Below are 922746 nucleotides of genomic sequence, written 5' to 3'. Positions count from 1 at the left end.
ATCAACCCGTCCCAATCTCCCCCCCATCCTCCCGCTGAATCACCACCGTAGAAGACCGCGGCCGAACCCGCTTGCCCTCAAAAGCCCCCTCGGTAGCATCTTCCGAAACTGGCCAGTTCCCCGGATGCTGAATATTGATAAACAACGTCCTGTTATCCGGCGTAAACGCAATCCCCGTCACCTCACACCCATTGGGCCCCACGAAAAACCGCCGCACCCCCCCTTGGTTTTCCCCATTCACCGGCACCTGTCGCCCCGCCGCATCCACCAGCAGACCTGGAATCACCGCCAGCAGTTGGTCGTTGGTGTAGTCGGTAAGGGTGCTCTCGCCGTTGTCAGTCTCGAACCACAACACGCCGCGGCTATCGAAACTCATGCCGTCGGGGCTGGCGAACTGGTTCAGTTCGGTCAGGCCGGAACGGTTGATGTCGGCAGCACCAGCGGCGTTTGCGCCGAACACGAAGATGTCCCAGTTGAAGCTCAACTGGTCGTCGCTGTCGTGCCAGCGAATAATGTGGCCGTGGCGGTTCGGGCCGCGTGGGTTGGCCGCATCGACCTTTTCCGGGGTACGTGCACTGTTGTTGGTCAGGGTCAGGTAGACGTCGCCGTTCAGCGGGTTGACCGTCGTCCATTCCGGGCGGTCCATCGGCGTCGCGCCTACGGCATCGCCAGCGCCACGGGTGTTGAGGATGATGCCCGGCAGGTCACCATACAGCGCGCCCAGGGTGCTGCCCCCCGTGGTGGCGGTGGCCACGTCCAGCAGTAGCCATACACCAGTGCCATCGGCGTTGAAGCGGGCCACGTAGAGCTTGCCCTGGTCCAGATACTTGGCGCCGGTAGCGAGGCGGTCGGCCGGGTTGGCATCGGCGGCATCCCACACGGCGGTTGACACCCACTTGTACAGGTACTCGTTGTTCGAGTCGTCACCCATGTACCACACCAGCGGCTTGCCCGCGACCGGCAGGCTTGGGGCGCAGCCCTCGTGGCGGAAGCGGCCCAGCGCGGTGCGTTTGGTGGCCAGGGTGCTGCTGTTGTACGGGTCGATCTCGACGATGTAGCCGTAGGTGCTGGCTTCGTTGCGGTAGTCGTCGGTGGCGCTGGCGCCCTTGATGGTCACGTCGAAACGGGCAAACTCGTCGGCCTCTTCGGTGCTGTCACCGGCTGCGCTTTCCCACTTGTACTGGCCGGTGGAGGTGCCCACGCCAATGCGGCGCTGGTCTTCGGGGCGGGTGCCCTTGTTGACGAAGATGCCCGGCCAGTTCTCTTCACAGGTCAGGTAGGTGCCCCACGGGGTGTAACCGTTGCCGCAGTTGTTGTTGGTACCCCGGCAGTGAGTACCGGCGGTGGAGTACTTGGTCTTGACGTGGTCGGTGCCGCGCAGCGGGCCGGTGATTTCCATGCGCGAAGCCGTGGTGAAGCGGCGGTTCAGCGGGTCGTTGTCGACAACCTGCCAGCGGCCGCTGACTTTTTTCAGGCGCACCACGCCAGCCCCATGGGCGTTGATTTCTTTTCGCACTTCCTCGACCGGGCGCTTGCCGTTGACATCAGTGGTTGGGCCAGCCGGGTGCAAGGCTGCAGGGTCGATGTACTCGAAGTTGATGGCCAGCAAGCCATCATCCGAGCTGCCATTGATGGGGAAGAAATGCATGCCGTCATGGTGCATGCCCATGGCGTTGGCCTGATCGACAGAGGTATTGCTGCCGTCCGGCTTCCAGGGCGCGGCGTTCCGGTTAAGCGGTGTTCCCCATGGGGCCAGCACGCGTGCGCAGTAGCCCTTGGCAAGGGTGCACGCATCGGTGCGTGACCCAGGGATTGAGTCGAAGCCCAGCGCCAGCCCTGACCTGGCAGCGTTGCCGGTGACCGGCTCGCCAGGGCCGGCGGGCCTGCGGATATCAGCACCGCTGAAACAACCGCCCAGGCTGGTGCCGGCGATCAGGGTGACGGCGGCGGCCAGGCCGCCGCGCATCACACTGCGTCGGCTCAGGTAAATGTCCATGACGGTGGCCATGGCCGTGTTGGTGCTGGGGTTGCGGTCCAAATTGTCGCCGGTGTCACGACTCATCACATGTCCTTGCGTTGCAGAGTTCAGACCGCACTCTAGTGGGCGATTGTGACGTTTGGTTTGCAGAACCATGAGCGGACGTTGCAACCCTGTGGCGCATTTGAAGAGGCCCCGAAAAGGGGCGCTCTGCCAAGGTTGCTCAGTCGCGCTTGGCGCCCAGGCTCGATGCCCACTGCTCGTTGCGGTTATGCCCACTGGTGCGGATCAGCCCGAGATCCAGGGCGTTTTCACCCTCTGCAGACCCCTTGCCCTTGGCAATTTCGGCAATGGCGGTGCCCAGGTCCACAGGGGAATTGGACGCATCGATCGAAACAGCCCGCCGGTAGTCGCTGCCGCTCAGGGTTTGCTGCTTGATCGAGTTGGCGTCCAGCTTGACCTCGCCCCTGGCCGATTGCAGGCGGGCGCCGACCAACTGGGCGTTGCCGCCAACCTGCAAGGCGATGCCCTCGCTGCCTTTGAGCGTGGCCTGTTGGGCGACACTGTCGCGTTGCTCGTGGACCACCTCAAGTCGCAGGGTAGGCGAGAAACCCGGATCAGCCTTGCTCAGGGCAGGGCCGGCTTTTTCGCCGACTCTGCCGCCTAGCGGCCCGGCCAGCGATGTAGCAGCGTTGACATAGCCTTGTGGGTTCTTTTCCTGACTGAGCCTGGCATCACCCTTGACGCTGAGGTTATTGACGCGGTCCATCAGGCTGGCCACACGCAGATCGCCCTCTATGGCACCTTCGATCCGCGCGGCGTCCAGGCTGACGCCTTCGAGGCTGGCATCGCCGCCGCTGTGCAGCGCGATGCGCTCGGCACGCAGGTTGCCGGCGTTCCAGGTGAGGTTGTCGCGCTTGTCCATGTCCACCTTCAGACGGCCATGCAGGCCCCGCGTGTCCAGTGCGCCACTGCTGGCGTTGAAACCGGCACCGGCGGTGATGTCGAGGTTATTGCGCAGTTCCTGGTTCGACGAGGCTTCAAGCCGCATGCCGCCGTTCATGGCATCGAGCACGATTTCCTTGGCGCTGGCTTGCAACCCCTGGGCCTGCAAAGCCTGCGCGTCGCGTGCGCTGCTGGTCACGCTGAGGCGACCGTTACTGGCAAACTGCGCGTCGATGGCCTGGCGCGCGTTCTCTTGCTGCTTGCCATTGCCAAAGTGGCCGCCTACGCCGCCGCCTTGCGTGGTGCCGGTCTTGGCGGCCAACTCCAGTCCACCGCCCAGCTTCGCGCCACTGGCCTCTTGTGTGGCGGTTGCCGCCTTGACCTGCAACTGGCCATCGCTGTGCAGCGTGATATCGCCGGTCGGGGCTTCGCGGCTACCGATGCGCGTGCCTTCGAGCGTCAAGTCGCCACGGCTGGTCAACACCACCTGGCCCTTGCTGTCGATCTGCGCCACCTGAGCTGTGCTGGTGGCCTGGTCATTGCGCGCATGATCCAGATAGCCGCGCCCATCGATACCGGTACTGCCGGGGCGGTTGCCGACCTTGACCCAGGCATTGCCGTCCAGCTGGCTGGATTGGCGCGTTTCACGGTCAGTGGCTTGGACCAGTTCCAGCGTACCGTCGCTGTGCATGCGCACGTCGCCTTTGCCTCCATCGATACGTGTGCCTTCATAACGCCCATCGCTGCCCAACTGCACCTTGATACCCTGCTGGCCATACAGGGAGCCCGCCACAGCCGTACTGACAGTGCTCTGGCGATCCAGAGAACCGCCGTTGCCGGCCGCGCGCACGTTCAGGTCCTGACCGGTAGTGGTATCCAGCCGAGCATCTGCACCAACGGTCAGGTGCTGCTCGCGCTTGTGCTCGGTATTGGCCGCAGCCTGCATGTCATGGTGCTGCGCCTGAATGTCGAGTGTGCCCGCATTGGCTCGCCAGGCAGTGCCCTGATCCTTGAGGGTATCGACCTTGACCTGCACGCTGGCACCGGAAAGTTCGCTGACCTGGGCAAAGCCACGGCGCTGGTTTTCCAGGCGCTTGAGGTGCTCGACGGTCATGTCGGCGCCTACGCTGGGCGCCACCATCGCGTCTTCGGGCGAGGCCTGCTGAAAGCGAGCAGCTTCTTCACCTAGCACCAGACGCTCGATGGGCCGGGTGAGATCACGGTATTCCAGGCTCCCGCCGAGGCTGGCAGACCAGTCATCCTGGCGTTGGGTTTGCTCGGAGGTGTTCTGCACCGCACGGTTCTCCATATGGGTGGCGGTAACCTGCAACGTTTCGCCGGCGTTTACCCGCGCAGCCTCGGTCACCAGCTCGTCGCTACGCAACCGTACGTTGCCGCTTGCCTGCAGTTCGGTGCGCTGCATCTTCTGCTCACGGTTGGTCTGTACGCCACGCTGGTGGTGGCCATCGAACTGGATACCTAGCCGGTCGATCCCGCCAGTCACCGTGAGGCCGCCACCACTCTGGGTGGTGGTAGTGGTGGTTTCGTGGGTAGCCTGGGTGGTGCCCAACGTCACTTTGCGGGCATCAATGTCCAGGTCCCCGGCCAGGGCGTTGATGGTGGAGCCGGTGACCTGCACATCGGCATCGGATTTGACACTCACCAAAGCCCCCTTGAGCTGGCTACCCACGTTTTCGGTTTTCTGCTCCTGGCCAGTGCGGGTGACAACGTCATAGCCCACGCTGGCCTTGTACTGGCGAGAACCGGGCTTGTCGCCGTCGGCCTCCTTGGTCTGCCCGGCGCTGGCGGTGAAGGTGCGCTGCTGGTTTCGAACCTCGCGTTGCTCGGTCGCCTGTACGCCAGTGATTGCCACATTGCCCTTGGCTTCGAGGTCAAGATGACCGCCAGCGCTGACATTGGCGCCCTCGATACGCAAATCCTCGGCACTGACCAGGCGCAGGTTGCTCTGCGCCCCCACCTCACTGACCAGCACCGCTTCGTTGCGCTCAGTGCTGCGGCTGTCGCTGGCAATCAGGCCGAACAGCTTGCTGTCGCGTGCATGATCGGTCCGGGTGCTGGTGCCCTTGTCCGCCTCCACGGCCAGCGAGCCTTGCTGGCTGTGCAGCGTCGCATCCTGCAGGCCTATTACCGTGCTGCCTCTGACGGTGAGCTTGTCGGCTGTGACGGTCAGGATGCCATCGCTGGTGAGGGTGCTGCCTGCCAGGTTGCGGCCCTCTTTCTCGTTGCCTTTGTGATCGCCGAAGAACGTACCGGACACCAGGTCACCGCGATAATTACGGCGCGTACTCTGCTCCTGCAACTGCGTCGTGGCGATCATGCCCTCCTTGGCCATGATGGCCAGGTCGCCGCGGCTGTGTAGGGTGCTGCCCTGCACGTTCAGGTTGCCGGCCGTCTGCACCTGCATCTGCCCTGCGGTGAGCATGCTGCCCTGGGCGCGCTCGGTGAAGGTGTCCGTGTCGCTGTCACCGCGCCACAGGTCCTTGCGGTGACGGATCTTTTCCTGGATGGCCTGGCTGTCGATACCCGCCAGGATGTCCAGGTTGCCCCCGCTGTCCAGATTCAGCCCATTGCCCGCTTGCAAGGTGGCGGCGGTCATGCGCATGTCGCCGCCGGAGGTAAGCACGATGCTGTCGTCGGCCTCCAGGCGGGTGCCGTGCTGCTGGGTGTCGGTGGTCGTGGTGTCGCGGTCGTAGGTTTCGCGCGTGACGAACAGGAATTTCTTGCTCCATTGCTCGTTGTCATGCTTGACCCGCTCAAGGGCCTGGGCATCGAGGGTCAGGGCCTGACCCGCCCGGGCTTCGATGCGGGGTGCTTTGGCCTCTACTGTACGCAGTACCAGATCGCCCTGTGCATCGAGCTTCAACGGGCCCTGCCCGCTGTGCAGGACGGTTGGGCTGGCCGCCGTACCCAGCACATCCAGGTTGCCCGCTGACGCCATTTGGATGCCATCCGTGGCACTGACCAGGGGGGCTCGTACCCGCACACCCGCACCTTCGGCAGTGCTCACCACGCGGATGCGCCCCGCCTGCATGGCACCGAACAGGCTGGCGTCGATACTGGCCGGCGTGGCGGTACGGTGCTCGACCACCGCGCCGCTAGCGTGATCGATCCGGTTGCGACCAGCGGTGATGTCCAGGGTGGTCGCGGCCGCCAGCAGGCCTTGGCTGTCGATGCGCGGCGCAATCAACGCGAGGGCGCCGTCGGCATTGCTCTGGCCGCCGTCCAGCACCTGCAGGGTGCCGCTGGCGTCGAGGGTATTGAGGTACTTGAGCTGCTGCTGCTCGAACGCCGGGGTGCCTACCAGAAAGCCTGCGCGCGTGGTGTTGATGAAGCTGCCGCCGTTGAGGATGATGCCGTTGGGGTTGGCCAGGATGTAGTCGGCAGCACGGCCGAATATTTCCTGGGGGCCCTGGATCAGTGAGGCACTGCGGCTGACCACTTCGTTGAGGATGGTCGACGCTGCCTGCCCCTGGAACTGAGGGTTGGCGGCCAGGGCACCGGCCAGCTGCGATTGCCCAGCCTGGGTAGCGTTGTTCAGCACCAGGCCTGCACGGTCGACGTTGTACTGGTTGAACTGGTTGTGCGAGAGGCCGTTGGCATCGGGCGGGACGATCTCGATCACCGGGACACCATGGCCGTTGTTGATGAGCGGGGTGCCACCAGGGCCGTTGGCGGCGTCCAGGCCGCCTTCGGCCAATGCGCTGGTGGAGCCGAGCACGATCAGAAAGATGGCCCAGCGCAAGGTATCGGGCTGGATGCAAAGAGGGGGCAAGGATGTCTTCATGGTTTTTCTCATTGTTGTGGGTGAATCAAAGGGTCATCGACCAGTCCAGCACCCAGAAACCAGGCTCATTGGGCCGGCCTGGGTGGTCGCTGGCGTATAGCGCGCGCTGGTAGTCCAGGCGCAGTCGGCTGCCTGGCAGACTGAATTCCAGGCCGGCTGCCGCACCGGCCAGGCGCTGCGACGGTGAGCCAGCAGCGGTGCGGGTCCAGCCCAGGTCAAGGCCGATGTAGGGGCGCATGTGCAGCGGTGCGCCCCACGTTTGGGGCAGGGGGTAGCTGACTGTGTTTCGCCACACCGCGCTGGTGGCGCCGGAATAGGTCTGCAAGCGGAACCCGCGTACCGCCGAATCGTCGCTGACCAGCATTTGCTCAACGGCCGGCAGTGCATCCTGGCTGTACTGCCCGTTGAGTTCGCTCTGCCAGCGCCACGGCTGGCTGGCCGGGCCTTGGCCGATGTAGAGCAGGCTGGCGCGGTACTTCCTGAAGTCGGGCCGCAGACGCTGTGCGCCCAAGGGTGCGCGGTCGGCGCCGAGCATCGTGACGCCCTGCGTCACACCCAGATAGCCGCTCCACAGGCCATGTTGCAGCCACAGCAGGTTCAGCCCGGCTTCAAGGGAGGTGAGGGTAGGGCTCTGCTGCACGACGACCGCCCCGGCATTGCGATTGACCAACGCCTTGCGGTCGAGCCGCAGTGAGGCGCTGAGCATTCCCCGTTGGCCACGCCACAGCACGCGCTCGGCGCTCAAACCTTGATAACGGCTCCGGCCATCTGCGCTCAACCTGCCGCTGGGCAACGGGGCCTGGTAGCGCAGTTCGCTTGCACTCAGGGCAAAGCTCCAGCGGCCGTAGGGGACGCTGTAGTAGAGCGAAACACCTTGGCTACGGCCCGGGCCACCCAGCACCGTATGCGTCAGTGACAAGCGCAGGTCGTCATTGAGATGCAGCGGGCTGTCCACACCGATGCCTGCCGTCAGCCGGTGGCGCCCGGTAAAATCGCTGCCCCGGTTGTCGAACCGCGTATCGAAATGCCAGCGCCCCTCTGCCCGGCGCGGTTGGACCACGACGCGCGTACCACCCTGCATTTGCCCTGGCAACAGGTCCACACCCATGTCGAAGGCACGCAGGCGGTTGAGCTGATCGAGCCCCTGCTCGACGTCTGGCAGGTACAGCGGGCGCCCCAGCAGGTCTGGAAAAGCACCGGACAAGGACAGGGGCAGCTCGGGGCCAGCCAACTCGATGGATTCGACGAAGCCCTCGACCAGCACGATTTGCAACGGGTGCCCGTCCTGGGGCAGCTGGCGCAGGTAAGGCCGGCTGGTCGGATAGCCGGCTTGCACGTACTGCTCGGTGATGGCCTTGAGCAGCGTGTTGATCTGGGCAACGCCCATGCACGGCATGACGTTCAGGCGCACGGTGGTGGCCAGGGCCGCGTCGTCCAAGTGGCGATTGCCGGCGACCTCGACACCTGCGACCTTCCAGCAGTGCGCCTGAGCGGGTGCGGCGACGGGAGCCTGGGAGGGCGTTGCCGTGTCGGCCTTGTCCTGCCAGCGTTCCAGGCGGCGTTGCTGTTGCTGGTGTTGCAGGTCCAGCTGATGGTCGCGTAATTGCCAGCTGGCAACGTCGGCCCTCGCCTCACCGCAGGCGAGCACCAACAGGATAAAGCAGACAGCCAACAACTGGCGCTTGAGGGGGATAGGACAGTGCACTTGAGCATCCCAGCAATGCGGTACGGACTTCGTACTCGATTGCGTGGATGCTAAAAGCCGTGGCATTTCCCTGGATGCCATCCCGTGCCTAAGACAATGTCAGGCAGGTTCCAGCGAACGGGTGGGCTCTTTCCTACAAAAACAGATGAATTGCGCTAGATCAGGGCCGAATCTCGATCATCGTGCCATCGCGCACCAGGTTCCAGACTTCCTGCATGTCGCGGTTACGCATGGCGATGCAGCCGTCTGTCCAGTCCAGGGTATGGAAGTACCACTCGGGGTATTCGTCGTTGATCGGCGTGCCGTGGATCATGATCATGCTGCCGGCCTTCACGCCTGCCTGGCTGGCCCGGGCCGCATCGCTGACGTTGGGGTAGTCGATGTGCATGGCCAGGTTGAAGCGCTCGCTCTGCTTGCGCCAGTCCAGCCAGTAGAAGCCTTCCGGAGTCTTCTTGTCGCCTTCGCGCTGCTTGGGGCCCTTGGGTTGCTTGCCCAGGGAAATGCGGTAGGTCTTGATCGGCTCGCCGCGGCTGATCAGTTGCAGGCGACGTTCGGACTTGATGACCAGTACCTTGTCGACCTGAGGCTGCACCGCCGGTTGCGCAGGCGAACCCGTCTGCACTGCCGAGACCGGTTTGCGGATGATGGTTTCGGTGTAGGCCGCCTGGGACATCGAGGCAACGCCAAGGCAGAGGAGGGCAAGCAACCAGCGCATGTAGCAATATCCTGAAGGCTCTGTACCGGGTTATGTGAAAGGCACTCGACGATGGTCACCACCGGGCGGCATTTCGTGAACCCTAACGGGGGGTGGTCGATACGTTCATCGGCGGCAGGTATTCATGGCCTATGGGGAACTGCTGCTCGATTCGGTCGCGATAGTAGCATTCTAATGTCCGTGCCACGGTCCGGAAAGCCAGGGCGTCCCAGGGGATCTCATGCTCTTCGAACAGTCGCACTTCCAGGCTCTCGACCCCGACTGCAAACGCAAGGTCCGCCAGCTCGGCGCGGAAGAAGACATGGACCTGGTTGATGTGCGGCAAGTCGAACAGCTGGTACAACGTCATCGAGCCTACACGCGCGCAGGCTTCTTCGACGGTCTCGCGACGGGCGGCCTGGTCGAGCGTCTCGCCGTTTTCCATGAAGCCGGCAGGCAATGTCCAGAAACCACGGCGCGGTTCAATGGCGCGGCGGCACAGCAGCACCTGGCTGCCATGGGTGGGCAGCACGCCGGCTACCACGTTGGGATTCTGGTAGTGGATGGTGTGGCACGCGGGGCAAACGTACCGCAACCGTGTGTCGCCCTGGGGGATCTGCTCGATGACCGGCTGACCGCACGCACTGCAGAAATTCATGGAGGCTTCCTTTTGTCGTGGCCTATCTTGGCGTGGTGGCTCGGCCGCCGCAAGCAGCAGGGGTTGGGTGGCTGACGGCTTTCGTGCATCATGCAGGGCAGGCCTTGGATACGAGTGAGCGCGATGCTGGACGAGCTACTTCGCCGAATGAGCAACCACCAACCTGCAACCCTGGAATCGGATCGGCGGTTCCCGGAAGCGGCGGTACTCTTGCCCATTACCCGCAGCGAAGTGCCTGAGCTTGTGCTGACCTTGCGCGCCAAGGGGCTTTCGACCCATGGTGGCGAAGTCGCCTTCCCAGGTGGGCGGCGCGATCCCGAAGACCCGAACCTGGTCTTCACCGCCCTGCGCGAGGCTGAAGAAGAAATTGGCCTGCCACCAGGGCTGGTAGAGGTTCTTGGCCCGCTCAGCCCCCTAATATCCCTGCATGGCCTGAAGGTCACGCCCTACGTCGGCGTCATTCCCGACTTCGTCGAATACCGCCCCAACGATGCCGAGATCGCGGCGGTATTCACCGTTCCCCTGGAGTTCTTCCGCCAGGACCCTCGCGACCATACCCACCGCATCGATTACCAGGGCCGCAGCTGGTATGTGCCCAGTTACCGCTACGGCGAATACAAGATCTGGGGGCTGTCGGCGATCATGATCGTCGAACTGGTCAACCTGTTGTTCGACGCCGGTATCTCCCTGCACCGTCCCCCTGAGCGTCCTACCGACAAACGAGCAGGGCCCACCCTGCCATCGGCATCCCAGCCTGAGGAGCAACCATGAAATATCGCCTGGGCGACCTGCGGGTCGAGACTCATCCCACCAGTTGGGCTGCACCCAACGCCACGCTCATCGGCAATGTCCGTCTCCAGGCCCATGCCAGCGTCTGGTTTGGCGCTGTGCTGCGTGGTGACAACGAGCTGATCGACATCGGTGAAGGCAGCAACGTGCAGGACGGCACCGTGATGCATACCGACATGGGCTCGCCCCTGACCTTGGGTAAAGGCGTGACCGTTGGGCATAACGCCATGCTTCATGGCTGCACGGTGGGCGACTACAGCCTGATCGGCATCAACGCGGTCGTGCTCAATGGTGCACGTATCGGCAAGCACTGCATCATCGGCGCCAATGCCCTGATCGCCGAGGGCAAGGAGATTCCCGATGGTTCGCTGGTCATGGGCTCGCCCGGCAAGGTCGTGCGCGAGCTGACCGAACAACAGAAGCGCATGCTTGAGGCCAGCGCGGCGCACTATGTCCATAACGCCCAGCGCTACGGCAAGGAGCTGGTGCCCGACGATGAGTGAGGTAAACGAGCGCCCGGTGGCGTCCCCCTGCGTCAACATCTGTGCCCTTGATGAGCAGGATATCTGTACCGGCTGCCAGCGCAGCGTGGCAGAGATAGGCCAATGGGGCCGTATGAGCAATGATGAGCGACGCGGTGTGCTCAGGCGTTGCCATGAGCGCGCTACCGAAGCCGGGCTGGTGCTCTAGCGGTACTGCGGTTGCCTCCCAGGGCGGGCGACGGTAATCTGTGCCGCTTGCCCAAAGACTACCCGCCATGCTCTTTCTGATTGCCTATATCAGCAGTGTCGTGCTGATCAACTACGCCTTCTCCAGCGCCCCGCACCTGGACGTCATCTGGTCCGCCTGGGGTGGCCTGGTCTTCATCCTGCGCGACATGGTGCAGACCCGCTTCGGGCATGGGGCGCTGGTGGCCATGCTGGCGGCTCTGGTGCTGTCCTACGTCACCTCCGAGCCTGCCATCGCCCTGGCCAGCGCCACGGCGTTCTTTGTCTCCGAGCTGATCGACTGGCTGGTCTTCAGCGTCACCCGGCGGCCCCTGCGCGACCGGCTGTGGTTGAGCTCGGCATTAAGCATTCCGGTCGATACGTTCATCTTCTTCGGCATGATCGGTGCGCTCACACCGATGGTGATCGGCACCGCCATGGCGTCGAAGTTCGCCGGTGTCACGGCCGTCTGGCTGGCCATGGCATTTCGCGCCCGACGGGCTGCCGTGGCGGGCTGATGGTGTAGAATAGCGGTCCTTTTTCAGCGGGTGGTGCCGAGCCAGGCGCGGCCCCGGATGCCTTCGAGGACCTGAAATGACCCGTATCGGAACCCCCCTGTCGCCCACCGCGACCCGTGTACTGCTCTGTGGCTGTGGCGAGTTGGGCAAGGAAGTGGTGATCGAGCTCCAGCGCCTGGGCGTGGAAGTGATCGCCGTTGACCGCTACGCCGACGCGCCGGCCATGCAGGTTGCCCACCGCAGCCACGTGGTCAACATGCTCGATGGGGTGGCGCTGCGCGCTGTCATCGAAGCCGAGAAGCCGCACTACATCGTGCCGGAAATCGAAGCCATCGCCACCGCCACGCTGGTGGAGCTGGAAAGCGAAGGTTTCAATGTGGTGCCCACTGCACGCGCTACGCAACTGACCATGAACCGTGAAGGCATTCGTCGTCTGGCTGCCGAAGAATTGGACCTGCCCACCTCGCCCTACCACTTTGCCGACACCTACGAAGACTATGCCGAGGCTGTCGCCGATGTCGGCTACCCTTGCGTGGTCAAGCCGGTGATGAGCTCGTCCGGCAAGGGGCAGAGCCTGCTGCGCAGCGATGCCGACCTGCAGAGCGCGTGGGCCTACGCACAGGAAGGTGGGCGCGCCGGCAAGGGGCGGGTGATTGTCGAAGGTTTCATCGATTTCGATTACGAGATCACCCTGCTGACCGTGCGTCACGTCGGGGGCACCACTTTCCTCGAACCGGTTGGGCACCGTCAGGAAAAAGGCGACTACCAGGAGTCCTGGCAGCCGCAGGCCATGACCCCCAAGGCGCTGGCCGAGTCGCAGCGGGTGGCCAAGGCGGTCACCGATGCCCTGGGCGGGCGTGGGCTGTTCGGTGTGGAGTTGTTCGTCAAGGGCGATCAGGTCTGGTTCAGCGAAGTGTCGCCACGCCCGCACGACACCGGCCTTGTTACCCTGATCTCCCAGGACCTGTCGCAGTTCGCCCTGCATGCCCGCGCCATTCTCGGGTTGCCAATCCCGGTGGTGCGTCAGTTCGGTCCTAGTGCTTCGGCCGTTATCCTGCCGCAGGGGCACTCACAGCAGACCGCCTTCGCCAATCTCGGCGCTGCGCTGAGCGAACCGGATACCGCTATTCGCCTGTTCGGCAAGCCTGAGATCAGCGGCACTCGTCGTATGGGCGTTTGCCTGGCCCGTGACGAATCCATCGAAGCGGCGCGCGCCAAGGCGACCCGTGCGGCCCAGGCCGTGGAAGTAGAGTTCTGATAGACCCGTCGGGGCCGCTCAGGCAGCCCCGACAGTCCTGCTATGAAGTCGCTGAGCGTCCTAAAGCTCGGTATTGCGCGTCTCCTTCAGGCACAGTACGGCGATCAGGCTGATCACGGCCGCCGCCGAGACATATCCGCCCACCCAGCTCAGGCCGCCCATGCTCACCAGCTTCTGAGCGAAGAACGGCGCTGCCGATGCGCCAACAATACCGCCCAGGTTATAGGCTGCCGAAGCGCCGGTATAACGCACATGGGTCGGGAACAGCTCTGGCAGCAAGGCGCCCATTGGCGCGAAGGTCACGCCCATCAGGAACAATTCGATGGCCAGGAACAGTGCCACGCCGGTGGTCGAGCCCGAGGTCAGCAGCGGTTCCATGGTAAAACCTGACGCCACGGCCAGCAGGCCGCCGACGATCAGCACAGGCTTGCGTCCGTAGCGATCGCTGAGCCAGGCCGACAGCGGCGTCGCCAAGGCCATGAACACCACCGCAAAGCACAACAGCCCCAGGAACGTTTCACGGCTGTAGCCCAGCGTGCTTACGCCGTAGCTCAAGGAGAAGACGGTGGAAATGTAGAACAGCGCATAGCACACCACCATGGCTGCGGCACCCAGCAGGGTCGGGCGCCAATGCCTGGCGAACAGGTCCACCACCGGCAGCTTCACGCGCTCCTGGCGGGCCACCGCCTTGGCGAACACCGGGCTTTCCTCAAGCTTCAGGCGCACATACAGCCCCACCAGCACCAGGGCGGCGCTGAGCAGAAACGGTATGCGCCAGCCCCACTGGCGGAACTGTTCGTCGCTGAGCGTCAGTGCCAAGGTAAGGAATAGGCCATTGGCTGCCAGAAACCCGATCGAAGGGCCCAGTTGCGGGAACATGCCGAACCACGCCCGTTTACCGTGGGGCGCATTTTCGGTGGCCAGCAGGGCCGCACCGCCCCATTCGCCGCCCAGTCCCAGCCCTTGGCCAAAGCGCAATAGGCAAAGGATGATCGGTGCCCACACGCCAATGCTGTCATACCCCGGTAAAACGCCGATGGCGGTGGTGGAGACACCCATCAACAGCAGCGAGGCAACCAACGTGGACTTGCGTCCGATGCGGTCGCCGAAGTGACCGAACAGCGCAGAGCCCAGTGGCCTGGCCAGAAAGGCGATGCCAAAGGTCAGGAAGGCCGCCAGCATCTGGGCAGTGCCGGACCCGGACGGGAAGAACACCGGCCCGATGACCAGGGCGGCCGCCGTGGCGTAGACATAGAAATCGTAGAACTCGATGGCGGTGCCGATGAAGCTGGCAGTGGCAACCCGCGCGGGCGAGTTGACCGGCGCGGCAGGTGCGCCGGCGTAGGTGCTGGTTGTCATTGAAGGTCCCTGGCGGTCTGGGGCAACGCCACGGTGCTCTGTCGGCCTGCAACGGACACACCGATTGCAGCCGCCCGAACAATGGTTCCCATGGCGCTGGCGCGATTGTTGTTGTGTTCGCCTGGCTGACGATAGCCCAAGGGGATAGGGGCGGGCGGACACTGCTCAGGGTGGTGAAGCAGGACCGCAGGGCGTTTCAGCGAAGCGGTCTGACCGTGGAGCGCCGAGTGCGGGTAGCAGGCGGGACGGCAGGGCTGGGTAAGCGTTGCCCGAGTATAGCTATCGGGTTGCCGTCCATACCAGTACCTTGCTGGCGCAATTGTCTTCGGTTTCAAGGATTTCCAGGCGATAGCGGCCGATTTTCAGGCACACCGCACTTTCCGGAATGCTTTCCAGTGCCTCGGTCACCAGGCCGTTAAGGGTCTTAGGCCCGCCATCGCACGGCAGATGCCAGCCCAGGCTACGGTTGATCTCCCGCAGCGAGGCTGTGCCATCGATGACATAGGTACCGTCAGGCTGCTTGTGGACATGGGGGTTGCCCAGGCTCTGGTCATCTTCGAACTCGCCGACGATTTCCTCGAGGATGTCCTCCAAGGTGACGATCCCCAGTACTTCACCGTACTCATCTACCACCACGCCCAGGCGCCGCTGCTGCTTGTGGAAATTGAGCAACTGCAGGTTCAAGGGCGTGCTTTCGGGCACGAAATAGGGCTCGTAGCACGCCTGGCGCAGAGCTTCGAGGGTCAGCGCGGCCTGGGGCAACAAGTGGCTGATCAGCTTGGTGTTGAGGATGGCTTCGACCTGGTTGATGTCGCTGTGGTACACCGGCAAGCGGGTGTGACGGCTGACGATCAGTTGCTCGATGATGCGCTCGATCGGCTCGTCGAGGTTGATGCCATCGACCTCGTTGCGCGGCACCAGAATGTCGTTGACGGTGATCTTGTCCAGGGACTGGATGCCGTCGAGCAACCCCCGTCGTGGGGTTTCCGGGTGCTCGTCGTCCTCGAAATCGTCGGCTTGCTCGGGGTGCAGGGCGACTGCGGCAGGCTGCTTGCGCAGTGGGCGTAGTAACAGCTTGGCGCAGCCGTCGAGTATACCGGCCAGCGGTTGCAGCAGTACCAGTGGAGGCTTGAGCAGCGCACCCAGGCTGACGAAGACCTGTGGGTTGCGTCTGGCCAGGCGACGAGGCAGGTACTCGGCGAACACCAAAAGAGCAGCAGCGGCAGCCAGGCCTGCCTGCCACAGGCCAGCGTCACCACCGTGACGCAGCCCGATCAGGCAGGCCAGCGCCAGTACCAGCCATTTGCCCAGGCTGGCGCCCAGGACCAGGGCAGGGCCCGAAAGCTTGGGTTGGCTGTCCTTCTCGCCGCCCGACACCATCGTGTGCAGGCGTGCGGTCTCGATGGCGGTGAGCAGTGCAGACCACAGCAGGGCAATTGCCGAGGTGCCGAGAAGCGGTGCGTACGGCAGGATGTTCATGAAAGGCCGTCAGATGTGCAGAATGAATTCGCGAACCAGCTTGCTGCCGAAATAGGCCAGCATCAGCAGGCAGAAGCCTGCCAAGGTCCAGCGGATGGCCTTGTGGCCCCGCCAACCCAGGCGGGTACGCCCCCACAACAGTACGCTGAACACGACCCAGGCCACGCAAGCCAGCAACGTCTTGTGCACCAGGTGCTGGGCGAACAGGTTGTCGAGGAACAGCCAGCCGGACACCAGCGACAGCGACAGCAGGCACCAGCCTGCCCAGAGGAAACCGAACAGCAGGCTTTCCATGGTTTGCAGTGGCGGGAAGTTTCGAATCAGGCCAGAGGGGTGCTTGTGCTTGAGTTGATGGTCCTGCACCAGCAACAGCAACGACTGGAACACGGCGATGGTGAACAGGCCGTAGGCCAGGATCGACAGAAGGATGTGAGCAAGGATGCCCGGTTCCTCATCGATCAGCGGCACGGTGCCGGGCGGCGCGAATTGGGCCAGCAGCGCGGTGACCGCACCGAGCGGGAACAACAGCACCAGCAGGTTCTCCACAGGGATGCGCAGGCATGCCAGCAAGGTCAGGGCGATGACGGCCACGGCGATCAGGCTGGCGGCACTGAAGAAATCCAGGCTCAGGCCAAGCGGGGTGATCAGCTGAAAGAACAGCGCACCGCCCTGGGCTATAACCGCAATGGTGCCCAACAGACCGGGGAGCCGTTTGTCGATCTTGCGGCCCTTGGCCAGGGATGAACCCTGGTAGATGGCCGCGACGATGTAGAGCGCAGCGGCAATCAGGTTGGGGATGAGGCTGGGAGAGGAGACCATAAGTCCTGGTGGGCGAGCCTTAAAGAGACGGAGTTTGGCATAAACCGCGCCGCTCTAGGAAGACTGACGGGCGCGCAAGGCGGCGGCGGTGCAGGCACCGGGCAAACCCCGTCGCGACCGGCGAGTGCCGCTTGAGGTGTGCGCGGTCGCTTCACTTCGCTATAATCGCCGCCTTGCTGTGCCTGGCGGGTGTGCATTTCCCCGCGGGCGCCTGACAACCTCGGCTTTTACTGGGCCAGAAAGGATCATCATGTTCGAAAACCTGACCGACCGCCTGTCACAGACGCTGCGCCATGTCACCGGCAAGGCCAAGCTGACCGAAGACAACATCAAGGACACGCTGCGCGAAGTGCGCATGGCCCTGCTCGAGGCCGACGTTGCCCTGCCGGTGGTGAAGGATTTCGTCAACAGCGTCAAGGAACGTGCCGTCGGCACCGAAGTGTCGCGCAGCCTCACCCCAGGCCAGGCCTTCGTCAAGATCGTCCAGGCCGAACTCGAAAGCCTCATGGGTGCGGCCAACGAAGATCTGGCGCTCAATGCCGCCCCGCCTGCCGTGGTGCTGATGGCCGGCCTGCAAGGTGCGGGCAAGACCACCACTGCCGGCAAGCTGGCGCGCTTCCTTAAAGAGCGCAAGAAAAAGAGCGTGATGGTGGTGTCTGCCGACGTCTATCGTCCGGCGGCTATCAAGCAGCTCGAGACCCTGGCCAACGACATCGGCGTCACCTTCTTCCCGTCTGACATCAGCCAGAAGCCGGTCGCCATCGCCGAAGCCGCCATCCGCGAAGCCAAGCTCAAGTTCATCGATGTGGTGATCGTCGATACCGCAGGCCGTCTGCACATCGACGCCGACATGATGGATGAGATCAAGGCCCTGCACGCCGCGGTCAAGCCCATCGAAACGCTGTTCGTGGTCGATGCCATGACCGGCCAGGACGCCGCCAACACCGCCAAGGCGTTCGGCGAAGCCCTGCCGTTGACCGGCGTGGTGCTGACCAAGGTCGATGGTGATGCGCGTGGCGGTGCGGCGCTGTCGGTGCGCGCCATCACCGGCAAGCCGATCAAGTTCATCGGCATGGGCGAGAAGAGCGAAGCGCTCGAGCCGTTCCACCCCGACCGGGTGGCCTCGCGCATCCTGGGGATGGGCGACGTGCTCAGCCTGATCGAGCAGGCCGAGCAGACCATCGACAAGGCCAAAGCCGACAAACTCGCCAAGAAGCTGAAGAAAGGCAAGGGCTTCGACCTCGAGGACTTCCGTGACCAGCTTCAGCAGATGAAGAATATGGGTGGCCTGGGCGGGCTGATGGACAAGCTGCCGAGCATTGGCGGCGTTAACCTGTCGCAGATGGGCAATGCCCAGGGCGCCGCCGAGAAGCAGTTCAAGCAGATGGAGGCGATCATCAACTCCATGACCCCGGCCGAGCGCCGCGATCCCGACCTGATCAGCGGCTCGCGCAAACGCCGCATCGCCTTGGGTTCCGGCACTCAGGTGCAGGACATCGGCCGGCTGATCAAGCAGCACAAGCAGATGCAGAAAATGATGAAGAAGTTCTCCAGCAAGGGCGGCATGGCCAAGATGATGCGTGGGCTCGGCGGCATGCTGCCGGGCGGTGGCATGCCCAAGCTGTGAAGTTTTCCGGGGCAGGTCATTTTTGGGCCGGCCCCTCACCCCGCGCAAGCGGGACAACGGTCGCGATTTTCGCGGCTTACGCAGCAAGTCTGGACGGTCGGGCAAGTGCCGACCGAAAAAGTCATTTGCAAATGTCCGTGTATTCCTTGAGAATATGCGGCCTTTTGGGCACCCGTGTGCCTATTTGGCATTCAGATTTGCAGTACCAACTGCAGCACCGACTATAGGAACGATGTTCACATGGTAACCATTCGTCTGGCCCGTGGCGGCTCGAAAAAGCGCCCTTTCTACCACCTGACCGTGACCAACTCGCGTAACGCCCGTGACGGCCGTTTCGTTGAGCGCGTAGGTTTCTTCAACCCGATCGCTGCTGGCGCCGAAGTCAAGCTGTCGGTCAACCAAGAGCGCGTCACCTACTGGCTGAGCCAGGGCGCACAGCCGTCTGAGCGTGTTGCTCAGCTGCTGAAGGACGCTGCCAAGGCTGCCGCCTGAGCAATATGAACGCGACGCCAGAAAAGGCTGACGACCTCATCGTCGTTGGCAAGATTTTTTCGGTTCACGGCGTTCGCGGCGAGGTGAAGGTGTATTCCTTTACCGATCCGATTGAAAACCTGTTGGATTATCCAAGCTGGACGCTTCGGCACGAAGGCAAGGTAAAGCAGGTCGAGCTGGTCAGCGGTCGTGGCTCCCAAAAGGGCCTGGTCGTAAAACTGAAAGGTCTCGAGGATCGTGACGAAGCCCGTCTTCTGAGCGGTTACGAAATCTGCATTGCGCGGAGCCTTTTGCCCAACCTGGCCGCCGATGAGTACTACTGGTACCAGTTGGTAGGTCTGAAGGTCATCAACCAGGACGAACACCTGTTCGGCAAGGTCGATCACCTGTTGGAGACCGGTGCGAACGATGTAATGGTGGTCAAGCCGTGTGCAGGCAGCCTGGATGATCGCGAGCGTTTGTTGCCCTACACGGCGCAATGCGTGCTCGATATCGACCTGGATGCAGGCGTGATGCGGGTTGAGTGGGACGCGGACTTCTAACCGATGGGTAACCTTCGCGTAGACGTCATCACGTTGTTCCCCGAGATGTTTTCGGCCATCACGGAGTACGGCATTACCAGCCGCGCGGTGAAACAGGGGTTGCTCCAGGTAACGTGCTGGAACCCGCGGGACTACACCACAGATCGTCACCATACGGTAGATGATCGGCCGTTTGGCGGTGGTCCTGGCATGGTGATGAAAATCAAGCCTCTGGAAGATGCCCTGGTCAACGCCAGGCAGGCAACCGGAGCTGCGGCGAAGGTGATCTACCTCTCGCCACAAGGCCGCAAGCTGACTCAGCAGGCGGTCAAAGGCCTGGCCGAACAGGAATCATTGATCCTGATCGCCGGTCGTTATGAAGGCATCGACGAGCGTTTCATTGAAGCTCATGTCGATGAGGAGTGGTCGATTGGCGACTATGTGCTTTCCGGTGGCGAGCTACCGGCCATGGTACTGATCGATGCGGTTACACGGCTGCTGCCCGGAGCTTTAGGGCATGTGGACTCGGCGGAGGAAGACTCTTTCACCGATGGTCTGCTTGATTGCCCGCACTACACCCGACCTGAGGTGTATGCGGATCAGCGTGTTCCCGACGTGTTGCTCAGTGGCAACCATGCACACATCCGGCGTTGGAGAATGAAGCAGTCCCTTGGTAGGACCTTCGAACGACGCGCCGATCTTCTGGAAAGTCGCTCGCTTTCTGGAGAAGAGAAGAAGCTGCTCGAGGAATACCTCCGCGAGCGGGACGATAGTTAAACGTATCGATGGTGGATCACGATCCATCTTAGGAGCACAGCATGACCAACAAGATCATCCAGCAGCTCGAAGCCGAGCAGATGAGCAAGGAAATCCCGACCTTCGCACCCGGCGACACCGTTGTCGTCCAGGTTAAAGTGAAGGAAGGTGAGCGTTCCCGTCTGCAGGCGTTCGAAGGCGTCGTTATCGCCAAGCGCAACCGTGGCCTGAACAGCGCCTTCACCGTGCGCAAGATCTCCAGCGGCGTTGGTGTAGAGCGTACCTTCCAGACCTTCAGCCCACAGATCGACAGCCTGGCCGTGAAACGTCGTGGTGACGTGCGTAAAGCCAAGCTGTACTACCTGCGCGATCTGTCCGGCAAAGCCGCTCGCATCAAGGAAAAACTGTCCTGAGTACAGTTTGCCCGGCGGCCCAGGTCGCCTAGCGAGAAAGAAGCAGCCTTCGGGCTGCTTTTTTGCGTTTTGAACTCCGTACAGGTGACAGCCATGACCACCCGAGACCAGGAAATCCAGCGCCGCACCGAGCTTTCGGTCACCCGCGTGACCAAGGCGGTGTTCCCCAATACCACCAACCATCACAACACCTTGTTCGGTGGCACGGCCCTGGCGTGGATGGACGAAGTGTCCTTCATCGCGGCCACGCGTTTCTGCCGCTTGCCGTTGGTGACCGTTTCCACCGATCGCATCGACTTCAAGCACCCGATCCCGGCGGGCTCGATCGTCGAGCTGGTGGGTACGGTAATCAAGGTAGGCAACACCAGCTTGCAGGTACAGGTGGATGTCTTCGTCGAAAACATGTACCTCGATGGCCGAGAGCGGGCGATTCACGGCGTCTTCAGCTTCGTTGCCATCGACGAAGACAAGCGTCCCGTGCCGGTGCTGGAAGCATCGAAACCCCAAAAGTGAACGGATGTCCAACATTTGGGGCGCAGCTCAAAAGCTGGGGCCGCTGCGCGGCCCATCGCGGCACTAGGCCGCTCCTGCACGAAATTCGCTAGCCTTCACGCCGTTGCCGTTGCCGTTGCCGTTGCCGTTGCCGTTGCCGTTGCCGTTGCTTTTGCTTCTAAGCGCGCGGTAGTCCAGGCGCCGCAGATTGCGACTTCAGGAGGCCGAGCGCAGGGCTTGCGGAGGGAGGTGACGGGCATGGATGCCCGTCAAGCGCTGGGCCCCAGGATGGGGCCTGCAGCGCGGTCCTCCCGGGAGCAAGCCCGCAGCGAGGGAACCCCGGAGCGCAGCGCAGGGGCCGGATGATAGGAGCAGGCGGTTTTTGCTCACTTTTTGACAAGACAAAAAGTGAGCCGCCGTAAGGGCGGAAAGGTGACTGTGCGCCACCCTCGCCAACGAATACCAACTTGCCATACGCGCCTACACCCTCGTCCCAGCGTCCCAGCGTCCCAGCGTCCCAGCGTCCCAGCGCCCCAGCGCCCAGGCAATCAGGTGTTCAGCCGATCACAGCGAATGCCTGAACTCACCACCCAGCCCTTCACCGCCGCGGCCCATAAAAACTCACGAGCCTCGATAAGCAACCCAGGGCAGTCCACCCAGCTACAGACAACCCGCCAACCGCTATGAAACACTACCGCCCCTCAAAGCCGCCAACAGTTCCCAGCATGCCCGCCTTGGACCACCCGCTCATCGACCAATTCCTGGACGCCCTGTGGCTCGAAAAGGGATTGTCCGACAATACCCGCACCTCATATCGCAGCGACCTGGCCCTGTTCAACGGCTGGCTCCAAACCCGCTCGGTCAAGCTCCCAGACGCCGGCCGCGAACTGATTCTCGACCACCTGGCCTGGCGCCTGGACCAGGGCTACAAGCCGCGCTCGACCGCGCGATTCCTGTCCGGGCTACGCGGTTTCTTCCGCTACCTGTTGCGCGAAAAGCTCATCGCCATAGACCCGACGCTCCAGGTGGACATGCCCCAACTGGGCAAGCCGCTACCCAAATCGCTGTCCGAGGCCGACGTGGAAGCCTTGCTGCAAGCCCCGGAGCTTGGCGAGGCCATCGGCCAGCGTGACCGCGCCATGCTCGAAGTGCTGTATGCCTGCGGCCTGCGCGTGACCGAGCTGGTCAGCCTGACGCTCGATCAGGTCAATCTGCGCCAAGGCGTACTCAGGGTGATGGGCAAAGGGAGCAAGGAGCGGCTGGTGCCCATGGGCGAGGAGGCGGTGGTGTGGCTGGAGCGCTACCTGCGTAACGGCCGTGCCGAGTTGCTCAACGGCCGCCCCAGTGACGTGCTGTTCCCCAGCCTGCGCGGCGAGCAGATGACGCGGCAGACCTTCTGGCATCGCATCAAGCACCATGCCCAGGTAGCGGGCATCGACAAAGCCTTGTCGCCGCATACCCTGCGACACGCGTTCGCCACGCACCTGCTCAACCACGGTGCGGACCTTCGCGTGGTGCAGCTGTTGCTGGGCCACAGCGACTTGTCGACCACGCAGATCTACACCCACGTGGCAAAAGCACGGTTGCAGCAACTGCACGCCGAGCACCATCCGCGCGGATGAATGTTTTTCATGTTCGGCCAACCGACAGTCTGCGGCGGCTTCAAGCCCGGCGTGATGTGGTAGGCTTGGGCGGTTAGCACCAAGGGCCGCCCAGTCACCTCGTCGTTTTGCTCAGGTGACGCTCTGCGGCCCCTGTCCGCCCTCAGGAGTATCCATGCGCGTGACCCCGTTTTTCGCCGCCGCCGCCTTGGCGCTGGCCAGCACCTTTGCCGTGGCTGCGGCGCCCGATACACCCGTCGGCGCAGAGCAGGCCATTCGCAAGTCATTGCAGAACCTGTCCCTGGAAGTGCCCGTTGAAAGCGTGGCCAGCAGCCCGGTCAGCGGCCTGTACGAAGTCAAGCTGCAAGGCGGGCGCGTGCTGTACGCCAGCGCCGATGGCCAGTTCGTGATGCAGGGTTATCTGTTCCAGATCCAGGGCGGCAAGCCCGTCAACCTGACCGAGAAAGCCGAGCGCCTGGGCATTGCCAAGCTCATCAACGGCATTCCGGCAGGTGAGATGGTGGTGTATCCGGCCAAGGGCGAAACCAAGTCCCACATCACCGTCTTCACCGACACCACGTGCCCGTACTGCCACAAGCTGCATGCCGAAGTACCCGAACTCAACCGCCGCGGTATCGAAGTGCGTTACGTCGCCTTCCCACGCCAAGGCCTGGGCTCGGCCGGCGACCAGCAATTGCAGGCGGTGTGGTGCTCCAGCGACCGCCGCAAGGCCATGGACAAAATGGTCGAGGGTGATGAAATCAAGGCAGCCAAGTGCACCAACCCGGTCAGCAAACAGTTCCAGTTGGGGCAGTCGATCGGCGTCAACGGTACGCCGGCCATCGTGCTCGAAAACGGCCAGGTGATTCCGGGTTACCAGCCTGCACCGCAGGTCGCCAAGCTGGCGCTTGCCAAGTAATACAGTTCAATACGCCGTCGTCATGGGGTGACGGCATGTTTCACGGTCGGCAAAGGTGTCGGCCGTTCAATGGGGAGTTCACAGTGAAACCGGTCAAAGTAGGCATCTGTGGGTTGGGGACCGTCGGTGGCGGAACCTTCAATGTACTTCAGCGCAACGCCGAGGAGATTGCCCGCCGTGCCGGGCGCGGTATTGAAGTGGCCCAGATCGCCATGCGCTCGCAGAACCCGAACTGCCAGATTACCGGTACCCCCATTACCGCTGATGTGTTCGAAGTCGCGAGCAACCCCGAGATCGATATCGTCATCGAGCTCATTGGCGGCTACACCGTAGCCCGCGACCTGGTGCTCAAGGCCATCGAAAACGGCAAGCACGTGGTCACCGCCAACAAGGCGTTGATCGCCGTGCATGGCAACGAAATCTTCGCCAGAGCCCGTGAAAAGGGCGTGATCGTCGCCTTCGAAGCGGCGGTGGCCGGTGGCATTCCGGTGATCAAGGCCATTCGCGAGGGCCTGTCGGCTAACCGTATCAACTGGCTGGCCGGGATCATCAACGGTACTGGCAACTTCATCCTCACCGAAATGCGCGAGGAAGGTCGCGCCTTCCCGGATGTGCTGGCCGAAGCCCAGGCGCTTGGCTACGCCGAGGCCGACCCGACGTTCGACGTCGAGGGCATCGACGCGGCGCACAAGCTGACCATCCTGGCGTCGATCGCGTTCGGCATTCCGCTGCAATTCGACAAAGCCTATACCGAAGGCATCACCCAGCTGACCACGGCCGACGTGAACTACGCCGAAGCCTTGGGCTACCGCATCAAGCACCTGGGCATGGCACGCCGTACCGCCGAAGGTATCGAGTTGCGCGTGCACCCGACGCTGATTCCGGCTGACCGCCTGATCGCCAACGTCAATGGGGTGATGAATGCCGTGATGGTCAACGGCGACGCCGCCGGCTCGACGTTGTACTACGGCGCAGGCGCAGGAATGGAACCGACCGCTTCCTCGGTGGTAGGCGACCTGGTGGATGTGGTCCGTGCCATGACCTCTGACCCGGAAAACCGTGTGCCCCATTTGGCGTTCCAGCCCGATTCGCTGTCGGCGCACCCGATCCTGCCAATCGAAGCCTGCGAGAGCGCTTATTACCTGCGTATCCAGGCCAAGGACCACCCAGGTGTGCTGGCCCAGGTGGCGAGCATTCTGTCCGAGCGCGGCATCAACATCGAATCGATCATGCAAAAGGAAGCCGAAGAGCAAGACGGCCTGGTGCCGATGATCCTGTTGACCCACCGCGTGGTGGAGCAGGGCATCAACGACGCCATCGTCGCCCTCGAGGCCCTGCAGGATGTGGTGGGCCAGGTCGTGCGCATTCGCGTCGAGCAGCTCAACTAGGGTTGGCCTGAACAGCCTTGTGACGAGCGTTCGGCAAGGCTGTTTGCGTACCTGCGTGACCAAGTACCAGGGCTTGTTGCACAGAGCCCCAGCGACACCCTCGACGCTGCAGCTAGATGCAGCGTAGGGGCTTTAGAACACCCTATAGTCACGGCAAGCCAAGGCATGCCGCCCAGGTTCGAGGCCACTGGCCCTTTCCTGCTGCGGGCAAACGAGGCTTGCCGCTCAAACCAAAGGTTTGTCCCATGCGCTATATCAGTACCCGCGGCCAGGCACCGGCCCTGAACTTCGAAGACGTATTGCTCGCCGGCCTGGCTACCGACGGTGGCCTGTACGTCCCGGAAAACCTGCCACGTTTCACCCAGGAAGAAATCGCATCCTGGGCGGGCCTGCCGTACCACGAGCTGGCATTCCGAGTCATGCGCCCGTTCGTCGAGGGCAGCATCGCCGATGCCGACTTCAAGAAGATCCTCGAAGAAACCTACGGCGAATTCGCCCACGCTGCCGTTGCCCCGCTGCGTCAGCTCGACAGTAACGAGTGGGTGCTTGAGCTGTTCCACGGGCCGACCCTGGCATTCAAGGATTTCGCTCTGCAACTGCTTGGTCGCTTGCTCGACCATGTGCTGGTCAAACGCAACGAGCGCGTGGTGATCATCGGTGCCACCAGCGGCGACACCGGCTCCGCCGCCATCGAAGGCTGCCGTCGGTGCGACAACGTAGATATCTTTATCCTGCACCCGCACCAGCGGGTCTCGGAAGTGCAGCGTCGGCAGATGACGACGATCTTCGGCGAGAACATCCACAACATCGCCATCGAAGGCAACTTCGATGACTGCCAGGAAATGGTCAAGGCGAGCTTCGCCGACCAGTCGTTCCTCAAGGGTACCCGCCTGGTGGCCGTCAACTCGATCAACTGGGCGCGGATCATGGCCCAGATCGTCTACTACTTCCATGCCGCCCTGCAGCTGGGTGGCCCGGCCCGTTCGGTGGCCTTCTCGGTGCCAACCGGCAACTTCGGCGATATCTTCGCAGGCTACCTGGCACGCAACATGGGCCTGCCGATCAGCCAACTGGTGGTGGCCACCAACCGCAACGACATCCTGCACCGTTTCATGAGCGGCAACCAGTACGTCAAGGAGCAATTGCACGCCACCCTGTCGCCGTCGATGGACATCATGGTCTCGTCCAACTTCGAGCGTCTGCTGTTCGATCTGCACGGTCGTAACGGTGCATCGATCGCCGAGTTGATGGCCAACTTCCGCCAGGGCGGCGGCTTTAGCGTCGAACAGGACCGCTGGACCGAGGCACGCAAGCTCTTCGATTCGCTGGCCGTCACCGATGAACAGACCTGCCAGACCATCGCCGAGGTGTTTGAGGCGACCGGCGAGGTGCTGGACCCGCACACGGCCATCGGCGTCAAAGCCGGTCGCGAGTGCCGCCGTAGCCTGGATACGCCCATGGTCGTGCTGGGTACCGCACACCCGGTCAAGTTCCCCGAGGCGGTCGAGCAGGCGGGCGTTGGCAAGGCGCTTGAATTGCCCGTGCACATGAGCGACCTGTTTAGCCGCGAAGAGCGTTGCACCGTATTGCCCAATGACCTCAAGGCAGTACAAAGCTTCGTCAGCCAGCACGGCAATCGCGGCAAGCCGCTCTGACCTTGCAGGCTCCGGGTCGGACCGATCCGGAGCCTCAGCGGTTTCGATGGTTTAATTCAGACAAATCCTATTCTGGCCGATCGTCTTCGCGCCTAGATTAGCCGGTCCTCCCAGCAGGAGCGGCTCATGCAACAGCCCCATGTACTGATTCATCACGTGCGCCCGTCCCACCAGATCCTTCTGCACCAGGCCCTCAATGCCCAGGGCGTGTTTCAGGTGCGGATCTGTCAGGACAAGGCCGAGCTCGACGCATGCCTTTCGAGCGCATTCTCCCCGGATTTATTGATCTTCGACCATGCCATGCCCACCCGCACGGGGACTGCGATGCTCAAGCGGTTACCGCCCACCTGCCCGGTGCTGTTCGTAGGCCAGGCAGGCGCCCGGCGGCGTAACCTGGCTGAACAGGCCCGCAGTTTTGGCTTGCACGTCATCGCGGAGTTGCCATGGCCACTGTCTTCCCCAGCCCTGCAAAGGGCGTTGCAAATACTGCCCAGCCCGTCCGAACGTGAAAGGTCGCAGCCCATGGAAGCACTGACGGCGCATTGAACAGCATGGAAGGTTAGAACTTTCCGCTTCGCTTGCAGGTCTGCTCCTTACAACTCATCAAGCAAGCGAGTAATCCGGATGGAACGAATCTGCAGACTGCTCAACCAAGCCCTCACCCCTTACCAGGCGCACTTGGGTCTGGCCGATAGCCACGGTAACCGGCAGTTGACCGTCCACGACCACCTGGCCAGGGTGGTATTGCAACGCACGGTCAGCGAGCGTCAATTGCAGGAGCAACGCCTGCTGGTGGATATGGTCGATGGTCTGCACCGTGATCTGCAGATCGCCGAAGGGCGGCTGCAGCCTTGCGTGATTGCTGCGTTGCAGCAGCGTCAGCAACCTCAGGGAACCTTTGCCTGAGCGAGTCATCAGATTGATCAGTACAGCCGGCCACTGCTTTGCTCCCGCATGGCCACTGCTGTCGCTGGAAGCCCAAGGGCTTTCGCTTGACCCCGGACGTTCTTCCCCAGCGTCCGGGGTTTCTTTTTATCTGGGTTGAGGGTTTGGAAGGTCGATCGACCCAGCGGCGTGGCGCTCGTCCTGTTCAGGGCGTTCGGGGTGTGCCGCCGCGTGGTCGGTGAAGAAGGCTCGGCTGTGTTCGAGGTAGTCCGCCCGCTGGGCGGGGTCGAGCCAATGCGCATATAGTTTTGGTAGCACCGTCTGGCGCAGCTGGGTCAAGACCTGATCGATGCGGGCCATGGCGGCTTGTCCCTGCGGGCTGGCCGAGCAGCCCACATGCAGGAATTGGTAGGGTTTCACACCCTGAACCGGGTGAAATTGGTAGTCAGCCGGCGATCCGCCTTGTTGCTGGATCAGATAGCGAACTTCCGGCCAGTAGCCAAGCACCAGGCGCAGTCGGCCCAAGCGCTGCATCTGCAGCAGGTTGGCGGTGGCCTGGGTGCCGTAGTGCCGGCTGACGGCGGCATCTGGCAGGTTGCTCAGCGTAGCGTCGATCACAGCCCCATAACTGCGCTCTGCCACTACACCGAGGCGTAGCGATGGGTCGCTCAGCAGGCCTTGAAGATCGACCTCATCACCGTCGAGGTGGGGCGCCACCAAGGCGTGGTTCTGCTTGTGCACGACCAGGCCGCTGGTTTGCACGCCCAGCAACGGGATGGAAAAGCGTACATAGCGGGCGCGCTCGGCGGTCCATAGCAGCATCGGGTCACAGGTCAGGCTGCTGCTGTCCTGCAGCATCTGCAAGCCACGCGCACGATTGACCCGCACGATGCTGTGCGCATATTCGGGCATCTGCTGGATCAGCTGCGGTAACAGCTGGTCGATCACCCCATGACCTTTTTCCGGGCCGTCGGATACGCTGAACGGTGGCAGATCACGCACCAGCCACAGCAGCCGCTCCTGAGCGCTTGAGGGCACGCTGAGCAGTGCAGCCAGTACGGCGCCCGTCCATGCCAACCTGGCGGGGCGCAGGCAATGGGATAGCGACAGGCTCAGACAGCGCCCGCCTGGCGCAGGGCAGCGATGGCGGCCGCATCATAGCCCAGCTGGCCCAGCAGCTCGTCGGTGTGTTCGCCCAGTGCCGGCCCGACCCAGTCGGCAGAGCCCGGGGTGCCGGACAGCTTGGGGACGATGCCCGGCATGCGGAACGCCTTGCCATCGGGCAGGCGCGCCTGCAGGAACATCTCGCGCGCCAGGTACTGAGGGTCGCTGAACATGTCTTCAGCCGAGTAGATGCGGCTGGCCGGCACCTGGGCTGCGGTCAGGGCCTGCATCAGCTGTTCCAGCGGCAATCCGTTGGCCCAGCGATCGATGACCCCGTACAGCTCATCGCGGCGCAGGTCTCGCCTGTCATTGGTGGCCAGGCTCGGGTCCTCGGCCAGGTCGCTACGGCCGAGAGCCACCATCAGACGCTTGAAGATCGCATCGCCATTGGCGCCGATCTGCACATGCTTGCCGTCCGCGCTGGTATGGATGGAGGAGGGCGTGATGCCCGGCATGATATTGCCCGTGCGCTCGCGGATGAAACCGAAGACGTCGAACTCCGGCACCATGCTCTCCATCATGGCGAAGATGGCCTCGTACAGCGCCACGTCGACCACCTGGCCAAGCCCCCCGTTGACCTCGCGATGACGCAGGGCCATCAGTGCGCCGATCACCGCCCACAACGCTGCAATGGAGTCGCCGATGGAAATACCGGTGCGCACGGGGGGGCGATCCTCGAACCCCGTGATGTAGCGCAAACCACCCATGGACTCGCCCACTGCGCCGAAGCCCGGCTGCTCCTTCATCGGCCCGGTCTGACCGAAGCCTGATAGACGCACCATGACCAGCCGCGGGTTGAGCGCATGCAGCACGTCCCAGCCAAAGCCAAGCTTTTCGAGCACGCCCGGACGGAAGTTTTCGATCAGGATATCCGCCTCGGCAAGCAGCTTGCGCAGGACCTCGCGCCCGTCGGGGTGCTTGAGATTGAGGGTAAGCGAGCGCTTGTTGCGCGCCTGCACGAACCACCACAGCGAGGTGCCCTCGTAAAGTTTGCGCCACTTGCGCAACGGGTCGCCGCCGTCGGGCGATTCCACCTTGACCACCTCGGCGCCGAATTCGGCGCAGATGCGCGCCGCGAATGGCCCGGCGATCAAGGTGCCGAGCTCGACCACTTTAAGGCCGGCGAGGGGTTTGCTTGACGTCGACATGGGGCATCCGTGGCAGCTGAAGAGCGGTGTTTTTATCACAGCTGCGATGCGGCAGATACTGCCGCGGCGCAACCGGGGACTGGATCGGTTAGACTGTGCGACTTTTCTTCAGGCAAGAAGCACCCCGACCATGGCCCAGCCGTCCACCACCTACAAATTCGAACTGAACCTGACCGACCTCGACCGCAATGTGTACGAGAACGTCAAGCAGACCATCGCGCGGCACCCTTCGGAAACCGAGGAGCGTATGGCGGTTCGTCTGTTGGCCTATGCGCTGTGGTACAACGAAAACCTGACATTCGGTCGGGGCCTGTCGGACGTCGATGAGCCGGCGCTGTGGGAAAAAAGCCTGGACGACCGTGTGCTGCATTGGATCGAAGTAGGCCAGCCAGATGCCGATCGCCTGACCTGGTGCTCGCGCCGTACCGAACGCACCAGCCTGCTGGCCTACGGTAGCCTGCGGGTGTGGGAAGGCAAGGTGGTGAGCGCGGTGAAGAACCTCAAGAACCTCAGCATCGCGGCCGTGCCCCAGGAGGTGCTCGAAACCCTGGCCACCGACATGCCCCGCAGCATCAAATGGGATGTGATGATCAGCGAAGGCACGGTGTTCGTGACCGATGACCGTGGCCAGCACGAAGTGCAATTGCAGTGGCTGCTGGGGGAGCGCGGCTGAACCTTCCCATGCGTATCGAACCCCGCCCGCTGCCCCCGACCCTGCCGTTTCTTGGCAACCTGCCACCCTTGCTGACTCGCCTGTACGCCGCCCGTGGCGTGCAAAGCGAGGCCGAACTGGACAAAAGCCTGGCGCGCCTGCTGCCCTACCAGCAGCTCAAAGGCATCGACGCGGGCGTCGACCTGCTGCTGCAGGCCATCGACCAAGGCCAGCGCATTCTGATCGTCGGTGACTTCGATGCCGATGGCGCCACGGCCAGTACCGTCGGCGTGCTGGGTTTGCGCCTGCTCGGTGCGGCCCACGTGGACTACCTGGTGCCCAACCGCTTCGAGTACGGATACGGCCTCACGCCGGAAATCGTCGAAGTGGCATTGCAGCGCCAACCACAGCTGCTGGTCACGGTAGACAACGGGATCTCCAGCGTCGACGGCGTCGCGGCGGCGAAGGCGGCTGGCCTCAAGGTGCTGGTGACCGACCACCACCTGCCCGGCGAGGCGCTGCCGGACGCCGATGCCATCATCAACCCCAACCAGCCAGGCTGCCCGTTTCCGAGCAAGTCGCTGGCAGGGGTCGGGGTGATTTTCTACGTCCTCATGGCCCTGCGCGCGCGCTTGCGCAGCCTGGGCCGCTACGACACCCAGCCGCAGCCGAACATTGGCGAACTGCTGGACCTGGTTGCCCTGGGCAGTGTTGCCGACGTGGTGCCGCTGGACGCCAACAATCGCATCCTGGTGCATCAGGGTCTGGAGCGCATTCGTGCCGGACGCGCCCGGCCTGGCCTCAAGGCGATTCTGGAGGTGGCCAAGCGCGACCACCGGCGCATCACCTCCACCGACCTGGGTTTCATTCTGGGCCCGCGGTTGAACGCCGCAGGGCGCCTGGACGACATGAGCCTGGGTATCGAGTGCCTGCTCTGCGAGGATCCTGCCCTGGCGTTGGACATGGCCCAGCAATTGGACGGCCTGAACCAGGACCGCAAGTCTATCGAGCAGGGCATGCAGCGCGAGGCGCTGGCCCAGTTGCGGGACTTGCCGGTCGAGTCGATGCCCTATGGGCTGTGCCTGTTCGATGCAGAGTGGCACCAGGGCGTCATTGGCATCCTCGCCTCTCGCCTCAAGGAACGCTATCACCGCCCGACCATCGCCTTCGCCGATGCCGGCGACGGCATGCTCAAGGGCTCTGCGCGCTCAGTGCCGGGGTTTCACATCCGCGATGCGCTCGATGCGGTGGCCGCGCGCCATCCACAGCTAATCAGCAAGTTCGGTGGCCATGCCATGGCGGCAGGGCTGTCCTTGCCCGAAGCCAACTACCCCGCGTTCGCCGAGGCTTTCGACCAGGAGGTGCGCCGCCAGCTGTGCGAGGACGACCTCACCGGGCGGCTGCTGTCCGATGGTAGCCTGGCGGTGGAAGAATTCCACCTGGACCTGGCCAAGGCGCTGCGCCAAGCCGGGCCTTGGGGGCAGCATTTTCCGGAGCCGCTGTTCCACGGCGTGTTCCAGCTGGTCGAACAACGCGTGGTGGGTGAGCGTCATTTGAAAGTCGTGCTCAAGAGTGAGTGCGGCACGGTGCGCCTGGACGGCATCGCCTTCGGTATCGACCGCGAGGTTTGGCCCAACCCGACCGTGCGCTGGGTGGAGCTGGCCTACAAGCTGGATGTGAACGAGTTTCGCGGCAATGAAAGCGTGCAACTGATGATCGCCCACATGGAGCCGCGCTGAGCCAGGAGCTGTGTGAAAAAAATTCGAAAAGAGGTCAGGCTGTATTCAACGCAGCCTCACCGCGTATCAAGGCTTTTTACGCAACGCCCAGGGCATCGCGGCCAAACCCCATGGAACCTTCCCCCTACCTAATCTGGTCTAGTCTGAACACAGACCGGTACCGGGCCAGGGATGCGTGGTTGACTGCCCGGGCCGGATCACTTTGCAGCCATTGGGAGGTGCCCTCATGAGCATGCTGCTCGAGCCTTACACCCTGCGTCAGCTGACCCTGCCGAACCGCATCGCCGTATCACCGATGTGCCAGTATTCCTCGGTCGATGGCCTGGCCAACGACTGGCACCTCGTGCATCTGGGCAGCCGTGCCGTCGGCGGGGCGGGCCTGGTCGTCACCGAGGCCGTGGCAGTCACGGCCGACGGTCGTATCACCGCTGAAGACCTTGGCCTGTGGGACGACGCGCAGATCGCCCCCTTGCAGCGCATCACCCGTTTCATCACCGCCCAAGGGTCAATCCCGGGTATCCAGCTCGCCCATGCCGGGCGCAAGGCCAGTACCTACCGCCCGTGGCTGGGCAAGCATGGCAGCGTCACGTTGGAGGAGGGCGGCTGGCAGCCGGTGGGGCCGTCGAAGATCGCGTTCGATCCTGAGCACACCGTGCCCAGTGAGCTGACCTATGCGCAGATCCAGGAAGTAGTGCAGGCCTTTGTCGCCTCGGCCAAGCGCGCGCTGGAGGCGGGTTTCAAAGTGGTCGAAGTGCACGCGGCCCACGGTTACCTGCTGCACCAGTTCCTGTCGCCGCTTAGCAATCAGCGTCAGGATGAATACGGCAGCTGTTTCGACAACCGCATCCGCCTGACCTTGCAGGTGGTCGAAGCGGTTCGTGCGGTCTGGCCGGCCGAGTTGCCATTGTTCGTGCGGGTGTCGGCCACCGACTGGGTCGAAGATGGTTGGAACCCGGACGAAACCGTCGAGCTGGCCCGACGCCTGCGTATGCTTGGGGTGGACCTGATCGATGTGTCTTCGGGCGGCACGTCCAGCAATGCCGAGATCCCGACCGGCCCTGGCTACCAGACCCGCTTTGCCGAGCGCGTGCGCAAGGAGTCGGAAATGGCCACGGGCACCGTGGGCATGATCACCGAGCCGGCCCAGGCCGAGCACATTCTGCGCACAGGCCAGGCCGACCTGATTTTCCTGGCCCGGGAGCTGCTGCGCGACCCGTACTGGCCGCTGCATGCAGACGACGACCTGGGCGGCCACCAGGCCACCTGGCCGGCGCAATATCAGCGGGCCACCAGCCGGTCGAGCCCCATTCACGAATCGGACCTGCGCGACTAAGCGGCCCTGGATGCCGGCGGCGGGCCTCTAGGCACCGGCAAGCCGCCGCCGGCCTGCGACGATGCAACATCTGGAAGCAAATCCTCTGTGGCGTGATGTGGGGCAAGTCTTACTCTGGCTGCTGACTTCCCTGATGTGGAGATGCGCATGATGAATACCCGGGGTTTGCTTGATCAATTGCTCAAATCCGGCCAGCAGCTGCTAGAGAAGCAGGCGGGCGGGGCCAAGACGGGTACAGGCGCCGGCGGGCTCGGCGGGTTGCTGTCAGGCGCAGGTGGCGGCCTGCTTGGCGGCGGTGCGCTGGGCGTGTTGCTCGGCAGCAAGAAAGCCCGCAAGTTTGGCGGCAAGGCGCTCACCTACGGGGGCCTGGCCGCGCTTGGCGTGCTTGCCTACAAGGCCTATGGCAACTGGCAGGCGCAGCAGGCCAACCAACAGGCCCCTACACCAGAGCCGCAGACGGTGGACCGCGTACCTGCGGCCCAGGTGGAGCAGCACAGCCAGGCGGTGCTGCGCGCACTGGTCGCTGCGGCCAAGGCGGACGGTCATGTGGATGAGCGCGAGCGTGCGCTGATCGAGGGTGAGTTCACCCGCCTGGACGGTGACCGTGAAGTGCAGCAGTGGCTGCATGCGGAGCTCGACAAGCCGCTGGACCCGGCCGAGGTGGCCCGGGCCGCCCAGACGCCGGAAATCGCTGCCGAGATGTACCTGGCCAGCGTGATGATGGTCGACCAGGAAAACTACATGGAGCGTGCTTACCTGGACGAACTGGCGCGCCAGCTGGGGTTGGCCCACGGGTTGCGCGAGGAGCTGGAAAAGCAGGCGCGGCAGGGATAAGCCGCGCGTGCAGCTTGGCCCAATCGGGAGGATCACTGCGGTGGCGGGGCGTTCTGTCAGAATTTGACGCGCAATTCTGTAGGACGCCTGGGCTATACTTCGGCGATTTTTCCTGCTCGTAGTGAATCCCTGAGGGCTGAATGTGAAGAACTGGACGTTGCGCCAACGGATCCTGGCAAGTTTCGCCGTGATCATCGCCATCATGCTGCTGATGATCGTGGCGGCCTATTCACGCCTGGTGACCATCGAATCTGCCGAGCAGGAAGTTGGGGCCGACAGCATTCCGGGGGTCTACTACAGCTCGATGATCCGCAGCGCATGGGTGGACAGTTACGTCACCAGCCAGCAGTTGGTCGGGCTTTCTGACCGGCGCGAGATCAGCTCAGCCGACATCGAACTCTTCAAGAGTTTCGAAGACCGGCTCAAGCAACACATGGCCAGTTACCAGACCACCATTCGCGATGGCGAGGACCAGGCCCGCTTCGACGCCTTCGTGAAGCTCGAACAAGCCTACATGCAGAACGTCAATCAGGTGCTCGATGCGTATCGAGAACGCAATTATGCCGAAGCCCAGCGCTTGATCGCCCAAGTGCTGACCCCCACCTGGGTCGAAGGGCGCAAGCACCTGAACGAGGTGATCGAACAGAATCGCTTGGCCGCCGACGCCGCCACCCGGGAAATCGTCAGCGCGGTGAACACGGCCAAGGGCAGCATGGTCGTGTCGCTGTTGCTGGCCATCGTGGCTGCCGGTATCTGTGGCCTGCTACTGCTGCGCGCCATTACCTCGCCCATGAGCCTCATCGTGACTGCGCTGGACAGGCTTCGCTCGGGTGACCTGAGCATGCGCCTGAACCTGGACCGCCAGGACGAGTTCGGTGCGGTTCAGGGCGGTTTCAATGAAATGGCCGAGGCCCTGGCCAATCTTGTGGCACAGGCGCAGCGCTCGTCGGTGCAGGTCACCACCTCGGTGACAGAAATCGCGGCCACCTCCAAGCAGCAGCAGGCTACCGCCACCGAGACGGCTGCGACCACGACCGAAATCGGTGCCACGTCGCGTGAAATCGCCGCCACGTCCCGCGACCTGGTGCGCACCATGACCGAAGTCACCTCGGCCGCCGATCAGGCGTCGAGCCTGGCCGGCTCCGGCCAGCAGGGGCTGGCGCGCATGGAAGAAACCATGCACCAGGTCATGGGTGCGGCCGACCTGGTCAACGCCAAGCTGGGCATTCTCAACGAGAAGGCCAGCAACATTACCCAGATGGTCGTCACCATCGTCAAGGTGGCCGACCAGACCAACCTGCTGTCGCTCAACGCGGCGATCGAAGCCGAGAAGGCCGGGGAATATGGCCGCGGTTTCGCCGTAGTGGCCACCGAAGTGCGCCGCCTGGCCGACCAGACGGCGGTGGCGACCTATGACATCGAGCAGATGGTGCGTGAGATCCAGTCGGCCGTGTCGGCCGGGGTCATGGGCATGGACAAGTTTTCCGAAGAGGTGCGCCGCGGCATGTTCGAGGTTCAGCAGGTCGGTGAGCAACTGAGCCAGATCATCCATCAGGTCCAGGCACTGGCGCCGCGGGTACTGATGGTCAACGAGGGCATGCAGGCCCAGGCCACCGGTGCCGAGCAGATCAACCAGGCGCTGGCGCAATTGAGCGACGCCAGTACCCAGACTGTGGAGTCGCTGCGCCAGGCCAGTTTTGCCATCGACGAGCTGAGCCAGGTCGCCGCCGGCCTGCGCGGCGGCGTGTCGCGCTTCAAAGTCTGAAGACGATGATCGACATGCAACCGCGCGCCGTGCCGGCAGGCCACGACAACGGCGCGCTGTACCTGCAGTTTCACCTGGGTGACCAGCGTTTTGCCCTGTCCGTGCAGGAGGTAATCAAGGTGCTGCCCCGTCAGCCTCTCAAGCCAGTGCTGCAAGCGCCGCATTGGGTGGCGGGCATTCTTGCCCACCGTGGCCAGTTGGTGCCGGTGGTGGACTTGGCTGCCTTGTGCATAGGGCGGCCGGCGCTGCAACGTACCAGTACCCGCCTGGTGCTGGTGCGCTATCGCAGCGCACTGCAACTGGGCCTGATTCTGGAGCACGCCACCGAAACCCTGCGCTGCCGTGCTGATGAATTCAAACCCTATGGCGTGGACAATGACCCCGCACCTTACCTGGGGCCGGTCCGCCAGGATGCCCAGGGGCTGGTGCAGCGCATCGAGGTCGACCAGGTGCTGCCCGAGGCCGTGCACCGTGTGCTGTACCCTGACGCACAGGGCGGGACCTGCGCATGAACGAGCGGCATTTCTTTCATTTTCTGCGTGAGCGCATAGGTTTGGACGTCGAGTCGGTGGGCGCATCGATGGTCGAGCGTGCCCTGCGTCAGCGCAGCGCGGCGCTGGGTGCCAGCGGTCTGGACGACTACTGGCTGCGCCTGCAGCAATCGCCGGCCGAGCAACAGGCGCTGATCGAAGCGGTCATCGTGCCGGAGACATGGTTCTTCCGCTACCGCGAGTCCTTCACTGCCCTGGCAAGCCTTGCGCACAAACGCCTGGCCGAATTGGCCGCCGCTCGCCCTCTGCGCTTGCTCAGCCTGCCTTGTTCGACAGGGGAAGAGCCCTATTCGCTGGCGATGGCGCTGCTCGATGCCGGCATCGCCCCGGCATCCTTCCTGATCGACGGTATGGACATCAGCCCTGCCTCTGTGGCCAAGGCCAGCCAGGGTCTTTACGGGCGCAACGCGTTTCGTGGCGACGACCTGGGTTTTCGCGAACGGTACTTCGATGCCATCGACGAGGGCCATCGTGTGCATGACCGTGTGCGCCAGCAAGTGACCCTGCACGTCGGCAATGTCCTTGATCCGGCATTGGCCAGCCGGGAGGGCCTCTACGACTTCGTGTTCTGCCGCAACCTGCTGATTTATTTCGATGTACCCACCCAGCAACGGGTGTTCGAAACCCTCAAGCGCCTGCTTCACCCCCAAGGCGTGCTGTTCATCGGGCCCGCCGAAGGCAGCCTGCTGGCTCGCCTTGGTATGCGTCCGGTGGGCATTGCCCAGTCTTTTGCCTATGTGCGCCAAGACGATATGGCTCAGCAACGACCGGCGCCGGCCGTGCCGATTCAACGCGAACCCATCAAGCCGTTGACCGGCTACCGGCCGACCAATGTCCCCCTGCCACGCATGCGCGGGTCTCTTGGGCCTGTGCCTGACCGGCAGGCCGTCGAAGCTACCGGGCTCGGTGCCCGCGAATTGCTGGCAAGCATTGCCGAGCATGCCAATGCCGGCAACAGCCAGCAGGCGCGTGATGCCTGCCAGCGTTACCTGCGCCAGTACCCCCCGTCGGCCCAGGTGTACTATTGGTTGGGTCTGCTCAGCGACACCGAAGGTGATTTACAACAAGCGCAGGTTCACTACCGCAAGGCGCTGTACCTTGAGCCGCAGCACCCCGAAGCGCTCGTTCACCTGGCCGCGCTCTTGCAGGCCCAGGGTGACCAGGCCGGGGCCCAGCGTCTGCAAAGCCGTGCCATGCGTGCGGGTCGGGAGGCCGACCGATGAACGATGAGGCTGTGACCGACCTGCTCGCCGAAACCGATGTGCGCATCGATGACTGCTGGAATCGCATCGGCGTGCATGGCAACAAGCAATGCCCGCTGCTTGAGCGTCATGTCCATTGTCGCAACTGCGAGGTGTACGCCGCCGCGGCCACGCGTCTGCTGGACCGCTACGCACTGGTGCAGGACACCGACGCACAGCCGGACCTGGAAGCGGTCGAGCAGGCCTGTACAGGGCGCTCGATGCTGTTGTTCCGCCTGGGGGAGGAGTGGCTGGCGTTGCCTACGGCATGCCTGACCGAAATCGCGCCCTTGCAGGCCGTGCATTCGCTACCCCATCAGCGCTCGCGCGTGCTGTTGGGCGTTGCCAATGTGCGGGGTGCCCTGGTGCCGTGCCTGTCGTTGCAGGAGCTGCTGGGTACCCCTGGCGGTGCGACTGAACAGCGCAACAATCGGGGCTTGCCACGCATGCTGATCCTGGCAGCCGAGGGTGGCCCGGTGGTCATGGCCGTCGAGGAAATCGATGGTATCCACCGGCTTGATCGGCCCACGGACCTTGCTCACGACGCCATGCGCTTCACGGCAGCGGTGCTGCAATGGCGCGGGCGCAGCGTGCGTGTGCTGGATGAGCAACAGCTGTTGTCTGCCGTACAGCGGAGCCTGCCATGACCCCTGAGCAAATGCGCGACGCCTCGTTGCTCGAACTGTTCAGCCTTGAAGCCGAGGCCCAGACGCAGGTACTCAGCGCCGGGCTTCTGGCCCTGGAGCGCAACCCTACCCAGGCCGACCAGCTGGAAGCCTGCATGCGCGCAGCCCATTCCCTTAAAGGGGCTGCACGCATCGTTGGCGTGGATGCCGGTGTCAGCGTTGCGCACGTGATGGAGGACTGCCTGGTGGCGGCCCAGGAAGGCCGCCTGCGCCTGAGCGCTGAGCACATCGACGCGCTGCTGCAGGGCACCGACCTGTTGATGCGCATTGCAACGCCCAGCGACACAGCCGCCCAGGACGATGTGCCTGGCTTCCTGGTGCTGATGGCCGCCGTATTGGAGCCCGGGAGGCAGGGCGCTGCACCTGCCGCCCCCGCGCAGGCCCGTCCACCGATGGCGCCACCGCCGGTTGCGAGCCAGACACCGACCGCGCCGCCTGCACCGGCGTCTGAGCCGCCCGCCGATGCCGAGCCTGCGCCACGTCGCAAGGCCGGCAAGCGCACGGTCGAAGGGGGCGAGCGGGTACTGCGAGTGACCGCCGACAGGCTCAACAGCCTGCTCGACCTGTCCAGCAAGTCCCTGGTTGAAACCCAGCGTCTCAAACCCTACCTGGCCACCTTGCAGCGCCTCAAGCGCATGCATGGCCAGGGCATGCAGGCGCTCGATGGCCTGCGCCTGCAACTCGAAGACAGTGGCCAGGGTAGCGAGGTACTCGAAGCCTTGGCCCAGACCCAACGCTTGTTGGCCGAGACCCAGCAGATCCTGCGTCAGCAAGCGGCCGATCTGGACGAATTCGGCTGGCAGGCCAGCCAGCGCGCGCAACTGCTCTACGACACCGCCCTGGCCTGCCGCATGCGCCCGTTTGCCGATGTGTTGGCCGGGCAGAGCCGCATGGTGCGCGACCTGGGGCGCGCCTTGGGCAAACCGGTGCGCCTGGTCATCGAAGGCGAGAAAACCCAGGTCGATCGTGACGTGCTGGAAAAGCTCGAGGCTCCGCTGACCCACTTGCTGCGTAACGCGGTCGATCATGGCATCGAACTGCCAGACAGGCGGCTGTTGGCGGGCAAGCCCGAAGAGGGGCTGATCCGCCTGCGCGTCTCGCACCATGCCGGGATGCTGAGCCTTGAGCTGATGGACGACGGTGCCGGTGTGGACCTGGATCGCCTGCGTGCCAGCATTGTCGAGCGTGCCCTGTCTCCAGCCGAAACCGTCGCGCGCATGAGTGACGATGAATTGCTCACGTTCCTCTTCCTGCCAGGCTTCAGCCTGCGGGACACGGTGACCGAAGTGTCCGGGCGGGGTGTAGGGCTTGACGCCGTGCAGCACATGATTCGCGAATTGCGCGGGGCGATCGAACTGACCCAGACGCCCGGGCTGGGGTGCCGCTTCCACCTGCAGGTACCGCAGACCTTGTCGGTCGTGCGCAGCCTGGTCGTGGAAGTCGGCGGGGAAGCCTATGCCTTCCCCCTGGCGCATATCGAACACACCCTGGCGGTGGATGCCAACGACATCGTGCAGATTGAAGGGCGGCAGCATTTCTGGCATGACGGCCAGCACATCGGTCTCGTAGCGGCCAGCCAGTTGCTGCACCGGCCGGCCGGGCAAACCGACCAGGACAGCCTGCGGGTCGTGGTCATCCGCGAGCGCGAGCGCTTGTACGGCGTGGCCGTCGAGCGCCTGATCGGTGAGCGGGTGCTGGTGGTGATGCCGCTCGATCCGCGTCTGGGCAAAGTGCAGGACATTTCTTCAGGGGCGCTGCTGGACGACGGTTCGGTGGTGCTGATCGTCGATGTGGAGGACATTCTGCGCTCGGTCGACAAACTGCTCAGCACCGGCACGCTCGAGCGCGTCGAGCGCGGCGGTGCCGGCGTCTCTGGTCTGGCGCGCAAACGCGTACTGGTCGTCGACGACTCGCTGACGGTGCGCGAGCTGCAGCGCAAGCTGCTGGGCAATCGCGGCTACGACGTCGCAGTGGCGGTCGATGGCATGGATGGCTGGAATGCCCTGCGCGGCGACGATTTCGACTTGCTGATCACCGACATCGACATGCCGCGCATGGACGGCATTGAATTGGTCACCCTGGTGCGCCGTGACCAGCGCCTGCAATCGCTGCCTGTCATGGTGGTTTCCTACAAGGATCGGGAGGAAGACCGACGGCGTGGCCTGGATGCCGGGGCCGACTACTATTTGGCTAAAGCCAGTTTCCACGACGATGCGTTGCTCGATGCTGTAGTCGAACTGATCGGAGGTGCTCACGGATGAAGATCGCCATCGTCAATGACATGCCCTTGGCAGTGGAGGCCTTGCGACGCGCCGTCGCGCTGGAACCTGCCCATGAAGTGGTGTGGGTAGCCAGCAACGGTGCCGAAGCCGTGCAACGCTGCCAGGAACAGCAGCCGGACCTGATCCTGATGGACTTGATCATGCCGGTGATGGATGGCGTGGAAGCGACTCGCCGGATCATGGCCGATACCCCGTGCGCCATCGTCATCGTCACGGTCGATCGCAAGCAGAATGTGCACCGGGTATTCGAAGCCATGGGGCATGGCGCACTGGATGTGGTCGATACACCGACGCTGGGCGCTGGCGACGCCCGTGAAGCCGCCGCGCCATTGCTGCGCAAGATTCTCAACATCAGCTGGCTGATTGGCCAGCAGCGCCCGCCGACGCCTAGGCCGGTTGCCGCACCGCTGCGTGAAGCAAGCCAGCGACGAGGGTTGGTGGCTATCGGTTCATCAGCAGGTGGCCCGGCGGCCCTGGAGGTACTGCTCAAAGGGGTGCCAGCAGGGTTTCCGGCCGCGATCGTGCTGGTTCAGCATGTGGATCAGGTCTTTGCCGCCGGCATGGCCGAATGGCTCAGCAGTGCAGCCGGGCTGCCAGTGCGCCTGGCACGCGAAGGGGAGCCACCGCAACCTGGCCAGGTGCTGTTGGCCGGAACCAACCACCATCTGCGTCTGCTACAGAACGGGCAACTGGCCTACACTGCCGAACCGGTCAATGAAATCTACCGCCCTTCGATCGACGTCTTCTTCGAAAGCGTGGTGCGCTACTGGTCAGGCGAGGCAGTGGGGGTGCTGCTCACCGGCATGGGGCGCGACGGAGCACAGGGGCTCAAGATGATGCGCCAACGGGGTTTTCTGACCATTGCCCAGGACCAGGCCAGCAGTGCTGTCTATGGCATGCCCAAGGCTGCTGCGGCGATCGATGCCGCAGTGGAAATCCGCCCGCTTGAAGGCATAGCCGGGCGTCTGACGGAAGTTTTTGCACAATGACGAAGTGTAACGAATCATGCCGCCTGGCCGGCCGTGTTCAGGTGACCAGCCATGAATGAGCTCCCCATCGAAGGGTTCGCCGCCGCCGATGAAAACTCGGCGATGGTGCTGCTGGTAGACGATCAGGCCATGATCGGCGAAGCCGTGCGGCGGGGCCTGGCCGATGAAGACAACATCGATTTTCATTTTTGCGCCGACCCGCACCAAGCGGTGCAGCAGGCCATGCGCATCAAGCCCACGGTAATTCTGCAGGACCTGATCATGCCTGGGCTCGATGGCCTGACGCTGGTGCGTGAGTACCGCAGCAACCCGGCCACCCAGGACATCCCGATCATCGTGCTGTCGACCAAGGAAGACCCGCTGGTCAAGCGCGCCGCGTTCGCGGCCGGGGCCAACGATTACCTGGTCAAACTGCCCGATACCATCGAGCTGGTGGCGCGCATTCGCTATCACTCGCGCTCCTACCTCACCTTGCTGCAGCGCGACGAGGCTTACCGCGCCCTGCGTGTCAGCCAGCAGCAGTTGCTCGATTCGAACCTGATGCTGCAACGGCTGATGAACTCCGATGGCTTGACGGGGCTGTCCAATCGACGCCATTTCGATGAGTACCTGGAGCTTGAGTGGCGACGGGCGATGCGCGAGCAGCAACAGTTGTCGTTGTTGATGATCGACGTCGATTATTTCAAGGCCTACAACGATACCTTTGGCCACCTGGCCGGAGACGAAGCGCTGCGGCGCGTGGCAGAGGCCATCCGTGGGTCGTGCTCGCGGCCCAGCGACCTTCCGGCCCGCTATGGCGGCGAGGAGTTTGCCCTGGTGTTGCCCAACACCTCCCCAGGTGGCGCCAGGCTGGTCGCCGAGAAACTGCGCCAGAGCGTGCTGGGCCTGGCGATCGAGCACATGGCACCGTCTGCCGGGTCGCACCTGACCGTCAGCGTGGGCTTGGCCACGCAGGTTCCGCCCATCGGCAGCCACTGCCGGCAATTGATCTCGGCGGCGGACAAGGGGCTGTACCAGGCCAAGAACGGTGGCCGCAACCAAGTGGGTGTCGCCTAGCAAGCCGGGGCAGGGGTGCACCTTTCTCGGCTGGCTGCACCCGGCGTCTGGTCGTCGACGACTGTCAGGCGGGTCTGCCGCCACGCGGCCGACTCGGTTATACTCGCAGGCTTTTCACCGAATTCGCACGAGTAGCCTGCCCATGGAAATCCAACCGATCCTGAACACCATCAAGGACCTCTCCGACCGCTCCCAGTCCATTCGGGGGTATCTTTGACTACGATCTCAAGCATGACCGCCTGATCGAAGTCAATCGCGAGCTGGAAGACCCCAACGTCTGGAACAAGCCTGAGTACGCCCAGGCCCTGGGCCGTGAGCGGTCCATGCTGGCGCAGGTCGTCGAGACCCTGGACAAACTGTCCAACGGGTTGGCTGACTGCAAGGACCTGCTGGACATGGCCGTCGAAGAGGGCGACGAAGGCGCTGTCGGCGACGTCGTGACCGAACTGCAAGGCCTGGAAGAACACCTGGCCCAGCTCGAGTTCCGTCGCATGTTCAGCGGCGAGATGGACATGAACAACGCCTACCTCGACATCCAGGCCGGCTCCGGCGGGACCGAGGCGCAGGACTGGGCCAACATCCTGTTGCGCATGTACCTGCGCTGGGCCGACAAGCGTGGCTTCGACGCTACCATCATCGAACTCTCCGAGGGCGAGGTGGCTGGCATCAAGGGCGCCACCGTGCACATCAAGGGCGAGTACGCCTTCGGCTGGCTGCGCACCGAGATCGGCGTGCACCGCCTGGTGCGCAAGAGCCCGTTCGACTCTGGTGCCCGCCGCCACACCTCGTTCTCGGCCGTGTTCGTCTCGCCCGAAATCGACGACAAGGTCGAAATCGAGATCAACCCATCGGACTTGCGCATCGATACCTACCGCTCCTCGGGCGCCGGTGGCCAGCACGTCAACACCACCGACTCGGCAGTGCGTATCACCCACGTGCCGACCAACACCGTGGTGGCGTGCCAGAACGAACGCTCCCAGCATGCCAACAAGGACACCGCCATGAAAATGCTGCGGGCCAAGTTGTACGAGCTGGAGATGCAGAAACGCAATGCGGCCTCGCAGGCGCTGGAAGACAGCAAGTCGGACATTGGCTGGGGCCACCAGATCCGCTCCTACGTGCTGGACGACTCGCGCATCAAGGACCTGCGTACCGGCGTCGAACGCAGCGACTGCCAGAAAGTGCTGGACGGTGACCTTGACCAGTACCTGGAAGCGAGCCTCAAGCAGGGGCTGTAAGCCACACCCTATCGCCGCGCCACCGGCCCCTTGCCGGTAGCGCGCGCCCTGCCCGCCAAGGGCAACGAATACCTGATGGAAACAAAGACGACATGAGCGACCTGAAGACCGAATCGCAAGACCTGCAACAGGAAGAGAACGCCCTGATCGCCCTGCGCAAGGAAAAGCTTGCCGCAGAACGCGCCAAGGGCAATGCCTTCCCCAACGACTTCCGTCGCGACAGCTACTGCAACGACCTGCAGAAACAGTACGCGGACAAGACCAAGGAAGAGCTGGAAGCAGCCGCGATCCCGGTCAAGGTAGCGGGCCGTATCATGCTCAACCGTGGCTCGTTCATGGTCATCCAGGACATGACCGGCCGTATCCAGGTCTATGTCAACCGCAAGACCCTGCCCGAAGAAACCCTGGCTGCGGTCAAGACCTGGGACCTGGGCGACATCATCAGCGCCGAGGGCACCCTGGCCCGCTCGGGCAAGGGTGACCTGTACGTCGAGATGACCCAGGTGCGCCTGCTGACCAAGTCGCTGCGCCCGCTGCCCGACAAGCACCACGGCCTGACCGACACCGAGCAGCGCTACCGCCAGCGCTACGTCGACCTGATGGTCAACGAAGAAACACGCCACACCTTCCGCGTGCGCTCGCAGGTCATCTCGCACATTCGCAAGTTCCTCATCGAACGCGACTTCCTCGAAGTCGAGACGCCGATGTTGCAGACCATCCCGGGCGGCGCAGCGGCCAAGCCGTTCGAAACCCACCACAACGCCCTGGACATGGCCATGTTCCTGCGTATCGCGCCTGAGCTGTACCTCAAGCGTCTGGTCGTCGGTGGCTTCGAGAAGGTCTTCGAAATCAACCGCAACTTCCGCAACGAAGGGGTTTCGACGCGCCACAACCCTGAGTTCACCATGCTTGAGTTCTACCAGGCCTACGCCGACTACCGCGACAACATGGACCTCACCGAGGAACTGTTCCGCGAGCTGGCGCAGCTGGTGCTGGGCTCTACCGATGTGCCGTACGGCGACAAGGTCTTCCACTTCGGCGAGCCGTTCGTGCGCCTGTCGGTGTTCGACTCGATCCTCAAGTACAACCCCGAGCTGACCGCTGCCGACCTGCAGGATGTCGACCGCGCCCGCGACATCGCCCGCAAGGCAGGGGCCAAGGTGCTGGGCCATGAAGGCCTGGGCAAGCTGCAGGTGATGATTTTCGAAGAGCTGGTCGAGCACAAGCTGGAGCAGCCGCACTTCATTACCGAGTACCCGTTCGAGGTTTCGCCGCTGGCCCGTCGCAACGACGAGAACCCTGCGGTGACCGACCGTTTCGAACTGTTCATCGGCGGGCGCGAAATTGCCAACGCCTACTCCGAGCTCAACGATGCCGAAGACCAGGCCGATCGCTTCCTGGCCCAGGTGGCCGAGAAGGATGCCGGTGACGACGAGGCCATGCACTACGACGCCGACTTCGTGCGCGCGCTGGAATATGGCATGCCGCCAACGGCGGGCGAGGGCATCGGCATCGACCGCCTGGTGATGCTGCTGACCAACTCGCCATCGATCCGCGATGTGATCCTGTTCCCGCATATGCGTCCGCAGGCCTGAGTGAAGTCGAAAAAGCCGCCTTTTCAGGCGGCTTTTTCTTGCCCGAAGCTTTATGTTGTCATCACCGGCCCGCTCGCGATTCAATCCCTTGCCAAGTGAATCTACGATTCCAATGCCTGGGGCCAGATCGGACGCGAACGGGCATGCTCCGACCAGACACCGTACATGAGGTACTCCATGACAACCGCCATGGCTCAACAAGGGGCTGCCGGCATCGCCACCGCCGTTGCCGAAAGCGTGCGTTACCAGGGTCGCAAGACGGCCCGGCAAGGCAGCGAACAGCGCCGCCAACTGATTCTGGACGCCGCCATGCGCATCGTGGTGCGCGATGGCGTTCGGGGCGTGCGACACCGTGCCGTCGCCGCAGAGGCAGGGGTACCGCTGTCGGCCACCACCTACTACTTCAAGGATATCGAGGACCTGCTCACCGACACGTTCGCCCAGTACGTCGAGCGCAGCGCCGCCTACATGGCCAAGCTCTGGCTCAACACCGAAGCGGTGCTGCGCCAACTGCTGGCCCAGGGCGACGGCAGTCCCCAGGCACGGGCAAAACTGGCCGATGAAGTGGCGCGCATGATGGCCGATTATGTGCAGCGCCAACTGCTCACCCGCCGCGATTTCATGATGGCCGAGCAGGCGTTTCGCCAGGAAGCGCTGTTGTGCCCGCGCCTGGCCGAGCTGGTGTGTGCCCACGAGCAGATTCTGCTGCACGGTACGCGCCAGCTGCTGCAAGTCGTTGGCTCGCGGCAGCCGGAACAGGATGCACAGATGTTGACGGCGATTATCGAGCAGATGGAATATCAGGGCCTGCTCAAGCACGCCGAGGCGCAGGCCGATGGGCCGATGCTGGCAATGCTTACCCGATACCTGCAGTTGGTGCTGGCGTCGGATTGAGCCCGACCTTTTCGAGGAAGAAAACCTGATGAAAGCCTGGCGTGTGGTGCTGTTGACGCTGTCATTCCTGATGCTGGGCGGTTGTCTGGTGACGTTTTCCGAACCGCTGCCAGGCAAGTCCTCGACACCCAGGGGGCTTGTGGGCAGCTGGATCACCAAGGACGCCTGGGGCGAGCCGCTGAAGCTGGTCATCACGCGTGCCGACGCAGGGGCCTACAAGGCGGTAGCTACACCCAAGGGCAAATCTGCGCAGACCTATGTGTTCAACGTGGCCCAGCAGGGTAATCGCTGGTACCTGTCGGCGCGGGTGCCGGGCGAATTTGGGGGCAACTACGTGATCGGTGGTTTCGATATCGTCGATGGCAAGGAGCTGGTGGTCTATAACCTCGATGTGCAGCAAGTGCAGCAGGCCTTGGGCAGCAAGGAATTGAGCGGGCACAGCACCGAAGTGGCGCAGGACAACGGCGAGGGTGTGCTGGTGGACAGCCCGCCAGAGCGAGTCCTGGCCTACCTCAACGACCCCGCGAATTCGGACCTGTTCGTGGAGGCGGTGCGTTTCAAACGCGCTGGCAAGTGACAGGGCAGGTCTCGGGTGATTCGCGGGTGCGTCAACGGCGCGCGCCCACCCAGGCTGCTCGACACCTGAGTGGCCCGACACGAGCGGACATGGCTTGGCCTGACGGCCGATAAGGATTTCTTTGTGGACGAGTACCAGCAAACCATTCGCGCCCTGTCCGACCGTATCGTGGCCGCGCAAACGCCGATTCGCGTGCTCGATGCAGTCAAGTGGGACGATGGCATCCGCCGCGGCTTCGTCGAGGGCAAGGGCAAGGTGCCGCCTGCCGTGGACCGCGCCTATTATCAGGCGCGCTCACTGGGGTTCGACTCCAGCGCAGTGAAAGCGGAGTTCCAGGCCATCGAGCGTGACATCATCCGCCAGCTTGGCCAGTTCAGCCCCGTGGGGCAGATCATGAAACGCATGTGCCGCGAGTACCGCATGGTAGTGCGCATGCTCGAGGCCAGGGGCACGGAAGATTTCGGTCTGATTTCCCAGGAGCTGTACGGCGCTGCCTCCGACGTTTTCCATGCCGGTGACCCGACCCTGGCCGACCTTGGCCTGATGCTGTCGGACTACCTGAACAACATCGATGGGCGCGGCGACCTCAAGGACGAGCCGAAGAACCTGACGGCCAAGCAAGCGGTGGATATTCTCCAGTGCCGGTTGAACAAGGTGTTCGGCGAAGCCGAAGGGACCATCCGCGTGTTCGAGTCCGACGGCATCGTGGCCGATGCCGCCGCCGGTGCCGACTACATCAAGGTGCGTGCCGATGCCATGTTCAACGCGCGTGATGTACGGGCCTTGGAAGTCCACGAGGGGCTGGTGCATGTGGGCACCACACTCAACGGCCTGAACCAGCCCATCTGTACGTTCCTGGCCAAGGGCCCGCCTTCCTCGACGGTGACCCAGGAAGGCCTGGCCATCCTGATGGAAGTCATCGCTTTCGCCTCCTACCCCAGCCGCCTGCGCAAACTGACCAACCGGACCCGCGCCATACACATGGTCGAGGACGGTGCAGACTTCATGCAGGTGTACCAGTTCTTCCGAGAGCAGGGCTTCGACATGGGGCAGAGCTACAGCAACGCCAGCCGGGTATTCCGTGGGTCGGTGCCCAATGGCTTGCCATTTACCAAGGACTTGTCCTACCTCAAGGGCTTCATCATGGTTTACAACTACATTCAGTTGGCCGTGAAGAAGGGCAAGCTGGAGCAAATACCGCTGCTGTTCTGCGGCAAGACCACCCTCGAAGACATGCGCACCCTGCGCCAGCTCGTCGAGGAGGGCCTGGTGGAGCCGCCCAAGTACCTGCCTGAGCAATTCCGCGACCTGAACGCCTTGTCGGCCTGGATGTGCTTTTCCAACTTCCTCAACCACCTGAGCCTGGACCGTATTGAAACCGACTACGCGAACATCCTTTAACGGGCTGCGCCTGCTGACGGCAGGCATGCTGCTGGTGCTGCTGGGCGGGTGCAGCGGCTTGCTGTTCTACCCCGAGCGAGGCCAGGCGTTCACGCCTGAGCGGGCCAGGCTCGCCTACAGCGATGTCACCCTGGTTGCCGCCGACGGTGTGCGCCTGCACGCTTGGTGGCTGCCGGCCAAGCAAGGTGTGGCGGTCAAGGGCACGGTGCTGCACCTGCACGGCAATGGGGGCAATCTGCCCGGTCACCTGGGCGGCAGCTACTGGTTGCCGGAGCAAGGTTACCAGGTGCTGATGATCGACTACCGAGGCTACGGACTGTCCGAGGGCAAGCCGCGGCTACCTGAGGTCTATCAGGATATCGCTGCCGCCATGGCCTGGCTCGATCAGTCCCCGCAGGTCAAGGGCAAGCCTCTGGTGTTGCTGGGGCAGAGTCTGGGCGGTGCCATGGCCATCCACTACCTGGCGGCCCATCCCGAGCAGCGCGAACGCTTCAGCGCTCTGGTGTTCGACGGCGTTCCTGCCAGCTACCGAGCGGTGGGCCAGTACGCCTTGAGTACATCGTGGATGACCTGGCCACTTCAGGTGCCCTTGTCCTGGCTGGTGCCCGATGCCGATAGCGCCGTCGAGTCCGTCGGGCAGCTGACCAGCCCGCCCAAGCTCTTTTTCCACAGCATCGATGACGACCTGGTGCCGATGAACAATGTCATCCGCCTGTATCAGCAGGCGCCGCCGCCTCGAGTGCTGCAGTTGACCCGAGGTGGGCACGTGCAGACGTTCGCCGACCCCACCTGGCGCGAAGTGATGCTGCGTTTTCTGGATGATCCCAGCCATTTCACCGGCCTGCGGCGGCTTGCCGAAGTGCCCAATGCCTATGACGAGAAGAGCCCGCAATGAGCGAAGAACGCAACGCCATACCGCTGATCCTGACGGGAGTCGGCAGCATCATCGTGACGGTGGGAGCCCTGTGGTACTACGGTTACCTGCACTTCGCCAAGCCTGAGGATGCCTTGTTGCTCCAAGACTTCACCATGCTCAAAACGGTACCGGGCGAAGACTACAAGGTGTCATTGGAGCCGGCAGCGCAGGTGGCCCAATGCGCCGAGGGTGTGCTGGTCCTGTTCGACACCCAGCAAAAAGGCCTCAGTGGAGTGCTGGTCGACAGTCGTAAGCGCGCCGTGCGCTGTGTGGGCGCAGATACGCCGCAGCAGGTGCGATAGGTCTTCGTGGCTAACCGGTAGCAGCAAAAAAGAACCCCGCGCTGGAGGGACGCTCCAGCGCGGGGTTCTTCGTCCTGCCGTGCGGCGTTACTTCATCGAAGAACGCGGTGCAACAGGCTGGTTGTCGTTGGAGATGGTGACTTCCACGCGACGGTTTTGGGCGCGGCCCGAGTTGCTGGAGTTATCCGCTACCGGATACTCCTTGCCGTAGCCTTGGGCAACGATGCGAGCTGGGTCTACACCGGCGCGGACCAGTGCCATGCGCACGCTGCCGGCGCGACGCTCGGACAGGGACTGGTTGTAGCTGGCCGAGCCGACGCTGTCGGTGTAACCCTCGACGATCACCTTGCGCTCAGGGTTTTCCTGAAGGAACTGAGCCAGCTTGGTGATGTTCGGGTAAGCGTTGCTCTTGAGCTCAGCCTTGTTGAAGTCGAACAGCACGTCGCCGAAGGTCACCAGGGTGCCGCGGTCGGTCTGCTTGGCGTTCAGGCTCTGCTGCAGCTTGGCGATCTGGGCGTCACGGGCGTCCAGCTTGGCCTGCGCGCGCAGCGCGGCGGCGTTTTTCAGGTCGCCTTCGGCAGTGCGCAGGGCGATGGTCTGCTTGGCCACTTCAACGCGCTGGTTGGTCAGGTAGGCCAGTTGGTCGACCTTCTGCTCGTCTTCACGGTCCATGTAGGCCTTGTCGGCCTTGTTCAGCCAGTCCTGGGCGTCCTTGGTTTCAAGGGCAGCCACTTTGCTGGCCTGCGGATCGCTCTGCAGGGAGGAGAAGTTGGTACGAGCCGCTTCCAGGTTGGCGTTCGGGTCGTGCGAGCAGGCAGCGAGACCGACGCTCAGGGCCAGGAGGGCGGGAATCATGACGTGTTTGCGCATAGTGTTCATCCTTTGATCGAGTGCGAAGGCTAAGGGAGACAGGGCAGGGCTCACTGAGCGCTGCGCAGGCCTTCCTCACGTACGTCCTGGGCGCCTTGACGGGCGTCCTGTACGGCCTTCTGGGCCTTGGCCGCCTGGGCCTTACGTTCGGCGAGACGCGCGTCCCATTCAGCCTGTTCGGCCAGACGCTTGGCTTCGTCGTACTTCTTGTCATGCATGGCGATTTCGGCCTGCTTGAACTTGTCCTGAGCGGCTTTCATTTCGACAGCAGCGTACTCGGTGCCGCCTGCGCTGACGGCAGAGTTCACGGCGGACTGGGTCACAGCGTACTGTTCGGTAGGCGGGTTGCCTGCACAGCCAGCCAGGACCAGGCTACTGCCCAGGGCCAGCGCGGCCAGCTTGAACCCGCGCACGTAAGTGGATGAAGGTTTGACAGTGCGGGTTTTCATGGTGGTCAGCTCCATTAGATCACTCCTGATAATGACGATGTCCGTAGCAGTCCATCGCTCATCCCCCGGACCGTTTTCATGCGCTTGAGCTCGATGGCGCACAAGTACCGGTGTGCAGGGTTTTAGCGTGATGGCTATTGGCTCCGACTGGAAGAATTTTCGAATAGTTCAGTAAAAAGTCCAGATTACGAGTAACTCTTTCTGACTAATCGGTCAGCTGCAATCCAGCGGAACTTTTGCCTGCCCAAGCGGTTTTGGTCCTGATCGGCACCCGAAATCGTGGCCATGCGAAGATCATTTCTCATCGTTCTCAGCTTCAGTCAGGGCATGCAGATGCTGACGTGAAAGGGCGAGAAAACGAGGTGTGGGCCCTACGTCCTCGTACAGGGGATCGCCTTCCTCATCGGTGGCGATGACCTGATGCCCCTGCACGTAGGGGAAGCTTGCCTCCAGCTCCTCCAGCGCCGCACCGACTAATTCGCCCAGCAGCGCTTCGGCGGTACGCTTGGGGTACATGTCGATGAGCGCCGCAAGGCGCGCTTCGGACTCCAGATCAAGGTGCAACACATGTTCGGTACGGCTGAGGGTGCCGGCCGCGTTCTGTTCCCAGTGCTGGGCGAGTTCACGAATTTTCATGATGACCTCTGTTAGCGCCTGCTAGGGCATGCAAGGCATGAGAGTGGTGACCATCAACATTAGTTTGCTTTGGCTGCGCATGGCTTGCCATCGCCGCCTTGCTCTTGGCACTCTGGCAAAAGGTCGCGGCCTCACAGGCGGCGCGATGAGCCTAACAAGGCATGCCAGGCGCTCGAGTTGCGCCACGGAGAGGGCCAATGACCGATATCGATGTGCGTTTGCGTGAAGATGTCCATGTGCTGGGAGAGTTGCTGGGCGAGACTGTTCGTCACCAATATGGCGATGATTTTTTGCAGAAGATCGAGGACATTCGCCACAGTGCGAAAGCTGATCGACGCAGCGCAGGCGAAGAACTTAGCTCGACCCTGGGTGACCTGGATGATGATGAACTGTTGCCGGTGGCCAGGGCGTTCAACCAGTTCCTCAACCTGGCCAACATGGCCGAGCAATACCAGCTGATACGGCGTCGCGATGCCGATCAGCCCGAGCCTTTCGAGGCGCGCGTGCTGCCTGAGCTGCTGGCCCGCCTCAAGCAGGCCGGCCATGACGATCAGGCCCTGGCGCAGCAGCTGGGTGACCTGGATATCCAGCTGGTGCTCACCGCGCACCCTACCGAAGTCTCGCGACGTACCCTGATCCAGAAGTACGACGCCATCGCCGCCCAGCTGGCCGCCCAGGATCATCGCGACCTGACGCCTGCCGAAACCGCGCAAATCCGCGAGCGCTTGCGCCGTCTGATTGCCGAGGCCTGGCATACCGAAGAGATACGCCGTACGCGCCCAACGCCCGTGGATGAGGCCAAGTGGGGCTTCGCCGTGATCGAGCACTCGTTGTGGCAGGCCATCCCCAACCACCTGCGCAAAGTCGATCATGCCTTGCACGAGGCGACCGGCCAGCGTCTGCCACTGACGGCAGCCCCCATCCGCTTCGCTTCGTGGATGGGCGGTGACCGGGACGGCAATCCCAATGTTACCGCCAAGGTCACCCGAGAAGTCCTGCTGCTGGCGCGCTGGATGGCAGCGGACCTGTTCCTGCGCGACATCGATGCACTGGCGGCAGAACTTTCCATGCAACAGGCCAGTGCTGCCTTGCGCGAGCACGTGGGCGACAGTCCGGAGCCTTACCGTGCGCTGCTCAAGCAACTGCGCGACCGCTTGCGGGCAACACGCAGTTGGGCGCATTCGGCTCTGTCTGCCAGCGTACCGCCTGGGCCTGACGTGCTGGTGGACAACCGCGAGCTGGTTGCACCGTTGCAGTTGTGTCACCAGTCGCTGCATGACTGCGGCATGGGCATCATTGCCGATGGCCCGCTGCTGGACTGCCTGCGCCGGGCCGTGACCTTCGGCCTGTTCCTGGTCAGGCTGGACGTGCGCCAGGATGCCGCGCGCCACCGTGATGCGTTGAGCGAAATCACCGAGTACCTGGGCATGGGCCGGTATGCCGACTGGGATGAGGAACAGCGTATCGGCTTCCTGCAACAGGAGCTGGCCAACCGCAGGCCACTGCTGCCAGTCCACTTCGAGCCTCAGGACGAGACGGCCGAGGTTCTGGCCACCTGCCGGGAAATCGCCGCTGCGCCAGGCGCCTCGCTGGGCTCGTATGTGATTTCAATGGCAGGTGCCGCGTCGGACGTGCTGGCGGTGCAATTGCTGCTCAAGGAGACCGGCCTGGCCCGCCCGATGCGGGTGGTGCCGCTGTTCGAAACCCTGGCCGACCTGGATAACGCGGGCCCTGTGATGCAGCGGCTGTTGGCGCTGCCCAGTTATCGCGCCGGGCTGCACGGCCCTCAGGAGGTTATGATCGGCTACTCCGACTCGGCCAAGGATGCGGGCACCACGGCCGCTGCCTGGGCCCAATACCGCGCGCAGGAAAGCCTGGTGCGCATTTGCGCCGAGCACCAGGTCGAGTTGCTATTGTTCCATGGCCGGGGCGGTACGGTGGGGCGCGGCGGCGGCCCGGCTCACGCCGCCATTTTGTCGCAACCTCCGGGTTCGGTGGCGGGGCGATTCCGCACCACCGAACAAGGGGAGATGATCCGCTTCAAATTCGGCTTGCCCGGCATAGCCGAGCAGAACCTCAACCTCTACCTGGCCGCCGTGCTCGAAGCCACGCTGCTGCCACCGCCGCCCCCGCAGCCGGCGTGGCGCGACCTCATGGACCAGATGGCTGCCGATGGGGTCAAGGCTTACCGCGACGTGGTGCGTGAGCACCCGGATTTCGTCGAGTACTTCCGCCAGTCGACCCCCGAGCAGGAGTTGGGGCGCCTGCCGTTGGGCAGTCGCCCGGCCAAGCGACGTGCCGGCGGTATCGAAAGCCTGCGCGCCATCCCCTGGATCTTCGGCTGGACCCAGACCCGACTGATGCTGCCAGCCTGGCTGGGTTGGGAAACGGCACTGAACAATGCGCTGGCCGCCGGGCAGGGCCCGTTGCTTGCGCAGATGCGCGAGCAGTGGCCGTTTTTCCGCACGCGCATCGACATGCTGGAGATGGTCCTGGCCAAAGCCGATGCACAAATTGCAGAGGCCTACGACCAACGTCTGGTGCAACCGCACCTGCTGCCTTTAGGTGCGCAACTGCGCGACCTATTGTCGCAGTCGTGCCAGGTGGTGCTGAACCTGACTGGGCAGCAGGTGCTACTGGCGCATAGCCCTGAAACGCTGGAATTCATCCGCCTGCGCAACACGTACCTGGACCCGCTGCATCGGCTACAGGCAGAACTGCTGGCCCGTTCGCGTAACCGCCAGGCCGCTCTGGACAGCCCGCTGGAGCAGGCATTGCTGGTGACCATCGCCGGTATTGCCGCAGGGCTGCGCAACACCGGTTGAGGGGAGGGGGCAGGTCTGCTCCAGAACGGCGCAGGGGGGCACCGAACAGCTACGATACGGGGGTTGCGCTGGGCGCAACCACTTGCCCGCTCGACCTGAAGTGGTGCATTCATGCAACTTTGGGACGCTTGTCGGGCTGGCAGGCGCTGTGTATCTTGAGCAGCCTTCTGACCGATTCATGGTCATACCGAATTTCCGGACTTGGCCCTGGTTGCCGAATCCATTGAATTGCATACAAAAATTTGAGGAGCACAAGATGCGCGTAATTCTGCTGGGAGCTCCCGGGGCCGGTAAAGGTACTCAGGCAAAGTTCATCACCGAAAAGTTCGGTATTCCACAGATCTCCACTGGTGACATGCTGCGTGCTGCGGTCAAGGCCGGCACGCCCCTGGGCCTTGAGCTGAAAAAAGTCATGGATGCCGGCCAGCTGGTCTCCGACGAGTTGATCATCAGCTTGGTCAAAGAGCGCATCGCCCAGCCTGATTGCGCCAACGGTTGCCTGTTCGACGGGTTCCCGCGCACCATCCCGCAGGCAGAGGCCATGGTCGCTGCAGGCGTGGATATCGATGCCGTGGTCGAGATCGCCGTGGACGACGAAGAAATCGTTGGCCGCATGGCAGGCCGCCGTGTGCACCTGGCCTCGGGCCGTACCTACCATATCCAGTACAACCCGCCGAAGGTCGATGGCAAGGACGATGCCACCGGCGAAGACCTGATCCAGCGCGATGACGACAAGGAAGAAACCGTTCGCCATCGCCTGTCGGTCTACCACAGCCAGACCAAGCCACTGGTGGACTTCTACCAGAAGCTGTCGGCTGCCAACGGTGGCAAGCCCAAGTACAGCCACATCGAAGGTGTGGGCTCGGTGGAGGCGATTACTGCCAAGGTGCTGGCCGCGCTGAGCTGATCGGCACGTTGTCATTGAACGACGGCCCGCTTGCGGGCCGTCGTCGTTTTTGGCCTCGTGCGATGCTGTGGTATCCCTGGCGGCCCACACGGAGGGGGTTTGGGACACGAAGGCGCCGCTGCTCTATACTCCCGCTTTTTTCCACTCACACCTGGATACCTGTTCGATGACCACCTTGTTGGCCCTGGATACCGCTACCGAAGCCTGTTCCGTTGCACTGCTGCATAACGGCGAGGTAACCAGCCACTACGAGGTGATCCCGCGCATGCATGCCCAGAAGTTGCTGCCGATGATCAAGCAGCTGCTGGCCGAATCCGGCGTCGCCCTGGGCACGGTCGATGCCATTGCGTTCGGCCGTGGCCCGGGTGCGTTCACTGGCGTGCGCATTGCCATCGGCGTGGTACAAGGGCTGGCTTTCGCCCTGGAGCGGCCCGTATTGCCGGTGTCCAACCTCGCCGCGCTGGCCCAGGGCGCATTGCGTCAACAGGGTGCCCAGCAAGTGGCCGCCGCCATCGACGCGCGTATGGACGAGGTGTACTGGGGCTGCTATCAGGCCGTAGCGGGGGAAATGCGCCTGCAAGGCGATGAAGCGGTACTGCCACCTGAACGCGTGGCGTTGCCAGCCGGGGCACAAGGACTTTGGTTTGGGGCAGGCACGGGCTGGGGCTATGCCGAGCGCCTGGCGGTCACTGTTGGCGCAAGCGACCCCTCTGCCTTGCCCAGCGCCCTTGATGTACTGAGCCTGGCCCGCTTTGCCTGGGATCGGGGTGAGGCCATCGCAGCCGAGCAGGCCCAGCCGATCTACCTGCGTGACAACGTGGCCACGCCCAAAAAACAGTGAGGCTGTTCGTCGGGCGCTCTCGATAGTGCTACAACCTTTTGCACAAACTGTGGTCAAGTTCTCAATCGAGCGTTAGCGGCGGGCCATCAATGCTGCTAAATTGCCATCATTGGTCCCGGGTGCTCATGCCATGCGTGTCGACGGTTTCTCATCACAGTCCTTTCCGATCAAGCGTACGCCGCGCAAGGCGGCCGTGCATGATGACGTGGCCGATGATGTCGAACTGGTAGAAGAGGCTGCCATGGCACCTCAGGAGCCTGCTGCTCGTCGCCGTGCCAGCACGCTGCCAGCCCGTCAGCAAGACATGGTGTTCCCCCGCGCCCGTGACCGGCGCACCGCCTCGGCCCTTGCCAGTTACCTGAGCACAGCAGGCTTTACTGACTGGGACATGGAAGTACTGGGGCTCGACCTGTACATTTGACGGATGAGCCTGCCGTCCATCCCCTATTTCATTGGTTGCCCGTCGTGGAGCGAAAACGCCTGGCGAGAGTACCTGTACCCTGCTGACGCCAGCGCCGCGCAGATGCTTGGGCTGTACAGCCAGGTATTCAATGCCGTCGAAGGCAACACAACGTTCTATGCCAGGCCATCACCTGCCACGGTGGCCCGGTGGGCGGCAACGATGCCGGCGCATTTTCGCTTCACGGCCAAGTTCCCCCGCGACATCAGCCACGGTGGCGACCTGCGCGACCATCTCGAACCTGCCTTTGACTTCATTCGCCTGATGGCGCCGCTCGGGGCACGCGTGTCTCCTTACTGGCTGCAGTTGCCCGCTTTGTATGGGCCGGGGCGACTGGAAGAGCTGAGCCAGTTTCTGGAGCAGGTGGGCGTGAGCGTGGCGGTGGAAGTGCGTCACCCGGCGTTCTTCGCCAAAGGTGAGGAAGAACGCGCGCTCAACCGGCTGCTGGCCAAGTTGGGCGTCGAGCGGGTATGTCTCGACCCGAGAGCGTTGTTCAGCTGCACTTCCACGGACCCTGCCATCGTGCACGCCCAGTCCAAGAAACCCAATGTTCCACCACGACCAGCTGCTTTCACTCAGCATCCGCAGGTGCGCTTCATCGGCCATCCGGCGCTTGAATACAACGAACCCTTCCTGACCCCTTGGGTGGACAAGCTGGCCGCATGGATCGAGGAGGGGCGCAGCCCGTACATCTTCTTGCATACGGCTGACAACCGCCTGGCGGCCGCGTTGGCTCAGCGTTTCCACCAGCGGCTCATGCAGCGCCTGCCTGGGCTGGCCGCACTGCCGGAATTGCCGCGAGCGCCGGAGGTCAAACAGCTGGGTCTACTTTGATTTCTTCCCGACTGCCGGAGTGCTTGATCATGGATGTGCAAACCCTGCGAGCCGAAGCCTTCAAGGCCTTGCATCAACGCGATGGCGTCTTCGTCATGCCCAACCCCTGGGACGCAGGTTCAGCCAAGCTGCTGGCCAGCCTGGGTTTCGAGGCCTTGGCCAGCACCAGCGCCGGGCTTGCCTTCAGCCTGGGGCGGCCGGATGCCGAAGGGGCGCTGAGCCTCGATGACGTGCTGGACAACGCAGGCGAAATCGTCGACGCCACCGCGTTGCCGGTCGCTGCGGACCTTGAGAACGGCTTCGGGGATTCGCCCGAGGATTGCGCCCAGGCCATCCTGCGCGCTGCAGAGGCGGGGCTGGTCGGTGGCTCCATCGAGGACGCCAGTGGCCGCGCCGCGACGCCCATCTATGAACGGGGCCTTGCGGTGGAGCGTGTCCGTGCTGCCGTGCAGGCGGCGCGCAGCCTGCCGTTTCCCTTCACTTTGTGCGCGCGCGCGGAAAACCTGCTGCACGGTCGCCAGGACCTGGACGACACCATCGAGCGCCTGCAAGCGTTCGCCGAGGCGGGCGCCGACGTGCTCTACGCCCCTGGCCTGCGTACGGCCGAGGAAGTGCGGGCAGTGGTGCAGGCGCTGGCCCCGCGCCCGGTGAACGTGCTGATGGGCATGGCGGGGGTGCCGTTGTGCGTCAACCAGCTTCAGGACCTGGGTGTACGGCGCATCAGCGTGGGTTCGTCGATGGCGCGTGTGGCCTTTGGCGCCTTGCAGCGTGCAGCGCAGGAAATCCGTGAGCAGGGTACTTTCGGCTACGCCGAAGAGGCCTTGCCGTTCGACCAGCTCAATGACCTGTTCCGTCGCGGATGAAGGTCGTTCTGGCGCTTCTGGGCGTACTGGTGCTGGCGGCCGGCCAGGCGTGGCATCTGGGCTGGCGCCCGCCTGCGCAGTGGAACCCGCTGGCCCCCTTGGACGTCAGCCAGCCGCCCAACTGGCTCACTGGCTTCAAGCTCAAGCGCCTGCGCGACGACCCGGCGCTTTGCCAGCAGGCGCTTCAGAGCAGTCAACTGCGCTACCGGGCGCAGGCTGACAGCCCTGCTTCGGCCAAATGCCCGCTGAGCAATGTCTGGCGTATCGAGGGTGGCCAGGCCCGCCTGAGCAGCAGTTTCCTGGCCAGTTGCCCGCTGGCGGTCGCCTACGCCTTGTTCGAGCGCCATGGCCTGCAGCCGGTGGCTCAGCGCGTGCTGGGCCAGCCGGTGGTGCAGGTCGATCACCTGGGCAGCTTTGCCTGCCGCAACGTCTACAACCGCAAGGCAGGGCGCTTGAGCCAGCATGCCAGCGCCAACGCTCTGGACATTGCCGGGTTTCGTCTGCGCGACGGCCAACGTATCGTTCTGGCGCGCGACTGGCAGGGGAGCGGGGACAAGGCGGTGTTCCTGCGTGAGGTACGTCAGGCAGCGTGCGAGCACTTCAGCACGGTTCTGGGGCCGGAGTACAACGCCGCGCACCGCGATCACTTTCACGTGGACATGGGTCGTTGGCAGGTGTGCCGTTAGCCTCAGGCGTAGGCGCGCACATTGTTCAACACCACTGGGCGCGCCCAGTGCATGTCGAAGGCCAGGTCGTGCTGCTGGCGTGCCAGGGTCGGCTCATCGAACGGTTCGGGGGCCGGGTCCAGCAGGGTGCTGTCGAATTCGGCGATCGGCAGGAACAGCGGCCGTGGCGCAGGGCCGGGACCCGGCTCGGCGACCGGTTGGCCCTGGCGGGCGACCACGGGCCGAACCCAACTGTTGTCGATATCGAGCTGACGCTGCTGCTCGATCATTTCCAGCGCACCGAACGGCTCAGGGGCAGGCGGCAGCAGGTTGGCCTCCAGTTCGGCCTTGGGCAGGAACAACGGCTCGGGCGGCGCGACCACCGTGTCTTGCACCGGGCAGGCGCGTTGTGCGTCGATCAGCGCCAAGGCACGCGCACCGCCAACAGGTTCTCCGCTGTCCTGGTCGTACTGCACGAATGACTGGCTGACGCTGTCGACGGGCGTTTCAGGCTGCTCCGCCATTGCCCGGGCGAAGAAATCCTGCCACAGGTGGCTGACGCCCCCCAGTGCCTGGGTATTGTGCTGACTGTAGTTGTCGACAGGCGACAGGTAGGTCAAGCCGATAGGAAGAATTTCTGACATGGCAGTCGCGCGCGTTGTGCTCTGGCAGAATAGCGGGATATTGCCTGTATCGGCCGTGGCTGCTGATTCATTAAGGCTTGGTTTGATTTTTAGGTGTAGACGATGGAAGAGCAAGGTGCGGGTATCAGGGTCGAGGCGATGTCGGCTGAGTATGCGGAGCAGGCCAAGGGTTGGGCTGAACGCCTAGGCCTGCCGCTACAGGACGAGAGCGCCGGCTTCGCCGTGCAGATCGGCGCTGACGGCTTGCAGATCCAGCAACTGGGCCCACAGGCACCGGGGCCGGTGCGGGTCGACTTCGTCGAAGGCCAGGCCGCGCACCGGCGCCAGTTTGGCGGTGGCAACGGGCAGATGATCGCCAAGGCGGTGGGCATCGCCCAAGGCATACGGCCGCAGGTGCTGGATGCCACGGCGGGGCTGGGCAAGGATGCGTTCGTGCTGGCCAGCCTGGGCTGCCAGATAACCCTGATCGAGCGCCAGCCGCTGATCGCCGCGTTGCTGGAAGATGGCCTGGCGCGCGCCCGTGCGGATGAAGAGGTGGGCCCGATTGTCGGGCGCATGCGCCTGCTGGCCGGCAACGCCATCGAGCGTATGCGCGCCTGGGAAGGCGAGGCACCACAGGTCATCTACCTCGACCCGATGTTCCCGCACCGCGACAAGAGCGCTCTGGTGAAAAAGGAAATGCGCGTGTTCCGGCCCTTGGTGGGTGATGACCTGGATGCCCCGGCCCTGCTTGAAGCTGCCCTGGCGCTGGCCAGCCACCGGGTGGTGGTGAAGCGCCCGCGCAAGGCACCGATCATCGACGGGCCGAAGCCGAGCCATAGCCTGGAGGGCAAGTCGAGCCGGTATGACATTTACCCCAAGAAGGCGTTGAAAGCTTAAAAGGAAATGTATCGGCCAGTGTGATCATTCCCGAAGTCTGCGGAGATCTTCCCGTAGTGCATCCATGATTGCATCCTCGTTTTCCTCATAGAATGCGAGACTAACTTGGGAGTCGACGGAAGGTCGGCGACTTGGACTTGGACTTGAACTTGGACCTGGAGGCGGGGTTTGGGAGTCTGGTACCAGAGCCAGGCTGACGGCCACCTCGTTCCGCGTATATCGCCATTTTGACGAGCGTGTAGCCGAATACATGTCGTATAGCATTTTTTCTTTATCAAGCCTCTCGATAATATGATTTGCGTGCTGGATCTTCTCTGTGCGCCCCCGATCGGTCGCATCACTCAGCATAGTCCTTGCACCTGATAGGCGTTTCTTTAGCGATTTGCCGAGCGCCATGTGTTCGTTAGCGGACAAGCTGGAGTTGGGGGTGTATAGCTTGGGTGAAAGCTTTTGATACGAGTATCCGCCTTTTCGCCACTTGAAGAACGAAGTATATCGGCCACTTGGGTCCGACCGGTTAATCGGGTCATTGCTGCAGTAGGCGTAAGCATTGATTCCCCCTTTTCCAAATGGTGACAAGCTGTCCACACTGTAAAAGCGCATCAGCTCTGGATTGAACAGGCGGTGACCATTACCCAGCAAGTAGCCTATGGCGGCGGGTAACCAACTCTGGCCTGTGAATCGAGATAACAAGGGATTGTCAGGCGGGCTACTGTCATTGCCGTAGGGGCCGTAGTTAATGGTCGTCTGGCTTTCTGAGACAATGTTGACGGTCGACGATTGTGCGTCTGTAGCCAGGAGGCTCGCTTGCGAAGGTAGGCTTGTCGTTTCGCATAGGTTCTGGCTATTGGCGCTGAGCACTGTCTGGTGAGTACTGCCTGTATACAAAGTCGAAAGCTTATTGCCTTTGTAAAAGATCTTCAGTGTTCGCGCTTTCATGGGGGTGTGCTCATAGTCGTAGAGGATACGAGCTTGTTGAAGAGTTTCAGGGTTGACTACTGGCAATAATGCCAGTAGTCATGGGCGTGTTGGTTAAACAGGCTCTGGCCAATTGGCGAGCGTGGTCCGCGCAGGATCGGCCTTGTATCGCGAAAGGGCTGCAAGGCAGCCCGTGATTCCAGCGTTGTCGCGAATATTGCTGGGGCTCTACGGCCTTTTCGCGACACAAGGCCGCACACAAAGGCCCGTTTACGCCTCAGGGTTTGAATGCCCGCAAGAATACCCCCACCACCTCGCGTACATGCACCTCGGCCTCATCCTCCTCCAGCGGCGCTGCGCACCCCAGCAATAACCGGTAATCCGGTGCCCCCTTGACCAGGCAGAAGAAGTGCTCTGCCGCACGCAGCGGGTTGTCTATGCGCAGTAGCCCGCGCTCATGGGCCGTACGCAGCAGCGCTTCCATTCCGGCCAGCACGCGCTTGGGCCCGGCTTCGTAAAAGTATTCGCCAAAGCTCGGGTCCAGGCTGCCCTGGGCCATGATCAGGCGGCTGAGCTTGACCGCTTCGTCACTGCTGATCAGTGCCTGGAAACCACGGGCAATTGTCAGCAGTACCTCTTCTACTGGTACACCTTCGGGGTACTCGAACAACAGGTCAGGCAGCTGGATCTGGCAGGTGGCCATGACCGCCGAGCAGAAAAGCGTCTGCTTGTCGGTGAAGTGGCTGTACACCGTAAGCTTCGATACACCTGCTGCTGCCGCGACCGCATCCATGCTGGTGCTTGCGTAACCCAGGCTCAGAAACAACGACTTGGCCGCTTCGAGAATGGCCTGGCGCTTGGCAAGGTCCTTTGGGCGGCCTGGGCCGCTGGAGACGTCATTGGACATTGGGATCTGCATCTACCTAGAAGGTTGCCTATCTTATACGGCTTGAGCTGGGCTCGCTGTCCTTGACCGCAATACCGTGAAAACGCTCCAAAAAAACTCGGGACGCTCTTCCCGCGCTCTGACGGCTGACTTACTATACCGGCCGGTTCAAATATTCGATCAGCATTTTGCGAAGGGATTCCCGATGTTGCACCGTGCCCTCAGCCTTGCCCTGCCCGTGGTCTTGTTGATGCTCACGGCGTGTAATCAGGAACCCGCCTCACCTGCGGTGGTCCGCCCCGCATTGGTGGTTCAGCCGCAGCCAGCCGAGGCGGTGGCGGATACTTATCCAGGCGAAGTCAGGGCGCGACTGGAACCGGAACTGGCTTTTCGCATCGGTGGCAAGGTCAGCAAGCGGCTTGTGGAAGAAGGGCAACGGGTCAAGCTCAATCAGCCGCTGGCCGAACTGGACCCGCAGGATGTGCGCCTTCAGTTGGAGGCTAACCGCGCGCAATTAGCCGGTGCCGAGGCCAACCTGGCGCTGGTGCGCACCGAGCGTGACCGTTACCAGAAACTGCTCGACAAGCAGATGATCAGCCACTCTCAGTACGACAACGCCGAAAACCTCTACCGCGCTGGAATCGCTCGGCTCAAGCAGGCCAAGGCTGAGTTCGACGTGGCCGGCAACCAGGCAGACTACGCGGTGTTGCGTGCGCCCCAGGCAGGGGTGATAGCCAGGCGCCAGGTCGAGGTCGGTCAAGTCGTCGCTGCAGGGCAGACGGTATTCACCTTGGCAGCTGACGGCGAGCGCGAAGTGGCCATCGCCGTTCCCGAGCAGCAATACGCCCGCTTCGCCGTGGGCCAGCCTGTCACCGTGGAGCTGTGGTCGCACCCGGGGCAGCGCTTCGAAGGGCGGATCCGCGAGCTGTCGCCGGCCGCTGATCCTCGCTCCAGAACCTACGCGGCTCGGGTTGCCTTTACCTCCGCCGACGTGCCGGCAACCCTGGGTCAGAGCGCCAGGGTGTTCATCGCCCATCCAGGTCAGGCGGCGCTGTCGGTTCCCCTGTCGGCCGTCACGGCTGAAGCCGGCCAGGCGTACGTCTGGCGGGTCACTGGCGAGCACCGTGTGCAGCGGGTCACGGTGCAGCTTGGCGCCTACGGTACTGACAGCGTGCCTGTGCTGGCGGGGCTTACGGCTGACGACTGGGTGGTGGCAGCCGGCGGCCATGTACTGCGCGAAGGCCAGCAGGTGCGACCCGTGGACCGCGCCAACCGTGCCGTCGCCCTGACGGGCAAGGAGTAACTCACGATGGGTTTCAACCTCTCTGCCTGGGCGCTGCGCAACCGCCAGATCGTGCTGTTCCTGATGATAGTGCTCGCAGGCGTTGGTGCGCTGTCCTACACCAAGCTGGGTCAGAGCGAAGACCCGCCCTTCACCTTCAAGGCCATGGTCATCCGCACCTTATGGCCCGGGGCCACCGCTGAGGAAGTGTCGCGCCAGGTCACAGAGCGCATCGAGAAAAAGCTCATGGAAACCGGCGAGTACGAAAAGATCGTCTCGTTCTCGCGCCCGGGTGAATCGCAGGTGACCTTCATGGCCCGCGATTCCTTGCACTCAGCCGATATCCCGACATTGTGGTACCAGATACGCAAGAAGGTCGCCGACATCCGCCACACCCTCCCGCCCGAGGTGCGGGGCCCGTTCTTCAACGATGAATTCGGCACCACGTTCGGCAACATCTATGCGCTGACAGGGCCGGGTTTCGACTACGCGGTGCTCAAGGACTATGCAGACCGTATTCAGATCCAGCTGCAGCGGGTCAGGGATGTGGGCAAGGTCGAGCTGATCGGTTTGCAGGACGAAAAGATCTGGATCGAGCTGTCCAACGTCAAGCTGGCCACCCTAGGCATCCCCTTGCAGGCGGTGCAGCAGGCGTTGCAGGAGCAGAATGCGGTAAGCACGGCCGGGTTCTTCGAAACGCCCAGCGAGCGTGTGCAACTGCGGGTCAGTGGGCGGTTCGACAGTGTCGAGCAGATTCGCCAGTTGCCGCTGCGCGTGGGGGAGCGCACGTTTCGCCTGGGCGATGTGGCGCACGTGTACCGGGGCTACAACGATCCGCCTGCGCCACGGATGCGCTTCATGGGCGAAGACGCCATCGGCCTGGCGGTGTCGATGAGGGACGGGGGTGACATCCTGACCCTGGGCAAGGCCCTGGAAACGGAATTCGAACGCCTGGCCCGCGGCTTGCCGGCCGGCATGTCGCTGCACAAGGTGTCTGACCAGCCCGCTGCGGTGAAGGCAGGGGTTGGTGAATTCGTCCAGGTGCTGTGCGAGGCGCTGGTGATCGTCCTGTTGGTCAGTTTCTTTTCGCTGGGCCTGCGCACGGGGTTGGTGGTGGCCCTGGCCATCCCCCTGGTGCTGGCCATGACCTTCGCCGCCATGTACTACTTTGGCATCGGCCTGCACAAGATCTCGCTGGGTGCGCTGGTGCTCGCCCTGGGGTTGCTGGTCGATGACGCCATCATTGCCGTGGAGATGATGGCGATCAAGATGGAACAGGGCTTGGACCGCCTCAAAGCGGCAAGCTATGCCTGGACCAGCACGGCCTTCCCCATGCTGACCGGCACCCTGATCACTGCAGCTGGGTTTCTGCCCATTGCCACGGCTGCCTCCAGCACCGGCGAGTACACACGTTCGATCTTCCAGGTGGTGACCATTGCGTTGCTCACCTCCTGGGTGGCCGCCGTGCTCTTCGTACCCTACCTGGGCGAGCGGTTGCTGCCGGACCTGGCCAAGCGACACGCCGCTCGCCACGGTAACGGCGGCGCTGCACCGGACCCGTATGCCACGCCCTTCTACCAGCGCGTGCGCCGCGTGGTGACATGGTGCGTACGGCGCCGCAAGACCGTCATCGTGCTGACCATTGCCGCGTTCGTGGGCAGCGTGTTCCTGTTTCGCTTCGTGCCGCAGCAGTTCTTCCCGGCCTCTGGGCGTCCTGAGCTGATGGTCGACCTTAAACTTGCCGAAGGCGCATCGCTGGTCAACACGGACGAGAAAGTCCGGCAACTGGAGCAGTTGCTCAAGCAGCAACAGGGCATCGTCAACTATGTCGCCTATGTCGGCTCAGGGTCGCCGCGCTTTTATCTGCCCCTGGATCAGCAACTGCCTGCCGCCAGCTTCGCCCAATTCGTGGTGCTGGCCGACTCCATGCAGGCACGCGAAAACTTGCGCAGTTGGTTGATCAACACGGTCGAGCAGCAGTTCCCTGATCTGCGCGCGCGCATCACTCGGCTGGAGAACGGTCCACCGGTGGGCTACCCCGTGCAGTTTCGGGTGACAGGCGAGCATATCGAACAGGCCCGCGCCCTGGCCCGGGAGGTGGCAGAAAAGGTGCGGGAGAACCCCCATGTGGTCAACGTGCACCTGGACTGGGAAGAACCCAGCAAGGCCGTGTTCGTGGAAATCGATCAGGACCGCGCCCGCGCCCTGGGCGTCAGCACCCGCCAGTTGTCCAGTTTCCTGCAAAGCTCGCTGACGGGCACCGCGGTCAGCCAGTACCGAGAAGACGATGAACTGATCGAAATCCTGCTGCGAGGCACCTCACAGGAACGCAACGACCTCAGCCAGCTTGCAAGCTTGTCGCTGCCCACGGACAACGGGCGTAGCGTGGCTCTGTCACAGGTGGCCACGCTGGCCTACGGCTTCGAGGAAGGCATCATCTGGCACCGCGACCGTTTGCCGACGGTGACCGTGCGCGCCGATATCTATGACAAGGTGCAGCCGGCCACGGTGGTCGGGCAGGTACAGCCTACCTTGCAGGGCATCCGGGCCAAGTTGCCCGATGGTTACCTGCTGGAGGTGGGCGGCACGGTGGAAGATGCCGAGCGGGGGCAGAAATCGGTGAATGCCGGCATGCCGTTGTTCATCGTGGTCGTGTTGAGCCTGCTGATGATTCAGCTGCGCAGTTTCTCGCGCACGATCATGGTCTTTATGACGGCGCCGCTGGGCCTGATTGGCGTGACCCTGTTCCTGCTGGTGTTCAACCAGCCGTTCGGGTTCGTCGCCATGCTGGGGACCATCGCCCTGGCAGGCATGATCATGCGCAATTCGGTCATTCTGGTGGACCAGATCGAGCAGGATATCGCCTCTGGGCTGGTGCGCTGGCAAGCCATTGTCGAAGCCACCGTGCGCCGTTTCCGGCCCATCGTGCTGACCGCCTTGGCGGCTGTGCTGGCCATGATCCCGTTGTCGCGCAGCGTGTTCTACGGGCCAATGGCCGTGGCGATCATGGGCGGGCTGATCGTCGCTACCGCCCTGACCCTGTTGTTTCTCCCGGCGTTGTATGCCGCTTGGTTCAAGGTCAGGGAGAGCGACTAGCGGCTTTGTTGCTTCGATGTAAAAGGGGCGCACTTCACGAAGGAGCCCCTCGCAGGGTGCGATCAGAGTGCGCCAAACACTTTCTTGGCCAGGCTCGTGGCGGCCTGGGCAGGGTTCTGCCGAATGCTCTGCTCCTGTTTGGCGATCATCTCGAACAAACCGTCCATGGCCTTTTCCGTCACGTAGCTTTCGATGTTGGCGTCGTTCTTGATCAGCCCCAGGCCTTTGGCCTGTGCGGCAAAGGCGTTGTACTGCTGGGCCACGCCGACCTGGTCGGTCGCGTGCTTGACGATCGGCAGGAATTTGGCACGGATCTGCTCACGGCTGCTTTTGTTCAGGTACTGGGTCGCCGAATCCTGACCGCCGCCAAGGATGCCCTTGGCATCGGTCACGGTCATGTTTCTCACGGCGTTGACGAGAATGGCCTGGGCCTGCGGCACAGCCGCTTCGGCGGCCTTGTTCATGCCGGCTTCGAGCGCGTCCACCTGCTCGCCTTTGCCGAACATTTTCATGGCCTTGGCCGCCTTGCCCAGGTTGCCGGGCAGCTCGATACGCACGTCCGGGTTGTTGCTGAAGCCGCCCGGCGTGCTTAGCTGCTTGACGGCCAGTTGCGCGCCTTGGGTCAGTGCGTCTTTCAGGCCACCGGTGGCGTCCTTTTGGCTGAGGTCGCCAAGCGACAGGGCAAAGGCGCTTGCCGACAGCAGCAGGCCGGCGCACAGGGTGGTCAGACGCAGGGAGGAGCGGGTCATGGCAGTGTCCTTGTAATCAGAAAAAGGGTCATAGGGTCGCTGTTGCCAGGCCGTCATCCCGGTGCAGGGCAACCTGGCGGATCGACAAGCGCAGCTCGGCCGACAGCACGCGCTTGGCCACGCCTTCGGCCAAACCGCCTAGCTTGTTGCTGTAGCTCAGTTTGCCGTGTGCATTGACGCGCAGCACACCTTGGTCGATCAGCGTCTGGATAAAGTGGCGGAACAGGCTTTTGTCGAAAAATTCCGGTGCGTTCAGACCATGCAAAATAGAAAGGCGCTGGGCCATCGTCACGCACAGCGCTTCGAGCGCTTCGGCGCTCAGGGTACCTTGGCCGCTGTTGAGCAGCAGCGAAGTCGCCATGTAGAAGCGCTGCAGGGTCTGGGTGATGCTGCGCGCCAGTAGGGTCAGCAGCACGAACTGACGAGAACTGGGCGCGGCACGGACAAAGATGTCATTGTCCTGGCGAAGCAAGCCTTGCTCCACCAAGGCGCCCAGCCATTGGTCGATCACCTCGTCGAGCTGCTCAGGTTCCCAGCACAGGAACAGCTCTGCCTGCAAGTAGGGGTACAAGGCATGGACATATTGGCCTAGCAACGCGCGGCTCATGCGTGAGCTGCTGAGGAAGAAGCTTGCCAGCAGGGCCGGCAGGGCAAAGATGTGCAGGACATTGTTGCGGTAATAGGTCATCAGTACCGCGTTGTTTTCATCCAGGTACAGAATGCGCCCGAGCGCGTCTTTCTGCTCTGCCACCAGATCCATCCCGCGCACATGCTCGATCAGGGCCTGACCGTCGCCTTCGGGCAATGTGGTATGGGCGGAGTAGGGCACCTGGCGCATCAACGCCAGGTACAGGTCGAGCACGCGCACCAGCGCACGTTCGTCCAGGGCCAGCTTGCTGGTGGAGAGCAGGGCCAGCGCCACCAGGTTGACCGGGTTGATGGCCGCTGCGCCGTTCAAGTGCCTGGCCACGGTATCGCCCAGGCGCGTCGTGGTTTCGCTGAGCCAAGCCGGGCGGTACTGCGGCCCGTGGTCCTGGTCTCGCCAGCCGGGTTGCTGCTGGTCGAGAAAGTCGGCCAGGCGGATAGGTTCGCCGAAGTTGACGTAGACCTGGCCAAAGCGTTGCTTGAGCGCACCCAGCACTTTGAAAATATCGAAAATGGATTCTTTCTTCTTGCTCGCCCCGCGCAACTCACCCAGGTAGGTGCGCCCTTCGAGGACGCGCTCGTACCCGATGTAGACAGGCACGAACACGATTGGCGTGCGCGAGGAACGCAGGAAGCTGCGCAGGGTGATGGCCAGCATTCCCGTGCGTGGCTGCAGCATGCGCCCGGTACGCGAACGACCACCCTCGACGAAGTACTCCACCGGGAAGCCTTTGGTGTACAGCGTGTGCAGGTATTCGTTGAACACGGCGGTGTAGAGCGGGTTGCCCTTGAACGAGCGGCGCATGAAGAAGGCGCCACCGCGGCGCAGCAGGTTGCCCACCACGGGCATGTTCAGGTTGATGCCGGCCGCCACATGCGGGGGTGTCAGGCCATTCTTGAACAGCAGGTACGACAACAGCAGGTAGTCGATGTGGCTGCGGTGGCAAGGGACGTAGATCACCTCGTGGCCCGGGGCGATGCCCTGCACCTGCTCGATGTGGTTGACCTTGATGCCGTCGTAGATCTTGTGCCAGAACCAGCTGAGCACCACTTCGAGGAAGCGAATGGCCGTGTAGGTGTAGTCCGAGGCGATTTCATTGCCGTAGTGGCGGGCCTGTGCCTCGGCCTTGGCTTGGGGCACGTGCTCGCGCTCGGCGTGCTCGGCGATGGCCTGGCGCACCAACGGCGCATGGATCAAGCCTTTGACCAGGTTGCGTCGGTGGGAGATGTCCGGCCCGATGACCGCTGTCTTGAGGTTGCGCAAGTGCACGCGCATCAGGCGCTGGGCCATGCGCACGGTGCGGGCGTGGCCCTTGTTGTGCTGCACCAGTTCGCGCAGGTGGATCGGGGTGGAGAACTGCACCCGGGTCTTGCGCCCCAGGATCAGTACGCTCAGCAAGCGGCGCAAGCGCCCGGTCACCGCCCAGCTGTCGGCGAACAGCAGCTTCCACGGGCTCGACTCGCTGTCGGGCGACTGTCCCCAGAACACGCTGACTGGAATGATCTGCGCATCTTCCTCGGCGTGCTGGCCGAGCACTTCTACCAGACGCTCCAGGGTAGGCGGGGCGCCGCTTTTGTCATGGCGCCCCAGCCAGTCCGGATCAGGGGTGAGATAGAAGAACGCAGCCGCCTCGTGCAGGGGGCCGACGACCACTGGCAGTACCGGGCGTGGCAGCCCTGCCTTGGTGCATTCGTGGTCGAGCACCGCCAGGTCCGTGAGCGCAGGCGAAGGCAAGGCATAGAAAACAGGGCGACTGCGGTCGAGCTTGAGGGTCAGGGCCGACTGATTGATGGTTTCGGAGCGCACCCACAGGTACAACAATCGGCGCAGAACACCGAATACCAAGCGGTGCAGGGGGGAACGGGTCATGAAGAGAGCCCTGGTTGAGGGTGAAGAGTGCTGGGCACAGCAATCGCTGCGCGGTTAGCCCATACAGGCCAGTCGTTCGTATTGCGCCTAGCTTGCCGTGCACCTCGCCGGTCTTCAAATTTTTTATGCGCCAGCACCGTTCAGGCCTGCCGCTTGCAGGAGATTTACGCACGCGGCGCTGATTCGGGGCGATTGTCTCGTGTCTGCAAGGCGATTTTCACAATAAAAATCCGGAGTAGTGCAGATGTCGTCTCGTGAGACTGGGAACGTGAAGTGGTTCAACGATGCCAAGGGCTATGGCTTCATTCAACGGGAAGGGGGCGCGGATGTCTTCGTCCACTACCGGGCCATCCGGGGTGAGGGGCATCGCAGCCTGGTCGAGGGCCAACAGGTCGAGTATGCCTGCGTGCAGGGCCAGAAAGGCCTGCAGGCCGAGGATGTCGTGGGTCTCTGAGCGGCCAGGCTCAAGCCTGAAGCTGCAAGCCGGCTGTGCTTGCAGCTTCAGGGACGCCCGTCAGGGCGATGTACGCCAGGTGATTTCCTCTTCGCCGTCGGCACTGATACGCACCCAGCGGTCAGCATCCTCCTCGCCGTCTTCCTCTACCCAGCCGCCGGGTGCGCAGCGTACTTCCACACCCAGGGCCGCGTGGGCATCACGCCCACAGGCGATGTCATCGGCCCAGGGCGTCTGGTCGCTTTCCAGGTACAGGCTGTTCCATTTCCCTACAGCCTTGGGTAACCAAGTGACCGGAATGTTACCGGCCTGGCACTTGTAGGTCTGGCCTTTCTGCTTCCATTCGGTGCACGGGCCGATGGCCTGGGTCAGCCAGGCTGCAATCTGCTTGTGGTCGACTTCGGCGTCCTTGAGGTAAATCTCGATATCAGGTTGGCGCATAACACCTCCGGGTGTGCTCATGCTTGGCGCACGAAATAGTCAAAACGCATGGAGACGGTGACCTCGAACGGTTCCGGCTGCTCGACCACTTGCGCCCGACGCTCTGCACTGGCACGCCAGCCGTGCGGGGTCATGGCGAGCAACGCAGCACGGGCTTGAGGTTCGGCCAGGCTCAGGCGAAATTCCAGGACCTCGCCATGGGCGTGGTACATGCCTTGGGGCACCAGGGCCAGATGCTTGTCGTCAGCATAGGGGCGTACCTGGTCGTAGAGTACTTCGCGCAGCTCCATCAGGTGGCCGCTGGTAGGGCCTACGCGTATCAGGCCGCCGCCTGGGCTCAACACCCGGCTGGCTTCGGCCCAATCCAGCGGGCTGAAGACGCTGGCGACGAACTGGCAGCTGGCATCGGCCAACGGCACGCGCGCCATGCTGGCTACCATCCAGGTGACGTCCGGTGCGCGGCGGCAGGCACGCTTGACCGCCTCACGGGAGATGTCCAGGGCGTAGCCATTGGCATCAGGCAGTGCCTGGGCCACTTGCGCGGTGTAGTAGCCTTCGCCGCAACCGATGTCCAGCCACGCGCCGGGCTGGCGCTCGGCCGCCAACTGCGCCAGCCGTCCGGCCACAGGTGCGTAATGGCCGGCGTCCAGAAAATGACGGCGTGCTTCGACCATGGCCTGGTTGTCACCTGGGTCGCGACTGTTCTTGTGCTGCACCGGCAGCAGGTTCAGGTAGCCCTGGCGCGCGCGATCAAAGCGGTGGCCGGCTGGGCACACCACGCCGTTGTCGAGCGGGCTCAGGGCAGCCTGGCAGAGTGGGCAGGTCAGCATCAGGCGAGCAACCGTACCAGGGTCTGGTAATAGATTTCGGTCAGCAGGTCCAGGTCGCTGGCCAGGATGCGCTCGTCGACCTGGTGGATGGTGGCATTGACCGGGCCAAGTTCGACCACTTGGGTGCCCATGGTGGCAATGAAGCGGCCATCGGAGGTGCCGCCGCTGGTGGAGGGTTGGGTCTCGCGGCCGGTGACGCCCTTGATGCTGGCCGAAACCGCATCGAGCAGCTCGCCTGGCTCGGTCAGGAACGGCAGGCCGGACAACGCCCACTCCACCGACCAATCCAGTTCATGCTTGTCCAGGATGGCCGAGACCCGAGCCTTCAGGCCCTCTACGGTGGACTCGGTGGAGAAGCGGAAGTTGAACAGCGCTGTCAGTTCGCCGGGCACCACGTTGGTTGCGCCGGTCCCGGCATTGAGATTGGAAATCTGGAAGCTGGTCGGGGGAAAAAAGGCGTTCCCCTGGTCCCAATGTTCGGCAGCCAGTTCCGCCAGCGCTGGCGCGGCCAGGTGGATCGGGTTGCGCGCCAGGTGCGGGTAGGCAACGTGGCCCTGCTTGCCGCGCACAGTCAGCGTGGCGCCGAGCGAGCCACGACGGCCATTCTTGACCACATCGCCCAGCACGGTGGTGCTGGAGGGCTCGCCGACGATGCACCAGTCAAGGCGCTGGTTGCGCGCCTTGAGGCGTTCGACCACGGCCTTGGTGCCGTGATGGGCCGGGCCTTCCTCGTCACTGGTGATCAGGAAGGCGACCTGGCCCCGGTGCTCGGGGTAGTCACGCACGAAGCGCTCGCTGGCCACCACCATGCACGCCAGGCTGCCCTTCATGTCGGCCGCGCCACGGCCACAGAGCATGCCGTCGGCATCGATCAACGCCTGGAACGGCTCGTGTTGCCACTGCTGGACGGGGCCGGTGGGCACTACATCGGTGTGACCGGCAAAGCACAGCACCGGGCCTGGCTGGGTGCCGTGAGTGGCCCAGAAATTGTCGACGTCCTCGATGCGCATCGGTTCCAGCTCGAAGCCCACGGCGCCCAGGCGCTGCATCATCTGCGCCTGGCAATCGGCGTCGACGGGGGTGACCGAGGGACGACGGATCAGGTCGCAGGCCAGTTGAAGGGTAGGCGAGAGCTCGGCAGGGGCCGTCATGGGGAACTCCGGGGCAAGGCAAGGCGGGAAAACTGAGGGGCGTTATCTTATATCAAATGATGCTGGGCTTCACGGCCCAATCGCCGGCAAGCCGGCCCTCACCGGTCCTGCACGCATCCGAACAAAACACGTTGTGTGCAAGCCGGCTTGCCGGTGATGGCCGGCAGGTCGGCCTGCACGCCCTGAAGCCTAGTGTGTCTCGGCAGCCTTATCTGCGGCCTTCTCTTCAGGCTTGGGCAGTGATGATAGAAGCGCCATCACCAACGCGGCCAGGTAGGGCAGCGACTGCACCAACAGCATGGCGACCCAGAAGCGCATGTCCGAGCTCGGCAAGCCCTGCACCAGATAGATTCCGGCTGCAGCGCCCCACAACAGCAGCATGATGAACAGTTCCTCCCGCGCTTCGGAAATCGCCACCAGCAAGCCATGGCTGTCGGCATGCTTCGGTGTGCGGATGAACGGCATGCTGCTGGTGAAGAACCCGTACAGCACGGCCTTGGCGATGGTGTGCGACAACGCCAGCCCGGCCAGCGCAGCCGCCAAGGCATCCTTGAGGTTGACCCCCACGGCGCGGCGATACAGGAACACGATCTTGCCGACCTTGAAGAAGAACAGCGCCAGTGGCGGGATGGCGAAGATCATCAGCGGCGGGTCCACCCGGTGCGGCACGATGATCATGGCGGCAGACCACAACAAGGCCCCCACCGTGAAGAAGATGTTCATGCCGTCGGCAATCCACGGCAGCCAGCCGGCCAGGAAGTGGTAACGCTGGCCCCGGGTCAATTCGCTGCCTTTGCCGCGCAGCAGGGCCGCGGCGTGGTGCTTGATGATCTGGATGGCGCCATAGGCCCAGCGGAAGCGCTGTTTCTTGAAGTCGATGAAGGTGTCAGGCATCAGGCCCTTGCCATAGCTGTTGTGGGCGTAGGCCGCCGACAGGCCCTTCTCGAACACCCGCAGGCCCAGTTCGGCATCCTCGCAAATGCACCACTCGGCCCAGCCCAGTTCGTCCAGCACGCTGCGCCGGGTCATGGTCATGGTGCCGTGCTGGATGATCGCATCGCGGTCATTGCGGGTGACCATGCCGATGTGGAAGAAGCCCTTGTACTCGCTGTAGCACAGCTTCTTGAAGGCGCTCTCGTGCTGGTCGCGGTAGTCCTGCGGCGACTGCACCACGGCGATCTTCGGATCGGCGAAATGCGGCACCATGTGCTTGAGCCAGTTGCGGTCTACACAGTAGTCCGAGTCGATCACCGCGATCACTTCAGCATCCTTGGCCGTGAGCGGGAGCAGGTAGTTGAGCGCGCCGCCCTTGAAACCAGCCAGGGGGGCGACGTGGAAGAAACGGAAGCGCTCGCCGAGCTGTTCACAATGGGCCTTGAGCGGCTCCCACACCGCCGGGTCCTTGGTGTTGTTGTCGATGACCAGCACTTCGTAATCTGGATAATCCAGCGCAGCCAGGGCATCGAGGGTCTGTTTGACCATTTCCGGCGGTTCGTTGTAGCACGGCACATGCACTGACACTTTCGGTCGGTAGGCACTGTCGCCTTGCACCGGCAGGAATTCGCGCCGCCGCTTGTGAGTCCATACCGCCTCGGCCAGTTCATGAGCCTCGGTCAGCAGCACGATGAACACGCCCAGTGCGCCGAGGGCCAGGAGCACGCCGACCGTAAGGCTGAACCAGGTGCTGTACTGCTGGCTGTAGTCGTAGGCGATCCACACCAGCACCGACCCGCACAGGAAGGTGATGAAGGTCAGGAAGGTGCGTCCACGCTGACGCAGGGCCGAGCCATCGATGAACAGCACCATCAATGCGATCATCGCCAGCACCACCGAGGCCACTGCCAGGGCTCGCCATTGGGGAATGGCGACCACGGGGCCTTCGAAGTTGAATTTCTGCTGGCGTTCGGCGTTGAACACACCCCAGTAGGCCCCGACCGAGCCTTCATCACTGGCTTTCCAGGGTTGGTCGTAAGCTTCGATCACAAAATAGTTGAAGCCACGTCGATTGAGCGTATTGACCAAGGTGCGCAGGTAAATCGCCTGGTCGGCCTGGGTGGCATCGGCACCGCCGCGCATCCGGCCATTGCTTGGCCAGCCCACTTCCGAGAGCAGCAGCGGCTTGCGGGGGAACTGGTGTTTCAACTCGCGGGCACGGTCGAGGACGAACTCGACCGAGTCTTTCATGGGCACGAATTCCCAATAGGGCAGGATGTGGGCGGCGATCAGGTCCACGTGCTTGGCCAGCTGCGGGTTCTGTTTCCAGATGTGCCACTGCTCGCTGGTGGTCACCGGCACTTTCACAGCCGCGCGTACACGGTCCAGGTACCGGATGAGGTTTTCCGTCGTCACTTCCTCGCGGAACAACGCCTCGTTGCCGACCACCACCCGTACCACGCTGCGCGAGGTGTTAGCCAGTTCGATGGCTGTGGCGATCTCGCGCTCGTTGCGCTCCAGGTCCGGGCTGATCCAGATGCCCACCGTGACCCGCAAGCCGAATTCCTCGGCCAGCTTGGGTATGTGCGCCTGAGTGCCTTCGACGGTGTAGATACGGATGCTGTCGGTGAGCTTGCTCATCTGCTCCAGGTCCTGACGCATCTCGTTGTCGTCCGGGTACTGACCCTTCTGCGGGCTTTCACCCAGGCGAAACGGCGAATAGGAAAAGCCGGAGATCTGTTCGGGCCAGGCCGGTGCCGATACCGGGCGATTGATCAGCGCCCAGAAACCGGTGAACAGCGCCGCGATGGCCAGGACCACTACCAGGTTCAGGCCGAATTTACGTGAAGACATTGTCGTCCATAAGTGTCGAAGTGTTACGACATTAAAGCAGGGTTAAGGTGTCTTTCCTAACCGTGCAGGCCATGGCCTGGCTGGCCTATAATGCGCGCCGGTTTTTTGAGGTACTGACATGAGCACAGAAGATCCACGGTTTGCAGGGGTGGCCCGCCTGTATGGCGACCAGGGCTTGCAGCGCCTGCAACAGGCCCATGTTGGCATCGTCGGGATTGGCGGGGTGGGCTCATGGGTGGCCGAAGCCCTGGCCCGCTCGGGGGTGGGTGAGGTCACCTTGTTCGACCTGGACGATGTGTGCGTGAGCAATACCAACCGTCAGGCACACGCGCTGGAAGGGCAGGTGGGCCGGCCCAAGGTCGAGGTAATGGCCGAGCGCCTGCGGGCAATCAACCCGGCGTGCAAGGTGCATGCAGTGGCCGATTTCGTCACCCGCGAGACCATGGCCGAGTACATCACTGAACAGTTCGACTACGTGGTGGACTGCATCGACAGCGTGATGGCCAAGGCAGCCCTGATCGCCTGGTGCCGGCGGCGCAAGATCGGCATCGTCACCACCGGTGGTGCAGGTGGCCAGATCGATCCGACCCAGATCCAGATCGCGGACTTGAACAAGACCTTCAACGACCCGCTGGCCTCACGGGTGCGCTCGACCCTGCGCCGCGACTACAACTTCTCGCGCAATGTCAGCCGTAACTATGGCGTGCCCTGTGTGTTTTCCAGTGAGCAGCTGCGTTATCCCAAGGGGGATGGCAGCGTGTGCCTGCAGAAGAGTTTTGTGGGTGAGGGCGTGCGGCTGGACTGCTCCGGCGGCTTTGGCGCGGTGATGATGGTGACGGCCACCTTCGGCATGGTGGCCGCCAGTAAAGCTGTGGAGAAGCTGGTAGCAGGTGCCAGGCGGCCTTCGGAGCGTGTCCGGCCAGCGTGAGTGCGTGCTGGCATCACCGCCCCGATGCCAGCACCGCCATGCGCTGCACCACGGCATGCAAGCCGTTGCTGCGTGAGGGCGACAACTGGCGCTCAAGGCCCAGTTGCCCGAACCAGTCCTGTACGTCCAGCGCTAGCAGCGCCTCACTGTTCAAGCCCTGCACCCTCACCAGCAGCAGCGCCAGCAGACCGCGCAGCAGGCGTGCATCGCTGCTGGCCTTGAATTGCCAGTGGCCGTCCACGGCATCGGCCACCAGCCAGACCAGGCTTTCGCACCCGTGCACGCGATTGGCCTCGGTTTTCTCGGCTTCGGCCAGCGGTTCCAGCCGTTCCCCCCACTGCATCAACAGCCGCGCACGCTGCTCCCAGCCCTTGCTCTGCGCAAAGGCCTCCAGTGCCTGATGGGCTTGGGCCGGCAAGGTCATCGCAGCAGCTCCAGCGCCTGATCCAGCGCCTCGAAGAAACGTTGCAGGTCGGCCTGATCATTGTAGAGGCCCAGCGACACGCGGATCGCCCCGTCCAGGCCCAACCCCTGGAGCAGTGGCATCGCACAGTGATGGCCTGCCCGCACGGCGATGCCCTGCTCGGTGAGCAGGTGCGCGATGTCGGCGTTGTGCACGCCTTTCACGACAAAGCTGGCCAACGCGCACTGCGGCAGGCCTAGCAGGCGAATGCCTTCGCGTTGCGTGAGGCCCTCGATCAGCCGGGCATGCAAGCCGGCCTCGTGAGCCAGCACCGCCGCCGTGTCCAGGCCCGCGAGGTAATCGAGCGTAGCGCCAAGGCCGATCACCCCGGCGATGGGCGGGGTGCCAGCTTCCAGGCCCAGTGGCGCCGGCCTGAAGCTCGCGCGCTGGTACTCGGCCAGTTGCACCATCTCCCCGCCAAACTGCCAATGGCGCAGCAGGCCCAGCGCCTGATTGCGCCCGTACAGCACGCCCACCCCGTCCGGCCCGTACAGCTTGTGGCTGGAGAACACGTAGAAGTCGCACCCCAGTTGCTGCATGTCCTGGCGCCCATGCACCACACCCTGGGCGCCGTCCACCACCGTCAGAGCACCCTGTGCGCGGGCATGGGCGAGCAGGGCCGGCAGCGGCTGCCAGGTGCCCAGCACGTTGGACAGCTGGCTGACGGCGAGCACACGAGTGCGTGGCCCGATCATCTGCAGCGCTCGCTCCAGGTCGATGAAGCCGCGCGTATCGACCGGCAATATCACCAGGCGCAGGTTGCGCCGGTGTGCCAGTTGCTGCCAGGGCAGCAAGTTGGCATGGTGTTCAAGGGCGCTGATGGCGATCTCGTCGCCGGCCTCGAAGCGAGACTCCAGGCCATAGGCCAGCAGGTTCAGCGCAGCCGTGGCGCCGTGGGTGAACACGATCTGCCCGGTCTGGCCGACATTCAACCAGCGGGCAACCTTGTCGCGGCTGGCTTCGAAGGCCTCGGTCGCCCTTGCGCCAGGCAGGTGCTGGGCACGGTGGACATTGGCCGCGCCGCTGCCATAGTAATGGCCCAGGGCCTCGAGCAGCGCCTGGGGTTTCTGGGCGGTCGCGGCGCTGTCCAGATAGGTCTGGTGCTGGCTTTGCAGGGCGTCGATGGCAGGAAAATCGGCACGCCAGGGGGAGGGCTGGAACATATTCGCGGGGCCTGGAATGAAAATCGGGTCTGGCGTGGAGGCGCCAGACCCGATCTTAACACTTCATACCCGGCGGGGGTTTCAGTTGTGTGCGTGCAAGGCTTCGTTCAGCTCGATGGCTGACTTGTGGGTCTTGCACTCGACGGCGCCATTGAGCGAATTGCGGCGGAACAACAGGTCGGCCTGGCCAGCCAGGTCGCGTGCCTTGACGACCTTGACCAGTTCGTTGTGCTCATCCAGCAGGTTCACCTTGGTCCCGGCGGTGATGTACAGACCCGCTTCAACAGTATTGCGATCACCCAGCGGGATGCCGATACCGGCGTTGGCACCGATCAGGCAGCCTTCGCCCACCTTGATAACGATGTTGCCGCCACCGGACAGGGTTCCCATGGTCGAGCAGCCGCCACCGAGGTCCGAGCCCTTGCCGACGAAGACGCCGGCCGAAACACGCCCTTCGATCATGCCTGGGCCTTCGGTGCCGGCGTTAAAGTTGACGAAGCCTTCGTGCATGATGGTGGTGCCTTCGCCGATGTGGGCGCCCAGGCGTACCCGTGCAGTGTCGGCGATGCGCACGCCGGCCGGGACCACGTAGTCGGTCATCTTCGGGAACTTGTCCACCGAGAACACTTCCAGCAGCTCACCACGCAGGCGCGCTTCGAGTTGCAGCTCGGCGAGCTCGGCCAGGTCCACGGCACCGATGTTGGTCCAAGCCACGTTTGGCAGCAGGGGGAAGATACCGGCCAGGCTCACGCCGTGCGGCTTGACCAGGCGATGGGACAGCAGGTGCAGTTTGAGGTACGCCTCGGGCGTGGAGGCCAGGGTGGCGTCTTCGGCCAGCAGGGTGGCTACCAACGGTTTTTGGCTTTCTGCCAGGCGCGTGAGCAGGGCGGCTTGAGCGGCATCGACGCTTCTGACGGCGTCGGCCAGTTGCGCGGCCTGGGCGTTGCTGAAGGTGATGGCCTGGTTGCCACCTTCATAGCCAAGGATCGGTGCGATGGCAGCGACCAACTCGGGGCTCGGGTCGATCAGGGGCTGTGCGTAGAACACTTCCAGCCAGGCGCCCTGGCGGTTCTGGGAGCCGACACCGAAGGCCAGGCTGAACAGGGAATTGGACATGTAGTTACCTCGTACTAAATGGGGTAGGGACTCAGGCCAGGGCTGCGGCGTACAGGTCGGGCTTGAAACCCACCAGCGTGCGCGTACCCAGGTCGAGTACCGGGCGCTTGATCATCGAAGGCTGGGCCAGCATGAGCTCGACGGCCTTGGCCTGGTCGAGATCGGCTTTGCTGGCGTCGTCCAGCTTGCGGAACGTGGTGCCGGCGCGGTTGAGGATGGTTTCCCAGCCGTGCTCGTCGCACCAGCGGTTCAGGCTGTCACGGTCGATGCCTTGAGTCTTGTAGTCATGGAATTCGTAGGCGATGGCCTGGTCGTCGAGCCAGGTACGAGCCTTTTTCATGGTGTCGCAGGCTTTGATGCCGTAGAGCGTGTAGGTCATTGTGTGCATCGGGGATACGTGTCGCCCCAATCTCTCCATTTCCGAATGTCAGTCGCGCGATTATGCGATAACCCTTCGCACGGCGCCACGGGCGGTTGACCCGAACGGGCGGGGTTGCTGCTGCATACTCCTGCTGCCGCTCTGCCTAGGCAGGAACGTGCGCCCAATTGCACCCAACCACCGGTCATTGCCCAACCCAGGCTGAACCCTTGGGTGTCAGGTGTATCTTCATGTTACACATTAGTTCGCCACCTGCGACCTTGGTGCAGCGGCCAGGCAAGCTTGTCACCCGTTACCATGCTGATCCAGGTTTACGTTTTGTCCTCGTGCACGGGGCCGTTTGAAGAAGGAAGACCCACTGGATGCAGTCCGCCTATACCGTCCTTATCCTGCTGATGCTGGTCAGCGTGTCGAAATTGGTCGGCCGCCTCATTCCCCTGCCTCTGCCGCTGGTACAGATCGCCGCTGGCGCTTTGCTGGCCTGGCCGACCCTCGGGCTGCATGTCGCCCTGAACCCCGAGCTGTTTTTGTTCCTGTTTTTGCCGCCGCTGTTGTTCGCCGATGGCTGGCGCATTCCCAAGCGCGAGTTGTGGCGCATTCGGGGCCCGGTGGTGGCCCTGGCGGTGGGGTTGGTGCTGTTTACCGTGGTCGGTGCGGGCTATTTCATCCACTGGCTGCTGCCGAGCATCCCGTTGCCGGTAGCATTCGCGCTGGCAGCCGTATTGTCGCCGACCGACGCGGTGGCCGTTTCGGCCATTACCCAGGACCGCCTGCCTACGCCATTGATGCACATGCTCCAGGGTGAGGCGTTGATGAACGATGCTTCGGGCCTGGTCACATTCAAGTTCGCCCTGGCTGCCGCCATTACCGGTGTGTTTTCACTGACCGACGCCAGCTTCAGCTTCGCACTGGTAGCGCTTGGCGGCCTGGCTGTGGGGGTGGCGCTGAGTTGGCTGGTCGGCCGCCTGCGTGCCTGGATGATCGGCCGCGGCTGGGACGACCCGGCTACCCATGTGGTGTTCATGCTGCTGCTGCCGTTCGCGGCCTATGTGGTGGCCGAGCGCCTCGGGGTTTCGGGCATCCTCTCGGCAGTGGCGGCTGGCATGATGCAGAGCTGGCTCGACCTGCTGCCACGCCAGACCAGCACCCGCCTGCTCAATCGCAGCGTGTGGTCGCTGCTGGAGTTCGCGTTCAACGGCTTGATTTTCCTGCTGCTGGGCTTGCAACTGCCCGACATCGTCAAGGCGGTGGTCAGCCATGAAACCACGCTGTGGCCGACCCTCGCCTGGCGCTGCCTGGACGTGGTCGCCATCTTCGCGACGCTGATCTTGCTGCGGTTCATCTGGGTGCAGAGCATCTGGCGCCTGGTGGGGGTTCTACGCCGCTGGCGGGGCAGGCCTGCGCTGGTGATGTTGCCCACCGCGCGCTCGTGCTGGCTGCTCACGCTGGGCGGTGTGAGAGGGGCTGTCACCCTGGCAGGTGTGATGTCGATCCCGTTGCTGATTGGGGCGGGCAAGGCGTTTCCAGAACGCGACCTGCTGATCTTCATTGCCGCCGGTGTCATCCTGCTGTCGTTGATCAGCGCCTGTGTCGCGTTGCCGCTTTTGCTGCGCGGGGTGAGCAAAAGCCCTGACGAGCGCATGCAGCAAGAGGTACATGAGGCCTGGCGACGCACCGCTGAGGCTGCGATTCACGCCTTGGAGGCCGAGGAGGTGGTCGATGCCAACGCCCCGCAGGATGCCGCCCAGGCCACACTGGCTACGGAGTTGAAAGCTCGGCTGATGGCCGAGTATCGCGATCAGCTGGACCGGCACAACGACAGCGAAGAGGCCAGGGCCCTGGCCGAGCAGATGGACCTGCTCGAGCGCCGTCTGCGCTTGCGTGCGCTGCGGGCCCAGCGCCTGGAACTGTACAACCTGCACCGCCAGCACCTGCTCGGTGACGAGGTGGTGCGGCATGTGCTGGGCGAGTTGGACATGAGCGAGGCTAACCTGGGCCAGGTCAAGTGAGCTGGCCCCGTCTCGCGTTAAGGCTTCAGCTCGCGTGCATGAACGCGCGAATTCGCTCGGCTGCCTCGATGCATTCGGACAGTGGGGCGACCAGTGCCATGCGCACGCGTCCGGCGCCGGGATTTACCTCATCCACTTCACGGGACAGGTACGAGCCTGGTACCACGGTCACGTGCTCGGCCTCGAACAGATCGCGCGTGAAGTCGACATCGCTACCCGGTACCTTGGCCCACAGGTAGAAACTGCCGTCCGGGCGTTGCACGTCCAGTACCGGTTCAAGGATGGCCAGCACGGCGTCGTACTTGGCGCGGTACTGGTCGCGGTTGGCGCGCACATGTGCCTCGTCCTCCCAGGCGGCGATGCTGGCCAGCTGTGTCTGCACCGGCATGGCGCAGCCATGGTAGGTGCGGTACAGCAGGAACGGCTTGATGATGTCGGCATCGCCGGCGACGAAGCCCGAGCGCAGACCCGGCAGGTTCGAACGCTTGGACAGGCTGTGGAATACCACGCAGCGCTTGAAATCGCGACGTCCCAGCTCCGCGCAGGCCGTCAGCAGCCCCGGGGGCGGTGCATCTTCATCGAAATACAACTCGCTGTAGCATTCGTCGGCGGCGATCACAAAGTCGTGCGCATCGGCCAGCGCGATCAACTTCTTCAAGGTGTCCATCGGCACCAGGGCGCCGGTGGGGTTGCCGGGTGAACACAGGAACAGGACCTGGCAACGGGCCCAGACGTGGTCGGGCACCGCGTCGAAGTCGGGGTTGAAGCCATTGCTTTCCAGGCATGGCAGGTAATGCGGGGTGGCGCCGGCCAGCAGCGCAGCCCCTTCATAGATCTGGTAGAACGGGTTGGGGCTCAACACCAGGCCATCGGCATCACGGTCGACCACCGCCTGGGTAAAAGCGAACAGCGCTTCGCGGGTGCCGTTCACGGGCAGGATATGACGTTCGGCATCCAGCCAGCCAGCCGGCACGCCAAAGCGTCGCTCGCACCACTGCCCGATGGCTTGGCGCAAGGCAGGCAGGCCCAGGGTGCTGGGGTATACCGCCAGCTTGTCGAGGTTGTCTGCCATCGCCTGGGCCACGAAGGGTGGCGAGGCGTGCTTGGGCTCGCCGATCGACAGGGCAATGGCGCGCTTGTCAGCAGCGGGTGTAACGCTACCCAGCAGGGCACGAAGCTTTTCGAAAGGGTAGGGCTGGAGCTGGCTCAAGGCAGGATTCATTGGCGCAAGGTCTCGTCAATCATGTCGTCAAAAGGTCACGCGGGCAGGGCTGGCGCTGGCCTGCCCTGCTTGCAGTTGTTGCACGATGGCTTCCTGCAGGCGGCTGCACAGTTGCGGGTCGGACAGTGGCTGGTTGTCGGCATCGGTGATGAAGAACACGTCCTCCACCCGCTCGCCCAAGGTGGCAATCTTGGCGTTCTGCAACGACAGGTCGAACTCCAGGAAGATGCGCCCCAGCCGCGCCAGCAGGCCCGGCCGGTCGGGCGCGGTGATTTCGAGAATGGTCACCGGGCGCTGGGCGTCGTTGAGGATGGTCACCTGCGGCGGGAAGTCGAAGTGCTTGAGTTGGCGCGGCACCCGACGCTGGATGATCGTGGGGTAGTCCTCGGGGTTGCGCAGGGCCTCGGTCAGGCCGTCGCGAATCTGCCTGACCCGCTGCGGGTTGTCGCCGATCGCACCGCCGTCGTTATCCAGCACGATGTAGGTGTCCAGGGTGAACTGGCTACTGGAGGTGATGATGCGGGCGTCGTGGATGTTCAGGTTCAACTGCGACATGGCCGCCACCGTCACGGCGAAGAAATCGTGCTGGTCAGGGGCATAGATGAAGATCTGGGTCCCGCCTTCGAATTCGCGCTGGGTGGTTTCCTTGATCAACACCAGCGGGCCGCCGTCAGCGGGCTGTTGCAGGATGGCGTCGGTGTGCCAGGCCACGTCGGAGGCGGTGTGCTTGAGGAAGTAATCATCCCCCAGCTGAGACCACAACTGCTCCACGTCATCCGGGTCGGTGCCGTCGCGCACCAGCGTGTCCAGTGCCGAGGACTGGGTCTGGCGGATCTGCTCCTCACGATCCAGCGGGTTTTCAAGCCCACGGCGCAGGGCACGCTTGGTTTCGGTGTACAGCTGGCGCAACAGGCTGGCTCGCCACGAATTCCACAAGGTGGGGTTGGTGGCGTTGATATCCGCCACTGTCAGCACATAGAGGTAGTCCAGCCGCGTTTCGTCCCCTACGTGCAAGGCGAAGTCATTGATCACCTGCGGGTCGGACAAATCCTTGCGCTGGGCGGTGGTGGACATGACCAGGTGGTTCTGCACCAGCCAGGCGATCAACCGGCTGTCCCAGGCAGGGAGTTGGTGGCGCTCGCAGAACTTGAGGGCATCCACCGCGCCGAGCTCGGAATGATCGCCCTGACGGCCCTTGCCAATGTCGTGGTAGAGGCCGGCCAGGTAGATCAGCTCAGGCTTGGGCAAGCGGCCCATGAGCTTGCTGGCCAGCGGGAATTTCTCCGACACCGGCGTGTACTGCAGCTTGCGCAGGTGCTTGATCAGGTTGAGGGTGTGGGCATCGACGGTATAGATGTGGAACAGGTCATGCTGCATCTGCCCGACGATCAGCCCGAACTCCGGCAGGTAGCGCCCGAGGATGCCGTACCGGTTCATGCGCCGCAGGTTGCGATGAATACCGATTTCACACTTGAACAGCTCGATGAACAAACTGGTGTTGCGGATATCGTTGCGGAAGGTGTCGTCGATCAGGTGCCGATGCTCGCGCAGCAGGCGTACCGTATCGGCACGCACGCCCTTGATTTCCGGGTGCTGGGCCATCAGCACGAACATTTCCAGCATGGCGAACGGCGTGCGCTTGAACACGTTCGGGCGCACGGCCTCGATGTAGCCGTCATGCAGGCGGAAGCGTGCATTGAGCGGTTGGGTGGTGCCGCTGTCGTCGTCGGCGAGAATGACTTCCTCAAAATGCTGGATGATCAGGTCGCACAATTGACTGATGCTCATCACCACCCGGTAGTACTGCTGCATGAACTGCTCAATGGCACGCTTGGGGTTTTCGTCGCTGTAGCCCAGCAGGGCGGCGATGCTGCGCTGGTGGTCGAACAGCAGGCGGTCCTCGGCACGGCCGGCGAGCATGTGCAGGGCGTAACGCACCCGCCACAGGAAGTCCTGGGAGGAGGCCAGGAGCGCGTTCTCGCTTTCCAGCAGAAAGCCTTCGCCGGCCAGGGCATGCAGGTTCAGGGTGCCGTACTGGCGGCGCGCCACCCACAGCACGGTCTGGATGTCCCGCAGCCCGCCAGGCGAACCCTTGACGTTGGGCTCGAGGTTGTACTCGGTGTCGTTGTACTTGTGGTGACGCGCCTGCAGCTCGGCGCGCTTGGCCAGGAAGAACTCGCGGCTCGGCCACATGTGCGCCGTGCTGGTGACCTCGAGCATGCGCTGGCGCAGGGCTTCCGGGCCGGCGATGGTGCGGCTCTCCATCATGTTGGTGATGATGGTGAGGTCGGCGCGGGCCTGTTCGGCACACTCGTCGACGGTGCGCACGCTCTGGCCGACCTCCAGGCCGATGTCCCACAGCAGGGTCAGAAAGCGCTCGATGGCGTCGCGATACCGCTCATGCTCGGCATCACCCAGCAGGATGAGCAGGTCGATGTCCGAGTGCGGGTGAAGCTCACCACGCCCGTAGCCGCCGACCGCCACCAGGGAAATGCCGTCCTGCGCGCCCCAGTCGAACTGGTTCCAGGCCTGCTGCAGGACGTTGTCCACCAGCCAGGCCCGGGCCTGGATCAGTGGGCGGATGGCGTGGCCTGCGCGAAAGCGTCTGTCCAGCACCTCGCCCGCCTGGCGAATGGCCTTCTTGAAGGCGGGTATGGGGCTGGCCTTGAGGGCCAGTTCCGCCTGGAACTGACCACGGTCGAACAGTTCGGGGTCGAGCTGGGGCATGGGGTCAGGTTCCTGTCATCGAAGGCTGCTAGGGTGGCTCAGGCCGAAGTGCGGGCGATGGTGTCGTCCTTGCGCAGGGTGAAGATCTCGTACCCGGTCGCCGTGACCACCAGGGTATGCTCCCACTGCGCCGAGAGCTTGCGGTCCTTGGTGATCGCGGTCCAGCCATCGCCCAGCACCTTGGTGTCGGCCTTGCCCTGGTTGATCATCGGCTCGATGGTGAAGGTCATGCCTTCCTTGAGTTCCATGCCAGTGCCGGCGCGGCCGTAATGGAGGATCTGCGGCTCTTCGTGGAACACCTTGCCGATGCCATGACCGCAGAACTCGCGCACCACCGAGAAGCCGTTCTTCTCGGCGTGCTTCTGGATGACTTCGCCGATGTCGCCCAGGCGGCAGCCCGGCTTGACCAGCTCGATGGCCTTGTATAGGCATTCCTGTGTGACCTGGGACAGGCGCTCGGCCCATATCGGCACGGTGCCGACGTGGAACATGCGGCTGGTGTCGCCGTGGTAGCCGTCCTTGATCACCGTGATGTCGATGTTCAGGGTATCGCCATTTTTCAGGGGCTTGTCATTGGGGATACCGTGACAGACCACGTGGTTGATGGACGTGCAGATGGACTTGGGGTAGCCCTTGTAGTTGAGCGGCGCCGGGATGGCCTGCTGGACATTGACAATGTAGTCGTGGCACAGGCGATCGAGCTCTTCGGTGGTGACACCGGGCTTGACATGCTCCTCGATCATTTCCAGCACGTCGGCTGCCAGGCGGCCGGCGATGCGCATCTTCTCGATGTCTTCTGCAGTCTTGATGGTGACGGTCATTACAGGCTCTCTACTCGGCGCCGCAGACGGCGCGTTCAAATCGGGAAAGGCGTCATTCTATCAGAGGTGCGGGCTCGTAGCGGCACGCTGCCCTTGCAAAGGCATCCCTCCAACCGCCCTGGCCGTGCGCTGGCGCCCATGCCCTGCCGTCCGGCGATTGGGGGGTGAGTTTCGTGTTTTGTTTACGCGCAGCCTGTGGTATAACATGCGCCGCTTTCGGAGCCAGCTCCGTCTGCATCCAAACCCACACACGTGTCGACACGATGGCCTGGGTGCCCCGAGCTTCAGGGTTCGCGGGTTGGTCATTGGGATACGTGGAGGCCCAACCCGACTTATCAAGGAACTATCATGTCCCAAGTCAACATGCGCGATATGCTGAAGGCCGGTGTGCACTTCGGCCACCAGACCCGTTACTGGAACCCGAAAATGGGCAAGTACATTTTCGGTGCGCGCAACAAGATCCACATCGTCAACCTGGAAAAAACCCTGCCGATGTTCAACGACGCTCTGTCGTTCGTTGAGCGCCTGGCCCAGGGCAAGAACAAGATCCTGTTCGTCGGCACCAAGCGTTCCGCCGGCAAGATCGTCGCCGAGCAAGCTGCTCGCTGCGGTTCGCCGTACGTTGACCACCGTTGGTTGGGCGGCATGCTGACCAACTACAAGACCATCCGTGCTTCGATCAAGCGTCTGCGCGACCTGGAAACTCAGGCCGAAGATGGCACCTTTGCCAAGCTGACCAAGAAAGAAGCCCTGATGCGCTCCCGCGATCTGGAAAAACTGGACCGCAGCCTGGGCGGCATCAAGGACATGGGCGGTCTGCCTGACGCTCTGTTCGTCATCGACGTTGATCACGAGCGCATCGCGATCACCGAAGCCAACAAACTGGGTATCCCGGTCATTGGTGTTGTCGATACCAACAGCAGCCCGGAAGGTGTTGACTACATCATCCCAGGTAACGATGACGCCATTCGCGCTATCGAGCTGTACATGACTTCCATGGCTGACGCTGTCATCCGTGGCCGCAACAATGTTGCTGGCGGCACCGAAGTCTACGCTGAAGAAGCGGCTGCACCTGCTGCCGAGTAATAGACGCTAGCGTCGACTTGGCACGCGAAAAGGGGGCTATGCCCCCTTTTTGCCACCTTGAAATCCTGCTGTCGACAGCCGTCCCTTCCATGGGCATGCAGGCACAGACAGCGGATTAGCAGAATTGAACGCCCGTCACAAACGGGTGGAATGGTTGAAAAACTTTCCAAGAGGATTTTGAAATGGCAGCAATTACTGCAGCGCTGGTCAAAGAACTGCGCGAGCGTACCGGCGAAGGCATGATGGATTGCAAGAAAGCCCTGGAAAAGGCTGGCGGCGACATCGAAAAAGCCATTGACGACATGCGTGCCTCGGGCGCCATCAAGGCCGCCAAGAAGGCTGGCAACGTGGCTGCCGAAGGCGCGATCGCCGTCAAGACCGACGGCAAGGCCGCCGTACTGCTGGAAGTGAACTCGCAGACCGACTTCCTGGCCCTGCAAGACGACTTCAAGAACTTCGTCGCCGAAAGCCTGGAAGAAGCCTTCGCCCAGAAGCTGACCGACGCCGCTCCGCTGATCGCCTCGCGTGAAGCTGCCCGTGAAGCCCTGGTCGCCAAGTGCGGCGAAAACGTCAACATCCGTCGCCTGGTGCGCGTGGAAGGCGACGTAGTCGGCGCCTACCTGCACGGCAACAAGATCGGTGCTGTCGTTGTCCTGAAAGGCGGTGACGTCGAGCTGGCCAAGAACATCGCCATGCACGTTGCAGCGTCCAACCCCGAGTTCCTGGACTCGTCGGAAATCTCCGCCGAAGCCATCGAGCGCGAGAAGGGTGTCTTCCTGCAGCTGAACGCCGACAAGATCGCCGGCAAGCCGGAAAACATCGTTGAAAACATGATCAACGGCCGCATCACCAAGTTCAAGGCTGAAGCCTCGCTCAAAGAGCAGGCGTTCGTCATGAACCCGGAAGTCAAGGTCGGCGAACTGGCTAAGAAAGCCGGTGCTGAAATCGTTTCCTTCACCTACTTCAAGGTTGGCGAAGGCATCGAGAAGCCAGTCGACGACTTCGCTGCTGAAGTTGCCGCACAGGTTGCTGCTGCCAAGCAGTAAGACAGCCCCGTCTGTCGCCCCAAAGAGGCTGCCCGCTCACGCGCGCAGCCTCTTTGTCAAAGCGGCGAGGCGTTTACACAACGCTGCCGCCGCTGGCGCCGAAACGGTGCCACGCTACAGTTAGCAGGCTGCAAACAGCCCGCACGAATTTTCTACAGTACGCCGCAGGAGAGACTCGCAATGGCTCAGCAGGTGAGTGGTCGCCAACCTCGCTATAAACGCATTTTGCTCAAACTTAGCGGCGAGGCCCTGATGGGCTCCGAAGACTTCGGGATCGACCCGAAGGTGCTCGATCGCATGGCCCTGGAAGTCGGGCAGCTGGTCGGTATCGGTGTGCAGGTCGGCCTGGTCATCGGTGGTGGCAACCTGTTCCGAGGGGCCGCACTGAGCGCCGCCGGCATGGATCGCGTCACCGGCGACCACATGGGGATGCTGGCCACCGTGATGAACGCCCTGGCCATGCGCGATGCGCTGGAGCGCTCGAACATCCCGGCACTGGTCATGTCGGCCATCTCCATGGTGGGCGTCACCGATCACTATGACCGTCGCAAAGCGATTCGCCACCTCAACTCCGGGGATGTGGTAATTTTCTCCGCCGGTACCGGCAACCCGTTCTTTACCACCGACTCGGCAGCCTGCCTGCGGGCCATCGAAATCGATGCCGACGTGGTGCTCAAGGCGACCAAGGTCGATGGTGTGTACACTGCCGATCCATTCAAGGACCCGCATGCCGAGAAGTTCGATCGCCTGACCTATGACGAGGTCCTGGATCGTAAGCTCGGCGTGATGGACTTGACCGCAATCTGCCTGTGCCGTGACCACGGCATGCCATTGCGGGTATTCAACATGAACAAGCCAGGCGCCCTGCTGAACATCGTGGTGGGCGGCGCTGAAGGCACTCTGATCGAGGAAGGCCAAGCATGATCAACGACATCAAGAAAGACGCGCAGGAGCGCATGACCAAGTCCATCGAGGCCCTGGGCCGCAACCTGGCGGCCATCCGCACCGGTCGCGCACACCCAAGCATTCTGGACAGCGTCAAGGTCACTGCCTGGGGTAGCGAGATGCCGCTGAACCAGGTCGCTGCGATCAGCGTCGAGGACGCGCGCACCCTGAAGATCGTCGCTCACGACAAGAACCTGAGCGCTGCTATCGAGAAGGCCATCCTGACCTCCGACCTCGGCCTCAACCCATCGAGCGCCGGCACCACCATCCGTGTGCCGATGCCTGCCCTGACCGAAGAAACCCGCAAGGGCTACACCAAGCAGGCCAGCGGCGTTGCCGAAGACGCCAAGGTCGCCGTGCGCAACGTGCGTCGTGACGCCCTGGCGGACTTGAAGAAGCTGACCAAGGACAAGGCCATCAGCGAAGACGAAGAGCGCCGCGCCGCCGATGACATCCAGAAGCTGACGGACAAGTTCGTCGCCGAGGTGGATGCAGCCTTCAAAGCCAAGGAAAAGGACCTGATGGCCGTCTAAGGCCAGGTTTTTTTTAATGGAAAAGACCAAGCCAGCGGTGCCTCCCTCGGTGCCGCGTCACGTCGCGATCATCATGGACGGCAACAACCGCTGGGCGAAACGACGCTTGTTGCCTGGCGTTGCCGGGCACAAGGCGGGTGTCGATGCCGTGCGTGCAGTCATCGAAGTCTGCGCCGAGGCCGGCGTCGAAGTGCTGACCCTCTTTGCCTTCTCCAGTGAGAACTGGCAGCGCCCTGCCGATGAGGTCGGTGCGTTGATGGAGTTGTTCTTCTCGGCGCTGCGCCGCGAGGCGCGTCGCTTGAACGACAACAACATCAGCCTGCGCATCATCGGTGACCGCTCCCGCTTTCACCCGGAACTGCAGGCTGCCATGCGCGAAGCCGAGGCGCTGACCGCAGGCAATAGCCGTTTCATCCTGCAGATCGCCGCCAACTACGGTGGGCAGTGGGACATCGCCCAGGCCGCGCAGCGGCTGGCGCGTGAAGTCCAGGCTGGCCATCTGCGCCCCGATGACATCACCCCGGGGTTGTTGCAGACGTGCCTTGCGACCGGCGAGCAGCCCTTGCCGGACTTGTGCATCCGTACCGGTGGCGAGCATCGCATCAGCAATTTCCTGTTGTGGCAACTGGCCTACGCCGAGTTGTATTTCTCCGACCTTTACTGGCCGGACTTCAAACACGAAGCCATGCGCAGTGCATTGGCTGATTTCGCTTCGCGCCAGCGCCGCTTTGGTAAGACCAGCGAGCAGGTCGAGGCTGGAGCGCGTGCTTAATGCTTAAACAACGCATCATTACCGCGCTGATCCTGTTGCCGATAGCGCTGGGTGGGTTCTTCCTGCTCGAGGGGGGCAACTTCGCCCTGTTCATCGGCCTGGTGGTAACGCTCGGCGCCTGGGAGTGGGCGCGTTTGGCGGGGTTGATGGCTCAGCCCCTGCGTGTCACCTATGCCCTGGTCGTCGCTGGGGCATTGATGCTGCTGTACATCCTCCCGGAACTGGCCCCCTGGGTGCTTGGGGCGGCCGTCATCTGGTGGGGGCTGGCCACCTGGCTGGTGCTGACCTACCCGCGCACCAGCGAACTGTGGGCCAGTGCCGCCTGCCGGCTGTTGATCGGCCTGCTGGTGTTGCTGCCGGCCTGGCAAGGCCTGGTGCTGCTCAAGCACTGGCCGCTGGGTAACTGGCTGATCCTGTCGGTCATGGCTTTGGTCTGGGCGGCCGACATCGGTGCGTACTTTTCCGGCAGGGCCTTCGGCAAGCGCAAGCTGGCGCCGCAGGTCAGCCCTGGCAAGAGCTGGGAAGGCGTCTACGGCGGGTTGGCGGTCAGCCTGGTGATCACCCTGGTGGTGGGTATCAGTCGTGACTGGAGCTTCGGTCAGCTACTGCTCGGCCTGGCAGGCGCTGCACTGGTGGTGATGGCCTCGGTGATCGGAGACCTGACCGAAAGCATGTTCAAGCGCCGCTCGGGCATCAAGGACAGCAGCAACCTGCTACCCGGCCACGGTGGCGTGCTCGACCGCATCGACAGCCTGACGGCGGCCATTCCATTGTTCGCCGTGCTGTTGTGGGCGGCCGAATGGGGTGTGATGTGAGTCAGGTGCAACGCATTACCGTACTTGGGGCGACCGGCTCCATCGGCCTGAGCACCCTGGACGTGATCGCTCGCCATCCTGAGCGCTATCAGGCCTTCGCCTTGACCGGCTACACGCGCATAGAGGAGCTGTTGACCCTGTGCGTGCGGCATCGCCCGGCCTATGCCGTGGTGCCGAGCGCTGAGGCGGCGGGGCGCCTGCGTGCGGGCCTGACGGCGGCAGGCTGCGCTACCGAAGTGCTGGAAGGCGAGGCCGGGTTGTGCCAGGTAGCCTGTGCCAGTGAAGTGGATGCGGTCATGGCCGCCATCGTCGGCGCGGCAGGCTTGCGGCCAACCCTGGCGGCCGTGCAGGCCGGCAAGAAAGTGCTGCTGGCCAACAAGGAAGCGCTGGTCATGTCCGGCGCCCTGTTCATGGACGCCGTGCGCCAGTCGGGCGCGGTGTTGCTGCCAATTGACAGCGAGCACAACGCCATCTTCCAGTGCATGCCCAGCGACTACGCGCGCGGATTGAGCGCTGTGGGGGTGCGCCGCATTCTGCTGACGGCCTCGGGTGGGCCGTTCCGTCAGACATCGACCGAGGCCTTGCTGGACGTCACGCCTGAACAGGCGTGCGCCCACCCGAACTGGTCGATGGGGCGCAAGATTTCCGTCGACTCGGCGAGCATGATGAACAAGGGCCTGGAGTTGATCGAGGCCTGCTGGCTGTTCGATGCGCCGCCAAGCCTGGTCGAGGTGGTGGTGCACCCGCAAAGCGTGATCCACTCGCTGGTCGATTACGTCGACGGTTCGGTGCTGGCGCAGTTGGGTAATCCGGACATGCGTACCCCCATCGCCAATGCGCTGGCCTGGCCGGAGCGAATCGATTCCGGGGTGGCCCCGCTGGACCTGTTCAGCATTGCTCGCCTGGATTTCGAGGCGCCCGATGAGCAGCGTTTCCCCTGTCTGCGCCTGGCGCGACAGGCGGCGCAGGTGGGCAACAGCGCCCCTGCCGTGCTCAATGCGGCCAACGAAGTGGCGGTGCAGACGTTCCTCCAGGGTCGTATCCGCTTCCCGGAGATCGCGAGTATGATCGAACAGGTACTGGACCAGGAGTCCGTGGTGCCGCTGACTTCGCTGGAGGCAGTGTTTGCCGCCGACCAGCGAGCGCGCGAGCTGGCCTGGGCCTGGCTGCACCGCAACGGCCGCTGAGGCGGGCTGGCCCGGTTATCGACAACAGCATCCCCACTGACCCATTGCTCATCATTCGGAGATGGACATGACAGCGCTCTACACGATCATTGGTACGCTCGTCGCCTTGGGTGTGCTGGTCACCTTCCACGAGTTCGGCCACTTCTGGGTGGCGCGTCGCTGTGGCGTGAAAGTGCTGCGTTTCTCGGTGGGCTTCGGTACGCCGCTGGTGCGCTGGCATGATCGTCAGGGCACCGAGTTCGTCATCGCTGCCATTCCGCTGGGCGGCTACGTGAAGATGCTCGACGAGCGCGAAGGCGATGTGCCCCCTGCGCTGGTGGGCCAATCGTTCAATCGCAAGCCGGTCGGCCAGCGCATTGCGATCGTGGCCGCCGGGCCGGTCGCCAACTTCCTGCTGGCCATCTTCTTCTTCTGGGTATTGGCAATGCTTGGCAGCCAGCAGATCCGGCCGGTCATCGGCACCGTCGAGACGGGTAGCCTGGCGGCGGCTGCAGGGCTGACGGCCGGCCAGGAGATCGTCTCGGTGGACGGCAAGCCGACCAACGGCTGGTCGGCAGTCAATCTGCAGTTGGTGCGCCGCCTGGGTGAGAGTGGCACGCTGAACATCGGTGTGCGCGATGAGGGCGGCAGTGCCGAGCAACAGCGCCAGGTGAAACTCGACCAGTGGTTGAAAGGCGCCGATGAGCCTGATCCGATTCGCTCGCTGGGCCTTGAACCCTGGCGCCCGGCCATCGTGCCGGTGCTAGCCGAGATCGATCCCAAGGGGCCGGCCGCGGCTGCAGGCTTGAAAACCGGTGACCGGTTGCTGGGCGTCGGCGGCCAGTCGGTGAGCGAATGGCAGCAGGTGGTCGATAGCGTGCGCGCGCGGCCCGGCGCCCAGGTGGTAGTGCGTCTGGAGCGTGACGGTGCGCCGCTGGACATACCGGTGACGCTGGGCGCGAAGGGCGAAGGTGAGGCCGCTGCAGGCTACCTGGGAGCGGGCGTCAAGGGCGGTCAATGGCCGGCCTCGATGCTGCGCGAAGTCAGCTATGGGCCGGTGGAGGCGGTGGGTGAAGGCCTGTCGCGCACCTGGAACATGAGCGTGCTCACGCTCCAGTCACTGAAGAAAATGCTGTTCGGTGAGCTCTCGGTAAAAAACTTGAGTGGACCGATAACCATTGCTAAAGTGGCGGGCGCTTCAGCCCAGTCCGGCGTGGGGGATTTCCTGAATTTCCTGGCCTACCTGAGCATAAGCCTGGGGGTTCTTAACCTGCTGCCCATCCCGGTACTGGATGGGGGGCACTTGCTGTTCTACCTGGTTGAATGGGCGCGCGGTCGTCCGTTGTCTGATCGGGTACAAGGTTGGGGGGTCCAGATCGGTATCAGTTTGGTCTTGGGGGTGATGCTGCTCGCCCTGATCAACGATCTGGGTCGACTATAAAAGCTTCGCTCAATTGCGAAACCTGTCGTTCATGACGGCAGGTTGTTTATTGCCAGTTGGAATAAAAGGACTTCATGAAACGTCTGTTGCTAACTGCGGTGCTCTCCGCACTGATGATCGCTGAAGTTCACGCCGAGTCCTTCACCATCTCCGATATCCGCGTCAACGGCCTGCAGCGGGTTTCCGCGGGCAGCGTCTTTGGTGCCTTGCCCCTCAACGTGGGCGACCAGGCCGATGACCGGCGCCTGGTGGAGTCGACCCGCTCGCTGTTCAAGACCGGGTTTTTCCAGGACATCGAGCTGAACCGTGATGGCAACGTGCTGATCATCAATGTGGTCGAGCGCCCGTCGGTATCGAGCATCGAGATCGAAGGCAACAAGGCGATCAGTACCGAAGACCTGATGAAGGGCCTGAAGCAATCGGGCCTGGCCGAAGGCGAGATCTTCCAGCGTGCCACCCTCGAAGGCGTGCGTAACGAGCTGCAGCGCCAGTACGTGGCCCAGGGCCGTTACTCGGCCGAGGTCGACGCCGAGGTGGTGCCGCAGCCGCGCAACCGTGTGGCCCTGAAGATCAAGATCAACGAGGGCACCGTCGCTGCCATCCAGCACATCAACATCGTTGGCAACAACGTGTTCGATGACGACACCCTGGGGCAGCTGTTCGAGCTCAAGACGACTAACTGGTTGTCCTTCTTCAAGAACGACGACAAGTATGCCCGTGAAAAACTGTCCGGTGACCTGGAACGTCTGCGTTCCTACTACCTGGACCGCGGCTACATCAACATGGACATCGCGTCCACCCAGGTGTCCATCACGCCTGACAAGAAGCACGTCTACATCACCGTCAACATCAACGAAGGCGAGAAATACACCGTCCGTGACGTGAAGCTCTCCGGTGACCTCAAGGTGCCGGAAGACCAGGTCAAGTCGCTGCTGCTGGTGCAGCCGGGCCAGGTGTTCTCGCGCAAGGTGATGACCAGCACGTCCGAGCTGATCACCCGTCGCCTGGGTAACGAAGGCTATACCTTCGCCAACGTCAACGGCGTGCCTCAGCCAAACGACCAGGATCACACCGTGGACATCATGTTCGTGGTCGATCCGGGCAAGCGTGCCTACGTCAACCGCATCAACTACCGCGGCAACACCAAGACCGAAGACGAAGTGCTGCGCCGCGAAATGCGTCAGATGGAAGGCGGCTGGGCATCGACCTACCTGATCGACCAATCCAAGACCCGCCTTGAGCGCCTGGGCTTTTTCAAGGACGTGAACGTCGAGACCCCACCGGTACCGGGTACCGACGACCAGGTCGACGTGAACTATAGCGTCGAGGAGCAGGCCTCCGGTTCGATCACCGCCAGCGTCGGCTTTGCCCAGAGCGCGGGCCTGATCCTGGGTGGCTCGATCAGCCAGAGCAACTTCCTGGGTACAGGTAACAAGGTGTCCGTTGGCCTGACCCGGTCCGAGTACCAGTCGCGATACAACTTCGGTTTCGTTGATCCCTACTTCACTGCCGATGGCGTGAGCCTGGGTTACAACGCCTTCTACCGCAGCACCGACTATGACGACCTCGACGTCGACGTGGCGAGCTATGCGGTGGACAGCCTGGGTGCCGGTGTGAGCCTGGGTTACCCGATCAGCGAGACGTCGCGCCTGACCTATGGGTTGAGCGTGCAGCAGGACAAGCTGAAGACGGGTAAGTACACCGTCGGTGAGATCTTTGATTTCATTGACAAGGAAGGCAGTAACTTCACCAACTTCAAAGCATCGATTGGTTGGTCCGAGTCGACCTTGAACAAGGGTGTACTGGCGACGCGGGGCCATTCTCAAAGCTTGAGCCTTGAGACCACGATCCCTGGTAGTGACTTGTCGTTCTACAAGCTCGATTACCGCGGCCAGTTGTTCAAGCCACTCAGCCAGAACTACACCTTGCGTCTGCACACAGAACTCGGCTATGGCGATGGCTTTGGGGGTACCTCTGGCTTGCCGTTCTATGAAAACTATTACGCGGGTGGTTTCAACTCTGTTCGCGGTTTCAAGGACAGTAGCCTCGGTCCCCGCAGTACCCCAAGTAAAGGGGTTGGCGAAGTTGGTCACAGACCAGGCACCATCCGCGACCCCGACCAAGACCCGCTTCCATTCGGTGGCAACGTCCTGGTTCAAGGCGGCGTCGAGTTGCTGTTCCCGCTGCCGTTCGTCAAGGACCAGCGGTCCCTGCGTACCTCGGTCTTCTGGGACGTGGGTAACGTATTCGACACCAACTGCGGTAAAAAACCGGACTGCGCTAAGGTCGGTTTCTCCGACATGGCCAGTTCGGTCGGTCTTGGCGTGACGTGGATCACGGCCTTGGGCCCGTTGAGCTTCAGCCTGGCGATGCCGATCAAGAAGCCGGACGAGGCAGACACCCAGGTGTTCCAATTCTCTCTGGGCCAGACCTTCTAAGGTCGGCCCTTGCTTAACGACAACGGTTTATCCAGGAGTTCATCGTGCGCAAGTTGACCCAAATGGCCGTAGTGGCCGCGGCGCTGGTCGCCACCCCGGCTTTCGCCGAAATGAAGGTTGCCGTTCTGAACTATCAGATGGCCCTGCTCGAGTCCGATGCCGCCAAGAAATACGCCGTGGATGCCGAAAAGAAGTTCGGCCCTCAGCTGACCAAGCTCAAGGGCCTGGAAAGCAGCGCCAAGGGCATCCAGGATCGCCTGATCAAAGGCGGCGACAAGATGCAGCAGCAGGAGCGTGAGCGCCTGGAGCTCGAGTTCAAGCAAAAGGCCCGCGACTTCCAGTTCCAATCCAAGGAGCTGAACGAAGCCAAGGCCGTTGCCGACCGCGACATGCTCAAGCAGCTCAAGCCCAAGCTGGACGGCGCTGTCGAGGAAGTGATCAAGAAGGGCGGTTACGACCTGGTGCTCGAGCGCGGTGCGGTCATTGATGTCAAGCCTCAGTACGACATCACCCGCCAGGTTATCGAGCGTATGAACCAAGCCCGTTGATATGACCGTGACCATGACGCTTGGCCAACTGGCCGAGACCCTCGGGGCCACCCTCAAGGGCCCCGAGACGCTGCAGATCACAGGCCTTGCCACCTTGCAGGAGGCCGGGCCGGGTCAGTTGAGCTTTCTTGCCAACCCGCAGTACCGCAAGTACCTGGACGAGAGCCAGGCGGCTGCCGTGCTGCTCAAGGCGGCCGATGCCGAGGCGTTCGCCGGTCATGCCCTGATCGTTGCCGACCCCTACCTGGCGTATGCCCGCATTTCCCACCTGTTCGACCCCAAACCCAAGGCTGTGGCGGGGATTCACCCCAGCGCCGTGGTGGCCGGGGATGCCCAGGTGGATGCGACGGCCAGTGTCGGGCCTTTCGCGGTCGTTGAAAGCGGTGCGCGTATCGGCGCCCATGTCACCATCGGCGCCCATTGCTTCATCGGTGCCCGCTGCGTGATCGGCGAAGGGGGCTGGCTGGCGCCGCGGGTCACGCTGTATCACGATGTCACCATCGGCAAGCGAGTGGTTATCCAGTCCGGCGCAGTGATCGGTGGTGAAGGCTTTGGCTTTGCCAACGAAAAAGGCGTGTGGCGCAAGATTGCCCAGATTGGCGGTGTGAGCATCGGTGACGATGTGGAAATCGGTGTGAACACGGCCGTGGACCGTGGCGCGCTGTCCGACACCTGTATCGCCGACGGCGTCAAGCTCGACAACCAGATCCAGATTGCCCACAACGTGCAGATCGGGGAGCATACGGCCATGGCTGCGTGCGTGGGCATCTCCGGCAGCACACGTATCGGCAAGCATTGCACCATCGCCGGTGGCGTAGGCATGGTCGGTCATATCGATGTTTGCGACAACGTTTTCGTGTCCGGGATGACCATGGTGACCCGCTCGATCACCGAGCCGGGTGGCTATTCTTCCGGTACTGCCATGCAGCCTCTGGCTGACTGGCGCAAGAGCGCCGCGCGCATCCGCCACCTGGACGACATGGCCAAGCGTCTCCAGCAGCTGGAAAAACGCGTCGATACCGTGACCTCAGGTGGGCAGCCGACATCAGAAGGCTGATACCATTTCCTGAGCAAGAGTGAACAGTCGCTAGCTGGCTCCTCTTTGGATTGCAAAAGGAGCGTGTGGTCAGCACCTGCGCTCCCTATTCTTATACAGGCTTCCCCCCGAAATGATGGACATCAACGAGATTCGCGAATACCTGCCTCACCGTTACCCGTTCCTGCTGGTGGACCGCGTGACGGATCTGGATTACGAGGCCCAGAGCATTCGTGCCTACAAGAATGTCAGCATCAACGAGCCATTCTTCAACGGCCACTTCCCGGCGCACCCCATCATGCCCGGCGTCCTGATCATCGAAGCCATGGCCCAGGCGGCCGGCATTCTCGGTTTCAAGATGCTCGATGCCAAACCTGCCGACGGCACCTTGTACTACTTCGTCGGCTCCGACAAGCTGCGTTTCCGTCAGCCGGTGCTGCCGGGTGACCAGCTGGTGCTGGAAGCGAAGTTCCTGAGCCGCAAGAGCATGATCTGGAAGTTCGAATGCCGTGCCCTGGTCGACGGCAAGGCAGTATGCTCGGCCGAAATCACCTGTGCGGAACGCTCCCTATGAATTCGATTGATCCTCGGGCCATCATCGACCCTTCGGCCAAGCTGGCCGAAGGCGTCGAGGTGGGCCCTTGGTCGATCGTTGGCCCCGATGTCGAAATCGGGGAGGGCACCGTCATCGGCCCACACGTTGTGCTCAAGGGGCCGACCCGGATCGGCAAGCACAACCGTATCTTCCAGTTTTCCTCGATTGGCGAAGACACCCCGGACCTCAAGTACAAGGGTGAGCCGACTCGCCTTGTGATCGGCGATCACAACGTCATCCGTGAAGGCGTCACGATCCATCGTGGTACCGTGCAGGATCGCGCCGAAACCACCGTTGGCGACCATAACCTGATCATGGCCTATGCCCACATTGGCCATGACAGTGTGATCGGCAGCCACTGCATCCTGGTCAACAACACCGCGCTGGCGGGCCATGTGCATGTGGGCGACTGGGCGATCCTATCCGGGTTCACCCTGGTTCACCAGTATTGCCACATCGGTGCCCATGCGTTTTCCGGCATGGGCACGGCCATCGGCAAGGACGTACCCGCGTTCGTCACCGTTTTCGGCAGCCCCGCCGAAGCGCGCAGCATGAACTTTGAAGGCATGCGCCGCCGTGGTTTCAGCGACGAAGTAATCCATGTGCTGCGTCGCTGCTACAAAATCGTCTACCGCCAGGGCCTGACGGTGGAGGATGCATTGCGCGAACTCGAAGCGCCGGCGGCGCAGCATCCGGAGGTCGAGCTGTTCCGCCAGTCGATCGTGAGTTCGGCCCGCGGCATCACTCGCTGACATGGTCCAGCTTTGCGTAGCCCTGGTCGCGGGTGAAGCCAGCGGCGACATTCTCGGTTCCGGCTTGATGCGCGCCTTGAGGGCGCGCCATCCCGATGTGCGCTTCATCGGGGTCGGTGGCCCGCTCATGGAAGCCGAAGGCCTGCAATCCTACTTCCCCATGGAGCGTTTGGCCGTCATGGGGCTGGTCGAGGTGCTTGGTCGCCTGCGTGAATTGCTCAAGCGTCGCAAGCTGCTGGTCCAGACCCTGATCGAGCAGAAGCCGGACGTGTTCATCGGTATCGATGCGCCCGACTTTACCCTGGAGATCGAACTCAAGCTGCGCCAGGCGGGGATCAAGACCGTTCATTACGTCAGCCCATCAGTGTGGGCATGGCGGCAGAAGCGTGTGTTGAAAATCCGTCAGGGATGTGACCTGATGCTGACACTGTTGCCGTTCGAGGCCCGCTTCTATGAAGAACAGGGCGTGCCGGTGCGATTCGTCGGCCACCCCCTGGCCGATACCATTGCCCTGCAGGCGGATCGACCCGCAGCGCGCGCCGCCCTGGGGCTGGGCGAGGGTCCGGTGGTCGCCCTGATGCCCGGCAGCCGCGGGGGTGAAGTCGGGCGCCTGGGTGCGTTGTTCTTGGATGCAGCGCAACGTTTGCAGCAGCGGGTGCCGGGGGTGCGCTTCGTGCTGCCCTGTGCCAACGCCGCCCGCCGCGCCCAACTGGAGCAGATGCTCGAGGGTCGCGACTTGCCGCTGGCCCTGCTCGATGGCCGTTCGCACGAGGCGCTGGCCGCCTGTGACGCCGTCCTGATCGCATCGGGTACAGCCACCCTGGAAGCGCTGCTGTTCAAGCGGCCCATGGTGGTTGCCTACCGCCTGGCGCCGCTGACCTACTGGATACTCAAGCGGCTGGTCAAAAGCCCCTACGTGTCCTTGCCCAACCTGCTGGCGCGCCGTGCGCTGGTGCCTGAGTTGCTGCAAGACGCCGCGACCAGCGAAGCGCTGGTCGATGCGCTGCTGCCTTTGCTGCGCGACGGCACCGGACAAACCGACTCGTTCGACGAGATTCACCGCACCTTGCGCCGGGATGCCTCCAACCAAGCCGCCGACGCTGTGCTGGCCCTGCTGGAGAAACGCTGACATGCAGTTCGGTCTGGATTTCAATCTGGTCGAAGACCTGGTCGCCGGCGTCGACGAAGTGGGCCGCGGCCCCCTGTGTGGTGACGTGGTGACGGCTGCCGTGATCCTCGACCCGGCACGCCCAATCCTTGGGCTTAACGACTCGAAGAAGCTAACCCAGGCGCGCCGCGAAGCCTTGTTCGACGAAATTTGCGACAAGGCCCTGAGCTTTTTCATTGCCCGCGCCGCGGTCGAGGAAATCGATCGCCTCAACATCCTGCATGCCACCATGTTGGCCATGCAGCGCGCGGTGGAAGGTTTGCACATCACCCCGAACATGGCCTTGATCGACGGCAATCGCTGCCCGCAGCTGTCGGTGCCATCGGCGTCGGTGGTGCAGGGGGACGCCAAAGTGCCTGCGATCGCGGCGGCTTCGATCCTGGCCAAGGTGACGCGTGATCGCGAGATGGGCGCCTTCGAGCTGATCTACCCCGGCTACGGCATAGGTGCGCACAAAGGCTACCCGACGCCGGTGCACCTGGAGGCGCTGGCACGGCTCGGGCCCACACCCATTCATCGTCGATCGTTTGCGCCCGTGCGTGCCGCCTGGGGTGTGCGTGAGGCTGTGACCGCCTCGCTGATCTGATACCCGCCATTGCGCACCCAAGGGGCTCAGGCCCTGCGGGGCCGGGCTGGGCGGCTTACCCTGGCACATGCTCAGGTAGCCCTGCCGTCGCGCGGCGGCAACCGGCGCCCAAATACCCTGCCCAATTGAGCTACAATCGCGCCCTTGTCGTTTAGCACTGCTACAGGATCATTCATGTCGGTTTCCTTCGTTCACCTGCGCGTCCACTCCGAATTCTCGCTGGTCGACGGTCTGGTCCGGATCAAACCGCTGGCCAAGGCGCTGGCCGGGATGAACATGCCTGCGGTGGCGATCACTGACCAGAGCAACATGTGCTCACTGGTCAAGTTCTACAAGGCGGCCATGGGGGCGGGCATCAAGCCGATCTGTGGTGCCGACCTGTGGCTGGCCGGCGAAGATGCACAGGCGCCGCTGTCGCGCATCTGCTTCCTGGCCATGAACCCCCAGGGCTACCGTAACCTGACCGAGCTGCTCTCCCGGGGCTGGACCGAGGGCCAGCGCAATGGCCTGGTCATCATCCAGCGCGACTGGATTGCAGCGGCCAGTGAAGGTCTGATCGCGCTGTCGGCGGGCAAGGAAGGCGACATCGGCATGGCGTTGCTGGGGGGGCGCAGCGAGGAGGCGCAAGCGCTGCTGGAGGACTGGATGACCATGTTCCCCGAGCGCTTTTATGTCGAAGTCCAGCGCACCAGTCGCCCCAGGGATGAAGAGTATGTGCATGCCGCCGTGGCCCTGGCCGATCGGCTGGGTGCGCCGCTGGTGGCCACCAACGATGTGCGTTTCATCAAGCAGACCGATTTCGACGCCCACGAGACCCGGGTGTGCATCGGTGAAGGCTGGACACTGGACGATCCGCGTCGCCCGCGCCTGTACAGCGACCAGCAATACCTGAAGTCGGCCGAAGAAATGGCCGAGCTGTTCAGCGACCTGCCGGACGCCCTGGCCAACACCGTCGAAATCGCCAAGCGCTGCAATATCCAGGTGCAACTGGGCAAGTACTTCCTGCCCGACTTCCCGACGCCCAATGGCATGGGGATCGATGATTACCTGCGGCACGTGTCCCACGAAGGGCTGGAAGAACGCCTGGCGGTGCTGTGGCCGAAAGAGACCACGCCCGACTACGAGCAAAAGCGCCAGGTGTACCTGGACCGCCTCAAGTTCGAGCTGGATATCATCATCCAGATGGGTTTCCCCGGCTACTTCCTGATCGTGATGGACTTCATCAAGTGGGCCAAGAACAATGGCGTACCGGTGGGGCCTGGCCGGGGGTCGGGTGCAGGTTCGCTGGTGGCCTATGTGCTCAAGATCACCGACCTCGACCCACTGGCCTACGACCTGCTGTTCGAGCGCTTCCTGAACCCTGAACGGGTGTCCATGCCCGACTTCGACGTCGACTTCTGCATGGACGGTCGGGACCGGGTGATCGACTACGTGGCAGAGGCCTATGGGCGTAATGCCGTGAGCCAGATCATCACCTTCGGCACCATGGCGGCCAAGGCCGTGGTGCGCGACGTGGCGCGCGTGCAAGGCAAGTCCTACGGCCTGGCCGATCGTCTGTCGAAGATGATTCCGTTCGAAGTGGGCATGACCCTGGAGAAGGCCTACGAGCAGGAAGAAGTTCTGCGCGATTTTCTCAAGGGTGACGAAGACGCTCGTGAAATCTGGGACATGGCCCTGAAGCTCGAAGGCGTCACGCGCGGTACCGGCAAACACGCCGGTGGCGTGGTCATCGCGCCGACCAAGCTCACCGATTTCTCGCCCATCGCCTGCGACGAAGAGGGCGGCGGCCTGATCACCCAGTTCGACAAGGACGACGTGGAGGCGGCGGGCCTTGTGAAGTTCGACTTCCTCGGCCTGCGCACCCTGACCATCATCAAGTGGGCGATGGAGATCATCAACCGTGAGCAGGCCAAGAAAGACCTGCCCGACCTGAACATCGACTTCATCCCGCTCGATGATCGCAAGACCTACGAGCTGTTGCAGAAGGCCGAAACCACGGCGGTGTTCCAGCTCGAGTCGCGCGGCATGAAAGAGCTGATCAAGAAGCTCAAGCCCGACTGCCTCGAAGACCTCATCGCCTTGGTGGCATTGTTCCGTCCCGGCCCGCTGCAGTCGGGCATGGTGGACGACTTCATCAACCGCAAGCACGGCCGTGCCGAGCTGGCCTACCCGCATCCGGACTATCAGTACGAAGGCTTGCAGCCGGTGCTGGCGCCGACCTACGGCATCATCCTGTATCAGGAACAGGTGATGCAGATTGCCCAGGTCATGGCCGGGTACACCCTGGGCGGCGCCGACATGCTGCGCCGGGCGATGGGCAAGAAAAAGCCCGAGGAAATGGCCAAGCAGCGCGGCGGCTTCATCGAAGGCTGTGCCAACAATGGAATCGATGAAGATCTTGCAGGTAACATCTTCGACCTGGTAGAGAAGTTCGCAGGCTACGGCTTTAACAAATCTCACTCGGCGGCCTATGGCCTGGTGTCCTATCAGACGGCCTGGCTCAAGACCCACCACCCGGCACCGTTCATGGCGGCGGTGCTGTCGGCGGACATGCACAACACCGACAAGGTGGTGGTGCTGGTCGAGGAAGTGCGCACCATGAAGTTGCGTCTGGATGCGCCAGATGTGAACTTCTCGGACTTCAAGTTCACCGTCAACGACGATGGCCGCATCGTCTATGGCCTTGGCGCGATCAAGGGCGTGGGTGAGGGGCCTGTGGAGGCGATCGTCGAGGCCCGTGCCGAAGGCGGCCCGTTCAAAGACCTGTATGACTTCTGCGAGCGCATCGACCTCAAGCGCGTCAACAAGCGCACCCTCGATGCACTGGTGCGCAGTGGCGCGCTGGACCGGCTCGGCCCGCACTTTCACGACGAGATCAAGGCCTACCACGCCCACATCGACATCAACCGGGCCATCCTGCTGGCCGCACTGGGCGATGCCATCAAGGCGGCCGAACAGACGGCCCGCACGGCCGACAGCGGTCACATCGACCTGTTCGGCGGCATGTTCGACGAACCGGACGCTGACGTGTATGCCAGTTACCGCAAGGCGCGGCCACTGACACTCAAGGAACGGCTCAAGGGCGAGAAGGACACGCTGGGCCTTTACCTCACCGGCCACCCGATCGATGAATACGAGGCTGAAATCCGCCGCTTCGCGCGCCAGCGCATCATTGACCTCAAGCCGTCGCGCGAAACCCAGACCATTGCCGGCATGATCATCGCCCTGCGGGTCATGAAGAACAAAAAGGGCGACAAGATGGGGTTCGTCACCCTGGATGACAGGTCTGGACGTATCGAGGCCTCGCTGTTTGCCGATGCCTACATCACGGCCCAATCACTGCTGCAGAACGATGCGATGGTGGTGGTCGAAGGGGAGGTCAGCAACGACGATTTCTCAGGCGGCCTGCGGCTGCGGGTCAAGCAGGTGATGACCTTGGAGGATGCCCGCACAAAGCTGGCCGAGAGCCTGCGCCTGAAGGTCGCCCACGAGGCGCTCAAGGGCGATCGCCTCAAGTGGCTGGGTGAGCTGATCACCCGTCACCGCGGCGCCTGCCCGATCACGCTGGAATACACCGGCAGCGATGCCAAGGCCATGCTGCAATTTGGCGACCAGTGGGCCATCGATCCCGCAGACGGGCTGATTCAGACCCTGCGTGACCAGTTCGGACGTGAGAACGTCTTTTTGCAATACCGTTGAGCCGCTCAACATTTAATCTCGACCTGAAGGCGCCTGATCCCTTAAGGTATGGCGCCAAACGGATCAACCGGCCGGCCGCCTGGCCGTAGACCCAAGACGGATGACTATGAACCCGAACTTTCTCGACTTCGAACAGCCGATTGCCGACCTGCAAGCCAAGATCGAAGGCCTGCGCCTGGTAGGCAACGACAATTCGCTGAACATCAGCGATGAAATTGCCCGTCTGCAAGACAAGAGCAATACCCTGACCGAAAGCATTTTCGGCAACCTGACCAGCTGGCAGATCGCTCGCCTGGCACGTCACCCGCGTCGTCCCTACACCCTGGACTACCTGCAGCACATCTTCACCGAATTCGAAGAACTGCACGGCGACCGCCACTTCTCCGACGATGCCGCCATCGTTGGCGGTACCGCACGCCTGGACGGCAAGCCAGTCATGGTCATCGGGCACCAGAAGGGCCGCGAAGTGCGGGAAAAGGTTCGCCGCAACTTCGGCATGCCGCGCCCCGAGGGCTACCGCAAGGCGTGCCGCCTGATGGAAATGGCCGAGCGTTTCCGCATGCCGATCCTGACCTTCATCGACACGCCGGGTGCCTATCCAGGCATCGATGCCGAGGAACGTAACCAGAGCGAGGCCATCGCCTGGAACCTGCGCGTGATGGCGCGCCTGAAGACGCCCATCATCGCCACGGTGATCGGTGAAGGCGGGTCGGGCGGCGCGCTGGCCATCGGCGTGTGCGACCAGCTGAACATGCTGCAGTACTCCACCTACTCGGTCATTTCGCCCGAAGGCTGCGCTTCGATCCTGTGGAAGACGGCCGACAAGGCTGCCGATGCCGCCGAGGCCATGGGCATCACGGCTGAGCGCCTCAAGAGCCTGGACATCGTTGACAAGGTCATCCCGGAGCCACTGGGTGGCGCTCACCGTGATCCTGCCGCCATGTCCGAAAGCATCCGCGCCGAGCTGGTGGAGCAGCTGGACATGCTCAGCGGCTTGGACCACGACGCACTGTTGGCGCGCCGCTACGACCGCCTGATGAGCTACGGCGTCTGATCGCCCTTGGGGCCGCCTGTCGGCCCCTCGGGTGAGCCTGTATCCCAGGCTCACTCACATCCGTCACCCAGGTTGATCGAGGCCTCGATGATTGATCTCGCCCCTTGGCTATGCGCCCGTACGTGGTACGTCGCCCTCTCAGGCGGCCTCGATTCCACCGTCCTGCTGCACTGGCTCGCCGCCTACGCCCGTAGCCATCCTGCACCGCCGCTGCGCGCGATTCACATCCATCATGGCCTGCAACCCGCCGCGCAGGCGTGGCCTGCCCATTGCCAGCGTGTGTGCGATGACCTGGGCGTCGAGCTGCAGGTCATCGAGGTCGACGTCGCCCCAGGCCCGAGCCTGGAGCAGGCTGCCCGTCAGGCCCGTTACGCTGCGTTCGAGCGGGTATTGGCGGCAGGTGACATGCTGTTCACCGGCCAGCACCGCGACGATCAGGCTGAAACGCTGCTGTTTCGCCTGCTGCGGGGCGCGGGGTTGCGTGGCCTGGCGGCGATGCCGAGGGAGCGGGCGCTAGGGCAGGGCAGGCTGGTCAGGCCGTTGCTTGGTTGTTCCCGGCAACAGTTGCAAGGCTATGCCCAGGCGCATGCGTTGGGCTGGGTCGAGGACCCTTCGAATGCCGATACACGGTTTGCCCGCAACTATCTGCGCAGGGAGGTCTTGCCATCTCTTGTGCAGCGCTGGCCGCAAGCCGGGCAGAACCTGGCCCGCGCCGCCGAACACCTGGGCGAAGCCCTGAGCCTGCTGGACGAGCTGGCCGAAAACGACCTGGCGCCCGTACGCCAGGGTGCTCCTGCTGCTTGGCCTGGACTCGATTCGCTGGACCTGGCCGGCCTGCTCGCGCTTTCACCTGCCCGCCAGCGCAATGCGTTGCAGTATTGGCTCAGCCACCGAACCCGGTTGCCCGACGCGCGCCACTGGGCCGGCTGGGCGGACCTGCGCAACGCCGCGGTCGATGCCTGTCCCGTGTGGCAACTGGCCGATGGCCAACTGGTCCGCAGCCAGGGGCGCATCTGGTGGCTGAGCGGCGACTGGTTGCAAACGCCCTGTAAGGCCATGGAGTGGGAAAACGCCGATCAGCCGTTGGCCTTACCTGGCAACGGCAGCGTGCGACTTGTTGGCGCAGGCGCGCTGACGGGCCTGCGTATCGGCTACCGTCAGGGCGGGGAGTGGCTGGACATCCCAGGGCGCGGGCGACGTGATCTCAAGCGCTTGCTCAATGAACTGCACGTGCCGCATTTTCTGCGCCTGCGCCTGCCGCTGCTCTACCAAGGCGAGCGGCTGCTGGCGGTGGCCAACCTGCCCGGTCTGGCCCAGGGCGATTACTGCCTGCACTGGCAGTTGCCGACCAGCGCGCAAGGTTTGAGCTAGTGGGTACATTCGGGTAGACTACCCTCCCTTCTTGATACAGCTTCTGTGGGTTCCGCGAAAACACAGGAGTTGCCGATTACCAAGCAGTTTTTTGCTGGGCTGATTCTTAGAAATGACGAGCGAGCGCCCTGCCAGGGTTACCCCTGGTCTGTACACACGCGGCAGTTTTTCGAGATGCACTGTGATTGACGCAGGTGATCGGGGGCGTTTGCCCTCCTTCGCTATCTCCGGCGGCGCTGGCCGCTTTAACGCAGACTTCTAGGGTTTTTCATGACGCGCTACATATTCGTCACGGGCGGTGTTGTTTCTTCATTGGGGAAAGGCATTGCCTCGGCTTCCCTGGCGGCCATCCTGGAGGCGCGGGGCCTGAAGGTCACCATGCTCAAGCTGGATCCGTACATCAACGTCGACCCAGGCACCATGAGCCCGTTCCAGCACGGTGAAGTATTCGTCACCCAGGACGGCGCCGAGACCGACCTGGACCTGGGCCACTATGAGCGGTTCATCCGCACCACCATGACCCAGAACAATAACTTCACCACCGGCCGCGTCTACGAGCACGTGCTGCGCAAGGAACGCCGTGGTGACTACCTGGGCGCGACCATCCAGGTCATCCCGCACATCACCGATGAAATCAAGCGCCGCATCATCAAGGGTGCAGGCGATGCCGACGTGGCCCTGGTCGAGATCGGCGGCACCGTGGGCGACATCGAGTCCCAGCCATTCCTCGAAGCCATTCGCCAGCTGCGCGTGGAAGTAGGCTCCAAGCGCGCGATGCTGATGCACCTGACGCTGGTGCCTTACATCGCCACCGCCGGTGAAACCAAGACCAAGCCGACCCAGCACTCGGTCAAGGAGCTGCGCTCCATCGGCCTGCAGCCTGACGTGCTGATCTGCCGCTCCGATCATCCTGTCGATGCATCCTCGCGCCGCAAGATCGCCTTGTTCACCAACGTTGAAGAGCGCGCGGTGATTTCGCTGGAAGACGTCGACACCATCTACAAGATTCCAGGTGTCTTGCATGCCCAGGGCCTGGACGACTTCGTCGTCGAGCGTTTCGGCCTGCAGTGCACGGGTGCCGACCTGTCCGAGTGGGACAAGGTGGTCGACGCCAAGCTCAACCCGGAGCATGAAGTCACCATCGCCATGGTCGGCAAGTACATGGAGCTGCTCGATGCGTACAAGTCGCTGATCGAAGCGATGAGCCACGCGGGCATTACCAACCGCACCAAGGTCAACCTGCGCTACATCGATTCCGAAGACATCGAGAACCAGGGCACCAGCCTGCTCGAAGGCGCCGATGCCATCCTGGTCCCCGGTGGTTTCGGTCTGCGCGGTGTCGAAGGCAAGATCACGGCGGTGCAATACGCCCGTGAGAACAAGGTGCCGTACCTGGGTATCTGCCTGGGCATGCAAGTGGCCGTCATCGAGTTCGCCCGTAACGTGATGGGCTGGAGTGACGCCAACTCCACCGAGTTTGATCGCGACAGCGGCCACCCGGTCGTCGGCCTGATCACCGAGTGGGCAGACGCCACCGGCGCGGTCGAAACCCGCAGCGAGGCGTCCGACCTGGGCGGCACCATGCGCCTGGGTGCTCAGGACTGCCAGCTGGCTGCAGGTTCCAACGTGCATGCGTGCTATGGCAAGGACATCATCACCGAGCGCCACCGTCACCGCTACGAAGTGAACAACAACCTGCTGCCGCAACTGGTGGACGCGGGCCTGGTGGTTTCCGGTCGTTCCGAAGACGGCGCCCTGGTCGAGGTGGTGGAGTCCAAGGACCACCCCTGGTTTGTCGCCTGCCAGTTCCACCCGGAGTTCACCTCCACCCCACGCGATGGCCACCCGCTGTTCAGTGGCTTCGTCAAGGCGGCGCTCGCCCAGAAGAACAAGGCCTGATCCATGCCCCAGAAGATCATCCGCGTCGGTCACATCGATATCGCCAACGACAAGCCATTCGTCCTGTTCGGTGGCATGAACGTTCTGGAGTCCCGCGACCTGGCCATGAAGGTGTGCGAAGAGTACGTGCGGGTTACCGAAAAGCTCGGTATCCCGTATGTGTTCAAGGCCAGCTTCGACAAGGCCAACCGGTCCTCGGTCACCTCCTACCGCGGCCCTGGTATGGAAGAAGGCCTGAAGATCTTCGAGGAGATCAAGCGTACCTTCAACGTGCCGGTGATCACCGATGTGCACGAGCCTTACCAGGCCGAGCCGGTAGCCAAGGTCTGCGACATCATCCAGTTGCCGGCTTTCCTGTCGCGCCAGACCGACCTGGTGGTGGCGATGGCCAGGACCGGTGCGGTGATCAATATCAAGAAGGCCCAGTTCCTCGCACCCCAGGAGATGAAACACATCCTGACCAAGTGCGAAGAAGCCGGTAATGACCAATTGATCCTGTGCGAGCGTGGTTCGAGCTTCGGTTACAACAACCTGGTCGTGGACATGCTCGGCTTCGGTGTCATGAAGCAGTTCGAATACCCGGTGTTCTTCGACGTGACCCATGCCCTGCAGATGCCGGGTGGACGTGCCGACTCCGCTGGCGGGCGCCGCGCTCAGGTGACCGACCTGGCCAAGGCTGGCATGAGCCAGGGGCTGGCAGGGCTGTTCCTCGAAGCTCACCCCGATCCGGACAACGCCAAGTGCGACGGCCCGTGTGCCCTGCGCCTGGACAAGCTGGAGCCATTCCTGGCTCAGCTCAAGCAACTGGATGACCTGGTGAAAAGTTTTCCGACGGTAGAAACCGCGTAAAGCACTTTTCTCGGGTAAAGTACCGTCCGATTCACCCCTGACCACTCGGTCAGGGGCTCCCTTCGCCGGGCCTGCCACAGCATCCTCGTCCGGTGAACGGCAAGAATTTTCTAAGCTGCGTTGTTTTCGTCAATTCTGGAGTGCTTACAACAATGGCAAAAATCGTCGACATCAAAGGTCGTGAAGTTCTCGATTCGCGTGGCAACCCCACCGTGGAAGCCGATGTACTGCTCGACAACGGCATCATCGGCAGCGCGTGCGCGCCGTCCGGTGCTTCCACCGGCTCGCGCGAAGCGCTGGAGCTGCGTGATGGCGACAAGAGCCGTTACCTGGGCAAGGGTGTGCTGAAGGCTGTCGCCAACATCAATGGCCCGATCCGTGACCTGCTGCTGGGCAAGGACCCTTCCGACCAGAAGGCCCTGGACCACGCCATGATCGAGCTGGACGGTACCGAGAACAAGGCCAAGCTGGGCGCCAACGCGATCCTGGCCGTGTCCCTGGCGGCTGCCAAAGCGGCTGCCCAGGATCAGGACCTGCCCCTGTACGCCCACATTGCCAACCTCAACGGCACTCCAGGCCAGTACTCGATGCCGGTACCGATGATGAATATCATCAACGGTGGCGAGCATGCCGACAACAACGTCGATATTCAGGAGTTCATGGTCCAGCCGGTGGGTGCCAAGACCTTCTCCGACGGCCTGCGCATGGGGACCGAGATCTTCCATCACCTCAAGGCCGTGCTCAAGGCCCGTGGCCTGAACACTGCTGTCGGTGACGAAGGCGGCTTCGCCCCTAACCTGGCCTCCAACGAAGACGCTCTGGGCGCCATCGCTGAGGCCGTCGAGAAAGCCGGCTACAAACTGGGCACCGACGTGACCCTGGCCCTGGACTGCGCCGCCTCCGAGTTCTATGAAGACGGCAAGTACAACCTGTCCGGCGAAGGCAAATCGTTCGACGCCGAAGGCTTTGCCGACTACCTCAAGGGCCTGACCGAGCGCTTCCCGATCATTTCGATCGAAGATGGCCTGGACGAGTCCGACTGGGCTGGCTGGAAAATCCTCACCGACAAGATCGGCGAGAAGGTGCAACTGGTCGGTGACGACCTGTTCGTGACCAACACCAAGATCCTCAAGGAAGGCATCGAGAAGGGCATCGGTAACTCGATCCTCATCAAGTTCAACCAGATCGGTTCGCTGACCGAGACCCTGGAAGCCATCCAGATGGCCAAGGCCGCCGGTTACACGGCCGTGATCTCCCACCGCTCGGGTGAAACCGAAGACTCCACCATCGCCGACCTGGCCGTGGGTACTGCGGCCGGTCAGATCAAGACGGGTTCCCTGTGCCGTTCTGACCGCGTGTCGAAGTACAACCAATTGCTGCGCATCGAAGAGCAACTGGGTGCCAAGGCGGTTTACCGTGGCCGTACCGAGTTTCGCGGCTAAGCAAGAGATGGTAAAAAGACAGCAGCCGGAGCTGTAGGAACGTTCGTACCGTAACTTCCTACGTTCCATCGGGTTTCTGTCTGAGAAGCCTGGCCTAGGCCAGGCTTCGTGCTATCTGAGACCCTGAACCAACAGGGTCTTTCAACCTGGATATCTTGATGCGCAGTCCTTATTGGTTGTTCCTGGTCCTGCTTCTGCTGCTGGGCGGCCTGCAATACCGTTTGTGGGTAGGCAATGGCAGCCTGGCGCAGGTGGCCGAGCTCAAGCAGCAGATTGACGAGCAGCATGCCGAGAACGAGCGGCTGCTGGAGCGTAACCGTGTGCTCGACGCCGAAGTGCTGGAGTTGAAAAAAGGCATGGAAACCGTCGAAGAGCGTGCCCGCCACGAGCTGGGCATGGTCAAGGAAGGCGAAACCCTCTTTCAGTTGCCCCAGAAATGAGTGAACGCTTGCCGGCCTTCTGGGCCGTGATTCCTGCAGCGGGTGTGGGCGCTCGCATGGCTGCCGATCGTCCCAAGCAATACCTGGAGCTGGCAGGGCAGACCATCATCGAGCACAGCCTGGCGTGTTTTCTCGACCACCCCTCCCTCAAGGGGGTCGTGGTCAGCATCGCTGAACACGACCCGTACTGGCCCGGCCTTCGGTGCGCCAGCGACCCGCGCATCCGCCGGGCTGCCGGAGGGCGCGAGCGTGCTGATTCGGTGCTCAATGCCTTGTTGTTGTTGCATGCCCAGGGCGCGGAAGATGATGACTGGGTGTTGGTGCACGACGCGGCGCGGCCCAACCTGGCACGCAGTGACCTGGACAAGCTGCTGGCTGAATTGGCAGATGATCCGGTGGGCGGCCTGTTGGCCGTACCTGCCCGTGACACGCTCAAAAGGGCCGACGGCCACGGGCGCGTCAGCGCCACGGTTGACCGCAGCACCATTTGGCAGGCCTATACACCGCAGATGTTCCGTTTGGGGGCGCTGCATCGGGCACTGGCCGAGTGCCTGGTGTCGGATGTGGTGGTGACCGATGAGGCTTCGGCCATCGAATGGTTCGGTCAATCGCCACGGCTGATCGAGGGCCGCAGTGACAACCTCAAGGTTACGCGCCCTGAAGACCTGGAGTGGCTGCGCCAGCGCTGGAGTGGGAGACGTTGACCTGGGCCGTTCACCTCGCCAGTGATTGAATCAGGCTGCCAGCGCCCGCCATTGTGGCTGAGCGCCGGTCATGCCCGATACTCCGGCAGACCTGCCAGGCCCTCTTTCAGATAGTCCACCAGGCGCCGCACTTTGGGCGACAGGTGCCGCTGCTGCGGGTACAAGGCCCACACCGCCGTATTGGGAGGTTGGTGGGCTTGCAGCAGCGGGACCAAAGCACCGCTGTGCAGGTGTTCGAGCACGTAGTAATCCGGCAGTTGGCACAAGCCGATGCCTTGAAGCGCCGCGTCCAGCACCGCCTGGCCGCTGTTGCACCGCCAGTTGCCCTGAACGCGCTGGCTGATTTCACGCCCCTCCATTTGCAACGCCCACACATCCGAACTGCCTATCAGGCAGTTGTGCCTGGCCAGTTCCGACAGGCTGTGCGGCCTGCCGTAGCGCGCCAGGTAGCCTGGCGAGGCGCACACGTACATGCGCCGGGGTGCCAGGCGCGTCGCGATCAGGCGCGAGTCGGCCAGGCGACCGAGGCGGATGGCCAGGTCCATGCCTTCGTGCAGCAGGTCCAGGGTCTGGTTGCTCAGTTCGACGTCCACCCTCAACTGCGGGTACAACGCCATGAAACGGGTGACCAAGGGCACGATGAAGCGCTCGCCATAGGCCACGGCGCACGTCATGCGCAGCAGCCCCTTGGGCTCGCTGGCCAGATCGCCCATCGCCCGCAGCGCTTCCTCGCGCCCGTCCTGCAAGCGCTGGCAGTGCTGCAGAAACGTCTGGCCGGCCTCGCTGAGCGTGACTTTTCGTGTGCTGCGATACAGTAAGCGCGTCTGTACGCGTTCTTCCAAGCGCGCTATCTGCCGGCTTACATGGGAAGAGGACACGCCCAGCCGTTGCGCTGCCGCCGTGAACTGCCCCAATTCGGCCACGGCAACGAATTCATCGATGCCCTCCCAGCGGTTATTCATGATTATCCCTGCACGGCAATAATGTTTTGTCTTTCACCGGATTATTCAACAATTGCGGGTGAAATACACTGTCTGCCGATTTCATTCACGTATCTGGAGACCCTGCGATGATCAAATCCCGCGCTGCCGTAGCTTTCGAAGCCAAGAAACCCTTGGAAATTGTCGAAGTCGATGTGGCCATGCCCAAGGCGGGCGAGGTGTTGCTGCGCGTGGTCGCCAGCGGCGTGTGCCACACCGATGCCTATACCTTGTCCGGTGCTGACCCGGAAGGCATCTTCCCGTCGATCCTCGGCCACGAAGGCGGCGCCATCGTCGAAGCCGTGGGCGAGGGCGTGACCTCGGTGGCGGTGGGTGACCATGTGATTCCGCTGTATACCCCTGAGTGTGGCAAGTGCAAATTCTGCCTGTCCGGCAAGACCAACCTGTGCCAGGCCATCCGCGCCACCCAGGGCAAGGGCCTGATGCCCGACGGCACCACGCGTTTCTCCTACAAGGGTCAGCAGTTGTTCCACTACATGGGCACCTCGACCTTCTCCGAATACACCGTGTTGCCGGAAATTTCGGTGGCCAAGATCCAGAAAGAGGCGCCGCTGGAGAAGGTCTGCCTGCTGGGCTGCGGCGTGACCACGGGTATTGGCGCAGTGCTGAACACCGCCAAGGTACAACCGGGTGATACTGTCGCCGTCTTCGGGCTGGGCGGCATTGGCCTCTCGGCCATCATCGGTGCGGTCAAGGCCAAGGCCTCGCGCATCATCGCCATCGACATCAACCCGGCCAAGTTCGAAATCGCTCGCCAACTGGGCGCTACCGATTGCATCAACCCCAAGGAGTACGATCGCCCGATCCAGGAAGTGATCGTCGACCTGACCGACGGCGGCGTGGACTTCTCCTTCGAGTGCATCGGCAACGTGCAACTGATGCGTGCCGCCTTGGAGTGCTGCCACAAGGGCTGGGGCGAGTCGGTGATCATCGGTGTCGCCGGCGCCGGTCAGGAAATCGCCACCCGGCCGTTCCAATTGGTCACCGGGCGCGTCTGGCGCGGTTCGGCCTTCGGCGGCGTGCGTGGCCGCAGCGAATTGCCGAGCTACGTGGAAATGTCCGAGAAGGGCGAGATTCCGCTGGATACGTTCATCACCCACACCATGGGCCTGGAGGACATCAACAAGGCCTTCGACCTGATGCACGAAGGCAAGAGCATTCGCAGCGTCATCCACTTCTGAGGCTTGCCATGACCCTGGACAACATCTCCTGCCAGAAGAGCTTCGGCGGCTGGCACAAGCGTTACCGCCACACCTCCAAGGTGCTGGGTTGCGACATGGTCTTCGCCGTCTACCTGCCACCTCAGGCCGAGCAGGGCGAGAAGCTGCCGGTGCTGTACTGGCTTAGCGGCTTGACCTGCAACGACGAAAACTTCATGCAGAAGGCCGGCGCCCAGCGCCTGGCCGCCGAGCTGGGGCTGATCATCGTGGCGCCCGACACCAGCCCTCGCGGCGAGCAGGTACCCGGGGATCCTGACGGTGCCTGGGACTTTGGTCTGGGTGCTGGCTTCTACCTCAACGCCACGCAGCAACCCTGGGCCCAGCACTACCGTATGCATGATTATGTGGTGCAGGAACTGCCAGCCCTGATCGAGGCGCATTTCCCCGCCTCGGGCGAGCGCAGCATCAGTGGGCACTCCATGGGCGGGCACGGCGCCCTGGTCTGCGCATTGCGCAACCCCGGCCGCTATCGCTCGGTGTCGGCGTTTTCGCCGATCTGCAACCCGATGGATTGCCCTTGGGGCGAAAAAGCCTTCAGCCGCTACCTGGGTGAAGAGCGCGCCCGTTGGCGTGAGTGGGATGCCAGCGTGTTGCTGGCCGAAACCCCGTCGGGGCAGTGCCCCCCGTTGCTGGTGGACCAAGGCGATCGCGACGACTTCCTCGAAAAGCAGCTCAAGCCTGAGGCCCTGGAGCAAGCGGCGCGCAAAGGCGGTCATGAGCTGACCCTGCGCCTGCAGCCTGGCTACGATCACAGCTACTACTTCATCGCCAGCTTCATTGAGGAGCACCTGCGCCACCACGCGGTAGCCCTGGGACGGGTGTAGCCGTAGGGCAGCCAGCCGGCGACGTTCGCCGGCTCTGCACCTTGGCGTGGCAAATGCAGGTAGAATCACGCCCTGACTCATTCAGGGCGTTTTCTTATGCGTATTGGCCACGGCTACGATGTGCACCGGTTCTGCGACGGTGATTTCATTACCCTGGGCGGGGTGCGTATCCCCCACAAGTTCGGCCTGCTGGCCCATTCCGATGGTGACGTGCTGCTGCATGCCCTGAGCGATGCATTGCTCGGCGCCGCCGCACTGGGTGATATCGGCAAGCACTTCCCCGACACCGATCCGCAATTCAAGGGCGCCGACAGCCGCGTGCTGCTGCGTCATGTGCTGGATGTCGTTCGGGCCAAGGGCTGGCAAGTGGGCAACGTCGACGCCACCATCATTGCCCAGGCGCCGAAGATGGCACCCCACATCGAGGTCATGCGCCAGCGCATCGCCGACGACCTCGCGGTGGGCCTCGACCAAGTCAACGTCAAGGCCACGACGACCGAGAAGCTGGGCTTCGCCGGGCGTGAGGAGGGGATCGCCGTGCACGCGGTTGCCCTGTTGCTGCCGGCATGACCGAACTGGATCTGTTGGGCCCAAGGGCATCGGGGCAAGCCCTGGGCACGGCTGTGCTCAAGGCCGTTGCCGAAGATTTTCAGGTCGACGAAGTGCTTGATATCCCGCTGTCTGGCCAAGGCGAGCACCTGTGGCTATGGGTGGAAAAGCGTGAGCTCAATACCGAGGAAGCGGCCCGCCGCCTGGCCAGGGCCGCCGGCGTGCCTGCGCGCGCCATCAGCTACGCCGGGCTCAAGGACCGTCAGGCCTTGACCCGCCAGTGGTTCAGCCTGCATTTGCCGGGCAAGGCCGACCCAGACCTGTCGCGGGCCGAGGATGCCAATCTGCGCGTGCTCAAGCAGATGCGCCACCAGCGTAAATTGCAGCGCGGCGCGCATTCGTCCAACGGCTTCACGCTGCGCCTGACCCAACTGGCAGCCGATCATCAGGCTGTCGATGCGCGCCTGGCCCAGCTCAAGGCGAACGGTGTGCCCAATTACTTCGGTACCCAGCGCTTCGGGCATGCCGGCGGCAACGTGCATGACGCCCTGGGTTGGGCCGAGCGCCAGGCCTTGCCTGAGCAACGTAACGTTCGCTCGCGCCTGCTTTCAGCCGGTCGCAGCTACCTGTTCAACCAGGTGCTGGCCGCACGGGTAAACGATGGCAGCTGGACCCGTGCGCAAGTGGGCGATCTGCTGGCGTTCACCAACAGCCGCAGTTTTTTCCCTGCTGCTGAGGCCGAATGCGCCGATCCTCGCCTGGCTGTTCTCGACCTGCACCCTACAGGCCCTCTGTGGGGCGAGGGTGATTCGCCAGCCGGCGGTCGAACCGGGGCGTTGGAGAATTCGATCGGGGCCGCCCAGCCCGCGCTGTGCCAGTGGTTGGCAAAGGCGGGCATGGATCACGAACGGCGTATTCTGCGGCTCCCTATTACTGGCCTTACGTGGCATTATCCCGAGCCTGATATCCTGCAACTGGAATTCGTCCTTCCGGCCGGATGCTTCGCCACCGTCGTGGTGCGCGAGGTGGTGGATCTGGTGTCGGCAGGGCAGACGGACAGCCCATGCGTATTCTGATTTCGAACGACGACGGTGTGACCGCACCAGGCATCGCCGCGCTGCACGCTGCGCTTGCCGATTACGCGCAGTGCACGGTCATTGCACCTGACCAAGACAAGAGCGGCGCCGGCAGCTCACTGACGTTGGATCGGCCGCTGCACCCGCAGACGCTGGCCAACGGCTTCATAAGCCTCAATGGTACGCCGACCGACTGCGTGCACCTGGGGCTGAACGGTCTGTTGCCGTACACCCCGGACATGGTCGTGTCGGGCATCAACCTGGGGGCCAACCTGGGCGATGACGTGCTGTACTCGGGTACGGTGGCCGCAGCGCTGGAGGGGCGCTTCCTGGGCGGTACGTCGCTCGCGTTCTCGCTGCTTTCGCGCCAACCGGACAACCTGCCGGCCGCGGCTCATATCGCCCGTCGTCTGGTCGAGGCCCAGTCGCGCCTGGCGCTGCCGCCGCGTACCGTCCTCAATGTCAACATACCCAACCTGCCGCTCGAGCGCATTCGTGGCATCCAGCTGACGCGACTGGGTCATCGCGCGCGGGCTGCGGCACCCACCAAGGTGGTCAACCCGCGTGGCAAGGAAGGCTACTGGATCGCAGTTGCCGGTGATGCCGAGGACGGCGGGCCGGGTACTGACTTCCATGCGGTGATGCAAGGCTATGTTTCCATCACCCCGTTGCAGCTTGACCGAACCTTCAACGACGCCTTCGAGCAGCTCGATGGCTGGCTGGAGGGCTTGCTTTGATGCGTGAGGACGATATGTTGCGTCGGGGCATCGGCATGACGTCCCAACGCACCCGCGAGCGCCTGATCCAGCGGCTGTGCGAGGAGGGCGTGTCCAGCTCCCAGGTGCTCGATGTGATTCGCCGCACGCCACGCCACCTGTTCGTGGACGAGGCACTGGCCCATCGGGCCTATGAAGATACCGCGCTGCCCATCGGCCACAACCAGACCATTTCGCAACCGTTTATGGTGGCGCACATGAGCGAATTGCTGCTGGAGGCGGGCCCGCTGGATAAGGTGCTGGAGATCGGTACGGGCTCGGGCTACCAGACCGCCGTGCTGGCGCAATTGGTCGAGCGGGTATTCTCGGTCGAGCGCATCAAGGTTCTGCAGGACCGGGCCAAGGAACGCCTGGTGGAGCTGAACCTGCGCAACGTGGTGTTTCGTTGGGGCGATGGTTGTGAAGGGTGGCCGGCACTGGCCCCCTACAATGGCATCATTGTCACCGCCGTTGCGCCGGAAGTGCCCCAGGCGCTGCTCGATCAACTGGCGCCGGGTGGGCGGATGGTGATTCCAGTAGGATCACCTGGTGAGGTGCAGCAGTTGATGCTCATCGTACGAGAAGAACACGGGTTCTCACGCCGCGTACTCGGAGCGGTACGCTTCGTGCCCCTGCTCAATGGGCCGGTGGCCTGATTCATCGGGGCATCGACGGGCTATTTTTGCACCTGCGTCGAATTCTTGCAGGATCGACCTGTCTATCTGGCGGTGCACACACGTTGCGCGAGTGTGTTGCAGCCGCCTGCCAAGACCGGCGAGCTTCGTTATAATTGCAACAATATTGCATTCTTGTCTTGAAACGTTTTCGGCACCATGAGGGGAGCGCGGGTGGGTCACACAGTCTTTCGGCAGCGCAAGGACAGCTCGGGTCTCAGGCTCTTGGTGCTGGTACTGGCCATGGGCACACTGCTGGTGGGGTGTTCGAGCTCTGGCAGCAACAGTGCGCGTGTCGTCGACCGCAACAGCAGCGCGCCCAAACGGCCGACCGTGACCTCCGGTCAGTATGTGGTCAAGCCAGGCGACACGCTGTTCTCCATCGCGTTTCGCTACGGTTGGGACTACAAGGAGCTCGCGGCACGCAACGGTATCGCCCCGCCGTATACCATTCGCCCTGGCCAGCCGATTCGCTTCAGCAGCGGGGCCTCGGGCAGCACCACCGTGGTGGCCAGCCCGTCCTCGTCCAGCCGGACCACGGTAACCCGCCGTCCTGTAGGTGCCACGGCATCTACCCCTGCCACGACCACCAAGACCGTTACCACATCCAGCTCGGCGAGCACGCCAGTGGTCGCTACCGTGCCTGCGGCCGAGCGTGCGGCCGGTGGCTGGACCTGGCCAGCGAACGGGGTTTTGATCGGCAAATTTGCTTCAAACGGTAGTTTGAATAAAGGCATTGATATCGCCGGTGATTTGGGACAGCCTGTTTTTGCTGCGGCCAGTGGATCAGTGGTGTACGCCGGGAGTGGTTTGAGGGGCTACGGCGAGCTGATCATCATCAAGCACAGCGATACCTATGTCAGTGCCTACGGCCACAACCGCAGGCTCTTGGTACGGGAGGGGCAGCAGGTCAAGGCAGGGCAGTCGATTGCTGAAATGGGGTCTACAGGCACAGATCGGGTGAAGTTGCATTTCGAAATTCGCCGCCAGGGCAAACCCGTCGATCCTCTGCAGTTCCTGCCACGCCGTTGATTGTTGTTTCCAGTCTGTTCCGCTGACATGGAGGGGACAGGCTCAAGCGCTGCCAGGGAGACAGGCGCCGCTCGAGTCTGAGTTCGAACTCAGCAAAGGACTATAACAATGGCTCTCAGCAAAGAAGCGCCGGAGTTTGACATCGACGATGACGTTCTACTCATGGAGACGGGCATCGTTTTGGAAACGGATGTGGTGTCAGACGAACCTGCTGTACCTTCGGTTCGGACCAGAGCCAAATCAGGCTCTTCGCTTAAACAACACAAGTACATCGATTACAGCCGGGCGCTTGATGCGACTCAGTTGTACCTCAACGAGATCGGCTTTTCCCCCCTGCTTTCGCCAGAAGAAGAAGTGCACTTTGCGCGCTTGTCGCAAAAGGGCGACCCCGCTGGCCGCAAGCGCATGATCGAAAGCAACCTGCGCCTGGTGGTGAAAATCGCGCGCCGCTACGTGAACCGAGGGTTGTCGTTGCTCGATCTGATCGAGGAAGGCAACCTGGGGCTGATTCGCGCGGTGGAGAAGTTCGACCCTGAGCGGGGCTTTCGTTTCTCGACTTACGCCACCTGGTGGATTCGGCAGACCATCGAGCGGGCGATCATGAACCAGACCCGCACCATTCGCCTGCCCATCCATGTAGTCAAGGAACTCAACGTTTACTTGCGCGCGGCGCGCGAGCTGACCCAGAAGCTGGACCACGAGCCTTCGCCGGAAGAGATCGCCGCCTTGCTCGAGAAGCCGGTTGCCGAGGTCAAGCGCATGCTGGGTCTCAACGAGCGGGTTTCCTCCGTGGACGTGTCCCTGGGCCCTGACTCGGACAAGACGCTGCTCGACACTCTGACGGATGATCGACCCACAGACCCGTTCGAGCTGCTGCAGGACGATGACCTGTCGCAGAGCATCGATCAGTGGTTGGGTGAACTGACCGACAAGCAGCGTGAAGTGGTGGTGCGCCGGTTCGGCTTGCGTGGGCACGAAAGCAGTACGTTGGAGGACGTCGGTCTGGAGATCGGCCTGACCCGCGAGCGGGTGCGGCAGATACAGGTCGAGGGGCTCAAGCGGCTGCGTGAGATTCTGGAAAAGAACGGCCTATCCAGCGAGTCGCTTTTTCGTTAGTCCCAGGTTTTGCGCTGCGTTCAGAAACGCCCCAATAAATAGGGGCGTTTTTGCGTCTGGGGTTTGAAGAATCATGCCATCGACGAGCCTTGCGCGGTCAGAGGCGTTCGTACCGGTTTGCAGTTTCACAGGCGCATTCAGCACTGTGATCACAGTGGTAGTTCGACCTGTAAGCATTTGCTTACTCGTTACGTAAGCTTTTGAAGGGTGTAGCAGTAAACCAATGTCGTTTTCAAAAGCAATAGCTTCTTAACTCATTGAAAATATTGAAGTATTTAGATGTGTGAAAGTTTGTAGGCCGCAACATTCTGTGAGGAGGACTCGTTGCACATCCCGCTCAGGTCGCTAGTATTCGAACTGTGCACAGGGACACGCACAGGCGCTTAGGAAGAGAGCCAAGGACATCGCAAGAAGCGATTTCATCAGGACGATGTACAGGACAAGCAGGGACTACGGAAAAAATGTGGGCGGGTCGAACCGCCCCTTTTTTTGCCTTTTTTTTGGGTTCTGAGGCCTTTGATCCAAGCGCTTACTGCACAGCGCTTGGGAACGGCTGTATCAGAAGCCAGCGTGGCGGCGGTCACATCTGCATCACTGGTCTTTCGCGCTACAGCAAAAAGGCCCTTGCGGGCCTTTTCGTTTGTTCACGCGACGTTAGCGCTGCAAGTCGGCAATCTTGCCTGGCTTGCCGTCCCACTCCTCAGCATCAGGAAGTGCATCCTTGCGCTCGGTGATGTTGGGCCAGATCTCAGCCAGTTCGGCGTTCAACTCGATGAAGTTCTCCATGCCCGATGGCACTTCGTCTTCCGAGAAAATGGCTTGTGCCGGGCACTCTGGTTCGCACAGTGCACAGTCGATGCACTCATCCGGGTGGATGACCAGGAAGTTCGGGCCTTCGTAGAAGCAGTCCACCGGACAGACTTCCACGCAGTCGGTGTATTTGCATTTGATGCAGTTGTCGGTGACGACGAAGGTCATTTCTAGTTCTCTCCTCAGGCGACGGCGGCGGCCCTTCCTCTCAGGCCGCGCGGTTTGCGGGTTTTGGCTGCAGGCCAGGCTAATAACCGTGCAGTACCAGCAAACCGCGGCGGATTCTACCAGCTTGTCATGGCTGCCGTTATAACAGGTTCTTTAGTTGATATAGCATTTCGATAGCTTGGCGCGGTGTCATGTCATCGAGCTGCAGCTTGCCCAGCTTCTCGATCGCCGGGTGGGGCAGGCTGGCGAACAAGTCGCTCTGGTGCGGCACTTGCGGTGCATCCTGCGCTTTCGGGACTTGGGTCGAGTCGTGTGGCAGGCTGGTGGTTTCCAGGCGCGACAGGTGCTCCCGAGCGCGCTGGATGACCACCGCCGGTACACCTGCCAGTTGCGCGACCGCCAGGCCATAACTCTGGCTCGCAGGCCCTGGCAGCACGTGGTGCAGGAATACGATGCGGTCGTTGTGCTCCGTTGCATTGAGGTGCACGTTGGCCACCAGCGGCTCACTGTCGGGCAACACGGTCAGTTCGAAGTAGTGTGTAGCGAACAAGGTGTAGGCCCGCAGGCGCGCCAGGCGTTCGGCTGCTGCCCAGGCCAACGACAGGCCATCGAAGGTGCTGGTGCCGCGGCCTACTTCGTCCATCAGCACCAGGCTGCGGTCGGTTGCGTTGTGCAGGATATTGGCGGTTTCGCTCATTTCCACCATGAAGGTGGAGCGCCCCCCTGCCAGGTCGTCGCTGGAGCCAATGCGGGTGAAGATGCGGTCGACCACCGACAGCTCGCAGCGCGCCGCTGGCACGAAGCTGCCGATATGTGCCATCAGCACGATCAGTGCGGTCTGGCGCATGTACGTGGACTTACCACCCATGTTCGGCCCGGTGATGATCAGCATCCGGGTGCTGTCGTCCAGGCCCAGGTCGTTGGCCACGAACGGCGTGGTGAGCACCTGCTCTACCACGGGGTGACGCCCCTGCTCGATGCGCAGGCACGGTTCTTCAACGAAGCGTGGGCAGTTCAGGTCCAGGTTCAGGGCCCGCTCTGCCAGGTTGCTGAGCACGTCCAGTTCAGCCAGGGCGGCGGCACTGTCCTGCAGTGGCGCCAAGTGGCTGATCAGGGTCTCGAGCAGCGCGTCGTAGAGCATCTTTTCCCGGGCCAGGGCGCGGCTCTTGGCCGACAGCGCCTTGTCCTCGAACGCCTTGAGTTCCGGGGTGATGAAGCGCTCGGCGCCCTTGAGGGTCTGCCGGCGGATATAGTCGACCGGTGCCTGTTCGGCCTGCTTGGAAGGCAGCTCGATGAAATAGCCATGCACACGGTTGTAGCCGACCTTGAGGTTGGCAAGGCCGGTGCGTGCCTTCTCACGTGCCTCGAGGTCGATCAGGAACTGACCGGCGTTCTCGCTGATGGCCAGCAGCTCGTCGAGCTCGTTGTCATAGCCAGCCTTGAGCACGCCACCGTCACGGATTACGGCTGGCGGGTTGTCGACCACCGCACGCTCCAGCAGGCTGGCCAGCTCCGGGTAGGTGCCGGTGATCGCGGCCAGGCGTGCAAGGTGCGGCGCCTCAAGCTCGGTCATGGCATTCTGCAGCTCGGGCAGGGCACCCAGTGCGTCACGCAGGCGCGCCAGGTCGCGTGGGCGGGCATTGCGCAGGCCGATACGGGCCAGGATGCGCTCGATGTCGCCGATTTCCTTGAGCTGGGGCTGCAGCTTTTCGAACCGGTAGCTGTCGAGCAGGCAGCGGATCGAATCTTGGCGGGCCTGTATGACCTTGAGGTCGCGCAGCGGGCGGTTCAGCCAGCGGCTCAACAGGCGGCTGGCCATGGCGGTCTGACAACGATCGACGACTGATTGCAGGGTATTGTCGCGCCCGCCTGCCAGATTGATGTCCAGCTCCAGGTTGCGGCGGCTGGCGCCGTCGAGAATGACTGTGTCGTCCAGGCGCTCGTGACGCAGGCTGCGCAGGTGCGGCAACGCCGTGCGCTGGGTTTCCTTGGCATAGGCCAGCAGGCAGCCAGCGGCGCCGATGGCCAGGGTCAGCTTGTCACAGCCAAAGCCCTTGAGGTCCTTGGTAGCAAATTGTTGGCAGAGCGCCTTGCGCGCCGAGTCGCGGTCAAAGTCCCAAGGCGCTCGGCGACGCGCGCCGGGGCGTTTCTCGGCAGGCAGGTCGCGTGGCCAGTCATCCGGGATGAGCAGCTCGACCGGGTTGAGGCGGTCCAGTTCGGCCAGCAGGGTTTCCCAGCCTTTGATCTCCTGCACGCCAAAGTGACCGCTGGTGATGTCAAGCACGGCCAGGCCAAACAGACGTTCGTCGCCCAGCAGCGCTGCGATCAGGTTGTCGCGGCGTTCATCGAGCAATGCCTCGTCGCTGACGGTCCCTGGCGTGATGATGCGCACCACTTGGCGTTCGACCGGCCCCTTGCTGGTGGCCGGGTCGCCGATCTGCTCGCAGATGACAACCGATTCGCCCAGCTTGACCAGCTTGGCCAGATAACCCTCGAGGGAGTGAAACGGCACCCCGCACATGGGGATGGACTGGCCGGCGGACTGACCGCGCGCGGTCAGGGTGATGTCCAGCAGGCTGGCGGCCTTTTTCGCATCTTCGTAGAAGATCTCGTAGAAGTCGCCCATGCGATAGAACATCAGCTGGTCAGGATGCTGGTTTTTCAGCTTCCAGTACTGCTGCATCATTGGGGTATGTGCGGAGAGATCGGACATGGTCGGCCTACAGCGGGTGATCTGGTTGGCGAGGGTAAACCGGCAATGGTACAGGCTTTTTCGGTGCGATGCAGGCGCCGAACGCCGCGCATGTCCACCCTGGGCGCTGCGGCTGAGGCTTGGAAAACCTGAACGTTTGCCCGGCCAGCCTCTCTATTGGGGTGATAGGGTAGTGGTCAGTCTTCAAGGAGCCCTCGCATGGACCCGATTACCACACTCGCCACTCGCCTAGGTGACCACCTGCAGCGCCTGGGGGCACAGGTGAGCACTGCCGAATCCTGTACCGGCGGCGGCATTGCCGAGGCCATTACCCGGATCGCCGGCAGCTCGGCCTGGTTCGAAGCCGGCTACGTGACTTACTCCAACCGGCAGAAAACGCGTCAGCTCGGGGTGCCCGAGGCGCTGTTCAAGCAAGTGGGCGCGGTAAGCCAGGAGGTGGTCGAGGCCATGGTCGCGGGCGCGCAGCAGGCCAGCGGCGCCCGCTTCGCCGTAGCAGTCAGCGGGGTGGCCGGCCCTGGCGGCGGTTCGGCTGACAAGCCCGTAGGTACCGTGTGGCTGGCTTGGGGCGATGGGCAGCGGGTCGTCAGCGTGCGTCGTCAGTTCGAAGGCGACCGCGAGGGCGTGCGGCACCAAACCGTCGTCGCCGCCTTAGAAGGCTTGTTACAGCTTGGCACCGGTTAAATCGAAATCGGGGGTTTGCTCGGGCGCTCGCCTGTGGAATAATACTGGCTACTTATACAGTTATCCGGCCATCAGGGCCAAGTCGAACACGTGAGGATTTCAATGGACGACAACAAGAAGCGCGCCTTGGCTGCGGCCCTGGGTCAAATCGAACGTCAATTCGGTAAAGGCGCCGTCATGCGCATGGGCGACCATGAGCGCCAGGCCATCCCTTCCATTTCCACCGGCTCCCTGGGGCTGGACATCGCGCTGGGTATTGGCGGTCTGCCGAAAGGCCGTATCGTCGAAATCTACGGCCCGGAATCGTCAGGTAAAACCACGCTTACGCTCTCGGTCATCGCCGAAGCCCAGAAAAGTGGCGCCACCTGTGCGTTCGTCGATGCCGAGCACGCTCTTGACCCCGAGTACGCCGGCAAGCTGGGCGTCAACGTAGACGACCTGCTGGTTTCGCAGCCCGATACGGGTGAGCAGGCGCTGGAAATCACCGACATGCTGGTACGGTCCAACGCCGTCGACGTCATCATTGTCGACTCCGTGGCTGCCCTGGTACCCAAGGCTGAAATCGAAGGCGAAATGGGTGACATGCATGTGGGCCTGCAGGCTCGCCTGATGTCCCAGGCATTGCGCAAGATCACCGGTAACATCAAGAACGCCAACTGCCTGGTCATCTTCATCAACCAGATCCGTATGAAGATCGGCGTGATGTTTGGTAGCCCAGAAACCACCACTGGCGGTAACGCACTGAAGTTCTATGCCTCGGTTCGCCTGGATATCCGTCGCACCGGTGCAGTCAAGGAAGGCGACGAGGTGGTGGGTAGCGAAACCCGCGTCAAGATCGTCAAGAACAAGGTGGCGCCACCGTTCCGTCAAGCAGAATTCCAGATTCTGTACGGCAAAGGTATCTACCGTAACGGTGAGATCATCGACTTGGGCGTCTCTCAGGGCCTGGTCGAGAAGTCGGGTGCCTGGTACAGCTACCAAGGCAACAAGATTGGTCAGGGCAAGGCGAATGCTGCCAAGTACCTGCACGAGAATCCCGCTATCGGTAGCGAGATCGAGAAGCAGATCCGCGACAAACTGCTCAATGCCGGTGCCGTAGCCGCTGCTGCCAAGGCTGCGGCCGCACAGGCCGATGCGGGTGACGTGGCCGAAGCCGAAGCTGGCTATTGATCACGCGACCTTAGCTGAACATGCCTGCCGTACTCGACACCCCCGTCGCCATTCGGCGGGCAGCCATGGACCTGCTTGCGCGACGTGAGCATGGTCGCGTGGAATTGACCCGCAAGTTACTTCAGCGCGGGGCTTTGCAGACGCTGATCGAGCATGAGCTTGATCGGCTGAGCGAAGAAGGTTTGCTGAGTGAAGCTCGCTATCTAGAAAGCTTCATTCGTTATCGATCCAATTCTGGTTATGGCCCTGCCCGAATCCGTGAGGAGCTCGGGCAGCGCGGCTTGGCGCGTGGTGATATCGATGCAGCGCTTCGCGAGAGTCATATCGACTGGGGCGAGCGCCTGTATGAGGTATGGCAGCGCAAATATGCCGGGCAACGCCCTGAGGATCCCAAGGCGCGTGCGCAGCAAATGCGCTTTCTCGCTTATCGTGGTTTCCCCATGGACATGATTGGAAAGCTGCTCAGCGGGCGAGGCTGGGACGATTGAACCCACTGCCTGCGCCTAAGAGAGATCCGGCAAGTGCTGTTCATGGCAGGCTGACGGCGCAACAGCCCAATGTTGCGGCAGATTGATGAAGTCCACCAGCTCTCGCAGTCGGCCTTGATCGCGGCCGGTAAAAGCGAAGCACAGGCGTGTCAGATGCCCAAAATCCCCGGTTTCGTTTTCGACGTTGCTGTCAGGCGTTTGCTCGAAGCTGCCGCTTAGGCAGAGATCGGCAAATTGCTCGTCAATCGCCTGTAACGCTTCGGGTGCGAGTGGCCGGTGCATGCGCAGGACGAACTGGCGTTTCAGCCAGCGGCTGGAGTGGTAGTTTTGGTAGAACCGATTGATTTCCTCAACAGCTTCCTCGGCACTGTGCACCAGGCGCAGCAGCTTAAGGTCGCCTGGCAGGATGTAGCGATTGTCCTGCAGCTGGTGGCGAATGAACGCCAGGCAGTCCTGCCAGAAGGTACCCTGCGGTGAGTCCAGCAGTACCACCGGTACCAGGGGGCTCTTACCCGTCTGGATAAGCGTCAGCACTTCCAGTGCTTCATCGAGCGTACCGAACCCTCCGGGGCACAACACCAGCGCGTCCGCTTCCTTGACGAAGAACAGCTTGCGAATGAAGAAGAAGTGAAACGACAGCAGCTTGTCGGTGCCTTCTATGGTTGGGTTGGCATGTTGTTCGAAGGGCAGGGTGATGTTGAAGCCAAGGCTGTTGTCGGCGCCGGAGCCTTCATGGGCGGCGGCCATGATACCGCCGCCGCCACCGGTGATGACCATCAGGTCCGAGCGGGCCAGCGCAGCACCCAGCTCACGGGCCAGGGCATACATGGGGTGCTCCAGCGGCGTACGCGCCGAGCCGAACACAGTGACCTTACGGCGGTGCTTGTGGCGACGCAGTGCGCGAAAGGACTGGTCGAGTTCGCGCAGCGCTTGCAGGGTGATCTTGGTGCTCCAGCGGTCGGCGTCGTCGTGGGCCATGCGCAGGATCGTCAGCATCATGTCGCGATAGAGGGGCAGGTTGGGGCTATCGGGGGCTACGCGTTCGAGTTGGGCGTCGATGTAGCTCAGGTCGATGTCATGATCGCGGAAGTGGCTGGAAAGCAGTTCATTCGATTGATAGGGCATGCAACTTCTCCTTCTGCTCCTTATCAATCTAGCCCTATAGCACGGGTCACGCCCAGCCCGTATAGGGTGTCGGGCGCATGGAGGGGCGCCCGGACGGGGCTTGAGCGGTATTCGAAGCTTTACTTCTTCTTGTTACCGGCAACGCAGCTAGCGCTGTCGAAGGCCTGATCCATCAACGGCTGATTGGTCTTGTAGACCGTGAAGCGGTACACCATCACTGCGCCTTTGGACATCAGGTTGCGGAACCCGGTGTTGCGGCAAACGCTGTCGCCCAACTGGCTGCGCACCTGCTCAGGGTTGGCCTGCATGCGCGCAGCATGGTCAGCGCGTACGCTGAGGTGGTTGATCAGGGCCTTGCCTTCGACCGTATAGCCTTGGTCGAGAATGTCTTCGTTGATGGCGCGGGGTGTGCCAACGCTGCTTTCCTTGGCAACCTTCTGCAGCATCGTGTTCAGGTCATAGTCCTGCTTGGAAGCCGCCTGGGCTGCAAGTGGCAGTGCGAGCAACAAGCTCAGGGCGGGGGCGATAAGGCGCAGCATGGATCTCTCCTGGTTCGGTGACTGGCGCTTGGACAGGCGTAGGCAGACGGCGTTCCCTCATCGCTGCCGCCCGCGTAGCGCTTGAAATCGCGAGTATAGGGGCGCTCCGGTCGTCTGCACAGCAAATGGCCGGCATTCTGGTAAACTGCCAGCCGTTTTCAATCGAGCCACTGCAGTGACTGCCACCTTTTTTCTGCAATGCGTGCCGGCATGAGCCATGCCGTCGCGCGGCTGCGCGCCGAACGCCTGGCGCGCAGCAACAAACCCTTTATCGCACGCGGCTCCCGGGCCGAGCGTTGCCCAGGTTGCCGGGTCATTGCCACGCATTGCCTGTGTGACTGGAAACCCAACGTCAGTGCCGAGTCGGGCATCTGCCTTTTGATGCACGATACCGAGCCGTTGAAGCCAACCAATACCGGCTGGCTCATCGCTGACCTGATCGAAGACACATCCGCCTTTGGCTGGCTGCGCACCTCGGTGGACGAGGGCTTGTTGGCGTTGCTCGATGATCCGCAATGGCAGCCGTACATCGTGTTCCCGGGTGAATTCGTGGCGCCGGAGCGCGTCGTGACGGACGTGGTGCGCTCGCCTGGCAAGCGGCCATTGTTCATCCTGCTCGACGCCACCTGGACCGAAGCGCGCAAGATGTTTCGCAAAAGCCCCTACCTGGAGCGTTTTCCGGTGCTGAGCCTGCAGCCCGAGCAGATGTCACGCTACCGGCTGCGCCGCTCGCGGCGCGATGACCATTTCTGTACGGCGGAAGTGGCCGCCATGTGCCTGGACCTGGCCGGGGATCACCTCGCCTCACAGGCGCTGGACGCCTACCTGGACGTCTTCAGCTTGCACTACCTCAGTGGCAAACGCCGCCTGCCCCTGGATGAACAGGATGCTGTTCACCAGCGCCTGCATACCTTCCTATAGTCCAAGGGGCAGCCTACCGGCTTTGGTTCATAATGACCGGGATGCCGCCAAGGCGGATTGAGCGACTGGCAGGCTGGCTTGACCTATGCCGTCGCCGCTCGGCATCCTTGGCGCCGATTCCCGCCAGTGCGCCCGTGCCGACGGGCCCCTGGTACAGAACAGGATCCTTAGATCGATGGCCACATACGAAATCCTGATTGCCGATGACCACCCGCTGTTTCGCGGTGCACTGCGCCAGGCCGTCACCCTGGGCATGGGCCCGGACGTGCGTCTGGTGGAAGTGGCAAGTATTGCAGAGCTGGAGAACCGCCTGAGCGAAAAGGCAGACTGGGACCTGGTGCTGCTCGACCTGAACATGCCAGGTGCCTACGGTTTTTCCGGCTTGGTCCTGCTGCGCGGGCAGTACCCGCAGATACCGGTGGTGATGGTCTCGGCGCAGGAGGAGGCTGCGGTCGTGGTCAAGTCCCGCGAGTTCGGCGCCAGCGGGTTCATTCCCAAGTCGAGCACCCTCGAAGTGATTCAGGATGCGGTGCGCAAAGTGCTCGATGGCGAAGTGTGGTGGCCACCACAGGCGTTCGAGAAGGTCGATGTGCCTGCTGAAGCGAGGGCTGCCAGCGAAGGGCTCGCCAGCCTGACGCCGCAGCAGTTCCGGGTACTGACGATGGTCTGCGAGGGCTTGCTGAACAAGCAGATCGCCTACGAGCTGAGTGTGTCCGAAGCCACCATCAAGGCCCATGTGACGGCCATTTTCCGCAAGCTGGGTGTGCGCACGCGCACCCAGGCCGCTTTGTTGCTGCAACAACTTGAATCGGTTGCTAGCACCTGATTACCCAGGCCTTCACGCTTTTTTGACCCTTGCCAGCCTAGTCTGCCGGCCCTTTCGTAGCTAAGCGAACCCCATGACGCCATCACCTTTCAAGGGCCAGACTGGTCTGAAACGAATCCTCAACGCCGCGGGCTATTCCCTGGACGGGCTGCGCGCCGCCTTCAAGGGCGAGGCTGCATTCCGCCAGCTGGTACTGCTCAACATCGTGCTGGTGCCTGTTGCCTTCTGGTTGCCGGTAAGCCGTGCGGAGCGGGCGATCATGATCGCGGTGTGCCTGCTTGGCCTGATTGTCGAGCTGTTCAATTCGGCGGTGGAGGCGGCGATCGATCGCATTTCCCTCGAACGCCACCCTTTGTCCAAGAACGCCAAGGACATGGGCAGCGCTGCCCAGTTGGTGTCGTTGTGCATGGTCGCGATCGTGTGGGGCGTGATCCTTCTGTAGGGCTACAACGCGGGGCGCTGCGCCTGCACGGCTCAGGCTATAGGCGGCAGCACGATCTCGTCGCTGCGCGTGACGCCAGCGGTGAAGTGGCGACAGAGTTCCAGAAACTCGCGCATCGCCGAGGTCTGGTATTTCTGCTTGTGCCAGATGAAGTAGAACTGGCGCATCAAGTCCAGCTCGGGTGTTTCCACTGCCACCAGGCTGCCACGGCGAAAGGCATCGCGCAGGGCCAGGCGTGAGATGCATCCGATGCCCAGGCCCGATTCCACGGCGCGCTTGATGGCCTCGGTGTGCTCCAGTTCCAGGCGGATGTCCAGCTGTGCGCGGTGGTGGCGCATGGCCTGGTCGAACGTCAGGCGCGTGCCCGAGCCTTGCTCGCGCAGGATCCACGCCTCACGGGCCAGCGTGGCGATGTCGGCGCGGCCCTGCTTGGCCAGTGCATGTTGGGGGGCGCAGAACACTACCAGTTCATCCGCCACCCAAGGCTGCACCTCAAGGTCTGGATGATTGCAATCACCTTCGATCAGACCCAGGTCAATTTCGTGGTGTGCCACCTGTTGCACGATATGCACAGTATTTTGTACGTGCAGCTTCACCTGGCTTTCGGGGTGTCGCTGCATGAAGCTGCCGATCAGAAGGGTTGCCAGGTAGTTGCCAATGGTGAGCGTGGCGCCCACCACGAGGGAGCCGAACCCTGATTTGCCGTTGAGCAGGTCCTCGATTTCCTTGGTCTGGTCCAGGAGTGCCACGGCTTGTGGCAGCAACTGATGACCCAAGGCGTTGAGGCTCAGGCGCTTGCCCGCCCGGTCGAACAACTGGCAGCTGCTCTGGCGTTCAAGCTCGGTGATGGAGGTGCTGGCAGCCGATTGCGACAGCGCAAGCACGCTTGCAGCGCGTGAAACGCTCTGGTGCTGGGCGACGGCCACGAAGACCTGAAGTTGACGTAGTGTGAATCGCATATCGATATAACCGATAACACATATCTTGATAATCCAGTTAACAGATATTGTCGCTGCCCCTAAACTATCGCGCAACTCTGCGCCTTTTGCGCGCTGCGACTTTCTTAAGGAGCCCCATTAGATGAGCAACATGAACCACGAACGTGTCCTCAGTGTGCACCACTGGAACGACACGCTGTTCAGCTTCAAGTGCACCCGTGATCCGGGGCTGCGCTTCGAGAACGGTCAGTTCGTGATGATCGGCCTGCAGCAGGACTCCGGCCGTCCGCTCATGCGTGCCTACTCCATCGCTTCGCCGAACTGGGAAGAACACCTGGAGTTCTTCAGCATCAAGGTGCCCGACGGCCCGCTGACCTCGCAGCTGCAGCACCTGAAGGAAGGCGATGAGATCATCATCAGCAAGAAGCCTACCGGTACGCTGGTGCTCGACGACCTCAACCCCGGCAAGCACTTGTACCTGCTCAGCACCGGTACTGGCCTGGCGCCGTTCATGAGTGTGATCCAGGACCCGGAAACCTACGAGCGTTTCGAGAAGGTGATCCTGGTCCACGGCGTGCGCTACGTGAACGAAGTGGCTTACCGCGAGTTCATCACCGAGCACCTGCCGCAGAACGAATTTTTCGGCGAAGCCGTACGCGAAAAGCTGATCTATTACCCGACCGTCACCCGCGAGCCTTTCGAGAACCAGGGCCGCCTGACCGACCTGATGCGCAGCGGCAAGTTGTTCAGCGACATCGGCCTGCCGCCGATCAACCCGCAGGATGACCGCGCGATGATTTGCGGCAGCCCGAGCATGCTCGATGAGACCAGCGAAGTGCTGGACAGCTTCGGCCTGAAAATCTCCCCACGCATGCGCGAGCCGGGCGATTACCTGATCGAGCGGGCGTTCGTCGAGAAATAAAGACGCGCCCAGCATGACCAGACGATCCGTTGACCCCACGTCAACGGATCGTTTTTTTTTGCCTGTTTCGTGACCAAGCCCGCTATTCGACCCGCGTCTGGCCGCTGTAGGCCAGCAGTTGCCTGCAACGTTTGCACAGGTACCGCCGGCCTTGGCCCACCAATGCGTGCCGCTGCGCCGTGAACGCAAACTCACTTTGCGGACAGGGGCAGCGGTAGAGGTAGCGGGTCACCGCGCGGCGCTTGACGGCGTAGTTGTGGCAGCGCGCCGGCGGCAGTTCGTAGACGCCGCGCATGATCAACTGCCACTCCTGGCCGTGGGCCTGGATACCGTCACCAAAGACCTGGTGAGCGACCAGGTGGGCGACCTCGTGCGCTACGGTCTGGCGCAGGAAGTCTTCGTGGTTCTCGCGGTATAGCTGCAGGTTGAAACGCAGCTTGTTTTCGTGCAGGTGGGCCACCCCGGCTTTTTGCCCGCGCAGCTTGAAACTGACCTGCGGGCGGGGGAAGGCGCGATCAAAAAAGCGCTCGGCCTGCTGATAGCAGATTTCGACGCGTTGGATGAGCAGTTCGGGCATGGGGCAATGAATCCTCTGGCGGCCATTATGCCGCAGCGGCCGTGCACTCACCCAGCCATTGGTCACACGATGGGTTATTTGAGCGTGATCGCCCTGAAGTCTTTGTCGGAATGCCTACAGCCCTGCTGCAATTGTGCGTAAAATAGCCGGCTTTTGTCACACCTCGCGGATTCAAGCGCTATGGGCACCCTTTCGGTCAACCAGAACAAATTGCAAAAACGCCTGCGTCGTCTCGCTGGCGAAGCCATCACCGACTACAACATGATCGAGGATGGCGACAAGGTCATGGTCTGCCTGTCCGGCGGCAAGGACAGCTACACCATGCTCGATGTTCTGTTGCACCTGCAGAAGGTGGCGCCGATCTCGTTCCAGATCGTGGCGGTGAACATGGACCAGAAGCAGCCAGGCTTTCCGGAGCACGTGCTGCCGGCCTACCTCAAGGAACTGGGTGTCGAGTACCACATCGTCGAAAAGGACACCTACTCGGTGGTCAAGGAACTGGTCCCGGAAGGCAAGACCACCTGCTCGCTCTGCTCGCGCCTACGCCGCGGCACCTTGTACACCTTCGCTGATGAAATCGGTGCCACCAAGATGGCCCTGGGGCATCACCGTGACGACATCGTCGAAACATTCTTCCTCAACATGTTCTTCAACGGTGCCCTCAAAGGCATGCCGCCAAAACTGCGCGCCGATGACGGCCGTAACGTGGTGATCCGTCCGCTGGCCTACTGCAGCGAGAAGGATATCCAGGCGTACTCGGACATGAAGGCGTTCCCGATCATCCCCTGCAACCTGTGCGGCTCGCAGGAGAACCTGCAGCGTCAGGTGGTCAAGGACATGCTGGTCGAATGGGAGCGCAAGCACCCAGGCCGGACCGAAAGCATTTTCCGCGCTTTGCAGAATGTCGCACCGTCGCAGCTGGCCGACCGCAACCTCTTCGATTTCACCAGCCTGACGATCGATGAAAACGCCACCCCGCGCTTTCTTGACGTGGTGAACATCTGACCCATGCGTGACTATCAGTGGCTGCACGAGTTCTGCCTGAACCGCTTCGGCTCTGCCCGCGCCCTGGAGGCGGCCCTGCCGCAACCTCGCAGCTCGGAGCAGCTACGGGCGACCAGCGCTGATCGCTACTTGTCGACCCTTGCCCTGCGCGTATTTCGCGCCGGGCTCAAGCACAGCCTGGTGGACGCCAAGTGGCCGGCGTTCGAGCAGGTGTTCTTCGGCTTCGACCCGGAAAAGGTCGTGCTGATGAGTGCCGAGCACCTTGAGCGGCTGATGCAGGACACCCGCATCATCCGGCACCTGGGCAAGCTCAAGAGCGTGCCGCGCAACGCCCAGATGGTGCTGGATATCGAAAAGCAGTGGGGCAGCTTCGGGAACTTCATCGCCGATTGGCCAGTAACCGATATCGTGGGTTTATGGAAATACCTGACCAAGCACGGTAATCAGTTGGGCGGTTTGTCCGCGCCGCGTTTCCTGCGCATGGTCGGCAAGGACACCTTCGTGCCGACCGACGATATGGCGGCAGCGCTGATCGCGCAAAAGGTCATCGACAAGAAGCCCACCAGCCAGCGCGACCTGGCCCTGGTGCAGGACGCCTTCAACCAGTGGCACGAGCAAAGTGGCCGGCCGTTGTGCCAGCTGTCGGTCATGCTGGCCCATACCGTCAATCACTGAGCCGGCGGGGGCGGGCCCGCCCCCCCATCAGTTGCCTTCGCCGGCCAGGCGCCTTTGGTACTGGAACTTCCAGCGCACATACAGCAGCGCGGCCGTGAACAGCCCCAGGCTGACCAACAGCTCAAGCCAGCCAAACAGAGCCCGAGCAGGATCGAACGCTGCCACCACCCCCTTGATGAAGTAGATGTTGACCACGAAACAGGCCCAGGCATGAGCGCGGGCGCTGGCGCTGACCATGCCTGGCAGTACCAGCAGCAGTGGCAGCAGTTCGATGGCCAGGATCACGCTCACCCGCGCGCCATGCAGATTGGCGAACCACAGGTTGTTCACCACCAGCAGCGCGATCAAGCCCAGCACGAACGCCAAGCTCAGCGCCCGGGTCACCCGTACCCGAGGTGCTAGCCATGCCTGCGCAGGCAGCGGTTTTCGCGCCTTAGCCACGCGTGGTCTCCAAGGCTTTGGCCGTGGTTGCCAGGCGCTGCCCCAGAGCGCGGCACAAAGCGATTTCGTGCTCATCGAGGTCGCGCTTGCCATCGGCGCCGGCGTGGTGGCTCGCCCCGTAGGGTGTGCCGCCGCCACGGGTCTCGATCAGGGCTGACTCGCTATAGGGCAGGCCCAGTACCAGCATGCCGTGGTGCAGCAGGGGCAGCATCATCGACAGCAGGGTGCTCTCCTGACCACCGTGCAGGCTGGCGGTGGAGGTGAACACACCGGCGGGCTTGCCCACCAGCTCGCCGCCCAGCCACAAGGGGCTGGTACCGTCCAGGAAGTACTTGAGCGCAGCGGCCATGTTGCCGAAGCGGGTAGGGCTGCCCAGGGCCAGCCCCGAGCAGTGGCGCAGGTCGTCGAGGGTGGCGTAGGGCGCGCCACTGGCCGGCACGTCGGGCGCGACCGCCTCGCATTCGCTGGACACGGCCGGTACGGTGCGCAGGCGTGCTTCCATGCCGCCCAGTTCGATGCCACGGGCGATGTGCCGGGCCATCTCGCTGGTCGAGCCATGGCGGCTGTAGTAGAGCACCAGGATATAGGGTTCGCTCACGGCAGGATCTCCAGGATATTTTCGGGTGGGCGGCCGATCACGGCCTTGTCGCCGGCTACCAGGATTGGCCGCTCGATCAGCTTGGGGTGGGTCGCCATGGCGTCGATCAGCTGGGCGTCGCTGAGTGTCGGATCGGCCAGATTGAGTTGAGCGTAGTCGTCCTCGCCCGTACGCAACAGTTGACGGGGCGGGATGCCCAGCTTGTCCAGCAGCACCTTGAGCGTGGCGACATCGGGGGGCGTTTCCAGGTAGCGCACCACGGTAGGCGCCAGGCCGCGGGCCTCGAGCAGTTCCAGCGCGCCGCGGGATTTGGAGCAGCGCGGGTTATGATAGAGCGTCAGGTCAGTCATGTGGGGTCGCATCCAGCAAGGTGTGACCGGTATTCTAACCGCAGCGACTGACCCATTTGCTCTAAAACTCGAGAAGGATTGACCCATGGCAAGGCGTCTGGCAGCAGTAATGGCCATCACCGCGAGCCTGTTGCTCGGTGGTTGCGGTGCCGATTATGGCGTGGACCAGCACGGCAACACGGTAAAGGCCGAACAGGTAGACGGGCACTGGCTGGTGCTCAACTACTGGGCGGAGTGGTGCGGGCCGTGCCGTACCGAAATTCCCGAGCTCAATGCGGCTGCCAAGCAATGGGCCGCTGACGGCATCAAGGTGGTGGGGGTGAATTTCGATGGCCTGCAAGGCGCGGACCTCAAGCAGGCGGCCGATACGTTGGGCATCGATTTCACCGTGCTGGCCCAGGACCCCGCCGAGCGCTATGACCTGCCCCGCAGCGAGGCGCTGCCGGTGACCTACATCATTGATGACAAGGGCAAGGTGCGTGAGCAATTGCTCGGTGAGCAGACGCTCGAAGGCTTGAAGGCCAAGATCAAGGCCCTGAAACAGGGGTGACGCTGGCACGGCCTGAGCGAACGGGGCGCTGACCTGTCAAGCCAGGCCCCGCGGGCAACAGCCCGCCCGCTCAGCCCTCTTCAGGCCACAGGCGCAGCGGCTTGCCGTCGGTGGGCCACAAGCGCAATTGCTGATCCGGCGCCAGGTCCCAGCGGGTGACTTTGCCAAGGGCCTGCAGGAAGCGTTTTTCCTGTTCCATCAAAGCCGGTGCACACAGCTTGCGGGTGCTGCCGACGCTACCAAAACTCAAGCGCTCGCCATCGAGGGTGTAGGCCGCGAACCAGTGATTGCAGCCGGCATTGCCATAGGCGCGCCCGTCGCTGCCCAAGGTCATGCTCAAGTGGCTGTTGTCGATCAGGGGGCGCTCGCCGATCCACTCCAGTACGTAGCTGCGGTCTTGCTGCAGGTCCGAAGGGGCGGTCGCGCAGCCAAGCAGGCCGGTGGCAATCAGTGCGCTGGTAAGCAGGTTTTTCATTGTGCAGGCTCCTGGCAACGGGGGCAGAGGTGCCGGGCGTCCTGGCTTGCCCAGCCCAGTTCGGCGATGCGGGCGCTGGCTGCAGGCTGACGCGCTGCCTTGCCCAGCTTGGCATCGACCGCAAATTCGAAGTCCAGTACCGCATCGCAGCTGTCGCACGCCACTTGCCAGGCCAGGATCTCCAGTTCATGGAAGACTGGCCCGTTGGCCACGGCAACCCACTGTCCGCGCGGGTTGATCAGGTGGCGGACGCTGTCCACGGTCAGGCGCATGGCCAAGTCCTTGCTGCCCTTGAGAGTGACCAGCAGGGTGTCGCCCTTGTGCATCGAGCCACCGTTGCCTGTAACCTGGTAACGGCCGGGCACCAGGGCTCGGCACTCGATCAGCGTGTGCTGCGGGTTGAAGAGGGTGTAGCGAAAATCGTGTTCGACCATGGGTCCTCCCTAAATGCCGCGTATCCTAGCATTAACCGGTCACCAGGTTCTGCGCCCTGCCTGCCGCCCAGCAGGCAATGTTCTCAAGCGTCGTCTGGGCAATGGCCTGCAAGGCCTCATGGGTGAGGAAGGCTTGATGGGCCGTGACGATCACATTCGGGAATGTCAGCAGGCGCGCCAGCACATCGTCCTGCAGGGGCAGGTCCGAACGGTCTTCGAAGAACACTTTGGCTTCTTCTTCGTAAACGTCCAGGCCCAGGTAGCCCAGCTGGCCGCTCTTGAGCGCATCGAGCAGTGCCGGCGTATCGACCAGCGCCCCGCGTCCGGTGTTGATGAGCATGGCGCCAGGTTGCAGGTGGACCAGGCTCTGGGCATTGATCAGGTGCCGGGTGCCTGGCGTCAACGGGCAGTGCAGGCTGATGATGCGTGCCTGGCTCAGCAACGCTGGCAAACTCATGTAGCGCGCGCCCAAGGCCTCGAGCTGCGGGTCGGGGCAGGGGTCGTAGGCCAGCAGTTGGCAGCCGAAGCCGGCCATGATGCGTGCGAAGGCCGCGCCGATCTGGCCGGTGCCGACGACCCCGACGGTCTTGCCATGCAAGTCGAAACCGGTCAGCCCGTGCAAGGTGAAATCGCCTTCACGCGTGCGGTTGTAGGCCCGGTGCAAGCGCCGATTGAGCGCCAGTATCAGCGCCACGGCGTGCTCGGCCACGGCTTGGGGCGAATAGGCCGGTACCCGCACCACATCTATTCCCAGTCGCTGGGCCGCAGCCAGGTCGACATGGTTGTACCCGGCTGAACGCAAGGCCACCAGGCGCGTACCACCGCGCGCCAGGCATTGCAGCACCGCCGCGTCGAGCTCGTCGTTGATGAACGCGCAGACGACCTCGTAGTCCTGGGCCAGCGGCGCGGTATCGGCCGTAAGACGCGCGGACTGAAAATGCAGTGCCACGCCGCCGCCCACGGCGGCCTGGGTGAAACTCTCCTGGTCATAGTGCTGACTGCTGAACAGCAGGGCGCGCATGGTGGCTCCTTGTGCATAGGCACTGGGTCAGTGGAAAGGGCGGCTGCCCTCAAATACTCAGCCTGGCCTCGGCTGCCAGCCGGCTGATCGCGTTGTCCAGTTCATCGAGCGCCTCCCCAGCCAAGGGGCTGTCCTGCTTGAGCAGGGTCTCGCTGCGTTGGCACGCGGCACGCAGCTGAGGCACGCCGCAATAGCGAGAAGCGCCGTTGAGCCGGTGCACCTGCTCGATGAGCGTACGACGGTCATGCGCTTCACGTGCATCCCGAATAGCGGCGCGGTCATCTTCCAGCGAGGCCAGCAACATGCTCAGCATGTCGGCGGCCAGATCGGCTTTGCCTGCCGCCAGGCGCAGGCCTTCGTCATGGTCGAGCACCTTCAACTCGTCAGGCCCAGTGGGCAGGCTCGCCGGCATCTGCGGCGACAAGCCAAGGCTCAGCCCAGTCCACTTCATCACCACCTGTGCCAGTTGCCGCTCGCTGATCGGCTTGGTCAGGTAGTCGTCCATGCCGCCATGGAGCAAGGCGCGTTTTTCATTGGCCATTGCGTGGGCGGTCAGTGCAACGATTGGCAACGGGTTGCCGCTCTGGGTGTTTTCCCAGCGGCGAATTTGCTCGGTGCAGGCGCGTCCGTCCATGCCGGGCATCTGCACGTCCATCAGTACCAGGTCGAACGGTTCGCTCTGCACGGCCTGTACCGCCGCGTAACCATTGTCGACAGCCGTCACCCGGGCGCCCAGGTCCTCCAGCAGAGTCTGCACCAGCAAGAGGTTGGCCGCGTTGTCATCCACGCACAGCACCTTGGGCTGGCGCTGCTGGCCCACCATGGCGCTGACCTCGCCCTGCAACCGGCGGGGCTGGACCATTTCCAGCAGCAGGCGGCGCAGCTTGCGCGTGCACGATGGCTTGGACAGCAGTTGGCCGTGGCCATTGGACAGGTAAGGGTGATAGAGCGCCTGCTCGGTCGTGGGGCACAGCACCACGCACTGGCAATGATGCCGCTCCAGGTGCTGGTAATACTGACCCAGCTGTTCGGGTGCCAGGGAGCCTACGTTGGCGCCCAGCACGGCGAAGTCGAACGGCTGCCCCGCCTGGCTGGCAGCTTGCACCGCCTGCAGCAGTTGCTCGTAGGAGGTAAAGACACAGACGCTCAAACCGCAGTCCTGCAACTGGTGCTCCAGGGCCTGCCGCGCCAGTGCATGGCCATCGACGATGGCGGCGCGACGGCCGAGCAAGGGCTGCAGAGGCAGCTCCTCGGCATCGTCGTGCGCCTTGGGCAGGTTGAGGCTGATCCAGAACTGCGAACCTTCGCCAGGGGTGCTATCGACGCCGATTTCGCCGCCCATCTGCTCGATCAGGCGCTTGGAGATCACCAGCCCCAGGCCGGTGCCGCCTGGCTGGCGGGCCAAGGAGTTGTCAGCCTGGCTGAAAGCCTGGAACAGCGTGCGTACATCTTGAGGCGACAGGCCAATGCCGGTGTCCTGGACACTGATGCGCAACTGGGCGCTGTCCTCGTGCTCGTCTTCGAGCATGGCGCGCACGACGATGGTGCCTTCGCGGGTGAACTTGATCGCGTTGCTGACCAGGTTGGTGAGGATCTGCTTGAGGCGCAGCGGGTCACCGATCAGCGAGGAGGGCGTATCGCGGTAGATCAGGCACAGCAGCTCAAGCTGCTTGGCATGGGCGGCCGGTGCCAGGATGGTCAGGGTGTCCTGGATCAGGTCGCGCAGGTTGAAGGGGATGCTGTCGAGCACCAGCTTGCCTGCTTCTATCTTGGAGAAATCGAGGATCTCGTTGATGATCCCGAGCAAATTGTCGGCTGACTTCTCGATGGTGTTCAGGTAGTCCACCTGGCGGGGCATCAGCTCGCTTTTCTGCAGCAGGTGGGTAAAGCCCAGAATGCCGTTGAGCGGCGTGCGGATTTCATGGCTCATGTTGGCCAAAAATTCCGACTTGATGCGGCTGGCTTCCAGGGCTTCCTTGCGGGCCATGTCCAGCTCGATGTTCTGGATTTCGATGGTTTCCAGGTTCTGCCGGACATCCTCGGTGGCCTGGTCTATGCTGTGCTGCAGCTCTTCGTGGGCACTGTGCAGGGTCTCGGCCATGCGGTTGATGCCGCGGGCCAGTTCGTCCAGCTCGTGACTGCCCATGGCCGGCAGGCGTTCCTCGAGGTGGCCGTCCTTGAGCTGGTTGACCGCATGCTTGATGCGCTCGATCGGCGTGTTGATGGCACGGCTCATGCGCAGGGCCAGCAGCCCACTGACCACCAGGCAGGCCAGGATCAGAAGCAGCGTGGTGAACAGGTTGCGGTAGCCGCGCAGCAAGGTGCCGTCATGGGACAGCTCGATTTCCACCCAGCCCAGCAAGCGTTCGGCTTCGGCAGGCACGGCATCGGTGGCCAGGTCACGGTGGTGGCCGAACACTGGCATCAGGTAACGAGTGGCGTCGTTGCCACTGCGTTGCAGCAACTGGGTACCGCTGCCGCCGCTGGGCGGTTGGTTGAGCATGCTCGGGCCGGCATGGGCCAGCCGACTACGGTCCGGTGTCAGGAAGGCGACGGCGCGTACATCGGCCTGTTCGAGGGTTTGCGCGGCAATGCGTTCCAGTTGTGCAGGCGCCTTGCGGGCCATGGCCGGGGCTGCCAGCGGCGCTAGCTGCTCGGCCAGCATCTTGCCCCGTTGCAGCAATTGCGTGCGCAGGTCGCTCTGTTGCAGCCAGGTGAAGTAGCTGCCCAGCACCACTGCCATCAACCCGGCTGGCAGCAGCGCCAGCAACAGCACGCGGCTGCGAATTCCCAAACGATCGAGCACACTCGCCTCCTGTCAATGTGCCTGGATGCCGCCCTGCAAGGCGGCCAAGCGGGGACGTTACTCCCCCTCGCCAGCCATTGCACGCGTTAAGTCCGTACGCAGGTGCAGCACCGGCGGTGGCATGTGGCGCCGTGCATGGGCAAGGCACTGCACGGGCTTTATAGCCTGTAGCTATATGCACCACAGATTGCGTGATATGGCGAAGCGGGGTTTGCCGGTATGATGGGCGCCCCCGCCGTCCGGATTGTGAAAGACACCATGACCTTGCAGTATCCAACCATCGCCGATTGCGTCGGCAATACGCCCCTGGTTCGCCTGCAGCGCCTGGCTGGCCAGACCAGCAATACCTTGCTGCTCAAGCTCGAGGGCAACAATCCTGCCGGCTCGGTCAAGGACCGTCCCGCGCTGTCGATGATCGCCCGTGCCGAATCGCGCGGCCAGATCAAGCCTGGCGATACGCTGATCGAAGCAACCTCCGGCAACACCGGCATCGCGTTGGCCATGGCAGCGGCAATCAAGGGTTACAAGATGATCCTGATCATGCCCGACAACTCCACGGCCGAACGCAAGGCGGCGATGGCAGCCTACGGCGCCGAGCTGATCCTGGTGACCAAGGAAGAGGGCATGGAAGGGGCACGCGATCTGGCTCAGCAGCTGGAAGCCGATGGCCGTGGCGTGGTGCTCGACCAATTCGCCAACGGTGACAACCCGATGGCGCACTACACCAGCACCGGCCCGGAAATCTGGCAGCAGACCCAGGGGCGCGTTACCCACTTCATCAGTTCCATGGGCACCACCGGGACCATCATGGGGTGCTCGCAGTACCTCAAGGAGCAGAATCCGGCGGTGCAGATCGTCGGCTTGCAGCCGATGGAAGGCGCGGCCATTCCGGGTATTCGCCGCTGGCCCCAGCAATACCTGCCAAAAATTTTCGACGCAGCCCGGGTCGATCGCATTGTCGACATGTCCCAGGACGAGGCCGAACAGACCATGCGCAGGCTTGCCCGTGAAGAGGGCATTTTCTGCGGCGTGTCTTCCGGTGGTGCAGTCGCCGCCATGCTGCGCCTGTCCCAGGAAGTGGAAAATGCCACCTTGGTGGCCATCATCTGCGATCGCGGCGACCGTTACCTGTCCACTGGCCTGTTCGATCCGAGCTAAATGTCCAAGAAGAAAACCAACAGCGGCCTGCGCTTTCAGCCAGCCGGTGGCAATCGTAGCCCCCAGGTTCCCGTGGGCAAGAAGCAACGCCTGGTCATCGAGCGCCTGTCAGGGGACGGTCGCGGCATTGCGTTTCATGAAGGGCGCACCTGGTTCGTCACTGGCGCCCTGGCAGGCGAAGAGGTCGAGTCGAGGGTGCTCAATGCCCGTGGCAAAGTCGTCGAAGCGCGGCTTGAACGGGTGCTCCAGGCCAGTCCCGAGCGCCGCGAAGCCCCTTGCAAATACTACGGCCAGTGCGGGGGGTGCAACCTTCAACACCTGCCCCATGAGGCTCAGCTAGCGCTCAAGCAGCGCACCCTGGCCGAGCAACTGCAACGGGTGGCCGGTGTGCAGCCCGAGCAATGGGCCGCGCCCTTGACCGGGGCCGCTTTCGGCTACCGTCGCCGCGCCCGTGTGGCCGTGCGCTGGGACCCCAAGACCCGCCAGTTGGCAGTCGGTTTCAGGGCGCAGGCCAGTCAGGACATCGTTGCCATCGATGATTGCCTGGTGCTGGTACAGCCCTTGCAGTCAATCCTGCGTCACTTGCCCACGGTGCTGCGCTCGTTGGCCAAGCCCCAAGCCCTGGGCCATGTGGAGCTGTTCAGCGGCACGGCCGAGGCAGTGCTGGTGCGTCATGTCGCGCCGTTGCCGGCCGAAGATGTTGCACGCTTGCAGGCGTTCTGCGCCGAGGCCAGCGCGCAGTTGTGGCTGCAGGGTGAAGGCGAGCCGCAGCCGGTGGATGCCACCGGGCCGCTGGGTTTCGACCTGGCGCCCTGGCAGCTGCAACTGGCCTGGCGCCCCGGCGACTTCGTGCAGGTCAACGCCCAGGTCAATACCGCCATGATCGAGCAGGCCTTGGCCTGGCTCGCTCCGCAGCCTGAAGAGCGGGTACTGGACCTGTTCTGCGGCCTGGGCAATTTTGCCTTGCCGCTGGCACGGCATGCCCGTGAGGTGGTGGCGGTAGAAGGCGTACAGGCCATGGTCGATCGTGCGGCGGCCAATGCCCGCAGCAACGATGTGCATAACGCGCAGTTTTTTCAGGCCGATTTATCGCAGCCGTTGACGGGCATGGAATGGGCCGCCGAGGGCTTTTCTGCGGTACTCTTGGACCCACCGCGCGACGGTGCATGGGAGGTGGTGCAGGGCATCGCCCGTCTTGGGGCCAAGCGGCTGGTCTATGTATCGTGCAACCCGGCCACGCTGGCGCGAGACGCCCAGGTGCTGGTCGGGCAGGGGTACCGGTTAACAAGGGCCGGGATTCTCGACATGTTTCCTCAAACGGCGCATGTCGAAGCCATGGCGTTATTCGAAGTGGGCTAGCCAGCTGGCCCCTTGGTGCGGCTTCCAGGGAATGGCAGCCGTGCGGTGATTGCCAGTGCACCCGCAGGGTGCGCTGTATGGAAAGGTAAAACAAAGATGGTACAGGTGAGAGTGCACCAGCCGGTCAATACCGACGGCAGTATCAATCTCGAAGCGTGGTTGGACCATGTGGTCAGCGTCGATTCGGCGCTCGACCGCGCAGCGCTCAAAGAGGCCTGCGAGTTTGCCCAGGAAGTCGAGAAGAAGGGCAACCCGGCCAAGCATTCCTGGGCCGATGGTACGTCGAGCTATCAGGCAGGTCTTGAGATTGCCGAGATTCTCGCGGACCTCAAGCTCGACCAGGATTCCCTGGTAGCGGCGGTCATCTACCGCGCTGTGCGAGAAGGCAAGGTCACCCTGGCCGAAGTCAGCCAGCGCTTCGGGCCGGTCGTGTCCAAGCTGATCGATGGCGTGCTGCGCATGGCTGCGATCAGTGCCAGTCTCAGCCCCCGTCAGTCGCTGGTGCTCGGCTCTCAGGCGCAGGTCGAGAACCTGCGCAAGATGCTGGTGGCGATGGTCGACGACGTTCGCGTGGCGTTGATCAAGCTGGCCGAACGCACCTGTGCCATTCGAGCGGTCAAGGCCGCTGATGACGAGAAACGCCTGCGGGTGGCGCGGGAAGTGTTCGACATCTACGCCCCCCTGGCCCACCGTCTGGGTATCGGGCATATCAAGTGGGAACTGGAAGACCTTTCGTTCCGCTACCTCGAGCCCGAACAGTACAAGCAGATCGCCAAGCTGTTGCACGAGCGTCGCCTGGACCGTGAACGCTTTATCAGCGATGTCATGAACCAGTTGCAGAACGAACTGCTGGCCACCGGGGTGAAGGCGGACATCAGTGGCCGCGCCAAACACATCTACTCGATCTGGCGCAAGATGCAGCGCAAGGGCCTGGAATTCAGCCAGATCTACGACGTGCGCGCCGTGCGGGTGCTGGTCCCCGAGATACGCGACTGCTACACCGCCCTGGGTATCGTGCACACCTTGTGGCGTCACATCCCCAAGGAATTCGACGACTACATCGCCAACCCCAAGGAAAACGGCTACCGCTCCCTGCATACGGCGGTAATCGGCCCGGAGGGCAAGGTGCTGGAAGTGCAAATCCGCACCCACGGCATGCACGAGGAAGCGGAGCTTGGCGTCTGCGCCCACTGGCGATACAAGGGCACCGACGTCAAGCCCAGCTCGAACCACTACGAAGAAAAGATTTCCTGGCTGCGCCAGGTGCTGGAGTGGCATGAAGAGCTGGGCGACATCGGGGGCCTGGCCGAGCAACTGCGGGTCGACATCGAGCCCGACCGGGTGTACGTGTTCACCCCGGACGGTCACGCCATCGACCTGCCAAAAGGGGCGACGCCCCTGGACTTCGCCTATCGGGTGCACACCGAGATCGGCCACAACTGCCGGGGCGCCAAGATCAACGGGCGCATCGTGCCGCTCAACTACAGCCTGCAGACCGGCGAGCAGGTCGAAATCATCACCAGCAAGCACGGTAACCCGAGCCGTGACTGGCTGAACTCGAACCTAGGCTATGTCACCACTTCGCGCGCGCGGGCCAAGATCGTGCACTGGTTCAAGCTGCAGGCGCGCGACCAGAACGTTGCCGCCGGCAAGACGCTGCTCGAACGTGAGCTCAGCCGGCTGGGCCTGCCGCAGGTCGACTTCGAGCGCCTGGCCGAGAAGACCAACGTCAAGACGGCCGAGGACATGTTTGCGTCCCTGGGCGCTGGGGACCTGCGCCTGGCGCATCTGGTCAATGCGGCGCAACAGCTGCTCGAGCCTGAGCGCATCGAGCAGATCGAGCTGGTGCCGCGCAAGCCCAGCGGGCCGCGTGGGGGCAAGCGTGGCGACATTCAGATCCAGGGCGTGGGCAACCTGCTGACGCAGATGGCCGGTTGCTGCCAGCCGTTGCCTGGCGATGCCATCGTCGGCTACATCACCCAGGGTCGCGGTGTGAGCATCCACCGCCAGGATTGCGCCTCGGTGTTGCAGCTGGCCGGCAAAGAGCCGGAGCGCATGATCCAGGTCAGCTGGGGGCCGATTCCGGTACAGACTTACCCGGTCGATATCATCATCCGTGCCTATGATCGCCCCGGTTTGCTGCGCGATGTGTCGCAGGTGCTGCTCAACGAGAAGATCAACGTGCTGGCGGTCAATACCCGCTCGAACAAGGAAGACAACACGGCGCTGATGTCGCTGACCATCGAGATCCCCGGTTTGGATGCCCTTGGGCGCTTGCTGGGGCGTATCTCGCAGTTGCCGAACATCATCGAGACACGGCGTAATCGTACGCCCTGAATCCCGCGTGCACGATTCGCGGGCATCCCGCCCCTTAGGGGCCGGTTTGCCCGCCAAGCCCGACCGTCAAGGACTTGCCTGAATGACCTACACCCTCCAGGACCTGCTCCACCTCATGGCCCGCTTGCGCGACCCGCAATACGGCTGCCCTTGGGACCTGAAGCAGGACTATGCCAGCATCGTCCCACACACCCTCGAAGAAGCCTACGAGGTGGCGGACACCATCGAGCGCGGCGATTTCGAGGACTTGCAAGGCGAGCTGGGCGATCTGCTGTTCCAGGTGGTCTACTACAGCCAACTTGCCCGGGAGGAGGGCCGTTTCGCGTTCGACGGCGTGGTGGACGGCATCACCCGCAAGCTCATTCGTCGACACCCCCATGTCTTTCCAACCGGGGACCTGTATGCGCCGCTGGAGACACCCAGCCTGAGCGATGCGCAGGTCAAGTCACGCTGGGAAGAAATCAAGGCGCAGGAGCGGGCGCAGAAAAGCCGTCCAGAACAGCTGTCATTGCTCGACGATGTGCCAACGGCATTGCCTGCCTTGTCCCGGGCGGCCAAACTGCAAAAGCGTGCGGCCACCGTCGGGTTCGACTGGCCCGAGGCCTTGCCGGTTGTGGACAAGGTGCGTGAGGAACTCGACGAAGTGTTGCAGGCCATGGCCGACGGGGACAGCGATGCGCTGGAAGATGAAGTCGGTGACTTGCTGTTCGCGGTAGTCAACCTGGCGCGTCACTTGAAGCATGACCCCGAAAACGCCTTGCGCCGAGCCAATCGTAAGTTCGAGCGACGTTTTCGCTTTATCGAGCAGGCGTTGCGTGACAGCGGCACTGCCATTGAAGACTGTAACCTTGATGCGCTGGACACCCTTTGGGGTGAAGCCAAGCGTCAGGAAAAGAACCTGCCCAGCTGCGGCTGAGCTGTTGCATAAGTGAGTGAACATTCATGAGCCTTTCCCTTCGCGACCAATTGCTCAAAGCCGGGCTGGTCAACCAGAAACAGGTTTCTCAGGCCAACAAGGCTGAAAAGAAACAGAAGCGCCTGGAGCACAAAGGCCAGGTCGAGGTGGACGATACCCAGCAGCGGCTGGCCAAGGAAGCCATGGCCGAAAAGGCCAAGCGTGACCAGGCGCTCAACCGTGAACAGCAGGAAAAAGCCGAGAAGAAGGCACGCGCCGCGCAGATCAAGCAACTGATCGAAGCGACCCGCCTGCCCAAGCTCACGACCGAGGATTACTACAACTTCGTCGACGACAAAAAGGTCAAGCGTATCGCGGTCAATGCCCTGATGCGCAGCAAATTGAGCCATGGTGCGCTGGCGGTGGTGTCCTACGGGGGCGGCTATGAGGTCATTCCCCGCGAGGCGGCCGTCAAGATCCAGGAACGCGACCCGGGCCGGGTATTGCTGCTCAATACCCATGTCGAGGAAGCCGACGACGACGATCCGTATGCGGCGTACAAGATCCCTGACGATCTGATGTGGTAATGCTGCAAGGCCCTGTCTGAACGTCCACCGGGTGGTCAGGGCCGCATTGTGCGGCGATGGGCCGCAAGGCGGCCCCTGGCGCCATAACGGGTATTCACGTCACGGTTTTCTGAAGATCGCTGTCACTGTGTGGTGCGCTGCTTTTCCAGGTCTTCCAGTTCGACACGGTACTGTTGCGCCTCATGTTCGTTGTGGAACATCCCGACCAACTGGCCCTGCTGGTGCACATCCCAGATCCGCACGCCTGCGGCCAGGCCTTCGTGGGACATTTTCGATTCGTCGCGTTCGGTCACTTGAACTGTCATCGTTAAACTCCACTTTTTCTGGTTGGGTGCGACAGTCTGTCGCACGCCTTATTTATAGAGTTTGTTAGCAGCCTAAGTAAATAAAACGGCCATGAAACAAGTTTCATGTAGCCATGGTATGCCTAGGCCCGACTGCTTTATGCCCGCCCAAATAAAAGCCCCGCACGGGGCGGGGCTTGGTGTTGCGTTATGGCTCAACGCCGACAAGCTTGAGTGTCAGTTACCTTTAACCGGCTTGCCATCGACCGTGCCGTCCTGCAGGACGATCACGTATTCCTTGCCATCGGTTTCCACTTGGCGCAATTGCACGAGCAAGTAGTCCCAGTTCTTGGCAAACCACAGCTCGGTGATGCGCTTGCTCTGGCTTGGATCACGCACACGTTCGACCTTGACGGCATCCACCTGGCCGGTCTTGGTGGTTACTTTCTCAGTACCCAGTACGCGGAAGTCATAGGTGTCGATCTCGTCACCATCGACCACCTGGTAGGTCATGCTCTTCTTGCCAGCGGCAACATCGTGCTGCAGCGCCAGCTGATAGGACGACTTGTCGAGCACCCCACGGTTGAGCGGCAGGGTGATGGCATCGCCACGATCGCTGCCGGTCACTTTCTTGGCAGCCCAGTCGAAGCTCAGGTCGACCTTTTTGGCCTTGCCAAGACCGCCGCGCTCGAAGTGGTAACGCTGGGGCAGCAAGGTGTCGTTATCCAGGCGCAGCGAGCTTTGCTCGGTCAGGCTGGCGATCATCATCGACGCTTTGAAGTTCAGGTCCCAGGTACCATCGGCATTCTTGACCAGGCTACGTTCGGCGGTACCGCTCATGGGCAGTTGCTTCCAGTCGGCGGTGTAGCTGGCCGAGAACGGCTTCAGGTCTGCTGCCTGGAGGGGCAGGGCAAGCACGGCAAGAGCCAAGAGCAGGGCACGACGCATAGTATCTCCTAGGATCGAATCAAATGACCGCTGGCCGACAGGGGCTGGCCATCCAGTAATGCACCTTGTTCGCCAAGACGCAAGCGGCCGTTGGCGAACCAGTGAACAGCCATTGGGTAGATGACGTGTTCCTGTGTGTGAACCCGCTGAGCCAGGCTTTGGACCGTGTCATCGGGTGCCACCGGCACGACAGCCTGTACGACCAACGGGCCCCCATCGAGTTCCTCGGTGACAAAGTGGACACTGCACCCGTGCTCGACATCCCCTGCTTCCAGGGCGCGTCTATGGGTGTGCAACCCTTTGTAGCGAGGCAGCAGCGAAGGGTGGATGTTGAGCAGGCGACCTTGGTAGTGGCGCACGAAGTCGCCACTGAGGATACGCATGAAACCCGCCAGCACCACCAGGTCCGGAGCGAACCCATCGATACAGGCCACCAGGGCCGCATCGAAGGCTTCGCGGCCCTGGAAGCCGGTATGGTCAAGGACCGCGGTGTCAATACCGGCAGCGGCTGCACGCTGCAGCCCGTAGGCATCGGCACGGTTGGAGATGACCGCGCCAATGCGCACGGCGCTGTCCGGGACGGCGCAGCTGTCGATCAGCGCTTGCAGGTTGCTGCCGGAACCCGACAGCAATACCACCACATTGCAGGACTTGCTCGGCATCAGTGTGCCTTGAGGTTCTGCAGCTCGACCTGGGCAGCGCCCTCTGCGGCCTCGGTGATGTGGCCGATGACCCAAGGCTGTTCACCGGCGTTGCGCAGTTCGCTCAGGGCGGTTTCGACCTGGTCCTGGCCTACGCAGATCACCATGCCCACGCCGCAGTTGAGCACGCGGTGCATTTCATGCTCGTCGACGTTGCCCTTTTCCTGCAGGAAATCGAAGACGGCTGGGCGCTTCCAGCTGGCCACGTCGATGACCGCCTGGGCATTGGCCGGCAGTACGCGCGGGATATTGTCCAGCAGCCCGCCACCGGTGATGTGGGCCATGGCCTTGACCGCGCCGGTGTTCTTGATCAGTTGCAGCAGCGGCTTGACGTAGATGCGCGTTGGCGCCATCAGCAGTTCGGTCAGCGGCTGGCCGTCGAGCTGGGTGCTTTCGACGTCTGTGCCCGAGACTTCGAGGATCTTGCGGATCAGCGAGTAACCGTTGGAGTGCGGGCCCGAGGATGGCAGGGCGATGAGCGCATCGCCGGTGGCCACGCGCGAGCCGTCGATGATTTCGGCCTTCTCCACCACGCCTACGCAGAAGCCTGCCAGGTCGTAGTCTTCACCTTCGTACATGCCCGGCATCTCGGCCGTTTCGCCGCCGACCAGCGAACAGCCTGCCAGTTCGCAACCTGCGCCGATACCGGTGACCACGGTAGCCGCCACGTCCACGTTGAGCTTGCCGGTGGCATAGTAGTCCAGGAAGAACAGCGGCTCGGCACCGCAGACCACCAGGTCGTTCACGCACATGGCGACCAGGTCCTGGCCGATGCTGTCGTGCTTGTTCAGGTTCAGCGCCAGGCGCAGCTTGGTGCCCACGCCGTCGGTGCCGGAGACCAGCACCGGCTGCTTGTAGCCAGCCGGGATCTCGCAAAGGGCGCCGAAGCCGCCCAGGCCACCCATGACTTCAGGGCGTGCGGTGCGTTTTGCCACGCCCTTGATGCGTTCGACCAGTGCTTCGCCGGCGTCGATGTCTACACCGGCGTCCTTGTAGCTCAGGGAGGGTTGCTTGCTCATTGATCCAGGCCTTTAGGAGGGAGGGATTCGTAAAAACGACCCTGACGGCAAGGGCCGGCAGCCATGCAGCGGCTAACCGTGACATCAGTGGTCTGTGAAGGCGCGCGATTTTATCAGGGTTGCCGTGCAGCGGCCATCCTCCGGCCGACGGGCAGGTGAATTTAGGGCTCTCGCCGGTGCAAGATCGCCAGAAGCCTGGCCTTGCCGGTGCTACCTTTAACCGTGCCGCTTGAGGTATGAGTGCTGAAGCTTGAAACTCGCCGTTCCAGAGCACAAGGACACAACGATGCGCTTGTTCACTACTTGGGTCATGGGATGTCTGTGGTTGATCGCAGGGGCGGCCCAGGCCGAGAACGTCTCCGGCCTTTATCAGGTGCGCGAGCCGGTGGCCGGGCAGGGCGCCGAGGCGCGTGCGGCGGCGACCAGCCAGGCCTTCGACACCCTGGTGCTGCGCCTGACCGGCGACCCCAAGGCCGTGCAGAACCCGGCGCTGGCGGCATTGCGCAAGGATCCGCAACCGATCGTCAACCAGGTGGGCAGCGACGCTGGCCCGCCCGAAACCGTCCGGGTCGAGTTCGACCCCGGCAGCACCGAGCGTGCCCTGCGCAAGGCGGGCCTCAGTCTGTGGGGCAGCAATCGCCCGTCGATTCTGGGTTGGTGGCTCGTCGAGAGTGTTGACGGCACTAGCCTGGTAGGGGACGGCCAGCCTAGCGCCCAGCCGTTGCGGCGCGCGGCCCGTCACCGGGGCTTGCCGCTGCGTCTGCCGCTGGCCGATCTGCAGGAGCAACTGGTGGCCGACGCCAAGCATATCGAAGCCAAGGATCCCGGGCCGCTGCGTGAGGTCTCCCAGCGCTACGGCGCCGATGCCGTGTTGGCCGTGCACGCCCAGGAGATCGACGGCAAATGGCAAGGCAAATGGCAATTGTGGCTGGGCGAGGGGCGCGAGCAGGGCAGTGCCGAAGGAGCGGACCCGGCAGCGCTGGCCGACGCCGTGATGCTTGCCGTGAGCACGCGGCTGGCACCGCGCTACGTAACGCGTCCCGGGGCCAGTGGTCAGGTGCAGATGCAGGTCCAGGGCATGAACCTGCCGCGCTACGCTGAGCTGGCCCGGGTGCTGGAGTCCTACGGCGCGCAGTTGAAGCGGGTCGACGGCGACGTGCTGACCTATTCGGTCACCGCCAGCCGCGAACAACTCCGGGCTCAGCTGGCATTGGCCAAGCTCAGGGAAGTCCCAGCCGAGCAGGCACCTGCGCCGCAGGTGATCCTTGGGTCAGTGGGTACGTCCACAAACGAGCCACCGGTGTCGCCTGCTGCCGCCACCGAACCGTTCGATGGCTTGCGCTTTAGTTGGTAAGAGGGTCGTTCATGACTGACATGCGTCGTTGGATCTGGCTGGGCGTGGCATTGATCGCTATCGCCCTGCTCTATAGCCTGCACAATATTCTCACGCCGTTTCTGGTCGGCATTCTGCTGGCGTACCTGGCCGACCCGCTGGTCGATCGCCTGGAGCGCCTGGGTTTGTCGCGGACCTGGGGCGTAGTGGTGGTGTTCGGGCTGTTCACGCTGCTGATGCTTGCACTGTTGCTCGTGCTCATCCCCATGTTGGCCAAGCAGTTGGTGCGCCTGTACGCGCTGGCGCCGCAGATGCTTGACTGGCTCGAACATGTCGCCTTGCCATGGGTGCAGGGGCGTCTGGGCCTTGCCGACGGGTTCTGGAAATTCGACAAGATCAAAGCGGCCATCGGCGCGCACATGGGGCAAACCACCGATATCGTCAGCATGCTCTTGTCCCAGGCAACGGCCTCCAGCCTGGCGTTAATGGCCTGGGTGGCCAACATGGTGCTGATCCCCGTGGTCGGGTTCTACCTGTTGCGTGACTGGGACTTGATGATGGCCAAGTTGCGCAGCTTGTTGCCGCGCCAGAGGGAGCCACAAATCGTTGGGCTGGCCAGCGAGTGCCATGAGGTGCTGGGTGCGTTCGTGCGTGGGCAACTGCTGGTGATGGTCGCGTTGGGCATCATCTATTCGGCAGGCTTGATGCTGGTGGGTCTTGAACTGGGGTTGTTGATCGGCATGCTGGCAGGCCTGGCGGCCATCGTCCCGTACATGGGCTTCATCATTGGCATCGGTGCGGCGCTGGTGGCAGGGCTGTTCCAGTTCGGTGGCGATCTGTATCCCATGCTCGGCATCGTCGCGGTCTTCATGGTCGGTCAGGCACTGGAGGGCATGGTGCTGACACCTCTGTTGGTAGGCGACCGGATCGGTTTGCACCCTGTGGCGGTGATCTTCGCCATCCTGGCCGGCGGAGAGCTGTTCGGTTTCACAGGCGTGCTGCTCGCGCTTCCGGTGGCGGCGGTCATCATGGTGCTGCTGCGCCACGTGCACGGCTTGTACAAGGAGTCGGACATGTATGCAGGGGATGCGCCGGCTCCCGTCCACCTCGATCCCCCTGCACCCGACCAGCCGTGACAGGCCGGCAGGTGAGCCTCGGTTGCTGCGGCGATAGTGCAACCCATTGATTTTGCTTGGACTCTGCAGCGGCGTCATTGTGCACCCCGCTTGGCAGGTATAGACTTTGCCGATTGTCCACAAAAGGCCCCCAGCGGTCCTGTCGACCGCCCGCGAGCATGAAACCACCGATCCAGTTGCCCCTGGGTGTGCGCCTGCGCGACGACGCCACCTTCATCAACTACTATCCGGGCGCCAATGCCGCTGCGTTGGGGTATGTCGAGCGGCTTTGCGAAGCCGACGCCGGCTGGACCGAGAGCCTCATCTATCTGTGGGGCAAACAAGGCGTGGGCCGCACGCACCTGCTGCAAGCGGCCACCCATCGCTTCCAGCAGCGGGGCGAGCCTGCCGTCTACCTGCCGTTGGCGCAGCTGCTCGAGCGCGGTACCGGTCTTCTGGACTACCTGGCCCAGTACGAGCTGGTGTGCATCGATGACCTGCACGTCATTGCCGGCAAGCCGGACTGGGAGGAGGCCATGTTCCACCTGTTCAACCGCCTGCGCGACAGCGGCCGTCGACTGCTACTGGCAGCCTCCGCTTCCCCGCGGGAATTGCCGGTCAAGCTGCCTGACCTGAAATCCCGTCTCACCCTTGCCCTGGTGTTCCAGATGCGCGGCCTGTCTGACGAAGACAAGCTACGTGCCTTGCAATTGCGGGCATCCAGGCGCGGCCTGCACCTGACCGACGAAGTGGGTCACTTCATCCTCACCCGCGGCGCGCGCAGCATGAGTGCGCTGTTCGATCTGCTGGAACGGCTCGATCAGGCTTCCCTGCAAGCCCAGCGCAAACTCACCATTCCTTTCCTGAAGGAAACCCTCGGCTGGTAAGCCCCTGGAAACACGGGGCCAGAGCCATCCCACGGAAAAGTCACATCTTTTTCGATAAAATTTGCAAATGGAACTTATAGTGGGCATAGTTCCACCCCACTAAAGGATTACAGACACGGTTGTGCCCATGCTCAAGCGCTTCGCACCCCTCGTGCCACTCGCACTCGTGACCCTGCTTTTTGGCTGTGCGGCCCAAGGCCCGGTATCCCAGCCCCAGGATCACACCCCGGTCGCCGTACAGCCGGCGATCAAGGCCAAGGCCTCGTCTTCGCCAGTGTTTGGCGAACCCCAGGAAGTGGCTACCGACGATGAACTGGAGGTCTTCTCCAGCAGCAAGCCCTATCAGTTGCCAGTGCTGGCCGACAGCATTCTGGAGCGCGGCATGTCGTTGATCGGCACCCGCTATCGCTTTGGCGGTACCTCGGAACAATCCGGCTTCGATTGCAGCGGCTTCATCGGCTACCTGTTCCGCGAGGAGGCAGGCATGACGTTGCCGCGTTCTACTCGCGAGATGATCAACGTCGATGCGCCGAAGGTGGCGCGCAACAAACTCAAGCCAGGCGACCTGCTGTTCTTCAGTACCAACGGCCGTGGCCGTGTCAGCCATGCCGGGATTTACCTGGGCGACAACCAGTTCATCCACTCCAGCAGCCGTCGTAGCGGTGGTGTGCGCATCGATAGCCTCGGTGACCGTTACTGGAGCAAGACCTTCCTTGAGGCCAAACGTGCCTTGGCCATGGCGCCGACTCATATCGCGCGCAACTAATGGCAATCTGATGTGTCCTAACCACGGCGTCGCTGCTTTGCAAAAAAGCTCGACGCCGTGCGTATTTACAGAAAGCGTCTAATCTAATTTCTCAACTCTATCCCGCTGCGGCCCAGCGTTCCCATACAGGATGTTTTGGCCATGACAACGATGGCGCGCTTCGCTTTCATTTCCCTGGCAGCCTTACTGGCGGCCTGCTCGAGCCAACCCCAGGCACCTGCCCCTACACGGGTCGTGCAGCCTCAGGTTACCTATAGCCAACCCAGCTTCTCGCCCACTGCCGATGACGTACTGATTCGCGCCATTGGTCTGGTTGGCACGCCCTACCGCTGGGGCGGCAATACGCCCGATTCGGGTTTCGACTGCAGTGGTCTGATCAAGTACGTCTACCGCGATGCCGCCGGCATCAGCCTGCCGCGCTCCACGCGGGAGATGATCGGCATGCGTGCGCCTACTGTGGATGTGAAGTCCTTGCAGTCCGGTGACCTGGTGTTCTTCGCGACCAGTGGCGGTTCGCAGGTAAGCCATGCTGGTATTTATGTAGGGGACGGGCGCTTCGTGCATGCGCCCCGCACCGGCGGTACGGTGCGGTTGGACTATCTGTCAAACAGCTACTGGGCCAAGGCCTACCTGCAGGCCAAGCGGGTCATCCCACAAGGGCACCTGGCCCAGAACCCCTGAGCCCGATCACCGAGCTTTGCTGACGCGCCAGATGGTATTGCCCACATCGTCAGCTACCAGCACGGCCCCGTGGCCATCCAGGGCAACCCCCACGGGGCGGCCCATGGCTTGGCCGCTTTCATTCAGGAACCCATCGAGCACGTCCATGGGCTTGCCCGACGGCTTTCCCGAGGCGTCGAAGGGTACGAATATCACCTTGTAGCCGCTGTGGGGCTTGCGGTTCCAGGACCCATGCTGGCCAATCAATGCACCTGCCCCAAAACGCGCCGGCAACACACCCGGCCCGGCGAAGGCCAACCCCAGTGAAGCGGTATGCGGCCCCACGGCGTAGTCGGGTACCTGTGCCTGGGCGACCTTGGCAGGGTCCTGGGGCTGCACGCGCTCATCCACGTGCTGGCCATAGTAGCTATAGGGCCAACCATAGAATCCACCTGCTTGTACCGAAGTGATGTAATCCGGTACCAGGTCGCTGCCGATTTCGTCACGTTCGTTGACTGCGGTCCAGAGCGCGCCACTGTGAGGCTCCCAGGCAAGCCCGTTGGGGTTGCGCAGGCCGGTGGCGAACAGGCGGTGCTTTCCGGTGCTGGGGTCGATCTCCCAGATCGCGGCGCGCCCCTGCTCCTGATCGAGGCCGTTTTCACCCACGTTGCTGTTCGAGCCCACGGTGACATAGAGGCGCCGTCCATCGGGGCTTGCGATGACATTCTTGGTCCAGTGGTGATTCAACGGGCCGGCTGGCAGTGAGGTGACCACCTCTGCCGGACCGGTTACTTGGCGTGCACCGGGCTGGTAGTGAAAACGCAGCAGTTTATCCGTATCGGCCACGTAAAAATCGGTGCCTACCAGCGCCATGCCAAAGGGTGAGTTCAGCCCGTCGGCAAAGGTATGGCGGATTTCCGCAACGCCGTCCTGGTCCGCGTCGCGCAACAGGGTAATGTGATCAGGGCTGGGCACGGCGGCCCCCGCGCGTGCCATGACCCGCTTCATGGCCCATCCGCGGATACCCTTGGCGTCTTCGGGTTTGGCAGGTGCGTTGGTTTCTGCCACCAGCACGTCGCCATTGGGCAGCACATAGAGCCAGCGCGGATGGTCGAGGTCACCGGCAAAGCGCGACACCTGCAACCCGGGTGCAGCCTGGGGCATGCGTCCGGCGGGCCAGCCGACGGCTGGCGCGATGTTCACGGTGGGTAGCAGGGTTTTGGCAGGGGAGGGCAGCTGCGGTGTGGGGCCGCTGCCGTCGGCCACCGTATAACGCGCCCTTTCGCCGCAGCCACTCAAACCCAGGCTTACAACAAGTACAACAGGCAGTGCCACGCGGTTCATGGTCGGCGTCCTCGGCAGGTTCTATTGATTCAGAGGGTAGGGAATGCCGCGGGTTCATTCGCACAGGCGGCAGGGGCTGCATCGGCGGCTCGGCGATCGCTGCTGTGCCGCCAGGCGAGCCGCGTCGATTGACGCTCCGGGTGCAACCCTCTAACCTTCGCGCGTGTTTCAGGTGCCCCGCCAGCCACGTCTGGCCAGGGTGAAACTGGGAAGTCGGTGAGCGCCCGCAGGGTGCGATTCCGGCGCTGCCCCCGCAACGGTAGGTGAGAGACGGCCGCGCAGGGCCACTGGGTACGATCCCCGGGAAGGCGCGCAGGTCAGGGCCAGTGGCCCGCTCATGAGCCCGGAGACCGGCCTGATACTGCCAACGGCATCACGGAGGGTGATGCGCGGTGCACTCTGGCTTTGGCCAATGCCCCTGCGCGCGCTCCGTTTGCCTGCCCATTCCCTGACACGGCGCTCGATCGTGGTGTCAGCCAGCGGAGAACTTCCCATGAGCGACGCCACCGAGCGCGACGAACGCCATCTGGCACGGATGCAGCGCAAGAAAGCGGTCATTGACGAGCGCATTGCCAACTCCCCTAACGAATGCGGCCTGCTGCTGGTGCTCACCGGCAATGGCAAGGGCAAGAGCAGCTCGGCCTTCGGCATGCTGGCCCGGGCCCTGGGCCACGGCATGCAGTGCGGCGTGGTGCAGTTCATCAAGGGCCGCAACAGCACCGGCGAAGAGCTGTTCTTCAGGCGCTTTCCCGAACAGGTGCGCTACCACGTGATGGGCGAGGGCTTCACGTGGGAGACGCAGGACCGCCAGCGTGACATTGCGGCGGCAGAAGCGGCGTGGGCCGTCTCCCGGCAACTGCTGCAGGATCCTGCGGTGCAGTTCGTGGTGCTCGACGAGCTCAACATCGCGCTCAAGCACGGCTACCTTGATCTGGACCAGGTGCTGTCGGACATCCAGGCCCGCCCTCCCATGCAGCACGTCATCGTCACCGGTCGCGCGGCCAAGCCTGAAATGGTCGAGCTGGCCGACACCGTGACCGAAATGGGTATGCTCAAGCACGCGTTCCAGGCCGGTATCCGTGCCCAGAAGGGCGTCGAGCTGTGAGCCAGGCCCGCCATTGCCCCGCCGTTCTGATTGCCGCACCGGCCTCTGGCCAAGGCAAGACCACGGTCACTGCCGCGCTGGCGCGCCTGCACCGGAATCTGGGCCGCAAGGTGCGGGTGTTCAAATGCGGGCCTGACTTTCTTGACCCCATGATTCTCGAACGTGCCAGCGGTGCACCCGTTCGCCAGCTCGACCTGTGGATGATCGGTGCCGAGGAGAGCCGCCGGCTGCTCTGGGAGGCGGCAGGTGAAGCCGACCTGATCCTCATCGAAGGGGTGATGGGGCTGTTCGACGGCACCCCTTCGAGTGCCGACCTGGCGCGTCACTTCGGTGTGCCGGTGCTGGCGGTGATTGATGGTACGGCCATGGCCCAGACCTTTGGCGCGCTGGCCCTGGGCCTGGCGCGTTATCAGCCGGACCTGCCGTTTGCCGGAGTGTTGGCCAACCGGGTGGGCAGCCTGCGTCATGCGCAACTGCTCGAAGGCAGCCTGACGGAGGGCCTGCGTTGGTATGGCGGCTTGTCCCGCGAGCGCGGCATCGAACTGCCCAGCCGTCACCTGGGGTTGGTGCAGGCCAGCGAGTTGAACGACCTGGACGCACGTCTGGACGCTGCTGCCCAAGCATTGGGCGCCAGCTGCGATGCCGCGTTGCCACCGGCCGTCACCTTCGAGCCGGCCGATCCGCTATCCGCCCAGGCTACCTTGGCGGGTGTACGTATCGGTGTAGCCCGCGACGAAGCCTTTGCCTTTCTCTATGGCGCCAACCTGGACCTGTTGCGCCGTCTAGGCGCACAGGTGCAGTTTTTCTCCCCCCTGCATGATGCGCAGCTGCCCGAAGTGGACAGCCTGTACCTGCCCGGCGGTTACCCCGAGTTGCACCACCATGCCCTGGCGCGCAATACCTCAATGTGCCAGGCCATCCGCGCCCATCACGCCCAAGGCAAGCCACTGCTGGCCGAATGCGGCGGCATGCTGTATCTGCTCGACGCGCTGACCGACGTGGCCGGGGACAGGGTCGAGTTGCTCGGGTTGCTGCCAGGTGAAGCGACCATGCAAAAGCGCCTGGCGGCCCTGGCCCTGCAAGCGGTCGAGCTGCCCGAGGGCACACTGCGCGGCCATACCTACCACCACTCCCTGACCAGCACTGCGCTCAAGCCGCTGGCACGTGGGTTGAGCCCCAACGGCGGGCGCGGCAACGAAGCCGTGTATCGGCTGGGCCGCTTGACCGCGTCCTACGTGCACTTCTACTTCCCCTCCAACCCGGAGGCGGCCGCAGCGCTGCTTTGCCCATGAGCGAGCATGCGTTCAGCGACCAGGAGCGTGCCGCGGTCTATCGCGCCATCGGCGAGCGGCGCGACATGCGCCATTTCGTTCAAGGCGAGGTGGCGCCGCAGGTCATGACACGGTTACTCAGCGCAGCCCACCAGGCACCGAGCGTGGGCTTGATGCAGCCATGGCGGTTCATCCGCATCACCGAGCGGGCCTTGCGTGGGCGCATCCAGGCACTGGTGGAGGCCGAGCGGGCGTTGACTGCACAGGCGCTGGGCGAGCGCTCGGACGAATTCATGAAGCTCAAGGTAGAGGGCATCAACGATTGCGCCGAACTGTGGGTCGCCGCCTTGATGGACAACCGTGAGCCCCACATTTTCGGGCGCCGCACGCTGCCTGAGATGGACTTGGCCTCGCTCGCCTGCGCCATCCAGAACCTCTGGCTGGCCGCCCGTGCCGAAGGGCTGGGCATGGGCTGGGTATCGCTGTTCGATCCCAAGGCGCTGGCAGCGTTGCTTGGCATGCCCAGCGGCGCCAAACCCGTGGCCGTGCTGTGCCTGGGGCCGGTGGCGGCATTCTACCCTGCACCCATGCTGGTCATGCAGAACTGGGCCGAAGAACGGCCGTTGCACCAGATGCTGTTTGAAAACCGTTGGGGAGAAGGCGCATGAGCGTGGCGTTGCTGACCGTGGCCGGTGTGGCCCTGGATGCATTGTTCGGCGAGCCCCGGCGGCGCCATCCGCTGGTTGCGTTCGGCAACATGGCCAGCAGCCTTGAGCGGCGCTTCAATGCCGGCGGGCGTGGTTGGCGCAGTCATGGTGTGAGCGCCTGGTTCCTGGCGGTGGTGCCCCTGACCTTGCTGGCCCTCATGCTCTCCTGGCTGCCTGTGATCGGCTGGCTGGTCGATGTGCTGGCGTTGTACTGCGCCCTGGGGCTGCGCAGCCTGGGCGAACATGTGCTGCCGGTGGCCACGGCCCTGCGCCAGGGGGATCTGGAAGAAGCACGGCGGCGGGTGGGGTATCTGGTCAGCCGTGAAACCCGTGAGCTGGACGAGACGGCGGTAGCGCGGGCAGCCACTGAGTCGGTGCTGGAAAACGGCAGCGATGCCGTATTCGCCGCCTTGTTCTGGTTTGCTGTGGCCGGGGCGCCAGGGGTGGTGCTTTATCGACTGAGCAACACCCTCGATGCCATGTGGGGCTATCGCAACGAGCGCTTCGAGCGCTTCGGCTGGTGCGCGGCGCGCATCGATGACCTACTCAACTACGTGCCGGCGCGCCTGGTCGCGCTTACTTATGCGGTGCTGGGCAAAACCCGTCTGGCGCTGGCCTGCTGGCGGCGCCAGGGGCCACTGTGGGACAGCCCCAACGCCGGCCCGGTCATGGCGGCCGGGGCAGGGGCCCTGGGTGTTGAATTGGGTGGGCCGGCGGTGTACCACGGCCAGCTGCACGACCGCCCGCGCCTGGGCGACGGCCCACCGGCCAGCCCCGATGCCATCGAGGGCGGTTGGACGCTGGTGCAGCGTGGGGTATGGCTGTGGCTGTTGGTGTTCTGTCTGGGAGCTTATCTGAATGCTTGAACATGGAGGCCGGCTGCTGCGCGCGGTTCGGCAGTACGGCATCGCCCGCGAGCAGTGGCTGGACCTGTCCAGCGGCATTGCGCCCTGGTCCTTCCCGATACCGCCGATCCCACTCGAAGCCTGGGCACGGCTACCGGAAACAGACGATGGCCTCGAACAGGCGGCGTGTAGCTACTACGGCGCCACGCGACTGCTACCCGTAGCGGGCTCACAGGCTGCCATCCAGGCCCTGCCGCTGTTGCGCAGCCCGAGCCGGGTCGGGGTGCTGACGCCCTGTTATGCCGAGCATCCCTATGCCTGGCAGCGCGTTGGACACGCGTTGCTCGAGCTCGATGAGCATCAGGTCGACGACGCGCTCGACGACCTCGACGTCCTGGTCTTGGTCAACCCGAACAACCCCACCGGCCGTGTCGTGCCTGCGCCCACGCTGCTGGGATGGCATCAGCGCCTGGCAGCGCGCGGTGGTTGGCTGGTGGTCGATGAAGCCTTCATGGACAACAGCCCCGGAAACAGCGTGATGGAAAGTGCCGAGCGCCCCGGTTTGATCGTGCTGCGCTCGTTCGGCAAGTTCTTCGGCCTGGCCGGTGTGCGCCTGGGCTTCGTGGCCGCAGAGCATAGCTTGCTGCTGCGCCTGACCGAACTGCTCGGCCCGTGGACGATCAATGGTCCCAGCCGGGTGCTGGCCCAGGCCAGCCTGACCGACCTGGCCATGCAGCAGCTGCAGCGCCAGCGCTGTGCAGATGCCAGCGAACGCTTGGCGGCTTTGCTCACCCATGCAGGGCTGGCGCCCGCCGGCGGGTGTGACCTGTTCCAGTACGTGCGGTGCGAGCATGCCGCGCGATTGCACGATCACCTTGCCCGACACGGGGTGCTGGTGCGCCTGTTCGAGCGCCCGGCGGCCTTGCGTTTCGGCTTGCCGCCAAGCCAGGCAGACGAACGACGATTGGCCCAGGCCCTGAGTGCCTACCCCAAGGACCTTACATGACGACCCTGATGGTGCAAGGCACCACCTCCGATGCCGGCAAAAGCACCCTGGTGACTGCCCTGTGCCGCTGGCTGCTGCGCCAGGGCATCGGCGTGGTGCCATTCAAGCCGCAGAACATGGCCCTCAACAGCGCCGTGACCGCCGACGGTGGCGAGATTGGCCGGGCCCAGGCGGTGCAGGCCCAGGCCTGTCGCCTGGCGCCGCACACCGACATGAACCCGGTGCTGCTCAAACCCAACAGCGATACAGGCGCCCAGGTGATCATCCATGGCCGTGCGGTGACCAGCATGAACGCGGTTGCCTACCACGATTACAAGGCCATCGCCATGCAGGCCGTGCTGGCCTCGCACCAGCGCCTGAGCCAGGGCTGGCCAGTGGTCATGGTCGAGGGCGCAGGGTCGCCGGCGGAGATCAACCTGCGGGCCGGCGACATTGCCAACATGGGGTTCGCCGAAGCCGTGGACTGCCCGGTGATCCTGGTCGCCGACATCAACCGCGGGGGCGTGTTCGCCCACCTGGTCGGTACCCTCGAACTGCTGTCGCCCAGCGAGCAGGCGCGGATCAAAGGGTTTGTCATCAACCGTTTCAGGGGCGACATCGCTTTGTTGCAACCTGGGCTCGACTGGCTGGAGCAGCGCACCGGCAAACCCATGCTAGGCGTGCTGCCGTACGTCACCGACCTGCACCTTGAAGCCGAGGACGGCATCGACCGGCGCCAGAGCGAAAAGCAGCAGCGCGTGCTCAAGGTGATCGTGCCGGTGCTGCCACGCATCAGCAACCACACTGACTTCGACCCGCTGCGCCTGCACCCGCAGGTCGACCTGCAGTTCATTGGCCCTGGTCAGCCGGTGCCGCCAGCGGACCTGATCATCCTGCCGGGTTCCAAGAGCGTGCGTGGCGACCTTGCGCAATTGCGCGCGCGTGGCTGGGACAGGGCCATCGAACGCCATCTGCGCTATGGCGGCAAGGTAATCGGTATCTGCGGCGGCCTGCAGATGCTTGGGCGCGAGGTGCACGATCCGCTGGGCCTGGAGGGCGCTGCAGGCTCCAGCCCCGGCCTCGGCCTGCTGGACTACGCCACGGTGCTGGAAGCCGACAAGCAGTTGCGCAATGTCTCCGGAACCTTGCACCTGGACGCATCGCCCGTGACCGGTTACGAGATCCATGCCGGTGTCACCACTGGCCCTGCGCTGGCGCACCCGGCGGTACGCCTGGCCGACGGCCGCTGCGAGGGTGCCATCAGCACGGACGGCCAGGTGTTGGCCACTTACCTGCACGGGTTGTTCGAGGGCAGCGCCTCCTGCGCGGCCCTGCTGCGCTGGGCTGGGCTTGAAGACGTGCAACTGATCGACTACGAGGCGTTGCGCGAGCGCGACATCGAACGCCTGGCTGACCTGGTGGACAAGCACCTGGACACCCAGCGCCTGCGCCAATTGTGTGGAGTACCCTGACGTGCGTACGTTCGTGATCGGCGGAGCCCGGTCTGGCAAGAGCCGCCTGGCCGAGCAGCGGGCAGCCGACTGCGGCTTGCCTGTGACCTATATCGCCACCAGTCAGCCGCTGGACGGCGAACTCGATGAGCGGGTGCAGCTGCACCGCCAGCGCCGGCCCGTGGAGTGGGGGTTGATCGAAGAACCCTTGGCCCTGGCTGCTGTACTAAAGGCCGAAGCTGCTGCTGACCGCTGCCTGCTGGTGGACTGCCTGACGCTGTGGCTGACCAACCTGCTGATGCTGGATGACCCGCGCCGGTTGGCCGAGGAACGTGATGCCCTGTTGGGCTGCCTTGAGCACCTGCCCGGCCACATCATCCTGGTCAGTAACGAGACTGGCCTGGGTGTGGTGCCCATGGGCGAGTTGACGCGACGTTACGTCGATTTGGCCGGTGTCGTGCACCAGGCGGTGGCCGAACGTTGCCAGCAGGTGATCCTCACGGTCGCTGGCCTCCCACTCACGCTCAAAGGACCTGCATCATGAACCCTGTCTGGTGGCAGATGCCCTGCCAGCCCATCGACGGTGCGGCCATGGCCGCAGCACGCGAGCGGCAGCAACAATTGACCAAGCCTGCCGGTTCGCTCGGCCAGCTCGAAACGCTCGCCATTCAGCTGGCAGGCCTGCAGGGCTGCGAACGGCCGGTGCTCGAGCACGTTGCGATCAGCCTGTTCGCCGGCGACCACGGCGTGGTCGAGGAGGGCGTCTCGGCGTATCCTCAGGCCGTGACAGGCCAGATGTTGCGCAATTTCGTCGGCGGGGGTGCCGCCATCAGTGTGCTGGCACGCCAACTGCACGCCACCTTGGAGGTGGTCGACCTCGGCACGGTCGACCCGACGCTCGCACTGCCGGGCGTTCGCCACGTGCACCTTGGCCCCGGCACGGCCAATTTCGCCCGAGAGCCCGCCCTGAGCGAGGCACAATTGCAGGCCGCCTTGCAGGCAGGTCGTGACAGCGCGCTGCGGGCGGCGGCCCACGGCGCACAGCTGTTCATCGGCGGTGAAATGGGTATCGGCAACACCACCGCAGCGGCGGCGCTGGCCAGCGTACTGCTCGCCTGTCCGCCAGCCGCGCTGAGCGGGCCAGGCACTGGGTTGGACAGTGCCGGCGTGCAGCACAAAGCGCACGTCATCGAGCGGGCTCTGGCCTTGCACCGCCTGGCGGCCGATGAACCGCTGCGTGCACTGGGCTGCGTGGGGGGCTTCGAGCTGGCGGCGCTGGCCGGCGCTTATCTGGCGTGTGCCCAGGCGGGTGTGGCGGTGCTGGTGGACGGGTTCATCTGCACGGTGGCGGCCTTGGTGGCCGTGCGCCTCAACCCCCAGTGCCGCGCTTGGCTGTTGTTCGCCCACCAGGGTGCGGAGCCCGGCCACCAGACGGTGCTGAGCGCCTTGCAGGCCGAGCCGTTGCTGGCTCTGGGGCTGCGCCTGGGTGAGGGCAGTGGTGCCGCGCTGGCCGTGCCGTTGCTGCGGCTGGCCTGCGCGCTACACGGGCAAATGGCGACCTTTGCCGAGGCTGCCGTGGCGGACCGTCCGGCATGAGGCTCGACTTGCTGCGCCACGGGGAAACCGAGCAAGGTGGTCTGCGTGGCAGCCTCGATGACGCCCTGACCGAAAAGGGCTGGGCTCAAATGCGCGCCGCCGTGGCCGACGCAGGGCCTTGGCAGGCATTGGTCAGTTCGCCATTGCAGCGCTGTGGCCGATTTGCCGATGAGCTGGGCGCCAGGCTGGGCCTGCCCGTGCAGCGCGAGCCTGCATTGCAAGAACTGCATTTCGGCGATTGGGAAGGGCGCACGGCGTTGCAGATCATGGAACACGACGCCCAGGCGCTTGGGCAGTTCTGGGCTGATCCCTACGGCTATACGCCGCCCAATGGCGAGCCGGTCCAGGCGTTTGCGCAGCGCGTCCTGACGGCCATCGAGGGGTTGTACCGCCAGCATGCTGGCAAGCGCGTACTGCTGGTCACCCATGGTGGTGTCATGCGGCTGCTGTTGGCCCGCGCCCGTGGCCTGCCCAGGGCGCAGCTGTTGCAAGTGGAAGTCGGCCATGGCGCATTGGTGCGCTTGCAAGTCGGCGAGGATGGCCAGCTGGTTGAGGGGGGTTAGCATGCTGCCATTCTGGATTGCCCTGCAGTTTCTAAGCAGCCTGCCTGTCACCTTGCCCGGCATGCCAACGCCACGCCAGGTAGGCCGCTCGTTGTTGTACTACCCCTTGGTCGGGCTGCTGTTCGGTCTCCTGCTATGGCTGGCCAGCCATTGGCTCGCAGGCGTTGCGGCGCCGCTGCATGCCGCCTTGCTGCTGAGCCTCTGGGTGCTGCTCAGTGGCGCGCTGCACCTGGACGGCCTGGCAGATAGCGCAGACGCCTGGCTAGGCGGGTTTGGTGATCGCGAACGCACGCTGCAGATCATGAAAGACCCGCGCAGCGGGCCGGCAGCGGTGGTGACGCTGGTGTTGGTGCTGCTGCTCAAGTTCTGCGCCTTGTGGGCACTGATCGAGCAGGGAGCTGGCCTGCAACTGATGCTGGCACCGGTCATCGGTCGAGCAGCGCTGCTGGGGCTGTTCCTGTGTACCCCCTATGTGCGGCCTGGCGGGTTGGGCCAGGCGCTGGCCGAGCACATGCCCCGCCGCGCAGCAGGGTGGGTACTGTTGATCTGTGCCGGCGTGGGCCTGACATTGGCTGGCTGGGCAATGGTGCTGACGGCGGTCGTGTTCGTCGCCTTGCGCAGGCTGATGTGCAATCGCCTGGGCGGTACCACGGGCGATACCGCAGGTGCACTGCTGGAACTGCTTGAGCTCACCGTTCTGCTGGGCCTTGTCATGATCCCGTAAGCCAATCGGGGCAGCGCGGGCTGGGATTTATCCAATTATGTAGGACGACTCTGAAGGCGCCTTCTGCAAAGATCATCTGAAAAAAGCCGGCAAACTAATCCTGTAAAACGCCTTCACCGGATGCACTACCCTCAGGCGCTTGTTTCCAAAAGGCGTGTGTGATGCATTATTGGCTGCTCTTCCTGGCCCTGCTGGGCTTCACTCCACCTGCCGCCCAGGCAGCCGACCTCATGGCGTTCTGGGACCAACCCCGGCATGGGGGCAACAGCTTCAATCGATTGCCCCCTGACCAGGCCTACTTTGATGCCCTTCGGGCTTATGGCGCGACCTGGGTTCGGGTGTCCTATGACAAATGGCGACCTGCGGACAGGGACTTTCTATTGGGCAATGCCGATGGCTACCACGGCTTGCCCGCCAGCGACCTGGCTACCCTGCGGTCGGTGTTGGATCGGGCCCATCGAGCCGGCCTCAAAGTGGTGATCGCACCGCTATCATTGCCGGGCATGCGCTGGTCGCAGAACAATAAAGGCACCTTCGACGACCGACTGTGGCAGGACAAGACCTACTGGGCGCAGGCCGCAGCCTTTTGGCGCGACGTCGCCCGTGCGTTGAAGGATCATCCTGCGGTCGCTGCGTACAACCTGGTGAACGAGCCCGCACCGGAAAAGTGCAGCGATCTGCCCGAACATGCCAGCCCGGAGCGCATGCAACGCTGGTATGCGCGCGAGCAAGGCGGTGCGCGTGATTTGCCGGCGCTGTACCGGCAGTTGACGGCGGCCATACGCGAGGAGGATGCGGTAACGCCGATCATGGTGGATTCGGGCTGGTATGCCGCCGCCGATGCCTTCACCTATTGGCCCGCGCCGCTGCCCGATGACAGGGTGCTCTACAGCGTGCACATGTACGAACCCTATGCAGCGACCAGTGCGCCCAACATGGCCCGCCGACAGCCGCTGGCCTATCCAGGGGCGGTGCCCTTCGCCGGCCAGCTTCAGCAATGGGACGGCCAGCGCGTGGCGCAGTACCTGCAAGCCCCGCTGAACTGGGCCGATACCATGAACGTGCCCCGTTCCCGCCTGGTGGTGGGCGAATTTGGCTGCATGCGCCGCCTGTCAGGCTGCCGCCAGTACCTGGAGGACGTACTGGGCGTGCTCGATCAGCACCGCTTGCACTGGGCGTTCTACAGTTTCCGCGAAGACAGCTGGGACGGGATGGACTACGAATTGGGCACCGCCAAAGTGCCCTGGCGCTACTGGCAGGCGATCGACCAGGGGTTGGCCGACCCGCTGCCGCGGCAAGCGACCCCCGCGTTCGAACCCATCCGCAAGCGACTGGCGACAGATCAATGACGACCTGCGCTGACGTCCTGCTTGCTGTCAGTCAGCTTCAGCGTTCATGCTGTAACCAAATGCTTCCTTGATGACTCGGCGTACGTGGCGGTGGATGGCCTTGCAGTGCCAGGTTTCATCAACGGCAGCACCTGACGACCTTGCGATGGGCTGGAGACAATAACAATGACGTCTGTATGGCGAACCAGTGGATGGGTGTTGACTGGGGCGGCGCTGATCCTTGCGCTGTCACTTGGCGTCAGGCACGGCTTTGGCTTGTTCCTGGCACCGATGAGCGCTGATTTTGGCTGGGGTCGCGGCGTCTTTGCCTTCGCCATCGCCTTGCAGAACCTGATCTGGGGCCTGGCCCAGCCCTTTGCCGGGGCGTTGGCCGATCGCCTTGGCGCCTCGCGGGTGGTGATGGTTGGCGGCGTGCTGTATGCGGTGGGCCTGGCGATGATGGGCATGGCCGACTCTGCCTGGTCGTTGTCATTGAGCGCCGGCCTGTTGATCGGCATTGGCCTGTCGGGAACGTCCTTTTCGGTCATTCTGGGCGTCGTCGGCCGGGCCGTGCCGCCTGAAAAGCGCAGCATGGCCATGGGCATTGCCAGCGCCGCCGGTTCGTTCGGTCAGTTCGCCATGCTGCCCGGCACCCTCGGCCTGATCCAATGGCTCGGCTGGTCGGCGGCTTTGCTGGTGCTGGGCCTGCTGGTGGCCTTCATCGTGCCGTTGGTAGGCCTGTTGCGCGACCGTCCCTTGCCCTCTTACGGCAACGAGCAGACGCTGGGCGAGGCGCTGCGTGAGGCGTGTGGGCACGCCGGTTTCTGGCTGCTGGCGCTGGGCTTTTTCGTGTGCGGCTTTCAGGTGGTGTTCATCGGGGTGCACCTGCCGGCGTACCTGGTGGACCAGCATCTGCCAGCCACCACGGGCACCACGGTGCTGGCCCTGGTGGGGCTGTTCAATATCGTGGGCACGTTCACGGCTGGTTGGCTGGGCGGGCGCCTGTCCAAGCCACGCTTGCTGACTGGGCTCTACCTGCTGCGTGCGGTCGTCATCGTGCTGTTTCTCTGGGCGCCGGTGAGTGCATTCAGCGCGTACCTGTTCGGTATAGCGATGGGCCTGTTGTGGCTGTCCACGGTGCCGCTCACCAACGGCACCGTCGCCACGGTCTTCGGCGTGCGTAACTTGTCGATGCTTGGCGGTATCGTGTTCCTGTTCCACCAGCTCGGGGCGTTTCTGGGCGGTTGGCTGGGTGGCGTCGTGTATGACCGCACTGGCAGCTATGACCTGGTCTGGCAGATCGCGATCCTGCTGAGTGTCTTGGCTGCGGCGCTCAACTGGCCGGTCCGTGAACGGCCTGTGGCACGCTTGCAGGTAACGGCGGCATGAACCCAGTATTGACCCGTATGGTTCTCGCGCTGGTGGCGCTTTTGGTGCTGATGCTGGCCTGTTGGGGGTGGCACGAGGGCGGCATGGCGCTCATGCAATTGGGCATGGGCGTCTGTTAGCCGCTACGCTGCCAGTTCAAGGTTGATCGAGCAGGAGCGAGATGTCATGAGCGTGAAGTGGATGGTGGTGCCGGTATTGGCGTTGATGGCCAGCGCGTCCAGCTGGGCGACCGAATGCCCGGCCGTGTTGCAGGGTACGTTGCCGGAATTGCGGGGCAAGGGTGAGGTCGCGTTGTGCGAGCGGTTTGCCGGTAAGCCGTTGGTGGTGATCAACACGGCCAGTTATTGCGGGTTTGCGCCGCAGTTCGAGGGGCTTGAGGCGGTGTACAAACAGTACCATGGCCGTGGGTTGGAGATGCTTGGCGTGCCTTCGAACGACTTCAAGCAGGAGGATGCGGACAGCGAGAAGACGGCGAAGGTGTGTTATGCGAATTATGGCGTGACGTTCACCATGACCAAGGAACAGGCGGTGCGGGGCAAGGATGCGATTCCGATGTTTGCGGAGTTGGCCAGGCAGAGCAGTGCGCCCAAGTGGAATTTCTACAAGTATGTGATTGATCGTCAGGGCAAGGTGATTGGTAGTTTTTCGAGTTTGACGAAACCGGATGATGCTGAGTTTAAGGCAGCGATTGAGAAAGCTATCGCTTCGCAGCCTTGATCTTTTGGTGCGCTCAAGTATTGATCTCAGTTCAATTGCGGTGGTTTCGAGTCATTGAACTGTAGTGATCTGTGGCTGATGAATATATGAAAGGTCATAAGGGTTCTTAGCCAATTGCCTGCAATCGATTGGAGCGTCCTTGTGCCGCGATGGGCCGCGCCTGCAGGGGTTGTGTGTGGCTTTAAAGTTTGGAATCTGCTCGAATATCAGTTCTAGAGTAATGCGCTGTTTCGCTCTTGCTCTTGCTCTTGCTCTTGCTCTTGCTCTTGCTCTTGCTCTTGATTCTAAGCGCGCGGTAGTTCAGGCGCCGCAGATCGCGACTTCAGGAGGCCGAGCGCAGGGCTTGCGGAGGGAGGTGACAGGCATGGATGCCTGTCAAGCGCTGGGCCCCAGGATGGGGCCTGCAGCGCGGTCCTCCCGGGAGCAAGCCCGGAGCGAGGGAACCCCGGAGCGTAGCGTAGGGGCCGGATGATAGGAGCAGGCGGTTTTTGCTTACTTTTTGACAAGACAAAAAGTGAGCCGCCGTAAGGGCGGAAAGGTGACTGTGCGCCACCCTCGCCAATGAATACCAACTTGCTGTATGCGCCCACGCTCTGAAGTTTGAAGTTTGAAGTTTGAAGTTTGAAGTTTGAAGTTTGAAGTTTGATTGCGTTGGTGTGGGTGTTGAAAGAGAGCATAGTCCATTTGCGATGGCGACGCTTAGTCACCTTTTCGCCCTTACGGCGAGTCACTTTTTGTCAAACGCCCTCCATGTCAGGATAGTTGTCGCCCCGTGCAATAGATGGAGGGCGAGGACTGTCTCATGAAGCAACGACGTTACACCGCTGAGGAAAAAGCCTGGGCGCTGGAGCAAATGTCGGCCCCGATCAGCCGTACGGTCGTAGAGCTGGCCAAGCAAACGGGCATCACTGCTGTCACACTCAGGACTTGGCGTAACGAAGCCAAGACCCAGGGAGCACAGATGGCAGGAACAGGTAAGCGCAACGGGCGCTGGAGCAGCGCTGACAAGTTCAGGGCAGTGCTCCAGACAGCCGCAATGAGCGAGGCAGAGATTTCGGCATACTGCCGTACCGCAGGCATTGTGCCGGCGGACTTGGTGTTGTGGCGTGCAGCGTGTGAGCAAGCCAATACGCCTACCCAGCAGGAACCCGCCAAAGATATTGCTTCGGTCAAGCGTATCGAGCAATTGGAGCGTGAGCTGCGGCGCAAAGAAAAGGCTTTGGCAGAAACGGCAGCGTTGTTGGTGCTGCGAAAAAAGGCCAATGCGATCTGGGGCAAGGGCGAGGACGAATGACCAGCGCCGCAGATCGCACCACTGCCCTTGAGTTGATCGATGCGGCTATCGAGTCAGGCGCTCGTCAGCGTGCAGCCTGCACAGAGCTGGGCATCACCGAGCGCACCTTGCAGCGGTGGCGCAACCAACCTAAAGACCGGCGGCCTGAAACGAGTCGCCCAACGCCGGCCAACAAACTGAGCGAGCAGGAGCGGCTGGCGGTTCTGGCAGCAGCCAATCGTCCTGACTGTGCAGGCCTCACTCCACATGAAATCGTGCCGAAGTTGGCAGATGAAGGCCTTTACTTGGCCTCAGAATCCACCTTTTATCGAGTGCTCAAGTCAGCAGGCCAGGCACATCGGCGTGGACGCGGCAGAAAGCCCCAAGCCAGGCCGCTCACCACGCACAGGGCAGACGGCCCGAACCAGGTTTGGTGCTGGGATATCACCTGGCTGCCCAGCACAGTCAAAGGCCGTTACTTCTACTGGTACATGGTCAAAGATATCTACAGCCGCAAGCTGGTCATGAATGAGGTGCATGAGGCAGAGAGCGCTGAACATGCCAGCGTCTTGCTGGAACGTGCCTGTCTGCGTGAAGCAATCCGCCCGGAAACATTGGTGCTTCATTCAGACAATGGCAGCGCCATGAAAGGCGCGACAATGCTGGCCGCTCTGCGTGATCTGGGTGTGCTGCCATCGTTTAGCCGCCCGCGGGTCAGCAACGATAACGCCTATGCCGAAGCCTTGTTCCGTACGGCCAAGTACTGCTCGCGATGGCCAGGCCTGCCGTTTGAATCACTGGACGAGGCTCGGGTATGGGTCATGGAGTTTGCTGCCTGGTACAACAATGAACACCGCCATAGCGCGCTTAAATACGTCACTCCTGCGCAGCGACATGGGAGGCAGGATGCTGCTGCGCTGAAGCAGCGTGAACAGGTCTACACGGTGGCTCAGCGTGGGAGTCCAGAGCGCTGGGCTCGAGGAATCCGCAGCTGGAAGCTGCCTGACCATGTGTATCTGAATCGTGAGCGAGACGCCCAGCAGCAAGTCGGTTAGGCAAGACACGACAACTACCTTGACACATACCGAACGCGACAAAAAGTAACCAAAAAACGCTGCGCTCCATTCATACGGCCCCTACGCTGCGCTTCGGGGTTCCCTCACTCCGGTCTTGCTCCCGGGAGGACCGCGCTGTAGGCCCCATCCTGGGGCCCAGCGCTTGACAGGCATCCATGCCTGTCACCTCCCTCCGCAAGACCTGCGTTCGGCCTTCTGAAGTCGCGAAGATCAAAAGCAAGATCAAAAGCAAGATCAAAAGCCAAAGCCAAAGCCAAAGCCAAAGCCAAAGCCAAAGCAAGATCAAGATCAAGATCAAGATCAAGATCAAGATCAAGATCAAGAGCAAGAGCAAGAGCAAGAGCAAGAGCAAGAGCAAGAGCAAGAGCAAGAGCAAGAGCAATTGGCGTTAGTTATTGCGGGGGTTTATTGGCTAGAGTGCCCTGGGTAGTAATTGTTGATGATCTATCTATCCACAATGGCAGCTGCATCACGATTCAACCCGCATACACGGTCATCGCAACCAGCCTTCCCACAATCGGTCTTACAATCAACACGCAAACAAAGGCTACCGGCATCGCCAATCGATAGGCTTTCAGCACGTTGCTTATATAATCCTGATCAATTCCGGCGTTAGCTGCTGTAATCACGAAACACATCAGCAACGCCATGATGGCCGACATGTAAAAGGCAAACACATACGGCGTGGCATTCACATGCAGTCTGCGGCGACGGCTTTGAGTGGCATCAGTCATGCGACCTCCTGGAGTCCGATTGAGGCGTTACCCTATCAACCCACGGCGCTCCCCCAGTAGACCGCTGCGCCTTAGTCCTTTATAAAGCAAAACTTACGAATCCCAAGGGCATAGCATGGACCTGCTCAACGCCATCCGCAGCTTCATCAAGGTCGTCGAAGCGGGAAGTATTGCTGCGGGCGCCCGCAGCCTGGGCATCAGCCCAGCCGCCGTGAGCCAGAACCTGGCGCGTCTTGAAGGACACCTGCAGGTCCGCCTGCTGACCCGCACAACGCGGCGCATGACCCTGACTCCCGCCGGCACCCAGTACTACAAGCATGTCAGGCTGATAGAGCGTGACCTGGCGCGCGCTGAGCAAGCGGTGATGACGCCTGAAACCGAGCCCCAAGGTCGGCTGTGCATCGCTTCGACCTCCGCGTTCGGTCGTCACGTCCTGGCGCCACTGATACCTGCGTTCAGCGAGCTGTACCCGCGTATCTCGATCGAGCTGGTCATGAGCGACAGAAAGGTTGACCACGCACGTGAAGGTATCGATGTCAGCCTGCGCATCACGCCCCAGCTGGACGAGCACCTGGTCGCCAAGCACATCGCCCGCATTCCTTTCGTCTGCTGTGCAGCGCCAGGGTATCTGGCCAGTGCCGGTGTACCGCAAACGCCAGAGGCCCTGCGCAACCACCGTTGTCTGGTGTTTCGCTACCCGGTCGATGGCCGTCTGTTGCGTTGGGGGTTCATGCGTGATGGGCAGCGCCTGGAGCCCGAATTCGGCGACGTGCTCATCTGCGACGACATCGATGCGCTCACGCAGATGGCGGTGCATGACGGCGGCATCACTCGCCTGGCAGCGTTCATTGCACGTCCGCACCTGGCTTGCGGTGCCCTGGTGCCGCTGTTCGAATACAGCCCTGACGGACAGGCGTATGCGCAGACAGAACCCATGGACGTTTATCTCTGCGTGGCCGATCGCTTCGCACTCACGAGCAAGGTAAACGCCTTCATGCATTACCTGCGCGACCGTCTTGGCGAAGATTGGCAAGTGCCAACATGAAAAAACCGCCACGAGGGCGGTTTTCCAGTAGCGGGAATGATCAGAAGCGGTAAGTGAGGGACGCCCCTACACCGTGCGCGCTGTTCTCGTACTTGGCACGGTAGGCGCCCTTGGTGGCGCTGACCTGATTGACCTTGGTGTCTTCTTCCCACAGGTAGGAATACGCCACGTCGATGGTCATGTCCTCGCTCGGGCTCCAGCCGGCGCCCAGGCTGAAGATCTTGCGATCGCCTGTGGGGATGCGCGGCGAGCGATCCTGGTTGTTGGTCGGCGACTGGTCGACGGTGAAGCCGGTGCGCAGCACCCACTCCTTGTTGACCTTGTACGACGCACCCACGGCGTGGGCCCAGGTGTCATGCCAGTTCTGTTCTTCCGAAATGGTCTGGAAGGCTGAGCCGATCAATGGGCGCGGGACATCGTTCTGAACAGTGATGTCCTTCAGACGGCTCCAGCGCGTCCAAGTGCTGCCGGCGTACAGCGTCCACTGATCGTCGAGCTCATGAGTGACCGAAAGGTCCACCGACTCCGGCGTCTTGATCTTGAGCGAGGCATCGAACTTGCTGCCGCTGAAAGGTCCGATCAGCGGGGTGTTGACCTTGGTCTTGCCCTCGAGCTTGTAGTCGACCATGGAGTGATAGGTCAGGCCGATGCGCGTGCGGTCGGTGGCTTGCACCATCAGGCCGATGTTATAGCCGACCGCCGTGTCGTCGCCCTTGATCTTGACTTCACCGTCGTTGCGCCCGGGAGTGACCGGGTTGATCAGGTTGGAACCCAGTTCGCCCTTGATCCGGTTGAAGGTCGGGCCGAAGCCGATCGACACCTTGTCATTGAAGGCGTAGCTGACGGTAGGCTGGAATGTCACCACTTCCACGTGGCTTTTCTTGCCCCAAAAACGCGCGGCGTCGTCACTGCCGTAGTCGGTGACCAGACCGAATGGCACGTAGACACCGAAGCCGACGGTCCAGTGGTCGTCGATGGGCTTGACGTAGTAACCCATGGGCACGCCGACGACCGGTACCATGTCACCGTCAGTTTCCCCCCCAAGGTTGCTGCCAGGCCCCGAGATATCGGTTTTGGCGATGACCGCTGCGCCACCGACGGTGACCTGCTGGCGCTTGAGGCGGGACATGCCGGCCGGGTTGCCGTATACGGTGCTGGCATCCTCGGCAGAAGAGGAACGTCCCGCGAAACCTGTCCCCATGCTGCTGACGCTTTGTTCGTTCAACGCGAAGCCGCTGGCGAACAGTTGGCTCGAAGCGAGCGCAACAGCAACGCCAAGGGAGGTTTTGAGCATTACTTTTTTCATTATTAGAACTCCTTGGGATCTCCGAGGCGAAAAGCTACCAACAAATCACGCGCCGCGCTATAGGCGCAATCGCAGGAGATAGAGCGGTTTTGTAGGACAATCCGACTAAAATTCCCTTTCTCAGTTGAGTCTGTAAGAACCGTCTCAAGAAGCCACTGGCAGTTTCTGATCCACGCAGGCTTGCCAGGCTTCTGTGAAGTCTCGCAAGCGACCCTGGGGGTTGAAAATCTGACGCCAGATGCGCGCCTGGCCTATCCGGTCGTCCACTGCAGGCAAGGTCACAGCCTGAGCTTCGACAAGTAGCCAGGCAATGGCGGTGGCGTAGCGCAGGTTCACGGTAAGTTCCAGGTCGGGTCCGCCCAGGAAGGCATGCTGGCTGGCCAGGCCGCGTACACGGCTGGCCAAGTCGGGATCGCGTGCCAGGTAATCGTCCCAAAGCGTCCGATGACGCTGGTCATCTATGCGAAACAGACCATGCCCACGTCGACCGTGCAGCGCCGATCCCAATGCCGACTGGCAGGCAGCAATGCCGAGCAACAACATTTCGGCGCTCACGCAGTGGCGGTCAAGGTAGATCAGTGTGGGCCTGATGACATGCTGACGTAATTCTTTGGCCGCAATACCCATGGTGCCCCCGAGCAGTAAGAGACCGACGGGCGCAGGCGCTTGGCAGCTGGATGAACGGTCAGGCCCGCCGGAAGCGGCGTGCACCGCTCGAGTTGAAGTGTAGTGTGATAAGGATGATGTAAAGGGCTGTTTTTAAATCGATTGCTGCCTGACAACCCGAGCGATATACCCGAAGGCAATTACGCTGGATTTGTACAGGCAAGCGGGGAGGGGGTGTATTTGACGGGTGAATGCCGCAGCATTCACCGCTCACGCGGTGAGTGACTGGCGGGTACGGGCGATAACGGCCTGCAGCGGTTCGCTGCGGCTGTACTGCTCGTGGTACAGACGTTCGGTGTGGCAGGCGATACCGTGTTCGTCCACCAGCGTGAAGCTGAAGCTGCCCTTGCGTGGTGCAACGAGCAAGCATTTCAGCGGCGAGAACGCTTGGGAAAGGGTACCGATTGCAGCCTGGATTTGATGTTGAGTTTGCATATTATTGGAGGTTCCTGCATTAAACACGGGGAGTAGATCCGTGCATCATAGAAACGTTCCAGTGACGTCTTTATTAAGGGACGAGAGAACCTGCTGGAACAAAGCAGCCAGAAGGAGCGCAATCAAAAGTGGGCGCTTGGGCTGACTGGTAGGTACTTCAGAGGACAGGCAGCACACGGGGCCAAGGTTCTGGGCCTTCGTGCGGGATCCTGATCAATTAGTCTCGTGATGGATGTCGCGGCAGCATATCGGCTGCGGGCGAGTCATCGAAAGGGCCGGTCCTGGTTTCAGCAGCGCGCTGTTGGGAAAGCGAATCTGCAAGGACATTGTTGGCCAGAATTGACTTTCAGCTTGGTACTAACGAGGCGCATCCTACCTGAACCTTTCAATGAAGGCAAGCCCTGGAAGCGCTTGGGTAGCCGAGCAGTATGGCCCTTAATTTTGCCGGTGGGAAGGGGGTAGAGCACGCTTAGAGGATGCCTAGAACGCCTGCCTGACACACGAACGGATGCCCGGCTGGGGCTTGTTCACACCGAAAGGATGATTTGTATCAAACGCGTCCTACCTTCCGCTCCGGTCGCCAATGACTTGACTGGCCAGTTAAGTCAATGAAAAAAAACACTATTTTTTGTTGGTGAAAAAATCGTCAGTTTGACAGCAGCCCCCGTAATTCGGGGCTTGGCGGGGGGGAATAGGGTGTTGTCCACCGACTTATCCACAGGAACTGTGGATTGTCGTCGCCGCTTGCTCTAGTGCGGGGTTGGCGCCAAATTGTCTCGGGTCTTGCCAAAAATCAGACCAGCTCGCATGACCATCCATCGTCTTGCAAACGTCAAGAAACAATCACATGAAATTTTTATAAAAAAAGTCCTCGGCATTAGGCCGGCACGTCAAAAACCGGTAGAGTGGCGCGCTTTTCGATTTGCCTGACCTGCCGCTCATGAAGTCTCGCAGCAAACAACTCGCCAGCCCCATGCCCTCGTCTGCACAGCGCCCTGGACGGTTCACGCTCAAAGTTGCCCTGTGGCTACTCGACAGTTCGCGTTTGGGCGACAAACCACAGGTCAAGCACCTGGCTGGGCGGTTACTCAAGCGCCCAGCGCGCGAGGGTGTGGTGGTGGCTCAAAGCCGCCTGGGACAGATGCTTTGCCGCGACTGCGGCAGCGCCCGTGATCGGCGTATCGGCCATGACCTGCTCCGTCAGGCCGCACGCGCAGGCGATTGTCGCGCCCAGGTGGAGTATGCCCGAGCGTGCCGGGCGTCTGCGCCCGAGCAGGCTCGCAGCTGGCTGGAGTTGGCGGCCGGGAAGGGATCCCAGGAGGCCCGCCGTTTGCTGCGTCAGTGGTTCGGGCACTGATTACCCCTGCATGTGACAGCGCCGCGGGCAACCTGCCGGTCAGGCTGTTAAGCTTCAGCGAATTTGCCAGACAGTGACCGGGGTAGGCATGACAGTGGATCTGGCCAGCATTCTGCTGGGCTTGGTGGCGGGCGCGGTGCCGTGCCTGGTGTGGGTCATGCAGCTGCAGCGTCGGCATGCGGCACGGCATGGCGAGCGTGCCTTGCTTGAAGAGCGTCTGAACGCAGCGCAGCTGGCCCAGGCCGGTTTGCAGGCGCAACTCGATGCCAGTCGTGATGAAGTCAGTGACCTCAGCGAAGCCAATACCCTCAAGCAGACGCAGCTTGCAGCCCAGGGCCGAGAGCTGGAGCTGCTGCAGATCGAGCGGGACAATGCCCGCGACGCCGCCCATGCCTGGAACCTGGAGCGCGCTACCCGCGAGGCAGAGCAGCGCCGCCTGGAGTCTCAGGCCGCACGCCTGGAAGCCGAGCTGCGAGAGCAGCAGGAAAGCCACCAGCAGCGTCTCGAGGACCTGCAGGAGGCCCGCGATACCCTGCGTGCCCAGTTTGCCGACATGGCCACCAAGATCTTCGATGAGCGCGAACAGCGCTTTGCCCAGACCAGCCAGCAGCACCTTGGCCAACTGCTCGACCCATTGAAGGAGCGCATCCAGGCGTTCGAAAAACGTGTCGAGGAAAGCTACCAGCAGGAAGCCCGCGAGCGCTTTTCGCTGGGCAAGGAGCTCGAGCGCCTGCAGCAACTGAACCTGCGCCTGTCCGATGAAGCGACCAACCTCACCCAGGCGCTCAAGGGGCAGAAAACCCAGGGTAACTGGGGCGAGCTGATCCTGGAGCGCGTGCTCGAACACGCAGGGCTCGAAAAGGGCAGGGAGTACCAGACGCAGGTCAGCCTCAAGAGCGCTGACGGTGAGCGCTTCCAGCCCGATGTGCTGATCATGTTGCCGGGCAACAAACAGGTGGTGGTCGATGCCAAGGTAAGCCTAACGGCCTACCAGCAGTTCGTGTCAGGCAACGACGAGGCGGCGCTCAAGCAGCACGTCCAGTCCCTGCGCAGTCACGTCAAGGGCCTGTCAAGCAAGGACTACAGCCGTCTCGAAGGCCTGCACAGCCTGGATTTCGTGCTGCTGTTCGTGCCCATCGAGGCCGCGTTCTCGGCGGCGTTGCAGGCCGAGCCCAACCTGTTCCAGGAAGCCTTCGACCGGCAAATCGTCATCGTCAGCCCCACCACCTTACTGGCCACGTTGCGGGTGATAGACAGTTTGTGGAAGCAGGAACGCCAAGGCCAGAACGCCCGGGAAATCGCCGAACGTGCCGGGTGGCTGTACGACAAGTTCGTGCTGTTTATCCAGGACCTGGATGAACTGGGCAGCCGCCTGCAACAGGTGGACAAGGCCTACGCGGCAGCCCGTAACAAACTGTGCGAAGGGCGCGGCAACCTGGTCAGTCGCAGCGAGCAGCTCAAGCTGCTCGGCGCCCGGGCCAGCAAAAGCCTGGCGCCCGACTTGCTCGAACGCGCCTTCGCCGATGAAGCGCCCGACCAGGCGCTTACTGCACCAGGCTCAGATGACGGTTGAGCAGGGCCCGCAAGGCAGCGGGCTTCACCGGCTTGGGCAGATAGTCCAGGCCTGCGGCATGCACCAGTGCGACGGTTTCCTTGCTGCCGTCGGCGCTGATGACCACCCCAGGCACCGGTTCGCCCAACCGAGTGCGTAGCCAGCCCATCAAGCGCGTGCCGGTGTCGCCTTCATCCAGGTGGTAGTCCACCAAGGCCAGGTGCGGACGCATGCCCTCGGCCAGCAGCGCCTCGCACTCGCTGCGGCTGCGTGCGGTCCACACCTGGCAGCCCCAGCGGCTGAGCAGGCTGTTCATGCCAATCAGGATGCTGTCTTCGTTGTCGACGCACAGCACCTGCAGCCCGGCCAGCGGCTCGCTGCGCTGCTCTACCGCCGAAGTGACGAGGGCTGGTTGTTGAGAGATCGGTACGCTTACGCGGAACACTGTCCCCTTGCCTGGCCAGGAACGTACCTCCAGTGTGTGGCCCAGGACCCGGCACAGTCCGTCAGCGATCGCCAGGCCCAGGCCCAGGCCTTTTTCGGCGCGGGTCTGATGGCTGTCCAGGCGTTTGAACTCCTGGAAGATCACGTGCAGCTTGTCGTCGGCGATGCCGGGCCCCCTGTCCCAGACTTCCAGCCACAGGCGCTCGCCCTGGCGGCGAGCCCCCAGCAGGATCGGGCTCTTGCCATAGCGCAGGGCGTTGGTGAGGAAGTTCTGCAGCACACGGCGCAGCAGTTTGATGTCACTGTTGACCCGCAGGCGGCTACCGCGCAGGCGAAACGCCAGGCCTTTCTCGGCAGCCAACACCTTGAATTCCGCCCCAAGGGTGTCGAACAGCTCGTTCAGGGCAAACGGCTTGGCGTCGGGGGTGATCTTGCCGTTTTCCAGGCGCGAGATGTCCAGCAGGTCGCTGATCAGCTCCTCGGCCGAACGCAGTGAACTGTCCATGTGCTGGACCAGTTGCCGGGCTTCTTCGGTCATGCCTTCGGCTTGCTGCGACAACGCCGCAGAAAACAGCCTGGCGGCGTTGAGCGGCTGCATCAGGTCGTGGCTGACCGCAGCCAGGAAGCGGGTCTTGGACTGGCTGACCGCTTCGGCATGGCTCTTGGCTTCGGTCAGCGCCTGGTTCAGTTGCGACAGCTCGTAGGTGCGCTCTGCCACGCGTTGCTCAAGGCTTTCGTTGGCGTGGCGCAGCGCTTGCTCGGCTTCGCGAAACGGCGTGATGTCGGTAAAGCTCATGACGAAACCGCCACCTGGCATCGGGTTGCCGATCAACTCGATCACGCGCCCATTGGGGAACAGCCGCTCGGACGAGTGAGCCCGGCCCTGGCGCATCCAGTGCAGACGCCGGGCCACGTGCACCTGGGCTTCCCCTGGGCCGCACAGGCCGCGCTCAGCGTTATAGCGAATGATGTCGGCAATGGGCCGTCCCACGCTGATCAGCCCGTCCGGGTAATTGAACAGCTCAAGGTAACGCCGGTTCCAGGCCACCAGGTGCAGGTTCTGGTCGACCACACTGATGCCCTGGTTGATGTTCTCGATGGCGCCCTGCAGCAACGCCCGGTTGAACTGCAGCACCTCGCTCGCTTCATCGGCAATGCGCACCACGTCTTCGAGCTGCATGTCGCGGCCCTCGATGGCTGCCTTGACTACTGCACGGGTAGACGAACTGCCCAAGACACCGGCCAACAACCGCTCGGTGTGTTCGATCCAGTCACCGTCGGCGTTCTGGTTGGGGTTGAAGCCCTTGCCCTGGCGATAGGCGAACCGAATGAAGCTCTGCCGCGCGCGCTCCTCACCCACGAAACGCGATGCCAAGGTCAGCAGGTCGTCGATCTGCACCGCCAGCAGCGGCTTGCTGCTGGGGCGGGCGCTGGTCTGCTGGCCAATGAAGCGGCCCGCTTGCCAGTGCTCGGACACGCGGGTACGCGACAGCAGCGAGACCCAGGCAAACAGGGTGAAGTTGCCGGCAAGCGATAGCACCACGCCTTGGGTCAGCGGGCTGATCGGCAGATTCAACGGGTTGCCATGCAACCACGCCAACCCTGGAAACACCTGCAGCGACCAGCCCAGACTGTGGGCGGCGATGGGCAGCACCAGGGTGTAGAACCACAGGAAAATACCCGCCGCCAGGCCTGCAAAAACGCCCCGGCGGTTAGCCTGCTTCCAGTACAGCGCGCCGAGCATGGCGGGCGTCAATTGGGTCACGGCGGCGAACGCGATCTGGCCGATGGTCGCCAGGCTGGCCGTGGAGCCCAGCAGGCGGTAACTGACGTACGCCAGCAGCAGGATGACCACGATGGTGACCCGCCGAACCGAAAGCATCCAGTGCCGGAACACCTCGAATGGTCGCTCGGCGTTGTTGCGACGCAGCAACCAGGGCAGCAGCATGTCGTTGGACACCATGGTCGACAGCGCTACCGCCTCGACGATGACCATGCCGGTAGCAGCTGACGCGCCACCGATGAATGCCAGCAGCGCCAGGCTGGGGTGTGCCTCGGCCAGGGGCAGGCTGATCACGAATGAGTCCGATATCACCGTACCCGGCAGCAGCATCTGCCCCGCCAGGGCGATGGGCACCACGAACAGGGCGGCCAGGGCCAGGTAAATCGGGAACACCCAGCGTGCCAGGCGCATGTCCTGCGGCTCGATGTTTTCCACAACGGTCACATGAAACTGCCGTGGCAGGCAGATGATGGCCATCATGGCAACGGCCGTCTGGACCACCATCGACGGCCAGTTGATGGTCTCCGTCCAGTAATCGTGCAGTTCGATGGACTGGCGCGCCTGGGTGAACAGGTCATCGAACCCATCGTAGAGGTTAAAGACGACGAAGATCCCCACGGCCAGAAACGCCAGCAGCTTGATCAACGACTCGAACGCGATCGCCAGCACCATGCCCCGGTGGTGCTCGGTGACATCCAGGCTGCGCGTGCCGAATACGATGGCGAACAACGCCAGCACCAGCGACACCACTAGCGCTGTGTCCTGTACGCGTGTGCCGGTGGCGTCTGCACTGGCGCCGATCAACAGGTTGACGCCCAGTACGATGCCCTTGAGCTGCAAGGCGATGTAGGGCAGCACCCCCACCAGGCAGATCAGGGCCACCACCACGGCCAGCGTCTGGGACTTGCCGTAGCGGGCGGCGATGAAGTCGGCGATGGAAGTGATGTTCTGCTGTTTGCTGATCAGCACCATCTTCTGCACCACCCAGGGTGCGAAGACCAGGAGCAATACCGGCCCCAGGTAGATCGGCAGGAATGCCCACAGCTGCTCGGCCGCTTGTCCGACCGCGCCGAAGAACGTCCAGCTGGTGCAATACACCGCCAGCGACAGGCTGTACACCCAGGCACGCAATTTGGGCGGCAATGGGGTGCTGCGCCGGTCGCCATAGAAGGCGATGGCGAACATGACGGCCATATAGGCCAGGGCGACCGCGGCGATCAGCCCGCTGGACAACGACATGGTGACTCCGACGCTTAATGGATAACGAGGCCCGGTCAACCAGTCTGGCACGACAGGTGGCGCGCCGTCAGCGCAGACGATGGTCGCAGTGGCAGGTGGTCGCAGCATGACGCCCCCAATTGCAGGCTCGGGCGAAGCCAGTTGACCGATGGAGGATTGACAGATGATGCCGCGAAGCAAATACTCCCGAAAAATTCATATAGATGTATATATAACAAGACGAGAACACGCCCATGCTTCCACTCGCCAGCGACACACGACTGCCACGCTACCAACAGCTACGCGACCATCTGTTAGCCCAGATTGCCAACAATCGCTGGCACCCCGGTGAAGCGATTCCCACCGAGGCTGCGCTGGCGACCGAATTCGACCTGTCGGTAGGCACCGTGCGCAAGGCCATCGATGCGCTGGTGGCCGAAGGCGTGCTTGAGCGTCAGCAGGGGCGAGGCACCTTCATCCGCCGTCCACAGTTCCAATCCTCGCTGTTTCGCTTCTTCCGCTTTGAGGCGGTCAACGGCGAGCGTGTCGTGCCGATGAGTCGCATCCTGGGAATGAACGTCGTGGCGGCCCCGTCTGCCGTGGCCCAGGCCTTGGGGCTGGCCCCCGCAGCCGATGTGATCCACTTGCAGCGCCTTCGTCTGCTCGACGCCCAGCCCGTGCTGGCCGAGGACATCTGGCTGCCCCGCCAGCCGTTTAAGTTGCTGCTGGAGACCGATCTGGATAGCAAGGGCCCGTTGCTTTACCCGATCTACGAACAGGTGTGTGGGCAAGTGGTCGCTGCTGCCGAAGAGACCCTGACTGCCGAGGCCGTGGATCAAGTACACGGGCGCCTTCTGCAGGTACCGGCTGGCAGCCCGATCGTGGTGATCGAGCGGCTGGCCCGTGACTACGCCGGTAAGCCCCTGGAGTGGCGCCGGTCGCGAGGGCACGCGCAGCACTTCCGTTACCGCATCGATATTCGCTGACCGCGCCGTTTCAACCTTTTTTTACCTGCCTGCGCCCCGTCACCCGGGCGCAGTGGCTTCGCCTGCTCGGTTGCCTGCGCTGCATGCAACCCAGCGTACCCCTCACCATTAAAAGGATAAAAATCATGTTCAGCTGGTACCGCCAAATAACATCGCGCGAACGCAAGACCTTCTGGGCCTGTTTTGGGGGCTGGTCGCTCGATGCGCTGGAAGTGCAGATGTTCGGCCTGGCCATTCCCGCGCTGATCGCGGCTTTCTCGCTGTCCAAAGGCGATGCGGGCCTGATCAGCGGCCTGACCCTGGTGACCTCCGCGATCGGCGGTTGGCTTGGCGGAACCCTGTCGGATCGGTACGGCCGTGTGCGCACGTTGCAATGGATGATCCTGTGGTTCTCCTGCTTCACGTTCCTCTCGGCTTTCGTGACAGGGTTCTATCCACTGCTGTTCGTCAAGGCCATGCAAGGCTTTGGCATTGGTGGGGAGTGGGCGGCCGGGGCCGTGCTGATGGCCGAGACCATCAACCCCAAGTACCGCGGCAAGGTCATGGGCACGGTGCAAAGCGCCTGGGCGGTAGGCTGGGGCCTGGCGGTGGCGTTGTTCACCTTGATCTATTCGCTGGTGCCGCAGGAATTCGCCTGGCGTGTGATGTTCTTCGTTGGCCTGTTGCCGTCGTTGCTGATCATCTGGGTGCGTCGCAACGTGCCAGAACCGGACAGCTTTCAACGCCTGCAGAAACAGAACGCCATTCCCCAGGGCTTCTTCGCCTCGATGGCCGGGATCTTTCGCCCTGAACTGCTGCGTGTCACGCTGCTGGGCGGCTTGCTGGGCCTCGGGGCGCATGGTGGCTACCATGCGGTGATGACCTGGCTGCCGACCTTCCTCAAGACCGAACGCAACCTGTCGGTGCTCAATTCCGGTGGCTACCTGGCGGTGATCATCTTCGCGTTCTGGTGTGGCTGTGTCGTCAGCGGGCTGCTGATCGATCGCATCGGCAGGCGTCGCAACATCCTGCTGTTTGCGCTGTGCTGCGTGCTGACGGTTCAGGCCTATGTCTTCTTCCCGTTGAGCAACACCCAGATGCTGTTCCTGGGTTTCCCGTTGGGCTTCTTCGCAGCCGGTATTCCGGCAAGCCTCGGCGCCTTCTTCAACGAGCTGTACCCTGCCGACGTGCGCGGAGCAGGGGTGGGCTTCTGCTACAACTTCGGCCGTGTGCTCTCGGCTGTCTTCCCATTCCTGGTCGGACACATGAGCGAATCCATGTCGCTGGGTACCGCCATCGGCATCGATGCCGGCATCGCCTACGGCGTGGCGGTGATCGCCGCGCTGTGCCTGCCAGAAACACGCGGCCGCAACCTCGAACCTGCCCCGCAAGCACCCGGTGTGGCCGCCCAGTAACCTGACCTATAGATCAAAGACATGCCTCACGACCCTACTTGCTCCGTTATTGCCATCGACAGCCATGCCCACGTGTTCAGCCAAGGGCTGACACTGGCGCGCGAGCGCCGTTATGCCCCCGCGTACGATGCGCCGTTGGCTGACTATCTCAGCCAGTTGCAGGCGCACGGTTTCAGTCATGGCGTTCTGGTACAGCCCAGTTTCCTGGGTGCCGACAATGGCTATCTGCTGGGCGCTCTGCAGGCCGCTCAGGGGCGCCTGCGGGGGGTGGTGATGCTTGAGCCGGACGCTGCCCGCCAAACCCTCATCCGGATGGACCAGCTAGGGGTCAGAGGCGTGCGCCTGAACCTCATGGGGCAACCGCTACCGGACCTTGCGGCCCCGCAGTGGCGCCATCGCTTCGAATGCATGGCCGAGCTGGGCTGGCACGTCGAGCTGCATCGACACCTGGCGGACATTCCCACCCTGGTGCGGGCGCTGCAACCGTATGGGCTGGATATCGTCATCGACCACCTGGGAAGGCCCGATGCGCGCAACGGGCTGGGGCAAGCGGGTTTCGCCGAGCTGCTGACCCTGGGCGGGCAGGGTAATGTCTGGGTGAAGGTTTCCGGTATCTACCGTCTGGAAGGCTCGCCCGAGCAGAACGTGCTGTTCGCCCGCCAGGCGCTGGGCGCGCTGGAAGCGCATTATGGGGCCGAGCGCCTGATGTGGGGCAGCGACTGGCCGCATACGCAGCATGAAAGAGCGATGAGTTTTGGCCAGGCCCTTGAGCAATTCGAGGCACTGGGGTGCTCGGCTCAGTTGCGTCAGGCACTGCTTGTCGATACGGCCAGAACGCTGTTTGGCTTCGCTTGAGCCAAGCAAGGCATCATCGACCAGCGCCCTTGGCAAACAGCCCGGCGACGGGGTGTTGAGGCGCTGAGGCTCCAAGGGCGCCTTGCCTGCTCGTCACAGTCCTTGCTTGCCTGCGTGTACCGAGGCAGGCTACCGCTGTCGGCGCGGGCCTAACCCTAGTCATCCGCTGACTGCCATCACGGCTGAACCTCAATCCAGGACCAAGGACGATGAGTCATTCCTCGCAATTCACCTTGCTCGGCAAGCGGCGCTTCCTGCCTTTTTTCATTACCCAGTCGCTCGGTGCGTTCAACGACAACCTGTTCAAGCAGTCGCTGATCCTGGCCATCCTGTTCAAGCTGAGCCTTGGGGACGGTGACCGGTCCATCTGGGTCAATCTGTGTGCCTTGCTGTTCATCCTGCCGTTCTTTCTTTTCTCGGCGCTGGGTGGGCAGTTCGGGGAGAAGTTTCCCAAGGACGCGCTCATTCGGGTGATCAAGCTGGCGGAGATCGGCATCATGTCGGTCGGCGCGCTGGGGTTTGCGACCAATCACCTGGCCCTCATGCTGGTGGCCTTGTTCGGCATGGGTACCCATTCGGCGCTGTTCGGGCCGGTGAAGTACTCGATCCTGCCCCAGGCGCTGCGCGAGCAAGAGCTGGTCGGCGGCAATGGGCTAGTAGAGACGGGCACCTTCCTGGCCATCCTCGCCGGCACCATCGGCGCCGGGGTAATGATGTCAGCCGAAAACTACGCCACGGTGGTAGCCGGGGGCGTAGTGGGCACTGCTGTACTGGGCTACCTGGCCAGCCGCTGGATTCCCCGCGCCGCTGCTGCCTCACCGCACATGAAGCTGGACTGGAACATCTTCAGGCAGTCGTGGACCATCCTGCGCATGGGCCTTGCCCAGCCGCCTGCGGTATCGCGCTCGATCGTCGGCAACTCCTGGTTCTGGTTCGTCGGTGCTATTTACCTGACCCAGATCCCGGCCTACGCCAAAGACTGGCTGCACGGCGATGGCACCGTGGTCACCTTGGTGCTGACGCTGTTCTCGGTGGGCATCGCCCTGGGTTCCTTGTTGTGTGAGCGCCTGAGCGGGCGCAAGGTGGAAATCGGCCTGGTGCCGTTCGGCTCCTTCGGCCTGACCGTGTTCGGCCTGCTGTGGTGGTGGCATTCCGGGGATGTGCCGAGCGCCGCCAGCGCCCATGACTGGCTCGACCTGCTGGGCCTGCACCAAGCGTGGTGGATTCTGCTGTCCATCGTCGGGCTCGGGGTGTTCGGCGGGTTCTATATCGTGCCGCTGTACGCGTTGATTCAGTCACGCACGGCCGTGGACGAGCGCGCGCGGGTGATCGCTGCCAACAACATCCTCAATGCATTGTTCATGGTGGTGTCGGCCCTGTTGACCATGGTTTTGCTGGGCGTGGCTGGGCTGGACATTCCCCAGCTGTTTTTGGTCGTCTCGCTGCTGAACATCGCCGTCAACGCCTACATATTCAGCATCGTGCCCGAATTCACCATGCGGTTTCTCATCTGGCTGCTCAGTCACTCGATGTACCGCGTCAAGCACCAGGGGTTGCAGCACATTCCCGATGAAGGCGCGGCATTGCTGGTGTGCAACCACGTGTCGTTCGTCGATGCCCTGTTGCTCGCTGGCGCCATACGCCGTCCTATTCGTTTCGTCATGTACTACAAGATCTACAACCTGCCCGTGTTGAACTTCGTGTTTCGCACCGCGGGCGCCATACCCATTGCCGGGCGTAGCGAGGACCTGGCGACATACGAGCGCGCCTTCACCCGCATTGCCCGTTACCTGGCTGACGGCGAGCTTGTGTGCATCTTTCCCGAGGGCAAATTGACAGGGGACGGTGAGATCGACGTGTTCAAGGGCGGCCTGAGCCATATTCTTGAACAGACGCCCGTGCCAGTGATTCCCCTGGCGCTGCAAGGGCTATGGGGCAGTTTCTTCAGTCGCGACCCGGCCAAAGGGTTTTTCAGAAGAATGTGGTCCCGGGTGACTGTCGTGGCAGGCAGCGCCATCCCTGCACAGGAGGCGCTACCGGAGCGGCTGCGCGAGCAGGTCATTGGCCTGCGCGCAGGCAACCGCTGAGCGCGCCTGGCCAGCTGACCGGTATCAGCTGGCGCTGACCTTGAGACCAACCAGGCCGCACACGATCAGCGCCACGCTGACCAGTCGAACCAGCGCCATGGACTCACCGAACAGGATGATGCCGGCGATCACGGTGCCCACGGCGCCGACGCCGGTCCAGATGGCATAGGCCGTGCCCAGCGGCAGCTCTTTCATCGCCAGGCCCAACAGACCGAGGCTGACGGCCATGGCGGCAACCGTGAGCGCGGTGGGCAGTGGCTTGCTGAAGCCGTCAGTATATTTGAGGCCAACGGCCCAGCCGACCTCGAACAGGCCGGCGAAGAACAGGATGATCCAGGACATGATGCGTCTCCATCGTTGCAAGTGATGGGGCCGTCCCCTGGGTGATCACGCTGGGCGTCGTGAGGTCGTCCTCACCGTAGGCCCATGGTGCACATCTAGGGTCTTGCGGGCAAGCCTGCTAGCCAATCGCCTGTCAGTGTCTGACGCGTTTTGCGTCCTCGCCGTCGGAAGGGGTGTCCTCCAGACGTCGGAACCAGGTGGAAAGCAGCGCCCCGGAAATATTGTGCCAAACGCTGAACAATGCGCTGGGCACGGCGGCCAGGGGCGAAAAATGCGCAGCGGCAAGGGCTGCCCCCAACCCGGAGTTTTGCATGCCCACCTCCAGCGCCAGCGACTTGCGCTGGGCCAAGGGCAGTTTGCACAGCTTGCCGGTGATGTACCCCAGCAAATAACCGAAGCTGTTGTGCAAGATGACAACCGCCATGATCAGGAGCCCCGACTCGGCGATCTTCGCCTGGCTGGCGGCCACCACGGCGCACACGATCAGCACGATGCTCACCACCGACACCAGTGGCAGGATCTGAACCGCAGCCTGCACACGCTCACCCAGCAGGCGCTGGGCCAGCACGCCGAGCACGATCGGGAGCATGACCAGTTGCAGGATCGACCAGAACATGTCCATGAAGGACACCGGAAGCCAGGCCGAGGCCAGGAACCAGATCAGCGCAGGCGTCAGCAGTGGCGCCAGCAGCGTGGTGACGCCAGCGATGGCCACGGCCAGCGCCAGGTCGCCGCGCGACAGCCACACCATCACGTTCGAAGCCGTGCCGCTCGGGCAGCAACCGACCAGGATCACGCCCACGGCAATTTGCGGTGGTAGCTGGAACAACTGGCACAGCAGCCAGGCCATGCCCGGCATGATCACGAAATGCGCGACCACCCCCAGCATGACCCGCCAGGGTTGGCGGGCGAGGGCGGCGAAGTCGTCGAGCTTGAGCGTAAGGCCCATCCCGAACATCACCAGCCCCAGCAAGGGCACGATGGCCACCTTCAACCCAATGAACCATTGCGGTTGCAGGAAGGCCAGCACGGCGAACACCAATACCCACAATGCAAAGGTGTTGCCGACGAATCGACTCAAGGTGGCGAGGGCGCGCATGGGGTGATCTCCAGTTCGACTGCATGCCCGGGCATTTGCGCTGCAGGCAGGGGATGAGGTGCGGCAACGGTGCCGCCCTCACGCATCATGGGTACTGCCAACCCTCAGCGGGCTCACACCCCTTGCGGGATCTCTTCGCCGCCCAGGGCTTCGAAGAGCACGGGCAAGAACTCTGCAAATGTCATCATCATCAGCTGGAAGCTGGCGTCGAACTGCTGCGCGGCCTCGTCACCGCCATCCTGCTCGGCCTGCTCCTGCAGCAGTTCCTCGAATTTCAGGCGCTTGATGACCATCTTGTCGTCCAGTACGAACGACAGCTTGTCCTGCCAGGCCAGGGCGAGCTGGGTCACCACCTTGCCGGTGCTCAGGTGCAGCTGGATTTCCTCGCCGGTCAGGTCCTGGCGCTTGCAGCGCACGATGCCGCCATCTTCGGCCGTGTCGCGCAGCTCGCATTCGTCCAGCACGTAGAAGCCTTCGGCGGCCTTCTGGGACTTGACCCAGTCGGTCATGGTGGCCACCGGGGCGATCTTGACGGTGGCCGGCCGCACGGGCAGCGAGCCCATCACTTCACGCAGGGTGGACAGCAGGTCTTCGGCGCGCTTGGCGCTGGCCGAGTTGACCAGAATCACCCCAAGGCGCGGGGCAATGGCAGCAAAGATCATGGAGCGGCGAATGAAGGCGCGGGGCAGGAAGGCCTGAATGATCTCGTCCTTGATCTGGTCACGCTCCTTCTTGTAGACCTTGCGCATCTGTTCGGTCTCGATCTCCTCGACCTTTTCCTTGACCGCGTCATTGACCACGCTGCTGGGCAGAATACGTTCTTCCTTGCGGGCGGCGATCAGCAGGTAATCACCGCTGACATGGACCAGCGGCGCATCTTCGCCCTTGCCGAACGGGGCGACGAAACCGTAGGTGGTCAGCTCCTGGCTGGCGCACGGACGGGCTGGCTTGCTGGCCAGGGCAGCCTCCAGGGCTTCAGGCTCGAAGGGGACGTCCTGGGTCAGGCGGTAGGTCAGCAGGTTCTTGAACCACATCGGGGGAGTCTCTCATTAATGCATAAGGCGGGCATTATTCTCCTACCAGCCCCGGAAGGCCAACCCTGTCAGAGGGCCAGCAGTGCACAAACCGAACGAAATCGGGCCGCTGCGCTAGGTTGTTGAAAGATCTGTACTTTTTTCGAAATAAAGTGAAAGAAAGTGCTTGCCAGGGGGCAGGACCGTCCGTAGAATGCGCCCCACACCGAGACGAAGGGTGATTAGCTCAGCCGGGAGAGCATCTGCCTTACAAGCAGAGGGTCGGCGGTTCGATCCCGTCATCACCCACCACTCGATGTATAGCGCAGCGGTAGTTCAGTCGGTTAGAATACCGGCCTGTCACGCCGGGGGTCGCGGGTTCGAGTCCCGTCCGCTGCGCCATATTCAGCTTCAAGGGCCTACTGAACACCCTGAAGCAACGAGAAAGCGACCTTAGGGTCGCTTTTTTTATGCCTTGAATTCGGCGCGAACTGCAGGGCATAAAAAAAGCGATAAGTGCTTGCCAGCATTGAAAGTTGTCCGTAGAATGCGCGCCACACCGAGAGACATGGGTGATTAGCTCAGCCGGGAGAGCATCTGCCTTACAAGCAGAGGGTCGGCGGTTCGATCCCGTCATCACCCACCACTCGATGTATAGCGCAGCGGTAGTTCAGTCGGTTAGAATACCGGCCTGTCACGCCGGGGGTCGCGGGTTCGAGTCCCGTCCGCTGCGCCATATTCAGCTTCAAGGGCCCACTGAACACCCTGAAGCAACAAGAAAAGCGACCTTAGGGTCGCTTTTTTTATGCCTGCAGTTCAGTCTCTGTAGACGCTGTTCAGGCTCGCGCAGCCTGGCCATTCAAGCCTTGGCGCTCTTCGGCCCGCAGGGTCAGTACCTCGAAACCTTCGTCCGTCACGGCCACCGTGTGCTCCCATTGTGCTGACAGGCTGCCGTCACGGGTCACCACGCTCCAGCCATCCTTGAGCGTGCGGGTGCCACGCCCGCCCTGGTTGATCATGGGCTCGATGGTGAACACCATGCCTGGCTTGAGCCTCATGCCCATGCCGCGCTGACCCACATGCAGCACCTCCGGCGCTTCATGCATCTGCTGGCCAATGCCATGGCCACAATACTCACGGACCACGCTGTAACCTGCGGCCTCGGCATGAGCCTGTACGGCGTGGCCAATGTCACCCAGGGTCGCGCCGGGTCGCACTTGCTCGATGCCTTTCCACAGCGCCGCGTAGGTGGTGTCGACCAGGCGCCGGGCTTCATCATCGATCTGCCCAATGGCATACATCTTCGAAGAGTCAGCGATGTAACCGCCTTGCTCCAGCGTGATGTCGACGTTGACGATCGAACCTTCTTCAAGGACTTCATGGGCGTCTGGCATGCCATGGCACACGACATGATCGACCGAGGTGTTGAGCGCAAAGGGGAAGCCGTACTGACCTTTGCTTGCCGGCCTGGCCCTCAAGGTCTGGACGATGAAGTCTTCGGCGTGGTCATTGATCTGCAGGGTGGTGACGCCTGGACGTATGAACCTGTCGAGTTCGGCGAACACCTGTGCAAGCAGTTGGCCTGCGCGGCGCATCAGGTCGAGCTCGGCGGGGGATTTGATGATGACCTTGGACATAAACGCGAACAATCACTCCAGCTAGAATGCCTCAGAGCATAGACCCACGGCATATCCACATGCCACCTTCGAGCACGGGTGCGACACTTGATCGTGGATGATTTCCCTGTCGCTGCCTGCTGTTTTCGACACGACACGAGGCGCACGAAAGGGAAATCTTCCAGGTCATTGAACATGGCCGTTACCTGGTTGATGAATAACGATTCACTTGCTGAACTTACTTACTCAAACCCGCTCCTATGCCGGTAGCCATTGGTGAGGGCCGCCTGCTAAGCTCGCGGCCTCTACCCTGATTGCCCTTATGGCGCATGAACAAGGAATTAGCATGAAACAGCATCGTTTGGCGGCTGCGGTTGCCCTGGTAGGCCTGGTACTGGCTGGTTGTGATCAGCAGGCCAGCAGCCCCGAACTGAAAACGCCTGCGCAGAAAGCTTCCTACGGCATTGGCCTGAACATGGGCAAGAGCCTGGCACAAGAAGGCATGGATGACCTTGATTCCAAGGCGGTAGCGCTGGGTATCGAGGATGCCGTTGGCAAGAAAGAGCAGCGCCTGAAGGACGAAGAGCTGGTAGAAGCCTTCACTGCCTTGCAAAAGCGTGCCGAAGAGCGCCTGGCCAAGGCCAGCGAAGAGGCGGCCACTGCGGGCAAGAAATTCCTTGAGGAAAATGGCAAGAAGCAAGGCGTAGTGACCACCGCCTCGGGCCTGCAATACGAGGTGATCAAGAAGGCCGATGGCCCGCAGCCCAAGCCAACCGACGTAGTGACCGTTCACTATGAAGGCAAGTTGATCGACGGCAAGGTCTTCGACAGCTCCGTCGAGCGTGGCAGCCCGATCGACCTGCCGGTCAGTGGCGTGATCCCAGGTTGGGTCGAAGCCTTGCAATTGATGCACGTTGGCGAGAAGTACAAGTTGTTCATCCCTGCTGACCTGGCGTACGGCGCCCAGAGCCCGAGCCCATTGATCCCGGCCAATTCGGTTCTGGTGTTCGACCTGGAACTGATTGCGATCAAGGACCCCGCGCAGCTGCAAGGCGGTGAGCCTGAGGCCGAGGCACCTGCTGAAGCACCTGCTAAGTAAGCGGTATTTCGGTTGAAACGAGCGCGCCGTCCTCACGGAGAGTTCGGCTCACTCAATCCCATTGGGGCCGCTTTGCGGCCCCAATGGTTTGTGTGGCGAAGCCAGATCCTAGAGATCCTACGCCACCGATTCGGCGTCCCGGCAGGGCCGTTCCTACACGGGTACAGCGTAATCCTCCTGCACGGGTACCTGATGACACTCAGAGCCCTACTGAGCCGGTGGCGAGGCTGCCTTGCAGTACCTACGTGTTCAGGCATACCCCATTCGAACCTGCCCCGGCACACACTGTCCGAACAAGGACAGGCACCCATTGTAAGCTGCGTCTGAAATTACGGTCCTGGGGCGGACCTGCGCAGTGAGCTGTAACCGCTGTGTAAAAAATGCCCGATCTTGTCCGGCGCCTTGTTTATGGGCCAACGGGCTCAAAAACGTCCCCCTGTTCACAAGGTTATCCACAATAAATGTGGATAACCTTTTCCGTCTGGAGGCACCATGAATGCACCTTGGAATTTCGCGCGCTTCCTGCCCCTGGCCGAGCGCCTGCTCAGTCGTGGGCGCTTGCCAGCGCTGCTGTTTGCCGTGGCCCGCAAAGGGCCACGCTTGGGCAAGCTGCGCGAAGACGTGAAGTTGATGCAGGCCCTGTGTCTGGCCTGGTGGCGTGGCGAATACCGGGCGATCAACCGCAAGGCATTGATTACGATCGTTGCCGGCCTGCTGTATTTCGTCAGCCCCATCGATGCCATCCCTGACTGGTTGCTGGGCGTAGGCTTTCTGGATGACATCGCCGTGCTGGGGTGGGTGCTCAAGACCGTTTCCGATGAACTGGAGCGCTTCAAGGCCTGGCGAGACAGCCAGTCCCCAGAGCGGCTGCAGGTGGTAGAGCGTCTTCCAGCTACCCCCGAAGACCTGCGTCTGGAGCGTGAAATCCCTTGAGGCGTGAGTGACACAGGGGTCCCCTGGAAGGGCTCGACTGCAAAGATCCTGAACTTGGTCATATAATTGGCACATGAAACACGCCAATGGATTACCTCCAGTAATCCTCTCGAAGGGGTTTTGCAATGGATATTCAGGTCATCAGCCGGGACGGTCAACCCGAGTATGCCGTCGTAGCGTGGGAAGACTACCAAGCGCTGCTCAAAGCGGCAGGGCAGGCCCCAGCGAATACTCCGGCATCTGCACCTGTGCAAGAAAACGACTCGCACGCCGCCCTGCCTGCCTTTGCCGACGTTGGGGCCATACGCCGGGACAAGGGTATCGCCGCCGAGCACCTGGCCCGCAATGTAGGCGTCAGCCCGGCCTACCTGGCGATGATCGAATCGGGTGAGCGGCAGCCCGACGCCGCCATTCGCCGTGCGCTGGCCTGGCACTTGGGTGTGCCTGGCTGGAGCGAGGCTTCATGAGTCAGGTCAGGATCAGCCGCCAGCAATGGGACAACCTGCTGGGCGAGCTGGATCTGGCCCGACGCCAACGTCATTTGCTGACTTACCGAGCGCTCATCGAACGCTTGCAACTGCCAAGCCCAGCCATGCAGACCCTGACCGCGGCGCTTGAGTACCTGGCGGTGCTGGATGCGCGTGCCGAACAACCCCTGCGCAGTTCACTGGTGATCAGCCAGGGTGCCAGCCGTTTGCCGCGCACCGGCTTCTTTGAGTGCGTGGAGCGGCTGGGGCGCTTCACAGGGCCTGTCGATGGCATGGAGGCCGCGTCCTGGCATGCCTCTGAGGTCGCGCGCGTATTCGAATACACGTACCCCGACCCCGCCTGACCAGGCACAGCGCGCGTTCATCGGCGCTGTGCCATCCAGTCATTGGCCAGCCGCACCTATCAATGACCCAAAAGAAAAGCCGGGCATCAATGAGCCCGGCTTTTGATTACACATCAGGGAGGGTGGCGAATGATTCGTCCCTCCCCAGGGTCTGGCGCTACTTTTTAGCCACCTTGGTGCTGGCGCTGAGGTAATCGATCAGGATGCGCCCGGTTTCCGACAGGTAGGCGTCGTCTTCCGGCTTGGTGTTTTCATCCTCGGCCGGCAGTGCATCCTCGTCTTCTTTTTTCAGCTCCTTGAGCGGTTCTTCACCCTTGGCCTTGCGGCGGATGTTTTCCAGTGCCAGCTGCTTGGCCTCGACTTCATCGTGGCGCGCCCGGCGTGCCTGCTCGTTGAGGCTGACAGTCTTCTCGGTCATCAGTTTCTGGGTCAATGCCAGACGGTCGCGGATGTAGATGAACTCGGCATCCTTGTCGCTGCGCGCCTGGTGTTGAGCCTTGAGCTGGGCCAGGTAAGGCTTGAAGGGGTCTACCGCAGGCTTGACGACCGGGCGGATGGTGTCCCACGGCATCGCTTCGGGCAGGGCGCTTTCGCCGATTTCCTTGGTGTCGATGATCGACGGGTAGTCGATGTCCGGCAATACACCCTGGTGCTGGGTGCTCTGCCCGGAAACGCGGTAGAACTTGGCCAGGGTCAGCTTGAGCTCGCCATGGTTGAGTGGCTGGATGGTCTGCACGGTGCCCTTGCCGAAGGTCTGGCCGCCAATGATCAACGCGCGGTGATAATCCTGCATGGCGCCGGCGAAAATCTCCGATGCCGAGGCGGACAAGCGGTTGACCAGCAATGCCAGCGGCCCCTTGTAGAAGGCACCTGGGTTTTCATCTTCAAGCACATCGACACGGCCATCGCTGTTGCGTACCAGTACAGTGGGGCCTTTTTCGATGAACAGGCTAGTGAGCTCGGTCGCTTCCTGCAGCGAGCCACCGCCGTTGTTGCGCAAATCGATGACCACGCCGTCGACTTTCTCTTTTTGCAGCTCGGTCAGCAGCTTCTTCACGTCACGCGTGGTGCTCTTGTACTCCGGGTCACCTGCGCGGTAGGCCTTGAAGTCCAGGTAGAACGCCGGGATCTCGATGATGCCGAGTTTGTAGTCACGCCCGTCCTGCTTGAGCTTGAGCACGGACTTCTTGGCCGCCTGCTCTTCAAGCTTGACCGCTTCACGCGTGATCGACACGATCTTGCTGGTCTGGTCGCTGGGGGCGTTGCTCGCCGGGATGATTTCCAGGCGTACCACCGAGCCCTTGGGGCCACGAATCAGCTTGACCACTTCGTCCAGGCGCCAGCCAACGACGTCGACCATTTCCTTGTTGCCCTGGGCTACGCCGATGATCTTGTCAGCCGGCGCGACCTGCTTGGTCTTGGCCGCAGGACCGGCGGGCACCAGGCGCACGATTTTGACCTGATCGTTGTCGCTTTGCAGTACCGCGCCGATCCCTTCAAGCGACAGGCTCATGTTGATGTCGAAGTTTTCGGCGTTGTCAGGCGACAGGTAGTTGGTGTGCGGATCGTACGACTGGGCAAAGGTATTGATGTACGCCTGGAAGATGTCTTCCGCCCGGGTCTGATCCAGACGTGCCAGCTGATTCTTGTAGCGCTTGATCAGGGTTTCCTGAATCTGCTTGGGCTCTTTGCCAGCGATCTTCTGGCGCAGCACCTCGTCCTTGACGCGTTTACGCCACAACTCGTCCAGGGCAGCCTGGTCCTTGAGCCAAGGCGCGTCCTTGCGGTCGATCAGCAAGGTCTCATTGACCGTGAAGTCGATCTTGTCCACGCCCTTGTTGAGCTCGGCCAAGGCGAAGTCCAGGCGCTGCTTGACCCGGTCCAGGTAGCGCTTGTAGATGGTGAAGCCAGGGTCGAGGTTGCCGCTTTTGAGGAAGTCGTCGAATTGCGTCTTCCACTTGTCGAACTCGGCGATGTCGGCGGCGGTGAAATAGCTGCGTGCCGGGTCCAACAGCTTGATGTAGCTGTCGTAGATAATGACCGAACGGGCGTCATCCAACGGCGGCTTGCTGTAGTGATGGCGCTTGAGCAGCTCCACCACGTTGAGGCTGGCGACGATTTCGTCGCGGTCCGGTTGCAGACTATCCCATTTGTTGGCGGCCGCCGCATTGCCGCCGAGCGTAAGACTGCCAAGGCCGATCATCAGTGCCAGGGCGGTGCTAGGTAGGAAATGCTTCATGCTGATTCGACGTGGGGGCAATTGATCACGCATAGTAGGCCGTCTTTTCCGTTCGCCGGTTCCATAAAAACCGGGCGCATACTGCAAAAAGCCTGGGCACGGGTGCCCAGGCTCGGTCATATGATTCAACTATGGAGGCACTGTGAAGGCATTGCAAGGCGTTGACGGACATGTCACCTGGGTCGAAGCCGAACGTCCTGCGTGTGATGCAGGACAAGTACGCATCCGGGTCGCGGCTGCGGGGTTGAACCGTGCCGATTTGCTGCAGATGAAAGGGCTCTATCCGCCGCCGCCCGGCGCCAGCCCCTACATGGGCCTGGAATGTGCCGGTGTGATCGCAGAAGTGGGGGCCGGGACAGCCTGGCAGGTGGGCGACAGGGTGTGCGCACTGCTGGCCAGCGGTGCCATGGCCGAGGAAGTGATCGTTGATGCGCGGCACGTTCTGCCCGTGCCCGAAGGGCTCAGTCTGCATGAAGCGGCGGCCCTGCCGGAAGTCTACGCCACGGCGTGGCTGAACATCTTCCAGCTGGGCGGCGTCAAGGCCGGCGAGAAGGTGCTGGTGCACGCCGGTGCCAGCGGCGTGGGGTCGGCTGCCATTCAGCTGTGCAAAGCGTTCGGCAACAGCGTGTGGGTCAGCGTCGGTTCAGCCGAGCGACTGGCGTATTGCCAGGCCTTGGGCGCGGCAGGGGGCGTTGTGCGCAACCAGAACCTCGATGACCTGGAAGCCATCGGCCCATTCAATGTGATTCTCGACCCGGTCGGCGCCAGCTATGGCGAGCTCAACCTCAAGCTGCTGGCCCGCGACGGGCGCTGGGTGATCATTGGCGTGATGGGTGGACGCAAGTTCGAACTGGATCTTGCCCAGGTCATGGCCAAGCGGGCGCAGATTACAGGTTCGACCTTGCGCAACCGTGACGATGCGTTCAAGGCCGAACTGTTGAGTGACTTGCGCCAGCAAGTCTGGCCGCTGTTCGCCGAAGGCCGGTTGTCACCGCAGTTGGTCGATACCTATCCGGTGGAGTTCGCCCAGGCAGCCTACGCCGAACTCGAGACCAACCAGGTGTCCGGCAAGCTGGTCATGATCATCGACCCAAGCCTGGCCTAGTGCCGGACCCGTTTGACTGCTCGCTCACTGGCGTCATGGCGCCCTGATGGGCCCTTAAGCCTGCCCGAGCGCAGGCTTGAGGGGAGGCAGGGCAAGTGTTTGGCACTGAACAGCGAGCGCGGGTTCAGTGCCAGCTCAAGATGGGCCAACCGTGAGCTTGCGCATGCTCGCGCAACACCGGGTCCGGGTTCACGGCACAAGGGTGATCCACCTTCAGCAACAGGGGCAGGTCATTGCGCGAGTCCGAATAGAAGCTCGCGCCCTCCAGGTTTTCCTGCTCCTGGTCCAGCCAGGCCAGCAAGCGGGTGATTTTGCCTTCCCGGTAAGTGAGTACGCCGTGGGTCCGGCCGGTATAGACGCCGTTGTGGGCGTCCAGATCGATGGCCAGGTATTCGTCCACGCCCAGGCGCGCAGCAATCGGCCCAACCAGGTGTACGCCTGAAGCCGAGATGATCAGCACCCGGTCCCCGCGCTTGCGATGCTCGGCAATGCAGCGGCAGGCATCGCCGAAAATGATCGGTTCGATGACCTCTTCCACCCACGGCTCGACCAGGTGTGCGACTTCTTCCAGGGTTCGCCCGGCAATCGGCTCCAGGCTGAACGCCATGTAGTCTTCCATCGCCAGTTCGCCTTTGCCGTAGGCCTCCATTAGCGCGTGGTCACGGCGCAAGAACGTCTCGCCATCCACCCATCCCAGCCGTGCCATGTGTTCGCTCCACAGTGACGCGCAGTCGCCGTGGATCAGGGTTTCGTCCAGATCGAAAATGGCTAGCGCCATACATGCATCTCCTTAAGCCACTTCCCGTAGCGCACTGGGGTCTATCGACACGCTGACCCGCTGCCCATCGGCATGCAGGTCGGCCGGCGAGCGGTTGAGCACATCCACCACCAGCTCTACCTCACGCACCTGCACCCGATAACGTATCACGTTGCCCAGCAGGCTGTGACTGCGCACCTGGGCGTCGAGTTCGCCGTGCAGGCCCAGCGTGATGGATTCGGGGCGTATGGCCAGACGCCCGGAGACAGGGCGCTGCAACAGGCGGCTGGCACTGTCGGCATCGAGGAGGTTGTAATTGCCGATGAAGCCGGCGGCAAACAGGTCCACCGGGGCCGTGTAGAGGGTCTCTGCATCGCCGCTTTGCACGATACGGCCCTGATTCATCAGGAAGATGCGGTCCGACAGCGTCAAGGCTTCTTCCTGGTCATGGGTAACGAAGATCGTGGTCAAGCCCAGTTCCCTCTGGATGGCGCGAATCTGCTCACGCAGGTGTTTGCGAATGCGCGCATCGAGTGCCGAAAGCGGCTCATCGAGCAACAGCAGTCGGGGCCGGGTGACCAGGGAGCGGGCCAGGGCGACGCGCTGGCATTGCCCGCCAGACAACTGATGAGGGTAACGTGCGGCGAAGTCATTCAATTCCACCAGCTGCAATGCCTCTCGCACCCTTGTCTGGCTCTCATCACCCCTGACCTTCTGCATGCGCAGCCCGAAGGCAACGTTCTGCTCCACCGTCATGTTGGGAAACAGCGCATAACTCTGGAACACCATACCGATGCCACGCTTTTGCGGGCTCTGCGGCACGATGTCAATGCCGTCGAGCAGGATCTGCCCGCTGTCGACCGGCGTGAGCCCGGCGATGCAGCGCAGCAGCGTGGACTTGCCGCACCCTGAAGGGCCGAGCAGGGTGATGAACTCGCCCCGTTCGATCTGGCAGTCGATCTGGCTGAATACCGGGCTACCGGCGTAGCTTTTTTGCAGGTTGCGTACGCTGACGTAGCTCATCTCAGGTCTTGTCCTTGTTCAGGCGATTGGCGACCCACGTCAAAATCAGCACGAAGGCGAAATAGGAAATCACCAGCGCACTGTTGAAGTGGCCGCTGCTGTTGCGCATGTTGTTGAGGTAGACCTGCAGGGTTTCGTAGCGCGTGCCCACCAGCAGGTTGGCGAACACGAACTCCCCGAACAGGAACGAGAACGACAGCAACAGGGCCACCATCAGGCCTTTGCGCAGGTTGGGGAGTACCACCAGCAAAGCCGCCTGCCAGGTGCTGGCGCCCAGCAATTGCGCCGCGTCCATCAGGTCGCACAGGTTGATGGCCTGCAGGTTGTTGGTGATGGCCCGGTACATGAAGGGCAGGGCAATGGTGAAGTAGCAGCCGATCAGGATCCACGGTGTCCCCACCATGGCCATCGGCCCACTGCCATACAGTTGCAGCAACCCCACCGACGACACCACAGGTGGCACGGCAAACGGCAGCAGGATCAGGACATTCATCAACGCGTCGAGCCGGGGGAAGTGATAATGCACCACGAACAGCAGCGGCAGGATCAGCACCACCGATAGCAGCAACGCACCAACGCACACCAGCAACGACTGGCCGAACGCTGCCAGAAAGCGCGGCTCGCTCCACAACGCCACGTACCACTTCAGGGTCAGGCCGCTGGGTAGTAGAGTGGCCGACCAACTGGTGGCCAGGGAGTAGAGCAGGGTGCCGGCCAGTGGCATCAGCAGAATGAGAAACAGCAGGTAGACCACGGCGCGGTGGTACCAGCCGCCGCTACGGGAATCAGCGCGCATGGTAGCTCCTTTTCAACAACCATTGATGCACCACGGTGACCACTGTCATCAGCCCTACCAGCACCATCGCCAGGGCACTGGCAAGGTTCGGATCGAGGCTGATGTCGCCGGCCACCAGGCCCGCGATGCGAATGGGCAGTACGTTGAAGTTGCCGGTGGTCAGGGCATAGACCGTGGCATAGGCGCCCAGGGCGTTGGCCAGCAGGATGACGAAGGTGCCCAGCAGCGCCGGGGCTAGCACCGGCAGCCCGATGTGCCGCCAGAACTGCCAGTGGTTAGCACCTAGCAGCGCAGCCGACTCGCGCCAGTCTTCGCGCAGCGCGTCGAAGGCCGGGTACAGCAGCAGGACACCCAGTGGGATCTGGAAATAGGTGTAAACCAGGATCAGCCCGCTCTTGGAGTAGATGCTGAAGTCTTCCAGCAGGCCCATCTGCTTGAGCAACAGGGTCAATGCGCCGTTGAAACCGAGCAGGATGATGAACGCGAACGCCAGCGGCACGCCGGCAAAATTGCTGGTCATGTTGGCAAAGGCGCTGACGAAGTCGCGCAGCCGTGAGTCCACCTGACGTAGCGAATAGGCGCCCAGGGTCGCGATGATGATGCCGAACAGGCTGGACCAGAAGCTGATCTCCAGGCTGCGTTGCAGGGCTTGCAGGTAGAACTTGGAGGCGAACACCTTGCTGAAATTGTCCATGCCCCAACCTGCCTCCGACTGCAGGCTGCTCAGCGCCACCCAGGCCAGCGGGGCAATCTGGAAGACCACGAAAACGACAGCGAAGGGCACCAGGCACAACAATGCCAGGTACCGACCACGGGGCGACTGGCTCATTTGAGCAACTCCCGGCAGACCGATTTGTCGTGAGCGGCGCCGAGCAACTCGCAGATGGTCCCGCACAGGTCGGTCTGCAGCGGCTTGGCCGAAGGGTCGAGGCTGAAGGCTGCGCCGAACACGAACAAGGGCACTTCGCGCTCTTCGGCCAGCAGGCCGTTGTGCGAGCGGTCGTTGTTCATGCCATGGTCGGCGGTCACCAGCACCTGGTAGCCCTCGTCGAGCCACTTGGGCAGATAGTCGGCCAGCAGGATGTCTGCGCTGCGGGCAGCGTTGCGGTATTGGCTGCTGTCCAGCCCATGGTGGTGGCCCACATCGTCGATGCTCATCGGGTGCACCAGCAGAAAATTGGGCGCATGACGCCGGCGCAGGTATTCGCCGTCGGCCAGCAGGTGTGAATCGGGGTAGCGATCGTCCCAGTAGAACAACCCATGCTGGATGGGCAACTTGGGGGCGTGGGTATGCCGGTCACGCTGGGGGTCGAAAGGCGAGCGGTTGTACAGCTCGCTCATCCAGTGATAGGCCGCGGCTGCCGTGCCCAGGTTGGCCTCGCGGGCGTAGTGGAACACGCTGCGCTGGTTGGAAAGCCGGTTGACGTTGTTATGCACGATGCCGCTGTCGATAGGGGGAACACCTGTGAGAATGCACTCGTACAGCGGGCGGGACAGCGATGGCAGTTCGCACTCCATGCAGTAAAGCGCGGCGCGGTCAGCCTCGACATAGGCGTGCAAATGGCCCATGGCGTGGTGGGCAACCTGATAGTTCAGCCCGTCCAACAGCACCAGGATGACGTTGTGGCTCATTGATGACTCCGCAAAAACATCGGGGAGAGGGCGCCTGCAGTGCGCGGCGCCGCGCCAGGGGGTTACTGCTGGCGCGACGCCGGCTCGCTAGGGCTGCCACGCAGGCAGGACGACCCGCATGGCAGTTGGCAGGCCAGTTTGCCTGCTTCATTCCATTTCGATGATTACCTGTTCTTGCCACAACTGCGGCAGCTTCTTGGAGGTCGCTTCCCACACTTCGGCATTCTTGATCGGTTGCGCAGGCGCGTATTGCTCGTTGGGCAGCAATTTGGCCTGCACATCCTCCGGCAGCTTCAGGTGCTCGGCGCGAATCGGGCGTGCGTGCCCCTTGGCCAGGTTGATCTGCCCGGCATCGCTGAAGATGTATTCACGCGTCAGTTTCGCTGCATTGGGGTGCTTGGCGTACTTGTTGATGATGGTGGTGTAGCCCGAGGTGATTGAGCCGTCCGATGGGATCAGCACTTCAAAGCGCTTGGGGTCGATCTGATCGCGGTAGCTCAAGCCATTGAAGTCCCAGACCACGCCCACTTCCACCTCGCCCTTTTCCAGGGTCTGGATGGTCGGGTTGGCCAGGGACAGGCGTTTTTGCTGGGCCAGTTTGGTGAACAGTTGCAGGCCTGGGGCCACGTTGCTCTCATCGCCCTTGTAAGCGATGGCGGCGGCCAGCACGCCGTTGGCGGCCTGGGCGGCGGTGCCGACATCACCGATGGCCACCTTGTACTTGCCGCGTTCCAGGTCGTGCCAGGTCTTGGGCCGTTCTGATTCCTTGACCAGGTCCTTGTTGATGATGAACGCGATGGTGCCGGTGTAGGCCAGCGCCCAATGGCCATCCTTGTCCTTGGCCCACGCTGGCACCTGGTCCCAGGTGCTTGGCTTGTACGGCTGGCTTACGCCCTTGGCAATGGCAATGGGCCCGAACGCTGCGCCCACGTCGCCGATGTCGGCACTGGCATTGTCTTTTTCCGCCTCGAACTTGGCGATTTCCTGGGCCGAACTCATGTCGGTGTCGCTGTGCTTGAGCCCGTATTTGCTGGCCAGGTCCTGCCAGGTGTCCTTCCAGTTGGCCCAGGCATCGGGCATGCCCACGCTATTGACCGTGCCTTCCTTGCGGGCGGCATCCTCCAGTGCCTTGAGGTCATCGGCGGCCATGGCCGACGTGCAGAACGCGATTGCCGAACCGAGCAGTGACGCCATGAACAACTTTTTCATCCGTAGCTCCTTGGGTGGGTGCATCGACCGAACGCTGTTATGTATGAAGCCGTTGTCTGCAGCCTTGGTCTAGGTCAGCAAACCTTGAGCCAAGGTAGGCCGGTAGCGTGACAATTTGATGTAGCCCCAGGTCCTGCTGCCTGATCGCGGCTTCTGGCAGTACAGCGTAGACCACCTGGGAGCCGGGCCTCACAAGGCCTGGCCCGTTTCTGGCAGCACTAGCCGGGCAGGCTTGTCACGGGATGTTCATCAGCCCTGCCTAGGCTTGCACCCAGTGCCCGGTGCCCTGTCGTGGGGCTGGCCTAGTCCAGATAGGTAACCTTTGATGCAGCCAATGCCACCGCGCGCGGTAACAGCCATTTGTAACGCCCTTGAGGAGCAGATCGAGCACGGCCTGTTGGCGCCGGGCGGCAAGCTGCCCGCCGAGCGCCGGCTCAGCGAACTCTTCGCCACCACGCGTATCACCCTGCGCGAGGCGTTGGTGCAGTTGGAGGCAAGGGGCTTGATCTATCGCGAAGAGCGGCGGGGCTGGTTCGTCGCCCCCGAGCGCTTGAGCTATGACCTCATCGCGCGCAGCCACTTCCATGCAATGGTGCGTGAGCAGGGTCGGGCTGCCAGTACCGAGCTGCTGTCGGCTCGGCTGCAGCCGGCTTCGGCGGCCATCTGCGCGCGGCTGCAGCTGCCGGCGTTGTCCAGTGTGGTGTGCATCTGTAGGCTCAGGCGTATCGACGGCAGGGCGGTGCTGTACGCCGAGCACTACCTCAATCCGCGTTACTTCCCGGCCATCCTCGAACACGACCTGGCGCAGTCATTGACTGAAATCTATGAGCGCCAATACGGTCTGCACTACGGGCAGGTGTGCTTCGAGATCTTGCCCACCGCATTGCCCGTGCAGGCGGCCGGAGCGTTGAGGGTGTCAGCGGGCAGCCCGGGGCTGCAGATCACCCGGGTCAACAGCGACCAGCATGGGCAGCTGATCGACTGCGACCTGGAATACTGGCGCCATGACGCCATTTGTATCAGGGCACAGGCAGGCTAGCCGGGCGGCCTCCCGGGGGGCGCCGGCGTGGCCACGATCCGTGGCCAATCGACTTCAACTGGACGCCTCGGCTTGTGTCAGGGCGCCTGCGCCGGCCGTTACCACTTGCACCGACAGCCTGGGCGTTGCCAGGTCCAGGCCGGCTTCGTCGAGCTGGCGCTTGAGTGCCAGGTTGAAAGCCCGCGACACTTCCCACTGCTTGATCGGCGCCGTCTTGAAGCGGGCGCGCAACACTGCTGACCCCGACTCGAAGCTCTCCACCCCTTGCAGTTCCAGTGGCGACCAGATATTGCGCCGCATCAGCGGATCGCTGCGCAGCTTCTGACCGACCTCGCGCACCAGCGTGATCGCCTGGTCGATGTTCATGTTGTAGGGGATCGCCACGCGGAAGATCGCGTAGCCGAATTCGCGGGAGTAGTTCTTGATGCTTTTGATTTCGCTGAATGGAATGGTGTGCACGATGCCATCGATGTCCCGCAGGCGCACGGTGCGGATAGTCAGGCCTTCCACCGTACCCAGGTGGCCGCCGACATCCACATAGTCGTCGATGGCCAGGGAGTCCTCGATGATGATGAACAGCCCGGTGATCAGGTCGGCCACCAGTGACTGGGCACCGAAGCCGATCGCCAGGCCGATGACACCGGCACCGGCCAGCAGCGGCGTCACGTTCATGCCCATGTTGGCCAGGGCCACGATCACCGCGATGATGAAGATGAACACGAACATCACGTTGCGGATCAACGGCATCATGGTCTGCGCCCGGGCGTTGGCCATGCCGCGGCGCGAGCGGACCAGCGCATGGTGTACCGCCGTGTCGGCCAGGATCCATACCAGCCAGGCGACGATCAGCGTGCCTGCCAGGCCCATCAGGCGCAGGCTGATGTCATGCCCGTCGCCTTCGGCGAAGCTGATCATCGACAGTCCCCAGACTCGAAGACCCAGTTCGATGAACACCAGCCAGATGAACAGGTGCACCAGCAAGTAGCCAAAGTTGCGCAGCCGCTCGGCATACACCGCATGGCGTTTGCCGGCGCGCTTGGGGTTGGCGGCGTGGCGGCGCACCAGGCCATTGAGCACCATGCACACCACGACCAGCACCGTGCACATCAGTGACTGGCGAAGCGCCGTGCTGGTGTCACCGGCCGAGACGAAAGTGGCGAACAGGGAGATGGCCACCAGAATCAGCGCCGGAATGAACCAGAAACTGCCCAGGATCTCGATGGTGTCGCTCAGGGTTCGTCGCGTCAGGCGGCGCGACAAGGGTTGGTTGCGGATCAGGTGGGCGATGGGCCGGCGAAAACGCAGGATGAACAGGCCAGTGCACACCGCGGCGACGACGTTGGCCAAGGTGGCCACCCCATGGGCCAGGTGTATGCCCAGCGCAGCGGTGAGGCGCGGGTCGCTCATGGCCTCGCCGAAGGCGGCAAAGCTGCCGATCAGCCACAAGGGCCGGAATGCCCGGTGGCGCAGGATGTGCAATGCCCGGTGGCGGTGTGGGCCGTCCAGCAGGGAAAACGCGATCACGCAGATGGCCGAGAAGCAGGTGCCCACCACCAGGGCATACGCCAGCACCATGGCCAGCGATTTACCCAGCGACGGGGGCAGTACGAAGCTCAGGTACACCGTGAACACCAGCGCAACCAACCACGGGCCCAGCTTGCGCAGGGCGAAGCGGACCAGGTCCCAGGTGCGGGGATGTTGGGGCAGTTCTTCGCTCAGGCCGAACCGCAGGCGAACCCGATGGCCCACCCAGTTGAAGGCGAATGCCAGCACGCTCCACACCGCAATCACTGCTGCAAAGCCGAACAGGATCGCGGGCCATTGGTGAACCGGCACCATCAAGGCCGCCAGTTCCTCCTGGGCCTGGTCGATCTCCATGCCCCAGCGCTGGAACGGGTTGGCCTCGCCGGTGAACTGCTTTTCGAAATCGTGCAGGGCGCCACCGATCAAGCCGAGCACGCCTTGCTCAACGCTCGGTTGTGACTTCTGCGTGGCGTCGCGCAGCTTTTTCAAGTCGGCCAGGAGCTTGGCACGCTGCTGGTCGTTCTCAAGGCTCTTGATCACCTCGTCCAGGGATTTGCCCAGCGGCTCGGAAGCCTCGGGCTGGGCGGGAGCACTGGAACCGAGAAGGCCGGGCAGGCCTGCTGCGTGTACAGGGCCGATGGACAGCAACAGCAGGACAAGCAGGTAACGCAGAAGGGCAGGCACGGGCAGATCTACCTCAGGTCAAACGATTGCCCGAGTGTAGAGGTTTATGACGGCAGTTTCTCCAGGATCTTCCAGCAGGTCAGGCCGAAGATGCCCAGGGTGCCTGCCCACATCATCAGCACGCCAACATCGCGCTCGCGCAGGCCGAACCCGAGGGTGAGCAGCAGCAGGGATGCGCAGACGGGGATCAGCAGGGCCAGGAAGGGTGACATGGCGACAGTCCTTTGCAGTGAGACATGCCATTAGCATAGTCGCTAACCCCCGGCCCGGCCTGCCTGAGGCGAACGTGTAGGCCATGTGCAGCAGTGCGGTCTGTTGGCGCCGGGTGTGTAGCACCGCGGCGCTCTGCGTGGCTCACGGCAGGTCGTGACTGCGGTAGAACGCTGTCAGGACCTTCACCAGGTGCGCCAGGTCATGGCTGCCGCACAGCTCGCGAATGGAGTGCATGGCAAAGGTCGGCAGCCCGATGTCGACCGTCCGCACGCCAAGGTGGCTGGCCGCAATGGGCCCGATGGTCGAGCCGCAACCCATGTCGCTGCGTACCACGAAGCTCTGCACCGGTACTTCCTCGGCCATGCACAAGTGGCGGAAGAAGCCGGCGGTTTCGCTGTTGGTGGCGTAGCGCTGGTTGTTGTTCACCTTGATCACCGGCCCTGCGTTGAGTTTCGGGCCATGGTTGCCGTCGTGCTTGTCGGCATAGTTCGGGTGCACGCCATGGGCATTGTCGGCCGAAACCATCAACGAGCGCTGGATGGTGCGCACGTAGGCATCGCCGTCGGGCAACAGGCGCTGCAAGGTCTGCTCGAGCATCGGCCCGTCTGCGCCGCAGGCCGAGCTGCTGCCGACTTCCTCGTGGTCGTTGCACACCAGGATGCAGGTTTCATCGCTGTCGGCGGCCAGCAGGGCTTGCAGCCCGGCGTAGCACGACAGCAGGTTGTCCAGGCGGGCACCGGCAATGAAGTCGCCATTGAGCCCGATCTGCGCGGCGTCCTGGGTATCGTAGAAGCTCAGCTCGTAGTCCAGCACCACGTCGGCGTTGAGTTGGTGCTCGCGCGCCAGTTGTTCGGTCAGCAGGGCGCGAAAGTCGATGCGCTCGTCACCGGCCACTTGCGCCAGGATCGGTGGCAGTTCGGTCTGCGGGTTGATATGCCAGCCATCGTTGGCGGTACGGTTGAGGTGGATGGCCAGGTTGGGGATGACCGCGATCGGCAGCTTGAAGTCGACAAGCTGGCTTTCCACCTTGCCGTCACGGCGGTAGGTGACCCGGCCCGCCAGCGACAGGTCGCGGTCGAACCACGGCGCCAGCAGGGCCCCGCCATACACCTCCACGCCCAGCTGCAAGAAGCCCTGGCGCTGCAGTTCCGGTTGCGGCTTGACCCGCAGGCAGGGGCTGTCGGTGTGGGCGCCGACCATGCGGATGCCGTTGAGCAGCGGTGCCTGCCTGCCCATCTTGATCGCGATGATCGAGGAATCGTTACGGGTGACGTAATAGCGCCCGCCTGACACGACGGACCAGCTCTCGCGCTCGTCCAGGCGCTGGTAGCCAGCGGCCTCCAGGCGCAGGGCCAGGCTGGCGGTGGCGTGGAAGGGAGTAGGGGAGGCCTTGAGAAAATCGATCAGGCCTGCATTGAGTACATCGCGCATAGTTCACTCCAGACAGCAGTGGCGCGAGTTTAGCGTATTGAGTCGCCGAGCGGTGTCGGGCTGTGGGTTGCGCACTTGGCTGGATGGCTACAGGCCGCACACCGGCCACAGCGCCTCAGCCCGTATCACAGTTGGTCAGGGCAGCGCCGGCAGCTCTGATGGACTGCAAAGACACAGCCATGCCCGATCAAAACGGCGCCGGGCACTCGAATTTGAGGCGTTCACCGGACAACGGGTGGGTAAAGCTGAGCATCGATGCATGCAGGCACAGCCGCTCGTGGGCGGCCAAGGCCTGAGGGTTGGCATACAGCCGATCACCCAGCAGTGGGTGGCCGATCGATAACATGTGCACACGCAGTTGATGCGAGCGCCCTGTGATCGGTGTCAGCTCCACACGGCAGTACTCGCCGCAACGTTCCACCACCCGCCAGAACGTCAGCGCATGCTTGCCTTGTTCATGATCCACGACGTGGCGTGGCTTGGTGGGTGGGTCATACCGCAGTGGCAGGTCGATGCTGCCGCTGTCCAGTGCCGGCTGCCCCCAACACAGGGCGGTGTAGGCCTTCTCGGTTTCCCGGTCATGGAACTGGCGCGACAGCTCGCGGTGGCTGTCGGCATCACGGGCCAGCAGGATGATGCCCGACGTCTCCCAGTCCAGACGATGCACGATCAGCGCGTCGGGATAGCCGTTTTCCTGGAGACGGGTGATCAGGCAATCCTTGTTGTCTTCAGCCCGGCCAGGGACCGACAGCAGCAGCGTCGGCTTGTTGATCACCAGGATAGCGGCGTCTTCGTGAAGGATCTGAATGGTCGACAGCGGCATTGCGTGGTCTCTGTTGAATCAGGAGAAAAAGCGGGGCGGTGCTGCACCCCATATGCGGCAAGGCCGCTCCGACAGGGGAGTGCGATCCCTTGTCGGAGCGGCCTCGTGCCGCGAATGGCTGCAGCGCAGCCCCGGCTCCCTGCCGGATCAGCGATCCGGCAGGGTGATGTTCAGCTCAAGAATGGAGCAGCTGCCCTGGTTTTCCAGCTCGATGTGCACATCGTCATTGCCGATGTTCACATACTTGCGAATCACTTCCAGCAGTTCCTTCTGCAACTCGGGCAGATAGTCCGGTTCGCTGCGTTGTCCGCGCTCGTGCGCCACGATGATCTGTAGACGCTCTTTCGCCACCGACGCGCTGGTCTGTTTCTGTCTGCCACGAAAGAAGTCAAAAAGGTTCATGGTTTATTTGCTCCCGAAAATGCGCTCGAAGAATCCCTTCTTCTGTACATCGATGAAGCGCATCGGCTTCTCTTTGCCCAGCAGGCGGTCGACTGCGTCACTGTACGCCTGGCCGGCATCACTCTGGTCATCGAGAATGACCGGGATACCCTGGTTGGATGCCTTGAGCACCGCCTGCGATTCGGGAATCACGCCCTTGAGCTTGATCGAGAGAATCTCTTCCACGTCGGCCACGCTCAGCATTTCGCCCTTGACGACGCGCTCGGGATGGTAACGGGTGATCAGCAGGTGTTCCTTGATCGGCTCTTCGCCGTTTTCCGAGCGGCGCGACTTGCTCGACAGAATGCCGAGCATGCGGTCGGAGTCACGAACCGAAGACACTTCGGGGTTGGTGACCACGATGGCCTCGTCGGCGAAGTACATGGCCAGGTGGGCACCTTTCTCGATACCGGCCGGCGAGTCGCAGATCACGTATTCGAACTGCTCCTTCAGGTCCATCAGGACCTTCTCGACGCCTTCCTGGGTAAGGGCGTCCTTGTCACGGGTCTGGCTGGCCGCCAGCACGTACAGGTTTTCCAGGCGCTTGTCCTTGATCAGGGCTTGTTGCAGGTTGGCTTCGCCATTGACCACGTTGACGAAGTCATAAACCACACGGCGTTCGCAGCCCATGATCAGGTCGAGGTTACGCAGGCCCACGTCGAAGTCGACGATGACCGTCTTGTGGCCACGCAGTGCGAGGCCGGTACCGATGGCGGCGCTGGTGGTGGTCTTGCCCACACCCCCTTTGCCGGAAGTAACCACGAGAATCTTGGCCAAGGTGTTTCACCCCTAAAATGATCGGGACGCAAGTCCCTGCAAATAACTGAAATAACGGCAACGATAAAAAAGTTGCTCTAAAAATGCTGGCAAGTATCCGTTAAAGACGGGTGATGTTCAACACGTCGCCAGACAGGCTGACTTGTACGCCAGCGCCCCATAACGGATCGCGGCGCAAGTCTTCGCACACTTTGTACTGGCCGGCAATGGAGACCATTTCAGCGGTCATCTGCTGGCAGAAGATACGCGCCTTGGTATTGCCCTTGATACCTGCCAGGGCACGGCCGCGCATGGCGCCGTACACATGGATGTTGCCATCGGCAAGAAGTTCCGCACCCGGGCTGACCGAAGCGGTGACCACCAGGTCCCCCCCTTGGGCGTAGATCTGCTGGCCGCCACGTACCGGGGCGGTGATGATGCGCGTGGCGCGTACCTCGGGTTCGAGCACCGGTGGCGGGGCAGGGGCCGGCTCGGGCTTCTTGGCCTCGGGCTCGGGTTCCAGTGGCCGCTCGCGGGCGCCGGACGGGGGCAGCACCGGCAGATCGATGGCGATGGCCGCGGCTATGTCTTCGATGCGGTTGGCGCGAATGGCCAGGGTCCGCAGGCCATGGTGGCGGCAGATGCGCATCAAGCCAAGCAGGTCGATCGCACCTTCGCCGGCCGGCAGCTTGTCCAGCGCCAGCACCAACGGCGTATTGCTGAAGAAGTTCGGCGCCTGGGCCACTTTGGCCGCCAACTGGCGATCAAGGGCTTCAAGGTCATTGCGCGCCAGTTCCAGAACGGTAATGGCAAGCATGCTGCCCTTGAGCTGGAACACGGAGGGAGTGTCGGAGGTGTGGTTTGGGCTCATGGTCTGCATAGACGGCTTGTTGCGGAAAAAGTGCCCTGACTTATAACGATAAGACCGGTTGCCCGCAACATGAGCCGATCCGTTGTAGAATGCGCGGCCCATGTCTTGCTGGAAGCTTCAATGGATCGCCCGCGTTTTCGTCCCTATTTCCTTCATCCCAAGTTCTGGGGCCTGTGGCTGGGTCTGGGGCTGCTGTGGCTGGTGGTGCAGTTGCCCTACCGTGTACTGCTCAAACTGGGTGCGGCGTTAGGCGCGATCATGTACCGCTTTGCCGGTGAGCGCAGGCGTATCGCCGCGCGCAACCTGGAACTGTGCTTCCCCGAACGGTCGGCGGACGAACGGCAGCGCTTGCTCAAGGCCAACTTCGCCTCGACCGGCATCGCCTTCTTCGAAATGGCCATGAGCTGGTGGTGGCCCAAGGCGCGGTTGGCGCGCCTGGCGCATGTCGAGGGGCTCGAGCACTTGCAGGCCGCCCAGCAGGCGGGGCAGGGGGCGATCCTGATGGCGGTGCACTTCACTACCCTGGAAATCGGCGCGGCCTTGCTCGGCCAGCGTCACACCATCGACGGCATGTACCGCGAGCATGGCAATGCCCTGTTCGATTTCATCCAGCGCAGCGGACGCGAACGGCATAACCTGGACTCACTGGCCGTGGAGCGCGAGGATGTCAGGGGCATGCTTAAGCTGCTGCGCGCCGGCCGCGCGATCTGGTACGCGCCCGATCAGGACTACGGCGCCAAGCAAAGCCTGTTCGTGCCCTTGTTCGGGATCCCGGCAGCCACGGTCACGGCCACCACCAAGTTCGCGCGCTTGGGCCGCGCCCAGGTCATTCCGTTCACGCAGAAGCGACTCGAAGACGGCAGCGGCTATCGGTTGGTGATTCATCCCCCGTTGAGCGATTTCCCCGGTGAAAGCGAAGAGGCTGACTGCCTGCGGATCAACCAGTGGGTAGAGCAGGTGCTGCGCGAATGCCCCGAGCAGTACCTGTGGGCCCACCGCCGGTTCAAGTCCCGACCGGACGGGGCCCCAAGGCTGTACGAAAAGAAAAGGCGTTGAAAGCGACCGCGCCGCTGCCGTGACGGCAGTGGCGCTGCCAGATTACTCGGCGATCTGCAGCTTGCGCGACTGGGTATAGACGTAGCGCACCTTTTCATACTCGAACGGTGAGTTCATCTGCCCGTAGCGGAAGTTGGTGGTGTAGCGCTTGTCGATGACCCGCAGGCCGAAGAATTCCGGATTTTCGCGGCTGACCTTGGCCATGTCCAGGTAGTTGATCGCCTGCTCGCCGGAATAATCCACCACCAGCCCAGCGGTGTCGCGCAGGTTCGAAGGGCCCAACAGCGGCAGCATCAGGTAAGGGCCTGCCGGCACGCCATAGAAGCCCAGGGTCTGGCCGAAATCCTCGCTCTGGCGCGGCAGGCCCATCTTGGTCGCCGGGTCCCACAAACCGCCTACCCCGATGATTGTGTTGAACATCAGCCGTGCCGTGATCTCGGCCGAGCGTTTGGCCTTGAGCTGCAGCACGCTGTTGAACAGATTGGGCACGTCCCCCAGGTTGTTGAAGAAGTTGGTCACCCCACTGCGCAGAAAACGCGGGGTGACGTACTGGTAGCCATTGACCAGCGGCAGCAGCACCCATTGGTCCAGGCGGTAGTTGAAATGATAGATGCGGCGATTCATCGACTCGAGCGGGTCGTAGACGTTCAGCGCTTCGAGGGTAGAGCGCTCGAATTCACGTTGGTCCAGGCCCGGGTTGAATTTCAACTCGCGCAACGGATCCAGGAAGCCGTCGGCTTCCGGGGCCAGTGGGGCGGTGCCGATCACCTGCGGATCAGCCTCGACGACGCTGGCTCTGGGTGCGGTCTCGGCGGCCAGGGTATGGCCTGCGGCAAGCAGGGCCGTGGCAAAGAGCAGTTTGTTAACCACGGAAGAACTCCAGCATGGCGTCACTGTTGACGCGGTAGTTGATGTTGCCGCAATGGCCACCATGGGGATAAAGGGTCAGGCGATCACCGAACACCTTGCGCAGGAACCCGATATCGCCTGGGCCGAGAATGACGTCGTCGGCATTGTGCATCACGGCGATCTTGGGGCTGTTTTGCAAGTAGTCGGCCAGCGCGTACAGGCTCACCTGATTGGTCAGCTCCAGGATGGTGCCCCCACCGGTGCGGGCACGCCACATCGGGATGACCTGTTCGGTCATGTAGCAATCGAAATCGCACTGCAAGGCACGCTTGAAGTAGGGCGTCAGGCTCGTGCCTTCGGTGATCTTCACCTTCGGTGGGATGATCAGGCCGCGACGGTTGATCAGGTCGGAAGTGAAGGCGATATCGGCGGCCGAGAAACGGAACGAGGTGCCGATGAGCATGGCCATCTGTTCGTTGGACAAGTGCTGGCGCGACTGCTGGAAATCGTACAAGAGCGCTTCGTTGAGGTCGATAAAGCCCTTTTCCTGGAAGTAGCGCGTGAGTTTTTCCAGCATCAGCTCATAGAACGTGGTGCTCCGGTCGATCCCCTTGACCTGGGTCTGCACCAGCTTGTCCAGGTTGTTGATCGAGGTGTAGAGATTCACGGGTGGGTTGAGCAGCAGCACACGCTTGAAGTTGAAGCTGCGCCGGGTTTCATCCAGGTGGCTGACGAAGGCCGCATCGAGGGCGCCCAGGCTATAGCCGGTCAGGTAGAACTCGGTCACGGGCAGGCGAGGGTGCTGGGCGCGGACCGATTGCATCACCCGGTACATGTCTTCGGCGTCATCCTGGCTGATGCCGGGTGTGGCGAAGCGCGACGCTGCGCTGATGAAATCGTAGCTGGTAGGCGAGGACAGCTGCACCACGTGGAAGCCGGCCTTGTAGTACAGCTTTTTAAGGTATTCGTTGATGCTGCTGCTGTAGGACGCACCGGTGCCGGCAATGATGAAGATCAACGGGGCGGCGTGGTCCTGTTGGGCCATGCGGTACTTGAGTTTCTTGACCGCCCAGAAGTTGTCCGGCAGCGTGAATTCACGCTCGGGGCGCAAGGTGAGGCTGTAGTCGGACTGGTCGATCTCGTCATCGCTGGGCAGCATCGGGCGCTGGTCCGGCGGCGTCGTGGCGATGGTCGCCTCGAACGGGTTGGTCAGGGGGTAGCCATAGCTCGCGGCGTCGATATCCCGCGCAGAAGCGGCCACAGCCATGAGCAGGCTGCCAAGAACGGCAGCGAGGCGCAAAGAACGAAGCATGTAATCCCCCAAAAGAACGCAAGGTGGCGCGTGTGCAAGCTAAGACCACGATGGCCGTGGCAAAGTTGCCGGGCGTGATGGCCTTTGGTGTGCCTGTTATCTGAACGTCGAGGTAGGCGAGGTATTTTGCCTTAGACCGTGGCGTAGGCGATCATGGATTTTTTCGATCAATCACCGTGGAGAAATGAATGGGTCGCACGTTACCTGGCGCATTACTGCTGATGTTCGTCGGGCTCTGGCTCGCTGCCAGCTATGGCGTGCGCTACGGGCTGATGGAGGACGGGCAGTGGGTAGGGTTGTGCACTCAGCCAGCAGCCTATTGGCAGTGCGAGTTTCGGGCATTGCTGGGGTTGGGTATTCACCACCAGGTCCTGGCCTGGGTCGGGCTGGCCCTGGCAGCGCTTGGCTGGCTGCTAAAGGGGCGGACTGGTAAATGGCTGGCCGGCATTGCCCTGTTATTCGCAGTGCCAGCATTGGTGCTGTACACCGCGAGCATCGCTGTATTCGCATTGGTGCTGGCGGGGCTGCGTCTGGTCAGGTAAATGAGCGCCCGCCAGGGGGCGCTCCGTGACGCTGACGGAAAGAGGTATCAGGCGCGGCCGAGCCTCAGGCTGCGCCACAGGGCAGTAGTCATCAGCGCGCTCACGGCTGCCCAGCGCCAGGCCTGTCCGCTGTTCAGCCCTTCGATGAATAGCTGCGGCAGTATGCCAAGGCCGATGATACCTGCCAGCAAGGTAGCCTCCCGTCGCCGTGTCAGCACGGGCCACAGCACGAACACCAGGGCTGGCAAGGCCAACGCTGCGCTGGGAAAACTGCGGTAGCGGGGGTCGAACACCATTGCCAATGTGCTCACGGCGCCTGCAAAGCCGGCCAGCAGCAACCCGCCGTCCCGCTTTTGCAGCCAGTCAGACCAGCGCCCGCGTACGCCTGGCGGCTGGGCCAGATGCAGCAGTGCCCGGGCCAATACCAGCACGTTCAACCCCGCCAACAGCCCTGCCCACACCCACTCCGGGGCGAAACGAGCGTGGCTGCGCATCAACTCGCCCCACAGGCCCAGACACGCCGCACCGAACATGGCCAGCAGCGGCATGGCCCACGCGCCTGTGCGTGTGCGGGGTCGCCCGGCCATGCACAGCATCAGCGCTGCCAGCGCCGCGCACCCCAGCCACCAAGTGGGCCAGTCGGGCAAGTTGCTGACGGGCCCTTCGAGGATGCCCTTGTCCTGCCGATCGGCATCGTATAGGCCCCAATACCCACCCACGGCACCTTCGTTGGCGCGTTTCCAGGGCTGGTCGAACGCTTCGATCAGGTTATAGCGCCAGCCATTGTGCTCGGCCATGGCGACGAAGCCGCGAATGAAGCGCGCCTCGTTGACCCGGCTGGGCAGGGCGGTTTCACGCTGTCGGCCTTCGCTGGGCCAGCCGGTTTCACCGATCAGGATGTCCTTGGGCGCGAAGCGCTCGCCGAACTGCCGGCGTATGTCGGCGACATGGGCCAGCGCATCGTCGATGCCCCGTGGCTCGTCTTCCCAATACGGCAGCAAGTGAATGGTGAGAAAGTCCACTTCAGGCGCGATCTCAGGGTGCTGCAGCCAGAACTCCCACACATCGGCATAGGTGACCGGCACGCTTACCTGACGCTTGACCCGCGCAATCAACTCGGCCAGTCGTTTGCCGGTGACTTCCTTGCGCAGCAAGGTCTCGTTACCCACGATGACGGCGCTGACCACATCGGGGTTGGCGTTGGCGGCGGCGATCAGCAGCGCGACTTCCCGGTCGGTATCGGCCGGGTGGGCATTGACCCAGGCCCCGAGCATCACCTTCAGGCCATGCTTGCGCGCCAGCGCCGGGATAGCCTCAAGACCGCTCATGGAATAGGTGCGGATGCACTGGAATCGCTCAGCGAGCAGGGCCAGGTCGGCGTCCATGCGCGTCGGGCGCAGTTGCATGGGTTGGTCGTAGGGCGACTGGTCTTTGTCGAACGGGGTATAGGATGCGCACTGCAGCTTGTGCGTGGCATTGGCGGCGTCGGGCAGGTTCACCGGTCTGCCCAGCCCGTACCAGAGCCCACCGAGCCCGAGCAGACCGATCAGGCAGGCAAGGGTATATAGACATGTCAGCAGGCGGGGGGAACTGGGCATCGGGCGGTCCATCGTCGGGGGCAAAAGGGCCAATAGTAGCCCGGCGCCAAACCTTTGGCATGCAAGGATCGCGCAGGCAGGTCCATGCCGCTGCCGCTAATGGCACAGTGCTGTCGCGTATGAGCGCCTGGGCGTCGTACTTGGATCAGGTCTGGCTTGGTTGCAGGCAGATGATGGAATCTCCAAGACCTGACGAGGGAATGCTTTGATGGCTACTTCAACAAAAATGCGTCGTTTCCTGGGCGTGGGTACCGCCCTGGCACTGGCCTTGAGCGGCGCACAGGCCATGGCCAAAGAAGTCAGCATTGGTTACGTGGATGGGTGGGCAGACAGTGTGGCTACCACCAACGTGGCCGCCGAGGTGATCAAGCAGAAGCTTGGCTACGATGTGAAGCTGCAAGCCGTGGCCACGGGCATCATGTGGCAGGGCGTGGCCACCGGTAAGCTCGATGCCATGCTGTCGGCATGGCTGCCGGTGACCCATGGTGAGTACTGGGCCAAGAACAAGGACAACGTGGTCGACTACGGCGCTAACTTCAAGGATGCCAAGATTGGCCTGATCGTGCCTGAGTACGTCAAGGCGGTGAGCATCGCTGACCTGAAGACCGATTCCTCGTTCAAGCAGAAAATCGTCGGCATCGATGCGGGTTCCGGTGTCATGATCAAGACCGATCAGGCGATCAAGGACTACGACCTGACCGGCTACAAGCTGCAGGCAAGTTCCGGTGCTGCGATGACCGCCGAGCTGGGCCGTGCCTACGCCAAGCAGCAGTCCATCGCCGTGACTGGCTGGGTCCCGCACTGGATGTTCGCCAAATGGAAACTCAAGTTCCTCGAAGACCCCAAAGGCGTGTATGGCGCTGCTGAGACCGTCAACAGCATCGGCAGCAAGGAGCTGGCCACCAAGGCCCCGGAAGTGGCCGAGTTCCTGAAGAAGTTCAGCTGGCAATCCAAGGATGAGATCGGCGAGGTGATGCTGGCTATCCAGGAAGGCGCCAAGCCCGAAGCGGCCGCCAAGGACTGGGTGGCCAAGCACCCAGAGCGAGTGAAGGAGTGGACGGGCAAGTAAATTGCCTGTGCGGTGATCCCTGAAACAAAGCCGTTCGAGCCGTAAGCGTTCGAGCGGTTTTGTTCGGGGGTCGGCTCACCCGGCCAACGTGATGAATATGAGGGTCTGCCTGACGACAGGCCGCTACCGGCCCGCACACAAAAATACTGACACCCTCGCCGCGACGGACGCAAAGCGGTTCAGGCGACCTCAGCCAGTTCGCAAATCCCTGCCCCCACCCAAGTCGCCGCCCATCACCTGCGCACCCGCCAGCTCCAGCCCCGCCGAGAGAAACTGAACCCTCAAACCGACCCGCCAGCCCAACCTTTCAAGCACCCCCAGCAAGCAATAACCAAATCTGCGACAATCACACCTCTTTCGAATGCCGATTACACCGCAGGCCCACCTGCATCACCGAAAAGCCCAATGACTGACCACGCCATCGACAAACTGCTGCAAAACCTCGACCACGCCATGATCGCCGACCGCCACCGTCTGCGGCGCCAGTTGCATGAACTGCGCAAGCGCCCCGACGAGGCAAAGCTGGCGCAGTGGGCAGAGCGGGTGCAGGCGTCCTGCGCCCAGGTCACCGCCCGCCAGCAGAGCGTGCCATTGGTGCGCTACGACGACAGCCTGCCCATCGCCGCCAAGCGCGACGAGATCAAAAAAGCCCTGGCCGAACACCAGGTGCTGGTCATCGCCGGCGAAACCGGCTCGGGCAAGACCACCCAGTTACCCAAGATCTGCCTGGAACTGGGCCGCGGCAGCCATGGCCTGATCGCCCACACCCAGCCACGCCGGATCGCCGCGCGCAGTGTCGCCGCCCGGGTGGCTGAGGAACTGGGCACACCGCTGGGCTGCCTGGTGGGTTATCAAGTGCGCTTCGAAGACCAGAGCGATGCCAACACACTGGTCAAACTCATGACCGACGGCATCCTGCTGGCCGAAACCCAGCACGACCGCTTCCTGGAACGCTACGACACCATCATCGTCGACGAAGCCCACGAACGCAGCCTGAACATCGACTTCCTGCTCGGCTACCTCAAGACCCTGTTGCACCGGCGGCCCGACCTCAAGCTCATCATCACCTCGGCCACCATCGACCTGGAGCGGTTTTCCAAGCATTTCGACAATGCGCCCATCATCGAGGTGTCCGGCCGTACCTTCCCCGTGGAAACCTGGTATCGCCCGCTGACCAGCGAACAGGACGAGGAAGGCAACCCGATCGAGGACGACCTCACCGTCGATCAGGCTATCCTTGCCACCCTCGATGAATTGGCCCAGCACGAGCGCGGCCAGGGCAAGGGCCCGGGCGATGTGCTGATCTTCCTGCCCGGTGAGCGCGAAATTCGCGACGCCGCCGAGATTCTGCGCAAGGCGCAGTTGCGCCATACCGAAATCTTGCCCTTGTACGCGCGCCTGTCGCCGGCCGAGCAGCAGCGGATCTTCCAGCCCCATGCCGGGCGGCGCGTGGTGCTGGCCACCAACGTGGCCGAAACATCGCTGACGGTCCCCGGCATCCGCTATGTGATCGATACCGGCACGGCGCGCATCAGCCGCTACAGCTACCGCGCCAAGGTGCAGCGCCTGCCCATCGAAGCCGTGTCCCAGGCCAGCGCCAACCAGCGCAAGGGCCGCTGTGGACGGGTGGAGCCGGGCATCTGCGTGCGTCTGTACAGCGAAGAAGACTTCAACAGCCGACCGGCTTTCACCGACCCCGAGATCCTGCGCACCAACCTGGCGGCCGTCATCCTGCAAATGCTGCACCTGCGCCTGGGCGCCATCGACGCGTTCCCCTTCATCGAACCGCCAGACGGCAAGGCGATCAGCGACGGCTTCAACCTGCTGCAAGAGCTCTCGGCGGTCAACCGTGAAAATCAGCTGACCCCGGTCGGGCGTCAGCTGGCTCGGCTGCCCATCGACCCGCGCCTGGGCCGCATGCTGCTCGAAGGCGCGCGCCTGGGCAGCCTGCAGGAAGTGCTGATCGTCACCAGCGCCCTGTCGGTGCAGGACCCACGCGAACGCCCCCCTGAGCGCCAGCAGGCCGCCGACCAGGCCCACGCGCAGTGGAAGGACGTGGATTCGGACTTCGCCGCACTGGTCAACCTGTGGCGAGGTTTCGAGGAGCAGCGCCAGGCGTTGACGGCCAACCCCTTGCGCAACTGGTGCCGCAAGCAGTTCCTCAATTACCTGCGCCTGCGTGAGTGGCGCGACGCCCATCGCCAGTTGGCGCTGATCTGCCGCGAGCTGCAACTGACGGTCAACAAGGAACCGTGCGACTACCCCAAGCTGCACAAAGCCGTGCTCAGCGGCCTGCTCAGCCAGATCGGCCACAAGACCGAAGACGGCGATTACCAGGGCGCACGGCAGCGCAGGTTCTGGGTGCACCCGTCATCGGGTATCGGGCGCAAGCGCCCGCAGTGGGTCATGGCAGCCGAGCTGGTGGAAACCACCAAGCTCTATGCCCGCGTGGTCGCGCGCATCGAGCCGGACTGGATCGAGCCGCTGGCCGGCCACCTGATCAAGAAGAACCACTTCGAGCCCCATTGGGAGAAGAAGCGCGGGCAGGTCGTGGCCTATGAGCAGATCACCCTGTATGGGTTGATCCTGGTCGGCCGCAGGCCGGTGCATTTTGGCCCCATCGACCCGGCCACCTCCCGCGAGCTGTTTATTCGTGAGGCCCTGGTGGGTGGTGAGATCCAGTCGCGGGCCAAGTGCCTGACGGCCAACAAGCGCCTGCTCGAAGCGCTCGACGCCCTCGAGGCCAAGGCCCGCCGTCGCGACATCCTGGCCGACGAAGAAACGCTCTATGCGTTCTACGAAGCGCGCCTGCCGGCCGAGATCCACCAGACGGCCACTTTCGACAGCTGGTACCGCATGGGCAGCCAGAAAGACCCCAACCTGCTGATCATGCGCGAGGAAGACGTGCTGGCACGCGAGGCCAGCGAGGTGACTGCCGCGCAGTACCCCGACAGCTTGCAGGTGGGCGAACTGCGCCTGCCCTTGACCTACCACTTCGAGCCCAATCACCCCCGTGACGGTGTGACCGTTCGGGTACCGGCACCCCTGTTGCCGAGCCTGCCAGGCGAGCGCCTGGAGTGGCTGGTGCCCGGCCTGCTCGAAGCCAAGTGCGTGGCGCTGGTTCGCAACTTGCCCAAGGCCCTGCGCAAGAACTTTGTGCCGGTGCCGGACTTCGTCAAGGCTGCCTTGGCCCGCATGACCTTCGGCCAAGGCGCGTTGCCCCAGGCCCTGGGCCATGAACTGCTGCGCATGACCGGTGCGCGGGTGCCCGACGAGGCCTGGGACGAATCGGTCAGCCTGGTCGAAGGCCACCTGCGCATGAACATCGAAGTGGTCGACGGGCAGGGCAAATTCCTGGGCGAAGGGCGTGACCTGGCGGAGCTGACCGCGCGGTTCGCCGCCGCCAGCCAGGCAGCGCTGGCAGTGCCACGCGATGCCAAAAGCGAGCAGCCGGTGCAGGCCAAGGCCTTCAGCGAAGTGAAGCCCACGGCGCAGCAAAAGATCGCGGGGCTGTCGATGACGGTTTACCCGGCCTTGGTCGAGGACAATGGCACGGTGCGTGAAGGCCGCTTCTCGACCCAGGCCGAAGCCGACTTCCAGCACCGCCGCGCCTTGCAGCGCCTGCTGCTGCAACAGCTGGCCGAGCCGGCCAAGTTCCTGCGTGGCAAGCTGCCTGGGCTGACCGAACTGGGGCTGCTGTACCGCGACATGGGCCGGGTCGACGCGCTGGTCGAAGACATTCTGCTGGCCAGCCTGGACAGTTGCATTCTCGACGGTGAGCCGGTGCTGCCCCGTGAAGGCGCGGCCCTGGCGGCGCTGGCCGAACGCAAGCGGGGCAGCTGGGCCGAGCATGCCGAGCGCCTGGCGCGGCAGACCCTCGAGGTGCTGAAGCTGTGGCACGGGTTGCAGAAACGCTTCAAGGGCAAGATCGACCTGAGCCAGGCCGTGGCCCTGAACGATATCAAACAGCAGTTGGGCAACCTGGTGTACCCGGGCTTTGTGCGTGAAACGCCGGCGCTGTGGTTCAAGGAGCTGCCACGCTACCTCAAGGCCATCGAGCTGCGCCTGGAGAAGCTGGGTTCGCAGGTGCAGAAGGACCGGGTATGGAGTGGCGAACTGGCCAACTTGTGGGCGCAGTACAAGGCCCGTGCCGACAAGCATGCCCAGGAAGGCAAGCGCGACGAGCAGCTGGTCCTGTACCGCTGGTGGCTGGAGGAATACCGCGTGTCGCTGTTCGCCCAGCAGCTGGGCACCAAGGTGCCGATTTCCGATAAGCGATTGAGCAAGCAGTGGAGCCAGGTGGAAGGCTAAACTCACACAGTTGTGGCACTATTGAGACAATTTCGGGCCGCTTGGCGGCCCACTGCGCACAGCCCTGCTTCGCCTGCATGCTCACCGCCTACAGGGTGATGGCATCCATGAGGTGGGCTACCGTCAAACGTGGGCTCTGCCCTCGTCGCAAAGTTAGTACTAAAGTGCCACTAAAACAGTGTATTTCCAGCCAGCGCCGGGTGGCGATGGCCCAAGAACAGAGGAACGACCGTGCATAATGTCGTGATCAGCGGCACCGGCCTGTACACCCCGGCCCAGAGCATCTCCAACGAAGAACTCGTAGCCTCCTTCAACACCTGGTCGCAGCAGTTCAACCAGGACAACGCCCAGGCCATCGAGCGTGGCGAGGTCGAAGCCGCACCGCTGTCCGATGCGGCGTTCATCGAAAAGGCCTCGGGTATCAAGAGCCGCTTCGTCATGGACAAGGCCGGCATCCTCGACCCGCAGCGCATGAAACCGCGCCTGCCAGAGCGCTCCAACGACGAGCCGTCGGTGCTGTGCGAAATGGCCGTGGCGGCGGCGCGCCAGGCGCTGGAGCGCGCTGGCCGCAGCGCTGCCGACGTGGACGGGGTCATCGTCGCCTGTTCCAACTTGCAGCGCCCTTACCCGGCCATTGCCATCGAAGTGCAGCAGGCGCTGGGCATCCAGGGGTTTGCCTTCGACATGAACGTGGCGTGTTCGTCCGCCACCTTCGGCATCCAGACCGCCGCCAACAGCGTGGCGCTGGGGCAGGCGCGGGCCGTGCTCATGGTCAACCCTGAAGTGTGCACCGGCCACCTGAACTTCCGCGACCGTGACAGCCACTTCATCTTTGGCGATGCGGCGACCGCGGTACTGCTCGAACGCGCCGATCACGCCACATCGGCGCACCAGTTCGACGTGGTCAGCAGCAAGCTGTGGACCGAGTTCTCCAATAACATCCGCAACAACTTCGGCTTTCTCAACCGCGCGGCGGAGGAGGGCGAAGGCGCCGCAGACAAGCTGTTCATCCAGGAAGGCCGCAAGGTGTTCCGCGAGGTGTGCCCGAAAGTGGCGGAGCTGGTGGGCGAGCATTTGCAGGAAAACGGCCTTCAGCCCAGCGATGTGGCGCGCTTCTGGCTGCACCAGGCCAACCTCAGCATGAACCACCTGATCGTCAAGAAGCTGCTGGGGCGTGAAGTGAGTGAACAGGAAGCGCCGGTGATCCTGGACCGCTACGCCAACACCAGCTCGGCAGGCTCGATCATTGCCTTGCACCTGTATCAGGATGACCTGCCACAAGGGGCGCTGGGTGTGCTCAGCTCGTTTGGCGCGGGGTATTCGATCGGCAGCGTGATTTTGCGCAAACGCTAAGCCGGCAAGGCTGGCGATGGCCGCCTAAAAGCGCAAACGGCCGGATGGGGACGGCCGTTTGCGCGGTGGCGGTGCTTAGAACTTGGCTTCCAGGTCTACCTGCAGCGTATCCACATCGGCGTTGCTGTTGGGCAGGTTGGAGTAGTCGGTCTTGGCCATCATATAGGCCGCACCGAGTGCGAAGTTCTTGTCGATCTCGTAGCCAACCTTGAACTTGTGACCGCGCGAGCCGGTGAAACCGTTGCCAAAGTCCGAGTCGGTAAACAGGCTCACGACGCCATTGCGCTGCACGTCGCGGTAGTTGTAGTCCAGGCTCCAGGCCCCGATCTTACTCTTCAGACCCGCCAGCCAGGCCTTGTCCTGCCCATCGGTGCTCTCGGTGTTCTTCACGAATTGGCCATAGGCCGACAGCGGGATGGCAAAGCCGGTGAAGTCCACCTGGCCAAAGCCTTCCACCAGGTTGAATTCGTCGGTGGTGTTGCCCAGCGAGCGCAGCGCGGCCGACGACTTGTCGTTGTCGTAGCCGTACACGCTGCCGCCCACCGTGACCTTGACGGTGTCGGCTGCGTTGAACTTGGTCCCCAACTGCGCAGCGTAGAGCTGTGCATCGTGCTTGAACTGCACGCCGTCGCCGTCGACGTTGTCCTTGAGGTTGTAGTGGCCGATGCTGCCGAACACCTCGGCAGGGCCCAGGTTGGTCTTGTAGGTGGCGGCTACGCCTTCGGGGTTGATGTCGCTGTCCCAGATGATGTCGCCCATGCTCACCCAGGGCTGCATCATCTTGCCGCCGATCAGGTGCAGGTTCGGCACGGCGGTGGGGTGCCAGTCCAGGTAGGCCAGGTCCACCCACAACGATTTCTTCTCGAAGTAGTTGTCCAGGCTCTGGTTGGTCGAGCGCGCATCGGCGCTGCTGCCGGTGGCGACCCGCACCCCGGCGTCCACTTGCGGGTTGATCTCGCTGTAGAATCCGACACGGGCACGCACACGCTCCCGGTCCTGGTTGCCGCTGCGGGAAATCGGGTTGTCCACGTTGACGTCTTCATAACGCAGGCGCACGTCGCCTTTGATCTGAGTCTTGGCCGCCCAGGCCACTTTTTGCTCGAACGAACTCATGCGCTCGGACTGGGCCTTCTGAGCGGCCTTTTCCTTGTTTTCCTGGGCCAGGTCAGCCTGCAGCTCGCTGTATTGCGCCTGGTTGATCGAGCCATTGGCGCGGAGCATTTCGAGCAGCTTGGCGTCGACGGCCGCACTGGCCGGAGTGGTGCTCATGGCCAGCACCATGCCGGTCAGGCTTGCTCCGGTAAGTGTAGAAACAAGACGCATATGGTTCTCCCTACTGAATAAGATGGGGGACGCCGAGCGCCCGCCCCTGTGTTGGCATGTCTCCGGAAGGGCCTGAATAGACAGGTTCTGTGGTTCCGGAAAACAGGCGCAAGTATTGCGGGGGCGAGTGACAGATTAATGTCGCAATGATGTCACTGCTGTGAAGTGAAGGCTGCGGGGCGATCGTCATTTGAGTCCGGCGCCCAGCTTGGTGATACTGGGGGCCTTGATGCCGCGAGCCGACCCTGTGACCAGTCTGTATAGCCTTGCTCATTTGCGTGATATGCCAGCCGCCACCTGGGACGCCCTGGTGCCCGAAGGCCAGCCGTTTCTCAGCCATGCCTTTCTCAGTGCGATGGAAGACAGCGGCAGTGTCGCGCGCAACAACGGGTGGGCGGCCGAACACCTGGTGCTCGAGCACGAGGGCAAGGTGCAAGCGCTGCTGCCGGGTTACCGCAAGTGGCATTCGTACGGTGAGTACGTCTTCGACCATGGTTGGGCGCACGCCTGTGAACGGGCTGGCATCGCCTACTATCCCAAGCTGCTGGGCGCCGTGCCGTTCAGCCCGGTCAGTGGCCCGCGCTTGCTGACGGCCGATGCGGCAGCCGGGCACTTGTTACTGCAGGCCTTGCCCGAGTACCTGAGCAAAGCCGGCCTGTCTGGCGCCCACATCAACTTCACCGACCCTGCGCTGGACGAACAGTTGGCGCGTCTGCCGGGCTGGATGGAGCGCCTGGGTTGCCAGTTTCACTGGCAGAACCGCGGCTACCGCGATTTCCAGGATTTTCTCGACACCCTCAGCTCCCGCAAGCGCAAGCAGATGCGCAAGGAGCGTGAGCAGGTAGCGGGGCAGGGGATTGATTTTCGCTGGTACCGGGGTGACGAACTGGACCAAGCCCAGTGGGATTTCGTCTACCTGTGTTACGCCAACACCTACGCTGTGCGCGGCCGGGCGCCTTACCTGACGCGGGAGTTCTTCAGCTTGCTGGCCGAGCGCATGCCCCACGCCCTGCGCGTGGTAATGGCGCGCCAGGCCGGGCGGGACGTGGCAATGGCGCTGAGCCTGGTAGGTGGGGACAGTCTGTTTGGCCGTTACTGGGGCTGCCTGGCCGAGTTCGATCGCCTGCATTTCGAGACGTGTTTCTATCAAGGCATGGACTTCGCCATAGCCCAAGGGCTGCAACGTTTCGATGCTGGCGCCCAGGGTGAGCACAAGTTGATTCGCGGGTTCGAGCCGGTAATCACGCGCTCGTGGCATTACCTGCTGCATCCCGGGTTACGCACGGCGGTGGCCGATTTTCTGCTTCAGGAGCGTGAAGGGGTAATGGCGTATGCCGCCCAGGCACGGGAGATGTTGCCTTATCGCCGGGAAGAGGGCCATTGAGCCAGACACAGTCCCAATGCGGGTAATCGCTCGCTCGCGTTACCAGGCCGGCGCGGATTGGATTGGCGATGATGTAGCGAGCGACGCTGCGCACCTGTTCGTCACGGCGAAGGGCGCGGTCATGGAAGCCAGGTTGCCAGATCGCTGGTGCTCGGCGCCTCGTGTGTAAAGCGCGCAACTGCTGCGTGATTTGAATTCACGCATCAGCTCGTCGAGGCTGCAGGGGCCTAGCGTGATAAGCCAGTGCAAGTGATCGGGCATCAGTACCCAGGCGAGGCTCTGGCACTGTCGTTGCGCAGCAGTGAGTTGCAGCTGCTGGATCACGGCCCTGGCGTAGTGCAGGTGTGTGAAAAGTGGGGTACGGTTTCGGGTGGCGGTGGTCAGTAGGTATAACCGCCCGGGCTCGGAGAACCTGCCTAGACGTAAACGGTGAGTGCCGCGGCCTTCCATGGGTAGCTCCTTGGTGGATGAAGACTGCAAGGGTAGCTGGGCGAGGTGCGGGGAGTGGCGGGACAGTTTTACGGGGTGTGACGCAGAGTCATTCCAGAGAGGCTGGCTTTCGGAATTGCCTTGGTATCGTTGGGGCCGCTTTGCGGCCCATCGCGGCACAAGGCCGCTCCTACCCGGGACCTGCTGGCTAATGCAGGCGCCGCAGGCTACCCGGGACCTGCTGGCTAATGCAGGCGCCGCAATCCCCCTGTAGGAGCGGCCTCGTGCCGCGATGGGCCGCGCAGCGGCCCCGGCTTTTGACCAGACGCCTGGATTTGATCCCCTTCATAAAGCCTGAACCCTCAAAGCCTGGACCTCACCTAATCAACCCCCACAAACCCACCTGTCTGATGCTGCCAAAGCCGCGCATACAGCCCCCGCTGCTCCAGCAACTCAGTATGGCTACCCACCTCCACGACCCGGCCCTTGTCCAGCACCACCAGCCGGTCCATGCGGGCAATGGTGGACAGCCGGTGGGCGATGGCGATCACGGTCTTGCCCTGCATCAGCGTTTCCAGGCTCTCCTGGATCGCCGCCTCCACCTCCGAATCCAGCGCGGACGTGGCCTCGTCCATGATCAGAATCGGCGCATTCTTCAGCAGCACCCGGGCAATCGCGATGCGCTGGCGCTGGCCGCCGGACAGCTTCACTCCACGCTCACCTACATGCGCATCCAGACCGGTACGGCCCTGGGCGTCCGACAGGTGCGGGATGAACTCATCAGCCCGGGCGCGGCGCACTGCTTCCTGCAACTGGGCGTCAGTCGCATCCGGGCGGCCGTACAGCAGGTTCTCGCGGATCGAGCGGTGCAGCAACGAGGTGTCCTGGGTGATCATGCCGATCTGCGCACGCAGGCTTGCCTGGCTCACCTGCGCAATGTCCTGGTCATCGATCAGAATCTGCCCACCTTGCACGTCGTACAGACGCAACAGCAAATTCACCAAGGTCGACTTCCCGGCACCAGACGGTCCGATCAGGCCGATCTTTTCCCCGGGCCGAATCGCCAGGTTCAGCCCCTCGATCACATTCCTCGCTTCACCATAGTGAAAGCGCACGTTCTCGAACCGCACGGCGCCCTGGGTAACCTTCAAGGCCGGGGCAGCAGGGCGGTCGGTGACGGTGACGGGCTGGGCTATGGTCTGCAGCCCATCCTGCACCATACCAATGTTCTCGAAAATGCCGTTGACCACCCACATGATCCACCCCGACATGTTCACGATGCGGATGACCAAACCAGTCGCCAAGGCAATGGCCCCCACCGTGATCAGCGACTGGCTCCACAGCCACAGGGCAAGCCCGGTGGTGCCGACCACCAGCAAGCCGTTCAACGTGGTGATGACCACGTCCATGCTGGTGATCACCCGCGAAGCCAGCTGGGTTTTCTCGGTCTGCTCGCTGATAGCTTCGCGGGCATACTGCTGTTCGTGATCGGTGTGGGCAAACAGCTTGAGCGTGGCAATGTTGGTATAGCCATCGACGATGCGGCCCATCAGCTTGGAGCGGGCATCGGACGACACCACCGAGCGCGCTTTGACCCGTGGCACGAAATACGCCAAGGCGGCAATGAAACACACGATCCAGACCACCAGGGGCAACATCAACCGCCAATCAGCCTCGGCAAACAACACCAGCGACGTGATGGCGTAGATCAGCACATGCCATAACGCATCCACCGCCTGCACCGCCGAGTCGCGCAGCGAGTTGCCGGTCTGCATGATGCGCTGGGCAATGCGCCCGGCGAAGTCGCTTTGGAAGAAGTTCAGGCTTTGCTTGAGCACATAGCTGTGGTTCTGCCAGCGGATCATGCTGGTCATGCCTGGGTTGATGGCCTGATGCACCAGCAGGTCATGCAGCCCGAAGAACAACGGACGCAGCAACAGCACCACCACCAGCATCCAGATCAACTCGCCGCTGTGCTCGCTGAAAATACTGGCGCTGGGCGTGCCCTGGGCCAGGTCGATGATGCGGCTCAGGAAGCTGAACATGGCCACTTCGATCAACGAAGCGATCAGGCCAACCACCAGCAAAGCCAGAAAGCTTGGCCAGACCTGGCGCAGATAATAGAAATAGAATGCCCACACGCCGCTGGGCGGCGCTTCGCTGGGGGCGTCACGGAAGATGTCGATCAGTTGCTCGAAACGACGGTACAGCATCAGCGTTGAAACTCCTGTTCAACCGACCGGTAATCGGGTCACGTCCCTGTGAGACCCGCGATCAATCGATGCGTTTAGCCGACTTGATGAACACTGGGTCAGCGGGCACGTCACGCATGCCTTTCTTGACGGTGGTGGGCGAATTGACGATCTGGTCGACAACTTCCATGCCCTTGGTCACCTTGCCGAACACGGCATAACCCGCGTCACGGCCCGGGTTGAGGAAATCGTTGTCGGCCACGTTGATGAAGAACTGGCTGGTGGCCGAATTCGGGTTCGAGGTGCGGGCCATGGCCAAGGTGCCGCGGGTGTTTTGCAGGCCATTGCTGGCCTCGTTGCGGATCGGGTCCTTGGTGTCCTTCTGCACCATTTGCTCGGTGAAGCCGCCGCCTTGCACCATGAAGCCCGGGATTACCCGGTGGAAGATGGTGTTGTTGTAGAAGCCGCTGTCCACGTACTGCAGGAAGTTCTTGGTGCTGAGTGGGGCCTTCTCGGCATTGAGCTCGATTTCCACCTGGCCGAAGCTGGTGTCCAGCACAACGTGCGGCGTCTTGTCGGAAGCCATGACGCTGGTGGCGAACGCGACGGAACAGGCGGTAAGCAGCAGTTTTTTCAGCATGGGCGCAAAGGTCCTTCAAAGTGGAGGCGGCTGCATTCGAGGGCCGCCGGTACGGTGGATACATCGCAATGTACAAGGAGCAATAGCGTGCCGTGAATCTCCCACGGCTGCCAGCCTAGGTGGCAGGCCGGGCACAGGCGCAGCGTTTGAAATTGTGTCAGGGCCTGATCGCGAGGTTTTGTACCCAGCTCAGACAGCCAGCCGGGACCCGCGTTCGCAGTCGGTCCTGCCCATTACACTCCCGCCTGGGCCGGGGCTGCGAAGGGCACATCCAACGGTGCCGTGTCGAAGTTGCGCAGCAGGTCGATGAGGATCTGCGTGGCCGGGCCCAAGGACTTCTCCTTGCTCGCGTAAAGATAGAACAGGGGATGGCGGCTACCGCCCTGGTCCAGCGGCAGGGGTTTGAGCACACCGTCACGCAGCTCGCGCTCGATCATATGCCGCGGCAACCACGCAAAGCCCAGCCCGCTGCTGACGAAGGTGGCAGCCGTGCCCAGGCTGCCGACCGTCCAACGCTGTTCGGCGCCAAGCCAGCCCACATCGCGTGGCTGTGAGCGGCCCGAATCTCGAATCACCACCTGCAACTGGCTTTCAAGGTCCTGGAAAGTCAGTTCGCGTCCCAGCCGGTGCAGGCTGTGGTCAGGGTGGGCCACGGCCACGAATTCCACGGCGCTCAACTCCGCGCCCAGGTAGCCGCCAATGTTGTAGCTGCTGATGGCAAGGTCGGCGATGCCGTCGAGCATCACTTCCTCGACCCCGGACAGCACTTCCTCGCGCAGGCGCACGCGGCAGCCGCGGCTTTGCGGCATGAAGGCGGCCAGGGCACGCACCAGGCGCGCGCTGGGGTAGGCGGCATCGACCACAAGGCGCACCTCGGCTTCCCAACCCTGTTCCATGTGGTGCGCCAGGTCCTCGAGTTGACTGGCCTGCTTGACCAGGTGCCGCGAGCGGCGCAGCAGCACACTGCCTGCCTCGGTCAGCACCGCCTTGCGGCCGTCGATGCGTAGCAACGGTACACCCAGCTGTTCCTGCATGCGCGCCACGGTGTAACTGACCGACGATTGCGAGCGGTGCAGCACCTCGGCAGCTTGGGCAAACCCGCCATGATCGACTACAGCTTGCAAGGTCCGCCATTGATCCAGCGTCACGCGTGGCGCTTTCATGTCCTGCTCCTGTTGGCCTAAGCTGCGCTCTACACAAGGAGAACGCCCCATGAAGAAATATTGTGCGGCATTGCTGCTATGCCTGCCGGTGACCGCTTTTGCCTATCCCATCGACATGGAGAAACACATGGACGGGGTGAAGGTGGACGCCACGGCCTATGACACGGCCTATGACCTAGGGGCGATTACCCTTGAGAACTACGGCCAGGTGCCCGCCGCCTGCAAGGTGACCTTTCGCAACGGCCCTGAAGCCCCGCGGGTGCGCCGGGTAAATGTACCGGCCGGCAAGCGCGCCGATGTTACCGCCAAGTTCAACCGGCAGATCATCAAGTTGCGCATCAGCGTAAAATGCGCAGTTGAATAAACTAATTAATCGATAAATCGTACCGACTATTTACGCTTTTTCATCGATAGGTCAAGCGTTAACCTTCCTCCATCGCATCTACCCCAGCCCGATGGAGGCCGTCATGTCCCATGTTCTGATCGTCGAAAGCAGTGCACGCCAGCAGGATTCGATTTCCCGCCAACTGACCCAGGACTTCACTGCGCAGTGGCGCGCCGCCCACCCGTCCGACCAGATTACGGTGCGTGACGTGGCGGCCAACCCGGTGCCGCACCTGGACGCCGACCTGCTCGGCGGCTGGATGAACCCTGAAGACCAGCGCAGTGCTGCCCAGCACCAAGCCCTGGCCCGCTCCAACGTGCTGACCGACGAGTTGCTGGCAGCCGATGTGCTGGTGTTGGCAGCGCCCATGTACAACTTCACCATCCCAAGTACCCTCAAGGCCTGGCTGGACCATGTACTGCGCGCCGGCATCACCTTCAAATACACGCCCACCGGCCCCCAGGGCCTGTTGAACGGCAAGCGTGCCATTGTACTGACCGCACGCGGCGGCATCCATGCAGGGGCTGGCAGCGACCATCAGGAACCCTACCTGCGGCAGGTGCTGGGCTTCATTGGCATTCACGACGTGACGTTCATTCATGCCGAAGGCCTGAACATGAGCGGAGATTTCCATGAAAAGGGCCTGAACCAGGCCAAGGCAAGCCTGGCGTCGGTAGCCTAACTGCAGCGAAGCTCAACACGTGCACCTGTCTCAGCGATTGTGGGTGACCGCTTCCTTTGAGCTTCGCAGCGCCTTCAACTCAACACATACCCCACCGGCAACAGCGCTGGCGGTAGCGGCGTCTGCCCCAGGGCGGCCAATACATCACGCTCTACCGTTCGCACCATGGCATCGGTAGGCAGGTCGTTCTCGTCGCGCCCGAACGGGTCTTCCAACTCGTTGCCGATGGCATCGAGCCCAAAGAAGGTATACCCAACGATGGTCGTGAACAGCGGCGCCAGCCAGCCTAGCGGTTCGGCCAGGGCGAAAGGCAGCAACAGGCAGAAGATGTAGATGGTGCGATGCAGCAGCAAGGTATAGGGGAAGGGCAACGGTGTCCCCTTGATCCGCTCGCAGGTGGCCTGAACCTCCCCAAGCCCCGCCAACCGCTGCGCCAAGAGGTTGTAGCGCCACTCGGACAGGCCCTGCTGCTCGGTCAACCGCGAACACTGCTCGCCCAGGTGCAGGAGGATGCCGTTACACACGTTGTGGGGGCTGATCGCCTCGGCATTGCCCAGCCAGGGCCGCGCGGCGGCCAGGTCGTCCTCGTCTCGCAGCCTGGCATTGAGCCCATGGGCGAACCCGCACAGGCTGCGCAGCATGTCGGCGCGCAGCGCGGCATCGGCGATCACCACGCTTTCGCGATTGAACGACCGAATCTCGACGATCAACCTGCCCCAGGCCTTGCGCCCCTCCCACCAACGGTCATAACACGCGTTGTTGCGAAAGCTCATGAAGATCGACAGCGACAAGCCGAGCAGTGTGAACGGTGTAGCGCTGACCGGATAGAAGAATGCCGGGTAATGCCGTTCCACCAGGACGATGACTGCCGCGAGCAAGGTGACCATCAGGCAGCGCAGGGCGATCTGCTTGATGATCGACCCTTTGAGGGTGAACAGTACTCGCAGCACACCCTGGGTGGGATGAACGATCATGGCAATCCAGAGACGGCTGATCAGCCGCCGGTCATGTTCATGAAGCGCAGGATTTGAACGTCGCCGCCCACCTCGAAGTGATGGCGGTACGGCTTGAGGTGCAACGAGTCGCGAATGGCTTTTTCCAGCCGTTCAGCGTTGCCGGGATGGGCCCGCAGCACATGCTTGAGGTCGACCGAGTGCTCATTGCCCAGGCACAGCAACAAGCGACCCTCTACGGTGAGGCGTACGCGGTTGCAGGTGGCGCAGAAGTTGTGGCTGTGGGGCGAAATGAACCCCACCCGGGTTTGCGGGGCATCGGCCAGGCGCCAGTACCGCGCAGGGCCCTGGGAAGACTCGGTCGACTCGATCAGGCTGAACTGCTCGGCCAGCCTCGCGCGGACCTCGTCGCTGGAGAAAAACGACTCTCCACGGGCGTGCTCGCTGATCTCCCCCAGCGGCATTTCCTCGATGAAGGTGATGTCCAGTTCGCGATCGATCGCAAAGCGCACCAGGTCGACCAGCTCATGGTCATTGCGGCCCTTCAGTACCACGCAGTTGAGCTTGGTACGGCAAAAGCCGGCTTTACGTGCCGCGTCGATGCCGGCGATTACCTGGTGCAGGTCGCCGGTACGGGTCAGTTGCTTGAAACGGTCGGCATCCAGGCTGTCGAGGCTGATGTTCAGCCGCGTCACCCCCGCATCGAAGAGCGGTTGTGCCAGGCGCCCCAACTGCGAGCCGTTGCTGGTCAGGCACAACTCGCGCAGCCCTGGCAGGGCAGCGATGCGCCCGCACAGGTCGACGATGCCTTGGCGTACCAGCGGCTCGCCCCCGGTCAGGCGAATCTTGCGGGTGCCCAGCGCCACGAAACGCTCGGCCACCTGGAACAGCTCTTCAAGGCTCAGGATCTGCTGGCGGGGCAGAAACTGCATGTCCTCGGCCATGCAGTACACGCAACGGAAGTCGCAGCGGTCTGTGACCGACATCCGCAGGTAGTCGATTTTCCGGTTGAAGCCGTCGATCAGTGCCCGGCTGCTCTGTTCCACGTATGCGCTCGAATCAGGGGGAATGGCCTCCAAGCTAGCGCCTGGCGGGCCGAGCCGTCAAATGGCTTTGGCCGACTGACCGATAAACGCTCTCTATCACTGCTCAGCTCCCGCGTTTACGGGGGTCATCGAAGGCGCTTATCACCTCGTAGGATCTTTCGATTGGACGGCTCTACACAAGGCTTCATAGGCTGGACAAAAGCCATAGCAGGGCGAGGATTTCACCCATGAGCCAGGACCCACATATCCGCGACTACAAAGGCGCCGCTGCCGGCTGGGGCGCGCTCAAGAGCGTGACAAAAAGCTGGCTGGGCAGTGACAACGCCTTCAAGAATTTGCGCGCCATGCTCAAGACCAACCAGAATGGCGGCTTCGACTGCCCCGGTTGCGCCTGGGGCGAGTCGCCGGAAAACGACACGGTCAAGTTTTGCGAGAACGGCGCCAAGGCCGTCAATTGGGAGGCCACCGGGCGCTCGGTCGATCCGGCCTTCTTTGCCCGCTACAGCGTCAGTGCCCTGGCCGATCAGACCGATTACTGGCTCGAGTTCCAGGGCCGCCTGACTCATCCCATGCGCTATGACGCGGCCACCGACCACTATGTCGAGACGAGCTGGGCAGAGGCCTTCGCGCTGATCGCCAAGCACCTGCACGCCCTGGAATCTCCCGATCAGGCCGAGTTCTATACCTCGGGCCGGGCCAGCAACGAAGCGGCCTTCCTTTATCAGTTGTTCGTGCGCGCCTACGGCACCAACAACTTCCCGGACTGCTCGAACATGTGCCACGAGGCCAGCGGCGTCGGGATGGCGCAGACCCTGGGCGTAGGCAAAGGCACCGTGGTCTTTCACGACCTGGAGCTGGCCGACGCCATCTTCGTCATTGGCCAGAACCCTGGCACCAACCACCCGCGCATGCTCGAACCGCTGCGCGAAGCCGTGAAGCGCGGTGCCCAGGTGGTATGTTTCAACCCCCTCAAGGAGCGGGGCCTTGAGCGCTTCCAGCACCCGCAGCACCCCCTGGAGATGCTCAGCAACGGCTCCGAGCCCACCAATACCGCCTACTTCCGCCCGGCACTGGGCGGGGACATGGCGGTCATGCGCGGCATCGCCAAGTACCTGCTGCAGTGGGAACGCGAAGCCAAGGCCAAGGGCGAACCTGCGGTGTTCGATCATGCGTTCATTGCCGAGCACACCAGCGGCATCGAGGCCTACCTGCAGACCTTGGATGCCACACCCTGGCCGGCCCTCGTGGCGCAGTCCGGGCTGACCCAGGCCGAGATCGAACAGGCCGCGCGCATGTACCGCAAGGCCGAGCGCGTGATCATGTGCTGGGCCATGGGCGTTACCCAGCATCGCCATTCGGTGGCCATCGTCCAGGAAATCGTCAACCTGCAATTGCTGCGTGGCAATGTCGGCAAACCCGGCGCGGGGCTCTCGCCGGTGCGCGGGCACAGCAACGTGCAGGGTGACCGGACCATGGGCATCGACGAGAAGCCCAAGACCGCCTTGCTCGATGCCTTGCAAGCTCGCTTCGAGTTCCAGGTGCCGCGCACCCACGGGCACAACGCCGTACTGGCGATCAAGGCCATGGAAGAAGGTCGGGCGAAGGTGTTCATCGGCCTTGGGGGCAATTTTGCCCAGGCCACCCCAGACACCGCACGCACCCATGCCGCCCTGCGCAATTGCGCACTGACCGTGCAGATTTCCACCAAACTCAACCGCTCGCACCTGGTGACCGGTGGCGATGCCTTGATCCTGCCCTGCCTGGGCCGCACCGAAATCGACCTGCAGGCCAGCGGGCCGCAAGGTGTAACAGTCGAAGACACCTTCAGCATGGTGCACATCTCCCACGGCCAGCTACGGCCACGTTCGCCCCACATGCGCTCCGAACCCTGGATCATTGCCGGCATGGCCCAGGCCACCCTGGGCAAGCACCCCATCGATTGGGAGCACGCCGTGGCCGATTATGCCCATATCCGCAGCCTGATTGCCGACGTGATTCCAGGCTTCGAACATTTCAACGAACGCCTGCAGCAACCCGGGGGCTTCCACCTGGGTAACCACGCTGCCGACCGCACCTGGCGCACGGCCACCGGCAAGGCGCAATTCAGCCCCAATGCGCTACCCGCTGAACTGGTCAATGCCCAGGTGCTGGCCCGTGGCGACAAACCGGACCTTATCCTGCAAACCCTGCGCTCCCATGACCAGTACAACACCACCCTCTATGGCCTGGATGACCGTTACCGCGGTGTGTTCGGGCTACGCGAAGTGGTGTTCGTCAACGAGGCCGACATTCGGCGCATGGGCTTCGAGCCCGGTGAACACGTCGACCTGGTGTCGCTCTGGGACGACGGCGTCGAGCGACGGGTGTCGGGTTTTCGTCTGGTGGCCTATGACGTGCCGCAGGGGCAGGCTGCCGCCTATTACCCGGAAACCAACCCCCTGGTGCCGCTGGAAAGTTATGGTGAAGGGACCTCCACCCCGACCTCCAAGTTCGTGGCAATCAAGGTCGAGAAGGCCAAGGCGGATAATCGCATTGCAGCGGCCCTGGCGACCGACTGAGCCTCAGTGTGCAACAGGGCCGCCCGTGCAAACCCGCGTCAACCGCGGTTCACTGGAAAGGCCGTGGTGTACTTCATCTGCTCCATGGCAAAGCTCGAGGTAATGTTGGACAACCCATCGGTGCTGGTAATCAGCTTCTTGTAGAACCGGTCATACGCCGCGATATCGCCTACCACCACCCGCAGCATGTAGTCCCAGTCGCCGGACATGCGGTAGCACTCCATCACCTCCTCGAACGCCGTGACCGTGGCGGCGAACTGCTCCAGCCATGCACTGTCATGGCGCTGGGTCTTGACCTGCACGAACACGGTCAGGCCCAGCCCTAGCAGGCCAGGATCCAGCAGGGCCACACGACCGACGATATAGCCTTCGTCTTCCAGGCGCTTGACCCGCTTCCAGCAAGGGGTGGTGGACAGGTTGACGGCCTCGGCCAAGGCCTTGAGCGAGAGCGCGGCATCGCGCTGCAAGAGGGTCAGAATGTGTCGGTCGAAGCTGTCCATAGAGTGCATGGGCCGTGGCGAAGAAGTTTTCACAGGGTACCCCAAGGTCAGGGCTTTTGCGTTGTGCGATAGTGGCAACCTTACCTCTGCCAACGAGCACGACCATGTCCGACAAGCCGCGCCATTTCGCCACCCGAACCATTCATGCCGGCGAGCAGTTCGAAGTCGCCGACAATGCCATTTTTCCAGCCATCGTCACGGCCAGTTCGTTCATCAAGCGCGGCCTGGACGACACGCCGGACTACTCCTACAGCCGCGTAGGCAACCCCACCCGCCACGCCTATGAGACCTGTGTTGCAGCTTTGGAGGAAGGCGTAGGGGCGGTGGCCTGTGCGTCAGGGGTGAATGCCACGGCCACCGTGCTCGAACTGCTGCCCAAGGACGCCCATGTGGTGGTGATGAACGGTGTATACGGCGGCACCTTCCGAATTCTGGAGGACTACCGCAGCCGCACGTCCGGCCTGACCACCACGTACGTCGACCTCAACGACCTCGATGCCGTGGCTGCTGCCATCAAGCCCGAAACCCGGCTGATCTGGATCGAATCACCGACCAACCCGCTGCTGCACCTGGTCGACATCAAGGCCGTCTGCGACCTTGCCCGCACCCGGGGCATCCTGACCTGCATCGACAATACCTTCTGCTCACCGTGGAACCAGCGCCCGATCACCCTGGGCGTGGACCTGGTCATGCACTCGGCCAGCAAGTACATCGGTGGCCATTCCGATCTCACCGGTGGGGTGGTGGTGGCGGCCAGCGAAGACCTGCACCGACAGCTGCGCCGCATCAGCATGGCCATCGGCGCGGTGCAAGGGCCGTTCGATTGCTACCTGGCGTTGCGCGGCCTCAAGACCCTGGACGTGCGCATGGAGCGCCAGTGTGCCAACGCGCTGGAAGTGGCCCGCAGGCTCGAGGGCCACCCGCAGGTCGAGCAGGTGTACTACCCAGGGCTGCCAAGCCATCCGCAGCATGAACTGTGCAAGCGTCAGATGCGCAGCGGCGGGGCGGTGGTTGCCATTAAGGTCAAGGGTGATCGGGCGGCGCTCAATCGGCTGGTCGAAGCGCTGCAGATTTTCGTGCTGGCCGACTCGCTGGGTGGGGTCGAAAGCATGATCAACCATTCCTGGACCATGTCCCACTGCTCCATGAGCCCCGAGCAGAAAGGGGCAATGGGCATCAGTGAGAACCTGTTGCGCCTGTCGGTGGGCATCGAGGCGGTCGCCGATTTGATCGATGACCTGGAAACGGCGCTGGGCGCTTTGGCCGGACAGTGATGGCAGGGCTGTAGCGGCGAGCGGTTCAGCGCCAGCCTGTCATGCGAAGCGATGACGGGCTGGCGCTTGCAAAGAGGCCGGTGATTATTTGGGCGGGTGGATGATGCGCTCGATCTTGTCCTTGATCAGCAGCCGCTCGCGGCGCAAGCGCGTAACGGCCTCGTCGTTGGTGCCGTTCTTCTCGGCGGCGACCACTTCCTTGTCCTTGGCGTTGTACTCCTTGTGCAAGCCATGCAGCGTCTGGTCCTTGTCAATGAGTGCCTGGAATGCGTCAGCGGTAACGTGCAAGTCAGCGAGCAGATCGTGCGGAACAGGCATTTCTTCACCTCTGTCAGGGGATTGGTTAAGGTCCTGACCTCTGAGGATAGCCGCGTTTGTCCCGGGGAGGGAGGCTGCGAAACCTGAACCCCTGCTGAACGACTGACGGGTACGCGTCGAAATCAGCGCTTTCACTAAATTGTTACGTTATTTTTCACAGAAAATTGATGGCTCGGTTTCTAGAGTTCGCCCAGCTTGCTCCCAGTGCCATCCGGCACTGGTGGTCACTTCTCTTGGTTGCGAACCTGAATGCTCAACATCAAACCCCTGCGCACCGAATGGGTCACGCTGCTGGCCAGCCTGTACCTGTTGATCGGCTTGAATGTCTTTCTTTGGGAGCACCTGGAACAGGTAGTGCCCCCCGGCTTGCCCGGCCTGTGGTTGACCCTGGCATTTGCGGTGCTGATGTTGTTCGCCTTCAACCTCATCCTTACCCTCATTGCCTTCCGCTATGTGCTCAAGCCCTTGCTGGTGCTGCTGTTCGTCAGTGGTGCGGCGGTGGCGTATTTCATGAACCGCTATGGCGTGCTGATCGATGCAGGCATGTTCGCCAACATCGCCGAAACCAACGTGGCAGAAGTGCGCGACCTGCTGTCGCTGAAGTTCGGCTTGTACATGCTTGGCCTTGGAGTATTGCCCTCGGTACTGCTGTGGCGAGCGCCGGTGGTGTATCGGCCGTGGCAGCGCGAGCTGTTCGGCAAGCTGGTGGTCACGGCGGCCTGCGTGGTAGGCCTGGGCTCGGTAGGGTTGGCCAATTACCAGGGTCTGTCGTCGCTGTTTCGCAATCACCACGAACTGCGCCTGATGCTGACCCCCAGCAATATCGTCGGTGCCTCCATGGCCTACGTGAGCGAGCGCGTGGTCACCAGTGCACGCCCCTTTGCCCACTATGGCGAAGATGCCGCCCGCACCCCGGACTGGCAGCACCATCAGCGCAAGTCCCTGACGGTGCTGGTGGTGGGTGAAAGCGCGCGCGCTGATCATTTCGGCGTGCTGGGCTACAACCGCGATACCACCCCCAGGCTTGCCGCCGAGCAAGGGTTGCTGGCGTTCTCGGACGTTCATTCCTGCGGCACTGAAACGGCTGTGTCGGTACCCTGCATGTTTTCCGGCATGCCCCGCAAGGCCTACGATGCGCGCATCGCCAAGAACCGCGAAGGGCTGCTCGATATTCTCAAGCGGGCGGGCCTGGATGTGCAGTGGCGCGACAATCAGTCCGGGTGCAAGGGCACCTGCGACCGCGTGCAGTTCATCAATATGAGCAAGCTCAAGGACCCGCAATTCTGCGGCGAAGGCGAGTGCCACGACGAAATCCTGCTGCAGGGGTTGGGCGAGCTGATCGACCACTTGGACAAGGACACCGTGCTGGTGTTGCACCAGATGGGCAGCCACGGCCCCGACTACTTCAAACGCTACCCCAAGGCCGACCAGCGCTTTGCCCCGGTGTGCCAGAGCAATGCCCTGGACCAGTGCAGCCAGGCGCAGATCATCAATGGCTACGACAATACCCTGGCCTACACCGACCGGGTCCTGGCCAGCTTGATCGACACCCTGCGCAGCCGGCAGGACAAGGTCGATACGGCCATGATCTACCTGTCCGACCATGGCGAATCGCTGGGCGAGTACAACCTGTTCCTGCACGGGACGCCGTACGCCATTGCCCCGGAACAGCAAAAGCATGTACCGCTGCTGGCCTGGTTTTCCGACAGCTATCAGCAGGACTTCGGTGTCGATACTGGTTGCCTGGCCAAGTTGAACGATGCGCCCTTGTCCCAGGACAACCTGTTCCACTCGATGCTGGGGTTGTTGCAGGTTCACACCCAGGTGTACGAGCGGTCCCTGGACCTGTTTGCCAGCTGCCGGCCCTGGCTCACCGCCAGGCGCTGAGCAGGCGAGGGTGGGCTTGCCTGGCGAACGCCGTCAACGCGCAGTGGGGGGGACATTGCCTGGAGCTTGGCGCCGGCCTGGTTGCACAGTCCGTGAAATTGCACCATTGATCGACATCAAGGATGGCCCGGGTTTCACCAGCAGTGCCCGCGCCGTATATACTGCGCGCCAATGTTAGTGGGAGAGCCTTGTGGCCATCGAAATTCACTGGATCCGTGACGACCTGAGCCTGGCCGAACACTGCCGCGACTGGCGCCAATTGCCGTTTGTCGCGGTCGATACCGAATTCATGCGCGTCGATACCTTCTACCCCAAGGCAGGGCTGATCCAGATTGGCGATGGCAAGTGCGCGTTCCTGATCGACCCGCTGTTGATCGCCAACTGGCAGCCGCTGGCCGAGCTGATCGAAGACTGTAACGTGGTCAAGGTGCTGCATGCCTGCAGCGAGGACCTGGAGGTGCTGCTGCGCCTGACCGGCAAGCTGCCCCAGCCGTTGTTCGACACCCAGCTGGCTGCCGGCTATCTCAACCTTGGCTTCTCCATGGGCTATTCGCGGCTGGTACAGGAGGTACTGGGCATCGACCTGCCCAAAGGCGAGACCCGCTCCGACTGGTTGCAACGTCCACTGTCCGAGACCCAGGTCAGCTATGCCGCCGAGGACGCCGTGCACCTGGCCGAGCTGTTCAGCGCCTTGCATGCGCGCCTGTCCGACGACAAGTACGCCTGGGTGTTGGAAGACGGTGCTGAACTGGTGGCCCAGTTGCGCCGCGAGGTGCAGCCCGACAGTCTGTACCGTGAGGTCAAGCTGGCGTGGAAGCTGTCGCCCCAGCAGTTGGCGGTGCTGCGCGCCCTGTGCGCCTGGCGCGAGCGCGAGGCCCGCCTGCGTGACGTTCCGCGCAACCGCATCCTCAAGGAGCATGCGCTGTGGCCCATCGCCAAGAGCCAGCCGACCAACCTGGCGGCCTTGGCCCGCATCGACGACATGCACCCGCGCACCTTGCGCCAGGATGGCGAAACCTTGCTGCAACTGATCAAGCACGCCGCTAGCCTTCCGGCCGAACAATGGCCCGAGCCATTGCCTGAGCCGTTGCCTATCGAAGCCTCGGGCATTCTCAAGCAACTGCGCGCCGTCGGCCAGGCCGAAGGGCAACGGCTGGGTATCGCGCCCGAGCTAATGCTGCGCAAGAAAACCCTCGAGGCCCTGCTCAAAAGCGGTTACCCCGACGGCCCTTACACCTTGCCCGATTCGCTGCGCGGCTGGCGCCGTGAGCGGATGGGCCAGGCACTGCTGGACAGCCTGGCCGGTGCCGGAGACCCTCAATGAAACGCATCTGCTCGATCTACAAGAGCCCCCGCAAGAACGAAATGTACCTGTACGTGCTCAAGGCCGATGGCTTGCAACGCGTACCCGAAGGCTTGCTGCCGTTCTTCGGCACGCCCCAGCACGCCTTCGACCTGGTGCTCAGCCCCGAACGCAAGCTGGCCCGCGAAGACATCACCAAGGTGCTGGAAAACCTCGACAATCAGGGTTATCACCTGCAGATGCCGCCGCCGGATGACGAGTACATCGAGCACCTGCCCGACGAGTTGCTGCACCGAAACGATCCCGCCTGATCATGCGCGTACTGATTGCCGAGCATGACCACGCCCGCTACGCCGACCTGTTGCACCAGGCGGCACCGCACCTTGAAGTCCTGACCAGCGACGATTCCGCGCAATTGGCCCGGCTGGCGCCACAGTGCCCGGTCTGGCTCGGCCAGCCCGACCTGCTGGCCAGCTTGTTGCGCCAGGGGCATCGCCCCCACTGGATGCAGTCGACCTGGGCCGGCATCACGCCACTGCTGGCCACGGGGCTGCCCCGCGCGTATCGCCTGACCCGCGCTGTGGGCATTTTCGGCCAGGTCATGGCCGAATACATGCTCACCTACATGCTGGGCCATGAACGGCACGTCCTGTCGCGCCTGGTCAGCCAGGTGGAGCGGCGCTGGGATGAGCGCCCTGGTTGCTCGCTGCAGGGCCGCAAGGTATTGATCGTCGGCACCGGCGATATCGGCCAGGCCGTGGCCGAGTTCCTGCGCCCGTTCGGGGTGGTGCTGTACGGTGTGGCCAGCCAGGCCCGTGAACAGCCGCCATTCGCCGAGGTAGCAGCCCTGGACGATCTCGCGCGCCTGGTGGGCGAGGTCGACTATGTGCTGAACCTGCTGCCCGACACGCCGGCCACGCACGATATCTTTGACGCGGCGATGTTCCGGCGTTTCCAGCCAACTGCGTTGTTCATCAATGCCGGGCGCGGTGTGGCTGTCGTCGACGCCGACCTGGTGGAGGCGCTGAAAGAGGGGCACCTGGCCGGGGCGGTGATCGACGTATGCCGCCAGGAACCTCTGCCCAGGCAGCATCCATTCTGGACCGCCTGGGGCCTGTTGCTGACCGGACACAGCGCAGCGCCCACCACGCCTGCGGCCATGGTGCGGTTGTTCCTCGACAACCTGCAGGCGTTCGAAGCCGACCAGGCGCTGCGTGGCGAGGTGAACTTCGACCGCGGGTATTGATCGACCGGCCTGTATCAGAGCGCGCTGCCCGCAGGTGGCGCCCTCGGGGTGCCCTTCAGGCGTATCACCCTGCTATGGGCCTGAGTTCGAGCACGGCTGACAAGCGGTCTGGTATTGCTGCATGCCAGGCCCTAGACTGGCGCCGCCACGGCTACCAGCTCCATGCTGCACGCCTTAACGAACCGTTTCAGGCGCTGTCTGCCTCGGGCCCGATGTCGGACACGCGCTGCTGATCCCTTGCAGGAAATCGCGTCATGATCGCTGATAACGCCCCGTTCTGGCGGCGCAAGACCCTAGAGCAACTCAACCCGCAGGAATGGGAGTCGCTGTGCGACGGCTGCGGGCTGTGCTGCTTGCAAAAGCTCGAGGACGAGGACGACAACAGCGTCTACTACACCCGCATCGCCTGCAAGTTGCTGGACCTCGACACTTGCCAGTGCAGCGACTATCCCAATCGCTTCGCCCAGGTGCCCGACTGCATTCAGCTCACCCCGGGCAAGGCTGACCAGTTTCGTTGGTTGCCAGCGACTTGCGGTTACCGCCTGGTCAGCGAAGGCAAGGACTTGCCGGTCTGGCACCACCTGGTATGCGGTGACCGTCAGCAAGTGCATGAGCAGCGCATCTCCCAGGCAGGGCGCATGCTCAGCGAGCGTGACGTGCACGAGGACGACTGGGAAGACCACCTGATCTTTCGCGCCAGCTAACCAGGCGCTTTACCCGCTGGTGAACAAGGAGTGTCGGTATGCGTAGCCGTTTGAGTGTGCTGGTGGCCGTGTTGGGGTTGATGGCGGGGGCACCGGCCTGGGCGAAGAAAGTCGATCTTGACTATCAGGTTCGGCTGTTGCCTGCGACCGGGCAGGCCGAAGTGCGCCTTACGCTGGCCGATGGCAGTGCTGTGCGCAGTTTGGACTTCGACCTGGGCAAGGCGGGGGCCTACAGCGGCTTCCAAGCAGATGGCCACTGGCAGCTTCGCGGCCAGCGCGGGGTATGGCAGCCAGCGCCCGGCAAGACCAGCCTGAGCTACCGCGTGCAGTTGAACCAGCTCCACGGGCCTGGGGTGTACAACACCCGCATGACAGCGCACTGGGCACTGTTCATGGGCGACCAACTGGTCCCACCCGGTCGGCTGGACCAGCAGGACGGCACCGAGTTGGTCGCCCGCCTGGCATTCGACCTGCCCGAAGGCTGGAAAAGCGTCGAGACCGCCTGGCCACGTATTGGCAAGGACAAGTTCCGCATCGACAACGTCTCGCGCCTGTTCGACCGCCCCACGGGCTGGATGCTGGCTGGCAACCTGGGTAGCCGCCGTGCGCGCCTGGGCGAAACCGACGTGACGGTGGCGGCGCCGGTTGGGGAAGGGATGCGCCGCATGGACAACCTGACCTTGCTGACCTACATCTGGCCGCAACTGCAGGCCACCTTCCCGAGAAACCCGCCCAAACTGCTGGTGGTGGGCGCACGCGACCACATGTGGCGCGGGGCGATGGCAGCCCACGGCTCGCTCTACCTGCACAGTGGCCAGGCCATGGTCAGCGAGAGCGGCAGCAGCCCGCTGCTGCGCGAAGTGGTCCAGTTGTTCACTCAGCTGCGTGGGCGTGAGGGCAATGACTGGTTGATCGAGAGCTTGACCGACTACTACGCCACCGAGCTGCTGCGCCGATCAGGTGGCATGAGTGATGATCGTTATCAGGCCTGGCAGGCGCGCTTGAGCAAACAGGGCGCAAGCGTCAAGCACCTCAAGGGGCACCAGGCGACGCCTGCCCAGGTGGCGCGAGGGGTGATGCTGTTGCAGGCACTGGACAAAGAGATCCGTATTCATACCCAGGCCCGGCAATCGCTCGACGACGTGGCGCGCGGGCTGATGCGACTGCCCAGCGTCAGCCTCGAGGACTTCGTGCAGATCAGCGAAAACGTACTCGGACGTCGGTCGGAGGCGTTGCAGAGCAAGGTACTGCATTGATGCGCTACACAATGCCCGGTGGGAGCCACGTGTTGCGCAACTTTTGAAGGTCATCGGATCCGTAAAACGGTTCCAGCAGTATGGAATCTCAGATTATGGGTCTGCTGCGCAGCCTATCGCGGCACAAGGACCGCCCCTACAGGGTTTGAGCTACGGCTTCCAGTGTAGGAGCGGCCCTTGTGCCGCGATGGGGCGCGAAGCGGCCCCGGCGATATGTGCTACGAAGTTGAATGCGTGAGCCTCTGGCGCAGGCCCTGACCGAAGGCACGTCGCCCCGGGTGCCCTCAAATCGAATGTGTGAGCACTACACCAAACCGCAGCCGTCAAGTAGACGCCTTGCCGCAACGCCGCCACGGCAAGACCAGGATACAGTCCAGGGCATCACACCCCAGCGACAGGATCCTTGCCGGTCACTGTCACGCCTTCGGTGGCCGCTTTGGCACTGTCCTTCAGTGCAGTCAGCTCGTCCCCAGTACGCTTGAGGTCCGATTTCAGCTGGTTGTACTGATCGCGGTGGTGCTGCAACCACGCCTTGGTGGCGCAATGCCCAGTGAAGCCGCGCACCAGCGCCAGGCCACCGACGGCTATCTTGAACAGCCCTACGATACCGCCCTGGCTCAGTCCTTTGCCCACCAGCAAAGCACCGCCGGCCAACGAAGTGGCGCGTTCCATGCCATGGACGTTCTTTTCCTGCAACGGTGCATCAGAGTGATTATCAAGCATTGGTAAGCCCTCTTGGTGATGTGTAAGCAGCTGACCTGCCTGCGGCCGGCGACGTTCACTCGATGTGCCAGGCGAACCTCCTGGCGGTCATGACAGCGCACCCATCACTTGAATTTTGGGCCCGAGCGGGTGTTCAGGCCCTTGGCCAGACGGTCGTACAGCACCACGTTCACCGTGGCCGCCAGGTTCATGCAGCCGGTGGTGGGAATGTAGATGGTTTCCTCGCACCAGGCCCTTACCTCAGGGCTGAGGCTGCCGTCTTCGGGGCCGAAGATGTAGATGGCGCGGTCCGGGTGGGTGTAGTCGGGCAGGGGGCGGGCGCCTTCGACCAGTTCCACGGCCACCGGGGTGCAGCCCAGCGGGATGATGCGTTGCAGGTCATCGATGCCGATCAGTGGAATGTCGTAGTGCACGCGCTTGGTGTCGGTCACGAAGTCCCGCGCGCGCTCGTAGCGCTTGCCGGTATAGAACACCGAGTTGACCCCGTAGCAGCCAGCCGCACGCATTACCGAGCCTACGTTTTCGGCCGACTTGGGGTTGAACAGGCCGATGCAACTGTATCGTTTGTTAGCCACGAACCGGGGCCCTTCGCAAAAAAGACGCGATTATACGGGTTGCCCGGTCATGGTGGGGGGGTGCTGGTCAGTCCTTCTTCAGCATGCCTGCCAGTGCCGCGAACGGGTTGTGGGTAGCCTTGGCAATGCTTGGGGTGCTGGTGGAGCCTTCGCTGAAGTATTGCTGATCGGTGTAGCGCGAGTGTTCGTTGTCATGGCAGTACAGGCACAGCAGCTCCCAGTTGGAGCCGTCCTGGGGATTGTTGTCGTGGTTGTGGTCACGGTGGTGCACGGTAAGCTCACTCAGGCGCTTGCCGGCGAACTCGCGTGCACAACGCCCGCACACGTGCGGGTACATCCTCAGGGCCTTGTCGCGGTAGCCCATTTCCTTGTCGCGCTTGGCATCGGCGAGGATGCGGTCCAGGCGCGCAGTGGCAGCGGAAGTAGAGGAGGTCATGGTGTTTCCTTCGTTCTGATCAGGCAAATGACGGTTATGCCGTCGAGTCTAGCGCGGCTGCATGATCGGCGCACAGGCGAAAAATGTCATATGGGCGTAGCCTGTAGGAAGATTCTGAACAGGAGGTTGCCGATGCTTGCTGCGATTCTCGCCGTGGTCTTGGTGGCGGGCGTGCCTGCGGCTCACGCTGCCAGCACGCCGCCGCGGTTGACCACGCCTGTACCCGGTGCGCCGGGTACACCCACCCCCACGCCGTATCCGCAGATCACCCCAAGCAGCCCGCCCAAAGCCACCGGCACCTCCCAAGGGGCACCCTTGCTACCGCCAATGCCAGTGCCCGGCCCGCCCAAGGACCAGCCACTGCCAGGGTTGCGGCAGGATCTAGAGAAGCCGGGGCGGGATCAGGAGTGATCGAAGGCGGCCGTCCACACCTCACCTTGCGGCTTGCCGTCATGCATGAACTCAGATCGCTGGGGCCGCTGCGCGCACAAAACAGCCCGGCGCCTCAGACAACCCCCAGCTCACCCAGCACAAACCCATACTCCAAGGCCACGTCCTTCAACCCCTGGTAGCGCCCGCTCATACCCCCATGCCCGGCACCCATCTCGGTCTTGAGCAGCAGCAGGTTGTCATCGGTCTTGCGCGTACGCAGGCGGGCGACCCACTTGGCCGCTTCCCAGTACTGCACTCGGCTGTCGTTGTAGCCTGCCACCACCAGCATGGCCGGGTAGGGCTGGGCTTTCACGTTCTCATACGGCGCATAGGCCTTGATGCGCTCGTACACCTCAGGCTCCGCGGGATTGCCCCATTCGTCATACTCGGTCACCGTCAACGGCAGCTCAGGGTCGAGCATGGTGTTGAGCACATCCACAAAGGGCACCTCGGCGATGGCGCAGCGAAACAGCTCGGGACGCAGGTTCAACACGGCGCCGATCAGCAGCCCGCCGGCACTGCCCCCACTGATGGCCAGGGTTGCAGAGGATGTCACGCCTGCGTTGATCAGGTGTTCGGCGCACGCGATGAAATCGCTGAAGGAATTGTGCTTGTGTTCCTGCTTGCCGGCACGGTACCAGGCCTCGCCCAGCTCGCCGCCGCCGCGCACATGGGCGATGGCAAACGCTACACCACGTTCCAGCAGGCTCAGCCGCGCATGGGAGAACCATGGGTCCAGGCTCTCGCCATAGGCGCCGTACCCGTACAGGTAGAGCGGTGTGGTGCGACCCACATCCTGGCGCCGTCGCACCAGGCTGATCGGCACTTGGGTACCGTCTGCCGCGGTGGCCCACAGGCGCTCGCTGACATAGGCGTCGGCATTGAAGGGCCCCAGCACCGGCGTCTGCTTGAGCACCTCCTGCGCGCCAGTGGCCAGCGCCAGCTGACGTACCTGGGCCGGCCGGTTCAGCGCTTCGTAGCGCAAGCGTACCCGAGGGCTGTCGAATTCCAGGCTGTCCTGCACGTACAGGCTGTAGGCCGCGTCAGGTAAATCCACCCGGTAGGGCGGCAGACCCTGTGGGCGCACTTCGATGATCGGCAAGCCGCCATCACGCAGGCTCAGGGTCAATGCGCTGGCATTGAGGCTCAGTCCTTCAAGCATGATGTCATCGCGATGGGCGACCAGCCGTTGCCACTGGGCACGGCTTGGCACGGGGTCGGCCGGGGCGTGATACAGGGCGAAGTTGATACCGTCTTGGTTGGTGCGGATGAACCATCGCCACTGCCCATCGAGCAGGCCATGATCGGGGAAGTACTCATGGCCTTCCACACGCGGTGCCAGGCAGGTGAACGGCGCTTGCGGCGTGGCCGCGTCCAGCACCCAGGCTTCGCTGGTGGTCTTGCTGTTGAGCAGCAGCACCAACTGGCGTTCGGAGCTGGTGCGGTAACAGTGCAGGAAGAACCGGCCATCGGGCTCCTCGAATACCCGCTGGGCACCTTCCTGACCCAACGTATGCCGGTACAGCCGCCAAGGGCGGTGGGTATCGTCGAGTTCGGCAAAGAACAGCGTACGGCTGTCATTGGCCCAGGTCAGGCTGCCATCGCAGTCGTCGAAGGGCAGGGTCGTTACATCGCCCGTGGCCAGATCCTTGACGTACAAGGTGTAGATTTCGTCGCCGCTGGTGTCCAGGCTATAAGCCAACAGGCGATGGTCGGGACTGACGTTGAACGCCCCCAGCGAGAGAAAGCCGCAGCCTGCCAGGGCGTTTGGGTCGAGCAACAGTTGCTCCAGGCCTTCATCGACCGTGTTGGAATCATCGGCAGGGCGTGGGCAGCGATAATGGCGGGGGTATTCATCGCCTGCGGTGGTGCGGGTGTAGTACAGGTAGGGCCCCCACGGCGATGGCAGGGACAGATCGGTTTCCTGGATGCGGCCTTTGATCTCCTCGAACACCTGTTCGCGCAAGGGGGCCTGATCGGCCAGACAGGCTTGCTGATAGGCATTTTCCGCTTCGAGGTAAGCCAGTACCTGGGGATCGTCACGCTGTTGCAACCACGCGTAGGGGTCGGTCGCATCGTCGGCTCTGGCCAGGGGCGGCAAGTGGGTGCTTGGCATCGAATTTCTCTCGGTTCTTGAGGGGCGCTACCGGCAGCTTCGGCGCTGCACCGGTACAGGCAAACACTGTGTGCGCCAGGAAATGTGTTTATCATAGGCACCTCTTTGCCTGGCTTGCACGATTACCATGATCGAGAACGACTACACCCTGGCCTGGGGCCTCTACGCCGTGGCCGCCCTGGGCTGCCTTCTGGTGGGCTTCAAGCTTACCGGCTGGATGTGGCGCTGGCTGCGCGAACCGCTGCGCGTCGTGCTGGCGGTGCTGCTGTTTACGCCGACCGTGGTCGACCCGGTCAAGGACAGCTTCGCCCCGGCCATTGCCATCACGGTACTGGATGTCGCCTTCAAGGTGGGCAACAACGCCTGGCGCGCAGTGTCGGACTTCGCCATGTACGGCATGATCGCCTTCGTGCTGTATTTCCTGTTCGTGCTAGTGCGTTGGCCGCTGGAGAAACGCGCCCGCGAGCGCCGCCTGCGGGCCGAAGCCGCCGCCCAGCGCGAGGCCGCCGAAGCGCAGGCGCTGGCGCCGGGGGAGCCCTTGGCCGCCGAGCGTGGCGATCGTTACCGTGACGACCCGCCTGTGCTGCCTGCTGGCGCCGGCCGGGTCGAGCCCCGCCTGTAAACGGAGACACCGCCATGTGCGAACTGCTGGGCATGAGTGCCAACGTCCCCACCGACATCGTCTTCAGCTTCACCGGCCTGATACAGCGCGGCGGTCGCACTGGCCCGCACCGTGACGGCTGGGGCATCGGCTTCTACGAAGGGCGCGGCCTGCGCCTGTTCCAGGACCCCGCCGCCAGCAGCGAGTCCGAGGTGGCCAACCTGGTAAGGCGCTACCCGATCAAGAGCGAAGTAGTGATCGGCCACATCCGCCAGGCCAATGTGGGCAAGGTCTGCCTGGCCAACACCCACCCCTTCATGCGCGAGATGTGGGGGCGCAACTGGTGCTTTGCCCACAACGGCCAGCTGGGTGACTTCACCGGCTCCACAAACTTTTACCAGCCCATTGGTGATACCGACAGCGAGGCGGCCTTCTGTGATCTGCTCAATCGCATCCGCGGCGCCTTCCCGGAGCCGGTGCCGGTGGAACAGTTACTGCCGGTGCTGGTCGAAGCCTGTGCCGGTTATCGCGCCCGCGGCGTGTTCAACTGCATGCTCAGCGATGGTGACTGGCTGTTCTGCTTCTGTTCGACGAAGCTGGTCCACATTACCCGTCGCGCGCCGTTTGGCGCGGCACGGCTGAAGGATGTCGACCTGATCGTCGATTTCCATACCCAAACCACCCCCAACGACGTGGTCACGGTGATCGCCACCGAGGCCTTGACCGAGAACGAAACCTGGAACCGCTACGCGCCAGGTCAGTGGGCCCTGTGGCGGCACGGCGAGTGCACCGCGCACGGACAAAGCTAAGGATGCTGCATGTTCAGAAGTTACCTGCGGTTGCTGCTGTTCACCTTCGGGCTATTGGCCGGCATCCAGGTCCCGGGGCTGGTCAAGGATTACAGCCAGCGCGTGGAGGCCCACCTGTTCGAGTCACGCGAAGCGCTGGACGGCTTCCGCCAGACAGCCGAGCGCTTTTTCAACGGCGATCTGCAAGCCTTGTTGCGACACTACCGCAGCAGTGACGACCCGGTCTTTCTCAGTGACGCCAACAGCATCGAAAGCCTGATGATTCGCAACCAGCTGCTTGAAGACGAATGGCAAGCGCTGCAAGGTTCATGGGCGCAGCGTACCTGGCACGTCCTGGTGCAAGCCGACCCGCGGCTGCTAGAAGAAACGCTCAACGGCTACGGCTATCAGATTTTGCTGGCGCCTGAGGCCATCGGCTGGGGCGTCGGTGCCGGGTTCGTGCTGGCGTTCGTGGTTGAAAGCCTGTTGTTGGGCATAGGTCGGCTGATACTGGGTGGGCGACGTGGGGCGGTGAAAGAGAGTTGGCGTTAGGTGAAGTCCTGACACCCTGCATGAGCGGGAGTGCGCTACGCTCCCATCCGGTCCTGGGCTGGTCCCATTCCAAATCGGGCTACAAACCCTCAGCCCATAGTCCCCGGCACCAGCACGATCCGTTGCCCGCCCACATCCTGTGCATAGCGCTCCAGTACCTGCCGACAAACTCCAACCACTTCCTCCACCAACGCCACCCCGGTCTGCCAGGCCACCACCAGTTCCAGGCTCGGCGGGGGCTCAAGCCCAGCCAGCAGCACCAGGTCACCCTGGTTCAGTTCGGCCTCTACCAGGGCAGGCGGCAAGGCCCCAATGCCAAAGCCGTCGCGCAACAAGCGGGTAATAGCCGCTACCGAATTGACACAGTTCAACCTCGGCGTTTGCGCCCCGGCACCTTGCAACAAGGCCAGCACTTCCTGATGCGGCCGTGAATTCTTCGAGAATGTCACGATGCGCTCGCGCCCCAGCTCGATCAGTGACGTGTAGTCCCTGTGCAGGTGCGAGCCTGCCGCGACTATCCAGCCCATCGGGTAGCGCGCCAGATCCAGGCTGCGGATCGAGGGCTCGCGCAGTAAGTCTGTTTGCACGATAACGTCCAAAAAACCCTTGTGCAGTTGTTCGCGCAGGTTCAGCGCCGTGTCGGCGATGAGTTCGATTTCCACCTGCGGATAGCGCTCGGTCAATTCGGCCACCAGCGCGCTCATCCAGGTATGAATGACCGTGTCCATCACCCCGAGACGAATACGCCCGACCTTGGCCCGGTCGCTGTCCAGCGACTGTTTGAGCGCCTTGGCGGTTTCCAGCATGCGCTCGGCATGTTCCAGCACCTTGCTGCCTTCCGGAGTCAGGCTGACCCCGCGCGAGTCGCGCAACAGCAGCTTGACGCCAAGGTCGGCCTCCAGCGCCGCGATACGGCTGGACACCGACGCCTGGGTGGTGAACAGCTTCTGCGCGGTCAGGCGGAAGCTCTTGAGACGAGCGACCCAGACGAACGTTTCGAGAAAGCGAAGGTTCATGATCAGTTTTTCTTGTTCCAGACCCAGGGTTTTTCTCGTTGGACGTCAGCGCCGCGTGCTCTGAACATGAAGCCCAGGCCGCGACCTTTGCTGTCGCCCCATAAAACAATACCAACAAGCCGAGGCATCCATGAACCCCACCGGCACGCAGCAGCAGGTCAGTTCCCCATCCTCCTCCGGGCCTTTTGCCTGGTACCGCGACATCGATCAGCAACAACGGCGCACCTTCTGGAGCTGCAAGATCGGCTATGGCCTGGACGGCATGGACACGCAGATGCTGAGCTTCGTCATCCCCACGCTGATCATGCTATGGGGCATCACCACCACCGAGGCCGGGCTGATCCACACCAGTACCCTGGTCGCTTCGGCCATCGGTGGCTGGGTGGCCGGCATTCTCTCCGACCGCATCGGCCGGGTCCGCACCCTGCAACTGACGGTGCTGTGGTTCGCCTTCTTCACCTTCCTCTGCGGCTTTGCCCAGAACTACGAGCAACTGCTGATTGCCAGGACCCTCATGGGCTTTGGCTTCGGCGGTGAGTGGACGGCAGGCGCGGTGCTCATCGGCGAGGTCATCCGTGCCCAAGACCGCGGCAAGGCAGTGGGCATGGTGCAGTCAGGCTGGGCCATTGGTTGGGGGCTGACGGCCATCCTGTACGCGCTGCTCTTCACTTGGTTGCCGCAGGAGCAGGCCTGGCGAGCGCTGTTTTTACTGGGGCTGGTGCCGGCCGTGTTCGTGATCTTCGTTCGGCGGCTGGTGAAAGACCCGGAGGTCTACCGCCAGGCCAAGGCAGCCGAAGACACCGAGGCGCCATCGCACTTCTACGAAATCTTCGCCCCCGGTCTGCTCTGGACCACCGTGCGCGCCTCGCTGCTGACCACTGGCGCACTGGGCGGCTACTACGCAATCACCGCTTGGCTGCCCACGTTTCTGAAGAACGAACGCGGGCTGAGCGTGCTGGGTACCGGCGGCTACCTGGCGATGGTGATCGTAGGCTCCTACGTGGGCTACGTGATCAGCGCCTACCTGTCCGACCTGCTAGGGCGCAAAAAGAATTTCATCCTGTTCGCCGTAGGCTCGTTCGTCATCGTGCTGCTGTACACGCAAATGCCCGTCAGTGATGGGGTGATGCTGTGGTTGGGCTTCCCGCTGGGCTTTTTCGCCTCGGGCATCTTCAGCGGCATGGGGGCCTTTCTGACCGAGCTGTTTCCCACGCGCGTGCGCGGCTCGGGGCAGGGCTTTTGCTACAACGTCGGCAAGATCGTCGCGGCGCTGTTCCCGCTGCTGATTGGTATGCTGGGGCAGCAGGTGCCGCTGGGCCTGGGTATCGGCTTGTTCTCGGCCGTGTCCTATGGCGTGGTGATCGTGGCAGCGCTAAGCCTGCCAGAAACACGCGGCAAACAATTGCAGGCGCGCTAAGGTAGGAACATGAATAACGACAAGGGGTACACCGTGGTGCAACGCCTGTTACTCAACTGCGACATGGGCGAAAGCTTCGGCAGCTGGCGCATGGGCCTGGATGCCGAGGTCATGCCCTACATCGACTGTGCCAACATCGCCTGCGGCTACCACGCTGGTGACCCCGGCATCATGCGCCGCACCGTGGCGCTGGCGCTGGAACACGGGGTAACCATTGGCGCACACCCGGCCTACCCGGACCTGGTCGGCTTCGGCCGGCGCAGCCTGGCGTGCAGTGCCGAAGAAATCCGTGACCTGCTGCACTACCAGATCGGCGCGCTCGATGGCATCTGCAAGGCCCAGGGCACACGCGTCGCCTACGTAAAACCCCACGGTGCGTTGTACAACGACATGATGGCCGACCCATTGATCCTGCGCACGGTGCTGGAGGCCGTGGCGGCCTATGACAGTGGCCTGCCGCTGATGCTCATGGCTACGGCCGACAATGGGGCGGCCCAGGCGCTGGGTACTGAAATCGGCGTACCGCTCTGGTTCGAGGCGTTTGCCGATCGGGCCTACACCGCCAGCGGCCACCTGGTGTCGCGACGCCTGCCGGGCGCCGTGCATCACGACCCGGCGCAAGTGGTCGAGCAAGCCGTAAAGCTGGCCCGCGGCGAAGCACTGCTGGCCAGTGATGGCACTGGACTGCTGCTCAAAGCCCAAACGCTGTGCGTGCATGGGGACAACGACAGCTCTGTGACGGCAGTTCGGCAGATCCGCCAGGCACTCGATGGGATCAGATCAGCATGACCCCACGCATCGAAGTGGTCGGCATCGATTGCCTGATGGTGCGTCTGTTCGAGCGTATCGAGGAAGCCAACATGCCTTGGGTGCTTGCCGCCAGTCAGCGCTTGCAAGCGGCTTTTGGTGCGCACTTGCGCGACCTGGTGCCGTCCTACACCACCCTCATGGTGCATTTCGACCTGCCGCCGGCCGATGCACGCTGCCTGATCGTGCAAGCCCTTGAAGGGCTGCAGCCTGGCACTGAGAACACCGGCTGCCTGCACGAGATACCGGTGTGGTACCACGCCAGCGTCGGCCCGGAGTTGCCCGTGCTGGCCCGCCGGGCAGGCCTGAGCGAGGCTGAGGTCGTGCGCTTGCACAGTGAACGTGACTACCCGGTGTTCGCCCTGGGATTCGCGCCGGGTTTCGCGTTCATGGGGCTGGTGGACGAACGGCTGGCCACCCCGAGGCTAAGCACCCCGCGCAAGCAGGTGGCAGCGGGCAGTGTCGGCATTGCCGAGCGCCAGACCGCTGCGTACCCGGCCGCTTCCCCCGGTGGCTGGAACCTGATCGGGCGTACGCCGGTGCGGTTGTTCGACCGTGAGCGGGACGGCTACAGCCTGCTGCAACCGGGCGACCGCGTCCGCTTCGTCTCGGTGACGCGGCAGGCGTTTCTGGCGTTGGGCGGTGATGAGGAGGCACAGGAATGAAGCATTTGCGAGTCGAGGCCAGCACACCGCTGTGTGCGCTACAGGATGCAGGCCGATTTGGCGTGAGGCACCTTGGGGTCACCCAGGGCGGCGCTTTGGATTGGGTCGCGATGCACTGGGCCAACGGGTTGCTGGGCAACGCTCTGCAGGCTCCCGTCGTAGAGGTTGCCTTGGGTGGATTCAGCGTGGTGGCGCAGCACGATTGCGTACTGGCGCTGGCCGGGGCCGACCTGGACGCGCACATCGACGAGCACTACTTGGCCCCTTGGCGCAGTTTCACCCTGACGAAGGGGCAGCGCCTTACCCTCAGACAACCTCGGCAGGGCGCTCGCGCTTATCTGGCCGCACCGGGCGGTTTCGATGCCGAGCCTGTGATGGGCAGTTGTGCCACGGTCGTGCGCGAGGGGCTGGGCGGGGTCGATGGCCAGGGCGGCGTGTTGCGTGAAGGCCAATGCTTGAGTTTTGCCGGTACAGCCACACCGATCCGCGAAGTGCCTGGTCACCTGCGTCCTGAGTATGTGGTCAAGCCCACCTTGGACCTGGTGATTGGCGCGCAGATCGGCGACTTTGCTGGCCTTAGTCTGTTCGATGCCTTCAACTGCGACTGGACGCTGGACACCCGTGCCGACCGCATGGGCATCCGCCTGCTTGGCCCGCCTCTGGTTTATCAAGGCCCGGCCATGATCTCCGAAGGCATTCCCCTTGGCGCCGTCCAGGTCCCGCCCGATGGGCAGCCGATCGTGTTGCTCAATGATCGCCAGACCATCGGCGGTTATCCCCGCCTGGGGGCGCTGACGCCCCTGGCACTGGCACAACTGGCACAGTGCATGCCAGGGGCGAAGGTGCGATTGCGGCCGGTAATGCAGGAGCAGGCATGGCGGGAGCAGCAGGCGTATCTGGAACGCTGGCACGTGTTGTTGAGCGGCCTTCCCGGGGCGCCGGACCGGCCGCGATAGGCCGCGCAGCGGCCTCGGCGATCTGGACTGCGAAGCTGAAATCCTGGGGCCGCTGCGCGGCCCATCGCGGCCGGTCCGGCGCCCCGGCGAGGCCGCTCCTACAGGGGGCGTGACTTTGCGGCTTTACTTCGACAAATACCGCATCCCATCCTCCAACCCCTGCAAGGTCAGTGGATACATCCGGTCCTCGATCAGTTCACGCACCAGCTGGGTAGAAGCGGTGTAACCCCAGGCCTGGCGGGGGTATGGGTTGATCCAGATGACCTTGCGGAACTTGGCCATGATGCGCTGCATCCAGACATACCCGGCTTCCTCGTTCCAATGCTCCACGCTGCCGCCCGGCTGGGTGATTTCGTAAGGGGCCATGGCTGCGTCCCCGACGAACACGACCTTGTAGTCCTCGCCGTACTTGTGCAGCAGGTCGAACGTGGAATAACGCTCCGACGTGCGCCGCAAGTTGTTCTTCCAGACCGTCTCGTACACGCAGTTGTGAAAGTAGTAGTATTCCATGTGCTTGAACTCGGTCTTGCAGGCCGAGAACAGCTCCTCGCAGACCCTGACATGGGCATCCATCGAGCCACCGATGTCGAACAGCAGCAGCAATTTCACCGTGTTGCGCCGCTCCGGGCGCATCTGGATGTTCAGCAGCCCCGCATCGCGTGCGGTATGGTCGATAGTGCCATCGATGTCCAGCTCTTCGGCAGCGCCTTGGCGGGCGAACTTGCGCAGGCGCCGCAGGGCCAGCTTGATGTTGCGCGTACCCAGCTCCACCTGATCGTCCAGATTCTTGTACTCGCGCTGGTCCCAGACCTTCACTGCCTTGCCCTGGCGCTCGCCAGCATCGCCCACGCGGATACCTTCGGGGTTGTACCCACCCGAGCCGAACGGGCTGGTGCCACCGGTGCCAATCCACTTGTTGCCGCCTGCGTGGCGCTCCTTTTGCTCCTGCAGGCGCTGCTTGAACGCCTCGATCAGCTTGTCCAGCCCACCCAGTGACTGGATCTGCGCGCGCTCCTCAGGGGTCAACGAGCGCTCGAATTCCTTGCGCAGCCAGTCCTCAGGGATCAACGCCTCGATGTGTCGATCCAGGTTCTCCAGGCCGTTGAAGTAAGCGGCGAAGGCCCGGTCGAACTTGTCGAAATGGCGTTCGTCCTTCACCAGGATGGCGCGGGCCAGGTAGTAGAATTCGTCCATGTCGGCGAACACCACATGCCGTTGCAAGGCATGGTGCAGGTCGAGCAGTTCGCGCACCGACACCGGCACCTTCGCCGCGCGCATTTCGTTGAACAGGTTGAGCAACATGGCCCCGGCTCCCTCAGCGGTTGCCGCGCCGGCTCATAAAGGCCAGGCGCTCGAGCAGCTGCACATCCTGCTCATTTTTCACCAGCGCCCCGGCCAGCGGAGGGATGGCCTTGGTCGGGTCGCGCTCGCGCAGTACCGCTTCGCCAATATTGTCGGCCATCAGCAGCTTCAGCCAGTCGACCAGCTCGGACGTTGAAGGCTTTTTCTTCAGGCCCGGTACCTTGCGCACGTCGAAGAACACGTCCAGCGCCTCGCTCACCAGCGACTGGCTGATGTTGGGGTAGTGCACATCCACGATGCGCTGCAGCGTGGCCCGGTCGGGGAAGGCGATGTAGTGGAAGAAGCAGCGGCGCAGGAAAGCGTCCGGCAGCTCCTTTTCGTTATTGGACGTGATGATGATGATCGGGCGCTGCCTGGCCTTGATGGTCTCGTCGATTTCATAGACGTAGAACTCCATCTTGTCGAGTTCCTGCAACAGGTCGTTGGGGAATTCGATATCGGCCTTGTCGATCTCGTCGATCAGCAGGATCACCCGCTCCTGGGCCTCGAAGGCCTCCCACAACTTGCCTTTTTTCAGGTAGTTGCGTACGTCGTGGACCTTGTCTACACCCAGCTGGGAGTCGCGCAGGCGGCTGACGGCATCGTATTCGTACAAGCCCTGGTGGGCCTTGGTTGTGGACTTGATGTGCCAGGTAATCAGGCGCGCCCCGAACGAAGCTGCCAACTGCTCGGCCAGCATGGTCTTGCCGGTACCAGGCTCACCCTTGACCAACAGCGGGCGCTCGAGGGTGATGGCCGCATTGACGGCCAGTTTCAGGTCGTCCGTGGCGACATAGTCACCCGTGCCTTCGAACTTCATGGGGTCTTTCCTCTGCTTGGGCTTGCGGGCCTATGAGCAGTCAGCCTGTCAGCCGCCCTTGGTGTGGGCGGCAGGCTGGCGCTCAGGTGGCCAACACAGGGTGTGATGGTGGGCCCGACTATAACGCGGGGGTACGACGACTGAAAACGCAGACCGCGTATTCAGTCCCCGAATGTCTCGTCACTGCGCCTTAGTCGGAATCCGGCGCGCTGCGTTCATAGCGCGCACTGAACGCCTGCACGAATCCATTGCGCAGGATCTGCAGGAAGGCCTCGAACGCACTGATGTTCTGCCTGCGCACGCTGCCACTGAGCTCAACGCGCGTGGCGAACTGGTTTTTCGGCTGGTTCTTGAGCACGGTTTCGGTGGCCCCCACCAGCGCCTCCCAGACCGAGCGGAACAGGCCCTTGTCCTTGTCCTCCACGTCCTGTTGCCAATCGAATACCTCGACGTCGCGCAGCAGGGGCTTGATGTAGCCGTTCAGGCGGCCATTGGTGGCCTCGGCCTCGATGACCACATCGCCATGGCCAGCTTTGAAGTCGAACTTGCCATAAGCACTGGCAAAGTCGTTGAGTCTGCGCAGCTCGATGCCGGTGGCACGCAGGCGGAACTCGAAGTCGTCGAAATCGCTGAACGGATCGAAGGTGGCACGGCTCTCGACCTTGGCATCACCTGCGACCAGGGCACGGGCTTCGAAACTGGCGTCGCGCCGGCCGGCTTCGTCGCGGATGTTGGTGAGGTTGCGAATGCTGGCCTGCAGCTGCGTCGCCTTGAGCGTGACCGGGGGCTTGGAGCTGAAGTTGCGGAAGGTCAGCACCCCGTCATCGATCACCACCTCGTTGAGCGTGATGGGCAGCAGCTTGTCCAGTTGCTGACGCCAGTCAGTGCCCTGGCCGGTCTGGGAGTTCTGCTTGTCGCCGCCATCGACGAAGTTCAGCTCCGGGCGTAGGAAGGCCACTTCGGCCACCACGGCGCGGTCATACCAAAGCGAATGCCAGCTGACCGAGATGTCGATTACCGGGGCGTTGAGAAAAGGCACCGGCACCTTGCCCGTGGTCTTGACGATCTTCAGCCCGTTAACGGTGTAGGCACCGCGCCACCAGGCCAGGTCCACATCGCTGACCTGCCCCCGGTAGTCGCCCATGTCGGCCAGTTTTTCATTGAGGTAGTCGCGCACAAGATAGGGCAGGGCAAGCTGCAAGGCCACCAGCAGCACGATGAGGCTGCCGAGGGCGATCAGCGGCCAGCGATAGCGGGCTCTCATGGCAGTTCTCCAGGGCAAGGTGTGTGGTTGACCGCAGGGTCTGCACCGGAGTTCGAAGAGGCTTTACGGGCCTTGAGGCCGGGGCTTACCCTTGGGGTCTTTCCGTGTCTTCATCATGCCAAGGACCCTGCCATGAGCCGTATATACGCAGACAACGCCCACTCCATCGGCAACACGCCCCTGGTGCAGATCAACCGCCTCGCGCCACGCGGCGTGACCATCCTGGCCAAGATCGAAGGGCGCAACCCAGGGTATTCGGTCAAATGCCGCATCGGCGCGAACATGGTCTGGGACGCCGAGAGCAGCGGCAAGCTCAAGCCCGGCATGACCATCGTCGAACCCACCTCGGGCAACACCGGTATTGGCCTTGCCTTCGTCGCTGCCGCCCGGGGCTACAAGCTCATGCTGACCATGCCGGCCTCCATGAGCTTGGAGCGGCGTAAGGTGCTCAAGGCCCTTGGCGCCGAACTGGTGCTCACCGAACCTGCCAAGGGCATGAAGGGCGCCATCGAGAAAGCCAACGAAATCGTCGCCTCCAACCCCGAGCAGTACTTCATGCCCGGGCAATTCGAAAACCCTGCCAACCCGGCCATCCACGAAAAGACCACGGGCCCGGAGATCTGGAGCGATACCGATGGCGCCGTGGATGTGGTGGTTGCCGGTGTCGGCACTGGCGGCACCATCACCGGCATCTCGCGCTATATCAAGCACACCCAGGGCAAGGCGATCACCTCGGTGGCGGTCGAGCCCATTTCCTCGCCGCTGATCACCCAGACCCTGGCAGGCGAGGCGCTGACGCCCACGCCGCACAAGATCCAAGGCATCGGCGCGGGCTTCGTGCCGAAGAACCTCGACCTGTCGATCGTCGACCAGGTCATGACGGTGGGCGACGACGAAGCCAAGGCCATGGCTATCCGTCTGATGCAGGAAGAAGGCATCCTGTGTGGTATTTCCTGCGGTGCCGCGATGGCCGCTGCCGTGCGCCTTGCAGAAAAGCCGGAAATGCAGGGCAAGACCCTCGTGGTGATTCTGCCTGACTCAGGCGAGCGTTACTTGTCCAGCATGCTGTTCAGCGACCTGTTCAGCGAGCAGGAAACCCAGCAATAACCTGCCTAGGCGGTGACTCGAAGCAATACCTGGTAACAGGCTTCATTGCACAATCTTCATCCGTATCGTTGCGCCCAGGTGGTTTGTGCCTGGGCGCGATAGGTTTATGATGCCCGGATGATTTTCCCCCGGAACAGGCAGCGCTGGCCTGTGTCCCGCCCTAGGAGTGTTGCATGACCGTTTCCTTCCTCGCCAAGGCAGGTGTGCTGCTGGTGTTCTTCGGCAGCGTGCTGTTCGTCCACCTGCGCGGCAAGGCCCGCCTGCCGGTGTTGCGCCAGTTCGTCAACCATTCGGCGCTGTTCGCCCCCTACAATGCGTTGATGTACCTGTTTTCGGGCGTGCCGTCCAAGCCGTACCTGGACCGTCAACGCTTCCCGGAGCTGGACGTGCTCAAGGACAACTGGCAGGAAATCCGCGAGGAGGCCATGCGCCTGTTCGACGAGGGTTATATCCGCGCAGCCGAAAAGGACAACGACGCCGGTTTCGGTTCGTTCTTCAAGAAAGGCTGGAAGCGCTTCTACCTGAAGTGGTACGACAAACCCCTGCCGTCTGCCGAAGCCCTGTGCCCGCGAACCGTCGAGCTGGTCAGCAGCATCCCCAACGTCAAAGGGGCGATGTTCGCCCTGCTGCCCGGCGGCAGCCACCTGAACCCGCACCGTGATCCGTTTGCAGGTTCCCTGCGCTATCACCTGGGTCTCTCCACGCCCAACTCCGATGCCTGCCGCATTTATGTGGACGGCCAACCCTATGCCTGGCGCGACGGCCAGGACGTGATGTTCGACGAGACCTACGTGCACTGGGTCAAGAACGAGACCGACGTGACCCGGGTGATTCTGTTCTGCGACGTGGAGCGTCCCCTGAACAGCCCGTTCATGACCCGCGTCAACCGCAAGGTCAGCGCATTTCTGGGCCGCGCCACTGCACCGCAGAATACAGACGATGAACGCGTGGGCGGGATCAACCAGGCCTACGCCTGGAGCAAGCGGTTCAGCAACAAGCTGAGCACGCGCGTCAAGCAGTTCAAGCGTGCCAACCCCAAGGCTTACCGCGTGTTGCGACCGATACTGGCCGTGGTCGTAGCCTATCTGCTGTACCGCTGGTTGTTCTGACGGCGCCCTCGACAGGGTAGGGCGCCTGCAAGGCAGTTGCCCTTTACCCCTGGCGAAATTCTTGGGCGACGCAGTGGCGCAGCACCCCTTCCTCGAAGTCCAGGAAACCCGCTTCACGCTGGGTGATCAGGTAATACAGCAGGGTGTCGAGCGTTCGTGCCGGTGGGACGGCGACCGCCAGCATCTTCACCGCAGGTTCGCTTTCACAGGTGCACCCGAACTCGACCAGGGCTTCGCTTACCTGCTCCAGTGTCTCGGGCGGCTTGACCCGAACCCGGAACACCGAGCTGCCACTGCTGCGCAGCAACTGGGCAAACCAGTGTTGGCCTGCCTGCTCATGGGTGCAGATCACGTCACCTGGGGCGATGCCGTAGACATGGAACGGGATGTTGTCGATCACGTAACCGTCGTCGACGGCCCTGGCCCATAGCCCTTCCACCGATGCCGGCGGATAGCCATTGGGGTCCTGCTGCAGCGGGAACAGCACTTTCCTGTAGACGCCGTTCATGCAGCGCCTCGGCGCCGTGCCGGGCGCAGCACCAGCCACAGGGCCACGCCGATCAGCAGGCCGCCGTACAGGTGGGCCATCGACAACGGCTCATTCAGCAGCCAGGCCCCCCACAGCACCCCGAACACGGGGATCATGAAGGTCACCGTACTGGCCTTGACCGGGCCGATTTCGGCCAGCAGGCGGAAGTACAGGATGTAGGCGAACGCCGTGCACAACAGGCCAAGCCCCACCAGTGAGCCCCAGACCTGCCAGCCGCCCCAGCTGGCAGGTGGCTGGGTAAGGGCGCTCCAAGCGAACAACGGGGTAAGCAGCAGGGTCGCGCCGAGCATGCTGCCCAGGGCCGACAGGCGGCTGTCCAGGCCACTGACCCAGCGGCGGGCCAGGTAGCCGGCAAAGCCATAGCAGGTCGTGGCCGCCAGGCACGCCAGGGCGCCTTGCAACAGGGCTGCATCAAGGGCTACAGGCCCCGCACCGCTCAGGATGCCCACGCCGAACAGGCCCAGGAAAATGCCGCACAACTTGGCCAACGTCATGGGTTCCTTGAAGAACAACACGCCGATCAGCACGCCCATCAAGGGCGTCGTGGCATTGAAGATGGCCGAATAACCGGCTGGCAGCACCTGGGCTGCCACAGAATAAAAGGTGGCCGGAATGCCCGAGTTGATCATGCCCAGCACCAGGCAGGCGCCTAGTTTCCCTTGAAAATCCCAGCGTATGCGCGCAGCGCCGAGCAGTGCGATCAAGCCCAGGCAGGCGATGGAGACACGGAAGAAGGCCGTCGGCACGGTGCCCAGTACAGGGGCAATGATGCGCATGAACAGAAAGCTCGCGCCCCATACGGCAGCAAGGGTTAGCAGGCGGGCTAGGGCGATGGGGCTCACGACGGTCTCCAGGGGCTTGGCAGGGGCGCGAGTGTACGTCAGCAGGCCGTTGGATTCTTGCGCTTTCTTGCCCAATGAAGTTCAGCCAGTGCCCTGGCGTGGTCTGTTCAAGCCCCGCGCAGGCACTTCAAGGCGCTGAAGTCGCTGCGCACCTTGGTCAGCCGCTCCAGCAGCACCTGGCGTTGGGCGGGGTTGCTCTGCTGCACCAAGTCCACCACCAGACTACGGGCCTGCCGCTCGGTATTCTGGAAAGCTTGGCGATAGTCGGCTGTCCACAGGCTTTCCTTGTTTTGCAGCAAGGTCGCGACCCGTTCCGGGAAGCCTGGCTCGTGGCGTTGTTCCACCGCCAGCAGCAGTTGTTGCTGCCAATGGGCCCTATTGCGTATCCATTCGCTGTTCTGGTCACCCAAGGCGCGGGACCAGGCGCCGACCCGTTGCTTCTGGACCTCGGTCAGCTCGCCGAACCAGGGCTTGAGGCGCTTTTCCATGCGCTCGGCGCGCTCGCTGATCTGGCTGAGCAGGGGGGTGTCGACATATTCCTTGCGCCGCTGGGCAATATCGTCACGAAATGCATCGCGCATCTCGGCCACCTGCGCATCGCTCATGCCTTGCAGCAACTCGGTGGCCGACGGCGTGATTTCGGCCGCGACCCGGCCAATTGCCTCGCGGGCCTCCTCGGTGCGCTGCTGCAGCGCCTGGTCGGTGACCTGGTTATCGGCCACCATGGTGCGCAGGCGGTCCAGCCAGTCGAGGTAGCCGGGCAGTTGCGTCTGGCAATGCCATGCCAGGTGCTGCCGGAGGCGATCATCGAGCAGGGTTTTCTGCTCACGGTTCATGTCCAGGTAGTCGCCGAGCGACCAGGGCACCAGGCGATCGAGGTTGCGATAGGCCAGGTCGATGCGGCTGCAAGCACCCAGCAGCAGGGCGAAACCCAGGCAGATCGACAGGACTTTGAGCAGGCGTGCAGGCATGTGCGGGTCCTTGCAGTGGCAGCCAATGGGTAGACGCAGCACAACACCTGCGGTTCCACCGGATGGCGCGTGGAGGCCTGGATGGCGATGAACCGACCGCAGGCTTTGACACCAGGGCGGGTCTATCCGGAAAATAGCCGCCTTGACTTGAGGATGTTCGAAAATGGCTCTGCTTGGGCGTTACAACAGTTTGCAAATTGTTAAGCACGTGGACTTCGGCCTGTACCTGGACGGCGGTGCCGACGGGGAAATCCTGCTGCCGTCCCGTTACATTCCCAAGGGTGCCGAGACTGAAGTCGATGACTGGCTGAACGTGTTCATCTACCTCGACAGCGAAGACCAGCTGATCGCCACCACCGAGAAGCCCAAGGTGCAGGTGGGCGAGTTCGCCAGCCTCAAGGTCAAGGACATCAATGGTGCGGGCATCTTCCTGGACTGGGGTCTGCCCAAGGACCTGCTGATGCCGTATTCCGAAGAGGCACGGCCGCTGAAGATCGGTGACTACTGCGTGGTGCACGTGTACCTGGACAAGCGCACCCGCCGCATCACCGCCACCTCGCGCCTGGACCGCTACCTCGACACCACGCCTGCCGACTACAAGCCTGGGCAGCCGGTGGAACTGCTGGTGGCCGGCGAAACGCCGATGGGTTTCAAGGCCATCATCAACAACCGTCACTGGGGCTTGATCCACAAGAACGAGGTGTTCAAGTTCCTGCGCTCAGGCATGCACGAGCAGGGTTACATCAAGGAAGTGCGGGCTGACGGCAAAGTGTCGCTCAGCCTGCAGCCAGTGGGCGCTGCGCTGTCCGACAGCTTGCAGGAGCAGATCATGGCGCGCCTGGAGGCCGAGGGTGGGGTGCTGCCGGTTTCCGACAAGAGCGACCCTGCATTGATCAGCAAGCTGTTCAATGTCAGCAAGGGCAATTTCAAGAAGGCCATCGGCGGGCTGTTCAAGCAAGGCCGCATCGTCATCCATGACGACCGGATCGAGAAAGCCTGATCAGCCCTGCACGAAGGTGTTGAAGTCCAGCTGATCACCACCGGGGCGAGTGTCGCGCAGCAGCGAGTCGCGGTCAGCGCTAAGGGCCAGACTGATGGTGGAGCGACGCTTGCCAGGGTTGCGCACTTCCATCTGCTCTTGGTGAGCCCGCAGGAAGTTGACCGGCACCTTCAGGTGCTGGAGTTCATCGGTCAGCGGGGTGTGCAACAGCAGGTTGACCCAATCGGGCTGGCCCTTGCGGAGCAAGGCCACCGGGACCTCGAACCACCACAGGTTGCGCTTGGGGTCGAGGATGGCGAACAGCGTGTTGGCACTGGTCAGTACCGGGCGCGCCAACGTGCTGTTGCGGCGGGCGATGGCAGCGGGTTTGTCGAGTTTCATGCAGGTTCCTGCGGGTCGAAGCCTTCAAAGGCCGCATTGTGAGGGGTGGCACCTTGCCGGGCAAGGTTTGAGGCTCGCAACGGAGCCTTACGGGACTGTATTTCGACCGTTTGTAACCGTTTGGCTTGTTGACGCAAATTTCTTGAAACTCCTGTGCAAGCGGCTGGGTCAACCTTCTGTCGGCACGATACGCGTGCTACCTCACAGGAGTTTTGCCATGAGCGGTACTGGAGACAAAATTAAAGGTATGGCCAACGAGGCAATGGGCAACATCAAGCAAGGTGTTGGCAACCTCACTGACAACGAAAAACTCAAAGGCGAAGGCAAGGCCCAGGAAATCAAGGGCGAAGGCCAACAGGTCAAAGGCGACGTGAAAAACAAGGTCGACGACCTGACCAAGTAATGACTCACGCCTGCCGAGCCGTCCTCTGCGTTTCGAAGCAGGGGGCGGTAACAGGCAGAATTATTTAAAGCCGTTGCATGATTACCGGGAGCAGCACCCCAAGCGCAGGGTCCATTAGACTGAACGTCAGATCGATCAAGCGGCGAAAGGAGACGCTATGATTTTTTCCGCCTTGCAGGGTTTACCCTTGCACCGCGTACTGGTGCGCACCGTCAACGAATTCCTCGATGACGAAATGTCCACCTATGCTTCGGCATTGGCCTACCAGGCCCTTTTCTCGTTGTTCCCCTTCCTGTTGTTTCTCATTGCCCTGATCGGTTTCCTGCACCTGCCGGACTTCTTCTCCTGGCTGCGTTTGCAGTCGGAGCTGGTCTTGCCGCCCCAGGCCCTTGAGCAGGTCAACCCTGTCATCGACCAACTCCAGCAGTCCAAAGGTGGCCTGCTGTCGGTGGGTATCGTCATTGCCCTGTGGACGGCTTCAGCCGGTGTGCGGTTGATGATGAGCGCCATGAACGCGGCCTACGACGTGCCGGAAGGTCGCCCGGTCTGGAAGCGTATCCCGCTGTCGGTGCTGTACACCATTGGGTTGGCAGGCATGCTGCTGGCGGCCGCGGCGCTGATGGTGCTGGGCCCGCAGGTCATGGAGTGGATCGCGGCGCAGATCGGCATGGAAGAGTTCATCGTCACCCTGTGGACCATCCTTCGCTGGCCGGTGATCGTGATTCTGCTGATGGTCGCGGTCGCGGTTATTTACTACGTCATGCCTGATGTGGAGCAGAAATTCCGCTTCATTACCCCGGGCTCGGTGCTGGCGGTTGTAGTGTGGATCATCGCGTCGCTGGGCTTTGCCTATTACGTGAAGACGTTTGCAGACTACAACGCCATGTATGGCAGCATCGGGGCAATCATCGTGCTGCTGCTGTACTTCTACATCTCGGCTGCCGTGCTGTTGCTGGGCGCGGAGATGAATGCGGTGATTGAACACATGTCGGCCGAGGGCAAGGACCCAGGCGAAAAAGACTTCGATGGCACCCGCGACGATGAAAAGCCCAAGGTGCTGGGCCAGGAGCGCCCCAGTGCTGACGAAGCGGCGGGGGTTGAACCTACCCCGCGCTGAACTGCCCCGGATGGGCAGTGCGCTCCAGCGCTATCAGGGCCTTGCTGCGCTGATAGCGCTGGAGCTTGTCACGCAGCGACTGGGGTAGCTCACCAGCCGGCGCAAACCCCTGGCGTGCATAGTAGTTGGCAAGCGTTGGATGGCAGAACAACCACGTACTGCCACAAGCGTTCTCCAGAGCCTTTGCGACCAACTGCATACCCACGCCTTCCGAGCGCCGATCAGGCGCCACGAACAGCCCCGTCAGCCACTGACCACTCTCCACCTCGCTCAGAGACAACCCAGCAATGATGCCCGGCGACCTGGCCACCCAGAGCTTGCCCTGCGCAGGGGCGCGCATGCGCGAACCCTGTTGGCGATAGAAGTGGTCGAGCAACCGCTGTTCCGGGGCTGAAAGCCGGGTGCAGTGCACAGGCGGCCGTGAGGGCACGACGGTGCTCAGCTGGCCACGAAGTTCGGCGGGGAAACCAGTTCCACGGTCTGCTGCTTGCGCGGTGCCAGGATCTCGGCTTCACCTGCCACGACCAGTTCGTCGTTCTGGTTGTACACGTTGGTGGCGATACGCACTTTGAACTTGGGCAATTTCTCCAGGATTTCCAGGCGCACCGTCAGGGTGTCGCCGATCTTGACCGGCTTCTGGAAGCTCATCTGCTGGCCCAGGTAGATGGTGCCAGGGCCTGGGAGCGTGCAGGCCACCGCCGCACTGATCAACGCGCCGCTGAACATGCCATGGGCAATGCGCTCGCGGAACATGCTTTTGGCCGCGAACTCGGCGTCCAGGTGCACTGGGTTGTGATCGCCGGACATGGCGGCGAACAGCTGGATGTCGCGCTCCTCGACCAACTTCGTGTATTCGGCTTTCTGGCCGACTTCTAGGGCTTCGTAGGGCGTGTTGCTGAGCTGGGACATCAGGGCTTCCTTAAGCAGTACAGGTCGGATGCCGGTCGCGCGCAGGGCGTCGGCCAGACGGGTGAGACGCTTGCCGGGGGGGCCCGGATCACATTTTGCGCCCACGTCAGTGTACCCACAGTCGAGCAAATTGCAGGAAGGGCACAAATAAGATTCACAATGTTAATGGCAGGCGCTGATGACTGGGCCGTGCCTGGCTTACCTGCTAACGTCGAACCAACGCCTGTGCATAGTCAGCGCGCAGGCACTTGGACTACAGGACGCAGTGCAGGTCCCGGCAGAGGAACAACAATAAATGCAAGCCGACTTCTGGAATGACAAGCGCCCGGCGGGCGTGCCCTCCACCCTGGACATGCAGGCCTACGCGTCAGTGGTCGAGGTGTTCGAACGCTCCTGCAAGCGCTTTGCCGATCGCCCGGCCTTCAGCAATTTGGGCGTGACCTTGACCTACGCCGACCTCGATCGTCTGTCGACCGCCTTCGCCTGCTGGCTGCAGCAACAGACCGACCTCAAGCCGGGCGACCGCATCGCGGTGCAAATGCCCAACGTGCTCCAGTACCCCATCGCCGTGTTCGGCGCCATGCGCGCCGGGCTGATCGTGGTCAACACCAACCCGCTTTACACCGAGCGCGAAATGCGCCACCAGTTCAAGGACAGCGGCGCCCGGGCCCTGGTGTACATGAACCTGTTCGGCAAGCGTGTGCAGACGGTCCTGCCCGATACCGGTATCGAGTACCTGATCGAGGCGAAGATGGGCGACATGCTGCCTACGCTCAAAGGCTGGCTGGTCAACACCGTGGTCGACAAGCTCAAGAAGATGGTGCCAGCCTATGCGCTGCCCCAGGCCGTGTCGTTCAAGCAGGTACTGCGCCAGGGCCGCGATAGCGTGCCCATGCCTGTGCCCTTGAGCCTGGGTGACATCGCCGTGCTGCAGTACACCGGCGGCACGACGGGGCTGGCCAAGGGCGCGATGCTCACCCACGGTAACCTGGTGGCAAACATGCTGCAGGTGCTGGCCTGTTTCTCCCAGCATGGGCCGGACGGGCAGAAGCTACTCAAGGACGGCGAAGAGGTGATGATCGCGCCGTTGCCCCTCTATCACATCTATGCCTTCACCGCGAACTGCATGTGCATGATGGTCACCGGCAACCACAACGTGCTGATCACCAACCCGCGGGACATACCAGGCTTCATCAAGGAGCTGGGCAAGTGGCGGTTTTCTGCGTTGCTGGGCCTCAACACCCTGTTCGTCGCGCTGATGGACCACCCCGGGTTCCGCCAGCTCGATTTCTCTGCATTGAAGGTCACCAACTCCGGCGGCACTGCCCTGGTCAAGGCCACGGCCGAGCGCTGGGAACAGCTGACGGGTTGCCGCATCGTCGAAGGGTACGGCCTGACCGAAACGTCCCCCGTGGCCAGCACCAACCCCTACGGCACGCTGGCGCGGCTGGGCACGGTGGGCATCCCGGTGGTGGGCACGGCTTTCAAGGTGATCGATGCCGACGGCAACGAGCTGGCCCTGGGTGAGCCCGGTGAGCTGTGCATCAAGGGCCCGCAGGTCATGAAGGGCTACTGGCAGCAACCCGACGCCACGGCCGAGGCACTGGACGCCGAAGGCTGGTTCAAAACCGGTGACATTGCCGTGATCGACCCCGACGGTTTCACTCGTATCGTCGACCGCAAGAAGGACATGATCATCGTGTCGGGCTTCAATGTGTACCCCAACGAAGTCGAAGAGGTGGTCATGGGCCATCCCAAAGTCGCCAACTGTGCCGCCATCGGCGTGCCAGACGAGCGTTCTGGCGAAGCGGTGAAGTTGTTCGTGGTGCCGCGCGAAGGGGGGGTGGATGTCGAGGAGCTCAAGGCCTATTGCAAGGCCAACCTTACCGGCTACAAAGTGCCCAAGCAGATCGTGCTACGCGAGGCGCTGCCGATGACGCCGGTGGGCAAGATCCTGCGGCGCGAACTGCGTGACGCCAGCTAAATCGATAGCCCGCGACAAGGAAGATGTGCCGTGTGCCAGGGCCTGGCGCACGGCACATCCCGGTGGCCTAACCGGCTCATTAAGTCAAATACTCTAAACGTGACCCGAAGTATTCATTGAGTCACCTTTGTGACTGTCAAGCCCGCTTTGGGCTCTAGTAGACCCTCGGCAAAGCTGCTACTCTCGGCCCGCTTTCAGATGATCTGGTTTGCATCAGGCCGTCATCTCATATCAATAATAAACGCCTCGACGCGTGAAACGAACTTCGCTGTTGCTGAAGGAGTGGGCTTGCATGATCGACCATTTTTGGAAGGACAAGTATCCGGCCGGTATCGCGGCGCAGATCGATCCCGACGAATTCCCCAACATCCAGGCGGTACTCAAGCAATCCTGCCAGCGCTTTGCCGACAAACCGGCCTTCAGCAACCTGGGCAAGACCCTGACCTACGGTGAGTTGTATACCCTTTCCGGTGCCTTTGCCGCCTGGTTGCAACAGCATACCGACCTGAAGCCCGGTGATCGCATCGCGGTGCAACTGCCCAACGTGCTGCAGTACCCGGTGGCGGTATTTGGCGCCATGCGCGCCGGCCTAATCGTGGTCAACACCAACCCGCTGTACACCGCCCGGGAAATGGAGCACCAGTTCAAGGACTCCGGCGCCAAAGCGCTGGTGTGCCTGGCGAACATGGCGCACCTGGCCGAGAAGGTAGTGCCCAAGACCCAGGTCAAGCACGTCATCGTCACCGAAGTGGCAGACCTGCTGCCTGCGCTCAAGCGGCTGCTGATCAACAGCGTGATCAAGTACGTCAAGAAGATGGTGCCGGCCTATCACCTGCCCAGCGCCGTGCGCTTCAACGATGCCCTGGCCCTGGGCAAGGGCCAGCCGGTGACCGAGGCCAACCCGCAAGCCAATGATGTGGCCGTGTTGCAATACACCGGCGGCACCACCGGTGTGGCCAAGGGCGCCATGCTGACCCACCGCAACCTGGTGGCCAACATGTTGCAGTGCCGGGCGCTGATGGGCTCGAACCTGCAGGAAGGGTGCGAGATTCTCATCACCCCGCTGCCGCTGTACCACATCTACGCCTTCACCTTCCATTGCATGGCCATGATGCTGATCGGCAACCACAACGTGCTGATCAGCAACCCCCGCGACCTGTCCGCCATGGTCAAGGAACTGGGCAAGTGGAAGTTCACAGGTTTCGTGGGCCTCAATACGCTGTTCGTGGCGCTTTGCAACAGCGATGCGTTCCGCGCCCTGGACTTCTCGGCCTTGAAGATCACCCTGTCCGGCGGCATGGCGCTGCAACTGAGCGTTGCCGAGCGCTGGCGTGCGGTGACGGGCTGCGCCATCTGCGAAGGCTATGGCATGACCGAAACCAGCCCGGTGGCCGCCGTGAACCCCGCGCAGGCCAACCAGGTAGGCACCATTGGTATTCCGGTGCCGTCCACGCTGTGCAAGATTGTCGACGACGCCGGCAACGAGTTGCCCTTGGGCGAAGTGGGCGAACTGTGCGTCAAGGGCCCTCAGGTGATGAAGGGCTACTGGCAGCGCGAGGAGGCCACCGCCGAAATTCTCGACAGCGAAGGCTGGCTCAAGACTGGCGACATCGCCCTGATTCAGCCTGACGGCTACATGCGTATCGTCGACCGCAAGAAGGACATGATTCTGGTGTCCGGCTTCAATGTCTACCCCAATGAACTCGAAGACGTGCTAGCGGCGGTGCCTGGCGTATCGCAGTGTGCGGCCATCGGCATTCCGGATGAAAAATCCGGGGAGCTGATCAAGGTCTTCGTCGTGGTCAAACCTGGCATGACGGTGACCAAAGAGCAGGTGATGGAGCACATGCGCGCCAACCTCACCGGCTACAAGGTGCCACGTCTGGTCGAGTTCCGCGACACCCTGCCGACCACCAACGTCGGCAAGATCCTGCGTCGCGAACTGCGCGACGAAGAGCTCAAGAAGCTCAACCTCAAGAAAAGCGCCTGACCTGGCGCGCACCGCCTGCCACCGCCCTGCATCCCCTTTTGACGAGGCCTCGCAGGGCGGGCGGTCCTTGCTTCAGCGCAGTTTTTCCAGCATCTGGTAGTACCACATGCCCGCTGCCAGGAGCGGGTTGCCCAACACGTCTCCCATCGGCACACGCACATGCTTGCATTGGGCGAAGGTGTCGAATTGCTCCAGGGTGCCGGTCATGGCTTGAGCCATGATTTCGCCCATGATGTGGCTGGTGGCGATGCCGTGCCCGGAGTAGCCCTGACAGTACCAGACATGGTCCGAAAGCTTGCCCACTTGGGGTATGCGATTGACCACGATACCCATGGCGCAGCTCCATTGAAACGCAATGGGCACGCCCTTCAAGGCAGGGAAAGTACGCTCGATGCACGGGCGCAGTTCGGCTTCGATATCCCGCGAATCGCGCCCTGAGTAGTTGGCGCCGCCGCCGAACAGCAGCCGCTTGTCGGCCGTCAGGCGATAGTAGTCCAGCACGAATCGGCAATCATAGACGGCAAGGTCCTGCGGGTTGATTTGCGCTGCCAGCTCGCCCAATGGCGCCGTGGTGACGATGCCGCCCATGGCCGGGAATATCTTGCCCTTGAGCTGGCGCTTTTCCAGCTTGTGATAGACATCGCCTGCCAGCATCACCTGGCGCGCGTCCACACGCCCATGGGCCGTCACCACGGCAGGGCGAGGGCCGTGCACGATTTCCAGCACTTCGGTCTGCTCGAAAATCAGCGCGCCCAGGCTGTGGGCGGCGCGGGCTTCGCCCAGGCACAGGTTCAGCGGGTGCAGGTGCAGGTTGCGCCGGTTCTTCAGGGCGCCCAAGTACAGGGGGCTTTGCAGGTGTTCGGCCATCGCCTGGCGGTCGAGCAGCTCGACCTGATCACCCATGCCATGGCGCTGTGCCTGGGCCTCGAAAGCCCGTAGCTCGTCCAGGTGCGAGGGTTTCATGGCCGCGTGCAGGTGACCGTGCTTGAGGTCGCAGTCGATGCCATAGCGGGCCACCCGTTGCTCGATAATCTGGTGGCCCCGCCAGCGCAGGTGCCAGATGAAATCATCCACGTCGCTACCCAGCCGCTTGCGCATCTGTGCGCGCATGGCTTCGTCACCCGACAGGCTGCCGGTCACTTGACCACCATTGCGCCCGCTGGCGCCCCAGCCCACCCGGTTGGCTTCGAGCACTGCGACTTTCAGGCCGCGTTCGGCCAGTTCCACGGCCGTTGCCAAGCCGGTGAAGCCCGCGCCGATGATTGCCACGTCCACCTGCACGGTGCCCTTGAGCTGGGGGTAAGTGGTGGGGTCGTTGAGGGTGGCGGTGTAGTAGGACGGCGCACGTTGCGCCGGGCCTTTGTTCACTGCTGCGTTCATGGGTAATCCTTGTTCTGTGTGGGGCTCAGGCCTGGTGCAGGTACCAGCGCCAGTCCTGTTCGCTGACTTCGGCCATGAATTGCCGGTATTCGGCGCGCTTGACCTTCAGGTACACGCCAAGAAACGCATCGCCCAGTGCTTCGCGGGCCCAGGTCGACTGCTCCAGGGCTTGCAGCGCGGTGAGCCAGTCAGTTGGCAGGTGTTCGGTCGCCTGGGCATAGCCATTGCCCTGAATCGGCGCGCCAGGGTCGAGCTGATCACGTATGCCGCTGTGACTGGCGGCCAACATGGCGGCGGCAGCCAGGTACGGATTGGCGTCGGCCCCGCAGATACGGTGCTCAACATGCCGGCTATTGGCCGGCCCGCCCGGCACCCGCAGGCTGACCGTGCGGTTGTCCACGCCCCAGGTGGGCGACAGGGGCGCGTAGCTATTGGCCTGGAAGCGGCGGAAGGAGTTAGCGTTGGGGCAAAACAGCAGCAGCGACGCGTGCAGGTGCTGCAACATGCCGGCCACTGCGTAACGCAGCAGCGGTGTGCCGGCCGGATCTTCGCTGGCGAACAGGTTACGGCCGGCGCTGTCGGCCAGGCTCAGGTGCATGTGCATACCGGTACCGGCCAAGTGGCCGAAGGGCTTGGCCATGAAGCAGGCCTGCATGCCATGGGCGTGGGCGATGCCTTTGACCAGGCGCTTGTAGCGTACTGCCTGGTCCATCGCTTGCACGGCATCACCGTGTTCGAGGGTAATCTCCACTTGGCCTGGGGCGTATTCCGAAATGGCCGTACGCGCCGGTATGCCCTGTGCCTTGCAGGCCGCATACAGGTCTGCCAGGAACGGCTCGATCTGCTCCAGCTCTCGCAGCCCGTACACCTGAGTGCTGCGAGGGCGTCCGCCGTCCTGGTCGAGCGCCGGTTGCGGATGGCCATGGGCATCGCGCTGCTGGTCGAGCAGGTAGAACTCCAGCTCGCAGGCCATCACGGGGTGGTACCCGTCGGCCTTCAGGGCTTCGACGGTACGCAACAGTACATGACGCGGATCGGCCACGCTGGCCGGCAGGCCTTGGTGTGGGTGCATGCTCACTTGCAGCGCTGCGGTCGGCACCCGGCGCCAGGGCAGGCGTACCAGGCTGCCATCGAGTGGGTAGGCACGGCAATCGATGTCGCCGACATCCCAGACCAAGCCCGAGTTTTCCACGTCGTCGCCGTTTACGGTCAGGCCGAGAATGGTGCTGGGTAATGGCCGGCCGGTCTGGTACACGGCCAGCAGTTCATCACGGTGCAGCAGCTTGCCGCGTGGCACGCCGTTGGCGTCGAGGATGAACAGTTCAAACAGATCGATTTCGGGGTTGGCGGCCAGAAACTGGCTGGCCTGCTCCACAGGTGCAAAGTGCATAATCATTCGCTCGCGAACGCTCAGGCCCCTGCCTGTGCAGGCGGCCCGGCTGGGTCAAACGGCCCAATGCAGGCCGGGTGAGGTCATGCAGGCGTAAGCGAGGTGTCGGGCGGGCGCGCGTGACGGCAGTGCCACAATGCCCAAAAGGCGAGGATGACATGCACCAACGGATTTTCGCCGCACAGCGTCCTGGGCTTCGACGGTGAAGGGCGGTTGGACGATGGTGAGCTGGGCTGGGCGGGAGTCATGCGTTCGATACTCACATGCCGCTTGAGGGGGATTAAAGTAGTGAATGGCAACCTTTACTTTGTGGCTGGCTAAACATTTGATTGGTATGCCGTTGCCGTTGCCGTTGCCGTTGCCGTTGCCGTTGCTGTTGCTGTTGCTTTGGCTTTTGCTTCTAAGCGCGCGGTAGCTCAGGCGCCGCAGATCGCGACTTCAGGAGGCCGAGCGCAGGGCTTGCGGAGGGAGGTGACGGGCATGGATGCCCGTCAAGCGCTGGGCCCCAGGATGGGGCCTGCAGCGCGGTCCTCCCGGGAGCAAGCCCGGAGCGAGGGAACCCCGAAGCGTAGCGTAGGGGCCGGATGATAGGAGCAGGCGGTTTTTGCTTACTTTTTGACAAGACAAAAAGTAAGCCGCCGTAAGGGCGGAAAGGTGACTGTGCGCCACCCGCGCCAATGAATACCAACTTGCTGTGCGCGCCCACGCTTTCAAGTTTCAAGTTTCAAGTTTGATTGCGTTGGCGTGGGTATTGAAAGAGAGCATAGTCCATTTGCGATGGCGACGCTTAGTCACCTTTTCGCCCTTACGTGAACTGACCCCCGAATGTTGGACACCTATCTCACCGGAGGGTGTTCCATGACGAAATACAACCTGGCGCTCAAACAGGCACTCATCGAAGAGTGCCTTTCTGCTCCTAGCATTCATGAAGTGGCGCTAAAGCATGACCTCAGTCCATCGATGCTACGTCGGTGGGTAAAGGGCTATGAAAAACACGGCGCAGCCGGTTTAAGTGCCAAGTACAGCCGCTACGATGCCCAGTTCAAATTGAAGGTTTTGCAGTGCATTGAGCAAGAAGGATTGTCTGCCCAGCAAGCCTGCATCCAGTTTGATATTCGTGGTCCAAGTAGCATCAGGCAGTGGAAAAGGTTGTATGATCAAGGCGGAGTTGAAGCACTTCATCCGCATCATACCCGAGAGTTGAGCATGCCCCGTAAGCCATCGAAAAAAACCAGCGCAAGTCCTCCTACCGCTTCGGATAGCGACCTGACACCCGAGCAAATGCTCGAAGAGCTGGAATATCTGCGTGCGGAGAATGCTTACCTAAAAAAGCTCGATGCCTTGATCCAAGCGGACCCTCGCACTGCGCAGGCGAGAAAACGAAGGCTGTCCAGGGATTGAGGCACGGGCATCGACTCGCTCTGCTGTTACGTGCCGCCGGGCTTGCACGTAGTACCTTTTATTACCAAAGCAAGGTGTTGTTGACTGACAAGCATGCGGCTTTGAAAGAGAGTATCAACAACGTCTATCACGAGCATAAGGGACGGTATGGCTATCGCCGGATCACTGAGACCCTCAAGCACAACGGTCGGATGATTAATCACAAGAAGGTGCAGCGACTGATGCAGCTTATGGGTCTCCAGTCGCTGGTCAGGGCGAAGAAATATCGCTCGTACCGAGGCTCAGAGGGACTGGTTGCGCCTGATCTGCTCAGGCGAGAATTCAAGGCAGGAGCCCCTAATCAGAAATGGGCAACCGACGTGACAGAGTTCAAAGTGAAGGGGCAGAAGCTGTTTCTTTCGCCGTTGATGGACCTGTATAACGGCGAAATCCTCGCTTATCAGATTAACCGGCGCCCGGAGTTCAAGATGGTCTCGGCAATGCTTGAGCAAGCCTTTGAGCGGCTGAATCCAGGTGATAAACCGATATTGCACTCCGATCAAGGATGGCAGTACAGGCAGCCCACTTACCGGCATATGCTGGCCGAGAAGAACATTGAGCAGAGTATGTCGCGTAAGGGCAACTGCCTAGACAACGCCGCAATGGAAAGCTTTTTCGGCACACTCAAGAGCGAATATTTTTACCTGGAGTCGTTTGAAAATGTCGAGCAGTTGGCTTCAGGACTTGATGATTACATCGCTTACTACAACCAAAAACGCATCAGCCTCAGACTTGATGGCCTGAGTCCGATACAATTTCGGACCCACGCGCTGGCCCCATAGCGCTCACTGTCCAACTTTTGGGGGTCAGTTCAACGGCGAGTCACTTTTTGTCAAACGCGACAAAAAGTAACCAAAAAACGCTGCGCTCCGTTCATACGGCCCCTACGCTGCGCTTCGGGGTTCCCTCACTCCGGTCTTGCTCCCGGGAGGACCGCGCTGTAGGCCCCATCCTGGGGCCCAGCGCTTGACAGGCATCCATGCCTGTCACCTCCCTCCGCAAGCCCTGCGTTCGGCCTTCTGAAGTCGCGAAGATCAAGATCAAGATCAAGATCAAGATCAAGATCAAGATCAAGATCAAGATCAAGATCAAGATCAAGATCAAGATCAAGATCAAGATCAAGATCAAGATCAACAGCAGGGGCATAGAGTGCCTTAACAAGATCCTCTGAGTTGCTAGATTGCTTATTTGCAGTTATGGAAAATTCAAGGTGGTTCGATTCAAACGATGGGCACACTATAAGCCACGTAGCAGATTACTAATAACCCACCGACCACCACACCCTCGCCGCCTACAACCTTGGAGCAGATGTAGTGCGAAGTCCGATTTATCGACATCTCTGTACGCTCGGTGCTGGGCAATGATCCGGGGGCTCTCTATACACGAGGTCAGGCACAGATCCTGCCTGCGGGGAGTTGGGACCCAACGCTTTAGTGACGCCCTACAAGCACCATGGCGCCCACTGGCAGACCCTGCCAAACCCACGTTGGTCGCCCGCGTTGTTACGCAATCGGTAAAACACCGTTGCATCTAAGACTAAGGTCGTCTGGTTGCCGTCCAACAGCCGCATAAAGTAAGGGTGTGGGTTACATTCCCTCTCTGTGCTGCTAGGACAAAAACAATGAACGACAGCATTTACCTCTCGATACAAAACAGCCCCCGTTTCAAGGAGCTGGTCAGCAAGCGCGAACGGTTCGCCTGGATACTCTCGGCGATCATGCTCGGGCTCTATTGCGCTTTCATCCTTCTGATCGCCTACGGCCCCCAGATACTGGGCGCCAAGATCAGCCCTGATTCATCGATCACCTGGGGCATTCCCCTGGGCGTCGGGCTGATCATCTCGGCATTTGTCCTGACCGCCATCTATGTGCGCCGTGCCAACGGCGAATTCGATGAGTTGAACAAGGCCATCCTGAAGGAGGCGCAACAATGATTCGTCCTGCCAAGACACTGGCCGTTCTGGCCTGCGGCGTCTTTGCACCCGCCGTGTGGGCTGCCGATGCCCTGACCGGCGAGGTGCAGAAACAACCGCTGAACGTTTCTGCCATCGCCATGTTCGTGGCCTTCGTGGCCTTCACCCTGGGCATCACCTACTGGGCTTCCAAGCGCAACAAGTCCGCCTCGGACTACTACGCTGCCGGTGGTCGCATCACCGGGTTCCAGAACGGCCTGGCCATTGCCGGCGACTACATGTCGGCAGCCTCGTTCCTGGGTATTTCCGCCTTGGTGTTCACCTCCGGCTACGATGGCTTGATCTACTCCATTGGCTTCCTGGTAGGTTGGCCGATCATCCTTTTCCTGATCGCCGAGCGCCTGCGTAACCTGGGCAAATACACCTTCGCCGACGTCGCCTCCTATCGCCTGGGGCAAAAGCAGATCCGCACCCTGTCCGCCTCAGGGTCGCTGGTGGTGGTGGCCTTCTACCTGATCGCACAGATGGTAGGTGCCGGCAAGTTGATCGAACTGCTGTTCGGCCTGGACTACCACGTGGCCGTGATTCTGGTCGGTATCCTGATGTGCCTGTACGTGCTGTTCGGCGGCATGCTGGCCACTACCTGGGTACAGATCATCAAGGCGGTGCTGTTGCTGTCGGGTGCAAGCTTCATGGCGCTGATGGTGATGAAGCACGTAGGCTTTGACTTCAACACCCTGTTCTCCGAAGCCATCAAGGTGCATGCCAAGGGCGAGGCCATCATGAGCCCCGGCGGTCTGGTCAAGGACCCCATCTCGGCCTTCTCGCTGGGCCTGGCCCTGATGTTCGGTACGGCTGGTCTGCCACACATCCTGATGCGCTTCTTCACCGTCAGCGATGCCAAGGAAGCCCGCAAGAGCGTGCTCTACGCCACCGGTTTCATCGGTTACTTCTACATCCTGACCTTCATCATCGGCTTCGGCGCGATCCTGTTGGTCAGCACCAACCCGGACTTCAAGGACGCAGCCGGCGCCTTGCTGGGCGGTAACAACATGGCCGCCGTGCACTTGGCCAATGCCGTGGGCGGAAGTGTGTTCCTGGGCTTCATCTCGGCCGTGGCCTTCGCCACCATCCTGGCGGTCGTGGCAGGCCTGACCCTGGCGGGCGCCTCGGCGGTTTCCCATGACCTGTACGCCAGCGTGTGGCGCAAGGGCAAGGCCAACGACAAGGACGAAATCCGCGTCTCGAAGATCACCACCGTTGCGCTGGGCGTCCTGGCCATCGGACTGGGCATCCTGTTCGAGAAGCAGAACATCGCCTTCATGGTGGGCCTGGCCTTCTCCATTGCGGCCAGCTGCAACTTCCCCGTACTGCTGCTCTCGATGTACTGGAAGAAACTGACCACCCGTGGCGCCATGATTGGCGGCTGGCTAGGCCTGATCAGTGCAGTGACGCTGATGGTGCTCGGCCCGACCATCTGGGTGCAGATCCTTGGCCACGAGAAAGCCATTTACCCTTACGAGTACCCAGCCTTGTTCTCGATGCTGATCGCCTTCGTGGGCATCTGGTTCTTCTCGATCACCGACAAGTCCACGGCTGCCGAAAACGAGCGGGCGCTGTTCTTCCCGCAGTTCGTGCGCTCGCAGACTGGCCTGGGCGCTTCAGGGGCGGTATCGCACTGATTCGCAGGCATGAAAAAACCGCGCCTCGGCGCGGTTTTTTTTTGCTTCACTAAATCATGCCGAGCAACAACAACACCAGCAAGATCACCAGCACCACACCGACGATGCCGGACGGGCCATAACCCCAGCTGCGCGAGTGCGGGAACACCGGCAAGCCGCCAATCAACAGGAGGATCAGGATGATGATGAGAATCGTGGTCATGGAGGAGTCCTTGCGTGGTTGAGGGTCAAGGGCCCAGGTTGCCGGCCTCTTGTAATTAATGACCGACGCCGCTTGTGAAAGATTCCATCGGCGTGTTGGCCATCGCCCCGTCTTTGTGCGCAGCGGGCGGTTCATGGCCGCTCATTCACTTGCCTGATAAGCACCCGCCCTGGGCATCGGCTTGATTAGACTGGGGCCACACCCTCTGAAAAAAGGCAGTCGCCATGCATAAGCGCATCATGATCACTGGCGCAGGCTCCGGGCTGGGCCGCGAAATTGCCCTGCGGTGGGCGCGCGAAGGCTGGCGCCTGGCGTTGGCCGATATCAGCGAGGCTGGCCTGCGCCAGACGCTTGAAATGGTGCGTGCCGCGGGCGGGGACGGGTTCGTGCAACGGTGCGATGTACGCGACTACAGCCAGCTCACCGCGCTGGCACAGGCGTGCGAGGAGCACTTCGACGGCATCGATGTGATCGTCAATAACGCCGGGGTGGCATCAGGCGGGTTCTTCGCCGAGTTGTCGCTCGAAGACTGGGACTGGCAGATCTCGGTAAACCTCATGGGCGTGGTCAAGGGCTGCAAGGCTTTCCTGCCGCTGCTTGAGCGCAGCAAAGGGCGCATCGTCAACATCGCCTCCATGGCAGCGCTCATGCAGGGCCCAGGCATGAGCAATTACAACGTCGCCAAGGCGGGAGTGCTGGCGCTCTCGGAAAGCCTGCTGGTGGAGCTGCGCCAACTAGAGGTGGGTGTGCACGTGGTCTGCCCGTCATTTTTCCAGACCAACCTGCTGGACTCGTTCCGTGGGCCGGATCCGGCCATGAAAGCGCAGGTCGGCAAGTTGCTGGAAGGCTCGCCCATCAGTGCCAGCGATATCGCCGAGTGCATCTACCACCAGGTGGCTGACGGGCAGTTTCTGATCCTGCCCCACGAAGCGGGGCGCCAGGCCTGGGCGTTGAAATGCCAGGCACCTGAACGGCTGTACGATGAAATGGCCGACATGGCAGTGAAGATGCGTGCGAAGGCCCGAACCCGTTAAGGAGTAAGGCGGCTCTGTAAGAAAGGTTTCCTAGCCGTGTCGGGTCTTTCTGAATGAGGGTGGAAGTATTGAGTAGCCAAATGGCTAAGCTGCACGCTCCGGTTTTCCCTTTCGCTGGAGAACCGGAACATGTTGGTAATAGGACGCGAAGTGGGTGAGGTCATCATGATCGGCGATGACATCCGAATCATGGTGGTAGAGACCCGGGACGGGATGGTGCGCTTCGGTGTCGATGCACCCCGGGAGGTGCCGGTGCACCGCGCCGAGGTCTACAGGCGCATCAAGGAAACGCAATGTGCCAGGGCGCGCCGGGCGCACAAGGCTTCATAGGCCGCCTGGAGTCGCCCCGCATGTGCCTTACTCCAGCAGTTCGCGAGGCACGTCGTGCTTGGCCAGCAGCTGGCACTGCTGGCTTTCAGGGTCGAACAGGATGAACGCCTGCCCCTTGGCCAGCGCCTGGCGGACCCTCAGCACACGGGTTTCCAACGGCGTGTCATCACCATTGTCGGTGCCGTCGCGGGTCACGAAGTCCTCGATCAGGCGGGTGAGGGTGTCGGCTTGCAAGTGTTCGTAGGGAATCAGCATGGGTAACGTGTCTGAATGAGTTGTAGGCATCCTACGCGATTTCGATGGCGCAGGGACCGCCCGCCAGGCGGTCCCGCACTTGCTGTCAGGTCTTCTGACCGACCAGGCTGTCCACCGCCGGCACGCGCGTGTCGCTCTCCATCTGCGCATCGTGTTCGAGCTGATGACTGAAGCGCTCAAGTGACGCATTGGCTGGCTGCGAGTCGCTGGCAAACACGGGCGGGCTCAACAGGTAGGCCGACAACAATTGGCTCAACGCGGCCAGGCTGTCGATGTGCGTGCGCTCATAGCCGTGGGTGGCATCGCAGCCGAAGGCGACCAGCGCCGTGCGGATGTCATGGCCCGCGGTCACCGCCGAATGGGCATCACTGAAGTAGTAGCGGAACAGGTCGCGGCGTACCGGCAATTCCTGTTCGCCTGCGAGCTTGAGCAGGTGTCGAGACAAGTGGTAGTCGTACGGCCCGGACGAATCCTGCATGGCCACGCTGACGGCGTGCTCACTGGAGGCCTGGCCGGGCGCGACCGGGGCGATGTCGATCCCGACGAACTCGCTGACATCCCAGGGCAGGGCGCCGGCGGCTCCCGAGCCGGTTTCTTCGGTGATGGTGAACAGCGGGTGGCAATCGATCAGCGGCTGGCGGCCACTTTCCACCACGGCTTTCAAGGCGGCCAACAAGGCAGCGACCCCGGCCTTGTCGTCCAGGTGGCGGGCGCTGATATGCCCGCTGTCGGTGAACTCGGGCAGCGGGTCGAAGGCCACGAAGTCGCCGATCCCTATGCCCAGCGCCTCGCAATCGGCACGGGTGGCACAGTAGGCATCCAGGCGCACTTCCACATGATCCCAACTGATGGGCATCTGGTCGATGGCGGTATTGAAGGCATGCCCGCTGGCCATCAGTGGCAGTACGCTGCCACGAAATACGCCTGCATCGGTGAACACGCTGACGCGGCTGCCTTCGGCGAAGCGGCTGGACCAGCAGCCCACAGGCGCCAGGGCCAGGCGACCGTTGTCCTGCACCTGGCGCACGCTGGCGCCGATGGTGTCCAGGTGCGCGGAGACGGCGCGGTCCGGGGAGCTTTGACGCCCTTTGAGGGTGGCGCGAATGGTGCCGCGTCGGGTCAGTTCGTAGGGAATGCCCAGCTCGTCCAGGCGCTCGGCCACGTAGCGCACGATGGTGTCGGTGAAGCCTGTAGGGCTGGGGATGGCGAGCATTTCCAGCAAGACGCGCTTGAGGTACTCGAGATCGGGTTCGGGATGTCGTTCAGACATGTCCAGGCCTCCGGTCGGTTGAAAAAGCGTTGGATGATCCGGTCGTCACGGTCGAGCGGGAGCGGCGCCGGCGCCGGGCTCCCGTCCGAGCGAAGCATGGGTGTATCAGGCCAGCGGCCTGCTATGGGGGAACAGCAGGTCGATGAAGCGTTCTGCCGTCGGTTGCGGCTCGTGGTTGGCCAGGCCTGCACGCTCGTTGGCCTCGATGATGACGTAGTCGGGTTCGCTGGCATCCTTGACCATGAAATCGAGGCCCACCACGGGTATCTCCAGTGCCCGCGCTGCACGGATGGCCGCATCGGCGAGGGTAGGGTGAAGGCGTGCCGTGACATCTTCGAGCGTGCCGCCGGTGTGCAGATTAGCGGTGCGCCGCACGGCCAGCTGGCGGCCCGCGGGCAACACATCCTCATACCCAAAGCCGGCCGCGGCCAACGTGCGCTCGGTCTCACCGTCTACTGGGATCTTGCTTTCGCCGCCAGTGGCCGCCTGGCGCCGCCGGCTTTGTGCATCGATCAGCGCGCGGATGCTGTGCGTACCATCGCCCATCACCTGCGCCGGATGGCGAATCGCGGCCGCGACCACTTCATAGCCGATGACCACGATGCGCAAGTCGTGCCCGGCATGGAAGCTTTCCAACAGCACGCGGCTGTCGAACTGTCGAGCGTGTTCGACCGCACGCGTGACGTCTTCGATGGTCGTGAGGTTGACCGCAACGCCTTGGCCCTGTTCGCCATCCACGGGTTTGACCACGACCGCGCCGTGGTCCTCGAGGAACGCCAGGTTGTCATCGGCGTTACCGGCCAGTTGCTGCGCCGGCACCAGCAGACCTGCATTGTGCAGGGCGTGTTGGGTCAGGCGCTTGTCCTGGCACAAGGTCATGGTCACGGCGCTGGTCAGGTCGCTGAGCGACTCCCGGCAGCGTACGCGGCGACCGCCCAGGCTCAGGGTAAACAGACCGGCAGCGGCGTCGCACACCTGCACCTCGATACCCCGGCGCAGGGCCTCATCGACGATGATGCGCGCATAGGGGTTGAGGTCAGCCTGTGGGCCAGGGCCCAGGAACAGGCGCTCGTTGATGACGTTCTTGCGCTTGACGGCGAACGTGGGCAGGTTGCGAAAGCCCAGTTTTTCGTACAAGCGCTTGGCCTGGCGGTTGTCGTGCAACACCGACAGGTCCAGGTAGGCCAGGCCGCGGCTCATGAAGTGCTCGATCAGGTGGCGCACCAGCACTTCACCCACCCCAGGACGGGTGCAGTGCGGGTCTACGGCCAGGCACCACAGGCTGCTGCCGTGTTCCGGGTCATCGAAGGCCTTGGCATGGTTCAAGCCCATGACACTGCCGATGATCGCGCCACTGTCTTCGTCTTCGGCCAGCCAGTACACCGGTCCGCCCAGGTGCCGCGGGGTGAGCAGCTCAGGGTCCACGGGCAGCATGCCGCGTGCCTGGTAGAGCGTGTTGATGGCTTGCCAGTCACTGGGGTTTTGCGCCCGACGCACGCGAAAGCCGCGAAATACCCGTTGTGCCGGGCGATAGTCGGTAAACCACAGGCGCAGGGTGTCCGAGGGGTCCAGGAACAGTTGCTGCGGCGCGTGGGCCAGCACCTGCTGGGGCGCCGCCACGTACAGGGCAATGTCGCGTTCGCCGCGGCATTCGCCCAACAGGTCTTCGGCCAGTTTGGCCGGGTCGGCATAGGTATGCCCGATCAGTAGCCGTCCCCAGCCACAGTGCAGGGCACGTGGCTGGTCGTGGGGCTCGCTGCCATCGCCCGCAAGGCGTGCCTGCAGGCGCTCGTAAGAGGGCGCCTGGCCGCGCAGCAGGCGCTGGCCATAGGCCGTTTCGTGGGCTTTCATGGGTTCAGAGTCCTTGTTCGGTCAGCCACAGGTTCAGCGCCGCCAACTGCCACAGTTTGGAACCGCGCAGGGGGGTAAGCTGGCCGTGCGGGTTGCTCAGCAGACGGTCGATCATGGCCGGATTGAACAGGCCGCGGTCCTGGCTCGGGTCGGTCAGCAGGTCGCGTACCCAACCCAGGGTGGCGCCTTCGAGGTGCTTGAGGCCAGGCACCGGGAAGTAACCCTTCTTGCGGTCGATGACTTCATGCGGAATCACCCGGCGCGCCGCCTCCTTGAGCACCTGCTTGCCGCCGTCGGGCAGCTTGAAGCGTGCCGGAATGCGAGCCGACAGTTCTGCCAGGCGGTAGTCCAGAAACGGCGTACGGGCCTCCAGGCCCCAGGCCATGGTCATGTTGTCCACACGCTTGACCGGGTCGTCCACCAGCATCACCGTGCTGTCCAGACGCAGAGCCTTGTCTACGGCCGCGTCAGCGCCAGGGCGGGCGAAGTGTTCACGGACGAAGTCGCCAGCAGCATCGTTCTCCAGCTGCCAGACCGGCTGCACGGTGTCACGGTATTCGGCATGGCTGCGGTCGAAGAACGCTTCGCGGTACGCCGCGAATGCATCGTTGGCGCCATCGACCTGCGGGTACCAGTGGTAGCCGGCAAACAGCTCGTCGGCGCCCTGGCCGCTCTGCACGCCCTTGCAGTGCTTGGCCACTTCGCGCGACAGCAGGTAGAAGGCGATGCAGTCATGGCTGACCATCGGCTCGCTCATGGCGCGAAACGCCGCAGGCAACTGATCGATGATCTCGTGCTCGGCAATGCGCAGTTGATGGTGGCGGGTACCGTAGTGCTTGGCGATCAGGTCCGAATACTGGAATTCATCGCCGCGCTCGCCGCCTGCGTCCTCGAAACCGATGGAGAAGGTCGACAGGTCATCCACGCCCACTTCGCGCAGCAGGCCGACCAGCAGGCTGGAATCGACACCGCCGGAGAGCAGCACGCCCACGTCGACCGCAGCGCGCTGGCGAATGGCAACCGCATCGCGGGTGGCGTCAAGGACCCGTGTGGTCCAATCCTCCAGGGTCAGGTCACGCTCATCCGGGTTAGGGCCGTACTGGAGTTGCCACCAAGTGCTGCGCTCGACTTCGCCGTGGCGGTCGATGCGCATCCAGGTGCCGGGTTCGAGCTTTTGCACGTTGGCCAGCAGCGTGCGCGGCGCCGGGACCACGGCATGGAAATTCAGGTAGTGGTTCAGCGCCACCGGGTCGAGCATCGGGTCGATGTCGCCCCCTTTGAGCAGCGCCGGCAAGGTCGATGCAAAGCGCAGGCGCTCGCCGTTGCGCGAGAGGTACAGGGGCTTTACGCCCAGGCGGTCACGGGCCAGGAACAGGCGCTGGCTGTCGCGCTCCCAGATAGCCAGGGCGAACATGCCGTTGAGCTTGGGCAGCAGGGCCTCGCCCCAGGCGTGGTACCCCTTGAGCAGCACCTCCGTGTCGCCGTCGGACCAGAAGCTATAGCCCAGGTCCAGCAGCTCCTGGCGCAATTCGGGGAAGTTGTAGATGGCGCCGTTGAAGGCCAGTGACAGGCCCAGGGTGCTGTCCTGCATGGGTTGGGCCGAGCCGTCGGACAGGTCCATGATTTTCAGGCGACGGTGGCCGAGGGCGATTGGCCCCTGGCTGTAAAAGCCCCACGCATCCGGGCCACGTGGCGCCAGGTGATGAGTAATTCGCTCAACGGCAGCCAGGTCGGCTGGGCGAGGGGCTTGACCGAGGGGGGTGAAACGCAATTCTCCAGCTAGTCCGCACATGTAACGTAAACCCTTTGAGTTTCGGCACTCATGGCGTCACTGGCTTTTCGCGCGTACCGCATTTGTACTGCTTCCCGCAGGCTTAGGCTGATCAAACTGCGCCCAGTCGTTGGGGCGTTGATCCACCTGGCGCATGGAGAGCAGCACCTGCACGCTGTGCCCGAGTTGCGCGGCGATGAATGCCGGGTTCATGCCGGCCACCTGGCACATGGTTGCGTACGTGTGGCGCGTGTCGTGCATCCTGCGGTGCCTGATACCAAGCATCCGCGAAGCTGCCAGCCAGTAACGTTTTTGACTCGCTTCGGGGCGTCTGAACAGCGCCGAACGGTCGTCTCTCCCACTGGGCGCGAACACATCATCTGAACGCGCCTCGGTGAGCGGTCTGGGTTTTTCGAGGGCGTACAAGGCCCGATCGTTCAATAAAACTTTGCGTGTGCGCTTGGTTTTGGTGCGATTTTCGAGGATTTCCAGTAGCCCAAGCCCCCCGGCATCGGCCCTGTTCAGGGCACCGATCAATCGCTCTCCAACCCAGCGCTGCGCCCGCCTGGACACGCTTTCGCAGGCTCGGTTGAAGCCCGCCAAGCAGGCGGTATGAATCATCGAAATGCCGTTCGTCGATGCCTGGCGGCGGTTAATCACTGACGACCATTGGCACGAGATGTTGACCCGGAACGATTTTGATGGTCATCTGCGCGCCTGTTTCAGGTGCCCCCTGCCGCCGTGCATGGGGTGAAACGGGAAGCCGGTTCGTCACCCCAGGGTGATCAGTCCGGCGCTGCCCCCGCAACGGTATGCGAGCGATGCTTTCGACAGACCACTGTGCCACCGGCATGGGAAGGTGACGGCATCATGACCCTCGCGAGCCCGGAGACCGGCCTGAAGCCTTGTTTGGCAAACCCGCGGTGGGCGGGCGCAGGCCGGTTTCCGTGGGCGCGTGCGCCTGCGTGTTCCCCATGCGTTGTTCCCTCCGGGATTCTTTCATTCCTGCTGCAAGTGGAAAGATATGTCCCGCTATTGTGTTTTTCTTACCCCTCAAGGGGCGTTGCTAGGCGCGAGCCTGGTGCCCTGTGTGTGCATGGCCGTCCCGATTCAGGCAGCCGAAGATGTCCATGCGCTGGCATTGCCCGCCACAGCCATCACCGGCACTGCCGAGCAGAACCCTCCCGTGGACCTGCACACTCCTGGCACCAGCGGTTCGCGCCTGAACCTCACGCCCTTGGAAACGCCAGCCAGCGTCACCCGCATCGGCGCCGAGCAAATTCTCGGGCGCAACAACGCCACGGTGCAGGACGCGGTGACCCGCACCCCCGGCATCACTTTCGTCGGCACGCCTGGCAACGGCGGCACTGCGCTTTCGGCCCGTGGCTTCACCGGCCACAGTTCGACCATGCAGCTGTATGACGGCACCCGCCTGTACGTGGGCGCCGGCACCGTCACGTTTCCCGTGGACACCTGGTCAGTAGAACGCATCGACGTGCTGCGCGGCCCGGCTTCGGTGTTGTACGGAGAGGGCGCCACCGGTGCGGTGATCAACGTGGTGCCGAAAAAGCCCTTCGACGGCGAGGTTCGCAACCAGGTTCGCCTGGGCTACGGTTCCAATGATCGTCGGCAGTTGGCATTGGACAGCGGCGGTTCGCTGACCGATACCCTGAGTTATCGCCTGAACCTCAACAAGTTGCACAGCAATGGCTGGGTCGACCGTGGTGAGTCAGCCAGCGTTGCTGTCAGCGGTTCATTGCGCTGGCAACCGAACGACGATTTCAGCGTCACCCTCAGCCATGACTACGGTGACCAGGACCCGCAACAGTATTTCGGTACGCCGCTGGTCAATGGGCATTACCGTGAATCGCTTCGTGACCACAACTACAACGTGGCCGACGCCGAGGTGCATTACAACGATCAGTCCACTCGATTGGTCACGGACTGGGTGATCACCGACAACCTCACCGCCAATAACCAGCTGTATTTCCTCAAGGCCCAGCGCCGGTGGCGAAATGCCGAAAGCTACACTTGGCTGCCGGGCGACCAGGTGCAGCGCAGCAATTTCATCAGCATCAAGCAGACCCAGGAACAGATTGGGGATCGCCAATCGTTCACCCTGCAGCACACCCTGTTCGGCCTGGACAGCCAGACCGTGGTTGGCGCGGACTACAACGCGATCCGCTTCGTGCGCAAGCATGATTTTGGCAACACCTACACAGATACCGTGCCGCTATGGGGCTCGGGCGGCGGCGATTACATCAGCACCGACCCCTACCGCTCGCGCGAAGCGAACCAGGCCCGGCAATTCTCCCTGTTCGCCGAAAACCGCACGCAACTGACCCAGCGCCTGTCGTTGATCACCGGTGTGCGGCATGACCAGGTGCACCTGAACCGTGACGATCTGGACACCGATACCCGCACCGATCGCAGTCTGAGTGGCGACAACTGGCGGGCGGGCCTGGTGTTCGCGCTGACCGAGGACCTCTCGCTCTATGGTCAGTACGCCACCAGCACCGAAGGCGTGAGCAACTTGCTGACGCTCAGTGCAGCGCAACAAAGCTGGGACCTGAGTACCGCCAAACAGACCGAAGTCGGTGTCAAGCAGATGCTGCCTGAAGGCCGTGGCGAGTGGACACTGGCGGCGTACCACATCGTCAAGAAGAAACTCCTGAGTACCGATCCACTCAACCCCACCGTCCAGCAACAGGTCGGCCAGCAATCTTCGGACGGCATCGAGGCCACCCTGGCGTTGCGCCTGCCCTACGGTGTGCAGCTTTCGGCCAACGCCGCCTGGGTCCGCGCCGAGTACGACGAATTTGCCAGTGGCAACAGCGACTACAGCGGCAACCGGCCGATCGATGTGCCACGGCGGTCAGCCAACCTGTGGTTGAGCAAAGACTTTGGTCGGTTGTTCAGTGCCGGGGCTGGAGCGCGGTATGTCGACAGCCGCTATGGGGACAATGCCAATACCGTGCAGGTACCGAGCTACACCGTGGTCGACGCCAACGTTGACTGGCACGTGCAGCCGGACCTGACCTTGGGCCTGCAGCTCAACAACCTGTTCGATCGTCAGTACGCCACCACCACCGAAAATAACGGCCGGCAGTGGTACCTGGGTGGACCACGGTCTTTCTTCGTCACGGCCGATTACCGTTTCTGATCCGTCCCACCGGCCTGCGGGCCGGTGCTTGCTGGAGTGAATCCGATGACTCGACTGAGTATCGAAGGCCTGCACTGGGCAGTGCCCGAGGCGGGGCGCAGGGTGCGCCAGATCCTGCAAGGCGTGGACCTGCATGTGGACGACGGTGAGTGCGTAGGGCTTGTCGGCCCCAACGGCAGTGGCAAGACCAGCCTGCTACGTTGCGCCTATCGCGCCACGCAACCCACTGCAGGCAGGGTCAGCGTGAGCGGTGTCGATATCTGGCAACGCAGCCCGCGCTGGTGTGCGCAGCGTATCGCGGTGGTGCTCCAGGAGTTTCCTGGCGAATTCGGATTGAGCGTTGCCGAGGTGGTGAGCATGGGGCGCACGCCGCACAAGGCCCTGTTTGATGGCGACACGCCCGAGGACCGGCAAAGGGTCGCTCATACGCTTGTGCTGGTTGGGCTGGCAGGTCATGCCGAGCGTACGTTCGCTTCGCTATCCGGAGGCGAGAAGCAGCGCGTGCTGTTGGCCCGGGCACTGGTGCAAGCCCCTGAGCTGCTGATTCTCGACGAGCCGACCAACCACCTCGACCCGCGTTACCAACTTGGGCTTCTGCAGCATTTGCGCAGCCTGGGGCTGAGCACCCTGGCCAGCTTCCACGACCTCAACCTGGCTGCGGCATTCTGTGACCGGCTGTACGTCATCGACGCTGGCCGCATCCTTGTCAGCGGCACGCCCCAGCAGGTGCTGACCCGCGAACTGATCCAGGAGGTGTTTGGTGTCCAGGCGCTGGTCGACCTTCATCCGCTGCACCCTTACCCACGCATTACCTGGATAACCCGACCATGAGCGCTCGCTTTCTGATCGCCCTGATAACGCTGCTGCTGGCGCTGCCTGCCACGGCCAGCGAGTACCCGCTGAACGTGCGCAGTTGCGAGCGCCTGGTGACGTTCAGCAAGGCCCCCAAACGGGTGGTGGTGCACGATGTGAACATGACCGCCATGCTGCTGCACCTGGGGCTGCGAGACAGCATCATCGGCTACACAGGGTTCACCCGCAGTAAACACCGTGACCCATGGATCGACGCTGCGCTGGAGGGCGTGCCACAACTGGCAAGCCGTTATCCTTCCATTGAAACGCTGCTGGCGGTCGATGCCGACCTGTTCTTCGCCGGCTGGAACTATGGCATGCACGTGGGAGGGGCGGTGACCCCCGCGACGCTTGCGCCCTTTGGAGTGCCGGTCTACGAGTTGAGCGAGTCCTGCGCTTGGGTCATGTCCGGCCAACGTGCGAGCTTCGATGATGTCTATCGCGACCTGGATAACCTGGGGCGCATGTTCGATCACCAGCGCCAGGCCCAAGCGCTGATCGGGCAGATGCGCCAGCGGATCGCCGGGGTGCAAGCGCGGGCAGGGCAGGCGCAACACCGACCACGGGTCTTCTTGTACGACAGCGGCGAAGATCGCCCGCTGACATCGGGGCGCCTGGGCATGCCGCAGGCACTGATCGACGCAGCCGGTGGCGTGAACGTGATGGACGACGTGGCCGCCAGCTGGACCCAGGTGAATTGGGAAAGCGTGGTAGAGCGCGACCCTGACGTGATCCTGATCGTCGACTACGGACCCAGGACCTGGCAGCAGAAACGTGATTTTCTGTTGCACCAGCCCGCGTTGAAAGACGTACGGGCCATCCGCGAGCAGCGCTTCGTGCCACTGACCTACCTGCAGGTCACCCCCTCGGTTGAGAACGTCGAAGCCGTGGAGAAAATCGCCCGCGCCTTGCATCCCGAGCTGTTCGCAGCGGGGGCACCATGACCTTGGCGCGCAGCCCAGCGTGTTATGGCTGGCTGACCGTGGTGCTGGTCATCCTGTTGGTGGCGTCTTTGGTCGCGTCGCTGGCATTTGGCCCGGCATCGGTGCCCTTGACCCACGTCATCGGGATCGTCGCGCAACAGATGGGCATCGACTGGGGGCCTGCGCTCAGCAAGAGCCAGACGCACATCATCTGGCTCATCCGTGCCCCGCGTGTACTGTTGGGCGCATTGGTCGGGGCAGGGCTTGCCCTGGTGGGTACGGCCCTGCAGTCCGTGACCCGAAACCCACTGGCAGACCCACATTTGCTGGGTGTCAGCGCCGGCGCTGCGCTGGGCGCAGTGCTGGTGATGCTTTACGTCGGGGACTTCGTCGGTGTGCTCAGCCTGCCGCTGGCTGCGTTCGTGGGGGCGACAGGGAGCATGCTGCTGGTGATCGGCGTGGCGCGCCGCGGCGGACGCCTGGAAAGCGATCGCTTGCTGTTGGCGGGGGTGGCGGTGTCCTTCGTGCTGATGGCCGTGGTCAACCTGCTGCTCTATACCGGTGACCAGCACGCGGCGGCTTCGGTGGTGTTCTGGATGCTGGGTGGGCTGGGGGCTGCCCGCTGGGAGGTCATCTGGTTGCCGGCACTGTGCGTGCTGTTTGGACTGTGCGCGCTCCAAGTGATGGGGCGCGGCCTGAATGCATTGATGAGTGGCGAGCAGACCGCGATCAGCTTGGGCTTCTGTGGCCGGCGCCTGCGGCTTGAGGTGTTCATCTGCACCTCTTTGTTGACCGGGGTGCTGGTTTCGCTGTCGGGCGCCATCGGTTTCGTGGGCCTTATGGTGCCCCATGTAGCGCGCCTGCTGGTGGGGGCGGACAATCGGCGGTTGATGCCAGTCAGTGCGCTGCTGGGTGGGGTGTTTCTGGTCTGGGTGGATGTGGCCGCCCGCACCCTCATCGCACCGCAAGACCTGCCGATCGGCATTGCTACCGCAGCGCTGGGCGGGGTGTTCTTCATGCTGTTGCTCAAGCGGTAACGACACGGCAAGCCACCCTGGGGTGCTTGCCGTGCCCGGCATCAGAAGTCCAGGGTGAGCCCTGCATACAGCGCACGGCCGTCGCCGGGTGAGTGCAGTGACGCATCTGCCCCATCGGGGTCGTACCAGACATACTCGTAGTAGCGGTTGGTCAGGTTCTTCAACTGCAGGTCCGCGCTTATGGTTTCGCTGAGTTTGTACGTCGCCCCGAGGTTCATCAGCACGTAGCCGCCATAGGTACCTTGGGTGTTCTCCCGCTCCAGGTAGTAGTTACTCTGCCCGTTCGCCCAGGCAGTGAGCTGCAGCTTTGGAGTAGCCTGGTAGCTGATGCCGGTATTCCACAGGTGATGTGGCACGTGATCGATTTCCTGGCCCTTGCTACCTGGTAATGCGCTGCTGGGCTCAAGGATCTTGGAGTACTGCCAGGAGTACGACATCCATACCTCGGTGCGTTCATCCGGGTGCAGGTTGACCTGCAGGTCGTAGCCCCAGCGCCGTGTCTCACCGACATTGTCCGACTCCCCACTCGGGTCGTTCAGGCGCCGGCTCACTTCGCCAGAGGCGTCCTGACGCCAATAGGCCACACGGCCATCGACCCAGCTGGCCGGGGTGAACTTGACGCCGGTTTCCCAGCCTTCATTGATCGAAGGGGACAAGTCCTCGTTGCGCGGCGGCACCTTGTAGGCTGCGGCGCCGGTACCGACCTGGAAGGTGCGACCCCAGTTGGCGTAAACGCTGGCAAACTTCCATGGCGAATAGACAATGCTGAGCTTGGGCTGCTTGATCAGCCCGTAGTCGTTGATGTCGTAGCCCTGTCCGGTCATCTTGTTGGTGAAGTCACCACTGATCTTGTCCACCCGGTAGGCCGGCACGATCTTGAGCGACTCCAATGGCTCGATCTCTGCCTGTACGTAGGCACCGACTGTGTTGAAGTCGAAGTCCTGGTCACGGGTCTGCACCTGGCGTACACGCGCTTGGGTACGGTAGCGCTCGCTGCGGTTCTGTTGCTTCTGCACATCGCTTCCACCTTCCAGCGCAAAGGCGTGCAGCCAGTCCACCTCTGGTCGCCAGGTCAGCGAGGTGATGGCGCCGTACTGGTCCTCGTAGGTGTCGCGCTCCTGCTGTGAACTGGTGCGCCAGTACTGGGTCCAGCGACGGTCGTCATAGGTGTTGAGGTAGGTCTTGGCCGACCAGGACAGGGTCTCGGCCAGGTCAGTGTCCAAGTGCACGCTGACCTGGTTCATTCGCCGCGTGCCTTTGTCCGTGGCGTTGTAGTCATTGGTCATGCGCGGATGATGGCGGGCGTCGTCCTCGGTCAGGTAGCCCGCTTCCTGGGCTTCGGACTCGTAGTGGCGCGCGATCAGACCAAGGCGGTAGCTGCCATCGTCAGGGGTATAGAACCACTTGCCGCCGAAGCTGTAGCGTTCGGTGTCGGCGTGGTCGCGATAACCGTCGACCTGTTGGCGGGCGAAGAAGTAGTTCTGCGTCCAGTTGCTGGTCTCGATGCCCTTGGCCAGTTGCACCTCTCGGGTATTAAAGCTGCCGTAGCGCAGGCGCGCCTTGTTGTAGTTACCGCCGGTGCGGGTGTTGATATTGACGTTGCCGGCGATGTTGTTCAGCCCATAGCGCGGGTCGCTGGTGCCGCGCACCACTTCGATGCTGTCGATGTCCAGGGGGAACACCGCGTCGATGAAGGGCATGTTGCCGTCATTGGTGTTGCTGGGGATGCCATCGATCAGCAACTTGACAGCATTCACTTCGCCTTCGCCATTGAAGCCGCGAAACGACAGTTTGCCCGAGGTGGTGCCTTGGTTGAACTCGGTGAGCATCACCCCCGGTGCCCGGCGCAACAGCTCCCAGCTGTAGGCGACTGGCATTTTTTCGAGGATATCACCGCCTAGAATATCCACCGAACTGAGCACGCTGCTGGTGGCCAGCGGGCCGCTTTCGGTGCTGGTCACGCTGACCGCACCGAGGGTTAGCGTCGAGTTCTCGGCAGCGCGTGTTTCGGCAATGACCGATGACAAAGGGCTGAGGCTATAAACAGCGAGCACGGGCAGGACGGCGCGTGCGGTATGACGAAACGCAGACATGAAGTGTTTCCTGAAGACAGTCGAGCAGCGCTGCGCGCCGCATGTCGCGGGGCAGCAATGGGTAAGCAACGACGGGTCAGGCCAGGGGAGAGGCGCGGGGGTTGAGCTTGGGCCACTGTTCACGCGGCAACGGCAGCTTGTGGCTGTCACCGAGCAGCAGTGCGTCGGGCCAGTAGCGGGGGAACAGGTGGCGATAGTAGTCGCTGGCCAGCAAGGCATGCGCGGCATGGCCACAGCAGCAGTCACCCGCCTGATGCTTGATTGGCGGCTGATCGTCCAGTTGCGGCAGGTCGGCCTTGAGCTGGGCCAGCAGTGACTTGGGCAAGCTCTGCGCACCGTGCAGGCTGCAAAAGCTTCCCAGCATCAGCGATTGGCTGTCGATGCTGGGGGATTGCAAGGCACGATCGAGCGGCATCGCCAGCAGGTTGAACAGCACGGCAATGCCTGCAAGCAAACACACAAGTGAGCGTGCACGTACGGTCATCTGACCCCCAGGCGATCAAGGCCCGTATTAAGCCTCATTCGCGATCAGGTATGAAATGTCGCTGCTGCGCCCTATTGTCGCAGGGCGCCCGCCTGGGCGAGGCACCTGTTATTTGCCCCGAATCAGGCGCCGCAGTGCAAAGCGGTTGGGGTGGCAGGCTTCGGCGACCGTTCGCGGTACCGGCAGCGGTTCGCCGCAGACCCAGGCCGCCACCAGTTCTGCGCTGAGCGGGGCCGTGATCAGGCCCCGCGAGCCGTGGCCGCTGTTGACGTACAGGCCCTCAAGCCAAGGGCACGCCACCTGCGGCACTTGTCGCGCGTCCCGGGCAAGCGCTGCATAGGCCTGGGCAAAAGCGTGGTCGTCGGCCAGAGGCCCGACGATAGGCAGGTAGTCCGGGCTGGTACACCTGAAAGCGACGCGGCCTTCAAGCGCCTGCGCATCGAACCCCGCCGCGCCAAGACGGTGGGACAGGTCTGGGGAAATTTCCTCCAGCAGCGCCAGGTTGCCCTCATGTTCGGCCGCTGTGGGGGTCAGGTCAGTGCTGTGGAAATCGAAGCTGGCGCCTAGGGTGTGCTCGCCGCATCGCGCGGGCGCCACATAGCCTTGCGCGCACACCACGGTGCCCAGCGACCGGCTTTGGGGTGTTGCGGGCAGTCGGGTGACCTGGCCACGAATACGCTTGAGCGGCAAGCCGGCGCACGGTTCGAACCGTTTGACCTCGGCAGCACTGGCCAGGATCATCACCGGCGCGTCGGCCAGCATCTGGTCACCGGCCCAGGCCTGCCACCGCCCCGCGACTTTGTGCAGCGACAGCACCTCCTGGTGCGTGACCAGGCGGATGTTGGGATGCTCAAGCTGCTGGCGGCACAGGGCGGGCGGATGCACCCAACCGCCTTCGGGATAGAACAGCCCGCCTGCCGGTAGGGTGATGCCGGCGGTGGCCTGGGCCTGCTCCTGGGTCAATGCGTGCACAAGACCGGGGCCGAAGGCCTGCACCAGCTTGCCCTGGCGCGCCGCTTCCTTGTCGTCGAAGGCCAGTTGCAGGACGCCGCAGGCGTCCCAGTCCTCGCCGCGCTGAAGGTGCTCAAGCTGACGGCGGGTGTAACCGAAACCGGCGAGAATCATCCGGGACAAGGCCGTGCCGTGCGCCGATAGCTTGAGGTACAGCACCCCCTGCGGGTTGCCGGACGCTTCCTGCGCCGCTGACCCATGCCGCTCCAGTACCGTGACCTGCCAGCCGCGTCGGGCCAGGCTTGCCGCCGTGCAGCTGCCGGCCAGCCCGGCACCCACCACCACGGCCTGACGCGGCCCATCCCCTGCCGGCGGGCGGGTATACCAGGGCGCTGTAGGGGCAGGGGTCGGGCCCACATACACCCCGCTCATCACTTCCCACTTCTTGCCGATGCCAGGCACCTTCTTCATGGCAAAACCCGCCTCCACGAGGCTGCGGCGTACCCAGCCGGTGGTGGTGAACGTACCCAGCACGGTGCCGGGGTGGGACAGCCGCGCCAGTTGCGCGAACAGTGCCGGGGTCCACATGTCGGGGTTCTTGGCAGGGGCAAAGCCATCGAGGAACCAGACGTCGACCTGGGCGTCGAGCTCCGGCAATTGCTCGAGCACATCACCAATCAGCAAGGTGAGGGTGACGCGTCCACCGTCGAAGGTGAATTGCTGATACCCCGGATGCACCGCCACGTATTGGGCCAGCAAAGGCTGGCTGTAGGCGGCCAGCTCCGGCCACAGACTGATGGCACGGGCCAGGTCATCGCGGGCCAGGGGGAATTTCTCGACGCTGACGTAGTGAAGCCTGGCATCTGCGTGGGCGTGTTGCGCGAACAGTTGCCAGGCGCAGTAGAAATTCATGCCGGTGCCAAAGCCCGTCTCGCCGATGACCATGCAGGCCTCAGGCGCCATTGCAGTGAAACGTTCAGCCAGGCGGGTTTGTCCGAGAAACACATGGCGGGTTTCATCGATGCCTTCATTGACGGCGAAGTACACGTCATCGTAATGCCGCGAATGAGGGCGGCCCTGTTCGTCCCAGTCGATCTGGGCGTGCTGGAGCGGGGGAGTTACGGTCATGGCAGGTGCACAGCGACAAGCGACTGAAGAAGTGGCGATAGTCGCATGACTGGGGCTTTCTTGCAGCCCGAGCTCCCAACCCAGGTGGGCTTTTGCGCTAGTCTTGTCTATCCATTGAAGGAGCCCGTGCATGTTCGAATCTGCCGAAATTGGTCACAGCATTGACAAGCAAACCTACGACGCCGAGGTACCCGCCTTGCGTCAGGCACTGCTCGAGGCCCAGTATGAGCTCAAGCAGCAAGCGCGTTTTCCGGTCATTGTGCTGATCAACGGCGTGGAGGGGGCCGGCAAGGGCGAGACGGTCAAGCTGCTCAACGAGTGGATGGACCCGCGCATGATCGATGTGCTCACCTTCGATCAGCAGACCGACGAGGAACTGGCGCGGCCACCGGCCTGGCGTTACTGGCGCGCCTTGCCGCCCAAGGGGCGCATGGGGGTGTTTTTCGGCAACTGGTACAGCCAGATGCTGCAGGGGCGCGTGCATGGGGTGTTGAAGGACGCGGTCCTGGACCAGGCCATCAACGGTGCCGAACGCCTGGAGCAGATGCTGTGCGATGAAGGCGCGTTGATCATCAAGTTCTGGTTTCACCTTTCCAAGAAGCAGATGAAGGCGCGGCTCAAATCCCTCAAGGACGACCCCTTGCACAGCTGGAAGATCAGCCCGCTGGATTGGCAGCAGTCACACACCTACGACCGCTTCGTGCGTTTTGGGGAACGTGTGTTGCGCCGCACCAGCCGCGATTACGCACCTTGGCACATCGTCGAGGGAGTTGACCCCAATTACCGCAGCCTGGCCGTCGGGCGCATCCTGCTCGACAGCTTGCAGGCGGCCCTGGCCAATAACCCCAAGGGCAAGCACGTGGGCAATGTCGCGCCGCTTGGACGCAGCATCGACCAACGTAGCCTGCTGGGTGCCCTGGACCTGAGCTTGCGTCTGGACAAGGCGGACTATCAGGAGCAACTGGTCACCGAGCAGGCGCGCCTGGCCGGTTTGCTGCGTCACAAGCACATGCGCCGTCATGCCTTGGTAGCAGCCTTCGAGGGCAATGATGCGGCGGGCAAGGGTGGTGCGATCCGGCGCGTGGCCGCTGCCCTGGATCCGCGTCAGTACCGGATCGTGCCCGTTGCCGCACCTACCGAAGAAGAACGCGCGCAGCCTTACCTGTGGCGTTTCTGGCGGCACATTCCCGCGCGTGGCAAGTTCACCATCTTCGACCGTTCCTGGTATGGGCGGGTGCTGGTGGAGCGGGTCGAGGGGTTCTGCAGCCCTGCCGACTGGATGCGTGCCTATGGCGAAATCAACGACTTCGAAGAACAACTGGTGAATGCGGGCGTGGTGGTGGTCAAGTTCTGGCTGGCCATCGATCAGCAGACCCAGCTCGAGCGCTTCGAGGAGCGTGAGCAAACCCCGTTCAAGCGCTACAAGATCACCGAGGACGACTGGCGCAACCGCGACAAATGGGACGACTACAGCCAGGCCGTGGGCGATATGGTCGACCGCACCAGTAGCGAGATCGCGCCCTGGACGCTGGTTGAAGCCAACGACAAGCGCTGGGCACGGGTCAAGGTTCTGCGCACCATCAACGAAGCACTGGAAGCGGCGTTCGCCAAGCACAAGAAGTAGGCCGGGCTCGTACACCTGACATGAATGTGGGCTTGGGCAGCACAGCCGCGATCCGGCGTGTTGCCCGTATCATGCCCCCACAGAATGACGTGATGAATTCTTTTCCCGGCAGGGCTGCTCAGCTTGCCTGCGCAGCCCCGTAGAATTCAGCCACCCCCACCACGGATCTGATCGAGGACACCATGCACACCACCTCCGGCCGTTGGGTTCACGGCCTGCTGCTTGCCCTGCTGACGGCACTGCTGTGGGGCATCCTGCCGATCAAGCTCAAGCAGGTGTTGCAGGTGATGGACCCGTTGACGGTGACCTGGTATCGCCTGCTGGTGTCCGGTGGACTGCTGTGCGCCTGGCTGACGGCCAACCGCCGCCTGCCGTCGTTCGGCCGGCTCACGCCCAAGGGCAGGGGCCTGGTTGGGGTGGCGGTGCTGGGCTTGATGGGCAATTACGTGCTGTATCTGATCGGCTTGAAGTTGCTCAGCCCTGGTACCGCGCAGCTGGTGGTGCAACTGGGGCCGGTGCTGCTGCTGGTGGCCAGTGTGTTCGTGTTTCGCGAGCGCTTCAGCGTGGGGCAGGGGGTGGGGCTGTTGATCCTGCTGGCAGGCTTCGGGCTGTTCTTCAACCAGCGCCTGGAGGAGCTGTTGACCTCCCTTGGCGCCTACACCACCGGTGTGCTCACCATTGTGCTGGCCACCAGTATCTGGGTGTTCTACGCCTTGAGCCAGAAGCAGTTGCTGACGATGTGGAATTCCCAGCAGGTGATGATGGTGATCTACCTGTGCTGCGCGGCGCTGCTGACGCCCTGGGTGCAGCCGCTGGAGGTCTTGCAACTGAGCCCCGTACAGGGCTGGCTGCTGCTGGCGTGCTGCCTGAATACGCTGGTGGCCTATGGCGCCTTTGCCGAAGCCCTGGCGCATTGGGAGGCTTCCCGGGTCAGTGCGACGCTGGCATTGACGCCATTGGTGACGTTCGTGGCGGTGGCACTGGCTGCGCTGGCGTGGCCTGATTATGTGCAGGCCGAGCAGATCAACCTGTTGGGGTATGTAGGGGCCGTGGTCGTGGTGGCAGGCTCTGCGCTGGTAGCGCTCGGGCCTTCGCTGGTGGCGGGATGGCGGGCACGTCGTGCCCGGCTGGCGCAGGTGTCCTAGGTGTCCTAGGTGTTGGGGGCGGGTAACACTTAGCTGGCCCAGATGCGGTGCAAGGCAGTTGCTTGCACATCAAATGCGCAAGCCTTCTTGGCGTTGCCAAAAAAGGGGCCACGCAGGCAGCCCCCCAACACCTCAACCCTTGCCACCCGGCGCCAGCATGTTTTCAGGCTTTACCCACTCATCGAACTGCTCGTTGGTCAGGTAGTCCAGCTCAAGCGCTGCCTCACGCAGGGTCTTGCCCTCACCATAGGCTTTCTTGGCAATCTCGGCAGCCTTGTCGTACCCGATATGCGGGTTCAGTGCCGTCACCAGCATCAGCCCCCGCTCCAGGTGTGCGGCCATCTGCTCGGCATCTGGCTCGATGCCCGCCACGCAATGCTCCTGAAAGTTGCGGCAACCGTCTGCCAACAATTCGATGGACTGCAGCAGGTTGTGGATGATCACCGGCTTGAACACGTTCAGCTGCAGATGCCCCTGGCTGGCGGCAAAGCCGATGGTGGTGTCGTTGCCCAGCACCTGGCAGGCCAGCATCGACAGCGCCTCGCACTGGGTCGGGTTGACCTTGCCGGGCATGATCGAGCTGCCGGGCTCGTTGGCGGGCAAGCGCACCTCGGCCAATCCCGCACGGGGGCCTGACCCGAGCAGGCGCAGGTCATTGGCGATCTTCATCAAGGCCACCGCCAGGGTTTTCAGCCCCCCTGCCAGGCTGGTCAGCGGCTCGTGCCCGGCCAGCGCTGCAAACTTGTTGGGCGCGGTCACGAAGGGTAGCCCGGACAAGGCAGCCAGCTCGGCAGCGATGGCTTCGGCGAAGCCCTGGGGCGCATTGAGGCCCGTGCCCACCGCCGTGCCGCCCTGGGCCAGCTCATACACCGCCGGCAGGCTGGCGCGGATGGCGCGCTGGGCATAATCGAGCTGCGCCACGAATGCCGAGACTTCCTGGCCGAAGGTGATCGGCGTGGCATCCATCATGTGCGTGCGCCCGGTCTTGACCAGGCGATGATGACGGGCCGACAACTCGGCCAGGCCCGAGGACAGCTCGGCGATGGCCGGCAGCAGTTGCTCGTGCACGGCCTGGGCGGCTGCGATGTGCATGGCGGTGGGGAAGCAGTCGTTGGAGCTCTGGGAGCGGTTGACGTGATCGTTGGGGTGCACCGGCGACTTGCCGCCGCGCACCTGGCCGGCCAGTTCGTTGGCGCGACCTGCGATCACCTCGTTGACGTTCATGTTGCTCTGCGTGCCACTGCCGGTCTGCCAGACTACCAGTGGGAATTGATCGTCATGCTTGCCATCGAGGACCTCGTCGGCGGCCTGCTCGATCAGCCGGGCAATGTCGGCGGGCAGGGCGCCGTTGCGGTCGTTGACGCGGGCAGCGGCTTTCTTGATCAGGGCCAGGGCATGCAGCACGGCGAGCGGCATGCGTTGCTGGCCGATGGCGAAGTTGATCAACGAGCGCTGGGTCTGGGCGCCCCAGTAGGCGTGCTCAGGAACTTCGACCGGCCCAAGGCTGTCTGTTTCGATACGGCTCATGCTGCATTCACTCCCTTGTCAGTCAGAATCAGCAGTTTAGGCCCTCATGCGACCTGGCGGTTCAATCGCCTGTCGTGCTACTTGAGCAGCTCGCCCTGGCGGGCGCAGAATGCTCGCTCTGAGGTACCGCCTCCCCCCTCCTGAAGGAAATGCAATGACCCGTCTTCGTGTCCTCTGTGCTGCAGTCGCCCTGGCTTGCGCCAGTGGCCAGGTCCTGGCCGCCACCGCCAGCCACAACGCCGCTGCCGAGAAATTCCTGACCCTGGCCAATGCCGACAAACTGGGCACGCCGGTGTACATGCAAGTGCAGCAGATGTTTGCCCAGCGCTTCGCCCAGACCAAGGCGCCTGCCTCCAAGCAGCCCGTACTGGAAAGCTACCAGGCCAAGGCCAACGCCGCGCTGGACAACGCCATCGGCTGGAACAAGCTCAAGCCCAAGATGGTCGACCTGTACACCCAGACCTTTACCGAGCAAGAACTCAAGGACCTGGTCAAGTTCTACGAGTCGCCCCTTGGCCGCAAGGTGCTGCGCGAGATGCCCAAGGTCACCCAGCAATCGGCTCAGCTGACCCAGCAGACCCTCGAACCTGCGGTGCCGGTGGTCAACAAGCTGCTTGAAGACATGACCAAGCAGCTGGACCCCAACTATGGCAAGGCAGCCGCGCCAGCCAAGAAGTGAGCACGGCCATGAACATGCAACAGCGTATCGAACAGCAACTGGCAAGCCTGACGCCTCAGCACCTGCAGGTGCTCGATGAAAGCCACATGCACAGCCGTGGTCAGCAGACCCACTACAAGGCGGTGATCGTGAGCGATGTGTTCGCAGGCCTGAACAGCGTCAAGCGGCATCAGAAGGTGTACGCGACCATGGGTGAGCTGATGGGCCAGATTCATGCGCTGGCCATCCACACCTATACCGGCGATGAGTGGGCGCAGGTCGGCAGTGCGCCGGCATCGCCTGTATGCGCCGGCGGCGGGCACTGAAACCTTGCTGTTGTTCTGGTAGAATCCGCTTCATCCCAAAAAGGGGCTGCTGCACAGCCCATCGCAGGTCCCCCAGCTGCTTCAGGTAAACCCCCTGCGTTGACGCACCGGGCACCTGAAGCGGCAGGCGTGCCTGCGGTGGGCGTGCAGCGGCCCTTTGTTCATTGTGTAGCCCGGTCTGCCCCTTACGAGGGCAACCACCTGGAGAACCCGATTCATGTCCCACCCTATCGTCGTCGCGGCGCTGTACAAGTTCGTCACCTTGCAAGACTACGTCGAACTGCGCGAGCCGCTGCTCAAGGCCATGCTCGACAACCACGTCAAAGGCACCTTGCTATTGGCCCATGAAGGCATCAACGGCACCGTGTCAGCCACCCGCGAAGGCATCGACGGCCTGCTGGCCTGGCTGCGCAGCGACCCGCGCCTGGTGGACATCGACCACAAGGAGTCGTACTGCGACGAGCAGCCCTTCTACCGTACCAAGGTCAAGCTCAAGAAAGAGATCGTCACCCTGGGCGTGCCTGGGGTCGATCCCAACCAGGCGGTGGGCACCTACGTCGAGCCCAAGGACTGGAACGCGCTGATCAGCGACCCCGAGGTACTGCTGGTCGATACGCGCAACGACTACGAAGTGGCCATCGGCACGTTCAAAGGGGCCGTCGACCCCAAGACCGAAACGTTCCGCGAATTTCCCGCCTACATCAAGGCCAACTTCGACCCAGCCCGCCACAAGAAGGTCGCCATGTTCTGCACCGGGGGCATTCGTTGTGAAAAAGCGTCCAGCTATATGCTCGGTGAAGGTTTCGAGGAGGTCTATCATCTCAAGGGTGGCATCCTGAAGTACTTCGAGGAGGTGCCTGAGGAACAAAGCCTGTGGGAGGGCGACTGCTTCGTGTTCGATAACCGCGTCACGGTTCGCCATGACCTGAGCGAGGGTGAATACGACCAGTGCCACGCCTGCCGTCATCCGATCAATGCCCAGGAGCGTGCCTCGGAGCACTATTCGCCAGGTGTAAGCTGCCCGCACTGCTGGGATTCGCTGAGCGAAAAGACCCGCCGCAGCGCCATCGACCGGCAGAAGCAGATCGAGCTGGCCAAGGCCCGCAACCTGCCACACCCGATTGGCCACAACTACAAAGCCGAGGCTTGATCCATGTCTGCGCGCCTGATCTACGTGATGGACCCGATGTGTTCCTGGTGCTGGGGCTTCGCCCCGGTGGCCAGTGCGCTGATCGATCAGGCAAATCAGGCAGGCGTGCCGACCCATCTGGTAGTCGGCGGGCTGCGCAGTGGCAGTGCCGCGCTGGACGGCGCCACCCGCAAGTACATTCTCGAGCATTGGCAGGCCGTGGCCGAAACAACGGGGCAGCCTTTCACGTTCGAGGGCGCCATGCCCGACGGCTTTGTCTACGACACTGAACCGGCCTGCCGGGCACTGGTAGCGGCCCGCGAGCTGGACGGCGAGCGCCTCTGGCCCCTGCTGGCAGCCATACAGTCTGCGTTCTATGAAGGAGCTCATGACGTGACCACCGCCCCGCATCTGGTGGAGCTGGCCGAGCAGGCGGGTTTCGCGCGCGGGCTGTTTGCCGAGGCATTCACCCGCGCCGAAACCCGCGCTGCGACCGCGGCGGATTTCGCCTGGGCCCAGGGCTTGGGCATCGCAGGGTTCCCGACCTTGCTCGCTGAGCGCAACGGTCAGCTGGCCTTGCTGACCAACGGGTATCAGCCGCTCGAGCGTCTGCAACCGTTGCTTGGCCGCTGGCTGCAGCAGGCCGCCAGTGCTTGATGTGCCCGGGTCGCCCGACCCGGCGCCGTCCAAGCCGGTGGGCTCGGCCGACCGGTTGAGCTGGTCGGAAATCCGGCGCCTTGCCCTGCACCATAAAAAGCAGCTGTGGACGGCGAACCTGATTGCCGTGCTGGCAGCGTGTTGCAGTGTCCCGATTCCATTGTTGCTGCCGCTGCTGGTGGATGAAGTGCTGCTCGGGCATGGCGATGCCGCGCTCAAGTGGATGAACCAGCTGTTGCCGTCTGGCTGGCAGGTCGCAGCGGGCTATATCGGCCTGATGTTGTGCCTGACCTTGTGCCTGCGCCTGGCGGCACTGGCGTTCAACGTCATCCAGGCCAGGCTGTTCGCCGGCTTGGCCAAGGACATCGTCTACCGGCTACGCATTCGCCTGATCGAACGGCTCAAGCGTATTTCCCTGAAAGAGTACGAGAACCTGGGCAGCGGCACGGTCACCACGCATCTGGTCACCGACCTGGACACCCTGGACAAGTTCGTGGGTGAGACCCTCAGTCGCTTTCTGGTCGCCATGCTCACCCTCACCGGCACGGCCGCCATCCTGCTGTGGATGCACTGGCAACTGGCGCTGCTGATCCTGTTGTTCAACCCGCTGGTCATCTACTTCACGGTGCAGTTGGGCAAGCGGGTCAAGCACCTGAAGAAGCTCGAAAACGACAGCACGGCACGCTTCACCCAGGCGCTGGCCGAAACGCTCGATGCCATCCAGGAGGTCCGCGCCAGCAACCGTCAGGGGTATTTCCTCGGTCGATTGGGCGTCAAGGCCCGCGAGGTGCGCGACTACGCCGTGGAGTCGCAGTGGAAGAGCGACGCCAGCGGCCGTGCCAGCGGGCTGCTGTTCCAGTTCGGCATCGACATCTTCCGCGCAGCGGCCATGTTGACGGTGTTGTTCTCGGACCTGTCGATCGGCCAGATGCTTGCCGTCTTCAGCTACCTCTGGTTCATGATCGGCCCGGTCGAGCAGTTGCTGAACCTGCAATATGCCTACTATGCCGCGGGCGGTGCGCTCAATCGCCTCAATGAGCTGCTGGCACGCGCCGACGAGCCCCAGTACCCGGCGGCCAGTGACCCCTTCGCCGGGCACGCCACGGTGGGTATCGAGGTCCGGGACCTGTCCTTTGCCTACGCCGACGAACCCGTGCTGGACAACCTGAACCTGGCCATCGCACCCGGTGAGAAGGTGGCCATTGTCGGCGCCAGCGGGGGCGGCAAGAGCACGCTCGTGCAGCTGCTGCTCGGGCTGTACAGCGCAGATGCAGGCACCATTCGCTTCGGTGGTGCCACCCTGCAGGAAATCGGCCTGGAAACCCTGCGTGAGCAGGTGGCGGTGGTGTTGCAGCATCCGTCGCTGTTCAACGACAGCGTGCGGGCCAACCTGACCATGGGCCGGGACTGCACCGACGATGCCTGCTGGCAGGCATTACGGATCGCCCAGCTCGACGCCACCATCGCCGCGCTCCCTCACGGGCTGGACAGCGTGGTCGGGCGCTCGGGCGTACGCTTGTCCGGCGGCCAGCGTCAACGGCTGGCCATTGCACGCATGGTGCTGGCCGAGCCTAAGGTAGTCATCCTGGACGAAGCCACCTCGGCGCTGGACGCTGCCACCGAGTACAACCTGCACCAGGCGCTGGCGCGTTTTCTCAAAGGCCGCACCACACTGATCATTGCCCACCGCTTGTCGGCGGTGAAGCAGGCGGACCGGGTGCTGGTGTTCGACGGCGGTCATGTGGCAGAGGACGGTGACCATCAGCAGCTGATTGCCGAGGGTGGGTTGTACGCCAAACTGTATGGGCACCTGCAGCAGATCTAAGGGCTGTGAGAAGTGGCTTGGGACGACGGTCAGGCGGGGCTGCTTGTAACACAACCTCACCGAGTATCGTAATGCGGTTCACTTAAGATCGTTAGGGCCGCTGCGCGGCCCATCGCGGCCGGTCCGGCGCCCCGGCGAGGCCGCTCCTATAGGGGGCCGTGTCACTCGAGATCGTGTAGCCCTACCTGCGCAGCCACTGTCTTTGCACCGTACTTGAAAGCTACCGAATTGGGTGTAGGAGCGGCCCTTGTGCCGCGATGGGCCGCGTAGCGGCCCTAAACGAACAACATCACACCGAGTTCTCTAGCTTCACACTCAGACTAAGGCTTGAGCAATCGCAGGAATTCCACACCGGCCGGCGCCATCACCTGTTCGGCCCGCGTGATGACGCCGATCTCGCGTACCACGCCCGGATGATCCACCACCACCTTGCTCACTTCGTCACGGCCCTCGTCGGCCGACTCGGGCAACAATGCAACACCCTGGCCCTGGCGCACCAGGGCCAGCACCGTCGACATGTAATTGGCTTCAAGCCCTGCCGCCAGGGGCAGGCGCGCGTCGGCGAACAGCCGCTCGACCAGGTTGCGCACGCTGCTGTCCCGTCCGGTCAGCAGCATGGGGTATGCCGCCGCTTCGGCCAGGGTCACCGCTGTCCGCCTGGCCAAGGGGTGGTCGTGCGGCACGTACAGGCACAGGCGATCTTCGAGCAGGGCCTTGAACGCCAGCCCCTGGGTAGGCCGCGCCTGTACACCCAGGCCGAAATCCACTTCTTGCTCCAGCACCAGCGTATCGATGCGCTGGGCTACCACGTCGCGCAGCCGGACCTCGATGCCGGGGAAGCGTTCGCGAAAGCGCTGCACCACGCCTGGCAGCAGCCCCGAGCATAGTGAGGGCAGGGCCGCGATGGTCAGTACGCCCCGACGGGAGGTGGCATGGTCGCGGGCCGCTTCGACGATGTTGTCCAGGTCGAGCAGCAACTTTTCCATCGGCAGCAATGCATGCTGACCGGCAGCGGTCAGGCCGACGTGGCGCGGGCTGCGTTCGAGCAAAGTCACCCCGAGCCAGTCTTCGAGTTGGCGAATCTGCACGGTGAGCGCCGAAGGCGACAGGTTCAAGGCCACGGCCGCTTTGGAAAAGTTGCCGGTTTGCGCCACGGCCAGGAACGCGCGGATGAGCTGGATCGCATTTTTCATTTTGTTTTTCCGAACGTGGCCTGCCGAATATTTCAATTCACAGAGCCTAACGCCGTTGTTATTACTCTTGCAAAACAACAACAGGGCCTTCTCTCGCAATTGCGAACCAGAGGCCGAAGAGGAAACCCCATGCTCGCCACCCTCGGTGTCGCCACTATCCTGTGCATGCTCGTGAGCATCATGAGCAAGCGCATCTCTCCCTTGGTCGCCCTGATTGCCCTGCCCATCATCGCGGCGCTGCTCGGCGGCTTCGGCCTGCAGACCAGCGCCTTCATCATCACCGGCATCAAGAACGTCGCCCCGGTCGTGGGCATGTTCGTCTTTGCCATCTTGTTCTTCGGCATCATGACCGACGCCGGCATGCTTGACCCGATCATTGATCGCATCCTCAAGCGCGTCGGCACACGCCCGACGCGCATCGTCATGGGCACGGCCTTGCTGGCCTTGCTGGTGCATCTGGACGGTTCGGGCGCAGTGACCTTCCTGGTGACCATTCCGGCGATGCTGCCGCTGTACACGCGCCTTGGCATGGACAAGCGCATTCTGGCCTGCGTCACGGCCATGGCGGCCGGGGTCAACTTCCTGCCCTGGACCGGCCCGGTGCTGCGCTCATCGGCAGCGCTGCACGTGCCGGTGGCCGACCTGTTCCAGCCGCTGATTCCGGTGCAGATCGTCGGGCTGATCTTTGTCTTCGCCTGTGCCTACTGGCTTGGGCGCCGCGAAGAACGGCGCCTGGGCCTGGGCCGGGACCAACTCGACGTCACGCCGCATCAACGTACGCTCACTGACGCCGAGCGCGAGCTGCGCAAGTCCCGCCTGTTCTGGCCCAACCTGCTGCTGACCCTGGTGGTGATGGGGATCATGATCGCAGGGGTGGTGGACCCGGTGGTGATGTTCATGGTCGGCACCGTGCTTGCCTTGTGCCTGAACTACCCCAACGTGGACGCGCAGCGGGCGCGCATCGACGCCCATGCCAAGACCGCCCTGACCATGGCCAGCATTCTTCTGGCCGCTGGGGTCTTCACCGGCATCATGCAAGGCACCGGCATGCTCAAGGCCATGGCCGAGGTGGCGGTGGGGCAGATTCCCGCAGGGCACGGCCAACTGATTCCTGCGGTGGTCGGCTTTCTGTCCATGCCTTTGAGCCTGCTGTTCGACCCGGATTCGTTCTATTTCGGCATCATGCCGGTGGTCGCCGAGGTGGGCAGGGCCTTGGGCGTGGACCCGATGCAAGTGGCCCAGGCTTCGCTTCTGGGTGTGCACACCACGGGCTTTCCGGTCAGCCCACTGACCCCCGCGACCTTCCTGCTGGTCGGCCTGTGCAAGATCGAACTGGCCGATCACCAACGCTTTACCATCCCTTTCCTGTTCGCGGCCTCGGTCCTGATGACCTTGACCGCCCTGGTCATTGGAGTTTTCTAGATGAAAACCATACGCATCGGCGCTGGCGCCGGCTACTCGGGCGACCGCATCGAGCCGGCCATCGAGTTGGCGCAACAGGGCGAACTGGATTACCTGGTGTTCGAGTGCCTGGCCGAGCGCACCATCGCCCTGGCGCAGCAAGCGCGGCTGCTCGACCCGCACGGTGGTTTCGACCCCCTGCTCGGCGAGCGCATGCGCCGCGTGCTGCCCTATGTAGGCACAGGGGCCGACGGCACGCGGCGGCGCCTGCGCATCATCACCAACATGGGGGCGGCCAACCCACTGGGCGCGGCCAGTGAAATCCGCCGCATTGCGGCTGAACTCGGTATGCCTGGTATCAAGGTAGCGGCGCTGACCGGCGACGATGTGCTCGCCACCTTGCAGCAACGGCCCGAACAGACCCTCGACAACGGCGCCACCCTGGCTGAGCTCGGCGACCGGTTGATTTCAGCCAACGCTTATGTGGGCGCAGCAGGCATTGTGCAGGCCTTGCAGGCCGATGCCGACGTTGTGGTCACTGGCCGGGTGGCCGATCCGTCGCTGTTTCTCGCGCCGCAGCTGTTCGAGTTCGGCTGGCGCGAGGACGACTGGACGTTGCTCGGGCGCGGCACCCTGGTTGGGCACCTGCTCGAATGCGCAGGGCAGATCAGTGGCGGCTACTTCGCCGATCCCGGTGTGAAGGAGGTGCCCGACCTCGACCGCCTCGGTTTCCCACTGGCCGAAATCGATGCAACGGGCCATGCGGTGATCAGCAAGGTGGCCGGTTCCGGCGGGCGCATTGATACTTCTACCTGTACTGAGCAACTGCTGTACGAAGTCCATGACCCGGCCGCTTACCTTACGCCCGATGTGACCGCTGATTTCAGCCAGGTGGCGTTTCAGGCCCTGGCCCAGGATGAGGTCCGGGTGCAGGGCGCTGATGGGCGCGCGCGCCCGGAGGCGTTGAAGGTGTCGGTGGGTTTTCTCGACGGTTGGATCGGCGAAGGGCAGATGTCCTATGCCGGCCCTGGTGCAGTAGCCCGCGGGCGCCTGGCCGAAGCCATCGTACGCAAGCGACTGCAACTGACCGGTGTGGCCTGCGACGACATCCGCAGCGAGCTGATTGGCGTCAGTGCCCTGCACGGTGATGACTTGGGCCAGCGCGCCCAGGGCGAACCCTGGGAGGTGCGGCTGCGTGTGGCGGCGCGCTGCGCCTCCAAAAGCGATGCGGTGCGCATCGGCAACGAGGTGGAAACCCTTTATACCAACGGTCCCTATGGCGGCGGTGGGGCGAGCAAGTCGGTGCGTCAGGTAGTGGCGGTGGCTTCGCTGTTGCTGCCCAGGGACGCGGTGACCTTGCAGGTGCATCTGGAGGAGATGGCATGAGTACCCCGACAAAACTGCGGGACATAGCCCACAGCCGTACCGGCGACAAGGGCGACACGTCGAACATCTCGGTAATCGCCTTTGATTCTGCTGACTACCCGCGCCTGGCCCAGTGGCTCACGGTAGCGCGCGTCACGGCCCACTTTGCCGAACTTCTGGACCCGGCAGGGCCCCCCGTTCGCCGGTACGAGTTGGCGCAGCTCGGGGCGTTGAACTTCGTGCTGCCCGGGATCCTGCGCGGTGGTGTGACCCGATCGCTGGCGTTGGATGCCCATGGCAAGGCGCTGGGGGCGGCACTGCTGGACCTCGAACTCTGACAAGGGGTTGGCCTGCGGCGTGCGCGGTGATCAAGCTCGGCCCCCGCGTTGCGCACCTTGAGTTGATCAAAAGCTAGGCTGTCATGACTTAATTGACGTGGTCCATGCGGTGTCTGCGACAATATGTCCAGCACTGCGCCACGCTCAAACCGGCGAGCCAGACACCGCGCCCACAAGGCAGCAGGCGTGGCGGCCATCATTGACTGAAATCAGGCCCCTAAATTTCCATCGCGTTAATGGCAGATGGCCTACGCTGTGCTTTGTCTGGGTTGATTCGCGCCTTATCTGCTCTGTGACAGGGACTCCATGAAGGGACATCGCACTCAAGAAGCGCCCAAGCTACTCGGGCTCACCTGGCCATTCATCGCCGTGGTGGTTTTCCAAGTCGCCCTTGGTAGTCTCAGCCTCTACACGCTTTCTGCCGTGCGTGCCTACGTGGCGGGCGAAAGCTTGTGGTCCAAAGCGCAAAAAGACGCCATCTACTACCTCAACCTGTACGCCACCACCCGCGACGAAGCCACCTATGGCCGCTATCAGCAGGCCATCGTGGTGCCCCAGGGCGATCAACGCGCGCGCAAGCTCATGGATCAGTCGAGTCTGGACCTGGAGGCGGCCCGTCAGGCCGTCCTGCAAGGTGGCAACCACCCCGACGACGTGGAACGCATCATCTGGTTCTACCGTCACTTTCGCACCGTCAGCTACCTGCAGACAGCCATCAATTACTGGGACATCGGCGACGATTACCTGGCCAAGCTGAACGTGCTGGCCGGGGAGATGCACCAGCGCTTCGCCAGCGGGCCGGTCGATGAGCAGGTGATCCGTGCCTGGAAAAGCCGCATTGCCACCATCAACGAGGGGGTGACGCCGGCTGCCAAGGCGTTCAGCGATGCCCTGGGCGAGGGGTCGCGTGTCTTGCTGCGGGTACTGCTGATCACCAACCTGCTGACCGCGATGATCCTGATCACCATCGCCTGGCGGCGCTCCAGCAAACTGCTGGCCCAGCGCCAGGCGTTTGCCAACGCGCTGCAGGAGGAAAAAGAGCGGGCACAGATCACCCTGCAGGCTATTGGTGATGCGGTGATCACCACGGATGTGGAGGGCTTGATCGGCTACATGAACCCGGCGGCCGAGCAACTGACCCACTGGCAGGCCGGCCAGGCGCTGGGCCTGCCGTTGTCTGCACTGTTTACCCTGGTGGACGAGCACGATGTGGACGAGGGCCGCAGCCTGGTGGAACAGGTGCTCAGTGGCAGTTTGAAAGGCGGCGCCGAACATGCGCGGCTGATTCAGCGCCTGGACGGCAGTACGGTGTCGATCAATCTGGTGGGCTCGTCCATCGTCAACGACGGGCAGGTCAATGGCATCGTGCTGGTGCTGCACGACATGACCCAGGAGCGCCAGTACATCGCCAACCTCTCCTGGCAGGCCACGCACGATGCACTGACCGGCCTGGCCAACCGTCGCGAGTTCGAATACCGACTGGAGCAGGCGCTCAATGCGCTGGCGCGCCAGCCTGGGCGGCATTCGCTGATGTTCCTGGACCTGGACCAGTTCAAGCTGGTCAACGATACCTGTGGGCATGCCGCCGGGGACGAGCTGCTTCGGCACATCTGCGCCGTGCTGCAATCGGGCCTGCGTGAAGGCGACACCCTGGCGCGGCTAGGGGGCGATGAGTTTGGCGTGCTGCTTGAGAACTGCCCGTCCGAGCAGGCCGAGCGGATTGCCGAGCAGCTACGCCAGACGGTCCAAAGCCTGCATTTCGTGTGGAAAGGGCGGCCGTTCGTGACCACCGTCAGCATCGGCCTGGTGCATATCGCCCAGGCCCCCGGCACCCTCGAGGCGTCGCTGCGGGCAGCAGACATGGCCTGCTACATGGCCAAGGAAAAGGGGCGCAACCGGGTGCAGGTGTACCACGCCGATGACAGCGAGCTGTCCATTCGTTTTGGCGAGATGGCCTGGATTCAGCGCTTGCACGTGGCCCTGGAAGAGAACAGGTTCTGTCTGTACGCCCAGGAAATCGCGCCGTTGAAGGCCTTCGAGGGGCCTGGCCACATCGAAATCCTGTTGCGCCTGCACGATGAAAGCGGGCGCACCATACTGCCCAATAGCTTCATCCCGGCCGCCGAGCGCTATGGGTTGATTACCGCGCTTGATCGCTGGGTGGTGCGCAACGTCTTCATCATCATCCGCCAATGCCTAGATGCCGGCCACCAGGGGCCGCTATCGACCTGCGCCATCAACTTGTCCGGTGCCAGCATCGGCGATGACAAGTTCCTCGAGTACCTGCAGCGCCTGTTCGCCGAATATGCTATTCCTCCGCGCATGATCTGCTTCGAGATCACCGAAACCAGCGCCATTGCCAACCTGGGCAGCGCCATCCGCTTCATCAATGAGCTAAAAGGCCTGGGTTGTCGTTTTTCACTGGATGATTTCTGTGCTGGCATGTCATCGTTCGCCTACCTCAAGCATCTGCCCGTCGACTTTCTCAAGATCGACGGCAGCTTCGTCAAGGACATGCTGGACGACCCGGTCAATCGGGCCATGGTCGAAGTCATCAACCATATCGGCCATGTCATGGGCAAGCGCACGATTGCAGAATTCGTGGAAACACCCATGATCGAGCAAGCGTTACAGGAAATTGGTGTCGATTATGCCCAGGGCTATCTGATCGAGCGGCCCCAGGTATTTACCTGTGACAGTCTGCATCGCCAACGGATTGCCGCCCGGCCTCTGTTGCAGCGGGCACCTGGCACGTTTCGTTAGTTAGCTGGAAATCACAAGGAACAAGGAGTAGACAGTGATTGATGCATTCGTTCGTATCGGGCCATTGATGGACCCGGCCAGTTACCCCAAGTGGGCCCAGCAACTGCTTGCCGATTGCCATGAGAGCAAGCAGCGGGTGGTTGACCATGAGGTGTATCGACGTCTGCGTGACGGCAAGTTGAAGCAAGCGACCATTCGCCAGTACCTGATCGGTGGCTGGCCGGTGGTGGAGCAGTTCTCGTTGTACATGGCCCATAACCTCACCAAAACCCGGTATGGCCGGCACCCAGGCGAGGACATGGCGCGGCGCTGGTTGATGCGCAATATCCGCGTGGAGCTCAACCATGCCGACTACTGGGTGAACTGGGCCCACGCCCACGGCATTCACCTGCACGACCTGCAGGCCCAGGATGTGCCGCCCGAGCTCAATGGCCTCAACGATTGGTGCTGGCGTGTGTGTGCCACGGAAAACCTGGCCATTGCCATGGCCGCCACCAACTACGCCATCGAAGGGGCCACCGGGGAGTGGTCGGCGGTGGTGTGTTCCACCGACACCTACGCGATGGGCTTTCCGGAAGAGCAGCGCAAGCGGGCCATGAAGTGGCTGAAGATGCACGCGCAGTATGACGACACCCACCCGTGGGAGGCGCTGGAGATCATCTGTACGCTGGTAGGCGAGAACCCGAGCATGGCCTTGCGCACTGAGTTGCGCCGAGCCATCTGCAAGAGCTATGACTGCATGTACCTGTTCCTGGAGCGGTGCATGCAGCTTGAAGTCACCCAGCACGAGCGGGCGAGCCCGGCGTTGGCGGCGGGGTGATTGCGCGGCTGTCGTGATGCAGGCCCCGCCCATCGCTGGCACCTCGGCGATGGGCGGGGAGACGAGTGCACATGCACAACGCTGTGTCAGGTAGGCCAGCCCATCACTGGGCGTTGAATGCCTGCCCGTTCACATCCTTGCTGTCAGGCCCCATCAAGTAGAGGTAGACCGGCATGATTTCCTCAGGCAGCGGGTTGTCCTGAGGGTTCTCGCTCGGGTAGGCCTGCGCGCGCATGGCCGTACGCGTCGCGCCCGGGTTGATGCTGTTGGAGCGCACCGGCGCCACCCCTTCGAGCTCGTCTGCCAGGGTCTGCATCATGCCTTCGGTGGCGAACTTGGAGATGCCGTAGGCGCCCCAATAAGCGCGGCCCTTGCGCCCGACACTGCTGCTGGTGAACACCACCGAAGCATCTTCGGACTGCTTGAGCAGCGGCAGCAGGGTGCTGGTGAGCATGAAGGTGGCATTGACGTTGATGTGCATGACGCGCATGAAGTTGTCGCCCGACAACTGCTCCATGGGCGTGCGTGGGCCGATGATCGAGGCGTTGTTGAGCAACCCGTCCAGGCGCCCGAACTGTTCCTCGATCATGACCGCCAGCTCGTCGTACTGATGGGCGAGGGCGGTTTCCAGGTTGAACGGGATCACCACAGGCTGGGGGTGCCCGGCCGCTTCGATCTCGTCATAAAGCGCATTCAGGTTCGCTTCGGTCTTGCCGAGCAGCAGCACCGTGGCGCCCAGGGCAGCGTAGGCCTTGGCCGCGGCGGCGCCGATGCCGCGCCCGGCACCGGTGACCAGGATGACCCGGCCTTTGAGCAGGTCGGGGCGGGCAGTGTATTCGAACATGTCAGATCCTTAGGCGTTAGCGGTGATCAGCAACCACAGAGGGCGCCGTCGATGACTTTACGCAGGTCCTGCGGGCTGTCCACCACCACATCGGCACCCCAGTTGTTGGGGTTGTCCTCGGGATGGATGTAGCCGAAGCGTACCGCTGCGGTGCGGGTGCCGGCATCGCGGCCGGATTCGATATCGCGCAGATCGTCACCGACGAACAGCACGCTGGCAGGGTCCAGCGCCAAGGTTTTGCAGGCCAGGATGAGCGGCTCGGGGTCGGGCTTGCTGTTCTTTACATGATCCGGGCAGATCAGCAAGGCCGAGCGTTCAGCCAGCCCCAGGCGCTGCATGATCGGCTCGGCGAAGCGCACAGGCTTGTTGGTGACCACGCCCCACAACAGCTTGCCTCGCTCGATGTCCTCCAGCAGCTCGGCCATGCCGTCGAACAGGCGGGTATGCACGGCGCAGTCGCGCTGGTAGCGCTCCAGGAACTCCAGGCGCAAGGCTTCGAAACCTTCGGCCTGCGGGTCCATGGCGAAGGTGGCGGCCACCATGGCGCGTGCACCCCCGGAGATCACGCCCCGAATCAGCGCGTCGTCGACGACCGGCAGGCCTCGATCGGTGAGCATGGCCTGGCAGATGGCGATGAAGTCGGGCGCCGTGTCCAGCAAGGTGCCGTCCATGTCGAAGAGTACCGCTCGCAGGCGCATGCTTATTCCTCGCGCAGGGTCTGGATCATGTAGTTGACGTCCACATCGCTGCTGAGCTTGTAGTGCTTGGTCAGCGGGTTGTAGGTCAGGCCGATGATGTCCTTGACCTCAAGGCCGGCGACGCGGCTCCAGGCACCCAGCTCGGAAGGGCGGATGAATTTCTTGAAGTCGTGGGTGCCGCGCGGGAGCATCTTGAGGATGTACTCGGCGCCGACGATGGCCAGCAGGTAGGCCTTGGGGTTGCGGTTGATGGTGGAGAAGAACACCTGGCCGCCTGGCTTGACCATGCGGTAGCAGGCGCGGATCACCGATGAGGGGTCAGGCACGTGCTCGAGCATCTCAAGGCAGGTGACCACGTCGAAGGCACCGGGCATTTCTTCGGCCAGGGCCTCGGCCGTGACCTGACGGTATTCGACCTCCACACCCGATTCCAGCTGATGCAGGCGGGCGACGGCCAGGGGCGCCTCGCCCATGTCGATGCCGGTCACCGAAGCGCCGCGCAGGGCCATGGCTTCGCTGAGGATGCCGCCGCCGCAACCCACGTCCAGCACGTTCTTGCCAGCAAGGTGGGCGCGCTCGTCGATCCAGTTGACGCGCAGCGGGTTGATATCGTGCAGCGGCTTGAACTCGCTCTCGCGGTCCCACCAGCGGTGGGCCAGCGCTTCGAATTTTGCGATTTCAGCGCGGTCGACGTTGCTCATTGAACAGTCCTCAGAAACGTGGGAATCAGCTTCACGTGGCAAGCTGCAAGGTGCATGACATACAGACGGTGGCGTTGGCCCAAGCGTTCGCACGGCGTCAGGCTTGTCTTGTCAGACGCCATGAGCCTTTTGCCCGCAGAGCTTGCGGCAGCTTTCTGTGCGTGGCCTGGCAGGCCCACGCCAGAGAGCGGGCGTTGGTGGTGCTTCGGCCAGCGGCTCTGTGCCCAACCTTGCTTGTGCTGCCGGGTGTCTGCGGCGCGCAGCTTGCGCTCGAAAAGGCCGAAGTATACCCGAGCGCTCAGGGCGCCGGGTCGCTATAATCGCCGGCTTTTGATACGCGAACGACGGGGAGAGGTGATGCGCGAGCAACTTTTGGCGGCCGAGAAGGTGACCGGAATCCGCTGGCAGGGCGGCGTTCTGCATCTGCTCGACCAGCGCCTGCTGCCATCCCAGGAGCACTGGCTGGCCTGCGACACGGTCGCGCAGGTGGCCACCGCCATTCGCGACATGGCCGTGCGTGGCGCATCGGCCATCGGTATCGTGGCGGCGTATGGGCTGGTCCTGGCCGCCGAGGAGCGCCTGGCCGAAGGGGGCGACTGGGAGATGGACCTTGAAGAGGATTTCATGCTCCTGGCCGAGGCGCGCCCTACCGCAGCCAACCTGTTCTGGGCCCTGAACCGCATGCGCGAGCGCCTGCAACGCCTGCGTCCCGGCGAAGATGTGCTGGGCGCACTGGAAGCCGAAGCGCTGGCCATTCACGAAAGCGATCGCGAGGCCAACCTGACCATGGCCCAGCACGGCACCGAGCTGATCCGTCGGCACCAGGGCAATGCCCAGACGCTGCTGACCTATGGCAATGCCGGGGCCTTGGCCAGCGGCGGTTTCGGAACGGCGCTGGGTGTGATTCGCGCAGGCTTTCTGGAAGGGATGGTGGAGCGGGTCTATGCCGGGGAAACTCGCCCGTGGCTGCAGGGTTCGCGGCTCACGGCCTGGGAGCTGGCCAACGAAGGCCTGCCGGTCACCCTGTGCGCCGATTCGGCCCTGGCGCACCTGATGAAGACCAAGGGCATCACTTGGGTCGTGGTCGGCGCTGATTGCATCGCTGCCAACGGAGATGTGGCCAGCAAGATCGGTACCTACCAACTGGCGGTCAGCGCCATGCACCATGGTGTGCGCTTCATGGTCGTGGCCCCGAGCAGCAGTATCGACCTGAACCTGGAAACGGGCGACGACATCCCGCTTGAAGAGCGCGAACCGGATGAACTGCTCGACTATGCCGGCACTCGGGTGGCGCCGCAGGTGGAGGTGTTCAATCCGGTCTTCGACGTGACCCCGGCGGACCTGATCGATGTGATCGTGACCGAGCGCGGCATCATCGAACGCCCGGATACGGCCAAGCTGGCGCAGATGATGTGCCGCAAGCGTTTGCACTGAAAGGCGACACAGCGGTTGCGTTGCGCTCGACTGCCGGGCGTGGCCCTCTGCAGGCGTTTTTCCATGCCTGGGCGCCCCTGCCGGGCACGCTGTCGAACGCGGGCCTGGTGGTGCTCGCGGCTACCTTGCACCACGGCGCGGGCCCCTTGGCCTGGGCATGAATTCGCGGCCCGGCTGGCCGCTTGCCGCATCTCCCACTACCCCTGCCGTTGTGGTAATATCCGGCAGTTTCCAAGACCCCGCTGTGCGGCGGTCTTCATTGCGCAGATCCATGGCACAACTCATTGATTTGTCGTAAGTCGTCGCGGGCGAGTGCACTGCGGCGGCGAGCTTCGTTCGGCCCTTGATGGCGCTGCGAAGTTTCACCAGAAAAAGGAATCAGGCTTCTCATGGGCGAACTGGCCAAAGAAATCCTCCCGGTCAATATCGAAGACGAACTGAGACAGTCTTACCTCGACTACGCGATGAGCGTGATTGTCGGGCGAGCGCTGCCCGATGCGCGTGACGGCTTGAAGCCCGTGCATCGCCGCGTTCTCTTTGCGATGAGCGAACTGGGCAACGACTGGAACAAGCCGTACAAGAAATCCGCCCGTGTGGTCGGTGACGTGATCGGTAAGTACCACCCGCACGGCGACACTGCGGTCTACGACACCATCGTGCGTATGGCTCAGCCCTTCTCGCTGCGCTACCTGCTGGTCGACGGCCAGGGCAACTTCGGTTCGGTGGACGGCGACAACGCCGCGGCCATGCGATACACCGAAGTGCGCATGGCCAAGCTGGCGCATGAGCTGCTGGCCGACCTGCACAAGGAAACCGTCGACTGGGTGCCCAACTACGACGGCACCGAGCAGATCCCGGCGGTCATGCCGACGCGTATTCCCAACCTGCTGGTCAACGGTTCCAGCGGCATCGCCGTGGGCATGGCCACCAACATTCCGCCGCACAACCTGGGCGAAGTCATCGATGGCTGCCTGGCGCTGATCGATAACCCGGACGTCACCATCGATGAGCTGATGCAGCACATCCCCGGTCCTGACTTCCCTACCGCCGGCCTGATCAACGGCCGCCAGGGCATCATCGAGGCCTACCGCACCGGCCGTGGCCGCATCTACATGCGTGCCCGCTCCCAGATCGAAGACATCGACAAGGTGGGCGGTCGCCAGCAGATCGTCGTGACCGAGCTGCCGTACCAGTTGAACAAGGCGCGTCTGATCGAGAAGATCGCCGAACTGGTCAAAGAGAAGAAGATCGAGGGCATCACCGAGCTGCGCGACGAGTCCGACAAGGACGGCATGCGCATCGTCATCGAGCTGCGTCGCGGCGAGGTGCCGGAGGTGGTGCTCAACAACCTGTACTCGCAGACCCAGCTGCAGAGCGTGTTCGGCATCAACGTCGTCGCCCTGGTCGATGGCCGTCCGCGGCTGCTCAACCTCAAGGACCTGCTCGAAGCCTTCGTGCGCCACCGCCGCGAAGTGGTTACCCGGCGCACCGTGTTCGAACTGCGCAAGGCGCGTGAGCGCGGCCACATCCTTGAAGGCCAGGCGGTTGCGCTGTCCAACATCGACCCGGTCATCGCGATGATCAAAGCCTCGCCCACGCCGTCCGAGGCCAAGGAAGCCCTGGTGTCCACCGCCTGGGAATCGAGTGCCGTGCAGGTCATGGTCGAACGTGCCGGCGCCGAGTCGTGCCGCCCGGCCGACCTGCCTGAACAGTATGGCCTGCGCGACGGCAAGTACTACCTCTCGCCAGAACAGGCCCAGGCCATCCTTGACCTGCGTCTGCACCGCCTGACTGGCCTGGAGCACGAGAAGCTGCTGGCCGAGTACCAGGAAATCCTGGAGCAGATCGGTGAGCTGATCCGCATTCTCAACAGCGCCGAGCGCCTGATGGAAGTCATCCGCGAAGAGCTCGAAGCGATTCGCGCCGAGTACGGCGATGCCCGTCGCACCGAAATCCTCAATGCCAGCCACGACCTCAACTACGGCGACATGATCCCGGAAGAAGAGCGTGTGGTGACCATTTCCCATGGCGGGTATGCCAAGACCCAGCCATTGTCCGCCTACCAGGCCCAGCGCCGTGGCGGCAAGGGCAAGTCGGCCACCGGCGTGAAGGACGAGGACTACATCGAGCACCTGTTGGTCGCCAACAGCCACGCTACCCTGCTGCTGTTCTCCAGCAAGGGCAAGGTGTACTGGAAGAAGACCTACGAAATCCCCGAGGCGTCCCGCGCTGCCCGTGGTCGCCCGCTGGTCAACCTGCTGCCGCTGGAAGAGGGTGAGCGCATCACCGCCATGTTGCAGGTCGATCTTGAAGCCTTGCAGCAGAACGCCGACCTCGAAGAAGAACTCGAAGACGCCGATGACACCGTGCTCGAAGGCGAGCTGGTCGAAGTGGAGGAAGTGGACGAGGAAGAAGGCGACACCCCCGAGTGGGCGGCAGAGCCTACCGGCGCTTACATCTTCATGGCCACCGCCTCCGGCACCGTCAAGAAGACGCCGCTGGTCCAGTTCGCCCGTCCTCGCTCCAACGGCCTGATCGCCCTGAAGCTCAAGGAAGGCGACACCCTGATCGCGGCGGCCATCACCGATGGCGCCAAGGAAGTCATGATGTTCTCCGACGCCGGCAAGGTCATCCGCTTTGCCGAGAGCGTGGTGCGCGAAATGGGCCGTACCGCCCGTGGCGTGCGCGGCATGAAGCTAGGCAAGGGCCAGCAGATCATTTCGATGCTGATCCCGGAGTCCGGCGCGCAGATCCTCACCGCGTCCGAGCGTGGCTATGGCAAGCGTACCCCGCTGTCCAAGTTCCCCCGTCGCGGCCGTGGCGGCCAGGGCGTGATCGCCATGGGTACCAAGGGGCGCAACGGTTTGCTGATCGGCGCCATCCAGGTGCAGGAAGGTGAAGAAATCATGCTGATTTCCGATCAAGGCACATTGGTGCGTACCCGGGTCGGCGAGGTGTCCAGCCTGAGCCGGAACACCCAGGGCGTGACGCTGATCAAGCTGGCCTCCGACGAGACGCTGGTGGGCCTTGAGCGTATTCAGGAGCCGTCCGAGGAAGAGCTCGATGCGCTCATCGAGCTGGACGAGGAGGGCGTGGAGGCCCAGGCTCCTGACGAGCAAGATGCGGCGGGCGCCGAAGAGGCCCCGCAAGAGTAAGTGCGCTGAACCCGAACGGGGCGACCAAGGTCGCCCCGTTTGACTGATCAAGCCAGGCATTTGGCCTGCAAGGGCCCCAAGCAGGCCTGGGCCACCGAATTACGATGTTGTTCTATTTGGCAGAGCGAGAGTGGATGTGAGCAAACGAGCCTTTAACTTCTGCGCAGGCCCTGCCGCGCTTCCTGATGCCGTGCTGCAGCGCGCCCAGGCCGAGATGCTGGACTGGCACGGCAAGGGCCTGTCGGTCATGGAAATGAGCCACCGCAGCGACGACTACGTGGCCATCGCCGAGAAGGCCGAGCAGGACCTGCGTGACCTGCTGTCCATCCCCTCCAATTACAAGGTGCTGTTCCTGCAGGGCGGCGCCAGCCAGCAATTTGCCGAAATCCCGCTCAACCTGTTGCCAGAAGACGGCACCGCTGACTACATCGAGACCGGGATCTGGTCGAAAAAGGCCATCGAGGAAGCGCGCCGCTTCGGCAACGTCAACGTGGCTGCCAGCGCCAAGCCCTACGACTACCTGGCCATTCCTGGCCAGAACGAGTGGAACCTGACCGCCAACGCGGCTTACGTGCACTATGCGTCCAATGAGACCATCGGTGGCCTGCAGTTCGACTGGGTGCCACAGACCGGCGATGTGCCGCTGGTGGTGGACATGTCCTCCGACATTCTCTCGCGCCCCATCGACGTGTCGCAGTTCGGCCTGATCTACGCAGGTGCCCAGAAGAACATCGGCCCTAGCGGGCTGGTGGTGGTGATCGTGCGGGAAGACCTGCTGGGCCATGCCCGCAGCAGTTGCCCGACCATGCTCGATTACAAGGTCTCGGCAGACAATGGCTCGATGTACAACACGCCTGCGACTTACGCCTGGTACCTCTCAGGCCTGGTCTTCGAGTGGTTGAAGGAGCAGGGCGGCGTGGACGCCATGGAGCAGCGCAACCGTGCCAAGAAAGACTTGCTGTACGGGTTCATCGATGCCAGCGCGTTTTACAGCAACCCGATCAGCGTCAATGCCCGGTCGTGGATGAACGTCCCGTTCCGCCTGGCCGACGAACGCCTGGACAAGGCCTTCCTGGCCGGTGCCGACGCCCGTGGTTTGCTCAACCTCAAGGGCCACCGGTCGGTTGGAGGCATGCGTGCATCCATCTACAACGCCCTGGGCCTGGATGCGGTTGAAGCCCTGGTGGACTACATGGCTGAATTCGAGAAGGAGCACGGTTGATGTCCGAGCATGAACTGCAGGCGCTGCGTGTGCGCATCGACAGCCTCGACGAAAGGATTCTTGAGCTGATCAGCGAGCGTGCTCGCTGCGCTCAGGAAGTGGCCAAGGTCAAGACCGCGTCGCTGGCCGAGGGCGAGGCGCCGGTGTTCTACCGTCCCGAGCGCGAGGCTGCCGTGCTCAAGCGCGTGATGGAGCGCAACAAGGGGCCATTGGACAACGAGGAAATGGCGCGGCTGTTCCGCGAAATCATGTCCTCGTGCCTGGCACTGGAAGAGCCACTCAAGATCGCTTACCTGGGCCCTGAAGGTACCTTCACCCAGGCCGCCGCCATGAAGCATTTCGGTCATGCCGTGGTCAGTCGTCCGATGGCGGCCATCGACGAGGTGTTCCGCGAAGTGGCAGCCGGGGCCGTGAACTTCGGCGTGGTGCCGGTGGAAAACTCCACCGAAGGTGCAGTCAGCCACACCCTCGACAGCTTCCTCGAGCACGACATGGTGATCTGTGGCGAAGTGGAGCTGCGTATTCACCACCACCTGCTGGTGGGCGAGAACACCAAGACCGACAGCATCAGTCGCATCTATTCCCATGCCCAGTCATTGGCACAGTGCCGCAAGTGGCTCGATGCCCATTACCCCAACGTCGAGCGTGTGGCGGTGTCGAGCAACGCCGAGGCTGCCAAGCGCGTCAAGGGTGAGTGGAACTCGGCGGCCATCGCAGGCGACATGGCGGCCAACCTGTACGGCCTGACCCGTCTTGCCGAGAAAATCGAGGACCGTCCGGACAACGCCACGCGATTCCTGATGATCGGCAACCAGGAAGTGCCGCCCACCGGGGACGACAAGACGTCGATCATCGTCTCGATGAGCAACAAGCCCGGTGCACTGCACGAGTTGTTGGTGCCGTTCCACCAGAATGGTATCGACCTGACCCGCATCGAGACCCGGCCTTCGCGCAGTGGCAAGTGGACCTATGTGTTCTTCATCGACTTCGTCGGCCATCACCGCGATCCGCTGATCAAGGCGGTGCTAGAGCAGATCAGCCAGGAGGCGGTGGCGCTGAAAGTGCTGGGGTCTTATCCGAAGGCGGTGCTTTGACGCGCAACCTTCCGGGTCGGTGCACGGCCCCGTAAGTCCTCATGGACTGCCTCGATTTTCGTACAGGGTTCATACCAGTGGTAAAAGCAGCAAACACCAAACCCGCCCCGATCATCGACCGCCTGGTGGTGGTCGGCCTCGGTCTGATCGGTGGCTCGTTCGCCAAAGGCCTGCGTGAAAGCGGCCTGTGCCGCGAAGTGGTCGGCGTCGACCTCGATGCGCCGTCGCGCAAGCAGGCCGTTGCCCTGGGCGTGGTCGACCGCTGCGAAGAGGACCTGGCCACGGCCTGCCTTGGCGCCGATGTGATCCAACTGGCCGTGCCAATTCTAGCCATGGAGAAAGTTCTGGCGCGCCTGGCCCGGCTCGATCTGGGTGAGGCCGTGATCACGGACGTTGGCAGTGCCAAGGGCAACGTCGTGCGCGAAGCGCGTTCGGTGCTTGGCGAGCGCTTGTCGCGTTTCGTGCCTGGCCACCCCATCGCTGGCTCCGAGCAGAGCGGGGTGGAGGCGTCCAACGCCAGCCTGTTCCGTTGGCACAAGGTCATCCTCACGCCGCTGGCCGAAACCGACCCTGCAGCGCTGGCCTTGGTCGATCGCCTGTGGCGTACGCTGGAGGCTGACGTTGAGCACATGCCGGTCGAGCGCCATGACGAAGTGCTGGCCGCGACCAGCCACTTGCCACACCTGCTGGCCTTCGGGCTGGTCGATTCGCTGGCCAAGCGCAATGAAAACCTGGACATCTTCCGGTACGCTGCGGGAGGTTTTCGCGATTTCACGAGAATCGCCGGTAGCGACCCGACCATGTGGCATGACATTTTTCTCGCCAACCGCGACGCTGTCCTGCGCACACTCGATACATATCGCAGTGATCTCGACGCCCTGCGCGACGCGATCGCTGAAGGGGACGGGCACCAGCTGCTGGGTGTTTTCACCCGCGCTCGGTTTGCCCGCGAGCATTTCAGTAAAATCCTGGCCCGCCGGGCCTATGTGGACGCTATGAACGCCAACGATCTGATTTTCCTGGCCCAACCCGGTGGCCGCCTGAATGGGCGAATCCGCGTACCGGGCGACAAGTCGATTTCCCATCGCTCGATCATGCTCGGCTCGCTGGCCGAAGGCACCACCGAGGTCGAGGGTTTTCTCGAAGGTGAAGATGCCCTGGCGACCTTGCAGGCTTTTCGCGACATGGGCGTGGTCATCGAAGGCCCTCATCAGGGTCGCGTGACCATCCATGGCGTCGGCCTGCATGGCCTTAAGCCGCCGCCTGGCCCGCTGTACGTGGGCAACTCCGGTACCTCGATGCGCCTGCTGTCGGGCCTGCTGGCCGGCCAGTCGTTCGACGTCACCATGACCGGCGACGCCTCGCTTTCCAAGCGTCCGATGAACCGAGTGGCCAACCCTCTGCGCGAAATGGGCGCGGTGGTCGAGACCGGCCCGGACGGCCGTCCGCCGCTGACCATCCGCGGCGGCAGCAAACTCAAGGCGCTGACCTACACCCTGCCGATGGCCAGTGCCCAGGTCAAATCCTGCCTGCTGCTGGCTGGCCTGTACGCCGAAGGCAAGACCACCGTCACCGAGCCTGCGCCGACCCGTGACCACACCGAGCGCATGCTGCGCGGCTTCGGCTATTCGGTCGAAACCAACGGCCCGGTCGCTTCGCTGCAAGCTGGCGGCAAGCTGACCGCGACTCGCATCGAAGTGCCAGCGGACATTTCGTCGGCAGCGTTCTTCCTGGTGGCGGCGTCCATTGCCGAGGGTTCGGAGCTGGTGCTCGAACATGTCGGCATCAACCCCACCCGTACCGGCGTCATCGACATCCTGCGCCTTATGGGTGGCGATATCACCCTGGAAAACCAGCGTGAAGTCGGTGGTGAGCCGGTGGCCGACCTGCGCGTGCGCGGTGCCAAGCTCAAGGGCATCGATATCCCTGAAGAGCTGGTGCCGCTGGCCATCGATGAGTTCCCCGTGCTGTTCGTTGCCGCTGCCTGCGCTGAAGGGCGTACCGTGCTGCGCGGTGCCGAAGAACTGCGGGTTAAAGAGTCCGACCGCATCCAGGTGATGGCCGACGGCTTGATCACCCTGGGCATCCAGTGTGAGCCCACCCCCGATGGCATCATCATCGACGGCGGGCAACTGGGCGGTGGTGAGGTGCACGGGCACGGTGACCACCGCATCGCCATGGCCTTCAGCGTCGCATCGCTGCGCGCTAGCGCGCCGATTCGTATCCATGACTGCGCCAACGTCGCCACCTCTTTCCCCAACTTCCTGTCGCTGTGCGCTGAGGTTGGCATCCGCGTGGCCGAAGAGGGTAAGTCGTGAGCACCTTGACGCCGGTCATCACCATTGATGGACCCAGTGGTTCCGGCAAGGGGACCGTGGCCGGTCTGATGGCACGCGAGCTGGGTTGGCGGCTGCTGGATTCGGGCGCGCTGTACCGTCTGCTGGCCTTCAATGCCAGCAACCACGGCGTGGACCTGACAAATGAGGAACTGCTGACCCAACTTGCCGCCCATCTGGATGTGCAATTCATTGCCGCCGAGCCCGGTAAACTGCAGCAGATCATTCTCGAGGGTGAGGATGTCAGCAACGTGATCCGCACCGAAACCGTCGGTGCCGGCGCTTCGATGGTCGCTTCGCTGCCTGCGGTGCGTGATGCACTGCTGGTGCGCCAGCGCGCCTTTCGCGAGGCGCCAGGCCTGATTGCCGACGGTCGTGACATGGGCACGGTGGTGTTTCCGGACGCGCCGCTGAAGGTGTTTCTGACCGCCAGTGCCGAGGAACGTGCTCGCCGTCGTTACCTTCAGTTGAAGGGCAAGGGTGAAGATGTTAGTCTGTCGAGTCTGCTGGATGAGATTCGTGCGCGTGACGAGCGCGACACCCAACGTGCAGTGGCCCCGCTAAAACCTGCGGCCGACGCCATTCAGTTGGACTCAACCGAGTTGTCCATCGAGCAGGTGTTGCAACGTATCAGGAGCGAGCTCGCCTTGCGCGATCTCCTCTGATAACCAGGAAGGCAGGCAGGGGCACCAGTCAACGTCCTGCCCGCTTTCCTTTATCTAAACGAAACCCACATTGTCTGGAATGTGGCGATGGGCGTCTGTTTCGCCCGAATCTACAGGAATTAAAATGAGCGAAAGCTTTGCAGAACTCTTTGAAGAAAGCCTGAAAACCCTCAATCTTCAGCCGGGTGCGATCATCACCGGTATCGTTGTCGACATCGACGGCGACTGGGTTACCGTACACGCTGGCCTGAAGTCCGAGGGCGTCATCCCGCTCGAGCAGTTCTACAACGAAGCTGGCGAGCTGACCATCAAGGTCGGTGACGAAGTGCACGTTGCGCTGGACGCGGTCGAAGACGGCTTTGGCGAAACCAAGCTGTCCCGTGAAAAAGCCAAGCGCGCCGAGTGCTGGATTGTTCTGGAAGCAGCTTTCGCCGCCGAAGAAGTGGTCAAGGGCGTTATCAACGGTAAGGTTAAGGGCGGCTTCACTGTCGACGTTAACGGCATCCGTGCGTTCCTGCCGGGCTCCCTGGTTGATGTCCGCCCAGTGCGCGACACCACCCACCTGGAAGGCAAAGAGCTGGAATTCAAGGTCATCAAGCTCGACCAGAAGCGCAACAACGTTGTCGTTTCCCGTCGCAGCGTGCTGGAAGCCGAGAACTCCGCCGAGCGCGAAGCCCTGCTGGAAACCCTGCAGGAAGGCCAGCAAGTCAAAGGTATCGTCAAGAACCTCACCGACTACGGCGCATTCGTGGACCTGGGCGGTATCGACGGCCTGCTGCACATCACCGACATGGCTTGGAAGCGTATCAAGCACCCATCGGAAATCGTTAACGTTGGCGACGAAGTCGACGTACGCGTTCTGAAGTTCGACCGCGAGCGCAACCGCGTTTCGCTGGGTCTGAAGCAGATGGGCGAAGATCCGTGGGTAGCTATCACTGCCCGTTACCCAGAAGGTACTCGCGTACAGGCTCGCGTAACCAACCTGACCGACTACGGCTGCTTCGCTGAGCTGGAAGAAGGCGTTGAAGGTCTGGTACACGTTTCTGAAATGGACTGGACCAACAAGAACATCCACCCGTCGAAAGTCGTTCAGGTTGGCGACGAAGTGGAAGTCATGGTTCTGGACATCGACGAAGAGCGTCGTCGTATCTCCCTGGGCATCAAGCAGTGCAAGTCCAACCCATGGGAAGACTTCTCCGGCCAGTTCAACAAGGGTGACAAGATCACCGGTACCATCAAGTCGATCACCGACTTCGGTATCTTCATCGGTCTGGACGGCGGCATCGACGGTCTGGTTCACCTGTCCGACATCTCCTGGAACGAAACCGGCGAAGAAGCCGTACGTCGTTTCAAGAAGGGCGACGAGCTGGAAACCGTCATCCTGTCGGTCGATCCAGAGCGCGAGCGCATCTCCCTGGGCATCAAGCAGCTGGAAGACGATCCGTTCTCCAACTTCGTTGCTGTCAATGACAAGGGCGCTATCGTCAAGGGCATCGTGAAAGAAGTTGACGCCAAAGGTGCCATCGTCACCCTGGCTGACGACATCGAAGCCACTCTGAAAGCTTCCGAAATCAGCCGTGACCGCGTTGAAGACGCGCGTAACGTTCTGAAGGAAGGCGAAGAGATCGAAGCCAAGATCATCAGCGTTGACCGCAAATCGCGTGTCATCAGCCTGTCGATCAAGTCCAAGGACGACGCTGAAGAGCGTGAAGCCATCCAGAGCCTGAAAAACGCTCCGGAAGCGGCTGCCGATACCACCATGGCTGCGCTGCTGCGCGAAGCAATGGCCAAGCAGAACTGAGTTCTGTTTGATCGGTAGAAAGGGCGACCCTCGGGTCGCCCTTTTTTATGGGCGTTATCTGCGCCTGCTTGGGGTGTGACCCTACGTTTTTCGTGGTTGAACTCGCTTGCCTCAACCCGCTAAGGTCCCGACCTTGATTTTCGAGAGACAACCATGGGCTATCTGATCATCGTCGCGCTTATCCAGGCGTTCTCTTTCAGCTTGATAGGCGAGTATCTGGCCGGTCACGTCGACAGTTATTTTGCCGTGCTTGCCCGCGTGGTGCTGGCGGGCTTGGTCTTTCTGCCGTTGACCCGATGGCGGCAAGTAGAACCGCGTTTTGTGCGCTCGATGCTGCTGATAGGCGCCTTGCAGTACGGCATCACCTACGTGTGCCTTTACTTGAGCTTTCGCGTGCTCAGCGTACCCGAGGTGTTGCTGTTCACCATTCTTACACCGCTGCACGTGACTCTGATCGAAGACGCCATGAATCGGCGGTTCAACCCATGGGCGCTGGTGGCAGCGCTGGTGGCTGTGGCCGGAGCTGCGGTGATTCGCTTCGACAGCATCAGTGGCGAATTTTTCATGGGCTTCCTGTTGCTGCAGTTGGCCAACTTCACGTATGCCGCGGGCCAAGTGTTGTATCGGCATCTAGTTGCCCGGTTCCCCAGCGACCTGCCGCACTATGCACGGTTTGGCTATTTCTACCTGGGGGCGCTGTTGGTGGTCCTACCGGCGTTCGTGTTGTTCGGCAACAGCGCACACCTGCCCAGCACCCCGGTGCAATGGGGCGTCTTGGTGTTTCTGGGGCTTTGCCCCACGGCGCTGGGCCTGTACTGGTGGAACAAGGGGGCTTGCCTGGTATCGGGTGGCACACTTGCCGTCATGAACAACCTGCACGTGCCGGTGGGGCTGCTGCTCAACCTGCTGATCTGGAATCAGCATGAACCGCTTGGACGGCTTCTGGCAGGCGGTGCCATTATTCTGGGATCTGTATGGCTAAGCCGTTTCAGTGGACGGGCACAAGCTCCGATGCCCGGCAAAGCCTGACATGCATACCGTTTTCGTGATTGTTGCACCGATCTTCGCCTTGATCATCGTCGGCTACCTATGCCGCCGCACCAACAAATTGGGCGACAAGGCGGCGGCCGAAATCAACAAGATGGTGGTCTGGTTGTGCCTGCCGGCCTTGCTGTTCAAGGTCACCGCCACGGCCACCTGGGCCGAAATCTGGCACCCTGGGTTCATCGCCGCATTTGGCGCCGGGGCGCTGGGGATGTTTGCGATTACCCTGCTGTGGCGGCTGCGTGGCGGCCATGGATTAGTGGCGTCGAGCATCGATGGGCTGAGTGCCGGCTACGCCAATACCGGCTACATCGGCATTCCCTTGTGCCTGCTGCTGTTCGGTCAGCCTGGCTTGCAGCCAGCGCTGATTTCGTCGTTGATCGTGGTCTGCCTGGTATTTGCTCTGTCGCTGATGTTGATCGAGATCGGCTTGCAGGATGAGCCCGAGGTCGGCCGCGCCGTGGGCCTGGTGCTCAGGGCACTGGCCAAGAACCCGCTAGTCGTCGCGCCGCTGGCAGGTGCAGCGTGGGCCATGACCGGGCTGGGGCTGGCCGAACCGGTGATGCACTTGCTCGACATGCTCGCATTGGCCACCACGCCCTGTGCATTGGTGTCGCTCGGAGCATTTCTGGCAGAGAAACAGCCGCGCGCACAGGCCAGCCCCTGGCCGCTGGTAGTGTTGAAATTGGTCGGCCAGCCGGCGCTGACTTGGGTCCTGGCCTACAAGGTGTTTCACCTGCCCGAGATATGGGCCGCCTCGGCCGTGCTGCTGGCCGCGCTGCCCACCGGCACTGGGCCGTTCATGCTGGCGGAGTACTACAACCGGGATGCGGGGTTGATATCCAGGACCATTCTCTGGTCAACGGTAGTCTCGCTGCTCACCTTGACGGCGCTGCTGTACGCATTGGGGTATGCGCAATGAATGAGCGGTTCAAACGTTTACAGATTCGGGTCGCGTTCAGCAAGACGCTGGCCGGGCCCAGAACGCTGAGGTGAGGCGCTGGTCCAGAACGCCTCACCGACATCGCTACTGGACCGTCGGGCAGGCCGCTAGCGCGCCAGCAGCCAGATCATGACCACCACGATTACCACGCCAGCCACGAACATCCAGCGGGACCGGCTGTGTTCCCGTGGCTGCGTCTGGGCGTGTGGCCGGGTGTGCGTCTGCGCCTTGTCAGGTTCAGCGAATCGCGCCTGCTGGGCAGGGGCTTGCGGCGCTGCCAGCGGTGCCTCTTCCCCGCGCAACAGTCGCACCAGTCGCGGCCATCCTGCCTGCTCGGCCAATTGCAACGGCGTTTGCCCCAACGAGTTGAGCGCCGAGGTGTCGGCCCCGTGCTCAAGCAGAGCACTCACCACCGGGTAGTTGCCCGCCAACGTCTCGCGGTGCAGCAGCAACCAACCGCCCTCATCGGGATCGGTGACCATGGCAGGGTGTTGCACCAGTGCATCGTGCACCTGCGCCACCATGTTCACGGCCATGGGATGGTCAGCCTCTTCCAGCTGCTTGAGCGCTTGTGCGTCGGCCGGCGTATCCAGAGCCCGCGAGAGCAACACCTGGGATTGCCCTTTGGGCGCCGGTACGAGCGCCACGAAGCCGGGCTCAGCAAATTGCAGGCCCCAGGCCGCATCGTGTTCAGCACGTTCGGCTGCGGGCATCTCGCTGCGCATCGCATCGATGGTGAAGCCTCCATAGACCTCGCCGGCAGACACGTACATCCAGTCGGTGAGCGCCGAAAACGGCAGCGTCACCCGCTGCGATGCATCGAAGCCCGTGGCCCATTCCGGTTCGTTGAGCAGCACGCCGCTGATCGAGACGCCGTCGAACGCCACCTCGCTGAGCCACATGTTCTCCACGGTTGGCAGTTCCGGATCATCACCGTGGACCGGAAAAGCCATCTTCACGGCGGCCATGTCCAGGCCCTTGATAATCCGGCGTGCCTCCCAGGAAAGCTCGCGCCAGAAAAACTTGAACGTGGCCTGCGCATTGGCGATGGCGGTTTGAAGGGCAGGGCTGTTGTCGTCGGCCGGGTAGATGATTTGCTCGGTCATAGGGTACATCCGTGTGAGTGCGTGTTGATGACGGGGGGTATCAGGGTCATCAGACCGAAGAGCACGGGGCTGGTTCGAGGGGCTTGCGAGCCTTGAGCTCAGCCTCCCTGGCTCAAGCCTCGCTCATTTCCTCAACCCGCCGCGACATCGGCGCCTGTACGGGCGCAACATGCCCGGCCAGGCCAACGCGCATATCGTTGCCACTGGGCTGCTGATACAAGCTCAACCCAAACTCCGGCAACACCGCCAGCAGGTAATCGAAGATATCCCCCTGAATGCGCTCGTACTCGGCCCACACCGTGGTGGTGGTGAAGCAGTAGATCTCCAGCGGCACGCCTTCTGCCGTGGTCTGCATCTGGCGGACCATGCAGGTCATGTTCGCGTGCACGTCCGGGTGGTTTCTCAGGTAGGCCAATGCGAAGGCGCGGAAGGTGCCAATGTTGGTCAGCTTGCGCCGGTTGGCCGAGAGTTCCGCCACCGGCCCCAAGGCTTCGTTCCAGCTTTGCAGCTCCTGACGTTTGCCGGCCAGGTAGTCACCCAGCAGGCGTACCTGACTCAGGCGCTGCTCCTCTTCACGGGTCAGGAAACGGACCCCGGCCGCGTCGATGAACAGGCTGCGCTTGATGCGCCGGCCGCCTGATTGCTGCATGCCACGGTAATTGCGGAACGATTCGCTCATCAGGCGCCAGGTGGGGATGGAGACGATGGTCTTGTCGAAGTTCTGCACCTTGACCGTGTGCAGGGTGATGTCCACCACATCGCCATCGGCGCCGACCTGGGGCATTTCGATCCAGTCGCCGACGTGCAGCATGTCGTTGCTGGTCAGCTGCACGCTGGCCACGAATGACAAGAGCGTGTCCTTGTACACCAACAGCAGCACGGCTGACATCGCGCCCAGGCCTGACAGCAGTAGCAACGGTGAACGGTCGATAAGGGTGGCGACGATGACGATGGCCGCGAAGATCCACAGCATCATCTTGGCCAGTTGCACATAGCCCTTGATGGAGCGTGTGCGGGCGTGCTCGGTGCGGGCATAGATGTCGAGCAGGGCATCGAGCAGGCACGACAGGGCCATGGTCATGAACAGCAGCGTGAAAGCCAACGCCAGGTTGCCCAGAAAAAGCTGGGCGGTGTCGGACAACTCTGGCACCAGCTTGAGCCCGAACTGCAGGACCAGCGACGGTGTGGTCTGCGCCAGGCGGTGGAAAACCTTGTTGTGCCGCAGGTCGTCGAGCCATTTCAGGGCAGGCTGGCGTGCCAGCAGGCGAGCGCCGTGCAGCACCAGAAAGCGCGCCAGGCGCCCTAGAATCAGCGATATCACCAGCAGTACGGCCAGGCCGATAGCGGCGTGCAGCATGGGGTGTTGATCGAGGGTACCCCACAGGTCGAGGGAGTCGCGCCAGAAGCGTTGGATGTCCATGGGCTTGCTTACAGTCTTGTTGCCAAACGAGGCGTTATTAGAACGCGGATGGGCAGCCCCATGCCAAAAGAAATTCGGCTAAATCGCTAGAAAACGTTACCCTATGCAGCTGATTTCCGTACTTGCCTGAGGTTACCTCCGTGTTCTCCCAATTCGCCTTGCACGAACGCCTGCTCAAAGCCGTGGCCGAGCTTAACTTCGTCGAGCCTACCCCGGTGCAGGCCGCCGCCATTCCCCTGGCGCTGCAAGGGCGGGACCTGCGTGTCACCGCGCAGACCGGCAGTGGCAAGACGGCGGCGTTCGTTCTGCCGCTGCTCAATCGTCTGGTCGATCTGCGCGAGCGCCGTGTGGAGATTCGCGCGCTGATCCTGCTGCCCACCCGTGAGCTGGCACAGCAGACCCTCAAGCAGGTGCAGCTGTTCTCGCAGTTCACTTACATCAAGTCGGGCCTTGTAACCGGCGGCGAAGACTTCAAGGAACAGGCCGCCATGCTGCGCAAGGTGCCGGACGTGCTGATCGGCACGCCGGGCCGTTTGCTCGAGCAGCTCAACGCCGGCAACCTCGACCTGTCCCACGTCCAGGTGCTGATTCTGGACGAAGCCGACCGCATGCTCGACATGGGCTTTGCCGAGGACATGGAACGCCTGTGCAAAGAATGCGAAAACCGCGAGCAGACCCTGCTGTTCTCGGCCACTACCGGCGGCGCGGCGTTGCGCGACATGATCGGCAAGGTCCTGAAAGACCCTGAGCACCTGATGCTCAACAGCGTATCGCAGCTGGCCGAGGGCACCCGCCAGCAGATCATCACGGCCGACCATGACCAGCACAAAGAGCAGATCGTGCAATGGCTGCTGGCCAACGAAACCTTCGACAAGGCGATCATCTTCTCCAATACCCGCGCCATGGCTGACCGTATCTATGGCCACCTGGTCGCCAAGGACGTCAAGGCATTCGTGCTGCATGGCGAGAAGGACCAGAAAGACCGCAAGCTGGCCATCGAGCGCTTCAAGCAGGGCAGCTCCAAGGTGCTGGTCGCCACCGACGTGGCCGCGCGGGGCCTGGACATCGACGGCCTGGACCTGGTCATAAACTTCGACATGCCACGCAGCGGCGATGAATACGTGCACCGTGTGGGTCGTACCGGGCGCGCCGGGGGCGAAGGCCTGGCGATCTCGCTGATCACCCATAACGACTGGAACCTGATGTCCAGCATCGAGCGCTACCTTAAGCAGCAGTTCGAGCGCCGGGTCATCAAGGAAGTCAAAGGCACCTATAGCGGGCCCAAGAAAGTCAAGGCGTCTGGCAAAGCTGCCAGCACCAAAAAGAAGAAGACGGACAAGAAAGGTGGCGACAAGAAGGCCAGTGCCAAGCGCAAGCCTACGGCCAAGCCAAGGGCCAACGCACCGTTGACCAGCTCCGATGGGCTCGCGCCGTTGAAGAAGCGCAAGCCGTCGGCCGAGTAAGGCCGGGTGCCTGTGCCAGGGCAGCGCTCAGCGCCGCCCTGGCAGCTACCGTCCTGGCGTCATCCTGCCTTTTTTTCGGCCGCTTTCAATTCCTTGATACGCGTGTCGATCAACTGACACTTGTCCGGCAAGTCCTTGCTGGCGGTGCCCAATTGCATGCCTTGCAGTTCCTCATTCATTTCCTTGGCCTTCGTCGGGTTCTGTTCGGTCAGTTGAGCCACCAGCCCAGCCAGTTCCTCGCGTTTTTGCGTCGCTTCTTCGGGCGTGCATGCCCAGGCGGGCAACGCGCTGAACAGTGTAACCAGGCATGTGATACGCAGCAGTGGTTTCATCCTTTGCTCCTCCGGCGTGGTTGATGGACGGTTGAGGCGCGGCGAGCCGATTGGTTCACGATCAGGGATAAGTGGCCAGGGTTCGGTGTGGCTTATTGCAGCTAAAGCACGTGACCTCCAGGCCATTTGCGCGGAACGTGCGCAGATTTGAAAGGTCCCACACCTGTGTACATCCTCGACGCACACCAGGAGGCAATCGCATGCGTACCATCTACAACTGGGACCTGATCGAACGCTTGTTGCATGAAGTGCAGAACGGCAGTGGGCAGAATTTCACGCCCCGCCCTTATGCCGAAGCGCACGCCGCTGACCTGGCGGCCAAGGGTGAACCCGTCGGTGACCTGGATCGCCTCAAAAGCCAGGCCTGCGAATACGAGAAGCTGCTTCTGGAGCGAGGCTATATTCAAAGCCGCCCGGAAGAGGAGGGTGGAAACGGCGAGAACTTCGTGCTGACCGAGCGAGGGTCGCGCCTGATGAGCCTGATCGACAGCAGCATTCCAGGCTTCGAACACCCGCGGCAAGTGCTGGATGATCAGGATGATGCGCTGGATGAAAGCACCTTTGAACACGTCTCGTCCAAGGCGCAGATTGCCGGTGGTGCCATTTAAAGCTGGCCAGCGAGGCATGCGTGAATTGATAATCCCGTGTCTTTTTTTTCAGGTGAATCACTGCGCATGCCTTTGCACCATCTCGAGGTCCGCCGATGAGCGTGGCCCGCAAGAACCCCGATGCCTTTGCGTTTCAGGTCATGGTGGTGCTTTGCCTGATCTGGGGCAGCCAGCAGGTGCTGATCAAAACGGCCGCCGTGGACATTGCCCCAGTGATGCAGGCAACCCTGCGCAACTGCATCGCTGCGGTGCTGGTCGGGCTGATGGTACTGTGGCGCGGCGACTGGAAACAGGTAGGGGGGACTTGGCGAGCAGGTGTGTTGGCGGGCGGATTGTTCGGACTCGAGTTTCTGTTCATCGCCGAAGGACTCAAGCTGACCACGGCCGCTCACATGTCGGTGTTCTTGTACACAGCGCCCATCTTCACCGCCCTTGGCCTTCATTTCATGCTGCCCAGCGAACGGCTGAGACTGTTGCAATGGCTAGGCATACTGCTGGCGTTCGCGGGCATTGCACTGGCCTTTGTGGGTGGGACCTCATGGGCCGAGATGGACGGGCGCACCTTGCTGGGGGATGCCTTTGGGGTACTCGCCGGCTTGGCATGGGGCGCGACCACGGTCGTGGTCAGGGGGTCGCGGCTTTCCGAGGCACCGGCAACCCTTACCCTGTTCTATCAGCTAGCGGTAGGTTTTGTCGGCTTACTGCTTATTGGGCTGATCACGGGGCAGGCCGGCGATGTGGTCATGACGCCGCTGGCGATTGGGAGCGTGTTGTTCCAGGGCGTAATCGTCTCGTTCATCAGTTACCTGACCTGGTTCTGGCTGCTGCGCAAGTACCTGGCATCGAACCTGGCTGTGTTTTCATTCATCACGCCCCTGTTCGGCGTCACCTTCGGGGTGTTGATCCTGGGCGAACCGCTGACCGTGAACTTCGTGCTTGGCGCTGTGCTGGTGCTCGTGGGCGTGGTTCTGGTGAGTGCCGAACCCTGGGTACGGCAGCAACTGCGCAAATGGGTCGGGTAAGGCCAGAACCTAGCAGTAACATAGGGAAACGATTGGCGGTGCCAGGAAATCCCCCAAGCGGCTTGATCGGCGTCACAATCACCCCCATCTGTAAGATCAGACGTAGGCGTCAGCCCATACATGCGGCTATGATCTGTATAAGGCAGCGCCAAACTGATTCGCCGTTAGGCTTACCCGTAAAGGGGGCATTATGAATAAAGCACTGTACAACTGGCTCCACGACCTCGGGGTTGCCTTGGGTTTGATTCCGCCGCCCTTGCAGCCGGTGCCCATCCCGACTGATGAAAAGCAGCGCCCCCGTCAGCCACGCCGCCGCTGAGCGAGCGAAGGCCGCTCTACCTTTCGGGGCGGAGCGGCTTCTTTGTTCTAATCAGGCGTTTTTGTTCCTTGGCGCACCCGCTCTAGGGCTCTGGTTGTTCATAACGGCTTTCGGCAGCACTGATCGAGCCCTGCTTCTCCCTCCGTAATATCCCCCTTTCACCCACTCATCCCCGCGCTTTGCGACCTGTTTCAGCCAGCTGCGACACTGGCGTAAACATTGCGTTGATGTATTTCGTCAGGATGCAATAATTTCCTGCGGCTACGGCCTCCTATTTGAAAGCGCTCTGCTACATATCAACCTTGCGCCTACTTTTCTCCCATTTTCATCCTGCAAGGATCGCCGAAGATGCGCACGAACTTGCCCGTCACCGAGTATGAAAGAACCTTCCCCGGTGACCAGCGCCTGATCTCGACCACCGATCTCGATAGCCGAATCACCTACTGCAACGAAGCGTTCGTGGCCATCAGTGGCTTCACTTATGACGAACTGGTAGGTCAGCCCCACAATTTGGTACGTCATCCGGACATGCCCGCCGCGGTGTTTGGCCATATGTGGGACACCATCAAGCAGGGCAAGCCCTGGATGGGTATCGTCAAAAACCGAGCAAAGAACGGTGACTATTACTGGGTCAGTGCCTACGTCACGCCCATCTACGAACAAGGCCGCGTCAGTGGTTACGAGTCAGTACGTTCAGTGCCCAGCCGCGCGCAGATCGCCCGTGCCGAGCGCCTGTATGCCCGCCTGCGCAGTGACCGTGCGCCGTTGCCGTGGGTGGCACGTGTGGGCCAATGCCTGGGGACTGGCTGGCCGCTTGCCGCCGCCGGAGCGCTATCGGCGTTCGCCTACGCCAGCCTGCCGGCCTACGCTGCACTGGCGGTATTGATGACCAGCCTGCTGCTGGCCTGGTACGTCATCGAGCGCCAGCACAGCCAAGCCATACAGCGCACGTTGGCTGCACACCCCAGGGCCTTCACCAGCCCGCTGGTGGCGCTGACCTATAGCGCCAGCCCCGGGCTGCATGGGCAAATGGATCTGGCCATGCTGAGTGAAGAAGCGCGCTTGCAAACCGCCTTGACCCGGCTTGAGGATGCAGGCGTGGGGGTAAAGGACCGGGCTTCACAATCCTCCAAACTGTCAGACACACAGGCCTCGATGCTTGACCGTCAACGCAGTGAAACGGATCAGTCCGCCACTGCCATCGCCGAGATGGCGGCAACCATCCAGCAGGTCACGCAGAACGTCCAGAGCACGGCCCATGCTGCCGGCGATGCCGATCAATTGGCTCAGCGCGGCAGTGAGCTGGCCCAGCAGAGCCTCCATGCCATGGACAGCATGAGTGATGCGGTCAGTGATATTGGCCAGGCCGTCAACGCACTCGCCCAGCAGACCCAGTCCATCGGCAGCGTGGTCGATGTGATCACAGCCATTGCCGAGCAGACCAACCTACTGGCACTTAACGCTGCCATCGAAGCGGCCCGTGCGGGGGAGCAGGGGCGGGGGTTTGCCGTGGTGGCCGACGAGGTCCGTTCGCTGGCACAGCGCACCCGCACCTCGACCGAGGAAATTCATCAGATCATCGCCACCCTGCGCGCGGGCACCGAGCGGGCAGTGAGTTCCGCCGGCCACGGCGAGCGCATCGCGCGCGACAGCAGGCAAAGCGTTGAGGCCGTGCAGAACGCGCTGGTCGGCATCGCCCAGGCGGTCAGCAGGATCACAGGCATGAGCCAACAGATGGCTGCTGCTTCCGAACAGCAAAGCCATGTGGCTGAAGACATCAACCAGCAGATCACGCGCATCGCCCAGTTGTGCGATCAAAGCGCCGGGCAGGCACGGCAAGGCGCGCAGATCAGCCAAGACCTCGAACGCATGGCCGACTACCTCTATGGCCTGGCCGAGCGCTTCAATCGCTGATCGCCCACACCTGCGCTGGGCACGCTTTGGGCTGAAGGCGTGCCGGTTGATCTGCGGTTCTGTGGCACAATGCGCGGCCAAGGAGACCCCATGTCCAGACCCCGCTGCGAGCGCTGCCTGCGCCCCCTCGACCATTGCCTCTGCGCCTTGATACCTGCGATCGGCAGCAGGACCCGCGTGTTGCTGTTGCAGCACCCAAGCGAAGCGTCCCATGCGCTGAACACGGCTCGCCTGGCAGCGCTAGGCTTGATCAATGCGCAGCTGCACGTGGGTGAGGTATTCGACGACCTGGACCGATGGCTGGCAATGCCGGGTTACCGGCCAGTGGTGTTGTTTCCGAGCGAGGGGGCGCAAGCGCTCGGGCCTTACACGCAGACCGACGACACACCGTTGTTGCTGGTCGTGCCGGACGGTACCTGGCGCAAGGCGCGCAAGCTGATGTATCTCAATCCGCTGCTGGCGGCTCTGCCGAAGGTCACCTTGGGGAATGTGACGCCGTCACGCTATCGTCTGCGCAAGGCGCCTGAGGCAGGCGCGCTTTCGACCATCGAGGCGGTGGTGCAGGCCTTGAACGTGCTGGAGTACCCTGCCAGCTTCGACGCGGTGCTGGCGCCGTTCGAGGCCTTGATCGAAGGGCAGATCCAAGCCATGGGTGCCGGCACCTACGAGCGCAATCATCACAAGGATACAGGGGCGCCCTGAGCGACGCCCCGGTCTGGTCAGCGCATCTCGGGCAGATGAGCTTCAGTGCGCACTTCGGTGGCTGCGTAGGCGTCAGGCGGTAGCGAGATGCGCTGCTTGCTCAACAGCTCGCCCATGGTGGCCAGTACCCGGTAGCGGGAATAGGCTTCGGTGTAGCGCACCTCGGTGTAGCGACGGTCCGCGTTGTACAGCTCGTTCTCACTGTCGAGCACGTCCAGCAGGGTACGTTGGCCCAGACCGAACTGGTCCTGGTAGGCGGCGCGCACCCGTTTGGTGGTGTCGGCGTACTCGCGCGCGGTAGGCAGCTGCTTGCTGGCGTTGTTCAAGGCGTTCCAGGCCAGGCTCAGGTTTTCGGTCAGCTCGCGCAGTGCATTGTTGCGAATGTCCATGGCCTGGTTGATCTTGTGCGCGTCGGAGTTCAGGCGGGCCTTGTCGCTGCCGCCGCGGAACAGGTTGTAGTTCATCTCAACGCCTGCCTGCCAGTCGTTGTTGCTGTGGCCTTTTTCACCGCCGGTATTGTTGTTGGCACCGGTGGCCAGAATGGCATCAAAGCGCGGGTAGAAGGTCGACTTGGCAACCTTGTACTGCTCTTCGGCGGCGTTCACGTCCGCCTGGGCCGACTTGATGTAAGGGTTGTTCTGGCGCATGCCTTCGCGTGCTTCTTCCAGCGTTGCTGGCATTTGCACGGCGACCGCTTGCGGATCTTCCAGCTCATCCGGTACACGGCCCACGACACTGAAGAAGTTGGCTTCGGCATCGGCCAGGTCCACCTCGGCGGTATCGAGGTTGTTCTCCGCCAGGGCGCGACGAGCACGGGACTGGTCCAGGTCAGCTGTACTGCCGACACCCCGTTCGTTGCGCAGGCCGATCTGGTCGTTCACCCGCAGGTGGGCTTGCAGGTTGTTCTTGGCCAGGCTTACCAGTTCGCGGCGCTTGAGCACTTCCAGGTACACCTCGATGGCGCGCAAGGCAACGTCCTGAGCCACTGCCTGGGTGTAGTACGCACGGGAGGTGGAGACCGCTTGGGTGCGGCCCACTTCGCTGGAGGTGTTGAAGCCATCGAAGATCATCTGCCGCAGGCGCAGGTCGGCCTGGGAATAGTTGAGGGTTTCCTTGTTATGACGGCCTTCGGCACGCGTGTTGGCGTTGTCCGAGCGCTGGCGACCGTAGCCCGCCACCAGGTCGACGGATGGGTAGTAGCCGCCGCGGGCGAACTTCACATCTTCATCGGCAGACAACTTGCTGTTGCGGTTCGAGCTGACCTGGGGGTGGTAGTCCACAGCGCTTTGGACAGCTTCGGTGATCGACATCGCCTGCACGTGAGCACTTGCCAGAGCCAACAGCAACGCACTGGTGATGGGGTTCAAAAGACGCATGGGTACCTCTCCCTGATCCTGGGTTTTCCTACAAATCGCCAAAAAAATGACTATATTCCGATGCCGTATAGTGTTGCAGGTTTTTAAGCCCACAGCTAAGTACATTCATTGAGATGAGTAAGAAGATTTATTCATATCAACGTGCCATGTTCGACATTAATTGTCTAACGCTGCGAAGGGAAGCTGCTGACTCAGATGTCATCAAGCGCTGTCGAGCGGGCGCAAAGTGGCGGCTGCAGGCAGTTCCAGAACGAATCTAGATAAAAGAATGGCGGGGTAGGCCAAATTGATATTTGGCGACAAATTATTGTCACTCAGGCTGTCTGTAGGTTTTTTGCCGAAGAATGTAGAACGTTACACCCACCGCACTGGCCAGCATGAACAACCGTGCCCAGGGAAACGGAACCAGATAGCAGGAAACGGCGATGCTCAACCACATCAGGCCTATGGCATAGGCCTTGGCTTTGAGGGGCATACCCTCGCCGCCTAGGTAGCCCCGGATCCAGGGCCCCAGGCGAGGGTGATTGACCAACCAGTCGTGAAAGCGTGGCGAGCTGCGGGCAAAACACGCCGCTGCCAGCAGGAGAAACGGCGTGGTCGGCAGCACCGGCAGGAAGATGCCAACCACGCCCAGCGCCACGCTCAGCCAGCCGATGGCCAGCAGCAGGTAGCGCATGCCCGGCTTAGTGGTGACGGGGCTTGAGCAGGGCCGGTTTCTCTTCTGGGGCATGCAACAACAGGAACAGCGCGGTCAAGGCCTCGGGAATCTGCACGATCATGTCGTCCTGAAGGCTGGCATTGCTGGCGATGTCGGCAAATTCAGGCTGCTCGTCGAACAGGCCCGAACCGACCATGATCGGCAGCAGCATTTCGCTCACTTCCTCTTCGGCATTCTCGAACCAGGCTTCCTCGCGCAGGAAGACCCCTTCCATGAAGCCGATGCACCAGCCGCGCAGGTCGGAGTCGTCAGGGTCATCGCCCAGATCCAGGTCGCAGGGCAGCTCGAACTCGTCATCACTGGCCAACTGGCGCGCGATATGGCCTTTGAGTGCAACCAGCGTGGCCTCGATCTCGACGCGCTGGGCCTCGCTGGCGTAGTGCGGTTCTTCGGCGAACAAGGCGTCGATCCATTCGCGCTCGGGCACCTCTTCGGCGTTGATCGACAAGGCAGTGAGGTAGCCGTGGGCGGCGACATAGTCCAGCGCTTCTTCGTGCAGCTCGTCGGCGTCGAGGAAGGCTTGCAGGCGGGTCAGTTGCTCGGCGAAGGACATTACGGGGCTACCTTGGGAATAAACGATACCGAATTCTAGCACCTTGCAGCGTCAGCGGGGCAAAGACACGCCCATCGCAACGGTGCCAGTGCAGGGAGCGGGTGCGGTATACTTGGCGGTTTCCAGGCCAGGGCCCACCGTTCTCGGGCCCTTGGCAAAAACCGCTTACGCATTCGGCGTGTGCGGCGCGGGTTTTTCGTCCAGCCTGTAGCGGGGTGGTACGGCGTTTTTGGAGTTGCACATGCTCGAACAGGCTCAGCGCGTTCTCAAGGACATCTTCGGCTACGACAGCTTCCGAGGGCGCCAGGCAGCGATCATCGAATGCGTAGCCAATGGTGGCGATGCCCTGGTGCTGATGCCCACAGGTGGCGGCAAGTCGCTGTGTTTCCAGGTACCGGGGTTGCTGCGCCCAGGCCTGACCGTGGTGGTGTCGCCGTTGATCGCACTGATGGACGACCAGGTCGCCACGCTCGATGAACTGGGTGTATCGGCCGCTGCCCTGAACTCCACGCTCAATGCCGAGCAACAACGGGAACTGGCTGGGCGCCTGCGCCGCGGCGAGGTGAAGATGCTCTACCTGGCGCCAGAGCGCCTGGTGCAACCGCGCATGCTCGATTTTCTGCGCGACCTGGACATTTCGCTGTTCGCCATCGACGAAGCCCACTGCGTGTCCCAGTGGGGCCACGATTTTCGCCCCGAATACTTGCAACTGGGCCAACTGGCCGAGCTGTTCCCGCATGTGCCACGTATTGCGCTCACCGCGACCGCAGACATGCGTACCCGGGAGGAAATCGTCCAGCGCCTGCACCTGCAGGGGGCCGAGCGCTTCCTCTCGAGCTTCGACCGGCCGAACATCTTCTACCGCATCGTCCCCAAGGAAGCGCCCCGCAGGCAGCTCATGGCGTTTCTGGGCGAACGCCGTGGGAACGCAGGCATCGTCTATTGCCTGTCGCGCAAGAAAGTCGACGAAACCGCTGCGTTTCTCTGCGACCAGGGCTTCCCCGCGCTGCCTTACCACGCCGGCCTGCCGGCTGAGACGCGCTCGGCCAACCAGCATCGGTTCCTCAACGAAGAAGGGCTGATCATGGTCGCGACCATCGCCTTCGGCATGGGCATCGACAAGCCCAACGTGCGTTTCGTCGCGCACCTGGACCTGCCAAAGTCGCTGGAAGCCTACTATCAGGAAACCGGTCGTGCCGGTCGTGACGGCCTGCCTTCGGACGCTTGGATGGCGTACGGCTTGCAGGACATGGTCATGCTCAAGCAGATGCTGCAGAACTCCGAGGGTGACGAGCGCCACAAGCGCATCGAGCAGCACAAGCTCGACGCAATGCTTGCCTTGTGCGAGGAGACACGCTGCCGACGCCAGACCTTGCTGGCGTACTTCGATGAGACGCTGGAACAACCCTGCGGGCACTGCGACAACTGTGTCGACAACGTGCAGACGTGGGATGCCACCGAGCCCGCCCGCCAGGCATTGTCAGCAGTGTTTCGCACCGGCCAGCGCTATGGCGTGGGGCATCTGGTGGACGTGCTGCTGGGCAAAAGCACCGAGAAAGTGACTAATTTCGGTCATGACAAGCTGTCGGTGTTCGGCGTCGGCAAGGCGCTGGCCGAGGCCGACTGGCGCTCGCTGTTCCGCCAACTGGTAGCCCGTGGCCTGGTCGACATCGACCTGGAAGGCTACGGCGGCCTGCGCCTGTCGGACAGCTGCCGCCCGCTGCTGCGCGGCGAAGTCACGTTGCAACTGCGCCGTGATCTGAAACCGCAAACCGTAGCCAAGGCCTCGTCTTCTGGCGGCAGCCCGGCGAGCCAGTTGGTGCGTGCAGAAGAACGCGAATTGTGGGAAGCGCTGCGCACCTTGCGCCGCAAGCTTGCCGAAGAGCATCGCGTCCCGCCTTACGTCATCTTCCCGGACTCCACCTTGCTTGAGATGCTGCGCAGCCAGCCGGTGACCCTGAGTGACATGGCGCAGGTCAGCGGTGTCGGCGCCCGCAAGCTGGAACGCTACGGGCAGGCATTCCTGGAAGTGCTCAATGGCAGCGGCGGCACCCCCGAGGCGCCGAAGGTGGTACTGGACTTGCGTCATGAACTGGTCAGCTTGGCCCGCGCTGGCATGACGCCGGCGCAGATCGCCGGTCAGCTCGACTGCACTGAAAAGAACGTCTACAGCCTTCTGGCTGAGGCCTTGGGGCGTCAGGAGCTTAACCTTGAACAGGCGCTGGACCTGCCGGAAGATCTTCTGTCGGAGATCCAGGATGCCTTCCTCGACGGCGAAGGCGAATTGCCACCCGTTTCCACCATTGCGCCGTTGTTCGGATCGCGTGTGCCAGACGGCGTCCTGCACTGCGTGCGCGCCGCCTTGGCGGCTGAGTTCGAGCTGTGACAGTGCACGCTACCGGCTCGGCCCGAGCGGTTTGCTGATCCGTGTCACGCCAGCGCACATTTACCCTGCAGCAGCGCATCCCGACGGCTTGCCTCGTCGGGCTGCGCATGATTAGCTGCCTAACAATTAGAACTGTTCGACGAGTCGCTTTATGCCCCTGACTGACAATCAACACCGCTTCGGCATGCAGCTTGCCCAGATGTCCCGTGGTTGGCGCGCCGAGCTTGATCGCCGTCTGGCCGGCCTCAACCTGTCACAGGCGCGGTGGCTGGTGCTGCTGCACCTGGCACGGTTCGAGGAAGCGCCCACCCAACGCGAACTGGCGCAGAGCGTCGGCGTGGAGGGCCCGACCCTGGCGCGGTTGCTCGATAGTCTCGAAGGGCAGGGGCTGGTGCGTCGCCAGGCCGTTGTCGAAGACCGGCGGGCCAAGAAGATCCTGCTGTGCCCCCCAGCCAAGCCCCTGATCGAGCAGATCGAGACCATCGCCAATCAGCTACGCATCGAGCTTTTCACAGGCGTCGATGAAGCGGACCTTGAGGTCTGCATGCGGGTCCATGCCAAGATTCTGAGCAACCTGGAAAAGCCCTGATCCACCGTTTGCGAGGCGCATCACCATGACCGAGCCAAAGCCTGAAGTCGTCATCACCTATTGCACCCAGTGCCAGTGGCTGCTGCGTGCCGGCTGGCTGGCCCAGGAGCTACTCAGTACGTTTGGCCAGGACCTGGGGCAGGTGGCCTTGCAGCCGGGCACCGGTGGCGTCTTTCGCATCACCTGCGATGGCGTGCAGGTGTGGGAGCGCAAAGCCGATGGCGGCTTCCCTGAAGCAAAAGTGCTCAAGCAACGCGTACGCGATCAGATCGATCCACAGCGCGACCTGGGTCACAACGATCGCTAACCCCCCCGGCCGTGTCGATACTGCAGGCCGGCCCCTTGGCGTCAGAGGCGCACCTTGCCCAGCAGCACGTCCCTGAACATCGCGAAGTCGCCCAGCAGGCTATAGAAGGGATAGGTGAAAGTCGCAGGCCGATTCTTCTCGAAAAAGTAATGCCCTACCCAGGCCAGGCCGTAGCCGACCACGGGCACCGCCAGCAGCAGCATCCACTTGCCGCTGCCGATGGCGTAGGCCAGCAGAGCAATGACCAGGCTGGTGCCCACGAAGTGCAGGCGGCGGCACGTGGGGTTGCTGTGTTCACCGAGGTAGTAGGGGTAGAACTCGGCGAAGGTTCGGAATTGCGCTGTGCGGTCCATGACACTGCTCCGGAATATTGACTGGGAATGATAGACACGGCGTGGAGCCTGATTCGAGTCTAGAGTCAGTGACGAGGCGTACCAGTGACAATAGGCGCCAATTGAGTATCCTTGGGGTTCACCGCAGGAGCGGTCAGCATAAGAAGCGTGCCATGAGCGAAAGAACCACCTCCGCCAGCTGGGCATCTGGGATCGTCAAGGCGCTGGAGCTCGAAGGGCTCGATTGCCAGGCCATGTTCAAGCAGCTGGGGCTGGATTTCGCTGCTCTCGACGATCCGGATGCGCGCTTCCCGCAGGACGCCATGACCCGGCTCTGGCAACTGGCAGTTGAGCTGTCGGGCAATGAAGCAATCGGCCTGAACATGGCGCGCGTGGTCAGGCCGGCATCCTTTCATGTGGTGGGCTACGCGCTGATGTCCAGCCGCACGCTGGCCGAAGGCTTCGCACGGCTGGTGCGCTATCAGCGCATCATCGCCGAGAGCTCTGACTTGAGCTTCATCCTCACCCCCGAAGGCTATTCGCTGATCCTGACCGTGCATGGCGATCACCTGCCGCCCACCCGGCACAGTGCCGAGGCGTCGCTGGCCTGCGCCCTGTCGCTGTGCAAATGGCTCAGCGGCCGGCCGGTCCAGCCGCGACGGGTGCTGATACAGGGGCCGCCGCCCAAGCACCTGGAACCCTACAAAGTGGCCTTTCATTCCCCACTGATCTTCAATGCGCCCCATGATGCCCTGGTGTTCGAGCGGGCTGACATGGAGGCGCCACTGCCCACAGCCAACGAAGCCATGGCCGTATTGCACGACCGGTTCGCCGGTGAATACCTGGCACGCTTCTCGGAGACCCGCGTGACCCACCGGGTGCGCCAGGTGCTGTGCCGCATCCTGCCCCAGGGCGAGCCCAAGCGTGAAACCCTGGCACAGGCGTTGCACCTGTCCCAGCGCACCTTGCAGCGCCGGTTGCAGGATGAGGGCACAAGCTTCCAGGCGTTGCTCGACGATACCCGACGCGAACTGGCCGAACAGTACTTGGCCCAGCCCAACATGACCCTGCTGGAAACCGCCTACCTGCTTGGCTTTGCCGACCCTAGCAACTTTTACCGGGCCTTTCGCCGTTGGTTTGGCGTCACGCCCAGCGAGTACCGGGCTCGCCTGGGCACCGATATCGACGGAGTCAGTGACGCCAGAAAGCCGGCATGCACAACACCAGCACGGTGATGATTTCAAGCCGGCCCAGCAACATGCCGCCGGCCAGGATCCACTTGGCGGCGTCGGGCAGCTTGGCGTAGTTACCCGACGGCCCGATCACTTCGCCAAGGCCCGGGCCCACGCCGGACACCGTCCCGGCCGCGCCGGTCAGGGCGGTCATCCAGTCGACCCCCAGCAGTGACAGTAGCAACGCCATCACGCAGATGGTGATGGCGAAGAAGAAGGAAAACGTGAGGATCGAGCGTACGATTTCTTCGTCGAGGCGGTGCCCGTTGTACTTCTGCTTGATCACCGCCCGGGGGTGGATCAATTGGTTGAGGTTGGCCTTGAGCAGGATATAGGCCACCTGGAAGCGGAAGATCTTGATACCGCCGGCCGTCGAACCGGAACACCCGCCCACGAACCCCAGGTAGAAGAACAGCATCAACGAAAAGTTGCCCCACAGACTGTAGTCACCCAACGCAAAGCCTGTGGTGGTCACGACCGAGGTCACGTTCAGCGCGACGTGCCGCAAGGCATCGAGCCAGTGCAGGTTGGTGGTGTACCAGTACCAGGTGCCCAGGATCACCCAGGTCGCCACCAGCATGCCCAGCAAGCCCTGCACCTGTTGATCGCGGATCAGGGCCCCGCGGTTGCCGCGCAACGTGGCCACGTACAGGGTGAACGGCAGGCTGCCGAGGATCATCACCACCACGGCCACCCAGTGCACGGCGGGCATGTCCCACTTGGCCAGGGACTGGTCGGAAGTTGAAAAACCGCCGGTGGAAATCGCCGACATGGCATGGTTGATCGCATCGAACGGGCTCATGCCGGCCCACCAGAACGCCAGAGCACCGAAGATGGAAAAGCCGACATAGACCCCGACGATGGACTTGGCGACCATGTGCGAGCGCGGCATCACTTTCTCGGAGCGGTCCGAGGATTCGGTCTGGAACAGCCTCATGCCACCGATGCGCAGCAGGGGAAGAATGGCCACCGCCATGGCGATGAAGCCAATACCGCCCAGCCAGTGCAGCATCGAGCGCCACATCAGGATGCCGGGCGACATGCAGTCCAGGCCGCTGAGTACGGTAGCGCCGGTGGCGGTGATGCCCGACATGCTTTCGAAAAACGCATCGGTGTAGCTGATGTGCTGCGTAAGCAGAAAGGGCAGGGCAGCGAACACGCACACCACCACCCAGGAGCATACCGTCAGCAGGTACATGTCGCGTGGACGCAGGTGCACGTGTTCGGGCCTGCCGGGCACCACCAGCAGCAGGCCCGCCACGAAGGTAATCAGGCTCGACCATAGAAAGGACGGCAGGTCGCGGGTGTGTTCGAAGATCACCAGGGTGGCCATGGGGACAGCCATGCCCACGGCGAGCGTGATGAGGAAGATGCCGATGATGAAACCAATGATCCTTAGGGTCGGCAACGCCATGTGTTCTGCTCGGGCTCGAAACGGAAGGGCGCCATTCTACCTGTGGGGCGCAAAGGCTCAAGGCCAAGCTGCATCTTCATGCTGCAGGCCCTGGATGAGGTCGTGCTTGCAGCCTGGCGTCGGCCCCTTGAGAATGGCCGCACATTCATGTTCCAGGAGGGTAGCCGATGGAGGCTCTCGACGCATTGCTCAACCGGGTTTCGGTCCCGCGCCTAACCGACCCTGCGCCCAACGATGCCCAGCGTGAGGCCTTGTTCCAGGCTGCGCTGCGCGCCCCGGACCACGGTCAACTACGTCCTTGGCGCTTTCTGACTATCGAAGGACCGGCACGCGAGCGGTTGGGTGAGCTGTTCGCCAGCGCAGTCCAAAAGCGTGGCGATGCCAGTGAGGCTGCGTTGAGCAAGGCCCGCGCCATGCCGCTACGCGCGCCCTTGCTGATCGTGGTCATTGCCCGGTTGCACAAGCAGCACCCCAAGGTCCCGGTGCTTGAGCAGCAACTGGCGGCAGGGTGCGCGGCCCACGGCATACTGATTGCCGCGCACGCCCAGGGCGTGGGTGCCGTATGGCGCACCGGGGACCTGGCCTTCGATGCCCATGTCCATGCAGGTCTGGGCTTGGCAGACAACGAGGAGCTGCTTGGCTTCCTGTATGTGGGTACGCCCTTGACCGAGCCTCGCACGGCGCCTGTGCTCGCCACTGCCGACTTCGTCAGCGCCTGGGGCGACTGACCCCCGCCGCGTTTGACCCAAGCCGTTGGCCATTGCGCAGACCTGCGCAGTGGCGTTAGTTAGCCGCCAGGCGCTTCCGCCACCGGCAGCTCCAGCGTTGCGACGAAACCGCCTTGTGGATGGTTGGCCAGTATCAGTCGGCCGCCATGGCGCTCTGCCGCCTTGCGTGCAATCGCCAGCCCAAGGCCGTGTCCCGAAGCTTGTTGTCCCGGCGCCCGGAAAAACGGCTCGCCCAGTTGAGCCAGGTGCGCAGCTGCCACGCCGGGGCCCCGGTCACGTACGCACACCCGAAGCATGTCGCCCTCGCGCCACGCGCTCAGCTCCACAGGTTGACCCGCCGGGGTAAAGCGCAGGGCATTGCGCAGCAGGTTGTCCACTGCACGCTCGATCAGGGTTGGCCAACCCTGCAGGGTCAACCCGGGTTGCGCTTCAAGGCGTACATCATGCTCAGGGGCCGTCAGTTGCGCGTCCTTGCGCACGCTGCCCAGCAGCGCGTTGAGATCGACCGTTTCGGCATGGGCTTGGTCGGCGTCCACGCGCGCCAAGGTCAAAATCTCACTGATCAGGTCTTCCAGGCGGTCGCATTCGCGGGTCAGGCGCGGCCACAAGGCCTGACGCTGCTCCGGCTCGGCCCGTTCGGCCAGGGCCAGGGCGATGCGCAGCCGGGCCAGTGGAGAACGCAGCTCGTGGGACACATCGCGCAGCAACTGGCGCTGGCTGGCGATGGTGCTCTGCAGGCGAGCGCCCATCTTGTTGAAATCCTTGGCCAGGACCCCGAATTCGTCGCGCCTGCCGGCCAGTTGCGCCAGGCTGTTCTGCTGGTAGGTACTCTGCCCCAGGTCGTGCACCGCGCCACGCAAGCGGCTCAGGGGGCGGGTGATGGACAGTGTCACGAACAGGCTGAACAAGGTCAGCACCACCAGGGCGATGCCCAGTGCGCTCAGCGGCCAGAGCAGGCTCTCGCGGTGCCAGGCATCGAGGGCGGGGTGGGGGATGCGGTAGATCAGCAGGTAGGACGCATTGCTCTGGGGGCTGGTGTATTCCTCGGTCAGGCGGCGCCACGGCAGGCGCCGGTCATCGTTGTGCTGCCTGGCTTCGAGTGCAGCCGCGCGCCGGGGAAAGGTGCCTGGCACCACAGCGTCGCCACTGTCGTCCAGCACTTGCACGTCGATCTTGTAGCGCGCCTTGCGCCTTTCGAGAAAATGCTGCGCTGCGCCGGGGCCTTCCTGCTCGTAGTGCCTGGCCCATTGGCTGGCTAGCGTGTTCAGCCCCGGATGACGGCTTAGAATCCAGGCGTCCTGGTTGAGCGTGTGCGCCAGCAGTATCGACAGCCCTGCTACCAGGGCGATGGCCAGCCAGAAGCTGGCCAGGATGCGCCAGAACAGTGAACGCACGTAGACCTCCCCAAACGATGAAAGCCCGCCGCGCGCCAGGCTAACCTGGGGCACGGCGGGCGCTGACACTGGAGCTTACTGGGACTTGCCGGCTTTTTCAGCTTTCCAGGCCTGGAACTCCTGCCACTCCGCCTTCTTGGCGGCGCGTTCTTTTTGCAGTTCGTCGAACTTCTTCTGCTGGTCTGGCTTGAGCAGGTTGCGGACCGCAGCGTCGGTCTTGTCGCGGCTAGCTTGCATCTCTTGCTTCATGGCTTTCTGGTCGGCCGCCGGCAGCTTGTCAAGGTAACGCTCCGTGATGTCGCGGCGCTGTTTCATCTGATCGCCCATCAGCTTGCCAATCTGGTCGCGCTGCTCGCGGCTCAGATCCAGCTCGTGGAATGCCGGGCCACCGCGATGGTGCGGGCCGTCATGGCGCGGGCCGCCGTCGGGCATGGCCATGGCAACGGTGGGCAGTGCGGCGGCGAACAGCAGGGCGGTAAGGGTCTTGCGCATGGTGTCTCTCCTGTCATGGGCCGGTGATCACCGGATGAGCACAGTCTAGGGAGATGATCGTCAAGCGCGGTCAGCGCACGGTAAAGGGAACGTAAAGGCAAGCTCCCTTCCCTGGCGTCAGCCTGGCGCAAGCGACTACAAGCAGTAGTAGTAGCCGCGGCTGCGCAGGGCGATGATGCGGGGTCGACCGTCGGCGTGAGGGCCGATCTTCTTGCGCAGATTGCTCACGTGCATATCCAGGCTGCGGTCGTAGAGCGTCAACCGCCGGCCAAGACCGATCTGCGCCAGCTCCTGTTTGTCCAGAGGCTCGCCCGGTTGGCGCAGCAATGCTTCGAGAATACGGCTTTCAGAGAGGGTCAGGGTCAGTTCGCGACCGTCAATGCTGGCCACCCCGCGGGCAGGGCTATAGACCAGGTCGCCCAGTTCCAGTTGGCTGGTGGCAGGGGCTGGATGGCTGCGGCGCAACACGGCGCGCAGGCGCGCGGTCAGCTCGCGCGGGTCGCACGGCTTGGCCAGGTAGTCGTCGGCGCCCAGTTCAAGGCCCAGGATACGGTCCAGCGGCTCGCCGCGGGCCGACAGCATCACCACGGGTAGGTCGGCATGCTCACTGCGCAGGCGCTTGAGCAGCTCAAGCCCGCTACCGTCGGGCAGCATCACATCCAGTACCACGGCCGATGGCGCACGGTCGGCCAAGGCCTGGCGTGCAGCCTGGCCATCGTGGCAGGCCCGCACGGTGAACCCTTCCTGGGTCAGCCAGCTGCTGAGCAGCTCGCACAGCTCCTGGTCGTCATCAATCAGTAACAGCTCGCTCATGACTCACTCAATTCAACCATTGACGGCGACGCGTTGGTCCGCCAGCCGCAAAGATACCCCAGTCTTGAGGTCTGCTGCCAACTGGCGATGCCGAGCACGCCTTCTAGGCGAGGTGTTTCAAGGCAGCACTTGCTTGAAGGGCTTGACCACGACCTGGTCGTAGACGCCTGCAGCGATGTACGGATCGGCATCGGCCCAGGCTTGGGCGGCGCTCAGGGAATCGAACTCGGCCACGATCAGGCTGCCGCTGAAGCCGGCCTGGCCTGGGTCGTTGCTGTCGATGGCCGGGTGTGGCCCGGCCAGTACCACGCGGCCTTGCGCCTTGAGCTGCTGGAGGCGCTCGATATGGGCCGGGCGGGCAGCCAGGCGTTTTTCCAGGGAGTTGGCGACGTCGCTGGCAATGATGGCGTAGAGCATGTCAGTCCTTGGGTTTGGAGGCAGAGGAGGTATCTTGCAGATGGCGCGACAGGTACAGCCCTTGGGCCACCAGGAACAGCACGGTCATGCCCAGGCTGCCGAACACCTTGAAGTCGACCCAGAACGCCGGGAAGGTGAAGGCGACGAACAGGTTGGCGGCGCCGCAGAACAGGAAGAATGCGATCCAGGCGAGGTTCAAGCGGGCCCAGATGGCATCGGGCAAGGTCAGCGCGTGGCCCATGATGCGCTTGATCAGTACCCGGTCGCCTATGAAGTGGCTACCGGCGAAGGCCAGGGCGAACAGCCAGTTCACCACGGGCGCCTTCCATTTGAGGAAGGTTTCGCTGTGAAAGGCCAGGGTCAGGCCGCCAAACACCAGGCAGGCGACCAGCGTCAGCCACTGGCCTTTCTCAAGCTTGCGCTGGCGCAGGAACAACGCGCCGTATACCACCAGCGAGCTGATGATCAGCATGGCAGTGGCACTGTAGATACCACCGAATTCGAAGCTGTGTCCGGCCAGCTCGACAGGCCGTGGATCCAGTTTGTAGACGATGAAGAACAGCAGCAGCGGGATGAAATCGATGAATTGTTTCACAATGGCAGCCAGAACCGGGATGTGACGGCATAATAACAAACATCGAATCCAGCGAAAGCGCTACTCCATGAATGTTGATCTGCACTGTCACAGCACGGCCTCCGATGGCGCCTTGTCGCCTTCGGCCTTGGTCGCCCGGGCCTTCGAGCACGGGGTGCGTACGCTGGCGCTCACCGACCACGATACCCTCGAAGGCCTGGCCGAGGCCCGCCAAGCCTGCCGCGAGCACGGCATGCAATGGGTCAGCGGCGTCGAGCTGTCCTGCACCTGGGGCGGCGCAACCATTCATATACTCGGTTACAACTTTCCCGTGGACGCTCCGCCCTTGTTGGCAGCGATCGAGGCCCTGCACCGCGGCCGCTGGTTGCGTGCCGAGGAAATCGACAGGCGCCTGGCGGCCAAGGGCATGCCCGGGGCGCTGGAAGGTGCCCGGCAAATCCAGCAGGCGCTCGGTGACAGTGGCAATGCCCCGGCCCGGCCACACTTTGCCGATTATCTGGTGCGTGCCGGCCACGTCAAAGACCGTGGCGAGGCCTTCCGCAAGTGGCTCGGCGCCGGCAAGCTCGGTGACGTCAAGCAGCATTGGCCATCACTGGAGGAAACCGTTGCCACCCTGCGCCAGTCCAATGCATGGGTGAGCCTGGCGCATCCCATGCATTACGAGCTGACGCGCAGCAAGCGCAGGCGCCTGATTGCCGACTATATTCAGGCAGGCGGGCAGGCGCTTGAAGTGGTCAATGGGATGATGCCGGCCGAGCAGGTGGGCACTTTGTCCATCCTCACCCGTGAGTTCGGGCTGCTGGCAAGTGCTGGCAGTGACTTCCATGGCCCCGGCACCTGGGGCGAAATCGGTGCCTATCGGCCTTTGCCCGAGGACCTGCCACCTGTGTGGCACCGTTTCAGCCATGAACAGCCATTGCCGGTTTGAACAGGACGACGATGTGAGCCAATTTTTCCAGATTCACCCGGAAAACCCACAGCCGCGGCTGATACGCCAGGCGGTCGAGATCATTCGCAAGGGTGGGGTCGTGGTCTACCCGACCGACTCGGCCTATGCACTGGGTTGCCAGATCGGTGACAAGTCAGCCATCGAACGGGTGCGCCGTTTGCGTGGGTTGGACAAGACCCACAACTTCACCCTCATGTGCTGCGACATGTCGCAGCTGGGCTTGTATGCCAAGGTCGATACCGGCACCTTCCGGCTGCTCAAGGCCCATGTGCCGGGGCCGTACACCTTCATTCTCAACGGCACCCGCGAAGTGCCGCGCCTGTTGTTGCATGAAAAACGCCGCACCATCGGCTTGCGCGTGCCTGACCATGCCATCACCCTTGCACTGCTTGCCGAGCTGGGTGAACCCTTGATGAGCGTGAGCCTGATCCTGCCTGGCGACGCCGAACCCATGACCGATCCCTACGAAATCCGCCAGCGCCTGGAACACCATGTCGATCTGGTGATCGATGGCGGCTACGGTGACCTCAAGGCGTCGACCATCATCGACCTGTCAGGCGAGGAGCCCGAGCTGATTCGAGAGGGCTGCGGCGACCCTACTCCGTTCTTGGTCAGCGCGTGACCTCCGAACCGTTAGCCCAGGCAACGGCTGCGCCTGCCGAGCTGCCAGGCCAGTTGCAGCTGGCACTGGTCTACGGCGAGGCCGTGACCGAGCTGCCGCTGGACTTGTACATACCCCCCGATGCCCTGGAGGTCATTCTCGAAGCGTTTGAAGGGCCGCTGGACCTGCTGCTGTACCTGATTCGCAAGCAGAACATCGACATCCTCGATATCCCGGTGGCAGAAATCACGCGCCAGTACATGGGCTACGTCGAGTTGATGAAAACCGTGCGCCTTGAGCTGGCTGCCGAGTACCTGGTGATGGCCGCCATGCTGGCTGAAATCAAGTCGCGCATGCTGCTGCCGCGCAGCGTCACGGTCGAGGAGGAGGAGGGCGACCCGCGCGCCGAGCTGATCCGACGCCTCCAGGAGTATGAACGCTTCAAGGCTGCCGCTGAGGGACTGGACGGGTTGCCCAGGGTCGGTCGTGACCTGGTCGTGCCGTGCCTGGAGGCGCCCCAGGCAAAGGTACGTAAACTGTTGCCGCAGGTCAGCCTGCCGGAGCTGCTGGCATCCATGGCCGAAGTGATGCGCCGCAACGACCTGTTCGAAAGCCACCAGATCAGCCGAGAGACCCTTTCGACCCGAGAGCGCATGGGGCAGGTGCTGGAACGCTTGAAAGACGGAGGTTTCGTGGCCTTCATCGATCTGTTCGCCCCCGATGAAGGCAAGCTGGGGGTGGTGGTCACGTTCATGGCTGTGTTGGAACTAGTAAAGGAAAGCCTCGTCGAACTGGTGCAAAATGAAGCCTTTGCCGCCATCCATGTGCGGTTACGCCCTGCTCCTGCTGAAGACGCCCATGAACCTGAATGACCCCCGCGACCTGGCCCCGCTGATCGAAGCCTTCCTGCTGGCCTCTGGCAAGCCACAATCGCTCGAGCGCCTGTACGAGCTGTTCGAGGAGCCCGAGCGGCCCGAGCCGAAGACATTCAAGCGCGCACTCGAGGTGCTGGGCAAGTCGTGCGCCGGTCGTGCGTTCGAGCTCAAGGAAGTGGCCAATGGTTATCGGCTGCAGATTCGCGAGGATTACGCCCCTTGGGTCGGCCGGCTGTGGGAAGAGCGCCCGCAGCGCTACTCCCGGGCGCTGCTCGAGACCCTGGCGCTGATCGCCTATCGCCAGCCCATCACCCGTGGTGAAATCGAGGACGTGCGTGGCGTGGCGGTCAACAGCAACATCGTCAAGACGTTGGTCGAGCGCGAGTGGATACGCGTGGTGGGCCATCGGGAAGTGCCCGGGCGGCCGGCCCTGTTCGCCACGACCAAGGCGTTTCTGGATCATTTCAACCTCCGCAGCCTGGATGAGCTGCCAGCACTGGCCGAATTGCGCGAGATGGAGCCCGAGCCCGCGCTCGACCCGGACGACGCCCCGGTACCGGCGCACTTGCAGGCCCTGGCCGACGCCAGCCTGGGCGAGGACGAAGAGGCTGAACCGGTCAAGGACGAGACCAGCTTTCGCAGCCTGCTCGTGGAGCTCGACGCCATGGAGCAGGGCCTCAAGACCGATTTCGACGACGTGCTCCAGCACGACCCTGGTGCCGAAGCATCGCTGGAGGGGGAGCAGAACGAGCAGGCCTGAACGCCGCAACGCCATCTGCTGTGGCCAGGGGCCTGGCCGCCGACCAGGGCCCGCCTGGCAGAAAGTCCTGGCAAGGGGTGTAAAAGCTTCTACCCTCCCATGCATTCATGCGGCGAACCACGTATGATGCGCGGCCTTTTGGCGCGTTCGTTGCCAGAAACCTGTTTTCATTCCTACACCGGGAGGTGCCCAGATGAGTGAGCAAGACCTGCAAGATACCCAGATCACCCCACCTGTTGGCGAGAAGCTGCAGAAAGTTCTCGCGCGCATTGGCGTGGGCTCGCGCCGTGACGTCGAGGCCTGGATCAGCCAGGGCCGCATCAAGGTCAACGGCGTTGCAGCCACCCTTGGCCAGCGCGTCGACCTGCATGACGCCATTGCTGTGGACGGCAAGCTGATCAAGCGTGAAGAGGCGGCCGAGGCGACGCGCCGGGTGATCATGTACAACAAGCCCGATGGCGAGATCTGCACCCGCGACGACCCGGAAGGTCGCCCGACCGTGTTCGATCGCCTGCCACGCCCCAAGGAAGGTCGCTGGATCAACATCGGCCGTCTGGACATCAACACCACCGGTCTGCTGCTGTTCACCACCGACGGTGAGCTGGCCAACCGCCTGATGCACCCGTCGTACGAAATGGACCGCGAATACGCCGTGCGCGTACGTGGGGAAGTGGACGACGAGATGCTCGAGCGCCTGAAGGCGGGTGTCATGCTCGAGGACGGCCCGGCCAAGTTCACCGACATCCAAAAGGCACCAGGCGGCGAAGGCTTCAACCACTGGTACCACTGCGTGGTGATGGAAGGCCGTAACCGTGAGGTGCGTCGCCTGTGGGAGTCGCAGGGCATGGTGGTCAGCCGCCTGAAGCGTGTGCGCTTTGGCCCGGTGTTCCTCAACTCGGACTTGCCCATGGGCCGCTGGCGTGAAATGACCCAGGGTGAAATTGACATCCTGGCGGCCGAGGTGGGCTTGCAGCCCGTGGCGTTGCCGGCCATGAAGCTCAAGGCCAAGGACAAGATGGAGCGCCTGCAGCGCAAATCGTCCCGCCCCCTGGGCCGTGGTGAGCGCGTGCGTAGCCTGCGCCCAGCCCAGGACGGCGCAGCGGCCGGCGAGCGCCCAGCACGCCCGACGCGCGAAGAGTCGCCACGCAAAGGCAACCGTGGCAGCGCAGTGGCCGAGCGCCCGAGCGAAATGCGCAAGCGCCCGGCCAAGCCCGAGGGTGACAAGCCAGCTGGCCGTGGTCGCGGCAAGCCGCGCGGCTGAGCCTGCGGGGCCATCATGATGGCCCTTGCCTGTGTACCGACGCTGAACACATTGGGGCTGCTGCGCAGCTCATTGCCGGCAAGCCGGCTTCTGCACTCGGCGAGTAACTCGCGATGAGCAGGAGTCAGTTGGCTGACGATGGGGCGCGAAGCGGCCCCAATGTGCAACCAGCTACCTGAACTGCGCTCCTGTCCAGATGCAACCCACCAGACGGTGCAATTCGGCTGCTCTCGCGCAATTCATGGACCGAGCGTAACCCGTTGGGCGAAAAGCCATTTCGTTCGTTTGGCAACTCAGATTGCCAGCTTGTAAGGATTTTTTTACAAGCATCGACCAATTCTCGCAGCAAATCGGAAAACTTCCCCGGGCGTAAAGAAAGCTTGCCGGAGCACGGGTGCTCGGTTGCGCCGTCAGCCCCGTCCCTATCTTGCCTAAACCCCGGCCCCAAGGTGTTATAGCCCTCATTGCCCCGTGCAACAGCCCGCCGCAGAGCCGGTTGATAAAACAACAATTGGAGGCGCCATGTACGCCGATCACCTCGCCCACAAAGGCCATTACCCCAGGAACGCTGCGTTTTTTCCGCCGGAAACCACGCAACGCGTTGACGCCTGCGCGCTCGCAGGGTTATACAGTGCGCCGCGTTTTACCTGTGACCCCCTTGCGTACCGCGCACTCCTGACCCCGCCCGGTTGACTCGACCGCGCAGTTTCACCCTCAGGAAACAAGGTGACCACCTTGCCCATTCCGCTGCGCCACGAGCGCGGTGGGTCCGATTCCGTCACAGATAAAAACAATGCAGGTGACTTCGTTCATGAGTGGACACGACAAGCATTCAGGCGAGCTCAAGCGGGGCCTGAAGAACCGCCATATTCAGTTGATCGCTTTGGGTGGCGCCATCGGTACCGGCCTGTTCCTGGGTTCGGCAGGCGTGATGAAATCCGCCGGGCCCTCGATGATCCTGGGCTACGCGATCTGTGGCTTCATCGCTTTCATGATCATGCGCCAGTTGGGCGAAATGATCGTCGAGGAGCCCGTGGCCGGATCGTTCAGCCATTTCGCCCATACCTACTGGGGGGGCTTTGCCGGCTTCCTGTCGGGCTGGAACTGCTGGGTGCTGTACATCCTGGTGGGCATGTCCGAACTGTCTGCCGTGGGCAAGTACGTGCACTACTGGTGGCCGGAAATCCCTACCTGGGTGACAGCCGCTGCCTTCTTCGTGCTGATCAACGCCATCAACCTGATGAACGTGAAGTTCTTCGGCGAGGCCGAGTTCTGGTTTGCCATCATCAAGGTGGTGGCCATTGTCAGCATGATCGGCCTGGGTGCCTACCTGCTGACCAGCGGCAGCGGCGGGCCTGACGCGACCGTGGCCAACCTGTGGTCGCACGGTGGCTTCTTCCCCCATGGGGTCAGTGGGTTGGTGATGGCCTTGGCGTTCATCATGTTCTCGTTCGGGGGGCTGGAGATGCTCGGCTTCACGGCCGCAGAAGCTGACAAGCCCAAGACCGTGATCCCCAAGGCCATCAACCAGGTCATCTACCGTATCCTGATTTTCTACGTCGGCGCGTTGGTGATCCTGTTGTCGCTCACGCCATGGGACACCTTGGTCGCCAGCATCGATGCCTCCGGCGGCAGCTACGGCAGCAGCCCGTTCGTGCAGGTGTTCTCGTTGCTGGGCAGCGATGTGGCCGCCAACCTGCTGAACTTCGTGGTCCTGACCGCGGCCTTGTCGGTGTACAACAGCGGCACCTACTGCAATGCCCGCATGTTGCTGGGCATGGCCGAGCAGGGCGATGCGCCGGCTGCCCTGGCCAAGGTCGACAAGCGTGGCGTACCGGTGCGTTCGATTCTGGTGTCGGCGGCCGTAACCCTGATCGCCGTGCTGCTCAACTACCTGATGCCTTCCAGCGCGCTGGAGCTGCTGATGTCGCTGGTCGTGGCCACCCTGGTGATCAACTGGGCCATGATCAGCTACTCGCACCTCAAGTTCCGCCAGCACCTCAACCGCACGGGCCAGAAACCCCTGTTCAAGGCGCTGTGGTACCCCTATGGCAACTATGTGGTGCTGGCGTTCGTGGTCCTGATCCTGGGCATCATGCTGCAGATTCCGGGTATCCAGGTTTCCGTCTACGCCATTCCGGTCTGGTTGCTCTGCATGTTCGTCGCTTATGTCATCAAGTCACGGCGCAAGGGCGTTGTCCCTGCGGCCATTGGCAGCACCGCCAAATAAGCATCGTACAGCCGCATGCGAAACCCGAAGCGTTGCCCGCTTCGGGTTTCTTCTTTTCTGCGTGTCAGATCTGTTCCAGCAGCCACGCCCTGAACGCCCGCAGCGAAGGTAGCGCCTCGTTACGCGGTGGATAGATCAGGTAATAACTGCGCTGACTGGCGAATGCCAGGCCTGGGCTGTACAGCGCTCCTTTGGCCAGCTCGTCTTGCACGAGCACGCGGGGCACCAGGCCCACCCCAATCCCCGCCTGCACGGCCTGAATCAAGTGCGAGGTCAACTCGAAGCTGGGGCCCAGGCGCATGCTTCGGTGGGGCAGGCCGTGGTGCGAGAACCATTCACCCCAGGCATGGGGGTTGTTGGCCACGTTCAACAGCAACTGCTCGCTGATGCGGGTGGGGCTCCAGTGCGGTTGTTCGTTCGCGGCCTGCGCCGGGAGAATCACCAGCAGCTCCTCGGCATGCAGGCGATGGCTGATCAGCCCCGGCAGGTCACGGCTGGCCACGCCAATGGCGGCGTCGATCTCGCTGGTGTCGAAGTCGATGGCTTCGATCCGTGAATGCAAGTGCACGAGCATGCCAGGGTGCGCCTTGTAGAAGTCGTTCAGGCGCGGCAACAGCCATTTGGAGCCAAAGGTGGGCAGGGTGGCCAGGCGCAGTGTGCCGACCCCGGACTGGTAGGCCAGCGCCTGGAGGGTCGCGCCCCGAATGCGGCCCAGTGCTTCGCTGAGCTCGCGCTGGTACAGCCGGCCGACGTCCGTCAACCGTACCTGGCGACCCTCGCGGCGAAACAGGGTAAGGCCCAGTTGCTGTTCCAGCGCCTGAACCTGCCGGCTGACCGCGCTCTGGGTCAGCGACAGTTCAGTGGCGGCGCGGGTGTAGCTCTGGTGCCTGGCGGCCGCCTCGAAGGCCAGCAGCAGGGACATGGACGGGGTCAGGTGGCGGTAATTCATTCATGAAAGTCATCGATAGCGGCAGGATTATCCGTTTGCCCCTGGCGCAAAACTACAGGAACATTGCCACATACGTCACCGTTGCCGGCACCACCCATGCCGCCACGACATCTTTTCCGTGAATCAGCCCTATTCCGAGGCCGTCCTTCGATGATCGCCCAGCTACCTACCGTTGCCCCTGACGCCGACTACCCGGCATTTCTCCAAGCCCTGCGTGACAGTGGTTTCCGTGGCCAGATCAGCGCCGACTACGGTACCCGAACCGTCCTGGCCACCGACAACTCCATCTACCAGCGTCTGCCGCAGGCCGCGGTGTTCCCCCTGGACGCCGATGACGTGGCGCGGGTCGCCACGCTGATGGGCGAGCCGCGTTTCCAGGCGATCAAACTGACCCCGCGCGGCGGCGGCACGGGCACCAATGGCCAGTCGTTGACCGATGGCGTGGTCGTGGACCTGTCGCGGCACATGAACGGCATTCTTGAAATCAATGCCGAGCAGCGTTGGGTGCGGGTGCAGGCGGGTGTGGTCAAGGACCAGCTCAACGCCGCCCTCAAACCCCATGGCTTGTTCTTTGCGCCTGAACTGTCCACGTCGAACCGGGCGACCGTGGGTGGCATGATCAACACCGACGCCAGCGGGCAGGGCAGTTGCACCTATGGCAAAACGCGCGACCATGTGCTTGAGCTGCACAGCATCCTGCTCGGGGGGGAACGCCTGCACAGCCTGCCGCTCGACGAAGAGGCGCTGCAGGCTGCGTGTACGGCGCCCGGTCGCGTGGGTCAGGTGTACCGCACGGCCCTGGATATCTGCGATACCCAGGCTGAACTCATCCGCACCACCTTTCCCCCGCTTAATCGCTGCCTGACCGGCTACGACCTGGCGCACCTGCGCGACGAGCAGGGCCGCTTCAACCTCAACAGTGTGCTGTGCGGCGCCGAGGGGTCGCTGGGGTATGTGGTCGAGGCCAAGCTCAACGTGCTGCCGATTCCCAAGTATGCCGTCCTGGTGAACGTACGGTACGCAAGCTTCATGGACGCGCTGCGCGATGCCAATGCCTTGATGGCGCAGCGGCCGCTGTCCATCGAGACCGTCGATTCCAAAGTGCTCGGGCTGGCGATGAAGGACATCGTCTGGCACAGCGTGGCCGAGTATTTCCCGGCCGACCCCGAGCGCCCCACGCTGGGCATCAACCTGGTCGAGTTCTGCGGTGATGACACCATCGAGGTCAACGCCAAGGTCCAGGCGTTTATCGATCACTTGCGCGCCGACACCAGCGTCGAGCGTCTCGGCCATACGCTGGCCGAGGGCGCTGAGGCGGTGACCCGCGTCTACGCCATGCGCAAGCGCTCGGTCGGCCTGCTGGGCAATGTCGAAGGCGAAGTGCGGCCGCAGCCCTTCGTCGAGGATACGGCGGTGCCACCGGAAAAACTCGCCGACTACATCGCCGAGTTCCGTGCCTTGCTCGACGGCTACGGGTTGGCGTACGGCATGTTCGGCCACGTCGATGCCGGCGTGCTGCACGTGCGCCCCGCGCTGGACATGAAGGACCCGGCTCAGGCGGCCTTGGTCAAGCCTGTCTCCGATGCGGTGGCTGCGTTGACCCGTCGCTACGGCGGTTTGTTGTGGGGCGAGCATGGCAAGGGCCTGCGTTCTGAGTACGTGCCCGAGTATTTTGGCGAGCTGTACCCGGCACTGCAGCGCCTCAAAGGCGCGTTCGACCCGCACAACCAGCTCAACCCCGGCAAGATCTGCACACCGCCCGGTGCCAGCGAGGGCCTGACCAAGGTCGATGGCGTGACCTTGCGTGGCGAGTTGGACCGCACCATCGATGAGCGGGTCTGGCAGGCCTATGGCAGCGCCGTGCATTGCAACGGCAACGGTGCCTGCTACAACTACGACCCGAACGACGCCATGTGCCCGTCGTGGAAGGCGACTCGTGAACGTCGGCACTCGCCCAAAGGGCGGGCTTCGCTCATGCGCGAGTGGTTGCGCCTGCAGGGTGATGCGGGCGTGGATGTATTGGAGGTGGCGCGCAAGCCGGTTTCATGGATCAAAGGGCTGCCTGCGCGGTTGCGCAACGAGCGGGCGCGGCGCCAGGGTCAGGCTGACTTTTCCCATGAAGTTTATGACGCAATGGCTGGCTGCCTGGCCTGCAAGTCCTGCGCAGGGCAGTGCCCGATCAAGGTCAACGTACCTGATTTTCGCTCGCGTTTTCTCGAGCTGTACCACACCCGGTACCAGCGCCCTCTGCGTGACTACTTGATCGGCTCGCTGGAGTTCACCATCCCCTATCTGGCCCATGCGCCTGGTCTGTACAACGCGGTGATGAGCTCGAAATGGGTCAGCCGCCTGCTGGCCGAGCAGGTAGGCATGGTCGATAGCCCGTTGATCAGCCGTTTCAACTTCCAGGCGACCCTGACACGCTGTGGCGTGGGCATGGCTACGGTGCCGGCGCTGCGCGAACTGACGCCTGCCCAACGCGAGCGCAGCATCGTGCTGGTGCAAGATGCCTTCACCCGTTACTTCGAGACGCCGTTGCTGTCGGCATTCATCGACTTGGCGCATCGCCTGGGCCACAAGGTTTACTTGGCACCGTACAGTGCCAATGGCAAGCCACTGCATGTTCAGGGCTTTCTGGGTGCCTTCGCCAAGGCCGCCGTGCGCAATGCCGCCCAGCTCAAGGCGTTGGCTGACTGCGGCGTACCGTTGGTCGGGCTGGATCCGGCCATGACCCTCGTCTATCGCCAGGAATACCTGAAAGTGCCTGGGCTCGAGGGGTGCCCCACTGTGCTGTTGCCTCAGGAATGGCTGCTGGGCGCACTGCCCGAGCAAGCGGCAGGGTGCACGTCCACCTTCCGTCTGATGGCCCATTGCACCGAGAAGACCAACGCCCCTGCCAGTACCCGGCAGTGGGAGCAGGTGTTCGAACGCATTGGGCTCAAGCTGATCACCGAGGCCACCGGCTGCTGCGGCATGTCAGGTACCTATGGACACGAGGCGCGTAATCAGCAGACCTCAAAGAACATCTTCGAACAGTCCTGGGCGCTGAAACTGGATAAGGAGGGGGAGCCATTGGCGACCGGTTATTCCTGCCGCAGCCAGGTCAAGCGCATGGCTGGGCGGCCGATGCGTCATCCATTGGAAGTGGTGTTGCAGTACGCCAGGGGCTGAAGGGAAACTTGCTCGACCGAGCGGTGTGAAAACGTGCTGAAACGCAAGGCGCCATATCAGCCGTTTTCACACAGCCAGTGCGCGCGGTCTAGTCCTGGTCGGCGCTGGTCTGATCGTCACCTTCCTGCTCGAGAGCAGGTGCCGAGTCAGCGTGGGCGGTAACGGTGGGCTCTTCTGGGTTCAGGCTTGGGAAGGGAAGATTCGGGATCTCATGCATCTCGTCGTTCCTCGCAAGTGTGAGTGAAAAGGCTGCGCCAGGCGCGTGTGAAGCTTCAAGAAGCTGGGGCAGGATACACAAGTCTGGATGACAGTTTGGCTTTTTTCCTACGCTCGGTTAGCCCAGCGGATCGATCAACTCAGGTCATGCCGCAGGCTCAAGGCTGTTCTGGCTGCATAAAAAGGCGTGACCGACGGCCACGCCCGTGTGAGCCCCGCGACTGAAGCCTTGGGCAGTTTACTTGCGCCCTTCGGCCGTCTCGGCAACTTTGTCGGTGCGTGCGCACATGATGAAGTCGTTACGGTGCAGGCCTTTGATCGAGTGGCTCCACCAGGTGACGGTCACCTTGCCCCACTCGGTCAGCAGTCCCGGGTGATGCCCTTCGGCCTCGGCAATTTCCCCGACGGCGTTGGTGAACGCCAGGGCATGCTTGAAGTTCTTGAACAAGAATACGCGCTCAAGCTCCATGTGGCCGTCACGCACTTCGATGTTCCAGTCCGGAATTTCGCGAATCAGCTCGGCCAGCTCCTGCTCGCTGACTTTTGGTGCATCGGCGCGGCAGGCTTCGCAGTGGGCTTGGTTCAAGGCATTCATACGTTGTTATCCATGTGGCGTTGTGAGTGGCAAGCAGCGTTCAAGCGGCAACCTTGGGTGGAAACTTCGGCGCGTGCAAGCCTAGCTGCTGGGCTTGCGCGACCATGCCCATGATGTCTTCGTGAGCAAGGTCGAACAGGCGCTTGAGCTCTGGCAGCACGAAGTACACCGGCTGCAGGATGTCGATCCGATAAGGGGTGCGCATGGCCTCGATGGGGTCGAAGGCCTGATGCTCGGGTTCGCCAGACAGGCTGTAGACCGTCTCCTTGGGCGAGGACAGAATGCCACCGCCGTAGATCTTGCGGCCGTTGGGTGTGTCCATCAGGCCGAATTCGATGGTCATCCAGTACAGGCGCGCCAGATAGACGCGCTGTTCCTTGGTGGCGGCCAGGCCCAGCTTGCCGTAGGTATGGGTGAATTCGGCAAACCAGGGGTTGGTCAGCAGCGGGCAGTGGCCGAAGATTTCGTGAAAGATGTCCGGTTCCTGGAGGTAGTCCAGTTCTTCGGGCGTGCGAATGAACGTTGCCACCGGGAAGCGCTTGCTGGCAAGCAGCTCGAAGAAGGTCTGGAACGGAATCAATGCCGGAACCCGTGCGACCTGCCAGCCGGTGGTTGCCCCCAGCACCTTGTTGATCTCACCTAGCTGCGGGATGCGGTCATGAGGCAGCTTCAACTGCTCGATACCGTCGAGGTATTCCTGACAGGCACGCCCTTCGATCACCTTCAGTTGGCGGGTGATCAACGTGTTCCACACGCCATGCTCCTGCTGCGGGTAATCGATGAACCCCTGCGCATCAGGCTCGCGTGCCACATAGTGGGTGTGCTTCATGGAGGTCTCCTGATCAGCTCTTGTCGTTATGTACAGGTAGGCATCAGAAATAACCCGTTAATGCACAGTGCACATCTACTCATGGAGGGGATAGGGCCCAGGCGGGCACGCTATTTTGTAAGGATAATTTTACAAAACCCCTGAATTGTCCCAACATCAAGCTCCTGCAATGATCATCAGCGGTCATTTCGTAAGAATTCCTTTACAAGTTTTCCGCTCAGGCGGGAAGTTTTTGCCAGGCGTATCCCTTATGCGTATCAAAGTGCACTGCCAGAACCGTATCGGGATTCTGCGCGACATCCTCAACCTGTTGGTCGACTACGGCATCAACGTCTTGCGGGGCGAAGTAGGGGGTGACCATGGCAACGCCATCTACCTGCATTGCCCGAACCTCATCAACCTCCAGTTCCAGGCCCTGCGCCCCAAGTTCGAGGCCATCACGGGCGTATTCGGCGTCAAGCGCGTGGGGCTGATGCCCAGCGAGCGCCGGCACATGGAACTCAATGCGCTGCTTGGGGCGCTGGAGTTTCCCGTGCTCTCGATCGACATGGGTGGCAGCATCGTGGCGGCAAACCGGTCGGCAGCCCAATTGCTGGGGGTGCGGGTCGACGAAGTGCCCGGCCTGCCACTGGCTCGCTACGTGGACGACTTCGACTTGCCGGAACTGGTGCGCAGCAACAAGTCGCGTATCAACGGTCTGCGGGTACAGGTTAAGGGCCATGTGTTCCTGGCCGACATCGCGCCGTTGCAGTCCGAGCACGATGACAGCGAAGCGTTGGCCGGCGCCGTGCTCACCCTGCACCGTGCCGATCGTATCGGTGAACGTATCTACAATGTGCGCAAGCAGGAGTTGCGGGGGTTCGACAGCATTTTCCAGAGCTCACGCCTGATGGCTGCCGTTGTCCGTGAAGCAAGGCGAATGGCGCCGCTGGATGCGCCGCTGTTGATCGAAGGGGAGACCGGCACCGGCAAGGAGCTTCTGGCCAGGGCGTGCCACCTGGCGAGCCCGCGTGGGCAGTCGCCGCTGATGGCGCTCAACTGTGCCGGCTTGCCTGAGTCGATGGCCGAGACCGAGCTGTTCGGCTACGGGCCGGGCGCCTTCGAAGGTGCCCGCGCCGAAGGCAAGCTGGGGCTGCTGGAGCTGACAGCCGGCGGCACGCTGTTTCTCGATGGCGTGGCTGAAATGAGCCCGCGGCTTCAGGTGAAGTTGTTGCGGTTCTTGCAGGACGGATGTTTTCGCCGTGTGGGTAGCGACGAGGAGGTCTATCTGGATGTACGGGTGATCTGCGCCACGCAGGTGGACCTGTCCGAGCTCTGTGCCCGGGGCGAATTCCGCCAGGACTTGTACCACCGGCTCAACGTGCTGTCGTTGCACATTCCGCCCTTGCGCGAATGCATGGATGGGCTCGAGGGGCTGGTGCAGTTTTTTCTCGATCAGGCCAGTCGGCAGATCGGATGCGCCATGCCTCGCCTGGCGACAGGGGCGATGCAAAAGTTGGCCAGCTATGATTGGCCGGGTAACGTTCGGCAGTTGGAAAACGTGGTATTCCAGGCGGTGTCGTTATGTGAAAACGGTGTGGTCAAGAGTGAGCATGTGCGGTTACCCGATTATGGCGTGCGACAGCCGTTGGGGGATTTTTCACTGGACGGTGCATTGTCCGATATTGTCGGGCGTTTTGAAAAAGCTGTATTGGAAAGTTTGCTCAAGGAGTTTCCAAGCAGCCGAGCATTGGGCAAGCGCTTGGGCGTATCGCACACGACCATTGCCAATAAGTTAAAAGATTATTCACTTGGAAAATCAGCAGGGCACTGATTGGACTGTACTCAGGGTAGTGTTCTGTCGCTTTTAACTTTCAGTATTACTTGTGTGCAGACGGCCGCGAAGGGGGTCATTCGGCCCCCTTGGTCGCCGCGCTGTCAGCCGTTGGAGCAGCCGTTGCCCATCACGCGGTATTCCAGCACGTGGGTGTGGCCCTGCGAGTCGGCATAGGTCATGCGAGCGGGCACTACGCCGCAGACATTGGGGATTTCACTCATGGAAATGACGTGGTCGATGTCCAGGTGTTGCGAGTAACTGTACTGTTCAACCGGTGCCTGTTCGGCGGCCTGGGCTTCGTCGGCCATGGCCGTCCCGCACAGACTGCCCAGCAGTACTACCATTAAAGCTTTCATGTTTTATCTGCCTATTTAAGGTCGTGACGGTGCGCGCCGTGCGTGAGGCACTACGACAACCGTTAAGGTATTGATCAAGTTTGCAGAGAAGTGACAGTTGCCTTCGTGGGGGCGGTTACAGGTTGTCAATCTTCTTGCCGTTGCTGGCGAGATCAATTCTAGAACTGTGACCCAGGGTGAAACAGTGGGACTTTTGATAAAGTCTGTTGGTGAAATTGGTAATAATCCACGGCCTGCACCTTGCAAGGCAGCACAATGCCCGCGCTTGAGCGGTTGCGACCCGATCGACTGGCAAATTACTACCAACGTCGAATGGCGGTTATCGCTCTGGTACAGTTACATCGGTCCCATACAAAAACAACTATTACACCGAGGTAAACACGATGAGTGCGGCTCCACTGTATCCCGTTCGTCCCGAGATCGCGGCCACTACCCTGACAGACGAGGCCACCTACAAGGCCATGTACCAGCAGTCGGTGATCAACCCGGACGGCTTCTGGCGTGAGCAGGCCCAGCGCATCGACTGGATCAAGCCCTTCACCAAGGTCAAGCAGACTTCCTTCGATGACCACCACGTGGACATCAAATGGTTTGCCGACGGCACTCTGAACGTTTCCTCCAACTGCCTGGACCGTCACCTGGAAGAGCGTGGCGATCAACTGGCCATTATCTGGGAAGGCGACGACCCCTCCGAGCACCGCAACATCACCTACCGCGAACTGCACGAGCAAGTGTGCAAGTTCGCCAACGCCTTGCGCGGGCAAGACGTGCACCGCGGCGATGTGGTCACCATCTACATGCCGATGATTCCCGAGGCTGTGGTCGCCATGCTGGCATGCGCCCGTATCGGTGCAATCCATTCGGTCGTATTCGGTGGGTTCTCTCCCGAGGCCCTGGCAGGGCGCATCATCGATTGCAAGTCCAAGGTGGTGATCACTGCTGACGAAGGCGTGCGCGGCGGTCGCCGTACACCGCTCAAGGCCAATGTCGACCTGGCACTGACCAACCCTGAAACCAGCAGCGTGCAGAAGATCATCGTCTGCAAGCGCACCGGCGGCGACATTGCCTGGCACCAGCACCGCGACATCTGGTACGAAGACCTGATGAAAGTGGCTTCCAGCCACTGCGCGCCGAAGGAAATGGGGGCTGAGGAAGCCCTGTTCATCCTCTACACCTCCGGCTCGACCGGCAAGCCCAAGGGCGTGCTGCACACCACCGGTGGCTACCTGGTATACGCGGCGCTGACCCATGAGCGCGTGTTCGACTACCGCCCGGGCGAGGTGTACTGGTGCACCGCCGACGTCGGCTGGGTCACGGGCCACAGCTACATCGTCTACGGCCCGCTCGCCAACGGCGCCACCACCGTGTTGTTCGAAGGTGTGCCGAACTACCCGGACATCACCCGCGTGTCCAAGATCGTCGACAAGCACAAAGTCAACATCCTCTACACCGCACCCACCGCCATCCGCGCCATGATGGCCGAAGGGCAGGCGGCCGTAGACGGCGCCGACGGTTCCAGCCTGCGCCTGCTGGGCTCTGTGGGCGAGCCGATCAACCCCGAAGCCTGGAACTGGTACTACAAGACTGTGGGCAAGGAGCGTTGCCCGATCGTCGATACCTGGTGGCAGACCGAAACCGGCGGCATCCTCATCAGCCCATTGCCAGGTGCGACGGCGCTCAAGCCAGGCTCGGCCACGCGCCCGTTCTTTGGCGTGGTACCGGCCCTGGTGGACAACCTGGGCAACCTGATCGAAGGCGCGACCGAGGGCAACCTGGTGATCCTCGATTCATGGCCAGGCCAGTCGCGCTCGCTATACGGTGACCATGACCGGTTTGTCGATACCTACTTCAAGACGTTCCGGGGCATGTACTTCACCGGTGACGGCGCCCGCCGCGACGAGGACGGCTACTACTGGATCACCGGTCGCGTGGATGACGTGCTGAACGTCTCGGGCCACCGCATGGGCACCGCCGAGATCGAAAGTGCCATGGTGGCGCACGCCAAGGTGGCCGAGGCCGCGGTGGTGGGCGTGCCGCACGACATCAAGGGCCAGGGTATCTATGTCTACGTCACCCTCAATGCTGGCGTCGAGCCAAGCGAGCAACTGCGCCTTGAACTGAAGAACTGGGTGCGCAAGGAAATCGGCCCGATCGCCTCGCCGGATGTGATTCAGTGGGCACCGGGATTGCCAAAGACCCGTTCGGGCAAGATCATGCGCCGCATCCTGCGCAAGATTGCAACCGCCGAGTACGACGCGCTGGGGGACATCTCGACCTTGGCAGACCCAGGTGTTGTGCAGCACCTGATCGACACGCACAAGGCCATGAGCCTGGCCACGGCTTGACGGCACTGCGCGCGGTCCGAGATTCAAGCTTGATGGCAAGCTGATTTGGGGCGCGCCGCCAGTGCACCATCGTCCAGCACAGGCCCCGCCGGGTTAACCGGCGGGGTTTTTGCTTTATAGACCGCTGGGCCTGTTACCCGGCAGTGATCGGTTACTTTTCTGTCACCAGCAATGCGCTATGGCGGGGCGCCTGGAAACACTTGGCGCTGTTTAGGGGCATTTTGGCTGTCTTGTAGAACGCTCCATCACGCTACACTTGCCGTCCCACAAGGGTTTGCCAATAATAGGCCCAGGATTTGCTAGATTCATGGGTTCAACCTCTTGCGCTTTTGCATATTCTGCATTGGCTGTCAACATCGCCCGCAGCGGTTTCAGGCGCTTCTGTAAGTAGTTGTCGCTTTGAAGAAATTTCGACTACCGGGCTGTCGTTAAAATGCCATTCACTCGCTCGTGGTCTGCGACCTTGGTCGAACCCTGCGCGGCTCGCGTTGTAACCATTCGCATATCGGGCAGCTGTTACCTGCCTTGTATTGCCCCGTACCGATGGAGTTACCTGATGAAGAAGCTCGCACTGCTTGGCGCCCTGGCGCTGTCCGTGTTTTCCCTGGTATCGCAGGCCGATGAAAAACCGCTGAAAATCGGTATCGAAGCGGCTTACCCTCCTTTTGCCTTCAAGCAGCCCGATGGCAGCATCGCCGGCTTCGACTACGACATCGGCAACGCCCTGTGCGAAGAGATGAAGGCCAAGTGCACCTGGGTCGAGCAGGAGTTCGACGGCCTGATTCCTGCGCTGAAAGTGCGCAAGATCGACGCCATCCTGTCTTCGATGTCCATCACCGAAGACCGCAAGAAGTCGGTGGACTTCACCAAGCGTTACTACCTCACCCCGGCGCGTCTGGTGATGAAGGAAGGTACCGCGGTCACCGACAGCCTCGATGAGCTCAAGGGCAAGAAGATTGGCGTGCAGCGTGGCTCGATCCACGATCGCTTCGCCAAGGAAGTGCTCGCGCCCAAAGGCGCCACCGTGGTGCCATACGGCACGCAGAACGAAATCTACCTGGACGTGGCGGCTGGTCGCCTGGACGGCACCGTGGCCGACGCCACGCTGTTGGAAGATGGCTTCCTCAAGACCGATGCCGGCAAGGGCTTCGCGTTCGTAGGCCCTGCCTTCACCGACGTGAAGTACTTCGGTGACGGCGTCGGCATTGCCGTGCGCAAGGGTGACAAGGCCAACGTCGATCGCATCAATGCGGCCATCGATGCCATCCGTGCCAATGGCAAGTACAAAGAGATCGAGAAGAAATACTTCAACTTCGACATCTACGGCCCAGACGCGAACTGAGTCAGCCGTCAATCGCTATGCAATGGTGCAAACAGCAGAAGCGCTGAGGTTTGCACCATTTTTCATTCTCTAGGTCGAGGACCTCAACATGTTGAAAGGCTACGGGGCAGTCATCCTCGATGGGGCGTGGCTGACGCTACAGCTTGCCCTTTCGTCGATGGCCCTGGCCATCGTGCTCGGCCTGATCGGCGTGGCGCTGCGCTTGTCGCCCGTGCGCTGGCTGGCCTGGCTGGGCGACCTGTATTCCACGGTCATTCGCGGCATACCGGATCTGGTACTGATCCTGCTGATCTTCTATGGCGGGCAGGACATCATCAACCGCGTGGCGCCGCTGGTGGGCTACGAAGACTATATCGACCTGAACCCGCTGCTGGCAGGTATCGGTACGCTGGGCTTCATTTTCGGCGCCTACCTTTCGGAAACGTTCCGGGGTGCATTTCTGGGCATTCCAAAGGGCCAGGCCGAGGCGGGGGTCGCCTATGGCATGAATGCCCGGCAGGTGTTCTTCCGCATCCAGGTGCCGCAAATGATTCGCCTGGCGATTCCAGGCTTTACCAACAATTGGCTGGTGCTGACCAAGGCCACGGCGTTGATTTCGGTGGTCGGCCTGCAGGACATGATGTTCAAGGCCAAGCAGGCGGCCGATGCCACCCGTGAACCCTTCACCTTCTTCCTGGCAGTGGCCGCCTTGTACCTGGTGCTGACCAGCGTCTCGTTGCTGGCGCTGAAGTATCTGGAGCGCCGCTACTCGGTGGGTGTCAAGGTGACCGAATTATGATCTTCGACTACAACGTGGTCTGGGAAGCGTTGCCGATGTATTTCGACGGCCTGCTCACCACCCTCAAGCTGCTGGCAGTCTCGTTGTTCTTCGGCTTGCTGGCGGCCATTCCGCTGGGCTTGATGCGCGTGTCAAAGCGCCCGTGGGTCAACCTGCCGGCCTGGCTTTACACCTACGTCATTCGTGGCACGCCCATGCTGGTGCAGCTGTTCCTGATCTACTATGGTCTGGCGCAGTTCGAGGCCGTCAGGGCCAGCGTGTTCTGGCCCTTGTTGTCCAGCGCAACCTTCTGCGCGTGCCTGGCCTTTGCCATCAACACCAGCGCCTATACCGCCGAGATCGTTGCCGGCAGCCTCAAAGCCACGCCCCATGGCGAGATCGAGGCGGCCAAGGCCATGGGCATGTCGCGCATGAAGATGTACCGACGCATCCTGCTGCCGTCTGCGCTGCGCCGTGCGCTGCCGCAATACAGCAATGAAGTGATCATGATGCTGCAAACCACCAGCCTGGCGTCGATCGTGACCCTGATCGACATCACCGGTGCCGCGCGCACGGTCAATGCCCAGTACTACCTGCCTTTCGAGGCCTACATCACGGCGGGCGTGTTCTACCTGTGCCTGACCTTCATCCTGGTGCGCCTGTTCAAGATGGCCGAACGCCGCTGGCTCGGCTACCTGGCGCCGCGCAAGCACTGACCGCTCTGTGAGAATCGACAGCATGTACAAACTCCAAGTCCAAGACCTGCACAAGCGCTACGGCAGCCATGAGGTCCTCAAGGGCGTTTCCCTGGCGGCCAAGGCAGGCGACGTCATCAGCATCATCGGCTCCAGTGGGTCGGGCAAGTCCACCTTCCTGCGCTGCATCAACCTGCTGGAGCAGCCCCATGCAGGCAAGATACTGCTCAACAACGAAGAGCTGAAACTGACCCCCGGCAAGGATGGCGCACTCAAGGCAGCTGATGCGCGCCAGCTGCAACGCATGCGCTCGCGCCTGGCGATGGTGTTCCAGCATTTCAACCTGTGGTCGCACATGACGGCGCTGGAGAACATCATCGAGGCGCCAGTGCATGTGCTGGGGGTCAGCCGCAAGGAGGCACTGGAGAAGGCCGAGCACTACCTTGAGAAGGTCGGGGTTGCCCACCGCAAGGATGCCTTCCCGGGGCACATGTCCGGTGGCGAGCAGCAACGTGTGGCCATTGCGCGCGCACTGGCCGTTGAACCAGAGGTCATGCTGTTCGACGAACCGACCTCGGCCCTGGACCCTGAACTGGTTGGCGATGTGCTCAAGGTGATGCAGGCACTGGCCCAGGAAGGCCGGACCATGGTGGTGGTGACCCACGAAATGGGTTTTGCCCGCGAGGTGTCCAACCAGTTGGTGTTCCTGCACAAGGGCCTGGTCGAAGAGACCGGCTGCCCCCGTGAGGTGCTGGCCAACCCGCGTTCGGAACGCCTGAAGCAGTTCCTGTCCGGCAGCCTGAAGTAAAAGCTGCTTTTTTGCACCACGATAGGGCATGCTGCGTGTCACGCGCAGCCTGACCCGGCGCATCGAATCGAACGATCTCAGGTTTCGGACCTTACCCTATGACCACCCAGCGAATTGGTTTTCTCATCTGGCCCAGCACCCGGCCACTGACCCTGGCGCTGGCCGAAGAAGTCCTGCAGGTGGCGCAGCGGGTCCATCCCGACGTGGTTTACGAAACCCTGTTCCTGCAAGCCGAAGCCCCGGTCGAAGGCAGCTGGCGCATGCCCGGCGAACCTTGGAACGGGCGCCTGGAAGGGTGCCACAAGCTGTTTTTGATGGCCGATGAGGCGCCGGGCAACATCGGGGCTGCGCTGTCGACGGCGCTCAAGCAATTGGCCCGCAGCGGCTGCATGATTGGCGGGCTGTCTGCCGGAGTCTACCCACTGGCCATGCTTGGCCTGCTCGACGGTTACCGCGCAGCCGTGCATTGGCGCTGGCAGGACGATTTTGCCGAGCGCTTCCCCAAGGTCATCGCCACTAGTCATCTATTCGACTGGGACCGTGATCGCCTGACGGCCTGCGGCGGTATGGCGGTCACCGACCTGTTGCTGGCAGTGCTGGCCCGTGACCATGGCGCTGAGCTGGCAGGCGCGGTGTCCGAGGAACTGGTGGTCGAGCGTATTCGCGAGGGCGGTGAGCGCCAGCGCATCCCGCTGCAGAACCGGCTGGGCTCGAGCCACCCCAAGCTCACCCAGGCGGTGCTGTTGATGGAGGCCAACATCGAGGAGCCGCTGACCACCGATGAAATTGCCCAGCATGTCTGCGTGTCACGGCGACAGCTCGAGCGCATCTTCAAACAATACCTGAGCCGGGTGCCGAGCCAGTATTACCTGGAACTGCGCTTGAACAAGGCACGGCAGATGCTGATGCAGACCAGCAAGTCCATCATCCAGATAGGCCTGTCGTGCGGCTTCTCCTCCGGCCCGCATTTCTCCAGCGCCTACCGTAACTTCTTTGGCGCCACCCCCCGTGAAGACCGCAATCAGCGACGCAACAGTAGCCCGTTCGAACTGAGCTCCGCGCCGGCTGAAAAAGGTTAGTCGACGTGCCGGCACGCCCGGGCTGCACAACGAGGTGAACACCCGTTCACCCAGCTTCTTCTCTGCCGTACACTGCGCGATTGCGACAGTGTTTGTCGCATTGCCGAAAGCCCGCCCGAATGCCGGTTTTGCGCTGTAACAAGTTGTCGCTTGGCCGCAAGGCCACGCGCTGATCGTTCCTTACAATCCCCCCCATCGCTCGCCACTTCCAGGTCAGCGATCCTCTTCAGGAGACTCAGATGTCCGTTGAGCAAGCCCCGGTGCTACGTGCCGATTTCGATCAGGTCATGGTCCCCAATTACTCCCCGGCGGCCTTCATTCCTGTGCGAGGCGAGGGCTCCCGTGTCTGGGACCAGACTGGCCGTGAATTGATCGACTTTGCCGGTGGCATCGCTGTCAATGCCCTGGGCCACTGCCATCCGGCCTTGGTCAAGGCTCTGACCGATCAGGCCAATACCCTGTGGCATGTATCCAACGTCTTCACCAACGAGCCGGCCCTGCGCCTGGCTCACAAGCTGGTTGAGGCCACGTTTGCCGACCGAGCGTTCTTCTGCAACTCTGGCGCCGAGTCCAACGAGGCGGCGTTCAAGTTGGCCCGCCGTGTAGCCCACGACCGCTTCGGCCCTGAAAAGCACGAGATCATCGCAACGCTCAACAGCTTCCACGGCCGCACGTTGTTTACCGTGAGCGTGGGCGGCCAGCCAAAGTATTCCGATGGTTTCGGGCCGAAAATCACGGGTATCAGCCACGTGCCCTACAACGACCTGGAAGCGTTGAAGGCGCGCATTTCCGACAAGACCTGCGCTGTGGTGATCGAGCCGATCCAGGGCGAAAGTGGTGTGGTGCCGGCTGACAAGGCCTACCTGGAAGGCGCGCGCGCCTTGTGCGACCAGCACAATGCCCTGCTGATATTCGACGAGGTGCAGACCGGTGTCGGTCGTACCGGGTCGCTGTATGCCTACCAGCACTATGGCGTGACGCCCGACATCCTGACCAGCGCCAAGAGCCTGGGCGGCGGCTTCCCCATCGGCGCCATGCTCACCACCAATGACTTGGCCAAGCACCTGGCTGTCGGCACCCACGGTACGACCTATGGCGGCAACCCGCTGGGCTGCGCGGTGGCCTGCGCCGTGCTGGACGTGATCAACACCCCGCAGACCCTGGCAGGCATCAAGGCCAAGCATGAGCGTTTCAAGTCTCGTCTGGAGCAGATCGGCCGCGACAATGGGCTGTTCAGTCATGTGCGCGGCGTGGGCCTGCTGATCGGTTGTGTGCTTTCCGAGGCCTGGCAGGGCAAGGCCAAGGACGTGCTCAACGCCGCTGAGAAGGAAGGCGTCATGGTGTTGCAGGCAGGGCCTGACGTGGTGCGTTTCGCACCTAGCCTGGTGGTCGAGGATGCCGACATCGACGAAGGCCTGCAGCGCTTCGAACGTGCCGTGATCACCTTGACCCAAGGCTGAGCCGGCTCGCAGGGTTGGCGCCGCGCCGGTGCAACACCGGCCGGTGAGCCCGGATTCCAACGCAGGCGCCTGGCGCCTGCCTTTTTCACGCGCCGCCATTGGCAGCGCGTTTTCCAAGGAGTGACACCATGCTGGTGATGCGCCCGGCGCAAATGGCTGATCTGAACGAAGTGCAGCGAATGGCTGCGGACAGCCCCATTGGTGTCACCTCGTTGCCGGACGACAGCGCTCGGCTGGGCGACAAGATCGCCGCCTCCGAGACCTCCTTCGCCGCCGAGGTCAGCTTCAATGGCGAGGAGCGCTACTTCTTCGTGCTCGAAGACAGCGAGACCGGCAAGCTGGCTGGCTGCTCGGCCATAGTCGCCTCGGCAGGGTATTCCGAGCCTTTCTACAGTTTTCGCAACGAAACGTTCGTCCACGCCTCGCGGGAACTGAAAATCCACAACAAGATTCACGTCCTGTCGCTGTGTCACGACCTGACCGGCAACAGCTTGCTGACCAGTTTCTACGTGCTGCCCGAGCTTGTGGGCAGTGGGTGGGCCGAGCTCAACTCACGGGGTCGCCTGTTGTTCATGGCATCGCACCCCGAGCGTTTTGCCGAGTCGGTTGTGACGGAAATCGTCGGCTTTAGCGACGAGCAGGGCGAGTCGCCCTTCTGGGACGCCATCGGGCGCAACTTCTTCGACTTGAGCTATGCCGATGCCGAGCGCCTGTGCGGCCTCAAGAGCCGCACGTTCCTGGCCGAGCTGATGCCTCATTACCCCATCTATGTGCCCTTGCTGCCTGACGCTGCGCAGGAAGCCATGGGCCAGGTGCATCCGCGGGCACAGATCACCTTCGACATCCTCATGCGCGAAGGCTTCGAAACCGAGCACTACATCGACATCTTCGATGGCGGTCCCACCCTGCATGCCCGTACCTCGGGTATTCGTTCGATTGCGCAAAGCCGCGTGGCGCCCGTGAAGATCGAGCCGGTTGCGGCCCGCGGCACACGGCCGTACCTGGTCTGCAACGGCCAGCTGCAAGATTACCGTGCCGTGCTGGTGGAACTGGACTGGGTACCTGGCAAGCCCGTCAGCCTGAGCCAGGAGGTGGCCGACGCCCTGGGGGTGGGTGAGGGTGCCAGTGTGCGGCTGGTCGCGGCCTGAGCGCCGCCCGCAATCTTGCAGGATTAGCAGAGTTTCGCGCCGGTTGATGCCGCCGCACAAGGAGATAGCATGATCGTTCGTCCTGTACGCAGCAGCGACCTGCCTGCGTTGATCGAATTGGCACGCAGCACCGGCACCACGGGGCTGACCACGCTGCCTGCCAACGAGGAACGCCTGGAGCATCGCGTCGGCTGGGCGGAAAAGAGCTTTCGCGGTGAAGCCGAGCGCGGTGATACCGACTACCTCTTCGTGCTGGAAAACGACGAAGGGCTGGTCGTGGGCATCAGTGCCATCGCTGGCGCCGTAGGCCTGCGCGAGCCCTGGTACAACTACCGCGTCGGGCTTACCGTCAGTGCGTCCCAGGAATTGAAGATCTACCGCGAGATCCCCACGCTGTTCCTGGCCAACGACCTGACCGGCAATTCCGAGTTGTGCTCGCTGTTCCTGCGCCATGACTACCGCTCAGGGCTCAATGGTCGGCTGCTGTCCCGGGCGCGCATGCTGTTCATCGCCGAGTTTCCCGAGCTGTTCGGCCAGAAGATCATGGCGGAGATGCGTGGCATGTCCGATGCCCAAGGGCGCTCGCCGTTCTGGGAGAGCCTGGGCCGCCATTTCTTCAAGATGGAATTCAGCCAGGCCGACTACTTGACGGGGGTGGGCAACAAGTCGTTCATCGCCGAGCTGATGCCCAGGTTCCCGCTTTACACCTGCTTCCTGTCCGAAGCGGCGCGCAGCGTGATCGGCCGGGTGCATGCCGACACCGAGCCGGCATTGGCCATGCTCAAACAGGAAGGCTTCACTTATCAGGGGTACGTGGACATCTTCGACGCCGGGCCTGCCATCGAATGCGATACGGCCCGCATCCGCGCGGTACGCGACAGCCAGACATTGGTACTGGCCATCGGTACGCCTGGTGAGGATGCCACGCCATTCATCATCCACAACCGTAAGCGCGACGACTGCCGCATCACGGCCGCCCCGGCTCGGCTGGCGGCGGGTACGTTGGTGGTCGACCCGCTGACGGCCAAGCGCCTGCGCATGGGTGCAGGCGACAACGTGCGGGCCGTGCCCCTGTCGGCCGCCCGGGAGGGCCAGTAAATGACCACGCATTACATCGGCGGTAACTGGGTAGCCGGGCGCGGCGAGCCCCTGGCATCGCTCAACCCGGTGAGCCAGGCGACCGTCTGGCAAGGGCAGGGGGCTGATGCAGGCCAGGTACAGGCTGCCGTACAGGCTGCGCGCCAGGCTTTTCCTGCCTGGGCGCACATGAGCCTGCAGGCGCGCATCGAGGTGCTGGAACAGTTTGCGGCGCAGCTAAAACAGCATGCCGACGCGCTGGCCTATTGCATTGGCGAGGAAACCGGCAAGCCCTTGTGGGAATCGGCTACCGAAGTCACCAGCATGATCAACAAGGTGGCAATCTCGGCGCAGAGCTACCGTGAGCGCACCGGCGAGAAGAGCGGCCCTCTGGCTGACGCCACTGCGGTGCTGCGCCACAAGCCCCACGGCGTGGTGGCGGTATTCGGGCCTTACAACTTTCCCGGTCATTTGCCGAACGGGCATATCGTCCCGGCGCTGCTGGCTGGAAACTGCGTGGTGTTCAAACCCAGTGAGCTGACGCCCAAGGTGGCCGAGCTGACCGTCAATTGCTGGATTGCCGCGGGCCTGCCCGCCGGGGTGTTGAACCTGGTGCAAGGTGGCCGTGAAACGGGCGTGGCCTTGGCCGCCGACCCCGGTATCGATGGGTTGTTCTTCACTGGCTCCAGTAGTACCGGCCACCTTCTGCACCAGCAGTTCGCCGGCCGCCCCGACAAGATTCTGGCCTTGGAGATGGGCGGGAACAACGCGCTGGTAGTGGACGAAGTCCAGGACCTTGACGCTGCGGTCTATACCATCGTTCAGTCGGCCTTCATTTCGGCGGGCCAGCGCTGCACCTGCGCACGCCGTCTGCTGGTGCCGCAGGGCCCATGGGGCGATCAGTTGCTGGAACGGCTGGTCCAGGTGAGCTGTACCCTGGCCGTAGGTGCTTTCGATCAGCAACCGGCCCCGTTCATGGGGTCGGTGATTTCCCTGCAGGCGGCGCAGGCGCTGCTGACCGCCCAGGCTGAGCTGATTGCAAAGGGCGGCGTCAGCCTGCTGGAGATGACGCAGCCGCAGCATGATGCCGCCTTGCTGACCCCGGGTATCGTCGATGTCACGGGCGTGACGCTGCGCAAGGATGAGGAGTTTTTCGGGCCGCTGCTGCAGGTGCTGCGCTACCCCGATTTCGAGGCGGCCATCGCCGAAGCCAACAACACCCGTTATGGCCTGGCTGCCGGGTTGCTCAGCGATTCCCAGGCCCGCTATGAGCATTTCTGGCTACACAGCCGCGCAGGCATCGTCAACTGGAACCGCCAGCTCACCGGTGCAGCCAGCAGCGCGCCGTTCGGTGGGGTGGGCGCCAGTGGCAATCACCGGGCAAGCGCCTACTACGCAGCCGACTACTGCGCCTACCCCGTCGCGTCGCTGGAGGCCACCAGCCTGACCTTGCCGGCCACCCTGGCGCCGGGCGTCATACTATAACGATGGTCGGAGCCTTGCCGATGAAAGCATACGAAGTGAATTTTGACGGCCTGGTAGGGCCTACCCACAACTACGGTGGCTTGTCCTACGGCAACGTGGCCTCCCAGAGCAACAGCCACCAAGGGTCCAACCCGCGCGAAGCGGCGCGCCAGGGGCTGGCGAAGATGAAGGCGTTGGCCGACCTCGGCTTCAAGCAGGGGGTACTGGCGCCCCAGGAGCGCCCCGATGTGGCCGCGCTGCGCCAGCTTGGCTTCGCCGGCACCGATGCCCAGGTGATCCAGCGCGCCGCACGGGAGGCCATGCCGCTGCTGGTTGCCAGTTGCTCGGCGTCGAGCATGTGGGTGGCCAACGCCGCGACGGTCAGCCCCAGCGCCGATACGGCCGATGGGCGGGTGCACTTCACTGCTGCCAACCTCAACTGCAAATACCACCGCAGTATCGAGCACCCCACTACCAGTCGCGTGCTGGCAGCCATGTTCGGGGACGAGGCCCATTTCAGTCACCATCCCGCCTTACCGAGCGTCGCCCAATTCGGCGATGAGGGCGCCGCGAACCATACGCGGTTCTGCCGCGATTATGGGCAGGCTGGGGTCGAATTCTTCGTCTATGGCCGCAGTGCCTTCGACAGCCGCTACCCGGCACCTCAGAAATACCCGGCCCGGCAAACCCTCGAAGCGTCCCAGGCCGTGGTCCGCCTGCACGGGCTCAGCGCCGACGCGGTGGTCTATGCTCAGCAAAATCCCGCGGTGATCGACCAGGGTGTGTTTCACAACGATGTGATCGCGGTCGGTAATGGGGAGGTGCTGTTCTACCATGAGGATGCGTTTCTCGACACCGAGGCCGTGCTCACCGAGCTTCGTGCCAAGCTGGCGGCCAAGGGCGGTGAGTTGCAGGCCATTTGCGTGCCGCGTGCCACCGTTTCGGTAGAGGATGCCGTGCGCTCCTACCTGTTCAACAGCCAGCTGCTCAGCCGCAACGATGGGTCGATGCTGCTGGTGGTGCCGGAGGAGTGCCGCAACAACGAGCGGGTCTGGACGTATCTGCAGCAGCTTACCAGCCTGGGCACAGCGGTGCGGGAGGTGCAGGTGTTCGACCTCAAGCAGAGCATGCAAAACGGTGGCGGGCCGGCTTGCCTGCGCCTGCGTGTGGCCCTGAACGAAACGGAACTGGCGGCGGTGAACCAAGGCGTTATCATGAGCGCCCCGTTGTACGAGACACTGCTGCAGTGGGTCGATCGGCACTACCGTGACCGTCTGGTCGACGCTGACCTGGCCGATCCTCTGTTGCTGCAGGAGTGCCGTACGGCACTGGACGAATTGACCCAGATACTCAAGTTGGGCTCGGTATACCCGTTCCAACGCCAACCTTGAAGAGAGAATTGCAATGACCGACGCCCTGCGCCTGATCCTGGAAGATCAAGACGGCACTCAGCTGGAAACTTCGTGCACGCGCTTTGCCGTGATGTGGCAAGGCAAGGAAGTATGGATCCAGCAGGACGGCCGCGGCCAACTGCTGATCGGGGTGGATGTGGAGGAGGGCGACGCCGAATATGCCAACCTGCTGCTGCGCCCCCTGGCGACCAACCTGGTCAGCCTGCAGCTGGAAATGGAGCCGGCCGACGTCGGCGAAGACGACGATCACGTTCACGGTCCGGACTGCGGCCACCATCACTGAGGACGCCCGCCATGCTCGCCCTTGGCAAATTGCTTGAGCTGACCCTCACCGGCCATGAACCGGCCGAGAAGACCCAAGTGACGCCCAGGGGCGTGCGCCTTCGCTGGCTGGGGCAGGGAGCTCTGGAAGTGAGCCCCAGCGCCGCTGACGACTGCGGCCTGGACCTGTTGCTGTCTGCAGGTATTCACGGCAACGAGACCGCCCCGATCGAGTTGCTCGAACGTCTGCTGCATGGTGTTGCACGTGGAGACATCGTGCCTCGGGCGCGGGTGCTGTTGCTGTTCGGCAACCCGGCGGCCATCGTCAATGGTGAGCGGTTCGTCGAACAGGACATCAACCGCCTGTTCAATGGTCGCCACGAGCAATCAAGCGGGCCGGAGGCGTTGCGCGCTGCCGAGCTCGAACAATTCGCGCGGGTCTTTTTCAGCAAGCCTGGGCGTAGTCGCTTGCACTACGACCTGCACACGGCCATTCGAGGCTCCAGGATCGAGCAGTTCGCGCTGTATCCCTTCAAGCAAGGGCGCACACATTCCCGGCGTGAACTGGCCCGCCTGGCTGCGGCGGGCATGGAGGCGGTGCTCTTGCAGTGCAAGCCTTCGATCACGTTCAGTGCCTTTACCTACGAGCAGCTCGATGCCGAGTCCTTTACCCTTGAGCTGGGCAAGGCCCGCCCTTTTGGCCAGAACGACGCGGTGAATCTGGACAAGCTCGAAGCACGGCTAGTGCACATCCTTCAGGCCACCGAACCCGATGACGGCGGGTCGTTGGAGGGGTTGCAGTTGTTTCGCGTGGCGCGTGAGGTCATCAAGCACAGCGACGGTTTCCGCTTGCACCTGCCAGCCGACATCAAGAATTTCTCTCCGCTGGACAAAGGCTACCTGCTGGCCGATGACCTGGCTGGCGTGCGCTGGGTAATCGAAGAAGAGGGCGCACGGATCATCTTCCCCAACCCCAAGGTGCGTAATGGCCTTAGGGCGGGGATCATCGTGGTGCCTGATGACGGTGAAAATCTGGCCTGAACCTTAGATGTCGGTACCCGGAGCCGGTAGCAGTACGCCCGGAGCCAAGGCTTCGTATGCGTCCTGCAGCATCCTGGCAAGTGCAGTCAGGCCGTCCAAGCCCTTGGCTTGGTAAGGGTCGTACAGTACAGCGGTGTATTCACCGGGTAGCAAATCGGCGTATTTGGCTGGGATGACGCGGCTCAGGTCGAAGCCTGGTCCCTGTTGCCCCGGGCCTGCATGGCATTGCATGAGCACGATGTCGGGTACGTTGGCGTAGCCTTGACGGGCAGCGTCCAATGCCTTTTTCAAATCAGGGTAGCCCGACAGCAATGCGAGCTGCTCATACACCCGGTTCTGGAACTGCGGAGTGCCGTAGATGAAGAGGTGGTCGATGGCAGTGGTTTCGAAACGCGCATTATCGCTAGCATTGGCATCCACGCGTAGTGTGCCATCGGCGTTATCGGTCAACCCTGCTGGAATGTCCTCGCCGCTGAACAGCAAGTGCACACGCTGATCGGGTGTGGACCTGTTCAGTCTCAGCGACACCCCGTCCACTTCCAGATCCAGGCCGCACTCCTGGCTCAGGCTAACGTTCGCAGTATTGAGCCAGACCTGGATTTCATCGAGAGTGCCAACCTTCACATCGTCGTCGAAAGCCTCGATCAGCCTTCGTTGGATGTTGAACTTGTTAGCCGAATAGAGTTTGTACAGCTCGTAACCAAAATAGACACGAGACCCGAGACGTTCTTCGCCGTCTGTAGCATCGTAGGCTAACGCTTCGTCCATTTCCCCGAAGCTCAAACGCTCGCTTTTGTCACCGCCGTCGATATTGAAGGTTTGGGTTACTGCAGTCATGGGCATGATCTCCTGTTCAAGAGCATTCAGGCTAAGCCTGCCGGCTTTGCTGGGTGCGGTAGTTATTTAGGCTCAGCCTAAGCTGTATTGAATGGGCCGGTGATCCACCGGAGTCTGTGTCCAATCTTGCCTACGGATAGGTCTGCCGGGCTGGCAGGCCAAGCTCCAAGCGCAGTGCATTCTCATTGAAGGGGAAGGGGTTGCTGGTGTCTGGCGGGGTGACCGGATCGTCGTCGTAGTCGAAGCCTTGTAGCCCCGCCTCCAAACCAACGGCCTGCCGTTCCGGCTCGTCCGTGACGCTGCCGGTGACGAAATTCCAGACATGGCAGAGTTCGTGATAGAGCATGACCACTGAAGGCGTGTCAGGGCGCTGAGCCAGCGGGTTGTAACCGATGCGGCAATTGAGTGCGCGTGCACCGCGCTTGCCGTTGCGAATCGTTGGGTCACCCTGGCCAGGGTCATAGTCAGCATCGGCGTTGTCCAGTGCCTCTATGCTCGAGATGATCACCCGCGCACCGTTGGTCACCAGGTCATGGAGCAATACCGAGGCGGTGGGGCTGGCCCGGAGCAGGTTGAGTTGACGGTTCACCTTCTCGATGTAGTGCGCCTCGCCCTGCACCAGAAACGTCTTGAGGTAGTCGGCGGACAGAGTTGTCTGGGCAAGGTCATAAAGCACAGGCGCTGTGAAGCCGCCTTCTGGTGTGATAGCGCGAGCGTCACCGTACAAGCGGTCGTCAAGCATGCCGGTAGTGAGGCGGTTATGGCCGTCGAGTGCCTCGATCACGGCCCTGCCTTCGACAACCTTGACGATATCCTCGCCTTCGCCTGCGTAAATGAAGGCATGGGTTGCGCCGCTGTGCACGGTGTCGTTGCCGGCACCGGCATCAATCTCGACTTGCTGCAGGCGCGTGGTTTCGATTAGGTCGTTGCCTGGGCCTGCATCGATCATCACTCGCCCGACGGCGGTGCTGTCAGCAGTGGCCACACCTTCCACTTTAATGATGTCGTTGCCATCACCGGTTTCCAGCACCACCTGGTTGGCGACCGCGATGGCCACGTGTACACGGTCATCCCCTGAGCCTGTGCGAACGTGAAGGATGTCGTCGCCCATCAGCGCCAGTTCGTAGCGCAAGCCGCTGCTGCGCAGCATCACGCCGCTGGCATGCGCTTCGACAGACAGCGTGACACGGGGTCGCAGCGCCTGCACCCGCACGATTTGATCTTCGCGCGCGATGATGAACGCCTGGTCCTGATAGGGCAGCACATGCTGCTCCACCAGGCCGGCGGGGGTATATACGACAAGATTGGCTTGAGGCATTGGCGATATCCTTCTGGTTTCGAGGAAAGCACCTTAAGCCCCGGCCAGGGCGGCTCAGCGGTAACCGGCTACCGCGCTTGCTTGATGACCCTCGGTGTTCAGGGCGCATGTCGGGTCTACCGTTGGCAGACAGCGGTTTCAGGAGTTGCCAGCCAGGAAGCCAGGGATTTAGCATCAGGCGTGATAAATGATTGATGCGTTTGACGCTGTCAATAGCCGATTCGGCCATTTCAATAGCACAAACTCACTGCACCAAGCCTGCAGGCCCGATATAATGCGGCCCTTTGCCGTCGTTTCGTCGACGCTTTGCCCTGATGGGCCGCCGTTTCCGTGGAAGATCCTATGAAAAGCGCAGAAATCCGTGAAGCCTTCCTTCGCTTCTTCGAAGAACAGGGGCATACCCGAGTCGCGTCCAGTTCGCTGATTCCGAATAACGACCCGACCCTGTTGTTCACCAATGCCGGCATGAACCAGTTCAAGGACTGTTTCCTCGGAGCGGAGAAGCGCGCCTATACCCGTGCTGTCAGCAGCCAGAAGTGCGTGCGCGCCGGTGGCAAGCACAACGACCTGGAAAACGTCGGTTACACCGCACGTCACCATACCTTCTTCGAAATGCTGGGCAACTTCAGCTTCGGTGATTATTTCAAGCGCGACGCCATCACCTTCGCCTGGACTTTCCTCACGTCGGAGAAGTGGCTGAACCTGCCCAAGGACAAGCTCTGGGTCACGGTCTATGCCACCGACGACGAAGCCTACGATATCTGGACTAAGGAAGTAGGGGTGCCCGCCGAGCGCATGGTGCGCATCGGTGATAACAAGGGCGCGCCCTATGCGTCGGACAACTTCTGGACCATGGGCGACACCGGTCCATGCGGGCCGTGCACCGAAATCTTCTATGACCACGGTGCAGATATCTGGGGCGGCCCGCCCGGCTCGCCCGAAGAAGACGGCGACCGTTACATCGAGATCTGGAACAACGTGTTCATGCAGTTCAACCGTACAGCCGACGGCGTGCTGCACCCATTGCCGGCGCCGTCGGTCGATACTGGCATGGGCCTGGAGCGCATCAGCGCCGTGCTTCAGCACGTGCATTCGAACTACGAGATCGACCTGTTCCAGAACCTGCTGTCAGCGGCGGCCACGGCCATCGGTTGCAGCAACGAGGGGCAGGCCTCACTGAAAGTGGTAGCCGACCACATCCGTTCCTGCGGTTTCCTGATTGCCGACGGCGTGCTGCCTTCGAACGAAGGCCGTGGCTATGTGCTGCGCCGCATCATTCGTCGTGCTTGCCGTCACGGCAACAAGCTGGGCGCCAAGGGCAGCTTCTTCTACCAGATCGTCGCCGCGCTGGTTGCCGAAATGGGTGAAGCGTATCCGGAGCTGGGCAGCCAGCAGGCGCATATCGAGCGTGTGCTTAAAGCCGAAGAAGAACAGTTCGCCAAGACCCTTGAGCAGGGCCTGCGCATTCTCGAGCAGGACCTGGCCCAGTTGCAGGGCGACGTGGTGCCGGGCGATGTGGTGTTCAAGCTTTACGACACCTACGGCTTCCCGATGGACCTGACTGCCGATATCGCCCGTGAGCGCGAGCTCACCATCGACGAGGCCGGTTTCGAACGTGAAATGGAGGCCCAGCGCGAGCGTGCACGCTCTGCCAGCGCGTTTGGCATGGACTACAACAGCCTGGTCAAGGTCGACAGTGCGACCGAGTTCCTGGGCTACGAGGCCACCGAGGCCTCGGCCAGGATCATTGCGCTGTATCACGATGGCCAGTCGGTTGACCAACTGGGCGAGGGCCAGGAAGGCGTGATCGTGCTGGATCGCACGCCTTTCTACGCCGAGTCCGGTGGCCAGGTGGGCGACTCCGGTTACATCCAGGCAGGCTCGGCGCGCTTCGATGTGCGCGACACCACCAAGACCGGTGGCGCCTTCTTGCATCACGGCGTGGTCGCCACCGGTGCGCTGATCGTAGGTTCTCCGGTGCAAACCAAGGTCGATGCGGATGTGCAGCACGCCACCGCCCTGAACCACTCGGCTACCCACCTATTGCATGAAGCCTTGCGCCAGGTGCTGGGCGAGCATGTGCAGCAGAAAGGCTCGCTGGTGGACAGCCAGCGCCTGCGCTTTGACTTCAGCCACTTCGAAGCGGTGAAGCCTGAGCAGATCAAGGCGCTGGAAGACATCGTCAACCGCGAAGTACGCCGCAACACGCCTGTGCAAACCGAGCTGACCGACATCGAGACGGCCAAAGCCAAGGGTGCCATGGCCCTGTTCGGCGAGAAGTACGGCGATACGGTGCGCGTGCTGACCATGGGCGGCGACTTTTCGGTAGAGCTGTGCGGTGGCATTCATGCCAAGCGCACAGGCGACATCAGCGTCTTCAAGATCATCAGCGAAGGCGGCGTGGCGTCGGGCGTGCGTCGTATCGAGGCCGTGACCGGTGCCGCTGCGCTGGCTTACCTGAACGCTGCCGAGGAGCAGGTCAAGGAAGCGGCGCAACTGGTGAAGGGTAACCGTGACAACCTGATCGACAAGCTGTCGGCTGTGCTCGAGCGCAACCGCCAGCTGGAGAAGCAGCTCGAGCAGCTGCAGGCCAAGGCTGCCAGCGCCGCCGGGGATGATCTCTCCAACGCGGCTGTGGCAGTCAAGGGTGCCAAGGTGCTTGCCGCCCGTGTAGACGGGCAGGATGGCAAGGCCTTGCTCGCCCTGGTCGATCAGCTTAAGAACAAGCTCGGCCATGCAGTGATCCTGCTGGGCAGCGAGCATGAGGGCAAGGTCGTGCTGGTGGCCGGCGTGACCAAAGACCTCTCCAGCCAACTCAAGGCTGGCGATCTGATGAAGCAAGCCGCTGCGGCAGTGGGTGGCAAGGGCGGCGGGCGTCCGGACATGGCACAGGGTGGCGGCGTCGACGTCGCGGCCCTGGACCAGGCCCTGGCGCTGGCCGTGCCGTTCGCAGAGCAGGGACTTTGAGATGAAGGGCAGGGCGGCTTGAGCGGGAACTGCGCTCCTGGCCCCGCTGGGGTGAGTCGTCCTGTCCTTCAGGTTGGATTGTTTTTTGGGGCCCTGTATGGGCTGAGGCACCATTGAAATGGCGTTGATCGTACAGAAATTTGGCGGCACCTCTGTCGGTTCCATCGAGCGGATCGAGCAGGTAGCCGACAAGGTCAAGAAGCACCGTGAAGCAGGCGACGACCTGGTGGTCGTGCTCTCTGCCATGAGCGGCGAAACCAACAGACTGATCGACCTGGCCAAGCAGATCAGCGAGCATCCGGTTCCGCGCGAGCTGGATGTGATCGTGTCCACGGGCGAGCAAGTCACCATTGCGCTGCTGGCCATGGCATTGACCAAGCGCGGTGTGCCTGCCGTGTCGTACACCGGCAACCAGGTACGCATCCTTACCGACAGTGCCCATAACAAGGCGCGCATCCTGCAGATCGACGACCAGAAAATCCGCGCTGATCTCAAGGCCGGGCGTGTGGTCGTGGTGGCGGGCTTCCAGGGTGTGGATGAGCACGGCAACATCACCACACTCGGCCGGGGTGGTTCCGACACTACAGGTGTCGCCCTGGCCGCTGCGCTCAAGGCGCAGGAATGCCAGATCTACACCGATGTCGATGGCGTCTATACCACCGACCCTCGCGTCGTGCCGCTGGCACGACGCCTGGAGAAGATCACCTTCGAAGAGATGCTGGAAATGGCCAGCCTCGGCTCCAAGGTGCTGCAGATTCGCTCGGTGGAATTCGCCGGCAAGTACAACGTCCCGCTGCGCGTGCTGCACAGCTTCAAGGAGGGTCCGGGTACCCTCATTACCATCGATGAAGAGGAATCCATGGAACAGCCGATCATTTCCGGTATCGCCTTCAACCGTGATGAAGCCAAGCTGACCATTCGCGGCGTACCGGACAACCCAGGCGTGGCGTTCAAGATTCTCGGCCCGATCAGTGCATCGAACATCGAAGTGGACATGATCGTGCAGAACGTCGCCCACGATAACACCACCGATTTCACCTTCACCGTACAGCACAATGAGTACGAGAAGGCTCAGAGCGTGCTGCAGAACACCGCGCGCGAGATCGGTGCCCGTGAAGTGATCGGTGATACCAAGATCGCCAAGGTTTCCATCGTCGGCGTCGGCATGCGTTCGCACGCAGGCGTTGCAAGCCGCATGTTCGAAGCGCTGGCCAAGGAGAGCATCAACATCCAGATGATCTCCACCTCCGAGATCAAGGTGTCGGTGGTGATCGAGGAGAAATACCTGGAACTGGCGGTGCGCGCCCTGCACACCGCCTTCGAGCTTGACGCCCCGGCTCGACAGAGCGAGTAAGGCCTTGCCTGGAAGGGCGCGGCTTGCCGCGCCCTTCGCGTTTCTGCTCGTTGCGCAGGCCCCGTCCAGGCCTGCGTATGAAGCACAGCAGCCTGCGTCGACGTCCACGACCGGGCTGAAATTTTAAAGACTGTTATCCCTGAATGTTTTGCGTAAGGAGAAAGCTATGTTGATTCTGACTCGTCGCTGTGCGGAGAGCCTGGTCATTGGCGATGGCGAGATCACCGTGACGGTGCTCGGCGTCAAAGGCAACCAGGTACGTATCGGCGTCAGCGCGCCAAAAGAAGTGGCTGTTCACCGCGAGGAAATCTACCTGCGGATCAAGAACGAGAAGGACGAGGAGCCAAGCCTTTAATTCTTTTGAAGTTTTTTTCAAAAAAAGGGTTGCAGACGAGGAAGAACCTGTTTAATATTCGCCTCGTGTTGCGGTGAGGTGGCCGAGTGGCCGAAGGCGCTCCCCTGCTAAGGGAGTATACCTCATAAGGGTATCGGGGGTTCGAATCCCCCCTTCACCGCCATTATTCGCTTAGGTTGCTGCAAGTTGTAAGAACGCTAAGTAGTTGATTTTAAACGAAAAAGTTCTTGCAAAAATGTTTCAGCAGCCTATAATGCGCGGCAAGACACGGACTCATAGCTCAGCTGGATAGAGTACTCGGCTACGAACCGAGCGGTCGCAGGTTCGAATCCTGCTGAGTCCGCCACTTTTGAAGTGGCTTTGTTATCAAGGCTGTTTCAAGAAACCAGTGGTAATCTGGTCTAAAACTACCAAACGGACTCATAGCTCAGCTGGATAGAGTACTCGGCTACGAACCGAGCGGTCGCAGGTTCGAATCCTGCTGAGTCCGCCACTTTCGAAGTGGTTTTGTTATCAAGGCTGCTTCAAAAACCAGTGGTAATCTGGTCTAAAACTACCAAACGGACTCATAGCTCAGCTGGATAGAGTACTCGGCTACGAACCGAGCGGTCGCAGGTTCGAATCCTGCTGAGTCCGCCATACCCAAACAGAAAGCCCGCTCAATGAGCGGGCTTTTTGTTTTTCCAGCTTTGCGCATTCAATCGCTTACACAGCCACGCCCTAACGCGCAGGCTTTGGTGCTCTGTACCTGCATGCCAGGTGCTTGGCAGGGTGCTCGCACAACCTCGCCCAATGCCATTGCACCGATGGTTTCATGCGTTGTCAGAGCAATGACGCGCAAACGATTGTTATAGCCAAAAATTTAAGCGATCTGTCAGCTTGAGCAGTGTATGATTGCGCCCGTCAGCCCCGCCGGGGCTTGTGGATCACCACCATGGACTTACCCAGTAGTTACTCCCCAAACCGTTTCGTACAGATAGATCTAATCGATTGATTCCCCCGGCGTGCTCCGCGGCTGGGAGTGGAGTTCGCCTATGACGGAAGTAGAAGTAAAGAAAGCGCAAGAAAGCCTCCAGGATCGTCTGTCCCAGGTCGTCGACCTGCTTCAGCGCCAGCGCCTGGTTGAAGATGTCACGCACCGCCAGGAAGGTGCACACAACGACTTGGTAGAAAACCTCGTCCACCGGCAGAATCTTGTCGAGTTGCAACGCAAGCTCGATGATCTGCACCCCGCCGATATCGCCTATATCCTCGAAGCCTTGCCCCTCGAAGACCGCTTGACGGTCTGGCAGCTGGTGCGCTCGGATCGTGACGGCGACATTCTGCTTGAAGTGTCAGACGCCGTGCGCCAGTCCCTGATCGCCGATATGGACGATCACGAGCTGCTTGCCGCTGCCAAGGAAATGGACGCCGACGAACTGGCCGACCTGGCGCCTGAATTGCCACGGGACGTGGTCCATGAGCTCATGGAAACCCTCGATGCCCAGCAACGCGAGCGCGTACGCTCCGCGCTGAGCTATGACGAGGAACAAGTCGGCGCACTGATGGACTTCGAGATGGTGACCATCCGTGAAGACGTCAGCCTGGAAGTGGTATTGCGTTACCTGCGCCGCCTCAAGGAATTGCCCAACCACACCGACAAGCTGTTCGTGGTCGATCACGATGGCATTCTCAAGGGTGTGTTGCCGATCAAGCGCCTGCTGGTCAACGACCCGGACAAGCAAGTGGCCGACGTCATGGCCACCGATCCCGTGTCCTTCCATCCCGACGAAGACGCCTACGACGCGGCTCAGGCCTTCGAGCGGTACGACCTGGTATCGGCACCAGTCGTGGACAAGAGCGATCGGCTCATCGGACGTCTGACCATCGACGAAATGGTCGACCTGATTCGCGAAGAGAGTGAGACCGAAGTGCTGAACATGGCGGGTCTGCGCGAAGAAGAAGACATCTTTGCGTCAGTTTGGCGGTCGCTGCGCAACCGTTGGGCGTGGCTGGCCGTGAACTTGATTACCGCTTTCGTCGCATCCCGGGTCATCGGCTTGTTCGAAGGGTCCATCGAGAAGCTGGTTGCTTTGGCTGCGCTGATGCCGATCGTGGCGGGCATCGGTGGCAACTCCGGCAACCAGACCATCACCATGATCGTGCGCGCCATGGCCCTTGACCAGGTATCGCCAGGCAATACCTCGCGCCTGATGCGCAAGGAGCTGGCGGTGTCCTTGATCAACGGGTTGATCTGGGGTGGCGTCATCGGCGCGGTGGCCTTCTGGCTTTATGGCAGCTGGTCGCTGGGCCTGGTGATGACGGCCGCGATGACCTTGAACCTGCTGCTCGCGGCCCTGATGGGCGTGCTGATACCGATGACCCTGACCCGCCTGGGGCGCGACCCGGCAATGGGGTCGAGCGTGATGATCACCGCAGTTACCGACAGCGGCGGCTTCTTCATCTTCCTGGGGCTCGCCACCGTGTTCTTGCTCTAACGGCTCGGGGCATTACGCCGTGCGTGACGTCCGGTTGTCTGGATGATAAAGGCAACGAAGAGGCCGCCATTTCAAAACCAAAAAAGCCAGCATCAGCTGGCTTTTTTGTGGATGGCAGCAAAGGTTTGCGTCAGGAAGCGTCAGCAGCCATTTCCACGTCATGGGCAATCAGGGCAACCAGCGCATTCTGCTGACGATGGGACAGCTGGCGGAAGCGCTGCAGCAGCTCGCGTTCGTGCAATGACAGTTCAGGGCTGTCCAGGCGCATGCTCAATTCCTCACCCAGGGCACCTTCCTGGATAAGGCTCTGTTCCAGGCGTGCAATGATCTCCGAGTTCATGCTGCGGTGGTGGTTGCGTGCTACCTCGGCGATGCGCTCACGCATCCCGTCTGGCAGGCGAACGACGAACTTGTCAGCAGTGCGGCTCGAATAAATAGCCTGTTTCATTGGGCGCATATAAATTGACCAGATTTTGGTTCAGGGGAAGCGGTTCTCAAATTGGCCGCGCGGGGTGGAAATACGACCGCCTTATCGCCAAAATGTTCAACCGGTTGTGCAGATGGACGCTCATCTTGCCTCAATGCTGTCGTTTCCTTGGCGTCAATTCTGTGACAAATAGTGATCTGCATAAAGGCTTTATGCCAGTACCAATTGTCTGAAATGAGCACTGGTTAAAATTTTCACACGTCCAGTCATGGCCTCACGTCAGACGTATCCCCGCTAATCCTGCAAAAAACCTGAAACCTGCGCCGAAAGTAGCGTCAAACGCACAGGTTCTTAATCAGAGAGCATAGTGGCAATGCACCATGATGCAAGCTGCGCTTCGCCGCTAAAAGGCAGGCTGATTCTGTTGATCGGACCCTCTGGCGCGGGCAAAGATTCATTGATCGACGCGGCCCGCCCGCAGCTGGCAGCCGCGCATGTCGAAATAGCCCGTCGGGTCATCACGCGCTCGCCTGAAGCCACGGGGGAGGCAGCGGTAGGTGTCAGTGTCGAGCAGTTCGAACGTATGAAGCTGCAAGGCGCATTCGCCATGCATTGGCAGGCCAATGGGTTGCAATACGGTATCCCCCGGCAGGTAGATGAGTGGCTGGAGCAGGGCAGGTCGGTGCTGGTAAACGGCTCGCGCGGCCACCTGGCGCAGGCTCGTACTCGCTACCCTGATTTGCTGGCCATCCGTGTGGACGTCAGTCTCGATATCCTGCGTCAGCGCCTGCAGGCCCGTGGGCGGGAGACCCAAAACGAGATTGACCAGCGTCTGGCTCGGCATGTCAGTCTGAGCGATACGGCCGACGATGGCGTAAGAACGGTGGACAACTCGACTACGCTGTCTTCGGCAGTCGAGGCCTTGCTGGCAGTGTTGCGAGAAGAGTGTGTTATCCAGGCGTACTAGGGCTTCGGAAAAGGTTTACGCTCAAATGGCACTGCAACACATGACAAACGGCCGCACGCTGGTTAACATGCACGCCGTCCCGCTGAGCAGCGCCTGCTGCCAGTTGCAGTGTCTCAGTAGCTCAATTGGATAGAGCATCCCCCTCCTAAGGGGAAGGTTGCAGGTTCAATTCCTGCCTGGGACGCCATTTCTCCCCAGTGCCTCCAGCACTCCCTTCTCCTTCGCTCATCGCCCGTTACAAATCTACGCCTTAAGACGTATTTCAGCCCTACGTCCGTACTTCTATGCTTAGTCCCGTTAACGGTTCACCTCACAAGGCGAGCGCCGTCTTTCTTCACCTCAGCAGCCCTTGGACTTGGGGCGTAGTTGCTGGTTATTCAGGAGATTGCATGAACCAGCACGTCATCCCCGTGCCCACGGGTTTTACCCAAGAGCAGCTTCAGACGCTGTTCGACCTGATCAGCGACGGTATCTGGGATTGGGATGCCAACACGGGTTATGTCTATCGCAACCCCGGCTGGTACCTAATGCTCGGCTATACGCCTCACTCCCAGGAAAACTCGGTACTGACCTGGGAGAGGTTGATCCACCCCGACGATTTCCAGCGTGTCATGGCCCACTTCGATGCCTATATCCACCAGCGCAACGAGCGTTACCTGGTCGAGTACCGGTGCCGCTGTGCCGACGGCACTTACCTGTGGGTCGAGGACAGTGGGTACGTGATCGCACGCAACCCCGATGGCTCGGTGGCACGCATGCTGGGTGCCCATCGCAACATCGACAGCGGCAAGCGGCAACTGGCGCAGCTTGAGCGGCGTAACCAATCGCTGGAATGCCTGGTCGCCGAGCGCACGCGCGAATTGTCCTGGGTAAACGAGCAGCTCCAGCGCCAGCTGGACGAGAACCGCGAGCTTGCCGAGCGGGATTCCCTGACGCGTATCGCCAACCGCTATCGGCTGGAGAGTGTGCTGAGGCAGGAGTGCGAGCGGGCCAAGCGCTTTCGGCAGCCACTGTCGGTCATCGCTATGGACATGGATGATTTCAAGCCGATCAACGACCAATACGGGCATGCGCAGGGCGACGCCGCTTTGATTCGTGTGGCCGAGGCATTGCGATTGCGCCAGCGCACAAGTGACTTGCTGGCCCGTTGGGGAGGTGATGAATTTGTCCTGGTCCTGCCCCAGACGAGCCTGGAGCAAGCCTGCGCCTGCGCCGAACAACTGCGCCAGGTAGTGGCGCAGTTGGAGCCGATTGGCGAGTGTCGATTGACCTTGAGCTACGGCGTAGTGCAGTGGCGCGAAGGCGATGACACCCACAGCCTGCTGGCGCGCGCCGACCAGGCGCTTTACCGGGCCAAGGGCGCAGGCAAGAACGCCGTCGCCCAGTGACCAACGACCCCAGGCCGCGCCAGGGGTCAAATGTGCAGTGCGTGGCCCAGCGCGCGCAGGGCGGCCTCCTGCACCGCCTCGCCCAGGGTCGGATGGGCATGAATCGTGCCCGCCACATCTTCCAGCCGCGCGCCCATTTCCAGCGATTGGGCGAATGCGGTGGACAGTTCAGAGACGGCCACGCCCACCGCTTGCCAACCCAGCACGAGGTGGTTGTCGCGGCGTGCCACCACCCGCACAAACCCCGTCCTGGACTCCAGGCTCATGGCCCGCCCGTTGGCGGCAAAGGGAAATTGCGCCACGATGCAGTCCAGCCCTTGCGCCACCGCCTGATCAGGGGTCAGGCCAGCGACGACCACTTCCGGGTCGGTGAAGCACACCGCGGCGATGGCGGCCGGTTCGAAGCGACGTGTCTTGCCAGCGATGCGTTCGGCGACCATCTCGCCCTGGGCCATCGCCCGGTGCGCCAGCATGGGCTCGCCCGCCACGTCACCAATGGCCCACACGTTGCGCATGCTGGTCTGGCACTGCGCGTCGATGGCAATCGCCGCCCCATTCATGCGCAGGTCCAGGCATTCGAGGTTCAAGCCTTGGGTGCGCGGGCGCCTGCCAGCCGCTACCAGCACCCTATCGGCGTCAAGGCGCAGTGGCGAGCCTTCGCTGTTCCGGGCCATCAGGGTGCCTTGTTCATAGCCTTCCACCTTGTGATCAAGGTAAACGGCGATGCCCAGCTTTTTCAGCGACTCGACCACGGGGGCGGTGAGCTCGGCGTCGTAGGTGGGCAACACCCGCTCGCGGGCCTCCACCACACTCACCTGCGCACCTAGCTTGCGGTACGCAGTGCCCAGTTCCAAACCGATGTACCCGCCACCAACCACCACCAGATGGCGCGGCACCGTAGCGGGCGTCAGCGCCTCGGTCGATGAAATGACGGCGCCGCCCAGCGGCAGCATGGGCAGCTCGACGCTGCTTGAACCCGTAGCCAGCAACAGGTGCTCGCAGCGGATGCGCTGACCGTCGACTTCCACGTGCTTGCCGTCGAGCAGCTTCGCCCAGCCCTGGATGACCTTGACACCGTGCTTTTTCAGCAGAGCGGCCACACCAGTGGTCAGTCGGTCGACGATACCGTCTTTCCACGCGACGCTCTGACGGATGTCCAGCTCGGGGGAGGCTACGCGGATGCCCAGTGGGGAGCCCTCGGCAAAACGGGTGGCCTGATGGAACTGCTCGGCCACATGAATCAGCGCCTTTGACGGAATGCAGCCGATGTTCAGGCACGTTCCGCCCAGCGCCTGCCCTTCGACCAGCACTGTGGGGATGCCCAGTTGGCCAGCGCGGATGGCGGCCACGTAGCCGCCGGGGCCGCCGCCGATGATCAGCAGCGTAGTTTCGATGATCGGTTGCATGCTCACTCCACAAACAGGCAGGCGGGTTGTTCCAGCAGGCTTCGCACGGCCTGGATGAACAGTGCGGCGTCCATGCCATCGACTACCCGGTGATCGAACGAGCTGGACAGGTTCATCATCTTGCGCACCATAATCTGACCGTCGACGACCACAGGCCGCTCGACCATGCGGTTGACCCCCACGATGGCCACTTCTGGGGTGTTGACCACCGGCGTGCTGACGATGCCGCCCAGTGCGCCGAGGCTTGTCAGGGTGATGGTTGAGCCCGACAGCTCCTCGCGGCTGGCCTTGTTGGTGCGAGCGGCATTGGCCACCCGTGCGATTTCCGCTGCATTGGCCCACAGGTTGCCCGCCTCGGCATGGCGCAGCACTGGCACCATCAGGCCGTTGTCCCCTTGGGTGGCGATGCCAACGTGCACCGCGCCGTGGCGGGTGATGACCTGTGCTTCGTCGTCGTACGTGGCGTTGATCTGCGGAAAGTCACGCAGTGCCACGACCAACGCACGGACCAGAAACGGCAATAGGGTGAGCTTGCCGCGGTCCTGGCCATGCTTGCTGTTGAGCTGCTGGCGCAGCGCTTCGAGGGCAGTGACGTCGATTTCTTCGACATAGCTGAAATGGGCCACGCGACGTTTGGCGTCCTGCATGCGCTGGGCGATCTTGCGCCGCAGGCCGATTACCGGGACTTGCTCGCTGTCGGTGCGCTTGGCATAGCCGCTGGGGGGCTGCTCACCGGCGCGTTGAGGCTGGCTGAGGAAGGCATCGAGGTCTTCATGCAGGATGCGCCCGGCAGGGCCGCTCCCGTGCACGTAACGCAATTCAATGCCAGCATCCAGCGCGCGCTTGCGCACGGCGGGCGAGGCGAGGGGTTTATCGCTGGCCTGGCGTGGAGCCAGCGGTGCGGCCGGGCGGCTGGCCGGGGGCGTCAAGGTGGCCGGCACGGGTTGTTCCTGTGCTGCCTGCTTGGGTGCTTGGCTGGCAGGCGGAGTTTCAGCCGCCTTGGCTTGCGGGGCATCCACATGGTTGCCGTTGCCTTCGACCTCGATGCGGATCAGCTCGCTGCCGACCGACATCACTTCCCCAGGCTGGCCGCCCAGGGCCATGACCTTGCCGCTGACCGGGGAGGGGATCTCCACCGTCGCCTTGTCGGTCATGACATCGGCCACGACCTGGTCTTCGGCGATCAGGTCACCTACCTTGACGAACCACTCGACCAATTCGACCTGCGCGATGCCTTCGCCAATGTCCGGCATCTTGATGACATGCGTGCCCATTCAGACCTCCATGACCTTTTTCAATGCCCCACCCACCCGCGATGGCCCTGGGAAATACGCCCACTCCTGTGCATGGGGGTAGGGCGTGTCCCAACCCGTGACGCGCTCGATGGGCGCTTCCAGATGGTGGAAGCAATGCTCCTGCACCAGCGCGACCAGTTCGGCGCCGAACCCGCAGGTTCGCGTGGCCTCATGCACCACCACGCAGCGCCCGGTCTTCTTCACCGACGCGACGATGGTTTCCAGGTCAAGCGGCCACAGGCTGCGCAGGTCGATCACCTCGGCATCGACGCCCGTCTCTTCGGCCGCGACCTGGGCGACATAAACCGTTGTGCCATAGGTGAGGACCGTGACGTCGTTGCCGGGCCGGGTCACCACTGCCTTGTCCAGCGGTACGGTGTAATAACCGTCGGGCACGGCGCTTTGCGGATGCTTGGACCATGGCGTCACGGGGCGGTCGTGGTGGCCATCGAAGGGGCCGTTGTACAGGCGTTTGGGCTCAAGGAAGATGACCGGGTCATCGCATTCGATCGAGGCAATGAGCAGGCCCTTGGCGTCATAGGGGTTGGACGGCATGACCGTGCGCAGCCCGCACACCTGGGTGAACATTGCTTCCGGGCTCTGGCTATGGGTCTGGCCTCCATAAATGCCCCCGCCGCAGGGCATGCGCAGGGTCAGCGGCGAGATGAATTCGCCAGCGGAGCGGTAACGCAGCCGCGCCATTTCCGACACGATCTGGTCCGAGGCTGGGTAGAAATAGTCGGCGAACTGAATCTCCACCACCGGCCGCAAGCCGTAGGCACCCATGCCCACGGCCGTGCCGACGATGCCGCTTTCGGAAATCGGGGCATCGAACACCCGTGATTTGCCGTACTTGTTCTGCAGGCCTTCGGTGCAGCGGAAGACGCCGCCAAAGTATCCGACGTCCTGACCATACACGACCACGTTGTCGTCGCGCTCGAGCATGATGTCCATGGCCGAGCGCAGGGCCTGGATCATGGTCATGGTGGTGGTGGCCATGGCGGTTTCCGGGTTGATGCTGCTGTTGTGATCGTTCATTTCAGACCCCCAGTTCCTGACGTTGGCGACGCAGGTGGTCCGGCATTTCCTTGTACACGTCCTCGAACATCGAAGCGGCACTGGGAATGTGTCCGTTGGCGAGGGTGCCGTACTGCTCGGCTTCCTTCTGCGCGGCGACCACGGCAGCCTCGAATTCGGCCGTGGTGGCCTGGTGTTCTTCTTCGGACCAATGGCCGATCTTGATCAGGTGCTGCTTCAGGCGAGCGATCGGGTCGCCCAGCGGGAAGTGGCTCCAGTCGTCCGCTGGGCGGTACTTGGACGGATCATCGGACGTGGAATGCGGGCCAGCACGGTAGGTGACCCACTCGATCAGGCTGGGGCCAAGGCCGCGGCGTGCGCGTTCGGCTGCCCAGCGCGAGGCCGCGTAGACGGCCACGAAATCGTTGCCGTCCACGCGCAACGAGGCGATGCCACAGCCCACGCCGCGGCCGGCGAAGGTGGTGGACTCGCCGCCGGCGATGGCCTGGAACGTGGAAATCGCCCACTGGTTGTTGACCACGTTGAGGATGACCGGGGCGCGGTAGACGTGGGCGAAGGTGAGGGCGGTATGGAAGTCCGATTCAGCGGTGGCACCATCGCCGATCCAGGCCGAGGCGATCTTGGTATCGCCCTTGATGGCCGAGGCCATGGCCCAGCCCACCGCTTGCACGAACTGGGTCGCCAGGTTGCCGCTGATGGTGAAAAAACCCGCCTCGCGTACCGAATACATGATCGGCAACTGGCGACCTTTGAGCGGGTCGCGCTCGTTGGAGAGCAGTTGGCAGATCATGTCCACCAGCGAAACGTCACGGGCGATCAGGATGCTTTGCTGGCGGTAGGTCGGGAAGCACATGTCGGTGCGGTTCAGCGCCAGGGCCTGGGCGCTGCCGATGGCTTCCTCGCCCAGGCTCTGCATGTAGAACGACATCTTCTTCTGGCGCTGGGCGACGACCATGCGGCTGTCGAAGATGCGGGTCTTGAGCATGGCACGCATGCCTTGGCGCAGTATCTGCGGGTCTATGTCCTCGGCCCAGGGGCCCTGGGCATTGCCCTGTTCATCCAGTACGCGCACCAGGCTGCCGGACAAGTCGGCGGTGTCGGCGGCTTCTACGTCGATGGGTGGTTTACGGACCTGGCCTGCGTCGTTCAAGCGCAGGTAGGAAAAATCGGTCTGGCAGCCTGGCCGGCCGGTAGGCTCGGGCACATGCAGGCGCAGGGGGGCGTACTCGTTCATGCTGTTTACGCTCGCTCGGGTATTTGTTTTTGTGAGCTTTGAAGCGGTCGCCGCTGACTGCCGGCTTGTGACCAGCAGGTCAGCGTTAGCTACATGTTAGTTGCCCTGGCGCAGAATATTTCTCTCTAGTTGATTGCCTTTGCTAAGCAGGCCAGATAAACATTCCCCATAAACACAATAAACCGGTGATTTTGTCTCATGCGCAAACTTGATCGTACTGACATCGGCATTCTCAACAGCCTTCAGGAAAACGCCCGCATCACCAATGCCGAGCTGGCACGTTCGGTCAACCTGTCGCCTACGCCCTGTTTCAACCGAGTGCGGGCCATGGAAGAGCTGGGTGTCATTCGCCAGCAGGTCACGCTGTTGTCGCCCGAGGTGCTGGGCCTGGATGTGAACGTATTCATCCATGTGAGCCTGGAAAAACAGATCGAGCAGGCACTGCACCGCTTCGAGGAAGAGATCGCCGAGCGGCCCGAGGTCATGGAGTGCTACCTGATGACCGGTGACCCGGACTACCTGCTGCGCGTGCTACTGCCCAGTATCCAGGCGCTGGAGCGGTTTCTGGATTACCTGACCCGCCTGCCGGGCGTTGCCAACATTCGCTCCAGTTTCGCGCTCAAGCAGGTGCGCTACAAAACGGCGTTGCCATTGCCGGCAAACGGGATGACCTTGCGCGAATGACTGCTGTCCAAGCTCGTCGACGCCCTGTGGCCTGGCCTGATCCATTTTTTACCTGGCCATGGGCAAGGGACCATTCGATTTTGCAGCACGGGGCCTGCAACGCTTGGCGTTAGCCTTTATTCTGCACCTACAACTGCCAGCTCAACCCGGGAGCCGAAGGGATTTATGCGCACTATCTGGAAGCCGTTTCAGTCGTTGTATTTCGCTGCACTGATGATGCTGATCGGCTCGGGCCTGCTCAGTACCTACCTGGCGCTGCGCCTGGCTGCCGACAACGTCGATAGCCTGTGGGTCGGTGCCTTGATGGCGGCCAACTACTTCGGCCTGGCCGTGGGCGGCAAGGTCGGCCACCGGCTCATCGGCCGAGTAGGGCACATACGTGCCTATGCCACCTGCGCCGGTATTGTCGGCGCCGCCGTGCTCGGGCACGGCCTGACCAACTGGCTGCCGGCCTGGGTCGGGCTGCGGATGATCGTAGGCCTGGGCATGATGTGCCAGTACATGGTCATCGAAAGCTGGCTCAACGAGCAGGCGGACGTGAAGTACCGCGGCGCCGTATTCAGCGGGTACATGATCGCGTCCTACCTGGGCCTGGTGTTGGGTCAGCTGATACTGGTGGTGCACCCTGAGCTGGGGCTTGAGCTGCTGATGCTGGTCGCGATGTGCTTCGCCCTGTGCCTGGTGCCGGTGGCCATGACCCGCCGCATCCACCCCGCGCCACTGCGTCCGGCACCCATGGAGCCCAAGTTCTTCATCAAGCGCGTGCCGCAGTCGCTCAGTACGGTGCTGGGTTCCGGGCTGATCGTCGGCTCGTTCTACGGCCTTGCTCCGCTGTATGCCGCCAGCCAGGGTCTTAGCACCGAGCAGATCGGTCTGTTCATGGGCTGCTGCATTTTTGCAGGGCTGGTGGTTCAGTGGCCGCTGGGCTGGTTGTCGGACCGTTACGACCGTGCGGTGTTGATTCGCAGTGTCGCAGGGGGGCTGGCCGTGGCCGCCGCGCCGTTGGCGATCCTGCCCGACGTGCCGCTGGAGTTGCTGTTCGCCATGGGCTTTGTGGTATCGCTGTTGCAGTTCAGCCTGTACCCGCTGGCCGTGGCTTTTTCCAACGACCACGTGGAGAGCGAGCGCCGCGTTTCGCTGACTGCCATGCTGTTGGTGACTTACGGCGTGGGGGCGTGCATCGGGCCCCTGGCGGCTGGCGTGCTGATGAAAGTGCTGGGCGTGCAGATGTTGTACGCCTTCTTCGTGTTCTTTGCCCTGGTACTGGTCTGGCGCATCCGTCCAAAAGCTGTCACCGGCTTGCACCAGGTCCAGGATGCCCCCCTGGGCCACGTCGCCATGCCCGCCGCCGGCTCGCCCCTGTCGGCAGCGCTGGACCCGCGTGTGGATGAGCAGACCGTGCAGGATGTGATGCAGACGCCGGTGGCGGCCGAGGACACGGAGGAGGCCGAGAAAGACGGCGAACCGCCGCTGGAGGAGGTGCAGGGGAATAAGCCGGCTTGAATGTGGCCGTCACGCGCGTTGGAGCACGTGGAGCGTGACGTGTGCCAGGCGACGCATCCCGACCTAGTAATTCCTGTATTTCAGCGTATCGCCTAGGGCCGCTGCGCGGCCCATCGCGGCACGAGGCCGCTCCTACCCGGAAATCGGCTAGCCTTCAGAGGCGGCGCTAGGCCGTTTAGTTCTGCAAAGGCCAGGCCTCCGCTATCTCAGCCAATACAGGACCAAGGTAGATACCGTCTGGATCCTCACCTCGTAAGTGCGATTTGAGGATCAAGACGAGGGTATGTGTGATTTTGGAAGTTTGGGCAGCAACTTGAGCACCAAGTCAGAGACATGGGCTGTGTTGGTCTTGCTTCTAAGCGCACGGTAGCCCAGGCGCCGCAGATCGCGACTTCAGGAGGCCGAGCGCAGGGCTTGCGAAGGGAGGTGACAGGCATGGATGCCTGTCAAGCGCTGGGCCCCAGGATGGGGCCTGCAGCGCGGTCCTCCCGGGAGCAAGCCCGGAACGAGGGAACCCCGGAGCGTAGCGCAGGGGCCGGATGATAGGAGCAGGCGGTTTTTGCTCACTTTTTGACAAGACAAAAAGTGAGCCGCCGTAAGGGCGGAAAGGTGAATGTACGCCACCCTCGCCAATGAATACCTACACAGGTCCAAACGCCCAAACAATTCCTTCAAAACTACGTGATAGCACCCAAGCTGCTGAAAGGCCGCAACAGCCCTCCCGCCCATTGTAAAAATCAATAATCGTCCTTATCAAACCGCCGCGCTTCACGCTGCAGCTGATACACAAAACTCTCCACCTTGCGCTGGGCAGGCCCACTGAGGTTATGAAAGCGAACCCCAGCAAACGTGGTATTGATCCGCTCTTCATAATGCAGATGGCGCAACTCGACCATGGTATCTACCAACCCAAGCGGTGCGCCGGCCTTGAAGCGTTCATACACCTGACCCAACTGCAGGCGATCCTCGACATTCCCATCAAAGCGCAGCTTGCACCCGGTAGCCGAAATATCCAGCAATTTGCCACGCAAGGCACCGTTGCCCTTGAGGTGCGTGCCATCGAGCATGATGTCCACCAGCTGCGACAGCTTAAGCGCGGCACGAAATGCGTTGCGGCGCTGGTGATAGGTCATCTCCAACGGCAGCCCGCCACGGTAGCAGCGATGACCGTCCACTTCGCTGATGCGCAGGCCGTGGGTGCATTCCCAGGCAATGCGCACACCGTCGTGGAAGCCTTCCACCCGGAAATGCTCGCCGTTTTCGATGAATTTCTCACCGTCACGGGGGATGAGCTCGTCAAGCGCCAGCACATTGTTTTCCCGATCCACGTCCACCACGTAACTCTGGAAGCGATGGCCTCGGTCATGGAAGGTGATGATCAGGGGGTCGTGGCTTTCCTGGAGCTGCCGTAAATTGGCCGCAATTTCCAAGGGTGTGCTCAGCACCTTGGGCGGTTGCGGGGCATCGGATTCATTGAACACGGCTTGACGTTCTCCAGGCAAAAGCGACACAGGTAATTGACAGCATTTTGCCAGTATGTGCCGTGCCTTGATAGGGAAATCACACTTGGCTGAGGGCGCGCGGCTTGGTCAGGGGCGAGGTGCTGCCACGGCTGTTGTAGAGCGACGGCGAGTCGCCGCCCGTGAGGATGCGGACCTGATTGTTGGTGACCTGTTGCTGGACCTGAATGATACGGCCATTGGTCGAGTTGACCTGCTGACAGGCGTCCATCAGCTGCGCCAGCGTATCGAGTCGCTCCAGCATCACGTCACCGTGGGGCGATTGCGCCGCCACCGCCTGTACGCCGGCGCGGTCTGCGCTCAGGCCCAGGTCGCTCAGCAACTGGCCACGGCGCTGGCCGTGTTGTTCGAGCAGAATGATCAGCGACTGTTTGCGCGCCAGGATCTGCTCAAGCAACTGCATGTCGCGACCGTGCAGCGCGACAGCCTCGTTCTGAAGCAGCTCCAGTAGCTCCTGCATCGGAGCGATGTCTTGTTCGATCAATTGCAGCAGGGTGGTGTCGTGCATGGCTAACTCCCGGTTTTCAAGCGTCCATTGAAGTCAGCGCACCCGACGGTCAACGCTGTGCTTCGAAATCGAGCAGCTTGCTGGCGACACGGCCGGCATCGACCTTGTAGCTGCCATCGGCAATGGCCTGTTTGAGCTGGGCTACCTTGGCGCTGTTGACGACGGGTTCATCGCGCAGCTTGTCGCTGATCTTTTGCAACTGCTGGGCCTCTGGGCTTAGGTGCACGGCTTCTCCGCTTGCACCCGTGCCCTTTACTGTTTCCTGGCTGGCAGCCGGCTTTTCAGTGCTGCCAGGGGCATTGCTGCCGCGTACACCGCCGGTGACGGCCGGGGAATTATTCAAACGACTGAAGTCGATGACCATGATCAGAAAACCTCTGGGTTTATGGACGCTTGCCTTGTTTTCGGCCAACTCACGATAAACTTTAGGCACAAATGCGTGACTGTCTTGAGCGACAGCCTGTTACCCGTTTTCTGACACAGTCTAAAAAAAGCGGTTCCCCGGCGCCAGCGGCTTCCGCCCGCTGGCCTACATGCTCACCTCGACCTGGCCCGGGCCCGTCACCATGGCCTTGACCACGCGTTTGGAATTGAGATTGCGCACCCGAATCTGCTCGCTGATGCCGCCTTTGCTCAGCGCCTCGCCAGGCATGCGCACGCTCAACGTGCCACTGCGGGCAACGATCACCACATGATCGCCCTTGCGCACCACCTCCGCCTGCTCCAGGTGTTGAGGCGTCAGCACCTGATCCATCACCGTCGGGCGCAGCATCTTCATCCCGACCGCCTGGCCCACATCGGTCAGAAACCCTTGGCCCAGCGTGCCGACGTCCCGTTCGCGCAGGGCCACATCGCCTTCGCTCACCACGTTGTCCCGTCGCAGCGGGCGGGTGACCACGACCACCTCGCGGAACAAGCGAACGGTGGCGGGCACGAACACGGTCCAGGGCGCCGCGCCGTCGCAACGTACACGCACCGTCACCCGCCCCAGCGGCACGCTCGGGCTTTCCAGCGAAGCGTCGAGCGCCTGGCTGCACAAGGGCATGCGCAACCTTGGGTCCAACGGGTTCACCTGGATCTCGTAGCGGCCGGCCGTTTGGGTCGTGGCGAGATAATCTTCGACGGTGAACTCAAGAAACCCTTGGGTGACACCGATAAGCTGTTCAGGCATGGTGAACGCGTCCGCCCAGGTGCGAACCGGTACCAGCAGGCACAATGCGGCCAGCAAGCCAGCCAGCAGGCGCGTCAATCGTCGGGAAACTGTCGTTTTCATGTACATGGCGCTCAAAAAAGCAAAGCCCGTGCCGACTTCTTGAGTAAGTGGCAACGAATGGCTGACAGGTAAGGAGTTCGGCATGGCGGGGGTTATGGATTCGGTCAACCAGCGCACACAGCTGGTAGGGCAGAATCGCCTGGAACTGCTGCTGTTCCGCCTCAACGGCGAACAGCTTTATGGCATCAACGTTTTCAAGGTCAGGGAAGTGCTGCAATGCCCTGCGCTGACCATACTGCCCAAGGCGCATCCGGTGGTGCGCGGCGTCGCCAACATCCGCGGGGCGACGATTCCGATCCTTGACCTGTCGATGGCCACCGGCCTGCGCCCGTTGCAGGAAGACACGCGCAGCAGTTTCGTGATCATTACCGAGTACAACACCAAGACCCAGGGCTTTCTGGTGCACTCGGTCGAGCGCATCGTCAACATGAACTGGGAGGAAATCCACCCGCCACCCAAGGGGACCGGCCGCGATCATTACCTGACGGCAGTCACGCGGGTGGACAACCGTATGGTCGAGATCATCGACGTGGAGAAGGTGCTGGCCGAGGTCGCGCCGTCTTCGGAGGCGGTGTCGGCGGGGGTGGTGGACGCCGAGGTGCAGGACAAGGCCGTGATGCTGCGGGTGTTGACCGTCGACGATTCGTCGGTGGCACGCAAGCAGGTCAGCCGTTGCCTGCAGACGGTTGGGGTCGAGGTGGTGGCCCTCAATGACGGCCGCCAGGCCTTGAACTACCTGCGCCAATTGGTGGACGAAGGCAAGAAGCCTGAAGAAGAGTTTCTGATGATGATTTCCGACATTGAAATGCCGGAAATGGATGGCTATACCCTGACGGCGGAAATTCGCAGCGACCCGCGCATGCAAAAGCTGCACATCTGCCTGCATACTTCACTGTCCGGGGTGTTCAACCAGGCGATGGTCAAGAAAGTGGGCGCCGATGATTTCCTGGCCAAGTTCCGGCCGGATGATCTGGCCCAGCGCGTGGTTGACCGGATCAAGGCAGCACATTGAAAGGCGCCGGGGCTCGCCCCGGCCACAGTGATTGAAAAGAGGCGGCAGCAGTGTCTACGGGTAATTTGGATTTCGAACAGTTCCGGGTCTTTCTGGAAAAAGCCTGTGGCATCTTGCTGGGCGAAAATAAGCAGTATCTGGTGTCCAGCCGCCTCAACAAATTGATGGAGCAGCAGGGCATCAAGAGCCTGGGCGAGCTGGTGCAACGCATCCAGGCCCAGCCGCGGGGCGGCCTGCGCGAGCAGGTGGTCGATGCCATGACCACCAACGAAACCCTGTGGTTTCGCGATACCTACCCGTTCGAGGTGCTCAAGAACAAGGTCATCCCCGAGTTTATCCGCAACAACCCCGGCCAGCGCCTGCGCATGTGGTCGGCGGCGTGCTCTTCGGGCCAGGAGCCGTACTCCATCTCCATGGCCATCGACGAGTTCGAACGCAGCAACCTGGGCCAGCTGAAAATGGGCGCGCAGATCGTCGCGACCGACCTGTCGGGCACCATGCTCAACAACTGCAAGACTGGCGAGTACGACAGCCTGGCGATTGCCCGCGGCTTGTCGGCCGAGCGCCTGCAGCGCTACTTCGACCCCAAGGGGCCGGGGCGCTGGGCGATCAAGCCGGCGATTCGCAACCGGGTGGAGTTCCGCTCGTTCAACTTGCTCGACAGCTATGCAAGCCTGGGCAAGTTCGACATCGTGTTCTGCCGCAACGTCTTGATCTACTTCTCGGCCCAGGTCAAGAAAGACATCCTGCTGCGCATTCACAGCACCCTCAAGCCAGGCGGGTACTTGTTCCTGGGCGCATCCGAGGCCCTCAACGGCCTGCCGGACCATTACCAGATGGTGCAGTGCAGCCCGGGCATCATCTATCAGGCCAAATAGGCCCATGCCGTATGTGCCGCTGACCGGGCGATGCCTTGTCAGCGGCTTTCAATGAGTCGGCCCTGTCGCTGACGTCAATTTTTTGTTTTGCCGCTCATGTGCTCTTGTTTTTGCCGCTTGTGGCCATTGGGCCGCGTGCGGTTTGCCGCTTTTCTGGCATAGCGCCCCTTTGAACAGGGCTGCAAGGCCTTGAATACGGGCTTTGCCGATGTTGGCACAAGCCTTGCTAAAACCTTCGGCAACGACATTCTGGTCAACCGCTGAAGGTTTCCCCGACATGAGCATCAGCTTCGACAAGGCGCTTGGTATCCATGAAAAGGCCCTGGGCTTTCGTGCGCAACGCGCCGAAGTGCTGGCCAACAACATTGCCAACGCCGACACCCCCAACTACAAGGCCCGTGACCTGGACTTCGCCTCGGTGCTGGCCGCTGAAAGCGACAAGCAGCACAACGGCGGCCGCTTCGGCCTGGAGCGCACCAACAGCCGGCACATCGAGGCCGACGGCGTGGCGCTGAGCGACGAAGCCCTCAAGTACCGCACGCCGATGCAGCCTTCGATCGACCAGAACACCGTGGACGCGCAAATCGAGCAGTCGAATTACACCGAAAACGCGATTGGCTTCCAGGCCAGCTTCACGTTGCTCAACAGTAAATTCAAAGGGCTGGTATCAGCCCTGCGGGGAGAATGACCATGTCCCTTTCCAGCGTCTTCAACATTGCCGGTTCCGGCATGAGCGCGCAGAACACGCGCCTGAACACCGTCGCCTCCAACATTGCCAACGCCGAGACGGTCTCGTCGAGCATCGACCAGACCTACCGCGCTCGCCATCCCGTGTTCGCCACCACGTTCCAGAACACCCAGGCCGGCACCAGCCAGTCGCTGTTCGAGGACCAGGGCGAGGCAGGGCAGGGCGTGCAAGTAACCGGCATCGTCGAGGACCAGAGCAACCTCGAGGCCCGCTACGAGCCTAGCCACCCGGCGGCGAACAAGGACGGCTACGTGTATTACCCCAACGTTAACGTGGTCGAGGAGATGGCTGACATGATCTCGGCCAGCCGCGCGTTCCAGACCAATGCCGAGTTGATGAACACGGCCAAGAGCATGATGCAGAAGGTGCTGACCCTGGGTCAGTGATAGGACGCCGACATGACCACCACCAATGCCACAGGCGAAGTCGGTAGTAGCTACCTGAACTCGCTGCAGCGAAAAGAAAGCAAGAACGACGAAAAGACCGGCGCCGCCGGCAGTGCACTGGGCAAAGATGCCTTCCTGCAGCTGCTGGTCACCCAGATGAAGAACCAGAACCCCCTGGACCCGCAGCAGAACGGCGAGTTCGTGGCGCAGTTGGCGCAGTTCAGCAGCCTGGAAGGTATCCAGACCCTGAACAGCTCGGTCGGCTACATCGCCAGTGCGTTCCAGTCGTCCCAGGCCTTGCAGGCGTCGTCGCTGGTCGGGCGCAACGTGATCGTGCAGACCGACAAGGCCGTGGTCGACACCAGCAAGGACATGAAGGGCTCGGTGAACCTCACCGGCTCGAGCACCGCCACCTCGGTGGGGGTGTACGACAAGGACGGCAAGCTGGTGCGCACCCTCGACCTGGGTACCCAGGCTGGCGGCAAGGTGGACTTTACCTGGGATGGCAAGGACGACGCCGGTGAGACCCTGCCGGCCGGCACCTACAGCTTCAAGGCCACCGCCTCGATCAATGGCACGACGACGGCCATGACCACCAACCTGCCGGCCACCGTCACCAGCGTGACCATGGGCACCAACGGCGGCGAAATGTCGCTGAACCTGGCAGGGCTGGGCAGCGTTCCACTTTCCACCATTCAAAGCATCGGCATCTAGGGCCTAGCGCACATTTTCAGGAGTTAGCGTATGTCTTACAACATTGGCTTAAGCGGCCTCAATGCAGCCAACAAGGCCCTGAACGTGACCGGCAACAACATTGCCAACGTCGCCACCACTGGCTTCAAGTCCTCGCGCGCCGAGTTCGCCGACCAGTACTCAAGCTCCATTCGCGGCACCAGCGCCGGCCGTACCTCCATTGGTACCGGCGTAAGAACCGCCGCCATTTCCCAGCAGTTCAGCTCGGGCAACATCAACGGCACCGGCCAGGCGCTGGACATGGCCATTGACGGCAACGGCTTCTTCGCGCTCAACGACAACGGCTCGAAGATCTATACCCGGGCCGGGGCGTTCTACAGTGACAAGCAGGGCTTCGTCGTCAACGCCGGCGGCGCCAACCTGCAAGGTTATGGCGTCGACGAAAATGGCCAGGTGGTCCAGGGCGTATTGACCAACCTTCAGATCGACACGGCCAACCTTACCCCCAAGGCCACGTCCAAGATCGTGCAGACGGTCAACCTCAAGTCCAGCGATGGCGCGCCTACGGTCACCCCGTTCGACCCGGCCGATGTCAAGAGCTACAACTTCACGTTCTCAAGCGACGTGTACGACAGCCAGGGCAATGCGCACCAGTTGAACCAGTACTTCATCAAGGATGACACGTCCAATTCCTGGAAGATGTACACCACCATCGACGGTCGCAACCCACAGGACCCGACCTCCACGCAGCCGCTGATCAACGACCTGCCATTCAAGTCCGACGGCACGCTCAACGCCGATGCCCTCACGCCTGGGCCGGTGGCCGGTGGCCTGTCGATCAATGCGAACAAGACTTTCAACCTGGACAACTGGATCCCCGCGCAGAAGAACGCTGCCGGCCAGTGGTCAGCCAACGGCGCCAATGCCAACCCCGGCGGCGTCAGCCTCGACATGTTGGGCATGACCCAGTACAACGCCGCCTCGGCCGTGACCGCCAAGGATCAGGACGGGTTCGCTACCGGTGAGCTGTCCAGCCTGTCGGTAGACAAGGGCGGCTTCCTGTTCGCCAACTTCACCAATGGTCAGAACAAAGTTATTGGCCAGGTCGCCATCGCCAGCTTCTCCAACATGCAGGGCCTGACGCCGATTGGCGGCACCAACTGGCAGGAGTCCTTCTCGTCGGGTGTCCCGGTGATCGGCGCGCCGGACACCGGTACTTTGGGCCAGATTGCAGGTGCCTCGCTGGAAGATTCCAACGTCGACCTGACCGGCGAACTGGTGAACCTGATCAAGGCGCAGAGCAACTACCAGGCCAACGCCAAGACGATTTCCACCGAAAGCACCATCATGCAAACCATCATCCAGATGAGCTGATGGCGTGCCGAGGCGTGACACTCAGGGTTTACGAGCAGTGTCGATGAAGCATGCCTGCTTGTTGTCCTTTCTGCTGGTGATAGGGGGCGGTAGTGCCAACTGGGCAGAGGCCGCCCCAAGGCCTTTCTTCCTTTGGCAAAGCCTGGTCACCGGGCGATACATCTGCGTCCAAGGCAACCCGGGTTCAGGCTGGACCCGGTTTGCCGGCCCCTACAAAAACGGCGCCTGCCGCGATCACTGATCCAGGCGCTTTTGATCCGATGCCAACAAACTGACACCGATGGTAAAGCCGTCGCGCTGAAGTGCCCGATTCACCGGGGTGCAAAGCTGGTTCGATTATTGCTAGACCCTGCCTGATGACAGCGCGGTACTGGCGCGCGGAGGAGATGCTGTGGACAAATTGCTTTACGTGGCCATGACCGGGGCTAGCCAGAACGCGCTGGCCCAGAAGGCCCACGCCAACAATCTGGCGAACGTTTCCACCAACGGTTTCCAGCGCGACCTGGAGCAGGCCCGCTCGATGCCGGTCTTTGGCGACAGCTTCCCGGCGCGCGCCTTTGCCCTGACCGAGCGTCCAGCCACCGACTTCAGCGAAGGGCCGATGATCGAAACCGGTCGCGACCTGGACGTGGCTGTGAGCGGCCATGGCTTTATCGCCGTGCAGGCCCCCGACGGCAGCGAAGCCTATGTGCGCACTGGCAGCCTGAATATCGACGCCCTTGGCGTGTTGCGCGCCGGCAACGGCATGCCGGTGATCGGCAACGGCGGCCCGATTGCCATTCCACCTGAGCAGAAGGTGGAAGTAGGTGCCGACGGCACCATCAGCATCCGCTCCATGGGCGAAGACCCGCGGGTGATGGCCGAAGTCGACCGCATCAAGCTGGTCAACCCGGACACCAAGGGGTTGAACAAAGGTGCAGACGGCCTGATTCACACCGCCAGCGGCCAGCCGGCCGATGCCGACGTCAATGTTCGCGTGGTCTCGGGCTTTCTTGAAGGCAGCAACGTCAACGCGGTGGAAGAGATGACCTCGGTGCTGGCGTTGTCCCGCCAGTTCGAGCTGCACGTGAAAATGATGAGCGCGGCCAAGGAAGGCGATGAAGCCATGGCGCGGGTTTTGCAAATCGGCTAATGACATTTGAACGGGTGCCGTAAAACAGGCGCGCGAGGAGAACTTACATGCTTCCAGCTCTATGGGTCGCCAAAACCGGCCTGTCCGCCCAGGACACCAACCTGACGGTGATTTCCAACAACCTGGCCAACGTGTCGACCACCGGCTTCAAACGTGATCGCGCCGAGTTCCAGGACCTGCTGTACCAGATCCGTCGCCAGCCAGGTGCCCAGTCCACCCAGGACAGCCAGCTGCCCTCCGGCTTGCAGGTAGGTACTGGCGTGCGCATTGTCGGCACCCAGAAAAGCTTCGTGGCTGGCAGCCTGCAGACCACCGAGAACCCGCTGGACATGGCGGTCAATGGTCGTGGTTTCTTCCAGATCCTGCAGCCAGATGGCACGGTTTCGTACACCCGTGACGGCACCTTCCACCTCAACTCCGATGGCCAGATCGTCACCGCCAACGGCTATGCCCTGGAGCCTGCCATCGTCGTGCCCAACGACGCGCAGACCTTCACCGTCGGCCAGGACGGTACCGTATCGATCACCACCGCCGGCAACCCGGCCGCCCAGGTGATCGGCAACATCCAGACCGCCGACTTCATCAACCCGGCGGGCCTGCAGGCCATCGGTGGCAACCTGTTCCTGGAAACGGCCGCCAGCGGCGCCCCCCAGGTCGGCACCCCGGGCCTGAACGGCTTCGGTACCACCTTGCAGCAAACCCTGGAGAACTCCAACGTCAGCACCGTGGAAGAGCTGGTGAACATGATCACCACCCAGCGCGCCTACGAGATGAATTCCAAGGTCATTTCTGCCGCCAACTCGATGCTGCAGACCGTTACCCAGCAGCTGTGATCCCAGCAACTTCCGTAGCATCCGTGAGGTATGCACCATGAATCGTCTGTTGTCCGTTTTCGCCCTGGGCGGCGCGGTGTTGCTTGCAGGCTGCGTCGCCCCCGCGGCCAAGCCCAACGACCCGTTCTATGCGCCGGTGCTCCCGCGCACCCCTTTGCCGGCAGCGGCCAACAACGGTTCGATCTACCAGGCCGGTTTCGAGCAGAACCTGTACAGCGACCGCAAGGCGTTCCGCGTGGGTGACATCATCACCATCACCCTGAACGAGCGCACCTCGGCCAGCAAGAACGCAGGTTCCCAGATCCAGAAGAACAGCAAGGCCAGCCTTGGCCTGTCGTCGCTGTTCGGGGCCAGGCCGAACACCAACAACCCGTTCGGCGGCGGCGACCTGTCGCTCGATGCCGGCTACAGCGGTGATCGCACCACCAAGGGCGACAGCAAGGCCACCCAGGGCAACACCTTGACCGGCTCGGTGACCGTCACCGTGGCCGAAGTGCTGCCCAATGGCATCATCGCCGTGCGCGGCGAGAAGTGGCTGACCCTGAACACCGGTGAAGAGCTGGTGCGCATCGCCGGCCTCATCCGCGCCGACGACATCGCCACCGACAACACCGTGCCGTCCACGCGGGTGGCCGATGCGCGCATCACCTATTCCGGCACTGGCTCGTTTGCCGATGCCAGCCAGCCCGGGTGGCTGGACCGCTTCTTCATGAGCCCGCTTTGGCCCTTCTGAGTACCCTGACCATGCTCAACCTGAGGCAACTGCTCACCGCCACCTTGCTGCTGACCTGCGCCTGCGCCGCGCAAGCCGAGCGCCTGAAGGACATCGCCAGCATCTCGGGCGTGCGCTCCAACCAGTTGATCGGCTACGGCCTGGTGGTCGGCCTGAACGGTACCGGCGACCAGACCACGCAAACGCCTTTCACCCTGCAGACGTTCAACAACATGCTGTCGCAGTTCGGCATCAAGGTGCCGCCTGGATCGGGCAACGTGCAGTTGAAGAACGTTGCCGCAGTATCGGTGCATGCCGACTTGCCGGCCTTCGCCAAGCCAGGGCAGGTGGTGGACATCACCGTGTCGTCGATCGGTAACTCCAAGAGCCTGCGTGGGGGCAGCTTGTTGATGACCCCGCTCAAGGGGATCGACGGCAACGTCTACGCCATCGCCCAGGGCAACCTGGTGGTGGGCGGCTTCGATGCCGAAGGGCGCGACGGCTCGCGGATCACCGTCAACGTGCCGTCTGCCGGCCGTATCCCGGGCGGCGCCAGCGTCGAGCGGGCAGTGCCGAGCGGTTTCAACCAGGGCAACACCCTGACCCTGAACCTCAACCGCCCCGACTTCACCACCGCCAAGCACATCGTCGACAAGGTCAACGACCTGCTCGGCCCTGGTGTGGCCCAGGCCGTGGATGGCGGTTCGGTGCGTGTGAGCGCGCCGATGGACCCCAGCCAGCGGGTGGACTACCTGTCGATCCTGGAAAACCTGGAAATCGACCCGGGCCAGGCAGTGGCCAAGGTGATCATCAACTCCCGTACCGGCACTATCGTCATCGGCCAGAACGTCAAGGTATCGCCGGCGGCGGTGACCCACGGCAGCCTGACCGTGACCATCACCGAAGACCCCATCGTCAGCCAGCCGGGCCCGCTTTCCAACGGCCAGACCGCCGTGGTCCCGCGCTCGCGGGTCAATGCCGAGCAGGAAGCCAAGCCGATGTTCAAGTTCGGCCCGGGTACCACGCTGGATGAAATCGTCCGGGCGGTGAACCAGGTGGGCGCCGCGCCCGGTGACCTGATGGCCATTCTCGAAGCCCTGAAACAGGCCGGCGCCTTGCAGGCCGACCTGATCGTGATCTGAGGACGGCGTCGATGAACAGCAAGAGCCTGGTTTCCGGCAGTGTCGACAGCGGTGCCTTCACCGACCTCAACCGCCTCAATGCCCTCAAGCACGGTGATCGCGACAGCGAAGCCAACGTGCGCAAGGTGGCCCAGGAGTTCGAGTCGATGTTCATCAGCGAGATGCTCAAGGCTTCGCGCAAGGCCAGCGATGTCCTGGCCGACGACAACCCGATGAACACCGAGACGGTCAAGCAGTACCGGGACATGTACGACCAGCAGTTGTCGGTGAGCATGTCCCGCGAGGGTGGCGGTATCGGCCTGCAGGATGTGCTGGTACGCCAGCTCACCAAAAGCCGCCGCGCCGCCGCCAATACCAGCCCGTTCCCGCGTGGCCAGGCCGGCCCGGTGTTGTGGGGTAGCAAGGTCGCAGACCCGGTTCACGCCGCCCAAGCGGGCAGCACCCGCAACGACGTCGCCGCGCTCAATGCGCGGCGCCTGGCGTTGCCCAGCCGCCTTACCGACCGCCTGCTGGCCGGCATCTTGCCTACTGCGGCCACGGCGCCTGTCGGCGCAGCCCCCGCAGCCCCCGTGCGCGACGGCCAGCAGCCGGCCAAGGCCTTTGCCGTGCCCGAGAACGGGCTGCGCATTACCGGCCGTGCCATTGCCCAGCCGCCGCTGGCACCGAAAAAGGCCTTCACCGACAGCGATTCGTTCATCGCCACCATGCTGCCAATGGCCGAGCAGGCCGCCAAGCGCATCGGTATCGACCCGCGCTACCTGGTCGCCCAGGCTGCGCTGGAAACCGGTTGGGGCAAGTCGGTCATGCGCAACAGCGACGGCAGCAGCAGCCACAACCTGTTCGGCATCAAGGCCACCGGCAACTGGCAGGGCGAGCAGGCCAGGGCCATCACCAGCGAATTCCGCGACGGCCAGTTCGTCAAGGAAACCGCCCAGTTCCGCAGCTACGACTCCTACCAGGACAGCTTCCACGACCTGGTGAGCCTGTTGCAGAACAATTCGCGCTATCAAGAAGCGGTCAAGTCGGCCGATAACCCTGAGCAGTTTGCACGCGAGTTGCAAAAGGCCGGTTACGCGACCGACCCGGGCTATGCGAAGAAAATCATCAGCATCGCCCAGCAAATGCAGAAGACACCGCAATACGCCATGGCTGGCAGCACCACGAACCTTTGAAAGGACTAAATCATGTCGAGCCTGATTTCGATCGGCCTGAGTGGCTTGAGTGCCAGCCAGGCGCACCTGTCGGTCACCAGTAACAACATCGCCAACGCCGCCACCAGCGGCTATTCGCGCCAGCAGGCCATGCAAGTGGCCGGCGCCTCGCAGTACATGGGCGCAGGTTTTCTGGGCAGTGGGACCACGCTGGCAGACGTGCGCCGTATCTACAGTGCTTATCTTGACAATCAGTTGCAGACGGCGACGTCCCTGCAAGCCGATTCCACGGCATTCCAGGACCAGATCACTGGCATCGACAAGTTGCTCGCTGACCGGGACACCGGCATCAGCTCGGTGCTCACGGCCTTCTTTTCGGCCCTGCAGACGGCGGCAGCCAAACCGGGCGATGTGGCTTCGCGGCAATTGCTGCTGACCCAGGCGCAGACCTTGAGCAACCGTTTCAACGCCGTCAGCACTCAACTGACCCAGCAGAACGATGTGATCAACTCCCAGCTCGATACCTTGGCGGGGCAGGTCAACAAGCTCACCACCAGCATCGCCGAGTACAACAAGCAGATCGTGGCCGCCAGCGGCACCGGCAGCACGCCCAACAACCTGCTCGATGCCCGCAGCGAAGCCGTGCGCCAGTTGAACGAACTGGTGGGCGTGACCGTTCAGGAGCGTGAAGGCAACTACGACGTGATCCTGGGCAGCGGCCAGTCGCTGGTGACCGGCAACAGGGCCAACCTGTTGTCGGTTCAGCCGGGGGTGGCCGACAAAAGCCAGGCGACCTTGCGCATCAACTACGAGTCGTTCAGCTCGGACGTGACCTCGGTGGCCACCGGCGGCACCATCGGCGGCCTGCTGCGCTACCGCCAGGACGTGCTGACGCCTTCGATGAACGAGTTGGGCCGCGTGGCGCTGGTCGTCGCCGACAGCATCAACAGCCAGCTGGGCCAGGGCCTGGACGCCAACGGGCAGTTCGGCAGCTCGCTGTTCTCCAGCATCAACAGCGCCAGTGCCATCGCCCAGCGCAGCCTGGCCTCGTCGAACAACAGCGCAGGCTCGGGCAACCTCGATGTCACCATTGCCAACAGCGGCGCCCTGAGCACCTACGACTACGAAGTGAAGTTCACCAGCGGCAATCAGTACAGTGTGCGCCGCTCCGACGGCACCGACATGGGCTCGTTCGACCTCAATGCCGACCCTGCGCCGGTCATCGATGGCTTTAGCCTGTCCCTTAAGGGGGGTGCGCTGGCCGCCGGCGACAGCTTCAAGGTGATTCCTACCCGCTCGGCCGCCTCCGGTATTACCACAGTCCTCACCGATGCCAACAAGCTGGCGTTCGCCGGCCCTGTGAGCGCTGCCGTTGGCAGCGGCAACAGCGGCACCGGCACTATCACCCAACCTAACCTCGGAGAAGCGCTGGATATCTATGGCGGAGCCGACACGGCCCTGACGCAGCAGGCGATCAAGGACGCCATGCCGGTGCGCGTGGTATTCGACGCAGCCAACGGTGGGTCCCAGGGCTACAAGCTGTTCGATGCCAAGGGTGCGCAGATCGGCACCGGGACCGTGGTGCCAGGGCAGGACAATAAGCTGTCGCTGTCGATACCGATGCGTGACGCATCGGGCAACCCGATTCTCGACCCCAGCGGCAATCCGCGCACTTTTGCGCTGGAAACCACCATCGGCGGCAGCCCGGCGACCAACGACAGCTTTACCTTGTCGTTCAATGTCGATGGCAAGGCGGATAACCGCAATGCCACCGCGCTGCTGGGCTTGCAGACCAAATCCACGGTGAACACCGGTTCTGGTGGTGGCACCAGCTTTACCTCCGCCTATGCCTCCCTGGTCGAGCGGGTGGGTGCCAAGGCCAGCCAGGCCACCATCGATACCACGGCGACCCAGGCCGTGCTCAAGTCGGCCAGTGAGAGCCGCAGCGCTGTGTCCGGTGTCAACCTCGATGACGAGGCGGCCAACCTGGTCAAGTTCCAACACTATTACACGGCGTCGTCGCAGATCATCAAGGCGGCGCAAGAAACCTTCAGCACCCTGATCAACGCCTTGTAAGGAGAAGCGACCGTGCGTATTTCCACTGCCCAGTTCTACGAATCCAGCGCCAACAGCTACTCGAAGAACTTCTCCGCCATGAACAAGACCAACGATCAGGTCACCTCCGGCGTGCGTATCCAGACCGCCGCCGACGACCCTGTCGGGGCGGCACGCCTGCTGCTGCTGCAACAGCAGCAGTCGCTGCTGGACCAGTACAGCGGCAATATCAACACTGTGAGCAACGCCTTGCTGCAGGAGGAGAGCGTGCTCGCCACCATCAACGATGCCATGCAGCGTGCCAGCGAACTGGCGATCCGCGCCGGTGGTGCGGGCGTGACCGATGCCGACCGGGTATCGATCAGCACCGAGCTCAAAGAGATCGAGGCCAACATCTTCGGCTTGCTCAATTCCCGCGATGCCAACGGCGACTACATGTTCGGCGGTTCCAAGAGCACCACGCCGCCGTATGTGCGTAATTCCGATGGGACCTACAGCTACCATGGCGACCAGACCCAGTTGAGCCTGCAGGTTTCGGATACGTTGAACCTGGCGACCAACGACACCGGGTTCAGCATTTTCGATTCGGCCAAGAACAAGAGCCGCACCGAATCGAACCTGCTGGTACCTGCCGTCGATGATGGTGTGGTGGGTGTTTCGCCTGGGTTGCTTAAATCGAGCAATACCTACAACGAAAGCTTTACCGCAGGCCAGCCCTACAAGCTCACGTTTACCAGCGCCACCCAGTACATGATCACCGATGCCAACGGTAACGACATCACGTCCGAAACCCCGACCAATGGTCACTTCGACCGCCAGACCGAAGGGGCCAACCGCATTGCCTTGCGCGGTGTGGAGTTCGAGATCACCGTCACGTTGGAGGAGGGCGCCGATGCTGATGCGGCGGTGGGTGGGCGCGAGTTTTCCCTGGCAACCCGTCCGGATTCATTTACCACGACCCGCGGTGCAGGCAACCCCTCCACCGCACAAGTCACCGGCAGTACCGTGAGTGATCCCGAGGCATATCGCAGTACATTTCCAAGCAACGGCGCAGTGATCAAATTCACGGGGCCTGGCAGCTATGAGTTCTACGCGCAGCCGCTGACTGCCGACAGCAAGCCGGTAGCGACAGGTACGTTCACGGCACCGTCTCTGACGGTTGCCGGGGTGACCTACCAGGTCAACGGTTCCCCTGAAGCCGGTGACCAGTTCGCGGTGACAGCCAATAATCATCAGAATCAGAACGTGCTGGAGACAATCAGTCAGTTGCGCGCTGCGCTCGATACGCCGGTCACTGGGGCTGCCGTTGCCAACGGGCTGAAGGATGCAGTGGCGTCGGCGCTGGCAAACCTGGGCAGTGCTCGTGAGCAGGTGGATATCACTCGCGGTTCGATCGGCGCACGCGGGAACTCGCTGGAAATTCAGCGACAGGAAAATACCAGCCTGGGGGTCGCCAACAAGACCACGCAGAACGCCATCGGCAATACCGACATGTCGCAGGCGGCCATTACCCTGACCTTGCAGCAGGCCATGTTGGAGGCTTCTCAGCTGGCATTCTCGCGCATCTCGCAACTGAGCCTGTTCAACAAACTTTGAGCTGACGAGCGCATCACCAGCAGGGCATGAGGGTCCTGCTGGGGCGCGCTCAACCGTGTCGTAGCACTTATGGCCAAGCGTTCCCAGCGCTTTTAGTGAGTGCGCCGTGTCCGCCCACATGACCCATTGGCCATGTCCTGATATGGGACGTGCTGGCCGCCTGTCCCTGACTTTCGTTGCATTTCAATGTGACCAATGAGTCAAAACGGTCATCTTCCCTGTATTCTATGCAGCAGCTGTTGCAGCATTTTGTTACCGGTGCGCAGGCAGGCTCTGCTTTATCCCCTCCCCAGGCGGTGACGCTCCGGTTTTTGGCGCCCTCAATCGATCGAGTGGTGGTCTTTGGCTGTTTTCATTGGGAAGCCAGAATGATTGGCATCAAGAGTATCGCGAGTTACGTGCCCACCGCTGGCCTGGACAACTACGTCCAGGGTGCGAAGTTCGGCAAGGACGAAGAGTTCATGTTCGGCAAGATTGGTGCGTCCTTCCTGCCACGCAAGGCCCCGGAGCAGGAAACCTCCGACCTGTGCGTGGAGGCCGCCCGGGCACTGTTCGCCAACAACCCCGACCTCGATCCGCAGTCGATCGACGCGTTGATCGTGGTGACCCAAAATGGCGATGAAGAAGGCCTGCCGCACACGGCCGCCATCGTCCAGAGCAAGCTCGGGCTGTCTACCCGCGTGGCAGCGTTCGACATCTCCCTGGGCTGCTCGGGGTATGTGTATGGGCTGTATGCGATCAAGGGCTTCATGGAGGCGGCGGGCCTGAAGAACGGGCTGCTGATCACCGCCGACCCGTATTCGAAGATCGTCGACCCGGAAGACCGCAATACCACCATGCTGTTCGGCGACGCGGCCACGGCCACCTGGATGGCCGATGGCGCAGTCTGGAAGCTGGGCGAGGCGCGTTTTGGCACTGACGGTTCGGGTGCCGAGCACCTGAAGGTATCCGATGGTACGTTCTTCATGAATGGCCGGCAGGTGTTCAATTTTGCTCTGGTCAAGGTGCCAGCGCATTTGCACGAGCTGCTCGATGCCAGTGGCCTGCAGTCGTCGGACATCGATGCGTTCTGCATCCACCAGGGCAGTGCGGCGATCGTCGATGCGGTAGCTCGGCGGTTCGAGGAGCATCATCCGGAGAAATTCGTGAAAGACATGCTCGAGACGGGCAATACCGTGTCGTCCAGCGTGCCGTTGCTGCTGCAAAAGCACATGCTCGACGGCAGCTGGAAGCGGGTGGCTGTGAGCGGGTTTGGGGTGGGGCTGTCCTGGGCTTCGGCGATTCTTTATCGGGATTGATGGGTTTAGACCAAATTTCAGGATCGCCCTGCGGACCAACGCGGCCGGTGCCAACATAAGCGGCGAAGCTGGAATCTTAGGGGCTGCTGCGCAGCCCATCGCGGCGCAAGGCCGCTCCCACACGAATTGTGTGACGCCTGAGTTGAGACTATCGCAGACCCTGATGGGAGCGGCCTTGCGCCGCGATGGGCCGCGCAGCGGCCCCAACAACTCCTGACGCGAAGCTGCACGCCTGAAACCTCCGCCCCATTCCCGTTCGGCCTCTCGTTCGCCACGGCATTCATCAACTCCAAGACAGCCCCATCCCCCCCATCACCCACCTAATCCGCTTTTTGACGCCAAAATTCCGCGCTTAACCCCTTGATTTTCCAGGGCTGGCCGCATGCCAGCATTTTTTTTTAAAAAAACCCCTCAAGCAACCGGGCTATCCGACGATAACCATTACGAAGGTTCTCTAGGCCAATCCGGCGGTTGCCAAGGCCGGAAGCCGCAGCACCCATACAACGAGGATTTCGTCATGGCTTTAACTGTAAACACCAACATTGCTTCGGTTACTACCCAAGTCAACCTGAACAAGGCCAGCAACGCTCAGGCCACTTCGATGCAGCGTCTGTCCTCGGGTCTGCGTATCAACAGCGCCAAAGACGACGCTGCCGGCCTGCAGATCTCCAACCGTCTGACCAGCCAGATCAATGGCCTGGGCCAGGCTGTCAAGAACGCCAACGACGGCATCTCCATCGCGCAGACCGCTGAAGGTGCTATGCAGGCTTCGACCGACATCCTGCAAAAGATGCGCACCCTGGCGCTGTCCTCGTCCACCGGCTCGCTGAGCGCCGAAGACCGTAAGTCGAACAACGACGAGTATCAGGCACTGACCGCCGAACTGACCCGTATCTCGCAGACCACCACCTTCGGTGGCCAGAAACTGCTGGACGGTTCCTACGGCACCAAAGCCATCCAGGTCGGCGCCAACGCCAACGAAACCATCAACCTGTCGCTGGACAACGTTGCTGCCAACAACATTGGTTCGCAGCAGATCAAGAGCCTGACTTCGGCTCCTGTGGTCGACGGTCTGGCCGGCGGCGACATCGTCGTGACTGGTAATGGCCAGAGCGAAACCTACACCGTTGCTGCCAAGGCCTCGGCTAAAGAAGTCGCCAAAGGCCTCAATGGCTTGATCGGTGGCTTGAGCGCTACTGCAAGCACAGAAGTCAGCTTCAAAGTAGACTCAGCAGCCGCTACCACCACGCCTGTTAGCTTCACCATGCAGGTTGGTGACCAGAAAGTGGACATCAAAGGCGTGACCGATACTGCCGGTCTGGCCGACCAGCTGAAGTCCAACTCCGCCAAGCTCGGCATCAGCGTCAACTTTGATGAAACCAGCGGCAGCCTGTCCATCAAGTCGGACACCGGTGAGAACGTGACCTTCACCGCCCAAACCGGTGGTGCTGCTGTAGAAGTTGCAACCAAAGGTGGCGACGGTAAATTCTCCACTGGCGCGGCCATTGCCGATGGCTTGATCGCCACCGGTGCCGTCTCCCTCGACTCGGCCAAAGGTTACTCGCTGAGCGGCGCCGGGGCCGAAGAAGTATTCGGTACCGGCACTGCGCTGACCTCAAAGAAGACCACCATCTCGCAAACCGACGTGACTGACGCCACCAACGCCCAGAACGCTCTGGCGGTAATCGATAAGGCCATCGGCTCCATCGACAGCGTGCGTTCGGGCCTGGGTGCTACCCAGAACCGTCTGCAAACCACTGTAGACAACCTGCAGAACATCCAGAAGAACTCCACCGCTGCGCGCTCGACCGTTCAGGACGTGGACTTCGCCTCGGAAACTGCCGAGCTGACCAAGCAGCAGACCCTGCAACAGGCTTCCACTGCGATCCTGTCCCAGGCCAACCAGCTGCCTTCCTCGGTTCTGAAACTGCTCCAGTAATTCAGGCGCCTGAGTAAAGGGTGAAAGGGCGCGTTTACGTGCCCTTTTGCCGTTTTATACATGAGGAGTTCGGAGCATGGACATCAGTGTCAAGCTGAACCAGGTGTATCCTTCGGTCGTACCTGCGTCCTCTGTCATGGACAAGGAGGCCAAGACCCCTGCCAAAGTGCAGGAAGCCGCCGCGCCTGACGGTCAGCCGCACACGCGCGAAGACCTGGAAAAAGCTGTCGGTGATATTCGCGAATTCGTACAGTCCAGCCAGCGTCAGCTGGATTTTTCCATCGATGATTCGACGGGGCAGGTGGTGGTCAAGGTTATCGCCACCGACTCGGGCGAAGTCATCCGCCAGTTGCCTTCCGAGACAGCGCTCAAGTTGGCGCAAAGCCTCAGCGAAGCCGGCAGCCTGCTGTTTGAAGGCCGCGCGTAGGCTGGCATGATTTTTGTTGTTGGTGGCTCTTTCAAGGATTTAATCGCCAAGGATCCGGCAGCTACCGTTCAAGGAGAGCAATGATGGCAGGTACAACAGTCAGTGGGATTGGCTCGGGCATCGACACCCAGGCGATCGTGGATTCGCTGGTTGCCGCGCAAAAAGCGCCCAAGCAGTCGCAAATCAACACCCAGACGCTGAAGGCAACCACCACGTTGTCCTCGATCGGCAAGATTCAGGCTGCGCTGGATGCTTTCCGGGGCGCGCTGACCAACATGACCGATACCAACAGTTTCGGTGGGCTGAGTCTCAAGTCTTCTGATGAAAAGGTGGCCACCGTCACTATGGGCGCCGGCGCTGCCAATGGCTCTTTCTCGCTGATCGTGAGCAAGCTGGCTACAGCGTCGAAAGTCTCCACAAAGGTCTACTCAGGCGGAGCGGGTTCAGTTGTCAACCCAGGCACCACCGCCACTACTCTGACCATTACGCAAAATGGAAAAAATCACGACCTGAGCATTCCTCCTGGAGCAACGCTTCAGCAGGTAAGGGACAATCTCAACAGCCAGTTCGGTGTCGCAGGCCTGAGCGCCAACGTACTGACCGACGCCAACGGTTCGCGTCTGGTCATCACCTCGAACAAGATGGGCGAGGGGTCCGACATTACGCTGTCGGGCAATTCCGGTATCGATACCGGATACACCGTGATCGACGAACCCGCGGATGCCGAGTACACGCTCGATGGCATTGCCATGAAGTCCAAGACCAACGACATCACAGATGCCGTGAGCGGTCTGAACATCAAGTTGCAAGGCGTTTCTCCGAAAAACGCGAGCGGTGGCGATACGCCGACCATTTTGTCACTGACTACCAGTAGCACAGCGCTGAAGTCCGGTCTCAAGGGATTCATCGATACCTATAACGCCTTGCTTACGGTGGTAAACGCCGAGACCAAAGTCACCAAGAACGCAGACGGTAGCATGACGGCCGCTGCCTTGACGGGCGATGCATCGATGCGTGCCTTGATGGCGTCGATCAAGGAAGAGCTCAATGCCGTTGCCGGCAACGGGACGTTGAAGTCCCTTGCCGCCTTCGGCGTCACTTCCGCCCAAGACGGCGGTGCGTTGAGCCTGGATGACAAGAAGTGGGACAAGGCTGCCACCACCAACGCCGCTGACCTGACCAGCATTTTCAACGGCAAGGACGGCTTGTTGGCGCGCCTACAGAAGGTGACCGAGCCATTCGCCAAAGCCTCCACAGGCACACTGGCATTGCGCTCCCAAACGCTCAGTGAAAGCCTGAACAAGCTCAAGACCGAGCAGGACACGCTCGATGCGCGGATGGAAGCGTTGAAAAAGAGCCTGCAGGATAAGTACAACAACATGGATACGCTGGTGACCCAGCTACGGCAGCAGCAGAACTCCGTGCTTAGCACCCTCAACGCCCTCAATAAAAAGAGCGATGACTGAGTGACGTCAACCCGTTGCATGTGAGCCTTCTAGGAAACGGTTTTCATGCAGCGGGTTTTAAAGTTTTGCGCAACGGACCCGATAAAGAAGGTATCCACCTTTCAACGCTTCACGCAACGAGGTCGCACGATGAACCCCATGAGAGCCCTTCGTCAGTACCAGAAGGTCAATTCCCATGCCCAGATTTCCGAAGCCACGCCACACCGTCTGGTGCAGATGCTGATGGAAGGGGCGCTCGATCGCATGGCCCAGGCCAAGGGCGCGATGGCGCGCGGGGACATTGCCGAGAAAGGCCTCATGCTGGGCAAGGCAATCGACATCATCATCGGCCTGCGCGATGGGTTGTTGCCAGAAAAAAGCGAGAACCCTGAGTACGTCGAAAACCTCGATGCGCTCTACGTGTACATGACCAACCGCCTGATGCAGGCCAACGTTGATAACGACGCTCGCATCATTGATGAAGTCGCCCAGCTGATGATCACCGTGAAGAGCGGTTGGGACGGCATCGCCGATATCCAGCCGGCCGATTGACGGCAAGGAGTTTACCGTGACTGCACTGCAACGGCTCGACGACACCTGTGATGCGCTGCTCGGCGCTTTGGGCGAACGGGATTGGGATACCATCGCCAGGCTGGATGTGGCGTGTCGCACGTGTATTGACGAAGTGCTCGAAGCGCATGCCTACGATGAAGAGCTATTGCGCGTGAAGCTCGAAGGGGTGATGGAGGTCTACCGCAGCCTCATCGAGGTGACAACCGGCGAACGTCAGGCGATTGCCGATGAGATGATGCAGATCAACCAAGCGAAGAATGCTTCAAAGGTTTATCATTTGTTCAGTTAAGATGCCTGTAACTGAACGAAAGGCGCCATAAATTTGACTGTGCGACCCTTTTTGACTTAACTAGTGCCTGTTCTCGTATTCCAGACGTCCGAACACTGACCATTCAGTCGGAATGATGTCGAGCACGCCTTCGGGCGCCGATATGACTAGGGAAGTTGCTATTGCATGTGGCGTGAAACCAAGATTCTCCTGATCGATGACGACAGCACCCGCCGCCGCGATCTGGCGGTGGTGCTCAACTTCCTGGGCGAAGAAAACCTGTCCTGCGCCAGCCATGAGTGGCAGCAGGTGGTCGAGCCCCTGGCTTCAAGTCGCGAGGTGCTCTGCGTGCTCGTGGGCGCTGTCAGCACGCCGGGCACACTGCTCGGGCTCCTTAGGACAGTGCTTTCATGGGATGAGTTCCTTCCTGTTCTGTTTTTAGGTGATATTTCTTCAAGCGAGCTGCCTGAAGAGCTGCGCCGCCGCGTGCTGTCGAACCTGGAAATGCCGCCCAGCTACAGCCAACTGCTCGATTCGCTGCACCGCGCACAGGTTTACCGCGAGATGTACGACCAGGCGCGTGAGCGCGGTCGTCAGCGCGAGCCGAACCTGTTCCGCAGCCTGGTGGGCACCAGTCGCGCTATTCAGCACGTACGCCAGATGATGCAGCAGGTAGCCGACACCGATGCCAGTGTGTTGATCCTGGGTGAGTCGGGCACGGGCAAGGAGGTGGTGGCGCGCAACCTGCACTACCACTCCAAGCGCCGCGAAGCCCCGTTCGTGCCGGTCAACTGTGGCGCGATCCCGGCCGAGTTGCTGGAAAGCGAACTGTTTGGCCATGAAAAAGGCGCGTTCACCGGCGCCATCACCAGCCGCGCTGGCCGCTTCGAGCTGGCCAATGGCGGCACGCTGTTCCTCGATGAAATCGGCGACATGCCGCTGCCCATGCAGGTCAAATTGTTGCGCGTGCTGCAAGAGCGTACGTTCGAGCGCGTGGGCAGCAACAAGACCCAGAGCATCGATGTGCGCATCATTGCCGCGACCCACAAGAACCTCGAGCACATGATCGAGGCCGGCACTTTCCGCGAAGACCTGTATTACCGGCTTAACGTCTTCCCCATCGAGATGGCGCCACTGCGCGAGCGCGTCGAAGACATCCCGCTGCTGATGAACGAGCTGATCTCGCGCATGGAGCACGAAAAGCGCGGCTCCATTCGCTTCAACTCGGCGTCGATCATGTCCCTGTGCCGCCATGGCTGGCCGGGCAATGTGCGCGAGCTGGCCAACCTGGTCGAGCGCATGGCCATCATGCACCCCTACGGCGTGATCGGTGTATCGGAGCTGCCGAAGAAATTCCGCTACATCGATGACGAAGACGAGCAGATGGTCGATACCCTGCGTAACGACCTGGAAGAGCGCATCGCCATCAACGGGCACGCGCCCAACTTCAGCAACCCAGCCATGCTGCCGCCTGAAGGCCTGGACCTGAAGGACTACCTGGGCAGCCTGGAACAGGGTCTGATCCAGCAAGCCCTGGACGACGCCAACGGCATCGTTGCCCGCGCTGCCGAGCGCTTGCGTATTCGCCGCACCACGCTGGTCGAGAAAATGCGCAAGTATGGGATGAGCCGGCAGGGTGGTGAAGACCAGGCAGAGGAGTGATCGTCGTCGGTAGGCGGTAGATTCTTTGCCTGGAGTGCGAAGCCTCCGGCAAATGTTGTAAGCCCTTATCTCCGGCACGGGTATTGCTACGCACTGGCCACCACACCGTTTTTATGACGGTCAGCCACGCGAGAGAGCACGATGCCCCAGGCCGCCCATGTATCCCGAGCCCTTTCCCCCCAGGCGCATTCGCTGGTCGAGCAGGAAAGCCGCCAGGGTGTCGAGCAGGCGTTCGCTTTGTTCGACCAAGTCTCCAGCCAGCTTAGCCAGTCCTACAGCCTGCTCGAAGCCCGGGTCAGTGAGCTCAAGGGTGAGCTGGCGGTGGTCAGCGCCCAGCGCATCGAGGAGCTGAGCGAGAAAGAGCGTCTGGCCAACCGCTTGCAGCATTTGCTCGATTTGCTGCCCGGCGGTGTGATTGTCATCGACGGGCAGGGTAGCGTTCGCGAGGCCAACCCGGCCGCCTGTGAGCTGCTGGGCGAGCCATTGATCGGGCAGCTGTGGCGTGAAGTCATTGCCCGCAGTTTTGCCCCGCGCCTGGACGACGGCCATGAAGTGTCCCTGCGCGACGGCCGTCGCCTCTCCATCGCCACCCGCTCGCTCGATGCCGAGCCGGGGCAGTTGGTGCTGCTCAACGACTTGACGGAAACTCGTCGCCTGCAGGACCAACTGGCACGCCACGAGCGATTGTCCTCACTCGGGCGCATGGTCGCCTCGCTGGCGCATCAGATCCGCACGCCGCTCTCTGCCGCCATGCTCTACGCCAGCCACCTGGCCGACCCTGAACAGGCGTTGACCACCCAGACCCGGCAGCGCTTCGCTGGCAGCCTCAAGGAGCGACTGCACGAGCTGGAACAACAGGTCCGCGACATGCTGGTGTTCGCCCGTGGCGAGTTGCCCCTCACGGACCGGATTTCTCCTAAAGCCTTGTTCCAGGCGTTGCAGCAGGCCGCGCAGACGCATGTTCAGGGGCACGCGGTGCGCTGGCAGTGTGACAGTCGCCTGGGTGAGCTGCTGTGCAACCGCGACACGCTGGTGGGTGCACTGCTGAACCTGATTGAAAACGCCACCCAGGCCAGCCAGGGCGCTGCGCGGCTCAAGGTGCACCTATGGCGGCGCCAGCAGACCTTGCACCTGTGCATCAGTGACGCTGGCACTGGCATTGCACCTGATCTGCTCGCCCGTATTGGCGAGCCATTCCTGACGACCAAGTCGACCGGCACGGGGCTCGGGCTGGCGGTGGTCAAGGCGGTGGTCAAGGCCCACCACGGCAGCGTGCAGATGCGCTCGAAGGTAGGGCGCGGCACCTGCGTACGAGTAGAGTTGCCCTTGATCGACGGGTCGTTGGCGGAGAGCCGGTGATGAGTGTGAACGTATTGCTGGTCGAGGATGACCGGGTGCTGCGCGAGGCGCTGGCCGATACCCTCGACCTGGGTGGTTTCGCTTTCAAGGCGGTGGACAGCGCCGAGCAGGCCTTGAAAGTGGTGCATGAAGAACCCTTCAACCTGGTCATCAGTGACGTGAACATGCCTGGCATGGACGGCCATCAATTGCTGGCCCAGTTGCGCCGCCAGCAGCCGCACTTGCCGGTATTGCTGATGACCGCTCACGCGGCCGTGGAACGGGCGGTGGAGGCCATTCGCCAAGGCGCGGTGGATTATCTGGTCAAGCCCTTCGAGCCCAAGGCGCTGCTCAAGCTTGTGCAGCGGCATGCCGCCGGGCGTGTGACGGACGAGGAGGGCCCGGTTGCGTGCGAGCCCTCCAGCCGGCAGTTGCTGGAGCTGGCCGCACGCGTGGCGCGCAGCAATTCGACGGTGCTGATTTCTGGTGAGTCGGGTACGGGCAAGGAAGTGCTGGCGCGCTACATCCACCAGCAGTCGCCCCGTGCCAGCCAGCCGTTCGTTGCGATCAACTGTGCCGCCATACCGGACAACATGCTCGAAGCCACGCTGTTCGGCCACGAGAAGGGGGCCTTCACCGGGGCGATCGCTGCCCAGCCTGGCAAGTTCGAGCAGGCCAACGGTGGCACCTTGCTGCTGGACGAGATCTCTGAAATGCCATTGGCCTTGCAGGCCAAGTTGCTGCGGGTGCTGCAGGAGCGTGAGGTCGAGCGGGTAGGGGGGCGCAAGCCCATCGCGCTGGATATCCGCGTGGTGGCCACCACCAACCGGGACTTGGCGGGCGAGGTGGCTGCCGGTCGTTTTCGCGAGGACCTGTTCTACCGGCTGTCCGTGTTTCCGCTGGCCTGGCGACCCCTGCGCGAGCGGCCGGGCGACATCGTTCAATTGGCCGAGCGCTTGCTGGCACGTCACGTTGCCAAGATGCAGCATGCGCCGGTGCGCCTGTCCGCCGACGCGCAGGCCTGCCTGCAAGCCTGGACCTGGCCTGGCAACGTACGTGAGCTGGACAACGCATTGCAGCGCGCTCTGATTCTGCAGCAAGGCGGCGTGATCGAGGCGGCGGATTTTTGTCTTGATGGCGCCATTCCCTTGTCAGGTGGCACTGTGCCATTATCTGGGCAGCGTGAACAGTCCGTCGAGCAGGGCGACGACAAGCGACGTCACGAGTACCAGCAGATCATCGACACCTTGCGGGCCGAGCGGGGCCGGCGCAAGGAAGCGGCCGAGCGTCTGGGCATCAGCCCGCGCACGCTGCGCTATAAGCTTGCCCAGATGCGCGACGCCGGTTTCGACGTCGAAGCCAGCCTGTTTGGCGAGTGAGACGGTCCCGTTTTAGCCTGCGGACGTCCTCTCGAGCCTGTGCAATGCAGCCCGCTTTTAGCCAGTGCTCGCCAGGCGGGACTGATCTTCACGGTGCCTCGTAGCCTGATATCCGCGGTTTTTCCCCGATGCATCCACCCTTTTTCAAGGCTGGCACCTTTGTTGCTTTACGAAGGCTATCCGCCGCATGACTGTCAAAAATATGCGGCCGCCGGAGAGAGAAGCCCATGACCCAAGGTGTTGAATTCAATCGTCTGATGCTGGACATGCGCGCCATGCAGGCCGATGCCATGTCGCTGCCGAAAGTATCAGCCGCCCCTGAGCTGGCCCCAGGGCAAAGTACCTTTGCCGATATGCTGGGCCAGGCCATCGGCAAGGTGAATGACACCCAGCAGGCCTCTTCGCAGCTGGCGAACGCCTTCGAAATCGGCAAGACCGGGGTCGATCTCACCGACGTGATGATTGCTTCGCAGAAAGCCAGCGTTTCGATGCAGGCCTTGACCCAGGTACGCAACAAGCTCGTTCAGGCGTACCAGGACATCATGCAAATGCCGGTTTGAGGGCAGACGTAGACCATGGCTGAAGCAGTCGTCGACAACGCGCCCGCCAAGGGCGGCGCGCCAGCGCCCAAGGCCCCCCTGGTGCGCCTGGCGTTCCTGGAAAACATTGCGCAGATGCCCATGCTGCGTCAGATCGGCCTGATGGTCGGCCTGGCGGCCAGCGTGGCGATCGGCTTTGCCGTGGTGCTGTGGTCGCAGCAGCCGGACTACCGTCCGCTGTACCCGAGCCTGTCGGGCATGGACACCAAGCAGGTCATGGACACCCTGGCGGCGGCCGACATTGCCTACAACGTGGAACCCAATTCCGGGGCCCTGCTGGTCAAGGCTGACGATATCTCCCGCGCGCGCCTGAAGCTGGCGGCAGCGGGCGTGGCGCCTACCGACGGCAACGTCGGTTTCGAGCTGCTCGACAAGGAGCAGGGCCTGGGCACCAGTCAGTTCATGGAAGCCACGCGCTACCGTCGCAGCCTGGAAGGTGAACTGGCGCGCACCGTGTCGAGCCTGAACAACGTCAAGGGTGCCCGCGTGCACCTGGCCATTCCCAAAAGCTCGGTGTTCGTGCGCGACGAGCGTCGGCCCAGCGCGTCGGTATTGGTCGAGCTTTATCCAGGTCGTGCGCTTGAGCCTGGTCAGGTGATGGCCATCGTCAACCTGGTTGCCACCAGTGTGCCGGAGCTGGACAAGTCCCAGGTCACCGTGGTCGACCAGAAAGGCAACCTGCTGTCCGAACAGATCCAGGATTCTGCCCTGACCCAGGCCGGCAAGCAGTTCGACTACAGTCGCCGGATGGAAAGCATGCTGACCCAGCGCGTGCACAATATCCTGCAACCGGTGCTGGGCAACGACCGGTACAAGGCCGAAGTGTCCGCCGACCTGGACTTCAGTGCGGTCGAGTCCACCTCCGAGCAGTTCAACCCGGACCAACCGGCGCTGCGCAGTGAGCAGTCGGTCGACGAGCAGCGCGCCAGCAGCCAGGGCCCGCAAGGTGTGCCGGGCGCGCTGAGCAACCAGCCGCCGGGTGCTGCTTCGGCGCCACAGACCACGGGTGGCACCGCGGGTGCAGCAGGCGCCATTCAGCCTGGCCAGCCCTTGGTCGATGCCAATGGCCAGCAGATCATGGACCCGGCCACCGGCCAGCCGATGCTCGCGCCGTATCCGTCGGATAAACGCCAGCAGAGCACCAAGAACTTCGAGCTTGACCGCTCCATCAGCCACACCCGCCAGCAGCAGGGGCGCATGACACGCCTGTCCGTGGCGGTCGTGGTGGACGATCAGGTCAAGGTGGACGCCGCCACCGGGGAGACCACCCATGTGCCGTGGGCTGCCGAAGACCTCACGCGCTTCACCCGGCTGGTCCAGGACGCCGTTGGCTTCGATGCCAGCCGGGGCGACAGCGTGACCGTGATCAACGTGCCGTTTGCGCCAGACCGTGGCGAAGAGATTGCCGATATCGCGTTTTACCAGCAGCCCTGGTTCTGGGATATCTTCAAGCAAGTGCTGGGTGTGCTGTTCATCCTGGTGCTGGTGTTCGGTGTATTGCGTCCTGTGCTCAACAACCTGACAGGGGGTGGCAAGCAGCCTGCCCTGGAAAACGACATGGAGCTGGGCGGCATGATCGGTCTGGATGGCGAACTGGCCAACGACCGCGTCAGCCTGGGTGGCCCGACAAGCATTCTGCTGCCTAGCCCGACCGAGGGTTACGAGGCACAGCTCAACGCAATCAAAGGCCTTGTGGCCGAAGACCCGGGCCGTGTGGCCCAGGTCGTGAAAGACTGGATCAACGCCGATGAGTGATAACCGAGCCGTTACCGCCAAGCTGAGCCGCGTCGACAAGGCAGCCATCCTGCTGCTCTCGCTGGGTGAAACCGATGCCGCGCAGGTACTGCGCCACATGGGGCCCAAGGAAGTGCAGCGCGTGGGCGTGGCCATGGCGCAGATGGGCAACGTGCACCGTGACCAGGTCGAACAGGTGATGAGCGAGTTCGTCGAGGTGGTTGGCGATCAGACCAGCCTGGGCGTGGGCTCCGATGCGTACATTCGCAAGATGCTCAACCAGGCACTGGGCGAGGACAAGGCCAACGGCTTGGTCGACCGCATCCTGCTCGGTGGCAACACCAGTGGCCTGGACAGCCTCAAGTGGATGGAACCACGCGCCGTGGCCGACGTGATCCGCTACGAGCACCCGCAGATCCAGGCCATTGTCGTGGCTTACCTGGACCCTGATCAGGCCGGTGAGGTGCTGAGCAACTTCGACCACAAGGTTCGGCTGGACATCGTATTGCGCGTCTCATCGCTCAATACCGTGCAACCTGCTGCCCTCAAGGAGCTGAACCAGATTCTGGAGAAGCAGTTCTCCGGCAATTCCAACGCCGCGCGCACCACCCTGGGTGGCATCAAGCGTGCCGCTGACATCATGAACTTCCTCGACAGCTCGGTGGAAGGCGCCCTGATGGATTCGATCCGTGAAATCGACAGCGACCTGTCCGAGCAGATCGAAGACCTGATGTTCGTCTTCAACAACCTGGCCGATGTGGATGACCGGGGTATCCAGGCGTTGCTGCGCGAAGTGTCCTCCGACGTGCTGGTGGTGTCGCTCAAGGGCGCGGACGAGCGGGTCAAGGACAAGGTTTTCAAGAACATGTCCAAGCGGGCCTCGGAACTGCTGCGCGACGACCTCGAGGCCAAGGGCCCGGTCCGTGTCAGCGATGTCGAGACGGCCCAGAAGGAAATCCTCACCATCGCCCGTCGCATGGCCGAAGCCGGCGAAATCGTGCTCGGTGGCAAAGGTGCCGAGGAAATGATCTAAGCGGCGAGCCGCCAATGGGTCCGCGCAAGGCGATTGCGTCGCGCACGCAATCTGCCTTAGCGTGCAGTCTTCGACAGGCGGCATGGCGCCTGGCACCCTGACAGACAGGTTTTTGAATGTCGACCAAAGAACACCACCCCAGTGACCTGATCCGGGCCCGCGACCTTGAGGGCGTGGATGTCTGGACATTGCCCAGCTTCGACCCCCAGCCCGCGCCCGAGCCTGAGCCCGAACCGGTCGAGGTGGAGGAAGAAGTCGAGGAAGTGCCACTGGAGGAAGTCCATCCGCTGACCCTCGAAGAGCTGGAAGCCATTCGCCAGGAAGCCTATAACGAAGGCTTCGCCACAGGTGAGCGTGATGGTTTTCACAGCACCCAGCTCAAAGTGCGCCAAGAGGCCGACGAGGCCCTGAAGGCCAAGCTGGCCAGCCTGGAAAAGCTGATGACCCATTTGATGGAGCCTATCGCCGAGCAGGACACCCAGATCGAGAGAACCCTGGTGCACCTGGTGTCGCACATGGCGCGCCAGGTGATCGGCCGGGAACTCACGAGCGATTCCAGCCAGATCACCCAGGTGCTGCGCGAAGCCCTCAAGCGCCTGCCCATGGGTGCCGACAACATCCGTATCCACTTGAACCCGCAGGATTTCGAACTGGCCAAGGCCTTGCGCGAGCGCCACGAAGAACAATGGCGCCTGCTCGAAGACAGCACCCTGCTTCCCGGTGGCTGCCGTATCGAGACCGCCCATAGCCGTATCGATGCGACCATGGAAACCCGCATCGAGAAGACCGTCGCGCAGTTGTTCGACCAGATGCATGATCATGCGCTGCACCCGGCAGCGCCGGATGTGAGTGTTGACCTGGACGCGCCGGTGGAGAACCCCGATGCGCCTTGACCGTACCAGCTTCGCCAAGCGCCTGGGCAGCTATGCCGAGGCCATTGAGGTGCCGGCGCAACCGGTGGTCGAGGGGCGACTGCTGCGCATGGTGGGCCTGACCCTGGAAGCCGAGGGGCTCAGGGCGGCTGTGGGTAGCCGCTGCCTGGTGGTCAACGACGACAGCTACCACCCGGTGCAGGTCGAGGCGGAGGTGATGGGGTTCTCCGGGTCGAAGGTGTTCCTCATGCCGGTTGGCAGCATTGTCGGCATCGCCCCCGGTGCCCGCGTGGTGCCGCTCGACGACGGTGGTCGGCTGCCCATGGGCATGAGCATGCTGGGGCGGGTGCTGGACGGCGCGGGCCGCGCACTGGACGGCAAGGGCGGCATGAAGGCCGAGGACTGGGTGCCGATGGACGGGCCGGTGATCAACCCGCTCAACCGCGACCCGATCAGCAAGCCGCTGGACGTGGGCATTCGCAGTATCAACGGCCTGCTCACCGTCGGACGCGGCCAGCGCCTGGGCCTGTTCGCCGGTACCGGTGTGGGCAAGTCGGTGCTGCTAGGCATGATGACCCGCTTCACCGAAGCCGAAATCATCGTGGTCGGCCTGATTGGCGAACGTGGCCGCGAAGTGAAGGAATTCATCGAGCACATTCTCGGCGAGGAGGGGCTCAAGCGTTCTGTGGTGGTGGCTTCACCCGCGGACGATGCGCCCCTGATGCGCTTGCGGGCGGCCATGTACTGCACCCGTATTGCCGAGTACTTTCGCGACAAGGGCAAGAACGTGCTGCTGTTGATGGATTCGCTGACCCGCTTTGCCCAGGCGCAGCGGGAAATTGCCCTGGCCATCGGTGAGCCGCCCGCCACGCGCGGCTATCCGCCTTCGGTGTTCGCCAAGCTGCCCAAGCTGGTGGAGCGAGCTGGCAATGGTGAGCCGGGTGGCGGCTCGATCACGGCGTTTTATACGGTACTGTCCGAGGGGGACGATCAGCAGGACCCGATCGCCGACTCGGCGCGGGGGGTGCTGGACGGCCACTTCGTGCTATCGCGACGGCTGGCCGAGGAGGGCCATTACCCGGCAATCGATATCGAAGCGTCCATCAGCCGGGTGATGCCTCAAGTGGTCGATGCCGACCACCTTCGCCAGGCGCAGAAATTCAAGCAGCTCTGGTCTCGGCTGTCCCAGAGCCGCGACCTGATCAGCGTGGGTGCCTACGTGGCGGGCGGGGACCCCGAGACCGACCTTGCCATCGCGCTGCAGGCCAGGCTGGTGGAATTTCTGCGTCAAGGGCTGCGTGAAAACGTGAGCATGGCGCAAAGCCGCGACCAACTGGGGGCGATCTTCACGCCCCCGGCGGGCTGATAGGCCATGGCACTGCCCGGACGTGCGGCGCGCCTGGCTCCCGTGGTGGACATGGCCGAGGAAGCCGAGCGCAAGGCGGCCCAGCGTCTGGGCCATTTCCAGCAGCAGGTGGTCACGGCCCAGGCCAAGCTGACGGAACTGGAGCGCTTTCGCGAGGATTATCAACAGCAGTGGCTCAACCGGGGTGGCCAGGGTGTTGACGGGAACTGGCTGGTCAACTACCAGCGCTTTCTCGGCCAGCTGGAAACGGCCATGACCCAACAGCGCCAGAGCCTCACCTGGCACCAGAACAATCTCGCCAACGCCCGCGACACCTGGCAGCAGGCGTATGCGCGGGTAGAGGGCCTGCGCAAGCTGGTGCAGCGCTATATGGACGAGGCTCGGCGCGCCGAGGACAAGCGCGAGCAGCGCCTGCTCGACGAATTGTCCCAGCGGCTGCCGCGCCAGGGGCCGTTGTAGCGGGTAAGCCTTTGGGCCGCTGTGCGGCCCATCGCGGCACTAGGCCGCTCTTACAAGGCCCTGTGAACCTACTGACCCAGGCGCTACGCGGTCAGGGTAGGAGCGGCCTAGCGCCGCGATGGGCCGCACAGCGGCCCCAGCGATCTATGCTGAGCGCCTAAGATCCGCGGGGGCTAAGTACCCAACACGGCCCTGCGCCATGCCTGTCAATCTACACTACTTCCCTCACCCGCTTGCCCCCTCGCGCCATGACTGCTACACCTTCATGGAGCCGCATCCGCCATCATCGAAGGAATCGCTAGCATGGCAGTGGAAACCGATGTCTCGCAGGACGGTAAAAAGCTGACGATCACGATCAAGGGACGTTTCGATTTCGGCAAGCACCAGGCCTTTCGCGAGGCCTACGAACGCCAGCCAAGCCGCCCTGACGCGGTCATCGTCGACTTGCAGGAGGTGACCTACCTCGACAGCTCGGCATTGGGCATGCTCCTGCTGTTGCGCGATCATGTCGGCGGGGACGCGGCGGATGTGCGGGTCGTCCATGCCAATTGCGATGTACGCAAGATCCTCGCCATCTCCAATTTCGACAAGCTCTTCGACATCAGTTGAGCGCGCCGATGGCTGATGAGCTTGGGTTGACCGTGCTGGTGGCTGAAGATGGCGCGGCCGATCGTCTGCTGTTGGCACAGATCGTCAGGCGCCAAGGGCATCAAGTGTTCACGGTGGAAAATGGCCAGCAAGCCGTGGACGTGTTCAAGGCACAACGCCCACAGCTGGTGCTGCTCGATGCGCTGATGCCGGTCATGGACGGCTTCGAGGCGGCGCGGCAGATCAAGGCCTTGGCTGGCGAAGCCCTGGTGCCCATCATTTTTCTCACGGCACTCAACGAAGAGCAGGCCCTGGTGCGGTGCTTGGAAGCCGGTGGTGATGATTTTCTGCCCAAGCCCTACAGCGCAGTCATTCTGGCAGCCAAGATTCGGGCCATGGACCGGCTGAGGCGGCTTCAGGCCACAGTGCTGGACCAGCGCGACCAGATAGCACGGCACCACCACCACTTGCTCAATGAACAGCGGGTGGCCAAAGCCGTGTTCGACAAGGTTGCCCATTCCGGCTGTCTGGATGCACCGAACATCCGCTTTTTACAATCGCCGTACGCGCTGTTCAACGGCGACCTGATGCTGGCCGCGCTCACGCCGTCCGGGGACATGCGCGTGCTGCTGGGGGATTTCACCGGGCACGGGCTGCCGGCTGCCGTGGGAGCCATGCCATTGGCTGAAGTGTTCTACGGCATGACGGCCAAGGGTTATGGCATGGCGCAAGTTTTGCGAGAGATGAATGCCAAGCTCAAGCGCATCCTGCCTGGCGACATGTTCTGCTGCGCACTGCTGGTCAACCTGAGCATGCAGCGCGGCGCAGTGGAGGTGTGGAATGGTGGCATGCCCGATGGCTTCGTGCTGGCTGCTGAGGGCCAGGTGTTGTCTGCGTTGAGTTCCCGGCACTTGCCGCTGGGGGTTCTGAGTGCCGAGCAATTCGACGACCAGACCGAAGTCTGGCCGCTGGCGCCGGGCGAGCGCCTGCTGTTGATGTCCGATGGGGTGCTGGAAACCGCCGACGATCAGGAGCGTTTGTTCGGGGAGCAACGCCTGCGGGCAGTACTGGCAGACAATCGCGATCCCGCGCTGTTGTTCGACGAGCTGCTCGACGCGCTGCAACGCTTCGGTGGGCCGGCGCGTGACGATGTCAGCTTGTGTGAGATACGCATGCTGGGTGCGCAGTTGCCGCAGCCCATGCCGGTGTTGCCTCCGGACCTGGGCCGCTGTAGCGCCATGGACTGGTCGCTCAGTTTCGATGTGAGGGGCGAAAGTCTGCGCCGTTTCAACCCGGTGCCCTACCTGGTGCAGTTGTTGCAGGAAATACACGACCTGCGTTCATCGGCCGGCACCCTCTACAGTGTGCTGAGCGAACTGTATTCCAATGCGCTTGAACATGGCGTGCTGGGGCTGGACGCTCGGCTCAAATGCGACGCGCCAGGCTTTGCCGATTACTATCAGGAGCGAGCCAGGCGCTTGCAGGTGATCGAGGAAGGTTACGTGCGCATCGATCTTGCAGTTGAACCGCTTGCCGCTGGTGGGCGTCTGAAAGTGGAGGTCAGGGACAGCGGCGATGGGTTCGACGTGCAGCAGGTGCTTGCGCAGCCGTTGCCAGAGCGAGGCCTCAGTGGCCGAGGACTGGCATTGGTCAGGCGCCTCTCTACGGTGGCGCGCTGGACAGAGGGCGGGCGCTGTGCGCACGTTGAGTTCATCTGGTGAGTCCGCGTCGGGCTCTGCCATAATCTGACTTGATCAAGGAGCGAACAAGTGGCTGACATGCATATCGACCACAAGGTACTCAGTGACCTGCGTGAAATCATGGAAGACGGCTATCTGCAGCTAGTGCAGACCTTCCTGGACGATTCTGAAAGGCGCCTTGGCCAACTTCACGCTGCCCGCAGCGCAGTTGAACTCGGCGCCGCCGCCCACAGTTTCAAAGGTAGCAGCAGCAACATGGGTGCCGTTGCGTTGGCAACCCTTTGCCAGGAACTCGAGGACAAGGCCCGCCATCCTCCGCTGCTGGGGATCGAAGACCTCATCAGCCGTATTGATGTGGAGTTTGCCGAAGTACAGCGCTTCTACCGGGCCGAACATCGTCGTATATCGGCCGGTTAGCCCATGCGCTTACCGCCTCTGTATTAGTTGGCGCGAGTTTTGCTGAGTAATACCCGTGATTATTTTGTTTATGGCGCGGAGACTGCTCAATGCCTGTTGCATCCAACCCTTTGCTGCAAGCCAACATCAAGGCCGACGCATCCCGCTCTGCTAGCGCCACAGCCGGCAAACCCCAGCAGACACTGGGCGAGCAGGGCGATGGCTTCGGTCAGGTGATGGCCAAGCAGGGGCGTGACAAGGTTGCCGGTGCTGCAGACAAGCCTGCTGCGAGCAAGGCCGCTGACAAGGCTGAGGGGACCTCAAGCGGCAAAAGCAAGCCCGTTGACAAGCGCGCCGTTGCCGATGACGGCAATGGCTCGCCAACCGAGCAAGCTAGCCAGGCCGATACCGGCATGCGCGATGCCAGCCTGGTTGCCGGGCAGGTCACTGACGCGCAGCCTGGCGCCCAGTTGATCCAGGCCCAGGCCGAGGCAGTAGCGCCTGTCTTGCAGGCTGCCAATGACCAGCCGCCTTCCGAAAAAGCGCCTGACTTCGACCCTGCTGCCGATGCCCTGGCGAACCTGCCTACCCTGCGCCTGGCGCTGGAGCACAGTGCCCAGGCCAAGGGGGCCACCTCGGCCCATGCCGTAGACCCTGGCCAGCAGCAGGCTCAAGCTGCATCCGTCAATACCTTGGCGCAGGCGGGTCAGGTGGCCGAGGAAGCCTCCACCGACACCGGTGAAAAGGCCTTCGGCGCATTGCTCGAAGAAGGGTTGAAAGACACCAAGGGCGCCAGCAGCGATACCCGTATCGATGACTTCGCCAGCCGCCTGGCCAACCTCACCCAGGCCGCAACGGCCAAGACGGCCAACGCGGTGCCGGTGAACCCCAACCCGTTGCAGCAGCCGTTGTCGATGAACCAGAACGCGTGGACCGAGGGGCTGGTGAACCGGGTCATGTACCTGTCCAGCCAGAACCTCAAGTCGGCCGATATACAGCTCGAGCCTGCCGAGCTGGGGCGCTTGAACATCCGCGTCAACGTCGCCGCCGACCAGGCCACCCAGGTGACCTTCATCAGCGGCCACGTCGGTGTGCGCGATACGCTGGACAGCCAGGTGCACCGGCTGCGCGAACTCTTTGCCCAGCAGGGCCTGGCCCAGCCGGATGTCAATGTGGCCGACCAGTCGCGTGGTCAGCAGCAACACGGGCAGGCGGCGCAGGGGCAGGGGGGTAGTAGCCTGTCCGGCGTTGCTGCGCGGGCGGGTGAGGGTTCGGTCGACGCTGCCGAGCGGGAACGGCCTGCGGAGCAGCAGGTGGTGATCGGGGACAGCGCTGTGGATTATTACGCCTGAGGCGCATGTAGGGGCAGGGGCTACTAAACGGCCCCTCTGTTTTGTTCGTACGGCACTGCTGTAAGTCCCGGCATGCCTTGACGCACGCGTATTTGGCATAACACTTGCTCACCCCAAGCCATCTTCCCAGTTACTCCCGATGGACGACGGAATATTGGCATGGCGAATACCGAAGCAGTCAAAGACCCTGCCCCAAAAGGCAAACTCAAACTGATCCTCCTGGCCGTGGGTGGCCTGCTGGTGGCCGTGGGCATTTCCGTGGGCGCCACGTGGTTCATCATGCACAAGAGCGAGCCCGCCCCTGCTGAACAGGAAGGCGCCAGCACCACCAAGCCAGCGGCCATCTACGAAGCGCTTACGCCCGCGTTCGTGGTGAACTTCAACCAGAATGGTCGCCAGCGCTACATGCAGGTCAGCATCACCTTGCAGGGGCGCAATCAGGCTGACCTCGATGCCCTTAAAGTGCACATGCCGGTCATACGTAACAACCTGGTGATGATGTTCTCCGGGGTCGGCTTCGAGACCCTGGCCAGCAGCTCGGTCGGCCAGGAAATGCTGCGCCAGAAAGCGACCGTCGTGGTGCAGGAAGTTGCCCAGAAAGAAGTCGGCAAGCCTGTGATTGACCAGTTGCTGTTCACCAATTTCGTATTGCAGTAGGAGCACGCAATGGCCGTACAGGACCTGCTGTCCCAGGATGAGATCGATGCCCTGCTGCATGGCGTCGACGATGGCCTGGTGCAGACTGAAAGTGTATCCGAGCCCGGCAGTATCAAAAGCTATGACCTGACCAGTCAGGACCGTATTGTCCGGGGCCGCATGCCGACCTTGGAGATGATCAACGAGCGATTTGCCCGTTACACCCGCATCAGCATGTTCAACTTGCTGCGCCGCTCGGCCGATGTGGCCGTGGGCGGCGTGCAGGTGATGAAGTTCGGTGAGTACGTGCATTCGCTGTACGTGCCCACCAGCCTCAACCTGGTCAAGATCAAGCCGCTGCGCGGCACCTCGCTGTTCATCCTCGACGCCAAGCTGGTGTTCAAGCTGGTGGACAACTTTTTCGGCGGGGACGGCCGGCACGCCAAGATCGAAGGCCGCGAGTTCACCCCGACCGAGTTGCGCGTAGTGCGCATGGTGCTGGATCAGTGCTTCATCGACCTGAAGGAAGCCTGGCAGGCGATTATGGAGGTGAACTTCGAGTACATGAACTCCGAGGTCAACCCGGCCATGGCCAACATCGTCGGCCCCAGCGAGGCGGTGGTGGTGTCCACGTTCCATATCGAGCTCGACGGCGGCGGGGGCGACCTGCACGTGACCATGCCGTACTCGATGATCGAGCCGGTACGTGAAATGCTCGACGCCGGCTTCCAGTCCGACCTGGACGACCAGGACGAACGCTGGGTCAAGGCGCTGCGTGAGGACGTGCTTGATGTTGCCGTGCCGGTAACGGCCACGGTAGCCAGGCGTCAGCTCAAACTGCGGGATATCCTGCACATGCAGCCCGGGGACGTCATCCCGGTCGAGCTGCCCGAGCACCTTGTGCTGCGCGCCAACGGCGTGCCGGCATTCAAGGCGCGCCTGGGCTCGCACAAGGGCAACCTGGCGCTGCAGATCATCGACCCGGTCGAACGCCGCTGATGGCGGCCGCTCCCAACGAATTGAATGCCTGTCGAGGAAATCATGGCTAACGAAAACGAGATCACCTCTCCAGAGGACCAGGCGCTCGCCGATGAGTGGGCTGCTGCGCTGGAAGAAACCGGTGCGGCCGGCCAGGCCGACATCGATGCGCTGCTGGGCGATACCAGCCAGAATCAGGGGCCCGGTCGCTTGCCGATGGAAGAGTTCGCCAGCTCGCCCAAGCCCAATGCCAATGTCAGCCTCGAAGGCCCGAACCTGGATGTGATTCTCGACATCCCGGTGAGCATCTCGATGGAAGTGGGCAGCACCGAAATCAACATCCGCAACCTGCTGCAGCTCAACCAGGGTTCGGTGATCGAGCTGGACCGCCTGGCAGGCGAGCCCCTGGATGTGCTGGTCAATGGCACGCTGATCGCCCATGGCGAAGTGGTGGTGGTCAACGAGAAGTTCGGCATCCGCCTGACGGACGTGATCAGCCCCAGCGAACGCATCAAGAAGCTGCGTTGATGAAGGCCAGGGTGCGCGTCATCGCAGCGGCGGCCGCGGCACTGGCCAGCCAGGTATGCCTGGCCGCCGCCACGCCTGCCGCGACACCGGCCAACCCGCCAGGAAGCCTGGGCGGGCAACTGGCCCAGATGGTCTTCGGCCTGCTGCTGGTGGTCGGGCTGATCTTCCTGCTCGCCTGGCTGCTGCGCCGGATGCAAGGCTCGGCGGTCAAGGGCAGTCAGGTGATCGACATCATCGGCAGCCGCGCTATCGGGCCGCGTGATCGGCTGCTATTGGTGCAGGTGGGCAAGGAACAGATCCTCATTGGTCATACACCCGGCAGCATCGAAGCGTTGCACGTGCTGGCCGAGCCTGTGGATGTACCTCAGGGGGCTCGCCAGGCGACGCCTGAGTTCGCCCAGCGGCTAATGGAACTGATGGGCAAGGACCCTAAGGACAAGACCCGATGAGCGCAGCGCTGCGACTGTTGTTCACCCTGGCGCTGCTGTTGGCGGCGCCGTTGGCACTGGCTGCCGACCCGCTGTCGATTCCAGCCATCACCCTGTCCAACGGTACCGATGGGCAGCAGGAGTATTCGGTCAGCCTGCAGATCCTGTTGATCATGACGGCGCTGAGCTTCATTCCAGCGTTCGTCATCCTGATGACCAGCTTCACCCGGATCATCATCGTCTTTTCCATCCTGCGCCAGGCGCTGGGGCTGCAGCAGACGCCGTCGAACCAGATTCTGACCGGCATGGCGCTGTTCCTGACCCTGTTCATCATGGCGCCGGTGTTCGACCGCATCAACCAGACGGCCTTGCAGCCTTACCTGAACGAGCAGTTGACCGCCCAGCAGGCCATCGACCGTGCGCAGGGCCCGCTCAAGGACTTCATGCTGGCTCAGACCCGGCAGAGCGATCTGGACCTGTTCATGCGCCTGTCCAAGCGCACCGACATCGCCAGCCCCGACCAGGTGCCGCTGAGTATCCTGGTGCCGTCCTTCGTCACCTCGGAGCTCAAGACGGCCTTTCAGATCGGCTTCATGATCTTCATTCCGTTTCTGATCATCGACATGGTGGTGGCCAGCGTGCTCATGGCCATGGGCATGATGATGCTGTCGCCGCTGATCATCTCGTTGCCGTTCAAGATCATGCTGTTCGTGCTGGTCGATGGCTGGGCCTTGATCATGGGCACGCTGGCCAGCAGTTTCGGTGGTGTGTGACTTTGCCTGGGAGGGCCGTGCATGACGCCTGAAGTAGCCGTCGACCTGTTCCGCGACGCCCTGTGGCTGACCACGCTGATGGTCGCCGTGCTGGTGGTCCCCAGCCTGCTGGTGGGCCTGATCGTGGCCATGTTCCAGGCCGCCACCCAGATCAACGAGCAGACCCTGAGCTTTCTGCCGCGCCTGCTGGTGATGCTGATCACGCTGATCGTGGCCGGGCCGTGGCTGGTACAGAAGTTCATAGAGTACATCACTACCCTGTACACCAACATCCCCCAGCTCATCGGTTGATGCGCCGATGCTTGAGCTGACCGACACGCAAATCGGCACCTGGGTGGCCACCTTCATCCTGCCGCTGTTCAGGGTGACGGCGGTGCTGATGACCATGCCCATCTTCGGCACGCGCATGTTGCCGGCGCGGGTGCGCCTGTACGTTGCCGTGGCGATCACCGTGGTCATTGTGCCGGCGCTCCCGCCACTGCCGCCGTTCGATCCGTTGAGCCTCAAAGGGGCGCTGCTGTGTGCCGAGCAGATCATCGTCGGCACTATGTTCGGTCTGGCGTTGCAGTTGCTGTTCCAGGCCTTCGTGATCGCCGGGCAGATCGTGGCGGTACAGATGGGGATGGCATTCGCCTCGATGGTCGACCCTGGCAACGGGGTCAACGTCACGGTGATCAGTCAGTTCATGACCATGCTGGTGAGCGTGCTGTTTCTGCTGATGAACGGCCATCTGGTGGTGTTCGAAGTGTTGACCGAGAGCTTTACCACGCTCCCGGTGGGCAATGCCCTGGTGGTCACTCATTTTTGGGAGTTGGTGGGGCGCATGGCGTGGGTGTTCGGCGCCGGGCTGATATTGATCCTGCCGGTGATCGCAGCCTTGTTGGTCGTCAATATTGCCTTTGGCGTGATGACCCGTGCAGCGCCGCAGTTGAATATTTTTTCCATTGGTTTCCCGCTGACCTTGGTCATGGGCATGCTCATTTTCTGGATCGGCCTTGCCGATGTGTTGTCCCATTACCAGGCGTTGGCCAGCGAAACGCTGCTGTGGCTACGCGATTTGGCGAGGGCCGGTTGAATGGCGGAAAGCGAAAGCGGTCAGGACAAGACAGAGGAACCCACCGAGAAGCGCAAGCGCGATGCGCGGGAAAAAGGGGAGATCGCGCGCTCCAAGGAGCTGAACACTGTGTCGGTAACCCTGGCCGGTGCCGGTGGCGTCCTAGCCTTCGGCGGGTATCTGGCCGAGACCCTGCTGGAAATGATGCGCATGAACTTCAGCCTGACCCGCGAGATCATCGTCGATGAGCGGTCCATGGGGGCGTTCTTGCTCACCTCCGGTAAAATGGCCATCTGGGCCGTACAGCCGATTCTGATCCTTCTTTTCGTGATGTCTTTCGTTGCGCCGATCGTACTGGGCGGTTTCGTCTTCTCCGGCAGCTTGCTGCAACCTAAATTCAGCCGAATGAACCCGCTTTCTGGCATCAAGCGCATGTTCTCGATGCATGCCCTGACCGAGTTGCTCAAGGCGCTGGCCAAGTTCTTCGTGATCCTGGTGGTGGCCGTGGCGGTGCTCGCCAGCGACCGTCAAGCCCTGCTGTCAATCGCCAACGAACCGCTGGAGCAGGCGATCATCCACAGCTTGCAAGTGGTGGGGTGGAGCGCCCTGTGGATGTCGGCCGGGCTGTTGCTGATCGCCGCCGCCGACGCCCCGTTCCAGCTGTGGCAAACGCACAAGAAAATGAAGATGACCAAGCAGGAAGTGCGCGACGAGTACAAGGACAGCGAGGGCAAGCCCGAGGTCAAGCAGCGTATCCGGCAGTTGCAACGCGAGGTGTCGCAGCGGCGAATGATGGCGGCTGTGCCCCAGGCCGATGTGATCATCACCAACCCGACCCACTACGCCGTCGCCCTGCAGTACGATCCGGAGAACGGGAATTCGGCCCCCTTGCTGCTGGCCAAGGGCAGCGACTTCATGGCCTTGAAGATTCGCGAGATTGGCGCTGAGCACAACATCCAGATTCTTGAATCCGCCGCCCTGGCTCGGGCAATTTACTACTCCACCGAGGTGGAGCATGAAATTCCTGCCGGGCTGTACCTGGCGGTGGCCCAGGTGTTGGCGTACGTCTTTCAGATACGTCAGTACCACGCAGGGAAGGGCAAGCGGCCAGATCCGCTGAAGCCTGACTTGCCAATTCCACCCGATCTGCGCCGTGACAGCTGACATTGCGTAGCATGGTGAGTCCTTTTGCTGATACGCCTGCAAAAGGGGCGATACAAGCAATATAAATCCCCCACCAGACAAAGTTGGAAAGCTTCTTGCAATGGCAGCGCCAGTCGCCTGACAGGCGTCAAAGTTTTGCAAGAAGAGGACTCGCGGTGGATCGCACTCAGTTAATCAGCAACGCTCGCCATAACCTGGCCGGTCTCGGACGGGGCAACCTCGGCGTGCCGCTGTTGCTGCTGGTGATGCTGGCAATGATGATGTTGCCAATACCACCGTTCCTGCTCGACGTTTTCTTCACCTTCAACATCGCCTTGTCCATCGTGGTGCTGCTGGTCAGCGTGTACGCCTTGCGCCCGTTGGACTTTGCCGCATTCCCCACCATCCTGCTGGTGGCGACCTTGCTGCGACTGGCGCTGAACGTGGCGTCCACCCGCGTGGTCATGCTGCATGGCCAGGAAGGCCACGGCGCCGCGGGCATGGTGATCCAGGCCTTCGGCGATGTGGTCATCGGTGGCAACTACGTGGTCGGTGCGGTGGTCTTCGCCATCCTCATGATCATTAACTTCGTGGTGGTGACCAAGGGTGCGGGGCGTATCTCCGAGGTCAGCGCACGCTTCACCCTCGATGCAATGCCGGGCAAGCAGATGGCCATCGACGCCGACCTGAACGCCGGCCTGATCGACCAGGCGCAAGCCAAGGCGCGCCGCAGCGAAGTCGCCCAGGAGGCTGAGTTCTACGGTTCGATGGACGGTGCCAGCAAGTTCGTGCGCGGTGACGCCATCGCTGGCCTGCTGATCCTGTTCATCAACCTGATCGGTGGCATGCTGATCGGTATGTTGCAGCATGGCATGAGCTTCGGCGACGCCGGCAAGGTGTATGCCCTGTTGACCATTGGTGACGGTCTGGTGGCGCAGCTGCCCTCGCTGCTGCTCTCCACCGCCGCAGCCATCATGGTCACCCGTGCCTCGGGCTCGGAGGACATGGGCAAGCTGATCAACCGTCAGATGTTCGACTCGCCCCGGGCCCTGGCCGTGTCCGGCGCCATCATGATCGTCATGGGGCTGGTGCCGGGCATGCCGCACCTGGCGTTCCTGAGCCTGGGCCTGATGGCGGGCGGCGGCGCCTACCTGGTATGGAAGAAACAGCAAAAGACCAAGGTACAGGCCCAGCAGGAAGCGCAGCGCCAGCAAGAGCTGCTGCCGTCCCCGCAGCGGGCGGCCGAAACCAAGGAGCTGGGCTGGGACGATGTCACCCCGATCGACATGATCGGCCTGGAGGTCGGTTATCGCTTGATCCCATTGGTCGATCGCAACCAGGGCGGGCAGCTACTGGCGCGGATCAAGGGCGTGCGCAAGAAGCTGTCCCAGGACTTGGGCTTTCTCATGCCCACCGTGCACATCCGCGACAATCTTGACCTGCAGCCCAGTGCCTATCGCCTGACGTTGATGGGGGTAATCCTGGCTGAAGCAGAGATCTACCCGGACCGCGAGCTCGCCATCAACCCTGGGCAGGTGTTCGGCAGCCTCAACGGCATCGCGGCCCGCGACCCGGCCTTTGGCCTGGAGGCGGTGTGGATCGACGTCGGTCAGCGCTCGCAGGCTCAGTCGCTGGGCTATACCGTCGTGGACGCCAGTACGGTAGTGGCCACTCACCTCAACCAGATCCTGCAGAAGCATTGCCACGAGCTGATCGGTCACGAAGAAGTGCAGCAACTGTTGCAAGTCTTGTCCAAGGCGTCGCCCAAGCTGGCAGAAGAGTTGGTGCCGGGTGTCATTTCGCTGTCAGGCCTTCTCAAAGTCCTACAGGCTTTGTTGTCAGAACAGGTGCCAGTGCGCGATATTCGTAGCATTGCCGAATCCATCGCCAACAACGCGGCAAAGAGTCAAGATACCGCCGCTCTGGTCGCGGCGGTGCGCGTCGGATTGTGTCGCGCCATCGTGCAAAGCATTGTTGGCGTTGAGTCCGAGCTGCCTGTGATTACCTTGGAGCCCAGGTTGGAACAGATCTTGCTAAATAGTCTGCAGAGGGCCGGGCAAGGTCAGGAAGACGGAGTGCTTCTTGAACCAAGCATGGCCGAAAAGCTGCAGCGTTCACTGATCGAAGCCGCACAGCGCCAGGAGATGCAAGGCCAGCCGGCCATCCTCCTGGTGGCCGGCCCGATCCGCGCCATGCTGTCGCGTTTCGGTCGGCTGGCCGTACCGAATTTGCATGTGCTGGCGTATCAGGAAATACCGGACAACAAGCAAGTCACCATCGTTGCCACCGTGGGCCCTAATGGCTGAGGTAGTGGATAATGCAAGTTAAGCGATTCTTCGCCGCTGATATGCGTCAGGCCATGAAGCTGGTCCGCGATGAGCTGGGCGCTGATGCGGCCATCATCGGCAATCGCCGTATCGCAGGCGGCGTTGAACTGACCGCCGCGCTGGACTACAAGCTGTCCGCCCTGGCGCCTCGGGTACCGAACGTCGAACTCGAAGAAGAGCTGCGCAAGACCCACACGCGCATCGCCACGGCCAAGGCCGAGCTCGAACAGCGCCCGGACAGCAGTGACAGCAATCGCCAACTGTTCGCCGGTCAGTCGCTCACGGCGGCCGAGCCTTTGGTCGAGCCGCACGTTGACGCCCCGCAGCCGGCCACCACCGCAAGCAGCCAGGCCTCGGTGGACCCGCGCCTGTTCGATGCCATGCGCTCTGAGCTGTCCGGCTTGCGCGAGCTGCTGGAAGTGCAACTGGGGTCGCTGGCCTGGACCCAGTTGCAAGGTAGCAAGCCGCAGCAGGCCACGTTGTGGCGCCGGCTGCAGCGCATTGGCCTGTCTGGCCCCATCGCCCGTGAATTGCTCGAGCTGACCAAGGACATCGAGGAGCCTCGCCACGCCTGGCGTATGCTGCTGGCGCACCTGGCGCGCATGATCCGTACGCCCGACGTGGAACCGATCGAGGACGGCGGTGTGATTGCCGTCGTCGGCCCGGCCGGTATGGGCAAGACCACCACCCTGGCCAAGCTCGCGGCGCGCTATGTGCTCAAGTACGGCGCCCACAACCTGGCGCTGGTGAGCATGGACAGTTTCCGTATCGGGGCGCAGGAGCAGCTCAAGACCCTGGGCCGAATCCTGAATGTGCCGGTGACCTATGTCGACCCCGGCCAGTCGTTGGCGGCGGCGCTCGAGCCTCTGCTGCGCAAGCGCGTGGTGCTGATCGATACGGCGGGCCTGCAAGCCAGCGACCCGGCGTTACGCATGCAGCTCGATACCCTGGCCGGTCGCGGCATCGCGGCGAAGAATTACCTGGTCCTGGCCACCACCAGCCAGAAGCAGGTGCTGACCGCGGCCTACCACAGCTACAAGCGCTGCGGGCTGGCCGGCTGCATCCTGACCAAACTCGACGAGTCGGCAAGCCTGGGCGATGTCCTGAGCCTTGCCATCAGTTTCCGACTGCCCGTGGCCTACCTTACCGATGGGCCGCGTATCCCGGACGATCTGCACCTGCCCCGTGGGCACCAGCTGGTCACCCGCGCGGTCAATGTGCAGCAGCAGGACGAGCCCAGCGAGGAGGCCATGGCCGACATGTTCGCTGATCTCTACCACAACCCACGGCGAGCGGGTTGAAAATGAAATGTGTGCAAGGTAGCTATGCCGAGGGATACGCAGCATTGCCCTTCGTGTGGCCTGAGTCCCAGCGAGACAAGGTAAAGAACAGACATGGGTAGCATGCATCCCGTACAGGTAATCGCCGTGACCGGTGGCAAAGGTGGCGTCGGCAAGACAAATGTTTCAGTGAACCTGTCTCTTGCGCTGGCCGAGCTGGGCCGCAGGGTCATGCTGCTCGACGCCGACCTTGGGCTGGCCAATGTTGATGTGTTGCTGGGCCTTGCGCCCAAGCGCACGCTGGCAGATGTCATCGAAGGGCGTTGCGAACTGCGCGATGTGATGCTGCAGGGCCCAGGCGGTGTGCGCATCGTCCCGGCCGCTTCGGGTACCCAGAGCATGGTGCACCTGGCGCCTGCCCAGCATGCGGGCTTGATCCAGGCGTTCAGCGAAGTCGGCGACAACCTTGACGTGCTGGTGATCGATACCGCTGCCGGCATCGGTGATTCGGTGGTCAGCTTCGTGCGCGCGGCCCAGGAAGTGCTGCTGGTGGTCTGCGATGAGCCGACCTCGATCACCGACGCCTATGCGCTGATCAAGCTGCTTAACCGTGATTACGGCATGAACCGCTTCCGGGTGCTGGCCAATATGGCCCAGAGCCCTCAGGAGGGGCGTAACTTGTTCGCCAAGCTGACCAAGGTCACCGACCGCTTCCTGGATGTGGCGCTTCAGTACGTGGGCGCCGTGCCTTACGACGAGTGCGTGCGCAAGGCGGTCCAGAAGCAACGCGCCGTGTACGAAGCGTTCCCGCGCTCCAAATGCGCCCTGGCCTTCAAGGCCATCGCGCAGAAGGTCGACAGCTGGCCGCTGCCCGCCAACCCCCGTGGCCATCTGGAGTTCTTCGTCGAACGCCTGGTGCAGCCGACCAGTGCAGGTTCGATGTCATGAGCGCCAGCGGCTTCAAGATGTACAGCCGCGCCTCGAAAGACGCGCAGTATGAGCTGATCGAGCGTTATGCGCCGCTGGTCAAGCGCATTGCCTACCACCTGTTGGCGCGACTGCCGGCCAACGTGCAGGTCGAGGACCTGATCCAGGCGGGCATGATCGGTCTGCTCGAGGTTGCCAACAAGTATGACGCCAGCAAGGGCGCCAGTTTCGAGACCTATGCCGGCATCCGCATTCGCGGGGCCATGCTCGACGAGGTGCGCAAAGGCGATTGGGCACCGCGTTCGGTGCACCGCAATACCCGCATGGTCAGCGATGCCATGCGTGCGGTCGAAGCCAAAACTGGCCGCGACGCTAAAGATCATGAAGTTGCTGCCGAACTCAAGTTGAGCCTCGATGATTATTACGGGATTCTCAACGACACACTGGGCAGCCGCCTGTTCAGCTTCGACGACCTGTTGCAGGACGGCGAGCACGAAGGCTTGCATGAGGATGGCGTCAGCGGCCAGGCCGAACCTGCCCGTGGGTTGGAGGAAGAGCGGTTCCAGGTCGCGTTGACCGAGGCCATCGCCAACCTGCCGGAGCGCGAGCGCCTGGTGCTGGCGCTGTACTACGACGAGGAACTGAACCTCAAGGAGATCGGTGAGGTCTTGGGGGTCAGCGAGTCGCGGGTCAGCCAGTTGCACAGCCAATGCGCCGCGCGCCTGCGCAGCCGCCTGGGGGAATGGCGGGCCCGTTGAGCCCGCCGTCGTCGTTGCCGTTTTCCACGTTGTACCGAATCGATTGAGTGCGCGCTCGGGGCCGAGCGCGTTTGAGACTGCTTGGAGGTCTAATTGGACAAGAACATGAAAATCCTCATCGTCGACGACTTTTCGACGATGCGGCGCATCATCAAGAACCTGCTGCGTGACCTGGGCTTCGCCAACACCGACGAAGCCGATGACGGCACGACGGCGCTGCCGATGCTCGAAAGTGGCCATTACGACTTCCTGGTAACCGACTGGAACATGCCAGGCATGTCCGGTATCGACCTGCTGCGCAAAGTCCGCGCCAGCGACAAGCTCAAGACCTTGCCGGTGTTGATGGTGACCGCTGAAGCCAAGCGCGACCAGATCATCGAGGCCGCCCAGGCAGGCGTGAATGGCTATGTGGTCAAGCCGTTCACCGCCCAGGTGCTCAAAGAAAAGATCGAGAAGATCTTCGAACGCGTCAACGGCTGAGTCACGTCAGGGGGCGCGCCATGAGTTCATCACACACGTCATTGGGCGAGTTCGAATCGACCCTCAAGAAGCATGCCCAGGAGTTGGTCGAAAGCCTGGAGCGCGGACGGTTCGGCGAGGCGGTGCAACTCATTCACGAGTTGAACCAGACCCGCGATCGGGGGCTGTACCAGGAAGTGGGCAAGCTGACCCGCGAACTGCACAGCGCCATCGTCAGTTTTCAGATCGACCCGACCATACCCCAGGCCGAGGAGGTGTCGCAGATTACCGACGCCACCGAACGCCTGTCCTATGTGGTCAAGCTCACCGAAGGGGCGGCAAACCGCACCATGGACCTGGTCGAGGAAAGCACGCCTGTGCTCAACGACCTGGCCAGCGAGGCCAAAGCGCTGAGTGCCGATTGGCAGCGCTTCATGCGCCGCGAAGTGAACGCCACGGAGTTTCGTGACCTGGCCAAGCGCGTCGACGGTTTCCTGGCACACAGCGCTGAGGGTAACCGCAAGGTGGCCGGCCATCTCAACGACATCCTGCTGGCCCAGGATTACCAGGACCTGACCGGGCAGGTGATCAAGCGCGTCACGGCGTTGGTGACCGAGGTGGAAAGCAACCTGCTGAAATTGGTGATGATGGCCAGCCAGGTCGACCGCTTTGCGGGCATCCAGCATGACCAGGATCAATTGCGCGCAGAAAAAGATCGAGAAAAACATCCGACTCGGGGTGAAGGTCCGCAGATTCATGCCGATAAGCGTGAAGACGTCGTGTCCGGTCAGGACGATGTCGATGATCTGCTATCCAGCCTGGGTTTTTAAGGAGCACCTTTGATGAGCTTCGGCGCCGATGAAGAAATCCTTCAGGATTTCCTGGTAGAAGCCGGTGAAATACTTGAGCAATTGTCCGAGCAGCTGGTCGAGCTTGAAAGCCGCCCTGACGATGCCGACTTGCTCAATGCGATTTTTCGCGGTTTCCACACTGTAAAAGGGGGCGCCGGCTTCCTCCAGCTCAATGAGCTGGTGGAGTGCTGCCATATCGCCGAGAACGTGTTCGACGTGCTGCGCAAAGGTGAGCGCCGGGTCGATGCAGAGCTGATGGATGTGGTGCTCGAAGCACTGGATGCCGTCAACGGCATGTTTGCCCAAGTGCGTGAGCGCAGCGAAGTGACCCCGGCCACGCCAGAACTGCTGGCAGCCCTGGCGCGTCTGGCAGAGCCTGGCAGCGCCGACGCGGCCCCGGCCCCGGCGGCGCCCGTGCCGGTTGAGCCCGCGCCTGTGCAGCAGGCGCCGCAAGCGACCGAGGCGGACATCACTGACAGCGAATTCGAGCAGCTGCTCGATTCGCTCGACGCGGTGAAGGCCCAGGCCGCAGCGGCCGAGCAGATGCCTGCCGAGCCCGTCAGCGACCAGGGTGACGACATCACCGATGCCGAATTCGAGTCGCTGCTCGACCAGTTGCATGGCAAAGGCCAGTTCAGTGCCGAAGTGACCGCCCAGCCGGTGGCTGCCGCGGCCGAGCCGGTCAGTGACGAAATCACCGACGCCGAGTTCGAGTCGCTGCTGGACCAGTTGCATGGCAAAGGCACGTTCCAGGCTGATGCCTTGCCCGCAGCCAAGGCTGCGACGCCTGTCGAGCCAGCGCCTGCCACCACGGGCGACGACATCAGCGAACAGGAGTTCGAAGCGTTGCTGGACCAGCTGCATGGCAAGGGCAAGTTCAATGGCGACGTGGCTGGCGTCGAAGCACCTGCCAGTGTTCAGGCCGCAGCCACAGCCAAGGTCGAAGCGCCGGCAGTCAGCCGTCCTGCTGGCGCGGCGCCACCTGCTGCAGCGCCCAAGCCTGCTGCTGCCCCACGGGCGCCGGCGGCGAGCGCCGACAAGCACGCGGTCAGCGAAGCGGAAACGACCGTCAGGGTCGACACCGCGCGCCTGGACGAGATCATGAACATGGTCGGCGAACTGGTGCTGGTGCGTAACCGTCTGGTCCGCCTGGGCCTGAACAGCGGCGATGAAGCCATGTCCAAGGCCGTGTCGAACCTCGATGTGGTCACCGCCGACTTGCAGACGGCGGTGATGAAGACGCGCATGCAGCCGATCAAGAAAGTGTTCGGCCGCTTCCCGCGCCTGGTGCGTGACCTGGCGCGGCAGTTGAAGAAAGAGATCAACCTTGAACTGGTGGGCGAAGAAACCGACCTGGACAAGAACCTGGTCGAGGCGCTGGCCGACCCGCTGGTGCACTTGGTGCGCAATGCCGTGGACCATGGGGTGGAAATGCCCGATGAGCGCGAGGCTGCGGGCAAGGCGCGCACAGGGCGCGTCGTATTGTCTGCCGAGCAGGAGGGTGACCATATCCTGCTGTCGATTTCCGACGACGGCAAAGGTATGGACCCGAACGTGCTGCGTGTCAAGGCCGTGGAAAAGGGCCTGATGGACAAGGACGCCGCCGACCGTTTGAGCGAGTCGGACTGCTACAACCTGATCTTCGCCCCAGGCTTTTCCACCAAGACCGAGATTTCCGACGTCTCTGGGCGGGGCGTGGGCATGGACGTGGTCAAGACCAAGATTTCCCAGCTCAACGGCTCGATCAACATCTACTCGGCCAAGGGGCAGGGCTCGAAGATCGTCATCAAGGTCCCGCTGACCCTGGCGATCATGCCGACCTTGATGGTGATGCTGGGCAACCAGGCGTTCGCCTTCCCGCTGGTCAACGTCAACGAGATCTTCCACCTGGACTTGTCGCGCACCAACGTGGTCGATGGTCAGGAAGTGGTGATCGTACGGGACAAGGCGTTACCGCTGTTCTACCTCAAGCGCTGGCTGGTCCAGGGCCAGGTGCATGAAGAACAGCACGAAGGTCACGTGGTGATCCTGTCGGTCGGCACCCAGCGCATCGGCTTTGTCGTCGATCAACTGGTGGGCCAGGAAGAAGTGGTAATCAAGCCACTGGGCAAGATGTTGCAAGGCACCCCGGGCATGTCCGGGGCCACCATCACCGGCGACGGTCGCATTGCGCTGATCCTCGACGTCCCGAGCATGCTCAAGCGTTACGCCGCGCGGCGTATTTGATCTCGGTGGCGTCCCCCTGGCCGGGGGCGTCACCTAACGGAGTGTTTATGGCAGTCAAGGTCCTGGTGGTGGATGATTCCGGTTTCTTCCGCCGCCGCGTCTCGGAAATCCTCTCGGGGGACTCGACGATCCAGGTGGTGGGCACTGCAACCAACGGCAAGGAAGCGATCGACCAGGCGCTTGCGCTCAAGCCCGATGTGATCACCATGGACTACGAGATGCCCATGATGGATGGCATCACGGCGGTGCGGCACATCATGCAACGGTGCCCGACGCCTGTGCTGATGTTCTCGTCGCTCACCCATGAAGGTGCTCGGGTCACGCTCGATGCGCTCGATGCCGGGGCGGTAGACTACCTGCCGAAGAATTTCGAAGACATTTCGCGCAACCCCGAGAAGGTCAAGCAGATGCTGTGCGAGAAGGTGCATACCCTGTCGCGTAGCAACCGCCGCATGACCAGTTACGCCCGCCCGGCGCCCGCGCCCGCTGCGGCCTCCGCGCCGACACCCACAACGGCCACGAGCGCTGCAGGGCCGGCCCCGGTGCGAAGCGCCGCCGCGCCCGTCAGGCCAGCCGCTGCGCATTCACCAGCGCCCAAGCGCAAGCCGTACAAGTTGGTGGCCATCGGCACCTCGACTGGGGGGCCGGTGGCCTTGCAGCGGGTGCTGACGCAGTTGCCAGGCAATTTCCCGGCGCCGATCGTGCTCGTTCAGCACATGCCGGCAGCCTTCACCAAAGCCTTTGCAGAACGCCTGGACAAGCTGTGCCGCATCAGCGTCAAGGAAGCCGAAGATGGCGACATCCTGCGTCCCGGGCTTGCGCTGTTGGCGCCCGGCGGCAAGCAGATGATGATCGATGGCCGTGGCACCGTGAAGATTCTGCCCGGTGACGAGCGGCTCAACTACAAGCCCTGCGTGGATATCACCTTCGGCTCGGCAGCCAAGTCCTATGGCGACAAGGTGCTGTCCGTGGTGCTGACCGGCATGGGCGCGGACGGCCGGGAAGGGGCGCGCTTGCTCAAGCAGGCGGGCAGCACGGTGTGGGCACAGGATGAAGCCAGCTGCGTGATCTATGGCATGCCCATGGCGATCGTCAAGGCCAACCTGGCCGATGCGGTGTACAGCCTGGACGATATTGGCCGGCACCTGGTGGAGGCGTGCGTCTGATGGACGTGCTCAGCCTGATCGGCCTGATCCTGGCTTTTGTCGCTATCGTGGGCGGCAATTTCCTCGAAGGCGGCCACGTGGGCGCCCTGATCAACGGGCCGGCAGCGCTGATTGTATTGGGCGGTACCCTGGCGGCCGCCTTGCTGCAATCGCCGCTCTCCTCGTTCAAGCGCGCCTTGCAGATCCTGCGCTGGATCCTGTTTCCACCGCGGGTCGATCTGCCGGGTGGGGTTGATCGGGTCGTGAACTGGAGCCTGACGGCGCGCAAGGAAGGCCTGCTCGGACTGGAAGGGGTGGCCGATGGCGAGCCCGATCCCTACGCGCGCAAGGGCTTGCAGTTGCTGGTAGACGGTGCCGAGCCCGAAGCCATTCGCAGTATCCTCGAAGTGGATTTCCTGACCCAGGAGGGCCGTGACCTGCAGGCCGCCAAAGTCTTCGAGAGCATGGGCGGCTACGCGCCGACCATCGGGATCATCGGCGCGGTGATGGGCCTGATCCACGTCATGGGCAACCTGGCCGACCCGGCGCAGCTGGGCAACGGCATTGCCGTTGCGTTCGTGGCGACCATCTACGGCGTTGCCAGTGCCAACCTGATCCTGTTGCCCATTGCCAACAAGCTCAAGGCGCTGGTACTGCGCCAGTCGCGCTACCGGGAAATGCTCCTCGAAGGCCTCTTGTCCATTGCCGAAGGCGAGAACCCGCGCTCAATCGAGCTGAAGCTGCAAGGCTTCATGGAGTAGCCCATGCGTCGCCGCCGTCATGCCGAGGAGCCGGAAAACCACGAGCGCTGGCTTGTGTCCTACGCGGACTTCATCACCTTGCTGTTCGCCTTTTTCGTGGTGATGTATTCGATTTCCTCGGTCAACGAAGGCAAGTACAAGGTGGTGTCCCAAGCTCTGCTGGGGGTGTTCAATGACCCTGAGCGCAGCATGAGGCCCATTCCCATCGGGGATGAGCGCCCGTTGGCCGTGCGACCTGCACAGCCCTTGGTCAAGGACAGCGAGCAGCCTGATGCTGGCGTGTCGACCGCCAGCAACGACCCGCTCAAGACCATCGCCGATGAGGTGCGCGACGCTTTTGGCGACCTTATCAGGGGTGATCAGATGACGATCCGGGGTAACGAGCTGTGGATCGAGATCGAGCTCAATTCCTCGTTGCTGTTCGGCAGTGGCGATGCCATGCCCAGTGACAATGCGTTTGCCATCATCGACAAGGTGGCGGCCATACTCAAGCCGTTCGCCAACCCGGTGCACGTCGAAGGCTTCACTGATAACCAGCCTATCCGTACCGCGCAGTACCCGACCAACTGGGAGCTATCCTCGGCCCGCGCCGCCAGTATCGTCCGGCTGTTGGCCATGGGCGGCGTGGACCCCGGGCGCATGGCATCGGTGGGCTATGGCGAGTATCAGCCTGTGACGGGCAACGATACCCCCGAAGGGCGGGCCCGCAACCGGCGCGTGGTCCTGGTGATATCCCGCAACCTCGAGGTGCGCCGCAGCCTGACCAGCACCGGTGCTGCCAATGCCACGCCCGATGCTGCACTGCGCCGGGCTGGCACACAAAGTGCACCGGCAAGCTCAGCAGCGGTGGCAGGGCAGTGACTCGTCAATTCTCTGTCGCCCCATTGGCGGATGTCCACGCGCGGCGCTTGACCGACAGCCATCCAAGCCCTTCATTTTCCAGCAAGGCAGCGGGCACACCATGCTCCCTGCCTCACCCACGGATAGAGTTTGCCTGATGAGAGTCTGGGCAGTAGCCAATCAAAAAGGTGGCGTCGGCAAGACCACCACCACCATCGCCCTGGCTGGCCTGCTGGCCGACGCCGGCAAGCGCGTGATCGTCGTCGATCTTGATCCACATGGGTCGATGACCAGCTATTTCGGGCATAACCCCGATGCGCTGGAACATAGCTGCTACGACCTGTTCCTGCACAAGGGCAGCGTTCCGGATGGGCTGCCGGGGCAGTTGCTGTTGCCCACCAGTGACGAGCGCATATCATTGCTCCCCTCCAGCACCGCCCTTGCCGTACTGGAGCGGCAATCGCCCGGCCAGAACGGTTTGGGGCTGGTCATCGCCAAGAGTCTGGCGCAGCTGTGGCAGGACTTCGACTTCGCACTGATCGACAGTCCCCCTTTGCTGGGGGTGTTGATGGTCAATGCGCTGGCGGCCAGCCAGCAACTGGTCATCCCGGTGCAGACAGAGTTTTTGGCCGTCAAGGGCCTTGAACGCATGGTCGGCACCCTGGCCATGATCAACCGCTCCCGGCGCCAGGCGCTGCCGTACCAGATCGTGCCGACGTTGTTCGACCGGCGTACCCAGGCCTCCCTGGGAACGCTCAAGTTGCTGCGCGATGCCTACGGCGAACAGGTATGGCAGGGCTATATTCCCGTGGACACGCGGCTGCGCGATGCGAGCCGCCAGGGCGTCACGCCGTCGCAATTCGACAACAAGAGCCGCGGGCTGGTGGCCTACCGGGCGCTGCTCAAGCACTTGTTGACCTACACGCCCGCGGCGCAGGTGGCCTGATGACACAAACACGGCAAGTGAGCAGCAAGCCTCAGTTGGCGCTGCAGTCGTATCTCGACGGTCTGCTCCAGGAAGCCACCGAGCCCCTGGAGGCGCTGCCAGCGTCAGACACGGCAGATGACTTCGCCCAGGCGGTGCGCCAGGAGCAGGCCCGCGATGGGCGCGAGCCAGGCCAGGCCACCCAGGCAAAACCGGCACCTGCCGCACCTGAACGGCCGTTCGCCGAGCCCAGGCTTGCGGTATTGCCTAGCGTGATACCGGTGCAGCCGCCGGTGGTGGCGGTAGTAGAACAGGCAGTGGTGGCAGAGGCCAGCATCCCGGTCCTGATCGATACGCCGACTGTAGCGCCGGCAATGCCTCTGGTGGACGTCCACCTGCCCGCACCGGACGTGCCCGTACCGCCGGCCACCGTCGATGGGCGTCCGGCCTGGGCTGCCGAGCCGTTCGAGTGCCTGCTGTTCGATGTGGCCGGCCTGACCCTGGCCGTGCCGCTGGTGTGCCTGGGCTCGATCTATACCTTGGCCGATCGCGAGCTGACGCCGCTGTTCGGGCAGCCCGAGTGGTTCCTGGGCATCCTCACGTGCCAGGCTGGCAACCTCAAGGTGCTCGACACCGCGCGCTGGGTCATGCCCGACCGCTACCGCGACGATTTCCGGCAGGGCCTGCAATACGTCATTTCTGTCCAGGGCTATGAATGGGGGCTGGCTGTGCATCAGGTCAGCCGCTCGCTGCGCCTGGACCCGTCCGAGATCAAGTGGCGTAGCCAGCGGGGCCAGCGGCCGTGGCTGGCCGGCACGGTCATTGAACACATGTGTGCACTGCTGGACGTGGCGGAGCTGGCCGAGTTGATCGCCAGCGGCGCCGTCAAGCAGCTGCACGCCAAACCGCACATCACACCGAACACACCGCCAAAGGCGGATTTCAAGGGGTAGGGGAATGAAAAAGTCGTCCGCACAAGGTTCTGAAGATCCGATCCTGCAGTGGGTTACCTTCCGTCTGGACAACGAGTCCTACGGCATCAACGTGATGCAGGTGCAGGAAGTGCTGCGCTACACGGAAATCGCCCCGGTGCCGGGTGCGCCCAGCTATGTGCTGGGTATCATCAACCTGCGCGGCAACGTGGTGACCGTGATCGACACGCGCCAGCGCTTCGGGCTGATGCCAACCGAGGTCACCGACAACACCCGCATCGTCATCATCGAGGCAGACAAGCAAGTGGTCGGCATTCTGGTCGATAGCGTCGCCGAAGTGGTGTACCTGCGCCAGTCCGAGATTGAAACCGCGCCCAACGTGGGCAACGAAGAATCGGCCAAGTTTATCCAGGGTGTGTGCAACAAGAATGGCGAACTGCTGATTCTGGTCGAACTGGACAAGATGATGACCGAGGAAGAGTGGTCGGAACTGGAGAACATCTGACTTGATTTTCGAGGTCGGCGTCATTTTACTGGCCCTGCTGTGGGCCTTGAGCCTGTGGTTCTTCCTGAACTACACCAAGCGTCAGCGCGAGCTGGCTGCTCAGCAGGCCATTGGCGATGCCCTGCGCGACCAGCGTATCAAGGACCTCGGCAAGCGGCTCGATGATTACCAGAACGTCACCGTGCGCATGGGCGAGGCCATCCATGAGCTGCGCGGTGCAGTGGCCACGCTGCCCGACCGGTTGGAGCGGCTTGAGCAGCGTGACCCGAGCAGCGTCACCTTCACCCAGGCTGCACGGCTGGTCGGCATGGGTGCCAGCGTGTCGGAGCTTACCGAAACCTGCGGTCTAACCCAGGCCGAGGCTGAGCTGATGAGCAAACTGCACCGCAACAACTGAATATCAGGGCGACGCAAGTCGCCCTGTGCATTTCAGGGTTTGCTCCAGGAATGGTAGTTGCCTACGCGGGCAACACGGTTCAAGGCCAGGTCGTGTTCTACGGCTGATTTGATTTGCGCTTCTTTGCCTGCAAGCAAAAACAATGGCTTGCTCTGCGGCAAGCTCTGCAGATTGCAGAGCTGGCGCAAGCGTTGAAGCCTGGGGAGATGTTGATCGATCACGTCGTTGAGCACTCCTGGGCCTGTGAGGTGGTTCAGGCGTCTGGCGTAGGCCTTGAAACCTGGCATGTCGGTCGTTGGCCGATGCTGATAGAAGTCCCCATTGGCCTGGTAGCGTGCATGCATGGCCTCGCTGATCGCTTGCAGGTTGGGGTTGCCTGGATGGCTGGCAATCATGTTGCTGTTGTAGTGGCAATGCATGCCGAGGGTGTCGTTGTTTGCCGGGTCCCCCAGAATGAAACCGTCCGGGGTCGTGGCCAGGTCCACAGCCTCTATGGCTGCACGCGCGGGATCCTCCGGCGCCTCGGGATGGGCAAGCAACGTATCGTCCACATCCATGTAGATCCCGCCCTGCGCGTGTAGCATCGGGTAGCGCAAAATGTCCGATGCCGAGGAGAAATTGGCCCCGGGGGCGTTTACGGCATCCCGGTATTGCTCGAAATGGGGGCTTTCACTGAAACGGGCATAGAAGGGCTGGTCCTCTAATGGCAGCACCTGCAGATTGGGCGCGCGCTGACCGAGTAACTGGCGGTTGGTCTCGAACGCCTCGGGGTCTGCCTTGGACAGGTACAAGCGGTAACTGAACGAGCTGTTGCTCAGGCGCTCGGCGTTGGCCGCCAGGTTATCCACCAGCTCAGGCGCTATAACTTTGTTGCCAACCCAAAGGCTGGAGATGGTTTTAGGAATCGGGTGCACTGTATCCTGCGCGACGGGGGGCATTTCAATCGGTAGCGGCAGATCGACACCAAGCCCCTTGAGGGTCGCCGAGCGCATCTGATCGGTCACTGGGCGTGTCGTGACATCGATTCGGATCAAACTGCGTCGCCCGGGCATGGCCTGGTAGTAGGGCGGGTTGAGATCATTCGAGGCCTGTTCGGTGATGAAAGCGTCATGCTCACTGTCGTAAAGCACCGTTATGTTGTAGCCGCCCACTTCGGTCTGCAGCTCCGCAGGCCCTTCCTCGCTGACCGGTATTCGTATGACTGAACGCGCCACAGGGCTGTCATCAGCCTGTACTGGCTCGATGGCGTTGTCGAAGAAAGCGCCTATCTCGGGTTCTGCAAAATGGGGTGGGTTGATCGGGCTCAGTGGGTAACCCAGCTGATCGTTCAAACGGACAGGCGTAAAGAATCGCACGCGCTTGAGGGAAAATAGCTCGGTGGCGCGCGTCGCCGCTTCGCTAGCCAGAGGCAGGGCGTTCAGCAGACCGAAGACCGTGTTGGAAACGCCTTCAGCCTGGTCTTCGAGCGTTTTGCCATCAATTGCCTGGTCCAGGCCAAGCCCGAATTGCGCCACGCCTGCCAGGGCGAGCATGGGCGCCAGTGCCGGCATAACGATAGCCAAGGGCGCCAGCAAATTGATTGAGGTAGCCAGATACCCGCGCCATTTCGCCTTGGTTACGGCCTGGTCACTGGTGATGATGAAGTCGGCATCGGCATAGCTGCGCTTGCGTTGGCGCTCGGTAAGCGCCGTGAATAGGTCGCCCTCGATCAACGGGCTGTATTTTTTTAGTTTGTAGTACACGTATTTCTTCGGCGGCCAGGGGCCGTCGGTAGTGAAACCCGGTCGGTTGGGTGATCGGTAATGGATCGCAGGATAGGCGCCCAACCCCTCAAGCGCAGTGTCCAAGCCGCTGAAGTCGAGCCCATCCGGCGTGTCGGCCAGCCGAAAATAGCGGCGCAGGGCCTGACGCTTTTCCGGATCGCGGCACTGTTCACCGACCCAGTCCTTCATGGCGCCCAGGCTGCCGAACTCATGGAAGGGTGAGGCATTGCCTGGCAGGTAGAGCAGGACCTTGCGCCGCTTCTGGTCGGCAATGCCAATCAGGTCGGTAGCCGCGTAGCCATACACATTCAGCGCTCTGATCCTCAGGCTGTCAGCGCGCGGCGCCAGGCCTGCGGCTTCCCAGAGCATCTGTCGGCCTGCCTCGCTGAGCGAACCTTCCTGGACCTGCTTGTTACAGGCTGCCACGAAGCCGATCTGCAGCGCTTGTCGGTGGCTGTCGCTGGCCTCGTGCCAATACGCGTCGAGCATGGCGACGAAACGGGCATGGAAGTCCAGCTCCCAGACGAAGCGCTGCATGGCCTCGACGTCGATGGGTAAATGGGTGGTGATGTCATAGCGTCTAGGTTCGGTGCGGCGAAACAGCCCGTTGAACACAGAATAGGCGCCACCCTGCGCCCATGGCCCCAGGTCGGGCAAGCGCTCGACAATGCGTAGTGGGTGGGCAGGGAGATGGCCGGCCCAGCCGCCAGGGAAAAGCTGGCCGACCAGATCCTTGCTGTTTTCCCCTTGCCAGTTGGACAGCACCGCTTCGGTCAGGGACAGGCGCTGAACCACGACGGCTTGATCGCCCCTGTAGTGCAGGGTGACCACGTCGGTCTGATCCGGGTCCAGGTCATGGCCTTGGCGGCAGGCCCAATCGCGTATGTCGCTGGCGGCCTGGCGGTCGGGGCGGGGGATGTGTTGCAGGTGGCCGCGCACGTAGCGCAGGCCAACCGAATTGACACGTGTATCAGCCATGGTCATCGACTCATGCAGTAAAAGGAGCCGATACAGTGTCGGCCCCATCGTCGCATGGGGCCTTAGCCGATTACTACCCTTCGGGCAGGCGCAAGTGCCTGGGCGTAACGTCGCGTGGTTGGGCCGGAGCATCGTCGAAGCCCGCTGGCACTTTGCCGCGTAACTGCCAGGCGAACGCGATGATTTCGGCGATGGTCAGGTACAGCGCTTCGGGAATCTGCTCGCCCAGCTCAAGGCGTGCCAGCAGGCGCACCAGCTCCGGGTTTTCGTAGATGGGTACTTCATGTTCGCGCGCCAGGGCCAGGATGGCTTCGGCCAGTTCATCGTCGCCTTTGGCGCTGAGTGTGGGCGCCTGTTGTCCATCGTAGCTCAGTGCTACGGCCTGGCGGGGGGTAGGGGTACTCATGCGTTTTCGTCCACCCAGCGTTGTTCGACCCGTGTCCGGGGGCCCTGCGCAGGTGCGCCGGGGTAGCAGTGCAGCTCATCGACCTCCAGGCCACGCGCCAGCAGGCGTTCACGCAGTGCACCAAGCTGGCGCTCGATCAGGCGAGCGGTCGGTTCGCGCTCGGCCCACAGCTGGCCGTTGAGACGGCCTTGGGCCAATTGGGCCTGGACCTGCAGCGGGCCGAGCGGCGCCAGATCGAAAGCCAGTTCGATCCGCCACAACGGTTGCAACGCATCAGGGGCCTGATGCTCGCGGTCGGCCTGCTGTTGAGGGGGTTCTTCGCGCTGAAGCTTGACCTGCAGGGGCACGAATTCCTGCCCGTGGCGAATGGGCACTTCGGTCTGCCAAGTGGTCTGCAGGTTGCCGTTTTCCAGTGTGCCGCTTTGCTGCAGGCTGCTCATGGCGTGGCTCTGCAGGCGCGAAACGGCAGCTGCGGCCAAGCGCAGCAATTGCTCCAGATCACCTTCGTCCTCCAAGGCCTGCAACAGTCTTGAGGGCAGCGGGAATGCGCCCGGCTGGGGCTTGGGACTTACCCGTTCGAGCGTGCCCAGCGCGTTTCGAACCAGCGCCGGCACGGCCGCTGCCAGGCTGGCCGGTGGTGGGCCAAGGGCGGCGTTGGTGCTGATCTGGGTAATGAGTTGAAGCATGTTGGCCTTGAGGTCGGCGCCCAGCCCCGCCGTGGCCCCGGTCATCAGTTTTGCCTCCAGAAAGGCGCCGCTGTTGAGCAGCGCCTGCGCAACGGCTTTTGCATCACCCAGTTGCTGGGCCGTCGGCAGCGCGCCAAGCAGGCGCTCGATCGTCGTGCGCAGCGGGCTGTCAGCCTCCGGGTCGCGCGCCAACTGTTGCAGGCCGGCCAACAGGCTCGGGAGCGAGGCCTGGCGATTTTGCTGGCTGCCCAGATGCTGGGCGATACCCAGTTGGTCCTGCCTGCCGGCCAAGGGGACGAACTGCAAGGACTGGTCACCCTGCACGCGCGCACTGAGCAGGCTGCCGATCGCCAACGGCCTGGGGCTGTCCACGGCCAGCACGGCACCGGCCTGGGCGGTATTCAGAAGGCTCACCAGCGCCCGGTAGCTGGCAGGCTGGCCAGGGGTTTCGGGCAGCACCTGATTGGTCAACACCTTGCCCTGCAACAGGCTACCGACCGGTACCCGGGCGGTGTCCAGGCGCGTCAGGGTCGAGACCTGGCTGGTACTTGCCTGCTGCAGCAAAATGGCCAGCCGGCCGGCTTCTGGCTGGCTCACGGTCACCTGACTGCCCTGGGGCAAAGGCTGGCTGGCGCTGGCTTGCAGTTGGGTCTGCAGGCCGTTGGCTTGCAGCAGACGCAAAACCAGCTGAAACTCCTGGCCGGTCTGGCGCATGGCAACCACTTCAGCCTGCGCGGTCTCGCCAGGGCCGAGCAACCCGGGCTGGGCCTGGGTAAGGCGCAGCAGTTCACCGGTCATCGCCGCCTTGATTGCCTGGGCGCCGTTCAGGGTTTGCAGGCCGAGACTATTGATTTCAGTCATGATTGTATACAACCTTGGGTACCCAGCCTCTTGGCAGCCTGGCTGTGCATGTAATAATGCCGCCCGCCCGTGATTGCCAGTATAACGGCAGCGCACCGGGTGACTTGAGTGGTAGGGGTCCGGGTAGCGTCATCCGAACCCTAGAACGATAAGGCAGAACTGTGACCCTTCATCTTCAAGCCGTGGGCCTGGCCTGCGAGCGCGACTGGCGCCTGCTGTTCGAGCACCTTGCCTTCGAACTGCGGCCAGGCGACATGCTACAGATCAGCGGCCCCAACGGCAGCGGCAAGACCAGCCTGTTGCGCCTGCTGGCTGGCCTGATGCAGCCGACCGCCGGTCAGATCCTGCTCGGTGGACGTCCGTTGGACGAACAGCGGCATGCGTTGGCCAGCATCCTGGTGTGGATTGGCCATGCCGCGGGCATCAAGGAACTGCTCACAGCCGAAGAGAACCTGACCTGGCTGTGCGCACTGCACCGTCCAGCCAGCCGCGAACAGATCTGGCAGGCCCTGGCTGCCGTCGGGCTGCGCGGTTTCGAGGACGTGCCTTGCCATACCTTGTCGGCCGGGCAGCAACGCCGCGTGGCCCTGGCGCGCCTGCATCTGGCAGCCGCACCGTTGTGGATTCTGGACGAGCCGTTCACTGCCCTGGACAAACAGGGCGTCGCGGACCTGGAGGCCCATCTGGCCGCCCATTGCGAGCACGGTGGCACCGTGGTGCTGACCACCCACCACACCCTGTCCCACACGCCTGCGGGCTACCGAGAACTCAACCTGGGGCAGTGGGCAGCATGAGCGTCTTTACCCTGTTGTTGCGACGCGAAGCGCGGTTGCTGTTTCGCCGGCCTGCGGAGCTTGCCAACCCGCTGGTGTTCTTCGCCATCGTGGTGGCCTTGTTCCCCTTGGCCGTCGGGGCGCAGACCCAGATGCTGCAGAACCTGTCCCCGGGGCTTATGTGGGTGGCTGCACTGCTGGCGGTGCTGTTGTCCCTGGACGGGCTGTTTCGCAGCGACTTCGAAGATGGCTCGCTGGAGCAGTGGGTGCTCTCGCCGCATCCGCTGGCACTGATGGTGTTGGCCAAAGTGCTGGCGCATTGGCTGTTCTCCGGGCTTGCGCTGGTGTTGCTGGCACCGTTGCTGGCGCTGATGCTCGGCCTGCCAGGGCACTGTCTGCCGGTGCTGCTGGGCTCGCTGCTGCTGGGCACGCCGGTGTTGAGCCTGTTGGGCGCGGTGGGCGCTGCGCTGACGGTCGGCCTCAAGCGCGGCGGTTTGTTGCTGGCGTTGCTGATTCTGCCGTTGTATATCCCTGTATTGATCCTGGGCAGTGGTGCATTGCAGGCGGCGTTGCAGAATATGCCCGCCACCGGCCACCTGCTCTGGCTCGCCAGCCTGACGGCCCTGGCCGTGACCCTGGCACCCTTTGCGATCGCCGCCGGCCTGAAAATCAGCGTCGGCGAATAACGAGCCTGGGCTTTGAAGCCTGGCCAATACCCTGGATGCACCCTGATGAAAATGAGCTGGACGTGGTTTCACAAGCTGGGCTCTCCGAAATGGTTCTATGCCATTAGCGGGCGCATGTTGCCGTGGCTGTCCATCGCTGCCGGGCTCTTGTTAGTGGTCGGCGTGGTCTGGGGGCTGGTCTTCGCGCCCCAGGACTACCAGCAGGGCAACAGCTTTCGCATCATCTACATCCATGTCCCGGCCGCGATGTTGGCCCAGTCCTGTTACGTTCTGCTGGCGGTGGCCGGTGTGGTGGGGCTGGTGTGGAAGATGAAGCTGGCCGATGTCGCCCTGCAATGCGCTGCCCCCATCGGCGCCTGGATGACCGCCGTGGCGCTGGTGACCGGAGCCATCTGGGGTAAGCCAACCTGGGGCAGCTGGTGGGTGTGGGATGCGCGCCTCACCTCGATGCTCATCCTGTTGTTCCTGTACTTCGGCATCATTGCGCTGGGCCAGGCAATCAGTAATCGTGACAGCTCGGCAAAAGCCTGCGCCGTGCTGGCCATCGTTGGCGTGGTGAACATTCCCATCATCAAGTATTCGGTCCAGTGGTGGAACACGCTGCATCAGGGCGCCACCTTTACCCTGACCGAAAAGCCTGCGATGCCCGCCGATATGTGGTTGCCGCTGTTGTGCACGGCGCTGGGCTTCTACTGCTTCTTTGGCGCGGTGCTCTTGATGCGCATGCGCCTTGAGGTACTCAAGCGCGAGGCACGCGCCAGTTGGGTGAAGGAAGAAATATCGAGCAGCCTGGCTGGGAGGGTCGTGCCATGAGTTTCGCCAGTTTCGGTGATTTCATCGCCATGGGTCACCACGGCCTTTATGTGTGGTCGGCCTACGGCATCTGCGCCGCGGTGCTGGCGCTTAACGTCGCCGTGCCGGTGTTGGCCCGGCGCCGCTACCTGCAAGAAGAGGCGCGCCGCTTGCGCCGGGAGAAAACGCAGTGAATCCGCAGCGCAAGAAACGCCTGTTGCTCATCGTCGGTCTGCTGGTCGGCGTCGGGGTTGCCGTGGGCTTTGCCCTCACTGCCTTGCAACAGAACATCAACCTGTTCTACACCCCCACCCAGATCGCCAATGGCGAGGCACCGCTGGACACGCGCATCCGCGCCGGCGGCATGGTCGAACAGGGCTCGGTGCAACGCTCCTCCGACTCGCTGGACGTGCGCTTCGTGGTCACCGATTTCAACAAGTCCGTACCCATCACTTACCGCGGCATCCTGCCGGACCTGTTCCGTGAAGGGCAGGGCATCGTGGCCTTGGGCAAGCTCAACGGCGACGGCGTGGTGGTGGCCGACGAAGTGCTGGCCAAGCATGACGAAAAGTACATGCCCCCTGAAGTCAGCAAGGCGCTGAAAGAAAGCGGCCAGGCGGCAACCCAGACGGGGGCGCGGCCATGAACGCAGCCTTGGTGATACCCGAACTGGGCCAACTGTCGATGATTCTGGCCATCTGCTTCGCGGCTGTGCAGGCCAGCCTGCCGCTGATTGGGGCGTGGCGTGGTGACAGCTTGTGGATGAGCCTGGCGCGGCCCGCAGCCTGGGGGCAGTTCGCCTTTCTGACGTTCGCGTTCGCGTGCCTGACCCATGCCTTCATGACCGACAACTTTTCGGTTGCCTACGTGGCCAGCAACTCGAACAGTGCACTCCCGTGGTACTACAAGTTCAGCGCGGTCTGGGGGGCGCATGAGGGCTCACTGCTGCTCTGGGCGCTGATTCTGGGGGGCTGGACCTTCGCCGTGTCGGTGTTCTCGCGGCAATTGCCCCAGGTGATGCTCGCCCGCGTGCTGGCGGTCATGGGCATGATCAGCGTGGGCTTTCTGAGCTTTTTGATCATCACCTCCAACCCGTTTCAGCGCCTGCTGCCACAGGTGCCTGTCGATGGCCGGGACCTCAACCCGCTGCTGCAGGACATTGGCCTGATCGTGCATCCGCCAATGCTGTACATGGGCTACGTCGGTTTTTCGGTCGCCTTCGCCTTCGCCATCGCCGCCCTGCTCGGCGGGCGTCTAGACGCCGCCTGGGCCCGGTGGTCGCGGCCCTGGACCCTGGTGGCCTGGGCGTTCTTGGGCGTGGGCATCACCCTGGGTTCCTGGTGGGCCTACTATGAACTGGGCTGGGGTGGCTGGTGGTTCTGGGACCCGGTGGAAAACGCATCGTTCATGCCCTGGCTGGTAGGCACGGCGCTGATCCATTCCCTGGCAGTGACGGAGAAGCGCGGGGTGTTCAAGAGCTGGACCGTCCTGTTGGCCATCGCTGCGTTCTCACTGAGCCTGCTGGGGACGTTCCTGGTGCGTTCCGGGGTTCTCACCTCCGTGCATGCCTTTGCCGCCGACCCGTCGCGCGGCATTTTCATCCTGTTCTTCCTGCTGTTCGTGGTCGGCGGCTCACTGACCCTGTTCGCCTTGCGTGCGCCAGTGGTCAAGAGCCAGGTGGGGTTTGCCCTGTGGTCGCGCGAAACCCTGCTGCTGGCGAACAATCTGGTGTTGGTGGTCGCGGCATCGATGATTTTACTGGGCACCTTGTACCCGCTGGTGCTCGATGCCCTGACCGGCGCCAAGCTCTCGGTAGGCCCGCCCTATTTCGACGCCCTGTTCCTGCCGCTTATGGCACTGCTGATGCTGGTGCTGGGAGTAGGGGTGGTGGTGCGGTGGAAAGATACGCCTGGCAAGTGGCTACTGGGCATGATGACGCCGGTCCTGGTCGGCAGCGCCGTGCTGGCGCCGGTGGCGGGCCTGATCGTCGACGATTTCGACTGGCAGGTGCTGGCCACGTTCGCCCTGGCCGCCTGGGTAGTGCTCGGGGGGTTGCGCGATGTGCTCGACAAGACGCGCCACAAGGGGCTGCTCAGAGGGCTGCCTGGCCTAGGACGCAGTTACTGGGGCATGCAGGTCGCTCACCTGGGGCTTGCGGTGTGTGCCCTTGGGGTGGTGCTGTCGAGCAACAATAGCGCCGAGCGTGATCTGCGCATGGCCCCCGGCGAAAGCGTGGAGCTGGGCGGATATCATTTCCTGTTCCAGGGCGCCAGGCACTTCGAAGGGCCCAACTTCATTTCCGACAAGGGCACGGTGGTGGTCAGCCGCGAGGGTCGCCTTGTGGCCACCCTGCACCCGGAGAAGCGCCTGTACACCGTGCAGCAGTCGATGATGACCGAGGCCGGGATCGACGCAGGGTTTACCCGCGACCTGTACGTGGCCCTCGGGGAGCCTTTGGAAAACGGTGCCTGGGCGGTGCGTGTGCACATCAAGCCCTTTGTCCGCTGGATCTGGCTGGGCGGTCTGTTGACTGGCCTTGGCGGGTTGCTGGCGGCCCTCGACCGGCGCTACCGCGTCAAGGTCAAGTCCCGGGTGCGCGAGGCCCTGGGTGTGTCTGGAGCAGTTGCATGAAACGTTGGTTGATGGTCATGCCCCTGGCGGTGTTCCTGCTGGTGGCGGTGTTCCTGTACAAAGGTTTGTTTCTCAAGCCCGATGAATTGCCCTCGGCCATGATCGGCAAACCGTTCCCGGTCTTTTCGCTGGCTTCCACCCAAGGCGACCGTACGCTTACCCAGGCAGACCTGCAGGGCCGGCCTGCGCTGGTCAACGTCTGGGCCACCTGGTGCGCGTCGTGCAAGGTCGAGCATCCTTATCTCAACCAGCTGGCTTCCCAGGGTGTGGTCATCTATGGGGTGAACTACAAGGACGACAACGCCGCAGCGCAGAAGTGGTTGACCGAGTTCCACAACCCCTACCTGCTGGACATCAGTGACGAGCAGGGCAGCCTGGGGCTGGACCTGGGTGTCTACGGTGCGCCGGAGACGTTCCTGATCGATGGCGATGGCGTGATTCGCTACAAGCATGTGGGCGTGGTCGACGCCAGTGTCTGGCGCGAGCAGTTGGCGCCACGCTACCAGGCGCTGCTCGACGAGGCGACGCCATGAAGCGCTGGTTCGCAGCCCTGACCTTGAGCCTGTGCGTCGGTGGGGTGGCCAAGGCCGCCATCGATACCTATCAGTTTCGTGACCAGGCCGAGCGTGAGCGCTATCAGCAACTGACCAAGGAATTGCGCTGCCCCAAGTGTCAGAACCAGGATATCGCCGACTCCAATGCACCCATTGCGGCTGACCTGCGCCGGGAAATATTCCGCATGCTGGGTGAGGGCAAGAGCAACCAGCAGATCGTCGACTTCATGGTCGACCGTTACGGTGATTTCGTGCGCTATAAGCCTGCGCTGAGCGGCCGGACCTGGTTGCTCTGGTTTGGCCCGGGCATTCTGCTGGTCGGCGGGTTCGCCGTATTGGCGGTGATTGTACGGCGTCGTCGCCTGGCGGCCGTGCAAGGCACTGATGAATTGTCAGCCGAGGAGCGCGCACGGCTGGCCAACCTGCTGGAAAAAGAACGCACCCATGACTGAATTCTGGCTTAGCGCGGGCTTGTTGCTGCTCGCGGCCCTCAGCTTTCTGCTGATCCCGATCCTGCGTGGCCGTCGCCACCAGCAGGAGCAAGACCGCACGGCGCTCAACGTGGTGCTCTATCAGGAACGCATCGCCGCGCTGGCCGCGCAGCAAGCGTCGGGTGTGCTCGATGACCTGCAATTGAGTCAGGGCCGTGACGAAGCCGCCCGTGAACTGCTGGCTGACACCGAGGGCGCCGAACCCGCCAGGCAGCGTCAATTGGGCAGGGCCTTGCCGTTGCTGGCAGCGGTTCTGGTGCCGCTGCTGGCGTTGGGGCTGTACCTGCACTTCGGTGCGGCGGACAAAGTGGCCCTTACCCAGGAATTTGCCCAGGCACCTAAGTCGATGGAAGAAATGACGGCACGCCTGGAGCGCGTGGTTCAGGCACAACCTGATTCGGCCGAGGCGGTGTACTTCCTGGGCCGTGCCTACATGGCCGAACAACGCCCTGCCGAGGCGGCCCGCACGTTCGAGCGCGCAGTAGCCCTGGCCGGTCGCCAGCCCGAGTTGCTGGGCCAGTGGGCTCAGGCCCTGTATTTCGCGGCCGACAAGCGCTGGAGTGGGCAACTGCAGGCATTGACTGACGAGGCGCTGAAAGCCGATCCCAATGAGGTCACCAGCTTGGGGCTGCGTGGCATTGCGGCATTTGAAGGTGAGCGCTATCAGGAGGCTATCGAGTACTGGAAGCGGCTGTTGGCGCAGTTGCCGCAAGGGGATGCGTCGCGCGCGGCATTGCAGGGCGGCATTGACCGTGCAGCTGAACGGTTGGGCACTCAGTCTGCTCAGGCGCCGGCACCTGCTGCGGTGCGTTTGAAGGTGCGGGTGGAATTGGCGCCAGCTTTGCGGGACAAGGTCAAGGCACAGGACACCGTCTTCATTTTCGCCCGCGCCAGCAGCGGCCCGCCCATGCCACTTGCCGCCAAGCGGGTGACGGTGGCGCAGTTGCCCATCGAGGTCGAGCTTTCAGATGCGGATGCGATGATGGCGCAGATGAAACTGTCCGATTTCGCCGAAGTCCAACTGGTTGCGCGCGTTTCCAAGGATGGGCAGCCGACCCGCGGCGAGTGGGTTGGCCAGAGCGCGCCTTTGCCCAACACGACCCAGGCCCAGCAGCGCCTGATCATCGACAGCCCTGATTCGTAAGAGAGTTCCCTATGCACGCGACGGTACGCCTTAGCCTGATCACCCTGGCACTGGGTTTGTCGGCCTGTACGGTGCATGGCCCTGCTTCGCAGCCTGAGCCCGAACCGCCGATCGAACGGCTCCCGCCCAAAGGGCCGGTGGTCAAGCCGCTGCCAGGTGGACAGCCTGCTGGACCTGGGAGCAAGCCTGCCCCCCCAGCCAAACCAGTGCCGCGCACCTCGGCAAGCTTTGCCCCGCCGCCGGGCGGGGCGAGCCACTGGGACCCCAAGTTGGGCGTGTATGTGCTGGACAAAAAACCCAACACGTTCTACCGCCAGCGGACGTATTACCGGTTCGACAACGGCTGGAGCTGGTCGGTGAGCCCGGATGGGCCTTGGCAGCAGACCGATAGCAGTGGTGTGCCTGGAGGGCTGGGGCGGGCGTTTGGGCAGTAGATTTTTCGGCACCGCACCGGCCGCGATGGGCCGCACAACGGCGTTAATTGTGTAAGTGGTACAGCCAAACAACCGGGGCCGCTGCGCGGCCCATCGCGGTACAAGACCGCTCCTACACGAAATGGGGTAGCCCTGTAATGTTGTACAAGGCAGCTGCACCGCAAAGAGCAAGATGAATTCTTAGTACTTAAGACACTTCATACAAAAGAGCCTCAGTGCCATCGAGACCGTCAATCTTGATCTTGATCTTGCTTCTAAGCGCGCGGTAGTTCAGGCGCCGCAGATCGCGACTTCAGGAGGCCGAGCGCAGGGCTTGCGGAGGGAGGTGACAGGCATGGATGCCTGTCAAGCGCTGGGCCCCAGGATGGGGCCTGCAGCGCGGTCCTTCCGGGAGCAAGCCCGGAGCGAGGGAACCCCGGAGCGCAGCGCAGGGGCCGGATGATAGGAGCAGGCGGTTTTTGCTCACTTTTTGACAAGACAAAAAGTGAGCCGCCGTAAGGGCGGAAAGGTGATCATGCGCCACCCTAACTATTGAATACCAACTCAATATAAATGCCCACACTGATACTCAGAACTCAGAACTCAGAACTCAGAACTCAGAACTCAGAACTCAGAACTCAGAACTCAAAGTTCAAAGTTCAAAGTTCAAATCCCGCCGAGTTTGATTCAAAATCCGGGTGACTACTAAGCTAAGCGCCCGCCCATAAACCCCATTCCCACCTCCCATAAAGTCCCCACCGACAATACCCATTGACTGTACCACCCACCCCCTCCGCATAATCCCCAACCCACCCGGAGGCACCATGCACAAGACAATCCTGGTCCTGGTCGAAACCGTAGACACCTATCTACCCCTGTTGACCAACGCCGGCTACCACCTGATCCTCGCCCAAACCCCCGACCTGCGCGCCCAAGCCATCGAGCACAACGGCCCCCGCATCGACGCCGTCCTCACCCGCGGCCCCCTCGGCCTGACCGCCCAGGAAATCGACGCACTGCCCAACCTGCAGATCATCTGCGTCATCGGTGCCGGCTATGAGCAGGTCGACCTGCAAGCCGCCCATGCCCGCCACATCACCGTCACCAACGGCGCCGGCGCCAACGCTGACGCTGTGGCCGATCACGCCATGGCTATGCTCCTGGCCCTGCTGCGCAACATCCCACAAGCCGACGCCAGTACCCGGCGCGGCCAATGGCAGCGCGTGATCAGCCCATCGGTCACTGGCAAACGCCTGGGCATTCTGGGCATGGGCGCCGTTGGCCGAGCCATCGCCAAGCGCGCGCATCAAGGGTTCGACATGCCCGTAAGCTACTACAACCGTACACCACGTCCGGCATTGCCCTACACCGGCTACGACAGCGTCCTGGCCCTGGCCGGGGCAGTCGATATTCTCGTGGTCGCCACACCCGGCGGCGCCGATACACGCCACCTGGTGGATGCACAGGTGCTGCACGCACTCGGCCCCCAGGGCTACCTGGTCAACATCGCGCGGGCCAGCGTCGTCGATACCCAGGCGCTGACCCAGGCACTGCAGGGCGGGCAATTGGCCGGTGCGGCCCTGGACGTGTTCGATGAGGAACCTGACGTTCCCGACACCCTCAAGTCGCTGCCGAACACGGTATTGACGCCCCATGTCGCCGGACAATCGCCAGAAGCGGCAGAAGCCACGGTGACGTTGGTCCTGCGTAACCTCGATGCTTTTTTCGCCGGCAAGCCAGTGCTGACACCTGTGCTTCATTAAGCCCCATACTGCCAAATGCCTGCACAAGGGCAGGCAACAAGGAGCGTATCCATGCAACTTGAAATCTTCCAGGTCGACGCCTTCAGTGCCGAACCCTTCGGCGGCAACCCGGCTGCGGTCATCCCGCTCGATCACTGGCTACCCGATGCCGTGCTGCAGCGCATCGCCGAGGAAAATAACCTTTCCGAAACGGCGTATTTCGTACGCAACGGCGAGGCGTTCGACCTGCGCTGGTTCACGCCCACCGTGGAAGTGGACTTGTGCGGCCACGCCACGCTGGCCTCGGCCTACGTGTTGTTCGAACACCTCAATGAACCGGCGCAGGTGCTGCGCTTCAATACCCGCAGCGGTGAACTGCGGGTAACTCGTCAAGCGGACGGCCTGCTGGCCATGGATTTCCCCGCTCGCCAACCAGAGGTCCAGCCCGTGCCAGCCGGTCTGTTGCAGGCGTTGGGCCTGCGCCAAGCGTTGGCGGTATATCGCAGCGACGACTACGTGGTGGTGGTCGATGACCCTGGGTTGCTCGACACCCTCACGCCAGATTTTGTCGCGCTGGCCGGCTTTGACGTGCGCGGCATCGCCGTGACGGCGGCGGGGCGTGGGTTCGATTTCGTGACGCGCTGGTTCGGGCCACGCGTGGGGGTCAATGAAGACCCGGTGACCGGCTCGGCCCATACCTCGCTCGCACCGATCTGGGCACAACGGCTGGGCAAGCAGTCACTTGAGTGCGAGCAGGGCGGTGCGCGCAAGGGGCAGCTGCGCTGCGTGCTGCCGGGCAATGGCCGGGTGATCATCAGTGGGCGGGCGGCGTTGTTCATGCGCGGTACCGTCTACCTATAGGACGGCCCTGTCGTCACGGACAATGCGCGAGCCGACACCAAGGCTTGCCAAATCCGGGCAATGCTGCGAAAAGGACGGCATTTTCGTAGCGGCTGGAGCCTGCGCATGAACCAAGAACTGCAGATCATCGACCTGGTCGAGGGCGACGGCAAAGCGGCCGTCAAAGGTGCCCTGATCACTACCCAATACACCGGATGGCTGGCCGATGGCACCGAGTTCGACTCCTCCTGGTCACGCGGCAAGCCGTTTCAATGCGTGATCGGTACCGGGCGCGTTATCAAGGGGTGGGACCAGGGCATCATGGGCATGCGCGTTGGCGGCAAGCGCAAGCTGTTGGTGCCGGCGCACCTGGGCTACGGGGCGCGTAGCGTCGGATCTATTCCACCTGATTCGGACCTTGCGTTCGAAATCGAGCTGCTTGAAGTGCTGACGCGCGACGACTGACAGGATGGCCCCGTAATGCCCGTGCCAGACGCCTGGAACCCGGGCAGCGGGGAACAAATCGGGTTTTTGGCACTCTGAACCGAACCCGTCGTCAAGGAAGGCACTCACTGCAAAAGGCGCCCTGTGCCCGTCCGGGCGATGCGCGGGTGACCCGTTTGTCACACGAGCCTGCATTGATGAAGTTGATTCCACACCTGCATCGTCGCCGTCATTGGTTGCTGGGCCTGACCCTGACCGCCGTAGGCGTACCGCTGGCGCTGGACGCCGTCGAGAGCCGCGCGCAACCGGTCGATGGCACCCAGACCCTGGTGTTTCTGCGCCATGCCGAAAAACCCGGTGAAGGCTTAGGCCAATTGAACTGCCAGGGCCTGAACCGTGCACTGGACCTGGCCACGGTTTTACCCGAACGTTTCGGCAAGGCCGATTACGTGTTTGCCGCCAACCCGTCCCGGCACGTGGAGGAGGGCGCCGATGATCAAAGCTACAGCTACCTGCGTCCGCTCATGACCATCAGCCCCAGTGCCATTCGCCTTGGCCTGCCGGTCAACATCGACTACAGCGCCAACGACACCGATGACCTGGCCGATGAGCTGCTCAGCAACAAGTACCGTAACGCGACCATCTATACCGCGTGGTCACACGGCTACCTGCCGGACCTGATCAATACCGTCGCGGAAAAAGCTGTCGGCAAGGAGCACGTCATCACCGAGGATTGGCAGGATGGTGATTTCGACACCCTCTATGTTCTGACCCTGAACTGGCACGATGGCAAGGCCAGCCTGCGCAGCCGTAACGTGCGTCAGGGGCTCGATGACGGTAAGCATAGCTGCCCGACCTGATCCGCTGGTACTGTTGAGCCAGGATGCTGAACAGGGATGAACGATGAAGCGGCAGGTGACGGTGATAGGGGGCGGCGTGGTCGGGCTGGCGACGGCCTATGCGCTGGTGCAGGAAGGCCATTGCGTAGAATTGATCGAGGCCCACGACACCTTGGGGGCAGCCACCAGCTTTGCCAATGGCGGTCAATTGTCCTACCGCTACGTCGCGCCACTGGCTGATGCGGGCGTGCCGTGGCAGGCGCTGGGATGGTTGCTGCAGGGCGATTCCCCGCTGCGTCTGCGCCTGCGTCTGGACCCGGCGCAGTGGCGCTGGCTGTTGGCCTTTACCCTGGCATGTCGACGCAGCGTCAACCGGCGCAACGCCGCCGTCTTGCTTGACCTTGCCCTGCACAGCCAGGCGGTGTTGGCCCAGTGGCGCCAAGCCCAGGACCTCGGCGACTTTGCCTGGCGCCGCAATGGCAAGCTTGTAGCGTTTCGCAGCGAGTCCCAGTTCAAGCGCAGCCGTCTGCAACTGACCGATCCTGATCACCAGCAGGTACTGGGCGCTGCTGAGCTGCGGACACTGGAACCTGCGCTGCAAGAGTCGTCCTTCGTGGGTGGCATATTCACCCCGGACGAAGAGGTAGGCGACTGCCATGCCTTCTGCCTGGGCCTGGCCGCCGCGCTGCAAGCCTCTGGCCAATGCCGGTTCCGGCTCGGTCAGCCGGTGACCCAGCTGCTTCACCGTGGGCATCAGGTGGTAGCGCTGCGCCTTGGCCACGAAGAACTGGCAGTCGATCAGTTGGTGCTGTGCGCCGGTTACCGCAGCGCTGCGCTGAAGTTGCCAGGGGTGAACATTCCGATCTATCCACTCAAAGGGTACAGCCTGACTGCGCCGCTAGCATCAGGGCAGCGTGCGCCTGAAATCAGCCTGACGGACTACGAGCGCAAGATCGTCTATGCCCGGCTGGATCGGCACCTGCGCGTTGCGGCCATGGTCGACATCGTGGGGCAAGACGAGGCGCTGGACAAACGCCGGTTGCAGAGCATGCGACGCCTGGCCCTGGAGACACTGCCCCAAGCCGCCGATTACGCCCACGCGGTGGAGTGGGCCGGCATGCGACCGGCGACGCCCACCGGTGTGCCGATCATCGGCGCAACGCCTTATCGCAACTTTTGGCTCAACCTTGGCCATGGCGCGCTGGGCTTCACCCTGGCCTGCGGCAGTGGCCAGCGGCTGGCCAGAATGATCGGTTAAGCAGGCCCTGCGCAGGGTCGGTTGCCGATCCCGCGCAGGTTGCGCCGTGGTGCCCTAGCGGCCCAGGCGCATCGGCCAGCCTATGACCTTCTTTGCCCGAGGGGTCGCGTAGGTGCGGACCTTGGACGTACTCAGACCCAGGCGCACCAGCGACTCGGCGATGGTCACCGCCGCGCTGACCCCATCGACCACCGGTACCCCGGTGCGTTGGCGGATCTGCTCGTCCAGCCCGGCCATGCCTCCGCATCCCAGGCAGATGACCTCGGCCTTGTCATCGCGTACGGCCCGTTCGGCCTGCTCGACGATGGCCTCGACGGCGCGCTGCGGATCGGCCTCGAGCTCCAGCACCGCCAGGCCGCTGGCGCGTACCGAGGCGCACCGATCGTAGAGCCCGGAAAGTTTGAGGCGGTCCTCGATCAAGGGCACGGTACGGTCCAGGGTGGTGACCACGGAGTAAGCGTGGCCCAGGTACATGGCGGTACTGGCGGCGGCGTCGGTGATGTCCACCACCGGCACGTTCAGCAGCTCCTGCAAGCCTTCACGGCCGTGCTCGCCATAACCGGCCTGGATCACGGCATCATAGGGGCCCTCATAGGCCAGTACCCGATCCATCACGGCGATGGCGGCCAGGTAACTCTCGAAGTTGCCCTCCACCGATTCTGCGCCGAACCACGGCGTCAGGCCGATGATCTCGGTGCCCGGCGCCGCCACGGCGCGGGCCTGCTCGGCGATGGCCTCGGTGATGGCTTCGGTGGTGTTGACGTTGGCAATCAGGATTCGCATGCGCAGTCCTCCTTATTCAGTGGCTGCTGTGGTCGACGGCGATGCATTCGCCGCTGACGTCGTGGTAATGACGGTTGCGCGGCGCGATCAACAGGTACAGGGCGGCGGCGATGCCAGCCCCGATCAGCCACGAGAACGGCGCGACGCTGTGGAAGTTGGGGACCAGGGCCAGCACGATGGCCAGCAGGGCCGCCGGCACGAACGCCGCGACCGCGCGCAGGTTGATGCCCTTGGTGTAGTGATAAGCGCCGGCCGGGTCTTCGCTGTAGAGCTGCGGGACGTTGATGCAGCCTTTGCGCAGCAGCCAGTAGTCGGACATGATCACCCCGTACAACGGGCCCAGCAATGCACCCAGGCCGGAGAGGAAGTAGACGATCACCAAGGGGCTGTTGTACAGGTTCCACGGCAGGATCAGCACCGCCAGCGTGGCGCTGATCAGCCCCGCGCGGCGGAAGTTGAGGTGACGCGGTGCCAGGTTGCTGAGCACGAAGGCCGGCGCCACGAAGTTGGCCATGATATTGACCGCGACCGTGACGATCAGGAACGACAGACAGCCCAGCACCAGGAAGGTGGTGTTTGGAATGGCTGCCACGATCTGGGTGGGGCTATCGATGATCTGGCCGTTGATCTTGAATTGAGCGCCGCACAGCACGACGGTGATCACGGCAAACACCAGGATGTTCACCGGCAGGCCCCAGAAATTGCCGACGCGAATGGTCTTGCGGCACGGCGAGGAGCGGGCGAAGTCGCAGAAGTTGAGCACCAGCGTGCCGTAGATGGCCAGCCACAAGGCACCGCCGGCAAAAATGTTGCGCCACATCTCGTAACCACTCAGGGGCTCTGCCACCGACCATGCGATGCGGGTGTCGGCCTTGAAGTACATGAATACCGCCAGCGCCGCGACCGTTACCAGGATGACAGGGCCTGCGAAGGCTTCGTAGCGACGCACCATCTCCATGCCGTAGGCGAGGATCACCAGCTGCACCAGCCAGATGGCCACGAAACAGGCCCAGCCCAGGCTGGAAAGGCCAAGGATGCTGTCGTGGTCATAGGCTGCCATTTGCGGCCAGATGGCGCTGAGCAGCACGCGCAGGACCACCGAGGCCAGGTAGGTCTGGATGCCAAACCAGGCGATGGCGATGACCGCACGTATCAGCGCCGGGATCTGCGCGCCGTGAATGCCGAAGGCGATGCGGCTGATGACCGGGAAGGGTACGCCGGTTTTCTGCCCCATGTAGCCCGACAGGTTCATGAAGAAGTACACCAGGGCCGCGCCAATGGCCAACGACAGCAATATCTGCCAGCCGCCCAGGCCCAGGGCGAACAGACCCATGGCAAATGAATAGTTGGCGATGTTGTGCACATCGTTGGTCCACAGCGCGAAGATGCTGTAACGGCCCCAGCGGCGTCCGGCGATGCGCGTGGGGGCCAGGTCCCGGTTGTGCAGGCGAGGGCTCAGTGCCATGTCCGGCATCGTGTCGGCCGGGGTTGGGTGGGTCTGGGTGCTGGCGACGGATAGTTCAGGGGCAAGGTTGAGGCTGCTACTCATTCCGGCGGGCTCCTGATGCACGTTGACTGCGATGAGCGGGCAGCGCACGGGCTCGCCATCTCGTCGGTGCAGCGTTGGCATCTCGGGTTCTGGGCGCGGCGGCCGACGGTCAATCGGCGTCGCGGGTTCTTGTGTATTTATGTTCGTTGAAACTTGTATACAAAACACAAGCACAGTAAAGCCATTTCCATGCCAGCTTGAGTAAGCGACCACCAAGGTGTTCATTCGGAAAGCGGGTATATTGCGGTAACAATCTGAAAAATCAGGTTTTTAAACTGACCACAAAGTCAATAATTGTTTGAATTCATGGGCTTAGTTGATCAGTTAGTCAGCATTCAATGAGCGCTTCATGTAACACATCGGGGCTTAATCGGTGCAAGTGCACACAAAAATGGCACTTAAGGTGACATTAGTGTGTACAAAAAATAGACAATCCGAGATGGCGCTCCTTCGTGGCCTTGCCATGTAAAATACGACTCCGCTTACCGATGTGACCTGACATGACCTCTCCGATTGCCGCCCTCGAGCAGCATCTGCTTGCCGCCCTGAACCCCGCCCCTGAAGAAACCCGTCGTCTTTTCCACGGTCGTGGCCGTTGCTGGCCTGGTCTTGAGCAAATCACGGTGGACTGGCTTCAAGGCGTGTTGTCGGTCGCCTTGTTCCGTGAGCCCCCGGAAGGACAATTGGCAGCGCTTGAGGCGATGCTGTTGCGGCTGTCGCGCCTTGAGCAGTGGACAGGCCAGGCGATCCTGCTGCAACACCGTTACCTGCCCGACAGCCCCGGTCAATGGCTGGTGGGCGAGCCGTGTCAGCAACGTGAAGTGATCGAGGACGGTCTGACCTACCTGCTGGACCTGGGGGTACGCCAGAACAATGGCCTGTTCCTGGACATGCGCCTTGGTCGCCAGTGGGTGCGTGCCCAGGCCAAGGGGCAGCGCGTGCTGAACCTGTTTGCCTACACCTGTGGTTTTTCGGTGGCGGCGATTGCAGGTGGCGCCGAGCAGGTGGTGAACCTGGACATGGCCAAATCGGCACTGTCCCGAGGGCGCGATAACCACCGCCTTAACCAGCACGACCCGTCCCGGGTGGCCTACCTGGGCCATGAGCTGTTCAAGTCGTGGGGCAAGGTGCGCAAATACGGGCCTTACGATCTGATCATCATCGATCCGCCTACCTTCCAACGCGGTAGCTTCGTGCTGACCCAGGACTACGCGAAGATCCTGCGGCGCTTGCCTGAGCTGTTGAATGAAGGTGGGACGGTGTTGGCCTGTGTGAACGACCCGGGCATCGGGCCTGAGTTCTTGATCGAGGGCATGGCCGAGCACGCGCCCGGCCTTGCCTTCGTCGAACGCCTGCAGAACCCGCCCGAGTTTCCGGATGTGGATCCGGCTGGGGGATTGAAGGCGTTGGTGTTTCGGTTGGGTTGATGGGGCGGGCCCACGCGGCGAAGCTCAAGCCCCCAGGCGCGTGCGCGGCTGACCCAGCTCAGCCCGCTTCACTGACCGGTATAAATCTGATCGAACACGCCCCCATCGTTGAAATGCGTTTTCTGCACGGTGCGCCAGTCACCAAAGGTCTTCTCGACCGAGAGGAATTCAACCTTGGGGAAACGGTCGGTGTACTTGGCCAACACAGTCGCATCGCGTGGGCGCAGGTAGTTCTGGGCGGCGAGTTCCTGGGCGGCCGGGGACCACAGGTATTTCAGGTATTCCTCGGCCACCGCCTGAGTGCCTTTGCGGGCGACGACTTTATCGACCACGCTCACCGGCGGCTCGGCTTCGGCCGACACGCTTGGGTAAACCACCTCGAACTGATCGCGACCGAATTCGCGGGCGATCATTTCGGCTTCGTTCTCGAACGTCACCAGCACATCGCCAATCTGGTTGGTCATGAACGTGGTGGTGGCGGCGCGACCACCGGTGTCGAGCACCGGCGCCTGCTTGAACAGCTTGCCGACGAACGCGCGCGCCTTGTTCTCGTCACCGCCTTGCTTGAGCACATAGCCCCACGCCGACAGGTAGGTGTAGCGGCCGTTACCCGAGGTCTTGGGGTTGGGTACGATGACCTGTACGCCATCCTTGAGCAGGTCGGGCCAGTCTTTCAATGCCTTGGGGTTGCCTTTGCGGACGATGAACACCGTGGCAGAGGTGAACGGTGCACTGTTGTTCGGCAGGCGCGTGACCCAGTTGTCAGGGATCAATTTGCCGTTGTCGACCAAGGCATTGATGTCGGTGGCCATGTTCATGGTGATCACGTCGGCCGGCAGGCCATCGATCACCGCGCGCGCCTGTTTGCTCGAGCCACCGAAGGACATCTGCACATTGACCTTCTCGTTATGCTCGGCCTCCCAGTGCTTCTGGAAGGCGGGGTTGTAATCCTTGTAGAAGTCACGCATCACGTCGTAGGAAACGTTCAGCAAGGTCGGGGCAGCGTGGGCCAGGGTGCCGAAGGCCAGGCTGGCGGCGGCCAGCGAGACGGTGAAGAACTTTTTCACGACGCATTCCTTATGGGTATGAATGTTGGGCAATGTGCCAGCGACTATAGCGTCTTGTTCTTCAGGTATTAAAGAATCAATGCGTCTTTGCTTATATGCGCTGGCCGATTGGCGGTTCTGGCAGTTGTCCAGGGGCTTTGCCCACTTAATGACTCGCTCAGCCGTCAAGGTGAGCGAGCCCTTCAGATCGTCAGGGGCGCCTTAGTCAACCGGATTTCGGGAACAACGCATTGCCACACCGGGCACAAAACGCCGCGCCACTTTCATGGGATTTCTTGCTGCAGGTCGGGCAGGCGTGCTGCAGTTGTTCTCCACGCATGGCATTGGCGAGCTCGGCCGTAAAGATCCCGGTCGGCACCGCGATGATCGAATAGCCGATGATCATCACCAGTGAAGAGAGCACCTGGCCCAATGGCGTTCTGGGCACGATATCGCCGAACCCGACCGTGGTCAGCGTGACGATGGCCCAGTAGATCCCCTTGGGAATGCTCGTGAAGCCATGTTCCGGGCCTTCGATCACATACATGAGGGTGCCGAACACGGTAACCAGCGTCGAGACGCTGACCAGAAACACGATGATCTTCTGCTTGCTGCCGCGCAGGGCATCGAGCAGGTAATTGGCCTGCTTGAGGTACGGGCTGAGCTTGAGCACACGGAAGATCCGCAACATGCGGATGACCCTCACGATCAGCAGGTACTGCGCGTCGCTGTAGTACAGCGCGATGATGCCCGGCACGATCGCCAGCAGATCCACCAGGCCGTAGAAGCTGAATGCGTAGCGCAAGGGCCGGGGCGAGCAGTACAACCGTGTCAGGTATTCGCACAGGAAAATGGCGGTAAAGCCCCATTCGATCGCGGCCAGCAGGCCCCCGTACCCGCGATGCACCTCGTCGATGCTGTCCAGGATGACCGTGACCAGGCTGGCCAGGATGATCAGCAACAGGGTCTTGTCGAAGCGTCTTCCGGCCACGGTATCGCTCTGGAAGACGATCACGTAAAGCCGCTCGCGCAGGCTTGCAGGTTTGTTCATTGGCTCTGTCCATCGTGAAGTCGGCTGAGCCTATGGGGTGCCTTTCAGCTATGCAAGCGCCCCGGGGTCTGGCGTTTGCCAAGCTTCAGGTGACGACCGAAGTGGATGAGCCAGCAGGCGGCGACGAAGGGTGCCGTGAGCGCCGGGACCGGCAGCCTGCTCAAAAGCGGCTGCAACGCCAGCGCCAGGCCAATGGCCAACAGCGTGACCCAGGGTTTTTCCCCTTGTCGGCTGAAGGCCAGGGCTGCCAGGGCCGCGTTGAATCCATACAGCCCCATCCATGCTGACTGCGCATCACCCACGAGCAGTGCCAGGCCTGCACCCGCGGCAGAGCCTATGACCGCCCAGAGACAGGCATACGGGTTGGCGATCAATAGGCCGACGATGATCAGCAGCCCGGCCAGGGGTTGATCGAGCAGGAAAATCTGCCCGACCCCTCTTGCCAGGGCACTCGCCAGGTCGGCCTCGACCACCACGGGTGCGCTAGCCGTCTGCACGAATAGCAACGTGCCCCAGCCCAGCAGTACGAAGGGCGCCGTGTAGGCGACCAGCAGCTTGCCCCCCCGCTTGCGCCATTGGTGGGTGATGATGCTGGACAGGCCGGCGGCAGCGATTACCAGCGGTGGCTGGATGATCGACCAAGGCAGCACAGCGCTGATCAACAAACCGATGAGCACGCCGTTGTAGCTGTACAGCCCAGCCTGTCGATCGGCGCGGTCGTAGCCGCGGGCCTGTGCCGTCAGCAGGCCTGCCAGCGCGCCAAGCAGCGCGCCGCCCAGCAGCGCCGGTGCGGTCAACAAGATCGCCAGCAGGCAGCATAGCCCGCACAAGGGGTTACGCAGCAACAGCACCTGGCTGAAGCCGTTTAGCAGCGCCGTGGCCCAGTCGGGGCACGGGTTTACGAAATTTTTGGTGTACATAGGGCAGTCAGTGAGGTGGATGGGAGGGCGGTGGGCCTCTTTGGGCCTCGATTGACCGCAGGTCTGGTACATCGGTGTTCGGGGAGGGCTCCGCCCTCCATTCCCGGTGCAAGCCCGTTCCCACAAGGTCTGCGCTGTGCCATGGAGCGGCGCGCATCCTGTGGGAGTGGGCTTGGCCCGCGACTGGGGCGCAGGGCGCCCCCGGGGATCTCAGTTCAACGTCTCGATGCGCAGCGTGTTGGTCGAGCCTGGCTTGCCGAAAGGCACACCGGCAGTGATCAGAAGCGTGTCGCCACGGTTAGCCATGCCTTGGGCCTGGGCAATTTCCAGCGCAGTGGAAACCACTTCGTCCACCTGGCGCAGGCGGTCATTCACTACCGAATGCACGCCCCAGGCCACGCTAAGGCGGCGAGCGGTGTTCAGGTTCGGCGTCAGGTTGAGGATCGGTGCCCGTGGGCGCTCGCGCGCAGTACGCAGGGTCGAGGCGCCCGACTCGCTGTAGTTGACCAGCACCGCCACCGGCAGGATGCCGCTGATGCGACGGATGGCGCAGCTGATGGCGTCCGATACGGTGGCCTCGGCCTTCGGCCGGCCAACGTCGAGCTGGGCCTGGTAGTCCGGGCCGTTCTCCACCTGGCGGATAATCTTGCTCATCATCTGCACGGCTTCGAGCGGGTAGTCACCCGAGGCCGTCTCCGCCGACAACATCACAGCGTCCGCACCTTCGGCCACGGCGTTGGCCACGTCGGTGACTTCGGCACGAGTCGGTGCTGGCGAGAAACGCATCGATTCGAGCATCTGCGTAGCCACTACCACCGGTTTACCCAGCTGCCGGCAGGTGCCGATGATGCGCTTCTGAATCTGCGGCACGCTCTCGGCCGGCACTTCCACGCCCAGGTCGCCACGGGCCACCATGATCGCGTCCGCCAGTTCGGCAATGGCTGGCAGTTGTTCGACCGCCGAAGGTTTCTCGATCTTGGCCATCAGGAAGGCGCGGTCACCAATCAGCTGGCGCGCTTCAAGGATGTCCTCGGGGCGCTGTACAAACGACAGGGCCACCCAGTCCACACCCAGCTCCAGGCCGAAAGCCAGGTCGCGGCGGTCTTTTTCGGTGAGCGGGGAGAGGTCGAGCACCGCTTGCGGCACGTTGACGCCCTTGCGGTCGGACAGCTCGCCACCGTTCAGCACTTCGGTGTCGATCGCATCGCTGTGTTTGGCGGTCACCTGCAGGCGCAGCTTGCCGTCGTCCAGCAGCAGGTCCATGCCGGGCTCAAGGGCTGCGATGATTTCAGGGTGTGGCAGGTTGACCCGGCGGCTGTCGCCAGGGGCCTCGTCCAGGTCCAGGCGCAGGGCCTGACCGCGTTGCAACTGCACCTTGCCTTCAGCGAAACGGCCCACACGCAGCTTCGGCCCTTGCAGGTCCATGAGGATGCCTAGCGGGTAGTGCAGCTGCTGCTCCACCTCGCGGATCCACTGATAGCGCAGCGCATGGTCGGCATGCTCGCCATGGCTGAAGTTGAGGCGAAAAATGTTCACGCCTGCTTCCACCAGTTGCCGCACATCGTCGATGCCACCCGTAGCCGGGCCCAGGGTGGCGAGGATTTTCACTTTCTTGTCAGGCGTCATGAGGGGTCGGTCTCGAGAATCAGGATGGCGCGAAAGTCATTGACGTTGGTGCGCGTGGGTTCGGTGACGATCAGCGCATCGAGTGCGGCGAAGTAGCCGTAGCCGTTGTTGTCGTCCAGCTCGTCGCTGGCCGACAGGCCCAACGCTTGGGCGCGTGCGTAGCTGTTAGGCGTCATGACAGCGCCGGCGTTTTCTTCCGAGCCGTCGATGCCGTCGGTGTCGCCTGCCAGTGCGTAGACGCCCGGCAGGCCCTTGAGACTTTCGGTGAGGCTGAGCAGAAATTCCGCATTGCGCCCGCCGCGGCCATTACCGCGCACGGTGACAGTGGTCTCGCCGCCGGACAGAATCACGCAAGGGGCCTTGAGCGGCTGGCCATGCTGAACGATCTGTCGGGCAATGCCTGCATGCACCTTGGCCACTTCCCGTGACTCACCTTCCAGGTCGCCCAATATCAACGGGCTGAAACCTGCCTGGCGCGCCTTGACCGCCGCAGCTTCGAGCGACTGTTGAGGCTTGGCGATCAGCTGGAAATGGCTGCGGGCCAGGGCTGGGTCGCCAGCCTTGAGGGTTTCCGAGGCCGGGTCGTTGAGCCAGTCGATGACGGCCTGTGGAGCGTCAATGGCGTAGCGCTTGAGGATCGCCAGTGCCTCGGCCGAGGTGCTCGGGTCGGCCACGGTGGGGCCTGAAGCGATGACCGTGGCCAGATCGCCCGGCACGTCCGAGATCGCGTAGGTGTAGACCGTGGCCGGCCAGCAGGCCTTGGCCAGGCGCCCACCCTTGATCGCCGAGAGGTGCTTACGCACGCAGTTCATCTCGCCGATGGTGGCGCCGGATTTGAGCAGGGCCTTGTTGATGTGCTGTTTGTCCGCCAGGGTCAGGTTGGCGGCGGGCAGCGCCAGCAAGGCAGAGCCGCCGCCGGACAGCAGGAATATCACCCGATCCTGCTCGCTGAGGTTGCCGACCAGTTCCAGCACGCGCCTGGCAACCGCCAGGCCGGCCGCATCAGGCACCGGGTGGGCGGCTTCGACCACTTCGATGTGTTGGCAGTTGGCACCATGGCCGTAGCGGGTCACGACCAGGCCGCTGACCTCGCCTTGCCAGTGCTTCTCAACCACCTCGGCCATGGCGGCGGCCGCCTTGCCTGCGCCGATGACGATCACCCGACCGCTGCGGTCGGCGGGCAGGTAGGGTTCGAGCACGTGGCTGGGATGGGCCGCGGCGATGGCTGTGTCGAACAGCTCACGCAGCAGTTTGTGTGGATCGACCGACATGGCAGGCTCCCTTTATTGTTGTTCTGCACAATCGAGAACGCCCCTGGAACAGCCTCCGTGCAGGCCGAACCAGGGGCGGTGTTGCTCGGGTTCACCCCTGGCTGTGCTCAGCCAAGGGGCGTAACAGGTGTGCCGGGTTACCGGCAGCAGGGCTGCAAGGCAGGCCCTGCGCTCGGATCAGCGGTCGTCGCGGATCGAGAAATTGGCCATGTGCTCCAGGCCCTTGATCAGCGCCGAGTGGTCCCAGTTGCCGCCACCCAGGGCCTGGCAGGTGTTGAACACTTGCTGGGCATTGGAAGTGTTAGGCAGGTTGATGCCCAGTTCCTTGGCGCCTTGCAGGGCCAGGTTAAGGTCCTTCTGGTGCAGGTTGATGCGGAAGCCTGGGTCGAAGGTGCCTTTGATCATGCGCTCGGCGTGCACTTCCAGAATTTTCGACGATGCGAAGCCGCCCATCAGTGCCTCGCGCACCTTGGCCGGGTCGGCGCCGTTCTTCGCGGCAAACAGCAACGCCTCGCTGACGGCCTGGATGTTCAGGGCGACGATGATCTGGTTGGCCACCTTCGCGGTCTGACCGTCACCATTGCCGCCTACCAGGGTGATGTTCTTGCCCATGCTCTGGAACAGCGGCAGGGCGCGCTCGAAGGCTTTTGGGCAGCCGCCGACCATGATGCTCAGGGTCGCGGCCTTGGCGCCCACTTCACCCCCGGACACCGGGGCATCAAGGTAGGTAGCGCCGGTGGCGTTGATCTTCTCGGCAAAGGCTTTGGTGGCAGTAGGGGAAATCGAACTCATGTCGATCACCACCTTGTTCGGGCCCACGCCCTGGGCAACGCCGTTGTCCCCGAACAGTACGCTGTCGACCTGTGGGGTGTCCGGGACCATGACGATGATGAACTCGGCTTCCTGGGCCACCTCCTTGGGGTTGGCCAGGGCCACGGCGCCGTCGGCGATCAGGTCGGCTGGAGCTGCATCGTGGTGGGTGGAGACGAACAGGCTGTGCCCTGCTTTTTGCAGGTTCTGGGCCATGGGCTTGCCCATGATGCCGGTGCCGATGAAACCGATTTTAGCCATCAGAAATTACCTCTTTTATCGTTGTTCGCGTTCCCGGTGGGATTCAGATCGCGTTGTGCGTTTTCAGCCAGCCCAAGCCCGCTTCGGTGGTGGTCTTGGGCTTGTATTCCGCGCCCACCCAGCCCTGGTAGCCGATGCGGTCCAGGTGCTCGAACAGGAAGCGGTAGTTGATCTCGCCAGTACCCGGCTCGTGACGGCCCGGGTTGTCGGCCAGCTGGATGTGGTTGATCGACTGCAGATTGGTTTCCATGGTGCGCGCCAGGTCACCTTCCATGATCTGCATGTGGTAGATGTCGTATTGCAGGAACAGGTTGTCGCTGCCCACTTCGGCCTGAATGGCCAATGCCTGCTCGGTGGTGTTGAGGTAGAAGCCCGGAATGTCGCGGGTGTTGATCATTTCCATGACCAGGCGAATACCGGCGGCCTGGAGCTTGTCGGCGGCATAGCGCAGGTTTTCCACGAAGGTCTTGCGCACGGTGGCGCAGTCCGGGCCGTCTGGGCGAATCCCAGCCAGGGCGTTGACCTGGGTGTTGCCCAGCACCTTGGCGTACTCGATGGCCTTGTCGACACCTGCACGGAATTCTTCGACGCGATCGGGGTGGCAGGTGATGCCACGCTCACCCTTGGACCAATCCCCCGCGGGAAGATTGAACAGCACCTGGGTCAGGCTGTGAGCCTTGAGCTGCGCCTGGATTTCGGCAGCGCTGAAATCGTAGGGGAACAGGTATTCGACACCACTGAAACCGGCGTCGGCGGCGGCCTTGAAGCGGGCCAGGAAGTCCTGCTCGGTGAACAGCATGGACAGGTTGGCAGCGAAGCGAGGCATGGTTGTCTCCTTGCGTTGAGAGCCCCGGGCCAGCCGGGGCGTCAGGCGATCAGTCCAGCAGCGAGATGGCGGTCGGCGCATCGTTGCCGACCAGGGCGAGGTCTTCGAACTCGTTGACCGCGTTGATCTCGGTGCCCATGGAAATGTTGGTAACCCGTTCAAGAATGATCTCGACCACGACCGGCACGCGGAACTGCTCGGCCATTTGCCGTGCTTTTAGCAGGGCAGGGGCGATGTCGGCCGGCTCGAATACCCGCAGGGCCTTGCAGCCCAGGCCTTCGACCACGGCGACGTGATCGACGCCATAGCTGGCAGCGTCGGTGGCGTTGATGTTCTCGAACGCCAGTTGTACACAGTAGTCCATGTCGAAACCACGCTGGGCCTGGCGAATCAGCCCCAGATAGGCGTTGTTCACCAGCACGTGGACGTAGGGCAGGTTGAACTGCGCCCCGACGGCCAGTTCTTCGATCATGAACTGGAAGTCGTAGTCGCCCGACAAGGCCACGACCTGGCGCGTGGGGTCGGCCTTGACAACACCCAGTGCCGCAGGGATGGTCCAGCCCAGTGGGCCGGCCTGGCCGCAGTTGATCCAGTGCCGTGGCTTGTACACGTGCAGGAACTGCGCACCGGCGATCTGCGACAGACCAATGGTGCTGACATAGCAGGTGTCCTTGCCGAACACCTGGTTCATCTCTTGGTACACGCGCTGGGGCTTGACCGGCACGTTGTCGAAATGGGTCTTGCGCTGCAGGCTGGCCTTGCGCTGCTGGCAGTCTTCAAGCCAGGCCTGGCGGCACTTGAGTTTGCCAGCGGCCTGCCATTCCCTGGCGACTTCCAGGAACACCTCCAGGGCCTTGCCGGCATCGGAAACGATCCCCAGGTCTGGGGTGAACACGCGACCGATTTGGGTCGGCTCGATATCCACATGCACGAATTTACGGCCTTCGGTGTACACGTCCACGGAACCGGTGTGGCGGTTGGCCCAGCGGTTGCCGATGCCCAGTACCAGGTCGGACTTGAGCAGGGTGGCGTTGCCATAGCGGTGGGAGGTTTGCAGGCCGACCATCCCGACCATCAGCGGGTGGTCATCCGGGATGGTGCCCCAGCCCATGAGCGTCGGGATCACTGGCACACCGGTCAATTCGGCGAATTCGACCAGTTTGTCGCTGGCGTCGGCGTTGATGATGCCGCCGCCTGCCACCAGCAAGGGCCGTTCGGCCTCGTTGAGCATGGCAAGGGCCTTTTCCGCCTGGACGCGCGTGGCGGAAGGCTTGTGCACGGGCAGCGGTTCATAGGCGTCGATGTCGAACTCGATTTCAGCCATCTGCACGTCGAATGGCAGGTCGATCAGTACCGGGCCGGGCCGGCCGCTGCGCATTTCGAAGAACGCTTTCTGGAACGCATACGGCACCTGGCCAGGCTCCAGCACGGTGGTTGCCCACTTGGTGACGGGCTTGACAATGCTGGTGATGTCCACGGCCTGGAAGTCCTCCTTATGCAGGCGGGAGCGTGGCGCCTGGCCAGTGATGCACAGGATCGGAATGGAGTCGGCACTGGCGCTGTAAAGGCCGGTGACCATGTCCGTGCCCGCCGGGCCGGAGGTGCCGATGCACACACCGATGTTGCCGGGGTTGGCACGGGTGTAGCCCTCTGCCATGTGCGAGGCGCCTTCGACGTGGCGAGCGAGGACGTGATCGATGCCACCCACTTTCTTCAGGGCTGAATACAACGGGTTGATGGCAGCCCCTGGGATGCCGAACGCAGTCACCACGCCTTCACGGCGCATGACCAGTACGGCTGCATCGATTGCTCTCATTTTGCTCATGATTTGTGCCTCATCGATTTTGTAATTGTATACAACCTGCGTTGCGATTCAGTGTATTCATGCTCAGGTGATCCGGTCAATGGGTTTTGATCGGGCAAGTCGATGCGGCCGTGAAATAGGGTGCTTGCGCTATCGAATACGATTGAATCTAAATATTGTATACAAAAATATTTTCGGTTGTGTTCTATTGCGGTATCGGTTTTCAACTGCCCTCAGGGCTTCTCACAATAAAAAGAGGACCTTCCCATGAATGCTTTGAACCTGAACCTGGCGCTGAGCCTGGTAAACGCCGCATTGGCTGCCGGGCGTACCATCCAGGCGGCGCCGCTGACGGTGGCGGTGCTCGATGCCGGTGGGCACTTGCTTGCCTTGCAGCGTGAAGACGGGGCGAGCCTGATCCGACCCGAGGTCGCCACGGGCAAAGCCTGGGGTGCGATAGCACTGGGCAAGGGCTCGCGTCTGCTGGCGCTGGATGCGCAGCAACGGCCGGCCTTCTTCGCCGCGCTCAACGGGTTGGGCGAACGGGCGGTCGTGCCGGCGCCAGGCGGTGTGCTGGTGCGTGATCAGGATGGGCGGGTGCTGGGGGCGGTGGGGATCAGCGGGGACACATCGGATATCGACGAGCAGTGTGCGATCAGTGCCATCGAGGCGCTGGGGCTGCGCGCCGATGCGGGCGCGGTGGCCTGACCCGCATCAACTGCCGTTGCTCGATGCCCCAGCCCCCAGAGGACCTGGGACGGGGCAGGGCAAACGGCAAGGCGGTACTGCTCAGGCCGGCTCGGGTTCGCAGCCTTTGAGCACCATGCGGATGATGGTTTCGGCCGCCGCGTCGTAGTCGCTGTCGGCCAGCTTGGCCTTGCCGGTCACTGCCGAGATCTGCCAGTCGAAATCAGCGTACGTCTGGGTTGCCGCCCAGATGCTGAACATCAGGTGATGCGCATCGACGTGGGCGATCTGGCCGCGGTCTATCCAGTGCTGGATGCACTCGATGTTGTGCCGCGCCTGCTCGTTGAGCTGTTCGACCTGGCTGGGCGACAAATGCGGGGCGCCGTGCATGATTTCGCTGGCGAACACCTTCGACGCATGGGGCAGGTCGCGGGAGATGCGGATCTTGGAGCGAATGTATGCGCTCAGCACCTCGCGAGGATCGCCATCGGCGTTGAACGGGGTGGAGGCCTGCATGATCGGCGCGATGATGCTTTCCAGCACCTCGCGGTACAGGTTGTCTTTGGACTTGAAGTAGTAGTAGACGTTGGGTTTGGGCAGGCCAGCCTTGGCGGCAATATCGCTGGTTTTGGTGGCTGCGAAGCCCTTGTCGGCGAATTCCTCGCTGGCCGCGCGCAGGATCAATTCCTTGTTGCGCTCGCGAATGGTGCTCATGGTCAGGGATTTTCCTCGTGTCAGGCCACCTCTAGGCTCTGTGTGAAAAGCCTTGATACTCGGTGATGCTGCGTTGAAAACAGCCTCGGAATGCTCATTTACAACCCGTAAACTCCGCTTCCTCGGCTGTTTTCGCCTTGCCTGACCTTCGTCTCAAGACTTTTCACACAGAGCCTAGGAGGCAGCCGGCATGGTAGCACCGTGCCCAAGGGCGGCTCAAGGCAGCGGCTTTGGGCAGGGCCTTTGCATCCAGTCGCGCGCGTGGGCGCTAGCGCAGCAGGTTGGTCTTCGCCAGGTCCAGCACTTCGTCGCCGCGCCCGCTCATCACTGCCTTGAGCATGTACAGGCTAAAGCCCTTGGCCTGCTCCAGCTTGATCGCCGGCGGCATGACCAGCTCTTGCGTGGCGGTGACCACATCGACCAGTACGGGGCCGTCGTGGTCCAGAGCACGGCGCAGGGCCTGCTCCAGGTCTTCGGAGCGCTCGACGCGAATGCCCAGAATGCCCATGGCATTGGACATGGCGGCGAAGTCGGGGTTGTGCAGGTCGGTGCCGGTATCCAGGTAACCGGCAGCCTTCATTTCCATGGCGACGAAGCCCAGTGACGCGTTATTGAACACCACCACCTTCACGGGCAGCTTGAGCTGGGCGAGCGAGATGAAGTCACCCATCAGCATGCTGAACCCACCGTCGCCACTCATCGAGATCACCTGGCGCCCCGGGAAGGCCGCCTGTGCGCCCATGGCCTGTGGCATGGCGTTGGCCATCGAGCCGTGGTTGAACGAGCCGACCAGGCGACGCTGGCCATTCATCTTCAGGTAACGCGCCGCCCAGACCGTGGGCGAACCGACGTCGGCGGTGAAGATCGCGTCTTCGCTGGCCAGTTCGCTGAGCAGGCGCGTGACGTATTGTGGGTGAATCGGCCGGTCACCCTTGGAGGGTACCGCCAGATCGTCCAGCCCCTGCCGCGCCTTGCTGTAGGCGTTGAGTGCATCATCCAGGAAGCGCCGATCGGTCTTGCGCGTCAGGCGTGGCAGCAAGGCGTTGAGGGTTTCGCCGACATCGGCAGCGATGCCCAGCGATAACGTGGCGCGTCGTCCCAGCGCTTGCGGATCACGGTCGACCTGCACGATCTTGGCGTCGTTTGGGAAAAACTGCCGGTAGGGGAAGTCGGTGCCCAGCATCACCAGCGTGTCGCAGCCGAGCATCGCGTGGTAACCGGAACTGAAGCCGATCAAGCCCGTCATGCCGACATCGAAGGGGTTGTCCCATTCCACATGCTCCTTGCCGCGCAACGCATGGACCACCGGTGCGCCGAGTGCATCGGCCAGGGCCACGACTTGGTCATGCGCACCGGCGCAGCCGCTGCCGCACAGCAGGGTCACCTTGTGGCTGTCCTGCAACAACTCGGTCAGGCGCTGCAGATCGACTTCCGTAGGCAGGATGCGTGGCTGCTGCAGGGAAGGCCAGGCCGCCGGTTTCTGCTCGACCTCTAGCAGCGATACGTCCCCGGGAATCACCACCACCGCCACACCGCGATTGAGGATGGCCGAGCGCATGGCCCGGTGCAGCACCTGCGGCATCTGCGCAGGGTTGCTGACCAGTTCGATGAAATGGCTGCATTCCTTGAACAGTTCTTGCGGATGGGTTTCCTGGAAGTAGTTCAGGCCAATCTCCGAGGAGGGGATCTGCGCGGCGATGGCCAGCACGGGCACCCGGTTGCGATGGCAGTCGAACAGGCCATTGATCAAGTGCAGGTTGCCCGGCCCGCAACTGCCAGCGCACACCGTCAACTCACCGGTGACCGCCGCCTCGGCACCGGCGGCGAAGGCGGCGACTTCCTCATGGCGCACGTGCATCCATTCGATGCTGTCCATGCTGCGCAGGGCGTCGGTCAGGCCATTGAGGCTGTCGCCGGTCAGGCCCCAGATCCGTTTGATACCGGCCTGTTCGAGGGTCGAGGCCAACTGCTGGGCCATGTTGAGCTTTGCCATGAATACTCCTAGTGCGAATGAAAGGACGTGATCGATGAGATAGAGACAGGCGCTTGGCCACGGCTGTTCGTTTGCGTCCATGAACGAATCGTCATGCGCGCTGCCCCGTGCCTGACGCTGCCCTGAACCTCCTCTGCTGCCGCAGGCCACCGCACACACGCCCGGCAGAACTGTTCAGCCACCGGCCGGTCTGTATGCCATCGTGATTGCCCTGGGAGCACGTCTGGCTATTCAGGCGTTTCAGGATGATGAAATCGCAAGCGTCTACTAAGGGTGAATGGAATGGCTGGCAGCAGTTTTTTTGCGTTGTTGGATGACATCGCGGCCCTGTTGGATGACATCTCGTTGATGACCAAGGTCGCGGCCAAGAAGTCGGCCAGCGTGCTGAGCGATGACTTGGCCGTTAACGCCGAGCAAGTGACGGGCATGAAGGCCGATCGCGAACTGCCGGTGGTATGGGCGGTATTCAAGGGCTCTCTAAAGAACAAGGCCATCCTGGTGCCCTGCGCCCTGATCCTCAGTGCAGTGCTGCCGGCAGCGGTCAAATGGCTGCTCATGGCCGGCGGCCTGTATCTGTGCTACGAGGGCTTCGAGGCGATCAAGGACAAGTTTTCTCGCAGCGAGCATGGCGCCAAGGCGCAAGGAAAAAAGGCGCTTCCCAAAACCCCCGAGGAACTGGCCGCGTATGAGCAACGCAAGATCAAAGGGGCGATCAAGACCGACTTCATTTTGAGCGCGGAGATCATCGTCATCACCCTCAACGTGGTGGCTGAGGCTGCGCTGTACCAGCAGATCCTGACCTTGGTTCTGATCGCCCTGGTCATGACGATGGGCGTCTATGGGCTGGTCGCTGGCATTGTGCGGCTGGACGACGCAGGCTTCGCCTTGGCGAAATCCAAGGCCCAGGGTATGTGGGGCCGTGCGGTCAGAAAGTTGGGTGAAGTGCTGGTGTCGGCCGCGCCTTTCCTGATGAAGGCGCTGTCCTGGATCGGAACGGTCGCGATGTTCTTGGTCGGCGGGACATTCATTGCCGAAGGCATTGCACCCCTGGAGCATGTCATCGAAGGCTGGGTTGCGCACAGCGGAAGCTGGGAAGCGGTTGCCAAGCACGTCGTGTTCGGGGTTGTCGGGGCTGTCGCCGGAGGCCTGACGGCACTGGTAGTCGGCGGATTCTCTTGGGTTCGCGCACGCGCGACCGGTTGAGCGACGACGCCTCGGCAAAGGGGCCGGCTCGCGGCCCCGCGATCATGCCGTGATCAGAACAGCACCTTGACCAGGAAGCTCATGGTGTTCTGGTCGGTGGTGAAGGCGCCGGAGTCCTTGATGCCGTACTTGTTCTTCCAATAGTCGTACTCAACACCCACGTACAGCTGCTTCTCGCCCAGGTGCATGGCTTTGCCCAGGTCATACTTGATCTGCGGGTTGAAGTGCAGGTTGGCGTGGTAGGTGCCACGGCGGTTTTCATCGTTGTCCACCACCCAGTCCATGAAGCCATCGATCAACACGTCGGAGGAGCCGACCGGGATGGTGTAGGCCCACACCGGGGTGATCTGCCAGACATTGTCGCCAGGGCGGCTGCCATCGGTGGTGCGCTGGTAGAAGTTCAGCTGGAAGTAGTCAAAGCCTGGGATGTCCAGGTCGAAGCCGGGGCCGATCAGGTAGGCTTCCGTGTCGCCCTCGCCAAACTCATAGGTCATGGCCAGCAGCACGTCCTTGACCGGGCCGAAGGACAGCTTCTGGTCGAAGATCTTGTTGAAAGACAGGCGCGGGCTGATTTCGCCGTAGTAGGTGTTGGGACCGTTGCCGGCGTCCTTCTGGCCTTGGTAGAAGATCTTGTCGACGAACAGGAAGTTATCGCCGTACTTCCAGCCGTCGGCGTGCTCGAAGGTCAGGGTCTGTTGGGTCGACGGGTTGACCTTGAAGTTCTTGCCCCACAGGTAGGTCAGGCTGTTGCTCTGCCACTGCAGCAGATCGCCGGCGAAGGTGGTGCCACAGGCCAGCAGGCCGCCGGCGAGGATCAGGCTGTTGATGGTACGCATTGCGGATGTCGCTCCCTTGGTTGATCTGTTGTCAGCGCTCGGTGTTGGCGCTTTTTCTGTCTTTTTAGTCAGCTTTTTTCGATGGGCCACAGCTGTCTGGCAAGGGTTGAGCCAACTTTCTCCCGGTTGGCGAAACCGTCCTGCTCGACGTCGTTCTGAACGGATGAAAAGGGTCTTTCAGGCTGGCAACACGTTGGCCAACCGCCCGAATTCATTGACTGAGCGGTCAGTAAACGCAGGCAGAATCCGTTCTGCCCTGATCGAGGGGGCGCGCAGATTACTGGCTTGCGCGCCTGGCCTCAAGTGCTCCGTCGTGGAGCATGGTGGAGCAAACCTGTGCATGTGGTCAGGTTGTCAGAAGTGTACCTTGATCAAGGCACTGGCCACGCTCTGATTGCTGTCCAGGGCGCCCCGGCTGTCGATGCCGTATTTGTCCTTCCAGTAGCTGTACTCCAAGCCCACGTACAGCTGCTTGTTGCCCAGGCTCAGCGCCTTGCCCAGGTCGTATTTCACCTGCGGGTTGAAGTGCAGGTTGGCGTGGTAGGTGCCCCGTCGGTTCTGGTCGTTGTCAGTCACCCAGTCCATATAGCCGTCTATCAGAATGTCGGACTTGCCCAGTGGCACCGTGTAGGACCAGGCGGGTGTGATCTGCCATACGTTGTCGCCGGGGCGGCTGCCTTCGGTATTGCGCACGTAGAAATTGAGCACGAAATAGTTGAAGCCTGGCACGTCGAGGTCAAAGCCTGGGCCGATCAGGTAGGCTTGATTGTCACCTTCGCCACGCTCGTAGGTCATGGCCAGCAGCACGTCCTTGACCGGGCCGAACGCGAGCTTGCGGTCGAGGATCTTGCCCAGCGAGAAACGAGGGCTGAACTCGCCGTAGTAGGTGGTCACCCCTTTGCCGGGGTCGGCCTTGCCGTTGTAGAAAATCTTGTCGACGAACAGGAAGGTGTCGCCGTATTTCCACTTGTTGGCGTGCTCGAACGTGAGCGTCTGCTGGATGCCAGGGTTGATCTTGAAATCCTTGCCGTACAGGTAGGTCAGGCTCTCGCCGTGCCATTGCAGCCATTGGCCGGCCTGGCTCGGTACGCTGGCCAGCAGGCTGGTGCCCAGCAACAAGGCTGTGGGGATGTGGTTCATGTGACAGCTCCCGGATGTTGTTCTTGTGGGTTGTCAGGCGCGTGCGCGCCCCGGGCGGCCCACGCGGGGTGGGCCGACGGCACAGCAGTGATTCAGGCGTAAAGCACGGGCGGGCAGGGCGCCGCCCGTTGGCTCAGTGGGGGTGGCAGGGCGCGTTGTGCGCCGCGCGGTCCGCGCCGCCGAGAATGTTGAACAGCACGTTGAGCACCAGTGCACTGACCGTGGCCATGGCGATGCCGCTATGGGTGATGGGCTCCATCCACTGGGGCATCTGAGCGAAGAATTCCGGCCGTACCACCGGGATCAGGCCGAAACCGACGCTGACCGCCACCAGCAACTGGTTGCGCCGATCCCCGATGTCCGCTTCCTGGAGGATCTTGATGCCAGTGGCAGTGACCATGCCGAACATGGCAATGGACGCGCCGCCGAGCACCGCTGGCGGAATCGAGGCGATCAGGTAGGCCGCCTTGGGGAGCAAGCTGAGCACCACCAGCAAGCCGCCGGCCACCACCGTGACGAAACGGCAGCGTACGCCGGTCATCTGCACCAGGCCGATGTTCTGGGCGAACGAGGAATGGGTGAAGGTGTTGAAAAAACCTGCGATGAAGGAAGCGCCAGCGTCGCACAGCAGCCCGCGGCGCAGCATGCCTGGGGTGACTTCGCGGTCGGTGACCTTGCCCAAGGCCAGGAACATGCCGGTGGACTCGACGAAGATGATCACCACCACCAGGCACATCGACAGGATCGGGGCCAGGCTGAAGGTGGGCATGCCAAAGTGCAGCGGGGTGACCACCTGCAACCAGGGCGTGGCCCCCAGGCCCGAGAGGTCGACCATGCCGATCGATCCCGCCAGCAGGTAACCCAGGCCCATCCCCACCAGCACCGACACGTTGACCCAGAAGCCCCGCATGAAACGGTTGATCAACAGAATCACTGCCAGCACCAGGCCGGCGACCAGCAGGTAGATCGGTGAGCCGAAGGTGGTCGCTTGCTGGCCGCCTCCGGCCCAGTTCACCGCCACGGGAAACAGCGACAGGCCGATGGACGTGATCACCGTGCCGGTCACCAGCGGCGGGAAAAACCTCACCACCTTGGACATGAAGGGCGCGACCAGCATGCCGAAGAAGCCTGCGGCAATGGTGGCCCCGAAGATACCCTGCAGGCCCACGCCGGGCATGCCGGCCATGGCCACCATGCTGCCAACGGCGGCAAAACTGGCCCCCATCATCACGGGCATGCGAATGCCCACCGGGCCGATGCCCAGCGATTGCACCAGGGTGGCGACCCCAGCGACCAGCAGGTCGGCGTTGATCAGAAAGGCGACTTCTTCGCGGGACAGGCCTGCGGCCTGGCCGATGATCAGCGGTACCGCGATGGCGCCACCGTACATCAGAAGCACATGTTGCAGGCCAACCAGAAAGAGCTGGAACAGGGGCAGGGGCTGTCGCGGCGGCGCTACCGGGATAGACGCCTTGGATGACTCGGACATGCAGCACCTCGAGTTTTGTTTTTATTCTCGGATCCAAGCGGCGGGCGAGCCCAAGGTTCAAGCGGCGATCTTCGACTTGAAGATCGCGTTGCTTTAAGCCTGGGCCAGCGCCTGCGCTCGATGCTTGCGTACGACGTTATGCGGTGTAGCCAATTGCGGTCAGTTGACAGGCGCGCCCTTGGCGATCCAGTCGCCTACCAGCTTGCGCTCTTCGGTGGTCATCTGGGTGATGTTGCCCAGCGGCATGATCTGGCTGGCAACCGCTTGCGCTTGGATGCGCGCGGCCTGGGCCTGGATCTGTTGCGGGGTGTCGAACATCACGCCACCTGGGGCGGCACTGAACAGTGGGCTGGTCGGCTTGGAGGAGTGGCACACGGTGCAGCGTTCCTGGATGACGTGGTGGATCTTCTCGAAGCTGTCACCGCCGGCCTGCGCCGTCGCCTCGGCCGGCACTGCCGGTTCGGCGGGCTTGGCCGCGTCTTCGGCGCGGCGTTCGGCCGCCGTCTTGCCGCCCACGGCCGTGGCTGGCAACGGCTGGTACTCGATCTTGGCAGCGGCCTGTTCCGGGCTGACCGGCATCGGCTTGGGACCTGTGACATAGGCCAGGCAGATCATGGCCAGGGCGCCGACCGGCAGCGTCCAGGCGTACTTGTTGCTGTCGTGGCGGGTGTTGAAGTAGTGACGGATCAACACCGCCGCCACTGCGATCCCCGCCAGGATCAGCCAGTTGTACTGGCTGCCGTAGGTGCTGGGGAAGTGGTTGCTGATCATGATGAACAGCACCGGCAGCGTGAAGTAGTTGTTGTGGCGTGAACGCAGCAGGCCCTTGGCCGGCAACACCGGGTCCGGGGTCTGGTTGTTCTCGATGGCAGCCACCAGCTGGCGCTGGGCCGGCATGATGATGCGGAACACGTTGCCGACCATGATGGTGCCGATGATCGCGCCCGTGTGCAGGTAGGCCCCACGGCCGCTGAACACCAGGCTGAAGCCCCAGCAGGCGGCAATGATCAGCACGAACAGCACCGCACCCAGCAGGGCAGGGCGCTTGCCCAGGGGCGAGTCGCAGAGAAAGTCGTAGACGAACCAGCCCACGACCAGCGACCCGATACCGATCGCCACGCCCTCGGCGCCGCTGAGGGTGCTGCCCGGTGCCAGCAGGTACAAGGTGGGGTTCCAGTAGAACACCACACACAGCAGGGCAATGCCGGACATCCAGGTGAAGTAGGCTTCCCATTTGAACCAGTGCAGGTTCTCGGGCATTTTCGGCGGGGCGAGCTTGTATTTTTCCAGGTGGTAAATACCACCGCCATGGATGGCCCAGAGGTCACCTGACAACCCATCGCGCGGGTTGCTTCGATTCAGGTGGTTTTCCAGCCAGACAAAGTAGAACGATGCACCGATCCAGGCCACGCCGGTGATCATGTGAACCCAGCGAATGCTCAGGTTCAGCCACTCGTGAAGGTGTGCTTCCACAGTATGTACCTCTTGCCGGTCACAGGCGCGGGCAGTGCCCTGGCATGACCGACCTTTTCTTATTGGTGGGGGTTGAGGATCAGCATCTGTTCCTCGCTGAAGTAATGCTCATCGCAGTTGTTGCCAGAACCACTGCGATCAACCACCAGGAAGTCATCCCGCTTTTCGATCGTCAGCACCGGGTGGTGCCAGACGCCGCGATGGTAATTGACGCCCTGCCTGCCGTTGCTGCGGAAGGCGCGGACCAAGCCTGATACAGGTGCATCGCCAAGTGGCGCGACCACGATCAGAAAGGGGTTGCCGAGCAGCGGAATGAAAGCCTGGCTGCCCAGCGGATGGCGTTCGAGCATGCGCACGGTCAGCGGCATTTCCAACGCGTCGGCGCGGAAAATACTGATGATCGCCTTGTCTTCGGGCTCGGCGGTCTCGACCGTGGCGAGCTTGTGAAAGCGCATGGTCGAGCCGTTGTTGATCATGAAGTGGTCGCTGCCGTCGGTTTCGATCACGTCACCGAAAGGGGCGAAGGCTTCTTTGGTCAGGGGCTCGATCATCAGGGTGCGCATGCGGTTATCTCTTCTATTGTTCGTTGTTCTGTTAAGAATCGTCGGTCGCTTACAGCTGTTGCAGGCGGAACAGGGCGATCTGGTTGATCTGCTTGAGCGCCTCGGCGAATTCGGCCTTGGCATCGTTGTGGATGCGCTGTTCGAACGAGGCCAGGATCTGGTGCCGGTCGCTGCCCTTGACGGCCATGATGAACGGGAACTGGAACTTGGCCTTGTACGCCTCGTTGAGCGAGGTGAAGCGCGCAAATTCCTCGGCGGTGCATTGGTGAATACCGGCTCCGGCCTGTTCGTTGGTGCTCGAGGCGGTCAGTTCACCCTGCACGGCAGCCTTGCCGGCCAAGTCCGGGTGAGCGTTGATCAAGGCCAGTTGGTCGGCTTGGGGTGCGCTCAGCAGGATGTCGCTCATACGCTGGTGCAGTGTTTGTACGTTGTCCAGTTCGTCCAGTTGACCGAGGTCGTAGGCCTTCTCGGCGACCCACGGCGAGTGCTCGTAGATGTCGGCGAAGGCATGGACGAACGCGTCACGGTCAAGGGTGGACGGCTTGAGGGTCTTGAAGGTGGTCATCAGACGGCCCCTTTCTGGTACGGGTGGGTGGCTTGCCAGTGGCGGGCGATGTCGACGCGGCGGGCGAACCATACCTGCTCGTGGCTTTTGGCGTAGTCGACAAAACGCTTGAGCGCTGCCAGGCGTGCCGGCCGACCGACCAGGCGGCAGTGCAGGCCGATGGAGAGCATCTTCGGCGCCTCGGCGCCTTCGGCGTACAGCACGTCGAAAGCGTCCTTGAGGTACTGATAGAACTGCTCGCCACAGTTGAAGCCCTGCACTTGGGTGAAGCGCATGTCATTGGTGTCCAGGGTGTAGGGAATGACCAGGTGCGGCTTGCCGGTGGGGTTGTTCGGCTCCCAGTAGGGCAAGTCGTCGTCATAGGTGTCGCTGTCGTAGAGAAAGCCGCCTTCTTCCATGACCAGTCGGCGGGTGTTGGGGCCGGTGCGGCCGGTGTACCAGCCCAGCGGGCGTTCGCCGGTGATCTCGGTGAGGATGCGGATGGCTTCGAGCATGTGCTCGCGCTCCTGGGCCTCGTCCATGTACTGGTAGTCGATCCAGCGGTAGCCGTGGCTGCAGATTTCATGGCCGGCCTGGACCATGGCGCGGATCACGTCGGGGTGGCGCTGGGCGGCCATGGCCACGGCGAAGATGGTCAAGGGAATGCCGCTGTCTTTGAACAGTTTGAGCAGGCGCCACACGCCTGCGCGGCTGCCGTATTCGTAGAGCGACTCCATGCTCTGGTTGCGCACGCCCTGCAACGGCTGGGCAGCGACCATCTCGGAGAGAAAGGCTTCGGACTCCTTGTCGCCGTGCAGGATGTTGCGCTCGCCGCCTTCTTCGTAGTTGAGCACGAATGACAGGGCAATGCGGGCGTTGCCTGGCCATTGCGGGTGAGGAGGGTTATTGCCGTAACCGATCATGTCGCGAGGGTAGTCAGCGCTCACTGCAGTCTTCCTTCTTGTACGTGTGGGCAGGGTGGCGGGCCGCGTCGCTGTGTCGCACCACCGGATGCGATGATTGTATACAACTTATGAATTCTTTTGTAAGTCTGAATTTCCGTATTTCTGCCCAGGTGTCGTGTCTGGATACCTTGCAAGAAACCTGCCCACTTGGTCAGCTAAGCGCGATGAAGACGCTATGCCCTGCATTGTTGCCGCTGAAGCCATGGTCTGTTGGCTAATTGGCTGGGCAAGCAAAAAAATTGTGTACAATTTTTTTTGAGAATGTCTTAATTATGCGAATTCAAGCCGCACGTTGCCCCGCTTCGGGTCACTGGCGTGCGTACTTGCCCCTGGCAAACAAGAGGCGACAAGCAGATGGGACGTTTGACCACTCACGTACTGGACGCAGCCCATGGCTGCCCAGGCAGCGCAATCAAGGTGGAGTTGTACCGTGTCGAAGGCAGCCAGTTGACGTTGGTCACCTCGGCGCTCACCAACAGCGATGGCCGCGTCGACGCGCCATTGTTGCAAGGCGATGACTACCGTTCGGGTGTTTACCAGCTGCAGTTCAATGCCGGTGACTACTACCGTGGGCGTGGCGTGGCGCTGCCTGAGCAGCCGTTTCTGGATGTGGTGGTATTGCGCTTTGGCATCGATGCGCAGCAGGAGCACTACCATGTGCCGCTGCTGATATCGCCGTACAGTTATTCGACCTACCGTGGAAGCTAGTTGGTCGCTAGAAGAATCTTCGTAGGTCCTTTGGCCCGCTCTCACACTGGCGGGCTTTTTTTCGCCTAAGCCTAGGTGGTTTCGGTACGAATGCTCTGTTGCATATATGCCAGCGACTTGCCGGTCCTGAACAATGCGTGGTCTTCTGCGCCTGCGGCCAACGCACCTAGCAGGTTGAAACTCGTGCCGACCAGGCGCGGTGCTCCCCGTTCCTTCATCCATTCCTGACTGGCCAGTAAATGCGCAGATGTGTTGGAAATGCTAGCGCGTCTAGTGCGATCGGCGATGTCTACATAGACTTGCGCGTGCTCGATGCTCAGGGAATTATCACCGTGGCTGGCCAGGTTGCTGTTGACCACGCCAAGCTTGTGGATGAAAGGCGTACTGGTTGAGAGTTTCCTCGTGTATTCATGGATCACGGCCCGTCCCCCATTGAAGCTAGGTATGGACTGCGGGTTTGGCGATATCGACTTTCGGGTAAGACCCAAGCTTTCGGCCGCGAGCTCATGATTTGACCTCCACCACTTCTTGATTGCGCTGAACGTCACGGGCGCTCGACCCGACGGGTCGGCCATGTTCACCGGATCGTTCTGGCAGTAGGCGTATGGATTGAGCCCACCCTGAGCAAATGGACTCCAGTGGTCAGGGCTCTGCAACCTCATCAGTGTCGGGTCGTAGAGCCGGTGGCCTTTGCCTAGAGGGTACAGGCGGGAAATCGGATCACTGAACTCGCCGTTGAAGCCCAATGAGCTCTTGCTCCATAGGCTATGACCATATGGGGTATAGGTGGATAAGGCAGAGGTAGGTATGTGCATCGGCAGGCCTCCGTAAAGGCTTTCACTTGTAACAAGCACCGATTCAGTTTGCACCTGGCAAAAATCCTAGTTTGATCGATTTGCACGCCAATCGCGCCGGTAATGACAAATGGGCGCCGAAGCGCCCTTGGCTGTTGCGAAAGTTTCAGAGGAAGATGAACTTGGCAATAAAGATCGCACACAGCACCCACAAGCTAGCAGAGATCTCTTTGTATTTACCCGTACCGGCCTTCAGCGCCACATAGCTGATGAAACCCAGCGCAATGCCATCGGCCACCGAGAAGGTCAACGGCATCATGATCACTGTGACGATCGCCGGAATGCTGTCGGTCGCCTCGTCCCAGTTGATGTGCGCCATGCTGCCCATCATCAGCATCGCGACGTAGATCAGGGCGCCAGCGGTTGCATAGGCGGGGATCATGCCGGCCAGCGGTGCAAAGAACATGGCGGCGATGAACAGCACGCCTACCACCACAGCCGTCAGGCCGGTGCGCCCCCCGGCGGCCACTCCCGCGGCACTTTCCACATAGCTGGTGACCGGCGGCACGCCGACTACGGCGCCGAACACGCTCGAAGCACTGTCGGCCTTGAGCGCTTTGGACAGGTTCTCGATACGGCCGTCGGGGGCCACCAGGTTCGCCCGCTGCGCCACGCCCATCAGCGTGCCTGCGGTGTCGAACATGTGCACGAACAGAAACGCGAGGACCACGCTGATCATGCTCACGTTGAACACGCCCGCCACGTCCATGGCCATCCAGGTCGGCGCCAGGCTGGGCGGCATCGACACCACGCCGCCGAACTTCACCAGTCCCAGACCCCAGCCCGCCAGCGTTACGCCGATGATGCTGATCAGGATCGCCCCGAATACCCGCTTGTAGCTGAGGATGGCGATCATCAAAAAGCACATCGCCGCCAGCAGCGGGCCTGGCTCATGCAGCGAACCGAGTTTGATCAGGGTGGCGGGGCTGTCGACGATGATACCTGCGGTCTTCAGGCCGATCAGGCCGAGGAACAGGCCCACCCCGGCGCCCATGGCATGGCGCAGGCTGACGGGGATGCTGTTGAGCAGCCACTCGCGCACCTTGGACAGCGTCAGGAACATGAACAGCACGCCGGAGATGAAGACCGCGCCCAGTGCCGTTTCCCAGTTGTAGCCCATGGTGCCGACCACGGTGTAGGTAAAGAACGCATTGAGGCCCATGCCGGGTGCCAGACCCACTGGCCAGTTGGCATACAGCCCCATGAGCAGGCAGCCGAGGGCGGCGGCGATGCAAGTCGCCACGAAGGCTGCGCCATGATCAATGCCGGCATCGGCCATGATGTTGGGGTTGACGAAAATGATGTAGGCCATGGTGATGAAGGTGGTCACCCCGGCGATCAGCTCGGTTTTAACGGTACTGCCGTGTTGCCTGAGTTTGAAAATGCGCTCCAGCCAACCCGTGGCGGGCGGTGAAGCGATGTCCAGCGTAGGGACTTCGGTTTTGCGGCTTTCCACAGCGAGTACTCCTCAAGTCTTTCTTGTTGTTATGGAGCCCGTGGTCCTGAGCAATGCACTTGGCGGCTCCGCGAGGGCGGCAACTGGCCAGCAGCATGCAGTGCCGTGGCGCATTGTTGACCGTAAGGTCAGGAAGTTGCCTGAGCGATTATGCTTTTGTGTACAAAGAAAGCAAATACTGTTTTATGTTTTGTATGCTAGGTGAGGTGAACAATCGCTATATGCGTTAAAGCACGCCTGCAGAAACGGCTCAGCCTGTGTACAATGACGCCATACTTTCCTTCGTGCCTCGAGAGCCCATGAACGAACAGCTGCAACCCCTGAAAAAACCCGCGCGTGCTGGCAAGGCCGGTCGCAGTGGTACCCAGGACGACATTGTCTATGCGCACATCTTCGAGGCCATCCTGGAGCAACGTCTGGCGCCGGGCACCAAGCTCAGCGAAGAGGCGCTGGGCGAGATTTTCGGCGTCAGCCGCACCATCATCCGCCGGGCCCTGTCACGGTTGGCCCACGAGAGCGTGGTGCTGCTGCGGCCCAATCGGGGCGCCGTGGTCGCCAGCCCAACCGTGGAGGAGGCGCGCCAGGTGTTCTTCTCGCGGCGCATGGTCGAGCGTGCCATCACCGAGCTTGCCGTGGAGCACGCCACCGCCGAGCAGTTGGCCGAGCTTCGGCAGATGGTCCGCGAAGAGCGCGATAGTTTTTCCCGAGGGGATCGCGGCGCCGGCATCCGGCTGTCCGGCGAGTTTCACCTCAAGCTTGCCGAAGCGGCGGGGAATGCGCCGCTGGTGAGCTTCCAGCGCAGCCTGGTATCGCAGACCTCGCTGATCATCGCCCAGTACGAGAGCGGCAATCGTTCCCACTGCTCGTACGACGAGCATCTGCAGCTGATCGATGCCATCGAGGCGCGTGACGCCGCCCAGGCAGTCAGCCTGATGATGCATCACATGGACCACATCGACAGCAAGCTGAACCTGGACGAGGAGAGCGCCTCGGACGATCTGCATGCGGTGTTCTCCCATCTGCTGAAAAAGCCCAAGCTCACGGTCAAGAACTGACCGTTCGCCTGGGCTCGCATCAGCGCGACCCTTACCTTTCGCGCTGATGCACGCAACGCCCGGCCGCATAGGTTTCACGAACCGTGCGGTCGTCGCCTAGGGTGGTCAGCACGAACAACGTCTCCTCGATGCTTCTGGACTGCTGCAGGCGATAGTCCAGCAGCGGCGTTGCCTTGTAGTCCAGCACCACAAAGTCCGCGTCATTGCCCGGGCGCAGGCTGCCGATCCGGTCATCCAGGCGCAGCGCGCGCGCACCGCCCAGGGTCGCCAGGTAGAGCGACTTGAAAGGGTGCAGGCGTGCGCCTTGCAGCTGCATCACCTTGTATGCCTCATTGAGCGTGTTGAGCAGCGAGAAGCTGGTACCGGCGCCTACGTCGGTGCCCAGGCCGACATTGACCTTGAAGCGCTCCGCCTGAGGCAGATTGAACAGCCCGCTGCCCAGGAACAGGTTGGAGGTGGGGCAGAACGCGACCGCCGAGCCCGTCTCGGCCAGGCGCTGGCATTCTTCGTCGCACAGGTGCACGCCATGGGCGAAGACCGAGCGCTCGCCCAGCAGTTCGAAATGGTCGTACACATCCAGGTAGCCCTTCTGTTCCGGGAACAGCGACTTGACCCAGTCGATTTCCTGAAGGTTCTCCGACAGGTGCGTGTGCAGGTAAACGCCTGGGTGTTCCTTGAGCAGTTGGCCCGCCCGTGCCAGCTGCTCAGGCGTGCTGGTCGGTGCGAAACGCGGGGTGACGGCATAGTGCAGGCGGCCTTTGCCATGCCAGCGCTCGATCAGCGCTTTGCTTTGGGCGTAACCGGACTCGGCGGTGTCGGTCAGGTAATCGGGGGCGTTGCGGTCCATCATCACCTTGCCAGCGATCAGACGCAGGTCCAGGCGCTCGGCTGCTTCGAACAAGGCGTTGACCGATTCGGAGTGCACACTGCCGAACACCAGGGCGGTGGTGGTGCCGTTACGCAGCAGCTCCTTGAGGAAGATCTGCGCCACCTGGTCGGCATGGTCCTTGTCGGCAAATTGCTTCTCGCAAGGGAAGGTGTAGGTGTTCAACCAGTCCAGCAACTGCTCCCCGTAGGAGCCGATCATGCCGGTCTGGGGGAAGTGGATGTGGGTGTCGATGAACCCTGGGGTGATCAATGCGTCCTGGTAGTGCTCTACCGGTATGTCGGCGTCCAGGGTCGGCAACAAGTCGCTGGCATGGCCCACGGCCTGGATGCGTCCGTCGTCGATCACAAGCACGCCGTCTTCGAAATACTCATGGGAAGCGTCCAGGCCTACCTCGGCCGGGTCGGCGATGCTGTGCAGGATGGCGGCTCGGTAGGCTTTGCGGGTAACGGTCATATCTCACTCGTCAAATGGCTTGGCTGCGCCGTGAAGGCGGCAGCAACTGGGCAATGGGGCCGGCGTTGGCGGCAGCGTCGTGCTGGCCGAAGCGGGCGTTGTAGGTGGCGATGATTTCGCCGGCGATGGACACGGCGATTTCGATGGGCAGCTTGCCCTTGACCTCGGTCAGGCCCATCGGGCACCGCATGCGCGCCACCAGGGCGGGGTCGAACCCGCGCTCGCGCAGGCGATGCTCGAACTTGACTCGCTTGGTCTTCGAGCCGATCAGGCCGAACCAGGTGAAATCGTTGCGCTTGAGGATGGCAGCGGTCAGCTCCAGGTCGAGCTGATGGTTATGGGTCATGACGATGCAGTAGCTGCCCGGCGGCAGGTCTGCCACTTCATCGACCGGTTCCTCGCTGACCACGCGCGTCACGCCGGCGGGAATCTGGGCAGGGAATTCCTGCTCGCGCGAATCGATCCAGCGCACCCGGCAGGGCAGCGCGGCGAGCAAGGGTACCAGAGCCCGGCCGACATGGCCCGCGCCGAACACGGCGATCTGCGCCTGCACGGCGGCCATGGGTTCGAACAACAACACCGTCATACCCCCGCAGCACTGGCCGAGGCTGGCGCCAAGACTGAAGCGTTCCAGGTGCGGGGTACCGCGGTGCTCGCCGAGCATCTGCCGGGCGATGTGCAGCGCCTTGTATTCCAGATGGCCGCCGCCGATGGTGTCGTATGATCCGCAGGCGCTGACCACCATTTTCGAACCGGCATTGCGCGGGGTGGAGCCGCGTTCTTCGATGATGGTCACCAGTACGCAGGCCTCGCCGCGGGCCTGGTGTTCGGCCAGGGCGTTGATCCATTGGTGCATGATGCAAGATCCTCATCTATGGGTGCCTGTTCGGGCCTTCTCGCCGACTTGCCGGCAATGGGCCCGAACAGGCAACGCACCTTCAATTGTTCACTGCGTCCAGTTCCTGCACCGCAGGTTGCAGGGTGGCCGCCTTGCGCATCTGCTCACAGCCCCACAACACCCGCTCCGGCGTGGCAGGGGCATCTATGTTCGGTTGCACGCGGTAGTCGGCAAGGCTGGCCACCGCATCCTTGATCGCGCACCAGGCGGCGATCCCGAGCATGAACGGCGGCTCGCCCACGGCCTTGGAATGGAACACCGTGTCCTCCGGGTTCTTGCGGTTCTCCACCAGCTTGACCCGCATGTCCAGCGGCATGTCGGCCACCGCTGGAATCTTGTAGCTGGCCGGGCCGTTGGTCACGAGTTTGCCCTTGGCGTTCCACACCAGCTCCTCGGTGGTGAGCCAGCCCATGCCTTGAATGAATCCTCCCTCGACCTGTCCGATGTCGATGGCCGGGTTCAGCGAGTCGCCCACATCGTGCAGGATATCGGCGCGCAACATCTTGTATTCGCCAGTCAGGGTGTCGACGATCACTTCCACGCAGGCCGCGCCAAAGGCGTAGTAGTAGAAGGGGCGCCCCCGTGCCTGGCTGCGGTCATAGAAGATCTTTGGCGTGCGGTAGAACCCGGTGCTCGACAGCGACACCTGACCGAAATAAGCCTGCTGCACCAACTGCTCGAAGCTGACGATCTGGTCGCGCACACGCACGTGGGCATTACGGAACTCCACGTCTTCCTCGGTGACCTGGTAGTGCTTGGCAGCGAATTCGGTCAAACGTTTCTTGAGAATCTCGGCAGCATGCTGTGCGGCCTTGCCGTTCAAGTCAGCCCCACTGGAAGCGGCGGTAGGGGAGGTGTTGGGTACCTTGTCGGTGTTGGTGGCGGTGATCTGGATCCGGTCGATATCGACCTGGAAGACCTGGGCCACCACCTGCGCCACCTTGGTGTTCAGGCCCTGGCCCATTTCAGTGCCGCCGTGGTTCAGGTGGATGCTGCCATCGGTGTAGATATGGATCAGCGCCCCTGCCTGGTTGAGGAAGGTGGCGGTGAACGAGATGCCGAACTTGACCGGAGTCAGCGCCAGGCCTTTTTTCAGGATCGGGCTGCTGGCATTGAAGCGGCCGATGGCCGCCCGCCGTTCGGCGTAGTCACTGCTGGCTTCAAGCTCGGCGGTCATCTCCTCGAGCATGTTGTGCTCGACGGTCTGGTAATAATGGGTGACGTTGCGCTTGTCCTTGCCATAGTAGTTGGCCTTGCGCACGGCCAACGGGTCGCGGCCAAGGTGCCTGGCGATGTGGTCCATCACCTGCTCGATGGCGACCATGCCTTGCGGTCCGCCAAAGCCCCGGTAGGCCGTATTCGACGCGGTGTTGGTCTTGCAGCGGTGCCCGTGGACGGTGGCATCGCCCAGGTAGTAGGCGTTGTCGGAGTGGAACATGGCGCGGTCGACGATCGAGCCGGACAGGTCCGGGGAGTAGCCACAGTTGCCGGCCAGCTCCAGGTTGATGCCGTGCAGGCGACCCTGGTTGTCGAAGCCCACGTCGTACTCGACGTAGAAGGGGTGTCGCTTGCCGGTCATGGTCATGTCCTCGACCCGCGGCAAGCGCATCTTCGTCGGTTGCCCGGTCAGGCGGGCGATGACGGCGCACAGGCAAGCCGGGCTCGCGGCCTGGGTCTCCTTGCCGCCAAATCCGCCGCCCATGCGGCGCATGTCCAGCACCACCTTGTTCATGGGCACATCGAGCACTTCGGCCACCAGTTTCTGCACCTCGGTGGGGTTCTGGGTGGAGCAGTACACGATCATGCCGCCGTCTTCGGTGGGCATCACCGAGGAAATCTGGGTCTCCAGGTAGAAGTGTTCCTGGCCGCCGATGTGCAGGGTGCCTTGCAGGCGATGCGGGGCGCTGGCCAGGGCTGCAGCGCTGTCGCCGCGCTGATGGGTGTGGCTGTCGAGCACGAAGTGCCGCTTGCGCAGCGCCTCGACCACATCGAGCACCGGTTCGAGGTCCTCGTATTCGATGACGGCGGCCATGGCGGCGCGGCGTGCGGTGTCCAGGTCACGTGCGGCCACGGCCAGGACCGGCTGACCGAAGAACTCGACCTTGTCGATGGCCAGCAAGGGATCGCCTGCCACCACCGGGCCGATGTCCTTGAGCCCGGGAATGTCCTGATGGGTGATCGCGATGCGCACCCCTTCGAAGGCGTAGCAGGGCGTGGTGTCGATGCGCAGGATGCGCGCATGGGCACGGTCTGCGGTACGTGCGTAGACGTGCAGCTGGTTGGGGAATTCCAGTCGGTCGTCGATGTACAACGCTTCGCCGGACACGTGCTTGTCGGCGCTATCGTGCTTGACGCTGCGCCCGACCCCGGTGGTCAGGTCCTGGCGGAACAGGTCGGCCATTTCGGCCTGGCTTTTGGGCACATGATGGTTAGACATAAGCGGTCACCCGGGTTTCGATGTGCGGCGTTTGCAGTTCGATAAAGTACTTGCGCAGCAGGTTCTGCGCGGTCAGCAGGCGGTATTGCTGGCTGGCGCGGAAGTCGCTGAGCGGGGTGAAGTCTTCGGCCAGGGCCTGGCAGGCGCGCTCCACGCTGGCCTTGTTCCAGGGTTGGCCAAGCAACGCCGCCTCGCAGGCACGGGCGCGCTTGGGGATGGCCGCCATGCCGCCGAAGGCGATGCGTGCGCCGCTGACCACCCCGTGCTCGATGCTCAGGTTGAACGCTGCGCACACCGCCGAAATGTCATCGTCCAGGCGCTTGGAAACCTTGTAGGCGCGGAACGTCCAGTCGTGCCGGGCGAGGGGTACCAGGATCTTCTCGATGAACTCGCTGTCCTGCCGGGCGGTGATGCGGTAGTCGATGAAATAGGCTTCCAGCGGCATCGTGCGCTGGCGCTCGCCCTGGCGCAGGACCACCTGGGCGTCCAGCGCGATCAACAAGGGCGGTGAGTCGCCGATGGGCGAAGCGTTGCCGATGTTGCCGCCCAGGGTGCCCTGGTTGCGGATCTGCAGCGAAGCGAAGCGATGCAGCAGCGCGCCGAAGTCCGGGTATTGGGCGTTCAACGCCTGGTAGCAGTCAGTGAGCGGGGTAGCGGCACCGATTTCAAGATGGGTGGCGGTCTGCTCGATCCGCTTGAGCTCGGCTACATGCCCCACGTAGATCATCACTGGCAGGGTCTTGTGCATTTGCGTGACTTCCAGCGCCAGGTCGGTACCGCCTGCCAGCAACCGGGCTTCGGGGTGCGAACTGTACAGCTCGGCCAGGTCGGCGACGGTCAGCGGGACCAGGCAACGTTTGTCGCCACTGTTCAGCTCGCCGGTCTGCGACGGTGCAATGGCCTTGAGGCGGGCGATGGTCTGCGCTTGCTGGGCATCGAACTGGTCAGGGCAGGGCTGCCGGCAGCTCTGCTGGGCGGCGTCGAGGATGGGCCGGTAACCCGTGCAGCGGCACAGGTTGCCGGCCAGTGCTTCCTGGGCCTGATGCACGTCGGCACCTTGACTGTTCTTTTGCAGGGCGAACAACGACATCACAAAGCCTGGCGTACAGAAACCGCATTGCGATCCATGGCAGTCCGCCATGGCTTGTTGCACGCTGTGCAGCTGGCCTTGGTGCTTGAGGCCTTCGACGCTGATCAGTTGCTTGCCGTGCAGGCTGGACACGAACGTCAGGCATGAGTTGAGGCTGCGATAGCGCAAGGCATCGTTGCCGGCGTCGTCCTGGGTCAGTTCACCGATCACCACGGTGCAGGCGCCGCAGTCACCGCTGGCGCAGCCCTCTTTGGTGCCGGGTTTGCCCAACTGCTCGCGCAGGTATTGCAGCACGGTCATGTTCGGGTCCAGGGCGTGCTCGCTGCGCAGCTCTTGGTTGACGAGAAACTGGATCACGGGGATGGCCTCGCAATGGTTTTATTGTTGTTGGGCCGACTCTAAGCAACACCTGTCGCGCGGGTCAATGTTTTTCTGACTCAAAGGTCAGGAAATCGTCCGGCGGCCGGCCCACCCTGGTTGATGATGCTTACACCAAGCATAGATCGCGCCGGCCCGGCAGCTGTCCGGGTGGTCAAATAAACCCCGATAGCCCGCTGCGCTTCCCGGGGGCAAGTAGGCTACAATCCGCCCCCTTGTGTCCCGTTCAGTGATTTGAAGGAAAACCATGACGTTCAAGGCCCCGGACAGCCTCGCCGAGCAGATTGCCGATTACCTGGCCGAGCGCATCATCCGCGGCGAACTGGCGCCTGCAGAGCGTATCCAGGAACAGAAGGTGACCCAGGCGCTCAACGTCAGCCGGGGTTCGGTGCGCGAAGCGCTGCTGATCCTTGAACGTCGCCACCTGGTGGCGATATTGCCGCGCCGGGGCGCCCACGTCACCGAGCTGGATGAGCGCAGCGTGCGCAGCCTGTGCACGCTCATGAGCGAGTTTTACATCCTGCTGGGCAACGCGGTTGCACAACGCTGGCGCAATGAAGACGAACTGCGCCCGTTTCTGGACATTCAGCAGCGTCTTCAGGTGGCGCATGCCGCACGTGACATTGAGGCGTTCGTGGCCGAGAGTTTCGAGGTGATGCGTGCTGCCTACCCCTTCGCCGACAACCCGTTCCTGCAGGAAACCGTCGAGAACTTGCAGCCCGCCATGAGCCGCGCCTATTACCTGTCCCTGGACCAGCGCCAGGCGAACATGGTCGATTACCTGGGCCTGTTCGATCACTTGCTCGAGGCGGTGGTGCTGCGCGACTTGCTGCGCATTCGTGAAGTACTTACCGCCTATGGCCAGCGCAGTTGCGAACTGGTACTGGCAGCGCTGGCCCGGCCCTGACTGATGCGTCTGAAGTGCATCCGCCTGGCAGGGTTCAAGTCTTTCGTCGACCCCACCACCGTCAACTTCCCGAGCAATATGGCGGCGGTCGTGGGCCCCAATGGCTGTGGCAAGTCCAACATCATCGACGCCGTACGCTGGGTAATGGGCGAAAGTTCGGCAAAGAACCTGCGCGGCGAGTCGATGACCGACGTCATCTTCAACGGCTCCAGCGGCCGCAAGCCGGTCAGCCAGGCCAGCATCGAACTGGTGTTCGACAACAGCGAGACTACCCTTGTGGGCGAGTATGCCGCCTACGCCGAGATCTCAATTCGGCGCAAGGTCACCCGCGACAGCCAGAACAGCTATTACCTCAACGGCACCAAGTGCAGGCGTCGGGACATCACCGATATCTTCCTGGGCACAGGCCTCGGGCCTCGCAGCTACTCGATCATCGAACAGGGCATGATCTCCAAGCTGATCGAAGCCAAGCCCGAGGAACTGCGCAATTTCATCGAGGAAGCGGCGGGTATCTCCAAGTACAAGGAGCGTCGCCGCGAAACTGAAAACCGCATCCGCCGAACCCAGGAGAACCTGGCGCGCCTGACCGACCTGCGCGAGGAGCTGGAACGCCAGCTTGAGCGCCTGCACCGCCAGGCCCAGGCGGCCGAGAAATACCGTGAATACAAGGCGCAGGAACGCCAGCTCAAGGCGCGCCTGGCGGCGTTGCGCTGGCGCGAGCTGGACGAACGGGTTCGTCAGCGTCAGTCGGTGATCGGTAACCAGGATGTGTCCTTCGAGGCGCTGGTGGCCGAGCAGCGCAATGCCGATGCCAGCATCGAGCGGCTGCGTGACGGTCATCATGAGCTGTCCGAGCGCTTCAACCAGGTGCAGGCCCGGTTCTACTCGGTGGCCGGCGACATCGCCCGGGTCGAGCAAAGCATCCAGCACGGCCAGCAACGTTTGCGCCAGTTGCAGGACGATTTCAAGGAAGCCGAACGCACGCGCCAGGAAACCGAATCGCACCTGGGGCATGACCGTACGCTGCTGGCAACTTTGGCAGAAGAACTGGCCATGCTCGAGCCCGAGCAGGCGCTGACCCTGGCGGCTGCCGAAGAAAGCGCTGCCGTGCTGGAAGAGGCCGAATCAGGCATGCACGGTTGGCAGGAGCAGTGGGACACCTTCAACAGTCGCTCGGCTGAACCGCGTCGCCAGGCCGAAGTGCAGCAGGCGCGCTTGCAGCAGTTGGAAAGCGGCTTGGAGCGCCTGGCCGAGCGTCAGCGCAAACTCACCGACGAACAGGTGCAGTTGGGCGAAGACCCGCAAGACGCGGCGATGCTGGAGCAGGTTGAGCAGTTGGCCAGCAGCGAGTTGTCGCTCGAAGCACTGCAACTGGAGGAAGAGGAGGTTATCGAGCGCCTGGAAACGGTGCGCCAGGCGCTGCAGGAGGCCGGGCTGGCTCAGCAACAGGCCCAGGGTGATGTGCAACGCCTGGGCGGGCGCCTGGCATCGCTGGAAGCCCTGCAGCAGGCAGCCCTGGACCCAGGTGCTGGTGTGGTCCAATGGTTGCAGGGGCAGGGGTTGTCAGACTGCCCTCGCCTGGCACAAGCGTTGCGCGTTGAGCCCGGGTGGGAGCTTGCGGTGGAAACCGTGTTGGGCGCCGACTTGCAAGCCGTGCTGGTGGACGACTTCGCACCATTGGATCTGGCGGGCTTGCAGCAGGGCGATGTGAGCCTGCTGCTCGCGGCTTGCGCCAGCCAGGCGGTGCCTTCCGGCAGCCTGCTGGACAAGGTACAAGGCCCCGTCGACCTCGCGCCATGGCTGGGCCAGGTCAGGCCCGTGGAAGACCTGGCCGAGGCCTTGGCCTTGCGTGCTGCGTTGGGCGAAGGGCAGAGCCTGGTCAGCCGCGATGGCTACTGGGTCGCCCGCCACAGCCTTCGTGTGCGCCGCGGTGGCAGCGGTGAAGGCGGGGTGCTGGCGCGCGGTCAGGAGATCGAGCGGCTCGAGCACAGTCAGCGTGAGCAGCACATCGCCCTGCAGCAGCTTGACCAGCAGCTGCACACCCTGCGTGAACAGCAGCAGCACCTGGAAGCGCAGCGCGAGCAGGTACGCCGTCGCGCCCAGGAAAAAAGCCGCCTGCAAGCCGAACTCAAGGCCAGCTTGTCAGCCAACCGTGCCCGTGCCGAACAGGTCGCGCTGCGCCGCCGCCGTTTGGACGAAGAGCTGGCTGAGCTCGACGAGCAGCGCGCCCTCGAGCATGAGCAACTGGGCGAAGCCCGTTTGCTGTTGCAGGATGCCCTCGAACTCATGGCCCAGGACACCGATCGGCGCGAAGTGCTGCTGGCCCAGCGCGACCGGCTGCGTGAGGGCCTGGACCGCATTCGTCAGGAAGCCAGGCAGCACAAGGACCATGCCCACCAGCTGGCCGTGCGCCTGGGGTCGCTGCGCGCCCAGCATGACTCCACGCGTCAGGCCCTGGAACGCCTGGAACTGCAAGCGGCCCGTCTGAGCGAGCGACAGGAGCAGCTGAGTCTGAACCTGGAGGAGGGGGAGGCGCCGTTGGAGGAGCTGCGGCTCAAGCTCGAAGAGTTGCTGGAACGGCGCATGGGTGTCGACGAAGAAATGCGCCAGGCACGCCTGCAAATGGACGAGGCCGACCGCGAACTGCGCGATGCCGAAAAGCGCCGCACCCAGGCCGAGCAGCAGGCTCAGTTGCTGCGTGGTCAACTCGAACAACTGCGCCTGGAGTGTCAGGGCCTGGAAGTGCGGCGTACTACATTGCAGGAGCAGTTGCTCGCCGACGGTTACGACTTGCAGGGCGTTCTCGCCACGGTCGAGCCCGACGCTACCGAGGCCGGCACCGAGCAGGCCTTGGAGCAGCTCGATGCCCGTATCCAGCGGCTGGGCGCGATCAACCTGGCCGCCATCGAGGAGTACGAACAGCAGTCCGAGCGCAAGCGCTACCTCGATGCCCAGGATGCTGATCTGGTCGAAGCGCTGGACACGCTTGAAAATGTCATTCGCAAGATCGACAAGGAAACCCGCCACCGCTTCAAAGATACCTTTGATCAGATAAATGCCGGATTGCAGGCACTTTTCCCAAAAGTTTTCGGTGGCGGCAGCGCTTATCTGGAACTGACGGGCGAAGATCTACTCGATACAGGGGTGACGATCATGGCGCGACCACCGGGCAAGAAGAACAGCACCATTCATCTGCTGTCCGGTGGCGAAAAAGCACTGACCGCCTTGGCGTTGGTGTTTGCCATCTTCAAGTTGAACCCCGCACCGTTCTGCATGCTCGATGAAGTCGACGCACCGCTGGACGATGCCAACGTCGGGCGGTATGCCCGGCTGGTAAAGGAAATGAGTGAGAGCGTGCAGTTCATTTACATCACGCACAACAAGATCGCCATGGAAATGGCCGACCAGCTGATGGGGGTCACCATGCACGAGCCGGGCTGTTCGCGCCTGGTGGCCGTGGATGTGGAGGCGGCCATGGCGATGGTCGATGCGTGAAACCTGTGGTCGAACGGCACAATCTTCATTGAAATGCCCCTGTCATGTGAGACAGACGGTGTAAAGTTGTCTTTGGTCGTGCTAGCTTTATGTCACTCGTTTTATGCGTGGGTAAAACGCCTGTCAGAACATAGGCTTGGCGCCACGTGTTAAAGGCCTTTGAAGCCTTTGTTTTCAGCATATTTATTAGAGGCACGGGATTACATGGAAATCGGTCTGCGCGAGTGGCTGATCCTTATCGGCATCATTGTCATTGCCGGCATTCTTTTCGATGGCTGGCGCCGTATGCGCGGCGGCAAGGGTAAGTTGAAATTCCGTCTGGACCGCAGTTATGCCAATGCGGCGGACGATGAAGGCGGTGGTGCCGAAGTGCTCGGCCCACCCCGCGTGCTCGACACCCACAGGGAGCCTGAGCTGGACGAAAGTGATCTTCCGTCGCTCAGTGCCTCGGACCGGGACCGTGAGCGCGAACCTAAACCTGCCAAGGTCAGCAAGTGGCCAAAACGCCCGGCGGCTGCAGAAGCGCCGCGCGTTGACGCAGGCTTCAGCGCGCCCTCCCGTGAAGCGGATATCGTGATCGACGACGAGGACGACTTCGCGGCGGACAGGGGGCGTAGCTCATCCCCTGCAGCGGCCAACAACAGCGTCAAGGAGCTGCCGCCGGCTGAGGAAGTGCTGGTGATCAGCGTTATTTCCCGTGACGAGGGTGGGTTCAAGGGCCCGGCGTTGCTGCAGAACATTCTGGAAAGTGGCCTGCGGTTCGGCGAGATGGACATCTTCCACCGTCACGAGAGCATGGCCGGTCACGGCGAAGTGCTGTTCTCCATGGCCAATGCCGTCAAGCCTGGCATCTTCGACCTGGATGACATCGACCATTTCAGCACGCGTGCGGTGAGCTTCTTCCTCGGCCTGCCCGGCCCGCGCCATCCGAAGCAGGCCTTCGACGTCATGGTGGCGGCAGCGCGCAAGCTGGCCCATGAGCTCAACGGTGAACTCAAGGATGACCAGCGCAGCGTTTTAACGGCGCAGACCATCGAACACTACCGCCAGCGCATCGTGGAATTCGAGCGCCGTGCCCTGACCCAGAAGCGCTGATAAATCCAGACGAAGAGCAGCCTCGGGGCGTGCTGGTCGGTTCAGGCCTCTTGCTCATCGACTCGGCTTTCGGCAAGCGAGCCCGCTTCACGGTTTCACCGCAGCCTTTGAAGGCTGTGGCGAACCTGTGGAGCGGGCTCGCTGCCTAAGGCACAAGGCGATGACGAGACCTGGCTCTCCAGAGGCTGCCAGGCTGCTCTTTCGTTTTGCAAGAGAAGCTCAAAATGACCGCTGAAACCCGCATTCACGAACTGCGTGCCGAACTCGACCAGCACAACTACCGCTACTATGTGCTGGACGAACCCAGCGTGCCCGACGCCGAGTACGACCGGCTGTTCAACGAACTCAAGGCGCTGGAGGCCGAGCATCCCCACCTGGTCACGCCCGACTCGCCCACCCAGCGGGTAGGTGGGGCGGCCCTTGCCGCATTCAGCCAGGTTCGTCATGAGGTTCCCATGCTCAGCCTGGGTAATGCCTTCGAAGAGGCTGACCTGCGTGAGTTCGGTCGCCGTGTGACGGAAGGGCTGGACCAGCCAGGCGCGGTGGATTTCAGCTGCGAGCCCAAGCTCGATGGCCTGGCGGTCAGCCTGCTCTACCGTGACGGTCACCTGGTGCAGGGTGCCACGCGAGGCGACGGCACCACGGGTGAAGACATCAGCGCCAACGTGCGTACCGTGCGCAACATTCCCTTGAAGCTGCACGGGCAAGGCTGGCCTGCGGTGCTGGAAGTGCGCGGCGAGGTGTTCATGAGCAAGGCCGGCTTCGACCGGCTCAATGCGTCCCAGGCCGACCTCGGCGGCAAGACCTTCGCCAACCCGCGCAATGCCGCGGCAGGCAGCCTGCGTCAGCTGGACTCCAAGATCACTGCCAGTCGCCCGCTGGAATTCTGCTGCTACGGTGTCGGCCAGGTGTCCGCACCTGTGGCCGACAGCCATATCGCCACGCTGGAGCAGCTCAAGACATGGGGGTTGCCGATCAGTCGCGAGCTCAAGCACGCGGCCGGCATCGAGCAATGTCTGGACTATTACCGCGACATCGGCGAGCGGCGTAACAGCCTGCCTTACGAGATCGATGGCGTGGTGTTCAAGGTCAACAGCCTGGCCGCACAGCGGGAGCTGGGTTTCCGTGCCCGGGAGCCGCGCTGGGCCATCGCCCATAAATTCCCGGCGATGGAGGAGCTCACCGAGGTGCTGGACGTGGAGTTCCAGGTGGGGCGTACGGGCGCGGTCACCCCAGTCGCCCGCCTGAAGCCGGTCAAGGTCGCCGGTGTGACGGTGTCCAATGCCACCTTGCACAACATGGACGAGATCGCCCGCCTGGGCTTGCGCATTGGCGATACGGTCATCATCCGCCGCGCAGGCGACGTGATCCCGCAGGTGATGCAGGTGGTGCTGGAGCGTCGGCCGGAAGGGGCGCGTGAAGTGCGGGTGCCCAGCCAGTGCCCGGTGTGCGGCTCGCATGTGGAGCGCACCCAGCTGGTCAAGCGCAGCAAGGGCAGGGAAGTGACCAGCGAGGGGGCCGTGTACCGCTGTGTCGGTCGCCTGGCCTGTGGGGCGCAGCTCAAGCAGGCGATCATCCACTACGTGTCGCGCCGGGCCATGGACATCGACGGGCTGGGTGAGAAAAGCGTGGAGCAGTTGGTGGACGAGGGCCTGATTGCCTCACCCGCCGACCTTTACACGCTCACGTTTGACCAAATCGTCGGCCTCGAAGGTTTTGCCGAAGTGTCCAGCCGCAAGCTGCTCGATGCCATCGCCGCCAGCAAGCAGCCGACCCTTGCCCGCTTCATCTATGCCCTGGGCATTCCCGATGTCGGTGAAGAAACCGCCAAGGTGCTGGCCCGCTCACTGGGCAGCCTGTCGCGCGTGCAACAGGCATTGCCGCAGGTGCTCACCTATCTGCCGGACATTGGCCTGGAAGTGGCCCATGAGATCCACAACTTCTTTGAAGACGAACACAACCAGAAGGTCATCCGCCAGTTGCTGGACAGCGGCATGCAGTTGCAGGACGAAGGCGAACTGGCCGCGGAGTTCGCCGCCAGTACCACCCTGGCTGACATGCTCGCCAAACTCGACATCCCCTCGGTAGGGCCGACCGGCGCGCAAAAGCTGGTGGCGCGCCTGGACAGCCTGGACAAGATCATCGCCGCCGACGGCATTGACCTGCGCCAGGCGCTCAATACGCGCCAGGCAGAGGCTGTACGCGGGTTTTTCAGGGATGAAGCCAACCAGCGTCTGGCCCATGCCATCGAGGCGCAGCTGCTGGCCTTCGGCATGCACTGGCGCAGCGAGAAGAAGGTGGCCGAGGGGCTGCCTCTGGCAGGCCAAACGTGGGTGCTGACCGGCTCCCTGGAACGCATGAGCCGCGACATCGCCAAGGAGAAGCTCGAAGGCCTGGGGGCGAAAGTGGCGGGGTCCGTTTCTGGCAAGACCCACTGCGTGGTGGCAGGGCCGGGTGCCGGGTCGAAGCTGGCCAAGGCCAGCGAGCTGGGCGTGAAGGTGCTCGATGAAGAGGCGTTCGTGGCGTTTCTTGCCCAGCAGGGCATCGAGGTCTGATAACCCTGGAGCCGTGTTGGCCCGGTGCGTGATTGTCGGCACTTGGCCATCTTGGCGTGCGGGGGTGGCTGGCGAGGTGTTTGACCGCGTGGCGCGCGCTAGCCAGACAAGTCATTGAGAAATGATGACTTTTTCTGCTGCAGAGGTTGTATCTGGGCTCAGGACCGGTACAATGGCGCCACTCGCTGTTCAGCGAGACATGTAGTGGTGGCCCTGTCGGTCCTCCCGCATTGATTACCCGTTAACCTGGTCAGGCCCGGAAGGGAGCAGCCATAGCGGGAACATCGAGTGCCGGGGTGTGGCTGGCGGGGCCGCCTCCATTTCAGGCCTTAAATTCTAAAAGGCCAAGCGCTTGGTCACTCAGACTGCACACGAAAATCTGTCGGCCTTTGCCACAATGCGCCAAGGCGTTTCGGTTTTTGTTGTAAGCGCAGCCCGTTCACGCCCCTGAGGCAATTGGCTATGGCGCTGCGCACACTACCGCGTTTCTACCCGGCCTTCACAGAGCGGCTCGATACTTTCATGCGTGCTGACCTCGCTGAGGCCACTGCCATCAACCGGCGAAACCTCGGGCAAGCCAGATGATCGTCGGCAGGGCACTCAGCCGCGTGGCGCAAGCCTTTGCTCATGGCCTGCAACGTCTTGATCCGGCTGTCGAGCTCATCGGCCTTCGCCAGCAGCTGCGCCCGGTCGACCTTCATGTCCACCAGCAGGGTGCTGATTTCGTCCAGCGAAAAACCGGCGGACTGGCCCAGCGCTATCAATGCGAGCCTTTGCGCCACGTCAGCCGAAAACTGCCGGCGTTGGCCGGGCTCGCCACGCGCCGTGAGCAGTCCCTTCTTCTGGTAATAACGCAGCGTCGAAGACGGCACGCCCGTGCGTCTCGCCACATCTGCAATGTCCATGTACAAGCCCTTGACTTGAAGTTGACTTCAACTTGCATGCTGACCGGCGAATCCGACAACGTCAAATCAGAGGGAGCGTCATGGGCATCAGCGAACAGTGGATTGCAGCAATAGGCATCGGCGTCGGGGCCACACTGGTCATGGACGGCTGGTCGGCGGTCTCCAGGCGCCTGGGCGTTAGCACGCTCGATTACGCCTTGGTGGGTCGCTGGGCGGGGCATGCACTGCGAGGGCGCTGGCGCCACCAGGCAATCCGTCAGGCCCCGCCCATCAAGCATGAGCGGATCTTGGGCTGGACGCTGCACTACGTCATTGGCGTGGCGTTCGCGATGCTGCTGGTCATCACGGCGGGCACTCCCTGGCTGAGCGCCCCGACCCTGTGGCCGGCATTGGCTGTGGGCGCAGGTACGGTACTGGCGCCCCTGTGCCTGATGCAGCCTGCCATGGGCATGGGCTTTTTTGCTTCACGCACGCCCAGCCCCTGGCGCGCGCGGTTCAAGAGCCTGGTGAATCACCTGGTATTCGGTATCGGGATGTACGTGACGGCCTTGGCGCTGTAGGCGTCAGGTGCCCGTCCCGGCGGGTTGGGGCTCTTCGGTGCTGCCGTAGCGTTGCAGCAAGCGCTCCATCTCCCCGCTCTGCTTGAGGCGCACCAATGCGCGCAGAAGCGCTTGGGCGGGGATGTCAGGGTCGTTGCGTACCAGGCAGCCCAGGTCCTGTTCGTCCAGCACCGCCAGTGGCTGCAGTTGCGCATGGCGCTGGTGATTGAACCACCGCAGTGACAGTTGGTTGCTGACGGCATAGCGGTACCGTCCCGCTTGCAGCTTCTGCAGGGCCAGCTCCTGGCTGCGGCTATCCTCCCGGTAAAGGCGGTGTGCCGCCAGCAGGGGTTCAAGCGTGGTGTAGGTGTAGCCCAGGACGGTGCCGATGGGCTGGGGTGACAACCGTTGCGGCGAAATCGGGCCGCCTTCGCCTATGCGGCCTACCAGCACATCGCGCTGGTGAATCAGCGGCACGCTCCAGATGAAGTCCTTCGGCCGCGCCATCAGCCACTGATCGCTGACATAGCAACGTACATCGATATCACCCTGGTTCATCGCCTCCTCGAGGCGCATTCGAGCCATTACATGATATTCGGCGCGTACACCGGCTTGCTCGGCGGCCGCCTGCATCACATCGAACAACAGGCCCTCGACCGGCTGGCCGTTCTCGATGCGAATCAGCGGCATGCTCCAGCTCTCGGCCACCGAAAAACGCAGTACCGGCTGTTCAGCCAGGCTGTGAGCCGACCAGAAAAGAAGCAAAGTCAGCAGGGTCCGCACCGCAGGTCCTCCATGATCCGCTGTCCATCGTCGCGCCCGGCCAGTCAGGCAGTGCAATTTTGCCCCCGCTCCGCTAGCATTAGCGCTCTTCCGCTCGATCAGGCTACGATGGTTTTTCGATGAGTTATCAGGTTCTTGCACGTAAATGGCGTCCGCGCTCGTTTCGCGAAATGGTCGGCCAGGCCCATGTGCTCAAGGCCTTGATCAACGCGCTGGACAACCAGCGCCTGCACCATGCCTACCTGTTCACCGGCACGCGCGGCGTAGGCAAGACTACCATCGCGCGCATCATCGCCAAATGCCTGAACTGCGAAACCGGTATCACCTCCACGCCCTGCGGTACCTGCTCGGTCTGCCGGGAAATCGATGAAGGGCGTTTCGTCGACCTGATCGAGATCGACGCCGCCAGCCGTACCAAGGTCGAGGATACCCGCGAGCTGCTGGACAATGTCCAGTACGCGCCGAGCCGTGGTCGCTTCAAGGTCTACCTGATCGACGAAGTGCACATGCTCTCGACCCATTCCTTCAACGCGTTGCTCAAGACGCTGGAAGAACCACCGCCCTACGTCAAGTTCATCCTCGCCACCACCGACCCGCAGAAACTGCCGGCTACCATTCTTTCGCGCTGCCTTCAGTTCTCCTTGAAGAACATGAGCCCGGAGCGTGTGGTCGAGCACCTGAGCCACGTGCTCGAGGCCGAGAACGTGCCGTTCGAAGCCGATGCGCTGTGGTTGCTCGGCCGTGCGGCCGACGGCTCGATGCGCGATGCCATGAGCCTGACCGACCAGGCCATTGCCTTCGGTGAAGGCAAGGTGCTGGCTGCCGATGTGCGCGCCATGCTCGGCAGCCTGGACCACGGCCAGGTGTACGGGGTGCTGCAGGCATTGCTCGAAGGGGATGCACGCGCACTGCTCGAAGCCGTGCGCAACCTGGCCGAGCAGGGCCCGGACTGGGCCGGGGTGCTGGCCGAAATGCTCAACGTGCTGCACCGCGTGGCCATCGCCCAGGCCTTGCCCGAGGCGGTGGACAACGGCCAGGGTGACCGGGAGCGCGTGCTGGCCCTGGCTGCTGCCTTGCCGGCCGAAGACGTACAGTTCTATTACCAGATGGGCCTGATAGGGCGGCGTGACCTGCCCTTGGCGCCCGACCCGCGTGGTGGCTTCGAAATGGTACTGCTGCGCATGCTGGCGTTCCGCCCGGCCGATGCGGACGGGGCCCCGAGGCCGGTGCTAAAGCCAGTGGGGATCAGCCAGGCCACAGCTGATTCCGTCGAGCCGGTGGCGCCCCCGGCAGCGGTTGCCCAACCGGTAAGCGAACCGGTTGCGTCGGCGCCGTCAGCGCCCGTGATCGAGGTGCCTGCACCAGCAACGGCCGACCATGAACCCGAAGCTGAGCGTGACCGCGAACTCGAGGCGGAAATCTCCGCCATCTCGGTGCCTGAGCCCATTGCGCCGGTTGTCGATCTGCCATGGGAAGAGCCTGCCGCACCGGCCGTGCCGGAGCCCCAGCCGGCCCCAGCACCCGTTGCTGCAAAACCTGCGCCTGCCCAACAGGCGCCAGCCCACGATGACGTACCCCCGTTCGATCCAGGTGCGTACGCGTCGGTGGGCATGGACCGCGACGATGAGCCGCCGCTCGACGAAGACTACTATGCTGGCGAAAGCGATCCGGTGGGCTTCAGCTACCTCGATGAGCTGGCCGAGCACGTCCAGGAACAACCCCAGGCCGCCGCCGAGCCGCTGCCCGCTGCCAAGCCGGCGACCGGGCTAGCCTTGCAGTGGCTGGAATTGTTCCCGCAGTTGCCTGTCTCTGGTATGACAGGCAACATCGCGGCCAACTGCACGTTGATCGCCGCCGACGGTGATGACTGGCTCCTGCACCTGGACCCGGGGCAAGGCGCGTTGTTCAACGCCACCCAGCAAAGGCGCCTGAACGAGGCGCTCAACCAGCACCTGGGGCGTACGTTGAACCTGCGCATCGAGCTGATTCGGCCCGAACAGGAAACGCCAGCCCAGGCCGCGGCCCGCAAGCGCCTTGAACGCCAGCATGAAGCCGAGGCGTCAATCGAGCACGACCCGCTGATCCAGCAGATGATCAAGCTGTTTGGCGCCAAGGTGCGGCACGATACTATTGAGCCTGTAGAGGCCCTGGCCAGTCAGGGCCAGTAACGGATAACCATGCGGCCAGCCTAGCGCCAGGCCGCATCACATGACCCAATCGAGGTATTCCCCATGATGAAAGGTGGCATGGCCGGCCTGATGAAGCAGGCCCAGCAGATGCAGGAAAAGATGCAGAAAATGCAGGAAGAGCTGGCCAACGCAGAAGTCACCGGCCAGTCCGGCGGTGGTCTGGTCAGCGTGGTGATGACCGGCCGCCACGACGTCAAGCGCGTGAGCATCGACCAGAGCCTGATGTCGACCGAAGAAGACGACAAGGAAGTGCTCGAAGACCTGATCGCTGCAGCCCTGAACGATGCCGTGCGCAAGATCGAACAGAGCAGCCAGGAAAAGATGGGCGGCATGACCGCTGGCATGCAACTGCCGCCAGGCTTCAAGATGCCGTTCTGAGCATTTGCGTGCCGACGAACCGTCGCTGGTAACAGCGGCGGTTTTTTTATGGCCGCCGTGCCGATTTGACGCCACTCCCCATGGTGGGTATAAACCGCCTCTTAATGACTTGTCAGGCGTTTCCCATGAGCTTCAGTCCTCTCATCCGCCAGCTGATCGACGGCTTGCGCATTCTGCCCGGCGTTGGCCAGAAAACGGCACAGCGCATGGCCCTGCAATTGCTGGAGCGTGACCGCAGCGGGGGGCTGCGGCTCGCCCAGGCGCTGACCCAGGCCATGGAAGGGGTAGGACATTGCCGTCAATGCCGCACCCTGACCGAACAGGACCTCTGCCCCCAGTGTGCCGACCCACGGCGTGACGACACGCAACTGTGCGTGGTCGAAGGCCCGACGGATGTCTATGCCGTCGAGCAGGCTGGCTATCGCGGGCGTTATTTCGTGCTCAAGGGGCATCTGTCGCCGCTCGACGGACTGGGCCCGGAGGCGATCGGCATTCCCCAGCTGATGGCACGCATCCAGGAGCAGGGCACCTTCACCGAAGTCATTCTTGCCACCAACCCCACGGTGGAAGGTGAAGCCACGGCGCACTACATTGCCCAGTTGCTGGCTGAAAAGGGTCTGGTCGCCTCGCGTATCGCCCATGGCGTGCCCTTGGGCGGCGAGCTGGAGCTGGTGGACGGCGGCACGCTGGCCCATGCTTTTGCAGGGCGTCGTCCTATTTCGCTCTGAGGCAGCGATCGGGTTCGACTGGCAGTGCCGTGACAGAGGGCTTCCAGCGGCGAAGTTGATCCTGAACCCCATCGCCGCCCATCCGTCCCCCCTCAGCGCTCGCTGAGGGAAAACTCGGTCAGGCAGAAGGTCGGTACGCCCGCCGCCTGCAAGCGGCGCGAGCCGTCCAGTTCGGGGAGGTCGATGATGGCTGCCGCCTCGAACACCTGCGCACCCGTACGGCGCACCAGGTTGGCGGCGGCCAGGAGCGTACCGCCGGTGGCGATCAGGTCGTCGAAGATCAGTACCGAGTCGCCCTCGCACAGGCTGTCGGCGTGCACTTCTAGGAAGGCTTCGCCGTACTCGGTCTGGTACCCCTCGCTGAGCACGTCAGCGGGCAGCTTGCCTTGCTTGCGGAACAGGATCAGGGGTTTGTTCAGCTGGTGGGCGATGATCGAACCGATCAGAAAACCACGTGCGTCCATGGCGCCGATGTGGCTGAACTCGGCCTCGACATAGCGCTCGATGAACTGATCGGCTACATAGCGCAGCCCGCGCGGCGACTGGAACAGTGGGGTGATGTCGCGGAAGATCACGCCCGGCTTGGGGAAGTCCACTACCGGACGGATCAGGGCTTTGAGGTCGAAGGCGTCGCTGTGCATTGTTGCAGGTATCCTGGGAAAACGAATGGCCCAGTATACCTGCTAATGCAGCCCTCAGGCCTCCATTGCCCCACCGGCCAGCGCGCAAAGCTGGATCGGGTCGAGGATATGCACTTCCTTGCCTTCGGCGCGCAGCAGGCCATTGTGCTGGAAGCGGGTGAACACGCGCGACACGGTTTCCACCGCCAGACCCAGGTAGTTGCCCATCTCGTTGCGCGACATGCTCAGGCGGAACTGGTTGGCCGAATAACCACGGGCGCGAAAGCGCGCCGACAGGTTGACCAGGAACGTCGCGATGCGCTCATCGGCGGTCTTCTTCGACAGCAGCAGCATCATCTGCTGATCGTCGCGAATTTCGCGGCTCATCACGCGCATCAGCTGGCGACGCAGCTGCGGCAACTGCACCGACAGCTCATCCAGGCGCTCGAACGGAATCTCGCAAACGGATGTGGTTTCCTGGGCCTGGGCCGACACCGGGTATGCCTCGGTGTCCATGCCGGACAGGCCCACCAGCTCGCTGGGCAGGTGGAAACCGGTGATCTGCTCTTCGCCGCTGTCGCTCAGGCTGAACGTTTTCAGGGCGCCGGAGCGTACGGCATAGACCGAGCCAAAATTATCCCCCTGGCGGAACAGGAACTCGCCTTTCTTGAGAGGGCGACCTCGCTTGACGATTTCGTCCAGTGCGTCCATGTCTTCCAGGTTGAGTGAAAGGGGCAGGCACAGGGGGGCCAGGCTGCAATCCTTGCAATGGGCCTGGCTGTGTGGGCGCAGTTTGACTGGCTCGGACATTTGACTCGATCCTTGTGGGAAAGCACACATAAGTCGTAAGGGTAACCCACGACATAGGGTGTAGGCCAGTGGCCGCGACCAGCAGGATGACCTGTCAGACCCGCCAGCGCATTGCCCGATCGCCTGTGTGCCAAGGGCCACATGGCCGGGGCGTGGTGAGTGCGGCCAAATGTCTCGCTCAGATCACACGGGAGAACCGTTGGCGATTGTGCATGGCCAGGTAGGCATCGAAGACCATGCACACCGCGCGGGCCAGCAGTCGCCCAGCCGGCAGGATCCGAATGCCCTTGTCGTCCAGGCGAATCAGGCCGTCGCGCTGCAAGGTCAGAAGCTCCGGCCACAGGTCGTTGAAATAGCCACGAAAATCGACGGCGAATGCTTGTTCGATCGGCTCGAAGTCCAGCTCGAAGTGGCAGATCAGCTGCTGGATGACCGCCCGGCGCAGGCGGTCGTCGGGGGTGCACAGCAGGCCACGCTGGGTGGCGAGCTGGGCGTTGGACAGGCTGTCCTGGTAGGTGGCGAGGTCGCTGCTGTTCTGGCAGTACAAATCGCCGATCTGGCTGATCGCCGACACGCCCAGGCCGATCAGGTCGCAGTGCCCATGGGTGGTGTAGCCCTGGAAGTTACGCTGGAGCGTGCCTTCCTCCTGGGCGACGGCCAGTTCGTCATCGGGCAGGGCGAAGTGGTCCATGCCGATGTAGCGGTAGCCGGCAGCGGTCAGTTGCTCGATGGTGGCGTGCAGCATGTCCAGCTTGGCCGCTGCACTGGGCAGCTCCCCGGCTTCGATGCGCCGTTGCGGCATGAACCGTTCAGGCAGGTGGGCGTAGTTGAAGACCGACAGGCGATCGGGCTGCAGGCGGATCACTTCCTCAACGGTGCGGGCGAACCCTTCGGGCGTCTGGCGCGGCAGTCCGTAGATCAGGTCCAGGTTCACCGAGCGGAACTGCAGGGTGCGAGCCGCCTCGATCAAGGTCCGCGTCTGCTCCAGGCTCTGCAGGCGGTTGACGGCGCGTTGCACGGCCGGGTCCAGGTCCTGCACGCCGAGGCTGACGCGATTGAAGCCCAGCTCACGCAGCAGGCCCATGGTCGACCAGTCCGCCTCGCGCGGGTCGATTTCGATGCCATAGTCGCCGGAATCGTCATCGAGCAGGCTGAAGTGCTGGCGCAGCGTGGCCATCAGTTGACGCAGCTCTACGTGGCTCAGGAAGGTTGGGGTGCCGCCGCCAAAGTGCAGCTGCTCCACACGTTGCCTGCTGTCCATGTGGCAAGCCACCAGCTGGATTTCCTGTTCCAGGCGTTGCAGGTAGGGGGCAGCGCGTGCCCGGTCCTTGGTGATGACCTTGTTGCATGCGCAGTAGTAGCAGATGTTGGCGCAGAACGGCACATGCACGTACAGCGACAACGGGCGCACGGCCCGCCGGCTTTCGCGCAGGGCGTGCAGCAGGTCGAACGAGCCCACTTCGCTGTGCAGTTGCACGGCGGTTGGGTAGGAGGTGTAGCGTGGGCCGGCCAGATCGTAGCGGCGGATCAGGTCGGTGTCCCAACGTAGGTCGTCGAGCATGAGGGCGGTCCCCGGAAAGAGCAGCAATGTTCCGGAGTCTAGGGATGTCTGTAGGAATCTGTGTTGATTTGTATCAAGCGCTAAACGGCCTGAGGGCGCTGCGTCTAGCTCAGGCGATGCGCGGTCGTCACGGCTGGTTAGTGGCCATAAGCCATGTGCTGCGCCACCTGGCGCTTCAGTGGCCCATCAGCCAGTGTTGATGAGGCCCGGGCAGTGTCCACAGGCCGAATAGCACCACGAGCATGCCACCGGCCACCCGCACGCTGCGTCGTCTCAACACCCTGTTTACCCGCCCGGCCGCCAACCCGGTGACCAGCAGCACGGGCCAGGTCCCCAGCCCGAATGCCGCCATCAGGGCTGCGCTGTGCAAGGCGTTCCCCTGGCTCGCAGCCCACAACAAGGTGCTGTACACCAACCCGCACGGCAGCCACCCCCAAAAGGCACCCAGCAGCAATGCACGAGGCAGGCTAGAAACCGGAAGCAGGCGCGACGCCACCGGCTGGATGTGCCGCCACAGCCCGCGACCCATGGCCTCGATGCGGGTCAGTCCGCTCCACCAACCGGCCAGGTACAGGCCCATGGCGATCAGCAGCAAGGCGGCCATGGTGCGCAAAACCAGCACTGCAGGGCTGTTGGCCACCGCCCAGCCCGCCACACCGAGCATCAGGCCCGCGACGGTATAGCTGAGCACACGCCCGACGTTGTAAGCCACCAGCAGCCGCAGGCGACGGCCGCGCTGGGCTGGGGGAATGGCCAGGGTCAGGGCGCCCATCAGGCCGCCGCACATGCCCAGGCAGTGACCCCCTCCGAGCAGGCCGAGAACCAGCGCCGAGCCCAGCAAGGGCAGCAGGTCAGCCACGCGTCGGGGGCTCGGGATGGGAATCAGGCGTTTGGTCGGGCGTGACGGCGGCCTGGTGACGGGGATCCTGATCGTCGAAGAGGATGCTGTGAGCGGGGCTTTCGAGGTCGTCGTACTGACCGCTGTCCACCGCCCAGAAGAAGATGTAGACGGCCACGCCGACCAGCAGCAGCGCTGCGGGGATCATCACATAGAGGGCGGGCATGGCAGGTTCCTCGCAGGGGTAGGTGCTGACGCGGCCAGGGCAGGCGCAGCAGCAGGCATACGGGTCAGGCGTAGGGCATTGAGCACCACCACCAGTGAACTGACCGACATGCCGACCGCTGCCCACACCGGGGTGATCCAGCCAAGGGCCGCGAACGGCAGCATGAGGCCATTGTACAGGCTGGCCCACAGCAGGTTCTCGATGATGATGCGCCGAGTGCGCCGCGCCAGCGAGACCGTCTGCACCAGCGCCTGGAGCCGGTTGGAAAGCAGCACCGCGTCGGCGCAGGTCTTGGCCAGGTCAGTGGCACTGCCCATGGCGATGCTGATGTCTGCCGCTGCCAGCACCGGCACGTCATTGACCCCGTCCCCCAGCATCAGCACCTTGTGCCCGGCCTGTTGCAGGGCCTTGAGCCGCGCCAGTTTGTCATCGGGCCTGAGGCCGCCAGCGGCCTCGTCGATGCCCAGTTGCGCGGCCACCTCGCCGACCATCGGCGAGCTGTCTCCGGACAACAGCACCGTACGCCAGCCAAAGGCCTTGCAGGCGGCGAGCAGGGCAGGGGCATCCTCGCGCAGGCGATCGTCCAGCCCGAACCAGGCCAGCGGGCCGCGGCGGTCGCCCAGCAGCAGCCACTGCCCCCGTGGCTCGGGTATCGCCGGCGGCGGTGTGCCGCTCAAAGCGCAGACGAAGCTCGCCTGGCCTATGCGCAGGCGTTGGCCTCCAACCTCGCCCTCAAGGCCCAGACCGGGCACGGCCAGCACACCATCGGCCGGCGTGGCCACCTGACCGAAGGCCCGTGCGATGGGATGCTCGGAGCGGTTTTCCAGGGCTGCGGCCCAGGCCAGGCAGGTGTCGGCCGTTGCACGGCCCAGCGGCCTGATGCTGCGCAAGGTCAGGCGCCCCTCGGTCAACGTGCCAGTCTTGTCGAAAATCACCGTGTCGATCTGGTTCAGGCCCTCCAGCACATGACCGCGTGTGACCAGCAGGCCCAGCTTGTGCAACGTGCCTGTCGCCGCCGTCAGCGCGGTCGGGGTGGCCAGCGACAGCGCGCAGGGGCAGGTCGCGACCAGCATGGCCAGGACGATCCAGAACGCCCGCTGCGGCTCCACTTGCCACCACCACACGCCAATCGCGACGGCCGCCAGCAGTGAACACAACAGGAACACCTGGGAGGCGCGGTCGGCGATCTGGGCCAGGCGCGGCTTTTCGGTCTGGGCGCGTTCCAGCAAGCGCACGATGGCGGACAACCGCGAATCCTGGCCCAGGGCTTGCACCTGCACATGCAGGGCACTTTCCACGTTCAGCGTGCCACCTGTGACCTGATCACCCACCTGGCGAGGTTGAGGCAGGTATTCGCCGGTCAGCAGCGATTCATCGACACTCGAGCGCCCTTGCACGATGCGCCCGTCAGCCGGGATCACCGACCCTGGCAACACCTGCACGCTGTCCCCGCAGCGCAGTTCACTGAGCAGGATGCGCTCGCTGCGGCCCTGTGCGTCGACACGCAGGCAGGATGCCGGCAACAGGTTGACCAGCTGCGCCGTCGCGGCGGCCGTACGTTCGCGGGCGCGCCGTTCCAGGTAGCGCCCGGTCAGGAGAAACAGGGCGAACATGCCGACCGTGTCGAAATACAGCTCGCCGCTGCCGGTCACCGCCGTCCAGATCCCGGCACCGAACGCCAGGGCAATAGCCAGCGAGACGGACAGGTCCATGGTCAGGTGGCGGGTGCGCAGATCACGCGCCGCGCCCTTGAAAAAGGGCGCGCAGCTGTAGAAAACGATGGGAATGGTGAGGAACAAGGCCACCCAGCGCAGGATGGTGTGCAGCTCGGCGGACAGGTCCATGTTGAATTCCGGCCACGTGGCCATGGTTGCCATCATCGCCTGGAACCACAGCAACCCGGCCACCCCCAGCCTGCGCAACGCGCTGCGGTTTTCCCGGCTCAATTGCTCGGCCGCCTGGTCCGGCTGATAGGGGTGGGCGACGTAGCCAATCCGGCGCAGCGCCGCCAGCACCTGCGACAGCGGCAATTGCCGATCGTCCCAGCTCAGCAGCAGCCGATGATTGGACAGGTTCAGGCGCGCTTCGGCCACCCCCGGCAGGTTGCGCAGGTGCTTGTCGATCAGCCAGCCGCAGGCCGCGCAACTGACGCCTTCGACCAACAGCGTGGCTTCGGCCAGCTCGCCCTCGTGCCGCACGAATCGCTGCTGCACATCGCTGCGGTCGTATAGCGCCAACTCGTCTTGCAACTGCCGAGGCAGGGCTTGCGGGTTGGCGCTGTTGTCGCTGCGGTGCTGGTAGTAGTGCTCAAGGCCCCCGGCCACGATCGACTCGGCCACCGCCTGGCAGCCGGGGCAGCAGAAGGCCCGGGGCTGCCCGAGAACCACGGCGGTGAACGCGCGACCGGCGGGGACGGGCAGTGCGCAGTGGTAGCAGGGGGTGGGTTGGGTCATCGCATCATTGCCTTGCACAGGTCGACCGCGAGCACGATCACAGGTGTTGAGCGCCTTGCAGCGCCTCGTCACCCAGCTCTAGGGTCACGCCATGCTCAACCTTCTCTTCTTCGAACAGGCGCCACACCTGATCGCCTTCGCTGCCCAGCAGCTCGACGAAGCGGCGGCCATCGACCTTGTCTTCCAGCTGGCCGACATAGCGCCCCTGTTCGACACGGCTGAGCAGCACCCGGCGGTCCATGGCCGGTTGGGTGGGGGAGATGAGGTTCAGCTCAAGCTTCTGCGGGTCGCTGCTGCCGGTCAGGCGCACGTCTACTTCACCGGTCAGGTCGTCCAGGTGAACGCTGGCCTTGAGCGCCAGTTGCTGGGCCAGCAGCTCCCTGTCCAGGGAGCGGTTGATGCCCTTGCCGGCCTCGTAGTAGTTGTCATTCACCAGGTTGTCCGGGTTGCGCACGGCGATGCTGACCATGGTCAGGCTAAGGCACACCGAGGTGGTCAGGATGCCGATGATGATCCAGGGCCAGAGATGCTTGTACCAGGGGCTGGCGGCGGTGGCAGGCATGGTGTTCATCCTTCTTAGCGAATCTGCGGGCCGATGAAACGGCTCTTGGCTTCAACCTGGGCGTCGCTGTCATCGGCGCTCTTGAGGATGAAGGTGATTTCGTTGGTGGTCGAGGGCAGTTTTTCCGGGGCCACCGACAGTTGCACGGGCAGGCTGACGATGTCGCCAGCGGCCACGCGGATTTCCCGTAAGCCATCAAGCATCAAGTCGGGCAGGCCGGTGGCATCGAGCACGTAGACGTGGTCGCGCTGGTCCTTGTTCATGACCTTGAGGCTATACACGTTTTCGATGCGCCCCTGCGCATTCTCCCGGTACAGGACGCGGTCCTTGCTCACATCCAGGCCTACCAGCGAACGGGTGGCAAAGGCGCTGGCCAGGGCGATGATCATGACCAGCAGCACCACGGCATAGCCGATCAGGCGAGGGCGCAGCAGGTGGGTCTTCTGCCCGGACAGGTTGTGCTCGGTGGTATAGCTGATCAGCCCTTTGGGGTAGTGCATCTTGTCCATGATGCTGTCGCAGGCGTCGATGCACGCGGCGCAGCCGATGCACTCGATCTGCAGGCCATCGCGGATGTCGATGCCCGTGGGGCATACCTGCACGCACAGGGTGCAGTCGACGCAATCGCCCAGGCCCTTAGCCTTGTAGTCCACGTCTTTTTTGCGCGGCCCGCGGGTCTCGCCACGGCGCGGGTCGTAGGACACGATCAGCGTGTCCTTGTCGAACATCACGCTCTGGAAGCGCGCGTAGGGGCACATGTACACGCACACCTGCTCACGCAGCCAGCCGGCGTTGCCATAGGTGGCCAGGGTGAAGAAACCGACCCAGAAGTAAGCCCAGCCGTCTGCCTGGCCCGTGAAGAACTCGACCACCAGTTCGCGGATGGGGGCGAAATAGCCGACGAAGGTCATGCCGGTGACGAAGCCGATCAGCAGCCACAGGCTGTGCTTGGCGAACTTGCGGGCGAACTTGTTGGCGCTCATGGGCGCTTTGTCCAGCTTCATTCGCTGGTTGCGATCACCTTCGGTGACCTTCTCGCACCACATGTAGATCCACGTCCACACGCTCTGCGGGCAGGTATAGCCGCACCAGACCCGGCCTGCGAACACGGTGATGAAGAACAGGCCGAAGGCCGCCACGATCAGAATGCCCGACAGCAGGATGAAGTCCTGGGGCCAGATGGTTGCGCCGAAAATGTAGAACTTGCGTTCCGGCAGGTTCCACCACACCGCCTGATGCCCGCCCCAGTTCAGCCAGACGGTACCGAAGTACAGCAAGAACAAGACCGCACCACCCACCATGCGCAGGCGTCTGAACAGGCCGGTGAAGGCACGGGTGTAGATTTTTTCGCGCGAGGCGTAGAGGTCAACGGAATCCTTTCCTGTGCTGGCAGGCGGGGTTACATCATGTACCGGAATATGCTTGCTCATCATCATGTCCCACGGCAGTGGAGAAATGCCGCGGCCAGTGCATGCCGGCCGCAGTCTCGCGCAATCTGCTAGGCCCTGTGTGAAAAGCCTTGATACTCGGTGATGCTGCGTTGAAAACAGCCTCGGAATGCTCATTTACAACCCGTAAACTCCGCTTCCTCGGCTGTTTTCGCCTTGCCTGACCTTCGTCTCAAGACTCTTCACACAGAGCCTAGCGCTGCGCGGCCATGATACGCCCCTGGCAGACGTTCAGACCGAGGTGCGACCTTTGGCCGCATTGGGTTGATCTTGTGAAACGTGATATGGGAAGTGTCAATTGATCCAGGTCAGGCGGTGACGCATTTGTTGCCCACCTGTTGAACAATCCGGTTGCGCAGAGGGTCAGCGCAACCGGGTCACGAACCCGGTTGCTGAGTTCACGCCTCGCCTGGCTGCCAGCTGCCCATCCAAAATCCCCTCACTCGCTTTTATCGCCTGCCTCTGGCGTGTGCGACAGGCTGTACACGTAAGCGGCCAGCAGATGCACCCGGTCGTTGCCCTGCAACTGCGCCTGCGCCGGCATCTGCCCCTGGCGGCCGTAGCGGATGGTCTGCTGCAACTGGGCAAAGCTCGACCCGTAGATGAACGCCTGCGGGTGCGTCAGGTTCGGTGCGCCCATGGCCGGGGTGCCCTTGCCCTCCGGCCCGTGGCAGGCCACGCAGCTGCTGGCGAAGATCGCCTTGCCCTTGGCTGGGTCGGCATTGATGCCCTCCGGCAGGCGGCGACCGTCCATGTTGGTGAGCACGAAGGCGGCCACATCGGCCACGCCCTGTTCGCCCAGCACCTCGGCCCACGCCGGCATGACCCCGTGGCGCCCGTTCATGATCGAGGCCTTGATGGTTTCCGGCTCGCCGCCCCAGCGCCAGTCATTGTCGGTCAGATTGGGAAAACCATAGGCACCCTTGGCATCGGAGCCGTGGCAGACCGAGCAGTTGGAGGCGAACAGGCGACCGCCCATCTTCAGGGCCTGCGGGTCCTTGGCCACCTCTTCGATGGGCATGGCTGCGAACTTGGCGAAGATCGGCCCGAACCGGGCGTCGGCCTTGGCCATTTCCTTCTCCCATTCGTGCACACCGCTCCAGCCGGCCTGACCGTCCGAGAACTCGGCCTGCTTGTCGTTATCCAGGTACGCATAGCCGGGCAGGATGCCTTTCCAGTTGCCCAGGCCCGGGTACAAGGCCAGGTAGCCCAGGGCGAAGAAGATAGTGCCGACGAACAGCCAGAACCACCACTTGGGCAGCGGGTTGTCGTACTCCTCGATGCCGTCGAACGCATGGCCTACGGTCTCGCTGGTGGTTTCCTCGCGCTGGCCCTTGCGGGTGGACAGCAGCAGCCAGGTCAGGGCGAAGATGGTGCCCAGGGTCAGAACGGTGACGTACACACTCCAGAACGTTGTCATGGTTTCTTGCTCCTGGATGCCTTTTCTTGTGCGTGCTCGACGTGTTGGCGGGCCTGGGGGTCATCGGCAAAGGGGAGTTGGGTCGCTTCGTCGAAATCTTTCTTGCGTCTCGGGCTGAACACCCACAGGGCCAGGCCGATGAAGGCCACCAGCACCACCACGGTGCCCAGGCCGCGAATCATTCCAATATCCATCGCCGTCACCGTTTGCTCTTGATGAGGGTGCCAAGGCCTTGCAGGTACGCCACCAGGGCGTCCATTTCGGTCTTGCCCTTGACCGCATCCCGGGCGCCGGCGATGTCGGCATCGGTGTAGGGCACCCCGAGCGTGCGCAGCACCTGGAGCTTGCGCGCCGTGTCCTTGCCATCGAGGGTGTTTTCCACCAGCCACGGGTAGGCCGGCATCTTCGACTCCGGCACCACGTTGCGCGGGTTGTACAGGTGGGCGCGGTGCCAGTCATCGGAGTAGCGCCCACCGACCCGGGCCAAGTCCGGGCCGGTGCGCTTCGAGCCCCACAGGAACGGGTGGTCCCAGACGCTTTCGCCGGCGACCGAGTAATGGCCGTAGCGCTCGGTTTCTGCCCGGAACGGGCGGATCATCTGTGAATGACAACCCACGCACCCTTCGCGGATGTAGATGTCCCGGCCTTCGAGCTCCAGTGCGGTGCGCGGCTTCATGCCTTCGACCGGCTGGTTGGTCACGTCCTGGAAGAACAAGGGGACGATCTGGGTGAGCCCGCCAATGCTGACGGCGATCACCATGAAGAAGGCCAGCAGGCCGATGTTCTTCTCTACAGCTTCGTGCTTCATCAGTGCGCTCCCACGACAGCGATCTTGGCGGCTTCTTCAGCCTGAATCGGGTTGGCCGCGCGCACGGTGCGCCACACGTTGTAGGCCATCAGCAGCATGCCGCTGGCGAAGAACGCGCCGCCCAGCGCGCGAACGATGTAGCCCGGATGGCTGGCCTGCAGGGCTTCGACGAACGAGTAGGTGAGGGTGCCGTCGTCGTTGATGGCGCGCCACATCAAGCCCTGGGTAATGCCATTGACCCACATCGAGGCGATGTACAACACGGTGCCGATGGTCGCCAGCCAGAAGTGAGCATTGATCAGGCCGATGCTGTGCATCTGCTCACGCCCGTACAGGCGCGGGATCATGTGGTACACGGCGCCGATGGAGATCATCGCGACCCAGCCCAAGGCCCCGGCATGCACATGGCCGATGGTCCAGTCGGTGTAGTGCGACAGCGAGTTCACGGTCTTGATGGCCATCATCGGGCCTTCGAAGGTGGACATGCCGTAGAAGGCCAGTGACACCACCAGAAAGCGCAGGATCGGGTCGGTGCGCAGTTTGTGCCAGGCTCCGGAGAGGGTCATCATGCCGTTGATCATGCCGCCCCAGCTTGGGGCCAGCAGGATGATCGACATCACCATGCCCAGCGACTGCGCCCAGTCCGGCAGGGCGGTGTAGTGCAAGTGGTGCGGGCCTGCCCAGATGTACAGGGTGATCAGCGCCCAGAAATGCACGATGGACAGGCGGTACGAATAGATCGGCCGCTCGGCCTGCTTGGGTACGAAGTAGTACATCATGCCCAGAAAGCCCGTGGTCAGGAAGAAGCCGACGGCATTGTGGCCGTACCACCACTGGATCATGGCATCGGTCGCGCCCGAATAGGCCGAATACGACTTGAACAGGCTGACCGGCAACGAGATGTGGTTGACGATGTGCAGCATCGCGGTGACCACGATGAACGCCCCATAGAACCAGTTGCCGACATAGATGTGCTTGGTCTTGCGCTTGACGATGGTGCCGAAGAACACCGCGCCGTAGGCCACCCAGACAACGGTCAGCAGGATCGCCAGCGGCCATTCCAGTTCGGCGTATTCCTTGGTGGTGGTGTAGCCCATGGGCAGCGTGACCAAGGCCCCGGCGATCACGGCCTGCCAACCCCAGAAGGTGAAGGCCGCCAGGCGATCGGAGATCAGCCTGGCCTGGCAGGTGCGCTGCACCACGTAGTAGCTGGTGCCGAACAATGCACAACCGCCGAAGGCGAAGATCACCAGGTTGGTGTGCAGCGGGCGCAGGCGGCCGAAGCTGGTCCAGGGCAAGTCCAGGTTGAGCTGCGGCCACACGAGCTGCGAGGCGATGAAGACGCCCAGGCCCATGCCGATGATCCCCCACACCACCGTCATGATGGCGAACTGGCGGACGACCTTGTAGTTATAAGCAGTCGAACTGATTGCAGTGCTCATTCTAAGGTTCCACGGTTTTATGTTCTTGTTGGTCGAAATCGGCATCAGTATCGGAAACCCCCTGGGTTACCGCAACGCAACTTTGGTACGCCGACCCGTGTCCAGCCCTGTTCGACAATGGCACGCAGTGAACGGGGGATGCCATGGATTGTACACAAATAAATATTTGTAATGTGTACCGTTTCTCGGTTTTTTCTGATCGAACGGTCAGGCTTTTTCGGACGCCCCCAAAGTTGGCGACAGGGCACCGGGAGGGCGTGTCTTGAGTGAAGTGGGGTGTCGCAAACCGGCTGAGGTGCTAGAGGCGCACAAATGAAAAGCGCCGCTAAAGCGGCGCTGTAGGGCGGGGCTGGAAGACGAAGAGCGCGTTACTTGACCGTTACGCCTTGGGCTGCATCGCCCTGCGAGAGGCTGTAGACGTAGGCCGCCAGCAGGTGCACCTTGTCATTGCCCTGGATCTCGGCTTGCGCAGGCATCTGGCCCTGGCGACCATAACGAATGGTCTGTTGCAGCTGGGCGAAGCTCGATCCATAGATGAAGGCCTGCGGGTGGGTCAGGTCCGGCGCACCCATGGCAGGGGTGCCCTTGCCCTCAGGTCCGTGGCAGGCCACGCAGTTGCTCGCGAACAGCTCCTTGCCCTTGACCGGGTCGGCCTTGACGCCTTCGGGAAGCTTGCGCCCATCGAGGTTGGTCAGCACGAACGCTGCCACATCCGATACGCCCTGTTCACCGATCACCTCGGCCCAGGCCGGCATCACGCCGTGACGGCCGTTCATGATCGACGCCTTGATCGTTTCAGGCTCACCGCCCCAGCGCCAGTCGTTGTCGGTCAGGTTGGGAAAGCCATAGGCGCCCTTGGCATCGGACCCGTGGCAAACCGAGCAGTTGGAGGCGAACAGGCGGCTGCCCATCTTCAATGCCTGCGGATCCTTGGCCACTTCTTCCACGGGCATGGCGGCGTACTTGGCGAAGATCGGGCCGAATTTGGCGTCAGCCTTGTCCATCTCCTTCTGCCATTCGTTAACACCGGTCCAGCCATCCTCGTAGCCCGGCAGGATGCCTTTCCAGTTGCCAAGGCCCGGATACAGCACAAGGTAGCCTGCGCTGAAGACCAGGGTGCCGATGAACAACCAGAACCACCACTTGGGCAGCGGATTGTCGTATTCCTCGATGCCATCGAAGCTGTGCCCCATGGTCTGGTCGGTCGTGCTGTTGCTCTGGCCCTTGCGGGTGCCGAGCAACAGCCAGGTCAGGCCGATCAGGCTGCCGATGGTCAGTACGCTGATGTAGGTACTCCAGAAGGCGGTCATTGTGCTTTGCTCCTCGCAGCTGCACGGGTTTCAGGTGCCTGCTCGACAGAAGGCAGGCGGTCGTCGACGAAGGGCAGCAGGCGCGCTTCGGCGAAGTCCCGGTCGCGGCGCCGGTTGAATACCCACAGGCTCAAGCCGATGAAGGCGATCAACACCACCAGGGTGCCCAGGCCGCGGATCATGCCGATGTCCATTTCCATCGCATTCACCTCTTGTTCTTGATCGAGGTGCCCAGCACCTGCAGGTAGGCAACCAGGGCGTCCATCTCGGTCTTGTTCTTGACCGCCTCGCGCGCGCCGGCAATGTCTTCGTCGGTGTAGGGCACGCCCAGGGTGCGCAGCACGCGCATCTTGGTGTCGGTGTGGCTGTTGTCGACCTGGTCGGCCACCAGCCACGGATACGATGGCATCTTCGACTCCGGTACCACGTTGCGCGGGTTGTACAGGTGCGCCCGGTGCCAGTCGTCCGAATAGCGCCCGCCGACCCGCGCCAGGTCTGGCCCGGTGCGCTTGGAGCCCCACAGGAACGGGTGGTCCCATACGCTTTCACCGGCAACCGAATAATGACCGTAGCGCTCGGTCTCGGCGCGGAACGGGCGGATCATCTGCGAGTGGCAGCCCACGCAGCCTTCGCGAATGTAGATGTCACGGCCTTCGAGTTGCAGCGCGGTGTAGGGCTTCATCCCCTCGACCGGCGTATTGGCTACGTCCTGGAAGAACAATGGGACGATCTGGGTAAGGCCGCCGATGCTGACGGCGAAGACCATCAGCAAGGCCAGCAGGCCGACGTTTTTCTCGATGACTTCATGTTTCATCAGGCAGGTCTCCTCAAGCCAGCTGGGCGTTCGCAGGGACGGTATCCAGCGCTGGCGAACGCACCGTGCGCCAGGTGTTCCAGGCCATCAGGAACATGCCGCTGAGGAAGATCGCGCCACCGACGAAGCGCACGACGAAGCCTGGATGGCTGGCCACCAGGGTTTCGACGAACGAGTAGGTGAGCGTGCCGTCGCTGTTGACAGCGCGCCACATCAGGCCCTGGGCGATGCCGTTGACCCACATCGAAGCGATGTAGAGCACGGTGCCGATGGTGGCCAGCCAGAAGTGCGCGTTGATCAGCCCGATGCTGTACATGCGCTCTTTGCCGAAGACCTTGGGGATGGTGTGGTACAGGGCGCCGATGGAAATCATCGCTACCCAGCCCAGGGCGCCGGCATGCACGTGGCCGATGGTCCAGTCGGTATAGTGGGACAAGGCGTTGACAGTCTTGATGGCCATCATCGGGCCTTCGAAGGTGGACATGCCGTAGAAGGCCAGGGAAACCACCAGGAAGCGCAGGATGGGGTCGCTGCGCAGTTTGTGCCAGGCGCCGGACAGGGTCATCATGCCGTTGATCATGCCGCCCCAGCTTGGAGCCAGCAGCACCAGCGACATCACCATGCCCAGCGATTGAGCCCAATCAGGCAGGGCGGTGTAGTGCAGGTGGTGAGGGCCTGCCCAGATGTACAGGGTGATCAGCGCCCAGAAGTGCACGATCGACAGGCGATAGGAGTACACCGGGCGTTCGGCTTGTTTGGGCACGTAGTAGTACATCATGCCCAGGAAGCCTGCAGTCAGGAAGAAGCCCACGGCGTTGTGGCCGTACCACCACTGCACCATGGCATCGGTGGCCCCGGCGTAGACCGAGTAGGACTTGGTCAGGCTGACAGGCAGCTCCAGGTTGTTGACGATGTGCAGCATCGCCACGGTCAGGATGAAACCGCCGAAGAACCAGTTGCCCACATAGATGTGCTTGGTGTTGCGTTTCATCAGGGTGCCGAAGAACACCACGGCATACGCCACCCACACGATGGTGATCAGGATATCGATCGGCCATTCCAGTTCGGCGTATTCCTTGGAGCTGGTGTAACCCAGCGGCAGGCTGATGGCAGCCAGCAGAATCACCAGTTGCCAGCCCCAGAAGGTGAACGCGGCCAGGCGTGGCGCGAACAGGGTGGTCTGGCAGGTGCGTTGCACCGAATAATAGGAGGTGGCGAACAGCGCACAGCCGCCAAACGCGAAAATCACCGCATTGGTATGCAGTGGGCGCAGGCGGCCGAAGCTGGTCCAGGGGAGATCGAGGTTCAGGAAAGGCCAGGCAAGCTGGGCGGCGATGAAGACGCCGAGCCCCATCCCGACGATTCCCCACACCACCGTCATGATGGCGAATTGGCGGACCACCTTGTAGTTATAGGCGGTACTGCTGGTTGTGTTCATGTATGGGTTCCCATCCACGGTTATTGGCAGGCTATAGAGCGAGGCAAGCATGAGTAATGGGCAAAATGCCTGCATTGACGGGGATCAATGGGCCAAGGTCGGAAATGTCCCAGGCTTGCGCTGCACACCTGAACACGGGGTGTACAGTGAGCCGTATCGGACCTGCCTGATCCTTGCCCATGGCGCCGGGGCGCCGATGGACAGCGGGTTCATGGAGCAAATGGCGCAAAGGCTTGCGTCCCGTGGCGTAGCCGTGGTGCGCTTCGAGTTCCCGTACATGGCCCAGCGTCGGCACGGCGGCAGCAAAAGGCCACCCAATCCGCAGCCTGCCTTGCTGCAATGCTGGCGCGAGGTGTACCAACAGGTGCGACCCTTGGTCGCGGGCAAATTGGCGATCGGCGGCAAGTCGATGGGCGGGCGCATGGCCAGCCTGGTGGCCGACGAGCTGGGAGCCGATGCACTGGTGTGCCTGGGCTATCCGTTCTATGCAGCAGGCAAGCCGGAAAAGCCACGGGTCGAACACCTGGCAGGGTTGCAGACCCCGACCTTGGTCGTACAGGGTCAGCGCGATGCCTTGGGCAATCGGGAGGCGGTCGAGCGGTACACCTTGTCACCTGCGATCGAGGTGCAGTGGCTGGCGACGGGCGATCATGACCTAAAGCCCCTGAAGGCTTCCGGGTTCAGTCATGAACAGCACCTGCAGGCAGCGGCCGACAAGGTGGCGCGATTTCTGAATGGGCAATGACGATGCGCGGTGAGCGGGCCCGCGTTCATCAAGGGTGGCGGCCGAGTGAAGGTACTCGGCCTGCGGCAGGCTTAGTCGCGGTACTCGCAGAGGTAGGCCGTTTCGACCTTGACTTGCAGCTGGAACTTGCTGTCGGCCGGCACGTTGAACTGGGTGCCAGCAGCGAAGGTTTCCCAGGCGTCGCTGCCTGGCAGCTTCACGATCAGCGCGCCCGAGACCACGTGCATGATTTCACGCTTGGCCGTGCCGAACTCGTATTCACCAGGGGCCATCACACCGACGGTGGCCGGGCCTTCTTCGCCAGTGAAAGCGATCGACTTGACGGTGCCGTTGAAGTACTCGTTGACCTTGAACATGGGCGACTCCAGTAACAGAAGAGGGCAAAAAGGCTGGCCAGTATGCCCAAGGCCACTGGCGCCGTCATCCGCTTTGAAAGGCGCCGCCCGTCAACCGTTAGGCAGGCTCAACGGCAGCAGGCGCGCAGTGTTGCGCGCGTCTTCCAAGGCCCGGTGCTGCTGGCCGCAAAAGTGCATGCCGGCCATGTGCAGGGCACTGTTGAGCCCGGTGGGGCGCTGCAGGTGACGGGCCTTGGCAAAACGCTGCTTGAGGTTGATGTGCGGCAGTGCCCGCAGCGCGCTGTCCAGGCCATGTTGCCGCCACTCCTGGAGCAATTGCACACGGTCGTAGTCGCCCCAACTCACCCAGGCCTGCAACTGCGCCTGATGGTGCGCTAGCCACCGTTCGAAACTGGGCCACACCTCGGTAAAAGGGGCGGCCGAGTCCACGTTCGCCTGGCTGATGTGGGTCAGCTCGCGGCAGAACGGCGTCAGCTGAGGCCGCCTGCGTGGCCGCACGAAACGCTGAAAATGGTCGACCTCGCGGCCTTCGCCAGTCACCAGGCTCGCGCCGATTTCAATCACTTCCATGTCTGCGACCGGCCATCCGCCGTCGTCTGTCGTCGCTTCCAGGTCGATCACCAACCAATGGCCCATGTCAGGCTCCCTTCCAAATCTTGCTTGAGCGTAGCCAAAGTCCTGCCACCCGACACCCCTGGCATTTTGCCGCCTGCTTTGGCATAAAGAGCGCGGCCCGGCGGTTGTGCCGGGTCCGGAAAGCGCCTAGCGTAAGCGGATTCCGTTCTTGCATGTGATGAGTGTTCGTTTTGACCCTAGCGCCCGGCCTCAAGGTCCTGTCCGCACTGTTTATTTCTGCCGCCTGCTGGCTGGCGCCGTCGGCACGGGCCGTGGAGCGGGTGGAGGTCAGGGTTGGGGCTGCTCATTTTCCGCCGTACACCGTGCGTCCCGAGCAAGGTGCGGGCACTGGCCTGCTGGCGCAGTTGATCGACGCGCTGAACCTGTCGCAACCCCGTTATCGCTTTGTGCTGGTGCCCACCTCGGTGCAACGACGCTTTGGCGACCTGCTGCAAGGCCGCACCGACATGGCGGTGTTCGAGAACCCGCAATGGGGTTGGGCGCAGGTGCCGCACGAGGCGGTGGACATGGGCCTTGAAGATGCCGAAGTGTTCGTGGGGCGTACCAGCAGCCTGGCCGACCCGCACTATGTGGATGACCTGCAGGGCAAGCGCCTGGCCATGTTCAACGGCTACCACTATGCCTTTGCAGGGTTCAATCCCGACCCCAGCTACCTGCGCAAAGCCTTCAACGCTACCTTGACCTACTCCCACGACAGCAACCTGCTGATGGTGCAGGCCGGTCGCGCCGACATCGCGCTGGTGACGCGCTCGTACCTCACCGACTTTCTGGCCCGTAACCCCTCCAGTCAGGGCCGGCTGGCGGCATCGGGGCGTATCGATCAGGTCTACCACCACTATGCCGTGCTGCGTGCAGGTGGGCCGTTGTCAGCCACTGCTTTCACCGGGTTGCTGCAGGCGCTGCGCGAGAAGGGCGAGCTGGCGCGCATTTTCGAACCCTATGGCATCACGGTCACTGCCGGGCGCCCGTAGCCCCGTCAACGGCAGCGGCTAAATCCGGGGGAGCTGGCATCGTCTTGCAGAGTGAGCCTTCCTTTCACGTCACCGAGTATCGCCCATGCCCTCAGATGCCGCCTTGCAGACAACCCACACGCCACGCTGGCGCAGCCTGAGCGCCGAGCAGCGCGACGGTTTGCTGTGCCTGTCGCTCGAAGCTCGACCCTTGATCACCTTGCGTGTGCACACTTACGGCACTCCAGTGGTGCAGGTGGAATACGTCTGCTCGCAGCGGCCCTACCAGGCGCAGTGGGCGGCGTGCTACTGGCTGTTGTCCCAGCACGCCACCTGCCAGACGTTGACCTGGCAGCTGCATGAAGTGCCCACCCAGGCGTTGGCCTCTGGCTTGTTGGTGAGCGGCGAGCAATCGGGGCAGTACTTGTGCGAGCGGGCATTGTTCTGGCAGTTGCCTCAGCCGTGGCTGGGTGATGCGCAGACCGCGGTGTACCCGCAACAGATGCGCATCACCGCTGGTAAACGACACCCGCTGCGAGCGCCCAAGCCACGAGGCGAAGTGTACCGGCGCTTCGATGCGCGGCTGGGCAGCTGGGTATCGCTGCGCACCCTGGACATCGAGCACGACCTTGAGCGCTTTAACCGCTGGCAGAACGAGCCGCGGGTAGAGGCGTTCTGGCAGGAAGGGGGGAGCCTGGCGCAGCACCGCGAGTACCTGGCCAAGCTCGAAGCGGACCCCCATACCCTCACGCTGATCGGCTGCTTCGATGATCAGCCGTTTGCCTACTTCGAGGCCTATTGGGCCAAGGAAGACCGCATCGCCCCGTTCTACCAGGCCGACGATTATGACCGTGGCATCCACATGCTGGTGGGCGAACAGCAGCACCGCGGCCCGCATAAGGTCGCCAGTTGGCTCTGCGCGCTGGTGCACTACCTGTTCCTGGACGACCCGCGCACCCAGCGCGTTGTCGCCGAGCCGCGTGCCGACAATGCGCGGATGATCGGCTACATGCAGGACCAGTGCTTTCACTGCGACAAGGAATTCGACTTCCCGCACAAGCGGGCGGCGCTGATGATTCTGGGGCGGGAGCGGTTTTTTGATCGTTGTGCTTTGATTTGAGTGTGGTACTGAAGGCGGTCAAACGACTACCTGGCCTCGCACTTGAAACCAGTGATTTTGCGGATGCGCCCCGGCAAGGCCGCTCCCTGGCATTTAGCTATAATGCTCACATCTCTGGGGCTGCTGCGCAGCCCATCGCGGCACTAGGCCGCTCCTACCGTGATCGTGGTATGGCCGAAGTAGCGCGATTGCGGAGGCAACTGCCTTTGACCGCATCTGAGGGCCAGCGAACCCCCGTATGGGAGCGGCCTAGCCGGAGCGCCGGACCGGCCGCGATGGGCCGCGCAGCGGCCCCGGCAATATCAGCCGCGGAGCTGAAATCCTGGGGCTGCTGCGCAGCTCATCGGGGCCGGTCCGGCGCCCCGGCAATGCCGCAGCGAGTCATCCAATCACCTTCCCGCCGTTCCTACCGCGTCATCTTCCTGCAATGCACCATCGCATCGCGAATCATGAAGTTGACCAGGGTAGGGGAGACGCCCAGCTCCTTGGCGATGTCTTTCTGCGGTACCCCATGCAGGCGGTACATTTCGAACGCATAACGCGTGCGTGGCGGCAGGTCGTTCAGCGCGCGGGCGATGTCGTCCAGGGCCGCAAGGTTGATGTGGGTGGCTTCGGGCGAGGCGTTCTGCAGGACGACGTTCAGCCCTTCTTCCTCGCTGCCGGCGTATTTCAACTCCATCGCCTGCTTGCGGTAATGGTCGATGGCCAGATTGCGTACGATCTGGAACAGATAGCTCAGCTGCGCCTTGAACGAAGAGGTGATCTGCGGAGCGCTGCCGAGCCTGAAGAAGGCATCCTGCACCACATCTTCGGCCCGCGAGCGGCAGCCGGTGATGCGAGCGGCAATCTTGAGCAAGATGCTGCGGTTTTCTACGAAAGCTTGGAGCAGTGGTGAATCGCACTTACTTGTGGACAGTTGTTCCGCCATGGAAATCACCTGGATGCAAAGGGTAAAGAGCGCGTTGAGGTGTAGGACGCGTCCTAGGACGAGCGACAAGCTATTCAGAATGATAATGATTGTCAAATACGAAACGAAATTAGTATCTGTATCTTTCAGTTCTAAGTCTCGCCTCGACCCGCTTGCGTACCCGCAGGATGGCGCCACGGCTATAGCTGCGCCTGGCTAACTCGCCATGGCCGTCTTTTTCCACCTGACCCGCGCTTCGTTAATTTCTGCCCCCCGCCATCCGTTCCCCTCTGTACATCCCCGGCCGCTGATGCTGTCCGCCCCTGCAGGTGGCCACACCGGCCCGCCCAACCCGACACCGGCAGGAACACCCATGACGCATGCCTTCGAACTCCCGACTTCGCTGGTCCAGGCCCTGATGCAACGCGCCGTACAGAGCCCGGACAAGATCGCCTTGCGCTTTCTGGCCGATGCGCCCGGCGAACAGGCCGTGCTCACCTACCAGGCGCTTGACCAGCGCGCCCGCGCCATCGCCGCCGCGCTGCAGGCGCGGGCTACATTCGGGGACCGTGCCGTGCTGTTGTTTCCCAGCGGCCCGGACTACGTGGCGGCGTTCTTCGGCTGCCTGTATGCCGGCGTCATCGCGGTGCCGGCCTACCCTCCGGAGTCCGCGCGTCAGCACCATCAGGAGCGCCTGCTTTCGATCATCGACGACGCCGAGCCGCGCCTGCTGCTGACCATCGCGCGATTGCAAGAAAGCCTTCAGGGCCTGGAGGCGCTGCAAGCCGCGCAGGCCCCGGAGCTGCTGGCCGTTGACCGGCTCGATCCCGCACGGGCGGCGGATTGGCGCGAGCCTGCATTGCAACCCCATGACATCGCGTTCCTGCAGTACACGTCCGGCTCCACGGCCCTGCCAAAAGGAGTGCAGGTCAGCCACGGCAACCTGGTGGCGAACGAACAGCTGATCCGCCACGGCTTCGGTATCGACCTGAACCCTGACGACGTGATCGTCAGCTGGCTCCCGCTCTACCACGACATGGGCCTGATCGGCGGCCTGCTGCAGCCGATCTTCAGCGGCGTGCCCTGCGTGCTGATGTCGCCGGGTTATTTCCTGGCGCGGCCGCTGCGTTGGTTGCAGGCCATCAGTGAGTACGGCGGCACCATCAGCGGCGGCCCTGACTTTGCGTACCGCCTGTGCAGCGAGCGGATCAGCAAGGCTTCACTGGCCGGGCTCGACCTGAGCCGCTGGCGGGTGGCGTACTCGGGCTCCGAGCCGATTCGCCAGGACAGCCTGGCCACTTTCGCCGACACCTTCCAGGCCTGCGGCTTCAAGCCACACAGCTTCTTCGCCAGCTACGGGCTGGCTGAGGCGACGCTGTTCGTCAGCGGCAGCCGCCGCGGTGAGGGCATCGGCGCCTTGGCGCTCGATGCCCAGGCCTTTGCCGAAAACCGCGCCGAGCCGGGCGAGGGCAGCGTGGTGATGAGCTGCGGCTGGCCACAGCCAGGCCATGCGGTACGCATCGTCGAACCCGGGCAGTGCCAGGTGCTGGCGGACAACCAGGTGGGGGAAATCTGGGCCGCCGGGCCAAGCATCGCCCACGGGTACTGGCGCAACGCCCAGGCCAGCGCCCAGACGTTCGTCGAGGCGGATGGCCAGCGCTGGCTGCGCACAGGCGACCTGGGTTTCATGCGCGGCGGCGAGGTGTTCGTCACCGGTCGCCTGAAAGACATGCTCATCGTGCGCGGGCAGAACCTCTACCCGCAGGACCTGGAAAAAACCCTTGAGCGTGAGGTGCCTGCGCTGCGCAAGGGCAGGGTGGCCGTATTCGCCGTCGAGCACGAGGGTGAGCAAGCCATTGGCGTGGCGGTGGAGATCAGCCGCAATGTGCAGAAGACGACAGCTCCCGAGGCTCTGATCAAAACGCTTCGTCACGTCGTCGCCGATGCCTGCCGCCAGGCCCCGGCCGTGGTCCTGTTGCTCAACCCGGGTGCCTTGCCCAAGACCTCCAGCGGCAAACTCCAGCGCTCGGCCTGCCGCCTGCGCATGGACGATGGCACCCTCGATTGCTACGCGCGCTTTCCCCAACCCGCTTTGCCGGCCACCCAGGCCGTGACCGGCGACGGGTTGCAGGCGCAAATCGCCCGTCTTTGGTGCGACATTCTCAAGGTCGAGGCGGTGGCGGCGGACGACCATTTCATGCTGTTGGGCGGCAACTCCATTGCTGCCACCCAGGTCACGGCAGCGCTGGCCGACGCCTTGGGCATCGAGCTGAGCCTGCGCACCCTTTTCGAGGCCCCGGTGCTGGCCGACTATACCCAGGCGGTTGTCACAAGCCTTGCCCAAGGCCAGCAAACAGAGGCCATCGCGCTGTTGTCCCGCGACAGGCCACTGCCCCAGTCGCTGGCGCAGAACCGCCTGTGGCTGCTCTGGCAGCTGCAGCCGCAGTCGGCTGCCTACAACATCCCTGCTGGCCTGCAACTGCGCGGGGCCCTGGATGAACCTGCTCTGGAAGCCGCCCTGCAGGCGCTGGTGGCCCGCCACGAAGCCTTGCGCACGGTGTTCAGCGAAGTCGACGGCCAGGCAGTGCAACGCATCCTGGCTCACCTGCCGGTGAACCTTCAGCGGCTCGACCTGCAGGGGCAAGCGCCTGAGCAGGTCGACAGCCAGCGAGAGGCCGAGGCGTGCCTGCCGTTCGATCTGCAGGAGGGTCCGCTGCTGCGCCTGACGCTGGTCCATCTGGACGAGGAGCATCACCAGCTTTGGGTCACCCTGCACCACATTGCTGCCGACGGCTGGTCGCTCACCCTGCTCATGGACGAGCTGGCGCGCCTCTATGCGGCGTATTGCCAGGGTCTTGAACCCAAGCTGGCTCCGCTCGGGCTGGGTTACGCCGACTACGGCAACTGGCAGCGCACGTGGTTGGCAGAGGGTGCAGCCGAGCGTCAGCTTGCCTACTGGCGCGATCAGCTGGGCGATGCAGCGCCGGTCCTGGACCTGTGCACCGACCATCCCCGCGCCAGCGACCGTGGCAACCACGCCGCACGCCTGAACGTGAAGGTGCCCGCGCACCTGTCCCAGGCCCTCAAGGCCCTGGCACATCAACACCACTGCAGCCTGTTCATGGTGCTGCTGGCGGGCTGGCAGGCGCTGCTGCACCGCTATACCGGCCAGGCCGACATCCGCGTCGGTGTGCCCAATGCCAACCGCTCGCGTCTGCAAAGCCAAGGGCTGGTCGGTTTCTTCATCAATACCCAGGTGCTGCGCGCCCAGGTCCATGGCCGGCTGCCGTTCGCCGAATTGCTCGGCCAGGTGCGCCAAGCCACCCTGGAGGCACAGGCCAACCAGGACCTGCCGTTCGAGCAGTTGGTCGAGGCGTTGCCCCAGGCCCGGGAGCAAGGCCTGTTCCAGGTCATGTTCAACCACCAGCAGCGCGACCTGTCGGCGTTGCGACGCCTGCCGGGCCTGCTGGCCGAAGAACTGCCCTGGCACAGCCGGGAAGCCAAATTCGACCTGCAACTGCACAGCGAAGAAGACCATCAGGGCCGTGTGCGCCTGGCATTCGACTACGCCAGCGCGCTGTTCGAGCAGGACACGGTGGCGCGGCTTGCCCAGCAGCTGTTGAGCCTGTTCGAGCACGTCTGCGAAACGCCGCAACTGCCCATCGGCGAGGTACCTTTGCTGGATGAGGCGAGCCGTGCACGGTTGCTGGGCTGGGGGCAAGCGCCGGCTGCACAGCCGCCACAGCTGCTGGTCGAACAGCTCAACGAGCAGGCTCGCCTGCACCCGCAGCGCACCGCACTGGTGTGGGAGGGCGGCAGCCTCGGCTACGCCGAACTGCATCAGCAGGCCAATCGCCTGGCCCATTACCTGCGCGACAAGGGCATTGGCCCCGATACCTGCGTGGCCATCGCCATCGAGCGCTCGCCCCAGCTGCTGGTAGGCCTGCTGGCCATCCTCAAGGCCGGCGGCGCCTATGTGCCCCTGGACGTGGAGTACCCGGCCGAGCGTCTGGCCTACATGCTGGCCGACTGCAACGCCGGCCTGCTGCTCACCCACAGCAGCCAATTGGCTACTTTGCCGCACGTGCAGGGTGTTGGCGTGATCGCGCTGGACCAACTGCACCTGGACAACTGGCCGAGCCAACCGCCCCGGCTGCACCTGGACGCCGACAACCTGGCGTACGTGATCTATACCTCCGGTTCTACCGGCCAGCCCAAGGGCGTGGGCAACACCCACGGGGCGCTCGCCGAGCGGCTGCAGTGGATGCAGGCGACTTACGCACTGGGCGCGGACGACGTGCTGATGCAGAAGGCACCGATCAGTTTCGATGTTTCGGTGTGGGAATGTTTCTGGCCGCTGATCATCGGCTGCAAGCTGCTGCTTGCCGGTGCCGGTGAGCACCGCGACCCGCAGCGCATCGCAGCGCTGGTGCAGGCCCATGGCGTGACGACCTTGCATTTCGTGCCGCCTCTGTTGCAAGTGTTCGTGCAGGAGCCCCTGGCCGCAGGCTGCAGCAGCCTGCGCCGCCTGTTCTCTGGCGGCGAGGCGTTGCCGGCCGCCCTGCGGGATCGGGTGTTGCAGGTGCTGCCACAGGTGCAGCTGCACAACCGTTACGGCCCGACCGAAACCGCCATCAACGTCACCCACTGGCATTGCACCGCCGGCGACGGTGGGCATTCGCCCATGGGTCGCCCGCTGGGCAATGTACTGTGCCAGGTGCTGGACGATGAGCTGCACTTGAGCGTACCTGGCGTACCCGGCGAGCTGTACTTGGGTGGCACGGGCCTGGCCCGTGGCTACCTGGGCCGCCCAGGCCTGACGGCCGAGCGCTTCGTGCCCCAGCCCGACGGCAACGGCCAGCGCCTGTACCGAAGCGGCGACCGAGTGCGCTGGTTGGTGCAGTACCCGGCGCTCGAGTACCTGGGGCGCCTGGACCATCAGGTGAAAGTCCGCGGCTTCCGTGTGGAGCCCGAAGAAGTGCAGGCCTGCCTGCTGGCTCAGGCCGGCGTCGAGCAGGCGGTGGTGCAGGTTCACCAGGACACCGTAGGCGCACAACTGGTGGGTTACTACAGTGGCACCGCCGAATCGAGCGCCCTGCTCGCGGCACTCGCCGGGCATCTTCCGGCCTACATGGTGCCGGCACAGCTCATGTGGCTCGCGCAGATGCCGCTCGGCCCGAATGGCAAGGTCGATCGCAAGGCATTACCGGCGCCTGTGTGGCAGCAACGTGAACACATCGAGCCGCACAGCCCCTTGCAACGACAGGTCGCGGCCATCTGGTGCGAAGTGCTGGGCCTGCCCCAGGTCGGCTTGCAGGACGATTTCTTCGCCTTGGGCGGGCACTCCTTGTTGGCGACGCAAATCGTCTCGCGCACGCGCCAGGCCTGCGACGTCGAACTACCGTTGAAGGCCTTGTTCGACGCCAGCGAGCTGGGCGCTTTCTGTACCGAAGTTGCGCGCATCCAGGCAAGCGGTGAACGCAATGCGCAAGGTGACATCCCGCGCGTGGATCGCCGTCAGGCGGTGCCGCTTTCCTATTCGCAACAGCGCATGTGGTTCCTCTGGCAAATGGAGCCCAACAGCCCGGCCTACAACGTCGGTGGCATGGCGCGCCTGCGCGGCACCTTGCATGTGGATGCCTTCGAGCGGGCGTTGCACGCGCTAATCGTGCGTCACGAAACCCTGCGCACCACCTTCCCCAGCATCGAGGGCGTGCCTTACCAGTGCGTGACCAATGACAGCAACCTGCAGCTGGCTTGGCAAGATTTCAGCGCACTGCCCGACGCTGTTCGCCAGCACAGCCTGCAACAGTTGGCCGACCAGCAGGCACACCAAGCCTTCGACCTGGAAAGTGGCCCCCTGCTGCGTGCCTGCCTGGCCAAGCTGCAAGAGCGCGAACACGTCTTCGTGCTCACCTTGCATCACATCGTCACCGAAGGCTGGGCCATGGACATTTTTGCCCGCGAACTGGGCGAGCTGTACGAAGCCTTCGTCGACGACCGTGAGTCGCCGCTGGCACCTTTGCCCGTCCAGTACCTGGACTACAGCGTATGGCAACGGCAATGGCTGGACAGCGGTGAGGGCGCTCGCCAGCTGGCCTACTGGAAACAGCGCCTCGGCCAGGAGCACCCGGTATTGGCGCTGCCCACCGACCGTCCTCGGCCTGCCGTGCAAAGCCACAGGGGCGAGCTCTACAGGTTCGAGCTTGACCCTGCGCTGGTGCAGCGCGTGCACGTCTTCAACAGCCAGCGTGGCCTGACCTTGTTCATGACCATGACCGCTACCCTGGCCGTGCTGCTGCATCGTTACAGCGGCCAGCGCGACCTGCGCATCGGCGCCCCGGTGGCCAACCGCATCCGCCCCGAGAGCGAAGGGCTGATCGGTGCTTTCCTCAATACCCAGGTGCTGCGCTGCGAGCTGGACGGCCAGATGACCGGTGCCCAGGTGCTCGAGCAGGTGCGCCAGGCAGCCATCGAGGGCCAGTCCCACCAAGATCTGCCGTTCGAACAACTGGTCGAGGCCTTGCACCCACCGCGCAGTAGCGCCTACAACCCGCTGTTCCAGGTGATGTGCAATGTGCAGCGCTGGGCCTTCCAGCAAAGCCGTACGCTGGCCGGCATGCAGGTGGACTACCTGGTCAACGACGCAGCCGCCACCAAGTTCGACCTCTACCTGGAGGTCACGGACCTCGATGGCCGCCTGGGCTGCTGCCTGACCTACAGCCAGGACCTGTTCGACGCACCACGCATCGCGCGCATGGCCGCGCACTGGCAGCAGTTGCTGGTCGGTCTGCTGGATCAGCCCCAGCAACGCCTGTGCGAGCTGCCGATGCTCAGCGGTGCCGAACAGCAGGGGCTGGTTGCGCAGCTGCGTGGTAAGCCGAGCAGTGCGGCGCGGCATACGCTGCATGGGCTGTTCGCGGCCCAGGCGGTCCAAGACCCACATGCACGGGCCCTGACGTTCGCCGGCCAGCACCTGAGCTACGGCGAGCTTGATCAGCAGGCCAACCGCCTGGCCCGTGCCTTGCGCGAACGCGGTGTCGGCCCGCAGGTGCGGGTGGGCGTGGCGCTCGAACGTTCGCTGGACATGGTCGTCGGCCTGCTGGCTGTACTCAAGGCCGGCGGCGCCTACGTGCCGCTCGACCCGGAGTACCCGCTGGACCGCTTGCGCTACATGATCGAGGACAGCCAGGTCGGCGTGCTGCTGGGCCAACGCCGCTTGCTGCAGGACCTCGGGCCGTTGCCGGAGCGCCTGGCCTGCTGGAGCCTTGAAGACGATCAGCCGACGCTGGGCGCCTACAGCGAGGCGCCGCTGGACGATGTGAGCCTGGCGCAGCACCCGGCTTATCTGATCTACACCTCCGGCTCCACCGGCAAACCCAAGGGTGTGGTGGTCAGCCATGGCGAGTTCGCCATGCACTGCCAGGCGGTGATCGAGGCGTTCGGCATGCGCAGCGACGATTGCGAGCTGCATTTCTATTCCATCAATTTCGACGCGGCCAGCGAACGGCTATGGGTGCCGCTGCTGTGTGGCGCACGCGTGGTCATCCGTGCCCAAGGGCAATGGGGCGCCGACGAGATCTGCCAGCTGGTGCGAGAGCAGCACGTCAGCGTGCTGGGCTTCACGCCCAGCTACGGCAGTCAGTTGGCCCAGCATCTGGCCCTACAGGGCGAGTGCCTGCCGGTGCGCCTGGTGATCACCGGGGGCGAGGCATTGACCGGCGAGCACCTGCAGCGTATCCGCCAGGCTTTCATCCCTGATCAGCTGTTCAACGCCTATGGCCCCACCGAAACCGTGGTCATGCCGCTGGCCGCCCTGGCCCCGCAAACGCTGGCGGCCGACCTGGGCAGCGTGCCCATCGGGCGGGTGATCGGTCAACGCACGGCCTACATCCTCGATGACGACCTGGCCCTGTTGCCCCAGGGTGGCATCGGTGAGCTGTATGTGGGCGGCGCTGGCCTGGCCCAGGGCTACCACGACCGCCCCGGCCTCACCGCCGAACGCTTCGTCGCCGACCCCTTCAGCCACACAGGCGGGCGCCTGTACCGCACAGGCGACCTGGTGCGGATGGGCCAGGATGGCCTGGTGGAGTACATCGGGCGCGCCGACCAGCAGGTGAAGATCCGCGGCTTCCGTATCGAGCTGGGTGAGATAGAGAGCCGTTTGCAGGCCCATGCCGATGTGGATGAAGCGGTGGTCATCGCCGTGGACATGCAGGGCGTACGGCAACTGGTCGGCTACCTTGTAAGCCCGTACGCAGCTGCCGACACCCATGCCCAGCAACAGCTGCGCGAGGCCGTCAAGGCCCATGCCCATCAGCATCTGCCGGACTACATGGTGCCGGCGCACCTGGTGCTGCTCGAGTCTCTGCCACTGATGGGCAACGGTAAGCTGGACCGCCGCGCTTTGCCGCTGCCCGACCTCGACCAGGCTCGCCAGCAGTACCAGGCGCCGGCCAATGAGGTGCAAGCGCAATTGGCGCAGGTCTGGGGCGAGGTGCTCAACGTCGATCAGGTCGGCGTTCAGGACAATTTCTTCGAGCTGGGCGGTGACTCGATCCTGTCGATCCAGGTGGTCAGCCGCGCGCGCCAGGCCGGCCTGCAATTTACCCCGCGCGACCTGTTCCAGCACCAGACCATCCAGGCCCTGGCGGCCATCGTGCAGCCGGTGCAGGCCACCGACAGCATCGAGCAAGGCCTGCGCCAAGGCATCGCCCAGCTGACCCCGATCCAGCACTGGTTCTTCGACAGCGCCTTGGCGCAGCCGCAGCACTGGAACCAGGCCGTGCTGTTGCAATGCCGCACGCCGCTGGACGAGACCCGGCTGCAAACCGCGCTGGCCGCCCTGGTCGAGCACCACGACAGCTTGCGCCTGCGTTTCAGCGATGCGGCTGGCCGTTGGCAGGGCGAGTACGCCCAGCCTGATGATCAACAGCTGCTGTGGTCGGCCACGGTCGCCGACCTGGACGATTGCCAGGCGCTGTACACCGACCTGCAACGCAGCCTCGACCTGCAGCGCGGTCCTTTGCTCCGTGGCTTGCTGGTGAGGGACGGGGAGGGTGAGCAACGCCTGGCATTGGCCATCCATCACCTGGTGGTCGACGGCGTTTCCTGGCGCATCCTGCTCGAAGACCTGCAGGCGCTGTACCGAGGCCAGGCCCTGCCGGCCAAGACCCATGCCCCAGGTGATTGGGCGGCGCGGCTGGCCGCCTATGCCAGCAGCGATTCGCTGCGTGATGAGCTGGGCAGGTGGCAGGCGCAAGTGGGCGAGGTACGCCATGAGCTGCCCTGCGATCATCCACAAGGCGGCAACTTGCAGCGTCATGCCCGTACCGTGACCATCAGCCTGGATGCGCAGCAGACCCGCCAGTTGCTGCAGCAGGCGCCTGCGGCCTACCACACCCAGGTCAATGACCTGCTACTGACGGCACTTGCCCGCACCCTGTGCCAGTGGACGGGTCAGCCACAGGCGCTGGTGCAGTTGGAAGGCCATGGCCGCGACGGGTTGTTCGAGGACATGGATCTGACCCGCAGCGTCGGCTGGTTCACCAATGCCTACCCGTTGAGCCTGTCGCCCCTGGCAGGGGATGATGACCAAGCTCTGGCGGCGTCCATCAAGCACATCAAGGAGCAGTTGCGCCAGGTGCCGCACAAGGGCCTTGGCTACGGTGTGCTGCGCTACCTGGCGGACCCGGCAGCGCGCGAGCACATGGCGGCCCTGGCGCAAGCGCGCATCACCTTCAACTACCTTGGGCAGTTCGACCAGCAGTTCGACGACGGCGCGCTGTTCACGCCGGTGGACGCGCCGGTGGGCCTGGCCCATGACCCGGATGCGCCGCTGCCCAACTGGCTGAGTGTCGATGGCCAGGTCTACGGCGGTGCGTTGCAACTGCGCTGGACATTCAGCAGTGAACGCTATGAACCGCACACCATCGCCACACTGGCAAACGCCTATCGCCAAGAACTGATAACGCTGATCGACCATTGCCTGGCAGACGGGCAGGGCAGCTACACCCCCTCGGACTTCCCCCTGGCGCACCTTACCCAGGCGCAGATCGACGCGCTGCCCGTGCCAGCCAACCTGATCGAGGACGTCTACCCGCTGACCCCCATGCAGGAAGGCATGCTGCTGCACACCCTGCTCGAACCCGGCACCGGCCTGTACTACATGCAGGATCGCTATCGCATCAACAGCGCACTCGACCCCCAGCGCTTCGCCCTGGCCTGGCAACAGGTGGTGGCGCGGCACGAAGCCTTGCGCGCCTCGTTCAGCTGGAACAGTGGCGAGGCCATGCTGCAGATCATCCACAAGCCCGGGCAACTGGCCATGGATTACCAGGACTGGCGCGACCTGGACGCCGCCGACCAGGAGGCTCGCTTGCAAGCCCTGCACAAGCAGGAGCGCGAAGCCGGCTTCGACGTGTTGCATACGCCGCCGTTCCACCTGCGCCTGGTGCGTGTGGCCGATGCGCGCTACTGGTTCATGATGAGCAACCACCACATCCTCATCGATGCCTGGTGCCGCTCGCTGCTGATGAACGACTTCTTCGAAATCTACCAGGCGCTGGGCGAGGGCCGGCAGGCGCAACTACCGGTGCCGCCGCGCTACCGCGACTACATCGGCTGGCTGCAGCGCCAGGGGCTGGACGACGCGCGCGCCTGGTGGCAAGCCAACCTGGCCGGCTTCGAGCGCGCCACGGCACTGCCAAGCGACCGCCCGCTGCGCCATGAGCATGCGGGCAGCGGCATGATCGTCGGCGATTGCTACACACGCCTGGCGGTCAGTGAGGGCGCTCGCCTGCGCGAGCTGGCCCAGGCCCACCAGTTGACCGTCAACACCTTCGCCCAGGCAGCCTGGGCCCTGGTGCTGGCGCGCTACAGCGGCGAGCGCGACGTGGCCTTCGGCGTGACCGTGGCGGGTCGGCCGGTGAGCATGCCGCAGATGCAGCGCACCGTCGGCCTGTTCATCAACAGCGTGGTGCTGCGCTTACAGCTGCCAGCGGCCGGCCAGGGGTGCAGTGTGCGCCAGTGGTTGCAGGGTTTGCTGGAGCGCAACATGGAACTGCGCGAGTACGAATACCTGCCACTGGTGGACATTCAGGCATGCAGCGAACTGCCCAAGGGCCAGCCCTTGTTCGACAGCCTGTTCGTGTTCGAGAACGCCCCGGTGGAAACCGCCGTGCTCGACCACGCCCAGCACCTGGATGCCACCTCCGACTCAGGCCGCACCCACACCAATTTCCCGCTCACCGCGGTCTGTTACCCAGGTGATGACCTGGGCCTGCACCTCTCGTTCGACCAGCGCTACTTCGACTACCCGACGGTCGAGCGCTTGCTGGCCGAATTCAAACGCCTGCTCCTGGCGCTTGTCCAGGGCTTCGACGGACAAGTGCAAGCGTTGCCGCTGGTGGGCGCCGAGGAACAGCGTTTCTTGCTCCAGACATGCAACAACACCCAGCGGGCCTACCCCCTGGAGCACAGCTATGTCGCGCAGTTCGAGGCGCGCGTGGCCGCCCATCCCCAGCGTACCGTGGCCCGGTGCCTGGACGCCGAGTACGACTATGCCGGCCTGAACCTGGCGGCCAACCGCCTGGGCCATGCGCTGATCGAGGCGGGTGCCCGGGTGGATCAACCGGTGGCCCTGCTGGCCGATCGTGGTTTGCCACTGCTGGGCATGATCGTGGGCAGCTTCAAGGCCTGTGCCGGTTACCTGCCGCTGGACCCAGGCCTGCCTACTGCGCGCCTGCAAAGCATTCTTGAGCTCAGCCGCGCGCCAGTGCTGGTGTGCAGCGCGGCCTGCGCCGAGCAGGGGCAGGCCTTGCTACAAGCCATGGACCCTGCCGTACGGCCCCAGTTGCTGGTGTGGGAAACCGTCCAGACCTGCACCACGGCCAGCCACAACCCTGAGGTCTACAGCGGCCCGGACAACCTCGCCTACGTGATCTACACCTCAGGCTCCACCGGCTTGCCCAAGGGCGTGATGGTGGAACAGCGCGGCATGCTCAACAACCAACTGAGCAAGGTGCCCTACCTGGCGCTGACCGAACACGATGTCATCGCGCAGACGGCATCGCAGAGCTTCGACATTTCGGTGTGGCAGTTCCTGGCCGCGCCGCTGTTCGGCGCCCGGGTCGAAATCGTGCCCAACGTCATTGCCCACGATCCCCAGGGCCTACTCACCCATGTTCAGGCCACCGGCATCACCGTCCTTGAGAGCGTGCCATCGCTGATCCAGGGTATGCTTGCCAACGAACACCAGACGCTGGACGGCCTGCGCTGGATGCTGCCAACCGGCGAAGCCATGCCACCGGAGTTGGCGGCGCAGTGGTTGCAGCGTTACCCACGGATCGGCCTGGTCAACGCCTACGGGCCAGCGGAATGCTCGGATGACGTGGCGTTCTTCCATGTCGATGCCGCCTCCACCCAGGGCAGCTACTTGCCCATCGGCACCCCGACCGACAATAACCGGCTGTACCTGCTGGGCGATGAACAGCAACTGGTGCCGCTGGGCGCCGTGGGTGAGTTGTGCGTGGCGGGTACGGGCGTGGGGCGAGGCTACGTGGGCGACCCGGCACGCACGGCATTGGCGTTCATTCCCCACCCTTACGGTGCACCCGGCGAGCGTGTGTACCGCACCGGCGACCTGGCCCGCCAGCGACCTGACGGGGTGTTCGAGTACGTGGGCCGTGTCGATCACCAGGTGAAGATTCGCGGTTACCGTATCGAACTGGGTGAAATCGAAGCCCGGCTGCACGAGCAGCCGCAGGTCCGCGATGCAGCGGTGGCCGTGCAGCATGGAGTCAACGGCAAGCATCTGGTGGGTTATCTGGTGCCGCACCACGGGGTCAAGGGCGACGACACCGTGCTCGCTCAGCTCAAGGCACGCCTGCGCGCCGAGCTGCCCGAGTACATGGTGCCCCTGCATTGGGCCTGGCTCGAAGCCTTGCCTCACAACGCCAACGGCAAGCTCGACCGCAAGGCCCTGCCCGCCGTCGACATCGGCAACCAGCACAGCCAGGCCTATCAGGCACCGCGCAGCGAGCTCGAAGGCCTGCTGGCCGGTATCTGGGCCGAGGTGCTCAAGGCCGACCGGGTTGGCGTACACGACAACTTCTTCGAATTGGGCGGGCACTCGCTACTGGCCACCCAGATCGCCTCGCGGGTGCAGAAGCAACTTCAGCTGAACGTGCCATTGCGGGCGATGTTTGAGTGCAGCACGGTGGCGGAATTGGGCGTGTACGTGGAGGGACTGCAGGGCAGCGCCCTGGATGAAGACAAGGTGGACCGGTTGAGTGACTTGATGGCGGAGTTGGAAGGGTTGTGAGGGGCGGCGGGCGATGGGTAATCGCCCGTTCGTTCAAGGGCTGACGACGCCGGATAATTGGCGGGGCTGAAATCCTTGGGGCTGCTGCGCAGCCCTAAGGACATGAGCTGGCTCGCTCGGGTCGCGGCTCAAGGGGGGCCTCGCAAGCTGCCGTCTTCACCTTTCTCGAGCGTGTTCACTGCACCTGTGATAACGACTTGCGTGACCGATCATACAGCTAGCGCCTTTATAAACGCCTCATCCAGTGAGTTGGCCTGGTACCTAGCCAGCAATTGATCTGCGTTATCGAATGCCTGAAGTTGTTGATGGGCAAGCATGTAAAAGCGGGTGCAGTTATCTACGATTTCCTGTGTGTAATGGGACGATATCATGACGCTGGCGCCCTCACGGCAGGCGCTCTTGATGCCCAACCAAATATAATGCCGAAATTCAGGGTCTACCCCCGCGGTCGGCTCGTCGAGCATGATCAAGTCACTGCCCGTCAACAAGAGCGTCAAGCTGATGAAGCTGCGCACTTCCCCGTAACTGCATTTGGACGCCTTTTTTTGTGCAATCTCTGAAAAGCGCCGGCCCAATGCGGGAGACCACCCGTCAAGGCGCACGATGGCCTGATCAATGCTTAGCAATGTTGGCATATTTAAAAGCGTAATGAGTTTGTAAACCTCCCCCATTCGAAGCTGTGGAGGCGGTGTAAGGATCTGAGTCAGGTAGGTGGGGTGACGAGCATTATTGCAAATCACGCCACCCGTCGGATACCGAAGTCCACTGATAATGTCGAACAGTGTGGTCTTTCCGGCACCGTTGCAGCCTAGAATGCCCACTGCTTCGCCGGGCGATAAGTCGATATTTATCTTGTGAAACAAAAGCCTTTTTTGGTACGAGAAGGAAAGTTCGGTGAGGGTCAGTAGGCGCATCAGTAACGGCTCCAAACCGGTTGAATTCTAGAATGCTTGGCTGTCAGGTAGAGCGCTGTGATGGACAGCATGAATAAGGGTGGGAAGACCATTCCGAGAGCAAGGTCGCCGTGAAAAAGCTGGGTGCTCACAATTAGTGGGTTAAGGAGCATGACTAGAGGGTGCTGGGACTCAACGGTGGCAGCGCCGAGATAGCTCGAGACGAGCATGAGGAATGACAGAAGCGAGAAAAGGGTGCCGGCCGTGCTGAACGTGAGGGGGAGAGAGGCTATTATCAAGCCGATGAGTGTGAAGCCGAGATAACTTGTTGAAAAACATGCAAGGATGAACGTGTATTCTTGTAGTGAGTATGAGCCATGTAACGGTTTGGTGATTAAATAGAATAGCGATGCGTAAACTAAGCTCATCAGCGCATAGCTGATCATTTGAGCGGTAAGAAAATATAGCATCGGCTCCTTTCGATAAATAAATGAACGGGTAAAGCCGCTCTCTCTCCTGCCGATTAAGTAAAAACTGAATCCAAAAAAGGCGACGTTGGCAGATATGTAGGCATAGAACCAACCCGCTTGTTTCAGATAGGGTAAGTTTGAGCTTCGGACCACAATGAAATAAAGTATGCAGGGTGCAGCTGAAGTCCATAAAAAGCTTGAGGTGTCTCTAATGTGCTCTTTTAGAAGAATTAGGGAGATATGGAAAAGCCTGACCGATGTGTGTTTTGTTATGGTTTTTTTTGCTGTCATGGGAAAGGTACCATGGTGTTGAGTTGTTCGACGATGAATTGGTCTTGGAAGTCCTGAGAGTATCTGTTGTGCAGGTTGAAGTGCGACGAATTGTTCATGTGTAGAAAGAGATTTGGAGATGTGTACTTGCAGAAATAAACAATGCTTTCTACGCAGGCCGTGGTGCTCACATAAAGATAACCATCGAATTTAAGGGTTTTTAGCGTACGCATAAGCGTAGCAGTATCAAAATTTTGCTGAGCATGCTCATTATCGCACTTCGGAGATGTGGAAGTGACGGAAGTCATTGCGCTATAGGTTGAGTATCGATTGCATGATAAGAAGTGGCGCAAATATGAATCTTCAATTGCATTGATATCTTTAGCTGTGGAGGAGAATGAATGCATGTAGCGAAAGGTTTGCCAAAGCTCTATCAAAGATTTTTCCAGTGCGCTTTCAAGGTCAGAGGCGTAGGACATTCCGGCGCAGAATCTGACAGGCTTAGGTTTAGCTGAGTCGTCGCCATAACACGCTAGAACACAGCGACCTGGAAATCCTTTGTCTGTAAGATCCAAGAACGCGATGTCGCCAGCGTTAGAAAGCGCTTTTAGGATCTTCTTGCTTGCACGACCGGATAGCGCCGAGGTTGCTTCGCTCAAGGAGATGACTCCAGAACAAGTTTTTGTCAGCCAGCATCTGAGGAGAAACTGTCTTTCAAGTGCCTCTTTGATAGCGCCCAGTATTGCTAATTCGAGATTTGAATGTGCGCTACATCCGCAGGTATCTCTATTAGGATAAAACCTGTTGTCATCAGTGTCTGAGCATGAGTTTAGTGCGATGAGGGCTGTAGGTATCGAGCAGCGAGAGAGGTCAACGATTCGATACACCTCTGTCCTGTCAAAACGATGCGAGGATATTTCGGTCTTTGAGTTTTCTTTTGCGGTTTGAGCTAATGCTGAAGTCAGCGCAGCGGTCTCATTTGGATACAGCCCTTGACTGATTGGATTTTTATCGCTGACCTCAATGTCCAGATAAAAGTGCTTACGCTCTAAATGCTTGCCATTTGCGGCTTTGACCACCTCGCTGTTCCAACCGGCGCTTGAGCCATTCGTACGCCAACGACTCCCGCATTCTACGCTGTGAGGAAGATGCTTAACCGCAGCAGGTCTATGAAATTCAAAATCGGGCAGTAACTGAAAATGTATTTCATTATAGTTATTCATGATTCACCCTATGAATTGTACGCACAGAGGTATAAACAGCCCATGATTGAGGTTTAAAGCCTGCGTCACTTGATAGTCGGTAAATCCTGACCAGGGTCTACACCGCTCCCGCCACAGCCACCCGCGCCGCCTGAATCACCGAAGAACTCGGCTTCCATATCACAGCCTGTTTCACCCTTGAGGCTGACCAGAGAAAAACCAAATTGAATATCCATAACAACTCCTAAGAATGCCCCGGAAGTCGGGGTCAACTGGGTTTAGTCAGAATGGTCAGCAATGTCAAAATTTATATTTTATTATTCTCTCTTGTTCAGGCTGGATAGTGCTTTAGAAATTCTCGGGGAGTAGGATTCTTCTGAGAGGGTCTTCCTAGTGATGGGTCATGAAACACACAACTTGTGGGAAAAATCTTCGTTGGAAGTAGCTCATTGCCTTTTTAGTAGTCGGAACTATTGGTTTGCTACGTCTGATGGTTCGGTTTTCAGATAAATAGAACTGGTACGAAGGGGGAGGGAAATTGCCTTTCAAATCGTTTCAAATTGTAAATATCTCTTGGTTCATTCCGCTCAATTGCGCCCGACTACTCGACATCTGTTAGGTTAAATTCCTTGATTCTTCAACGGACGTCCGTGTTGAGTAAGCGCTCCACGAACCCCACATTCAAAGCGCTTAGCTGATCCCGGATGCTGTGCTCCCGATTTCTTTCTGGAGCCCGCGCGCCATGATGTGTCCCGACGCCAAAGTCGAAAAAGTCTTCCTCTATCCCAAGCCAGTCGACTTTCGAAAGTCCATTGACGGTCTGGCCGCACTAGTCGAACTGGACATCAAAGTGGCGTTGGTCGACCCCGTGCTCTTCGTGTTTCTCAACAAAACGCGAAACCGCGTGAAGATCTTATACTGGGAGCGAAACGGCTTCTGCCTTTGGCTCAAGCGCCTCGACTCGGAGCGCTTCAAAACATCGCCTGACCCCACCGACGAGGCCATTATCCCGACCGTCCAGGAACTCAACTGGCTACTCGACGGCTTCGACCTCTGGCGCAACCGCCCACATCAAGTTCTGATGCCTCGCTACGTCGCCTGATTCGGTATAATCCGCGGCATGATTTCCATGCCCGACACCCTCCCTGACGATCCGGTTTTGCTCAAGCAACTGCTTGAGCAAATGATCAATGAGCGCGCGTCTGATAAGGGCAAATCGTTCATCTGGAAGAAGAGGTGGCGCTGCTCCGCCAGCGGTTATTCGGCCGTAAGACAAAGCAGACCAACGATTCGGCTACGCCCCAATTCCCTTTCTTTGACGAAGCAGAAAGCCTGGCAGAGCCGGCTGACGAGGCTTCTGATGAAGAAGTTGTTGCACCGAGCAAGCGCCGCGGCAAACGCAAGCCACTGCCCAGTGATCTGCCGCGTGTCGAGGTCTTCCATGAACTGCCTGAGCACGAGCTGACGTGTGCGTGCGGCTGCCGCAAGCACGCCATTGGCGAAGAAGTCAGCGAGCAACTCGAAATTGTCCCAATGCAGATCCGGGTCATCAAGCACATCCGCAAGGTTTACGGCTGCCGCGACTGCGAGTCAGCGCCGGTGACTGCGGATAAACCCGCTCAGATGATCGAAAAAAGCATGGCCAGCCCCAGCGTGCTGGCGATGTTGTTGACCACCAAATACGTGGACGGCCTGCCACTTCATCGCTTCGAGAAAGTGCTCGGTCGTCACGGCATCGATATCTCGCGTCAAACCTTGGCACGTTGGGTCAGCCAGTGCGGCGAGCACTTTCAGCCGCTGCTGAATCTGATGCGCGACAGCTTGTTGAATAGCTGCATCATTCAGTGCGATGAGACTCGGGTACAGGTATTGAAAGAGCTTGACCGCGAACCGGGTAGCCAATCCTGGATGTGGGTACAAATTGGCGGCCCGCCCGATAAGTCAGTCATCCTTTTCGACTACTCCACCATCCGAGCGCAGGAGGTACCGACTCGCCTGCTGGACGGGTATCGCGGCTATGTGATGACCGATGATTATGCTGGCTACAACGCTCTCGGAGCGCAGGATGGCGTTGAGCGCCTAGGCTGCTGGGCACATGCGCGGCGCAAGTTCGTTGAGGCACAAAAAGTACAGCCCAAGGGCAAGACCGGATGCGCTGACATCGCGTTGAACCTGATCAACAAGCTCTATGGCGTCGAGCGCGACTTGAAGGACAGCAGCGATGAAGTTCGTAAAGCTGCCCGCGTGGAGCGCAGTTTGCCATTGCTGACTCAGCTGAAAAGCTGGGTCGAGAAAACGCAACCTCAGGTGACATCGCAGAATGCCTTGGGCAAAGCTATCGGCTACTTGGCCAGCAATTGGAGCAAATTGGAACGCTACGTCGAACACGGATACTTGCCGATCGACAACAACGCTGCCGAGCGCGCCATTCGCCCGTTTGTCATCGGTAGAAAGAACTGGCTCTTGAGTGACACGCCCAAAGGTGCCTCTGCCAGCGCCCAGCTTTACAGCCTGGTCGAAACCGCCAAAGCCAACGGCCAAGAGCTTAATGCGTGGCTGCGCCACGCATTGGAACAGCTGCCGCAGGCGTCCTCGGTGGAGAATTACGAAGCCCTGCTGCCGTGGAATTGCGTGCCTCAAGGGCATCGCTGACGCACCGCCCCATCTTTGAGTAGATGGGGTTTATGGAGCGCTTACCCGTCTTCACCTTTCTCAAGCGTGTTCACTGCGCCGGTCCATGAACCCCACCTGCCCGCAAGGTGAGGTTTCAGTAGATCGTGGCATTACGGACTCACAGTTCCACGGCAACAGCGATTCGTAGTCACCAACTGTCGACGCATGCGTTAGCTGTTCCAGTGCGTGGCGCAGCCAGGCCCCTGCCTGGCAGGCCACCCGTTTGTACCCACATCCAGTGTTGACTGCGTGGCTCACTGTCAGACTCTTCCGATACCTGAATACGGGTTTCGTCGCAGTAGATGACCTGGCTGGCCAGCAAACTGTCGCGCATCACGTTCAGCAGCGGCTGGAAGTGTTCCTGCACTGGATGACTCAACGCGCCAACGTGTGCCTTGGAATATCGATGCCCTGGCGGCCCAGTACCTTGTGGTCACAATGAAGGGGTAGACCATCGATGTACTTTAGTGGTCAGCAGCATGGCCAGTACGCTGAAGCTGGCCAAGCTCTTCTGGATCAATTGAGCTGGCTTGTCGACTGTCACTGGTGCGGCTTCGAAGTCACGGCAACCGTAAATCTTACGGATGTGCTTGATCACACAGATCTGCATCGGAACGATTTCGAGCTGTTCTCTGAACTCATCACGGATGGCATGCTTGCGGCACCCAAATCTGTTGCGGTTAGTACGGTTGGCAGCTCTCATGCAGTGGGTGTGTAGTTAATTAGATCGCACAGATGACAAGTGGCTCTCAAGATAAAATGTTTTCCACCGCCGAAATTTCAAGGCAATCGAAACTTGGACTAACTTTTGGTAAAGGGGATCTTGTGCGAACATTGTGTCTGTGTCGCGGCCGGGAAGGGGCAGGCCATGTGTGTCGATGCCGGCTGCAAACGAGGCCGCGGCCAGCGATTCCACTTGAGCTTCATATTCGATGTGACTAAGCGGTGATGTCGTATCTAGGTGTCTCAAGGTCAGGTCCAAAGTCCTCTGATCCGCGTAAGGTCTGGGCGTATACTGAGGAGGCCGCGAACCGTTAATAGGGTGATCTGTAGGAATAGCTTTGCTTCTCTCTCTAGCGTCTTTTACTAATGAATTAAAGTGGTTAGTTATCGCGGTTGCTTTGGCTTGATCATAGGGTGGTGGTGCGCTGAAGTTAGGAGACACTATGGCCTTTGAAATTGATTGATGGGTTTTCGCAGCATCGACAAGAGCGGGAATAATATATCCGTTAGATTTATTTCTTCTCGCAAACCAAAACTTTATATGTCCGGAGCTGTCTGTGTAATTGACCGGATCGCCTGCGCAATACATATAGACATTAATTCCGCCTGCCCCAAAAGGGCTCCAACTATCAGGTGATATAAATCGCATTAGAGAGGGGCTGAAAGCGCGGTATCCATTGCCCAGTAAGTAACATTGCGTATGTAATTCTAAGTTTTCGCCGTTGAAGTTTGTCAGTGTTCGTGATGGTGGTGATGTGTGTCCGTAGGGGGAATGTGCATGAGATTCTGATTGTTGACTGCTCTTTGTTGTAAGTGCTGAACCCTTCCCATCCGTGAATAGCAGGAGTGGATGGCACTGAATGTCAGTGCTTGTCTCTGCCAAAGGTTGATGACCCGCACGGAAGGCGGTGCGTGTGCTTCGGCCTCCTCGCACTGTCATTAGCTTACCGTTCTGGTAAAACATCAACTTAGTGTCAGTACTTAGTATCATTTTAGAAACCCTGTGTGGGCAGATAGATAGGTCACCAGTTTCTCAACACGACTGCCGCACGACAACTGACATAAATACTAGGTGAAGCTGCAATCGGCCCAGCTTGCGCAGCGCTTAATGGCCTCGATAATCGGGCGGGTACAAATCTTCAAGTACCCAATCCAATTTCTCGTTTCTAGGCTCTGTACGAAATTCTTAGAAACCCGGTCATTGCGCTGCCGTCGAAAGGGTTTTTTTTAGATTCCTCAGCCCTCAACGGAAAGTAATCCTATGATAGCGAAGCGGTGCAAAATCTCGAACGAGGCTTGGGCTCTGGTCTGTGCCGATGAGGGATCGACTACCGCGCCAAGCCGATCCCGCGCTCATGCCCCGTTACCGCTTACCCAAAATCGTCCCTAGCATTTCCGGCCGTGGCGCCCCTTGCTGGCTATGCACCTTGCCTTCCCTGTCCTGATAGAAGATCGCAGGTGTGGCCTGCAGCCCCATCTCCTGCATCAGGGCCATGTTGGCGGCGAGCTTCTGCTGCACGTCGTCTGGCACTTTGTCCAAAGCCTTGAGGGTGCTCGCCCGGCCGGCTTTCTCGTGCTGCTGCAGGGCCTTGGCGGGGTCCTTCGCGGCCAGCAGTGCTGCCGACTTACCTGGGCTGTCCTCACGGATGATACCGACCATGATGTGGCGCAGCTGCACCTTGCCCGATTCCACCCATGGCCGGGCCTGCTCCCAGAACATGTTGCAATACGGGCAGTTGGGGTCGCTGAACAGGTAGACCTTGCGCGGTGCATCAGCCTTGCCGTCGGCGATCCAGGCAGACTTTTCCATCTTTTGCCAGAACGCCTGGGTCATGGGGCCGTACACCAGCTTCTCCAGTGGAGCGGCGCTCAGGTCCTGGCCCTGTTCGTCGAACAGGCTGCCCACCAGCACGTGCTTGCCGTCAGGAGTGAGGTACAAGGCCAGGGGGTTGTTCTGATACTCGGCGGCATAGCCGCGCAGGCCGTTGGGCGCATCGAAGCTGCCCTTGATCACGGCGCCCTTGCTTTGCAATTGCTGGACCGCCTTGGGCAGGTCTTCGGCATACAGGGCAGGGCTGGCAAGCAAGCAAACGGTGAGCGGGAGGAGTGCAGGCAGTCGCATGGTCAATGTCCTTGTGCGGCAGGTTCGGGCGTGGTGGCCCGTTCGTAGGATTCCAGGGCGTGACGCAGGCTGGCGCGCGACAGCTCGCCCAAGTGGCTGCCGAGCAGGCGGCCGCCCTCGTCGTAGAACAGGGTGGTAGGCAGGGCCATGGAGCCGACGCGCTGGGCCAGCAGGCCAGTGCCGTCGAACAGCACGTGGGTCAGGCTCAAGCCGGTGGTGGCCAGGAACGTGCTGACGTTTTCAGGTGTCTCGCCCTGGTTGACGAACAGGAACGTCACATGGGGATACTCGCCTTGCGCCTGTTGCAGCACAGGCATTTCCCGACGGCAGGGCGGGCACCAGGTTGCCCAGATATTGATCACCAGCGGCTTGCCCCGATAGCTTTGCAACGCCACTGACTCGCCTGCAGCGTCGCGTAGGGTGATCGCAGGCAGTTCGGTCCCCTTGCTGTACAGATGGCTACCAAAGCTGGCCAACCCCCAGAACAAGGCGCCGCTGAACAGCGCCCAGCCCAATGGCCTGCGCAGGCCAGGGCGCCGCCAGCCTTGCCACACAGCGGCCAGGCTGATGCCCACAAGCCCAGGCCAGAGCAGAAAACCGCCGTCGCGGATATCGATGACCTGGAGCAGATCGCCTCGGTACATCGACCAGTACGCCACGACAAAACCGATCCGCGCGCACAACAGGCCGATCAGAAACAGATTGAACAGCGCGGACTCGGGGCTCTCGCCGCCACGCCTTGCCACCCACCAGCCAACCACGCTGGCGATGCCCAGGGCACACAGCAGCACCAGATGGTTCAGGGCCATGGTCAGTGGTCCCAGGGTCACGGTCAGCATCAGCCCTGGCTCCGGGTAAGGGTCCACTGTTGCAAGAAGGTGGCGGCATCCACTTCTCCGGTGATGCGCCTTGCCCGCCGCTCCTGGCCTTCTGGCCCAAGCCAGATCAGGGTAGGCGGACCAGGCACCTGGTAACGCTGCAACAGCGCCTTGCTGGCCGGCGTATCGGTGGTCACGTCCAGGCGCAGCAGGTGCACGCCGGCCAGTTCGGCCTGGACGTCGCTGCGGCTGAACACCTGCGTTTCCATGACCTTGCACGCCACGCACCAGTCGGCGTAGTAATCGAGCAGTACCCACTGGTTACGGCTTTTGGCCGCGTCCAGTTCCCGTTGCAACGCCTCGGGCGTGCTCACGGTGACGAAGGCATCGTGGGCAGGCGAGGCGGTGGCGACTGCAGTCCCACCCGCAAAGGGGCGCAGCGGTTGCCATAGGTCACTGCCGCCGGCAGCGGCCCCGATCAACAGCAGGCCGCCCCACAAGGTCGCCAGCAACGGCGCAATGCGCAGCGCCGGAAGGCGCTGCAACGCAGGCCAGGCGGTCCAGCCCAGTGCGATCAGCCAGGCCCCGCTCAGGGCCAACAGCAAGCTGGCTGGCAGCAGGCTGCGCACCGTGTACAGCGCCATGGCCAGGAACACGAAGCCGAAGATGCCTTTGACCAGGTTCATCCAGGCGCCAGGGCGTGGCAGGAAGCGATTGCCCAGGGTCACGATCAGCAGCAGCGGTACCCCCATGCCCAGCCCCAGGCTGAACAGCACCAGCGCCCCCTGGAGCACGTCGCCGCTCTGGGCGATATACAACAAAGCCCCGGCCAGCGGCGCGGTCATGCAGGGGCCCAGCAGCAGCCCGGACAACACGCCCAGCAACGCGGCGCCATACAGATTGCCACCGCGCGTGCCCTGGCCGGCGCGGTCCAGGCGGTCGCGCAGGGCAGCGGGCAATTGCAGTTCGAAGGCGCCGAACATGGGCAGGGCCAACAACACGAACAACGCGGCCAGGCTGCCCAGCAACCAGGGTTGTTGCAACCAGGCCTGCAAGCTGGCGCCCAGTAGCGCGGCCACCACACCCAAGGCGGCATACACCAGGGCCATGCTCAGCACGTAAGTGCCAGCCAGCAGCCAGCCGCGCCGTGCACTGGCACCATTGCCCAGCACCAGCCCGGCGAGAATTGGCAGCATCGGCAACGAACAGGGCGTAAAGGCCAGCAGCAGGCCCAGGCCGAAAAAGGCCAGCAGGCCCCAGGCCAGGTTGCCGTGCTGCAGGCCGCTGGCCAACGCCTGATCGCTGGCCTGTTCAGCTTCCAGGGCGGCGACCGAGGCTTCGCCGCCTAGGTCGATCAGCGTCGTCTGCGGGGGGTAGCACAGGCCCGCATCGGCGCAGCCTTGCCAGCCAAGACGCAACTGCCCCTGCGCGCCGGGCGGCACTGTCAGCTCAAGCTGTTCGCGGTAGACGGTACTGTCGCCGAAAAATTCGTCGTGGTGATTGATGCCCGCAGGCAGGGGTGGATGCTGGGCCTTGGGTAGCCCGTCGAACTTCAGGCGTTTCTGGTACAGGTAGTAGCCCGGCTGAATCAGGAAATACAGGCGGGTAGAGCCGTCGGCCTGACGGTCATGGGTCAGCACGAAAGCCTGTTCGACGGGCAGAAAGTCAGGCTTGGTGGCGAATGGGTTGGCCTGCGCTGGGCCAGCCAGCAGCACCATCAGTAACAGCAAAAGAACGCGCATGAGTTTGCCTTGGCAGATCGTGGAATGGGGCCATGCTGGCGAGGAGCGATTAACACACTGTTAACGCAGGATTAGGTTCACGCAAGACCGCTGACATCAGGGTTCGAAGAAATACCGCGACACAATGTCAGCTTGACTTTGCTTGTGGTGGTGTCAATGCGGTAAAGTTGACAATCAAGTCAGTTTTTCCTGACCTGCACGACAGGGTTTCGACCCCCTCGACCCCTGCACAAGAATTAAGAACACATGGGCAGCACCCCCTGCTGCCCAGAGGATCAAGCATGTCCAACCGTGATATTTCTCGGCGCGCCTTCCTGCAAGGCGGCCTGATCGCTGGCGTCGGCGTGACGATGGCGCCGCTTGGCAGCCAGGCGTTCGCCGCGCTGCTGGAGGACCGGGTTACCGCCTCGCCGCTCAAATGGATGAACCATGATGGCAAGGCGCGCTTTCGTAACGACGCGTTGTCGAAAGTCTGTGGCAACAAGGTCTTCGCCCGTGACATTCGTGCCAAGGACATGCCCGGCTGGCCTGCGCAGCAAGGCCATGCACTGTTGCTCAAGGCCACCAAGGCCGACCGCCTCTACGAAGGCCACGACCTCAGCCTGCTGGGTGCCGAGTTGCAGCCGGACCGCATCGTCACCGCTGCCGACCTGGAACGCGACGGCATAGCCTGGCCCGAGGCGCATTCGCCAGACCCACTCTTGCCCCCTGGCAAGGTACCGATGTTCATCGGCCATCCGGTCGCGCTGCTGATCTGGCACGACTTCGAGCGCTTCCGTCAGGCCAAGCGCTTGCTGCAATTCAACGACCAGGTGATTCGCTACGGTGCCCAGGCGCCGTTGTACCAGCGTGACCCCTACGGCAGTTTCCGCTTCGTGCGGGTAGGCGGTGCCACCCCGTTCGACGAGGACGAATTCTCCAGCCTGAAGGATTCGCCGCTGTTTCCCACCATCCTCAACCGCAAGCCGGTGTGGTCCAAATCGCCCAACCAACACGGCGACCTGACCCAGCAGGGCCTGTTCTACGCCAACCGCATGGCCGAACAGCTGGCCAACCCGCCCGAGGACTGGCTGGTCTTCGACGAGCGCTTCAAGACCCCCTCCATCGAGCCGGCGGCCTTGGAGCCAGACAACGGCAACGGCTGGTTCGACGTGGCCAGCGGCACCCTGCATTTCGTCGTGGCGACCCAGTGCCCGTTCGAGGCCGCGCAGGAATGCGTGCACATGATCAAGCCGTCACGCTTTGGTCTCAAGCACTTGAACATGCACCCAGGCTACACCGTTGGCTACGGGTCCAAGGACAACAACATCTTCGTCTTCTACGCTGCCGTGGCGGCGCTGTACGGCGAGGGCGTGCCGGTGCGCCTGGCCAACGACCGCTACGAGCAATTCCAGAGCGGCATCAAGCGCCACGCTTTCGACATCCGCTACCAACTGGCGGTGGACAAGAAGGACAACAGCTTCAAGATCTTCCGTGCCGACATGAGCTGTGACGGCGGCGGTCGCATCAACTACAGCCCCTCCGTCGCCGCCGTGGGCGCGACCGCTGCCCAGTCGATCTACTACATGCCGCAGAACGATCTAGCAGTCACTGCCTATCATTCGCGGGCAGTGGAAGCCGGTTCCATGCGCGGTTACGGCACCCTGCAAAGCATGGCCGCCACCGAGATGATGGTCGACGAAGTGGCCGGCCGCCTGGGCGTCGATGCCATCGACCTGCGGCGCAACAATGCCCTGAAGTCGGGTATGAAGAACACCCAGGGTGCGGTGCCAGCCGGTGCATTGCGCCTGCACGAGATCCTCGACAAGGCGGCTCAGCACGAAGGCTGGCGTGAACGTGATGCCCGCAAGCAACGGCGCGAGGCCAGCGACCCGGATCACTGGTACGGCACCGGCTTTGCCATCTGCCAGAAAGACTTCGGCACCGGCGCCGAAGCGCCGATGGCCAGCATCGAGTTCAGCCGCGACGGGCGCATCAGCCTGCGCCACATCGGCACCGAGCTGGGCACCGGCATGTCCACCTCCCAGGCGCTGGTGGTCAGCGATTTCCTGGGCCGTTCGGCCGACGACGTGCTCACGGCCGTCACCGAGTGGCCCGAGCTGCAACTGTCCACCAGCGGCAACCCGTACCTGATCAGCCAGGCCGAACAGGATGCCGCCCTGCGTAACCCGCGCTGGGTTGGCAAACTGGCCTCACCCTCGTCGGCGACCAACTCGGCGTTCTACTTCAGCCATGCCACTCGCGAGGCAGCTCGCGCGTTGTTCAATCACGGCCTATGGCCTGCTGCCATGGCTATCTGGACCCAGGGCCCGCATGGCGGCCAGGCCAACCCGTTGGTGGTGCGTCGGGAAAACGCTGTGTGGGTCAACGGTGAGCTGACCGGCAACGGCCTGGCGCCTATTCCCTTTGCGCAGCTGGCCGAAAAGGCCCATGCCATGGGCCTGGTGACAGGCGTGAGCGTGCACGGCTTCAACCGCTGGAGCTGGGCTGAGTCCGACTTCGTCATCGACGGCGTGCGTGAACGTTTCCCGCTCGACGCGTTGGCTGTGAAGTACGGCGACGGCGCCGCTAATGCCAAGAAGGCGCAGATGACCAGCAGCGGCTACCACCTGCTCGACCGTCAGAACCCCGCCTACCCCGATACTCAGTTGAACAACGCCATGGTCACCTATTACAGCCCGGTCGCCACCTTGGTGGAGGTCAAGGTGAACAAGGGCACGCATCAGGTGCAGGTGCTCGATCACCACAGTTGGGTCGAATGCGGCCGCGTGTTGGTGCCTGAACTGGTCAAGGGCCAGCTCGAAGGCGGCATTGCCATGGGCATCGGCCATGCGCTGACTGAGGAAATGCCGTTGTACGAAGGCGGGCCGGGGGAGGGCGACTGGAACTTCAACCGCTACCGCCTGCCGCACGCGCGTGATGTGGCGGTATGGACGCAAAGCAGCGAGATCCTCCCGCCGCTTTCACCCACCGACCCGTCCAAAGGCATCGCCGAGGTGGTGATGATCCCGATCGTCGGTGCCATCGGCAATGCCGTGGCCCATGCCATCGGCAAGCGCGTACGCGATCTTCCCATTACCCCAGCCCGTATCCAGGAGGCCCTCAATGGCTAACCGTCCACTGCAACTGACCCTCAACGGTCAACCGGTCGGCCCGGTCCAGGTCCCTGACGACCTGGCAATGATCGACTACCTGCACGAGCACCAGAACCTCACCGGCTCGCGCCTGGGTTGCGGGCAGGGTATCTGCCACGCCTGCGTGGTGATCGTCGACAACCCCGACGGTACCAGCGAAGAAGTGCGCACCTGTATCACCGGCGCCCATTACTTCGAAGGCAAGAAGGTCCGTACCATCGAGGGCCACGCCCAGCAGGACGAGGCCGGCAACCTTACGTTGAACCCGATCCAGCAGAAGTTCGTCGACCTGTTCGCGTTCCAGTGCAGCTACTGCGCACCAGGCTTCGTCAACGCCGCCACGGTGCTGGTGGAAACCGCCCAGCGCCAACCGCTGAAAAAGAGCGAGGTGCAAGCACGTATCGAAGCCAGCCTTGGCCACCACATCTGCCGTTGCACCGGCTATGTGCGTTACTACCAGGCCACGCGCACGGTGCTCGATGACCTCGGCCTGGTGAAGGAGGGTTGAGCATGGGCTTTTTCCGTAGCGCCCTGGCGCTGGCGTTCGGCCTTGCCGCAACGTGCTCGGCGCTGGCCAGTGATGACGCCCAGCTCAAGCGCGGCCAGTACCTGGCCCGGGCTGCCGACTGCATGGCGTGCCACACGGCCGAGGGCGGGGCGCCGTTTGCCGGGGGCCTGCCGATTCATTCGCCGTTTGGCACCATCTACGGCACCAACATCACCCCCGACAAGCAGTACGGCATCGGCAACTACAGCGCCGAGGAGTTCTTCGCGGCCGTTACCCAAGGCAAGCGCAAGGACGGCGCCAACCTGTATCCGGCCATGCCCTATACCTCGTATCACCTGATGCGGCGTGAAGACTCCGATGCAATCTTCGCCTACCTCAAGACCATCGCCCCGGTCCATCGCCCGGCACCACAGACGGCCCTGCGCTTTCCGTTCAACGTGCGCCTGGGTCTGAGCGGCTGGAACATGCTGTACGGCAAGAGCGTGCAGGCCCAGCCTGTCGAAGGCAGCAGCCGCGCCTGGCAGCGTGGCCAGTACCTGGTCGAGGTCATGGGGCACTGCGGCGAGTGCCACACCCCGCGCAACGCGGTCGGCGCCTTGCAGCAGGACCTGCGCCTGAGTGGCGGTCTGCTCAACGGCTACCTCGCCCCAAGCCTGCTGGCCACCGACCTGGCCGAGCGCGGCTGGTCGCAACCGGACCTCACCACGTTCCTCAAGCACGGGATCAGCGCCCAGGGCAGCATGTTCAATGAGATGTTCCCGGTGGTGCACCTGAGCACTCAGCACCTGGAAGACGCCGACCTTGCCGCCATGGCCACTTACCTGCTGGGCGACAACCCCCCGGCGGCCAAGGTGATCGCGCCCGTGCCGCTGGCGCAGATGAGCGACAGTGCCCAGCGCGGCCGCCAGCAGTACCTGAACGTGTGCGCCGGTTGCCATGGCGTGGAAGGCCAGGGCAAGCCGCACATCGCCGTGGCGATGCAGGGCAATACGGTGCTGCGCCAGGCCGATTCGCGCAACCTGGTCAAGGTGATACTCGACGGAATCCGCGAACAGCAGTTCACCGGCTTCGAGCGCATGCAGCCGATGCCAGGGTTCGCTGATAAGCTCGATGAACGCCAGGTGACCGACATGGTCAACTACCTGCGTCAAGCATGGGGCGGGCTGCCCGGTGATCTCAGTGAACAACAGCTGGCCGAGCTGAAAGCGGAGTAAAGCGTGCAGCATCTCGATCTACAGGTGATTCGTCAGGCGTTGCAGTGGTCCAGCACAGGTCAGGCGGTGTGGTTGTGCACCGTGCTCGCCACTTACGGCTCGGCGCCCCGCGCGCCGGGCTCGTTGCTGGCAGTCAACGACCAGGGCCAGTGGCTGGGGTCGTTGTCCGGCGGCTGCGTTGAAGACGATTTTCTTGAACGCGTGGCCCTGGGCGAGTTCGTGCAACCGGCTGCCATCGTGCGCTACGGCGATGGCAGCGACCCGCGCTCGCGGGTCAGCTTGCCCTGTGGCGGCGTGCTGGACGTGCTGGTGGAAAGCCTGCCGTCCAGTTGCCAGGTGCAAGACCATCTGCGCCAGCTGGAAAGCGCGCTGCTGGGCCAGCGTCGGGTGCTGCGCCAGGTGAAGGTGCCCAGCGGCATCCAGGGGCTGGCGGACGCTGCCGGTCAAGGGCCGCGTGTGCACCGTGACGGCGACTACGTGCACCTGCGCGTGGGTGCCGCCCAGCGGCTGCTGCTGGCGGGGTATTCCAGTGTTGCCCAGTACTGCGCCGAATTCGCCAAAGCCATGGGGTTTGAAGTGGTGCTGTGCGAGCCGCGTGAAGAGGTGCTCGACGGGGTGCAGATCGACGGTATCGAGATACGCCGCGAGCTGCCTTCGGAATTCATCTTCAATGGCGGTTGTCATGCCGACACCGCCGTGGTCGCGCTCACCCACGACCCCAAGATCGACGACCTGGCCATGCTCGAGGCCGTGCGCACCGCGGCGTTCTACATTGGCGTGATGGGTTCGCGTGCCACTTCCGATAAGCGCCGCGAGCGGCTGCAACGCATCGGCGGCCTGAATGCCGATGCGCTGGACCGTATCCATGCGCCCATTGGCCTCAACCTGGGCAGCAAGACACCGGCCGAGATCGCTTTGGCGGTGTTGGCAGATGTACTGCGGGTGCGCAACGGCCTCGACCGAGCCGCCTTGTGAAGGTGGCGGCGCTGGTGTTGGCCGCTGGGCGCAGCAGGCGCTTCGGTGCCGACAAGCGCCGGGCCTTGCTGCCCGACGGGCGCGGCCTGTTGGCCCAGTGTGTACAACGGGCCGAGGCAGTGTTCGAGGATGTGCGGGTCGTGGTGCGCGAGGACGAGGGCCGCGAGGACTTCGACCTGGGTACCGCCTGTGGTTGGGTGGTCAGTGCCCAGGCGGCTTCGGGCATGGGCCACAGCCTGGCGGCAGGTGTCGCCGCCCTGGCTGACAGCGATGCGCAGGCGGTGGCCATCCTGCTGGGGGACATGCCGTGGATTGAGGCCGCGACCCTCAGGCACTTGGCCGAGGCCGCCCAGGCTTCGACCATCGTGCTGGCGCGTCATGCAGGGCAGCAAGGTCACCCTGTGATCTTCGGGCGCGCGTTCTGGCCGGCGCTGTTAGGGCTGACCGGTGACGAAGGCGCCAGAGCAGTGGTGCATGCCAACCGCGCCAGTTGCACGGTGATCGAGGTGTCAGATGCCGGGGTGCTGATGGATGTGGATACGCCTCAGGCGCTGGGCTTTTCAGGGCGTTGAGCAGGGTGGGGCACGTTGTGCTGCGCTGTATCTGTAAGATAGCGATCTCTGTAAAAAGGGCCTGGCTGGATCGGTCATGGGGGGAGTGCGCTGTTTTAAGGTTTAAGCTTCGCAGCTTATAGTGCCGGGGCCGCCTTGCGGCCCATCGCGGCACAAGGGCCGCTCCCACACGGGAAGCCGCTAGGCTCCAGATGGGGTGCATGACAGTTGACCCCACAAAGTTAAGCACCGCATGGTCCGGCGCTCTTGCAAGACCGCTCGTTGACCGTCGGGCAATCTGCACGTATCCCCGCCCAATCCTTTTCCCCAAACCCTGTGCCTGCGTCCATAATTCCCCCTTAATCCATTCACGCTGCAATGTCGGTTACACCATTGCGGGAGCCCCATCCATGCACGTTCTGCTTTGCGAGGACGACGACCTCATCGCTGCCGGCATCTGTGCAGGCCTTGCCGCACAGGGCCTGACTGTTGACCGGGTGGGCAATGCCGCCGGCGCCCGGGCCATGCTTCAGGCCGCGCAATTCGATGTGATGATCCTCGACCTTGGCCTGCCCGACGAGGACGGCCTGAAGCTGCTGCGCCGCCTGCGTCAGCAAGGCGAGACCTTGCCAGTGCTGGTGCTCACCGCCCGTGATGCGGTCACTGACCGGGTCGACGGCCTGCAAGCGGGGGCCGACGACTATCTGCTCAAGCCGTTCGACCTGCGCGAACTGGCCGCGCGCCTGCACACCCTGCTGCGCCGTGTCGCCGGCCGTGCGGTGAACGTGATCGAGCATGGCCCGCTGCGTTACGACCCCAGCAGCTGCGAGGCGACCCTGGCCGGCAAACCCGTGGACCTGTCCCGTCGTGAGCAAGCCTTGCTCCAGGCCCTGTTGCAGAACGCCGGGCGCGTGCTGTCCAGCGAGCAGTTGAAGGACTGCGTGTACGGTTTCAACGACGAAGTGGAAAGCAATGCGCTGAACGTGCATATCCATCACCTGCGCCGCAAGCTGGGCAACGGCATCGTCGAGACCGTGCGCGGGCTAGGCTATCGCCTGGGCCCTGCCAATGCGCCAACCGAGACGCCAACATGAGCCTACGTGTGCGTTTGAGCCTGATCCTGGGCAGCGCTTTCGTGATCATTTGGGCGCTGGCTGCCGCCTGGATGCTGCGCGACCTGCGCCAGCAGATGATGTTCTCCCTCGACCAGCGCCTGGTGGCATCTGCACGCATGGTGGCCGGCCTGATCGACCAACTGCCCCAGCCGCTCAGCGTCAAGGGCGAAGGTACCCACTACGCGGCCGACCAGTTGAGCGTACCGGACGGCATGGCCTGCCAGGTCAGCTCGCTGCGCGGGGAAATCCTGGCCAGCAACCACAAGCACGATGGCGTCATGGATGACGGGCGCAGTGGTTTTCGTGACCAGACCATCGACGATGCCTCATGGCGCACCTTTACTTACAACCATGGCGATGTGCGCATCACCACGGCCGACCGGCGCATGGAGCGCGAAGCCCTGAATCAGTCCATCCTGCTCGCTGCCTCGGCGCCGGTGCTGATGGCCTTGCTGGGCAGCCTGGGCTTGCTCTGGATCGGGCTGGGAAAGGGCCTTGAACCGCTCAATCGCATGCGCGATGCCCTGCGCCGCAGGCGCCCCGACAGTGTCGAGCCGTTGCAGGTGGCGGGCATGCCCAGTGAGCTCCAGCCGTTGCTGGAAACCCAGAACCAGCTGTTCGTGCGCATTGCCCAGACCATCGAGCGCGAGCGACGCCTGACCGACGATGCCGCCCATGAACTGCGCAGCCCGCTGACAGCCATCAAGACCCACCTGCAGGTCGCCCGCATGACCGAGGGCGCGGTGCGCGAACAAGCGCTCGAACATGCCGAACAGGGTGCCGATCGCATGCACCGGACCCTGGAGCAATTGCTCATGCTGGCACGGGTCGAGGGTAGCTTGTCGTTCGACGACGGTGTGCAGTGCAGTGCCGAGCAAGTCGCGCGTCAGGCGGTGCAGGACGCCGGGGGTGGTGACAACCGCAGGATCGTCCTGAACTTGCCGCCCGAGGCTGCCCTGGTCTACCTGAGCATGCCCGCACCGCTAGCGGTGGCGGCGCTGCGCAACCTGCTGGACAACGCCCTGCGCCATGGCGGTGACGAGGCGGTGGAGCTGGAGGTACAGGCAGCTGAAGGGCAGGTGGGCTTCGTGGTGCGCGATCACGGGCCGGGCATCGCCGAGGCAGACCTCGGGCACCTGACCGAGCGCTTCTGGCGTCATGGTCAGAGCAGCGGCTGCGGGCTTGGCCTGGCCATTGTCCAGGCAATCGTGCAGCGCTGTGCAGGCAGCCTGAAGTTCGATAGCCGAAGTGATGGGTTGAGGGTGGTCTTGCAGGTGCCGGCGCGGCCTGCGGGGTGATCCTGGGTTTTGTATGAAGTTCTGGGGCCTAGAAGCACACCGGGCAAACCTGGTTGAGTAAACTAGCACTTTTATAGTCGGTAAAGATGTCGGCTGCTAAATATTTCGGTAGACTTCTCGCTCTATAAGTATTGCAGTTGCAGTTGCAGTTGCAGTTGCAGTTGCAGTTGCTCTTGCTTCTAAGCGCGCGGTAGTTCAGGCGCCGCAGATCGCGACTTCAGGAGGCCGAGCGCAGGGCTTGCGGAGGGAGGTGACAGGCATGGATGCCTGTCAAGCGCTGGGCCCCAGGATGGGGCCTGCAGCGCGGTTCTCCCGGGAGCAAGCCCGGAGCGAGGGAACCCCGGAGCGCAGCGTAGGGGCCGGATGATAGGAGCAGGCGGTTTTTGCTTACTTTTTGACAAGACAAAAAGTGAGCCGCCGTAAGGGCGGAAAGGTGACTGTGCGCCACCCGCGCCAATGAATACCAACTTGCTATGTGCGCCCGCGCTTTCAAGTTTCAAGTTTCAAGTTTCAAGTTTGATTGCGTTGGCGTGGGTATTGAAAGAGAGCATAGTCCATTTGCGATGGCGACGCTTAGTCACCTTTTCGCCCTTACGTGAACTGACCCCCAAAAGTTGGACAGTGAGCGCTATGGGGCCAGCGCGTGGGTCCGAAATTGTATCGGACTCAGGCCATTAAGTCTGAGACTGATGCGTTTTTGGTTGTAGTAAGCGATGTAATCATCAAGTCCTGAAGCCAACTGCTCGACATTTTCAAACGACTCCAGGTAAAAATATTCGCTCTTGAGTGTGCCGAAAAAGCTTTCCATTGCGGCGTTGTCTAGGCAGTTGCCCTTACGCGACATACTCTGCTCAATGTTCTTCTCGGCCAGCATATGCCGGTAAGTGGGCTGCCTGTACTGCCATCCTTGATCGGAGTGCAATATCGGTTTATCACCTGGATTCAGCCGCTCAAAGGCTTGCTCAAGCATTGCCGAGACCATCTTGAACTCCGGGCGCCGGTTAATCTGATAAGCGAGGATTTCGCCGTTATACAGGTCCATCAACGGCGAAAGAAACAGCTTCTGCCCCTTCACTTTGAACTCTGTCACGTCGGTTGCCCATTTCTGATTAGGGGCTCCTGCCTTGAATTCTCGCCTGAGCAGATCAGGCGCAACCAGTCCCTCTGAGCCTCGGTACGAGCGATATTTCTTCGCCCTGACCAGCGACTGGAGACCCATCAGCTGCATCAGTCGCTGCACCTTCTTGTGATTAATCATCCGACCGTTGTGCTTGAGGGTCTCAGTGATCCGGCGATAGCCATACCGTCCCTTATGCTCGTGATAGACGTTGTTGATACTCTCTTTCAAAGCCGCATGCTTGTCAGTCAACAACACCTTGCTTTGGTAATAAAAGGTACTACGTGCAAGCCCGGCAGCACGTAACAGCAGAGCGAGTCGATGCCCGTGCCTCAATCCCTGGACAGCCTTCGTTTTCTCGCCTGCGCAGTGCGAGGGTCCGCTTGGATCAAGGCATCGAGCTTTTTTAGGTAAGCATTCTCCGCACGCAGATATTCCAGCTCTTCGAGCATTTGCTCGGGTGTCAGGTCGCTATCCGAAGCGGTAGGAGGACTTGCGCTGGTTTTTTTCGATGGCTTACGGGGCATGCTCAACTCTCGGGTATGATGCGGATGAAGTGCTTCAACTCCGCCTTGATCATACAACCTTTTCCACTGCCTGATGCTACTTGGGCCACGAATATCAAACTGGATGCAGGCTTGCTGGGCAGACAATCCTTCTTGCTCAATGCACTGCAAAACCTTCAATTTGAACTGGGCATCGTAGCGGCTGTACTTGGCACTTAAACCGGCTGCGCCGTGTTTTTCATAGCCCTTTACCCACCGACGTAGCATCGATGGACTGAGGTCATGCTTTAGCGCCACTTCATGAATGCTAGGAGCAGAAAGGCACTCTTCGATGAGTGCCTGTTTGAGCGCCAGGTTGTATTTCGTCATGGGACACCCTCCGGTGAGATAGGTGTCCAACATTCGGGGGTCAGTTCAACGGCGAGTCACTTTTTGTCAAACGCGACAAAAAGTAACCAAAAAACGCTGCGCTCCGTTCATACGGCCCCTACGCTGCGCTTCGGGGTTCCCTCACTCCGGTCTTGCTCCCGGGAGGACCGCGCTGTAGGCCCCATCCTGGGGCCCAGCGCTTGACAGGCATCCATGCCTGTCACCTCCCTCCGCAAGACCTGCGTTCGGCCTTCTGAAGTCGCGAAGATCAAAAGCAAGATCAAAAGCAAGATCAAAAGCCAGATCAAGAGCAAGAGCAAGAGCAAGAGCAAGAGCAAGAGCAAGAGCAAGAGCAAGAGCAAGAGCAAGAGCAAGAGCAAGAGCAAGAGCAAGAGCAAGAGCAAAGCCCCCCTAAATCCTCCCCCCGGCTAAGCGTCTCTCAAGCGACTACCGCCCATTCGCTTGCTTGCGAGGATCCACCATGTCCACCGCTACCAGCCTTGCTCAGGTCCCACCGGCCACCACCCCGCACCCCCTGTACGAATTCACCGATTCGCCGCTGCTGCACCGCCAGCAGCAACAGGAATCCAATGCCCGCAGCTACCCCCGCCGTATCCCGCTGGCCCTCAAGCGCGCCCGTGGCATTTATGTCGAGGACGTCGAAGGCCGCCAGTTCATCGATTGCCTGGCCGGTGCCGGTACGCTGGCGCTGGGCCACAACCACCCCGTGGTAGTCGAAGCCATCCAGCGCGTGCTGGCCGATGAACTCCCCCTGCACACCCTGGACCTGACTACCCCAGTCAAGGACCGCTTCGTCCAGGACTTGTTCGCCGTGCTGCCCGAAGCACTGCGCCGTGAAGCCAAGGTGCAGTTCTGTGGCCCGACCGGTACCGATGCGGTGGAGGCCGCGCTGAAGCTGGTGCGCAGCGCCACCGGCCGCAGCACGGTCCTGACCTTCCAGGGCGCCTACCACGGCATGAGCCAAGGGGCACTGAGCCTGATGGGTAGCCTGGGTCCCAAGCAGCCCCTGGGCGCATTGTTGGGCAGCGGCGTGCAGTTCATGCCATACCCCTACGACTACCGCTGCCCGTTCGGCCTGGGCGGCGAAGCGGGGGTGAAGGCCAACCTGCACTACCTGGAAAACCTGCTGCTCGACCCCGAAAGCGGGGTGCCGCTGCCAGCCGCGGTGATTCTGGAAGTGGTGCAGGGCGAAGGCGGCGTGATACCCGCCGACATCGAGTGGCTCAAGGGCGTACGGCGCATCACCGAGCAGGCGGGTGTTGCGCTGATCGTCGATGAAATCCAGAGCGGTTTCGCCCGGACCGGACGCATGTTCGCCTTCGAACACGCCGGTATCGTGCCAGACGTCGTCACCCTGTCCAAGGCCATCGGTGGCAGCCTGCCCCTGGCCGTGGTGGTCTACCGCGACTGGCTCGACACCTGGAAGCCAGGCGCCCATGCCGGCACCTTCCGCGGCAACCAGATGGCCATGGCTGCAGGGTCTGCCGTGCTCGAATACCTGGTCGAGCACCGCCTGGCCGACCATGCCGAGGCCATGGGTCAGCGCCTGCGCGGGCATTTGCAGCGCCTGCAGGCAGATTATCCGCAGTTGGGGGATATCCGTGGTCGGGGGTTGATGCTGGGCGTGGAATTGGTCGATCCGCAAGGCATGGCAGACGCCCAGGGGCACCCGCCGGCCAACCGCGAACTGGCCCCGCGCGTACAGCGCGAGTGCCTCAAGCGAGGCCTGATCCTGGAACTCGGTGGCCGCCACGGGGCAGTGGTGCGTTTCCTGCCGCCCTTGATCATCAGCGACGAGCAGGTCGACGAGGTCGCTCAGCGCTTCGCCGCTGCCGTGGCCGCGGCGGTCTGAGTCCAGCGGGGGGCCGTGTGCCCCCGGCTACACGCCCCGTCAGTCCAGGGTTCTGCCAGCGCGCCAGTAGCCCATCAGGGTCAGCCATTGACGTGGCAACCCGCGCTCCTTGATCAAATGGCGACGGATGGCCATGACCGTGGCCGACTCGCCCGCCACCCAGGCGTGGAACACGCTGCAGGCGGTACTGGCCTGTTCCCACAGAATGCGCGTGTCAATATCGATATCTTCCAGCCTGGCCTCGGGCACTGCGTGCCCCTGGGGCAGTCGGGCCAGTTCACGCACGGTATGCAGCATGGCCTGGCCCTGCGCGCAGTTCAAAAGATCCCGTGGCAGCCAGTGCAGCTCAACGCCGCTGCCGTGACGCACCTCCAGGCAGTCGGCCTGCAAGGGCACTTCAATGAACGCCTGCACCGCCAGGTCCGGTTGCGTCACGGCCAGAGCTTCGAGGATGCCGGCAATCGCTGGCAGCGCCGTTTCATCCCCGACCAGCAACACGTTGCGTACCCCTTGCGGCGGCTTCCACTCGTACCCACCAGGGTCTCCCGCATGGGCCAGGTTCGGTGCCAGCATCTGCAGGCGATCCCCCGGCCGCGCCTCGGTAGCCCAGGCAGAGGCAGGGCCGTTGACACCGTGCAAGACGAAATCCACGTCCACCTCCAAGGCCTCTGGGCGCAGCGCGCGCAAGGTGTAGGTACGCATCGGTGGGCGCTGTTCGGCAGCGAGCGCGCTGTGGGCGGCCTTCCAGTGCTGGTCGGCAGGCAGTTGCGCAAGGGAGCCATCGGGCGCGGGGAAGAACAGCTTCACCCGCTGGTCCGGTGCCAGGGTGGTCATCTGCGCCACGTCGGGGCCTGTGAACACCAGCCGGGTGAGCGAAGGTGTGAGGCTCAGGCGGCGGCTGAGCACCAGGTCGAACAGGCGGTAGGGCTGGGGTTGGCGCCTGGCGCCGCCAATCAGACGGCGCAGGCCTTGCTGGAGGGTTTGGGTCAAGCGGGCTGGGCTGGGCATGGGGCGTTCTCGTGCAGACGTCTTTGCTGAGAAACGAGCCGACGCCCAGGCAAATTAACCGCGCCTTACCAACCGCGACCGGAGTTCACCCAGAAGTTGACCGACAGCGAGGTGGACACCGACTCCACCTGGTGGAACCAGCCCTCGGGCAAGAACAGCAGGTCGCCGGCTTGCAGCACCACACGCAGGAACGGCACATCGCGGGCGGCCGGGAACCGCTGGTAGTCGGCGGCATCGGGGTTGAAGTCGCAGCCGTCCAGGCCACCCTTGGGGCTGGTCGACCAGGTGCCCAGCGCCGGACGGTGATGCGGGGCGGCAAGGATGAACGACTTCTGCCCCCAGACCTGGGCGAACAGGTTGTCGGTGTCATCCCGGTGCAAGGGGGTGAGCGTGCCCTTGGGCCCAATCCAGATGCGCGGCGCGATGTAGCGCGAACGCTCGAAGTAGTCGGGGAAGCGGATCAGCGCCAGGAGCTTTTCCGGGACGATGTTGTTGCCCATGTAGGCTGGGGTTTCACCCGGTTTGGCCGGCGTATCCAGCGAGGCAATGAAGTCGGCCATGGAGGTGGCGCGAAAGTCGCGGTCGGTGGAGAAAGTTTTCTTCACATAATCGCCGTGGCGGGTGATGCCTTGCAGCTCGGCAAAGTGCGCGATGGACGCCTCACGCCCCATGCTGAACAGCGGCCAGTCGTGCAGGGCATCGCTCATCACCACCGGCATGCCCAGCGGCAGGTACTCCCGGGCAAAACGCTCGGCTGACAGCTGCGCCCGCGGCAGGCGGGGTACCTCACGCAGCACAGGCTGCGCTGCCGATACACGTTCGCTGATGCGTGCGGGCGTAGGGTAGCGTTGATTCATGGCCACCTTGCTGGCCGAAGTGCCTTGCCGCGCGCTGTTGATGATCTGCGGCAGCAGCGTGGCCAGGCCCATGTTGCCGGTGATCTTCAGCCGCGCACTGGCGAACAGTTCCTCGACATTGGCCGTGCCGCCCATGATCCCGAGAAAGTCGCGTTCGGCTACCTCGATGGTGACGTCCGGCGCGGCGTGGCGGCCAACACCGGTGCGGCTCTGCTCGCGTACCTCCGACCAGAAGGCCCGGTCATGGGCGAAGACGAACTGGTAGACGCCCTCGATGCCCACGCCATGGGCATTGGCGAACAGCCTGCTGAGAATGCTCTGAAGGTCCACGGTCAACCCCTGTCGATCTGTCGTTGTGCAGGGTTAACGAGCGATACGAGCACCGATTTAACCGGCGCCTTACCGGCATGCCTGGCGCCAGCGCCTAAGCTGGGCGGCTAATTTTCTCGCGTCTTCCTACGTCCCGTAGGGATAGCCGAGCCAACGCTCGATACCCAACTGTATGGAAGGTCGCAGATGAATGCCGATAAGTCCCTCAAGCTTGCCCGCCGTTTCATAGAGCTGCCAGTGGACAAGCGTCATCTGTTTCTGGATGGCCTGCGCGCCGAAGGCATCGACTTTTCCCAATTCCCCATCGCCGCCGACGTGCAGGTCCCGGACCGCGATGCACTGTCGTATGCCCAGCAGCGCATGTGGTTCCTCTGGCAGCTGGACCCGCGCAGCGGTGCCTACAACCTGCCCAGCGCCGTGCGCTTGAGCGGGCCTTTGAACGTGGCGGCGCTGGAGCAGGCCTTTGCTTGCCTTGTAGAGCGCCACCAGAGCCTGCGCACGGTGTTTGCCGAAGGCGCAGACGGCCAGGTCCGGCAGGTGGCTGCCAAACACCCGGTGCACGTTGCCAAGCACAGCCTGGTTGAGCTGGACGCCGATGCCCAGGCGCGCCGTGTGCGCGAGCTGGCCGAACAAGAGGCGCTGCAACCCTTCGATCTGGCCGTCGGCCCCTTGATGCGCGTGAGCTTGCTGACGCTTGGGGCGCAGGAGCATGTGCTGCTGTTGACCCTGCACCACATCGTGTCCGATGGCTGGTCGATGAACGTGCTCATCGACGAGTTCGTCCAGGCCTACCAAGCCTTTGCCGCAGGCGTTGAACCCGCGCTGCCGGCTTTGCCTGTCCAGTACATGGACTACGCCCTGTGGCAACGCAAGTGGCTGGAGGCCGGTGAGCAGGCGCGGCAGTTGGACTACTGGCGCGAGCAGTTGGGCGATGAGCAGCCGTTGCTGGAGCTTGCCACCGATTTTCCACGCCCGGCGGTGGCCAGCCAGCGCGGCCAGCGTCACGAGCTGGTCATCGATCCCGCCCTGGCGGAACAACTGCGGGCCCTGGCGCGCCAGCACAACGTGACCTTGTTCATGGTGTTGCTGGCAGCATTCAATGTGCTGTTGTACCGCCACACCGGCCAGACCGATCTGCGCATCGGCGTGCCCGTGGCCAACCGCAATCGGGCCGAGGTCGAAGGCTTGATCGGTCTGTTCGTCAACACCCAGGTGCTGCGCACCACCCTGCAAGGGCAGCAGTCGGTCGCCAGCCTGCTGGGCGCCGTGAAACAGACCGCCGCCGGTGCCCAGGCGCACCAGGACCTGCCCTTCGAACAGTTGGTCGAGGCCCTGGACCTTGACCGCAGCCTGAGCCATAACCCGCTGTTCCAGGTGATGTACAACCACTTGCCGAACGTTGCCGATATCGAGGTGATGACGGTGGGCGAGGGGTTGGAACTGCGCCCTCTGGAGGCGAGCAGCCGCCCCACGCCCTTCGACCTGACCCTCACCACCTTCGAGCGCGGTGGCCACCTGCATGCCTCGCTGACCTACGCCAGCGAGCTGTTCGAGCCGGCCACCATCGCGCTTATGGCCGGGCACTGGCTGCAGCTGCTGCAGGCGATGAGCGAGGATGCCGACCAGCCACTGGACCAACTGCCTTTGCTCGACGCCCATCAGGCGGCGCTTTTGCACCAGCAGGCCGCAGGCCCGCAGGCACCGGCAGCGCCGTCGGCATTGGAGATGTTCGAGGCCCAGGTGCAGCGCGTTTCCCATGCCCTGGCGCTGACATTCGCTGGGCAACGCCTGAGCTACGCCGAGTTGGATGCCCGCGCCAACGCGCTGGCCCTGCAACTGGTCGAGCTGGGCGTCGGTGCTCAGGTGTGCGTCGGCCTGGCCGCCGGGCGCTCGTTGGAAATGGTGATCGGCCTGCTGGCCGTGTGGAAGGCCGGGGCGGCCTATGTACCGCTGGACCCGGCATTCCCCGCCCAGCGGCTGGCCTACATGATCGAGGACAGCCGGGTCGGCGTGCTACTGACCCAGCAGGTGCTGCAAGCCAGCCTGCCGCAGCTCGCCGGGGTGACGACCCTGTTGCTCGACCCCGCTCGCCCTGAAGTCAGTGCACGGGGCCCACAGCGGCCAATCGACGCGGCCGAGTTGGCCTACGTCATCTACACCTCCGGTTCCACCGGCACCGCCAAGGGCGTGGCCGTCAGCCACGCCGCCCTGGGCAACTACCTGCAAGGCATTTTCCAGACCCTGCCGCTGCAGGGCGCCAGCAGCATGGCGGTGGTCTCCACCCTGGCGGCGGACCTGGGGCATACCGTGCTGTTCGGCGCACTGTGCTCCGGGCGCTCGCTGCACATCATCGAGCAGGACGTGGCCCTCGACCCGCAGCGCTTCGGCGCCTACATGCAGGACCATGGCATCGACGTGCTGAAAATCGTGCCGTCGCACCTGGAGGCGCTGCTGGGCGCTGACCAACCGCAACAGGTGCTGCCTGCCCGCTGTCTGGTGCTCGGTGGCGAGGCCTGTTCGCCTGCACTGATCGAACGCCTGCGCGCACTGGGCCGCTGCGACATCATCAACCACTACGGCCCGACCGAAACCACCGTCGGCGTACTGACCCAGAGCCTCAGCGCGGCAGACAGCCCCATCGTGCTGGGCCGGCCATTGCCCAACACCAGCACCCAGGTGCTCGATGCCGGCCTGCAACGCCAGGCGCCGGGCAGCCACGGCGAGTTGTACATCGGCGGCGCCGGCCTTGCCCGTGGATACCAGAACCGCCCGGGCATGACCGCCGAACGCTTTGTGCCCGATCCCTTCGGCGCACCGGGTGCGCGCCTGTATCGCACAGGCGACCGGGTGCGTCGTCTGCCCTCGGGCGAGCTGGCGTTCCTTGGCCGTGTCGACCGCCAGGTCAAGCTGCGCGGCTACCGCATCGACCTGGATGAAGTGCTGCTGGCCCTGCGTGCGGCGCCCCAGGTGCGCGACGCGGCCGTGCTGCTGGTGGGCGAAGCGGCCCATGCGCAACTGGTGGCCTATGTGGTCTATGCGGGCACTGACGCGCAGGCGCAACTGGAAGCCTGGCTGCAAGCGCGCCTGCCTGATTACATGCTGCCCAGCACCTACCAGGCCCTGGCCGTCATGCCCCTGACCGCCAACGGCAAGCTCGACACCCGCGCGCTGCCTCAGCCGACCCAGGCGCGTGCCGCCGCTGCCCACGTGCCGCCTGTGACCGAGCGAGAACACGCCCTGGCGGGCATCTGGGAACAGGTGCTCAAGGTGCCGGCAGTGGGGCTTGGCGACAACTTCTTCAGCCTGGGGGGCCACTCGTTGCTGGCCGTGCAGATCGTCTCGCGGGTACGCCGCCAACTGGGGCTCGACCTGCCGCTGCGGGCCATGTTCGACACGGCCAACCTGGGTGAACTGGCCCAGGCGCTGGAGCACTGCGAGTGCTACCGCGAACAGACGGCCGTTGCGGCACTGCCGCGCAGCGAGCGCCTGCCGGCGTCATTCGCCCAGCAGCGTCAATGGCTGTACTGGACCCTGCAGCCCCAGAGCACCGCCTACCACACCCCGCTGGCCGTGCGGCTGCAGGGCGAGCTTGATCGCCAGGCCTTGCAGCGGGCGATGGACACCTTGCTGGCACGGCACGAAGCCTTGCGCACCACGTTCGTCCAGGAGGATGGCCAGCTTTATCAGCAGGTGCAGCCGGCCGGGGCGGTGGACCTGCAATGGACGGCCTTGCCCGATGCCAGCCAACCCCAGCTGGAGCTTGCGGTGCGCGCCGAAATCACGCGCCTGTTCGACCTGCACCAGGGGCCCCTGATGCGGGTCAAGGTGATCGAGCGCGCAATGGACGAATGGGTGCTGGTGCTGACGCTGCATCACATCACCTCCGACGGCTGGTCCATGAGCCTGTTGGTGCACGAGTTCGTCGAGCTCTACAGCGCCTTCAATGCCGGCCATACGTGCCCCCTGCAACCGCTGGCGGTGCAATACGCCGACTACGCCCACTGGCAGCGCCAGTGGCTGGCCCAAGGCGAGATGCAGCGCCAGCAGGCCTATTGGGTCGAACGCCTTGGGGGTGAACCGGTGGTGCTGTCGCTGCCGACCGATCACCCGCGCACGGCGCAGCTCAGCGACCGTGGCGGGCGCCTTGACCTGCACCTGCCGCAGGACCTGGAGCGTCAGGTACGCGAGCTGGCCCAGGCCCAGGGCGTCACTTTGTTCCAGCTGTTCCTGGGTAGCTTCGCCTTGCTGTTGCAACGCCACAGCGGCCAGCCGGACTTGCGCATCGGGGTGCCGGTGAACAACCGCAACAGCCAGGAGCTGGAGGCGGTGGTGGGCTTTTTCGTCAACACCTTGGTCATGCGCTTGTGCCCGCAACCTGAGCAGTCGGCAGGCCATTGGCTGCAGACGGTCAAGGAGGTGACGTTGTCGGCCCAGGCCAACCAGGACCTGCCGTTCGACCGCCTGGTGGAAGTGCTCAACCCCCAGCGCGCGCTGAATCACAACCCGCTGTTCCAAGTGATGTACAACCACCTGAGCACGGTCGGCGCCACTGCCACTGGCACCAGCCTGCCGGGTTTGCAGGCCCGCGAACTGCAGCTTGACGGCGGCGGCGCGCAGTTCGAGTTGTCCCTTGAGACCCTGGAAACGCCGCAGGGCATCTCCGTGGCCCTGGTGTACGCTGCCGACCTGTTCGAAGCCGCCACCATCGAGCGTATGGCCGCTCACTGGCAGACCCTGCTGCGCGGCATGGTGGCCTGCCCTGCACAGGCCATAGGCGAGCTGCCGATGCTCGCTGCCAGTGAACAGCACGGCCTGCGCACCTGGAACCAGACCGCGCAGCGTTACCCCGACGAATACTGTGTCCACCGCCTGATCGAGCAGCAGGCCCAGCGCAGCCCCGAGGCGAGCGCCGTGGCATTCGGCGCACGTCAACTCACCTATCGCCAGCTCAACAACGCCGCCAATGGCCTGGCCCTGCAGTTGATCGAGGGTGGCGTCGGCCCGGACGTGCTGGTAGGCATCGCCGCCGAGCGTTCGCTGGAGCTGGTCATCGGCCTGCTGGCGATCCTCAAGGCCGGTGGTGCCTACCTGCCGCTGGACCCGGACTACCCTGAGGAACGCCTGGCCTACATGATCGAGGACAGCCGCATGGCCTTGCTGCTGCATGCGCCAGGCCTGCGCCTGCCGGTGCCTGAAGGGCTGGCGACACTCGAACTGCCGGCCCCGCAGGCAGACCCGGCCCACGTACCGAACCCGCACGTCGACCTGGCGCCGGAGCACCTGGCCTACGTGATCTACACCTCTGGCTCCACCGGCAAGCCCAAGGGCGCCGGCAACCGCCACGTGGCCCTGGCCAACCGCCTGTACTGGATGCAGCAGGCCTATGAGCTGACCGCTGCTGACCGGGTGCTGCAAAAGACCCCGTTCAGCTTCGACGTGTCGGTGTGGGAGTTCTTCTGGCCGTTGATGACCGGCGCCCAACTGGTGGTGGCCGAGCCCGGCGCGCACCGCGACCCGGCGCAGTTGGTGGCGCTGATCGAGCAGCACGGCATCAGCACGCTGCACTTCGTGCCGTCGATGCTGCAGGTGTTCCTGCAATCGCCGGACCTGGACGGGTGCCACAGCCTGCGACGCATCCTGTGCAGTGGCGAGGCGCTGGCGCTCGATGCCCAGGCCCAGGTGTTCGCACGCCTGCCCAAGGCCGGCCTGTACAACCTGTACGGCCCGACCGAAGCCGCCATCGACGTCACCCACTGGACCTGCGTGAAGGAGGGCAGCGACAGCGTGCCCATCGGGCGTCCCATCGCCAACCTGCACACCTACGTGCTGGACGCGGCCCTGCAACCGGTGGTGCCGGGGGTAGCCGGTGAGTTGTACCTGGGTGGCGTAGGCCTGGCCCGTGGGTATCACCGCCGCCCGGCGCTGACCGCCGAGCGCTTCGTGGCAAGCCCTCTGGGTAATGGCGAGCGCTTGTACCGCACGGGTGATCGGGTGCGTTACCGCGCCGACGGCGTGCTGGAGTACCTCGGTCGCCTGGACCACCAGGTGAAGATCCGTGGCCAGCGCATCGAGCTTGGAGAAATCGAGGCGCGCCTGCTGGAGGTGGCCGGCGCGAGTGAAACCGTGGTCGTGGCCCGCCAGGATGCCCAAGGCCAGCACCTGGTCGGCTACGTGGCCGACGCGTGCGCGCCTGCTGATCTTGCCGCCTGGCAAGCCCAGCTCAAGGCCCGGCTGGCCGAGACCTTGCCGGCCTACATGGTGCCTTCGCACCTGGTGTGGCTGCCGGCAATGCCCTTGAGCCCCAACGGCAAGCTGGACCGCAAGGCCTTGCCTGCGCCTGATCTGGATCAAGCCCGGCAGGCTTTCCAGGCACCGAGCACCGAGCTCGAATGCACCGTTGCAGCCATCTGGCGCCAGGTGTTGCACCTGGACCAAGTAGGCATGGCCGATCACTTCTTCGACCTGGGCGGGCATTCGCTGCTCGCCACCCAGGTGATTTCGCGTGTTGCCCAGGAACTGGACCTGGAGGTGCCACTGGCGCTGCTGTTCGAACACAGCACCCTGCATGCCTTCACCCAGGCCGTGAGCGCCCTGCAAGGCCAACGCGTCGCGCCGATTGCCCCGGTGGACCGCAACCAGCCACTGCAGCTGTCGTTCGCCCAGGAGCGGCAGTGGTTCCTCTGGCAGCTGGAACCGCACAGCAGCGCCTATCACATCCCCATGGCCCTGCGCTTGCGTGGCGAGTTGGACCTGCAGGCGCTGGAAGACAGCTTCAACCTGCTGGTGCAGCGTCACGAAAGCCTGCGTACCACCTTCATCCAGGAGCAGGCTCAGGTTCGTCCGGTCATCCACGCCCACTGGCGTTTGCCTGTGCCGGTGCACTCCGTTGCGGGCCAAGAAGAGGAGGGCGCAGCGATCCAGGCCTTCCTCCAAGTCCAGACTGCCCAGCCCTTCGACTTGATCAATGGGCCGTTGCTGCGCATCGGTGTGCTGCAACTGGGTGCACAGGACCATGTGCTGACCCTGGTCCAGCACCACATCGTTTCCGATGGCTGGTCGATGCAGGTGTTGGTCGATGAATGGATGCAGAGCTATGCCAGCCTGACCAGCGGCGCGCAGCCCAACCTTGCGCCGCTGCCCGTCCAGTACCTGGATTACGCCCACTGGCAGCGCGACTGGCTGGCAGCCGGTGAGCGCGAGCGTCAGCTGATGTACTGGCGTGAGCAGTTGGGCGATGAGCCGGTGGTACTGGAGCTGCCCACCGATCACCCGCGTCCTGCGGTGCAGAGCTACCGCGGTGCCCGCCTGGGGCTGACCTTGGACACGCAGCTGACCACAGGCCTGCAACAGCTGGCGCAACAGCACAACGTCACGCTGTTCATGCTGCTGCTGGCCTCGTTCCAGGCGCTGTTGCAGCGTTACAGCGGCCAGGACGACATCCGTGTCGGCGTGCCCGTCGCCAACCGCCACCGCCTGGAGACCGAGCGGCTGATCGGCTTCTTCGTCAATACCCAGGTCCTGCGTGCGCGCTTCGATGGGCAACTGACCGTAGAGGCGCTGTTGGAACAAGTGCGCCAGGCCGCTTTGGGCGCCCAGCAGCATCAGGACCTGCCGTTCGAGCAACTGGTCGAAGCCCTGCAGCCTGCACGCAGCCTGAGCCACAACCCGCTGTTCCAGGTGATGTTCACCCACCGCAATCTGCTCGACCAGCAGCTGGGTGATGGCTTCAAGGTGCCGCAGCTCGATGTCCAGACCCTGAGCGGCGAACACCACAGTGCCCAGTTCGACCTGGCCCTGGACACCTTCGAGACACCCGACGGCCTGGGCGCGACCTGGACCTTCGCCACCGACCTGTTCGAAACCAGCACCCTTGAGCGCATGGCCAGCCATTGGCAAACCCTGCTGCGTGGCATGCTTGCCAGCCCCCAGGCGCCAGTGGCCGAGCTGCCCCTCATGGACGCAGGGCAGCTGGACACTGCGCGCACCTGGAACCAGACCGCGCAGCGTTACCCCGACGAATACTGTGTCCACCGCCTGATCGAACAGCAGGCCCAGCGCAGCCCCGAGGCGAGCGCCGTGGTGTTCGGCGCACGTCATCTCACCTATCGCCAGCTCAACAACGCCGCCAATGGCCTGGCCCTGCAGTTGATCGAGGGTGGCGTCGGCCCGGACGTGCTGGTAGGTATCGCCGCAGAGCGTTCGCTGGAGCTGGTCATCGGCCTGCTGGCCATCCTCAAGGCCGGTGGTGCCTACCTGCCGCTGGACCCGGACTACCCCGAGGAGCGCCTGGCCTACATGATCGAGGACAGCCGCATGGCCTTGCTGCTGCATGCGCCAGGCCTGCGCCTGCCGGTGCCTGAAGGGCTGGCGACGCTCGAACTGCTGGCCCCGCAGGCAGACCCGGCCCACGTACCGAACCCGCACGTCGACCTGGCGCCGGAGCACCTGGCCTACGTGATCTACACCTCTGGCTCCACCGGCAAGCCCAAGGGCGCCGGCAACCGCCACGTGGCCCTGGCCAACCGCCTGTACTGGATGCAGCAGGCCTATGAGCTGACCGCTGCTGACCGGGTGCTGCAAAAGACCCCGTTCAGCTTCGACGTGTCGGTGTGGGAGTTCTTCTGGCCGTTGATGACCGGCGCCCAACTGGTGGTGGCCGAGCCCGGCGCGCACCGCGACCCGGCGCAGTTGGTGGCGCTGATCGAGCAGCACGGCATCAGCACGCTGCACTTCGTGCCGTCGATGCTGCAGGTGTTCCTGCAATCGCCGGACCTGGACGGGTGCCACAGCCTGCGACGCATCCTGTGCAGTGGCGAGGCGCTGGCGCTCGATGCCCAGGCCCAGGTGTTCGCACGCCTGCCCAAGGCCGGCCTGTACAACCTGTACGGCCCGACCGAAGCCGCCATCGACGTCACCCACTGGACCTGCGTGAAGGAGGGCAGCGACAGCGTGCCCATCGGGCGTCCCATCGCCAACCTGCACACCTACGTGCTGGACGCGGCCCTGCAACCGGTGGTGCCGGGGGTAGCCGGTGAGTTGTACCTGGGTGGCGTAGGCCTGGCCCGTGGGTATCACCGCCGCCCGGCGCTGACCGCCGAGCGCTTCGTGGCAAGCCCTCTGGGTAATGGCGAGCGCTTGTACCGCACGGGTGATCGGGTGCGTTACCGCGCCGACGGCGTGCTGGAGTACCTCGGTCGCCTGGACCACCAGGTGAAGATCCGTGGCCAGCGCATCGAGCTTGGAGAAATCGAGGCGCGCCTGCTGGAGGTGGCCGAAGTCCGGGAAACGGTCGTGCTAGCTCAGCCTGGCGCCGCTGGCGCGCAACTGGTCGGCTACGTGCTGGTCGACGGTGCTGACCTGGAGCCCACCCGCCAGGCGCTGCTGCGCGAGCGCCTCAAGGCTCACCTCAAGGCCAACCTGCCCGGCTACATGGTCCCCGGCCAATGGCTGCTGCTGGAGCAGTGGCCGCTCAGCCCCAACGGCAAGCTGGACCGCAAGGCCTTGCCACTGCCCCAGGCAGCGCCACCACAACACGGCTACGAAGCCCCGCAACGCCCGGTCGAGTGCCAACTGGCAGCGATCTGGCAGGACCTGCTCCAGCTCGACAAGGTCGGCTTGAACGACCACTTCTTCGACCTGGGCGGTCACTCTCTTCTCGTCGTGAGCCTGGTCTCACGCATTCAACTCGAGCTTGGTATGAAGGCAACTGCGCAATTGATTTTCCAATACCCCACCCTGGGCGAGCTGGCCCGCCAACTGGAGCACGAAGGCGGGGCGGTGGATGCCGCCACCCTCGACCAGCTCGAAAGCCTGCTCGACGAAATGGAGGCGGTGTAATGGATCACGCCAGCGCCCTGCGCATTGCCCAGCGTTTCATCGCCTTGCCCGTGGACAAGCGCCGCCAGTACCTGGCCAAGATGGCCGAACAAAAGGTCTCGCCCGGCAACCTGCCAATTCCTGTCATCCGCGAGCAGTTAGACAGCCTGCCGCTGTCCTTCGCCCAGGAGCGCCAGTGGTTCCTTTGGCAACTGGAGCCAGGCAGCAGCGCATCTCATATCCCTACCGCCTTGCGCCTGCGCGGTCACCTCGACACCCAGGCCTTGCAACAAGCGTTCGATGCCCTGGTGGCACGCCACGAGACCCTGCGCACCACCTTCGTGATGAAGGACGAGCGGCCCTGCCAGCACGTGCATGGCTCACTGCCGATCGCGATCGAGCCGTTGCACCTGCCGGCCACCCTGGCACCCGAGCATCATCACGCCCAAGTGCAGGCGTTGATCGAGCAGCAGATCGCCAGGCCCTTCGACCTCGAGCACGGCCCGCTGGTACGGCTGGGGCTGCTGAGGGTGGCTGACGATGAGCATGTGCTGGTGATGGTGCAGCACCACATCGTCTCCGATGGCTGGTCGATGCAGGTCATGGTCGATGAGCTGATGCAGCTGTACCTGGGCTTGGTCCACGGGCGGGCGGTCCAGCTGCCTGCGCTGCCCATTCAGTACGCCGACTATGCCATCTGGCAGCGTCGCTGGATGGAAGCCGGCGGCAGCGAGCAGCAACTGGCCTACTGGCGTGAGCAACTGGGCGCGCATCAACCGGTGCTCGAGTTGCCCACCGACCGTCCGCGCGCGGCCCAGCCAAGCCTGCGCGGCGCGCGTTTCGACTTGCCCATCGACAAGGCGCTGAGCGAAGCCTTGCAAGCCCTCGCGCAGCAGCAACAGGTCACGCTGTTCATGCTGTTGCTGGCGTCGTTCCAGGTGCTGCTGCACCGCTACACCGGCCAGACCGATATTCGCGTCGGGGTGCCCAACGCCAACCGCAACCGGGTCGAGACCGATCGCCTGCTGGGTTTCTTCGTCAACACCCAGGTGCTGCGCGCCGATGTGCAGGGGGCCTTGGCCTTCCCGGCGTTGTTGCAACAGGTCAAGCAGACGGTACTCGGTGCTCAGGCGCATCAGGACTTGCCGTTCGAGCAACTGGTCGAAGCCTTGCAGCCAGACCGCAGCCTGAGCCACAACCCGTTGTTCCAGGTGATGTACAACCATCAGCGCCAGGGCCGCGACCCACGTGCCCAGCAGGTGCCTGGCCTGGAAATCGAAGGGCTGTTCTGGGAAAGTCACAGCGCCTCGTTCGACCTGACGCTGGACACCGTCGAGGGTGAAGACGGCCTGTGGGCGTCGCTGACCTATGCGTGCGACCTGTTCGATGCCGCCACCATCGAGCGCCTGGGGGGCCATTGGCTGACCCTGCTGCGCGGCCTCGTCGCCGATCCGTCGCGCTGCGTTGCTGCACTGCCGATGCTGGCCGTCGATGAGCATGAGCACCTGCACGCCGTGCGCAACGCCCCGGACCTGCGCCATGCCGACGGCCCGCTGGTGCACGAGCGCATTGCCCAGTGGGCTGCGCAAACCCCGCAGGCCACCGCCTTGCTGTTTGGCGAGCAGCGCATGAGCTTTGCCCAGCTCGATCAGCAGGCCAATCGCCTGGCCCATGCTTTGGTCACAGCAGGGGTGGGGCCGGAAGTGCTGGTCGGTATCGCCCTGGAGCGTGGCCTTGAGATGGTCGTGAGCCTGTTGGCGGTGCTCAAGGCCGGCGGTGCCTATACGCCGCTCGATCCGCAATACCCCCGCGAGCGCCTGTCCTATCTGATGCAGGACAGCGGCATGGCCCTGCTGCTCAGCGACAGCGCGCTCATGCAGCGCCTGCCGGTACCGGATGGCTTGGCAACCCTGGCCCTGGACCACATGGACCTGGCCGCGCAACCCTGCCACGCGCCAGCGAACGCCGCCCAGGCCGATAACCTGGCCTACGTCATCTACACCTCGGGTTCCACGGGCCTGCCCAAAGGGGTGGCAGTGGCCCATGGCCCCATCGCCATGCACTGCCGAGCCATTGGCGAGCGCTACGAAATGACGCCGGCCGACTGCGAACTGCACTTCATGTCATTCGCTTTCGACGGTGCCCACGAACGCTGGCTCACGCCCCTGACCCACGGGGCTTCGCTGCTCATCCGCGACCCGCAGCTGTGGACCCCGGAGCAAACCTATGCCGCCATGCATGCACATGGGGTGACGGTCGCTGCGTTTCCACCGGTCTACCTTCAGCAACTGGCCGAGCACGCCGAGCGCGATGGCAACCCACCGCCGATGCGGGTGTACTGCTTCGGCGGCGATGCGGTGTCCGAGGCCAGCTACGCCATTGCTCGGCGCGCACTGCGTCCGACCTATATCATCAATGGCTACGGCCCTACCGAAACCGTGGTCACCCCCCTGATCTGGAAAGCTGGCGAACAGGACAGCTGCGGTGCGGCCTATGCGCCCATTGGCGATCGCGTCGGTGAACGGCGCGCGTATGTGCTCGATGCCAACCTGAACCTGTTGCCCCTGGCCATCCCGGGTGAGTTGTACCTGGGCGGGCAGGGCTTGGCCCGTGGCTACCTCAAGCGCCCGGCGCTCACTGCTGAAAGGTTCGTACCGGACCCGTTCGGCAACGGTGCCCGGCTGTACCGCAGCGGTGATCGGGTGAGCCTGCGCAGCAGCGGCATCATCGACTACCTCGGGCGCATCGACCGCCAGGTCAAGGTGCGGGGTTTTCGTATCGAGCTGGGCGAGGTGGAAGCGCGCCTGCTGGCGGTGCCGGGGGTGCGCGAAGCGGTGGTGGTGGCCCAGGCCGGCCCGAGCGGCCAGCAATTGGTCGGCTACGTGGTGAGCGACGACGCGCCGCAATTGGCGTCCAATCATCAAGCCCAGGCTGAGCGCCGCGAATCGATCAAGCGCTGTTTGAAGGTGGACCTGCCCGACTACATGGTGCCCACGCACGTGCAGTTGCTCGAACGCATGCCCTTGACCCCCAACGGCAAGATCGACCGCCAGGCCCTGCCCGTAGTCGACCTTACCCAGCTGCAAGGCCAGCATGTGGCCGCCAGCAGCCCGCTCGAGCAGGCGCTGGTGCAGATCTGGCAGGCGGTGCTGAAGGTGCCTCAGGTGGGGGTGACCGACAATTTCTTCGAGCTGGGCGGTGATTCGATCATCTCGATCCAGATGGTCAGCCGGGCCCGTCAGGCCGGCATCGTGCTCAGTCCCAAAGACCTGTTCCTGCACCAGACCGTGCAGGCCTTGGCCGGTGTGGCCCGTTTTGGCGAGGTCGCCCGCATCGATCAGGGCCCGGTCGCTGGCAGCCTGCCGCTGCTGGCCATCCAGCGCTGGTTCTTCGCCCAGGGCATTGCTGATGCGCACCACTGGAACCAGTCCGTGCTGCTGGCACCGACGCAGGCGTTGCAGCCACGTGCGCTGGAAGCGGCGTTGCAGGCGCTGGTGCTGCACCATGACGCCTTGCGCCTGCGCTTCGATGCCCAAGCCGGGCTCGCCTGGCACCGGGCACCGGCCCAGCAACAGAGCGCCGAGGAGCAGGCGCCTTTGCTGTGGCACGCCACGGCCGCGCGCGGCCAGGCCCTGACCGCGTTGTGCGAGCAGGCCCAGCGCAGCCTCGACCTGCGCCAAGGGCCGCTGCTGCGGGCTGTGCTGGCGGAGTTGGACGATGGCAGTCAGCGGCTGTTGCTGGTGGTTCATCACCTGGTCGTGGACGGTGTGTCCTGGCGCATTCTGTTCGACGATCTGCAGCAGGCCTACTCGCAGTGCCTGGCAGGCGAGGCGCTGTCGCTGCCGGCCAAGACCACGGCCTACAAGCACTGGGCAGAACGCCTGCAGGCACTGGCGCAAACCCCGGCCCTGGCCGAGCAGCTGCCGTACTGGCAGGCGCAGGTCGCAGGCGCCGCCGACCACCTGCCAGGCGCGCGTCCTCACGCCAGCCTGGAAAAACGCCATGCCTGTACGGTACACACGCGCCTGGACGACACGCTGACCCGGCAATTGCTGCAACAGGCCCCGGCGGCCTACCGCACCCAGGTCAACGACCTGCTGCTGACCGCGCTGACCCGCGTGATCTGCCGCTGGACTGGGCAGGCCTCGGCGCTGATCCAGCTCGAAGGGCACGGCCGTGAAGCGCTGTTCGACGAGGTCGACCTGACCCGCACAGTGGGCTGGTTCACCAGCGCCTTCCCGGTACGCCTGGACGATGCCGCTGAGGTGACCGACGCGATCAAGCGCGTCAAGCAGCAGTTGCGCGCGATCCCTGACAAGGGCATCGGCTACGGCGCCCTGCGCTACATGGGCAGCGCCCAGTCGCAGGCAGCCCTCAACGGCCTGGCCGAGCCGCGCATCACCTTCAACTACCTGGGCCAGTTCGACGGCAGCTTTGCCAGCGACCAGGGTGCCCTGTTCGTGCCAGCCAGCGAGGACGCCGGCGCTGAACAGGGCGCCGAGGCCCCGCTCGGCAATTGGCTGAGCATCAACGGCCAGGTGTACGCAGGCCAATTGCGCCTGGGCTGGACCTTCAGCGAAGCGATGTTCGAGCGCAGCGACATCGAGCGGTTGGCGCAGGATTACGCACGCGAGCTGAGCCAGCTGGTCGCCCACTGCCTGTTGCCGGGCAGTGCCGGGGTGACGCCTTCGGACTTCCCGCTGGCCATGCTCGATCAGCCACAGCTGGACGCCCTTGGCCTGCCCTGGGCGGACGTCCAGGACCTGTACCCGCTCTCGCCCATGCAGCAGGGCATGCTGTTCCACAGCTTGCTTGAGCAACAAGGGGGGGACTACATCAACCAGCTGTCGGTCAGCGTCGAGGGGCTGGCGCCCGAGCGTTTCCGTGAGGCCTGGCAGGCGGTGGTCCAGCGCCATGACATATTGCGCAGCGGGTTCCTCTGGCAAGGCGGGCTGGCCCAGCCGCTGCAGTGGGTGCGCAAGCAGGTGCAGGTGCCGTGCCGTGAAATCGACCTGCGTGGCCATGAAGATCTTGACGCTGCATTGACCCGCCTGGCTGATGCCGAACGCGAGCAAGGCTTCGACCTGGCCCAGGCGCCACTGCTGCGCTTGACGCTGGCCCGCACGGGGGATGATCGCTATCAGCTGATCTATACCAGCCATCACATTTTGCTCGACGGCTGGAGCAATTCGCAGCTGCTTGGCGAGGTGCTGCAGCACTACGCAGGCCAGGCGCTGCAGAGCCTGAACGGGCGCTACAGTGACTACATCGGCTGGTTGCAACGCCAGGACAAACAGGCCAGCGAGGCCTTCTGGCGCGCACAGTTCGCCACCCTTGAGGAGCCGACCTGGCTGAGCCGTGCGCTCAAGTGCGCCGCCACCGGCCAGACCGGGCAAGGCGAATTGAAATGGCGCCTGGACGCTGCGATGACCGAACAGTTGCACGGCTTTGCCCGTCAGCAGAAAGTCACCCTCAACACGCTCGTGCAGGCCGCCTGGCTGTTGCTGTTGCAGCGCTACACCGGCCACGACAGCGTGGCATTCGGGGCTACGGTCGCGGGCCGGCCTACGCAGTTGCAGGGCATCGAGCAGCAGATCGGCCTGTTCATCAATACCCTGCCGGTGGTCGCGCGGCCCGAGCCGCAGCTGGCGCTGGCCGGTTGGTTACAGACCGTACAAAGCATCAACCTGGCACTTCGGGACCACGAACACAGTGCGCTGAGTGATGTGCAGCGCTGGGCCGGGCAGGGCGGCGATGGAGTGTTCGATACCCTGCTGGTATTCGAAAACTACCCTGTGTCCGAGGCGCTGCAGCAAGGCGGCGTCAGTGACCTGCACTTTGGTGACGTGCACAGCCATGAGCAGAACAACTACCCACTGACCCTGAGCGTCAGCACCGGGGCCGACCTGTTGTTGCATTACAGCTATGACGCGGCGCAGTTCAGTGCCGAACGCATGGCCCAGGTTGCAGGCCACCTGGCCCATCTGCTGGCGCAGATGGCGGACGGCTCGCCCCAGCGCTGCCTGGGTGAGCTGAAGCTGTTCGAAGAGGGGCGCCAGCGCGCCCCGGTGCAGGACTGGGGCATGGCCGCCGGTCAATACCCAAGCCTGGCCCCTGCCCATGTGCTGTTCGAGCAGCAGGCCCAGCGCGTTCCGCACCACACTGCGCTGATCACTGAAACCACCGAGCTGACCTATGCCCAGCTCAACGCGGCGGCCAACCGCCTGGCCCACCGCCTGATCGCCCAGGGCGTGGGCCCGGACGTGCTGGTCGGCATCGCCGTCGAGCGCGATGCGCCGATGGTCATCGCCTTGCTGGCCGTGCTCAAGGCAGGCGGCGGCTACGTGCCGCTCGATCCGAAATTCCCCCGCGAGCGCTTGCAGCAGATGATCGAGGACAGCCGCATCGCGCTGCTGTTGACCCAGTCGCACTTGCGCCAAGCGCTGGCGCTGGACGCGCAGGTGCAGTGCCTGCTGCTGGATACGCCTGAGGACGGCAGCGGCGCCGACAGCGACCCGCTCAACCGCGTGCACGCTGACAACCTGGCCTACGTGATCTTCACCTCCGGCTCGACCGGCCGGCCGAAGGGCGTAGCCATCAGCCATGGTGCCTTGACCCGCCACGCCTTCGTGGCCCAATGGTATTCCGATATCCACGCATCCGACTGCGTCCTGCAATTTGCCACGTTCAACTTCGATGCCTTCGTCGAGCAGCTGTACGCCCCGCTGGTCTGCGGTGCCACCGTGATGCTGCGGGGCAACGAAATCTGGGACAGCGAGACGTTCTACCAGCGGGTGCTGGCCCACGGCATCAGCGTGGCCGACCTGCCGACCGCGTACTGGAACCTGCTGGCCACCCAGTTCGCCAGCGTAGGGCCACGCGACTACGGGCAGCTGCGCCAGATTCATGCGGGCGGCGAAGCCATGCCGCCTGAAGGCATGGCCGCCTGGCACAAGGCCGGGCTGGGCCGTGTGCGCCTGCTCAACACCTACGGCCCGACCGAAACCACGGTCACTTCCACCACGCTCGACTGCACCCCGTACGTGCTGGGCGAACAACCCGTGGCTCACACCTTGCCGATCGGCACGGCTTTGCCAGGGCGGGACATCTACCTGTTGGACGATGCCGGGCAGCCGGTGCCGACCGGTGTCGTGGGTGAGCTGGTGATCGGTGGCCAATTGCTGGCGCGCGGCTATTTCGGCCGCAGTGCGCTGACCGCCGAGCGCTTCTTGCCCGACCCGTTCGGCGGCAACGGCGGGCGCTTGTACCGCACGGGCGACCTGGCGCGCTACCGTGCCGATGGCGTGATCGAATACGTCGGCCGGGTGGACCATCAGGTGAAGATCCGTGGCTTCCGTATCGAGCTGGGCGAGATCGAGACTTGCCTGCTGGCGCAGGCCGGTGTCAGCGAGGCGCTGGTCATGGCGCAGCCTGGCCCGAACGGGCCGCAACTGGTCGCTTACCTGGTTGCAGATGCAAACGTGCAGACGCTGCGCGAAGCGCTCAAGGCGAGCCTGCCGGACTACATGGTCCCCGCCCATCTCATGCTGCTCGACCACATGCCGCTGAGCCCGAGCGGCAAGATCGACCGCAAGGCACTGCCGCTGCCCGAGGCCTCCAGTAACCAGGCATTTATCGCCCCCCAGCGCCCGCTCGAACAGCAACTGGCGCGTATCTGGCAAGACGTGCTGAAGCTTGAGCGGGTCGGGGTGGACGATAACTTCTTCGAGCTGGGCGGTGACTCGATCATCTCCATCCAGGTGGTCAGCCGAGCCCGTCAGCAGGGGCTGCACTTCACGCCCAAGGAACTGTTCCAGCACCAGACCCTGCGCGCCCTGGCCAAGGTCGTGCGCACTGGCGACAGCGCCGTGCACATCGACCAGGGTACCGTCCTCGGCGGCATGCCCCTGCTGCCGGTGCAGCACAGCTTCTTCAGCGAAGCCATTGCCCAGCGTCACCACTGGAACCAGTCAGTGCTGCTGGTACCACGCACCGTGCTTGAGGGCGTTGCACTGGAGCAGGCATTGCAGGCCCTTGTGCAGCATCACGATGCGTTGCGGCTTACCTTCAGCGAGGGTGAGCAAGGCTGGCAGGCCGAACATGGCGAGCCCGTGACGGCGCTGCTGTGGCAGCGCGAGGTGGCCGATGCCCAGGCGCTCACCGCCCTGTGCGACGATGCCCAGCGCAGCCTGGACCTGGCCCACGGCCCGCTGCTGCGCGCGGTGCTGGCCACCCTTGCCGACGGCAGCCAGCGCTTGCTGCTGGTGATCCATCACCTAGTGGTCGATGGCGTATCGTGGCGCATCCTCTTCGAGGACCTGCAACAGGCCTACGCACAATGCCTGGCCGGGCAGCCCCTGAAACTGCCGAGCAAGACCACGGCCTACCAGGCCTGGGCGCAGAAACTGAAGGCGCATGCCCACAAGCCGGCGCTGCTGGGCCAGAAGGATTACTGGCTGGCGCAACTGCGTGGTCAACGCACAGACCTGCCGGGCGCCAAGGCCGATGCGGGCATGCAGGGGCACCACGCCCAGACTGTGCAGACCCGCCTGGACGCCCAGCAAACCCGTCGCCTGTTGCAGCAGGCGCCTGCGGCCTACCGCACCCAGGTCAACGACTTGCTGCTGACCGCCTTGGCCCGTGTGATCTGCCAGTGGACGGGCGAACAGGCCGCGCTGATCCAGTTGGAAGGCCATGGCCGCGAGGAGCTGTTCGACGACGTCGACCTCACCCGTACCGTGGGCTGGTTCACCAGCCTGTTCCCGGTGAAGTTGCCCGTGTCGACCGACCTTGGCGACACGCTTCGCCAGGTCAAGGAACACCTGCGCGGCATCCCTGACAAGGGTATCGGCTATGGTGTGCTGCGCTACCTGGGGGACGCTGCCACACGCGAGGCCCTGGGGGCCCTGGCGACGCCGCGTATCACCTTCAACTACCTGGGCCAGTTCGACGGCAGTTTTGCCGACGACGATGACGCCTTGTTCACCCCGGCTACCGAAAAGCGCGGCCGTGAGCAAAGCCCAGATGCCCCATTGGACAATTGGCTGGTGCTCAACGGGCGCGTGTACGACGGTTGCCTGAGCCTGGACTGGACGTTCAGCGCCGAGCAGTTCGAGGTGCAGACCATCGAGGACTTGGCCGATGCCTACGGCGCACAACTGCAAGCGCTGATCGAACACTGCCTGGCGCCTGACGCGGGCGGCGTGACGCCGTCCGATTTCCCCCTGGCCAGTCTTGACCAGGCGCAACTGGACCAGCTTGCGGTGCCTGCGGCCAACCTTGAGGACATCTACCCGCTGTCCCCGATGCAGCAGGGCATGTTGTTCCACAGCCTCTACGAACAGGGAAGTGGCGATTACCTGAACCAGATGCGTCTGGACATCGGTGGGCTCGACCCACAGCGATTCCGCAGTGCCTGGCAGGCCACCCTCGATGCCCACGCCATCCTGCGCACCGGGTTCAACTGGCAGTTCGAGCAGGCCGTGCAGGTGGTCATGAATCGGGTCGAGCTGCCGTTCCGCCTGCTGGACCTGCGCGACGAAACCTCTGCGCAAGCAACCCTTGATGCCCTGGCGCAAAGCGAACTGCAACGTGGCTTCGAGCTTCATACCGCGCCGTTGCTCAGGCTGGTACTTGCACAGACCGATGTGCAGGACTATCACCTGATCTACACCAGCCACCATATCCTGATGGACGGCTGGAGCACCTCGCAGCTTCTGGGCGAAGTGCTCCAGCGCTATGCCGGTCACCCGGTCACCCAAGGGCCTACGCAGTACCGCGACTACATCGGCTGGTTGCTGCGTCAGGACCGTCAGGCCAGCGAGGCGTTCTGGCGCGATCAACTGGCCCGCCTGCCGGCACCGACCCTGCTGGCACAAGCCTTGAAGCCGGCAACGCGCAGCTCAGGTCAATACGATCATTACCACCGGCTGGACGAACATCACACCCAGCGTCTGAACGCCTTTGCGCGGCGCCACAAGGTCACCCTCAACACCGTCATCCAGGCGGCCTGGCTGTTGCTGCTGCAACGCTACACCGGGCACGACGGCGTCGTGTTCGGGGCCACCGTGGCCGGGCGCCCGGCGGCGATCAGCGGTGTGGAGCAGCAGATCGGCCTGTTCATCAACACCTTGCCGGTAGTGGCCAGCCCCCAGGTAGATCAGCCGCTGCAGGCGTGGCTGCATGCGCTTGTGCAACTGAACCTGGCACTGCGCGAGCAGGAGCACACCCCGCTCTTCGATATCCAGCGCTGGGCCGGGCAGGGCGGTGAAGCGCTGTTCGACAACATCCTGGTGTTCGAGAACTATCCGGTTTCCGAGGCGCTGCAAGCAGCGCCCGTGGACCTGCGCTTTGGCAGCATCGACAACCATGAGCAGAGCAACTACCCGCTGACCGTCAGCGTAAACGCCGGGTCCACCGTGCTGCTGCACTTTACCTACGCGGGCGAGGCGTTCGATGCGCCGGGTATCGCGGGCATCAGTGACAACCTGGCCCACTTGCTCCTGCAAATGGTCGAGGGGCCCGACGGGCTTTGCCTGGGCGATCTGACCCTGCTGGACGACGGGCGCCAGCACGCCCCGGTGCAGGACTGGGGCATGGCCGCCGGTCAATACCCAAGCCTGGCCCCTGCCCATGTGCTGTTCGAGCAGCAGGCCCAGCGCGTTCCGCACCACACTGCGCTGATCACTGAAACCACCGAGCTGACCTACGCCCAGCTCAACGCGGCGGCCAACCGCCTGGCCCACCGCCTGATCGCCCAGGGCGTGGGCCCGGACGTGCTGGTCGGCATCGCCGTCGAGCGCGATGCGCCGATGGTCATCGCCTTGCTGGCCGTGCTCAAGGCAGGCGGCGGCTACGTGCCGCTCGATCCGAAATTCCCCCGCGAGCGCTTGCAGCAGATGGTCGAGGACAGCCGCATCGCGCTGCTGTTGACCCAGTCGCACTTGCGCCAAGCGCTGGCGCTGGACGCGCAGGTGCAGTGCCTGCTGCTGGATACGCCTGAGGACGGCAGCGGCGCCGACAGCGACCCGCTCAACCGCGTGCACGCCGACAACCTGGCCTACGTGATCTTCACCTCCGGCTCGACCGGCCGGCCGAAGGGCGTGGCCATCAGCCATGGTGCCTTGACCCGCCACGCTTTCGTGGCCCAGTGGTATTCCGATATCCACGCTTCCGACTGCGTGCTGCAATTCGCCACGTTCAACTTCGACGCCTTCGTCGAGCAGCTGTACGCCCCGCTGGTCTGCGGTGCCACCGTGATGCTGCGGGGCAACGAAATCTGGGACAGCGAGACGTTCTACCAGCGGGTGCTGGCCCACGGCATCAGCGTGGCCGACCTGCCGACCGCGTACTGGAACCTGCTGGCCACCCAGTTCGCCAGCGTAGGGCCACGCGACTACGGGCAGCTGCGCCAGATTCATGCGGGCGGCGAAGCCATGCCGCCTGAAGGCATGGCCGCCTGGCACAAGGCCGGGCTGGGCCATGTGCGCCTGCTCAACACCTACGGCCCGACCGAAACCACGGTCACTTCCACCACGCTCGACTGCACCCCGTACGTGCTGGGCGAACAACCCGTGCCTCACACCTTGCCGATCGGCACGGCTTTGCCAGGGCGGGACATCTACCTGCTGGACGACGCCGGGCAGCCGGTGCCGACCGGTGTCGTAGGTGAGCTGGTGATCGGCGGCCAGTTGCTGGCGCGCGGCTATTTCGGCCGCAGTGCGCTGACCGCCGAGCGCTTCCTGCCCGACCCGTTCGGCGGCAACGGCGGGCGCTTGTACCGCACGGGCGACCTGGCGCGCTACCGTGCCGATGGCGTGATCGAATACGTCGGCCGGGTGGACCATCAGGTGAAGATCCGTGGCTTCCGTATCGAGCTGGGCGAGATCGAGACCTGCCTGCTGGCGCAGGCCGGTGTCAGCGAGGCGCTGGTCATGGCGCAGCCTGGTCCCAATGGGCCGCAACTGGTGGGCTACGTGGTCACGCAGGTGGCTGCGGTCACGCTGCGCGATGCCTTGAAAGCGAGCCTGCCGGACTACATGGTGCCGGCGCACTTGGTGGTGCTCGACAGCCTGCCATTGAGCCCAAGCGGCAAGATCGACCGCAAGGCACTGCCGCTGCCCGAGGCCGCTAGCAGCCATGCCTTCGCCGCCCCGCAGACAGCGCTCGAACAGCAGTTGGCCACAGTCTGGCAAGACGTGCTGAAGCTTGAGCGGGTCGGGGTGGACGATAACTTCTTCGAGCTGGGCGGTGACTCGATCATCTCCATTCAGGTGGTCAGCCGAGCGCGGCAACTGGGGCTGCACCTGACCCCGAAAGCGTTGTTCCAGCACCAGACCCTCCGGGCCTTGGCCCAGGTCGTTGGCACGGCAGACACAGCTCTGCAGATCGACCAAGGTGCGGTCACCGGCAGCACGCCGTTGCTCCCTGTGCAGCACAGCTTCTTCAGTGAGGCCATTGCCCAGCGTCACCACTGGAACCAGTCGGTGTTGCTGGTGCCGAGCGCGCCGCTCCAAGGGCCTGCGCTGGAGCAGGCGTTGCAGGCGTTGGTGCACCACCACGATGCCCTGCGCCTGCGCTTCAGTGAAGGCGAGCAGGGTTGGCAGGCCTGCCACGGCGACAGTCCCCAGGCGCTGCTGTGGCAACGCGAGGTGACCGATGCCCAGGCACTCACCGCCCTGTGCGACGATGCCCAGCGTAGCCTGGACCTGGCCCAGGGCCCGCTGCTGCGCGCGGTGTTGGCCACCCTGGCCGATGGCAGTCAGCGCTTACTGCTGGCGATCCATCACCTGGTGGTCGATGGCGTGTCGTGGCGCATTCTGTTCGAGGACCTGCAACAGGCTTACCAGCAGTGCCTGACCGGGCAGCCGCTCAGCCTGCCGGCCAAGACCAGCGCCTACAAGGCCTGGGCTGAACGCCTGCAAGCCCACGCCCGAAGCGAAACCCTATGCCAGCAACTGGCCTACTGGCAGGCCCAACTGCAGGGCTTTGCCCAGACGTTGCCTGGCGAAGATGCCCAAGGCAGCCAGCAGGTGGGCGACGCCCACACCGTGCAGGTTGAACTGGATCCAGCGCTGACCCGACAACTGCTTCAGCAGGCCCCGGCCGCTTACCGCACCCAAGTCAATGACCTGCTGTTGACCGCCCTGGCACGGGTGATCTGTCAATGGACGGGCGAGCAGGCGGCATTGATCGAGTTGGAAGGCCACGGCCGCGAGACGCTGTTCGATGACGTCGACCTCACCCGTACCGTGGGCTGGTTCACCAGCCTGTTCCCCGTGAGACTGCCGGTGGCGGGGCCAGTGGGGGACACCATCAAGCAGGTCAAGGAGCACCTGCGTGCCATCCCGGACAAGGGCCTTGGCTTTGGAGTGCTGCGTTATCTGGGCGATGCGGCCACCCGTCAGGCATTGGCCACCCTGGCGCAGCCACGCATCACTTTCAACTACCTGGGCCAGTTCGACGGCAGCGCCGCACGTGAGGACGACGCGCTGTTCGCCCCGGCTGCGCAGAGCGGTGGGCGCCAGGTCAGTGATCAGGCGCCGCTGGGCAATGCCTTGACCATCAACGGGCAGGTGTTCGAGGGCGCCCTGAAGCTGGACTTCACCTTCAGCCGCCAGCGGTTCGCCGCGGGCACCATCGAGGAACTGGCCCAGGCCTATGTGGGCGAGCTACGTGCGGTCATTGAACACTGCCTGACCTTGGAGCACCCCTGCCTGACCCCGTCCGACTTCCCGCTCGCAGGGCTGAGCCAGGCGCAGCTGGACCGCTTGCCGGTGCCGGCCGGGGCTGTCGAAGACCTGTACCCGCTGTCGCCGATGCAACAGGGCATCCTGTTCCATACCCTCGAAGCCGCCCAACAGGGGCTGTACGTCAGCCAAACCAGTGTGCAGGTACAAGGGCTGGACAACGCGCGCTTCATTGCGGCCTGGCAGCACATGGTCGATCGCCATGAAATCCTGCGCACTGGGTTCTGGACCGAAAGCCACCTCAGCGAGCCGTTGCAATGGGTGGCCAAGCGCGCCGAACTGCGTGTGCGCGAGCTCGATTGGCGGGATCGCCCGGTCAGCGTCGCCGACCTGCAACGCCTGGCCGAACAGGACTACGCCCGCGGCTTCGACCTGCTGCACCCGCCCTTGATGGGCCTGACCCTGGTGCGCCTGGACGAGCAGCGCCAGCAACTGATCTGGAGCAGCCACCACATCCTCATGGACGGCTGGAGCCACTCACGCCTGCTTGGCGAGGTGTTCGCCGTGTACGGTGGGCAAGCACTGCCCGGCAAGCGCGGCAGCTACCGCGACTACATCGGCTGGCTGGCCGCCCAGCCCCAGGCGCAGATGGAGCACTTCTGGAAAGACAAGCTGGCCGGGCTGGAAGGGCCCACCCTGCTGGCCACCGGGTTGCATCCAGCGCCCGTCGCCGAGGCCGACGGCTACGACGCCCTGTACCTGAACTGGGACGCCGCGCAAACCCGGCAACTGCGTGATCAGGCCCAGCGCCTGCGGGTCACGCCCAACACGCTGATCCAGGCGGCGTGGTTGCTGCTGCTGCAACGCTACACCGGGCAATCGCGCGTGTGCTTCGGCGCAACCGTTGCCGGTCGTCCGGCAAACCTGCCGGGTGCTGAAGACATGCTGGGCCTGTTCATCAACACGCTGCCGATCATCCAGGCACCTGCGCCCGAACAGCCGGTGGGCCAGTGGTTGCAGGCCCTGCAGGACTACAACGTGCAGGTGCGTGACTACGAGCACGTCTCTCTGGCCGATGTGCAGCGTTGGTCCGGGCAAAGCGGGCAGGCGCTGTTCGACAGCATCGTGGTGTTCGAGAACTATCCCCTGGACGAGCGCCTGCAAGACGCCGGTGAAGACGGCTTGCGCTTCGGCGCCAGCGAAGGCCGCGACGTGACCAACTATGCCATGGACCTCGCCGTGCACCTGGATGACACCTTGAGCATCGAGTTCCTTTATTGGCGCAGCCGCTTCAGCCCCGCCGCCTGCCAAGGCATCCGGCGCAGCTTCGAGCGCTTGCTTCAAGCGCTGCTGGGCGACCCACTGGCAGCCATCGGCAGCCTGCCCATGCTTGATGCCGACGCTGAACGCCAGCAAGCCCAGGCCAACCGGCTGGTCGCCAACCCGACCCGCACGCCGCTGCTGCAGCGCATTGCCGGGCATGTGCAGGCCCGTGGTCAGCAGGTGGCGGTCAGCTGCGCCGGGCGGTCCCTGACGTATGCCGAACTTGAGGCGCGCGCCAACCGCCTGGCCGTGGCCCTGATCGAGGCCGGTGCTGCCCCGGAGGTGCGTGTCGGGGTGGCGCTGGAGCGCTCGGTGGACATGATCGTGGCCTTCTATGCGGTGCTCAAGACCGGCGCTGCCTATGTCCCTGTCGATATCGACTACCCACGCGAGCGGGTGCAGTGGATCATCGAGGACTCGGCCATGCGACTGCTCATCAGCCAGGCCAGCGTCAGTGAACGTTTGCCAAGCGCCGAAGGGGTCGACACCCTGCTGCTCGAATCGCTTGCGCCGGTGCAGGCGCAGGTCGCCTTGCCGGCGGTCGCGATCGACGAGGACAACCTGGCGTACCTGATCTACACCTCCGGTTCGCTGGGCAAGCCCAAAGGCGTTGCGGTCGCCCGCGGGCCGCTGGCCATGCACTGCCAGGCCATCATCGAGCGCTATGGGATGAGCGAGGCAACCCGCGAATTGCTGTTCATGTCGTTCGCCTTCGATGGCGCCCAGGAGCGCTGGCTGTCCACCCTGGCGGCCGGTGGTCAGCTGGTGGTGCGCGACAACCGTCTGTGGACGCCCGAGGAAACCTGGCAGGTGCTGCATGAGCAGGCCATCACCATCGCCTGTTTCCCGCCTGCGTACCTGCAACAGTTGGCCGAATACGGCCAGGCCTTCGACAACCCGCCACCGGTGCAGATCTACTGCTTTGGCGGCGACGCCGTGGCCGATGCCAATTTCGAGTTGGTCAAGCGCACCCTGCGCCCAAGGCTGCTGACCAATGGCTACGGCCCTACCGAAACCGTGGTCACGCCGTTGTTGTGGGTGGTCGATACCGACCAGCGCTGCGAGGCGGCCTATGCGCCGATTGGCACACGGGTGGGCGAGCGTACCCTGCACATTCTCGATGCCGGCCTGAACCCATTGCCCGATGGCGTACCGGGTGAGTTGTACATTGGCGGGGAGGGGCTTGCGCGGGGCTACCATGCGCGGCCAGGCCTGACCGCCGAGCGTTTCGTCGCCGACCCCAGTGGCCGTGGCGCGCGCCTGTACCGCACCGGCGACCTGGTGCGCCGCCGCGCAGACGGAGTGATCGACTTCCTTGGCCGCCTGGATCATCAGGTGAAGATCCGGGGCTTTCGCATCGAGCTGGGCGAAATCGAGGCCCGCTTGCGCAGTCAACCCCAGGTGCGCGATGCGGTCGTCGTGGCCCGTGACACCGAAGGCGGCAAGCAACTGATCGGCTACGTGGCCACCAGCAGCCCGGCGCTGCAAGGCGAGGCGCTGCGCATGGCGTTGCAACAGGGCTTGCCCGACTACATGGTGCCCAGCCAGATCCTGGTGCTGGAACACCTGCCGCTGAGCCCCAACGGCAAGGTCGACCGCAAGGCGCTGCCAGACCCGTCCTTCAAGGGCCGCGAGTACGTGGCGCCGCGCAACGCCCTCGAAGCGGGCCTTGTCGCGATCTGGCAAGAGGTGCTGGAGCTGGAGCAGGTCGGGGTGACGGACAACTTCTTCGAGCTGGGCGGCGACTCCTTGCGCACCCTGAAGGTGTTGTCCAAGGTGCGCAATCAACCGGCGCTGGGCATTGAGCTGAAGCTGCGTGACATGATGAGCAAACCCACCATCGCCGAGTTGTCCGGTTATGTGGATGACGCCGTGGCAGTGCCGTCACCGCTGCTGCCGCTCAACGGTCCGGTCGCGCAATGCGAGCCCCTGTTCTGCCTGCACGCAGGGTTCGGCACCGTGTTCGACTACGAGCCCCTGGCGCGGCGACTGGACGGAGTGCGCCAGGTCATCGGCGTGCAGTGCCGCATGCTGCTGGACAAGCACTGGCAGGACAGCTCGCTGGAAGCCATGGCCCAGGACTACGCAGGGTTCATCCGCGAACAGCAACCACAAGGGCCGTACCACCTGCTGGGCTGGTCGCTGGGCGGGCCGCTGGCGCTGCTGGTCGCCCGTGTGCTGGAAGGGCAGGGCCACTGCGTGCACTTCGTTGGGCTGGTGGACAGCTTCGTGCCCGGTGACCACGGCCCAGAGGACGACCTGACCGAAGAGCTGCGCAACTTCCTGTCGATCATCCTGGACCAGCCGCCCGAAAGCCTGCCGACGTTCGACCTGTCTACGGATGGCTCCCACCTGGCCCTCGAAGCCCTGGTAGCGCAGGTGCAGGCCCACGTGCTGGGCAGCGGTGATTCACCGCGCTTTGCTGCCGAGGAACTGGTGCATGCCTTTACGGTGGCGCTGTGCCTCAAGGCACTGTCGCGACACCTGGCGCCGCTGCCCGCCATCGAGTGCCCGGCCAGCTTCTGGTGGGCAGAGGAGGGGTACGGCGCGCCGGCCCACGCCTATCAACGGCGGTTCAGCCATGACGACGCAACGCTCATCCAGGCGTCGCACTTCGACATCCTCAAGCAGCCCCAGGTGTTGCGCGAGGTGTGCCAGTGCCTGGACGCGACCACCGAAACTCAGGGGCGCGCGTGACGCGCCCTGTCACTGACTTTCAAGTAAGGATTGAACATGGCATTGCACCCTGACCTGGCCGCGTTTCTGGAACTGGTCGAATTCGGCAGGCTGACCGGCAAAAGCCAGCCCATGCACGCGATGGAGGTGGCCCAGGCCCGCGCCGAATTCGCCGCCAGCTCGCAAGTGCTCGACCCCAGCCCGCCCGGTGACCTGAGTGTCAGCCAATTGAGCATCCCCACTCGCGACGGCGCCCAGCTGCCCGCACGGCTCTACCGTAACGGGCAGCCTGCAGCTGCACCGCAACCGGTGATCCTCTACCTGCACGGCGGCGGCTATGTGGTCGGCAGCCTCGACTCACACGATTCGGTGTGCCGGCGCCTGGCGAGCATGGGCGACTTCGCGGTGCTCGCCCCGGATTACCGACTGGCGCCGGAGCACCGTTTCCCCGTTCCTGTGAACGATGCGCTCGATGCCGCCAACTGGCTGGCCGAGCATGCCCTTGCGCTTGGGCTGGACAACCGCCGGGTGGTGTTTGCCGGCGACAGCGTCGGCGCAAGCCTTGCGACCGTCCTGGCCATCACCGCGGTCAAGGCCCCTGAAACGTTGGCGATCAAGCCGCTGGCGCAGCTGCTGTTCTACCCGGTCACCGACTTGTCGTGCCTGCGCGACTCCCACCGCCAGCATGCCGAAGGCTATTTGCTGGAGACCGAGACGCTGGAGTGGTTCTACCAGCACTACGCACCGCTGCCCCAACAACGCCTGGACTGGCGCGCTTCACCGCTGCTAGCCCAAGTGGACACGCCTCTGGCGCCGGCTTATCTGTGGGTGGCGGAATATGACCCGTTGCATGACGAAGGCCTGGCCTATCGCGACCGGTTGCAGGCGAGCGGGACGCCGGTGACGTTTGTACGGGCACAGGGGCTTAGCCATGACTTTTTGCGGATGTCGGGGTTGGTGGGGCAGGTGGGGGGAATTTATCGGGATGTGGGGGGGTGGCTGAACGCGGTTGGGGGGTGAGGTGGGCGTTGTGTTATTTCGTCGATTTGGCCATCAACAGCAGACTGATCTGCCGTTACCACGGCGCTGGTACCTGACGATTTCTCAGCTGACGTTGCATTTGGATGACGTACACGTTTCGGGCGGCGCAGCCCATGTGCAACAGCGGCGGGCAGGCGATGAGCGTAATAGCCCTGGCGTGCCGTTAGCAGAATAGAGCGCACACACATCCGGCCCTATCTATTGCGACCAACTTGGACAGTAGGTGTGTGCTTTTTCTGATCGTTTACTAGGCTCTGTGAGAAAAGCCTTGATACTCGGTGATGCTGCGTGGAAAACAGCCTGGATCGCCAGCCCGGTCGGAATGCTCATTTACAACCACCCGTAACGTCGAGCGCGACTCCGACCGTTCCTCGGCTGTTTTTCGCCTTGCCTGACCTTCGTCTCAAGACTTTTCAGACGGAGCCTAGGTAGGCGTTGCGGATGGCTACAGGATGGGTAGCGTTCGAGCACAGCCGCCTTGCGGCGCCTCGCAGGCAAGCCGGCCCAGTTGCCGAGCCGGCTTGACGTTCCAGGCAGGGGGTTTAGAAGCTATACCGGGTCGTGAACATCACGTTGCGCGGCTCACCGTAATAACCGGTGAAGAACGTGGGGTCCAAGGCGCTGAAGTACTTCTTGTCGAACACATTGTTCACGTTGACGGTGGCGCTCAGCTCCTTGGTGATGTCGTAGCGCGCCATCAGGTCGAACACGGCGTACTGCTGCTGGGTCGCCTTGCCCTGGCTGGTGGTCAGGCTCAAGCCGCTCTGCCAGTTCATGCCGCCACCCACGGTCAGCTGGTTGAGCTCGCCGGGCAGGCGGTAGGTGGTCCAGAGCTTGACCAGGTTGGCCGGCGCCTCGGTCATGATGCGCTCGTGGTCCGAGTCCTTGGTCAGGCTGTGGCTGTAGCTGGCGCTGACGTTCCAGTCGGGCATGACTTCGCCGTAGATTTCCATGTCGATGCCGCGGGTCTTGGCGCCGGACACCGCGCGGTACGCCGACTCACGAACGGTACCTTCGACAGTCTCGCCGGTGGCCACGCCCAGGTTGTCCTGCTTGATTTCATAAAGGGCGACGGCGGTGTTGACCCGCCCCTCCAGAAACTCACTCTTCAGGCCAATCTCGTAGTTGTCACCTTCGCGCGATTCCAGGGTCTTGCCTGCTTGATCGCGGATCGACTGCGGCTTGTAGATCTTGGTGTAGCTTGCGTAAAGCGAGTGGACGTCGGTGAGGTCGTACACCACCCCTGCATAGGGGGTGACGAAACCGCTTTCGCGGGTCGAGGCCCGGCTGTTCAGGCCGGGGTAGGACGGGTTGGCCACGGTTTTTTTCTTGTAGCTGTAATCCCCCACCCGTGCGCCCAGGATCAGCGACAGGTCATCGGTGGGTTTGAAGCGCGCCACCATGTACGCGGCGTTCTGGCGCACGGTGGTGTCGTCGTTCATCAGCTTGCCCACTGAAAGGGGGCGCTCGGTGTCGTTGTCCCAGGTGTAGATATTGGCCGGGCGGCCTTCCAGGTCGTCGTCAGCCGGGTCGCTGTAGTCGTGGAATTCCGAACCGCTCAGGCCGATCACCAGCTCATGCTCGCGGCCCAATAGCTGGAAGGGGCCCTGGACCAGGGCGTCTATACCCAATTGGCGCTGCGAGCCTGAGCCGTCGCCGCCGTACAGGTAGGCACCTTCGCCGGTTTGCTTATCGGGGAAGTCGCCGCTGAGCGAGGCCAGGGAATAGTCACGCGAGCTGTACATGTTGTTGACCGCCACCTTGAGCTTCCAGTCGTTGACCAGGCTTTGCTCAAGGTTGGCGAAGGTGGTGAGCGTGTTCTGCTTGCGATAGCTCCAGCGCGAACCTGCGTTGATCGAACGGGAAAAGTCGGTCTGCTCGCCATTGCTGTAGAACAGCGGGAAGCTGGCGAACGATACGCCACGCGGGTTGTTCTTCTGGTAGTCCACGCCCACGCTCAACAGGGTGCTGTCGGTGAGGTCGGCTTCGAGGATGCCGTAGTAGGTCTGTTTTTCCTGCTGGTAGTGGTCGATGTAGCTGTTGCCTTGCTTGTACGCCACGACTGTGCGACCGCGCAGGCGGGCATCGTCGGTCAGGGGGCCAGACACGTCCACCTCGGTGCGGTAAGTGTCCCAGGAACCCGCCCCGGCGGTGATCGAGCCCTGGAAGGTGGAGGTCGGCCGCTTGCGGACCAGGTTGATGCTGCCTGATGGGTCACCGGCACCTGTCATCAGGCCAGTGGCGCCGCGCACGATTTCGACGCGGTCGTAGATCGAAGTGTCGATCAGGCTCTGCGGGCTGGCGCTGGTCTGCACGATCAGGGTGGTGGGGATGCCATCGAACTGGTAGCTGTCGATCGAATAGCCGCGCGAATAGATGTTCACCCGCTCACTGTCGATGTTCTGCACCGACAGGCCCGGCGCCTGCTTGAGCACGTCGCTCAGGGTGGTCAGCTGTTGGTCCTGCAGGCGTTGACGGGTCATCACGCTGACCGACTGAGGCGTTTCGCGCAGGGACATGGGCAGCTTGGTGGACGCACTGCTGCTGTTGACGGTGTACGAACGGCTGGCTTCGCTCGAACCGTCCAGGTTGCTTTGCACGGTGGTGGCGTCCAGCTGCAGCGAGCTGGTGTCGTTGCCACGACGGTGAATGGTCACACTGTTGCCCTGGATGTCGTACGCAAGCCCCGTGCCTGCCAGCAAGGTGGCCAGGGCCTGCTGCGCGGTGAGGTGGCCTTTGACGGCTCGACCCTTGAGCCCTTGCACATCATCCGGGCTGAACAACACCTGCTGGTCGGCCTGCCGCCCGAACGCCTGCAACGAAGCGGAGAGCGGCATGGCGGCAATGTCCACATCCACTTCCTGGGCCATCACCTGGGCCGACAACGGCAGGCACAGCGCCATGCTCAGGCTTGAGCCGAGCAGCGTCGTCTGGAAGGCACGGTGAAGCCTTAAGGCCTGGGTGAGCGGGTTGAGCGTGCTAAGGGCTGGCATTACATCCTCTCTGATGGAGTTTGAAATGATAATGATTTGTATTAGTTGCTCAGTGAGACGCATCAGCGTAGGAAAACCGGAAAGAAAAGTTTCAGTCCGGTTACAACGGATCAGGCGGGGTGGAGTGCTGGCGCGATCTTGCCGCGGTGCAGGCGCACCAAGTGGTCGGCGATATCGAAGTAGCGATCGTCGTGGGAGATCACGATGATGGTCTTGCCTAGCCGCTTCAGGTCTGGCAGCAGCTCGGTGTAGAAGATCCGCCGGAACGTCGGGTCCTGGTCGGCGGCCCATTCATCGAACACCAGGACGGGCCGCTCCTCCAGCCAGGCGCTGACCAGCGCCAGGCGCTTGCGTTGGCCGGTAGACAGGTCGGTGGTGCTGAACACCCCGTCGCGGATGCTCACCTTGTGGTCGATCTCCAGCCGCCTGAGGTAACGCCCTGCGTCATCGGGCAGCGGTTGGTCGCCCTGGATCACGTCGTCGAACAGGTAGTAGTCGGCGAAGATGGTGGTGAACAGCTGGCGATAGTCATCGCGGGTCTGGGCTGTCACGGGCTGGCCGTTGAGCACGATGCTTCCGGCCTGCGGGGCGTACAGGCCCAGCAGCAGCTTGATCAGGGTGGTCTTGCCGCAGCCGTTTTCACCGACGATGAACACGATGTCGCCTTGCTCGACCTGTAAGTTTACCGGCCCGAATTGGAAGGGCTCGGCGCCCTCCACGGCAGGGAAGGTGTAGCGAACATCCCTGAGTTCGAGCGAGTTCATGGCCAGGGCTGGCTTGCGTGCGTCGTCCAGCAGCAGGTGTGGTTCGGGCGAGGAGAACTGCGTGGACAGCGCAGCAATGCGGCGAAAGGCGATCTGGGCCTTGCCGATGATCGGCAGGGTGCTGATCAGGTGCTCCAGCGGGCCCTTCATGTACAGCAGCACCAGCACGAAACCGCTGGTAACGCTCTTGTCCGCCGAGGGCCAGTACGATTGCAGGGCCAGCGCCACCGCGATGACCACGAAGAACAACATCGAGCCCAGGGTCTTGGCGATCACGAAGGTGTTGATCGAGCGGACCTGGGTGGCGCAAATCCGGTTGGCCGTGTCGCGGATGCCGTGGCTGAACATCCGTTGACGGCGTGGACGGTGAATACGCAATTCCTTGGCGCCTTCGGCGATGGCGCTGTAGTGCTTCTGCAAGTCGTCCTCGGCTTCTCGGGCGGCTTCAAAGCCACGCATGCCCCTGGCCTGGGCGATGAACTGCAACACGGTTCCCACGCCGATGGCCACCAGGATCACCAGGAACATCTGCCACGACAGGTGGGCCAGGTAGCCCAGGCACCCCAGCGTCACGGTAAGCGAGATGGCCAGCGGGGCGAAGACGTAGGCGAAGTCGCTGATGGTGTCCACATCATGGGTCAGTACCGGGATCAGCCGGTGGCTGCGGTAACGCTCGATCTGGTCGATGGGTGCGGCCAGCACCTTTTCACCCAGCTGACGACGCAAGGTCGCGATGACGTGCTGGCCTACGTAGTTGGTGCCCATGTCGGACAGAATCGAGCTGAGCAGCGCCAGCAGGCACAGGCCGGCGAAGCCCAGCACCACGCCCTGGGTCAGGCCGGCGTCGCTGTGCAAACTGCTGTTGATGGTGGCCAGCAGAGCGGTGACGCTCAGGCCACCGATCATGCCCAGGACGATGCAAACCGTGACCAGGGGCCAGAACGGCTTGAGCAGGGCGAACAGTTCCCTGACGGCGCCACGAGGTTGATGGGTCATGTGTTTCTCCTCAATCGCGTGGGGCTGTCAGAGGTCGCGGACGACTCGGAAACCAAGGAAGTCGCCGCGCACCTCGGGGGAGCGGTTGTTGCGGTTGCCCGAGCGCGAGAACACCGGGGCCTCACCCCAGTCGTTGCCGCGCATGACGCGCTTCTCGCAGTTGCCGGTCTTCCAGGCGCTGCCATCGGCAGGCGCACCCTCGTAGTCAGGGTTCAGGCAATCGGCCGTCCACTCGTAGACATTGCCATGCATGTCGTACACGCCAAAGGCGTTGGCCGGGTAGCTGCCCACGGGCGCGGTGTAGGAGTAGCCATCGGCGGGGCCGTAGGTGTTGGCGTGCTGGCTGATGCTGTAGGCCTTCTCGTCGTTGTTGTCGAAGGGGAACGGGAAGGGGCCGGTGGAGCCGGCCCGGGCGGCGTATTCGCGCTGCGCCTCACTGATCAGACGGTAGGTGTGCCCGGTCTTTTTCGTCAGCCATTGAGCGTACGCATCGGCGTCGAACCAGCTGATGCACACCGCCGGTTGGCGAGGGCCCTGCTTATAGGTGGGTTTGCTGGCCTTGCAGAAGCGGCCAGGACGGGTGTCGCCATCGGCGATTTTGACCCCGGTTTCCCGGATGTACGCATCCAGCTCGCCTGCGGTGACCGGGAAGCGGCCCACCGCGAACGGCTTGGCGAAGGTCACGGTGTGCTGCGGGCCTTCGTCGTATTCGCGGCCCACTTCATCCTCCGGGGTACCCATCAGGTAGCTGCCGGCGGGCAGTACCACCATTTCCGGGCAATGTGGGCAGTCCTTGAAAACGCTACCGGGTTTGATCGCTTCGCCTGCGTGGACAACAGGGCAGGCCAGCAGGCCGAGCACTAAGGCAGCGCCTAGCTTGTACAGTCTGCTGGACAATGGTTTGGGTGAAGCGCAAGGCAGGTTGGGCATGGTGATAAGTCCGTGATCGTGGGTCTGGATGAAGGGTTCAGCGGCGCAAGCGTGGCGTGAGTACGGCGATCAGCCGGTCGATTTCGGCTTCGGTGTTGAGCAGGCCCGGTGCAGTGCGCACCACCGGTCCCACGTCGCGCGATACCGCATCGACGACGATGCGCTGGCTGTTGAGGTAGGCGGCGACCTCGTCGGCATCCTGGTCGGCCACCCGAAAGAAGGTGAAGCCAGCCGATTGGCGGGTGCTGCGCGGCGTGACCAGCTGCACGCCCGGTAACGTTTCGAGCCGCTGCCTGAGGTAGTCGTTGAGGCCGTGGATGCGTGCCTGGATGGCGGCCTTGCCGTGCTGCAGGTGCAAGTCGAAGGCTGTGCCCAGCGCCCACCGATGCTCGAAGGCGTGATAGCCGCCTGGGGTGAAGGTGGTGGCGAAATCCTCGTCCTCGGAAAAGGTCGCGATAAGCGGGTTCAGGTTATCGAGTGCGGTGGTGGCAGCGCAGATGATCCCGGTGCCGCGTGGGCCGAACATCCACTTGTGCGTGCCGGCAATGAAGTAGTCGCAGTTCAGGTCGGCAAAGCGCATGTCCTCGACACCAAAGCCATGTACGCCGTCGATGACGTACAGGATGCGATCATGCTCGGCGCGGTCGCGGTTGGCTTCGCGGACCAGTTCGCCGATGGCGCCGACCGGCAGCTTCACGCCGCTGCCCGAGTGCACCCAGGTCATGCCCAGCACGCGGGTCTTGGGGTTGATGGCCGCCTTGATGGTGCTCAGCACCTGGTCGGTGGACAGGTTCCACGGCTCGTCGAACAGCCGCAGGCGGCGTACCGGGGTGCCGTCGCGGGCGGTGCGAAAGTCCAGGGTGTGGCGCGCTGCGGAGTGCTCGTGCACCGTCGTCAGGATCTCTTGCCCGGGTGCTATCTTCAGCCCGCCGTAGATCAGGCCCAACCCCTCGGTGGTGCTGCCGGTCAGGGCAATTTGCCGCGGGGCGACTTCCAGGTAGCGGGCCGCCGCTTCGCGCACCTGCGCTTCGTGTTTCCATTCCGACTGGCTGTCCCAGTCCACCAGCCGTGCCGGGTGCCGGTCCAATTGCGCGCGCAAGGCCTCGATGGCCTCGCGCACCGGTCTTGGGTGCGACGTGATCAGGAAGTTGGCGAAGTGGGCGTAGGCCGGGTCGAGGTTGAACAGGCTGCGAAAGCCCGCCCAGGCGTCAGCGCCTGTGGCGGGTGTGGGCGCGGCCTGGGCGGCGGCTATCAAGTGCCCTGCCAGTGGCAGGCTGGCAGCGAGCAGGCTGGCCTGCTTCAGAAAGGCGCGACGGTCGTTCATCTAAGGGCTCGCAGCATCATCGGGAGGGGGTGGCGCCAGGGGCCGCTGCCGCTTGTACCTGCTGCCAGACACGCAGGAAATTGCCGCCCCACAGCTTGCTGATGTCAGCTTCGGAGTAACCCCGTGTAATCAGTTCGGCCGTAACGTTGCGGGCCTCGCTGGCATCCTGCCAGCCGTCGATGCCGCCGCCTTCGTTGAAGTCCGAACTCAGGCCGACATGGTCGATGCCGACCTTGCGCACCGCATAGTCGATGGCGTCGCCGTAGTCCTTGAGCGTGGCTGGCGGTTCTTCGTCGAGGATGGCGTACAACGCATTGGCGTACTGGCCCACTTTCTGTTCAGGCCAGCCCGCGATGACAGGGTCGCCCGGCATGAGGGCGTAGTTCAGGTCGGCCAGGGGCGGCAGGGCATAGTCGCTGCGCAGCGCGTTGAGCCGCTGCTGGGTTTTGCTGCTCAAGGGCTTGAGGTAGGTGGAGAAGGCGACGATCTGGATGACGCCGCCGCTGTCCTTGATCAGTTGCATTTCCTTGTCCGACAGGTTGCGGCGGATGTCGACCATCGCCCGGGGCGCTGAATGCGACGCCACCACCGGTGCCCGGCTGAGCGCCACGACCTGGGCCAGTGCCTGGCTGGACATCTGCGACACGTCGATGACCACCCCCAGATCGTTCAGGCGCTGTACCGCCTGTTTGCCTATGGGTGACAGGCCTTCGAGTGCATCGACGGTGTCATTGAAGAAGGGCAGCGGGCGCGAGGAGTCGGCCCAGCTGTTGTTGCCCACATAGCTGAAGCCGAACAGGCGCATGCCGCGGGCGGCCCAACGGTCCAGCTGGTCCAGGTCGTCGCCCAGTGCGTAGGCATTGAGCATGCTGAGCAACACCGCAAACTTGCCTTCGCCGTGCAACCTGCGCATGTCCTGTGGGGTATAGGCAATGCCCACCCTTTCGGGAAAGTCGCGGACCATGCCCATGATGGCGTTGTAGCGCACCTCTTGCGTATGGCGGGCGGCCTCGACGAAGCCGGGGGTAGGGCGGTGTGGGCCATTGTCGCCGGTCCAGGATTCGGGCCAGGCGAAAAGGGTCAGGGCAGCGGCAGACAGGCGCCCGCGCGCTGCCTTGTTCAGGTCGAAGCGCCCCGCACCGTCCTGGTCGGCTTCGCTGCCTTCGGTGCCGAAGGTCAGCGGCAGCGTGATGTGGCTGTCGAACGAAAGCAGGCGCTCCTGCAGGTCATTGGCCTGGCGCATGACCTCCCTGGGGTAGCCTGCCGGCGTGTCGAGGTAGTCCCAGGCCGCCCACCCGGCACCGGCGGCCACGGCCGCGGCCAGGCTGATATACAGGGCTTTCTTCCAGCGTGGTGTCGTCATCTTGGTCTCAGTAGGTTCACCGTCGAGGGATGGGCTTGGATGCCGCCGCTACCTGGAGGGAACGAGCTGCGATGGCAGAAATTTAAGCCCCCGCCGCCTGGCTGAAGGCAGGTGTCAGCGCGCACTGCAGCGCTAAATTTCGCCCGCCGGGCCACGTCCTAGCCTTGGATGGGCCGTGCTCCATGGCCGAAGTGAAAGCACAGGTAGGGCAATGACGATTTCTCGACGCGGGTTCATCGCCGGTGTGGCATTGACGGGTATGGCAGTGCCAGGCGCGCGGTACCTGCAGCGGCGGCGAGCCAGTGAAGAGCAATACCCTGAGACCCCTGGCGAGGCGGTGGTGGAACTCGCCGATACGCCTGTCAGGCAACTGGGCGACACCTTGCGCGGTATCTGGCACTGGACACCTCAAGGCCGCGAGGCCGGGCTTGCCGGCGTGCCGCCAGGGGAGCTTGAGCTGTTCCTGGATGTGGCTTGGAGCGGGCGGGGTTTGCGCGGCTACCTCGACACACCTGAACGTTTGCGCAGCACGCTGGAGCCACGCTATCGGGTGGTGGCTGACTTGTTGCTCGATCAGCCAGGGACGCTACGCTGGCGGCTGTTGGCCACGGACGCCAACCCGCTTGGGGCACGCTACGAGTGCCAGGTTGTGCTTGACGAGGTCTGGGGGGCGTACGGTAACGCAGGGCCTGCGACCTTGAGCGGACACGTGGCGGCATTGGAGCGGCCCTTGGCGCTGCCTGTGCAGGACAACCGTTTCCTGGCGCTGAAAAAAACCTTTCCCGAAGCGCGGGAGCGCACGCCGTTGTCGGCGCCGTTGCTGGCCAAGTTGATCGCGCCGGAACACCGGCTGTTTCACCAGCTGTGGCATGCGTCGCGGGACAAGTGGCACAAGCTCGATGACGAAAAGCGCGGTGCGCTGCGAGGGCTGGGCTGGCAGCCAGGGCCAAGGGCGCGCGAGCGTGATGCCCGGGGCCGGCACAAGGACCGCAACGGCTCCGGCGAGGACTTTCTGTTCATGCACCGGCACATGCTGGGTAACGCCAGGGCCATCGAGCCTTTACCGTCGTGGCCGCGCTTTCCCTTGCCCCAACCGGCGCTCGAGCGCGACCGCGCAGGGTTTGCGGCCTACTTCGACAACCATGACGGCAATGCTTTGCCGCCTACATGGTTGGCCGATGATGACGAGGAGTACGCCCAGTGGGTGCGCGACATCAAGAGCCCGGACACCTTCTACGGCAACTTCCAGGTCTGGGAGTCGCGCTATGGCGATCCTCATTACCTCAGTACGCTGACCTTGGGGCAGCTTGGCTCGGAGCTGGAGCTGGGCCTGCATGACTGGCTGCACATGCGCTGGGCCTCGGTGCCGCGCGATCCGGCCAACGGCATGCCGGTGCCGATGGCGCGCACGCCCGACGACTATGCCCAGCGCTGGTATGGCGCCGAGAACGATTTTCTCGGCGACCCTTTTTCATCCCATGTGAACCCGGTGTTCTGGCGCTTTCATGGCTGGATCGACGACCGCATCGAGGACTGGTTCCAGGCCCATGAACGGCTTCATCCTGGTGAGGTGCGGCGCCTGGAGGTCAACGGCGTGCCCTGGTTCGCGCCGGGGCGCTGGGTAGAGGTCGCCGACCCCTGGCTGGGGCCGGATACCCATGGGTGCTCTACAGTGCCCGGTTTACGCCCAGGGCGGAGCGTGGAGATGGACCCGGAGACCATGAAGCTGGCCCTGCGTATCATCTATGCCGAAGACGAGCGTTTCGCCGCGTTACGGCCCAAGGTGCCGCAGCGGCCGTGGTATGCCCGGCATCTGAAGGTGATGCGGGCGTCGCGGTAAGGGCCTGGGGCAATTCATGCAGCGATGGGACGCAAGGCGGCCCCGACAATATGCGCTGCGACGCTGGGTTCTTGGGGCTGCTGCGCAGCCCAACGCGGTCGGTCTGGCGCCCTGGCGAGGCCGCTCCAGGACTATACCGAAGCAACTGCCTTGCATCGCATCTAAAGGTTAGCCCGTGTGCGGCCTTGCGCCGCGACAGGCCGCGCAGCGGTCTCGGCTATCCTGGCGTTTTTCGAGCTCAGCGTTGCGCCTACGGTGCATCACCCCCCACCTCCCACCTCCCACCCACCACCCAGCGCCTTGTAAAGCGCCACGCTCGCTTGCAGGCGGGCCAGGCGTAGCGTTGCCTGCTGGTCCTGGGCCGTATACAGCGTGCGCTGGGTTTCCAGTACGGTCAGCACGGTCTCGGCGCCTGCCCCGTAGCGCTGTTCGGCCAGGTCAAAGGCCAGTTGGGCTTGTCGCACTTCTTCGTCCTGCCAGTGACGCTGGCGGTCGACACCGTCAAGGGCATTGAGCGCCTTCTCCACATCGCTCAGGCCAGCGAGGATGCTGCTGCGATACTGCTCCAGCAATTCGGCCTGCTCGGCCTCGGCCAGGTCGCGGGAGGCGCGCAGCTTGCCGTTGTCGAAAATCGGCGCAAGCAGGCCGGAGGTCAGGGTGTAATAGGGGCTTTCCAGTGTCTGGGCGAAGGTGCGGGCGCCGCTGCCAAGGGTGGCGCCAAGGGTTATCTTGGGCAGCATGGCCGCTCGGGCCACCTGCACGTTGGCATTGGCCGCTGCCAGGCGGGCCTCGGCGGCGGCAATATCGGGGCGACGGGTCAGCAGGTCGCTGGGCAGGCCGCTGTCGACCGTCGGCCAGGCCACGTTGGCGAACGGCTGACGGCTGGTTGGCAGTTGCTGCACCGGGTCGCCGAGCAATGTCGCGAGGGTGATTCGGGCGTCTTGCACGCGTTGCGCCAACAGGGGGATCTGACGCGCCTGGGCCGCGACCAGGCTGCGCTGCTGGGCAAGTTCCAGGCGTGTTGCCGAGCCTGCGCGCTGACGCGCCTGGACCAGTCGCAAGATGCCCCGTGCATTGTCCAGGTTCAGTTGGGCGATGCGCAGTTGCTCGGCCAGGGCCAGGCCCTGCAGATACGTGTTGGCAATGTCGCTGAGCAGGCTCAGCTGCACCGTCTGCCGGTCGAAGCGGCTGGCTTGCAGTGCGTGCAGGGCGTTGTCGCGGCTAGCCCGCAGGCCGCCCCAGAAATCGATTTCATAGCTGGCACTGAGCTGGGTATCGAACGCGGTGCTGGTGCGCTGGCTGCTGGTGGCATCGAGGTCGTTATAACCCTCGCCCTTGAGCAGCCGCTGGCGGCTGGCATCCACGCCCAGTTCGACCGCTGGCAGCAAGGGTGCATTGGCGATGGCGGCACGGGCTCTGGCCTGGCGGATGCGCGCGGTGGCGGCCGCCAGGTCGTGGCTGTTATGCAGGGCGCGTTGCACCAGGTTGTCCAGTTCGGGGCTGTTGAAGGACTGCCACCACTGACGCGCCGGTCTATCGGCCTCACTGAAAGCGCGTGTCGGGCCCTGCCAGGCCCCTGGCAGCTGGACCTCTGCCTGGGGCAGAGTGGGCGGGCTGCACCCGGCGAGCGCCAGGCAGAGGGTCAACAGGCTGATGCGGCTTGGCAAGGGCATGGCTTATTCGCTGGTAAGGGCTTTGACCGGGTCGAGTCGGGCGGCCTTGCGTGCGGGCATGAAGCCGAACACGATGCCGGTGATCACAGCGCAGGTAAAAGCGCCAAGCATGGCAGGCAGCGCGAAGGCCACCGCGATATCGGCCAGCATCAAGCCGGCGCCGACGACCAGGGCCAGGACGATGCCGCTGAGCCCGCCCACCATCGACAGCATGACCGCCTCGCTGAGGAACTGGCGCATGATGTCGCGCTGGCGCGCTCCGGTGGCCATGCGGATACCAATTTCGCGGGTGCGCTCGCGCACGGTCATCAGCATGATGTTCATCACCCCAATGCCGCCCACCAGCAGCGAGATGGCCGCGATGGCGCCGAGCATCAACGACAGGCTGCTCTGGGTGCGTGCCTCGGCCTGGATCAAGGCCGCATCGTTGGTCAGTTCGAAATCGTGGCGGCCCTGGTGGCGCTGGCGCAACAGGTGATCGATGGCCGCCTCGGTCCCGTTGACCTGCGCCGAATCGCGCGCCGCGATGGTGATGTAGTCGGGGTCGCGATGACCGAACAGGCGGATGGCGGCGGCCGAGTACGGCACCACGATACGCCCGTCGCTGTCCTGGTCGCCGGAGCTGGCGCCTTTTCCCGCCAGTATGCCGATCACCTGGAAGGGCACGTTGCCGATCAGCAGGTATTGGCCGATCGGGTTGGCATGATCGCCCAGCATCCTCTCCCGCACTTTCTGGCCGATCACGGCGACTGCCGCCGCGCCGGCTTCGTCGGCCTGGCTGAAGAATGAGCCCTCGACCACGGGCCAGTTGAAAATGTCCTCGAACCAGGTGTTGTTGCCGCCCACGTAGAACATCTGGCTGGTGTTGTTCTGGCGCACCATGAGCTTTTCCCCGATAACGGGCATGACGTGCTTGACCTGCGGCAATTGGCCGATGGCGGCGACATCGTCCAGGGTGACGGTACCTGCCGGCTCGCCGAGTGTCGCCGGCTTGCCGTTGAGATAAAGGATGTTGGAGCCGAACGCGGCCATCTGCGCCATCACCTGGCGCTTGCTGCCTTCGCCCACGGCCAGCATGACCACCACCGAGGCTACTCCGATGACGATGCCCAGCAAGGTGAGCGCGGTGCGAAAGCGATTGATCCACATGATGCGCCAAGCTGCCTGGAGTGCTTCGACCAGCTCGCCTTTCCAGGCGCCGCGCAGCTGCGCCCCCTGGCCCAGGCGCTGACGCAGATCATCGGCCTGCAGGCCGGGGTGGCGGGCTGCGCCGTCGCGCTGGTCGGCCGAGTCGCTGATCATGAGGCCGTCGCGAATTTCGATGACCCGGTGCGCGCGGGCCGCGACATCGCGGTCGTGGGTGATCAGGATGATCACATGGCCTTGGCTGGCCAACTCGTCCAGCAGTGCCATGACTTCCTTGCCGCTGTGGCTGTCCAGGGCACCGGTGGGCTCGTCGGCGAGGATGATGTGGCCACCGTTCATCAATGCGCGGGCAATCGACACCCGCTGCTGCTGACCCCCCGAGAGTTGATGCGGGCGGTTGGCAGTGCGGCTTGCCAAGCCTAGCCGGTCCAACAGGGCCGCGGCGCGCACCTGGCGCTCCTGGGCCGGGATGCCTGCGTAAATGGCGGGCATTTCGACGTTTTCCAGCGCAGAGCCGGAAGGGATCAGGTGGTAACCCTGAAAGACGAATCCGAATGCCTCGCGGCGCAGCCACGCCAGTTCATCGTTGCCCAGCTCGGCCACGTCCATCCCCGCGAAGTGATAGCTGCCGCGGGTGGGACGGTCTAGGCAACCGAGGATGTTCATCAAGGTCGACTTTCCGGAGCCCGAAGCGCCAACGATGGCAACGAATTCACCGGGATGAATACGCACGCTGATACCCCGCAGCACGTCCACCCTGGGGGTGCCGAAGCCGCCGTAAGCCTTGCAGATGTCGCGCAGTTCGATCAGGGGCGTGGTCATCTAGCCTCCACTGCCTTGGCCGATCAGTAACCGCTCACCTTCGCCCAGGCCATCGAGCACCTGCACACGCAGGCGATCGCTAAGCCCTGTTCGTACCTGACGCGGTTGCACCTGGCCATCGGGGGCGAGCACCTGGGCGATGTGCATGCCATCGCGTTCGTCCAGCGCGGCCAGGGGTACGGTCAGTACACCGCTGGCCTGCCCGGCGACGAAGAACACTTGCGTGGTCATGTCGGCCATCAGCGCACCGTCAGGGTTCTCCACATCCAGCAAGACGGTGTACTGCACCACCTGAGTACCGGTGGCGCCATTGGTCGCGCTCGCCGGGCTACCGCCACCGCTGCTGGTTTGCTCCAGCGGCTTGGGTGGAATCGGCAGGATCTGCCTGACGCGGCTGCTCCAGCGGCGCTTGCCGCCTGCCAGTGTCGTGAAGTAGGCCGTCATGCCAGGCTTGACCTTACCGATGTCGGCCTCCGATACCTGCGCCCACACCGTCATGGGCGAGAGCTTGGCGATGCGCAGGATCAACGGGGTTTGCTGCTGGGCATTGAGGGTCTGGCCTTCACGGGCATCCACCGCGACCACGGTGCCATCCATCGGGGCGTAGATGCGGGTGTAGCCCAATTCGGCTTCGTCACTGCGCAGGCTCGCCTGGGCCTGACGGATCTGCGCCTGATACATGTCGATACGCGCCTGGGTGACGCTGAGCTGCGCATTGGCCGCCTGCACATCCTCTTCGCGGGTGGCGCCGGCATCGGCCAGGCTGCGCTGGCGGGCGAGCTGCTGCTTGGCCAGTTTGAACTGGGCGCGCTGCTCGGCGAGCTGCGCCTTGAGATTGTCGATGGAAAAGCGCCCGGCATCCACGCGCGCCTGCTGTGTTGACGGGTCAATCTCCACCAGCAGTTGTCCCTTGCGCACGGTATCGCCGGCTTCGACGTGAAGCGTGCGAATCTGCCCGGAGGCTTGTGCGCCAACATCCACATAGCGCCTGGGTTGCAGCGTGCCCAGCGCGGTGACGCTGCTTTCAATGTCTGCACGCGTCACGGTGACGGTATTGGCCGGTACCGCGCCCAGGGGCAGGGTGCTCCAGGCCAGAAGACTGCCCAGGCTCAGCAGGGCGAAGCCGCCCAGAAGCAGGCGGTGGCGAGTAGCGGGTGCACGTCTCATGGGGACTTCCAGCCGAAGTGGGCCTGAGCGCAAGCAATGCCTGTGCGCAGGCAGGTCCCCGTTAAACGAAGGTCATGGTGTTGAATTTAGCCTTGGCAGGCGACCGACGTCGGTTGCTGCGGTTAATGATAATTTGTAAGATTCCAATTTGATATCACCTGCGACCATCTGGGCTGCGCGGGGCCTTCATCGGGCGATTCAGGGTGCCGCCGTGGAACACTATTATCGCGAGTTGGTCAATTTCCTGAGCGCACGCCTTGGCAGCCGCCAGGCTGCCGAAGATGTGGCCCATGACGCCTACGTTCGGGTACTGGAGCGTGTCGATGCGCAAGTGATCGAACACCCTCGGGCGTTTCTTTATCGCACCGCGCTCAATCTGGTGGTGGATCGACATCGGCGCCACTTGATTCGCCAGACCGAACCGCTGGAAGTGCTCGACGAGGGCGTTCAGTGGCAGCACACGGTCTGGTCCCAGGACATGCACCACGCCCAGCGGCTGGACCTGCTCAAGCGCGCCTTGGACGAATTGCCCAAGCCATGCCGTGACAGCTTTCTGCTGCGCAAGCTCGAAGGCTTGTCCCACCCGCAGATCGCCGAGCGGCTAGGCCTGTCGCGTAGCCTGGTGGAGAAGCACATCGTCAATGCCATGAAACACTGCCGGCAACGCATGCGCCAGTGGGAGTCCTGACGGCACGCCGTGCAAACTGCACATTCTGTTGGGCCGCCGCTTGCTTTCCGAGGGTTTCCCGGCTTGTATCTAGGGGTATCAATGCCGGACCTGGCATGGGCTTGACGGGCTCGGCCAGGTCTTGGGCGCTCCTACCACTGTCCAGGTTCGACCATGGCCAACAAGTCCTTGCGTATCCTGATTGCCGATGCCCACCCGCACCAACGCCTGCAACTGGAGCGTATGCTCAATGGCCTGGGGTATTACCGTATTGCCCCTGTCGACAGTTTCGGGGAGCTGCAGCGCCTGGTACTCGGTGCCCTGCAGCCCTTCCACCTGCTGCTGGGCAACATCGAATTGGCCAGCCACGCAGGCGTAGACCTGGTACGGTTTTGCCGGGTCAGCACGCAGATCCAGCATGCCCTGCTTTACCATTGCGCCCAGCTGAAGGTGCCTGCGGTGCCCCAGGCCGAGCGCCAGGCGGTCAGCCTGAGCCTGCCCCACGTACCTGACGATGACGCCCTGGCGTCGTTCATGTCCATCATCGACGCACCCGTGGTGGTGGGCACCTTGCCTATGCCGGACGGGCTACGCAGGGCGGGCCCCAGAGCGCCCGGCAACCTGGCCCAGACGGTCTTTCATCGCTGAGCCGGGCAGGGTAGGGGCAATCGGGTCGCTATTTGCTATCCTCCGGCCTTTGACCATTGCTGCGAAACCTGCCATGACTGCCACCGATACCGCTCGTCCACCCCGGTTCACCCGCCGTGACCACAGGACGCTGGGCCTGGCTGCGCTGGGCGGCGCGCTGGAAATCTACGATTTCATCATCTTCGTCTTTTTTGCCCTGACCCTCAGCCAGCTTTTCTTCCCGCCCGAAATGCCTCAATGGCTACGGCTGCTGCAAAGTTTCGGCATCTTCGTCACCGGTTACCTGGCCCGGCCGTTGGGTGGCATCCTGATGGCGCATTTCGCGGATCACCTGGGCCGCAAGCGCGTTTTCAGCCTCAGCATTCTGATGATGGCGCTGCCTTGCCTGCTCATCGGCGTCATGCCGACGTATGCCGACATCGGCTACGCGGCGCCGTTGTTGTTGCTGGCTCTGCGCATTCTGCAAGGGGCTGCAGTAGGCGGTGAAGTGCCCAGTGCCTGGACCTTCGTTGCCGAACATGCACCGCCCGGGCGACGCGGCTATGCCTTGGGTTTTCTGCAGGCCGGGCTCACGTTCGGCTATCTGCTGGGCGCCCTGACGGCAACCTTGCTGGCCCACGTGTTCTCGCCCGAGGAAATACTCAGCTACGCCTGGCGTTATCCGTTCCTGCTGGGGGGCGTGTTCGGGGTCATCGGCGTGTGGTTGCGCCGCTGGCTGAGTGAAACGCCGGTTTTTGTGGCCTTGCGCAGCCAGCAGGCCCCGGTGAAGTTTCCGTTGCGACAGGTGCTTGGCGAACATAAACGTGCCTTGGCGCCAGCGGCGTTGCTGACCTGCGTGCTGACCTCGGCAGTGGTGGTGCTGGTGGTGATCACCCCGACGGTCATGCAGCAGCGCTTTGGCATGAGTGCCGGGGATACCTTTGCCCTGAGCAGCGTGGGCATCGTGTTTCTGAATCTGGGCTGTGTGCTTGCCGGGTTGTTGGTAGACCGCGTGGGCGCGTGGCGGGCGCTGCTGCTGTACAGCGTGCTGCTACCCCTGGGGGTCGGCGTGCTCTATGCCAGCCTGATCGGGCATTGGGGCATGACATGGGTGGCCTATGCCCTGGCGGGCTTGTCGTGCGGCGTGGTGGGCGTGGTGCCCTCGGTCATGGTCGGGCTGTTCCCCGCGCAGATTCGCGTATCGGGCATTTCGTTCACCTACAACGTGGCTTATGCGCTGTGGGCCAGTATCACGCCTTTGGCGCTTATCGCACTGATGCCATGGAGCCCTTGGGTGTGTGTGGGTTTCTGTCTGGTGATGGGCGGGGTGGGGGTAATGACTGCGGTGTACTTCGGGCGACGAGAGCCCTTGGCGACGGGTGAACCTGGGCTTGAACTCTCGCGCACGGCCTGACACGTGTGACCCTGCCGTTTCCGAGCACGCCCTGGCCGATACAAGAAGCCCCCGGTTCGAGAGAACCGGGGGCTTCTTGTATCGGCCAGGGCGAGGTGACTACATGTTCGGGTAGTTGGGCCCGCCAGCGCCTTCGGGCGTGACCCAGGTGATGTTCTGGGCCGGGTCCTTGATATCGCACGTCTTGCAGTGCACGCAGTTCTGCGCGTTGATCTGGAAACGCTTGCTGCCATCGTCCTGAGTGACTACTTCGTAGACGCCTGCCGGGCAATAACGCTGGGCAGGTTCGTCATACAGCGGCAGGTTACTGGCGATCGGAATGGTCGGGTCGGCCAGCTTCAGGTGGCAGGGCTGCTCTTCTTCATGGTTGGTGCTGGACAGGAACACCGAGCTGAGCTTGTCGAAGCTGAGCTTGCCGTCGGGCTTGGGGTATTCGATCTTTTGCGAGTCTGCGGCCAGCTTCAGGCAGGCATAGTCAGGCTTGGTGTCGCGCAGCGTGAAGGGCAGCTTGCCGGCGAACCAGTTCTGGTCGATGTAGTTGAACGCAGCACCCAGCAACGGGCCGAACTTGTGCATGGCCGGGCCGAAGTTGCGGCTGGCGAACAGTTCTTCATGCAGCCAGCTGGCCTTGAAGGCGCTGACATAGCCGTCTAGCTGGTCACCGCCCTCACTGCCGGCGATCAGGGCGTCAGCGACGGCCTCTGCAGCGAGCATCCCCGACTTCATGGCCGTATGGCTGCCCTTGATCTTGGCAACGTTCATGGTACCCAGGTCGCAGCCGATCAGGGCGCCGCCTTTGAATACCATCTTGGGCAGCGAGTTGATGCCGCCCTTGGCCAGCGCGCGCGCACCATAGCTGATGCGTTTGCCGCCTTCGAGGTACTGGCTGATCACCGGGTGGTGCTTCAGGCGCTGGAACTCGTCGAAGGGCGACAGGTAGGGGTTGGCATAGGACAGGTCGACGATCAGCCCGACGACCACCTGGTTGTTCTCCAGATGGTAGAGGAACGAGCCACCGGTGTTGTCCTTGGCCATGACGTCCAGCGGCCAGCCGGCGGTGTGCACCACCAGGCCTTGCTGGTGTTTGGCTGGGTCGATTTCCCACAGTTCCTTGAGCCCGATACCGTAGTGCTGCACGTCCGAATCGCTGTCCAGTTTGAAGCGCTTGATCAGTTGCTTGCCGATGTGGCCACGGCAGCCTTCGGCGAACAAGGTGTATTTGGCGCGCAATTCCATGCCTGGCGTGTACAAGCCTTCCTTGGGCTGGCCTTCGCGATCGACCCCCAGGTCGCCTGTGACGATGCCGCGTACGACGCCGTCTTCGTCGAACAGCGCTTCCTGGGCTGCGAAACCTGGGTAGATCTCGACACCCAGGTTCTCGGCCTGCTGGGCCAGCCAGCGGCACAGGTTGCCCAGCGAGATGATGTAATTGCCCTGGTTGTGCATGGTCTTGGGCACGAACAGGTCAGGTACCTTGGTGGCGCTGCCGGCATCCTTGAGCACGTAGATGTCGTCACGCTTGACCTCGGTGTTCAGCGGCGCGCCCAGCGCCTTCCAGTCCGGGAACAGCTCGTTCAGGGCGCGTGGCTCGAACACGGCGCCGGAGAGAATATGGGCACCGACTTCGGAGCCTTTTTCCACCACGCAGACGCTGATTTCGCTACCGGCTTCGGCGGCCTTCTGCTTCAGGCGGCAGGCGGCGGACAGGCCCGCCGGGCCGGCGCCGACGATGACCACGTCGAATTCCATGTATTCGCGTTCCACAGGTTCTCTCCTACTCATCAAGGCTCATAGCTGTTGCTTTGTCTTATGGGTGCGCGGGCATTCGCAGCGGTGGCCAGGCCACCAGGTTGTAGCTGGGCAAATGACGAACTACACCGTTTAGTCTTGGACGCGCATTATATCTACACCACTTGACCGGTCCAATACAAACGTTTGTTTGAATTTGCCGCAGCCCAGTAAAATCAAAGGAAGGCGGCTGGAAGGTGACCGATTTGCCGTATTGACCGGATGGGGTGATACGGTCAAGATACGAGCGGTTTTACGTTCGCCGTAGGCTTGCAGCCGGGCGCAGGTACACCTCTAAAGACCAGGTGTGGAGCAGGGTTTTCAAGCGTTCAAGCGGTTTGTAGTGAAGTCTACACGCCACGACAGCAAATGACCCGCGTGCATTTTTGCCCCAGGCATGTGCACATCAGTGATGGGTCGGCGAACGCCGGGGCGCACTTGGTTGCGTTCACCATGAAAACTTCGTCTGCGGCTTGTTTCCAGAGGTGCCCTTGTACCCACGCGTATCGCAGGGCCTAGTCCCAGGCGACTATCTATTCACCGGAGAGTAACGAGGAATCCATGAAGGTTCTTGTAGCTGTCAAACGAGTGGTCGACTACAACGTCAAGGTTCGCGTCAAGGCGGACAACTCCGGCGTCGACCTTGCTAACGTCAAGATGTCCATGAACCCCTTCTGCGAAATTGCCGTGGAAGAGGCCGTTCGCCTGAAAGAAAAAGGCGTTGCGACCGAGATCGTCGTCGTATCCGTCGGCCCGACTACCGCCCAGGAGCAGTTGCGTACCGCCCTGGCGCTGGGTGCCGACCGCGCCATCCTGGTCGAAGCAGCCGACGAACTGAACTCCCTGGCTGTGGCCAAGGCGCTCAAGGCCGTGGTCGACAAGGAGCAGCCGCAGCTGGTCATCCTCGGCAAGCAGGCCATCGACAGTGACAACAACCAGACTGGCCAGATGCTCGCCGCACTGACCGGTTACGCCCAGGGCACTTTCGCGTCCAAGGTCGAAGTCGCTGGCGACAAGCTCAACGTCACCCGTGAAATCGACGGCGGCCTGCAAACCGTCGCGCTCAACCTGCCGGCCATCGTCACCACCGACCTGCGCCTGAACGAGCCGCGCTACGCGTCGTTGCCCAACATCATGAAGGCCAAGAAGAAGCCGCTCGAGACCCTGACGCCGGATGCGCTGGGCGTTTCCCTGGCCTCTACCAACAAGACCCTGAAAGTGGAAGCACCCGCTGCCCGTGGCGCTGGCATCAAGGTCAAATCGGTGGCCGAACTGGTCGAGAAGCTGAAGAACGAAGCGAAGGTAATCTAAATGACTATCCTGGTTGTCGCTGAATACGAGAACGGTGCCGTTGCGCCGTCCACCCTCAATACCGTTGCTGCTGCCGCCAAGATTGGTGGTGACGTGCACGTACTGGTCGCCGGTCACAATGTAGGTGCCATTGGCGAATCCGCCGCCAAGATCGCCGGCGTGGCCAAGGTTCTGGTCGCCGATAATGCCTCTTACGCCCATGCGCTGCCCGAGAACGTTGCGCCGTTGATCGTCGAGCTTGCCCAGGGCTACAGCCACGTGCTGGCCCCGGCCACCACCAATGGCAAGAACACCCTGCCGCGCGTTGCAGCGCTGCTGGACGTCGATCAGATCTCCGAAATCATCTCGGTCGAATCTGCCGACACCTTCAAGCGCCCGATCTACGCGGGTAACGCCATCGCTACCGTGCAGTCGAGCGCCAGCGTGAAGGTCATCACCGTGCGCACGACCGGCTTTGATGCCGTGGCTGCCGAGGGTGGCGCCGCCGCTGTCGAGGCGGTGGGTGCTGCCCATGATGCTGGCATCTCGGCGTTCGTTTCCGAAGAGCTGGCCAAGTCCGATCGCCCTGAGCTGACCGCTGCCAAAATCGTCGTTTCCGGCGGGCGCGGCATGGGTAACGGCGATAACTTCAGCCACCTGTACAGCCTGGCCGACAAACTGGGTGCCGCTGTTGGCGCTTCCCGTGCAGCGGTCGATGCGGGCTTCGTGCCCAACGACATGCAGGTCGGCCAGACCGGCAAGATCGTCGCTCCGCAGTTGTACATCGCCGTCGGTATCTCGGGCGCCATCCAGCACCTGGCCGGTATGAAGGATTCCAAGGTGATCGTGGCGATCAACAAGGACGAAGAAGCACCGATCTTCCAGGTTGCCGACTACGGCCTGGTTGCCGACCTGTTCGAAGCCGTGCCGGAGCTGGAAAAGCTGGTCTGATCCGCTGGCTTCACTTATAAAGAACCCGGCCCTCTTGTTGAGGGCCGGGTTTTTTTTATGGTCGAGGAGTATGGGATGAGGTTGGGTGCAACGGGCAGGACGCTGGCCTGCATGACAGTTCTGGTATCGCCACTGGCGATGGCGGCAGGCAAGTGCGAACGCCTGGTGGCCACCGGCAGCCCCGACGCGCCGCCCTATTCGTGGCAGGATCCTAAAGACCCTAAGCACCTGATTGGCGCCAACGTCGACTTGCTGCGCCAAGTCGCGGGCAAGCTGGGTATCAAGGTGGAAGTGCTCAATGCCGGCCGGCGCGATCAGGCCCTTGAGGAGGTGCGCAGCGGGCGCATGGATCTGCTGCTCGATGCGCCGTTGCAAGTTGAGCAATTGACATCGCTGGACTACATCCACCCGCCGTTGCAACTCAATGAGTATCTGGTATGGACGCGGCACGATGCCGAGTTGACCTTCGATGGCCCAGCCGACCTGGCGCGGTATCGGGGAAGTCTTTCGGAGCGAGCGCGGTTGACCCCCGCGTTCACCGCGTTTGCCAAAGACCAGTTGAAACCGGTGATGGCGCAGAATCTGACCCAGGCCTTTCAGAAGTTGGTACTCGGCCAAGTAGACTACGTGCTAGCCGGTCGTTACTCGGGCATGGCCATGGTCCAGAGCCTGGGCATGAACGATGCCCTGATTGCCCGCGGCCTACCCGTTGATCGACCCGGGCTTTACGTGGCGCTGTCCCATGACTCGGCGTGCAACGACAGTTGGCTGCGTGGGCATTTGGCGGAAAAACTGACAGAATTGCCCATCTCCGGTACGTCCGATGCTGTGCTGCAGACCAATCTCGAGCGCTGGAAGGCGCAATTGCAGGCGCAGGGCGACGCCCCCAAACACTAGGAAGATCGCGTGAAAACCCAACCTTTAATCCTTGCCATGGCCGTGCTTGCCCTGGCTGGCTGCGCCAACGACCCTGTCCCGGATGAGCAGATGCGCCTCTCCGAACAGGCCCTGGAACAAGCAAAAGCGGTTGGTGCTACCGACCAGGTCGAAGCGTTCAAGCTGGCCGAAGACAAACTGGGACGTGCTCGTACAAACATGCTCACACAGGATTTTCGCGACGCTCGCATGCGCGCCGAACAGGCTGAGCTCGATGCTCGGCTGGCCGAGGCACAAGTGTTGAACCAAAAGAGCGATGAGCAGTTGCAACTGCTGCAATCGAGGATTAAGCGCCTGCGCAAACAATTGGAGGTGCAGCCATGATGGCGCGTGGTTCTTTCACGGTACTGACGTTGCTGGCCCTTGCAGCAGGCCTGACCGGTTGCGCCAGCCAGCGCAGCACGGCCGCGCTGGATCAAGCCGCTGCCAGCTTCCAGAAGGTCAAGGACGACTCGGATGTGCTGCGCAGCGCGCCGCGTGATGTGATCCGCGCTGGCGAGTCGCTGTCGCGCGCCGAGCGTTTGTCCAGCTACATGGGTACCGGTGCCGATGTGCGCCATTACGCCTACCTCAGTCAACGCTATAGCGAAATTGCCAGTGAGCACGCCAAGCTTGCGCTGAATCAGGAACGCCAGGCCAAGCTCGACTTGGAACGCCAACGGCTGCAATTGGCGCTGCGCGAGGCCAAGCTGGCCAGCGTGCAGCAACAGGGCAAATGGGTCGAGTCGCAGATCGTCGCACTGGCGTCGGAGCAGCCCGACCGTGGCTTGGTCATGACGCTGGGTGACGTACTGTTCGATACCGGCAGCGCCGATCTCAAGAACTCGGCCAGCCGGACGGTGCTCAAGCTTGTGCAGTTCCTCCAGCTCAACCCCCGCCGCATAGTGCGCATCGAAGGTTATACCGACAGCACTGGCACGCCTGAAGAGAATCTCAAGCTGTCCCGCGACCGGGCGCAGGCCGTGGCCGATATGCTGGCCGACCTGGGCATCGATGAAAAACGGATGCAAGTCGAGGGCTATGGCGACCAATACCCGGTTGAGGTCAACGCCTCGGAGCGGGGTAGGGCGCAGAATCGACGGGTCGAGATCGTGTTCTCCGACGACAAGGGCAAGCTCGCGCCAGCACGCTGATGGATGGGTGTCAGGCCCGGGCAATGGGTCATGCTGGCCGTCGAAATGGGCAGTGCATGGCAGCCGTTGCCCCTGCGCGTGAATGACTTTTGGGCGCTTGCCACCTGCCGGATAGGCTCATGACCAGCATGCCCGCACACCGTTTAAGTGCCGGTGCTGCAAATCGCTTCCAAGCACGTGTACCGTTGACTATTCTGTCATCTGTCCCAGTACACTTTGCAACTGTTCCGGTATCCTGAACCGCAGTGAGCGACACAAGAATAATGAGCCTGTCCGCGCGTCGAGATCCAGCCATGACCAACCTGCTGTTATACCAGCGTATCGCCCAGCAACTGGCCGAAGACATCCGGCGCGGTGTCTACCAGCCAGGCGAACGGGTGCCTTCGGTGCGCAAGATGAGTGCACAGCTCAATGTCAGCCATGCCACCGTCCTGCAAGCGTATGCCAACCTGGAGGACCAGGGGTTGATTCGCGCGCGTCCCCAGTCTGGCTATTATGTGCACCAGACCCCGGCGCTAACGGCGCCCACGCCGGACATCGCGCGCGTGGAGCGCCCCGGTCTGGTGACCCGGGCCAGCATCATCCAGCAGGTGCTGACCGAGGCGCGCCGCGATGGCGTATTCGCCTTCGGCGCGGCCGTGCCACATGTCGACTATCTGCCCGTGCGAGCCTTGCACCAGCAACTGGCCAAGGTGACACGCTTTCACAGCCCGCGCGCCTTCAGCTACATGTTCAGCCCAGGCTTCGAGCCCCTGCGTCGGCAGATCGCCATTCGCATGCGCGACGCCGGCGTGCTGGTCGACCCTCAGGAGGTGATCGTCACCCATGGCTGTGTCGATGCGTTACAGATGTCGCTGCGTGTGCTCACCAAGCCCGGCGACCTGATCGCGGCCGAGTCGCCGACCTACTACGGTCTTCTGCAATTGGCGGACTTGCTCGGATTGAAAGTGATCGAGATCCCCAGCGACCCCTCGACCGGCATCAGTCTCGAGGCCTTGCAATTGGCCGCCAACCAATGGTCCATCAAGGCGTTGGTGTTGACCGCGCGGTTGAGCAACCCGCTAGGAGGGACCGTTCCCGAAGAGCGGCAAAAGCAGTTGCTGCGCCTGGCATCGGACTACGACATCCAGATCGTCGAAGATGACATCTATGGCGAGTTGATGTTCGAGCAGGGCAAGACCAAGGCTTTGAAAGCGTTCGATCGTCTGGACAGGGTCATCTACTGCTCAAGCTTCTCCAAGACGCTCTCGCCTGGCGTGCGAGTGGGCTGGATGATTGCCGGCCGCTACCAGGACGAGATCCAGCGCTTGCAGACCTTCACCACCCATTCGGCGTGCAGCGTGACCCAGATGGCGGTAGCGGCTTACCTGGAAAACGGTGGTTATGATCGCCATCTTCGCTTCATTCGCCAGGAGTACCGCAAGAACCTCAGTGCGTATCAGTTGGCGGTGCAGCAGCACTTCCCGGAGGGCACTCAGATGACGCGCCCAACGGGCGGCTTCATTCTGTGGGTGAGCTTGCCTGGCCGGGTCAATACCCAGGAGCTGCACGTGCGGGCGCTGGAGCAGGGGATCAGCATCGCGCCGGGGCTGATTTTCAGCAACACCGAACAGTTCAACCACTGTATCCGCCTGAACTGCGGGATTCCATGGAACAAGGAGGCCGAGCGCGCAGTCATCACCTTGGGACTACTGGCACAACAATTGTGCAGAGAGCCTGCAACCCCGCTTTTGTGAGGCTTGCCAGGCGGCTGCGGAACAGGGAGCATACGCATTTTCCATGGAGTTCTGTCCATTTGCCATGAACGCACTGCGCCGGTATCTGATGGTCTTGTGTCTGCTGCCCGTGGTTCTGCCGGGCAGCCCAGCCCAGGCTGCCCAGCCAGCAAGCCAGGCACAGTCCGGTACAGATAAAGCGCAAGTCAAACCCAAGGCACAGCAAAGTGCTCGCAAGGCAGTCAGCAAGCGCGCTAAATCGACGCACAAAAAGGTCAGCAAGCAAGTGGCCAAGCCATTGCCCAAAGCCAACCTCGACCTGAGCTTGCCGACCGAGTTGGTGGATAACCTGCAGCCGAATGTGGGTGAGCCATCGCCCATCAAGAAGCGCAAGCCCTTGCTGCCGCCGTTGTTCGTTGAAAAGTCCGAAGCCGACAGTCCATTTCAACTCAACGGCCGCTTGATCAGCAACGAAATGCAATTGCAGCTTCGCAACGACAGCCGGCGGGATGTCGAAGGCGCCGCCATCGATTTCGAGTACCGTCAGTGAGCGGGGACTGACCGGCCAGTCAGTGGATTTTCATCTGGGTGGCAATTTCAAACGTCTGTTTGAGCGGTTACTATCCGTGTGTGCCGCCCTATCCCGTTCTCTGGAGCCCTGAGTCACTTGAATGCCATGAAATGCCGCGAAGGCTGCGGCGCCTGTTGCATCGCGCCATCCATCACCTCAGCCATGCCACTGATGCCCGAGGGCAAGCCGGCAGGGGTGAGGTGTCTGCACCTTACCCCTGCGAACCTGTGCGACCTGTTCGGCAAACCCGAGCGGCCGGCGGTCTGTGGCGGTTTCAAGGCCGATCCCGAGGTGTGCGGCGCTGACAATGAAGAGGCGATCAGGATTCTGGGCTGGTGGGAGCGGGTAACGGCGGCGTGACAGGCTGGATCTTCGACAACAAGGATAAACATGATGAGATCGTTCAAGCGTATTGCGCTGCTGTGTGGCGTCAGTGTTCTGTTTGCACCTGTTGCCTTGGCTGAAAACTGGCAGGTGGCCAAGGACGAGGAGGGCATCAAGGTCTCTCTCAGTGAAGTGCCGGGCTCCAAGTACAAGGCTTACCGAGGCGTGACCGTCATCAAGGCGCCGCTGGCCAAGGTTCAGGCGTTGCAGGAGGATGTGGCCGGGGCTTGTGCCTGGATTCACGAGTGCAAGTTGCAGAAACTGCTCAAGCATGAGGGTGACCAGAGCTGGACCTACACCCAGTTCAATACACCCTGGCCTGTGACACCACGCGACTCCGTGCTGCGTGTAACCACGGTCAAGAGTGCCGATGGCAGCCTTACGCGCAACCTCGTCGAAGAGCCTGCCTACGTGCCCGAGGAGAAGGGCTTCGTGCGGGTGGCGAAGGTGGACGGTTTCTGGAAGCTGGTGCCCAAGGGTGACAGCACGGAGGTCACGTACCAGGTGCATACCGAGCCAGGCGGCAGTGTGCCGGCGATGGTTGCCAACAAGTTCGTGGTGGAAGCGCCGTTCAATACGCTCAAGGCGCTTCGGGCGCGCGCTGAGAAAAACTGACGTTTCTCTGCTGGATGGGTGAAGGGCCGCCTGTCACAAGAGGCGGTCAGCACTGGGCCAACCAAAAAAGGCTGCCCGAGGGCAGCCTTTTGGCATTGGGCGTTGAACGCTTACTTGCGGTCGCTCAGTGCCACGATGTCGCGCTTCGCCTCGCCGGTGTACAGCTGGCGCGGGCGGCCGATCTTGTACGGGCTGGAGAGCATTTCTTTCCAGTGCGAAATCCAGCCTACGGTGCGCGCCAGGGCAAAGATCACGGTGAACATGCTGGTCGGAATGCCGATGGCCTTCAGGATGATGCCCGAGTAGAAGTCGACGTTCGGGTACAGCGAGCGCTCGATGAAGTAAGGATCGGTCAGGGCGATCTCTTCCAGGCGCATGGCCAGTTCGAGCTGCGGGTCGTTCTTGATGCCCAGCTCGCGCAGGACTTCGTCGCAGGTCTGCTTCATCACGGTGGCGCGCGGGTCGCGGTTCTTGTAGACGCGATGGCCGAAGCCCATGAGCTTGAACGGATCGTTCTTGTCCTTGGCCTTGGCGATGAAGGTGTCGATGTTGGACACATCGCCAATCTCATCGAGCATGGTCAGTACCGCTTCGTTGGCACCGCCGTGGGCCGGGCCCCAGAGTGCCGCGATGCCGGCAGCGATGCAGGCGAACGGGTTGGCACCCGACGAACCTGCCAGGCGCACGGTGGAGGTGGAGGCGTTCTGCTCGTGGTCGGCGTGGAGGATGAAGATCCGGTCCATTGCCTTGGCCAGCACCGGGCTGATCGGTTTGATCTCGCACGGGGTGTTGAACATCATGTGCAGGAAGTTTTCCGCATACGACAGGTCGTTGCGCGGGTACATCATGGGCTGCCCCATGGAATACTTGTACACCATCGCGGCCAGGGTCGGCATCTTTGCGACCAGGCGCACCGCGGAAATTTCGCGGTGTTGCGGGTTATTGATGTCCAGGGAGTCGTGGTAGAAGGCCGACAGGGCGCCGACCACACCGCACATCACCGCCATCGGGTGAGCGTCGCGGCGGAAGCCGTTGAAGAACGTCTTGAGCTGTTCGTGAACCATGGTGTGGTTCTTGACGGTGCTGACGAACTGGGCTTTCTGCTCGGCATTGGGGAGTTCGCCGTTGAGCAGCAGGTAGCAGGTCTCGAGGTAGTCGGACTGTTCGGCCAGTTGTTCGATGGGATAGCCGCGATGCAGCAGGATACCCTTGTCGCCGTCGATGTAGGTGATCTTCGACTCGCACGAGGCCGTTGCCATGAAACCAGGGTCGAAGGTGAAGTGACCAGTGGCCCCCAACCCGCGGACGTCGATTACATCAGGACCAACCGTGCCGGTTAAAATGGGCAGCTCGACGGGGGCAGTGCCCTCGATGACCAACTGCGCTTTTTTGTCAGCCATGTGGCCTCCTATTAATGCTTGAAATCATCAGACAGACCCCCCACGCAGGGCCCGCACCACTATAGAGGGATAAATTCAGATGTCAATTTGCCTAAAGGCTTGTTGAATCAGCTGTTCAAGCCTGATTTTTCCCGAAATTCTCGCCCATTTACGCCTTTTCCTCCTTAAAGGCAATGCGCTATTCGGGCTACCCCCTCACGTTGTCATGAGCAGCCTAACTGTCTATACTCGGCACCCGACCGCCAGGGGCTTGCAAGCCCGACCTGCTGGGGGTCGCCGTTCCCTGGGTGGTGGGTACCTGACCAGTACACTTACCAACAACTTTGCCCTGATTCGCTAGGGGCTCTTCAGTGTGAAAAAAGCCGTGAAAAGCCAACGACCTGTAAACCTAGACCTAAGGACCATCAAGCTTCCTGTCACCGCGTACACGTCCATCCTGCACCGTATCTCCGGCGTCATTCTGTTCATCGGCCTTGCCATCATGCTGTATGCACTGGGCAAGTCGCTGGGTTCGGAGGAAGGCTTCGGTGAAGTGAAGGCGTGTCTGACCAGCCCGCTGGCCAAGTTTGTGACCTGGGGCCTGTTGTCCGCCCTGCTTTATCACCTCGTGGCAGGTGTTCGTCACCTGATCATGGACATGGGTATCGGCGAGACGCTGGAAGGCGGCAAGCTGGGCTCGAAAATCGTGATCGTCATCTCCGTGGTGCTGATCGTTCTGGTGGGAGTTTGGGTATGGTAACCAACGTCACGAACCTGTCGCGTTCGGGCCTCTATGACTGGATGGCGCAGCGCGTCTCGGCGGTCGTTCTCGCGGCTTACTTCATCTTCCTGATCGGCTACGTGGTCGCCCACCCAGGCATCGACTATGCCCAGTGGCATGCCCTGTTCTCCAACAACGCGATGCGGATCTTCAGTCTGCTGGCCCTCGTTGCCCTCGGCGCTCACGCCTGGGTTGGCATGTGGACCATTGCTACCGACTACCTGACGCCTATGTCGTTCGGCAAGTCGGCAACTGCGATTCGTTTCCTGTTCCAGGCGGTATGCGGCGTTGCGATGTTCGCTTACTTCGTCTGGGGTGTGCAGATTCTCTGGGGTATCTGATCCATGGCTAGCATTCCAACCATTTCTTTCGACGCCATCATCATCGGTGGCGGCGGCGCCGGCATGCGCGCAGCGCTGCAGCTGGCCCAGGGCGGTCACAAGACTGCCGTGGTCACCAAGGTCTTCCCGACCCGTTCGCACACCGTATCCGCCCAGGGCGGCATCACCTGCGCCATCGCTTCGGCCGACCCGAACGACGACTGGCGCTGGCACATGTACGATACCGTCAAGGGCTCGGACTACATCGGTGACCAGGACGCTATCGAATACATGTGCCAGGAAGGCCCGGCTGCGGTCTTCGAATTGGACCACATGGGCCTGCCGTTCTCGCGTACCGAAACCGGCCGTATCTACCAGCGCCCGTTCGGCGGCCAGTCCAAGGACTTCGGTAAAGGTGGCCAGGCTGCCCGTACCTGTGCCGCTTCCGACCGTACCGGTCACGCGCTGCTGCACACCCTGTACCAGGGCAACCTGAAAGCCGGTACCACCTTCCTCAACGAATACTATGCCGTTGACCTGGTGAAGAACCAGGAAGGCGCCTTCGTCGGCGTGATCGCGATCTGCATCGAAACCGGCGAAACCATGTACATCAAGTCCAAGGCCACCGTTCTGGCCACTGGCGGTGCTGGCCGTATCTACGCCTCCACCACCAACGCCCTGATCAACACCGGTGACGGCATCGGCATGGCCCTGCGCGCCGGTGTTCCGGTGCAGGACATCGAGATGTGGCAGTTCCACCCGACCGGTATCGCCGGCGCCGGCGTACTGGTCACCGAGGGATGCCGCGGTGAGGGTGGTTACCTGATCAACGCCCACGGCGAGCGCTTCATGGAGCGCTACGCACCAAACGCCAAAGACCTGGCCGGCCGCGACGTGGTTGCCCGTTCCATGGTCAAGGAAATCATCGCCGGCAACGGCGTGGGCCCGAACAAGGACCACGTACTGCTGAAGCTGGACCACCTGGGCGAGGAAGTGCTGCACAGCCGTCTGCCAGGCATCTGCGAACTGTCCAAGACCTTCGCCCACGTTGACCCTGTCGTTGCGCCAGTGCCGGTCGTTCCGACCTGCCACTACATGATGGGTGGCGTTGCCACCAACATTCATGGCCAGGCCATCACCATGGACGAAGAAGGCAATGATCACATCATTCCTGGCCTGTTCGCCGTAGGTGAAGTGGCGTGCGTATCGGTTCACGGTGCAAACCGCCTGGGCGGCAACTCGCTGCTCGACCTGGTGGTATTCGGCCGTGCTGCCGGCCTGCACCTGGAGAAGGCGCTGAGCGACGGCATCGAGCACCTCGACGCCAGCGACACCGACATCGACGTTGCCCTGAATCGCCTGAACAAGCTCAACGAGCGCTCCACCGGCGAAGACGTAGCCAGCCTCAAGCGCGAATTGCAGAGCTGCATGCAGAACTACTTTGGTGTGTTCCGTACCGGCGAGTACATGCTCAAGGGTATCGAGCAACTGGCTGGCCTGCGTGAACGTATTGCCAACGTCAAGATTAACGACAAGTCCCAGGCCTTCAACACCGCGCGTATCGAAGCGCTGGAGCTGCAGAACCTGCTGGAAGTTGCCGAAGCTACCGCCATCGCGGCCGAAGCCCGTAAAGAGTCGCGCGGCGCTCACGCCCGTGAAGACTTCGAAGACCGTGACGACGAGAACTGGCTGTGCCACACCCTGTACTACCCGGGTGTCAAGCGCGTTGCCAAGCGTGGCGTCAACTTTGCGCCGAAGACCGTGCCGGCCTTCGAACCAAAAATCCGGACCTACTAAGGGTGGCTGCTATGTTGAAAGTCGAAGTTTATCGCTACAACCCCGACACCGACGCGGCCCCCAAGATGGAGTCGTTCGACGTCGATACCGGCGGCAAGGACCTGATGGTTCTGGATGTATTGGCGCTGATCAAGGAAAAGGACGAGGGCTTCTCGTACCGTCGCTCCTGCCGTGAAGGCGTGTGCGGTTCCGATGGCATGAACATGAACGGCAAGAACGGCCTGGCCTGCATCACCCCGCTGTCGGGCGTGGTCAAGGGCAACAAGCTGGTACTGCGTCCGTTGCCTGGCCTGCCGGTCATTCGTGACCTGGTCGTGGACATGAGCATCTTCTACAAGCAGTACGAGAAGGTGAAGCCGTTCCTGCAGAACGATACGCCGCCTCCGGCCATCGAACGTCTGCAGTCGCCGGAAGACCGTGACAAGCTGGACGGCTTGTACGAGTGCATCCTGTGCGCGTGCTGCTCCACGTCCTGCCCGTCGTTCTGGTGGAACCCGGACAAGTTCCTGGGCCCCGCCGCGCTGTTGCAGGCCTACCGTTTCCTGGCCGACAGCCGTGACACCAAAACCCAGGAGCGCCTGGCGTCCCTGGATGACCCGTTCAGCGTATTCCGCTGCCGCGGGATCATGAACTGCGTCAACGTTTGCCCTAAAGGTCTCAATCCGACCAAGGCGATCGGCCACGTACGTAACATGCTGCTGCAAAGCGGCACCTGATACACGTTGTACCTGCAGTACGCCGACGTGCGGGTGTAACACCCGCACCGAGGTAAAACCCGAACGGGGCTCACAAAGCCCCTGTTCATTACCTATGAAGATGAGACCAGCAGGGGCTTTCCGGGCTGGTACCCGGAAAATCAGCAGGATCCAGGTGGCGTGGTTCAGTCGCTGTTTTCGGACCGTTCCAGGTTTTCATGGCTCTCGCCGATCAGTCCCCTAATCGAGGGTGACCAAGCATGCAAGAAAGCGTGATGCAGCGCATGTGGGAAAGCGCCCACCTTTCAGGTGGTAACGCTGCATATGTGGAAGAGCTCTACGAACTCTACCTGCACGACCCTAACGCTGTGCCAGAAGAGTGGCGCACCTACTTCCAGAAGTTGCCCGCCGACGGCAGCACCGCTACCGACGTATCGCACTCCACGATCCGCGATCATTTCGTACTGCTGGCAAAGAACCAGCGCCGCGCCCAGCCGGTATCTGCCGGGAGCGTGAGCAGTGAACACGAGAAGAAGCAGGTTGAAGTGCTGCGACTGATCCAGGCCTATCGTATGCGCGGCCATCAGGCTGCCAAGCTCGACCCCTTGGGGTTGTGGCAGCGCCCTGCGCCCGTAGACTTGTCGATCAATCACTACGGCTTGACCAATGCCGATCTTGATACGACCTTCCGTGCCGGCGACCTGTTCATCGGCAAAGAGGAGGCGAGCCTACGCGACATCCTCGATGCGCTCCAGAAGACATATTGTCGCACCATTGGCGCCGAGTTCACCCACATCGTCGATTCCGAGCAGCGCAGCTGGTTCCAGCAGCGCCTGGAAAGCGTGCGTGGCCGTCCTGAATTCTCCGCCGACGTGCAGTCCCACCTGCTCGAGCGCGTCACCGCAGGCGAAGGCCTGGAGAAATACCTGGGTACCAAGTACCCGGGCACCAAGCGTTTTGGCCTGGAAGGTGGCGAAAGCCTGATCCCGATGCTGGACGAAATGATCCAGCGCTCCGGCTCCTACGGCACCAAAGAAGTCGTCATCGGCATGGCCCACCGCGGTCGCCTGAACGTGCTGGTCAATACCTTCGGCAAGAACCCGCGCGAGCTGTTCGACGAGTTCGAAGGCAAGAAGATGAACGAGCTGGGCTCCGGTGACGTGAAGTATCACCAGGGCTTCTCTTCTAACGTGATGACCCCAGGCGGCGAAGTCCACCTGGCCATGGCGTTCAACCCGTCCCACCTTGAAATCGTGTCGCCTGTGGTCGAAGGCTCGGTGCGCGCCCGTCAGGACCGCCGCAACGACAGCGTTGGCGACAAGGTGCTGCCTATCTCCATCCATGGCGACGCGGCCTTCGCAGGCCAGGGCGTGGTGATGGAAACCTTCCAGATGTCGCAGACCCGCGGTTTCAAGACCGGCGGTACCGTGCACATCGTGATCAACAACCAGGTTGGCTTCACCATCAGCAACCCGCTCGATGCGCGCTCGACCGAGTACGCCACCGACGTGGCCAAGATGATTCAGGCGCCGATCCTGCACGTCAATGGCGACGATCCGGAAGCCGTGTTGTTCGTCACCCAGCTGGCCGTCGATTACCGCATGCAGTTCAAGCGTGACGTGGTCATCGACCTGGTTTGCTACCGTCGCCGCGGTCACAACGAGGCCGACGAGCCCAACGGCACCCAGCCGCTGATGTACCAGCAGATCACCAAGCAGCGCACCACCCGCGAGCTGTACGCCGAAGCCCTCATCCAGGCAGGCCGCATCGACGCCGAGCGCGCCCAGTCCAAGATCGACGACTACCGCAGTGCGCTGGACAACGGCCTGCATGTGGTCAAGAGCCTGGTCAAGGAGCCGAACCGAGAGTTGTTCGTGGACTGGCGCCCCTACCTGGGTCACGCCTGGACGGCTCGCCACGACACCCGCTTCGACCTCAAGACCCTGCAGGAGCTGTCGGCAAAACTGCTGGAGCTGCCTGAAGGTTTCGTGGTCCAGCGTCAGGTCGCCAAGATCTACGAAGATCGCCAGAAGATGCAAGCCGGTGGCCTGCCGATCAACTGGGGCTACGCCGAAACCATGGCCTACGCCACGCTGCAGTTCGAAGGGCACCCGATCCGCATGACCGGCCAGGACATCGGACGCGGCACCTTCTCCCACCGTCACGCGGTGCTGCACAACCAGAAGGACGCCAGCACCTACGTACCGCTGAAGAACCTGTACCCGGGCCAGCCACGCTTCGAACTGTACGACTCCTTCCTGTCCGAGGAAGCGGTGCTGGCATTCGAGTACGGCTACTCCACCACCACGCCGAACGCGTTGGTGATCTGGGAAGCTCAGTTCGGCGACTTCGCCAACGGTGCGCAAGTGGTGATCGACCAGTTCATCACCAGCGGCGAGCACAAGTGGGGCCGTCTGTGCGGCTTGACCATGCTGTTGCCGCACGGTTATGAAGGCCAGGGCCCAGAGCACTCCTCGGCGCGCCTGGAGCGTTACCTGCAGCTATGTGCAGAGCAGAACATCCAGGTCTGTGTGCCGACCACGCCGGCGCAGATCTATCACCTGCTGCGTCGTCAGGTCATTCGCCCGCTGCGCAAGCCGCTGATCGTGCTCACGCCCAAGTCGCTGCTGCGTCACAAGCTCGCCGTCTCGACGCTCGAAGACCTGGCGGAAGGTTCGTTCCAGACCGTCATTCCGGAAATCGACACCCTCGATCCGGCCAAGGTCGAGCGCCTGGTGCTGTGCGGTGGCAAGGTCTACTACGACCTGCTGGAAAAACGTCGTGCCGAAGGCCGCGAAGACATTGCGATCGTGCGTATCGAGCAGTTGTATCCGTTCCCGGAAGACGACCTGGTCGAAATCCTGGCGCCGTACACCAACCTCAAGCACGCGGTCTGGTGTCAGGAAGAGCCGATGAACCAGGGCGCCTGGTACAGCAGCCAGCACCACATGCGTCGTATCCTGGGCCGCCACAACAAGGCGCTGAACCTGGAATACGCCGGTCGCGAAGCTTCTGCCGCGCCAGCCTGTGGTTACGCTTCCAAGCACGCCGAACAGCAGGAACGACTGCTGCAAGACGCGTTCACCGTTTAACGCCTTCGCGCATCTGAAACCGAATTTAAGGAAACACTGATAATGGCTATCGAGATCAAAGCCCCAACCTTCCCGGAATCGGTTGCCGACGGCACCGTTGCCACCTGGCACAAGCAGCCAGGCGACGCCGTCAAGCGGGACGAGCTGATCGTCGACATCGAGACCGACAAGGTCGTGCTGGAAGTGCTGGCCACTGCCGACGGCGTGTTGGGTGACATCGTCAAGGGCGAGGGCGATACCGTCCTGTCCGACGAAGTGCTGGGTTCGATCGTGGAGGGCGGCGCTGCTGCCGCTGCACCTGCTGCTGCGCCTGCCCAGGCCGCCGCACCGGCCGCCGCCGCTGCCGACGCCGGTGAAGACGACCCGGTCGCTGCCCCTGCTGCCCGCAAGCTGGCAGAAGAAAATGGCATCGACCTGGCCAGCGTGTCGGGTACCGGTAAAGGCGGTCGCGTGACCAAGGAAGATGTGGTCGCTGCCGTGGCCAACAAAAAGTCGGCGCCTGCCCCGGCGGCCAAGCCTGCCGCTGCAGCACCGGCACCGGTCGTGACCGCCGCTGGCGATCGTACCGAGAAGCGTGTGCCGATGACCCGTCTGCGCGCCAAGATCGCCGAGCGCCTGGTCGAAGCCCAGTCCAACATGGCCATGCTGACCACCTTCAACGAAGTCGACATGACCGAAGTCATGGCCCTGCGTTCGAAGTACAAGGACCTGTTCGAGAAGACCCACAACGGCGTGCGCCTGGGCTTCATGTCGTTCTTCGTCAAGGCTGCGACCGAAGCGCTCAAGCGCTTCCCGGCTGTCAACGCCTCGATCGACGGCAACGACATCGTCTACCATGGTTACGCGGACGTTGGTGTAGCGGTCTCCAGCGACCGTGGCCTGGTGGTCCCGGTACTGCGCAACGCCGAGTCCATGAGCCTGGCCGAAATCGAGAACGGTATCGCCACCTTCGGCAAGAAAGCCCGTGACGGCAAGCTGGCCATCGAAGAAATGACCGGCGGCACCTTCACCATCACCAACGGTGGTACCTTCGGTTCGATGATGTCGACGCCGATCGTCAACCCACCACAAGCCGCGATCCTGGGCATGCACAACATCATCCAGCGCCCGATGGCCATCAATGGCCAAGTGGTGATTCGCCCGATGATGTACCTGGCGCTGTCCTACGATCACCGCCTGATCGACGGCAAGGAAGCGGTGACCTTCCTGGTGACCATCAAGAACCTGCTGGAAGATCCGTCCCGCCTGCTGCTGGACATCTAATCGCGCAGCTGTAAGCTGCGAGCGACAGGCTTCAGATCGAAGCCTGTCTGTCTTGCGGCTTGCAGCGGCCGCTTGAGCTAACAAGGAATCTTTTATGACCCAGAAATTCGACGTGGTAGTGATTGGTGCCGGTCCTGGCGGCTATGTAGCTGCTATCAAGGCCGCCCAACTTGGTCTGAAGACTGCCTGCATCGAGAAGTACACCGACGCCGAGGGCAAGCTGGCCCTGGGCGGCACTTGCCTCAACGTAGGCTGCATTCCTTCCAAGGCGCTGCTGGACAGCTCTTGGAAATACAAGGAAGCCAAAGAGAGCTTCAACGTCCACGGTATCTCCACTGGCGAAGTGAAGATGGACGTACCGGCGATGGTTGGCCGCAAGGCAGGCATCGTCAAGAACCTGACCGGCGGTGTCGCCACCCTGTTCAAGGCCAACGGCGTGACCTCCATCCAGGGCCACGGCAAGCTGCTGGCGGGCAAGAAGGTCGAAGTGACCAAGGCTGACGGCACCAGCGAAGTCATCGAAGCGGATAACGTCATCCTGGCTTCCGGCTCGCGCCCGATCGACATTCCGCCGGCCCCGGTCGACCAGAATGTGATCGTCGACTCCACCGGCGCCCTGGAATTCCAAGCTGTGCCCAAGCGCCTTGGCGTGATCGGTGCTGGCGTGATCGGCCTGGAACTGGGTTCGGTATGGGCGCGTCTGGGCGCAGAAGTGACCGTACTCGAAGCCCTGGACACCTTCCTGATGGCTGCCGACACCGCCGTCTCCAAGGAAGCCCAGAAGGTTCTGACCAAGCAAGGCCTGGACATCAAGCTGGGTGCGCGCGTCACCGGTTCCAAGGTCAACGGCGACGAAGTCGAAGTGACCTACACCAACGCCGAAGGCGAGCAGAAGATCACCTTCGACAAGCTGATCGTTGCGGTGGGCCGCCGTCCAGTGACCACCGACCTGCTGGCTGCCGACAGCGGTGTGAACATTGACGAGCGTGGCTACATCTACGTCGATGACCAGTGCGCGACCAGCGTGCCGGGCGTCTACGCCATCGGTGACGTGGTGCGTGGCCTGATGCTGGCGCACAAGGCCTCGGAAGAGGGCATCATGGTCGTCGAGCGCATCAAGGGTCACAAGGCCCAGATGAACTACGACCTGATCCCATCGGTCATTTACACCCACCCGGAAATCGCATGGGTCGGCAAGACCGAACAGTCCTTGAAGGCCGAGGGTGTTGAGGTTAACGTGGGCACCTTCCCGTTCGCGGCCAGCGGCCGTGCGATGGCGGCCAACGACACCGGTGGTTTCGTCAAGGTCATCGCCGATGCCAAGACCGACCGCGTACTGGGTGTGCACGTGATTGGCCCATCGGCTGCCGAACTGGTACAGCAGGGCGCAATCGCAATGGAATTCGGCACCAGTGCCGAGGATCTGGGCATGATGGTCTTCAGCCATCCAACCCTGTCCGAAGCGTTGCACGAAGCAGCGCTGGCGGTGAATGGCGGTGCCATTCACGTCGCCAACCGTAAGAAGCGTTAATCATAAGAAACCACGGCGGGCTGCCCGTCGTGAGTCTTGCGTGCATGACTCACCGCGGAAAGTCCGCCGGACCGGATCACATGGGATAACCCGGGGTCAACGGTCACAGGTGGTGCGGCGCCAGTGATGGCGCAGCGCCGAAGCGCAGTACCTAACGAAGACGGTAAAAAGCATGAATCTTCACGAGTATCAGGGTAAGCAGCTGTTCGCTGAGTACGGCCTGCCAGTTTCCAAGGGTTTCGCGGTCGACACCCCTGAAGAAGCGGCAGAAGCCTGCGACAAGATCGGCGGGAACGAGTGGGTCGTCAAAGCCCAGGTTCACGCTGGTGGTCGCGGCAAAGCGGGCGGCGTCAAGCTGGTTCGCAGCAAGGAAGACGCCAAGGCGTTCGCTGCACAGTGGTTGGGCAAGAATCTGGTCACCTACCAGACCGATGCCAACGGTCAACCCGTCTCCAAGATTCTGGTCGAATCCTGCACCGACATCGCCAAAGAGCTGTACCTGGGCGCTGTGGTCGATCGCTCGAGCCGCCGCATCGTGTTCATGGCCTCCACCGAAGGTGGCGTGGACATCGAGAAAGTCGCTCACGACACACCTGAAAAAATCCTCAAGGCCACTATCGATCCACTGGTCGGCGCTCAGCCGTTCCAAGGTCGCGAGCTGGCGTTCCAGCTGGGTCTGGAAGGCAAGCAAGTGCAACAGTTCGCCAAGATCTTCGTGGGCCTGGCCAAGCTGTTCAAGGATCACGATCTGGCCCTGCTGGAAGTGAACCCGCTGGTGATCAAGGCCGACGGCGACCTGCACTGCCTCGATGCCAAGATCAACATCGATGCCAACGCCATGTACCGTCAGCCCAAGCTGAAAACCTTCCACGACCCGTCCCAGGACGATGCCCGTGAAGCCCACGCTGCCAAGTTCGAACTGAACTACGTTGCCCTGGAAGGCAACATCGGCTGCATGGTCAACGGTGCTGGCCTGGCCATGGGTACCATGGACATCGTCAACCTGCATGGCGGCAAGCCAGCCAACTTCCTCGACGTGGGCGGCGGTGCTACCAAGGAACGCGTTACCGAAGCGTTCAAGATCATTCTGTCCGACAGCAATGTCGCGGCCGTTCTGGTCAACATCTTCGGCGGCATCGTTCGCTGCGACATGATTGCCGAAGGCATCATCGGTGCTGTGAAGGAAGTCGGCGTGAAGGTGCCGGTCGTCGTTCGCCTTGAAGGCAACAACGCCGAACTGGGCGCTAAAGTACTGGCAGAAAGCGGTTTGAACATCATTGCTGCAACCAGCCTGACCGACGCTGCTCAACAAGTTGTCAAAGCTGCGGAGGGCAAGTAATGAGCGTCCTGATCAACAAAGACACCAAAGTCATCTGCCAGGGCTTCACCGGCTCGCAGGGTACTTTCCACTCCGAACAAGCCATCGCCTACGGCACCAAGATGGTCGGCGGCGTCACTCCAGGCAAGGGTGGCACCACCCACCTGGGCCTGCCGGTGTTCAACACCGTCAAGGAAGCCGTTGAGGCGACCGGCGCCGATGCTTCGGTCATCTACGTACCAGCGCCGTTCTGCAAGGACTCGATCCTGGAAGCAGCGTTTGGCGGCATCAAGCTGATCGTGTGCATTACCGAAGGCATTCCGACCCTGGACATGCTGGACGCCAAGGTCAAGTGCGACGAGCTGGGCGTGACCCTGATCGGCCCTAACTGCCCAGGCGTCATCACGCCGGGCGAGTGCAAGATCGGCATCATGCCGGGTCACATTCACTTGCCAGGCAAGGTCGGTATCGTGTCGCGTTCCGGCACCCTGACCTACGAAGCTGTCAAGCAGACCACCGACGCCGGCTTCGGCCAGTCGACCTGCGTCGGCATCGGCGGAGACCCGATCCCGGGCTCCAACTTCATCGACATCCTGAAGCTGTTCCAGGAAGACCCGAAGACCGAAGCGATCGTCATGATCGGTGAGATCGGCGGTTCGGCTGAAGAAGAAGCCGCAGCCTACATCAAGGCCAACGTCACCAAGCCTGTCGTTTCCTACATCGCCGGTGTTACCGCACCTGCGGGCAAGCGCATGGGCCACGCTGGCGCAATCATTTCGGGCGGCAAGGGCACTGCAGACGAGAAGTTCGCAGCCCTGCAGGACGCAGGTGTCAAAACCGTACGTTCGCTGGCTGACATCGGCAAGGCCTTGGCCGAGCTGACCGGTTGGGAAGTGAAGAAGTAATATTGCTGCACCCCCCACGCGCACAGAGGCCACCTTCGGGTGGCCTTTGTCGTATAGGGACGCCGATTAATCTCGTGAAGATGTGCTCGTCAGGTTAGGGGACCAAAAGGATTAGGTTTTTTCGATAGCTGTGATAGGAATTTTCGTGCATACACCCTGTTCAACCAGCGGATAATACCGATCGTTCCGTTCACGCAGACGACAATGACGTACGCACATCGGACAACACGCACTGTGCCAGTGCGTTTGAAGGGTAAACCGGTTAATCTACGCGACTATTTTGTGCCCGTGCCCCAAAAGGGAACGACACGCTAAACGGGTCTGGCCTACCAAGCCGGGCAGCATTTCCCTCACCCATGGGGAAATCCCCTCACGAATCCCGATTTCAGCAGTGTGGTACTACCTCAAATGAAAGTTCTCAAAGGCCAGGATATCCTGGCGCTTGGCTTTATGACGTTCGCGCTTTTCGTAGGCGCTGGCAATATCATCTTTCCGCCCATCGTCGGCCTGCAATCCGGCCCGCACGTGTGGATGGCTGCGCTGGGCTTTTTGGTCACGGCGGTGGGGCTGCCTGTGATCACCGTGGTCGCCCTGGCCAAGGTCGGCGGTGGCATGGATGCGCTGAGCAGCCCGATCGGCAAGTTCTTTGGTGGCCTGCTGGCCGCCGTTTGCTACCTGTCGGTTGGCCCCTTGTTCGCAACACCGCGTACCGCGACGGTATCGTTCGAGGTGGGTGTAGCGCCGTTGACGGGTGAAAGCCCGCTGGCGCTGTTCATCTACAGCCTGGTCTACTTCATCGTGGTGTTGGCGGTGTCGATGTACCCTGGCAAACTGCTGGACACCGTGGGTCGGTTCCTGGCACCGCTCAAGATCATCGCGCTGGCCGTGCTTGGCATCGCGGCCTTCGCCTTGCCAGCGGGCACCATTGGCGAGGCGCAGCCTGCCTATGCTGCTGCCGCGTTCTCCAAGGGCTTCTCCGATGGCTACCTGACCATGGATACGCTCGGGGCGCTGGTATTTGGCATCGTCATCGTCAACGCCATCCGCTCGCGCGGCGTGGAGTCGCCCAAGTTGATCACTCGCTATGCCATCATTGCCGGGCTGATTGCCGGTGTTGGCCTGGCGCTGGTGTATATCAGCCTGTTCCGCCTGGGCGCCGGTAGCCACGAAATCGCGGCAGGGGCCAGCAACGGGGCGGCTGTGCTGCACGCCTATGTGCAACATACCTTCGGCTCGTTGGGCAGCGGCTTCCTGGCCGTGTTGATCGCACTGGCGTGCCTGGTGACTGCCGTGGGCTTGACCTGCGCCTGTGCCGAGTACTTCAGCCAGATCCTGCCGTTGTCCTACCGCGCGCTGGTCGTGATCCTGGCAGGCTTCTCGCTGCTGGTGTCCAACCTCGGGCTGACCAAGCTGATCATGTTCTCGATCCCTGTGCTCACCGCCATCTACCCGCCGTGCATCGTCGTGGTGGGGCTGAGCTTCGTGAACGAGCTGTGGAACTCGCCAACGCGCATCCTCGGCCCGGTGATGCTGGTCTCGTTGCTGTTCGGCATGGTAGATGCCGTCAAAGGTAGCGATATTGCCCACGTGCTCCCGGACTTCATGGCTCACTTGCCCTTGAGCGATCAGGGCCTGGCTTGGCTGGTGCCGTCGGTGGTGACCTTGGCGGGTGCAGTGGTATGCGATCGCATGCTCGGCAAGCCCCGCCAGGCCATGGCATGAGTTGCTAAGCCCAGGGTGCGGCATCGGCCACAAGCCACGAGATGCTGGACCCACTGCTTGGCACTGCAAGCCCCGCATTCGCAAGGATGCGGGGCTTTTGTTCATATGCACCTTGGCAAACGTCGCAAGCGAGCCGCCTTGGAAATTATTCGCCGGAGTTCGCGTGCCTTTTGCGGCTTGCCAGCGTCGAAAGACGGTCTTTATGCTTTCGGCACATGGCACCTACGGATCTCTGCATGAACTTCATCCTGAGCAACCTCAATAACCTCATAGCGGCATGCTGGTTCGTGCTGTGCTGGGGCGGCTATACGCGCTATGCCATCTGGAAGGGGCGGGACACCGCATGCTTGGCCAGCGTGTTGCATTTATACCGTGAAGACTGGATGCGCAGGATGCTGCTGCGTGACAACCGCATTGCCGATGCCAGCGTCATCGGCAACCTGGAACGCAACGCCTCCTTTTTCGCCTCCAGCACCCTGATCATCCTGGCGGGTATCTTGACTGTGCTGGGGGCTTCCGACCGCGCGCTGTCGTTGCTGGCGGATTTACCGCTGGTGCAGCAGGCATCCCAGGGCATGTCGGAGATCAAGTTGCTGTGCCTGGCCACGGTGTTCGTGTATGCCTTCTTCACGTTCAGCTGGTGCATGCGTCAATACAACTTCGCTGCCGTACTGGTGGGCTCGGCGCCCATGATCGGCGAGCGTCAGGTAAGCGAACTAGAGCGCAAGGCCTTTGCCTTGAGGGCGGCCAGGGTGCTGTCATTGGCGGCCAACCAATTCAACTTCGGGCTGCGCGCTTATTACTTCGGCATGGCCATGTTGAGCTGGTTTATCAACCCCTGGTTGTTCATGGCGGTAAGTGTAGGGGTTGTGCTGATCCTTTATCGCCGCGAGTTCCATTCAGACGTGCTTGACGTCATGGTGTTCACCCCCACCGAAAGTTCGACAGGCGAGTTGCACGCCCCACAGTCCACGTTGCCTAACTGAAACGATTAGTCCACGAATGACAGGCATAAAAAAACCCGACAATGTCGGGTTTTTTGTTCGGTTCGATTACTGCTTGGCAGGATCGGCCGGCGTAGTGGTGGTCGCTGGCGTGGCTGGGGCAGCCTCTTCGGCAGCCTTGCGATTGGCTTCGGCCTGGTCTTGGGCAGCTTCGGCGTTTTCCTTGGCGGCTTCGTTCATCTTGTCCTGTGCGTCACCCATCTTCTCCTGGGCTTCTTCACGGTGTTCTTGTGCGTCCTGGGCTTTGTCTTCGCTCGCTTTATCGCAAGCAGCCAGGCCCATGGCAGCAGCCAGCATCAGAGCAAAAGCAAATGGTTTACGCATGAGGGTGTCTCTCCTTGGTGGAATAAGTTGACTTGATGCTTCGAGTCGGGCCCTGCTGGATTAGTTCCACCGTCATTACGCAGATATTAAATATCTTGAAACTGAACTTCCGGCCATGGCGATTGTTTCGCACTAAGGCGGGTTAACGGCCGCGGGCAACTGCAACTCCGCCAGTATGGCAGTGCACGGCAGGTACGCACATGCACGTCTTTTCGTTGCGTCAGTATCCGCACCCGTCTGAACCTGGAAACGATACACCGCCTGCGGCAAGCAGGGCGGCCAAGCAGCTTGCCACGACCTGCTCGGATTTGAAGATCGAATCGGGCAAGCCCTTGAAATCAATTCGGCAGCCCCCATCTGCATGACATCCGCCGCCAACGCAGCCATCCATGCCGCTTGGCGACCACTGTCATCTGATCGGAGTTTGAAGAACATGAGCGTGGAGACTCAAAAAGAAACGCTGGGCTTCCAGACCGAGGTGAAGCAACTGCTGCACCTCATGATCCATTCCTTGTACTCGAACAAGGAGATCTTCCTGCGCGAACTGATCTCCAACGCCTCCGACGCCTCCGATAAGCTGCGTTTCGAGGCGCTGGCAAAGCCCGAACTGCTCGAAGGCGATGCGGACCTGAAGATTCGACTGAGCTTCGACAAGGAGGCCGGTACGGTCACCCTCGAGGACAACGGCATCGGCATGAGCCGCGACGACGTCATCGCTCACCTGGGTACCATTGCCAAATCCGGCACTGCCGACTTCATGAAGAACCTCACCGGCGATCAGAAGAAAGACTCGCACCTGATCGGTCAGTTTGGCGTGGGCTTCTACTCGGCATTCATCGTGGCTGATCAGGTCGATGTCTACAGCCGTCGCGCGGGCCAGCCCGCCAGCGAAGGCGTGCACTGGTCGTCCAAGGGCGAGGGCGAGTTTGAAGTCGCGACCATCGACAAGCCTGAGCGCGGTACCCGCATTGTTCTGCACCTGAAAAAGGACGAGCTGGAATTCGCCGATGGCTGGCGCCTGCGCAACGTGGTCAAGAAGTACTCCGATCACATTGCCCTGCCAATTCAGTTGCCCAAGGAACAGACAGCAGCCGAAGGCGAAGAGCAGCCAGCCCAAGAGTGGGAAACCGTCAACCGTGCAAGCGCCCTGTGGACCCGTCCGCGTACCGAGATCAAGGACGAGGAATATCAGGAGTTCTACAAGCACATCGGCCATGACTTCGAAAACCCGTTGGCCTGGAGCCATAACAAGGTCGAAGGCAAGCTTGAATACAACTCGCTGCTGTACGTGCCTGCCCGCGCCCCGTTCGACCTGTACCAGCGTGAAGCGCCGCGTGGCTTGAAGCTGTACGTTCAGCGCGTGTTCATCATGGATCAGGCCGAGTCGTTCCTGCCGCTTTACCTGCGCTTCATCAAGGGTGTGGTGGATTCCAACGACTTGTCGCTGAACGTGTCGCGGGAAATCCTGCAGAAAGACCCGATCATTGATTCGATGAAGACCGCGTTGACCAAGCGCGTGCTGGACATGCTCGAAAAACTGTCCAAGAACGAGCCAGAGCAGTACAAGAGCTTCTGGAAGAACTTCGGTCAGGTGTTGAAAGAGGGCCCGGCCGAAGACTTTGCCAACAAGGAAAAGATCGCTGGCCTGTTGCGCTTCGCGTCTACCCACGACGAAAGCGGCGAGCAGAGCGTGTCGCTGGCCGACTACCTGGCCCGCGCCAAGGAAGGGCAGGACAAGATCTACTACCTCACCGGCGAGTCCTACGCGCAGGTCAAGAACAGCCCGCACCTCGAAGTCTTCCGCAAGAAAGGCATCGAAGTGTTGCTGCTGACCGACCGCATCGACGAGTGGCTGATGAGCTACCTGAACGAATTCGACGGCAAGGCGTTCGTGGATGTGGCCCGTGGCGATCTGGACCTAGGCAAACTGGATACCGAAGAAGACAAAAAGGCCCAGGAAGAAGTCGCCAAGGATAAGGAAGGCCTGGTAGAGCGCCTGAAAAGCGCATTGGGCGAAAACGTCGCCGAGGTCCGCGTCTCCCATCGCCTGACGGATTCGCCAGCCATTCTGGCCATCGGCGAACAGGACCTGGGGCTGCAGATGCGCCAGATTCTGGAAGCCAGCGGCCAGAAAGTGCCCGATTCCAAGCCCATCTTCGAGTTCAACCCGACCCACCCGCTGATCGAGAAGCTCGATCACGAACAGAGCGAGGACCGCTTCGCCGAGCTGTCGCACATTCTGTTCGACCAGGCCGCGCTGGCAGCCGGTGACAGTCTGAAAGATCCCGCAGCCTACGTCCGGCGCCTGAACAAGCTGTTGGTCGAGTTGTCTGCTTGAATTGACGTATGGCTAAAGCCCGCTTCGGCGGGCTTTTTTCATGGTGCAGCCTTAAGGAGTACAGCATGAGCAAGGTAGTCGTCGAATCCCTGGTCCATCACCTGTCCGGCAAGACCTTCGAGAGCCGTTTGGCCTATGAGCCCGGCGCCTTGGGTCGGCCTGGCCTGGTGATGGCGCCCAACTGGATGGGCGTGACCGAAGGGGCCGAGCGCATCGCCAAGGAAGTGGCAGCGCAAGGTTATGTGGTGCTGCTCGTCGATCTCTATGGTCAGACCGTTCGCCCGGCGAATGCCGATGAGGCGGGCGCTGCAATGATGCCGCTCAAAGAAGACCGCGCCGAGTTGCGCAGGCGCATGGAAGGCGCCCTTGCCCAGTTGCTGGGCCAGTCCAAGGCGCCGCTGAGCCCCGGCAAGGTGGCGACCTTCGGGTTCTGCTTCGGGGGATGCTGTGCGCTCGAACTGGCGCGCGCGGGGGCTGATCTGCGAGCAGCGATCTCCTTCCATGGCACACTGGACACGCCTGATCCTGAGGATGCCAAACGCATCAAGGGCTCGGTCCTGGTGCTGCATGGCGCATCCGACCCCTTGGTGCCCCAAGAGCAGCTCCCGGCGTTCGAAAATGAAATGAACGCCGCCAAAGTCGATTGGCAACTGGTGAGCTATGGCGGTGCGGTGCATTCGTTCACTGACCCGGATGCCAACGTGCCTGGCAAGACGCAGTACGACCGGCGCACCTCCGAGCGGGCCTTCCGCGCAATGCACAACCTGCTGGCCGAGGTATTCCAGCGCTAGCGCGCACGTGACCGGAGCGATTGCCAGCGCTGCGTTGATGGCAGGGCTGGCGAACCGCACGCTGCCCTTGCAGGTCTAGTAGGTTTGCCCCTTACAAGGAAGCCAACCATGATCGCCAGAGCACTGGCCTGCGTAGCGTTGACCGCCTGGCTTGGCCCAGGTGCCGAGGCCCGTGAATACCGCTACAGCGATGCGCACCTGCATTACGTGGATTTCTTTCAGGAATCCGAAGGTATGCCGGCGCTGCTCAGGGCCATGGACGCTGCAGGCATCGATCAGTCGATGATCTCCGGCATCCCCGTTGCCAAGAAATGGCATGAAGACGAGCCCAAGCGCCCCCGCTATTACGCCGGCGACGATGCCGACGCCTATTGGTACAGTGCCACCGATACTTACGTGGCAGCGGCGCTGCAGCAGTTGTCGGGCGAACAGCGCAAGCGATTTCACCCCTTCCTGACCGGCTTCAATCCAGTCGACAAGAATGCCGTGAGCCATATCGAGCGCATGCTCGACCTTTATCCAGGCCTCTGGCAGGGTATCGGCGAGGTATTCACACGTCACGATGACCTGACGGCGTTGACCAGCGGTGAAACCCCGCGTGCCAACAACGAAGCCATGACGCGGGTCTATCACCTGGCCGCCGAGCGCGACCTGCCGGTGCTGTTGCATTCCAATATCACCTCCAAGCGCGAGCGTAACCCTTTGTACCTGGCCGAGATCGAAGAGCCCCTGCGCAATCATCCGCATACGCGCTTCATCTGGGCACACGCTGGCAGCAGCATGGAAATTCACCGGCACCAGACACAGATGGATTTTCTGCTGCCCGTGCTGACGCGATTGCTCGAAGATTACCCGAACCTGTATGTGGACCTGTCGTGGAGTGTGCTCAAGCCCTACCTGCTCGATGAGCAAGGCGTCCCACGCGAACCCTGGCTGGCGCTGGTAAAGCGGTATCCGACGCGGTTCATGCTGGGCTCGGATGTGGTCGGCCGCTTCGATAGCCTGGGGAAGGAGATGGACAGTTTCAGGTCATTTCTGGATGCCTTGCCCGAGGACGTGGCCAGGCGCGTGGCCAAGGACAACTTCCTGGCTGTACTGCCCAAGGGGAAATGACACAGGTCCCGTCGTGCCCCATGGGATCTTTTTTACAACGTAAATGAAAACGCCCCGAACCAGTCGGGGCGTTTTCTATTGGCGCGTCAGCGAATCACTTGCCTTCCCAGCGCTTGAGCACCAGGGTGGCGTTGGTGCCGCCGAAACCGAAGCTGTTGCTCATGACCGTATCGATCTTGGCATTTTCTTCGGTCTTGCGCAGGATTGGCAAGTCAGCGACCGCCGGGTCCAGTTCGTCGATGTTGGCCGAGCCGGCGATGAAGTTGTTCTCCATCATCAGCAGGCAGTAGATCGCCTCGTGTACACCGGCAGCCCCCAGGGAGTGACCGGACAAGCTCTTGGTCGAGCTGATCTTCGGTGCATTTTCGCCGAACACTTCACGAACGCCCTTCATTTCGGCAACGTCGCCCACTGGGGTAGAGGTGCCGTGGGTGTTCAGGTAGTCGATCGGGGTATCGACGGTCGACAGCGCCTGCTGCATGCAGCGGATGGCGCCTTCGCCGCTTGGGGCGACCATGTCATAGCCGTCGGAGGTGGCGCCATAGCCGACGATCTCGGCGTAAATCTTGGCGCCACGGGCCAGCGCATGTTCCAGCTCTTCGACCACCACCATGCCACCGCCACCGGCGATGACGAAGCCATCGCGGTCTGCGTCATAGGCACGCGAGGCCAGTTCCGGGGTTTCGTTGCGCTTGGTCGACAGGGCGCCCATGGCATCGAACAGGAACGACTGGCTCCAGTGCTCTTCTTCACCGCCGCCGGCGAACACGATGTCCTGCTTTCCCCACTGGATCTGCTCCAGTGCAGTACCAATGCAGTGGGCCGATGTAGCGCAGGCAGAAGAGATCGAGTAGTTGATGCCCTTGATCTTGAACGGCGTCGCCAGGCACGCCGAAACAGTGCTGCCCATGGTGCGAGTTACCCGGTAGGGGCCTACACGTTTGACGCCTTTTTCGCGCAGGGTATCCAGCGCTTCCATCTGGTTCAGGGTCGATGCACCACCGGAGCCGGCAACCAGGCCGGTACGCGGGCTGGAGACCTGCTCTTCGGTCAGGCCGGAGTCCTTGATGGCGTCCTGCATCGCCAGATAGGCGTAGGCAGCCGCATGCCCGACGAAACGGAAGACCTTGCGGTCGATCAGTTCCTCGAGATTGAGGTCGATGGAGCCGGAAACCTGGCTACGCAGCCCCATTTCCTTGTATTCCGGGTTGTAACGAATACCCGGACGGCTGTTGCGCAGGTTTTCGGTGACGGTAGCTTTGTCATTGCCCAGGCACGACACGATGCCCAGACCAGTGATAACGACGCGGCGCATGCGAATAACCCTTAGAAGTTGTCAGTGGAGGTGAACACGCCGACCCGCAGGCCTTCGGCGGTGTAGATCTCGCGGCCATCGACACTGACCGAACCATCGGCGATGGCCATGTTCAGCTTGCCTTTGAGCACGCGCTTGATGTGAATGTTGTAGGTGACGTTCTTGGCGGTGGGCAGCACCTGACCGAAGAACTTCACTTCACCGGAACCCAGTGCACGACCGCGGCCCGGCAGGCCTTGCCAGCCCAGGAAAAAGCCGACCAGCTGCCACATGGCATCGAGGCCCAGGCACCCTGGCATCACGGGGTCGCCTTCGAAATGGCAGGCAAAAAACCAAAGATCAGGATTGATGTCCAGCTCGGCGACCAATTCACCTTTGCCGTACTTGCCGCCTTCTTCACTGATGTGGGTGATGCGATCGACCATCAGCATGTTCGGCGCGGGCAGTTGCGCATTACCTGGGCCGAACAGCTCACCGCGACTGCAGCGCAGCAGGTCTTCCCGAGTAAAGGCGTGTTGTTTGGTCATGCGAGCTCCTCAATAACCCCCTGCGGCAGGGGATGAATCTTCCCGGCCGGCCCGTCACGCATCGCGAGCGGGTCGGCAGCCTACAGGTAGACTATTGCGTTGTAGTGAAAGTCACAGCGCACCTGTCGAAAGAAGTACAGGTGTGCACTGAAATGTCTATTTTCAGGTCCGAAAGGAGTCCTGTCCAGTGTTTAAGACTGCCGCACTTTAGCATTTATCGCCAGTCGCGGTTGCCTGTCCTGGCAGCCAGCGCGCCAGCACCTGCTGCAATTCACTGCGGCGCAGGGGTTTGCTCAGGTAGTCATCCATCCCTGCGGCAATACACCGTTCGCGGTCACCCTGCAACGCATTGGCGGTCAGGGCGATGATCGGTACGTGCGCGCCGTTTGTCAGCAGGCGCAATTGACGCGTGGCCTCGTAACCGTCCATGTAGGGCAGGCCACAGTCCATGAAAACGGCGGCGAAATGCTGCAGCCTGACCTGCTCCACGGCCTGCTGACCGTCATCGGCCGTGCTCACCTCAACGCCCAGGCTGCGCAACATGGCCTCGGTGACGTTCTGGTTGACGGCATTATCTTCGACCAGCAATACCCTGGTGGGTTCGGTCCAGGCAAGCTGGCCGGGCGGCGCAACGTGGCGGGCCCGGCGCGTCAATGCTGGCAATGCCAGGGGCATCTCCAGCGTAAAGGTCGAGCCATGGCCTTCGAGGCTCTGGCCATGCAGGTGCCCACCCATGCGTTCGGCCAGGGTGCGCGCGATGGACAGGCCCAAGCCGGTGCCGCCGTAGCGACGGGAAATCGAGCTGTCGGCCTGCTGGAACGCGACGAACATCATCTCCAGGCGATCGTTGTCGATGCCGATACCCGTGTCCTGCACGCTGCATGTCAGCCAGATGCGCTGCTCATCCATCACCTGCCAACGGGCCTCGACCTGCACCTGCCCCTGTTCGGTGAACTTCAGGGCATTACCGATCAGGTTCAGGAGAATCTGCCGGATCCGGGTAGGGTCGCCGTTCACCTGCAACTGGGCGGTGTTCTCGGCCAGGCTCAAGTCCAGCGTCAGCCCTTGTTGCTGCGCTGCATGCTGGAATGACTGGACGCAGTGGGTGATGAGCTCGCCGAGGTTGAAGTCGATGTGCTCGAGCTGCAAGGCCGCCCGTTCAATCCGCGAGAAATCGAGGATGTCATTGATGACCCGCAGCAGATGCCCCGTCGACTCGCTCGCCACTGCGGTGTAGTCGGCCTGCTCGCTGCTCATCGAGGTGGTTTCGAGCAATTGCAGCATGCCCAGTACACCGTTGAGCGGTGTGCGCAGCTCGTGGCTCATCATGGCCAGGAAATCGGACTTGGCGCGGTTGGCCTGCTCGGCCTCTTCGCGAGCCTGGATCAGCTCGGCAATGGCTGTCTTCTGCTCGGTACTGGCCTGCTCCAGCGCACGGGCCAGATTATTGATGTGCCGGGCCAGATGCCCCAGCTCGCTGTCGTCCACCACCGGAACGGGCGTATCGTAGTGACCCTGCTGGATGGCCTTGACGGCATGGCCCATGTCGCTGATGGGTTTGGCCAGGCTCAGGGCCAGGCGGCGAGCCAGCAGGAAGGTGAACAGCAGTGCGAACAACGCCAGCACGGCGGCCTTGATCACGATCTCCTGCTGACGCTGACTGAACGCATCGTCCGACATGCCGACGATAACCCGCCCCAGGTAGTCATCGCCAATAGCCGGGGCCGCCGCCAGGCCTTCCTGGAGAAAATCGCTTTCGAGTCGAATCTGTTGCAGACGAATCGGCGCCTGAAACACCTCCACCTGCTGGGCGCGGTTGGTGCTTTCGTCAGACTGCTCGACGTACACCAAAATATGGTTGCGGCTGTCCTGCACCTCCAGAAACCGCACGTGGGGAATGCTCAGGGTGGCGCGCATCAGGCCTTCGAGCACTTCATTGTTGCCTGAGATGACCCCGTATTCGGACGCGGGCGCAAGCTGGTTGGCAATCAATTGGCCGGTGTGGTTGAGCTCCTGACGCAAATCCTGGATGCGCACGAACGTGAAGAAGCTGATCAAAAGCAGCGTCAGCAGCAGCGCCGGGCCTAGGCTAATGATCTGTGTGCGCGTATGAATGTCCCAGTTCAGGCCCTTGGTCATGGGGTGCGCTCTCCAGCAGCCAGGGCTTGGGCAGCGGCGTCGGGATCAATGGGCTCCAGGCCCAGCGCCCGTGCCACCTGCTGATTGCCGCTGACCCCGAAATGAGCTGGGTAGAGGCTGCGGGGCCAGCGCGCAGGCGATTGCCCGAGCAGGCTGTCGAGCACGCTCAGCCAATCTTGCTGGTCGCTAAAGGTGCTGGCCAGCGCGCCGGCACGGACGAATCCGGCATTGGGGCCGATCAGGGCCATTTGACGGCCGTAACTGCTGAGCAACAGGTTTTTCGCTGTCTTGGAATTGTACAGGTCCGAATCATCGAGCCCGAGCAGCACGTCACTGCTGCCCAGAAGGTATTGCAAGGGGCGGCTGTCACGCGGGTCGGGCCAAGCCTGTGCCACGATCTCCAGGCCAAGCGGTTGCGCGGCACGGCGCAGCTCATCCAGCAGAAACCCACTGTGCTCACCGTACAGCACCCCGATGCGCCTGGCTTGCGGCAACAGGTAGCGGGTCAAGCGCAGTTGCCGATCCAGCGGCGGGTCGCTCCACAGCAAGGTGAGAAACCCGGGGCGTGACTTTCCCAGGCGCTGTTCCACCTGCACCCGGCTGACCCTCATGGCCAGTGCCGGTGGCCCGGCGGTTTGCGACAGGCGCCATTGCAGTGCCTCATCGTCCAGCAACACCAAGCGCAGGTCCAGGTCAAGCCGGCCCGGCGCAGGCAGCTCGCTGGCAGCCTGGAAATGCACGTGGTCATTGGGGCGTCGACTTTCCAGGGCAGCGATGAAGCTGCGGATGCCCGGCTGGTCCTGGGCGCCGACCAGCAGGATTTCGCTAGCGGACAACTGTCCCAATGGCCACAGCCATAGCACCAACAGGCGCAGCAACCGAACCATCAGAACTCCAGCTCCGCGCTCAGGCTCAGCCGATGCCGGCTGTCGTAGCGGTTCTGCACGGCCGTGGTGGGCTCATCATCCAGGCGTTGCTGCCACAGGGCTGCCAGTTCCAGGTTGCTCTCGTACACGCGCCAACGCTTGGCCACGCGCAGGTCCAGGCGTTCGTAGCGGTACTGATTGAGGGCATCGTCTCCATAATAGAAAGCACCACTGGACCAGCCGTGGCCCCAGTCCCTCATCCAGCCGACTGAGCCGCTGTTGCTGGCGCTGAGGTTGCGGTCGGCAGGATTGCTGGCCCAGGCGTCGACATGGGCGAAGGTCAACCGCAGCCGGTCGCGCAGGGTAGGGCGCCAATCGAATTGGGCCTCGCTGCCGCTGAAGCGCGCGCGGTTCGCATTGCTGGCGATGTACTGGTTGTTCTTGAGCGGCTCGCTGATCATGCCGGTGATCTCATCAAAGAACACCTTCAGGTCCATGCTCAGGTCCAGATCGCTGAAGTAGCCGTTGTAGCCCAGCTCACGCGAGCGCATGTGCTCCTGCTCCAGGTCACCAGGGCCGCGGGTCTTGACGAAGTATTCGCCATGCTGCTGGCCAAAGGCGTAGGGCATCAGGTTCTTGACGGTGTAGCTCCAGTTGACGTTGTTTTCGAACATGTCAGGCGAACGTACCGCCTCGGAATAGACGGCGCGCAGGCCATGGCGCGGAGTGATCAGGTAATTGATCGCCAACCGTGGGGTAAGCGAGCTGCCAGAGAGCCGCGAATCCTCGAACATGGCGCCGCCCTGCACGATCCAGTGCTCGTCGGCTCGCCACTCCAGTTGCCCGAAAAGCCGCCAGGTCTGATCGTCCACGCTGCCATTGAAGTAGGTCTGCGAGTCGGCACGATCATAGCGATAGTTCATGCCGCTGAGCAGGCGCAGACTGTCGGTCAGGCTGTAGGTGTCCTGGATTTCCAGGTCATAGCGGGTTTCACGCGTGCTCTGGTCGACATCGCCGCACACCACGTCACTGCCGCCCTGGTTGTTCCACTGCTCCTTGATCGCATCGACCAGGGCCTGCTCCTGAGGGTTGCTGCTAGGGGGCGGGTTGTTCGCGCCGCGGGCTACCCGTTCGGCGTAATTGGGGTTCATTTGCCAGAGGCGGGTGAGTTCAGGGCTGAAGGACAACGCCGCGTCGCAGGCCCGCCACACTTGCTGGCGGTCGAAGTGCTGCGCCGAACCCTGGACGTACAGGCTGTGTTCAGCGGCAAAGTCGATGTTCCAGCGCACCGAGCCTGCATAGTCCATGGACTTGACGTCGGCATCCTTGCCGCGCTGGGTCACGAACGGGAACACTGGCTGGTAGGTATAGGGCCGCTGGTTGGTGCCTTCTTTGGCGGCCAGTTGCCAGTCCAGTGTCTGGTCCTGCGCCAGGGCATGGCTGGCGCTCAGGTTCAAACGTGTGGCGCGGCGGCTGTCACGGTAGTGCTGGCCGAACTGGTCATGGTCGAACCCATCATCCTGCAGGCCCGAGATGGACAGACGCATATCGCCGTTGTCCCAGCCAAAGCCCTGGCTGGCATAGAAGTCGTCGATGCCGTTTTGCCCGCGCGTGACTTTCAGGCGCGTGCCGTGGCTGTCGGCAGGATTGCGGGTGAGGATGTTCACCACGGCCATCAGGGCATTGGCGCCATAGCTGACCGTGTTCGGCCCTCTGAACACCTCGATTCGGTCGATGTCTTCCAGCGCCAGCGGGATATCGCTCCAGTCTACCGTCGCCAGCCCGGCCCGATACACCGAGCGGCCGTCGATCAGCACCTGCATGCGGCGCGCTTCGTTGACGTTGCTGCCGTGGTAATTGACGGTCGGTTGATTGCCAGCCAAATAGCCCACCATCATCCCTGGCACGAGCCTGAGCAGCTCGGGGATGTCACGCGCGCCGCTGGCCCGGATCAAGGCGCCGTCGAGCACGGTCATGCTCCCTGGCACCGCAGCCGGGGATTGTTTGAGGCGTGTTGCAGTCAAAACCTGTGGCAGGTCGCTGTTGTCGATGAACAAGTCATCTGCCAGCGCAGGTGCACCGAGCAGGGCGGTCAACAGCAACAGCCGCGGGTAGGGAGGCGAGCCAGGGAGCACGGAGCGGCCTTGTATCGTGGGTAAGCCGGCATGGTAAATGAACTTTGCCGTTTTGCCAGTGATCTGCGGCGGTATTGATGCTGGCCGATCAGTGGGCATGCACCTGGCCTGGGCGAGCAATGCCCGACCGGCCTTGGCGCAGGGCAGGTGACCCGTATAATGCGCCGGTCGCCATTTATTTTAGGTGTTAACGGATTGGATATGACTGATCAGCAACCTGTTGCAGTTCTGGGCGGCGGCAGCTTCGGCACGGCCGTGGCAAACCTGCTGGCACAGAACGGTGTGCCCGTGCGCCAATGGATGCGCGACCCGGCACAGGCCCAGGCGATGCGTGAGCATCGCGAGAACCCGCGCTACCTCAAGGGCATTGGGCTGCACGAGGGGGTAGAGCCGGTCAATGACCTGCTGGCCACGCTCCAGGCGTGCGACCTGATTTTCGTGGCCTTGCCCTCCAGTGCCTTGCGTAGCGTATTGGCGCCACATGCCGACCTGCTGCGTGGCAAAGGACTGGTCAGCCTCACCAAAGGGATCGAGGCCCAGACGTTCAAGCTGATGAGCCAGATCGTCGAGGAGATCGCCCCGCAGGCGCGCATAGGTGTGCTCTCCGGGCCCAACCTTGCCCGGGAAATTGCCGAGCACGCCCTGACTGCCACTGTGGTGGCCAGCGAAGACGAGCGCCTGTGCCAACAGGTGCAGGCTGTGCTGCATGGCAGGACCTTCCGCGTGTATGCCAGCAGTGACCGTTTTGGCGTGGAACTCGGTGGCGCCCTGAAGAACGTCTACGCCATCATCGCTGGCACGGCCGTGGCGCTGGGCATGGGCGAGAACACCAAGAGCATGCTGATCACCCGCGCACTGGCCGAGATGACCCGCTTTGCAGTCAGTCAGGGCGCCAACCCCATGACCTTCCTGGGCCTGGCCGGCGTGGGCGACCTGATCGTCACCTGCTCCTCACCCAAGAGTCGTAACTACCAGGTGGGCTACGCGCTCGGCCAAGGGCTGAGCCTGGATGAGGCGGTGAGTCGGCTGGGGGAAGTGGCAGAGGGCGTCAACACCCTCAAGGTACTCAAGGCCAAGGCCCAGCAGGCGCAGGTGTACATGCCCCTGGTCGCCGGCCTGCATGCCATCCTGTTCGAAGGCCGCACGTTGAATCAGGTGATCGAGCACCTGATGAGCGCCGAGCCGAAGACCGATGTCGATTTCATTTCCACCAGCGGCTTCAACTGAACCCTGATAACCCTGGCAAACGGCAAGGAGCGACACATGAACGATACCCCTGAACATGCCCAGCGCGAGTCCCTGATCCTGCGCGTGGTCTGGATGCTGGTTTTCCTGGTGGTCTGGCAATTGGCCGAGTTGCTGCTGGCCGGTCTGGTAGTAGTCCAGTTGATCTATCGACTGATCTACGGTGCGCCCAGCGCCAGCGTGATGGACGTTGGCGATAGCCTGAGCCAGTACCTGGCTCAGATCGGACGTTTCGGCACCTTCCATACCGATCAGAAGCCCTGGCCGTTTGCCGATTGGCCAGCACCACGCCCGGCGGACGGCGAGGCGCCCCATGTGGCGCGCGCGCCTGCGCCTGCTGAACCTGACCGAGAGCCCAAGCTGTGAACCTGTGGGTGTTGCGCCACGGTGAAGCCGAGCCGCGAGCCACCCGCGATGCCGAGCGGCGCTTGACCGCGCGCGGTCACGAGCAGGTTCTGCACAGCGCTGCACACCTGGCAGGCAAGCCACTGCAGGCGATCATTGCCAGCCCTTATGTTCGGGCGCAGCAGAGCGCTGCGTTGGTCCATGAGGCATTGGGGTTTAGCGAGCCGGTACGCACGGTGCCGTGGCTGATGCCCGAGAGCGATGTGCAACACACGATCGGCCAGATTGAACGCCTTGGTCTGGATCACGTGCTGCTGGTCAGCCACCAGCCGTTGGTCGGCCACCTAGTCGGGTTGCTCGAGCACGGTCACCTGCAGCGGCCGGCCGCCATGGGCACGGCAAGCCTAGCGGAGCTAGAAGGGGATTGGCCCTTGGCGGGATTGATGTCGCTGCGCGCCTTGCACATGTCCTGCTGATTGCCTGCGCTGGCTACGTCATACAGGTTTGCAATGGAGGCAACTGGCATTTTTGTTAGTTGTTTCAATCGATTGCGACTTGCTAGCTTAGTCACAAAGAACAGGCATAAGGTTGGGTCGATGACGGGCGAAATGTTGAAATTGTTGTGCTCGCTGAACCTGCAAACCACCACGGAGAAGGTCGAGCAAGGCATCGCCCTGGACCACGCCCAGCACAGCTTGCTGCGGGAGGTCTCCGACGCCAAGTTCTATCACCTGATGCGCAAGATCGAGGCGAACACGGCGCTTGAGGAAGGTCGACGTCAGCAAGCCGAGCAGGAACTGCTTGCCTTGCAGCTAGCCTGCACCCGCGTGGCCCACCTGATACAAACCAGCTGCCTGGCGCTGCGCAGATTGGATCTTGACGCTGAAGACCAGCGTCTGGCGCGCGAGGCGCTGGAAAGCCAGCAAGCCTTCATCAAGGCGTGTCTGCGCCGCTCGCTGGGTAGCTTTGATCGATCGGCCTGACCTGATCGCCCTTGCCGATGACCTTTCCGAACGTTGCCTGGGGCTTGGTGGACAACCACAATGGGCCACTCTCTGCGCCCGGAAGCCCACCATGCCGCAACCGATATTCTTTGCCCATGCCAATGGGTTTCCGTCGGCAACCTACGGCAAGTTGTTCGCCGCCCTGGCGCCGGACTACTCTGTGCAGAGCTTGCCCCAGCACGGCCACGATCCGCGCTTTCCGGTAGACGCCAACTGGCAGAGCCTGGTGGACGAGCTGTTGTACCACCTTGAGCAGCAGCCAGGCCCCGTATGGGGTGTGGGACATTCGTTAGGGGGTGTTCTGCATTTGCATGCCGCCCTGCGGCGACCTGAGCTCTACCGGGGCGTGGTCATGCTCGACTCGCCCGTGCTGACCCGCGCAGACCAGTGGCTGCTGCGCGCTGCCAAGCACCTGGGCTTGATCGACCGCATTACCCCGGCCGGCCGGACGCTAGGTCGGCGCGCCGAATTCGAAGATCGGCTCAGTGCCCGTTCCTATTTCGCCAGCCGATCACTGTTCCGCCACTTCGACCCCGACTGCCTGGATGCCTACGTCGAGCATGGCCTGCACGAGCATCAGCACGCGCTGTGCCTGCGCTTCGATCCTGCTATCGAAATCAGCATCTATCGCAACGTACCCCACCTGAGCCCTGCGCCTGTTCAGCAGTTGCACCTGCCGCTGGCCATGGTCCGTGGTCAGGCCAGTACCGTGGTGCGTCGTCATCATGCCTTGGCGGTGCGGGGCATGCCGAAGGGGGAATATCACAGCGTTCCGGGTGGCCACATGTTCCCGCTTGAGCACCCGGAAGATACCGCCAGCCTGATCAAGGGCCTGTTCGATCGGTGGGGTCAGGCATGAATATCCAGGTCGAAGACATACGCTTGAACCTTGGCCATATCGAGCTGGCCGGCCACGTGTTCGGCCCCGAGGACGGCCTGCCGGTGATCGCATTGCACGGCTGGCTGGACAACGCCAACAGCTTCGCGCGCCTGGCGCCCCGCCTTCGGGGCCTGCGCATCGTGGCCTTGGACATGGCCGGTCATGGCCATTCGCAACATCGTCCGCCGGGTGCCGGCTACGCGCTGGCCGACTACGCCTACGACATCGTGCGCGCAGCCGAGCAACTTGGCTGGGAGCGCTTCGCCCTGCTGGGGCATTCACTGGGCGCTATCATCAGCGTGCAACTGGCCGCCGCATTGCCCGAGCGTGTCAGCCACCTGGCGCTCATCGATGGCCTCATCCCGCCTACCGGTGAGGAGCAGGATGCTGCCGAGCGGCTGGGGATGGCGCTGCGCGCCCAGATGCGCCTCGATACCAAGCGCAAGTCGGTGTACAGCACCCAGGACCAAGGCGTGGAGGCACGCATGAAGGGCATGGTCGCGGTGAGCCGCGAAGCGGCCGAGCTGCTGGCCCAGCGTGGGCTGATGCCCGTGGCCGGTGGCTACAGCTGGCGCAGCGACAGTCGCCTGACCTTGCCCTCGCCGATGCGCCTGACGCAAGCCCAGGCGATGGCCCACGTGCGGCACGTCAAGTGCCCCGGCTGCCTGGTGGTGGCAGCGCAGGGTATGCTGGCGCGTCGCGAGGGGTTGCTTGAGCAGCTACCCTTTGAACAAGTGACCTTGCCCGGTGGCCATCACCTGCACCTGAACGATGAGCAGGGCGCAACGCTTGTAGCAGACTGTTTCAATCGCTTCTTTGGCTTTGCTTGACTTGCACCGGACAAGTGTCGAGGCTTGGCGGGTTGATCAGGGAGACAACCATGCAATTGCCAGACATGTACATGCTTCACCTTGACGCCGAGCGCCGCGTGGGCCGCCTATGAGTGCGCCTGCCGCCTTGCGTTGCCTGTTGGCCGTCAGCGCGCTGCTTGCCAGCACCACGCTCTGGGCCGGCAGCCTGCCAGTGCCAGTGGACGCCAAGGTTGTCGATCAGCGCCCGGCTGTGGAGCAGGAGCGCGTCTATCCATTGGGGCCACTGCGCAAGATTAGCGGCCGCCTGCGGGTGGAGGATAAAGTAGAGAGCCGTGGCCAGGTCAGTTCCACCACCTATGAGCTGCCGGTTGAGCGCTCCGCGCGGGAGGCTTTCACGCGCGCGCGCGAGGCCTTGCAGCAAGACGGCGGGTATCCGTTGTTCTGGTGCCAGGGCCGCGACTGTGGCGAGGCTAGCCTGTGGGCCAACGATGTCTTTGCCAATGCTCGGCTCAATGGTGGCGATGAGCGCCAGGCGTTCATCCTGCTGCGCCGCTCTGCCGAGCAGGCCGATACGTTGGTCGCACTCTACAGCGTGACCCGTGGTAATCGCCGGGCCTACCTGCATGTGGAGGAGTTCGTCGCCGCCAGCCCGTTGGGTGAACTGCTGCCTACTGCTGCAACCGTGCTGCGTGAAATGCGTGACACCGGCAAGCTCGATTATCCTGATCTGAGCGAGCCGCAGCCGGCTTGGGCAACCCTGCTTGCACGCAGCCTCAATCTGGACAGCACCTTGCGCGCCACCCTGAGCGGTGCCCAGGCCGAGGCCTGGCGTGAAGCACTGATAAAGGCCGGTGTACGCAGCGCTCGCCTGGAGCTCGGCGATTCGCCGACCGATGGCCTGCACCTCGAACTGATCCGTTGACGGGCAAGACCATGGTTGACAATGATCGCCTGCTGATCCAGATCCTTTTGCTGGCATTGCTAGGCGCCGGCCTATGGGTCATGGCCCCCTTCATTTCGGCGCTGCTGTGGGGCGCCATCCTCGCATTCGCCAGCTGGCCCTTGATGCGGTTCCTGACCCGCGTGCTGGGTGGGCGCGAAACCCTTGCCGCCGGATTGTTGACCAGCGCCTGGATCCTCATCGTGGCGCTGCCCTTGGTCTGGCTGGGCTTCAACCTGGCCGACCACATTCGTGATGCGACCTTGTTCGTGCGTGATGTGCAGGTCGATGGCCTGCCGGATGCGCCTTTGTGGCTGGTCGACATCCCGTTGGTAGGCGAACGCATGGCCAGCTGGTGGTCGTCGCTGGACCAGCAGGGCGCCGCGCTGCTGGCATCGGTCAAACCCTACTTGGGGCAGGTGGGCAACTGGCTCCTGGCCCGCAGCGCGCAGATCGGAAGTGGCGTGCTGGAACTCACCCTGAGCCTGGTCTTCGTGTTCTTCTTCTACCGCGACGGGCCGCGGCTCTCGGCGTTCGTGCTTCGGCTGCTGCACCGGCTGACCGGCGAGCGCGCCGAGTATTACCTGAACCTGGTGGCCGGCACGGTACAACGGGTGGTCAATGGCGTGATCGGTACGGCGGCGGCGCAAGCCCTGCTCGCGTTGATCGGCTTTCTCATCGCAGGCGTGCCGGGTGCCATCGTGCTTGGTTTGATCACCTTCATGCTCAGCCTGATCCCCATGGGCCCGCCGCTGGCCTGGCTGCCGGTGACCGGCTGGCTGATCTGGAAGGGTGACTACGGCATGGCGATCTTCATGGGTATCTGGGGCACCTTCGTGATCAGTGGCGTGGACAACGTGCTCAAGCCCTACCTGATCAGCCGTGGCGGCGACTTACCGCTCGTGATCGTGTTGCTCGGCGTGTTCGGCGGCCTGATTGCCTTCGGCTTCATCGGCCTGTTCATCGGCCCGACGTTACTGGCCATCGGCTACAGCCTGCTGCTGGACTGGAGTCGCAACGTGCAGCCTACCCCGACTGCCTAGGCCTGCCGCCTGGTCGAGCATGTTTCTTTACGTGTTCTTTATGCCAGGCCTGCCCCCACGATCTCGAGCCTTTACGCTGGCCTGACCGAAAATCCCCATAAAGCGGCCGCAGCCGCATCAACGGGGATTGATTCATGAACTTGCTCGAAGGGTTGTCACTGCTGATCGCGGTGGCCATGGCGGTGTACCTGCTGACGGCGCTACTACGCGCCGATCGCAGCTAAGGGGGCGCCAATGCACGCCTACGATATCGCCTTGCTGATGGCCTTCTTCGCCATTGTCCTGCTACCGGCCCCTTGGCTGGGAAGGTACTACTTCAATGTCATGGAAGGCCGGCGCACCTGGCTTACGCCATTACTGGGACCGATTGAAAATGTCTGTTACCGGGTGGCTGGGGTCTGCCCATCGCAGCAGCAGGGCTGGCGCCACTATGCCCTGGCGCTTCTGATCTTCAATTTAGTTGGGTTCCTACTGCTGTTCGGCGCGCTGGTGGCCCAAGGCCTTCTGCCATTGAATCCGCAGCGCTTACCCGGCCTTGAGTGGTCGCTGGCCTTCAACACCGCGGTCAGCTTCGTGACCAACACCAACTGGCAGGCCTACAGTGGCGAGGCCTCCATCAGCTACCTGAACCAGATGCTCGGCCTGACCGTGCAGAACTTCATCAGTGCGGCCACGGGCCTGGCCGTGCTGGTAGCCTTGTGCCGTGGTATCGCCCGTCGCAGCAGTGCGGCCTTGGGTAATTTCTGGGTGGACATGACCCGGGCCACGCTTTATGGGCTGTTACCCCTGTCCCTGCTACTGGCGCTGCTGTTGGTATGGCAGGGCGTGCCCCAGACCTTCAGCGACTATGCCCATGCCCTGACATTGCAAGGGGCCGAGCAGCTGATCCCGCTCGGCCCGGCAGCCAGCCAGATTGCGATCAAGCAACTGGGTACCAACGGCGGTGGCTTCTTCGGCGTCAACTCGGCGCATCCGTTTGAAAACCCGACAGCGTGGAGCAACCTGTTCGAGGTGTCGGCGATCATCCTGATTCCCGTGGCGCTGGTGTTCATGTTCGGCCATTACGTGAAAGACCTGCGCCAGAGCCGCGCCATTGTGGCCTGCATGCTTGCATTGTTTCTGGTCGGCGGCGCATCGGCTTTGTGGTCCGAACACCAGCCCAACCCGGCGCTGCACGTCAGCGAGGTGGAGCAGGCAGCCCCTCTGGAAGGCAAGGAAAGTCGCTTCGGTATCACGGGTTCGGTGTTGTGGACAGTCACTACCACGGCAGCCTCCAACGGTTCGGTCAATGCCATGCACGACAGCCTCAACCCACTGACAGGCATGGTGGCCATGGTCAACATGATGGTCGGCGAAGTCATCTTCGGCGGCGTCGGGGCAGGCCTGTACGGCATGTTGCTGTTCGTGCTGATCGCAGTGTTCCTGTGCGGGCTGATGATCGGCCGCACGCCGGAGTACCTGGGCAAGAAGCTTCAAGCCCGCGAGGTACAGCTGCTGGTGGCGACGTTGCTGGTGATGCCGGTCGGCGTGCTGGTACTGGCCGCCGTCGCTGCCAGCCTGCCAGGGCCGGCCACAGCGGTGAGCAACCCTGGCGCCCATGGCTTCAGTCAGTTGCTTTATGCCTATACCTCCGGGGCCGCCAATAACGGGTCGGCCTTCGCAGGCTTTGGCGCCAACACGGTGTTTCACAACCTCATGATCGGTCTGGCGATGCTGATCGGCCGTTTCGGTTACATCCTGCCTGTCCTGGCGCTGGCTGGGAGCCTGGCAGCCAAGCCACAGGCACCTCAAGGCCCCAACAGCTTTCCCACCCAAGGGCCACTGTTCACCCTCCTGCTGCTGCTGACCATCCTGCTGGTAGGCGGGCTGACCTTCCTGCCGACCTTGGCCTTGGGGCCGGTTGCCGACCATTTGAGCCAGGCCTATTGAGAGATGACCATGAACATGCCCATTCCAGAGATCAAGGCCCAACCAGACGCAGCAGCCCAGACGCGGCTGGCCGCGCTGTGGCGGCCAGCGTTGCTGCAGGCGTTGCTCAAGCTCGATCCACGTCAACTCAAACGCTCACCGGTCATGCTGGTGGTGGCCATTACGGCCTTACTGACCACCGTGCTGTGCCTGGCCCCGGCCAATGGCGTCACCCCAGGCGTTGCGGTGCAGATCGCAGCCTGGCTGTGGTTCACCGTGCTGTTCGCCAACTTCGCCGAGGCCCTGGCCGAAGGCCGGGGTAAAGCCCGGGCCGACAGCCTCAAAGCCGGCAGCCAGGGGCTCTCGGCCAGGCGTCGCAATCCGGATGGCAGCTTCGACAACGTGCCGGCTGTATCCCTGCGCAAGGGTGATGTAGTCCGGGTGGAGGCTGGCGAGATGATCCCCGCCGACGCCGAGGTGATAGAAGGTATCGCTGCCGTCAACGAGGCAGCCATCACCGGGGAATCTGCGCCCGTCATTCGGGAGTCAGGCGGCGATCGTTCGGCGGTGACCGGCAATACCCGTCTGGTGTCGGACTGGCTGCTGATCCGCATCGCCAGCAACCCCGGTGACTCCACCCTGGACCGTATGATCGCCCTGGTCGAGGGCGCGCGCCGGCAGAAAACGCCCAACGAGATCGCCCTGGACATGCTGTTGATCGGCCTGACCCTGGTGTTTCTGATTGTGGTGGTGACCCTGCAACCCTTTGCTCACTTCGCTGGGGGCAGCTTGCCGCTGATTTTTCTGGCCGCGTTGCTCGTCACACTCATTCCCACCACCATCGGCGGCTTGCTCTCTGCCATCGGCATCGCCGGCATGGACCGCCTTGTGCGCCTCAACGTCATCGCACGTTCAGGGCGCGCCGTGGAAGCCGCAGGCGACGTGCACACCTTGATGCTGGACAAGACCGGTACCATCACCTTCGGTAACCGCCGCTGCAGCGCACTGTACGCCGCGCCCGGTGTGACCGCCCGTGAGCTGGGGGAGGGGGCCTTGCTGGCTTCGCTGGCCGATGACACGGCAGAGGGCAAGTCGATCGTCGAGTACCTGCACCAGCTTCATGATTTCGTCGAACCGGCGGCCGGGCACTACCAACCGGTAGCCTTCACGGCCCAGACACGCCTGTCTGGTATCGACCTGGGGCCACGTCGTTATCGAAAAGGCGCCGTCGATGCGCTCCTTGCCTTCGTCGAGATGCAGCGCGCGGACATGCCGACAGCCCTTGCCCGAGAGGTAGAGCGCATTGCCCAGTCAGGCGGTACGCCGTTGCTGGTGTGCCTCGACAAGCGTCTGCTGGGCGTGATTCACCTCAAGGATGTGGTCAAGCCTGGCATTCGCGAACGCTTTGCCGAACTGCGCAAGCTGGGTATCAGGACCGTCATGGTCACTGGCGACAACCCGCTCACGGCAGCCGCCATCGCGGCCGAAGCGGGCGTGGATGATGTGTTGGCAGAGGCAACACCGGAGAAAAAACTGGCGCGCATTCGCCAGGAGCAGCAAGACGGCCGTCTGGTGGCCATGTGCGGCGATGGTGCCAACGACGCGCCAGCTCTGGCCCAGGCGGATGTGGGTATGGCCATGAACGATGGCACCCAGGCTGCACGGGAGGCGGCCAACATGGTCGATCTGGACAGCGACCCGACCAAACTGTTGGACGTGGTGCAGGTTGGCAAGGCGCTGCTCATCACCCGTGGGGCGTTGACGACCTTTTCCATCGCCAACGACGTGGCCAAGTACTTCGCCATCCTGCCAGCGTTGTTCGCGGTGATTTATCCGCAGCTGGGGGTGCTCAACGTCATGCAGCTGGCAAGCCCGCAGAGCGCGATCCTGTCGGCCATCGTGTTCAACGCACTGATTATCGTCGTGCTCATTCCGTTGGCCTTGCGTGGGGTGCAGGTACAGGCTGCCAGTGCTGCGCAGCTGCTCAGGCGCAACCTGCTGATCTACGGGCTGGGCGGCATCATCGTACCGTTCGCCGGCATCAAGGTCATCGACCTGCTGCTCAACGCCTTGCACCTGGTCTGAGGAGGCCATCATGACTGCATACCTACGCCCGGCTCTGAGCCTGGTTCTGTCGATGACCTTCCTGACAGGTGCGCTGTACCCCCTGGCAGTCACCGGTATTGCCCAGGTGGCGTTCCCCTACCAAGCCAATGGTAGCCTGGTGCAAGACGAGCAGGGTCGCGTGCGCGGCTCTGCCTTGATCGCCCAGCGCTTCGAGGGTGACGGTTGGTTTCATTCCCGTCCCTCGGCAGGTGATTTCGCGACCGTGGCCAGCAGCGCCAGCAACCTTGCCCCTGGCAACCCAGCCTTGATGCAGCGTGTTCAGGCACAGGCAGCCGCGCTGCACCAGCCAGAGCAGGGGCCGGTCCCACTGGCGCTGGTCACAACCTCGGGCAGTGGGCTGGACCCACACCTGCCGCCGCTGGCCGTGGCCTATCAGTTGCCACGGGTAGCCGCCGCCCGACATCTACCCATCGAACGCTTGCAGGGTCTGCTCGAAGCCGCCACGCTGCGCCCATTGGTGGGCCCTGCGGTGGTCAACGTCCTGGCCCTGAACCAGGCAATGGAAAGGATGAGCCGTTCGGGCCAGGGCCTGTGACCCTTGCTGTGAAGGAAACCCCATGAGTGATTCCGACCGCGCCGATGCGCTGCTGGCAGATTTCCCAAAGCCGGGGCGAGGGCGGCTGAAGGTGTTTCTTGGCGCCGCGCCCGGTGTCGGCAAGACCTTCGCCATGCTCACCCATGCCCATGCCCAGCAGCGCATGGGCCGCCAAGTGCTGGTAGGCGTGGTCGAAACCCACGGGCGTGCCGAAACCGAAGCCCTGTTGGCGGGCCTGCCCCAGCAACCGCTGTTGCGCACCCGTTACCGGGGCGTGACCCTGCACGAAATGGACCTGGATGGGGTGCTCAGTACCCCGGGCAGCCTTGTGCTGGTGGACGAACTGGCTCACAGCAACGCGCCGGGCAGCCGCCACGCCAAGCGCTGGCAGGATGTGCAGGAACTGCTAGCCGCTGGTATCGACGTCTACACCACAGTCAATGTCCAGCATCTGGAGAGCCTCAACGACAAAGTGCGCGACATCACCGGTGTTTTGGTGCGTGAAACGGTGCCGGACTGGGTGGTACACGAAGCGTTCGACCTGTTGCTGGTGGACCTGCCGCCACGCGACCTGCTCGAACGGCTGCGCGAAGGCAAGGTGTACGTGCCTGAGCAAGCGAGGGCGGCCATCGACGCATTCTTTTCCCAGCGCAACCTCAGCGCGCTGCGGGAACTGGCCATGCAGGCCGCTGCCGCCCAGGTCGATACCGACGCCGCCCAGGGCTATCGCCAGGGCGGCACTGCAGCGCCAGCGCTGCGCGGGCGCTTGCTGGTCGGGGTAGATGGCGACGACCAGGCTGAGCGCCTGGTGCGTCATGCCAGCCGCGTGGCGCAGCGTCGGCACTTGCCCTGGAGCCTGGTCCACGTGGACAACGGGCGCCTGCACGACGAGAACGGGCGCCAGCGAATACAAGCCGCCCAGCAACTGGCCGAGCGCCTGGGTGGGGAGGTGGTCGTGCTGCGCGCTGCGGAGGTGGCTCGTACGCTGATCGAGCATGCCCGCGAGCGGCGTGCCAGCCTGGTACTGGTAGGGCAGTCCCGTGACCGGTGGCGCCGCCGACTGTTCGGCGCCGGTGTCGCTGCACGGCTGCTGCGGGGCAGTCATGGTCTGGAGGTCAATGTGCTCGATCGCGACGTCCAGCGCTCGGCACCCAAGCCCGCAGCCCGATATGTGTGGGCATGGCGACATTACCTGTTGGCGCTGGCCGCGACCGTCCTGGCGGCGGGCCTGGCCTGGGCGGTGACCAGCGTGCTGGCGTTGCCCAACATCTCCCTGGTGTTTCTGGCAGCGGTGCTGCTGGTGGCAGTGCGCACCAGCCTTGGGCCCGCCCTGGCTTGTGCGATGCTGTCCTTCCTGGCGTACGATTATCTGTTCATTGCGCCCAACTTTTCCCTGAGTATCCAGCGCGAAGAGGACGTGCTGACCCTGGTGTTTTTCCTGCTGATGGCCGCGCTCACGGGTAACCTTGCCGCGCGCCAGCGCAGTCAGTTGCAGGCCCTGCGTGAAACCCAGGCGCAAACCATCCAGTTGCTGGACCTGTCTCGCCGCCTGACCGGAGCCACGGACCGTCAGGCGGTGCTGGAGGCTGCGCACCAGCACCTCGATGGCCGGCTTGGCTTGCAGGTCTGCATCCTGCAGCGCGACGAGCATGGCCAACTGCACGTAGCCAGCGGCGACCCCACTTCTTTTACCGACAACGAGCGCGCAGCGGCGCAGTGGGCCTGGCAGCACGATCAGGCGGCCGGATTTGGTAGCGATACACTGCCCGAAGGGCGTTGGTGGTGGTGGCCCTTGACCGTGGACAGCCAGCCTTTGGCCTTGATGGGCGTGGCTCAGTGCGCAGGCCAGGCGCTCAGTGGCCCCGAGCGGCGATTGCTGCGTGGCTTGGCGCAGCCAGTGGCCCAGGCCCTGGCCCGGGCACAGCTGTCCGAGCAGTTGGAGGCGGCGCGTCTGCACGGCGAGACCGAACAGCTGCGCAGTGCATTGCTGGCCTCCGTATCCCACGACTTGCGCACGCCGCTCACGTCCATGCGCGGCAGCATCGACAGCTTGCTGGCGTTGGGCGAGGCCATTGCCGAATCGGACCGACGTGAGCTGCTTGAAGGCACCCGCGACGAAGCCGAGCGGTTGGACCGCTATATCCAGAACCTGCTGGACATGACCCGCTTGGGGCACGGCAGTCTCAAACTGGCCCGCGACTGGGTAGCGCCTGCCGACATCGTGGGCAGCGCGCTGCATCGACTGCGGGCCGTGCTGGCACCCCTGAACCTCGATACCCAGGTGCCGGCCAACTTGCCACTGCTGTTCGTGCATGCCGCGTTGATCGAACAGGCCCTGGTCAACGTGCTTGAGAACGCCGCACGGTTTTCGCCTGCTCAGGGGCGCCTGCGTGTCGAGGTGACGGTGCACGACCAGCAGCTGCATATCGCCGTCAGCGATGAAGGCCCTGGCATCGCCCTGGCGGACCGGGACAAGGTCTTCGACATGTTCTACACCGCTGCACGCGGTGATCGCGGTGGCCAGGGCACGGGCCTGGGCTTGGCGATCTGCCAGGGCATGGTCGGGGCCCATGGCGGTCAGGTCAGGGTTGGCGAGGGCACAGATGGTGTTGGCACCTGCATGACCTTATGCTTGCCGCTGCCTACCCAACCGGACACCGGAAGCGACGTGCCATGAGCCAGACCGCCACCTTGCTGGTCATCGATGACGAGCCTCAGATCCGCAAATTCCTGCGCATCAGCCTGGCTTCTCAGGGCTATAAAGTCCTTGAAGCGGAGAACGGCACCCAGGGGCTGGCGCAGGCTGCCTTGGGTAAGCCTGACCTGGTGGTCCTCGACCTTGGCCTGCCGGACATGGACGGGCAGCAGGTGCTGCGCGAACTGCGCCAGTGGAGCACGGTGCCGGTGATGGTCTTGTCGGTACGCGCCAGCGAAGTACAGAAGGTCGACGCCCTGGACGCCGGCGCCAATGACTATGTGACCAAGCCGTTTGGCATTCAGGAGTTTCTTGCACGCGTTCGTGCCCTGCTCAGGCAGGTGCCGCAGAGGGGCAGCGCGCCGGCCTGCGTCAGTATCGGGCCGCTGACCGTCGATCTTGCCTTGCGACGCGTGACCCTGGAAGACGCCGATGTGACTTTGACCCGCAAGGAATATGCCCTATTGGCGCAACTTGCGAGCCATCCCGGGCGCGTCATCACTCAGCAGCAACTGCTCAAGGACATCTGGGGGCCAACCCATGTGGGTGACACGCATTATTTGCGCATCGTGGTCGGGCACCTGCGGCAGAAGCTTGGCGATGACCCGATGGCGCCGCGCTTCATCGCCACCGAGGCAGGGGTAGGGTACCGATTGCTCGCCCCGGTGCAGTGAGCGGCCTGGCTCAGGCCCTGGGCGGGTCCTTTTCGAATAGCTTGTGGACGCTGTCCAGGTAGTGCCGTGCGCCGAGGCCCAAGGGTCGAGGCTTGATCCAGATGATGTCCACCCACAGGCGCAGGCGACTGGCCATGTTGTCAAAGCGCACCTCAGCCAGCGCGCCCGAGGCGATGAGCGGCTCGACCAGGGGCTGCGGCAGATAGGCCCAGCCAAGGCCTGAGTGCACCAGCTCCAGTGTGGCCAGGTAGCTATCGGTCAGCCAGATGCGCCGGGACAGCACCATGCGCGGGTCGGAGCCGGTGGGGTTGCCGGAGGCGACGATGATCTGCCGCTGTTCGGCGAAGGTCTCTTCGGGCAGGGGCAAGGCGCCCTGCATGCCGGCGGGGTGACGGGGGGAGGCGACTGCCACCAGTAGCTGACTGCCGGCTTCGAGAAACGACTCACGCTCATCGATACCTGGGCGTTCGAAGACCAGTGCCAGTTGCACGGTGCCGTCATGCAGCAAGCGGATGGCCTCGCGCTGGCTGGCCGAGCGCACCTCCACTTCCAGGCCAGGAAAGGCCTGCGCCAAGGCGTGTAGTGGTTGGCTCCAGGGCCCTGTTTGCAGTTCGGGTGCCATGGCGATGGTCAGGCGTTTTTCCAACCCTTGATGCAGTTGCAGGGCCTGAGCATCGAGCAGGTTCAGCTGGCAGATCACCTGCCTGGCCTGCGACTCCAGCGCCAGCGCTGCGCTGGTGGGTAAGGCTTTGCGGGTGGTACGGTCGAACAGCGGCAGGTCCAGTTCTGCCTCCAGTTGCGCGATGGCCATGCTGATCGCGGATGGCACCCGGCCCAGCTTGCGCGCTGCAGCGGAAAAAGACCCGGCCTCCAGCACGGCCAGGAAGATCGTCAAGGAGTCACTGGTGAAGGCCATGCGGGTGCCTGCTGATGAGCCGATTGGGTGGGGCGAGGGTAATGCTGGGGCGGGGGGATTGCTACCGCCTACCGGGCCTTCAATGCCCATCTATTAGATTCGTCCTGGAACTGGAGCTACAGTTTAAGCCCAAGATGCCGTTGCCGTTGCCGTTGCCGTTGCCGTTGCCGTTGCCGTTGCCGTTGCCGTTGCTTTGGCTTTTGCTTCTAAGCGCGCGGTAGCTCAGGCGCCGCAGATCGCGACTTCAGGAGGCTGAGCGCAGGGCTTGCGGAGGGAGGTGACAGGCATGGATGCCTGTCAAGCGCTGGGCCCCAGGATGGGGCCTACAGCGCGGTCCTCCCGGGAGCAAGCCCGGAGTGAGGGAACCCCGGAGCGCAGCGTAGGGGCCGGATGATAGGAGCAGGCGATTTTTGCTCACTTTTTGACAAGACGGTATGTGTCAAGGTAGTTGTCGTGTCTTGCCTAACCGACTTGCTGCTGGGCGTCTCGCTCACGATTCAGATACACATGGTCAGGCAGCTTCCAGCTGCGGATTCCTCGAGCCCAGCGCTCTGGACTCCCACGCTGAGCCACCGTGTAGACCTGTTCACGCTGCTTCAGCGCAGCAGCATCCTGCCTCCCATGTCGCTGCGCAGGAGTGACGTATTTAAGCGCGCTATGGCGGTGTTCATTGTTGTACCAGGCAGCAAACTCCATGACCCATACCCGAGCCTCGTCCAGTGATTCAAACGGCAGGCCTGGCCATCGCGAGCAGTACTTGGCCGTACGGAACAAGGCTTCGGCATAGGCGTTATCGTTGCTGACCCGCGGGCGGCTAAACGATGGCAGCACACCCAGATCACGCAGAGCGGCCAGCATTGTCGCGCCTTTCATGGCGCTGCCATTGTCTGAATGAAGCACCAATGTTTCCGGGCGGATTGCTTCACGCAGACAGGCACGTTCCAGCAAGACGCTGGCATGTTCAGCGCTCTCTGCCTCATGCACCTCATTCATGACCAGCTTGCGGCTGTAGATATCTTTGACCATGTACCAGTAGAAGTAACGGCCTTTGACTGTGCTGGGCAGCCAGGTGATATCCCAGCACCAAACCTGGTTCGGGCCGTCTGCCCTGTGCGTGGTGAGCGGCCTGGCTTGGGGCTTTCTGCCGCGTCCACGCCGATGTGCCTGGCCTGCTGACTTGAGCACTCGATAAAAGGTGGATTCTGAGGCCAAGTAAAGGCCTTCATCTGCCAACTTCGGCACGATTTCATGTGGAGTGAGGCCTGCACAGTCAGGACGATTGGCTGCTGCCAGAACCGCCAGCCGCTCCTGCTCGCTCAGTTTGTTGGCCGGCGTTGGGCGACTCGTTTCAGGCCGCCGGTCTTTAGGTTGGTTGCGCCACCGCTGCAAGGTGCGCTCGGTGATGCCCAGCTCTGTGCAGGCTGCACGCTGACGAGCGCCTGACTCGATAGCCGCATCGATCAACTCAAGGGCAGTGGTGCGATCTGCGGCGCTGGTCATTCGTCCTCGCCCTTGCCCCAGATCGCATTGGCCTTTTTTCGCAGCACCAACAACGCTGCCGTTTCTGCCAAAGCCTTTTCTTTGCGCCGCAGCTCACGCTCCAATTGCTCGATACGCTTGACCGAAGCAATATCTTTGGCGGGTTCCTGCTGGGTAGGCGTATTGGCTTGCTCACACGCTGCACGCCACAACACCAAGTCCGCCGGCACAATGCCTGCGGTACGGCAGTATGCCGAAATCTCTGCCTCGCTCATTGCGGCTGTCTGGAGCACTGCCCTGAACTTGTCAGCGCTGCTCCAGCGCCCGTTGCGCTTACCTGTTCCTGCCATCTGTGCTCCCTGGGTCTTGGCTTCGTTACGCCAAGTCCTGAGTGTGACAGCAGTGATGCCCGTTTGCTTGGCCAGCTCTACGACCGTACGGCTGATCGGGGCCGACATTTGCTCCAGCGCCCAGGCTTTTTCCTCAGCGGTGTAACGTCGTTGCTTCATGAGACAGTCCTCGCCCTCCATCTATTGCACGGGGCGACAACTATCCTGACATGGAGGGAAGACAAAAAGTGAGCCGCCGTAAGGGCGGAAAGGTGACTGTGCGCCACCCGCGGCAATGAATACCAACTTGCTGTGCGCGCCCACGCTTTCAAGTTTCAAGTTTCAAGTTTCAAGTTTCAAGTTTCAAGTTTCAAGTTTTAAGTTTGATTGCGTTGGCGTGGGTATTGAAAGAGAGCATAGTCCATTTGCGATGGCGACGCTTAGTCACCTTTTCGCCATTACGGCGAGTCACTTTTTGTCAAACGCGACAAAAAGTAACCAAAAAACGCTGTGCTCCATTCATACGGCCCCTACGCTGCGCTTCGGGGTTCCCTCACTCCGGTCTTGCTCCCGGGAGGACCGCGCTGCAGGCCCCATCCTGGGGCCCAGCGCTTGACAGGCATCCATGCCTGTCACCTCCCTCCGCAAGCCCTGCGTTCGGCCTCCTGAAGTCGCGAAGATCAAAAGCCAGATCAAAAGCCAAAGCAAGAGCAAGAGCAAGAGCAAGAGCAAGAGCAAGAGCAAGAGCAAGAGCAAGAGCAAGAGCAGGAATTAGCTATATATGTTGAGCTGGAGTTTAAAGAAGTTTGCGATGCGCTCAGTAGCTGCTGCCTCGTACCTATTTATTACAGTGAATCTTTTAATGTGTATATGTTTAAAGCTCCCTCTGTAGGAGCGGGCTTGTCCCGCGATGGAGTGCGAAGCGCTCCCCTATAGCGTTATCGAGGTTCCAAGGCATCATAATTTTCAACGTTACTCCTGCATTGCAGTAAACATGCCGCCGAATCTACCCGCACTGCTCAAACTCGCGCTTATACCTTCAAATGCAAGCACCGGCCGGCGGATCGTAAGCAGCGAATGCCAACGCCACCCCATTTTGCTGTTGCTCAAGGCGACGCTGCGCCTTAGACTGCCGCCCCTTGTTAAAGAGTGCCGACTGGCGCTCGAAAAATTTCCGCTGCCGATGCCAAAGCATCAGCGGCAAACGAATCGCCCAAATGCACCTATTTTCATAGAGAAATCGATGACCAAGGAACAGTTGCTGGCCATGCCGGCCGATGACTACATGAACGCTGAACAGCTGAGCTTCTTCACTCAGCTGCTGCAAGCGATGAAAGTCGAGACCCATGAACGCATCGAGCTGAGCCGTGCCACCATCGAAGGCCTGGATACCCCCTCGGATCCTGCCGATGTGGCATCGGTCGAAGAAGAGCGTAGCTGGCTGGTGAATGCCATCGATCGCGATCAGCGCCTGCTCCCGCAACTGGAGATGGCGCTTGACCGTATTGCCGACGAGAGCTTCGGCTGGTGCGACGACAGCGGTGAACCAATTGGTCTTAAGCGCTTGCTGATCAGTCCAACCACCAAGTACTGCATCGAAGCACAAGAGCGCCACGAGCAGCTTGATCGCCATCAGCGTCAGGCCTGAGCCGGTCAGGTTGCCAAGCCCCATGGAGCGATTCGTGGGGCTTTTTGCATTTCGCAAATCAAGCCGCAACGACCCATGCAATTTGCCCGGAGCAGTTGCGCAATAACCGGCAAGCCTGTTAAAACAGGGCGTCTCTCATGGATTTCACTGTCTTCGGATATCCCCACCGACAACAGTGTGCGAGTCGCCATCAGGCGCCAAGACCACGCACCCATCCGGAATCGCATTTTCATGGACGTGCAATGTCAGACGTTACGCCGGTAGCGCTTGGGCATTGCCCAAGGGTATGCAAGCGACAGCAACGCCGGCCGTTAGAGTGAAAAATCCTGCACGCTGCATCGTCAGCGGGCACAGACATGTCGCCCAGCGTTTTATTAATCTCATTGCCTATCGATTTGAAATGGCCGTGCTTCGCGAGCTCCTGCGAGGGCGGGTTGTAAACGGTTGAGGATTACTTCATTGGCAGTCAGCACTCTTGATACACACGCGTTGTTCGCCCTTGGCGATTTGCGTGGGAAACTGGCCCAGTTGTTCCAGGGTCGATTCGTCTATGTCACCGAGCAAAACCCTGATGGCCTCTACATGGCCGAGATCGACACGCAAAATGCGCTTGTGGTTGATGACAAGCAGCGCCTTGAATTGAAAGTCGGCGACCATTTTCGTGCCGCCGTGCTGCCCAGCCGCGAAGGCGGCAAGCTGGAAATGCGTTTTCGCGACATCAAGCTCAATGTCTACGGCGTTGGCGACTACGCGTTCGTATCGGTTCAGGAAGGCGAGGGGATCGTATTGCGGGAAGGCCATAGCGTGATGCTGGTGTTTGCCGCCGAGCAGCAAATTCAGGAAGGGCTAGGCAAGCTGTTGAAGGCTGTAACCGGCAAGGTTGCGAAATGGCGCAAGGGTGTGCTGACGACGTTCAAGGCAAGCGAGTGACGCTGCCAGCGCAAGCGCCTGGATCACGGGAACACTATCACCGTGAGCACCAGGCGCGCGCCATGGCCGAGGCGCAGCGGCTGCTCGCAGCACGTGAAGCGGTGGGCGGGCGATGGTTGGGTTGGGTAGCCGCCGAGTTGTATACCCAGGGCCCGCCCCATTACGTGGCCATGGTCAGGCGAGCACTGCAGCGGCTGAGTAAGCAGCCAGGCTAAGCGCGGTCAGTTACCACGATCCAGGCCGCTGCTGACCTCCTCGGGTACCGGCTCTTTGGCCTGACGCTTGCGAAACAGCCCTGCGCGGGCCAGTAACAAGGTAGTCACTGGCACCGTGATCGATAGCAGCACGGGAATCAGCCATGCATGCAGCACCAGCGACTCCTTCAACCACGAAAAATAGATAATCGAGCCAAGCGCGACGCACCAGGCCCCTATGGTCGAGGCCAGCGCCGGGGGATGCATGCGTTGGAAATAGTCTTTCAGGCGCAGTAGGCCAATCGCACCGATCAGCGCAAAAAGGCTACCAGCTACCAGCAGTATGGCTGTGATCATTTCGAGCCAGAACGGTAGATTGAGTGTCTCGGTCATTCGATCACCTCTCCACGCAGCAGGAACTTGGCCAAGGCGAAGGAGCCCACGAAGCCAAACAACGCAATGAGCAACGCCCCTTCGAAATACGTGTCACTGGCATACCTGATGCCCAGCACCAGCATGGTCAGCATTGCTAGAATGTACAGGTAATCTAGAGCCAAAACCCTGTCTTGAGCCGAAGGCCCTCGGAATAGCCGAAGCAGGGTTAGGCACATAGCCAGCGCAAAGATGAACAAGCTGACAAGAACAGCGTTGGCGAGCAGTCCACTCATTGAAAAATCTCCATCAAGGGACGCTCATAGACGTCCTTGAAATGCTGGACGAACGCCGCTTCATCATCCAGATCGAATACGTGCAGCAGTAGCACGCTACGGTCCAGGGCCAGTTCCGACCAGATGGTTCCAGGGATCACCGTCGTGATCATGGACAGCGCTGCAAGCCCATGGGGTTCACGCAGGTCCAGGGGGATATGAACGAAGACTGAGCGTGGCGGCCGCGCCCCAGCACCCAGCACGCCGCGAGCGACCTGCAGATTGGACAGGATGACGTCCACGCCAACCCGGCCTATCAGCTTGACGATGACCAGGGGGCGTCGGACATGGGCATGTTGCGGCCGCAAGGGTGCCATCAGCAGCGGAGCCAGTATCCCTAGTACGGCGGCGAGGATGAGGTTACCCGGACTCAGCGACAGGTTGAGCAACAGCCACAGGCCGAACAGGCATGCCGATAGCAGAGGAGCGGGAAATAGTCGGCTCATGGCTGCCCCTGAACGTCGAGCGAGGTAGGACCAGGTTTTGGCTGCGCTGCCATGACTGCATCGATGTAGGCATCAGGCGCCTGAAGGCTGGCAGCTGTGTCCAGGCTGTAGCGCAGCAGCGGCTCGGCCTTGAAGCTGAGCAGCATGCACAGGCCCAGCAGGATCACGATCGGAAGGCATTCAAAACGCCTGAGCACTGGAGAGGGTCGCTCTTCGGGTTTCCAGAAACGTTGGATGCCAACGCGTCCGAATGCGATCAGCGATGCCATTCCCGACAGTACAAGCAGGGCCACAAGGCCCCAGCCAGCGGCACCGAGGGTGTATTGGCTCGGAACGCCCAAGCCGTTGGGGTTGAACAAGGCACTGATGAGGTTGAGCTTGGCGACGAAGCCTGAAAGGGGTGGCATGCCGATGATCAACAAGGCGCAGGCGATGAAGCTCAAGCCCAGGAATGCCATGGTCCAAGGAATGACCTGACCGATGACGGCCTTCTGGTCATCATCGAGGTTGATCCCTTTTGGAGGGTGAAGTGATTCCAGTAAGGCCGGCATGGCGTCTTCTTCCTCGTCCAATGGCAACTCATTGGCAGATCGCGAGCGCTCGATGAGTTCGGCCAACAGGAACAATGCGCACAAGGCCAGGGTAGAATTCACGAGGTAGAACAGCGCGGCTCCAGTCAATGCCAATTGCGCAAAGCCCACCGCCCCCAGCAAGGTGCCAGCCGATACCAGGATACTCAACGCCGCCATGCGTTCCAGGCGCTGCGCTGCCAAGATCGACACCGCTGCCATGGCCAGGGTCGCCAAGCCTCCGTAGACCAGCCAATCTCCCCCGAAGTGTGCCGATGCCCCTGCTTGCCCGGAGAAGAGCAGCGTCCACACTCGCAGCACCGCATACAGCCCCACCTTGGTCATGATTGCAAAGAGGGCAGCCACGGGCGCGCTGGCAGACGCATAGGCTGGTACCAGCCAGAAGTTCAGGGGCCAGATGCCCGCTTTGACCAGGAACGCCATGGCCAGAATCGCTGCGCCTGCATGCAGCAGGCCGCGGTCGGCCTCGGGTACCAGCGGAATCTTCAGGGCAAGGTCCGCAAGGCTCAGCGTACCGGTCACGCCATACAGCATTGCCGCGCCAATCAGGAACAACGAGGAGGCGAAAAGGTTGACGGCGATGTAGTGCAGGCCGGCTCGCACACGTGCGCGGCCGGATCCGTGCAGCAGAAGGCCGTATGAAGCTGCCAACAGTACTTCGAAGAACACGAACAGATTGAACAGGTCTGCCGTCAGGAATGCGCCGTACAGGCCCATCAGCTGAATCTGGAACAGCGCATGAAAACTTGCACCGGCGCCATCCCAGCGTGCCCGTGCGAACAGCAGGGCGCTTAGCCCGATGACGCCGGTCAGGGTCAGCATCAGCGCCGACAGGTGGTCCACCACCAGCACGATGCCAAACGGGGCTGGCCAGTTGCCCGGCAGGTAGACGCCGATCGATTCTGCCTGGCCCTGGGTACGGACCCAAAGCAGCAGGCTGATGGCAATGCCAAGACCGGCGAAGGTCGACAGCAGGTTCAGCCGTGCCTTGATCAATCGACGCTTTTCGCCCAGCAGCAACATGACTGCCGCTGTAATCAACGGCAGCAGGATAGGGGCAACGATCAGTTGGCTCATGCCGCTCATTCCTCACGCTCCCGGCCATCTACGTGGTCGGTGCCGGTCAGGCCGCGCGATGCCAGCAGTACCACGAGAAACAGGGCGGTCATGGCGAAGCTGATGACGATTGCCGTGAGTACCAAGGCCTGTGGCAGCGGATCGGTGTAGTGCAACAGGTCCTGGGTAACGCCTTCCTTGATGATGGGCTCCTTGCCGATGAACAGGCTGCCCATGCTGAAAATGAAGAGGTTGACCCCATAGGAAAGCAGGCACAAGCCCATGATCACCTGGTATGTGCGAGGGCGCAGCACCAACCAGACTCCGGAGGCAGCAAGCACGCCAATGGCCACTGCGATCACTTCTTCCATCAGGCGGCTCCTGCTTTACGGGTCTTGCCTGGACTGGCCGGGCGATAGGCACGTACCGACTGGTGGGCCAGGGCCGTGAGTATCAAAAGGGTCGATCCGACGACCACGGTGAACACACCGACGTCGAAGAACAATGCGCTTGCCAGATGGATGTCTCCGAGCAGAGGAAGATGCAGGTGCGCCGTATGGGTGGTCAGGAACGGGTAACCGAGCACGATGGCGCCGCCACCGGTCAAGGTTGCACAGAGCAGACCGGTGCCCATCCAGCGCAAGGGCCGCAGGCGCATCTGCGCTTCGACCCACTGGGTGCCTGCGACCATGTATTGGAGAATGAACGCCACCGAAGTCACCAACCCGGCGACGAAGCCGCCGCCCGGCTGATTATGACCACGCATGAACAGGTACATCGATACCAGCAGCGCGATAGGCAGCAACAGGCGCACCAGCACGGCGGGCACCATCATGAAGCCCAGAGCGGTATCGGCAGCATGGCGCGGGTTGATCAGGTCGGTGACGACATCAGGTGCCAGTTGGCGCTGCTGGGTCGGCAATTGCATGCTTTCCTTGGGTGGGCGGAAGCGACGCAGAAGCGCGAAAACGGTCAACCCCACCGCGACCAGCACGGTGATTTCGCCCAGGGTATCGAAGCCGCGGAAATCCACCAGCATCACGTTGACCACATTGGTGCCACCACCTTGGGGCAGCGCACGGCTCAGGTAGAACGAAGAGATGTCATTAGGCGTAGGGCGGGTCAGCATGGCGTAGGACAGCACGGCCATGCCGGCACCCACCAGCACCGCCAGTAGCAGGTCGCGCAGGCGACGCACGCGGGCGCGGTCGAACCTGCCAGGCAGAGGGGATACACCCTCGATACGACGTGGAAGCCAACGCAGGCCAAGAAGGATCAGGACAGTGGTCACCACTTCGACGACCAACTGGGTCAGGGCAAGATCAGGTGCGGAAAACCACACAAACGTGATACAGGTCATCAAGCCGCACACACTGACCATGGTCAGGGCCGCCAGGCGGTGGTACTTGGCTTGGTAGGCCGCGCCGATCGCGCAGGCAATGGCGATCATCCAGAGTGCGACGAACACCCCTGAACCTGGGATCTTCGGCCGCTCGCCCCAAGTCAGGCCACTGTGGAGCATGGGTGTCAGGCCCGCGAGGAAGGCGGCCACCACCAGCATGAACAACTGCGCCTGCAGGCGCCGGCTGGTAAGCAGGTGCTCGATACGTCGCGCCATCAGCATCAACTGCACCTGGCCATACTCAAAGAGACGCTTGCCATCGAATCGGCCCATCACGGGAGGGCAGGGGAAGCGGCCACGTCGCAGTTGCTTGCGCAACAGCAGGTACAGGACCACGCCACCACTCATGGCCACCAGGCTCATGATCAAGGGTGCATTCCAGCCGTGCCAGATGGCCAGGCTGTACTCGGGTAGCGTACCCCCTACCACCGGCAGTGCCGCAGCGGCTAGCAAGGGGCCTACGGACTGGGCGGGGAAAATGCCGACCACCAGGCATGTCAGCACCAGCAGCTCGACCGGCGCGCGCATCCAGCGCGGGGGTTCGTGGGGTGTATGCGGCAGGTCCTGGGCAGTGGGGCCGAAAAACACATCGACCGTGAAGCGCAGCGCATAGGCCACGCTGAATGTGCCGGCCAGGGTGGCGATCACCGGAAGCATGGCCTCGACCCAGGCGCTGGAGGTGATGAACACGGTTTCGGCGAAGAACATTTCCTTGGACAGGAAGCCGTTCATTAGCGGCACCCCCGCCATGGAGGCGCTGGCGACCATGGCTAGGGTGGCCGTGTAGGGAACCAGTCGGACCAAGCCGCTCAGGCGCCGGATGTCACGCGTACCACTTTCGTGGTCGATAATGCCGGCGGCCATGAACAGCGATGCCTTGAAGGTCGCGTGATTGAGAATGTGAAAGACCGCCGCCACGGCGGCCAACGAGCTGTTCAGCCCCAACAACAGCGTGATGAGGCCCAGGTGGCTGATAGTCGAATAGGCCAGAAGGCCCTTGAGGTCATTCTGGAACATCGCTGCGAAGGCACCGAGCAGTAGCGTCAGCGCGCCAGCACCACCGACTATCCAGAACCATTCGTCGGTGCCCGACAGCACTGGCCATAGGCGCGCCAGCAAAAATACGCCGGCCTTGACCATGGTTGCCGAGTGCAGGTACGCCGACACCGGCGTGGGCGCCGCCATGGCATGGGGCAGCCAGAAGTGGAAGGGAAATTGCGCGCTCTTGCTCAGGGCGCCGATCAGGATAAGCGGCAACAGCACTGGGTAAAGTGCGTGCTGGCGTATGGTGTCACCTGCAGCCAGGACCTTGTCCAGGTCGTAGCTGCCCACCACATGGCCGAGCAGCAGCGCCCCTACCAGCAGGCACAAGCCACCGGCACCAGTGACCATCAGCGCCATGTAGGCGCCACGGCGCGCGTCGGCCCGGTGATGCCAGTAGCCAATCAAGAGGAAGGAGAAGAGGCTGGTGAGCTCCCAGAAAAACACCAGTTGCAGAACGTTGCCCGACAACACCAGCCCGAGCATGGCGCCCATGAATGCAAGGAAGAAGGCAAAGAATCGCGGCACTGGGTCTTGTGGCGACATGTAGTAGCGCGCGTACAGAGACACCAACGTACCGATGCCCAGCACCAGCAGTGAGAACAGCCAAGCAAAGCCGTCCATGCGCAGTACGAAGTTGAGCCCAAGGCTAGGTAGCCACAGGAATTCTTCACGAATGACCCCACCGTGGGCCACCTGTGGATAGAGAAGTGCTACCTGGACGGTGCCGACCAAGGCCACGAGCCCGGCGAGTATGGACTCGGCGTTACGTGCGTTGTGCGGCAGCGCGGCTGCCAGCAAACTGCCCACGAACGGCAGAAGCAATAGCACTATCAAAGACATAGAGTTCTATTCTGAGAGGTTTTCCAAGGATCATACGTGCCGAACGGGTCATCGACCAACACACAACCTGTCGCAGAATCCTACAAAAGGGCTGTGACAGGCTGTTTTTTTATAACAGTTTTTTACAGAGGATAGTCGGAGCTTTAGAGACCGGTCTTGAGTTGACGTTCATTCTGTGCAAGTTCAGTACCAGCAGATTCTGGCCTGCGGCGCACGCGCAACTCGCTGATGACCACGGCGATGACGATCAGCAGGCCGCCCAACAATGCCAACCCTGGCAGGCGCTCTCCCGCTAGCCGTCCGACGAGGCCGGCCCACACTGGCTCACCGGCATAGATCAACGTGGCCCGGGTGGGTGATACCGATTTTTGTGCCCAGTTCATCGCCACCTGGATGATCGCGCTCATCAGACCCAAGCCAATCGCACTGCTCAGCAAAAGCCAAGAGAAATCGGGTACCGATTCCTGGGTAGGCAGCATCACCATGAATGCCAGTGCCGAGGCCGTTGCCAGTTGCACCACAGTAACGCGGCGAACGTCGACGCGCCCGGCAAAGCGGCTGATCAGAATGATTTCGCCGGCGATGGCGACGGCGCTCACCAATGTCACTACCTCGCCTTCGCTCATGTGCAGGCTACCGGCCTGCGGCCCGGCGAGCAGGACCAACCCAACGAATGCCAGGCCGATCCCAAGGCTGGGCATCAGGCCCGGGCGCCGACCCAGCACCAGCCACTGCAGTAAGGGTACGAAGGGCACGTAGAGCGCCGTGATGAACGCCGACTGGCTGCTGCTGATCGTCTGCAGGCCCATGGTCTGCAGGCCGTAGCCCAACATGATCAATACGCCAATCGACAGGCCTGCCTTGAATTCGACAAGGGTTAACCCTGGCAAGGCGCGGGCCGAGACCATGCCGACGAACAGGGCAGCCGCGGCGAAGCGCAAGCCCACGAAAAACATGGGGCCACTGACGGCCATCACGTTGTGCACCAGCAGGAATGTACCGCCCCATAACATGGTGATGAACACCAGTACCCACTCGGCTTTGCTAAGACGGAACGAAAAGGTGGGACGTTGCGGGCGTGACTTATTCATGCGGTTGCAGGCTCGTAGGACAGGGCGCACAATCGGCGCAAAGTGGGCAGTATACTGCGCAATAACTAGGGGTGAGCAATATAGTGCACAACGACGCCTCGCATCGTGCTTCGGTGCTGCAACACGTGAGCTTGAATGTTCGCAGTCTGCGCAACGCTGCTGGCATCAGCCAGGCAACCTTGGCCGAGCGTTCAGGTGTCAGCCGTCGCATGCTGGTGGCGATTGAGGCTGGCGAGAAAAATGTCAGCCTCACCACGCTCGACCTCATCGCCGAGGCACTCGGGGTGGCGTTCAGCACATTGATCCAGGCGCCTGACCAGCGTAACCCTGGTCGTATCGAAGAGCTGGCCTGGGCGGGTGAGCATCCGCAAAGCCGGGCCATCCTGCTGGCAAGCAGCATGGCCCGTCGCGAAGTTGAGCTGTGGGAATGGACGCTGGCGGTCGGCGAACACTATCGCAGCGAGGCAGATGCCGAAGGCTGGAGCGAGCAGATCTACGTGGTCGAAGGTGTACTAACGCTGATTATCGAGGGTGTCGAGCACCGACTCGAGCAGGGACGCTTTCACGTATTCGCCAGCAATTGCCGTTACGCCTATCGCAACGATGGCGCGGTCGCAGTGAAGTTTGTACGCAATGTAGTGATCTAAAGTGGCGATCAGGCGTGGCCAGCAGCCTCTTGGAGCAATGCATCGGTGCTGCGCACCGATGCATAGGCGAACGCCAGTGCAGCCATCGATGCCTCATGCACCTGTGCAGCAGGTACCCTTTTGCCGTTGAACTCCAGGGCCAGCGTGGCGCAGGCATCATGGGCGACCGTGACTTCGTACCCGAGGTCAGCTGCTGCGCGCACCGCTGCATCGATGCACATGTGGCTCATGCTGCCCACGACGGTCAGCGACCTGATGCCCTGGCGTTCGAGCGTCGGCGCAAGATCGGTCGAGAGAAAAGCGTTGACCTTGTGTTTGAGAATCACAGTCTCTCCAGGCATCGGCTGAACACTTGGGTGAATGGCTGCGCCCGAAGTGCCTGGAGCAAAAAAGGGGGCGTCGGCGCTGTCGAACTCGTGGCGTACATGCACGATGAGGTCGTTCGCGTCGCGGGCAGCCTGGAGCAGGCGGGCCGCATTTTCAGCGGCGCGCTCGACACCTTCCAGAGGCCATTTGCCGCCTGCGAAATAGTCATTCTGGATGTCGATGATGATCAGTGCGTGAGTGTTCATGTTGCCTCCGGGGGTAGTGGTTTTGACTGTTGCTTAGTTATAGGCTGTCGCGTGATAGGGGTGAATCGGCGCGAAAGACACTATGCGGGGCAAAACTGACATGGCTCGTTTTATCGAGATTGGCCTGCTTCGCTATCCCGATGCGCAGGAGGCAGCGATCCACGGCCTGCACGACCTGTTCGACGTGGCTAACCGTATGGCTGACGGGTTGGGTGCGGCCCAAGCGCCTCGTGTGCGTATCAGCGTATGGGGTGTGGGTGCAGAGGAAGAACTGCTGCCTGAGGCTCCTTCAGGGGATGACAGTGATGCGAGACTGCGTGTTCTGATCATCCCGCCAAGTTTGCACGCCGTTCCCCACGATGCCTGCCTGGCTCGCCATCGCTCGGCTTTGTGCCGATTGCACCAGGAAGGCACCGTTCTGGCCTCGGTGTGCATCGGGGTTTTCTTCATAGCCGACTGCGGTCTGCTGGATGGACGCACCGCATGCGCCCATCGCAATCATGTGCAGCTACTGAAGGCGCGTTACCCGCACCTCAGGGCTGAGGCTCAACAGGTGTTGCTCGACGACGGCGATATCGTCAGCTCCGCTGGCCTGATGGCCTGGACCAGTCTGGGCCTGAGTTTGGTGCAGCGATTTATGGGCAATACCGTTGCCGCTGAAACTGCGAACTTTCTGGCGGTAGATCCGATACCTGCCGCTTTGCCCGGCACTTGCCTCAACCCGTTGCTTGATCATGGCGATGAAGCGGTCCTGAAGGTACAGCACTGGTTGCAGGCTACGGGCGCGCGGACGGCGGGCCTCGCAGCAATGGCAGCGTGCGCCAGCCTGGAGCCGCGCACGTTTTTGAGGCGATTTCGCTTGGCTACAGGCTTGCGCCCCACCGAGTACTGTCAGCAGATCAGAGTATGCCGGGCAGCACGTTTGCTTGAGTTCACACGCAGGACAGTCGACCAGATCGCTTGGGATGTCGGTTATCGCGACCCCGGTGCGTTTCGCAAGGTATTTCAGCGCGCCACAGGCATCACCCCCAGTGCATTTCGACGGCAGGGCGTGACTTCAATGCCTGAGGATCGGGGTGCATGGCGTAGCGACCCTCTTGACCTCGAGATTGGTTGAGGTTTTAACCTTCCGGGCATTGCGATGTGTATCCCCTGTCAGGAGGTTGTCGATGTCAGGAAGTGTCTCAGCCATTTGGTACAACCAGATGATCGAATATCGGGTCGCCGTCGTCTTTCAGCAAGCATTGGCCCAGGCATTGATGCAGCGCAGTGAGTCACTGGCAGCGCGCTTTGAAGACCTCCGGGCGGTCAGCGTTCAGGTGAGCGAAGATGGCAATTGTCTGCTTCAGTCGCTGCAGTGGACCAACCGGGAAGCCTGTGAGGCGGCTGTCGAGCAAGTGCTGGACGGTTCGTTTCTGGGTCTCCTCCAGCAGTATCACGCCAGCGCCGTGAACTTTGCTGCTTTCACGGCCCTGCGGTGTCTGGCTCGCCATCCAGACGGAGCGTTGTACTGTCAGGTGGAGTGAGCTTCACGCGTACCAGGGTGCGTAGTGGGGATAGCGGTCCAGGCGAGCACCAATGACCATTTCGCTGATCCATGCCGCCAGCAGCGCACTGTAGGCCTTCTGGCTCTCTTCGGTGGACAGGCCGTGGTCGGCGCCGTCGACAATCCGGTGGGTGAGCGAGTGGGCACTGCCGAAGGCTGATCGGTAATTCATCAGCGTGCTGTGGGGTACGTAGTCATCATGCTCGGATTCGACCAGCAGAACATCGCCGGTAAACTCGGCGCAGGCGGCCAGAGCACGGTTGTCAGACGGCGCCAAGGGGCGACGGCGATAGTCATTGAGCCGTTGTCGGTCCAGGGACTGCTTGGGCGTATTCCATTCTTCGTCCCAGTACATGGCCGGTACCCGCAGGGCCAGCCAGCGGACCGGGCGCATCGAGGTCAACAAAGTAGCCAGGTAGCCGCCGTAGCTGGTGCCGATCACGGCGATGGCGTTGGGGTCCACAGTGGAGTGGCTGATGAGCCGGTCGTAGGCTGTTAGCAGATCCTGCAAATTCTGCTCTCGCGTTACCGTCAGGCGCTGACTTTGGGTTTTCTCGTGGCCGCGCAGATCGAAGGTCATGCAGACGCAGCCAAGTCCTGTGATGTGTCGCGCTCTAGCGAGGTCCCGCTGCTGGCTGCCGCCCCAGCCGTGAACGAACAGGATGCCGGGGATTTTGCTGCCGGGGCTGACCAGCGTCGCGCAGATGGTATCCCCGTTCACCGGCAGCTCTATCGTCTCACTCTGAATGGCCAACGTGTCGCAGCCGCGCGTATTTGGTGAGTTGTCCGAGTTCACTGTCGTTTCCTTGGTAGAAAAGTGTGGCATCCGCCGGTAGCGCGGGCGTGCCGAAGACTTCGTGGGTGCTAGCCCGCACTCGATCGACCCTGGCGTTGGCAGCGAATGCCTGAAGGGCGAGCAATTCGGCGCTGCTGGCACCGCCCATCCGCCAGGATTGTTCCAGCACGCCACTGAAAATGTCGCCTTTGGTATCGGTGCCGCGGGCGATATCGTAATTGCGGCGTGAGGCGATGAAGCCAGATAAATGTCGATCGGCCGCTTGGTCATAAGTCATCGCCTGCTCAATCGCCACGCGAACGCTCTTTTCCAAGGGGCCGGCCAGCAGAGACGCAAAGCCTCCTCGTACGAAGGTCAGGTCAGAGCCGCCGTACACCTCGATACCTTGGTGATCCTGGGTGAGTTGCTGTGTGCCGTAATAGCTGCAGACCAAGCCTGCAACCCGTACCTGGCCGACGCTGAACGTCTCGACGTTGCTCAGGTTCTGTTCCATCACCAGGCCCCAAATCAAGAGTTCTGCGTCATCCACCGCACAGAGTAGGGGTTCAAGTTCTTCGAGCGTGGAGAACACGGCCTGCCCTCGACCCGCGCATGCGCGTACGGGTTTCAGTCGTACAGGCCCTGTGATCAACAACAGTTGTGCGGCGTGCCGGGCGGTGGCCTTGTCGAATACGGTGTAGCCCTTGAGCAGCGCGTCCCAGGCCTGCCGGGCAAATGCCTCAGGCCAATCAGGCTTCGGTGGAGCACCTGGCGGCAGAGGGTGTGAAATGGCCTTGGTGGACATGAACGGATGAGCGACGGCACCGCCGAAAAAATCGGCTTCGCTTTTTATACCCAGTGCTGTCAGATCTGCGGTGTCGACCAAAGGCTGGGTGAGCATGTAGTAGTACGAAGCGTCCGCCCGTGTCGGTCCGTGCAGGTCTATCACAGGGCAGTCCAGCAACTGTGCGAAGCCTTCCGATAGCTTACGGTGCACGGCGTGCTCGTGGTCGGGCGTGTGAGGCCGAGTGTCGAGTACCACGACGCCCTGTTTGCGATGACAGGCACTGGGCATGACGATCCCTCTTGCAAGACGAGCTGTACTGCCTCTGAATCCGGGACGTTGGTGAAGTTCAGCATGGCAGGATCAATGGTATGGTCCGGCGTAGGCCCTTTCTCAGAAGCGTGCAGCACGGAGATTGCTGATTGCAGGCCGCGGGCAGCTATTCCATCATCAAGCGCTCAGGCATACCGGATGTCGCCACTGATAAGGGCATGATCGTGCACACCACTCTCCAACAGACCACGGCCCAGCGTCTTGCCGCGACGCGTAAGGCCATGGCCGCAGAAGGGCTTGACGCCTTGCTGGTTCCATCGGCAGACCCTCATCTTTCCGAATATCTGCCAGGCTACTGGCAAGGCCGCCAGTGGCTGTCGGGCTTCACTGGCTCGGTCGGCACCCTGGTCATAAGCCAGCAGTTTGCCGGGCTGTGGGTCGATAGCCGCTACTGGGAGCAGGCTGAGCGAGAGCTGGCAGGTAGCGGCATCGAATTGATGAAATTGTCACCCGGGCAGCCGAGCGCGCTGGACTGGTTGGCTGAACATGTGCAACCGCAGGGGTGCGCCAGCGTAGATGGTCGTGCGATGGCTTTGGCTTCGGCTCGCCAGTTGCGAGAGCGCCTTGGCCAGCGAGGCGCAAGGTTGGTGACTGACCAGGATGTGCTGGGTCGCGTTTGGAGCGACCGGCCGACGCTACCGTCCAACCCGGTGTATTCACATCTTGCGCCCTACGCAGCAGTGGGCCGTGCGCAGAAGCTGGCGCAGGTGCGGCAGGCGATGCAGGCCAAAGGTGCGGACAGTCATTTCATCGCCACCCTTGATGACATTGCCTGGTTGTTCAACTTGCGCGGTAGCGATGTGTCTTACAATCCGGTGTTCCTGGCGTTTGCCCTGATCGATGCGCGGCGCGTGCAGCTTTTCATTGCCTCGGGAAAAGTCGATGAGCCTCTATGTCAGGCGCTGCGCGAGGATGGCATCGAAGTGCGAGACTACACCGAGGCTACCGGCGCCCTTGGTCAGTTGCCACCTGGTAGTCGCTTGTTGGTGGATCCAGCGCGGGTGACGTGCGGGTTGCTCGAGCCGCTAGGCGAAGGGGTAGTGCTCGTGGAAGGCTCGAATCCCAGTACCCTGAGCAAGGCGTGCAAGGCTGAGGGCGAACTTGAGCATGTTCGTAGGGCGATGGAGCAGGACGGCGCGGCCTTGTGCGAATTTTTCGCCTGGTTTGAAGAAGCGCTCGCGACCCAGGTGGTGACCGAACTGACCGTCGATGAGCAACTCACCGCGGCGCGCGTCCGGCGACCGGGCTTCGTCTCGTTGAGCTTCTCGACCATTGCTGCGTTCAATGCCAATGGTGCGATGCCCCACTATCGGGCCACTGATCAGTCACACGCAGTGATCAAGGGCGACGGCCTGCTACTCATTGACTCTGGCGGCCAATACCTGGGTGGGACCACGGATATCACGCGTATGGTCCCCATCGGGCAACCGAGCGACCTGCAGAAGCTCGATTGCACCCGTGTGCTAAAAGGCATGATAGCGCTGTCGCGGGCGACCTTCCCGCGGGGCGTGCTGTCGCCCATGCTTGACGCCATAGCCCGTGCGCCCCTCTGGGCCGACCAGGTCGATTACGGCCACGGCACCGGCCATGGAGTGGGCTATTTCCTGAATGTTCATGAAGGGCCTCAGGTGATTGCCTATCAGGCAGCGGCCGCGCCGCAGACCGCCATGCAAGAAGGCATGATCAGTTCAATCGAGCCTGGCACCTACCGACCTGGGCAATGGGGGGTGCGGATTGAAAACCTGGTCGCCGCGCGAAGCGCCGGCCGCAGTGCATTCGGTGAATTTCTCGATTTCGAGACCCTGACGCTGTGCCCCATCGATACGCGTTGCTTGCTGCCGCAGCGGCTGACTGAGCCGGAGGTTTGCTGGCTCAATAGTTACCATGCCATGGTGCGCGAGCGATTGGCCCCACTGCTGGAAGGAAAGGCGCTGGCGTGGTTGTTATCACGTACTGAGGCGATCTAAGGCATATGGGGGGCAGCCATCAGGCTGCCCCGGTCACTTGCAAATGACGATCATGCTGCGGCTGGTGTAGCCGGCAGGGTTGATGCCAAATAGATAATCGCCGTCCTCTTCGTCGCTGTCGCCTGAACGGGCGACGACGCGATATCCGCGAGTGGTGCAGGCGCTAGCGGCCTTGCTGTAGCAGTTGTCCCACGAAGAAGACAGGCCGGAGCAGTTGATATGCAGGCCTTTCTTGCCCCGTTTGACCTCGGTTTTCGCCGTGGCGGCACATCCAGCAATAGCCAAGATGGCCAGGATGAGCAAAATACGTTTCATTCCTGTCCTTAAATGCAGGACGGATCAGCTACCTGGGTCCGTCATTTTCGCTCGGGTTCATCCTGAAGAGTACAGCGTCCCTGTTCGACTGCGCTGGGACAGCTTAATCAGCGAGCGGTGACGCCACAACACCCATGCAGCTTTCAACGAAAAGTTTTCCCGTGTCAATCCGCGACCATCGTCGGTTCTGGGCTATGGCGCATGGACAACGTCGTGCCCACGGAAGCCGCGATAATGCCGCCTACGGCCAGCCATTGGGTAAATGACAGGACCTCGCCCAGGAACAACAGCCCGGACAAGGCACCGAAGGCAGGCTCGATGCTCATGAGGGTGCCGAAGGTACGAGCGGGCATGCGCGTGAGCGCAACCATTTCCAGGCTATAGGGGAGGGCGGTAGACAATACCGCTACAGCGATCGCCATGGGGATGACCGCGGGCGTCAGCAGCAGGCTACCGGCATGCACGATGCCGATCGGTGCGATGAACAGTGCAGCGACCACCACTCCCAGCGCTGCGCTCTGCACGCCATGTTCGGCACCGGCGCGTTGGCCGAAGACTATATAAAGTGCCCAGCACGCCCCCGCGCCGATTGCGTAGCAGGCGCCCAGTGGATCCAGCGCCTGTCCGTCATGGCCTGCGGGCAGCAACATCAGCAGGCCGAAAATGGCCAGCGCGATCCAGATGAAGTCGATGGCGCGACGTGAGGCGAATATGGCAACTGCCAGTGGGCCGGTGAATTCGAGTGCCACCGCAATGCCAATGGGCACCGTCTGCAGGGACATATAGAAGAGGAAATTCATTCCGCCGAGCGCCAAGCCATAGATAAGGACGTTACGCAGGGTGCGAGTAGTGAAGCGTGCTCGCCATGGCCGTAGCAGCGCAACCATTATCAAACTGGCGAAAATCAGTCGCAGTGAGGTCGTGCCTTGTGCGCCAATGAGTGGGAACATGCTTTTGGCGATCGAAGCACCGGTCTGAATCGATGCCATGGCGATGAGCAGCAGGCCGATTGGGAACAGCACGCTAGCCAGGTTGCGAGGCGGTTTGGACATGGGGACGGATTACCTAGGAGTGGCGTTGCGCACTATAGTGCGCAACGGTGTAGCAGACAGCAATAGAGTGTTAAGCGTTCCACTCAAATGACGTTCGGATAAGATTAATGCTTGACGCTACGAAATTAGTGTCTATAATTCGCCGCACCCCAGCGCAGTCGGGCATCAAGTAGACGCACTGGAGTACTGCAAGCCTTTGAAGCTGAACGATTTTCTCGAAATAAACTTCAAAATAAACGCTTGACAGGCAATGAGGAAAGCGTAGAATGCGCGCCTCGGTTGAGACGAAACACGCTCAGCCAAACGCTCTTTAACAAATCGAATCAAGCAATTCGTGTGGGTGCTTGTGAGTACGGACTGATAGTCAAAAAGATTATCAGCATCACAAGTGGCCATGCGAGAAATCACATAGTCATTTGAGATTGCTGAGCCAAGTTTAGGGTTTCTTAAAAACCCAAGCAGTATTGAACTGAAGAGTTTGATCATGGCTCAGATTGAACGCTGGCGGCAGGCCTAACACATGCAAGTCGAGCGGATGATGGGAGCTTGCTCCTGGATTCAGCGGCGGACGGGTGAGTAATGCCTAGGAATCTGCCTGGTAGTGGGGGACAACGTTTCGAAAGGAACGCTAATACCGCATACGTCCTACGGGAGAAAGCAGGGGACCTTCGGGCCTTGCGCTATCAGATGAGCCTAGGTCGGATTAGCTTGTTGGTGAGGTAATGGCTCACCAAGGCGACGATCCGTAACTGGTCTGAGAGGATGATCAGTCACACTGGAACTGAGACACGGTCCAGACTCCTACGGGAGGCAGCAGTGGGGAATATTGGACAATGGGCGAAAGCCTGATCCAGCCATGCCGCGTGTGTGAAGAAGGTCTTCGGATTGTAAAGCACTTTAAGTTGGGAGGAAGGGTTGTAGATTAATACTCTGCAATTTTGACGTTACCGACAGAATAAGCACCGGCTAACTCTGTGCCAGCAGCCGCGGTAATACAGAGGGTGCAAGCGTTAATCGGAATTACTGGGCGTAAAGCGCGCGTAGGTGGTTTGTTAAGTTGGATGTGAAAGCCCCGGGCTCAACCTGGGAACTGCATCCAAAACTGGCAAGCTAGAGTACGGTAGAGGGTGGTGGAATTTCCTGTGTAGCGGTGAAATGCGTAGATATAGGAAGGAACACCAGTGGCGAAGGCGACCACCTGGACTGATACTGACACTGAGGTGCGAAAGCGTGGGGAGCAAACAGGATTAGATACCCTGGTAGTCCACGCCGTAAACGATGTCAACTAGCCGTTGGAATCCTTGAGATTTTAGTGGCGCAGCTAACGCATTAAGTTGACCGCCTGGGGAGTACGGCCGCAAGGTTAAAACTCAAATGAATTGACGGGGGCCCGCACAAGCGGTGGAGCATGTGGTTTAATTCGAAGCAACGCGAAGAACCTTACCAGGCCTTGACATGCAGAGAACTTTCCAGAGATGGATTGGTGCCTTCGGGAACTCTGACACAGGTGCTGCATGGCTGTCGTCAGCTCGTGTCGTGAGATGTTGGGTTAAGTCCCGTAACGAGCGCAACCCTTGTCCTTAGTTACCAGCACATTATGGTGGGCACTCTAAGGAGACTGCCGGTGACAAACCGGAGGAAGGTGGGGATGACGTCAAGTCATCATGGCCCTTACGGCCTGGGCTACACACGTGCTACAATGGTCGGTACAGAGGGTTGCCAAGCCGCGAGGTGGAGCTAATCTCACAAAACCGATCGTAGTCCGGATCGCAGTCTGCAACTCGACTGCGTGAAGTCGGAATCGCTAGTAATCGCGAATCAGAATGTCGCGGTGAATACGTTCCCGGGCCTTGTACACACCGCCCGTCACACCATGGGAGTGGGTTGCACCAGAAGTAGCTAGTCTAACCTTCGGGAGGACGGTTACCACGGTGTGATTCATGACTGGGGTGAAGTCGTAACAAGGTAGCCGTAGGGGAACCTGCGGCTGGATCACCTCCTTAATCGACGACATCAGCCTGCTGATGAGCTCCCACACGAATTGCTTGATTCATTTGCTGATGAGAAATCAGAAATGAACATTCCGGTGTGAATGTTGATTTCTGACTTTTGTCAGATCGTTCTTTAAAAATTCGGATATGTGATAGAAATAGACTGAAGACCAGTTTCACTGCTGGAATTCAGGCTAAGGTAAAATTTGTGAGTTCTGCTCGTAAGAGCGACGTGCGAATTTTCGGCGAATGTCGTCTTCACAGTATAACCAGATTGCTTGGGGTTATATGGTCAAGTGAAGAAGCGCATACGGTGGATGCCTTGGCAGTCAGAGGCGATGAAAGACGTGGTAGCCTGCGAAAAGCTTTGGGGAGTCGGCAAACAGACTGTGATCCAGAGATCTCTGAATGGGGGAACCCAGCCAGCACAAGCTGGTTATCTTGTACTGAATACATAGGTGCAAGAGGCGAACCAGGGGAACTGAAACATCTAAGTACCCTGAGGAAAAGAAATCAACCGAGATTCCCTTAGTAGTGGCGAGCGAACGGGGACCAGCCCTTAAGTTGATTTGAGATTAGTGGAATGCTCTGGAAAGTGCAGCCATAGTGGGTGATAGCCCCGTACACGAAAATCTCTTATCAATGAAATCGAGTAGGACGGAGCACGAGAAACTTTGTCTGAATATGGGGGGACCATCCTCCAAGGCTAAATACTACTGACTGACCGATAGTGAACCAGTACCGTGAGGGAAAGGCGAAAAGAACCCCGGAGAGGGGAGTGAAATAGAACCTGAAACCGTATGCGTACAAGCAGTGGGAGCCTACTTTGTTAGGTGACTGCGTACCTTTTGTATAATGGGTCAGCGACTTATATTCAGTGGCGAGCTTAACCGAATAGGGGAGGCGTAGCGAAAGCGAGTCTTAATAGGGCGTTTAGTCGCTGGGTATAGACCCGAAACCGGGCGATCTATCCATGGGCAGGTTGAAGGTTAGGTAACACTGACTGGAGGACCGAACCGACTACCGTTGAAAAGTTAGCGGATGACCTGTGGATCGGAGTGAAAGGCTAATCAAGCTCGGAGATAGCTGGTTCTCCTCGAAAGCTATTTAGGTAGCGCCTCATGTATCACTGTAGGGGGTAGAGCACTGTTTCGGCTAGGGGGTCATCCCGACTTACCAAACCGATGCAAACTCCGAATACCTACAAGTGCCGAGCATGGGAGACACACGGCGGGTGCTAACGTCCGTCGTGAAAAGGGAAACAACCCAGACCGTCAGCTAAGGTCCCAAAGTCATGGTTAAGTGGGAAACGATGTGGGAAGGCTTAGACAGCTAGGAGGTTGGCTTAGAAGCAGCCACCCTTTAAAGAAAGCGTAATAGCTCACTAGTCGAGTCGGCCTGCGCGGAAGATGTAACGGGGCTCAAACCATGCACCGAAGCTACGGGTATCACCTTATGGTGATGCGGTAGAGGAGCGTTCTGTAAGCCTGTGAAGGTGAGTTGAGAAGCTTGCTGGAGGTATCAGAAGTGCGAATGCTGACATGAGTAACGACAATGCGAGTGAAAAACTCGCACGCCGAAAGACCAAGGTTTCCTGCGCAACGTTAATCGACGCAGGGTTAGTCGGTCCCTAAGGCGAGGCTGAAAAGCGTAGTCGATGGAAAACAGGTTAATATTCCTGTACTTCCAGTTATTGCGATGGAGGGACGGAGAAGGTTAGGCCAGCCTGGCGTTGGTTGTCCAGGTTTAAGGTGGTAGGCTGAAATCTTAGGCAAATCCGGGATTTCAAGGCCGAGAGCTGATGACGAGTTGCCTTTAGGCGATGAAGTGGTTGATACCATGCTTCCAAGAAAAGCTCCTAAGCTTCAGATAACTGGGAACCGTACCCCAAACCGACACAGGTGGTTAGGTAGAGAATACCAAGGCGCTTGAGAGAACTCGGGTGAAGGAACTAGGCAAAATGGCACCGTAACTTCGGGAGAAGGTGCGCCGGCGAAGGTGAAGGGCTTGCCCCGTAAGCTTTTGCTGGTCGAAGATACCAGGCCGCTGCGACTGTTTATTAAAAACACAGCACTCTGCAAACACGAAAGTGGACGTATAGGGTGTGACGCCTGCCCGGTGCCGGAAGGTTAATTGATGGGGTTAGCGCAAGCGAAGCTCTTGATCGAAGCCCCGGTAAACGGCGGCCGTAACTATAACGGTCCTAAGGTAGCGAAATTCCTTGTCGGGTAAGTTCCGACCTGCACGAATGGCGTAACGATGGCGGCGCTGTCTCCACCCGAGACTCAGTGAAATTGAAATCGCTGTGAAGATGCAGTGTATCCGCGGCTAGACGGAAAGACCCCGTGAACCTTTACTATAGCTTTGCACTGGACTTTGAATTTGCTTGTGTAGGATAGGTGGGAGGCTTTGAAGTGGGGACGCCAGTTCTCATGGAGCCATCCTTGAAATACCACCCTGGCAACTTTGAGGTTCTAACTCAGGTCCGTTATCCGGATCGAGGACAGTGTATGGTGGGTAGTTTGACTGGGGCGGTCTCCTCCCAAAGAGTAACGGAGGAGTACGAAGGTGCGCTCAGACCGGTCGGAAATCGGTCGTAGAGTATAAAGGCAAAAGCGCGCTTGACTGCGAGACACACACGTCGAGCAGGTACGAAAGTAGGTCTTAGTGATCCGGTGGTTCTGTATGGAAGGGCCATCGCTCAACGGATAAAAGGTACTCCGGGGATAACAGGCTGATACCGCCCAAGAGTTCATATCGACGGCGGTGTTTGGCACCTCGATGTCGGCTCATCACATCCTGGGGCTGAAGCCGGTCCCAAGGGTATGGCTGTTCGCCATTTAAAGTGGTACGCGAGCTGGGTTTAGAACGTCGTGAGACAGTTCGGTCCCTATCTGCCGTGGACGTTTGAGATTTGAGAGGGGCTGCTCCTAGTACGAGAGGACCGGAGTGGACGAACCTCTGGTGTTCCGGTTGTCACGCCAGTGGCATTGCCGGGTAGCTATGTTCGGAAGAGATAACCGCTGAAAGCATCTAAGCGGGAAACTTGCCTCAAGATGAGATCTCACTGGGATCTTGAATCCCCTAAAGGGCCGTCGAAGACTACGACGTTGATAGGTTGGGTGTGTAAGCGCTGTGAGGCGTTGAGCTAACCAATACTAATTGCCCGTGAGGCTTGACCATATAACACCCAAGCAATTTGCTTCTGCAGATTGCGGTGGTGAAGATGACATGAACCGAAAGTTCGCAACACATCACAAACATCACATATCCGGATTCGCTGGGCTGTCCAACAGGACATTCTGGCTACAGAATTTCTTGACGACCATAGAGCATTGGAACCACCTGATCCCATCCCGAACTCAGTAGTGAAACGATGCATCGCCGATGGTAGTGTGGGGTTTCCCCATGTGAGAGTAGGTCATCGTCAAGATTCATTTCGCAAAACCCCTATCTGCGCATGCAGGTAGGGGTTTTGTCTTTGGGCTGCAAAAAGTCTCAACGGTGCTTCTCCATCTGCCTGTGAGCAGGGCGTTGAAAAACAACAACTGTGTGTGATTAATGAATCATCCTGCGTAGGCTATACCGCTCCGGACGAGGTCACTAGGATGATCGCCTTCGGAGCTAACTGAATTCATTCCTACCCTCGAGGCCCAAAAGGTGAAAGCCACTCGCCTGACGATGATCTGCCATGGACTAACGCTGGCTCAAAAGCGTGGGTATTTCCCTGAACCGGAAGAGCCGCTGGTGTCCGTACCCCGCCGCTGCGTACCGCACGGTACATTTCAGATCCTGACAGCGCCGGAACAGCGCGCTCAGCAAACCGCCCTGGCCTTGGGCGATGCAACGATTGCGTCAGGATTGGCGGATTGCAACATGGGGCGATGGCAAGGGCTGGCGTTAAAGCGCGTACAAGCCGAGCAGCCGTCAGCCTTGGCCGACTGGCTGGAGAACCCCGCGAGCGAGGTGCATGGAGGGGAGTCTTTTCAAGCGCTCTGCCATCGTATGAGCGTTTGGCTGAAGGATTTTGAGCTGCCGGGTGAATGGTTCGCTGTCACTCACCCAATGGTCATGCGTGCAGTATTGGTACAGGTGCTGGGCTGCCCAATGGTGGCAGCCCAACGCATCGATGTCCTGCCATTGTCACGCATCGAATTGAGCTTCAGCGGCCAGTGGCGGTTGAGGATCAACTGCCCTCAGAACGCCAGCTTATAGCCAATCAACAGTAGCATCGCGGCCAAGCACGGGCGCAGCACGCGGTCCGATATGCGCCCGGTCAGGTGGCTACCCAGGTAGATACCCGGCAGTGATCCCAGCAGCAGGTAGCCGAGCAATGACCAGTCCATGTTACCCATGCCCGCATGACCCAGCCCAGCCACCAACGTGAGCGGGACGGCATGAGCTATCTCGGTGCCAACCAGGCGACGTGTGATCAGGAAAGGGTAGAGCAGGAAGAGGGCGACGGTGCCCAGTGCGCCAGCGCCGATGGAGGTGAGCGTTACCATGACACCCAATACGACGCCGGTCAGGACAGTCAGGGTATTGAGGCTACGATCGCTCAGATGGTAATGGTCACCGGCGTGGCGGCTAGCGAATGCCTGCAACCGCGATTTGAACAAGATAGCCAAGGCTGTGAGGATCAATACAACGGCTAGGCCCTGCTTGATGATCGCGTTTACGGCCGTGGTGTCGGTGTGCAGCGTACTGAGGAACCACAGCGTCAGTGCAGCCGCGGGAACGCTCCCCAGGCTGAGGAGCCCCGTGATCTTCCAATCGATGTTCTTGTTACGCGCATGTACCCATACGCCGCTGGCCTTGGTGATCGCCGCATAGAGCAAGTCGGTACCCACTGCCGTTGCTGGGTTGATCCCGAACCACAGCAGGATTGGCGTCATCAGCGAGCCACCGCCTACACCTGTCATGCCAACGATGAACCCTACGACCAATCCTGCAATGGTAAAACCGAAAGAACCTACATCCATACGCTACTCGACTGCCCAGCTTTGCCCGTTATCGGATGCAGCCAGCATATAGATTTTTTTATAGCCAAATAGACTTGTTCGTTATTAGGTTATAACTGGGGGCAGCCCGCATCATGGCACTGCCCCCATACAACGTTAAACAATCAGATCCGGAAACTGCCCACCAGCTGCTTCAACCGGCCGGCTTGCTGGGCCAATTGATCACAATGGCGCAGCGTTTCGTTGAGATTCTCCACACCCTGCTGGTTCAACGCATTGATCTGGGTGATATCCAGGTTGAGGCTTTCCACCACGGCAGTCTGCTCTTCGGTGGCGGTGGCCACCGACTGATTCATGCCGTCGATTTCGCCAATGCGCTGAGTCACGCTGGCAAGACGTTCACCAGCCTGGTTGGCTACCTGAACGGTTTGCTCACTGGAAACCTGGCTGGTGTTCATCGTATGCACCGCTTCGCGTGAGCCGACCTGCAGGCCGGTGATCATTCGATGGATTTCCTCGGCTGACTCCTGCGTACGGTGGGCAAGATTTCGCACTTCATCAGCCACAACGGCAAAGCCACGGCCGGCCTCACCAGCGCGAGCGGCTTCGATGGCCGCGTTCAAGGCCAACAAGTTGGTTTGCTGAGAAATGCCCTTGATCACATCCAGGATCTTGCCAATTTCGTCGGTGCTGGCGTTCAGCGTTTCGATTTGTGCACACGATTCGCTGATGCGCTGCGACAGCGAGGTCATGGCGCTGATCGCTTCCTCCACCACGGCACGTCCATCGTGGGCCTGCTCACTGGCGCCGCTCGCATGCTGCGATGCATCGGCTGCGTTACGCGCGATTTCCTGGGTCGCGGCACCCAGTTCATTGATCGCTGCCGCCACGCTGTTGGTGCGCATGCTTTGTTCTTCAGAACCGTTGATGGAGGCATTGGAAGCGCTGACGACTTTTTCAGACAGGTCGTGGACCAGCCGTGTGGCCGAGGACACCTCGCTGATGGAGGCATGGATACGTTCAACGAAGCGGTTGAAAGAGGTAGCCAACTCACCGAACTCATCCTGATTCTGCACCGCCAGGCGGCGGGTCAGGTCACCTTCGCCTTCGGCGATGTCACGCATGGCGCGTCCCATGGTGGTCAAGGGGCGCATCAGCACCGGAATCAGCAAGCCAAGCAGGCCTGCGATGGCAGCGACCGCGATGAGCATGGCGATCAGTGCCGAAGTACGGAACTGGCTCAGGGCTGCATAAGCCTTGTCCTTGTCGATCGAAAGACCGATGTACCACTTGGCCGAGGGCAGGCCGGCTACTGGCGCAAATGAGATCAAGCGTTCCTGGCCATTGAGCACGACGTCCTGCATACCGGGTGTAACGCGCAGGTTGGTGCCAGGGTAGATGTCCTTGAGGTTTTTCATGACCTGATCTTTGTCAGGACTGACGATCACCTGGCCATCGCTGTCGGCGAGGAAGGCGTGGCCTATGCCGCCAAAGTCGACACTGTTGATGATTTCGACCAGTGTATCGAGGCTGACGTCGCCGCCCACTACACCGAGCAGCTCGCCGTTTGACCGGCTTTTGACCGGGATGGCTACCGTCACCACCAGGCCACCCACAGCCGCTTGATAGGGCGGCGTCAGCAAGGTCTGGCCGGCGTTGGCAGCTGCGCTGTACCAAGGGCGTTTGCGTGGATCATAGTCTGCAGGCATTTGCGCATCCGGGCGCTGCGTGAATAGCCCGTTGGCCTGGCCCATGTAGGTGAAGAGGAAGTTGCGCGTATAGGAAGGCTGATCCACCAGGCCAGCGAGGGTATCCCCCGTTCCGAGCTGGGCGATGTCTTGCGCCAGGTTTTCCAGTACAAGAATGCGCCCGCTCATCCAGTTCTGCACGCTGCTGGCGGTCAATGCGCCGGATTGTTCCACCGATGCCTCGATGTTCTGCCGGATCGTATTGCGTTGCAGGTAATCGTTGTACAGCGTGAACAAGGCGAATGCCAATACCACTACGCCGCTGGCGCTGAGCAGAATCTTGTGGCGAAATTTCAGGTTCATGTTTCGAGACCTTGAGCCATTAACGGGAGGGCACAGCGCGGGTGTGGTGCGCTGTCAGCCCTGTCCAAAGGGGTATCGGCGTGGCGGGTAAAAGGTTGATACGCCTACGGAAATTTCTCACAGCTTTCGACAAGCGGTGATCACCTCAAGGCCAGCCGCTCGACCAGCATCCTGGCAGCCTTGAGCAGCGGTTGCTGCTTACGCCAGAACACATGCACCGGGAGTTGCAGCTCGTTGCGCGTGTTCTGGAAGGCCAAACGTTTCAGGCGGCCTGCGTCCAGCAGCGGCGCGACCCTGGACAGCGGCAGATCACCCCAGCCCAGGCCTGCCTCGACCATCTGCAAGGCGAAATCGAAGCTGTCGGTCGTCCAATGGGTGGCACCAATGACCATGCGCGGGTCGGTCAACGGCAGGTCGCGGCTGCGTACCAGGATCTGCCGCACGCCTGTAAGGTCTTCGAGGTTCTGGATTACACCAGACCGTGCGGCCGGATGATGAGGAGCAAGGGTCGCCACCAGAGACTCGACGCCAATCAGCTGAAACCCGCGTTGCGGGTCGACGTGAAGACCTGCAAATGCCACGCACAGGTCGGCCCGACCGCTGTCCAGCAAATCCAGCGCTTGTTCTTGCGGCGCACTCAGTATCGCGACTTCGAGCAATGGATAACGTTGGCCGAGCTCGGCAATGGCCGCTATTAGCAGCTGCTGATCGACGTCCGGCACCACCGCCAGGGTCAGGTTGCTTTCCAGGCCCTCGGAGAGCTCTACGGCATGCACTTGCAGCAAACCCAGCTGCTCGGCAATCAGCCGCGCATGGGGCTCAAGCGCAAGGGCTTGGACTGTGGGTCGAACATCGCGAGCTCCGCGCTGGAACAGGCTGTAGCCCAGCTCGGCCTCCAGGTTGCCGATTGCCATGCTGACCGCCGAGGGCACGCGCTGCAGGCTGCGCGCGGCGGCAGAGAATGAGCCTTTGTCCAGCACGGTGAGAAAAACCTGGATAGTTTCACTGGTAAATGACACACGCTTCTCCTGTCAGTCAGGCTGAAAGCTGCTGACTTTTGTTGTCAGATGTAATGACGCACTATACCCGGCCCAAGCTATTTAGATGAGGTCGATGCAGTGCAGGGTTTGAAGCGCAAACTGGTTTATGTGACGTTTTACGAGTTGATCGGCCTGTGCATGTCCACCTTGGGTCTTGCCTACCTGTCCGACACCCAGGCTTCTCACACGGGGCCGCTCGCGGTGATGATCACCACCATCGCCATGATCTGGAACCTGGTCTACAACACGCTGTTTGAATATTGGGAAAGCCGGCAAGCCACACGAGGGCGCAGCGTGGCTCGGCGCGTAGTGCACGCAGTAGGGTTTCAGCTGACCCTCGTGATCTACCTGATTCCGCTGATCGCGTGGTGGTTGGACATGAGCCTGCTCGATGCGCTGCTGGTGGACATGGCATTCATCGTGCTGGTGCCTTGCTATACCTTTGCCTACAACTGGGCTTTCGACAAAATGTTCGGCCTGCCCAGTTCGGCAATGGCAGCAACTTGAGGCGCTGCTGTCAGCAGGTTCGCTGAAATCACCTGGCTCAGTCCAGTCGAAGCTTGGCTTCAAGCCGGTCAAGGTGCTCGTTCATCAGGGCGAGGGCGGACTGTGCATCGCCTCGCTCGAGCGCCTCAATCAGCGCTGCATGTTCTTGCCAGGCGCAATGGTCACAGCACGGTGACTCGTATCGCGCGATGATAAGGGACGTCATGGGCACCAACCCATTGAGAAAGCGCGACAACGGAGCATTGTCCGCCACCTGGGCCAGTTTCAGGTGAAACTCACCACCCAGTCGTATAGCGGCGCAGCGTTCGCCCTTTTCATGATGCACGCGTTCACGCTCGACCAATTGGCGCAGCTGCTTGAGTTGCTCGGGGCGGGCGCGTTCGACGGCCAGGGTTATCAGCGTGGTTTCGGCAAGCCGGCGCGCGCTCAGTACCTGGCGTGCCTGATGCGGATCGGGCGCAACCAGATGAGCCGTATGGCTTGGGCGTTGTACCACTACCTGCTGGTCGCTCAAGCGGCCTAGCACTCGGCGGATGACCGTACGGCTCACGCCAAATGCCTGGCCCAGCGCTTGCTCTGGCAGCAAAGTGCCAGGCGGCAGGCGTTGCTCCAGAATGGCATCGAACAACCGTGGGTAGATCTGTTCGGCGCAAAGCCGGGTCTCACCGGCTGCAAGCAGGTCGGGCAGGTGATGTGCACCCTTCATGATTGCTCTCCTGGATTATGGGTGCCGATGTTCGTCCGGCACATTGAGCGCAATGCCCATGCGCAAACCCTCGGCGAGAATGTGTTGCCGCATCTGGGTGCTGGCCTGGGTGCTATTGCGCTCACGAATCGCCCGCACCACGGCTTCGTTTTCCTTGAGACGGGCAGCCAGGTGCTCGGGTGAATTGCGCAGCATGTCCGCGCTTTGCTTCAGGGCAATGCCCGTTTGCTGTACGACGCTCTGGAAAATGGGGTTGGTGGTCAGGGCAAACAGCGCCTGGTGGAATGCAATGTAGGCGTTCATGCCCGCTTCGCTGTCATCGGCCTCAAGGGCTTCACGCATGTCCATCAAGGTCAACCGTAACTGGCCGATGTCCTGGCTGTTGGCCGACTGGGCCACCAGTCCGACGATGAAGGGTTCGAGGGTATAGCGCAGTTCAAGCACATCGGCGAGGCTGGCCTGTGCACTGGCAGTGGGCGCCGAAGCGGAGGTAGCTGTATCGGCATCCAGCACCAGCACACCTTTGCCTGGCAAAGCGCGCACCAGCCCAAGGGTCTCGAGCACGATGACGGCCTCACGCAGGCTCGGGCGGCTGATGCCCAATTGTTCGGCCAATTCTCGCTGGCCAGGGAGCATGTCGCCACTGCGCCATTGGCCACGGGCGAGGGCTTGACGCAGCTTTTCCACCACAGCGTTGACGACGGTTGATGAGCTGATCACGTTTCGCTCCTTCAGGGGCCGGCATGCGAGCCGGCCCTTTTCTTTCAGAATTCCTGTTGGTGGGCTGCAGGCTGCTTACGCGGGTTGTGCGCAAAGCCAGGCTTGCCGTCGAGCACGTTCTGAGCGCGCTCCAGGTCGATGTCTTTTTCCCAGCGGGCGATGGCCACGGTGGCAACGCAATTGCCGATCAGGTTGGTCAACGCGCGCCCGATGCCCATGAACCAATCCACAGCGAGTACCAGTACCAAGCCCACCACCGGGATCGCAGGGACTGCAGTCAGTGTCGCGGCAAGTATCACCAGCGCCGAGCCTGGAATCCCATGCGCGCCCTTGGACGTGACCAGTGAAACCAGCAAGATCGTCAGCAGGTCTGTCATCGCCAGGGGCGTACCGGTGGCATTGGCGATGAAGACAATGGCCAAGGTCAGGTAGATGGAGAAACCATCAAGGTTAAAGGAATAGCCGGTTGGAATCACCAGCCCGACCGTTGAGCTGCCGATGCCCAGGTGTTCGAGCTTGCGCATGATCTGCGGTAGCACGGCATCGGAAGAAGCCGTACCCAGGACGATGGTCAGCTCTTCGCGCAAATACTTGATCAGGGGCAGCAATTTCAGCCCCGACAAACGCATGACGGTACCCAGCACGATCAGCACGAACCCTGCGCAGGTGAGGTAGAACAACGCCACCAGGCCGCCCAGATGCTGGAGCGACTCCAGGCCGTACTTGCTGGTCGTGAAGGCGATGGCGCCGAACACGCCAATGGGCGCCAGACGCACGATCATGCCCATGATGCGGAAGATCACATGGCTAAGCTCGTTGATCAGCCGCGAAATGCCCGCAGCCGAATCGCCCACCAGGTTGAGCGCGCTGCCGAACAGTACCGAGAACAACAGTACCTGCAGGATGTTGTTGTCAGCAAAGGCACCTACCACCGAAGTGGGGATCAGGTCCATAAAGAACGCTGTGGCGCCATGGATATGCTGACCACGCTCGGCCAGGCTGTTGGCATCAGCGCCGGACAACTGGTCGAGGTGGATGTTGGCGCCGCTACCGATACCACTGGTGAACGCGAACACCAGGCCGATGACCAGCGCCAGCGTGGTCAGCACTTCGAAATAGATGACCGATTTGAGGCCGATGCGACCGACCTTCTTCAGGTCACCGGCACCGGAAATGCCGCTGACCACTACGCAAAAGACGATCAGGCCGATCAGCATCTTGATCAGCTTGATGAAGCCATCGCCGAGGGGTTTGAGCTGCAAGGAAAGGTCGGGGAAACTCAGGCCGCAGGCAACGCCAAGGGCCAGGCCCAGCACGACTTGAAGGAAGATCGAACGCGAGCACCATTTGAGCATGGGAGTGATCTCAGGTCGGTGTCCTTGCTTCGTTGGCCGCACGGGGCGAATGAGCGCAGGACTTAATTATTGTGGTCTTACCGGTTTGTTCAGCGCTTGGCCATAAAACGCCTATTTTCGGCGCAGTGCAAGCTTTTTTGGCCTTACCGGTCTGACCAGTCATGGTGCATGTAAACGCTCAATGCTCTGTTGGAGTGCAGTAAGTGTCAGCTCACCCATCAGAGGGCCTAGAGCTTAGGCAACATGCTACAGGCAGCAATAAGCTTGCCATGGAGGGCGGCATTCAACGCGAAAGCGTTTTAGATACAGACCCCAAGGGGATGTGATGAGGCTTGCGCAGGCCCGCGGGTTTAGGGCATCTGTGTTTATTGGAAACCCAATGGGGCAATGGATTGTTAGCTGACCCATGTAGTGCCAATTGTCACGCGCTGGCAGGTGGAGCCGAGAGGAGTCTGGCGTTCGATATCAGAGGTGCGCGATTAGCGGTGACTAAACGCAGCGGCAGGGCGGGCAGGCTGGCCAATAATCGAATTCGCCTGGATGAGGATGGGGCGGTAGATAACCGCCCGTCGCTCAAGCAATGACGGCAGGGCCGCCATGCTCGCTTGCCTCAATCGCCGTGAAGCGTTTCGGCCGCATACAAGGTGTTTTCCAACAGGCAGGCGCGGGTCATCGGCCCTACGCCGCCTGGCACCGGAGTGATCCAGCCAGCACGGGGAAGGGCGGTTTCGTAGACGACATCGCCCACCAGCTTGCCATCCTCCTGACGGTTGATACCGACGTCGATGACGATGGCACCTTCCTTGATCCATTCACCCTTGACCAACCCAGGCTTGCCGGCGGCAACGACCACCAGGTCCGCGCGCCCGACATGCCCTGCCAGGTCCTGGGTGAAGCGATGGCACACGGTGATCGTACAGCCGCTGAGCAACAACTCCAGCGCCATTGGCCGTCCAACTATGTTCGAGGCCCCGACGATCACGGCATTCATGCCGTACAGGTCCTGCCCGGTGCTCTGGAGCAGGGTCATGATGCCCTTGGGTGTGCAGGGGCGCAGCAGCGGGATGCGCTGTGCGAGGCGACCGACGTTATAGGGGTGGAAGCCGTCCACATCCTTGTCCGGGCGGATGCGCTCGAGCAGCAACGACGCGTCGAGGTGCGCGGGCAGCGGCAGTTGGAGCAGGATGCCGTCAATGGACGGGTCGTCATTGAGGCGATCGATCAGTTCAGTAAGCGCTTCTTGCGTGGTGTGGCTAGGCAGGTCGAAGGCCTGCGACAGGAAGCCTACTTCTTCGCAATCCTTGCGCTTGTGCGAGACGTAGACCTGGGAGGCAGGGTCGGTGCCGACCAGAATCACTGCCAGGCCCGGCGTGCGCAGGCCCTCCTGGCGCCGCTGCGCGACACGTTGAGCGATTTGCTGGCGCAGCTTGGCGGCAATCGCCTTGCCATCGATTAGTTGTGCAGTCATAGACGCGTGATTAACCATCGGAAGGGGAACAATAAAGAACGCGTATTCTCGCACGACATGGCTGGAGGGCAAAGGCGGGCGGTCGGGCAAATGCCCTAACCCCTTCAATAATTTAAATTTTTTTTAGAAAGTTGTTGACGACCCCAGGGGTCGGCTATAAGATTCGCCGCACTTGTCGGGCACAGCCTAGCACTGGTTGGCGAAGTCGGGCAGAATGAGTCGTTTGGCAGTGAGCTGTCAGTGTCTTGTTCGGTTAGGCTTCAAGCTTAAGCGCCCGTAGCTCAGCTGGATAGAGCATCCGCCTTCTAAGCGGATGGTCGCAGGTTCGAGTCCTGCCGGGTGCGCCACTTAGGCAGCTTTGGCAAGCAAGGTGTTTGAACGCGTTATGGTGGGCGTAGCTCAGTTGGTAGAGCGCTGGATTGTGATTCCAGTTGTCGTGGGTTCGATTCCCATCGTCCACCCCATATTCTTCGAAGGCGCCGCGCGGTAACTGGCGCCTTTGTTTTAAGCGTTACGCGGACGTGGTGAAATTGGTAGACACACTGGATTTAGGTTCCAGCGGCGCAAGCTGTAAGAGTTCGAGTCTCTTCGTCCGCACCATGCTTCAGTAAGGCAGTACCGTTACACCGCAATATGGTGGGCGTAGCTCAGTTGGTAGAGCGCTGGATTGTGATTCCAGTTGTCGTGGGTTCGATTCCCATCGTCCACCCCATCTTTAATACGAAAGGCGCCTTGATCGCGAGATCGGGCGCCTTTTGTTTTTTGGTGCGCCCGGATCCTGTGTGGGTGTTCGACCCGGTCGATCCTGTGATGATCAGGTCGGTCAACGCGCTGGACTGGCTCGCTCCCAGGCACCCGGCTTGCCTAATGGCTCGGCAGCGCTGCCTCGGGCCGTGGCGTCAGTATTTATTGCAGGCCGCCCTTGCAATCCGCTGGTTTCGTCCCAATAAAAGCTGATAGATTTCAGCCGGTTGAAACCCGATGAAGCGGGAAGTACCAGGACATAGCCAATGATCGCAAAAGAAGCCCGCCAGGCTGCCGCGCTGCAGCGTTTCGCCGAAGCGAACCCCCACTTGCTCGAAGAGATCCGCGCGCTGGATGCGCGTGAGCAGGCGCAGCAAATTCAATGGGCGTTCGAGGATGCCGCTGAAGAGCAAGGTATCCAGCCCTGGGAGCTCGCACTTGAGCTGATCGCCGAAACCCCGGAACAATTGCGGGTCATGCGCCTTGAGACCCACCGGGAGGTGGCCGATGCGCTGGGGTTGTCCTGGGAGGAGTACTGCGAGTTCAACGAGATAGAGCCCGAATAAGGGGCGTGCAGTTCAAGGTGTATTTGTTGAGCAAGATGTTGCGGCAAGTGATCGTTGCAATGTCTGGCCAGGCTTCTTGGAAACAGGTCGCGCGGTTCGCCGCGCGGCCCTTGAAAGTTAATCGACCGGCGTTGTTTCAGGTCGTCCCGAGTGGGGTGACTTCTGCTGCGCGACTCACTAGAATGCTTGCCCTTGATTCTGGAGTCGGGCTAACGCCGGCTAACGTCTGTGCAACGAGGAATATCCATGCAAGTTTCTGTTGAAAACACTTCCGCTCTCGAGCGCCGCATGACCATCGCCGTTCCGGCTGAGCGCGTCGAGAACGAAGTCAACAAGCGTCTGCAGCAGACTGCCAAGCGCGCCAAGGTTGCCGGCTTCCGCCCCGGCAAGGTGCCCATGAGCGTGATCCGTCAGCGCTTCGAGGCCGATGCCCGCCAGGAAGCCTTCGGTGATCTGGTTCAGGCTTCCTTCTACGAAGCCATTGTCGAGCAGAAACTGAACCCTGCCGGCGCGCCGTCCGTGGAACCGAAGTCGTTCGAAAAAGGCAAGGACCTGGAGTTCGTCGCGATCTTCGAAGTATTCCCGGAGTTCACCGTTGCCGGCCTCGAGTCGATCACCGTCGAGCGCCTGAGCGCCGAAGTCGCCGATTCTGACCTGGACAAGATGCTGGAAGTGCTGCGCAAGCAGAACACGCGCTTCGAAGCCGTCGAGCGCGCCGCGCAAACCGATGATCAGCTCAACATCGACTTCGTTGGCAAGGTTGACGGTGAAACGTTCGCCGGTGGCTCGGCCAAAGGTACCCAGTTGGTGCTGGGCTCCGGCCGCATGATCCCAGGCTTCGAAGACGGCCTGGTCGGCGCCAAGGCTGGCGAAGAGCGCGTCGTCAACGTGACCTTCCCAGAGGACTACCAGAACTTGGACCTGGCCGGCAAGGCCGCCGAGTTCACCATTACCGTCAACAGCGTGTCGGCCCCTGTGCTGCCTGAGCTGAACGAAGCGTTCTTCGCCCAGTTCGGTATCAAGGAATCGACCCTGGAAGGCTTCCGCGCCGAAGTTCGTAAGAACATGGAGCGTGAGCTGCGCCAAGCCATCAAGACCAAGGTCAAGAACCAGGTCATGGACGGTCTGCTGGCTGCCAATCCGATCGAAGCGCCAAAGGCTTTGCTGGAAAACGAAGTCAATCGTCTGCGCGTGCAGGCGGTTCAGCAGTTCGGTGGCAACATCAAGCCTGAGCAATTGCCGGCCGAGCTGTTCGAAGAGCAAGCCAAGCGCCGTGTTGCGCTGGGCCTGATCGTGGCAGAAGTGGTCAAGCAATACGACCTCAAGCCAGACGATGCCAAGGTTCGCGAGATGATCGAGGAGATGGCTTCGGCCTACCAGGAGCCTGAGCAAGTCATCGCCTGGTACTACAAGAACGACCAGCAGATGAACGAAGTGCGTTCGGTTGTGCTTGAAGAACAAGTTGTGGATACTGTTCTGCAGAAAGCGACTGTGACTGACAAGTCGGTCTCGTATGAAGAGGCCGTCAAGCCAGCCCAGGCACCTGACGAAGCCGAGTAAGCGGTCTTTTCGCAGGAAGCCCCCACAAGCCAGCCTTCGCGCTGGCTTGTGTGTATTCAAGCCATGACTATTTGGGAGTGAGCGCAGGACATGTCCCGCAATTCTTTTATTCAGCAGAGCTCTGACATCCAGGCTGCAGGCGGCCTGGTCCCTATGGTTATCGAGCAGTCCGCCCGTGGCGAACGCGCCTACGACATCTACTCGCGCCTCCTGAAGGAGCGCGTGATCTTCCTGGTTGGCCCGGTCGAAGACTACATGGCCAATCTCGTCGTCGCACAGATGCTGTTCCTTGAGGCGGAAAACCCGGACAAGGATATCCATCTGTACATCAACTCGCCGGGTGGGTCCGTAACCGCCGGCATGTCGATCTACGACACCATGCAGTTCATCAAGCCGGACGTATCGACCATCTGCATCGGCCAGGCCTGCAGCATGGGTGCGTTCCTGCTCGCTGCCGGTGCCAAGGGCAAGCGTCACTGCCTGCCGAACTCGCGTGTGATGATTCACCAGCCCTTGGGCGGGTTCCAGGGCCAGGCTACCGATATCGAAATCCATGCCCAGGAAATCCTGAACATCAAGGCGCGCCTGAACGAGCTTCTGGCCTACCACACCGGTCAGGATCTGGAGACCATCAAGCGCGACACCGAGCGCGACAACTTCATGAGCGCCTCGCGCGCAGCCGAGTACGGCCTGATCGACTCGGTATACGACAAGCGGCAACTGGCTTCCTGAAGCGGGAGGCCAGGGCAGGTAGGCGCATGATGCGCCTGCCTGCGGACTTGAAAAAGCCCGCAATTGCCTTCATCTTGTGTTACAAGCCTACCGGATTGGATCGATCGAATGACTGACACCCGTAACGGCGAGGACAGCGGCAAATTGCTTTATTGCTCCTTCTGCGGCAAAAGCCAGCACGAAGTGCGCAAACTGATTGCCGGGCCCTCGGTATTTATCTGCGACGAGTGCGTCGACCTGTGCAATGACATCATCCGCGAGGAGGTGCAGGAAGCTCAGGCCGAAAGCAGCGCGCACAAATTGCCTTCGCCGAAAGAAATCAGCGGTATCCTCGACCAGTACGTCATTGGTCAGGAACGCGCGAAAAAGGTGCTTGCCGTGGCGGTTTACAACCACTACAAGCGCTTGAACCAGCGTGACAAGAAGGGTGACGATGTCGAGCTGGGCAAGAGCAATATCCTGCTCATCGGCCCGACGGGCTCGGGTAAGACCTTGCTCGCCGAAACCCTCGCGCGCTTGTTGAACGTACCGTTCACAATCGCGGACGCCACCACCCTGACCGAAGCTGGTTATGTGGGTGAGGACGTTGAGAACATCATTCAGAAACTGCTGCAGAAGTGCGACTACGATGTGGAAAAGGCCCAGATGGGTATCGTCTACATCGACGAAATCGACAAGATTTCGCGCAAGTCGGATAACCCGTCCATCACCCGTGATGTTTCGGGTGAAGGTGTGCAGCAAGCCTTGCTCAAGCTCATCGAGGGCACCGTTGCCTCCGTACCTCCACAGGGCGGTCGCAAGCACCCGCAACAGGAATTTTTGCAGGTTGATACCCGTAATATCCTGTTCATCTGCGGTGGCGCGTTCTCTGGCCTCGAAAAGGTCATTCAGAACCGCTCCACCAAAGGTGGTATGGGCTTTGGTGCTGAAGTGCGCAGCAAGGAGGAGGGCAAGAAAGTCGGCGAATCTCTGCGTGAGGTCGAGCCTGACGACTTGGTCAAGTTTGGCCTGATCCCCGAGTTCGTGGGGCGCTTGCCCGTGTTGGCAACGCTTGATGAGCTGGACGAAGCAGCGCTTATCCAGATTTTGACCGAGCCCAAGAACGCGCTGACCAAGCAGTATGCCAAGCTGTTCGAGATGGAAAGCGTCGACCTCGAGTTCCGCAGCGATGCGCTCAAGGCCGTTGCTCGCAAAGCTCTGGAGCGCAAGACTGGCGCCCGTGGCTTGCGTTCCATCTTGGAAGGGGTGCTGCTCGACACCATGTACGAGATTCCCTCTGCGAAGGAAGTCAGCAAGGTGGTGATCGATGAAAGCGTCATCGAGGGTACCTCGCAGCCGCTGATGATCTACGAGAACAGCGAGCCGCAAGCCAAGGCAGCGCCTGACGCCTGATTCAGGGCAGGTCGCCTGACCGCGTAGCACAGAGGGGGCCTAGGGCCCCCTTTTTGCTTTTCCTGCGCCAGCGCTTGTAATTTCGCGGGTGTACCCCCACATTAGGTCCAAACATCAATTCCACGGTTTCCGGCCACTAAGGCCGCTGTAGAGGCGAAATCATGAAGACCACCCTCGACTTGCCTCTTTTGCCATTGCGCGACGTCGTTGTTTACCCGCACATGGTCATCCCGCTGTTTGTGGGGCGTGAGAAATCCATCGAGGCCCTCGAAGCCGCGATGACGGGCGAAAAGCAGATTCTCCTGCTCGCCCAGAAAAACCCGGCTGATGATGATCCGGGCGAAGACGCGCTATACCGCGTTGGTACCGTAGCTACCGTGCTCCAGCTGCTGAAACTGCCTGACGGTACCGTTAAAGTGCTGGTCGAAGGCGAGCAGCGGGGTACTGTCGAGCGCTTCAGTGAAGTCGACGGCCATGTGCGCGCTGAAGTGTCGCTGATCGACGAGACCGAGGCTGTCGAGCGCGAATCGGAAGTTTTCGTGCGCACACTGCTTTCGCAGTTCGAGCAGTACGTGCAACTGGGCAAGAAAGTGCCAGCCGAAGTGATGTCCTCGCTCAATAGCATCGATGAGCCCGGGCGCCTGGTCGACACCATGGCTGCCCACATGGCCCTGAAGATCGAGCAGAAACAGGAAATTCTGGAAATTGTCGACCTGCCAACGCGGGTCGAGCATGTCTTGGCATTGCTCGATGCCGAGATCGACCTGCTGCAGGTCGAAAAGCGCATCCGCGGCCGGGTGAAAAAGCAAATGGAGCGCAGCCAGCGCGAGTACTACCTGAATGAGCAGATGAAGGCCATTCAGAAAGAGCTTGGCGATGGTGATGAGGGTCACAACGAGCTCGAGGAGCTGAAAAAGCGTATCGAAGCCGCTGGCCTGCCCAAGGACGCCATGACCAAGGCCCAGGCCGAGCTGAACAAGCTCAAGCAGATGTCGCCGATGTCGGCTGAGGCCACCGTGGTGCGGTCCTACCTGGACTGGCTGGTTCAGGTGCCTTGGAAAGCCCAGAGCAAAGTGCGCCTGGACCTTGCCAAGGCCGAAGACATTCTCGATGCAGACCACTACGGTCTGGAAGAGGTCAAGGACCGTATTCTCGAGTACCTTGCCGTGCAAAAGCGCGTCAAGAAAATCCGTGGTCCGGTGCTGTGCCTGGTTGGTCCACCTGGCGTGGGCAAGACGTCCCTGGCCGAATCCATCGCCGCTGCGACCAACCGCAAATTCGTGCGCATGGCCTTGGGCGGGGTACGAGATGAAGCTGAAATCCGTGGCCATCGCCGGACCTACATCGGATCCATGCCCGGGCGGCTGATTCAGAAGATGACCAAAGTGGGCGTGCGTAACCCGCTGTTCCTGCTCGATGAAATCGACAAAATGGGCAGCGACATGCGCGGCGACCCGGCCTCGGCACTGCTGGAGGTGCTGGACCCCGAGCAGAACCACAACTTCAACGATCACTACCTGGAGGTCGATTACGACCTGTCGGACGTGATGTTCCTGTGCACCTCCAACTCGATGAATATCCCGCCAGCATTGCTGGACCGGATGGAGATCATTCGTCTTCCGGGTTACACCGAAGATGAAAAAATCAACATCGCAGTCAAATACTTGGTGCCCAAGCAGGTCAAGGCAAACGGCCTGAAAAAAGAAGAGCTGGAGATCGATGTCTCGGCCATCCGCGACATCATTCGTTACTACACGCGCGAGGCGGGTGTGCGCGGTCTTGAACGTCAGATTGCCAAGGTCTGCCGCAAGGTCGTCAAGGAGCACGCAGGGCAGAAGCAGGTCAAGGTCAAGGTCGCCGGCGAGCAGCTCGAACACCTGCTGGGCGTGCGCAAGTTCCGCTACGGCCTTGCCGAGCAGCAGGACCAGATCGGCCAGGTGACGGGTCTGGCGTGGACGCAAGTGGGGGGCGAGTTGCTCACCATCGAGTCCGTGGTCATTCCTGGCAAAGGTCAGTTGATCAAAACCGGCTCGCTCGGTGACGTCATGGTCGAGTCGATTACGGCTGCGCAGACAGTGGTGCGTAGCCGCGCCCGCAGCCTGGGGATCGCAGCCGACTTCCATGAAAAGCACGACGTTCACATTCATATGCCCGAAGGCGCCACCCCCAAGGATGGCCCAAGTGCAGGTATCGGTATGTGCACCGCGCTGGTGTCGGCCCTGACTCAAATACCCGTACGTGCGGATGTGGCGATGACAGGCGAAATCACGTTGCGTGGCCAGGTTCTGGCCATTGGCGGGCTCAAGGAAAAACTGCTGGCCGCTCACCGGGGCGGCATCAAGACGGTGATCATTCCTGAGGAGAACGTGCGCGACCTCAAGGAAATTCCAGAAAATATTAAACAGGATCTGCAGATCAAACCGGTCAAATGGATTGACGAAGTCCTGCAAATTGCGCTGCAATACGCCCCGGAGCCCTTGCCAGATGTGGCTTCCGACATTGTCGCGAAGGACGATAAGCGCGACACTGAGGCAAAGGAAAGAATTAGCACGCACTAGCAGTTTTAGTCTGGGGGGCTTTCTTGACAGTATTTTCGGCGCCTTGCTATAAAGCGGCACGTTATTGTCATCAGGCCACCCAGCACCGTTTTCACACGCTTTCTTTACATACTTAGAAACATACTCAATAGAGCACAAGGGGACTTACGAGTGAACAAGTCGGAACTGATTGACGCTATCGCCGCACAAGCTGACATTTCGAAAGCCACCGCTGGCAAAGCGCTGGACGCAGTGATCGAATCCGTCACCGGCGCCCTGAAGCAAGGCGACGATGTCGTTCTGGTCGGCTTCGGTACCTTCACTGTCAAGGATCGTGCTGAGCGTACCGGCCGCAACCCGCAGACCGGTAAGGCGATCAAGATCGCTGCCGCCAAGGTGCCAGGTTTCAAGGCAGGTAAAGGCCTGAAAGACGCCGTCAACTAAGTCGTCTCTTTCAGCCGGACCCGGCCTGGCCAGGTCCGAGCACGCTGAAGGCGGGACGCAAACGTTACCGCCTGATTCGTATGCTAAGAAAAGGCGCATCCTCGGATGCGCCTTTCTTTTATCAGGACTCTACCCACGCTCCGCGGTTGTCGACGCAGTGGTACAGCCGTCTCTGGGGGACGCATGCTGCAAAATATCAGGGACAATTCACAAGGTTGGATTGCCAAAACCATCATCGGTCTCATTGTCGTGCTGATGGCATTGACCGGGTTCGAAGCCATTTTCCAAGCCGCCAGCCACAGTCAGGATGCTGCCAAGGTAAACGGCGAAACGATCAGCCAGAACGAGTTGAGCCAGGCGGCCGACATGCAGCGCCGCCAGTTGGTGCAACAGTTGGGTAAGGACTTCGATCCTGCGCTGCTTGACGACAAGCTGCTGCGCGAAGAGGCCCTCAAGGGGCTGATCAGTCGCAAGCTGTTGCTCGAGGGTGCCAAAGACGCCAAGTTCGCGTTTTCCGACGCTGCGCTAGATCAGGTCATGCTGCAAACGCCGGAATTCCAGGTTGACGGCAAGTTCAACAGCGACCGTTTCGATCAGGTCATCCGTCAAATGGGCTATGGGCGTATGCAGTTTCGCGAGATGCTCGGTGAGGAAATGCTCATCGGGCAGTTACGTGCCGGGATCGCCGGCAGTAGCTTCGTAACCGATCAGCAAGTCGACGCTTTCGCACGCCTTGAAAAGCAGACCCGCGATTTCGCGTCCTTGACTTTCAAGGCCGATCTGGCCGCGATCAAGGTCAGCGACGAAGAGGTCAAGCAGCACTATGACGCCCATGCCAAGGAGTTCATGTCGCCTGACCAAGTCGTCATCGACTACGTAGAGCTCAAGAAGTCGTCCTTCTTCGACCAAGCCAAAGTCACTGACGAGGCGCTCAAGGCTCAGTACGAGAAGGAGATCGCCAACCTTGCCGAACAGCGCCGCGCGGCGCATATCCTCATCGAGGTCAACGACAAGACGACCGATGCCCAGGCCAAAGCGCGTGCTGACGAAATCGAACAGCGCCTGGCCAAGGGTGAAGATTTTGCCGCGTTGGCGAAGGAATTTTCCCAGGATCCAGGTTCGGCCAATAACGGCGGTGACCTCGGCTTTGCCGGTCCTGGTGTGTACGATCCGGCGTTCGAACAGGCGCTGTATCAGCTGCACGACGGCCAGGTCTCAGCTCCGGTTCGTACCGAATACGGCTATCACATCATCAAGCTGCTTGGCGTCGAGGCGCCCGAGGTGCCGAGCTTCGCTAGCCTGAAAGACAAACTGACCCGCGACCTCAAGACGCCACTGGTCGAGCAGCGCTACGTGGACGCCAGCAAGCAGTTGCAGGACGCCGCCTACGAGGCCTCCGACCTGGTACAGCCGGCCCAGGACTTGAACCTCAAGGTCCAAACGTCCGCTCCGTTCGGCCGCGAAGGCGGCGACGGCATCACTGCCAACCGCTCTGTGGTGCAGGCAGCGTTCTCGGAGGAAGTGCTGGAAGAGGGTGCCAACAGCACCGCGATCGAGCTTGATCCTGAGACGACGGTGGTACTGCGCGTCAAGGAACACCGCAAGCCTGCGCAGCTGCCACTCGAAACGGTTGCCAAGAACATTCGCGAGCACCTGGCCAAGGAGAAAGCCACCGCTGCCCTCAAGGCCAAGGCGGACAAGCTGATCGCGGGTCTGCGTGATGGTTCCATCGCCCCTGCGAGCGTTCAGGAAGGCCAGGGCTGGAAGCCCTATGAAGCTGTCTCGCGTGGTCAGGACGGTATCGACCCTGTCGAGCTACAGGCATTGTTCCGTCTCGGCAAGCCACAAGCCAAGGACAAACCCGTGTATGGCAGCGTTGTGCTGCGTGATGGCAGCCTGGTCGTGCTGCAACTCAAGGGCGTCAATGACGGTGCTGCGGCCACGGATGAAGAGAAGCAGCAGATCCGCCGCTACCTGGCGTCTCGTGCTGGCCAGCAGGACTTCGCCGCCTACCGCAAACAGCTGGAGGCCAACGCGGACATCACGCGTTACTAAATCCGTTTGGAGACACCCGACAGGCCGCCGCAAGCGGCCTGTTTTTTTACCTGAGCGAAGACGCCGCTAGCGTTAGCGTTTGACGCCCTCATGATTGTCCAATGTGTCGCGTGCAATCTCGCGCCCCAGCGCGATCAGCTCGGGCGCCTTGTAAAACTCGAAGAAGCGGCACACACGTTTGGGCACGTTGATCAGTACGTCAGGCGGATAGCCGGCGATCTTGTACTGCGCCAGTGAAGTCTGCATGACTTCGAAGCTCTGGTTGATCAAGTCCAGCAGCGAGGCGGGCCCTACGTTGTCGATGATGAACGAGCCGGTGGCAGACTTGGGCGCGCCTTCGCTTTCGGGTGCAGCCGTGGGCTGCTGCGCCTGTGGATCTGCCGACTCGGCCAGCCAAGGGTTCACGGGCGGAAAACGGTCGCGCGTCATGCCTTTTTCGATACGGACCAACTCTTCGGCGGGCTTGCGGCGAAATGGCAGGTGCGAGCCAAGCGAGTTGATCAGTGCATCGAATCGCATCTTGAAGGCTGCAGGCCGCTCTATCACCGGAAGTTGATAGTGCTTCTGGTTGGTCGCGTTGAGGTTGACCGCAATAATCAGGTCGCAATGGCTCGATACCACGGGCACGATGGGTAACGGGTTGAGGATGCCGCCGTCGACCAGCATGCGGTTACCCTGAACGACAGGCGTGAACAGACTGGGTATGGCAGCCGAGGCACGCATGGCCTGATGCAGGCAGCCTTCCTGAAACCAGATCTCCTGCTGGTTGGTCAGGTCAGCGGCAACGGCGGTATAGGGAATGCGCAATTGCTCGATGTCGATGTCGCCTACTATCTTGCGGATCTGGCCGAAGACCTTGTCGCCTCGGATGGCGCCCAGACTGAAGCTCACATCCACCAGGCGCAGGACATCCAGATAGTCCAGGCTCTCGATCCAGCGCTTGTATTGCTCAAGCTTGCCTGCAGCGTAGATGCCGCCAACCACCGCTCCCATGGAGCACCCGGCGATGCAGGCGATTTCGTATCCGCGACGTTCGAGTTCCTCGATCACGCCGATGTGCGCATACCCTCTGGCCCCGCCTGATCCGAGCACCAATGCCACGCGTTTGTTCATCAACTTCCCTCAGCATTCGCGACTTAAACACTACAATGCACGCATCGCACCCTCGGCATCAATGCGCAACCTGTCGAGCATGTGGCTTGCGAAGCCAAGCGGGCACTTTTGCAACGGGTTGGCGTCGAACGTGCATTGTTTCTTTCCCTCAGAGGTTTAACCGATGAAAGCCTGGATCTGCCTGCCGTTGATTGCCCTGACCCTTGCCGGTTGCGCTGGCAAGACGGCGTACCGTGACAGCTGTGCCACACAACTGGACGCCGCCTGGAAGGAGCTCGATCTGGCCAAGGCTGAAGGCTTCGCCGGGGCCGTGAGTTACTCCAAGGCGCTGTCGCTGCTCACTGGCGCCAAGACGCAACAGCAATTCGAGGGTTACGAGAGCTGCACGCGCAAGGCTGAAAAAGCACGCTTCTACATCCGTGAGTCCCGTGCCGGCCGTTGATCGAGGGTTGCCATGTGTCTGACATGATTGATCACCTCATCGCTCAGATCATCACCTTGCACGTCCGGCTCCTGGCGTGCCGCGAACGCCTGGCGGTCGACACCGACAGTGAAGCCTTGCACGATCTGCGCACCAGCGTGCGCCGCCTGCGCAGCCTGGTGCGACCGCTACGCGGGCTGCCGGGTGTGGAGCCACTCGAAAGTGCTGCCAAGGCTCTTGGAACGCTCACCACGCCGCTGCGCGATGGCGAGGTGCTGGGCGCCGCCCTCATTGCCCAGGGGGCCGAGCAAGCTGGCCGCAGGCGTCTGCAAGGGCGAGGACCATCTTATGCCAGCGTCGCACACAGCCCGCAGCTGACCCGGCTGCTGGCGACGGTTGATGCGTTTCCCGCGTTTGTGCGTGGCGCAGAGCGCGATGGCCTGATTAAGGGGTTGGACAAGCATATCGAGAAACGCCTGCGCAAACAGTGGCGCAAACTGGCCGCGGCCTTGCAAGATCCCGAGCACGATCGCCACCGGTTGCGGTTGCTGATCAAACGGGCGCGGTACGCAGACGAAGCCTACCCCCAGTTCGGCCACGCCCCGAAGAAGCTTCAGCGCACACTGAAACGCGCGCAGGGCGATCTGGGGGATTGGCATGACCGTCTGCAATGGCTGCTGCAAGCGCAACAGCATGCCGATCTGGCTGGCTGCATGAGCGGATGGGCACACGAACTGGAAGCGGCCGAGCGTCGGTCGGACAGCACGCTGGACGCCTTGGGTGAGGCGTTGGCCCACCACAAGCCCGGACAATGACCGATATGAAGGCTGCTGCGGGGGCTAGAGCAGGCTAGGATGGACATCCGTTACCCGTCCAGGAGCTGCCCATGACGTTTGAACAAGTGCTTGAGGCTGCCAGAGCTCACCCCGACAGCGTACGCGTGCCAGCAGGGTGGGGTCAGGGACGAGCGATCTTTGGCGGCCTGATGGCTGCCATGGTGTTCGAGGCGATGCGTGCCCGGTTAGGCCATGACCGCCCGGTGCGTTCGCTGGCCATTACCTTTGTCGCCCCTGCTTCGGCAGATACTCCGATTTGTCTGGAGGTCGAAGTATTGCGCCAGGGCACGGGTGTCAGCACGCTGCTGGGCCGCGCCGTGCAGCAGGGGCAGGTGGTGACGCTGGTACAGGGCAGTTTCGGCGCCGCACGAAGCTCTGCGGTGTCCGTACTGCCCCTACCTGCGCCGCAGATGCCAGCCCTTGAGGAAAGCGCGGCAGCCTTGCCTCACATCCCGGGAGTGACCCCGGAATTCATGAAGAACCTGGAGTTGCGCTGGGCAATCGGTGGGCTGCCGTTCAGCGGCAATGACTCGCGCGTCATGGGGGGCTGGGTGCGCTTGCGTGACATGCAGGGCGGGGTAATGAGCGAGGCGCACCTGCTGGCATTGGTAGACGCATGGCCACCTAGCGTACTGCCCATGCTGAAACAGCCAGCGGCCGGCAGTACGCTTACCTGGACCATCGAGTTCGTGCAGCCTGTACGTTCACTGAACGCTGGCGATTGGTGCCAGTACCGCGTGGAGACCGAATACGCACACGAGGGCTATGGCCATGCCGCCGCCGCATTATGGAGTGACGATGGCGCGTTGTTGGCCTTGAGCAGGCAAACGGTAACGGTATTTGCCTAAAGGCCATCACCTTCGAGGCTTATGACGGTCGCGCCAGGCCTGCCACCACGCGCCACTCAGGACGAAACGCGGGAATGTGATGAACTGTTCGCTGAGCACGCGTTGAACCCGGTCAGTACGGTCGATGAAGGGCTCTTGAATGTCCGCCTCCAGGCGGTGGCCGTGACGTTGAAGCCCAATGGCCGCGACCAGGGCGAGCAGACCGACGGCCAGCTGCACGATGTCCAGCCCTAACAAGCCAGACACGATCAACAACGCACCTAGAATGAAGAGCGGAACCGCTATCAAATGCAGCACCAGGTTTGCAGGGTGACGATGGCTCTGCGGGTAGCCGCGCCATTGCCAGGCGAGCAGATTGGGTAGGCGTTTGTTCATGGGCACTTCCTCTCGATCATGCCCAAAGCTTAGTGTGCAGGCGCGCGCAGAGCCAATCGGCGCTGGCTATGAACCTTATAGCTTCAGTTGACCTATGGCCTTGTTAAGCGCGCCGGCCAGTGTCGCGAGTTCCGAACTGGTGGTGGCCGAACCTACGGTCTGCTGCACGGTTTGCTCGGTGACATCACGGATGCTGACCACGGCGCGGTTCATTTCCTCTGCCACCTGGCTCTGTTGTTCGGCAGCCACGGCGATCTGGGTGTTGCTTTCACGCATCTGCGCCACTGCGCCGGTGATCTCGGCCAATGCCGCACCTGCTTCCTGGGCCTGTTTTACACAATCGTCGGCTTTGTAGGAGCTTTCCTGCATGAACTCCACCGCATCCCGGGTGCCTGACTGCAGGGCAGACACCATGGTGGTGATCTCGTCGGTTGATGACTGAACGCGTTTGGCTAGGTTGCGCACCTCATCGGCCACCACGGCGAACCCGCGGCCCAGGTCACCGGCACGGGCCGCTTCTATGGCCGCGTTCAGTGCCAGCAGGTTGGTCTGCTCGGCAATGCTGTGAATGACGCTCACCACGCCATTGATCTTCTGGCTGTCTTCGGCCAGTTGACGGATCATTTCGGCGGTCTGCTGGACGCCGCTGGAAAGCCCGGCAATGGACGTCTGCACACGAGTGACCACGTCTTTTCCACTGCCGGCGAGCGTGTCGGCAGTCTGGGAGAGATCGCGAGTCGCCCCTGCATGCTGGGCGATATGGTAGACGGTGGCGGACATTTCATTGATGGCTGTCGCGGCTTGGTCGGTTTCGCTCTGCTGCCCCAGCATGCCGTGGCGCACGTCGTTCATGCTGGCCGCAAGACGCGCAGCACCTGAGTCGAGCTGTGCTGCAGTGGTGGCAACGGTGCTGACGATACGGTGGTAGGTACCCTGCATGGCATTGAAGGCGCCCGCCATCTGACCGACTTCGTCACCGCCGGCCAGGGGTACGCGAGCGGCCAGATCGCCGGTTTTTTCCACATGCAGCATCACGTCCTTGAGCGTGTTGAGCTGGCTGAGTAGAAAGCGGATCAGCAGTTGCGAAGCGGCGAGCATGGCCAGCATCAGAATCAGCACGCACACCGCATAATGCGAGAATCGATCGATGAAGACCTGGCGCAGGCTGGGTGACTGGGCAAGTACTGCGACGTAATGATCACCGCTTTGCAGCACATGAGCACCCTGTAATGGGTCTTGTCCCAACAGTTGGCTCGAGGGCAGTGCTACCCAGCCCTGTGCGCCGCGCAGGGCCTCCAGGGGCTCGCCGGCGAAGGAGGGCGTCTGCCCAGCACGCCAGGTGATGATGCTTGGCGAAAGAGGCAAAGGCTGGCTTTCGGGCCACGCCGCCAGGAGGCTTGCCTGGGCGGTGGCTTGGTGTACAGCCCCTTCAGCACGGGCGCGTTGCTCCAGGTGAACCGCGTACAGCACCAATAGCAACGTGGTCACGAAGGCTACGGCGTTGACCGCCCAGAACTTGTATTTCAGTGAAACATTGCTAAGCCAGGCACCCATGGGCAGGTCTTCTCTGAGTTGAGCGAAAACAATATTGGCAAGGTGCCATCATTGTGCCCAGAGCGACTCGGAGGGTGTTGATATGTATCAAGAGATATCAGGGTAGCTACGGTAATTTGAAGAATGCCTTGGCCGTGGCAGTGGTGTGCGCGGCGGTTTCTTGCAGGGTTTCCTTGCGGTGCAGCGCCACTTCTCGCAGCACTTCAGGCAGGTACGCCGGCTCGTTACGCCCGTTCTTGGGCTTAGGGCGCAGGCTGCGCGGCAGTAAATATGGCGCATCGCTCTCCAGCATCAAGCGGCCGGTTGGGATACTGCCCACCAGTCCATGCAGGTGCATCCCACGTCGTTCGTCACAGATCCAACCGGTGATGCCGATGTGCAGGTCCAGGTCTAGGTAGCTGAACAGGGCAGCACGTTCCCCGGTAAAGCAATGGACCACGGCTGCTTTCAACTGGTCGCGATACTCTTTCAGGATGGCCAGCAGGCGCTCGCTGGCGTCGCGCTCATGGAGAAACACCGGTAGCTGGCATTCCACGGCCAATGCCAGCTGGGCATGCAAGGCCTTTTCCTGAGCAGGGCGTGGAGAGAAGTCACGATTGAAGTCCAGGCCGCATTCGCCCACAGCGCGCACCCGCGGCTCGGCGAGCAGTTGGCGCATGTGCGCTTCGCTCTGGCTGTTCCAGCTGTTTGCATCGTGCGGGTGAACCCCGGCCGTCGCGAACAGGTGAGTTTGCGCGCTGTCCAGTTGCTGGCAAAGGTCAATTGCCTGTTCACTCACAGGCAGGCTAGTGCCTGTCAGAACCATTTGCGCGACACCCGCTTCCAAGGCGCGGTTGACCACTTCCGCTTGGCGGTCATGGAAACTACTGTTGGTCAGGTTGACGCCAATATCAATCAATTGCATGGTGCTACCTCGTGCCGCAGGGACGCCAGCATAGCAAAAGCCCGTGCCGAACTGGCTGTCCAAGAACTTCGAGTCCAGGGCATGGTCTTTTTGACCTCAAGCCTAAACGTGGCGAACGTCATTTGGCTACCCACTCACGACGGATACCTTGAATGCCACGCTACTGGCTCATGTTCATGCTGCTGTTAGGGCTGCCCCTGGCCAGCCAGGCGCAGACGCAGGTACGTCCCCCGGGCCCGCAGCACCACATCCCGCCGGCCAATGCCCGCGATCTCCAGCACATTCGCAGCAGCAAGGTCTTGCGCGTGCTGGTCAATCAAAGCCGCAACAGCTCCGGCGAAGTGAAGGGCGAGCCGGTGGGCGTCGAATACTACCGCCTGCGCGCGCTCGAGCACTTCCTCAATGCCCGGGCACAGGACAGCCAGCGCATCGAACTCAAACTGATCCCCCGCGCCAAGGAGCAACTCCTGGGCGCACTGGGGCGCGGGGAGGGCGATTTGGCCGCCCCAGGCGAACTGCTCGATCCTGCCACGGTGCGTAATGTCGTGGCGACTGCCCCAGTACGTGATCAGGTGGCGCTGGTGTTGGTCGGACGCAAGGGGGAGCGCACCTTCAGCCAGGCAGAACAGTTGTCAGGCCGCACCATCGCGCTGACCAGCGCAAGTGCCGCGGGCCCGGTGATCGAGCAACTGAACCAGCGCCTGGCCTTGCGCAAGCGCCCTGCGGTCAAGGTCGAGTGGGTGGATCCGACCCTGGCCATCGAGGATGTGCTGGAGATGGTCCAGGCCGGGATCTATCACTTGACCGTGGTCGAGCAGCCAATCGCCCGCCGCTGGTCAAAGGTCATGCCGAAGCTGCGTGTCAACCCACGCGTGCACTTGGGGGCCCCACAAGCCATGCGCTGGTACGTTGGGCGTAACTCGCCGCAGTTGCAGGCATCGGTCGACCGCTTCCTAAAAAACTATCGTGCCCCTGACAACGAGGATGCAGCGTTCGAGCGCATCTATCGGCGTCAGTACCGGGTACACAACCCGCTCGCCCGTCAGGACCGCCAGCGATTGGCCTCGGTCAGTGCCGTGTTGAAAAAGCATGGCCAAGCGCAGCAGATCGACTGGCTCAACCTTGCCGCCTTGGCATTCAAGGAGTCGACCCTCAACCCGGCCGCGCGCGGGGCAGGGGGCGCACACGGGTTGATGCAGATCACGCCGGCAGCTGCCCAGCGGGTCGGGGTCAGCAACATCAAGACGGTGGACGGCAATGTCCAGGCCAGCGCGCGTTACCTGGCCTTGATCCGGCGCAAGTTCTTCTCCAGCCCCCGCATCAATGAGCGTGAGCGCATGGCGTTCGTATTGGCCGCCTACAACCTGGGCCCCGAACGCGTGCAAGCCATGCGCGCCGAAGCGCGCAAGCGTGGGCTCAACGGTAACCAATGGTTCTTCCAGACCGAACGCATCGCCATGGAGCAGGTGGGCATGGGGCCGGTCAACTTCGTCAACAGCGTGAACAAGTACTTCCTGGCGTTCAATCGGGAACGGCGGGTGCTGGAGCCCAAGGGCAAGCACTGAGCAGGGCCGCACCGGAGCAGGCAATTGGCCAGAATCGGGCGCTTGCATGTTCGGTTCAATCGCTCTAGCATGACGCCTGCGCCGATTTAAACAGCTACTTGCGGGGCGCAGAGACGCCCCAGGGGTGTCCCGAAATACCGCTAAAGCGCTGGTTCGGTGACGCCTCCCACCGCTGCCCAGCGAGATTGGCGAGGCGGAGAATGCACCATGAGTTGCCCACGTACCAGCGTCTGTCTAAGCCCTCTGCCTGTCAGTCAGGCATCGCGTACCCCGCGCATCCTGCTTGGGGGGCCGCACCAGCCCACACTTTTGCGCCACCTCGAAGGTTTGTCCCGTCGAAGGGGCCAGGCCCGCGCATTCCTGATTCAGTTCGCCGAGACCGGCGAGCATTTCGCCCAGTATGCCGATGACCGGTTCGACCTTGCCGTAATTCAAGCACCCGCGCCCGAGGCCTCGGCCGAAGTGATCGGCCACCTGGTCCGTATCGCACGCCAAGGCCTGATCACGGCACGCTGAAAAGCCTGCCGTCCCGCGGCGGTGCAAAAGAATCAGGGTTTGACGAACCGGGGCGCGGTTTCGTGTGCGTCGTATTGAATGTCGGTGACGTCCCAGTAGGCTTCCCCCGTTGGCGTGCGCACCGTGATCTCGTCCCCGACGCATTTGCCTATGCAGGCCCGGGCCATCGGTGAATCGATGGAAATGAAGTCCTTGCGGTCGTAGATTTCATCCGCGCCGACGATTCGGAACCGCTTGCTTTCGTCCTCCTCGTTGGCGATGGTTACCCACGCCCCAAAGAACACTTTTCCTTCCTGCGCGGGCGAGTAGGGCACCACGCGCAGGTTCTCGATGCGCTTTCTAAGGTAGCGCACACGCCGGTCGATTTCCCTCAACCGTTTCTTGTTGTACTGGTAGTCCGCATTTTCACTTCGATCCCCCAGGGACGCTGCCCAGGTCACTTTGCGCGTGATCTCCGGTCGCTCATCGCGCCAAAGCCAGTCCAGTTCATCTTTAAGGGCTTGGTAGCCTGCTTCGGTGATGAGGTCAGTCGCCATGTGTGCCTTTTTCCGTATTCGAACCTGGCCGACAGGGTCGCTGCGCGCACGGGGAGGCGGCGCAGGGTAGCCGGGAGGCTACAGACGTTAACCGCCCAGCAGCGCCATGTACAAGCACTGGGTACTGTGGTTGGAAGAAGGGGCGATGGCTTGGGCCGGCAGAGCCTCCGTCCGCTTACTGCGGACGGGGGCGGTCAGGGCGCAGCTCCTGGGCATCAGGCCGTTTGGCCGTGGCCTTGTGGCGTCTGGCGCTTGGCAGGATCACCCAGCCACAGCATCAGGCAGGTACCGATCAAAAGAATCGATGCAACCGCGAAGAAAGGCAGCGTGAAGCTTTGCGTGGCATCTTTGATCAGGCCAATCAGGAATGGGCCGGTGAACCCGCCGAGATTGCCGATCGAGACGATCATGGCCAGGCCGCCAGCGGCCGCACGGCCGGTCAGAATGGTCGATGGGATGGCCCAGAAAGTCGCCTGGAAAGACAAAATCCCGGAGACAGCCATGCACAGGCAGGCGATCTTCATCACCGGCTGCTCGATCAACGCTGCGCCCACCAATGCCAAGGCCGCGAAAGCGAGCGCGCTGGCGACGTACGGAAGACGGTGCTCACTGCGGTTGGCCAGGCGTGCCCATAGGGTCATGGCCGCTGCACCCAGCAGGTAAGGCAGTGCTACCACGAAACCTACGGTCCCGCTGGAAATACCCAGGCTCTTGATGATTTGTGGAAGCCACAGGCCGATGCCAATGGAGCCCACGATGCAGCAGAAATTGATCGCAGCCAGCGTAAACACCTTCGGATTGGTCAGTGCAGCGCGCAGGGTCGTGCCGTGGGATGCACCTATCGCTTGTTGCTCCTGAGCCAGGCGCTGAGTGAGCCAGGCTTTCTCCCGGGGCTTGAGCCACTTGGCCTTGGCCGGGGTGTCGACCAACACGAACAGGCAGGCAATGCCCAGCAGCACTGCCGGCATTGACTCGGTCACCAGCAGCAGCTGCCAGTTCTTGAGCCCCCAGACACCGTGCTGCTCCATCAGCCAACCCGACAACGGTGAGCCGACAATGTTGGCCACAGGGATGCCCAGCAGGAACGCCGCCGTGGCCTTGGCCCGCCACTTGCCTGGGAACCAGTAGGTGAAATACAGGTAGACCCCAGGGGTGAAGCCTGCTTCGGCCAGCCCCAGAAGGAACCGTGCGATGCTGAAGCTGATGGGCCCGGTGGCGAATGCGGTGGCCATCGAGATCAGACCCCAGGTGATCATGATCCGTGCGATCCATACCCGCGCGCCAAAGCGCTGCATCAGTAGGTTGCTGGGGATTTCAAACATGAAATAGCCGAAGAAGAACAGGCCCGCCGCCCAACCGAACATCGTCGCTGTCAGGCCCAGGTCCTGATTCATGCTGATGGCGGCGAACCCCACGTTCGTGCGGTCGAGGTAGCTGATCACGTAGCAGATGAAGATGAATGGCACCAGGCGCCAGAGGATCCGGCGCATCAGGCGTTCACCCTCGGCGTCACTGAGCGGCGCTTGTGCGCTAGGGTTTTCGTAAGTCATGTCGTCACTCTTTTTGTAGTTGTGGTGTGCGCTGACAGGCGCGTTCAGCTGTGGGAGAACATCGGCAATCCTGGTGTGTGGGTACGGACCTGCAGGATGCTGCCGGTCTCGGATTCGGTGATGAACAGCGTCTGCCCATCGTCGCCACCAAATGCCAGGTTGGTGTTGCTGATACCTGCGCAGGAGACGATGCGTTGCAGGGGCTCGGCGACCCTGGACAGCTTCCACACCGAGCCGAACCCGGTATGGGCGATGTACAAATTGCTCTGGGCGTCCAGGGCCAGACCGTCCGGGCCCCCGAGCCCACCGTGGAGCTGCGCGAAGACGCCAACCTTGCCGATCATCGAACCGTTGCCCAGCGGGATGCGCCAGATTTGCTGAGCGCGGGTGACCGCTATCAACAGGTGGTTCAGACTGGGGTCATAAACGATGCCATTGGGGCTGGGAATGGTGTTGAGCAGGCAGCTCAAATTGCCTTGGGCATCGAGTTTGTAGACCCGTCCGGTAGGGTCCTGTAAGCCAGTCTGGCCTTGGTCGGTAAAGTACAGGTCGCCGTTGGGCGCAAACACGAGGTCGTTGACGCCCTTGAACCCTTCAGAACCGGCCGAATCGAGCAGCGGTTCGATGGTCCCGGAGTGCGGGTCGAGCACCATGAGCCCGCGCTTGTAGTCCGTGATGAAGATTCGTCCGTCCTGATGGATTTTCAGGCCATTGGGCCAGCCGTCGTACTGGCACACCAATTCCCACTCGCCTTGAGGTGAGATGCGGAAAATTCGGCCGTTGGGTATGTCCGTCACGTAAAGCCGACCTGATCGATCAAACGAAGGGCCTTCAAGGAACGAATCGATGGCCCGACCCTGGCGATTGGCGTTGGCCCAGGCGGTAGGCCGTGGGCTTCGGAAATGATCGGGCAGGCGCGTGAAAACGGTGGTCTCGACAGTCGGTGGGGCAGCGAAAAAGCTCATGCTCAGGCTCCTGGCCGCTGAGGGCACAAAAGGACAGGATCGTTGGGTTTTATGTTTTTAATGCAACGTCATTTCAAAATAAATCATGATTTGAAAAAATGCGAGAGGCTTGATCCGTGATTTTCACGCTTGACATGGTTGTACCGTTTATGAGTTTCTCTAAAGGAAATGGCGTTCCAAAATAAAAACAACTGGAGATTGCTATGCAGAAGCGCTCATTGCGTTTGAGTCGTCGCCTGACGCGGCCCTTGAAGGCCTTTTCATGGGTCTTGGCCCTAGGCGCGCTCGGCAGCCCCGCACTGGCCGAGCAAGACCGCGTAACCCTGGCGATCCAGTACGGCTACGCCTACTTGCCAGTCACCGTTGCTGACAAACTGGGCCTGTTCCGTCAGCAAGCCCAGGCCCATGGTCAGCCGCAAGCCTCTTTCGAGATCAAGCGCATCAGTGGTGCGCCAGCGATCAATGACGCGCTGATCAGTGGCAACGTCGATATCGGTGGTTATGGTTTGTCAGGCACGCTGATCGCCTGGGAAAAGACGCGTCGATCGTTGGATGTGCGAGCGTTGTGCGCACTGGTGGCAGGGGACAACGCGCTGTTCGTGAATGACCCTGCGATCAAGTCACTCGCCGATTTCAAAGCCGATGACAAGATCGCCGTCAGCTCTCCCAGTGGCCAGCAGGCATTGTTGCTGCAGATGGCTGCGCAGCGACAGTTTGGCCCTGATCAAATACACAAGCTCGATCACCTGATGGTGAGCTTGCCTCACCCCGATGCAATGTCCAGCCTGCTCAACAAGGCTGGGATCAAAGGCTATATCGGGCCCAATCCGTACAGCTATCAACTGGCCCAGGACCCTCGAGTAAGCAAGTTGTTCGACTTCTCGAGCGAGCTCGACAAGCGTATGACCAGCGGTGTCCTGACCAGCACAGGGCGCTTCGTCAAGAACAACCCCCAACTGAGTGCCGCGGTAGTAGCGGCGATCAACGAAGCCAATGCGTATATCCGCAAGGAACCACGCAAAGCCGCAGAGCTGTTCCTGGCCAGCGAGCCGTCCAGTCTGTCGCTCGATCAGGTCGAAGACATGCTGCGCCAGGTCAGCGGTGAGTGGTCCGTGCAGCCGAGCGGCGTCATGGCCTTGGCCGAGTTCATGGTGCGTTCGGGGGCCTTGAAAAAAGCCCCGGACAACTGGCAGTCGGTTTTCTTCGCACCGGTCGCTGATGGGGAGGGGAGCTGATGAGTCTGTTATCTCCCATCGCCGCCCCCTCACAGGCAAAGACCCGTGCGGTGCTTTGCGTGGATAACGTGACGTTGCAGTACAAGACCCGTGACCAATTGATCACCGCGACTCACCAGGTATCTTTTGACGTACAGCGCAATGACCGCTTTGTCCTGCTGGGGCCATCAGGCTGCGGCAAATCGAGTCTGCTCAAGAGCGTCGCAGGATTTATCGAACCCGTGGCAGGCCAGATCTGCCTGGATGGACAGGTAATCCGGGAGCCTGGCCCTGATCGCATGATGGTTTTCCAGGAGTTCGATCAGTTGATGCCATGGAAGACGGTAATGGCCAACATCATGTTCCCGATGCAGATGACAAGGCGATTTCCACGCACCGAAATTACCGAACGCGCGGCGCGTGCCGCCGCCAAGGTGGGGCTTGAAAAATTCAAGGATGCCTATCCGCACCAGTTGTCAGGCGGGATGAAGCAGCGGGTTGCCATCGCCCGAGCCCTGGCAATGGAGCCTGCGATGCTGTTGATGGATGAACCCTTCGCCGCGCTTGATGCGTTGACCCGACGCCGCATGCAGCAAGAGCTGCTGGAACTGTGGGAGCAAGCACCGTTCACCCTGATGTTCGTGACCCATTCGATCGACGAGGCCATTGTTCTGGGTACAAGAATCCTGGTCCTGACGCCACACCCGGGGCAGGTACGCGCAGAACTCGATGCCAGCGCATTCGGCTTCGCCGACCAGGGCAGCGAGCTGTTCGCTCAACTGCACCAGCGTATCAGCCATATGCTTTTCGGCCACACGGAGACAGCCCATGGATAAGCCTTCGATCCAGCCCCGAGCCGATGTGGAGTATGCACCGGTGCCACCGGGACAGGTAGGGGACGTCGCTCGGCAACTGGGTCTGGTAGAACGTGTTCTCGCTCATACCGGGATACGCCGGGCGTTGGTGCTGGTGATGTTGGCCCTGATATGGGAACTCTATGCCCGTTATCTGGACAACCCGCTGATGTTCCCAGCCTTCAGCGAGACCGTAGTGGCGATGGTTGGGGACCTGCTCAATGGTGTATTGCCCCAGGCCGTGTTCAGCTCACTCAAGGTACTTTTGATGAGCTATGCCGTGGCCATCGGTTTGGCAGCGATCCTGACCTCACTGGCCGTGTCGACCCGCTTGGGCACGGACGTACTGGCGACACTCACTGCGATGTTCAACCCGCTGCCAGCCATTGCGATCCTGCCCCTGGCCATGCTGTGGTTCGGTTTGGGCATACAGAGCCTCATGCTGGTGATTGTGCATTCGGTACTGTGGGCCGTCTCGCTCAATACCTATTCCGGTTTTCAATCTGTCAGCCAGACCCAACGCATGGCAGGGCGTAACTATGGCTTGCGCGGCTTGCGCCTGGTCACGCGTATTCTCATCCCCGCTGCTGTACCGTCCATTCTGGCGGGACTGAAAATCGGCTGGGCGTTTGCCTGGCGCACCCTGATCGCCGCCGAGCTGGTATTCGGGGTGTCCGGTAATTCCGGAGGCCTGGGCTGGTATGTCTTCCAGCACCGCAACGCGTTGGAAACGCCTAACGTCTTTGCCGGTTTGCTGATGGTCATCGTCATCGGATTGGTGGTCGAAGGACTGGTATTTCGCAGCATCGAACTTGTCACCGTGCGCCGCTGGGGCATGCAGGGCTAAGTGCTTCACCGCATCGATGCCCCTTCATGCCAGCCCCAGCGGATGGCATGGAGGGATATCGGTGCGGCGAACAGGAGATAAACATGCAAACACCCCACGCCCCCGTGCGGCCGCAGTGGCTTGCGCAGTGGCGCGAAGCCGCCCTGGAGCCTGAGCGCGTCATCATCGACGCTCACCACCACCTGTGGGACCGCCCCGGCCAGCGCTACCTTGCCGAAGACTACCTGGCCGACCTGGCGTGTGGTCATCGGGTGGTGGGTTCCATTTACGTGCAGTGCCGCTCGATGCTGGCTGTCGATCGTCCAGAGGCCTTCCAGCCGGTAGGTGAGGTGGAATACGTCAACGGTGTCGCTGCCTACAGTGCCAGCGGCCTGCTGCAGGACTTGCGGCTATGTGCGGCCATTGTGGCAGGCGCCAATCTGTCGCTTGGCGATGCGGTAGCGCCGGTGCTCGACGAGATGCTGGCCCGTGCTGGGACGCGCCTGCGCGGTATTCGCAACACCACTGCCTGGCATGCCGATCCGAGGCTGATTTCCAACCCCAAGCCGCCACCTCCCGGCGTGCTTCTGGAACCTGCGTTTCACCGAGGCGTTGCTCAGCTTCAACAGCGTGGGCTGGTACTGGATGTCTGGGCTTACCACACCCAGCTCGATGAAGTGCTTGAGGTCGCCCGAGCCTTTCCCGACCTGCTGATCGTCGTTGATCACCTCGGCGGGCCGCTGGGGGCTGGCCCATACGTCGGTCAACGCGATGCGGTGTTCATGCAGTGGTCGGCAGGTCTTTGCCGGTTGGCGCAATGTCCGAATGTGCGACTGAAGCTAGGGGGGTTGGGTATGAAAGTCGCGGGGTTCGACTACCACCTTGCCCTAAAACCGCCAAGCTCGGTCATCCTGGCGGAGCAATGGCGACCCTATCTGTTGCATGCCATAGATTGCTTCGGCGTGGAGCGTTGCATGTTCGAAAGCAACTTCCCGGTGGACAAGGGCATGTTCGGCTACGACGTGTTGTGGAACGCGTTCAAGCGTGTAGTGACAGACTTTACCGAACCTGAAAAGAATCGGCTGTTCAGCGGGACTGCCCGTGAGACCTATCAGCTCATGAGCTGAGCGGTTGATTCACCTGATTGCAGGCCAGCTCCCAACCAGATGGGCTCGTTCAGCCGGCGTTCCTTCGATGCAGAATTCGCAACATTGCAACCGACGTGGTCAGCTGTGATGGCGGTCGTCGGGGCATTGCCAGATAATGGACGCTTTCAATGCCGCCAATGACTTGCATCATTCACAGGTGAGGAACTTTCGATGGTAAATGTCCGGCCGCGTCCAGCGGTTAATGGAGTGGCTTCGGCCGACCGCGTGCTGACGGTGCTTTCTGCGTTTCAGGTGGGTGACACGGCGCTGACGCTTGTCGAGCTTGTCGAGCGCACCGGGCTGATCAAAAGTACCATCATGCGCCTGATGGTTTCGCTTGAGAATCACGGCTATGTCAACCGCATGGCCGACGGTCGCTATCAACTGGCCAGTGAAGTGATGCGACTTAACGCCGTGTACGAAGAGGGTATCGATCTGGAGCGGCACGTGATGCCCAGGCTGCACCTTCTGGCCGAGCGTACGGGTGAAACGGCGTCGTTCTACGTGCGCCACGGGGCCTACCGCATGTGTCAGTACCGGGTGAATTCCCCCCATCGTCTACGCATGCACGTTCAACCTGGCGATATGCGTCCGATGGACGATGCTGCCGGCGCCCAGGCATTGCGCACACCGTTTGCCAGCGGCATCACCATGCAGCAGCCGTTCTTCTCGATGGGGGCCACGGACCCGCATGCGGCTTCGGTAGCCTTTCCCGTCTACGGGGCAGGTGATGAATTGGTCGGTGCATTGGTGCTGTCAGGCCCTTCAAGCCGCTTGACGCCAGAGTGTGTCGAGGCGATCAACGACGTCTTTCTCGACGCAACCCGCGATCTGATGCGCAGCCTCGGTTGCAAGGCCGCCTAGTCTTCAATGCCTCTTCAGGTAGCCGTTTACCGCCGTTGAACAATGCGCGGTCTTGATTCGAAAGCCTGGTGATCTGCGAGGCTTCTCGACCCTTCAAGCGCCAGGCACGTCACGCTTGGCGACCTTCCCATTGGGTGCGCTTGCAACCAACGCAAATAGGCTTGGCGCAAGCCTGGGCCTGCGCCTAAGCTAATTCCAAAAAGATATTTATAAAAGATTTTTAAGATCGATTAGATTTAACTCGATCGGCGCGATTCGCTGCGTTCGCCGATCAGCTTGCAGCCGCTCGATCATTCAGGTCGCAGGCTTGCGGCTTAATCCATCTCACCCCCTGAAGCCAGCGCCTGCTTGCAACAGTGGTTTCATGCTCGGAGTCCCCCGTGACAATCAATCAGAGTGCCTTGGCCGAGAAGCCCCTTCCGTCTCGCCACGTTATCGCTCGTCCTGACAACGACAGAGGGCGTGGCGTCGATGCTGCCCTTGAGTTCAGGGGCGTTACCAAGGCTTATCCTGGCGGCGCATCCGTGTTGCCCGCTGTCGATCAGGTCAATTTGGAAGTGCGGCGGGGAGAGGTGCTGTGCTTGATGGGCACATCCGGCAGCGGAAAGTCCACGTTACTTCGGCACATCAACCGCCTGATAAAGCCCTCCAGTGGCGAAGTCCTGGTCGATGGTCAGGCCATCGGCAACCTGGACGCAAGGGCGCTGCGAGCGTTGCGGTCCCGGCGTATCGGCATGGTCTTCCAGCACTTCGGGCTGTTACCCCACCGCACCGTCCTGGACAATATCGCATTGCCATTGGAATTGCGGGGTACCCCAGAGGCGGTTCGTCATGCAGCGGCCAAGGTGCAGCTACGCGCAGTCGGGCTGGAGGGCTGGGCCGAGCATTATCCCCACCAGCTGTCCGGCGGCATGCAGCAGCGGGTCGGCCTGGCGCGGGCTTTGGTGAGCGAACCGGACATCCTGCTGATGGACGAGCCCTTCAGCGCGCTCGATCCTACCATTCGACGAGACCTGCAAAATCACTTCATGGCGTTAGTCCGTGAGCGCGGTATTACCACCTTGTTGGTTACGCATGACCCCGCAGAGGCCCTGCGCCTGGGTGATAGGATCGCGATCATGCGCCAAGGTCGCCTCGTTCAGGTCGGTACCCCAGCGCAATTGCTGGAAGCACCGGCCGACAGCGAAGTGGCCGACTTCTTTCAGGACCACACCAAGGTCATGCCGCGCGCACGTTCCGTCGCCCCTGCGGCTCCGAAAGAAAACCCCCGAGCAATGCCTGGCCGCACCGTCGTTGGCCGCTGGCAAGCCCTGTTGATGGGGCCTGCGGCGCTGGCCGCCGCCGGCAGAGGCGGCGCCTTCTGGCTCTGCTTGGCCACTGAACTCGCAGCGCTTGCGGTATTGGCCCAGAGCATCGTCGGTTCATCGACGTTGGCAGCCCTGGCGGCCCTGGCCGTATTCGTGACGAACCGAATCATAGCGGCCTCGTTGAGTCGCCAACCGGTGTCGCTCTCCGAGTCAGGCTGGGCGGTGCCGCTTGCAGTACTGATGGTGAGTCAGGTGCTGGTGATCTGGCGTGTGTTTGCACCCGAGACAGGTCACGTTTTGCAGCAGTTTCCGGCTGACCGCCAGCTGATGTTGCAGGTGGCCCAGAGCATTGACCAGTTCATCGCATGGTCGCAGGTGAACTTCGAGCGTGCTTTCATCGGGGTCATCTACATCGTACGCGGCGTCATCGACGGTATCGAGAGTGGGCTGGGCTGGCTGCCTTGGCCCGTTCCTGCCTTGGCGCTGGTACTTCTGGCTTGGCGCTCGGCTGGAACGACGCTTGCGCTGACCAGCACTGCGGCAGTCTTGTACATCGGTCTGTTCGGCTTCTGGGAGCGCACTGTCTCCACCTTGGCGCTGGTCGGCTCTTCGGTATTGATTGCATTGCTCATCGGCGTTCCGACCGGGATCCTGCTGGCCAAGCGCGCGCGGGTGCGACGGCTGGTCACACCGCTACTGGATGTGATGCAAACGCTGCCAACGTTCGTTTATCTGATCCCTGCAGTGGCCTTTTTCTCGGTAGGCAAGACCCCGGCCGTGATCGCCACGGTGGTTTTCGCCCTGGCGCCGATGATCCGTCTGACATCGCTGGGCATCCAGGAAGTACCCAAGGAAACCGTCGAGGCAGCGCTCGCCCATGGCGCAAGCCCTTGGCAAGCGCTGCTCAAGGTGGAGTTGCCGTTGGCACGCCGGTCACTGTTGCTGGGTATCAATCAGACCATCGTCATGAGCCTGTCGATGGTCGTGGTCGCCGCGCTGATCGGCGCTGGTGGGCTGGGCTACGACGTCATGACTGCGCTGCGCAACATCAAAGGCGGGGAGGGCGTGCTGGCAGGCGTGGCGATAGTGCTGTGCGCGCTCATACCCGACCGGATCATTCAATCGAGCTTGCGCCAGCAAGACCCTCTTCGTACCTGAACACAGCGAGAACCCACATGAACAGACACCTGCCCAGCAAACTGGGGACCGCCGCACTGCTGGTTTCCCTTATCTTGCCTGCAGCAGCATCGGCGAAGGAATCGATCGTCATCGGTGAGCAGAACTGGACCGGCGCGATTGCCATTCAACACATCCTGGGCGAAGTCATTCAGAGCCGTCTGGATGGCGAAGTTTCTTACCTGGCAGGCGATGTGCCTGTGCTATTGAGCGCTGCGGCAAAAGGGGATGGCTCGGTTGACGTGCTGACCGACATCTGGCTGCCGAACCAGTCGGCGGCCTGGGCCAAGTACGTCAGCGGTGGGACCAAGTCCTTGGTACCCAATGCCCATCCCTACAGCGGTGTTCAGGGCTTCTACATCCCGGGTTACCTGCAGGACAAATACGGCGTCAAGTCCATCTACGATCTCAACAAGCCTGAAGTGGCCAAGCTGTTCGAGCCGTTGGGCGGTGGCCAGGCGCAATTGCTGGTGGGCCCTGCGGGTTGGGAGTCCACCTACATTGGCCAGATCAAGGCCAAGGATTACGGCTTTGCCGACAAGTTCGAAGCGATCTCGACCGAGGCCTCGGTGACGTACGCCAAGCTGGCGTCAGCCTACAAAGCGCAGCGCGGTGTGGTGTTCTACGCCTACACGCCCGATTGGGTGTTTTCGGCATTCGACCTGCGGCGCCTGGAAGAGCCGGCGTTTGACGGCTATGCCCAGGACAACAAGAAGGGTGATCCGCTTTACAAGGCCGATGGATGCTGGAAGTTCATAAGCCCTACAGTAGACGCCGATTGGCTGAACAAGAGCAAGATCACCTGCGCGTTCCCCGATGCCAAGGTCTATGTGCTTGCATCCGCTGGGCTGCAAAAACGCGCGCCGAAGGTCGCAGCGTTCCTGCACAATTTCGCCATTGACCCCAGCGATCTCAATGCGTTGATACTGAAGATCGAAAAGGAACAGGTACCTGCTGATGTCGCAGCCAAGGCTTGGATCCAGGATCATCAGGCCACCGTCGATCAATGGCTGGCCGCAGCTCCCGCACAGGGCCAAGCCCAATGAGCCAGAGTCCGATTCACCTGCTTGACGGCGGAATGGGGCGGGAACTCAAGCGCAGCGGAGCGCCTTTCAGGCAACCGGAATGGTCAGCGCTCGCGCTGATCGAGTCCCCAGAGCACGTGCTCCAGGCGCACGAGGCGTTCATAAGGGCCGGCGCGCGGGTCGTGACGACCAACAGTTATGCTGTGGTGCCTTTTCACCTAGGCCAGACGCGCTTCGCCGAGCAGGGGCGAGCGCTTGCCGATCGCGCAGGGCGGCTTGCTCGCCAAGCGGCTTCGCAAAGCGCTGTCCCTGTACGCGTCGCCGGCTCGCTGCCGCCGGCGCTCGGGTCTTATCGACCCGACCTGTTCGACCATCAGGCTTCTGTGGCCATCCATCAGGAGCTGATTGCAGGGCTGCAAGAGCATGTAGACGTATGGCTGGCTGAAACGCAAAGCTCAACGGCCGAAGTGCAGGCCGCTGCCCAGGCGCTGGGTGAGCGTTCCAAGCCGCTGTGGGTGTCCTATACGCTGATCGATGATGCCGATCACGCGCCACGTTTGCGTTCAGGGGAGTCGGTGGCTGATGGCGTGCGCTGCGCCCTCTCGGTCGGAGCCAAGTCAGTGCTGTTCAATTGCAGTCAGCCTGAGGTCATGGGGGCTGCGTTGGAGCAGGCTCAGGCCGTCCTTGGCGGTATTGAGCAGCGTGTGGAGCTGGGGGTTTATGCCAACGCTTTCCCGCCTGTGTCGCAAGAGGCCGAGGCCAACACTACGTTACTGGACATCCGTGCAGACCTCGGGCCTGAGCCCTACCTGGACTGGGCCAGAAACTGGGTCGCCGCAGGCGCCACGATCATAGGCGGGTGCTGTGGTATCGGCCCTGAACATATCGAACAACTTCATACACACTTCGCGATTGAGCCAGAGGGCATCACACCATGACGGACAGACAACCACAGCAACGTGTGGAGCAGGCGACTTTTGGTGCGGGCTGCTTCTGGGGCGCCGAAGCGGCCTTCCGGGCTTTGCCGGGTGTAGTAGACAGCCGAGTGGGCTTTGCGCGATCGGCCCAAGGGGAGGCTGACATGATCGAGGTGGTCCAGGTCGACTTCGATCCAGGCCTGACGTCGTACAGCCAACTGGTTGGGCATTTCTGGGGGCTGCATGATCCTACGTCGGTCGACCGTCAGGGCACGGATATTGGCGTCAAATATCGCTCTGCGCTCTTCGTGAGTAACCCTGCTCAGGCTGAACTGGCACAAGCCGCCAAGCAATACTTGGAAGCCTCAGGGAAAGTGAGCAAGCCAGTGGCGACCGTCATCTTGCCATTGGGTGACTTTCAGTTGGCTGACCAGGACCAGCAGCGGTATTTGGAGAAGCACGGCCTGGGCAGCTGCTCGCTGTAAGCCTGGCATGTCGCCAAGACGGTCCTGCGTCACGCAGAACCGTCCTGGCTTCACCCTTCACGCAGGACCGCCAGCGGTGAGGCGTTTAGTGCGCGGCGAGTGCCGAGCACACCCGCGCAGCCGACCAGCAGCGCGCCTGCAACGGGCATCAGCAGCAACCACGGGTGCAGGCTCCACGGCAGTGCGAAAGCGTAGTGATACAAGACGAAGGTGATCAGTTCGCACCCCAGCGCCGCCAGCAAACCGCTCAGTGCTCCCAGCAAGCCGAATTCGATGCGCCGTGTCTTGGTCAGCAATTGGCGTTGGGCCCCCAGGGCACGCAACAGTGCACCTTGACGAATGCGCTCATCCAAGGTGGCTTGAAGGCCTGCGAACAAAACGGCCATTCCTGCGGCCAGTACGAACAGCAGCACGTACTCTACAGCCAGCGTGACCTGAGCAAGTATGCTGCGTAGCTGGGCGAGCAATGCATCGACCTGAAGGATGGTCACCGCAGGAAATGCGCGTGACAGGGCGACGATTTCCTGATCATGCCCGGATGCGAGGTAAAAACTCGTCAGATAGGTGGTAGGCAGCCCTTGCAACGTACCGGGTTGGAAGATCATGTAGAAATTGGGCTGAAAGCTGTCCCAGTGAACGCTGCGCAGACTGGTCACCTTGGCCTGGCGCTGCTGGCCCCCAATATCGAACGTGAGCCTGTCCCCCAGTTTCAGCTGAAGGCTTTCGGCGAGCTGGGCCTCCACCGATACGCCAGGCACATCGTCATCGCTTGGTGATCCTTGCCACCAATGACCACCGGTCAATTGATTGCCGTCAGGCAACTGCGCCGCCCATGTCAGGCTCAGGTCCCGTTGTACGGCGCGTTCGCCTGCAGAGTCCTTCGTGACGATCTGTTGGACCGGCTGCTGGTTGATCTCGATCAGCCGCCCAGGTGTGACCGGGTACAGGGGAGCCGCAGCGGCGTTGATCTGTTTGAGCTGTTGGGCGAAGCGGTCCTGGTCGTCAGGCAGAATATTGAGTGCGAAATGATTCGGGGCATCTTCAGGCAGCTGTGCCTGCCAAGTGTCGAGCAGCTCCGCACGCAGCAGCGCGACCAGGCCCATGGCGAGCAGGATCAGCCCGAAAGCCAAGGCCTGCCCGGCGGCGGCCGTGGGGTGGCGAAGCAACTGCCCCAGCCCCAGGCGCCAGGCCAGCGGCGCCCCTGACAGGAGTCGACGCAGGCTGCGCAAACCCAGCCACAGCAACCCGCCCAGCACCAGGGCTGCCGCCAGGCCGCCTGCCAGGAGTGCGAAGGTGAGCAGCAGGTCAAGGCTCAATCGCCACATGATAAGCCCCAGGGCGAACAGGGCTGCACCGTAGACCAGCCAGCTACTGGGAGGTACAGGGAGCAGGTCACGACGCAGCACCCGCAACGGGGGCACTTTACCCAAGGCTGCAATCGGCGGCAGAGCAAAGCCTGCCAGCGCGACCAGCCCCGTGGCGACGCCAGCCAAGGCCGGCCACAGGCTCCCTGGCGGTACGTCGCTGGGCAGTAATCCGTGCAGCAGCTTGAACAAACCCAGCTGCGCAAGCCAGCCCACTGCGGCGCCCACGATCGCAGCTGCAAGCCCGAGCATGGCCAGCTGCAGGCTGTACAGAAGCAGCGCCTGGCGCCGCGACAGGCCCAGGCAACGCAGCAGGGCGCTGGCGTCCAGGCGCCTGGCGGCATAGCGACTGGCAGACAGCGCCACGGCGACACCGGCCAGCAATACTGCAACGAGGCTGGCCAGGTTCAGGTAACGCTCGGCTTTGCCCAATGCGCCGCCGATCTGCTGGTTGCCATCGCGGGTGTCGCGCAACCGCTGGCTGGCCGAAAGCGTGTTCTCGACGCTGGCGCGGTATTGCGCCAATGCCTCGGCAGGGCCGCTCCACAGGTCACGGTATGTCACGCGGCTGCCGGGTTGCACCACGCCGGTCGCTGGCAGGTCCGCCAGGTTCATCATCACCCGTGGGGTCAAGCTATAGAAGTTGTTTGCCCGGTCCGGTTCATAGGTCAGCACGCGGCTCATGCGCAGGGCCTTCATGCCCACATCGATGCTGTCGCCGATGTTCATGCCCAATGCCGCCAGCAGCCGTGGTTCTACCCACACCTCGCCGGCTGCCGGCCCGCCGCCTGGTTTTTCCTCGGCATAAGGCTCGGCGGCGCTGCGCACCTGGCCGCGCAATGGGTAGGCGTTATCGGCGGCCTTGACCCCCGCGAGTTGGATACCGTTATCTGCGCCCACCACGCTGGTGAACTCGACCACCTGCGCGTGATGCAGCCCCAAAGCCTCGCCGATTGCAATCTGTGGCGCCGCGGCCGGGGCGCTGCCCTGCAGTACCAGGTCAGCGCCCAGGAACTCACTGGCACGCAATTGCATGGCGGCATTGAGCCGGGCGCCGAAATACCCGATGGCGGTACTGGCCGCCACGGCGACCAGGAGCGAAAAGAACAATACCCGCACTTCGCTGGCCCGAAGATCGCGCAGCAGCTGTCGCCAGGCCAGCCCCAGCAGGCGCGCCGCCGGCATGCCCTTCATCCGGCCTCCAAGGGGCTGACCAACTGGCCCGCATCCAGGCGGATATGGCGGTGGCAACGGCGAGCCAGCCGCTCGTCATGGGTCACAAGGATCAAGGTAGTGCCGCGCTCCTGATTGAGTTCGAACAGCAGGTCGCTGATGCGCTCGCCCGTATGGCTGTCGAGGTTGCCCGTCGGTTCGTCGGCAAACAGTACGGCGGGCTGAGCAGCAAAAGCACGGGCAAGAGCCACCCGCTGTTGCTCACCGCCCGACAGCTGCCGCGGCGTATGGGTAAGCCGTTGCCCTAACCCTACGCGTTCGAGCAAGGTGCGCGCGTGATCGCGCGCGTCTGCGCGACCATGCAGTTCCAACGGCAACATCACGTTTTCCAGCGCATTGAGGCTGTCGAGCAACTGAAACGACTGGAACACAAAGCCCACGTGCTCGGCCCGGATGCGGGCCCGCTGGTCCTCATCGAGCACGCCTAGGTCGTGCCCGGCGAGCGTCACCGAACCTTGGCTGGGCTGATCGAGCCCGGCCAGCAGCCCAAGCAGGGTCGATTTGCCTGAACCTGAGGCGCCGACGATGGCAAGGCTGTCCCCTTCGGCCAGCGCCAGCGACATGGGGTGCAGGATGGTAAGTTCACCTTCCGCGCTGGTGACCACTTTGCTAAGGTGCTGCGCAACGAGCATGCTGGGGCCCATGGAGAATCCGATGCGAATGTGGTTGATGAGTGCCGGTCTGGCCCTGTATTGCCTGGCCCAGAGCGCGACTGCGGGAACGGTGCTGATTGTCGGTGATAGTATCAGCGCAGGTTTTGGCCTGGATACCCGCGAAGGTTGGGCATCCTTGTTGCAGACCCGCCTGCGTCAGGAAGGTTTCGACGACAAGGTGGTCAACGCCTCGATCAGTGGCGACACCAGTGCCGGCGGGCAAGCGCGGCTGCCAGCGTTGCTGGCGGCGCACACGCCCGAGGTGGTGGTGCTGGAGTTGGGGGGCAACGATGGGTTGCGCGGCCAGCCGCCAGCGCAACTGCGACAGAACCTTGCCGCGATGATCGATCAGTCGCGCCAGGCAGGTGCCAAGGTCTTGCTGCTGGGCATGCAGTTGCCTCCCAACTATGGCGTCCGCTATACCACTGCTTTCGCCGAGGTGTACAAGGGGTTGGCCAAGGACAAGCAGGTAGCACTGGTGCCGTTTTTCCTGGAAGGGGTTGGCGGCGTTCCTGAGTTGATGCAGGCAGACGGCATCCATCCTGCCCAGGGCGCCCAGCAGCGGCTGCTGGAAAACGCCTGGCCGGCGCTCAAACCCTTGCTCTGACGCTTTAAACGAGGGCGGGTTTGGGCTAATGTTGCGCCCCCCGTTCCGAGTACCCCCGATGCCGCGCCCTGCCTGGTCCCTTTTCGCCTACCAATTGATCGAGCCCGACGAACAGCTTGACCTGTTCGCCTGCCAGGAAAGTCGCGTTCACCTGGTCGCGCGGCAGCTCGAACTCGGCGTGCCGGTGGACAGAACATTGTGCGGGGGGCTGTTGCCTGCGCACCCTCGCTGGTCCGGCGTGCCACGCACCATCTATCGCGATACCCGGCTGTGCGAGCTGTGCCGCGCCATTCTCGATGCGCAGCGGCGAGGCATGCGACCGGTCTGGCCACAATTGCAGGCGGTCTGAGGCGCGCACCTTTCATCATCTGTAACCGCGTCCGGCTCAGGATGCCTCCCGCTGTCTGGGGTGGGGGTGTACAATCATGCCTTTCGTCCCACCTCCCAAAGGATTTACCGGATGTCGCCGCGCTTTCCCGCCGTCACTCGTAGCCTGTCCCTGGCCGCCTTGCTGGTAGCGGGGCCCGCTGTCGCACTGGAGTTGCCACTGCCGCCACCTGGGGACGACATCGTCGGTCAGGTGCATGTGATCAAGGCCAAGTACGAAGATACATTCGCCGATATCGGTACGGCCAATGACCTGGGCTATCTGGAGATGATCGCCGCCAACCCGGGTGTCGATCCCTGGCTGCCTGGCGCAGGCACCGAAATCATCTTGCCCACGCGCTACATCCTGCCACCGGGTCCTCGTGAAGGTATCGTCATCAACCTTGCCGAGTACCGCTTGTATTACTACCCCAAAGGCGAGAATGTGGTGCACACCTTCCCGTTGGGGATCGGTCGCGAAGGCTGGGGCTCGCCGATTGCCAATACCAAGATCATCGCCAAGACGCCAAACCCTACCTGGACGCCGCCGGCGTCGATCCGGGCCGAGCATGCAGCCGATGGCGACATCTTGCCTGCCGTGGTTCCAGCAGGCCCGGACAACCCGCTTGGGCCCTTCAAGTTCACCCTGGGTGTACCGGGTTACTTGATCCATGGCTCAAACAAGAAATTCGGGATCGGCATGCGTACCAGCCATGGCTGCTTCCGCATGCTCAACAACAACGTACTGGAACTGTCGGGCATGGTGCCGGTGGGCACTCCTGTTCGCATCATCAACGAACCGTACAAGTTCGGGTTGAGCGGGGGCAAGGTATACCTCGAAGCCCACACGCCGCTGGATGATCAGGGCAATCCGTCGGTGGTCGACAAGCATACGGCGGTCATCAACGCGTTGCTCAAGCGTGAAGACCTGGCCAATAACCTGCGCATGAACTGGGACATGGTCCGCGACGTCGTGGCTGCCGAAGATGGCATGCCGGTGGAGATTGCCGTGCCCGTCGACAATCAGAGCGCTACGCCCATGGTCTCGACGCTTCCCGAGGAGATACAGTAACCCTCTCTGCGAACTGCGTTGACGGCAACGTAGTGCGCAATCGCGCCTCGGTGTCAAAAAATCGCAAAAAAAAGCCGACCCCAAAGGGGTCGGCTTCATAACAGCCCCAAGGGACTATTATTTGCGGCTGGCTTTGTCCAGCATGCGCAGTGCGCGCTCATTGGCTTCGTCAGCGGTCTGCTGAGCTTTCTGAGCGGCTGCCAGTGCGTCGTCAGCCTTGCGGTAGGCTTCATCGGCACGAGCTTGTGCGCGGGCTGCTGCGTCTTCAGTTGCAGTCAGGCGAGCTTCGGTTTCTTTGGAGACGCTGCTGCAACCGGTAGCCAGAACTGCGGCCAGAGCCAGAGCAGAGAATTTCAGAACGTTGTTCATCGTGTTCCCCTTCAAGGACTTTCTATTAATGAGCCATCTCTCAGAAAAGAGAAACTGGCCGGCGTACATAGTACCCATTACTTGTAGTAAGTAAACTGACTGAACGCAAGAACTGCAAAAAAAAACAGTGCGCAGTTTCTGCGCCAGCCGAGGGGCGCGGCTCATCGCCCCGAGCCAGCAGGGTAACTCTGCACTAACGGCAACTTTCATGTTGAACTAAGGGTGACTTCTACTGTCTTTGCGCGTCTTAGTCCTACATGATTTGCCGGCACTGTCAATGTCACACTTAACAGCGTAAGCCGTTAATGGCTGGCTTTCATCCGAGCGCTTTACTTGAGTAATCCTTCGGTAAGCGCCTAGTATGTGGGTCTACAGAAAACCCGAACGAACGCAGACGTCCAGCGGTCCAACGCGCAATAGACGATGCATGTGCCAAGTGTGCCGGGTATTGACCATCGGTTAGGCTATGGGTCTGCCAAAAAGGCCCGCGAGGAGTAGTGATGAGCGAAGCGCTGACCATCCACCATGACCAGGCGGGTCATCAGTTCGAGACCAATGTGGACGGTCATCGTGCCTATCTGACCTACATGGACTTGGGTAAGCAGACGCTGGACATCTACCGCACCTTCGTACCCAACGCCTTGCGCGGGCGTGGGATCGCAGCTGCCCTTACCGAGCGCGCGCTGCAATATGCCGAGCAGATGGGCTACACGGTGATACCGTCCTGCTCGTACGTGGAGCGTTACATGGAGCGTCAGCAGCGTCACGCCAGCAAGGTGTGATCGCTGCTTTGAACATTAGGGCCTGAACGGCCCCCAAAGGTCTCAGGCGCGATTGCGCTGAGGGAGGACGTCCTTCAACTTCGCGCGCATGCTGCGCAGCGTCTTCTCGGTCGCCGACCAGTCGATGCAGGCGTCCGTCACCGAAACGCCATACTGCAGCTGGGACAAGTCCTTGGGAATGGATTGGCAGCCCCAGTTCAGGTGGCTCTCGACCATCAACCCGATAATCGATTGGTTGCCCTCCAGAATCTGGTTCGCCACGTTTTCCATCACCAGCGGTTGCAAGGCCGGGTCCTTGTTGGAGTTGGCATGGCTGCAATCGACCATGATGTTGGCCTTGATCTTGGCCTTGGCCAGGTCTTGTTCGCACAGGGCGACGCTGACCGAGTCGTAGTTGGGTTTGCCATTACCGCCGCGAAGCACGACATGCCCGTAGGGGTTACCCTTGGTGGTCACGATGGAGACGCCACCTTCCTGGTTGATCCCCAGGAACCGGTGCGGCTTGGACACCGACTGCAGGGCGTTGATAGCGACGGTCAAGCCGCCGTCGGTACCGTTCTTGAAGCCGACGGCCGACGACAGGCCAGAGGCCATTTCGCGGTGGGTCTGCGACTCGGTGGTACGGGCACCGATGGCTGACCAGCTGATCAGATCCTGCAGGTATTGCGGGGAAATCGGATCCAGTGCCTCAGTGGCCGTGGGCAAGCCCATTTCGGCGAGGTCCAGCAGCAGCTTGCGACCGATATGCAAACCATCCTGGATCTTGAAGGAGTCGTCCAGATATGGGTCGTTGATCAGGCCCTTCCAGCCCACGGTGGTACGCGGTTTTTCAAAATATACCCGCATGACCAGGTACAGCGTGTCGGACACTTCTTCGGCCAGGGCCTTCAGGCGCGCTGCGTATTCATGCGCGGCCTTGATGTCGTGGATGGAGCAGGGGCCGACCACGACGAACAGGCGGTGATCCTTGCCATCGAGAATATTGCGCACCACGTCTCGGCCAGCAGTCACGGTCTGCAGGGCCTGGGCGCTAAGGGGGATTTCCTTCTTGAGCTGGTCGGGGGTGATCAGCGTCTCGTTGGATGCAACGTTCAAGTCATCGATCGGTAAATCAGCCATCGTGTTACTCGTCAGGTCACGGGTGCCGGCCGCCAGCTATCCCCGTGCGGCCCAGCAGCAAGAATAATCGCAGCGGGGAGCCGAACCTTAGCGCGTTAGCGTTTGCGCCACAATGGGCATTGCCCCGTGCAGGCGGGGTTTTTCCCGGTAGCAGGGGTCGACGGCGAGCATCGATCTGCGCGAAGGTGCCCAACCGGTGTAATAAGCAGGCTGACATGAGAAGGAGAACCGCATGCACGCGCGCAACCCCCGGATTGGCATCATCGGCAGCGGTGCCATAGGCGGCTTTTACGGGCTGCTGCTGGCAAAGGCCGGCTTCGATGTGCACTTTTTGCTCAGAAGCGAGTATGAAGCGGTCAGTCATCACGGGCTGACCGTCCAGAGCGCTGTCCATGGTCGGCTGCACGCCAAAGTAAATTGCTACGCCGACGCCGCGCAAATGCCACCCTGCGATTGGCTATTGATAGGCGCCAAAGCCACCGGCAACCCGCAACTGGCGCCATTGATCGTGCAGGCCGGTGCACCGGATGCGAAAGTGGTGCTACTGCAGAACGGACTGGATGTCGAAGCGCAACTGCGCCCGTTACTGCGGGCTGATATGCACCTGCTTGGCGGGTTGTGCTTCGTCTGCGCCGACCGCCAGACACCCGGAGTGATTCGCCATCAGGCGTTGGGTACCGTGAACGTGGGTTATCACAGTGGTCCTGGTGACGATGGCGGGCGCCGCCTGGTGGAGCAGGGGGTTTCATTGTTCCAGGCTGCGGGGGTGAGTTCTGTGGGCATGCCTGATCTGGCTGGCGCCCGGTGGCAAAAGTTGGTGTGGAACGTGCCTTTTAACGGCCTGTCAGTGTTGCTCGGCGCCAGCACTGCCCAGCTGCTGGGCGACAGCCATGCCCGCACGCTGGTGCAAGCCTTGATGGAGGAGGTGATGGTGGGCGCTGTCGCTTGTGGTCATGCCATGCCCGCAGGCTATGCTCAGCAACTGCTGAGCATGACCGAGCGCATGCCTGATTACTGGCCCAGCATGTACCACGACCACGTTCATCATCGACCTCTAGAGACAGAGGCCATCTATGCAGCGCCTCTGGCCCGCGCCCAGTCCGCGGGTTGCCATTTGCCCCGCATGGAGATGTTGTACCAGTCGCTGAGGTTCCTCGGTAAAAACAGTGAAGGGGCCATGCTCTAGGCGCAGTCATGCGCCGGGCTGGGCAAGCGAGGCGCCGATGCGCTGCTAAGCTCAAGTTTGCCCTGCCGCCATGGCAGTCGAGGAGGTCGAATGATCCGCTCTCTGCTGTACGCCACAGACCTCGGCGTCTATGCGCCATTCGTGATGCAGCATGCGCTTGCGTTGGCGCGCACATTCGGTGCCGAGTTGTACGTCATTCATGCGGTCGAACCGATGGGCCAGTTTGCCGAATCCCTCCTGCAAAGTTACCTGGACGAACACACCCTGGACCAGCTGCACAGCCAGGGTGTGGGTACGGTAATGGCCAACATCGAGCAGCGTGTACTGGAAAATTTTCGTGAGGAGCTGGGGGAGCAAGCCGATCTGGCGGTGCTCAAGGCGGTGCGCGTGCGCCAGGGCGACCCTGCGCAAGTCATCCTGGATCAGGCCCAGCGCCTGAGCGTCGACCTGCTTGTCTTCGGCAGTCACAGCGCCGGGGCGGGCGTGGACGTGCCCTTGGGTAGGACGGCGGTCAGATTGCTCCAGCTCTCGCCTGTACCGGTCTATATGGTCCCCTTGGCACAGCATCTAGGTCGTAGGAAAGGCTGAATCACGCTGTGGGAATATTCCGGGCGGTGTAACAAAATAGTTCTAGATTTATTACGATTACCACTAATATAGTTATATATCGTCGCTGCCCGCTGCCCGCTGCCGCTGACCCACGCTGAACTGAGGGAACCATATGAAGCTTCAACAACTGCGCTACATCTGGGAAGTAGCGCACCATGACCTCAACGTCTCTGCGACAGCACAAAGCCTGTATACCTCGCAGCCGGGGATCAGCAAGCAGATCCGACTGCTCGAAGACGAGTTGGGCGTCGAGGTATTTGCGCGTAGCGGCAAGCACCTGACGCGTGTGACCCCAGCAGGGGAGCGCATCATCAACACCGCTGGCGAAATCCTGCGCAAGGTCGAGAGCATCAAGCAGATCGCCCAGGAGTTTTCCAACGAGAAAAAGGGCACGCTCTCCATCGCCACCACCCACACCCAGGCTCGCTACGCTTTGCCTCCGGTGATCAGTGGCTTCATCAAGCAGTACCCGGAAGTGTCCTTGCACATGCATCAGGGCTCCCCGATGCAGATCGCCGAGATGGCCGCAGACGGTACGGTGGATTTCGCCATCGCCACAGAAGCGCTCGAGCTGTTCGGCGACCTGATCATGATGCCGTGCTACAAGTGGAACCGTTGCGTGGTGGTTCCGCAGGGCCATCCATTGGCCAAGCTTCCCAAGCTGACCCTCGAAGCGGTGGCCGAATATCCCATCGTTACCTATGTGTTCGGCTTTACTGGGCGCTCCAAGCTGGACGAAGCTTTCAGCAACCGCGGCCTGACGCCCAAGGTGGTGTTCACGGCGGCGGACGCGGACGTGATCAAGACGTACGTCCGCCTCGGTTTGGGCGTGGGCATCGTTGCAGGCATGGCAGTTGACGCCAAGCTGGACGGTGACCTGGTAGCCCTGGACGCCAGCGAACTGTTCGAAGCCAGCATCACCAAGATCGGCTTCCGGCGTGGCACTTTCCTGCGCGGGTTCATGTGCGACTTCATCGAGAAGTTTGCGCCGCACCTGACCCGTGAAGTGATGGCCAAGGCCATCCAGTGTCACAACAAGCAGGAGCTGGAGGCATTGTTCGAAGGTGTCGAGTTACCGGTGCACTGATCCTCGGACGCAAGGGCCGCCACGCGGCCCTTTTCAAAGGTATCGCCCGCGTTTCAGGCCTTGGTGATCAGGTTGCCGGCGTGCAGGCCGCATTCCTTCTGGGTCGACTCTTCCCACCACCAGCGGCCTTCGCGCTCGTGCTGATTAGGTAGCACAGGGCGCGTGCAGGGCTCGCAACCGATGCTGATGAAACCGCGCTCATGCAGGCTGTTGTAGGGCAGCTCGAGCATGCGGATGTAGCCCCAGACTTCTTCGCTGCTCATCTGAGCCAGAGGGTTGAACTTGTAGAGCGTGCGCTCCGGGGTGGAGAAGCCGGTGTCGATCTCCAGGGCTGCGACCTGGCTACGCGTGCCGGGGCTCTGGTCGCGGCGCTGCCCCGTGGCCCAGGCACTGACGGTCGCAAGCTTGCGGCGCAGGGGCTCGATCTTGCGGATGCCGCAGCACTCGCCGTGGCCGTCACGGTAGAAGCTGAACAGGCCTTTGTCTTTGACGAACGGGTCGAGCTTGCTGCGATCGGGGCTGAGGATTTCGATGGGCAGGTTGTACTGCTCGCGCACCTGATCGATGAAGCGATAGGTCTCCGGATGCAAGCGCCCGGTGTCGAGGCTGAATACTTTGACCTGTTTGTTAAGCTTCCAGGCCATGTCCACCAGTACCACATCTTCGGCACCGCTGAAGGAGATCCACAGATCGTCGCCGAAGTGCTCGAAGGCAAGCTTGAGAATGTCCTGTGGGGATTTGTCCGCGTAAGCCGCTGCCAGGGCAGCGACGTCGAAAGGTTGGCTCATCAGGCGGTTTCCATCTTGGCTGTGGCGCTGGGCGCTCGTAGTGAGGCAATGGTAACAAAAAACCCATCCTGGTTGCGGGGCACGCCAAGCTGCGTTCAGCGGTTCACGGGTAAGCCAGCTTTCAAAGCCCCTGCAAGGTCTGCATCAGCACCCGCACTTTGGCAATTGACTCCTCGTACTCGGCCTGCCATTCGGAGTCGGCCACCACGGCGCCACCGCCCCAGCAACTGACCTGGCCGTCCTTGATCAACAGGCTGCGGATGGCGATGGAACTGTCCATCTCGCCGCGTACATCGACATACAGCAGCGATCCGCAGTAAAGCGCTCGGCGAGTGGGTTCAAGCTCATCGATGATCTGCATCGCGCGGATCTTGGGCGCGCCGGTGATCGAGCCGCCAGGAAAGCTGTCGCCGATCAGATCCAGTGCGTCCCTGCCAGCCGCCAGCGTGCCTGTCACGCTGCTGACCAGATGGTGCACGTTGGGGTAGGTTTCCAGGCTGAACAGCTCAGGCACTTTGACGGAGCCAATCTCGCACGTGCGGCCCAAGTCATTGCGCAACAAGTCCACGATCATCAGGTTTTCCGACCGGTCCTTGGGGCTTTGCTGCAGTTGCTCGGCATTGCGCGCATCCTCGGCCGCATCGTGACCCCGCGCACGGGTGCCCTTGATCGGACGGGTTTCCACATGACCCTTGCTGACCCGAATGAACCGCTCGGGCGAGAAGCTCAACAAGGCGCTGCCGTCTGCCAATTGCTGGAACCCGGAGAAGGGCGTTGGGCATGCCTGGCGAAGGGCTTGATAAGCTCGCCAGGGATCGCCCTGGCAAGCAGCGCGAAACCGTTGGGTCAGGTTGATCTGGTAGCAGTCACCTGCCTGGATGTAGCGTTGAACCTGCTCGAAGGCTGCATGGTACTGCTTGGGCGCAAGGTCACCAGCCATTGGGGCGAGCAGCTTGAAAGCCCCGCTGGCCCGAGGTTCACACCCCTCGAACAGGCGCACCAGTCGCTCACGCTCTTCACGGCCCAGGCTTGGGTGAAACACCAGTTGGCTGGTACGGGTGGCGTGGTCGGTAACCAACGCCCATGCGTACACGCCCAGTTGGGCATCCGGCAGGCCGAGGTCGTCCACCGCCTGGGTCGGCAAGTGTTCCAGCCGACGACCAAAATCGTAGCTCAGGTAACCGATCAACCCACCGGCAAACGGCAGCTCGCTCTCTGGCGGTAGATGTGCAGCGCCCAAGCGAGCCAGCGCAGCGCGCAACCGCTGCAGGAAGGCGCGCCCTGTTTCGTCCGCCAGCACCTGCAACTGCTGTACTGGCCACGCGCTCAGCAGGTCGAAGCGGCCGCGTTCAGCGCCGGGGCGAGCGCTGTCGAGCAAAATGGCGCCTGGAGCATCACGCAAGCAGGAAAAGTAGGTAGCCGGGTCAGGCTGGTAGGGCAGGGCGTACAACGTGCAGGTCGGCATCAGTAGGGACGGCGATTAAAAGCGAGGACGGCGATTGTAGTCCGGTGCAGGCATTGCGCCTAGCGTCAGGGCGACATTCGCCATCTTCATCTGGCCGGGGCTGGTGGCCAACCTCGCTCCTTAGTGACCGGGCCTGTGGCCGAACAGGCCTTGGGCAACGCGCACGCGTTGCTCGGCATCTTCGGTCACACCCTCTTTGGCCAGTGCCTCAAGATGCGCCTCGATCGCATGGGTGCGTTGCGTCAGGCCGCAATCGTTGGCGATCTGGATATTCAGCCCTGGGCGAGCGTTGAGCTCGAGGATCAGTGGGCCTTTTTCCTGGTCCAGCACCATGTCCACGCCAATGTAGCCCAGGCCGCACAGCTCATAGCAGCCGGCGGCCAGCTTCATGAACCCGTCCCAGGTCGGCAGCTGCACGCCGTCCACTGCGTTGGTGGTATCGGGATGCTTGCTGATGATGTTGTTCAGCCAAGTGCCACGCAGCGTCACGCCTGTGGCCAAATCCACGCCCACACCGATGGCGCCTTGGTGTAGGTTGGCCTTGCCGCCGGACTGGCGGGTGGGCAGGCGCAGCATGGCCATGACCGGGTAGCCCATCAGGACGATGATGCGGATGTCCGGTACGCCTTCATAACTGATGCTCTTGAAGATCTGGTCCGGGGTGACGCGGTACTCGATCAGGGCGCGGTCGCGATGGCCGCCGAGCGAGTACAGCCCGGTGAGGATGCTGGAAATCTGGTGCTCGATTTCCTCATGGCTGATGATCTTGCCGGACACCGTCCGGTAACGGTCTTCGAAACGGTCGGCGATGACCATGATGCCATCACCCCCGGCGCCCTGAGCCGGCTTGATCACGAAGTCGCTGCGCCCGCCGATGATCTCGTCAAGCTTCTCGATCTGCTTTTCCGTCTCGATGACGCCGTACATTTCCGGCACATGGATGCCGGCTGCCAGGGCGCGCTCCTTGGTGATGATCTTGTCGTCGACGATCGGGTACAGGTGGCGCTTGTTGTACTTGAGTACATAGTCTGCATTGCGCCGATTGATACCCATGATGCCCCGGGCCTCCAGGGCTTTCCACGTCTTGATCAGGCCGAACATCAGGCGTCCGCCTTCTTCAGGAATGCCTTGAAGCGGACCAGCTCGGTCAGGCGGTAGCCGCGATAGCGACCCATTGCCAGCATGAAGCCCACCAGAATCAACAGCACGGCCGGGAAGGTGAACACGAAGTAGACCAGCTCCGGTACCATCATCAGCAGGTGCGCGAGAGAGGCGGCGAACAAGGTGCCGATGGCCACTTTCATGGCATGACCGCCGCCGCGTTCTTCCCAGGTGATCGACAGGCGTTCGATGGTCATGGTCAGGATCACCATCGGGAACAGCGCGACCGACAAGCCGCGCTCAAGGCCCAGTTTGTGGCTGAACAGGCTGATGGCGGCAATCAATACCACGACGAATGTCAGCACCACCGAAAGGCGGGGCAGCATCTGCAGCTTCAGGTGCTCGAGGTAGGAGCGCAGCGATAGCCCCAGCGCGGTGATGACGGTGAACAGCACGATCCCGAAGCCCAGCTGTGTTTCGCGGAAGGCCAGGGCGATCAGGACCGGTGTGAAGGTACCCAGGGTCTGGATGCCGATCAGGTTGCGCAGCACCAGAATCACCAGCACGCCGATGGGAATCATGACCATGATCATGAAGGTCTGCTGGGTCTGCAGCGGCAGCCCATACAGGGAGTATTCGAGGAAGTCGGCGTCGGTGTTCTCGTCTGTCAGCTTGGCCAGGCGGATGGCGTTCATCTCGCTGTTGTTCATGCTGAAGGTGACGTTGGCCCGCTTGCCGCCATCGACCGTGATCAGGTTGTCATCCCCGGTCCACCACAATAGCCGATCGTTGGGCAGGCCTTGCTCACCGGTCTCGGGGTTGAAATACAGCCAGTCGTTGCCGTTGAAGCTGCGCAGCCACAGTTCCGGGGTTTGCGGGGTGTCGGCCACCAGGCGGATCGTGTGCACCTTCTCCATCGGCACGTGGGCAATGGACAGCAGCAGGTCAATGACCTGCGCCTTCTTCATCGGTGAGGTATCGCCTGCCAGCAGCAGCTTGACGTTGTCGTCGTTGAGGTTGTTGACGCGCTTGATGGTTTCGCTGACGAACGTCTCGACATCGGCCGAATGCTGACGAATCGGTGCCATCAAGGCTTCGGCGGCGATCTTCTCGGGGCCTTCTACTGCGAGGCTGTCGCGGAAGGTCGGGCCCTTGACCTTGGCTTTCTCGGTGCTATAGCGCTTGGTCAGCACCAGCCGGTAGTAAAGGGTCTGGTTGCCGCTGGCGCGCCGCGCGGACCAGGTGACCTTGCGGTTGCCGTCGGCGCGGTTGACGCTCACACCATAGTTGTTGGAAATGAAGCTTTCGTTGAGGCTCACGTAATCCCGATTCAGGGGCGGCACGAACATCTGGACCTTTACCGGGTCCTTGGTGCTGGCCACAAATTCGATCTTGGCATCGATGTTCCACAGATCGTCCGTTTCATCCTCGGTCACCGGGATGCCGAGTACGAAGATCTGATAAGCCGTGACCGCTACGCCCAGCAACACCAGGACGGTGATCAGGACTTTCAGATGGAGGGTAAGAGAGCGCATCGGAATTACTCTGCTTTGGGAGCGTCGGTGGCACAGGCAGGTTTGCCGGCCGCATATTTAAGGCTTGGGTCGACCAGGGCGTCGAAATGCTTCAAAGCCTCCGAGCCGATCAACAGTGGGAACTGGAAAGCGCTGCGATCGGTGAGGTTGACTTCGATGGTGCGCCTGGCCTGGCCCATGCAGATGTCCAGCTCGATGACGGGGCGTGCGGTGTAGGCCTTGCCCGATTCGGCGTCGTAGTCGCCCGCCCTGCGCTTGATCTTGCTCACGCGCGCCAGCGGGCGTTCGATGGGGTGGGAATGGGCAGCATCGATGGCCAGGTAGAAGCGCACCCAGCTTTCGCCATTGCGCTTGAAACGCTTGATGTCGCGGGCGCTGAGCGAGGCTGTCTTGGCCCCGGTGTCGAGCTTGGCCGCCACTTCGAGGTCGAGGTCGCCCAGGCGAGCATATTCGTTCAGACCGTACACGGTCTTGCCGGCTGCCTGGCTCAGGGCCGGCAACAGGAGGAGGCTAATCAGCAAAGCAAAGGGTGTCAGTTTCATAGTCCTGGCGCGGTATTGTGCAAAGTTCGGGGTAAGGCGACTGGCAACGGCTGCACAAGCTTCCTCGTTGATCTGCCGGCACCATGCGGGCGGGGCAGACGGGCTATCCATACTCCATCGAAGGCGCGGCATTCTATCACGCCGACGTATTGACGCCAGCGGTGCGCGATCTGACAGTTGGATCAGAGGGTAGTTTCTTGTTGAGTGCATTGTTGACAATGTTGTCTAGGGCTTTGACTATTACGAGACCTGGCGTTAGATTTAACGCCAAGTTTTGTAAAAGGTGTCAACAATATGCAGGCGCTCTCAACGGGTAACCCGACTGGCAACGAGGAATCGGAAACCCTGTCCGAGCATGTCTTCAGGCGGATTCAGGCGGCCATTGTACGGGGGGACATAGCCCCGGGGAGCAAGATTTCCGAGCCGGAGCTTGCCCGCACCTATGGCATCAGCCGAGGCCCGCTGCGTGAAGCCATTCACCGCCTCGAGGGCCAGCGCCTGCTGGTTCGTGTGCCCCATGTGGGCGCACGGGTGGTTTCACTGAGTCACGCCGAACTCATCGAGCTCTATGAAATCCGCGAGTCGCTCGAAGGCATGGCCTGCCGCCTGGCGGCCCAGCGCATGGGCCGAGCCGACATCGACGAGCTGCGCCAGGTGCTGGAAACCCATGAGCGCGATGCTGCCTTCCAGGCGGGCGTGGGCTACTACCAGCAGGAAGGTGACTACGATTTTCACTATCGCATCATCCAGGGCAGCGGCAACCAGACCTTGGTCAAGATGCTCTGTGGAGAGCTGTACCAACTGGTGCGCATGTACCGTATCCAGTTCTCGGCCACACCCAATCGGCCGCGTCAGGCCTTCGCCGAGCACCACCGCATCCTGGACGCCATCGCCGAGGGTGACGGCGAGTTGGCCGAGCTGTTGATGCGTCGTCACATCGCTGCGTCCAAACGCAACATCGAGCGCCATTACCAAGGCGACCACACCCACAGCACACGAGGTGAACAATGACCGTCCAGAGTACCCCAGGCCAACGTTTTCGCGACGCAGTGGCCGCCGAGCGCCCGCTGCAAGTGGTCGGCACCATCAATGCCAACCACGCCTTGCTGGCCAAGCGTGCCGGTTTCAAGGCCATCTACCTGTCCGGCGGCGGTGTGGCAGCAGGCTCCCTGGGTTTACCTGACCTGGGCATCAGTGGCCTGGACGACGTGCTGACCGATGTCAGGCGCATCACTGATGTGTGCGACCTGCCACTGCTGGTGGACGTGGACACCGGGTTCGGTGCCTCGGCCTTCAACGTTGCCCGCACCGTGCGCGCCATGAGCAAGTTCGGCGCCGCGGCCATTCATATCGAGGATCAGGTGGGCGCCAAGCGTTGTGGCCACCGTCCGAACAAGGAAATCGTCACCCAGCAGGAGATGGTCGATCGCATCAAGGCGGCGGTCGATGCCCGCCTTGATGACAGCTTCGTGATCATGGCCCGTACCGATGCGCTGGCGGTCGAGGGGCTCAATGCGGCGCTGGATCGGGCGGCCGCCTGTGTCGAGGCCGGCGCGGACATGATCTTCCCCGAAGCCATCACCGAACTTGCGATGTACAAGACGTTCGCCGACCGGGTCAAGGCCCCCATCCTGGCTAACATCACCGAGTTCGGTGCCACGCCTTTGTACACCACCGAAGAGCTGGGCTCGGTCGATGTGTCGCTGGTGCTGTATCCACTGTCGGCGTTCCGCGCCATGAACAAGGCTGCCGAGAACGTCTACGCCGCCCTGCGCCGTGATGGCACGCAGAAGAACGTGATCGATACCATGCAGACACGCATGGAGCTTTACGACGCCATTGGCTATCACGCTTTCGAGCAAAGTCTCGATGCATTGTTTGCCCAGAAAAAAGGCTGACCTGCCCACTGCGCGCGCTGCAGCGCCCTGGTTCAGGGGTAGATAAGGGTTAGCCAGCCTGCATTCCATAACAAGTTCAAGAAAGGAGAAGCACCATGGCCGAAGCAAAAGTACTCAGCGGCGCAGGCCTACGCGGTCAGGTTGCCGGTCAGACGGCCCTGTCGACGGTAGGTCAGGCCGGCGCAGGGCTGACCTATCGCGGGTATGACGTCCGCGACCTGGCTGCCCACGCCGAATTCGAGGAGGTGGCTTACCTGTTGTTGTATGGCGAGCTGCCCTGCCAGGCCGAGCTTGCCGACTACAAGCACAAGCTCAAGGGCCTGCGCGACCTGCCCCAGGCGTTGAAAGAAGTACTGGAGCGCATCCCGCGCGACGCTCACCCGATGGACGTGATGCGCACGGGCTGCTCCGTGCTCGGAACCCTGGAGCCCGAGCTCACCTTCGATGCCCAGCGCGACAAGACCGACCGGCTCCTGGCCGTCTTCCCAGCGATCATGTGTTACTGGTACCGCTTCAGCCATCACGGCGTGCGCATCGACTGTGTCAGTGACCAGGACACCTTGGGCGGCCACTACCTGCAGTTACTCCATGGCAAGCAGCCCAGTGAGCTGCATGTGAAGGTGATGAACGTATCGCTCATTCTCTATGCCGAGCACGAGTTCAACGCCTCCACCTTCACCGCCCGCGTGTGCGCCTCGACCTTGTCCGACCTGTACTCCTGCGTCACCGCCGCCATCGGTTCGCTGCGCGGCCCGCTGCACGGCGGCGCCAACGAGGCGGCCATGGAGCTGATCGAGCGCTTCCAGAGCCCGCAACAAGCGACGACCGAGTTGCTGCACATGCTCGAGCGCAAAGACAAGATCATGGGCTTTGGCCATGCCATCTACAAAGAGTCCGACCCGCGTAACGAGGTGATCAAAGGGTGGTCCAAGCGCCTTGCCGATGAGGTGGGCGACACGGTGCTGTACCCGGTGTCCGAAGCCATCGACAAGACCATGTGGGAGCAAAAGCGCTTATTCCCCAACGCCGATTTCTACCATGCCTCGGCGTATCACTTCATGGGCATACCGACCAAGCTGTTCACCCCGATCTTCGTCTGCTCGCGGCTTACCGGCTGGGCAGCGCACGTGTTCGAGCAGCGTGAGAACAATCGCATCATCCGTCCGAGTGCCGAATACATCGGCGTCGAACAGCGTCAGTTCGTACCGATCGAGCAGCGCTGATGGTCGCCCACCCCGCGCAGACTTTGTTGGCCTCGCGGGGTGGCCCAGCATGTCTGCCCGCACGCGCACCCTTGAACGCCATCCGTGACCGAGCCTGATAACGATATGAATACTGCCTACCGCAAAGCCTTGCCAGGCACTGACCTGGATTACTTCGACGCCCGTGCTGCCGTCGAGGCCATCAAGCCCGGCGCCTACCAGGGCTTGCCCTACACCTCGCGTGTGCTGGCCGAGAACCTGGTGCGCCGCTGCAGCCCTGGCACGCTCCAGGCGTCGTTGGCCCAGCTGATAGAGCGCAAGCGCGACCTCGATTTCCCCTGGTATCCGGCCCGGGTCGTCTGCCATGACATCCTGGGTCAGACCGCGCTGGTCGACCTGGCCGGCTTGCGCGATGCCATCGCCGACAAGGGCGGTGACCCTGCCCAGGTCAACCCGGTGGTGCCAGTGCAGCTAATCGTCGATCACTCACTGGCCGTCGAGTGTGGCGGCTATGACCCCCAGGCGTTCGAACGCAACAGGGCCATCGAGGATCGCCGCAACGAAGACCGTTTCCATTTCATCAACTGGACCAAGAAAGCGTTCAAGAACGTCGATGTCATCCCGCCTGGCAACGGCATCATGCACCAGATCAACCTGGAGAAGATGTCGCCCGTGATACACAGTGAGGACGGCGTGGCCTACCCGGACACCTGTGTCGGCACCGACAGCCACACCCCGCATGTGGACGCCTTGGGCGTCATCGCCATCGGCGTGGGCGGGCTTGAGGCCGAGAACGTCATGCTCGGGCGCGCCTCCTGGATGCGCCTGCCGGAAATCGTCGGCGTCCAGCTCACTGGTAAACTGGCGCCCAACCTGACGGCAACCGACCTGGTATTGGCCCTGACCGAATTTTTGCGCAAGCAGAAGGTGGTCGGCGCCTACCTGGAATTCCATGGGGAAGGCGCCCGTGCCCTGACGCTCGGCGACCGCGCCACCATCTCCAACATGGCCCCTGAATATGGCGCCACCGCGGCCATGTTCGCCATCGATCAACAAACCATCGACTACCTGCGCCTGACAGGCCGCGAGGAACAGCAGGTCGCACTGGTAGAGACCTACGCCAAGACCGCGGGTCTGTGGGCTGACAGCTTTACCGAGGTGGTCTACGAGCGCACGCTGGACTTCGATCTGGCCAGCGTGGTGCGCACCATGGCGGGCCCCTCAAACCCCCATGCCCGGGTGGCCACCAGCGAGCTGGCCGCCATGGGGATCGCAGGTGCCTGGGAGCAGGTACCCGGTCAGATGCCGGACGGGGCGGTGATCATTGCAGCCATCACCAGTTGCACCAACACCAGCAACCCGCGCAACGTGATCGCTGCCGGGTTGCTGGCGCGCAATGCCAATAGGCTGGGGCTGACGCGCAAGCCTTGGGTCAAGTCATCCCTCGCCCCTGGATCCAGGGCAGTGCAGCTGTACCTGGAAGAGGCAGGCCTGGAGGCGGAGCTCCAAGCGTTGGGCTTCGGCATCGTCGCCTTCGCCTGCACCACCTGCAACGGCATGTCCGGCGCCCTCGATCCGGCCATCCAGCAGGAAATCATCGATCGGGACCTGTATACCACCGCGGTGTTGTCGGGTAACCGAAACTTCGATGGCCGTATTCACCCGTATGCCAAACAGGCATTTCTGGCGTCCCCGCCTTTGGTTGTGGCCTATGCCATCGCGGGTACGATCCGTTTCGATATCGAGAAAGATGTGCTGGGCGTGGCATCGGATGGCCGTGAAATTCGCCTCAAGGACATCTGGCCCAGCGATGAAGAAATCGATGCGATGGTCCGCGCTGCGGTCAAGCCCGAACAGTTCCGAAAGGTCTACATCCCCATGTTCGCCGTCGAGCAAGACCGTGGGCCCAAGGTAGCGCCGCTGTACGACTGGCGCCCCATGAGCACCTACATCCGTCGCCCGCCCTACTGGGAAGGCGCCCTGGCGGGAGAACGCACCTTGCGTGGCATGCGCCCGCTGGCGTTGCTGCCGGACAACATCACCACCGATCACCTGTCGCCCTCCAATGCCATCATGCTAGACAGCGCGGCGGGGGAGTACCTGGCCAAAATGGGCTTGCCTGAAGAAGACTTCAACTCCTATGCCACCCACCGTGGGGATCACCTCACGGCTCAGCGCGCCACTTTCGCCAACCCCAAGCTGTTCAACGAGATGGTGCGCAATGAAGATGGCAGCGTAAGGCAGGGTTCGCTGGCACGCCTTGAACCCGAAGGCCGGGTCATGCGCATGTGGGAAGCGATCGAAACCTACATGCAGCGCAAGCAGCCGCTGATCATCGTGGCCGGTGCCGATTACGGTCAGGGCTCTTCACGCGACTGGGCTGCCAAAGGGGTGCGTCTGGCGGGCGTGGAGGCCATCGTCGCCGAGGGGTTCGAGCGCATCCACCGCACGAACCTGGTGGGCATGGGCGTCTTGCCCCTCGAATTCATGCCGGGTACCGACCGTAAGGTACTGGGCCTGGACGGCAGCGAAACCTATGACGTGATAGGCATCCGTACTCCCCGCGCTACCCTGACCCTGGCGGTGACCCGTCGCACAGGAGAGCGTTTTGACGTGCCGGTGACCTGTCGTCTGGATACAGCCGAAGAGGTGTCGATCTACGAAGCGGGCGGGGTGTTGCAACGCTTTGCCCAGGACTTCCTCGAAGCGACCGTTTAACGCAACGTGGCCGCCTTGCGGCCCCCAGTCGCCCGCACTGGCTCGGACCACCGGGCCATCCAAGAGGCTTCAATCCATGGCACATGCACCTCAAATCAAGATTCCGGCTACTTACATGCGTGGCGGCACCAGCAAAGGCGTGTTCTTCCGCTTGCAGGACCTCCCGGCGCAGGCGCAAACGCCCGGCCCGGCACGCGATGCCTTGCTGCTGCGGGTAATCGGCAGCCCCGACCCCTATGGCAAGCAGATCGACGGCATGGGCGGGGCGACGTCCAGCACCAGCAAGGTCGTGATCCTGTCCGCCAGCAAGCGCCCTGATCATGATGTGGACTACCTGTTCGGCCAGGTCAGTATCGACAAGCCTTTCGTAGACTGGAGCGGCAACTGCGGCAACCTTTCCGCAGCAGTGGGTGCGTTCGCCATCGGCAGTGGCCTGATAGAACCCACGCAGGTACCCGCCACCGGTGTCGCCACGGTGCGTATCTGGCAGGCCAACATCGGCAAGACCATCGTAGCGCATGTGCCGATGAGCGACGGTCAGGTGCAGGAGACCGGCGACTTTGAGCTCGATGGCGTCACGTTCCCTGCCGCCGAAGTGCAGCTGGAGTTTCTTGATCCGGCAGCCGACGATGATGGGGAAGGTGGGACGATGTTCCCTACCGGCAACCTGATCGACGAGCTTGCAGTGCCGGGGGTTGGCACCTTCAAGGCGACGTTGATCAATGCCGGTATCCCAACGGTGTTTCTCAATGCAGCCGATCTTGGTTACAGCGGCATGGAGTTGCAGGATGCCATCAATGGGGATCCGGCTGCCCTTGAGCGGTTCGAGGCGATACGGGCCCATGGTGCGCTGCGCATGGGGCTGATCGAACATGTAGGGCAGGCTGCCGCACGCCAGCATACCCCCAAGGTGGCATTCGTGGCGCCGGCACAGGCTTATCTCGCTTCAAGTGGCAAGCAGGTGGGGGCAGAAGATATCGACTTGCTGGTGCGTGCCTTGTCCATGGGCAAGCTGCATCACGCGATGATGGGCACTGCCGCCGTCGCGATCGGTACGGCTGCGGCCATCCCGGGGACACTGGTGAACCTTGCTGCAGGCGGCGGTGAGCGCAGCGCTGTACGCTTCGGGCATCCATCGGGCACCTTGCGGGTAGGTGCGCAGGCGTGCCTGATCGATGGGCAGTGGTCGGTGACCAAGGCGATCATGAGTCGCAGCGCGCGTGTGTTGATGGAGGGCTGGGTACGCGTTCCTGGCGATAGTTTCTGACAGGCGTGCTCGCCATCGCCGGCCCGTCACGTTCAAGAAGGCGTCTGGGCGTGATTTAGTCGGTGCCTGACTGTTCTGAATGAAAAAAAAGCCCCGGCATCACTGCCGGGGCTTTTTTCATGGAGCCAGTGGATGGCTGTCTGGCTTACGCCTGGACCACTGGAATCTTGGCGTTAGCGGCCGCTTCGCGGAACTCGGCAATCTGGTCGAAGCTCAGGTAGCGGTAGACGTCGGCAGACATGCTGTCGATGTCCTTGGCGTACTGCATGTACTCTTCGACGGTCGGCAACTTGCCGATGATCGAAGCCACCGCAGCCAGCTCGGCCGATGCCAGGTACACGTTGGTGGCGTCGCCCAGGCGGTTCGGGAAGTTACGGGTCGAGGTCGACACCACGGTCGAACCGGTCTGCACCCGCGCCTGGTTACCCATGCACAGGGAGCAGCCTGGCATTTCCATCCGCGCACCGGCTTTGCCGTAGATGCCGTAGTAGCCTTCTTCGGTCAGCTGATGAGCATCCATCTTGGTCGGCGGAGCCAGCCACAGACGGGTCGGAATACCACCCTTGACCTTTTCCAGCAGCTTGCCAGCGGCGCGGAAGTGACCAATGTTGGTCATGCACGAACCGATGAACACTTCGTCGATCTTCTCACCCTGTACCGAGGACAGCAGGCGAGCATCGTCCGGGTCGTTCGGGGCGCAGAGCACAGGCTCCTTGACGTCGGCCAGGTCGATTTCGATGATTTCGGCGTATTCGGCATCGGCGTCGGCCGACAGCAGTTCTGGGTTGGCCAGCCAGGCTTCCATGGCCTGGGCGCGACGCTCCAGGGTGCGTGCATCACCGTAGCCCTCGCCGATCATCCAACGCAGCAGGGTGATGTTGGACTTGAGGTACTCGGCAATGGCTTTTTCCGGCAGCTTGATGGTGCAACCGGCGGCGGAGCGTTCAGCCGAAGCGTCCGAGAGCTCGAAGGCCTGCTCGACGGTCAGCTCGTCCAGGCCTTCGATTTCAAGGATGCGACCGGAGAAGGCGTTTTTCTTGCCCTTCTTCTCGACGGTCAGCAGGCCCTGCTGGATGGCGTAGTAAGGGATGGCATGCACCAGGTCACGCAGGGTGATACCAGGTTGCAGCTTGCCTTTGAAGCGCACCAGGATCGACTCTGGCATGTCCAGTGGCATCACGCCGGTGGCGGCCGCGAAGGCTACCAGGCCGGAGCCTGCAGGGAAGGAAATGCCGATCGGGAAGCGGGTGTGCGAGTCGCCACCGGTACCCACGGTATCGGGCATCAGCATGCGGTTCAGCCAGCTGTGGATGATGCCGTCCCCTGGGCGCAACGACACGCCGCCACGGGTGCGGATGAAGTCTGGCAGGGTGTGGTGGGTGGTAACGTCGATGGGCTTCGGATAGGCCGCAGTGTGGCAGAACGACTGCATCACGAGGTCAGCGGAGAAGCCCAGGCAGGCCAGGTCCTTGAGCTCGTCACGGGTCATGGGGCCAGTGGTGTCCTGGGAACCCACGGTGGTCATCTTCGGCTCGCAATAGGCGCCTGGACGTACGCCTTGGCCTTCCGGCAGGCCACACGCGCGGCCGACCATCTTCTGCGCCAGGGTGAACCCTTTGCCGGTGTCGGCAGGCTGCTCTGGCTTCTTGAACAGGTCCGATGGGCCCTGGCCAAGCTCGGCACGGGCTTTTTCGGTCAGGCCACGGCCGACGATCAGTGGGATACGGCCACCAGCACGCACTTCGTCGAGCAGCACTTCGGTCTTGAGCGCGAATGTGGTGACCAGCTCATTGCTTTCGTGACGGCGTACTTCACCTTTGAACGGGTAGACGTCGATCACGTCGCCCATGGCCAGGTCGGTGCAATCGAACTCGATCGGCAGGGCGCCGGCGTCTTCCATGGTGTTGTAGAAGATCGGGGCGATCTTGGTGCCGAAGCAAAAACCGCCGGCACGCTTGTTGGGCACGTACGGGATATCGTCGCCGAAGAACCACAGCACCGAGTTGGTGGCGGATTTGCGCGAAGAACCGGTACCCACCACGTCACCCACGTAGGCGACCGGGAAGCCCTTGGCCCTGACCGCTTCGATCTGAGCCAGCGGGCCTACTGAGCCCGGCTGCTGCGGCTCGATACCGTCGCGGGCCATTTTCAGCATGGCCAGGGCGTGCAGCGGGATGTCAGGGCGCGACCAGGCATCCGGGGCAGGGGACAGGTCATCGGTGTTGGTTTCGCCAGGCACCTTGAACACGGTCAGGGTGTATTTGTCGGCGATGGCCGGGCGCGAGGTGAACCACTCGCCGGCAGCCCAGGATTCCAGCACGGCCTTGGCATGAGCATTGCCGGCCTTGGCTTTTTCAGCCACGTCGTGGAAGGCATCGAACATCAGCAGGGTGTGCTTGAGCTGCTCGGCCGCGACGGCGCCCAGCTCGGCGTCATCCAGCAGCGCGACCAGCGTCTCGATGTTGTAGCCGCCCTGCATGGTGCCCAGCAGTTCGGTGGCGTGCTTGCGATCGATCAGCGGCGAGGTGGCTTCGCCCTTGGCGACGGCCGAAAGGAAGGCTGCCTTGACATAGGCGGCCTCATCGACTCCAGGCGGTACGCGGTTGGTGAGCAGGTCTACGAGGAAGGCTTCTTCGCCGGCCGGCGGGTTTTTCAGCAACTCGACCAGGCCTGCAGTTTGTTCGGCGTTCAGCGGCTGGGGCACGATACCCAGAGCGGCGCGCTCTTCGATGTGTTTGCGGTAGGCTTCAAGCACAGTTATTTCCCTCATCAGTGGCCCCTTTAAGGGGTCCGGGACGCTCATCCAGCATTCCTTGCACCCATGCGCCGTCATAGCTTCTTGGGCCGCCTGGCCAGGGTCGCAAGGAATCCTTGCGGAAGCTGCTTTCAAAGTTTTACGCCTGCAGAACGAGCATCTGATGAGGGCTGGCTAGGGCCTGCGGGGATGCAGGCCCGGACCAACGTCGTTCTGCCGGATCAACTGTGCTCGTGACGCTTTGAAAACAGCTTCCAACGGACATTGTTGCCTTCGAAAAGGCCGGATGATTCTACGGTAAAAAACGCTGGAAGGTAAGGCGGCGATGATGACTTTAACGGGTGACCCTGGTTAGACAAAGGGCTAACATGGCCGCGTACTCCACCTTCAAGCCGTTGTATTTCATGTCCAACAAGTCCATCAAAACGCCCTGCGTCGGCCTGTGTTCCACGGTTTACGGAGACACGGTATGCCGAGGGTGCAAGCGCTTCCACCATGAGGTCATCCACTGGAATGGCTATGACGATGCGCAAAAACGCGCGGTCTGGTTACGCCTGGAGCAACTGCTGGTTCAGGTGATGATGGCCAAGCTCGAGGTGTTCGACAAAGGCTTGTTGCGCCAGCAACTTGAACAACGTGCCATACGGTATGTCGAGCAGCAGTCCGAGTACTGCTGGGCCTACCAGCTCATCGCCAGGGGCGCGCGCATGATTCGGGACCTGGAGGCCTACGGCATGGCATTGCTGCCCGAGTTCCGCGACTGGGAACTGCCACAACTGCGCGATGCAATTGATCGTGAGTTCTTTCTGTTGTCAGAGGCGCATTACCAGCGCTACATCGCGCCATCGTTTCTCAACAGCGCGTTGGAGTAGTCACCTTTCCCTCTATTTCGCTGCTTGGCTGGCCTCTAGCGTGGTGCTTCCGACGATCTAATGGAGCATCTCGATGGACAGCTATACCTTCAAACCCGATCTGTGCTTTCACGCACGTTGCTGGTGGCAGATAGACGGGGCCCGCATTGCAGAGGGTGCTTGGCACGCGGCCGTGCAGCATCTGGCCCCGCTGTGGGTGGGTTTCGAAAGTGGTGACGGTGATGATGGCTGGATGCGGACAGAGCCTGAAGGCGCATTGGAACCGTCTCCCAGCCCGCCTTTCAGGGGCGTTGGCATCTTGTGCCCTGTCCTGTGGTTTGGGGTGTACCATGTTCGCGATCTGTACAGTTACGAGATCAGGCCGGCCTATTTCGAGTCCACCGTTGATCTGTGGCCCAGGCTTGAGTATGTCATGGCCAAAGACTTCGGCTTTATAGGTATGTCCGGTAGTCCCCAGGCGGCAGGAACGGAGAACGCGCCGCTCTGGGGCATTGATGGCCTTGATCCCCGGCATCTGAAGGTTGGGCAGCGTAAAAGCAATCTACTGTTGTTTGACCCTGCCGGGGCAGCAGTCAGGCGTTACAAGCAGTTTGGTCGCTCTTACCTCGCCACCCACCAGGGGCGACGAGGTGCACTCAGTCTGGAGGTGGTCGGTCGCCCTGTGCCTCCTCATCCCAGGCCGTTGGAATAACCACTACGGTCAGGGCGAGTTAGGTCAACACGTGTTGATCGATTCGACCGGCTTGATGTAGAGCGCTTCCTTCTGCAATGCGCGGCCGGCGTTGCTTAGCGTTAGGCTCACATTCCGACTCAAGAGTGAGCCAGCATGACCGACTACATTCATCACCCTGAACTCTCGTTTCTTGCCCGCTGCTGATGGCAGTTGACCGAAGAGCTGATTCACCCGGATCGATGGTGGGACTGCCAGGACAAGCTCGCCCCAATGTGGCTTCACGTCGACGTAGCAAGTATCCACAACGATCATTGGTACAACTACTGGCGGGCCGAGCCTGAGGGGCAAGGGCCACTGCGACTGGCGCCAGAGGACTATACCAAGGATGGTCATCAGTATGGCGAGCTGTTCTGGTTCGGTGAATACATTGCCGCTTCAGGGGAGGATGGGGCAAGGCTCCTACGAGATCCGGCCTTATGACAGAGACTGGCGACCGCTGAACCGAGTCCTTTACAACAATCCCTCCTCATTGTCGGGCTATGCGGCGGTCAAGCGCGAATGAGCCGAGCGCCGGGCAGTCGCGTCTTGCCAATCCCACCCATCTATGGTCCGTCGAAGCAATGGACTATGCAGGCATCAAGCGCGGTGCACGACTGTGCAACCTGATTTTGAAAAATGCTCAAGGGCGTAGCGTAAGGCGCTGTGAAAAAGACGGTGTATCGTTGATCGATACGGTCAGCGGCCAACCTGGCCGGATAGCGCTAGAGATCCTCGACTATGCGCATCAGGCCCGCGAGTGGGCGTGGGGAGCAGGACTGGCAAGTGCTGGTGTCCGGTACGCATTCAAGCCTCAATACAGTTTTATTGGACGTGCTTGGTGGCGGCCTGAAGGTGAATCAACGGAACAAGGCTTGGTCACGGCAAGGTTCGACGAAGGCAGCGAATGGTCTCCGAGGGCCGGGTTGGCCGTTGAGACGAGCGATTATTTCGAGGATCGCTGGCGCATCGGCGAATTCCGCATGGCATGCGACCGCCTCTGTTTTGCCGCCTACGGCAATGGAGAAAGCCATGTCTATGAGCTGTGGCCGCTCGACAGTCACGGCAGACGGCTTGATTCTACCCTTAAAGAACAGCGCGGTTGGACGACAAGCCTGGCCAAGCGCTGGACCAGCAGGCGAGCCCTCCCAGACTTTCTCTGGAAGCTCCAGGGGCTCGATCCCACCACCCTGGAAGAAGGGGCATCTGTCCACAATGCGCAGTTGCAGCAAGTGAATAGCGGACCTGTGACGTTGCACTTGCCCCATCAACGCCGTCGGTTGATCGCAGGCGTCCAGGGGCAGCAGGGCTCGCTAATGCTTCAAGTGCTCGAGACCGCGGCCCGGTGCTGATCCGGTGGCACGTTGCCACGCGCAGGTCTGCAGCGGTGCAACTGCGCCGCCGGACCAGGCTGGGCAAGGCGCCGTGGACGGAGGCGTCAGCGCGTTAAGAGCCTGCCTTTGGGCTTAGTCGCCGCTGTATTCGCAGCCACTGGTGCACGTCTCGTGAATACGCACCTTGGACAGCTCTGGCAGCAACGGTTTGACCTGATCCCAGATCCATTTGGCGATGACTTCGCTGGTGGGGTTTTCCAGGCCGGGAATGTCGTTCAGATAGTTATGATCGAGCTGCTCGTAAATGGGCTTGAACACGGCCTTGATCTCGGCGAAGTCGCGAATCCAGCCGGTATGCGGGTCAAGCGGACCCGTCAGATGAAGGCCGACCTTGAACGAGTGCCCATGCAAACGCCCGCATTTATGGCCTTCGGGCACATGGGGAAGGCGGTGGGCGGATTCGAACGTAAATTCTTTAAAGATTTCCACGCAGTCAAACTCTGTCTGAATCAGTAATGCGCGCAGTTTACCAGCATGCCTCTCACAAGGCTTGCAGTCGTTCATGCAGCCGCCCGGTGGCGACCAATTCTAGAAACTCGTCGCCCAGGCGTTGGCTTTCATCGATGGCCTTGTACCAGTAGCGCTGGCGCGCCGGTGCGTCGCCCATGAAGCGCTTGAAGTCGTTTCGGTCGGGCAGCTTCCCATGGGGCAGGGTTGCCAGGTAGGCCGGCGAGGGCGCCAGCAGCAGTACGTTCTGCAGGCGCCTGGCATCGCCCTTGCGCCACGGCAGGGCCTTGTCGAACCAGCCAGGGACGACTTTGTCAGTGAAGTGCGGGTAAACCACCAGGTCATCGCCGCCGTAGGGCAGATCCAGGTGATAGTCCAGCAGCCCGCCATCGCGGTACATGCCGGTCCCGGCCCCTGGGATGTCCCGTACCCCCTCCATGACCATGGGGATCGATCCCGAGGCAAGCAGGGCATGGCGCAGGTTTGCCAGGTCCAGCGGCAGGCAGCGCGTCGGGAAATCCGTCAGGGTATCAAGCGGTGGCAGGCTGCGGCTGTCGTGCAGAATGACCCGCTCGAAATGTCGGGCCAGGCGGGATCTGCCCAACAGGTTACTGGCGATCACCGAGCCAAGGCCCATACCCAGTCGGCCGCGATGATCGTGAGCGAGCTGGCCATGGCTTTTGACGACCAGGATATTCAACCGGTACGCCGGGCTCGCCAGCACCTGGCCGTCGCGCCCCTGCAACAGCTCGTCGAGCATGCGCTGGCAACTGCGTGTTATCTGGGCTGGGGTAACGCCTTTTGCAAAATCCTGCTCGGTGTAGAGCATTCCCAGCCGCCGCAGCCCGGCAACCGGGTCGTCAAGGCAGGCGCTTGCGAAGCGCCAGGCGCCAATCGATGCGCCAATCAGTGCGCGCGGGCGAGGGGCCGATGGCAGGAACTGACCGAACAGCGCCAAGTCCAGGCCCTGAATGCCCAGCGGTTTTGGCCCACCTGCTGCGCCCGGGAGCACGCCGACGTCGGCAGCCTGCAGCCCGCGCTCTCTGATTTGGCGCAAGGCGCGTTGGCCAGCCTTCAGGGTAAGGGCGGGGTACTTGACGTGTATAGCGCTCATGGCGGACCTCTGCGGCGACGGGCGCCGCATTATAGAGTGATGCAGCCGTTCGAGACGTGCCCTGTTGACCTGCCGGCTACGCTATCATGCGGCCAGCTGTTTTCAGGTTGAGTTAAGGACTGCTGGTTAATGTTGATTGCGTAGACAACGTGTACAGCATTATGGAGAAACGAACGATGAAAACCTTGACTGCACTGTTCACCGCCGCTGCCCTGTCGCTGGGTGCCAATGCTGCATTCGCCAAGGATGTGCAGCCTGACGAAGTGGTCAAACTGGTCAACACCAAGACCATCAAGTCCCTGGACGAACTCAAGGCGGCCGCCATTGCCAAGCACCCGGGTTCCACCGTCACGGACTCGGAACTTGAAGACGAATACGGCCGCTACGTGTACAAGGTCGAACTGCGCGATACCCAGAATGTGGAGTGGGACGTGGCTTTCGATGCCAAGACCGGTGAACTGCTGAAGGATGAGCGAGACAACTGATGAACCCACCTCCACGGGCAGCGCGCTACCTGGCCCTCGCTCTGCTGGCAGCGTGCTCGCTGGCCGCTGCCCGGGACCTGGACCAGGATGAGGCACTGGCTTTGCGCCAGAAGGGCGTGATTCTACCGCTCGAACACTTGCTGGAAACGGCCATGGCCCGTCACCCAGGGGCGCGTTTGCTGGAGGCAGAGCTTGAAGAAGACGACGACCGCTATGAGTACGAGGTCGAGTTGCTGACGGTGGACGGCGTAGTACGGGAGGTCAAGCTCGATGCTGCCACCGGTGCCCTGCTCAAAGACGAGGAAGATGACTGAATGCGCCTGTTGCTTGTCGAGGATAATGTCCCGCTGGCCGACGAACTTACCACTGCGCTGCAGCGTCAGGGGTACGCCGTCGATTGGCTGGCCGATGGCCGAGATGCGGTCTATCAGGGCCAGTGCGAGCCTTATGACCTGATCATCCTGGACCTTGGTCTGCCAGGGTTGCCTGGCCTCGAAGTCCTGGCTCAGTGGCGTGCAGGCGGGCTGTTGACGCCTGTGCTGATTCTGACGGCGCGTGGCTCCTGGGCCGAGCGCATCGAAGGCCTGAAGGCCGGCGCCGACGATTACCTCAGCAAACCCTTTCACCCCGAAGAATTGCAGTTACGCATCCAGGCGCTGCTGCGCCGCGCGCGTGGACTTGCCAACCAGCCAAAGCTCGAGGCTGCCGGCTTGCATCTGGACGAACGTCGTCAATGCGTAAGCCGCGAGGGCGTCGATATCCAGCTTACGGCCGCAGAATTTCGCCTGTTGCGCTACTTCATGCTGCACCCCCAGCAGATCCTGTCCAAAAGCCACCTGGCTGAGCACCTCTACGACGGCGAGACCGAGCGCGACTCCAACGTGCTCGAGGTTCACGTCAACCACTTGCGCCGCAAACTTGGCCGTACGGTGATCGAGACACGACGCGGCCAGGGCTACCTGTATGCCGGGAGCGCTGCGTGAAGTCGATCCAGGCGCGGCTCAGCCTGGGCCTGGTGGCTGTGTTGGTGGTAGTAGGGGTGGTACTGGCGCAACTGACGCTGTGGCTGTTCGAAGCCGGGTTGCAACGTTACCTGGAAAACGGCCTGCGCAATGAAAGCGAGAACCTGTTGGTGGCGCTGGTGCGCGGGCCTGCGGGCATGCAGCTCGACGAGCAACGCATCTCGGCTGCCTATCAGCGACCGTTTTCCGGCTATTACTTTCGCATCGACTTTGCCCAGGGCACGTGGCGTTCACGCTCCCTGTGGGACATGAACCTGCCCAAACCGTCGGCCCCTGGTCTGTCGGACCGGCACGAGCTTGGGCCAGAAGGGCAGGAGTTACTGACGCTGCGTGCCGATTACCGGCGCCTGGGGCAGGACATATCCATCAGTGTCGCCCAAGATTACTCACCTGTGCGACAAGGCTTCCGGCGCCTTCAGCAAATTGGGCTGGGCATGGGCCTGGTCGCGCTGGCCCTGGTGCTGGTCCTTCAGCGCATGACCGTCACCCGCTCGCTGCGCCCGCTGGAGCGGGCGCGCCAGCAAATCGCCCAGTTGCAGCAGGGGCAACGCTCCCAGCTCGATGCCCAAGTGCCCAGTGAGCTGGTGCCGCTGGTTGGGCAGATCAACCATTTGCTCAGCTATACCGAAGACAGTCTGCGACGCTCGCGCAATGCACTGGGTAACCTGGGCCACGCCCTGAAAACGCCCCTGGCGGTGCTGCTTAGCCTGGCATCCAGCGAGCGCCTGCAGGGCTTGCCTGAGGTCCGTGCACAGATGCGCGAGCAGTTGCAGCAGATCGAGCAGCGCCTGGCCCGTGAGCTCAACCGCGCACGCCTGGCAGGCGATGCGTTGCCGGGTGCGCAATTTGCCTGTGATGACGAGTTGCCGGGGTTGCTGAGCACCTTGGGCATGATCCATGGCGAGGGCCTGCTGCTGAGCCACGCCGTGCCACCTGGCCTGCTGCTGCCCTGGGATCGCGAAGACATGCTGGAACTGCTGGGTAACCTGCTGGACAACGCCTGCAAATGGGCGGACAGCGAGGTGCACTTGGGCATCGCAGCCACCGAGGAACACTATCAGCTGTGGGTTGACGACGACGGCCCTGGTATCCCTCACCAGCAGCGTGTGCAAGTGCTTGAACGGGGTTCTCGGCTTGACGAAGAAGTCGATGGACACGGTCTGGGGTTGGGCATCGTGCGTGACATCGTCCAGGCTTGGGGCGGGAAACTGCAACTGCTTGAGAGTCCGATGGGTGGATTGCGTGTGGATATCCAGTTGCCGCGCCGGAGCCTGTGACCAGCGCGGCGTCACACAGGTCGGCCCCGTTGCCGCTGGCGAACGGCTGTACTGCAAAAAAAATGCATCACTGCCACATTTTTTTGAATTAGCCCAAATGGACGTCGCTCGGCAGAATCGCTGCATGTAGCCTTCACTGGCCGATGGGCCAAGGCCTACGTTTCTTCTTCCGTCCAGACCTACAGAACCCGAAACGACATGCCTGCCTCGCGTACCGACCGTCTTTTGCAGTGGTTATTACCGCCGTCCCTGAACATCCCCCCCACCCAATGGCTGCGCGCCGGTATCGGCGCATTGGTCGGCCTGTTTCTCGCAGGCTGGCTGACGAGCCTGGCGTATGGCCCGGATATCGCCTTGCACCTGCTCGGGCCGTTAGCGGCCTCCGCGGTGCTGGTGTTCGCCGTTCATTCAGGTCCCCTTGCACAGCCTTGGCCAGTGCTTGGCAGCTATACCCTGGCCGCGATCGTTGGCTTGGCAATGCGAGACGGTTTTGGTCCAGGGCTTGGGGTCGCCGCCGCTGCCCTGTGTCTGTCCATCCTGGTGATGTGCTTGCTGCGCTGCCTGCATCCACCCGGTGGGGGAGTGGCGGTCAGTGCGGTTCTGGCCGACCCCGGGCTGACCGCCTTGGGTGACCATCTGCTTGAGCCAGTGCTGCTCAACGCGCTGATTCTTGTTGCGGTGGCTACCCTCTATAACCGCTTGACCGGGGTGCGCTACCCGAAAGGCCCTGCACCGCGTAAGGATTTGCACCACACCCACGATCCGCTGCCCAGTGAGCGCGTCGGCATCCGCGGTGAGGACCTGGATCAGGCGCTGGAAGAGTTGGGCGAGTTTGTCGACGTCACACGCGACGAGCTGGAGCGCATCATTCTCGCCACCGAGCAGCACGCGCTGCAGCGCAGTCTCGGTGGCATAACGGCGGCGTCGGTGATGTCGAAGGACGTGCAGTTCGTCAGCCCCGAGACCACCTTGCAGCAGGCCTGGAAGCTGCTCGACAGCCACCATGTCAAGACCCTGCCGGTGCTGCAGGACGGCGCCTTGGTGGGGATCGTCAGCCTGAGCGACCTGGTAGGCCCGGCCATGCAGCAGGCGCGTTTGAGCTGGCGGGGCCTGTTCGGGCGCAAGCCCGTGCGCATGGCGCAGGTGATGAGCCGCCGGGTCGTGAGTGTCAGCAGCCAGCACCCGCTGGAGCGCCTGTTGCCGCTGCTGTGCGAGCAGGGGCTGCACTGCCTGCCGGTGCTCGACGGTGATGTGTTGGTAGGGGTGGTCACCCAGACTGACCTGATCGCCGGGCTCAAGCGCCAGTTGCTCAGCAGCGCCAATGCCTCAGAGCGTCGGGTCCCAGCGTTGTGACCAGTCGCTGGCCTCGGCTGCGATAAGCCGGCGCAGGATGCCCAGGGCCTGTTGCAACGCTTCGCTGTCACGCTCGCGGGCGTAGACCAGAAAGGTGGGATAGGTGAATTCCGGCGCCTGCGGTACGCGCTCGAAGACGCCACTGTCCAGATAAGCCTGCACCACCCGCGTGCGAAAATAGCCGCTACCGCCCTTGTCGAGGATGAACTGCAAGGCAAGCGGGCCCAGGTTGAAACGCAGCGCCGCACGGGCGCAGTCGGGCAGGGCGGCGTCATGTTGCCGGCGGAAGGCCTCACCCCAGTCGATATAGATGTACGGCTCCGGCCGTTCGACCCGCCGGATTCGCACCAGCTTTTCTTCCATCAGCTGCTCGACCTGCAAGCCTGGCCCGTAGATCGGCTGGTACACCAGAGCAGCGTCCAGCACGCCCATCTCCACCTTGCGCAGCAACGACTCGCCGTCGCTCACTTCGCTGTGGATGCTCTGGCCAGGCAGCTCCTGATACAGCGCCGTGACCCAGTCAAGCATCATCGGGTTACCAAGGCTCACCTCGCCCCCAAGGTGCAGTACCTGCTGGTAGCCAGGCGGCAAGGGCAAGTCGCGTCGTGCCGCCTCCCAGGTCTGCACCAGCTGGTTGGCATACCCGACGAAGGCTTCACCGTGGCTGGTCAGGCGGGCGCCACTTCGGCTTCTTATGAACAGGGTGCAGCCCAGTTGCTGCTCGAGGCGCTGCAACCTGGCGGTGACCGCTGTCTGCGATACGTACAGGCGCTCCGCAGCCGCCACTAGGCTGCCGCTGCGCACGACTTCCAGAAAAGTGCGGGCCTGATCGATGTCCATTGAGGTGCTCACCGTAAAAAACTGGTCGCTATTCTAGTGAGTTCGTCGCCGCATTGAACGACTTTTGCCCACGTTGCAAAAATGCAGGTCGGTTAGGCCATATCGCGTCTGGCGTCTGGGTACAGGGCATCCATACTCAGCGTTCGCCCTTCAAGAACAACAACATCGGGTCAACTCACCATGAGCTATCAGCACAGTTACGCCCAATCCATTGCCGACCCCGCCGCCTTCTGGGCAGAGCAGGCGCGCTCGGTAACTTGGTACCGCGAACCCACCGTAGTCCTCGAGAACAATGCCGATGGCACTCACCAGTGGTTCCCTGACGCAAGCTTGAACAGTTGCTACCTGGCTCTGGATCATCAGATCGAGCAGGGTCGGGGGGATCAGTTGGCGCTGATTTACGATTCCCCGGTGACCGGCACACAGCAGTCATTCTCTTACCTTCAGCTTCGCGAAGAGGTCGCGCGGCTGGCCGGCTTGCTGCGCCAGCTGGGGGTGCAAAAAGGCGATGGCGTCATCATCTACATGCCGATGGTGCCCCAGGCCGCCATGGCCATGTTGGCCTGCGCGCGCATTGGTGCTGTTCACTCGGTGGTATTCGGCGGGTTTGCGGCCAATGAACTGGCGTTGCGCATCGATGACGCGCGCCCGGTGTTGCTGCTGACCGCTTCCTGTGGGCTGGAGTTCGAGCGGGTCATCGAGTACAAGCCATTGGTTGATCGCGCCCTGGCGCTGGCCCGCCACCGCCCGCGCAACGTATTGGTCTGGCAGCGGCCCCAGGCGCAAGCGCCATTGCAGGCAGGGCGAGACCTGGATTGGGCTCAGTCCGTAACCGATGCGCAGCCAGTGGCGCCTGTTGAACTGGGTGCGGCAGACCCGCTGTACATCATGTACACCTCAGGTACCACCGGCAAACCTAAAGGCATCGTTCGCGAGAATGGCGGCAATGCCGTAGCGCTGCACTATGCCATGCGCACCGTCTACGGCATGCAGCCAGGCGATGTCTGGTGGGGCATCTCCGACGTGGGCTGGGTGGTGGGGCACTCCTTGATCGTGTACGGGCCGCTGATGTGCGGCTGCACGAGTGTATTTTACGAAGGCAAGCCCATCCGCACACCGGATGCTTCTGCCTACTGGCGGGTGGTTGAGCAGTACAAGGTCAATGCGCTGTTCTGTGCGCCCACGGCCATGCGTGCCATCCGGAAGGAGGACCCTGACGCCGAACTGCTACGCAAGCATGACCTGAGTTCGTTGCGCCAGTTGTTCCTGGCAGGCGAAAAACTCGATTCCAGTACCCATCAATGGCTGGAGCGGGTAAGCGGCAAGCCGGTGCATGATCATTGGTGGCAGACCGAGACCGGCTGGCCGGTGACTGCGCCCTGCGTGGGGCTCGAGGGTAGCGCGGCAAGAGCAGGGTCGAGCAATCGCGCGGTGCCCGGGTACCATGTGCAGGTGCTCGATGACGACGGCCATCTGGTCGGGCCCAATCACCAGGGCGCGATCGTCATCGCACTGCCGTTGCCGCCAGGCTGCAGCCAGACGTTGTGGGGCGATCACCCGCGCTATGTCCAGGCTTACTTAAGTACGTACCCCGGCTACTACCACACAGGTGACGGCGGTTATCTGGATGAGGACGGGTTCGTCTACATCATGGGTCGCACAGATGATGTGATCAATGTTTCCGGGCATCGTCTTTCCACCGGCGAGATGGAGGATCTGGTCGCGCGTCATTCTGCTGTCGCCGAGTGCGCAGTGATCGGCGTTCACGATGACATCAAAGGGCAGGTGCCACTCGCGTTGGTGGTGCTCAAGGACGGCGCCGGCATTGTGGAGTCGCAGTTGCTCGTCGATCTTGTGGCCAGCGTACGTGAGGAGATTGGCGCATTGGCCTGCTTCAATCAGGTCCGGCTGGTCAAGCGTCTGCCCAAGACCCGGTCAGGCAAGATTCTGCGGGCGGTACTGCGCAAGATCGCCGATGGACAAGCGTACACGCCTCCCTCTACGGTGGACGATCCGGCAGTCCTGCAAGAAATCGAAGCGGTGCTCTCAGGGCTTGCGAGGGCGAGCTAAGACGGCTAGCCCGGCCCCGTTCAGCTTTCGGCGCCGGCGGGGCCCACTTGCTGTAGCTGGCCCAGGCGACTACGCGTGCGCATCAGGTCTGCAAGCGATCCCTCAAGGCTTTCTGCCAGCGGGCGCGAGCCAATGAGAGTCAGTTGCCGGTCCTGGTCGTAGAGCACGTCGACCACGTTGACGAAACGCTGCTGGGCAGCAAGCGAGCATGTCCCCAGGTCGCCCAGGCCTTCGATGATCCAGTGGGAGTATTGCTGGGCAAGTGCCAGGTAATCGATCACGGCTGTGGGCTGCTCGCACAGGTCTTCGAAAGTGAACCTGATCTGGTCGCCCTCAGCGCCCTGTAGGCGTAGCGGACGATTATTGACCATGAGGGTATCGCCCTGGGTCGTCGGCATGTGCAGGGACTGGCGCTGCATATCGGTACCGGGCCAGATGTAACGGCCCTGCGTGAAGCGTTGCAGTGCACGGTTGGCCGGCAGGCTGCGAAAGTCCGTTTTACCGCCGACTTCCTTGATGACCATGCAGTGGTTGATCAGGTCGATCACAGGCTGGAATCGCTGGTGGTAAAGCGGATTGGGCAGCAACCCTTCAGGTGCGTAGTTGCTGGTGAGCACCAGCAATGTGCCCCGTGCGAACAGGGCCTCGAATAACCGCGTCAACAGCATGGCATCCCCAATGTCATGCACATGAAATTCATCGAAACACAGGATGTCGTTCTGTCCGATCAATTCGTCGAGCGTGATGCCGATGGCGTCACCACTTGCCTGGTGGCGATGCACGCCCTGATGCAAGCGGGCGAAGAAATCATGGAAGTGCCAGCGCAGCTTGGCTGGGCTGGGCACCCACTGGAAGAAGCCATCGAGTAACCAGCTTTTACCACGACCGACCGGGCCGTGCAGGTACACGCCCGTAGCGTGCCCCGCTCTGTGCTGTTCAACCTGCTGCGATATGCAGGTGATGGCCTGACGTTGACTCTCGCTAAGCGTAAAGCCGCATCGGCGGGCCTTGTCATCGAAAGCGCCAGCCAAGTCATTACTGGGCGCTGCTGCACAGTGACTAAAGCGCTTGCCAAGGTGGCGCAGCGGGGCAGGTATCCAGGCGGGCAAAGGCTCGTTTCCTTGTAACAGACGGTAGCGAGAATCTTGCACTAGCCTTGGCTGTATGACCAATCGAGAAAGTGACCGTCAGTGATCACCTGCTGCGATAGGTCACCGCACCCGGGCACCTTATGCCTTGGGTTGCAGTTGACGCTCGATCATGTACTTCACGGTCAACCGGCGCTCCTTGAGACGGCGAAGGTCTTCGTCCTCGAAATTGCCTGCCGAGATGGATTCGGCCGCCAGCACCTGGTTGTCAATGTCGACATATTCGTCGAGCAAGCGGTCCAGGGCTTTATCGGTCTGACGGCGTTGTTGAACGATTTCACGAGGGTAGTGCAGGTCTTGATACAGATCGTGTGAAACAGGCATGGCATCCTCCAGAAGCATGACGGTGGCGATAACCATTGGAATGAAGGTTTGCGATTGCGTTGACGAGAAGGGGCAGGAATGCGACGAACGGTATTGCCGCATTGTTGCTGACGACTAACTCGCTGTTTTTCGGTAATTTTTTTAACAGAGGGCTTCCCAAGCTCCAACATTGTTGATAAAGTGCCGCGCATTCCAAGACAACAACGCGTTGTCAGTTACTTGGAGTTGTCAGAGCAGCTTCAGCTGCATCCGATACAGGGGCGTCGCCAAGCGGTAAGGCAGCAGGTTTTGATCCTGCCATGCGTTGGTTCGAATCCAGCCGCCCCTGCCATTTTCTACATTTCTATTTTCAGTGCATGGGCTACCGGCGCTGAATTCGTCGTTTCTGAGATTCGCAATTTTCCGGCAGATTTCCTTTGATCGAGAGGCGCATCCTGCAAAGCGCCTCTTTTCAAAAGCCGTCCCTGGCGGATCCTCAACCTATGCGTCAGCTCGCTGTACCCAGCATCTCGTTCAGTGCCCTGGCAAGTTCGTCAGCTTGTACCGGCTTTTGAATGACCAGGCTATCGGGCAAGTCCAGCCCTTGGAGCTCCGCATAACCCGTCAGGAACACCACGCGCAGGTTGGGGTAGCGCTCTCTGGCCGCCATGGCCAGCTGAGCGCCATTGAACTCAGGCATGGCGAAGTCGGTGAGAAGCAAGTCGATATCATCGTCCAGCAGGGCCAGTGCCTGCTCCCCGCTGTGTGCCTGGCGAACCTGATACCCATACTGACGCAGGACATCGCCTAGCATGTCGCGCACCAGATGGTCGTCATCCACCAGCAGCACATTACGGTTGTAGCCGCTCTCGGTGATGGTATGGGTCAATGGCAGCGGTTCCGGTTCGCTCACGACCTGATCCTTCACCGCAGGCAAATAGACGGCCACTTCGGTGCCTCTACCCGGTGCGGTATCAATGCGCACCCCGCCGCCCGACTGCTTGGCAAACCCGAAGACCTGCGCCAGGCCCAGGCCGGAGCCCTTGCCGATGTCCTTGGTGGTGAAGAACGGTTCGAAGACCTTGGCCAGTACCTCCTCGCTCATGCCGCACCCCGTGTCGCGGATGCTCATCATGACGTACTCGCCAGGGTCTGGATCTTCCGGGCGGCGTGGCAAGTCATCGATGCGCGTGTTGCGTGTGGACAAGGTCAGCTGGCCGCCCTCGGGCATGGCGTCGCGGGCGTTGATCGCTAGGTTCAGGATGATCATCTCGGTCTGGGTCGGGTCCGTAAGCGCCTGCCAGAGTGATTTGTCCAGATCCAGGCGTACAGAGACATTGCCGCCCAGGGTGCGGCGTAGCAGTTCTTCGAGTCCATCAAGCGTGCGGTTCAGGTTCAGCGGCACGGGTTCGAGCCGTTGGCGCCTGGAAAATGCCAGCAATTGCGAGGTCAGCTTGGCGCCGCGTTCACCCGCTTCCCTGATGTGAGTAAGCCTGGTTCGTGCCTTCTCGACATCGGCTTTCACCAGGTCGCGCTCCAGAAAGCTCGCCCCAGTCAGGATCACAGTCAGCAAGTTGTTGAAGTCGTGGGCCACGCCCGCGGTAAGCTGGCCCACAGCCTCCAGACGCTGCATCTGTTGCAGGGCGGCCTCGATACGCTCACGCTCGCTGATCTGTTCGCGCAGGCGGGCATTGGCCTCGGCCAAACCCATTGCCGTTTCACGCTCACTGGTAATGTCCCGCGCGACCACGTAGAGCAGGGTGTCCTCGGGTACCACAACCCACGACAGCCAACGCTGCTGGCCACCTGCGTGAAGAATCCGGCCCACAAACCGCGCGCTGGTGCGCCCATGGGCCAGGGACGCCAGTTCGGTTAGCAGCAGTTCCTGATCCGCCTCTGGTAGCAGGTGCAACAGCGACGACTGGCTCAAACGTTCACGCGAAAGGCCCAGACTGGCTTCCCAGGCTGGGTTTAGCGCCACCGGTGTCAGGTCGTGGTTGAGCACGGCCAGCAGGTCCTGGGAGAGCTCCCAGGCACGGTCGCGCTCGCGGGTACGTCGTTCGACACGCTCGCCGAGCATTTCGTTGAGTTGGCGCAATGCCTGGGTGGCCACGCGCTGGGTGTGAACATCCTGAAGAACACCTGAAAAACGTACGCACTTGCCGTCGACGAACTGGCTCTGGCCACTGCTCAGGACCCACCGGGGCTCCTGGCCATCGGGCGGCACGATGCGAAACTCCATGCGATAGTTGCCGCCACTTTCCGGGAGCATGGCCAGGTCGACAGCTTTGCGAACCATCTCCACGTCGTCTGGATAAATGCCAGCGTAGAACACCTCCAGGCTCATCTCGGTGTCCAGCGGCAGGCCGAACATTGCCTTGCAGCGTTCATCCCACGCCAGCACTCCCTCTTGGGGCCTCAAGTCCCAGGTCCCCATGCCCGCAGCGTTGATAGCAATGCGCGCGCGTGCTTCCACCTCCGCCAAGGCCTCTTCGGCGCGGCGTCTGCGCTGGCGCTCCTGCACCTCGGTGAGTGCACGGCGCACTGCCTTGGGCAACAACGGCAGGTTTTTCTTGAGCACGTAATCGGTGGCGCCCAGGCGGATCATCTCTACCGCATGTTCCTCGCCGTAGATACCGGAGAGGAAAATGAAGGGCACATCAGGGGCCAGGCGTTGGGCGATCGAGAGCACTTCGGTGCCGGATGACCCAGGCAATACGCAATCACACAGGATCAGGTCATAGCGCCCTTCGCGAAGGGCATGCTCGACGCCGTTGTGATCGAAGACCAGGTGAGACTGGATGCGCAGACCGCTGCGCTCAAGGCGCATCAGGGTGAGCTCGGCGTCCATCGAGCTGTCTTCGACCATCAGTAGATTCAGCGGGGTAGACTGCATCGTGGTGCAGGCCTCAGTTGCCGCGACGGTTCAGGCGCAACGAGCCGGGTGGAGGCTCGTTGAGTACCGCCCAGAAGATGCCCAGGTCGGAAATGGCGGCAACGAATTCCTTGAACTCGACGGGTTTGACCACATAAGCGTTGACGCCCAGTTCGTAGGCGCGCAGCAGGTCGGGTTCTTCGCGGGACGAGGTCAGCATCACGGTCGGAATACTGCGCAGCTCCGGGGAGGCACGCAGCGCCTTCAGTACCTCCAGCCCATCGACTTTCGGCAGCTTGAGGTCGAGCAAAATCACGGCAGGGTTGCCGTCGTCGCGGTCGGCGTAGGCCTCGCGGCGCAACAGGTAATCCAAGGCATCTGCGCCGTCGCGCAGCACGATGACTTCGTTGGCCAACTGGCTGCGCTCCAGTGCCAGGAGTGTCAGCTCCAGGTCCCGAGGGTTGTCCTCGACCAGCAAGATGGGTTTGAGCATGATAGGTGCGGTACCTCAGTGTGTCGCGGATGGGCGCGGTAAAGTGAAATGAAAACTGGCGCCTTTGTCGATCTGGCCTTCGGCCCAGACACGGCCATCGTGCCTTTCAATAATGCGGCGAACACTGGCAAGGCCAATGCCCGTGCCTTCGAAATCCTCCATGCGATGCAAGCGCTGGAAGACGCCGAACAGCTTGCTGGCATAGGCCATGTCGAAGCCCACGCCATTGTCCCGGATACAGACCTCGGTCTCGGTTGGGTGCTGCACTGCTGTGATCTCGATGCGGGCAGGTGTCCGTCCACGGGTGTATTTGATGGCATTTGCCACCAGGTTGTTCAATGCCAGGTTGATGAATGCCGGGTCGCCGTAGGCCCGGGGCAGCGGCGCGATGTCCCAGATGATCTCACGCCCGGCGTAGTCGGGTGCCAGTTCAGCGCGAATGGCTTCGACCAGAGCGTTGAGGTCCACTTCCGACATGCGCAGGGCAGAGCGGCCCATGTGCGAGAAATGTAGCAAATTGTCGACCAGGTTGCCGGCAAAATGCGCCGCTTCGCCGATGTGTTGCAAGAACCTTTTGCCCCGTTCACTCAAACCGTCGCCTTCCATTTCGCCCAGCAATTCCGTATACCCCGCGATATGGCGCAAGGGCGCCCGCAGGTCGTGGGAAACACTATACGAGAATGCCTCGAGCTCCTTGTTGGAGCGGCGCAATTCGTTGGCCATCTGCGCCAGTTCTTCAGCCTTGCGCAGCACGATACCCAGGACCGCATTGCGCAACTCCATTACGCCCTCGATGACCAACGGGTCCCAGGGTGCACAGTAACCGTGCAGTTGCTCCTGCCAGCGTTCGAAACTATGGCGAGGCGCGAGGTTGCCCAGTGGTGCGACTTCCTTGGTAGGCTGCCCAGCCCATTGGACGCTACGCACCTGTTCGGGGCGGAACCACAGCAGGTAGTGCGAGTGGATTTTAGAGATGGCCACTGCCAGTACGCCGCCGACATGCTCGGCCAATTCGGGCAGCTCGCTGACGTCACGGCGTACATTATCCGTCTGGAAAACATCTTCACCTTGGCGGGCTAGCCAATGGACCAGCGCATTGACCTGTGCCTCTGGCGGGACAGCTCCGATCAGCTCGCAATGCTCGGCAGAAATGATCGCAGCGCCTTGAGCACCTGCAAACGCCAGGAGCACATCGGGCAACGTACGCAGGCCTTCGCTGACACTATCGTGGTCGGCCATGGAAGAAATCATCCGCACGATGTACCGCCGCAACTCCAGTAACTGGTGAGTGCGGGCATGGGCTTCACGGGATTCGATCTGCAGGGACAGGACGCTGGCCAGCAGTTCACAAGCGGTACGTGTGCGCAGGGCCACCGATCGCGGTTGTGCGTGATGGCACGAAATGAGTCCCCACAGTTTGCCATCCACCACGATGGACAATGACATCGATGCCAGCGTATCCATGTTGCGCATGTATTGCAGGTGCACGGGCGATACGCTACGCAAGCTCGTGAAGCTCATGTCCAGCGGTTTGCCGGTGGTTGGGTTGAGTGGCGGTATCAAGGGAGACGGCTGATAGTTGGCATCTTCGATGACGCGGATGCGGTTGACCCGATAGAGCTCACGCGCCTGACGCGGTATGTCCGAGGCAGGGAAGCACAGGCCCAGGAAACTTGGATAACCTGCGTCGGCAACCTCGGCCAGTACCTGGCCATTGCCCTCGGCATCGAAGCGATAGGCCTTGACCCGTCCGAAGCCGGTCACGCGCTTGAGCTGAATCACGGTCTGCTGCAACAACTCTTCCAGGCTGCCCGCCAGGTGCAGGCTGCTGACGAAGGTGCGCACCAATGGGTAGTAATCACCTTGGGCCGTCAGGTCCTCGGGCACTCTGTGCGGCTCGAACTCGACGATTAGCACTTGATCGTGCCGGTGTACCAGCAGATGGAGCTCCTTCCGGCAAGGTGCCGTGTCGTGCAAGCGCACATCACCGATATGGAAAGGAAAGACCTCGTCCTCCGGCAGCCTCGCCAACTGCTGGCGCAAGTCAAAGCCGGCCTGGACGATTTCGCCGAAGTTGCAACCGAGCACCGATTCGGCGGGCGTTCCCAGCCACTGCACGATGTTTTCACTCGCCTGTAGGACCTGCAGATGCTCGGGGTCGAGCACCAGAACAAAACCGTGAGGCTGAACGCTACCCGGCACTTGAATGGGCTCTTGAGCGCAGCGTTCGATCGCCTGTGCAAGGGTTCGGTCGGTGGTCATCGAAGAAAACGCTCCTGTCATTTGGGACCCTGCATGCCGCAAGAGTCTGGGGCAGGATAATGGTGATATACCCTATCAGAATATCGCCTCGCCTGCCGTGCTTGGCCGTTGAACCCACTTTGCATGAAGGCTGCTTCGCGCTGTCCAGATCTTGCCATGGCCGTTACTGCTTTTTTGCTAATACCAAAAAACAGGCGTGTCGGCCGGTTCGAAGGTGAGCCCGCTGCTAGGCTTGAAACGAGTGTTGAAGCAGGGACGCTAACGTGAACAATCGCTTGTTTGCCGCGCTTGTGGGCCTGCTGCCAGTCGGCAGTGCCGTGGCGGCAGATTTTCTGGTCGAAGTGAGGGTGTTGGTGGAGCGCGGCTGCATGCTCGTCAACCCTGCCCGGGAGGCGGGAGCACAGGCACTCGGGCGCATCGACTTTGGTGCAGTGTCACGATTGGATGGCCCGCAAGCATCTCGAAGTGGAACGCTGTTGGGGCCTTCAGTGCCGCGGCTGGAGTGCAACCCGGACACGCCCTATCAGGTAAGCGTGGACGCTGGCCAACATGGTGGGAGCGGAGCGGAGCGGTGCGGTTCCTAGCCATGTCAGGCTCCAGCGCCAGGCCCATTCCCTACCGGTTATTTCGTGATGCGGCCGGGCGGCAGCCGATGTTGGTCGATGAGCCGCAATCATCACGGGTGCCTGGCAGCGGCTGGGTCGACCTGCCGTTGTACGCGAGGCTGGACAAGCTGGCCTGGGCCCCTGAAGCAGGGCGGTATGCCGACATGCTCAAAGTGACGGTCACCTGGTAGGTCAACCCATGCACAAGGACGTGAGGCCATGAACCGTTCCTCGATGCTGCTGCTGACCCTTGGTCCCTTGATCGTACCGGGCGGGGCGGCGCACGGCACCAGCACCGGTTTCATCCAGGCGCAACTGATCATCAGCGCTGCTTGCCAGATCAGCAGCGATGAAACGCAACCGGCGACACTGGCCAACCCTGGATTGATGGATTTCGGTGCCCGAGGCCCCAATTGGGAAGAGCCCGTGCGCAGTCGAGTGGATGACGTCGGCACCCAAGGCAGCTTGCAGATCAGCTGCACGCCTGAAGTGCGTGCGTTCAGGGTGAGCATCAATGCGGGCATGAACGGCGACGACGGGATACGCCGCCTGAGCAATGGGCGCGAGTTGATCCCTTACCAACTGGCCGTCGATCCTGCTGGCCGCAGCCACTATCCGGTCGGCCAGGCTCGGCCCTTCGTCATCAGCAGCACCCGGCAGATGCCCATTCCCATCTATGGCGTGCTGGTCGCACAGCCTCGTGCGCTACCCGCTGGCCTGTATCGCGACACCCTCAGAGTGACCCTGGACTGGTAACCCATCAAGGAGATATCGATGCGAACCCACCTCTCACGCTGCATCCTCGCCGGGCTGGGCATGGCGCTGGCGTCCCAGGCGCCGGCAGCCACCGTCACCGGTACCATAAACTCGACACTGACCCTGATTGCGGCTTGCCAGGTCAACGGCAGCTCAGGCACCTCGGGCCTGAATTTCGGCAGCCTGAACTTCGGCACTCAGGATGCCTTGTTCGGTACGGCCAACGCGCAGGTGCTCGGCGGCAGCGGCGGGGCACTGAGTGTGCTGTGTTCAGCGGGCACGGTGCCGGCCATTCGAGTACGCGCAGGCGCCCACGATGGTCAGTCCACCGGGGGCACCCGTGCTCTGGCAGACGGCGCCGGCAATTTCGTTCCCTATGACTTCTATACCGATGCGGGGCGCACGCAGTTGCTGGCCATCGACGGCACGATCACGTTGCCGACCAGCACCGGGGTCGCGCAAACCGTCAACCTCTATGGGCAGGCGCGTGGCAAGGCAGGTCTGCCCGCGGGGGTCTATACCGACACCGTCGCCGTCGAGCTGTCGTTCTGAGGCATGCGCGTTTGGCGTGCAGGGACCGTTGCCGGGTGCATGCTGATGCTGGCTGGCCCCCTGGGTGCGGCCACCACCAGTACCTTCGCGGTAAATGCGCAAGTTGTCGCCGGTTGTCTGGTCATAGGGGGCGCCACGCAGTACGGCACTCTGAACTACGGTACGCAGTCAGCCTTGTCCACGGCCGTGCTGAGTACGGCATTGGGCGGTTCGAGCGTGACGCTGCAGTGCACGCCAGGGGTAGTGCTGAGCATGAGCCTGGATGCTGGCCAGAACGCGAACGCAGGCGTGCGCAACCTCAAGCGTACGGGAGGCACGCAGGTAGTGCCCTACCAGTTGTACCAGGATGCTGCGTTGGCGCAGGGCATCGGCATTGGGCAAAACGTGAACGTGAGTTATGCCGACCCTGCAGCGGTAAGGCTGCCAGTCTACGGAAGGCTCCAACTACCCGGAACGGTGCCTGCCGGTACTTATACCGACGTGGTCCAGGTGACATTGACCTGGTGACCGGTCGATTCGCCACCATACCGTCCAAGGAGGGCTTCATGAGAGAACGCAGCAAATGGATCCGAGCCTTGTTGCTGATGTGCAGCGTGGCTGGCCAGCCGGTGTTAGCCGCCACGTCGGTACTGATCTGGCCCATTGACCCTGTGCTGGAAGCGGGGCAGAAGGCAGGGGCGCTGTGGCTGGAAAATCGCGGGACCGCGGCGGCAAGCCTTCAAGTGCGTGTATTTGCCTGGCGTCAGGGGCGCTTCGAGGAGCAGTTCAGCGCACAACGTGAAATCATCGGCAGCCCGCCGGTGGCCACTATCGCACCCGGTCAGAAGCAGCTCATTCGCCTGACGCGCACAGGTGCGGCACCTGCCGGTCAGGAACAGGCCTACCGCATCATCATCGACGAAATTCCCCCCGCAGTGCCCGTGGACAAGGCCGAGGCCGGGACCACGGCCGCAATTCGCCTGCAGATGCGCTACTCGGTGCCGCTGTTCGTCTACGGGGAAGGCTTGTGGGGCCGCCCGGACCCGAACGGCGAGCGCAACGAGCAGGGTGTAGGCAAGCCCCAGCTGACCTGGCAGCCGGTGATGATACAGGGCAAGCCGTACATCGAGTTGCGAAACACCGGCCCGGTGCATGCACGCCTGACCGATGTGGTGGTGCAGCAAGGCAACCAGGCCAAACCAGTTGCAGAAGGGCTGCTGGGCTATGTACTGCCCGGGGCCAGCATGCGCTGGCCAGCGCCGCTGGCCGTGGGGGCCGGTGGAACACTCAAGGGCCGGGTCAACGGCCAGGGCGAGGCGGCCGTCATCAACCAGGGTCGATAAGTTACAGGCAAGTCACAGGGCCAGGGAGGGCCCGGCAATGGTCAGGACCGATGCGTGAAGAGGTTCGCGACGAAGCGCCTGGGGTATCTGGGGCTGGCACTGGCCGGTTCTACCCTGGTGCTGGCAGACGACCTGCCGCCGCCGCCAACGGAGCTGTCGGCGGTTGCCGATGCCACCTTGTACCTGGACCTCACGGTGAACCAGATGCCAAAGGCTGAATTGGTGCCGGTGCAGCAAAAGGCCGGGCGCCTTTACATAGGCAGTGACGTGCTGCGCGCAGCAGGCCTTGCGTTGCCCGGCGACCCCTCAGGCGACGTGGCCCTGGACGCCGTTGCTGGGATGCATGCCGAATATGACAGCCAGAACCAGCAACTGCGGCTGGATGTGCCCCCAGGCTGGTTGCCGGACCAGCAAGTCGGTGAGCGCACGCTTTACCCGCCTACCGATGCGCGCAGCAGCTTCGGTGCCTTGTTCAACTATGACCTGTACCTGAACGATACCGATGACAGCGGCACCTACCTCGCCGCCTGGAATGAACTACGCGTGTTCGACAGCTGGGGGACCGTGTCCAGCACTGGCCAGTGGCGGCGCTCGTTCAACGGCGTGACGCGTAGTGGCACGGGTGATGGATTCCTGCGTTACGACACCACCTGGCGCTTCACCGACGAGCAACGGATGCTGACCGTCGAGGCCGGTGACCTGATCACCGCCGCCTTGCCCTGGAGTAGCTCAGTGCGCCTGGGCGGGCTGCAGCTATCCAGGGATTTTGCTGCCCGGCCAGACCTTGTGACCTACCCGTTGCCCGCCTTCGCAGGCGAAGCGGCCGTGCCAACGTCCCTTGAGCTTTTCATCAATGGTTACCGGGCCAGCACCACCGAGTTGCAGCCTGGCCCCTATACCCTGACCAACGTCCCTTTCATCAACGGTGCCGGCGAGGCAGTGGTGGTGACCACTGACACCCTGGGCAGGCAAGTGTCCACGACCCTGCCGTTCTATGTGACCAGCAGCCTGTTGCAAAAAGGGTTGACCGACTATGCGGTGGCAGCCGGCAGTCTCAGGCGTGACTATGGGGTGCGCGACTTCGGATACGGCCCAGGCGTGGCCTCGGCCAGCCTGCGCCACGGCCTGAGCGATACCTTCACGCTGGAGGCCCATGCGCAAACGGCCGAGTCCCTGATGCTCGGGGGCCTGGGGACGAACATGCGCCTAGGGCAGTTCGGGGTGCTCAATGCTGCACTTGCCCAAAGCCGTTTGGAAGGCAACCAAGGTCAGCAAATCGCCCTGGGTTATCAATACAACAGTCAACGCCTGGGTTTCAGCTACCAGCGCCTGCAACGCCATGGCGATTACGCCGACCTAACCCGCATCGACCGGCGCGACATGCAGCTGAGCAGGAGCAGCGAGCAGGTGACGCTGAGTTTGAACCTCAACCAGTACGGGAACCTGGGCGCCGGTTATTTCGATGTGCGCGCCGGGGACGGCACCCGCACACGTTTGATCAACCTCAGTTACAGCAGGCCCCTGTGGGGCAACAGCAGTATTTACTTCTCTGCTAACCGAGAGGTGGGTGATCGCCAATGGGCGGCGCAGGCGCAACTGGTGATTCCGTTCGACATGACCGGCACCCTGGCCTTGGGCATCGAACGCAATAAAGACGGCCAGCACCAGCAGCGGGTCAACTACAGCCGGGCGGTTCCGGTGGGCACCGGGGTGGGCTACAACCTCGGGTATGCCACCGGTAGCGATCGCCAGGCTTACCGCCAGGCCGACGCCACCTGGCGCCTGCAGTCGGTCCAGCTGCAGGCGGGTGTCTACGGCAGCAGTGGAGAAATGACCCGGTGGGCCGATGCCAGCGGCTCGATCGTGTGGATGGACGCCGGCCTGTTCGCGGCCAACCGCATCGATGATGCGTTCGTCGTGGTCAGCACCTCTGGCTACGCCGATGTGCCCGTGCGATACGAAAACCAGCCGGTAGGCCGCACCGACAAACGCGGTCACCTGCTTGTGCCCTATAGCAGTGCCTACTACCGAGGCAAATATGAAATAGACCCGATGGATTTGCCGCCTGACATTCTGGCACCGCACGTCGAGCAACGCGTTGCCGTACGCCGTGGCAGCGGTTATCTGCTCGACTTCGAACTCAAGCAGGTGCAGGCAGCCAGCCTGGAACTGGTGGATGGCAATCAGCGACCGCTGAGCCTGGGGAGCCGCGTCAGACACGTGCAAAGCGGCGCCCAGGCCGTGGTGGGGTGGGATGGGCTGGTTTACCTGGAAAATTTGCAGGCCACTAACCGCTTGCAGGTCGAACTGGCGGGGGGAGGGCAGTGCGAGGTCGACTTCACCCTGCCAGAAAGCACCGGCTCGATCCCTTTGATTGGGCCGTTGGTGTGCAAGTGAGCCGCCATCAAGCCTGGCTCTGCGCAGGGTTTCTAGCGCTCTGCGCAGAGCCTGCCCTGGCCAAGTGCGCGTCGGTGGCCACCGCGCCCGCTCTGTTCGGCGCCCTCAATTCAACCCAGGTTCGCACCGCCGTGCAGACAGCATCCACGGCGAACGCCGGTTTACAGTGCAATGGCACGGTATTGAGCGTGCTCAGCAACACCGACTCGTTCAAGCTGACGGTACAGCCGTCCACGGGGGGGGTGCTTGGCCCTACAGGGGATGTCATCCCGTATACGCTCTACGCCGATGCCACCACCAACTTTCCCATCAGCCGCGGTGTTGCATTCGAGTACGGACGCACGGGTATCCTCGACCTGCTGGGCTTGCTCAACGGTACGCCCAAGACTGTACCGTTGTACCTTCGCACCCAGATCGGGAGTAACGTGGCGGCAGGTCTCTATCAGGAGACCCTCAAGCTGGATTGGACCTGGAACTATTGTGAAGGGCTTTCGCTGGGCGGGTTGTGCATCGGGCGGGATACCGGATCAGGCACCCAGTACCTGACCGTCAGCCTGACGGTGACCAATGATTGCCAGATCGTTACGCCGAATATCAACTTCGGTTCTGCGCCTGTGGTCAGCGCCTTCGCAACGGTCAGCCAGAGCCTGAGCGTTTCCTGTACCAAAGGCAGTGCCTACAGCGTCGGGCTCAGCGATGGGCAGAACGTGCTGAGCGGGCGGCGGCGCATGAAGTCGGCTGCCAACAATTACCTGGCGTACGACATCTACAAGGGCGCAGGCACCGTTCGCTGGGGCGCGAGCGGTAGCGCCAGGCGGGCCAGTGCCGATGCCGACGTCAACCCGGGCATAGGCACTGGCACTGGCAGTCAGGTTTTCAACTACAACGCCCGCGTCTATACCGACCAGGCTACGCCGCCGGCGGCGAGCTACTCGGACAGCGTGGTACTGGACGTCCAGTTCTGAGAGAAGGCTCAGCGCAGGTCGTCTACCATCGCGGCGAGCGTATCCAATACGGCGCTCGCCAATGCCTTGGAGCGCAGCCCTGACCAGCCCGTGCGCGGGTCGGGGGCATCGTCGTGGTCCTTGAACGGCATCTCCAGGGTCAGTGACAAGCAGTCGTGCGCCATCCCCACGGCGTTGCAGGCCAACGTCGTATTGGCCTTACCTGGCGCGTCACGGGTGTACCCATGGGTGGTCTGGAAGTCTGCCGTCAGGCTCATCAGCGTGTTGCGGAAGGTTTCTTCCAGGTGGGCGAGGCGGGCTGTGTAACCTGGGTTGCCCTCGCAGGCGGCAGTGAATACATGGGGGATTTCTTCATCCCCGTGCACGTCGATGAAGGCGTCCACACCATATTGTTTCATCTGCGCCTGGGCGAAGAACACTTCCGGAGTGAGCTCGACATTGGCGTCCTGCCAGGCGCGGTTAAGGTCCTTGCCGGCGTAATTGGTGCGTAGATGGCCCAGGAAGGCACCGTCAGGGTTCATGTTAGGAATCAGGTACAGATCAGCGCGGCTCAGCAGTTGCTGGACAGTGGCGTCGCCAGCCTGCAAACGGTCGATCAGCCCCTCCATGAACCACTCGGCCATGTGCTCACCGGGATGTTGCTGGGCGATGAACCACACCTTGCGCTTGCCCGCTGCACCGTCGCCTGCGCGCAGCAGCGGTATGTCGCGACCCTGGACGCTGCGGCCGCTGGCCAGCAATGTGATGCCGGGGAGGGCGAGCGCACGTTCGATCAGTTGATTGTGGCGTGCACGGGGGTAGGGCTCGAAGTAGGCGAACCAGATCTGCGGTTGCTGCGCCGTGATCTCGAAGCTCAGGGCGGTACCATCGAATTGGCTGGGCACCCGAAACCAGGCCTGCTGGTCGTAAGAGGCCACGGCGTTGTAGCCAGTCCAGGCATTCTTGTAAGACGAGCCAGCAGCGTTGTCGAGGCTGAACCGGTGTTTCTGCCCAGGCGTCAGGCCGCTGACGCGAAAGTGAAACCACTGGTAGTGGCCACTGTGGGTGTCCGGCCGGATGGCGAGGCGGACCTGGGCAGGATTGCTGGCGTCGATGACTTCGATGTTGCCAGAATCGAAGTCGCAATCGATATGCAGCGGTGACAGCGTCACGGTCATGGGCGGGCTCCTTGGCGATGTTGTTGTGCAGCTACTGTACACCGCTTGCAGGCCTCAAAGCGCCCCTGTGCGCTTAGCCGTGGTTCAGAGCCCCAACTGGCTGAGGCCCGGATGATCATCAGGGCGTCGGCCGAGCGGCCAATGGAACTTGCGCTCGCTTTCTGCGATTGGGTGCTCGTTGATGCTCGCGTGCCGATAGTGCATCAGCCCGTCCGGGGCGAACTCCCAGTTCTCGTTGCCATATGCCCGGTGCCATTGGCCGCTGTCGTCGCGGTACTCATAGGCATAGCGCACGGCAATACGGTTTTCGGTGAAGGCCCAAAGCTCCTTGATCAGCCGATAATCAAGCTCGCGGTTCCATTTGCGGGTCAGAAAAGCCTCAACCTCGGCTCGCCCACGGGGAAACTCGGCGCGATTGCGCCATACGGTATCGGGGGTATAGGCCAGCGACACCTTGGCAGCATCGCGACTGTTCCAGCCGTCTTCGGCCAGACGGACTTTCTCAATGGCGCTGTCGCGGGTGAAAGGTGGCAGCGGTGGACGGGACATTGCTCGACTCCTCGGCATGAATGTGTCCGAAAAGCGTAGCGTGCCTGGGACAAAGCGAGAATCATCACCAGGCAGACTTCATAATTGCGTCGGCGACAACAATGCTGATGTGTGCGGAGTACCGGTGTGGTCGAGTGTGGGGGCTGCCCGTCACGACCGTGGCAGGTGCACGGCCGTGACGAACAACGGGCTCAGCGCCGGCGGAACAAAGGCAGCGGCTGGTCCGTGGCACCCTGGTAGGTGACCGAGAAGTCCTTCAGGCCCTGCAGGGCGTCTTCGGGGTCCTTGTCGGCGCGGATGGCGAATGCATCGAAACCGCAACGGGCCATGAAGAACAGCTGGTCGCGCAGCACATCGCCGATGGCGCGCAACTCACCCTTGTAGCCGTAGCGGTCGCGCAGCAGGCGCGCATTGGAATAGCTGCGCCCGTCGGTGAAGGCAGGGAAATTCAGGGCGATGACCTGGAAGTGTTGGACGTCCTCGCCAATCTCCTCAGCCTCCTGGTCGCTGTCCAGCCAGATGCCCAGGCCACCGTCGCGGGCTTTCAGGGCATGGGCATGGTCGCGCCACATCTGCAGGGGCACGATGTAGTCGTCGCAGTTGGTCAGTTCGTCGAACGAAGTTTCCTTAGGCAGCAGGTGCCAGGTTTCGTCGACGATCTGGTTGTGCTTAATGATTCGCTGCATACACGCGTTCCTTGAAGGGGTCGATGCCGATGCGTTGGTACGTGTCGATGAAACGCTCTTCTTCAGTGCGTTGTTCGACGTAGACGGCGATCAGCTTCTCGATCACATCGGCCATGTCGTCCTGGGCGAACGAGGGGCCCAGGATCTTGCCAAGGCTGGCGTCGCGCGCGGCGTTGCCGCCCAGCGATACCTGGTAGAACTCTTCGCCCTTCTTGTCCACGCCCAGGATGCCGATATGACCGACGTGGTGGTGACCGCACGCATTCATGCAACCGGAAATGTTCAGGTCGATCTCGCCAATGTCGAACAGGTAGTCCAGGTCGTCGAAACGACGCTGGATGGATTCGGCAATGGGGATCGACTTGGCGTTGGCCAGGGAGCAGTAGTCACCGCCTGGGCAGCAGATGATATCGGTCAGCAGGCCAATGTTCGGGGTGGCGAATCCGCTCTCGCGCAGCTCCAGCCACAGGGCATGCAGCTGGCGTTGCTCGACGTCGGCCAGGATGATGTTCTGCTCGTGCGAGGTGCGCAGGAAGCCGAAGCTGTAACGTTCTGCCAAGTCGGCTACGGCGTCGAGCTGCTTGTCGGTGAGGTCACCTGGGGCAACGCCGGTGGGCTTGAGCGACAGGGTCACGGCCACGTAACCAGGGCGTTTATGGGCGCGGGTGTTGCGTGAGCGCCAGCGCGCGAACCCTGGATGTTCGCTGTCCAAGGCGCTGTAGTCGACATCGTCCAGCGCCAGGTACTGCGGATCGACGAAGTGACGCGACACGCGCTGCACTTCCGCCTCGGTCAGCGTGCTGCTGCCGCCACGCAGGTGGACCATTTCGGCCTCGACCTTTTCGGCGAAGACTTCGGGTGTCAGGGCCTTGACCAGAATCTTGATCCGCGCCTTGTACTTGTTGTCCCTGCGGCCGTAGCGGTTGTAGACGCGCAGGATAGCGTCCAGGTAGCTGATCAGGTCCTGCCAGGGCAGGAACTCATTGATGAACGAACCGACCACCGGCGTGCGGCCCAATCCGCCCCCGACCAGGACGCGGAAACCCAGCTCGCCAGCGTCGTTGCGCACCGGCTCAAGGCCGATGTCGTGCACTTCGATGGCCGCGCGGTCCTGTTTCGAACCGTTGATGGCGATCTTGAACTTGCGCGGCAGGAAGGCGAATTCCGGGTGGAACGTGGTCCACTGACGGACGATCTCGCACCAGGGGCGCGGGTCGATGACTTCATCGGCTGCAACGCCAGCGAACTGATCGGTGGTGGTGTTGCGCAGGCAGTTGCCGCTGGTCTGGATGGCGTGCATCTGCACGGTCGCCAATTCGGCCAGGATGTCGGGGATATCTTCCAGGGACGGCCAGTTGAACTGCACGTTCTGGCGGGTGGAAATGTGCGCGTAGCCCTTGTCGTAATCGCGGGCGATCTTGGCCAGGGTACGCACCTGCCGGGCATTGAGTTGGCCATAAGGAACGGCGACACGCAGCATCGGCGCGAATCGTTGAATGTATAGGCCGTTCTGCAGGCGCAGCGGGCGGAATTCTTCCTCGCTCAGCTCACCGGCCAGGTAGCGGCGGGTCTGATCACGGAACTGCTTGACGCGGTCCTCGATGATCCGCTGATCGTATTCGTCATATACGTACATAAAAGTCCTGTCTCAGGCATGCAGCTATTCGCGCGCACGGCCGCGCACTCCGGTTCGGAGCCGGGGCACCATAGCAGGTTGTATTTATGCGCAAAAGTGATGTTTTTGCATATGAAAAGAACCAAACGGACTATGTGAGACTGACTGCCATTTATGCGCCAGTTCTGACCCGATGGGTATAATCCTGGGTTTGCTTCAGAGACGTCAGCCTATGCTCAAGGCCCTGTACCGCTGCCTTTGCCTGTGCTTCGCCCTGCCATTGAGCGCAAGTGCGCAGCCGGTGTCAGTGGTTTTCCTCAACCCGGGTTCGCCAGACGAGACATTCTGGACCAGCTACAGCCGGTTCATGCAGTCCGCCGCTGACGAACTGGGCATGGACTTGCGTGTGGAGTATGGCGAGCGCCGGACCGATCTTGCCCTGAGCCAGGCCCGGGCGGCCCTCGATGGGCCCAGGCGACCTGATTACCTGGTACTGGTAAACGAGCAGTACATCGCCCCTGAGATCATGCGCCTGTCGCAAGGGGCGGGGGTCAAGCTGTTGCTGGTCAACAACGGCTTGACGCCTAGCCAGGCGCGGGCTGTCAGCGCTCGGCCTGACAAATTCGCGCAGCCGTTGGGTTCTTTGACCACCAATGACGAACAAGCCGGTTTCCAGATGTTGCGTGAAATGATCGCGCAATTGCCTGCCACCAGTGGCCCAGTGGATTTGGTCGCGTTCTCAGGCGTGAAAACTACGCCTGCCTCGCAGCGCCGGGAAGAAGGCATGCGCCGTGCCTTGGCCGACTTCCCCCAGGTGCGCTTGCGGCAGGTGGTGTACGGCGGGTGGAGCCGGCAGCGCGCCTACGAGCAGGCGCGGTTTCTGCTCGAACGCTACCCACAGACACGGCTTGTATGGTCGGCCAACGACGAGATGGCCTTTGGGGCCATGCAGGCGTTCGAGGAAGCGGGGCTCAAGCCAGGCAAGGATGTCATGTTCAGTGCGGTGAACAGCTCGGGGGAGGCGTTGCGTGCGCGTCTGGATGGGCGCTTGAGTGTACTGATGGGCGGGCATTTCAGCCTTGGGGGCTGGGCCATGGTCATGCTGTATGACGATGCCCACGGCCTGCCGTTCGGGCGCGACGGCCTGCGCAATTACAGCCTGCCTGTGCTGCAGAGCATCGACCAGGCCAAGGCCGGGCAATGGCTTAAACGACTGGAGTTGGCCGACCACGGCGTGGACTTCAAGGCGTACAGCGCGATAGGGCGCACGGCTGGCTATCAGTACCCGTTCCTGACGTCACCGGTCGAATACTGAAAAGCCCTGCTTGAGCAAAGGTCTTTGCTGGTCTTAACTGCCGATTGTGCGGTGCATTCCCATAATCACTACAAGAGGCAATGCCATGACCAATCCAACGAAGTTGCGCAAGCCCAGCCATGGCGTCGATACCTGGGCAATCCTGTGCCTGGTCGCGCTGGTCGTCATCACGGCGGTGTATTGGGGCACTCACCCCTAATCCTGCTCACCGATCACATGGCGCATCAACACTGACGCGCCTTGTTTCCAGCTGCGCCCCACGGGAACAGCTGGATGCGGGTGTGCCTTAGCTGTCATACCCAAGGTTTGGCGCCAGCCAGCGCTCGCTGACACTTATTGGTTGACCTTTGCGGGTGCTGTAGCACTCGATCTGATCCTTGTCCACCTTGCCCACTGCAAAGTACTGCGCCTGCGGGTGGGCGAAATACCAGCCGCTGACAGCCGCGGCCGGGAACATGGCGTAATGCTCGGTCAGGAAGACGCCGCTTGGGCCGGTTTCGCCGATGGCGCTGCCGTCGAGCAGGCGGAACAGGGTTTCTTTCTCGGTGTGGTCGGGGCATGCCGGGTAGCCCGGCGCTGGACGGATGCCACGGTACTGCTCCTTGATCAGCGCTTCGTTGTCCAGCTGCTCCTCCCGGGCATACCCCCAGTAATCCTTGCGCACCTGCTCATGCAACCATTCGGCGCAGGCCTCGGCCAGGCGATCGGCCAGGGCCTTGACCATGATCGAGCTGTAGTCGTCGCCTTTGTCCTGGTACGCCTTGGCGACTTCTTCGGCCCCGATACCGGCCGTGGTGATGAACCCGCCCACGTAGTCGGTCACACCGCTGGCCTTGGGGGCCACGAAGTCGGCCAGCGACCAGTTGGGCTTGCCGTCGGGCTTGATGGTCTGCTGGCGCAGGTGGTGCAAGGTCGCCAGCGCAGCGCCGTCTTCGCCGTACACCTCGATGTCGTCATCGGCCACCTGGTTGGCGGGCCAGAAGCCAAACACTGCGCGAGCACTGATGAGTTTTTCGTCGATCAGTTTGTCGAGCATTTCGCAGGCGTCCGCATACAGGGCAGTCGCCGCCTCGCCAACGACTTCGTCCGTGAGAATTCGCGGGAACTTGCCCGCCAGGTCCCAAGAGATGAAGAACGGCGTCCAGTCGATGTATTGGGCCAGGGTGCGCAGGTCGATGTCATGCAGGACCTTGGTGCCAGTGAAGGAGGGTACGGCTGGCTGGTAGCCGGCCCAGTCGTACTGGGGTTTGGCCGCCACTGCCTGGGCGTAGGTGAGGCGCTCGGTCCGGGCGCTGCGATTGGCCGTGCGTGCGCGTACCTCTTCGTAGTCCTGGCGTGTGCTTTCGACGAAACCCGCCTTGAGCTCCTTGGACAGCAATTGCGTCGCCACGCCGACGGCGCGAGACGCATCGGTGACGTAGATCACGGCGTCATTGCTGTACTTGGGCTCGATCTTCACGGCCGTATGGGCCTTGGAGGTGGTGGCGCCGCCAATCATCAACGGCAGCTCGAAACCCTGGCGCTGCATCTCGCGCGCCACATGCACCATCTCGTCCAGCGACGGTGTGATCAGGCCCGACAGGCCAATGATGTCGCATTTCTCGTCCCGAGCCGTCTGCAGGATCTTCTCGGCGGGCACCATCACCCCCAGGTCGACGATGTCGTAGCCGTTGCAGCCGAGCACCACGCCGACGATGTTCTTGCCGATGTCGTGCACATCGCCCTTGACCGTCGCCATCAGGATCTTGCCCTTGGCCTCGGGCTTGTCGCCTTTTTCGGCTTCGATGAACGGAATCAAGTGCGCAACGGCTTGCTTCATCACCCGGGCCGACTTGACCACTTGGGGCAGGAACATCTTGCCGGCGCCGAACAGGTCGCCGACCACGTTCATGCCGCTCATCAAGGGGCCTTCGATGACCTCGATCGGCCGCGCACATTGCTGGCGGCACGCCTCGGTGTCCTCGACGATGAACGCCGTGATGCCCTTTACCAGCGCATGCTCCAGGCGCTTTTCCACCGGCAGCGAGCGCCACTGTTCGTTCTCGACTTCCCGCGTGGCACCGCCGCCTTTGTAGTCGTCGGCAATGGCCAGCAGCGCATCGGTGCCCTGGGGCGTGCGGTTGAGCACCACATCCTCGACCTTTTCCCGCAACGGCGCTGGGATCTGGTCGTAGATTTCCAACTGCCCGGCATTGACGATGCCCATGGTCAGGCCGTTGGCGATGGCGTGGTACAGGAACACCGAGTGAATCGCCTCGCGCACCGGGTTATTGCCCCGGAACGAGAACGACACGTTGGACACCCCACCCGAGGTCAAGGCGTGCGGCAGGTGGTCGCGGATATAGGCGCAGGCCTCGATGAAATCCACGGCATAGTTGTTGTGTTCCTCGATGCCGGTGGCGACAGCGAAGATATTCGGGTCGAAGATGATGTCTTCTGCGGGGAAGCCCACCTCGTTGACCAGAATGTCGTAGCTGCGCTTGCAGATTTCCTGTTTGCGCGCGGCAGTGTCGGCCTGGCCAACCTCGTCGAAGGCCATGACCACCACGGCTGCGCCATAGCGCTTGCACAAGCGGGCATGGTGCTTGAACTGCTCAACGCCTTCTTTCATGGAAATGGAGTTGACGATGCCTTTGCCCTGGATGCACTTGAGGCCAGCCTCGATCACCTCCCACTTCGAAGAGTCGATCATGATCGGCACGCGCGAGATGTCCGGCTCGCCGGCGATCAGGTTGAGGAAACGGACCATGGCCGCCTGGGAGTCGAGCATCCCTTCGTCCATGTTGATGTCGATGACCTGGGCGCCGGCCTCTACCTGCTGCAGCGCCACTTCCAGGGCCTCGGTGTAGTTTTCCTCGCGAATCAGCCGCGCGAACCTGGCCGAGCCGGTGATGTTGGTGCGCTCACCGACGTTGACGAACAACGACTGGCGATCAATGGTGAAGGGCTCCAGGCCCGAGAGGCGGCACGCCTTGGCGATCTCCGGGATTGGCCGTGGCGGGTACTTGGCCACGGCCTCGGCGATTGCCTGGATATGCCCAGGGGTGGTGCCACAGCAACCGCCAATGATGTTCAAGAAGCCACTGGCGGCGAACTCCTCGACCACGGCGGCCATTTCCGCCGGGGTTTCGTCGTACTCACCGAAGGCATTGGGCAAGCCCGCATTGGGGTGGGCCGAAACGTGAGTATCGGCCTTGCTCGACAACTCTTCCAGGTAAGGGCGCAAGTCCTTGGCGCCTAATGCGCAGTTCAGGCCGACGGATATAGGCTTGGCGTGCCGGACCGAGTTCCAGAAGGCTTCGGTGGTCTGCCCGGACAATGTGCGGCCGGAGGCATCGGTGATGGTGCCGGAAATCATGATCGGCAGCTCGATGCCGTCGTCCTCGAACACCTGCTGCACGGCGAAGATCGCCGCCTTGGCATTGAGGGTGTCGAAGATGGTTTCGATCAGGATCAGGTCGGCACCGCCCTCGATCAGCCCGCGGGTGGCCTCGATGTAGTTTTCCACCAGCGCGTCGAACGTGACGTTGCGGTAGCCCGGGTCGTTCACATCCGGAGAGATCGAGCAGGTGCGGCTGGTCGGGCCGAGTACGCCCGCCACGAAGCGCGGCTTGTCGGGTGTTTCCAGCGTCTTGGCATCGGCCACTTGGCGGGCGATGCGCGCGCCTTGCACGTTCAATTCATACACCAGCGATTCCATGCCATAGTCGGCCTGGGAGATCTGGGTGGCGTTGAAGGTGTTGGTCTCGAGAATATCGGCGCCCGCGTCCAGGTAAGCCTTCTCGATGGCCGCGATGATATCTGGACGACTCAGCAGCAGCAGGTCATTGTTGCCTTTGACGTCGCTTGGCCAATCGGCAAAGCGCGTGCCACGATAGTCGGCTTCCTCCAACCGGTAGCTTTGAATCATGGTGCCCATGCCGCCATCGAGAATCAGGATGCGCTCTTTAAGTGCTTGTTGAAGGGCGTGAAGACGAGCGCTACGGTCGGACATATGAACTACCTGGACGGGCGGAAATCAGAAAGTGCTGAATCATAACAAAGCTGCACGGTTTTTAGGGGTGCGCTCGGTTTCCATGAAATATGTTCATGTTGCCTGGGTCTTACTCAGCTATTAATACAAACACTGCCCATGCTTATTGCGTTGGCTGCACATAATCAGGACATCTCGCACATGGTGCATCGTATGCTTGCCGGCTTTGTCGCTCTCTTACTCAGTAGCGCGGCGTTCGGGCAAGGTCTTCAAGCAAGTCCAGCCATCTCCTACACCCGTGATGTCCAGCCGATCTTCACCGAAAAATGCGTTGCCTGCCACGCCTGCAACGACGCTGCCTGCCAGCTAAAGCTGGAGGCAGCCGAAGGCGCCGTGCGCGGCGCCAGCAAGGTGCCCGTTTATCAGGGCGAGCGCAGCAAGGCCGTGGCGCCCACCCGGTTGTTCTATGACGCTCATGGCGAGGCCGAGTGGCGCAAGAAGGGCTTCTATTCGGTGCTCGACAACCAGGGCAGCCAAGCCGCATTGATGGCGCGCATGCTCGAGCTGGGGCACAAGACGCCGCTCACGCCAAATGCCAAGGTACCGGATGAGATTGCACTAGGCCTGAACCGCAACAATATGTGTCCGTTGCCCCATGAGTTCGACGCCTACGCCGGTGCGCATCCCATGGAAGGCATGCCGCTGGCCGTCACCGGCCTGACCGACCAGGAATACGCGACACTGCGTGGCTGGCTGGCGGCGGGTGCGCCAGTCGAGTACCAGGCGATCAAGCCCAGTGCCAGCGAAGCCCGTCAGATCGCCGAATGGGAAGCGCTGCTCAATCGTCCTGGGGCTTCAGAAGCCCTGGTGGGGCGTTGGCTGTACGAGCATCTGTTCCTCGCCCACATCCATTTTACCGGGGGTGAGCAGGGGCACTTTTTCCAATGGGTGCGCTCGCGCACGCCCAGCGGGCAGCCTGCCGATATCATCGCCACGCGCAGGCCCAATGATCCGCCCGGAACTGAGTTCTTTTATCGCCTGATTCCCGTCCAGGGCGTGATCGTGCACAAGACACACATCACCTACCCCCTGGGTCCGCAAAAACTCAAGCGGGTCAAGCAGCTCTTCTACGCCGGCGATTGGCAGGTGACCACGCTGCCAGGCTACGGCCCTCGTCACCGCGCCAACCCTTTCGAAACCTTCGAGGCGATCCCGGCGGTGGCTCGCTACCAGTTCATGCTCGACAACGCCGAGTACTTCGTACGCACATTCATACGCGGGCCGGTGTGCCGTGGGCAGATTGCCACGGACGTGATCCGCGACAACTTCTGGGCGCTGTTCCAGGAGCCTGCCTTCGACCGCTACGTCACCGATGCCCGTTACCGTGGCAAGGCCACGCCCTTGCTCGCCATGCCGGGTCAGAATGACGATGTGGGCAGTGTGCTTGCGCTGTGGCGCGCCTATCGCGACAAGCGCAACGAGTACGAGAAACTGCGCCGTGAAGCCTATGCCGACATGCCGGCCCCGGGCTGGTCGACCTTGTGGACAGGCAACGACAACGCGTTGCTGAGCATCTTCCGTCACTTCGACAGCGCTACAGTGACCAAGGGCCTGGTGGGGGATGTGCCCCTGACGATGTGGTTGTTCGACTACCCCTTGCTCGAGCGCACCTACTACCAGCTGGCGGTCAACTTCGACGTCTTCGGCAACCTGTCGCACCAGCTGCAGACGCGCCTGTACTTCGACCTGATCCGCAACGGCGCCGAGGTCAACTTCCTGCGCCTGATGCCGGCCGAGTCGCGCCAGGGCATCCTGAGCGACTGGTATCAAGACAGCGGCAAGATAAAGATGTGGCTCGACTACGAAAACATCGACGCCGATACCCCGAGCGGCCTTGCCCTGAGTCCACACGATCCCAAACACGACTTCGGGTTGCAGCTGATCGCGCGGACCGCCAGCATCAATGCTTCACCCGACCCGATCAACCGCTGCCAGGGGGCGTACTGTTCGCGGCCGCAGATGACTGAAGAGTTCCGCAATGCAGAGCAGTCCCTCAGCCGGCTGGTCTCGCGTCCGGCCGCAGGGTTGAAAGTGATCAATCAATTGCCCGAGGCGACGCTGCTGCGCATCGAAAGGCAGGGTGGGCAGCGGCAGGTCTATACTTTGATGCGCAACCGGGCGCACAGCAACGTGGCATTCCTGTTGGGCGAGGCTTATCGTTACCAGCCGGGCCTCGATACCCTGACCTTGCAGCCCGGGGTCATGACCAGCTACCCCAACTTCATGTTCAACGTGCCAGCCGCCGAAGTACCGGTGTTCGTCGACCTGATGAGTCAGGCCAAGGATGATACCGCTCGCTTCGAGCGCATCGTCGAGCGATGGGGTATACGCCGAACTCACCCGCAATTCTGGCGTTATTTCCATGACCTGAGCGCGTTCATTCTGGAAACCGACCCGGTGGAGGCCGGCGTGCTGGACATGAACCGCTACGAAAACCTCTGATCGGGGCGCGCTGACCTTTCGCGCCCTCCTGCGGTCCCAAACCATGAGTGGCACCGGCAGCTGCGCTGCAGCCGGTGCCTGAATGCACCGGCAAACGCAGGGTACTTCATGCTGTATTCGCTTCAAGCACTTCGTGCTTTCGCCGCCTGGGTGGTCGTCTGCCACCACTTCATGCAGGTTTTTTTCGACTTTCATGCGTCCGGGCCCGTCGGCCAATTGTTCACTGATCGGGGTGCGGTCGGCGTGGATATCTTCTTCGTCATCAGCGGGTTGGTCATCTACCTTTCGACCTGCGACAAGCAGGTTGTCCCGCATCAGTTTCTGCTAAACCGAGTGCTGCGTATCGTGCCGGCCTACTGGTTCTACTCGGCCTTGATGGCCTTGATGCTGCTGGCCTTCAGTCAATGGATGCCGCATCAGGTGTTCACCTGGCAGCACCTATTGCGTTCACTCTTTTTCATACCGGCAGAGAACCCAGGTGGCTACGGCATGTACCCCACCCTGAACGTCGGCTGGACCTTGAACTTCGAGATGATGTTCTACCTGCTGTTCGGGATGGCGTTTCTCGTTGGCCGGCGCCAGCACTTGCTGGTGGTGGCCGGGCTGTTGGTAGTGGTGAGCGAGGTCCTGGGGCGCCTGGGCGTGGTCAGTCATTTCTACAACAATGACATCGTCTATGAATTCCTGCTCGGCATCGGTATCGGTGTGCTGCATCGCTGTGGCCTGATCCGTCAGGGTGTCTGGGTCCCGCTGGGGCTTCTGGCAGTGGCCGCGCTGGCCATTTATCAGCTAGACGCCTCTCAACGGCTGCTGCATTGGGGCCTGCCCAGCGCAATGGTCGTCCTGGCCTTCATCGCCATGGAGCCGCTGTTCACTGGCAATCGCGTACTCAAGGCGCTGGGCGACTGCTCGTATTCGGTGTACCTGATCCATGTACTGGTCCTGCACCTGGGCTGGTTTGCCAGCCAGCAACTGGGGCTGGACCCGTACCTGACATTCGCCGTCTGCGTGCCTTGCATCGCACTGCTGTCGTGGCTCAGTTACCAGTGGATCGAGCGCGGCCTGTACCGTCACATGCAGGCCTGGATGCAAGCACCGAGCGTACAGGTGCAGCCGTATGTGCTTTCCCGAGTCAAATACTAGGACTTTGTTAGAGGGCTGCGTTGGCGTACACTGGCGCACAAGTCTGTGAGGAACCTACATGAGCGCTATAACCATTACCGACGCCGCCCATGACTACCTGGCTGATCTGCTGTCCAAGCAGAACACGCCGGGTATCGGCATTCGTATCTTCATCACCCAGCCGGGTACCCAGTACGCCGAGACGTGCATCGCCTATTGCAAGCCGGGTGAAGAGAAGCCTGATGACACTGCTGTGGGCCTCAAAAGCTTCACTGCCTACCTCGACGCTGTCAGCGTGCCGTTCCTGGAAGATGCGCTGGTGGACTATGCCACTGACCGCATGGGTGGCCAGTTGACCATCAAGGCGCCTAACGCCAAGGTGCCGATGGTCAATGAAGACAGCCCCATCAACGAACGCATCAACTACTATCTGCAGACCGAAATCAACCCTGGCCTGGCCAGTCATGGCGGTCAGGTGAGCCTGGTGGATGTCGTCGACGAGGGCATCGCTGTCCTGCAATTTGGCGGCGGCTGCCAAGGTTGCGGTCAGGCGGACGTCACCCTCAAGGAAGGCATCGAGCGGACACTCCTCGAGCGCATTCCTGAGCTCAAGGGTGTGCGTGATGTGACGGACCATAGCCAGAAAGAAAACGCCTACTACTAGGGCATCAGGGGTTGCACCGAGCTGGAATCTGGCTTGGCGCTGGCCCTGGAAGGCGACGTGCCGCACTGCACTAGCAACAAACTGTTACGTTTGCAAGCCCTGCGACAATCGGCCGCTGCCCGTAATCAGCGGCCTGCAGGGGTTAATCGCCGCCAGTGGGTAGAAGGTACTTGGGGGGGCATGCCAGAATGCGCCGGTTTTCTGCCCGGCCCGCCCCGAGGGTCGGCACCTTCCCTGTAAAGGATGGTTTCATGAATGATCTTCTGACCCGGCGTGCAGTCGTCGCCGGCATGGGCGTTCTTGGGCTTGGCCTGCTGGCAGGTTGCAGTCCGGCGCGTGGGCTCGAGTTCAAGTATGGCAAGAACATGAGCAACGAAATCCTTGGGCGCAAGTTCTCGCTGCGCGATCCCCAAGGCAACGTCCGTACCCTCTCAAGCTTCTACGGCAGCATGCCGATGGTCTTCTTCGGCTTCACCCAGTGCCCGGCCATCTGCCCGACCACACTGGCACGAGCCGCCCAGATCCGCAAACTGCTGCGCGGTCGAGACCGTGATCTGTTCCAGGTGGTATTCATTACCCTCGATCCAGAACGCGATACGCCGCAAGTGCTCGATGCCTACGTCAAGGCGTTCGACCCGACCTTCGTCGCGCTCACCGGTACGCCTGCAGAAATCGACGCCGTGGCCAGGGAGTTCAAGGTGTTCTACGAAAAAGTCCCGGCCGGTGACACCTATACCATTTCACATTCGTCCACCAGCTACGTTTACGACACCCGTGGCACCCTGCGGCTGAGCCTCGGGCATTCCCTCACAGCCAAGGAATGTGCCGAAGACCTGGTTACCCTGATGGAGATCTGCTGAATGTCATTGCAATCCGTTAAGCGCGGCCTGGCTGCGTTGGTCCTGCTGGGCCTCACTGGGCCGGTAATGGCCCAGACCATAGTCAGCGAGGCGTGGGTGCGCGCCAGCGTGCCTCACCAGCAGTCGACCGGTGCCTTCATGACCATTACCGCCAGTAGCGACAGCAAGCTGGTCAGTGTCGCCTCGCCTGTGGCCAAGACTGTACAAGTGCATGAAATGACCATGAACGGGGACGTCATGGGCATGCGTGAGGTCAAGGCTGTCGCGCTGCCGGCCGGTAAGCCTGTCACCCTGGACCCCAATGGCCTGCACGTGATGCTGATGGGCTTGAACGATCAGGTGAAGGAAGGCCAGCAGGTTCCGCTGACGCTGACGGTAGAAACCGCCGATGGCACCGCCGAGACTGTGGCCGTGCAAGCTCAGGTACGCGCGCTCACTGCGCAGGCGCAAGGTGAGCATGAACATATGCACATGAGCCACCCGTAAAACCTGGCGGGGCTGCCTTGCGGCCCCAGCTGGTTCAACTGCGAAACTTCGGCAGTGGCCTGTCCAGCGTCAATGACGTCAGCGCACGCCGCACACGTGCTTCGTCAGCTTCCAAGGCCTTCAGGCTTGCCCGTATCTTGCCGGCCGCCGGCAGGTCGCCCTGGCGATCGATCCAGTCGGCAATCGCCTTGCAAGCAGTGCTAAGGCACGCTTGCCGCTGGTTCATCAGTGACAGAAGGGTGGTGATCTCTCGTTCGGACATGACGGCTCCTCCTTTCAGCCTTTTGAGTGTAGCAGCGCCATGGCCAAACGCCTGTGCCGCATTGACGCGCTCACGCGGCGAAGCAGGCCAGCCGGTAGGCCCCCGGGGTGATGCCATAGGCTTGCTTGAACTGTCTGTTCAGATGGCTCTGGTCGGCAAAGCCCAGGCTGAACGCCACTGTCGCAGGCGGCTGCCCCTCCTTGAGCAGCTCCCTGGCCCTTACAAGGCGTCGCTGCTTGAGCCAGGCGTGAGGGGGCATGCCCGTTGCCTGGCGAAACACCCGTGCGAAGTGAAACGGCGACAGGTTGACGGCAGCCGCCAGTAACTCCAGCGACGGCGGGTCAGCCAAGTGGGTTTCCAGCAACTCTCTTGCGCGTGCAACAGCGCGAGGCTCGCGACCAGGGGCAGACAGATCGGCCAGGCGTCCGTGGCGTTGAACCAGCGCCAACACCGCCTGGCGCCATACGGTTTGCTGTTGCAGTGCGCTGGCGCTGCTTTCGGACAGCTGATGCAGTTGGCTGAAGGCGCTGGCAAGGCCAGCATCATGGATCACGCTATCGCGAAAGCGCGGCATCCCCCCATGGCCCAGTTCCAATTCATCCAGCACACCGGTAACGCGCTCATGTTCAGGGTAGAACCCGCGATAACGCCACCCGGCCTCGTGGGCCTTGGCACCGGTATGCAGTTCGTCCGGATTGATCAGGACCATGCTGCCAACCGGTGCAAGATGCTCGCTGCCCCGGTGCCAGAAACGCTGGGCACCGGATTCGATCACGGTGAACACATAGCCTTCATGCACGTGTGGTGCAAACCGTTGTTGCACATACTGGGCGTGCAGCATTTCCACATCGCCCAGCGCCGGTGCCTGCCATAGATGCGTTTGCTCACGGGTAGTGGTGTTCATGAAAGGACGCTTCGCAGGACGAAGAAAATCAACATGCTCAACAGCATGCTCAGCATCACGCTACGGGTCAACCACACCAGTGCGGCAGCCACCACCGCCCCCAGCAGGTACGGGTTGAGCGGTTGCAGGTTAAGCGTATGCCCTGGCAAGAAGATGATAGGGCCGCAGATGGCCGTGAGCATACCTGGCACCGCAAAGCCCAGGAATTGACGCGCATGGGCGCTCAGGCGCAACGGTAGGCGCGGTTCGAGAAAAGCATAGCGATTGAGGAACACCACTATGCCCATGCCGATGATGAGCAGCCAGGTCATCAAACGGTCCTCCGAAGTTTCTGGCATGCGAAGCCGGTGCTCATCCCAAGCAGGCCGGCGCTGACCAAGGCCGTTTCCCACTGCCAATGGCTGAGCAGTACTGAAGCGGCCAGTGAAACGGCGACGCACGCGAGCGTAGGCAGATTACGTACCAGGGGCGTGATCAAGGCGACGAAAGTGGCGACGATGGAGAAGTCCAGGCCTAGCTGATCAAGGTGTGGAATGCTTTGCCCCAGCACGATTCCGACCCACGTGAACAGATTCCATGCAACGTAGAATGTGAAGCCCAGACCTAAGGCATACCAGCGATTGAAATGCTGGTGGTCGTGCCGACTGGTCAGGGCAAAGAACTCATCGGTCAGCAGAAATCCAAGCCCCAGGCGCCAGTGCAGTGGCAAGGGGGAGAGCGCTGGGCGCATCGACAGCCCGTAAAGCAGGTGCTGTGAGGTGAGTAACAAGGTTGTCAGCAGTATGGAGGCCAGGCTGGCACCGCTTTTGAGCATGCCGATGGCCACCAGCTGCGCAGCGCCGGCAAAGACGATCGCCGAGAGCCCCTGGCTTTCCCAGGCGCTGAGGTTGGCTTCGATGGCCATGGAGCCGGCCAGCAGGCCCCAGGGCGCGACGGCAAGCGACAGCGGCATGATGGCGATGGCGCCCTGCAAAAAGGCGTGACGTGCGATGGACGGCATAGGAAGCGGGCATGTGGACAAGGCAGGCCAGCATGCCAAGCCACCACAGGTGATGGCTTGAACGTTCTTGCTCTGTTGTCACCCATTTGGTGCGCCGCGCTGAGGCCCCCGGCGGCCGGGGGTCAAGGCCGGCTGGTCAAATGCTGCTGCGCCGTTACACAGCCATTGGTCTCTACCGCTTTTTGCAGCAATGAGTGGCGATGTTGCGGATCCAGATCACCCAGCAGGCGGTAGACCTCGGCCTGATAATCGCGCTGTCGCCCCCATAGCATCTCAAGGCCCTGGGGCTGGCTGCGGCTGCAGGCCATGCGGGTGGCAGGCTGGGGATAGTAGGGCGCATAGAGGGTTGCCATGCTCGGTACGGCCTCCAGTGCGGCGCGGTACTGGGCGCTGGCGTTGTAAGGTGGGCACCAGGTGGCAATGGCTGGTGCCGACGGCGCAAACCCTTGGTCGAGGCTTGCCTGGAGCAGAGGGCAGGCGGCGTCGGGTATCTGCGCGGCAGGCAAGTAAGTCATGTAGTAAAGCGCCAGACGGTACTGCGCGACTGGGTGGCCGAGTGCGACCGATTTCTTGAGCAGTGCCACCGCAGTCGGCAACGTGTGGGCCATGGCCTGCCCCTGGCGCCGCAGCTCTGGGTCGCTATCCAGGGCTGTGCGCAAGACGCTTTCGTCCTCTTGAGTATCTGCTTGTTCCAGAAGAGGCAGTGCCTGGCGGTAGAGCAGATCGGCATGGGGGTCGATGGACACTTCCAGTGCGTGCCCCGCCGTAGGCAGCAGCGCGGCCAGCATCAGCGCCATCTGCGGCAAGCGACTCACAGGCTCGCCTCGCCAGTTGCCAGGCAAGGATGGACGGCTTCTCTATTCATGACAGTCAAGCGTACGCCTCAGGCAATCGGAACGACGGACTATTCTATCCATGCAACAGGGCCGTCCGAAAGACCACCCGACGATTGTCAATCAGTAGAGCACTATAGAGTGCTCGCGGACAGTGGTTTTTCCCGGGCAAGGCCGAGCTTGGCCGTGATCACGTTGGCCAGCGCGGTCTGCCCCATGTCGTTGAGGTGCAAGCGGTCGATGAACAGGTCCGAACCGAAGGCTGGCGAGCTGTCGAGCATGCAGTTCATGTCGAAGCAGGGCACCGGTGCGGCTTGTTCGCGAATGCGGCGAAAGAATGCCGCATGCACCTTGCGATCGAAAACGCCTTCGAGCAAGCGGTCGATGTTCCCTGGCGTTTGCTGAAGTGCGCTGAGCATGAACTGCTCACCCGCTGGCAGGGTATCGCGACACCAGTGCACCAGGGGTTGAAGGATGAAGGTGAGGGTAGTGTGAGCGCTGCCTAGCAGTCGATCCCATTGCTGCACTGAGCGAGCAATATGGTCGGCTGCCTGGGCGGTGCGTTTTTCTGCTGGGGAAAGTGCCTCGAAGGGCCGACGTGGCCGAGGCGCGGCGGCCGGAGGTGCCAGCACCTGGCTCAGCCGCTGCCAGAGGCTCAGGCCAGGCTGTGGTGCTGCCTGGGCTTGCTCTGAACCGGCCAGCGACGTTTGCCAGTCATTGATCTGCTGAGGCTCATGTGAGCAGGCGCTGATGTCCCAAAGCGCTTCGTGTGCCAGGCTGTTGAGTCCGCTGAGTATGACCACATGTCCCAGCGGTGCCAGGCGGTGCTCATGAGTGAGGAACATCAATAGTTCCTGGCTCGCATCCAGCCCGCACCCGGCCAGGCTCAGCCAGAGTTCTCCGGTCAGCGCCGACAGCTGCGAGGCCACGGTGTATTCATCGGAACTGGCCCCGATGCCCATCGCCACCGAGCCTCCGACCAGCAGATTGATCCGCGCAGTGCTGTCGCGTTCAGCCACCGAAAACCGCCGGCCGTTGAAATGGCTGTAGCGAAGGCCCAAGGCGTCGGTATTGACGACGGCCGAGCTGAACCCGGTTTCGTGTACCCGAACGCGTTGGGTGGCGCACTGGGTGGCCTGGGCAAGCAGCTGTTGGTACTCAAGCTGCAAAGGCGCAAGCCCTTGGCGACTGGGAGTGGACATCGGGACTCCTGGCAAGACAGCGCGTCAGGCAAGGGGCTAGGCGGTAAGCTCCTTGAGGTTGTACAAAAGCCCGCCGATGGCGATCAACAGCAATGCCACGCCGGACGCAAGGCTGATGAATCGTTGGCTGCGCGCTGACGCGATCTTGCCGATGGCAAAGATATAAAGACTCAGCACGGCGAAGTCGATCACGATCCAGAGCAGTGAAAGCACGACCATGCTTTTGCCGAACGACTCGGTGATCTGGATGAACTGCGGGAAAAAGGCGATGAAGAAAATGATGTCCTTGGGGTTGGAGATCCCCACCATGAAGCCTTGCCACAGCCCCCCGCGGCTCACGGGTTTGGCGCTTTCGGGCCGTTGGTCTGGCTGCGGGCTTGCGAGCGCCTCCCTGAGCGTGCCGACGGCGATATAGCCGATGAACAGGCAACCCAACAGGCTCATGGCACTAAGCCATGCCCTGTCGATGGCCGCGCTGGTGAGGATGATCCACGCCGCTGCGCCGATCAGTACCAGCGAGGCCCAGTTGGTGCCCAAGGCCGTGAAAATGGCCTTGCGTGAGCCAGAAGCGGCTGCGGTATTGACGATCAATGCCACGACCGGACCTGGAGTGGCGATCAGCAGCAGGACGGTAAGGGCGTAGGAGGCAGTCAGGGCGGTATTCACGTCAGTTCTCGATCATGTTGTCGGGGGTGGCAGGCACTGCGGTCCGGGCATGGAAAGGGCAGCGTGCCGGGTTCAACGAACCGGTTTCCTGTAATTGATATTGCGTCCACTCAAAGTTATCCGCTTCACCGAAGAAGCCGAGGCTGTCAGGCATTACCCCGTCGTTGTAGTGGCCGACCCGCTGGCGAATGCGCTCGCGGATGCGCTGGCCGCTCGTGGTGGCGACATTGGCCACTTCGTCGAAGTTCTCGCGCGGGTTGATGACGAATGTGATGTGTTTGCCCAGGTTGCGGCTTTTCATCTGCTGGTGGCCCGGGAAGTTCATGTTGATGAACAGCGGCATGCCGGCAAAGCAGAACGACCAGCCGCTGTGTGCGGGGTCGGCCGGCACTGTCTGGGGCCAGGGATTCGGATCCCGTGCGTGAACGCCTTGCAGCACCTTCCAGGCTAGTGCCTGCTGATGCGCGAGCGGCATGTCGGTCACTGTTTCTAGAAACGCCACCAACGGGTGGCCGATGCGAAGCTTGGGCGCAATCGGATCCATCAACCCGACATAGCTGGCCAGCCCTTGAGCGATGTCATCAGCCAGTTGTTCAGCGCTGGCGAAAAGAACGTAGCAAGTTTGCGCATTGACCGCCTTGCGCCCGAACAGGCAGGGGAAATCCGGATTGGCAACGGTATGGCGAAAGTGTTGCAGTGCAGCGGTTGTCCAGTGTGGTTCGATGCACGCATGTTCGAGGGTCTGCTCAAACGCATCCAGGCGATAGCATTGTCCATATCCCGTAAACATGGTTTCCCCAAACTTTTAATTGATGAACGATCTACGCAGTTTCAGGCAGGATCTAGGTTATGTATGTTTTTTTAATGCATTTTCTAGAACTATCAGCAGGTTGTAAAACGCGTGAAACTATGACCTACTATTAGTCTTGCTAATAGTCAGGAGGCGTCTATGTCGGAAAGGATTCAGGCCTTGCATGCACTGCGTGCGTTCGAGGTCGCATCCCGCTATGGTTCGTTCACCAGGGCGGCGGAAGAGCTTGCACTGACCCAAGGCGCAGTCAGCCACCATATCAAGACCCTCGAGGGCATGTTCGGCTGCGATTTGTTCGAACGGCGAGGGCCCAAGTTGAGCCTGACCGAGCACGGACGCCTGCTCTCTCAAGAGCTCAAGGTCGGTTTCAAGATCATCGAAAACGCTTGCGCGCTGCTGCGCCAGGATCGCTACGGCCTGCGTTTGAAGGCGCCTTCAACGCTCACCGTGCGCTGGTTGCTAAGGGCACTGGACGGTTTCAAGAAACACGAAGACACCTGCACTGTGCAGCTCTCGAGCGTGTGGATGGATATCGACAGCGTCGACTTCTATTCTGAGCCCTACGATTGCGCCATCTTGCTGGCCAACGGCCGTTTCGCGGCCGATGTGGAGAGCTTCAGGCTGTTCGACGAGTGGCTCATTCCCGTCTGCCACCCCGACTACATGGGACAGGCGCAACCTGCGCTGTCGGACCTGAACCGTTGTGAATTGCTGCATCCCTCGCCTGATCGGCGCGACTGGCGGCGCTGGTTGGCGCGCATGGATGCCCTCGATGTCAGCATCGACCAGGGCCAGGTGTTCGACACGCTCGATCAAGGTATCTCTGCCGCTCAGCAGGGCCTGGGCATCTCCGTGGTCGATCTGGTGTTGGCCAGTGCCGACCTGGCAGCCGGGCGCCTGGTCACGCCGTTCAAACAGGCCGTGGCAACTGGGGATGGCTACTACATGACCTGGCTGAAAAACAGCCCCAAGGCCCGTCAGATGCAAAAATTGCGAGATTTTCTCCTCGGTCAGGTGCCTCCCTTGGTGCTCAAGGACATCAACTACCTGTACAGCTGAGCCCGCTGTACCGCACACGGCAAGCGCAGCCACTTCACCGACGGTGGGCGCCGTGGGTTTGGATGCCGGAGCATCTTGTCGTCTCACAGGCCAGGCCCGGTGCGCCGGGGGCCACCCGTTACACTTGTCATCATCAACGAATGCAGAGGGCGCGGCAGTGGATTTGCAGCAGGGCTTCGTCCTGACCCGGCACTGGTACGACACGCAGGCAGGCACGTGCGTGGAGCTGTGGTTGGCCACCGATCAGGGCCCTCGGCAAGTGAGACTGGCGCCCCAGGTCAACGTGGCGTTCGTCCCGCAGGCGCAACAAGCGCACGCGCAGCTGCTGCTGGCCGACGAGCCAGATGCAGAGCTGCGCCCGCTTGGGTTGAAGACGTTCGATCAACGCCCAGTGGTAGGGCTGTACTGCCGGCACTACCGGCAGCTGTTGCAGCTGGAACAACGGCTGCGTACCGCAGGTATCGACGTCTACGAGGCCGATGTCAGGCCACCGGAGCGCTACCTGATGGAGCGCTTCATTACAGCCCCTGTGCAGTTCGCTGGACGCCTGGACGAGCGGGGCGTGCTCTGCGATGCCCAGCTCAAGCCGCACGGCAGCTACCGTCCCTCGCTGCGCCTGGTGTCGCTGGACATCGAAACTACCGAGCGGGGAGAGTTGTACAGCATTGCCCTGGAAGGCTGCGGACAGCGCCAGGTGTACATGCTTGGCCCAGCCAACGGCGACGCCAGTGAGGTTGACTTCGACCTGCACTACTGCGCCGATCGCAGTGCGTTGCTGCACTGCCTGAACCACTGGATAGCGCGCCACGACCCGGACGCGATCATCGGCTGGAACGTGGTGCAGTTCGATCTGCGCCTGCTGCATGAACACGGCAAAAAGCTACAAGTGGCCATGGACCTGGGCAGGGGCGGGGCGCCCATGACTCTGCGCGCGTCAGGTAGCGGTGGCCATGTCTTCATCGATGTGCCCGGCAGGTTAGTGATCGACGGCGTCGAAGCGCTGCGCTCGGCAACGTGGAGTTTTCCATCGTTCAGCCTTGAGAATGTTGCGCAAACCCTCTTGGGTGACGGCAAGGCCATCAGCACTCCTTACCAGCGCATGGATGAAATCAATCGCATGTTCGCCGAGGACAAGCCTGCGCTGGCCCGCTACAACCTCAAGGACTGTGAACTGGTCACACGCATCTTTGCCCACACCCGGTTGCTGGAGTTTCTGCTTGAGCGTGCTTCGGTCACGGGCCTGGCGGCAGACCGCAGCGGTGGCTCGGTGGCTGCCTTCTGCCACTTGTATATGCCGCACATGCACCGCCAGGGCTACGTCGCGCCCAACCTGGGCAGCCGCCCCGAGGAAGCCAGCCCCGGCGGGTTCGTCATGGATTCCCGACCTGGGCTATACGATTCGGTGCTGGTGCTGGACTACAAGAGCCTGTACCCCTCGATCATCCGCACATTTCTGATTGACCCTGTCGGCCTCGCCGAAGGGCTGCAACAGCCAGATGACGCGCGTTCGGTCGAGGGTTTCAGAGGGGCGCGTTTCTCCCGCACACGTCACTGTCTACCGGCGATCGTCGAACGTGTGTGGCGCGCCAGGGAACAAGCCAAGCAGGATTGCAATGCGCCATTGTCACAGGCGCTGAAAATCATCATGAATGCCTTCTACGGTGTATTAGGCTCAAGCGGCTGCCGATTTTTCGACGCGCGTCTGGCCTCCTCGATCACGTTGCGCGGGCACCAGATCATGCGCCAGACCCGCGCCCTGGTCGAAGCCCGCGGGTATGACGTGATCTACGGCGATACGGACTCGACGTTCGTCTGGCTCAAGACCGGCCACGATGAAGCGGCGGCTGCGCAGATTGGCAATGCACTGGTGAGCGAGGTAAATCGGTGGTGGCGCGAGCACCTGCGCCAGACGCTTGGCCTGGAGAGCGCGCTTGAGCTGCAGTTCGAAACCCATTACCGACGTTTTCTCATGCCCACCATACGCGGCACCGAGGAGGGCAGCAAAAAGCGCTATGCCGGCCTCGTCCAGCGTGCCGATGGCACCGAAGACATGGTCTACAAAGGGCTGGAATCGGTACGCACCGATTGGTCGCCGTTGGCCAGAACCTTCCAGCAGCAGCTCTACCGGCGAATTTTTCGCGGTGAGCCTTACCGCGAATACGTACGCGAGTACGTCAGTCAGATGCTTGGCGGGAAGCACGACGCTTCGCTTGTGTACCGCAAACGCCTGCGCCGCCCGTTGGCTGAGTATCAGCGCAACGTGCCACCGCACGTACGGGCCGCACGGCTTGCCGATGACTACAACCGGCAACTGGGTCGCTCGCTCCAGTACCAGCGGGGGGGCTGGATCAGCTACCTCATGACCACCGCCGGGCCCCAGCCGCTGGAGAACCGTCGTGCCCCCATCGACTATGACCATTATCTTTCGCGCCAGCTGCAGCCGGTCGCCGATGCGATTCTTCCCTTTGTGGGTGACAGCTTTTCTGCGTTGATCGATGACCAGATGCTGCTGTTTTAACCCTGAGGTAGTACCCCGTCGCCACGGGTTTGTTCTTAGGTCTCGCTAACCTCCCGTGCACAATCATTTCACGGGATTAACTGATGGATACCGCACTCACTGATCTTCAACTGGCAGAGCAGGCCGGCCAGGACGGCCTGATCGCTGCTCGCTTGCCGGGCTGGCTCAAAGAGCTCGACAAGGCATTCGTCACCCAGGCAGGCCAAGCCCTCAACAGCAGCCTGACCTGCCGCCACCGTCTGGCGGCGCGGTGGGGATCGATCAAAGGCATCGACGCATTCGCCAAGCCCCTGCTGGAGAAGACCTTGAGCGCGCGCTTCGGTATCACCCAGGGCGTGGACCAGTTGTGGTTTCGCAATGCTTACGAGGTGCCGCTGGCCACGTACTTCCCTGTGCGGGTGCCCTTGACCAAGCGCGAGTACTACCTGATACCGCTGCTCGAAGCCGTATTGCGAAATTTTACCGCTCAAGAGATGCAGTCACAGATCTTGCCGCCCATGGCCGGCGTATATGACGCGGCAGGTAACGCGGTGCCGGGACTTAGTGCCGCTCGGTTTGCCCAATGGGTCCGGGAATTGGATCTAGGGGCGCTCTATCAGCAGCACTTGGCCGCCCATCTGACGTCGGCCTCCATGCAAGCGCTACTGGGCGAGCTGAACCGGCACGAAATGTTGCTTGATGCATTCAAGGCTGACGCCCAGGGCGTATTTGCCCCTGGGGAACTCAAACTGCTGGTCGACTTGTGGCAAAGCGGCAGGCTTGGACACCTGCACGGCGATCGGGTGATTCCCAAACGTCTGCAGATCCTGGACTGTCCATTGCAGCAGATTCTGGTGCTGGATGTGCGGAACGAATCGTTGGCACCTTTCTACACCTCGAGCAAGCGTGTGCTGGTGTATATCCCGGGTGACCCGTTTGGAGCCTGGAGCGTTGCCGATAATCTGGAGCGCTTTGAACGCACCGTGCTGAACAAACGCTTGCGCCAGCCTGCCTATCAGCAGTTTTTTGCGCGTTTCATCCGACGTCGTGATAGCCAACGGTTCTTCAGCCAGATCGCAACGGCGTTCTATGAGGACATGCCGGTCTGGGCCACGGCTGACCTGTACCCGGTGGCGAGCATCTTGTCGGAGCCTGTGTTCGAAACGCTCGCCAGCGCTCGCGCTCAACACGTGATGGACGATGCCGCGACGCTGGCGCCTCCGGTCAACGCTTTGGATCGAGCGCTCGAGCGTGCCCATGAGCAACGCCTGGCAGCCGAAGGCTGGACGCTGCTGGGATTGGCCAGCTTCTGGCTACCTGGGTTGGGCTTGGTACTGCTTGCCGTGACTGCTTGGGAGTTGCTGAAGGAGGTGTTCCATGGGGTGGACGCTTGGCATGAGGGCGAGACGGAGCAGGCCATGAATCATATGACCCATGTGGCCGCTGAAGTCACGCTGATTGGCGCTACCGCAGGGGCGGGTTATGGCTTGGCCAAGGCGTGGAAACGCTCGACCTGGGTTGATGGCCTGGTCCAGTCCGATGTGCAAGATGACGGCGCGCGCCTGTGGTCTGAGGACTTGTCGCCGTTTCGAAGCGCCCCGCCACCTGCTCAAGCGTTGACAGATCACGAGGGAATCAGCCGCCAAGGCACTGATGCATGGATCCGCATGGACGGCCACACTTACCCGGTGCAGCAACGGGCGACCGACGATCAGTGGCAACTGTTGCCGCGCGACGGTATGGGTCCTCTTTTACAGCACAACGGTGCAGGTGCGTGGCGGTTGTGGAGTGAATCCCCCCTCGATTGGTCGACAACCCATTACCTGTTCAGGCGATTGGGCGGGCCGATGGCAGAACTCGATGACACGCGCATCGAGCAGGTCATGGCCATTCACGCGCTCGACGACGACCAGCTACGCGGTTTGCATATTCGCGGCGCCGACCCCTTGCCAGCGCTGATCGACACCAGCAGCCGTGCGCATCTTGCTCAGCGTGTCGACAACCTGCTGGTGCAGTTGCGCACTGGCGTTGTAGCCGAGGATCAGAGCCTGCTGGCGCAGGTTGTCCAGCTGACCGGTGGCGAAGGGCTGTCCAATGTGGATCTAGCGGCGCAGCTCGATGGACAACGGTACGAAGTCATGCAGCACCTGTTGGATCAGCAAACGCCCCCTTCGAGCCAGGAAATCCAAGCCTTACAGTGCGTATTTCCACGCTTGTACCCTGCTGCGGCACAGACGCTGCTGGCCAATGCGAGCAGCGTCGACCTGCAACGTCTGCGTCAGACTGGCCGCGTACCCTTGCAACTGGCCGAAGCTGCCCGTCAGCGCAGCTCGTACATTCGGGTGCAACGCGCCCTCGAAAGCCTGTATTTGCGGACGTCCCAGGATACGGATTTGGCCAAGTTGGTCCTGGGGTTGCTCGCTTATCGAGCTGGCGGCATCGGTAATGTACGTTGGCGGCTGTTAAGTGCGCAGTCCAACGGCGTACAACTGGCCAGTGTTGGAGAAGGGGATGCCGAGCTGCAGCTGTTCCATGAAACCCAAGGCTACAGCGTGAGAAACGCCTTCGCGCAGGAGATCTGTCCTCCCGGCGACCTGTTCGACGCCATCGTGAGTGCCTATGATCAGGCACAACTGACCTCCATGGGGCTGCATCAGCCTTTCGCCCAATGTTTGCGCCAAGAAGTCGCTGCGCTCGCCCAGGTTCACCGGGCAGCATTGCCTGAGCTCCTGGGCATCACGACTCGCCGCCGCTGGCAATTGCCCACCCGCTTGGCCGACGGTCGCGTGGGGTACCTGCTCAGTGGACGTGGAGGGCGCAGGCCGAACCCCTACCTGCGAAGGCTGAGGTTTCTGTACCCCACTTATACCGATACCCAGCTTGACGCGTGGCTGGATGATGCGCGATCGGCCGCAGGGGGGATCGAAGCACGGTTGCGACGCCTGGAGGATCAGTACCGGCTCCTCAGCGCGCAGTTGCGCACATGGGCCAGGCAAGGATCTAGCCATGCCGAACGACAACGCCGCCGATCGCTTGGACGAGCCTTGCGCAATTGCTGGCAGCACGTCCTGGATGAGGGCATGCACGGCGACAGTCTTATCCAAGCCTATCGTTGGGACATGATTGGCATTCATACCGAAAGCCTACCGGAGCTGCCGTCCCAGGTAGGGTTCGGCCATGTGTATTCACTGGCACTGCGCGACGCCAGCATCCGCCATTTGCCTGAAAGCTTCCTGGGTGCATTCACCAGTGTTCGTTCGCTCGAGCTTCCCGATAACCAGCTCTTGCGGATTCCCCAGGCGCTCCTGCAGCTGGAACATCTGTGGACGCTGAACATGGCACACAACCACATCGTGCTTGATGCGGGGCAGGCCACTATTCTGGCTTGCTGCAGCAACTTGCGTTATCTGGACCTCTCACGTAACCCGTTGGGCAGGCCGTTTTCGGTGGGCGGGCTGACATACCTGCACGAGTTGCGTATAGCAGGCGCCGGCCTGCGCAGCTTGCCTTACCAACTACTCGAGAGTACATCCCTGCGGGTGGTCGATTTGCGCGACAACCTGCTCACGGCGTTGCCTGAGAACTTCTATGAATCGCGCCTGTGGGTGGAGGGTGAAGTCCACCTGGGCGGCAATCCGCTGTCGGCTGCTGAGCGTGAGCGGCTGGCGCAAGCGTTGCTCACGGCCGCTACCCGCGCCCGTAACCGAGCGATGGGACTGGTGCGACTGCGCTGGATGGATGCGATCGGCCTGAACCATCGCACCGAACTGGGCGCCTGCTGGGAACACCTGCAGGCCATGGAGGACGCCGGCGAGTTCTTCGGTCTACTCGAACGCCTCATGGACACAGCGGATTTTCAGCACCGCACTGGTGCGCGGTATCTCGCCGGCCGAGTACTGACACTGTTGAGGGCCATGCGAGATTCGAGCGACCTGAGGGTGGCGATGTTCAGCGATGCCGAGCAACTGACCTGTCAGGACAGCGTGGCTCTGCGTTTCAGCGACCTTGAAGTGCGCCTGCGGGTCTGGCAGGCCGACGCCCAAGCGCAGCAAGGTGATCAGGAACAGGCTCTTTTGCACCTGGGGCGGCAGCTGTGGCGCTTGGATGAGGTCGAGCGTGTGGCCATGGATGACGTGCGCTGGCGCCAGGCCGATGGTGCCGATCCTGACGAGATCGAGGTGGTGCTGGCTTACCGCCTGGCGCTACGCGAGCGCCTTGACCTGCCCATCTTCACCAGCGGCATGTCATTCAGGGAGGTAGCCGGGGTTACCGAAGCGCATATGGAGCGGGCAGCCAGGCGCGTGCTGCAGGCAGAAACCAGCGAGCAACTGGCCAACTCTCTGTTGGATCGGGAGTTCTGGTGCAGGCACGTACGCAACGTGCATGCGCAGCGTTTTGAGGAGATGAACGCCCCTTTTCATGCACGGCTGGAGGCTGTGCAAGAGGCTCCTGATCTGAGCGAACAGCAGGTGTTGCAGCAGACAGAAGAAATTTCACAGCAACGCCAGACAGGCGAGCGCGCTCTTCTGCTGGCCATCACGCGTCAGGCGCTGGACAGCGCGGCCGAGCCCATCTCACCCTGAGGTGAAGCAGGCCGTCGTACCAGCGCAGGATAAGCGTGTTGAGCTATGCTCATAGGCATGCATGGGCTATCTAGGGCGCCACCTGGCAGGGTGGACACCTCCAGTTACTTTTGAGTTGCGCCTTGCCGGGTGGGTTGGTTTAGGCTCCTGCGTCGGACCTTTCTCCAAGGTCTGTAGTCTTTGTTTGATCGAGAGAAAAAGGAGATGCGCATGCTCGTCCGGTCACTGACCCTCGCCGCCTTGCTCGCCGCTGTGAGCCCGGCTTTTGCGGCTGACAATAATGGGCCACTGGCCCAGGAGCTGGGCAAGGCAAGGCCATTGGTCATCATCGCACCTAGCAGTGCCGACCCCACCCTCAGGGCCATTACCAAGGCCATGGAGGATCCGGCTACGCAGGCCGCCTTCGAGGAGCGTAACGTCGTGCTGTACAGCGTCGCCCAGATGATGGGGAAACAGGGCGACAAGAACCTTGAGCAGCAGACCACCATGGCACTGATCCGCGAGCTCAAGCTCGGTGCCAGTAAAGGCACCAAGGTCATCCTCGTTGGCAAGGACGGTGAGCGGCACATGCTCAAGGACGATGACACCGGGGAGGTTCTCGACCCCCAGGCCATCATCAAGGCGGTGGACGACCTACCTGCGAGTGAGAAAGCGATCAAGGCATCCGAGCCGGCCGCGGCCGCGGCGCAGGAAAAGACCAAGGATGCAAAACCGGCCAAGCCCTCCAAGCCCAGTGCACCGCCCAAGCCCCTGGAAGATTGAGCGTTTTGTCAAGCAAGCGCCTGCGAAGGGCGGGCGCCATGCGGGGTTGCCGGTGCAGCCGCCGGTGCAGCCCTTACGGGTCAGGCGGTGGGTTGCCCGGCGCTGCCAGTCGCAACGAGAGTAGGGTCATCGTGCAGCGATATCCGCGAAGTTTCCGGCAATGCCAGCCCGCCCACTAGCGCTATCAAGGCAATGACGACCAGGTAGAAAGCTGGCGCCAGACTGCTGCCTGTCTGCCCGATCAGCCAGGTCGCGACCAGCGGGGCGGTGCCGCCGAACAGGGTGTAGGCCACGTTATAGGTAATGGCCGAGGCTGTATAGCGGGTACGTGTAGGGAAGCTTTCCGATAGCAGGGCCGCCGTTACAACGCCGCTGGACAATGCACCCACCGCCAGCAGCACCACACCTAGCAGGGCGCCGAACATCGACCCCGAGCTGGCCAGCCAGTAGGCCGGGAACACGCACAGCATCACCCACAAGCAGGTAAAGCCAATGGTTTTGCGCCGCCCGATGCGATCCGACACAGCGCCGGCAACCGGGCAACCCGCGGCGGCGAACAGCAGCGCAACAGTGGTCACCAGCAATGACTGGGCGCGAGTCAGGTTGCCCACCAGTTGCAGGTAGGTGGCAAAGTAGGTGGTGAACATATAGAACGACAGTGCGGTGAGGGAGATGAACGCGCCCAGGTTGCGTATCGCGCGTCCATGGTGGCGCAGCGTCTGCTTGAGGGGCGAATGCTCATGTTCCTTGCCTTGCGCCAGTGCTTCACGGAAGGCTGGCGTTTCTTCCATGCGCCAGCGCAGGTACAAACCCACCAGGCCCAAGGGTGCGGCGATCAGAAACGGTACACGCCAGCCCCAGGCGGCCATGGCTTCCGTGCTCAGGCTTGCTTCCAGGCCGTAGGCGATCACGGCAGCGCAGGCAAAGGCCGAGAACGTCGAGACCGGCACGAAGCTGCCGTAGAACGCGCGCTTGTCGTTTGGTGCATGCTCCATCAGGTAGGCACATGCCCCCGCATATTCACCTCCGGCCGAGAAGCCTTGCAGGCAGCGTGCAAGCGTCAACAGTACGGGGGCTGCCAATCCGATGCTGGCATACGTTGGGAGCAGGCCGATGAGGGTGGTGGAGCCTGCCATCAGCAAGATAGTCAGCGACAGGATGCGCTTGCGTCCCAGGCGGTCTCCCAGCGCGCCGAACACGATGCCACCCAGTGGGCGCAGGGCGAACGCCACGGCAAACACGGCGAAGGTCTTGAGCAAGGCGACGCTCGGGTCGCCACTGGCGAAGAACTGGCTGGCGATGAGGGTTGCAAGAAAGCCGTAGACGGCGAAGTCGAACCATTCGACGAAATTGCCGATGGCCGAAGCGGCGATCACCCTGCGCAGGGTGGCAGGGGATACCTCGTGAGGTGCGGACATGCGGGTGCTCTCCGATTTTCCATTGGCAGCCATGACGAGCGTGGTGCGGTCGAGCCGCGCCATCATTTGTTGTGGTTGTCAGTAGATCGGCCCCGCTTATGGGTTGCTTTGTCGAGGACGACCTTTGGATGCCAGAAACGACCGGGGCGGTTGGAGCTCTAGGCCACGACAACGCGGTTGCGCCCACTCTGCTTGGCCAGATAAAGCGCTCTGTCAGCCGCGGCCAACGTGCCGGCCGCATCGTCTGTGCCTTCCCAATGCGCCACTCCAAGCGACACAGTCAGGTCGCCCACCGGAGCTATCGGGGTGTCCTCGATGATCGCGCGCAGGCGCTCGGCCACACTGGCTGCCACAGCCAGGTCTGCGCCAGGCAATAGCATCAGAAACTCCTCGCCGCCAGTACGGCAAAGCAAGTCGCCTTCCCGACAACAGCGGCGCATCGAATGGGCCAGTTGTCGTAGCACGGCATCGCCTGTGTCGTGCCCGTGGCTGTCGTTGATCCGTTTGAAATGATCCACGTCCATGACGATGGCTGAAAAACGCCGGCCTTCAGCCTCTAACAACGACAGGCTGAATTCCAGCCCGCGGCGATTGACCAGCCCTGTCAGGGGGTCGGTCTGGGCTTCGCGGTTCAGCCGGCCAATGCGTTCGTGTAGCAAATTCAGGCCGAACAACAACGCTCGCTTGAGCTCAGCTGCCTCGAAATACCACGCACGCACCCGGTGCAAATCTTCGGCCGTGTTGGCGCTGTCCATCCTCCTTGCACTGGCGGCGAGCTGCCAGAGTGGCCGAGCGATGACCAATGCCAGCCACCAGAGCAACAGGCTGCCGACCAGCGCCAGTGGCACCGATGCACCTATCACGTTGAGGACCAGGGTATTGAGCGGTGCCACGGTGCGTGACAGTGGCTGCTGGGCGACCACGCCCCAACGGGCACTGGGCACGGTGGCGAAGCCTGCTAGCATCTCGACGTTCTGGCTGTTGGTGAGTGCCAGGGTGCCGCTGGGCAGCGTTGGCAACTGGTCGATCAAGGCATTGCCCTGCACGACGGTACCGACACGCTGGTTATCAGGGTGGTAGAGCAGGCGTCGTTGGTGGTCGACTACATAGAGATATGAGCCGTCCTTGTAGAAATGCTCGCCCAGCAAACTGTTGAGGATGTTGTGTTCGCGCAGGTAGAGCGTGCCCCCTACGTAGCCCAGGTAACGGCCTTGCTCGTCGATGATCGGCTGCGAGAGGGTGACCACCAAGTTGTTGGCAGCGGAGACGTAAGGGGTAGAGACCAGCGCACGCCGCAGGTGCAGCGCTTCGTCGACCCCCGGGGAGTGCATGCGCCCGCCCACCAGGTGCCGCAGCGGCGCAGGGGAGACGGACAGCAACGTGCCGTCGGCATCGATCACGAAGGTGGAATTGAACGCCATGCTCTGCGCCAGCACGCGGTGTGTTTCAGCCTGCAAGGCCACGGCGTCACTCAGTTGCCGGCCTTGCACACCTGCGCTGAACTGCAATTGCTGCAAGGCGTTCCCGATGAAGGTTTCGGTGATGCTGGCCAGCTTGGTGGCGTACACCCGGTTCGCTTCCAGCGCGTGATCGATCAGCAACTGGCGCTGGACGCGGTAGCTGGCAAAATAGCTGGCGCACAGCATTACCAGTGCAGTGAGTGCACAGAGCACCAGAATGAGCCTGCGCAGGTCCAGTCGCAATCCATGCTTGGTGTTTGGCAATCCTGACCTCGAAATCATCAGATACGGAGAATGGCAAGCAATCCTCGATAGCCGTCGCGTAGCGCGTGACGCTCAGGGGGCGGGGTTTTCCAGAGCCTGGAGTTCTGCCTCCACGTCCTGCATGCGCTGTTCAGCCACCGCCTGTACCTTGGCATCTGCGGCGGTTTGCTGCATCAGTGCCGTGAGTTTTTCGCTCAACCGCTTGCCTTCAGGGGTTTTTTCCAAAGCGCGGGCCTTGGCGGGGTCCTGCAAGGCGCCGACGATACTGGCGAATTCGGCATCGGTAAAATTCTGTTCGCTGTACAGGCGGAACAGGTCCTGGCGCTGGTCGTCAACGGTCAGGTGTCGGCGCAGCACCTGTTCGATGCTGGCTTGGCTCACGTCCGGGTACTTGCCTGCAAGGAGCACGGCCATGCGTTGAATGTTGTGGTCATAAGCCTCCTGCAGTGGCAGCTGGGCAACGATCTGTTCTTCACGCGTGGGCTTCTGGTCGCACGCCGTGACCGCGGCGATGAGCGCAAACATGAGCAGCAACTTCGAAGGGCGAGGCATGGCTTGGCCTGAGTGGGCTGTGGAGTAGGGCAATTATAGGGGTGCGCACGCGTCCTGGACGAGCGTTGCATTTGCCTTGCCGGGCTCGCTGCGGTAGAACCAGGCCCTTTCACTGCAACGGTTGCCCCATGCCTGAACTGATCCTGAGCCCCGTGACCCCAGAAACCCGTGAGGAGGTCGTGGCCTTTGTCGAGGCCGCGCGGCGGGACTTGTTTCCGATGCTTGCCAGCGCGCCCAAACCTGCGGACCTTGAACATTTTGATGATGTCTATCTGCAAGGCGCCGGCGCGTTCATCGAAGCACGGGCAGGCGCAGACCTGGTGGGCGTAATCGGCTACCTGCCCTATGACAATCGTTTTGCCCAGTTCGATTACGGTGACCAGCGTGTGGTCGAGGTCGTGCGTCTGTTCGTGTTGCCTGCCTATCGCCGGCACGGCGTTGCGGCGCGCTTGTTCAGGGCCTTGACGGCGCAAGCGGCAAGCGAAGAAATCGACCGTTTTTACCTGCATACCCATCCGTTTCTGCCGGGGGCCGTCAGCTTCTGGGAGCGACAGGGCTTCACCCTGCTGCAGGTCGAGGACGACCCGGTCTGGCAGACAACCCACATGGACCTGCGGCTGCGTTAAGCGCTCGGACATGTCCTACATTGACGTGGGCGTGATGGACCACGCGTTCATTTTCTTACAAGGCAGGTGATGATTTGCTTCCTCGTGCACGGACTTTTTACAGCCGCAGAGGGAGAGCGACAATGCCGCACATGGCCCTGTACAAACTGAAACTGCTGGATGAATTCGAAGTTCGCACAGACGGTTGGTCGTTCGACGATTTCCAAAACCGCCTGATGGACATATGGCGTGGCGCCACCCGCCAGGATGCCGCCAGCATCATCAATGCCGCGCACCGAGAGGGCCGATGGCCCAGGACGGTCAGGCAGTACCTGCTCAGTCGCATCGAGGTGGCCGGTCACGTCGAACCGGAACTGGAAGCCACCTTCATCGAACTGTCGGACTCACTCACCGGTCAGGAGCGGGCGCAATGGTGCCGCACGGCGACCGACACGGTTCACTGACCGCTGACATGGGCGCGCGGTGGCTTCGCTGCCGCCGCCCGTATTCAACACGCACGGCCGTCAGCCTACCCGCCGTCCACAATGCGCCGCGTGGCACGGAGGCACTCACGCGCAGCGAAAACGCAGTACCTGAGCGCCGTCCATCGGGTCGGTGAGCACGTGCGCGTGAACGCCGAAGGTGCTCAGCAAGCAAGCGGGCGTGAGCACATCCAGCGGTTTGCCCAAGGCGACCAGTCGCCCATTGTTCAACACCGCCACACGGTCGCACGTCAATGCCTGATTGAGATCATGCAGGGCCACCAGCGTCGTGACCGGCAACCCCTGCACCTGCTGCAACAAGGCGAGTTGATGCTGGATATCGAGGTGGTTGGTGGGCTCGTCCAGCAATAGCACCGCGGGGCGTTGCGCCAGCGCCCGGGCGATGTGAACGCGCTGGCGCTCGCCACCGGACAACGACCCCCACAGGCGGCTGCGCAAATGCAGCGCATCCACATCAGCCAGGGCGTGCTCGACGATGGCCTTGTCGTCGTCACCGAGCGGCGCCAAGGCCGATAACCATGGGATGCGGCCCAACGCCACGGCGTCGAAGACTCGAATGGCATCGAGCGTGTCAGCATGCTGCTCGACAAGTGCCAATGCCCTTGCCACCGTTCTGCGAGGCAGACGCGAGAGCGACTTGCCCAGAAGTTGCACGGTCCCCGTGGCGGGCTTGCGAAGGCCTGCCAGCACCTTGAGCAGCGACGACTTCCCCGAGCCGTTTGGCCCGACGATGGCCAGGGTCTCACCGGCGTGCACCGTCAGGTCGATCCCGTCGAGCACCGGGCGGCCACCCAGGTGCAGGCTGATGCCCTGGCAATCCAGTGGGGCGAGCTGCATGGGCGCCATGGCGGTCACGCGCGTCCCCTTCGGGCTACCAGGATAACGGCGAACACCGGTGCGCCGATCAGGGCCGTGACCACCCCTACGGGGATGACCTGTCCGGCGATCAACGTCCGCGACAGGATATCCGCGGTGATCAAGAACAGCGCCCCGCCCAGGGCGCTGGCCGGTAGGAGCCGGTTATGACCGGGCCCGAGCAGCAGGCGCAGCGCATGGGGAATGACCAGGCCCACGAAACCGATCGCGCCGACGATGGAGACCATGACGGCGGTGACCAGGGCTGCACAGCTGATCAGTAACAGTTGAGTGCGCCGTACCGGCACGCCCAGGGATGCTGCCGAATCGGCGCCAAAGGTGAACGCATCCAGCGCACGGCGTTGCCACAGGCAAATCAGAAGGCCCAATAGGGCAACCGGCACGGTCAGCCAGACCGAAGGCCAGCGCACGCCACTGAGATTGCCCAGCAGCCAGAACAGGATGCCGCGGGCCTGTTCGGCCGTCGCCGACTTGGTGATCAGAAGCGCCGTCACAGCATTGAACAACTGCGAGCCAGCCACCCCGGCAAGGATGACGTGAGCCCCCGTGCTGCCTGGGCTCGCGGCGCGCGCCAGCAGCAGCACCAGTGCAAAGGCTGCCAAGGCGCCGATGAAGGCCCCAGCAGACATGCTCAGGGTCATGCTGCCCACGCCCAACAGACCCACCAGCACCGCTCCTGTAGATGCGCCCGCCGACAGGCCCAGCAGATAGGGCTCGGCCAGCGGATTGCGCAGCAGCGCCTGGAGGATCACGCCGCAGGTGGCCAGCCCGGCGCCGCAAGCCGCCGCGACGAGGCTACGGGTCAGCCGGTAGTTCCACACAACACCAGCATCGATGGGGTCGAGCGGGTAGCCCGCTTGCCAGGCGTGGTTGGCCAGCACCTGGCCGACCAGGCGCAATGACAGAGGGTTTTCACCGATCGCAGTACCCGCCAGCAGCGCACCCCCTAGGGCTACCAATGCGGCGCAGGTCACCGTCAGACGCTTGATCACGGGGCTGCAACGCCAGTGGAAAAGGCTGCCGCCAGCGTCTGCAAGCCGCGGAACAAACGAATGCCCGCCTGCATCGCCTCGGCATCGAGCACGATGATGCGCCCATGCTTGACGGCGTCCATGTGCTGGGTCACAGGGTCATTGCGCAAGAAGTCGAGTTTCTTCTGGTAGTCGTCGGCCGGAAAACGACGGCGGTCCATGCGTGCAATGATCAGCCAGGTTGGGTTGGCCTTGGCCAATGTCTCCCAACTCACGGTTGGCCACTCCTCGGTGGAGCTCACCACGTTGCGCACGCCAAGGGTACGCAGCATGAAATCCGCAACGCCCTGGCGGCCTGCCACGTACGGGTCGGTGGCCAAGTCAGCGCTGGAGAACCAGAACAGCGCCGAGGTGTTTGACAGGTCCACGCCTGCCAGCTGCGCCTGGGCATTGGCCAAACGGCCCTTGAGTTCGTCATTGAGGGCGGCGCCACGGGCCTGCACATCGAAGACGCTGGCCAATTCACTGACACTCTTGTAAATGCTTTCGACCTGGAAGGCTTGCAGCCGCGTGCCGTCGGCGCCTACCAGGTTGTCCTTGCCTTCGCAATCCGACGGCAGCACATAGGTGGCGATGCCCAATTCATCGAATTGCTCGCGCGTACCCACCGCGCCCTGGTCCCCGACCATCCATTCGAACTGGGCCGTCACCAGTTGCGGGCGCTTGCCCACCACCGCCTCGAAGCTGGGCTCGTTGTCGGCAAGCCGAGGGACCTTGGCGTCTTGCGCCTGGTAATCGGGCAATACGTCATTGAACCACAGCGATGAACCGGCGAGCTGGGCACCCAAGCCCAACGCGTACAGCATTTCGGTGCCCGCCTGACCGATGGTCACCACGCGCTGGGGCGCCTGGGTGAACACCTGGGGTTTACCGCAGTTGTCGATCGTCAGCGGATACGCGGTGGGTGCACCCTGGGCCAGGCCGGCGATGCCAAGGCCAGCAAGCAGGGTGGCGAAACGGGGCAGCATGCAGGACGATCTCCTGTGGGGCAGTTCCCGATGGCTCGCGCAAGACGAACGCGGGATTCCCTATTGGTTTGAGGGTGGAAACCGGCGGCACGCATGGTAGACCATCGCGCCGCCGGGTGAAACGCTTTTAGGGCCTGGTTGAGCCGCCTAGAAGTACTTCAGCCACGCCAGATCACGCCGCCGTGCCTTCAGCCGGGCGAACCAGCGTACAGGCGGGTAGAGCATCAGCGGTAGCAGGGCCGACGTGAGCCAAACCGCGGCAATGGTCTGGAAACCAAAGTAGGCCCCCTGGTTGGCTCCCCACACACCTAATGCGCTCAGATACAGGAGCTTGAGCACGTAAAGGTGCAGCAGATAGAAAAACATCGGGGCTGCGCCAAACATCGCCAGCACTCCGATCCAGCGCGGGTGCCCTGCGCGCTCGAATGCACGCAGCAGCAGCAACCCAACGCCCAGGGTTAACGTCAGGAACACCAGTGACGGCGGGTATTTGGTGATATTGAAGAAACTCATCAGCGTCTGCGCCAGCGCTGGGTGAACACTCCAGTGCGCTTCGCCATAGGCGTTGATCGCGCGCAGCGCGACAAAGCCCAACAGGGCGCCGCACCCAGCGTGTAGCAGCCGTCGTTGACGCAGTGCCGGTGTGCATGCACTGTGCAACCAGGGGCCGAGCCAGTAGCCAACGGCGATGACTCCGACCCAGGGCAGTACCGGGTAGGAGGTGCGCAAGCGCAGTGTGGAACTGACATCGAGCCAGGTACGGTCGTGAGCGATGGCCCAGGGCACATGCCAGGGGGATGCGGCGTCGAAGTGCACACCGTCAAGCAGGTTGTGCCCGGCGATGAGGGTCAGCCCAACGGCGAGCAGGCCAGCCCGGGGCAGCCATATCAAGGCTGACAGCGCCATCATGCTGATACCGATGGCCCAGATCACTTGCAGGTAGATCACAGTCGGCGGCACCTGGAATGTCCAGGCGAAGTTCACCAGGGTGAATTCCAGCACCACCAGAAAAAGCCCGCGCTTGAACAAAAACATCGAGACTTCGCCGCGACGCTGCCGTTTTTCGCCGTAAAGCCAGGCAGACAGGCCGGTGAGCAGCACGAAGACCGGCGCGCACAGGTGTGCGAGGGTGCGACTGACGAATAACGCAGGCTCGGTGGTTTCCACGGCCATCGGGTCACTGACCTGATACTGCATGAAAAACGTTTCGCGCACGTGGTCCAGCAGCATGATCAGCATGACAAAACCGCGAAGGGCGTCGATGCTCTGCAAGCGTTGGTGTGAGAGGGGAGGTAGCAAGGATGTAGGGGGCATGGGCATCACGGTTAAAGACGACGGACGAAACGTTATCTTATAACCTGAGAGCTGAGCAAGACTGCCTGTTTTAAACCGTCAGAATCTGGCGTGTACTGGCTCCAGGGCACGGGCATCAGACCCTGGAGCGCCAATGCTGACTACCGACCCTTGCGACGCGATACCCGCGCTTCGATGTTCTTGCGGCCAATAAGCAGCGCAGGCTTTTCCGTGACTGGCTCATCGGCCAGCCATTTATACATGACAAGGCAATCCACCAACCCCAGGTGTGCATGGCGGTAAGCCTTGGGCAAGCGGCCGACGGTTTCGAAGCCCAGCTTGTGCCACAAGGCCACCGCCACTTCATTGCTGGCAACCACCGAGTTGAACTGCAGCGCCAGAAAGCCTTCCTGACGAGCCAGCTTCTGCGAGTGCTCGCACATCAAGCGCGCCACCCCGCGGCCACGTGCCTGCTCGGTCACCATGTAGCCACAATTGCCCACGTGGCTGCCTGGCCCGCCGGCGTTGGCCTTGAGGTAGTAGGAGCCCAGGAGCTCGCCCTGCGCTTCGGCTACCAGTGTATGCCGGGGCAGCTCGAGCCACATGTGGCGGGCCTGCTCAAAGGTCATGTCGGGGTCAAGGGCGTAGGTTTCGCGCGCCTGGATCACGCCCTGCAGCGTGGGCCAGAAGCGCTCGAAATCTTCTGGCGTCATGGGGCGGAGATTGATCATGTGCAGCCTCAGATGTAGATGAACACCAACACCAGCGCCGCCACCACTGCCCATTTTTCGAGGTAGTAACGCGTGCGGTTGCGCTTCTTCAGCGCCTTGCCGCGTTCGCGGATGCGATAGATGCGGGTGAACAGGCGGTTGATGGCGCCGGTCTTGTCCCCTGCATCGTTGGGCGCCGCGGCGGCGGCCATGACGTTGCGGCTGAACCAGCGATTGAACGCCGTGGCCCAGCGGTACTTGAGCGGGCGCTCCACATCGCAGAACAGAATGATGCGATTGTGCTCGGTGGTGTTGGCCGCGTAGTGGATGTAGGTTTCGTCGAACACAACGCCCTGGCCATCGCGCCACGAATATTTCTCGCCATCGACGTCGATGTAGCAGCCGTCGTCGTTTGGAGTATCCAGGCCCAAGTGATAGCGGTAGGAGCCAGCATAGGGGTCGCGGTGCCGAACCAGCTTGGCCCCAGGGGGCAGGGTGGCGAACATGGCGGCCTTGACGGTGCCAATGCCTTGCAGCAGCTGCGTGGTGCGCGGGCACAGGGTCATGGCCGACGGATGACTTTCGCCGTACCACTTCAGATAAAACCGCTTCCAGCCTGTCTTGAAGAACGAGTTGAAGCCCACGTCGTCGTAATTATCGGACTTCTTGATTTCGCCAACCTGGAGTAAGCGCTGGGCTTCTTCACGGATTTCCTGCCAGTGTTCCTGCAGCGGTTGTAGCTCAGGGAAGGCTTCGACCGGCAGGTAAGGTTTGGCCGGATGTTTCGAGAACAAGTAAAGGAAACTGTTGACCGGGGCCAGGAAACTGGAATGGTCACCCAGCTGGCGGGTCAGCTTGTGACGCACCCGGCCGCGCAGGTGAACGTAGGCGATCGAGAGGACGAATAGCAGAACGAGTGCAATTTTCATGGACGTTTACTTGTCGAAAAATGGCCATGCGCGATGGCATAAGCCCGCCAGCATAAACAATCGTCGCGGCAGTTTGTACCTATTGTTACGAAACTGTCCGGCCGGTTCGGTGTCGCGTTGCATCGTCCGCGACCCTGGTTTCACCTTCAGGAGATCTTATGGCTCAGGACACTCGCTCTACGGCCAGCCCGTTCAAGCGGCTGTTTTTCGCCCTGCCAGTCAGTGATGCCCAGCGCCGCGATGTCTCCCAGTGGCGACGCAGCCTGGCGCTGCGCAGCGGCAGGCCGGTGCCAGCCGCCAATTTCCATATCACCCTGGCATTCCTGGGCAATGTCGATGCGGCGCAGGTCCCATCGGTGTGCGCTGCCGTCGACCAATTGCTGCTGCCCGACAAGGCGCCGAGGCTGGTGCTTGATCGCTTGCAGGTGTGGCACAGGGCCGGTGCCCTGGTGCTTGAGGCGCAGCATACGCCTGCGCCCCTTCTTCAACTGGTCTATGGGCTGCAACAGGCGCTGCTGCCCTTGGGTATCGCCGTTGCAGACCGCACCTTTCGACCCCACTTGACGTTGTCCCGCGACTTTCACGGGCAGCCCCCTGAGGCCAGCACGCCGCCTGAGTTCTTTGTCAGCGCCCGGGAATGTGTACTTTACGAGTCTCGAAAGGGCGCCTATCAGCCATTGGCACGCTGGGCATTGGGGGATGGAGGCGCATTCATTAGCCCACTGGGCTCACACCGGTAGGCTCTGATACGGCAGTTCTTCGCCGGGGCTGCGTTCGAATTGGCGTTTATACTCGCGGCTGAACTGCGACGTGCTCTGGTAGCCCACCCGATGGGCGACCTGAGCCACGCCCATACCTTCGCCGATCAGCATCTGCTGTGCCTTGAGCAGCCTCAGGCGCTTGAGGTACTGCATGGGCGCCATGTCCGTGCAGCGCTTGAAATGCTCGTGGAAGGTGGAGACGCTCATGTTCGCTCGCCCAGCCAGAGCCTCGACGCTCAGTGGCTCGCAGTAGTGTTCGCGCAGGTGGGCCAAGGCGGCGCCGATGCGGGCGAAATGGCCCTGTTGCTCGACCAGCGCTCTGAGTACCCCGGCCTGCGGGCCACGCAGGGCGGCGTACAGCACTTCACGCACCCGGGCCGGCCCCAACACCTTGGCGTCCACAGGATCTTGCAGGCACTCCAGCAACCGCTCGACCCGCTCACGCATGGGCGCGTCCAGGGCGGCCGAGGTCATCGACTGGGGCGTCTGAGCCTGCACCGGGCCATCGGTGGCAAGGCCGCTGCTCTGCACCAATTCGCTCAGCGTGGCGCGGTCGATGGCCACTGCCACGCCCAGCAAGGGCACATCGGGCGTGGCGAAGGTTTCGCACATGAACGGTACCGACAGCGCCTGCACCAGGTAATGCCCCGCGCCATACTCGAGCGTGCGGGGCCCCAGGCGGGCCAGCTTGCTGCCCTGGGCCAGGATCATCAGGCTCGGCTCATAGATCTGCGGGCTGCTGGCCACGTAGTGGTCCCAGCTCAGCACTTGTACCTGGGGCAGGTGGGTGGGCACGAACCCTGGGCGAACCGCCAGACGGCGTATGAGTGCGCAAAGCGGGGCATTGGCGTCGACGTGACGGGTCAGTTGCATGGAGCACCGGGGCAGAGAATCGGACAGCATGGGTGGACGGATTATGCCCGCCGCGCGTTGGCTGCACCAGAAGCTTCGGAGAATCAGGCAAGGCTTCCGGAGAATCTGCGGTGGGCAATGTTCCTATCTGAGAACAAAATGCTTCACATGAACCGTTTCACTTAACCGCGAGGTCTCTATGTATACCGCTATCGGTTACGCCGCCCAAACCCCCACCAGCCCGTTGGCACCCATGACCTTCGAGCGCCGCAGCCCGCGCCCGGATGACGTGGCCATCGACATCCTGTATTGCGGGGTGTGCCACTCGGACATTCACCAGGCCCGCAACGAATGGGGCATTGCGGTCTACCCCTTGATGCCAGGCCACGAGATCGTCGGCCGCGTGACCGCGGTAGGCGCCCAGGTCACCGGCCACAAGGTCGGTGACCTGGTCGGTGTCGGCTGCATGGTGGATTCCTGCCGTCAGTGCGCGGCCTGTGCCAAGGACCTTGAGCAATACTGCCTCGAAGGCCCGACCATGACCTACGCCACGCCCGATCGGGTCGATGGCAGCAACACCATGGGTGGCTACTCCAGCAGCATCGTGGTGAGCGAGCATTTCGTGGTACGCATCCCCGAGGGCATGGACCTGCCCAGCGCCGCCCCTATCCTGTGCGCCGGTATCACCACCTATTCGCCGCTCAAGCACCACGGTGTAGGCCCAGGCCACAAGGTGGGCATCCTTGGCATGGGTGGCCTGGGCCACATGGGCATCAAGCTGGCCAAGGCGCTGGGTGCCGAAGTCACGCTGTTCACCCGTTCCGAGGCCAAGGCCGCTGAGGCGCGCCGCCAAGGGGCAGACCATGTGATTGTGTCCACCGACGCCGAGCAGATGAAAGCGGCAGCCGGTCGTTTCGATTTCCTGCTCGACACCATCCCGGTTCAACATGACCTCAATCCCTACCTGGAAACCCTGACGTTCGACGGCGTGCACATCCTCGTCGGGTTGATCGAACCGATCGAGCCTGCGCTGCATGCTGCCAACCTGGTCATGAAGCGCCGCGTGCTGGCCGGCTCGTTGATCGGCGGTATCGCCGAAACCCAGGAAGTGCTGGACTTCTGTGCCAAGCACGACATCCGTTGCGACATCGAGATGCTGGATATCCGGCACATCAACGAGGCCTATGAGCGCATGATCGCAGGCGATGTGAAGTACCGCTTCGTGATCGACATGGCGACCCTCAAGGCCTGATCGGCCGTCGACCTGCACCGGGATCAAACGGTGCAGGTCCTGTTGCTGGCCTTACCAGGCCAGCGGCTTGTCCCCACCTTTCCAGAACAGCCAGCGGCGGACCTCGCCATGCGGGCCTGTACCGATCTGCCAATCAGGTCGGCCACTGTCGAGCGCGATCACCGAGATGAACCCCGCATGGCTTGCGGCAACGAGGGTTCGACCATCCTCGCTGATGTCCATTGCGCTGATGGTAGAACCTAGATAGTGCTGCCAGCGTTCGCCACCGTCTTCCCCAAAAGCCCGTAAATAACCATAGGCATCGCCGACGATGTACTCGTCCTGGCGCGCCACGCCTGCGTAGATCCGTGCGCCTTCCTGCACCACCGGCGTGCGGGGGTCCTGGCTGTAGTAATCCGTATCCAGGCCCTCCAGGTCGCTCACCCTGACGGCCAGCGACGCACCGCTGTAGAAGTGACAGGCATTGAGCAGCAACTGGTTCCCGGTACGGTTGAACAAGGCGTAGTGCGGGTATTCGCTGGCCGGTCCGATACTGGCAACAGGCGTTAACTGACGGTCCAGCACCTGGTGTCGGTTGGCTTGCTCGCCTACCACGACCCATTGCCCGTCGGGCGATACAGCGCCATGGGCCATGCTCAGGCCCAGGATGATGTCATCGGGGTCCGTGCCCTCTGCCAGCGCTTGCTCGACCTGCTCCTGGCGCGGCAGCAGCCGGCTCGCGCCCTGCTCAGAGAGCACGAAAATGCCCTCGTCGCTGATCAGCAGCACCTGTTGCCCATCGGGGAAGGGTATCAATGCAGTCGCAATGGGGGGCAGGTCGAAAGGCTCGAACGGATAGCCTTTGGGCAACCCCTCCAAACCGGTAGGCCACGCCAGCCGCCGCACCTGTGGGCCGCCCCATCCATCGGTCACGCGCACACCCTCGGCGTTGGCCAGGGCGAAGAAGCGTCGAGCCGGGCAACGGCCGAAATGCTCGACGCCGATGATGGGTGTCACGGTATAACCATCGATACGCACCACCTGGCCTTTCTCGTGGGGCATGCCGATCCGTGCGAGCAGGCTCCCGTCATCGAGCAGCAGCAACGTGGCGATACCCTGACCATGGGTGTCGAGCAGGGGCAACAAGGGCGCATGGGCTGGCGGCCAAGCCTGGCGAAATGCCTGGCGCTGGTGCTCCTCGACGGTCGGCTGGTTGACCTTGCGCAAGGCGGCGCGCCAGGCGTCCAGCAAGTGTTCGGTGGCAGGGTGCCGGGGTTCTTCGAGCTGCTCCCAGCCGTGCGCACTGCCTTGTGCGACATAGTCGTTGACCGCCTGGGCGTAGGTGATAACGGCCTGCTGCCATTGCTGCTGGGGATGCTGCTTGTCCATGAGTGGGTGGAACTCCTTGATGTGCGCCAGTATCCGAGATTGCGCATGGTACGCCTTCGGTACGGCGGTTGTGAGGCCCGAGCATGACGCGTACCATGCCTGCGTCCCCAATTTTAATAAGACACACGCTCATACCGCTCCTTGCCGGGGCCGGACGTGCGTGGTCTTGCCTTGCCTGTGGAGAACCGGTTTCACGCCATGAACGGACCCTTACCTGACCACTTGCCGCCCACAGTAGGCGGCGGCAGCTGGCTGAGCGTCATCGCTCTGGCGTTGGCTGCCTTCATCTTCAACACCACCGAGTTTGTGCCGGTGGCGCTGCTCAGCGACATTGGCCGCAGCTTCGACATGACCACCGCGCAAGTGGGGCTGATGCTGACCATTTATGCCTGGGTCGTGGCATTGGCGTCACTGCCGATGATGTTGATGACACGCAACATCGAGCGGCGGCGCCTGCTGTTGTTCGTGTTTCTGGTGTTCATCGTCAGCCATCTGCTGTCCTGGCTGTCGCAGAGTTTTGCGATGCTGCTGCTCAGCCGCATCGGCATAGCCTTGGCGCATGCCGTGTTCTGGGCCATTACTGCCTCGCTTGCGGTGCGCGTCGCGCCCCCTAGGCAGCAGGCCAAGGCGCTGGGCCTGTTGGCCACCGGCACGACGCTGGCGATGGTGCTTGGCATCCCCCTGGGGCGCGTGGTGGGCGAGGCGCTGGGGTGGCGCGTCACCTTCCTGAGCATCGCTGGGGTGGCGCTGGCGACCATGCTGTGCCTGATGAAGTCGCTGCCGTTGTTGCCGAGCCAGAACTCGGGATCGTTGCGCAGCCTGCCGATACTGTTCAAGCGGCCTGCGCTGGTCATCACCTACCTGCTGGTGACACTGGTGATCACGGCGCAGTTTACCGCCTACAGCTATATCGAGCCGTTCGCCCTGCATGTCGCGCAGATCAGCGGTGAGCGCACCACGTTGGTCTTGCTGTTGTTTGGCGGCGCAGGTGTGTTCGGCTCGTTCCTGTTCAGCCGCTACAGCGACCGTTTTCCCCAAGGTTTTCTGGTGGGCTCGATCGGCATGCTGGCAGTCTGCTTGCTGCTGCTCTTGCCATTGTCCGGCAGCTTCCATGCGTTCGCCGTGCTGAGCATGTGCTGGGGTGTGGCGATCTTGAGCTTCAGCCTGTCATTGCAGTCACGCACCTTGAAGCTGGCCTCCGACGCCACGGATGTGGCCATGGCGTTGTTTTCCGGCATCTACAACATCGGCATCGGCGGTGGTGCATTGCTGGGCAGTATCGTCAGCAGCTACCTGGGCGTGGCCAATATCGGCCTGGTCGGGGGCAGCGTGGCAGTGGTCGGCTTGTTGCTAGCAGTGGGCAGTACCCGCCGCTTTCGCGACGCGCTGACCCATTGAGTCTGGCTTTGCGGGCAACAAGGCTGCTCAGCTCAATACCGCAGCCCACGCTGAGAGCAAGAGCAGGCCGCCCAAGGCCTGGTTGAACACGCGCAGGCGGCGTGGCGTTTGCAGCCAGGCCGCACTGCCTGCGCCCAGCACCGCCCACAGCGCCATGCACGGCAGTGCGATCACCAGGAACACCAGTGCCAGTTGCCAGACCGCCAGGCCTGGCGCGGCAAACACGCCGATTACGGACACGGCCATCAGCCACACCTTGGGGTTGATCACCTGCAGCGTTGCTGCGTCCACTGCCGTGAACACCCGCGCCTGGGCTGGCGCGCCGGTAACGCCGGTGCTGCGCAGCAGTTGCCAGGCCAGCCAGCTCAACCACAACACTCCGGCCCACATCATCAGATGCTGGGCTTGTGGGTGGCGCGTCAACCATTGACCCAGCCCCATGCCAACCAGCAACACAGTGGCCGCAGCGGCCAGGCATGCCGCCAGGATGGGCACCAGCGTGCTGCGCAGCCCATGTCGGGCGCCTTGGGCAAGGATAAGCAGATTGGTCGGGCCTGGGCTGATGCTGGCAACCAGGGCAAATGCAACGAATGGCAGAAAAGAATGCGTCATGTGCTGGGGCTCCTTTGGTGTCAGCCCCAATGCTCGCCATTTGCATCGCCTCAGTCTGGAAGGATTGAGCAGCGCTTGCGGTAGTATGCCGGGGTGAGCTGATAGGCCCGCCGAAACCACCGGCCCAGGTGGCTCTGATCGGCAAAGCCCAAGGTGACAGCTACGTCTGCAGGGCTGGTCCCGCTGGCAAGCAAACGCCGGGCCCTGGCCAGGCGCAGCTGGATGAGGTACGCATGCGGGGCGAGCCCGAATGCTGCCTTGAAGGCTCTGGTCAAGCGGTAACGGTCGATGCCACAGGCAGTCGCCAGCTCTTGGAGGCCAACATCCCGTGCGAGGTTGTCATGCAGATAATCGCGGGCCCGTTGCGCCGTGAGCGGCAAGCGCGGGTCTGGATCGACTCGCTTGCGCCAGTGCAGGTGGCGTGTGAGGCAGGCGAGCAAGGCGTCGATGGCTGACTGCCTTACGATGAGCAGCTCGTGTGCATGCAGGGCATTGAAGGCAAACGCGGTGGCTTGGCCAAGCTGCAGGTCCTGGGTCAGCGTGTCGGCGAAACGGGGCAAGGCATCACGCGGCGCGTGTTCGAATAGCAGGCGCAACTGCTGCTCCAGCCAGTCCGGCTCCAGGTAGAGCGTGGAGTAGGTAAAACCTTCTTCAGTGGGCGCGAGCCCGTCGTGCAGGTCCCCAGGTTCAAGCATGAAGACTTGCCCCGGCACACTATGGTGCCTGACCCGCCGGCAATTGAATTGCTGGACCCCTTGCTCGGTGACGCCTACCAGAAAGCTCTCGTGCCAATGGGGGTCGTAGGCATGACCGACGAAATGGGCGCGGATCGACTCGATGCCGGTCTCGGCGTCCTGCTTGAGGTCGATCCAGTTACTCATGGGGGCTCGCTGTGTGCATGCTGATGCTTAGGCTGTACAAGAAGCCTAGCGCCCTCGGCTACAGGTGTCTGGAAGATTTGTGCAACTGCCGAGCCTGGCTGCAGGCTGCAGTGCATCGAACCGCTGGCGCAGCCACTGGTGCAGTTGCGTGACGGCGGGGGTGAGCTGCTTGCGGTGCGGGCATACCAGCGTGACAGGTGTCGGCTCGCCCGGCCATTGAGGCAGGACGATTTCCAGCCTGCCGCAGGCGAGGTCATCACTGACATCCAGCCACGACTTGTAGACGATTCCCTCGCCAAGTACCGCTAGGCGGCGAATCACATCGGCGTCATCACTGATCAGTGGCCCTTTCACGTGCACCGTGCGTTGGCCAAGTTGCCACTTGTCGTACACCCGACCGTGCTGCATGTACAACAAGCAGTCATGGGCATGCAGTGCCTCGGGCGTCTGCGGTCGGCCGTGGCGGGCCAGGTAATCGGGGGAGGCGACCAGGACGCGCTGGTTCCAGTCGGCCAGGGGGAGGGCGATGTAGTTGGCGTCCTGGTTCAGGCCGTAACGCACGGCAACGTCCACCGGATCACGGTTCAGGTCGGCAATCTGGTCGGACAGCATGAACCGCAGGTGCAAGGCCGGGTGCGCCCGGCGAAACGCGCTGAGCCAGGGCAGCAGCATGTTGCGGCCCAGGTCCGAGGGTGCTGAAACCTGTAAGGTGCCGCGCAGGGCGGTGGCATTGCCATGCAAATCGTCATGCCCGCGACGCAGGCTTTCCAGCACGTTCACGGCAGTCGGCAGGTAGCGCTCGCCCTCGGCAGTCAGGCGCAGGCTGCGGGTAGTGCGAACGAACAGGCGTACGTCCAGATCACGCTCCAGCCGCTTGATGGCGGCCGCCACCTGGCCGGGCAACAGGTTCGCTTCGATGGCAGCTGCGGTGAAGCTGCCCAGCGCGCTGCTGCGCACGAACAGTTCGAGGTCGGCAAGACGCAACATTGTCACTCCAGAGGTGAAAGTGTTGCTCGATTGTGCCGGTTTTTATTTGTGGCAGGAAAGATACCATGGGCATTCCTTTTCTCTCGACGTCCGGAATTGCCCATGGATACCGTCTCGCTGGCCAAGCGCCGCTACACCACCAAAGCCTACGATGCATCGCGTCAAATTCCCCAAGCCACGGTCGATGCCTTGCTCGAGCAATTGCGTCACAGCCCATCTTCGGTGAATTCCCAGCCCTGGCATTTCGTCGTTGCCCAGAGCGAAGCTGCCAAAGCCCGCCTGACCATCAGTACCGACACCGACTACGCCTACAATTCGCCCAAATTGCGCGATGCTTCCCATGTCATCGTTTTTTGCACGCGCACCGACATGACCCAGGCGCACCTGGAGGCCGTGCTCGCCCAGGAGTCACTCGACGGGCGTTTTCGCGATGAGCAGGCCAAGGCGGCGCAGGACAACAGCCGACGCCACTACGCCGACCTGCATCGTTACGAGCGCAAGGACCTGCAGCATTGGATGGAAAAGCAAACCTATCTTGCCTTGGGTACAGCCTTGCTGGGCGCCGCTGCCCTGGGCCTGGACGCTACCCCCATCGAAGGCTTCGATAGCCAGCGCCTGGATGCCGAGCTTGGCTTGCGCGAACAAGGCTTCACCAGCGTAGTGCTGCTGAGCCTGGGCTATCGCAGTGAAACCGACTTCAATGCCGGGTTAAGCAAATCGCGGCTCCCGGCATCCAAGGTATTCACCTTCCTGTAAAGGCATGCCCGGCTGGCGTGGTTCACCAGAGTGCAGCGCTGGCCGTGGTCAGTGCCGAGGCCAATACCGCAATGGCCTTGTCGACTTGCGCCTCGGTGGTGAACCTGCCAACGCTCAGGCGAATGCTGTTACGGGCACGGCGCTCGTCCAACCCCAGCGCCAGCAGGACGTGGGATGCCGCATTGTTCGCTGAATTGCAGGCCGAGGTGGTCGACAGCGCCAGTTGTGTGGCGAGCGCCGCGCTGTTGAACCTTGCCTGATCGATACACAGGTTCAGGGTGTGCGGCACGCGCTGGGTAGCGCAGCCGTTGAGCGTGATGCCGGGCAGGGCCAATAGGCCCTCGCGCAGGCGCTTGGCCAGCTGCGCCAAGCGCTGGTACTCGCCATCGCCTGGTTGGCCGGCCAGGGCAAACGCGCTGCCCATGCCCGCGATCTGATGCGTGGCCAGGGTACCGGAGCGCAAGCCTTGCTCATGACCCCCCCCATGCAGTTGGGCACGCATGCCGGCGCGCGCGCGCGGGCCAACGAACAGCGCACCGATGCCTTTGGGGCCATACACCTTGTGGGCGGAAAAGGACATCAGGTCAACGGGCAGGCTAGCCAGGTCGATGGCCAGCTTGCCTACCGCCTGAGCTGCGTCCACGTGGAACACGGCGCCGTGCGCCCGCACCCGCTCGCCGATGGCAGCGATGTCGGTGACTGTGCCCAATTCATTATTCACCGCCATCAGCGACACCAGGCGCGTATCGGCACGCAGCGCGTCCTGAACCATGGCCGGATGGATCAGGCCTGATGGATCAGGTTGCAGTCGGGTCACCGCCCAGCCTTGGCGCTCCAGTTCGGCTGCGGTGTCCAGAACGGCTTTGTGCTCTAGCTGACTGGTAAGCAAATGCCCAGGCTGGCCCAGTCCCTGCGCGACGCCTTTGAGCGCCAGGTTGTTGGACTCGGTAGCCCCGGATGTCCATACCAGTGACGCCGGCGGCGCCCCCACGCGTTCGGCCACCTGCTCACGGGCCAGTTCGACTGCATCGCGCGCTGCCCTGCCATAGATATGCCCGCTCGAGGCCGGGTTACCAAAATGGGCATGCCGACCGAGGCATCCAAGCATGGTCTGGATCACTCGATCGTCGACCGGGGTAGTGGCAGCGTAATCGAAGTAGAGAGGGGCGTCAGACATAAGCAGGTCCATTGGCAAGAGAGCGAGGGTGCCTGAACAAGATTAACTGCGTCACGAAGAGACTTTTGCTCTAAATCAGGGCGTTTTAAGACCATTTTGCAAAAGCATTCTCCGGATCGGGCATAACGAAAAAAATATTCCCACCCTTGTCTCGACACTCAGACGGTCTCTTCTCATTGACCGTTGAGAGTCCGTTCCTCTTCGCTGACTACCCGCTCGCACAACTCGGTAATCTGCTCGCGCATCCAGCGGTTCGCTGGGTCCTGGTCAGTGCTTTCATGCCAGTACAGGTGCGTCTCCAACGCCGGCACCTCCACAGGCAGGGGCTTGTAGCACAACTGGTGACGGCGGGCGAAACGCTCTGGCACGGTCATCACCATGTCGGTTTGCTGCAGTACTTGCGAGGCCATCAGGTAATGCTGTGAGCGCAGGGCCACCTTGCGCTGCACGCCCATCTTGCCCAGCGCAAGGTCCACGTAACCCAGCCCGTTGCGGCGGCTGGAAATGTGGATATGGGTCATGCCAAGGTACCCATCCAGGCTCAATGCCCTGTCGGCCAGCGGGTGACCTTGGCGCAGGGCGCAGACGTAGCGGTCCTGCATCAACTTGATGTGCCGCACTTGAGGGTCGGTGTTGAGGGGGGCGTCGATGGCGAAGTCCAGTCGCCCTGCGGCAAGCTCCTTGGTGGTTTCCCGGCGCTTGCACAGGAAACTCTCGATCAGCACCCCAGGCGCCAGGCGACGCAGGCGTTGGAACAGCGGCGGCAGGATCACAGCCTCGGTCAGGTCGGTCATGCTGATGCGAAACGTCTTGCTCGCTTGCAGGGGGTTGAACGTCCGGCTTTCCTGCACCGAGGTGCGTAGCAATGCCAGCGCGCTGCGGACCGAGCCGATGATGTTCTGCGCCATGGGTGTTGGCACCATGCCCTGGGCGGTCCGTACGAACAGCGGGTCGTTGAAGGTTTCACGCAGCCTGGACAATGCATTGGACACGGCAGGCTGGGTGATGCCGACGATCTGCCCGGCACGGGTGAGGTTGGCTTCGGTGTAGATCGCATCGAAGACGATGAACAGGTTGAGATCGACCTTGCTGAGATTCATGAGCGCCGCTCGTTCTTGGAATTATCGGCCGATCATATATCGGTTATGAATGTTAATACACGCCGAAAATAGACTAGGTGGATGACCAGCGCCTGCCCTAGGCTTGCCCTAATGTCATTCGACCCTGAAGGAACCCGCCAATGGATTTCGCCTATTCGCCCAAGGTGCAAGCGCTGCGCGAGCGCGTGACTGCCTTCATGGATGCCTACGTCTATCCAGCCGAGTCCGTATTCGAACGCCAAGTTGCCGAAGGCGATCGTTGGCAGCCTACCGCCATCATGGAATCGCTGAAAATCAAGGCACGCGAGGAGGGCTTGTGGAACCTCTTTCTGCCTGAATCCGAATACGGCGCAGGGCTGACCAACCTGGAGTACGCCCCACTGGCCGAGATCATGGGCCGTTCATTGTTGGGCCCGGAGCCGTTCAACTGCTCGGCACCGGACACAGGAAACATGGAAGTGCTGGTGCGCTACGGTACGGCCGCGCAGAAGCAGCAGTGGCTGGAGCCTTTGTTGCGGGGTGAAATCCGCTCGGCATTCGCCATGACCGAGCCCGATGTGGCGTCTTCGGATGCCACCAACATGGCGGCTACAGCAGTGCGCGAAGGGGACCAATGGGTCATCAACGGCCGCAAGTGGTGGACCTCCGGCGCATGTGACCCGCGGTGCAAGGTTCTGATCTTCATGGGCCTGTCCAACCCGAAAGGCCCGCGGCACCAACAACACTCGATGGTTCTGGTGCCGATGGATACACCCGGTGTGAGGGTGCTCAGACCTCTGCCGGTATTTGGCTACGACGACGCCCCCCATGGCCATGCCGAGGTGGTGTTCGAAAACGTGCGGGTGCCGTTGGAGAACGTGCTGCTAGGAGAGGGCAGGGGGTTCGAGATCGCCCAAGGCCGATTGGGGCCTGGACGCATCCACCATTGCATGCGGTCCATCGGCATGGCCGAACGGGCTCTGGAGCTGATGTGCAAGCGCGCGGTTGCCCGGACTGCGTTCGGTCAGCCACTGGCGCGGCTGGGCGGGAACGTCGACAAGATTGCCGATTCGCGCATGGACATCGACATGGCACGCCTGCTCACGCTCAAAGCGGCCTATATGATGGACACCGTGGGCAACAAGGTGGCCCGCAGCGAGATCGCCCAGATCAAGGTGGTAGCACCGAATGTTGCGCTGCGCGTAATCGATCGGGCGATCCAGTTGCACGGTGGTGCGGGGGTGAGCGCTGATTTTCCGTTAGCCTACATGTACGCCATGCAGCGCACCCTGCGCCTGGCCGACGGGCCCGATGAAGTGCACCGGGCAGCGATCGGCAAGTACGAAATCGGCAGGTATCTGCCTGCGTCAGGCTCAGCGGCCCAACGCTGATTGCTGGGTTCATGCCGCCAGGCTCAACGGGCCGAGCGGCTGTTGGTATCGGCAGGCGTAGTGGTGGCAGGTTTGTGCAAATGCGCGCCAGTCGGGTCATCCAACTGAATGATGACGCCTTTCTGCCAACTGTCGGCGTCAGCGTCGGGCGTAGGAATGTCAATATCAGCGCGCTGCTTGCGCGTCTGGGCGGTATCGATGCCTAGGCGACGGTTGCGCTGCTCGACCATCGCCGGGTCTGCCTGACCGTCCGCAGTGAAGCCCATCATCAGTTGCGGCACGCCCATCGGCAGTGACTTGTCCTGGTCGGTATGCCAGGTATGCCACGTCTTGCCGTAGGTGGTGGCCAGGCGTTTCATCAAGGCATGTTCGGCAGGCGCAGGGATACCGGGCGCCACCAACTGGCCAGAGGACACTTCAAACCCGTGGCTGTGCCACAGCGCTTTTTCCTTGGCGGGTAACCGGGCGAACAACTTCTGATCGATGATGTACTCCACGCCCATGATTTTGGCCGTGGCCGTGCTGCCATCGTAGATCACGCACTGAATGACGTCTTCGTTGAGGATCGCACAGTAATGATGCGCTTCCATTTGAATATCAGGATGGCCGTTATAGAAGTGAAAACCATCCAGGTAGGCATTCAGTGCGTCAATAGGCGGTTTGGCCTGTAACAGCGCCGCGCCTTTTTCAAGCCATTGCGTGCCGGGTTTTATTGGGGCGCCGGGTGTTTGCACGGGCGATGCGGTTTTGGCCCCTGAGCAACCTGCGAGCAGGGCGCTGGCCAAACATAAGCCAAGAAGGCCGAGGGAAGGGTTGGGCATGATTGAGTCTCCGCAGGGTGTGCGCAACAGACCGCTTGCCGGGCACTAACATTTTCTTTGACGGACAGACGGTAATGCTGTCTAGTTAGTCAAGCCGGTTGAACCAAGCCTATGTTCGACTGCACTAACAAGTTACTGAAGTTTCATTGCCCGTCGTACTGAAAAGGAAACGTCCCCATGTCTCGTCTTGCAGAGTTTCGTCAACTGGAACAGAAATTGGCTGCCCAACTTGCAGAGCTGGAAGCCATGAAAGGTAGCCCTGAGCTGCAAAAAGAAATCGAGTTTGAAACCAAACTGCGAAATCTGCTGGCCAAGTACGAATACAGTTTGCGCGATATCGTCAACCTGCTCGACCCGAAAAACGGTCAACGGCCCGCTGCGCCTGCTGCGGCCCAGAAAGCGCCACGTCGTGCTCGGCAGGTCAAGCAGTACAAGAACCCACACACCGGTGAAGTCATTGAGACCAAAGGTGGCAATCACACCAAGCTCAAGGCATGGAAGGCCGAACACGGCGCTGATGAAGTGGAAAACTGGCTGGCCAAGTAATGCCCACCCAACGTTATCCCACTACCCCGGACGGCCGCTATTTCGTTGTCCGGGGGCGCTTGTGGCGCTGCACCGATCCCTCCCTGTCCGACGCTCTGCGTCAGCACTGGGTGCATGCCTTGATGGACGCGCGCAGAGCGGTAAAGGACGCAAAGGCCAACGACGAACCCGATCAGCTTGCTCGCGCCCGTGCCCAGGTTCAGGCGGCAAAGGTCGCGCTGGGGGAGCGTGGCCCCGTCTGGTGGGGCGACGGGAGCCCGGACTTCAACCGGCGCATGGCGGTCAATACTCCTTATGCCGAGTGGTTTCAATCGCTTGATCCAGCTCAGTAACCGGGGCCTTGGCTTGACCGCGGGTTTTTATCAGCGACACCAGCACACCGCCCAGCAACAGCCCGAACGTGACGCCCAGCGACAATAGGGCGGGCACCTTGCCCACCATGCCGTGGTAGAAGATCTTGCAGCCGATGAAGATCAGCACGAGCGCCAGCGCATACTTCAAGTACACGAAACGGTGCATCAGTGCCGACAAGGCAAAGTACAGTGAACGCAGGCCCAAGATGGCAAAGATATTGGATGTGTAGACGATGAAAGGGTCCTGGGTGATGGCGAATATCGCCGGGACGCTGTCCACGGCAAATACGAGGTCAGCCAGTTCAATCAAAACAAGCGCAAGAAACAGCGGCGTAGCGTGGCGCACGGCATTGCTTTCCCCACTGGGCGTAACGTGCACGAAAAACTTCGAGCCGTGGATTTGATCGGTTACCCGCATGTGCCGCCTTACAAACTTCAGAATCGGATTGTTGGCCAGGTCCGGCTGACTGTCTTCCCTGGATAGCGCCATTTTCACGCCGGTAAAAAGCAGGAAGGCGCCGAAGAGATAAAGTACCCAGGCAAAGTTCTGCACCAAGGCCGCGCCGACGCCAATCATGATCGCGCGCAACACCACCACGCCGAGAATCCCCCAGAACAACACGCGGTGCTGATAGCGTCGGGGAACGGCGAAATAGCTGAAGATCATCGCCATCACGAAGACGTTATCCATCGACAACGACTGCTCGACGAGAAACCCCGTATAGAACTCCAGTGCCGGTTGCGCGCCCAGGTAGTACCAAACACCGACGCCGAACAGCACGCCGACGCCGAAGTAGCCTGAATACAGCAGCAGGCTTTCGCGCATTTCGATTTCGCGGTCATGGCGATGCAGCACGCCCAGGTCGAGCACCAGCAAGCCGACGACGATGGCGACAAAAACCAGCCACAGCCAAGCGCTGGTGCCGAGAAAAGGTGTTGTGAGAAAGGTGTGCAGAGCTGTCATGAGCCCCTCCTGATCGGTCGACGTTGCGTGGCAACAGTGATCCGACATGGCGGCTGGCAACCGTCAGAGGGGCCCGGTATCACTTAGGCTTGAGCGTAGATCCGTTTGCGGGGCACGCCGAATGAGCAGCTGTTACATTTTTTTGCGAAGGGCTTGGGAGGCGCTGACCCCTCCAGTCTTGATGCCGTGCGGCAAGCCTCAATAGACCCAGACCTCGACGCGACGGTTGCGCAAGCGGCCCTGCTCCATCTCGTTACCCGCCACCGGCATCTGGTCACCTAACCCCGCCACTTCCAGCACCTCGATACCCCCGCGCGCCAGTGCCTGGCGTACCGCCTCGCCGCGCAGGCGCGAGAGCAGGGCAGCGCGCCCCGGTGTGTCCTTGGGGTCGCCGAAGCCCACCAGTACGGCCTTGCGATGCGGCTTGCCGGCCTGGTTCAGGTACTCGATGACCCGCTGCACATCCTGGGTAGCCTTGCTGTCCAGGGCGGCACTGCCCGGTTGAAAGCGCAAGTTCACGCTCAACCGCTGAGCGTGCTCTGCCAGCGCCCGATACTGGGCAGGCATGTTCGCAACAGGCGCCACGCGCTGGGCCACGATCTGCTGTGACACAAAGCCTTGCTCGGCCACGATGGCCTGACCGGCGGGGCTCTGGATGAAGTCGATCAATGCAGCGGCCTGAGGGCTTGGGGGAGTGGGCAGATACAGGAACAGGCGGCGTGACAGCGGATAGACCTCACTGGCCACCAAGGCGCGTTCGGGCAGCAGCGCCGCAGCGGTGCCATCGGCCACTGCCAGTACCTTGGTCCCGTGGAGGGTCGAAAGCCCGGTAAACCCGATGGCCTGGCGATCGACTGCTACTTGGGCGGCCAGACGATCGCCGGCTTCAAAACGCCTGGCTGTCGGCGCCAGGTTGACCTGCTTAGGCGCCAGGACCCGTGACCTGAACGTTTCGAACGTCCCGGAGCGCTCGTCCCTGGCGTACAGGTGGATGTCGCCACCGGCCACCCCGAGTTGCTCCCAGCGCCGTACCTGCCCGCTGAAAACCTGCGCAATTTGATCCAGGGACAACTCAGACAAGGGGTTGGCGGGATTGACGAGGATGGCGACACCGTCCAGCCCGATGACATGTTCAGCTGCAGGGGAGCGCAAGTCGCCAAATGCCTGCAGCTGCCGTGCTTCGCTGTCACTGATCGGGCGAGAGGCGGCGATCAGGTCAGCCTCGCCCCGAGCCAAGGCATCAAAGCCCGTGCTTGAGCCATGCGCCGCGATATCGACCTGAATGTCTACACCGTCAGCGCGGGTCGCCGCGATCACTGACTCGTTGTCCGCCTTACCGCTGTGGACTTGCACCTGGGTAGCGTGCTCGGCACGCAGCTGCGCCCGTACCAACGCCGGTAGCAGGGCACTGCCCAGGGTGTTGGAGCCTTGGATGCGCAGGTGCACGGGCTCGGCCCAGGCCATCATCGGCAGCACGGTCAACAGGAAGACGAGCAGGCGGGCCATGCTGATTGGGCCTTCACGGTGGGAATGGCCGCAGCGTAAGGCAGTGGCGTGATGGTGTGATGACAAGGCGGCAACGTCGCCAGGCGGCCGTGCGCAGGCACTTGCGCACGGACGATCAGCGGCGCCTGGATCAGTGAGCGCCGGCCGATTTGCTCAGGTCACTTTCTGCCCACTGGGTATAGATACACGCATCGGCCACCGCCCAGCGTACCTTGACGGTGTCGCCCGGCTGCATCGGCATGCCTGCCGCCGACAAAGCCTTGACCGTCAACGAGGTACCGCCTGCGGTGACCACATGACAGGTTTGGCTTTCACCGAGGAACAACACCTCGCCGACCTTGGCGCTGACTTCGTTCCAGCCGGCAGGCAACGGTTGCTCGGCAGCTTGCTGTGCAGTCAGGGCAAGGGCTTTCTCAGGCCGCACCATGATCAGGGCATCCTGATCTTGGCCCAGGCCTGGGGTCAGGCGAATGGCGACGCTTTGGCCTTCGAAGCTGCCTGCGCCATTGCTGTTGGCCTTGATGCGCAGGAAGTTGGAGTTGCCCAGGAACGAGGCTACAAACGCGTTGGGCGGGTTCTGGTAAAGGTCGTAGCCACTGCCAAGGCCCACGATTTTGCCATGGCTGAAGATCGCGATGCGCTGGGACAGGCGCATGGCCTCTTCCTGATCATGGGTGACGTAGACGATGGTAATGCCAAGACGCCGGTGCAACTGGCGCAGTTCATCCTGTAGGTCTTCACGCAACTTCTTGTCCAGGGCACCCAGCGGCTCGTCCATCAGCAGGATACGCGGCTCGTAGACCAGCGCCCTGGCAATGGCCACGCGTTGCTGTTGTCCGCCGGACATCTGCGAGGGCTTGCGGTGAGCGAAAGGCTCCAGTTGCACCAGCTTGAGCATGGCATCGACACGCTTGCGTGTTTCAACCGTACCCAGCTTGCGAATGGCCAGGGGGAAGCCAATGTTGTCGCGCACGTTCAGGTGCGGAAACAGCGAATAGCGCTGAAACACCATGCCGATGTCGCGCTTGTGCGGCGGCACGTTGACCAGCGACTGGCCCTCAACGAGTATCTGGCCGCTGCTGGGAGTCTCGAAGCCAGCCAGCATCGACAAGGTGGTGGACTTGCCGGAGCCGCTCGAACCCAGGAAGGTCAGAAATTCGCCTTCCTGAATATCCAGGTCCAGGTTGTCCACGGCGGTGAAGTCGCCGTAATGCTTGTTCAGGCCGCGCAGGCTGACCAGAGCCTTGCCACGCGCGTTGTCTTGGATCACTGCACTCATGGGTTAATCTCCGCGCGCTCAGGCGTTGGTTTCGGCACGCCGGCGCAGGGCGGCGGCAAGGAACATCACAAGCAGCGACAGACCGATCAGCAAGGTCGATGCCACGGCGATCACCGGGCTGAGGTCCTGGCGCAGGGTGGTCCACATTTTTACCGGCAGTGTCTGCAGGTCGGGGCTGGCCATCATCACGCTCAGCACCACTTCATCCCAGGACACCAGAAACGCGAACAACCCGCCGGCGATCATCCCAGGCCGGATGGCCGGGAAGGTCACCTTGAAGATGGCCTGCAGGCGCGAGGCACCGCAGATGACGGCGGCGTCCTCGATCGACTGGTCGAACAGCTTCAGGGAATTGATGATGGAGATGATGGTGAAGGGCAGGGCGACGATCACGTGGCTCACCACGAAGGCGAACAAGGTCCCGGTGTAGCCCAGCTTGAGGAACAGGGCGTACACCGCTACGGCGATGATCACCAGGGGCACGATCATCGGCATGGTGAACAGGCCGTACAGCAGCTCGCGCCCCGGGAAGCGCCCGCGCACCAGGGCGAAGGCCGTGGGCAGGCCCAGCAGCACTGCCGCAACGGTGGTGAGCACGGCGACTTTGAGGCTGGCCAGGGCTGCGTCCATCCACTCAGGGTTGGAAAAGAACTGCCCGTACCATTTGAACGTCCAGCCGGGCGGTGGAAACACCAGCCATTGGGACGAACCGAACGACAGCAGCACGATGAAGACCACCGGCAGCAAGAGGAAGGCGGCAATTACACCGGTGGTCAGGTACAGGCCGGTGCGAAGCGGCCGGCCCATGGCATTGGGAGACAAGAGCATGTGGTTTACCTCGCAGTGCCAACCGGGGATTCCGGCTGCAGCTTCAGGTACAGGTAGAACAGCACCAGGGTGATGACCACCAACAAGGCAGCCGCCGCGCTGGCCAGGCCCCAATTGAGGAACGACTGCACCTGCTGGATGATGAATTCAGGCAGCATCATGTTCTGCGCCCCGCCCAGCAACGCCGGGGTGACGTAGTACCCCAGCGACATGACGAACACCATCAACGCCCCGGAGAACAGCCCCGACCGGCACAGCGGCAAGAACACCTTCCAGAAGTTGGTCCACGGGCTGGCACCGCACACCGAGCCTGCCTGCAGCACCATCGGGTCGATGGCATGCATGGTTGCCTGCAGCGGTAGCACGATGAACGGGATCATGATGTAGCTCATGCCGATCACCACGCCTGTGAGGTTGTGCACCATCTCAAGTGGGCTGTCGATGATGCCCATTGCCATCAGCATTTTGTTGATGACCCCCGAGCTTTGCAGCAGCACCAGCCAGGAGTAGGTGCGCGCCAGCAGGCTGGTCCACATCGACAGCAGGACGATGTTAAGCAGCCACCGGCCCCAGCCCTTGGGTACCAGCGTGATCACCCAGGCCAGCGGAAAGCCCAGCAGTACGCTGATCAGCGTGACCAGCCCTGCCACCGAAAAGGTGTTGAACAACACCCGGGCATAGGCCGAGTTGGCGAACAGCTGTTCATAGTTGCCAAGACCAGGCGTAGGCTCGAGCACGCCGCGCAGTAACAGGCCAACCAACGGTGCGAAGAAAAACAGGCCCAGGAACAGCAAGGCTGGCAGCAGGTTGCGGCTGCCCTTCCAGCGCTGGCTCAGGGAGGCGCGCCGTGGCCTGGCTCCGGGAGCACCGGTGCCCGAAGGGGCACCTTGGGCGTTATGCAGGGCATTGATCGCGACTTTCATTTGACCAGCCACTCATTCCAGCGGGCCGCGATGGCCTGGCCGTTCTTGGCCCAGTAGGCAAAGTCCAGGGTGACCTGATCCTGCGCATAGGCGGTCGGCAGGTTCGGAGCCAGGTCCTTGTCCAGCTTGGCGACGCTGTCGGTGTTGACCGGGGCGTAGGCCGTCTTGTTGGCGAATTCGGCTTGACCTTCGGCGCTGCTGGCGTTGGCCAGGAACTTCATCGCCGCATCCTTGTTCTTGGCGCCTTTGGGAACGACCAGGAAATCGGCCATGACCAGGTTCTGCTTCCAGCTCACCCCTATAGGGGCGCCGTCTTGCTGCAGGGCGTAGACGCGGCCATTCCAGAACTGGCCGAGGGAGGCTTCACCCGAGGCCAGCAGTTGTTGCGACTGCGCGCCGCCGCCCCACCAGACGATGTCTTGCTTGATGGTGTCGAGCTTCTTGAAGGCGCGATCCAGGTCCAGCGGGTAGAGCTTGTCGGGCGCCACGCCATCGGCCAGCAGCGCCAGTTCCAGTACGCCTGGGCTTGGCCATTTGTAGAGGGCGCGCTTGCCGGGGTAGGTCTTGGTGTCGAACAGTGCGGTCCAGTCGGTTGGCTTGCTGGCACCGAGCTTGCCTTCGTTGTAGCCGAGCACGAAGGAGAAGAAGAACGAACCCACGCCATGATCGGAAACGAAGCGCGGGTCGATCTTGTCGCGCTGGATCTGGGAAAAGTCCAGGGGCTCGAGCAGGCCTTCGCTGGCGGCGCGCAGGGCGAAGTCAGCCTCGACGTCGACCACGTCCCACTGCACGTTGCCGCTTTCGACCATCGCCTTGAGCTTGCCGTAGTCGGTCGGGCCGTCCTGCACCACCTTGATGCCGGTGGCCTTACTGAACGGGGCTGCCCACGCTTGCTTCTGAGCATCCTGGGTCGTTCCGCCCCAGCTTACAAAGTTCAGGCTTTCAGCCGCCTGAGTGGCCTGGCAGGCCAGTGTCAGGAGGCTGGCCGACAGCACTGCGGTTACACGTTTGCTCAACAGCATGATTACGCCCTCGTTGCTTTTTGTTATTCGAGGCAGGGCTTGTGGTGCGCCCGCCAACAGTATTCGGGGAGCAGCGGTTACACATTCAAGGTCTACGGAATGTCATATTATGGTATTCCAAACTTTTCGCAAGTAGCAGCAGGCTACCGGCCATCATTTGGTTGATGGCCATGCAGGCGCTGCAATCAGCCGGTCATTGGCTCGAAGGGTATGTTTTGCACCACTTCCAGTTCGTAGCCCGCCAAGCCTGCATATTTCAAGGGCGGACCCAGGTGGCGAAGCTTGCCCACGCCCAGGTCTTGAAGAATCTGCGCACCGGTGCCGACCTCCGAGTACACCTTCGACTGCCCGCGCTGGTAGGGGCGCTGGGGTTGGGTCAAGTGGGGCACACGCTCGAGCAGCGCCTGGGAGGATTCGTGGTTGGCCAGGATCACGACCACGCCTGTTCCTTGCTCAGCCACTTTCTGCAATGCCGCCCACAACGTCCAGTTGGCCGGGCCCGCCCACTCGGCGCCGACCAGGTCGCGTAGCGGATCGATCACGTGCACCCTCACCAGCGTAGGCGTTTCACGGCGCAATTGGCCCATGACCATGGCCATGTGCACGCCGCCGTCGATACGGTCTTCATAGGTGACCAGGCGGAAGGTGCCATGCACCGTGGGCAGCTCACGCTCTCCGATACGCTTGATGGTCTGCTCAGTGCTCAGCCGGTAATGGATGAGGTCGGCAATGGTGCCGATCTTGATGCCGTGGCGGGCCGCAAAGGCCTCAAGTTCAGGCCGACGTGCCATGGTGCCGTCGTCGTTGAGCACCTCGACAATGACCGACGCCGGGCTCAAGCCTGCCAGGCGGGCCAGGTCGCAGCCGGCCTCTGTGTGCCCTGCACGGGTAAGGACACCGCCTTCGCGAGCGCGCAACGGGAAAATATGCCCAGGCTGTACCAGGTCCTCCGGGCAAGCGTCAGCGGCCATGGCAGCTGCCACGGTGCGTGCGCGATCGGCGGCGGAAATGCCCGTGGTGACACCGGTCGCAGCCTCGATCGAGACGGTGAAGGCGGTGCTGAACATGCTGCCGTTGGCCGGAACCATCTGTTCCAGGCCTAGGCGCTGGCAATGCTCATCCGTCAGCGTCAGGCAGATCAGGCCACGGGCTTGCTTGGCCATGAAATTAATGGCTTGCGCGTCGCAGTATTGGGCGGCGATCAGCAGGTCGCCTTCGTTCTCCCGATCTTCGTCGTCCACCAGCAAGACCATCTTGCCTTGCCGATAATCCTGGAGAATTTCATCGATGGTATTGAAAGGCATGTCAGGTGCTCGTGCTGAGATTAATTGTTTATGGTATACCATCATACACAAATGCCCAGCGCAGGAGACAAGCGGATGAAAGCCTACTGGATTGCCCATGTGGACGTGACCGACCCGGTCCATTATCAGCAGTACACACAGCGTGCTCCGGCGGCCTTCCAGGCCTACGGCGGGCGCTTTCTGGCCAGGGGCGGGCGCAGTGAGGCCATGGAAGGGCGGCCTACGCCGCAACGCAGCGTGGTCATCGAATTCGACTCCTATGACCAGGCCGTGGCCTGCTATCGCTCCGACCTTTACCAGCAAGCCTGCGGCCTGCGCCAAGGTGCGGCGTGCGCCGAGGTGATCATCGTCGAGGGCGTCGCGCCCTGATGCCAACGGGCCTGGAGCAGGCGCCGCAATTCTGGCTATGCTTGGGCAATGACCATCCCTGTCCCGTTGCGCCAACCTTGCCCGCCCGGTGCCTGCATTTGCGGTCGCGATCAGCTGGCCACCGAGTGCGAGCCGGCCCGGCGCATCCTGCTGCTCACCCGGCAGGAAGAAAAGCGCCTGCTCGAACGCCTGGAGAACCTTCAGGACATCGAGGACCTCTATCGCCTGCAACGCCGGCTGTATGACAACCTGGGCATCCGGCTGCACATCGCACCGGGCCACCATGAAGTGCGCACCATGCGCGGGATCGTCATCGAACTGGACGATCAGCCTGGGTTGTGCCGCAAGACGCGCCAGGCCATACCGGCGGCCATTCGCAAGGGGCTCGAACGAAATCCGCAGGTTGCCTTCCGCCTGCTCGATACCCACGATCTGCTGCGCGATACCTGACCGAACCGGCCTCACCCAGTCGCCTAATTTTTTGCACGCCCTGCACGTCTACTTGAAAGTTCCCCTGCACCGCGTGCGCAGGGGTAATCCCACTCAAGGAGGCAGGCAACATGACTTCAGTTTTCGACCGTGAAGACATCCAGTTCCAGGTCGTGGTCAATCACGAAGAACAGTATTCGATCTGGCCGGAGTACAAGGCGATTCCCGAGGGCTGGCGGGCGGTGGGCAAGGCAGGGCTGAAAAAGGACTGCCTGGCCTACATCGATGAGGTGTGGACCGACATGCGCCCACTCAGCCTGCGTCAGAAAATGGCTGAAGCTGGCGCGCAGTGACGGTGATCAATCTTCTGTGCCTGCCGTATTCGGGGGCCAGTGCGATGGTGTACAGCCGGTGGCGCCGCGCGCTGCCGGCGTGGTTGCAGGTTCGTCCAGTGGAATTGCCTGGGCGCGGCGCACGCATGGCCGAGGCGCTGCACACCGACATGCAGGGACTGGCCCGGCAGCTGGCCCAGGAGCAGCGGTTGGCGACCAGTACGCCCTATGCCTTGCTCGGCCATAGCCTGGGCGCACTGCTGGCCTTTGAACTGGCCCATGAGCTGCAGGCGCTTGGTTGCCCGCCACCGCTGGCGCTGTTCGCCTGCGGCACTGCCGCGCCTACACGCCGGGAAGACTACGACGGCCAGCGCTGGCGCGAGCCGAAGTCCGACACCGAGCTGATCGATGAATTGCGTGAGCTGCAAGGCACGCCAGAACAAGTGCTTGCCAATGACGAATTGATGAGCCTGACACTGCCGATACTGCGGGCCGACTTCCTGCTGTGTGGGACCTATGCGTATCGTCAGCGGCCCGCGCTTGGCTGCCCGTTGCACGTACTGGGTGGCGAAGAGGATCGGGCCAGCCGCGAGCAGCTACAGGCCTGGCAGCACGAAACACAGGGCTCTTTTTCGCTGCAGATGTTTCCTGGCGGTCACTTCTTCATCCATGACCATGAGCCAGGCGTGCTGGCGGCATTGACCAGCGCCTTGGAACCGCTGCGGCTGACGGGTTGATTGACGTCTTGCCCAGGGTCGGCGAGGCTAGGGCATTTCAACCCTCAGGACAGACCATGCTGATCGATCCCTCTGTGCGCACGTTGGCAGGAGCATCCCTCTGAACGGGCGCATGCTGGTCGCAGGCGCTCTGGCCTTGACCATGTTGCAAGGGTGTACGGGGCACCGAGCGTCCGTACCCCAAGCTGACCCTGCGCAGGTGCGCGCCGAACTGATGCGGCTATTGCCCGCCAATGCCGGTGATCGCGCTGGCTGGGCTGCTGATATCCAGAAGGCGTTCCAGGCACAGGGTATCGAGCCCTCCAGGCGCAACCTGTGCGCGGTACTGGCTGTGACCGAGCAGGAGTCCACCTTCAACGCCGATCCCCAGGTGCCTCAGTTGGGCCGTATCGCTCGGGAGGAAATCAATCGGCGGGCTGCCCGTGTGCATGTGCCCAGGATGCTGGTCGACGGCGCGCTGCAAACCCCGTCAGGCAATGGCAAGACCTATGCACAGCGCTTGCAGGCAGTGCGCACCGAGAAGCAGCTGAGCGAACTGTACGATGAAGTGATCGCGCGAGTGCCTTTGGGCCGTACCTTGCTGGGGGGGCTCAACCCGGTACATACCGGCGGCCCGATGCAGGTGAGCATCGACTTTGCCGAGAAACATGCGCAAGCCTATCCCTACACGCGCGAGGGCAGCGTGCGACAGGAAGTGTTCACGCGCCGTGGTGGCCTGTACTTCGGGATTGCGCATTTGTTGGGCTATCCCGCCAACTACGAGCGTCAGCTCTATCGGTTCGCCGACTTCAACGCCGGTTGGTACGCCAGCCGGAATGCGGCGTTTCAAGCGGCGCTCAGCCAGGTTACCGGGACAGACCTGGCGCTGGACGGTGACCTGATTGCGCCTGGGTCGATCATGCCCGGCACCACCGAAAGGGCAGCACGTCAGCTGGGTCGTCAGCTGGGCCTGCGTAACCCGCAGATTCGCAGTCAGCTGGAGCAGGGAACTGAACTGGATTTTGAAGATACCCGGCTATACCGGGAGGTGTTTGCCCTGGCCGATGCCAAGGCCGGCCGTGCATTGCCGCGGGCCGTGCTGCCGGGCATTGAGCTGAAAAGCCCGAAGATCACCCGCAAGCTGACCACTGCCTGGTTTGCCGAGCGGGTGGATGGGCGTTATGAGCGGTGTATGCGTCGGTGATTGGGTGTGGGTGGCTCACTGCGGCGCGCGCTCGATAGCTAAATAGCGAGCACTTCAAAAGTACAAGCTGTAGCACAGTACCCGTGTAGGAGCGGTCTTGTGCCGCGATGGGCCGCATGGCGGCCCCAGCAATATAAGGTGCGAAGCTGAAATCCTGGGGCTGCTGCGCAGCCCATCGCGGCGCAAGGCCGCTCCCACACGGGTACTGCGTTACAGCTTGGACTTGTGAATTGCTCGGAGAATCCCGCATGGCGGTCAAGCCAGAACCCAAGCCACCTTCATATCACGCAAGGCCCCGCTGCCACCCGTTACCCTTCGCCTGTCCGAAGGCCCCTTCAGCCTTGACCCAATGCCTCGACGATCAGATCAACGCTGCTTTTCAAGCCAGCCAGTGTGTCCTCGTTATCGCTCTGCACGACAACCAGTTTCGCGCCGCTGTCTTTGATTACCTGCGCCACCGCAGCCTCTGGTTGCCGATGATCCAAGACCAGGGCCACATCCTGGTTTTTGAGGTTATCGGCCAAGGCTTTGAGCGCAGTCGCATCCCACTCGGTGGGCAGCGGCTGATCCACCAGGTCCAGGTTCAATCCGCTGGCCAGATAACCCAGTCGCTCCGACAGGCTGACGGTGGTCAGGTTTTCCACCTTGGCCAGGCGCGTCTGGCTATCGGCGGCCAGTGCCAATACTTGCTGCTTGAAGCCGGCAAGGTTGGTCTGAATGCGTGCCTTGTCCGCGGGCGACAGCCGCTCCAGATCATTAGCCACCACATCGGCCATGCGTCCCAGATTGGTGGGGCTGAGCCATGGGTAGCCGGCGTAGGCATCAGCCCCCGTCACGGCGATGCCTGGCAAAGCGCCATCGACCGGGCGAGCGGCGTCGATTTCGACAATGCGAATATTGCTGCGGCGCGCCACCGGGTAAAGCGGATCATCTCGCCAGATCGAGCGTACGCCGATCACCGCGTCAGCCTGCTGGGCCGCCTTGTGCAGACTGGCTTCGCCACGGCCACTGAAATACGACGGCTGGCGGCTGGCAGGCAAATTCGCCGGCGCAGCGCGTTTGAGCTCAACCGAAGTGCCTTCGAGCAATGTGTTGGCCAGGCTGTGGGTGACCGGCAGCGTGGTCAGCACTTGGGTGGCCGAGGCCAGGGACGGCAGGCTGGTAAGGGCGAGGGCCAGACACAGGCGTTTGAGGTTCATGCCGGGTTTCCTTGCAGGCGTGGGACGAGCGCACGGGCCAGGGCGGCCAGGGCGAAGCAGAGACCGGCGACCAGTATGATCGCGGCGCCGGACGGTACAGGCAGGTCGAAGACGATCGGCAGCAGAATGCCGAACAGGGTACTCAGGGTAGCGATAAACACCGAGATGAAGAAAAAGCCTTTCAATGACTGGCTGACCAGGCGCGCGGCAGCGGCGGGGATGACCAGCAACGCACCCACCAAGATGGCGCCAATCACCTTGACCGCAGCCACCGTGACCAGGGTCACCAGCACCACGAACAAGTAGTCGAGGGTCTTGACCGCGACCCCGCGTACAGCAGCCAATTGCGGATTGAAGCTGGCCAGCATGATGCGGTTGTAAAGCGGCAGCGCCAAGGCCAGCACCAGCACAGCGACGATTCCCAGCACGACCAAGTCCTGACCGCTGACGGTCAACACCGAACCGAACAGCACGTTTTCCAGAATGTGCACGTTGATCTTGCCTGCCAGCATCAGCAGCAGGCTGGCCCCCAGCGCCAGGGACACCGACAGGAAGACCCCAATCAGCGTGTCAGGTGACAGGCCGGTGCGGTTACGCAGGAAATTCAGCAAGATACCGAACAACAGGCAATAGCCGAACAGGCTGCCGTAAGGGCCGGTGTAGGGTTCGCCCAACAGAATGCCGATGGCCACGCCGGTCAGCGCCGCGTGGCCGACTGCTTCGGAGAAGAAGGCAAAGCGCTTGACCACCACCAGCGTTCCAAGACCACCGAGCACCGGCCCGATCATCAACCCGGCCAGCAAAGCATTGACCACGAAGCCGTAGGCCAGCGCCTCGGGCAAGTAGCCTTGAACGGCCCATTGTTGAACCAATTCACGGAAGGATTCGAAACTCATCAGGCAAGGCTCTCGCTGCGCGGATGGACGGAGAACAGGCCGAGCAGACGCTCAGGGGTGAGCGCCTGGGCAGGCGCAGCATCGAACAGCACGCGGCGACTCAGGCCGGTGACCCGGTCAGCCAGGCGCAGCACGGCTTCAAGATCATGTTCGATCCACAAGACAGTGGTGCCGGATCGGCGCCAGCTGGCCAGCAGGTGCTCGAACACGCGAATACCCGCTTCGTCCAGCGCCGACATGGGTTCGTCCAGCACCAGCAGTTGCGGCTCGGGAATCAGCCCTTGCGCCAGCAGCACCCGCTGACGCTCACCGCCTGACAGCGCGCCCATGCGCCGCTTGCGTTTGTCGAGCATGCCGACGTGGGTCAGGGCTGCCTCGATGGCCGGCTGGACCCGCTTGGACAGCCCTAGAAAGGCGGGCTGGCGCTGGCACATGGCGGCCATGAAGTCGTCCACGGTCATGGGCAGGCCGCGGTCGAACTCCAGCGCCTGCGGCACGTAGCCGATCACCTCCCGCTCGCTGGGCCAATGCATGGCCAATCGACCCTGATGCGGCATCTGCCCCAGCAGTGTCTTGATCAGCGAGCTCTTGCCGCCCCCATTGGGCCCGACGATGGCATGCACCGAGCCGGCCGCGACGCTGAAACTGACCTGCTCGAGAATGCGCGTACGGCCCAGTTCGAGATTGATCGCCTCGAACTCGATGCGCGGCCCACAAACCGGCAGCACCTGGGTGGCGGCGGTCATGCGCGGTTCTCCTCGATGGCGCGCACCACCGTGTCGAGGTTGCGCTTCATTTCGATTTCATACTTGTCCTTGGTGTATTCACCATAGGAAATATGCGTCAACGGGTACAAGCGCACGCCGGATTCGCGCTGGATCGTTTCCACATAGGCAGAGGGGAAGTCCATCTCCGAAAAAATGACCCGCACATCCAGCGCTTTGAGTTGGTCGATGGTTTTCTTCAACTGAGCGGGGCTGGGCTCGATACCGTGGGCAGGCTCCACCACGGCGGTCACTTCAAGGCCAAAATCACGCACGAGATAATCGTAGGCAGCGTGGATCGTGGCCACACGGAAGGTGGCGCCAGGTGCTTGACTCACCTTGGCCAGGGCCTCGGCACGCAGGGCGCGCAGACGCTTGGCATAAGCCCGCGCATTTTGCGTGTAGAGCTTCGCGTTTTCCGGGTCCAGCTTGCCCAGTTCTCGGGCAATGTTGTTGACCTGTGCAATGGTGGTACTGATGGACAGGAAGGTATGCGGATTGACGACCTTGCCAGCGCCGCGTGCGGCAATGCCGGTTGCCGCGAGCAGAGGCACGTTCTGGTTCGATTCGATGGTGGCGATGTTCGGTTTTTCGCTGGCCGCGATCATGCGGTCGGCAAAGTCGTCATGACCGACGCCGTTGAGCACGACCACATCGAGCGTCCCGATGCGCTTGATGTCCTCGGCGCGAGGCTCGTAGGCATGGGGGTTGAAACCAGCCGGGATCAACGGCACTACCTCGGCCTTGTCGCCAACGATATTGCTCACATAGCTGTAGTAAGGGTGCAGGGTGATGCCGATACGCAGCGGCTTGCCGGGGTCGGCCAGGGCAAAGGCGGGCAGGGCACAGGCCAGGAGCAGGGCGAGGGCGGAGCGAAGCATGGGGCGTTCCTTAAGTCAGTGACGGTGGTCGCGGGTGACACCGGCGTCGTAGTGGCTGACGACCTGGCGCCAGCCTGCGGCGATCAGGCTTGCCGGGGCAAGGTCATCGACCGATGGGCTGGGGTTGCCTCGGTAGAGCCAGACCTCGGCCTCGGCGCCACCTTCGGAGGGCTGGATCATCAGCAGGTGGCCGGCGATTTCCGGCGCCTGGCTGCGGCCCAGGTAGGCGCCGTCCGCCAGCAACGACCATTGGTGATCGCCACGGCTCTGGCTACCGGCATCAATGACGAAAGGCGGCAGCCCCTCGGCCGCCAGCGCCTGCACCTCGGGCACGGCGCCCTGTTCATCGCGCAGGTACTGAATTTCGTCGAAAGCCACCCGCAGGTCGGTGTAGAGGCCTTGCTCAGCTGGAGTCAGGTCCCGGCGAGCATCGATCTGATGGCTGGCGATCGGCTGATCGTCGACACGCTCCCCGCGCACCAGTACGACGCTGGCTGCCAGGGCCACGATCAATGCACTGACCAAAAGCACATATAGCGTTTCATGCCCGGCGCCGGCCGGGCGAATCACCTGGACCCGGCTCATGGTTGCGAAATGTCCGCGTAGTCGACTTCGACCACATGGCCTGGGCCTGCGTCGAACAACACGTAGAATTCGCCATCCGGGCGCTTGAAGGTGAGGGTGGAGTCATCCCCGAGCTTACCGCCGACCAGCACCTGCTCGTCGTAGCCGATCACATCCAGGGTGACCCCGGGTGCACCGCTCCCGTCCGAAAAGCCGCCGGTGCATTTGATCTGACTGCCCGGCACTTCCTCACACTCGCACATGGGGTTGTGGGCCATGGCAGCCGTGGCGGTTAACAGCAGTGAAGAGAGCATGAGCCTACGCATGAGGTGTTTCATTTGTTGCCTCCTTGTTTCTTGAGCCAGGCCACGGTGGCTGGCGATGCCTGGGCCAAGGGCACCGAGGCTTGATGCATGCTGCCGTCCCAGCCTTCGAGGGTGATCCACACCTGGGCATCTGGCCGAGTACGCGGCGCAATCGGAAGGGAGGTACCCATGTGGTAGGGTGCCCCGAAGAAAATGGTGCCGGCGGCGCGCAGGCTGCGCGGCTTGCCGATGCGCAGGTAGGTGGCCTTCACCTCTTGGGCGCAGCCTTTGCAGAGGGCGGCATTGAACACCTTGAAATAGCCGGCCGGGCCATCGGCCTGGGGCGCTTCGTCACGCATTTCAGCCAGGTCCAGGCTGTAGGGCCCTACCTTGATATCGCGTATGACGTTCGCGCCGAGCCCGGCTTCGCCGCGAAACAGCTTGGCATCGGCAAAGTACTGGGGCATGAAACCCAGCGGGATCAGGATCAGCAGAATGTTCAGGTGAAAGCGCCACTTCAACCAGAACTGTTTCAATGGCCGTTGCGCGAGGGTGTGTGCCTGGCTCATGGTTGGGTCTCCAGGGTAGGCTCGCGCTGCGCGACGCGGGGCGCACGCTCGCTGCGCTTGAGGGCGGCGGCGGTGGCCTGGGCGGTGCGCTTGGTCCAGATGAGCAGGCCGCTGAACACCATCAAGGTCAACACCAGGCCGAAGAAGAACCACACCAGCTTGATCGGCAACCCGCCGAAGTCACCGGTGTGCAGCGGACGCATGGATTCGGTGACGAACTCCAGGGGCGTGCGGTCGCTGATGCGGAACTGGCTGTCGACCTGGCGGGTGTAGGGATTGACCGAGGCGTTCTGGAACATCAGCGGGTACCAACCCGGCCCCGAAAGGCTGATGTGGCTGTAGGCCGTGGCGGGCAATATCACGAAGCTGACCTCAAGGCCCGGCACCGCGTGCCCGGCAATGCGCACGGCTTCGTCCAGGTCGATGCGCGGTGCGGGAGTGCCGTCGGTGGTCTGCGGCACGTCTTCGCGTGCAATCACCGGCACGATGGGCCGTGTGGAAATCGTGACGTGGTTATCGCCCAGAATGGCTTGGATCAAGAACCAGGTACCGGTAATGGAAATGACGGCAATGAACCAGATGGACCAGACGCCGGCCAGGCGGTGCACGTCCCCCCAGAAAATCCGCGAGCCGTGACCGGTGCGCACCGGCTTGAAGAACCCTCTCCAGAATTTCTTGTACACCACAAGCCCCGTGACCAGGGATGCCAGCATGGGCAGGCCCAACAGGGAAACAAGGTACCAGCCCCAGCTGTAACCGTTGGTGAACGGCACCAGCCACCATCCATGCAAGGCACGGGTGAAGGCTTCGAAGTCGAAGTCGGGCGTCTTGCCCTGGATCGCTCCGGTGTAGGGGTTTACATACAGCGTAGGGCTGGTGCCGTCGGGCAGGGTAACGTTGGCAACGACCGCGAAGTGAGAGCCGTCGGGCTGGCGAAGCATGTCCACGATCATGTCGGGCTCAGCCTTGTGCAGCGCATCGAGCACTTGCTGGAAACTCAGGCGGTCCACGTCGGCATCGGGCTTGTTGGCGCGCACCGCAGGGTCGGCCAGCCAGACGATCTCCTGGCTGACCACCGCGAGCATGCCGGTGAAACAGACGATGAGAACAAAGAACCAGATCGGCAGCGCGAGCCAGCTGTGGACCAGGAACCAGAGCCTGGACTTGGATTTCTTTGGAGTTTTGGCCATCAGACGATCTTCACAATAAGGGGCCGAGCTTAAGCCCAACCCTGGAGAGCTGTATTGATAAGGACGAATGAGAATCGAAATTCCGTCGATTTAAATGCAAGGAAATGTTTCAGGCTGGGGAGCCGGCCCCTGCGCCTGAAGCTGGGGGCCGGTGGCAAAGCGTCTGTCAGGCGCGGGACAGGACCGCTTCTGGCAGGGGCAGGGTGCGCAACGAGGGCAGGTCTTGATAAAGCGCACGGCCAATCTCGGCGGCCCGCGAGGGCAGAACTGATAACAGGGTGTCGCTCAGGCCATGGCTGTTCTCGCAGAAGCCTTGCAGGTACACCGACGCCTTGAGGTCGGGGCTGGTCAGTACGCGGTAGTTGCGATCAACGTTGAAATCCTCGAGGTAGCCAGCCAGCGGGGCCAGCAAGTCCCGGTGCGAACGGCGCTCATAGCCGGTAGCCAGGATGACGGCATCGTAGCGGTGGGTCTGTTGTTGGCCGGTGGCCAGGTCGCTGAGGGTCAGCTCGATGCCCTCTGCGTTGCCCACCACGGCGTCTACCTGGCGCCGGCACAGCACATTGTGGCGGAACTGATGGGCCACTTTCTGCCGATAGAGGATGGCGTAGATGCGCTCGATCAGGTTCAGGTCGACCACCGAGTAATTGGTGTTGTGGTATTCATCGAGCAACTTGCTGCGTTGATCGGCCGGTTCGTTATAGACCAGGTCGGTGTAGTCGGGTGCGAAGATCTCGTTGACGAACGGGCTGTCGTCGGCCGGCTTGAGTGCCGAGGCGCGCAGGATCATGTCCACCTTTACCGACGGGTAGCTGTCGTTGAGGTCGATGAACGCCTCGGCTGCGCTCTGGCCTGAGCCGATGACCGCGATGCGCATCGGTTTGCCGGCGTTGCAGGGCAGCTGGCTGAGGCTGCTGAGGTAGCGGGAATGGTGGAACACGCGCGGGTCGTTCTTGAAGGCCGCGAACGTTTCCGGAATCTTAGGTGTACCGCCGCTACCCACTACGACCGAACGGGCCCTGCGGCTGTATTCCCGACCTTCGGCATCACGGGACACCAGGCGCAGGTGCTCGACGCGGCCCTGGGTGAGTTCAGGTTCGATGCGCAGCACTTCTTCACCGTATACCGCCTGGGTCGCGAAGTGTTCGGCAGCCCAGCGCAGGTAGTCGTTGTATTCCAGTCGGCACGGGTAGAAGGTGCCCAGGTTGATGAAGTCGGCCAGGCGCTGTTTCTGGTGCAGGTAATTGACGAAGCTGTAGGGGCTGGTGGGGTTGCGCAGGGATACCAGGTCCTTGAGGAAGGAGATCTGCAACTCGCTTTGGGTGGCCAGGGTTTCACCGTGCCAGCGATAGTCTCGCTGCTTTTCGATAAATAGCGCGTCCAGGGCACGCCCTTGGCTTTCGGCCAGCTCTTCCAGGGCGATTGCCAGCGCCAGGTTGGACGGGCCGAAGCCTACGCCGATCAGATCTTTGATGGTTTCCTGCTGTGAGGCTTGGGTCATGGCCGCGATTCCATAAGGTCGATGTGGACGCTCACCGGTGATCCGGCTACCGCGCTGGTACATCTTCTGGAACGAGCCAACCGAGAGGGAATTTAGCAGGGCTCAAGACCAGGCCGTTGTAGCCGATAAAAGGGGCACGGACCGGTTTTGGAGCAGGGAATCATCATGGTCGCAATCACCTCCAGCAATCTGTTGATCAACGGCGTCTTAGCCCAGACGCTGCGCGTTGACGCTGCCGACGAGCGCGAACGGCGCGTGCAGGCGGGCGAGGCGCCCGGCCCGTTGAGCATCGCCGGTGACAGCCTCAAAGCCACGGCCACAGGCCAGGCACAAGCGGCCCAGGGCGAGGACAGCGACGAGCCAGAGGCGGTCAAGCAGTTGCGCGAGTTGATCAAGGCGTTGCAGAAACAGCTGGCAGAAGAGCAGAAACAACTTTCAGCGCTGATGAACAGCGACATGGAAGAGTCCGCGAAGATGGCTGCCATCAGCACCAAGCAGAGCAGCATTGCCACGCTCAGCAGCCAGATCATCGCGGCCTCGGCACAATTGCTGGAACTGTTGCAGCAAAGCGGTGGTGGCAGTGCCGGTGGCCTGGTCAGCACCCGTGCCTAGCGGGCACTGACCAAACCCTGGGGATCAGTCAGCGGCCAATCGCGCCTTGTGCCGATCGGCCTTGTACTGCATGGCCACCGCCGGGGCCGGCTTGGTCGCGCCCGTTTCCAGCCACTGGCGCATACGGCTGGCGTCGGCGAAGTGGGTGTACTTGCCGAATGCATCGAGAATGACCATGGCGACCGGCCGGTTGTCCATCCGGGTCAACAGCACCAGGCAGTGCCCAGCCTCGTTGGTGAAACCGGTCTTGGTCAGCTTGATGTCCCAGTTGCTCTTGTTCACCAGGTGGTCGGTGTTGCGAAACCCGAGTGTGTAGTTGGGCTTGCTGAACGCTACCGTTTTCTCACGGGTTGTCGACAGCGTACTCAACAGGGGGTACTTGCGCGACGCCATCAATAGCTTGGTCAGGTCGCGTGCAGTGGAGACGTTCTGAGTCGAAAGACCGGTGGGTTCGATGTAGCGGGTATGGCTCATGCCCAGGCTGCGTGCCTTGGCGTTCATTGCCTTGATGAACGCCGGGTAACCGCCAGGGTAGTGGTTGGCCAGGGTGGTCGCGGCGCGGTTTTCCGAGGACATCAGGGTGATCAGCAGCGTCTCGCGTCTATTCAGCTGGCTGCCGAGCCGAACCCTGGAGTAGACGCCTTTCATGTCCGGGTTGTTGGCGATGGTCATGGTCAGCATTTCGTCCATGGGCAGCTTGGCGTCGAGCACGACCATGGCCGTCATCAGTTTGGTCACCGACGCGATGGGCAGCACGCGGTCTGGGTGACTGGCGTACAGCTCCTTGTTGCTGTTGAGGTCGATCAACAGGGCGCTGCCGGAGGCCAGGTGCAGCTTGGCAGGGTCACGTTGCAGCTGGGCGGTGGGCTGTGCAGCGACAGCGGCGCTGATGGGGGTCACGGTACCTGTGAGCAACAACAAAAGGCTGAGGGTAGACAGGATCGTTTTCACGTTGAGGCTCACTAAAGGGGGCTATGTCGTTGGCATTGCGAGGGTTTTCCCCAAGCCGGCGCATTCTGGAGTATGGCTCAAGCCGTGTCGATTGCCTTATCACCAATGGGCGCAAGGTGAAGAGAATTTAATCCTGCGGGAAGGGCTACAGCCATTTGGCTGCCCCGACTCTGTCCAGCCCCTACGGCCCTTAGTCGCCCAGCTCCTAGAGCCGCTTGGGCTGCTTTACTGATTCGAGGTGAACTCCATGGGACCCAGCCCTGTCACCTTTGAACACACGGAGGATCCAGGCATGGTTGTGAAGTTGAGGACGTATCGCGGAGACGACATCCCGGAGTGGTACCAGCGTGACGATCTCGATGAGCTCTACGAGGTCGAGGATCAGCAGGGGGATGTGCAATTGCTCGAAGATGACGAGGATGCAGTGAAGCTCGTCGTAGACCTCACCTATGAAGATGAAGATGCGCCCAAGCCTGAGTGATGGGAATCAGATGATGCCTCGCAGCGGGCCCAGCACCCACAGGCCCGCTGTTATTTGCGTATCGCAAAAGCCTTAGGACCTGCGCCAGGCAAGCCAGGCAATGCCTGTGAGTCGAAGCTCTGTCACGGCCAGCCCGACCAGGATCAAGCCTGCGCCGGCCAGGCGCTCGGCAGGTAAGCGATCACCGGCCAGGAAGTAGCCGAACAGGCCACCGAAGATTGGCTCGCATATCAATATCAACGCCACCTTTTCTGGAGCCAACACTGCCTGTGCGCGGTTCTGGATCGCGTAAGCCAAGGCTGTTGCCAGCAGCGCCAATGCCAGGAGGGTGGCGGTGACAGGCAGCGTGGTGGGCACGGAGAACGCGTTGTTCGCCACACTCCATATCAACGAAAGCACGCCGACGACGCCCAGTTGAATCGAAGCCGATGCCATGGCCAGCGCTGGCGTGGTGAACGTCGATACCATCACGATATGCAAGGCGAAGCACACGGCACACCCCAGCACCAGCAAGTCACCGTAGTGCAGGGTGAACCCGTCCAGGCTCAGCAGGCCAAGTCCGAACACCGCGATCCCGGTTCCGATCCCTTGCTTGAGGCTCGGGCGACCCTTGCCCATGAGGTAAAGCAGCACTGGTGTAAAAACAGTGCACAGGCCCGTGATGAAGCCGGCATTGGAGGGCGTAGTCAGCGCGGTCCCGGAGGTCTGCAGCGAAAAAGCCATGAACAACACGACCCCGGCCAAGCCCGCATTCAACAGCGTGCCTAGGTTCATCAGTCGAAACGAGCGAATCGAGAAGGGAAACAAGGCCGCTGCTGCCAGGCTGAACATCCACGCATTCAAGGTGGAGGCAGCCATGATGGTCAGCGTGTCGTGTTTGGCCACGAAGCTCCAGCCCCACACCGCCGTGACAGCCAGAAGCGAAATCGACCATAAAGTATTTTTCGACATGACGAATCCTTGGGCAGGCATTTATACCGAATGCCAGGCCGAGCTATTTTCGTCAGCGGTACCCAAAGATCGCAAAGATAATTCAGCGCCCGGTCAATGGCAATTGTTCAATCCACCCCACAAGACTCTCACCCCAGGCTCTCAACAGGTGCCCTGATCGGCAGTGGTACAGCGCATCAATAAGCAGATCATGTCGTCAATCGACCAAGGCTTGCCAATGAACGCTGCAGTGGGTGGCAAAGGCATATCGACCTTGCTGTAGCCACCACTCATCACGATCACGGGCAAGCATGGACATTGCTCGTAAGCCATCCAGGCAAGGTCCCAGCCATCGAACGGGCCCGGCGTACGGACATCGGTCACGACCGCTGCCCAGGGTTGCTTGTCGAGTTGCCGAATACCTTCTGTTGCGGTTTCCACCGCCATTACCCGAGCGCCTGTTTCTTCAATGATCAAAGACAGGAACTCTCGCAAAGCGGGTTCGTCTTCGACGACCAAAATCCGTTTTCCAATCATCACCGCTGACCATATTCGCCCTATGCCTTTCCGAGGGCACAGAGCCCGACCTGTTGCCTTGAGGGGATGAGCGGTGGGGTTTGTACAACTATTGGTGCGATTGCCGCGCTTTGTACAACCCCTGTTATTGACTATCTCCGCTGCTCGGACGAGTTTTCCAATACGCAGCAGTGGGCATCTCAAGTGCCTGGCTCAAGAGCCGGCAGCCTGTGCATGGTCATGAGGCAAAAAAAAGCCCGCACAGTGGCGGGCAACAGGGAGCAGCACTAAATGTTCGTGTCAGGCGAGGAGGGTGCCGGGTTGCAACTTTTCAATCAGGGCGCGGGCACTGGCCAGGCTCGGCATCGGTCCGCTGACCGGCTCGCCGTTGCTGACCAGGTACCAACAAGCCAGCAGGCCCTGATCGCGCAAATTGGCCGGTACTGCCGAGCCGATAACGGACATGATCTCGATAGTGGCCATTTGCAGCCCTCCGCTAAAACATGGGGTTACTGTACCGACGCTGTGGGCGCGACTGAAATCAATGTGCTCAATAGTGCTTATCAGTTTTGCCTAACGTGCAGGCGTCATTCTGCAATGACCTTTGAGCGCAGCGTCACGCGCAGTGTCGAGCCGATAGGCTTGGGCCATCCGCTCTGCTAGGCTCATTCACCGTCTGTACACCGCAAGAGGATCACGTATGCCCCTTACCCCCAGCAGGGATACCGTGCTGTGCATTTCCCTGGCAGGCCGCCCAGGCACCTTTGGTGTCCGCTTCCACAATCACCTCTACGAGCAGCTTGGCCTGGATTTCTATTACAAGGCCATGCGCACCGATGACTTGCCGGCAGCTGTTGCAGGCATCCGGGCGCTTGGGATTCGTGGTTGTGGTGTCTCGATGCCGTACAAGGAAGCGTGCATGGCGTTGGTCGATGAAATCGACCCGTCGGCTGCGGCAATCGATTCAGTCAACACCCTGGTCAATACCGAGGGCCACCTCAAAGCCTATAACACGGACTACCTGGCAGTCCGGCAGTTGCTGACGCAGCACAAGGTCGACCCGACTACGGCGTTCGCCTTGCGTGGCAGCGGTGGCATGGCCAAGGCGGTGGCCAGCGCGTTGCGGGACGCAGGGTTTGGCGAAGGCATCATTGTCGCCCGTAACGAGCAGGCCGGGCGGGAGCTGGCCGATGTGTGCGGCTACCGCTGGCTGCCTGAGCTTGACGACCTTTGCCCGCCGATGCTGATCAACGTCACCCCGGTGGGCATGGCCGGTGGGCCAGAGGCGCAGCAGCTCGCGTTCAGCGAGATGGCAATTGCTGCGTCCGAGCGCGTATTCGATGTCGTGGCCATGCCAGTGCAAACACCTCTGATCGAGCATGCAGAGAAGCTTGGCAAGCAGGTGATCACCGGGCTTGAAGTCATCGCATTGCAGGCGTTGGAGCAATTTGTCCTGTACACCGGCATCAGACCAACCCCTGAGCAGGTACAGGCTGCCGTGGGCTACGCGCGCCAAGGTTGAGCCAGGGGCAGATCCTGCACTATTCGGCGACCAGCAAGTTGAGCTGGTCGCTGCAGCGATTAGAACGCTTGCCTGGCCTTATCCAATTGCTCGTCAACCAGCGCACGACCATACGCCAGCGACACATGCTGAGCATTGTCCAAGTCGCTGAAGAACTTCATGGGCATCGATAGCCGCCGGCTGACATGGCCGTCGGGTGCCGTGATCAGGCAGCCTGCTGCAAAGGGTAAGGGCGAGTCAGGGTGAGGCATCACGCTGGCGGTGATGAGGTGCTTGCGATATTCACACTGGAGCGATTGCATGATCGGTACCTCGCTGTGGCAATGAAGCCTTTACTTCATATACCACAGCAGAGGGCATGCAGGCGGTCGCCCGACGAGCGTGGCCTGTGAGCCTTAAGCTTTGAGCTCGCCAGGCTGGATGACCTCGACCCAGTAACCATCTGGGTCCTTGATGAAGGCCAAGTGGTTCATACGCCCGTCTTGCAGGCGTTTCTGGAACGGCACGCCTAAGGCTTCGAAACGGGCGCATGCTTCACGCACGTCCGGCACCGATACACAGATGTGGCCGAAGCCGCGTGGATCGGTATTGCCATCGTGGTAGGCGAAGTCGGCATCCTGTTCGGTACCATGGTTGTGCGTAAGCTCAAGCACGCCCGGGATCGACTTCATCCACTGATGGCGGGCATGGTCGTCCTCTGGAATCTGGGCGGGGTCGACCAGGGCCAGGAAGTACAGGCTGAAAGCAGCCTCTGGGAAATCACGCTTGTCCACCAGGCGGAAACCCAACACCCGCGTATAGAAGTCCAGCGACTTCTGGATGTCCTTGACCCGCAGCATGGTGTGGTTGAAGACGAATTGGGCAGTGGCAACGTCAGGCTGTGCGGTGACACCCGGAACGGTTTGCAGATCGTGCAAGCTCATGGAAACTCCTGAGACGGGGCCGGGTGCCAGGACCCGGCGAAACGGACAGGCTGCTAATGATACGGCAGTGAAACGATTGCGCAAATGAAAGCGCCCTGCTCAAGGCAGGGCGCTGGAATTAGAGGCCCGCATGTGCGGGCGCGTGATGGGGTCGCTAGTCCGTTAGCTGTGTTCATGGTGCCTGCGGCGCTGTGAAAAAAGTGTGAAGCCAGTGTTGAGGTTTCATCATGGCGCTGACGCGATCAAGTTCATCGCCGGTTGTTTTGTGGCAACCGGACGAAAGCGTACGAGGAGGGTAGATGAAACAGGTACTGCTGATCGGCATCGGCGCTGGGGATCCTTGCCACCTGACCTATGAGGCGGTCGATGCACTGCGCGGTGTGGACGTGTTTTTCGTCATGGACAAAGGCCCCGAGGTGCAAGACCTTCTGGGGTTGCGCAAGGCGATTCTGCAACGCTACCTGCCAGACCACAGCTATCGCATCGTGCAGATCACCGACCCGCCACGCGCCAGACAGCCCTCGGGGTATGCAACGTCCATTGAAGTCTGGCACCAACAGAGGGCGACAGCCTATGCCGCCGCGCTGCAAATGGAACTGCAGCCAGGGCAGACCGGCGCATTTTTGCTGTGGGGTGAACCTGGCTTGTACGACAGCACGCTGCGTGTGATGGAGCTGGTGCGTGAACGGGGGGTGTCGCTTGCCTTGAAGGTGCTACCCGGAATAAGCAGCATGCAGCTGTTGGCCGCCCGTCACCAGATCGCGCTCACGCGTGTCGGTGAGCCGTTGATCGTGGTGCCGGGGCGGAGGCTGGCGAGTCTCGGGCGCATCGATAATGTTGTGGTAATGCTCGATAGTCACTGCGCCTTCGCTGCACTGTCGGATCCAGCGCTCACGATCTTCTGGGGCGCTTACCTGGGAACCGCGGACGAAATGCTGATCGCCGGGCCCCTGGAAGCGGTCAAGGCACGCATCCTGGAGGCCCGGGCAAGTCAACGTCGGCGCAAGGGTTGGATAATGGACATCTACTTGCTGCGTCGTGAAGTGTTCGCGACTACGGATTGACCAACCTGACCGGCTACTGCGCCGAGCGGGGGCCAAGAATGGAGGCCACCGTGTCTCGCAACTGATCGATGGAGTAAGGCTTGCCAATTCTATACATGCCTTCCGGCACGTCGACGTTTTCTCCATACCCACTGGCGAACAGCACAGGGAGCATAGGGCGCAGCCCGCGTGCGCTCTTGGCCAGGTCATGACCATCCATGTCCGGCAAGCCAACATCGGTTATCATGAGTTCGAGCGTTTGGTCAGGATTTTCGAGTACTTTCAGTGCGGTCGCAGCGTCATGCGCCTCGATCACGGCGTAGCTCAGATCTTCGAGGACCTCGACCATGAGCATGCGTACGATGTCGTCGTCCTCGACTACCAGAAGGGACATGGTTCAGATCCTGTCTTGATGAATGTCTTTGCTCTGTGCCTCGCCAAGGCCCAGAAGTTCCCGAAGGATACCGATCTGATCGATCCGATGGAACGATTGGAACAGGTATGTTTCAAATGCTGGCTAAATGCCGGGCCAACTGATCAGGGCTTGCGCCAGGCCAGGGGCTGCCCCTCACCATAAGGAAAGATTGACCATGCTGTTCATGGACTTCATTTGCTCGGGCGTTTTCAGATGATACAAGCTGCCTCGATGGATCAACGTAGCTTTCGCAAGCTGTTGAGCCGCAACATCGGCCTGCCCCTGGGGCTCGGCCTGCTCGGTGCCGTGGCATTCGTCGCCGTTATCAACTACCTGCTGTCTGCCATGCAGTGGGTGGAACATACCGATCAGGTGATTGGCAATGCCAACGAGACGCTCAAGCTCTCGATCGACATGGAAACAGGCATGCGCGGGTTTCTGATCACGGGCGATGAACGCTTCCTGGACCCGTACGAGGTGGCCAAGCCCAGGATCTTCAACAGCCTGCAAAGCCTGCGGAGCATGGTCGAGGACAATCCCCAGCAGGTCGAACGCATCGACCGGCTGATCGCGCTGCAGGGGGCGTGGAACGACTTCGGCAGCCAGATGATCGAGCTGCGCCGCGTCGAAGGGGGATACCGCGAGCTGATCGGTAATGGCCGTGGCAAACGCCTGACCGACGAAATCCGCAAGGAGTTCGAGGACCTGATCGGGGCCGAGCAACAGCTGCGCATGACCCGCAACGAGACGGTCAGCAGTGTCACCGTCGCTGGCATCATCACATTCGTTGTGTTGCTGGTCGGGCTCAGCGCATTACTCGCTTATCTGGGGCGCCGCGACCTGCTGGCCCTGTCCGATAGCTACACCAAGAACTTGCAGGCCCAGCAGCGCGCTGCGGAGCGCCTGGAGCATCAGGCCTGGCTGCGCAACGGCCAGACCCAACTGGCCCAGCAGGTGCTGGGTCAACTGTCCCTGCCCATGCTGGGTGACAAGATCCTGCGCTTCTTCGCTGCCTACCTGGGCAGCGTGGTGGGCGCCGTGTATGTGCGGGATGAACATGGCCGCCTGGTGCGCGTGGCCAGTTATGGGCTCGAAGCCCAGGAGCAGGCCCGCGAGCAGGTGCTGGGTGATCACCACGGCTTGCTGGCGCAAGCGGTACGTGAAGAACGGCTTATCCGCCTCGATGCCTTGCCGCAGGACTATTACCGTTTGGCGTCGGGCCTGGGCAAGGGGTTACCGCGCAGCGGGCTGATCGTGCCGGCCCTTGAGGACGGTCAGGTTAACGGCGTCATTGAACTGGGGCTGCTGCGCCCATTGCAGGACCGCGACGCGGAGATGCTCGAGCGCGTGGCGGGCAACCTGGGTATGTCGATCGAAAGCGCCCGCTACCGTCAACGCCTGCAGGAGGTGCTGGCCGAAACCCAGCAGCTCAACGAAGAGCTACAGGTCCAGCAGGAAGAGCTCAAGACCGCCAACGAAGAACTCGAAGAGCAGTCCCGGGTGCTCAAGGAGTCCCAGGCTTATCTGGAGACCCAACAGGCGGAGCTCGAGCAGACCAACGAGCAACTGTCCGAACGCACCGATGCACTGGACCTCAAGAACGAGGAGCTCAGCCGCGCCCAGACCGAGCTTCAGGCTCGCGCCGATGAGCTGCAGCGTTCGAGCAAGTACAAGTCCGAATTCCTCGCCAACATGTCCCACGAGCTGCGTACGCCGCTCAACAGCTCGCTGATCCTGGCCAAGCTGCTGGCCGAGAACGGTGAAGGCAACCTGAGCCAGGAGCAGGTCAAATTCGCCGAGTCCATCTACTCGGCAGGCAATGACCTGCTCAACCTCATCAACGACATCCTGGACATCGCCAAGGTCGAAGCCGGCAAGCTTGAGGTGCGCCCCGAAACGACCCACGTCGATCGTCTGGTCGAGGGCTTGCGCGACATGTTCACGCCACTGGCCTCCCAGAAGGGGCTGGGCTTCGAGGTCACAGCTGAGGACCACGTGCCTGCGACCCTGTTCACCGATCGCCAGCGCCTTGAACAGATCCTCAAGAACCTGTTGTCCAATGCCATCAAGTTCACCGAGCGTGGCCAGGTCAGCCTGAATATCGGTTACCAGCCCGAGGCCGGTATCGTCTTCGCGGTGCACGACACCGGGATTGGTATCGCGCCTGATCAGCAGCAAGCCATCTTCGGCGCATTTCACCAAGTCGATGGCACCAGTAACCGCCGCTATGGAGGCACCGGGCTGGGCCTGTCCATCTCGCGCGACCTGGCCCGCCTGTTGGGCGGGCAGATCACCGTACAGAGCACGCCGGGCCAAGGCAGCGTATTCAGCCTGGTACTGCCAGAGCGCCATGATGTCGACGAACAGCCCGTCGCGCCGCTTACCCTGCGCCCTGCGGTGACTTCAATGCCCTCGGTCATCCAGCCGCCAGCAGCGGCGGCCAAGCCCCCGATCCTGGCCTTCACCGATGATCGCGAGCGGGCGCCGTTTACCAACCGCTGCATTCTGGTCATTGAGGACGAGCCAAACTTTGCCCGTATTCTCTTCGATCTGGCCCATGAACTGGGCTACAGCTGCCTGGTGGCCCATGGCGCGGACGAAGGTTTCGAGTTGGCCGCTCGGTTCCTGCCCGATGCCGTACTCCTGGACATGCGACTGCCGGACCATTCCGGCCTCACTGTACTGCAGCGCCTGAAGGAGCGGACCGAGACGCGCCACATCCCGGTGCATATCATTTCGGTCGAGGATCGGGTGGAGGCGGCCATGCACATGGGCGCGGTCGGTTACGCGGTCAAACCCACCAGTCGCGAGGAGCTCAAGGAAGTCTTCGGGCGCCTGGAAGCCAAGCTGACCCAGAAGCTAAAGCGCATCCTGCTGGTCGAAGACGATGACCTGCAGCGAGAGAGCATTGCCCGGCTGATCGGCGATGAGGACGTCGAGATCACCGCCGTGGGCCTGGCCCAGGAGGCCTTGGCACTGCTGCGCGAGCACGTCTACGACTGCATGATCATCGACCTCAAGTTACCCGACATGCTCGGCAACGAGTTGCTCAAGCGCATGACGGCCGAAGACATCCGCGCGTTCCCGCCTGTGATCGTCTATACAGGCCGTAACCTGACGCGCGAAGAGGAGGCCGACCTGCTCAAGTATTCGCGCTCGATCATCATCAAGGGCGCACGCTCGCCCGAGCGTCTGCTCGATGAGGTCACCCTGTTCCTGCACAAGGTGGAGTCGCAGCTGTCCCATGAGCGTCAGCGCATGCTCAAGACCGCGCGAAGCCGCGACAAGGTATTCGAGGGGCGCAAGATCCTGTTGGTAGACGACGATGTGCGCAACATCTTCGCCCTGACCAGCGCCCTGGAGCACAAGGGGGCCATCGTCGAAATCGGCCGCAATGGCCGCGAGGCCATCGAACGCCTCGAACAGCATGAAGATATCGACCTGGTACTGATGGACGTCATGATGCCGGAAATGGATGGTTTCGAAGCGACCCGGCTGATCCGCCAGCAGCCTCGCTGGCGCAAGCTGCCGATCATCGCCGTGACCGCCAAGGCGATGAAGGACGACCAGCACCGCTGCCTGCAGGCCGGCGCCAATGATTACCTGGCAAAGCCCATCGACCTGGACCGCCTGTTCTCGCTGATACGTGTGTGGTTGCCGCAACTGGAGCGAATTTGATTAGCGAACGCAATACCGACATCGAGATCCGCTTGCTCATCGAGGCCATCTACCTCAAGTACAGCTACGATTTTCGCAACTATTCCGGCGCTTCGATCAAGCGCCGGATCCTGCATGCCCTGCGCCAGTTCGACTGCCAGACCGTGTCTGCGCTTCAGGAGCGGGTACTGCATGACCCAGGCATGTTCATGCAGCTGTTGCAGTACCTGACGATTCCGGTCAGCGAGATGTTCCGCGACCCTGGCCACTTCCTTGCCCTGCGCAATGAAGTGGTCCCGCTGCTGCGCACATGGCCATCGATAAAGATCTGGATTGCCGGCTGCAGTACGGGCGAAGAGGTGTATTCGATGGCCATCTTGCTGCGCGAGGAAGGTTTGCTGGAGCGCACCATCATCTACGCCACCGACATCAACCCGCACTCACTGGAAAAAGCCAAGCAGGGCATCTATACCATGCCGAGCATGCGCGAATACGAAGAGAACTACAGGTTGGCCGGTGGGCGTCGTGATTTTTCGGAGTACTACACCGCTGCCTACGGCAATGCCATCATGGACAGCACCTTGCGTGAGCAGGTGACCTTCGCCGACCACAGCCTGGCCACCGACAGTGTGTTCTCGGAAACCCAGCTCGTCTCGTGCCGTAACGTGCTCATCTATTTCGACAAGGTGCTGCAGGATCGCGCCTTGGGCCTGTTCCACGAGTCCCTCTGCCACCGGGGTTTCCTGGTGCTGGGCAGCAAGGAGTCGGTCGATTTCTCGGCCTATAGCCAGCGCTTCGAGCCCTGGGTCAAACCTGAACGGATCTACCGCAAGTCATGAAGGGCATACAGGCTGTGGTGATCGGTGCTTCGGCGGGCGGTGTGACTGCACTGTTCAAGGTGCTCGGCGGGTTGCCAGGGACGTGCAGGGTTCCGGTGGTGTGCCTGTTGCATCTGCCCGAGGACCGGCATAGCCATCTGGCTGAAGTGCTGCAACGTCGCCTGGGCCGGCCGGTGCTCGAAGCGCGTGACAAGCAGTCTTTGCAAGACGGCGGCATTTTTGTGGCGGGCCCTGGTTATCACCTTTCGGTAGAGTGCGACTTCACCCTGTCTTTGAGCCAGGAACCGCCGCAGCATTTTTCCAGGCCTTCGATCGACTACCTGTTCATGTCGGCAGCCGATGCCTATGGCAAGGCGCTGCTCGGCATATTGCTCACTGGCGCAAACGAAGATGGCGCCCAAGGGCTTGCCTACATCAAGAACAGCGGCGGCCGGACCATCGTCCAGGACCCCCGCGATGCACAGGTCGCGCTAATGCCGGAGGCCGCATTGGCCCTGCACCGGCCCGACCATATTCTTCCTTTGAGTGGTATCGAGCAGTTGCTTGGTACTCTGGAATCCAGCGCATGTTAAGCCAGACCATCGCTAAACTGCTGATCGTCGACGATCTGCCAGAAAACCTCCTGGCCCTCGATGCCCTCATCCAGGGTGACCATCGCGAGGTGCACCAAGCCCAGTCCGCCGAAGCGGCGCTGTCCCTGCTGCTTGAGCACGAATTCGCCTTGGCCATCCTGGACGTGCAGATGCCTGGCATGAACGGGTTCGAGCTGGCCGAGCTGATGCGCGGCACCGAGAAAACCCGCAACATCCCCATCGTGTTCGTGACCGCGGCCGGGCGCGAGATGAACTATGCCTTCAAGGGCTACGAAAGCGGTGCCGTGGATTTTCTCTACAAGCCGCTCGATACCATGGCGGTCAAAAGCAAAGTCTCGGTTTTTGTCGATCTCTACCGTCAACGCAAAGTGCTCGACCAGCAACTGCAAGCGCTCGAGCGCAGTCGGCAGGAGCAGGAAGCCTTGCTGGACAAGCTGCAAAGCGCACGCTGCGAGCTGGAGCACGCTGTGCGGATGCGTGACGATTTCATGTCCATCGTCTCCCATGAGGTGAGAACGCCCCTAAATGGTTTGATCCTGGAAACGCAGCTGCGCAAGCTGAACCTGGCCAGGGGCAACCTGGAGGCCTTCAGTAAGGAAAAGCTACAGGCCATGGTCGAGCGCGACGAGCGCCAGATCAACAGCCTGATACGGCTGATCGAAGACATGCTCGACGTGTCACGCATCCGCACCGGTAAACTGTCGCTGCGCCCGAAGCTGTTTGACCTCAGTCAGCTGGTACGGGGGTTGGTGGAGAACTTCACGGCGCAAGCGATCGCGCTGGATACCCGAATCGACCTGCATTGTGACGGGCGCCTGGCTGGCGAGTGGGACGAGTTCCGCATCGAGCAAGTGCTGGCCAACCTTTTGTCCAACGCCCTGCGCTACGGGGAGCGCAAACCTGTGCACGTGCGGGTGTTCGAGCTCGACGGCATGGCATGCGTGCAGGTGCAAGACAACGGCATTGGCATTGGTGCGGCCAACCAGCAGCGCATCTTCCAGCAGTTCGAGCGGGTGTCGAACCATCAGGCTACTGGTGGCCTGGGGCTTGGGCTTTATATCTCCGAGCAGATCGTCCACGCCCACCGCGGGCGCATTCTGGTCGAGAGCGAGGAGGGCCAAGGTGCCACGTTCACCCTGCAACTGCCGCTTGGCGTGCGCGAGCAACAAAACGATCAGGCGCGGGCAACCTCTGCGTGAGCCCGGGGTCTGATGGCAAACTGCAAGAATTTCCAAGGTTTCGATATGAGTGAAGATGCACAAGATGTGGTGTTGGTCGTCGAGGACGAGCCGGCCATTCGCATGATTTTGCGGGACTACTTGGCCGGGGAGGGCTACCACGTGCTGGTTGCCGAAGATGGCGAGCAGGCGTTTGCCATCCTGGCCAGCAAGCCGCACCTGGACCTGATGGTGACTGACTTTCGCTTGCCCGGTGGCATTTCAGGGGTGGAAATCGCTGAGCCGGCTGTCAAGTTGCGGCCGGACCTCAAGGTGATCTTCATCAGCGGCTATCCAGCGGAGATCCTGGAGTCCGGCAGCCCGATCACCCGCAAGGCGCCCATCCTGGCCAAGCCGTTCGACCTCGATACGTTGCACGACAAGATCCAGACCCTGCTGCGCTGACAGCGGTAGGTTGCAGCAAAGCGGCTGGCCACTGGTCGAGCGATCAGTGGCCTGGTTCCAGTTCCACCGCAGGATTGCGCGTCAATGGGCGAACCGCTTGGCCCCGGCAACACACAGCACCGCACCCGCCGTCACCGCCACCATGGCCCAGCTCACCTGCTCGTGCAATAACACCGCCGCCAACCCCAACCCGATGAAGGGCTGGACCAACTGCAATTGGCCTACTGCCGCGATCCCGCCTTGGACGAGCCCGCGATACCAGAACACGAATCCAATGAACATGCTGAACAACGCCACATAACCGAAGCTGAACCAGGCAGAGGCGCCGACTTGCGTAAGGTTCGCCCTCGTGGGCATGGTGATGATTGCCAACACCAGCATCGCTGGTAGCGCAAGCAGCAACGACCAGCTGATCACCTGCCAGCCGCCCAATGTGCGGGACAGGCGTGCTCCTTCTGCGTACCCCAATCCGCACACCACGACTGCCGCGACCATCAACCCATCACCCAGTAGCGAAGCCTGCCCTGCAGAGGTTGATGCGTACCCCGCCACCAACCCGGCACCTGCCAACGAAAATGCCCAAAACAACGGCCTGGGACGCTCGCCGCCACGCAGCACGGCAAAACCAGCGGTGCACAGCGGCAGCAGCCCCACAAACACAATGGAGTGGGCCGAGCTGACGTGCTGCAAGGCCAATGCAGTCAGTAGCGGGAACCCGACCACGACGCCGAGTGCCGTCACGCCCAGGGATGACCAATCGCCTCGCCCAGGCCGGGGCTGACGCAGCAAAATCAGACAACAAGCACCCACTAACGCGGCAATGGTTGCCCTCGCGCAGGTCAAGAACGTCGGTTCGAACGCCGTCACGGCAACGCGTGTTGCGGGCAAGGAGCCTGCGAAAATCACCACGCCGATGAAACCGTTGATCCAGCCGCTTGCTGTTTTCTGCATCTCGCACTCCTTGTCATTGATGAAGCCAGTACAGCACCAACGTGCGCTTTGATGCCATGTACAATCCAGTACAGTTTGGCGGAACTGTCAGGTATCGATGGGCAGTACAGGTGAGAGGATTTCAGTGAAAGAGCACAGCACACGCATTCGAAAAGTCATGACTGAAGTCCATGCGCGCATCGCGGCCCGTACCTATTTGCCCGGTGCACGAATACCTTCAGTACGGGCAATGGCGCAAAGCATGCAGGTTTCGGTGTCGACTGTGGTCGAGGCCTACGAACGACTGGTGGCCGAAGGCGTAGTCCATGCGCGCCGTGGCGCCGGGTTTTATGTGGCAGGGGTCGCGGCGCCCTTAGTGCTGACCGAGGTGGGGCCCAAGCTTGAGCACGAAGTCGACCCGCTGTGGATTTCTCGCCAGGCGCTCGAACCTGCTGGCGCCACGTTGAAACCTGGGTGCGGCTGGCTTCCTGCGCAATGGATGTTCGAGGCCGGGGTGCGCAAGGCGCTCAGGGCTACTGCGCGCTCGCAAGCCGAGCAGGTGGTCGAGTATGCATCGCCGCAGGGCCATCCGCCGCTGCGTCATTTTCTGTCGCGGCGACTGGCAGGCTTTGGCATCGACGTGCCGGCAGAGCAGATCATGCTCACCGAGTCCGGCACGCACGCCATCGACCTGATCTGCCGTTTTCTGCTCCAACCCGGTGACACCGTACTGCTCGACGATCCCTGTTATTTCAACTTCCATGCCTTGCTCAGGGCCCATAGCGTCAACGTCGTCGGTGTACGTCAGACCCCTACTGGCCCTGACATCGAGGCATTTGGTGCTGCCCTGGCGGCGCATTCGCCACGGCTCTACATCACCAATTCCGGTATTCACAACCCAACAGGTGCCTCCCTGTCACCGGGCACTGCACACCGGCTGCTCAAGCTCGCTGAGGCCGCGAGCTTGTTGATCGTCGAGGACGACGTCTTCGCCGATTTCGAGCATACGCCAGCGCCCAGGCTCGCGGCCTTCGATGGCCTGGCGCGGGTCATCCAGATTGGCAGTTTTTCCAAGACCGTCTCCGCTTCGGTCAGGTGTGGGTACATCGCCACGCGTCACGACTGGATTCAGAGCCTGGTCGATCTGAAGATCGCCACCACGTTCGGCGGCGGTCGCCTGGCAGCGGACATCATTCACCATGCGATCACCGGCAGCGGCTACCGCAGGCATATGGAGAACGTGAGGATGCGCCTTGCCATCGAACGGGACAGGACGGCTGAAAAGCTCAAAGCGCTCGGTATCGTTCCTTGGCTGATGCCGCAGGCAGGGCTGTACCTGTGGTGCCGTCTGCCGCAGGGCAAGGACGCTGCCGCGTTGGCCAAGGTATGCTTGGACGATGGCGTGGTGCTGGCGCCTGGGAATGCTTTCAGCCAGTCCCAGACGGCTGGCGACTATGTGCGTTTTAACGTCGCGCAGTCGGCCGACGCGAGAATCTATGAAGTACTGGCACGGGCCCTGAATGCCTGAACCTGCGCCTGGATACGCCGGCATCGGGCCGCAATGCGGCCCCAGCAACCATGACGCCCGAGCTTTTCTGAACCCTCATCCAGCCGGCAATGCCCAACGTATCTCAAGGCTCACGCAGGCTAGCCATCATGGATCACCCGGAAATCATTCACCACGGCGCCCGCGAGGGCGTGACCGGCTCCTGCCATCAAGTCTGGATGGACCAGACGGCCAGCTTGCTGATCGACTGCGGCGCCTTCCAAGGCGAGGACGAGGGGCAAGGCGGGGAGGGCTTGACCCTCGACTTCACCATCGATGGCGTCAAGGCCCTGATCGTGACCCATGTGCATCTGGATCACGTCGGGCGAATCCCACATTTGCTGGCTGCAGGTTTCGAGGGGCCGATCCTGTGCAGCGAACCGTCAGCCCAACTGTTGCCCATCGTACTCGAAGACGCGTTCCGTCTAGGTATCAGCGACGATCCGGAGCAACTGGAACGCTATCTCAAGGTGGTGGAGCAGCGCACCATCGCTTTGCCCTACGGCAACTGGTTCACGCTCCACGAAACCGAGGGTGCCCATTGCAAAGTCAGGCTGCAACCGGCCGGCCATGTGCTGGGTTCGGCTTATGTGGAACTCGAAATGACAGGGCCGGATGCCACTGCCCAGCGCGTGGTCTTCAGTGGTGACCTGGGAGCCCCGCATTCCCCGCTCTTGCCAGACCTGACCCCTCCCGAGCGCGCTGATCTGCTGATTCTGGAAAGCACCTACGGCGACCGCCGCCACGCCGACCGGGAGCACCGGCGTGAACGCTTGCAGGCCGTCATCGAGCGCGCCTTGCAAAATCAGGGCACGGTGCTTATCCCGTCTTTCTGTATTGGCCGCACCCAGGACTTGCTCTACGAGCTGGAGGAAATCCTCCACGAGCATGAACTGGCGGGGCAGGACCAGACCAACAGCGGCCCCGAGGTGGATTGGCCACACTTGCCGATCATTCTCGATTCACCACTGGCCAGCCGTTTCACGCAGGTCTACAAAGGTCTGCAAGGGTATTGGGACGAATCAGCCCAGGATCGCATCAAGGAGGGACGCAAGCCCCTGTCCTTCAAGCAACTGATCACCATCGACAGCCATGAGGAACACCAGCGCATCGTTCAGCACCTGGCCGAGACGGCCCGGCCGGCCATCGTCATCGCGGGCAATGGCATGTGCTCGGGTGGGCGTATCGTCAACTACCTCAAGGCGATGCTGGGTGATGCCCGGCACGATGTGGTCTTCGTCGGTTACCAGGCCCATGGCACACCTGGCCGGGACATCCTGACCCATGGCCCGGATGGCGGCTACGTCATGCTGGACGGCGAGCGCATAGACATCCGTGCCGCAATAGAGCGCGTGGAGGGCTATTCAGCCCATGCCGATCAGGCAGATCTGGTCGGTTTCGTCACACGCATGCAGGCCTGGCCGTCGCATATCCGCCTGATACACGGAGAGCCTGAGGCCAAGCAGTGCCTGGCTGGCGTTTTGCAAGCGCGTTATCGCGAGAGCGGTCACGAGGGAAGTGTGCACATCCCCTGATGGTTGGCGACCAGAAAGTCCACGAACACCCGCACGCGTGCGGGCATGTTCGGTCCACCGGCAAAGACGGCGTGAATCGGTTCACGGTCGCCTGGGTTGAAGGCCTCGAGCAGTGACACCAGGCGCCCGCTGGCCAGGTCATCGGCGACGGTGAAGGTGCCTATCCGGGCGATGCCTGCGCCCAGCCTGGCCAACTGGGCCAGAGCCTCGCCGCTGCTGCATTCGATGTTGCCGCTTAATTTCAATGCGAACCCGCGCCCGTCACGTACGAACGGCCAGTCCGAGGTGGCGCGCCTGAAGTTGAACCGCAAGCAGTTGTGCTTGGCCAAGTCTTCGGGCAGCAAAGGGGTGCCCCGCCGGCTTAGATAGTCCGGCGAGGCCACGATCACTTGGCCCGTTTCATCGATTTGCCGAGCATTCAGCGAACTGTCTGGCAGCGCTCCGAAGCGCACGGCCACATCGGCCTGCCCGCCGAGTACGTCGGCAACTTCGTCACTGAGGGTGAGATCAACCAGTACCTGCGGGTACTGCACGCTGAACGCCGCCACCAAGGGGACGATGCGCAGCCGGCCATGCCCAAGTGCAGCGCTGACGCGAACCCGACCGCGCGGCACGCCCTGGTCGGTAATGGCCTGCTCCACTTCCTGAAGGTCGGTCAGTACACGTCGTGCCCCTCGCAGGTATGCCTCGCCTTCTGGCGTGAGGGTAAGCGCGCGAGTGGTGCGCAGCATCAGCCGTGTACCCAGACGCTGCTCGGTACGCGCCAATATGCGGCTGATAGCAGAGGGGGTCAGGCCCAGTGCACGGGCGGCGGCGGACAGGCTGCCTGCTTGCGCCACTTTGGTGAACACTTCCATCTCGCCTGATCGTCCTGTCAGATCCATTTGTGCCTCGTACGCAAAGGTGGTTCGCAAAATCGCTATCTAGTGCCTTGGTGAAACAGATCGTAGCATTTACGGCACAGATAAGGAGTTTAGCCATGCGTATCAACCCACCCCTTGTAGCGCTCGCCATGGGCGCATTCGGTATCGGGGTTACCGAGTTCGCCCCCATGGGTATGCTGCCCAGCATCGCCACTGATCTGGGCGTTTCCATTCCGGCCGCGGGTCTGTTGGTCAGCGCCTATGCACTGGGTGTACTGATCGGCGCCCCGCTCATGACCCTGGCAACCGTACGCGTACCGCGCCGATACCTGCTGATCGGCCTGATGGCCATCTTCACCTTGGGCAACCTGATGTCGGCCCTGGCCAGTGACTACGCCAGCCTGTTGGTCGCACGGGTGGTGACCTCGCTCAACCACGGCGCCTTCTTCGGTATAGGTGCCATCGTCGCGGCCAGCGTGGTGCCCGCTGAGAAACGTGCCGGCGCCGTGGCTGCAATGTTCATGGGCCTGACGCTGGCCACCATCGGCGGTGTCCCTCTGGCGACCTGGTTTGGCGAGTTGCTCGGCTGGCGCACGGCGTTCTGGGGCATAGCCGGGCTCGGCCTGGTGGCGATGACTACGCTGTGGTATGCCTTGCCAAATGTGCCATCGCCCAAAGGCGACGGTGCACTGGCCGAGATACGTGTGCTGACCCGTGGGCCCGTGTTGGCTGCCTTGCTCCTGACCGTGGTGGGTTCCAGCGCGATGTTCACGGTGTTTACCTACATCGCGCCCATCCTGCAAAACGAAGCCGGCGCCTCTACTGCATTCGTCACGTCCATGCTGGTGCTGTTTGGTGTTGGCCTGACCCTGGGTAACGTGTGGGGCGGTAAGGCGGCGGACCGTTCCGTAGATCGAACCCTGATCGTCTCGCTCGCCGTGCTGATCGCAGTGCTGCTGGTGTTTCCACTGGTGCTGGGCTCGTCCCTGCTGACCGCTGGCGCAATCCTGGTTTGGGGCGCAGCCAGCTTCGCCCTCGTGCCGCCCCTGCAGATGCGCGTGATGGAGGCCGCCAAGGACGCACCGAACCTGGCATCGGCTGTGAACATCGGAGCTTTCAACCTGGGCAACGCCATTGGCGCTGCCTTAGGGGGCGCCGTGATCAACGGCGGCCTCGGTTACTCGGCCATCGCGTTGGCCGGCGCTGGCACTGCGGCGCTGGGCTTGATAATGGTGCTGACGTTCGCCTGGCGGGGTCGCCACCAGGTTACCCAGGTCGCGGTCTGAGGCATGGGCCTGCGCCAAGGCCTCTGCTAGCGGTCAGGGCGTGCCGTTACGCCCATGTTCATGGTAGGCCGGGCGCTCGCTCAGGCGCTCGTAATAATCGCGTAAGGCAGGCAGGTGAGGGTGTTCGAGCGGTGTTTCGAACCAGCGGTTGACCGACAGGCCAATGGGAATGTCGGCCAGTGTGAAGTCGCGCCCTGCCACGTAGGCGTCAGTGCGGGCCAGTTGGCGCTCGAGAATGAGCATGTTGCGCCCCCACTCGGCACAGCCGTTGGCCAGCGCATGCGGGTCCTGATGGGCAGGTGAATGCCGAACCAGCGACAGGAACGCATAGCGCCAGGAGGCGTTCAGGTCCGAAGCCTGCCAGTCGATCCACTGGTCGATCCTGGCCCGGGTGCGGGCCTCCACTGGGTAGAACGCTGCTGCGCCATAGCAGTTGGCCAAGTAGCGAATGATGCTGTTGGACTCCCACAAGGTGAAGTCGCCGTCCTGGATGACGGGGATCAGGGCGTTTGGGTTGAGCGCAAGAAACGCTTCGCTGTCGGTTGCCTGAAAGCCCGATCCCCAGTCCTCACGCACGAACGGGACCTGAAACTCCGCGCACGCCCACAGCACCTTGCGAACGTTGATCGATGAGGCTTTGCCCAGTATGCGCAGCATGTTGACATCCTTGTAGGCGGGGTTTCGATCCTCGGTGACCGAGGGCAAACGGTCAAGAGGCAGCGATCATGTAGGCCCTTTCTGAAAATGCGCGCATGCACTTGCTGGTCGTTGTGCTCACGGAAGCACCTGCCTAGTCTCGGGTCTCCAGACAGGGAGCAAACAGCATGGACAACAAACCCACCCTACCAACCCAAGGCCCCACCGTGGTCAACGCAGCCCGACGTTTCGCAAGCGCCGGTTCCGACCTGGTCCAGATGAAGCCAGCGTTGCCCTTGCGTACTGCCTTGATGGAAGCATCCACCATCATGGGTTGCATCACCGAGCTTACCCGCAAGGCCATCGACAAGCCCGCAGACCGCAGAAACGCGATGCTTGCCACCTGCTACCTGGCCGCCATGGCCAAGGCCCTTATCGACGGGCAATTGCAGGCGTTGCGCAATGTTCGTGAGGACGATGTCGAACGATAGCGGTCAGGCGCTTGCCTGGGGGCTGCGAACTTGGCACCCTTGGCGGCGCGTATCGCCTGTAACTCGACAAAAGGAAGAGTGCATTGAGCTGGGACAAGGTGGGGAAACTCCTCGTAGCCGTTCTGATCGGGCTGGCGGCCCTGTTGTTCGTCTACAAGGCAGTGGTGGGCAGCCCGCGCCTGGAAGCGTCGCTGACCTATGCCTACCTGACCTATCCAGGGCAGTTCAGCGAGCGCATCAGCAAAGCCAGCGAGCAGCTCAAGTACGAGCAGTTGAGTGCACGCATAAACACGATCGGCCAAGGGCAACTGAGCCGTGATCAGGTCGACCGGCTGGTGGAGATAGCCCAGGCGCCTTATGCCCAGCTGTTTGCAAAACCTTTCGAGGCCGGCCTGGTCGACCACCGGACTGGCTTGCTCATCGAGTTGCAGAACACCGGCAATGCACCCGTGGACCAGGTGAGGATTCGCTTGCCGTCCAAAGGCCTGGTGCAAATCCGCGATTCGGCCGGCAATGACACCTTGCTTGAAGCTGCCACTGCTCAGCTTGAGATCCCGGCGATAGAGGCCGGTGGCGCCAGCAAGGTCTGGGTGTATTTCGATGCTGATTATTCGCAGATACGCCAGAGTGGGGTCGGTATCAGCTACGCCGAAGGCACGGCGGATATTCAGGTGTATCAGTCGGTCACCGGCTTCCCGGCCTGGGTTGCCCGCTACAGCACAGAGCTGATGGGGCTGTTGGCTGTTCTGGGGGTGAGCGTGCTGGCGCTGGGTTACGCCTGCCTGTCCCGCCGGCGGCCGTCCTAGGCGTTACTCAAGCGCCAGTGTCGTGCAGTGCCAGGCTCTGACGCAGGTGTTCCAGCAAAGCCAGGCGCACCGATTGCGGTCCCTGAACGCGGATCGCCCCGGCCTGGGACAGCAGCCAGCCCATCAACGCTCGATCATCCGCTACCGTCGTCACCAAAATGGCACCGCCATTGGGCAGGCGTGTGAGGCGCATGCCCGTACCCAGCGGATGCGTCTCCAGATGATGATAGAGCGACTCGTCGACCCAGGCATGCAATTCCACTTGGACAGGGGCCTCACCTGGCGTGGTCGTTGCCCCGTCGCGCAACTTGCTTCCGGGCTGCCAGTGCCAGCTATAGGGCATGCACGCGCTGTTGCGCTGCAACGGGAACAGCCCTGCCAGTTCGACCAGGTCACGCTCGACCGTTCGCTTAGTCGTGGCATGACCTGCGCTGGACAGCGCTGCCTGTAATTGCGTGCAACTCATGCCGGGATGGTGGCCCGGCAGTAGCTTGAGGAGTTCCCATTGGCGGGCGATGGTGTGACGAGATGATCGACTGGGCAAAGGCTCTTCCTTGAGGGCTTACAATGAACGCCTAACTGGTGGCTTTAAGCTACCGGAGGATACCGTCTAGAAGAGTTTGGACCAAGTCGTTCATGCCAGTGATGTGAGCGACGAGCGCAAACAGCGCCTTTGTAATTGCAAACCCATCGCCCCTGAGTCAACCACACAGGGGCGATGGGTCAACGCTCTAACATTATTTGTCCAGGCAACGGATCAGCGCGCGCCCATTCAGTTGAGCGCGTGCGCCATACCCTGGTCTTCGCCAAGGAAGCCGCCGCTCTGATGCTGCCACAGGCGCGCATAGGTGCCGTTCTTCTCCAGCAACTGGGCATGCGTACCCTGCTCGATGATGCGCCCTTCATCCATCACGATCAGGCGGTCCATGGCGGCGATCGTGGACAGGCGATGGGCGATCGCAATCACGGTCTTGCCTTCCATCATCTCGTCCAGGCTTTCCTGGATGGCGACCTCCACCTCGGAATCCAGTGCACTGGTCGCCTCGTCGAGCAGCAGGATGGGGGCGTTCTTGAGCATCACCCGGGCGATGGCGATGCGCTGACGTTGCCCACCGGACAGCTTGATGCCGCGCTCGCCGACCATGGTGTCGTAGCCGGTGCGACCGTGTTGGTCGCTGAGCTGGCTGATGAACCCGTGAGCTTGCGCATCACGGGCGGCCGCCTGGATTTGCGCCTCGGTGGCATCTGGCCGACCATAGGCGATGTTCTCGCCAATGGTGCGATGCAGCAGTGACGTATCCTGGGTCACCATGCCGATGGCGCTGCGCAGGCTGTCCTGGGTGACCTTGGCAACGTCCTGACCATCGATACGAATCTGGCCACTGTCCACGTCGTAAAAGCGCAACAGCAAGCTGATCAGCGTGGACTTGCCTGCACCGGAACGGCCGACCAAACCCACTTTTTCACCCGGCTTGATGTCCAGGCTGAGGTCGGTCAGTACCTGGCGTTCACCGTTGTAGTTGAAACTGACCTTGTCGAATGTTACCGCGCCACCACGGGTCACCAGCGCAGTGGCGTCCGGGGCGTCCTGCACTTTCGGGCCGCGCGTCAGGGTGGCCATGCCGTCCTGAAGTGTGCCGATGTTTTCGAACAATGAGGTCATCTGCCACATGATCCAGTGCGACATACCATTGATGCGCAGGGCCATGGCGGTGATGGCCGCCACAGCGCCGGTGCCCACCTGGCCCTGGTGCCATAGCCACAGCGCATAACCGCCTGCACCGAGAATCAGCCCTACCACCAACGCCTGGTTGACGATCTCGAACTGGCTCACCAGACGCATCTGCCGGAAACCGGTCTGCTTGAAGTCCTCCATGGCCGCCCGGGCAAAATGGGCTTCGCGCTTGGAGTGCGAGAACAACTTGACCGTGGTGATGTTGGTATAGGCGTCGGAAATGCGCCCAGTCATCGACGAGCGCGCATGGGCCTGCTCTTCACCCACTGCGCCCAGGCGTGGAACGAAATAGACCATTGCCAGCCCGAACAGCACCAGCCAGGCAATGAACGGCAGCATCAGTTTCAAGGCAAAGCCGCCGGCCAGGGCGATGATGGCGATGAAATAGACGCCAATGCCAGGCAGGATCTCAATGACCGTGAACAGTACCTCGCGCACGGCCAATGCAGTCTGCATCACCTTGGTGGTGACCCGCCCGGAAAACTCATCGGAGAAGAACGACAGGCTCTGGCGCAGCATCAGCCGGTGAAAATCCCAGCGCAGGCGCAGCGGCAGGTTGATGGCCAGTATCTGGTGCTGGACCATGGTGCGTAGCGCCACCAAGCCTATGCTGATCACCAGGACGATGCCAATTCCCCACAATACGTGACTTTCCTGGGCGGCAGCGGTGTCGCCGGCCTGCCAGGCCGACAGCAGGTCCACCACCTGGCCAAGGAAGCTGAACAACCAGGCTTCGTACAGGGACACGCCGGCACTGAGCAGGGCCAGCGCCAGAATGTAGCCGCGCGCCCCACGGGTGCACGCCCACAGAAACGGCACGAGGCCAACGGGAGGCGGCGGTACCTCATCGGGAGGGAATGGGTCGAGCCTACGCTCAAAGATATGAAGCATGCAGTGTCTCCGGGAAAAACGAATGGCGTGGCAGTCCTGGTACTGCACCAGCAGTGCCCGCCTTTACATAGACACAACGAGTGTCCATCTGATCAAAAATCTCAGCGTCATTGGCCTGCGTGAGGCACCACGTGCTCAAGGCCTGTTGCATCGGCCAGTCAATCAGCCTCTGTCGCCATGCCCTGTGCAGGCAGAAGAGGCACGAGCGTGTCCGCATGCCAATTCATGCCCTAGGCGCTGGCCTCATTGAATTCATGGCGGGAAAGTGTGCGTATCTGCATGCTGACGGTCCGTGTGGGCAAGCGGTGAGGTCATAGTACCAGCGCTTGTTTCTGGCAATTGCAAAGGAATGTATCCATGCCCGCCTGAGCGTGCAGCGAGGGAGTTGCCGGTCAGTCCTGCTCGGCCGAACGGACACTTTGGCCTGAACGCTCATCGACTTCCTGCATGGATGGGGCTAGCCTCGTGCCAATCTGCCCAGCCTGGATCGAACAACGTCCTATGCCTGCCCTTTTTTCCGACTTGCCGTCCCTTGGCGCCCTGCGGGTATTCGAGGTCGTGGCACGGCACCTCAATTTTCGCCTGGCTGCTGCAGAGCTGGGGGTTACCCAGGCTGCCGTGGCTCAGCAGATTCGGGGGTTGGAGCGCGCCTTGGAGGTACGCTTGTTCGAACGCCTGCCCCGAGGCCTGGCATTGACCGACGCTGGCCGGGGGTATAGCGAAACCGTGCGCACTGCGATGGGCATGCTCAATGAGGCGACGCGCCGGCTGCGACCTGCGCCTTCCCATATCACTGTCAGCGTGACTCCTACCTTCGCAGCCAAGTGGCTGATACCCAGGCTCGGCGGACTGGCCGAGCGCCACCCGACATTGGATGTGCGAATACTGGCCACCGATCGGCTGTCGCATTTTCATACCGACGGCGTCGACCTTGCCGTGCGCTACGGGCGCCCGCCTTTTGGGCCAGGGCTTGAGCAGGCACTGTTGATGGCCTCGGACATCATCGCGGTGGCGAGCCCCTCCCTGGTAGCGGCGCTTGGCCCGCCTGAAGACTTCGCAAGCCTGGAGCGCTATGTGGCCCTGAGTGATGCTCATGATTGGTGGCCGTCTTACCGTGCGCAGGTCTATCCCGGTCACCCCGCCGTCTGTGCAAGGTCTGTCCAGTTCAACCAGACGTCGCTTGCCATCGACGCGGCCATTGGCGGGCAGGGCATTGCGCTGGCGGAACGCGCCTTCGTTGCGCAGGACATCGACGCCGAGCGCCTGGTCCAGGTCGCCGAATCGCACCTGCGCCCAGACAAGGCGTTCTACCTGGTATGGCCCCGCAAAGGGCGAGAGACGCAGCTGCTGCAGTGGGTCATCGACTGGCTCAGGTCTGATGCCGGTGATAGCAAAACTACTGGCTAACGCATTGGCAGCTGTCTCCCTCGCTTTTCTGCCATTTGGTAGCCTGAGCCCTGTACCTACTCGATGACCCATCACAGGAGGCAGCATGACAATCGAAAAGGTTGCAATCATCACCGCAGGCGGTAGTGGCATGGGCGCGGCGGCAGCCAGGCGCCTGGCCGCCGATGGTTACAAGGTCGCGATTCTTTCCTCCTCTGGCAAGGGCGAGGCCTTGGCCAGGACGCTGGGCGGGCTGGGCGTGACAGGTAGCAACCAATGCACGGAGGACCTTGAGCGCTTGGTCAACAAGGTCATGCAGCAGTGGGGCCGCATCGACGTGCTGGTCAACAGCGCGGGCCACGGACCTCGGGGGCCGGTGCTGGACCTGACCGACGCCGACTGGCATGCCGGCATGGACACCTACCTGCTCAACGTCATCCGGCCCACACGCCTGGTCACACCAGTGATGCAGCGCCAGGGCGGCGGGGTCATCGTGAATATTTCCAGTGCCTGGGCCTTCGAACCCAGCGATTTGTTTCCCACATCCGCCGTGATGCGTGCCGGACTGGCTGCGTTCAGCAAACTCTTCGCGGACACTTACGCACGTGACAATGTGCGCATGAACAACGTGCTGCCGGGTTGGATCGACAGCTTGCCGGCCACCGAGCAGCGTCGCGACAGCGTGCCGCTCAAGCGCTATGGCAGTAGCGACGAAATCGCCGCCACGGTCGCGTTTCTGGCCAGTGATGGCGCCGCCTACATCACCGGGCAGAATATCCGGGTCGACGGGGGCCTGACCCGAAGCGTCTGAGTTGAACGATGCGCTCAAGCCAGGCTCACAACCCCAAAGGGTTTCTCAGGAGCAGTGTGATGAGTATCGAACGCAGTATCCCTGAACTTGCGGCCTGGTACGCTCAGTACGACGACATCAGCTACCGCCGTGAGTCGCCCGATGCCTACCACCACGAACTGGTGCGTACCGCCGAAGCGTTGCGTGACGATGGCATCATCGATTGGGACGATTGGCTGGCGCTCAAGGCCTTGGCCGACCAGGCGCACGTGCATGCCCTGGAAGATGCCGTGCACGCCCATGTGATCGACCCTGACACATGAAAGCGCTGAGGATCGCCACGTTCAACATCAACGGCATTCGCAGCCGACTGCCAGCACTGCTGGCCTGGCTCGAACGTGAAAAGCCCGATGTGGTCTGCCTTCAGGAGCTCAAGGCACCCGACCAACAGTTCCCGGGTGAGGCCCTGGAGGCCGCTGGCTACGGTTGCCTGCACCTGGGCCAGCCTGCCTGGAACGGGGTGGCGATCCTGGCGCGCGACAGCGAGCCGCTCGAGGTACGGCGAGGCTTGCCGGGCATGGAGGACGACACCCAGAGCCGCTACTTGGAGGCAGCGGTACAGGGTGTGTTGGTCGGGTGTTTGTACCTGCCCAATGGCAACCCGCAACCAGGGCCGAAGTTCGACTACAAGCTGCGTTGGTTCGAGTGCCTGATCGAGCATGCCCGGCAGTTGCAGGGCAGTGGTCACCCCACCGTCCTGGCTGGGGACTTCAACGTCGTGCCCACGGACCTTGATATCTACGACCCCAAGTCCTGGCGCAAGGATGCACTGCTGCAACCCGAATCGCGCGATTGCTTCGAGCGCTTGCTGGCCAACGGCTGGATCGACGCCATCCGGCACCTGCATCCGCAACAACAGGTATTTACGTTCTGGGACTACTTCCGCAACCACTGGGCACGTAATGCGGGCCTGCGCATAGACCACTTGCTGCTCAACCGGGATTTGGCGCCATACCTCAAGCGTGCGGGCGTCGATGCCTGGGTGCGCAATGAACCCAAGGCCAGTGACCATGCTCCGACCTGGATCGAGCTGGGGAGTCGGCGTAGCCGCAAGTCAGCTTGAGCCAGTTAGTCAGGATGGGTGCTGTCCCTATCTCTGGGCTATGAGGTTTCGAGTGGGAGCGGCCCTTGTGCCGCGACGGGGCGCGAAGCGGCCCCAGGATTTCAGCTTTGCCGCTGACGTTGCCGGGGCCGCTTCGCGGCCCGTCGCGGCACAAGGGCCGCTCCGACGAGGAGATTGCTAGCTTGGGGACGTAATCACGTCATCTACGTATTCGACTTCATGATCGACGTAAACACGCATGAGCCTACTTGATGCTTTCTCTTAGCATGACTAATACTAAGGAACGGCCGATGAGGGATGATCATGCAGATGCGCTTCGTTGTGGTTCCAGCTGTACCGCAAACCAAAGAATGGCTGCCACGGCGACTCGGCTTTCTATCTTCGTTGGGGGAGGGCTACGACCTGTACGACACTCAGGACAAGGTCAGGCTGAGTCTAAACCTGCCGACTCGCGCACAAGCTGAATACGAGTGCAGCTGTCGTAACGGCTGCGAAGTGGCCGATGACCTGACCAGAAGCGGCTGAGGGCATGCCCGGGCCGATCAAGCCAGGTAGTCGTTGAAGAACTCCAGCGTGGCCAGGTTCTTGTCCTTGCATTCGAACATGATGTCGAACCTGTCCAGAAACTGCAGTGCGTAGCGGTTCGTCCAGCGGTTCCACATGCGAGCGCTGTGGGCATACAGGTCGCGTTTGTTCACCTGTTCCAGCAACTCATCGATCACCAGCTTGCGATCAGGGTCGAAACCCAGCGCCTGCAGATGTTCCGGGGGCTGAGAATAGTGCATGGTCGGGCGTACCTCTCGCCAGCTCTCGATCACCCGCTCCACTCGCCCATCGTTCGGGTCGATGTAGTCACCCTCATGGATCCAGCAATGGTGGATATCCAGCACCACCGGCGCCAGGTCCGCCAGCGCCAGACAGTCGTCGAGCCCATAGGTCTTCTCGTCGTTCTCGAAGGTGATCACGTTGCGGGCCACATCGGACAGGCGCGGCCATACGGTGCGAATACCCGCACCGCCCAGCCGGCCGGCAATGTGCACATTGCATTTGAAGTCCTGGAAGACCTGTCCGTAGCCCATCATGCGGATCATGTCGGCATGGTATTCGAACTCGGCCAAGCTGTTGTCCACCACATCGGGGCGGTCTGAGCCCAGCACGCAATACTGCCCAGGGTGAAACGACAGGCGTATCTCCCGGGCGCGTGCGAAAGCGCCGATGGCGGCGAAACGTTCGGTCATCAGCGCTTGGAAATCCGCCTCGCGGTACACGTGGGCCACGCTAGGGTGGCTGTACAGCGGTAGCAGGTCGCTGCTCAGGCGCAGCATGCGCAGCGCCTGGGGCAGCTGGGCCACGTAGTCGAGCAAGCGCAGCTGGGCCTGGAGATTGTGTTCAACCAGTTCCAGCAACTTGTTCCGGGCCGCCTCGCGGGAGGCGCCCGAGACCCAGCGCAGCGTCGTGCTGCGCGGGTTGAACGTCCGCTCGATGGTCTCCAGCTCCTTGACCGACAAGCTGCGGTGGGGGTGCCGGTACATGCAGGCGAAACCCAGGCGTGGCATGCAAATACTCCAGAGGGCTGGGCCCGTTTACAGCAGTTTGTCCAAGGTGATCGGGAACTCGCGTACCCGCTTGCCCGTGGCATGGTAAATGGCATTGGCCACGGCCGCGGCTACCCCCACCACGCCAATCTCGCCTACCCCTTTGGAACCCAGTTCGTTGACGACATCATCATGCTCTTCGACGAAGATCACCTCGATATCGCCAATGTCGGCGTTCACCGGTATGTGGTACTCGGCCAGATTGTGGTTGAGGATGCGGCCCAGTGCATGGTCGGTCTGGGTTTCTTCGTGTAGTGCCATGCCGATGCCCCACACCACGCCCCCCAGAATCTGGCTGCGCGCTGTCTTGGGGTTGACGACCCTGCCTGCCGCCACCGCACTGACTACGCGGTTGACGCGTACGGTGCCCAGGTCTTCGTCCACCGATACCTCGACGAACACCGCCGAATGGGTGGCGGTGGAGTAGGGCTTGCGCTTGTCGTCAGGGCCTGCCTCGACCTGCACCTCGAAGCAGGCTTGCTGGGCACTGGGCAGCAGGTCGGCAAGGGCGAAGCAATGCTCACCGGCGCTCACCTGGCCACCTGCAATCACGAACGCGGAATCGTCCAGGCTGGCCAGGCTCGGGAGCTGTTGCCTGGCCTGCTCGACAACCTGCTTGCGCAGCTCCAGGCAAGCTTTGCGTACGGCAGAGCCGACGGAAGACACGGTGAATGACCCGCCTTGCAAAGGCGCCTTGGGCAAGGAGGAATCGCCCAGCAGGAACGTCACATCGGCCATGTCGAGGCCCGCGGCGTCGGCAGCGATCTGCGTCATGACGGTATAGGTGCCAGTGCCAATGTCGGTGGTGGCACTGCTGACGGTCAGGTGCCCGTCGCAGCCCAGGCGCGCCTTGGCGCTGGCTTGCATTTGCATGGCTTCCCATACACCACCGGCCATGCCCCAGCCTATGCGCTGGTTACCGTCACGCATCGAGCCGGGCGTAGCCTGACGCTTGTGCCAACCGAAACGCTCGGCCCCTTGCGCGTAACAGGCCAGCAGTTCTTTGCTCGAGTAAGGTTTGCCCTCGTTGCCGTTGTGGCTGGCAAAGTTGCGTCGCCGTAACTCGACCGGGTCCAGCCCGGCTGCGCAGGCCAACTCGTCCATGGCGCACTCCAGCGCCAGCACGCCTGAACCTGCACCCGGCGCGCGCATGTCCAACGGGGTGTAGACGTCCAATGGCGCAAGGCGGTAACTCAACGCAACGTTGTCGCACTGGTACAGCATGCCGCTCCACTCGACGACGTGTTCGGCAAAATCTTCAAAACGTGACGTCTGGCCAATGGCGTCGTGACCAATGGCAGACAGGCGGCCTTGTGCATCGGCCGCCAGGCGCAGGCGCTGCTGTGTGCGTGGTCGGTAGCCAAAGGTAAACATCTGCTGGCGGGTCAAGGTCACGCGAACCGAGCGCATCAGGTGCAGGGCAGCCATGACCGCCAGAGGCAGCTGATACTGTGGACGCAGGCCCGAACCGAAGGCACCGCCGACGAAGGCTGCCTTGACGCGCAATTTTTCCTTGGGCAGGCCAAAGACGTTGTGCACGTATTCCTGGCAATTCTGCGTGCCCTGGGTTTTGTCATGAATGACCAGGCTACCGTCGAGTTGGTAGCACACGGTGGAGGCATGGGGCTCCATCGGGTTGTGGTGCTCGTTGGCCGTCCAGTAGGTAGCGTCCACGCGGGTAGGGGCACTGGCGTACTGGCCTGGGAAATCTCCACGGGGCTCAGGCGTTTCAGCCGGCGCATCGTGCGCTTGACCCAGCACCTTCTCAAGGTCGGACTCATGGCTTTCCTGGCTGTAGTGGATCTCGACCAGCGAACCTGCATGACGGGCGATTTCCAGCGTCTGTGCTACGACCAGTGCAACGGGCTGGCCGCTGTAGAACACGCGGTCGTTGAACAACGGTCTGAAGGGCGAGCCCTCGGCTGCATCATCGTCGCTGTAGTCATCGTCGTAGCTGGAAATACGCGGACGGTTGATGTGGTCCAGCACCGCCACCACGCCTGGTACCTGCAGCGCTTTCTCGCTGTTGACCTTGACCACCCGGCCACGGGCGATGGTGCTGGAAACGACGCTGCCGTGCAGCAGGCCTTCTTCCGGGTAATCGGCGGCATAGCGCGCCTGCCCAGTGACCTTGGCCGCGCCGTCGACGCGGTCCGCTGGGGTTCCTACTACTTTGCTCATTGTGCGTCCCCCTCGAGGCTGCCGCCGGCGGCGGCCTCGTTCAATGCCCGAATGATGGCTTGTTGAGCCAGCTGCACCTTGAAGCCGTTCTGGCTCAGGGGCTGTGCCCCTTGCAGCAGGGCAGTGGCCGCTTGGGTGAACAGCTCGGTGCTGGGCGCCTGGCCGTGCAGCGTGGCTTCCACAGCTTCGTTGCGCCATGGCTTGTGGGCCACGCCACCCAGGGCGATGCGGGCCTCTTGAATTAACCCGTTTTCGATGCGCAGGGCAGCGGCAACCGAGACCAGCGCGAAGGCGTAGGAGGCTCGATCACGCACCTTCACATAGCGGAAATGTTCGGCAAAGCCTTGGTCGGGCAGCTCGATGGCGGTAATCAGTTCATCAGGCGCCAAGTGGTTGTCATGCTGCGGCGTATCGCCGGGCAGACGATGGAAATCGGCGAACGGAATCTGGCGTTTGTCGGCAGGCCCTTGCACATGCACCACGGCCTTCAGGGCAGCCAGTGCCACGCACATGTCCGAAGGATGAGTCGCCACGCACGCCTCGCTGGCGCCGAGAATCGCATGAATGCGATTCAAGCCGCTGCGTGCTGGGCAACCGCTGCCGGGTTCACGTTTGTTGCAAGGCGTACCGGTGTCGTAGAAGTAGTAGCAGCGCGTACGTTGCAACAGGTTGCCGCCGGTGCTTGCCATGTTGCGCAGCTGCGGCGATGCACCGGCCAGGATCGCTTGCGACAGCAATGGGTAGCGCTGGCGGATGAGCGGGTCCCACGCCAGGTCCGCGTTGCTGACCAATGCGCCGATCACCACACCGCCCGCGTCGCTGGGTTCGATGCGGTTGAGTTCCAGCCCTGTGATGTCAATCAGTCGCTCGGGCCGCTCGACATTTTCCTTCATCAAGTCGACCAGGTTGGTCCCGCCTGCAATGAAGCGCGAGGACCCATCGGTCAGGCGCAGCGCCTCTTCCACCGAGGCCGGCTTGTGGTAGCTGAAAGGGGTCATGTGCGCGCCCTCTTGATCAGCGGCAGGGCCTGCTCGACGGCGGCTACGATGTTGCTGTAGGCGCCGCAGCGGCACAGGTTGCCGCTCATCTGCTCGCGGATGTCGGCACGGGTATGGGCGTGTCCTTCATTGGCCAGGCCCACGGCCGAGCAGATCTGGCCAGGTGTGCAGTAACCGCACTGGAAGGCATCCTGGCTGATGAATGCCTGCTGCATGGGGTGCAGTTGGTCACCCTCGGCCAAGCCTTCGATGGTGACGAGGTCGGCACCTTCGCACATCACCGCCAGGGTCAGGCAAGCGTTCACCCGGCGGCCATCGCGCAGCACGGTACAGGCCCCGCATTGGCCATGGTCGCAACCTTTCTTGGTGCCCACCAGGTCCAGCTGCTCACGCAGCAAGTCGAGCAGGGTGGTCCAGGGTTGTACCGTCAGGGCCTGGGGTTGGCCATTGAGGGTGAAGTTCAGGGTCTGCTGTGCAGTGCCCTGTTCAGGGAGTGCAGTCATGGTAGGTCCTCACGGTTCGATTGCGCACAGTGGGCTGTGTCTATGGAGTGCGACTGGTCAAGCGCCCGGAACGTTCATCCCAAGCGCCAGGCCCTTGTCATTTCTTGGCAGGCAGTACCGCGCTAAGCACCTGCTTGGCGGTCTGCACGATCACGCCGGCCTCATCCGGGTCACCCTTGAGCAAGGTGGTTGCGAACTTCCTGGCCTGCTCGAGTTTCAGGTGCGGCGGCAGTGGCGCTACGTTGGGGTCAGTCTTGAACTCGATCAGCACCGGGCGATCAGCTGCCAGTGCGCGCTCCCAGGCGGGGGCGACATCTTCCTCGCGCTCGACGTAGACGCCCTCAAGACCAATCGAGATGGCGAACAAGTGATAAGGCACGTCGGGTATCGATTGAGAGGCTTCGAACTTCGGATCGCCCTCCATCACGCGCTGCTCCCAGGTCACCTGATTGAGGTCTTCGTTGTTGAACACCGCGCAGATCCACGTGGGGCTTTCCCACTGCTGCCAGTATTTGGCCACGGTGATCAGTTCGGCGAGGTTGTTCATCTGCATGGCGCCGTCGCCCACCAGGGCGATCACTGGCCGGGTCGGGTGGGCGAACTTGGCAGCAATGGCGTAAGGTACGGCCGCGCCCATGCAGGCCAGGCCGCCCGACAAGGAGCACTGCATCCCCTCACGGATCATCAGGTCGCGGGCGTACCAGTTGGCACACGAACCCGAATCACTGGATATGATCGCCAGATCTGGCAGGCGCGGGGATAGCTCGTGCACCACTCGCTGCGGGTTGATCGGGTCGGCCTTGACCAGCGCACGTTTGCTCAATGTCTTGTCCCAGCTTGCGCGCCATTTCTCGATTTTCTTGCGCCAGCTGTGGTCTGGACGCGTGTGCAGCAATGGAAGTAATGCCTGCAACGTCTGCGCGGCGTCACCGACCAGGTTCACCTCCATGGGATAGCGCAGGCTGAGCATGTCTGGCTGCAGGTCGATTTGAACGCCGCGCGCCTGACCTTCCTTGGGCAGAAATTCGGAATACGGGAAGCCAGAACCAATCATCAGCAACGTGTCGCATTCGGCCATCAGTTTATAACTCGGCTCGGTCCCCAGCAGGCCGATGGCGCCCGTTACCCACGGCAGTTCATCGGGCAGAACGCCTTTGCCAAGCAGGGCCTTGGCAACGCCGGCACCCAGTTGATCTGCCACGGCGGCTACCTCTTTGCTGGCCCCCAGCGCGCCGGCCCCGACCAGGATGGCGACCTTGCGCCCTGCGTTGAGCACATCGGCCGCGCGCTGCAAGTCGGCATCGAAGGGGACTACCTTAGGTTTGCTGTAACCAACGCCCGAATGCACGGTGCCATGGGCACGGGGCGGGTCTTCGTAGGGCAGGTCCTGCAGGTCGTTGGGCAGGATCACGGCCGTCACGCGTCGCTCTCCAACGGCTGTGCGTACGGCGCGGTCCACCAGATGACGTACCTGTTGCGGCGTGGATGCCTGCTGCACAAACGCACCGGCGACGTCCTTGAACATCGAGACCAAGTCCAGCTCCTGCTGATAATGACCGCCCAAGGCGGCACGCGCTTGCTGGCCCACGATGGCTAGGACCGGCTGATGGTCCATGCGCGCGTCGTACAGGCCGGTGAGCAGGTGCGAGGCACCCGGCCCGGACGTGGCGATGCACACGCCCAACTCGCCGGTGAACTTGGCGTGGGCACTGGCCATGAAGGCGGCCATCTCTTCGTGCCGGGCCTGGATGAATTGGATCTTGCCGCCCGCGCGGTTCAGGGCGCCGAACACACCGTTGATTCCGTCGCCTGGATAACCAAAGATGCGGCGTACGCCCCATTGGTACAGCCGTTCGACCAGAAAATCGCCTACAGTGCCGCTCATCGTCTTCTCCTGCCGCGTCTCGGATAAGTTCTGGACTTGGCAGGGAAGACTAAAGTTTCAACGGACTTGAAGCGGTTCAGCTGACCGGGATAAATAGCCCTTGCAGATCAACCGTGCTTGCGCAGCGCTTCGATCAACTCGGCCTTGGTCATGGTCGAGCGGCCCTTGATGTCCTTGTTGCGCGCCTCCTTGAGCAGGCTCTCCTTGGTCTGGGATTCCAGCGAGGCTGAGCTGTTGCGCGGGTGTCCCTCGCGGGACTTGGCGGCTCGCTTGGCAGAGTCGCTGCGTGCAGTTTTCTTGTCGGTGCTGCTCGTCTTGCTACCGGAGCCACCTTTCTTGTCGCCCCCGCCGGATTGCTTGTTCACCGTGGCCCAGGCCCGCGCCTCGGCCTTGTCCTTGGGCAAACCCTTGTCCTCATAGCTTTGCTCGATGTGCTCGGCTTTGCGCTTTTGCTCTTGGGTGTACTTGTCCTTGTCGCCGCGTGCCATGGTGGTCGCTCCTCATTGGATGGGTATTAGGGTTGAAGGCCAGCACACGCTCGAGTGCCGATGGGCGGACGGACGGCAGGCCCTTTAATCGGCGGATTCCATCTGAGAGAGGGGGCGGGCGACGTGCTCCAGCGATCGGCGCTCTGCGGCTACCCCGTAAACGGCCTGGACGACTGCCGCTGCCAGCATGAGCGCAGCGCCGAGCAGGTACCCATACCAGACTTGGGTACGCTCGCCCGATTCGATCAAGGCACCGAACAACGTCGGCCCCACCATGCCACCCAGCCCCGTGCCGAATGCATAGAACACGGCAATGGCCAGGGCACGGATCTCCAGCGGGAAGGTTTCTGCCACCGTGAGGTAAGCAGAGCTGGCCGCGGCCGAGGCAAAGAAGAAGATGACCATCCACGCGATCGTTTGCTCGACGGCATTGATCATCCCCTGTTCGAACAGATAGCCGCTCAGGGTCAGCAATACGCCTGACAGGGCATAGGTGGTGCTGATCATGATGCGCCGCCCTAACACATCGAACAGCCGCCCGAGCAACAAGGGGCCACAGAAGTTGCCGAGCGCGAACGGCAGGACATACCAGCCAACGCTGGAGGAGGGCACATCGTAGAAGTCGGTCAGCACCAGGGCGTAGGTGAAGAAGATGGCGTTGTAAAAAAAGGCCTGCGCCGTGAGCAGCGTCAGGCCTACCATGGCCCGGCGCCTGTGGACGACGAACAGGCTGTGAAATACCTCGGCCGAAGGCGTGTGGTGCCTGGCTCGCAATTGCAGGGGCGGGCTGTCAAGTGCAGGCAGTGCCAAGCCTTGATCGCGGCACCTGCGCTCGATGTCGGCCACAATGCGTTCAGCCGCCTCGGGTTGATTGTGGATCATCAGCCAGCGCGGGCTTTCCGGCACCCACAGCCGCATGAGCATGATCAGCAGGCCCAACGCAGCGCCAATGCCAAAGCATAGGCGCCATCCAAGATCACCGTGCGCCATCGAAGGGTTCAGCAGCACGATGGCACCCACTGCACCCAGCGCAGCGCCTAGCCAGAACGTACCGTTGATGGTCAGGTCGACCCAGCCACGGTAGCGCGCTGGAGTGAACTCCTGGATGGTTGAGTTGATAGCGGTATATTCCCCACCGATGCCCGCGCCTGTGAGAAAGCGAAAGACCATGAAGCTCCACAGGTTCCAGGAAAATGCCGTGGCAGCGGTGGCGCCGATGTAGAGCGCCAGGGTGATGAAAAACAGCTTGCGCCGACCCAGGCGGTCGGTCAGCCAGCCGAAAAAGAGCGCGCCGAGCACTGCCCCGGCGATATAGATGGCACCAGCCAGGCCGACATCGCGGTTGCTCATGGCCAGGGCAGGGCTGTCCTTCAAGGCGCCGGCCAACGACCCGGCAAGGGTGACTTCCAGACCGTCCAGTAGCCAGGTGATGCCAAGCGCTACCACCAGCAACGTGTGAAATCGTGTCCATGGCAGTCGATCGAGGCGGGCGGGGATATCCGTGTCGTAGAAGCGCTGGTCGTGACTACTGGCGTGTGTGTGGTGTCTGGATTCAGTCGCCACGTCAGCCTCAAGTCTGTTGTAGCTGTCGTTTGAAGGAAGGGCTGCACAGCAGCCCTTGTATTCCACGTGTCAGGCTTGGTTAGCCATAGCGCGAGTCACATGCACCGGATGATCAGCTGCCACCACCCGAGCCGCCTGCGCCGCCGGCACCGCTACCTGAGCCGCCGCTCCCGGTCCCGCTGCCCATGCCGGTACCGCCGCTGCCGCCCATGTCGCCTCTACCGCCCATGTCGCCACTCCCGGTGCCGCCCATGCCCGAGCCGCTCCCGGTGCCGCCGGCGCCCGTGTTCGCCCCATTACCGGTACCGGTACCCGAGCCGGGAGCAGTGCCATCGCCCCCCGTGGCGTCGGTGCCGTTGCTGCCGGTGCCGCTTCCGGTGCCCATGCCATCGCCCGGGGTGCCAGAACCGGTGGCGCCGCTGTTGCCATTCATGGTGCCGTGATCGCCCGATTGCATGCTGGGGGTGTGTTGATCATTCATGTTGGTTGCTGCCATGACCACCGGCGCAGATGCGCCCAGGCAGAGCGCAAGCAGCAGGGAGGAAGGTTTTAGCATTGTCATGATGAAGCTCCTTTTATGAGGTGTCCTCGTAGTGTTCGTCAGGTTGGACTGCCGGCCGTGCCCGGTAATCGACGAACGGGCTTAGCTGAGCCCGTAACTACTGGCACGACAGTCATTTGTCCGCCTTCGTCCTGAGTGCACCTCAACATTGCGACAAGCTCAAGGGTCCCAAACGCTCGACCAACAGTACTTCGCGCAATTCGTCAGGCTGGAGTGAATTGCTTTGACCAGCCGCCGTTTGCTGCGGGTCACCCATGAACACAGACCAACCTGTGTGAACACATAAGAGGTGAACGTCATGGCTAGCAATGACAACAAGCATGCAAACCAAGACGGCAGCTCTAATACCAACCCAGGCAACTTCGCTAATGATCCGCAGAAAGCCGCCGAGGCGGGCCGCGAAGACGGCAAGAACAGCCACGGCGGTGGCCGCTCGAGCGATGAGAATCGTTGATCAACGTTGAACCGGCCGAGGCAGTGACCGCTGCCCCGGCACGATGGTGAGGATTTACCGATGTTCATGCACAACAAACGTCTGCAGTACACCGTCCGTGTCTCCCAGCCCAACCCTGGCCTTGCGAACCTGTTGCTCGAACAGTTTGGCGGGCCTCAGGGTGAGCTTGCCGCCGCGATGCGCTATTTCACCCAGGCCGTGACCGAGGATGACCCAGGGCGCAAGGACATGTTGTTCGATATCGCCACCGAAGAACTCAGCCACCTTGAGATCATCGGATCGATCGTGGTGATGCTCAACAAAGGTGCCAAAGGCCGTCTGGCCGAAGGGGTGGAAGCCGAGGGTGAACTGTATCGATCACTCACCGGCGCGGGTAACGACTCGCATGTCACCAGCCTTTTGTATGGGGGTGGCGCTGCGCTGGTGAACTCTGGTGGCATTCCCTGGACCGCTGCCTACATCGACACCATTGGAGAGCCGACGGCAGATCTGCGCTCGAACATTGCCGCCGAGGCCCGCGCCAAGATCGTGTATGAGCGTCTGATCAACGTGACCGATGACCCCGGCATCAAGGATGCGCTCTGTTTTCTGATGAGCCGAGAAATTGCCCATCAGATGTCTTTCGAGAAAGCGCTGCATTCCATCCAACCTAACTTCCCGCAGGGCAAAATGCCGGGTGATCCCGAGTTCAACCGCACCTACTTCAACATGTCCCACGGCGGGGAGGTGCGCGGCTCATGGAACGAAGGCCAGGATTGGGTCTACGTGGATCAGCCGCAACCGGCCGTCGATGGCGGTAATGGTATGGCGTCGGTGGAGCTCGATGGGGCCAGTGCAGACGCAGTGGAGGCCATGAAGCTGAGAACCCAGTCCAATCCCGACCTGCAGCCAATGACCGGTGCCGAATTGGGCAAGGTCAATGGTGATGAGCCTATATGAACCGGCAGGGCAGCGGACCGTCGGGTCCGCTGCTACGTTCAAGCGTTACATGTCACGCGTTCACGCCCCCCGCATACCCATGTTGTCTCGCCCTTGCGCATGCACGTTCGCCTCCTGCGGCAACGCCGTGACCTTGATGGCCCGCACCGGTACGGCGAACTTGGCGCCGATTTTCGAGAACCGCTCAAGCAGTTTGAAGTTGATGGCCTGCTGGATGTCCATGTACAGGTTGTAGCCTGGGTCCTGCACGATGTAGACGCATTCGAACTCCAGCGCCTCCTTGCCGAAGCCACGCAAGTGCGCTCGGTCGAAGCGTGCTTGAGCTTGAGCCTTGATCGCTTCCTCGACGATCCCGGGCGCCTTCTTCACCGCCTCGGTAGGCGTATCGTAGGACAGACCAAATTCGAACACGATGCGACGTTCTTGCAGGCGCTTGTAGTTCTGGATGGTGCTGCTGATCATGCTGGCATTGGCCATGACGATCTGCTCACCGCCCAGGCTGCGGATGCGCGTGGTTTTCAGGCCAACATGCTCGACGGTGCCGGCCAGGGGGCCAATGACGATGAAGTCACCTACCTCGAACGGTTTGTCCACGGCGATGGACAGCGATGCGAACAGGTCACCCAGAATGTTCTGCACAGCCAGAGCGACCGCAATACCGCCCACACCCAAGCTGGCGACGAAGGCGGTGATGTTCACGCCCAGGTTCGACAGCATGGCCAGTAGCACGATCGACCACAACAGCACCCGCGCACCCCAGGCCGACAACGTGGCCAGGGCACTGCTCTGCTGGGAACCGTCCGGGTTGTGACGGGTGAAGTAGCGATCCAGGCCCAGGCCGATGGCACGGTTGGCCCACAGGCCGATCTGCAGCGCTGCGACGACGAACCAGAGGCTGCCAACCCGGCTCAACCAACGCTCCGGCAGGTCGAGCATGCTCAACCCCACCAGCAGCGAAGCCAGAAACAGCAGGGAGTTACTGGTGCCTGACAGGACCTTCTCCACCACATGGCTCAAGGCCCCGGAATGCGAGGACCAGTGCTTGACGCGCCGCTGTACGAAACTGATGGCTGCCCTGGCGACCAGGAACGTCATTACGGCCACAGTGACTGCGAGTAACAGGTTGAGAATGGAGATACCGAAGAACGTGGTATCGGTGAACAGTGTGATGATGCGATCGCTCATGAAGGCTTGCCTCCTCTAGCAAAGGTTTCGAGGTGTCAGGCGTCGAGCAAAACAATTGCCCTGCGAATGGTTATCAGATGATCCGTGCACGTCGATCAGATCCGTGCGCGTCGGTCAAAGATGAACTGTGCGGGTCGGGTAGGGGCCCGTGCGCGTGTAGGCCATTGATTGGTCCACGGTGGACAACAAGTGGGGCCCGGTCCAGCGATGCGCTGATGCGGCACATCATGGCTGCGGCGCGTCGTCTTCAAGCGGTGTGCCGGTACGTGCGGCCAGTGCACGGTATTCCTTGCGCAGCTCGCGCAGGGCCTTGCTGTCCATGGCCTCCAGGTCCAGCACCGAACGTTGCGCCGATTGAGTGGCGCGGATCAGCTCGTCGAGCTTGACGTGAATGATGTCGTTGTCTCGGTTCTGGGTGTTCTGGATCAGAAACACCATCAGGAAGGTGATGATAGTGGTCGAGGTGTTGATGATCAGTTGCCAGGTATCGTTGTAGTGGAACCATGGGCCGGAAACCGCCCACATGATGATGAGCACGATGGCCATCAAGAACGTGCTGGGGCGGCCGGCCTGGTTGGATAGCCACTGACAGAACTGCGCGAACTTCATCGGATCCCTCCTGGTGATTGCAGCGTTTCAGGTGACGCAATGTGCGCCGCCAAGTGTGTAAGGGTCAGCCGTCAGATTGCTCTTCGGGTGGTACCTGGCCTTCCGGCCATTCGGGAGCCGGTTCGGTGGGTTCCTGCTCAGGTGCTTCAATGGGATCGCCCGGATTGTGCGGTACGTTGTCCACATAGGGGTCTGGTTGAGTGGGGGCAGTCATGGTGGATTCCTCTTGGGATGTGCTGCGTTAGTGCCCAGCCCGTCGCCGGGTGTTCCATCGAATCTGCCAAGTGGAACGCCTGAACACTCAAGCGACTCCACCATCGAGTGAGGTCAAGGGGCTACTGAGATGATCTACCTAGGCTGTGCAGGCTGGAGCCTGCCCAAGGAGCATGCTCCGGCTTTTCCCGAAGCAGGCGGCCATCTGGAGCGCTACGCCGCGCGCCTGAGTGCTGTGGAAATCAACAGTTCGTTCTACCGGCCCCATCGCCCGCAGACCTATGCGCGCTGGGCCGCATCGACGCCTGAGGACTTTCGCTTCTCGGTCAAGGTGCCCAAGGCGATCACCCATGAAATGCGTCTGCAAGGGTGTGAGACGGCGCTGGACAGCTTTCTGGCCCAATGCGGGGAGTTGGGGGAGAAGCTGGGCTGCTTGCTCGTCCAGTTACCACCGTCGCTAGGGTTTGACGAGGCTGTCGTCAGGCGCTTTTTCGAAGCACTGCGGTGCAGGTTCGACAAGCCAGTAGTCGTCGAACCTCGGCATGAGACATGGCGTTCAGCCCAACCGCTGCTGATCGACCTTCAGGTAGGGCAGGTGGGGGCAAGCCCCTCCAGATTCGAGCTAGACGGCCAGCCCTCTGGCTGGTCAGGCATAGCGTATTGGCGGCTGCACGGCGTACCGGTGGTGTATCGGAGCGCTTATACCGATCAATGCCTACGGCAACTTGCCGTCCAATTGAAACGCGCCCATGCCCAAGGGGCGATCACTTGGTGCATCTTTGACAACACGGCCAGTGGCACCGCTGTCGGCGATGGGTTGTCGGTTCGCAGTTACCTGGGCTGAGCGAAGCGGATCAAACTTTTCCCCAGCGTTGCGCTCTGCTCATAAAGACACCCTGTTCACGTAGGAGATGCTCATGAAAGACACTCACACCCACACCGGCGACAAAGTTCCGCGTCCGATTTCTTCAGAGGAAGCGCAAAAAGGCGAGCAGTCACCTGATCCTGTGTTGGAACGCCCTGATCCGGCCACCGAGGCCATCGACAAGGCTATCACCCCGACTTCTATCAAGGAGCTGGAGGAGCAGACCCGGGCGATCGAGCAGCAGACTGAAAACGTGGAGAAGCGCTTGAATCGTTAAGCGATGGGGTCGTTTTGCTGCATGCGCTGTGCTTTCCTGAAATTCAAGCCAGCGACTTGTTGCTGCGATGGGCCGCAAAGCGGCCCCAAGATTTGAGCGCCGCCCTGATATTGCAGCTTCGCATCTTGAGTTCTCGGGGCAGGTCTGGCGCTCTGGCAAGACCGCTCACCCTTGGCAATGCGTTGCCTTGAGCAGACCCTGAGCAGCCCCACGTCAACCCGGCTCCATCATCGTATTCTTCTTCCATCCCCGCAGATTCATGACGCACAGCGTGAACTGCAGAATGATCAGCGCCCAAGCCTCGGCTTGCCAACCCCAGGCTGCCCATAACAGGTTGCTTGCAATGAAGCAGCAGAAGCCGACCTTGCGCCGGGCGGGTCGCTGCGAGCCTATGCACCATGCTGCCACTACCGTCAACACCATGGCCGGCCATTCCAGCCAATCGATCCAAGCCTCCATCGAACGGTCCTCGGTCCTGGTTTGTTCGTGGGACCGGCCAGTCGAAGCCGGGTTCAGATCGATCCTCTTTCCCAGACACGCCTTGCGATGAAAGCGCGTACGCCAACGTTTTTTTGAACCTCACCCGGCCTCGGCTTGCCCACTTCAGAGGTATTGCTTTGAATCATGTTCTAGAGGAGGGGTGTCATGCCCAGCACAGCACGCAAGGTCCGTTATGGTGTAGTGGCCGGCGGTTCGATTTCCCAGGGTGCGTTCATGCCCGGTATCGGGCAAACCGACAACTCGGAAATTACCGTCCTGGTCACCGGAGATGAGGAAAAAGCTCGGCAGTTGGGCGAGCGTTATGCCCTGCGCACCTACCATTACGACCAGTATGCTCAGATGCTCGCTGCGCGGGAGGTGGACGCACTGTACATTGCAACGCCCAATTTCCGTCACCGTGAGTTCGTAGTGCCGGCCCTCGAAGCCGGTATCCATGTGTTGCTCGAAAAACCCATGGGCATCAGCGAAGCCGATTGCAAAGCTATGATCGAGGTTTCGAAACGCACGGGTGCCAAGCTGATGGTTGCCTACCGCCTGCACTGCGAGCCGGGCACGCTGGACATGATCGAGCGCGTGCATAAGGGCGATTTCGGTGATCCCAGGTTGTTCACATCCATCTTCACGCAGCGTGTCAAACCTAATAACCACCGTGCCCAGAATGGTTTCGAGGCCGGGCCGGTACCGGACATGGGCCCCTATCCCCTGAACATGGTGCGCCAGTTGTTCAACGCCGAACCCATCGAAGTCTCGGCCATGGGTGTTCGATCGCCTGGCAGCACCATGGATACCTGGGATACGGTCACCGTGAGCCTGCGCTTCGAAGACGAGCGGCTGGCGCAGTTCACCGTCAGCTATACCTTGCCGTCTACCGAGCGGTTCCAGCTATTGGGCACCAAGGGCGAGATCGAGGCTTCGCCGTGCTTCGGTTATGGGGAAGGGGTTGCGATCAGCTACAGGGCCACCATCGATGGCGAGACGCGTGTGCACGTCAACCCTGTGGTGGACCAATTTGCTGGGGAAACGGCCTATTTCTCCGATTGCATCCTCAATAACGTCGCGCCCGAACCCGATGGGGAAGAGGGCTGGCGTGATGTACGGGTAGTCGAGGCAATCAAGCGAGCGCTTGAAGCCGGTACACCGCAACGACTCGAACCACTGCCCGCTCGGCCGTTCGCGCGTCGATCCGAGCAGCGCAGGGCTTTTGCCCTGGCCCCGGTACCGCCGATGGTTGATGCCGAGTCGCCGGCAGAATAACGGGCGAGCTGCGCGCCCCTTGAGGGCGCGCAGGCTTAATTACGCGGCGCGCTGTTCCGACTTGCTTTTGAGCAATTTCTTCTGCGCCATCATCGCCTGGCCCATTTCCTCGAGTTGCTGCTTACCCAGCAGCTTGCGTGCCGTGGGGAACAGCTCGCTTTCTTCTTCCTCGATGTGGTGCTCCAACAACTCTTTCATCACCTTGACCCGCCCTGCGAACTCAACCGTGCCGGTGTCTGTGCCTTCAAGGTCTGGCAGCACCAGTGAATCGACGGTACGGTGCTCTTCCTTAGCCTCGTAGTACATCTTTTCTTCTTCCTTCCCACCAGCTTCTTTGATGGCTGGATAAAGGATTTCCTCTTCCAGAGCGGTATGAATAGTGACTTCCTGCTTGATGCGTTCCAGCAGGTCGGCACGCTTTTTCACTGCGCGCTCTGTTGTCGAAGACAACTCTTCAAGCAGTTTCTTGACCAACTGATGGTCCTGGGTCAGCAATTCGATGGCGTTCATGGATCACCTCTGCAGGTTGTTGTAGTCACGGTTGCCATGGGTTGAGTCAAGCGCCAGGCCATCAGTTCCGCAGTGAAGATGACGTGCCTGGCGTGTCCCCTCATCGACACGGTGCGCGACCACCCAGTGCCAACGCTGCGCGTAGCGCCGCCAGGTGCGTGAGGCCCTGCGGCAGGTTGCCCAGGTACTCTGCAGTGTCAGGGTCGACCATCTCCGAATAGATACCTGCGCCATGATCGAGGCCTTGCAGGGCAGCTTCATAGGCGTGCTGCGCCCGTTGGTGCTGACCGAGCAGCACCCAGGCTTCCACCAGCCAGAACGTGCACGCCAGGAAGCAGCCTTCTTCCTCGACCGCACCGCTGTAGCGATAGTGGAAAGGTCCGGCCGATAGGCTGTGCTGCACAGCGTCCAGGGTGCTCTGCAGCCGCTCGGGCGCCGGATAGCCGAAGCGCACCGCCAGGGCGATGCCTGCGTCCAGCCGGTCGCTGCCTGGGTAGAACACATACGCCTGGCGGGCCTCATGCCAGCAGTGGGTTTCGATCCACTCGAAAACACGGTCACGCTCGCGCGCCCAGCGCTGCCGGCAGGTAGTGGGCAGATGCCCGCCGTCGGCCAGTTCGATGGCCCGGCTCAGGGCCTGCCAGCAGCTGATCTTCGACAAGGTGTAGTGCCGCGTTTCTGGCAGCTCCCAGATACCGGCATCCGGCTGGCGCCACTGGTCGGCGCATTGATCTGCCAGGCGTGACAGCAGCATCGCACTGCTGCCGTCCAGAATGTTGCCGGTGTCGATGAAGCAACGGGCAGTTTCGAATATGTCGCCGAATACGCCGTGCTGTAACTGGTCGCGGGCATCGTTACCCACTACGGGCGGCGATTGCTTGTAGCCCGGCAGGTCGATGGCGCGTGTGCATTCGCCCATGGCCCCGTCCAGGGTGTAGAAGACCTGCGCGCCATGCTCGGCCAGCCTGCGCAGCAACCAGGTAAATGCCGCCTTGGCTTCAGGCTGAGCGCCAATGCCGAGGAAGGCTTCGATGGTATACCCGGCATCGCGCACCCATGCGAAGCGGTAGTCATAGTTCTTGGTGCCGCCGATGCGCTCTGGCAGGGAGGTGGTGGCAGCCGCCATGATCGAACCGCTGGGCGATGACAGCAGCAGCTTGAGCGCCAGCGCGTTGCGTACCACCACTGACTGGTAGGGACCTTCATAGATGAGGCTTTGCGACCACTGCCGCCATTCGCGATCAGAGCCGTCGATTCGGTCATCGATCAAGCTGAGTGGCGGCACCACCAAGGGCTCGTCGTGTCCCGCGATCAAGGCCACTACAGTACGTTGCCCGGGCGAGGTGTCGAGCGTGGCGCGCACGCCCATATCGTCCTTGCGCCGCACGCTGAGCTGTTGGTCATGCAGGAACATCCCGAGAATATGGCCCGCGTGAAAAACGCAGCCATTGTCGTTGGGCATCAGGTACGGGCTCACCGTGTCGGCCTGGGTGCCGAAATCGATGGCGATTTCGAATGCGATCGACCCTTCGATGCCCTCGATACGACGGGCCAGTTCCGCCCAAGGTAGGCGCCCGGCAGGCCCACTGTTCAGCGATTCGGTCAACCGCGCCCGGCCGGTTGCAGTGATGTACTCGGTCTCCACCACGTTGCTGCCGGGGCGATAGCGACGCTTTGCCTGATAGGGCTGGGTCGGGGTGATGGCGAAGAAACCGCCGGTCCTGGGCGAGAGCAGTCGATCGAACAGAGGGGGCGAATCCATGTGCGGCACGCACCACCAGTCGATGGAGCCGTCCAGGCCTACCAGCGCTACCGATCGCCCATCGCCAAGGGCTGCATACTGCTCCAGCACCAGCCATCCACCGGCGTCCCGCTGGGGCTCGGCACATTGCCGCGGGCTTTCAGATACGTCTTCCACATTGCAGCTCCTGCACCATTGGTACTGATATGACTGAAGCGAAGCGACAACAGTTCGTCACCCATTGCACAGCAGCTAGACGAAGACCACTAAGTCAAAATAAATGGAATCTTTTGTTACGCCTTTGGCTCCATTAGGCTGAGTTTGATGGAGGAGAGTCCAATGGCTGGACAACAACTGTATGTGATCGAGTACGAGCTACACGGAGAATTCAGGACTTTCATCATTCGACTGGAACGTATGGACAACGCCGAGGCCTGGCACTGGGCTAGCTGCGATGCAGGTGTCGGTATCATTCCGAGGTTCGGTCAGCACAAGATCAAAAAAGTCAGCCGTCCCATGGCCGAGCGCTATGGGTTGACCAACGTGCGGTGGCGAGTCTCGGGCAAAGGTCCGGAGTTCGTCGCGCCCCCGGTGGACATGAAGAAATTTGCGGTTGCCACTGACAAGTCCTGAATTCGACCAGCTGCACGCCGGTGGCATATGCCCCGGCGTGTCCAAGCGTCTGTACCGAACCGTACAGGGCTACGGGTACAAGAATGTCGACAGTCGCACGGCGCTGTTGGCGCCGGCTCTCACGTGGCCTGTAACCTGGCCAGGTGCGTCGTTGCGCACGGTCAGGTGAACGGTGGCCATTCCTGCTTCGTCGGTCGCCACTTCAATGAGCATCGCCTTCCCTTGGGTTTGAGTGCGCAGCGGTTGAGGTTGCACGGTTTCGATGCTGGCTTCCTGAAGCATGCTCCCGCCGAGTTGTACCCAAACCGGCTTGCTCGGCGTTCCCTTCACGCTGATCGATAGCTCGACAGGGCTTGCGCTGCGACCTAGTCGCTTGTAGTGCACCTGTACCTTGCCATCAGCACTGGTCGCCCTGGCATCGATCAACCAAGGGCTGGCAGGCACTATGGCGATCGCCAAGCCCAGTGGTAGTAAAAGTGCAAGCCATTTGAAGCGTCCGGCGCGCCCAAAGCGGTGATGGGCAAAGGCGCCTTCGGGTGCTGGGTAATGCTTGGAAGTCATCGGGTACTCGTTCATCAAGGTGTGATCAGGCCCGTTCGCCGCGTAGCCAACGTTGGTGATAATGCGCCAGTTGCGACAGTCCATAGGCCGCCCCCTGGCGCATCACCTCGTCACGCTCGCCAAAAAAGCGTTGGGTGGCGGTGAAAACGGCAAGCGGCTCTCCGGAGAACGCCCAGGCAAAACACAGCGTACCGGGCGGAGTTTTGCCTTGCGCGGCAGGCCCTGCGACCCCTGTGGTGGCAATGGCGACGGTCGCGTCGCTGTCTTTCAATGCGCCTAATGCCATTTCCCATGCAACCGCTTCGCTGGTCAGGCCATAACGCTCGATGGTCACGGGGCTAACGCCCAGCAAGCGCTGTTTGGCAGTGGGGGAGTAAACGACATAGCCGCTTTCAAGCACCTCGGCGGTGCCTGGCAGGGCGGCCAGGGCCGCTACCATGGCGCCTGCGGTGCAGGATTCGGCAGTGGTCAAAACTAGGTCATGTTTTTTCAAGTACTCGAAGACGGACTCAATCGCGTCGATGGCCATACCTGTAACTCGCGCAGCATTTTGCAGTGGACGCGAGCGCTACGCTGTTGGTTCACTGCAAGTGCGTCCGCCCGTCCATCGTGCAGCAATCGAGCTGAACTTAGCGGGACTTCCAGGCTTCCTTTTTAAAGAAGGTTGAGAAACCGGTCAAAAGGGAGAGCGGTTATGAACGAGCCTGTGACGTACTTCTGGATCGCCGTGGCGGTCCTGATCCTACTAGTGGACCTGTGGGCCATCGTCAGTGTGTTTCGTAGCGACAAGACCGATGCCACAAAGGCGGCCTGGGCCCTGTTGCTCCTGGCTCTGCCTGTGGCGGGTCTGGCGATCTGGGGTATCTGGGGACCGCGTGGCATCAAACGCGGTACTGGACCCTCTTCCCCTGAACATAGCAAAGGCTGAGGTGTCTTCATGAGCACATCGAATGAGCAGGACGCCAAGCGCGTGGAGCAAGCGCGCACCACGGGCGAAAAAGAGCGAGACAACGACGCTCAGCGCCCAGACGGGTCTACGGGCACCGAGCAGGACACTACGGCGCAGAAGACCGCAAGGGACGTGCCTGCGCACAAGCCGTAAACCAATGTTCAGCCAGCTTTGCTACATCGCGCGATGTCTACGGCAGCCAATGCTGTTGACCCGTGCATGGGCACTCACCCTGGCCATGGATAGTTTCTAGGAGCCGTACTGTGCCACGTATTATCACCCCAGCCACCCCAGAGCACGAAATCCAGGAGCATAATGCTCGCATGTTCGGCTCGCCCAAGGAGCGGTTGGACTTCTACCGACAGGAAATCCAGTACGAGACGAGTATCCTTGCTAACCGTACGGATGCTTACCTGGCCGCCCAGTCCTTTTTAGTCATTGCGTATGCCTCAGCCATGGGCAATACCAATCAGAGCTGGGGCGAAATGTTCACGCTGGTGGTGCCGCCCTTTTTGGCGCTGCTTGGTGTACTCAGTTCACTGAACGCCTGGCCAGGTATTCACGCTGCCTACAAGATCATCGAGCATTGGCAACTCAAGCAAAGTCATCTGCTGCGAAGCGAACCCATGATGGGGCTGGCTTACGACGAATCGCCATTATTTAGCGAAACCGAGACTTCCCAGGCCGGCCATCGCAAGTCTTTGCTGTTCTCGCTGCGTACACCCTGGATTTTCCTCGTATGCTGGGTATTGCTCGGGTCATACGCCATATTTATTCAACTGGCGTGAAAACCAGACCTTCCAACTCTTGTGCGTGAGGCTCAGAATAGGCGTCTTTTGCGCTTAATAGCGTGCCTGTAGCCGATGCTTGTTTTCAGGAAGTTCGAGGTCGATCGATGAATCAACGTACCGCTGGTGTCGCTGCCAGTGGCCAGGATGATGCCGCGCTAACCGCAGAGCGGTTGCAGCTTGCGCTGGATGCGGGTGCGATCATCGGCGCATGGGTGTGGGATATACCCAATGACAGGGTGACGGCCGATGAGCGATTCTCGCATTCGTTTGGCTTGCCGCTGGCCAGATGCCTGACGGGGATGCCTCTGGCGGAAGCATTTGCCTCCATCTATCCCGATGACCGTGAACGCGTCGCGCAAGCCATCCAGGCGGCCATGGCCCTGGGCGGCCCGTTTAGGTGTGAATACCGGGTCCGCCAGGACGATGGCTGCTATCGCTGGGTTGAAGCCAACGGTCGGGTCGAACTCGACGAGCAGGGCGTTGCGGTGCGCTTTCCGGGCGTGCTGATGAACATCGAGTCGCGTCGCAAGGCCCAGGCCGAACGCGACCGTATGTCCGCGTTGCTGCGTACCTTCACTGCCGCGGTCCCCGGCGTGGTTTATGCCAAGGACCTGAACGGGCGCATGCTGGTGGCCAACCATGGCGCCACGCAGCTGATCGGCAAGCCGCCGGAGTTCTACCTGGGCAAGACCGACCTTGAGTTCCTTGAGGATAAGGATCAGGCCAGGCAGGTGATGGAAACCGATCAGCGTGTGATGGCCGGCGGGACGGCCGTCCAGGTCGAAGAGCGGGTGGACATGCCAGACGGCTCGGCCACGTATTGGCTATCGGTCAAGGCGCCCCTGCTCAGCGACGAGGGGGAGGTGATCGGCCTGGTTGGATCTTCCATCGACGTCACCGCCCGCCGGCAGGTAGAGGAGCAACTCCTCGAGCTCAACCGAACGCTCGAGGCGCGTATTGCCCAGGCAGTAGCCGAGCGAGAGGAGGCCGAAGCGGCTTTGCATCAGGCCCAGAAAATGGAAGCCGTCGGGCAACTGACTGGGGGCATTGCCCATGACTTCAACAATTTGTTGGCGGGCATTTCCGGCAGTCTGGACCTGATCAGGTCTCGCCTGGCCCAGGGCCGTCTTGAGGACGTGGAACGCTACATGACCGTGGCTTACGGTGCTACACGCAAGGCCGCCGCGCTGACCCATCGACTTCTGGCGTTCGCCAGGCGCCAAACCCTGGTGCCTGTGCAGACCGATGTGCATGCGCTGATCGATGGCATGGCTGAGCTCGTGCGCCGCACGGTAGGCCCCTGCGTGAAGCTTGAGGTTCAGTTGTCCGCTTCATTGCACACTTGTCTGGTCGATCCAGCACAGCTTGAGAACGCATTGCTGAACCTTTGCATCAATGCGCGCGATGCCATGGACGGGAATGGCCGGATTTGCATTCAGACCGCAGACCAACGCATCGACGGTGATGCGGACCCGGAGATTGCTTCGGGCGATTACCTGAGCATATGCGTCACGGATGAGGGTATTGGTATGGACGCCGCGACCCTCTCCAGGGCGTTCGAGCCATTCTTCACCACCAAGCCACTGGGTGCAGGGACGGGCTTGGGCCTCTCGATGGTGTACGGTTTCGCCCGCCAGACCGGCGGGCATGTGCATATCGATTCGGCACCAGGGCAAGGAACTCGGGTGTTTGTGCAATTACCAAGTCACGGTGGGCCTGCCCGAGTGGTCAGCGACAGCGTTACCCCCATAGTGAGTCACCAGGCGCGGCCGGGTGAAACGGTATTGGTGGTGGACGATGAAGCGTCGGTGCGCCTGTATGTCAGTGAAACGCTCAGTGGTATGGGCTATGTCGTCATCGAAGCAGCCGACAGCCTAGCGGGCTTGCAATTGCTGC

At 62.3% G+C, this 922746-nt stretch carries 819 protein-coding genes, 14 tRNA genes, 3 rRNA genes, 1 other RNA gene, 7 pseudogenes and 2 riboswitches (1 of these 846 only partly in view); of the genes and pseudogenes, 502 read left to right on the top strand and 342 right to left on the bottom strand.

The genetic code is table 11. The annotated features are described in order from the left end of the window. Position 1: 1 nt before the first annotated feature. The 5 genes from B2J77_RS16150 to B2J77_RS16130 form a co-directional block, all read right to left on the bottom strand. A complete protein-coding gene (locus B2J77_RS16150) occupies positions 2-2062 on the bottom strand; it encodes a PhoX family protein (RefSeq protein WP_078479012.1) in 2061 nt (686 codons plus the stop codon). Positions 2063-2201: 139 nt separating this feature from the next. Beyond that, positions 2202-6728 (bottom strand): hemagglutinin repeat-containing protein, encoded by a 4527-nt coding sequence (locus B2J77_RS16145; protein ID WP_078479011.1) that lies wholly within the window; start codon positions 6726-6728, stop codon positions 2202-2204. Between the two features lie 25 nt (positions 6729-6753). Further along, positions 6754-8403, bottom strand: coding sequence for a ShlB/FhaC/HecB family hemolysin secretion/activation protein (locus B2J77_RS16140; RefSeq protein ID WP_228385196.1), 1650 nt, complete (start codon positions 8401-8403; stop codon positions 6754-6756). 190 nt (positions 8404-8593) lie between these two features. Beyond that, positions 8594-9148, bottom strand: coding sequence for a L,D-transpeptidase family protein (locus B2J77_RS16135; protein WP_058637436.1), 555 nt, complete (start codon positions 9146-9148; stop codon positions 8594-8596). Positions 9149-9230: 82 nt separating this feature from the next. Beyond that, on the bottom strand, positions 9231-9785 hold the full coding sequence (locus B2J77_RS16130; RefSeq protein WP_058604487.1) for an NUDIX hydrolase: 555 nt from the start codon (positions 9783-9785) through the stop codon (positions 9231-9233). A 114-nt stretch (positions 9786-9899) separates the two neighbouring features. Here B2J77_RS16130 and B2J77_RS16125 point away from each other — a divergent pair, with 114 nt between their 5' ends. The 5 genes from B2J77_RS16125 to purT all read left to right on the top strand — a co-directional run bounded on the left by B2J77_RS16125 (position 9900) and on the right by purT (position 13057). Continuing rightward, positions 9900-10556, top strand: a complete 657-nt coding sequence (locus B2J77_RS16125) for a CoA pyrophosphatase (protein WP_228385145.1) — start codon at positions 9900-9902, stop codon at positions 10554-10556. Next, positions 10553-11077, top strand: coding sequence for a gamma carbonic anhydrase family protein (locus B2J77_RS16120; protein ID WP_058604489.1), 525 nt, complete (start codon positions 10553-10555; stop codon positions 11075-11077). The genes B2J77_RS16125 and B2J77_RS16120 overlap by 4 nt, the downstream gene beginning before the upstream one ends. Beyond that, entirely contained in the window at positions 11070-11264 is a 195-nt protein-coding gene (locus B2J77_RS16115; RefSeq protein ID WP_058604490.1) for a DUF1289 domain-containing protein, read from the top strand. Before B2J77_RS16120 ends, B2J77_RS16115 begins: the two co-directional genes overlap by 8 nt. A 67-nt stretch (positions 11265-11331) precedes the next feature. Beyond that, entirely contained in the window at positions 11332-11799 is a 468-nt protein-coding gene (locus B2J77_RS16110; RefSeq protein WP_023533643.1) for a VUT family protein, read from the top strand. A gap of 76 nt (positions 11800-11875) precedes the next feature. Continuing rightward, positions 11876-13057: a formate-dependent phosphoribosylglycinamide formyltransferase gene (gene purT / locus B2J77_RS16105; RefSeq protein WP_078479009.1), complete on the top strand. Its 1182-nt coding sequence runs from the start codon at positions 11876-11878 to the stop codon at positions 13055-13057. Positions 13058-13117: 60 nt separating this feature from the next. On the opposite strand, the gene B2J77_RS16100 is transcribed toward purT, so the two are convergent. From B2J77_RS16100 to B2J77_RS16090, 3 genes are all read right to left on the bottom strand, one after another. Beyond that, complete coding sequence (locus B2J77_RS16100) at positions 13118-14416, bottom strand: MFS transporter (RefSeq protein ID WP_058637439.1); 1299 nt, start codon at positions 14414-14416, stop codon at positions 13118-13120. A gap of 279 nt (positions 14417-14695) precedes the next feature. After that, positions 14696-15895 carry a transporter associated domain-containing protein gene (locus B2J77_RS16095; RefSeq protein WP_058637440.1) on the bottom strand — a complete coding sequence of 400 codons (1200 nt, stop codon included), beginning with the start codon at positions 15893-15895 and terminating at the stop codon, positions 14696-14698. 9 nt (positions 15896-15904) lie between these two features. Next, on the bottom strand, positions 15905-16714 hold the full coding sequence (locus B2J77_RS16090; RefSeq protein ID WP_027913819.1) for a cytochrome C assembly family protein: 810 nt from the start codon (positions 16712-16714) through the stop codon (positions 15905-15907). 250 nt (positions 16715-16964) lie between these two features. Here B2J77_RS16090 and ffh point away from each other — a divergent pair, with 250 nt between their 5' ends. The 12 genes from ffh (at position 16965) to B2J77_RS16030 (ending at position 27484) form a co-directional block, all read left to right on the top strand. Next, positions 16965-18341 carry a signal recognition particle protein gene (gene ffh / locus B2J77_RS16085; protein ID WP_023533651.1) on the top strand — a complete coding sequence of 459 codons (1377 nt, stop codon included), beginning with the start codon at positions 16965-16967 and terminating at the stop codon, positions 18339-18341. A gap of 240 nt (positions 18342-18581) precedes the next feature. Next, on the top strand, positions 18582-18833 hold the full coding sequence (rpsP, locus tag B2J77_RS16080) for a 30S ribosomal protein S16 (protein WP_023533649.1): 252 nt from the start codon (positions 18582-18584) through the stop codon (positions 18831-18833). 5 nt (positions 18834-18838) lie between these two features. Then, entirely contained in the window at positions 18839-19375 is a 537-nt protein-coding gene (rimM, locus tag B2J77_RS16075; RefSeq protein WP_027913820.1) for a ribosome maturation factor RimM, read from the top strand. A 3-nt stretch (positions 19376-19378) separates the two neighbouring features. Then, positions 19379-20131 (top strand): tRNA (guanosine(37)-N1)-methyltransferase TrmD, encoded by a 753-nt coding sequence (trmD, locus tag B2J77_RS16070; protein ID WP_028634846.1) that lies wholly within the window; start codon positions 19379-19381, stop codon positions 20129-20131. Between the two features lie 41 nt (positions 20132-20172). Further along, on the top strand, positions 20173-20523 hold the full coding sequence (gene rplS / locus B2J77_RS16065) for a 50S ribosomal protein L19 (RefSeq protein WP_023533640.1): 351 nt from the start codon (positions 20173-20175) through the stop codon (positions 20521-20523). Positions 20524-20616: 93 nt separating this feature from the next. Continuing rightward, positions 20617-21036, top strand: a complete 420-nt coding sequence (locus B2J77_RS16060) for an acyl-CoA thioesterase (protein WP_058637442.1) — start codon at positions 20617-20619, stop codon at positions 21034-21036. 704 nt (positions 21037-21740) lie between these two features. Beyond that, positions 21741-22637 carry a site-specific tyrosine recombinase XerD gene (gene xerD, locus B2J77_RS16055; RefSeq protein ID WP_058639562.1) on the top strand — a complete coding sequence of 299 codons (897 nt, stop codon included), beginning with the start codon at positions 21741-21743 and terminating at the stop codon, positions 22635-22637. A 154-nt stretch (positions 22638-22791) separates the two neighbouring features. Beyond that, complete coding sequence (locus B2J77_RS16050; RefSeq protein ID WP_078479008.1) at positions 22792-23535, top strand: thioredoxin fold domain-containing protein; 744 nt, start codon at positions 22792-22794, stop codon at positions 23533-23535. Positions 23536-23618: 83 nt separating this feature from the next. Then, positions 23619-24923: a homoserine dehydrogenase gene (locus B2J77_RS16045; RefSeq protein WP_078479007.1), complete on the top strand. Its 1305-nt coding sequence runs from the start codon at positions 23619-23621 to the stop codon at positions 24921-24923. Positions 24924-25168: 245 nt separating this feature from the next. Further along, positions 25169-26578 carry a threonine synthase gene (gene thrC / locus B2J77_RS16040; RefSeq protein WP_058603765.1) on the top strand — a complete coding sequence of 470 codons (1410 nt, stop codon included), beginning with the start codon at positions 25169-25171 and terminating at the stop codon, positions 26576-26578. Between the two features lie 126 nt (positions 26579-26704). Then, positions 26705-27124 carry a response regulator gene (locus B2J77_RS16035; protein WP_058603764.1) on the top strand — a complete coding sequence of 140 codons (420 nt, stop codon included), beginning with the start codon at positions 26705-26707 and terminating at the stop codon, positions 27122-27124. A 78-nt stretch (positions 27125-27202) separates the two neighbouring features. Continuing rightward, on the top strand, positions 27203-27484 hold the full coding sequence (locus B2J77_RS16030) for a DUF3509 domain-containing protein (RefSeq protein WP_023534040.1): 282 nt from the start codon (positions 27203-27205) through the stop codon (positions 27482-27484). 126 nt (positions 27485-27610) lie between these two features. Here the strand turns inward: B2J77_RS16030 and B2J77_RS16025 are convergent, their stop codons facing one another. After that, positions 27611-28573, bottom strand: coding sequence for a TIGR02285 family protein (locus B2J77_RS16025; RefSeq protein WP_416231926.1), 963 nt, complete (start codon positions 28571-28573; stop codon positions 27611-27613). A gap of 2 nt (positions 28574-28575) precedes the next feature. Then, complete coding sequence (locus tag B2J77_RS16020; protein ID WP_078479006.1) at positions 28576-29775, bottom strand: CaiB/BaiF CoA transferase family protein; 1200 nt, start codon at positions 29773-29775, stop codon at positions 28576-28578. A gap of 130 nt (positions 29776-29905) precedes the next feature. On the opposite strand from B2J77_RS16020, the gene B2J77_RS16015 reads away from it, so the two are divergent. The 18 genes from B2J77_RS16015 to B2J77_RS15935 all read left to right on the top strand — a co-directional run bounded on the left by B2J77_RS16015 (position 29906) and on the right by B2J77_RS15935 (position 49826). Continuing rightward, the gene (locus B2J77_RS16015) at positions 29906-30448 is read left to right on the top strand and encodes a YaeQ family protein (RefSeq protein ID WP_023534041.1); all 543 of its coding nucleotides are present in this window, start codon (positions 29906-29908) and stop codon (positions 30446-30448) included. An 8-nt stretch (positions 30449-30456) separates the two neighbouring features. Beyond that, complete coding sequence (gene recJ, locus B2J77_RS16010) at positions 30457-32166, top strand: single-stranded-DNA-specific exonuclease RecJ (protein WP_058639559.1); 1710 nt, start codon at positions 30457-30459, stop codon at positions 32164-32166. 226 nt (positions 32167-32392) lie between these two features. After that, positions 32393-33499: an NADH:flavin oxidoreductase/NADH oxidase gene (locus B2J77_RS16005; protein ID WP_078479005.1), complete on the top strand. Its 1107-nt coding sequence runs from the start codon at positions 32393-32395 to the stop codon at positions 33497-33499. A gap of 150 nt (positions 33500-33649) precedes the next feature. Beyond that, complete coding sequence (locus B2J77_RS16000; protein WP_078479446.1) at positions 33650-34333, top strand: tellurite resistance TerB family protein; 684 nt, start codon at positions 33650-33652, stop codon at positions 34331-34333. A 142-nt stretch (positions 34334-34475) separates the two neighbouring features. Then, entirely contained in the window at positions 34476-36098 is a 1623-nt protein-coding gene (locus tag B2J77_RS15995; RefSeq protein WP_058639557.1) for a methyl-accepting chemotaxis protein, read from the top strand. A gap of 5 nt (positions 36099-36103) precedes the next feature. Continuing rightward, positions 36104-36610 (top strand): chemotaxis protein CheW, encoded by a 507-nt coding sequence (locus B2J77_RS15990; protein ID WP_058603759.1) that lies wholly within the window; start codon positions 36104-36106, stop codon positions 36608-36610. After that, entirely contained in the window at positions 36607-37872 is a 1266-nt protein-coding gene (locus B2J77_RS15985; protein ID WP_058639556.1) for a CheR family methyltransferase, read from the top strand. The genes B2J77_RS15990 and B2J77_RS15985 overlap by 4 nt, the downstream gene beginning before the upstream one ends. Continuing rightward, entirely contained in the window at positions 37869-38537 is a 669-nt protein-coding gene (locus tag B2J77_RS15980) for a chemotaxis protein CheW (RefSeq protein WP_078479004.1), read from the top strand. Before B2J77_RS15985 ends, B2J77_RS15980 begins: the two co-directional genes overlap by 4 nt. After that, entirely contained in the window at positions 38534-40837 is a 2304-nt protein-coding gene (locus B2J77_RS15975) for a hybrid sensor histidine kinase/response regulator (protein WP_078479003.1), read from the top strand. Before B2J77_RS15980 ends, B2J77_RS15975 begins: the two co-directional genes overlap by 4 nt. After that, positions 40834-41847: a chemotaxis response regulator protein-glutamate methylesterase gene (locus B2J77_RS15970; protein WP_078479002.1), complete on the top strand. Its 1014-nt coding sequence runs from the start codon at positions 40834-40836 to the stop codon at positions 41845-41847. Before B2J77_RS15975 ends, B2J77_RS15970 begins: the two co-directional genes overlap by 4 nt. A 51-nt stretch (positions 41848-41898) precedes the next feature. Further along, complete coding sequence (locus tag B2J77_RS15965; protein WP_058639552.1) at positions 41899-42903, top strand: response regulator; 1005 nt, start codon at positions 41899-41901, stop codon at positions 42901-42903. Between the two features lie 142 nt (positions 42904-43045). Continuing rightward, positions 43046-44141 (top strand): peptide chain release factor 2 gene (gene prfB / locus B2J77_RS21395; protein ID WP_100852119.1). Its coding sequence is split into 2 segments (ribosomal slippage): positions 43046-43117 and positions 43119-44141, totalling 1095 coding nucleotides; the frame shifts between segments, so codons are not numbered across the junction. A 92-nt stretch (positions 44142-44233) separates the two neighbouring features. Further along, positions 44234-45736, top strand: coding sequence for a lysine--tRNA ligase (gene lysS / locus B2J77_RS15960; RefSeq protein ID WP_078479001.1), 1503 nt, complete (start codon positions 44234-44236; stop codon positions 45734-45736). A gap of 189 nt (positions 45737-45925) precedes the next feature. After that, entirely contained in the window at positions 45926-46630 is a 705-nt protein-coding gene (locus B2J77_RS15955) for a TetR/AcrR family transcriptional regulator (protein ID WP_058639564.1), read from the top strand. A 28-nt stretch (positions 46631-46658) separates the two neighbouring features. After that, positions 46659-47207 carry a hypothetical protein gene (locus B2J77_RS15950; protein WP_078479000.1) on the top strand — a complete coding sequence of 183 codons (549 nt, stop codon included), beginning with the start codon at positions 46659-46661 and terminating at the stop codon, positions 47205-47207. A 123-nt stretch (positions 47208-47330) separates the two neighbouring features. Then, positions 47331-48608 (top strand): flavohemoglobin expression-modulating QEGLA motif protein, encoded by a 1278-nt coding sequence (locus B2J77_RS15945; RefSeq protein ID WP_078478999.1) that lies wholly within the window; start codon positions 47331-47333, stop codon positions 48606-48608. Next, complete coding sequence (locus tag B2J77_RS15940) at positions 48580-49503, top strand: alpha/beta hydrolase (RefSeq protein ID WP_058639548.1); 924 nt, start codon at positions 48580-48582, stop codon at positions 49501-49503. Before B2J77_RS15945 ends, B2J77_RS15940 begins: the two co-directional genes overlap by 29 nt. Beyond that, the gene (locus B2J77_RS15935; RefSeq protein WP_058639547.1) at positions 49500-49826 is read left to right on the top strand and encodes a hypothetical protein; all 327 of its coding nucleotides are present in this window, start codon (positions 49500-49502) and stop codon (positions 49824-49826) included. The genes B2J77_RS15940 and B2J77_RS15935 overlap by 4 nt, the downstream gene beginning before the upstream one ends. Before the next feature lie 87 nt (positions 49827-49913). Here the strand turns inward: B2J77_RS15935 and B2J77_RS15930 are convergent, their stop codons facing one another. From B2J77_RS15930 to B2J77_RS15920, 3 genes are all read right to left on the bottom strand, one after another. Then, complete coding sequence (locus B2J77_RS15930) at positions 49914-50696, bottom strand: OmpA family protein (RefSeq protein ID WP_058639546.1); 783 nt, start codon at positions 50694-50696, stop codon at positions 49914-49916. Between the two features lie 50 nt (positions 50697-50746). Then, positions 50747-51160 carry a DUF4398 domain-containing protein gene (locus B2J77_RS15925; RefSeq protein WP_023534068.1) on the bottom strand — a complete coding sequence of 138 codons (414 nt, stop codon included), beginning with the start codon at positions 51158-51160 and terminating at the stop codon, positions 50747-50749. A 279-nt stretch (positions 51161-51439) separates the two neighbouring features. Beyond that, positions 51440-51781, bottom strand: coding sequence for a hypothetical protein (locus B2J77_RS15920; RefSeq protein ID WP_058639545.1), 342 nt, complete (start codon positions 51779-51781; stop codon positions 51440-51442). 197 nt (positions 51782-51978) lie between these two features. Between B2J77_RS15920 and ppc the strand changes: the two genes are divergently transcribed. The 7 genes from ppc (at position 51979) to B2J77_RS15885 (ending at position 59197) form a co-directional block, all read left to right on the top strand. Further along, positions 51979-54606, top strand: a complete 2628-nt coding sequence (ppc, locus tag B2J77_RS15915; RefSeq protein WP_078478998.1) for a phosphoenolpyruvate carboxylase — start codon at positions 51979-51981, stop codon at positions 54604-54606. Positions 54607-54862: 256 nt separating this feature from the next. Continuing rightward, complete coding sequence (gene adk / locus B2J77_RS15910; protein ID WP_078478997.1) at positions 54863-55513, top strand: adenylate kinase; 651 nt, start codon at positions 54863-54865, stop codon at positions 55511-55513. A gap of 166 nt (positions 55514-55679) precedes the next feature. After that, positions 55680-56354, top strand: coding sequence for a tRNA (adenosine(37)-N6)-threonylcarbamoyltransferase complex dimerization subunit type 1 TsaB (gene tsaB, locus B2J77_RS15905; protein ID WP_058639543.1), 675 nt, complete (start codon positions 55680-55682; stop codon positions 56352-56354). A gap of 130 nt (positions 56355-56484) precedes the next feature. Further along, positions 56485-56775, top strand: coding sequence for a hypothetical protein (locus B2J77_RS15900; protein ID WP_058639542.1), 291 nt, complete (start codon positions 56485-56487; stop codon positions 56773-56775). A gap of 3 nt (positions 56776-56778) precedes the next feature. Further along, a complete protein-coding gene (locus tag B2J77_RS15895) occupies positions 56779-57648 on the top strand; it encodes a DUF72 domain-containing protein (RefSeq protein ID WP_058639541.1) in 870 nt (289 codons plus the stop codon). Between the two features lie 29 nt (positions 57649-57677). Next, complete coding sequence (locus B2J77_RS15890) at positions 57678-58511, top strand: isocitrate lyase/PEP mutase family protein (protein ID WP_058639540.1); 834 nt, start codon at positions 57678-57680, stop codon at positions 58509-58511. Continuing rightward, positions 58508-59197, top strand: a complete 690-nt coding sequence (locus B2J77_RS15885) for an extensin family protein (RefSeq protein WP_058639539.1) — start codon at positions 58508-58510, stop codon at positions 59195-59197. Before B2J77_RS15890 ends, B2J77_RS15885 begins: the two co-directional genes overlap by 4 nt. A 2-nt stretch (positions 59198-59199) precedes the next feature. Here the strand turns inward: B2J77_RS15885 and B2J77_RS15880 are convergent, their stop codons facing one another. After that, on the bottom strand, positions 59200-59820 hold the full coding sequence (locus B2J77_RS15880; RefSeq protein ID WP_058603739.1) for a hypothetical protein: 621 nt from the start codon (positions 59818-59820) through the stop codon (positions 59200-59202). Positions 59821-59922: 102 nt separating this feature from the next. On the opposite strand from B2J77_RS15880, the gene B2J77_RS15875 reads away from it, so the two are divergent. Continuing rightward, positions 59923-60699 (top strand): class I SAM-dependent methyltransferase, encoded by a 777-nt coding sequence (locus tag B2J77_RS15875; protein WP_058639538.1) that lies wholly within the window; start codon positions 59923-59925, stop codon positions 60697-60699. Between the two features lie 24 nt (positions 60700-60723). Here B2J77_RS15875 and B2J77_RS15870 read toward each other — a convergent pair whose 3' ends face one another. Then, positions 60724-61638, bottom strand: coding sequence for an RHS repeat-associated core domain-containing protein (locus B2J77_RS15870; RefSeq protein WP_078478996.1), 915 nt, complete (start codon positions 61636-61638; stop codon positions 60724-60726). Positions 61639-61894: 256 nt separating this feature from the next. Next, positions 61895-62536 (bottom strand): TetR/AcrR family transcriptional regulator C-terminal domain-containing protein, encoded by a 642-nt coding sequence (locus B2J77_RS15865; protein WP_078478995.1) that lies wholly within the window; start codon positions 62534-62536, stop codon positions 61895-61897. 172 nt (positions 62537-62708) lie between these two features. Here B2J77_RS15865 and B2J77_RS15860 point away from each other — a divergent pair, with 172 nt between their 5' ends. Beyond that, complete coding sequence (locus tag B2J77_RS15860) at positions 62709-63806, top strand: efflux RND transporter periplasmic adaptor subunit (RefSeq protein WP_058639536.1); 1098 nt, start codon at positions 62709-62711, stop codon at positions 63804-63806. A gap of 6 nt (positions 63807-63812) precedes the next feature. Beyond that, positions 63813-66881 carry an efflux RND transporter permease subunit gene (locus B2J77_RS15855; RefSeq protein ID WP_078478994.1) on the top strand — a complete coding sequence of 1023 codons (3069 nt, stop codon included), beginning with the start codon at positions 63813-63815 and terminating at the stop codon, positions 66879-66881. A gap of 62 nt (positions 66882-66943) precedes the next feature. Here B2J77_RS15855 and B2J77_RS15850 read toward each other — a convergent pair whose 3' ends face one another. Both B2J77_RS15850 and plsB read right to left on the bottom strand, forming a co-directional pair. Beyond that, positions 66944-67630, bottom strand: coding sequence for a DUF4197 domain-containing protein (locus B2J77_RS15850; RefSeq protein ID WP_058639534.1), 687 nt, complete (start codon positions 67628-67630; stop codon positions 66944-66946). Between the two features lie 28 nt (positions 67631-67658). Continuing rightward, positions 67659-70145: a glycerol-3-phosphate 1-O-acyltransferase PlsB gene (plsB, locus tag B2J77_RS15845; RefSeq protein WP_078478993.1), complete on the bottom strand. Its 2487-nt coding sequence runs from the start codon at positions 70143-70145 to the stop codon at positions 67659-67661. Positions 70146-70389: 244 nt separating this feature from the next. Here plsB and B2J77_RS15840 point away from each other — a divergent pair, with 244 nt between their 5' ends. Further along, positions 70390-70599: a cold-shock protein gene (locus B2J77_RS15840; RefSeq protein WP_023534051.1), complete on the top strand. Its 210-nt coding sequence runs from the start codon at positions 70390-70392 to the stop codon at positions 70597-70599. A gap of 60 nt (positions 70600-70659) precedes the next feature. On the opposite strand, the gene B2J77_RS15835 is transcribed toward B2J77_RS15840, so the two are convergent. The 4 genes from B2J77_RS15835 to B2J77_RS15820 form a co-directional block, all read right to left on the bottom strand. Further along, the gene (locus B2J77_RS15835) at positions 70660-71040 is read right to left on the bottom strand and encodes a hypothetical protein (RefSeq protein WP_023534045.1); all 381 of its coding nucleotides are present in this window, start codon (positions 71038-71040) and stop codon (positions 70660-70662) included. A 17-nt stretch (positions 71041-71057) separates the two neighbouring features. Continuing rightward, positions 71058-71870 carry a putative RNA methyltransferase gene (locus B2J77_RS15830; RefSeq protein ID WP_078478992.1) on the bottom strand — a complete coding sequence of 271 codons (813 nt, stop codon included), beginning with the start codon at positions 71868-71870 and terminating at the stop codon, positions 71058-71060. Beyond that, a complete protein-coding gene (gene dapE, locus B2J77_RS15825; protein WP_058603731.1) occupies positions 71870-73021 on the bottom strand; it encodes a succinyl-diaminopimelate desuccinylase in 1152 nt (383 codons plus the stop codon). Before dapE ends, B2J77_RS15830 begins: the two co-directional genes overlap by 1 nt. A 189-nt stretch (positions 73022-73210) precedes the next feature. Beyond that, positions 73211-75808, bottom strand: a complete 2598-nt coding sequence (locus B2J77_RS15820) for a glycosyltransferase (protein WP_058639530.1) — start codon at positions 75806-75808, stop codon at positions 73211-73213. A gap of 118 nt (positions 75809-75926) precedes the next feature. On the opposite strand from B2J77_RS15820, the gene tcdA reads away from it, so the two are divergent. Beyond that, positions 75927-76736, top strand: coding sequence for a tRNA cyclic N6-threonylcarbamoyladenosine(37) synthase TcdA (gene tcdA / locus B2J77_RS15815; protein WP_058639529.1), 810 nt, complete (start codon positions 75927-75929; stop codon positions 76734-76736). A 13-nt stretch (positions 76737-76749) separates the two neighbouring features. Here tcdA and B2J77_RS15810 read toward each other — a convergent pair whose 3' ends face one another. The 4 genes from B2J77_RS15810 to B2J77_RS15795 all read right to left on the bottom strand — a co-directional run bounded on the left by B2J77_RS15810 (position 76750) and on the right by B2J77_RS15795 (position 79857). Continuing rightward, on the bottom strand, positions 76750-77160 hold the full coding sequence (locus B2J77_RS15810) for a SufE family protein (RefSeq protein WP_058639528.1): 411 nt from the start codon (positions 77158-77160) through the stop codon (positions 76750-76752). Then, positions 77157-78362, bottom strand: coding sequence for an aminotransferase class V-fold PLP-dependent enzyme (locus tag B2J77_RS15805; protein WP_078478991.1), 1206 nt, complete (start codon positions 78360-78362; stop codon positions 77157-77159). Before B2J77_RS15805 ends, B2J77_RS15810 begins: the two co-directional genes overlap by 4 nt. 81 nt (positions 78363-78443) lie before the next feature. Then, a complete protein-coding gene (gene dapD, locus B2J77_RS15800) occupies positions 78444-79478 on the bottom strand; it encodes a 2,3,4,5-tetrahydropyridine-2,6-dicarboxylate N-succinyltransferase (protein ID WP_078478990.1) in 1035 nt (344 codons plus the stop codon). A 31-nt stretch (positions 79479-79509) separates the two neighbouring features. Beyond that, positions 79510-79857: an ArsC family reductase gene (locus B2J77_RS15795; RefSeq protein ID WP_167339266.1), complete on the bottom strand. Its 348-nt coding sequence runs from the start codon at positions 79855-79857 to the stop codon at positions 79510-79512. Between the two features lie 362 nt (positions 79858-80219). Here B2J77_RS15795 and B2J77_RS15790 point away from each other — a divergent pair, with 362 nt between their 5' ends. After that, a complete protein-coding gene (locus tag B2J77_RS15790; protein WP_078478989.1) occupies positions 80220-81866 on the top strand; it encodes a Na+/H+ antiporter in 1647 nt (548 codons plus the stop codon). Positions 81867-81891: 25 nt separating this feature from the next. Here the strand turns inward: B2J77_RS15790 and dapC are convergent, their stop codons facing one another. From dapC to map (B2J77_RS15775), 3 genes are read right to left on the bottom strand one after another with little or no spacing between them, the layout of a single operon-like run. Then, positions 81892-83088 carry a succinyldiaminopimelate transaminase gene (gene dapC / locus B2J77_RS15785; protein WP_078478988.1) on the bottom strand — a complete coding sequence of 399 codons (1197 nt, stop codon included), beginning with the start codon at positions 83086-83088 and terminating at the stop codon, positions 81892-81894. A 27-nt stretch (positions 83089-83115) separates the two neighbouring features. After that, positions 83116-85815 carry a [protein-PII] uridylyltransferase gene (locus B2J77_RS15780; RefSeq protein ID WP_078478987.1) on the bottom strand — a complete coding sequence of 900 codons (2700 nt, stop codon included), beginning with the start codon at positions 85813-85815 and terminating at the stop codon, positions 83116-83118. 38 nt (positions 85816-85853) lie between these two features. Beyond that, positions 85854-86636 (bottom strand): type I methionyl aminopeptidase, encoded by a 783-nt coding sequence (gene map, locus B2J77_RS15775; RefSeq protein ID WP_078478986.1) that lies wholly within the window; start codon positions 86634-86636, stop codon positions 85854-85856. Between the two features lie 348 nt (positions 86637-86984). On the opposite strand from map (B2J77_RS15775), the gene rpsB reads away from it, so the two are divergent. The 23 genes from rpsB (at position 86985) to ispD (ending at position 113021) form a co-directional block, all read left to right on the top strand. Then, positions 86985-87722 carry a 30S ribosomal protein S2 gene (gene rpsB / locus B2J77_RS15770; RefSeq protein ID WP_003252287.1) on the top strand — a complete coding sequence of 246 codons (738 nt, stop codon included), beginning with the start codon at positions 86985-86987 and terminating at the stop codon, positions 87720-87722. Between the two features lie 182 nt (positions 87723-87904). Continuing rightward, on the top strand, positions 87905-88768 hold the full coding sequence (gene tsf, locus B2J77_RS15765; RefSeq protein ID WP_058603722.1) for a translation elongation factor Ts: 864 nt from the start codon (positions 87905-87907) through the stop codon (positions 88766-88768). 180 nt (positions 88769-88948) lie between these two features. Next, positions 88949-89692 (top strand): UMP kinase, encoded by a 744-nt coding sequence (gene pyrH / locus B2J77_RS15760; RefSeq protein ID WP_023534028.1) that lies wholly within the window; start codon positions 88949-88951, stop codon positions 89690-89692. Further along, entirely contained in the window at positions 89689-90246 is a 558-nt protein-coding gene (gene frr, locus B2J77_RS15755) for a ribosome recycling factor (RefSeq protein WP_058639521.1), read from the top strand. The genes pyrH and frr overlap by 4 nt, the downstream gene beginning before the upstream one ends. Before the next feature lie 16 nt (positions 90247-90262). Beyond that, positions 90263-91018: a polyprenyl diphosphate synthase gene (gene uppS, locus B2J77_RS15750; RefSeq protein ID WP_027913873.1), complete on the top strand. Its 756-nt coding sequence runs from the start codon at positions 90263-90265 to the stop codon at positions 91016-91018. Beyond that, positions 91018-91833: a phosphatidate cytidylyltransferase gene (locus B2J77_RS15745; protein WP_058639520.1), complete on the top strand. Its 816-nt coding sequence runs from the start codon at positions 91018-91020 to the stop codon at positions 91831-91833. Before uppS ends, B2J77_RS15745 begins: the two co-directional genes overlap by 1 nt. Further along, positions 91830-93020 carry a 1-deoxy-D-xylulose-5-phosphate reductoisomerase gene (gene ispC, locus B2J77_RS15740; RefSeq protein ID WP_078478985.1) on the top strand — a complete coding sequence of 397 codons (1191 nt, stop codon included), beginning with the start codon at positions 91830-91832 and terminating at the stop codon, positions 93018-93020. Before B2J77_RS15745 ends, ispC begins: the two co-directional genes overlap by 4 nt. A 67-nt stretch (positions 93021-93087) precedes the next feature. Further along, a complete protein-coding gene (rseP, locus tag B2J77_RS15735; RefSeq protein WP_078478984.1) occupies positions 93088-94440 on the top strand; it encodes an RIP metalloprotease RseP in 1353 nt (450 codons plus the stop codon). 74 nt (positions 94441-94514) lie between these two features. Further along, on the top strand, positions 94515-96878 hold the full coding sequence (gene bamA, locus B2J77_RS15730) for an outer membrane protein assembly factor BamA (protein ID WP_058639518.1): 2364 nt from the start codon (positions 94515-94517) through the stop codon (positions 96876-96878). Positions 96879-96922: 44 nt separating this feature from the next. Next, positions 96923-97426: an OmpH family outer membrane protein gene (locus B2J77_RS15725; protein ID WP_023534153.1), complete on the top strand. Its 504-nt coding sequence runs from the start codon at positions 96923-96925 to the stop codon at positions 97424-97426. Between the two features lies 1 nt (position 97427). Next, on the top strand, positions 97428-98483 hold the full coding sequence (gene lpxD, locus B2J77_RS15720; RefSeq protein WP_023534150.1) for a UDP-3-O-(3-hydroxymyristoyl)glucosamine N-acyltransferase: 1056 nt from the start codon (positions 97428-97430) through the stop codon (positions 98481-98483). Positions 98484-98595: 112 nt separating this feature from the next. Further along, a complete protein-coding gene (fabZ, locus tag B2J77_RS15715) occupies positions 98596-99036 on the top strand; it encodes a 3-hydroxyacyl-ACP dehydratase FabZ (RefSeq protein ID WP_023534097.1) in 441 nt (146 codons plus the stop codon). After that, complete coding sequence (lpxA, locus tag B2J77_RS15710; RefSeq protein ID WP_027913879.1) at positions 99033-99809, top strand: acyl-ACP--UDP-N-acetylglucosamine O-acyltransferase; 777 nt, start codon at positions 99033-99035, stop codon at positions 99807-99809. The genes fabZ and lpxA overlap by 4 nt, the downstream gene beginning before the upstream one ends. A gap of 1 nt (position 99810) precedes the next feature. After that, on the top strand, positions 99811-100938 hold the full coding sequence (gene lpxB / locus B2J77_RS15705) for a lipid-A-disaccharide synthase (RefSeq protein WP_078478983.1): 1128 nt from the start codon (positions 99811-99813) through the stop codon (positions 100936-100938). A 1-nt stretch (position 100939) separates the two neighbouring features. After that, on the top strand, positions 100940-101563 hold the full coding sequence (gene rnhB / locus B2J77_RS15700) for a ribonuclease HII (RefSeq protein WP_058639515.1): 624 nt from the start codon (positions 100940-100942) through the stop codon (positions 101561-101563). A 174-nt stretch (positions 101564-101737) separates the two neighbouring features. Further along, positions 101738-105262, top strand: a complete 3525-nt coding sequence (dnaE, locus tag B2J77_RS15695; RefSeq protein ID WP_058639514.1) for a DNA polymerase III subunit alpha — start codon at positions 101738-101740, stop codon at positions 105260-105262. A 106-nt stretch (positions 105263-105368) separates the two neighbouring features. Continuing rightward, positions 105369-106316: an acetyl-CoA carboxylase carboxyltransferase subunit alpha gene (locus tag B2J77_RS15690; RefSeq protein ID WP_058605311.1), complete on the top strand. Its 948-nt coding sequence runs from the start codon at positions 105369-105371 to the stop codon at positions 106314-106316. Positions 106317-106403: 87 nt separating this feature from the next. Then, entirely contained in the window at positions 106404-107687 is a 1284-nt protein-coding gene (gene tilS / locus B2J77_RS15685) for a tRNA lysidine(34) synthetase TilS (protein ID WP_078478982.1), read from the top strand. A gap of 270 nt (positions 107688-107957) precedes the next feature. Then, the gene (locus tag B2J77_RS15680) at positions 107958-109586 is read left to right on the top strand and encodes a CTP synthase (RefSeq protein ID WP_058605313.1); all 1629 of its coding nucleotides are present in this window, start codon (positions 107958-107960) and stop codon (positions 109584-109586) included. A 3-nt stretch (positions 109587-109589) separates the two neighbouring features. Beyond that, complete coding sequence (gene kdsA / locus B2J77_RS15675) at positions 109590-110435, top strand: 3-deoxy-8-phosphooctulonate synthase (protein WP_058639512.1); 846 nt, start codon at positions 109590-109592, stop codon at positions 110433-110435. 152 nt (positions 110436-110587) lie between these two features. Further along, complete coding sequence (eno, locus tag B2J77_RS15670; RefSeq protein WP_058605315.1) at positions 110588-111877, top strand: phosphopyruvate hydratase; 1290 nt, start codon at positions 110588-110590, stop codon at positions 111875-111877. Positions 111878-112035: 158 nt separating this feature from the next. Further along, a complete protein-coding gene (ftsB, locus tag B2J77_RS15665; protein ID WP_023534037.1) occupies positions 112036-112317 on the top strand; it encodes a cell division protein FtsB in 282 nt (93 codons plus the stop codon). Continuing rightward, on the top strand, positions 112314-113021 hold the full coding sequence (gene ispD, locus B2J77_RS15660; protein ID WP_078478981.1) for a 2-C-methyl-D-erythritol 4-phosphate cytidylyltransferase: 708 nt from the start codon (positions 112314-112316) through the stop codon (positions 113019-113021). The genes ftsB and ispD overlap by 4 nt, the downstream gene beginning before the upstream one ends. A 68-nt stretch (positions 113022-113089) precedes the next feature. Here the strand turns inward: ispD and B2J77_RS15655 are convergent, their stop codons facing one another. Continuing rightward, a complete protein-coding gene (locus tag B2J77_RS15655) occupies positions 113090-113983 on the bottom strand; it encodes a LysR substrate-binding domain-containing protein (RefSeq protein ID WP_078478980.1) in 894 nt (297 codons plus the stop codon). Between the two features lie 107 nt (positions 113984-114090). Here B2J77_RS15655 and B2J77_RS15650 point away from each other — a divergent pair, with 107 nt between their 5' ends. The 8 genes from B2J77_RS15650 to rpoS all read left to right on the top strand — a co-directional run bounded on the left by B2J77_RS15650 (position 114091) and on the right by rpoS (position 121268). Beyond that, positions 114091-115203 carry an S-(hydroxymethyl)glutathione dehydrogenase/class III alcohol dehydrogenase gene (locus B2J77_RS15650; protein ID WP_023534027.1) on the top strand — a complete coding sequence of 371 codons (1113 nt, stop codon included), beginning with the start codon at positions 114091-114093 and terminating at the stop codon, positions 115201-115203. Between the two features lie 8 nt (positions 115204-115211). Beyond that, positions 115212-116066, top strand: a complete 855-nt coding sequence (gene fghA / locus B2J77_RS15645) for an S-formylglutathione hydrolase (protein WP_058639509.1) — start codon at positions 115212-115214, stop codon at positions 116064-116066. 96 nt (positions 116067-116162) lie between these two features. Beyond that, entirely contained in the window at positions 116163-116636 is a 474-nt protein-coding gene (ispF, locus tag B2J77_RS15640; RefSeq protein ID WP_058605320.1) for a 2-C-methyl-D-erythritol 2,4-cyclodiphosphate synthase, read from the top strand. After that, positions 116633-117691, top strand: coding sequence for a tRNA pseudouridine(13) synthase TruD (truD, locus tag B2J77_RS15635; RefSeq protein ID WP_058639508.1), 1059 nt, complete (start codon positions 116633-116635; stop codon positions 117689-117691). Before ispF ends, truD begins: the two co-directional genes overlap by 4 nt. Beyond that, positions 117679-118428: a 5'/3'-nucleotidase SurE gene (gene surE, locus B2J77_RS15630; RefSeq protein ID WP_058605322.1), complete on the top strand. Its 750-nt coding sequence runs from the start codon at positions 117679-117681 to the stop codon at positions 118426-118428. Before truD ends, surE begins: the two co-directional genes overlap by 13 nt. Positions 118429-118463: 35 nt before the next feature. Next, the gene (locus tag B2J77_RS15625) at positions 118464-119102 is read left to right on the top strand and encodes a protein-L-isoaspartate(D-aspartate) O-methyltransferase (RefSeq protein WP_194286112.1); all 639 of its coding nucleotides are present in this window, start codon (positions 118464-118466) and stop codon (positions 119100-119102) included. 192 nt (positions 119103-119294) lie between these two features. Continuing rightward, positions 119295-120152 carry a peptidoglycan DD-metalloendopeptidase family protein gene (locus B2J77_RS15620; protein WP_027913895.1) on the top strand — a complete coding sequence of 286 codons (858 nt, stop codon included), beginning with the start codon at positions 119295-119297 and terminating at the stop codon, positions 120150-120152. A gap of 108 nt (positions 120153-120260) precedes the next feature. Beyond that, positions 120261-121268 (top strand): RNA polymerase sigma factor RpoS, encoded by a 1008-nt coding sequence (gene rpoS / locus B2J77_RS15615; protein ID WP_023534146.1) that lies wholly within the window; start codon positions 120261-120263, stop codon positions 121266-121268. A 654-nt stretch (positions 121269-121922) separates the two neighbouring features. Here rpoS and fdxA read toward each other — a convergent pair. Together fdxA and mutS are read right to left on the bottom strand one after the other, a co-directional pair. After that, complete coding sequence (fdxA, locus tag B2J77_RS15610) at positions 121923-122246, bottom strand: ferredoxin FdxA (protein WP_023534129.1); 324 nt, start codon at positions 122244-122246, stop codon at positions 121923-121925. Positions 122247-122385: 139 nt separating this feature from the next. Continuing rightward, positions 122386-124959, bottom strand: coding sequence for a DNA mismatch repair protein MutS (gene mutS, locus B2J77_RS15605; protein WP_078478978.1), 2574 nt, complete (start codon positions 124957-124959; stop codon positions 122386-122388). Positions 124960-125157: 198 nt separating this feature from the next. Here mutS and B2J77_RS15600 point away from each other — a divergent pair, with 198 nt between their 5' ends. The 3 genes from B2J77_RS15600 to recX all read left to right on the top strand — a co-directional run bounded on the left by B2J77_RS15600 (position 125158) and on the right by recX (position 127298). Continuing rightward, positions 125158-125640, top strand: coding sequence for a CinA family protein (locus tag B2J77_RS15600; RefSeq protein ID WP_078478977.1), 483 nt, complete (start codon positions 125158-125160; stop codon positions 125638-125640). Positions 125641-125742: 102 nt separating this feature from the next. Beyond that, complete coding sequence (recA, locus tag B2J77_RS15595; RefSeq protein ID WP_023534161.1) at positions 125743-126810, top strand: recombinase RecA; 1068 nt, start codon at positions 125743-125745, stop codon at positions 126808-126810. Between the two features lie 20 nt (positions 126811-126830). Further along, positions 126831-127298: a recombination regulator RecX gene (gene recX, locus B2J77_RS15590; RefSeq protein ID WP_078478976.1), complete on the top strand. Its 468-nt coding sequence runs from the start codon at positions 126831-126833 to the stop codon at positions 127296-127298. 15 nt (positions 127299-127313) lie between these two features. Here recX and B2J77_RS15585 read toward each other — a convergent pair whose 3' ends face one another. Next, positions 127314-128423 (bottom strand): TIGR00730 family Rossman fold protein, encoded by a 1110-nt coding sequence (locus tag B2J77_RS15585; RefSeq protein ID WP_058605328.1) that lies wholly within the window; start codon positions 128421-128423, stop codon positions 127314-127316. Between the two features lie 119 nt (positions 128424-128542). Then, on the bottom strand, positions 128543-128962 hold the full coding sequence (locus tag B2J77_RS15580; protein WP_058605329.1) for a quorum-sensing-regulated virulence factor family protein: 420 nt from the start codon (positions 128960-128962) through the stop codon (positions 128543-128545). A 210-nt stretch (positions 128963-129172) separates the two neighbouring features. Between B2J77_RS15580 and B2J77_RS15575 the strand changes: the two genes are divergently transcribed. From B2J77_RS15575 to B2J77_RS15565, 3 genes are all read left to right on the top strand, one after another. Further along, positions 129173-129883 carry a tRNA-uridine aminocarboxypropyltransferase gene (locus B2J77_RS15575; protein ID WP_058605330.1) on the top strand — a complete coding sequence of 237 codons (711 nt, stop codon included), beginning with the start codon at positions 129173-129175 and terminating at the stop codon, positions 129881-129883. Between the two features lie 175 nt (positions 129884-130058). Next, the gene (gene erdR, locus B2J77_RS15570; protein WP_058605331.1) at positions 130059-130709 is read left to right on the top strand and encodes a response regulator transcription factor ErdR; all 651 of its coding nucleotides are present in this window, start codon (positions 130059-130061) and stop codon (positions 130707-130709) included. 73 nt (positions 130710-130782) lie between these two features. Further along, the gene (locus B2J77_RS15565) at positions 130783-131151 is read left to right on the top strand and encodes a diacylglycerol kinase (RefSeq protein ID WP_058605332.1); all 369 of its coding nucleotides are present in this window, start codon (positions 130783-130785) and stop codon (positions 131149-131151) included. Between the two features lie 32 nt (positions 131152-131183). Here the strand turns inward: B2J77_RS15565 and B2J77_RS15560 are convergent, their stop codons facing one another. Beyond that, positions 131184-132110, bottom strand: coding sequence for a LysR family transcriptional regulator (locus B2J77_RS15560; protein ID WP_078478975.1), 927 nt, complete (start codon positions 132108-132110; stop codon positions 131184-131186). A gap of 121 nt (positions 132111-132231) precedes the next feature. Here B2J77_RS15560 and fpr point away from each other — a divergent pair, with 121 nt between their 5' ends. Next, a complete protein-coding gene (fpr, locus tag B2J77_RS15555) occupies positions 132232-133011 on the top strand; it encodes a ferredoxin-NADP reductase (RefSeq protein WP_028635022.1) in 780 nt (259 codons plus the stop codon). An 82-nt stretch (positions 133012-133093) separates the two neighbouring features. Here the strand turns inward: fpr and B2J77_RS15550 are convergent, their stop codons facing one another. Further along, complete coding sequence (locus B2J77_RS15550; protein ID WP_267128937.1) at positions 133094-133600, bottom strand: SprT family zinc-dependent metalloprotease; 507 nt, start codon at positions 133598-133600, stop codon at positions 133094-133096. A gap of 168 nt (positions 133601-133768) precedes the next feature. Between B2J77_RS15550 and ttcA the strand changes: the two genes are divergently transcribed. Together ttcA and B2J77_RS15540 are read left to right on the top strand one after the other, a co-directional pair. Continuing rightward, on the top strand, positions 133769-134593 hold the full coding sequence (gene ttcA, locus B2J77_RS15545) for a tRNA 2-thiocytidine(32) synthetase TtcA (protein WP_023534071.1): 825 nt from the start codon (positions 133769-133771) through the stop codon (positions 134591-134593). A gap of 3 nt (positions 134594-134596) precedes the next feature. After that, positions 134597-135268 carry a DNA-3-methyladenine glycosylase I gene (locus B2J77_RS15540; protein ID WP_078478973.1) on the top strand — a complete coding sequence of 224 codons (672 nt, stop codon included), beginning with the start codon at positions 134597-134599 and terminating at the stop codon, positions 135266-135268. Between the two features lie 27 nt (positions 135269-135295). On the opposite strand, the gene B2J77_RS15535 is transcribed toward B2J77_RS15540, so the two are convergent. Genes B2J77_RS15535 through arsC form a run of 3 tightly spaced genes read right to left on the bottom strand, consistent with a single transcriptional unit; the run spans position 135296 to position 136657 of the window. Then, on the bottom strand, positions 135296-135709 hold the full coding sequence (locus B2J77_RS15535; RefSeq protein ID WP_058639501.1) for a DUF2069 domain-containing protein: 414 nt from the start codon (positions 135707-135709) through the stop codon (positions 135296-135298). Then, positions 135702-136307: an NAD(P)H:quinone oxidoreductase gene (gene wrbA / locus B2J77_RS15530; RefSeq protein ID WP_058639500.1), complete on the bottom strand. Its 606-nt coding sequence runs from the start codon at positions 136305-136307 to the stop codon at positions 135702-135704. The genes B2J77_RS15535 and wrbA overlap by 8 nt, the downstream gene beginning before the upstream one ends. Then, on the bottom strand, positions 136304-136657 hold the full coding sequence (gene arsC / locus B2J77_RS15525) for an arsenate reductase (glutaredoxin) (RefSeq protein WP_058639499.1): 354 nt from the start codon (positions 136655-136657) through the stop codon (positions 136304-136306). Before arsC ends, wrbA begins: the two co-directional genes overlap by 4 nt. Positions 136658-136742: 85 nt before the next feature. Between arsC and B2J77_RS15520 the strand changes: the two genes are divergently transcribed. Continuing rightward, a complete protein-coding gene (locus tag B2J77_RS15520; protein WP_058639498.1) occupies positions 136743-137207 on the top strand; it encodes a TlpA disulfide reductase family protein in 465 nt (154 codons plus the stop codon). A 70-nt stretch (positions 137208-137277) separates the two neighbouring features. Here the strand turns inward: B2J77_RS15520 and B2J77_RS15515 are convergent, their stop codons facing one another. The 4 genes from B2J77_RS15515 to B2J77_RS15500 are packed head-to-tail and all read right to left on the bottom strand — an operon-like array spanning position 137278 to position 141943. Continuing rightward, entirely contained in the window at positions 137278-137682 is a 405-nt protein-coding gene (locus B2J77_RS15515) for an META domain-containing protein (protein WP_058605340.1), read from the bottom strand. After that, the gene (locus B2J77_RS15510; RefSeq protein WP_078478972.1) at positions 137679-138116 is read right to left on the bottom strand and encodes a hypothetical protein; all 438 of its coding nucleotides are present in this window, start codon (positions 138114-138116) and stop codon (positions 137679-137681) included. The genes B2J77_RS15515 and B2J77_RS15510 overlap by 4 nt, the downstream gene beginning before the upstream one ends. 31 nt (positions 138117-138147) lie before the next feature. Continuing rightward, complete coding sequence (locus tag B2J77_RS15505) at positions 138148-139137, bottom strand: 2-hydroxyacid dehydrogenase (protein ID WP_078478971.1); 990 nt, start codon at positions 139135-139137, stop codon at positions 138148-138150. Between the two features lie 49 nt (positions 139138-139186). Next, entirely contained in the window at positions 139187-141943 is a 2757-nt protein-coding gene (locus tag B2J77_RS15500) for a response regulator (RefSeq protein ID WP_058639495.1), read from the bottom strand. 258 nt (positions 141944-142201) lie between these two features. On the opposite strand from B2J77_RS15500, the gene cysM reads away from it, so the two are divergent. The 5 genes from cysM to B2J77_RS15475 all read left to right on the top strand — a co-directional run bounded on the left by cysM (position 142202) and on the right by B2J77_RS15475 (position 148279). Then, on the top strand, positions 142202-143101 hold the full coding sequence (gene cysM, locus B2J77_RS15495; protein ID WP_058605367.1) for a cysteine synthase CysM: 900 nt from the start codon (positions 142202-142204) through the stop codon (positions 143099-143101). Further along, positions 143102-144460, top strand: coding sequence for a 23S rRNA (uracil(1939)-C(5))-methyltransferase RlmD (gene rlmD / locus B2J77_RS15490; protein ID WP_058639494.1), 1359 nt, complete (start codon positions 143102-143104; stop codon positions 144458-144460). It abuts the gene before it with no gap. 96 nt (positions 144461-144556) lie between these two features. Next, positions 144557-146797 (top strand): GTP diphosphokinase, encoded by a 2241-nt coding sequence (relA, locus tag B2J77_RS15485; protein ID WP_058605345.1) that lies wholly within the window; start codon positions 144557-144559, stop codon positions 146795-146797. A gap of 82 nt (positions 146798-146879) precedes the next feature. Next, positions 146880-147713 (top strand): nucleoside triphosphate pyrophosphohydrolase, encoded by an 834-nt coding sequence (gene mazG, locus B2J77_RS15480; protein WP_058639493.1) that lies wholly within the window; start codon positions 146880-146882, stop codon positions 147711-147713. 26 nt (positions 147714-147739) lie between these two features. Beyond that, complete coding sequence (locus B2J77_RS15475; protein WP_058639492.1) at positions 147740-148279, top strand: DUF2058 domain-containing protein; 540 nt, start codon at positions 147740-147742, stop codon at positions 148277-148279. Between the two features lie 122 nt (positions 148280-148401). Here B2J77_RS15475 and B2J77_RS15470 read toward each other — a convergent pair whose 3' ends face one another. The 4 genes from B2J77_RS15470 to purM form a co-directional block, all read right to left on the bottom strand. Beyond that, positions 148402-148584, bottom strand: a complete 183-nt coding sequence (locus tag B2J77_RS15470; RefSeq protein WP_023534042.1) for a hypothetical protein — start codon at positions 148582-148584, stop codon at positions 148402-148404. A 216-nt stretch (positions 148585-148800) separates the two neighbouring features. After that, a complete protein-coding gene (locus tag B2J77_RS15465; protein WP_078478970.1) occupies positions 148801-149511 on the bottom strand; it encodes a DUF3108 domain-containing protein in 711 nt (236 codons plus the stop codon). Positions 149512-149519: 8 nt separating this feature from the next. Further along, positions 149520-150173, bottom strand: a complete 654-nt coding sequence (purN, locus tag B2J77_RS15460; protein ID WP_078478969.1) for a phosphoribosylglycinamide formyltransferase — start codon at positions 150171-150173, stop codon at positions 149520-149522. After that, positions 150173-151231, bottom strand: a complete 1059-nt coding sequence (purM, locus tag B2J77_RS15455) for a phosphoribosylformylglycinamidine cyclo-ligase (protein WP_058639489.1) — start codon at positions 151229-151231, stop codon at positions 150173-150175. Before purM ends, purN begins: the two co-directional genes overlap by 1 nt. 286 nt (positions 151232-151517) lie before the next feature. Between purM and B2J77_RS15450 the strand changes: the two genes are divergently transcribed. From B2J77_RS15450 to B2J77_RS15430, 5 genes are all read left to right on the top strand, one after another. Beyond that, positions 151518-152585, top strand: a complete 1068-nt coding sequence (locus B2J77_RS15450) for a DUF2066 domain-containing protein (protein WP_058639488.1) — start codon at positions 151518-151520, stop codon at positions 152583-152585. An 11-nt stretch (positions 152586-152596) separates the two neighbouring features. Further along, a complete protein-coding gene (locus tag B2J77_RS15445; protein ID WP_058639487.1) occupies positions 152597-153700 on the top strand; it encodes an AI-2E family transporter in 1104 nt (367 codons plus the stop codon). 158 nt (positions 153701-153858) lie between these two features. Then, positions 153859-154566: a DnaA regulatory inactivator Hda gene (gene hda / locus B2J77_RS15440; protein WP_027913921.1), complete on the top strand. Its 708-nt coding sequence runs from the start codon at positions 153859-153861 to the stop codon at positions 154564-154566. A gap of 127 nt (positions 154567-154693) precedes the next feature. Beyond that, on the top strand, positions 154694-155332 hold the full coding sequence (locus B2J77_RS15435; RefSeq protein WP_028686867.1) for a C40 family peptidase: 639 nt from the start codon (positions 154694-154696) through the stop codon (positions 155330-155332). Between the two features lie 141 nt (positions 155333-155473). Beyond that, complete coding sequence (locus B2J77_RS15430) at positions 155474-156013, top strand: C40 family peptidase (RefSeq protein ID WP_058605353.1); 540 nt, start codon at positions 155474-155476, stop codon at positions 156011-156013. A 6-nt stretch (positions 156014-156019) separates the two neighbouring features. Here the strand turns inward: B2J77_RS15430 and B2J77_RS15425 are convergent, their stop codons facing one another. Next, positions 156020-157336 carry a PQQ-dependent sugar dehydrogenase gene (locus B2J77_RS15425; RefSeq protein ID WP_078478968.1) on the bottom strand — a complete coding sequence of 439 codons (1317 nt, stop codon included), beginning with the start codon at positions 157334-157336 and terminating at the stop codon, positions 156020-156022. A gap of 153 nt (positions 157337-157489) precedes the next feature. Further along, a riboswitch (cobalamin riboswitch) is annotated at positions 157490-157710 on the top strand. Positions 157711-157829: 119 nt separating this feature from the next. Between B2J77_RS15425 and cobO the strand changes: the two genes are divergently transcribed. The 16 genes from cobO (at position 157830) to B2J77_RS21390 (ending at position 172758) form a co-directional block, all read left to right on the top strand. Next, positions 157830-158441 carry a cob(I)yrinic acid a,c-diamide adenosyltransferase gene (gene cobO, locus B2J77_RS15420; protein ID WP_027913925.1) on the top strand — a complete coding sequence of 204 codons (612 nt, stop codon included), beginning with the start codon at positions 157830-157832 and terminating at the stop codon, positions 158439-158441. Beyond that, positions 158438-159733 carry a cobyrinate a,c-diamide synthase gene (locus tag B2J77_RS15415; protein ID WP_078478967.1) on the top strand — a complete coding sequence of 432 codons (1296 nt, stop codon included), beginning with the start codon at positions 158438-158440 and terminating at the stop codon, positions 159731-159733. The genes cobO and B2J77_RS15415 overlap by 4 nt, the downstream gene beginning before the upstream one ends. Next, on the top strand, positions 159724-160380 hold the full coding sequence (gene bluB, locus B2J77_RS15410; protein WP_193754411.1) for a 5,6-dimethylbenzimidazole synthase: 657 nt from the start codon (positions 159724-159726) through the stop codon (positions 160378-160380). Before B2J77_RS15415 ends, bluB begins: the two co-directional genes overlap by 10 nt. Next, positions 160377-161285: an adenosylcobinamide-phosphate synthase CbiB gene (gene cbiB / locus B2J77_RS15405; RefSeq protein WP_058605357.1), complete on the top strand. Its 909-nt coding sequence runs from the start codon at positions 160377-160379 to the stop codon at positions 161283-161285. The genes bluB and cbiB overlap by 4 nt, the downstream gene beginning before the upstream one ends. Continuing rightward, entirely contained in the window at positions 161278-162270 is a 993-nt protein-coding gene (gene cobD, locus B2J77_RS15400) for a threonine-phosphate decarboxylase CobD (protein WP_058639484.1), read from the top strand. The genes cbiB and cobD overlap by 8 nt, the downstream gene beginning before the upstream one ends. Then, positions 162267-163721 carry a cobyric acid synthase gene (locus tag B2J77_RS15395; RefSeq protein ID WP_078478966.1) on the top strand — a complete coding sequence of 485 codons (1455 nt, stop codon included), beginning with the start codon at positions 162267-162269 and terminating at the stop codon, positions 163719-163721. Before cobD ends, B2J77_RS15395 begins: the two co-directional genes overlap by 4 nt. Before the next feature lies 1 nt (position 163722). After that, a complete protein-coding gene (cobU, locus tag B2J77_RS15390) occupies positions 163723-164244 on the top strand; it encodes a bifunctional adenosylcobinamide kinase/adenosylcobinamide-phosphate guanylyltransferase (protein ID WP_058605360.1) in 522 nt (173 codons plus the stop codon). Continuing rightward, positions 164241-165296 carry a nicotinate-nucleotide--dimethylbenzimidazole phosphoribosyltransferase gene (gene cobT / locus B2J77_RS15385; RefSeq protein WP_078478965.1) on the top strand — a complete coding sequence of 352 codons (1056 nt, stop codon included), beginning with the start codon at positions 164241-164243 and terminating at the stop codon, positions 165294-165296. The genes cobU and cobT overlap by 4 nt, the downstream gene beginning before the upstream one ends. Next, entirely contained in the window at positions 165293-165859 is a 567-nt protein-coding gene (gene cobC, locus B2J77_RS15380) for an alpha-ribazole phosphatase family protein (RefSeq protein WP_058605362.1), read from the top strand. Before cobT ends, cobC begins: the two co-directional genes overlap by 4 nt. A 1-nt stretch (position 165860) precedes the next feature. Next, complete coding sequence (locus B2J77_RS15375) at positions 165861-166583, top strand: adenosylcobinamide-GDP ribazoletransferase (RefSeq protein WP_078478964.1); 723 nt, start codon at positions 165861-165863, stop codon at positions 166581-166583. A gap of 230 nt (positions 166584-166813) precedes the next feature. Continuing rightward, positions 166814-167932, top strand: coding sequence for a glycoside hydrolase family 5 protein (locus B2J77_RS15370; RefSeq protein ID WP_078479445.1), 1119 nt, complete (start codon positions 166814-166816; stop codon positions 167930-167932). 165 nt (positions 167933-168097) lie between these two features. Next, a complete protein-coding gene (locus tag B2J77_RS15365; RefSeq protein WP_058605365.1) occupies positions 168098-169300 on the top strand; it encodes an MFS transporter in 1203 nt (400 codons plus the stop codon). Next, a complete protein-coding gene (locus B2J77_RS21735) occupies positions 169297-169419 on the top strand; it encodes a hypothetical protein (protein WP_267128929.1) in 123 nt (40 codons plus the stop codon). The genes B2J77_RS15365 and B2J77_RS21735 overlap by 4 nt, the downstream gene beginning before the upstream one ends. Before the next feature lie 46 nt (positions 169420-169465). Continuing rightward, positions 169466-170017, top strand: a complete 552-nt coding sequence (locus B2J77_RS15360) for a glutathione peroxidase (RefSeq protein WP_058639477.1) — start codon at positions 169466-169468, stop codon at positions 170015-170017. A gap of 802 nt (positions 170018-170819) precedes the next feature. Beyond that, positions 170820-172345, top strand: a protein-coding gene (locus B2J77_RS15350; protein ID WP_416231880.1) for an IS3 family transposase whose coding sequence is annotated in 2 segments (ribosomal slippage) — positions 170820-171279 and positions 171279-172345 — 1527 coding nt in all. Because the reading frame shifts where the segments join, the coding sequence is not laid out codon by codon here. A 176-nt stretch (positions 172346-172521) separates the two neighbouring features. Then, complete coding sequence (locus B2J77_RS21390; RefSeq protein ID WP_153302513.1) at positions 172522-172758, top strand: hypothetical protein; 237 nt, start codon at positions 172522-172524, stop codon at positions 172756-172758. 84 nt (positions 172759-172842) lie between these two features. On the opposite strand, the gene B2J77_RS15340 is transcribed toward B2J77_RS21390, so the two are convergent. Beyond that, positions 172843-173100, bottom strand: a complete 258-nt coding sequence (locus B2J77_RS15340; RefSeq protein WP_078478963.1) for a DUF2798 domain-containing protein — start codon at positions 173098-173100, stop codon at positions 172843-172845. Between the two features lie 115 nt (positions 173101-173215). On the opposite strand from B2J77_RS15340, the gene B2J77_RS15335 reads away from it, so the two are divergent. Beyond that, the gene (locus B2J77_RS15335) at positions 173216-174145 is read left to right on the top strand and encodes a LysR family transcriptional regulator (protein ID WP_058638018.1); all 930 of its coding nucleotides are present in this window, start codon (positions 173216-173218) and stop codon (positions 174143-174145) included. A 40-nt stretch (positions 174146-174185) separates the two neighbouring features. On the opposite strand, the gene B2J77_RS15330 is transcribed toward B2J77_RS15335, so the two are convergent. The 3 genes from B2J77_RS15330 to B2J77_RS15320 form a co-directional block, all read right to left on the bottom strand. Beyond that, the gene (locus B2J77_RS15330; RefSeq protein ID WP_078478962.1) at positions 174186-175451 is read right to left on the bottom strand and encodes an OmpP1/FadL family transporter; all 1266 of its coding nucleotides are present in this window, start codon (positions 175449-175451) and stop codon (positions 174186-174188) included. 144 nt (positions 175452-175595) lie between these two features. Further along, on the bottom strand, positions 175596-176078 hold the full coding sequence (locus tag B2J77_RS15325; protein ID WP_058638020.1) for a hypothetical protein: 483 nt from the start codon (positions 176076-176078) through the stop codon (positions 175596-175598). A gap of 249 nt (positions 176079-176327) precedes the next feature. Further along, on the bottom strand, positions 176328-176552 hold the full coding sequence (locus B2J77_RS15320; protein WP_027915766.1) for a hypothetical protein: 225 nt from the start codon (positions 176550-176552) through the stop codon (positions 176328-176330). A 940-nt stretch (positions 176553-177492) separates the two neighbouring features. Between B2J77_RS15320 and B2J77_RS15315 the strand changes: the two genes are divergently transcribed. Beyond that, positions 177493-177909: a sel1 repeat family protein gene (locus tag B2J77_RS15315; protein WP_058638021.1), complete on the top strand. Its 417-nt coding sequence runs from the start codon at positions 177493-177495 to the stop codon at positions 177907-177909. A gap of 202 nt (positions 177910-178111) precedes the next feature. Beyond that, complete coding sequence (gene rmuC / locus B2J77_RS15310) at positions 178112-179482, top strand: DNA recombination protein RmuC (protein WP_178091301.1); 1371 nt, start codon at positions 178112-178114, stop codon at positions 179480-179482. On the opposite strand, the gene B2J77_RS15305 is transcribed toward rmuC, so the two are convergent. Further along, positions 179454-182927, bottom strand: a complete 3474-nt coding sequence (locus B2J77_RS15305) for a PAS domain-containing hybrid sensor histidine kinase/response regulator (RefSeq protein ID WP_078478961.1) — start codon at positions 182925-182927, stop codon at positions 179454-179456. The two genes, rmuC and B2J77_RS15305, sit on opposite strands and share 29 nt — an antisense overlap. Positions 182928-183160: 233 nt before the next feature. Between B2J77_RS15305 and B2J77_RS15300 the strand changes: the two genes are divergently transcribed. The 4 genes from B2J77_RS15300 to B2J77_RS15285 all read left to right on the top strand — a co-directional run bounded on the left by B2J77_RS15300 (position 183161) and on the right by B2J77_RS15285 (position 188228). Beyond that, the gene (locus tag B2J77_RS15300; RefSeq protein WP_058638024.1) at positions 183161-183892 is read left to right on the top strand and encodes a GntR family transcriptional regulator; all 732 of its coding nucleotides are present in this window, start codon (positions 183161-183163) and stop codon (positions 183890-183892) included. Positions 183893-184017: 125 nt separating this feature from the next. Continuing rightward, on the top strand, positions 184018-185286 hold the full coding sequence (locus B2J77_RS15295; protein WP_027915771.1) for an MFS transporter: 1269 nt from the start codon (positions 184018-184020) through the stop codon (positions 185284-185286). Positions 185287-185307: 21 nt separating this feature from the next. Next, the gene (locus B2J77_RS15290; RefSeq protein ID WP_058638025.1) at positions 185308-186141 is read left to right on the top strand and encodes an amidohydrolase family protein; all 834 of its coding nucleotides are present in this window, start codon (positions 185308-185310) and stop codon (positions 186139-186141) included. Positions 186142-186350: 209 nt separating this feature from the next. Beyond that, positions 186351-188228: an MFS transporter gene (locus B2J77_RS15285; protein ID WP_078478960.1), complete on the top strand. Its 1878-nt coding sequence runs from the start codon at positions 186351-186353 to the stop codon at positions 188226-188228. A 24-nt stretch (positions 188229-188252) separates the two neighbouring features. Here B2J77_RS15285 and sugE read toward each other — a convergent pair whose 3' ends face one another. The 3 genes from sugE to rdgC form a co-directional block, all read right to left on the bottom strand. Continuing rightward, positions 188253-188570, bottom strand: coding sequence for a quaternary ammonium compound efflux SMR transporter SugE (gene sugE, locus B2J77_RS15280; protein WP_058604169.1), 318 nt, complete (start codon positions 188568-188570; stop codon positions 188253-188255). A gap of 133 nt (positions 188571-188703) precedes the next feature. Next, positions 188704-189669, bottom strand: coding sequence for a bile acid:sodium symporter family protein (locus B2J77_RS15275; RefSeq protein WP_058604170.1), 966 nt, complete (start codon positions 189667-189669; stop codon positions 188704-188706). A 113-nt stretch (positions 189670-189782) separates the two neighbouring features. Then, positions 189783-190703 (bottom strand): recombination-associated protein RdgC, encoded by a 921-nt coding sequence (gene rdgC, locus B2J77_RS15270; protein WP_023533890.1) that lies wholly within the window; start codon positions 190701-190703, stop codon positions 189783-189785. A gap of 215 nt (positions 190704-190918) precedes the next feature. Here rdgC and B2J77_RS15265 point away from each other — a divergent pair. The 4 genes from B2J77_RS15265 to B2J77_RS15250 all read left to right on the top strand — a co-directional run bounded on the left by B2J77_RS15265 (position 190919) and on the right by B2J77_RS15250 (position 191418). Further along, positions 190919-190994 (top strand) — tRNA-Val (locus B2J77_RS15265). Between the two features lie 13 nt (positions 190995-191007). Then, positions 191008-191084, top strand: a tRNA-Asp gene (locus B2J77_RS15260). Positions 191085-191252: 168 nt separating this feature from the next. Beyond that, positions 191253-191328: transfer RNA gene (locus B2J77_RS15255), tRNA-Val, on the top strand. Positions 191329-191341: 13 nt separating this feature from the next. Further along, positions 191342-191418 (top strand) — tRNA-Asp (locus B2J77_RS15250). 100 nt (positions 191419-191518) lie between these two features. On the opposite strand, the gene map (B2J77_RS15245) is transcribed toward B2J77_RS15250, so the two are convergent. Continuing rightward, positions 191519-192319 carry a type I methionyl aminopeptidase gene (map, locus tag B2J77_RS15245; protein ID WP_058604171.1) on the bottom strand — a complete coding sequence of 267 codons (801 nt, stop codon included), beginning with the start codon at positions 192317-192319 and terminating at the stop codon, positions 191519-191521. Between the two features lie 325 nt (positions 192320-192644). Here map (B2J77_RS15245) and B2J77_RS15240 point away from each other — a divergent pair, with 325 nt between their 5' ends. The 4 genes from B2J77_RS15240 (at position 192645) to B2J77_RS15225 (ending at position 195162) form a co-directional block, all read left to right on the top strand. Further along, positions 192645-193397 carry an FKBP-type peptidyl-prolyl cis-trans isomerase gene (locus tag B2J77_RS15240; protein ID WP_078478959.1) on the top strand — a complete coding sequence of 251 codons (753 nt, stop codon included), beginning with the start codon at positions 192645-192647 and terminating at the stop codon, positions 193395-193397. A gap of 492 nt (positions 193398-193889) precedes the next feature. Further along, on the top strand, positions 193890-194330 hold the full coding sequence (locus tag B2J77_RS15235; RefSeq protein ID WP_058604173.1) for a YkvA family protein: 441 nt from the start codon (positions 193890-193892) through the stop codon (positions 194328-194330). 125 nt (positions 194331-194455) lie between these two features. Then, entirely contained in the window at positions 194456-194797 is a 342-nt protein-coding gene (locus B2J77_RS15230) for a helix-turn-helix domain-containing protein (RefSeq protein WP_058638029.1), read from the top strand. Next, entirely contained in the window at positions 194794-195162 is a 369-nt protein-coding gene (locus B2J77_RS15225) for a hypothetical protein (protein WP_058638030.1), read from the top strand. Before B2J77_RS15230 ends, B2J77_RS15225 begins: the two co-directional genes overlap by 4 nt. A gap of 157 nt (positions 195163-195319) precedes the next feature. Here B2J77_RS15225 and B2J77_RS15220 read toward each other — a convergent pair whose 3' ends face one another. Beyond that, positions 195320-197401 carry a carboxy terminal-processing peptidase gene (locus B2J77_RS15220; protein WP_178102743.1) on the bottom strand — a complete coding sequence of 694 codons (2082 nt, stop codon included), beginning with the start codon at positions 197399-197401 and terminating at the stop codon, positions 195320-195322. 142 nt (positions 197402-197543) lie between these two features. Between B2J77_RS15220 and B2J77_RS15215 the strand changes: the two genes are divergently transcribed. Beyond that, complete coding sequence (locus B2J77_RS15215; RefSeq protein WP_078478957.1) at positions 197544-198506, top strand: NAD(P)H-quinone oxidoreductase; 963 nt, start codon at positions 197544-197546, stop codon at positions 198504-198506. A gap of 124 nt (positions 198507-198630) precedes the next feature. On the opposite strand, the gene B2J77_RS15210 is transcribed toward B2J77_RS15215, so the two are convergent. From B2J77_RS15210 to B2J77_RS15185, 6 genes are all read right to left on the bottom strand, one after another. Further along, positions 198631-199284 carry an HAD family hydrolase gene (locus tag B2J77_RS15210; protein ID WP_058604177.1) on the bottom strand — a complete coding sequence of 218 codons (654 nt, stop codon included), beginning with the start codon at positions 199282-199284 and terminating at the stop codon, positions 198631-198633. 12 nt (positions 199285-199296) lie between these two features. Beyond that, the gene (locus B2J77_RS15205) at positions 199297-200286 is read right to left on the bottom strand and encodes an ABC transporter ATP-binding protein (protein WP_058638033.1); all 990 of its coding nucleotides are present in this window, start codon (positions 200284-200286) and stop codon (positions 199297-199299) included. Between the two features lies 1 nt (position 200287). Then, complete coding sequence (locus tag B2J77_RS15200; protein WP_078478956.1) at positions 200288-201082, bottom strand: ABC transporter permease; 795 nt, start codon at positions 201080-201082, stop codon at positions 200288-200290. Continuing rightward, on the bottom strand, positions 201072-201911 hold the full coding sequence (locus B2J77_RS15195; protein ID WP_058604180.1) for an ABC transporter permease: 840 nt from the start codon (positions 201909-201911) through the stop codon (positions 201072-201074). The genes B2J77_RS15200 and B2J77_RS15195 overlap by 11 nt, the downstream gene beginning before the upstream one ends. Next, positions 201908-202714, bottom strand: a complete 807-nt coding sequence (locus tag B2J77_RS15190; protein ID WP_078478955.1) for an alkaline phosphatase family protein — start codon at positions 202712-202714, stop codon at positions 201908-201910. Before B2J77_RS15190 ends, B2J77_RS15195 begins: the two co-directional genes overlap by 4 nt. 147 nt (positions 202715-202861) lie before the next feature. Continuing rightward, a complete protein-coding gene (locus B2J77_RS15185) occupies positions 202862-203923 on the bottom strand; it encodes an ABC transporter substrate-binding protein (protein WP_078478954.1) in 1062 nt (353 codons plus the stop codon). A 325-nt stretch (positions 203924-204248) separates the two neighbouring features. Between B2J77_RS15185 and B2J77_RS15180 the strand changes: the two genes are divergently transcribed. Beyond that, the gene (locus tag B2J77_RS15180) at positions 204249-204962 is read left to right on the top strand and encodes a UTRA domain-containing protein (protein WP_058638034.1); all 714 of its coding nucleotides are present in this window, start codon (positions 204249-204251) and stop codon (positions 204960-204962) included. 54 nt (positions 204963-205016) lie between these two features. Here B2J77_RS15180 and B2J77_RS15175 read toward each other — a convergent pair whose 3' ends face one another. From B2J77_RS15175 to minC, 7 genes are all read right to left on the bottom strand, one after another. Then, positions 205017-207170 carry a mechanosensitive ion channel family protein gene (locus tag B2J77_RS15175; protein ID WP_058604184.1) on the bottom strand — a complete coding sequence of 718 codons (2154 nt, stop codon included), beginning with the start codon at positions 207168-207170 and terminating at the stop codon, positions 205017-205019. Positions 207171-207214: 44 nt separating this feature from the next. Continuing rightward, a complete protein-coding gene (locus tag B2J77_RS21535) occupies positions 207215-207382 on the bottom strand; it encodes a hypothetical protein (RefSeq protein WP_167339350.1) in 168 nt (55 codons plus the stop codon). Positions 207383-207524: 142 nt separating this feature from the next. Then, positions 207525-208814: a M18 family aminopeptidase gene (locus B2J77_RS15170; protein ID WP_058604185.1), complete on the bottom strand. Its 1290-nt coding sequence runs from the start codon at positions 208812-208814 to the stop codon at positions 207525-207527. 187 nt (positions 208815-209001) lie between these two features. Beyond that, entirely contained in the window at positions 209002-209637 is a 636-nt protein-coding gene (locus B2J77_RS15165; protein ID WP_058638035.1) for an RluA family pseudouridine synthase, read from the bottom strand. Positions 209638-209784: 147 nt separating this feature from the next. Next, positions 209785-210039, bottom strand: a complete 255-nt coding sequence (minE, locus tag B2J77_RS15160) for a cell division topological specificity factor MinE (protein ID WP_009682849.1) — start codon at positions 210037-210039, stop codon at positions 209785-209787. Between the two features lie 3 nt (positions 210040-210042). Continuing rightward, complete coding sequence (gene minD, locus B2J77_RS15155; protein WP_012313198.1) at positions 210043-210855, bottom strand: septum site-determining protein MinD; 813 nt, start codon at positions 210853-210855, stop codon at positions 210043-210045. Positions 210856-210955: 100 nt separating this feature from the next. Next, the gene (gene minC, locus B2J77_RS15150) at positions 210956-211714 is read right to left on the bottom strand and encodes a septum site-determining protein MinC (protein WP_078478953.1); all 759 of its coding nucleotides are present in this window, start codon (positions 211712-211714) and stop codon (positions 210956-210958) included. Between the two features lie 111 nt (positions 211715-211825). Here minC and B2J77_RS15145 point away from each other — a divergent pair, with 111 nt between their 5' ends. Beyond that, the gene (locus B2J77_RS15145) at positions 211826-212761 is read left to right on the top strand and encodes a lipid A biosynthesis lauroyl acyltransferase (RefSeq protein ID WP_058604188.1); all 936 of its coding nucleotides are present in this window, start codon (positions 211826-211828) and stop codon (positions 212759-212761) included. Between the two features lie 42 nt (positions 212762-212803). On the opposite strand, the gene B2J77_RS15140 is transcribed toward B2J77_RS15145, so the two are convergent. Beyond that, positions 212804-213631, bottom strand: a complete 828-nt coding sequence (locus B2J77_RS15140) for a VacJ family lipoprotein (RefSeq protein WP_058638036.1) — start codon at positions 213629-213631, stop codon at positions 212804-212806. Next, complete coding sequence (locus B2J77_RS15135; protein WP_058604190.1) at positions 213624-214922, bottom strand: serine/threonine protein kinase; 1299 nt, start codon at positions 214920-214922, stop codon at positions 213624-213626. Before B2J77_RS15135 ends, B2J77_RS15140 begins: the two co-directional genes overlap by 8 nt. A gap of 188 nt (positions 214923-215110) precedes the next feature. Here B2J77_RS15135 and B2J77_RS15130 point away from each other — a divergent pair, with 188 nt between their 5' ends. Next, entirely contained in the window at positions 215111-215464 is a 354-nt protein-coding gene (locus B2J77_RS15130) for a hypothetical protein (RefSeq protein ID WP_078478952.1), read from the top strand. 47 nt (positions 215465-215511) lie between these two features. On the opposite strand, the gene B2J77_RS15125 is transcribed toward B2J77_RS15130, so the two are convergent. Next, on the bottom strand, positions 215512-217074 hold the full coding sequence (locus B2J77_RS15125) for a beta (1-6) glucans synthase (RefSeq protein WP_078478951.1): 1563 nt from the start codon (positions 217072-217074) through the stop codon (positions 215512-215514). Positions 217075-217270: 196 nt separating this feature from the next. Between B2J77_RS15125 and B2J77_RS15120 the strand changes: the two genes are divergently transcribed. From B2J77_RS15120 to B2J77_RS15110, 3 genes are all read left to right on the top strand, one after another. Continuing rightward, positions 217271-218131: a glycine betaine ABC transporter substrate-binding protein gene (locus B2J77_RS15120; RefSeq protein ID WP_058604193.1), complete on the top strand. Its 861-nt coding sequence runs from the start codon at positions 217271-217273 to the stop codon at positions 218129-218131. Positions 218132-218536: 405 nt separating this feature from the next. Beyond that, on the top strand, positions 218537-222442 hold the full coding sequence (gene hrpA / locus B2J77_RS15115) for an ATP-dependent RNA helicase HrpA (protein ID WP_078478950.1): 3906 nt from the start codon (positions 218537-218539) through the stop codon (positions 222440-222442). A gap of 231 nt (positions 222443-222673) precedes the next feature. Continuing rightward, complete coding sequence (locus tag B2J77_RS15110) at positions 222674-223795, top strand: beta-ketoacyl-ACP synthase III (protein WP_058638040.1); 1122 nt, start codon at positions 222674-222676, stop codon at positions 223793-223795. A gap of 75 nt (positions 223796-223870) precedes the next feature. On the opposite strand, the gene B2J77_RS15105 is transcribed toward B2J77_RS15110, so the two are convergent. Next, entirely contained in the window at positions 223871-225118 is a 1248-nt protein-coding gene (locus B2J77_RS15105; RefSeq protein WP_078478949.1) for a putative porin, read from the bottom strand. Positions 225119-225347: 229 nt separating this feature from the next. On the opposite strand from B2J77_RS15105, the gene B2J77_RS15100 reads away from it, so the two are divergent. After that, complete coding sequence (locus B2J77_RS15100) at positions 225348-226502, top strand: GNAT family N-acetyltransferase (protein WP_153010288.1); 1155 nt, start codon at positions 225348-225350, stop codon at positions 226500-226502. On the opposite strand, the pseudogene B2J77_RS15095 reads toward B2J77_RS15100, so the two are convergent. The 4 genes and pseudogenes from B2J77_RS15095 to B2J77_RS15080 form a co-directional block, all read right to left on the bottom strand. Next, positions 226501-226952: pseudogene (locus B2J77_RS15095) on the bottom strand (REP-associated tyrosine transposase); the annotation flags it as partial. The gene B2J77_RS15100 and the pseudogene B2J77_RS15095 overlap by 2 nt on opposite strands. 359 nt (positions 226953-227311) lie before the next feature. Next, positions 227312-229144, bottom strand: a complete 1833-nt coding sequence (locus B2J77_RS15090; protein ID WP_058638042.1) for an ABC transporter ATP-binding protein — start codon at positions 229142-229144, stop codon at positions 227312-227314. A 61-nt stretch (positions 229145-229205) separates the two neighbouring features. Then, positions 229206-229763: a peptidylprolyl isomerase gene (locus tag B2J77_RS15085; RefSeq protein WP_058638043.1), complete on the bottom strand. Its 558-nt coding sequence runs from the start codon at positions 229761-229763 to the stop codon at positions 229206-229208. Positions 229764-229996: 233 nt separating this feature from the next. Next, positions 229997-230926: a LysR family transcriptional regulator gene (locus B2J77_RS15080; protein ID WP_058638044.1), complete on the bottom strand. Its 930-nt coding sequence runs from the start codon at positions 230924-230926 to the stop codon at positions 229997-229999. A 49-nt stretch (positions 230927-230975) separates the two neighbouring features. Here B2J77_RS15080 and B2J77_RS15075 point away from each other — a divergent pair, with 49 nt between their 5' ends. Further along, complete coding sequence (locus B2J77_RS15075) at positions 230976-231290, top strand: hypothetical protein (protein WP_058604200.1); 315 nt, start codon at positions 230976-230978, stop codon at positions 231288-231290. A 103-nt stretch (positions 231291-231393) separates the two neighbouring features. Next, positions 231394-231993 carry an FMN-dependent NADH-azoreductase gene (locus B2J77_RS15070; protein ID WP_058638045.1) on the top strand — a complete coding sequence of 200 codons (600 nt, stop codon included), beginning with the start codon at positions 231394-231396 and terminating at the stop codon, positions 231991-231993. Positions 231994-232067: 74 nt separating this feature from the next. Here B2J77_RS15070 and B2J77_RS15065 read toward each other — a convergent pair whose 3' ends face one another. Both B2J77_RS15065 and moaA read right to left on the bottom strand, forming a co-directional pair. Continuing rightward, a complete protein-coding gene (locus B2J77_RS15065) occupies positions 232068-232967 on the bottom strand; it encodes a bestrophin family protein (protein WP_078478948.1) in 900 nt (299 codons plus the stop codon). Between the two features lie 20 nt (positions 232968-232987). Further along, positions 232988-233992, bottom strand: a complete 1005-nt coding sequence (gene moaA, locus B2J77_RS15060) for a GTP 3',8-cyclase MoaA (protein WP_078479444.1) — start codon at positions 233990-233992, stop codon at positions 232988-232990. Positions 233993-234219: 227 nt separating this feature from the next. Between moaA and B2J77_RS15055 the strand changes: the two genes are divergently transcribed. Next, entirely contained in the window at positions 234220-236550 is a 2331-nt protein-coding gene (locus B2J77_RS15055; RefSeq protein ID WP_078478947.1) for an FdhF/YdeP family oxidoreductase, read from the top strand. 38 nt (positions 236551-236588) lie between these two features. On the opposite strand, the gene B2J77_RS15050 is transcribed toward B2J77_RS15055, so the two are convergent. After that, positions 236589-237050: an Lrp/AsnC family transcriptional regulator gene (locus B2J77_RS15050; protein WP_023534914.1), complete on the bottom strand. Its 462-nt coding sequence runs from the start codon at positions 237048-237050 to the stop codon at positions 236589-236591. 104 nt (positions 237051-237154) lie between these two features. Between B2J77_RS15050 and B2J77_RS15045 the strand changes: the two genes are divergently transcribed. Further along, a complete protein-coding gene (locus B2J77_RS15045; RefSeq protein ID WP_078478946.1) occupies positions 237155-238324 on the top strand; it encodes a trans-sulfuration enzyme family protein in 1170 nt (389 codons plus the stop codon). 84 nt (positions 238325-238408) lie between these two features. Here B2J77_RS15045 and B2J77_RS15040 read toward each other — a convergent pair whose 3' ends face one another. Next, positions 238409-238642 carry a YdcH family protein gene (locus B2J77_RS15040; RefSeq protein WP_058604205.1) on the bottom strand — a complete coding sequence of 78 codons (234 nt, stop codon included), beginning with the start codon at positions 238640-238642 and terminating at the stop codon, positions 238409-238411. Positions 238643-238891: 249 nt separating this feature from the next. On the opposite strand from B2J77_RS15040, the gene B2J77_RS15035 reads away from it, so the two are divergent. The 6 genes from B2J77_RS15035 to B2J77_RS15010 all read left to right on the top strand — a co-directional run bounded on the left by B2J77_RS15035 (position 238892) and on the right by B2J77_RS15010 (position 245038). Further along, positions 238892-240529 (top strand): phosphoethanolamine transferase, encoded by a 1638-nt coding sequence (locus B2J77_RS15035; protein WP_078478945.1) that lies wholly within the window; start codon positions 238892-238894, stop codon positions 240527-240529. A gap of 190 nt (positions 240530-240719) precedes the next feature. After that, positions 240720-241853, top strand: coding sequence for a ribonuclease D (rnd, locus tag B2J77_RS15030; RefSeq protein ID WP_078478944.1), 1134 nt, complete (start codon positions 240720-240722; stop codon positions 241851-241853). Next, a complete protein-coding gene (locus tag B2J77_RS15025; protein WP_023534892.1) occupies positions 241850-242143 on the top strand; it encodes a YcgL domain-containing protein in 294 nt (97 codons plus the stop codon). Before rnd ends, B2J77_RS15025 begins: the two co-directional genes overlap by 4 nt. Positions 242144-242145: 2 nt before the next feature. Further along, a complete protein-coding gene (locus B2J77_RS15020; RefSeq protein WP_078478943.1) occupies positions 242146-243078 on the top strand; it encodes a D-2-hydroxyacid dehydrogenase in 933 nt (310 codons plus the stop codon). 254 nt (positions 243079-243332) lie between these two features. Then, positions 243333-243782 carry a YcgN family cysteine cluster protein gene (locus B2J77_RS15015; RefSeq protein ID WP_058604209.1) on the top strand — a complete coding sequence of 150 codons (450 nt, stop codon included), beginning with the start codon at positions 243333-243335 and terminating at the stop codon, positions 243780-243782. Between the two features lie 38 nt (positions 243783-243820). Next, positions 243821-245038 carry a hypothetical protein gene (locus B2J77_RS15010; RefSeq protein WP_078478942.1) on the top strand — a complete coding sequence of 406 codons (1218 nt, stop codon included), beginning with the start codon at positions 243821-243823 and terminating at the stop codon, positions 245036-245038. Positions 245039-245419: 381 nt separating this feature from the next. Here B2J77_RS15010 and B2J77_RS15005 read toward each other — a convergent pair whose 3' ends face one another. The 3 genes from B2J77_RS15005 to B2J77_RS14995 all read right to left on the bottom strand — a co-directional run bounded on the left by B2J77_RS15005 (position 245420) and on the right by B2J77_RS14995 (position 246772). Beyond that, positions 245420-245761, bottom strand: coding sequence for a DUF2892 domain-containing protein (locus tag B2J77_RS15005; protein ID WP_058638054.1), 342 nt, complete (start codon positions 245759-245761; stop codon positions 245420-245422). A gap of 104 nt (positions 245762-245865) precedes the next feature. Beyond that, positions 245866-246336 (bottom strand): RNA methyltransferase, encoded by a 471-nt coding sequence (locus B2J77_RS15000; protein ID WP_033728691.1) that lies wholly within the window; start codon positions 246334-246336, stop codon positions 245866-245868. Positions 246337-246403: 67 nt separating this feature from the next. Next, complete coding sequence (locus B2J77_RS14995; RefSeq protein ID WP_023534919.1) at positions 246404-246772, bottom strand: YajD family HNH nuclease; 369 nt, start codon at positions 246770-246772, stop codon at positions 246404-246406. 132 nt (positions 246773-246904) lie between these two features. On the opposite strand from B2J77_RS14995, the gene B2J77_RS14990 reads away from it, so the two are divergent. After that, a complete protein-coding gene (locus tag B2J77_RS14990) occupies positions 246905-247183 on the top strand; it encodes a hypothetical protein (RefSeq protein WP_058638055.1) in 279 nt (92 codons plus the stop codon). Between the two features lie 94 nt (positions 247184-247277). Here B2J77_RS14990 and B2J77_RS14985 read toward each other — a convergent pair whose 3' ends face one another. Next, positions 247278-249320 (bottom strand): S9 family peptidase, encoded by a 2043-nt coding sequence (locus B2J77_RS14985; protein WP_078478941.1) that lies wholly within the window; start codon positions 249318-249320, stop codon positions 247278-247280. Positions 249321-249447: 127 nt separating this feature from the next. On the opposite strand from B2J77_RS14985, the gene B2J77_RS14980 reads away from it, so the two are divergent. From B2J77_RS14980 to B2J77_RS14970, 3 genes are read left to right on the top strand one after another with little or no spacing between them, the layout of a single operon-like run. Beyond that, positions 249448-249942: a hypothetical protein gene (locus tag B2J77_RS14980; RefSeq protein ID WP_058638057.1), complete on the top strand. Its 495-nt coding sequence runs from the start codon at positions 249448-249450 to the stop codon at positions 249940-249942. Positions 249943-249956: 14 nt separating this feature from the next. Continuing rightward, on the top strand, positions 249957-250730 hold the full coding sequence (locus tag B2J77_RS14975; RefSeq protein WP_078478940.1) for a class II glutamine amidotransferase: 774 nt from the start codon (positions 249957-249959) through the stop codon (positions 250728-250730). Positions 250731-250739: 9 nt separating this feature from the next. Next, positions 250740-251261, top strand: coding sequence for a DUF2937 family protein (locus B2J77_RS14970; RefSeq protein ID WP_078478939.1), 522 nt, complete (start codon positions 250740-250742; stop codon positions 251259-251261). Between the two features lie 89 nt (positions 251262-251350). Here B2J77_RS14970 and B2J77_RS14965 read toward each other — a convergent pair whose 3' ends face one another. Then, positions 251351-252277, bottom strand: coding sequence for a LysR family transcriptional regulator (locus B2J77_RS14965; protein ID WP_058638058.1), 927 nt, complete (start codon positions 252275-252277; stop codon positions 251351-251353). A gap of 130 nt (positions 252278-252407) precedes the next feature. Here B2J77_RS14965 and B2J77_RS14960 point away from each other — a divergent pair, with 130 nt between their 5' ends. Genes B2J77_RS14960 through B2J77_RS14945 form a run of 4 tightly spaced genes read left to right on the top strand, consistent with a single transcriptional unit; the run spans position 252408 to position 256122 of the window. Further along, positions 252408-253694 (top strand): MFS transporter, encoded by a 1287-nt coding sequence (locus tag B2J77_RS14960; RefSeq protein WP_058638059.1) that lies wholly within the window; start codon positions 252408-252410, stop codon positions 253692-253694. A gap of 36 nt (positions 253695-253730) precedes the next feature. After that, positions 253731-254483, top strand: a complete 753-nt coding sequence (locus B2J77_RS14955) for a 5-oxoprolinase subunit PxpA (RefSeq protein WP_372239224.1) — start codon at positions 253731-253733, stop codon at positions 254481-254483. After that, complete coding sequence (pxpB, locus tag B2J77_RS14950) at positions 254480-255166, top strand: 5-oxoprolinase subunit PxpB (RefSeq protein WP_078478937.1); 687 nt, start codon at positions 254480-254482, stop codon at positions 255164-255166. Before B2J77_RS14955 ends, pxpB begins: the two co-directional genes overlap by 4 nt. Beyond that, a complete protein-coding gene (locus B2J77_RS14945; protein ID WP_058638062.1) occupies positions 255163-256122 on the top strand; it encodes a biotin-dependent carboxyltransferase family protein in 960 nt (319 codons plus the stop codon). Before pxpB ends, B2J77_RS14945 begins: the two co-directional genes overlap by 4 nt. A 123-nt stretch (positions 256123-256245) precedes the next feature. Here the strand turns inward: B2J77_RS14945 and B2J77_RS14940 are convergent, their stop codons facing one another. The 3 genes from B2J77_RS14940 to B2J77_RS14930 all read right to left on the bottom strand — a co-directional run bounded on the left by B2J77_RS14940 (position 256246) and on the right by B2J77_RS14930 (position 259547). Next, positions 256246-257424, bottom strand: a complete 1179-nt coding sequence (locus B2J77_RS14940) for a vWA domain-containing protein (protein WP_078478936.1) — start codon at positions 257422-257424, stop codon at positions 256246-256248. Between the two features lie 13 nt (positions 257425-257437). Next, positions 257438-258283, bottom strand: coding sequence for an AAA family ATPase (locus tag B2J77_RS14935; protein WP_023534935.1), 846 nt, complete (start codon positions 258281-258283; stop codon positions 257438-257440). A gap of 190 nt (positions 258284-258473) precedes the next feature. Next, positions 258474-259547 (bottom strand): DUF748 domain-containing protein, encoded by a 1074-nt coding sequence (locus tag B2J77_RS14930; protein WP_058638064.1) that lies wholly within the window; start codon positions 259545-259547, stop codon positions 258474-258476. Between the two features lie 132 nt (positions 259548-259679). Between B2J77_RS14930 and cysK the strand changes: the two genes are divergently transcribed. After that, positions 259680-260654 carry a cysteine synthase A gene (gene cysK, locus B2J77_RS14925; RefSeq protein WP_078478935.1) on the top strand — a complete coding sequence of 325 codons (975 nt, stop codon included), beginning with the start codon at positions 259680-259682 and terminating at the stop codon, positions 260652-260654. A gap of 173 nt (positions 260655-260827) precedes the next feature. Further along, the gene (locus B2J77_RS14920) at positions 260828-261763 is read left to right on the top strand and encodes an aspartyl/asparaginyl beta-hydroxylase domain-containing protein (RefSeq protein WP_078478934.1); all 936 of its coding nucleotides are present in this window, start codon (positions 260828-260830) and stop codon (positions 261761-261763) included. A 43-nt stretch (positions 261764-261806) separates the two neighbouring features. On the opposite strand, the gene B2J77_RS14915 is transcribed toward B2J77_RS14920, so the two are convergent. From B2J77_RS14915 to B2J77_RS14905, 3 genes are all read right to left on the bottom strand, one after another. Beyond that, complete coding sequence (locus B2J77_RS14915) at positions 261807-262271, bottom strand: DUF4265 domain-containing protein (RefSeq protein WP_078478933.1); 465 nt, start codon at positions 262269-262271, stop codon at positions 261807-261809. Beyond that, a complete protein-coding gene (locus B2J77_RS14910; RefSeq protein ID WP_078479443.1) occupies positions 262268-263155 on the bottom strand; it encodes a DMT family transporter in 888 nt (295 codons plus the stop codon). Before B2J77_RS14910 ends, B2J77_RS14915 begins: the two co-directional genes overlap by 4 nt. Positions 263156-263262: 107 nt before the next feature. After that, a complete protein-coding gene (locus tag B2J77_RS14905; protein WP_078478932.1) occupies positions 263263-264126 on the bottom strand; it encodes a DUF6279 family lipoprotein in 864 nt (287 codons plus the stop codon). Positions 264127-264289: 163 nt separating this feature from the next. Between B2J77_RS14905 and B2J77_RS14900 the strand changes: the two genes are divergently transcribed. Further along, positions 264290-265126, top strand: coding sequence for a S1 RNA-binding domain-containing protein (locus tag B2J77_RS14900; RefSeq protein WP_078478931.1), 837 nt, complete (start codon positions 264290-264292; stop codon positions 265124-265126). Here the strand turns inward: B2J77_RS14900 and B2J77_RS14895 are convergent, their stop codons facing one another. Next, a complete protein-coding gene (locus B2J77_RS14895) occupies positions 265127-265507 on the bottom strand; it encodes a hypothetical protein (RefSeq protein ID WP_058604226.1) in 381 nt (126 codons plus the stop codon). Between the two features lie 217 nt (positions 265508-265724). Between B2J77_RS14895 and B2J77_RS14890 the strand changes: the two genes are divergently transcribed. Continuing rightward, on the top strand, positions 265725-265910 hold the full coding sequence (locus B2J77_RS14890) for a CsbD family protein (RefSeq protein WP_049695592.1): 186 nt from the start codon (positions 265725-265727) through the stop codon (positions 265908-265910). 157 nt (positions 265911-266067) lie between these two features. Next, on the top strand, positions 266068-267027 hold the full coding sequence (locus tag B2J77_RS14885; protein ID WP_078478930.1) for a YihY/virulence factor BrkB family protein: 960 nt from the start codon (positions 266068-266070) through the stop codon (positions 267025-267027). Here B2J77_RS14885 and B2J77_RS14880 read toward each other — a convergent pair. Together B2J77_RS14880 and B2J77_RS14875 are read right to left on the bottom strand one after the other, a co-directional pair. Further along, on the bottom strand, positions 267014-267403 hold the full coding sequence (locus B2J77_RS14880; protein ID WP_058604228.1) for a GNAT family N-acetyltransferase: 390 nt from the start codon (positions 267401-267403) through the stop codon (positions 267014-267016). The two genes, B2J77_RS14885 and B2J77_RS14880, sit on opposite strands and share 14 nt — an antisense overlap. Positions 267404-267465: 62 nt before the next feature. After that, on the bottom strand, positions 267466-267936 hold the full coding sequence (locus B2J77_RS14875; RefSeq protein WP_058604229.1) for a MaoC family dehydratase: 471 nt from the start codon (positions 267934-267936) through the stop codon (positions 267466-267468). A 295-nt stretch (positions 267937-268231) separates the two neighbouring features. Between B2J77_RS14875 and fadD2 the strand changes: the two genes are divergently transcribed. Continuing rightward, on the top strand, positions 268232-269920 hold the full coding sequence (gene fadD2 / locus B2J77_RS14870; RefSeq protein ID WP_078478929.1) for a long-chain-fatty-acid--CoA ligase FadD2: 1689 nt from the start codon (positions 268232-268234) through the stop codon (positions 269918-269920). Positions 269921-270212: 292 nt separating this feature from the next. Continuing rightward, positions 270213-271910, top strand: coding sequence for a long-chain-fatty-acid--CoA ligase FadD1 (gene fadD1 / locus B2J77_RS14865; RefSeq protein WP_078478928.1), 1698 nt, complete (start codon positions 270213-270215; stop codon positions 271908-271910). Positions 271911-271982: 72 nt separating this feature from the next. On the opposite strand, the gene B2J77_RS14860 is transcribed toward fadD1, so the two are convergent. Next, on the bottom strand, positions 271983-273290 hold the full coding sequence (locus tag B2J77_RS14860) for an NAD(P)/FAD-dependent oxidoreductase (protein ID WP_078478927.1): 1308 nt from the start codon (positions 273288-273290) through the stop codon (positions 271983-271985). 25 nt (positions 273291-273315) lie between these two features. Then, positions 273316-274680, bottom strand: a complete 1365-nt coding sequence (locus B2J77_RS14855; RefSeq protein ID WP_078479441.1) for a glutamine synthetase family protein — start codon at positions 274678-274680, stop codon at positions 273316-273318. Positions 274681-275538: 858 nt separating this feature from the next. Here B2J77_RS14855 and B2J77_RS14840 point away from each other — a divergent pair. The 4 genes from B2J77_RS14840 to B2J77_RS14825 all read left to right on the top strand — a co-directional run bounded on the left by B2J77_RS14840 (position 275539) and on the right by B2J77_RS14825 (position 279714). Then, a protein-coding gene (locus tag B2J77_RS14840; RefSeq protein ID WP_153302491.1) for an IS3 family transposase occupies positions 275539-276902 on the top strand; the annotation gives its coding sequence in 2 pieces (ribosomal slippage) (positions 275539-276004 and positions 276004-276902; 1365 coding nt in all). 197 nt (positions 276903-277099) lie between these two features. Continuing rightward, positions 277100-277291: a hypothetical protein gene (locus tag B2J77_RS21385; RefSeq protein ID WP_153302512.1), complete on the top strand. Its 192-nt coding sequence runs from the start codon at positions 277100-277102 to the stop codon at positions 277289-277291. Positions 277292-277741: 450 nt separating this feature from the next. After that, positions 277742-278053 carry a DUF485 domain-containing protein gene (locus B2J77_RS14830; RefSeq protein WP_058605639.1) on the top strand — a complete coding sequence of 104 codons (312 nt, stop codon included), beginning with the start codon at positions 277742-277744 and terminating at the stop codon, positions 278051-278053. After that, on the top strand, positions 278050-279714 hold the full coding sequence (locus B2J77_RS14825) for a cation acetate symporter (RefSeq protein WP_058637553.1): 1665 nt from the start codon (positions 278050-278052) through the stop codon (positions 279712-279714). Before B2J77_RS14830 ends, B2J77_RS14825 begins: the two co-directional genes overlap by 4 nt. Positions 279715-279763: 49 nt before the next feature. Here the strand turns inward: B2J77_RS14825 and B2J77_RS14820 are convergent, their stop codons facing one another. Then, on the bottom strand, positions 279764-279916 hold the full coding sequence (locus B2J77_RS14820) for a DUF3309 family protein (RefSeq protein ID WP_012271016.1): 153 nt from the start codon (positions 279914-279916) through the stop codon (positions 279764-279766). Between the two features lie 224 nt (positions 279917-280140). Here B2J77_RS14820 and B2J77_RS14815 point away from each other — a divergent pair, with 224 nt between their 5' ends. Then, positions 280141-280950 carry an SDR family oxidoreductase gene (locus B2J77_RS14815; protein ID WP_058637554.1) on the top strand — a complete coding sequence of 270 codons (810 nt, stop codon included), beginning with the start codon at positions 280141-280143 and terminating at the stop codon, positions 280948-280950. A gap of 129 nt (positions 280951-281079) precedes the next feature. After that, the gene (csrA, locus tag B2J77_RS14810) at positions 281080-281280 is read left to right on the top strand and encodes a carbon storage regulator CsrA (RefSeq protein WP_058605637.1); all 201 of its coding nucleotides are present in this window, start codon (positions 281080-281082) and stop codon (positions 281278-281280) included. A 27-nt stretch (positions 281281-281307) separates the two neighbouring features. Here csrA (B2J77_RS14810) and B2J77_RS14805 read toward each other — a convergent pair whose 3' ends face one another. The 5 genes from B2J77_RS14805 to B2J77_RS14785 all read right to left on the bottom strand — a co-directional run bounded on the left by B2J77_RS14805 (position 281308) and on the right by B2J77_RS14785 (position 287048). Further along, complete coding sequence (locus tag B2J77_RS14805) at positions 281308-281535, bottom strand: YheU family protein (RefSeq protein ID WP_023533767.1); 228 nt, start codon at positions 281533-281535, stop codon at positions 281308-281310. 85 nt (positions 281536-281620) lie between these two features. Next, the gene (locus B2J77_RS14800; RefSeq protein ID WP_058605636.1) at positions 281621-282805 is read right to left on the bottom strand and encodes an osmoprotectant NAGGN system M42 family peptidase; all 1185 of its coding nucleotides are present in this window, start codon (positions 282803-282805) and stop codon (positions 281621-281623) included. 105 nt (positions 282806-282910) lie between these two features. After that, a complete protein-coding gene (gene ngg / locus B2J77_RS14795) occupies positions 282911-284656 on the bottom strand; it encodes an N-acetylglutaminylglutamine synthetase (protein WP_058637556.1) in 1746 nt (581 codons plus the stop codon). Between the two features lie 4 nt (positions 284657-284660). Then, a complete protein-coding gene (locus B2J77_RS14790) occupies positions 284661-286448 on the bottom strand; it encodes an N-acetylglutaminylglutamine amidotransferase (RefSeq protein WP_058637557.1) in 1788 nt (595 codons plus the stop codon). 36 nt (positions 286449-286484) lie between these two features. Continuing rightward, a complete protein-coding gene (locus B2J77_RS14785; RefSeq protein WP_078478925.1) occupies positions 286485-287048 on the bottom strand; it encodes a tyrosine-type recombinase/integrase in 564 nt (187 codons plus the stop codon). Between the two features lie 86 nt (positions 287049-287134). After that, positions 287135-287343, top strand: a riboswitch (cobalamin riboswitch). 108 nt (positions 287344-287451) lie between these two features. Between B2J77_RS14785 and B2J77_RS14780 the strand changes: the two genes are divergently transcribed. Genes B2J77_RS14780 through B2J77_RS14765 form a run of 4 tightly spaced genes read left to right on the top strand, consistent with a single transcriptional unit; the run spans position 287452 to position 292402 of the window. Further along, entirely contained in the window at positions 287452-289590 is a 2139-nt protein-coding gene (locus B2J77_RS14780; protein WP_078478924.1) for a TonB-dependent receptor, read from the top strand. Between the two features lie 45 nt (positions 289591-289635). Then, a complete protein-coding gene (locus tag B2J77_RS14775; protein WP_078478923.1) occupies positions 289636-290421 on the top strand; it encodes an ABC transporter ATP-binding protein in 786 nt (261 codons plus the stop codon). Continuing rightward, a complete protein-coding gene (locus B2J77_RS14770; protein ID WP_078478922.1) occupies positions 290418-291386 on the top strand; it encodes an ABC transporter substrate-binding protein in 969 nt (322 codons plus the stop codon). The genes B2J77_RS14775 and B2J77_RS14770 overlap by 4 nt, the downstream gene beginning before the upstream one ends. Continuing rightward, complete coding sequence (locus B2J77_RS14765) at positions 291383-292402, top strand: FecCD family ABC transporter permease (protein ID WP_058637562.1); 1020 nt, start codon at positions 291383-291385, stop codon at positions 292400-292402. Before B2J77_RS14770 ends, B2J77_RS14765 begins: the two co-directional genes overlap by 4 nt. A 41-nt stretch (positions 292403-292443) precedes the next feature. Here the strand turns inward: B2J77_RS14765 and B2J77_RS14760 are convergent, their stop codons facing one another. From B2J77_RS14760 to mnmC, 3 genes are all read right to left on the bottom strand, one after another. Then, complete coding sequence (locus B2J77_RS14760) at positions 292444-294495, bottom strand: TonB-dependent receptor (RefSeq protein WP_078478921.1); 2052 nt, start codon at positions 294493-294495, stop codon at positions 292444-292446. A gap of 76 nt (positions 294496-294571) precedes the next feature. Next, entirely contained in the window at positions 294572-294979 is a 408-nt protein-coding gene (locus tag B2J77_RS14755) for a DUF2946 family protein (protein ID WP_078478920.1), read from the bottom strand. 108 nt (positions 294980-295087) lie between these two features. Beyond that, positions 295088-297058 carry a bifunctional tRNA (5-methylaminomethyl-2-thiouridine)(34)-methyltransferase MnmD/FAD-dependent 5-carboxymethylaminomethyl-2-thiouridine(34) oxidoreductase MnmC gene (gene mnmC, locus B2J77_RS14750; RefSeq protein ID WP_078478919.1) on the bottom strand — a complete coding sequence of 657 codons (1971 nt, stop codon included), beginning with the start codon at positions 297056-297058 and terminating at the stop codon, positions 295088-295090. A 130-nt stretch (positions 297059-297188) separates the two neighbouring features. Between mnmC and pap the strand changes: the two genes are divergently transcribed. Next, positions 297189-298682 (top strand): polyphosphate:AMP phosphotransferase, encoded by a 1494-nt coding sequence (gene pap / locus B2J77_RS14745; protein ID WP_058637566.1) that lies wholly within the window; start codon positions 297189-297191, stop codon positions 298680-298682. Positions 298683-298864: 182 nt separating this feature from the next. Then, positions 298865-299827 carry a DMT family transporter gene (locus tag B2J77_RS14740; protein ID WP_058637567.1) on the top strand — a complete coding sequence of 321 codons (963 nt, stop codon included), beginning with the start codon at positions 298865-298867 and terminating at the stop codon, positions 299825-299827. Positions 299828-299959: 132 nt separating this feature from the next. On the opposite strand, the gene B2J77_RS14735 is transcribed toward B2J77_RS14740, so the two are convergent. Then, a complete protein-coding gene (locus B2J77_RS14735; protein ID WP_058605623.1) occupies positions 299960-301354 on the bottom strand; it encodes a class II fumarate hydratase in 1395 nt (464 codons plus the stop codon). A gap of 154 nt (positions 301355-301508) precedes the next feature. Between B2J77_RS14735 and B2J77_RS14730 the strand changes: the two genes are divergently transcribed. The 5 genes from B2J77_RS14730 (at position 301509) to B2J77_RS14710 (ending at position 305949) form a co-directional block, all read left to right on the top strand. After that, on the top strand, positions 301509-302033 hold the full coding sequence (locus tag B2J77_RS14730; RefSeq protein WP_058605622.1) for a DUF2059 domain-containing protein: 525 nt from the start codon (positions 301509-301511) through the stop codon (positions 302031-302033). Positions 302034-302041: 8 nt separating this feature from the next. Further along, positions 302042-302338, top strand: coding sequence for a BolA family protein (locus B2J77_RS14725; RefSeq protein ID WP_058637568.1), 297 nt, complete (start codon positions 302042-302044; stop codon positions 302336-302338). Between the two features lie 217 nt (positions 302339-302555). Then, positions 302556-303488, top strand: coding sequence for a rhodanese-related sulfurtransferase (locus tag B2J77_RS14720; protein WP_078478918.1), 933 nt, complete (start codon positions 302556-302558; stop codon positions 303486-303488). A gap of 3 nt (positions 303489-303491) precedes the next feature. Further along, a complete protein-coding gene (locus B2J77_RS14715) occupies positions 303492-304124 on the top strand; it encodes a DsbA family protein (RefSeq protein ID WP_058637570.1) in 633 nt (210 codons plus the stop codon). Beyond that, positions 304117-305949 carry an ABC transporter ATP-binding protein gene (locus tag B2J77_RS14710; protein WP_058605618.1) on the top strand — a complete coding sequence of 611 codons (1833 nt, stop codon included), beginning with the start codon at positions 304117-304119 and terminating at the stop codon, positions 305947-305949. Before B2J77_RS14715 ends, B2J77_RS14710 begins: the two co-directional genes overlap by 8 nt. Positions 305950-306269: 320 nt before the next feature. On the opposite strand, the gene B2J77_RS14705 is transcribed toward B2J77_RS14710, so the two are convergent. After that, the gene (locus tag B2J77_RS14705) at positions 306270-307142 is read right to left on the bottom strand and encodes a LysR family transcriptional regulator (protein WP_058637571.1); all 873 of its coding nucleotides are present in this window, start codon (positions 307140-307142) and stop codon (positions 306270-306272) included. Positions 307143-307271: 129 nt separating this feature from the next. On the opposite strand from B2J77_RS14705, the gene B2J77_RS14700 reads away from it, so the two are divergent. From B2J77_RS14700 to B2J77_RS14680, 5 genes are all read left to right on the top strand, one after another. Then, on the top strand, positions 307272-308564 hold the full coding sequence (locus B2J77_RS14700; protein WP_078478917.1) for a CitMHS family transporter: 1293 nt from the start codon (positions 307272-307274) through the stop codon (positions 308562-308564). Continuing rightward, positions 308565-309929, top strand: coding sequence for an acyclic terpene utilization AtuA family protein (locus B2J77_RS14695; RefSeq protein ID WP_078478916.1), 1365 nt, complete (start codon positions 308565-308567; stop codon positions 309927-309929). It abuts the gene before it with no gap. Then, on the top strand, positions 309926-310246 hold the full coding sequence (locus B2J77_RS14690; protein WP_058637574.1) for a hypothetical protein: 321 nt from the start codon (positions 309926-309928) through the stop codon (positions 310244-310246). The genes B2J77_RS14695 and B2J77_RS14690 overlap by 4 nt, the downstream gene beginning before the upstream one ends. 306 nt (positions 310247-310552) lie before the next feature. Beyond that, on the top strand, positions 310553-313009 hold the full coding sequence (locus tag B2J77_RS14685; RefSeq protein ID WP_058637575.1) for an EAL domain-containing protein: 2457 nt from the start codon (positions 310553-310555) through the stop codon (positions 313007-313009). 34 nt (positions 313010-313043) lie between these two features. Then, entirely contained in the window at positions 313044-313829 is a 786-nt protein-coding gene (locus B2J77_RS14680; RefSeq protein WP_058637576.1) for a TenA family transcriptional regulator, read from the top strand. Between the two features lie 103 nt (positions 313830-313932). Here the strand turns inward: B2J77_RS14680 and B2J77_RS14675 are convergent, their stop codons facing one another. The 3 genes from B2J77_RS14675 to ubiG are packed head-to-tail and all read right to left on the bottom strand — an operon-like array spanning position 313933 to position 316072. Next, entirely contained in the window at positions 313933-314673 is a 741-nt protein-coding gene (locus tag B2J77_RS14675; protein WP_078478915.1) for a YciK family oxidoreductase, read from the bottom strand. A gap of 26 nt (positions 314674-314699) precedes the next feature. Then, positions 314700-315371, bottom strand: a complete 672-nt coding sequence (gene mupP / locus B2J77_RS14670; RefSeq protein WP_058637578.1) for an N-acetylmuramic acid 6-phosphate phosphatase MupP — start codon at positions 315369-315371, stop codon at positions 314700-314702. Between the two features lie 2 nt (positions 315372-315373). Further along, the gene (gene ubiG / locus B2J77_RS14665) at positions 315374-316072 is read right to left on the bottom strand and encodes a bifunctional 2-polyprenyl-6-hydroxyphenol methylase/3-demethylubiquinol 3-O-methyltransferase UbiG (RefSeq protein ID WP_058605610.1); all 699 of its coding nucleotides are present in this window, start codon (positions 316070-316072) and stop codon (positions 315374-315376) included. A 357-nt stretch (positions 316073-316429) separates the two neighbouring features. On the opposite strand from ubiG, the gene mtnA reads away from it, so the two are divergent. The 9 genes from mtnA (at position 316430) to B2J77_RS14615 (ending at position 329745) form a co-directional block, all read left to right on the top strand. After that, a complete protein-coding gene (gene mtnA / locus B2J77_RS14660; protein WP_058605609.1) occupies positions 316430-317506 on the top strand; it encodes an S-methyl-5-thioribose-1-phosphate isomerase in 1077 nt (358 codons plus the stop codon). Positions 317507-317895: 389 nt separating this feature from the next. Next, complete coding sequence (gene gyrA, locus B2J77_RS14650) at positions 317896-320661, top strand: DNA gyrase subunit A (protein ID WP_023533831.1); 2766 nt, start codon at positions 317896-317898, stop codon at positions 320659-320661. Between the two features lie 136 nt (positions 320662-320797). Next, positions 320798-321883, top strand: coding sequence for a 3-phosphoserine/phosphohydroxythreonine transaminase (gene serC, locus B2J77_RS14645; RefSeq protein WP_058637580.1), 1086 nt, complete (start codon positions 320798-320800; stop codon positions 321881-321883). After that, a complete protein-coding gene (gene pheA / locus B2J77_RS14640) occupies positions 321883-322977 on the top strand; it encodes a prephenate dehydratase (RefSeq protein ID WP_058605607.1) in 1095 nt (364 codons plus the stop codon). Before serC ends, pheA begins: the two co-directional genes overlap by 1 nt. Before the next feature lie 77 nt (positions 322978-323054). Then, positions 323055-325295: a bifunctional prephenate dehydrogenase/3-phosphoshikimate 1-carboxyvinyltransferase gene (locus B2J77_RS14635; RefSeq protein WP_078478914.1), complete on the top strand. Its 2241-nt coding sequence runs from the start codon at positions 323055-323057 to the stop codon at positions 325293-325295. Beyond that, positions 325292-325978 carry a (d)CMP kinase gene (gene cmk / locus B2J77_RS14630; protein WP_058637582.1) on the top strand — a complete coding sequence of 229 codons (687 nt, stop codon included), beginning with the start codon at positions 325292-325294 and terminating at the stop codon, positions 325976-325978. The genes B2J77_RS14635 and cmk overlap by 4 nt, the downstream gene beginning before the upstream one ends. A 124-nt stretch (positions 325979-326102) precedes the next feature. Then, on the top strand, positions 326103-327779 hold the full coding sequence (rpsA, locus tag B2J77_RS14625) for a 30S ribosomal protein S1 (protein ID WP_003252673.1): 1677 nt from the start codon (positions 326103-326105) through the stop codon (positions 327777-327779). Positions 327780-327932: 153 nt separating this feature from the next. Next, the gene (locus B2J77_RS14620; protein WP_058637583.1) at positions 327933-328808 is read left to right on the top strand and encodes a carboxylate/amino acid/amine transporter; all 876 of its coding nucleotides are present in this window, start codon (positions 327933-327935) and stop codon (positions 328806-328808) included. Between the two features lies 1 nt (position 328809). Further along, on the top strand, positions 328810-329745 hold the full coding sequence (locus B2J77_RS14615; protein ID WP_058637584.1) for an AEC family transporter: 936 nt from the start codon (positions 328810-328812) through the stop codon (positions 329743-329745). A 128-nt stretch (positions 329746-329873) separates the two neighbouring features. On the opposite strand, the gene B2J77_RS14610 is transcribed toward B2J77_RS14615, so the two are convergent. Continuing rightward, on the bottom strand, positions 329874-330872 hold the full coding sequence (locus B2J77_RS14610) for a DUF2314 domain-containing protein (RefSeq protein WP_078478913.1): 999 nt from the start codon (positions 330870-330872) through the stop codon (positions 329874-329876). A gap of 112 nt (positions 330873-330984) precedes the next feature. Continuing rightward, entirely contained in the window at positions 330985-332292 is a 1308-nt protein-coding gene (locus B2J77_RS14605) for a mechanosensitive ion channel family protein (RefSeq protein ID WP_078478912.1), read from the bottom strand. A gap of 140 nt (positions 332293-332432) precedes the next feature. Between B2J77_RS14605 and B2J77_RS14600 the strand changes: the two genes are divergently transcribed. Continuing rightward, positions 332433-333755 (top strand): DEAD/DEAH box helicase, encoded by a 1323-nt coding sequence (locus B2J77_RS14600; protein WP_058605602.1) that lies wholly within the window; start codon positions 332433-332435, stop codon positions 333753-333755. Between the two features lie 59 nt (positions 333756-333814). Here B2J77_RS14600 and B2J77_RS14595 read toward each other — a convergent pair whose 3' ends face one another. Continuing rightward, positions 333815-334087: a hypothetical protein gene (locus B2J77_RS14595; RefSeq protein WP_058637590.1), complete on the bottom strand. Its 273-nt coding sequence runs from the start codon at positions 334085-334087 to the stop codon at positions 333815-333817. 200 nt (positions 334088-334287) lie between these two features. Between B2J77_RS14595 and B2J77_RS14590 the strand changes: the two genes are divergently transcribed. The 6 genes and pseudogenes from B2J77_RS14590 (at position 334288) to B2J77_RS14575 (ending at position 338652) form a co-directional block, all read left to right on the top strand. Then, positions 334288-334695, top strand: a complete 408-nt coding sequence (locus tag B2J77_RS14590) for a hypothetical protein (protein WP_058637591.1) — start codon at positions 334288-334290, stop codon at positions 334693-334695. A gap of 95 nt (positions 334696-334790) precedes the next feature. Continuing rightward, positions 334791-335717 carry a DMT family transporter gene (locus B2J77_RS14585; protein ID WP_058637592.1) on the top strand — a complete coding sequence of 309 codons (927 nt, stop codon included), beginning with the start codon at positions 334791-334793 and terminating at the stop codon, positions 335715-335717. 190 nt (positions 335718-335907) lie between these two features. Continuing rightward, entirely contained in the window at positions 335908-336036 is a 129-nt protein-coding gene (locus B2J77_RS21770; RefSeq protein WP_023533827.1) for a PA1414 family protein, read from the top strand. A gap of 348 nt (positions 336037-336384) precedes the next feature. After that, positions 336385-336666 (top strand): annotated as a pseudogene (locus tag B2J77_RS21945) (PAS domain-containing protein); the annotation flags it as partial. Between the two features lie 309 nt (positions 336667-336975). Continuing rightward, a pseudogene (locus B2J77_RS21940) lies at positions 336976-337950 on the top strand (methyl-accepting chemotaxis protein); the annotation flags it as partial. A 90-nt stretch (positions 337951-338040) separates the two neighbouring features. After that, positions 338041-338652 (top strand): tRNA-uridine aminocarboxypropyltransferase, encoded by a 612-nt coding sequence (locus B2J77_RS14575; RefSeq protein WP_078478910.1) that lies wholly within the window; start codon positions 338041-338043, stop codon positions 338650-338652. Positions 338653-338669: 17 nt separating this feature from the next. On the opposite strand, the gene B2J77_RS14570 is transcribed toward B2J77_RS14575, so the two are convergent. From B2J77_RS14570 to B2J77_RS14560, 3 genes are all read right to left on the bottom strand, one after another. Beyond that, positions 338670-340028, bottom strand: coding sequence for a TolC family outer membrane protein (locus B2J77_RS14570; RefSeq protein WP_023533803.1), 1359 nt, complete (start codon positions 340026-340028; stop codon positions 338670-338672). A gap of 310 nt (positions 340029-340338) precedes the next feature. Next, positions 340339-340704 carry a YbaN family protein gene (locus B2J77_RS14565; RefSeq protein ID WP_058637596.1) on the bottom strand — a complete coding sequence of 122 codons (366 nt, stop codon included), beginning with the start codon at positions 340702-340704 and terminating at the stop codon, positions 340339-340341. Positions 340705-340711: 7 nt separating this feature from the next. After that, positions 340712-341299: a UPF0149 family protein gene (locus B2J77_RS14560; RefSeq protein ID WP_027915890.1), complete on the bottom strand. Its 588-nt coding sequence runs from the start codon at positions 341297-341299 to the stop codon at positions 340712-340714. A 241-nt stretch (positions 341300-341540) separates the two neighbouring features. Between B2J77_RS14560 and recQ the strand changes: the two genes are divergently transcribed. From recQ to B2J77_RS14540, 3 genes are all read left to right on the top strand, one after another. Further along, complete coding sequence (recQ, locus tag B2J77_RS14550; RefSeq protein ID WP_058637597.1) at positions 341541-343685, top strand: DNA helicase RecQ; 2145 nt, start codon at positions 341541-341543, stop codon at positions 343683-343685. Positions 343686-343836: 151 nt separating this feature from the next. After that, on the top strand, positions 343837-344274 hold the full coding sequence (locus tag B2J77_RS14545; RefSeq protein ID WP_058605594.1) for a MarR family transcriptional regulator: 438 nt from the start codon (positions 343837-343839) through the stop codon (positions 344272-344274). 25 nt (positions 344275-344299) lie between these two features. Continuing rightward, positions 344300-344581: a SelT/SelW/SelH family protein gene (locus B2J77_RS14540; RefSeq protein WP_058637598.1), complete on the top strand. Its 282-nt coding sequence runs from the start codon at positions 344300-344302 to the stop codon at positions 344579-344581. A 41-nt stretch (positions 344582-344622) separates the two neighbouring features. On the opposite strand, the gene B2J77_RS14535 is transcribed toward B2J77_RS14540, so the two are convergent. Then, positions 344623-344934 carry a DUF962 domain-containing protein gene (locus B2J77_RS14535; RefSeq protein ID WP_058605592.1) on the bottom strand — a complete coding sequence of 104 codons (312 nt, stop codon included), beginning with the start codon at positions 344932-344934 and terminating at the stop codon, positions 344623-344625. A 152-nt stretch (positions 344935-345086) separates the two neighbouring features. On the opposite strand from B2J77_RS14535, the gene B2J77_RS14530 reads away from it, so the two are divergent. Continuing rightward, entirely contained in the window at positions 345087-346148 is a 1062-nt protein-coding gene (locus tag B2J77_RS14530) for an AraC family transcriptional regulator (protein WP_058605591.1), read from the top strand. Here B2J77_RS14530 and B2J77_RS14525 read toward each other — a convergent pair. Continuing rightward, the gene (locus B2J77_RS14525; protein WP_078478909.1) at positions 346105-347559 is read right to left on the bottom strand and encodes a TrkH family potassium uptake protein; all 1455 of its coding nucleotides are present in this window, start codon (positions 347557-347559) and stop codon (positions 346105-346107) included. The genes B2J77_RS14530 and B2J77_RS14525 overlap by 44 nt on opposite strands. Before the next feature lie 167 nt (positions 347560-347726). Between B2J77_RS14525 and B2J77_RS14520 the strand changes: the two genes are divergently transcribed. Further along, positions 347727-348287 carry a nitroreductase family protein gene (locus B2J77_RS14520; protein ID WP_058637600.1) on the top strand — a complete coding sequence of 187 codons (561 nt, stop codon included), beginning with the start codon at positions 347727-347729 and terminating at the stop codon, positions 348285-348287. Between the two features lie 59 nt (positions 348288-348346). On the opposite strand, the gene B2J77_RS14515 is transcribed toward B2J77_RS14520, so the two are convergent. The 5 genes from B2J77_RS14515 to B2J77_RS14495 all read right to left on the bottom strand — a co-directional run bounded on the left by B2J77_RS14515 (position 348347) and on the right by B2J77_RS14495 (position 351998). Next, positions 348347-349681 carry a sensor histidine kinase gene (locus B2J77_RS14515; RefSeq protein WP_078478908.1) on the bottom strand — a complete coding sequence of 445 codons (1335 nt, stop codon included), beginning with the start codon at positions 349679-349681 and terminating at the stop codon, positions 348347-348349. 75 nt (positions 349682-349756) lie between these two features. Continuing rightward, positions 349757-350173, bottom strand: coding sequence for a Spy/CpxP family protein refolding chaperone (locus B2J77_RS14510; RefSeq protein WP_058637602.1), 417 nt, complete (start codon positions 350171-350173; stop codon positions 349757-349759). A gap of 135 nt (positions 350174-350308) precedes the next feature. Next, positions 350309-350986, bottom strand: coding sequence for a response regulator transcription factor (locus tag B2J77_RS14505; RefSeq protein ID WP_078478907.1), 678 nt, complete (start codon positions 350984-350986; stop codon positions 350309-350311). A gap of 117 nt (positions 350987-351103) precedes the next feature. Next, a complete protein-coding gene (locus tag B2J77_RS14500; RefSeq protein ID WP_058605586.1) occupies positions 351104-351403 on the bottom strand; it encodes a YciI family protein in 300 nt (99 codons plus the stop codon). Position 351404: 1 nt separating this feature from the next. After that, complete coding sequence (locus tag B2J77_RS14495) at positions 351405-351998, bottom strand: septation protein A (protein ID WP_027915901.1); 594 nt, start codon at positions 351996-351998, stop codon at positions 351405-351407. A gap of 67 nt (positions 351999-352065) precedes the next feature. Between B2J77_RS14495 and B2J77_RS14490 the strand changes: the two genes are divergently transcribed. The 6 genes from B2J77_RS14490 (at position 352066) to B2J77_RS14465 (ending at position 358674) form a co-directional block, all read left to right on the top strand. Beyond that, entirely contained in the window at positions 352066-352926 is an 861-nt protein-coding gene (locus B2J77_RS14490; protein WP_058605585.1) for a PHP domain-containing protein, read from the top strand. Between the two features lie 13 nt (positions 352927-352939). Next, positions 352940-353569, top strand: coding sequence for an L-threonylcarbamoyladenylate synthase (locus tag B2J77_RS14485; RefSeq protein ID WP_058605642.1), 630 nt, complete (start codon positions 352940-352942; stop codon positions 353567-353569). A gap of 125 nt (positions 353570-353694) precedes the next feature. Further along, entirely contained in the window at positions 353695-354420 is a 726-nt protein-coding gene (locus tag B2J77_RS14480; RefSeq protein ID WP_181405494.1) for a segregation and condensation protein A, read from the top strand. After that, positions 354407-355183, top strand: coding sequence for an SMC-Scp complex subunit ScpB (scpB, locus tag B2J77_RS14475; protein ID WP_078479440.1), 777 nt, complete (start codon positions 354407-354409; stop codon positions 355181-355183). The genes B2J77_RS14480 and scpB overlap by 14 nt, the downstream gene beginning before the upstream one ends. A 193-nt stretch (positions 355184-355376) precedes the next feature. After that, positions 355377-356444, top strand: coding sequence for a 23S rRNA pseudouridine(2605) synthase RluB (rluB, locus tag B2J77_RS14470; protein ID WP_078478905.1), 1068 nt, complete (start codon positions 355377-355379; stop codon positions 356442-356444). A gap of 811 nt (positions 356445-357255) precedes the next feature. Continuing rightward, positions 357256-358674 (top strand): amino acid permease, encoded by a 1419-nt coding sequence (locus B2J77_RS14465; protein ID WP_078479439.1) that lies wholly within the window; start codon positions 357256-357258, stop codon positions 358672-358674. A gap of 64 nt (positions 358675-358738) precedes the next feature. Here the strand turns inward: B2J77_RS14465 and B2J77_RS14460 are convergent, their stop codons facing one another. Continuing rightward, complete coding sequence (locus B2J77_RS14460) at positions 358739-359623, bottom strand: LysR substrate-binding domain-containing protein (RefSeq protein WP_078478904.1); 885 nt, start codon at positions 359621-359623, stop codon at positions 358739-358741. 150 nt (positions 359624-359773) lie between these two features. Here B2J77_RS14460 and B2J77_RS14455 point away from each other — a divergent pair, with 150 nt between their 5' ends. Continuing rightward, positions 359774-362794 (top strand): FAD-binding and (Fe-S)-binding domain-containing protein, encoded by a 3021-nt coding sequence (locus tag B2J77_RS14455; protein WP_078478903.1) that lies wholly within the window; start codon positions 359774-359776, stop codon positions 362792-362794. Positions 362795-362882: 88 nt separating this feature from the next. Here B2J77_RS14455 and B2J77_RS21730 read toward each other — a convergent pair whose 3' ends face one another. The 3 genes from B2J77_RS21730 to phhA form a co-directional block, all read right to left on the bottom strand. Continuing rightward, the gene (locus B2J77_RS21730; protein WP_256675167.1) at positions 362883-363011 is read right to left on the bottom strand and encodes a hypothetical protein; all 129 of its coding nucleotides are present in this window, start codon (positions 363009-363011) and stop codon (positions 362883-362885) included. A 237-nt stretch (positions 363012-363248) separates the two neighbouring features. Then, positions 363249-363605 (bottom strand): 4a-hydroxytetrahydrobiopterin dehydratase, encoded by a 357-nt coding sequence (locus B2J77_RS14450; protein ID WP_023533765.1) that lies wholly within the window; start codon positions 363603-363605, stop codon positions 363249-363251. Between the two features lie 40 nt (positions 363606-363645). Next, positions 363646-364434 (bottom strand): phenylalanine 4-monooxygenase, encoded by a 789-nt coding sequence (phhA, locus tag B2J77_RS14445; protein ID WP_058605580.1) that lies wholly within the window; start codon positions 364432-364434, stop codon positions 363646-363648. A 250-nt stretch (positions 364435-364684) separates the two neighbouring features. On the opposite strand from phhA, the gene B2J77_RS14440 reads away from it, so the two are divergent. Then, on the top strand, positions 364685-366247 hold the full coding sequence (locus tag B2J77_RS14440) for a sigma-54-dependent transcriptional regulator (protein WP_058637608.1): 1563 nt from the start codon (positions 364685-364687) through the stop codon (positions 366245-366247). A 104-nt stretch (positions 366248-366351) separates the two neighbouring features. Here B2J77_RS14440 and B2J77_RS14435 read toward each other — a convergent pair whose 3' ends face one another. Further along, a complete protein-coding gene (locus B2J77_RS14435; protein ID WP_027915912.1) occupies positions 366352-366606 on the bottom strand; it encodes a DUF2790 domain-containing protein in 255 nt (84 codons plus the stop codon). 383 nt (positions 366607-366989) lie between these two features. Here B2J77_RS14435 and acs point away from each other — a divergent pair, with 383 nt between their 5' ends. From acs to astE, 13 genes are all read left to right on the top strand, one after another. Beyond that, positions 366990-368951 carry an acetate--CoA ligase gene (gene acs, locus B2J77_RS14430; RefSeq protein ID WP_058605578.1) on the top strand — a complete coding sequence of 654 codons (1962 nt, stop codon included), beginning with the start codon at positions 366990-366992 and terminating at the stop codon, positions 368949-368951. Between the two features lie 556 nt (positions 368952-369507). Further along, the gene (locus tag B2J77_RS14425; RefSeq protein WP_027915913.1) at positions 369508-370293 is read left to right on the top strand and encodes an ABC transporter substrate-binding protein; all 786 of its coding nucleotides are present in this window, start codon (positions 369508-369510) and stop codon (positions 370291-370293) included. Positions 370294-370381: 88 nt separating this feature from the next. Continuing rightward, positions 370382-371071, top strand: coding sequence for an ABC transporter permease (locus B2J77_RS14420; RefSeq protein ID WP_058637609.1), 690 nt, complete (start codon positions 370382-370384; stop codon positions 371069-371071). Beyond that, positions 371068-371766, top strand: a complete 699-nt coding sequence (locus B2J77_RS14415) for an ABC transporter permease (protein WP_023533799.1) — start codon at positions 371068-371070, stop codon at positions 371764-371766. Before B2J77_RS14420 ends, B2J77_RS14415 begins: the two co-directional genes overlap by 4 nt. Before the next feature lie 22 nt (positions 371767-371788). Continuing rightward, complete coding sequence (locus B2J77_RS14410) at positions 371789-372553, top strand: ABC transporter ATP-binding protein (RefSeq protein ID WP_027915914.1); 765 nt, start codon at positions 371789-371791, stop codon at positions 372551-372553. A gap of 98 nt (positions 372554-372651) precedes the next feature. Continuing rightward, positions 372652-373632, top strand: coding sequence for a transcriptional regulator ArgR (gene argR / locus B2J77_RS14405; RefSeq protein ID WP_058637610.1), 981 nt, complete (start codon positions 372652-372654; stop codon positions 373630-373632). 239 nt (positions 373633-373871) lie between these two features. Further along, positions 373872-375092 (top strand): aspartate aminotransferase family protein, encoded by a 1221-nt coding sequence (locus B2J77_RS14400; protein ID WP_058637611.1) that lies wholly within the window; start codon positions 373872-373874, stop codon positions 375090-375092. A gap of 128 nt (positions 375093-375220) precedes the next feature. After that, positions 375221-376240 (top strand): arginine/ornithine succinyltransferase subunit alpha, encoded by a 1020-nt coding sequence (gene aruF, locus B2J77_RS14395; RefSeq protein WP_023533801.1) that lies wholly within the window; start codon positions 375221-375223, stop codon positions 376238-376240. A gap of 69 nt (positions 376241-376309) precedes the next feature. Further along, positions 376310-377338, top strand: coding sequence for an arginine N-succinyltransferase (astA, locus tag B2J77_RS14390; RefSeq protein WP_023533743.1), 1029 nt, complete (start codon positions 376310-376312; stop codon positions 377336-377338). Further along, complete coding sequence (astD, locus tag B2J77_RS14385) at positions 377339-378802, top strand: succinylglutamate-semialdehyde dehydrogenase (RefSeq protein WP_058637612.1); 1464 nt, start codon at positions 377339-377341, stop codon at positions 378800-378802. A gap of 20 nt (positions 378803-378822) precedes the next feature. Continuing rightward, a complete protein-coding gene (gene astB, locus B2J77_RS14380; protein ID WP_058637613.1) occupies positions 378823-380172 on the top strand; it encodes an N-succinylarginine dihydrolase in 1350 nt (449 codons plus the stop codon). A 13-nt stretch (positions 380173-380185) separates the two neighbouring features. Then, on the top strand, positions 380186-380476 hold the full coding sequence (locus B2J77_RS14375) for a hypothetical protein (protein WP_058637614.1): 291 nt from the start codon (positions 380186-380188) through the stop codon (positions 380474-380476). An 11-nt stretch (positions 380477-380487) separates the two neighbouring features. Continuing rightward, on the top strand, positions 380488-381495 hold the full coding sequence (gene astE, locus B2J77_RS14370; protein WP_058637615.1) for a succinylglutamate desuccinylase: 1008 nt from the start codon (positions 380488-380490) through the stop codon (positions 381493-381495). A 3-nt stretch (positions 381496-381498) separates the two neighbouring features. On the opposite strand, the gene B2J77_RS14365 is transcribed toward astE, so the two are convergent. Together B2J77_RS14365 and B2J77_RS14360 are read right to left on the bottom strand one after the other, a co-directional pair. After that, positions 381499-382332, bottom strand: coding sequence for a hypothetical protein (locus B2J77_RS14365; protein WP_078478902.1), 834 nt, complete (start codon positions 382330-382332; stop codon positions 381499-381501). 130 nt (positions 382333-382462) lie between these two features. Then, positions 382463-383650, bottom strand: coding sequence for a M91 family zinc metallopeptidase (locus B2J77_RS14360; protein ID WP_078478901.1), 1188 nt, complete (start codon positions 383648-383650; stop codon positions 382463-382465). Between the two features lie 342 nt (positions 383651-383992). Here B2J77_RS14360 and alaS point away from each other — a divergent pair, with 342 nt between their 5' ends. The 8 genes from alaS to mgtE all read left to right on the top strand — a co-directional run bounded on the left by alaS (position 383993) and on the right by mgtE (position 390803). After that, the gene (gene alaS, locus B2J77_RS14355; protein ID WP_078478900.1) at positions 383993-386617 is read left to right on the top strand and encodes an alanine--tRNA ligase; all 2625 of its coding nucleotides are present in this window, start codon (positions 383993-383995) and stop codon (positions 386615-386617) included. A 118-nt stretch (positions 386618-386735) separates the two neighbouring features. Next, the gene (locus B2J77_RS14350; protein ID WP_023533761.1) at positions 386736-387971 is read left to right on the top strand and encodes an aspartate kinase; all 1236 of its coding nucleotides are present in this window, start codon (positions 386736-386738) and stop codon (positions 387969-387971) included. A gap of 166 nt (positions 387972-388137) precedes the next feature. Next, a complete protein-coding gene (gene csrA / locus B2J77_RS14345; protein ID WP_058637619.1) occupies positions 388138-388326 on the top strand; it encodes a carbon storage regulator CsrA in 189 nt (62 codons plus the stop codon). A gap of 72 nt (positions 388327-388398) precedes the next feature. Next, positions 388399-388489, top strand: a tRNA-Ser gene (locus B2J77_RS14340). 106 nt (positions 388490-388595) lie between these two features. Continuing rightward, a tRNA-Arg gene (locus tag B2J77_RS14335) sits at positions 388596-388672 on the top strand. Positions 388673-388742: 70 nt separating this feature from the next. After that, positions 388743-388819, top strand: a tRNA-Arg gene (locus B2J77_RS14330). Positions 388820-388888: 69 nt separating this feature from the next. Next, positions 388889-388965, top strand: a tRNA-Arg gene (locus tag B2J77_RS14325). A 395-nt stretch (positions 388966-389360) separates the two neighbouring features. Continuing rightward, positions 389361-390803, top strand: a complete 1443-nt coding sequence (gene mgtE / locus B2J77_RS14320; RefSeq protein WP_058605568.1) for a magnesium transporter — start codon at positions 389361-389363, stop codon at positions 390801-390803. A gap of 130 nt (positions 390804-390933) precedes the next feature. Here the strand turns inward: mgtE and B2J77_RS14315 are convergent, their stop codons facing one another. Continuing rightward, on the bottom strand, positions 390934-391260 hold the full coding sequence (locus B2J77_RS14315) for an Arc family DNA-binding protein (RefSeq protein WP_027915923.1): 327 nt from the start codon (positions 391258-391260) through the stop codon (positions 390934-390936). Between the two features lie 343 nt (positions 391261-391603). Between B2J77_RS14315 and phnN the strand changes: the two genes are divergently transcribed. The 3 genes from phnN (at position 391604) to B2J77_RS14300 (ending at position 393585) form a co-directional block, all read left to right on the top strand. Then, positions 391604-392197, top strand: coding sequence for a phosphonate metabolism protein/1,5-bisphosphokinase (PRPP-forming) PhnN (gene phnN / locus B2J77_RS14310; protein ID WP_058637620.1), 594 nt, complete (start codon positions 391604-391606; stop codon positions 392195-392197). Between the two features lie 110 nt (positions 392198-392307). Next, positions 392308-392384: transfer RNA gene (locus B2J77_RS14305), tRNA-Arg, on the top strand. Positions 392385-392586: 202 nt separating this feature from the next. Beyond that, positions 392587-393585, top strand: a complete 999-nt coding sequence (locus B2J77_RS14300) for a diguanylate cyclase (RefSeq protein ID WP_058637621.1) — start codon at positions 392587-392589, stop codon at positions 393583-393585. Positions 393586-393611: 26 nt separating this feature from the next. On the opposite strand, the gene lpdA (B2J77_RS14295) is transcribed toward B2J77_RS14300, so the two are convergent. From lpdA (B2J77_RS14295) to B2J77_RS14280, 4 genes are read right to left on the bottom strand one after another with little or no spacing between them, the layout of a single operon-like run. Then, entirely contained in the window at positions 393612-394991 is a 1380-nt protein-coding gene (gene lpdA, locus B2J77_RS14295) for a dihydrolipoyl dehydrogenase (RefSeq protein WP_078478899.1), read from the bottom strand. Between the two features lie 2 nt (positions 394992-394993). Then, positions 394994-396265, bottom strand: coding sequence for a dihydrolipoamide acetyltransferase family protein (locus B2J77_RS14290; RefSeq protein WP_078478898.1), 1272 nt, complete (start codon positions 396263-396265; stop codon positions 394994-394996). Beyond that, positions 396266-397324, bottom strand: coding sequence for an alpha-ketoacid dehydrogenase subunit beta (locus B2J77_RS14285; protein WP_058637624.1), 1059 nt, complete (start codon positions 397322-397324; stop codon positions 396266-396268). It abuts the gene before it with no gap. A gap of 1 nt (position 397325) precedes the next feature. Then, positions 397326-398558 carry a 3-methyl-2-oxobutanoate dehydrogenase (2-methylpropanoyl-transferring) subunit alpha gene (locus tag B2J77_RS14280; RefSeq protein WP_058605562.1) on the bottom strand — a complete coding sequence of 411 codons (1233 nt, stop codon included), beginning with the start codon at positions 398556-398558 and terminating at the stop codon, positions 397326-397328. 198 nt (positions 398559-398756) lie between these two features. Here B2J77_RS14280 and bkdR point away from each other — a divergent pair, with 198 nt between their 5' ends. Both bkdR and B2J77_RS14270 read left to right on the top strand, forming a co-directional pair. Next, on the top strand, positions 398757-399242 hold the full coding sequence (bkdR, locus tag B2J77_RS14275; protein WP_023533792.1) for a Bkd operon transcriptional regulator BkdR: 486 nt from the start codon (positions 398757-398759) through the stop codon (positions 399240-399242). A gap of 165 nt (positions 399243-399407) precedes the next feature. Beyond that, positions 399408-400745 carry an MFS transporter gene (locus tag B2J77_RS14270; protein ID WP_058637626.1) on the top strand — a complete coding sequence of 446 codons (1338 nt, stop codon included), beginning with the start codon at positions 399408-399410 and terminating at the stop codon, positions 400743-400745. Between the two features lie 737 nt (positions 400746-401482). On the opposite strand, the gene B2J77_RS14260 is transcribed toward B2J77_RS14270, so the two are convergent. The 4 genes from B2J77_RS14260 to flgA form a co-directional block, all read right to left on the bottom strand. Beyond that, positions 401483-402226 carry a flagellar brake protein gene (locus B2J77_RS14260; RefSeq protein ID WP_078478897.1) on the bottom strand — a complete coding sequence of 248 codons (744 nt, stop codon included), beginning with the start codon at positions 402224-402226 and terminating at the stop codon, positions 401483-401485. A gap of 79 nt (positions 402227-402305) precedes the next feature. Next, positions 402306-402773, bottom strand: coding sequence for a flagella synthesis protein FlgN (locus B2J77_RS14255; protein WP_078478896.1), 468 nt, complete (start codon positions 402771-402773; stop codon positions 402306-402308). A gap of 49 nt (positions 402774-402822) precedes the next feature. Next, entirely contained in the window at positions 402823-403137 is a 315-nt protein-coding gene (gene flgM, locus B2J77_RS14250; RefSeq protein WP_058639147.1) for a flagellar biosynthesis anti-sigma factor FlgM, read from the bottom strand. Positions 403138-403302: 165 nt separating this feature from the next. Continuing rightward, complete coding sequence (gene flgA / locus B2J77_RS14245) at positions 403303-404052, bottom strand: flagellar basal body P-ring formation chaperone FlgA (RefSeq protein WP_078478895.1); 750 nt, start codon at positions 404050-404052, stop codon at positions 403303-403305. Between the two features lie 76 nt (positions 404053-404128). Between flgA and B2J77_RS14240 the strand changes: the two genes are divergently transcribed. Beyond that, complete coding sequence (locus tag B2J77_RS14240) at positions 404129-405058, top strand: chemotaxis protein CheV (RefSeq protein WP_058606139.1); 930 nt, start codon at positions 404129-404131, stop codon at positions 405056-405058. Positions 405059-405108: 50 nt separating this feature from the next. Then, positions 405109-405936 (top strand): protein-glutamate O-methyltransferase CheR, encoded by an 828-nt coding sequence (gene cheR, locus B2J77_RS14235; RefSeq protein WP_023533991.1) that lies wholly within the window; start codon positions 405109-405111, stop codon positions 405934-405936. A gap of 48 nt (positions 405937-405984) precedes the next feature. Here cheR and B2J77_RS21380 read toward each other — a convergent pair whose 3' ends face one another. Then, positions 405985-406233 carry a hypothetical protein gene (locus tag B2J77_RS21380; protein ID WP_145255447.1) on the bottom strand — a complete coding sequence of 83 codons (249 nt, stop codon included), beginning with the start codon at positions 406231-406233 and terminating at the stop codon, positions 405985-405987. On the opposite strand from B2J77_RS21380, the gene flgB reads away from it, so the two are divergent. The 52 genes from flgB to B2J77_RS13970 all read left to right on the top strand — a co-directional run bounded on the left by flgB (position 406214) and on the right by B2J77_RS13970 (position 458059). Next, positions 406214-406624 (top strand): flagellar basal body rod protein FlgB, encoded by a 411-nt coding sequence (flgB, locus tag B2J77_RS14230; RefSeq protein WP_058606138.1) that lies wholly within the window; start codon positions 406214-406216, stop codon positions 406622-406624. The two genes, B2J77_RS21380 and flgB, sit on opposite strands and share 20 nt — an antisense overlap. A gap of 2 nt (positions 406625-406626) precedes the next feature. Continuing rightward, positions 406627-407070 (top strand): flagellar basal body rod protein FlgC, encoded by a 444-nt coding sequence (flgC, locus tag B2J77_RS14225; protein WP_023533977.1) that lies wholly within the window; start codon positions 406627-406629, stop codon positions 407068-407070. Between the two features lie 12 nt (positions 407071-407082). Further along, complete coding sequence (gene flgD, locus B2J77_RS14220; RefSeq protein ID WP_078478894.1) at positions 407083-407784, top strand: flagellar hook assembly protein FlgD; 702 nt, start codon at positions 407083-407085, stop codon at positions 407782-407784. A 30-nt stretch (positions 407785-407814) separates the two neighbouring features. Beyond that, complete coding sequence (gene flgE / locus B2J77_RS14215; RefSeq protein WP_078478893.1) at positions 407815-409137, top strand: flagellar hook protein FlgE; 1323 nt, start codon at positions 407815-407817, stop codon at positions 409135-409137. A gap of 391 nt (positions 409138-409528) precedes the next feature. Further along, positions 409529-410269, top strand: a complete 741-nt coding sequence (locus B2J77_RS14205; RefSeq protein WP_023533964.1) for a flagellar basal body rod protein FlgF — start codon at positions 409529-409531, stop codon at positions 410267-410269. A gap of 47 nt (positions 410270-410316) precedes the next feature. After that, positions 410317-411102 (top strand): flagellar basal-body rod protein FlgG, encoded by a 786-nt coding sequence (gene flgG / locus B2J77_RS14200; RefSeq protein WP_023533986.1) that lies wholly within the window; start codon positions 410317-410319, stop codon positions 411100-411102. A 37-nt stretch (positions 411103-411139) separates the two neighbouring features. Beyond that, positions 411140-411835, top strand: a complete 696-nt coding sequence (flgH, locus tag B2J77_RS14195; protein WP_078478891.1) for a flagellar basal body L-ring protein FlgH — start codon at positions 411140-411142, stop codon at positions 411833-411835. Between the two features lie 11 nt (positions 411836-411846). Further along, on the top strand, positions 411847-412956 hold the full coding sequence (locus B2J77_RS14190) for a flagellar basal body P-ring protein FlgI (protein WP_023533921.1): 1110 nt from the start codon (positions 411847-411849) through the stop codon (positions 412954-412956). Between the two features lie 11 nt (positions 412957-412967). Continuing rightward, positions 412968-414128, top strand: a complete 1161-nt coding sequence (flgJ, locus tag B2J77_RS14185; protein ID WP_078478890.1) for a flagellar assembly peptidoglycan hydrolase FlgJ — start codon at positions 412968-412970, stop codon at positions 414126-414128. Between the two features lie 12 nt (positions 414129-414140). Next, a complete protein-coding gene (gene flgK / locus B2J77_RS14180; RefSeq protein ID WP_078478889.1) occupies positions 414141-416183 on the top strand; it encodes a flagellar hook-associated protein FlgK in 2043 nt (680 codons plus the stop codon). A gap of 12 nt (positions 416184-416195) precedes the next feature. Then, entirely contained in the window at positions 416196-417758 is a 1563-nt protein-coding gene (locus B2J77_RS14175) for a flagellar hook-associated protein 3 (RefSeq protein WP_078478888.1), read from the top strand. Between the two features lie 368 nt (positions 417759-418126). Next, positions 418127-419056 carry a ketoacyl-ACP synthase III gene (locus B2J77_RS14170; protein ID WP_058606129.1) on the top strand — a complete coding sequence of 310 codons (930 nt, stop codon included), beginning with the start codon at positions 418127-418129 and terminating at the stop codon, positions 419054-419056. A gap of 517 nt (positions 419057-419573) precedes the next feature. After that, positions 419574-420995 (top strand): flagellin, encoded by a 1422-nt coding sequence (locus B2J77_RS14165; protein WP_058639137.1) that lies wholly within the window; start codon positions 419574-419576, stop codon positions 420993-420995. A gap of 76 nt (positions 420996-421071) precedes the next feature. Continuing rightward, the gene (locus tag B2J77_RS14160; protein WP_058639136.1) at positions 421072-421422 is read left to right on the top strand and encodes a flagellar protein FlaG; all 351 of its coding nucleotides are present in this window, start codon (positions 421072-421074) and stop codon (positions 421420-421422) included. Between the two features lie 83 nt (positions 421423-421505). Then, complete coding sequence (gene fliD / locus B2J77_RS14155) at positions 421506-422888, top strand: flagellar filament capping protein FliD (protein WP_058639135.1); 1383 nt, start codon at positions 421506-421508, stop codon at positions 422886-422888. Positions 422889-423017: 129 nt separating this feature from the next. Beyond that, positions 423018-423419 carry a flagellar export chaperone FliS gene (gene fliS, locus B2J77_RS14150; protein WP_058639134.1) on the top strand — a complete coding sequence of 134 codons (402 nt, stop codon included), beginning with the start codon at positions 423018-423020 and terminating at the stop codon, positions 423417-423419. Between the two features lie 16 nt (positions 423420-423435). Beyond that, positions 423436-423729, top strand: a complete 294-nt coding sequence (locus tag B2J77_RS14145; RefSeq protein ID WP_058639133.1) for a hypothetical protein — start codon at positions 423436-423438, stop codon at positions 423727-423729. A gap of 165 nt (positions 423730-423894) precedes the next feature. Then, positions 423895-425370, top strand: coding sequence for a transcriptional regulator FleQ (gene fleQ, locus B2J77_RS14140; RefSeq protein WP_058639132.1), 1476 nt, complete (start codon positions 423895-423897; stop codon positions 425368-425370). A gap of 141 nt (positions 425371-425511) precedes the next feature. Beyond that, entirely contained in the window at positions 425512-426729 is a 1218-nt protein-coding gene (locus B2J77_RS14135) for a sensor histidine kinase (protein ID WP_078478886.1), read from the top strand. Then, a complete protein-coding gene (locus tag B2J77_RS14130; protein WP_058639130.1) occupies positions 426729-428087 on the top strand; it encodes a sigma-54-dependent transcriptional regulator in 1359 nt (452 codons plus the stop codon). Before B2J77_RS14135 ends, B2J77_RS14130 begins: the two co-directional genes overlap by 1 nt. Positions 428088-428314: 227 nt before the next feature. Further along, complete coding sequence (gene fliE, locus B2J77_RS14125; RefSeq protein WP_023533916.1) at positions 428315-428647, top strand: flagellar hook-basal body complex protein FliE; 333 nt, start codon at positions 428315-428317, stop codon at positions 428645-428647. 15 nt (positions 428648-428662) lie between these two features. Next, positions 428663-430441, top strand: a complete 1779-nt coding sequence (gene fliF / locus B2J77_RS14120; RefSeq protein ID WP_058639129.1) for a flagellar basal-body MS-ring/collar protein FliF — start codon at positions 428663-428665, stop codon at positions 430439-430441. After that, complete coding sequence (gene fliG / locus B2J77_RS14115; RefSeq protein WP_023533955.1) at positions 430434-431453, top strand: flagellar motor switch protein FliG; 1020 nt, start codon at positions 430434-430436, stop codon at positions 431451-431453. The genes fliF and fliG overlap by 8 nt, the downstream gene beginning before the upstream one ends. Positions 431454-431569: 116 nt before the next feature. Beyond that, positions 431570-432346 carry a flagellar assembly protein FliH gene (fliH, locus tag B2J77_RS14110; RefSeq protein ID WP_078478885.1) on the top strand — a complete coding sequence of 259 codons (777 nt, stop codon included), beginning with the start codon at positions 431570-431572 and terminating at the stop codon, positions 432344-432346. Then, entirely contained in the window at positions 432336-433691 is a 1356-nt protein-coding gene (gene fliI / locus B2J77_RS14105) for a flagellar protein export ATPase FliI (protein ID WP_058606068.1), read from the top strand. Before fliH ends, fliI begins: the two co-directional genes overlap by 11 nt. Positions 433692-433697: 6 nt before the next feature. Continuing rightward, positions 433698-434150: a flagellar export protein FliJ gene (fliJ, locus tag B2J77_RS14100; protein ID WP_058606069.1), complete on the top strand. Its 453-nt coding sequence runs from the start codon at positions 433698-433700 to the stop codon at positions 434148-434150. Between the two features lie 303 nt (positions 434151-434453). Further along, complete coding sequence (locus B2J77_RS14095; protein WP_078478884.1) at positions 434454-434759, top strand: STAS domain-containing protein; 306 nt, start codon at positions 434454-434456, stop codon at positions 434757-434759. 8 nt (positions 434760-434767) lie between these two features. After that, the gene (locus B2J77_RS14090) at positions 434768-436459 is read left to right on the top strand and encodes a fused response regulator/phosphatase (protein ID WP_058639125.1); all 1692 of its coding nucleotides are present in this window, start codon (positions 434768-434770) and stop codon (positions 436457-436459) included. Positions 436460-436507: 48 nt separating this feature from the next. Then, positions 436508-436855, top strand: a complete 348-nt coding sequence (locus B2J77_RS14085) for an Hpt domain-containing protein (RefSeq protein WP_058639124.1) — start codon at positions 436508-436510, stop codon at positions 436853-436855. Positions 436856-436944: 89 nt separating this feature from the next. Beyond that, entirely contained in the window at positions 436945-438186 is a 1242-nt protein-coding gene (locus B2J77_RS14080; protein ID WP_078478883.1) for a flagellar hook-length control protein FliK, read from the top strand. Between the two features lie 159 nt (positions 438187-438345). After that, complete coding sequence (gene fliL, locus B2J77_RS14075; protein ID WP_058606074.1) at positions 438346-438843, top strand: flagellar basal body-associated protein FliL; 498 nt, start codon at positions 438346-438348, stop codon at positions 438841-438843. A 9-nt stretch (positions 438844-438852) separates the two neighbouring features. Continuing rightward, positions 438853-439821, top strand: a complete 969-nt coding sequence (gene fliM / locus B2J77_RS14070; RefSeq protein ID WP_058639122.1) for a flagellar motor switch protein FliM — start codon at positions 438853-438855, stop codon at positions 439819-439821. A 42-nt stretch (positions 439822-439863) separates the two neighbouring features. Beyond that, positions 439864-440328, top strand: a complete 465-nt coding sequence (fliN, locus tag B2J77_RS14065; protein ID WP_023533974.1) for a flagellar motor switch protein FliN — start codon at positions 439864-439866, stop codon at positions 440326-440328. Then, positions 440328-440777 carry a flagellar biosynthetic protein FliO gene (gene fliO, locus B2J77_RS14060; RefSeq protein ID WP_058639121.1) on the top strand — a complete coding sequence of 150 codons (450 nt, stop codon included), beginning with the start codon at positions 440328-440330 and terminating at the stop codon, positions 440775-440777. Before fliN ends, fliO begins: the two co-directional genes overlap by 1 nt. Next, on the top strand, positions 440774-441529 hold the full coding sequence (gene fliP / locus B2J77_RS14055; protein WP_023533994.1) for a flagellar type III secretion system pore protein FliP: 756 nt from the start codon (positions 440774-440776) through the stop codon (positions 441527-441529). Before fliO ends, fliP begins: the two co-directional genes overlap by 4 nt. A gap of 21 nt (positions 441530-441550) precedes the next feature. Further along, positions 441551-441820, top strand: coding sequence for a flagellar biosynthesis protein FliQ (gene fliQ, locus B2J77_RS14050; RefSeq protein ID WP_078478882.1), 270 nt, complete (start codon positions 441551-441553; stop codon positions 441818-441820). A 7-nt stretch (positions 441821-441827) separates the two neighbouring features. After that, on the top strand, positions 441828-442604 hold the full coding sequence (gene fliR / locus B2J77_RS14045) for a flagellar biosynthetic protein FliR (RefSeq protein ID WP_058606076.1): 777 nt from the start codon (positions 441828-441830) through the stop codon (positions 442602-442604). Then, positions 442605-443747 carry a flagellar biosynthesis protein FlhB gene (gene flhB / locus B2J77_RS14040; protein ID WP_078478881.1) on the top strand — a complete coding sequence of 381 codons (1143 nt, stop codon included), beginning with the start codon at positions 442605-442607 and terminating at the stop codon, positions 443745-443747. 155 nt (positions 443748-443902) lie between these two features. Next, a complete protein-coding gene (gene flhA, locus B2J77_RS14035; protein ID WP_058606080.1) occupies positions 443903-446032 on the top strand; it encodes a flagellar biosynthesis protein FlhA in 2130 nt (709 codons plus the stop codon). Between the two features lie 11 nt (positions 446033-446043). After that, positions 446044-447354 (top strand): flagellar biosynthesis protein FlhF, encoded by a 1311-nt coding sequence (flhF, locus tag B2J77_RS14030; protein WP_058606081.1) that lies wholly within the window; start codon positions 446044-446046, stop codon positions 447352-447354. A gap of 93 nt (positions 447355-447447) precedes the next feature. Then, positions 447448-448281 carry a flagellar synthesis regulator FleN gene (gene fleN / locus B2J77_RS14025; RefSeq protein WP_023533996.1) on the top strand — a complete coding sequence of 278 codons (834 nt, stop codon included), beginning with the start codon at positions 447448-447450 and terminating at the stop codon, positions 448279-448281. Then, a complete protein-coding gene (gene fliA, locus B2J77_RS14020) occupies positions 448278-449018 on the top strand; it encodes an RNA polymerase sigma factor FliA (protein ID WP_023533945.1) in 741 nt (246 codons plus the stop codon). Before fleN ends, fliA begins: the two co-directional genes overlap by 4 nt. A 105-nt stretch (positions 449019-449123) precedes the next feature. Beyond that, a complete protein-coding gene (locus B2J77_RS14015; RefSeq protein ID WP_167339335.1) occupies positions 449124-449498 on the top strand; it encodes a chemotaxis response regulator CheY in 375 nt (124 codons plus the stop codon). Between the two features lie 20 nt (positions 449499-449518). Further along, on the top strand, positions 449519-450307 hold the full coding sequence (locus B2J77_RS14010; RefSeq protein WP_023533920.1) for a protein phosphatase CheZ: 789 nt from the start codon (positions 449519-449521) through the stop codon (positions 450305-450307). Positions 450308-450319: 12 nt separating this feature from the next. Continuing rightward, positions 450320-452554 (top strand): chemotaxis protein CheA, encoded by a 2235-nt coding sequence (locus B2J77_RS14005; protein WP_078478880.1) that lies wholly within the window; start codon positions 450320-450322, stop codon positions 452552-452554. A 47-nt stretch (positions 452555-452601) separates the two neighbouring features. Continuing rightward, positions 452602-453720 carry a protein-glutamate methylesterase/protein-glutamine glutaminase gene (locus B2J77_RS14000; RefSeq protein ID WP_058639117.1) on the top strand — a complete coding sequence of 373 codons (1119 nt, stop codon included), beginning with the start codon at positions 452602-452604 and terminating at the stop codon, positions 453718-453720. Continuing rightward, a complete protein-coding gene (locus B2J77_RS13995; protein WP_027915963.1) occupies positions 453720-454460 on the top strand; it encodes a flagellar motor protein in 741 nt (246 codons plus the stop codon). The genes B2J77_RS14000 and B2J77_RS13995 overlap by 1 nt, the downstream gene beginning before the upstream one ends. Before the next feature lie 3 nt (positions 454461-454463). After that, on the top strand, positions 454464-455321 hold the full coding sequence (motD, locus tag B2J77_RS13990) for a flagellar motor protein MotD (RefSeq protein ID WP_058639116.1): 858 nt from the start codon (positions 454464-454466) through the stop codon (positions 455319-455321). A 136-nt stretch (positions 455322-455457) separates the two neighbouring features. After that, positions 455458-456246: a ParA family protein gene (locus tag B2J77_RS13985; RefSeq protein WP_058639115.1), complete on the top strand. Its 789-nt coding sequence runs from the start codon at positions 455458-455460 to the stop codon at positions 456244-456246. After that, entirely contained in the window at positions 456246-457178 is a 933-nt protein-coding gene (locus tag B2J77_RS13980; RefSeq protein WP_058606086.1) for a CheW domain-containing protein, read from the top strand. The genes B2J77_RS13985 and B2J77_RS13980 overlap by 1 nt, the downstream gene beginning before the upstream one ends. Before the next feature lie 4 nt (positions 457179-457182). Next, complete coding sequence (locus B2J77_RS13975; RefSeq protein ID WP_003254393.1) at positions 457183-457662, top strand: chemotaxis protein CheW; 480 nt, start codon at positions 457183-457185, stop codon at positions 457660-457662. 1 nt (position 457663) lies between these two features. Next, positions 457664-458059, top strand: a complete 396-nt coding sequence (locus B2J77_RS13970; RefSeq protein WP_058639114.1) for a DUF2802 domain-containing protein — start codon at positions 457664-457666, stop codon at positions 458057-458059. 32 nt (positions 458060-458091) lie between these two features. Here B2J77_RS13970 and B2J77_RS13965 read toward each other — a convergent pair whose 3' ends face one another. From B2J77_RS13965 to B2J77_RS13955, 3 genes are all read right to left on the bottom strand, one after another. Continuing rightward, positions 458092-460800, bottom strand: coding sequence for a dermonecrotic toxin domain-containing protein (locus B2J77_RS13965; RefSeq protein ID WP_058639149.1), 2709 nt, complete (start codon positions 460798-460800; stop codon positions 458092-458094). Between the two features lie 73 nt (positions 460801-460873). Next, positions 460874-461206 carry an EscU/YscU/HrcU family type III secretion system export apparatus switch protein gene (locus tag B2J77_RS13960; protein WP_078478879.1) on the bottom strand — a complete coding sequence of 111 codons (333 nt, stop codon included), beginning with the start codon at positions 461204-461206 and terminating at the stop codon, positions 460874-460876. Further along, positions 461203-462753: a flagellar hook-length control protein FliK gene (locus B2J77_RS13955; protein WP_078478878.1), complete on the bottom strand. Its 1551-nt coding sequence runs from the start codon at positions 462751-462753 to the stop codon at positions 461203-461205. Before B2J77_RS13955 ends, B2J77_RS13960 begins: the two co-directional genes overlap by 4 nt. Positions 462754-462914: 161 nt before the next feature. Here B2J77_RS13955 and ccmA point away from each other — a divergent pair, with 161 nt between their 5' ends. From ccmA to B2J77_RS13880, 15 genes are all read left to right on the top strand, one after another. Continuing rightward, positions 462915-463547 carry a cytochrome c biogenesis heme-transporting ATPase CcmA gene (gene ccmA / locus B2J77_RS13950; protein ID WP_058639111.1) on the top strand — a complete coding sequence of 211 codons (633 nt, stop codon included), beginning with the start codon at positions 462915-462917 and terminating at the stop codon, positions 463545-463547. Further along, the gene (gene ccmB / locus B2J77_RS13945) at positions 463544-464212 is read left to right on the top strand and encodes a heme exporter protein CcmB (protein WP_058639110.1); all 669 of its coding nucleotides are present in this window, start codon (positions 463544-463546) and stop codon (positions 464210-464212) included. The genes ccmA and ccmB overlap by 4 nt, the downstream gene beginning before the upstream one ends. A gap of 45 nt (positions 464213-464257) precedes the next feature. Continuing rightward, complete coding sequence (locus B2J77_RS13940) at positions 464258-465025, top strand: heme ABC transporter permease (protein ID WP_058639109.1); 768 nt, start codon at positions 464258-464260, stop codon at positions 465023-465025. Further along, positions 465022-465198, top strand: coding sequence for a heme exporter protein CcmD (gene ccmD / locus B2J77_RS13935; protein ID WP_023533952.1), 177 nt, complete (start codon positions 465022-465024; stop codon positions 465196-465198). The genes B2J77_RS13940 and ccmD overlap by 4 nt, the downstream gene beginning before the upstream one ends. Beyond that, positions 465195-465650 (top strand): cytochrome c maturation protein CcmE, encoded by a 456-nt coding sequence (gene ccmE / locus B2J77_RS13930; protein ID WP_058606094.1) that lies wholly within the window; start codon positions 465195-465197, stop codon positions 465648-465650. The genes ccmD and ccmE overlap by 4 nt, the downstream gene beginning before the upstream one ends. Before the next feature lie 11 nt (positions 465651-465661). Further along, positions 465662-467635 carry a heme lyase CcmF/NrfE family subunit gene (locus tag B2J77_RS13925; protein WP_194286111.1) on the top strand — a complete coding sequence of 658 codons (1974 nt, stop codon included), beginning with the start codon at positions 465662-465664 and terminating at the stop codon, positions 467633-467635. Continuing rightward, positions 467632-468168: a DsbE family thiol:disulfide interchange protein gene (locus tag B2J77_RS13920; protein WP_078478876.1), complete on the top strand. Its 537-nt coding sequence runs from the start codon at positions 467632-467634 to the stop codon at positions 468166-468168. Before B2J77_RS13925 ends, B2J77_RS13920 begins: the two co-directional genes overlap by 4 nt. Next, positions 468165-468641: a cytochrome c-type biogenesis protein gene (locus B2J77_RS13915; RefSeq protein WP_058606096.1), complete on the top strand. Its 477-nt coding sequence runs from the start codon at positions 468165-468167 to the stop codon at positions 468639-468641. The genes B2J77_RS13920 and B2J77_RS13915 overlap by 4 nt, the downstream gene beginning before the upstream one ends. Beyond that, positions 468634-469824, top strand: a complete 1191-nt coding sequence (gene ccmI, locus B2J77_RS13910; protein ID WP_078478875.1) for a c-type cytochrome biogenesis protein CcmI — start codon at positions 468634-468636, stop codon at positions 469822-469824. Before B2J77_RS13915 ends, ccmI begins: the two co-directional genes overlap by 8 nt. An 11-nt stretch (positions 469825-469835) precedes the next feature. Continuing rightward, entirely contained in the window at positions 469836-470258 is a 423-nt protein-coding gene (locus B2J77_RS13905; protein ID WP_078478874.1) for a hypothetical protein, read from the top strand. 803 nt (positions 470259-471061) lie between these two features. Next, positions 471062-472000, top strand: coding sequence for a 2-hydroxyacid dehydrogenase (locus B2J77_RS13900; RefSeq protein WP_078478873.1), 939 nt, complete (start codon positions 471062-471064; stop codon positions 471998-472000). A gap of 51 nt (positions 472001-472051) precedes the next feature. After that, on the top strand, positions 472052-472840 hold the full coding sequence (locus tag B2J77_RS13895) for a PhzF family phenazine biosynthesis protein (protein WP_078478872.1): 789 nt from the start codon (positions 472052-472054) through the stop codon (positions 472838-472840). Between the two features lie 105 nt (positions 472841-472945). Then, positions 472946-473284 (top strand): FKBP-type peptidyl-prolyl cis-trans isomerase, encoded by a 339-nt coding sequence (locus B2J77_RS13890; RefSeq protein WP_027915980.1) that lies wholly within the window; start codon positions 472946-472948, stop codon positions 473282-473284. A 176-nt stretch (positions 473285-473460) separates the two neighbouring features. Continuing rightward, on the top strand, positions 473461-474123 hold the full coding sequence (locus B2J77_RS13885) for a histidine phosphatase family protein (protein ID WP_078478871.1): 663 nt from the start codon (positions 473461-473463) through the stop codon (positions 474121-474123). A gap of 43 nt (positions 474124-474166) precedes the next feature. Further along, complete coding sequence (locus B2J77_RS13880) at positions 474167-475360, top strand: D-amino acid dehydrogenase (RefSeq protein ID WP_078478870.1); 1194 nt, start codon at positions 474167-474169, stop codon at positions 475358-475360. 54 nt (positions 475361-475414) lie between these two features. On the opposite strand, the gene B2J77_RS13875 is transcribed toward B2J77_RS13880, so the two are convergent. Continuing rightward, on the bottom strand, positions 475415-476143 hold the full coding sequence (locus tag B2J77_RS13875) for an aspartate/glutamate racemase family protein (RefSeq protein ID WP_058639837.1): 729 nt from the start codon (positions 476141-476143) through the stop codon (positions 475415-475417). A 16-nt stretch (positions 476144-476159) separates the two neighbouring features. Next, a complete protein-coding gene (locus B2J77_RS13870; RefSeq protein WP_058639838.1) occupies positions 476160-477692 on the bottom strand; it encodes an NCS1 family nucleobase:cation symporter-1 in 1533 nt (510 codons plus the stop codon). Between the two features lie 500 nt (positions 477693-478192). Between B2J77_RS13870 and B2J77_RS13865 the strand changes: the two genes are divergently transcribed. Then, positions 478193-479119, top strand: a complete 927-nt coding sequence (locus B2J77_RS13865; RefSeq protein ID WP_078478869.1) for a class I SAM-dependent methyltransferase — start codon at positions 478193-478195, stop codon at positions 479117-479119. Between the two features lie 68 nt (positions 479120-479187). Here the strand turns inward: B2J77_RS13865 and B2J77_RS13860 are convergent, their stop codons facing one another. The 8 genes from B2J77_RS13860 to gcl form a co-directional block, all read right to left on the bottom strand. Continuing rightward, entirely contained in the window at positions 479188-480186 is a 999-nt protein-coding gene (locus B2J77_RS13860) for a sulfate ABC transporter substrate-binding protein (RefSeq protein ID WP_058605969.1), read from the bottom strand. A 205-nt stretch (positions 480187-480391) separates the two neighbouring features. Beyond that, the gene (locus B2J77_RS13855; protein WP_058605970.1) at positions 480392-481216 is read right to left on the bottom strand and encodes an ion transporter; all 825 of its coding nucleotides are present in this window, start codon (positions 481214-481216) and stop codon (positions 480392-480394) included. A 44-nt stretch (positions 481217-481260) separates the two neighbouring features. Then, a complete protein-coding gene (locus tag B2J77_RS13850) occupies positions 481261-482136 on the bottom strand; it encodes an urea transporter (protein WP_078478868.1) in 876 nt (291 codons plus the stop codon). A gap of 210 nt (positions 482137-482346) precedes the next feature. Further along, positions 482347-483762: a pyruvate kinase gene (gene pyk / locus B2J77_RS13845; protein WP_058639841.1), complete on the bottom strand. Its 1416-nt coding sequence runs from the start codon at positions 483760-483762 to the stop codon at positions 482347-482349. Beyond that, positions 483759-485033 carry a glycerate kinase type-2 family protein gene (locus B2J77_RS13840; protein ID WP_058639842.1) on the bottom strand — a complete coding sequence of 425 codons (1275 nt, stop codon included), beginning with the start codon at positions 485031-485033 and terminating at the stop codon, positions 483759-483761. Before B2J77_RS13840 ends, pyk begins: the two co-directional genes overlap by 4 nt. A gap of 177 nt (positions 485034-485210) precedes the next feature. Continuing rightward, positions 485211-486104 carry a 2-hydroxy-3-oxopropionate reductase gene (locus B2J77_RS13835; protein ID WP_058639843.1) on the bottom strand — a complete coding sequence of 298 codons (894 nt, stop codon included), beginning with the start codon at positions 486102-486104 and terminating at the stop codon, positions 485211-485213. A 43-nt stretch (positions 486105-486147) separates the two neighbouring features. Then, entirely contained in the window at positions 486148-486930 is a 783-nt protein-coding gene (gene hyi, locus B2J77_RS13830) for a hydroxypyruvate isomerase (RefSeq protein ID WP_058639844.1), read from the bottom strand. A gap of 49 nt (positions 486931-486979) precedes the next feature. Further along, entirely contained in the window at positions 486980-488755 is a 1776-nt protein-coding gene (gene gcl, locus B2J77_RS13825; RefSeq protein WP_078478867.1) for a glyoxylate carboligase, read from the bottom strand. A 246-nt stretch (positions 488756-489001) separates the two neighbouring features. On the opposite strand from gcl, the gene B2J77_RS13820 reads away from it, so the two are divergent. Beyond that, positions 489002-489442 (top strand): GlcG/HbpS family heme-binding protein, encoded by a 441-nt coding sequence (locus B2J77_RS13820; RefSeq protein WP_078478866.1) that lies wholly within the window; start codon positions 489002-489004, stop codon positions 489440-489442. 81 nt (positions 489443-489523) lie between these two features. Here B2J77_RS13820 and B2J77_RS13815 read toward each other — a convergent pair whose 3' ends face one another. Then, positions 489524-490135 (bottom strand): TetR/AcrR family transcriptional regulator, encoded by a 612-nt coding sequence (locus tag B2J77_RS13815; RefSeq protein WP_078478865.1) that lies wholly within the window; start codon positions 490133-490135, stop codon positions 489524-489526. 268 nt (positions 490136-490403) lie between these two features. Beyond that, the gene (gene poxB, locus B2J77_RS13810; RefSeq protein WP_078478864.1) at positions 490404-492128 is read right to left on the bottom strand and encodes a ubiquinone-dependent pyruvate dehydrogenase; all 1725 of its coding nucleotides are present in this window, start codon (positions 492126-492128) and stop codon (positions 490404-490406) included. Positions 492129-492410: 282 nt separating this feature from the next. Here poxB and B2J77_RS13805 point away from each other — a divergent pair, with 282 nt between their 5' ends. Next, positions 492411-493331 carry a DUF808 domain-containing protein gene (locus B2J77_RS13805; protein ID WP_078478863.1) on the top strand — a complete coding sequence of 307 codons (921 nt, stop codon included), beginning with the start codon at positions 492411-492413 and terminating at the stop codon, positions 493329-493331. A gap of 53 nt (positions 493332-493384) precedes the next feature. Here the strand turns inward: B2J77_RS13805 and B2J77_RS13800 are convergent, their stop codons facing one another. The 7 genes from B2J77_RS13800 to puuE all read right to left on the bottom strand — a co-directional run bounded on the left by B2J77_RS13800 (position 493385) and on the right by puuE (position 500323). After that, positions 493385-494167, bottom strand: a complete 783-nt coding sequence (locus tag B2J77_RS13800) for an outer membrane protein OmpK (RefSeq protein ID WP_023535873.1) — start codon at positions 494165-494167, stop codon at positions 493385-493387. Positions 494168-494521: 354 nt separating this feature from the next. Beyond that, positions 494522-495307 carry an outer membrane protein OmpK gene (locus B2J77_RS13795; RefSeq protein WP_078478862.1) on the bottom strand — a complete coding sequence of 262 codons (786 nt, stop codon included), beginning with the start codon at positions 495305-495307 and terminating at the stop codon, positions 494522-494524. A 133-nt stretch (positions 495308-495440) separates the two neighbouring features. Continuing rightward, positions 495441-496796 carry a nucleobase:cation symporter-2 family protein gene (locus B2J77_RS13790; RefSeq protein WP_023535929.1) on the bottom strand — a complete coding sequence of 452 codons (1356 nt, stop codon included), beginning with the start codon at positions 496794-496796 and terminating at the stop codon, positions 495441-495443. Between the two features lie 159 nt (positions 496797-496955). Then, entirely contained in the window at positions 496956-498269 is a 1314-nt protein-coding gene (locus B2J77_RS13785) for a urate hydroxylase PuuD (protein WP_027915998.1), read from the bottom strand. A gap of 59 nt (positions 498270-498328) precedes the next feature. Further along, a complete protein-coding gene (locus tag B2J77_RS13780) occupies positions 498329-498832 on the bottom strand; it encodes an ureidoglycolate lyase (RefSeq protein WP_023535901.1) in 504 nt (167 codons plus the stop codon). Positions 498833-498881: 49 nt separating this feature from the next. Further along, complete coding sequence (gene uraD, locus B2J77_RS13775) at positions 498882-499397, bottom strand: 2-oxo-4-hydroxy-4-carboxy-5-ureidoimidazoline decarboxylase (protein ID WP_058638547.1); 516 nt, start codon at positions 499395-499397, stop codon at positions 498882-498884. Then, positions 499397-500323: an allantoinase PuuE gene (gene puuE, locus B2J77_RS13770; RefSeq protein WP_058604792.1), complete on the bottom strand. Its 927-nt coding sequence runs from the start codon at positions 500321-500323 to the stop codon at positions 499397-499399. Before puuE ends, uraD begins: the two co-directional genes overlap by 1 nt. Positions 500324-500695: 372 nt before the next feature. Here puuE and uraH point away from each other — a divergent pair, with 372 nt between their 5' ends. Then, positions 500696-501049, top strand: coding sequence for a hydroxyisourate hydrolase (gene uraH / locus B2J77_RS13765; RefSeq protein ID WP_058604793.1), 354 nt, complete (start codon positions 500696-500698; stop codon positions 501047-501049). A 71-nt stretch (positions 501050-501120) separates the two neighbouring features. On the opposite strand, the gene B2J77_RS13760 is transcribed toward uraH, so the two are convergent. Continuing rightward, a complete protein-coding gene (locus B2J77_RS13760; RefSeq protein WP_078478861.1) occupies positions 501121-501864 on the bottom strand; it encodes an RHS repeat-associated core domain-containing protein in 744 nt (247 codons plus the stop codon). Positions 501865-502009: 145 nt separating this feature from the next. Continuing rightward, positions 502010-503359 carry an NCS2 family permease gene (locus tag B2J77_RS13755; protein ID WP_078478860.1) on the bottom strand — a complete coding sequence of 450 codons (1350 nt, stop codon included), beginning with the start codon at positions 503357-503359 and terminating at the stop codon, positions 502010-502012. 299 nt (positions 503360-503658) lie between these two features. On the opposite strand from B2J77_RS13755, the gene B2J77_RS13750 reads away from it, so the two are divergent. After that, positions 503659-504414 carry a GntR family transcriptional regulator gene (locus B2J77_RS13750; protein WP_058638551.1) on the top strand — a complete coding sequence of 252 codons (756 nt, stop codon included), beginning with the start codon at positions 503659-503661 and terminating at the stop codon, positions 504412-504414. A gap of 31 nt (positions 504415-504445) precedes the next feature. Here B2J77_RS13750 and guaD read toward each other — a convergent pair whose 3' ends face one another. The 4 genes from guaD to xdhA all read right to left on the bottom strand — a co-directional run bounded on the left by guaD (position 504446) and on the right by xdhA (position 510538). Beyond that, positions 504446-505756 (bottom strand): guanine deaminase, encoded by a 1311-nt coding sequence (gene guaD / locus B2J77_RS13745; RefSeq protein ID WP_058638552.1) that lies wholly within the window; start codon positions 505754-505756, stop codon positions 504446-504448. Positions 505757-505766: 10 nt separating this feature from the next. Beyond that, on the bottom strand, positions 505767-506612 hold the full coding sequence (gene xdhC / locus B2J77_RS13740) for a xanthine dehydrogenase accessory protein XdhC (RefSeq protein ID WP_058638553.1): 846 nt from the start codon (positions 506610-506612) through the stop codon (positions 505767-505769). A gap of 82 nt (positions 506613-506694) precedes the next feature. Then, entirely contained in the window at positions 506695-509091 is a 2397-nt protein-coding gene (gene xdhB / locus B2J77_RS13735; RefSeq protein WP_078478859.1) for a xanthine dehydrogenase molybdopterin binding subunit, read from the bottom strand. Next, positions 509084-510538 (bottom strand): xanthine dehydrogenase small subunit, encoded by a 1455-nt coding sequence (gene xdhA / locus B2J77_RS13730; RefSeq protein WP_078478858.1) that lies wholly within the window; start codon positions 510536-510538, stop codon positions 509084-509086. Before xdhA ends, xdhB begins: the two co-directional genes overlap by 8 nt. 268 nt (positions 510539-510806) lie before the next feature. On the opposite strand from xdhA, the gene B2J77_RS13725 reads away from it, so the two are divergent. The 5 genes from B2J77_RS13725 to ffs all read left to right on the top strand — a co-directional run bounded on the left by B2J77_RS13725 (position 510807) and on the right by ffs (position 518922). Further along, entirely contained in the window at positions 510807-511466 is a 660-nt protein-coding gene (locus B2J77_RS13725; protein WP_078478857.1) for a GntR family transcriptional regulator, read from the top strand. Positions 511467-511469: 3 nt separating this feature from the next. After that, a complete protein-coding gene (gene smc, locus B2J77_RS13720) occupies positions 511470-514961 on the top strand; it encodes a chromosome segregation protein SMC (RefSeq protein ID WP_078478856.1) in 3492 nt (1163 codons plus the stop codon). Positions 514962-515165: 204 nt separating this feature from the next. Then, positions 515166-516056, top strand: a complete 891-nt coding sequence (zipA, locus tag B2J77_RS13715; RefSeq protein WP_078478855.1) for a cell division protein ZipA — start codon at positions 515166-515168, stop codon at positions 516054-516056. A gap of 224 nt (positions 516057-516280) precedes the next feature. Beyond that, entirely contained in the window at positions 516281-518611 is a 2331-nt protein-coding gene (gene ligA, locus B2J77_RS13710; RefSeq protein WP_058638559.1) for an NAD-dependent DNA ligase LigA, read from the top strand. Positions 518612-518825: 214 nt separating this feature from the next. Further along, an RNA gene (ffs, locus tag B2J77_RS13705) (signal recognition particle sRNA small type) lies at positions 518826-518922 on the top strand. A 177-nt stretch (positions 518923-519099) separates the two neighbouring features. On the opposite strand, the gene B2J77_RS13700 is transcribed toward ffs, so the two are convergent. Next, positions 519100-519516 carry a helix-turn-helix domain-containing protein gene (locus tag B2J77_RS13700; protein WP_058638560.1) on the bottom strand — a complete coding sequence of 139 codons (417 nt, stop codon included), beginning with the start codon at positions 519514-519516 and terminating at the stop codon, positions 519100-519102. 80 nt (positions 519517-519596) lie between these two features. Between B2J77_RS13700 and B2J77_RS13695 the strand changes: the two genes are divergently transcribed. Then, entirely contained in the window at positions 519597-520076 is a 480-nt protein-coding gene (locus B2J77_RS13695) for a DUF2938 domain-containing protein (protein WP_058638561.1), read from the top strand. Between the two features lie 3 nt (positions 520077-520079). Here the strand turns inward: B2J77_RS13695 and B2J77_RS13690 are convergent, their stop codons facing one another. After that, positions 520080-520838, bottom strand: a complete 759-nt coding sequence (locus B2J77_RS13690; protein ID WP_078478854.1) for a substrate-binding periplasmic protein — start codon at positions 520836-520838, stop codon at positions 520080-520082. 119 nt (positions 520839-520957) lie between these two features. Here B2J77_RS13690 and dnaX point away from each other — a divergent pair, with 119 nt between their 5' ends. The 3 genes from dnaX to recR all read left to right on the top strand — a co-directional run bounded on the left by dnaX (position 520958) and on the right by recR (position 524133). Beyond that, positions 520958-523006 carry a DNA polymerase III subunit gamma/tau gene (gene dnaX / locus B2J77_RS13685; protein WP_078478853.1) on the top strand — a complete coding sequence of 683 codons (2049 nt, stop codon included), beginning with the start codon at positions 520958-520960 and terminating at the stop codon, positions 523004-523006. 63 nt (positions 523007-523069) lie between these two features. Continuing rightward, the gene (locus tag B2J77_RS13680) at positions 523070-523405 is read left to right on the top strand and encodes a YbaB/EbfC family nucleoid-associated protein (RefSeq protein WP_023535908.1); all 336 of its coding nucleotides are present in this window, start codon (positions 523070-523072) and stop codon (positions 523403-523405) included. Between the two features lie 125 nt (positions 523406-523530). Continuing rightward, positions 523531-524133: a recombination mediator RecR gene (gene recR, locus B2J77_RS13675; RefSeq protein ID WP_023535938.1), complete on the top strand. Its 603-nt coding sequence runs from the start codon at positions 523531-523533 to the stop codon at positions 524131-524133. 92 nt (positions 524134-524225) lie between these two features. Here the strand turns inward: recR and B2J77_RS13670 are convergent, their stop codons facing one another. The 16 genes from B2J77_RS13670 to ccoN (B2J77_RS13590) form a co-directional block, all read right to left on the bottom strand. Further along, positions 524226-524774 (bottom strand): adenine phosphoribosyltransferase, encoded by a 549-nt coding sequence (locus B2J77_RS13670; protein WP_023535921.1) that lies wholly within the window; start codon positions 524772-524774, stop codon positions 524226-524228. Between the two features lie 54 nt (positions 524775-524828). Further along, positions 524829-525563: a Crp/Fnr family transcriptional regulator FnrA gene (gene fnrA, locus B2J77_RS13665; protein ID WP_058604807.1), complete on the bottom strand. Its 735-nt coding sequence runs from the start codon at positions 525561-525563 to the stop codon at positions 524829-524831. Positions 525564-525741: 178 nt separating this feature from the next. After that, positions 525742-527124: an oxygen-independent coproporphyrinogen III oxidase gene (hemN, locus tag B2J77_RS13660; RefSeq protein ID WP_058604808.1), complete on the bottom strand. Its 1383-nt coding sequence runs from the start codon at positions 527122-527124 to the stop codon at positions 525742-525744. A 175-nt stretch (positions 527125-527299) separates the two neighbouring features. Continuing rightward, entirely contained in the window at positions 527300-527983 is a 684-nt protein-coding gene (locus tag B2J77_RS13655; RefSeq protein WP_058638565.1) for a sulfite exporter TauE/SafE family protein, read from the bottom strand. After that, positions 527976-528188 carry a cbb3-type cytochrome oxidase assembly protein CcoS gene (gene ccoS, locus B2J77_RS13650; RefSeq protein WP_058604810.1) on the bottom strand — a complete coding sequence of 71 codons (213 nt, stop codon included), beginning with the start codon at positions 528186-528188 and terminating at the stop codon, positions 527976-527978. Before ccoS ends, B2J77_RS13655 begins: the two co-directional genes overlap by 8 nt. Continuing rightward, positions 528170-530641, bottom strand: a complete 2472-nt coding sequence (locus B2J77_RS13645) for a heavy metal translocating P-type ATPase (RefSeq protein WP_078478852.1) — start codon at positions 530639-530641, stop codon at positions 528170-528172. Before B2J77_RS13645 ends, ccoS begins: the two co-directional genes overlap by 19 nt. 37 nt (positions 530642-530678) lie before the next feature. Further along, complete coding sequence (locus B2J77_RS13640; RefSeq protein WP_058604812.1) at positions 530679-531203, bottom strand: FixH family protein; 525 nt, start codon at positions 531201-531203, stop codon at positions 530679-530681. A 14-nt stretch (positions 531204-531217) separates the two neighbouring features. Then, positions 531218-532633 (bottom strand): cytochrome c oxidase accessory protein CcoG, encoded by a 1416-nt coding sequence (ccoG, locus tag B2J77_RS13635; protein WP_058638576.1) that lies wholly within the window; start codon positions 532631-532633, stop codon positions 531218-531220. Between the two features lie 457 nt (positions 532634-533090). Beyond that, positions 533091-534071 carry a cytochrome-c oxidase, cbb3-type subunit III gene (ccoP, locus tag B2J77_RS13630; RefSeq protein ID WP_078478851.1) on the bottom strand — a complete coding sequence of 327 codons (981 nt, stop codon included), beginning with the start codon at positions 534069-534071 and terminating at the stop codon, positions 533091-533093. Next, positions 534068-534265 carry a CcoQ/FixQ family Cbb3-type cytochrome c oxidase assembly chaperone gene (locus B2J77_RS13625; protein WP_058604841.1) on the bottom strand — a complete coding sequence of 66 codons (198 nt, stop codon included), beginning with the start codon at positions 534263-534265 and terminating at the stop codon, positions 534068-534070. Before B2J77_RS13625 ends, ccoP (B2J77_RS13630) begins: the two co-directional genes overlap by 4 nt. Before the next feature lie 5 nt (positions 534266-534270). Then, positions 534271-534879, bottom strand: a complete 609-nt coding sequence (gene ccoO, locus B2J77_RS13620; RefSeq protein ID WP_023535925.1) for a cytochrome-c oxidase, cbb3-type subunit II — start codon at positions 534877-534879, stop codon at positions 534271-534273. Then, positions 534879-536321 carry a cytochrome-c oxidase, cbb3-type subunit I gene (gene ccoN / locus B2J77_RS13615; RefSeq protein ID WP_078478850.1) on the bottom strand — a complete coding sequence of 481 codons (1443 nt, stop codon included), beginning with the start codon at positions 536319-536321 and terminating at the stop codon, positions 534879-534881. The genes ccoO (B2J77_RS13620) and ccoN (B2J77_RS13615) overlap by 1 nt, the downstream gene beginning before the upstream one ends. 368 nt (positions 536322-536689) lie before the next feature. Next, the gene (ccoP, locus tag B2J77_RS13605; protein WP_078478849.1) at positions 536690-537631 is read right to left on the bottom strand and encodes a cytochrome-c oxidase, cbb3-type subunit III; all 942 of its coding nucleotides are present in this window, start codon (positions 537629-537631) and stop codon (positions 536690-536692) included. After that, positions 537628-537831, bottom strand: coding sequence for a cbb3-type cytochrome oxidase subunit 3 (locus B2J77_RS13600; protein ID WP_058638571.1), 204 nt, complete (start codon positions 537829-537831; stop codon positions 537628-537630). Before B2J77_RS13600 ends, ccoP (B2J77_RS13605) begins: the two co-directional genes overlap by 4 nt. A gap of 5 nt (positions 537832-537836) precedes the next feature. Beyond that, positions 537837-538445, bottom strand: a complete 609-nt coding sequence (gene ccoO / locus B2J77_RS13595) for a cytochrome-c oxidase, cbb3-type subunit II (protein WP_058604818.1) — start codon at positions 538443-538445, stop codon at positions 537837-537839. Between the two features lie 13 nt (positions 538446-538458). Continuing rightward, a complete protein-coding gene (gene ccoN, locus B2J77_RS13590) occupies positions 538459-539883 on the bottom strand; it encodes a cytochrome-c oxidase, cbb3-type subunit I (RefSeq protein WP_058604819.1) in 1425 nt (474 codons plus the stop codon). Between the two features lie 49 nt (positions 539884-539932). Here ccoN (B2J77_RS13590) and B2J77_RS13585 point away from each other — a divergent pair, with 49 nt between their 5' ends. Then, positions 539933-540628 (top strand): alpha/beta fold hydrolase, encoded by a 696-nt coding sequence (locus B2J77_RS13585; protein ID WP_078478848.1) that lies wholly within the window; start codon positions 539933-539935, stop codon positions 540626-540628. A gap of 71 nt (positions 540629-540699) precedes the next feature. Here B2J77_RS13585 and B2J77_RS13580 read toward each other — a convergent pair whose 3' ends face one another. Together B2J77_RS13580 and B2J77_RS13575 are read right to left on the bottom strand one after the other, a co-directional pair. Further along, the gene (locus tag B2J77_RS13580; RefSeq protein ID WP_058604821.1) at positions 540700-540984 is read right to left on the bottom strand and encodes a pyrimidine/purine nucleoside phosphorylase; all 285 of its coding nucleotides are present in this window, start codon (positions 540982-540984) and stop codon (positions 540700-540702) included. Positions 540985-541074: 90 nt separating this feature from the next. Further along, entirely contained in the window at positions 541075-541620 is a 546-nt protein-coding gene (locus B2J77_RS13575; RefSeq protein ID WP_078478847.1) for an exonuclease domain-containing protein, read from the bottom strand. Positions 541621-541790: 170 nt separating this feature from the next. Here B2J77_RS13575 and B2J77_RS13570 point away from each other — a divergent pair, with 170 nt between their 5' ends. Both B2J77_RS13570 and B2J77_RS13565 read left to right on the top strand, forming a co-directional pair. Further along, entirely contained in the window at positions 541791-542591 is an 801-nt protein-coding gene (locus B2J77_RS13570; protein ID WP_058638574.1) for a substrate-binding periplasmic protein, read from the top strand. An 85-nt stretch (positions 542592-542676) separates the two neighbouring features. Continuing rightward, complete coding sequence (locus B2J77_RS13565; RefSeq protein WP_058638575.1) at positions 542677-543690, top strand: GNAT family N-acetyltransferase; 1014 nt, start codon at positions 542677-542679, stop codon at positions 543688-543690. Positions 543691-544096: 406 nt separating this feature from the next. Here B2J77_RS13565 and B2J77_RS13560 read toward each other — a convergent pair whose 3' ends face one another. Continuing rightward, complete coding sequence (locus B2J77_RS13560; protein ID WP_058604825.1) at positions 544097-544618, bottom strand: RNA polymerase factor sigma-70; 522 nt, start codon at positions 544616-544618, stop codon at positions 544097-544099. 352 nt (positions 544619-544970) lie between these two features. On the opposite strand from B2J77_RS13560, the gene B2J77_RS13555 reads away from it, so the two are divergent. Further along, positions 544971-557921, top strand: a complete 12951-nt coding sequence (locus B2J77_RS13555) for a non-ribosomal peptide synthetase (RefSeq protein ID WP_078478846.1) — start codon at positions 544971-544973, stop codon at positions 557919-557921. Positions 557922-558130: 209 nt separating this feature from the next. Here the strand turns inward: B2J77_RS13555 and B2J77_RS13550 are convergent, their stop codons facing one another. The 4 genes from B2J77_RS13550 to B2J77_RS21375 all read right to left on the bottom strand — a co-directional run bounded on the left by B2J77_RS13550 (position 558131) and on the right by B2J77_RS21375 (position 560992). Next, positions 558131-558835, bottom strand: coding sequence for an ATP-binding cassette domain-containing protein (locus B2J77_RS13550; protein WP_078478845.1), 705 nt, complete (start codon positions 558833-558835; stop codon positions 558131-558133). Beyond that, positions 558835-559575 carry a hypothetical protein gene (locus B2J77_RS13545; protein WP_078478844.1) on the bottom strand — a complete coding sequence of 247 codons (741 nt, stop codon included), beginning with the start codon at positions 559573-559575 and terminating at the stop codon, positions 558835-558837. Before B2J77_RS13545 ends, B2J77_RS13550 begins: the two co-directional genes overlap by 1 nt. Further along, on the bottom strand, positions 559572-560777 hold the full coding sequence (locus tag B2J77_RS13540; RefSeq protein WP_078478843.1) for a YcaO-like family protein: 1206 nt from the start codon (positions 560775-560777) through the stop codon (positions 559572-559574). Before B2J77_RS13540 ends, B2J77_RS13545 begins: the two co-directional genes overlap by 4 nt. A 65-nt stretch (positions 560778-560842) precedes the next feature. Further along, on the bottom strand, positions 560843-560992 hold the full coding sequence (locus B2J77_RS21375) for a hypothetical protein (RefSeq protein ID WP_153302511.1): 150 nt from the start codon (positions 560990-560992) through the stop codon (positions 560843-560845). 506 nt (positions 560993-561498) lie between these two features. Between B2J77_RS21375 and tnpB the strand changes: the two genes are divergently transcribed. Further along, positions 561499-561858, top strand: a complete 360-nt coding sequence (gene tnpB, locus B2J77_RS13535) for an IS66 family insertion sequence element accessory protein TnpB (RefSeq protein ID WP_228385143.1) — start codon at positions 561499-561501, stop codon at positions 561856-561858. A gap of 18 nt (positions 561859-561876) precedes the next feature. Beyond that, a pseudogene (gene tnpC, locus B2J77_RS13530) lies at positions 561877-563408 on the top strand (IS66 family transposase). Between the two features lie 169 nt (positions 563409-563577). Here the strand turns inward: tnpC and B2J77_RS21725 are convergent. From B2J77_RS21725 to dsbD, 6 genes and pseudogenes are all read right to left on the bottom strand, one after another. Then, positions 563578-563829: pseudogene (locus B2J77_RS21725) on the bottom strand (IS66 family transposase); the annotation flags it as partial. Positions 563830-563862: 33 nt separating this feature from the next. Continuing rightward, positions 563863-564132: an IS66 family transposase zinc-finger binding domain-containing protein gene (locus B2J77_RS21720; protein WP_256675192.1), complete on the bottom strand. Its 270-nt coding sequence runs from the start codon at positions 564130-564132 to the stop codon at positions 563863-563865. Positions 564133-564147: 15 nt separating this feature from the next. Continuing rightward, positions 564148-565092 (bottom strand): RHS repeat-associated core domain-containing protein, encoded by a 945-nt coding sequence (locus tag B2J77_RS13520; RefSeq protein WP_228385193.1) that lies wholly within the window; start codon positions 565090-565092, stop codon positions 564148-564150. 423 nt (positions 565093-565515) lie between these two features. Next, positions 565516-566274: a thiol:disulfide interchange protein DsbG gene (gene dsbG / locus B2J77_RS13515; protein ID WP_058638437.1), complete on the bottom strand. Its 759-nt coding sequence runs from the start codon at positions 566272-566274 to the stop codon at positions 565516-565518. A gap of 2 nt (positions 566275-566276) precedes the next feature. Beyond that, positions 566277-567113: a TlpA disulfide reductase family protein gene (locus B2J77_RS13510; RefSeq protein ID WP_058638438.1), complete on the bottom strand. Its 837-nt coding sequence runs from the start codon at positions 567111-567113 to the stop codon at positions 566277-566279. Beyond that, positions 567113-568834, bottom strand: a complete 1722-nt coding sequence (dsbD, locus tag B2J77_RS13505) for a protein-disulfide reductase DsbD (RefSeq protein ID WP_078478841.1) — start codon at positions 568832-568834, stop codon at positions 567113-567115. The genes B2J77_RS13510 and dsbD overlap by 1 nt, the downstream gene beginning before the upstream one ends. Before the next feature lie 281 nt (positions 568835-569115). Here dsbD and B2J77_RS13500 point away from each other — a divergent pair, with 281 nt between their 5' ends. The 7 genes from B2J77_RS13500 (at position 569116) to B2J77_RS13470 (ending at position 577629) form a co-directional block, all read left to right on the top strand. Beyond that, positions 569116-571947 carry a xanthine dehydrogenase family protein molybdopterin-binding subunit gene (locus B2J77_RS13500; RefSeq protein ID WP_078478840.1) on the top strand — a complete coding sequence of 944 codons (2832 nt, stop codon included), beginning with the start codon at positions 569116-569118 and terminating at the stop codon, positions 571945-571947. After that, a complete protein-coding gene (locus B2J77_RS13495; RefSeq protein ID WP_023535868.1) occupies positions 571940-572476 on the top strand; it encodes a (2Fe-2S)-binding protein in 537 nt (178 codons plus the stop codon). Before B2J77_RS13500 ends, B2J77_RS13495 begins: the two co-directional genes overlap by 8 nt. A 2-nt stretch (positions 572477-572478) precedes the next feature. Continuing rightward, the gene (locus tag B2J77_RS13490) at positions 572479-573690 is read left to right on the top strand and encodes a cytochrome c (protein WP_078478839.1); all 1212 of its coding nucleotides are present in this window, start codon (positions 572479-572481) and stop codon (positions 573688-573690) included. 3 nt (positions 573691-573693) lie between these two features. Further along, positions 573694-574665 carry an XdhC family protein gene (locus B2J77_RS13485; RefSeq protein WP_058638443.1) on the top strand — a complete coding sequence of 324 codons (972 nt, stop codon included), beginning with the start codon at positions 573694-573696 and terminating at the stop codon, positions 574663-574665. Beyond that, the gene (locus B2J77_RS13480) at positions 574662-575237 is read left to right on the top strand and encodes a nucleotidyltransferase family protein (RefSeq protein WP_058638444.1); all 576 of its coding nucleotides are present in this window, start codon (positions 574662-574664) and stop codon (positions 575235-575237) included. Before B2J77_RS13485 ends, B2J77_RS13480 begins: the two co-directional genes overlap by 4 nt. A gap of 389 nt (positions 575238-575626) precedes the next feature. After that, a complete protein-coding gene (locus B2J77_RS13475; protein ID WP_058604839.1) occupies positions 575627-576310 on the top strand; it encodes a response regulator transcription factor in 684 nt (227 codons plus the stop codon). After that, positions 576307-577629: an ATP-binding protein gene (locus B2J77_RS13470; protein ID WP_058638445.1), complete on the top strand. Its 1323-nt coding sequence runs from the start codon at positions 576307-576309 to the stop codon at positions 577627-577629. The genes B2J77_RS13475 and B2J77_RS13470 overlap by 4 nt, the downstream gene beginning before the upstream one ends. A gap of 628 nt (positions 577630-578257) precedes the next feature. Here the strand turns inward: B2J77_RS13470 and B2J77_RS13465 are convergent. Further along, positions 578258-579621, bottom strand: a protein-coding gene (locus tag B2J77_RS13465) for an IS3 family transposase (protein ID WP_100850704.1) whose coding sequence is annotated in 2 segments (ribosomal slippage) — positions 578258-579156 and positions 579156-579621 — 1365 coding nt in all. Because the reading frame shifts where the segments join, the coding sequence is not laid out codon by codon here. Positions 579622-579834: 213 nt separating this feature from the next. Here B2J77_RS13465 and B2J77_RS21530 point away from each other — a divergent pair. Further along, complete coding sequence (locus tag B2J77_RS21530; protein WP_194286084.1) at positions 579835-580053, top strand: hypothetical protein; 219 nt, start codon at positions 579835-579837, stop codon at positions 580051-580053. A gap of 49 nt (positions 580054-580102) precedes the next feature. Continuing rightward, positions 580103-581494: an aspartate aminotransferase family protein gene (locus tag B2J77_RS13455; protein ID WP_058606009.1), complete on the top strand. Its 1392-nt coding sequence runs from the start codon at positions 580103-580105 to the stop codon at positions 581492-581494. A 39-nt stretch (positions 581495-581533) separates the two neighbouring features. On the opposite strand, the gene B2J77_RS13450 is transcribed toward B2J77_RS13455, so the two are convergent. Together B2J77_RS13450 and B2J77_RS13445 are read right to left on the bottom strand one after the other, a co-directional pair. Next, positions 581534-582502, bottom strand: coding sequence for a siderophore-interacting protein (locus B2J77_RS13450; RefSeq protein WP_078478838.1), 969 nt, complete (start codon positions 582500-582502; stop codon positions 581534-581536). A gap of 65 nt (positions 582503-582567) precedes the next feature. After that, on the bottom strand, positions 582568-583689 hold the full coding sequence (locus B2J77_RS13445; RefSeq protein ID WP_078478837.1) for a cupin-like domain-containing protein: 1122 nt from the start codon (positions 583687-583689) through the stop codon (positions 582568-582570). Positions 583690-583875: 186 nt separating this feature from the next. Here B2J77_RS13445 and B2J77_RS13440 point away from each other — a divergent pair, with 186 nt between their 5' ends. Genes B2J77_RS13440 through B2J77_RS13430 form a run of 3 tightly spaced genes read left to right on the top strand, consistent with a single transcriptional unit; the run spans position 583876 to position 612212 of the window. Continuing rightward, a complete protein-coding gene (locus tag B2J77_RS13440) occupies positions 583876-593526 on the top strand; it encodes a non-ribosomal peptide synthetase (RefSeq protein ID WP_078478836.1) in 9651 nt (3216 codons plus the stop codon). Beyond that, positions 593526-611213, top strand: coding sequence for a non-ribosomal peptide synthetase (locus B2J77_RS13435; protein WP_078478835.1), 17688 nt, complete (start codon positions 593526-593528; stop codon positions 611211-611213). The genes B2J77_RS13440 and B2J77_RS13435 overlap by 1 nt, the downstream gene beginning before the upstream one ends. A gap of 36 nt (positions 611214-611249) precedes the next feature. After that, positions 611250-612212 (top strand): alpha/beta hydrolase, encoded by a 963-nt coding sequence (locus B2J77_RS13430; RefSeq protein ID WP_078478834.1) that lies wholly within the window; start codon positions 611250-611252, stop codon positions 612210-612212. Between the two features lie 563 nt (positions 612213-612775). Here B2J77_RS13430 and B2J77_RS13425 read toward each other — a convergent pair. From B2J77_RS13425 to B2J77_RS13405, 5 genes are all read right to left on the bottom strand, one after another. After that, positions 612776-615226, bottom strand: coding sequence for a TonB-dependent siderophore receptor (locus tag B2J77_RS13425; protein WP_078478833.1), 2451 nt, complete (start codon positions 615224-615226; stop codon positions 612776-612778). A gap of 110 nt (positions 615227-615336) precedes the next feature. After that, positions 615337-616986: a cyclic peptide export ABC transporter gene (locus tag B2J77_RS13420; RefSeq protein WP_058639758.1), complete on the bottom strand. Its 1650-nt coding sequence runs from the start codon at positions 616984-616986 to the stop codon at positions 615337-615339. Positions 616987-617013: 27 nt separating this feature from the next. After that, positions 617014-617916: a formylglycine-generating enzyme family protein gene (locus tag B2J77_RS13415; protein WP_078478832.1), complete on the bottom strand. Its 903-nt coding sequence runs from the start codon at positions 617914-617916 to the stop codon at positions 617014-617016. Positions 617917-617953: 37 nt separating this feature from the next. Further along, entirely contained in the window at positions 617954-619240 is a 1287-nt protein-coding gene (locus B2J77_RS13410; protein ID WP_078478831.1) for an aminotransferase class V-fold PLP-dependent enzyme, read from the bottom strand. A 16-nt stretch (positions 619241-619256) separates the two neighbouring features. Beyond that, positions 619257-620603: a dipeptidase gene (locus B2J77_RS13405; RefSeq protein ID WP_058602646.1), complete on the bottom strand. Its 1347-nt coding sequence runs from the start codon at positions 620601-620603 to the stop codon at positions 619257-619259. A 211-nt stretch (positions 620604-620814) separates the two neighbouring features. Here B2J77_RS13405 and B2J77_RS13400 point away from each other — a divergent pair, with 211 nt between their 5' ends. Further along, on the top strand, positions 620815-622443 hold the full coding sequence (locus tag B2J77_RS13400; protein ID WP_058639755.1) for a hypothetical protein: 1629 nt from the start codon (positions 620815-620817) through the stop codon (positions 622441-622443). Positions 622444-622703: 260 nt separating this feature from the next. Here B2J77_RS13400 and B2J77_RS13395 read toward each other — a convergent pair whose 3' ends face one another. Genes B2J77_RS13395 through B2J77_RS13385 form a run of 3 tightly spaced genes read right to left on the bottom strand, consistent with a single transcriptional unit; the run spans position 622704 to position 627251 of the window. Continuing rightward, positions 622704-624116, bottom strand: coding sequence for an efflux transporter outer membrane subunit (locus tag B2J77_RS13395; RefSeq protein ID WP_078478830.1), 1413 nt, complete (start codon positions 624114-624116; stop codon positions 622704-622706). A 3-nt stretch (positions 624117-624119) separates the two neighbouring features. Continuing rightward, positions 624120-626084 (bottom strand): MacB family efflux pump subunit, encoded by a 1965-nt coding sequence (locus tag B2J77_RS13390; protein ID WP_078478829.1) that lies wholly within the window; start codon positions 626082-626084, stop codon positions 624120-624122. Further along, a complete protein-coding gene (locus B2J77_RS13385) occupies positions 626085-627251 on the bottom strand; it encodes an efflux RND transporter periplasmic adaptor subunit (RefSeq protein ID WP_078478828.1) in 1167 nt (388 codons plus the stop codon). 211 nt (positions 627252-627462) lie between these two features. Here B2J77_RS13385 and B2J77_RS13380 point away from each other — a divergent pair, with 211 nt between their 5' ends. From B2J77_RS13380 to B2J77_RS13370, 3 genes are all read left to right on the top strand, one after another. Next, complete coding sequence (locus B2J77_RS13380; RefSeq protein WP_058602651.1) at positions 627463-627939, top strand: sigma-70 family RNA polymerase sigma factor; 477 nt, start codon at positions 627463-627465, stop codon at positions 627937-627939. Positions 627940-628092: 153 nt separating this feature from the next. Next, entirely contained in the window at positions 628093-628566 is a 474-nt protein-coding gene (locus B2J77_RS13375; protein ID WP_078478827.1) for a histidine kinase, read from the top strand. 73 nt (positions 628567-628639) lie between these two features. After that, a complete protein-coding gene (locus B2J77_RS13370) occupies positions 628640-629959 on the top strand; it encodes an MFS transporter (protein WP_078478826.1) in 1320 nt (439 codons plus the stop codon). Positions 629960-630058: 99 nt separating this feature from the next. Here B2J77_RS13370 and B2J77_RS13365 read toward each other — a convergent pair whose 3' ends face one another. Then, positions 630059-631723: an electron transfer flavoprotein-ubiquinone oxidoreductase gene (locus tag B2J77_RS13365; RefSeq protein ID WP_058639749.1), complete on the bottom strand. Its 1665-nt coding sequence runs from the start codon at positions 631721-631723 to the stop codon at positions 630059-630061. 585 nt (positions 631724-632308) lie between these two features. Between B2J77_RS13365 and B2J77_RS13360 the strand changes: the two genes are divergently transcribed. The 9 genes from B2J77_RS13360 to B2J77_RS13320 all read left to right on the top strand — a co-directional run bounded on the left by B2J77_RS13360 (position 632309) and on the right by B2J77_RS13320 (position 639342). Further along, on the top strand, positions 632309-633058 hold the full coding sequence (locus B2J77_RS13360; protein WP_023533596.1) for an electron transfer flavoprotein subunit beta/FixA family protein: 750 nt from the start codon (positions 632309-632311) through the stop codon (positions 633056-633058). Continuing rightward, positions 633059-633988, top strand: a complete 930-nt coding sequence (locus B2J77_RS13355) for an electron transfer flavoprotein subunit alpha/FixB family protein (protein WP_078478825.1) — start codon at positions 633059-633061, stop codon at positions 633986-633988. It abuts the gene before it with no gap. Positions 633989-634063: 75 nt separating this feature from the next. Further along, positions 634064-634885 carry a substrate-binding periplasmic protein gene (locus B2J77_RS13350; protein ID WP_078478824.1) on the top strand — a complete coding sequence of 274 codons (822 nt, stop codon included), beginning with the start codon at positions 634064-634066 and terminating at the stop codon, positions 634883-634885. A 9-nt stretch (positions 634886-634894) separates the two neighbouring features. After that, positions 634895-635248 carry a DUF4398 domain-containing protein gene (locus B2J77_RS13345; RefSeq protein ID WP_058639747.1) on the top strand — a complete coding sequence of 118 codons (354 nt, stop codon included), beginning with the start codon at positions 634895-634897 and terminating at the stop codon, positions 635246-635248. Next, positions 635248-636057 (top strand): OmpA family protein, encoded by an 810-nt coding sequence (locus B2J77_RS13340; RefSeq protein ID WP_100852658.1) that lies wholly within the window; start codon positions 635248-635250, stop codon positions 636055-636057. The genes B2J77_RS13345 and B2J77_RS13340 overlap by 1 nt, the downstream gene beginning before the upstream one ends. A gap of 293 nt (positions 636058-636350) precedes the next feature. Further along, positions 636351-637793, top strand: coding sequence for a PLP-dependent aminotransferase family protein (locus B2J77_RS13335; protein WP_058602659.1), 1443 nt, complete (start codon positions 636351-636353; stop codon positions 637791-637793). A 64-nt stretch (positions 637794-637857) separates the two neighbouring features. Then, on the top strand, positions 637858-638322 hold the full coding sequence (locus B2J77_RS13330; RefSeq protein ID WP_058639745.1) for a hypothetical protein: 465 nt from the start codon (positions 637858-637860) through the stop codon (positions 638320-638322). Between the two features lie 126 nt (positions 638323-638448). Beyond that, positions 638449-638703, top strand: a complete 255-nt coding sequence (locus B2J77_RS13325; RefSeq protein WP_027916297.1) for a YkgJ family cysteine cluster protein — start codon at positions 638449-638451, stop codon at positions 638701-638703. Between the two features lie 33 nt (positions 638704-638736). Continuing rightward, on the top strand, positions 638737-639342 hold the full coding sequence (locus B2J77_RS13320; RefSeq protein WP_058602662.1) for an START domain-containing protein: 606 nt from the start codon (positions 638737-638739) through the stop codon (positions 639340-639342). A 110-nt stretch (positions 639343-639452) separates the two neighbouring features. On the opposite strand, the gene gltA is transcribed toward B2J77_RS13320, so the two are convergent. Then, positions 639453-640742, bottom strand: a complete 1290-nt coding sequence (gene gltA, locus B2J77_RS13315; protein WP_058639744.1) for a citrate synthase — start codon at positions 640740-640742, stop codon at positions 639453-639455. Between the two features lie 352 nt (positions 640743-641094). Between gltA and sdhC the strand changes: the two genes are divergently transcribed. From sdhC to B2J77_RS13260, 11 genes are all read left to right on the top strand, one after another. Beyond that, the gene (gene sdhC / locus B2J77_RS13310) at positions 641095-641481 is read left to right on the top strand and encodes a succinate dehydrogenase, cytochrome b556 subunit (RefSeq protein ID WP_008091902.1); all 387 of its coding nucleotides are present in this window, start codon (positions 641095-641097) and stop codon (positions 641479-641481) included. After that, positions 641475-641843 (top strand): succinate dehydrogenase, hydrophobic membrane anchor protein, encoded by a 369-nt coding sequence (sdhD, locus tag B2J77_RS13305; RefSeq protein WP_023533603.1) that lies wholly within the window; start codon positions 641475-641477, stop codon positions 641841-641843. The genes sdhC and sdhD overlap by 7 nt, the downstream gene beginning before the upstream one ends. A 3-nt stretch (positions 641844-641846) precedes the next feature. Next, entirely contained in the window at positions 641847-643619 is a 1773-nt protein-coding gene (sdhA, locus tag B2J77_RS13300; RefSeq protein WP_058602663.1) for a succinate dehydrogenase flavoprotein subunit, read from the top strand. A gap of 11 nt (positions 643620-643630) precedes the next feature. Continuing rightward, entirely contained in the window at positions 643631-644335 is a 705-nt protein-coding gene (locus B2J77_RS13295) for a succinate dehydrogenase iron-sulfur subunit (RefSeq protein ID WP_023533615.1), read from the top strand. A gap of 239 nt (positions 644336-644574) precedes the next feature. Further along, a complete protein-coding gene (locus B2J77_RS13290) occupies positions 644575-647406 on the top strand; it encodes a 2-oxoglutarate dehydrogenase E1 component (protein WP_058602664.1) in 2832 nt (943 codons plus the stop codon). Positions 647407-647448: 42 nt separating this feature from the next. After that, a complete protein-coding gene (gene odhB / locus B2J77_RS13285) occupies positions 647449-648669 on the top strand; it encodes a 2-oxoglutarate dehydrogenase complex dihydrolipoyllysine-residue succinyltransferase (RefSeq protein WP_078478823.1) in 1221 nt (406 codons plus the stop codon). 94 nt (positions 648670-648763) lie between these two features. Beyond that, positions 648764-650200 carry a dihydrolipoyl dehydrogenase gene (gene lpdA, locus B2J77_RS13280; RefSeq protein WP_058602666.1) on the top strand — a complete coding sequence of 479 codons (1437 nt, stop codon included), beginning with the start codon at positions 648764-648766 and terminating at the stop codon, positions 650198-650200. A 172-nt stretch (positions 650201-650372) separates the two neighbouring features. Further along, positions 650373-651539, top strand: a complete 1167-nt coding sequence (gene sucC, locus B2J77_RS13275) for an ADP-forming succinate--CoA ligase subunit beta (RefSeq protein ID WP_023533614.1) — start codon at positions 650373-650375, stop codon at positions 651537-651539. Next, positions 651539-652423 carry a succinate--CoA ligase subunit alpha gene (gene sucD, locus B2J77_RS13270; protein WP_004376004.1) on the top strand — a complete coding sequence of 295 codons (885 nt, stop codon included), beginning with the start codon at positions 651539-651541 and terminating at the stop codon, positions 652421-652423. Before sucC ends, sucD begins: the two co-directional genes overlap by 1 nt. Positions 652424-652831: 408 nt before the next feature. Further along, on the top strand, positions 652832-654145 hold the full coding sequence (gene brnQ, locus B2J77_RS13265; RefSeq protein WP_058639741.1) for a branched-chain amino acid transport system II carrier protein: 1314 nt from the start codon (positions 652832-652834) through the stop codon (positions 654143-654145). A 236-nt stretch (positions 654146-654381) separates the two neighbouring features. Next, the gene (locus B2J77_RS13260) at positions 654382-655131 is read left to right on the top strand and encodes a DUF599 domain-containing protein (RefSeq protein ID WP_058602668.1); all 750 of its coding nucleotides are present in this window, start codon (positions 654382-654384) and stop codon (positions 655129-655131) included. A gap of 66 nt (positions 655132-655197) precedes the next feature. Here B2J77_RS13260 and B2J77_RS13255 read toward each other — a convergent pair whose 3' ends face one another. Beyond that, positions 655198-655473 carry a hypothetical protein gene (locus tag B2J77_RS13255; RefSeq protein ID WP_058602669.1) on the bottom strand — a complete coding sequence of 92 codons (276 nt, stop codon included), beginning with the start codon at positions 655471-655473 and terminating at the stop codon, positions 655198-655200. 433 nt (positions 655474-655906) lie between these two features. On the opposite strand from B2J77_RS13255, the gene htpG reads away from it, so the two are divergent. The 3 genes from htpG to B2J77_RS13240 all read left to right on the top strand — a co-directional run bounded on the left by htpG (position 655907) and on the right by B2J77_RS13240 (position 659715). Then, the gene (gene htpG / locus B2J77_RS13250) at positions 655907-657811 is read left to right on the top strand and encodes a molecular chaperone HtpG (protein ID WP_058602670.1); all 1905 of its coding nucleotides are present in this window, start codon (positions 655907-655909) and stop codon (positions 657809-657811) included. 65 nt (positions 657812-657876) lie between these two features. Continuing rightward, positions 657877-658602: a dienelactone hydrolase family protein gene (locus B2J77_RS13245; protein WP_058639740.1), complete on the top strand. Its 726-nt coding sequence runs from the start codon at positions 657877-657879 to the stop codon at positions 658600-658602. 108 nt (positions 658603-658710) lie between these two features. Further along, the gene (locus tag B2J77_RS13240) at positions 658711-659715 is read left to right on the top strand and encodes an amidohydrolase family protein (RefSeq protein WP_058639739.1); all 1005 of its coding nucleotides are present in this window, start codon (positions 658711-658713) and stop codon (positions 659713-659715) included. Positions 659716-659809: 94 nt separating this feature from the next. Here the strand turns inward: B2J77_RS13240 and fabB are convergent, their stop codons facing one another. The 5 genes from fabB to B2J77_RS13215 form a co-directional block, all read right to left on the bottom strand. Further along, positions 659810-661030, bottom strand: coding sequence for a beta-ketoacyl-ACP synthase I (gene fabB / locus B2J77_RS13235; RefSeq protein ID WP_058639738.1), 1221 nt, complete (start codon positions 661028-661030; stop codon positions 659810-659812). A gap of 11 nt (positions 661031-661041) precedes the next feature. After that, the gene (gene fabA / locus B2J77_RS13230; RefSeq protein ID WP_023533607.1) at positions 661042-661557 is read right to left on the bottom strand and encodes a 3-hydroxyacyl-[acyl-carrier-protein] dehydratase FabA; all 516 of its coding nucleotides are present in this window, start codon (positions 661555-661557) and stop codon (positions 661042-661044) included. Positions 661558-661764: 207 nt separating this feature from the next. After that, on the bottom strand, positions 661765-663696 hold the full coding sequence (locus B2J77_RS13225) for an ATP-binding protein (RefSeq protein ID WP_078478822.1): 1932 nt from the start codon (positions 663694-663696) through the stop codon (positions 661765-661767). Beyond that, complete coding sequence (locus tag B2J77_RS13220; RefSeq protein WP_058639736.1) at positions 663693-664583, bottom strand: hypothetical protein; 891 nt, start codon at positions 664581-664583, stop codon at positions 663693-663695. The genes B2J77_RS13225 and B2J77_RS13220 overlap by 4 nt, the downstream gene beginning before the upstream one ends. Next, positions 664583-666697, bottom strand: coding sequence for a TonB-dependent receptor plug domain-containing protein (locus B2J77_RS13215; protein ID WP_058639735.1), 2115 nt, complete (start codon positions 666695-666697; stop codon positions 664583-664585). Before B2J77_RS13215 ends, B2J77_RS13220 begins: the two co-directional genes overlap by 1 nt. A 201-nt stretch (positions 666698-666898) precedes the next feature. Here B2J77_RS13215 and B2J77_RS13210 point away from each other — a divergent pair, with 201 nt between their 5' ends. The 14 genes from B2J77_RS13210 (at position 666899) to B2J77_RS13145 (ending at position 680905) form a co-directional block, all read left to right on the top strand. Continuing rightward, a complete protein-coding gene (locus tag B2J77_RS13210; RefSeq protein ID WP_078478821.1) occupies positions 666899-667924 on the top strand; it encodes an NAD(P)H-dependent glycerol-3-phosphate dehydrogenase in 1026 nt (341 codons plus the stop codon). Positions 667925-667960: 36 nt separating this feature from the next. Next, positions 667961-668308, top strand: a complete 348-nt coding sequence (locus B2J77_RS13205; protein ID WP_058602678.1) for a DUF4389 domain-containing protein — start codon at positions 667961-667963, stop codon at positions 668306-668308. Continuing rightward, positions 668305-668763: a phosphohistidine phosphatase SixA gene (sixA, locus tag B2J77_RS13200; RefSeq protein ID WP_078478820.1), complete on the top strand. Its 459-nt coding sequence runs from the start codon at positions 668305-668307 to the stop codon at positions 668761-668763. Before B2J77_RS13205 ends, sixA begins: the two co-directional genes overlap by 4 nt. Before the next feature lie 132 nt (positions 668764-668895). Beyond that, complete coding sequence (locus B2J77_RS13195) at positions 668896-669270, top strand: hypothetical protein (RefSeq protein WP_058639964.1); 375 nt, start codon at positions 668896-668898, stop codon at positions 669268-669270. A 91-nt stretch (positions 669271-669361) separates the two neighbouring features. After that, positions 669362-670150: an alpha/beta fold hydrolase gene (locus tag B2J77_RS13190; protein ID WP_058639962.1), complete on the top strand. Its 789-nt coding sequence runs from the start codon at positions 669362-669364 to the stop codon at positions 670148-670150. Next, positions 670147-671001 (top strand): alpha/beta hydrolase, encoded by an 855-nt coding sequence (locus B2J77_RS13185; protein ID WP_078478819.1) that lies wholly within the window; start codon positions 670147-670149, stop codon positions 670999-671001. Before B2J77_RS13190 ends, B2J77_RS13185 begins: the two co-directional genes overlap by 4 nt. Positions 671002-671110: 109 nt before the next feature. After that, on the top strand, positions 671111-671905 hold the full coding sequence (locus B2J77_RS13180; protein ID WP_078478818.1) for a DUF4892 domain-containing protein: 795 nt from the start codon (positions 671111-671113) through the stop codon (positions 671903-671905). 11 nt (positions 671906-671916) lie between these two features. Next, the gene (locus B2J77_RS13175) at positions 671917-672966 is read left to right on the top strand and encodes an AI-2E family transporter (protein ID WP_078479437.1); all 1050 of its coding nucleotides are present in this window, start codon (positions 671917-671919) and stop codon (positions 672964-672966) included. 134 nt (positions 672967-673100) lie between these two features. Then, a complete protein-coding gene (kdpF, locus tag B2J77_RS13170; protein WP_058639621.1) occupies positions 673101-673190 on the top strand; it encodes a K(+)-transporting ATPase subunit F in 90 nt (29 codons plus the stop codon). A 10-nt stretch (positions 673191-673200) separates the two neighbouring features. Further along, positions 673201-674895, top strand: coding sequence for a potassium-transporting ATPase subunit KdpA (kdpA, locus tag B2J77_RS13165; protein ID WP_078478817.1), 1695 nt, complete (start codon positions 673201-673203; stop codon positions 674893-674895). A gap of 9 nt (positions 674896-674904) precedes the next feature. Further along, positions 674905-676959, top strand: coding sequence for a potassium-transporting ATPase subunit KdpB (gene kdpB / locus B2J77_RS13160; protein ID WP_078478816.1), 2055 nt, complete (start codon positions 674905-674907; stop codon positions 676957-676959). A gap of 10 nt (positions 676960-676969) precedes the next feature. Beyond that, positions 676970-677536 carry a potassium-transporting ATPase subunit KdpC gene (kdpC, locus tag B2J77_RS13155; RefSeq protein WP_078478815.1) on the top strand — a complete coding sequence of 189 codons (567 nt, stop codon included), beginning with the start codon at positions 676970-676972 and terminating at the stop codon, positions 677534-677536. A gap of 22 nt (positions 677537-677558) precedes the next feature. Continuing rightward, positions 677559-680213: a sensor histidine kinase gene (locus tag B2J77_RS13150; protein WP_078478814.1), complete on the top strand. Its 2655-nt coding sequence runs from the start codon at positions 677559-677561 to the stop codon at positions 680211-680213. Then, the gene (locus B2J77_RS13145; RefSeq protein ID WP_078478813.1) at positions 680210-680905 is read left to right on the top strand and encodes a response regulator; all 696 of its coding nucleotides are present in this window, start codon (positions 680210-680212) and stop codon (positions 680903-680905) included. The genes B2J77_RS13150 and B2J77_RS13145 overlap by 4 nt, the downstream gene beginning before the upstream one ends. Before the next feature lie 10 nt (positions 680906-680915). On the opposite strand, the gene B2J77_RS13140 is transcribed toward B2J77_RS13145, so the two are convergent. Beyond that, entirely contained in the window at positions 680916-681821 is a 906-nt protein-coding gene (locus B2J77_RS13140) for a LysR family transcriptional regulator (RefSeq protein WP_078478812.1), read from the bottom strand. A 462-nt stretch (positions 681822-682283) separates the two neighbouring features. Beyond that, positions 682284-683809 (bottom strand): IS3 family transposase gene (locus B2J77_RS13130; RefSeq protein WP_416231880.1). Its coding sequence is split into 2 segments (ribosomal slippage): positions 682284-683350 and positions 683350-683809, totalling 1527 coding nucleotides; the frame shifts between segments, so codons are not numbered across the junction. 445 nt (positions 683810-684254) lie between these two features. Between B2J77_RS13130 and B2J77_RS21525 the strand changes: the two genes are divergently transcribed. From B2J77_RS21525 to B2J77_RS13110, 4 genes are all read left to right on the top strand, one after another. Next, positions 684255-684404 (top strand): hypothetical protein, encoded by a 150-nt coding sequence (locus B2J77_RS21525; protein WP_194286083.1) that lies wholly within the window; start codon positions 684255-684257, stop codon positions 684402-684404. A gap of 468 nt (positions 684405-684872) precedes the next feature. Beyond that, complete coding sequence (locus B2J77_RS13120; protein ID WP_023534004.1) at positions 684873-685277, top strand: TraR/DksA family transcriptional regulator; 405 nt, start codon at positions 684873-684875, stop codon at positions 685275-685277. A gap of 459 nt (positions 685278-685736) precedes the next feature. Continuing rightward, positions 685737-686207 (top strand): hypothetical protein, encoded by a 471-nt coding sequence (locus B2J77_RS13115; RefSeq protein WP_078478810.1) that lies wholly within the window; start codon positions 685737-685739, stop codon positions 686205-686207. Continuing rightward, complete coding sequence (locus tag B2J77_RS13110) at positions 686204-686422, top strand: hypothetical protein (RefSeq protein WP_058639761.1); 219 nt, start codon at positions 686204-686206, stop codon at positions 686420-686422. The genes B2J77_RS13115 and B2J77_RS13110 overlap by 4 nt, the downstream gene beginning before the upstream one ends. 6 nt (positions 686423-686428) lie before the next feature. Here the strand turns inward: B2J77_RS13110 and B2J77_RS13105 are convergent, their stop codons facing one another. The 7 genes from B2J77_RS13105 to B2J77_RS13075 form a co-directional block, all read right to left on the bottom strand. Further along, the gene (locus B2J77_RS13105) at positions 686429-686794 is read right to left on the bottom strand and encodes a Na+/H+ antiporter subunit G (RefSeq protein WP_058639762.1); all 366 of its coding nucleotides are present in this window, start codon (positions 686792-686794) and stop codon (positions 686429-686431) included. Continuing rightward, a complete protein-coding gene (locus tag B2J77_RS13100; protein WP_058605988.1) occupies positions 686791-687069 on the bottom strand; it encodes a K+/H+ antiporter subunit F in 279 nt (92 codons plus the stop codon). Before B2J77_RS13100 ends, B2J77_RS13105 begins: the two co-directional genes overlap by 4 nt. Further along, a complete protein-coding gene (locus B2J77_RS13095) occupies positions 687066-687554 on the bottom strand; it encodes a Na+/H+ antiporter subunit E (RefSeq protein ID WP_058605987.1) in 489 nt (162 codons plus the stop codon). The genes B2J77_RS13100 and B2J77_RS13095 overlap by 4 nt, the downstream gene beginning before the upstream one ends. Further along, the gene (locus tag B2J77_RS13090; RefSeq protein WP_078478808.1) at positions 687551-689230 is read right to left on the bottom strand and encodes a monovalent cation/H+ antiporter subunit D; all 1680 of its coding nucleotides are present in this window, start codon (positions 689228-689230) and stop codon (positions 687551-687553) included. Before B2J77_RS13090 ends, B2J77_RS13095 begins: the two co-directional genes overlap by 4 nt. Next, entirely contained in the window at positions 689227-689571 is a 345-nt protein-coding gene (locus tag B2J77_RS13085) for a Na+/H+ antiporter subunit C (RefSeq protein WP_023534014.1), read from the bottom strand. The genes B2J77_RS13090 and B2J77_RS13085 overlap by 4 nt, the downstream gene beginning before the upstream one ends. Further along, positions 689571-692486, bottom strand: a complete 2916-nt coding sequence (locus B2J77_RS13080) for a monovalent cation/H+ antiporter subunit A (protein ID WP_058639764.1) — start codon at positions 692484-692486, stop codon at positions 689571-689573. Before B2J77_RS13080 ends, B2J77_RS13085 begins: the two co-directional genes overlap by 1 nt. Positions 692487-692629: 143 nt before the next feature. Continuing rightward, positions 692630-693577, bottom strand: coding sequence for a DMT family transporter (locus tag B2J77_RS13075; protein WP_078478807.1), 948 nt, complete (start codon positions 693575-693577; stop codon positions 692630-692632). Between the two features lie 83 nt (positions 693578-693660). Between B2J77_RS13075 and B2J77_RS13070 the strand changes: the two genes are divergently transcribed. Then, complete coding sequence (locus B2J77_RS13070) at positions 693661-694224, top strand: helix-turn-helix domain-containing protein (protein ID WP_058605983.1); 564 nt, start codon at positions 693661-693663, stop codon at positions 694222-694224. An 8-nt stretch (positions 694225-694232) separates the two neighbouring features. Here B2J77_RS13070 and B2J77_RS13065 read toward each other — a convergent pair whose 3' ends face one another. After that, positions 694233-694796, bottom strand: coding sequence for a cysteine hydrolase family protein (locus tag B2J77_RS13065; RefSeq protein WP_078478806.1), 564 nt, complete (start codon positions 694794-694796; stop codon positions 694233-694235). Positions 694797-694878: 82 nt separating this feature from the next. Between B2J77_RS13065 and B2J77_RS13060 the strand changes: the two genes are divergently transcribed. Together B2J77_RS13060 and B2J77_RS13055 are read left to right on the top strand one after the other, a co-directional pair. Then, positions 694879-695913, top strand: a complete 1035-nt coding sequence (locus B2J77_RS13060) for a GlxA family transcriptional regulator (RefSeq protein ID WP_078478805.1) — start codon at positions 694879-694881, stop codon at positions 695911-695913. 52 nt (positions 695914-695965) lie between these two features. Beyond that, positions 695966-696322 (top strand): hypothetical protein, encoded by a 357-nt coding sequence (locus tag B2J77_RS13055; protein WP_078478804.1) that lies wholly within the window; start codon positions 695966-695968, stop codon positions 696320-696322. Positions 696323-696325: 3 nt separating this feature from the next. Here the strand turns inward: B2J77_RS13055 and B2J77_RS13050 are convergent, their stop codons facing one another. After that, positions 696326-697096: an alpha/beta hydrolase family protein gene (locus B2J77_RS13050; protein WP_078479436.1), complete on the bottom strand. Its 771-nt coding sequence runs from the start codon at positions 697094-697096 to the stop codon at positions 696326-696328. Beyond that, positions 697080-698198 carry a DUF3182 family protein gene (locus tag B2J77_RS13045; RefSeq protein WP_078478803.1) on the bottom strand — a complete coding sequence of 373 codons (1119 nt, stop codon included), beginning with the start codon at positions 698196-698198 and terminating at the stop codon, positions 697080-697082. The genes B2J77_RS13050 and B2J77_RS13045 overlap by 17 nt, the downstream gene beginning before the upstream one ends. A gap of 194 nt (positions 698199-698392) precedes the next feature. Between B2J77_RS13045 and B2J77_RS13040 the strand changes: the two genes are divergently transcribed. Beyond that, the gene (locus B2J77_RS13040; protein ID WP_078479435.1) at positions 698393-700201 is read left to right on the top strand and encodes an aminopeptidase P family protein; all 1809 of its coding nucleotides are present in this window, start codon (positions 698393-698395) and stop codon (positions 700199-700201) included. A gap of 33 nt (positions 700202-700234) precedes the next feature. Here B2J77_RS13040 and B2J77_RS13035 read toward each other — a convergent pair whose 3' ends face one another. Next, positions 700235-700516, bottom strand: a complete 282-nt coding sequence (locus B2J77_RS13035; protein WP_023534016.1) for a hypothetical protein — start codon at positions 700514-700516, stop codon at positions 700235-700237. A gap of 164 nt (positions 700517-700680) precedes the next feature. Next, on the bottom strand, positions 700681-701568 hold the full coding sequence (rhtA, locus tag B2J77_RS13030) for a threonine/homoserine exporter RhtA (protein ID WP_078478802.1): 888 nt from the start codon (positions 701566-701568) through the stop codon (positions 700681-700683). 466 nt (positions 701569-702034) lie between these two features. Between rhtA and B2J77_RS13025 the strand changes: the two genes are divergently transcribed. From B2J77_RS13025 to B2J77_RS13010, 4 genes are all read left to right on the top strand, one after another. After that, positions 702035-703571, top strand: a 16S ribosomal RNA gene (locus B2J77_RS13025). A gap of 278 nt (positions 703572-703849) precedes the next feature. Continuing rightward, positions 703850-706742, top strand: a 23S ribosomal RNA gene (locus B2J77_RS13020). 134 nt (positions 706743-706876) lie between these two features. After that, positions 706877-706992, top strand: a 5S ribosomal RNA gene (gene rrf, locus B2J77_RS13015). Together the 16S, 23S and 5S rRNA genes form the textbook arrangement of a ribosomal RNA operon. A gap of 227 nt (positions 706993-707219) precedes the next feature. Then, entirely contained in the window at positions 707220-707774 is a 555-nt protein-coding gene (locus tag B2J77_RS13010) for a histidine phosphatase family protein (RefSeq protein WP_078478801.1), read from the top strand. Here the strand turns inward: B2J77_RS13010 and B2J77_RS13005 are convergent. The 4 genes and pseudogenes from B2J77_RS13005 to B2J77_RS12995 form a co-directional block, all read right to left on the bottom strand. Continuing rightward, the gene (locus tag B2J77_RS13005; protein ID WP_058603770.1) at positions 707756-708541 is read right to left on the bottom strand and encodes a sulfite exporter TauE/SafE family protein; all 786 of its coding nucleotides are present in this window, start codon (positions 708539-708541) and stop codon (positions 707756-707758) included. The two genes, B2J77_RS13010 and B2J77_RS13005, sit on opposite strands and share 19 nt — an antisense overlap. 143 nt (positions 708542-708684) lie before the next feature. Further along, positions 708685-709425, bottom strand: a complete 741-nt coding sequence (locus B2J77_RS21935) for a methyl-accepting chemotaxis protein (RefSeq protein WP_371259668.1) — start codon at positions 709423-709425, stop codon at positions 708685-708687. Positions 709426-709539: 114 nt separating this feature from the next. Beyond that, positions 709540-710571: pseudogene (locus tag B2J77_RS21930) on the bottom strand (cache domain-containing protein); the annotation flags it as partial. A gap of 140 nt (positions 710572-710711) precedes the next feature. After that, complete coding sequence (locus tag B2J77_RS12995; protein WP_058637421.1) at positions 710712-711590, bottom strand: LysR family transcriptional regulator; 879 nt, start codon at positions 711588-711590, stop codon at positions 710712-710714. A gap of 99 nt (positions 711591-711689) precedes the next feature. On the opposite strand from B2J77_RS12995, the gene B2J77_RS12990 reads away from it, so the two are divergent. After that, positions 711690-712118: a PACE efflux transporter gene (locus B2J77_RS12990; RefSeq protein WP_058603773.1), complete on the top strand. Its 429-nt coding sequence runs from the start codon at positions 711690-711692 to the stop codon at positions 712116-712118. A gap of 37 nt (positions 712119-712155) precedes the next feature. Here the strand turns inward: B2J77_RS12990 and B2J77_RS12985 are convergent, their stop codons facing one another. From B2J77_RS12985 to folD, 4 genes are all read right to left on the bottom strand, one after another. Then, positions 712156-712824, bottom strand: coding sequence for a GntR family transcriptional regulator (locus B2J77_RS12985; RefSeq protein ID WP_058637420.1), 669 nt, complete (start codon positions 712822-712824; stop codon positions 712156-712158). 15 nt (positions 712825-712839) lie between these two features. Beyond that, complete coding sequence (locus B2J77_RS12980) at positions 712840-713544, bottom strand: FadR/GntR family transcriptional regulator (RefSeq protein WP_058637419.1); 705 nt, start codon at positions 713542-713544, stop codon at positions 712840-712842. Between the two features lie 44 nt (positions 713545-713588). Next, positions 713589-714899 (bottom strand): C4-dicarboxylate transporter DctA, encoded by a 1311-nt coding sequence (locus B2J77_RS12975; RefSeq protein WP_058603776.1) that lies wholly within the window; start codon positions 714897-714899, stop codon positions 713589-713591. Between the two features lie 610 nt (positions 714900-715509). Then, on the bottom strand, positions 715510-716367 hold the full coding sequence (folD, locus tag B2J77_RS12970; RefSeq protein WP_058603777.1) for a bifunctional methylenetetrahydrofolate dehydrogenase/methenyltetrahydrofolate cyclohydrolase FolD: 858 nt from the start codon (positions 716365-716367) through the stop codon (positions 715510-715512). Positions 716368-716637: 270 nt separating this feature from the next. On the opposite strand from folD, the gene B2J77_RS12965 reads away from it, so the two are divergent. The 11 genes from B2J77_RS12965 to B2J77_RS12915 all read left to right on the top strand — a co-directional run bounded on the left by B2J77_RS12965 (position 716638) and on the right by B2J77_RS12915 (position 726397). Beyond that, positions 716638-716714: transfer RNA gene (locus B2J77_RS12965), tRNA-Arg, on the top strand. A 41-nt stretch (positions 716715-716755) separates the two neighbouring features. Then, positions 716756-716831 (top strand) — tRNA-His (locus B2J77_RS12960). 51 nt (positions 716832-716882) lie between these two features. Further along, positions 716883-716967 (top strand) — tRNA-Leu (locus tag B2J77_RS12955). Positions 716968-717003: 36 nt separating this feature from the next. Continuing rightward, positions 717004-717079 (top strand) — tRNA-His (locus B2J77_RS12950). A gap of 298 nt (positions 717080-717377) precedes the next feature. Next, on the top strand, positions 717378-717677 hold the full coding sequence (locus tag B2J77_RS12945; protein WP_058637417.1) for a DUF6388 family protein: 300 nt from the start codon (positions 717378-717380) through the stop codon (positions 717675-717677). A gap of 246 nt (positions 717678-717923) precedes the next feature. Continuing rightward, positions 717924-719237, top strand: coding sequence for a trigger factor (tig, locus tag B2J77_RS12940; RefSeq protein WP_058603779.1), 1314 nt, complete (start codon positions 717924-717926; stop codon positions 719235-719237). Positions 719238-719327: 90 nt separating this feature from the next. After that, positions 719328-719969 carry an ATP-dependent Clp endopeptidase proteolytic subunit ClpP gene (gene clpP / locus B2J77_RS12935; protein ID WP_023536171.1) on the top strand — a complete coding sequence of 214 codons (642 nt, stop codon included), beginning with the start codon at positions 719328-719330 and terminating at the stop codon, positions 719967-719969. Positions 719970-720077: 108 nt separating this feature from the next. Further along, positions 720078-721361, top strand: a complete 1284-nt coding sequence (clpX, locus tag B2J77_RS12930; RefSeq protein ID WP_023536000.1) for an ATP-dependent Clp protease ATP-binding subunit ClpX — start codon at positions 720078-720080, stop codon at positions 721359-721361. Between the two features lie 161 nt (positions 721362-721522). After that, positions 721523-723919 (top strand): endopeptidase La, encoded by a 2397-nt coding sequence (lon, locus tag B2J77_RS12925; RefSeq protein ID WP_058603780.1) that lies wholly within the window; start codon positions 721523-721525, stop codon positions 723917-723919. Positions 723920-724069: 150 nt separating this feature from the next. Beyond that, on the top strand, positions 724070-724342 hold the full coding sequence (gene hupB, locus B2J77_RS12920; RefSeq protein ID WP_058603781.1) for a nucleoid-associated protein HU-beta: 273 nt from the start codon (positions 724070-724072) through the stop codon (positions 724340-724342). Positions 724343-724525: 183 nt separating this feature from the next. Next, positions 724526-726397 carry a SurA N-terminal domain-containing protein gene (locus tag B2J77_RS12915; protein ID WP_078478800.1) on the top strand — a complete coding sequence of 624 codons (1872 nt, stop codon included), beginning with the start codon at positions 724526-724528 and terminating at the stop codon, positions 726395-726397. 72 nt (positions 726398-726469) lie between these two features. On the opposite strand, the gene B2J77_RS12910 is transcribed toward B2J77_RS12915, so the two are convergent. Continuing rightward, positions 726470-727510, bottom strand: coding sequence for a patatin-like phospholipase family protein (locus tag B2J77_RS12910; RefSeq protein ID WP_058603783.1), 1041 nt, complete (start codon positions 727508-727510; stop codon positions 726470-726472). Positions 727511-727673: 163 nt separating this feature from the next. Between B2J77_RS12910 and B2J77_RS12905 the strand changes: the two genes are divergently transcribed. The 3 genes from B2J77_RS12905 (at position 727674) to B2J77_RS12895 (ending at position 729615) form a co-directional block, all read left to right on the top strand. Next, positions 727674-727952 (top strand): hypothetical protein, encoded by a 279-nt coding sequence (locus tag B2J77_RS12905; RefSeq protein ID WP_023536014.1) that lies wholly within the window; start codon positions 727674-727676, stop codon positions 727950-727952. Positions 727953-727966: 14 nt separating this feature from the next. Continuing rightward, positions 727967-728746, top strand: coding sequence for a CHAD domain-containing protein (locus B2J77_RS12900; RefSeq protein ID WP_058637415.1), 780 nt, complete (start codon positions 727967-727969; stop codon positions 728744-728746). 71 nt (positions 728747-728817) lie between these two features. Continuing rightward, positions 728818-729615 (top strand): acyl-CoA thioesterase, encoded by a 798-nt coding sequence (locus B2J77_RS12895; protein ID WP_058637414.1) that lies wholly within the window; start codon positions 728818-728820, stop codon positions 729613-729615. Between the two features lie 6 nt (positions 729616-729621). On the opposite strand, the gene B2J77_RS12890 is transcribed toward B2J77_RS12895, so the two are convergent. From B2J77_RS12890 to B2J77_RS12880, 3 genes are all read right to left on the bottom strand, one after another. Further along, on the bottom strand, positions 729622-729990 hold the full coding sequence (locus tag B2J77_RS12890) for a hypothetical protein (RefSeq protein WP_058637413.1): 369 nt from the start codon (positions 729988-729990) through the stop codon (positions 729622-729624). A 75-nt stretch (positions 729991-730065) separates the two neighbouring features. Further along, positions 730066-731544 (bottom strand): methyl-accepting chemotaxis protein, encoded by a 1479-nt coding sequence (locus tag B2J77_RS12885; protein ID WP_078478799.1) that lies wholly within the window; start codon positions 731542-731544, stop codon positions 730066-730068. A gap of 106 nt (positions 731545-731650) precedes the next feature. After that, positions 731651-732448 carry a TatD family hydrolase gene (locus B2J77_RS12880; protein WP_078478798.1) on the bottom strand — a complete coding sequence of 266 codons (798 nt, stop codon included), beginning with the start codon at positions 732446-732448 and terminating at the stop codon, positions 731651-731653. Between the two features lie 152 nt (positions 732449-732600). Between B2J77_RS12880 and B2J77_RS12875 the strand changes: the two genes are divergently transcribed. Next, entirely contained in the window at positions 732601-734013 is a 1413-nt protein-coding gene (locus tag B2J77_RS12875) for a transglycosylase SLT domain-containing protein (protein WP_078478797.1), read from the top strand. Positions 734014-734220: 207 nt separating this feature from the next. Then, positions 734221-734529: a hypothetical protein gene (locus B2J77_RS12870; protein WP_058637409.1), complete on the top strand. Its 309-nt coding sequence runs from the start codon at positions 734221-734223 to the stop codon at positions 734527-734529. A gap of 32 nt (positions 734530-734561) precedes the next feature. Here B2J77_RS12870 and greB read toward each other — a convergent pair whose 3' ends face one another. The 3 genes from greB to B2J77_RS12855 form a co-directional block, all read right to left on the bottom strand. Continuing rightward, positions 734562-735065, bottom strand: a complete 504-nt coding sequence (greB, locus tag B2J77_RS12865) for a transcription elongation factor GreB (RefSeq protein WP_058603791.1) — start codon at positions 735063-735065, stop codon at positions 734562-734564. A gap of 215 nt (positions 735066-735280) precedes the next feature. Beyond that, positions 735281-736615, bottom strand: coding sequence for an MFS transporter (locus B2J77_RS12860; RefSeq protein WP_058637408.1), 1335 nt, complete (start codon positions 736613-736615; stop codon positions 735281-735283). A gap of 44 nt (positions 736616-736659) precedes the next feature. Then, entirely contained in the window at positions 736660-737580 is a 921-nt protein-coding gene (locus tag B2J77_RS12855; protein WP_078478796.1) for an SMP-30/gluconolactonase/LRE family protein, read from the bottom strand. Positions 737581-737783: 203 nt separating this feature from the next. Here B2J77_RS12855 and B2J77_RS12850 point away from each other — a divergent pair, with 203 nt between their 5' ends. The 9 genes from B2J77_RS12850 (at position 737784) to msrA (ending at position 747396) form a co-directional block, all read left to right on the top strand. Beyond that, positions 737784-738815: an ABC transporter substrate-binding protein gene (locus B2J77_RS12850; RefSeq protein ID WP_078478795.1), complete on the top strand. Its 1032-nt coding sequence runs from the start codon at positions 737784-737786 to the stop codon at positions 738813-738815. Continuing rightward, a complete protein-coding gene (locus tag B2J77_RS12845) occupies positions 738815-739630 on the top strand; it encodes an ABC transporter ATP-binding protein (RefSeq protein ID WP_058637405.1) in 816 nt (271 codons plus the stop codon). The genes B2J77_RS12850 and B2J77_RS12845 overlap by 1 nt, the downstream gene beginning before the upstream one ends. Continuing rightward, positions 739623-740495, top strand: a complete 873-nt coding sequence (locus B2J77_RS12840) for an ABC transporter permease (RefSeq protein ID WP_078478794.1) — start codon at positions 739623-739625, stop codon at positions 740493-740495. The genes B2J77_RS12845 and B2J77_RS12840 overlap by 8 nt, the downstream gene beginning before the upstream one ends. 83 nt (positions 740496-740578) lie before the next feature. Further along, the gene (locus B2J77_RS12835; protein WP_078478793.1) at positions 740579-741601 is read left to right on the top strand and encodes an amidohydrolase family protein; all 1023 of its coding nucleotides are present in this window, start codon (positions 740579-740581) and stop codon (positions 741599-741601) included. A 192-nt stretch (positions 741602-741793) separates the two neighbouring features. Continuing rightward, on the top strand, positions 741794-742486 hold the full coding sequence (locus tag B2J77_RS12830) for an IclR family transcriptional regulator (RefSeq protein ID WP_078478792.1): 693 nt from the start codon (positions 741794-741796) through the stop codon (positions 742484-742486). A 434-nt stretch (positions 742487-742920) separates the two neighbouring features. Further along, positions 742921-744951, top strand: a complete 2031-nt coding sequence (locus B2J77_RS12825) for an ATP-binding cassette domain-containing protein (protein ID WP_392527249.1) — start codon at positions 742921-742923, stop codon at positions 744949-744951. 17 nt (positions 744952-744968) lie between these two features. Further along, positions 744969-746015, top strand: a complete 1047-nt coding sequence (locus B2J77_RS12820) for a glycine betaine ABC transporter substrate-binding protein (RefSeq protein WP_058637402.1) — start codon at positions 744969-744971, stop codon at positions 746013-746015. Beyond that, positions 746012-746932, top strand: a complete 921-nt coding sequence (locus B2J77_RS12815) for a homocysteine S-methyltransferase family protein (RefSeq protein WP_078478790.1) — start codon at positions 746012-746014, stop codon at positions 746930-746932. Before B2J77_RS12820 ends, B2J77_RS12815 begins: the two co-directional genes overlap by 4 nt. Further along, positions 746929-747396, top strand: a complete 468-nt coding sequence (gene msrA, locus B2J77_RS12810) for a peptide-methionine (S)-S-oxide reductase MsrA (protein WP_078478789.1) — start codon at positions 746929-746931, stop codon at positions 747394-747396. The genes B2J77_RS12815 and msrA overlap by 4 nt, the downstream gene beginning before the upstream one ends. 50 nt (positions 747397-747446) lie before the next feature. Here the strand turns inward: msrA and B2J77_RS12805 are convergent, their stop codons facing one another. Both B2J77_RS12805 and B2J77_RS12800 read right to left on the bottom strand, forming a co-directional pair. Then, entirely contained in the window at positions 747447-749954 is a 2508-nt protein-coding gene (locus tag B2J77_RS12805) for an ABC transporter permease (RefSeq protein WP_078478788.1), read from the bottom strand. Then, positions 749951-750637 (bottom strand): ABC transporter ATP-binding protein, encoded by a 687-nt coding sequence (locus B2J77_RS12800; RefSeq protein ID WP_058637398.1) that lies wholly within the window; start codon positions 750635-750637, stop codon positions 749951-749953. Before B2J77_RS12800 ends, B2J77_RS12805 begins: the two co-directional genes overlap by 4 nt. A gap of 10 nt (positions 750638-750647) precedes the next feature. Here B2J77_RS12800 and B2J77_RS12795 point away from each other — a divergent pair, with 10 nt between their 5' ends. The 3 genes from B2J77_RS12795 (at position 750648) to B2J77_RS12785 (ending at position 752691) form a co-directional block, all read left to right on the top strand. Next, positions 750648-751253, top strand: a complete 606-nt coding sequence (locus B2J77_RS12795; RefSeq protein ID WP_058637397.1) for an arylesterase — start codon at positions 750648-750650, stop codon at positions 751251-751253. 58 nt (positions 751254-751311) lie between these two features. Further along, a complete protein-coding gene (locus B2J77_RS12790) occupies positions 751312-751602 on the top strand; it encodes a hypothetical protein (RefSeq protein WP_058603804.1) in 291 nt (96 codons plus the stop codon). Between the two features lie 111 nt (positions 751603-751713). Then, the gene (locus B2J77_RS12785) at positions 751714-752691 is read left to right on the top strand and encodes a L,D-transpeptidase family protein (RefSeq protein WP_078478787.1); all 978 of its coding nucleotides are present in this window, start codon (positions 751714-751716) and stop codon (positions 752689-752691) included. A gap of 117 nt (positions 752692-752808) precedes the next feature. On the opposite strand, the gene oprI is transcribed toward B2J77_RS12785, so the two are convergent. Next, a complete protein-coding gene (gene oprI / locus B2J77_RS12780; RefSeq protein WP_003259780.1) occupies positions 752809-753060 on the bottom strand; it encodes an outer membrane lipoprotei OprI in 252 nt (83 codons plus the stop codon). A 500-nt stretch (positions 753061-753560) separates the two neighbouring features. Here oprI and B2J77_RS12775 point away from each other — a divergent pair, with 500 nt between their 5' ends. Then, on the top strand, positions 753561-753842 hold the full coding sequence (locus tag B2J77_RS12775; RefSeq protein WP_023536046.1) for a GNAT family N-acetyltransferase: 282 nt from the start codon (positions 753561-753563) through the stop codon (positions 753840-753842). A gap of 42 nt (positions 753843-753884) precedes the next feature. On the opposite strand, the gene B2J77_RS12770 is transcribed toward B2J77_RS12775, so the two are convergent. Further along, positions 753885-754961, bottom strand: a complete 1077-nt coding sequence (locus tag B2J77_RS12770; RefSeq protein WP_058603806.1) for a 3-deoxy-7-phosphoheptulonate synthase — start codon at positions 754959-754961, stop codon at positions 753885-753887. 232 nt (positions 754962-755193) lie between these two features. Between B2J77_RS12770 and B2J77_RS12765 the strand changes: the two genes are divergently transcribed. The 3 genes from B2J77_RS12765 (at position 755194) to cysB (ending at position 757843) form a co-directional block, all read left to right on the top strand. Beyond that, positions 755194-756147: a putative 2-dehydropantoate 2-reductase gene (locus tag B2J77_RS12765; protein ID WP_058637395.1), complete on the top strand. Its 954-nt coding sequence runs from the start codon at positions 755194-755196 to the stop codon at positions 756145-756147. 90 nt (positions 756148-756237) lie between these two features. Next, entirely contained in the window at positions 756238-756735 is a 498-nt protein-coding gene (locus B2J77_RS12760; protein WP_058603808.1) for a universal stress protein, read from the top strand. A gap of 133 nt (positions 756736-756868) precedes the next feature. Continuing rightward, positions 756869-757843: an HTH-type transcriptional regulator CysB gene (cysB, locus tag B2J77_RS12755; protein WP_023536044.1), complete on the top strand. Its 975-nt coding sequence runs from the start codon at positions 756869-756871 to the stop codon at positions 757841-757843. Between the two features lie 53 nt (positions 757844-757896). Here cysB and B2J77_RS12750 read toward each other — a convergent pair whose 3' ends face one another. From B2J77_RS12750 to B2J77_RS12730, 5 genes are all read right to left on the bottom strand, one after another. After that, complete coding sequence (locus tag B2J77_RS12750) at positions 757897-758631, bottom strand: phosphoadenylyl-sulfate reductase (RefSeq protein WP_058637394.1); 735 nt, start codon at positions 758629-758631, stop codon at positions 757897-757899. A gap of 121 nt (positions 758632-758752) precedes the next feature. Then, positions 758753-760096, bottom strand: coding sequence for an aminodeoxychorismate synthase component I (gene pabB, locus B2J77_RS12745; RefSeq protein WP_058637393.1), 1344 nt, complete (start codon positions 760094-760096; stop codon positions 758753-758755). Between the two features lie 120 nt (positions 760097-760216). Then, positions 760217-761197, bottom strand: a complete 981-nt coding sequence (locus B2J77_RS12740; protein WP_023536214.1) for an alpha-L-glutamate ligase-like protein — start codon at positions 761195-761197, stop codon at positions 760217-760219. Continuing rightward, on the bottom strand, positions 761197-762732 hold the full coding sequence (locus B2J77_RS12735) for an inactive transglutaminase family protein (protein WP_027914607.1): 1536 nt from the start codon (positions 762730-762732) through the stop codon (positions 761197-761199). The genes B2J77_RS12740 and B2J77_RS12735 overlap by 1 nt, the downstream gene beginning before the upstream one ends. 5 nt (positions 762733-762737) lie before the next feature. Beyond that, positions 762738-763274, bottom strand: coding sequence for an ATP-dependent zinc protease (locus B2J77_RS12730; protein ID WP_058603812.1), 537 nt, complete (start codon positions 763272-763274; stop codon positions 762738-762740). Positions 763275-763568: 294 nt separating this feature from the next. Here B2J77_RS12730 and B2J77_RS12725 point away from each other — a divergent pair, with 294 nt between their 5' ends. The 5 genes from B2J77_RS12725 (at position 763569) to prpF (ending at position 770359) form a co-directional block, all read left to right on the top strand. Further along, on the top strand, positions 763569-764285 hold the full coding sequence (locus B2J77_RS12725; protein WP_058637391.1) for a GntR family transcriptional regulator: 717 nt from the start codon (positions 763569-763571) through the stop codon (positions 764283-764285). Continuing rightward, the gene (gene prpB, locus B2J77_RS12720; RefSeq protein WP_058637390.1) at positions 764282-765172 is read left to right on the top strand and encodes a methylisocitrate lyase; all 891 of its coding nucleotides are present in this window, start codon (positions 764282-764284) and stop codon (positions 765170-765172) included. The genes B2J77_RS12725 and prpB overlap by 4 nt, the downstream gene beginning before the upstream one ends. Positions 765173-765267: 95 nt before the next feature. Then, entirely contained in the window at positions 765268-766395 is a 1128-nt protein-coding gene (gene prpC, locus B2J77_RS12715; protein ID WP_078478786.1) for a 2-methylcitrate synthase, read from the top strand. A gap of 105 nt (positions 766396-766500) precedes the next feature. Continuing rightward, a complete protein-coding gene (gene acnD / locus B2J77_RS12710) occupies positions 766501-769092 on the top strand; it encodes a Fe/S-dependent 2-methylisocitrate dehydratase AcnD (protein WP_078478785.1) in 2592 nt (863 codons plus the stop codon). Positions 769093-769168: 76 nt separating this feature from the next. Then, positions 769169-770359, top strand: coding sequence for a 2-methylaconitate cis-trans isomerase PrpF (gene prpF, locus B2J77_RS12705; protein WP_058603817.1), 1191 nt, complete (start codon positions 769169-769171; stop codon positions 770357-770359). A gap of 145 nt (positions 770360-770504) precedes the next feature. Here prpF and acnB read toward each other — a convergent pair whose 3' ends face one another. Next, entirely contained in the window at positions 770505-773114 is a 2610-nt protein-coding gene (gene acnB, locus B2J77_RS12700; protein ID WP_058637387.1) for a bifunctional aconitate hydratase 2/2-methylisocitrate dehydratase, read from the bottom strand. Between the two features lie 404 nt (positions 773115-773518). On the opposite strand from acnB, the gene B2J77_RS12695 reads away from it, so the two are divergent. The 3 genes from B2J77_RS12695 (at position 773519) to B2J77_RS21360 (ending at position 776047) form a co-directional block, all read left to right on the top strand. Continuing rightward, a complete protein-coding gene (locus tag B2J77_RS12695; RefSeq protein ID WP_100852605.1) occupies positions 773519-773986 on the top strand; it encodes a DUF1289 domain-containing protein in 468 nt (155 codons plus the stop codon). A 73-nt stretch (positions 773987-774059) separates the two neighbouring features. After that, positions 774060-774677 carry a hypothetical protein gene (locus B2J77_RS12690; RefSeq protein ID WP_058637386.1) on the top strand — a complete coding sequence of 206 codons (618 nt, stop codon included), beginning with the start codon at positions 774060-774062 and terminating at the stop codon, positions 774675-774677. Between the two features lie 602 nt (positions 774678-775279). Continuing rightward, the gene (locus B2J77_RS21360; protein ID WP_145255338.1) at positions 775280-776047 is read left to right on the top strand and encodes a hypothetical protein; all 768 of its coding nucleotides are present in this window, start codon (positions 775280-775282) and stop codon (positions 776045-776047) included. Positions 776048-776161: 114 nt separating this feature from the next. Here the strand turns inward: B2J77_RS21360 and queD are convergent, their stop codons facing one another. Both queD and B2J77_RS12670 read right to left on the bottom strand, forming a co-directional pair. Then, positions 776162-776518, bottom strand: coding sequence for a 6-carboxytetrahydropterin synthase QueD (queD, locus tag B2J77_RS12675; protein WP_033695042.1), 357 nt, complete (start codon positions 776516-776518; stop codon positions 776162-776164). A gap of 52 nt (positions 776519-776570) precedes the next feature. Continuing rightward, on the bottom strand, positions 776571-777650 hold the full coding sequence (locus B2J77_RS12670) for a patatin-like phospholipase family protein (RefSeq protein WP_078478783.1): 1080 nt from the start codon (positions 777648-777650) through the stop codon (positions 776571-776573). 176 nt (positions 777651-777826) lie between these two features. On the opposite strand from B2J77_RS12670, the gene B2J77_RS12665 reads away from it, so the two are divergent. From B2J77_RS12665 to B2J77_RS12645, 5 genes are all read left to right on the top strand, one after another. Beyond that, a complete protein-coding gene (locus B2J77_RS12665) occupies positions 777827-778135 on the top strand; it encodes a PepSY domain-containing protein (RefSeq protein ID WP_058637382.1) in 309 nt (102 codons plus the stop codon). Continuing rightward, positions 778135-778449 carry a PepSY domain-containing protein gene (locus tag B2J77_RS12660; RefSeq protein ID WP_058603824.1) on the top strand — a complete coding sequence of 105 codons (315 nt, stop codon included), beginning with the start codon at positions 778135-778137 and terminating at the stop codon, positions 778447-778449. Before B2J77_RS12665 ends, B2J77_RS12660 begins: the two co-directional genes overlap by 1 nt. Next, positions 778450-779118, top strand: coding sequence for a response regulator transcription factor (locus B2J77_RS12655; protein ID WP_058637381.1), 669 nt, complete (start codon positions 778450-778452; stop codon positions 779116-779118). Further along, entirely contained in the window at positions 779115-780434 is a 1320-nt protein-coding gene (locus tag B2J77_RS12650; protein WP_078478782.1) for a sensor histidine kinase, read from the top strand. Before B2J77_RS12655 ends, B2J77_RS12650 begins: the two co-directional genes overlap by 4 nt. A gap of 198 nt (positions 780435-780632) precedes the next feature. Beyond that, positions 780633-781787 (top strand): HPP family protein, encoded by a 1155-nt coding sequence (locus B2J77_RS12645; protein ID WP_058637379.1) that lies wholly within the window; start codon positions 780633-780635, stop codon positions 781785-781787. Here B2J77_RS12645 and B2J77_RS12640 read toward each other — a convergent pair. Next, a complete protein-coding gene (locus B2J77_RS12640) occupies positions 781761-782627 on the bottom strand; it encodes a LysR family transcriptional regulator (RefSeq protein ID WP_078478781.1) in 867 nt (288 codons plus the stop codon). The two genes, B2J77_RS12645 and B2J77_RS12640, sit on opposite strands and share 27 nt — an antisense overlap. A gap of 180 nt (positions 782628-782807) precedes the next feature. Here B2J77_RS12640 and B2J77_RS12635 point away from each other — a divergent pair, with 180 nt between their 5' ends. Then, entirely contained in the window at positions 782808-784697 is a 1890-nt protein-coding gene (locus B2J77_RS12635; RefSeq protein ID WP_078478780.1) for a propionyl-CoA synthetase, read from the top strand. A gap of 20 nt (positions 784698-784717) precedes the next feature. Here B2J77_RS12635 and zapE read toward each other — a convergent pair whose 3' ends face one another. Together zapE and B2J77_RS12625 are read right to left on the bottom strand one after the other, a co-directional pair. Next, positions 784718-785806, bottom strand: a complete 1089-nt coding sequence (zapE, locus tag B2J77_RS12630; protein ID WP_078478779.1) for a cell division protein ZapE — start codon at positions 785804-785806, stop codon at positions 784718-784720. Between the two features lie 120 nt (positions 785807-785926). Continuing rightward, the gene (locus B2J77_RS12625) at positions 785927-786169 is read right to left on the bottom strand and encodes a DUF465 domain-containing protein (RefSeq protein ID WP_058637376.1); all 243 of its coding nucleotides are present in this window, start codon (positions 786167-786169) and stop codon (positions 785927-785929) included. A 256-nt stretch (positions 786170-786425) separates the two neighbouring features. Here B2J77_RS12625 and B2J77_RS12620 point away from each other — a divergent pair. Continuing rightward, a tRNA-Gln gene (locus tag B2J77_RS12620) sits at positions 786426-786500 on the top strand. Between the two features lie 156 nt (positions 786501-786656). Here B2J77_RS12620 and B2J77_RS12615 read toward each other — a convergent pair. The 3 genes from B2J77_RS12615 to B2J77_RS12605 are packed head-to-tail and all read right to left on the bottom strand — an operon-like array spanning position 786657 to position 791778. Then, positions 786657-789044, bottom strand: coding sequence for a hybrid sensor histidine kinase/response regulator (locus B2J77_RS12615; protein WP_058637375.1), 2388 nt, complete (start codon positions 789042-789044; stop codon positions 786657-786659). Positions 789045-789057: 13 nt separating this feature from the next. Beyond that, a complete protein-coding gene (locus B2J77_RS12610; protein ID WP_027914629.1) occupies positions 789058-789516 on the bottom strand; it encodes a response regulator in 459 nt (152 codons plus the stop codon). Between the two features lie 15 nt (positions 789517-789531). Beyond that, entirely contained in the window at positions 789532-791778 is a 2247-nt protein-coding gene (locus B2J77_RS12605; protein ID WP_058637374.1) for an ATP-binding protein, read from the bottom strand. A 263-nt stretch (positions 791779-792041) separates the two neighbouring features. Here B2J77_RS12605 and B2J77_RS12600 point away from each other — a divergent pair. The 7 genes and pseudogenes from B2J77_RS12600 (at position 792042) to B2J77_RS12570 (ending at position 798375) form a co-directional block, all read left to right on the top strand. Further along, positions 792042-792574: pseudogene (locus tag B2J77_RS12600) on the top strand (spore coat U domain-containing protein). A 28-nt stretch (positions 792575-792602) separates the two neighbouring features. After that, positions 792603-793139, top strand: a complete 537-nt coding sequence (locus tag B2J77_RS12595) for a spore coat U domain-containing protein (protein WP_058637373.1) — start codon at positions 792603-792605, stop codon at positions 793137-793139. Positions 793140-793157: 18 nt separating this feature from the next. Then, positions 793158-793691, top strand: coding sequence for a spore coat U domain-containing protein (locus B2J77_RS12590; protein ID WP_058603835.1), 534 nt, complete (start codon positions 793158-793160; stop codon positions 793689-793691). A 3-nt stretch (positions 793692-793694) separates the two neighbouring features. Beyond that, entirely contained in the window at positions 793695-794198 is a 504-nt protein-coding gene (locus B2J77_RS12585) for a spore coat U domain-containing protein (protein ID WP_058603836.1), read from the top strand. Positions 794199-794236: 38 nt separating this feature from the next. Beyond that, a complete protein-coding gene (locus B2J77_RS12580) occupies positions 794237-795013 on the top strand; it encodes a molecular chaperone (RefSeq protein ID WP_078478778.1) in 777 nt (258 codons plus the stop codon). 99 nt (positions 795014-795112) lie between these two features. Then, the gene (locus tag B2J77_RS12575; RefSeq protein WP_153302532.1) at positions 795113-797410 is read left to right on the top strand and encodes a fimbria/pilus outer membrane usher protein; all 2298 of its coding nucleotides are present in this window, start codon (positions 795113-795115) and stop codon (positions 797408-797410) included. Next, positions 797407-798375, top strand: coding sequence for a spore coat U domain-containing protein (locus tag B2J77_RS12570; RefSeq protein ID WP_078478776.1), 969 nt, complete (start codon positions 797407-797409; stop codon positions 798373-798375). The genes B2J77_RS12575 and B2J77_RS12570 overlap by 4 nt, the downstream gene beginning before the upstream one ends. Positions 798376-798383: 8 nt before the next feature. Here the strand turns inward: B2J77_RS12570 and B2J77_RS12565 are convergent, their stop codons facing one another. The 4 genes from B2J77_RS12565 to B2J77_RS12550 all read right to left on the bottom strand — a co-directional run bounded on the left by B2J77_RS12565 (position 798384) and on the right by B2J77_RS12550 (position 802403). After that, positions 798384-799532, bottom strand: coding sequence for a M14-type cytosolic carboxypeptidase (locus B2J77_RS12565; RefSeq protein WP_078478775.1), 1149 nt, complete (start codon positions 799530-799532; stop codon positions 798384-798386). A gap of 84 nt (positions 799533-799616) precedes the next feature. After that, positions 799617-800081, bottom strand: a complete 465-nt coding sequence (locus tag B2J77_RS12560) for a DUF1348 family protein (protein WP_058637368.1) — start codon at positions 800079-800081, stop codon at positions 799617-799619. A gap of 191 nt (positions 800082-800272) precedes the next feature. Then, entirely contained in the window at positions 800273-800767 is a 495-nt protein-coding gene (locus B2J77_RS12555) for a DUF934 domain-containing protein (RefSeq protein ID WP_027914639.1), read from the bottom strand. Continuing rightward, on the bottom strand, positions 800751-802403 hold the full coding sequence (locus tag B2J77_RS12550; RefSeq protein ID WP_078478774.1) for a nitrite/sulfite reductase: 1653 nt from the start codon (positions 802401-802403) through the stop codon (positions 800751-800753). Before B2J77_RS12550 ends, B2J77_RS12555 begins: the two co-directional genes overlap by 17 nt. 211 nt (positions 802404-802614) lie before the next feature. Between B2J77_RS12550 and B2J77_RS12545 the strand changes: the two genes are divergently transcribed. Beyond that, positions 802615-803697, top strand: a complete 1083-nt coding sequence (locus tag B2J77_RS12545; RefSeq protein WP_058637366.1) for an ABC transporter substrate-binding protein — start codon at positions 802615-802617, stop codon at positions 803695-803697. A 286-nt stretch (positions 803698-803983) separates the two neighbouring features. Here B2J77_RS12545 and metH read toward each other — a convergent pair whose 3' ends face one another. Continuing rightward, complete coding sequence (metH, locus tag B2J77_RS12540) at positions 803984-807691, bottom strand: methionine synthase (protein ID WP_058637365.1); 3708 nt, start codon at positions 807689-807691, stop codon at positions 803984-803986. A 180-nt stretch (positions 807692-807871) separates the two neighbouring features. On the opposite strand from metH, the gene B2J77_RS12535 reads away from it, so the two are divergent. The 5 genes from B2J77_RS12535 (at position 807872) to B2J77_RS12515 (ending at position 813304) form a co-directional block, all read left to right on the top strand. Then, complete coding sequence (locus B2J77_RS12535; protein ID WP_078478773.1) at positions 807872-810172, top strand: fatty acid cis/trans isomerase; 2301 nt, start codon at positions 807872-807874, stop codon at positions 810170-810172. Positions 810173-810280: 108 nt separating this feature from the next. Beyond that, positions 810281-811315, top strand: a complete 1035-nt coding sequence (locus B2J77_RS12530) for an acyltransferase family protein (RefSeq protein WP_078478772.1) — start codon at positions 810281-810283, stop codon at positions 811313-811315. A gap of 58 nt (positions 811316-811373) precedes the next feature. Beyond that, positions 811374-811958: a Fe-S biogenesis protein NfuA gene (gene nfuA, locus B2J77_RS12525; RefSeq protein ID WP_023536208.1), complete on the top strand. Its 585-nt coding sequence runs from the start codon at positions 811374-811376 to the stop codon at positions 811956-811958. Between the two features lie 251 nt (positions 811959-812209). Beyond that, positions 812210-812818, top strand: a complete 609-nt coding sequence (locus B2J77_RS12520; RefSeq protein ID WP_058637362.1) for an SCO family protein — start codon at positions 812210-812212, stop codon at positions 812816-812818. After that, a complete protein-coding gene (locus tag B2J77_RS12515; RefSeq protein WP_058637361.1) occupies positions 812819-813304 on the top strand; it encodes a copper chaperone PCu(A)C in 486 nt (161 codons plus the stop codon). A gap of 34 nt (positions 813305-813338) precedes the next feature. On the opposite strand, the gene B2J77_RS12510 is transcribed toward B2J77_RS12515, so the two are convergent. The 8 genes from B2J77_RS12510 to B2J77_RS12475 form a co-directional block, all read right to left on the bottom strand. Further along, positions 813339-813566 (bottom strand): hypothetical protein, encoded by a 228-nt coding sequence (locus B2J77_RS12510; RefSeq protein ID WP_058637360.1) that lies wholly within the window; start codon positions 813564-813566, stop codon positions 813339-813341. A gap of 70 nt (positions 813567-813636) precedes the next feature. Next, on the bottom strand, positions 813637-814470 hold the full coding sequence (locus B2J77_RS12505; RefSeq protein WP_058637359.1) for an AraC family transcriptional regulator: 834 nt from the start codon (positions 814468-814470) through the stop codon (positions 813637-813639). After that, the gene (locus B2J77_RS12500) at positions 814467-814781 is read right to left on the bottom strand and encodes an AzlD domain-containing protein (RefSeq protein WP_058637358.1); all 315 of its coding nucleotides are present in this window, start codon (positions 814779-814781) and stop codon (positions 814467-814469) included. Before B2J77_RS12500 ends, B2J77_RS12505 begins: the two co-directional genes overlap by 4 nt. After that, positions 814781-815470 (bottom strand): AzlC family ABC transporter permease, encoded by a 690-nt coding sequence (locus tag B2J77_RS12495; RefSeq protein WP_058637357.1) that lies wholly within the window; start codon positions 815468-815470, stop codon positions 814781-814783. The genes B2J77_RS12500 and B2J77_RS12495 overlap by 1 nt, the downstream gene beginning before the upstream one ends. A gap of 122 nt (positions 815471-815592) precedes the next feature. Continuing rightward, a complete protein-coding gene (locus tag B2J77_RS12490; protein ID WP_230375053.1) occupies positions 815593-816267 on the bottom strand; it encodes a sel1 repeat family protein in 675 nt (224 codons plus the stop codon). A gap of 170 nt (positions 816268-816437) precedes the next feature. Next, on the bottom strand, positions 816438-817505 hold the full coding sequence (locus B2J77_RS12485) for a hypothetical protein (protein WP_058637355.1): 1068 nt from the start codon (positions 817503-817505) through the stop codon (positions 816438-816440). Positions 817506-817541: 36 nt separating this feature from the next. After that, the gene (locus tag B2J77_RS12480; protein WP_058637354.1) at positions 817542-818171 is read right to left on the bottom strand and encodes a LysE family translocator; all 630 of its coding nucleotides are present in this window, start codon (positions 818169-818171) and stop codon (positions 817542-817544) included. A 1-nt stretch (position 818172) separates the two neighbouring features. Then, on the bottom strand, positions 818173-818961 hold the full coding sequence (locus B2J77_RS12475) for a YqcI/YcgG family protein (RefSeq protein ID WP_058637353.1): 789 nt from the start codon (positions 818959-818961) through the stop codon (positions 818173-818175). A 159-nt stretch (positions 818962-819120) separates the two neighbouring features. Between B2J77_RS12475 and B2J77_RS12470 the strand changes: the two genes are divergently transcribed. The 4 genes from B2J77_RS12470 to B2J77_RS12455 all read left to right on the top strand — a co-directional run bounded on the left by B2J77_RS12470 (position 819121) and on the right by B2J77_RS12455 (position 827883). Further along, positions 819121-820041: a LysR substrate-binding domain-containing protein gene (locus B2J77_RS12470; RefSeq protein ID WP_058637352.1), complete on the top strand. Its 921-nt coding sequence runs from the start codon at positions 819121-819123 to the stop codon at positions 820039-820041. A gap of 157 nt (positions 820042-820198) precedes the next feature. After that, a complete protein-coding gene (locus tag B2J77_RS12465; RefSeq protein WP_078478771.1) occupies positions 820199-822559 on the top strand; it encodes a DNA polymerase II in 2361 nt (786 codons plus the stop codon). An 83-nt stretch (positions 822560-822642) separates the two neighbouring features. Further along, a complete protein-coding gene (locus B2J77_RS12460) occupies positions 822643-827121 on the top strand; it encodes an NEL-type E3 ubiquitin ligase domain-containing protein (protein WP_078478770.1) in 4479 nt (1492 codons plus the stop codon). Positions 827122-827331: 210 nt separating this feature from the next. Then, positions 827332-827883 carry a DUF4174 domain-containing protein gene (locus B2J77_RS12455; RefSeq protein WP_078478769.1) on the top strand — a complete coding sequence of 184 codons (552 nt, stop codon included), beginning with the start codon at positions 827332-827334 and terminating at the stop codon, positions 827881-827883. 80 nt (positions 827884-827963) lie between these two features. On the opposite strand, the gene B2J77_RS12450 is transcribed toward B2J77_RS12455, so the two are convergent. The 3 genes from B2J77_RS12450 to B2J77_RS12440 all read right to left on the bottom strand — a co-directional run bounded on the left by B2J77_RS12450 (position 827964) and on the right by B2J77_RS12440 (position 831577). After that, positions 827964-829301: an MFS transporter gene (locus tag B2J77_RS12450; RefSeq protein ID WP_078479434.1), complete on the bottom strand. Its 1338-nt coding sequence runs from the start codon at positions 829299-829301 to the stop codon at positions 827964-827966. Positions 829302-829459: 158 nt separating this feature from the next. Beyond that, positions 829460-831025: a sensor domain-containing diguanylate cyclase gene (locus B2J77_RS12445; RefSeq protein ID WP_078478768.1), complete on the bottom strand. Its 1566-nt coding sequence runs from the start codon at positions 831023-831025 to the stop codon at positions 829460-829462. 72 nt (positions 831026-831097) lie between these two features. Next, positions 831098-831577, bottom strand: coding sequence for a hypothetical protein (locus B2J77_RS12440; RefSeq protein WP_078478767.1), 480 nt, complete (start codon positions 831575-831577; stop codon positions 831098-831100). A gap of 128 nt (positions 831578-831705) precedes the next feature. On the opposite strand from B2J77_RS12440, the gene B2J77_RS12435 reads away from it, so the two are divergent. Then, entirely contained in the window at positions 831706-832203 is a 498-nt protein-coding gene (locus B2J77_RS12435; protein WP_078478766.1) for a GNAT family N-acetyltransferase, read from the top strand. A 122-nt stretch (positions 832204-832325) separates the two neighbouring features. Beyond that, a complete protein-coding gene (locus B2J77_RS12430; protein WP_058637345.1) occupies positions 832326-832646 on the top strand; it encodes a hypothetical protein in 321 nt (106 codons plus the stop codon). A 105-nt stretch (positions 832647-832751) separates the two neighbouring features. Here B2J77_RS12430 and B2J77_RS12425 read toward each other — a convergent pair whose 3' ends face one another. The 6 genes from B2J77_RS12425 to lpxO form a co-directional block, all read right to left on the bottom strand. Next, complete coding sequence (locus tag B2J77_RS12425) at positions 832752-833531, bottom strand: ABC transporter ATP-binding protein (protein ID WP_058637429.1); 780 nt, start codon at positions 833529-833531, stop codon at positions 832752-832754. 5 nt (positions 833532-833536) lie between these two features. Further along, positions 833537-834553, bottom strand: coding sequence for a FecCD family ABC transporter permease (locus tag B2J77_RS12420; protein ID WP_078478765.1), 1017 nt, complete (start codon positions 834551-834553; stop codon positions 833537-833539). Further along, positions 834550-835560 carry an ABC transporter substrate-binding protein gene (locus tag B2J77_RS12415; RefSeq protein WP_078478764.1) on the bottom strand — a complete coding sequence of 337 codons (1011 nt, stop codon included), beginning with the start codon at positions 835558-835560 and terminating at the stop codon, positions 834550-834552. Before B2J77_RS12415 ends, B2J77_RS12420 begins: the two co-directional genes overlap by 4 nt. Positions 835561-835707: 147 nt before the next feature. Next, positions 835708-836874 carry a DUF1624 domain-containing protein gene (locus tag B2J77_RS12410; protein WP_078479433.1) on the bottom strand — a complete coding sequence of 389 codons (1167 nt, stop codon included), beginning with the start codon at positions 836872-836874 and terminating at the stop codon, positions 835708-835710. A 140-nt stretch (positions 836875-837014) separates the two neighbouring features. Further along, entirely contained in the window at positions 837015-837584 is a 570-nt protein-coding gene (locus tag B2J77_RS12405; protein WP_058637342.1) for a GNAT family N-acetyltransferase, read from the bottom strand. Positions 837585-837592: 8 nt separating this feature from the next. Next, the gene (gene lpxO, locus B2J77_RS12400) at positions 837593-838492 is read right to left on the bottom strand and encodes a lipid A hydroxylase LpxO (RefSeq protein ID WP_023536108.1); all 900 of its coding nucleotides are present in this window, start codon (positions 838490-838492) and stop codon (positions 837593-837595) included. A gap of 158 nt (positions 838493-838650) precedes the next feature. On the opposite strand from lpxO, the gene thpR reads away from it, so the two are divergent. After that, on the top strand, positions 838651-839232 hold the full coding sequence (thpR, locus tag B2J77_RS12395; RefSeq protein WP_058637341.1) for an RNA 2',3'-cyclic phosphodiesterase: 582 nt from the start codon (positions 838651-838653) through the stop codon (positions 839230-839232). Here the strand turns inward: thpR and B2J77_RS12390 are convergent. Then, positions 839221-840126: an AraC family transcriptional regulator gene (locus tag B2J77_RS12390; RefSeq protein ID WP_058637427.1), complete on the bottom strand. Its 906-nt coding sequence runs from the start codon at positions 840124-840126 to the stop codon at positions 839221-839223. The two genes, thpR and B2J77_RS12390, sit on opposite strands and share 12 nt — an antisense overlap. A 178-nt stretch (positions 840127-840304) precedes the next feature. Here B2J77_RS12390 and calA point away from each other — a divergent pair, with 178 nt between their 5' ends. After that, a complete protein-coding gene (calA, locus tag B2J77_RS12385; RefSeq protein ID WP_027914670.1) occupies positions 840305-841357 on the top strand; it encodes a vanillin reductase in 1053 nt (350 codons plus the stop codon). Positions 841358-841408: 51 nt separating this feature from the next. On the opposite strand, the gene B2J77_RS12380 is transcribed toward calA, so the two are convergent. Further along, a complete protein-coding gene (locus B2J77_RS12380) occupies positions 841409-842725 on the bottom strand; it encodes a hypothetical protein (RefSeq protein ID WP_078478763.1) in 1317 nt (438 codons plus the stop codon). 198 nt (positions 842726-842923) lie between these two features. Here B2J77_RS12380 and B2J77_RS12375 point away from each other — a divergent pair, with 198 nt between their 5' ends. Further along, the gene (locus B2J77_RS12375) at positions 842924-844123 is read left to right on the top strand and encodes a sugar transporter (protein WP_058637339.1); all 1200 of its coding nucleotides are present in this window, start codon (positions 842924-842926) and stop codon (positions 844121-844123) included. A 27-nt stretch (positions 844124-844150) separates the two neighbouring features. On the opposite strand, the gene B2J77_RS12370 is transcribed toward B2J77_RS12375, so the two are convergent. The 3 genes from B2J77_RS12370 to B2J77_RS12360 are packed head-to-tail and all read right to left on the bottom strand — an operon-like array spanning position 844151 to position 846603. After that, a complete protein-coding gene (locus B2J77_RS12370; protein WP_058637338.1) occupies positions 844151-844735 on the bottom strand; it encodes a LysE family translocator in 585 nt (194 codons plus the stop codon). A gap of 50 nt (positions 844736-844785) precedes the next feature. Next, positions 844786-845616 (bottom strand): AraC family transcriptional regulator, encoded by an 831-nt coding sequence (locus B2J77_RS12365; RefSeq protein ID WP_078478762.1) that lies wholly within the window; start codon positions 845614-845616, stop codon positions 844786-844788. 45 nt (positions 845617-845661) lie between these two features. Then, positions 845662-846603 (bottom strand): LysR family transcriptional regulator, encoded by a 942-nt coding sequence (locus tag B2J77_RS12360; RefSeq protein ID WP_058637336.1) that lies wholly within the window; start codon positions 846601-846603, stop codon positions 845662-845664. Between the two features lie 102 nt (positions 846604-846705). Between B2J77_RS12360 and nfsB the strand changes: the two genes are divergently transcribed. Then, on the top strand, positions 846706-847359 hold the full coding sequence (nfsB, locus tag B2J77_RS12355) for an oxygen-insensitive NAD(P)H nitroreductase (protein ID WP_058637335.1): 654 nt from the start codon (positions 846706-846708) through the stop codon (positions 847357-847359). Positions 847360-847381: 22 nt separating this feature from the next. On the opposite strand, the gene B2J77_RS12350 is transcribed toward nfsB, so the two are convergent. Together B2J77_RS12350 and B2J77_RS12345 are read right to left on the bottom strand one after the other, a co-directional pair. Next, complete coding sequence (locus tag B2J77_RS12350) at positions 847382-848536, bottom strand: cysteine desulfurase family protein (RefSeq protein WP_058637334.1); 1155 nt, start codon at positions 848534-848536, stop codon at positions 847382-847384. A 173-nt stretch (positions 848537-848709) separates the two neighbouring features. Continuing rightward, positions 848710-849636 carry a LysR family transcriptional regulator gene (locus B2J77_RS12345; RefSeq protein WP_058637333.1) on the bottom strand — a complete coding sequence of 309 codons (927 nt, stop codon included), beginning with the start codon at positions 849634-849636 and terminating at the stop codon, positions 848710-848712. Between the two features lie 140 nt (positions 849637-849776). Here B2J77_RS12345 and B2J77_RS12340 point away from each other — a divergent pair, with 140 nt between their 5' ends. Continuing rightward, positions 849777-851006: an acyl-CoA dehydrogenase gene (locus tag B2J77_RS12340; protein WP_078478761.1), complete on the top strand. Its 1230-nt coding sequence runs from the start codon at positions 849777-849779 to the stop codon at positions 851004-851006. Between the two features lie 23 nt (positions 851007-851029). Here B2J77_RS12340 and B2J77_RS12335 read toward each other — a convergent pair whose 3' ends face one another. After that, positions 851030-851827: an OBAP family protein gene (locus B2J77_RS12335; protein ID WP_058637331.1), complete on the bottom strand. Its 798-nt coding sequence runs from the start codon at positions 851825-851827 to the stop codon at positions 851030-851032. Between the two features lie 177 nt (positions 851828-852004). On the opposite strand from B2J77_RS12335, the gene B2J77_RS12330 reads away from it, so the two are divergent. Then, entirely contained in the window at positions 852005-852373 is a 369-nt protein-coding gene (locus B2J77_RS12330; protein WP_058603880.1) for a histone-like nucleoid-structuring protein, MvaT/MvaU family, read from the top strand. Beyond that, positions 852373-852705 (top strand): hypothetical protein, encoded by a 333-nt coding sequence (locus B2J77_RS12325; protein ID WP_078478760.1) that lies wholly within the window; start codon positions 852373-852375, stop codon positions 852703-852705. The genes B2J77_RS12330 and B2J77_RS12325 overlap by 1 nt, the downstream gene beginning before the upstream one ends. Here B2J77_RS12325 and B2J77_RS12320 read toward each other — a convergent pair. From B2J77_RS12320 to ribBA, 7 genes are all read right to left on the bottom strand, one after another. After that, the gene (locus B2J77_RS12320; RefSeq protein ID WP_078478759.1) at positions 852656-853690 is read right to left on the bottom strand and encodes a TerC family protein; all 1035 of its coding nucleotides are present in this window, start codon (positions 853688-853690) and stop codon (positions 852656-852658) included. The genes B2J77_RS12325 and B2J77_RS12320 overlap by 50 nt on opposite strands. 198 nt (positions 853691-853888) lie before the next feature. Further along, positions 853889-855196: a substrate-binding domain-containing protein gene (locus B2J77_RS12315; protein WP_058637329.1), complete on the bottom strand. Its 1308-nt coding sequence runs from the start codon at positions 855194-855196 to the stop codon at positions 853889-853891. A gap of 130 nt (positions 855197-855326) precedes the next feature. After that, entirely contained in the window at positions 855327-856475 is a 1149-nt protein-coding gene (locus tag B2J77_RS12310) for an ABC transporter ATP-binding protein (protein WP_078478758.1), read from the bottom strand. 18 nt (positions 856476-856493) lie between these two features. Beyond that, complete coding sequence (locus tag B2J77_RS12305; protein WP_023536057.1) at positions 856494-857303, bottom strand: ABC transporter permease; 810 nt, start codon at positions 857301-857303, stop codon at positions 856494-856496. A gap of 5 nt (positions 857304-857308) precedes the next feature. Then, positions 857309-858226 carry an ABC transporter permease gene (locus tag B2J77_RS12300; protein WP_058603884.1) on the bottom strand — a complete coding sequence of 306 codons (918 nt, stop codon included), beginning with the start codon at positions 858224-858226 and terminating at the stop codon, positions 857309-857311. Beyond that, positions 858223-859248, bottom strand: a complete 1026-nt coding sequence (locus B2J77_RS12295) for an ABC transporter substrate-binding protein (protein ID WP_078478757.1) — start codon at positions 859246-859248, stop codon at positions 858223-858225. Before B2J77_RS12295 ends, B2J77_RS12300 begins: the two co-directional genes overlap by 4 nt. A gap of 185 nt (positions 859249-859433) precedes the next feature. Next, the gene (ribBA, locus tag B2J77_RS12290; protein WP_078478756.1) at positions 859434-860552 is read right to left on the bottom strand and encodes a bifunctional 3,4-dihydroxy-2-butanone-4-phosphate synthase/GTP cyclohydrolase II; all 1119 of its coding nucleotides are present in this window, start codon (positions 860550-860552) and stop codon (positions 859434-859436) included. Between the two features lie 75 nt (positions 860553-860627). Between ribBA and B2J77_RS12285 the strand changes: the two genes are divergently transcribed. From B2J77_RS12285 to B2J77_RS12265, 5 genes are all read left to right on the top strand, one after another. Next, positions 860628-860921 carry a DUF1330 domain-containing protein gene (locus B2J77_RS12285; RefSeq protein WP_078478755.1) on the top strand — a complete coding sequence of 98 codons (294 nt, stop codon included), beginning with the start codon at positions 860628-860630 and terminating at the stop codon, positions 860919-860921. Positions 860922-860969: 48 nt separating this feature from the next. Beyond that, positions 860970-861371 carry a hypothetical protein gene (locus tag B2J77_RS12280; RefSeq protein ID WP_078478754.1) on the top strand — a complete coding sequence of 134 codons (402 nt, stop codon included), beginning with the start codon at positions 860970-860972 and terminating at the stop codon, positions 861369-861371. A gap of 110 nt (positions 861372-861481) precedes the next feature. Next, the gene (locus tag B2J77_RS12275; protein WP_028686977.1) at positions 861482-861703 is read left to right on the top strand and encodes an MbtH family protein; all 222 of its coding nucleotides are present in this window, start codon (positions 861482-861484) and stop codon (positions 861701-861703) included. Next, positions 861700-862419, top strand: coding sequence for a thioesterase II family protein (locus B2J77_RS12270; protein ID WP_078478753.1), 720 nt, complete (start codon positions 861700-861702; stop codon positions 862417-862419). Before B2J77_RS12275 ends, B2J77_RS12270 begins: the two co-directional genes overlap by 4 nt. A 112-nt stretch (positions 862420-862531) precedes the next feature. Then, a complete protein-coding gene (locus B2J77_RS12265) occupies positions 862532-863602 on the top strand; it encodes a DUF1615 domain-containing protein (RefSeq protein ID WP_416231879.1) in 1071 nt (356 codons plus the stop codon). A 335-nt stretch (positions 863603-863937) separates the two neighbouring features. On the opposite strand, the gene B2J77_RS12260 is transcribed toward B2J77_RS12265, so the two are convergent. The 9 genes from B2J77_RS12260 to B2J77_RS12220 all read right to left on the bottom strand — a co-directional run bounded on the left by B2J77_RS12260 (position 863938) and on the right by B2J77_RS12220 (position 871471). Beyond that, entirely contained in the window at positions 863938-864801 is an 864-nt protein-coding gene (locus B2J77_RS12260; protein WP_058637324.1) for a metal ABC transporter substrate-binding protein, read from the bottom strand. Continuing rightward, positions 864798-865697, bottom strand: a complete 900-nt coding sequence (locus B2J77_RS12255) for a metal ABC transporter permease (RefSeq protein WP_058637323.1) — start codon at positions 865695-865697, stop codon at positions 864798-864800. The genes B2J77_RS12260 and B2J77_RS12255 overlap by 4 nt, the downstream gene beginning before the upstream one ends. Beyond that, on the bottom strand, positions 865697-866443 hold the full coding sequence (locus B2J77_RS12250) for a metal ABC transporter ATP-binding protein (RefSeq protein ID WP_058637322.1): 747 nt from the start codon (positions 866441-866443) through the stop codon (positions 865697-865699). Before B2J77_RS12250 ends, B2J77_RS12255 begins: the two co-directional genes overlap by 1 nt. Continuing rightward, positions 866440-867342 carry a metal ABC transporter substrate-binding protein gene (locus B2J77_RS12245; protein ID WP_058637321.1) on the bottom strand — a complete coding sequence of 301 codons (903 nt, stop codon included), beginning with the start codon at positions 867340-867342 and terminating at the stop codon, positions 866440-866442. The genes B2J77_RS12250 and B2J77_RS12245 overlap by 4 nt, the downstream gene beginning before the upstream one ends. Positions 867343-867357: 15 nt before the next feature. Continuing rightward, positions 867358-867927, bottom strand: coding sequence for a DUF6162 family protein (locus B2J77_RS12240; protein WP_058637320.1), 570 nt, complete (start codon positions 867925-867927; stop codon positions 867358-867360). Continuing rightward, positions 867924-868244, bottom strand: coding sequence for a hypothetical protein (locus B2J77_RS12235; protein ID WP_058603896.1), 321 nt, complete (start codon positions 868242-868244; stop codon positions 867924-867926). Before B2J77_RS12235 ends, B2J77_RS12240 begins: the two co-directional genes overlap by 4 nt. Continuing rightward, positions 868241-868780: a hypothetical protein gene (locus B2J77_RS12230; RefSeq protein ID WP_058637319.1), complete on the bottom strand. Its 540-nt coding sequence runs from the start codon at positions 868778-868780 to the stop codon at positions 868241-868243. The genes B2J77_RS12235 and B2J77_RS12230 overlap by 4 nt, the downstream gene beginning before the upstream one ends. Further along, on the bottom strand, positions 868777-869970 hold the full coding sequence (locus B2J77_RS12225) for a PepSY-associated TM helix domain-containing protein (RefSeq protein WP_058603898.1): 1194 nt from the start codon (positions 869968-869970) through the stop codon (positions 868777-868779). Before B2J77_RS12225 ends, B2J77_RS12230 begins: the two co-directional genes overlap by 4 nt. Positions 869971-870136: 166 nt before the next feature. Continuing rightward, positions 870137-871471: a lysine N(6)-hydroxylase/L-ornithine N(5)-oxygenase family protein gene (locus B2J77_RS12220; RefSeq protein ID WP_058637318.1), complete on the bottom strand. Its 1335-nt coding sequence runs from the start codon at positions 871469-871471 to the stop codon at positions 870137-870139. A gap of 165 nt (positions 871472-871636) precedes the next feature. Here B2J77_RS12220 and B2J77_RS12215 point away from each other — a divergent pair, with 165 nt between their 5' ends. Next, positions 871637-872083, top strand: coding sequence for a hypothetical protein (locus B2J77_RS12215; protein WP_078478752.1), 447 nt, complete (start codon positions 871637-871639; stop codon positions 872081-872083). A gap of 24 nt (positions 872084-872107) precedes the next feature. Here the strand turns inward: B2J77_RS12215 and pbpG are convergent, their stop codons facing one another. Further along, a complete protein-coding gene (gene pbpG / locus B2J77_RS12210; RefSeq protein WP_058637316.1) occupies positions 872108-873034 on the bottom strand; it encodes a D-alanyl-D-alanine endopeptidase in 927 nt (308 codons plus the stop codon). A gap of 292 nt (positions 873035-873326) precedes the next feature. On the opposite strand from pbpG, the gene B2J77_RS12205 reads away from it, so the two are divergent. Continuing rightward, entirely contained in the window at positions 873327-873515 is a 189-nt protein-coding gene (locus B2J77_RS12205) for a hypothetical protein (RefSeq protein ID WP_058637315.1), read from the top strand. A gap of 72 nt (positions 873516-873587) precedes the next feature. Here B2J77_RS12205 and B2J77_RS12200 read toward each other — a convergent pair whose 3' ends face one another. The 3 genes from B2J77_RS12200 to B2J77_RS12190 all read right to left on the bottom strand — a co-directional run bounded on the left by B2J77_RS12200 (position 873588) and on the right by B2J77_RS12190 (position 875444). Next, a complete protein-coding gene (locus B2J77_RS12200) occupies positions 873588-874466 on the bottom strand; it encodes a DMT family transporter (protein WP_058637314.1) in 879 nt (292 codons plus the stop codon). 141 nt (positions 874467-874607) lie between these two features. Further along, positions 874608-874982 (bottom strand): response regulator, encoded by a 375-nt coding sequence (locus B2J77_RS12195; protein ID WP_078478750.1) that lies wholly within the window; start codon positions 874980-874982, stop codon positions 874608-874610. A gap of 279 nt (positions 874983-875261) precedes the next feature. Beyond that, entirely contained in the window at positions 875262-875444 is a 183-nt protein-coding gene (locus B2J77_RS12190) for a hypothetical protein (RefSeq protein WP_078478749.1), read from the bottom strand. A 217-nt stretch (positions 875445-875661) separates the two neighbouring features. On the opposite strand from B2J77_RS12190, the gene B2J77_RS12185 reads away from it, so the two are divergent. Further along, on the top strand, positions 875662-876483 hold the full coding sequence (locus B2J77_RS12185; RefSeq protein WP_058637311.1) for a shikimate 5-dehydrogenase: 822 nt from the start codon (positions 875662-875664) through the stop codon (positions 876481-876483). A gap of 59 nt (positions 876484-876542) precedes the next feature. Here the strand turns inward: B2J77_RS12185 and B2J77_RS12180 are convergent, their stop codons facing one another. Both B2J77_RS12180 and gloA read right to left on the bottom strand, forming a co-directional pair. After that, complete coding sequence (locus B2J77_RS12180) at positions 876543-876785, bottom strand: hypothetical protein (protein WP_058637310.1); 243 nt, start codon at positions 876783-876785, stop codon at positions 876543-876545. A gap of 93 nt (positions 876786-876878) precedes the next feature. After that, positions 876879-877406 (bottom strand): lactoylglutathione lyase, encoded by a 528-nt coding sequence (gene gloA, locus B2J77_RS12175; RefSeq protein ID WP_058637309.1) that lies wholly within the window; start codon positions 877404-877406, stop codon positions 876879-876881. Between the two features lie 299 nt (positions 877407-877705). Between gloA and cobF the strand changes: the two genes are divergently transcribed. Then, complete coding sequence (gene cobF, locus B2J77_RS12170; RefSeq protein WP_078478748.1) at positions 877706-878470, top strand: precorrin-6A synthase (deacetylating); 765 nt, start codon at positions 877706-877708, stop codon at positions 878468-878470. A 13-nt stretch (positions 878471-878483) separates the two neighbouring features. Here cobF and B2J77_RS12165 read toward each other — a convergent pair whose 3' ends face one another. After that, a complete protein-coding gene (locus tag B2J77_RS12165; RefSeq protein ID WP_058637307.1) occupies positions 878484-878843 on the bottom strand; it encodes a response regulator in 360 nt (119 codons plus the stop codon). A 234-nt stretch (positions 878844-879077) separates the two neighbouring features. Between B2J77_RS12165 and B2J77_RS12160 the strand changes: the two genes are divergently transcribed. The 5 genes from B2J77_RS12160 to B2J77_RS12140 are packed head-to-tail and all read left to right on the top strand — an operon-like array spanning position 879078 to position 885575. Continuing rightward, positions 879078-882542: a response regulator gene (locus B2J77_RS12160; protein WP_078478747.1), complete on the top strand. Its 3465-nt coding sequence runs from the start codon at positions 879078-879080 to the stop codon at positions 882540-882542. Beyond that, positions 882539-883360 (top strand): CheR family methyltransferase, encoded by an 822-nt coding sequence (locus B2J77_RS12155; protein ID WP_078478746.1) that lies wholly within the window; start codon positions 882539-882541, stop codon positions 883358-883360. The genes B2J77_RS12160 and B2J77_RS12155 overlap by 4 nt, the downstream gene beginning before the upstream one ends. Beyond that, positions 883357-883932 (top strand): chemotaxis protein CheB, encoded by a 576-nt coding sequence (locus B2J77_RS12150; protein WP_058603912.1) that lies wholly within the window; start codon positions 883357-883359, stop codon positions 883930-883932. Before B2J77_RS12155 ends, B2J77_RS12150 begins: the two co-directional genes overlap by 4 nt. Beyond that, positions 883926-885152 (top strand): hybrid sensor histidine kinase/response regulator, encoded by a 1227-nt coding sequence (locus B2J77_RS12145; protein WP_078478745.1) that lies wholly within the window; start codon positions 883926-883928, stop codon positions 885150-885152. Before B2J77_RS12150 ends, B2J77_RS12145 begins: the two co-directional genes overlap by 7 nt. Before the next feature lie 45 nt (positions 885153-885197). Further along, positions 885198-885575: a response regulator gene (locus tag B2J77_RS12140; RefSeq protein WP_027914716.1), complete on the top strand. Its 378-nt coding sequence runs from the start codon at positions 885198-885200 to the stop codon at positions 885573-885575. Positions 885576-885656: 81 nt separating this feature from the next. On the opposite strand, the gene B2J77_RS12135 is transcribed toward B2J77_RS12140, so the two are convergent. Then, positions 885657-886526, bottom strand: coding sequence for a DMT family transporter (locus B2J77_RS12135; RefSeq protein ID WP_078478744.1), 870 nt, complete (start codon positions 886524-886526; stop codon positions 885657-885659). A gap of 124 nt (positions 886527-886650) precedes the next feature. Here B2J77_RS12135 and B2J77_RS12130 point away from each other — a divergent pair, with 124 nt between their 5' ends. Beyond that, the gene (locus B2J77_RS12130; protein ID WP_078478743.1) at positions 886651-888033 is read left to right on the top strand and encodes a PLP-dependent aminotransferase family protein; all 1383 of its coding nucleotides are present in this window, start codon (positions 886651-886653) and stop codon (positions 888031-888033) included. Between the two features lie 128 nt (positions 888034-888161). Next, on the top strand, positions 888162-889586 hold the full coding sequence (locus tag B2J77_RS12125; RefSeq protein ID WP_078478742.1) for an MBL fold metallo-hydrolase RNA specificity domain-containing protein: 1425 nt from the start codon (positions 888162-888164) through the stop codon (positions 889584-889586). Here the strand turns inward: B2J77_RS12125 and B2J77_RS12120 are convergent. Further along, positions 889559-890470, bottom strand: a complete 912-nt coding sequence (locus tag B2J77_RS12120; protein WP_078478741.1) for a LysR family transcriptional regulator — start codon at positions 890468-890470, stop codon at positions 889559-889561. The two genes, B2J77_RS12125 and B2J77_RS12120, sit on opposite strands and share 28 nt — an antisense overlap. A gap of 95 nt (positions 890471-890565) precedes the next feature. On the opposite strand from B2J77_RS12120, the gene B2J77_RS12115 reads away from it, so the two are divergent. Next, on the top strand, positions 890566-891735 hold the full coding sequence (locus B2J77_RS12115) for an MFS transporter (RefSeq protein WP_078478740.1): 1170 nt from the start codon (positions 890566-890568) through the stop codon (positions 891733-891735). 33 nt (positions 891736-891768) lie between these two features. Here B2J77_RS12115 and B2J77_RS12110 read toward each other — a convergent pair whose 3' ends face one another. Beyond that, on the bottom strand, positions 891769-892392 hold the full coding sequence (locus B2J77_RS12110) for a glutathione S-transferase family protein (RefSeq protein ID WP_058637300.1): 624 nt from the start codon (positions 892390-892392) through the stop codon (positions 891769-891771). Between the two features lie 167 nt (positions 892393-892559). Between B2J77_RS12110 and B2J77_RS12105 the strand changes: the two genes are divergently transcribed. Next, positions 892560-892862, top strand: coding sequence for a DUF3077 domain-containing protein (locus B2J77_RS12105; protein ID WP_058637299.1), 303 nt, complete (start codon positions 892560-892562; stop codon positions 892860-892862). An 83-nt stretch (positions 892863-892945) separates the two neighbouring features. Next, entirely contained in the window at positions 892946-893668 is a 723-nt protein-coding gene (locus B2J77_RS12100; RefSeq protein WP_058637298.1) for a hypothetical protein, read from the top strand. Positions 893669-893675: 7 nt separating this feature from the next. Here B2J77_RS12100 and B2J77_RS12095 read toward each other — a convergent pair whose 3' ends face one another. Together B2J77_RS12095 and B2J77_RS12090 are read right to left on the bottom strand one after the other, a co-directional pair. Next, on the bottom strand, positions 893676-894212 hold the full coding sequence (locus B2J77_RS12095) for a WYL domain-containing protein (RefSeq protein WP_078478739.1): 537 nt from the start codon (positions 894210-894212) through the stop codon (positions 893676-893678). A gap of 228 nt (positions 894213-894440) precedes the next feature. Further along, positions 894441-896294 carry an ABC transporter ATP-binding protein gene (locus tag B2J77_RS12090; protein ID WP_078478738.1) on the bottom strand — a complete coding sequence of 618 codons (1854 nt, stop codon included), beginning with the start codon at positions 896292-896294 and terminating at the stop codon, positions 894441-894443. Between the two features lie 501 nt (positions 896295-896795). Here B2J77_RS12090 and B2J77_RS12085 point away from each other — a divergent pair. The 5 genes from B2J77_RS12085 to B2J77_RS21660 all read left to right on the top strand — a co-directional run bounded on the left by B2J77_RS12085 (position 896796) and on the right by B2J77_RS21660 (position 900118). After that, positions 896796-897701 carry a LysR substrate-binding domain-containing protein gene (locus B2J77_RS12085; protein WP_078478737.1) on the top strand — a complete coding sequence of 302 codons (906 nt, stop codon included), beginning with the start codon at positions 896796-896798 and terminating at the stop codon, positions 897699-897701. Between the two features lie 85 nt (positions 897702-897786). Next, positions 897787-898491, top strand: coding sequence for an SDR family oxidoreductase (locus B2J77_RS12080; RefSeq protein WP_078478736.1), 705 nt, complete (start codon positions 897787-897789; stop codon positions 898489-898491). 59 nt (positions 898492-898550) lie between these two features. Beyond that, complete coding sequence (locus B2J77_RS12075; RefSeq protein WP_058637293.1) at positions 898551-898793, top strand: hypothetical protein; 243 nt, start codon at positions 898551-898553, stop codon at positions 898791-898793. Continuing rightward, the gene (gene xth, locus B2J77_RS12070; protein ID WP_058637292.1) at positions 898790-899593 is read left to right on the top strand and encodes an exodeoxyribonuclease III; all 804 of its coding nucleotides are present in this window, start codon (positions 898790-898792) and stop codon (positions 899591-899593) included. The genes B2J77_RS12075 and xth overlap by 4 nt, the downstream gene beginning before the upstream one ends. A 297-nt stretch (positions 899594-899890) precedes the next feature. Beyond that, positions 899891-900118, top strand: a complete 228-nt coding sequence (locus B2J77_RS21660; protein ID WP_078478735.1) for a hypothetical protein — start codon at positions 899891-899893, stop codon at positions 900116-900118. 17 nt (positions 900119-900135) lie between these two features. Here B2J77_RS21660 and B2J77_RS12060 read toward each other — a convergent pair whose 3' ends face one another. The 8 genes from B2J77_RS12060 to B2J77_RS12025 form a co-directional block, all read right to left on the bottom strand. After that, entirely contained in the window at positions 900136-901149 is a 1014-nt protein-coding gene (locus tag B2J77_RS12060) for a UV damage endonuclease UvsE (protein WP_078478734.1), read from the bottom strand. 27 nt (positions 901150-901176) lie between these two features. After that, positions 901177-903369: a xanthine dehydrogenase family protein molybdopterin-binding subunit gene (locus B2J77_RS12055; protein ID WP_058637289.1), complete on the bottom strand. Its 2193-nt coding sequence runs from the start codon at positions 903367-903369 to the stop codon at positions 901177-901179. Next, positions 903366-904367, bottom strand: coding sequence for an FAD binding domain-containing protein (locus B2J77_RS12050; protein WP_058637288.1), 1002 nt, complete (start codon positions 904365-904367; stop codon positions 903366-903368). The genes B2J77_RS12055 and B2J77_RS12050 overlap by 4 nt, the downstream gene beginning before the upstream one ends. Continuing rightward, positions 904364-904870 carry a (2Fe-2S)-binding protein gene (locus tag B2J77_RS12045; RefSeq protein ID WP_058603931.1) on the bottom strand — a complete coding sequence of 169 codons (507 nt, stop codon included), beginning with the start codon at positions 904868-904870 and terminating at the stop codon, positions 904364-904366. Before B2J77_RS12045 ends, B2J77_RS12050 begins: the two co-directional genes overlap by 4 nt. Positions 904871-904967: 97 nt before the next feature. After that, the gene (locus B2J77_RS12040) at positions 904968-906755 is read right to left on the bottom strand and encodes a thiamine pyrophosphate-requiring protein (protein ID WP_078478733.1); all 1788 of its coding nucleotides are present in this window, start codon (positions 906753-906755) and stop codon (positions 904968-904970) included. A 107-nt stretch (positions 906756-906862) separates the two neighbouring features. Then, entirely contained in the window at positions 906863-907243 is a 381-nt protein-coding gene (locus tag B2J77_RS12035) for a termination factor Rho (protein ID WP_078478732.1), read from the bottom strand. A gap of 84 nt (positions 907244-907327) precedes the next feature. Then, positions 907328-908806: an MFS transporter gene (locus tag B2J77_RS12030; RefSeq protein WP_078478731.1), complete on the bottom strand. Its 1479-nt coding sequence runs from the start codon at positions 908804-908806 to the stop codon at positions 907328-907330. A 112-nt stretch (positions 908807-908918) separates the two neighbouring features. Further along, entirely contained in the window at positions 908919-909368 is a 450-nt protein-coding gene (locus B2J77_RS12025) for a hypothetical protein (protein ID WP_058637284.1), read from the bottom strand. 298 nt (positions 909369-909666) lie between these two features. On the opposite strand from B2J77_RS12025, the gene B2J77_RS12020 reads away from it, so the two are divergent. Together B2J77_RS12020 and B2J77_RS12015 are read left to right on the top strand one after the other, a co-directional pair. Beyond that, positions 909667-909822, top strand: coding sequence for a general stress protein (locus B2J77_RS12020; protein ID WP_078478730.1), 156 nt, complete (start codon positions 909667-909669; stop codon positions 909820-909822). A 60-nt stretch (positions 909823-909882) separates the two neighbouring features. Next, the gene (locus tag B2J77_RS12015) at positions 909883-910761 is read left to right on the top strand and encodes a manganese catalase family protein (protein WP_058637283.1); all 879 of its coding nucleotides are present in this window, start codon (positions 909883-909885) and stop codon (positions 910759-910761) included. Positions 910762-910821: 60 nt separating this feature from the next. On the opposite strand, the gene B2J77_RS12010 is transcribed toward B2J77_RS12015, so the two are convergent. From B2J77_RS12010 to B2J77_RS21355, 3 genes are all read right to left on the bottom strand, one after another. Beyond that, entirely contained in the window at positions 910822-911946 is a 1125-nt protein-coding gene (locus B2J77_RS12010; RefSeq protein ID WP_058637282.1) for a mechanosensitive ion channel family protein, read from the bottom strand. A 225-nt stretch (positions 911947-912171) separates the two neighbouring features. Next, entirely contained in the window at positions 912172-912555 is a 384-nt protein-coding gene (locus tag B2J77_RS12005) for a low affinity iron permease family protein (protein WP_058637281.1), read from the bottom strand. Between the two features lie 64 nt (positions 912556-912619). Further along, a complete protein-coding gene (locus B2J77_RS21355) occupies positions 912620-912769 on the bottom strand; it encodes a hypothetical protein (RefSeq protein WP_153302510.1) in 150 nt (49 codons plus the stop codon). 129 nt (positions 912770-912898) lie between these two features. On the opposite strand from B2J77_RS21355, the gene B2J77_RS12000 reads away from it, so the two are divergent. Together B2J77_RS12000 and B2J77_RS11995 are read left to right on the top strand one after the other, a co-directional pair. Next, positions 912899-913612 carry a DUF72 domain-containing protein gene (locus tag B2J77_RS12000; RefSeq protein ID WP_058637280.1) on the top strand — a complete coding sequence of 238 codons (714 nt, stop codon included), beginning with the start codon at positions 912899-912901 and terminating at the stop codon, positions 913610-913612. A 73-nt stretch (positions 913613-913685) separates the two neighbouring features. Continuing rightward, positions 913686-913910 carry a hypothetical protein gene (locus B2J77_RS11995; protein WP_058637279.1) on the top strand — a complete coding sequence of 75 codons (225 nt, stop codon included), beginning with the start codon at positions 913686-913688 and terminating at the stop codon, positions 913908-913910. 213 nt (positions 913911-914123) lie between these two features. Here the strand turns inward: B2J77_RS11995 and B2J77_RS11985 are convergent, their stop codons facing one another. Beyond that, positions 914124-914369, bottom strand: coding sequence for a hypothetical protein (locus tag B2J77_RS11985; RefSeq protein WP_058637277.1), 246 nt, complete (start codon positions 914367-914369; stop codon positions 914124-914126). 186 nt (positions 914370-914555) lie between these two features. Here B2J77_RS11985 and B2J77_RS11980 point away from each other — a divergent pair, with 186 nt between their 5' ends. Then, positions 914556-915665, top strand: a complete 1110-nt coding sequence (locus tag B2J77_RS11980; RefSeq protein WP_058637276.1) for a Gfo/Idh/MocA family protein — start codon at positions 914556-914558, stop codon at positions 915663-915665. A 39-nt stretch (positions 915666-915704) separates the two neighbouring features. On the opposite strand, the gene B2J77_RS11975 is transcribed toward B2J77_RS11980, so the two are convergent. After that, a complete protein-coding gene (locus B2J77_RS11975; RefSeq protein ID WP_058637275.1) occupies positions 915705-916175 on the bottom strand; it encodes a hemerythrin domain-containing protein in 471 nt (156 codons plus the stop codon). A gap of 100 nt (positions 916176-916275) precedes the next feature. Next, positions 916276-918030 (bottom strand): glycoside hydrolase family 15 protein, encoded by a 1755-nt coding sequence (locus B2J77_RS11970; protein ID WP_078479432.1) that lies wholly within the window; start codon positions 918028-918030, stop codon positions 916276-916278. A gap of 225 nt (positions 918031-918255) precedes the next feature. On the opposite strand from B2J77_RS11970, the gene B2J77_RS11965 reads away from it, so the two are divergent. After that, the gene (locus B2J77_RS11965) at positions 918256-918549 is read left to right on the top strand and encodes a DUF6555 family protein (RefSeq protein WP_023535998.1); all 294 of its coding nucleotides are present in this window, start codon (positions 918256-918258) and stop codon (positions 918547-918549) included. A gap of 69 nt (positions 918550-918618) precedes the next feature. On the opposite strand, the gene B2J77_RS11960 is transcribed toward B2J77_RS11965, so the two are convergent. Together B2J77_RS11960 and B2J77_RS11955 are read right to left on the bottom strand one after the other, a co-directional pair. Beyond that, entirely contained in the window at positions 918619-919110 is a 492-nt protein-coding gene (locus B2J77_RS11960) for a hypothetical protein (RefSeq protein WP_058637273.1), read from the bottom strand. 25 nt (positions 919111-919135) lie between these two features. Continuing rightward, positions 919136-919639, bottom strand: a complete 504-nt coding sequence (locus B2J77_RS11955; RefSeq protein WP_058637272.1) for a CinA family protein — start codon at positions 919637-919639, stop codon at positions 919136-919138. 165 nt (positions 919640-919804) lie between these two features. On the opposite strand from B2J77_RS11955, the gene B2J77_RS11950 reads away from it, so the two are divergent. The 4 genes from B2J77_RS11950 to B2J77_RS11940 form a co-directional block, all read left to right on the top strand. Then, a complete protein-coding gene (locus B2J77_RS11950; protein WP_028687006.1) occupies positions 919805-920038 on the top strand; it encodes a PLDc N-terminal domain-containing protein in 234 nt (77 codons plus the stop codon). 9 nt (positions 920039-920047) lie between these two features. Then, the gene (locus tag B2J77_RS21520) at positions 920048-920212 is read left to right on the top strand and encodes a hypothetical protein (protein WP_167340246.1); all 165 of its coding nucleotides are present in this window, start codon (positions 920048-920050) and stop codon (positions 920210-920212) included. 110 nt (positions 920213-920322) lie between these two features. Beyond that, positions 920323-920847, top strand: a complete 525-nt coding sequence (locus B2J77_RS11945) for a hypothetical protein (RefSeq protein ID WP_023536033.1) — start codon at positions 920323-920325, stop codon at positions 920845-920847. A gap of 107 nt (positions 920848-920954) precedes the next feature. Beyond that, positions 920955-922746, top strand: the 5' portion of a protein-coding gene (locus B2J77_RS11940) for a hybrid sensor histidine kinase/response regulator (RefSeq protein ID WP_078478729.1). Its footprint extends 242 nt past the window's final position; only the first 1792 of its 2034 coding nucleotides appear in the window; its start codon is at positions 920955-920957; its stop codon lies off the right edge, out of view.

Source organism: Pseudomonas parafulva (assembly GCF_002021815.1).
GTDB classification, from domain to species: domain Bacteria; phylum Pseudomonadota; class Gammaproteobacteria; order Pseudomonadales; family Pseudomonadaceae; genus Aquipseudomonas; species Aquipseudomonas parafulva_B.
Note: the sequence above shows the minus strand (reverse complement) of the source record. Positions and strands in the feature narration are given on the sequence as shown.

Bases quoted from the DNA above. Each gene is read 5' to 3' on its own strand.
- B2J77_RS16150 (WP_078479012.1), bottom strand. From the start codon at position 2,062: ATGAGTCGTGACACCGGCGACAATTTGGACCGCAACCCCAGCACCAAC.
- B2J77_RS16145 (WP_078479011.1), bottom strand. From the start codon at position 6,728: ATGAAGACATCCTTGCCCCCTCTTTGCATCCAGCCCGATACCTTGCGC.
- B2J77_RS16135 (WP_058637436.1), bottom strand. From the start codon at position 9,148: ATGCGCTGGTTGCTTGCCCTCCTCTGCCTTGGCGTTGCCTCGATGTCC.
- B2J77_RS16130 (WP_058604487.1), bottom strand. From the start codon at position 9,785: ATGAATTTCTGCAGTGCGTGCGGTCAGCCGGTCATCGAGCAGATCCCC.
- B2J77_RS16120 (WP_058604489.1), top strand. From the start codon at position 10,553: ATGAAATATCGCCTGGGCGACCTGCGGGTCGAGACTCATCCCACCAGT.
- B2J77_RS16115 (WP_058604490.1), top strand. From the start codon at position 11,070: ATGAGTGAGGTAAACGAGCGCCCGGTGGCGTCCCCCTGCGTCAACATC.
- B2J77_RS16110 (WP_023533643.1), top strand. From the start codon at position 11,332: ATGCTCTTTCTGATTGCCTATATCAGCAGTGTCGTGCTGATCAACTAC.
- purT (WP_078479009.1), top strand. From the start codon at position 11,876: ATGACCCGTATCGGAACCCCCCTGTCGCCCACCGCGACCCGTGTACTG.
- B2J77_RS16100 (WP_058637439.1), bottom strand. From the start codon at position 14,416: ATGACAACCAGCACCTACGCCGGCGCACCTGCCGCGCCGGTCAACTCG.
- B2J77_RS16095 (WP_058637440.1), bottom strand. From the start codon at position 15,895: ATGAACATCCTGCCGTACGCACCGCTTCTCGGCACCTCGGCAATTGCC.
- B2J77_RS16090 (WP_027913819.1), bottom strand. From the start codon at position 16,714: ATGGTCTCCTCTCCCAGCCTCATCCCCAACCTGATTGCCGCTGCGCTC.
- ffh (WP_023533651.1), top strand. From the start codon at position 16,965: ATGTTCGAAAACCTGACCGACCGCCTGTCACAGACGCTGCGCCATGTC.
- rpsP (WP_023533649.1), top strand. From the start codon at position 18,582: ATGGTAACCATTCGTCTGGCCCGTGGCGGCTCGAAAAAGCGCCCTTTC.
- rimM (WP_027913820.1), top strand. From the start codon at position 18,839: ATGAACGCGACGCCAGAAAAGGCTGACGACCTCATCGTCGTTGGCAAG.
- trmD (WP_028634846.1), top strand. From the start codon at position 19,379: ATGGGTAACCTTCGCGTAGACGTCATCACGTTGTTCCCCGAGATGTTT.
- rplS (WP_023533640.1), top strand. From the start codon at position 20,173: ATGACCAACAAGATCATCCAGCAGCTCGAAGCCGAGCAGATGAGCAAG.
- B2J77_RS16060 (WP_058637442.1), top strand. From the start codon at position 20,617: ATGACCACCCGAGACCAGGAAATCCAGCGCCGCACCGAGCTTTCGGTC.
- xerD (WP_058639562.1), top strand. From the start codon at position 21,741: ATGCCCGCCTTGGACCACCCGCTCATCGACCAATTCCTGGACGCCCTG.
- B2J77_RS16050 (WP_078479008.1), top strand. From the start codon at position 22,792: ATGCGCGTGACCCCGTTTTTCGCCGCCGCCGCCTTGGCGCTGGCCAGC.
- thrC (WP_058603765.1), top strand. From the start codon at position 25,169: ATGCGCTATATCAGTACCCGCGGCCAGGCACCGGCCCTGAACTTCGAA.
- B2J77_RS16035 (WP_058603764.1), top strand. From the start codon at position 26,705: ATGCAACAGCCCCATGTACTGATTCATCACGTGCGCCCGTCCCACCAG.
- B2J77_RS16030 (WP_023534040.1), top strand. From the start codon at position 27,203: ATGGAACGAATCTGCAGACTGCTCAACCAAGCCCTCACCCCTTACCAG.
- B2J77_RS16020 (WP_078479006.1), bottom strand. From the start codon at position 29,775: ATGTCGACGTCAAGCAAACCCCTCGCCGGCCTTAAAGTGGTCGAGCTC.
- B2J77_RS16015 (WP_023534041.1), top strand. From the start codon at position 29,906: ATGGCCCAGCCGTCCACCACCTACAAATTCGAACTGAACCTGACCGAC.
- recJ (WP_058639559.1), top strand. From the start codon at position 30,457: ATGCGTATCGAACCCCGCCCGCTGCCCCCGACCCTGCCGTTTCTTGGC.
- B2J77_RS16005 (WP_078479005.1), top strand. From the start codon at position 32,393: ATGAGCATGCTGCTCGAGCCTTACACCCTGCGTCAGCTGACCCTGCCG.
- B2J77_RS16000 (WP_078479446.1), top strand. From the start codon at position 33,650: ATGAATACCCGGGGTTTGCTTGATCAATTGCTCAAATCCGGCCAGCAG.
- B2J77_RS15990 (WP_058603759.1), top strand. From the start codon at position 36,104: ATGATCGACATGCAACCGCGCGCCGTGCCGGCAGGCCACGACAACGGC.
- B2J77_RS15985 (WP_058639556.1), top strand. From the start codon at position 36,607: ATGAACGAGCGGCATTTCTTTCATTTTCTGCGTGAGCGCATAGGTTTG.
- B2J77_RS15980 (WP_078479004.1), top strand. From the start codon at position 37,869: ATGAACGATGAGGCTGTGACCGACCTGCTCGCCGAAACCGATGTGCGC.
- B2J77_RS15975 (WP_078479003.1), top strand. From the start codon at position 38,534: ATGACCCCTGAGCAAATGCGCGACGCCTCGTTGCTCGAACTGTTCAGC.
- B2J77_RS15970 (WP_078479002.1), top strand. From the start codon at position 40,834: ATGAAGATCGCCATCGTCAATGACATGCCCTTGGCAGTGGAGGCCTTG.
- B2J77_RS15965 (WP_058639552.1), top strand. From the start codon at position 41,899: ATGAATGAGCTCCCCATCGAAGGGTTCGCCGCCGCCGATGAAAACTCG.
- lysS (WP_078479001.1), top strand. From the start codon at position 44,234: ATGAGCGACCTGAAGACCGAATCGCAAGACCTGCAACAGGAAGAGAAC.
- B2J77_RS15955 (WP_058639564.1), top strand. From the start codon at position 45,926: ATGGCTCAACAAGGGGCTGCCGGCATCGCCACCGCCGTTGCCGAAAGC.
- B2J77_RS15950 (WP_078479000.1), top strand. From the start codon at position 46,659: ATGAAAGCCTGGCGTGTGGTGCTGTTGACGCTGTCATTCCTGATGCTG.
- B2J77_RS15935 (WP_058639547.1), top strand. From the start codon at position 49,500: ATGAGCGAAGAACGCAACGCCATACCGCTGATCCTGACGGGAGTCGGC.
- B2J77_RS15930 (WP_058639546.1), bottom strand. From the start codon at position 50,696: ATGCGCAAACACGTCATGATTCCCGCCCTCCTGGCCCTGAGCGTCGGT.
- B2J77_RS15925 (WP_023534068.1), bottom strand. From the start codon at position 51,160: ATGGAGCTGACCACCATGAAAACCCGCACTGTCAAACCTTCATCCACT.
- B2J77_RS15920 (WP_058639545.1), bottom strand. From the start codon at position 51,781: ATGAAAATTCGTGAACTCGCCCAGCACTGGGAACAGAACGCGGCCGGC.
- ppc (WP_078478998.1), top strand. From the start codon at position 51,979: ATGACCGATATCGATGTGCGTTTGCGTGAAGATGTCCATGTGCTGGGA.
- adk (WP_078478997.1), top strand. From the start codon at position 54,863: ATGCGCGTAATTCTGCTGGGAGCTCCCGGGGCCGGTAAAGGTACTCAG.
- tsaB (WP_058639543.1), top strand. From the start codon at position 55,680: ATGACCACCTTGTTGGCCCTGGATACCGCTACCGAAGCCTGTTCCGTT.
- B2J77_RS15900 (WP_058639542.1), top strand. From the start codon at position 56,485: ATGCGTGTCGACGGTTTCTCATCACAGTCCTTTCCGATCAAGCGTACG.
- B2J77_RS15895 (WP_058639541.1), top strand. From the start codon at position 56,779: ATGAGCCTGCCGTCCATCCCCTATTTCATTGGTTGCCCGTCGTGGAGC.
- B2J77_RS15890 (WP_058639540.1), top strand. From the start codon at position 57,678: ATGGATGTGCAAACCCTGCGAGCCGAAGCCTTCAAGGCCTTGCATCAA.
- B2J77_RS15885 (WP_058639539.1), top strand. From the start codon at position 58,508: ATGAAGGTCGTTCTGGCGCTTCTGGGCGTACTGGTGCTGGCGGCCGGC.
- B2J77_RS15880 (WP_058603739.1), bottom strand. From the start codon at position 59,820: ATGTCAGAAATTCTTCCTATCGGCTTGACCTACCTGTCGCCTGTCGAC.
- B2J77_RS15875 (WP_058639538.1), top strand. From the start codon at position 59,923: ATGGAAGAGCAAGGTGCGGGTATCAGGGTCGAGGCGATGTCGGCTGAG.
- B2J77_RS15870 (WP_078478996.1), bottom strand. From the start codon at position 61,638: ATGAAAGCGCGAACACTGAAGATCTTTTACAAAGGCAATAAGCTTTCG.
- B2J77_RS15865 (WP_078478995.1), bottom strand. From the start codon at position 62,536: ATGCAGATCCCAATGTCCAATGACGTCTCCAGCGGCCCAGGCCGCCCA.
- B2J77_RS15860 (WP_058639536.1), top strand. From the start codon at position 62,709: ATGTTGCACCGTGCCCTCAGCCTTGCCCTGCCCGTGGTCTTGTTGATG.
- B2J77_RS15855 (WP_078478994.1), top strand. From the start codon at position 63,813: ATGGGTTTCAACCTCTCTGCCTGGGCGCTGCGCAACCGCCAGATCGTG.
- B2J77_RS15850 (WP_058639534.1), bottom strand. From the start codon at position 67,630: ATGACCCGCTCCTCCCTGCGTCTGACCACCCTGTGCGCCGGCCTGCTG.
- plsB (WP_078478993.1), bottom strand. From the start codon at position 70,145: ATGACCCGTTCCCCCCTGCACCGCTTGGTATTCGGTGTTCTGCGCCGA.
- B2J77_RS15840 (WP_023534051.1), top strand. From the start codon at position 70,390: ATGTCGTCTCGTGAGACTGGGAACGTGAAGTGGTTCAACGATGCCAAG.
- B2J77_RS15835 (WP_023534045.1), bottom strand. From the start codon at position 71,040: ATGCGCCAACCTGATATCGAGATTTACCTCAAGGACGCCGAAGTCGAC.
- B2J77_RS15830 (WP_078478992.1), bottom strand. From the start codon at position 71,870: ATGCTGACCTGCCCACTCTGCCAGGCTGCCCTGAGCCCGCTCGACAAC.
- dapE (WP_058603731.1), bottom strand. From the start codon at position 73,021: ATGACGGCCCCTGCCGAGCTCTCGCCTACCCTTCAACTGGCCTGCGAC.
- B2J77_RS15820 (WP_058639530.1), bottom strand. From the start codon at position 75,808: ATGTCTTCACGTAAATTCGGCCTGAACCTGGTAGTGGTCCTGGCCATC.
- tcdA (WP_058639529.1), top strand. From the start codon at position 75,927: ATGAGCACAGAAGATCCACGGTTTGCAGGGGTGGCCCGCCTGTATGGC.
- B2J77_RS15810 (WP_058639528.1), bottom strand. From the start codon at position 77,160: ATGACCTTGCCGGCCCAAGCCCATCAGGCACTGGAGGCCTTTGCGCAG.
- B2J77_RS15805 (WP_078478991.1), bottom strand. From the start codon at position 78,362: ATGTTCCAGCCCTCCCCCTGGCGTGCCGATTTTCCTGCCATCGACGCC.
- dapD (WP_078478990.1), bottom strand. From the start codon at position 79,478: ATGTCCAATTCCCTGTTCAGCCTGGCCTTCGGTGTCGGCTCCCAGAAC.
- B2J77_RS15795 (WP_167339266.1), bottom strand. From the start codon at position 79,857: ATGACCTACACGCTCTACGGCATCAAAGCCTGCGACACCATGAAAAAG.
- B2J77_RS15790 (WP_078478989.1), top strand. From the start codon at position 80,220: ATGCAGTCCGCCTATACCGTCCTTATCCTGCTGATGCTGGTCAGCGTG.
- dapC (WP_078478988.1), bottom strand. From the start codon at position 83,088: ATGAATCCTGCCTTGAGCCAGCTCCAGCCCTACCCTTTCGAAAAGCTT.
- B2J77_RS15780 (WP_078478987.1), bottom strand. From the start codon at position 85,815: ATGCCCCAGCTCGACCCCGAACTGTTCGACCGTGGTCAGTTCCAGGCG.
- map (WP_078478986.1), bottom strand. From the start codon at position 86,636: ATGACCGTCACCATCAAGACTGCAGAAGACATCGAGAAGATGCGCATC.
- rpsB (WP_003252287.1), top strand. From the start codon at position 86,985: ATGTCCCAAGTCAACATGCGCGATATGCTGAAGGCCGGTGTGCACTTC.
- tsf (WP_058603722.1), top strand. From the start codon at position 87,905: ATGGCAGCAATTACTGCAGCGCTGGTCAAAGAACTGCGCGAGCGTACC.
- pyrH (WP_023534028.1), top strand. From the start codon at position 88,949: ATGGCTCAGCAGGTGAGTGGTCGCCAACCTCGCTATAAACGCATTTTG.
- frr (WP_058639521.1), top strand. From the start codon at position 89,689: ATGATCAACGACATCAAGAAAGACGCGCAGGAGCGCATGACCAAGTCC.
- uppS (WP_027913873.1), top strand. From the start codon at position 90,263: ATGGAAAAGACCAAGCCAGCGGTGCCTCCCTCGGTGCCGCGTCACGTC.
- B2J77_RS15745 (WP_058639520.1), top strand. From the start codon at position 91,018: ATGCTTAAACAACGCATCATTACCGCGCTGATCCTGTTGCCGATAGCG.
- rseP (WP_078478984.1), top strand. From the start codon at position 93,088: ATGACAGCGCTCTACACGATCATTGGTACGCTCGTCGCCTTGGGTGTG.
- bamA (WP_058639518.1), top strand. From the start codon at position 94,515: ATGAAACGTCTGTTGCTAACTGCGGTGCTCTCCGCACTGATGATCGCT.
- lpxD (WP_023534150.1), top strand. From the start codon at position 97,428: ATGACCGTGACCATGACGCTTGGCCAACTGGCCGAGACCCTCGGGGCC.
- fabZ (WP_023534097.1), top strand. From the start codon at position 98,596: ATGATGGACATCAACGAGATTCGCGAATACCTGCCTCACCGTTACCCG.
- lpxA (WP_027913879.1), top strand. From the start codon at position 99,033: ATGAATTCGATTGATCCTCGGGCCATCATCGACCCTTCGGCCAAGCTG.
- lpxB (WP_078478983.1), top strand. From the start codon at position 99,811: ATGGTCCAGCTTTGCGTAGCCCTGGTCGCGGGTGAAGCCAGCGGCGAC.
- rnhB (WP_058639515.1), top strand. From the start codon at position 100,940: ATGCAGTTCGGTCTGGATTTCAATCTGGTCGAAGACCTGGTCGCCGGC.
- dnaE (WP_058639514.1), top strand. From the start codon at position 101,738: ATGTCGGTTTCCTTCGTTCACCTGCGCGTCCACTCCGAATTCTCGCTG.
- B2J77_RS15690 (WP_058605311.1), top strand. From the start codon at position 105,369: ATGAACCCGAACTTTCTCGACTTCGAACAGCCGATTGCCGACCTGCAA.
- tilS (WP_078478982.1), top strand. From the start codon at position 106,404: ATGATTGATCTCGCCCCTTGGCTATGCGCCCGTACGTGGTACGTCGCC.
- B2J77_RS15680 (WP_058605313.1), top strand. From the start codon at position 107,958: ATGACGCGCTACATATTCGTCACGGGCGGTGTTGTTTCTTCATTGGGG.
- kdsA (WP_058639512.1), top strand. From the start codon at position 109,590: ATGCCCCAGAAGATCATCCGCGTCGGTCACATCGATATCGCCAACGAC.
- eno (WP_058605315.1), top strand. From the start codon at position 110,588: ATGGCAAAAATCGTCGACATCAAAGGTCGTGAAGTTCTCGATTCGCGT.
- ftsB (WP_023534037.1), top strand. From the start codon at position 112,036: ATGCGCAGTCCTTATTGGTTGTTCCTGGTCCTGCTTCTGCTGCTGGGC.
- ispD (WP_078478981.1), top strand. From the start codon at position 112,314: ATGAGTGAACGCTTGCCGGCCTTCTGGGCCGTGATTCCTGCAGCGGGT.
- B2J77_RS15655 (WP_078478980.1), bottom strand. From the start codon at position 113,983: ATGAATAACCGCTGGGAGGGCATCGATGAATTCGTTGCCGTGGCCGAA.
- B2J77_RS15650 (WP_023534027.1), top strand. From the start codon at position 114,091: ATGATCAAATCCCGCGCTGCCGTAGCTTTCGAAGCCAAGAAACCCTTG.
- fghA (WP_058639509.1), top strand. From the start codon at position 115,212: ATGACCCTGGACAACATCTCCTGCCAGAAGAGCTTCGGCGGCTGGCAC.
- ispF (WP_058605320.1), top strand. From the start codon at position 116,163: ATGCGTATTGGCCACGGCTACGATGTGCACCGGTTCTGCGACGGTGAT.
- truD (WP_058639508.1), top strand. From the start codon at position 116,633: ATGACCGAACTGGATCTGTTGGGCCCAAGGGCATCGGGGCAAGCCCTG.
- surE (WP_058605322.1), top strand. From the start codon at position 117,679: ATGCGTATTCTGATTTCGAACGACGACGGTGTGACCGCACCAGGCATC.
- B2J77_RS15625 (WP_194286112.1), top strand. From the start codon at position 118,464: ATGACGTCCCAACGCACCCGCGAGCGCCTGATCCAGCGGCTGTGCGAG.
- rpoS (WP_023534146.1), top strand. From the start codon at position 120,261: ATGGCTCTCAGCAAAGAAGCGCCGGAGTTTGACATCGACGATGACGTT.
- fdxA (WP_023534129.1), bottom strand. From the start codon at position 122,246: ATGACCTTCGTCGTCACCGACAACTGCATCAAATGCAAATACACCGAC.
- mutS (WP_078478978.1), bottom strand. From the start codon at position 124,959: ATGTCCGATCTCTCCGCACATACCCCAATGATGCAGCAGTACTGGAAG.
- B2J77_RS15600 (WP_078478977.1), top strand. From the start codon at position 125,158: ATGGACCCGATTACCACACTCGCCACTCGCCTAGGTGACCACCTGCAG.
- recA (WP_023534161.1), top strand. From the start codon at position 125,743: ATGGACGACAACAAGAAGCGCGCCTTGGCTGCGGCCCTGGGTCAAATC.
- recX (WP_078478976.1), top strand. From the start codon at position 126,831: ATGCCTGCCGTACTCGACACCCCCGTCGCCATTCGGCGGGCAGCCATG.
- B2J77_RS15585 (WP_058605328.1), bottom strand. From the start codon at position 128,423: ATGCCCTATCAATCGAATGAACTGCTTTCCAGCCACTTCCGCGATCAT.
- B2J77_RS15580 (WP_058605329.1), bottom strand. From the start codon at position 128,962: ATGCTGCGCCTTATCGCCCCCGCCCTGAGCTTGTTGCTCGCACTGCCA.
- B2J77_RS15575 (WP_058605330.1), top strand. From the start codon at position 129,173: ATGAGCCATGCCGTCGCGCGGCTGCGCGCCGAACGCCTGGCGCGCAGC.
- erdR (WP_058605331.1), top strand. From the start codon at position 130,059: ATGGCCACATACGAAATCCTGATTGCCGATGACCACCCGCTGTTTCGC.
- B2J77_RS15565 (WP_058605332.1), top strand. From the start codon at position 130,783: ATGACGCCATCACCTTTCAAGGGCCAGACTGGTCTGAAACGAATCCTC.
- B2J77_RS15560 (WP_078478975.1), bottom strand. From the start codon at position 132,110: ATGCGATTCACACTACGTCAACTTCAGGTCTTCGTGGCCGTCGCCCAG.
- fpr (WP_028635022.1), top strand. From the start codon at position 132,232: ATGAGCAACATGAACCACGAACGTGTCCTCAGTGTGCACCACTGGAAC.
- ttcA (WP_023534071.1), top strand. From the start codon at position 133,769: ATGGGCACCCTTTCGGTCAACCAGAACAAATTGCAAAAACGCCTGCGT.
- B2J77_RS15540 (WP_078478973.1), top strand. From the start codon at position 134,597: ATGCGTGACTATCAGTGGCTGCACGAGTTCTGCCTGAACCGCTTCGGC.
- arsC (WP_058639499.1), bottom strand. From the start codon at position 136,657: ATGACTGACCTGACGCTCTATCATAACCCGCGCTGCTCCAAATCCCGC.
- B2J77_RS15520 (WP_058639498.1), top strand. From the start codon at position 136,743: ATGGCAAGGCGTCTGGCAGCAGTAATGGCCATCACCGCGAGCCTGTTG.
- B2J77_RS15515 (WP_058605340.1), bottom strand. From the start codon at position 137,682: ATGAAAAACCTGCTTACCAGCGCACTGATTGCCACCGGCCTGCTTGGC.
- B2J77_RS15510 (WP_078478972.1), bottom strand. From the start codon at position 138,116: ATGGTCGAACACGATTTTCGCTACACCCTCTTCAACCCGCAGCACACG.
- B2J77_RS15505 (WP_078478971.1), bottom strand. From the start codon at position 139,137: ATGCGCGCCCTGCTGTTCAGCAGTCAGCACTATGACCAGGAGAGTTTC.
- cysM (WP_058605367.1), top strand. From the start codon at position 142,202: ATGACCTTGCAGTATCCAACCATCGCCGATTGCGTCGGCAATACGCCC.
- rlmD (WP_058639494.1), top strand. From the start codon at position 143,102: ATGTCCAAGAAGAAAACCAACAGCGGCCTGCGCTTTCAGCCAGCCGGT.
- relA (WP_058605345.1), top strand. From the start codon at position 144,557: ATGGTACAGGTGAGAGTGCACCAGCCGGTCAATACCGACGGCAGTATC.
- mazG (WP_058639493.1), top strand. From the start codon at position 146,880: ATGACCTACACCCTCCAGGACCTGCTCCACCTCATGGCCCGCTTGCGC.
- B2J77_RS15475 (WP_058639492.1), top strand. From the start codon at position 147,740: ATGAGCCTTTCCCTTCGCGACCAATTGCTCAAAGCCGGGCTGGTCAAC.
- B2J77_RS15470 (WP_023534042.1), bottom strand. From the start codon at position 148,584: ATGACAGTTCAAGTGACCGAACGCGACGAATCGAAAATGTCCCACGAA.
- B2J77_RS15465 (WP_078478970.1), bottom strand. From the start codon at position 149,511: ATGCGTCGTGCCCTGCTCTTGGCTCTTGCCGTGCTTGCCCTGCCCCTC.
- purN (WP_078478969.1), bottom strand. From the start codon at position 150,173: ATGCCGAGCAAGTCCTGCAATGTGGTGGTATTGCTGTCGGGTTCCGGC.
- purM (WP_058639489.1), bottom strand. From the start codon at position 151,231: ATGAGCAAGCAACCCTCCCTGAGCTACAAGGACGCCGGTGTAGACATC.
- B2J77_RS15450 (WP_058639488.1), top strand. From the start codon at position 151,518: ATGCGCTTGTTCACTACTTGGGTCATGGGATGTCTGTGGTTGATCGCA.
- B2J77_RS15445 (WP_058639487.1), top strand. From the start codon at position 152,597: ATGACTGACATGCGTCGTTGGATCTGGCTGGGCGTGGCATTGATCGCT.
- hda (WP_027913921.1), top strand. From the start codon at position 153,859: ATGAAACCACCGATCCAGTTGCCCCTGGGTGTGCGCCTGCGCGACGAC.
- B2J77_RS15435 (WP_028686867.1), top strand. From the start codon at position 154,694: ATGCTCAAGCGCTTCGCACCCCTCGTGCCACTCGCACTCGTGACCCTG.
- B2J77_RS15430 (WP_058605353.1), top strand. From the start codon at position 155,474: ATGACAACGATGGCGCGCTTCGCTTTCATTTCCCTGGCAGCCTTACTG.
- B2J77_RS15425 (WP_078478968.1), bottom strand. From the start codon at position 157,336: ATGAACCGCGTGGCACTGCCTGTTGTACTTGTTGTAAGCCTGGGTTTG.
- cobO (WP_027913925.1), top strand. From the start codon at position 157,830: ATGAGCGACGCCACCGAGCGCGACGAACGCCATCTGGCACGGATGCAG.
- cbiB (WP_058605357.1), top strand. From the start codon at position 160,377: ATGAGCGTGGCGTTGCTGACCGTGGCCGGTGTGGCCCTGGATGCATTG.
- cobD (WP_058639484.1), top strand. From the start codon at position 161,278: ATGCTTGAACATGGAGGCCGGCTGCTGCGCGCGGTTCGGCAGTACGGC.
- B2J77_RS15395 (WP_078478966.1), top strand. From the start codon at position 162,267: ATGACGACCCTGATGGTGCAAGGCACCACCTCCGATGCCGGCAAAAGC.
- cobT (WP_078478965.1), top strand. From the start codon at position 164,241: ATGAACCCTGTCTGGTGGCAGATGCCCTGCCAGCCCATCGACGGTGCG.
- cobC (WP_058605362.1), top strand. From the start codon at position 165,293: ATGAGGCTCGACTTGCTGCGCCACGGGGAAACCGAGCAAGGTGGTCTG.
- B2J77_RS15375 (WP_078478964.1), top strand. From the start codon at position 165,861: ATGCTGCCATTCTGGATTGCCCTGCAGTTTCTAAGCAGCCTGCCTGTC.
- B2J77_RS15370 (WP_078479445.1), top strand. From the start codon at position 166,814: ATGGCGTTCTGGGACCAACCCCGGCATGGGGGCAACAGCTTCAATCGA.
- B2J77_RS15365 (WP_058605365.1), top strand. From the start codon at position 168,098: ATGACGTCTGTATGGCGAACCAGTGGATGGGTGTTGACTGGGGCGGCG.
- B2J77_RS21735 (WP_267128929.1), top strand. From the start codon at position 169,297: ATGAACCCAGTATTGACCCGTATGGTTCTCGCGCTGGTGGCGCTTTTG.
- B2J77_RS15360 (WP_058639477.1), top strand. From the start codon at position 169,466: ATGAGCGTGAAGTGGATGGTGGTGCCGGTATTGGCGTTGATGGCCAGC.
- B2J77_RS21390 (WP_153302513.1), top strand. From the start codon at position 172,522: ATGCCTGTCACCTCCCTCCGCAAGACCTGCGTTCGGCCTTCTGAAGTC.
- B2J77_RS15340 (WP_078478963.1), bottom strand. From the start codon at position 173,100: ATGACTGATGCCACTCAAAGCCGTCGCCGCAGACTGCATGTGAATGCC.
- B2J77_RS15335 (WP_058638018.1), top strand. From the start codon at position 173,216: ATGGACCTGCTCAACGCCATCCGCAGCTTCATCAAGGTCGTCGAAGCG.
- B2J77_RS15330 (WP_078478962.1), bottom strand. From the start codon at position 175,451: ATGAAAAAAGTAATGCTCAAAACCTCCCTTGGCGTTGCTGTTGCGCTC.
- B2J77_RS15325 (WP_058638020.1), bottom strand. From the start codon at position 176,078: ATGGGTATTGCGGCCAAAGAATTACGTCAGCATGTCATCAGGCCCACA.
- B2J77_RS15320 (WP_027915766.1), bottom strand. From the start codon at position 176,552: ATGCAAACTCAACATCAAATCCAGGCTGCAATCGGTACCCTTTCCCAA.
- B2J77_RS15315 (WP_058638021.1), top strand. From the start codon at position 177,493: ATGAAGTCTCGCAGCAAACAACTCGCCAGCCCCATGCCCTCGTCTGCA.
- B2J77_RS15305 (WP_078478961.1), bottom strand. From the start codon at position 182,927: ATGTCGTTGTCCAGCGGGCTGATCGCCGCGGTCGCCCTGGCCTATATG.
- B2J77_RS15300 (WP_058638024.1), top strand. From the start codon at position 183,161: ATGCTTCCACTCGCCAGCGACACACGACTGCCACGCTACCAACAGCTA.
- B2J77_RS15295 (WP_027915771.1), top strand. From the start codon at position 184,018: ATGTTCAGCTGGTACCGCCAAATAACATCGCGCGAACGCAAGACCTTC.
- B2J77_RS15290 (WP_058638025.1), top strand. From the start codon at position 185,308: ATGCCTCACGACCCTACTTGCTCCGTTATTGCCATCGACAGCCATGCC.
- B2J77_RS15285 (WP_078478960.1), top strand. From the start codon at position 186,351: ATGAGTCATTCCTCGCAATTCACCTTGCTCGGCAAGCGGCGCTTCCTG.
- sugE (WP_058604169.1), bottom strand. From the start codon at position 188,570: ATGTCCTGGATCATCCTGTTCTTCGCCGGCCTGTTCGAGGTCGGCTGG.
- B2J77_RS15275 (WP_058604170.1), bottom strand. From the start codon at position 189,669: ATGCGCGCCCTCGCCACCTTGAGTCGATTCGTCGGCAACACCTTTGCA.
- rdgC (WP_023533890.1), bottom strand. From the start codon at position 190,703: ATGTGGTTCAAGAACCTGCTGACCTACCGCCTGACCCAGGACGTCCCC.
- map (WP_058604171.1), bottom strand. From the start codon at position 192,319: ATGTCCAAGGTCATCATCAAATCCCCCGCCGAGCTCGACCTGATGCGC.
- B2J77_RS15240 (WP_078478959.1), top strand. From the start codon at position 192,645: ATGAAACAGCATCGTTTGGCGGCTGCGGTTGCCCTGGTAGGCCTGGTA.
- B2J77_RS15235 (WP_058604173.1), top strand. From the start codon at position 193,890: ATGAATGCACCTTGGAATTTCGCGCGCTTCCTGCCCCTGGCCGAGCGC.
- B2J77_RS15230 (WP_058638029.1), top strand. From the start codon at position 194,456: ATGGATATTCAGGTCATCAGCCGGGACGGTCAACCCGAGTATGCCGTC.
- B2J77_RS15225 (WP_058638030.1), top strand. From the start codon at position 194,794: ATGAGTCAGGTCAGGATCAGCCGCCAGCAATGGGACAACCTGCTGGGC.
- B2J77_RS15220 (WP_178102743.1), bottom strand. From the start codon at position 197,401: ATGAAGCATTTCCTACCTAGCACCGCCCTGGCACTGATGATCGGCCTT.
- B2J77_RS15210 (WP_058604177.1), bottom strand. From the start codon at position 199,284: ATGGCGCTAGCCATTTTCGATCTGGACGAAACCCTGATCCACGGCGAC.
- B2J77_RS15205 (WP_058638033.1), bottom strand. From the start codon at position 200,286: ATGAGCTACGTCAGCGTACGCAACCTGCAAAAAAGCTACGCCGGTAGC.
- B2J77_RS15200 (WP_078478956.1), bottom strand. From the start codon at position 201,082: ATGCGCGCTGATTCCCGTAGCGGCGGCTGGTACCACCGCGCCGTGGTC.
- B2J77_RS15195 (WP_058604180.1), bottom strand. From the start codon at position 201,911: ATGAGCCAGTCGCCCCGTGGTCGGTACCTGGCATTGTTGTGCCTGGTG.
- B2J77_RS15190 (WP_078478955.1), bottom strand. From the start codon at position 202,714: ATGAGCCACAACGTCATCCTGGTGCTGTTGGACGGGCTGAACTATCAG.
- B2J77_RS15185 (WP_078478954.1), bottom strand. From the start codon at position 203,923: ATGAAAAAGTTGTTCATGGCGTCACTGCTCGGTTCGGCAATCGCGTTC.
- B2J77_RS15180 (WP_058638034.1), top strand. From the start codon at position 204,249: ATGCAGCCAATGCCACCGCGCGCGGTAACAGCCATTTGTAACGCCCTT.
- B2J77_RS21535 (WP_167339350.1), bottom strand. From the start codon at position 207,382: ATGTCACCCTTCCTGGCCCTGCTGATCCCCGTCTGCGCATCCCTGCTG.
- B2J77_RS15170 (WP_058604185.1), bottom strand. From the start codon at position 208,814: ATGCGCGATGTACTCAATGCAGGCCTGATCGATTTTCTCAAGGCCTCC.
- B2J77_RS15165 (WP_058638035.1), bottom strand. From the start codon at position 209,637: ATGCCGCTGTCGACCATTCAGATCCTTCACGAAGACGCCGCTATCCTG.
- minE (WP_009682849.1), bottom strand. From the start codon at position 210,039: ATGAACCTTTTTGACTTCTTTCGTGGCAGACAGAAACAGACCAGCGCG.
- minC (WP_078478953.1), bottom strand. From the start codon at position 211,714: ATGCAGACCATGAGCCCAAACCACACCTCCGACACTCCCTCCGTGTTC.
- B2J77_RS15145 (WP_058604188.1), top strand. From the start codon at position 211,826: ATGGATCGCCCGCGTTTTCGTCCCTATTTCCTTCATCCCAAGTTCTGG.
- B2J77_RS15135 (WP_058604190.1), bottom strand. From the start codon at position 214,922: ATGCTTCGTTCTTTGCGCCTCGCTGCCGTTCTTGGCAGCCTGCTCATG.
- B2J77_RS15130 (WP_078478952.1), top strand. From the start codon at position 215,111: ATGGGTCGCACGTTACCTGGCGCATTACTGCTGATGTTCGTCGGGCTC.
- B2J77_RS15125 (WP_078478951.1), bottom strand. From the start codon at position 217,074: ATGGACCGCCCGATGCCCAGTTCCCCCCGCCTGCTGACATGTCTATAT.
- B2J77_RS15120 (WP_058604193.1), top strand. From the start codon at position 217,271: ATGGCTACTTCAACAAAAATGCGTCGTTTCCTGGGCGTGGGTACCGCC.
- hrpA (WP_078478950.1), top strand. From the start codon at position 218,537: ATGACTGACCACGCCATCGACAAACTGCTGCAAAACCTCGACCACGCC.
- B2J77_RS15105 (WP_078478949.1), bottom strand. From the start codon at position 225,118: ATGCGTCTTGTTTCTACACTTACCGGAGCAAGCCTGACCGGCATGGTG.
- B2J77_RS15100 (WP_153010288.1), top strand. From the start codon at position 225,348: ATGCCGCGAGCCGACCCTGTGACCAGTCTGTATAGCCTTGCTCATTTG.
- B2J77_RS15090 (WP_058638042.1), bottom strand. From the start codon at position 229,144: ATGCTGTACCGTCGTTTCGAGCAACTGATCGACATCTTCCGTGACGCC.
- B2J77_RS15085 (WP_058638043.1), bottom strand. From the start codon at position 229,763: ATGCTGAAAAAACTGCTGCTTACCGCCTGTTCCGTCGCGTTCGCCACC.
- B2J77_RS15080 (WP_058638044.1), bottom strand. From the start codon at position 230,926: ATGAAAGCGCCACGCGTGACGCTGGATCAATGGCGGACCTTGCAAGCT.
- B2J77_RS15075 (WP_058604200.1), top strand. From the start codon at position 230,976: ATGAAGAAATATTGTGCGGCATTGCTGCTATGCCTGCCGGTGACCGCT.
- B2J77_RS15070 (WP_058638045.1), top strand. From the start codon at position 231,394: ATGTCCCATGTTCTGATCGTCGAAAGCAGTGCACGCCAGCAGGATTCG.
- B2J77_RS15065 (WP_078478948.1), bottom strand. From the start codon at position 232,967: ATGATCGTTCATCCCACCCAGGGTGTGCTGCGAGTACTGTTCACCCTC.
- B2J77_RS15055 (WP_078478947.1), top strand. From the start codon at position 234,220: ATGAGCCAGGACCCACATATCCGCGACTACAAAGGCGCCGCTGCCGGC.
- B2J77_RS15050 (WP_023534914.1), bottom strand. From the start codon at position 237,050: ATGGACAGCTTCGACCGACACATTCTGACCCTCTTGCAGCGCGATGCC.
- B2J77_RS15045 (WP_078478946.1), top strand. From the start codon at position 237,155: ATGTCCGACAAGCCGCGCCATTTCGCCACCCGAACCATTCATGCCGGC.
- B2J77_RS15040 (WP_058604205.1), bottom strand. From the start codon at position 238,642: ATGCCTGTTCCGCACGATCTGCTCGCTGACTTGCACGTTACCGCTGAC.
- B2J77_RS15035 (WP_078478945.1), top strand. From the start codon at position 238,892: ATGCTCAACATCAAACCCCTGCGCACCGAATGGGTCACGCTGCTGGCC.
- B2J77_RS15025 (WP_023534892.1), top strand. From the start codon at position 241,850: ATGAAACGCATCTGCTCGATCTACAAGAGCCCCCGCAAGAACGAAATG.
- B2J77_RS15020 (WP_078478943.1), top strand. From the start codon at position 242,146: ATGCGCGTACTGATTGCCGAGCATGACCACGCCCGCTACGCCGACCTG.
- B2J77_RS15015 (WP_058604209.1), top strand. From the start codon at position 243,333: ATGATCGCTGATAACGCCCCGTTCTGGCGGCGCAAGACCCTAGAGCAA.
- B2J77_RS15010 (WP_078478942.1), top strand. From the start codon at position 243,821: ATGCGTAGCCGTTTGAGTGTGCTGGTGGCCGTGTTGGGGTTGATGGCG.
- B2J77_RS15005 (WP_058638054.1), bottom strand. From the start codon at position 245,761: ATGCTTGATAATCACTCTGATGCACCGTTGCAGGAAAAGAACGTCCAT.
- B2J77_RS14995 (WP_023534919.1), bottom strand. From the start codon at position 246,772: ATGACCTCCTCTACTTCCGCTGCCACTGCGCGCCTGGACCGCATCCTC.
- B2J77_RS14990 (WP_058638055.1), top strand. From the start codon at position 246,905: ATGCTTGCTGCGATTCTCGCCGTGGTCTTGGTGGCGGGCGTGCCTGCG.
- B2J77_RS14985 (WP_078478941.1), bottom strand. From the start codon at position 249,320: ATGCCAAGCACCCACTTGCCGCCCCTGGCCAGAGCCGACGATGCGACC.
- B2J77_RS14980 (WP_058638057.1), top strand. From the start codon at position 249,448: ATGATCGAGAACGACTACACCCTGGCCTGGGGCCTCTACGCCGTGGCC.
- B2J77_RS14975 (WP_078478940.1), top strand. From the start codon at position 249,957: ATGTGCGAACTGCTGGGCATGAGTGCCAACGTCCCCACCGACATCGTC.
- B2J77_RS14970 (WP_078478939.1), top strand. From the start codon at position 250,740: ATGTTCAGAAGTTACCTGCGGTTGCTGCTGTTCACCTTCGGGCTATTG.
- B2J77_RS14965 (WP_058638058.1), bottom strand. From the start codon at position 252,277: ATGAACCTTCGCTTTCTCGAAACGTTCGTCTGGGTCGCTCGTCTCAAG.
- B2J77_RS14960 (WP_058638059.1), top strand. From the start codon at position 252,408: ATGAACCCCACCGGCACGCAGCAGCAGGTCAGTTCCCCATCCTCCTCC.
- pxpB (WP_078478937.1), top strand. From the start codon at position 254,480: ATGACCCCACGCATCGAAGTGGTCGGCATCGATTGCCTGATGGTGCGT.
- B2J77_RS14945 (WP_058638062.1), top strand. From the start codon at position 255,163: ATGAAGCATTTGCGAGTCGAGGCCAGCACACCGCTGTGTGCGCTACAG.
- B2J77_RS14940 (WP_078478936.1), bottom strand. From the start codon at position 257,424: ATGTTGCTCAACCTGTTCAACGAAATGCGCGCGGCGAAGGTGCCGGTG.
- B2J77_RS14935 (WP_023534935.1), bottom strand. From the start codon at position 258,283: ATGAAGTTCGAAGGCACGGGTGACTATGTCGCCACGGACGACCTGAAA.
- B2J77_RS14930 (WP_058638064.1), bottom strand. From the start codon at position 259,547: ATGAGAGCCCGCTATCGCTGGCCGCTGATCGCCCTCGGCAGCCTCATC.
- cysK (WP_078478935.1), top strand. From the start codon at position 259,680: ATGAGCCGTATATACGCAGACAACGCCCACTCCATCGGCAACACGCCC.
- B2J77_RS14920 (WP_078478934.1), top strand. From the start codon at position 260,828: ATGACCGTTTCCTTCCTCGCCAAGGCAGGTGTGCTGCTGGTGTTCTTC.
- B2J77_RS14915 (WP_078478933.1), bottom strand. From the start codon at position 262,271: ATGAACGGCGTCTACAGGAAAGTGCTGTTCCCGCTGCAGCAGGACCCC.
- B2J77_RS14905 (WP_078478932.1), bottom strand. From the start codon at position 264,126: ATGCCTGCACGCCTGCTCAAAGTCCTGTCGATCTGCCTGGGTTTCGCC.
- B2J77_RS14900 (WP_078478931.1), top strand. From the start codon at position 264,290: ATGGCTCTGCTTGGGCGTTACAACAGTTTGCAAATTGTTAAGCACGTG.
- B2J77_RS14895 (WP_058604226.1), bottom strand. From the start codon at position 265,507: ATGAAACTCGACAAACCCGCTGCCATCGCCCGCCGCAACAGCACGTTG.
- B2J77_RS14890 (WP_049695592.1), top strand. From the start codon at position 265,725: ATGAGCGGTACTGGAGACAAAATTAAAGGTATGGCCAACGAGGCAATG.
- B2J77_RS14885 (WP_078478930.1), top strand. From the start codon at position 266,068: ATGATTTTTTCCGCCTTGCAGGGTTTACCCTTGCACCGCGTACTGGTG.
- B2J77_RS14875 (WP_058604229.1), bottom strand. From the start codon at position 267,936: ATGTCCCAGCTCAGCAACACGCCCTACGAAGCCCTAGAAGTCGGCCAG.
- fadD2 (WP_078478929.1), top strand. From the start codon at position 268,232: ATGCAAGCCGACTTCTGGAATGACAAGCGCCCGGCGGGCGTGCCCTCC.
- fadD1 (WP_078478928.1), top strand. From the start codon at position 270,213: ATGATCGACCATTTTTGGAAGGACAAGTATCCGGCCGGTATCGCGGCG.
- B2J77_RS14860 (WP_078478927.1), bottom strand. From the start codon at position 273,290: ATGAACGCAGCAGTGAACAAAGGCCCGGCGCAACGTGCGCCGTCCTAC.
- B2J77_RS14855 (WP_078479441.1), bottom strand. From the start codon at position 274,680: ATGCACTTTGCACCTGTGGAGCAGGCCAGCCAGTTTCTGGCCGCCAAC.
- B2J77_RS21385 (WP_153302512.1), top strand. From the start codon at position 277,100: ATGCCTGTCACCTCCCTCCGCAAGCCCTGCGTTCGGCCTTCTGAAGTC.
- B2J77_RS14830 (WP_058605639.1), top strand. From the start codon at position 277,742: ATGAACGACAGCATTTACCTCTCGATACAAAACAGCCCCCGTTTCAAG.
- B2J77_RS14825 (WP_058637553.1), top strand. From the start codon at position 278,050: ATGATTCGTCCTGCCAAGACACTGGCCGTTCTGGCCTGCGGCGTCTTT.
- B2J77_RS14820 (WP_012271016.1), bottom strand. From the start codon at position 279,916: ATGACCACGATTCTCATCATCATCCTGATCCTCCTGTTGATTGGCGGC.
- B2J77_RS14815 (WP_058637554.1), top strand. From the start codon at position 280,141: ATGCATAAGCGCATCATGATCACTGGCGCAGGCTCCGGGCTGGGCCGC.
- csrA (WP_058605637.1), top strand. From the start codon at position 281,080: ATGTTGGTAATAGGACGCGAAGTGGGTGAGGTCATCATGATCGGCGAT.
- B2J77_RS14805 (WP_023533767.1), bottom strand. From the start codon at position 281,535: ATGCTGATTCCCTACGAACACTTGCAAGCCGACACCCTCACCCGCCTG.
- B2J77_RS14800 (WP_058605636.1), bottom strand. From the start codon at position 282,805: ATGTCTGAACGACATCCCGAACCCGATCTCGAGTACCTCAAGCGCGTC.
- ngg (WP_058637556.1), bottom strand. From the start codon at position 284,656: ATGAAAGCCCACGAAACGGCCTATGGCCAGCGCCTGCTGCGCGGCCAG.
- B2J77_RS14790 (WP_058637557.1), bottom strand. From the start codon at position 286,448: ATGTGCGGACTAGCTGGAGAATTGCGTTTCACCCCCCTCGGTCAAGCC.
- B2J77_RS14785 (WP_078478925.1), bottom strand. From the start codon at position 287,048: ATGATTCATACCGCCTGCTTGGCGGGCTTCAACCGAGCCTGCGAAAGC.
- B2J77_RS14780 (WP_078478924.1), top strand. From the start codon at position 287,452: ATGTCCCGCTATTGTGTTTTTCTTACCCCTCAAGGGGCGTTGCTAGGC.
- B2J77_RS14775 (WP_078478923.1), top strand. From the start codon at position 289,636: ATGACTCGACTGAGTATCGAAGGCCTGCACTGGGCAGTGCCCGAGGCG.
- B2J77_RS14770 (WP_078478922.1), top strand. From the start codon at position 290,418: ATGAGCGCTCGCTTTCTGATCGCCCTGATAACGCTGCTGCTGGCGCTG.
- B2J77_RS14765 (WP_058637562.1), top strand. From the start codon at position 291,383: ATGACCTTGGCGCGCAGCCCAGCGTGTTATGGCTGGCTGACCGTGGTG.
- B2J77_RS14760 (WP_078478921.1), bottom strand. From the start codon at position 294,495: ATGTCTGCGTTTCGTCATACCGCACGCGCCGTCCTGCCCGTGCTCGCT.
- B2J77_RS14755 (WP_078478920.1), bottom strand. From the start codon at position 294,979: ATGACCGTACGTGCACGCTCACTTGTGTGTTTGCTTGCAGGCATTGCC.
- mnmC (WP_078478919.1), bottom strand. From the start codon at position 297,058: ATGACCGTAACTCCCCCGCTCCAGCACGCCCAGATCGACTGGGACGAA.
- pap (WP_058637566.1), top strand. From the start codon at position 297,189: ATGTTCGAATCTGCCGAAATTGGTCACAGCATTGACAAGCAAACCTAC.
- B2J77_RS14740 (WP_058637567.1), top strand. From the start codon at position 298,865: ATGCACACCACCTCCGGCCGTTGGGTTCACGGCCTGCTGCTTGCCCTG.
- B2J77_RS14735 (WP_058605623.1), bottom strand. From the start codon at position 301,354: ATGAGCCGTATCGAAACAGACAGCCTTGGGCCGGTCGAAGTTCCTGAG.
- B2J77_RS14730 (WP_058605622.1), top strand. From the start codon at position 301,509: ATGACCCGTCTTCGTGTCCTCTGTGCTGCAGTCGCCCTGGCTTGCGCC.
- B2J77_RS14725 (WP_058637568.1), top strand. From the start codon at position 302,042: ATGAACATGCAACAGCGTATCGAACAGCAACTGGCAAGCCTGACGCCT.
- B2J77_RS14720 (WP_078478918.1), top strand. From the start codon at position 302,556: ATGTCCCACCCTATCGTCGTCGCGGCGCTGTACAAGTTCGTCACCTTG.
- B2J77_RS14715 (WP_058637570.1), top strand. From the start codon at position 303,492: ATGTCTGCGCGCCTGATCTACGTGATGGACCCGATGTGTTCCTGGTGC.
- B2J77_RS14705 (WP_058637571.1), bottom strand. From the start codon at position 307,142: ATGAAAAATGCGATCCAGCTCATCCGCGCGTTCCTGGCCGTGGCGCAA.
- B2J77_RS14700 (WP_078478917.1), top strand. From the start codon at position 307,272: ATGCTCGCCACCCTCGGTGTCGCCACTATCCTGTGCATGCTCGTGAGC.
- B2J77_RS14695 (WP_078478916.1), top strand. From the start codon at position 308,565: ATGAAAACCATACGCATCGGCGCTGGCGCCGGCTACTCGGGCGACCGC.
- B2J77_RS14690 (WP_058637574.1), top strand. From the start codon at position 309,926: ATGAGTACCCCGACAAAACTGCGGGACATAGCCCACAGCCGTACCGGC.
- B2J77_RS14685 (WP_058637575.1), top strand. From the start codon at position 310,553: ATGAAGGGACATCGCACTCAAGAAGCGCCCAAGCTACTCGGGCTCACC.
- B2J77_RS14675 (WP_078478915.1), bottom strand. From the start codon at position 314,673: ATGTTCGAATACACTGCCCGCCCCGACCTGCTCAAAGGCCGGGTCATC.
- mupP (WP_058637578.1), bottom strand. From the start codon at position 315,371: ATGCGCCTGCGAGCGGTACTCTTCGACATGGACGGCACCTTGCTGGAC.
- ubiG (WP_058605610.1), bottom strand. From the start codon at position 316,072: ATGAGCAACGTCGACCGCGCTGAAATCGCAAAATTCGAAGCGCTGGCC.
- mtnA (WP_058605609.1), top strand. From the start codon at position 316,430: ATGCGCGAGCAACTTTTGGCGGCCGAGAAGGTGACCGGAATCCGCTGG.
- gyrA (WP_023533831.1), top strand. From the start codon at position 317,896: ATGGGCGAACTGGCCAAAGAAATCCTCCCGGTCAATATCGAAGACGAA.
- pheA (WP_058605607.1), top strand. From the start codon at position 321,883: ATGTCCGAGCATGAACTGCAGGCGCTGCGTGTGCGCATCGACAGCCTC.
- rpsA (WP_003252673.1), top strand. From the start codon at position 326,103: ATGAGCGAAAGCTTTGCAGAACTCTTTGAAGAAAGCCTGAAAACCCTC.
- B2J77_RS14620 (WP_058637583.1), top strand. From the start codon at position 327,933: ATGGGCTATCTGATCATCGTCGCGCTTATCCAGGCGTTCTCTTTCAGC.
- B2J77_RS14615 (WP_058637584.1), top strand. From the start codon at position 328,810: ATGCATACCGTTTTCGTGATTGTTGCACCGATCTTCGCCTTGATCATC.
- B2J77_RS14610 (WP_078478913.1), bottom strand. From the start codon at position 330,872: ATGACCGAGCAAATCATCTACCCGGCCGACGACAACAGCCCTGCCCTT.
- B2J77_RS14605 (WP_078478912.1), bottom strand. From the start codon at position 332,292: ATGGACATCCAACGCTTCTGGCGCGACTCCCTCGACCTGTGGGGTACC.
- B2J77_RS14595 (WP_058637590.1), bottom strand. From the start codon at position 334,087: ATGAAACCACTGCTGCGTATCACATGCCTGGTTACACTGTTCAGCGCG.
- B2J77_RS14590 (WP_058637591.1), top strand. From the start codon at position 334,288: ATGCGTACCATCTACAACTGGGACCTGATCGAACGCTTGTTGCATGAA.
- B2J77_RS14585 (WP_058637592.1), top strand. From the start codon at position 334,791: ATGAGCGTGGCCCGCAAGAACCCCGATGCCTTTGCGTTTCAGGTCATG.
- B2J77_RS21770 (WP_023533827.1), top strand. From the start codon at position 335,908: ATGAATAAAGCACTGTACAACTGGCTCCACGACCTCGGGGTTGCCTTG.
- B2J77_RS14575 (WP_078478910.1), top strand. From the start codon at position 338,041: ATGTCCAGACCCCGCTGCGAGCGCTGCCTGCGCCCCCTCGACCATTGC.
- B2J77_RS14570 (WP_023533803.1), bottom strand. From the start codon at position 340,028: ATGCGTCTTTTGAACCCCATCACCAGTGCGTTGCTGTTGGCTCTGGCA.
- B2J77_RS14565 (WP_058637596.1), bottom strand. From the start codon at position 340,704: ATGCGCTACCTGCTGCTGGCCATCGGCTGGCTGAGCGTGGCGCTGGGC.
- B2J77_RS14560 (WP_027915890.1), bottom strand. From the start codon at position 341,299: ATGTCCTTCGCCGAGCAACTGACCCGCCTGCAAGCCTTCCTCGACGCC.
- recQ (WP_058637597.1), top strand. From the start codon at position 341,541: ATGCTCGAACAGGCTCAGCGCGTTCTCAAGGACATCTTCGGCTACGAC.
- B2J77_RS14545 (WP_058605594.1), top strand. From the start codon at position 343,837: ATGCCCCTGACTGACAATCAACACCGCTTCGGCATGCAGCTTGCCCAG.
- B2J77_RS14540 (WP_058637598.1), top strand. From the start codon at position 344,300: ATGACCGAGCCAAAGCCTGAAGTCGTCATCACCTATTGCACCCAGTGC.
- B2J77_RS14535 (WP_058605592.1), bottom strand. From the start codon at position 344,934: ATGGACCGCACAGCGCAATTCCGAACCTTCGCCGAGTTCTACCCCTAC.
- B2J77_RS14530 (WP_058605591.1), top strand. From the start codon at position 345,087: ATGAGCGAAAGAACCACCTCCGCCAGCTGGGCATCTGGGATCGTCAAG.
- B2J77_RS14525 (WP_078478909.1), bottom strand. From the start codon at position 347,559: ATGGCGTTGCCGACCCTAAGGATCATTGGTTTCATCATCGGCATCTTC.
- B2J77_RS14520 (WP_058637600.1), top strand. From the start codon at position 347,727: ATGGAGGCTCTCGACGCATTGCTCAACCGGGTTTCGGTCCCGCGCCTA.
- B2J77_RS14510 (WP_058637602.1), bottom strand. From the start codon at position 350,173: ATGCGCAAGACCCTTACCGCCCTGCTGTTCGCCGCCGCACTGCCCACC.
- B2J77_RS14505 (WP_078478907.1), bottom strand. From the start codon at position 350,986: ATGAGCGAGCTGTTACTGATTGATGACGACCAGGAGCTGTGCGAGCTG.
- B2J77_RS14500 (WP_058605586.1), bottom strand. From the start codon at position 351,403: ATGCTCTACGCCATCATTGCCAGCGACGTCGCCAACTCCCTGGAAAAA.
- B2J77_RS14490 (WP_058605585.1), top strand. From the start codon at position 352,066: ATGAATGTTGATCTGCACTGTCACAGCACGGCCTCCGATGGCGCCTTG.
- scpB (WP_078479440.1), top strand. From the start codon at position 354,407: ATGAACCTGAATGACCCCCGCGACCTGGCCCCGCTGATCGAAGCCTTC.
- rluB (WP_078478905.1), top strand. From the start codon at position 355,377: ATGAGTGAGCAAGACCTGCAAGATACCCAGATCACCCCACCTGTTGGC.
- B2J77_RS14465 (WP_078479439.1), top strand. From the start codon at position 357,256: ATGAGTGGACACGACAAGCATTCAGGCGAGCTCAAGCGGGGCCTGAAG.
- B2J77_RS14460 (WP_078478904.1), bottom strand. From the start codon at position 359,623: ATGAATTACCGCCACCTGACCCCGTCCATGTCCCTGCTGCTGGCCTTC.
- B2J77_RS14455 (WP_078478903.1), top strand. From the start codon at position 359,774: ATGATCGCCCAGCTACCTACCGTTGCCCCTGACGCCGACTACCCGGCA.
- B2J77_RS21730 (WP_256675167.1), bottom strand. From the start codon at position 363,011: ATGCATGAGATCCCGAATCTTCCCTTCCCAAGCCTGAACCCAGAAGAG.
- B2J77_RS14450 (WP_023533765.1), bottom strand. From the start codon at position 363,605: ATGAATGCCTTGAACCAAGCCCACTGCGAAGCCTGCCGCGCCGATGCA.
- phhA (WP_058605580.1), bottom strand. From the start codon at position 364,434: ATGAAGCACACCCACTATGTGGCACGCGAGCCTGATGCGCAGGGGTTC.
- B2J77_RS14440 (WP_058637608.1), top strand. From the start codon at position 364,685: ATGCGTATCAAAGTGCACTGCCAGAACCGTATCGGGATTCTGCGCGAC.
- B2J77_RS14435 (WP_027915912.1), bottom strand. From the start codon at position 366,606: ATGAAAGCTTTAATGGTAGTACTGCTGGGCAGTCTGTGCGGGACGGCC.
- acs (WP_058605578.1), top strand. From the start codon at position 366,990: ATGAGTGCGGCTCCACTGTATCCCGTTCGTCCCGAGATCGCGGCCACT.
- B2J77_RS14425 (WP_027915913.1), top strand. From the start codon at position 369,508: ATGAAGAAGCTCGCACTGCTTGGCGCCCTGGCGCTGTCCGTGTTTTCC.
- B2J77_RS14420 (WP_058637609.1), top strand. From the start codon at position 370,382: ATGTTGAAAGGCTACGGGGCAGTCATCCTCGATGGGGCGTGGCTGACG.
- B2J77_RS14415 (WP_023533799.1), top strand. From the start codon at position 371,068: ATGATCTTCGACTACAACGTGGTCTGGGAAGCGTTGCCGATGTATTTC.
- B2J77_RS14410 (WP_027915914.1), top strand. From the start codon at position 371,789: ATGTACAAACTCCAAGTCCAAGACCTGCACAAGCGCTACGGCAGCCAT.
- argR (WP_058637610.1), top strand. From the start codon at position 372,652: ATGACCACCCAGCGAATTGGTTTTCTCATCTGGCCCAGCACCCGGCCA.
- B2J77_RS14400 (WP_058637611.1), top strand. From the start codon at position 373,872: ATGTCCGTTGAGCAAGCCCCGGTGCTACGTGCCGATTTCGATCAGGTC.
- aruF (WP_023533801.1), top strand. From the start codon at position 375,221: ATGCTGGTGATGCGCCCGGCGCAAATGGCTGATCTGAACGAAGTGCAG.
- astA (WP_023533743.1), top strand. From the start codon at position 376,310: ATGATCGTTCGTCCTGTACGCAGCAGCGACCTGCCTGCGTTGATCGAA.
- astD (WP_058637612.1), top strand. From the start codon at position 377,339: ATGACCACGCATTACATCGGCGGTAACTGGGTAGCCGGGCGCGGCGAG.
- astB (WP_058637613.1), top strand. From the start codon at position 378,823: ATGAAAGCATACGAAGTGAATTTTGACGGCCTGGTAGGGCCTACCCAC.
- B2J77_RS14375 (WP_058637614.1), top strand. From the start codon at position 380,186: ATGACCGACGCCCTGCGCCTGATCCTGGAAGATCAAGACGGCACTCAG.
- astE (WP_058637615.1), top strand. From the start codon at position 380,488: ATGCTCGCCCTTGGCAAATTGCTTGAGCTGACCCTCACCGGCCATGAA.
- B2J77_RS14365 (WP_078478902.1), bottom strand. From the start codon at position 382,332: ATGACTGCAGTAACCCAAACCTTCAATATCGACGGCGGTGACAAAAGC.
- B2J77_RS14360 (WP_078478901.1), bottom strand. From the start codon at position 383,650: ATGCCTCAAGCCAATCTTGTCGTATATACCCCCGCCGGCCTGGTGGAG.
- alaS (WP_078478900.1), top strand. From the start codon at position 383,993: ATGAAAAGCGCAGAAATCCGTGAAGCCTTCCTTCGCTTCTTCGAAGAA.
- B2J77_RS14350 (WP_023533761.1), top strand. From the start codon at position 386,736: ATGGCGTTGATCGTACAGAAATTTGGCGGCACCTCTGTCGGTTCCATC.
- csrA (WP_058637619.1), top strand. From the start codon at position 388,138: ATGTTGATTCTGACTCGTCGCTGTGCGGAGAGCCTGGTCATTGGCGAT.
- mgtE (WP_058605568.1), top strand. From the start codon at position 389,361: ATGACGGAAGTAGAAGTAAAGAAAGCGCAAGAAAGCCTCCAGGATCGT.
- B2J77_RS14315 (WP_027915923.1), bottom strand. From the start codon at position 391,260: ATGCGCCCAATGAAACAGGCTATTTATTCGAGCCGCACTGCTGACAAG.
- phnN (WP_058637620.1), top strand. From the start codon at position 391,604: ATGCACCATGATGCAAGCTGCGCTTCGCCGCTAAAAGGCAGGCTGATT.
- B2J77_RS14300 (WP_058637621.1), top strand. From the start codon at position 392,587: ATGAACCAGCACGTCATCCCCGTGCCCACGGGTTTTACCCAAGAGCAG.
- lpdA (WP_078478899.1), bottom strand. From the start codon at position 394,991: ATGCAACCGATCATCGAAACTACGCTGCTGATCATCGGCGGCGGCCCC.
- B2J77_RS14290 (WP_078478898.1), bottom strand. From the start codon at position 396,265: ATGGGCACGCATGTCATCAAGATGCCGGACATTGGCGAAGGCATCGCG.
- B2J77_RS14285 (WP_058637624.1), bottom strand. From the start codon at position 397,324: ATGAACGATCACAACAGCAGCATCAACCCGGAAACCGCCATGGCCACC.
- B2J77_RS14280 (WP_058605562.1), bottom strand. From the start codon at position 398,558: ATGAACGAGTACGCCCCCCTGCGCCTGCATGTGCCCGAGCCTACCGGC.
- bkdR (WP_023533792.1), top strand. From the start codon at position 398,757: ATGCGCAAACTTGATCGTACTGACATCGGCATTCTCAACAGCCTTCAG.
- B2J77_RS14270 (WP_058637626.1), top strand. From the start codon at position 399,408: ATGCGCACTATCTGGAAGCCGTTTCAGTCGTTGTATTTCGCTGCACTG.
- B2J77_RS14255 (WP_078478896.1), bottom strand. From the start codon at position 402,773: ATGCACGACACCACCCTGCTGCAATTGATCGAACAAGACATCGCTCCG.
- flgM (WP_058639147.1), bottom strand. From the start codon at position 403,137: ATGGTCATCGACTTCAGTCGTTTGAATAATTCCCCGGCCGTCACCGGC.
- flgA (WP_078478895.1), bottom strand. From the start codon at position 404,052: ATGTACATGAAAACGACAGTTTCCCGACGATTGACGCGCCTGCTGGCT.
- B2J77_RS14240 (WP_058606139.1), top strand. From the start codon at position 404,129: ATGGCGGGGGTTATGGATTCGGTCAACCAGCGCACACAGCTGGTAGGG.
- flgB (WP_058606138.1), top strand. From the start codon at position 406,214: ATGAGCATCAGCTTCGACAAGGCGCTTGGTATCCATGAAAAGGCCCTG.
- flgC (WP_023533977.1), top strand. From the start codon at position 406,627: ATGTCCCTTTCCAGCGTCTTCAACATTGCCGGTTCCGGCATGAGCGCG.
- flgD (WP_078478894.1), top strand. From the start codon at position 407,083: ATGACCACCACCAATGCCACAGGCGAAGTCGGTAGTAGCTACCTGAAC.
- flgE (WP_078478893.1), top strand. From the start codon at position 407,815: ATGTCTTACAACATTGGCTTAAGCGGCCTCAATGCAGCCAACAAGGCC.
- flgG (WP_023533986.1), top strand. From the start codon at position 410,317: ATGCTTCCAGCTCTATGGGTCGCCAAAACCGGCCTGTCCGCCCAGGAC.
- flgH (WP_078478891.1), top strand. From the start codon at position 411,140: ATGAATCGTCTGTTGTCCGTTTTCGCCCTGGGCGGCGCGGTGTTGCTT.
- B2J77_RS14190 (WP_023533921.1), top strand. From the start codon at position 411,847: ATGCTCAACCTGAGGCAACTGCTCACCGCCACCTTGCTGCTGACCTGC.
- flgJ (WP_078478890.1), top strand. From the start codon at position 412,968: ATGAACAGCAAGAGCCTGGTTTCCGGCAGTGTCGACAGCGGTGCCTTC.
- flgK (WP_078478889.1), top strand. From the start codon at position 414,141: ATGTCGAGCCTGATTTCGATCGGCCTGAGTGGCTTGAGTGCCAGCCAG.
- B2J77_RS14170 (WP_058606129.1), top strand. From the start codon at position 418,127: ATGATTGGCATCAAGAGTATCGCGAGTTACGTGCCCACCGCTGGCCTG.
- B2J77_RS14165 (WP_058639137.1), top strand. From the start codon at position 419,574: ATGGCTTTAACTGTAAACACCAACATTGCTTCGGTTACTACCCAAGTC.
- B2J77_RS14160 (WP_058639136.1), top strand. From the start codon at position 421,072: ATGGACATCAGTGTCAAGCTGAACCAGGTGTATCCTTCGGTCGTACCT.
- fliD (WP_058639135.1), top strand. From the start codon at position 421,506: ATGGCAGGTACAACAGTCAGTGGGATTGGCTCGGGCATCGACACCCAG.
- fliS (WP_058639134.1), top strand. From the start codon at position 423,018: ATGAACCCCATGAGAGCCCTTCGTCAGTACCAGAAGGTCAATTCCCAT.
- fleQ (WP_058639132.1), top strand. From the start codon at position 423,895: ATGTGGCGTGAAACCAAGATTCTCCTGATCGATGACGACAGCACCCGC.
- B2J77_RS14135 (WP_078478886.1), top strand. From the start codon at position 425,512: ATGCCCCAGGCCGCCCATGTATCCCGAGCCCTTTCCCCCCAGGCGCAT.
- B2J77_RS14130 (WP_058639130.1), top strand. From the start codon at position 426,729: ATGAGTGTGAACGTATTGCTGGTCGAGGATGACCGGGTGCTGCGCGAG.
- fliE (WP_023533916.1), top strand. From the start codon at position 428,315: ATGACCCAAGGTGTTGAATTCAATCGTCTGATGCTGGACATGCGCGCC.
- fliF (WP_058639129.1), top strand. From the start codon at position 428,663: ATGGCTGAAGCAGTCGTCGACAACGCGCCCGCCAAGGGCGGCGCGCCA.
- fliG (WP_023533955.1), top strand. From the start codon at position 430,434: ATGAGTGATAACCGAGCCGTTACCGCCAAGCTGAGCCGCGTCGACAAG.
- fliH (WP_078478885.1), top strand. From the start codon at position 431,570: ATGTCGACCAAAGAACACCACCCCAGTGACCTGATCCGGGCCCGCGAC.
- fliI (WP_058606068.1), top strand. From the start codon at position 432,336: ATGCGCCTTGACCGTACCAGCTTCGCCAAGCGCCTGGGCAGCTATGCC.
- fliJ (WP_058606069.1), top strand. From the start codon at position 433,698: ATGGCACTGCCCGGACGTGCGGCGCGCCTGGCTCCCGTGGTGGACATG.
- B2J77_RS14095 (WP_078478884.1), top strand. From the start codon at position 434,454: ATGGCAGTGGAAACCGATGTCTCGCAGGACGGTAAAAAGCTGACGATC.
- B2J77_RS14090 (WP_058639125.1), top strand. From the start codon at position 434,768: ATGGCTGATGAGCTTGGGTTGACCGTGCTGGTGGCTGAAGATGGCGCG.
- B2J77_RS14080 (WP_078478883.1), top strand. From the start codon at position 436,945: ATGCCTGTTGCATCCAACCCTTTGCTGCAAGCCAACATCAAGGCCGAC.
- fliL (WP_058606074.1), top strand. From the start codon at position 438,346: ATGGCGAATACCGAAGCAGTCAAAGACCCTGCCCCAAAAGGCAAACTC.
- fliM (WP_058639122.1), top strand. From the start codon at position 438,853: ATGGCCGTACAGGACCTGCTGTCCCAGGATGAGATCGATGCCCTGCTG.
- fliN (WP_023533974.1), top strand. From the start codon at position 439,864: ATGGCTAACGAAAACGAGATCACCTCTCCAGAGGACCAGGCGCTCGCC.
- fliO (WP_058639121.1), top strand. From the start codon at position 440,328: ATGAAGGCCAGGGTGCGCGTCATCGCAGCGGCGGCCGCGGCACTGGCC.
- fliP (WP_023533994.1), top strand. From the start codon at position 440,774: ATGAGCGCAGCGCTGCGACTGTTGTTCACCCTGGCGCTGCTGTTGGCG.
- fliQ (WP_078478882.1), top strand. From the start codon at position 441,551: ATGACGCCTGAAGTAGCCGTCGACCTGTTCCGCGACGCCCTGTGGCTG.
- fliR (WP_058606076.1), top strand. From the start codon at position 441,828: ATGCTTGAGCTGACCGACACGCAAATCGGCACCTGGGTGGCCACCTTC.
- flhB (WP_078478881.1), top strand. From the start codon at position 442,605: ATGGCGGAAAGCGAAAGCGGTCAGGACAAGACAGAGGAACCCACCGAG.
- flhF (WP_058606081.1), top strand. From the start codon at position 446,044: ATGCAAGTTAAGCGATTCTTCGCCGCTGATATGCGTCAGGCCATGAAG.
- fleN (WP_023533996.1), top strand. From the start codon at position 447,448: ATGGGTAGCATGCATCCCGTACAGGTAATCGCCGTGACCGGTGGCAAA.
- fliA (WP_023533945.1), top strand. From the start codon at position 448,278: ATGAGCGCCAGCGGCTTCAAGATGTACAGCCGCGCCTCGAAAGACGCG.
- B2J77_RS14015 (WP_167339335.1), top strand. From the start codon at position 449,124: ATGAAAATCCTCATCGTCGACGACTTTTCGACGATGCGGCGCATCATC.
- B2J77_RS14010 (WP_023533920.1), top strand. From the start codon at position 449,519: ATGAGTTCATCACACACGTCATTGGGCGAGTTCGAATCGACCCTCAAG.
- B2J77_RS14005 (WP_078478880.1), top strand. From the start codon at position 450,320: ATGAGCTTCGGCGCCGATGAAGAAATCCTTCAGGATTTCCTGGTAGAA.
- B2J77_RS14000 (WP_058639117.1), top strand. From the start codon at position 452,602: ATGGCAGTCAAGGTCCTGGTGGTGGATGATTCCGGTTTCTTCCGCCGC.
- B2J77_RS13995 (WP_027915963.1), top strand. From the start codon at position 453,720: ATGGACGTGCTCAGCCTGATCGGCCTGATCCTGGCTTTTGTCGCTATC.
- motD (WP_058639116.1), top strand. From the start codon at position 454,464: ATGCGTCGCCGCCGTCATGCCGAGGAGCCGGAAAACCACGAGCGCTGG.
- B2J77_RS13985 (WP_058639115.1), top strand. From the start codon at position 455,458: ATGAGAGTCTGGGCAGTAGCCAATCAAAAAGGTGGCGTCGGCAAGACC.
- B2J77_RS13980 (WP_058606086.1), top strand. From the start codon at position 456,246: ATGACACAAACACGGCAAGTGAGCAGCAAGCCTCAGTTGGCGCTGCAG.
- B2J77_RS13975 (WP_003254393.1), top strand. From the start codon at position 457,183: ATGAAAAAGTCGTCCGCACAAGGTTCTGAAGATCCGATCCTGCAGTGG.
- B2J77_RS13965 (WP_058639149.1), bottom strand. From the start codon at position 460,800: ATGGCTGATACACGTGTCAATTCGGTTGGCCTGCGCTACGTGCGCGGC.
- B2J77_RS13960 (WP_078478879.1), bottom strand. From the start codon at position 461,206: ATGAGTACCCCTACCCCCCGCCAGGCCGTAGCACTGAGCTACGATGGA.
- B2J77_RS13955 (WP_078478878.1), bottom strand. From the start codon at position 462,753: ATGACTGAAATCAATAGTCTCGGCCTGCAAACCCTGAACGGCGCCCAG.
- ccmB (WP_058639110.1), top strand. From the start codon at position 463,544: ATGAGCGTCTTTACCCTGTTGTTGCGACGCGAAGCGCGGTTGCTGTTT.
- B2J77_RS13940 (WP_058639109.1), top strand. From the start codon at position 464,258: ATGAAAATGAGCTGGACGTGGTTTCACAAGCTGGGCTCTCCGAAATGG.
- ccmD (WP_023533952.1), top strand. From the start codon at position 465,022: ATGAGTTTCGCCAGTTTCGGTGATTTCATCGCCATGGGTCACCACGGC.
- B2J77_RS13920 (WP_078478876.1), top strand. From the start codon at position 467,632: ATGAAACGTTGGTTGATGGTCATGCCCCTGGCGGTGTTCCTGCTGGTG.
- B2J77_RS13915 (WP_058606096.1), top strand. From the start codon at position 468,165: ATGAAGCGCTGGTTCGCAGCCCTGACCTTGAGCCTGTGCGTCGGTGGG.
- ccmI (WP_078478875.1), top strand. From the start codon at position 468,634: ATGACTGAATTCTGGCTTAGCGCGGGCTTGTTGCTGCTCGCGGCCCTC.
- B2J77_RS13905 (WP_078478874.1), top strand. From the start codon at position 469,836: ATGCACGCGACGGTACGCCTTAGCCTGATCACCCTGGCACTGGGTTTG.
- B2J77_RS13900 (WP_078478873.1), top strand. From the start codon at position 471,062: ATGCACAAGACAATCCTGGTCCTGGTCGAAACCGTAGACACCTATCTA.
- B2J77_RS13895 (WP_078478872.1), top strand. From the start codon at position 472,052: ATGCAACTTGAAATCTTCCAGGTCGACGCCTTCAGTGCCGAACCCTTC.
- B2J77_RS13890 (WP_027915980.1), top strand. From the start codon at position 472,946: ATGAACCAAGAACTGCAGATCATCGACCTGGTCGAGGGCGACGGCAAA.
- B2J77_RS13885 (WP_078478871.1), top strand. From the start codon at position 473,461: ATGAAGTTGATTCCACACCTGCATCGTCGCCGTCATTGGTTGCTGGGC.
- B2J77_RS13880 (WP_078478870.1), top strand. From the start codon at position 474,167: ATGAAGCGGCAGGTGACGGTGATAGGGGGCGGCGTGGTCGGGCTGGCG.
- B2J77_RS13875 (WP_058639837.1), bottom strand. From the start codon at position 476,143: ATGCGAATCCTGATTGCCAACGTCAACACCACCGAAGCCATCACCGAG.
- B2J77_RS13870 (WP_058639838.1), bottom strand. From the start codon at position 477,692: ATGAGTAGCAGCCTCAACCTTGCCCCTGAACTATCCGTCGCCAGCACC.
- B2J77_RS13865 (WP_078478869.1), top strand. From the start codon at position 478,193: ATGACCTCTCCGATTGCCGCCCTCGAGCAGCATCTGCTTGCCGCCCTG.
- B2J77_RS13855 (WP_058605970.1), bottom strand. From the start codon at position 481,216: ATGAACAAACCTGCAAGCCTGCGCGAGCGGCTTTACGTGATCGTCTTC.
- B2J77_RS13850 (WP_078478868.1), bottom strand. From the start codon at position 482,136: ATGTACACCAAAAATTTCGTAAACCCGTGCCCCGACTGGGCCACGGCG.
- pyk (WP_058639841.1), bottom strand. From the start codon at position 483,762: ATGACGCCTGACAAGAAAGTGAAAATCCTCGCCACCCTGGGCCCGGCT.
- B2J77_RS13840 (WP_058639842.1), bottom strand. From the start codon at position 485,033: ATGTCGGTCGATCCACACAAACTGCTGCGTGAGCTGTTCGACACAGCC.
- B2J77_RS13835 (WP_058639843.1), bottom strand. From the start codon at position 486,104: ATGGCTAAAATCGGTTTCATCGGCACCGGCATCATGGGCAAGCCCATG.
- hyi (WP_058639844.1), bottom strand. From the start codon at position 486,930: ATGCCTCGCTTCGCTGCCAACCTGTCCATGCTGTTCACCGAGCAGGAC.
- gcl (WP_078478867.1), bottom strand. From the start codon at position 488,755: ATGAGCAAAATGAGAGCAATCGATGCAGCCGTACTGGTCATGCGCCGT.
- B2J77_RS13820 (WP_078478866.1), top strand. From the start codon at position 489,002: ATGAATGCTTTGAACCTGAACCTGGCGCTGAGCCTGGTAAACGCCGCA.
- B2J77_RS13815 (WP_078478865.1), bottom strand. From the start codon at position 490,135: ATGAGCACCATTCGCGAGCGCAACAAGGAATTGATCCTGCGCGCGGCC.
- poxB (WP_078478864.1), bottom strand. From the start codon at position 492,128: ATGGCAAAGCTCAACATGGCCCAGCAGTTGGCCTCGACCCTCGAACAG.
- B2J77_RS13805 (WP_078478863.1), top strand. From the start codon at position 492,411: ATGGCTGGCAGCAGTTTTTTTGCGTTGTTGGATGACATCGCGGCCCTG.
- B2J77_RS13800 (WP_023535873.1), bottom strand. From the start codon at position 494,167: ATGCGTACCATCAACAGCCTGATCCTCGCCGGCGGCCTGCTGGCCTGT.
- B2J77_RS13795 (WP_078478862.1), bottom strand. From the start codon at position 495,307: ATGAACCACATCCCCACAGCCTTGTTGCTGGGCACCAGCCTGCTGGCC.
- B2J77_RS13790 (WP_023535929.1), bottom strand. From the start codon at position 496,796: ATGTCCGAGTCATCCAAGGCGTCTATCCCGGTAGCGCCGCCGCGACAG.
- B2J77_RS13780 (WP_023535901.1), bottom strand. From the start codon at position 498,832: ATGCGCACCCTGATGATCGAGCCCCTGACCAAAGAAGCCTTCGCCCCT.
- uraD (WP_058638547.1), bottom strand. From the start codon at position 499,397: ATGACCACCTTCAAGACCCTCAAGCCGTCCACCCTTGACCGTGACGCG.
- uraH (WP_058604793.1), top strand. From the start codon at position 500,696: ATGGGACGTTTGACCACTCACGTACTGGACGCAGCCCATGGCTGCCCA.
- B2J77_RS13760 (WP_078478861.1), bottom strand. From the start codon at position 501,864: ATGCACATACCTACCTCTGCCTTATCCACCTATACCCCATATGGTCAT.
- B2J77_RS13750 (WP_058638551.1), top strand. From the start codon at position 503,659: ATGAACGAACAGCTGCAACCCCTGAAAAAACCCGCGCGTGCTGGCAAG.
- guaD (WP_058638552.1), bottom strand. From the start codon at position 505,756: ATGACCGTTACCCGCAAAGCCTACCGAGCCGCCATCCTGCACAGCATC.
- xdhC (WP_058638553.1), bottom strand. From the start codon at position 506,612: ATGCACCAATGGATCAACGCCCTGGCCGAACACCAGGCCCGCGGCGAG.
- xdhB (WP_078478859.1), bottom strand. From the start codon at position 509,091: ATGTCTAACCATCATGTGCCCAAAAGCCAGGCCGAAATGGCCGACCTG.
- B2J77_RS13725 (WP_078478857.1), top strand. From the start codon at position 510,807: ATGACGTTCAAGGCCCCGGACAGCCTCGCCGAGCAGATTGCCGATTAC.
- smc (WP_078478856.1), top strand. From the start codon at position 511,470: ATGCGTCTGAAGTGCATCCGCCTGGCAGGGTTCAAGTCTTTCGTCGAC.
- zipA (WP_078478855.1), top strand. From the start codon at position 515,166: ATGGAAATCGGTCTGCGCGAGTGGCTGATCCTTATCGGCATCATTGTC.
- ligA (WP_058638559.1), top strand. From the start codon at position 516,281: ATGACCGCTGAAACCCGCATTCACGAACTGCGTGCCGAACTCGACCAG.
- B2J77_RS13700 (WP_058638560.1), bottom strand. From the start codon at position 519,516: ATGGACATTGCAGATGTGGCGAGACGCACGGGCGTGCCGTCTTCGACG.
- B2J77_RS13695 (WP_058638561.1), top strand. From the start codon at position 519,597: ATGGGCATCAGCGAACAGTGGATTGCAGCAATAGGCATCGGCGTCGGG.
- dnaX (WP_078478853.1), top strand. From the start codon at position 520,958: ATGAGTTATCAGGTTCTTGCACGTAAATGGCGTCCGCGCTCGTTTCGC.
- B2J77_RS13680 (WP_023535908.1), top strand. From the start codon at position 523,070: ATGATGAAAGGTGGCATGGCCGGCCTGATGAAGCAGGCCCAGCAGATG.
- recR (WP_023535938.1), top strand. From the start codon at position 523,531: ATGAGCTTCAGTCCTCTCATCCGCCAGCTGATCGACGGCTTGCGCATT.
- B2J77_RS13670 (WP_023535921.1), bottom strand. From the start codon at position 524,774: ATGCACAGCGACGCCTTCGACCTCAAAGCCCTGATCCGTCCGGTAGTG.
- fnrA (WP_058604807.1), bottom strand. From the start codon at position 525,563: ATGTCCGAGCCAGTCAAACTGCGCCCACACAGCCAGGCCCATTGCAAG.
- hemN (WP_058604808.1), bottom strand. From the start codon at position 527,124: ATGCTCGACGACCTACGTTGGGACACCGACCTGATCCGCCGCTACGAT.
- ccoS (WP_058604810.1), bottom strand. From the start codon at position 528,188: ATGCCCGCCCTCTATGTGATGATCCCCGCAGCGCTGCTGCTGGTCGGC.
- B2J77_RS13645 (WP_078478852.1), bottom strand. From the start codon at position 530,641: ATGACCCAACCCACCCCCTGCTACCACTGCGCACTGCCCGTCCCCGCC.
- B2J77_RS13640 (WP_058604812.1), bottom strand. From the start codon at position 531,203: ATGCCTGCCACCGCCGCCAGCCCCTGGTACAAGCATCTCTGGCCCTGG.
- ccoG (WP_058638576.1), bottom strand. From the start codon at position 532,633: ATGAGCAAGCATATTCCGGTACATGATGTAACCCCGCCTGCCAGCACA.
- ccoP (WP_078478851.1), bottom strand. From the start codon at position 534,071: ATGACAACGTTCTGGAGTGTGTACGTCACCGTTCTGACCCTGGGCACC.
- B2J77_RS13625 (WP_058604841.1), bottom strand. From the start codon at position 534,265: ATGGATATTGGAATGATTCGCGGCCTGGGCACCGTGGTGGTGCTGGTG.
- ccoO (WP_023535925.1), bottom strand. From the start codon at position 534,879: ATGAAGCACGAAGCTGTAGAGAAGAACATCGGCCTGCTGGCCTTCTTC.
- ccoN (WP_078478850.1), bottom strand. From the start codon at position 536,321: ATGAGCACTGCAATCAGTTCGACTGCTTATAACTACAAGGTCGTCCGC.
- ccoP (WP_078478849.1), bottom strand. From the start codon at position 537,631: ATGACCGCCTTCTGGAGTACCTACATCAGCGTACTGACCATCGGCAGC.
- B2J77_RS13600 (WP_058638571.1), bottom strand. From the start codon at position 537,831: ATGGAAATGGACATCGGCATGATCCGCGGCCTGGGCACCCTGGTGGTG.
- ccoO (WP_058604818.1), bottom strand. From the start codon at position 538,445: ATGAAACATGAAGTCATCGAGAAAAACGTCGGCCTGCTGGCCTTGCTG.
- ccoN (WP_058604819.1), bottom strand. From the start codon at position 539,883: ATGAACACAACCAGCAGTACCGCCTATAACTACAAGGTGGTCCGCCAA.
- B2J77_RS13585 (WP_078478848.1), top strand. From the start codon at position 539,933: ATGAGTAATGGGCAAAATGCCTGCATTGACGGGGATCAATGGGCCAAG.
- B2J77_RS13580 (WP_058604821.1), bottom strand. From the start codon at position 540,984: ATGTTCAAGGTCAACGAGTACTTCAACGGCACCGTCAAGTCGATCGCT.
- B2J77_RS13575 (WP_078478847.1), bottom strand. From the start codon at position 541,620: ATGGGCCATTGGTTGGTGATCGACCTGGAAGCGACGACAGACGACGGC.
- B2J77_RS13565 (WP_058638575.1), top strand. From the start codon at position 542,677: ATGCCCTCAGATGCCGCCTTGCAGACAACCCACACGCCACGCTGGCGC.
- B2J77_RS13560 (WP_058604825.1), bottom strand. From the start codon at position 544,618: ATGGCGGAACAACTGTCCACAAGTAAGTGCGATTCACCACTGCTCCAA.
- B2J77_RS13555 (WP_078478846.1), top strand. From the start codon at position 544,971: ATGACGCATGCCTTCGAACTCCCGACTTCGCTGGTCCAGGCCCTGATG.
- B2J77_RS13550 (WP_078478845.1), bottom strand. From the start codon at position 558,835: ATGCGCCTACTGACCCTCACCGAACTTTCCTTCTCGTACCAAAAAAGG.
- B2J77_RS13545 (WP_078478844.1), bottom strand. From the start codon at position 559,575: ATGACAGCAAAAAAAACCATAACAAAACACACATCGGTCAGGCTTTTC.
- B2J77_RS13540 (WP_078478843.1), bottom strand. From the start codon at position 560,777: ATGAATAACTATAATGAAATACATTTTCAGTTACTGCCCGATTTTGAA.
- B2J77_RS21375 (WP_153302511.1), bottom strand. From the start codon at position 560,992: ATGGATATTCAATTTGGTTTTTCTCTGGTCAGCCTCAAGGGTGAAACA.
- tnpB (WP_228385143.1), top strand. From the start codon at position 561,499: ATGATGTGTCCCGACGCCAAAGTCGAAAAAGTCTTCCTCTATCCCAAG.
- B2J77_RS21720 (WP_256675192.1), bottom strand. From the start codon at position 564,132: ATGAGAGCTGCCAACCGTACTAACCGCAACAGATTTGGGTGCCGCAAG.
- B2J77_RS13520 (WP_228385193.1), bottom strand. From the start codon at position 565,092: ATGACAGTGCGAGGAGGCCGAAGCACACGCACCGCCTTCCGTGCGGGT.
- dsbG (WP_058638437.1), bottom strand. From the start codon at position 566,274: ATGCGACTGCCTGCACTCCTCCCGCTCACCGTTTGCTTGCTTGCCAGC.
- B2J77_RS13510 (WP_058638438.1), bottom strand. From the start codon at position 567,113: ATGCTGACCGTGACCCTGGGACCACTGACCATGGCCCTGAACCATCTG.
- dsbD (WP_078478841.1), bottom strand. From the start codon at position 568,834: ATGCGCGTTCTTTTGCTGTTACTGATGGTGCTGCTGGCTGGCCCAGCG.
- B2J77_RS13500 (WP_078478840.1), top strand. From the start codon at position 569,116: ATGTCCAACCGTGATATTTCTCGGCGCGCCTTCCTGCAAGGCGGCCTG.
- B2J77_RS13495 (WP_023535868.1), top strand. From the start codon at position 571,940: ATGGCTAACCGTCCACTGCAACTGACCCTCAACGGTCAACCGGTCGGC.
- B2J77_RS13490 (WP_078478839.1), top strand. From the start codon at position 572,479: ATGGGCTTTTTCCGTAGCGCCCTGGCGCTGGCGTTCGGCCTTGCCGCA.
- B2J77_RS13475 (WP_058604839.1), top strand. From the start codon at position 575,627: ATGCACGTTCTGCTTTGCGAGGACGACGACCTCATCGCTGCCGGCATC.
- B2J77_RS13470 (WP_058638445.1), top strand. From the start codon at position 576,307: ATGAGCCTACGTGTGCGTTTGAGCCTGATCCTGGGCAGCGCTTTCGTG.
- B2J77_RS21530 (WP_194286084.1), top strand. From the start codon at position 579,835: ATGCCTGTCACCTCCCTCCGCAAGACCTGCGTTCGGCCTTCTGAAGTC.
- B2J77_RS13455 (WP_058606009.1), top strand. From the start codon at position 580,103: ATGTCCACCGCTACCAGCCTTGCTCAGGTCCCACCGGCCACCACCCCG.
- B2J77_RS13450 (WP_078478838.1), bottom strand. From the start codon at position 582,502: ATGCCCAGCCCAGCCCGCTTGACCCAAACCCTCCAGCAAGGCCTGCGC.
- B2J77_RS13440 (WP_078478836.1), top strand. From the start codon at position 583,876: ATGAATGCCGATAAGTCCCTCAAGCTTGCCCGCCGTTTCATAGAGCTG.
- B2J77_RS13435 (WP_078478835.1), top strand. From the start codon at position 593,526: ATGGATCACGCCAGCGCCCTGCGCATTGCCCAGCGTTTCATCGCCTTG.
- B2J77_RS13430 (WP_078478834.1), top strand. From the start codon at position 611,250: ATGGCATTGCACCCTGACCTGGCCGCGTTTCTGGAACTGGTCGAATTC.
- B2J77_RS13425 (WP_078478833.1), bottom strand. From the start codon at position 615,226: ATGCCAGCCCTTAGCACGCTCAACCCGCTCACCCAGGCCTTAAGGCTT.
- B2J77_RS13420 (WP_058639758.1), bottom strand. From the start codon at position 616,986: ATGACCCATCAACCTCGTGGCGCCGTCAGGGAACTGTTCGCCCTGCTC.
- B2J77_RS13415 (WP_078478832.1), bottom strand. From the start codon at position 617,916: ATGCCCAACCTGCCTTGCGCTTCACCCAAACCATTGTCCAGCAGACTG.
- B2J77_RS13410 (WP_078478831.1), bottom strand. From the start codon at position 619,240: ATGAACGACCGTCGCGCCTTTCTGAAGCAGGCCAGCCTGCTCGCTGCC.
- B2J77_RS13405 (WP_058602646.1), bottom strand. From the start codon at position 620,603: ATGACGACACCACGCTGGAAGAAAGCCCTGTATATCAGCCTGGCCGCG.
- B2J77_RS13400 (WP_058639755.1), top strand. From the start codon at position 620,815: ATGACGATTTCTCGACGCGGGTTCATCGCCGGTGTGGCATTGACGGGT.
- B2J77_RS13395 (WP_078478830.1), bottom strand. From the start codon at position 624,116: ATGCCCTTGCCAAGCCGCATCAGCCTGTTGACCCTCTGCCTGGCGCTC.
- B2J77_RS13390 (WP_078478829.1), bottom strand. From the start codon at position 626,084: ATGACCACGCCCCTGATCGAACTGCGCGACATCTGCAAGGCTTACGGC.
- B2J77_RS13385 (WP_078478828.1), bottom strand. From the start codon at position 627,251: ATGAGACGTGCACCCGCTACTCGCCACCGCCTGCTTCTGGGCGGCTTC.
- B2J77_RS13375 (WP_078478827.1), top strand. From the start codon at position 628,093: ATGGCCAACAAGTCCTTGCGTATCCTGATTGCCGATGCCCACCCGCAC.
- B2J77_RS13370 (WP_078478826.1), top strand. From the start codon at position 628,640: ATGACTGCCACCGATACCGCTCGTCCACCCCGGTTCACCCGCCGTGAC.
- B2J77_RS13360 (WP_023533596.1), top strand. From the start codon at position 632,309: ATGAAGGTTCTTGTAGCTGTCAAACGAGTGGTCGACTACAACGTCAAG.
- B2J77_RS13355 (WP_078478825.1), top strand. From the start codon at position 633,059: ATGACTATCCTGGTTGTCGCTGAATACGAGAACGGTGCCGTTGCGCCG.
- B2J77_RS13350 (WP_078478824.1), top strand. From the start codon at position 634,064: ATGAGGTTGGGTGCAACGGGCAGGACGCTGGCCTGCATGACAGTTCTG.
- B2J77_RS13340 (WP_100852658.1), top strand. From the start codon at position 635,248: ATGGCGCGTGGTTCTTTCACGGTACTGACGTTGCTGGCCCTTGCAGCA.
- B2J77_RS13335 (WP_058602659.1), top strand. From the start codon at position 636,351: ATGACCAACCTGCTGTTATACCAGCGTATCGCCCAGCAACTGGCCGAA.
- B2J77_RS13330 (WP_058639745.1), top strand. From the start codon at position 637,858: ATGAACGCACTGCGCCGGTATCTGATGGTCTTGTGTCTGCTGCCCGTG.
- B2J77_RS13325 (WP_027916297.1), top strand. From the start codon at position 638,449: ATGAAATGCCGCGAAGGCTGCGGCGCCTGTTGCATCGCGCCATCCATC.
- B2J77_RS13320 (WP_058602662.1), top strand. From the start codon at position 638,737: ATGAGATCGTTCAAGCGTATTGCGCTGCTGTGTGGCGTCAGTGTTCTG.
- gltA (WP_058639744.1), bottom strand. From the start codon at position 640,742: ATGGCTGACAAAAAAGCGCAGTTGGTCATCGAGGGCACTGCCCCCGTC.
- sdhD (WP_023533603.1), top strand. From the start codon at position 641,475: ATGGTAACCAACGTCACGAACCTGTCGCGTTCGGGCCTCTATGACTGG.
- sdhA (WP_058602663.1), top strand. From the start codon at position 641,847: ATGGCTAGCATTCCAACCATTTCTTTCGACGCCATCATCATCGGTGGC.
- B2J77_RS13295 (WP_023533615.1), top strand. From the start codon at position 643,631: ATGTTGAAAGTCGAAGTTTATCGCTACAACCCCGACACCGACGCGGCC.
- B2J77_RS13290 (WP_058602664.1), top strand. From the start codon at position 644,575: ATGCAAGAAAGCGTGATGCAGCGCATGTGGGAAAGCGCCCACCTTTCA.
- odhB (WP_078478823.1), top strand. From the start codon at position 647,449: ATGGCTATCGAGATCAAAGCCCCAACCTTCCCGGAATCGGTTGCCGAC.
- lpdA (WP_058602666.1), top strand. From the start codon at position 648,764: ATGACCCAGAAATTCGACGTGGTAGTGATTGGTGCCGGTCCTGGCGGC.
- sucC (WP_023533614.1), top strand. From the start codon at position 650,373: ATGAATCTTCACGAGTATCAGGGTAAGCAGCTGTTCGCTGAGTACGGC.
- sucD (WP_004376004.1), top strand. From the start codon at position 651,539: ATGAGCGTCCTGATCAACAAAGACACCAAAGTCATCTGCCAGGGCTTC.
- brnQ (WP_058639741.1), top strand. From the start codon at position 652,832: ATGAAAGTTCTCAAAGGCCAGGATATCCTGGCGCTTGGCTTTATGACG.
- B2J77_RS13260 (WP_058602668.1), top strand. From the start codon at position 654,382: ATGAACTTCATCCTGAGCAACCTCAATAACCTCATAGCGGCATGCTGG.
- B2J77_RS13255 (WP_058602669.1), bottom strand. From the start codon at position 655,473: ATGCGTAAACCATTTGCTTTTGCTCTGATGCTGGCTGCTGCCATGGGC.
- htpG (WP_058602670.1), top strand. From the start codon at position 655,907: ATGAGCGTGGAGACTCAAAAAGAAACGCTGGGCTTCCAGACCGAGGTG.
- B2J77_RS13245 (WP_058639740.1), top strand. From the start codon at position 657,877: ATGAGCAAGGTAGTCGTCGAATCCCTGGTCCATCACCTGTCCGGCAAG.
- B2J77_RS13240 (WP_058639739.1), top strand. From the start codon at position 658,711: ATGATCGCCAGAGCACTGGCCTGCGTAGCGTTGACCGCCTGGCTTGGC.
- fabB (WP_058639738.1), bottom strand. From the start codon at position 661,030: ATGCGCCGCGTCGTTATCACTGGTCTGGGCATCGTGTCGTGCCTGGGC.
- fabA (WP_023533607.1), bottom strand. From the start codon at position 661,557: ATGACCAAACAACACGCCTTTACTCGGGAAGACCTGCTGCGCTGCAGT.
- B2J77_RS13225 (WP_078478822.1), bottom strand. From the start codon at position 663,696: ATGACCAAGGGCCTGAACTGGGACATTCATACGCGCACACAGATCATT.
- B2J77_RS13220 (WP_058639736.1), bottom strand. From the start codon at position 664,583: ATGGTTCGGTTGCTGCGCCTGTTGGTGCTATGGCTGTGGCCATTGGGA.
- B2J77_RS13210 (WP_078478821.1), top strand. From the start codon at position 666,899: ATGACTGATCAGCAACCTGTTGCAGTTCTGGGCGGCGGCAGCTTCGGC.
- B2J77_RS13205 (WP_058602678.1), top strand. From the start codon at position 667,961: ATGAACGATACCCCTGAACATGCCCAGCGCGAGTCCCTGATCCTGCGC.
- B2J77_RS13195 (WP_058639964.1), top strand. From the start codon at position 668,896: ATGTTGAAATTGTTGTGCTCGCTGAACCTGCAAACCACCACGGAGAAG.
- B2J77_RS13190 (WP_058639962.1), top strand. From the start codon at position 669,362: ATGCCGCAACCGATATTCTTTGCCCATGCCAATGGGTTTCCGTCGGCA.
- B2J77_RS13185 (WP_078478819.1), top strand. From the start codon at position 670,147: ATGAATATCCAGGTCGAAGACATACGCTTGAACCTTGGCCATATCGAG.
- B2J77_RS13180 (WP_078478818.1), top strand. From the start codon at position 671,111: ATGAGTGCGCCTGCCGCCTTGCGTTGCCTGTTGGCCGTCAGCGCGCTG.
- B2J77_RS13175 (WP_078479437.1), top strand. From the start codon at position 671,917: ATGGTTGACAATGATCGCCTGCTGATCCAGATCCTTTTGCTGGCATTG.
- kdpF (WP_058639621.1), top strand. From the start codon at position 673,101: ATGAACTTGCTCGAAGGGTTGTCACTGCTGATCGCGGTGGCCATGGCG.
- kdpA (WP_078478817.1), top strand. From the start codon at position 673,201: ATGCACGCCTACGATATCGCCTTGCTGATGGCCTTCTTCGCCATTGTC.
- kdpB (WP_078478816.1), top strand. From the start codon at position 674,905: ATGAACATGCCCATTCCAGAGATCAAGGCCCAACCAGACGCAGCAGCC.
- kdpC (WP_078478815.1), top strand. From the start codon at position 676,970: ATGACTGCATACCTACGCCCGGCTCTGAGCCTGGTTCTGTCGATGACC.
- B2J77_RS13150 (WP_078478814.1), top strand. From the start codon at position 677,559: ATGAGTGATTCCGACCGCGCCGATGCGCTGCTGGCAGATTTCCCAAAG.
- B2J77_RS13145 (WP_078478813.1), top strand. From the start codon at position 680,210: ATGAGCCAGACCGCCACCTTGCTGGTCATCGATGACGAGCCTCAGATC.
- B2J77_RS13140 (WP_078478812.1), bottom strand. From the start codon at position 681,821: ATGGCCTTCACCAGTGACTCCTTGACGATCTTCCTGGCCGTGCTGGAG.
- B2J77_RS21525 (WP_194286083.1), top strand. From the start codon at position 684,255: ATGCCTGTCACCTCCCTCCGCAAGCCCTGCGTTCGGCCTCCTGAAGTC.
- B2J77_RS13120 (WP_023534004.1), top strand. From the start codon at position 684,873: ATGACCAAGGAACAGTTGCTGGCCATGCCGGCCGATGACTACATGAAC.
- B2J77_RS13105 (WP_058639762.1), bottom strand. From the start codon at position 686,794: ATGACCGAGACACTCAATCTACCGTTCTGGCTCGAAATGATCACAGCC.
- B2J77_RS13100 (WP_058605988.1), bottom strand. From the start codon at position 687,069: ATGAGTGGACTGCTCGCCAACGCTGTTCTTGTCAGCTTGTTCATCTTT.
- B2J77_RS13095 (WP_058605987.1), bottom strand. From the start codon at position 687,554: ATGAGCCGACTATTTCCCGCTCCTCTGCTATCGGCATGCCTGTTCGGC.
- B2J77_RS13090 (WP_078478808.1), bottom strand. From the start codon at position 689,230: ATGAGCGGCATGAGCCAACTGATCGTTGCCCCTATCCTGCTGCCGTTG.
- B2J77_RS13085 (WP_023534014.1), bottom strand. From the start codon at position 689,571: ATGGAAGAAGTGATCGCAGTGGCCATTGGCGTGCTTGCTGCCTCCGGA.
- B2J77_RS13080 (WP_058639764.1), bottom strand. From the start codon at position 692,486: ATGTCTTTGATAGTGCTATTGCTTCTGCCGTTCGTGGGCAGTTTGCTG.
- B2J77_RS13075 (WP_078478807.1), bottom strand. From the start codon at position 693,577: ATGAATAAGTCACGCCCGCAACGTCCCACCTTTTCGTTCCGTCTTAGC.
- B2J77_RS13065 (WP_078478806.1), bottom strand. From the start codon at position 694,796: ATGAACACTCACGCACTGATCATCATCGACATCCAGAATGACTATTTC.
- B2J77_RS13060 (WP_078478805.1), top strand. From the start codon at position 694,879: ATGCGGGGCAAAACTGACATGGCTCGTTTTATCGAGATTGGCCTGCTT.
- B2J77_RS13055 (WP_078478804.1), top strand. From the start codon at position 695,966: ATGTCAGGAAGTGTCTCAGCCATTTGGTACAACCAGATGATCGAATAT.
- B2J77_RS13040 (WP_078479435.1), top strand. From the start codon at position 698,393: ATGATCGTGCACACCACTCTCCAACAGACCACGGCCCAGCGTCTTGCC.
- B2J77_RS13035 (WP_023534016.1), bottom strand. From the start codon at position 700,516: ATGAAACGTATTTTGCTCATCCTGGCCATCTTGGCTATTGCTGGATGT.
- rhtA (WP_078478802.1), bottom strand. From the start codon at position 701,568: ATGTCCAAACCGCCTCGCAACCTGGCTAGCGTGCTGTTCCCAATCGGC.
- B2J77_RS13005 (WP_058603770.1), bottom strand. From the start codon at position 708,541: ATGGATGTAGGTTCTTTCGGTTTTACCATTGCAGGATTGGTCGTAGGG.
- B2J77_RS21935 (WP_371259668.1), bottom strand. From the start codon at position 709,425: ATGCGCACCAACAGCGTGGCGGCAGCGATCAATGAACTGGGTGCCGCG.
- B2J77_RS12985 (WP_058637420.1), bottom strand. From the start codon at position 712,824: ATGAAGGGTGCACATCACCTGCCCGACCTGCTTGCAGCCGGTGAGACC.
- B2J77_RS12975 (WP_058603776.1), bottom strand. From the start codon at position 714,899: ATGCTCAAATGGTGCTCGCGTTCGATCTTCCTTCAAGTCGTGCTGGGC.
- folD (WP_058603777.1), bottom strand. From the start codon at position 716,367: ATGACTGCACAACTAATCGATGGCAAGGCGATTGCCGCCAAGCTGCGC.
- B2J77_RS12945 (WP_058637417.1), top strand. From the start codon at position 717,378: ATGATCGCAAAAGAAGCCCGCCAGGCTGCCGCGCTGCAGCGTTTCGCC.
- tig (WP_058603779.1), top strand. From the start codon at position 717,924: ATGCAAGTTTCTGTTGAAAACACTTCCGCTCTCGAGCGCCGCATGACC.
- clpP (WP_023536171.1), top strand. From the start codon at position 719,328: ATGTCCCGCAATTCTTTTATTCAGCAGAGCTCTGACATCCAGGCTGCA.
- clpX (WP_023536000.1), top strand. From the start codon at position 720,078: ATGACTGACACCCGTAACGGCGAGGACAGCGGCAAATTGCTTTATTGC.
- lon (WP_058603780.1), top strand. From the start codon at position 721,523: ATGAAGACCACCCTCGACTTGCCTCTTTTGCCATTGCGCGACGTCGTT.
- B2J77_RS12915 (WP_078478800.1), top strand. From the start codon at position 724,526: ATGCTGCAAAATATCAGGGACAATTCACAAGGTTGGATTGCCAAAACC.
- B2J77_RS12910 (WP_058603783.1), bottom strand. From the start codon at position 727,510: ATGAACAAACGCGTGGCATTGGTGCTCGGATCAGGCGGGGCCAGAGGG.
- B2J77_RS12905 (WP_023536014.1), top strand. From the start codon at position 727,674: ATGAAAGCCTGGATCTGCCTGCCGTTGATTGCCCTGACCCTTGCCGGT.
- B2J77_RS12895 (WP_058637414.1), top strand. From the start codon at position 728,818: ATGACGTTTGAACAAGTGCTTGAGGCTGCCAGAGCTCACCCCGACAGC.
- B2J77_RS12890 (WP_058637413.1), bottom strand. From the start codon at position 729,990: ATGAACAAACGCCTACCCAATCTGCTCGCCTGGCAATGGCGCGGCTAC.
- B2J77_RS12885 (WP_078478799.1), bottom strand. From the start codon at position 731,544: ATGGGTGCCTGGCTTAGCAATGTTTCACTGAAATACAAGTTCTGGGCG.
- B2J77_RS12880 (WP_078478798.1), bottom strand. From the start codon at position 732,448: ATGCAATTGATTGATATTGGCGTCAACCTGACCAACAGTAGTTTCCAT.
- B2J77_RS12875 (WP_078478797.1), top strand. From the start codon at position 732,601: ATGCCACGCTACTGGCTCATGTTCATGCTGCTGTTAGGGCTGCCCCTG.
- B2J77_RS12870 (WP_058637409.1), top strand. From the start codon at position 734,221: ATGAGTTGCCCACGTACCAGCGTCTGTCTAAGCCCTCTGCCTGTCAGT.
- greB (WP_058603791.1), bottom strand. From the start codon at position 735,065: ATGGCGACTGACCTCATCACCGAAGCAGGCTACCAAGCCCTTAAAGAT.
- B2J77_RS12860 (WP_058637408.1), bottom strand. From the start codon at position 736,615: ATGACTTACGAAAACCCTAGCGCACAAGCGCCGCTCAGTGACGCCGAG.
- B2J77_RS12855 (WP_078478796.1), bottom strand. From the start codon at position 737,580: ATGAGCTTTTTCGCTGCCCCACCGACTGTCGAGACCACCGTTTTCACG.
- B2J77_RS12850 (WP_078478795.1), top strand. From the start codon at position 737,784: ATGCAGAAGCGCTCATTGCGTTTGAGTCGTCGCCTGACGCGGCCCTTG.
- B2J77_RS12845 (WP_058637405.1), top strand. From the start codon at position 738,815: ATGAGTCTGTTATCTCCCATCGCCGCCCCCTCACAGGCAAAGACCCGT.
- B2J77_RS12840 (WP_078478794.1), top strand. From the start codon at position 739,623: ATGGATAAGCCTTCGATCCAGCCCCGAGCCGATGTGGAGTATGCACCG.
- B2J77_RS12835 (WP_078478793.1), top strand. From the start codon at position 740,579: ATGCAAACACCCCACGCCCCCGTGCGGCCGCAGTGGCTTGCGCAGTGG.
- B2J77_RS12830 (WP_078478792.1), top strand. From the start codon at position 741,794: ATGGTAAATGTCCGGCCGCGTCCAGCGGTTAATGGAGTGGCTTCGGCC.
- B2J77_RS12820 (WP_058637402.1), top strand. From the start codon at position 744,969: ATGAACAGACACCTGCCCAGCAAACTGGGGACCGCCGCACTGCTGGTT.
- B2J77_RS12815 (WP_078478790.1), top strand. From the start codon at position 746,012: ATGAGCCAGAGTCCGATTCACCTGCTTGACGGCGGAATGGGGCGGGAA.
- msrA (WP_078478789.1), top strand. From the start codon at position 746,929: ATGACGGACAGACAACCACAGCAACGTGTGGAGCAGGCGACTTTTGGT.
- B2J77_RS12805 (WP_078478788.1), bottom strand. From the start codon at position 749,954: ATGAAGGGCATGCCGGCGGCGCGCCTGCTGGGGCTGGCCTGGCGACAG.
- B2J77_RS12800 (WP_058637398.1), bottom strand. From the start codon at position 750,637: ATGGGCCCCAGCATGCTCGTTGCGCAGCACCTTAGCAAAGTGGTCACC.
- B2J77_RS12795 (WP_058637397.1), top strand. From the start codon at position 750,648: ATGCGAATGTGGTTGATGAGTGCCGGTCTGGCCCTGTATTGCCTGGCC.
- B2J77_RS12790 (WP_058603804.1), top strand. From the start codon at position 751,312: ATGCCGCGCCCTGCCTGGTCCCTTTTCGCCTACCAATTGATCGAGCCC.
- B2J77_RS12785 (WP_078478787.1), top strand. From the start codon at position 751,714: ATGTCGCCGCGCTTTCCCGCCGTCACTCGTAGCCTGTCCCTGGCCGCC.
- oprI (WP_003259780.1), bottom strand. From the start codon at position 753,060: ATGAACAACGTTCTGAAATTCTCTGCTCTGGCTCTGGCCGCAGTTCTG.
- B2J77_RS12775 (WP_023536046.1), top strand. From the start codon at position 753,561: ATGAGCGAAGCGCTGACCATCCACCATGACCAGGCGGGTCATCAGTTC.
- B2J77_RS12770 (WP_058603806.1), bottom strand. From the start codon at position 754,961: ATGGCTGATTTACCGATCGATGACTTGAACGTTGCATCCAACGAGACG.
- B2J77_RS12765 (WP_058637395.1), top strand. From the start codon at position 755,194: ATGCACGCGCGCAACCCCCGGATTGGCATCATCGGCAGCGGTGCCATA.
- B2J77_RS12760 (WP_058603808.1), top strand. From the start codon at position 756,238: ATGATCCGCTCTCTGCTGTACGCCACAGACCTCGGCGTCTATGCGCCA.
- cysB (WP_023536044.1), top strand. From the start codon at position 756,869: ATGAAGCTTCAACAACTGCGCTACATCTGGGAAGTAGCGCACCATGAC.
- B2J77_RS12750 (WP_058637394.1), bottom strand. From the start codon at position 758,631: ATGAGCCAACCTTTCGACGTCGCTGCCCTGGCAGCGGCTTACGCGGAC.
- pabB (WP_058637393.1), bottom strand. From the start codon at position 760,096: ATGCCGACCTGCACGTTGTACGCCCTGCCCTACCAGCCTGACCCGGCT.
- B2J77_RS12740 (WP_023536214.1), bottom strand. From the start codon at position 761,197: ATGTTCGGCCTGATCAAGACGTGGAAAGCCCTGGAGGCCCGGGGCATC.
- B2J77_RS12735 (WP_027914607.1), bottom strand. From the start codon at position 762,732: ATGCGCTCTCTTACCCTCCATCTGAAAGTCCTGATCACCGTCCTGGTG.
- B2J77_RS12730 (WP_058603812.1), bottom strand. From the start codon at position 763,274: ATGAAACTGACACCCTTTGCTTTGCTGATTAGCCTCCTCCTGTTGCCG.
- B2J77_RS12725 (WP_058637391.1), top strand. From the start codon at position 763,569: ATGCAGGCGCTCTCAACGGGTAACCCGACTGGCAACGAGGAATCGGAA.
- prpB (WP_058637390.1), top strand. From the start codon at position 764,282: ATGACCGTCCAGAGTACCCCAGGCCAACGTTTTCGCGACGCAGTGGCC.
- prpC (WP_078478786.1), top strand. From the start codon at position 765,268: ATGGCCGAAGCAAAAGTACTCAGCGGCGCAGGCCTACGCGGTCAGGTT.
- acnD (WP_078478785.1), top strand. From the start codon at position 766,501: ATGAATACTGCCTACCGCAAAGCCTTGCCAGGCACTGACCTGGATTAC.
- prpF (WP_058603817.1), top strand. From the start codon at position 769,169: ATGGCACATGCACCTCAAATCAAGATTCCGGCTACTTACATGCGTGGC.
- B2J77_RS12695 (WP_100852605.1), top strand. From the start codon at position 773,519: ATGTCCAACAAGTCCATCAAAACGCCCTGCGTCGGCCTGTGTTCCACG.
- B2J77_RS12690 (WP_058637386.1), top strand. From the start codon at position 774,060: ATGGACAGCTATACCTTCAAACCCGATCTGTGCTTTCACGCACGTTGC.
- B2J77_RS21360 (WP_145255338.1), top strand. From the start codon at position 775,280: ATGGACTATGCAGGCATCAAGCGCGGTGCACGACTGTGCAACCTGATT.
- B2J77_RS12670 (WP_078478783.1), bottom strand. From the start codon at position 777,650: ATGAGCGCTATACACGTCAAGTACCCCGCCCTTACCCTGAAGGCTGGC.
- B2J77_RS12665 (WP_058637382.1), top strand. From the start codon at position 777,827: ATGAAAACCTTGACTGCACTGTTCACCGCCGCTGCCCTGTCGCTGGGT.
- B2J77_RS12660 (WP_058603824.1), top strand. From the start codon at position 778,135: ATGAACCCACCTCCACGGGCAGCGCGCTACCTGGCCCTCGCTCTGCTG.
- B2J77_RS12655 (WP_058637381.1), top strand. From the start codon at position 778,450: ATGCGCCTGTTGCTTGTCGAGGATAATGTCCCGCTGGCCGACGAACTT.
- B2J77_RS12645 (WP_058637379.1), top strand. From the start codon at position 780,633: ATGCCTGCCTCGCGTACCGACCGTCTTTTGCAGTGGTTATTACCGCCG.
- B2J77_RS12640 (WP_078478781.1), bottom strand. From the start codon at position 782,627: ATGGACATCGATCAGGCCCGCACTTTTCTGGAAGTCGTGCGCAGCGGC.
- B2J77_RS12635 (WP_078478780.1), top strand. From the start codon at position 782,808: ATGAGCTATCAGCACAGTTACGCCCAATCCATTGCCGACCCCGCCGCC.
- B2J77_RS12625 (WP_058637376.1), bottom strand. From the start codon at position 786,169: ATGCCTGTTTCACACGATCTGTATCAAGACCTGCACTACCCTCGTGAA.
- B2J77_RS12615 (WP_058637375.1), bottom strand. From the start codon at position 789,044: ATGCAGTCTACCCCGCTGAATCTACTGATGGTCGAAGACAGCTCGATG.
- B2J77_RS12610 (WP_027914629.1), bottom strand. From the start codon at position 789,516: ATGCTCAAACCCATCTTGCTGGTCGAGGACAACCCTCGGGACCTGGAG.
- B2J77_RS12605 (WP_058637374.1), bottom strand. From the start codon at position 791,778: ATGACCACCGACCGAACCCTTGCACAGGCGATCGAACGCTGCGCTCAA.
- B2J77_RS12595 (WP_058637373.1), top strand. From the start codon at position 792,603: ATGAACCGTTCCTCGATGCTGCTGCTGACCCTTGGTCCCTTGATCGTA.
- B2J77_RS12590 (WP_058603835.1), top strand. From the start codon at position 793,158: ATGCGAACCCACCTCTCACGCTGCATCCTCGCCGGGCTGGGCATGGCG.
- B2J77_RS12585 (WP_058603836.1), top strand. From the start codon at position 793,695: ATGCGCGTTTGGCGTGCAGGGACCGTTGCCGGGTGCATGCTGATGCTG.
- B2J77_RS12580 (WP_078478778.1), top strand. From the start codon at position 794,237: ATGAGAGAACGCAGCAAATGGATCCGAGCCTTGTTGCTGATGTGCAGC.
- B2J77_RS12565 (WP_078478775.1), bottom strand. From the start codon at position 799,532: ATGACCGTGACGCTGTCACCGCTGCATATCGATTGCGACTTCGATTCT.
- B2J77_RS12560 (WP_058637368.1), bottom strand. From the start codon at position 800,081: ATGTCCCGTCCACCGCTGCCACCTTTCACCCGCGACAGCGCCATTGAG.
- B2J77_RS12555 (WP_027914639.1), bottom strand. From the start codon at position 800,767: ATGCAGCGAATCATTAAGCACAACCAGATCGTCGACGAAACCTGGCAC.
- B2J77_RS12550 (WP_078478774.1), bottom strand. From the start codon at position 802,403: ATGTACGTATATGACGAATACGATCAGCGGATCATCGAGGACCGCGTC.
- B2J77_RS12545 (WP_058637366.1), top strand. From the start codon at position 802,615: ATGCTCAAGGCCCTGTACCGCTGCCTTTGCCTGTGCTTCGCCCTGCCA.
- metH (WP_058637365.1), bottom strand. From the start codon at position 807,691: ATGTCCGACCGTAGCGCTCGTCTTCACGCCCTTCAACAAGCACTTAAA.
- B2J77_RS12535 (WP_078478773.1), top strand. From the start codon at position 807,872: ATGGTGCATCGTATGCTTGCCGGCTTTGTCGCTCTCTTACTCAGTAGC.
- B2J77_RS12530 (WP_078478772.1), top strand. From the start codon at position 810,281: ATGCTGTATTCGCTTCAAGCACTTCGTGCTTTCGCCGCCTGGGTGGTC.
- nfuA (WP_023536208.1), top strand. From the start codon at position 811,374: ATGAGCGCTATAACCATTACCGACGCCGCCCATGACTACCTGGCTGAT.
- B2J77_RS12520 (WP_058637362.1), top strand. From the start codon at position 812,210: ATGAATGATCTTCTGACCCGGCGTGCAGTCGTCGCCGGCATGGGCGTT.
- B2J77_RS12515 (WP_058637361.1), top strand. From the start codon at position 812,819: ATGTCATTGCAATCCGTTAAGCGCGGCCTGGCTGCGTTGGTCCTGCTG.
- B2J77_RS12510 (WP_058637360.1), bottom strand. From the start codon at position 813,566: ATGTCCGAACGAGAGATCACCACCCTTCTGTCACTGATGAACCAGCGG.
- B2J77_RS12505 (WP_058637359.1), bottom strand. From the start codon at position 814,470: ATGAACACCACTACCCGTGAGCAAACGCATCTATGGCAGGCACCGGCG.
- B2J77_RS12500 (WP_058637358.1), bottom strand. From the start codon at position 814,781: ATGACCTGGCTGCTCATCATCGGCATGGGCATAGTGGTGTTCCTCAAT.
- B2J77_RS12495 (WP_058637357.1), bottom strand. From the start codon at position 815,470: ATGCCGTCCATCGCACGTCACGCCTTTTTGCAGGGCGCCATCGCCATC.
- B2J77_RS12490 (WP_230375053.1), bottom strand. From the start codon at position 816,267: ATGGCGCTGATGCTGGCCGCGCTGCTGCCTACGGCGGGGCACGCACTG.
- B2J77_RS12485 (WP_058637355.1), bottom strand. From the start codon at position 817,505: ATGTCCACTCCCAGTCGCCAAGGGCTTGCGCCTTTGCAGCTTGAGTAC.
- B2J77_RS12475 (WP_058637353.1), bottom strand. From the start codon at position 818,961: ATGTTTACGGGATATGGACAATGCTATCGCCTGGATGCGTTTGAGCAG.
- B2J77_RS12470 (WP_058637352.1), top strand. From the start codon at position 819,121: ATGTCGGAAAGGATTCAGGCCTTGCATGCACTGCGTGCGTTCGAGGTC.
- B2J77_RS12460 (WP_078478770.1), top strand. From the start codon at position 822,643: ATGGATACCGCACTCACTGATCTTCAACTGGCAGAGCAGGCCGGCCAG.
- B2J77_RS12455 (WP_078478769.1), top strand. From the start codon at position 827,332: ATGCTCGTCCGGTCACTGACCCTCGCCGCCTTGCTCGCCGCTGTGAGC.
- B2J77_RS12450 (WP_078479434.1), bottom strand. From the start codon at position 829,301: ATGTCCGCACCTCACGAGGTATCCCCTGCCACCCTGCGCAGGGTGATC.
- B2J77_RS12440 (WP_078478767.1), bottom strand. From the start codon at position 831,577: ATGCCTCGCCCTTCGAAGTTGCTGCTCATGTTTGCGCTCATCGCCGCG.
- B2J77_RS12435 (WP_078478766.1), top strand. From the start codon at position 831,706: ATGCCTGAACTGATCCTGAGCCCCGTGACCCCAGAAACCCGTGAGGAG.
- B2J77_RS12430 (WP_058637345.1), top strand. From the start codon at position 832,326: ATGCCGCACATGGCCCTGTACAAACTGAAACTGCTGGATGAATTCGAA.
- B2J77_RS12425 (WP_058637429.1), bottom strand. From the start codon at position 833,531: ATGGCGCCCATGCAGCTCGCCCCACTGGATTGCCAGGGCATCAGCCTG.
- B2J77_RS12415 (WP_078478764.1), bottom strand. From the start codon at position 835,560: ATGCTGCCCCGTTTCGCCACCCTGCTTGCTGGCCTTGGCATCGCCGGC.
- B2J77_RS12410 (WP_078479433.1), bottom strand. From the start codon at position 836,874: ATGCCCCCTACATCCTTGCTACCTCCCCTCTCACACCAACGCTTGCAG.
- B2J77_RS12405 (WP_058637342.1), bottom strand. From the start codon at position 837,584: ATGATCAATCTCCGCCCCATGACGCCAGAAGATTTCGAGCGCTTCTGG.
- lpxO (WP_023536108.1), bottom strand. From the start codon at position 838,492: ATGAAAATTGCACTCGTTCTGCTATTCGTCCTCTCGATCGCCTACGTT.
- thpR (WP_058637341.1), top strand. From the start codon at position 838,651: ATGGCTCAGGACACTCGCTCTACGGCCAGCCCGTTCAAGCGGCTGTTT.
- B2J77_RS12390 (WP_058637427.1), bottom strand. From the start codon at position 840,126: ATGCAACTGACCCGTCACGTCGACGCCAATGCCCCGCTTTGCGCACTC.
- calA (WP_027914670.1), top strand. From the start codon at position 840,305: ATGTATACCGCTATCGGTTACGCCGCCCAAACCCCCACCAGCCCGTTG.
- B2J77_RS12380 (WP_078478763.1), bottom strand. From the start codon at position 842,725: ATGGACAAGCAGCATCCCCAGCAGCAATGGCAGCAGGCCGTTATCACC.
- B2J77_RS12375 (WP_058637339.1), top strand. From the start codon at position 842,924: ATGAACGGACCCTTACCTGACCACTTGCCGCCCACAGTAGGCGGCGGC.
- B2J77_RS12370 (WP_058637338.1), bottom strand. From the start codon at position 844,735: ATGACGCATTCTTTTCTGCCATTCGTTGCATTTGCCCTGGTTGCCAGC.
- B2J77_RS12365 (WP_078478762.1), bottom strand. From the start codon at position 845,616: ATGAGTAACTGGATCGACCTCAAGCAGGACGCCGAGACCGGCATCGAG.
- B2J77_RS12360 (WP_058637336.1), bottom strand. From the start codon at position 846,603: ATGTTGCGTCTTGCCGACCTCGAACTGTTCGTGCGCAGCAGCGCGCTG.
- nfsB (WP_058637335.1), top strand. From the start codon at position 846,706: ATGGATACCGTCTCGCTGGCCAAGCGCCGCTACACCACCAAAGCCTAC.
- B2J77_RS12350 (WP_058637334.1), bottom strand. From the start codon at position 848,536: ATGTCTGACGCCCCTCTCTACTTCGATTACGCTGCCACTACCCCGGTC.
- B2J77_RS12345 (WP_058637333.1), bottom strand. From the start codon at position 849,636: ATGAATCTCAGCAAGGTCGATCTCAACCTGTTCATCGTCTTCGATGCG.
- B2J77_RS12340 (WP_078478761.1), top strand. From the start codon at position 849,777: ATGGATTTCGCCTATTCGCCCAAGGTGCAAGCGCTGCGCGAGCGCGTG.
- B2J77_RS12335 (WP_058637331.1), bottom strand. From the start codon at position 851,827: ATGCCCAACCCTTCCCTCGGCCTTCTTGGCTTATGTTTGGCCAGCGCC.
- B2J77_RS12330 (WP_058603880.1), top strand. From the start codon at position 852,005: ATGTCTCGTCTTGCAGAGTTTCGTCAACTGGAACAGAAATTGGCTGCC.
- B2J77_RS12325 (WP_078478760.1), top strand. From the start codon at position 852,373: ATGCCCACCCAACGTTATCCCACTACCCCGGACGGCCGCTATTTCGTT.
- B2J77_RS12320 (WP_078478759.1), bottom strand. From the start codon at position 853,690: ATGACAGCTCTGCACACCTTTCTCACAACACCTTTTCTCGGCACCAGC.
- B2J77_RS12315 (WP_058637329.1), bottom strand. From the start codon at position 855,196: ATGGCCCGCCTGCTCGTCTTCCTGTTGACCGTGCTGCCGATGATGGCC.
- B2J77_RS12310 (WP_078478758.1), bottom strand. From the start codon at position 856,475: ATGAGTGCAGTGATCCAAGACAACGCGCGTGGCAAGGCTCTGGTCAGC.
- B2J77_RS12305 (WP_023536057.1), bottom strand. From the start codon at position 857,303: ATGCTCTTGTCTCCCAATGCCATGGGCCGGCCGCTTCGCACCGGCCTG.
- B2J77_RS12300 (WP_058603884.1), bottom strand. From the start codon at position 858,226: ATGAAAGTCGCGATCAATGCCCTGCATAACGCCCAAGGTGCCCCTTCG.
- B2J77_RS12295 (WP_078478757.1), bottom strand. From the start codon at position 859,248: ATGCTGTTGAGCAAACGTGTAACCGCAGTGCTGTCGGCCAGCCTCCTG.
- ribBA (WP_078478756.1), bottom strand. From the start codon at position 860,552: ATGCCTTTCAATACCATCGATGAAATTCTCCAGGATTATCGGCAAGGC.
- B2J77_RS12285 (WP_078478755.1), top strand. From the start codon at position 860,628: ATGAAAGCCTACTGGATTGCCCATGTGGACGTGACCGACCCGGTCCAT.
- B2J77_RS12280 (WP_078478754.1), top strand. From the start codon at position 860,970: ATGACCATCCCTGTCCCGTTGCGCCAACCTTGCCCGCCCGGTGCCTGC.
- B2J77_RS12275 (WP_028686977.1), top strand. From the start codon at position 861,482: ATGACTTCAGTTTTCGACCGTGAAGACATCCAGTTCCAGGTCGTGGTC.
- B2J77_RS12265 (WP_416231879.1), top strand. From the start codon at position 862,532: ATGCTGGTCGCAGGCGCTCTGGCCTTGACCATGTTGCAAGGGTGTACG.
- B2J77_RS12260 (WP_058637324.1), bottom strand. From the start codon at position 864,801: ATGAACCTCAAACGCCTGTGTCTGGCCCTCGCCCTTACCAGCCTGCCG.
- B2J77_RS12255 (WP_058637323.1), bottom strand. From the start codon at position 865,697: ATGAGTTTCGAATCCTTCCGTGAATTGGTTCAACAATGGGCCGTTCAA.
- B2J77_RS12250 (WP_058637322.1), bottom strand. From the start codon at position 866,443: ATGACCGCCGCCACCCAGGTGCTGCCGGTTTGTGGGCCGCGCATCGAG.
- B2J77_RS12245 (WP_058637321.1), bottom strand. From the start codon at position 867,342: ATGCTTCGCTCCGCCCTCGCCCTGCTCCTGGCCTGTGCCCTGCCCGCC.
- B2J77_RS12240 (WP_058637320.1), bottom strand. From the start codon at position 867,927: ATGAGCCGGGTCCAGGTGATTCGCCCGGCCGGCGCCGGGCATGAAACG.
- B2J77_RS12235 (WP_058603896.1), bottom strand. From the start codon at position 868,244: ATGAAACACCTCATGCGTAGGCTCATGCTCTCTTCACTGCTGTTAACC.
- B2J77_RS12230 (WP_058637319.1), bottom strand. From the start codon at position 868,780: ATGAGCCAGGCACACACCCTCGCGCAACGGCCATTGAAACAGTTCTGG.
- B2J77_RS12225 (WP_058603898.1), bottom strand. From the start codon at position 869,970: ATGGCCAAAACTCCAAAGAAATCCAAGTCCAGGCTCTGGTTCCTGGTC.
- B2J77_RS12220 (WP_058637318.1), bottom strand. From the start codon at position 871,471: ATGACCCAAGCCTCACAGCAGGAAACCATCAAAGATCTGATCGGCGTA.
- B2J77_RS12215 (WP_078478752.1), top strand. From the start codon at position 871,637: ATGGTCGCAATCACCTCCAGCAATCTGTTGATCAACGGCGTCTTAGCC.
- B2J77_RS12205 (WP_058637315.1), top strand. From the start codon at position 873,327: ATGGTTGTGAAGTTGAGGACGTATCGCGGAGACGACATCCCGGAGTGG.
- B2J77_RS12200 (WP_058637314.1), bottom strand. From the start codon at position 874,466: ATGTCGAAAAATACTTTATGGTCGATTTCGCTTCTGGCTGTCACGGCG.
- B2J77_RS12195 (WP_078478750.1), bottom strand. From the start codon at position 874,982: ATGATTGGAAAACGGATTTTGGTCGTCGAAGACGAACCCGCTTTGCGA.
- B2J77_RS12190 (WP_078478749.1), bottom strand. From the start codon at position 875,444: ATGGCCACTATCGAGATCATGTCCGTTATCGGCTCGGCAGTACCGGCC.
- B2J77_RS12185 (WP_058637311.1), top strand. From the start codon at position 875,662: ATGCCCCTTACCCCCAGCAGGGATACCGTGCTGTGCATTTCCCTGGCA.
- B2J77_RS12180 (WP_058637310.1), bottom strand. From the start codon at position 876,785: ATGCAATCGCTCCAGTGTGAATATCGCAAGCACCTCATCACCGCCAGC.
- gloA (WP_058637309.1), bottom strand. From the start codon at position 877,406: ATGAGCTTGCACGATCTGCAAACCGTTCCGGGTGTCACCGCACAGCCT.
- cobF (WP_078478748.1), top strand. From the start codon at position 877,706: ATGAAACAGGTACTGCTGATCGGCATCGGCGCTGGGGATCCTTGCCAC.
- B2J77_RS12165 (WP_058637307.1), bottom strand. From the start codon at position 878,843: ATGTCCCTTCTGGTAGTCGAGGACGACGACATCGTACGCATGCTCATG.
- B2J77_RS12160 (WP_078478747.1), top strand. From the start codon at position 879,078: ATGATACAAGCTGCCTCGATGGATCAACGTAGCTTTCGCAAGCTGTTG.
- B2J77_RS12150 (WP_058603912.1), top strand. From the start codon at position 883,357: ATGAAGGGCATACAGGCTGTGGTGATCGGTGCTTCGGCGGGCGGTGTG.
- B2J77_RS12145 (WP_078478745.1), top strand. From the start codon at position 883,926: ATGTTAAGCCAGACCATCGCTAAACTGCTGATCGTCGACGATCTGCCA.
- B2J77_RS12140 (WP_027914716.1), top strand. From the start codon at position 885,198: ATGAGTGAAGATGCACAAGATGTGGTGTTGGTCGTCGAGGACGAGCCG.
- B2J77_RS12135 (WP_078478744.1), bottom strand. From the start codon at position 886,526: ATGCAGAAAACAGCAAGCGGCTGGATCAACGGTTTCATCGGCGTGGTG.
- B2J77_RS12125 (WP_078478742.1), top strand. From the start codon at position 888,162: ATGGATCACCCGGAAATCATTCACCACGGCGCCCGCGAGGGCGTGACC.
- B2J77_RS12120 (WP_078478741.1), bottom strand. From the start codon at position 890,470: ATGGATCTGACAGGACGATCAGGCGAGATGGAAGTGTTCACCAAAGTG.
- B2J77_RS12115 (WP_078478740.1), top strand. From the start codon at position 890,566: ATGCGTATCAACCCACCCCTTGTAGCGCTCGCCATGGGCGCATTCGGT.
- B2J77_RS12110 (WP_058637300.1), bottom strand. From the start codon at position 892,392: ATGCTGCGCATACTGGGCAAAGCCTCATCGATCAACGTTCGCAAGGTG.
- B2J77_RS12105 (WP_058637299.1), top strand. From the start codon at position 892,560: ATGGACAACAAACCCACCCTACCAACCCAAGGCCCCACCGTGGTCAAC.
- B2J77_RS12090 (WP_078478738.1), bottom strand. From the start codon at position 896,294: ATGCTTCATATCTTTGAGCGTAGGCTCGACCCATTCCCTCCCGATGAG.
- B2J77_RS12085 (WP_078478737.1), top strand. From the start codon at position 896,796: ATGCCTGCCCTTTTTTCCGACTTGCCGTCCCTTGGCGCCCTGCGGGTA.
- B2J77_RS12080 (WP_078478736.1), top strand. From the start codon at position 897,787: ATGACAATCGAAAAGGTTGCAATCATCACCGCAGGCGGTAGTGGCATG.
- B2J77_RS12075 (WP_058637293.1), top strand. From the start codon at position 898,551: ATGAGTATCGAACGCAGTATCCCTGAACTTGCGGCCTGGTACGCTCAG.
- xth (WP_058637292.1), top strand. From the start codon at position 898,790: ATGAAAGCGCTGAGGATCGCCACGTTCAACATCAACGGCATTCGCAGC.
- B2J77_RS21660 (WP_078478735.1), top strand. From the start codon at position 899,891: ATGATCATGCAGATGCGCTTCGTTGTGGTTCCAGCTGTACCGCAAACC.
- B2J77_RS12060 (WP_078478734.1), bottom strand. From the start codon at position 901,149: ATGCCACGCCTGGGTTTCGCCTGCATGTACCGGCACCCCCACCGCAGC.
- B2J77_RS12055 (WP_058637289.1), bottom strand. From the start codon at position 903,369: ATGAGCAAAGTAGTAGGAACCCCAGCGGACCGCGTCGACGGCGCGGCC.
- B2J77_RS12050 (WP_058637288.1), bottom strand. From the start codon at position 904,367: ATGACCCCTTTCAGCTACCACAAGCCGGCCTCGGTGGAAGAGGCGCTG.
- B2J77_RS12045 (WP_058603931.1), bottom strand. From the start codon at position 904,870: ATGACTGCACTCCCTGAACAGGGCACTGCACAGCAGACCCTGAACTTC.
- B2J77_RS12040 (WP_078478733.1), bottom strand. From the start codon at position 906,755: ATGAGCGGCACTGTAGGCGATTTTCTGGTCGAACGGCTGTACCAATGG.
- B2J77_RS12035 (WP_078478732.1), bottom strand. From the start codon at position 907,243: ATGGCACGCGGCGACAAGGACAAGTACACCCAAGAGCAAAAGCGCAAA.
- B2J77_RS12025 (WP_058637284.1), bottom strand. From the start codon at position 909,368: ATGACAATGCTAAAACCTTCCTCCCTGCTGCTTGCGCTCTGCCTGGGC.
- B2J77_RS12020 (WP_078478730.1), top strand. From the start codon at position 909,667: ATGGCTAGCAATGACAACAAGCATGCAAACCAAGACGGCAGCTCTAAT.
- B2J77_RS12015 (WP_058637283.1), top strand. From the start codon at position 909,883: ATGTTCATGCACAACAAACGTCTGCAGTACACCGTCCGTGTCTCCCAG.
- B2J77_RS12010 (WP_058637282.1), bottom strand. From the start codon at position 911,946: ATGAGCGATCGCATCATCACACTGTTCACCGATACCACGTTCTTCGGT.
- B2J77_RS12005 (WP_058637281.1), bottom strand. From the start codon at position 912,555: ATGAAGTTCGCGCAGTTCTGTCAGTGGCTATCCAACCAGGCCGGCCGC.
- B2J77_RS21355 (WP_153302510.1), bottom strand. From the start codon at position 912,769: ATGACTGCCCCCACTCAACCAGACCCCTATGTGGACAACGTACCGCAC.
- B2J77_RS12000 (WP_058637280.1), top strand. From the start codon at position 912,899: ATGATCTACCTAGGCTGTGCAGGCTGGAGCCTGCCCAAGGAGCATGCT.
- B2J77_RS11995 (WP_058637279.1), top strand. From the start codon at position 913,686: ATGAAAGACACTCACACCCACACCGGCGACAAAGTTCCGCGTCCGATT.
- B2J77_RS11985 (WP_058637277.1), bottom strand. From the start codon at position 914,369: ATGGAGGCTTGGATCGATTGGCTGGAATGGCCGGCCATGGTGTTGACG.
- B2J77_RS11980 (WP_058637276.1), top strand. From the start codon at position 914,556: ATGCCCAGCACAGCACGCAAGGTCCGTTATGGTGTAGTGGCCGGCGGT.
- B2J77_RS11975 (WP_058637275.1), bottom strand. From the start codon at position 916,175: ATGAACGCCATCGAATTGCTGACCCAGGACCATCAGTTGGTCAAGAAA.
- B2J77_RS11965 (WP_023535998.1), top strand. From the start codon at position 918,256: ATGGCTGGACAACAACTGTATGTGATCGAGTACGAGCTACACGGAGAA.
- B2J77_RS11960 (WP_058637273.1), bottom strand. From the start codon at position 919,110: ATGACTTCCAAGCATTACCCAGCACCCGAAGGCGCCTTTGCCCATCAC.
- B2J77_RS11955 (WP_058637272.1), bottom strand. From the start codon at position 919,639: ATGGCCATCGACGCGATTGAGTCCGTCTTCGAGTACTTGAAAAAACAT.
- B2J77_RS11950 (WP_028687006.1), top strand. From the start codon at position 919,805: ATGAACGAGCCTGTGACGTACTTCTGGATCGCCGTGGCGGTCCTGATC.
- B2J77_RS21520 (WP_167340246.1), top strand. From the start codon at position 920,048: ATGAGCACATCGAATGAGCAGGACGCCAAGCGCGTGGAGCAAGCGCGC.